The organism is Enterobacter sp. HNDS-6, assembly GCF_039850505.1.
Taxonomy (GTDB): Bacteria; Pseudomonadota; Gammaproteobacteria; order Enterobacterales; family Enterobacteriaceae; genus Enterobacter; species Enterobacter kobei.
In genome coordinates, this window is the sequence record NZ_CP156673.1 from 1,153,231 (window position 1) to 2,075,976 (window position 922,746).

Consider the following 922,746-nt stretch of genomic DNA (forward strand, 5'->3'; position numbering starts at 1 on the left):
TTATATTTCCCGTGGCTATGCCACCACTCTTATCAGCATCGACCCCGGCAACATCAAGAGCGGTACGCTTAAGCTTCGCGTGCTGTGGGGAAAGATTAACGATTTTAAGGTGAACGGCCAGACACCGGGCCTGCGTGATAGCACGCGTCTTTTTACCGCCTACCCGTTTGCCAAAGACAAGATCCTCAATATGCAGGATGTCGACCAGATGGTTGAGAACCTGATGCGGGTCTCGGAGAGGGATAATATTAGCGTTGAACCCTCAATCATTAATGGCTATTCCGATCTTAACCTGATTCATCAGCCCTCATTTCCGATTGACGCGGCGGCGGGGTTAAATAACTCCGGGAGCAAATCAGAAGGCTGGCAGCAATATTACGGCAGCCTGACGGCAAAAAATATTGCCGGGTTAAACGACATCTTTAATGCGTATTACTCCTGGAACGATCTGAAAAATAATAATGATAAACAGGACTCCTGGTCATTTAGCTACAGCGTGCCGCTGGGCTATTGGGGTTTTGATACCAGCTATTACAAATCCGAATACGAAAAAGGCATCGACGGCGGCTTCGGCATTTACGATTCCGATGGCACGTCGGAGCGTGCATCCCTGCGTATCAGCCGCATGCTGATGCGTGGCGCAACGGGCAAAACCAGCGCCTGGATGAAAGTCGAACGCCGGGATAACTACAACGGCATCGAAAACGCGCGCATTGACGTTAGCTCAAAAACCTACACCTCGCTGGCGTCGGGCCTGACCTACGTTGGCGCCATGGGCGGTGGCTGGTTCTATGGCGATCTGAGCGTCACCGCGGCGGTGCCGTGGTTTGGTTCAGCCCGCGACGGCGATAAAGACCTTGAGGGTTTCGACGTCGATTATCTGAAATACAACGGCATTGCCTCCTGGACGCGCCCGCTCGCTAAGTTTGGCCGACTCGGCATGACCTACGAGCTGAACAGCGGTTTTCAGTACACGCCGGATGTGCTGGTGAGTGATGCCAAAGTGACTATCGGGGATGAATACACCGTTCGTGGTTTCAAAGACGATAACGTGATGAGCGACAGCGGCGCGTGGATTGCCAATAGCCTGCAATTTCCTTTCGATATTGGACTGGCCGGTATTTACCAGCTGACGCCCTATATTGGCTACGACGTTGGCTTCACAAAAGATAATTGCCCGAAAGGCGTCAATGTCTGCGACAGCCAATTCATGATGGGCGCATCAGTGGGCGTTAAAGCCACTGGCAGCCATTTCTCTTCCTACGTTATGGCAGGGTGGCCCGTTAAAAAACCAGACTCAATGGAAGAAGAAACCGTCGATAACACGGTGGTTTATTACAAAACGGAAATTAACTTCTAACAAAGGGAAGAATAATGAAAAACAAAAACACACGCAGCGGAAAAATAACCACGCGCAATTTGCATAAGCGGCTCTGCCCATTATATCTGTCTTTGGCCGGCATTTTCTCGGCCCCCGTCGATGCGGCAACCACGCCTGATAATCGTCAGTCGAAAGGCCCTACCATGGGCCAGGCGGCCAACGGCACGCCCGTGGTGAATATTGCCGATCCTAATGCGAAAGGCATCTCCATGAATAAATTCAACGAATTTAACGTTGAAAAACAGGGGATGATCTTTAACAACAGCATGCAGGACGGCGTAACGAAAATTGGCGGCTATGCGGTAAAAAATGCCCAACTGCAGCACGAAGCCAGCGCCATTATCAGCGAAGTAACGGGTGCGAAAGCGTCCTACATTAACGGCACGATGGAAGTTTTCGGTAAAAAGGCCGACATCATCATTGCCAACGAAAACGGCATTAGCGTGAACGGCGCAACCACCATCAATGCCAACAGCCTGACCCTCAGCACCGGTAAAGTGCAGGCAAATAACGACGGTTCCTATAAGCTGGCGGTCGAAAAAGGGGCGGTATCCGTCACCGGTCAGGGCATTAATACCGACGGGCTGGGCTACTTTGACATCGTTAGCCGCAGCGCGCAGCTGGAAGGCGAAATTGCCGGTAAAGCAGACATCAAAGTGCTGGCGGGCCAGAACGACTACGACCTTGCGACCCGTAGCCACACCGTACGTAACAAAGGCGACGGACGGGGTCCGGCCGTGGCTATCGACGGTAGCGCGCTTGGCTCGATGTACGGCGGAAAGATCCAGCTGATCAGCACCGAATCCGGGGCGGGCGTCCGTCATGCCGGCGGCATTATCGCCAGCAGCGATCTCGAGATCAGCGCGGATGGCGACATTACGCTCGCCAGCCTGTCGAGCGAGAAAAATATGTCGCTCTCCGGCAAGAATATCACCCTGAACAAATCCACTTCCGGCGTTCAGGCAAAAAACGACATTATCATGAACGCCCTGGCGGGCATCACGCTGAATAACGACGTGATCGCATCAACCGGCAAAATCCGCATTGATGCCAGCTCGCTGGTGCAAAATGCCGCCTCGCTGGTAACCAACAACACCACCACCACCGTTCCGGCGATTCAGATTAACGTCGCGGGCCAGTATACCCTGAACGGCAAACTGCAGGCGCTGGATGCCAACGGTAAGATCATTGCAAACGGCGTCGTGACGCTGAAAAACGGCGATTTCGTCGTGAAGGTCAACGGCGTTGAAGTGCCGTTTGCCTCGCTGATCTCGGATACCCAGGTGATCAGCCACAGCGGTGACGTACAGATTACCGCAGGCAGCATGAATAACGGCGGCGGCAGCGTCCTGGCGAAAAAAGGCACCCTGCAGTTCACCCTGAAAGAGGCCTTTGTGAACAGCGGCTCCGTCAGCGCCACGGGGGACCTGACGATTGCGTCCGGTTCACTGAAGAACGACGGCGTGCTGTACGCATCCAATAACCAGACGCTCCGCGTCGGCAACCTGGACAACAACGGCCGCATCTTCGCGGAAAAACGGCTGGTGATGAACGCCAGCGCGCTGAACAACCGTGGAAACATCGGTGCGACCACTGACGCACTGCAGGTCACCACGACCGGCAATTTGACCAACAGCGGCACCCTCGTGGGTGATGCGGCAGCCGTCAGCCTGAACGTCGGCGGCGACGTCGACAACAGCGGTAACATCATCAGCAACGAAAAAGATGTCTCCCTCACTGCCAGCGGTAAATCCATCAAGAACCAGGGCAAAATCGAGGGGAAAAACGTTACCCTGACCGCGTCCAACGCCGACGCGACGCTTGAAAACAGCGGTACGCTGAACGCCAGACAAAAAGCGCAGGTGAAAGCGGCGAAGCTGAATAACAACGGCGGAACCCTGAGCGCAGCGGGCGATGTTGCGCTGAACGTCAGTAAGCAATTAAATAACACCCACGGCGGCGAGATCCTGGCGGGAGAAAACCTTACGCTGGACGGCGCGCAGACGACTGCACTGACCAACGACAATAGCCGGATCCAGGGGAAAAACGTCACCCTGACCAACATGTCCACTCTCACCAACACGGGCGACGCCGTTCTGCTCGCGAGTGGGGCGATGGATCTGTCCGGCACAACAACGCTGACCAACTCGGCCTCCGGCATTCAGGCAACGTCCATCCTGCTGGACCACATCGGCACGCTGAATAACATCAGCGATGCTACCCTCTACAGCAGCGGCAATCTCACTCTGTCCAACATCGGTACCCTCACCAACGATGCGTCTCAGATGGTTGCAGACGGTGCGCTGGCGATGCTGAACATCACAAACGTATCCAACACCAACAGCGCCGCGATCGTCGGTAGCGGCAGCGTAACAATCAGCAATGTGGATACGCTCCACAACAGCAACAGTGCGGTGATCCAGTCTGAGCATGCCCTCAGCATCAACAACGTGGGTACGCTGAACAACAGCACTGACGCGGCGCTCCTCGCCTCGGGCAACATGACCCTGGACGGTGTGAATACGCTGAACAATGCCTCGGTGATCCTCAGCGATGGCAGCATTACGGTGCAGAACGGCGACACGCTGCACAATAACGGCGTCGTGCAGGCGGGCACCGATCTGATTATCCGCAATATCCGTAGCCTGATGAACGACGGGAGCGACCATGTGCTCATGGCCCTGCGGAACCTGACGATCGAGGATGTGGATTCCCTGACCAACTCCAGCCAGGCGGTGATCACGGCCAGCATGAACACGGTGCTGAACGCCGTTGGCGTACTGACTAACCTCTCCGGTGGGGTGATTCAGGCCGTTGATGGGGCGTTAACCGTCGCGGCAAATTCGCTCCTCAACAGCGGCAGTGAAAATGGTTCGAATTCGACTCTGGTGGCGGGCGGCGATGTGATCGTGACCTCAGAGAATGTGACCAACGAGAGTGGCGCGACCATTGTCTCGACGGATAACAACCTGACGCTGAACGTGAAGAACACCCTTAACAACAGCGATGAAGCCGTGCTCGCAGGGGCAAAAACGACCTCGCTGAATGTTCAGACAGGCAACATCAAAAACACCACTGAAGCAGTCATTGCGGGCACGAATATTGCTGTTGCGACCAAAAACCTGCAAAACGATGCCAACGCCTCCATCACCGCCGACCGGGATCTGCAGCTGACTCTCGCCAGCCTGAACAACACGGCCGGTATTCTTGAGGCCGGACGCGATCTCACGCTTAGTGTTGACAACAGCCTGACCCTCGACGCCAATAACCAGAATATCTACGCCGGACGCGCGATGGCGATCGCCACGCACGGCGACTTTACCAATAGCACCCAGATGGAAGCGATTGGCGATTTGACCGTGAATGCAGACGGTAATTTCACCAACGCCGTCTCTATCGTGACCGGAGGCGATCTCAACGTCACCGCGGGCAATATCACCAACAATGCCGGTAGCCTGCTGTGGACGATGGGCGATATGAGTCTGGAAGCCCGTAACGGTACTTTCTTCAACGGCGTGTCGGGTAACGTGCTCAGCATGGGCGATATTTCGATTATCGCGAAGGAGATCCATAACCATGCCGGGATCATTCGCGCAGAGAAGGACGTGAATTTAGACGCGGAATCCATCAGAAACGAAAGTAGCTATACCGGCGACGAAATCTCCATGACGGGTTATCAGAACGCCAGTGCGGTATATAGCACCGTAGAGCATCTCGCGACGAAATCTAACACCATGATTAACTTCTCAATGCCGGTTGTGACCTCGGGATTGAGACTGGATCATCAGGCCGAGATCAGCGCGGGCGGCAACATTAATATCAACCAGCGCAATATCTACGACAGAAAACAGATTACAAACAAAGGTGGTCTGATTCAGGCAGCGAAAGATATTACGGTTACCGGTGATATCTACAACTCACCGGAATACGGTGAAATGTCCATTTATGATTATCTGCAGCTGCCGTTAGAGATGCAGGGCGGGCTCACCTATCAGTGGCATTTAGGCGCCTATCATACGTCAACGTGGAACTTTGATACTCTTTACCAGTTCCTCGACTTCGAGTTTGGCAATGGCGCAGCGGCCGGTAAGACAGGCAGTGATGACCCTGAAAAAGCGCTCTGGTACAACGCCGTCGTGATGACCGGCAACGAGTCCACGCTTTTCAACAAAATGATGTCCGACATCTTCGGTGAAACCTGGCAAACCACCGACTACGGTACAATGTGCGGTATCTGGGCGAGCGTAACAGCCTCCAATAATGAGGCATTAAAAAACAATAAAACCTACTTCGTCCCTTCTGAGAAAGGCGAGATCACCGCGGGCGGTAACTTTACGCATAACGGCGGCACGCTGGATAACGGTATTGCGGACGCTGGGGTGATTAACAGCCACAGCGACGTAAGCGATATCGACGTGGGTGAATACACCGTGGATACGGTCATTGCCGGTTACGATGTCCAGGTAAATACCAAGAAAATTGACGAGCTGGCGATGGGCATTAGCCCGATGCCAACCATCAAGGATATGGTCTCCATTCCGGGCATGTTTGAAGTCTCAACCGACTTTAAGAAAACCGCCGAAGCGGAAAAAAATGGCACGGCTTATCCGGGGCCAGCCAACAATATCGTTCCGATCTTTGAAACGCGTCCGTCAATGATCGATCAGAGCGCTTACACAGGATCGGATTACTTCTTCGATCAGGTGGGCTATGACCCGCAGAAGCCGGTTAACGTTATTGGTGATAACTACTTCACCTCAGAATTGATCCGCCGTGAGATCAACAGCTCGGTGGGCAGTTTCTTTTCGATCCGTGATGGTCTGGAAGGCGACGCGCTGGTGCAGGCCCTGATGGACAATGCAGGCGTGGCCGCACAGGACAGCGAGCTGGGGCTGGTTGTCGGTCAATCCCTGACCGAGGAGCAGCGCAACGGACTGGACGCCGATATCGTCTGGTTCGTCAATCAGACGGTGAACGGCGTGGACGTGATGGTCCCGGTCGTGTACCTGTGCCCTGAAACGCTTCGTCAGATGGAGAGCGGAGACGTTAACGGCGGCACCGCGACCGTTCATGCCGGTGGCGATATGAACGTCGACGCGAACAGCATCAATAACGCCAACGGTACAATCTCATCCAAAGGCGACATGACGCTGGTCTCTGATGGGGATATCAACAACGTTAGCAACGGCATGAGCGCGGGTATCTCTGCGGGCGGCGACATCAATATGTCCAGCACCAGCGGCAATATCAATAACAACGGCGCGGCGATTAACGCTGAGGGCGACGTGAACATGTCCGCAGCTCAGGGTGACATCACCATGACGGCCAGCGTAGGGCGCGATGAGAGCGGCAAGCAGGTGATCCACGCCTTTGAGGACGGCGTTACCGCAGGCGGCAGCATTAACATGGAGGCTAAATCTATCACCTCCAACGCGTCGGATATTACGGCGGGTCAGGATGTAAGCATGAAGGCCACCGACGGCGACGTCACCTTCAATGACCTGCATGAAATTGACGCCACGCGTATCATTGATAACGACGTCAGAAGCGCGCTCAACTACACGATGTCTGATACCTCAACCACCACGGGCAAAGCCATTGGAGCGAATGTTTCCGCTGGCGGCAACATGAGTATCGAGGCCAAAAACGACGTGGTGATGGAAGGGGGGACCTACAACGCCCAGACCGGCAGCATCACCGCTGAAAATGACGTGACGATCAAAACGTCCCAGGACGTTGCTCACGAAGAACAGCACAGCTCGTCACGCGAGTTTGTCATCAGCGCGGGCGTCAGCGGCGGCGGCCAGTCGGTTAACACCAGCTACGGCACCATGGACGGCGGCAGCACCGAAACGACCTCCGGCGACTATGTCAGCGCAGGATCAGAATCCGACACCTCCGCTATCGGCAAGAAGCCTGGCCGTGCGCCGGTCAATGATACGGCTGGCTTCACGTTTGGCATGAGCACCTCCAGTGACTCGTCCGTCACCGACAGCAAAAAGAACACCAATGCCGCAATCAACTTTGGCCAGTCCGGGACGATTGAAGCCGGTAAGACCGCTGACATCGGTGGAGCGGATCTCAGCGCGGGCGACGCCCTGACCATCAACGCCGAGGACGTCGCGACCACGAAATATGAAGATGAGATGAAAAACACCTCATCCCATAAAGCGACGTCGTTTGGTATCACGGGTGAAGCCCACAGCACCCTTGTAGATACCTTTGATAAAGCCGGTAACCTGATTGAAAAAGGCACCGAAGGCCAGTCTGCCAACGCCGGAACAACGGCTGCGGAAGTGCTGGGCGAGGCCTCTAATCTGCTGCTCAACGATCTGGCTGGCGGTTCCGTTACCATTGGCGGCAGTTCGTCTAAATCGCACTCAACCTCCACCTCCACGGCGGAAAACATTAATCACATCAGCGCCAATAACGTTTCGATCAACACCAAAAAAGACACCACGTTGAACGGAACAGACATTAGCGGCCAGAACGTTGAAATTAACGCAGGCGGCGATGTGAACATGAATGCGGCGAAATCCACATCCAGCTACAGCAACACCACCGAGGAGCACTCGGCGGGCATCTCGGCTGGCGTGGGCGTGGATCTCTCCGGCGTGAGCGGCGGCGCGTCCGTCGACTACAGCGGCAGCAAAGAGACCGGAACAGGCAACAGCACCAGCTACACCAACAGCACCATTACGGCAGGCGACGTCAAAATTAAGTCCGGCGGCGACATGACCATGAGCGGGGCCAACATTGATGCCAATACCGCGGACGTGGATGTTGCAGGGGATATGACCGTGAACTCCCTTCAGGATACGGTTCACACGGACAACGAGCGTGCCAACTGGGGTGCATCCGTCGGTGTAGCCGTGTCGACGAAAGGCGTGATGCCTACCGGGGCCGTTAACGGCGGCGGCGGCTCAGAGGCTTATGACTCGGCAACCACCGCGAAGCAGTCCGGCATTCACACCACGGGTGACGTGCAGGTGAAAACCGGCGGCGACCTCAACATGGCGGGGGCTAATATCGTCTCTGATAATGGCACCGGTAACGTCAACGTTGCGGGCAATATCAACGCCAAAGACCTGCAAGATACCGTTGAGCAGGACGGCCTGTACGGCGGTGGCGGCGTAGGTATCGGTGGTTTGCCTGGTAAAAAAGGCGGCATTCCATCGGCTAACATCTACGTGGATACGGTCGATGAGATCCACCGTAACGAAACGCAGAAATCCACCATTTCCGTGGGTGACACCACCAGCAAAGGTACGACTGGCGAGATCAACACCAACAAGGATGAGATGTCCGTTGTCACCCGTGACGAAAAAGAAGCGGGCAACAATATCTCCTATACCATTGCGGATCCTGGTATCGGTAAGAAGAAAAAAGGCAGTTACGACGTCGATACGCCGAGCGACCACCGCAATGGCGGGGGCTCGTCGAAGCATTCAGGCGATGGCACGAAGAAGAAAGAGGATACGCCAGCGAAACCTGCGCACAGCGAAGCGGTGCCTGCCGTTACGCCGTCGAAAGCGGATGACCTGAAGCCTGCACCGAAACCGGCTGACAGCACGACGAAGACGGATACCACCCCGTCTGGAACCGCGCACAGCGAAGCGGTGCCTGCCGTTAAGCCGTCGAAAGCGGACGATCTGAAGCCTGCGCCGAAACCGGCTGACAGCACGACGAAGACGGATACCACCCCGTCTGAAACCGCGCACAGCGAAGCGGTGCCTGCCGTTACGCCGTCGAAAGCGGATGACCTGAAGCCTGCACCGAAACCGGCTGACAGCACGACGAAGACGGATACCACCCCGTCTGAAACCGCGCGCAGCGAAGCGGTGCCTGCCGTTACGCCGTCGAAAGCGGATGACCTTAAGCCTGCGCCGAAACCGGCTGACAGCACGACGCCGAAGAAAAAATGGGACGTTCCGAATACGAATTACCCAACGCTTTCGCCGGGTTCTGCAACCGGTAAAACCGGCAAAGATATGCCGAAAACGCCTGAGCACAGAAAGTGGAACGGCGACATGACCAACGGCGTGGTGCCGTCGAGCAACCCGAAAGGCATCGACGTCAAGCTCTCGCCGGGTTCTTCCACCGGTCAGACCGGCATGGACATGCCGAAAACGCCTGAGCACAAGCAGTGGAACGGCGATATGACCAACGGCGTGGCGCCGTCGAGCAACCCGAAAGGCACCGACGTCAAGCTCTCGCCAGGTTCCTCCACCGGTCAGACCGGCATGGACATGCCGAAAACGCCTGAGCACAAGCAGTGGAACGGCGACATGACCAACGGCGTGGCGCCGTCGAGCAACCCGAAAGGCACCGACGTGAAGCTCTCGCCGGGTTCCTCCACCGGCCAGACCGGCATGGACATGCCGAAAACGCCTGAGCACAAGCAGTGGAACGGCGATATGACCAACGGCGTGGCGCCGTCGAGCAACCCGAAAGGCACCGACGTGAAGCTCTCGCCGGGTTCGTCCACCGGTCAGACCGGCATGGACATGCCGAAAACGCCTGAGCACAAGCAGTGGAACGGCGATATGAGCGCAACAGCCCAGCCGAAGCAGTGGCTGCCGCTAATGGCGGAAACGCCAATTAATATCTATGCGAAGGTGACCATTACGTTCCAGGACGAACAGCTGAGTTAACCCCCCTCTCCCCGTCGTTCACCGGCGGGGTTTTCATGTAGCCATAAAAAAGGGTCTGACCACGGTCAGACCCTTTTCATATTCAGCTGGCGGAATAATTACTCGTCTTCGAGATAAGTATACCCGTACAGCCCCGCCTCAAACTCTTCCAGGAACTGCTGCTGCAATGCATCGTCGAGACCGGTGTTTTTCACCTGGTCGCGGAACTGGGTCAGCAGCGTTTTCGGATCGAGCTGAACGTATTCCAGCATGTCTGCCACGGTATCCCCCTCGTCAGACAGCTCAACTTCCACGCTGCCGTCAGGGAAGACAAACACGTCAACCGCTTCGGTATCACCGAACAGGTTGTGCATGTTGCCGAGGATCTCCTGGTACGCCCCGACCATAAAGAAGCCCAGCATCGGCGGGTTCTCCGGGTCATACTCCGGCATTGGCATGGTGGTGGCGATACCGTCGCCGTCAACGTAGTGGTCGATAGCACCGTCGGAGTCACAGGTGATGTCCAGCAGCACCGCGCGACGTTCCGGGGCGTGGTTCAGCCCTTCCAGCGGCAGAACCGGGAACAGCTGGTCGATACCCCATGCATCCGGCATCGACTGGAACAGCGAGAAGTTGACGTAAATTTTATCCGCCATACGTTCCTGCAGCTCGTCGATAATCGGACGGTGCGCGCGGTTGCTCGGATCGAGCTGCTTCTGCACTTCATGGCACATGTTCAGATAAAGCTGCTCCGCCCACGCACGCTCCTGCAGGCTGAAGGTGCCTGAAGAGTAGCCGACGTGAATATCGTGCAGATCCATCTGGCTGTCGTGCAGCCATTCGCGCAGGGAGCGACGCGTGCCCGGCTCGTGCATCTCCTGCCAGGTTTCCCACATGCTTTGCAGGGAACGCGGTGCATCATCCTGCGGCGGCGTCGCTTCGGAAATTTCGCTACGCTCAACGCCGATGATATTAGAGACCAGCACCGTATGGTGCGCGGTCACCGCGCGACCGGATTCGGTGATCACCGTCGGGTGCGGCAGGCCGTGCTCTTCACAGGCATCACCGATCGCCCAGATGATGTTATTGGCGTATTCATTCAGACCATAGTTCACCGAGCAGTCAGACTGCGAGCGGGTCCCTTCGTAGTCCACACCCAGGCCACCGCCCACGTCGAAGCACTGAATATTCACGCCAAGCTTGTGCAGCTCAACGTAAAAACGGGCTGATTCACGCACGCCGGTGGCGATATCGCGAATATTGGCCATCTGCGAACCGAGGTGGAAGTGCAGGAGCTGAATGCTGTCCAGGCGACCGCGCTCGCGCAAAATTTCCACCAGCTGCAGTACCTGGTTCGCCGCGAGGCCGAATTTGGATTTTTCACCGCCGGAGGACTGCCATTTACCGGAACCCTGAGACGCCAGACGCGCACGCACGCCGAGGCGTGGCACCACGTTAAGACGTTCAGCCTCTTCCAGCACGATCGCGATTTCAGTCATCTTCTCGATAACCAGATAGACCTTGTGGCCCATCTTCTCGCCAATCAGCGCCAGACGAATGTACTCACGGTCTTTGTAGCCGTTACAGACAATGACCGAACGGGTCATGCCCGCATGCGCCAGAACCGCCATCAGCTCCGCTTTGGAGCCGGCTTCGAGGCCCAGCGGCTCGCCGGAGTGGATAAGGGACTCAATCACGCGGCGGTGCTGGTTCACCTTAATCGGGTAAACCAGGAAGTAGTCGCCTTTATAGCCGTAGGATTCACGCGCGCGCTTGAAGGCGGCGTTAATAGAACGCAGGCGATGTTGCAGGATCTGCGGGAAGCAGAACAGTGCAGGCAAACGCTGGCCCTGAGCTTCACGGGCTTTCACCAGTTTGGCGAGGTCCACGCGCGCTTCAGGGACGTCCGGATCCGGGCAAACGCTGATGTGGCCCAGTTCGTTGACGTCGTAGTAGTTATTGCCCCACCAGGCAATATTGTATGTGCGCAGCATCTTGCTGGCTTCCTGGGAGCTCATCGCAACCTCCTGCATAGAACGTAGTACACCCTGTTCGCCCGCTGACGAAGGCGAAAAAGAAGACATGTCGTCAGACATAGCGAACCTCAACTCTTTGTATTAAGTGTAAAACAGTTGACTACTATCGCAGCGTTATACGGCGATAACAACCCATAAACGGCTCCGTTTCCCAGCAGAGTATGCTGAAATCCAGACCGTGCGACCGGTTTCTTATTCATATCATTGTAAAACACGTATCCGAACTCTGTATGACAAGGTTCGGCGAAACCACGAGAAAACTCTTGTATTAACAAGAGCGCCCTTGTTCAGTTTTCACACAGCCTGACCGGCCCTGGAATCCTGAGAAGCGCCGAGATGGGTATAACATCGGCAGGTTTGCAGACTAGAAATGCGGGTTGCGGGAATCAAATGCGCGCCAGAACGGCTGCGCTGAATTAGCGGAAAACGATGGTTCATTATCTCGTATCACCTCCACGGCCGCCTCTGCTGAAACGGACCCCAAGCCAAAGCTAAAAGTTCACTGCTTAACCCGGCTGGAAGTGGCGACTCGATGAGTTCATCGAGCGCTTATTTTGTATGAGCCGCGCGCCGCGTTTTATACCGAGAAGGGGGCTAAAAAGCAAAACAAAAATGCGTGGGTTGCCAGCACCGTCAGGAAAAATTTCCAGCAGACATTTCAACGCCGTGAGAGATGAATCAAAAAAAACTGGAAATCGGGCGAAGAAGTGACCTAAAATAGCCATCCAGATGTTAATCCATCTATACTGATTAACACTCATACTGCCAGTGTCAAAAACCTGCAGGCCTTGGTAGAATTATCTCCTTTGGCTATTCCACACAGCAGCTTGAGCTAACCAAATTCCTCTTAGGTGAAATAAAACATGGCAAAACACCTGTTTACGTCCGAGTCCGTATCAGAAGGACATCCTGATAAAATTGCTGACCAAATCTCCGATGCGGTGCTCGATGCGATCCTGGCGCAGGATCCTAAAGCGCGCGTCGCGTGCGAAACCTATGTCAAAACTGGCATGGTTCTGGTTGGCGGTGAGATCACCACCAGCGCATGGGTTGATATCGAAGAGATCACCCGTAACACGGTGCGTGAAATCGGTTATGTGCATTCTGATATGGGCTTTGATGCCAATTCTTGCGCGGTGCTGAGCGCCATTGGCAAACAGTCTCCAGACATCAACCAGGGCGTTGACCGTGCCGATCCACTGGAACAGGGCGCGGGCGACCAGGGCCTGATGTTTGGCTACGCGACCAACGAAACCGACGTGCTGATGCCAGCCCCGGTCACCTACGCGCACCGTCTGGTACAGCGTCAGGCTGAAGTACGCAAAAACGGCACCCTGCCGTGGCTGCGCCCGGATGCAAAAAGCCAGGTCACCTTCCAGTACGATGACGGCAAAATCGTTGGCATCGATGCGGTGGTACTGTCTACCCAGCATTCCGAAGAGATTGACCAGAAATCCCTGCAAGAAGCAGTGATGGAAGAGATCATCAAGCCGGTTCTGCCGACCGAATGGCTGAGCTCTGCGACCAAATTCTTCATCAACCCAACCGGACGCTTTGTTATCGGCGGCCCAATGGGTGACTGCGGTCTGACCGGACGTAAAATCATCGTTGATACCTACGGCGGCATGGCACGTCACGGCGGCGGTGCGTTCTCTGGTAAAGATCCGTCTAAAGTTGACCGCTCTGCGGCATACGCGGCACGTTATGTTGCGAAAAACATCGTTGCTGCCGGCCTGGCTGACCGCTGTGAGATTCAGGTTTCTTACGCCATCGGCGTGGCTGAGCCAACCTCCATCATGGTTGAAACCTTCGGTACCGAGAAAGTGCCTTCAGAACAGCTGACCCTGCTGGTACGCGAGTTCTTCGACCTGCGTCCATACGGACTGATTCAGATGCTGGATCTGCTGCACCCAATCTACAAAGAAACCGCGGCATACGGTCACTTTGGTCGTGAACATTTCCCATGGGAAAAAACCGACAAAGCCGCCCTGCTGCGTGAAGCTGCCGGTCTGAAATAATCGACTGACAAGAGCGTTAAAAAAGCCAGCCTTTGTGCTGGCTTTTTTTATGTTTGGAACCGCTTACACGCCAGTCCATGTACCTCGCTTTCGGAATAATCTCTTTGCGTGATGGCATTTCTTGTGCTGTTACATTTCCTTTCAGTTAAGTCTGAAATGTATTCTTTCGCGATGCATATCACCTCATTTACCTCTATATTTTCAAAGCTTTAATAATTTTTACGGTTACACATCAGTGTAACCGATTACACCAATGTGATTAATCTCACATATTTTTACGGGTCACTCACCTACCCTTAACATCAATAAAACTGATAACCCAACTGGAGGGCATAATGCCTGACAATAAAAAACAGGGGCGTACGTCCAACAAGGCGATGACATTCTTCGTCTGCTTCCTCGCCGCCCTGGCAGGTTTACTTTTTGGCCTGGATATCGGCGTGATTGCTGGCGCCCTTCCCTTCATCGCAGACGAATTCCAGATTAACGCGCATACCCAGGAATGGGTGGTCAGCTCGATGATGTTTGGCGCAGCGGTTGGTGCTGTCGGCAGCGGCTGGCTCTCCTTCAAGCTCGGACGTAAAAAGAGCCTGATGATTGGTGCCATTCTCTTCGTCGCCGGTTCACTCTTCTCTGCTGCCGCTCCTAACGTTGAAGTGCTTATTCTTTCCCGCGTACTGCTGGGGCTGGCCGTCGGCGTCGCGTCCTACACCGCCCCGCTCTATCTCTCTGAAATTGCGCCAGAGAAAATTCGCGGCAGTATGATTTCGATGTACCAGCTGATGATCACCATCGGTATTCTCGGGGCTTATCTTTCCGATACCGCGTTCAGCTACAGCGGCGCATGGCGCTGGATGCTTGGCGTGATCATCATCCCGGCCATTTTGCTGCTGATTGGCGTCTTCTTCCTGCCGGACAGCCCACGCTGGTTTGCCGCAAAGCGCCGCTTCCACGATGCCGAACGGGTGCTGCTGCGCCTGCGCGACACCAGTGCGGAGGCGAAAAACGAGCTGGAAGAGATCCGCGAAAGCCTGAAGGTGAAGCAGTCTGGCTGGGCGCTTTTTAAAGAGAACAGCAACTTCCGTCGCGCAGTATTCCTCGGCGTGCTGCTGCAGGTGATGCAACAGTTCACCGGGATGAACGTCATCATGTATTACGCGCCAAAAATCTTTGAGCTGGCGGGTTATACCAACACCACCGAGCAGATGTGGGGCACCGTCATCGTCGGCCTGACCAACGTGCTGGCGACCTTTATCGCGATCGGCCTGGTGGACCGCTGGGGACGTAAACCTACCCTGACGCTGGGCTTCCTGGTCATGGCGATCGGTATGGGCGTGCTGGGCACCATGATGCACGTCGGCATCCACTCCCCAACCGCACAGTATTTTGCGGTAGGCATGCTGCTGATGTTTATCGTCGGGTTCGCGATGAGCGCCGGTCCGCTGATTTGGGTACTGTGTTCTGAGATCCAGCCGCTGAAAGGGCGTGATTTTGGTATCACCTGCTCAACTGCAACCAACTGGATTGCCAACATGATCGTCGGCGCAACGTTCCTGACCATGCTCAATACCCTGGGCAATGCCAACACCTTCTGGGTCTACGCCGGTCTGAACATCTTCTTTATTGTGTTGACCATCTGGCTGGTTCCAGAAACCAAACATGTTTCACTGGAACATATTGAACGTAACCTGATGAAAGGTCGTCCACTGCGCGAAATCGGCGCACACGACTAATCCTCTTGCGGGAGGCGCCTCTTGCGCCTCCCCGCTTCGCGCTTTATGCTCTGCCCCTATGAAAGCTCCCCGTCTCCCCATCGCCCTTCAGCAAGCCGTTATGCGCAGCCTGCGGGAAAAACTCGCCCAGGCGAACCTGAAGCTCGGTCGGAATTACCCTGAACCGAAGCTCGTCTATCAGCAGCGTGGCACCGCGGCGGGTACTGCCTGGCTGGAATCGTATGAGATCCGCCTGAACCCGGTGTTGATGATGGAAAACCAGCAGGCGTTTATTGAGGAAGTGGTGCCGCATGAGCTGGCTCACCTCCTGGTGTGGAAACATTTTGGTCGCGTCGCGCCGCACGGAAAAGAGTGGAAGTGGATGATGGAGGCAGTGCTGGGCGTTCCGGCGCGCAGAACTCATCAGTTCGAGCTGGAATCTGTACGTCGCAATACGTTCCCTTACCGCTGCCAGTGTCAGCAGCATCAGCTTACCGTCCGCCGCCATAATCGCGTGGTCCGCGGCGAGGCGACCTACCGCTGCGTCAAATGCGGCGAACCGCTTATTGCGGAGTAATCATTTGAACATTCAGGAACTTTCCTGATCTGACTGATTGCATACAGGAAAAACATTCGTTACGTTGCGGGCTCGTTTTGACACGGAGTGTAAGATGTCCCGTAATTTTTCTCTCGCGGTCGCCTTTCTGACGACAGCGTTCTCAGGCCATGCTCTGGCCGATGGTATCAACAGTTTTTCCCAGGCCAAGGCAGCAGGCGTGAAGGTGAACGCCGATGTGCCGGGCGATTTCTACTGCGGCTGTAAAATTAACTGGCAGGGTAAAAAAGGGGTCGTGGACCTGGAGTCCTGCGGCTATAAGGTGCGTAAAAACGAAAACCGCGCCAGCCGCATCGAATGGGAACATGTCGTTCCGGCATGGCAGTTTGGCCACCAGCGCCAGTGCTGGCAGGATGGCGGTCGTAAAAACTGTTCTAAAGATCCTGTCTACCGCCAGATGGAAAGCGATATGCATAACCTGCAGCCCGCCGTGGGTGAAGTGAACGGTGACCGCGGCAACTTTATGTACAGCCAGTGGAACGGTGGCGAAGGCCAATATGGCCAGTGCGGCATGAAGGTGGATTTTAAAGAAAAAGTCGCCGAGCCGCCTGCCCGCGCGCGCGGCAGCATCGCCCGCACCTACTTCTACATGCGTGACCGCTACGACCTCAACCTCTCCCGTCAACAGACGCAGTTGTTCAATGCGTGGGATAAGCAATATCCGGTGACGGAGTGGGAATGTCAGCGCGACGAACGCATCGCCAGAGTCCAGGGGAATCATAACCCGTACGTCCAGCGGGCTTGCCAGGCGCAAAAGAGCTAACCTACACTACGGCAATTCGCTTATCTCGCATGACATATGGAATTTCTGACTATGCGCATTCCTCGCATTTACCACCCTGAACTGATTACCGCAGGTCGCGAAATCGCCCTGTCTGACGACGCCGCCAACCACGTTGGCCGCGTGCTGCGCATGGGGGCTGGCCAGGCAATACAGCTTTTCGACGGCTCTAATCAGGTTTTCGAGGCGGAAATCACCCGGGCGGATAAAAAAAGCGTGCATGTGAATGTGTTGCGCGGTGAAGTGGACGACCGTGAATCGCCGCTGCACATCCACCTGGGCCAGGTGATGTCCCGCGGGGAAAAGATGGAATTCACCATTCAAAAATCCATTGAGCTGGGTGTAAGCCTCATTACGCCACTTTTTTCCGAGCGCTGTGGCGTTAAACTGGATGCGGAACGTCTGAACAAAAAGATCCAGCAGTGGCAGAAAATTTCCATTGCGGCGTGTGAACAGAGCGGCCGCAACCGCATACCGGAGATCCGCCCGGCAATGGACCTGGAGGACTGGTGTGCCGAAGAGGAGAGCGGACTGAAGCTCAATCTTCATCCGCGCGCCAGCGCCAGCATTAATACGCTGCCGCTGCCCGTTGAACGTGTACGCCTGCTGATTGGCCCCGAAGGCGGCCTGTCGGCGGACGAAATTGCGATGACGGCGCGTTACCAGTTTACTGATATTCTGTTGGGACCTCGCGTTCTGCGCACTGAGACAACGGCACTCACGGCCATTACCGCGCTACAGGTACGGTTTGGCGATCTGGGTTGAAGTATAAACGGAGAAGAACATGATTAAGCTCGGCATCGTGATGGACCCCATCGCAAACATTAACATCAAGAAAGATTCCAGCTTCGCTATGTTGCTGGAAGCGCAGCGTCGCGGCTATGAGCTCCACTATATGGAGATGAACGATCTTTACCTGATCAACGGTGAAGCCCGCGCGCGTACCCGCATCGTTAACGTCGAGCAGAACTACGACAAATGGTACGAGTTTGGCACCGAGCAGGATATTGCCCTGGCCGATCTCAACGTTATTCTGATGCGTAAAGATCCGCCGTTCGACACCGAATACATCTACTCCACCTATATCCTTGAGCGTGCCGAAGAGAAAGGGACGCTGATCGTCAATAAGCCGCAGAGCCTGCGCGACTGCAACGAGAAGCTTTATACCGCCTGGTTCTCAGACCTGACGCCTGAAACGCTGGTGACCCGCAGCAAAGCTCAGCTGAAGGAGTTCTGGCAAAAACACGGCGATATCATCATGAAGCCGCTGGACGGCATGGGCGGCGCGTCTATTTTCCGCGTGAAGGAAGGCGACCCGAACATTGGCGTGATTGCCGAAACCCTGACCGAACTGGGTACCCGCTACTGCATGGCCCAGAACTATCTGCCCGCCATTAAAGATGGCGACAAACGCGTTCTGGTCGTGGATGGCGAACCCGTACCTTACTGCCTGGCACGTATCCCACAGGGTGGCGAAACGCGCGGTAACCTGGCGGCCGGTGGACGCGGTGAGCCGCGCCCGTTGACAGAAAGCGACTGGGAAATTGCCCGCCGCGTTGGCCCAACGCTTAAAGCCAAAGGCCTGATCTTTGTTGGCCTGGACATCATTGGCGATCGCCTGACGGAAGTGAACGTCACCAGCCCAACCTGCATTCGCGAAATCGAAGCGGAGTTCCCGATCTCGATCACCGGAATGCTGATGGACGCTATCGAAAAACGTTTACAGAAATAATCTGTGACAGCGCCCGGCTTTATCCCCATACTGGGCGCTGTCGCTTTTTAAACCAGGAAACAGTACCTCTGACAATGAATTTACAGCATCACTTTCTTATTGCCATGCCTGCTCTCCAGGATCCGATTTTTCGCCGCGCCGTGGTTTATATTTGTGAATACAATGAAGACGGCGCGATGGGCATTATCATCAATAAGCCGCTGGAAAACCTGCAGGTTGAAGGGATTCTGGACAAGCTGAAAATCCCGGCTGAAGCACGACTGCCGGAGATCCGGCTTGATAAGCCGGTGATGCTGGGTGGACCACTTGCAGAAGATCGCGGCTTTATCCTGCATACCCCGCCGGTATTCTCTTCCAGTATCCGCATCTCCGATAACACCGTGATCACCACCTCGCGCGACGTGCTCGAAACGCTGGGTACCGCAGAACAGCCTTCCGAAGTGCTGGTGGCGCTGGGTTACTCGTCGTGGGAGAAAGGCCAGCTTGAGCAGGAAATCCTCGATAACGCCTGGCTTACCGCACCAGCGGACATGAATATTCTGTTTAAAACCCCGATAGCCGATCGCTGGCGCGATGCGGCAAAACTGATTGGCATTGATATTCTGACCATGCCTGGTGTCGCGGGGCACGCCTGATGAGCGGAACACTTTTGGCCTTTGATTTTGGTACCAAAAGCATTGGCGTCGCTGTGGGTCAGCGCATCACCGGTACCGCGCGTCCACTCACGGCCCTGAAGGCCAACGACGGCACGCCTGACTGGAATCTTATCGAACGTCTGCTGAAAGAGTGGCAACCGGATGATGTTATCGTTGGGTTGCCGCTGAATATGGACGGCACCGAACAACCCCTTACCGCTCGCGCGCGTAAGTTCGCCAATAAAATCCATGGCCGCTTTGGCGTCTCCGTGAAGCTTCACGACGAGCGTCTTAGCACCGTCGAAGCGCGTGCTGGCCTGTTTGAGCACGGCGGCTTCCGGGCGCTCAACAAAGGCAGCGTAGACTCCGCCTCTGCCGTCATCATCCTCGAAAGCTATTTCGAACAGGGCTATTAATCTCAGGGGCCTATAGCCGCCCCTGCGCCCGTCTCTCCGCCACGCTCTGATCAAAGTTCTGCATTCCCGCCTGCTGGCCTGTTTGAATGATACCGGGCAGTTGCCACGTTTTTCCTTCACGAATCAGATTTGCCGCCGCCGGGGTATTCACCAGCAGTTCATACAGCGCGACACGCCCACCCTGCAGGTCGGGAAGCAGCCTCTGTGCCAGCACCGCACGCAGGCTACCGGCCAGCTGGTTACGTACCGGGTCTTTCTCCTGCGCCGGGAAGGTGTCCACCAGCCGCTCAATGGCCTGCGAGGCACCCCGCGTATGCAGTGTCGCCAGCACCAGATGCCCGGTCTCCGCCGCCGTCAACGCGAGACGGATCGTCTCTGCATCACGCAGCTCCCCCAGCAAAATCACATCTGGATCCTCGCGTAACGCTCCGCGCAGCGCCTCGACAAAAGACGGGCAGTGCTGACCTATTTCCCGCTGCTGAATCAGGCAGCGTTCGCTCCGGTACAGAAACTCCACCGGATCTTCAAGCGTGAGGATATGCCCGTCAGTATGGTGGTTGAGAAAATCGACCATCGCCGCCAGAGTGGTGGATTTGCCGCTGCCGGTCGCCCCCGTCACCAGAATCAACCCGTTGTCACTGGATAACAGTTCCGGAATGGCACGCGGCACGCCCAGCGAAGAGAGTGGCGAACAGGTGCGTGGCAGCAACCGCAGGGCGATGGACACCCCGTTAATCTGCTTAAACGCACTCCCGCGCAGACGCTGGCCTTCTGCCACCGTCACGGCAAAATCGACCTGACCGTGAGCCCACCAGCTTCCCTGCTGCTCATCATTGAGCCACGCTTTTAATAACGCCCCGACATCAGGCGGCGGAAACGGCGCGGGTTCAAGGCGTCCTGACCGGCGCCAGCGGGGTGGCGAATCACTGCACAGGTGTAGATCGGAGACGTTATGCTTTACACTAAGGGCCACCATTTCTTCCACATCCATAGACTACTCCTCGGAAAATGAACGACATTGCGCATAACCTGGCACAGGTCCGGGACAAAATCTCAGCTGCCGCAACGCGTTGCGGCCGTGCTTCAGAAGAAATTACGCTCCTTGCAGTCAGCAAAACCAAGCCTGCGAGCGCCATCGCAGAAGCGATTGATGCAGGCCAGCGCGCATTTGGTGAGAACTACGTGCAGGAAGGCGTGGATAAAATTCGCGACTTCCGGGAAAAGGGGAATACGGATCTTCAGTGGCACTTTATTGGTCCACTGCAGTCGAACAAAAGCCGTCTGGTGGCAGAGCACTTCGACTGGTGCCATACGATTGACCGTCTGCGCATTGCCACACGCCTGAACGAACAACGCCCGGCAGAGATGCCAGCGCTTAACGTGCTGATACAAATCAACATCAGCGACGAAAATAGCAAGTCCGGCATTGCGCTAAGCGAGCTGGATGCGCTGGCCGCAGACGTGGCCGCCCTGCCACGCTTAACCCTGCGTGGGCTGATGGCTATTCCGGCGCCAGAGTCAAGTTATGAAAGGCAGTTTGCCGTGGCACAGCAAATGGCTGTAGCATTTGAGGCGCTTAAAGCGCGCTACAACACGGTAGACACGCTTTCTCTGGGCATGTCGGATGATATGGAAGCCGCCATCGCGGCAGGCAGCACTATGGTGCGCATCGGTACCGCCATTTTCGGTGCGCGCGACTACTCCAAATAATAAGGAAACTTGAGGAACGCCATGAAGACGTTGACTTTCCTGCTCTCAACGGTCATTGAGCTGTATACGATGGCGCTTTTGCTGCGCGTCTGGATGCAGTGGGCCCGTTGTGATTTTTACAATCCGTTCTCCCAGTTTGTCGTGAAAATCACGCAACCTATTGTCGGGCCTCTGCGCCGTATTATCCCGGCCATGGGTCCCATCGACAGCGCTTCGCTGCTGGTAGCGTTTATTCTTAGCGTTATCAAAGCCATCGTGCTGTTTATGGTCATCACCTTCCAGCCGATTATCTGGATTGCCGCCGTGCTGATTCTGATCAAAACCGTCGGTCTGCTGATTTTCTGGGTGCTGCTGGTGATGGCCATCATGAGCTGGGTGAGCCAGGGGCGTAGCCCGGTAGAGTATGCCCTGATTCAGCTGGCCGAGCCGCTGCTGCGTCCGATCCGTAACTTACTTCCCTCTATGGGCGGCATCGACTTCTCCCCGATGATTCTGGTTCTGCTGCTCTATGTGATCAACATGGGGATCGCTGAACTGCTGCAGTCTACGGGCGACATGCTGTTGCCGGGGCTGTGGATGGCGCTATGAGTGCCGTAAGCACCTGCGCTGACGGGCTGGTTTTGCGGCTGTATATTCAGCCGAAAGCCAGCCGTGACAGTATTGTTGGACTGCATGGCGAAGAGTTAAAAGTCGCCATCACCGCCCCGCCGGTTGACGGTCAGGCAAACGCGCATCTGACCAAATATCTGGCAAAACAGTTTCGCGTGGCCAAAAGCCAGGTCATCATTGAAAAAGGCGAACTGGGGCGGCATAAACAGGTAAAAATCCTCAACCCGCAATCCATCCCGACGGAAGTCGCGGCTTTGACAGAACAGGACTAAACCATGCAGAAAGTTGTTCTCGCGACCGGCAACGCCGGTAAAGTGCGCGAGTTGGCCTCGCTATTAAATGATTTTGGGCTGGATGTGGTCGCTCAGACCGATCTTGGCGTAGATTCTGCCGAAGAGACGGGGCTGACGTTTATTGAAAACGCGATCCTGAAAGCACGCCATGCCGCGCAGATTACCGGTCTGCCCGCCATTGCCGATGACTCCGGTCTGGCCGTCGATTTCCTTGGCGGCGCGCCGGGGATTTACTCTGCTCGTTATTCCGGTGTTGATGCAACCGACCAGCAGAATCTGGAAAAGCTGCTTGTTGCCCTGAAAGACGTACCGGACGAACAGCGGACCGCACAGTTCCACTGCGTGCTGGTCTATCTGCGTCACGCAGAGGACCCGACGCCGATCGTCTGCCACGGTAGCTGGCCGGGCGTGATTACCCGTGAAGCTGCGGGCAACGGCGGTTTTGGCTACGACCCGATTTTCTTTGTCCCGTCCGAGGGCAAAACCGCAGCGGAACTGACCCGCGAAGAGAAAAGCGCGATTTCCCACCGTGGGCGCGCACTGAAACTGTTACTGGAAGAACTGCGTAATGGCTAATTTGCCACCTCTGAGTCTTTATATTCACATCCCGTGGTGCGTGCAGAAATGCCCGTACTGCGATTTCAACTCGCACGCGCTGAAAGGTGAAGTGCCGCACGATGACTACGTTGCGCATCTGCTGGCTGACCTGGACGCCGATGTACCTTACGCACAGGGACGTGAAGTTAAGACCATTTTCATTGGTGGCGGTACGCCGAGCCTGCTGTCAGGCCCGGCGATGCAGACGCTGCTGGACGGCGTGCGTGCGCGCCTGAACCTGGCCGCGGATGCTGAAATTACGATGGAAGCCAACCCCGGTACCGTTGAGGCCGATCGTTTTGTCGAGTATCAGCGTGCAGGCGTGAACCGTATTTCCATCGGCGTGCAGAGCTTTAGCGAGCCAAAACTGAAGCGCCTGGGGCGCATTCACGGTCCTGAGGAAGCAAAGCGTGCGGCAAACCTGGCGACAGGACTGGGTCTGCGCAGCTTTAACCTCGATTTGATGCACGGCCTGCCGGACCAGTCGCTCGACGAAGCGCTGGACGATCTGCGCCAGGCGATTGAACTTAACCCGCCGCATCTGTCCTGGTATCAGCTCACCATCGAACCCAACACGCTGTTTGGTTCCCGTCCTCCGGTTCTGCCGGATGACGACGCGCTGTGGGATATTTTCGAGCAGGGCCACCAGTTGTTAACCGCTGCGGGGTATCAGCAGTACGAGACGTCTGCGTATGCGAAACCGGGGTATCAGTGTCAGCACAACCTGAACTACTGGCGTTTTGGCGACTACCTGGGAATTGGCTGCGGCGCGCACGGCAAGGTGACTTTCCCGGACGGTCGCATTCTGCGTACCGCCAAAACCCGCCACCCGCGAGGGTATATGGAAGGCCGTTATCTCGAGCGCCAGCACGACGTTGAGGCGGCGGATAAACCGTTTGAGTTCTTTATGAACCGCTTCCGCCTGCTGGAAGCCGCGCCGCGCGCGGAATTTGCGCGTTACACCGGTCTGCCGGAGTCAGTGATTCGTCCTCAGATTGACGAGGCGCTGGCTCAGGGGTATCTGACTGAGTGTGAAGATTACTGGCAGATCACCGAGCACGGCAAACTGTTCTTAAATTCCCTTCTTGAGCTGTTCCTCGCCGACGATTCCTGAAGGCTAATTCAGGTTTTTGCATCCCGTTCTGCCGGCTGAAGGAAAAGCTGGCAGAGTGTGGGGATGGAAATTACGCGATCATACGCTAAACAGCTCAGACGCGAGCTGACGAAGGAAGAAAGACGGCTTTGGTATTTATTACGAAGCCGCCGTTTCGAAAATTATAAATTTCGCCGACAGCATCCGGCAGGAAACTACATCCTGGATTTCGCATGCTGTGCGGCTCGCCTGGCCATTGAACTGGATGGCGGACAGCATGATGAAAATCAGGAATACGATCGTCAAAGGTCGAAGTGGTTACACCAAAAGGGCTGGTATGTCATTCGCTTCTGGAACAACGAACTCTGGAAAAACGAAGAGGCTGTATTAGAAAAGATCCTTGAAACACTGCAAATGCTGCAACCCTCACCCCGGCCCTCTCCCTGAAAGGGAGAGGGAGCAAACCATCCCCTCGCCCCTTTGGGGAGAGGGTTAGGGTGAGGGGCCCAGCGCGCAGAGGATTACTTCAACGTCCCCACCAGCGCCTTCCGGCTATCTTCCAGCGACACCACGCGTTTACACACGTCTTTGCCGAACTGCTGGAAATCATCTTCCTGGTTCTTCCACTCGTTCTGAATTGAGGTCTGCAAGCCACCCAGACTGCCCAGCACGCCCTGCAGCGGGTTACCGCCGCCCTTCAGGACCGCTTTAGCCCCCATCTCGTTGATGCTGTCCTGCAGAATGCCGCCCATCGCCTGGTTCACCAGCTGCTGTCCGTCAGCACGGACCTGATCAATCGCCTTGTAGTGGAACGTCAGGCCATCAGAGCGCGTCTCGATAATCCGGTTCATCTGCTCTTTGAGCTGCTTATCGAGCTTCGTCAGGCGGGAGCGCATATTGCTGCTCTCCCCCACCTCTTTGGTAATGATCTTATCCAGTGCAACACGGCTTTTTTCGACGCGCGTCAGGGCTCCTTTATTAATCCATGGCAGCGCGGTACGCAAATCGGCCTGATAGTCTTTCGCCTGCTCACGCTGTGCGGCTGTCAGATTGTACTCTTTGCCGTTAAAGGTGACGTTCCCTTGCGGCGTAATCACCAGATTGCCGTTCTCGCCTTTGACCTGCACGGTTTGCGGGCTTAACACCACGTCATCACGCGGGGTGACGCTACATTTATACTCCGCATGGGCGGTGAATCCGGTTGCCATCAAAGCAACAGCCAGCAACGTTTTGCGCATCTTAAACACTCCCTCAGACAAAATGGGCCAGCTAATGCTGGCCCCGTACTGCTTTATTAGTCCCACCAAACGTCGAAAAGTTCGCTGACGCGGACATCTTCCAGCTTGTGGTCTTCAAGCCATTTACGAACCAGCGCCTGATGTTCTTCGGTGCATTTACCCACTTCCTGGGTGCAGATCAGACCTTCCCAAGCCAGGTAACCGCTACCGTCGAAGGCCAGCTTGTTGGGCTCAATCACGTCGTTGATGAAGGCATCCACGTCCTGATCGATCTGTTCTACACTGGTGCCTTCCGGGAAACGCCACGCAACGGAGAACCCCACTTCCTGGAATTCTTCGATGTGCATTTTTTTACGCAGACGACGGCTACGATTCTTTGCCATTATTTCACCCTCTCGAACATTAAGTCCCATACACCGTGACCAAGACGATGGCCACGCTGTTCAAATTTCGTTACCGGACGTGAATCCGGACGCGGAACATAGTCGTTGCTTTCAGACTGGTTTTTATACCCGTCCAGAGACGACATCACTTCCAGCATATGTTCCGCATAAGGTTCCCAGTCGGTTGCCATATGGAAGACGCCGCCCAGTTTCAGCTTGCTTTTCACCAGCTCGGCAAACGGTGCCTGAACGATACGGCGTTTATTATGACGTGCTTTGTGCCACGGGTCAGGGAAAAAGAGCTGAACCATGGTTAAAGAATTGTCAGGAATCATTTTGTGCAGCACTTCCACCGCGTCATGACACATGACGCGCAGGTTCTCTACACCCTCTTCATGGGCAGTTGCGAGACACGCGCCGACGCCCGGGGAATGCACTTCAATACCGAGGAAGTTCTGCTCCGGGCGAGCTTGCGCCATGGTCACCAGAGAGGTGCCCATACCAAAACCAATCTCCAGCGTGACTGGCGCTTCGCGGCCAAACAGCCCGGCAAAGTCCAGCGGCTGCTCGCTGAACTCAACGCCCATCACCGGCCAGTAGTTGTCCAGCGCATGTTGCTGCCCTTTTGTCAGGCGGCCCTGACGACGGACAAAGCTGCGAATACGGCGCAGCGGGCGACCGTTTTCATCAAATTCCGGTGAAATGACGTCGTTTTTCATAAAAGAGTTGTCTGCTTGTGAGAATGTTCGGGAAACGGGCATTATCCAAAGTTAAGGCGTCTATGCAAGCATGGGAAAGATCCGGTTTACAGCAGATTGACGCTGTGCTGCAATCTGCGTCCCTGATTATGTGAATCGATGACCATGCAAGCCTCTCAATTTTCAGCCCAGGTGCTGGACTGGTACGACAAATACGGGCGTAAAACCCTGCCCTGGCAAATTGAAAAAACGCCTTACAAAGTATGGCTCTCCGAAGTGATGTTGCAACAAACGCAGGTCGCCACGGTGATCCCATACTTTGAGCGTTTTATGGCACGCTTCCCGACGGTAACAGACCTGGCGAATGCCCCGCTGGACGAGGTATTGCACCTGTGGACAGGCCTGGGCTATTACGCCCGCGCGCGTAATCTGCACAAGGCCGCGCAGCAGGTCGCCACGCGCCACAACGGTAAATTCCCGGAAACTTTCGATGAAGTGGCAGATTTACCCGGCGTCGGGCGTTCAACGGCGGGAGCCATTCTCTCTCTCTCTTTGGGTAAGCATTTCCCGATCCTCGACGGCAACGTGAAGCGCGTGCTGGCACGTTGCTATGCCGTGGACGGCTGGCCCGGTAAAAAAGAGGTTGAGAAACGTCTGTGGGAGATCAGTGAAGCGGTTACCCCGGCCAACGGCGTCGAACGTTTTAACCAGGCGATGATGGATCTGGGTGCGATGGTCTGCACGCGCTCAAAACCCAAGTGCGAACTCTGCCCGCTCAATACTCTCTGCGTGGCCTACGCTAACCATTCGTGGTCGCAATACCCGGGGAAAAAACCGAAGCAGACGCTACCGGAGCGCACCGGTTACATGCTGCTGATGCAGCACGGCGACGAGGTGTTCCTGACCCAGCGTCCACCGAGCGGCCTGTGGGGCGGTCTATACTGCTTCCCACAGTTTGAAGATGAAGATTTGCTGCGTGAATGGCTTAAACAGCGCGGTATTGCTGCCGATAACCTGACGCAGCTGACCGCGTTTCGCCATACCTTCAGCCATTTCCACCTGGATATTGTGCCGATGTGGCTTCCCGTGTCCTCATTTGCCTCGTGCATGGATGAAGGCACAGCTCTCTGGTATAACTTAGCGCAACCGCCATCAGTCGGGCTGGCGGCTCCCGTGGAGCGCCTGTTACAGCAATTACGTGCCGGTGCAATGGTTTAGCATCGACAAGAAAAAGAGGAATGAGTATGGCCAGAACGATTTTTTGTACTTTCCTGCAGCGTGACGCTGAAGGCCAGGATTTCCAGCTTTATCCGGGTGATCTGGGTAAACGCATTTATAACGAGATCTCCAAAGAAGCCTGGGGACAGTGGCAGAAAAAGCAGACCATGCTGATTAACGAGAAAAAGCTCAGCATGATGAACCCGGAACACCGCAAGCTGCTGGAACAGGAGATGGTGAACTTCCTGTTTGAAGGCAAAGACGTGCACATCGAAGGCTATACGCCTCCAGAAAAATAATATTGAGCGGCTGTTGCCGGGTGGCGCTGCGCTTACCCGGCCTACAAAACCGTAGGCCCGTGCAAGCGAAGCGCCGCCGGGCAATAGCAACGACTAAGCAAACACAACACGCACGCCCGGAATGATGAAAAAACTTTTAGCGCTAGCCCTTGTTGCGCCGTTGCTGGTCTCCTGTTCGTCAAAAAAAGGCGATGATTACAACGAAGCCTGGATCAAGGACACCAACGGTTTTGACATTTTGATGGGGCAGTTTGCCCACAACATCGAGAACATATGGGGATTTAACGAAGTTCTTATTGCCGGACCGAAGGACTACGTTAAGTACACCGACGCCTATCTGACCCGTAGCCACATCAACTTTGATGAGGGTACGATCACCATTGAAACCATCGCGGGTACTGACCCTGCGGCACGACTGCGTCAGGCGATTATCAAAACCCTGCTGATGGGCGACGACCCGGGATCTATCGATCTCTACTCCGATGCCGACGATATCACCATCTCGAAAGAGCCGTTCCTGTACGGTCAGGTTGTCGATCAAACCGGCCAGCCAATCCGCTGGGAAGGTCGCGCCACGAAATTTGCCGACTATCTGCTGCAGACGCGACTGAAGAGCCGCTCTAACGGCCTGAAGATAATTTATAGCGTCACCATCAACCTCGTGCCGAACCACCTCGACAAGCGTGCGCATAAGTATCTTGGCATGGTGCGTCAGGCATCACGTAAGTACGGCGTGGATGAGTCGCTGATCCTGGCGATTATGCAGACCGAATCGTCGTTCAACCCTTACGCAGTTAGCCGTTCCGACGCCCTGGGGCTGATGCAGGTAGTCCAGCACAGCGCCGGTAAAGACGTCTTCCGCGCGCAGGGCAAATCCGGCACGCCGAGCCGTAGCTATCTGTTCGATCCCCAGAGCAACATTGATACCGGCACGGCCTATCTGGCGATGCTGAACAATGTTTATCTCGGCGGCATCGATAACCCGACCTCACGCCGCTATGCCGTAATCACCGCCTATAACGGCGGCGCGGGCAGCGTGCTACGCGTCTTCTCGAACGACAAAGTGCAGGCCGCAAACATCATCAACAGCATGGCGCCGGGGGATGTTTACTCAACCCTCACCACCCGCCACCCATCAGCGGAGTCCCGCCGCTATCTGTATAAGGTCAATACGGCGCAGAAGAACTATCGTCGTCGATAATCAACACACCTTCTCCTGCAAGGAGAAGGTGTTCTGCTTTCCCTCTCCCCGTGGGAGAGGGTCAGGGTGAGGGTATCAGGCCGCACTCACTCACCCCACCCATACGAAAATGTTATTTGCATCACAATCCAAACTGCAAATTAATGTGGATTGCATTTTTTTGCGGGAGGTAACAAAACATATCGTTGCCAACTGATAGAATTGCATCAAATAACAACCCTGAATGTTCCAAAAACAACATATCTCCCGCTCACTTGTGAGGAAAGTAACATGAACCTTAAGCTGCAGCTTAAAATATTGTCGTTTCTGCAGTTCTGCCTGTGGGGTAGCTGGCTGACTACACTCGGCTCCTATATGTTTGTGACGCTCAAGTTCGATGGTGCGTCAATCGGTGCCGTCTACAGCTCGCTGGGTATCGCGGCGGTCTTCATGCCAACACTGCTCGGTATCGTGGCGGATAAATGGTTAAGTGCGAAATGGCTGTACATGCTTTGCCATCTGGTGGGCGCGGGGACGCTGTTTATGGCGGCCGAAGTGACCACGCCAGGGGCAATGTTTATGGTGATCCTGCTTAACTCGCTGGCCTATATGCCAACGCTTGGGCTGATCAACACCATCTCTTACTACCGCCTGAAATCTGCCGGGATGGATATCGTGACCGATTTCCCGCCAATCCGTATCTGGGGCACCATCGGCTTTATCATGGCAATGTGGGGCGTGAGCTTCGCAGGCTTTGAACTGAGCCATATGCAGCTCTACATCGGTGCCGCGCTCTCCGTGCTGCTGGCGATCTTCACCCTGACGCTGCCAACCATTCCGGTTTCAAACCAGCAGAAAAACCAGAGCTGGAGCACCATGCTCGGTCTGGACGCGTTCGCGCTGTTTAAAAACAAACGGATGGCGATCTTCTTTATCTTCTCCATGCTGCTGGGCGCAGAGCTGCAGATCACCAACATGTTCGGCAACACCTTCCTGCACAGCTTCGATAACAATCCGCTGTTTGCCGGAAGCTTTATCGTTGAGCATGCGTCGGTGATGATGTCCATCTCTCAGATCTCTGAGACGCTGTTCATCCTGACCATCCCGTTCTTCCTGAGCCGCTACGGCATCAAGAACGTCATGCTGATCAGTATCGCGGCATGGATGTTGCGCTTTGGTCTGTTCGCCTACGGCGACCCGAGCGCATTCGGCACCGTACTGCTGGTGCTGTCGATGATTGTTTACGGCTGTGCCTTCGACTTCTTCAACATTTCCGGTTCCGTATTCGTGGAAAAAGAAGTGAAGCCTGAAATCCGCGCCAGCGCACAGGGCATGTTCCTGATGATGACCAACGGCTTCGGCTGTATTCTGGGCGGCGTGGTGAGCGGTAAAGTGGTAGAGATGTACACCACCAACGGCATCACCAACTGGCAGCCGGTGTGGCTGATCTTCGCCGCATACTCGCTGGTGCTGTTCTTCGCGTTCATCGCGCTGTTCAAGTACAAGCACGTGCGTGTGCCGAACGGTGCGCAGCCGATCGCGCACTAATCTTTGGTGTGTTGTGCCCGGTGGCGCTAACGCTTACCGGGCCTACAAAACCCAACCGTAGGCCGGGTAAGGCGAAGCCGCCACCCGGCTATTTTATTGCAGAAAGCACCCACCCCACCGACAGCAAATCCGCGCTGCCCCCCGGACTCAGATTGCGTTCTATCAATGCGATATCCATTTTAAGCAACGCTTCGCGGTCCCAGCCGTTAGCCAGCAATTCCCGCGCGTAGTCCTGAACGTAGCGCAGCCCTTCCATGCCACCGCGCGACACCAGATTGCTGTCCTGATTGACTGACATCAGGCGTAACAGCAGGCTGTGAAGCGACCGTCCGTTCCACTGTGCCAACGCCTTACGCACCGTGGCAAAGCCGCTTTCCGCCTCACCGCGCGCGCCGGTTAAGCCGTGCTGCTGAAACTGCCGCTCGCCCGCCGTCGCCTGCCCGCTGCGCGCGGCCAGCTCTCGCGACACCAGCCCGCGGCAGATGTTACCTACCTCACAACAGAGGCTGTCCGCAGAAAGATTGTTCACACGTCCGGCGGCGAAGCACAGTAAACCCAGGGCAAAAATCCCGCCTTTGTGCGTATTCACGCCGTTCGTCGCGGCGTACATCGCCTGCTCGCAGGCCATCCCCATTGGGCGGATAATCCGTAGCTGTGCGTCAGCGGGCTTATCCGCATGCGCGTTACCAAGTTCAGCAAAGCGCGCAAACCACGGCGTAATCGCCGCAATGCTGCGGGCAAACAGCGCGTGGTCCATATCGCGGTGGGAACCGTTATTGAGCTTGTCCACCAGCCCCGGTTTGGGCGTCAGCTCCAGCTCCTGCCACAGTGCCGCTTCGGCAAGCGCGGGCACGTCCGCAATGCGGGGTTTAGTCGCGAGCAAACCAGTCATCAATCATCTTCTCCACCCGGGAAACCACCTGCTCAACGGGATGGTTCCGCGAGCGGGAACAGGCATGCGCAGGTTCGTCGCAGATCAGGCAGCGTCTGAGATTTGCCCCCAGCGACTGACGCCCGACGTGGCCATGCTGAGGGCAAATAACATCCAGATCCCACAGCCTGCCGAGCGGGTGCGTCTGCTCCAGTTCCGCGCAGTGCGCTTTAATTTCCGCTGCCGGATGAGCCACGCACCACAGAGCCTCGGGCCCGGTCGGAAGCCACAGCACCTGACGGTCCAGCACCTGCCAGCGGTTCTCCCATAGCAGCTGGTCGCACGTCTGGAGCGCTACGCCCATGGTGTTGCGATAGCGCAGGCTGTCTTTAATTTCCCCTGGCGTGACCAGCGTGAGGGAAATCACCGGTTGTTGATAGTGCTCAAGCATGTCAGCCTGACGCGCTGCGCGGCGCTCTTTCGCCGCCAGCAGTTCGTCCAGGCTGACACCCGTCCGCACGGGTGTCGCTACTGTCATAATCACTCCTTCACCTGTCGCACGGTGTCGATCACGCTGCCGTCGCGGTAGCGGATCACCCCGACGATTTTGTCGGTAAACTCAATCGGCTTCGGTACGCCCGTCAGCGATATCGCCCGTTCATAGAGCGCGTTGATATCCACAATCTTCAGCCCGGCAGCCATCAGCCGCTCACGCACCTCCGGGCGCGCCGGGTTAACCGCAATGCCGTGATCGGTGACCAGCACGTCGATGCTCTCACCCGGCGTGAGGCGCGTGGTGACGCGCTTCACGACCGTCGGAATGCGGCTGCGCAGCAGCGGCGCAACGACGATGGTGAGGTTCGCCGCAGCGGCCACGTCGCAGTGTCCGCCGGACGCGCCGCGCATCACGCCGTCGGAGCCGGTGATGACGTTGACGTTGAAATCAACGTCGATTTCGAGGGCGCTGAGGATCACCACGTCGAGCTGGTCGCAGCTTGCCGCCTTGCTGCCGGGGTTGGCGTAAACATTGGTGGAGATCTCCACGTGGTTCGGGTTGCGCGCCAGAGACGCCGCCGCCTGGCCGTCAAAGCACTGGGTGTCGAGCAGCTTTTCGATGAGCCCCTTCTCGTGCAAATCCACCAGGCTGCCGGTGATGCCGCCAAGCGCGAAGCGCGCCTTCACGCCGCTGCGCTCCATTTTCTCTTCCATAAAACGCGTGCAGGCGGTCGCCGCCGCGCCGGAGCCGGTCTGCATTGAGAAGCCCGGGTTAAAGTAGCCGGAATGTTCAATCACGTCCGCCGCATAGCGGGCGATCATCAGCTCGCGCGGGTTGCTGGTGACGCGCGCCGCGCCAACGCTGATTTTCGCCGGGTCACCGACGCTCTCAACCTGCACGATGTAGTCCACCTGGTCCTGCACCAGGCTGGCGGGCATATTGGGGAACGGCACCAGTTCTTCGGTCAGCAGCACCACCTTGCGGGCAAAGTGCGCATCCACCATGGCGTAGCCCAGCGAGCCGCAGCAGGATTTACCGTGGGTGCCGTTGGCGTTGCCAAACTCATCGCTGCACGGCACGCCGAGAAACGCCACGTCGATATTCAGCTCGCCGTCCTGCAATAGCTTCACGCGCCCGCCGTGGGAGTGAATTTGCACCGGCTCGTCCATCAGCCCGTGGGAGATGGCATCCGCCAGCCTGCCGCGCATTCCGGAGGTGTAAATGCGGGTGATGACGCCGCTTTCAATATGCTCGATCAGCGCGTCATTGCAGGTCATCAGCGAGCTGGAGGCCAGCGTCAGGTTTTTGAAACCCATTCGCGCCAGCAGCGCCACGACGGTGTTGATCACCCGGTCGCCTTCGCGAAACGCGTGGTGGAAAGAGATGGTCATCCCGTCCTGCAGGCCGCAGCGCTTCACCGCCTCTTCAACGGAGGCGCAGAGTTTGCGGCTGTGCTTCGCGTCAGCATCCGCCAGCCACGGCGTCGCGCTGTGGGCGGTATCAAACGGTTTTAAGCCCCGCAGATGGGGGAAATTCATATGGAGAAGTTCAGTCTGGTTCATTCTGTCATCCTTACCGACGCACGCCGGAGGCCGCCGCGCGCTCCAGCACCACCTGCGCGTGGTTAATAATCGGTGCATCCACCATTTTGCCGTTGAGCGACACCACGCCCAGGCCGTTACGCTCGCCCTCTTCTGCCGCCTCAATCACTCGCTTCGCGTGTTCCACCTCTTCCTGCGTCGGGGCGTAAGCGTTATGCAGCAGGTCAATCTGGCGCGGGTTAATCAGCGATTTGCCGTTAAAGCCCATCTTGCGGATCAGATCGACCTCGCGCAGGAACCCGGCCTCGTCGTTAACGTCTGACCACACCACGTCGAAGGCGTCGATGCCCGCCGCACGGGCGGCGTGCAATACGGCGCAGCGGGCGTAGAACAGCTCGGTGCCGTCGCCGCGCTCGGTCTGCATATCCATCACATAATCAAAGGCGGCCAGCGCGATGCCGATGAGGCGCGGGGAGCTGCGGGCAATCGCCACGGCATTTATCACGCCAATGGCCGATTCAATCGCCGCCATGACGCGGGTAGAGCCGACTTCGCGGCCGCACTCGCGTTCAATACGCGCCAGGTGCCCCTCCAGCTCGTAGATATCGTCCGGGGTGTCCGTTTTCGGCAGGCGAATCACGTCCACGCCCGCCCGCACGGCGGCTTCCAGATCCAGCAGGCCAAACGGCGTGCTCAGCGGGTTAATGCGCACCACGGTTTCGATATCCTGATACATCGGGTGCTGTAGCGCGTGGAACACCAGCATGCGCGCGGTGTCTTTCTCGCGCAGGGCAACGGCGTCTTCCAGGTCAAACATGATGGAATCAGGCCGGTAGATAAAGGCGGTGGAAAGCATGGCGGCGTTAGCGCCCGGCAGGAACAGCATACTGCGGCGGAGTTTGCTCATTTCAGCGCCCCCCAGTTGATGGTTTGATCATCGGCGGCACGCATCAGCGCGCTTTGCAGGCGGGCGCGAATAACACAGTCCAGCGCCCCTTTATCTTCAATAATGATGAGTCCCTGGTGCACGTTCATGGCGCGCAATGTGTCGTTGACCACCTGGCGAATCTGCTCGCCAAACTGCTTAATCACTTCACTGTGGATGACTATCTCCAGCTCGCCGTGAGCGGGAGCGATTTTCACCATCAGGTCGCTGGACTCCTGCGTGCCGGCCAGCGCCTCCCTTACAATATTCATGATAAATTCCTGGTAGTTATGCGACTTCGGCACTCGCACGGTAATGCGTTTCGAGATGCGCGAAGGTGGAGTCCGGGACAATCTCCCGGATCCGGGAAAACTGCTGTGCCTTGAGTAAACGGCGCACTTCGGACGCGGAAATGGCGTTGCCGGTGGCCTTGATGCGCGGCATTTCCACCACCTCAATATGCGAGGCCAGCAGGTCGTGCAGCGTCTGGTTGTACTGCCGGGTGATGTCGCAAAAGGGCTCCGAGCCGATGAAGCGGTGGGTGATGCCCAGCGCCGGGGCAATAAAGTCCCGGAAAATCAGCACGTCGATTTCACTCCACGCCTGCTGCACTTTGCCGGTCTCCTTCAGGAAGTAGGCCGGGAAGGTGGCGCGGGAGATGATGTACTGCGAGCCTTCATGCACCACCACGTTCGGCAGATGCGCCACGCCCGCCCGCACCATCTCAATGCGCGCGCTAAACGGGAAGAACGACGCATCTTCACGCACCACGAAGAGATGCAGCGCATCGCACTGCTGCGCCGCCTGCTCCACCAGATGGCGATGGCCGAGGGTGAAGGGATTGGCGTTCATCACTATCGCGCCAATGTTCTCCCCGCTTTTGCGCTTCGCGCGCAGGGAACGGCAGTAGCGTTCGATCCCCTGCGGGGTGTTCTCCATCAGCACCGCGTTGTTTCCGCTCTGGGCAATCGGCCAGAAGCCACTGCGGGCAAAGCGCTCCCGGTTGCACGGACGGGTGCAGAGGAAGAGATGAAAATGGCCGCGCTCCAGCGCCGCATTTTCCACCTCAGCCAGCAGCCGCGCGCTGAGGTTCTCGCCGCGAAGCTGCTCGTTGACCGCCACGCATTTGATGACGTTGGCGGCAAGCCCTGCGCAACCCACCAGCTGCGAGCCGGACCAGGCTTCGACAAACAGCGTGATGTCGTTGTCCAGGCCAAGGCCGCTGTCTGCCAGCAGGTAGCGGATCTGGCTTAAGCGTTCCGGATGCTTCGCCACCAGAGTGTGGCGAAAATCGATGGGTTGACTGTTCATGCCGTTTTACTCAGTGTGCTGCCGCAAGCCCGACGGCGGGCGCTTCCACGATCACGTTGCTCAGATGACCGATATGCTCGATCTCCACCTCAATGCGATCGCCCTCTTTCATAAACAGCGGCGGGTTACGCTTTTTCCCCACCCCGCCCGGGGATCCGGTGATGATCACATCGCCCGGGCTGAGGCGGGTGAAGGTGCTGATGTACTCGATCAGCTCCGCAACCTTGTGGATCATGCTGCTGGTGTTGTCTTCCTGCACCATGCGGCCGTTCAGCCAAGTGCGGATTGCCAGCTGGTGCGGATCCGGGATCTCATCCGCCGTCGCCATCCAGGGGCCAAACGCGCCGGTCTGACGCCAGTTTTTTCCGGCTGTAAACCAGGTGTGCTGCCAGTCACGGGCGGAGCCGTCCATGTAGCAGCTGTAGCCCGCCACGTGGCGCAGCGCGTCGTCGCGGCTGATGTTCTCCCCACCTTTGCCGATGATCACCGCCAGCTCGCCTTCGTAGTCGAATTCACTGGAGTGGCGCGGCTTCAGCACCGGTTCGTTATGGCCGGTCTGTGAATCCGGGAAGCGGACAAACAGCGTCGGGGCCGGGTTATGCTGGTCAAACTCCTTGCGCTTGTCGGCGTAGTTCATGCCCACGCAGAGAATTTTTTCCGGCTGCTCAATCACCGGTAAGAAGGTGATAGCGCTCATCGGCACGTCCACCGCGTCGTTCAGGTAGCGGGTGGCCTGCGCCAGCCCGTTGCCCTGCAGCAGCGCCTTGAGGTCGCTGTAGCGGTCGCCGAGACGGCGGCCTAAATCAATCACGCCGTCGGCCTGGACGATGCCGTAGCTGCGTTTTCCCTGGTATAAAAAGCTTGCGAGTTTCATTGTTCTTTCCTGAAAACTTAAACGAGGAAGTTGCCCAGAATCAGCAGAGAGATAGAGACGTTAATCGCTCCGCCGATACGGGTAGCAATCTGGGCGAACGGCATCAGGCTCATGCGGTTGCCTGCGGTCAGGATCGCCACGTCGCCGGTACCGCCCTGCCCGCTCTGGCAGCAGGAGACGATGGCGACATCAATCGGATGCATACCGATCTTTTTGCCGACGAAGAAGCCGGTCGCCACCAGCGCAGAAACGGTGCTGACAATCACCAGCAGGTTGCTGACGGTGAACGCCGCCACCAGTTCGTGCCACGGGGTGATAGCCACGCCGACGGCGAAGAGGATGGGGTAGGTCACGGAAGTCTGGAAGAATTTGTAGACGACCTGCGAACCTTCCAGCAGGCGCGGAGAGGCGCCGTTGCAGAGCTTCACCAGCACCGCCATAAACAGCATGCCGACCGGGGCTGGCAGGCCAATGAGCTTGTGGCCGAGCATGCCCAGCATGTAGAGCAGCACCGCCAGCAGGGCGCCAGAGGCGATTGTGGTCACGTCCGCTTTACCAGAGAACGCAGGCTGAGAGACGGTGGTATCGGCATTGGCGCGGTTAGGCATCAGCTGGCCTTCACCGGTCAGGTGCGGGTAGCGCTTACCAAGCTGGTTCAGGCAACCGGAGATAATGATCGCGGTCAGACCGCCGAGCATCACCATCGGCAGCACGCGGCCGAGCGCTACGCCCTGGTCCATGTGCAGCAGGGTGGCATAACCGATGGAAAGCGGAATTGCGCCTTCCCCGACACCGCCCGCCATAATGGGCAGAATGATAAAGAAGAAGATCTGGAACGGCTCCAGGCCCAGCGCGAGACCAACGCCCATCCCCACCAGCATGCCGACAATTTCACCGCACAGCATCGGGAAGAAGATGCGCAGGAAGCCCTGAATCAGCACCGTGCGGTTCATGCTCATGATGCTGCCGACGATAATGCAGCAGATGTAAAGATAGAGAATATTGGTGGATTTATAGAACTTCGTGGTGGACTCGACCACCACATCCGGCAGCAGGCCGTAATAGACCAGCGCGGAAGGGATAAAGGTGGCGCAAATCGCCGCCGCACCGAGCTTGCCGACAATCGGCAGGCGCTTGCCAAACTCACCGCAGGCAAAGCCGAAGAAGGCCAGGGTCGCTACCATCACCACGATGTCGCTCGGCAGCTTTCCGCCCAGACAATCAATCGCAATCAGTGCGCCCGCCAGAACAAACAGCGGCAGAGGGATAATCCCGATTTTCCAGGTATCCATAATATGCCACCAACGCTCTTTGAGCGAGGGTCGCTGAATTTCAATCGGGTCGTGGGTAACAGAGAAAGAATCGTCAGTTGTGCTCATAATAAGCCCCTTGGTTATTTTGTGCGTTCAGCTTAGAGTCACAAAGGCTTACTTTATGTGAGGGATGACATATTAAAAGCGAAGTTTTAATGGCCACTATGGTTTTAATGGTTTCTTTTATTTAATGTGATTTATGCCTTATTTATTATCGTGGTTTTTATGGTTTCTTTTCTGAATTGAACAAACAAATAACATTTATTCATATAGCCTGAACGAGGTAAGCCCTCAGGATAAATCTTTTACAGCGCCCGCTGTGCAAGGGATCACAAGTTTTCGGCAAAGCACAGGCAGCCACAGAAAAAAAGATGATATATTGGCGATCTTTGTCGCTACCTTGCGTGATAGTTATGAAAGTCTCTTTCCAGATTAAGTTGTTTATTTCGCTGGTTGCCTTTTTCTCAGTGCTTTTTGCGTTGCTGGGCGGATATTATTATGCCGATGTCGGTAAGCAGCTTTATCAGGAAATGAGTGCGCGCGCAAAAATACAGGCGGAGGAGATTGCGCTTATTCCGTCATTACGCAATGAAGTTGAACAAAAAGATATCACCGCGATCCATGATTTTATGCAGAAAATGGCTGCCCATAGCGATGCCAGCTTTATTGTCATTGGAGATAACACGGGAAAGCACCTTTTTCATTCCGTCTTTGCCGACAGAGTGGGCACGACGCTGATTGGCGGCGACAATGAGGCCGTCCTGCAGGGGAAAAGCACGACAACCATCCGTAAAGGCGGACTGGGTATTTCGCTGCGCAGTAAAGCCCCTATCTTCAACGATGCCGGGCAGGTGGTTGGCATTGTTTCCGTGGGCTATCTCACCAGCTACCTGGATACCATTACCGTCAGTAAAGTGGTCAATATCCTGATTGCCGCCGTGCTGCTGCTTTTGGCCCTCTTTATCTTCTCCTGGTTCTTTACCCGCAGTATAAAGAAGCAGATCTTCTCCCTCGAACCGCGAGAAATCGGCCTGCTGGTACGTCAGCAAAAGGCGATGATGGAATCTATCTACGAAGGGGTGATTGCCATTGATAACGAGCGGCGCATAGAAGTGATCAACCAGGCGGCGCGCAAACTGCTGGGGCTGAGCCAGCCGGCGCGTGAACTGCGTGGGCAGTTGATAAGCCAGGTGATCGACCCGGTCCCGTTCTTCGACACGCAGACGATGCTGGCTAAAGATACCCACGATGAGATTTGCCGTTTTAACGATCTCACGGTGATTGCCAGCCGGGTTCACATCATGCTTGAGGGCTCGCTGCAGGGCTGGGTGATCACCTTCCGCGATCGCAACGAAATCGACTCTCTGAGCGCCCAGCTCAGCCAGGTAAAACGCTATGTCGATAACCTGCGCATTATGCGCCACGAGCAGTTAAACCGGATGACCACCCTCTCCGGCCTGCTGCATATGGGCCGCTATGAGGAGGCGATTGGCTACATACAGGCGCAGTCGGAACATGCCCAGGAACTGCTGGACTTTATCTCGTCGCGCTTCAGTTCCCCCACCCTGTGCGGCCTGCTGCTCGGGAAAGCCGCCCGCGCGCGGGAAAAAGGCGTCGAGCTGAGTTTCGACCCGGCCTGTCGGCTGGATAAGCCGTTCCTGCCGCTTGGGGAGCAAGAGTTGATTTCGATTATTGGTAACCTGCTGGATAACGCCATCGAAGCAACACAGCGCTCGCCGCTTCCCCATACGCCGGTGGAAGTGCTGATAAAACTCAGCGAGCAGGAGCTGATTATTGAAGTCGCCGACCAGGGCGTAGGCATTAAACCGGAGATCCGTGAGCGGATCTTTGAACGCGGCATCACCACCAAAACACGCGGCGATCATGGGATTGGTCTGTATCTGATCGAAAGCTACGTTACGCAGGCTGGCGGCGCGATAGAAGTTGCCGATAATACCCCACGCGGCGCCATTTTCTCATTGTTTATCCCGGCCTCGGGAACCGTCCGGCAACTGGAAGACACCGACTATGCAACATGAACTTATCGACGTACTGATTGTTGAAGACGAGAACGAACTGGCACAGCTGCACGCGGAGCTCATCAGCAAACACCCGCGTCTGAGACTGGTGGGGATTGCCTCGTCACTGGCCGACGCGCAGGTTCAGCTTGAGCGTAAACAGCCTCAGCTGATGCTGCTGGATAACTATCTGCCGGACGGCAAAGGCATCACCCTTATCAGTAACCCGATGCTGACCCGCGCCAACTGCTCGGTGATTTTCATCACCGCCGCCAGCGATATGGACACCTGCAGCCAGGCCATCCGCAACGGCGCGTTTGACTATATCCTTAAGCCGGTTTCCTGGAAGCGCCTCAGCCAGTCGCTGGAGCGCTTTGTGCAATTTGCCGAACAGCAGCGCGTCTGGAAGATTGTCGATCAGCAAAACGTCGATTCACTGTATCAACTCCAGGCGAAGAACTACCGCCAGGACAACGGCAGCAAAGGGATTGAGGAGAATACGCTGGCCCGGGTGCAGGCGCTGTTCAACGACAAGGCGACGCACTGCTTTACCGTGGATGAGGTGGTGAGCGAAACGGGGTTGAGTAAAACCACTACCCGGCGCTATCTGGAGCACTGCGTGGAGGCGGGGTTTCTGAGCGTGGAGATGCTGTACGGGAAGATTGGCCATCCAAGGAGGATGTACAAGCGTAGTGCGGTTTGATGAAACGTTCCCTCTCCCTGTGGGAGAGGGTTAGGGTGAGGGCAGCAGCCCGCACTACCTCAACACATATCCATACAGCCGTTTAATCCCGTCCGCATCCTTCTCGCTGTATACCCCCTGCAGCTCCGGCGAGAAGCCCGGCAGCAGGTTGATGCCCTCTTCCAGCGCCAGGAAGTAACGCTGTACCGCCCCGCCCCAGACTTCACCCGGCACCACGCACAGCACGCCAGGCGGATAGGGCAGCGCCCCTTCGGCAGCAATCCGCCCTTCGGCATCCCGTATGCGCACCAGCTCCACGTTACCGCGAATGTAGGCCTGGTTCGCGTCCTGTGGATTCATCACCACCTCAGGCAGGCTTTCTTTGCGGAACATCGCCTTCTGCAGATCTTTTACGTCAAAGCTGACATAAAGATCGTGCATCTCCTGACACAACTGGCGGAGGGTGTAATCCCGGTAGCGCACCGGGTATTTCTGGTAGATGGTCGGCAGTACGTCCGCCAGCGGCGTATCGTCTTCAATATGCTGCTCGAACTGTCCCAGCATTGCCACCAGCTGCGCCAGCTTCTCGCTGCTTTCAGCTGGCGTCAGCAGGAACAGGATTGAGTTGAGATCGCATTTCTCCGGCACGATGCCGTTTTCGCGCAGGTAGTGCGCAAGAATGGTCGCCGGAATGCCGAACCCGGTATATTCCCCGGTTTCCGCATCAATACCCGGCGTGGTCAGCAGCAGCTTGCACGGGTCGACAAAGTACTGCTCGCGGGCATAACCCGCAAACCCGTGCCATTTCGCCCCCGGCTCGAAGCTGAAGAAGCGGCGCTCGCTGGCAATGGCGTGCGTCGGATGATCCTGCCACGGCCGCCCCGCCACCACCGGCGGGATAAACGGCTTAATCATATGGCAGTTGGCAATGATCGCCTTGCGCGCCTCAATGCCCAGCTCAACACACTCCGCCCACAGCCTGCGCCCACTCTCGCCTTCATGAATTTTGGCATTCACATCCAGCGCTGCAAACAGCGGATAAAACGGGCTGGTGGAGGCGTGCAGCATAAACGCATTGTTCAGCCGCTTATGGGGGCAAAACCGCGCCTGGCCACGAATGTGGTTATCCTTTTTATGGATCTGCGACGTTTGCGAGAACCCGGCCTGCTGCTTATGCACCGACTGGGTCACAAAAATGCCAGGATCGTTCTCGTTCAGCTCCAGCAACAGCGGAGACGTTTCCGCCATCATCGGAATAAATTGCTCGTAGCCCACCCAGGCAGAGTCAAACAGGATGTAATCACACAGATGGCCGATCTTGTCGATCACCTGACGGGCGTTGTAGATCGTGCCGTCATAAGTGCCAAGCTGGATGATCGCCAGGCGGAACGGACGCGCCTCGTCGGCTTTCTCCGGCGCAGCCTCGCGGATAAGATCGCGCAGGTACGCGTCATCAAAACAGTGCTCGTCAATCCCGCCAATAAAGCCAAATGGATTACGCGCAGCCTCAAGATACACCGGCGTGGCCCCTGCCTGAATCAGCGCCCCGTGGTGGTTAGATTTATGGTTATTGCGATCGAACAGCACCAGGTCGCCGCGGGTCAGAAGCGCGTTGGTCACCACCTTGTTGGCCGCCGACGTGCCGTTCAGCACGAAGTAGGTTTTATCGGCATTGAACACTTTCGCCGCGAACTTTTGCGCATGCTTGGCGGACCCTTCGTGGATCAGTAAATCCCCGAGTTTTACGTCAGCATTGCACATGTCGGCACGAAACACGTTCTCACCGAAGAAATCAAAGAACTGTCGTCCCGCCGGATGCTTTTTGAAAAACGCCCCGTGCTGGTGACCAGGACAGGCGAAGGTGCTGTTACCCATCTCCACGTACTGGCTCAGGGTGTCGAAAAACGGCGGCAGCAGATTCTCTTCGTAACGGCTGGCAGCAGTCTCCAGTTCCAGAAACTCCTGCGCTTTCCCCGAGATGACCGCGGTAGCACCGTCAGGCACGTCCGTGTGCTCCTGCGAGAAAATAAACACCGGTAACTGAAAGCCCGTGCGTTTCAGCAACGCGAGAATACCGCTGCAACTTTCAGCAGTGGTCATGACGACTGCCGCCACATCGGTAAAATCCGTGTTATCCAGCGTCACCTTTTCACGGTGGGTTGAGACAGTGGAGAGCAGCTCGCGGCTGACGGCAATTTTCATGGTTTTCATAGGCGCTAGTTACCCTCACCGAATGGTGAGACAGGGAGGAGAAAATTCGCGCAATAATGTCACCTTTTATTTTGAGGTGCAAGAAGGAATCAATATGCACAAAACCTTCCAAAGCTAAGCGTAATGCCCGCTTTGCGTGTCATAATCATGCAATACCAATGATTAAGTAACAGGAGTTAGCGGTGGTAATTGGACCCTTTATCAACGCCGGCGCAGTGCTGCTGGGCGGCATACTTGGCGGCGTGTTAAGCCAGCGGCTACCGGAGCGTATTCGTACCTCCATGCCTTCTATTTTTGGCCTGGCCTCGCTGGGCATCGGCATCCTTTTAGTCATCAAATGCGCCAACCTGCCCGTCATGGTGCTGGCAACGCTGCTCGGCGCACTGATTGGCGAATTTTGCTATCTGGAAAAGGGCATCAATAACGCGGTAGGCAAAGCCAAAAACCTGATTGCCCGACCCGGTAAGGCGAAACACGGCACGCACGAGTCGTTTATTCAGAACTACGTTGCGATCATTATTCTGTTTTGTGCCAGCGGCACCGGGATATTCGGTTCGATGCAAGAAGGGATGACGGGCGACCCGAGTATATTAATTGCGAAAGCGTTTCTCGATTTCTTCACCGCCACCATTTTTGCCACCACGCTCGGTATCGCCGTCGCGGCAATTTGCGTCCCGATGCTGCTGATTCAGCTGGCTCTCGCCACCTGCGCCGCGCTGATACTCCCGCTGACTACGCCGGCAATGATGGCGGACTTTACTGCCGTCGGTGGCCTGCTGTTGCTGGCGACCGGGTTACGCATCTGCGGGATTAAGATGTTTGCCGTGGTGAATATGCTGCCCGCGCTGCTGATCGCCATGCCGCTCTCAGCGCTCTGGACGCGCTTTTTCGCTTAAGAGTGCGGCGAAATGGCGAGAGATTGCGCAGTCCGTAACGAAAACAACATTTTTCGTTGACGGCAGGAAGCAGATCAGGTTTAATGCGCCCCGTTGCCCGGATAGCTCAGTCGGTAGAGCAGGGGATTGAAAATCCCCGTGTCCTTGGTTCGATTCCGAGTCCGGGCACCACTATTTAGAAAACCCAGCCTATGGCTGGGTTTTTGCTTTATGGCTACGGCCGATTTCTGTGCGCTGATAAGCGTGGCTTTAATGCAGGCACGCTTACGCTAATAGCCAGGTAAGTTAATACAGGCGGTGGCTCTTTTTTATCACTTAATTTTGCCGGATAAATTGCTGACCTGATTTGAAAGGTTGTCGTTGCTCCGCTTCATGTCATCAAGGCTTCTTTGCAAACGCTCGATCTTACTCTCCTGCTCAGAATTCTTTCTCTCAAGCTGCAAAACCTTCTGAGTTAGCTCATCGACTTTGCGGTTGTCGGACTTCATCTTCCTCAGGCTATCCTGCATCTCCCTTAGGTCCGACTCCCTGAAATCAGAAGACTCGATTTCATCTGCATTAGAAATTACCGGGATATATCCTCTATTAGCGCTGCTGGGTTTGATACTAACCTGAACTTTATTTAGCCCCGCAGAGTGCGCGTAACCTATTGAAGAAAAATAAAAAAAAGAAACAACACACAGACCAGACAGATATTTATTCATTTCTAACGTCCTTTTAAATTTTTCAATCACTTCCAGGAGTCTCCTTCTGGTATCACCCGCTCAGGATAAAACACATGGCTTAGCCTCTGGCAGTTCATAAACGGGGTTAAAGAGCAGAAGATACTGTTCGTTTTTCATTATAATACGCGTTTCCTCTCCCCCAAAATCCAACCGCCACCCGCTCATTTTCTGCCACCTTATATCCGCCGGTATCGAGATAAGCGCGTTACTACGCACCTTATCAAAGGTATCTCCCATGCCCATCAAAGATATAATCCTGCTTAGCGCCTGCCTGTCAGGGCACCTTGTCCGCTACAACGGTACCGATAAATCCTGTTCCTCAGATCTGCTGCAATACCGGCGCGAAGAAGGCCGTCTGGTCACCCACTGCCCGGAACTGGCAGCGTGGCTGGCGTTGAAAACTGCGCAGAGTCAGGGCGGGATTGAAAATCCCCGTGTCCTTGATTCGATTCTGAGTCCGAACACTACTGTTTAAAGAACCCGCCCAAAAGGCGGGTTTTTGCTTTTGATCTCTTTTCAATCTAGGGATCGTTCCCAATCACATCCAGCAGTTTATTTTTAAAGATAAACAAACACGCCTCATTGAAGTTCTCCGCCCCCAGCCGTTCCGAAAGCGCCGTTCGTTTGCGGTAGAGGCTTTTCACCGACGTATTCAGCTCATCGGCAACGGCTTCCATCGACATCCCTGCCCTCAGCAACCGCAGCATGATCGCCTCGTGCGTGCTAAGCCGTAAGTTAAGCAGCCATTTGGTTGTCAGACGCCTGCCCTTCATATTGAGCACCAGATTAAACAGCGACGCCATATCCGGCGCGGTGAGCGACGTGTTCATAAACAACTTCATACTGAGTAGATTCTCTTCGCGATGTCGCATATCCAGCATAACGCAGCAGATCGTTTTCCTTGTTCTGGCCGGATGACGTATCAGGTAATCATATAAACGGAGCGGAGAACGACTATCAATCAATACAGAGTATTCGTCGGCACCATTATCAAATATGTTTCTGTCAATCGAGTCGAGCAGGATAATATCTGGAAAAAAAAGCCTCATGCCCCTGACAAGATAGCGTTCCTGAGTCACTAACACTATTGAAGTTGCCACTAACCATCCCTTTTAGATTAAAGCAAGAACGCTCCTTCCGAGAAGGCCGCCTTCGTTTTATAGCGCTGTTATATTAACGACAAATGTATTCTGGCTTTGAGCATCCCTCAATACACACATTGATGAGTAAGACTTCCTGTAGACCATCATTCAATGTCTGACATTAATTATAAATAAAAAACAATCTCAGAAAAGACACTTCGCTAAACATTAAGAATTTTTGTCATGAAACTTCCCAAACATGCACAAGAAAGTACTTTAATTGATGCTTCCAGGCCTCATTAAAAATATAAACAAATTTGTCACAATAAAAATAAAATACTTAAATATCATAATGTTATATATACAAAACCCCTTCAATATAATCATAAAAAACCGCTCACTACAGAATTATCTCAAAACCACCCACCCTCTATTCACCATATTTATCCGGCAACATATCAGGTGTACATTACCGTTTACCCAATCCACCGAGATAAGGATCCATAATTACCTTTAAGTAAGTACCCCATAACGTTACTGCATTCAGATTTAATGTTCTCATTTATCGCCTTTAACGCACAGTTAAAAGGCAGCCGTGTTATGCAATGGATTCATGATAAACAAATGGCAAATAGATATGGAAAGATCGCTTCGCTTCAATACGTTATTCTTTTATCGCACCCCAGGATTATTGTTACTGTTATTACTCTTTCCTGTTCTGGTTCAGGCAACGGAATCCGTTTATGAACAAAAGATTCAACAGGCGCGTAACGGTAATTACACGCCGTTTCTTGATTATCTGCAGCATTATCAGCAACAGCACGCCCTGACGCCTGAACAGGTCGCAGACTGGTTACAGGTGGCATCCTGGGCAGGTCATGATGATGAGGTGATTGAGGTCTGGCAGCGTTATGGCATTTATATGCCGCTGCCCGCTCGCGGCGTTGCTGCCGTTGCCCAGGCCAGGAGAAATCAAAAAGCGTGGCAGCCAGCCTTATCGCTCTGGAAAGAGGCGTGCAGCCTTGCGCCGAATAACGATGATTATCGTATCGGCTATATCAAAACCCTGGCCGATGCCCGCATGGATGCACTCGCGCTGCAGGAAGCCCGGCAGCTGGTCACCGAAAACCCCACTCAGGCGCATCTTCAGACGCTCTCGTATGTCTGGTTGCGCCAGGGAAAAAGCTGGGATCGGCTTCTGGCGGACACGCGCGCACTGACTACCGCGCCAGAGAATAACCTCCTGCTCAGCGAGCTTGTCGATGCCCTGACGGATAACCGCGTGAATACCCCCGCGCTCGTCCTTTCACAGCGGGTGCCGCTGTCCCCGGCGGAGCGTCGCCGTCTTGAGCGTAACGCCGCCGCCGAAAGGGTTCGCCTTGCCGATGTGCCAGGCAGAACAGAAAAGGAGCGCCTGCAGCTTGCGCAATCTGCGCTGAATCGTTACGACGTTCTGCTTTCTCGCTGGAAAAGCGAGCCGCAGGCGGCGGAAGATGTCATCCTTGCGCGTATAGACCGGCTCGGCGCGCTGTACGCCCATGCTGATTATCCGCAGGTCATCAGCGAGTATCAGGATCTTATGGCAGCGCAGCACCCGGTGCCGTACTGGGCAATCGGCTGGGTTATCTCCGCGTATCTTCAGGAGAAAAACGCCGATGCCGCCTTCTCGCTTCTGCAACGCTATCCGCAATATGCCGCCGATCCGCAGGACGAAGAGCACGCGCTTTTCTACGCCTGGCTGGATACCGGGCAGTATCGGGCCGCCCGCCAGTATGTAGAGCGCCAGACCCGTAACGTCCCCTGGACCCGCTACGATTTCGGTTCCCCTACCCCTCAGCCGAACGATCGATGGCTCACCGGGCAGTCTCTCCGTTTTAACTATCTGCTGGCGACCCACGCCCTGCCTGAAGCCGAAAAGCTATCTCAGCGTCTGGCGACAACGGCGCCGGGCAACCAGGGATTGCAGATTGACTACGCCACTTTGCTACAGGCGCGGGGCCTGCCGCGTGCGGCCGAGCAGAAGCTGAAAATGGCGGAGGCACTGGAGCCATCAAATCTGGAGCTTGAGCAGCAGCAGGCTTACGTCGCCATGGATCTACAGGAGTGGCAAGAGATGGATTTACTGGCCGACGACGTGCTCGCTCGCGCGCCGGTCGATCGCAGTGCCCGTCGTCTGGACAGGCTCAGAACGGTTCATCATATGTCCGAGCTGCGCCTCAATGCGAGCAAGGGTTTGCACTCCGATAACCCCGTCAGCGGTACGCACGACCTGAACTGGGACGCCACGCTCTATGGCCCGCCAGTTGCGGATAACTGGCGGCTGTTTGCCGGCACCCGCTATGCAGAGGGTAATTTCGATGAAGGCAAAGGCACCAGCCGCCACCTCCTGGGCGGCGTGGAATGGCGGCCTCGTGACCTCCAGCTCGAAGCCGAGCTCTCCAGCAACCGCTATCACGGCGCGAACAAGCCGGGGGCTCGCCTTTTCACAACTTACTTTCTCACCGATAACTGGCAGCTCAGCGGCAGCCTTGAACGCGTATCTCGCACCACGCCCTTACGGGCATTACGCAACGGGATTAGCGCCAACCGGGGGGAAGGCGGCGTGCGCTGGTATCAAAACGAGCGACGTGAGTATCAGTTTAGCGCCGCCGTCAGCCGCTTCTCAGACCACAACCGCCGTCAGGAATACACCCTTACGGGTAAGGAGCGTCTCTGGCAAACCCCATCCCTGACGCTGGATCTCGAACCGGGGATCGCCGCCAGTAAAAACAGCCTGCGGGACACGCTCTATTACAACCCGGCGCGGGATCTGTCCGTAACGGCCGCTCTGTCCGTCGATCATGAGATGTATCGCCATTACGACACCCTCTGGAGCCAGCAGTTCGTGGCAGGCGGCGGCAGCTACTGGCAGAAAAATCAGTCCGCCGGGGCCATCACCCTGCTGGGCTACGGACAACGCATCCAGTGGAACAACGTCATCGATACCGGCGTGATGCTGAACTGGGATAAACGCCCTTACGACGGCAAGCGCGAGAGCAATCTCTCCGTCACGTTTGATGCGACTTTACGCTTTTAAGGATGAATATGCTGAACATACGTTTTTCCGTGAGTGTGATACTCATCGGCTGGTTCTGCCTCAGCGCGAGCATTTGCGCCCAGGCACTCCCGTTTATTGCCCCCAAAGAGAGACCCCAGCTGGAGGCAAGCAAGCCCTGGCCAACGAATCGATTTCTGGTACTGGCCTACCACGACGTTGAAGATGATGCCGCCGATCAGCGCTACCTCTCCGTTCGCACCAGCGCGTTAAACGAGCAAATAAGCTGGCTTTTGCATAACGGCTATCACGCCATCAGCGTGCAGGACATTCTGGACGCCCATGACGGAAAAAGAACGCTGCCGCCGAAAGCCGTTTTGCTCAGTTTTGACGACGGCTACAGCAGCTTTTATACCCGCGTCTGGCCACTGCTTCAGGCCTGGAACGTCCCTGCCCTGTGGGCACCGGTAGGCAGTTGGGTGGACACGCCAGCAAATCAAAAGGTCAATTTTGGTGGTCTGATGACGCCCCGCGATCGCTTCGCAACGTGGGACATGGTGCGCGAGCTCAGCCAGTCTCCGCTGATTGAGATCGGCTCACATACCTGGGCCTCCCATTACGGTATCGTGGCTAACCCTCAGGGAAGCCGCGAGCCTGCCATCGCCAATCGCTTTTACGATAAGGCGACGGGCCGCTATGAAACCGATCGGCAGTTCAGCCAGCGGATCGGCGACGACGTGCGTAAAGTGACCGAGAAAATCACGCAGGTGACGGGCAAAGCACCGCGCGCCTGGGTCTGGCCTTACGGTGCCGCCAACGGTACGTCGCTCGCCATCGCCAGACAACAGGGTTACCAGCTGGCCTTTACGCTGGAAGACGGTCTGGGGGACGTAAATGACCCTGGCAACATTCCCCGTCTGCTGATCGCCGGTAATCCTTCGCTAAAAACCTTTGCCAGTACGGTCAGCCAGATCCAGGAACACGATCCCGTTCGCGTCATGCACGTCGACCTCGACTACGTTTACGATCCCGATCCGGCCCAGCAAACCCAAAATATCAACAGGCTGATCCAGCGAGTCTACGACATGAAAATCAGCCATGTTTTCCTGCAGGCGTTTGCCGACCCGCAGGGCGATGGCCGGATCAAAGCGCTCTATTTCCCCAACCGTCGGCTTCCAGTCCGCGCCGATCTGTTCAATTTTGTCTCCTGGCAGCTCCAGACCCGTGCGGGGGTGAAAGTCTTCGCGTGGATGCCGGTGCTCTCGTTCGATCTCGATCCCTCCCTGCCGCGCGTGCAGCGTCGGGATCGTCAAACGGGCCAGCTGCACGAGGCCACTGAACCTTATATACGGCTCTCCCCGTGGAACCCGCAGGTTCGCCAGCAGGTGACGGACATCTATGAAGATCTGGCCCGCTATAGCACCTTCAATGGGATTTTGTTCCATGACGATGCGGTGCTGACGGACGTTGACGATGCCGGACAAGACGCCGCTCAGGACACAACGCGTCAGAAAAGCCGTCTGCTGATGGGCTTTACCCGTGCGCTGGGCCAGGCGGTGAAGCACATCCGGGGACCGCAGATCAAAACCGCACGCAATATGTTCGTCTTACCCATCCTTGAGCCTGAAAGCGAAGCCTGGTTTGCACAGAATTTTGATGATTTTCTGGCGGCCTATGACTGGACGGTGCCGATGGCCATGCCGCTGATGGAGTCCGTTCCGGCGAACGAAAGCGACGCCTGGCTGACGCGTCTGGTTAACGTGGTCGCCGCTCGTCCCGGCGCGCTCGATAAAACCATTTTCGAACTGCAGGCCAGAGACTGGGAGCAAAAACCGCAGCGTGCCGTTTCCGATAAACAGCTTGTCCAGTGGATGCGCGTTCTCCAGCTGAACGGCGTCAAAAACTACGGCTACTACCCCGACGATTTCATCAACAACCAGCCTGATATCTCCCGCATCAGGCCTGAATTTTCTTCCTACTGGTACCCTGACAATGACTGATCGCATCATCGCTTTTTCTATTTTGTGTCTGGTATTCGGGTTGCCTTTAGGCGTGGCCGCCCTCTTTACCGGCGAACTGATTCTGGATTTTGTGTTCTTCTGGCCGCTGTTCATGTCCGTGCTCTGGGTCACCGGCGGACTCTATTTCTGGTTTCAGCTTGAACGCCACTGGTCGTGGGATAAAGAGACCCCGCCACCCTCGCTCGCTGGCGAGCCGCTTATTTCCATTCTGATCCCCTGTTTCAATGAGGAAAGGAACGCCAGAGAGACCATCAGCGCCGCGCTGGATCAGCGGTATAAGAATATAGAGGTTATCGCCATTAACGATGGCTCTTCTGATAACACGGCGGACGTGCTGCAGCAGCTGGCGCAGGAGCAGCCGCGCCTGCGGGTAATTAACCTCGCGGAAAACCAGGGAAAAGCCGTCGCGCTAAAAGCGGGTGCCGCGGCAGCCCGGGGCGATCTGCTGGTCTGCATTGATGGCGACGCCCTGCTCGACCGCGACACTGCGGTTTATCTGGTAGCCCCGCTGATTCAGTATCCTCACGTCGGCGCGGTCACCGGCAATCCGCGCATTCGCACGCGATCCTCGCTGATTGGGCGCATTCAGGTGGGCGAGTTCTCGTCCATTATTGGCCTTATCAAACGCACGCAGCGGATCTATGGCCGGGTCTTTACCGTGTCCGGCGTCATCGCCGCCTTTCGCCGCCAGGCGCTGGCGGATGTCGGGTACTGGAGCCCGGATATGATCACGGAAGACATCGACATAAGCTGGAAGCTTCAGCTGCGCCACTGGGATATCTTTTTCGAGCCGCGGGCGCTGTGCTGGATCCTGATGCCGGAGACGCTCAAAGGCCTGTGGAAACAGCGCCTGCGCTGGGCTCAGGGCGGCGCGGAGGTGTTTCTGGTCAACCTTCGCAAGGTTGTGCGCTGGGAACATCATCGCATGTGGCCCCTGTTTCTGGAGTACGCGCTGTCCACGCTGTGGGCGTTCGCTTACGCGATGACGGTACTGCTGTTCATTATCAGCCAGGTCGCGCCGATTCCCGCCAGGCTGACCGTTGAGACCCTGTTCCCACCCGCGTTCACCGGTCTGCTGTTGGGCGTCATGTGCCTGCTGCAGTTCCTGGTCAGTTTGTTCATCGAGCGGCGATACGAGCGGAAGGTGGCAAGCTCGCTTTTCTGGGTGATTTGGTTCCCGATGGTGTACTGGATGATTGGCCTGTTCACTACCCTCGTCGCGTTTCCGAAAGTCATGCTTAAACGTCAGCGTGCCCGCGCGCGCTGGATCAGTCCGGACCGGGGAAAAGGAAGCATTCAATGAACGAAAATACCTTAATTTTGACTGAACATCGGCTGTTACCACGTCTTTTCGATGCCGCGTTAACTCTGGTGGCGTGGGGAGGATTTCTGTTTTTCCTGTATGCCAGGCTGTGGATGCAGTTAACCGAAAAGAGTGAACACCGGTGGAGCGTCATTATTGCCTCCTTTAATACGGTGTTGATCTATTTGCTGTTCGCCGCGCTTAACGGATGGCTGCTGATTTTGTGGTATCAGTACAACCGCCGCCGCACGCATGTGAGGCGTCGTCAGCCGGGCTATTTTCACCAGGAGGAGCTGGCCCGCAGCTTTAATGTCTCACCACAGATCATCTCCGAGATGAGCCAGTACAACCTGCTGACGGTCTATCACGATCGGATTGGCCGTATTATTGATCTAAAGATCAGTCAACAGGACGAGGAAGAAGAGTGAAGAAACGTCCCCGCAGAATGGTCTGCGGGGAGCTATTTCGAGCGGTTCTGAGTTACTTATCCTTCACCACAATCAGCGGTTCAATATCGCTCTCTTTCTTCACCACCAGCGAGTCATCTCCGCGCAGACAGGTGCCGCCGTAGTTCCCGCCGACGGTAAAGGTGCAGACCTGAATGTACTTGCCGTCAACGTTTGGCAGGCACCACAGCTGCTGGTAAATGTTTTTGCGATCGATAAACTTACCGCTGGATTTATCCAGCAGTTCGTCCTGGGCACTAATGAGATCGATATTGCTGCCGCAGCGTCCGGCAATCGGCTTGACGGCATAACCGGTCTGTTTCAGCAGGTCGTTAACCTCAAAATCGGTGTCGAGCAGGTAACGGTGGTTCGGGAAAAGCTGCCACAGTACCGGCAGAATGGCTTTGTTGCCCGGTATCACCGTCCACAGCGGCTCAAAGACCAGCACTTCCGGACGCAGCAGGACGTCGATCAGGCGCACTTCACCCTCGGGATGTCCGGTCCGAATCGGCACGGCGGCATATTCGGTTTCGCTGACCTCGCGGATTTGCTCTATCGCCGTTTCCCACGCCCAGGTTTTCCACACGCAGTTGACGTGGCGACCTTCGTCGTCAATCAGCTGCCCGGCAGCATCCCAGCTCAGCGTCCCCAGCCCGTGCAAAATTTTGGTTTCAAACCCGGCCTGTAACAGTGAACGCTGAATAAAGAGCGCGTGATAATCCTCTTCGACATCGTTGTCCTGCATGATGTGCACGAACGGACGCGCGTGGCTGTGTTTCCACGCGCCGGTCAGCTCTTCCAGCAACCCTTCTGCCGGGTTATGGCCGTGGCCGCGATAACCGTTTTTCACCCACTCTTCGAGAATCAACCCGCCCTCGGTATGGCAGGACGCGGAGTCGGCATTGTACTCGTAGACCTTAATCCCGCGCTCATCCATGCAAAAATCCATACGGCCGGTGATCATATGGTGACGACGCCACTGCCAGGAGAGGCGCAGGCGCGGCCAGAGGATTTTTGGAATGTCGAAAAGCGCCAGCAAATTGTCGTCTTTCAGCACCTTGTCCGTCGCGTGCAGGTACATCAGGTGCAGTTCGTTGGTGGCCTTGATCAGCTCCTGCTCGGCGCTTTCGGTGATGGTGAAGTACTGGCAGGGATCTTGATTGATCACATGACCGTTCGCGCGGATATACGCCTGCTGCAGCGCGTCATTTTCGTTGAGCCATTTTCCGTCGAACTGACGTTTGTTTTTCAGCCGCGCACCGCGAATTTTCAGCAGTTCGCCGTCGATTTCCGGCTGGGGAATGCTGTGTTCCGTGTCGTCGGTCTGGATCATCCAGCCGAGAATTTCCGTGTCGCTGAAGGTGTCATGGATTGTGTAACATCCGTTCTCCACGCTCAGCCGCAGCTCGCGCGTCCACTGCTGCCCGAGCGGCAGCGGGGAGTGCAGGACGTTCTGCTCTGCAATGCGCACCTTGTCGTCCAGAAGCTGGGTGATCACCGCCACGTGGCCGGTCTCATGAAACTCACCGCCCTTTTGCCAGATCAGCAGCGCCCCGGCGCGCGGCGCGCGCTTCGAGCCGTTGGCAAACGCCTGAAGGGGCAGAATGTTATCGTTCACTACCTGACGCAAAAAGCGCAGGGAGAAGATCTCCCACGCCATGCCGACGTCGGTAAACACGAAACCATAGTTGAGGAACAGGAAACGGCGGGCAAACTCAACACACTGCCATTTGTGGCCCATGTATTCGTTGCCGATATAACTGCGAAAATCCGCATCTTCCGGGTATTTTCGCGGGTCCAGACTGCCGTAATTTGAGGAGTAAATCGCCACGCCACCCGGCGCATAGCCTAACAACGTCCCGAATGGCGCATCACTGCTTAACTTTCCTTTACGCATGTATCCAACCTAAAACAGGCAGGCGGCAATTTTTTGAAGGGTTGTCGTCGTCTGCACGTTGTAATTAACCTGACAGAGGTGGAATTATCATACACCTGCCCTGTCCATTACGCTCGCATCGTTAAACGGTTCCCCTGCCACCTGCTAAACTGCCTCAACACAACACCAAAGAGGCAGACCAACATGTCAGACGAAAACACCTATCAGCCACCGAAAGTGTGGGAATGGAAAAAGAACGGCGGCGGCGCGTTCGCCAATATTAACCGCCCGATTTCGGGCGCGACGCATGAGAAAGATCTCCCCGTGGGCTCCCATCCGCTGCAACTTTATTCGCTGGGAACACCTAACGGCCAGAAAGTGACCATCATGCTTGAAGAGCTGCTGGCGCTGGGCGTGACGGGCGCGGAGTATGACGCCTGGTTGATCCGCATCGGCGAGGGCGATCAGTTCTCCAGCGGGTTCGTTGAAGTGAACCCGAACTCGAAAATACCGGCGCTGCGGGATCACTCCACGACCCCACCAACGCGCGTCTTTGAATCCGGCAATATCCTGCTCTATCTGGCAGAGAAGTTTGGTCACTTCCTGCCGAAAGATCCGGCGGGACGCACCGAAACGCTGAACTGGTTGTTCTGGCTGCAGGGCGCGGCGCCATTCCTGGGCGGCGGTTTTGGTCACTTCTACAACTACGCGCCAGTGAAAATTGAGTACGCGATCGATCGCTTTACCATGGAAGCCAAACGCCTGTTCGACGTGCTGGATAAACAGCTGGCGCGCGGCCGTTACGTGGCGGGCGAGGAGTACACCATCGCGGATATGGCGATCTGGCCATGGTTTGGCTGCGTGGCCCTGGGTAGCGTCTATAACGCCGCCGAGTTCCTGGATGCCGAAAAGTACACCAACGTCCAGCGTTGGGCGAAAGACGTGGCGAACCGCCATGCCGTGAAGCGTGGACGCATCGTTAACCGCACCAGCGGCGAGCTGAACGAGCAACTGCACGAACGTCACGCAGCGAGCGACTTCGATACCAACACGGAAGACAAGCGTCAGGCGTAATGCTTTGCCGGGCGGGCCACCGCCCGGCAGATGAGATCCTTGCCAGGGGCATGATTAGCCTAAAGGTTGAGCCGCAATTGCTGGCACTATCTGGCCGTTTTTCTCGCGCAGATGTGAGAAACGACGTATCAATCGACAGCAGTCACAAAGGATCTGTTATGAAACTTATTAAAACAACGCTGGTCATCAGCGCTCTCCTTTTTTCCACCTCGGGAATGGCCATCGACAAAACCGCCGCTGGCGCGGTAGCGGGCGCCGCCATTGGCGCGGCCACAGGCAAAGATCTGAAATCCACCGTCGGCGGTGCCGTTGTTGGCGCAGGTACAGGTGCCATGTTCAAAAACGGCGAAAAAGGTAAAGACGCACGTAAGGGGGGTGCCGTGGGTGCCGTCGTTGGCGCAGGAGCGGCTGCCGTGACGGGCAAGAGTGTGCTGAAAGGAGCGGCCGTGGGTGCGGGCACGGGTGCACTGATTGGCGAAGCGACCCACTGATAAGTATTGCCGGGCAGCGCTGCGTTTGCCCGGCCACAGCGTTGTTCAATAATCCCCCCCCCTGCCAAATCTCTCGTTTTTGCGATCCGCTTTCTGAAAATTATCTTCCCGCTCAGTTATTACGATGCAAACAATTGCCTGTCGTAGCCTGAAGATTACAATGCTTTGCTTATCGTAAACTACAGGCTACAATAATGGCTAACGTTAAACACTACATTACAGCTGATGGATATGATCCTTTTGATGCATATCTGCGAAGTTTGAAAGATCCCATAGCAAAAGCCATGATTGCCACGCGTGTCGCCAGAATGTCGACGGGTAACTATGGCGATTGCAAACCATGCAGAGAGAGTGTGTCAGAGCTCAGAATTGACCGGGGACCCGGCTATCGTGTCTATTTTAGTGAAGTCTCCGATCCGGCAGATGGCGCAGTAAGTCTGGTGCTATTGACTGGAACGAAAAAAAAGCAAAATGCAGACATTGAAAGGGCCGTTGAGTACCTCAACGACTACAAGCGCAGAATATAAGAGGAAATCGCAATGGCTAAATCAGTACTTCATGATGACGCAATGGTACAACTCCTGAAAGATTCTCCGGATTTCGCGCCCGTCTATCTTCACCAGGCTTTCATTGAAATTGACGAGCCAGGAGGCTATGAGGCGTTCATGCTCGCCTTACGGCATGTGATCGAAGCCTCTGGCGGGATGACTGTTATTGCAAAACGTGCTGGCATTTCTCGCGAATCACTTTATAAATCACTCTCACCAAACGGTAACCCCTCATTTAAGCGTATCGCAGAAGTGGCATCTGCAACGGGATATCCGATTTCTCGAATTGCAACAGCAGGGTTAAACGATAATACAAGGCCGCATCAGGCGGCCTTGTAACGTTGTGTTATGCCGTCAGGCGGAACTTCTGCACCGAACGCTGAAGCTCTTCGGTCTGACGTTCCAGCGCGGCGGCTGCCGCGGAAACCTCTTCCACCAGCGAGGCGTTTTGCTGGGTGACGCCGTCCATCTGCGTAATAGCAATCCCGACCTGCGAAATGCCCTTGCTTTGCTCTTCAGAAGCGGAAGCGATTTGCTTCATAATGGTCGTCACTTCCGTCACGTCGCGTAAGATGGCATCCATGGTCGTGCCCGTGTCGCCCACCAGCTGTGCCCCCTGTTCTACGCGATTAACCGAATCAGCAATCAGCCCCTCAATTTCCTTGGCCGCGTTGGCGCTGCGGCTTGCCAGATTACGGACTTCCCCCGCGACGACGGCGAAACCGCGGCCCTGCTCGCCCGCGCGTGCCGCTTCAACGGCTGCGTTGAGCGCCAGGATATTGGTCTGGAAGGCAATACTGTTGATGACGTTGGTGATTTCAGCAATTTTCTTCGAGCTTTCGGAAATACCGCTCATGGTGGTAACCACCTCTTCCACCAGTGAACCGCCGCGGCTGGCAGTGGTTGAAGCCACATCGGCAAGCTGGCTGGCCTGACGCGCGCTTTCCGCGTTCAGTTTCACGGTGGCGGTCAGCTGTTCCATGCTGGCCGCCGTCTCTTCCAGTGCGGCAGCCTGCTCTTCGGTGCGCGAAGAGAGATCGTTATTGCCGCTGGAGATTTCCGTCGCCCCGCGCCAGATATTTTCACTGCCCGAGCGAATCGTACTGACGGCTTCACGCAGGCTGTCCTGCATGGCACTCAGCAGGGGAACCAGTTGTCCCACACAGTTGCGGCCGAACGGCGCAATGGGCTGGCTGAGATCGCCCTGGGCAATCTGGCGGAACTGCTGGCGGATACGCTCCAGCGGTTTTACCAGCATCGCCACCAGGTAACGGTCGGTAAAGAGCAGAATCAGCAGACCGATAATCGTGGCGACGATAATCACCGTGCGGGTCATACTGGTCAGGCCGTCCACCACCACGCGGGTACTGTCGAGCGTGTTCGCAGCGGCAGTGTTGAACGCCTCGGCAGCCGCACCGAACGCACGGCTAAACGGTGGCGTGACGTTGTTGGCCTGCTGGCGGTAGCCTTCCAGAGCCCCCTGCTTCGCCTGCGCCATTTGCGGCGTCACGCCCTGGTCGAGCAGCGCCTGCCAGGAGCCGATCACCCGGGATGCGATCGCCTCATCCATCGGGCCGGGTGACATCGCTTTCATCTCGGCCAGTTTCTTGCCCATGTTATCCAGCGCCTGTTGGGCGGAGGACAAATCGGGCGTGCCGCCAGCGGCTTTGACTTCCATTGCGCGGCTCAGGCGGGTCACGAAGCGGAAATACTGATCGTTGCCCTGGCTCAGTACCGTCATCTGTTTCACCAGATGGCGATCAACTTCATTGCCCTCTGAAACGCGTGACAAAGACCAGGTGCTGTACAGCCCAACGCCCGCCCACATTAAACAAAAGATCCCGAGAATCGTCAGCATGACGAAGCGGATCGTGAAATTACGTAGCATATTCATAAGATTTCCTTGCCGTGAGGGTGAATTCGCCCAGAGGCGAGTACTCCTCTCTTTATCGGCAGGCAGCGCGGAAATTATAACCTTTTGTGATTATTTTTAATTAGCGCGGCTTCACAGGTCGCACAGCCAGGGTTAATTATTACCTTTCAATATGAAGGGGTTAAACCCTGTCATCGCTTCTGTGAACAATTTATGATTTGATAAACGCAGAATAAAAACGCTGTTTCGAAAATTCATTAAATAAGAAAGGAGACATCATGTCCTGGCACCCTTCCCCTGACCGCTACGAGAACATGCAGTACCGCTATTGTGGAAAGAGCGGCCTGCGCCTGCCAGCGCTGTCGCTGGGTCTGTGGCATAGCTTTGGCCACGTCCAGCCTCTCGATGCCCAGCGCGCACTGCTACGTAAAGCCTTCGATCTCGGCATTACCCATTTCGATCTTGCCAACAACTACGGCCCACCGGCAGGGAGCGCAGAGGAGAACTTTGGCCGCCTGCTGCGAGAGGACTTTGCCGCGTACCGCGATGAGCTCATCATCTCCACTAAAGCCGGTTACGACATGTGGCCGGGGCCGTACGGTTCAGGCGGTTCACGCAAATACCTGCTCGCCAGCCTCGATCAAAGCCTGAAACGCATGGGGGTCGAGTACGTTGATATTTTCTACTCCCACCGCGTGGATGAAAATACGCCGATGGAAGAGACGGCCTCAGCGCTGGCTCACGCCGTGCAGAGCGGCAAAGCGCTGTACGTCGGGATCTCGTCCTACTCAACGGAGCGCACTCAAAAAATGGCCGGGTTACTGCGCGAGTGGAAGATCCCACTGCTCATCCACCAGCCGTCCTATAACCTGCTTAACCGCTGGGTCGATAAGACCGGATTGCTGGATGCGCTGGAAGCAAACGGTACGGGATGTATTGCCTTTACCCCGCTGGCGCAGGGTCTGCTGACCGGGAAATACCTGAACGGCATTCCGGAAGGTTCACGCATGCAGCGAGAAGGGCATAAGGTGCGCGGGCTGACAGAGAAGATGCTGACCGACGCCAACCTGAGCAGTCTTCGTCTGCTCAATGAGATGGCACAGGCGCGTGGCCAGACCATGGCGCAAATGGCGTTGAGCTGGTTGCTGAAAGATGCGCGCGTGACGTCAGTGCTGATTGGTGCCAGCCGTCCGGAACAGCTTGAGGAGAACGTGCGGGCGCTGGATAACCTGCGCTTTACAGAGGACGAACTCACGCGGATTGACCAGCATGTTGCGGATGGGGAGTTGAATCTGTGGCAGGCGTCGTCGGATAAATAGTGCAGATTGATGCCCTCTCCCCTCTGGGGAGAGGGATATGCACTTTACTTCTTACTGATCTTATCCAGATACCCCATCACAAACGCCGACAGCACAAACGTCAGGTGGATAATCACGTACCACATCAGTTTATTATCTGGGACATTCTTCGCGTCCATAAACACGCGCAACAGGTGGATAGAGGAGATCGCCACAATCGACGCTGCCACTTTATTCTTCAGCGACGAGGCATCCATTTTGCCCAGCCAGTTGAGCTTCTCCTTGCGCTCGTCGATATCAAGCTGGGAGACAAAATTCTCGTAGCCGGAAAACATCACCATCACCAGCAATCCCCCCACCAGGGTCATATCCACCAGCGACAGCAGAACCAGAATCAGGTCCGCTTCGGCAATGGAAAAAATGTTCGGCAGAACATGCAGGATTTCCTGAAAAAACTTAATCGTCAGCGCGATAAGTGCCAGCGAAAGGCCAAAATAGACGGGAGCCAGTATCCAGCGGGAGGCGTACATGGCATTTTCAAAGAAGCGTTCCATAAAGTCCTGTTTGCAAAAGAAACCAGCGCCCAGTATATCTCAACGGCGCTGGCTGTTTGCAAGAACTCAACTGTTCATGACTTAGACGTTGTCTGGATTAACCTCCGGACGCGCATACTCCGGCCAGACCAGCACCACAAGTTCGGGGTAGGCTTCCAGACTGAACTCACGAAAACACTGGCGAAGGTTTAATACGTCCAGGTCTGAATACGAGACCTTCTCTCCGTTAAGACAGCGCTTTTTGATATTGTCGTAATATTTATAAACCGCTGAATTCAGGTCGCTGCAACGACGCTGCGCCTCAAACAGACCGGGCGTGTCATTAATTTCGGACATTTTCATACGCTTAATTGTCGCGTGTAAAAAGTCGATATATTCGTGATTTACCCGCCAGTACCAGACAGGCGTAACAGAGTTCATCAAAACAGAGAAATGGTCTTCACCTTCCTCTTTTGTCATCAGTTCAGGCTGTGGAGGTTCACTGGTGTCTTTCGACACTTTCGTTTTATTGAACTCCTGCATCAATAAAAGCACACCAGCGGTCAGTAATAGTAATGTGATGACCGTAAAAAAGATGCTGTTCATGGGTTGGCTCCATTTTTTTTGATTTTAAAATTGCCTCATGATATTGTCAACGAATCTCACGCCTTTACCAACCCCACCCTGTTGAAAATAAAGGAAATTAAAAAATGCTGCCCGACTATCTCGTCCCGGCTAAGTACCACATTACGCCTGTGGAACAGCAACCGACGGAAGAAGAAAAAAAGGCCAGTTTCACTCAGGGGAAAAGAAAGCTCTCCGATTTCGAGCCTGATATATTAATTGGTGTTTCCCGCACTGGCAAATCCCGTAATATGTTGCTGGAGGAGCACGATCGCCATATAAAAGACCGCTTATTTCGCGCTATAAAAATTGAGGCCTTCGTCCACCTGCTGAATGACCTCCAGGCTGAAGGCGAAATAGATGCCCAGAAACTAAGTCAAATAATGGCTGAAAAAACAAAAGAAATAAATGAAGCGGGCAATGAAATTTGGCTTAATCTAATTACGCGTGAAAAAAACAACCCTATTTTTTATACCCTTGGGGAAGATTAACGTGAAAGAAGTTAAAGACAACGACGTTTATTTGACTTTAGATGATAAAAAAAGTGATGAATTTATCTTAAAGCAAAATCTCGACGCCCTGAGAAACACAAAAAATATCGAGATGACGCGTATTACGCAAGACCTGGTATCGATTCCGGCGACGCTGGTGCGGCTGAAATGGCAGAATCGCCGCGAGATTTACCCGCTACAGGTCAAAGAAGAGATTTACGGTGCGGTGATAAATAGCCTCATCGAGCAGCAACCCGAGCTGAAAGAGAAGCTGCTGGGCCGGCTCGAGGCCAACTATCAGTATCTGCTTGCCAGAGAAGTCGCCACCCTGCGCCTGACGCGCAAGCTGTCAGCCGGTGAGTACCGTACCTCAAACGTCACCTGCGTTGCGCTCGACGAAGACACGCTGGCAACCTCCTCTGCCGCGCAGACGGATAATAAAAACGCATAAACCGACAGATATAAAAAAAGCCGGCTTTCGCCAGCTTCTTTACTATTTTTTGGCCGCTTTCTCTTCGCCGACCAGTCCAATCTTCAGATAACCCGCCTGATGCAGCGTGTCCATCACCTTCATCATGGTTTCGTAGTCGACGGTTTTGTCCGCACGGAAGAAGACGGTGGTGTCTTTCTTGCCGCCGGTTAGCTGATCCAGCGCCGGAATAACCGAAGCATCCGTTACCGGGTCGTTACCCAGGAACATCGATTTATCCGCTTTCACCGAAAGATAGATGGGCTTTTCCGGGCGCGGCTGCGGCTGACTGGACGAGGCCGGCAGATTCACCTTCACGTCCACCGTCGCCAGCGGCGCAGCGACCATAAAGATAATCAGCAGAACCAGCATGACGTCGATAAACGGCGTCACGTTGATCTCATGCATTTCACCGTTATCGTCCAGATTTTCGTTTAGACGCATCGCCATAATATCAACCTACGCGCAGTTTAGACGCCGCATGCACCGGTTTCACGGCGCTGGCATTCAGGTCGAGATCGCGGCTTTGCAGCAGCAGAACCTGAGCGGCAACGTCACCGAGCGTGGCTTTGTAGCTGCCAATCATACGCGCGAAAATGTTATAGATAACGACAGCCGGAATCGCCGCGACCAGACCAATCGCCGTCGCCAGCAGCGCTTCTGCGATACCGGGCGCAACAACCGCCAGGTTGGTGGTTTGAGTCTGAGCGATACCGATAAAGCTGTTCATGATGCCCCAGACCGTACCGAAAAGACCGACGAACGGCGAAATTGCGCCAATGGTAGCCAGATAACCATTACCACGTCCCATGTGTCGGCCAACGGCCGCAACGCGACGCTCCAGACGGAAACCGGTACGCTCTTTAATGCCTTCGTTATCTTCACTGCCAGCGGAGAGTTCCAGCTCGTTCTGCGCTTCGTTCACTAACAGGGTGGTCAGGCTTTTTGCGTGGAAGGATGAGGTCATATCAGACGCCTGATCCAGAGAGCGGGCTTCTGCCAGCTGCTGCTGTTCCCGCTTGAGGCGACGCTTCTGCGAAAGCAGCTCGGCGCTTTTGCTGAAGAAGATAGCCCAGGTGACAACGGACGCCAGAATCAGGCCGATCATCACAATCTTAACCACGATGTCAGCATGTTGATACATGCCCCAAACGGAGAGATCCGTCTGCATCAAATTATTACCCACTCTGTATCTCCAGGACGCAAATCACAAAATCTGAACGTAATAATATCAAAACGTCGTCGAATTGATAGTAGTTCTCATTAGTATTTGCATGGTGCCGTAATTTTCGCTCACTTTCCTTGCGCTTACGCAGTAAAAATTTCTTATGCGGTTTTTTGCTAATATTTTCTGCTTATTCGATAAGCATGCGGGTGAAGTTTTTCACAATCGTGGTAGTCTGGACGTCCAGACGTATAAAAACAGGGTTAGCGAACATGACTAAGAAGCATCTTGATACCACGCTGGTACAGGCCGGACGCAGCAAAAAATATACGCAGGGTTCGGTTAACAGCGTGATTCAACGCGCCTCCTCCCTGGTGTTTGACACCGTTGAGGAGAAAAAAATCGCCACGCGTAACCGCGCAAAAGGCGGGCTGTTTTATGGCCGTCGCGGCACGCTAACCCATTTTTCTCTGCAGGAAGCGATGTGCGAGCTGGAAGGCGGTGCGGGCTGCGCGCTGTTCCCGTGCGGTGCGGCTGCGGTCTCCAATACCATTCTGGCGTTTGTGGAACAGGGCGACCATATCCTGATGACCAACACCGCCTATGAACCCAGCCAGGACTTCTGCACCAAAATACTCAGTAAACTCGGCGTCACTACCGGGTGGTTCGATCCGCTGATTGGCGCAGGCATTGCCGAACTTATTCAGCCAAACACGCGCATCGTGTTCCTGGAGTCTCCCGGTTCAATCACCATGGAAGTGCACGACGTACCGGCTATCGTGAAGGCCGTGCGCAGCAAAGCGCCGGAGGCGATCATCATGATCGACAACACCTGGGCGGCGGGCGTGTTGTTTAAAGCGCTGGAATTCGACATTGATATCTCGATTCAGGCGGCGACGAAATACCTGATTGGCCATTCAGACGGGATGATTGGCACAGCAGTATCTAACGCGCGCTGCTGGGATCAGCTGCGTGAAAATGCCTACCTGATGGGCCAGATGGTCGATGCAGATACGGCCTACATGACCAGCCGCGGTATCCGCACGCTGGGGGTTCGCCTGCGTCAACACCATGAAAGCAGCCTGAAAGTGGCAGAGTGGCTGGCTCAGCATCCACAGGTTGAGCGCGTTAATCATCCTGCGCTTGCGGGCAGTAAAGGCCATGAATTCTGGCAACGTGACTTTACGGGCAGCAGCGGGTTGTTCTCGTTTGTGCTTAAAAAACGGCTAGATAATGACGAACTGGCAAACTATCTGGATCACTTTACCCTCTTCAGCATGGCCTACTCCTGGGGCGGTTTTGAGTCCCTGATCCTGCCTAATCAGCCGGAGCAAATCGCGGCTCTGCGCCCTGGCGGCGAAGTGGACTTCAGCGGCACCCTGATTCGCCTGCACATCGGTTTAGAAAATGTGGACGATTTAATTGCGGATTTATCAGCAGGGTTTGAACGTATCGTGTAGAGTGCTCGCTGAAAATGTACTCCCCGGACGCTTTTCTTAACACTGCAAGCAGAAAAGTCTGCATGAGTTGCGCCTGCGATCAATCCCGGCAGGTATAATTGGGAGTACAATAGCGTTATCTCTGCTGTTCCACAGGAAAGTCCATGGCTGTTATTCAAGATATTATCGCGGCGCTCTGGCAACATGATTTTGCCGCACTGGCGGATCCGCACGTTATAGGCGTCGTCTATTTCGTGATGTTCGCAACGCTGTTTCTGGAAAATGGATTACTGCCAGCCTCGTTTTTACCCGGTGACAGTTTGCTTTTGCTTGCCGGGGCATTGATCGGTAAAGGCGTTATGGACTTTACGCCAACGATGGTTATCCTCACCTCTGCCGCGAGCCTGGGCTGCTGGCTGAGCTATCTGCAGGGCCGCTGGCTGGGGAACACGCGTGTCGTAAAAGGCTGGCTGGCGCAGTTACCGCATAAATACCATCAGCGGGCGACCTGTATGTTTGACCGACACGGCCTGCTGGCGCTGCTGGCCGGACGTTTTCTGGCTTTTATTCGCACCCTGCTGCCCACCATGGCGGGTATTTCCGGCCTGTCGAACCGCCGTTTTCAGTTCTTCAACTGGCTGAGCGGCCTGCTGTGGGTGGGGGTCGTGACCACGTTAGGCTACGCGCTGAATATGATCCCCTTTGTGAAACACCATGAAGATCAGGTGATGACATTCCTGATGGTTCTGCCAATGGTCCTGCTGGTTGCAGGCCTGGTGGGAACCATTGCGGTGGTGATTAAGAAAAAGTACTGCAGCGCATAAACAAAAGCCGGGTGGCGGCTACGCCTTACCCGGCCTACGTTTCTCGTCAGGCGCCCTGCATCGTTCGTATACGCGACGCATCTTCTCCCGGCGTGACGCCGAAATAGCGCTTAAACTCCCGACTAAACTGCGACGCACTCTCATAGCCCACCCGCATTGCCGCCGCGCTGGCCTTCATGCCGTCGTGGATCATCAGCATCCGCGCCTTATGCAGCCGGTAGGTCTTGAGGTATTGCAGCGGCGAGGTGCTGGTCACCGATTTAAAGTTATGGTGAAACGCCGAGACACTCATGTTCGCTTCCGCGGCGAGCTGATCGACGCTGAGGTTTTCCGTGTACTGGCTCTCAATACGCTTGAGCACGCGGCTTATCAGACTGAAGTGGGTCTGTCGGCTCACCAGCGCCAGCAACGCTCCCCCGCCAGGGCCCAGCAGCACATGATAGAGAATTTCGCGAATGATCTGCTTGCCCAGGATACGCGCGTCCAGCGGCCGCTCCATGACGTCCAGCAGACGCTCGATGGCGCACAGGATCTCTTCAGACAGCGTGGCCGAGTTAATCCCGCTTGAAGCCATCGACGGCTGGAAGAGTTCATCTTCGCCTATCTCCATCAGCAGTTCCTGCAACTGAAGGATATCGACATTAACGCGAATACCCGCCAGCGGGACCTCCTCTGTCGCGAAAGTTTCACATTCAAAGGGTAAAGGTACTGTCAGAAGCAGATATTCATTGGTGTCGTAGCGGAACACGCGGTCATTGATATAACCAATTTTATGGCCCGAAAAGAGAAAAACGATGCCCGGCTGGTACATCACTGGCGTGCGCGTCCCGGGCTGCGTGCCATAGAGCAGACGAATATCAGGCAACTGATCGCTAACACTATTTTCATTATCTATCAGTCTCTTAATCTGCGCGGTAAGCTGATGGCAGATCGCTTCACGGTTCATTTTTCGTTACTCCGGGTACGTTTTCCGACTTTCACAGTTTGCGCACTTTCCCGAGGTTTCTCCAGCGCTCTGTAGAAATGGGCAAGACATTGGCAGGAATGTGCATTGAGAGCATAGCCCCGGACCGCCACAATGTGCAGCATCAGGCAGGCATCAGTGCCGCCACGGTTTTTCACCCACTAAAGGGAACGAGCAATGAACAATTTTAATCTCCATACCCCAACCCGCATTCTGTTTGGCAAAGACGCAATCGCTGACCTGCGTGCGCAGATCCCCGCTGATGCGCGTGTCCTGATCACCTACGGTGGCGGCAGCGTGAAAAAAACCGGCGTGCTGGATCAGGTTTACAGCGCCCTGGACGGTCTGGACGTGCGTGAGTTCGGCGGCATCGAGCCAAACCCGTCTTACGAAACGCTGATGAATGCGGTAAAAATCGCCCGTGAAGAAAACATTACTTTCCTGCTGGCGGTCGGTGGCGGTTCCGTTCTGGATGGCACGAAGTTCATCGCGGCGGCAGCGCACTACGCTGACGGCGTTGACCCGTGGCACATCCTGGAAACCCGCGGCAGCGACATTAAAAGCGCAATCCCGATGGGCTCCGTGCTGACCCTGCCAGCCACCGGTTCCGAATCCAACAAAGGCGCAGTGATCTCCCGTAAAACCACCGGTGACAAACAGGCCTTTATGAACGAGCACGTGCAGCCTGTCTTCGCTATCCTCGACCCGGTTTACACCTATACCCTGCCTGCACGTCAGGTAGCGAACGGTGTGGTTGATGCCTTTGTTCACACCGTTGAGCAGTACGTGACCTACCCGGTGAATGCCAAAATTCAGGATCGTTTCGCGGAAGGCATTCTGCTGACGCTGGTTGAAGAAGGTCCGAAAGCGCTGAAAGAGCCGGAAAACTATGACGTTCGTGCCAACGTCATGTGGGCGGCAACGCAGGCGCTGAACGGTCTGATCGGCGCAGGCGTGCCGCAGGACTGGGCGACCCACATGCTGGGTCACGAACTGACGGCGATGCACGGTCTCGATCACGCTCAGACCCTGGCGGTGGTTCTGCCTGCGCTGTGGAACGAAAAACGGGATACCAAACGCGCCAAACTGCTGCAGTACGCAGAGCGCGTGTGGAACATCACCGAGGGTTCTGACGATGCGCGTATTGATGCGGCCATCGAAGCGACACGCAACTTCTTCGAAAGCCTGGGCGTACCAACGCGCCTGTCTGGCTACGGCCTGGATGGCAGTTCTATCCCTGCTCTGCTGGAGAAACTCGACGCGCACGGCATGACCCAACTGGGCGAGCACGGTGACATTACGCTGGACGTCAGCCGCCGTATCTACGAAGCGGCACGCTAAGCGTTTTTGTCCTCCCGACTTTCGTTTTTTGACATTTCGTCCAGACTTAATGCACACCCCATCGCCGGAGCCCCCCTCCGGCGATGCGCACCTGAAGGAGGAAAAATGGCAAACCAAACCGTAATCAAGCTGCAGGATGGCAACGTGATGCCCCAGTTGGGGCTAGGTGTATGGAAAGCCGGTAACGACGAGGTCGTCTCCGCCATTCATAAAGCCCTGGAAGTCGGCTATCGGTCAATTGATACCGCCGCCGCCTACAAAAACGAGGACGGCGTAGGCACTGCACTGGCCAGCGCCGGCGTCCCCCGCGATGAATTATTCATTACCACGAAACTGTGGAATGACGATCAAAAACGCCCTCGCGAAGCCCTGCAGGAGAGTCTGGAGAAACTTCAGCTCGATTTCGTCGATCTGTATCTGATGCACTGGCCGGTTCCCGCCATCGACCATTATGTTGATGCCTGGAAAGGGATGATTGAACTGCAAAAAGAGGGGCTGGTGAAAAGCATCGGCGTCTGTAACTTCCAGGTTCATCACCTGCAGCGCCTGATTGATGAGACAGGCATCGCACCGGTGATTAATCAGATCGAGCTGCACCCGCTGATGCAGCAGCGCCAGCTTCACGCCTGGAATGCGACCCACAAGATCCAGACCGAATCCTGGAGCCCGCTGGCGCAGGGTGGCGAGGGGGTCTTCGATCAGAAAATCATCCGCGACCTGGCGGATAAATACGGCAAAACGCCCGCACAGATCGTCATTCGCTGGCATCTGGACAACGGCCTGGTCGTCATTCCGAAATCAGTCACGCCATCACGTATTGCCGAGAACTTCGACGTCTGGGATTTCCGCCTGGACAAAGATGAGCTGGGTGAGATTGCGAAGCTGGAGAAGGGCAAACGCTTAGGGCCGGACCCGGATCAGTTTGGCGGTTAAAAAAAGCCGGGTGGCGGCTTCGCCTTACCCGGCCTACGTATCTACATAAAAACCCCGGCTTGCCGGGGTTTTTTATTTACGCTTTGCGCTTCACGGGCTTCTTCGCATTTGAATTACCGTTCGAACGCTGATGCACAATCGGCGTGTGCTTTGTCAGCGCCGGGCGCGTATTGCGGTTCTGGCGACGCGCTTCGCGCATCTCATCCAGCGTCGGAGCCGGTACCAGACAGTCGCGGCGTGAACCGATCAGGTGTTTTTTACCCATCTCTTCCAGCGCCTGGCGGATCAGCGGCCAGTTTTTCGGGTCATGATAACGCAGCAGCGCTTTATGCAGACGACGCTGTTTATCTCCTTTTGGCACCACCACCTCTTCACTCTTGTAACCAATCTTACTCAGCGGGTTCTTGCCGGTGTAATACATGGTCGTCGAGTTGGCGAGCGGTGACGGGTAGAAGTTCTGCACCTGATCCAGACGGAAGCGACGCTGCTTCAGCCACAGTGCCAGGTTCACCATATCCTCATCACGCGTGCCGGGGTGCGCGGAGATGAAGTACGGGATCAGGTACTGCTCTTTGCCCGCCTGCTTTGAATACGTGTCGAACAGCTCTTTAAAGCGGTCATAGCTGCCCATACCCGGCTTCATCATCTTCGACAGCGGACCTTCTTCGGTGTGCTCCGGCGCAATCTTCAGGTAGCCGCCCACATGGTGGGTCGCCAGCTCTTTGATGTAGCGCGGATCTTCCACGGCGATGTCGTAACGCACCCCCGAGGCAATCAGGATCTTCTTGATGCCCTTCAGGTCGCGGGCACGACGATAGAGATTGATCGTCGGCTCGTGGTTGGTATCCATATGCTCGCAGATGCTCGGATAGACGCAGGAGAGACGACGGCAGGTTTGCTCCGCGCGCGGCGACTTACAGCGCAGCATATACATGTTCGCGGTTGGACCGCCAAGGTCGGAGATCACACCGGTAAAGCCTGGCACCGTGTCGCGAATCGCTTCGATCTCATTGATGATCGAATCTTCAGAGCGGCTCTGAATAATACGGCCTTCGTGCTCGGTAATAGAGCAGAATGAACACCCGCCGAAGCAGCCGCGCATGATGTTGATCGAGAAACGGATCATCTCATACGCCGGGATGCGGGCGTTGCCGTACGCCGGATGCGGTACGCGCTTGTACGGCAGCGCAAAGACACTGTCCATCTCTTCGGTGGAGAGGGGGATCGCTGGCGGGTTGATCCAGATAAAGCGCTCGCCGTGCTTCTGCATTAACGCGCGGGCACAGCCCGGGTTGGTTTCGTGGTGCAAAATACGGGACGCATGGGCGTAGAGAACTTTGTCAGCCTTCACCTTCTCGTAAGACGGCAGCAGCACGTAGGTTTTTTCCCACGGTTTCGGGCGCGGCGGCTGCACGACAATCGCCTTTGCTTCCGCTTTCTTTGGCTCAACCGGTTTATTATCCGCACACGGCAAATCTTCGCCGTACGGGTGTGGGATAGGATCGATTTTGCCCGGCATATCAATGATGCGGGAATCCACCCCGCTCCAGCCCGGCAGCGCCTCTTTCACCATGATGGCCGTATTGCGCACGTCGCGGATGCTGCTCACCGGTTCACCCTGCGAGAGACGATGCGCCACTTCCACCAGCGGACGTTCACCGTTGCCGTAAATCAGCATATCGGCTTTGGAATCCACCAGCACCGAGCGGCGAACGGTATCTGACCAGTAGTCATAATGCGCGGTGCGGCGCAGACTCGCCTCAATGCCACCCAGGATCACCGGCACGTCTTTCCAGGCTTCTTTACAGCGCTGGGTGTAGACGAGGGTAGCGCGGTCCGGACGTTTGCCCGCCACGTTATCCGGCGTATAGGCATCGTCATGGCGCAGCTTACGGTCGGCGGTATAGCGGTTGATCATCGAATCCATGTTGCCCGCGGTCACGCCGAAGAACAGGTTCGGTTTACCCAGACGCATAAAGTCGTCTTTGCTGTTCCAGTCAGGCTGGGAGATGATCCCCACACGGAAGCCCTGCGCTTCGAGCATACGGCCGCAGATGGCCATGCCGAAACTCGGATGGTCAACATAGGCATCGCCTGTGACCAGAATGATATCGCAGCTGTCCCAGCCAAGTTGGTCCATCTCTTCCCGGGACATCGGCAGGAACGGCGCCGGTCCAAAGCAGGCCGCCCAGTACTGGGGCCAGGAGAAGAGGTCACGATCCGGCTGGATCAGGGAAATGGCGCTCATAATGCTTCCGAAGAAAAAATAGACAAAAGGAGCGGGATTATACGCTGTTCATCCGTCCAATTTGAAGAAAAGGATGCAGGAAGCAGACATAAAATCGCGGAAGTCGTTAAAATACAGCGCCCTGTTAATTTTGCATCATAATTATCCCTGACGCCTCCGGTTCTCTGCCGCCGGAAGGCATTCTGGCGTGGAGTTTCCGTGTGAAGTTCAACGATTCGTTACATGTGTCTCAACTGCGGGTTGTGCTCCACCTCTGCGGTTTCCTGGTTCTGCTGTACAGCCTTTCAATGCTGCCGCCGATGGTCATTGCCCTGCTGCACAAAGAGCGGACCTACTTTGCGTTTTTAACCACGTTTCTGACCTTTTTCAGCCTCGGGGGGTTAACCTGGCGGGCGACCCGTCACGCCGGCATACAGCTGCGCACCCGTGACGGTTTCGTGATCATTGTGCTGTTCTGGCTGCTGTTTTCAGTGATCAGCGCCATGCCGCTATGGATGGATGATGGTCTGCATCTCTCTTTTGCGGATGCGCTCTTCGAAGGGGTGTCCGGAATCACCACCACCGGGGCAACGGTGATCGGGGACGTCAGCGCCCTGCCTAAGTCGTACCTTTATTATCGCGCCCAGCTCAACTTCATTGGCGGGTTAGGCGTCATCGTGCTGGCCGTCGCGGTACTGCCGCTGCTGGGCATCGGGGGCATGAAGCTGTATCAGTCAGAAATGCCGGGGCCGTTCAAAGAGGAGCGCCTGACGCCCCGGCTTGCCGATACTGCGCGCACCCTGTGGCTGACCTATTTCGCGCTGGGCGTGACCTGCACGCTGGCCTACTGGCTGGCGGGGATGCCCGTTTTTGACGCTATCTGTCACGGGCTTTCAACTGTCTCACTGGGCGGGTTTTCTACCCGCAGCGAGAGCATTGGCTTTTATGACAGCCACGCAATTGAACTGGTTGCCGGGGCCTTTTCGCTGCTTTCTGCCTTTAACTTTACCCTCTGGTACGTCGCCATTGTCAGACGCACCCTGAAACCGATCCGCCGCAGCCCGGAGGTCAAATTCTTTCTCAGTGCCGCCGCGGTGATTATCCTCATCACCGCCTGGCAGGTCTGGCATGCGGGAATGTACAACCCGACGGATAGCCTGGTACACGCTTTCTTCCTTGCCAGCTCGATGATGACCGATAACGGTCTCGCGACGGCCGACTATGCCCAATGGCCTGCCCACACCATCTTTTTACTGTTGAGCGCCAGCTTCTTTGGTGGCTGCGTCGGCTCGACCTGCGGCGGGATCAAAGCGCTGCGTTTTCTCATTATGTTTAAGCAGAGTATTCAGGAGATGAATCAGCTGGCCCATCCGCGCGCGCTGCTGAGTATTAAGGTGGGCAAAAGCGTGGTGAATGAACGCGTTCTGCGTTCGGTATGGAGCTTCTTTTTTCTCTACGTGATGATTACCGGATTTTTTGTCTGGGCGCTTAATCTGATGGGCTATGACCTGTTTACGTCATTCGCCACGGTTGCCGCCTGTATTAACAATATGGGGCTGGGTTTTGGCGAGACAGCATCAACGTTTGGCACCTTAACCGAAGGGGCAAAACTGCTGATGTGCGCGGCGATGATCTTAGGGCGTCTGGAAATCTACCCGGTGCTGATTCTGTTCTCGCGCTTTTTCTGGCGGGCATAACACATTCCCGGCGAACCGGGAATGTCAGGGGGTTATGGCGCGGGGTTGATCAACATCTGCCCCACGGAGCCCCTGTCCATCATCTCCAGCGTCTGGCTATGGAACAGGAACGGGAAGTGCGGCCACGAAGGCTGACCATAGTAGACAAGCAGTTCGACCTGACCATCCACCCAGACGGTATCTTTCCAGCCGCGATCTTCCGGGAACGGCATCGCACCGTTGACGTTACGGATCAGGAATGACACCCCTTCAATATGGAACGACTGCGGCATATCTGAACGGACCGTCCAGCGCTCCCAGGTGCCCTGCTGGGCGGTGATGTCGATACGGTTGACGTCCCACAGCGCGCCGTTGATGCCCGGATCGTCGCCCAGACTGATATCACGGCTACGCACCGGCGAACCGCCCATGATCTCCTGCGGCAGCAAACGCATCGGCAGGCTATCGGTGACCAGCGGCAGCAGGCCGGTTGGACGCAGGGTTAACACCAGCGTGGAGACAAGAATGCTCGACGGCTCGAAGAACCCGCGAATACGGTCAACAATGCTCGCGGCTTCGCCACAGGTGACAGAGACTTCATCCCCGTTGGTCATATCCACCAGAATTTCCCGACGTTCCCCCGGCGCCAGCGCCAGTTGCTTAACGGAGACCGGCGCAGGTAAAAAACCCTGGTCGCCGGAGATCACGTGGAGCGGGCGGCCATCGCTCATCTGCAGCTGATAACGACGGGAGTTAGAGGCATTAAGCAAACGCAGACGCACCCAACCGCGGGAAACTTCGACATACGGGCTTTGCGCACCGTTTACCAGCAGCGTATCGCCAACAAAGCCACCGCTCCCCGGCTCGCTGTACTCCGGCGTGCCAAAGTTATCCAGGCGCTTATCCTGAATAATGATCGGGAAATCATCCACGCCGTAGTGGTTCGGGATCGGCAGCGACTTGCTGACCTCATCTTCCACCAGCCACATCCCTGCCAGACCGTTATAGACCTGCTGCGCCGTGCGGTTAGGCGTGTTGGCGTGATACCACAGCGTTGCCGCGCTCTGGCGGATCGGCAGGACGGGTGCCCAGTCGGCGTTGGGAGACATCATGCGCGCCGCGCCACCGATCAGCGGGCCTGGAACCTGTAAACCGCTGATGGTCATGGCAACATTTTCAGTGGTGCGGTTGCTGTAAATGAGCTTAACGTCATCGCCGTTCCACACACGTATAGTCGGCCCGAGGTAGCGCCCGTTAATGCCCCATACCTGCGCGCGCGTGCCCTGGGTAAAGGACCAGTGGCTGCGCTGTAGCGTCAGAAATAGCGGCTGGCCGCGACGGGATTCAATCAACGGCGGAATGGGCAGCGGCTGTTGCTGCCCGGCGGCGCTGGCTGTCAGCGGCATCGCACCCGCACAGAGGGCAATCCCCGAAGCCTGAATAAACTGACGCCGACTGAGTGACATATAAGCTCCATCTGAAACGACTAACAACGCGGGAATTCGTTTTCCCTTTAACGCCGGATTAAATCTTACCGGCGGCTTCTCTTTCTGCGACTTCTTTGTCCAGCTGCGCAATACGCTGAGCCATCAGCTCGCGGCAATGTGCTGCCAGCTCGCGTACCTGGTCTTTACCGTATTTGCTGGTATCGACAGGAGGCAACATTTCGACAATCACCAGACCATTATTCAGGCGGTTAAGATTAATCTTATTCGAAGTATTGGAAACGCACACAGGAATAATTGGAACACCCGCCGCAATTGCGGCATGAAAAGCGCCCGTTTTAAACGGCAGCAGGCCACGCCCACGGCTACGCGTTCCTTCCGGGAACATCCAGATGGATATTTTGCGCTTTTTAAAATGATTCACCACTTCCGCAATGGTGCTGTGTGCTTTTGCGCGGTTATTACGGTCGATCAGCAGGTTACCGGTCAGCCAGTACAACTGGCCAAAAAAAGGGATCCACAGCAGGCTCTTTTTCCCCACCGTCACGGTCGGCGGCAGAACGATATTGGAGGCCGTCACCATATCGTAGTTGTTTTGATGGTTGGCGATATAGATGGCATTACCGAAGTTCTCTGCCCCTTCAGGCAGGCGTTTTTCAACCTTCAGACCAAACAACGGTGCAAGGCGGCCGAACATATGGCCGAAGGTGGCAACGTGCTTAGGATTGCGTGGGCTGAACAGGCAATAAATTGAGCCGAAAACACAGACCAGAATACAGTAGATAACGGTAAGAATAAGACGAACAATATATAGCATAGCGACCTCTGAAGCCCCAACAGCTGACAATTATACTTCACCTGTGGCCAGGTAAGGACTTTATTACGAGCGCGTATTGTTAATCGCAACGCACGAATTAACAACGATTTTACGGGAAATTTTATTGAACTTCCCCCTCCGGACGGAGGGGGATATCACGAGACTACTCTTCGCTGTCACCCGCGCTGCTGCGCGCCGGTGAATCTATCTCCACACGGTCGATACGCTGCAGGCCGCGCATCAGCGAACCGCGACGACCGCGTTCGCCCACCACTTTCTGCAGCTCTTCCGGGCGCAGTTTGATCTTACGCTTGCCAACATGAATGGTCAGCGTGCTCTGCGGCGGCAGCAGGAAGAGGTGCGCCAGACCATCTTCACCTTTCGCGGCTTCCGCCGACGGGATGTTGATGATCTTGTTGCCCTTCCCTTTCGACAGCTCCGGCAGGTCGCTGACCGGGAACATCAGCATGCGTCCGGCGGAGGTGATTGCCAGCAGCATATCGCTTTCGTTCTCGATCACCAGCGGCGTCATCACGCGAGCGTTGTCCGGCAGGCTAATCAGCGCTTTACCGGCACGGTTACGCGACACAAGATCGTTAAAGGTACAGATAAAGCCATAACCCGCGTCAGACGCCATAAGCAGCTTCTGGTCATCGGCCTCCATCAGCATATGATCAACCGTCGCCCCCGGCGGCAGCGTCAGCTTACCGGTAAGCGGTTCGCCCTGGCCGCGCGCGGAAGGCAGCGTGATCGGGTCGATGGCGTAGCTGCGACCGGTGGAGTCGATAAACGCCACCGGCTGGTTACTCTTGCCTTTCACCGCCGCTTTAAAGCTGTCTCCGGCTTTGTAGCTGAGACCCGGCGCGTCGATATCATGGCCTTTGGCGCTGCGCACCCAGCCGCTTTGCGACAGCACAATGGTCACCGGCTCGGAAGGCTGCATGTCATGCTCGTTCATTGCCTTCGCTTCTTCGCGCTCGTGCAGCGGAGAACGACGATCGTCGCCGAAGGCATCAGCATCCGCCTGCAGCTCTTTCTTCAGCAGGTTATTCATCTTGCGCTCGGACGCGAGGATCGCCTGCAGCTGATCGCGCTCTTTTTCCAGCTCGTTCTGTTCACCGCGGATCTTCATCTCTTCCAGTTTGGCGAGATGGCGCAGTTTCAGTTCGAGGATCGCTTCCGCCTGCGTCTCGCTGATGCCAAAGCGCGACATCAGGGCCGGCTTCGGCTCGTCCTCGGTACGGATGATCTCAATGACTTCGTCGATATTGAGGAACGCCACCAGCAAACCTTCGAGGATATGCAGGCGCTTCAGCACTTTCTCCAGACGATGGTTAAGACGACGGCGGACCGTATCGCGACGGAACGTTAGCCATTCGGAGAGGATCTCCAGCAGGTTTTTCACCGCCGGGCGTCCGTCAAGGCCGATCATGTTCAGGTTGATGCGGTAGCTTTTTTCCAGATCGGTGGTGGCAAACAGGTGGTTCATCACCTGCTCCATGTCCACGCGGTTGGAGCGCGGCACGATCACCAGACGGGTCGGGTTCTCGTGGTCAGATTCGTCGCGCAGGTCGTCCACCATCGGCAGCTTTTTATTGCGCATCTGGGAGGCGATCTGCTCCAGCACTTTCGCGCCGGAAACCTGGTGCGGCAGCGCGGTGATCACCACAGCGCCGTCTTCTTTATTCCACACCGCGCGCATGCGCACGGAGCCGCGACCGTTCTGGTAGATTTTGCGGATTTCCGCACGCGAGGTGATGATTTCCGCTTCAGTCGGATAATCCGGCCCCTGAACGATATCCAGCAGCTCGTCGAGCGACGTTTTAGGCTGCTCAATCAGGGTGATGGCGGCTTTCGCCACTTCACGCAGGTTGTGGGGCGGAATATCTGTCGCCATACCGACCGCAATACCGGTGGTACCGTTCAGCAGGATGTTTGGCAGACGCGCAGGCAGCATCTTCGGCTCCTGCATCGTACCGTCGAAGTTTGGCACCCAGTCAACGGTTCCCTGACCCAGCTCGCCCAGCAGCACTTCGGCATATTTAGAGAGACGAGATTCGGTATAACGCATCGCCGCGAAGGATTTCGGATCGTCCGGTGCCCCCCAGTTCCCCTGACCATCCACCAGCGGATAGCGATAAGAGAACGGCTGCGCCATCAGGACCATCGCTTCATAACAGGCGCTGTCGCCGTGCGGATGGTATTTACCCAGCACGTCACCGACGGTACGGGCGGATTTCTTGAACTTGGCGGTGGCGTTCAGCCCCAGTTCGGACATCGCATAGACGATGCGGCGCTGAACCGGCTTCAGGCCATCCCCGATAAACGGCAACGCCCTGTCCATGATGACGTACATGGAGTAGTTCAGGTAGGCGTTTTCCGTGAATTCATGTAGCGCGAGGCGCTCTGCCATATCGCTCATTACGTGTGATTCCTCAACTCAGAAACCGATGGGTTTCAGGCAATATTGCCGCAGATACTACCCTATCTGACGAGTTGAGTCACAAAGAAAAAGGGCCGGGTGAGCGGCCCTTTTCGGGTTATTTGTTCAGCTTGATAACCTGCTTCACATCGATTTCAAACTCGTTCCAGTCTTTATCGACTTTACCCTGCAGCTCCACTTTATCCTGCGGGGTCACGGTCACGCCGTTCCAGCGCTTGTGGTCAATTTCGACCACCACGGTACCGGACTCATCGCGGAAGGTGTAGCGGTCATCGGACAGGCGCTCGGTAATGTTCCCGCGCAGCTTCACCCAGGCATCGTCCTTCAGATCTTTCACTTTAGCCGCGGTGGTGAGGTTGGCGTTGTTATCGACAAAACCGCCCTGCTGAGTTTGCGTCTGGGCCGGCGTGGCGGATGGGCCACTAAAACCGCCCTGAGCAGCAAAGACCGGCGCGGTGGTCATCATCATGATGGCAGCAATTGCAGCGAATTTTTTCATCGTAATCTCTCCCTTTAATGTCGTTTCGCAGTCCATTAAACAGGGTAATCCTTAACAACTTCTTAAGGGGAAAATTTATTTATTTTTACTGTACACCAGCCGCTTAGAGAGGGTTTACTGGCGGCATCAAGGAGGGAACATGCGCATTTTACTGGTAGAAGATGACAAGCTCATCGGCGATGGCATCAAAGCGGGCTTAAGCAAACTGGGCTTTAGCGTGGACTGGTTTACCGAGGGGAAAACCGGGCAGGCCGCGCTCGCTTCCGCGCCCTATGATGCCGTGGTGCTGGACCTGACGCTGCCGGAAATTGACGGTCTGGACATTCTGCGCGCCTGGCGTGAAGGCGGACACAGCGAGCCGGTACTGATCCTGACGGCGCGGGATGCGCTGAACCAGCGTGTTGAAGGGCTGCGCCTCGGGGCGGACGATTATCTCTGCAAGCCTTTTGCCCTGATCGAAGTGGCTGCCCGCCTTGAAGCGCTGGTGCGCCGCAGCCACGGCCAGACGCGCAGCGAACTGCGCCACGGCAAGGTCACGCTCGATCCAGCGAGCCTTATCGCCACGCTGGATGGCGAAACGTTAACGCTTAAGCCTAAAGAGTTCGCGCTGCTGGAGCTGTTAATGCGTAACGCAGGCCGGGTACTGCCGCGCAAGCTGATCGAGGAAAAACTCTATACCTGGGACGATGACGTCTCCAGCAATGCTGTCGAAGTCCATGTTCATCATTTACGCCGCAAGCTCGGAAGCGACTTTATCCGCACCGTACACGGCATCGGTTATACCCTGGGTGACGCATGAAATTGAGCCTGAAGCTGCGCCTGACGCTGCTGTTTTTAGTCCTATCTCTGACGGCATGGTTCGCCGCCAGCCTGGTGGCCTGGCAGCAGACCACCCACAAGCTGGATAAGCTGTTCGATACGCAGCAGATGCTGTTTGCCAAACGACTGCTGACGATGGAACTGGACGAGCTTCATGCGCCAGCGCGCATGCGAGAGGTGCCGAAAAAAGCCAAACACGGGCATCTTGACGACGATGCGCTGGCCTTTGCGATTTACGCTTCAGACGGCACGATGATCCTGAACGACGGCGAAAACGGCCGCGATATCCCGTATCACTATCGCCGTGACGGCTTTGACGACGGACGGCTTCAGGACGATAACGACGAATGGCGCTTTTTATGGCTGACATCGCCAGACGGGAAATACCGCGTGGTGGTCGGCCAGGAGTGGGAGTACCGGCAGGATATGGCGCTCGACGTCGTCAGCTCACAGCTGACGCCTTGGCTGGTGGCGCTGCCGGTAATGCTGCTGTTGCTTATTGTCCTGCTGAGTCGGGAACTGAAACCGCTGAAAAAGCTGGCACAGACCCTGCGCGCGCGCTCGCCGGATGCCACCGATGCCCTGCCCACCCAGGGCGTACCGGCGGAAGTGCGCCCCCTGCTCGACTCGCTGAATCATCTCTTTGCGCGTACCCAGGAGATGATGACCCGCGAGCGCCGCTTTACCTCCGATGCCGCCCATGAATTACGCAGCCCGCTGGCGGCGCTGAAGGTGCAAACCGACGTGGCGCAGCTCTCTCAGGACGATCCGCAGGCGCAGGAAAAAGCGCTGACGCAACTGCACGCGGGCATCGATCGCGCGTCCCGCCTGGTGGATCAGCTCCTCACGCTGTCGCGTCTGGACTCGCTGGACAGCCTGGACGGTGTAGAACAGATAGCGATGGCCGATTTGCTGCAGTCCGCGGTAATGGATATCTACCCTCCGGCGCAGCAGGCGGGCATTGATATTCGTCTGAACATTAACGCGCCAGAGGTTACGCGCACGGGTCAGCAACTGCTCCTGAGCCTGCTGGTACGTAACCTGCTGGATAACGCCACCCGTTACAGTCCGCGCGGCAGCGTGGTGGATGTGACGCTGGATGCGCGTCGCTTTACCGTGCGCGACAACGGCCCGGGTATTTCCCCCGATGCGCTGGCGCGTCTCGGCGAGCGGTTTTACCGTCCGCCAGGTCAGGATGCCACCGGAAGCGGGCTGGGGTTATCCATTGTGAAACGCATCGCCGCCCTGCACGGGATGCACGTCGCGCTGGGCAACGCCCCTGAAGGCGGCTTCGAAGTGAACGTCAGCTGGTAAAAGATTATTGCATTTAACGCAAAAGACTTTGCACATTTTGCTCATTTTTCCGCTCCGTCCTCGCGCGTAGAATACCCGGCATACTCTCAGTCACGAGGACAAATAATGAGCAACATTTTGATTATCAACGGCGCAAAAGAATTTGCGCACTCTAAAGGCCAACTGAATGACACCCTGACCGAGGTCGCGGATGGTTTCCTGCGCGACGCCGGGCATGATGTTAAGGTCGTGCGTGCGGACAGCGAGTATGACGTGAAGGCGGAAGTGCAGAACTTCCTGTGGGCCGACGTGGTGATTTGGCAGATGCCGGGCTGGTGGATGGGCGCACCGTGGACGGTGAAAAAGTACATGGACGACGTCTTCACCGAAGGTCACGGTTCACTGTATGCCAGCGACGGCCGCACCCGTTCAGACGCGTCGAAAAAATACGGTTCCGGCGGTCTGATTCAGGGCAAAAAATATATGCTTTCCCTGACCTGGAACGCTCCTCTGGAAGCCTTCACCGAAAAAGATCAGTTCTTTGAAGGCGTGGGTGTCGACGGCGCGTATCTGCCGTTCCACAAGGCGAACCAGTTCCTGGGGATGGATCCGCTGCCGACCTTTATCGTCAACGACGTGATTAAAATGCCGGACGTCCCGAGCTATATCGCAGAATATCGCAAGCATCTCGCGAAAATTTTTGCTTAACTGGTAGCCTGGAATTAAAGGAGTAGTAACCATGCTTACAGTAATCGCAGAAATCCGTACTCGTCCAGGTCAACATCACCGTCAGGCGGTGCTGGATCAGTTCGCGAAAATTATCCCAACCGTACTGAAAGAAGAAGGCTGCCACGGCTACGCGCCGATGGTGGACGCCGCTACCGACGCAAGCTTCCAGGCCACCGCGCCAGACTCCATTATCATGGTTGAGCAGTGGGAAACCGTCGCCCATCTTGAAGCGCATTTGCAGACCGCACATATGAAAGCGTGGAGCGATGCGGTGAAAGGTGACGTGCTGGAGACCCACATCCGTATTCTGGAGCAAGGGGTTTAAGTTCGTGGAATTTGCCGGGTGGCACTGCGTGTACCCGGCCTACAAAACCTGAACCGTAGGCCCGGTCAGCGTTAGCGCCACCGGGCTTTTTTAGCACCTTAAACCTCAACTGCTATGCTTATTCTGACTTCATGATTAACAGGAGGATGGAATGGGTCTTTTTAACTTCGTAAAAGAAGCAGGCGAAAAGCTGTGGGATAACCTGACCGATCATAAAGGCCAGGGCGACAAAATCACCGAGCACCTCAAGAAACTCAACATTCCCGGTTCAGACAAAGTCCAGGTTAACGTTACCGACGGCAAAGCCAGCGTAACGGGCGACGGGCTGACCCAGGAGCAGAAAGAGAAAATCCAGGTCGCCGTCGGGAACATCGCGGGCGTCAGCGAAGTGGAGAACAATATCACCGCGACCGATGCCAAAGATGAAGCCACCTACTACACGGTAAAATCCGGCGATACCCTGAGCGCCATCTCCAAAACCGTGTATGGCGATGCCAACCAGTACAACAAGATTTTCGAGGCCAATCGCCCGATGCTCTCCAGCCCGGATAAAATCTATCCGGGCCAGACGCTGCGTATTCCTAAAGCGTGATCCACGAGTCGGGGGGGACCCCCGACTGTTTTTAACCGCTTTTCTTCCCCGGCTTTAACCCACGATGCATCTCATTGATACGCTTCATCGACTTAATGGTGCGCTGCGGTTCGGTGGAGGCAACGGATAAAACAATCATCTCCAGACACAGCAGCACCGTGCCATGAAGCGGGATTTTACCCTTCTCTCCGCCACGCGGGACGTGGATCACCACGCTGGCCTCTTTACTGAATTGCGAGTCGGTGGCATTGGTCAGCAAAACGGTGGGGATCCCCAGGCGTTTCGCTTCGCGCAGCGTAGTTTGTCCTTCCCGATGCGCAGATTTTTGCGCCATCATGATCAGCACATCGCCGCGCTGGAGCCCAATCAACTGTTCCGCAAGCCCTATCCCGGTACGGTTGAGCGGCATGGCGGGGAGTCCCATCCGGCTGAACAATCTGGCGGTGTATTCGGCCAGAATCCCGGACGCGCCAATACCAAACAGGGCAACCTGCCTCGCCTGAGCCAGCAGTGAGACCGCCTGCGCCATTGCGAGGCGGTTGTGGGGTTCAGACAAGACGTTACAGGTATGCTGGTGCCCCTCCAGCACGAAATCAATGCTCGCATTGACGTCGCTGGTAAGCGTATTCACCGTGGTGGAGATCTTTTCGCTGGAGGTCACCACCGGACCAAACCACTGCTCCAGCGTCTGCTTGAGATCGCGCAATCCACCAAAACCGAGTGCCTGGATGGCGCGGACGACGGTAGCATCCGACGTTTTAAGCAGCGTCGCGATCTCCATCGCCGTCTGTTCCATCACCGCTTCACGATTTTCATTGATATAGCGCGCCACCAGCAGCAGCCGCGGCGTAAGCTGGTGCGCCCGCGAGCGGAGGCGGTCGCCGAAAACATCGACTTTTCGGCTCATCGTGACGCCTCCGGCAAAGGACGTCCGGCAATCTGCGACTGCACCTGCGCGGCCATGAGCCCTAACGAGGCGAACGAGTTCGAGATGGCCTCTTCGCGCGAGATCAGTACGTAGTGGCCGGTTCGGCAGGCATTCAGGAACTGGCACCAGCCGGGCATGACCGCATCCATCGCTGCCAGCTCATCCTGCGGTTTGCCGCCCGTATCCCCGCGCCAGGTAGCGAAAACGAAATCAGCATCCAGCTCCGGCAGCCGTTCAGCACTGACGTCAATCCGCCCGCCCTCCGGGATGGACTCAATCAGCGGCGGGAAGGTAAACCCGGCATCACGCAGGACGCGCCCCAGCGAATGGTAGCTGTGCATGGCGTTGATTTTCCCCTGATTAGCCTGAATCACCGACACGGTGATTTTGCGTGTGTCGATAGTCGCCTTCAGCGCCTTGATTTGTTCCTGATAGCGGCGTTCAAGAACCTTGAGCCGCGCCTGCGTGCCCGTCAGCTGCGCCAGTTTGCGGTAGATCTCCGGCGCGCCGCCGTCGAGATGATCGATACTCACCGTCGGGGCTATCTTTTCCAGCTGCTCCACCGGCGTGTTGCGGGTCGGCTCGGTAATGATCAGGTCCGGTTTTGCCGCGGCGATGGCCTCAATGTCGATATCGGCAGTGCCGATAAATTTGATGTCGGAATTATCGAAGTCGACGCCGGTCAACATGCCGCTGGACCGCAGAAAGTGGCTACCGTCCGGTCGCGTGCGGCCATGGCTCGCCACGGGCGGTACGCCAAGCTCAATCAGTGGAATGGTGATATCCAGATCGTGTAACGAGACGATCCGTTTCGGATGTACCGGTACCACCACTTTCCGGTTCAGATCGTCCGTAAACGTCTGGGTCGGCTCGGCCGCACTCACCGCAAAGCCCACCAGCAACAGCATCGCAAACAGTACGCGCATCATCGTCTCCTAAAATCTGTCCCGACGCTGCCAGAGCAGCAGCAGGAAAAAGGGTCCACCAATCAGTGAAATCACAATGCCCGCAGGCAGCTGCAGCGGGAGGAATGCCAGCCGCCCGACGTTATCCGCCAGCAGCACCAGCAACGCGCCCAGCACCGCGCTTCCCGTCAGGAGCGCGGTTTGCCCGCCGCGCAGCAGCAGGCGCGCCATATGTGGCGCAATGAGCCCGACAAAACCAATACTGCCCACGCAGGAGACGCAGGCCGCCGTCAGCACCACCGGGGCGAGAACGCGCAGCAGCGCCAGTCGGTTCGTGCGCACCCCCAGCCCCGCCGCCGCGTGGTTGCCGAGCAGCGCCACGTCGGCAGCGCGGGCGGTTAATAACAGCAGCGCAAATGCCGGAAGCGACCAGGCCGCCGCAATGCTGACCAGCGTCCAGTTTGCCGCGTGCAGGCTTCCCGCCAGCCATAGCATCGCCGTCTGCACGTCGCGCACGTCCGCCGTGGTCATAAAGACGCCCATTGCCGCGGCGAAGGCCCATGAAACGCCGATGCCGATCAGAATGAATCGTGGACGCGAAATATCACGCGCCAGGGCCACCACCAGCAGCGCAGTGAGTAGGCCTCCGGCTATGCCGACCGGCGGCCGCCATCCCAGTCCCAGCGCCGGAAACTGAAAAATCAGCAGCAGTACCGCCGCGCTACAACCCTCTTTCACGCCGATAAGCCCCGGGTCCGCCAGGCCATTGCGGGTAATGGACTGCATTGCCGCGCCAGCCATGCCGAGCATCGCGCCGCACAGTACCGCCATCAGCAGGCGCGGCAGACGGATATCCATCACGATGTAGTGCGTCTCTGGGGTCAGGCTTTCGGGATAAAACAGCGCCCGCCCAATGGCGGATGCGGGGACGGGAAGCGAGCCGTGCGTCAGGCCAAAAGCGGTTAGCAAGCAGGCCGCCAGCGTCAGGACGGCCAGGCACACCAGCGCTTTTGGACGAACCAGCGCCGAGAAAGCCCCCACGCGTAACGCACGCAATCCAGCCCGGTTCATTTGAACATCCTTGCAGCCATGAAGATAAAGACGGGCGCGCCGACCAGGGCAGTCATGATGCCGGTTGCCAGCTCCCAGGGCGTAAACAGCGTGCGGGCAGCAATGTCCGCCAGCAGCAGAACCAGCGCGCCACACAGGGCAGAGAGCGGCACCATCACGCGCAGATCGACCGACACCACACGGCGAATGAGCTGCGGCACCACAAGGCCGATAAAGCCAATCGGCCCGGCGAGGGAGACCGCCGCCCCGCAGAGCAGCGCGATAGAAAGCAGAGCGAGCAGGCGGGTTTTCAGCAGCGACACGCCCAGCCCCTGCGCCATCCTGTCGCCCATCGCCAGCATATTGAGCGAGGGCGATAACCCGAGCGCCAACACAACCCCCATGGCCGCCACCCACAGGGCAGCGGCGATCGTTTCACCGCTAAGCCCTGCTAAATCTCCCGCCAGCCAGGTCCGCATGGCGAGCAGCGTCTGTTCATCCAGTATGAGCACCGTGGCGGTAATCGACGCGGCAAACGCCGACATCGCCACGCCGCACAGGGTCACCTTCATCGGCGTGAGTCCGGCGCGGCCGGACGAGGAGAACATCAGCACCAGCAGAAACAGCGCAGCGGCGCCAGCGGCGGCAATCAGTGGGCGTCCAAACGGCAGCGTGAGCCCAAGCGCGCTCGTCAGTACCACCGCCAGTGCCGCCCCGGCATTGAGCCCCAGAATATGCGGTTCGCCGAGCGGGTTGCGGATCACGGATTGCAGCAGCACGCCCGCGACGCCGAGGGCAGCACCTGTCACCATCGCGCCGCAGAGACGCAGCAGCCGCAGTTTGATAATGATGTTATGGTCGAAATTGCGCGGGTCGAAATGGAAGAAGGCCTCCACCACCGTCTTCGGGGCGATAAAACGCGCACCGATACCCAGATGCGCAATCGCGCCCATCGCCAGCAGCAAGGTGAAAAGCAGGAAAGCCAGAGAGGTGCGCATCATGGCTGTTCCGTGACCTGGCGGAACGGCATAAAGAACGGTTTGCCGGTCAGCGGATTGATGGACATATGCACGTCGACATCAAATACCGCTTTAATCAACGCCGGCGTGCAGACGTCGCCCTCATGTAACACGCCCTCCACTTTTCCCTGGCGTAAAAAGACCAGTGAATCACCATAGTTCACGGCGAAGTTAAGGTCGTGCAGCACCACTATCACGGTACGTCCATGCGCGCGGGTCAGCGTATGCAGCAGTTCGAGGATTTCCACCTGATAGCGGAGATCGAGGAAGGTTGTCGGTTCATCCAGCAGGATATACGGCGTTTGCTGTGCCAGCGCCATGGCGATCCAGCAGCGCTGGCGCTGGCCGCCGGACAGGCTCTCGACAGGCCTATGGGCAAACTCCGCCGTGCCGGTCAGGCGCAGCGCCTCTTCCACCGCCCGCTCGTCTTCGTCGCTCCACTGGCGCATAAAATTCTGCCACGGAAAACGCCCGCGCGAGACCAGCTCGAAAACGGTTAACCCTTCCGGCAGCAGCGGCGACTGCGGCAGGATGCCAAGCTGGCGGGCGACCGCTTTCGTCGGCTGCGCGTGGATTGCCTTGCCGTCGAGAACGGCCGCGCCGCCCAGCGGCTGGAGTAAGCGCGCAATCGTACTCAGCAGCGTCGATTTTCCGCAGCCGTTCGCGCCCACCAGAACGGTTATTTTCTGCTGCGGGATCGCAAGGGAGATATCATCAACGATGATTTTTTTCTGGTAACCGGCAGAAAGATTCTCCAGAACCAGTCCCGGTTTTTGGGTGTTGTGAGCCACGTGAATGCCAACGTAATGAAAAACAGCAATAAATATAAATAAAAATCATTCTCTTTTGAGAGTTTGCCGCCGCGTCATGTAGTAGTCAAGTGAAGAAATACCCTTGAAAAACCAGGGGTAACGGGGCATTTACACGCGACACAAAACACAAATAAGTATCTATTTTTCAATCAATTAAATGGTTAATCTTTTGTATTTCCGTCACGTTTCGCCTGTGTAGCCAATTTTTACCTTTTTTCATTTACTACTACATTTCTGCATGGTTGAATGATTCTCAATTACATGTTCGATGCCGGTTCTGGCTAACGAGCAGACCATTAAGGGCAATGACTCACACATTCTTCCGTGAAGGTGATTCACGGATATTTCGGGATAACAGATGTAATGGCTACGTTCACACCTTCACTCTCTGGGGTAAAAGGGCGCGCGCTCTTTTCTCTGCTGTTTATCGCACCGCTGGTACAGGCCGCAGACGCTAATACGGCTAAAGACGGCGAAACACTTACCGTTATCGCCGATCCCACTGCCGTGGCGGAGGCCACCAACGGCTACCAGCCGCTGAACACCTCCACCGCGACGCTGACCACCATGCCCATGCTGGATATCCCGCAGGTGGTGAATACCGTCAGCGATAAAGTGCTTGCGGATCAGCACGCTACCACGCTCGATGAAGCGCTGTATAACGTCAGCAACGTGGTTCAGACCAACACCCTGGGCGGTACGCAGGATGCCTTTGTGCGCCGTGGATTTGGCGCGAACCGCGACGGCTCGATCATGACCAACGGTCTGCGTACCGTCCTGCCGCGTAGCTTCAACGCCGCTACCGAACGCGTGGAGGTGCTGAAAGGCCCGGCCTCAACGCTTTATGGCATTCTCGATCCGGGCGGCCTGATTAATGTCGTCACTAAACGCCCGGAGAAGACCTTCGGCGGCGCAATTTCTGCCACCTCCTCCAGCTTTGGCGGCGGCACCGGACAGGTTGACGTGACCGGCCCGATTGACGGGACCCGTCTGGCGTACCGCCTGACGGGGGAGTACCAGGACGAGGACTACTGGCGCAATTTCGGTAACGAACGCAGCACCTTTATCGCCCCCTCCCTGACCTGGTTTGGCGATGATGCCACGGTGACCGTGCTCTATTCCCACCGCGACTATAAAACGCCGTTCGATCGCGGCACGATCTTCGACCTCAACACCAAACAGCCGGTGAACGTCGATCGCAATACCCGTTTTGACGAGCCGTTTAACATCACTGACGGGCAGTCCGATCTCGCTCAGCTTAACGCGGAATACCGCCTTAATAGCCAGTGGACCGCGAAGTTCGACTACAGCTACAGCCAGGATAAATACAGCGATAATCAGGCCCGCGTAATGGCCTACGATGCCAAAACCGGTAACCTCACCCGTCGCGTGGATGCGACCCAGGGCTCAACCCAGCGCATGCACAGCACCCGCGCGGATTTGCAGGGCAACGTGGATATCGCGGGCTTTTACAATGAGATCCTGACCGGCGTGTCGTATGAAAATTACGATCTGCTGCGTACGGACATGATGCGCTGTAAGAACGTCAAAGGTTTCAATATTTACCATCCGGTTTACGGCAAACTCGACAAGTGTACAACCGTCTCCGCCGCTGACAGCGACCAGACGCTGAAGCAGGAGAGTTACTCTGCCTACGCGCAGGATGCCCTGTACCTGACCGATAAATGGATCGCCGTCGCCGGGATGCGCTATCAGTATTACACCCAGTACGCCGGTAAAGGCCGTCCTTTCAACGTTAACACCGACAGTCGCGACGAACAGTGGACGCCAAAGCTGGGGCTGGTTTACAAACTCACGCCGTCCGTTTCGCTGTTTGCTAACTACTCCCAGACGTTTATGCCGCAGTCGTCCATTGCGAGCTATATTGGCGACCTGCCGCCGGAAACGTCGAATGCCTACGAAGTGGGCGCAAAGTTCGACCTGTTCGACGGGGTTACTGCCAACATCGCGCTGTTTGATATTCACAAACGCAACGTGCTGTATACCGAAAGCATCGGGGGCGAAACCATCGCCAAAACCGCGGGCCGCGTGCGTTCTCAGGGCGTAGAGGTGGATCTCGCCGGGTCGCTGACGGAGAACACCAACATTATCGCCAGCTACGGCTATACCGACGCGAAAGTGCTGGAAGACCCGGACTATGCGGGTAAACCGCTGCCAAACGTACCACGCCATACCGGTTCCCTGTTCCTGACCTACGATATTCATAATGCGTTTGCCGGGAATACGCTGACCCTCGGCGGCGGCGGACATGGCGTGAGCCGTCGCTCAGCGACCAACGGTGCGGATTATTATCTGCCGGGCTATTTCGTGGCGGATGCGTTTGCGGCGTACAAGATGAAGCTGCAGTATCCGGTGACGCTGCAGGTCAACGTGAAGAACCTGTTTGATAAGACCTACTACACGTCATCTATCGCGACCAATAATCTGGGCAACCAAATCGGCGATCCGCGTGAAGTGCAGTTTACGGTGAAGATGGAGTTTTGATGTAAAAAAGCCCGGTGGCGCTCACGCTTACCGGGCCTACGATCCATTCCCTCTCCCTGTGGGAGAGGGTTAGGGTGAGGGCATCAGGCCTCAATATCCGCCATATCACCCTTCTCCTGCAGCCAGTTACGTCGGTCTTCCGAACGTTTCTTGGCAAGGAGCATATCCATCATGGCATTCGTTTGCTGTTCGTCTTCGTCGCTGATGGTCAGCTGCACCAGACGGCGCGTATTCGGATCCAGCGTCGTTTCACGCAGCTGCATCGGGTTCATCTCACCCAGCCCTTTAAAGCGCTGGACGTTAGGCTTGCCCTTCTTACGCTTCAGCTGTTCCAGCACGCCCGCCTTCTCTTCTTCCGTCAGTGCGTAATAAACCTCTTTGCCGAGGTCGATACGGTACAGCGGCGGCAGCGCGACGTGGACGTGACCGTTTTTCACCAGCGTGCGGAAGTGCTTCACGAAAAGCGCGCACAGCAGCGTGGCAATGTGCAGACCATCGGAGTCCGCATCCGCGAGGATACAGATCTTGCCGTAACGCAGCTGGCTCAGATCGTCGCTGTCAGGATCGATACCGATCGCTACGGAAATATCATGCACTTCCTGCGAAGCCAGCACTTCATCTGAAGAGACTTCCCAGGTGTTCAGGATCTTACCCTTAAGCGGCATGATCGCCTGATATTCACGATCGCGCGCCTGCTTGGCCGACCCGCCCGCCGAGTCCCCTTCCACGAGGAACAGCTCGGTACGGTTGAGGTCCTGTGCGGTACAGTCCGCCAGCTTGCCCGGCAGCGCAGGGCCGCTGGTCAGCTTTTTACGTACCACTTTCTTCGCCGCACGCAGACGGCGCTGGGCGCTGGAAATCGCCATTTCAGCCAGCATCTCTGCCGCCTGAACGTTCTGGTTCAGCCACAGGGTAAAAGCATCTTTCACCACGCCGGAGACGAACGCCGCACACTGACGTGACGACAGACGCTCTTTGGTCTGGCCGGCAAACTGCGGATCCTGCATCTTCACGGAGAGCACGTAGGCGCAGCGATCCCAGATATCTTCCGCCGACAGCTTCACGCCGCGCGGCAGAATGTTGCGGTATTCGCAGAACTCGCGCATCGCATCCAGCAGGCCCTGACGCAGGCCGTTGACGTGCGTACCGCCGAGCATGGTTGGAATCAGATTGACGTAGCTTTCCGTCAGCAGCTCGCCGCCTTCCGGCAGCCACAGCAGCGCCCAGTCCACCGCTTCAGTGTCACCGCTAAAGTTACCGACGAACGGTTTTTCCGGCAGCGTCGGCAGGCCGTTTACCGCTTCGCACAGATAGTCATTAAGACCATCGGCGTAGCACCAGGTCTGCTCGGTGTTGTTGACGTGATCGGTAAAGGTGATTTCTACGCCCGGACACAGCACCGCTTTCGCTTTCAGCAGGTGCGTCAGGCGAGAAACGGAAAAACGCGGGCTGTCGAAGAAGCTTTCGTCTGGCCAGAAGTGGACGCTGGTACCGGTGTTGCGTTTGCCGCACGTGCCGACAACCTGCAAATCCTGCACCTTTTCGCCGTTTTCAAACGCGATGTTATAGACCTGACCGTCGCGACGGACGTTCACTTCCACCCGTTTGGACAGGGCGTTAACCACGGAGATCCCCACGCCGTGCAAACCGCCGGAGAACTGGTAGTTTTTGTTGGAGAACTTACCGCCCGCGTGCAGACGACACAGGATCAGCTCAACGGCAGGCACGCCCTCTTCCGGGTGGATGTCCACCGGCATGCCGCGCCCGTCGTCGATAACTTCCAGCGACTGATCGGCATGCAGGATGACGTCAACGCGTTTGGCATGGCCCGCCAGCGCTTCGTCCACACTGTTATCAATAACTTCCTGGCCCAGGTGGTTTGGGCGCGTTGTATCGGTGTACATCCCCGGGCGGCGGCGAACCGGCTCAAGCCCGGTGAGGACCTCAATGGCATCAGCGTTATAGGTTTGCGTCATGATTTAAACTAGCAATTCGCATTGATTGTCAGTGGCTGTGCAGTCCAAGAAAATCGACAATCTGGGTGAAATGATTCTCAAAGCCCGTGAAAGCATGGTTTCCGCCTTCTTCTATAGTCTGGCGGCAGGATGCGTAATACGCCACTGCCTGGCGGTAATCCAGCACTTCATCACCCGTCTGTTGCAGCAGCCAGATGAGATCCGGCGCTTCAAGCGGGTCGACCTGCATAACTTTGAGATCGTAAATATGGCGTGACTCTAGCACATATTGCTGCCCGGTGTAGGGGTTCTCGTTTTCACCAAGAAAGTCCCTCAGCAGCTCAAATGGCCGTACCGCCGGATTCACCACAACGGCCGGCAGCATAAAGCATTGCGAGAGCCAGGTGGCGTAGTACCCGCCCAGCGATGAGCCGACCACACCAAACGATTCACCGCCGTGTTCAAGCACGATGGATTCGAGCATTTCCGCCGCCTCCGCCGGATAAGGCGGCAGCTGCGGGATAATCATCTCAACATGGGGGTGATGCTCGCTCAGCCACTGGCGAAACTGTGTCGCTTTTGCGGAGCGCGGCGAGCTGTTGAATCCGTGCAGATAAAGGAGCGTAGACATCAATAGCCTTCTGAAGCGGTATCTGGTCGGAATTGTGCGCCTGCCAGACGGCAGACTTCCGTGGTCAGCGTGCCGTCGGCATGCAGTTCCAGCCAGCGCCAGCCTGGCGCGATAGTATCCAGCGTAAAGTTGGCACAGTGCGGTTTAAACTGCACGCAGGTCGACGGCGTCGCCAGCATGCGGCGCCCGTTCCAGTCGAGATCCTGTTCCTGATGAATGTGTCCGCACAGCAGATGTTTCACGCGGGGGAACTTCGTCAGCACGCGATCCAGCGCGGCGGAGTTACGCAGGCTGTGTTGATCGAGCCAGCTGCAGCCCGCCGGGAGCGGATGATGATGCAGCAACAGCAGGGTATGACGTTCAGGTTCGGCAGCCAGTTTGGTCTCCAGCCAGTCGAGTTGAAACTCGCTTAACTCACCGTGCGGGACGCCAAATACCTGGCTGTCCAGCAGCAGGATCTGCCACTTTTCACCCGCAAAAACACACTTCGCCGGAGAAATCCCCGCGTCCTGGAGCGAGCTGTACATCGCGGGCTGGAAATCGTGGTTTCCCGGCAGCCAGACGCAAGGCACGCTAAAGCTCGCGATGCCTTCAGCAAAATGCTGGTAGGCCGCGGAGGATTGGTCCTGCGCCAGATCGCCTGTTGCAACTATCAGATCGCAGTCGCGATGTTCAGCGTGAATGGCGCTAAGTACTGCCTGATAGCTCTCCCAGGTATTCACCCCGAGCAGCGTCTCATGCTTTTCGGCAAAAAGGTGGGTATCGGTGATTTGTAATATCCTGACTGGCGCCCCACCAGCAACAGTCAGGTTCAACAGGCTTTCCAAATGGTGTCCTTAGGTAGGTTTATGACGCTAACAAACCGGAATCGCCATTGCTCCATGTGCTAAACAATATCTTAGCCAGTCGGCTAAAAACTGGTTAATTTGATGCTTTTCGTCGCGTTGATGCAACTTTTTATTCGGGTAATCATACCGCGCCTTGAAGCGAAAGATCTGCTGACTCGAACACACTTCAGCGACCATCGCATCATGATAGAGGCGCACCGTCATTGACGGCAGGCTCCAGTAGCTAATGCTGGGCGCCGTTTGTTCAATTTCGACCAGCGTAGTGTAGCGCGTTGATTCTGTTATCGTTAACCGATACTGCGCATTGCTCACCTGATAGCTTACCGTTTCGCCGGGTGCGTCATTTCTCGGCAGCAGGCGGCGCAATTGTGCGAAATTGGTTTCGCACAGGCGCATCATTTCTGGGAAGTCAGGTGTATAGCGCTTCATTTTTTCCACTCGTTTCGTAATGTCTGATAATGCAGTTGCAGCCATTGCAGGGCAATGACAGACGCTGCGTTGTCGATTTTCCCCTCTTCTACCCACTGATAAGCCTGTTCCCGGCTCACCACATGAACCCGAATATCTTCGTTTTCATCAGCCAGACCGTGGATCCCTTCCGCCGTCGTGGCGTCCACTTCGCCCACCATGATGGACAAGCGCTCGCTGGTGCCCCCCGGGCTCGCCAGATAACTCAACACCGGTTTTGTACGACCAACCACCAGCCCGGCCTCTTCCAGCGCCTCGCGGCGGGCGACGTCTTCAACCGTCTCGCCCTCTTCGATCATCCCGGCCACCATCTCCAGCAGCCACGGGCTCTCACTGACGTCATACGCGGCGATGCGGATCTGCTCCACCAGCACAACTTCATCACGCACTGGGTCAAAGGGTAGCAAGACAGCCGCATGCCCGCGCTCAAAAATTTCGCGTCTGATTTCGCCGCTCATTTCACCGTTAAACAGGCGATGCCTGAAACGGTAAAGATCCATTGAAAAAAAACCGCTATAAAGCGTTTCTCGTGCAATAATTTCTACATCGTTTTTGGCGAATGTCACGGGCAACTTTTCTGGTTTTTGCATGAGTCGAGTCCTGGTAGCAATGGTGATGAAATTGTGAATTTCAAGGCTGTTTGGCTGCCGTTTGTAAGGCTATATGGTAGATTGGTGCAAATTACCGCCAGATGGCACGTAACGCCAACCTTTTGGTGTGGATGATTCTGTTAGAATCGGCAATTATTTTTTAATTAGATCAGCGCTAATACTGCTTCACAACAAGGAATGCAAATGAAGAAATTGCTCCCCATCCTTATCGGCCTGAGCCTGACGGGCTTCAGTGCAATGAGCCAGGCGGAAAACCTGTTACAGGTCTACCAGCAGGCACGTCTGGGCAACCCTGATTTACGTAAATCAGCGGCCGATCGTGATGCTGCGTTTGAAAAGATTAACGAAGCGCGTAGCCCACTGCTGCCACAGTTAGGTTTAGGTGCAGATTATACCTACAGCAACGGTTTCCGCGACGCTAACGGCGTTAACTCCAATGCTACCAGCGCCTCACTGCAATTAACACAGACGCTGTTTGATATGTCCAAATGGCGTGCCCTGACCCTGCAGGAAAAGAGCGCGGGTATTCAGGACGTCACCTATCAGACCGATCAGCAGACGCTGATCCTGAACACGGCCACCGCGTATTTCAACGTGCTGAGCGCCATCGACGCACTCTCCTACACTGAAGCGCAGAAACAGGCGATTTACCGTCAGTTGGATCAAACCACCCAGCGCTTCAACGTGGGTCTGGTGGCGATCACCGACGTACAAAACGCCCGTTCACAGTACGACACCGTGCTGGCTAACGAAGTGACCGCGCGTAATAACCTCGACAACGCGCTGGAAGCGCTGCGTCAGGTCACCGGCAACTACTATCCTGAGCTGGCCTCTCTGAACGTGGACAGCTTTAAGACGGATAAACCGCAGGCGGTTAACGCGCTGCTGAAAGAGGCGGAAAACCGCAACCTGAGCTTGCTGCAGGCGCGTCTGAGCCAGGATCTGGCCCGCGAGCAAATTCGTCAGGCGCAGGACGGTCACCTGCCAACCCTGAGCCTGAGCGCTTCTACCGGCGTCTCTGATACCAGCTACAGCGGCTCTAAAACCAATACGTCACAGTATGACGACAGCAATATGGGCCAGAACAAAGTGGGCCTGAGCTTCTCCCTGCCGCTGTACCAGGGTGGTCAGGTTAACTCGCAGGTGAAACAGGCGCAGTACAACTTTGTTGGCGCGAGCGAGCAGCTGGAAAGCGCGCACCGCAACGTGGTGCAGACCGTTCGCTCTTCCTTCAACAACGTGAACGCCTCTATCAGCAGCATCAACGCCTATAAACAGGCCGTGGTGTCTGCACAGAGCTCCCTGGATGCGATGGAAGCCGGTTACTCCGTGGGTACACGTACGATTGTTGACGTGCTCGACGCGACCACCACGTTGTACAACGCGAAACAGCAGCTCTCCAGCGCACGTTACCAGTACCTGATTAACCAGCTGAACATCAAACAGGCTCTGGGTACGCTGAACGAGCAGGATCTGCAGATGCTGAACAGCACGTTGGGCAAACCGGTTTCAACGTCGCCAGAAAGCGTCGCGCCTGAGAACCCGGATCAGGTTGCCGCCGTTGATAACTTCAACGCTAACGGTAGCACCCCTGCGGCACAGCCAGCCGCCGCGCGTAGCACGGCCCCCGCAAGCAGCGGTTCTAACCCGTTCCGTCATTAAGCATTGCCCGATGGCGCTTCGCTTATCGGGCCTACTTAATCGTAGGCCGGGTAAGCGAAGCGCCACCCGGCGCAAAATCCCCCCGAACGTAAGCCAACGTAAAGATCCCCCTGATTCCGCCCCTCTTCGCTTCATTTTCAACCACTCATCCTCTATCCTGAGCGTTATTACCACTGGGTCCTGGAAGACAAATATGAAACGGACAAAAACGATTAATCACGCGTCGTTCCGCAAAAGCTGGAATGCGCGCCACCTCACTCCCGTTGCGCTGGCGGTTACGGCTGTCTTTATGCTGGCAGGCTGTGAGAAAAACGACGAAACGGTTTCGCTGTATCAAAACGCAGATGACTGTTCCGCTGCAACCGGTCAGGCCGCAGAATGTAAGACGGCGTACACCAACGCGCTGAAAGAAGCGGAACGCACTGCGCCGAAGTATGCCTCACGTGAAGACTGTGTGGCGGAGTTTGGTGAAGGCCAGTGCCAGCAGACGCCAGCTCAGGCAGGTATGGCGCCGGAAAATCAGGCGCAGGCGCAGTCCAGCGGCAGCTTCTGGATGCCATTAATGGCAGGTTACATGATGGGCCGCCTGATGGGTGGCGGCGCGGGTTACCAGCAGCAGCCGCTGTTTAGCTCGAAAAACCCGGCCAGCCCGGCCTATGGTCAATATACCGATGCCAGCGGCAAAGGCTACGGCGCAGCAACCCCGGGCCGTACCGTGACCGTTCCGAAAACCGCAATGGCGCCGAAACCTGCGACCACCAACACCATCACTCGCGGTGGGTTTGGTGAGTCTGTGGCGAAACAGACCAGCATGCAGCGCAGTGCGTCAGGCACCTCTAGTCGCTCAATGGGCGGCTGATCATGGAACGAGTCAGTATTACCGAGCGCCCGGACTGGCGCGAAAAAGCGACCGAGTACGGGTTTAACTTCCACACCATGTACGGGGAACCGTACTGGTGTGAAGATGCTTACTACAAGCTCACGCTCGCTCAGGTGGAAAAGCTTGAAGACGTGACCGCAGAACTGCACCAGATGTGCCTGAAAGTGGTGGAGAAAGTCATCGACAGCGACGAGCTGATGACCAAATTCCGCATTCCAAAGCACACCTGGAGCTTTGTTCGTCAGTCATGGAAAACAAATCAGCCTTCGCTCTACTCTCGCCTCGATCTGGCATGGGACGGCGTGGGCGAGCCTAAGCTTCTGGAAAACAACGCGGATACGCCAACCTCTCTGTACGAGGCGGCATTCTTCCAGTGGATTTGGCTGGAAGATCAGATGAACGCCGGAAACCTGCCGGCAGGCAGCGACCAGTTCAACAGCCTGCAGGAGAAGCTTATCGCGCGTTTCGCCGAGCTGCGCGAACAGTTTGGCTTCAACCTGCTGCACCTCGCCTGCTGCCGCGACACGGAAGAAGACCGTGGAACGGTGCAGTATCTGCAGGACTGTGCCGCCGAAGCCGACGTGGCGACTGAATTCCTTTATATCGAAGATATCGGTTTGGGAGAAAAAGGTCAGTTTACGGATATGCAGGATCAGGTGATCAGCAACCTCTTCAAGCTCTATCCGTGGGAATACATGCTGCGCGAAATGTTCTCCACCAAGCTGGAAGATGCGGGCGTGCGCTGGCTGGAGCCGGCATGGAAAAGCATTATCTCTAACAAAGCTCTGCTGCCGATGCTGTGGGAAATGTTCCCGAACCACCCAAACCTGCTGCCAGCGTATTTTGCAGAAGATGATTTCCCGCCGATGGAGAAATACGTCGTTAAGCCGATTTTCTCCCGCGAAGGCGCGAACGTGTCGATTATCGAAAACGGCAAAACGGTGGAAGCGGTTGAAGGACCGTACGGCGAAGAAGGGATGATCGTCCAGGCATTCTATCAACTGCCGAAGTTTGGCGACAGCTATACGCTGATTGGCAGCTGGCTGATTAACGACCAGCCCGCCGGGATTGGCATTCGCGAAGATCGCGCGCTTATCACGCAGGATCTGTCACGGTTCTATCCGCATATTTTTGTAGAGTAAGATCTGCCGGGTGGCGGCTTCGCCTGACCCGGCCTACGGTTTTGTAGGCCCGGTAAGCGTAGCGCCACCGGGCATGTTTTCACCCTACCTGCACCGACAGCATACTCAAACTACCCATCTCAATACCATCGACCGGGAGTGTCACCGGCTCCTGACCATCCCACGCGCCAAGAACGTACAGCAGCGGCAGGAAGTGTTCCGGCGTCGGGTTAGAGAGCGAACCGCCTTCGTGATCCAGATAGTTCACTAACGGGTGTTCTTCACCCGGTCCCTGCCAGGTCAGATTGGCTTTCACGTAATCGTTGAAAGCAGTAGCCCACGGGTACGGCGTATTTTCACCGTGCCAGCGTGCCGTGCGCAGGTTATGCACCACGTTGCCGCTCGCCACCAGCATGATGCCTTCGTCACGCAGCGTCGCCAGCTTACGCCCCATTTCCAGATGCCAGGCTGCCGGTTTGGTGCTGTCGATGCTGAGCTGCACCATCGGGATATCCGCATCAGGATACATTTTAATCAGCACGCCCCACGAGCCGTGGTCAAAGCCCCAGGCCTCTTTATCCAGCGCTACAGGAACAGGTGCCAGCAGTTCGACCAGACGCTCTGCCAGTGCAGGCGAGCCCGGTGCCGGATAGTGCGTGTCATAAAGGGCCTGCGGGAAGCCGCCAAAATCATGTATGGTTTTTGGCGTTTCCATGGCAGTCACGCCCGTACCCCGGGTGAACCAGTGTGCAGATACCACCACAATCGCTTTCGGCCGCGGCAACGTCTCCCCCAGCTGACGCCAGGCGCGGGTATAGACGTTGTCTTCGAGAACATTCATTGGGCTTCCGTGGCCTATAAACAGGGCGGGCATACGGGAAGAAGTCATGATGATATCCTTACGGAAGGTGTTAATTTAATGGTGCTACATTACGCGCAATCTGGCGCAGATGAACGCAGATAAGCATGAAGATCATCATCAGGAAATTTGAACATCCGGAACAACATAAGAAAAAATGAATGTCAGTAATGAGATTGAACCTGATTCAGCGCCAGGCAGCAGGCATCGGCGGTGGCAAACATACTAAAAATTAATAAATTCAATGAAAAAATAGTACTCACTGATAGTCTCTTTTTTTTACACGTATTTTTACATTTATTTATTTCCTGAAAGTCAACTTTTAAATAAGACATTATTATCGCTAATATGACCATTGTTTCACGCGACTGAAAAATCCATTTTTCGCTGTTAATCCGATACTAAAGATCACTTCAGATTATATTTTAATGTTGACTACATTTATTTTTAAGAGCAATTAATCGCACTCACTCTTTTTTCACAGGTATAATCTCATGGTAATTTTCTGAAAATTAATATTCAGAGTATGAATTCATTGGAAAAGGATATTTTCATGCATGCAGGTAAAAAAGCACTGTTAGCCGTTGCGATGGCGACAATTGTCTCTGGTTCAGCATTTGCCGCCGATCAGGGCTCCGGGAAAATTAAATTTAAAGGCGTTGTTATTGACGCGCCTTGCAGCATTGCACCAGACAGCGTTGATAAAGAGGTGGATCTCGGTGAAGTGACCACCGCCGTCATCAATGCAAACAAGAAGTCCACCCCCGTTGCGGTAGATATTAACCTGCAGAACTGCGTTCTGTCAGATCCCGACGATGAGACGGCGACGCCAATAACCAAAGTGGAAGTGACGTTCAGCAGCACCGCCACCTACGCATCAGATACCAGCCTTCTGAGCAACACCTATGCAAGCGGTGCTGAAAACGTCGGTGTCCGTCTGCTGGACAACGACGAAGCAAACATCACCCTTGGCTCGGCAAAAACGGTGGATCTGCTGCCTAATTCAGACACCCAGACGCTGCACTTTAAAGCGCGCATGGAAGTGCCGACAGGTACCACTGCCACCGCGGGCCAGGTTGAAGCTAACGCCAACTATGTGCTGATGTATAAATAACGATTAAACATGATCCGTTATACCGACTGGTGATGTTTACCAGTCGGCTTTTTTATTTATTCGAGTAACAGAATGATGAAAAATAAATCACAATCGATAATCATCATTACTGCCATCTTGCTTGCGCACGCCGCCTCTGCCACTGAATTTAATATTAATGCTATCGATAAAGATTTACGGTCGGGCATTGATCTTTCTCGCTTTAAAGAAGAGACGTCCGTTACGCCAGGACGTTATTTTGTCACCGTCGCGATCAACGATATTCCACTGGCAAACGGCTGGGAACTGACCTGGAAAGAGGTTGATAACAAAGCCCAAGTCTGTATTCCCGCAGAACTGGCAGACACCTTTGGCCTTCAGGACACTGTTCGTAAGACCCTAACGCTTAAACAGGGCTGCGTGGATTTTACCCCGCAGGCGAATATTAAATTCCGCTTCGAGCAATCAACCCAAACGCTGCACGTCACCGTACCTCAGGCCATGATGCAATTTCGTCCGAACGACTGGATGCCCCCCTCCACCTGGGACAACGGCGTGGCCGGCGTGCTGCTGGACTACAACCTCTTTGCCAGCCATTATCAGCCGCAGGAAGGTAGCAGCACGGATAACGCGAACGCCTACGGTACCGCAGGTGCCAACCTGGGTGCATGGCGGCTACGTAGCGATTATCAGTACAATCAAACGCATGCCGAGGGAGGATCAACCCATAACGGCCGCTTCTCACGCGTCTATATGTTCCGTCCTCTGCCGACGCTTGGCGCGAAACTGACGCTGGGTGAGACAGACTTTCAGTCCGCTATCTTTGATGCCTTTACCTATACCGGGGCGTCGCTGATCAGCGATGAGCGCATGCTGCCCTGGTCTCTTCGCGGCTATGCACCGCAAATCGCCGGGATTGCGCAAACTAATGCCACCGTCACGGTGAGTCTCGCTGACCGCGTGATTTATCAAACTAAGGTGCCACCCGGCCCGTTTGTCATTCAGGATTTGAACCAATCCGTCCAGGGCACGCTGGACGTTAAAATTACCGAAGACGACGGCCGCGTGAGCACGTTTCAGGTGTCCGCCGCCTCCGTGCCCTTCCTGACGCGCAAGGGCCAGGTTCGCTACAAACTTGCCGTGGGCAAACCCCGCGAAGATGCATCGCATGCCCTTGAAGACAGTGCCTTTATGAGCGGCGAGTTCTCGTGGGGCCTGTTCTCCAACACCTCACTGTACGGCGGCACGCTCGCCGATGGCGATAACTATCGCTCCATCGCAGCGGGCATCGGGCAAAACCTCGCGCTGATCGGGGCCCTCTCCTTCGATGTGACCCAGGCGACCAGCCAGCTCCCGAACAAGCCCTCTCAGACGGGTTACAGCTATCGCTTCAACTACAGCAAACGCTTTGATACCACGGGAAGCCAGCTTACCCTGGCCAGCTACCGCTACTCCGACCCGCAGTTCCTCAGCTACGCACGCTTCCTGGACAGTGAAAATAATGACAGCCAGTCGGAAAAACAGACGTTTAGCATCACGGCCAGCCAGTACATTCCCGCGCTGTCACTCAATCTCTACCTTAGCCTGCTCCGACAGACCTGGTGGGACGAAGCGCCATCCAATACGGGCAGCCTGACCGCGGGGTATAACTTCGATCTGGGCCGCTGGAAAAACCTTGGCGTTTCGGCATCGTTCAGCAAAACCCACTATCAAGATCGCGAGGACGACAATCAGTTTTACCTGTCTCTCAGCGTGCCGCTGGATCCTGACCATCGCCTCAGCTATGACCTGCGCAACAGCGACAACCTGAGCCAGACCGTCTCGTGGTACGACACTTCTGATAAGAACAACACCTGGGGCGTTTCTGCCGGTACCGAAAGTCAGCAGACCGATGCAGGCGCGCAGTTCAGCGGAAACTACCAGCACTACTCCCCGCTCGGCGATCTCAACGTTTCCGGAAGTTATAAGGCGAATGACTACAGCTCCCTCAGCGCCAGCTGGAATGGGTCCTTCACCGGTACGGCAAAAGGCATGGCCCTGCACCGCCGCAGCTACGGCAACGAACCGCGTGTCATGGTGAGCACGGACGGCATCAGCAATATTCCGCTCAACATGTCGCGGGACCAGACCAACGCCTTCGGGATCGGGGTGCTTCCTTCGTTCTCCAGCTACTCACCGTCGAGCGTGCAGGTCAACCTGAACGATCTCCCCGAAGGCGTAGACGTGGATAACCGCGTCATGACTTCGACCTGGACAGAAGGGGCCATCGGCTACCGCCAGATCGCCACCCGGGCGGGAAATGATGTTCTGGGCATCCTGCGAACCGCGTCAGGCATGCCGCCGCTGGGTGCCCGCGTCCAGATGGCGGATAGCGGTAAAGACGTGGGTATCGTCGCCGACGAGGGCCATGTCTGGCTGGGTGCCGTACAGCCCGAGCAGCAATTCCTGGTAACCTGGGGCGACGCCAGCCAGTGTCGCTTCACGCTACCTTCACACCTCACTAACCTTTCGCAGCTTATGCTGCCGTGTCAGTAAATTATGATGAAACTCACTCCACTGAAAAGCCTGTGCCTGATGTTGATCGGTACAGCATTCGCCACCCAGGCGGCCATCAATCTGGATCGTACCCGCATCGTCTTTCCCGAAACCGACAAGGCCAGCAGCCTGAAGGTCGATAACCAGAGCAAAACGCTCCCCTATCTTGCGCTCTCCTGGATCGAAGACGAAAACGGTCGTAAGCAAGACAGCCACTTTATGGCGCTTCCTCCGATCCAGCGCATTGAGCCCGGATCGTCATCCCAGGTCAGGATCGTGAAGCAGGCGGCCACCAGCGCGCTGCCAAAAGATCGGGAATCGCTCTTCTACTTCAACCTGCGCGAAGTGCCACCAAAAAGCGCCAGCCTCGACGATGATCGCAGCGTCATGCAGGTCGCCATGCAGAGCCGTATCAAGCTGTTCTGGCGCCCGAAGGCTATCGTGAAAAAAGCAGGCGATCGTTCTGAAATGCGCATGGAGGTGACGGCAACGGCAAAAGGGCTGACAATTCATAACCCTACACCTTATTACCTCACCCTCGCCTGGCTAAGCAAAAATGGTAAAACCATGCTGCCCGGCTTTGACAGCCTGATGCTGGCACCTTTTGCCAGCGCCTCTGTCACCACCGGTGGCTATCACGGCAGCTATTACAGCATTGGTTATATCGACGATTACGGCGCACTGCGAAAGCTTGACGCAACCTGTCAGGGGACGTCGACCTGCCAACTTAAGGATGCGAAGGCCACAAGCGATGCGAAAGCTCACTAATGTTTTGATCGCGATGCTGCTGGCGCTGCTGCCCTTAAAAGCCGCGCTGGCGCTCGATTGCTATCTGGGCGCTCAGGGCGGCCCGGTGGAAGAGACAAAAACGATCAGTCCGTTTGCTATCCCCAGCAATGCACAGGTGGGGCAAAAGATCTGGGAATCTGACGACATTAAAATCCCGGTCACCTGTAACCACGATGTGGCCGGCAGCTTCGAAAAAGAGGACGTCTATGCCTGGGTCAACCCCTATCCAGCCGCTTCCGACCCTTACTACGAGCTGGGGGTCACCTATGAAGGCATGGATTATGACGCGACGGGGCAGCCAAACGGCGTAGATACCCGCCAGTGCCTTGATAATAACAACATCACCATGTACACCCCGGAACAAATTAAGCAAATGGGGTGGGAGAACCGGCTATGCTCAGGCAATGCCAATGATATTCACACCACGCGCACGTTCATTGCCCGACTGCGCCTTTACGTTCGTATAAAGGCCGTTCCGCCGCACGGCTACAAAAGTTCGCTGGGGGACTACGTCGTGGTGCAGTTTGACGGAAAAGGCGGGGTTAACCAGATGGCCGATGCAAAAAACCTCAAGTACCACATTAACGGGTTAGAAAACATTACCGTCCTCGACTGCGGCGCAACCTTCAGTATTTATCCTGAGAACCAGGAGATTGATTTCGGTACCTTCAGTGCCCGCGACATCGTGAATCAGCAAACGCGCAACCGCACCTTTACGGTTAAAACCACGAAAGTGCAGGACGCCCAGTGTTCAGATGGCTTTAAAATGGACTCATCGTTTTACACGACGGAGTCGCTCTCCGAAAACGACACTGCCCTGTTGATTGGAAATGGCTTAAAGCTACGTATCCTCAATGGAACCCAGCCTTATACCTTCAACCACTACGAAGAGTATGCGGATTTCACCGGGAGTACGTTGAACTATGAACAAACCTATACCGCGGAGCTCTCCCCAGACGCGGGAAAAGCCATTCAGTCAGGTCCGTTCGAAACGGTGGTGCTGTTTAAAATTAACTACCACTAGCCACAAAAAAGCCGGGTTTCCCCGGCTTTTTCACATCAGCGGTTTCAGCTGGCTTTGCGCTCGTGCGCCTGGCGGTACTCCACCAGATCTTCAATCGTGACTACCGGCATGTTGTGCAGACGCGCAAAGGTAATGCACTCCGGCGCGCGCGCCATGGTGCCATCATCGTTGGTCAATTCACACAGCACGCCAGCAGGTTTAAAGCCTGCCAGGGTCACCAGATCGATAGTCGCTTCGGTATGACCACCACGGGTCAGCACGCCTCCCGGCTGCGCACGCAGCGGGAAGACGTGGCCAGGACGGTGCAGATCGGAGGGTTTCGCCCCATCCGCAATGGCTGCACGCACGGTGGTCAAACGGTCAGCCGCCGACACACCAGTGGTTACGCCATGTGCAGCTTCAATGGTCACGGTAAAACCGGTCCCGAAGGCGCTGGTGTTGTTTTCAACCATCATTGGCAGATCAAGCTGCTGGCGGCGTTCTTCGTTGATACACAGGCATACGATGCCGCTACCGTGACGGATGGTCAGCGCCATCTGCTCAACGGTCATGTTTTCGGCAGCGAAAATCATGTCGCCTTCGTTTTCACGGTTTTCATCGTCAAGCACCATCACACCGCGGCCTTCGCGCAGTGCATCCAGTGCATGTTCAACACGTTGAATTGAAGTGCCAAAAGAGGAAAGTAGCGTCTGATTCATGGTAAAAAAACCTCATTAACATTATGGTTACCAGAATCAGGGCAGTCTTAGGAGCGCCGAACAAGCGGCAAAAAGATAACGTGAGCGGGCCCATGCCCGACTGGATCGTTACTCTCTCCCATCCGGACTCTAACCGTCGGCCCCGGAATTACACCGGATCTGCTGACCTTTGAGTAGTCACCCAAAGCGCTCGCGGGCTTTCAGCGTGAAGCTGATTTACCGCCGGTGGGGAATTTCGCCCCGCCCTGAGAATAAGCGAGATAACTATAACGCTATTGATTATGCTGGGCAATGCATAAGCATCAAACAATTTTGTTTACCCCGGGCATGACGCGCTACAATGGACACTGACACCTTTCCATCAAGGGAAACGACAATGATTGACCCAAAGAAAATTGAGCAAATTGCGCGTCAGGTTCATGAATCCATGCCAAAAGGCATTCGTGAATTTGGTGATGACGTTGAGAAGAAAATCCGCCAGACGCTGCAGGCGCAGTTGGTTCGCCTTGATTTAGTTAGCCGCGAAGAGTTCGACGTGCAGACGCAGGTTCTGCTGCGCACCCGCGAGAAGCTGGCGCTGCTGGAACAGCGTCTGAGCGAGCTGGAAAACCGTCATGCACCGGAAGAAGTGAAGCCGGCACCGGCGATTCCACCGGTGGATGATCAGGCATAAGTGCGGCCTGTTGTGCCCGGTGGCGCTTCGCTTACCGGGCCTACATGATCCCGGCGCAGCCGCCACGCGACATGAAAAAAACGGGCCAACTGGCCCGTTTTTTTTACTGACTGTCTTTCTGGATCTTCCTGATGATGTTGGTGGTTGAACATCCGTCCTCAAAGTTGAGCACCATCACTTCACCACCGTTGGCCCAGACCTCTTCGCTACCTGCGATTTGCTCCGGCTTGTAATCACCGCCTTTGACCAGCAGGTCCGGCAGAATGCCAGCAATCAGGCGCTGCGGGGTATCTTCTTCAAACGACACCACCCAGTCCACCGCTTCCAGCGCGCCGAGCACAATCATGCGCTGCTCCAGCGGGTTTACCGGACGTGTTTCGCCTTTCAGACGTTTAGTCGACGCATCGCTGTTGACCGCCACAATCAGACGATCGCCCAGCTTGCGCGCATTCGCCAGATAAGAGACGTGACCCGCATGAAGAATGTCGAACACGCCGTTGGTCATCACCACTTTCTCGCCGCGTTTACGCGCAGCGGCAACAGCCACTTTCAGCTCGTCTTCGGTCATGACGCCAAAACCGGTGTCGGCACGCCCGCGCACCGCGTTTTCCAGCTCGATAGGGGAAACGGTTGAGGTCCCGAGTTTGCCGACGACCACACCCGCCGCAGCGTTCGCGAAGTAGCAGGCCTCTTCCAGGGAGTTACCCGCTGCCAGCGTCGCCGCCAGCACGCCGATCACCGTATCACCGGCACCGGTCACGTCGTACACTTCCTGCGCCTGGGTTGGCATATGCAGCGGCGCTTTGCCCGGCTGCAGCAGCGTCATCCCCTGCTCGGAGCGGGTCACCAGCAGCGCAGACAGCTCGAAGTCAGCAATGATCTTCATGCCGCGTTCAACCAGTTCTTCCTCGGTTTTGCACTTGCCCGCCACCGCTTCGAACTCAGAGAGGTTTGGCGTCAGCAGCGTCGCGCCGCGATAGCGCTCAAAATCGGTGCCTTTCGGGTCAATCAGCACCGGCACGTTAGCATCACGCGCCAGCTGAATCATCGTCTGCACGCTCGCCAGCGCACCTTTAGCGTAGTCGGACAGCACCAGCGCACCGATATTACCCAGCGCCTGGTTAATGCGCTCGTGCAGCGGCTCCGGATCAACGCCTTCAAACCCTTCTTCAAAGTCGAGGCGGATCAGCTGCTGGTTGCGCGACAGCACGCGCAGCTTGGTAATCGTTGGGTGGGTCGGAACAGAAACGAAGTCGCACTTCACGTTCACGTCCGCCAGCGACTTGCTCAGCGCACGCGCCGCATCGTCGATGCCGGTCAGGCCAACCAGACGCGACTGCGCGCCCAGGGAGGCAATGTTCATCGCCACGTTTGCCGCGCCGCCGGGACGCTCTTCAATGGTGTCGACCTTAACCACCGGTACCGGCGCTTCCGGAGAGATACGGCTGGTTGGCCCATACCAGTAGCGATCCAGCATCACATCCCCGACAACCATTACTCCAGCACGTTCAAACTCTGGCAGTGTTACTTTCATTCCTGACTCCAGAAAGATTCACAATTTGCGCGCGATAATATCACACTTGATTTGTTACGCACGGCTCCACCAGCCATTTCTGCCAGCTTGCCGTCACCTGGGCGCGCTCTGCGGCAAAACAGTCCAGCGCGACATGTCCCGGCTGCTCCTGCAACGCCAGGTGATGAAGTTCATCGCGCAGCGTGGTGTAGGCGCGGGTTAAGGCCTGCGCCTCTTGCTCGTCCATAATATCGTTTTGCGCCAGCAGTTCCAGAATACGCACGTTATCCGACCAGCGCGTCAGCTTCGGCTTATCGTGTGCGTGCAGCAGCACCAGATACTGAGTGATAAATTCAATATCGGTAATACCACCCTCGTCGGCTTTAATATCAAAGCGATCGCGATGCTTATTGCCCAGATGCGCGCGCATTTTCTCGCGCATCTCGCGCACCTCAGTCTGCAACGTACTGCCCTCGCGCGGGGTGGTCATGACCGCCTTGCGAATCGCATCGAACTGCGCGTGCAGCTGCGGATCGCCATAGACCACGCGGGCACGCACCAGCGCCTGATGCTCCCACGTCCAGGCTTCGTTTTTCTGATAATCGGCGAAGGATTCCGTTGAGGTCACCAGCATGCCCGCCGCGCCGGACGGGCGCAGGCGCGCATCCACTTCATACAGAATGCCGGACGAAGTGCGGGTGCTGAACAGGTGCATAATGCGCTGGGCCAGGCGCAGATAGAACTGACGCCCGTCGATTTCGCGCTCGCCGTCGGTCATCACGTCCACCGGGCAATCATGCAGGAAGATCAAATCCAGATCGGAACTGTATCCCAGCTCCCAGCCGCCGAGCTTGCCGTAACCCACCACCGCGAAGCCGCGCCCTTCTCGATCGGCCAGATGTTTTGGCTGACCGTAGCGGGCTACCATCTGCCCCCACGCCTGATGGACAACCGCGTCAATAATCGCTTCCGCAAGCCAGGTTAAGTGATCGCTCACTTTCATCACCGGCAGCGTTCCGGCAATATCGGCCGCCGCCACGCGCAGCATCTGTGCCTGTTTAAACTGGCGCAGCGCCTCCAGCTGTTGCTCTTCGTCCTCTTCAGGCACGCGCAGCAAATACTGGCGCAGCTCGTCACGATACGCATCCGTCGCCGTCGGCTGATAGAGCGTGTTCGGGTCGAGCAGTTCGTCCAGCAGCAGCGGGTAACGCGCCAGCTTGTTCGCCACCATCGGCGACGCGGCGCAGAGCGTTATCAGGTGCTTCAGCGCGCCCGGAAACTCGCTCAATAGCTCAAGATAGGTGGTACGCGTGATAATCCCGCTCAGCAGCGGCATCATGCGCGACAGCGGCACCGGCGCGTCTTCTCGCGAGCAGACCTCGCTCAGCAGATGCGGCATCAGATGATCCAGCACCTGACGACCGCGCGGCCCGATGGCGCGTTTGTTCAGTTCGAGACGGAAATCGGCAATTAAGGCCACCACACGATGGCGGGCATCATCGCTTAAGTGCGTCAGCACCGGCGTGGTGTCATCTTCCTGGAGCGCATCCTGCCACAGCTCGCGCCAGTGCTCGGAGAGCGCATCATCCGGGGATTCACTTTCATCGTCGCCAATCAGATCGTTAAAGATGCGGCGCACGCCTGCCATGTGTGCGTCCAGCGTTTCGGTCAGTGCCGCCCAGTCGTCCACACCCATGCCCCAGGCCAGACGCGCCCGGTTCAGCTCATCGCCCGGCAATGTCTGCGTCTGCTCGTCATTGATGCTTTGCAGCAAATTTTCCAGACGGCGCAGGAAAAGATAGGCTTCGCGCAGGGTTTGCGCGTCGCCGTCCGGCAGCAGGTGCAGTTGCTCAATGGCGCTCAGCGTCGGCAGGAGCGAGCGCGACTGCAGCGACGGCTCTCGCCCGCCGCGAATGAGCTGGAAGACCTGAACGATAAATTCAATTTCACGAATGCCGCCCGCGCCGAGCTTAATATTGTCCTTCAGCCCACGGCGGCGGACCTCGCGGGCAATCATCCCTTTCATATTACGCAGGGACTGGATCACGCTGAAATCAATGTAGCGGCGGAAAACGAACGGGCGCAGCATGGCGCGAAGTTCGTTAGCATAAGCGTCGTCGCTGTCGCCCATGATCCGCGCTTTGACCATTGCGTAACGCTCCCAGTCGCGCCCCTGCTCCTGGTAATAATCCTCCAGCGCGGCAAAGCTCAGCACCAGTGGACCGCTGTCGCCAAACGGGCGCAGGCGCATGTCCACGCGGTAGACAAAGCCGTCCTGCGTCGGCTGGTCCAGTGCCTTGATCAGACGCTGGCCGAGGCGGGTAAAGAACTGGGCGTTGTCCAGCTCGCGGCGCCCGCCGCGCGTCGAGCCGTTTTCCGGCCAGGCAAAAATCAGGTCGATATCTGAGGAAAAGTTCAGCTCGCAACCGCCCAGCTTCCCCATCCCCAGAATCAACAGCGGCTGCGGAACCCCTTCTTCACTGCACGGCGTGCCCCACTCTTTACAGCAGGCGGCGTAGAGCCAGTCTCGCGCGGCGACGATCAGCGTTTGCGCCAGCTCGCTCAACTGCTGCAACGTACTCTCTTCGCTCACCAGCGCCAGCGACTGCGCCCAGGCAATGCGTACCATCACCCGGCGACGGAACTGACGCAGAACGCGCATCAGCGTCGCTTCATCAGCCACATCTGCCAGCGCGGCTTGCAGCCAGCTGGCATACTGCCGCCACTCGTTCGCCTGCGGCGGTGCGCTCTCCAGCTCTGCCAGCCAGTCCGGGTTGGCACTCACACTTTCCTGAACAAAATCACTGAACGTGAGCACGCTTTTGGCCTGCTCGCTTAACGATGACGCCGGTAAAGACTCGGGCAGACGTTCGCAAACGGTCTGCCAGTGCTGCTGTAACTGCGAAGAAAGCGGCATATCAGGGGTTCCTTGCCAGAATTAACGTTTTCCGCTGTGCAGCCAGTACGGATCCTGCGAAATGGCCTCGTTGCGGAAATGCTCGATCTCAATCTGCTGACGGGTTTCAATGGCATGCTTGAGCCCCTGCCAGTTTTCCAGCCAGGCCTGCGCCTTCACGCCCTCATACGCCCCCGACAGCAGCAACATGCTGTCGATATTACGCGCCAGACGGGGAAGCTGATCGCCGTACTGGTCACCCAGCGGATGTGCAAAGGTCGTTCTCAGCTCGGCAGCGTGACGGGATAGATGGATATCCGCGAAGCGTTTAAAATTATCCGCGATTTTGGTCTGCGCTTTTGCATCCAGGAAGCTGCGCCAGCCGCGCGTCACCAGAAACTCGGTCAGCGCCAGTTTTGCCGCGGCGTTTTGCGGGCTGTAGATCACCGTTTGCGCGGAGACATCGGAATGCATCAGTGTTTCAGTTTGGGTCAGCAGGTCACGTAAGTGAGCACTTGCTTTACGCGGTACGATACCGCCAAACAGTGCCAGGGCATGACGCACCAGCCCAATGGCGGCCAGCACCTGTTTGCTGGCATTTTTCACGTTACGCGCCCAGAGTTCCTCATGGTACTGCCATTGAGAGAGGGCCAGCTCCAGCGCCGCTTCCATGCCCTGTTCAATGCTGGCCTTCGGAACAACACGCAGAATCGGGGTCTCTTTCAGCAGGCGTGGCGCATTCCCGGCCGCCAAATGGTAACCGCGCGCCGCTTTACTCAGGCTGCCCTGACGTAAACCCGGCTGGCTCACCAGCTTGCGCGCCAGTTTCAGCACGTCGCTGGCATCCCCTTCCAGCAGTTCCAGCTCCAGCTCGCAAATAGGCTCCTGGCACTCACCCGCCTTCACTTCGCCTAAATCCAGCGCGATTTCAATGCGGCTCTTACCTTCCGTCACCAGCCATTTCTCACGGCAAAAATCGGTGCTGAACAGCGGCTGTACCTGCTCTGCCAGCGTGGCAGGCCGTTCACCTTCCGGCCAGACCTCCGCCGGGAAACGATCCAGCTCAAGTTCTGGCTTACTGATGTCGATATTGTATTCCGGGCGCTGGTGCAAACCGCCGACCACGCGGCCGGCGATTTTCATCGTCATCTCGTAGCGCCCGTTTGCGCCGCGGATGCGCAGCCCCATATCGTGGCTACGCAGCCAGTTATCCGGCGTTTCGTAGTAGATGTTGAGCAACTGTACGGGTTCATGGTGCTCGCCGGAGAGCGTATGCAGATGCTGGCGGAGCGCGTCAACGCTGTCTTTTTCGACGATAAATTTTAATTCGATTTCCTGAGCCATAGCCTTGTACTTTTGCGGGCGTCACAGACGCGTCAATGAGGGCGAACTTCCTCGCCATTTGTTTGTCAGTACATAGTATTTTGCGCCAAATTGCCATGCAATGAGCAATTTGACGGGCGTAAATGTGTAGAGTCGTGACACAGATGATTCTGATTGCTGACGAATGCTTTGCGTAGAGACACTGTTGCCACTACTATCGTTCCACTATTTATGAAAATAACGACTAATGATGCTTAAATTACGCCTGATTGGACTTACTTTACTCGCTTTTAGCGCCGCAACCGCAGTGCACGCTGAAGAGAAGCGTTACGTTTCTGACGAACTGAACACCTGGGTACGCAGTGGCCCCGGAGATAATTATCGCCTCGTGGGCACGGTGAATGCCGGCGAGGAAGTCACCCTGTTACAGACCAACGCGGACACCAACTATGGTCAGGTTCGCGACAGTACCGGTCGTACTTCCTGGATCCCGCTGAAAGAGCTGAGCACCGTACCAAGCCTGCGCACGCGCGTTCCGGATCTGGAAAACCAGGTGAAGACCCTGACCGACAAGCTGAACAACATCGACGGTACCTGGAACCAGCGCACCGCAGAGATGCAGCAGAAAGTGGCACAGAGCGACAGCGTGATTAACGGTCTGAAAGAAGAGAATCAAAAACTCAAAAATGAGCTGATCGTCGCGCAAAAAAAGGTAAACGCCGCGAATCTGCAGCTTGATGACAAGCAGCGCACCATCATCATGCAGTGGTTTATGTATGGCGGCGGCGTGCTGGGCGTGGGTCTGGTGCTGGGTCTGGTCCTGCCGCATCTTATCCCAAGTCGCAAGCGTAAAGACCGCTGGATGAACTAATTCGTCTTCTCTGCCAGACTTACGTATCATTCTGGAAAAGAGAAAACGGGAGAGTTGGGCGTGAAGAGTTATCTGGTCGGTGGTGCGGTACGTGATGCGTTGTTAGGTCTGCCGGTCAAAGATAAAGACTGGGTTGTCGTTGGCGCCACCCCGGAAGAGATGCTCGACGCGGGCTACCAGCAGGTAGGCCGCGATTTTCCCGTGTTTCTTCATCCGAAAAGCCGCGAAGAGTACGCTCTGGCGCGTACCGAACGGAAATCCGGCTCCGGCTATACGGGTTTCACCTGCTACGCCGCGCCGGACGTGACGCTGGAGCAGGATTTGCTGCGCCGCGATCTCACCATTAACGCCCTGGCACAGGACGAAAACGGCCAAATCATCGATGCCTACGGCGGGCGGGATGACCTGCGCAACCGTCTTTTACGTCACGTCTCCCCGGCATTTTCTGAAGATCCGCTCCGCGTTCTGCGCGTGGCGCGCTTTGCCGCGCGTTACGCCCATCTGAGCTTCCGCATTGCGGATGAGACGATGGCGCTGATGACGGCCATGACCGAGGCGGGCGAATTAGAACACCTGACGCCGGAGCGCGTCTGGAAAGAGACGGAAAATGCCCTGACCACCCGCAACCCACAGGTCTTTTTCCAGGTCCTGCGTGACTGCGGCGCACTAAAGGTGCTGTTCCCTGAAATCGACGCGCTGTTTGGCGTACCCGCGCCGGCAAAATGGCATCCGGAAATTGATACCGGTGTGCACACGCTGATGACGCTGAGCATGGCGGCCATGCTCAGTCCTGAAGTAGACGTGCGTTTTTCCACCCTCTGCCACGATCTCGGCAAAGGCTTAACGCCGAAAGAATTCTGGCCACGGCATCATGGTCACGGCCCGGCAGGCGTAAAGCTGGTAGAAGGGCTTTGTCAGCGCCTGCGCGTGCCGAATGAGATCCGTGACCTGGCAAAACTGGTCGCTGAATTCCACGACCTGATCCACACCTTCCCGATCCTGAAACCCGCCACTATCGTGAAGCTGTTCGATAATATCGACGCCTGGCGCAAGCCGCAGCGCGTGGAGCAGATCGCACTCACCAGCGAAGCCGACGTTCGCGGCCGCACCGGGTTTGAAGCATCCGATTACCCTCAGGGGCGACTGCTGCGCGAAGCGTGGATTGTGGCAAAAGCGGTGCCGACGAAAGACGTTGTCGAGGCAGGATTTAAAGGCCCGGAAATTCGTGAAGAGCTGACGAAACGGCGAATTGAGGCCGTAACGGCGTGGAAGGAAAAACGTTGCCCTCAGCCGAAAGACTGAGGGCAGTGGGTCATCAGAAGAAGACCACGTAAACGGCAGCCGCGACAATAAAGCGGTAGATCGCGAACGGAATGAACGAGATACGCTTAATCAGCTGCAGGAAGGTTTTGATGGCAATCAGCGCCACGATAAAGGCGGTGACAAAGCCCACGGCAAACATCGGAATGTCACCCGTGGTCAGGAAGCCAATGCTTTTGTAGAGATCCAGCGCGGTGGCGCCCATCATCATTGGCACCGCCAGCAGGAACGAGAACTCCGACGCCGCGTAACGGCTCACGCCCATCAACATCCCGCCGGAAATCGTTGCCCCAGAACGGGAGAAGCCCGGCCACAGCGCCAGACACTGGAAGCAGCCAATGATAAATGCCTGACGATACGTCATATCGTCCAGCCCTTCCGCACGCGGGGTTTTAGGCTTCAGCACTTCGGCAGCAATCAGCAGGAAGCCACCGACCACCAGCGCGTACATCACGTTAATAGGGTTAAACAGCGATTTGATGGCATCGTGGAAAACCAGGCCCAGCACCACTGCGGGGATCATCCCGAGCAGAATATGAATGAGCGTCAGGCGCCCCGAGCCTTCGCCTTCACGCTGCGGCAGACGGCCAAAGTGGATGCCGATCAGGCCAAACAGGCGACGCCAGAACATCACGACCACCGCCAGAATAGAACCGAGCTGAATGACGACTTCAAACGTCTTTGCGGTATCGCCTTCAAAGCCCAGCAGATGGCCAACGATAATCATATGGCCCGTACTGGAAACTGGCAAAAACTCCGTCAATCCTTCGACCACACCCAGTATTGCCGCCACCAGCAGCGAGTGCATATCGCTCATCTATAAACCCCTAAAAAGATATAAAAAAAACGGTCGCCCCAACGGCTCCCGTGAAAGATACAGCTATAAGACCGATATAACCTAAAATGGTTTAGCAATTATGACGTTAAATCTTGCCTTTCAGATTTGTGCCACGCTCGATAATCACGCCCACATTGGCCGCACGCGCTACCGCTCCCGGCTTGCTCAGCTTGATGCGCACCCACGGTGAGTTGAATTTGGTCAGCAGCAGTTCCGCCACCTCTTCCGCCACACGTTCCACCAGCGCAAAACGCTGTCCTTCCACATGGCCGATGACCGTTTCACTGATGTCGGCGTAGCTCAGACAGTCATTCACATCATCGCTTTTTGCTGACTTGCGGTTATCCCAGCCCATTTCGATATCGAACACTAACTTCTGCTCGATGGTCTGTTCCCAGTCGTAAACACCAATTGTGGTGATTACCGAAAGTTGCTCTATAAATACAATATCCATCACGACCTGCCTGCTTTTTGGCTAAACCGGATACCACTTCCGGCGAATTATGCGTATTATCCACAGATGCTGAGAATACAGATACATTTTCAAAACGGAACAGCGTTATGAGTGCAATCGCGCCTGGAATGATCCTCCTCGCCTATCTTTGCGGCTCAATCTCCAGCGCCATTCTGGTCTGCCGCATTGCCGGGTTACCTGACCCGCGTGAAAGTGGTTCCGGGAATCCGGGAGCGACCAACGTACTTAGAATTGGCGGCAAGGGAGCAGCCGTAGCGGTTTTGATTTTTGATGTTCTGAAAGGGATGCTACCCGTCTGGGGCGCTTATGCGCTGGGCGTCACGCCGTTCTGGCTGGGGCTCATTGCGATTGCGGCCTGCGTCGGCCACATCTGGCCCGTTTTCTTCGGTTTTAAAGGTGGTAAAGGCGTTGCAACCGCCTTTGGCGCTATCGCCCCTATCGGCTGGGATCTTACCGGCGTAATGGCGGGCACCTGGCTGCTCACCATCTTGCTGAGCGGTTATTCCTCGCTCGGCGCCATCGTCAGCGCGCTCATTGCCCCGTTTTACGTCTGGTGGTTCAAACCCCAGTTCACCTTCCCGGTGTCAATGCTCTCCTGCCTGATCCTGCTGCGTCATCACGATAATATTCAGCGTCTGTGGCGTCGTCAGGAGACCAAAATCTGGACGAAGCTCAAGCGAAAGAAAAAAGATCCGGAGTAAAACGCGCAACGCCGGCAGCAGAAAACGTATCCATAAGCGACTCATATGACAGCCTTCATTTCCGCCAGGGCATACTGAAACGTATCCCGATGGTGTGGAAATGGATGCAGCATGTTAGCAGCTCAGGTCACTGATAATACGTATAAAGGCTGGCAGGCATCGCTTGCCCTGCTGTTTTGTCACACCCCTGAGAAAACCCTCCTGCACGCCGCCCACCACGTCGGGCCGCTCACCGTTCAACGCCCGTTTTATCCCGAAGGGGAAACCTGTCACCTCTATTTACTGCATCCGCCCGGCGGCATTGTGGGCGGCGATACGCTGGACATTTCCGTTCGGCTGGACGCCAAAAGCCACGCGCTTATCACCATGCCCGGCGCCAGTAAGTTCTATCGCAGCAGCGGCCCGCAGGCCTGTCTGAATCAACACTTTTATCTCGATGATGGATCCACGCTGGAGTGGCTGCCGCAGGATACCATCCTCTTTCCCGGTGCCAATGCCGCACTGCGCTCCGTCTTCCACCTGAAGGGCTCCAGCACGCTGCTGGCGTGGGAGTTGTATTGCCTGGGTCGCCCGGTAATCGGTGAAACCTTCAGCCACGGCACGCTGGAGAGCCGCCTTGAGGTCTGGGTGGACGATGAACCGCGCCTGATTGAGCGCCAGCACCTGAGCGACGGCGATCTTGCGCCCGTTGCCGGACATCCGTGGCTCGGCACGCTGCTGTTCTATCCGGCCGGGGAAACGCATCTTGATACGGTCCGCGAGCGCCTCGCACCGCTGGGAAATTATGCAGGTGCAACGCTTACCGACGATCTGCTGTCGGTGCGTTTCCTCTCCCACGATAACCTGATATGCCAGCGGGTGATGCGCGACATCTGGCAGTCGCTTCGCCCGCTTCTCACCCCTAAAAATGCCTGTTCGCCGCGTATCTGGCAGACATAAGAGAAACGTTATGGAACTGACCCCCAGAGAAAAAGACAAGCTGTTGCTGTTCACCGCCGCGCTGGTTGCCGAACGCCGCCTTGCGCGCGGGGTTAAGCTCAATTATCCGGAATCGGTCGCGCTGATCAGCGCCTTTATTATGGAAGGCGCGCGCGATGGCGAAACCGTCGCCTCGCTGATGGAAGCGGGTCGTCACGTACTGACGCGCGACCAGGTAATGGAGGGCGTACCGGAGATGATCCCGGATATTCAGGTGGAGGCCACCTTCCCGGACGGCTCCAAGCTCGTCACCGTCCACAATCCGATCGTCTAAGGAGCACGTCATGATCCCAGGCGAATACCAGATCCAGCCCGGCACGGTTACCCTCAACGTCGGGCGTGAAACCCAACAAGTGATTGTTGAAAACCACGGCGACAGGCCGATACAGGTCGGATCGCACTATCACTTTTACGAGGTCAACCCGGCGCTGAAGTTCGACCGGGAAGCCACCAGAGGCTACCGGCTGAATATTCCGGCAGGCACCGCCGTGCGTTTCGAGCCCGGCCAGAAGCGGGAAGTCACGCTGGTACAGGTGACGGGCGCGCAGCGTATTTTCGGGTTTCGCGGCGAGGTGATGGGGGAGGTGAAAAATGGCTGACATTTCACGCCGGGCGTATGCCGATATGTTCGGCCCCACCACCGGCGATAAAGTGCGGCTGGCCGACAGCGAGCTATGGATCGAAGTGGAAGACGATCTCACGGTCTACGGTGAAGAGGTCAAATTCGGCGGCGGAAAGGTGATCCGCGACGGTATGGGCCAGGGGCAGATGACCGCCGACGACTGCGTGGATCTGGTGCTCACCAACGCGTTGATCATCGATCACTGGGGGATCGTGAAAGCCGATATCGGCGTCAAAAACGGGCGGATCTTTGCCGTCGGTAAAGCCGGTAACCCGGATATTCAGCCCGGCGTGACGATCCCAATCGGCGCCGCAACGGAAGTGATTGCCGCCGAAGGGAAGATCGTGACCGCGGGCGGGATCGACACCCATATTCACTGGATCTGCCCGCAGCAGGCGGAGGAGGCGCTGGTTTCCGGCGTGACCACCATGATCGGCGGCGGCACCGGCCCTGCGGCGGGCACCAACGCCACCACCTGCACGCCAGGGCCGTGGTACATAGCGCGTATGCTGCAGGCAGCCGATACGCTACCAGTGAATATCGGCCTCCTCGGCAAAGGTAATGGCTCTAACCCGGACGCCCTGCGCGAGCAGGTCGCGGCTGGCGCCATTGGGCTGAAGATCCACGAAGACTGGGGCGCAACGCCCGCGGCGATCAACTGCTCGCTGGAGGTTGCCGAAGAGATGGATATTCAGGTGGCGCTGCACAGCGACACGCTGAACGAGTCCGGGTTTGTCGAGGACACGCTGGCCGCGATTAGTGGGCGCACCATCCACACCTTCCATACCGAAGGCGCGGGTGGCGGCCATGCGCCGGATATTATCACCGCCTGCGCGCATCCAAATATTCTGCCCTCCTCCACCAACCCGACGCTGCCCTACACGGTGAACACCATCGACGAGCATCTCGACATGCTGATGGTCTGCCACCACCTCGACCCGGATATTGCCGAGGACGTGGCGTTTGCCGAGTCGCGCATTCGCCGGGAGACCATCGCCGCTGAAGACGTGCTGCACGATATCGGCGCGTTCTCGCTCACTTCGTCAGATTCACAGGCCATGGGTCGCGTGGGAGAAGTGATTATCCGTACCTGGCAGGTTGCGCACCGCATGAAGGTCCAGCGCGGCGCCCTGCCGGAAGAGACCGGCGATAACGACAACTTCCGCGTGAAGCGCTATGTCGCTAAGTACACCATCAACCCGGCGCTGACCCACGGCATCGCCCATGAGGTCGGTTCCATTGAGGCGGGCAAGCTGGCGGATCTGGTGGTCTGGTCACCGGCGTTTTTTGGCGTCAAACCTGCCACCATCGTCAAAGGCGGAATGATCGCCTGCGCGCCGATGGGCGATATTAACGCCTCGATCCCCACGCCGCAGCCGGTGCATTACCGCCCGATGTTTGGCGCACTGGGTGCCGCGCGCCACGCCACCCGGCTGACGTTTATCTCCCAGGCCGCCAGCGCGAACGGCGTCCCGCAGCAGCTCAATCTGCAAAGCGCCACGGCGGTGGTGAAAGGCTGCCGGACGGTGAAGAAGACCGACATGATCCACAACGGTTTACTGCCCAATATTACCGTCGATTCGCAAACCTACGAGGTGCGCGTCGACGGTGAACTGATAACCAGCGAACCGGCCGACGTTCTGCCGATGGCGCAACGCTATTTCCTGTTCTGAGGAGTGATGATGATCTATTTAACCCAACGCCTGGACCACGCGCACCCGATTACCGCCAGCGTGACGCTGCCGATTGACGTGCGGGTGAAAAGCCGCGCCCGTGTGGCGCTGAACGACGGCCGCGACGCCGGGCTGATGTTGCCGCGCGGCCTGCTGCTGCGCGGGGGCGACCTGCTGACGACAGACGACGGTAGTGAGGTCATCGAAGTGATCGCAGCGGCAGAGTCGGTCTCCGTGGTGCGCTGCGCCGACCCGTTCCTGCTCGCCCGCGCCTGCTACCACCTGGGCAACCGCCACGTGCCGCTGCAGATCATGCCCGGCGAACTGCGCTATCACCACGATCACGTTCTCGACGACATGCTGCGCCCGTTCGGGCTGGAGGTGACCTTCGACTCCCTGCCGTTTGAACCGGAAGCGGGCGCCTATGCCAGCGATGCCCACAGCCATAGCCACTCTCACGCTCATTCACATTAAGGATTAATTATGCGCAAGCTCCTCCCCCTGTTACTGCTGGCCTTTTCCGTTCCGGCGCTCGCCCATCCAGGCCACGGTGCCGACAGCTTCCAGGCCGGTTTTTTCCATCCCCTGACCGGGCTCGATCACCTGCTGATGCTTACCGGCGCGGGCGTGCTCTCGGCGCTGAGTGGCCGCAAACTCCTGCTGCCGTTTGCCACTCTCGGGATGATGCTCGTTGGCGCTGTTGCAGGCAGTCTGCTCGGCGGATTTAGCGGCATGGAGATGCTGATTATCGCCTCGCTGGCGGTCTGCGGCGTGATGATGTTTAAAACTGAAAACCGTCTGCTGCTGGCGGTACCTGCTCTGGCGATGTTCCACGGCTGGGCACACGGTGTGGAGATGTCCGGCCACAGCTTCTGGCTCTTCACCAGCGGGTTTATGTTCGCCAGCGCCACGGTGCTGTGCGCCAGCTTCGCGGCAGGTTTACTGCTGCGCCGTCATGACGGCCTGCGTAAAACGTTCGGCGGTGGGTTGATTGTCTCTGCCCTGCTGGCGTTGATGAGCTGATGGAGCACGCCCGCCAGTGGCTGCGCCTGATGCAGCTCTCCAGCAGTAGCCTGCCGGTTGGGTCGTTTACCTGGTCGCAGGGGCTGGAGTGGGCGGTAGAGGCAGGCTGGGTCACGAATGCCGACGCCTTTAAACGCTGGCAAATCCAGCAGATGGAGCAGAGCTTTTACTGCGTCGATCTGCCGCTCTTTACTCGCCTGTATCTCGCCTGCGAACAACAGGATTGGGTGGCGGCAAAACGCTGGACGGCATACCTGCTCGCCTGCCGGGAAACGCGCGAGCTGCGCGATGAGGAGCGCAACCGTGGCGCGGCCTTTACGCGCCTGATTAAAAGCTGGGAGCCAGACTGCCCGACTGAATGGCTGACACTGTGTATGCAGAGCCAGCTCTGCGGCATGGCGTGGCTCGGCGTGCGCTGGGGCATTGGCGCGCGCGAACTGGCGCTCAGTCTCGGCTACAGCTGGATTGAGAGCGCGGTGATGGCGGGCGTTAAGCTGGTGCCGTTTGGGCAGCAGGCGGCGCAGCAGTTGATTATCGACCTGAGCGACCACTTCGCCGCCGGGTTCGAAGAGGCATTTTTACGTGACGACGACGCACTGGGCGCAGCCACGCCGCTGTCTGCCATCGCCTCCGCGCGGCACGAAACACAATATTCACGACTATTCCGTTCCTGAGGAGTCAACATGGCTGATTACAAACATCCCCTGCGCGTCGGCGTCGGCGGCCCGGTAGGGTCGGGTAAAACCGCCCTGCTGGAAGCGCTCTGCAAGGCAATGCGCGATACATATCATCTTGCGGTAGTCACTAACGATATCTACACCAAAGAGGATCAGCGCATCCTGACCGAGGCGGGCGCACTGGAGCCAGAGCGCATTGTTGGCGTGGAGACCGGCGGCTGCCCGCATACCGCCATCCGCGAAGATGCCTCGATGAACCTGGCGGCGGTGGAAGCGTTAAGCGAGAAATTCGGCAATCTGGACCTGATCTTCGTCGAAAGCGGCGGGGATAACCTGAGCGCGACGTTCAGCCCGGAACTGGCGGATCTCACTATCTACGTGATAGACGTGGCCGAAGGGGAAAAAATCCCGCGTAAGGGCGGGCCGGGGATCACCAAATCTGACTTTCTGGTGATCAACAAAACCGATCTCGCGCCCTACGTGGGTGCGTCGCTCGACGTGATGGCGCGCGATACCAACCGCATGCGTGGCGAACGTCCGTGGACGTTTACCAATCTGAAAGCGGGTGACGGTCTGGCGACGATTATTGCGTTTCTGGAAGAAAAAGGGATGTTGCGGGTGTAATGCGGTTTATCGCCGGGTGGCGGCTTCGCCTGACCCGGCCTACGGTTTTTGTAGGCCCAGTAAGCGCAGCGCCACCGGGCAAAAAACTCACGCCTCAGGCAGTTCCGCCAGCGGCCAGCGCGGACGCACGGACACGCTCAGGTCAGACGTTGCCCCCGCGTTAAGACGCACCATCCCGGCGTAAGCGATCATCGCGCCGTTATCGGTACAGAACTCTGGACGGGCATAAAACACTTCCCCGCGACGCTTTTGCATCATCTCAGCCAGCTTCGCGCGCAGCGTGCGGTTGGCGCTGACGCCGCCCGCCATCACCAGACGCTTAAAGCCGGTCTGATCCAGCGCGCGCTTGCACTTGATCATCAGCGTATCGACCACCGCATCTTCGAACGCGCGGGCGATATCGGCACGGGTCTGTTCGCTGTCGTCGTTATTACGAATCGTATTCGCCGCGAAGGTTTTCAGCCCGGAGAAGCTGAAGTCCAGCCCTGGACGGTCGGTCATCGGACGCGGGAAGACAAAGCGCCCTTCCGTTCCCTGCGACGCCATTTTCGAGAGCATCGGGCCGCCAGGATAATCCAGCCCCAGCAGCTTGGCGGTTTTGTCGAACGCTTCACCGGCGGCGTCGTCGATCGACTCGCCCAACAGCGCGTATTTGCCAATGCCCGTTACGCTAATCAGCTGCGTATGACCGCCGGAAACCAGCAGCGCAACAAAGGGGAACTCAGGCGGATTCTCTTCCAGCATCGGCGCCAGAAGGTGACCTTCCATATGGTGAACCGGAATGGCCGGCACGTCCCACGCGAACGCCAGCGAACGGCCTACCGTCGCGCCAACCAGCAGCGCGCCCACCAGACCCGGACCCGCGGTATAGGCCACGGCATCAATATCAGTTGAACGTAACCCGGCCTCTTTCAGCGCCGCCTGAATCAGGGGAACCGTTTTACGCACGTGGTCACGAGAGGCCAGTTCCGGCACGACGCCGCCGTAGTCAGCGTGCAATTTCACCTGACTATACAGTTGGTTGGCCAGAAGGCCTTTTTCGTCGTCGTAAATGGCGATGCCGGTTTCATCGCAGGATGTTTCAATACCCAGTACACGCATGACTTGTTTTACCTCGTTTCACTACCGCGCAGTGTAGAGCCTGGGCGGGGTGATGTAAAACTTTGTTCGCCCCAGGAAGAAGGCTCGTGTATACTCCTCACCCTTATTAAAGTCCCTTTCAAAATCGCATCGGTGCTTTACAAAGCAGCAGCATTTGCAGTAAAATTCCGCACCATTTTGAAATAAGCTGGCGTTGATGCCAGCGGCAAACCGAATTTATTAAAGGTGAGAGTTACATGCCGGTAATTAAAGTACGTGAAAACGAGCCGTTCGACGTAGCACTGCGTCGCTTCAAACGTTCATGCGAGAAAGCAGGTGTTCTGGCTGAAGTTCGTCGTCGTGAGTTTTATGAAAAACCAACGACCGAACGTAAGCGCGCTAAAGCTTCCGCTGTGAAACGTCACGCGAAGAAACTGGCTCGCGAAAACGCACGCCGTACTCGTCTGTACTAATCGCTTGAGGGCCTCAGCCCTCAATTGACAGACAGAGTAGTAGTCGTAAGGCCGTGCTTCCGGAAGGAATGCGCGGCTTGTTTTCGTTTATAAGTCGCTTAAATTTTTGGGGCATATGGCCGGAAGAATCCCACGCGTTTTCATCAACGATCTGCTTGCCAGAACCGACATCGTCGATCTCATCGACGCGCGGGTAAAGCTGAAAAAGCAGGGCAAGAACTACCATGCGTGCTGTCCGTTCCATAACGAAAAAACCCCCTCTTTCACCGTTAACGGTGAAAAGCAGTTCTACCATTGCTTTGGCTGTGGCGCACACGGTAATGCCGTCGATTTTTTGATGAACTACGACAAGCTCGAGTTCGTTGAAACCGTCGAAGAGCTGGCGGCGATGCATAACCTTGAAGTGCCGTATGAAGCAGGCAGTGGGCCAAGTCAGATCGAGCGCCATCAACGGCAAACGCTGTATCAACTGATGGATGGCCTGAATTCGTTTTACCAACAGTCTCTTAAGCACTCTGCGGCTGAGCCTGCGCGTCAATACCTGACAAAGCGCGGACTGAGCGACGATGTGATTGCGCGTTTCGCTATTGGTTACGCCCCGCCCGGCTGGGACAACGTGTTAAAACGTTTTGGCGGCAATAGCGAAGATCGTAAGTCTCTCATCGACGCAGGCATGCTGGTCACCAACGACCAGGGACGAAGCTACGACCGCTTCCGTGAACGGGTGATGTTCCCGATCCGCGATAAGCGTGGCCGGGTGATTGGTTTTGGTGGTCGCGTGCTGGGTGATGCCCTGCCGAAATACCTCAACTCCCCGGAAACCGATATTTTCCATAAGGGCCGCCAGCTTTACGGTCTTTATGAGGCGCAGCAGGATAACGCGGAACCTCCGCGTCTTCTGGTCGTCGAAGGCTATATGGACGTTGTCGCGCTGGCGCAGTACGACATTAACTACGCGGTGGCGTCATTAGGAACGTCCACGACGGCAGACCATATCCAGCTGCTGTTTCGCGTCACCAACAACGTGATTTGCTGTTACGACGGTGACCGCGCAGGACGCGATGCCGCCTGGCGTGCGCTGGAAACGGCGCTACCGTATATGACCGACGGGCGTCAGCTACGCTTTATGTTCCTGCCGGATGGCGAAGATCCGGATACGCTGGTGCGTAAAGAGGGCAAGGCGGCGTTTGAAGCGCGGATGGATCAGGCTCAGCCGCTCTCCACGTTTCTGTTTAACAGCCTGATGCCGCAGGTGGATTTAAGTACCCCTGACGGGCGCGCGCAGCTCAGTACGCTGGCGCTGCCGTTAATCAGCCAGGTGCCCGGCGAAACGCTGCGTATCTATCTGCGTCAGGAGTTAGGCAACAAGCTCGGCATTCTGGATGACAGCCAGCTTGAACGTTTAATGCCTAAACAGGCTGAAAACGGCACGGTTCGCCCCGCGCCTCAGCTAAAACGCACAACCATGCGTATACTGATAGGGTTACTGGTACAAAACCCCGAACTTGCGCCGCAAGTGCCATCGCTGGCGGGTTTGAACCACGAAAAATTGCCCGGACTTGGCTTATTTTCAGAACTGGTCAACACGTGTTTGTCTCAGCCAGGTCTGACCACCGGACAACTTTTAGAACATTATCGCGGCACAAAAGAGGCCGCTACCCTTGAAAAATTGTCGATGTGGGACGATATAGCAGATAAGGACATTGCAGAAAAAACGTTCACCGACTCGCTCAACCATATGTTTGATTCGATGCTTGAGTTGCGCCAGGAAGAGTTGATAGCTCGCGAGCGCACGCACGGCTTAAGCAGCGAAGAACGCCGGGAGCTCTGGATGATTAACCAGGAACTGGCGAAGAAATAAAAAAATTTAACGGCTTAAGTGCCGAATATCGATCGGGAAGCCCCCGGCAGCCGCACTGAGAGGCAGCGGCAAAAATATAAGTACGCCCTCGCTTTAAAGGTTGGCAGCCCCATCGCCGACACCAATCAAACGAATTAAGTGTGGATACCGTCTTATGGAGCAAAACCCGCAGTCACAGCTGAAACTTCTTGTCCAACGCGGTAAGGAGCAAGGCTATCTGACCTATGCCGAGGTCAATGACCATCTGCCGGAAGATATCGTCGATTCAGATCAGATCGAAGACATCATCCAAATGATCAATGACATGGGCATTCAGGTGATGGAAGAAGCACCGGATGCCGATGATCTGTTGCTGGCTGAAACCTCCAACAATACCGACGAAGATGCGGAAGAAGCTGCCGCACAGGTACTGTCCAGCGTTGAATCTGAAATCGGGCGTACCACTGACCCGGTCCGCATGTACATGCGTGAAATGGGTACCGTTGAACTGTTGACCCGCGAAGGCGAAATTGACATCGCAAAACGCATCGAAGACGGGATCAACCAGGTTCAGTGTTCTGTTGCCGAATACCCTGAAGCGATCACCTATCTGCTGGAGCAGTACGATCGCGTTGAAGCGGAAGAAGCGCGCCTGTCTGACCTGATCACCGGGTTTGTTGACCCGAACGCGGAAGAAGATCTGGCGCCTACCGCGACTCACGTTGGTTCCGAACTGTCTCAGGAAGAGATGGATGACGACGAAGACGAAGATGAGGAAGAAGACGACGACAGCGCGGACGATGACAACAGCATCGACCCGGAACTGGCGCGTGAGAAGTTTGCCGAGCTGCGTACCCAGTACGAAGTCACGCGTGACACCATCAAAGCGAAAGGCCGCAGCCATGCCGCCGCGCAGGAAGAGATCCTGAAACTGTCTGAAGTATTCAAACAGTTCCGCCTGGTGCCAAAACAGTTCGACTACCTGGTAAACAGCATGCGCGTGATGATGGATCGCGTACGCACCCAGGAACGCATCATCATGAAGCTGTGCGTTGAGCAGTGCAAAATGCCGAAGAAGAACTTCATCACCCTCTTCACCGGCAACGAAACCAGCGAAACCTGGTTCAACGCCGCTATCGCGATGAACAAGCCATGGTCTGAAAAACTGCACGACGTGAAGGACGATGTCTATCGTGGTCTGCAGAAGCTGCATCAGATTGAAGAAGAGACCGGCCTGACCATCGAGCAAGTCAAGGACATCAACCGTCGTATGTCTATCGGTGAAGCGAAAGCCCGCCGTGCGAAGAAAGAGATGGTTGAGGCGAACTTGCGTCTGGTTATCTCTATCGCCAAGAAATACACCAACCGTGGCCTGCAGTTCCTGGATCTGATCCAGGAAGGCAACATCGGTCTGATGAAAGCGGTAGATAAGTTCGAATACCGTCGTGGTTACAAGTTCTCCACCTACGCTACCTGGTGGATCCGTCAGGCTATCACCCGCTCTATCGCGGATCAGGCGCGCACCATCCGTATTCCGGTGCATATGATTGAGACCATCAACAAGCTCAACCGTATCTCCCGCCAGATGCTGCAGGAGATGGGCCGCGAGCCAACGCCGGAAGAGCTGGCTGAGCGCATGCTGATGCCGGAAGACAAGATCCGTAAAGTGCTGAAGATCGCCAAAGAGCCAATCTCCATGGAAACACCAATTGGTGATGATGAAGATTCGCATCTGGGTGATTTCATCGAGGATACCACCCTCGAGCTGCCGCTGGACTCTGCCACCACCGAGAGCCTGCGCGCTGCGACGCACGACGTTCTGGCCGGCCTGACCGCCCGTGAAGCAAAAGTGCTGCGTATGCGTTTCGGTATTGATATGAACACCGACCACACGCTGGAAGAAGTGGGTAAACAGTTCGACGTGACCCGCGAACGTATCCGTCAGATCGAAGCGAAGGCGCTGCGTAAGCTGCGTCATCCAAGCCGCTCTGAAGTGCTGCGTAGCTTCCTGGACGATTAACCTGTCCTGACAGTGAAAAAGCTCCCTTCGGGGAGCTTTTTTTTTGTGTATTCCATCTTCCTGTGGGCTGTGGGATCCCAGTAATTTATAAGCAGAAGCAATAACGTTGTTTCAGAGCGAATGCAGGCTTTCAGCGATGCTCTGATCCGGCTGTAAATCGCTGAGGCGTTTTCTGCAGGCCGGGGCGAGGCGCATGGATGCGCCGAGAGGGCGGGCTTTACAGGGACGTTACCTCCGCCCGTCCCCGATAAGCCGGAAGGAATAAGCCGAGGGCACCGCGAAGCGGCGATTTACCGCCGGGAGCCCGGGTCGCCAGGGTGGTGGCGACTGAGCCACCCTGGCACGTTCACAGGTCATGTCGTGACAGAGTAGCAAGGAACATAAAGTGAACGGAATGACCACCACAGCCGTATATTCCCCTCACCCTAACCCTCTCCCCGGAGGGGCGAGGGGACTGTTCCGTGCTGCTATAACGTTGTGGAGATCCCTTAGTCATGTGAGGTGAGGGCGTCAGGCCGCAGAACCCCTAAAGCCCCCGCACCATTAGCGCCTCATCCAGCTCCCGATACGCCTCCACCAGCTTATCCAGCGTTGCCCTGTTGAGCCCGCTCGGGTTCGGCAGCACCCACACCTGCGTCACGCCGATGGTGATGCTCTGCTTACCCCATTTAGCGCCGCGCTGACTAAACGCCTGCTCGTAGGCCTGCTTGCCGAGGATCGCCAGCGCTGCGGGCTGATAGTCCTCAATCTTTTTGACCAACTCCCGTCCGCCGCTGCGGAGCTCATGCAGATTGACCTCGCTCGCCTGCACCGTCGGGCGCTCAACAAGCATAGTAATGCCGCAGCGCGTATCCAGCAGGTGCTGTTCCTCTTCGGGCCTGAGTAATCTGTCGGTAAACCCGGCCTGGTGGATCACTTTCCAGAAGCGATTGCCCGGATGGGCGAAGTGAAAGCCGGTGTGCGCCGAGGACTTACCCGGGTTGATTCCGCAGAACACCACCCGCAGGCCAGGGGCCAGAATATCGTTGATCATTTTTACTCCCGATCAATCCATCGTAAGGGAAGTATAAAGGATTGATTATGCATTGTTTATAAAAACAGCAGGCAGGTGTGAATGGCTGGATTGCTGTAGAGAGTTACTTTATAATTCACCGCCACGGCCCCTTAGCTCAGTGGTTAGAGCAGGCGACTCATAATCGCTTGGTCGCTGGTTCAAGTCCAGCAGGGGCCACCAAATTTTAGCTTTAAAATCAAAAATTTAAGCCACTCAAATGAGTGGCTTTTTTTATTGGTTATTTTGAGCCGGTGGCGTAGCCGCTAACTTCGCGCCAGTGAAGCCGTTCGGACACTCTCAGAGGCGCCAGGCGTCGCAATCAGACGCTCCACGGACTCCATCGTCACGAACGTACAGCTGCAGTCCACATTGGTACACTGGTGGTAGCGCTCTTTGGTATTTTCACTGAGATAGCGACTGGTACGCGCATGCGCTGAATGCTTGCACTTAGGACAATGAAACATGTACCCCTCCACTTTATTCACATTTTGTGAATCAATAATACCCAAAATAAAACCAATAGCAACTACATTACTCACTATCAACAGTAAATTTTTCGTTGCTGACGTTCAGCTCAAACTTAAGCTGCGTGGTAAATCCGCTATCGTTGAGGGTATGCACCACCTCGCTGATGATCCACGCCTGCTCGTCAATGACGCGTTTAAAACCGTTTACCAGCACCGGCGTTTCGGGGAACAGATCGGCGCGTCCCAGCGCAAGCTGGATGGAAAACTTTACGGTTCCTCGCTGAAGCGCGCGCCACTTCGCCTCTGCGGCCCTGAGCGCCTGCTCTTCAGATGCATAAACCGTGGTGAGCTCAAATACGTTCTCCGCCGATCCCACCAGCCTCTCTTGCGGTTTCTGCTCCTTGCCTGCTGCTCCCGCTACCGGTGCGGCGGCATCCGGGTGCTGCAGTGCTTCTGTCTGCTGCCCTCCGGACTGACGATTAATACTCAATTGAGGATTTTGTTGTTTGGGGTCACGCGTTTGCAGCCATTTGGCCGTTACGCCGGAATAATTTTCACGGTCAGTTATGGAAAAAAGGTGCTTATCGCCATCCCCACGTTCAATCATCATTAAGGAAAGCGGAGTGCCGCTGGCCGTCACGGCCTGGCCCGCTTTCATAAAGATAATCTTCCCGGCTTTGATTGAAACAAATGCTCCATTACGTTCAGCAAGGCGGGAGAGGAAGGCCGCGTCTGTCTCCTGAGACTGGTCAATATGAGAGATGGCGATGGATGCAAGCCCCGACGCGACGCTGGCGGTCAACTGGTTACGCTGAGCGATGGTATCGACTATCGCGCCAATCGTCATGTCATGCCACGACTGTTCGCGCCGCACGTTTAGCTTTCCACGAAAATCTGCGCTGAATCCCTGGATGGTCAGCGTGTCCGGCGCGCCCCGGAAATGAATCGCATCAATCGTAAAGTCCCCTTTCTCCTCGAGCGGGGTTCCCTCCCATCCCAGCCATAAGGACAGCCTTGCCCCCCGGGCAGGCAAGTCCAGCAGCCCGTCGGAATCATCCAGCAGAATATCCAGCTGATCGGCTTCCAGCCCCCGTTTGTCGGTCATGGTCAGGCTGATAAGACGATGGCTGAAATTTTGCGTGATATCACGATCGTCAAGCTTAAGCATAAAATCAGGGGCGATTTTTCCACCCGCCCGGATATTCATTTCGGTGATCATCCCACCAGCCCTCCAATGCTATTCCGTGCGCTTTCCACCAGCTCTGAGGCCTGCGTTCGCAGGTCGCCAAACGTCGTCATCAGCGATTCGTCCACGCGTTTTAGCGACAGGGTAAACTCAATTTTTCGGGCGGTACCGTCACTGTAAAAATCCGAATGCGTGTGCGTGACTTTCTCAATGACAAACATGCCGTGAATGATGCCGGTACCGTCTATCAGCGGCCATGCCCGCCCCTCATTTGCCATCAGCTCAACCGCCTTGAGCGAAAGCCGCCCTCCCGTGAGTTCCGGGTAAAGTAAGCCGGAGAGGCTAAAGGATGTCTCACCTTCGCCAAGGTACTGCCAGGCTTTGGGTTTCCCGATGCGAGCGCTGGATGCCCAGCGGTAGTCTTTTGTGAATATCATTGACTGATACGGTAAGGTTCGTCGTTCAAAGACAAACAGACCCAGCACCATTAACATTTTCTCTCTCCTCAACTATACATAAAGCTGGATTGCTGCCGTCTCGCTTTATCCTGTTCAATATTATCTATCGTCTCCCGGATTTGACGCGTCAGATCCATTCCGGAGGCCGTGCCTCCCTGCAGCGTGATGTTATATTCGCTTTTACTCTGATCGACGTAAGAGCGTCCTCCAGTAGCGATGGTCGGCTGATACCCCATGCTGCCGCCAGAGATCCCCGCGCCCGGAATATAAGCGCTGCCCGCCGGTGAGGATGCCGCTTCTGCTTTTGCCGCAGCGGCGTCGAGATCGCCCGACTCGTTTTTGATAATACCGAGCTTCTCCAGCAGCCAGCTGGCCTTGCCGCTCAGGCTGTTAAAGAGATCAAGCGGTGCCATTAACGCATCGCCCAGCGCCTGACCAAAAATCACGCCAGCGTTTTTACAGCCATCCAGCGTTTCCTGCGTCGCCTTGATCGGCGTAATCAAGTCGGTGAACCATTGCCAGATACCGCCCAGCTTCTCCGAGATAGAGTCAAACACCGCCATCACCGGTGAGAACAGCGCACCCAGCGGTGCGAAAGCCGTCGAAAGCCCTTCCATCACCCCACCAAAGAAGGCGCTGATGGGCTCCCAGTATTTAAAAATCAATAAGGCACCGGCAGCAATCGCCGCGCCAAGGGCAATCACCGGCCAGCTAAGGGCACCCAGCACCGTCATGATGGCGCCGCCCACCCCGCTGAATACCGTTCCCAACATCCCGGCCGCGGTAATAACCATATTGACGCCCGTCAGAACCGGGCCGATAGCCATACCGACTCCCCCCAGTACGCCTGAAAACGCCTGTGCGCCGACAACGATGCTGGCGAGAGTCTGCGTCAGCTCAGGGTTGGCATTCACCCAAAGGGAGGCCGTGCCAAGCCAGCCGGTTGCGGTTGTTATCAGGTTGCGCAGAGCGCCATCCGCTTTATCAAATACATCAATCTTCAACCCGTTCCACGCGGCCTGGAATCGGTTGATATCGCCGTCAAGATTATCGGTCTGCACGGACGCCGCAATCGCGGTACTGCCTTTTGCCCCCTGCAAATGCTGGCGTTTTTCATCAAGCGATCCATCACCCGCAGCGGAAGACAGCGCCCCCGCGGCTTTTATGGCATCCGGCGTCTGAACGTGGCGCAACATCGCGCTGAGCGCGTCCCCGGCGGCGGCGCCTTTCATCCCTTTTTCCGCCAGAACGCCCAGCAGCGCGGTGGTCTCTTCAAGCCCCATACCGGATGCATCCGCAGCGGGCGCAGCGGAGGTGACGGCCGCCACCATCTCAGCGAGGCTGGTATTTGAAGAGGTAGAACCGCGCGTAAGCACATCTGCGATGCGTCCCGCGTCCGTATCGGCCAGGCTATACGCGGCCTGCGTGCTGGCGATCATATCGGCCGCTTTAGCCGCGTCGACACTCCCCGCCAGGCTGAGGTTGACCGTTGGCGCGGTGGCCGCAAGCAGCCCATCGGCGTCATAGCCTGAACGAGTCAGTTCGGTTTGTGCCCGGAGGACCGTATCTGCAGGTACTCCGGTCCTGGCGCTGACCTCCCGCGCCTGCTGGCGAATGGCCTCAAGCCGGGAATCCCCCTTCGCCAGGCCAAGGTTTGCCTGAATGGCCGACATCTGCTTTTCAAAGCTGATGCCAGGCGCCATAAACCGGGACGTCTGGTCAAAGCCCGCTTTGGCCATTCCCACCCCCGCAGTCGCCAGCTGGTTCACCCGCGCGACAACGCGTTTGCCTGACTCGTAGCGGTTCTGAACGGCACTCAGTCTCTCCTGCTGCTGATTGACGCGAGTCAGCGCATCCCGCTGTCGGTTAAGCTGCTGCGTTTTTTCACTGATATGGGTTCGTAAACGACGCTCATCCGACGAGAGCGTGCGTGTGTTTATGCCTGCCTGTGAGAGTTCAGCGCGCTGACGCTGAACCGAGTAGCGCAGGTTGTTGTACTCAAGCTTAAGGTCGGCTGCCGATTTTCGGGCTGCGGACAATGCATCAGCCTCTGCCTGGGTGGGGTTTTGCGTGTTTTTAAACTGCACCGCCAGCGCCGCTGCCTGCTGTTTCGCCCGGGCAACAGACTGCTCAGTCATGGCGAGCCGGGCGTTTGCTTTCCTGAAGCCATCAATCCGCCCCGCCTGCTCATCGAGCGCCCCCAGCGCCGTCTGTGAATCACGGATATCGCTTGCGAGAGAGCGGCTCGCGTTATGGAGAGCGTTAAGCGGTCGGGTTGCCCGGTCGACTGCCTTAAGCAGCTCCTGAAGTCTGACATTATTACTCATGGTGGTTTCCGCTTCGCTGCAGCGCTTTTTCGCGCCATAAGAGGAGTTCGGTCACGCTCAGGGAGTACAGCTCTGACGGCGGCCAGTGAAAGATCACCGCGATATCCGCCATCAGATCGTCGACCGACAGGTTTTCGGGAAATTTCAGCGAGCCGAAGCCGGTGACAAAAAACCGATCACCTTACCTGCAAAAGAGAGCAGATCGCAGGCATCCAGGCGCGCGACCTCATGCTCAGTCAGTGCTGGTGAGGTCATTCGCGGCAGCACCTTGATCAGCGCATCGACATCGGATTGCGCCAGCGACGCCAGCGATACCCCACGCAGGGTTCCCGCATTGGGTTTTGCAACGGTCACTTTTTCAATTTTTTGCTCGCCGCGCAAAACGGGGCTATCAAGCGTGACGATGTATGGATTTTCACTTTCGTTCATGGTGGTCTCGTTGATATTTTCCATTTCGATACTCTTCAGAAAGTTAACTTACCGGCCGGCGATCCCGGCCGGTTAAAGGGTTACAGGCCGATGGCCTTACGGTGTTCTGCCAGGCGATCAACGCCATCGACTTTCAGCACCATGTTGATGATGTCGATTTCAATGATCTCTTTGCCATCGATGGTCAGCTGGTAGTACGCGCATTCGGTGGACATCTTGGTGGTGCCGCTCTCGCCCTGCTTGTTTTCACCGCCATCAAACTCTTTGTGACGGCCGCGCATGACGATTTCGACGGCGGAGATTTCGCCGGTATCATCGCGCTGATAAGAGCCGGTAAAGCGCAGAGGCACGCTGTCCGCGCCCGGAGAGGCATACTGTGCCCACAGCGCGGCGTCCGGCAGACCGCCAACGGTCCACTCCAGCGCCAGGGCATCATCGTCCAGGCCAAGGTCAACAGAGACCGAGCCCGGCATGCCGCCACCGCGATACTTCTCCAGCTTGCGGGTAAGTTTGGGTAAGGTGACAGACTCAACAACGCCCATATAGCTCAGGCCATCGTTGAACATATTCAGATATTTCAGTTTGCGTGGTAACGCCATGCTTCAGCTCCTTAGCTATTAACCGAATCTGACAGGTCAGCCAGATAGGTATCGGTGATGCGCTGGCGCAAGGTCAGATTTTCCAGCGGCGGGACAGGGGTGTAGTCGTAATCGATATACAATTTCCCCGCTTTCAGGGTGGATGCATCGTTCGATTCAGGGTCATACCAGCAGGAGCCGTCAACGATATAGCCGTTGGTTTTGAGCTCGCGGAACTTGGCATTGATACCGGACACGATGTCGCGGATAAGCGTAGGGGTAATGGGTTTATCCATCGCCCATGCATGCGCTTCAGCCATGGTATCGGCCAGCACCTGTGCGGTACGGGTGTAGTTTTCAAAGACGAATAACGGATCGTCTGAACAGGTACGGTTGCCCCAGAATTTGAAGCCATCGTTACGAATCAACGTGGTGACACCGGCCTGGTTAAGCAGGTTGGCATCGGTCGCTTGCTCCTGCAGATCCCAGGAAACAGAGGCGCTTACGCCCGTGACGCCGTTGACGCCCACGTTCGACAAGGTTTTATGCCAGCCCATTGTCTGGTCGATTTTGGCGCGCAGGCCAAGGGCGCGAGCGGTCGCCCATGCCATCGTCGTCGCATTCGTGGTGGTATCCCATGCCAGAAAATCAGGGTGGATAACCATCAGCTCGCGCTGGCTGAAGTTTTTGCGGTACTCGATCGCGTCAGAAATGGTTTTACAACCCCATGCGCTGACATAGCCGAACGCGCGCAGGCTCTGGCACATTGCGGCCAGTGCGGTTGCCACTTCCTGAGAGTCCAGCCCCGGTACGCCGAGAATACGCGGCTTAACGCCGGTGACCGTTTTCGCGGTCAGAAGCGCCTTCAGGCCGGTGTATTTGCCGTTTTCATCAGTGGTGCCAGTGATGTTGGAAATTGTCTGCTGGCGTGCCTCTTCCGGCGTTTCTGCGGTGCCTTCGGCCACGCGAACAACAACGACAACCGGTTTACACTGGTCAGCAATCGCCTGCAAAGAAGCGGACAGCGTCCCCGCCTTACCGGCTTTCGCAATTGCATTTTGCACGTTGGTAATGAGCACTGGTTCGTTTAAAGGAAATGTCTTATCGTCAGCATCGCTGGCAGTACAGACCATGCCGATGATTGCCGTCGAGACGGTGGAAATAGTGCGGGTGCCATCGTTGATTTCAATGACTTCCACGCCGTGGTGATAGTCGCCCATCCGTTTAACTCCTTCGTTTAGTGGTGAGGCTATTTTCTGCGGAGAGCGTGATTGATGCGACGAATTGGGGTTGGGGAAAGGATTACACAACAAACGAAAAACCCTCCGGATGGAGGGTTTGGGGTCAGGCTGGGCGTTCGGGCCAGTCGATATCTGGGGCAGTACTGAGATCCAGCCGGTTTAGCGACACCCGATAGCGCTTCCAGCAGGCGAGCCGTTCTTTCTCATCCTCAGAGGCAATCCCAAGCTCATCGGCATCTTGCAAAGGCGTGATTCTTATATTGGCCTCTTTAAACAGCTCTGCTCGAGTTATCTCAGCCTGCGCTATTAACTCTTCGACAGAGGGCTCAGGTGGTTCGGAAAGTTTTGGTTGACCTGATGCACCATGGGTAATAATCCTCCCTTCAGCCTGTCCCTTAAGTAAGTTGCGATACAGAGTTTCATTAATTTCGATAACATCCTCAGGCCAACTGTCCGCAAGCATATAAGCTTCCCGCATTGAACCCGCATAAAAACCTTTACTCCCCGCGCTATAAAAAAAGATTTCGCTCATATCAATATCCTACAGCTAGCCATGAATAAGTTGGATTCGAGGCATCCCCCCAAACCGTTAAATCAGTTCTCGACGCCATGCCAGAAAAAGCCTTTTTACCGTTCCCGCGATCCGTTATCTGCGTTGAGAGGCACGCATTAGGAAATGCGATGGGTAACGTAAATGCACTATTGAGAAGCGAACCCGATCCCCACTGAATGATGAGTCCTGTATTAGTATCTTTAAACCAACCATTAGCAACTTTAGAGATGGTATTTATTTTTTGGAAACGCCCATCAAAATTCGAATAATTCCCTGGGATAATCTGACCTTTCATTTCAAGCTGACCGTTACGGGTGTTGATATAACCCGTCATCCCTTCGCCATCAGCAAGAGTGCAATAAAACCCTATTCCATACCATGACTTAAGAAGTAGATTGTTACTAGCGAATCCAGCCGCATCATTGCCAGCATAGATACCGGTATTGCCTCTAATATTAAGACCAGACTGGAAGAAAACTTCTTTTTTGAAAGTTCCGCCATTGCTCGCGGATACTGCATCTACATCTGACGCAGTGGGTTTATTTGCTGTGTTATAAACCTGTGTCCATGAGACAGATTTTAAGGAGGTATTAACCAAACCCGTATAATTCTGATCACGAGAAATAAGCGTAACCCAATACTGGCCTGAATAAACCATAGTTGCAAATACTGTGAAACGACTATTACTTGAATTTTCAGGCATGCCAGTGGTAGGGGTTGATGCACCAACCCCCAGAGCCGAATATATATTACTCGAAGCAATATCATAAATACTGTTTAATAAACTGCCTGAGTTCGGAAATGCCCCAACCTGCTCCGGTGTCGGCGGATGTTCAGTATCAAACACCTGCAACCAGTTTCCCCACGTGGCATTTACTTTCGAACGATGATACATCGCAGCATTGACCACACCGGCACGATATCCAATTTGCTGGCCCGCGTTGACGTCGTACTGAAATTGAAGGATATTCGATGGGCTATTAGCAAGTGGCCCATGAATTCCCTGTGCATTCAAGCGGAAATAACAGTTGTAGTTTGGCTGATTCGCGTCAGTAAAACTCACACCGGACACCGCACCCAATCCCATCCATCCTACAGGCACCAGACGTTTTGGCGTTGTATCTGTGTCCGATGTAGCAGCATCAGCGGAAGCAGCTGTGCCGATATTTTTTTTAATGATGTTCAGGTCATCATTGACCACTTTAACTGCTTTCGATGTGGCTGCGATCGCCTCAGATGTACTATCAGTTGAACTACTAAGCTGAACAATCCCCTTGCGTACAGTCGTCGCATCCACCGCCGTGTACTTAGCGTTTGCCAAATCGTAAACCGCCTTCACCGCTTTCGGCGTTGCAGCGAGCACCTCGGAGGCGCTGTCGATTGCGCTGCTGAGTTGTGTAAAACCCTTAGCGGCAAGGGTCGCGTCCGGATGGCGCCGCGACTGTTCATGCTCCGCGAGCTTACCGTCTACATAATCCTGCGTCGCCATCACCGTTGAGGTGTCAATCATCAACTCAACCGAAGAGATATCGCTCACCATAATGACCATACGTACAGTCTGTGCGCGTCCCGAGCCCTCTTCCAGCTTGGGCTTGTAACTTTCTGCCATATTCCCGACCGCAATCAGCGTCCCGGTATCGTCATACAGCCCCATCTCGCGCATCCAGAAACCGCCAACCTCAGGAGGAATCAGCAGCTCCGCCACGACATAGTTTTTATTCTTTTTGTCCTGGCTGATTTTATTCAGCGCATGCCGCCAGACTTCATTGACGAGTTTCGTCTGGTTTGCGTTTGGCGCTGGCAACGCACCGCCACCGTCACCTACGGCCATCGTCGTAAAGTTCACTTTCTTGCCGTTCGGGACGGTCGCGGCAGCCAGTTTTTCGGCACCGGCTTTGGTGATAACCGTTTTATATTTCACTGTCATTGTGCTCTCACTTATCCGGGATAAACCGTGATGATGTCGCCGTCATAGCTCAGGGCACCGGTGTAGAGATAACCCGGTATGTCCTGGATGATATTCAGGCCAATAAGGTGGCGGCTGGCAGGCTTTGCATCAGCAATAAGCCTCTCCATTTCGTAATACATTTCCTCGGTGATGCCCGTATCCAGGACGCCGATATCAAGGCGAAAGGTGCCGGGCGGATCGTTGGTTTGCCACCATTCGGTGACGTTGATCAGATAGCCAAGCGGTTCCACCACACGACGCACGGCGCCAATCGTCCCCTTGTGGGCATGAATAAACCACGCCGCGCGAATCACATCCCGCCTGGTGGCTTCCGGCCAGTTCTCATCCCAGCGATCAACCGAAAACGCCCACGCCAGCCAGGGCAGCAGATTCGCCGGGCAAGTGTCCGCACTCCAGAGATGCCGCAGCGGAACAGGCGTATTTTCAATGTCGGCACAGGCGCGCGCGGCCGCCACCTCAAGAGATGACGAACCAACCGGTAAAAGGCGGGTATTACTCATCGTTCCCCCCCACGGTTACGCTGTAGTGGCTGCACCATGAGGCCTGAGTTTCATCAAGTACAATGTCAGTCGCGGGCGCGGTCAGCTCTACGCGTTGCACCCCTTCAACATGCAGTGCCGCGTAAATGGCGGACTTGCGAATATCGCGTCCAAGCCGATGTTGAGCCGTGATATAGGCCTGTAACCGGGCTCTTGCCGCGCTGAGTACAGGTTCACTTTCAGGGCCGGGAAAAAGGAAAAGCGATGCCTCAATGCGGTAGTCAACAATGTTGGCCGACTGGACGGTCACACGGTCGGCAACGGGCCTGACGTCCTCATCGTTCAGCGCATTGCGAACAACGGCGAGCAGTTCCTCAGAGGCCACGCCGTTATTCTCCCGGGAGAGCACAGAGACCGTGACGTTCGCCGGCTGTGGACTGATAACGGAAATATCCGCCACCCGGCCATCTGCACTGCGACCGTGGAACTGATAAGCGCCCGTCGAACCGGCCACGCTCAGCCCTTCCGGCGCTTGCTGGATGCGCAAACGAAAGTCGGTATCAGACTCCATCACAGCTGGCGTGGGCGGAAACGTCGTATCGTCGGCGGGGGTAATGACCAGACGCGCAAGGTTAGCGTTAGCCCCAAGCTGGTCGAGATCGCGGCCGGCAGCGTAGGCCAGCATGACCGCACGCGCGGCCTCGTTCACGCGCTGGCGCCACATGACCTCCCGATAGGCGTTCTCCTGCAGCAGCTTCACAATCGGCTCTGATTCCAGCGTCAACGTCCGTGCAATCGCCTCTCGCTCCTCTTCCGGATAGAGCGAGACAAAGGTGGCCTTTCGTTCTGCCAACAGCGTTTCATAATCCACCTCCTCCACGACATCAGGCGCGGCGAGCTGGCTCAGATCAACAATAGCCATAGCGTTTAACTCAGTGAAATGGTGATAGAAAAAGATTGTCCGGAAGTCGGGCGCGTGCCGGTGATATCGACATACAACGTCCCGTCATTCTCCGAACGCTCGAAAGTGATGGCCGTCAGGCTGATCCGCGGTTCCCACTTCTGGATAGCGGAATAACATGCCGCCATGATTTGCAGACGCAGCGCAGGGCTCTGTGGCCTGTCGATCATCGCCGCCAGCAGCGAGCCGTAATCCCGGCGCATAACCCGCGAGCCGACAGGCGTCACCAGAATATCGCGCACGCTCTGCCGGATGTGTTCTGCCTCTGAAATGCTGAGCCCGGTCTGCCTGTTCATCCCCCTGTAACGCACCGTCATTGTGTCCCCTTAGTCCAGCTTCCGCCGCTTTGCACACTGCCGTGCGCGTGGTTGTCCACCTGCACCCCGTTGGAGGTGAATTGACCGCCGGAATGCGCAATATTCCCGGCCATTACCCCGCCCTTCTGCACCTCAAGCGAGGCGGTAATTAACTTGTTGGTACACACCACCTCAGGCGTATCCAGCGTGATGCGGGACGTTGACGTCAAACGCACCTCCGGCACGGTGGCGGTCAGCGATTCAGAGGCGGTAATGTCGGCTGTTTTAATACCTGAAACCGTCAGCGCCCCGCGTTCGGGTTCGTACTCGATCACCGCGCCGTCAGGAAACGAGACGTGGAACGCATCAGGCGAACCGGACGGCGCCGGATGGTCATCCGAGAAAATACCCGGTAGCACAAAGGCGGTATCGAGCTCGCCGCCGATGGCCAGCAGCAGTACCTGTTCTCCCTCGGAAGGGGCCCACCACACGCGAGAACGTCCCGCACGACAGGCTAGCCAGTTCAGCCAGGTGGTTTTCATCCCGCCAGTCTGCACACGACAAAGCCCTCTGTTGAGGTCAACATCGGTTACAACACCGATACGAATAAGATTGCGGATCGCGCGAGCGATGCCGTTCATGGAAGTTAGCGTATTCATAAGAAGAGAATGCCGTTCAGAAAGAACGGCAGCAACGAGACGGGGTTTGGTGCGGGATGAGACAACAAGCTGGCAAGACAACAGACCGCAGGCGGCCCTCAGCGCGGGGAAATTACGCCTCCCACTCGCTGACCAGCTCCCCGTTGATGTATAGGGCCTTCGGACGCGTGACGGGCTCCGGCAGCGGCGGTTCGGGGGAATACGTTGCGTGCAAACCGCCCTCTTCCTGAGAAACAAGAATGCGCTCGGTTAATTGCACTTTGATGCTGATATCCATCGTATCGTCATCGTTTAAAACGATCGTGAAGGAACAGCCGTTTTTGCGGCCTTCATCGAGGGTAAAAATGTCCGGCTGGTTTTCCCCAAGCCAGGCCACTACCGGGACGAAAACGCCCTCGCTGTCGCCGGAGAAGCAGTTGACCTTCGCATTCAGCTCATAGTGCTTTTCAAAGGAGAGCGAGGAGGCCAGCCGGGCATCAATATTGCCGCTGCCGACCGACATCTGCAGCCGATCCGGGTTTGCTTTCAGTTGGGGAATCGCGTCAATTAATGCCTGACGCAGGCTATTGAGTTTGTGCATCGATTTTATCCTGACAGTCTTTAATGGTTTCAACCTGCAGCGCGCAGGCGATAAGGGCATACTCAAGCCTGCGAATATCTGCGCTGAGATCGCCGTTAGTGGCGGGTTCGCTTCCCGGCATCGGGCAGCGGCTCACCTTCGGGCAGGCGTTGTAAACAATGGGCTGCAGAGGCGCAGGCGGTGCGGGTGTGCAACCGGCGGACAGCATCAGGCAACTGAGTGGTATACCAGCGGCGTAACGCGTCATTTTCATTGAGTAATCTCCCGATAGTCGCTTCCCGTCTCGCGCGTTCCTCACTCGCAGTGAGCAGTTCTTCACGAAGCCTGACCTGAGCGACTTCATGTGTTCGGGCAACCCGTTGCGACAGGGAAAGCTGTTGGTTAAGCGTGGCGAGGGCGTTTTTTTGTTCACTGGCAACCCGGTTCGCGCTGGCTAAGGAACGGGACAGCGTCAGGTTGTCATGCCGAAGCCACAGCGTGATAGCCAGCAGACCGGCCAGCAACAGCATCAGGACTTTCACGGCAGCCCCTTCATGCACCAGGCCTTCTCGCGGATACGACGATTTTCCAGCCCGGCATTTTTAACGCCATTCACATATACCCAGCGGGTAAGTTGCCCGCATGCCTGCGACCACTGTTTACGCTTAATAAACGACACCAGGGTCGAACGGCAGGCGGCGCCCGTGCCAACATTAAACGTGAAACTCACTAGCGCGTCGTAGACCCGGGGTGGCATCTCAACCGACGCGCACGCTGCCAGCCGACGTTCAACATTGAGCACATCAGCGACCAGATTTACCGCTGCCTCACGCTCGGTAATATCCCGTGCAGGCACAACGTTTGCCGTGTGGCCAATGCCAGACGTCCACACGCCAGCGCTACACCGGTAGGGCGAGAGGCGACATCCTTCGAGATCGGCAATCAACGCCAGCCCATCAGGGGACGTTTTCAGTAACCGAAAGTCAGGTATCAGCACCGCCAGGGCCAGCACGCCGGCGACGCTGCAACGCTTAATGATTGAGTTCACGAATACTCTTCTTATCGAGTCCAAGAGACTGGAGATAGCGCCAGGTTTTTCGTTTGAACCAGTAATTCGTCAGCGCGGTAAAAATGGCGCACAGACTTCCCACGTACAGCGCGACTTTTTCAGGAGACATCGCCCCGAACCAGGCCAGTGCCACGGCCAGCCAGTAGGCGATAAACGTGGTGATTTTCTCCAGGCTCAGTCCCATAGGTTTACGGATTCTTTTGTGGGGGCGCTATCAACCTCCGGCATCTCTACCGGCGTGCCATGAGGCAAGATAACGCCTGATTCGGCGAGGCCAGAATTGGCCTTCAGAACGGCTTCAACGACGCCTGCCGTGCGCCCATAAAAACGGGCGCAAATGGCATCAAGCGTGTCCCCCTGCATTGCATAGATCTTCATCAGACGCTCCCAACATCCGGTTTTCCAGGTACTGTAGAGTTTCCTGGGCCAGCGGCTTTTTCGCTATCGATGAGAGATGGGCAATCCCGGACACAACAGACCGTCCGCGAGCAACAATGCGCGGTTTAAGGGAAACGCAAAATCTGAATGAAGTGTTCGTTCCGGGTAATGACGCAGGGCTAGCGCCAGCTTTCATCTTCCCAGACTTCCCGGAGAATAGAATCCAGCGCCTCGCGATCGGCCTCCCTTTCAAGCCCCTGGAGCTCAACCCCCGTTACCGACCCTATTTTCACGGTTACCCGCGATGAGGGAAACAAGGCTCCTATCCTGCGGGTCAATTCACACTGAAATGCCTCAACGATGGACTGGCCAATCAGCTGATCTTTATCGAGCGTGATGTTCACCCGAACATTGCTCTCTTTTTTGATTCGTTCCGGAACAGGCGATGCCGAGAAAACAACGGTGAACGCGTTGTTCTTGATTAAATTTCCCCGCGCAATCTCAGCAATTAAATTCAGGGCAATTTCACGATCTCTCTCCTGACACGTTCCTTCTGTCGTCAGTCGCGCAATCATCTCGACTCGTTCAATCATGACTTGCTCGTTCAACTCTCTGTCCACACAACCTCCACCACGAGATACTGTATAAACATACAGTAGCACGTATTCATAAAAAGAGTGAAGCGAAAAATCAGAACACTTTACGGTATGTACATGATATCGATGGAGATTAGCATGCTCGCTGGGTTAACAGATCCGTTAAATGCCCAATACGTTCAAGGATTTTCCGCCTCTTTTCCTGATAAGAACACGCTGCCGGAAATAGCGCTCCGTCAGCTGCGCCTCGACACCATTTGGTGTGAAAGCGGCTGACGCCGCCCGCCATAAGATGCAGCGCCTCGGCACGGCTAATGACGATCCCGGTGGCGAGGCGTATCTCGTCAATCACCCTCTCAGGTATCCCGTTCTGTGGATCCCGCTCATAGACAACGGGGGTTCTCGCGCCGGGCCGAACGCGTTTGATGCGTTCGGTTAATGCCCGTCTCGCACGCCGGTTAAGGGGCTGTGAGAGATCGTTCACCGTACAGTTATTGACAGAACTCCGAGAGAGCACGAGAACATCCTGACGATCCACGGCCCGCTTCGGCACAATTTTCCACTGCGTGAGCCGGGTTAAAATCGGGCTGCCCGCGCCGACGGCGGAGTCGTACACGCCGCGGATGCAGATCGTTTCCTCGCCGTACTGGTTAAACCCGACGCGCGGCGCATACAGCGTGCGTACCTGTAAATCATCGCGACGGACAAATGGCCCGCCCTGCGCGGTGACGTAACCCGCCCAGTCCCCAGCGTCGGCAGCTTCATGGACGGCGGCAAACTCCACGCTCAAACCGCGCACGGCCTCGTTATCAGCCAGACGGCGCAGCTCGCGATAGACCGTGACCGGCGCCCCGCCGATAAACTGAAACTGGCGAATGTGCCAGCGTCCCGCCCAGGCTGAAACAGCAGAAGCCGTCTCCTTCAACAGCCCACCGCTTTCATAATCGGTCTCACCATCGAGCGCAAAGCCGTCGATATTCTTTGAGATGTATTTGGCAACATAGCCGGTCGCGCTGCCCTTCAGGGGATCGATCGCCTCCGCGTGAAAACGTGCCTTTCTGGCACTTTCGCTACGCAGTTCTGTGGCCTCTTCCTGGCAGGCATAATCATTCATAATTTGGCGAACGTGCCCGACATCTTCCGGCAGCATAAACATCAGCATGTGCCAGTGGGGCGTGCCGTCGTGATGAGGTTCCGCAACGCGGATACCAAAAATTCGGCGCTCCTCACGGTGCAGCTTTGCGCGGATGCGCGCCCACAGACGGGTGAAGTAGCTTTGCGTATCCGCCGGGCTGGCCCCGTTCCACTTCGCGTTGGGGTAGCCTGATTTCACCGTCGCGTGATATGCCGAAGGCGCGGTTAAGGTATAGAACTCGCCCACATAGCCCAGTGCCTGGCAGATATTTTCAAACCCGCGAATGCGGGTCATCAGTTCACAGCGACGTATCGCCGGGTTAGCGACCGAGGTATCGATTTTTTCAATCAGGCTGATGCGGTTGCCCTCTTCATCTTCGAGTTCCATGCCCTTAAGAAATTCACGGGTGCGGCGCTTCTGCTCGCGCCATTCGGTCACGCAGCGCTTGCTCGCATACGCCGTTCTCGTTTTGCTGACGTTGCCAAGGGCAATCTGTAAATGCTCGCGCCAGGCAGACGCAATCCGACGCAATCGCCCGCGCCACCACGTCTCTGAAAACAGGCGGATCACCGCTGCGGCAACATCGTCTTTGTTGAAAAACGTCTTCGACACCCGTTCCCAGTGTGGAGGTGACACCTTAAACTGCCGGGCGATCAGGCCGGCGCGCTGATACCAGACGTAAAGCGTCTGGTATTCACCCAGGTCAGCATCATTTATATTCGCCAGCTCACCGCGAATAAAGCTGGCGATATCTGCGGCCAGCAGGTCGATATCCGCGCGGGACATATCCGCAAGTCGGTTAAAGCGTGCAACCAGATCAACCATGCGGGAGGCAAGATATTGCTGAAGCGGAGTGTCGAAATGGCCGTCAAACACAGCCCTGGAGATCGTTTCATGCAGGCCTGCGCAGGCATAGCGTTCAGAGACCAGCCGCAGACGGGGTAACATCCTGTTGCAGAAGCGGACCAAAAAGGCATTGGCCTGCGGGCTGCCCTGACGCTGTTCAAGGTCATCAACCGTGCGCCAGACGTCGAAACGCACGCAGTCAGGTTGCAGGGAGAGGGCAATCCTTGCCTCCCGTAGCGCCGCGAAAAAACGATCGCGGCGCTGATGCTGGGCATGGGAAAGGTAAGGGCTGGCAATGGCCGACCGTGGAGCGTTCCACGGATACGCAAATGACGTCGCCAACTCACCCTCCCCGGATATGTTTATTTTTCATCTCCGCAATCTCCTGGCAGGTGATGCACAAGGCCACACCAGGCACCGCCATTCGGCGCGCCTCCGGTATCGGGGCCTCGCAGTCCTCGCAAAGGAAACGCGAGGGCGTTGCGGGCCGTCTGCGGGCGCTATTAATGTGCCGCTCTCTGTCTTCCTGCTCGCGCGCTTGCGCAAGATCGATAAAATCGGCCATCAGTGCAGCTCCTGGGATTCACGTTCGTAGCGAGCCGCCTCGTGGCACAGCAGTTCGGCAACGTCTTCTCCGCTCATGCCGGTTTTATAGATATGGCTTGCCAGCGCCTCCAGGCGCAGGGAGACCGCGAGGGCTCGCGCGCAGCGTTCCTCTGTTTTTGCCTCCGCCAGCAGGCGTTTCAGTTCCTCACTTCCGGTCGGATAAGGGCGGTTTTCACTGTTTCGCATCACGCTTCTCCTTAAATTCAGGCAATAGAATGCCCGGCGGGTTTACGCCATTAGGTTTGTGGTTGGGTTATATCGGCATGGTCAGCCGTTCAGGAAATAAACTCACGACAGCACGAAAATGGTTCATGGCATTAATCAGCGCCTTTTTCTCCTCTGTCGTCAGCTCACTGATATCGCACTCATGACGGGCGACGGGTAATCTCGCCAGGAAAAAGATGGCGGCCAGCGCCCTGCCGTTTTCCTCAAAACAGGGATCGCGCTTATCGCGCATCTCTGCCATAAACCGTGCCAGCTCTTTTCCGCTATCGTTCCCGTATCGGGCACGCAGTTCTGCGATGTGGTTAAGCCCGTTAAGACGAGCCCCCACGCTGAGTGGAACGCTTGCACGGGCAGCCTCTATCGCCATATCTCCCCTCGCGTAAATTCACGCACGCCAGTGTGCTGAAAACGGGCAGAGCACGGTTTTTTCCGCCGTTTGATGATTGCGATTTCAGATGCCATGCTGCATGATTCCCATTTTGATAATGTCTGCAATCAATAGTCTCTGTTTGCCAACGTCTGCTGCTGATTGCTCGAATTTGCAATGATATTAATACCCAATTGAGTATTAGTAAACACCCAAAGGAATATATTTTGATCTTAGATTCTCAAGTGAATAATGAAGAGTTACTCGATAGAATCTGTCAGGTATATGGTTTCACGCAGAAAATTCAGCTGGCACGCCACTTTAATATCGCCGCCAGTTCGCTTCAGAACCGCTACGCACGCGGTACCATCTCTTACGACTTTGCGGTTCAGTGCGTGCTGGATACCGGCGCCAGCCTTCGCTGGCTGATGACCGGACAAGGTGCGCAATTTGAAGGTAACCCCGCGCCGGGCGATCCTGTGTCAGTCTCCACATTCACACTCAGTGATGGAAGACTGGAAGAAAATACCACTTTGAGTATTGATTCTACTTTCTTTAGTAAACCACTGGCGCGCGGCATCGCCGTCCGGGCGGAAGGTAAGCTGCACTTTATCGAGAAAGAGGCATCGTTAACCGACGGCGTGTGGCTGGTTGAGATTGAAGGCACCGCCAGCATCCGCGACTTAACGCTGCTTCCGGGTAAAAAACTCCACGTGGCGGGCGGCAAAGTGCCCTTTGAATGCGGTATCGACGAGATAAAAACGGTGGGTCGCGTGGTGGGGATTTACAGCGAGGTGAGCTGAGGGCGGTTAGTAAACATTCGCCGCCAATGGGGGCGCTCGCTTGCGGGCAGGACACGGATAAAGTGAGCGCGACACAACCACTCATTAAAGAAATCCCCCATCGCGCCGATCATCATCCGTGTGTATTATTTCCTGTAGCGTTGCCCACAACTACCCTTAACTCAAATACTTAAGCGCCAAAGCGAAAGGCATCATGAGCACACCGATCAAACGGCTAGAAATCATTAAAAATGCCATTGAACTGGAAGATGACGACATCATCCAGAGCCAGCTGACACGGCTGAAGAATGAAGCGTTTGACGATGAGCTACAGGCAATCGTCGTGGCGCTTGAGCAGAAGAACTACACCGCCGCCATCAGGGCCATTACCGCCTGGCTGCAAGGCCAGCGCGCCATCACCCCGTGGCGCGACCCGCAAGTGGCAGCCAGCAAGCTGGAGCTGAAGGCGCTGGAAGAGCGTCTGCGCGATCTCATCGATCGCCGCAACGCGCGGGTGCAGCAGCTTGATGAGTTCAACGATCTCTATTTCTCCCGTCTGGGTCCCCTGATGCAGCAGATCCTCGCTCTGCGTAAAACCCTGGCGGAGCTGAACCTGCGTCGTCAGCAGGCGGAGGCGCGTCGTCGCGAGGAAGATTACCGTCGCTGCCAGCGCTATATGGCGCAGGCGGTAGAGGTGCTGGCGACGCTCACCCAGCGCTGGCGCGATCTGCCAGCCGACTCCGTGCAGGCGGCTGAAGCGCGCAAGCATCTGGAGCAGCAAAGTAATTTGATTGCTAATTTGCTGGCCGAGGCGCTGGAGCTGGAGAGCGGCTTAACGCGCGAAGAGGAGCCTGCTCGCCAGGCGCGTGACGAAGCCAACGAAGAGTACGAGAAGTATCGCGAGCAACATCACGATGTCGAAATGCGGCTGCGCAAAGGGAAGCTCCTCTCTGAAGAAGATCAGAACGAACTCAAGCGTCTCTGGCGACAGGCGAGCAAACTCTGTCATCCGGACCTGGTGGCGGACGACCTGAAAGAGGAAGCCAACGCGATGATGGTGCAGCTCAACCAGGCCAAACAGCGTGGCGACGTCAAGGCTATTCGCTCGCTGGTCGCCCGCCTGCAGCAGGGCTTCGAGCCGCTGATGGCCAGCGACAGGCTGAACGATCTGGAACGTATCCGCAAAAAAATGGCGCAGGTACGCGAGCAAATCGACACCTTAGTGAACGAGCTGGCGGAGCTGGAGAAAGAAGAGTCCTGGCTGCTGGTGTCGTCGCTGAGCAATATGGAGGCGTACTTTGCTCAGCAGGAGAAAGCCCTGCACGAGGTTCGCGCCTCGCTCGAACACCAGGTGAACGAAGCGCAAATGGATTCAGCAGCCTGATTATTTAGCGTGCCAGTAGGCGCTGGCACGCACCAACTGTTGATCAATCGCGTCAGTGTCAAACTGACGGCTCAGGCTTTTTACTACCTTTCCTTCCCCGGTCAGCCAGATAAAGTACTCTTCCGCCGGAACGGTCAACGCCGCCAGACGATCCGCCACCGCCTGCTCGCTGTGGCCCACTACCCAGGTGATGTCGACGTCGCTCAGGTGCGCCAGATAGTCCTTATATGCGTCGTTCCCGACCGTTACTACCGCGTGAATTTCTGGGCGAACCGGCAGTTTAGCAAGACTCTCTAAGCGTCGACGTAGCGCAGGCATACCGGATTCATCACACACGTACAGTTGCCAGGCGTAATCTTCCGGCACCACCAGCGAACCGCGCGGCCCACCAATGGTCAACGTGTCCCCCGCTTTCGCCTCAACCGCCCAGTTGCTGGCAATGCCGCCGTCATGAATGAAGAAATCGAGCACCAGTTCATGGCGAGACTCATCATACAGCGGCGTATAGTCGCGCGTCTGCGGACGCACGCCGTCGCCCCAGTCGATGCCTTCATCAGTCACCACGGGCGGCACAAACACCGCCCCCGGTGCCGGGAAAAAGACTTTGGTGTGGTCGTCGAAGCCGCGGGAGCTAAACCCCTCCAGCGCCTCGCCACCTAATACAACGCGCTGGAAACCCGCGCTCACGCGTTCCACGCGGAGCACCGTCAGCTCGCGAAAACGCAGGTCATTACGAACACGCTGTGGGTAACGGGTAGATGCCATTTTTAGCCCCTTCTCTGATGAATACGATATATCTAAATTAATTTTTAAATGATAATGATTACTAATCAGTAAAAAAGCAAGATCTTTTAGATTGCATCTGAATATATCTTAGATATAGTTTAGATATATCAAATTGAAGGAATTACTATGCGACACGAACATGATGGCGGCGGACGCCGACCGCGCTTTTTCGGCCACGGCGATCTGCGGCTGGTGATTCTGGATATCCTGACCCGCAATGCGAGCCACGGCTATGAGCTGATCAAAGAGATTGAGAACCTGACCCAGGGTAATTACACCCCGAGCCCTGGGGTGATCTACCCGACGCTGGATTATCTGCAGGATCAGACCTTTATCACCATTACGGAAGAAGAGAACGGCAGAAAGCGAATTGCGATTACCGTGACGGGCCAGCAGTGGCTGGATGAGAACCAGGAACAGCTTGAGCACATACAGGCACGCATCAAAGCGCGTTCTGTCGGCTTCCAGCTGCGCAAAAACCCGCAGATGAAGCGGGCGCTGGATAACTTTAAAGCGGTGTTAGACCTGAAGGTGAATCAGGGAGAGCTCAGCGACGCGCAGCTTAAGCAGATTATCGGCGTCATTGACCGCGCGGCGCTCGAGATCTCCCAGCTGGATTAAGCCGGAGCGTGTTCGCTCACGCGGAAGACGCGTACCAGCTCTTTCAGGTGCATCGCCTGTTCGTTAAGCGATGCCGCCGCGGCGACGGACTCCTCCACCAGCGCGGAGTTCTGCTGGGTGGTGGCATCAATCAGGCCAATCGCGCTGTTAATCTGCGAGATCCCTTCCGTCTGCTCATGGCTGGCCTGGCGGATCTCACGCAGGATGACGTCCATCTCTTCCACGTTGCCCACCATCCCGTTGATCAGTGCGCTCGCTTTTTCCACCAGGTTCATGCCGTCCTGGGTCTGACTGGTGGAGCTCTCAATCAGCTCACGGATTTCGCTGGCCGACGACGCGCTCTTCTGGGCAAGCTGGCGCACCTCACCGGCCACCACCGCAAAGCCACGACCGTGCTCACCGGCGCGCGCTGCTTCCACGGCCGCGTTCAGCGCCAGAATGTTGGTCTGGAAAGCAATGGCGTCGATCAGGTCGATAATGTCGGACATCCGGTTCGACGTCTCGTTAATCAGGCGCATTTTGCTGGTCACCTGCTTCATCATCTCACCGTTGTTTTTGACCACCGTGGCAGCATCTGCCGAGAGGTTGGTCGCTTCGCCAGTGTGCGAGGCGGTGTTTTTCACCGTCGCGGTGATCTGCTCCATCGAGGCTGCTGTCTGTTCAACGGAACTTGCCTGCTCTTCCGTGCGCGCGGCGAGATCCTGGTTACCCGCAACGATCTGCGCGGCTGCGCTGGAGATATTCTCCGAGCCGGTTTGCACCTGCTGCACAATGTCCAGCAGACGGTTTTTCATCTCCATCAACGCATGCAGCAGTAAGCCCGTTTCGTCTTTGCCGTGCGGCGTGATGCTGCCCGTCAGATCGCCCTCTGAAATGGCCTTCGCAAAATTCACCGCCTCGCCGAGCGGACGGGTGATAGTGCGCACGATAAACCAGCCGATCAGGCTGCCTGCCGCGACGCTAAAGAGGGTGATGAGGATCAGCAGCAGTCGGTTAGACCTGAAATCCCCTTCTACCTGCGCGCCTGCACTCTGCATCTCGCTGTTTTGAATGGCAATCAGCTCCTTCACCTTCGCTTTATAAGCCTGCTGCACGGCAAGGGTGGTGGTCATCATCTCTTGAATGGCACCCGCACGATTGTTGTTCTGCACCGCCTGCAGGATGCGATAGCGCGAGTCCAGATACTGCTGGCGCACGCTGCGGATATCTGCCAGCACCTGCTGAGACTTTTCATCCTGCAACGCGTTGTTCAGCTCGCCCAGGATCACCGTGATGTGCTCGCTGATCTCTTTCAGGTGCTGCTGAGATTGCCCCGTGTAAGTGCCCTGCTCGTCCAGCAGCATCAGCTGTTGAGTGCTAATAAATTCCTGGAAGTTATCGATTAACTGGTTCGCTTTTACCGTGGTCGGATAATCACGGGTAATAATGGATTGCATCCCATTATTTGCCCGGTTCAGACTCAGCAGAGACAGGCTCGCGCTGATTGCCATCAGGACAATAAAGAAACCAAACGCCAGAAATAATTTCGTGCCGATCTTTACGTCATGTAAGAACATATTTACTCCATCGATGTGATTATTTCTCAGACGATCGCTGTTATCGGTAACGAATTCGCTAACTTTATGACTTTGATCGTTTTTTTATTTCATAACCATCACAATGGATAGGCAGAGGCTATTAATTTCGTCTCATCGATCGTTACCAGACCACCAGAAGCGTGTTTTGCAAAACAGCATCATGGAAAACTGACTTAGGCAGGAATAAATAACTGAGGAACTTTTTTTAGTTATTTAATATTATATTAACAATAAAGCACATTAATAGTCACAAGCAGCCATAAAAAAGCCGTTTATTCCTTACGGAATAAACGGCTTTTCCGGAACTTTACTGACTCAATGGAGCACGGTTACCGCATCCTTCAGACGCCCGGCACGGTGTTTCACCATGGCAGAAATGTGCGCGCTCTCCTCGACCAGGTCGGCATTTTTCTGCGTGATGCTGTCCAGCTCGGCCACCGCACGGGTTAATTCTGAGAGCCCGGTGGCCTGCTCGGAGGTGGAGTGACTGATCTGAGCGATAAGCTGCGTCACGTTTTTCACCTGCTCGACAATGTCATCCATCGTGCGGCCGGCGGCGTGCACCTGCTCGGAGCCGGACTGCACTTTGCTGGCGCTGGCATCGATGAGTTTACGAATATCGTTAGCCGCACTGGCGCTGCGGCTGGCGAGATGGCGGACTTCGCCCGCGACCACGGCAAACCCTTTCCCCTGCTCACCCGCCCGTGCCGCTTCAACTGCCGCATTGAGCGCCAGGATATTGGTCTGGAAAGCGATGTCGTTTATCAGGGAGGTAATCGAGCCAATTCGCTGCGTGCTGTCGGCGATGTCATCCATGGTTTTGACCACGGTCTGCATCGCATTGCCGCCCTTCGTCGCCGCACTGCTCGCGGCAACGGAGAGTTTATCCACCTCGGCGGCAGTTTCAGAGTTGCTCTGCACGGACGCGGCCATCTGGTTCATCGTTGCGACGGTCTGCTGCACATTCGCTACCGTCTGACGCGTACGATCGTTCAGATCTTCATTACCCCGGGCCAGCCTGTCGCTGCCGTCACGCACGCTCACCACCTGGCTCGAGACGTCGTTGATCAACCAGCGGCACATCAGCCCAAGCTGGCCTATCGCGCGCAGGGTCAGTCCCAGCTCGTCACTGCGGTTCAGATGCTGCACGCTGTTGCGCTCCCCGGTAGCCACCCTCAGCGCCTGTCGCGCCACGTTTTCGACCGGACGCACAATCTGTTGCTCAAACAGCAGCGTCCCCAGAAGCATGACCACAGCAGCCGCAACGAGCGGCATCCACCCTGCGGAGGTGGCGACCAGCGTGGCGGCGAGGACGGCAAAAAGCACCGCCATTACGCTACGCACCCGCCAGCGCAGCGGCATGGCCGGCAGTTTACCCAGCCAGCCCTTTCCCACCACCAGTCCTTTATGAATACGTTTCTTACAGCTGCCGTCATTCAGCGCGCGGTAGAGCGGCTCCACGGTGGCTATCTCTTCCGCCGTGGCTTTGGTGCGGATCGACATATAGCCCGTCACCTTCCCGTGACGCACCATTGGCACCGCATTCGCGCGCACCCAGTAGTGGTCACCGTTTTTGCGCCGATTTTTGACAATCCCGCTCCACGGTTCCCCCTGTTGCAGGGTGTACCACATATCGGCAAAGGCGGCTTTTGGCATATCAGGGTGGCGCACCATATTGTGCGGCTGGCCCGTCAGCTCATCAAGCGGGTAACCGCTCACCTGCACAAACGTGTCGTTGGCGTGGGTAATGTAGCTGTGGATGTCTGTGGTAGACATTAAGGTGGTGTCATCGTCCAGAGGATATTCATTCTGGGTGACATAGGTTGGAGAGGACATTGTGAGCATCCCTTGCAGGTTATTTGAATGTTAAATTTGTGGGTAATTGTTTTTTCGGCGGTAACCAATTTATCTTTAGTTGTTAAACTTGATGGAGATCGCAGATTTCACTTAAACCGCACTTTTTGTGAGAATTTATAATTCATTGATTTGAAATACTTTCTCTTGGAAATTACCTGCAAAGCATGACCTGTTAACGCCCGCTTAAGTGGCATGCATTGCACTCCTTTCGTGCAATTGCGCTTTTATGCCCCGTCCTGCACGTGCTGTGCCTTATCGCTAAATCCCGTTTCGGTTGTATCGGCATGATTAAATATTGTGCAACATTATTTTAACCTAGCGTTTATCCCGATTTTCGTTAAGTCCTCTGAAGTGGCGTAATCCCTGCAATACTTAAACCAGTATCATGTGATACGCGATCCCCGGGAGCATATTTTGAACAGGTTACCTTCCAGCGCCTCGGCTCTTGCCTGTACCGCGCACGCATTGAATCTCATAGAGAAGCAAACGCTCGATCATGAGGAGATGAAACAACTTAACCGAGAGGTCATCGATTACTTTAAAGAGCACGTCAATCCAGGATTTCTGGAGTATCGCAAATCTGTTACCGCCGGCGGGGATTACGGAGCCGTAGAGTGGCAAGCGGGAAGTCTGAACACGCTTGTCGACACCCAGGGACAGGAGTTTATCGATTGCCTTGGTGGTTTTGGTATCTTCAACGTGGGGCACCGTAATCCAGTTGTGGTTTCCGCCGTACAGAATCAACTTGCGAAACAACCTCTCCATAGCCAGGAACTGCTCGACCCGCTTCGCGCCATGCTCGCGAAAACGCTGGCGGCCTTAACGCCCGGCAAACTGAAATACAGCTTCTTTAGTAACAGCGGCACGGAATCGGTCGAAGCGGCGATTAAACTCGCCAAAGCGTACCAGTCGCCGCGTGGGAAATTCACCTTCATTGCCACCAGCGGCGCGTTCCACGGTAAATCCCTGGGCGCACTGTCGGCGACCGCTAAATCCACCTTCCGCAAGCCGTTTATGCCGCTGCTGCCGGGCTTCCGCCACGTGCCGTTCGGCGACATTAACGCCATGCGCACCGCGCTGAGTGAATGCCGTAAAACCGGCGATGACGTGGCGGCGGTGATACTGGAGCCGATTCAGGGCGAAGGCGGCGTGATCCTGCCTCCGCAGGGCTATTTGCCTGCCGTGCGTCAGCTGTGCGATGAGTTTGGCGCCCTGCTGATCCTCGACGAAGTCCAGACCGGGATGGGACGCACCGGCAAGATGTTTGCCTGCGAGCACGAGAACGTTCAGCCAGACATTCTGTGTCTGGCGAAAGCGCTCGGCGGCGGCGTGATGCCGATTGGTGCTACGGTAGCCACCGAGGAGGTATTCTCGGTGCTGTTCGACAACCCGTTCCTGCATACCACGACCTTTGGCGGTAACCCGCTGGCCTGTGCGGCCGCGCTGGCGACCATCAACGTGCTGCTGGAACAAAACCTGCCTGCGCAGGCAGAGCAGAAAGGCGACATGCTGCTGGATGGCTTCCGCCAGCTGGGCCGGGAATATCCGGATCTGGTGCAGGATGCACGCGGCAGAGGGTTATTGATGGCGATTGAGTTTGTCGACAACGAAATCGGCTATAGCTTCGCGAGCGAGATGTTCCGCCAGCGGGTACTGGTGGCCGGAACGCTCAACAACTCGAAAACCATCCGTATTGAACCGCCGCTGACGCTGACGATTGAGCAGTGCGAGCAGGTGCTGAAAGCGGCACGTAAAGCGCTGGCAGCACTGCGTGTGAGCGTGGAAGAGGCGTAAAAAGCGCCGGGTGACGCTACGCTTACCCGGCCTAAGCAAGCCCGGTAAGCGTTAGCGCCACCGGGCAGTTTTTTACCGGTGAAACTCCGCCACCGTCATGGTGAAGCGAAGCACGGTATCGCCTTCGTTCCCATAGCCGTGCGCCATTTCGGTTTTGGCGACCGCCGACGCGCCAGCCTCAACCTGCGTCACCGTCTCGCCCACCGTCAGCGACAATACCCCCTCGTTCACGTGTAGCAGTTCACATGTGCCTGCCGGGTGCCCCGGTGAAGAGAAGTGTTCCCCCGGCTGCATCTCCCACTGCCACAGTTCAATCATGTCCGGGCCAGCGGTACCCGCCAGTAATCTGGCAGAACCGCCCTTTGCGCCCTGCCACAGAACCGGGATGGCCTGTTTTTCAATAACATGCACGACTGGTTCGCTGGAGACGTTAACAATATCCGCCACGGAAACGCCCAGCGCGGCAGCCAGTTTGCACAGGATAGCGATACTGGGATTGGCGGCCCCCTTTTCGATTTCCACCAGCATGCCTTTGCTGACGCTGGCGCGGCGGGATAGCTCATCCAGCGACAATTTTTTATCTTTACGCCAGTTGCGGATGCGGTTCGCCACGGCCAGGCTTACCTGGGCAACATCGGCCCCCTGCTCAGTCATTATATTGACTTTATCAGTCATTGGTCACTACCATGGTATAAAACAGTCAATACAGGATTATTTATGTCTCTCGTTACGCCGTCAATAGACCCGCGTCTTGCCGGGATTGCCCCGGGCTTTCGGGCGCTGAGCATTCTGGTTGAAGCCGCACAGATTACCCATCCAGAAGTTGCCCCCGCCGCGCTGACGCAGGCTTGCCAGCAGGTGTTGAATGATGATGTACCGTGGGCACAAGCGCATCTCGCTGCCTGGGATGAGGTATTTAAAAACTTTGGCGCGAAGCCAAAACGTACCCCCTGCTCGGCCTCCGCACTGCGAAAGCGGGTGCTTAAAGACGGTTCGCTACCTTCACTCGACCCGGTGGTGGACATCTATAATGCGGTCAGTATTCGCTACGCCATTCCGGTAGGGGGCGAGAATCTCGCGGCCTATTCCGGTGCGCCGCGCCTGACGCTGGCCGAGGGCAATGAACCCTTTGACACCCTGAAAGAGGGCCAGCCGGTGGTGGAATACCCGGATGCTGGCGAGGTCATCTGGCGCGACGATATGGGCGTCACCTGTCGTCGCTGGAACTGGCGACAAGGAATACGTACCCGTCTTGATAGCCAGGCGCAGACCATGTGGTTTATTCTCGAAAGTCTGCCAACGATGCCGTCAGGTGCGCTCGAAGAAGCGGGCGAGGAGCTGGTCAGCAATCTGCAACGATTAATGCCAGGCGCAACGGCTCAGGTTCAACTGCTGGAACTGTAAGAGGACAACACGATGTTTCACGGGTTAAGTGCGTTTCCGTTAACGCCCCTGAAAGAGGGGAAGTTTGACGAGCAGGCCTTTATCAACCTGCTGCGCCCCCTGATCGACGCGGGGGTGGATTCGCTGGGTATTCTGGGTTCAACGGGCAGCTATGCCTACCTCACCGTTGAGGAGCGCACGCACATTACCCGCTGCGCGGTAGAACATGCCAATGACATTCCGGTCATGGTCAGTATTGGCGCACTGAGACTGGATGACATTCTGCGTCTGGCTGAGCACGCGCAGAAGGCAGGTGCATCCAGCGTGCTGATGGCACCGGTGTCGTACCAGCGTTTGACGACGGACGAGGTCTATTCGCTGTATGAGACGGTAACTCGCCAGCTCTCCGTCCCGCTGTGCGTTTATGATAATCCCGCCACCACCGGGTTTGAGTTTAGCGACGAGCTGATGTTTGCCGTGGCGGCGCTGCCCAATATTGGCTCGGTGAAAATGGGCCACATGCCGGAGGATGTGTCGCAGGTGCGGGCGCGTCTTCCGAAGACGGTCACGCTGGGGATAAGCGGCGACTGGCGGGCAGGATCCGCCCTGCAGGCCGGGTTTGACGTCTGGTATTCCGTCGTCGGCGGGCTGTTCCCTCAGGCGGCACTGGCAATTGCGCACTCGAAGGACAGCATGGAATCAGAACGTCTGGAGCCACTGTGGGCGCTGTTCCGCCGTTACGGCAGCTTGCGGGTGATGGCGGCGGCAGCCGAGATGATGGGAAAAGTGGAGGCACCGGCGCTCCCCTTCCCACTGCAGGCGATTCAGGGTGAGCCGCGCGAGGCGCTTGCTGCGATCCTGGCGGACCTTAAGCTGGCCTGAAAAATGCCGGGTGGCGCTAGCGCTTACCCGGCCTACAAAACTTCATCAATCTGTTGCGTCCCCGATCAAACGTGGAATCTCGCAATAATGATTCCTTTTCCAGTATGAGATATCATTTCCCGATAATCGGCCAGCCACCTCTGAGGGACCATGCGCTATTTTTTTCTGGAATGGGTCAATCCTTTCGAAATCATGATGCTTAATTCGCTTGCTCAGGATCATCCCGTTAAGCAAATTAATCGCATTATGCGACGTTATAAATCAATCAATGCCCTGTTACCAGGCAACGCATTAAAAAAATGGCATAAACGCACCCACTGTGCTGTGAAATTATCAGCAATCAAGCCCGATGATATTGCGATTTGCAATGGATACAGCGTCTTTCCATTCCTGGATTATGTCGCCAGTATGCCTTGTAAAAAAGTGCTGATTCTCCGCGACTCCGTTGAAGCCCTGACACGGAAACGACGTCACCTTGGGCAACTGGCTCAGGATCAAGATTACATCGAGACCGTTCGCCCGGTCTTTGATGCTATTTATAGCTTTGATCCCGCCGATTGCGAACGTTATAACCTGCGTGCGATTGAGCAGTTTTTGCCCTTTAGCTGGAAAGAAATCGAGCAGTTTCAAAAACAAAATCCAACTGAAAATAAAAGCTGTTTTTTTGTCGGTGGCTATGAACCCATTCGCGCAAATGTTGTGCGCACATTGACGCCGGTACTCGAAAATTGCGGCTACAAGACAGATTTCTACCTGCTGGATAAGTACGATAACCAGGGTAACTATCCCGATAATTGTCAAAATAAAAAACTGAGTTATCAGGAAAATATTGAAAAAGCCAAACGCTGCTCTGTCATGCTGGAAATAAACAAACCTGAGCAACAGGGATTAACTCTCCGCGCTCTGGAAGCCCTGATTCTGAATAAGAAGCTGATCACCACAAACGCGTCGATTAAAAACATGGCGCTTTACCATCCCGACCGTATTTTCATTTTTAACGGTGTAAATACCGAGAGTCTGGAAGCGTTTCTTCACAGCGACCTGCCTGAAAGAGATGAAAAACTCCTCAGACAATATTGTGCAGACAGCCTGCTCACAACGTTACAAAAGCATCATCCCTGATCGATGCTTGCCCGGCAGACCGGTCTACCGGGCAAAAAAAACTACTCCGGCAACAACCCCACAAAACTGCGTTTTTTGCGCGGCTCCGACATCAGGTCCTCAAGCTTATCCACGCACGCCAGATAGTGCGGCGTCTGCTTATGCGCCAGCACCGCCGCTTCGTCTTTATAGGCTTCGTAGATAAAGAACCGGGTTTTCACCCTCGGATCCTGCAGGACGTCAAAACGCAGGTTTCCCGGCTCCTTAATCGCCCCTTCATGGTTGGCGCGAAACACCGTCAGAAACTCGTCCACCCGCTCGGGTTTGATGTTGATCTCCACTAACGTCACGTTCATTTTGCTTCTCCCTGTTTCTCTTCCTGCCAGAACTGGAACGCTTCACGGGCGCTCATGTTCTCGTGAACCACTTTTTTCACTGCCTTCAGCATGGCGAGCGGCGCGCTGGACTGGAAGATATTGCGCCCCATGTCCACACCGGATGCGCCCTGGTCAATCGCGCGCCAGCACATCTCCAGCGCCTCGTGCTCCGGCAGCTTTTTGCCGCCGGCGATGACGATCGGCACCGGGCAGCTGGCGGTGACTTTTTCAAAGCCCTCATCCACATAATAGGTTTTGACGAACTGCGCCCCCATTTCGGCGGCAATGCGGCTGGCAAGTGAGAAATACCGCGCGTCGCGCGCCATCTCTTTCCCCACCCCTGTCACCGCGAGGGTTGGCATGCCGTAGCGGGCACCGGCGTCGACAAGCTTGATGATGTTGTTGATCGACTGATGCTCGAACTCGCTGCCAATGTAGACCTGTGCTGCGACCGCGCAGACGTTCAGCCGGAGCGCATCTTCCATTGCCACCGCCACGCACTCGTTGGACAATTCGCCCAGAATTGAGTTACCGCCGGAGGCGCGCAGCACAACCGGTTTGTTGGTGGCCGCAGGCACGGTGCTCCGCAGGATACCGCGGGTACACATCAGCACATCGGTTTCGCCAAACAGCGGCGCAATGGAGAGATCGATACGCTCAAGGCCGGTGGTCGGCCCCTGGAAATAACCGTGGTCAAAGGCCAGCATCACCGTGCGGTTGCTTTGCGGGTTGAAGATGCGCGAAAGCCTGGACTGCATCCCCCAGTCCAGCGAACCACAGCCCTTCAGGGTAAACGGCACATTTTGCTGTGGCGTGCCGATGCCAAAATCCTTCCCGTCTTTGATGTCGTCTAAATCAGCCATTTGTTCCCCCGTCAGAAATCGTATTTGTTGATGTTCTCTTTAGTGAACACCACGCGTTCCGGCAGCAGCACGATGCCGTTACCTTTCGCCTCATACTGGTAGCCCTGCACGCTGTTCGGTTCGACCTTCAGCGTACCGATCTCTTTCACGTCCACGCTGTCGCCAACGTTAAGATCGCCTTTTTTCAGTAAACGATCGGCGACATTGACCGCAATTTTGCCCTGTTGCACCACGTCCCACAGGCCGAAGGCTTTTACCGTGCCGCGCTCCACGTATGGACGCATGACGTTTGGCGTGCTGAACCCGACAATCGCCACCCCTTCCCGCTTCAGGTTTTCTGCTGCCTGCGCAGCGGCTGGCAGGGCGTTGGCATCCGGGGCGATGATCGCATCCAGATCCGGATACGCTTTTAAGATCCCCTCGGCGGTTTGCAGGGATTTGGTGGCATCGTTATAGCCAAACTGAGTGGTCACGATCTGCCACTGAGGATGATCTTTCTCGATTTTAGCCTTCGCCTCTTTCACCCACTGGTTCTGGTCGGTGACCGTTGGGCTGGAGTAGAAGAATGCCACTTTGGCATTCGGTTTGGTGACCTGCTTGCCCGCCATCTCCACCAGCAGGCCGCCGAGCTGTTCCGGCGTCCCCTGGTTGATATATATGCTGCGGCACTCCGGTTTGGTGTCGGAATCCCAGGTCAGCACTTTGACGCCGCGCTGCATCGCGCGTTTTAAGGCCGGGCAGAGGCCGTCCGGCGACACGGCAGAGACGATAATCGCGTTGTAGCCCTGGTTAACGAAGTTGTTGATGAGCTGCACCTGGCCGGAAACGCTCGGCTCGGTTGGACCGTCATAGGTGACGTCCACGCCGAGGTCTTTCCCCGCCTCTTTCGCACCGTTGCCGCCGCTGGTGAAGAAGCCAACCCCCACCAGTTTCGGGATAAAGGCAATCCGATCCGCCGCCTGCGCCGAGGCGAAGCTGAGGGCCATTGCCAGGACTATCAGTTTTGTTTTCATCTTTACGCTCCGGAAAGTTTTCTAAAGAGAGAACGCACCCATTCGCGGTGCAGACTCAGCGAACGACCCATCACCACCACAACCAGCAGCGCTCCTGAAAGCGCGCTCGATACCTGGTTGGGGATGCCGACCATCTGTAAACCCTGTTGCAGGTACCCCACCAGCAGCGCTGCCAGCGCCGTACCGACAACCGAACCTGACCCGCCGTAGATATTCGCCCCGCCGAGTACGGCGGCGGTGAGCGCAGGCATCAGCAAATCGCGCCCCAGATCTGACCGCGCGGAACCGAAATAGGAGACCATGACCAGTGCGGCAATGGCCGAGGCCACGCCCACCAGACCATACAGCGCGTAGGGCATACCGTTAACCGACAGCGCCGCATAGCGTGCCGCACGCGGGTTCTGGCCAATCAAAAACAGATGACGGCCAAAGCGCCCGCGGTGGGTAATCAGCCAGAAGAAAACGGTAATCACAGCGAACAGCACCAGCGGGAGCGGCAGGCCAACGACCGTGAGATTCGCGAACGCGGTAAAGCTGTCCGGGAAGCCGCCGATGCCCTCATAGCCCGTCGCCCCCGCCATGCCGGAAAGCAGCAACGCCCCGCCACCGTAGAGATAGAGCGTGCCGAGGGTAATCACCAGTGGACTGATGCCGGTGTAGTGGATCAGCGCCGCATTCACCAACCCGCACAGCAGGCCGAGCAGCAGCGTCAGCGGAATGGCCACCGCCATCGGCCACCCGGCCTGCATCATCACCCCCAGCGCGATGGCGCACAGGCCGATGGTCGAACCCAGCGAGATGTCGATCCCGCCGCTGATAATGACAAGCGTGAGCGGCAGCGCCACGATACCGATACAGATGAAGTCGCTGGTGCTGAACAGCAGCATATTGATGTCGAGCATGCGCGGGTTAATGGCGCCAAAGAGCAGGATCTCCAGCACCAGCAAAACCAGCAGCGCGCTTTCCCAGTTAAGCTTCATTTACGCCACCTCTTTTTTGCGTTTGGGAAAGGGAGTGACGTGCTTTCCCCCTCTGTGACCTGGCTGGAAGCGGCCGTATTTCAGCGCCCGCTGATGGCGCGCCAGCGCCTGACGCAGCCGCCCGTCGAGCACCAGTACGCCCAGCAGCACCAGCCCGGCGATAAAGTCATTCCACCAGGCTGGCAGCCTGAACAGCACCAGTACGGTGTCGATTTGGGTGAGGAAGAAAGCCCCAAGCAAGGCACCGATCAGCGTGCCGGTGCCGCCCAGCAGAGAGATCCCCCCGAGCACGCAGGCGGCGATGGCCTTCATCTCCAGCCCGCTGCCGGTCTGGTTGGGGACAAAACCAATTTGCGCGGCAAAGACAATCCCTGCGCAGGCCGCCAGCATGCCGTTCAGGGTAAAGGCGAGCATGCGGGTGCGGTTCACCGCTACGCCCAGCTGACGCGCGGCGGCGAGGTTATCCCCCACCGCGTAGAAATCACGGCCGAACGCGGTACGCGACAGCGTCCACGCGCCCGCGGCTGCGATAATTAACACCACCATACCGAGTGGCGACATGCCGATGGCAAGCGGTTCAGAGAGAGATTTCAGCCCCGGCGGCAACCCTTCAATCCACTTCCCGCCCGTCCAGAGCAGCATCGCCCCGCGATACAGCCCCAACGTGCCGAGGGTGGCGACAATCGCCGGGATGCGCAGCCCCACCACCAGCACGCCGTTGAACGCCCCGGCCAGTGCGCCAATCGACAGTGCGAAGAGGATGGAAACGGGCAGGCTGTAGCCGCCATTGAGCGCCACGCCGACGGCGATTGCCGACAGCCCAACGGTCGAGCCCACCGAGACGTCAATATTGCGGGTCAGCATGACCAGCGCGGCACCGATGGCCAGCAGGATCAGGATCTGGGCACTGGCGAAGATCATCCCCAGCGTTTGCAGGCTGAAGTAAGACGGGTTCAGCGCCACCAGCACGGCAAACAGTGCCAGAATGGCGAGAAACGCGCTCAACTCACGGTTCTTTAATAAGGTCTTCATGATTGCCCTCCGAACGCCAGCGCCATCATCCTGTCGAGGCTAACGGCATGGCGCGGCAGCTCGCCGCTGAGTACGCCCTGATGCATCACCAGTACGCGATCGGCAAGGCCCGGGAACTCATCGAGATCGCTTGAGATCATCAGTACCGCGACGTTCTGCGCGGCTACGCTTTTGATGAGCTGGTAGATATCGGCGCGCGCGGAGACGTCCACGCCACGCGTCGGTTCATCGACAATAAGAAGTAAAGGATTGGCCTCCAGACAGCGCGCCAGCAGTACCTTCTGCTGGTTGCCGCCGGAGAGCGTACGCACGGTTTGATCCGCATGGTTGAGCTTAATCCCGAGTGCACGGTGATAGCGCTCTACCACCGCCGACTCCCGCTTGCGCTGCTGCCAGAAAGACGGCTCGTTCAGCACCACGGTGTTCCAGCGGATCGGCGCGTCGAGGAACAGGCCGGAAACCTGCCTGTCTTCCGGCAGGTAAACCAGCCCTTTTTCCAGACGTGAACCAGGCGGCTCGGCAGTGATTTCCTGATTCTCCAGCCAGACGCGCCCCCCGCGCACCGGACGCAGGCCGTAAAGCGTTTCGGCAAACTCGGTGCGCCCGGATCCCACCAGCCCGGCCAGGCCGACGATCTCACCGGCGAAGATCTCAAGACTCAGATCGATAAACCCCTCCCCGGTGAGATCCTCCACGCGCAGCACCGGGAAATCCTGCGGCTGGGTGCGGCGGTTGCCCGGCAACGCCAGCCACAGCTTTTGCGTCTCGCTCAGAGATTTTTCCCGACTCACTGGCGTCATGGCGGCAATCAGGGCGTTATCGTCAAACTGCGCGGTTTCACCGCTCAGCACCACTGCACCGTCGCGCATCACCGAGATGTGGCTCGAAAGCAGGCGAATTTCCGGCAGCTTATGCGAGATAAAAACAATGCCGACGCCAAGCGCCTGCAACGCACGGATCTGGCGGAACAGGCGTTCGGTTTCGCCGGGCGTGAGCGAGGCGGTGGGTTCGTCGAGGATCAGGATCCTGGCGTTGCGCATTAATCCGCGGAGGATCTCTACCATCTGCTGATCCGCCACTTCCAGAGTGCTGGCGGTGGCATCAAGGTTAAGCTGGCATTGCAGCTGCTGGAGCTTATCGGCCAGGCGCGGTTCCAGATCCCGTTCACGGGGCAGGCGAAAGAGGATGTTTTCCCGCACCGTCAGGTTGGGGAACAGCAGCGGCTCCTGCGGTACCAGATAAATGCCGAGCTTATGCGCCTGCGCTGGCGTAAGCCGTGCAAAAGACTCCCCCGCAACCGAAAGTTCACCGCTGTCGGGCGTTTCAACTCCGGCGATGATCTTCATCAGCGTCGATTTTCCCGCGCCGTTCCCGCCCATCAGGGCGTGTACCTGGCCCGCGAGCAGCGTGAAATCAATGCCTTTTAACACCGGCACGCCCGAGAACTGCTTGCTGATCCCCCGCGCTTCAATAAGTGGTGTCATCATCGCTCCGCTATTGAACAAATGATTTTTAGATTTAATAATGTTCAAAAGCGTAGACGGTGAACTATATTTACAACCGTGCAGGGATCACAGTTTTATTGATTAAGATCCAGATAAAACAGAAACCCGCTTAAAGATCCGTTTTGTCGCGTGGCTCACATTTTCCCTTCGCGTCATCACGAACATATGATCTAAATTTTTATAAGAGTTCAATTATGAGCGATAAACGCACTGCGGAAGAAGGACGGTTTGCCGGGCTGGCGCTGGCGGAAGAGGAGCTGGTGGCGCGCGTGGCCTGGTGCTATTACCACGACGGGCTGACCCAGAACGACATCGGTGAGCGACTCGGGCTGCCGCGTTTGAAGATCTCCCGTCTGCTGGAGAAAGGCCGCCAGTCCGGGGTGATCCGCGTGCAGATCAACTCCCGTTACGAGGGCTGTCTGGCGCTGGAAACCGAACTACAGCAGCGCTTTGGGCTGAAGCTGGTGCGCGTGATGCCCGCCCTGAATACGCCGCCGATGAACGTGCGGCTGGGCATTGGCGCGGCGCAGTCGCTAATGGGCGTGCTGGAGCCCGGCCAGCTGTTGGCGGTGGGATTTGGTGAAACGACCATGAGCAGCCTGCAGCACCTGAGCGGCTTTATCAGCTCGCAGCAGATCCGCCTGGTGACGCTCTCCGGCGGCGTCGGGCCGTATATGACCGGTATCGGCCAGCTGGACGCGGCCTGCAGCGTCAGCATGATCCCCGCCCCGCTGCGCGTGTCATCCGCCTCCGTTGCCGGGATCTTAAAACGTGAAACCAGCGTGCGGGACGTGATCCTCGCCGCCACCGCCGCCGACGTGGCGGTGGTTGGCATTGGTTCGGTGAACCAGCGCCGTGACGCCACGATACTGCGCTCCGGCTATATCAGCGAAGGTGAACAGCTGATGTACGCCCGCAAAGGCGCAGTCGGCGACATTCTCGGTTATTTCCTTAATGCCGAGGGGGAATGCGTTGAGGAGCTGGAGATCCATAAAGAATTACTCGGCGTCACGCTCGATGAACTGGCGCAACTGCCCACCATCGTTGGCGTGGCCGGCGGGGAAGAGAAAGCCGATGCGATTTATGCCGCACTTAAGGGTCGCCGTATCAATGGCCTGGTGACGGAGGAGACGACAGCCCGCGCGGTGCTGGCCCTGACGTAACGGGGATGCCCTGCGCTAACAACGAGGCAAGCTCATGAGTTACCTTTTAGCGTTAGATGCAGGGACCGGCAGCGTTCGCGCCGTGATTTTCGATTTACAGGGCAACCAGATTGCCGTCGGCCAGGCCGAGTGGAAGCACCTGAGCGTGGAGAACGTGCCGGGGTCGATGGAGTTCGATCTCGACACCAACTGGCGCCTGACCTGCCGGTGCATTCATCAGGCGCTGGAACGCGCGCACCTGGGCGCGGCGGATATTCAGTCCGTCTCCTGCTGCTCGATGCGCGAAGGGATTGTGCTGTACGACCGCAACGGCGAGGCCATCTGGGCCTGTGCCAACGTTGACGCCCGCGCCAGCCGCGAGGTGGCGGAACTCAAAGAGATCCACGACAACCGCTTTGAATCCGAAGTGTATGACGTCTCCGGGCAAACTCTCGCCCTGAGCGCCATGCCTCGCCTGCTGTGGCTGGCGCACCATCGCCCAGACATCTACCGCAAAGCCGCGACCATCACCATGATCAGCGACTGGCTGGCGGCGAAGCTTTCCGGCGAGCTGGCGGTGGATCCCTCCAATGCGGGCACCACCGGCATGCTGGACCTCTTCTCCCGCGACTGGCGTCCGGCGCTGCTGGACATGGCCGGGCTGCGCGCCGACATTCTCTCCCCGGTGAAAGAGACCGGCACCGTGCTGGGGGCCATTACCCGTGAAGCCGCACAGCAAAGCGGCCTGCGCGAGGGCACACCGGTAGTGATGGGCGGCGGCGACGTGCAGCTGGGCTGTCTGGGGCTGGGCGTGGTCCGCGCCGGACAAACGGCGGTGCTGGGCGGCACCTTCTGGCAGCAGGTGGTGAACCTGCCGCAGGTGCGCACCGACCCCGATATGAATATCCGCGTGAACCCGCACGTCATCCCCGGCATGGCCCAGGCGGAGTCGATCAGCTTTTTCACCGGGCTGACCATGCGCTGGTTCCGCGACGCCTTTTGCGCAGAAGAAAAGCTGATTGCCGGGCGGATGGGAGTGGACACCTATACTCTGCTGGAAGAGATGGCGAGCCGCGTGCCGGCAGGCTCCCACGGGGTGATGCCGATCTTCTCCGACGCGATGCATTTCAAGCAGTGGTACCACGCCGCGCCGTCGTTTATTAACCTCTCTATCGACCCGGAAAAGTGCAACAAAGCGACGCTGTTCCGTGCCCTGGAAGAGAATGCGGCAATCGTTTCGGCCTGCAACCTGGCGCAGATTTCGCGCTTCTCCGGCGTGACGTTTGAAAGTTTAGTTTTTGCGGGCGGAGGAGCAAAAGGCGCCCTGTGGAGTCAGATCTTAAGCGACGTCACCGGGTTGCCGGTACGCGTGCCGGAAGTGAAAGAGGCGACAGCGCTCGGCTGCGCGATTGCGGCAGGCGCAGGCGCGGGATTATTTGCAGATATGGCCTCAACGGGCGAGCGGCTGGTGAAGTGGAGCCGCGAGTTCACGCCAAATCCCCAGCATCGTGAGCTGTATGACGGCATGATGCAAAAATGGCAGGCGGTGTATGCCGACCAGCTTGGGCTGGTGGATAGCGGGCTGACCACATCGATGTGGCAGGCCCCGGGATTGGTACGGGCAGCGGCGCCGTAAAATACGCCGGATGGCGCTGCGCTTATTCGGCCTACGGTTTTGTAGCCCCGGTAAGCGCAGCGCCACCGGGGAAGTTCTTTGAGATCTATCACAATCATTCGATCCCGCTTTTACCTTTCCGCTGCCGCTGGCTAAATTAGTAACTCATCCGACCACATAACAATAATTTTACACTGGAAGAGACTATGAGCCGCTACCCGTCGTTGTTCGCCCCCCTGGATCTGGGGTTCACCACCCTTAAAAACCGCGTGTTAATGGGCTCGATGCACACTGGGCTGGAAGAGCGTCCGGACGGTGCCGAGCGTCTGGCGGCCTTCTACGCCGAGCGCGCGCGGCATGGCGTGGCGCTGATTGTCACCGGTGGCGTAGCACCTGCGTCTTCAGGCGTGACGATGGAAGGTGGCGCGGTGTTGAACGATGCGAGCCAGCTTGCACATCACCGTATCGTTACCGACGCGGTTCACAAAGAGGGCGGCAAAATCGCCCTGCAAATCCTGCACACCGGGCGCTACAGCTATCAGCCGAAACTGGTCGCGCCGTCGGCCATTCAGGCGCCGATTAACCGCTTCACACCGCATGCCCTCAGCCACGACGAGATCATAGCGCTGATTGACGACTTCGCCCGCTGCGCGGCGCTGGCGCGTGAAGCAGGTTATGACGGCGTCGAAGTTATGGGCTCAGAAGGTTATCTGATCAACGAATTCCTTGCCGCCCGCACTAACCAGCGCGAGGACGAATGGGGCGGCGACTATGTTCGCCGCATGCGCTTTGCCGTTGAAGTTGTGCGCGCGGTGCGCGAACGAACAGGAACAGATTTTATTATCATCTTCCGCCTGTCGATGCTCGACCTGGTGGAGGGCGGCGGGACGTTCGACGAAACCGTGCAGCTGGCGCAGGCGATTGAAGCCGCTGGTGCCACCCTCATTAACACCGGGATTGGCTGGCACGAAGCCCGTATTCCGACCATCGCCACACCGGTGCCGCGCGCGGCATTCAGCTGGGTGACGCGCAAGCTGAAAGGCAAAGTGTCTGTTCCGCTGGTCACCACCAACCGCATTAACGACCCGCAGGTGGCGGACGATGTGATATCGCGCGGCGATGCCGACATGGTGTCGATGGCGCGGCCGTTCCTTGCGGATGCCGAGCTGCTGTCCAAAGCGCAAAGCGGACGCGCGGATGAGATCAACACCTGCATCGGCTGTAACCAGGCCTGCCTGGATCAGATCTTCGTCGGCAAGGTGACCTCCTGCCTCGTCAACCCGCGAGCCTGCCACGAAACTAAAATGCCGATCGTTCCGGCGGCCAGCATAAAACGCCTGGCCGTCGTGGGCGCAGGCCCGGCGGGCCTGGCGTTTGCAGTGAATGCCGCCTCGCGCGACCACAGCGTGACGCTTTTTGACGCCGCAGGCGAGATTGGCGGGCAGTTTAATATCGCCAAACAGATCCCCGGCAAAGAGGAGTTCTACGAGACCCTGCGCTACTACCGCCGGATGATCGACCTGACGGGCGTCGAGCTCCGGCTCAATCAGTTTGTCAGCGCGGCGGATCTGATCGGTTTTGATGAGGTGATCCTGGCAAGCGGGATCGTACCGCGAACGCCTGCGATCGCAGGTATCGATCATCCAAAAGTGCTGAGCTATCTCGACGTATTGCGTGACAAAGTGCCGGTCGGGAAAAGCGTAGCGATTATCGGCTGCGGCGGAATTGGCTTTGATACCGCCATGTACTTAAGCCAGCCGGGTGAGGCCACCAGCCAGAACATTGCCGAGTTTTGCGTGGAATGGGGTATCGACACCAGCCTGAGCCAGTCCGGCGGCCTGCGTCCGGAAGGACCGCAATTGCCGAAAAGCCCGCGTCAGATTGTGATGCTGCAGCGTAAAGCCAGCAAGCCGGGCGAAGGACTGGGTAAAACCACGGGCTGGATCCACCGGGCAACCCTGCTTTCACGCGGGGTGAAGATGATCCCGGCGGTGAGCTACGAAAAGATCGACGACGAGGGTCTGCACGTTACGATCGGCGGTGAACCGCAGCTGTTGCGCGTGGATCATGTGATTTTGTGTGCCGGGCAGGAGCCGAGAAGGGATCTGGCGGATCCGCTGCGCGAAGCCGGAAGAACGGTGCATTTGATTGGCGGATGCGATGTGGCGATGGAGCTGGACGCACGGCGGGCGATTGCACAGGGGACGAAGCTGGCATTAGCGATTTGATTTCTTGCCCGGTGGCGCTGCGCTTACCGGGCCTACAAAACCGTAGGCCTGTGCAAGCGCAGCGCCGCCAGGCAAAACAACCTTAACGACGACGCCCCAGCTTCACCGCCTTCAGCACCACAAACTTGTTGTTCGTCGCGATGGTGACGCAGTTGCCGAAAATTTTCTTCAGCTTGTGGAAGTAGTCCAGGTGGCGGTTCGCCACGATGTACAGCTCGCCGTTGATTTTCAGACAGCGGCGCGCGTGGTGGAACATCTCCCAGGCGACGTTATCCGTCAGGGCATGCTTCTGATGGAACGGCGGGTTACAGAACACGGCGTTGAAGCGGAACGGCTCCACGCCGGAGAGCGCGTTGTTGATCATAAACTCGCAGCGATCCAGCGCCTCTGGCAGGTTAGTTTCCACGTTCAGACGGCTGGAGGCCACCGCCATTGGCGATTCGTCGCTAAACACCACGCTGGCGTCCGGGTTTTTCGCCAGCAGCGTCAGGCCAATCACACCGTTCCCGCAGCCCAGGTCGACGATCTCCCCTTCCAGATTTTCCGGCAGATGTTCCATAAAGAAGCGTGCGCCGATATCCAGGCCGGTACGGGAGAAGACGTTTGCATGGTTGTGGATGGTCCAGTCGGTGCCTTCCAGCTTCCAGCTCAGCGTCTCTGGCGCGTCGGCCAGCTCCGGTGCGCTAAACGTACAGTTGATCAGGCGCGCTTTTTTCCAGGCAAGCGTAGTGGTGGTTGGACCGAGGACTTTCTCGAACAGCTCCAGCGTCGACGTGTGGATATCGCGTGCCTTGGCACCCGCGATAATACGGGTTTCTGGCGTGACGACTTTTCGCAGCGCGCGCAGCTGCTGCTCCAGCAGCGCCATGGTTTTTGGCACTTTGATCAGCACTACACCCGGCGCCTGCGGGTACTCCGCGGTGCTGTCGAGGAACTTCACGCTGGATTCGTCGATTTCGTTATGGCGCAGGTTTTCACGCGTCGCCAGCTCGCTTAAGTAAGAATCGCCGATGCTGTAAGGTTTGTGCTCCGCCAGGGCGCAGCCCAGCGCGCCGAATGCATCATTCAGGATCAGAACCGGCCCGAGGATTTCGGTATCATCCAACTGCTGCAGCAGATACTCATCCGCCGCTTCCCACGCCTGAAGCGGGTTAACGTCGTCCGTTTCCGGGAAACGTTTAAGGTTGAGTGAACGGAAACCGTTGTCTAAGTGGCTCATCGGCCCTCCTGAATGGTAAAATTTGGCGTATCCCTGAAAAGGGTGCGTGAGTATACCCGTTTTATTGTCGATTTGGGGCGTTGATGAACCAACTTACTTATCTCCAGGGCTACCCGGAGCATTTACTTTCTCAGGTTCGCAGCCTGATTGCCGAGCAGAAGCTGGGCGCGGTGCTGGAAAAACGCTACCCCGGTACGCACGATTTCACGACCGATAAAGCCCTCTGGCAGTATACGCAGGATCTAAAAAGCCGGTATCTGAAGAGCGCGCCGCCGATCAACAAGGTGATGTACGACAACAAAATCCACGTTCTGAAAAACGCGCTCGGCCTGCACACCGCTATCTCCCGCGTGCAGGGCGGCAAGCTGAAAGCCAAAGCCGAGATCCGCGTGGCGACGGTTTTCCGTAACGCACCGGAAGCCTTTCTGCGGATGATCGTGGTCCATGAGCTGGCGCACCTGAAAGAGAAAGAGCACGACAAAGCGTTCTATTCCCTGTGCTGCCACATGGAGCCGCAGTACCACCAGCTGGAGTTTGATACCCGGCTGTGGCTGACGCATTTATCGTTAAAGAGTAATGCGCAGTAACGCACGCGAATTGTCATGATGACGTGCTACAGTGGTTAAAGGTTCCCCGCTACGGAGTACGTAAACGTTTATGATACGTTTCGCAGTCATTGGAACGAACTGGATCACGCGCCAGTTCGTCGACGCCGCCCACGAAACCGGCAAACTTAAACTCACCGCAGTCTATTCCCGCAGCCTTGAGCAGGCGCAGAGTTTTGCGAATGATTACCTCGTCGAGCATCTCTTCACCTCTCTCGACGAGATGGCGCAAAGCGACGCCATAGACGCGGTGTATATCGCCAGCCCGAATTCCCTGCACTTCCCCCAAACGAAGCTGTTTCTCAGCCATAAAAAGCATGTGATTTGCGAGAAGCCGCTGGCGTCGAATATCCAGGAAGTGGAAGCCGCCATCGCGCTTGCCCGCGAAAACCAGGTGGTGCTGTTCGAAGCGTTCAAAACGGCCAGCCTGCCGAATTTCCTGCTATTGCAGCAGTCGCTGCCGAAAATAGGCAAAGTGCGTAAAGCCTTCATCAACTACTGCCAGTACTCGTCGCGCTATCAGCGTTATCTGGACGGCGAGAACCCCAATACCTTTAACCCGGCCTTCTCTAACGGCTCGATTATGGATATCGGTTTTTACTGTCTGGCCTCTGCAATCGCGCTGTGGGGCGAGCCGCACGGCGTCACGGCCACGGCCAGCCTGCTGGAAAGCGGTGTGGATGCGCACGGGGTCGTGGTGCTGGATTACGGCGATTTCAGCGTCACGCTGCAGCACTCTAAAGTCAGTGATTCTGTGCTGCCGAGCGAAATTCAGGGCGAAGCCGGGTCGCTGGTGATTGAGAAGATTTCCGAGTGTCAGAAAGTGAGCTTTGTGCCGCGCGGCGGTAAAGCGCAGGAGCTGACGCAGCCTCAGCACATTAACACTATGCTCTATGAGGCAGAGGTCTTCGCCCGTCTCGTGGAAGACAACGAAGTGAATCACCCGGGCCTCGCGGTGAGCCGCACCACGGCGAAGCTGCAAACGGAGATCCGCCGTCAGACCGGCGTGGTGTTCCCGGCAGACGGCGTGGGCGCAGAAGCTATCGCGTAAAGCTGTGTAATGAAAAGGCGCAGACCATTGACGAAACCGATGGTCTGACATATTTTGTTACCTGCAAAGGGGAGTAACTTCTTCGCCGGTGGATCGTCATTACGATGCGTGCAAAATCGCATCCGGTCGCCGGGCAACCTTCGTGGTTGTAAGTGAGACCTTGCCGGAAGGCGAGGTCTATGCATAAAAAGCTAACGGCTATCGTCTTCTGACCTTAGCCGTTTTTGTTTTTTATGTGTAAGGAAAATAGTATGCATTCTGTCGGCACTCCAATGTTGTGGGGCGGATTCGCGGTTGTCGTGCTCATCATGCTGGCGATCGACCTCTTTTTGCAGGGGCGTCGCGGCGAGCACGGCATGTCCATAAAGCAGGCCGCCGTCTGGTCCCTGGTGTGGGTCACCCTCTCTCTGCTCTTCTGTGCTGCCTTCTGGTGGTACCTGGCCTCAACCGAAGGCCGTGCGGTGGCCGATCCTCAGGCGCTCGCCTTCCTCACCGGCTATCTGATTGAAAAAGCCCTCGCGGTCGATAACGTCTTCGTCTGGCTGATGCTGTTCAGTTACTTTGCCGTGCCTGCGTCGCTGCAGCGCCGTGTGCTGGTCTATGGCGTGCTGGGTGCGATTATCCTGCGTACGATCATGATCTTCGCCGGTAGCTGGCTGATTACCCAGTTCGAATGGCTGCTGTACGTCTTCGGCGCGTTCCTGCTGTTTACCGGTGTCAAAATGGCGCTGGCGAAAGAAGACGGCTCCGCGATTGGCGATCGCCCTCTGGTGAAGTGGATCCGCAGCCACCTGCGCATGACGGATAAGATCGAGAGCGAGCACTTCTTCGTGCGCAAGAACGGTCTGCTGTTTGCCACCCCGCTGCTGCTGGTGCTGATTCTGGTTGAGCTGAGCGACGTGATTTTCGCCGTAGACAGCATTCCGGCCATCTTTGCGGTGACGACAGATCCGTTCATCGTCCTGACCTCTAACCTGTTCGCGATCCTTGGCCTGCGCGCCATGTACTTCCTGCTGGCAGGTGCCGCAGAGCGCTTCTCGATGCTGAAGTATGGCCTGTCGGTGATCCTCGTGTTCATCGGTATCAAGATGCTGATCGTCGATTTCTACCATATCCCGATCGCTATCTCGCTCGGCGTGGTGTTCGGCATTCTGATCGTGACGCTGATTATCAATACCTGGGTTAACCGCCAGCACGATAAGAAGCAGCAGGTTTAGTGCGTTTTGCCGGGTAAGCTCAGCGCCACCCGGCATTTCCGTTAACCAATAGTTAAAAAACATGACGCAACACGTAAAATCCAGCATTTTACTCTTCCGCCTTGCCCTGCTTTCCCTGATACTCAACCAGGCAAACAAATACTTACATCCGGACATAAATGTGACTTAGAGCACATACAGGATGGAACGCAATTTCACTCAGGAATAACGTATGAGCACACAATCAAGCGGTCTGTTCGCGCGCCTGGCGCAGGGCAGCCTCGTTAAACAAATTCTCGTCGGGTTGGTACTGGGCATTCTGCTGGCAATGGTGTCAAAACCCGCTGCAGAAGCCACCGGGCTTCTCGGCACCCTCTTTGTTGGCGCCCTGAAGGCCGTCGCACCGGTTCTGGTTCTGATGCTGGTCATGGCCTCCATTGCCAACCACCAGCACGGACAAAAAACCAACATTCGCCCTATTCTGTTCCTGTATCTTCTGGGAACCTTCTCCGCTGCCTTAACGGCCGTGGTATTTAGCTTCCTGTTCCCGTCTACGCTGCACCTGACCAGCGCGGCCGGTGACATCACACCGCCGTCCGGCATTGTGGAAGTGCTGCGCGGTCTGCTGATGAGCATGGTATCCAACCCCATCACGGCGCTGATGAACGCGAACTACATCGGCATCCTGGTCTGGGCGATTGGTCTGGGCTTCGCGCTGCGTCACGGCAACGAGACCACGAAAAATCTGGTCAACGATTTATCGAATGCCGTCACCTTTATGGTGAAACTGGTGATTCGTTTTGCGCCAATCGGTATTTTCGGGCTGGTCTCCTCCACGCTGGCCACCACCGGTTTCGACGCGCTGTGGGGCTACGCGCAGCTGCTGGTTGTTCTGGTCGGCTGTATGCTGCTGGTGGCGCTGGTGATCAACCCGCTGCTGGTGTTCTGGCAGATCCGCCGCAACCCGTATCCACTGGTGCTAACCTGCCTGCGTGAGAGCGGGGTGTATGCCTTCTTCACCCGCAGCTCTGCGGCAAATATCCCGGTTAACATGGCGCTGGCGGAGAAGCTGAATCTGGACCGCGATACCTATTCCGTGTCGATCCCGCTGGGTGCGACCGTGAACATGGCGGGCGCGGCAATCACCATCACCGTGCTGACCCTGGCAGCGGTACATACCTTAGGTGTTCCGGTCGATCTACCAACGGCGCTGCTGCTGAGCGTAGTGGCTTCTCTGTGTGCCTGTGGCGCGTCCGGCGTGGCGGGTGGCTCGCTGCTGCTGATCCCACTGGCATGTAACATGTTCGGTATCCCGAACGAGATCGCCATGCAGGTTGTGGCCGTCGGCTTTATCATCGGCGTATTGCAGGACTCCTGCGAAACGGCGCTGAACTCCTCAACCGATGTGCTGTTCACCGCAGCGGCCTGTCAGGCGGAAGACGCGCGTTTAGCGAAGAACGCTCTGCGAGGTTAACAGCAAAGCGGCAACCTCTGGTTGCCGCTTTTAATGTTTTCACCCTCTCCCCGTGGGAGAGGGCCGGGGTGAGGGCACCAGCGCGCACTCAACCTAAAGCGTCACACCACTCTTAAAGATCGCCAGCTCGCGAAAATCGTTCTTCTCATTGCAGGTCTGTCTGCCGCTGGCAAACGCCACGATGGCGTCCACAAACTCCGTAAGCAGCTGCGGCATCGCTTTGCCGTGAATCAGCTGGCCTGCGTCGAAATCAATCCAGTGCTTTTTCTTCGCCGCCAGCTCGCTGTTGGTCGCGATTTTGACCGTCGGCACAAAACCACCGTACGGCGTGCCGCGACCGGTACTGAACAGCACCATGTGGCAGCCTGCCCCCGCCAGCGCACTGGTGGCGACCGCATCGTTACCCGGTGCGCTCAGCAGGTTCAGACCGTGGGTTTTCAGGCGCTCGCCGTAACGCAGGACGTCCACGACCTGGCTTGCCCCCGCTTTCTGGGTACAGCCGAGGGATTTCTCTTCAAGCGTCGTGATCCCGCCGGCTTTGTTACCCGGCGACGGGTTCTCATAAATCGGCTGATTATGGGCGATGAAGTACTGTTTGAAGTCGTTCACCATGGTGACGGTCTTCTCAAACGTCTCTTCGTCGCGGCAGTGGCTCATCAGAATGCGCTCTGCGCCGAACATTTCCGGCACCTCGGTCAGCACCGTTGTGCCACCGTTAGCGATCACGTAATCCGAGAAGCGGCCCAGCATCGGGTTCGCCGTGATGCCGGACAGGCCATCGGACCCGCCGCACTCCAGACCAAACTTCAGCTCGCTTAGCTTGCCCGGCTGGCGTTTATCGTGACGCATCACCTCGTACAGCTGGTGCAGATGTTCCACGCCCGCCTCCACTTCGTCATCCTGGTGCTGACACACCATAAAATGAACGCGCGCCGGGTCAAATTCGCCCAGCGTGTCGCGGAAGGCATCGACCTGGTTGTTTTCACAGCCGAGGCCAATCACCAGCACCGCTCCCGCGTTAGGGTGGCGCACCATGTTTTGCAGCATGGTGCGGGTGTTGATATGGTCGTCGCCGAGCTGCGAACAGCCGTAGGTATGGCTGAAGAGATGTACGCCGTCGGTACCCTCGGCATCGTGTGTCTCTTTCAGAAAACGCGTCTGGATCTGGCGTGCGATGCCGTTCACGCAGCCGACGGTTGGAAGGATCCACAGCTCGTTGCGGATCCCCACCTCACCGTTCGCACGACGGTAGATCTGCACGTCCCGATCCGCCGCCTGCTCTTCTTCCGACTGAAAATCAGGTTGATAGCTGTACTCGTCAAGATCGCTCAGATTTGTGCGGGTGTTGTGGGAATGAATATATTCACCCGGCGCAATATCCGCCAGTGCATGACCGATGGGCAAGCCGTACTTCACCACGTTCTCCCCTTTCGCAATGGGGATCAGGGCAAACTTGTGTCCACGCCCAACGGCCTGGCGTAACGTCACCGACTGGTTGTTGAAGGTCACTTCCGTCCCTTCGGTTAAATCTGCCAGCGCGACGGCAACGTTATCCAGCGAATGGATTTTGATGTATTGCATATCAACCTCAGACGGCCTTAGTTCAGTTCAATGGCGAAGTAGTCACGCGCATTGTTAAAGCAGATGTTTTTCACCATGTCGCCCAGCAGCTGGATATCGGCTGGCGCTTCGCCTGCGTGAACCCAACGGCCAATCATCTGGCACAAAATGCGGCGGAAATATTCATGGCGCGTATAGGACAGGAAGCTGCGGCTGTCAGTCAGCATGCCGACAAAGCGGCTCAGCAGGCCAAGCTGTGCCAGCTGCGTCATCTGACGCTCCATGCCATCTTTCTGGTCGTTGAACCACCAGCCGGAACCGAACTGCATCTTGCCCGGCATCCCTTCGCCCTGGAAGTTGCCAATCATGGTGCCCAGCACTTCGTTATCGCGCGGGTTCAGGCAGTACAGGATGGTTTTGGGCAGCAGGTTTTGTTCGTTCTGTTTGCTCAGCAGTTTAGATAACTCTTCCGCCAGCGGGCGATCGTTGATGGAGTCAAAGCCCACGTCAGCACCGAGCAGTTTGAACTGACGCTGGTTGTTGTTGCGCAGCGCGCCGATGTGGTACTGCTGTACCCAGCCGCGACGGGCGTATTCCGCACCGAGGAACACCAGCACCGCCGTTTTAAACTGCGCCACGTCGTGCTCGTTAAGCGTTTCACCCGAGAGACGACGCGCCAGAATGCTGTCCAGCTCGGCTTCGCTGGCGTCCGCAAACAGCACCACGTCCAGCGCATGGTCAGAGACTTTACAGCCATGTGCCGCAAAGTGATCCAGACGTTTGGTCAGCGCGGTTTGCAGATCGGCGAAACGGCGGATATCGGTATCGGACACCTCGGCCAGCTTCGCCATGTAATCGTTGAAGGTGGCCTGTTCGATGTTGAAAGCTTTGTCCGGGCGCCAGCTTGGCAACACTTTAATATCGAAAGAGGTATCTTTCGCCACGACAGCGTGATGTTCCAGGGAGTCAATGGGATCGTCGGTGGTACCCACCATCTTCACGTTCATCTGCTTCATGATACCGCGTGCGGAGAAGTTATCCTGCGCCAGCAGTTCGTTGCAATGGTCCCAGATTTCATCCGCAGTGGCAGGTGAAAGCAGTTTTCCGGTGATGCCAAACGGACGGCGCAGTTCCAGATGGGTCCAGTGAAAGAGCGGGTTGCCGATGGTGTGTGGAACGGTCGCGGCCCAGGCGTCAAACTTCTCGCGGTCGCTGGCGTCGCCGGTACACAGGCGCTCAGCCACACCGTTGGTGCGCATCGCACGCCATTTATAGTGGTCACCCTTCAGCCAGATGTCATACAGGTTTTTGAAACGGTAATTTTCGGCAACCTGCTGCGGCGGCAAGTGGCAGTGGTAGTCGAAAATCGGCTGGTCTTTGGCATAGTCATGGTATAGACGGCGAGCAAATTCGGTATCTAGCAGAAAATCGTCGGTCATAAACGGCGTCATTATCGTCATCCTCATTACGGGAGCGTCAGAAAGCGTATGTTCATATGCTGCAAAGTTATCACACCAATTTCCATCGGCAGACGTTTTTTTCGTGAGTAAGATCAATAAACGCCAACAAATAAATCCCCCTGAATGACGTAAACTCTTCTCCACCCCGCGCCAGTACTGGCTTCATCCGCAAAGCAGAATGCCCACACAAATAATCATACATTTGTGATGTCACTCACCTTTTAAAGTTGTATGACAAGTTATCTTTTCGCCGTCGCAAACCATAAGCCGACGGAATGCATTGCCGGTGTGAAACATCGGATTTAACGGTACGGATACCGACTGAAAGACGCTTACTGATGGCAAAGTTCGGGCCGTTCCGGAAACACCTTCCGGCTACGCCCCTCCCGTTACACAGCTGCTCCCGGAAACGGTTGAGAGGTTGCCGTGCTCTGGCACGGAAATAACATAACGATGAGGTTTTAGATGCGTAAAATTAAAGGGTTACGTTGGTATATGATCGCACTGGTGACGCTGGGCACCGTGCTGGGCTACCTGACGCGTAACACCATAGCGGCGGCGGCGCCTACGCTAATGGAAGAGCTGCACATTTCAACCCAGCAATATTCCTACATCATTGCGGCCTACTCCGCGGCTTATACCATTATGCAGCCGGTTGCTGGCTATGTTCTGGATATTTTAGGCACCAAAATCGGCTATGCCTTCTTCGCCGTCACCTGGGCCATTTTCTGTGGCGCAACGGCGCTGGCAGGCAGCTGGGGCGGGCTCGCGCTGGCGCGTGGTGCAGTAGGTGCCGCCGAAGCGGCAATGATCCCGGCAGGGCTGAAAGCCAGCTCCGAATGGTTCCCGGCGAAAGAGCGTTCCATTGCTGTCGGATACTTCAACGTGGGGTCGTCGATTGGCGCGATGATTGCACCGCCGCTGGTGGTGTGGGCTATCGTGATGCACAGCTGGCAGCTGGCGTTCATTATCTCAGGCGTGCTGAGCTTCGCATGGGCAATGGCGTGGCTGATTTTCTACAAGCATCCGCGCGACCAGAAAAAACTCTCCGAAGAAGAACGCGAATACATTATTGGCGGTCAGGAAGCGCAGCATCAGGTCAACAACGGCAAGAAACTGTCCGTCTGGCAGATCCTGGGCACCCGTCAGTTCTGGGGTATTGCCCTGCCGCGCTTCCTCGCTGAGCCTGCCTGGGGGACGTTCAACGCGTGGATCCCGCTGTTCATGTTTAAGGTCTACGGCTTTAACCTGAAAGAGATCGCGATGTTCGCCTGGATGCCGATGCTGTTCGCCGATCTGGGCTGTATCGTGGGTGGCTACCTGCCTCCGCTGTTCCAGCGCTGGTTTGGTGTGAACCTGATTGTCTCCCGTAAAATGGTCGTGACCATGGGCGCGCTGCTGATGATTGGACCGGGGATGATTGGCCTGTTCACCAGCCCTTACGTGGCTATCGCGCTGCTGTGCGTTGGCGGTTTTGCTCACCAGTCACTTTCCGGCGCGCTGATTACGCTCTCGTCTGACGTCTTCGGCCGTAATGAAGTCGCCACCGCTAACGGCCTGACCGGGATGGCGGCATGGACTGCAAGTACGCTGTTTGCGCTGGTAGTGGGTGCCCTGGCAGACACCATCGGCTTTAGCCCGCTGTTCGCCGTGCTGGCCGTCTTCGACCTGATGGGTGCGGTAGTGATCTGGACGGTACTGAAAAACAAATCCGCCGAGGAGCTGCAGAAAGAGACGCTCGGGAAACCGGCTACGCAGAGTTAGCATCGCTGTGCCGGGTGGCGGCTTCGCCTTACCCGGCCTACAAAACCCGTAGGCCCGTGCAAGCGAAGCGCCGCCGGGCATTAAAGGCCGCTCCGTAGCGGCTTTTTTCATGTCAAAATCTGGAGAGTGGCACGCAGAAGTGGTATAACAAATCATCTGCCGTACCCTGCCTGGAGCGCATATGGACATCACCGAACCACGTCGTTTATATCAACAACTTGCTGCGGAGCTGAAAGATCGCATCGAGCAAGGCGTCTATCTTGTCGGTGATAAACTTCCCGCCGAGCGTTTCATTGCCGATGAAAAAAGCGTGAGCCGTACCGTCGTGCGTGAAGCCATTATCATGCTGGAAGTGGAAGGCTATGTTGAGGTCCGCAAAGGCTCCGGTATTCATGTGATTTCCAATCAGCCTAAACACTCTCCGGTAACGGATGAAAGTCTGGAATTCGCCAGCTATGGTCCGTTTGAGCTGCTCCAGGCTCGCCAGTTAATCGAAAGCAATATTGCCGAATTTGCCGCGACGCAGGTGACCAAGCAGGACATCATGAAGTTAATGGAAATCCAGGAGAACGCCCGCAAAGAAAAATGTTTCCGGGATTCTGAGTGGGACCTGCAGTTTCACGTTCAGGTTGCGCTGGCAACCCAGAATACGGCGTTGGCGGCAATCGTTGAGAAAATGTGGACTCAGCGCGTTCACAACCCTTACTGGAAAAAACTGCACGATCATATCGATTCCCGCACCGTCGACAACTGGTGTGACGATCATGATCAAATCCTTAAAGCGCTGATTCGTAAAGATCCTCACGCGGCAAAACTGGCGATGTGGCAACATCTGGAAAACACCAAGCAGATGCTGTTCAATGAAACCAGCGACGACTTCGAATTTAACGCAGACCGCTATCTTTTTGCTGATAATCCAGTGGTTCATCTTGATACGGCACCCAGTGCCGCAAAATAGATGACCTTTCTGCTGGCAGGCGCTTCGCTGCGCCTTCCGGCTTAAGTGGGTAAGCAAAACATATATAGTGTCAGCCTTTGTAAATCCCCTCGCTCACTTCCAGGGCTTACGCCAAAATCACCTCACCCTGCAAATTCTGTGACGCAGAACGTTGGGCTTTGTTACAATTGGATTCACTTCGTTATTTTGTAAGTTAGTGCTTGCTAACCAGCCAATTAACAGGGAACAGTGTTGGCCACACCGCAATGTGTCCGCGAGCGACCATAATGAAATCACAACAATGTCGCCGTACTGTTTGTCCCGGCTAACAGGCGTGACGTTAACCGATTTCCAGGAACACTGAATGGAACTTTTGACTCAACTACTGCAAGCCCTCTGGGCGCAGGATTTTGAAACGCTGGCCAACCCTTCCATGATTGGCATGCTCTATTTTGTCTTATTTATGATCCTGTTCCTGGAGAATGGTTTGCTGCCTGCGGCCTTCTTACCGGGTGACAGTTTGCTGGTGCTTGTCGGTGTGCTGTGTGCCAAAGGGGCAATGGCATTCCCGCAAACCGTTTTATTACTGACCATCGCGGCCAGCCTCGGCTGCTGGGTAAGTTATATCCAGGGAAGGTGGCTGGGCAATACCCGGATCGTACAGAACTGGCTTTCTCATCTGCCGGCGCATTACCACCAGCGGGCGCATCACCTTTTCCATAAGCACGGGCTTTCCGCACTGCTGATGGGCCGCTTTATTGCCTTTGTGCGCACCCTGCTGCCCACCATTGCCGGGCTGTCCGGGTTGAGCAGCACGCGCTTCCAGTTCTTTAACTGGATGAGCGGCCTGCTGTGGGTGCTGATCCTGACGACGCTGGGCTATGCGCTGGGTAAAACGCCGGTCTTCATGAAATACGAAGATCAGCTGATGTCCTGTCTGATGCTGCTTCCAGTGGTTCTGCTGGTCTTCGGCCTGATTGGCTCGCTGGTCGTTCTGTGGAAGAAAAAGTACGGAGCGCGAGGTTAACGATGGTTATCTCTCCCCTCGCCCTGCGCCGTTCTGCCTGTGCATTCATTGTACTGATGTTCCTCTGCGCCCTTCTGCTGGCCTGGAGCGCGCTTTCACATGAGGAATCTACGCTGGCCATTCGTCCGGTTAATCAGGGCGCCAGCGTGCCCGACGGTTTCTCTGTCTGGCATCATCTGGACGCGAACGGGATCCGCTTTAAAAGCATTACGCCGAAAGACGATGTGCTACTGATCAAGTTTGACTCCCGCACGCAAAGCGCCGCGGCGAAAGCGGTTCTTGACCGTACGCTGCCGCGTGGGTATATCATTGCCCAGCAGGAAGATGACAACCAGCCAGCGGCGTGGCTGTCATTGATTCGCGATACGTCGCATCGGTTTGGATAATTACCAGGATTCCGAATCTTTTCACTCACTTTGGTGAATCCCCCGTTTACTTACTATGCTTAAGTACGCGGAGCACCCCTCGAATGTACTCCGCATCATTCTGGAAAGCGGCTTACGCTGCAACACAATGGAAGGTTTCGATAATGAAATTCCGCATGACTCTGGCTCTGGCCCTTTTTTCTTTAAGCACAGCGACCTTCGCCAACTCTCTCTGTCAGGAGAAAGAACAGGATATTCAGCGTGAGATCGGTTATGCCGAAAAGCATAACAATCAGCACCGTGTTGATGGTCTTAAAAAAGCGCTGAGCGAAGTGAAAGCAAACTGTACAGACAGCAAGCTACGTGCCGATCATCAGAAAAAAATCGCTGAACAGAAGGACGAGATAGCCGAGCGCCGTCAAGACCTGCAGGAAGCGAAAGAGAAAGGGGATGCGGAAAAAATTGCTAAGCGCGAGAAGAAGTTGAAAGAAGCGCAGGACGACCTGAAAGCGCTGGAAGCTCGCGATTATTGAGTTAACGGAAATCTCAACAGGAGAGAATCATGTCAAAAGATACGACGTCTGAACATCTGCGCGCTGAACTGAAATCCCTGGCCGATACCCTTGAAGAGGTGTTGAACTCTTCCGCCGACAAGTCGAAAGAAGAAGTGAGCAAGCTGCGTAGCAAAGCGGAGCAGGCGCTGAAAGAGAGCCGCTACCGCCTGGGTGAAACCGGTGATGCACTGGCAAAACAGACCCGTGAAGCGGCGGCTCGCGCGGACGAATATGTGCGCGATAATCCATGGACGGGGGTAGGTATTGGTGCCGCCGTCGGTGTGGTACTGGGTGTTCTTCTGACGCGTCGTTGATATGGAAGATCCTCGTCACGCACAAGGGCCTGCTAACAACGTCCTCGGCATCGGCCAGCGTATTTTAACCACGCTGGTCGGGATTGCCGAAACGCGCGTCCGGCTGGCAGTGGTCGAGCTGGAAGAGGAGAAAGCAAATCTCTTCCAGATGCTGCTGATGCTCGGCCTGACCATGCTCTTCGCCGCGTTTGGTCTGATGAGCCTGATGGTGTTAATCATCTGGGCCATTGATCCGCAGTATCGACTCAACGCGATGATTGCCACCACCGTCGTTTTGCTGGTCGCCGCGTTGATTGGCGGCATCTGGACGCTGCGCAAAGCACGCAAGTCGACTTTCCTGCGCCATACGCGTCAGGAGCTGGCTAACGATCGCGCCCTGCTGGAGGATGACAAGCCGTGAGCGATAAAGCCGAACGTCAGAAGCGCAAAGCCTACCTGTTAAGTCAGATCCAGCAGCAACGGCTGGATCTTTCTGCCAGCCGTCGCGACTGGATTGACGCGACGCGGCGGTTTGACCGTGGCTGGAATACCTTTCTGAGCCTGCGTTCATGGGCGCTGGTCGGCAGTAGCGTCATGGCTATCTGGACGGTTCGTCATCCAAATATGCTCATCCGCTGGGCACGCCGCGGTTTTGGTGCCTGGAGCGCCTGGCGTTTGGTGAAAGCGACGTTGCGTCAGCAGCAGTTGAGGTAGCCTTCTCGCCGGGTGGCGGCTTCGAGGTAAAAGCAAAACGGTAACTCAGGTTACCGTTTTTTGTTTTTGCGCCCTCTCCCCGTGGGAGAGAGTTGGGGTGAGGGCACCAGCGCGTACCTGTTTTTACTCAATATCTTTGAAGAAGATTGACAGTTTTCCTTGCTAACAATTGTCACCCGCCCCGTTTATTATCCTCTCCATCGACAGCATATCCGCGGTATCTACCCGGAATTGCACACAAATAAAGTTCAGCCGCTGATGTGGTTTCCTGGAGAGTAAAATGAAAAAATTAGAAGATGTTGGTGTACTGGTAGCGCGTATTCTGATGCCAATCCTGTTTATCGTAGCGGGTTGGGGAAAAATCACCGGTTATGCGGGTACCCAGCAGTACATGGAAGCCATGGGCGTGCCGGGGTTCCTGCTGCCTCTGACCATTCTGCTTGAGTTCGGCGGCGGTCTGGCGGTTCTGTTCGGTTTCCTGACCCGTACCACCGCGCTGTTTACCGCGGGCTTCACCGTGCTGACAGCGTTCATCTTCCACAGCAACTTTGCGGAAGGCGTGAACTCTCTGATGTTCATGAAAAACCTGACCATCGCGGGTGGCTTCCTGCTGCTGGCAGTCACTGGCCCGGGCGCATACAGCATCGACCGCCTTCTGAATAAGAAGTGGTAAGCACGCTATACTGAATAAACACAAAGCGAGGAGACATCTCCTCGCTTTTGCTATCTGACGGAGGAGAAAAAATGGGACAACTCGTAGACGGCGTCTGGCAGGATGTCTGGTATGACACAAAATCCACCGGAGGACGCTTTAAGCGCTCTGTTTCGGCCTTCCGTAACTGGCTGACCGCCGATGGCGCACCTGGCCCGAGCGGTGAAGGCGGCTTCGCGGCCGAGAAAGATCGTTATCATCTTTATGTTTCTCTGGCCTGCCCGTGGGCACACCGCACGCTGATTGTGCGCAAACTTAAAGGCCTTGAATCCCTCATTCCGGTTTCGGTGGTCAACCCGCTGATGCTGGAAAACGGCTGGACGTTTGACAGTGATTTCCCCGCCGCGACCGGCGACGATCTTTACCACCACGATTTCCTCTACCAGCTTTATTTGCGCGCCGATCCGCACTACACCGGACGCGTTACTGTCCCGGTACTGTGGGACAAGAAAAACCAGACGATTGTCAGCAACGAATCTGCGGAAATCATCCGCATGTTTAATACCGCGTTTGATGCACACGGCGCCCGCGCCGGGGACTACTACCCGGTTGAGCTGCGCGATAAAATTGACGAGCTGAACAGCTGGATCTACGACAACGTCAACAACGGTGTCTATAAAGCCGGGTTTGCGACCAGCCAGGAAGCCTATGACGACGCGGTCGGGAAAGTGTTTGAATCGCTGGAGCGTCTGGAGCAGATCCTAGGCCAGCATCGCTATCTGACAGGCGACCGCCTGACGGAAGCCGATATTCGTCTGTGGACCACGCTGGTGCGCTTTGATCCGGTCTATGTCACTCACTTTAAGTGCGACAAGCATCGTATCAGTGACTATCTGAACCTGTATGGTTTCCTGCGCGACATCTACCAGATGCCGGGCATTGCCGAAACGGTCGACTTCGACCATATCCGCACCCACTATTTCCGCAGCCACAAGACCATTAATCCGACGGGCATTATCTCCATCGGCCCGTGGCAGGATCTGGATGAGCCTCACGGTCGCGACGTGCGTTTTGGATAAATATCAAGGGCATCACCAGATGCCCTTTTTTAATTCACAATCTCCATCTATCCTTATCTCGATCGCTTAAAAAACAAGTGATTGACCGATTATTGAGGCAAGGAAAAATGGACTGGTATTTAAACGTACTGCGCAACTATATTGGATTTGGTGGCCGCGCCCGCCGCAAAGAGTACTGGATGTTCATTCTGGTGAACTTCATCTTCGCGCTGGTGCTAAGCATCGTGGATAAAATTCTGGGCTGGGAGTGGGCGAGCGGGGAAGGCGTTCTCACCTCAATTTACGGCTTATTTATTCTGTTGCCTTCCTGGGCCGTGCAGTTTCGACGCCTCCACGATACCGATCGTTCGGCGTGGTGGCTGTTGCTGCTGCTGATCCCGATCGTGGGATGGATTGTGATTTTGATCTTCAACTGCCAGTCCGGTACGCCGGGCGAAAACCGCTTTGGTCCGGATCCTAAGATCGCTGCGTAAATTATTGCCCGGTGGCGCTTACGCTTACCGGGCCTGCACGCTTATTTGTTGTGGTGCGCAAAGAGTTTGGGTATTTCGCGCAGGCACCACGATTTGGCTTCGCCCATGCTGTCGCGACGCCAGGCCATAATAATGTCCACTTCGCTGGTGTACTCCGGGCTCACAACGCGCAGACGCCCTTCCGCAATATCTTTTTCCACAAACGGATACGGCATGGTTGCCACGCCAAGCCCGGCCAGCAGCGCCTGTCGTTTGTCTTCCAGTGAAGTGACCGTCAGACGAGGCTGTTTATCCAGCAACTGCACCGTCAGCACCGGACGTTCACGCGCGGTATCAGCGACCGCCACGCCGCGATACTTCACGCGCGTCACCTCAGAGAGCGGCTCTGGCTCCTGGTGAATCGGGTGATTGGGTGCGGCAACGTAAACGTTCATCACGCTGTAGAGCTTGCGCGAGTTGATTTCCGACGACGAGCGGAAGTGCATATCCGGCGCAATAACGATATCCGCCCTGCCCGTCTCCAGGCGCTCCCACGCGCCTGCCAGCACTTCGGTAATGATCGACAGCTGCGTGTTCGCTTTATCAGCCAGACGGTCCACCAGCGGGAACAGCGCTTCAGTAGGCACCAGCGCTTCGGTCACTAACGTCAGATGGGTTTCCCAACCGCGTGCCAGCGCTTCGGCATCGGTCGTTAACTTATCCGCCGCTTCCAGCAACACGCGACCGCGCTCCAGCAGCATTCGGCCCACGTTGGTGAATTTTGTTCGATGACCGGAGCGGTCAAACAGCACCACGTCCAGCTCCTCTTCCAGCTTCTGCATAGTGTAACTCAGCGCCGACGGAACGCGCCCCAGTTCATCAGCGGCTGCCGCAAAACTGCCGCGCCGGTCAATCGCGTCCATGACGCGAAGCGCCTCAAGCGTCAATGCTCTCTCTTTAGCCATCTCGTTCTCATTCAGGAAATTTGAACATACCGGGCAGAATATCTGGCTAACAATGCAGCGTCCATACCTTTACCATTGTTTTAGTGTAAAGAGAGGTCAAGTTTATGATTACGACAAGAACAGCTAAACAGTGCGGACAAGCCGATTTCGGCTGGCTGCAGGCCCGCTACACCTTTTCTTTTGGACACTACTTTGACCCTAAACTCCTCGGTTACGCTTCATTACGCGTATTGAACCAGGAAGTGCTCGCCCCTGGCGCGTCCTTCCAGCCGCGTACGTACCCGAAAGTCGATATCCTGAACCTGATCCTGGAAGGCGAGGCAGAATACCGCGATAGCGAGGGCAATCATGTCCAGGCAAAGGCTGGCGAAGCGTTGTTAATTTCCACACAGCCGGGCATCAGTTACAGCGAGCATAACCTCAGCAAAGATAAAACGCTGACCCGTATGCAGTTGTGGCTGGACGCCTGCCCTGAGCGGGAAAATCCGCTGGTACAAAAGGTAGATTTAACGGGCGATAAGCAGCAGCTGATTGCGTCGCCTGATGGCAGCAAAGGCAGCCTGCAGCTGCGTCAGCAGGTATGGCTGCATCATATCGAACTGAAGAAAGGTGAGCAGGCGAGCTTCCAGCTTCATGGACCGCGTGCGTATTTACAGTCCATCCACGGTACGGTGCATGCCGTAACGCATACGGAAGAGAAAGAGGCGCTCACCTGTGGTGACGGGGCGTTTATTCGTGATGAAGCGAATATTACCCTGGAGGCCGATACGGCATTGCGGGCGCTACTGATTGATTTACCGGTGTAATTAACCTTACCCCTCTCCCAAACGGGAGAGGGGTATTCTTTACACCTTACTCGCCATAATCTCGATAATCTGCCGATCCGTTGCCTGCATCGAGCGGCACGCCAGTGCGCACAGGTTGGAAATAGACTGTTCCACATCGTGCGCCACAATCCCCTCATTGCCCGTTACGGCAGAATCGTCCAGCGCCATCATGACTGCTTTCCAGGCACTGTTGACGCTGGTGGAGACTTTCATCGCGCAGCTATTGGAGGCGCCATCACAGATCATCCCACTGACATCCCCGATCATACTGCCGATTGCCATCGCAACCGTCTTGTAGCTTCCGTCCATCAGCCACGCCATACCTGCCGCTGCGCCCATTGCCGCCGTCGTTGCTGCACATAATGCGGACAAGCGCGGAAGCTGGTAGTGGATATAAATGGCCGACAGATGTGAAAGCATCAGCGCCCGCGCCAGCCGCTCGTCGTCAGCCTGAACGTGTTCAGCCACAACAACAACCGGCATAGTCGCGGTGATCCCCTGGTTTCCTGACCCGGAATTACTCATCGCTGGCAGTGTCGCACCGCCCATGCGGGCATCCGAGGCCGCGCTGGTGCGGATAACAATATCTGAACCCAGATCCTGTGCCATCCATCCGCGGGTGCGCTGTTTATCGAGCGTCGCACCAATGTGCAACCCCCATTGCCCGCTGAGCCCTTCGCGTGAGAGCGCATCGTTCAAACGCCCGGCATCAAGGATAAACCGGATCGCATCGAACGGGACCTGCTCGACAAACTCCAGGATCTGCGAAAGCGTCGTGGTTGACAGCACCGCCAGGGGGTCACTCCCTGCCTCTGCCTGTTGATCGTCCAGCCTGAAGCGCGTTTCGCCCTGACACACCACTTCCACCACACGGGTATGCCCGCCCGCGATAGTCACCATCGCCGAGGCATCACCGGCGTATACACAGGCCCGTGAATAGAGAATCTCTTCGCACGGTTCCTGAAGTTTCACCTGCACCTGACCGGCATTCAGCAGCGCTTTAGCCCGTACCAGCGCATCCGCGCTGGCATCTTTCAGTACCTCCAGCCCCGCCTGCGCATTACCACCGATGGCGCCCAGCGCCGCCGCAATCGGCAACCCGACCATTCCGGTACCCGGCACCGTTACGCCCAGCCCGTTCTTCATCAGGTTCGGCGATACCCACGCCTCAATATGTGTTACGTCGCCTGACAGGTGCTCTGCGGCAATTGCACAAGCCAGCGCCAGAGAAACGGGTTCGGTGCACCCCAGTGCAGGTTTAACTTCTTCCTGCACCACGCGAATAAATTGATTCCATAAAGGATGAGTTTGCTCAGACATCGTTACGACCTTAATTACCCTCAGGAGAATGCGAGGAAAGGAGAAACACAAAGCAGCAGCCCGGTGATAACAATAATCACCAGCGACACGCCTTTATATTTATGCAGTGCTGGCACTTTATAGACCAGCCATGCAGGGATCAGGCAGCCCACCATGCCGAAGATAGGGCTACAAATGGAGGTGAAGCTCAATACCGGCGCGTTTAAGACAATCGCGCTCCAGGCCAGCAGAATGGCGAATAACATGATGCCGCGCTGGACGGTGCTTTCATTGATTTTCTCTGTTGGCATTTTGCGGCGCAGGACGTTCATGACGATCCCCTGCGTGGCCTCACGAAAGCCCAGATAGACGCCGAAGAACGCCGTCATCACGGCAAAGATATTGAGAATTACGCTGACGATTTTGACCCAGCCCGCACCGTCGCCGCTGATAAATTGCGCCGCGATCGCCAGGGCAGAGATATTCTGCTCGTAGGCTTTTACCGCTTCGTCGTGTCCCATTGCCAGGGTGAAAGAGACAGCGTAAAAGAAGACCGTCACAAACAGTACGCCAAAAGCGATATTCATTGCCCGCAATGCTTTGTGTCGTGCCACTTCAACGGACTTTTCCCGTGAGCGGTACGAGATAACCATCGGGCTTAAAGTCTGAATAAACAGAATGGAGGTTAAGGTAAAGGGCAACGTAATAATGGCGTTTTTAATCAGCAGACCCACCGGTGGCAGCATGCCCACATTGGCTAAATGCCAGAGGCCAATCATCGACAGCCCCAGCGCGGCAACCACGAATAGTTTGGTCAGCACCATCAGGCTGGAGACCTTAAACAGCAGCTTTTCACCGCGTGAAGAAATGGCGACCAGAATGCAGATCAGGAATAAACCGTAGAACGGATTGTCAGACAGCAACCCGTCGGTCACACCGAAAGTATGCAAATACGATGCGCTGTCGTTGGTGATGGCAGTGGAATAAACAAACATCCAGATCACCAGCATCACGAAATAGAGCGCACCTAATAGGATGCCCCAGTTTTTACCTAAGTAACCACTAATTACGCTTGGGTAGTCTTTGCATTCCGGAGACTCCGCCAGCGTATTAATAAACAAACGCTGGAACAGATACATGGCCGGATAACCAATAATCGACGAGAGCAAAAAGACCCACAATCCCATTAATCCAACCTGCACAGGGAGAAAAACAATCCCCGCGCCGATGGCCATCCCGATACTCATGATGACCCAACCCGTGTCGGTGCTGTCGAATTTAATCGCTTCTCGCCACTCGCTTTCACTCATTCCCGCCCGCCTTGCCGCAGGGGAATCATTCACAATCACACTGCTGTTTGTTGCCGTATCCATTGGGTACTCGCTTATTTTGTAGGGTAAACAGTTGTTTTTATTAGATTCCGATCGCCAGCGATTGCGAGTCAGAGGGCAGCAGGTGCTTGTTATTGGTGTGGGAAGATCATATCCGGAGCGAGGGAGAAAAAAGTCACAAGTTTTATGAGGATTTTCAAGGACTGGAGGAAAAATTTCTTTTTTTAATTCTTTAAATGCATAACTTTTCTGAAAGTGACGACGATCAAGAAATAAAAACCCGCGCCGTGCGCGGGTAGGAAATCACTCAGCCAGCGCGTTAGCCATATCGGTTTTGACCTGCTTACGCTGCTCCGGCGTCAGCACCTGGCTGACGTCAAAGTAATATTTCACTCGGTAGTAGCGCGCCTGCTGCTCAATCTTACTGAAGGCAGAGAGCTGGCTTTTCACCGTGCTTTCGTCCCATTTACCCGCCTGGAACATGTCGATCAGCGCGCCGTCCTTCACGCCCGTCATTGGGATCTTGCTGACGTTTTGCTCCAGTTGCTGATGCAACTCTTTAATCTTATTAATCTGCTCATTGCTGAGCTTCAGGTGCTGTACCAGCGGATCCTGCGATGGAGACGGGGCTGCCTCAACGTTCGCGGCCTGCGCGGTAAAACTGCACACCGCCAACGACGCTGCAATCAAAGCAATACGGGTCATTTTCATCATCTTACTGTCCTTACATTTTGTTATTGGGAAAAGCAGGAACATTGTTTTTCAAGAGCGGATGAATATGTATGAGTAATTATATAAACAATTTTGTATGTTTAGCGGGCAAAAAAGTGCCCCCTGCGTTGAGGGGGCATGTGAACACACTTTTAGATAGATTGAGTAAACGTCCTCGATATCACATCCTGCTGCTGCTCGCGCGTCAGGGCATTAAAGCGCACGGCATAGCCTGAAACACGAATGGTCAGATTCGGGTAATTTTCCGGATGCGCAATGGCGTCCAGCAGCATTTCCCGGTTCATTACGTTGACGTTCAGGTGCTGCCCGCCCTCAATGGCCGCTTCATGGTGGAAGTACCCGTCCAGCAGCCCCACCAGGTTGGTTTTGCGCACCAGCTCATCTTTGCCCAGCGCCTGCGGCACGATAGAGAAGGTGTAGGAGATCCCGTCCTTCGCATAGGTGAACGGCAGCTTGGCCACCGACGTCAGCGAGGCCACAGCCCCTTTTCTGTCACGGCCATGCATCGGGTTCGCGCCAGGGGCAAACGGCGTGCCGCCGCGGCGACCGTCCGGCGTATTCCCGGTCTTCTGACCGTAAACCACGTTGGAGGTAATGGTCAGAATAGACTGGGTCGGCACCGCATTGCGATAGGTCGGCAGCGCCTGAATTTTCTTCATAAAGCGCTCAACCAGGTCGCAGGCGATGCTGTCCACGCGGTCGTCGTTGTTGCCGTACTGCGGATAGTCACCTTCGATGACGAAATCAACCGCCAGACCGGTGTGGTCGCGCACCGGTTTCACCGTGGCGTATTTAATCGCGGAGAGAGAGTCCGCCGCGACCGACAGCCCGGCGATGCCGCATGCCATGGTGCGATAGACGTCACGGTCATGCAGCGCCATCAGTGAGGCTTCGTAGCTGTACTTATCGTGCATGTAGTGAATGAGATTCAGCGCGCTGATGTACTGCACCGCCAGCCAGTCCATAAAGTGATCGAGGCTGGCCATCACGGTGTCATAATCCAGCACCTCATCCAGCAATGGCGCGGTTTTCGGGCCGACCTGAATCTTCAGCTTCTCATCCACTCCGCCGTTGATGGCGTACAGCAGCGTTTTCGCGAGGTTGGCGCGGGCGCCAAAGAACTGCATCTGCTTGCCGATCACCATCGGGCTGACACAGCAGGCAATGGCGTAGTCGTCGCTGTTGAAGTCGGCTCGCATCAGATCGTCGTTCTCGTACTGCAGTGAGGAGGTGACAATCGACACCTGCACGGCATATTTCTTAAACGCAATCGGCAGCTGTTCAGACCAGAGGATCGTCAGATTGGGCTCAGGCGCAGGCCCCATGGTGTGCAGGGTGTGCAAATAGCGGAAGCTGTTTTTGGTCACCAGCGTGCGGCCGTCCAGCCCCATTCCGCCAATCACTTCCGTCGCCCAGATCGGATCGCCCGAGAAGAGCGTGTCGAACTCCGGCGTGCGCAGGAAGCGGACCATGCGGATCTTCATGATGAAGTGGTCGATCAGCTCCTGCGCCTGCACCTCATTTAGCCGTCCGGCCTGCATGTCGCGCTCAATGTAGATATCAAGGAACGACGCCGTGCGCCCCAGCGACATCGCCCCGCCGTTCTGGGATTTCACCGCTGCCAGGTAGGCAAAGTAGACCCACTGCACCGCTTCCTGCGCGTTCATCGCCGGACGCGCAATATCAAAGCCGTAGTTCGCCGCCATCTGCTGGATCTGGAGCAAAGCACGCTTGTGCTCCGCCAGCTCTTCACGCAGGCGGATCGTCGCTTCGAGATCGTCACCGCGTTCCAGCTTCGGCTGGAGATCCGCAAACTGCAGCTCACGCTCGCGCACCAGATAGGTGATGCCGTACAGCGCCACGCGTCGGTAGTCACCGATGATGCGCCCGCGTCCGTAACCGTCCGGCAGACCGGTCAGCACGCCGGATTTACGGCAGCGCATCATCTCCGGCGAGTAGACGTCAAACACGCCCTGGTTATGGGTTTTACGCAGGTCGGTAAACAGGTATTCAAACTGCGGATCCATCTCGCGGCCATAGGCTTCAAACGAGCTGCGGATCATGTTGATCCCGCCATACGGATGCAGGGCACGCTTGAGCGGTTTATCGGTTTGCAGCCCGACGATCGTCTCCAGATCCTGATCGATATAACCCGGCCCGTGAGCGGTAATGGTGGTGGCAATGTTAGTATCAAAATCTACCGGGGCGTGGGTGGCATTCTCCTGACGAATGCCGACCATCACCTTCTGCCACAGCGCCGTCGTTGCTGGCGTCGCCTGCGCGAGGAAAGCTTCGTCGCCTTCATAAGGGGTGTAGTTATGCTGAATAAAATCGCGCACGTTGACGGCGTTTTTCCATTCTTCACCGCGAAAGCCAGCCCATGCGTCGCTGTAGGGCGCGACGCCTGTATCGATTGTTACGTTCATGTGTTTCTCGCTATATCAGGCGTAAGCCGCAGCCGGAGTGACCTTCCCAAGACGGAGGGCGTCCAGCGCGATCATTTTTTCTTCATTGGTAGGGACAACCGCGCAGACTACGCGGGAGGAATCGGTGCTGATGACGCGCTCGCCCGCGCTGCCCGGCAGGGCATTTTTAGCCTCGTCGAGGAGAATGCCGAAGACCTTCAGATGCTCCGCCACCAGCGCGCGGATCAGTTTCGAGTTTTCGCCAATACCACCGGTAAAGATCACGCCATCCAGACGATGCAGCGATGCCGCGTGACCGGCGATATGCCGCGCAATCCGGTGGACAAAGGTGTGGATCGCCAGCTGCGCCCGTTGATTGCCTTCGTGCCAGGCTTTCTCCAGCGCGCGTAAATCGGAGGAGATGCCGGATATCCCCAGCAACCCGGACTCTTTGTTAACCACGCGCTCCAGATCATCAAATGACTGGCCGGTTTGCCGGGCAATCCACGCCATCGCGCCAAAATCCACGTCGCCACAGCGCGTGCCCATCACCAGCCCTTCCAGCGGCGTCATGCCCATGGAGGTATCGACGCTCTCACCGTTGCGCACCGCGCAGATGGAGGCCCCGTTACCAAGATGAGCAATCACCAGCCCGCTGTCGTCGGGGGACAGCCCGAGAAGCGTATGCGCCTGTCCGGCCACGTAACGATGGGAAGTGCCGTGAAAACCGTAACGCCGTACGCCCAGCGCTTCAAAATAGCGGTACGGCAAGCCGTACAGATACGCCTGAGGCGGCAGCGTCTGATGGAAGCTGGTATCGAATACCGCCACCTGCTGCACGCCCGGGAACAACCGCTCTGCGGCTTCCACGCCGCTTAAGTTGGCGTAGTTATGCAGCGGTGCCAGCGGGGAAACCTGACGGATCTGCTCAATCACCTCTTTCGTAATCAGGGTCGACTCGCTGAAGAGGTCGCCGCCGTGCGCAATACGGTGGCCAATTAAGGCCACGCTGCTCATCAGGTTGCGCTTCTCCAGCTCCAGGGCGATGGCTGCCAGCGCCCCTTCGTAGTCCTGGTGAGCCAGTTTGACTGGCTCACCCCCGTTCACGGAAATAAAGGCCTTTTCGGTGTTGATACCGTCCGCAATGCCCGTCATCAGGGCCTCACAGCTGCTGGCGTCGAGCACCGAAAACTTAACAGAGGACGAACCGCAGTTAATAACCAGTACTACCGGAAACTCAATCATCATATGACTCCGCTCTTCCTGAGCTATGGGTTAGAACAGTTTGTAAACAATATTCAGAATGGTCAGCAGGCCCACAACCGTGACGAAGATGTTCTCGGGTTTGCCCTTATATTTCGCCATGGCTGGCGCTTTGCGGATGGCGTACATCGGCAGCAGGCACAGCAGAGAGGCGATGATCGGTGCGCCCATGGCTTCGATAAGGTCGAGAATGTTCGGGTTGGCATAGGCCACAACCCAGGTGGAGCCCATGATGAAGACCATGCTGATGGTGTTCAGCTTGCCAACGGAAACCTTCTTCTTATCCCCCTTATAACCGAACTTGAGGATCAGGCCGTTCAGCCCTTCCAGCGTGCCCAGATAGTGCCCAAAGAAGGATTTAAAGATAGCGACCAGCGCGATGATGGACGCACCGTATTCCAGCACCGTGGCAAATGTCGATTTGGTTCCCGACATGGAGGCAAAGTGGTTCGCCAGATAAGAGAGCACCGGAATGTTCTGCGCTTTGGCATCCGCCATGTTCTGCGGAGAGAGCGTAAACAGGCAGCTAAAGGCGAAGAACATCACCACGGCGACCATCAGCATGCTGGCGCGACCGATGATTTTGGAACATTTCTGCTCGGTAAACGCTTTACCGAACTCGGGCTCGTACTCTTCACGCTTGGAGACCACAAATGAGGAGACGATGGGCGAGAAGTTGAAGGAGAAGACCATGATGGAGATCCCCAGCCACACCGTGACCAGAATGCCGTCATGACCGGTAAAGGAAATATCGCTCAGGTTGACCTGGTCGATCACCGCCGAGTTCCAGTATGGGATCAGCGACAGGGAAATCAGCACCAGGCTGGCGATGAACGGGAACACCAGGAAGCTCATCACCTTCACCATCAGATCTTTACCAAACCAGATCACAAAGGCCATCAGCAGCAGCAGGAACAGCGCCACTACACCACGGTTCAGCGCAGGCAGCTGGAGCTGGTTTTCCCAGAACGTCATAAAGGTGTTGGTAATGGTCACGCCGTAAATCCACAGCAGTGGGCAAATGGCAAAGAAGTAGAGGAAGGTGATGACCACCCCGCCGGTCTTGCCGAAGTGCTCTTCCACCGTTTCGGTAATGTTGCCGGAGACATTACTGCCGGACAGGCACAGACGCGCCAGCGCGCGGTGACAGTAAAATGCAATCGGGAACGCGAGGACCAGCATCAGCAGGATGGGGATCAACCCGCCAAAGCCTGCGCGAATAGGGAAGAACAGCACGCCTGCGCCAATGGCGGTTCCGAACAGGCCCAGCGTCCAGGTGGTATCAGACTTACGCCAGGAGGACGTTTTTGTCTGGCCAACGATAATGCTTTCTGTGTTGCTCATAGGTCACCTTTATGCGTCAACAAAGCCGGTAATTTGGGAAACACGGGAGAGATCGATATTGCCGCCGGAAATAATGCAGACGGTTTTTCGGCCCTGAATATAGTGGTCAAGTTTGCCGCTTAATAATGCCGCGCAGGCCAGCGCGCCAGCACCTTCCGTCACCACTTTATTTCGCTGAATAAGCGCAATCATGCTGTTGCGAATATCGTCTTCGCTCACCAGCACAATGTCATCAACCAGTTCGCGGACGATTTCGAAGGTTAATTTACCCGGACGAGATACGTCGCAACCGTCAGCTAATGTACCGGTGACGCGATGGTTGGTGATTTCTCCGGCCTGGTATGATGCCGCCATCCCATGAACATTTTCAGACTGTACGCCAATAATATTAATGGTCGGGTTAATGGATTTAATGGCCGTTGCAATCCCGGCAATTAATCCGCCACCGCCGATGGGAACAATCACGTTATCCACATCATACAAATCTTCGAGAATTTCCAGGCCAATGGTGCCCTGTCCGGCGATCACTTTCGGATCGTCATACGGCGGGATAAAAATGCGCCCTTCCATCTCGACGATTTCACTCACTTTCGCGATGGTGTCGTTGAAGTTCTCGCCGTGCAGCACCACTTCCGCCGAGTAGTCACGCGTCGCGGCTACTTTAGACTTTGGCGCGCCCATCGGCATCACCACTTTGCCGTCAATGCCGAGCATTGCACACGAGAGCGACACACCCTGCGCGTGGTTTCCCGCCGAGCAGGCGACGACGCCCTTACGCTTTTCAGCATCGGTCAGCGAGCTTAATTTATTAAACGCACCGCGAATTTTAAACGAGCCGGTACGCTGCATATTCTCAAACTTCAGGAATATTTCACCCTTACAGCGCTCGCTGAGATAATTCGAACGCGGCATGCCGGTTTTATAGATTTTACCCGCCAGGCGTTTTCTGGCGTCCTGAATATCTTCAATCGTTACCGGAAGGTCGTAGGTAATGTGCATAATATCCTCGTTATAATAATTCATTCTTTTCAGGCAAAGTCAGGGTATCAGAGCATAAAATTATCTCTGGGTGTTTTTTATAAAATGTTTATTGCTTCTAAGGAGATCAATATTTCATCGTCGTCTTTCACCGGTGAGTGAGGCATATTGTTTTGCCAGTTCAACCAATACTGACGCGGATTTTTTAATTCTGTAATTTTTCGACCACACGGCGGCATAACGCGCCACGGGTAATTCATCCTCTACCGGCAGAACAATAAATTGATCCGAGCCGAACGGAGCAATCATGTCGCGTGGAATCACCGTCAGATAATCGGCATTCAGGACAAGGTTATAAATGGTGACCACGGAATCGGTCTGGACGATGTTTTCAATACTGATGTGGTTGTCTTGCAGAGTGGTCAGAAGTTCTTTGTAGTAGCCCATATCGGTTTGCGGCATCACCCACTGCTCATGCGTGAGCGATGCCAGTGTCGTCGGGCCGGTGCACGTTCGTGATTTACTGGCGACCAGCACAAATTCTGACTCAAACAAGGGCTCGACGTGCAGATCCTGCAGCAGCATCTCATCACTCAGCGTGCCGATGGCGAAATCCAGCCGACCATCGCGAATGGCTGGCAGGAAAGAGGAGAGCTGGGCTTCATACATAGATACGCGCGCTTTCGGGAACACTTCCTTGAATTTTTTGATCATTTCGGACAGGAAGGTGAAACCAATCAGTGATGGGTAGCCAAAGGAAACGTCCATCACGGTGCTGAAACTCAGGCTGTTGATCTCGCTCACCATGTTTTTCATTTCGCGGGTGATCGACTCTGAGTAGGAGAGCAGCACCTGGCCTGCGGCAGTCAGTTTTACGCCCGTGTTTTTACGCACCATGACTTCCACGCCGAAGTAGGATTCGATATCGCTGATGATTTTGCTGACGGCGGGTTGCGTCAGGCCCAGTTGTCTTGCAGCAGAACCTATGGAGCCACTTTTAATGACTTCCTGAAATACCACGAGGTGCTGTGTTTTCGGTAGAATAATAGTGTTCATAATATTCTGCGCTTATTTCCCTATGACGCAGCGGATTCTACCCAATATTGTTTCAGGGGGTATGTGCTGTTACTCACAATTTGCCTTCCCGCATTATTCACCGGAACAACAAAAAACATAAAAAACCTTTACCATCAATCAGATAAGCTTGTCAGATCACACCGTTACGCTGATATCGATCAACAAAACCAACAGTAATAAATTTATTTTATGGCGATAACCTGGATAAATTTTCTTGCGTTAATAAAATCAATAAAGACGATCTTTCAGGCAATTAAAGACCAATAAATAACCGTTATTCAGTTGAAACATTCTTTCAATTTATCAATTTTTACAGATGCTTTTAGGCTGGCTTTCGATAAAAAGAGGAATACGTCACACATTCGCGGGATGAATGTTTTCAAATGCAAAATATAGACATCAAACATGAAAACATATTGATTCATTAAGACAACAATCACAACAAATTAACAACACCGTGGATTAACCCCTTTTCAGCGCGAAATTTTGTGATAACGATCGCCTGTAGATTGCCTGAGGCCATTGAAGAGATAAAAACAGTGAAATGTGCTTAATGTCGCAAATATGAGAATTGATGTCGTTTGTGGGGTTGTCGGGTGGCGCAGCACTTAACCGACCTACAACCTCCTGAAAGCAAAAACCCCGCCGAAGCGGGGTTTTTTAAGAAGTTGAAGCTGACCGATAAGCCGGGTTCTGTCGTGGACAGTCATTCATCTAGGCCAGCAATCGCTCACTGGCTCAAGCAGCCTACCCGGGTTCAGTACGGGCCGTACCATGTGAACCCCTATTTGGCCTTGCTCCGGGTGGAGTTTACCGTGCCACGGACTGTTACCAGCCGCGCGGTGCGCTCTTACCGCACCCTTTCACCCTTACCTGATCCCGCTTGCGCGGGCCATCGGCGGTTTGCTCTCTGTTGCACTGGTCGTGGGTTTCCCCCCCAGGCGTTACCTGGCACCCTGCCCTATGGAGCCCGGACTTTCCTCCCCTCCGCCCGTCTCCCCCGAAAGGGACGACGACGAAGCGGCGACTGTCTGGTCAGCTTCGGCGCGCAGTATAGAGGGTTTGCGCGCCGCTGTCACCTTCAGGTGCAGGCAAGACGTAATTAACGCGCGACTTCTACCTTTGCCAGTTTTTCGTAGTAGCACGCAATCGCGCTGTGATCGGCCGTGCCCAGACCATCTGCACGCAACGCCTGCATCATCTCCATCACCGCCGCGGTCAGCGGCAGCTGTGCGCCTACGCCGTGGGACGTATCGAGCGCGTTCGCCAGATCTTTAATGTGCAGGTCGATACGGAATCCCGGCTTGAAGTTACGGTCCATCACCATCGGCGCTTTGGCATCCAGCACGGTACTTCCCGCCAGACCACCGCGAATCGCCTGATAGACCAGGTCCGGGTTAACGCCCGCTTTGGTTGCCAGCGTCAGCGCTTCAGACATCGCGGCGATGTTCAGCGCCACAATGACCTGGTTCGCCAGCTTGGTCACGTTGCCCGCGCCAATTTCACCCGTATGCACCACGGAGCCTGCCATCGCTTTCATCAGGTCATAGTATTTATCGAAAATAGCTTTATCCCCGCCGACCATCACCGACAGCGTGCCGTCGATCGCTTTCGGCTCACCGCCGCTGACCGGCGCGTCCAGCATATCCACGCCCTTCGCTTTTAGCGCCTCGCTGATTTCACGACTTGCAAGCGGTGCGATAGAGCTCATATCAATCAGCACCAGGCCAGGCTTTGCGCCCTCAATGATGCCGTTCTCCCCCAGCGCGACCTCTTTAACATGCGGGGAGTTTGGCAGCATGGTAATGATGACATCGCACTGCTCAGCAATCGCTTTGGTGGTGGAGGCGGTTTCTGCGCCAGCCGCCATCACCTCGGCCACAGATTGCGGATTATGATCGGAGACCACCAGTGAGTAACCCGCTTTGATGAGGTTCTTACTCATTGGTTTACCCATGATCCCCAGGCCAATAAAACCCACTTTCAGCGTCATAACTGTTTCCTCAATGATGGTTATTTTTTAAAAGCGTCCGCTAATTTCTGCGTTGCTGAGCGGAACACCCCGAGATCGCTGCCGACGGCAACAAAGGTGGCTCCCCACTCCAGATAACGGCGGGCGTCGGCTTCAACCGGCGCCAGTATGCCGCTCGGTTTACCGTGTGCTTTGGCGCGAGCAAATATGTGCTGGATCGCACGCTGCACGTCAGGGTGGCTGGCATTGCCCAGGTGGCCAAAGGCGGCAGCCAGATCGCTTGGGCCGACAAAGATACCGTCCACACCGTTTGTGGCTGCAATAGCGTCGAGATTATCAACCCCCTGCTGGCTCTCAATCTGCACCAGAACAGTGATGTTGCTATTGGACTGCGCGAAGTAGTCCGGCACGGTGCCGAACATGTTGGCGCGGTGTGAGACGGAGACGCCGCGGATCCCTTCCGGCGGGTAGCGCGTTGATGCCACGGCCAGCGCCGCTTGTTCCTGGGTTTCCACAAACGGGATGAGGAAATTGTAGAACCCGATATCCAGCAAACGTTTGACGATCACCGGGTCATTGGTTGGCACTCGCACCACCGGGGCGCTGGCGCTGCCTTTCAGGGCCATCAGTTGCGGAATAAAGGTGCTGATATCATTTGGCGCATGTTCGCCGTCGAGCACCAGCCAGTCAAAACCAGCAAGGCCCAGCACTTCAGTACTTATTGGGTTTGCCAGCGCAGACCAACAGCCAATCTGGATCTGGTGCGCCGCGAGGGCCGTTTTAAACGTATTCGGGAAGATATTGTTATTCATCACTTATACCTTTTTAATTCCGCAGTTTGAGCCGGGATTATTTATTGCGAAACATATTATTTTTATATTTATTTCTCTGACTGAATGTTGGCAATATAAAATCGTCCTTCAGTATAATCGTCACTTCACAACAGCACATTGTTTTTATGCTCAAGTATTGCGCCTCATTTCAACGCCATTTTGAGCATATGCCCAACGCTGTGGGCGCTAATGCACAGAATCAGGGATTAGTTAGCCTGACGCGATCGCGATCACATTTTTAACTGTCTTCTGCTGACATCCTTTATTTCCTCGAGAATAAAACGATTATCCAACGGGTTAAATTTACTATCTGACACTTTGCCGGAGAAATGTGAATAATGGCCGATATTGAAATTAGAGAGGCATCGCCGACGGCGTTTTATATAAAAGTTCACGATACGGATAACGTGGCGATTATTGTCAATGACAATGGCTTAAAAGCGGGAACACGCTTCCCGGACGGACTGAAGTTAATTGAACATATTCCCCAGGGGCATAAGGTCGCACTGGTCGATATTCCTGCCCATGGGGAGATCGTGCGTTACGGTGAAGTCATCGGCTATGCCGTTCGCGCAATTCCGCAGGGAAGCTGGATTGAGGAGTCGCTGGTTGAGCTGCCAAAAGCGCCACCGCTGAACACCCTGCCACTTGCCACCCGCGTACCGGAACCGCTTCCCCCACTGGAAGGCTATACCTTTGAAGGCTATCGCAATCCGGACGGCAGCGTCGGCACCAAAAATCTTCTCGGTCTTACCACCAGCGTACACTGCGTGGCGGGCGTGGTGGATTACGTGGTGAAAATCATCGAACGCGATCTACTGCCGAAATACCCGAACGTCGATGGCGTGGTTGGCCTGAACCATCTCTATGGCTGTGGCGTAGCGATCAACGCGCCAGCGGCGGTCGTGCCGATCCGTACCATTCATAATATTGCCCTCAACCCGAATTTTGGCGGCGAGGTGATGGTGATTGGTCTGGGGTGCGAAAAACTCCAGCCTGAGCGTCTGCTCCAGGGTACCGAAGACGTCAAAGCCATTCCGGCAGACGAGGCCAGCATTGTACGCCTGCAGGACGAACGCCACATTGGGTTCCGGTCTATGGTCGACGATATTCTGCAGGTTGCCGAGCGTCATCTCGATAAGCTCAACCGACGCCAGCGCGAAACCTGCCCCGTGTCTGACCTGGTGGTGGGAACCCAGTGCGGCGGCAGCGATGCGTTCTCTGGCGTGACGGCCAACCCGGCGGTGGGCTTTGCGTCCGACCTGCTTGTTCGTTGCGGTGCGACGGTGATGTTCTCTGAAGTGACCGAAGTCCGTGATGCCATCCATTTACTGACGCCGCGCGCCGTCAATGAAGAAGTGGGCAAGCGCCTGCTTGAGGAGATGGCCTGGTACGATAACTATCTCGACATGGGTAAAACCGACCGTAGCGCGAATCCGTCTCCGGGAAACAAAAAAGGGGGCCTGGCGAACGTCGTGGAAAAAGCCCTGGGTTCGATTGCTAAATCCGGCCAAAGCGCGATTGTGGAAGTCCTCTCTCCGGGACAGCGGCCGACCAAACGCGGCCTGATCTACGCGGCAACGCCTGCCAGCGATTTTGTTTGCGGCACCCAGCAGGTGGCATCCGGCATTACGGTGCAGGTCTTTACCACAGGACGCGGCACGCCGTATGGCCTGATGGCAGTCCCGGTGATCAAAATGGCGACGCGCACCGAGCTGGCAAACCGCTGGTACGACTTAATGGATATCAACGCGGGAACCATCGCCACCGGAGAAGAGAGCATTGAGGACGTGGGCTGGAAGCTATTCCACTTCATTCTGGACGTGGCAAGCGGGCGGAAGAAAACGTTCTCGGACCAATGGGGATTACATAACCAGCTGGCGGTGTTTAACCCGGCACCAGTGACGTGATGACTTCCCACCGAGCCCTCTCCCTACGGGGGAGAGGGCAAAAAAAGCAGCGAACGGTCCCCTCTCCCGGTGGGTTAGGGTGAGGGGGAAACCAGCACTACATCAATCCCGCTTTTACACAATCCATCCAGACTTTCCGCCGGAATGCCTTCATCGACAATAATCATATCAATCCTTTGCGTATCAATGATTTTATGCAGGCTTGAGCGGTTGAACTTGCTGGAATCAGTCACAACGATAATGCGCTCTGCCACCTCGCACATTTTGCGATTCAGACGCGCTTCATCCTCGTTATGCGTGCTCACGCCACGATCCAGATCGATGGCATCAACGCCCAGGAACAGCAAATCAAAGTGATAATTCTGTAAGGACTGTTCCGCCTGGTCGCCATAGAAAGACTGCGACTGACGACGCAAGTGGCCGCCGGTCATCAGCAGTTCCACCCCTTCCGCTTCCAGCAACGCATTCGCCACATTCATTCCATTGGTCATGGCAATGACATCCGTGTGCTGGCGCAGCATTCTGGCAATTTCAAAGGTCGTGGTGCCAGAGTCGAGAATAATGCGATGGCCCGGCTTCACCAGCGCGGCGGCGGCCTGAGCGATGCTGCGCTTGACCGCCGTATTGAGCGAACTTTTATCCTCAACGGAGGGCTCGATGCCGGGCACATTGCCTTCACAAATTAGCGCCCCGCCGTAAGCGCGAACAGCGATGCCCTGCCTTTCCAGGAATGCCAGATCGTTACGGATCGTCACTGTCGATACGCCATATAAATGAGAAAGATCGTTAACCTGCACGCTTCCCTGCGCCCGCAACCGCTGAATGATCTGCTCTCGCCTTTCACTGGTACCGGTGACGCGCTTTTCTGCGGATGAATCGGAGCTGTTCATATGAAGTCCTTAATCAATACACTTTCGTTTCATTTCGTTTTGCCTATTAACGCCTTTCTTTTTGTGGAATGCAAGCGCTGTCTGGGGGACATACGCAAACAAGCCCAACGCTGAAACCTTTCATTATGTTTCTTTTGTGAAACAGATCGGAAAACCATTATCTTTCGTTTTATTTTTACATCACCATAATGCAGGATTAAATGAAACAAAACGAAAGATGACTACCAACACCATCCGAAATGGAGAGGAAAGTGAAACATCTGACAGAAATGGTGGAACAACATAAACGGGGGAAGGCAAACGGAATTTATGCCGTCTGTTCAGCACATCCACTGGTACTTGAAGCGGCCATTCGTTACGCCCAGTTACGCTGCACGCCACTGCTGATCGAAGCGACCTCAAACCAGGTGGATCAGTTTGGCGGCTACACCGGCATGACGCCCGCCGATTTTCACGGTTTCGTTAGCAGGCTGGCGGAGTTCCTTGGTTTTCCGACGTCACAATTGATCCTCGGCGGCGATCACCTGGGCCCAAACCGGTGGCAAAACCTGCCGGCTTTACAGGCGATGGCGAACGCCGACGATCTGATCAGAAGCTACGTCACTGCGGGGTTTAAGAAGATCCATCTGGACTGCAGTATGTCCTGCGAGGACGATCCGGTTCCCTTAACCGATGCCATCGTCGCTGAGCGCGCCGCGCGTCTGGCCAAAATTGCCGAAGACACCTGCCGGGCGAAATTTGGTGTAGCCGATCTGGTCTACGTTATTGGCACGGAGGTGCCGGTTCCCGGTGGTGCACATGAAACGCTGAGTGAACTTGAAGTCACCACGCCTGAGGCGGCGCGCGCCACGCTTGAAGCGCATCGCCATGCATTTGAGAAAGTGGGGTTGAACGACATCTGGCCACGCATTATCGGCCTGGTGGTTCAGCCTGGCGTGGAGTTCGACCACGCCCACGTCTGCGATTATCAACCGCAAAAAGCCATCGCCCTGAGTGAAATGGTTGAAACCTATGACACGCTGGTATTTGAAGCGCACTCCACTGACTACCAGACATCACAGGCGTTGCGCCAGCTGGTGAAAGATCACTTTGCAATCTTAAAAGTCGGCCCGGCCCTGACCTTTGCCCTGCGTGAAGCGCTGTTCTCACTGGCCGCCATTGAAGAGGAGCTGCTGCCAGCCAAAGCCAGCTCTGGCCTGCGTCACGTACTGGAAAACGTGATGCTCGATCGCCCCGAGTACTGGCAAAGCCATTATCACGGTGACGGCAACGCACGGCGGCTGGCACGGGGCTACAGCTACTCCGACCGCGTGCGCTATTACTGGCCAGACAGCGAGATTGACGATGCCTTTGAACGACTGGTCCGCAACCTGGATGACGAACCCATCCCGCTGCCGCTCATCAGTCAGTATTTGCCGTTGCAATACGGCAAAGTTCGCGAGGGCGCTCTCAAGTCGACACCGCGGGAACTCATCATTGACCACATTCAGGACATACTCCAGCAGTACCATGCCGCCTGCGAAGGCGTACCGACTCAACACGCATAATTAAAAAAGAGGAAAACACTATGCCAAACATTGTCTTATGCCGCATTGATGAACGCCTGATCCACGGACAGGTGGGCGTTCAGTGGGTAGGGTTTGCGGGGGCGAACCTGGTTCTGGTGGCAAATGACGAGGTTGCAGACGATCCGGTTCAACAGAACCTGATGGAAATGGTACTTGCGGAAGGGATCGCCGTGCGCTTCTGGTCTCTGCAAAAAGTTATCGACAACATTCACCGCGCCGCTGACCGCCAGAAGATTCTGCTGGTCTGTAAATCACCCGCCGATTTTTTAACGCTGGTAGAGGGCGGCGTGCCCATCACCCGTATTAACGTCGGAAACATGCATTACGCCAGTGGCAAACGGCAAATTGCCAAAACGGTATCTGTCGACGCGAACGATATCACTGCGTTCAACGGCCTGAAAGCGGCCGGGGTGGAATGCATCGTTCAGGGCGTTCCAACAGAGGCTGCTTTGGATCTCTTTAAACTGCTATGAGGGATTCACAATGGAAATCAGTCTTTTGCAGGCTTTCGCGCTGGGGCTTCTCGCCTTTATCGCGGGCCTGGATATGTTTAACGGGTTAACACACATGCACCGCCCGGTGGTACTGGGGCCACTGGTTGGTCTGATTCTGGGTGATCTGCATACCGGCATTCTGACCGGCGGCACGTTAGAGCTGGTCTGGATGGGTCTGGCGCCGCTGGCTGGTGCGCAACCGCCAAACGTGATTATCGGCACCATTGTCGGCACCACGTTTGCCATTACCACAGGCGTGAAACCGGATGTCGCCGTTGGGGTCGCTGTACCGTTTGCTGTTGCGGTACAAATGGGCATTACCTTCCTCTTCTCCGTGATGTCCGGCGTCATGTCCCGTTGCGATCGCATGGCGGCTAATGCGGACACGCACGGTATTGAACGGGTTAACTATCTTGCCCTGCTGGCGCTGGGTATCTTCTACTTTCTCTGCGCTTTTCTGCCAATTTACTTCGGTGCGGAGCACGCGAAAACCGCCATTGATGTCCTGCCGGAACGTCTGATAGACGGTCTCGGTGTTGCAGGCGGCATCATGCCAGCCATCGGCTTCGCCGTGCTGCTGAAGATCATGATGAAAAACGTCTACATCCCTTACTTCATTATCGGTTTTGTCGCTGCGGCCTGGCTGAAACTTCCGGTGCTGGCGATTGCGGCTGCTGCGCTGGCGATGGCGCTGATCGACCTGATGCGTAAATCACCTGAACCGACGGCTCCTGCGGCCCAGAAAGAGGAATTCGAAGATGGCATCTAATCAAACCACTCTGCCAGGCGTGTCTGAAAGTGAAGAGACCCTGCTCACCGGCGTAAACGAAAACATCTATGAAGACCAGAGCATCGGTGCCGAACTGACGAAAAAGGACATTAACCGTGTCGCATGGCGCTCCATGCTATTACAGGCCTCGTTTAACTACGAGCGTATGCAGGCCTCCGGCTGGCTGTATGGATTACTGCCTGCGCTGAAAAAGATCCACACCAACAAGCGGGACCTGGCGCGGGCGATGAAAGGCCACATGGGGTTCTTTAATACCCATCCGTTCCTGGTCACCTTTGTTATCGGCATCATTCTGGCGATGGAGCGCTCCAAGCAGGATGTGAACAGCATCCAGAGCACCAAAATTGCCGTGGGCGCGCCGCTCGGCGGCATTGGCGATGCCATGTTCTGGCTCACGCTGCTGCCCATCTGCGGCGGTATTGGTGCCAGCCTGGCACTACAGGGTTCGATTCTGGGTGCGGTGGTCTTTATCGTGCTGTTTAACGTGGTGCACCTCGGCCTGCGCTTTGGTCTGGCGCACTACGCCTACCGGATGGGCGTTGCCGCGATCCCGTTGATTAAAGCCAACACCAAAAAGGTCGGCCACGCTGCGTCTATCGTCGGGATGACGGTGATCGGCGCGCTGGTAGCAACCTATGTGCGCCTGAATACCACGCTTGAAATCAAAGCCGGGGATGCGGTTGTCAAACTGCAAGCCGACGTCATCGACAAGCTGATGCCCGCATTTCTGCCGCTGGTCTATACCCTGACCATGTTCTGGCTGGTGCGTCGTGGCTGGAGCCCGCTGCGCCTGATTGGTATCACCGTGGCGCTGGGCGTTGTCGGTAAATTCTGTCACTTCCTGTAAAAGCAAAGAGGTCGCGATGTTAGGCATCATTTTGACGGGTCACGGTGGGTTTGCCAGCGGACTTGAACAGGCGATGAAGCAGATCCTCGGCAAGCAGCCGCAGTTTATCGCCATCGATTTCCCGGAAACCTCCTCGACTGCGCGGCTAACCGCGCAGCTTGAGCAAGCGGTAACTGAACTGGATCCCCAGTACGATATCGTGTTTCTTACCGATTTGCTCGGCGGTACGCCGTTTCGCGTAGCGTCAACGCTTGCGATGCAAAAGCCGGGACGGGAAGTGATCACCGGCACCAACCTGCAACTTCTGCTGGAAATGGTGCTGGAACGCGACGGGTTAAGTAGCGAAGCGTTTCGTCTGCAGGCGCTCGCGTGTGGCCATCGCGGCCTGACCAGCCTGGTGGATGAGCTTGGGCGCTGTCATGAGGAAGCCCCTGCTGAGGAAGGGATATGAGCCAGCTGCTGCGCGCGCGACGGATCCTTACCGAACAGGGCTGGCTGGACGACCACCAGCTACGCATTGAAAGCAGTGCGGTTGCGGCGATTGAACCCATCCCGGCGGGCGTTACGACGCGGGATGCGGAGCTGCTTTGCCCGGCCTATATCGACACGCACGTCCACGGCGGCGCTGGGGTGGACGTCATGGATGATGCGCCCGGCGTGCTGGACACCCTGGCAATGCATAAAGCCCGCGAAGGCGTGGGCGCATTTCTGCCCACCACCGTGACCGCGCCGCTGAAGGCCATCCACGCCGCGCTGATGCGTATCGCCCGGCGCAGTCAGTCCGGCGGCTCGGGCGCGCAGATCCTGGGCAGCTATCTGGAAGGACCGTACTTTACGCCGCAGAACAAAGGGGCGCATCCGCCGGAGCTGTTCCGGGAGCTGGATATCGTCGAGCTGGACAGGCTGGCTGACGTTTCACAGGGCACGCTACGGGTGGTGGCGCTCGCGCCAGAAAAACCCGGCGCGCTGCAGGCGATTCGCCATCTTAAACAGCGCGGGATACGCGTGATGCTGGGCCACGGCGCTGCCACGTACCGGCAAACACTTGCCGCGTTTGATGCGGGTGCCGACGGGCTGGTTCACTGCTACAACGGCATGACGGGGCTGCACCACAGAGAGCCCGGAATGGTCGGCGCAGGGCTTACGGACAAACGGGCGTGGCTGGAGCTGATTGCCGACGAGCACCACGTCCATCCGGGGGCGATGCGCTTATGCTGCTGCTGCGCGCAGGAGCGCGTGGTGCTGATTACCGATGCAATGGAGGCGGCAGGTATGCCGGACGGACGGTATACGCTTTGTGGCGAAGAGGTCTCGATGCAAAACGGCGTGGTTCGAACCGGCTCCGGCGGGCTGGCGGGCAGCACGCTGTCGCTGGATGCCGCGGTCAGGAATATGGTGGAGTATGCGGGCGTAACCGCCGAAGACGCTATCCATATGGCCTCGCTGCACCCTGCCCGGCTGTTGGGCGTTGACGGTCAGCTAGGATCCTTAGCCCCGGGTAAACGCGCCAATATCATTGCGCTGGACGGGGGTTTACACCTCCAGCAGATCTGGATTCAGGGACAGGCTCTCTCCCTTTAGCCCTTTCATTGTGTCTCCTGTTGGCCTTACGGCACCCGATCGTAAGGCCTTTCTTTTCTTTTCCTTAACTCTTCCCTTTCCTTTCACGATCACACTTTTCGTTTTATTTCTTTTCTTTCATTGAAGTTTCGATTTCTTTTCTATAGATTTTATTTAACTGCTTAAGTGAACAAGTGAAACGAAACGAAAGATAGCGACACGATTGCCAGCGTCTGATGTGGAATTCACACGACTAAGGACTGAGTTATGCCACAAACCACTACCGCCGCGACAACCGGCACCTGGACAGAGGAAGAGATCCGCCAGCAGCCTGCCAGCTGGATCCGCTCGCTCAACAACATCGATAACCTGCGTGCTTCGATCGACAGTTTCCTGACGCCGCTGCTGCGCAAGGAGGATCTGCGGATCGTCCTGACCGGCGCGGGCACATCCGCCTTTATCGGCGATATCGTTTCTCCCTGGCTCGCGAGCTACACCGGGAAAAACTTCACTGCCGTGCCGACAACCGATCTGGTCACGAACCCGGTGGACTACTTCAGCCCTGCGCATCCGCTGCTGCTGATTTCGTTTGCCCGCTCCGGCAACAGCCCGGAAAGCGTCGCGGCCGTCGAGCTGGCAAACCAGTTCGTGCCGGAGTGCTACCACCTGTCGATCACCTGCAACGAGGCGGGGAGCCTGTACCAGAACGCCGTCGACAGCGATAACGCCTTTGCCCTGCTGATGCCTGCCGAAACGCACGATCGCGGGTTCGCGATGACCAGCAGCATTACCACCATGATGGCGAGCTGTCTGGCGGTGTTCGCGCCGGAAACGATCAATAGCCACACCTTCCGCGACGTCGCCGATCGCTGTCAGGCGATCCTCACCGCGCTCGGCGATTTCAGCCACGGCGTCTTTGGCAATGAAGCGTGGAAACGCGTCGTCTATCTGGGAAGCGGCGGCCTGCAGGGCGCGGCGCGCGAATCGGCGCTGAAGGTGCTGGAGCTGACGGCGGGCAAGCTGGCGGCGTTTTACGATTCCCCGACGGGCTTCCGTCACGGGCCGAAGTCGCTGGTCGATAGCGAAACGCTGGTGGTGGTGTTTATCTCCAGCCATCCGTATACGCGTCAGTACGATCTGGATCTGCTGGCCGAGCTGCGCCGCGATCGCCAGGCCCTGCGCGTCGTCGCCATCGCCGCTGAAAACGATCCGGCCATTGAAGCGGGTCCGCACATTCTGCTGCCGCCTTCACGTCCGTTTATCGATATGGAACAGGCGTTCTGCTTCCTGATGTATGCCCAGGTCTTTGCACTCACCCAGTCGCTCAGCGTAGGCAATACGCCCGATACGCCATCCGCCAGCGGGACGGTCAACCGTGTAGTGCAGGGCGTTGTTATTCATCCGTGGCAGGCTTAAGAGGATCGGATCATGAGTATCATTTCAACCAAATATCTTTTGCAGGACGCACAGGCAAAAGGCTACGCCGTTCCGGCGTTCAACATCCACAACGCGGAGACGATCCAGGCGATCCTTGAAGCGTGCAGCGAAATGCGATCGCCTGTAATCCTCGCGGGCACGCCGGGCACCTTTAAGCATATTGCGCTGGAAGAGATCTACGCCCTGTGCAGCGCGTACTCCCACACCTACAACATGCCGCTGGCGCTGCATCTCGATCACCACGAATCGCTGGATGATATACGCCGCAAGGTCAACGCGGGCGTGCGCAGCGCGATGATCGACGGCAGCCACTATCCGTTTGAACAAAACGTGAAACTGGTGAAGTCGGTGGTCGATTTCTGCCACCTCAACGACTGCAGCGTCGAAGCCGAGCTGGGCCGTCTGGGCGGCGTGGAAGATGACATGAGCGTAGACGCCGAAAGCGCGTTCCTCACCGATCCGCAGGAGGCGAAACGCTTCGTCGAACTGACCGGCGTCGATAGCCTTGCCGTCGCCATCGGCACCGCACACGGCCTGTATACCAAACGTCCGAAAATCGACTTCCAGCGGCTGGCGGAAATCCGCGAAGTGGTCACCGTGCCGCTGGTGCTGCACGGCGCGAGCGATGTGCAGGATGAGTTTGTTCGCCGCACCATCGAGCTGGGCGTATGCAAAGTCAACGTGGCCACCGAGCTGAAAATTGCCTTCTCTGACGCGGTTAAAGCCTGGTTTGCCGAAAACCCGCAGGGGAACGATCCGCGCTTCTACATGCGGGTAGGCATGGACGCCATGAAAGAGGTGGTCAGAAGCAAGATCGCCGTTTGCGGCTCGGCAAACCGGCTCCTGCTTCCTGCCGAAGCCTGATCCCATCGCGCATTACGTCAATACCTAAAAAATAACTATAAGCCTCGCAAATATGAAGGCGCGTCCTTAAGCCGGACAGCGCCTTCCATTATCCTAAAAATCCGAGGAGTCCCTACATGACACAGGAAAAGTCGTTTAAATCGAAAGCGTGGGAATTTTTCCAAAGCCTGGGAAAGACGTTTATGTTCCCCGTCTCTCTGCTGGCCTTTATGGGGTTGCTGCTGGGTATCGGTAGCTCCGTCACCAGCCCTTCCACTATTAAAAGCTTTCCCTTTCTGGGCGGCGAGTTAACGCAGCTGACCTTTGGCTTTATCGCCATGGTGGGCGGCTTCGCCTTTACCTATCTGCCGCTGATGTTTGCCATGGCTATCCCGATGGGCCTCGCCAAACGCAACAAGGCCGTGGGCGCCTTTGCCGGGTTCGTTGGCTATATGCTGATGAACATGAGCATCAACTACTACCTGACCGCCACCCACCAGCTTGCCGACGCCGCCACCATGAGACAGGTAGGACAATCGTTCGTGCTGGGGATCCAGACCCTGGAGATGGGCGTGCTGGGCGGCATCGTGGTGGGGGTAATCACTTACTTCCTGCACGAGCGTTTTCAGGACACGGTGCTGCATGACGCCTTTGCGTTCTTTAGCGGCATTCGTTTCGTGCCCATCATTACCGCACTCACGCTGTCGCTGGTCGGGCTGTTTATCCCGCTGTTGTGGGAATACGTGGCGCTGGGCATTGCCGGAATTGGCCATATCATTCAGAGCACCAGCGTTTTCGGACCGTTCCTGTACGGCGTAGGCGTGCTGCTGCTTAAACCCTTTGGTCTGCACCATATCCTGCTGGCGATGGTGCGCTTCACGCCGGCAGGCGGCATTGAGATGGTCAACGGCCATGAAGTGGCCGGCGCGCTGAATATCTTCTACGCCGAGCTGAAAGCCGGACTGCCGTTTAGCCCGCACGTTACCGCGTTTCTGTCACAAGGCTTTATGCCGACCTTTATCTTTGGCCTGCCTGCCGTGGCGTACGCCATCTACCGCACCGCGCGTCCGGAAAACCGCCCGGTAATTAAGGGGCTGCTGCTTTCCGGCGTGCTGGTTTCCGTCGTCACCGGTATTTCAGAACCGATTGAGTTTCTGTTCCTGTTTATCGCCCCCGCGCTTTACGCCTTCCATATCGTGATGTCGGGCCTGGCGCTGATGGTGATGGCCCTGCTGGGGGTCACCATCGGCAACACCGACGGCGGGATTTTGGATCTGCTGATCTTCGGCGTGATGCAGGGGATGTCGACCAAATGGTATCTGCTGTTCCCGGTCGGTATCGCCTGGTTTGCCATCTACTTCTTCGTCTTCCGCTGGTACATCCTCAAACACGATATCAAGACGCCGGGACGTGAAGTGGACGCGCAGGGTGCGCAGCAGGCCGTCGAAGCCAACACCCGCGCGCGTGGAAAATCGAAATACGATCACGGGCTTATCCTGCGCGCGCTCGGTGGCAAAGAGAACATCGAGTCGCTCGACAACTGCATCACCCGCTTGCGCCTGGTCGTGAAGGAGATGGGGCTTATCGATCAGCAGGAGCTGAAAGCGGCTGGCGCCCTGTCGGTGGTGGTGCTGGATGCTCACAGCGTTCAGGTGATCATCGGCCCGCAGGTGCAGAGCGTCAAAACCGGCATTGAAGCCTTAATCTAACAGGGGGTTGTTGTGTTTGATTTCGACAAAATTATCGAGCGTAAAAGCGATAAGTGCCGTAAATGGGACCATGCGTTTGTCTGCTCACGCTTTGGTGATGTCCCGCAGGGGTTTATCCCGCTGTGGATCGCAGACATGGACTTCACCTCGCCGCCGGCCGTTATTGAAGGCTTCCAGCGCATCGTGGAGCACGGCACCTTTGGCTATACCTGGAGCTTCGACGAATTTTACGACGCGGTGATGGCCTTCCAGCGCACGCGCCATCAGGTTGAGGTGGAGAAGTCGTGGCTCACCCTGACCTACGGCACCGTCTCCACGCTGCATTACACGGTCCAGGCGTTCTGCACGCCTGGCGATAGCGTGATGATGAACACGCCGGTCTACGATCCGTTTGCGATGGCGGCACAGCGCCAGGGCGTGCGGGTGCTTGCTAACCCGCTGTCCGTGAAGGAAAACCGCTATCAGCTGGATTTTAATCTGGTTGAAGATCAGCTCAAAACCCACCGTCCAAAACTATGGTTCTTCTGCTCGCCGCATAACCCCTCGGGCAGGATCTGGCGCGCGGATGAGATACGCCAGGTCTCCGATCTCTGTAAACGCTACGGCACGATTCTGGTGGTCGATGAGGTTCACGCAGAGCACATTCTGAAAGGCACATTCGTCAGCTGTCTGACCTCGGGCTGTGCCGCACTGGACAACCTGATCGTGCTGACGTCGCCAAATAAAGCCTTCAACCTGGGCGGGCTGAAAACGTCCTACTCCATGATCCCGGACGATTCGCTGCGCCAGCGCTTCCGCCAGCAGCTTGAGAAGAACTCGATTACCTCACCCAATATGTTCGGCGTATGGGGGATTATTCTCGCCTACCAGCACGGCCTGCCGTGGCTCGACGCGCTCAACGACTATCTGCAAGGCAATGCCCGCTACCTTGCGGACGCTATTCAGATCCACTTCCCGGCGTGGAAAATGATGAACCCGGAATCGTCGTATCTGGCCTGGATAGACGTAAGCGCCGACGACCGCAGCGCCACAGAGTTGACCCAACATTTCGCCCAGCAGGCCGGTGTCGTGATTGAAGACGGCAGCCACTACGTGCAAAACGGCGAAAACTACCTGCGGATTAACTTCGGCACCCAGCGCTACTGGCTGGAGCAATCCATCAACCGAATGCTGAAGCATTTCTGATTAGGATCTTAACCGATGAAAAAAGTGCTCACTCTCTCGCTGCTGGCCCTGTTTGTTTCTCACGGTGCTCTGGCCACCAACTACGTGCTCAATAACGACAATATTGCTCTGTCATTTGATGACGCAAACTCAACGGTAGTGGTTAAGGACAATAAGGCTAACCATCCGCTCACGCCGCAGGAGCTGTTCTTCCTGACGCTGCCGGACGAGACAAAAATCCACACCGCGGATTTCACCATTAAGCACGTCGAAAAGCAGGACAACGCTATTGTCGTCGACTTTACCCATCCGGACTTTAACGTAACGGTGAAGCTGAACCTGGTGAAGGGAAAATACTCCAGCATCGACTACACCGTTGCCGCAGTCGGCCAGCCGCGAGACGTGGCGAAAATTACCTTCTTCCCGACGAAAAAGCAGTCTCAGGCACCCTATGTTGACGGGGCGATCAACAGCTCGCCGATCGTTGCTGATTCGTTCTTTATTTTGCCGGACAAGCCCATCGTTAACACTTACGCCTATGAAGCGACCACCAATCTCAACGTAGAACTGAAAACGCCGATCCAGCCAGAGTCGCCGGTCAGCTTTACCACCTGGTTCGGCACCTTCCCGGAAATCAGCCAGCTGCGCCGCAGCGTGAACCAGTTTATTGATGCCGTGCGTCCGCGACCGTACAAGCCTTATCTGCACTACAACAGCTGGATGGATATCGGCTTTTTCAATCCGTACACCGAGCAGGATGTTCTGGGGCGGATGGACGAGTGGAATAAGGAGTTCATTACCGGACGCGGCGTGGCGCTGGACGCCTTCCTGCTGGACGACGGCTGGGACGACCTTACCGGGCGCTGGCTATTTGGCCCGGCATTCAGCGACGGTTTTGGCAAGGTTCGGGAAAAAGCCGACAGCCTGCACAGCTCGGTCGGACTGTGGCTCTCGCCGTGGGGAGGCTACAACAAGCCTCGCGACGTTCGCGTCTCGCATGCAAAAGAGTATGGGTTTGAAACCGTCGACGGGAAGCTGGCCCTGTCAGGACCGAACTACTTTAAGAACTTCAATGAGCAGATCGTTAAGCTTATCAAAAACGAACGCATTACCTCATTCAAGCTGGACGGGATGGGTAATGCCAACGCGCATATCCAGGGCAGCCCGTTTGCCTCGGATTTTGACGCCTCTATCGCTCTGCTACATAACATGCGCAGCGCCAACCCAAATCTGTTTATCAACCTGACGACCGGCACCAACGCCAGCCCATCCTGGCTGTTCTACGCCGACTCGATCTGGCGCCAGGGCGATGACATTAACCTGTACGGGCCCGGCACGCCGGTACAGCAGTGGATGACCTACCGCGATGCCGAAACGTACCGCTCCATTGTACGCAAAGGCCCGCTGTTCCCGCTGAACTCGCTGATGTACCACGGGATCGTCAGCGCGGAAAACGCCTATTACGGGCTGGAGAAAGTACAAACGGACAGCGATTTTGCCGATCAGGTCTGGAGCTACTTCGCGACCGGCACGCAGCTGCAGGAGCTGTATATCACTCCTTCAATGCTGAACAAGGCGAAGTGGGATACCCTTGCGCAGGCGGCAAAATGGTCGCGGGAAAACGCCAGCGTGCTGGTGGATACCCACTGGATAGGCGGAGACCCGACGGCGCTTCAGGTTTACGGCTGGGCGTCATGGAATAAAGACAAAGCCATTCTTGGTTTGCGAAACCCGTCGGACAAGCCGCAAACCTACTATCTGGATTTAGCGAAAGATTTCGAAATCCCGACAGGAGAGGCAGCGCAGTTTAGTCTGAGAGCGGTATATGGCCGTAATGCAACCGTACCGGGACAATACAAAAACGCCGTGGTGATTACGCTACAACCGCTGGAAACGCTGGTGTTTGAGGCGGTGCCAGGAAAATAAAAAGTGTTCAGATCTGTAGGCCGGGTAAGGCGCAGCCGCCGCCCGGCAAAAAGACGGCTGGGGCTTACTCCCCCTGCTGCTCCAGCGCGTACTTATACAGGGCATTCTTCTTCACGCCGTGAATTTCCGCCGCCAGCGCAGCCGCTTTTTTAAGCGGCAATTCGGCCTGTAGCAATGCCAGCGTGCGCAGCGCATCGGCTGGCAGGGCATCCTCTTCTGCTTTATGCCCTTCGACAATCAGCACCATCTCACCTTTGCGGCGGTTTTCGTCTTCCTTCACCCACGCCAGCAGTTCACCCACCGGTGCGCCGTGAATGGTTTCCCAGGTTTTGGTCAGCTCGCGCGCCAGCACGACGTAGCGGGACTCACCCCAGACGGTCACCATATCGTCCAGGCTTTCCAGCAGGCGGTGGGTGGATTCGTAGAAAATCAGGGTGCGCGGTTCCGCTTCCAGGTCTTTTAAGACGTCGCGACGGCCTTTGGATTTGGCGGGCAGAAAACCTTCATAGCAGAAACGGTCAGACGGCAGACCTGCGGCGCTTAACGCAGCAATCGCGGCGCACGGTCCCGGCAGGGGCACAACGCGAATGCCGGCTTCACGGCAAGTACGCACCAGATGGTAGCCGGGGTCGTTAATCAGCGGCGTTCCCGCGTCGGAGACCAGCGCAATGTTCTGCCCCTCCTTGAGCTTCGCCACCAGCGTGTCGGCTTTTTGTTGCTCATTGTGATCGTGCAGGGCAAACAAACGGGCGTTAATCGCGAAATGCTGCAGCAGTAAACCGGTATGACGAGTGTCCTCAGCCGCAATTAAATCAACGGCTTGCAATACAGTGAGTGCACGTTGGGTAATATCAGACAAATTCCCGATAGGAGTAGGTACAATATAAAGCTGGCCTTGAGAATTATCTGCCGTTTCGTGTTGTTTCATTGTTTCGTCCGTATTGCCGATTTAATATTGAGCATTGCGTAAAAAAAATCACTGGATACAGTATGGTACCGTTAACGTTTTTTCGAAAAAAAGCCACGCGCAGCGTGCCGCTTCTGCTGGCAGCCCTGATCTTTGCAGGCTGCGGCACCCAGGCACCTGACCAGAGCACCGCCCATCTTGAGGGTTCCGCTCAGGCTGATTCTGGCTTTTATCTGCAACAAATGTCGCAGAGTTCAAATGATACCAGGATCAACTGGCAATTACTCGCCATTCGTGCACTGCTGAAAGAGGGAAAAACCCAGCAGGCTGCAGAGCTGTTCGGCCAGCTGCCGAAAGATCTTAACGATACCCAGCGTCTTGAGCAGAGCCTGCTCTCTGCCGAGCTGAAGGTCGCGCAGAAAGAGTATGACAGCGCGAAAAAGATCCTGGGTAGCATCGACCTGAGCGCGCTGGATAAAAACCAGCAGGCACGCTTCTGGCAGGCGGGTATCACCGCTGAACAGGGGCGTCCTTCCCTGACGCTGCTCCGCGCGCTTATCGCTCAGGAACCGCTCCTTGCCGGTGCCGACAAGCAGAAAAATATTGATGCCACCTGGCAGGCTCTTGCCGCCATGACCCCGGATCAGGCAAAGGCGCTGGTCATCAACGCGGATGAGAACGTGCTGCAGGGCTGGCTTGATCTCCAACAGATGTGGTTTAACAACCGCACCGACCCTAAGATGCTGAAGGCCGGTATTACCGACTGGCAGACTCGCTACCCGCAAAACCCGGGCGCCAAAATACTGCCAACCCAGCTGGTGAACGTGCAGAACTTTAAGCCAGCATCGACCAGCAAAATTGCACTGCTTCTGCCGCTGAATGGTCAGGCGGCGGTGTTTGGCCGTACGATTCAACAGGGCTTTGAAGCGGCGAAAAACGGCACTATGCCGGTGACGGGCAGCGCGGTGCCGGTGCAGGCAGCACAGGCGGCCAACGTGAATGATGTTGTCAGCCCTTCCGCCGCCGAGACCAGCGATCTGACCACGGCGCAAACCCCGGCGCAAGGCACGATGCAAAACCCGGTGACCGCACCGACGACGCCTCCGCCTGCTGCAGAACCAGCAACACAGGCGCCAGTGGAGACACCTGCTTCTCCTGCAGCGCCTGAGGCAACAGCAGAACAAACTCAACAACAGCCAGCACAACCAACCACTCCACCTGCCGCGCAGCCGCAGGCCGTGGCGACCACCAGCGCTAATCCTGGCACCGAACTGAAAATTTACGACACCAGTTCGCAGCCGCTTAACCAGGTACTGGCTCAGGTGCAACAGGACGGGGCGAGCATCGTTGTCGGTCCGCTGTTGAAAAACAACGTGGAAGAGCTGATGAAGAGCAATACCACGCTAAACGTGCTGGCGCTCAACCAGCCGGAGCAGGTTCAGAACCGGGCCAATATTTGCTACTTCGCGCTCTCTCCGGAAGACGAAGCTCGCGATGCGGCACGTCATATCCACGAGCAGGGTAAACAGGCTCCACTGTTGCTCATCCCGCGCAGTACGCTGGGCGATCGCGTAGCGAATGCCTTCGCCGATGAGTGGCAGAAGCTGGGCGGCGGTATCGTGCTGCAGCAGAAATTCGGTTCCGTCTCAGAACTGCGCGCGGGCGTAAACGGCGGAGCGGGTATCGCGCTTAACGGCAGCCCGGTGACCGCCAGCCTGCCACAGCAGCAGGGCGTGACCATTGGTGGGCTGACCATCCCTGCCCCACCTACCGACGCGCAGATCGGCGGCGGTGGAAAAGTGGATGCGGCTTATATCGTTGCCACACCGCAAGAGATCGCCTTTATCAAACCGATGATTGCGATGCGTAACGGCAGCCAGAGCGGCGCAACGCTCTATGCCAGTTCCCGCAGCGCGCAAGGCACCGCTGGCCCGGATTTCCGTCTGGAAATGGACGGCCTGCAGTACAGTGAAATTCCGATGCTCGCGGGCAGCAACCCGGCGTTGATGCAGCAGGCGCTGAGCAGCGTACGTAACGACTACTCACTGGCGCGTCTGTATGCCATGGGGGTCGATGCATGGGCGCTGGCGAACCACTTTACCCAGATGCGTCAGGTACCGGGCTTTGAGCTTAACGGCAACACCGGCGATCTGACCGCGACGCAGGACTGCGTGATCAACAGGAAGTTATCATGGCTCAAATACCAGCAGGGACAAATCGTCCCGGCCAGTTAAGCCGTAAAGAGACCGGCGATGCGTGGGAGTTAAAAGCGCGTCGCTGGCTTGAAGGCAAAGGACTGCATTTTATCGCCGCTAACGTTCGCGGACGTGGCGGCGAAATAGATCTGATCATGAAAGAGGGTCAGGTGATTGTGTTTGTAGAAGTCCGCTTTCGACAGTCTTCCCGTTTTGGCGGTGCTGCCGCCAGCGTGACGCTCGCCAAACAACATAAATTATTACAGACTGCCCACTTGTGGCTTGCCCGCCATAATGGGAGTTTTGATACTGTGGATTGCCGGTTCGATGTGATAGCCTTCACCGGAAATGAGATCGAATGGCTTAAAAACGCTTTTGGCGAAGACGCATAATTACGATTTAAAAGGGATAACGTGCTCGAAAGAATTAAAGTGTGCTTCACAGAAAGCATCCAGACTCAGATTGCCGCGGCGGAAGCCCTTCCGGACGCGATCTCTCGTGCTGCAATGACGCTGGTGCAATCCCTGCTTAATGGCAACAAAATCCTCTGTTGTGGCAACGGTACCTCAGCCGCCAACGCACAGCATTTTGCTGCCAGCATGATTAATCGTTTTGAAACCGAACGCCCGAGTTTACCTGCCATTGCACTTAATACCGATAATGTGGTCTTAACAGCGATTGCTAACGATCGTCTGCATGACGAAATTTACGCAAAGCAGGTGCGCGCCCTGGGGCATGCCGGTGATGTGCTGCTGGCCATCTCCACGCGCGGCAACAGCCGGGACATTGTCAAAGCCGTTGAAGCCGCGGTCACCCGTGACATGACTATCGTCGCCTTAACCGGCTATGACGGTGGTGAACTGGCGGGTCTGCTGGGGCCGCAGGATGTGGAAATCCGCATTCCGTCTCACCGTAGCGCACGCATTCAGGAGATGCATATGCTCACGGTAAACTGCTTATGCGATTTGATCGATAACACGCTTTTCCCTCACCAGGATGATTAAGGAGTTTTTATGAAGGCTTTATCGACCCTCGCAGTCCTTATGTCTGCATTGCTGCTTCAGGGATGTATCGCTGCGGCTGTCGTGGGTACTGCCGCAGTAGGCACCAAAGCGGCGACCGATCCACGCTCTGTAGGAACGCAGGTGGATGACGGTACGCTGGAGCTGCGCGTCAACAGTGCGCTGTCGAAAGACGAACAAATTAAGAAAGAAGCGCGTATCAACGTGACGGCTTATCAGGGCAAAGTCCTGCTGACGGGTCAGTCACCGAATACCGAACTCTCCAGCCGCGCGAAACAGATCGCCATGGGCGTTGAGGGCACTACGGAAGTCTTCAATGAAATCCGTCAGGGCCAGCCAATCAGCCTGGGTACGGCGTCGTCTGACACCTGGATCACCACAAAAGTCCGTTCCCAGCTGCTGGGTTCAGATCAGGTGAAATCCTCAAACGTAAAAGTGACGACCGAAAACGGTGAAGTGTTCCTGCTGGGTCTGGTTACCGACCGTGAAGGGAAAGCGGCAGCGGATATCGCCAGCCGGGTCAGCGGCGTGAAGCACGTCACCACCGCGTTTACTTACATCAAATAAAAAAAACCTCACTGTAGGCCCGGTAAGCGTAGCGCCACCGGGCTTTTTTTTCACAGAAGCGCAATGCTTCCCACCAGCACCCCACTTAACGCTACCAGCCCCGCTGTCAGCCACAGCGCTTTTGCCGGGAAAGACTTACGCAGCATGACAAGCGACGGCAAACTAATGGCCGGCAAGGTGATAAGCAGCGCCAGCGCGGGCGCGGTGCCCATGCCAGCCAGCATCATGGTCTGAACAATCGGAATTTCAGCCGCCGTTGGGATCACAAACAGGCAGCCAGCAACGGCCATCGCAATCACCCACATCAGCGTGTTATCAATCGCGCCATCCGCATGCGGGAACAGCCAGACACGCGCCGCGCCGAGCACCAGAACCGCCAGGATATAAACCGGAATGGTGCTCCAGAAAAGTTGCCACAGCGCTTTACCCCAGCGGGCAAAGAAACCGCCCTGCGGCTCGCTGATGTCCAGCTCAACAGAAGCGGGCTCTGGCGCTTTCTCTTTCACCAGATTTTGCACCAGCGTCGCCACCACCAGCACCGTCAGCAGCCCGGCAACCAGGCGGATAGCCGCAAAATGCCAGCCGAGCACAAAGCCCATAAACACCAGCGTTGCCGGGTTGAGCAGCGGGTTGCCCATCCAGAACGCCAGCGCGCCGCCCATCGAGACACGCTGACGGCGCATTCCTGCGGCCACAGGGGCTGCACAGCATGAACACATCATGCCCGGCAGAGAGAAAATCGTCCCCAGCAAGGTGCCCTGAAAGCGTGGCTGCCCGAGGGTTTTCACCAGCCAGTTTCGCGGAATAAGTACCTGAATCAGCGACCCCAACAAGACGCCTAATACCGCAGCTTTCCAGACAGCCAGGAAGTAGACCATGGCGTAATCCCACGCCGCCTTCAGCGGGCTGGCATCCGCCTGCGCGAGTATCGATTTACCAATGCTGTGCGTTTCGGCGGCGGTGAAGGCCTTGCCATAGTACGGCTGCCATTTCACATACCAGAGGCCAATGATGACCACGAGAAAGAAGAGTGCGGGCTTCCACCATTGGACAGGTGTCGCCGCCTGAGATGAAGACTGACCAGTCATACCATTCCCCGGAGAGTGTTATTGAATAAGCCGGAGAAGTTTACGCCTCGCCCTGCGCGATTTCACGCAGTTTTGCCGAAGGGATGATATTGACCCCTTCCTGCGATGGTGCCAGCGCCTCTTTCAGCATCGCCTGCGCGACATCCCGCGCCTCAATGGACTTCCAGTTACCCGGCAGGATGCGAAACAGCGGAGCGAAAACAGACTCGTTAAAGCGCCGTTCGTCGCGGTGCCCCATCAGCATGGAAGGCCGCACAATGGTCAGATATTCCCACTTCTGGGCAATCAGCGCCTCTTCCATCTTGCCCTTCACCTGATTGTAAAAAAACGGCGAGCCGGTGCTCGCGCCGTGCGAACTGACCACCAGAAAATGTTTTGCCCCCAGCTTTTTCGCCGTCAGTGCGGTATCCACCACCAGCGTGTAATCCGCATGGACAAAGGCTTCTTTACTGCCCGCCTCACGCCTCGTCGTACCGAGGCAGCAAAAGGCGATATCAATCGGATCCTGCACCTGCGCCAGCGCGTCAGTGAGCTGTGGGTCGTGCGGGTTAAAGACGCCGGAGATATCCAGCAGCGGGCGACGCGTCGGTGCGGCGATGTAGTTAATATGGCGATCCTGAATCAGCAGCCGCAGCAGATGCCCGCCGACCAGCCCGGTTGCGCCCGTAATCAGTACCTGGCTCATCGTATCCCCTTTACAGAATTGTCCGTTTGCGAACTCAGCGTGGTCGACCACACTTAGAAGTCTGTTACAGGTAAGTATTTACCACAAGCGGAAAAAAATCAGTCTGAAGCCAAAACAACGGAGGAAGCATGGGCAAGAAAATCGCAGTCTTGATTACCGACGAGTTTGAAGATTCAGAATTCACCTCTCCTGCAGAGGCATTCCGCAAGGCGGGACATGAGGTCATTACCATTGAGAAAGAAGCGGGCAAAACGGTGAAAGGCCATAAGGGCGAAGCCAGCGTGACCATCGACGAAACCATCGATAACGTCAGCCCGTCTGATTTCGACGCCCTGCTGTTACCCGGCGGCCATTCACCAGATTCCCTGCGCGGGGACGAGCGTTTCGTCACTTTCACACGTGACTTTGTCGCTACCGGAAAACCGGTCTTTGCTATCTGTCACGGCCCGCAGCTGCTGATCAGCGCCGACGTGGTCCGCGGACGTAAGCTGACCGCGGTGAAACCGATCGTGATCGATCTGAAAAATGCGGGGGCTGAGTTTTACGATCAGGAAGTGGTCAACGACAAAGACCAGTTGATCACCAGCCGGACCCCGGACGATCTGCCGGCGTTTAACCGGGAAGCGCTACGCCTGCTCGGCGCGTAGCCAGTGAAGCTTCTTGCCAAAGCCCAGCGTGTTGTCGGTAAATTTCACCTCATCGAGGCGTATTTCCCACACCGGGGCTTTTAGCGCAGCGGCAACCGGGAAGCGGCGCGTGTAGTGCTTACGGCGCGCGTCGCTCTCTTCTCCCTCCAGCCGACGGATCTCTCCCTTGAACTGCACGCCACGGATCAACGCGACCGTTTTGGGCTGGCCATTTACCGTACCCGCCACCTTCGCCTGCTGGCCGGTCATTTGCGCATGCCGCGTTTTGTCTTCGCTCATGACATAGAAGGCTACGCGCTCGGGATCGTAGTAATAAAAGGCGTTCGCGCACCACATCTCTTCGTCTTTACAGACGCACCAGGTGACGACATGCTGCTTCGCCAGCCAGCGGTTAATGGCTGCCAGTGTTTCCATTTTCGCTCTCTCTCATGCTATGGTGCGTTCACCTTAACATACTGAATCTGTTTACCGTGTGCTGGTTTCTCTATCTCGTCCGAACCGCTGATAACGCACTCTACACCGGGATCACTACCGATGTGGCGCGGCGTTTTTTACAACATCAAACGGGGAAAGGGGCAAAAGCGCTGCGGGGGAAAGGTGAACTTCAGCTGGCTTTTTACGCCGCCGTCGGCGACAGGTCGCTGGCGCTCAGGCTGGAATACCGGATTAAACAGCTGACGAAGCGCCAGAAAGAGCGCCTCGTTACCGGAGACGGCTCATTTGAGGCGCTACGCGAAAGCCTGCTCAGAAACGATTGAAGTGATCGTGGTAATCAACCAGGCCACTCACACCGTTCAGGGCATCATCCGCCAGGCGATGTACCTGGAAGGCGGATTCGGTACCCGGCCAGCGGCAGCGCAGATCGTAATGCGCGGCCTGCTCGAAGCCTAAGCGGCCATAAAATGCCGGATCGCCCAGCGTGACCACGGCGGCATAGCCAAACTCATTCAGCGAGTCCAGCCCTTCATACACCAGCTGGCGCGCCAGGCCCTGGCCGCGATAGTTCTCATCGACCGCCAGCGGTGCCATGCCTACCCACTGCAGATCTTCGCCCTGAACGATTACCGGGCTGAAGGCAACATAGCCAACAACCTGACCTTCGTCATCGGTGGCTACCAGCCCTAAAGTAATCAGGCCGTCTTCACGGAGATCGTGGACCAGTTGGGCCTCCGCATCGCTCTCAAAAGCGCGGCGTAACAACGCATCGATACCCGGTGCATCAATCCCAATTTCGACTCGAATCAGCATGGCTCACCTACTGAAGTGTGTTTACTGTCAGGCGGGGTTTTCAGCCCGGCCTCAACGAAATCTGCCATTTGCATCAGCATCACGCGCAGCGCTTTCGGCATCTGCTCCAGCTCAATGGCATCCATTAAATTTTTCACGTACAGACCCAGCTCCGTATCGCCTTCAATGACCAGACGGCGCTGGAAGAATAACGTATCCGGATCCTGTTTACGCGCGGCGATCATCAGCAGATCGCTGGCACTGGCGCTAAAGCTCACATCCGCCTCGGCGGACTCACGCACAATGAGTTGATCATTCTCAACCGAGGTAAACCAGCGCAGCCCGATGTCACGCACCTCAATGCTCAGCCAGCGGCCTTCCAGAAACTCCAGCTCGCCGTCCTGCAGCGCCTGGCGGAATTGCCAGCTCAGGACCTGCTCGAGCACCTGACGTTTTAGCGCGAACGGCGCCAGTTTCACCGGCACGCTCAGCATTGATGGACCGAATTGTACGAGACGTGAACGCAGTTTATCCAGCACGAGCTTTACTCCCTGATAGCAATAGTCCCGCTATTTTGCCATATCCGACGCACAACATAGCGGCGTAAATCAACAAACCGTCGTCCGGTGACGCTCATTATTGGTGTCATCAATACGCCATTAGCTGCCTTAAATCAAAAATTGTCGCCCAGGGGTTAATTAAAATCCCAGCTCGTTAACAATTTTGCGATCGACTACATCAGGATAATTTATGGAGCTGCTCTGCCCTGCCGGTAACCTACCGGCGCTTAAGGCGGCCATCGAAAATGGGGCCGATGCGGTCTATATCGGGCTGAAAGATGATACCAACGCCCGCCATTTTGCTGGCCTCAACTTTACGGAGAAAAAGCTTCAGGAAGCCGTTAACTTCGTTCACCAGCACCGCCGCAAACTGCATATTGCCATTAATACCTTTGCGCATCCTGACGGCTATGCCCGCTGGCAGCGCGCGGTAGATATGGCCGCACAGCTGGGTGCCGATGCGTTAATCCTGGCCGACCTCGCCATGCTTGAGTATGCGGCAGAACGCTATCCGCATATTGAGCGCCACGTCTCTGTTCAGGCATCAGCCACGAATGAAGAGGCCGTGCGTTTTTATCATCAACACTTTGACGTCGCTCGCGTGGTGCTGCCCCGCGTGCTCTCCATTCATCAGGTTAAGCAACTCGCGCGCGTCACGCCAGTGCCGCTGGAAGTTTTTGCCTTTGGCAGCCTGTGCATCATGGCCGAAGGCCGTTGCTACCTTTCTTCTTATTTAACCGGTGAATCACCCAATACCGTTGGGGCCTGCTCTCCTGCCCGCTTTGTCCGCTGGCAACAAACCCCGCAGGGGCTGGAATCACGCCTGAATGAAGTGTTGATTGACCGCTATCAGGACGGCGAAAACGCGGGTTATCCAACGTTATGCAAAGGCCGATATCTGGTTGACGGTGAGCGCTACCACGCGCTGGAAGAGCCTACCAGCCTCAACACGCTGGAGCTGCTGCCGGAACTGCTGGCGGCGAATATTGCCTCGGTAAAAATTGAAGGTCGCCAGCGTAGCCCGGCCTATGTGAGCCAGGTGGCGAAAGTCTGGCGTCAGGCTATCGACCGCTGCATGGCTGACCCGCAAAACTATGCTCCGCAGGCAGCCTGGATGGAGACGCTCGGTTCTATGTCCGAAGGCACGCAAACGACGCTTGGCGCGTATCACCGTAAATGGCAGTGAGATAACCATGAAATATTCATTAGGACCGGTGCTCTACTACTGGCCAAAAGAGACGCTGGAAGATTTTTACCAACAGGCCGCCACCAGCAGCGCTGATGTGATTTATCTCGGTGAAGCCGTGTGCAGCAAGCGCCGCGCCACCAAAGTGGGCGACTGGCTGGAGATGGCGAAAAGTCTCGCCGGAAGCGGTAAACAGGTGGTGCTCTCGACGCTCGCGCTGGTGCAAGCCTCGTCCGAACTGGGTGAACTGAAACGCTACGTTGAAAACGGTGAATTCCTGCTGGAAGCGAGCGACCTGGGCGTAGTGAACATGTGCGCCGAACGTAAGTTACCGTTCGTCGCGGGTCATGCATTAAACTGCTATAACGCCGTCACGCTGCGCCTGCTGCTCAAACAGGGAATGACGCGCTGGTGTATGCCGGTGGAACTCTCCCGCGACTGGCTGGTAAACCTGCTGACGCAGTGTGACGATCTCGGCATTCGCAATCAGTTTGAAGTGGAAGTGCTGAGCTACGGCCATCTTCCGCTGGCTTATTCCGCGCGCTGCTTTACCGCGCGTTCGGAAGATCGCCCGAAAGACGAGTGTGAAACCTGCTGCATCAAGTACCCGAACGGGCGCAGCGTGCTATCCCAGGAAAATCAGCAGGTGTTTGTCCTGAACGGGATCCAGACCATGAGCGGCTATGTCTATAACCTGGGCAACGAACTGGCGTCAATGGACGGCCTGGTGGACATGGTGCGCTTATCCCCTCTGGATACCGGCGTGTTCACGATGCTGGACGCCTTCCGCGCAAATGAAACCGGCGCAGCTCCGCTGCCGCTAACGGCAAACAGCGACTGTAATGGTTACTGGAAACGCCTGGCCGGGCTGGAACTGCAGGCCTAAAAAAGGCTCACTTTGTTAACAACGGTTATCATTTTTTAATGCAGTATTAAAGATTGACCGTCGACAAAGTGAGCTGTTATGACTGACAAAACCCTTCCGTTTTCGGTGCTGGACCTGGCGCCGATCCCACAAGGCTCCTCGGCCAGAGAAGCCTTTTCGCATTCTCTCGATCTGGCTCAACTGGCTGAAAAGCGTGGCTACCATCGCTACTGGCTGGCCGAGCACCACAACATGGTTGGCATTGCCAGCGCCGCCACCTCGGTTCTGATTGGTTATCTGGCGGCGAACACAACGACATTGCACCTGGGCTCCGGTGGCGTGATGCTGCCGAACCACGCCCCGCTGGTGATTGCCGAGCAGTTTGGCACGCTGAATACCCTCTATCCTGGCCGTATTGATTTGGGGCTGGGTCGTGCGCCGGGTAGCGACCAGCCGACCATGCGCGCCCTGCGTCGCCATATGAGCGGCGATATCGACAACTTCCCGCGCGATGTGGCTGAACTGGTTGACTGGTTTGACGCGCGCGATCCGAACCCACACGTGCGCCCGGTGCCGGGCTACGGCGAGAAGATCCCGGTGTGGCTGCTGGGTTCGAGTCTTTATAGCGCGCAGCTTGCCGCGCAGCTGGGTTTGCCGTTTGCGTTTGCCTCGCATTTCGCACCGGATATGCTGCATCAGGCTCTGCATCTCTATCGTACGAACTTTAAACCGTCTGAACGTCTGGAGAAACCGTACGCGATGGTGTGTATTAATATCATTGCCGCCGACAGTAATCGCGATGCTGAATTCCTGTTTACCTCCATGCAGCAGGCGTTTGTGAAGCTGCGCCGCGGTGAGACCGGGCAACTTCCACCGCCAGTGGAGAATATGCATCAGCTGTGGTCTGCCTCTGAGCAGTATGGCGTGCAGCAGGCGCTGAGCATGTCGCTGGTGGGGGATAAAGCGAAAGTGCGGCACGGTCTGGAAGCGGTGCTGCGTGAAACGCAGGCGGATGAGATTATGGTTAACGGCCAGATTTTCGATCACCAGGCGCGTTTGCATTCGTTTGATTTGGCGATGCAGGTGAAAGAGGAGTTGGTGGGGTAGTTTTTTGCTTTTCTCCCTCTCCCTATGGGAGAGGGCCGGGGTGAGGGGGTCAACCCCTCGTTTTACTGATAAACGGGCAACAGGTTAAAACTCGACAGCACGTGTACCAGAGCGTTACCAACGCCGAATACCAGAATCAGCGCAATCATCGGCTTGCCGCCCCAGACGCGGAATTTTGGGCTACCGAAGCGTTTACGTGATTTGCGCGCCAGCAGCGCCGGCACAATCGCCGCCCAGATAGTTGCCGCCAGCCCTGCATAGCCGATGGCATACAGGAAGCCGTTCGGCCACAGCAGGCCACCCACAATCGGCGGCAGGAAGGTCAGCAGCGCGGTTTTTAAACGCCCCATCGCAGAATCATCAAAGCCGAACAGATCCGCCAGATAGTCAAACAGGCCCAGCGTCACGCCGAGGAAAGAGCTCGCCACGGCAAAGTTGGAGAAGATCACCAGCAGCAGATCCAGGCTGCGGCTGTTCAGCACGCCGCTCAGCGCCTGCACCAGCACGTCGATGTTACCGCCCTTCTGGGCAATGCCGATAAATTCCGGACGCGGGATGTTGCCCATCGTCCCCAGCAGCCAAATCACATACAGACCCAGCGCCAGCAGCGTACCGTAGACCAGACACTTCACGATGGTGCGTGGATCTTTGCCGTAGTACTTCATCAGGCTCGGCACGTTACCGTGGTAGCCAAACGATGCCAGACAGAACGGCAGCGTCATCAGCAGGTACGGGGTGTAGGAAGTATTCACTTCCGCGACATTAAACAGCGTGGCGGGCGTGACGTGCCCCAGCAGGCTACCGAAGGTCAGGAAGAAGGTGATGACCTTTGCGCCCAACACAATCGCCGTCATGCGGCTCACCGCTTTGGTACTCATCCAGACGATAAAGGCCACGCCCAGAGCAAAACACAAACCCGCCAGACGCGCCGGAACGTTTAGCGACATCTCAGCAAAGGTGTGATGCAGAATCGAACCGCTCGCGGAAATGTACGCGTAGGTCAGAATGTAGAGCACAAACGCGATGGAAAGCCCGTTTACCAGGTTCCAGCCCTTGCCCAGCAGATCTTTGGTGATGGTGTCGAAGCTGGAGCCAATGCGGTAGTTGAGGTTCGCCTCAAGGATCATCAGCCCGGAATGGAGCATACAGAACCAGGTAAAGACCAGCGCCGCCAGCGACCAGAAGAACCACGCACCGGACATGACCACAGGCAGGGAAAACATCCCGGCACCTATAATGGTTCCGCCGATGATCACCACGCCGCCAAGCAGCGAAGGTGACGTTTGGGTGGTGGTTAGTGTCGCCATACAGCCTTTTCTCCAGTCAATTATGCGGTTCTGCATTTTAGTGTGACGCACTGTACCAGTACAAGAGTACAAAGGGAATAAAAAAAGCCCCGATAGCATTTATCGGGGCTGTATATTTTACTTTACGTCAGAAGCGTAAGGCTTACGCGTCACCGAAACGACGACGGCTGGTGCCTTCTTCACGACGTGGGCCACGGTTTTCGCGGCGCTCGCCGGAGAAACGACGACCTTCACCACCGCGACCTTCTGTGCGACCGCCTTCACGACGCTCGCCGCCGAAACTGCGACCACCGCCACGACGTTCGCCGCCACGGTCAGGACGTGGCTGAGCATCGCCCAGCAGCTGCATGTTCATCGGCTTGTTCAGGATGCGGGTGCGAGTAAAGTGCTGCAGTACTTCGCCCGGCATACCTTTTGGCAGCTCGATGGTAGAGTGGGATGCGAACAGCTTGATGTTACCAATGTAACGGCTGCTGATGTCGCCTTCGTTAGCGATCGCGCCAACGATGTGACGAACTTCAACACCATCATCACGGCCCACTTCAATGCGGTACAGTTCCATATCGCCCGCTTCACGGCGTTCACGACGTGGACGGTCTTCACCACCACGCTCTGGACGGTCACCACGTGGGCCACGATCGTTACGGTCGCCACGACGTTCAAAGCGATCGTCACGGTCACGGAATTCACGCTTAGGACGCATTGGCGCATCAGGTGGCACGATCAGAGTACGTTCGCCCTGCGCCATTTTCAGCAGTGCCGCAGCCAGGGTTTCCATGTCCAGCTCTTCGCCTTCAGCCGTAGGCTGAATCTGCGACAGCAGTGCACGGTACTGATCCAGATCGCTGCTTTCCAGCTGCTGCTGTACTTTCGCGGCGAATTTTTCCAGACGGCGTTTGCCCAGCAGTTCTGCGTTTGGCAGTTCAGCTTCTGGAATAGTCAGCTTCATGGTGCGTTCGATGTTACGCAGCAGACGACGCTCGCGGTTCTCAACGAACAGCAGCGCACGGCCCGCACGACCCGCACGACCGGTACGGCCGATACGGTGAACGTAAGACTCGGAATCCATCGGGATGTCGTAGTTAACCACCAGGCTGATACGCTCAACGTCCAGACCACGTGCTGCCACGTCGGTTGCAATCAGGATATCCAGACGACCGTCTTTCAGGCGCTCCAGCGTCTGCTCACGCAGAGCCTGGTTCATGTCACCGTTCAGTGCTGCGCTGTTGTAGCCGTTACGCTCCAGCGCTTCAGCCACTTCCAGGGTCGCGTTTTTGGTACGCACGAAGATAATCGCCGCATCAAAATCTTCCGCTTCCAGGAAACGTACCAGCGCTTCGTTTTTGCGCATGCCGTACACAGACCAGTAGCTCTGGCTAATGTCCGGGCGAGTGGTGACGCTGGACTGAATACGCACTTCCTGAGGATCTTTCATGAAGCGTTTGGTGATACGACGAATCGCCTCTGGCATGGTGGCAGAGAACAGCGCGGTCTGATGACCTTCTGGGATCTGCGCCATGATGGTTTCGACGTCTTCGATGAAGCCCATACGCAGCATTTCATCTGCTTCGTCCAGTACCAGACCGCTCAGTTTAGAGAGATCCAGCGTACCGCGCTTCAGGTGATCCAGCAGACGGCCCGGCGTACCGACAACAATCTGTGGGCCCTGGCGCAGGGCGCGTAACTGCACGTCATAACGCTGGCCACCGTAAAGGGCTACCACGTTTACGCCGCGCATATGTTTAGAGAATTCCGTCATGGCTTCAGCAACCTGAACAGCCAGTTCACGGGTTGGAGCCAGGACAAGGATCTGCGGTGCACGCAGGTCCGGATCGATGTTGTTCAGCAGCGGCAGCGAGAACGCTGCAGTTTTACCGCTACCAGTCTGGGCCATGCCCAGCACGTCACGACCAGAAAGCAGGTGTGGGATACACTCAGCCTGGATCGGAGATGGTTTTTCGTAACCCAGATCGTTAAGGGCTTCAAGGATAGGAGCCTTCAGGCCCAGATCTGCAAAAGTGGTTTCGAATTCAGCCATGTAGTACAAGTGCCTCGATATTAATGGCGGCCAGTCTACTTAGCTCATCGTGAAAATGATTAGCAATTTTCATTGAAAAGTGTGAACCGGCTCAAAGTAGGTGTATTGACGAACAACAACGCCCTCACCAGTTAAGGTGATGGCAATCAAAAGATTACGGGCTGATGTTTATGTCGTCAGCTATTGCTGGTCCGATTCTGCCAGGTCGTCTTGCTCCTGGCCCAAGAGCGATAATTCCAACAATGCATAACGGTGCTCAACGAAATTGTGTACGTTGTTAGCAACCGCTAATTTGAACAGTGCCGTAGCGCTGTCCTTATCCCCCAGACTTAGGTAGTACTTACCTAAATAGAAGTTGGTTTCACTGAGATGCTCAGCGAGCGAGGTGTTATCCGTTGCGTCCGCCTTGAGGCGTTCCATCAGCGTTGCTTCGCTAATGTTGCCCAGGTAGAACTCGACAATGTTCCATCCCCACTGTTCCTTGTCCGATTTATCGAAGCGCTGTTTCAGGGCCTCTTTTGCCTGCTTCTCATCGAGCTTCTGCTCAACGATGTAAAGCCACAGGCTACGGAAAGGATCATTAGGATCGTCTTGATAAAACGCCAGCAGATCATCTTGCGCTAACTTATCACGACCGCCGTAGTACAATGCGATACCGCGATTCAAGTGCGCGTAGTTGTAAGTTGGATCAAGCTCAAGTACAGAATCAAACGCTTCATAGGCAGCATCAAAATTGCCTGCCTGCGTTAAATAAATGCCTAAGTAATTGAATACTTCAGGCATATCAGGTCGGATAGCCAGCGCTTGTGAAAAATCATTTCGCGCCAATGCCCTCAGACCGAGACTATCATACAACACTCCGCGCTCATATAAAAGCTGTGCGCGTTCGTCATCGGTTAAAGCCCGACTGGCAAGAATTTGTTCCATGCGTGCCAGAATCACTTCCTGCTGCAAAGTCGGTTGCAATGGCACTGCGAGGACTTCGCTCTTACGCCAGGCAGAGTTGCTGCATCCTGCCAGCGTTAAAGCTGTCGCAACGAAACACCAGCGCAAAAAAGGCTTCATTTCCCACTCCCGAAGACAACTATTGGATGAACGTCCTGTCCCCCGGCGGCTTAACAAGGCGTCCTGCCTGATACCAGGCCCTCCGCAATGCGGAGGGCAAATGGCAACCTTACTCGCCTTGCTGTTCAGCAGCCGGAGTTTCCGGCGCCGCAGCAGGCTGAGACTGCTCGGTTGCTTCTTTAATGCTCAGACGGATACGGCCCTGGCGGTCAACTTCCAGAACTTTAACCGGTACTTCCTGACCCATCTGCAGGTAATCGGTCACTTTCTCAACGCGCTTGTCAGCGATCTGAGAGATGTGAACCAGACCTTCTTTACCGCCACCGATGGCAACGAACGCGCCAAAGTCAACGATACGGGTCACTTTACCGTTGTAGATACGGCCCACTTCGATTTCAGCGGTGATCTCTTCGATACGACGGATAGCGAATTTCGCTTTCTCGCCGTCGGTTGCTGCGATCTTCACAGTACCGTCATCTTCGATTTCGATGGTGGTGCCCGTCTCTTCGGTCAGCGCACGGATTACGGAACCGCCCTTACCGATAACATCTTTGATCTTGTCTGGATTGATCTTGATGGTGTGGATACGTGGAGCGAACTGAGAAATGTCGCCACGCGGCGCGTTAATCGCCTGTTCCATCACGCCCAGGATGTGCAGACGCGCACCTTTAGCCTGGTTCAGAGCAACCTGCATGATCTCTTTAGTGATACCTTCAATTTTGATATCCATCTGCAGTGCAGAGATACCGTCGCGGGAACCCGCCACTTTGAAGTCCATATCGCCGAGGTGATCTTCGTCACCCAGAATGTCAGACAGAACAACGAAGTTGTCGCCTTCTTTCACCAGGCCCATTGCGATACCCGCAACAGCGGCTTTGATCGGCACGCCTGCATCCATCAGTGCCAGAGAAGCACCACATACGGAAGCCATGGAAGAAGAACCGTTAGATTCGGTGATTTCAGACACCACACGTACGGTGTACGGGAATTTGTCAGCTTCTGGCATCACGGCCAGCACGCCGCGCTTCGCCAGACGACCGTGACCAATTTCACGACGCTTCGGCGAGCCAACCATGCCGGTTTCCCCTACGGAGTACGGAGGGAAGTTGTAGTGGAACAGGAAGTTGTCAGTGCGCTCGCCCATCAGTTCGTCGATGATCTGTGCGTCACGAGCGGTACCCAGGGTCGCGGTGACCAGGGCCTGCGTTTCACCACGGGTAAACAGTGCGGAACCGTGAGTACGTGGCAGTACGCCAGTACGCACATCCAGACCACGGATCATGTCTTTTTCACGGCCATCAATACGCGGCTCGCCGGCCAGTACGCGGCTACGAACAACGTTTTTCTCGATAGCGTGCAGGATTTCGCCAATTTCGTTAGCGTCCAGCGTTTCGTCTTCAGCAACCAGGGTCGCGGTCACTTCAGATTTGATCACATCAACCTGAGCATAGCGCTCCTGTTTGTCGGTGATGCGGTACGCGTCGCTCAGACGAGACTCTGCCAGTGCCGCAACACGTGCGTTAAGCGCGTCGTTTGCTGCTTCTGGCTGCCAGTCCCAACGTGGCTTACCGGCTTCTTTCACCAGGTCGTTGATGTTCTGGATAACGATCTGCTGCTGATCGTGGCCGAAGACCACAGCGCCCAGCATCTGGTCTTCGCTCAGCAGTTCTGCTTCGGATTCAACCATCAGAACCGCCGCTTCAGTACCGGCAACAACCAGGTCCAGCTTACTTTCTTTCAGCTCTTCCTGAGTTGGGTTCAGCACGTACTGGTCATTGATGTAACCCACGCGCGCGGCACCGATTGGGCCATTGAATGGAATACCAGACAGTGACAGGGCTGCAGATGCACCGATCATCGCAACGATGTCCGGGTTAACCTGTGGGTTAACGGAAACTACGGTTGCGATAACCTGTACTTCGTTAACGAAGCCTTCCGGGAACAGCGGACGAACCGGGCGGTCAATCAGACGCGCGATCAGAGTTTCGCCTTCGCTTGGACGGCCTTCACGACGGAAGAAACCACCAGGGATTTTACCGGCAGCGTAGGTACGCTCCTGGTAGTTAACGGTCAGCGGGAAGAAGTCCTGACCTGGTTTAGCTTTTTTCTGGCCCACTACGGTGACGAACACCGCGGTGTCATCCATGCTTACCATAACGGCAGCAGTAGCCTGACGTGCCATCATGCCGGTTTCCAGCGTGACGGTATGTTGACCATACTGGAATTTACGAACGATCGGATTCAGCAAAATTCTGTCCTTTCTTAAATGTATGACAGCACACCACCGGCGTGCTGTCGATTTAACCCGACCTTCTTCGCATCCTCGCGACTAATGACAACCGACACCCCCATGGGTGAAGCCTCTCATTAGCCGCGCGAACCTCTGCAATGAAGATCATTTATAGCAACAATACAATAGTTTCCAGTGAATTGCTGCCGTCTGGTTGAAAAAAGGGGCCATCAGGCCCCCTTTTCTGAAACTCGCAAGACTTAGCGACGCAGACCCAGACGCTCGATCAGCGCGGTGTAACGTGCAACATCTTTACGTTTCAGGTAGTCGAGCAGTTTACGACGCTGAGAAACCATACGCAGCAGACCACGACGGCTGTGGTGATCTTTTTTGTGCTCTGCAAAGTGACCCTGCAGGTGGTTAATCTGTGCAGTCAGCAGAGCAACCTGAACTTCGGTAGAACCGCTGTCGTTAGTACCACGACCAAACTCAGAAACGATTTTAGCTTTAGCTTCAACGCTTAGAGACATTTTAAAACTCCAAAGTATAAAGAATGTAAGGGTGCCGATCTCTAATTCAGCGACCCCATGTACGCCTCGCAGATTGTTAAACAATTTACCAGGCGTTAAGCGGCAATATTCTACTCGTCTCCCCTGCTTATCGCAAGATGAGGCGTTATCACCGTCACGCGTCGACCGGATATTCGACGACCAGACGACGCGGCGCAACGCGCCCTTCGCCATCCATTTCGCCCATGCCGATAAACTTACCGTCGTCACCTTCGGTCACGCGCACCAGCCCTTCCAGCGGAGCTTCCGCCGTGCGAACCGGGTTGCCGTTCTTAAAGTAAACGGACGATGTTAAAGGAAGATTAACCACCGGGAAGTCCGCTGCCGGACTGTCCATTGGCATCAGCAAGGAATCCAGCAACGCTGCTGGCGCGATCCCCTGTACTTCCGCCTGTTCAACCAGCTCGCGCAGGTGCTCAAGCGTCACCATCCGCTCAACCGGGTACTTACTCACCGCCAGACGGCGCAGGTAGATAACATGCGCACCGCAACCTAGTTTTTCACCGAGGTCGTCGATGATGGTACGAATGTACGTCCCTTTGGAACAGTGCACTTCCAGCTCCAGCTCATCACCTTCGTGGCGAATAAAGAGCAGCTCATACACGGTTATCGGACGGGCTTCGCGCGGAACGTCAATGCCCTGACGCGCATATTCGTAGAGTTTCTTGCCCTGGTATTTCAGGGCGGAATACATCGACGGCACCTGCATCGTGTCCCCGCGGAAGCTCTCCAGCGCAGCGTCAAGCTGTTCAGCACTGAAGGTCACCGGACGTTCTTCCACGACCTGGCCATCCGCGTCGGAGGTATCCGTGCGCTGGCCGAGCTTCGCGATAACGCGGTAACGCTTATCGGAGTCGAGCAGATACTGGGAAAACTTTGTCGCCTCTCCCAGGCAGATCGGCAGCATACCGGTCGCCAGCGGATCGAGCGCGCCGGTGTGGCCCGCCCGGTTGGCGTTATAAAGACGCTTCACTTTTTGCAGCACGTCGTTGCTGGATGCCCCCTGCGGTTTGTCCAGCAGCAGCACGCCATGCACGTCGCGACCACGACGACGAGGACGACTCATTAGTCCTCCTTGCTGTCGTCCGTCGGGTTAACACGACGTTCGTCGTCATGTTTCACCACGCTGGTCACCAGATTGGACATGCGCATACCTTCTACCAGCGAGTTGTCGTAGAAGAAGGTCAGCTCAGGCACGATACGCAGACGCATCGCTTTGCCGAGCAGAGAGCGGATAAACCCGGAGGCTTCCTGCAGCGCTTTAATGCCGTTCTTCACGGCCGCTTCGTCCTGATCGTTCAGGAAGGTGACGAACACTTTGGCGTAGGCCAGGTCACGGGACATTTCCACGCCGGACACGGTGGTCATCACGCCGATGCGAGGGTCTTTAATTTCGCGTTGCAGGATAAGCGCGATCTCTTTTTGCATTTCCTGCGCCACGCGCTGTGGGCGACCAAATTCTTTCGCCATAATAAATTCTCCAGACAAAAAAGGGGCTTAAGCCCCTTTTGAAATAATTGCCGGATGGCGCTTCGCTAACCCGGCCTACGATCTCAATTAATCGATGCTGCGTTGGATCTCGATGATTTCGAACACTTCGATCATATCGCCAACGCGTACGTCGTTGTAGTTCTTCACACCGATACCACATTCCATGCCGTTACGGACTTCGTTAACGTCATCTTTGAAGCGGCGCAGAGATTCCAGCTCGCCTTCGTAGATAACCACGTTGTCACGCAGTACGCGGATTGGGTTGTGACGCTTGATGGTACCTTCGGTAACCATACAGCCCGCGATCGCACCGAATTTCGGTGATTTGAACACGTCACGCACTTCAGCCAGACCGATGATCTGCTGTTTCAGCTCAGGAGACAGCATGCCGCTCATCGCCGCTTTCACTTCGTCGATCAGGTTATAGATGACGGAGTAGTAGCGCAGATCCAGGCTTTCCGCTTCGATCACGCGGCGAGCAGAAGCATCAGCACGCACGTTGAAGCCTACCAGGATGGCGTTGGACGCAGCAGCCAGTGTCGCGTCGGTTTCGGTGATACCACCTACGCCAGAACCGATGATCTTCACTTTCACTTCGTCGGTAGACAGTTTCAGCAAGGAGTCGGAGATCGCTTCCACAGAACCCTGAACGTCAGCTTTCAGCACAACGTTCACTTCGTGAACTTCACCCTCGGTCATGTTAGCAAACATGTTCTCGAGTTTAGATTTCTGCTGACGAGCCAGTTTAACTTCACGGAATTTGCCCTGACGATACAGTGCCACTTCACGCGCTTTCTTCTCGTCACGCACGACGGTCACTTCGTCACCGGCAGCCGGCACACCGGACAGACCGAGAATTTCAACTGGAATGGACGGACCCGCTTCCAGCACTTCCTGACCCAGTTCGTTACGCATCGCACGAACACGACCGTATTCGAAGCCACACAGAACGATATCGCCCTTAAGCAGGGTACCTTCACGAACCAGAACGGTTGCAACCGGGCCACGACCTTTATCCAGGAAGGATTCGATCACCGCACCGCTCGCCATACCTTTACGCACGGCTTTCAGCTCCAGAACTTCAGCCTGCAGCAGGATAGCGTTCAGAAGGTCGTCAATACCGGTACCCGCTTTAGCAGATACTGGGATGAACTGTGCTTCACCGCCCCACTCTTCCGGCATAACGCCATACTGAGACAGTTCGTTTTTAACACGGTCCAGATCGGCTTCTGGCTTATCGATTTTGTTGACTGCAACAACCAGAGGCACCTGCGCCGCTTTCGCGTGCTGGATAGCTTCGATGGTTTGCGGCATTACGCCGTCGTCTGCAGCAACAACCAGCACAACGATATCCGTTGCCTGCGCACCACGAGCACGCATAGACGTAAACGCTGCGTGGCCTGGGGTATCCAGGAAGGTAATCATACCGTTGTCGGTTTCTACGTGGTAAGCACCGATGTGCTGGGTAATACCACCCGCTTCGCCAGAGGCAACTTTCGTAGAACGAATGTAGTCAAGCAGAGAAGTTTTACCGTGGTCAACGTGACCCATAATGGTCACAACCGGTGCACGCGGTTCAGCCGCAGCGCCAGTATCACGGTCGCTCATTACGGCTTCTTCCAGCTCGTTTTCACGACGCAGGATAACTTTGTGGCCCATCTCTTCGGCAACCAGCTGCGCGGTTTCCTGGTCGATAACCTGGTTGATGGTCGCCATTGCACCCAGCTTCATCATCGCTTTGATGACCTGAGAGCCTTTAACCGCCATCTTGTTCGCCAGTTCGCCAACGGTGATGGTTTCGCCGATCACGACGTCACGGTTAACAGCCTGAGCGGGCTTCTGGAAGCTCTGCTGCAGAGCGGAACCTTTACGCTTGCCACCTTTACCACCGCGAACAGCAGCGCGTGCTTCTTCACGATCGGCTTTGGATTCAGCGTGCTTGTTACCTTTCTTCGCCGGACGCGCAGCTTTTGCATTACGACCACGGCCACGGCCGCCTTCTACTTCACGGTCGTTGTCATCTTCAGCCTGACGTGCGTGCTGAGAAGTGGTGACGTGGTAGTCGCTGGTGTCTTCAGTCGGTTCAACGGTATTCACACCGTTCTTCTCGTTTTCTTCTGCCATACGGCGTGCTTCTTCAGCGACGCGGCGAGCTTCTTCTTCGAGCTTGCGGCGTGCTTCTTCTTCGGCTTTACGCTTCAGTTCGGCAGCTTCATTTTCACGACGGGCTTTTTCAGCCTGGGCAGTTTTGGTCATTTCGTCTGTCTGTTGATTGCTCACTTTGTCTTTTTCCGCAGCGTCACGCTTCACTTTATCACTGGCGTCGCGTTTCGCTTTTTCTGCGGCCTCACGTTCAGCTTTTAATTCTGCCTCGCGTTTGGCGGCAGCTTCCGCCTCACGCTGAGCTTGTTCTTCCGCTTCACGCTGTGCCTGCTCTTCCGCGGCAAGGCGTTCTGCCTCTTGCGGATCACGTTTTACAAAGGTGCGCGTCTTGCGGACTTCAATTTGTACCGATTTACTTTTGCCACCGGTACCAGGAATATTCAACGTGCTGCGCGTTTTGCGCTGCAGCGTTAACTTGTCAGGCGTAGAACCGTGCTCACGGTTCAGGTGCGTTAACAAGGTTTGTTTTTCTTGCGCGGTCACCGAGTCATCAGCGGACTTCGGGATCCCTGCATCAGCAAATTGCTGTACCAGGCGGTCCACGGAGGTCTGAATCTCAGCAGCCAGCGATTTTACAGTTACATCAGTCATGCTGTTCCTTCCTGCTACAGTTTATTACGCTTCGTCGCCGAACCAGCAAATATTACGTGCGGCCATGATGAGTTCGCCGGCTTTCTCGTCGGTTAAACCTTCGATATCAGCCAGGTCATCAACGCCTTGCTCAGCGAGATCTTCCAGCGTACAAACACCACGGGCAGCCAGCTTGAACGCAATCGCACGATCAAGACCTTCCAGATTCAGCAGGTCATCAGCCGGCTTCTTATCGCCAAGGCTTTCTTCCTGAGCCAGTGCCAGGGTGGTCAGTGCGTTTTTAGCGCGTTCACGCAGGGCTTCAACGGTTGGTTCATCCAGACCGTCAATTTCCAGCAGCTCTTTCATTGGCACATAGGCCAGTTCTTCCAGCGTAGAGAAACCTTCCTCAACCAGAACAGTGGCGAAATCTTCGTCAATGTCGAGGTATTTGGTGAAGGTATCGATCGCCGCATGGGCTTCAGCCTGATGCTTGGCCTGCAGGTCGTCAACGGTCATTACGTTGAGTTCCCAGCCGCTCAGCTGTGACGCCAGACGTACGTTCTGACCGTTACGGCCAATCGCCTGCGCCAGGTTGCCCGCTTCAACAGCGATATCCATGGTGTGTTTGTCTTCGTCAACAACGATAGACGCCACATCTGCCGGAGCCATTGCGTTGATCACGAATTGCGCCGGGTTGTCATCCCACAGAACGATATCAATACGTTCGCCGCCCAGCTCGGTAGATACCGCCTGAACACGCGCACCACGCATACCGACGCAAGCACCGACCGGGTCGATACGCTTGTCGTTCGTTTTCACCGCAATTTTCGCACGGGAGCCCGGATCGCGAGCCGCCGCTTTGATTTCGATGACTTCTTCACCGATTTCCGGTACTTCGATACGGAACAGTTCAACCAGCATTTCCGGTTTAGAACGGGTCACGAACAGTTGAGCACCACGCGCTTCAGGGCGCACGGCGTACAGCACACCACGGATACGGTCGCCCGGGCGGAAGTTTTCACGCGGCAGCATGTCTTCACGCAGGATCACCGCTTCAGCGTTACCCGGCATCCCTTCGGATTTGATCTCCAGAGAGATGTTGTCGCGGTTTACTTTCTTCACCACGCCGGTAATGATTTCGCCTTCCTGATCGCGGAACTGGTCAACCACCAGTGCGCGCTCGGCTTCGCGCACTTTCTGCACGATAACCTGTTTCGCGGTCTGGGTAGTGATACGGTCAAAGGTGACAGATTCAATCTGATCTTCAACGTAGTCACCCACGTTCAGACTTTCGTCTTCAAAACGTGCCGCTTCCAGCGTGATCTCTTTGGTCGGCTGGGTCACTTCTTCAACAATTACCCAACGACGGAATGTATCGAAGTCACCGCTTTTACGATCGATTTCTACGCGAACATCGATCTCTTGTTCGTATTTTTTCTTGGTTGCAGTAGCCAGTGCACTTTCCAGCGCTTCGAAAATCTTCTCACGCGGCAGTGATTTCTCGTTGGAGACGGCTTCAACAACAGCCAAAATTTCTTTGTTCATCGCGGGCTTTTCACCTCAATCCAGACTGTTAAAAGTGGGGAACCAGGTTCGCCTTCTGGATATTACTCAGCGCGAACACTTCATCTTTGCCTTCGACTGTCACCGTGATCATTTCACCATCAACGGCTTTGATAATTCCCTGCCATTTACGGCGGTTCTGTACGGCCATACGCAGAACGAGAGCCACTTCTTCACCGGTAAAGCGCACATAGTGCTCGGCCGTGAACATCGGACGATCGAGGCCAGGTGAGGAAACTTCCAGGTTGTACGCAACGGTAATTGGGTCTTCAACATCAAGAACCGCACTCACCTGGTGGCTGACATCAGCACAATCATCAACATTGATGCCATCTTCACTATCAATATAGATGCGCAGCGTCGATGTACGGCCGCGAACGAATTCGATGCCGACCAGTTCGTAGCCCAGTGCTTCGACCGGTGCAGTAATCATCTCTGTTAATTTTTGCTCTAATGTGGACAAGCCCACCCCCAAGACATAAAAAAAGGGCGTAAAGCCCAGTTATTCTGTAGTCAGATAACAAAAAACCCCGATAAATCGGGGCTTTAGATAACTGAACCCTATAGCCACAACTGTGGCCTGGAGCACTCTCCGAAAGAATTTTTTCAAATCCAGCTACGAAGGCTCTGAGTCTTCACAGTATATTTGAAAAAGAACTTTATGGGAAAGTGGTTGCGGGGGCCGGATTTGAACCGACGACCTTCGGGTTATGAGCCCGACGAGCTACCAGGCTGCTCCACCCCGCGCCTGAAACGTGGCAAATTCTACGCGTTTTGGACAGAATTTGCAAATAATGCTGGGATTTGGTACCGAAGACGGGACGTAAAATCGGCGTTTAGTATATTGATAGTTGACCCCACCTGTCAACCCAACTTCCATCAGACGAAACAGACCAAATTTTTTACAAAAAACGCACGAGTCTCTTCCGGTATTCGATAAAAGATGATTAAATGAATACTCACTTATTTTGCATAAAAATGCACAAGAGAGCGAAAGCGGTCTCTAATCAGTCAATCAAGCAGGGTTTTATTCTATGACGACGATTCTCAAGCATCTTCCGGTAGGACAACGTATTGGCATCGCTTTCTCAGGCGGCCTGGATACCAGCGCTGCACTGCTGTGGATGCGCCAGAAGGGAGCGGTTCCGTATGCATATACTGCGAACCTGGGTCAGCCGGATGAGGACGACTACGATGCTATTCCTCGTCGCGCGAAAGAGTATGGCGCAGAAAACGCGCGCCTGATTGACTGCCGTAAGCAACTCGTCGCAGAAGGTATTGCGGCTATTCAGTGTGGTGCGTTCCATAACACCACCGGCGGTCTGACCTATTTCAACACCACTCCACTGGGTCGCGCCGTTACCGGCACGATGCTGGTTGCCGCGATGAAAGAAGATGGCGTGAACATCTGGGGTGACGGCAGCACCTATAAAGGTAACGATATCGAACGTTTCTATCGTTATGGCCTGCTGACCAACGCCGAGCTGCAGATCTACAAACCCTGGCTGGATACCGACTTCATCGACGAGCTGGGTGGCCGTCATGAAATGTCCGAGTTTATGATTGCCTGCGGCTTTGACTACAAGATGTCCGTCGAGAAAGCCTACTCTACCGACTCCAACATGCTGGGTGCAACGCACGAAGCGAAAGACCTGGAATTCCTGAACTCCAGCGTGAAGATCGTTAACCCAATCATGGGCGTGAAGTTCTGGGATGAGAACGTGAAGATCGCGGCAGAAGAGGTGACCGTGCGTTTCGAACGTGGTCATCCGGTTGCCCTGAACGGCAAAACGTTCTCTGACGACGTAGAGTTGATGCTGGAAGCAAACCGCATTGGCGGCCGTCACGGTCTGGGCATGAGCGACCAGATTGAGAACCGTATTATCGAAGCGAAAAGCCGTGGCATTTATGAAGCCCCGGGGATGGCGCTGCTGCATATCGCTTACGAGCGTCTGCTGACCGGGATCCACAACGAAGACACCATTGAGCAGTATCACTCTCATGGTCGTCAGCTGGGTAAACTGCTGTATCAGGGTCGCTGGTTCGATCCGCAGGCGCTGATGCTGCGTGATGCGCTGCAGCGCTGGGTGGCGAGTGCCATTACCGGTGAGGTCACTCTGGAACTGCGTCGCGGTAACGACTACTCCATCCTGAACACCGTGTCTGACAACCTGACCTATAAAGCAGAGCGTCTGACCATGGAGAAAGGTGAGTCGGTGTTCTCGCCAGATGACCGTATTGGTCAGCTGACCATGCGTAACCTGGACATCACCGATACCCGTGAAAAGCTGTTCAACTATGTTGAGAATGGTCTGCTCTCCGCAAGCTCCGGTAACGGCCTGCCGCAGGTGGAAAACCTGGAGCACAGCGATAAGAAGTAATCGCTATTCAGAAATGCAGAAGGCACTCTTAGGGTGCCTTTTTTATGCCCTTTTGTAGGGCGGGTAAGCGCAGAGCCACCCGCCATTTTGCCCGGTGGCGCTGCGCTTACCGGGCCTACGAAAACAAAAAGTACAGACGAAAAAAAAGACGTCATTCGACGTCTTTCTTCTGGAATATTGGTACCGAGGATGGGACTCGAACCCACAAGCCCGTTAGGGCACTACCACCTCAAGGTAGCGTGTCTACCAATTCCACCACCTCGGTACGGAATACTTACTGCGGGATATCGCTGGTTGGCTTCGCCGGTGCAGCTGGCTGAGTCTGCTCAGTTTTCGCTGGCGCGCTCAGGTTTTCCCACTCGCTTCCTTTACTGGTCTTGTTGCTGTTGATATTGCCCAGCACCAGACTGATGATGAAGAACAGCGTAGCCAGAATCGCTGTCGTACGGGTCATGAAGTTCGCAGAACCACTTGAACCGAACAGCGTACCGGAAGCGCCTGCTCCGAAGGAGGCTCCCATATCAGCGCCTTTACCTTGCTGCAGCATAATCAGCGCTACGAGAGCGATGGCTACAATAAGGAAAATAACTAAAAGAGCTTCGTACATAATCAACCTGTTCCTTGCGGATTTGCCGCATACCAATGCTTCGACCAATTAGCAGGATTTTTGTTTCCCACTGAAGCGGGTGTGAATACTAACCAAAGCGAATGGCCTTCGCAAGGGCATTTTTGAGCCATTGTATCAACTGCGGAAAAAAACAGCAAAAAGCCATTAATTGCTTAAAACAAAGGCGATAAAAGTCGCCTTTTTAAACAGTTAGCGTGCAAGTTTATGCAGCTTTAACGGCATCAGCAATACGGTGGGCAAATTCAGTCACCTGCGCTTCATCCTCACCTTCCACCATAACGCGAATCAGTGGTTCAGTTCCGGACTTACGCAGCAGCACGCGGCCACGGCTTCCCAGCGCCGCTTCAACGTCAGCCATTACCGCTTTCACATTGTCATTTTCCAGCGGATCGCCTTTACCTGCCGTGAAACGCACGTTCACCAGGATCTGCGGGAACATTTTCATGCCGCTGCAGAGATCGTGCAGGCTCATATGGTTACGGGCCATCGCTGCGACGACCTGAAGCGCAGCCACGATGCCGTCACCGGTGGTGGTTTTGTCGAGCAGGATCACGTGGCCTGAGTTTTCTGCGCCAATGCGCCAGCCTTTCTCCTGAAGCTTCTCCAGCACGTAACGGTCACCCACTTTCGCGCGAACAAACGGGATACCCAGCTGTTTCAGCGCCAGCTCCAGGCCCATGTTGCTCATCAGCGTGCCGACGGCACCACCGCGCAGTTGACCCTGACGCAGCCCTTCACGGGCGATGATGTAGAGGATCTGATCGCCATCAACCTTGTTGCCTTCGTGGTCGACCATGATCACGCGATCGCCGTCGCCATCCAGCGCAATACCCAGGTCGGCCTTCTCTGCCAGCACGCGTGCCTGCAGGGCACGCACGTCCGTCGCGCCAACCTGCTCGTTAATGTTCAGACCATCCGGCTCGCAGCCAATGGTGATCACTTTGGCGCCCAGCTCGCGGAATACGTTTGGCGCAATGTGATAGGTCGCACCGTTGGCGCAGTCCACCACAATTTTAAGGTGGGCAAGGCTCAGTTCGTTCGGGAAGGTACCTTTGCAAAACTCAATATAGCGACCCGCGGCATCGACGATACGGTTTGCTTTACCCAGCTCTGCGGAGTCCACGCAGGTGATCTCTTTTTCCATTTCGGCTTCAATGGCTTCTTCCACTTCATCCGGCAGCTTGGTGCCATCAATGGAGAAGAACTTGATGCCGTTGTCATAGAACGGGTTATGGGAGGCCGAAATCACAATTCCCGCTTCCGCGCGGAAGGTACGGGTCAGATACGCAACAGCCGGCGTTGGCATTGGGCCAGTAAAGGAAGCTGACAGCCCCGCGGCTGCCAGTCCGGCTTCCAGCGCCGATTCCAGCATATAACCTGAAATACGGGTATCTTTACCAATAATGATCTTACGGGAACCATGACGTGCGAGTACCTTGCCAGCAGCCCAGCCAAGCTTAAGGACAAAATCAGGCGTGATAGGCGCATCGCCGACACGCCCACGGATACCATCGGTCCCAAAATATTTACGATTACTCATAGCGTTTGTTTTCCTTCGCTGCCAGTGTGGCTTCCACCACGCGCATGGCTTCTACTGTTTCTTTGACGTCATGGACACGAATAATATGCGCGCCTTGCATCGCCGCAATGACCGTGCAGGCCAGACTACCACTCAGGCGCTCGCTCGGCCCTACGTTAAGCAATTGGCCAATCATCGATTTTCTCGACATCCCCACCAGCAGCGGCAGGCCGAAGTGATGGAATTCCGATAAGCGCGCAAGCAGTGCATAGTTGTGGGAGAGATTTTTACCGAAACCGAACCCCGGGTCGAGCAGCAATTTCTCTTTTGGGATGCCTGCACGCTCACAGCGTTCAATATGCTCAATAAAGAAGCGATTCACATCAGCAAAGACATCGTCATACTTCGGCGCCTCCTGCATGGTTTTCGGCTGCCCCTGCATGTGCATCAGGCACACAGGCAACCCTGTCTCAGCAGCGGCTTCGATTGCACCGGGTTCAGTCAGCGAGCGGATATCATTAATAATGTGAGCACCCACTCTCGCCACTTCACGAATCACTTCTGGTTTGGAAGTATCGACGGAGATCCATACCTCAAAACGTTGTGCGATTGCCTCAACGACCGGCACCACGCGCGCCAGCTCTTCTTCCACCGACACATCCGCTGCCCCTGGGCGCGTCGATTCACCGCCGACATCAATGATGGTAGCACCCGCGTTGATCATTAAATTCGCGTGCTTAACCGCGTCGATAAGCGTGTTGTGCGTGCCGCCGTCAGAGAAGGAGTCAGGGGTAACATTCAGGATACCCATCACATGAGGATGTGAGAGATCGAGATGCGAGTCCTGGGCGAAGAGTTTCATGGCTAAATCCCTGGTATCAATATGGTTAAATGAAAAAGAAAAACCCCGGAGCAAGCTCCAGGGTTTGAGATACAGACAAACGCTTCAACAGCAGTGACTTACTTGTCGCCCAACTGTTCTGACATGGTGTTGCCCGGGTTCGGCGTACGCGGTTCATCGACCGGACGCGGCGCACGCGGGGTGCCATTGTTGTCAGAATTGTTGGAAGCACCTGGGTCTTCCCAGCCTGCTGGCGGACGCACTTCGCGGCGAGCCATCAGGTCGTCAATCTGCGGTGCATCGATGGTCTCATATTTCATGAGCGCATCTTTCATCGAATGCAGGATGTCCATATTGTCGTTCAGGATCTGACGCGCGCGACCGTAGTTACGTTCAATCAGCGCTTTCACTTCCTGGTCGATGATACGAGCCGTCTCATCGGACATATGTTTCGCTTTTGCCACGGAGCGGCCCAGGAATACTTCACCCTCTTCCTCTGCATAAAGCAGCGGACCGAGTTTGTCGGAGAAGCCCCACTGAGTGACCATGTTACGTGCCAGGTTTGTCGCCACTTTAATATCGTTCGACGCACCGGTAGAAACATGTTCCGGCCCGTAGATGATCTCTTCCGCCAGACGACCACCGTACAGGGTTGAAATCTGGCTTTCCAGTTTCTGACGGCTGGCGCTGATCGCGTCGCCTTCAGGCAGGAAGAAGGTCACACCCAGCGCACGACCGCGCGGAATAATCGTCACTTTGTGTACCGGATCGTGCTCCGGTACCAGGCGGCCGATAATCGCGTGACCGGCTTCGTGATATGCCGTGGACTCTTTCTGCGCTTCCGTCATCACCATGGAGCGACGTTCCGCACCCATCATGATTTTGTCTTTCGCTTTCTCGAACTCCACCATGGACACCACGCGCTTGTTACCGCGAGCGGCGAACAGAGCAGCTTCGTTGACCAGGTTAGCCAGATCCGCACCGGAGAAGCCCGGGGTACCACGCGCAATAATTGCCGCGTCGATATCTGGCGCCAGCGGTACGCGACGCATGTGCACTTTCAGAATCTGTTCACGACCACGAACATCTGGCAGACCGACCACAACCTGACGGTCGAAACGGCCTGGACGCAGCAGCGCCGGGTCAAGTACGTCCGGACGGTTAGTTGCGGCGATAACGATAATACCTTCGTTACCTTCGAAGCCGTCCATCTCAACCAGCATCTGGTTCAGAGTCTGTTCACGTTCATCGTGACCACCGCCCAGGCCCGCGCCACGCTGGCGGCCTACGGCGTCGATTTCATCGATGAAGATAATGCATGGTGCTGCCTTCTTAGCCTGCTCGAACATGTCACGCACACGAGATGCACCGACACCCACGAACATTTCGACGAAGTCAGAACCTGAAATAGTAAAGAACGGCACCTTCGCTTCACCTGCGATAGCTTTCGCCAGCAGGGTTTTACCGGTACCCGGAGGGCCGACCATCAGCACGCCTTTCGGGATCTTACCGCCCAGTTTCTGGAAACGGCTCGGCTCGCGCAGGTATTCAACCAGTTCACCGACTTCTTCTTTCGCTTCGTCACAACCTGCAACGTCAGCGAACGTAGTCTTAATCTGGTCTTCCGTCAGCATACGCGCCTTGCTCTTACCAAACGACATGGCACCTTTGCCACCGCCGCCCTGCATCTGGCGCATAAAGAAGATCCAGACGCCGATAAGAAGCAGCATCGGGAACCAGGAAATGAAGATTGAAGCCAACAGGCTTGGTTCTTCTGGCGGCTCGCCTACCACTTTGACGTTTTTGGTCAGAAGGTTATCAAGCAGCTTAGGATCGTTCACCGGGATGTAAGTCGTGTAACGGTTACTATCTTTCTTGGTAACGTTGATCTCACGTCCGTTGATACGCGCTTCGCGAACCTGGTCCTGATTGACCTCCTGCAGGAAGGTAGAATAATCCACCTTGCGGCCATTCGACTCGCTGGGCCCAAAGCTCTGGAATACTGACATCAGCACAACGGCAATGACCAGCCAGAGTATTAGGTTTTTCGCCATGTCACTCAAGGGATTAACCTCATATTACAACTGTGTTAAAAACAGCGTCAGGATACTCTATATCCAGTTTCATTCAAACTTTCGCCTGAAATCTACCGGTTATCATTTTCGCCCGGTCGCTACAATATACACTTCGCGGGAACGGGCCCGGGAAGAGTCCGGCTTACGAACTTTGACCTTCGCAAACAGGGAGCGAATTTCCTTAAGATACTCCTCGAAACCTTCGCCCTGAAACACCTTCACAACAAAACTACCACCAGGCGCTAGTACATCACGACACATTTCTAACGCTAGCTCCACCAGATACATGGCGCGGGGGATATCCACCGCCGGTGTTCCACACATATTTGGTGCCATATCTGACATGACAACCTGGACCTTACTGTCACCTACACGATCAAGTAACGCTTTAAGCACTAATTCATCACGAAAGTCGCCCTGAAGGAAGTCGACACCGACGATAGGATCCATTGGTAAAAGATCGCACGCGATGATTCGGCCCGTTCCGCCGATCTGCGTTACCGCATACTGGGACCATCCGCCAGGTGCCGCACCGAGGTCAACAACCGTCATCCCCGGCTTAAAAAGTTTGTCACTTTGCTGTATTTCATCAAGTTTAAACCAGGCACGGGAACGCAACCCCTTTTTCTGCGCCTGTTGAACATATTTATCGCTAAAGTGTTCCTGAAGCCAGCGGCTGGAGCTGGCAGAACGCTTTTTACCTGTCATTTAACATTTCCGTCCTGGTTCATCGTTACTTGCCTGTGACGTAAATTTCTACGCAGCTATTTGGCGATATAAGGGAGATGGCGGTAGAATGAACCGTTTTCAATCCCAACGTAAGCAAAAATATACGATGAATCTGAGTACTAAACAAAAACAGCACCTTAAAGGTCTGGCACATCCGCTCAAGCCTGTAGTGATGCTTGGCAACAATGGTTTGACCGAAGGGGTGCTTGCCGAGATTGAACAAGCGCTGGAACACCACGAGCTGATCAAGGTGAAAATCGCCTCTGAAGACAGAGACACTAAAAACCTGATCGTGGAAGCCATCGTGCGCGAAACCGGCGCCTGTAATGTACAGGTCATCGGTAAAACGCTGGTGCTCTACCGCCCATCTAAAGAGCGTAAAATCTCGCTGCCACGCTAAGGATATCCTGAATCAAACACATTTTCTGTGTGAAACGAGGGATTTCTGTCAGCAGGCGAGCAAAATGCCATGCTCCTTGAGTTGATAAAAGGCCGCTATGCGGCCTTTTTCTTTTCTTTACAATGTATCAACATCTTACCAGAGATGCGAATTACAGGTATTCAACCTTGATAATTTCGTATTCCACTTCACCGCCAGGCGTGCGAATGGTAACAACATCATCCTGCTCTTTGCCAATCAGGCCGCGAGCAATCGGAGAGTTCACGGAAATCAGGTTCTGTTTGAAGTCTGCTTCATCATCACCCACGATGCGATAGGTCTGCTCTTCGTCGTTGTCCAGGTTCAGCACGGTCACGGTTGAACCAAAGATCACACGCCCATTGTTAGGCATCTTGGTGATATCGATAACCTGCGCATTGGACAGTTTTGCTTCGATATCTTTGATACGTCCTTCACAGAAGCCCTGCTGCTCACGCGCCGCGTGGTATTCAGCGTTCTCCTTCAGGTCGCCATGCTCACGCGCATCCGCGATAGCGGCGATAATTTCAGGGCGACGAACGGATTTCAGGAAATCCAGCTCTTCGCGCAGTTTTTCGGCACCACGTAAGGTCATCGGAATAGCTTGCATTTGTTATACCTCTTAAACATTCCTGTTGGGAGCAGTGTTCCCTGCCCCTGCCCCCCTAAGCGGGCAAGAAGCAAAAAGAAAACCGACCCGGGAGCAACGCCCCAGGTCAGCAGCAATTTTTCAATTTGATACGCATTTTACCGCGAAGTTCACTATGGGTCATCGTTTACTTTGCAGTGCTATGCACCGTAGTATGACGGTTTGTTTTCGGGTTGTTAGCGCGAGATTATGCGATTTTCCAGATTTATCATCGGATTGACTACCAGTATAGCGTTCAGCGTTCAGGCCGCGAATGTTGATGAGTACATTAATCAGCTACCCGCAGGTGCTAACCTTGCATTGATGGTGCAAAAGGTCGGGGCGCAGACGCCAGAGATTGACTATCACAGTCAACAGATGGCGCTGCCTGCCAGTACCCAAAAGGTGATCACGGCCCTCGCCGCGCTGCTTCAGCTCGGCCCTGACTTTCGTTTTACCACCACGCTTGAGAGCAAAGGCAACATTGAGGGCGGTGTACTGAAGGGCGATCTTATTGCCCGTTTTGGCGGCGATCCGACCTTTAAGCGCCAGGATATCCGCAATATGGTGGCGGTGCTGAAAAAATCCGGTGTGACGAAAATCGAGGGTAACGTGCTGATCGACACCTCGATTTTTGCCAGCCATGATAAAGCGCCAGGCTGGCCGTGGAACGACATGACGCAATGCTTTAGCGCACCACCCACCGCCGCGATTGTTGACCGCAACTGCTTTTCAATTTCCCTTTACAGCGCGCCCAAACCGGATGATTTAGCGTTTATCCGCGTGGCATCCTACTACCCGGTGACCATGTTTAGCCAGGTGCGTACGCTGGCCAAAGGCTCCCCGGATGCCCAGTATTGCGAACTGGACGTGGTGCCTGGCGATCTTAACCGTTTCACGCTCACCGGCTGTCTGACCCAGCGCGCCGATCCCCTGCCGCTGGCCTTTGCGATACAAGATGGCGCGAGCTACGCGGGCGCCATTCTGAAGGATGAACTGAAGCAGGCAGGCATTAGCTACTCCGGTACGCTGCTCCGCCAGACGCAGGTCAACCAGCCCGGAACGGTCATCGCCAGCAAACAGTCGCCTCCGCTGCACGATTTGCTGCGAATTATGCTGAAAAAGTCTGACAACATGATTGCTGATACGGTGTTCCGCATGATCGGCCACGCGCGTTTTGGCGTGCCGGGAACCTGGCGCGCGGGCTCAGACGCTGTGCGCCAGATCCTGCGCCAACAGGCGGGAATCGATCTGGGTAATACCATTGCTGTCGATGGTTCCGGATTATCGCGTCATAATTTGATCGCACCGGCAACCATGATGCAAGTGCTTCAGTACATTGCACAACATGACTCTGAGCTAAACTTTATTTCAATGCTGCCGCTTGCCGGGCATGACGGTTCTCTGCAGTATCGCGCCGGGCTTCACGCGGCCGGCGTAGATGGCAAAGTATCCGCTAAAACAGGTTCACTGCAGGGCGTTTACAATCTTGCAGGGTTCATCACGACCGCCAGCGGACAACGCATGGCCTTCGTACAGTATCTTTCCGGCTATGCCGTCGAACCGACCGATCAGCGCAACCGTCGTATTCCGCTGGTTCGCTTCGAAAGCAGGCTTTATAAAGACATTTATCAGAATAACTAGCGATGAAACTACTCATAGTTGAAGATGATCTGTTATTACAGGAAGGACTCGCGCTGGGGCTTGCCAACGAAGGGTATGCTCTGGATTGTGCCGGTACCGCGGCAGAGGCGGATTCCCTGATCCAGAGCGGCGAGTACAGTCTGGTGATCCTCGATTTGGGTTTGCCGGACAAAGACGGCGCGACGCTGCTCACCCAATGGCGTCGGCGCGGCATCACTAACCCGGTGTTGATCCTGACGGCACGCGATGCGATTGAAGATCGTATTACCGGCCTCGATGCTGGCGCAGATGACTATCTGGTGAAGCCCTTTGCGCTCGCAGAACTTCAGGCACGCGTGCGGGCGCTTATCCGGCGCTATCAGGGGCACAGCGATAATCTGCTGACGGACGGCGACATCACGCTCAATCTGCAAACCCAGCAGGTACTGCGTGAGTCCCAGCCCGTTGAAGTGACCCCAAAAGAGTTCGCCCTCCTGACCCGCCTGATTATGCGCAGCGGGCAAACGGTGCACCGTGAAACGCTGCAACAGGACATTTACTCCTGGCAGGACGATCCCGGCTCTAACACCCTGGAAGTCCACATCCATAACCTGCGTCGCAAGCTTGGCAAAGACAGGATAAAAACCGTCCGCGGCGTTGGCTATCGTCTGGAGAGCCAGAAATGAACAGCATGCGTCGGCGATTAATGGTGTTGCTGGCGGTCATTCTGTTATTTTTCCAGCTGATAAGCGTGATTTGGTTGTGGCATGAAAGTCGTGAGCAGATTGGCTTTCTGGTGAATGAAACGCTGTCTGCAAAAGCCCGCAATAACCATGTCGAAAAAGAGATCCGCGAGGCGATTGCATCTCTTCTGGTCCCTTCCCTGGTGATGGTCAGTTTCACTCTGCTGTTTTCATTCTGGGCGGTCACCTGGATAACCCGGCCTCTGAATAAACTCCGCGACAGCCTCGCTAACCGTTCGGCGGATAACTTAACGCCGCTGCCTATGTATTCCGACATGGAAGAAATAGGCGCCGTTACCACCTCTCTCAACCAGCTACTCGCCAGGCTGGACAGTACCATTCAGCAGGAGCGTCTCTTCACCGCAGACGCCGCCCACGAACTGCGAACGCCACTGGCCGGGATCCGGCTTCATCTGGAGTTAATGGCGCAGTCAGGCTCTCCGCAGGCAACAACGTTAATCAGCCGTATCGATCAGCTCATGCATACCGTTGAACAACTGCTGATGCTGGCCCGTGCCGGACAGGCGATGGCGAGCGGTCACTATGAGACCATTAACTGGACGGACACGATCATCACGCCCCTTGGTCTTGAGCATGAAGCCAAAGAACATACGGTGATATGGCCGGCCAAAAGTACCCTTACGGTGCAGGGTGACGCGGTGCTTTTGCGACTGATGCTGCGTAACCTGCTGGAAAATGCCGGACGTTATAGTCCACCAGGCACAACAATCACCGTGGCACTAACCGAGGTTGCGGGAGGTACTCTGGTCAGCGTGAGCGATCAGGGGCCCGGCATCGATGAAGCACATCGACAGTCGATCACCGAGCCGTTCCGTCGGCTTGATCAGCGCTACGGCGGTAGCGGCCTGGGCCTGAGTATCGTACAGCGTATCCTGCAACTCCACCGCGGTAAGCTGGCGCTGGAGAACGGTGCTGAAGGCGGCCTGATAGCAAGCTGCTGGCTCCCCTCAACGCTGGAATAAAAAAAGCCCCCGGAATGGGGGCTTTAGACAGATATCAGTGCTTGTAGATGAACTCGACACCTTCTTCGTCGTCTTCATCCCAGTCATCGTCCCAGTCGTCTTCCTCTTCCGCTTCCAGCTCTTCGAGCTGCTGACGGTGGTAGTCATCCCACATGAATTCGACTTTTTCTGGCTGTTTCGCTTCTTCAGCCTGAACAACCGGGTTTTCGATGATAAAGGTCATCACATCCCAGCAGAGGTCTTTCACGCCAACCTGGCTTGCCGCGGAGATCAGGTAGTATTTATCTTCCCAGCCCATCGCTTCAGCAATCGCTTTAGCTTTCGCTTCCGCTTCAGCTTTATCCATCAGGTCGATCTTGTTGAAGACCAGCCAGCGCGGTTTAGACGCCAGTTTTTCGCTGTATTTTTCCAGCTCACCGATGATGATCCGGGCATTTTCAACCGGATCGGAACCATCAATAGGATCGATATCAATGAGGTGCAGCAGTACGCGGCAACGCTCAAGGTGTTTCAGGAAGCGAATGCCGAGACCGGCACCTTCCGCTGCACCTTCGATCAGACCCGGGATGTCAGCAACAACGAAGCTCTTCTCGTTATCCATACGGACAACACCCAGGCTCGGTACCAGCGTGGTAAACGGATAGTCCGCCACTTTTGGTTTCGCCGCAGAAACCGCGCGAATAAAGGTCGATTTACCGGCATTTGGCATACCCAGCATGCCCACGTCTGCCAGGAGCATCAGCTCCAGCTGCAGATCGCGCTTATCGCCCGGCGTCCCCATCGTCTTCTGACGCGGAGTACGGTTAACGGATGATTTGAAGCGGCTGTTGCCCAGACCGTGCCAGCCACCTTTTGCAACCATCAGGCGCTGACCGTGTTTGGTCATGTCACCCATGGTTTCACCGGTGCCCTGGTCAATCACGCGCGTACCAACCGGCACTTTAATGGTCACGTCTTTACCGCGTTTACCGGTACAGTCGCGGCTCTGACCGTTCTGACCACGTTCAGCGCGGAAGGATTTTTCGAAACGGTAGTCGATCAGCGTGTTGAGGTTCTCATCCGCCTCCAGCCACACATCACCACCATCCCCGCCGTCGCCGCCATCCGGGCCACCTCGAGGAATATATTTTTCACGGCGGAAGCTCACGCAACCGTTGCCGCCATCACCAGCCACAACCAGGATCGTTGCTTCATCAACAAACTTCATTTTACTCTCCGTAACTCATTCGCCTGAGCGGGGACCGCTTCATTTTTGCGCCAACGTCCCCAAAGACGATGACCAATGGCGGAATACATCGCGCCCGCAACCACGACAAACGCACCGAGATAGCCCAACAGGTTGAGCATCGGTCTGACGAAGACATCGGGCCAGGCCATTGATAACAAATCTGAAAATAACAGGGTAAACAGCGGAGTCAGCGTGATCAATGCGCTAACCTGTGCTGCCTGCCAGCGCGCCATTGCTTCAGCAAGCGCGCCATAACCAACCAGCGTGTTAAGCCCACAAAAAATGAGGCACGCCAGCTGCCAGTCGCTCAGCTGGGTAATGACACCCGGCTTTGCTAACGGCAATAATGCAACTGTACATAAAGTGTACAGCAAAAAAAGGATCTGCTGTGAGGCCAGGCGCCGCAATAACACCTTTTGCGCGACGCCATAGCTTACCCAGACCGTAGCTGCTCCCACACCAAAAATCACACCCCAGGTGTAATCCGTCAGGCGGGTAAAAATTTCGATCAGGCTGGTGTTAAAGAACATCACCAGACCACACAGCAACATGCTCGCCCCGATAATCTGCGTCCCACGCATCTTCTCCTTGAGGATAAACACGCTGGCGACCATCATGCCCACAGGTGAAAGCTGACCAATCACCTGTGACGCTGTAGGGCTAAGATACTGCAGAGAAGAGCTGAACAGGATGAAGTTACCAAACAGACCGCCCGTCGCGATAGCCAGCAGCACCAGCCAGCGCGGTTTGCGGAAAAGTCGCAAAGGCGGAAGCTTACCTTTGATAGCCAGAATGGCGCCGAGGCCGATGCTTGCCATCAGAAAGCGATAAAAGACCACCGTAGGCGGCTCCATCACTTCCAGTACTTGCTTCATTGCAATTGGCAGCGCACCCCAGCACATTGCGGTCGTGAGCGCCAAAAGAATACCAATGCCGGCCTGCTGCTTCATGCCCGTTTTCCCTACAGAAAATTTTCCGGGTTTCCAATGTAAAAAGCCCCGCAACACGTTGCGGGGCTTTAATCCGTTACCGGACCGAGAAAACCTTACTCAGCAACGATGCTGATGTATTTACGGTTGTTCGGGCCTTTAACTTCAAATTTCACTTTACCGTCTGCTTTAGCAAACAGAGTGTGGTCACGACCGCAACCTACGTTGTTGCCAGCGTGGAATTTGGTACCACGTTGACGAACAATGATGCTACCCGCCAGAACGGATTCGCCACCGAAACGCTTAACGCCCAGGCGTTTAGCTTCTGAATCGCGACCGTTACGTGTGGAGCCGCCAGCCTTTTTATGTGCCATTTAAATCTCTCCTCAGGTCTTAGGCGCTGATGCCAGTAATTTTCACATCAGTGAACCACTGACGGTGGCCCTGCTGCTTACGGTAGTGTTTACGACGACGAAACTTAACGATTTTAACTTTCTCGCCACGACCGTGAGCAACAACTTCAGCTTTGATAACGCCGCCATCAACGAAAGGAACGCCGATTTTGACTTCTTCACCGTTTGCGATCATCAGAACTTCTGCGAACTCAACAGATTCGCCAGTTGCGATGTCCAGCTTTTCCAGGCGAACGGTCTGACCTTCGCTTACTCGGTGTTGTTTACCACCACTTTGGAAAACCGCGTACATATAAACTCCGCTTCCGCGCACATCCTTGTATGATTCAGAGTGCGCTATAAATATTCACAATAGGGCGCGAATATTACGCAAAACGCGAGCCTTTGACAAGTGCTACCATCAATACATGAAGAAAAAAAACACAACACGTACGGTAACGTTTATCTGAGCCGTTTTTTCAGTACAATCAGCACTACTATTGATAAACCGAAACCCTTCGTTACCCCATTGAAGATGGGATCAACAGGATGAAAAGCCCGGCTTTTGCGATGAATTTAGAAAAAATCAATGAGTTAACCGCGCAAGATATGGCGGGTGTGAATGCAGCAATCCTGGAGCAACTCAACTCTGACGTTCAGTTGATCAATCAGTTGGGCTATTACATTGTCAGCGGCGGCGGTAAACGCATTCGCCCGATGATTGCCATTCTGGCTGCCAGAGCCGTTGGCTATCAGGGAAATGCCCACGTCACGATCGCCGCACTGATCGAATTTATTCACACAGCGACGCTTCTGCATGACGATGTTGTGGATGAATCCGATATGCGTCGCGGTAAGGCCACGGCCAATGCCGCCTTCGGTAATGCCGCCAGCGTTCTGGTCGGGGATTTTATCTATACCCGCGCCTTCCAGATGATGACCAGCCTGGGCTCGCTGAAAGTGCTGGAAGTGATGTCAGAAGCCGTAAACGTCATCGCTGAAGGCGAAGTGCTGCAGCTGATGAACGTCAACGATCCGGATATTACTGAAGAAAACTACATGCGCGTCATCTACAGCAAAACAGCGCGCCTGTTTGAAGCGGCCGCGCAGTGCTCCGGCATTCTGGCTGGCTGTTCTGAGGCTCAGGAAAAAGGGCTCCAGGACTATGGTCGCTATCTGGGGACAGCCTTCCAGCTGATTGATGATTTGCTGGACTACAGTGCGGACGGCGAAACGCTCGGCAAAAACGTGGGCGATGACCTGAACGAAGGCAAACCGACCCTGCCGCTGCTCCATGCGATGCGCAACGGAACTGAAGACCAGGCGAAAATGATCCGTGAGGCGATCGAACAGGGAAATGGTCGCCATCTTCTGGAACCGGTACTGGAAACTATGGCGATCTGCGGTTCACTGGAATGGACGCGTCAGCGTGCCGAAGAAGAGGCTGATAAAGCCATCGCTGCCCTTCAGGTTATTCCAGACAGCCCGTGGCGTGATGCCCTTATTGGCCTTGCCCACATCGCTGTTCAACGCGATCGTTAATCCTTTCACACCTCCCCGTTTCCATCGCGGGGAGGTTCTAAAACACCCCAGTAAATTCCGTATTCATGTAAATTCATCGGTTTAGAGACCGCATGAATAAAGGCATGTCTTATTCTGAATATCCCTTCAAGTAACGCGAACTTTTTAGAACAAGAGTTTGAAATGGGTATAGTAAGCCAGTCGTTTCAGAAGAAACGGCGTAGGTGAATCCGCACTTAAGGACAGCGTTATGGATACGAAATTTATCGACTGGCATACGGCAGATATCATTGCGGCACTGCGCAAAAGAGGGACGTCACTGGCAGCAGAGTCCCGCCGCCATGGTCTGAGTTCTTCCACCCTGGCCAACGCCCTGACCCGCCCCTGGCCAAAGGGAGAATTAATTATCGCGACGGCGCTGGAAACGCACCCGTGGGTGATCTGGCCCTCGCGCTACCACGATCCCATTACCCATGAATTCATCGACAGAACGCGCATGATGCGCCAGAGAAAGTTAAAGAAAGAACCACAGGAATAACGCGCTTTTTAGCAGGAACAGCAACCCCCCGGTCATCTCTGGCAGGGGGCTGCCGGAACGATTACTCGCCCTTCACACGCTCGATATTGGCACCCAGCGCGCGCAGTTTGTCTTCGATACGCTCATAACCACGATCGATGTGGTAAATACGATCCACCACCGTGGTACCTTCCGCAATACACCCCGCCAGCACCAGGCTTGCAGACGCACGCAGATCGGTTGCCATCACCTGAGCACCTGACAGTTTCTCCACGCCGTGGCAAATCACGGTATTGCTCTCGATCTCAGCATGCGCACCCATACGGATCAGTTCCGGTACGTGCATAAAGCGGTTCTCGAAAATGGTCTCTGTGATGAAGCCTGTCCCTTCGGCAACCAGGTTCAACAGGGTGAACTGCGCCTGCATGTCCGTTGGGAACGCCGGATGCGGCGCCGTACGCACATTGACCGCTTTTGGACGCTGACCGTGCATATCAAGGCTGATCCAGTCTTCTCCGATTTCGATATCCGCGCCTGCATCACGCAGTTTCGCCAGCACCGCATCCAGGGTATCAGGCTGCGCGTTGCGACAAACAATCTTACCGCCAGAGATCGCTGCGGCCACCAGGAAGGTGCCGGTTTCGATACGGTCGGGCAGAACGCGATACACACCGCCGCCCAGACGCTCAACGCCTTCGATGGTGATACGGTCAGTACCCTGGCCGGAGATCTTCGCCCCCAGCGCCACGAGGAAGTTGGCAGTATCCACAATCTCAGGTTCACGCGCGGCGTTTTCGATGATGGTCGTGCCGTCTGCCAGCGTTGCCGCAGACATGATGGTGACGGTTGCGCCCACGCTCACTTTGTCCATGACAATGTGCGCGCCTTTCAGACGACCGTTGACGGAGGCTTTAACGTAACCTTCTTCCAGCTTGATCTCAGCGCCCAGTTTCTCCAGACCATAGATATGCAGATCAACCGGACGCGCACCGATGGCGCAACCGCCCGGCAGTGAAACCTGACCCTGACCAAAACGCGCCACCAGCGGGCCAAGCGCCCAGATGGATGCACGCATGGTTTTCACCAGATCGTAAGGCGCAGAGAAGTTGTTCACGTTGCTGGCATCGATCCAGACGGAACCGTTACGCTCAACTTTCGTGCCCAGCTGGGTGAGCAGCTTCATGGTGGTGTCGATATCTTTCAGCTTCGGTACGTTCTGAATTTCTACCGGCTCTTCCGCGAGCAGCGCAGCAAAGAGGATTGGCAGCGCGGCGTTTTTCGCGCCAGAAATTGTGACTTCGCCCTGGAGACGCGTTGGCCCCTGTACACGAAATTTATCCATTGTGTGCTCTCTTATAAATTCAACCGTGCTGCGGGCCTGTCGCCCTCAGCTCAAAAACCGTTTAGTTTGCGATCGCGTGCCCACTCTTGCGGGGTGAACGCTTTAATCGACAGGGCGTGGATGCGGTTATCCGCAATATATTCCATCAGCGGCGCGTACACAGCCTGCTGTTTCTTCACACGGCTCATACCGTCGAACATCTCACCCACAGCAATAACCTGAAAGTGACTGCCATCGCCAGTGACGTGGGCTTCCTGAAGGGAGAGTGCATTCATCAGCACTGTCTGGATTTCATGATTTTCCATGGGTTCTTAATCATCTGATAGTGAAAACAAGCCCAACATCTTAGAGCAAAGTGGCGTCGTCTTAAACAAGCAAAAAGCCCCGACGATGAAACTGTCAGGGCTTTCGGAAGTAACGCACTGAAAATATTAACGAGGCAGGACGTCCGGAGGCAAATTGTAGAGTTGGGCAAGGGTAACGACATTATCGCTCGCGCCATGAAGCCTGACGCTTGTCCCCTGCTTTTTACCCACAGCGACCAGATGGGCGAGCAGCGCAACACCTGCCGTATCCACCCGCGTGACGTCGGTTAAGTCGATGAGCGTCACGCCCTGCATCGCGTCGTGGCGTTTATTCCACAGTGGGTTCAGCAGGTCCTGATCAAGTTCACCGGACAGCTTTAACGTCTCACCTTCACGCGACCAGCTGAGTTGCTGCGACATTACTTTTTCTCGTCCAGAGTAATTTTCTGACGCGCAATAGACTGCAGTTGCGCGGTCAGGCCATCAATACCTTTGGTGCGCAGCAGGTCACTCCACTCGTTCTGTTTGGTGGTGATCATGCTTACCCCTTCGGCAATCATGTCATAGGCCTGCCAGTGCCCGGTCTGGCTGTTTTTACGCCACTGGAAATCCAGGCGCACCGGTGGACGGCCGTTAGGATCGTTGATCGTCACGCGGATAGGCACAATGGTGGCATCACCCAGCGGCTGCTCGGGAGCAATCTGATAGGTCTGGCCGTGGTACATCGCCAGCGCCTGACCATACGCCTGTTTCAGGTATTCACGGAACGCAGCAAAGTAGGCTTCACGCTGCGCAGGCGTCGCATCTTTGTAATAACGTCCCAGCACCAGCGCACCAGCATATTTGATCTGCACATAGGGCAGCAGTTCCTGGTCTACCACGTCACGCAGATAATCAGGATTCGCGCGAATTTTTGGTTGTTCGTTTTTGAGACGGTCGAAGGTTTTCTTCGCAGCTTCGTCCATCAATTTGTACGGGTTGCTTTGATCCGCAGCATGAGCCGCAGTCAGGGGAGCAATGACCAGCATGGCAACCATTAACAGTCGTTTAAACATGAATGACTTCTCCTGAATTAATTCGTCGCACCTGGGGTCGGCGCAGCGTTGGTATGGTCTTCACTCTGCGCAGGGGCATCGTCAGACTTTTTATCATCCCCTTTACTGTTGTAAAGGAACTGACCAATCATATCTTCCAGCACCATCGCGGACTTCGTATCCTGGATAACGCTACCGTCTTTAAGGATAGTCGTTCCAAGCTCAGGGTCTTCAAAGCCAACGTTGAGCGCCAGGTATTGCTCTCCCAGCAGGCCGGAAGTACGGATTGACAGGGAGCTGGTGTCCGGAATGTGGTTGTAACGCTCTTCGATATCCATCGCAACGCGCGGCAGATACGTTTTCTCATCAAGCGTTATGTCTGATACACGCCCGATAACAACGCCACCAATACGCACCGGTGAGCGCGCTTTCAGGCCGCCGATATTATCGAAGGTGGCATAGACACGGTATGTCGGCTCGGTGCGCACTGAGGTGATATCCGCCGCTCGCAGACAGATAAACAGTGCGGCCAGCAGCGCCAGCAGCAGAAACACGCCGACCCAAATTTCATTTTTTCTCGTTTGCATGAACTCAATTCCCAAACATCAGTGCGGTGAGCACAAAATCCAGACCCAGTACGGCCAGCGACGAATGTACGACAGTACGTGTAGTTGCACGGCTAATGCCCGCCGACGTCGGAATGGCATCATAACCATTGAACAAGGCGATCCAGGTGACCGTAATGGCAAATACCACGCTTTTAATCAGGCAGTTAACCAGATCCATTCGCAGATCGATGGCATCCTGCATGGCGGACCAGAAGAAACCGGCATCAATGCCTTTCCAGTGGACCCCCACCAGCGAACCACCCCAGATCCCCACGGCGACAAACAGAATAGTCAGTAGGGGTAACGAGATCACCCCCGCCCAGAAACGCGGAGAGATGACCCGACGCAGCGGGTCGACCGCCATCATCTCCATGCTGGAGAGTTGCTCGGTGGCGCGCATCAGGCCAATTTCTGCCGTGAGTGCTGACCCTGCACGACCGGCGAACAGCAGCGCCGCCACAACCGGCCCCAGTTCACGCAGTAGTGAGAGCGCCACCAGCATCCCGAGGCTGGTTTCCGCACTGTAGGTGGTCAGAACGAGGTAGCCCTGCAGCCCCAGCACCATACCGATAAACAGGCCGGAGACAATGATGATGAGCATCGACAGCACACCGACATTATAAAGCTGCCGCATCAGCAGAGGCGCGTGCTTGCGAAACTCCGGCTTGCCAACCAGCGCGTTGAATAACATTAATCCGGCACGCCCGAACGTCCTGATGGTTTTTATGCCACGGTGTCCAAGGGCGGCCAACGCATTTAACAGCATGAGTGGCTTAACTCCCTAATCCCAGTAAATCGTCACGATAATCGCCCGCCGGGTAGCGGAACGGTACGGGTCCGTCAGCAATACCATCGAGGAATTGCCGCACGCGCGGATCGCAATTTTCCTGAAGCGCCTGGGCGCTGCCGTGTGCGACGATCTTTTTGTCCGCCACGATATAGGCGTAATCGGCAATGCTCAACACTTCCGGTACATCGTGAGACACCACAATACAGGTTACGCCGAGCGCGCTATTTAGTTCAGAGATAAGCTTCACCAGCACGCCCATTGTGATGGGATCCTGTCCGACAAACGGTTCGTCGAACATGATTAAATCGGGTTCTAATGCAATGGCTCGCGCCAGTGCGGCACGTCGCGCCATCCCGCCAGACAGTTCTGAAGGCATCAGTTTCGCAGCCCCCCGTAGACCGACAGCTTCAAGCTTCATCATCACCGTGCTTTTCAGCAGTTCAGGCGGCAGGCTGGTATGTTCTCGCAGCGGATAAGCCACGTTATCAAAGACGTTCATGTCGGTGAACAGCGCCCCCGACTGAAAGAGCATACTCATACGTTTGCGGACAGTATACAGGCGCGAGCGCGACATCTCCGGGATGTTTTCGCCATCGAAGAGGATTTCACCGCTGTCAGGTGGGATCTGCCCACCAATAAGGCGCAGAAGGGTCGTTTTACCGATCCCGGACGGCCCCATGATGGCGGTGATTTTGCCACGCGGTACGGTCAACGAAATATCATCGAATATCAATCGATTACTACGCGAGAAACTCACACCGCGGACATCGACTAAATTCGCCATCGTTTGGCTCATTTATGGTTCCTTTCTTACCCTGCTCACGTTTAAGCGTGCAGCCTGAATCAGCCCTAAACTCAGCATTTTTACAGAATATTAGCCATTGAGGTTAGCGAAAGCTGGCATTTGTTTTACTTTTCCGGCGCATAAAGTCAAAATTAGGAATTCGTTACGCCTCAGACCGTATGCAGTCCAGCCATTCCCGCGCGATGGACCGACAAGTATACCTGAAGAAAGGACTTTTGATGCTTTTAGCAACAGCACTGTTAATAATTGGTTTACTTTTGGTGGTCTACAGTGCTGACCGTTTAGTGTTTGCTGCATCAATCCTGTGTCGCCTGACGGGCGTACCGCCGGTTGTCATCGGGATGACCGTTGTCAGTGTTGGCACGTCGCTTCCTGAAATCATCGTCTCTGTCTCGGCATCGTTGCACGGTCAGTTAGACCTTGCAATTGGCACCGCGATTGGCTCTAACATCGTCAACATCTTACTGATCCTGGGCCTGGCGGCGCTGCTCCATCCATTTCGCGTGCATTCTGATGTTCTGCGCCGGGAATTGCCGCTAATGTTAATCGTAAGTCTGCTGGCAGGCTGCGTATTTTATGATGGCGTACTGAGCTACAGCGACGGCATTTTCCTGCTGGCGCTAGCCGTCATTTGGCTGCTGTATAGTGTTAAAATCGCCCGCCAGGCTGAGAAACTGGGTCATGACAGCCTCACGCGTGAGCAGGTCGCCGAGCTCCCGCGCGAAGGTACGCTACCGGTCGCTCTGCTCTGGCTTGGCGTCGCGCTGATTATTATGCCGATGGCAACGCGCATGGTCGTGGATAACGCGACGGTGCTGGCGAACTTTTTCGCCATGAGTGAACTGACGATTGGCCTGACGGTGATTGCTATCGGCACCAGCCTGCCGGAGCTGGCCACCGCCATTGCGGGGGCACGTAAAGGGGAAGATGACATTGCCATTGGTAATATCATCGGTTCCAACATATTTAATATCGCGATTGTGATGGGTCTGCCGGCCCTGATTACGCCAGGGCCCTTCAACCCTCTGGCATTCTCTCGCGATTACGGAGTGATGTTGCTGGTCAGCGTGATATTCGCCCTGCTCTGCTGGCGGCGGCAACGACAGATCGGCAAAGGCGCAGGTGCGCTGCTGACAGGTGGATTTATCGTATGGATGGCGATGCTGTACTGGCTCTCGCCTCTTCTCTCTGGGTAAACGGAAACGCATTATGTCGCAAATAGAATTGCAGCCGGGTTTTGACTTTCAGAAAGCAGGCAAAGACGTTCTGGAGATTGAACGTGAAGGTCTGGCGCAGTTAGATCAGTACATTAATCAGGATTTTAGTCTGGCCTGTGAGAAGATGTTTTACTGTGCCGGTAAAGTCGTGGTGATGGGGATGGGCAAATCCGGTCATATTGGCCGCAAAATGGCGGCAACGTTTGCCAGCACCGGAACCTCCTCCTTCTTTGTCCACCCGGGAGAAGCCGCACACGGCGACCTGGGGATGGTCACGCCGCAGGATGTTGTCATCGCGCTGTCCAACTCCGGTGAATCCAATGAAATCCTGGCGCTAATCCCGGTACTGAAGCGTCTGCAGGTGCCGCTGATTTGCATGACCAGCCGCCCGGAAAGCAGCATGGCGCGTGCAGCCGATATTCACCTGTGCGTAAAAGTACCCAAAGAAGCCTGTCCTCTCGGTCTGGCGCCAACTTCCAGTACCACCGCGGCCCTGGTCATGGGCGATGCACTTGCCGTTGCGTTGCTGGAAGCGCGTGGTTTTACGCCGGAGGACTTCGCGCTTTCCCACCCGGGTGGCGCGCTGGGGCGCAAGCTGCTGCTTCGGGTAAACGACATTATGCACACCGGGGATGAGATCCCTCACGTCAGTAAAGAGGCCTCCCTGCGTGATGCGCTGCTGGAAATCACCCGCAAGAATCTGGGCATGACGGTCGTGTGTGACGACCTGATGAAAATTCAGGGGATCTTCACCGATGGCGACCTGCGTCGCGTGTTCGACATGGGTGTAGATGTCCGTACACTTGGCATTGCCGATGTCATGACGCCCGGCGGGATTCGCGTGCGTCCGGGTACGCTGGCCGTGGATGTGCTGAACCTGATGCAGTCCCGCCATATCACCTCCGTTATGGTTGCCGATGGCGACCAGTTGCTGGGTGTGGTACATATGCATGATCTGCTGCGCGCAGGCGTAGTGTAATGAAGGATAAGACAATGAGTAATGCGGGTGCATCCCTTGCAACCTGTTATGGACCGGTTAGTACCCAGATGATGGCAAAGGCGGAAAATATTCGTCTGCTCATCCTTGATGTCGATGGCGTACTCTCCGATGGCCTGATTTACATGGGCAATCATGGCGAAGAGCTGAAAGCGTTTAACGTCCGCGATGGCTACGGAATTCGCTGCGCGCTCACCTCGGGTATTGAGGTGGCTATCATCACCGGGCGGAAAGCTAAACTGGTAGAAGACCGCTGTGAAACCTTAGGGATTACCCATCTGTATCAGGGGCAATCCGATAAAATGGCAGCGTTCAACGATTTACTGGGTAAACTGGCGATCGCGCCGGAAAACGTGGCCTATGTCGGGGACGATTTGATTGACTGGCCAGTGATGGCTGAAGTCGGTCTCAGCATTGCGGTTGCTGACGCTCACCCGTTGCTGCTCCCACGCGCTGACTACGTTACCCACATCAACGGTGGCCGCGGTGCCGTACGTGAAGTCTGCGACCTGCTTCTGCTGGCGCAGGGCAAGCTTGATGAGGCCAAAGGGCAATCAATATGAGTAAAACCAGACGTTGGGTTATCATTCTGCTTTCGCTTGTCGCACTGGTATTGATTGGCGTGAACCTGGCCGATCGCGACGATACGCAAAAGGAAGTGATCAACAATAACGATCCAACCTACAAAAGCGATCACAGCGACACCGTGGTCTATAGCCCGGAAGGTGCGCTGAACTATCGCCTGGTTGCCCAGCATGTGGAATATTTTTCCGATGAGGGCGTTTCGTGGTTTACCCAACCCGTCATGACCACATTCGATAAAGACAAAGTGCCGACGTGGTCAATTAAGTCAGATCGGGCCAAACTGACAAATGACCGTATGCTTTATCTGTATGGCCACGTTGAAGTCAACGCCCTGACCGCTGACTCGCAACTGCGGAAAATTACGACCGATAATGCCCAGATCAACCTGGTAACCCAGGACGTGACCTCGCAGGATCTGGTCACACTGTATGGCACAACATTTAATTCCAGCGGTTTAAGAATGCGCGGGAACTTACGCAGCAAGAACGCCGAGCTGATTGAAAAGGTTAGAACCTCCTATGAAATTCAAAACAAACAAACTCAGCCTTAAAGTAATTATCGCCAGCGCGATGCTGGCGGCCAGTCTCCCCGCGCTTGCTGTAACGGGTGATACCGACCAGCCGATCCACATCGAGTCTGACACTCAGTCCCTCGATATGCAGGGTAACGTCGTCACCTTCACGGGTAACGTCGTGATGACGCAGGGCACCATCAAAATTAACGCTGATAAAGTGGTCGTTACCCGTCCGGGTGGCGAGCAGGGCAAAGAGATCATTGATGGTTACGGCAACCCGGCCACCTTCTACCAGATGCAGGACAACGGCAAGCCGGTGAAAGGCCGCGCCTCGCATATGCACTATGAGCTGGCGAAAGACCTGGTTATCCTGACCGGAAACGCGTATCTGGAACAGCTGGACAGCAACATTACCGGCGACAAGATCACCTATCTGGTGAAAGAGCAAAAAATGCAGGCCTCCAGCGAGAAAGGCAAACGCGTAACCACCGTGCTGGTTCCGTCTCAGCTGCAGGATAAAGGCAAGGGTCAGGCCCCGGCACAGAAGAAGAGTAACTAATTCGTTATGGCAACATTAACTGCAAAAAATCTCGCGAAGGCCTATAAGGGCCGCCGTGTCGTAGAAGATGTCAGTCTGACCGTCAACTCCGGCGAAATTGTGGGCCTGCTTGGCCCTAACGGTGCGGGTAAAACCACCACCTTCTACATGGTGGTTGGCATTGTCCCGCGTGATGCCGGCAACATCATCATCGATGATGAAGACATCAGCCTGCTGCCACTGCACGCGCGCGCGCGTCGTGGCATCGGCTATCTGCCGCAGGAAGCCTCTATTTTCCGCCGTCTGAGCGTCTTTGATAACCTGATGGCGGTTCTGCAAATTCGTGACGACCTGACCAGCGAACAGCGTCAGGATCGCGCCAACGAGCTGATGGAAGAGTTTCACATCGAGCACCTGCGCGACAGCCTGGGTCAGGCATTGTCCGGCGGTGAACGCCGTCGTGTTGAGATTGCGCGCGCGCTGGCTGCAAACCCGAAATTTATCCTTCTGGATGAACCGTTTGCAGGTGTTGACCCAATCTCCGTCATCGACATTAAACGTATCATTGAGCATCTGCGTGACAGCGGGCTTGGCGTGCTGATCACCGACCACAACGTGCGTGAAACGCTTGCCGTCTGTGAGCGCGCGTACATTGTGAGCCAGGGCAATCTTATCGCCCACGGTACGCCGCAGCAGATCCTCGAAAACGATCATGTTAAGCGCGTCTATCTTGGGGAAGACTTCAGACTCTGATAGGGTAGAGGTAACGTAACGCCGAACCGGAGAAAAATGCTCTGAACATGAAGCAAGGTTTGCAATTAAGGCTCAGCCAACAACTGGCGATGACGCCGCAGTTACAGCAGGCAATTCGTCTGTTGCAACTGTCCACCTTAGAACTCCAGCAGGAGCTCCAGCAAGCGCTGGACAGCAATCCCCTGCTGGAGCAAGCCGATCTTCATGATGAGGTAGATACACAGCAGTCCCAGGATACAGAATCGCTCGACACCGCAGATGCGCTCGAACAAAAAGAGATGCCGGACGAGCTTCCTCTGGATGCCAGCTGGGATGAAATTTATACCGCCGGCACCCCTTCCGGTACGCGTGCAGACTACCAGGACGATGAGCTACCGGTTTATCAGGGCGAAACCACCCAGTCGCTGCAGGATTACCTGATGTGGCAGGTGGAGCTGACCCCGTTCTCCGATACCGATCGTGCCATTGCCACCTCCATTGTCGACGCCGTTGATGACACCGGCTATCTGACCGTCACGCTGGACGACATTCTGGAGAGCATGGGCGATGAAGAGATTGAGCTGGAAGAGATTGAAGCCGTTCTGAAACGTATTCAGCGTTTCGATCCCGTAGGCGTGGCAGCGAAAGATCTGCGCGACTGCCTGCTGATCCAGCTTTCTCAGTTCAGCAAAGAGACGCCATGGCTCGACGAAGCACGCTTAATCATCAGCGATCATCTGGATCTTCTCGCTAACCACGACTTTCGTAGCCTGATGCGCGTTACGCGCCTCAAAGAAGAGGTGCTGAAAGAGGCGGTGAATCTGATTCAGTCGCTCGATCCGCGGCCTGGTCAGTCGATCCAGACCAGTGAACCCGAGTACGTGATCCCGGACGTGCTGGTCAGAAAACATAACGACCGCTGGGTCGTTGAACTGAACTCTGACAGCATCCCTCGCCTGCAAATCAACCAGCAGTACGCCTCCATGTGCACCAGCGCGCGCAACGACGCCGATAATCAATATATTCGTAGCAACCTTCAGGAAGCGCGATGGTTGATCAAGAGTCTGGAGAGCCGAAATGATACCCTGCTTCGCGTGAGCCGCTGTATCGTCGAACAGCAGCAGGCATTCTTTGAGCAGGGCGAAGAATATATGAAACCGATGGTACTGGCGGATATCGCTCAGGCCGTCGAGATGCATGAATCAACCATTTCCCGCGTCACCACGCAGAAGTATCTGCACAGTCCGCGCGGTATTTTTGAGCTTAAGTATTTCTTCTCCAGCCACGTGAGTACCGAGGGCGGCGGCGAAGCGTCGTCAACGGCGATTCGCGCACTGGTGAAGAAGTTGATCGCCGCGGAGAACCCCGCGAAGCCACTGAGTGACAGTAAGTTAACCACCATGCTGTCCGATCAGGGTATTATGGTGGCACGTCGTACTGTTGCGAAGTATCGAGAGTCTTTATCCATTCCGCCGTCAAACCAGCGTAAACAACTGGTCTGACACAACCGATAAGGAAGACACTATGCAGCTCAATATCACAGGACACAATGTCGAGATTACTGAGGCCTTACGTGATTTTGTGAACGCTAAGTTCGCGAAACTCGAGCAGTATTTCGAAAGGATCAACCAGGTCTACGTTGTGTTGAAAGTGGAGAAAGTGACTCATATCTCGGATGCGACCCTGCATGTAAACGGGGGTGAACTCCATGCCAGTGCGGAAGGGCAAGACATGTACGCTGCTATCGACGGCTTGATTGATAAGCTTGCGCGACAGCTCAATAAACATAAAGATAAACTGAAACAACACTAATTGTCCGGGCAGTTAACGGGTGCAGGACGGCCTGTTGTGAAAAACAACAGGCCATTTGTACAGTTAGCGCTTAGGTGAAATTATGATGAACAACGATTCCGCTCTTCAACTGAGCAATGTCCTTAACCAGGAATGTACCCGCAGTGCCGTTCACTGCCAGAGCAAAAAACGTGCGCTGGAGATCATCAGTGAACTGGCTGCAAAACAGCTGGGCCTGCCGCCGCAAGTGGTGTTCGAAGCGATCCTGACCCGTGAAAAGATGGGCAGTACCGGTATCGGCAACGGCATCGCGATCCCGCACGGCAAACTGGAAGAGGACACCCTGCGTGCCGTCGGTGTGTTTGTGCAACTGGAAACGCCAATTGCCTTTGATGCCATTGATAATCAGCCCGTCGATCTCCTCTTCGCGCTGCTGGTTCCTGCCGACCAGACCAAAACCCATCTGCACACGCTTTCGCTGGTCGCTAAACGTCTGGCCGATAAAACCATCTGCCGTCGACTGCGCTCAGCCCAAAGTGATGAAGAGCTTTATCAGATTATCACTGAAGCAGAAGGCAATCAGGATGACGCGTAACCAGGAGATGGCCTTCACATCTGTTGTCCTGAGGAGAAACGGAACATGGTGCTGATGATTGTCAGCGGTCGTTCAGGGTCGGGGAAATCCGTTGCCCTGCGCGCGCTGGAAGACATGGGTTTTTACTGCGTAGATAACCTGCCGGTGGTGTTATTGCCCGATCTGGCGCGTACCCTGGCGGAGAGACAAACCTCTGCTGCCGTCAGTATCGACGTTCGTAACATGCCCGAGTCGCCTGAAATCTTCGAGCAGGCAATGAGTAACCTGCCTGACGCATTCTCGCCTCAGCTGCTGTTTCTCGATGCCGATCGCAATACCCTGATCCGCCGCTACAGCGATACCCGGCGTTTGCACCCGCTTTCCAGTAAAAATCTCTCGCTGGAAAGCGCCATCGACGAAGAGAGCGATCTGCTGGAACCGCTGCGTTCACGCGCCGACCTGATTGTCGATACCTCAGAGATGTCCGTTCATGAACTGGCGGAAATGCTGCGTACCCGCCTGCTGGGCAAACGCGAGCGCGAACTGACGATGGTGTTCGAATCCTTTGGCTTTAAGCACGGTATTCCGATTGATGCGGACTATGTTTTCGATGTGCGCTTCCTGCCGAACCCGCACTGGGATCCTAAACTGCGTCCTATGACCGGCCTGGATAAACCCGTTGCGGCGTTCCTCGACAGGCACACAGAAGTTCACAATTTTATCTACCAGACGCGAAGCTACCTTGAGCTATGGTTACCTATGCTGGAGACAAACAATCGTAGCTACCTGACGGTGGCGATTGGCTGTACCGGCGGTAAACATCGTTCGGTCTACATTGCCGAACAGCTGGCCGACTATTTCCGCTCGCGCGGCAAGAACGTTCAGTCCCGTCATCGCACGCTGGAAAAACGTAAAACATGACCGTAAAACAAACCGTTGAGATCACCAACAAGCTGGGAATGCACGCACGCCCGGCGATGAAACTGTTTGAGCTGATGCAGGGTTTTGATGCAGAAGTTCTGTTGCGCAATGATGAAGGCACCGAAGCGGAAGCGAACAGCGTTATCGCCCTGCTGATGCTGGATTCTGCCAAAGGGCGCCAGATTGAGGTCGAAGCCACCGGCCCTCAGGAAGAGGAAGCGCTGGCGGCGGTGATTGCGCTGTTTAATGCCGGGTTTGACGAAGATTAGGTCTGCCATTCTGGCGGGTGGCGCTGCGCTTACCCGCCCTACATCAGATGATTACGCTGCATAAACCCCTCTCCACCCAGCTGTCGCATCTGACGCATGATCCACGCCTGACGGCTTCGCACGTAGCCTGATGGGGCACTGGCCTTAAAGCGAAGAGGATTAGGCAGTACAGCGGCTAACAGCGCGGCCTCCGACATGCTTAGCCTGCTGGCAGGTTTATTAAAATAGCGTTGTGATGCAGCTTCGACACCAAATACCCCCTCCCCAAACTCGGCAATATTGAGATAGACGGTCAGAATGCGCTTTTTGCTCCAGACTGTTTCCATTCCCAGGGTCAGCCCCGCTTCCAGCCCTTTTCGCACCCAGCTTCGGCCATCCCACAGGAAAAGATTTTTTGCCGTCTGTTGCGACAGGGTAGACGCACCGCGCACGCGATTTTCATGGCGTTCGTTATGGGCAAGCGCCTTTTCAATCGCGGCCACATCGAACCCCCAGTGCTCCGGGAACTTCTGATCTTCCGCCGCGATGACTGCCAGCCCCATCCACGGTGAGATCTCGTCCGTACTCACCCAGTCAGAATGCGCGACATAGCCAAAATCACCGGAGAACCACGCGCTGAGCTGACGCTCAACCATAACGGCTGAAAACGGTACTGGCAAAATGCTGAACACGGCCAGTCCGCCTCCCCAGAACACCGCCAGCACGAGTACGATGCGCAAAAGAAGGTATTTCACCCATTTTCCTGCGGAAGACTGTCGCCTCATTCCGTCAGCACCAGTACCCGGGCTACCAGTTTTTCAATACCCTCAGCCGCTTGCGCGATATTCTGCGCCAGCATGTACGCGGGCGTGGTGACGATTTTGTTCTCTTCATCCACGACAATGTCATCGACCGGGCACGGAACATGTTCGCCACCCATCTCCTCGATGACCTCAGCAGTGTCGATATCGGTCCCGATTGTCAGCCGTAACGGGAAATCAAAAATGTTTGGCAGCATGGCCGGTGCAATGCAGATAAAGCCCAGCGGCTTACCCGCCGCATGCATCGCCTGCGCCAGCGCTTTTAAATCCGCGTCCACCTTGCAAGCCGCGCCTTCAGCAGCAAAAGTGCTGAGATTTTTCGCGGCACCGAAGCCACCCGGCACAATGAGCGCATCCAGTTCAGCAGCATTTGCCTGGGCCAGCGGACGAATTTCTCCCCGGGCAATACGCGCGGCTTCAATCAACACATTACGGGTTTCGGCCATTGGCTCGCCGGTCAGATGGTTAATGACATCCGCCTGATTTTTATCTGGCGCAAAACACATCACCTCTGCGCCCTGTTTTGCCAGAGCCAGTAGGGTAATTACGGCTTCATGTATCTCTGAGCCATCATAAACACCGCATCCGCTCAGGACGACACCCATTTTTTTCATCTTGACGATCCTTCTTTGCAACTTGCTGAAGCACATTAATAATTTTGATTAAAACGCTATGCTTCACACATTTCACTGATTCATGTAACAAACCATTTAAGATTTGCTATCTTATCTGCGTGCGGCCTAAATTTTTCAGGCGGCGCCCATTCGAAAATAACGTTTAAAAACAGGCGCAGCCACGATTTCCCTGGTGTTGGCGCAGTATTCGCGCACCCCGGTTAAACCGGGGTCATTTTTTTCTGGCGTCCACCCAGGCTTTAAGCACCGCCACATCGTTCTGCCACTCTTGTTTCATCTCTTCAACCCAATCACCCACGTTATCTTCCCAGGCGGGTAAATCAGGCGACTGAATCTGTTGGCCCAGCTGCTGCAGGTGGCGTAACCCGACCGAGCCGGCGGCTCCTTTGATTTTATGCCCTTCTTCCACGATGCCCTTCTGGTCCCGTGCCGTCAGGTTTGACTCCAGCACGCTCAGATAGCCCGGCATCATTTTTTCAAACACAGCCAGACCGTCGGTAATCAGTTTCGGGCCGACCAGGTCAATGTACTGCTCCAGCATCGCGGTATCGAGTATCGTTTGGGCTTTTGCGCTATCAACAGACGTCATGGTGCTCTCCTCTTCATCACGGGTATCCCAGAACTTCTTGATCATGGCGGTCAGAGCAGGCACCGCCAGCGGCTTGCTGAGTACATCGTCCATACCGGCGTCGAGATACTCTTTTTTGTCTTTCAGTACGTTTGCCGTTAGCGCCACCAGCGGCGGCAGTTCGTCAGCCGCGTACTGACGCGTCAGTTCACGCGAGATATCCAGCCCGGTCATATCCGGCAACTGGATATCCAGCAGAACGAGGTCATATTCGCCCGGTGTAAACATCTCCAGCGCGGCTTTACCGGTCATTGCCACATCCACGCTGTTGCCCAGTTTTTCCAGCACCGAGCGCGCCACAATGACGTTCAGCTCAATATCTTCCACCAGCAGGACGTGCAGGGCTGGCAGCGGCATATCGTCGTTTTCAAAGGTATCCTCAACTTCTTCCGCCACCGCTGGCGCATGCACCGTCAGCGTAAAGGTTGATCCTTTGCCCGGCTGGCTGGCAACGGTAATATCACCGCCCATGCTCTTCGCCAGCCGTTTAGACACCGCCAGGCCAATACCGGTCCCGGTGGCAGGTTTTCCGCCGTTGCTGTCTTTCACCTGGTAGTACATCGCGAAAATTTTGTCCTGCTCTTCCTGTGGAATACCGATCCCGGAGTCCTCCACCTCGAAGTGCAGCATGTCGCCTGCGTCATAGCGGATACGCACCGCCACCTGCCCTTTCTGGGTAAATTTCACCGCGTTGCTGATCAGGTTCCACAGGATCTGGCGCAACCGCGTACCGTCGGTAACCACTTTATGCGGCAGCGGCAGGGTGGGCTCCATGACGAACCTCAGCCCTTTCTGCTGCGCCTGAAGACCAGACAGATTTTCCAGATCGGCAAGGAAACTGGTGAAATCAATCGGCTGGTTATCAAGCTGAACCTTACGGCGTTCCATCTTATCCATATCGATAATATCGTTGAAGATATTACCCAGCGTAACCGCCGAGACATGAATTGTTTTCAGGTACTTTTCCTGCTCTGCAGTGAGATCGGTATCCAGCAGAATACGGCTCAGCCCTACAATGCCATTGAGCGGCGTACGCAGTTCGTGGCTAATGGTGGAAATAAAGGTAGTTTTATCGCGGCTGGCGCGCTCCAGGGCATCCTGATAGCGCTTACGCTCGGTGATATCGCGGCCGAAGCCCATCAGGCCGTGGCGTTTCCCTACGCGGTCATAATAGGGCACCTTACGGATCTCAAAGCAGGCTTTGCGGCCATCCGGATAATCCAGCCACTGCTCGTAGGTCAGCGAGACGTTATGGCGGAACACTTTTTCGTCCGTTTCCATAACCTTGGCGGCCGCCTCCTCAGAGTAAACGTCCTGTGGCTTCAGATGAATCAACTGCTTCTCGCTTTTGCCGGTCAGGAGTTCCATCGCCCGGTTACAGCCGGAAAACTCTTTATCTTCGTTGCGGTAGAACACCAGATCCGGCGAAGCATCCAGGAACGAACGCAGGAAAGAGGATTGCTGCTCAAGCTGGATCTGCGTCACCTCGCGCTCTTTCATTTCAACTTTCAGCTGTTCCAGCGTGGCCTGACGCTCCGCCTCCGCCTTCTCACGATCTGAAATTTCCTGATTCAGCTGCGCAATATTGTCTTTAAGCTGAACGTTGAGTTTCAGATCGCGCTCGCGCATCTCCTCCAGTTTATCCACCAGTTTTGACAAGCGCTGACGAGACTCCTCAAGCTGTTCAACCACGACGGAAAGGAAATAGACGGCCCAGGGGGTAATAAGCAAGCCAAAGAAGATAGAGCGGATGACGTCGATACTCTCGACCTGGCCATGCAGAACCATGGTGACGGCCATTTGCACGACAATGGCCAGAACGACCAGCGCCAGCGCCAGCAGCATGGAGAAACGCACCAGCCCAAGCTTCATCATCAGGTCGACGTAATACTGGGCAAGCATTCGAATTTGCTTCATAGAGGATCCCTTCACGACTTTATCGCTCAATAATACTCAAATTCGGGGCAGGGCGTTGAAGGTTGTGAGAAAAAGTGCGGGGTGAAACAGGAGATTAGCCTCGCTCCCGGTCAACCGGAAGCGAGGAGAGGTCTGTCAGGAGCGTTTCAAAAGCAGCCAGAGACTGATCAGGAAGAAACTGGCACTCGGCAGCAGCGCGCCAATAATCGGCGGGATACCGTACACCAGCGTCAGCGGTCCGAAGATCTGATCGAGAACGTAGAAGACAAAGCCGAAGCTGATCCCCGTCACCACGCGCACGCCCATCGGTACGCTACGCAGCGGACCGAAGATAAACGACAGCGCCATCAGCATCATTACCGCCACGGACATCGGCTGGAAGATCTTGCTCCACATGTTGAGCTGATAACGTCCGGCATCCTGCCCGCTCGCCTTCAGGTACTTCACATAGTTGTGCAAGCCGCTGATAGAGAGCGCATCAGGATCCAGCGCCACGACGCCGAGTTTATCCGGCGTGAGGTTGGTCTTCCACGTGCCGCTGACGGTCTGCGAACCGGTGATCTGTTTTGGATCGGTCAGGTCAGATTCATCCACCTGCGACAAACGCCACTGCTTATGTTCGGGGTCAAACTTTGCCGAAGAGGCATGTCGTACTGACTCCAGGCGGCGCTGGTCATTGAAGGCGTAGATGCTCACGCCGCCCAGTTCATCATCGCCTTTTACCCGTTCGATGTAGACGAAGTTTTTACCATCTTTCGCCCACAGCCCTTGCTGCGTCGAGAGTAGTGAACCACCGTACATGGCCTGAGCACGATAGTTACGCGCCATCTGCTCGCCCTGCGGTGCCACCCACTCACCAATCGCCATGGTCAACAGCACCAGCGGGATAGCGGTTTTCATCACCGACAGCGCAACCTGCATACGGGTAAAGCCTGAGGCCTGCATCACCACCAGCTCGCTGCGCTGTGCCAGCATGCCCAGCCCGAGGAGTGCCCCCAGCAGGGCCGCCATTGGGAAGAAGATCTGCACATCTTTTGGCACGCTGAGCAGGGTGTACATCCCTGCGCCCAGCGCGTCATAACTGCCCTGCCCGGCTTTTTTCAGCTGGTCGACAAATTTGATAATGCCGGAGAGCGACACCAGCATGAACAACGTCATCATGATGGTGGTAAAAATGGTTTTACCGATATAGCGGTCAAGAACGCCAAACGCCTGCATTAGATGGCTCCTTTACGCGAAAATCGGGCACGTATGCGGCGCACTGGCACCGTATCCCACAGGTTTAATCCCAGCGCCAGTAAGATGTACAAGCTGTTAACGAACCACGTCCAGACCATAGGATCCAACTTACCCTTCGCGCCGTTAGAGCGAATAGAGGTTTGCAGCAGGAAATAGATCAGGTAAAGCAGCATCGCTGGCAGCATAGAGAGCACGCGCCCCTGACGCGGGTTCACCACGCTCAGCGGAACCACAATCAGTGCCATCATAAACACGGTGAATACGAGCGTAATACGCCAGTGGAACTCCGCACGCGCTCTGTCGGTGTCGGTGTTCCACAATGTACGCATATCCATTTGCTCGGTATCCGTCGGATCGAGCGCCACCGCCTGATGGCCGATAATAGCCTGATAGTTCTGGAAATCCGTAATACGGAAGTCGCGCAGCATCGCGGTGCCTTCAAAGCGAGTGCCTTTATTCAGCGTGACAATCTGCGAACCATCTTTACTCTGCGCCAGCTGACCGGAATCTGCCACCACGACGGATGGACGCGCGTTACCTTTAGGTCGCAGCTGGGCCAGGAATACATCGTTGAATTTACTGCCGTCAACGCTCTCAATGAACAGCACAGAGTTACCGTCGGTCGCCTGCTGGAACTGCCCCTGCGCTAACGCCGCCATGCCGGGGTTCGCTTTCGCTTCGGCCAGCACTTCGTCCTGATGACGAGAAGACATGGGGCCCGCCCACATCACATTCACTGCCGCCACGATCCCCGTGAACAGCGCCAGTATCATCGCCGCTTTCACCAGTACGGCTTTGCTCAGGCCACAGGCATGCATCACCGTTATTTCACTCTCGGTGTACAGCTTGCCGAGCGTCATGAGCAGGCCGAGGAAAAGACTCAGCGGCAGGATCAGCTGCGCCATTTCCGGGATCCCTAAACCAAGCAGGGAAAGCACCAGATTCGTTGGAATTTCGCCGTCAACGGCCGCACCGAGGATCTTAACCAGCTTCTGACAGAAAAAAATCAGCAGCAGGATGAAGAGGATCGCCAGTTGGCTTTTGAGCGTCTCCCGCACCAGATATCTTATGATTATCACTTTAAATACGCCCGTAAAAACCCGTCTCTTTGCTGGAAAATCGCTTGTTTCATGGCTTAAACGTCATTTATTCTCTTGAGTCGTCGAAATCATCGCTAAGATTAAAACATCCGGCGGATTCACGCTTCAGGACTTTTTCTGACGTGTCGAAACCGTAGTAACGTAAGATTAACACGAAGTCACCACAACAGCGGACATGAGTTACGAAAGGTTTCAATTCTATCCGTAGCAGCCGCTGTTGTCTTTAAGATTCAGGAGCGTAGTGCATGGAGTTCAGTGTAAAAAGCGGTAGCCCGGAGAAACAGCGGAGTGCCTGCATCGTTGTGGGCGTCTTTGAACCACGCCGACTCTCCCCGATCGCCGAGCAACTCGATAAAATCAGTGACGGCTATATCAGCGCCCTGCTGCGCCGTGGCGAACTGGAAGGCAAACCTGGGCAGACGCTGTTACTGCACCATGTTCCAAACGTCCTGTCAGAGCGTATTCTACTGATTGGCTGCGGCAAAGAGCGCGAGCTGGACGAGCGTCAGTATAAGCAGGTCATTCAGAAAACCATTAATACGCTGAATGATACCGGTTCAATGGAAGCCGTCTGCTTTCTGACCGAGCTGCACGTTAAAGGCCGTAACACTTACTGGAAAGTCCGTCAGGCGGTCGAAACCGCAAAAGAGAGCCTGTACAGCTTCGATCAGCTGAAGACCAATAAAAGCGAGCCGCGTCGTCCGCTGCGTAAAATGGTCTTCAATGTGCCAACCCGTCGCGAACTGACCAGCGGCGAACGCGCTATTCAGCATGGTCTGGCGATTGCCGCCGGTATTAAAGCGGCGAAAGACCTCGGCAACATGCCGCCGAACATCTGTAACGCTGCCTATCTGGCCTCTCAGGCGCGCCAGCTGGCAGACTCCTACAGCAAAAACGTCATCACTCGCGTCATCGGTGAACAGCAGATGAAAGAGCTGGGGATGCACTCCTATCTGGCGGTCGGCAACGGCTCGCAGAACGAATCCTTAATGTCGGTCATCGAATACAAGGGCAACCCGTCCGAAGATGCGCGCCCTGTCGTGCTCGTCGGTAAAGGCCTGACCTTCGACTCCGGCGGCATCTCCATCAAGCCTGCCGAAGGCATGGATGAGATGAAGTACGACATGTGCGGCGCGGCGGCGGTTTACGGCGTGATGCGCATGGTCGCGGAGCTTCAGCTGCCCATTAACGTGATCGGCGTTCTGGCAGGCTGCGAAAACATGCCTGGCGGACGCGCCTATCGTCCGGGTGACGTGCTGACCACGATGTCAGGCCAGACCGTTGAAGTGCTGAACACCGATGCCGAAGGCCGTCTGGTGCTGTGCGACGTGCTGACCTACGTTGAGCGCTTCGAGCCTGAAGCGGTGATTGACGTCGCCACATTGACGGGTGCCTGCGTGATTGCACTGGGCCACCACATCACCGGACTGATGTCGAACCACAATCCGCTGGCGCACGAGCTTATCGGGGCATCTGAACAGGCTGGCGATCGCGCATGGCGTCTGCCGCTGGGTGACGAGTACCAGGAACAGCTGGAGTCTAACTTTGCGGATATGGCGAACATCGGCGGTCGTCCTGGCGGGGCTATCACCGCGGGCTGCTTCCTGGCACGCTTCACCCGCAAGTATAACTGGGCACACCTGGATATCGCGGGTACCGCATGGCGCTCCGGTAAAGCCAAAGGTGCCACCGGCCGTCCGGTGGCGCTGCTGTCGCAGTTCCTGCTCAATCGTGCGGGTTTTAACGGCGACGAGTGATGTAAAACGCCGGGTAGCGGCTTCGCCTTACCCGGCCGACAACGTCGCTCAACCGTAGGCCGGGTAAGCGTAGCGCCACCCGGCTTTGCATTTAAATCCACGACAAGAAGCCCCATATATGAAGAATGCAACGTTCTACCTTCTGGACAACGACACCCATCAGGATGGCCTCAGCGCCGTCGAACAGCTGGTGTGTGACATTGCCGCAGAACGTTGGCGCGCAGGTAAACGCGTTCTGATTGCCTGTGAAGATGAACAGCAGGCGATTCGCCTTGATGAAGCCCTGTGGGCCCGCCCACCGGAGAGTTTTGTCCCGCATAACCTGTCGGGCGAAGGTCCGCGCGGTGGCGCCCCGGTCGAGATCGCCTGGCCACAAAAGCGCAACAGCAGCGCGCGCGATATTCTCATTAGCCTGCGGGCAGACTTTGCAGATTTTGCCACCGCTTTCACAGAAGTGGTAGACTTTGTCCCTTACGAAGAATCTTTGAAACAACTGGCGCGCGAACGCTATAAAGCGTACCGCCTGGCTGGTTTTAACCTGAATACGGCAACCTGGAAATAATGGAAAAGACATATAACCCACGCGATATCGAACAGCCGCTTTACGAGCACTGGGAACAGCAGGGCTATTTCAAGCCTAACGGCGACGAAAGCAAAGAGTCCTTCTGCATCATGATCCCGCCGCCGAACGTCACCGGCAGTTTGCATATGGGACATGCTTTCCAGCAGACCATCATGGACACCATGATCCGCTACCAGCGCATGCAGGGTAAAAACACCCTGTGGCAGGCGGGGACTGACCACGCGGGTATCGCGACCCAGATGGTGGTTGAGCGTAAAATTGCCGCTGAAGAAGGAAAAACCCGCCACGACTACGGTCGCGACGCCTTCATCGACAAAATCTGGCAGTGGAAAGCGGAATCCGGCGGCACCATTACCCGTCAGATGCGCCGCCTCGGCAACTCCGTGGACTGGGAGCGCGAGCGCTTCACCATGGATGAAGGCCTGTCCAATGCCGTGAAAGAAGTTTTCGTCCGTCTGTACAAAGAAGACCTGATTTACCGTGGCAAGCGCCTGGTGAACTGGGATCCGAAACTGCGTACCGCCATCTCTGACCTGGAAGTGGAAAACCGCGAGTCTAAAGGCTCCATGTGGCACATCCGCTATCCGCTGGCCGACGGCGCAAAAACCGCAGACGGTAAAGATTATCTGGTCGTTGCCACCACCCGTCCGGAAACCCTGCTGGGCGATACCGGCGTGGCCGTTAACCCGGAAGATCCGCGTTATAAAGATCTGATCGGCAAATTTGTGGTGCTGCCGCTGGTAAATCGCCGTATTCCGATCGTGGGCGACGAACACGCCGACATGGAAAAAGGCACTGGCTGCGTGAAAATCACTCCGGCGCACGACTTCAACGACTATGAAGTGGGTCGTCGTCACGCCCTGCCAATGATCAACATCCTGACCTTCGACGGTGATATCCGTGAAAGCGCAGAAGTGTACGACACCAAAGGCAACGAATCTGACGTTTACTCCAGCGAGATCCCGGCTGAATTCCAGAAACTGGAACGTTTTGCCGCGCGTAAAGCGATTGTGGCTGCCGTTGACGCACTCGGCCTGCTGGAAGAGATTAAACCTCACGACCTGACCGTGCCGTACGGCGATCGTGGTGGCGTAGTTATCGAGCCAATGCTGACCGACCAGTGGTACGTCCGTGCCGACGTGCTGGCGAAACCGGCGGTGGAAGCGGTTGAAAACGGCAGCATCCAGTTTGTGCCGAAGCAGTACGAAAACATGTACTTCTCCTGGATGCGTGATATTCAGGACTGGTGTATCTCCCGTCAGCTGTGGTGGGGTCACCGCATCCCGGCGTGGTATGACAACGAAGGCAACGTCTACGTTGGCCGCAGCGAAGATGAAGTGCGTCAGGAAAACAACCTGAGCGCTGACGTTGCGCTGCGTCAGGACGAAGACGTACTGGATACCTGGTTCTCTTCCGCGCTGTGGACCTTCTCCACCCTTGGCTGGCCTGAGAACACTGACGCGCTGCGTCAGTTCCACCCAACCAGCGTGATGGTGTCCGGTTTCGACATCATCTTCTTCTGGATTGCGCGCATGATCATGATGACCATGCACTTCATCAAAGACGAAGACGGCAAGCCTCAGGTTCCGTTCCATACCGTCTATATGACCGGTCTGATCCGTGACGATGAAGGCCAGAAGATGTCCAAATCCAAGGGTAACGTTATCGACCCACTGGATATGGTTGACGGTATTTCGCTGGAAGATTTGCTGGAAAAACGTACCGGCAACATGATGCAGCCGCAGCTGGCAGAGAAAATCCGCAAGCGCACCGAGAAGCAGTTCCCGAACGGGATTGAGTCTCACGGTACCGACGCCCTGCGCTTCACCCTGGCGGCGCTGGCCTCGACCGGCCGCGACATCAACTGGGACATGAAGCGTCTGGAAGGTTACCGTAACTTCTGTAACAAGCTGTGGAATGCCAGCCGCTTCGTGCTGATGAACACCGAAGATCAGGATTGCGGCTTCAACGGCGGCGAGATGACCCTGTCCCTGGCGGACCGCTGGATCCTGGCGGAATTCAACCAGACCGTGAAAGCGTTCCGCGAGGCGCTGGACAGCTACCGCTTCGATATCGCAGCGGGCATTCTGTATGAATTCACCTGGAACCAGTTCTGCGACTGGTACCTGGAGCTGGCGAAGCCGGTGATGAACGGCGGTTCTGAAGCGGAGCTGCGCGGCACGCGCAACACGCTGATTACCGTTCTGGAAGGTCTGCTGCGCCTGGCGCATCCGGTCATTCCATTCATTACCGAGACCATCTGGCAGCGCGTGAAGGTGATTGCAGGTATCAATGCCGATACCATCATGCTGCAGCCGTTCCCGGAATTCGATGCTGCGCGCGTTGATGAAGCCGCTGCTGCCGATACCGAATGGCTGAAGCAGGCGATTGTTGCCGTACGTAACGTTCGTGCAGAAATGAACATCGCTCCGAGCAAGCCGCTGGAACTGCTGCTGCGCGGCTGCAGCGAGGCTGCAGTGCGTCGCGTGAACGAGAACAGCACCTTCCTGAAAACGATGGCGCGTCTGGAAAGCATCACCGTACTGCCTGCAGATGACAAAGGTCCGGTTTCCGTGACCAAAATCATCGACGGCGCCGAGCTGCTGATCCCGATGGCAGGCCTGATCGACAAAGATGCTGAGCTGGCGCGTCTGGCGAAAGAAGTGGCGAAAGTCGACGTAGAAATTGGCAAAATCGAAAGCAAACTGGCGAACGAAGGCTTTGTCGCCCGTGCGCCGGAGGCGGTCATTGCCAAAGAGCGTGAGCGTCTGGTTGCCTTCGCAGATGCGAAGACCAAGCTGATTGAGCAGCAGGCGGTTATTGCTGCCCTGTAATGCTTTTACCCCTTACGCTTCAGGGCGTAAGGGGTACCCTTCCTGAAAACTCCTCGCTTGCACTCCCTTTTCTGCGGTGCTATTAACAGCAGTTGTGTGTCAATTTTTGTCATGAGTAATACTATGAGCGTGATTACCCCCGTCGCGACGACGATGCGTCGGATCACTGAGCAGGACAATCCGGCTATTGCCTCCGTTATCCGCACCGTTTCTGCGGAGTATGGGCTGACAGCGGATAAAGGCTATACCGTTGCTGACCCCAATCTTGACGAGCTTTTTCAGCTCTACAGCCAACCGGGCCACGCCTATTGGGTCATTGAGCAGGACGGCCAGGTCGTGGGCGGTGGCGGCGTTGCGCCGCTGAGCTGCAGCGAGCCGGACATCTGTGAGCTACAGAAAATGTATTTCCTGCCGTCCGCTCGCGGACAAGGGCTGGCAAAAAAACTGGCGCAGCTCGCCCTTGATCATGCTCGTACTCAGGGTTTTACGCGCTGTTACCTCGAAACAACCGCCTTCCTCAAAGAGGCCATCGGCCTGTATGAACATCTTGGCTTTGAGCATATCGATGCGCCGCTGGGCTGCACGGGCCACGTCGACTGCGAAGTGAGAATGCTGAAAAATCTGTAAATTTTGTTCCTGCCCCCTTCTGTTAAGCGGCCGTAAACTGAATGCTCTACACTCTCAGTTCACACCACAACGGGGGAAACACGATGTCGAAGATAAAAAGCTACGCCGCACCGCAGGCGGGTGCAGAACTTGAGCTGTACGAATACGATGCGGGCGAACTAAAAGCAGAAGACGTCGAAGTGCAGGTTGATTACTGCGGGATCTGTCACTCGGATCTCTCGATGATCGACAACGAATGGGGCTTCTCGAGCTATCCACTGATTGCCGGGCATGAAGTCATTGGTCGCGTCGCGGCGCTCGGTAGCGCCGCCCAGGACAAAGGGCTGAAGGTCGGCCAGCGCGTAGGTATTGGCTGGACGGCACGCAGCTGCGGTCATTGTGATGCTTGTATCAGCGGCAACCAGATCAACTGCCTTGAAGGCGCGGTGCCAACCATTCTGAACAAAGGCGGATTTGCCGATAAACTGCGTGCCGACTGGCAATGGGTTATCCCCCTGCCGGAGAGCATTGATATTGAATCCGCCGGTCCGCTGCTGTGTGGCGGTATCACCGTCTTTAAACCACTGCTGATGCACCACGTCACTGCGACCAGCCGCGTAGGCGTCATTGGTATTGGCGGCCTGGGACATATTGCCATCAAACTGCTGCACGCAATGGGCTGTGAAGTGACGGCGTTCAGCTCGAACCCGGCAAAAGAACAGGAAGTGCTGGCGATGGGTGCGGATAAAGTGGTGAACAGCCGCGATCCTGAAGCGCTGAAGGCGCTGGCGGGTCAGTTTGATCTGATCATCAACACCGTCAACGTCGATCTCAACTGGCAGCCATACTTTGAAGCGCTGGCCTACGGCGGTAACTTCCACACCGTGGGTGCGGTGATGAAGCCTCTGCCGGTTCCGGCGTTTACCCTGATCGGCGGGGATCGCAGCGTATCCGGTTCCGCAACCGGTACGCCGTACGAGTTGCGCAAGCTGATGAAGTTCGCCGGACGCACCAAAGTGGCGCCCACCACCGAGCTTTATCCGATGTCGAAAATTAACGAAGCTATCCAGCACGTACGCGACGGGAAAGCCCGGTATCGCGTGGTGTTGAAAGCGGATTTTTGATGTGAGTTTGCCGGGTGGCGGCTTCGCCTTACCCGGCCTACTTTTACCGCTGTGCCAATACGTTAAATACTTCTGCCACCGCAACCGCCCCCGGATCCATCACGCCATCCAGGTTCTCTTTGTTCACATACGACGAGCGCCCTGCTCCTGCTTTCTCCATTTTTGCCGTTGCTTCTGCCCCCTGCTGCGCTGCCTGCGCCGCTGCCTGAAGATCATTTTTCTGCAACGCCTCCAGCGCCGGTTGGAGCGCATCGATCAGGGTGCGATCGCCGAGATCCGCGCCACCATACTGCTTCATTTGTGCCAGCCCGCTCAGCAGTGCATCCGGAAGCGATTTTCCGTCATGCAGCTTTTGCCCGGCTGCCGTAAAGAAGATCGACATCAGTACGCCACTCGATCCGCCCATCACCGTTGCCAGCCGCTCCCCTACCAGCAGCAGAAGCTTAGAGACATCATCAAGCGGAAGCGCATGCTCCTCCAGACGCTGCGCAATATCCCGCGCGCCTTGCGCAAAGGTGGAGCCGGTATCGCCGTCGCCCACTTTGGCATCCAGCGCGTTCAGACGATTTTCCAGTTGGATCAGCGTCCTGGCTACCGAGGAGACAGACTTTTCGACCTGTGGGTTTTCCGACGGAGTGTATTCCACGCGGTCATGGATGGCACTATGTGCGACGGTACGCAGTGGCGCAAACGCCACGGGTTTCTGCCAGCCCAGCGTTTCCACCTCTTCATGAAGCGCTTTTTCGAACAGATCGTTGAGCTTCAGCAGCGTCAGCGAAAAACCCTTCATATCCAGGGCGCTTACCAGCGGGGCCGGGCCAATAAGATAAGCAATACTCTCTTTCAGCGCCGAGTGCGCCAGCTCTTTGGTCAGTAACGCCATTTCCAGCGCCGATACGCCACCAAGATTGTTAATCAGCACCGCAAAGCGCCCTTCACCCGCCTGCGCTTTCAGCGGGGTCACCAGCGTGTCGATAATCGCTTTGCTGTTTTGTGTGTCGACAACGGAAGCGCCCGGCTCACCGTGGATCCCCAGCCCCAGCTCGACATGACCCTGCTTAATGCGTCCCTCTTCATCGTCACTGCCCGGCAGGTTGCAGGTTTGCATCGCCACGCCCAGACTCCAGAGGTTATCGCAGGCCTGTTGCGCAATATCCCGCACTTCACTCAACGATTTCCCCTGCTCCGCCGCATAGCCCGCAATCTTATGCACCAGCGCCGTACCGGCAATACCGCGCGGCTGTTTGTTGTCGGGCAGCGCGATATCGTCCGCCACAATCACCATTTCGACCTTCAGCCCGTAACGTTTGGCCTTCTCGGCCGCCAGACCGAAGTTCAGCCGATCGCCGGTGTAATTTTTGACAATCAGCAGACAGCCGCGATCGCCCGTGACCGCGACAATGGCATTCAGCACCGCATCCACGCTCGGCGAGGCAAACAGATCGCCGCAGACGGCAGCCGTCAGCATGCCTTTGCCGACAAACCCGGCATGCGCGGGCTCGTGGCCAGAGCCGCCGCCGGAGATCACCGCCACGCGGCTTTTGTCCCAGTCACCGCGCGCGACAATCCTGATGGCAGGATCAATATCGAGTTTGACGAGATTCGCGTGTGGCGCAGAAAGCAGTATGCCTTCAATGGCATCGTTGACCAGCTGTTTGCGATCGTTAAAGAAGAATCTGGACATAGTTTCCCACTATTTTGTTAACCGTATGCAAAAGCATAGTCCGCGCTGGATAATGCGCCGCAAAGTCAGCAATTTACTCAGCCATTTTGCCGTCAGGTTGCCTATACTCCACCCAGGACTAAGAGAGGAAGCGCATTATGAGTACACCATTGTTAATTGCCCGGACGCTGGAAAAAGAGCTGTATCTGCTGCCCGCGATGGCGAACCGCCACGGCCTGATCACCGGCGCGACCGGGACGGGGAAAACCGTCACCCTGCAGAAGCTGGCGGAGTCGCTTTCAGAGATTGGCGTGCCGGTCTTTATGGCTGACGTGAAAGGCGATTTAACCGGTGTGGCTCAGGAGGGTACCGCCTCTGAAAAATTGCTCGAGCGGCTGAAGAATATTGGCATCACGGACTGGACGCCGCACGGCAACCCGGTGGTGGTATGGGATATCTTCGGTGAGAAAGGCCACCCGGTCCGCGCCACCGTCTCCGACCTCGGCCCGCTGCTGCTCGCCCGTCTGCTTAACCTTAACGATGTCCAGTCCGGGGTACTGAATATTATCTTCCGCATCGCCGATGACCAGGGACTGCTGCTGCTCGATTTCAAAGATCTGCGGGCCATTACCCAGTACATCGGGGATAACGCTAAATCTTTCCAGAACCAGTACGGCAATATCAGCAGCGCTTCTGTCGGCGCGATTCAACGCGGGTTACTGACTCTGGAACAACAGGGTGCCGAACACTTCTTTGGTGAACCGATGCTGGATATCAAAGACTGGATGCGCACCGACAGCAGTGGAAAAGGCATCATCAACATTCTGAGCTCAGAGAAGCTCTACCAGATGCCGAAACTCTACGCCGCCAGCCTGCTGTGGATGCTCTCCGAGCTTTATGAACAGCTGCCCGAAGCGGGTGACCTGGAAAAACCGAAGCTGGTGTTCTTCTTTGACGAAGCGCACCTGCTGTTCAACGACGCCCCACAGGTCTTGCTGGATAAGATTGAACAGGTCATCCGCCTCATCCGTTCCAAAGGCGTCGGCGTCTGGTTTGTCTCGCAAAATCCGTCAGATATCCCCGATAACGTACTCGGGCAGCTCGGCAACCGCGTCCAGCATGCCCTGCGCGCCTTCACGCCAAAGGATCAGAAAGCGGTGAAAGCCGCCGCGCAAACCATGCGTGCGAATCCAGCCTTTGATACCGAAGCCGCCATTCAGGCGCTGGGCACCGGTGAAGCGCTGATATCGTTCCTTGATGCGAAGGGCAGCCCATCCATCGTGGAACGTGCGATGGTGATTGCGCCCTGCTCGCGTATGGGGCCCGTCACTGATGATGAACGTAACGGCCTGATTAACCATTCTCCGGTTTACGGTAAGTACGAAGACGAGGTGGATCGCGAGTCCGCGTTTGAGATGCTGCAAAAAGGCGTGCAGGCAACAACGGAGTCCCAGGATGCCCCTGCCGCAAAAGGGCAGCCCGTCGCCGTAGATGATGGCATTCTCGGTGGACTCAAAGACATTCTGTTTGGCAGCACCGGTCCGCGCGGCGGCAAACGCGACGGCGTGGTGCAAACCATGGCGAAAAGCGCGGCGCGGCAGGTCACCAATCAGATTGTACGCGGCATGCTGGGGAGTTTGTTAGGCGGCCGTCGCCGGTAGACGGGGAACCCACGGGCGCCCCAGCGCCGAACCCTGTACGCCGTTTTCCTGTAGATAGCGGTCAATTTCCACCATTCCCGTCCAGCGGTTCTCACACCAGAGCGGTGCCAGAAGCGTTGGACGGCGGGCGCTGGCCGAGATGCGATGGTAAACAATCTCCGGCGGCGAGTGGCGAATCATCTCCCCCGCGGTCACCGTATAGTCCTCAAGCTCAATACCGCTTAACCGCCCCGCTTGCCAGGCTTTCGCCATAATGCTTCCCGTAACGATGTGTAGCGGATGCAGCTTGATACCGTCCACGCCGGTCTCAACGACCTTTTCCAGCGTCTCCAGGCCGTGCTGCTGCCCTTCGCCAGGGAGACCGACAATCAGGTGTGAACAGACCTTCAACCCACGCGCGCGCGCGAGGCGTGTGGTGCGCTGGTAACAGGCGAAATCATGGCCACGGTTAATGCGGTGCAGGGTTTTGTCATGTGCGGTCTGCAAGCCCAGTTCCAGCCAGATCTCGTAGCCTTGCTCCTTATACTCGCTGAGCAAGTCCAGCACCGCGTCCGGCACACAGTCCGGACGCGTACCGACGCACAACCCTACAATGTTCGCCTGCGTGACTGCCTGCTGATACATGGACCGCAGCACCTGCACTTCCGCCCAGGTACTGGTGTACGCCTGGAAATAGGCCAGATACTGCTTTGCGCGGTTAACCCGGCTGGCCTGATGTGCGAGCTGCTCTGCAATAGATTTATGCTGCTGAGCTTCGTCAGCAAAGGAGGCCACGTTACAGAAAGTGCAGCCACCGCGCCCGATGGTGCCATCGCGATTCGGACAGCTAAAACCGCCGTGCAGCGTCAGCTTGTGAACCTTTTGCCCGTAGCGCTGCAAAAGATCCCCACCAAACATATTGACTAATTTCTGTAACTGCATAATCTGATAGACCGTCCCGAAGAAAGGGGACAAGCCTGCCATTTTTAGCCTCTGTCGGCGATGACCTGGATCAATCGCCCAGGACGGCCTTTATCTATATGAATAAATACTCAAGATTACTGCAGTTTCATTCACACCATCTGTGATTACTTTTCCTTATGTTCTGATTGTTTTTTTCATTTATAGCGCCAGCACTGAAAAACAGTGACTTTATGCGGGTTTATAACCCATGCCAGATTATTGTTCTGCGTTAAAACCACTATTCAGCATGCTACGTTGATAATACCGCTTACATATAGTGAGACAGATCACACTCCGTTGCGGTCTACAAGGGCTTTTAATCAATGTAAAAATAGTTAAATACCCTTTACTTACAAATACATAGCCACTCTTTAGCACATTTTTGGATAAATAAGATTGCCATTTGACCTGTGTACCAATTCCCGATAAGTTGGAAATCCGCTGGAAGCTTTCTGGATGAGCGGCCTGCTCATCATATTTATGCAGTAATTGAGATTCCCTCTGAAGCAAGTCCTCAAACTTGTTTACCTGCGCGAAAGGATGAAAAGAGGGCGAATGCGAGGTACGCGTATGAAGCGCAAACCCCGTCGCCATGCTCTTTCTGCGCCTGTGCGCCACGGTAAAGTTCAGAGAGAAGCCCGACGAGCCTGGGGAGGTTCACTGATATGTTGTACGATAAATCCCTTGAGAAGGATAACTGTGGTTTCGGCCTGATCGCCCACATAGAAGGCGAACCTAGCCACAAGGTAGTGCGTACCGCTATTCACGCACTGGCCCGTATGCAGCACCGTGGCGCCATCCTTGCTGATGGTAAAACCGGCGACGGTTGTGGCCTGCTGCTGCAAAAACCGGATCGTTTCTTCCGTATCGTTGCGGAAGAGCGCGGCTGGCGTTTAGCCAAAAACTACGCTGTCGGTATGCTGTTCCTGAACCAGGATCCTGAAAAGGCTGCCGCTTCACGCCGCATCGTCGAAGAAGAACTTCAGCGTGAAACCCTGTCGATTGTCGGCTGGCGCGATGTGCCAACCAACGAAGGGGTGCTCGGTGAAATCGCCCTCTCCTCACTGCCTCGTATTGAGCAGATTTTTGTTAACGCGCCTGCGGGCTGGCGTCCGCGCGATATGGAACGCCGCCTGTTTATCGCCCGTCGCCGCATTGAAAAACGTCTCCAGGACGATAAAGAGTTCTACGTCTGTAGCCTCTCCAACCTGGTCAATATCTATAAAGGTCTGTGTATGCCGGCTGATCTGCCGCGCTTCTACCTGGACCTGGCGGACCTGCGTCTGGAGTCGGCCATTTGCCTGTTCCACCAGCGCTTCTCCACCAACACCGTTCCACGCTGGCCGCTGGCGCAGCCGTTCCGCTATCTGGCGCACAACGGCGAGATCAACACCATCACAGGTAACCGCCAGTGGGCTCGCGCCCGTACCTATAAGTTCCAGACGCCACTGATCCCTGACCTGCACGACGCTGCGCCGTTCGTGAATGAAACTGGCTCGGACTCAAGCTCCATGGACAACATGCTGGAGCTGCTGCTGGCGGGCGGGATGGACATCGTGCGCGCCATGCGTCTGCTGGTGCCACCGGCATGGCAGAACAACCCGGATATGGACCCTGAGCTGCGCGCCTTCTTCGACTTTAACTCCATGCACATGGAGCCGTGGGACGGCCCGGCGGGCATCGTTATGTCCGACGGTCGTTTTGCCGCCTGCAACCTGGACCGTAACGGTCTGCGTCCGGCGCGATACGTCATCACAAAAGACAAGCTCATCACCTGTGCCTCTGAAGTCGGTATCTGGGATTACCAGCCTGATGAAGTGGTCGAGAAAGGCCGCGTCGGTCCGGGCGAGCTGATGGTTATTGACACCCGCGGTGGGCGCATCCTGCACTCTGCCGAAACCGATCACGATCTGAAGAGCCGTCATCCATACAAAGAGTGGATGGAGAAGAACGTGCGTCGTCTGGTGCCGTTTGAAGATTTGTCGGACGAAGAAGTGGGCAGCCGCGAGCTGGACGACGATACGCTTGCGAGCTTCCAGAAACAGTTTAACTACAGCGCGGAAGAGCTGGACTCGGTTATCCGTGTGCTCGGCGAAAACGGCCAGGAAGCAGTCGGCTCCATGGGTGACGATACCCCATTTGCCGTGCTCTCCAGCCAGCCACGCATCATTTATGACTACTTCCGCCAGCAGTTCGCGCAGGTTACTAACCCGCCAATCGATCCGCTGCGTGAAGCCCACGTGATGTCCCTGGCCACCAGCATCGGTCGCGAGATGAACGTCTTCTGCGAAGCCGAAGGCCAGGCGCACCGTCTGACCTTTAAATCGCCGATCCTGCTGTACTCCGACTTCAAACAGCTCACCACCATGACCGAGGAGCACTACCGCGCCGACACGCTCGACATTACGTTTGACGTGAACGACGCGAGCCTCGAAGAGACGGTGAATGTGCTGTGTGACAAAGCCGAACAGATGGTGCGTAACGGTACCGTTCTGCTGGTGCTGTCTGACCGCAATATCGCGAAAAACCGTCTGCCGGTGCCTGCGCCAATGGCGGTGGGTGCTATCCAGACGCGTCTGGTGGATAAGAGCCTGCGCTGCGATGCCAACATCATTGTTGAAACCGCCAGCGCCCGCGACCCGCACCACTTTGCCGTGCTGTTAGGCTTTGGCGCGACGGCGATCTACCCGTACCTGGCCTACGAAACGCTGGCCCGTCTGGTGGATACCCGCGCGATCGACAAAGATTACCGTACTGTGATGCTGAACTACCGTAACGGCATCAACAAAGGCCTGTACAAGATCATGTCCAAAATGGGCATCTCGACCATTGCCTCTTATCGCTGTTCGAAGCTCTTTGAAGCGGTCGGCCTGCATGATGACGTGGCAAATCTCTGCTTCCAGGGCGTGGTTAGCCGTATCGGTGGAGCCGGTTTTACTGACTTCCAGCAGGATCTGGTGAACCTGTCCAAACGTGCCTGGCTGGCACGTAAGCCGCTGGATCAGGGCGGTCTGCTGAAATACGTTCACGGTGGTGAATATCACGCCTATAACCCGGACGTGGTGCGCACGCTGCAGCAGGCGGTGCAGAGCGGTGAATACAGCGATTATCAGCAGTATGCTGAGCTGGTGAACAACCGTCCGGCGGCGACGCTGCGCGATCTCATTGCCCTGAATCCGGGTGATGAAGCGGTCAGCATTGACGACGTTGAGCCTGCTTCCGAGCTGTTCAAACGCTTCGACACCGCGGCAATGTCCATCGGCGCCCTGAGCCCGGAAGCCCACGAGGCGCTGGCCGAAGCCATGAACAGCATCGGCGGTAATTCCAACTCCGGTGAAGGCGGTGAAGATCCGGCGCGTTACGGCACCAATAAAGTGTCCCGTATCAAGCAGGTAGCATCCGGTCGTTTTGGCGTGACGCCTGCGTACCTGGTCAACGCCGACGTGATTCAGATTAAAGTCGCTCAGGGTGCGAAACCGGGCGAAGGCGGTCAGCTGCCGGGGGATAAAGTTACCCCGTACATCGCCAAACTACGCTACTCGGTGCCGGGCGTGACGCTGATCTCCCCGCCACCGCACCACGATATCTACTCTATCGAGGACTTAGCGCAGCTGATTTTCGACCTGAAACAGGTCAACCCGAAAGCGATGATCTCCGTGAAGCTGGTTTCCGAACCGGGCGTGGGCACCATCGCCACCGGGGTGGCGAAAGCTTATGCGGATCTCATTACCATCGCCGGTTACGACGGTGGTACCGGTGCAAGCCCGCTCTCCTCCGTGAAATACGCGGGCTGTCCGTGGGAGCTGGGCCTGGTGGAAACCCAGCAGGCGCTGGTGGCGAACGGTCTGCGTCATAAGATCCGTCTTCAGGTGGACGGCGGCCTGAAAACTGGCCTCGACATCATCAAAGCCGCGATCCTCGGAGCGGAAAGCTTCGGCTTCGGTACAGGCCCAATGGTGGCGCTCGGCTGTAAATACCTGCGTATTTGCCACCTGAACAACTGTGCAACCGGTGTGGCAACCCAGGATGAGAAGCTGCGTAAGAACCACTATCACGGGCTGCCGTTCAAAGTGACCAACTACTTTGACTTCATCGCCCGGGAAACCCGCGAGCTGATGGCGCAGCTGGGCGTGAAGCGTCTGGTGGATCTGATTGGCCGTACCGACCTGCTGAAAGAGCTGGAAGGCTTCACGGCGAAGCAGCAGAAGCTGGAGCTCAGCAAGCTGCTGGAAACCGCGCAGCCACACCCAGGCAAAGCGGTGTACTGCACCGAGAACAACCCACCGTTTGACAATGGCGTGTTGAATGCGCAGCTGTTGCAGCAGGCGAAACCGTATGTGGACGAGAAGCAGAGCAAGACGTTCTGGTTTGATATCCGCAACACCGACCGTTCCGTGGGCGCGTCGCTCTCCGGTTATATCGCGCAAACGCACGGTGACCAGGGGCTGGCAGCGGATCCGATTACCGCGCACTTCAGCGGCACTGCGGGTCAGAGCTTCGGTGTGTGGAACGCAGGCGGCGTTGAGCTGTACCTGACCGGTGACGCCAACGACTACGTCGGTAAAGGCATGGCGGGTGGTCTGCTGGCAGTGCGCCCTCCGGTCGGCTCTGCCTTCCGCAGCCACGAAGCGAGCATCATCGGTAACACCTGTCTGTACGGCGCGACCGGCGGTCGTCTGTTCGCCGCGGGCCGTGCGGGTGAGCGTTTTGCGGTGCGTAACTCCGGTGCCATCACCGTGGTGGAAGGCATTGGCGATAACGGTTGTGAATACATGACGGGCGGGATTGTTTGCGTTCTGGGTAAAACCGGCGTGAACTTTGGCGCAGGCATGACGGGCGGTTTTGCCTACGTCCTGGATGAAGACGGTGAGTTCCGCAAACGCGTGAACCCGGAACTGGTGGAAGTGCTGGACGTTGATACGCTGGCTATCCATGAAGAACACCTGCGCGGTTTGATTACCGAACACGTGCAGCATACCGGTTCTTCGCGCGGCGAAGAGATCCTGGCGAACTGGCCGGCGTTCTCAGCGAAATTTGCGCTGGTTAAACCGAAGTCCAGCGATGTTAAAGCCCTGTTGGGTCACCGTAGTCGTAGCGCAGCAGAGCTGCGCGTGCAGGCGCAGTAAGGAATTCAGATGAGCCAGAACGTATACCAGTTTATCGACCTGCAGCGTGTTGATCCGCCAAAGAAACCGCTGAAGATCCGTAAAATTGAATTTGTTGAGATTTACGAGCCGTTTTCAGAAGGCCAGGCCAAAGCGCAGGCAGACCGCTGCCTGTCCTGCGGTAACCCTTATTGCGAATGGAAATGCCCGGTCCATAACTACATCCCGAACTGGCTGAAGCTGGCCAACGAAGGGCGTATTTTTGAAGCCGCCGAACTCTCTCACCAGACCAACACCCTGCCGGAAGTGTGCGGCCGTGTGTGTCCTCAGGACCGCCTGTGTGAAGGCTCCTGTACCCTGAACGACGAGTTTGGTGCGGTGACCATCGGTAACATTGAGCGCTACATCAATGATAAAGCGTTCGAGATGGGCTGGCGTCCGGATATGACCGGCGTGAAGCAAACCGATAAGCGCGTGGCGATCATCGGTGCGGGCCCGGCGGGCCTGGCCTGTGCGGACGTGCTGACCCGCAACGGCGTGAAGGCGGTGGTCTTTGACCGTCATCCGGAAATCGGTGGTCTGCTGACCTTTGGTATTCCGGCCTTCAAGCTGGAAAAAGAGGTCATGACCCGTCGCCGTGAAATCTTCACCGGCATGGGCATTGAGTTCAAACTGAATGTGGAAGTGGGCCGCGACGTGCAGCTCGACGATCTGCTGAAGGATTACGACGCGGTGTTCCTCGGCGTGGGCACCTATCAGTCCATGCGCGGCGGTCTGGAGAACGAAGACGCGCCGGGCGTGTTTGATGCCCTGCCGTTCCTGATTGCCAATACTAAGCAGATTATGGGCTACGGCGAAACCGCCGACGAACCGTTCGTCAGCATGGAAGGCAAACGCGTGGTGGTGCTGGGTGGCGGTGATACCGCGATGGACTGCGTGCGTACCTCTATTCGTCAGAATGCGGCGCACGTCATCTGCGCCTACCGCCGTGACGAAGAGAACATGCCGGGCTCTAAACGCGAAGTGAAAAACGCGCGTGAAGAGGGCGTGGAATTCCAGTTCAACATCCAGCCTCTGGGTATTGAAGTGAATGCTAACGGCAAAGTGAGCGGCGTGAAGATGGCGCGCACGGAGATGGGTGCGCCGGATGCGAAAGGCCGTCGTCGTGCAGAGATTGTCGCAGGCTCTGAGCATGTGATCCCGGCTGATGCCGTGGTGATGGCGTTCGGTTTCCGTCCTCACAGCATGGAGTGGCTGGCGAAGCACAGCGTTGAGCTTGACTCTCAGGGTCGTATTATCGCCCCTGAAGGCAGCGATAACGCTTTCCAGACCAGCAACCCAAAAATCTTCGCGGGTGGCGATATCGTTCGCGGTTCTGACCTGGTGGTGACAGCCATTGCCGAAGGGCGTAAAGCGGCCGACGGGATTATGAACTACCTGGAAGTGTAAGAAAAAAGCCGGACGGTATTTACCCTCCGGCTTTTTTTATGCGGTTTACAGCCATTGATTATCACCCTACCCCGCATGCAGCTCCGCTTTTAAGGAGTGCCGCGAAGAGAAGGGTTACTTCGTCAATAAACTCCAGGACAAATCACTTTCCAGCGTAGTTTGATCTGTCAGATGGCTGAACGCGCTATCGTTGAGAACCGGCGAGAGCGTTACGTTGAAACTCATCTGCTGGCCGGAAGGAACCTGGTTATTCTCAAGCGCAATCACCGCCTCGTTATTACGCAGGTAGAGAGGTGTCGGCGTACCGTTTTCAGGCGTAAAATTTAGCTGATCAACTGTTTTACCCACACTGTAACTTTTGCCATCGACGGTCATGTTGTCAATTTTGACCGCGACACCACCGGACTGCCCAAAAAGAAACCGCCCCTTATCTCCAGCTGTACCGCGCAGTAACACCGCCATCTGCTGAGTCTGAGGACAGAAAACGTTGACCGTGATGTCACGATCGGCCATTTTGTGCCAGTCCTGTTGCGTCGTTTCGATCGTATCCCGACGCATCTCGTGATAATCCACCACCGGCTGTGAGAGGCTGATCTGGCAGTCTTCAGCATGGGTTACCCCTGTCATACCGAGCATCAGCAAGGCAACTAAGCCCGATAAGTGTCGACTGTTCATCTGCAGACTCCGTTCACTTCTTCGTAGAAGGCATTTTCGTCACGCTTATCAGCCAGAGTGTAATCAATCTTACACAGTCGGTTATTGTTACCGTCTAGCGCGTAGAGGGCGCTCAGCTGATCGGCATCGTTAATAAAGACGTGGCCATCATCAACCGTGGTCACGATATAGTTACCTTTCTCATCAACAATCGAGATCCCTTTATTCAGGGGCTGACCGTTAGCCTGCTTTACGCTCAGCATGACGCGGCGGCTGTTGAGTACTTTGAAATCAATCTCGCTGACCGAAGCATGGCCTGCGGCGATATATTTCGTGCCGTTAGCAAGCGTCATACTCTGCGGCAGCTTGTTAGCATCAATTTCTATGCGGGAGTTATGCCATTCGTTGAGAGAAGGCACCACGGCCTGGCCCCATGGATCGGTCCAGACGGTGCCTTGCGGAGTGGAAATTTCAACGCCGCTCTTCTTCTCGCTCAGTCTGGCAATCGCGAAGGTATCCTGAATCGAATACGGCGAGAAAGTCACGCCCTCTTTATGCATGGCCACGCCACCCGACAATGTCGCACTGTAGTTCCGCTGATTATCACCACTGGTTCCGCCCCCCACGCTTAGCTGCGTATAGTGGAGGTTAGTGTTGATGTTGCCATTGAAGCTGTTGTCTTTGGTATCCTGATCGCGATCGGCTGAGATGTAATAGTGCGTATTGTCTCCCAGCGAGCCGCTGTTAGACACGCCATAGGTGGTGCTATCACCCTGTTTACGCATATAGGAACTGATCGACTGACTGCCACCGAGCGGGATGCTCACATTGACGTAGAACATCTCATTGTCCTGATCGTCATCGACATTACCGACCGCACTTTGCCAGTTCATGGACACTGACGCGTACGAAAAGGTCTTGCCCCAGGACAGCAGGAGATAACGTGAGTCATCCCTACCACCATTGGTCTGGTTGTAGTTGAACCCTGCGCTAAACACCCCCGCCAGAGGGGAGGAGAAACGAACGTTGCCAGAATAGGTATTGTCATATCCCTGATAATCGTCATCCATTGCGTCAGCCATTTCGCGGTACTCGCCGCTGTAATGCGTCGCACTGCCTGAAAGACCGACATACTCGTTCAGGATATAATCACTTTGCAGATCGGTTTTTACTCCGCTGCTGCTGTCACCAAAGCTTGCACTGCTGACTGCTGCGCCCGTTGAAAGAGTCCAGTCATCGTTTATCAGGAACTCTGTTCTGCCGCCTGCTGCCTGGTAGTTTTCCGCAGCTGCACCAGAAGCCAGGAGATTCATCCACGGTGAGATGCGCCAGCCGTCAGAAATGTTCATTACCAGCGGATCGCTATATTCGCTTTCGATGCTGCGCACCTGACCTACAGAAAGGGTCAGTCCCTGTGGGCGTGAAAGGTTGCGCGCCCTTACCTGAGACGCCGGGACAATAAACCGGTTAGTCGCACCATCGGACTCTACCACCGAGACGTCCAGATCCACATTGTTGCGAACCACGGGCACGTCATCCAGCGTGAAGGGGCCAGCAGGCACAAGGGTACTGAAGACCAACTGCCCGTTCTGGCGGACTTCTACACGTGCCTGGGAAGACTGGGCGATACCGGAAACACTCACGCCAGAGCTTGTTTTCGCCAGGCCGCTGGTCGGCATAAACTGCACGCCGGTAATCGGCACGCCGCTCAACACGTTAGACATGGCGTTGATTTCACCCACCTGCATCGTCATCTTCTGCGCGGCAAATACATGTTCTGCATAGGTGTAAATGCTTTCAGCATTTCGGCTACCGTTGTCATCCGTCAGGATATAACGGCTGCGCAGCGCCCAGTCCATCGTGTTGAATCCGGCTTCCAGGCTGGCCTGAGAGTAGCGGCTAGTGTCGTTGTCACCATAGTCGTTATGGGTACTGAACAATGAATAGTTCAGCAGCGCCGCCGTTCCGCCATGCTGAAAGTTTTTGATATCTCCCGACAGACTGTTCACCGCTTCAGCTGGCAGATAGAGTTCAACGGCTTCCTGGTTAGGCAAAGCGTTGATGATGGCTTTAGGATAGTTATCACGAATATCGTGACACGCCTCATCGGACTTTATTGGCACAGGCATCAGCCCGGCAAACTCCATGAGATCGTTGTCAAAGCAAAGCACGCCATCTTTGTTGAAACGAACTGCAGCCATTCCTCGCTCTTTCCCATTGACCTTCACCGAAACGGAGTGGGTTCCGGGTAAAAATCGCGGTGCTTCAGCGAAGTAATGGTTGAGATCTTTATTCAACCCCAGCGTTTGCATAATCCCCGTATCGAAGGTGACTTCCCTCGCCAGGACGGATGTCGAATCAAGTAATACCAGAGGTAATGTGCCGCAAAGAATGGCGCGGACACAAAATGCAAGGCGGCTTTGTTTAATCACCGTCATATCCCTATTTATTTAATTCCGATGTAAAGCTCGGTACCTCAACGCCATAGCGGCTGGCCGGGAAAAACTTAACGCTGCTGTCACCGCTGACTTTCTTTTTCATATCAGCCGTTAGCGTTTCGCCAGGAAGAATGTAGGTTTTGGACAGAGTGGCACTCACACCTGAAGGCAGCAGCATTACGTTCTGCCCAAGACGGACCACATATTTGCTAGGGTTTTTCACGGTGACAGACGCGCCGTTTGAAGACCACTTAAGGAACTTCCAGGCATCAGTAACCACTCCCAGAGATGCCGGACGAATAAGCACGGGGATATCCTGGCGAATGTTTATACCGATCTTGATTTTTTTATCATCGTTTTTAGGTGGAATACCGTCGAACGTGACGCGTTTATAATGCTCAACGTCCAACGGTTGTTTATTCTGAAGAATAAAGCGCAACTGCTGCGTCTGACCTGGCTCAAGACGTACCACTGGCTGCGTCGCAATAAGCTTAAGACCGGTATCATCCGGCAGATCAACGACATTTGTATATAAAAGTGAAGGGTGCGAGTCGGTATTCTTGACGTTTATCGTTCCACTGTGCGTCGCTTCATCAATGATTAACAGACTGGTTTCAGGCACCATGCCTTCTGCATGTACAGCAACACTGGCAGACAATAATGTGGCAGTAATAAGTGTATTAATTAAAGTGGATTTTAAACCTTGCATAATAATATCTCCTTGAAAGCAACAACAGAACAGTCCATGTTTATCGCGCCGTTAAAAAGAGAGTAAATGCAGCGCATTTACTCTCCGGTAATTAAATAACATTTACTCGATTAAAAAGTCTTACAGATAACGCAGACTGATTGTTACCTGACCGTCAAGCTGGGTGTCATCAGTGATCGCCAGCGTGGTGGTATCCTGGATCGCCAGGGAGGTTACCAGTGGGAAGGTTGCAGTTTCGAACGCCAGAGGAGCCAAAGAGCCAACAGTCGCAACGGTGAAATCACGATAGTTGTCGCCCTGAGTAGAACCGTTGCTGCTCTTAGTCCATACACCTGCAGAGCCCTGCTGGTAAATTGGATCAACAGTAGCGCCATCAGCCACTACGCTGTCAGTTTTAACAAACATTGAATAAGAACCGATGCTTACTGGTGTTGCACCTGCAGTTTTACCGACACCATAAAGCTGGCTTTCAGAAGTCTGAGAATCCCCACCAAACATGCCATTCTCAACTTCGAGTTTCGCGTTTGAATCTTTGCGATCGTCAACCATGTTCCAGGAGACTTTCGTTGCCGCGGTGCAATTAATGGTCAGGTCGATATTTTTCTGACCCAGCTGGTTAACCGCTGTAGCACTCAAATTGCCCAGATTAATTGTACCGTAGTCAACGGTACCACCATTACTTAATGTTGGCGTACATGCTGCATTTGTCAGCGTACCCTTAACCTTCAGAACAGCGGTAGGGTTAGCAGCAAATGCTGATGTTACACACAGAGAAAGGGCGGTAGCGAGTAATACTTTTTTCACTTGTTAATCCTTAACATACGAGAAATTGCAATATTAAATCACGTAATGGTAAATGCCTTTACCGATTACTGATTGTAGTCATGCTTGTCAGCATGCGCCCATAATATTATTTTTATAAATACATGCAATTTAGCAAAATTAATTTTGATATTAAGAATATCAAAAAAATGATTAATTCCTTAATTTATTAAGGAATTACTCGTTTAAAAAGGAGATTAACATCAAAAAAATAATATTACCCAAAATTTACCTTTACTTTTATCACTGTTTTGATATTGGCTTAAATCACAATAATTCACAGGAATTATAAATCCATTTAATTATTAACCAAGTGATGAAGAATCAAGAGGTATAAACAATGCTTGTTTATACCTATCGTCACGATTATTTGAAATAAGAATAAAAAAAAGCCAGTGATATCACTGGCTTTTAATAAACAGGCCGCAAGCGGATTTATTTCACTACGCGTAGTGCTGGACGACCACCGCGCGGCGGCGGTGTGTCATCAGGATCGTCGTCGTCGTGATGGTCGGGCTTATCGCCGTCGATCACCGACATGACCGTTTCACCTTCAGCGCCAGCTTCTTCATCGTCATTGACGTGAATTGCGTCTTCGTCATACGCCGCTTCCGGCTCAAACATGGTGCCTGCACCGTTTTCACGCGCATAAATCGCCAGCACCGCAGCCAGCGGCACAGAAACCTGACGCGGTACACCGCCGAAACGCGCGTTAAAGCGCACTTCGTCGTTGGCCAGTTCGAGGTTACCCACCGCGCGTGGCGCGATGTTCAGTACGATTTGTCCGTCGCGTGCATATTCCATTGGAACCAGCACGCCCGGCAACGTCACATCCACAACCAGGTGCGGCGTGAGCTGGTTATCCAGCAGCCATTCATAGAAGGCGCGCAGCAGATACGGACGGCGTGGGGTCAGTTGTGACATTTCCACAGTCATTAGCCTCGGCCGAGACGCATTTCACGTTCCGGTTCAGTTAAAGATGCCAGGAAAGAGTCGCGCTCAAATACGCGGGTCATATAGCCCTTCAGCTCTTTCGCGCCAGGACCGCTGAACTCTACGCCCAGGGTTGGCAGACGCCACAGCAGCGGCGCCAGGTAGCAATCCACCAGGCTGAACTCATCGCTCAGGAAGAAGGGTTTTTGGCCAAACACAGGGGCAATGGCGAGCAGCTCTTCACGCAGTTGCTTACGCGCTGCATCGGCTTCAGAAGCAGAACCGCTGGTGATGACGTTCATCAGCGAGTACCAGTCTTTTTCGATACGCTGCATGTACAGGCGGCTTTCACCACGCGCAACAGGGTAAACAGGCATCAGCGGCGGATGCGGGAAACGCTCATCCAGGTATTCCATAATGATACGGGATTCCCACAGGGTCAGCTCGCGATCCACCAGCGTCGGTACGCTTTGGCTCGGGTTGAGATCGATCAGATCCTGAGGCGGGTTATCCTTTTCCACATGCTCGATCTCAAAACTGACACCTTTCTCGGCCAGCACGATACGAACCTGATGGCTATAAATGTCAGTAGGACCAGAAAACAGCGTCATTACCGAACGTTTGTTGGCAGCGACAGCCATGAAAACCTCCAGGTATATTCAGAATTTTTACTGCTACCGGCCCAACAGGGGCCAGCCAGATGTTGTATCGCCCATCCCAGAGAAGACACATTGTTCAGGAATCGAACAAAAATCGAGTATTCACCGACATTTGGGCAGAAAATTGGATGATAGTTTACCAGATTTTGATGGCTTTGTGGTGAGGGGATTCTGGAAAAGAGGAAAAAGAGAAGATATATGCATGGATATTGTGGATAACCTGCGCATTATCCATAAAAAAACCCGCCGAAGCGGGTTTTTCGCCAATCGTTCTGCGTAAGCAGAATGGATTAACGTTTGGAGAACTGTGGACGACGACGTGCTTTACGCAGACCCACTTTCTTACGTTCAACCTGACGAGCGTCACGAGTAACGAAGCCAGCTTTACGCAGTTCAGAACGCAGGGATTCGTCGTACTCCATCAGAGCGCGGGTGATACCGTGACGGATCGCACCTGCCTGACCGGAGATACCACCACCTTTAACGGTGATGTACAGATCCAGTTTTTCTACCATGTCAACCAGTTCCAGCGGCTGGCGAACTACCATGCGGGCAGTTTCGCGACCGAAGTATTGTTCCAGAGAACGCTGGTTGATTACGATTTTACCACTGCCCGGTTTGATGAAAACGCGAGCTGCGGAACTTTTGCGGCGACCAGTGCCGTAGTATTGATTTTCAGCCATTGCCTATAATCCCGATTAGATGTCAAGAACTTGCGGTTGCTGTGCCGCGTGGTTGTGCTCGTTGCCTGCGTAAACTTTCAGTTTACGGAACATAGCACGACCCAGCGGGCCTTTTGGCAGCATGCCTTTAACCGCGATTTCAATCACACGCTCAGGACGGCGAGCAATCATCTCTTCAAAGGTCGCTTCTTTGATACCACCGATGTGGCCGGTGTGGTGGTAGTACATTTTGTCAGTACGCTTGTTGCCGGTTACAGCAACTTTATCAGCGTTCAGAACGATGATGTAATCACCGGTATCAACGTGCGGAGTGTATTCCGCTTTATGCTTACCGCGCAGGCGACGAGCCAGTTCAGTAGCCAGACGGCCCAGAGTTTTACCGGTCGCGTCAACAACATACCAGTCGCGCTGTACGGTTTCTGGTTTAGCTGTAAAAGTTTTCATTAAAAGCTTACCCAAATAATAAGTTACACGTTGGTGAACACCCAAACGTTTAGTCAGTTGAGGTTCACACGACAAAGTCCGGCAAACCTACCCCTTCGAATAGCACATGCCGACACATAGAAAGTTTCGGGAAAAAAACCTTCTCGTAACGTGGGGTCGCAAGATTATAGAGAAGTTGAGGTCAAAGATCGACCCTTAAATGTGATTTGGAATGGGTTTTTCGGGGTTAAGTATTGTGCGGTCTGGTGCCCTCACCCCCGGCCCCTCTCCCACAGGGAGAGGGGAGCATTTACCTCACCCCCAGCCCCTCTCCACGGGAGAGGGTGGCATTTATGGCATATGCTCCCGCTTCAGGTATTCCTCGCTCTGCATCTCCTGCAGGCGCGACAGGCAGCGCTGGAACTCAAACTTAAGCCGCTCGCCCTGGTAGATCTCATATAAAGGTACCTCGGCGCTGACCACCAGCTTAACGTGGCGCTCATAAAACTCGTCCACCAGGGCAATGAAGCGTCGCGCTTCACTTTCCTTCAGTTTCGTCATCACCGGCACATCCAGTACCATCACGGTGTGGAAGAGACGCGAAAGCGCAATGTAGTCGTGCTGACTACGGGCATCCACGCAGAGCGTCGTAAAGGAGACCGCCAGCGTTTGGTTTTCGACGCCGAGCGTTGGCAACGGGCGATGGTTTATCTCCAGCGTCGGTGCATGTTCACGTTTTGTGCCCGCCAGCGCCAGCCACAGTTTATCCATCTCGCGGGTAGTCTCCGCATTGAGCGGCGAAAGCCACAAATGGGCCTGGGTCAGCGTGCGTAACCGGTAATCCACCCCGGCATCCACGTTCATGATGTCGCAGTGTTGCTTAATAGCATCAATAGCGGGCAAGAAGCGCGCCCGTTGCAGGCCGTTGCGATAGAGCTCGTCCGGCGGAATATTCGAAGTCGCCACCAGCGTGATCCCTCGGGCGAACAGGGCTTTCATCAGGCCGCCTAGCAGCATGGCGTCGGTGATGTCAGACACAAAAAACTCATCGAAGCAGAGCACGTCTGTTTCCGCCTTGAATCTGTCGGCCACAATCTCCAGCGGATCGCTTTTGCCCTGCAGCGCGGTCAGTTCCTCATGCACCCGCAGCATAAAACGGTGAAAGTGAAGACGCTGCTTACGTGCGCCAGGCAGGCTGAGATAGAACAGGTCCATCAGCCAGGTTTTTCCGCGCCCGACCCCGCCCCACATATATAAACCACGCACCGGAGCCTGAGTCTGTGGCGTTTTTTTACCGAGCAATCGTCCAAATGCCGCTTTTAGCCCACTGCTCTGATCAACGTCAGCGGGTTTTGCCGTGAGTTCCTGATAAATCATCTCCAGGCGGTTTACCGCCTCACGTTGAACATCATCTGGTTGGTGCGTGCCCTCGTTAAGGGCCTGTTGATATCGCGACGCAGGGGACAGGTTTTGCATAATCTTATTGTTATTCCTTCAATTAACGCTCACCAGCAGGCGTGACTGATGAAAAAAAGGCCGTTCTACACTACGCGATGATACGTCAGGATTCCACTTCTGCGGAAATAGCGGTTATAGTGGCATTATCAGGCACAGGCAGGAGCCGAGCCAACACCCTACGGAACAACAAGACAACGGGAGAAGTTCATGACCTGGGAATATGCGCTAATCGGTTTAGTCGTCGGCATCGTGATCGGTGCTGTGGCCATGCGTTTCGGTAACCGCAAATTGCGTCAGCAGCAGTCACTGCAGTACGAACTGGAAAAGAACAAAGCAGAGCTGGAAGAGTATCGCGAAGAGCTGGTTAGCCACTTTGCCCGTAGCGCTGAGCTGCTGGACAATATGGCAACCGACTACCGTCAGCTGTATCAGCATATGGCGAAGAGCTCCAGCAGCCTGCTGCCGGAAATGACCGCGGAAACGAACCCGTTCCGCAACCGTCTGGCAGACTCGGAGGCCGGTAACGATCAGGCTCCGGTTCAGATGCCTCGTGACTATTCTGACGGCGCATCCGGTCTGCTACGCGGTGGCGCAAAACGCGATTAATCGCACAACCTGAATATATTTTACGGGCGCATCCCTTGCGCCCGTCCTTTCTTCCCGTCCCCAGCTATTATTTAGTCAAACGCCTCATTGTTCAGCGGTAGAAAATTCAATAACATCATCATGATTTTGGGCCGTTCTTCTTTCATTCCAGGATACGAGAGTCAGCATCAATGAAGAAAAAAAACCAGCTGTTGAGCGCTTTAGCGTTAAGTGTCGGGTTATCCCTCTCGGCGTCCTTCCCTGCCAGTGCGGCGTTGCCCTCACAGGTACCGGGACAAGCAGCCATTCCAAGCCTCGCGCCGATGCTGGAAAAAGTGTTGCCTGCGGTTGTCAGCGTGCAGGTTGAAGGCACAGCAGTACAAAGCCAGCGCGTACCGGAAGAACTGAAAAAATATTTTGGTGATGAGGGCCCTGACCAGCAGGCACAACCCTTTGAAGGTCTGGGTTCCGGCGTCATTATTGATGCGGCCAAAGGCTATATCCTGACCAACAATCATGTCATCAGCCAGGCCGATAAAATCAGCGTACAGCTGAACGATGGTCGCGAATTTGACGCCAAACTGATTGGCGGCGATGACCAGAGTGACATCGCACTGCTGCAGGTACAAAACCCGAGCAACCTGACCCAGATTGCCATTGCGGATTCCGACAAACTCCGCGTCGGTGATTTTGCCGTTGCCGTGGGCAACCCCTTTGGTTTAGGACAAACCGCCACCTCCGGCATTATCTCTGCGCTGGGACGTAGCGGCCTGAATCTGGAAGGTCTGGAAAACTTTATCCAGACCGATGCCTCGATCAACCGCGGGAACTCCGGCGGGGCGTTGCTCAACCTTAACGGTGAGCTGATTGGGATTAACACAGCGATACTGGCGCCGGGCGGCGGCAGTATCGGGATCGGCTTTGCTATCCCGAGCAATATGGCCAAAACGCTGGCACAGCAGCTTATCCAGTTTGGCGAAGTCAAACGCGGGCTGTTGGGTATCAAAGGCATGGAGATGAGTGCGGATATTGCGAAGGCGTTCAATATTAACGTGCAGCGTGGTGCTTTTGTCAGCGAAGTGCTGCCAAACTCCGGCTCGGCAAAAGCAGGCATCAAATCAGGCGATGTAATCGTCAGCCTCAACGATAAGCCGCTGAGCAGCTTTGCTGAATTGCGCTCGCGTATTGCCACGACTGAGCCCGGTGCGAAGGTGAAACTCGGTCTGATCCGTGACGGTAAGCCGTTGAACGTCGAAGTGACACTGGATAAGAGTACCTCGTCATCGGCCAGCGCGGAGCTTATCGCCCCTGCGCTGCAAGGGGCGACGTTGAGCGACGGACAACTGAAAGACGGTACGAAAGGCATTCGCATCGACACCGTTGAGAAGAGCAGCCCTGCCGCGCAGGCCGGATTGCATCAGGAAGACGTCATCATTGGCGTAAACCGTAATCGCGTGCAATCCATCGCTGAACTTCGCAAAGTGCTGGAGAGCAAGCCGGCGGTCATTGCCCTGCAGGTTATGCGCGGCAATGAGTCCATCTACATTCTGTTGCGCTAAGCATTTGCTATCCCGGACATCACCGCTGCGTGTGATGTCCGGATAACTCATGTTATGCTGCAAATCGTTCCTTTTATCACGACACGCGCATCATGCTTTCAAAGCTCTTACGTTCCATTGTTATCGGTTTGATTGTCGCTGGCCTGCTGCTGCTGGCGATGCCGTCTTTGCGTCAGTTCAATAAACTGTCCGCTCCCCAGTTCGACAGCGCGGATGAAACGCCAGCAACCTATAACACGGCCGTTCGCCGTGCCGCCCCTGCCGTGGTTAACGTTTATAACCGCGGCCTCAATAGCTCGGCCCATAACCAGCTTGAGATCCGCACGCTGGGCTCCGGGGTGATTATGGACGAGCGCGGCTACATTATTACCAACAAACATGTGATCAACGATGCCGACCAAATCATCGTTGCCCTGCAGGATGGCCGCGTGTTTGAAGCATTGCTGGTGGGTTCTGACAGCCTGACCGACCTTGCCGTGCTCAAAATCAATGCCACCGGGGGTTTGCCGGTCATTCCGATTAACCGCAAACGCACGCCACACATTGGCGATGTGGTCCTGGCTATCGGTAACCCTTACAACCTCGGCCAGACGATCACGCAGGGGATTATCAGCGCAACCGGTCGAATTGGCCTTAACCCGTCAGGGCGGCAGAATTTCCTGCAAACCGATGCGTCAATCAACCACGGTAACTCGGGTGGCGCGCTGGTTAACTCGCTGGGCGAACTGATGGGCATCAATACCCTCTCGTTCGATAAGAGCAACGACGGCGAGACGCCGGAGGGGATCGGCTTTGCTATTCCCTTCCAGCTGGCGACCAAGATTATGGATAAGCTGATTCGCGACGGGCGCGTCATCCGCGGCTATATCGGCATTGGCGGGCGCGAAATTGCACCGATGCATACCCAGGGCGGCGGTATCGATCAGATTCAGGGCATTGTGGTCAACGAGGTATCGCCTGGCGGTCCGGCGGCTAACGCGGGGATTCAGGTGAATGATGTCATTGTCTCGGTTAACGGCACACCGGCCGTCTCTGCCCTGGAGACGATGGACCAGGTGGCAGAAATTCGTCCGGGTTCGATCATCCCTGTTGAAGTCATGCGTAACGATAAAAAACTGACGCTGCATGTGACGGTTCAGGAATATCCGGCAACAAACTGACAGCCATAAAAAAACCGAAGCCAGTCAGTGCTTCGGTTTTTTTTTGCCGGGTGGCGCTAACGCTTACCCGGCCTACGGCAGTTGGCTCGTTTTACTTATTAACGAACTCTTCGCCCAGCGTGATATCTTTCTTCAGCGTATCCAGCATGCCTTCCATCGCGTTTTGCTCAAACGCGCTCAGCGTACCGATAGACTTACGTTCTTCAATACCATTTTTACCCAGCAGCAGCGGCTGAGAGAAGAAGCGGGCATGTTCGCCATCGCCTTCAACGTAAGCGCATTCAACAACGCCTTTTTCGCCCTGCAGAGCGCGAACCAGTGACAGACCGAAACGTGCCGCCGCCTGGCCCATAGACAGCGTTGCAGAACCGCCACCCGCCTTCGCTTCCACCACTTCGGTGCCCGCGTTCTGAATACGTTTGGTCAGGTCAGCCACTTCCTGCTCGGTAAAGCTCACGCCTGGGATCTGCGACAGCAGAGGCAGAATGGTGACACCAGAGTGACCGCCAATGACAGGCACTTCCACTTCTGTTGGCTGTTTGCCTTTCAGCTCAGCAACAAAGGTGTTGGAACGGATGATATCCAGCGTGGTCACGCCGAACAGTTTGTTTTTATCGTAAACACCTGCTTTCTTCAGCACTTCTGCCGCGATAGCGACGGTGGTGTTCACTGGGTTAGTGATGATGCCGATGCACGCTTTCGGGCAGACTTCAGCGATCTGCTGCACCAGGTTTTTCACGATGCCCGCGTTGACGTTGAACAGGTCTGAACGATCCATGCCTGGCTTACGCGCTACGCCTGCAGAAATCAGCACCACGTCAGCACCCTGCAGTGCAGGACGTGCATCTTCACCGGAGAAGCCTTTGATTTTTACAGCTGTCGGGATGTGGCTTAGGTCAACCGCCACACCTGGGGTTACCGGAGCAATATCGTACAGGGAGAGTTCTGAGCCTGAAGGCAGTTGGGTTTTCAGTAGTAGGGCAAGCGCCTGGCCGATACCACCAGCAGCGCCGAGGACTGCGACTTTCATCCTAAACTCCTTATTATGGTTAACTTAAGTATCTGTAAATCCGTTGCCGCGACCTTAATTCAGCAAGTCTTTAATTACAATTTTCGAAGCTAAAGAATTTGAGGTCACGCGTCTTTATCTCCCATCAGAAGGCTATCTGACGACAGAAGGCAACGCATTAAGAGGGGGTTACAATACACCCTGCCCCGCCACCAAAACAACATCATTTTGATAACATTTAATTTACTTTTAAGCTTATTTGCGTGGCGTGACCCAGGCATGTTTTCTGATAACGAAATCTGATAAAATCACTCCCTTTCATAACATTATTTCAGCCTTGCGCTGAGTAGATAATTTGCATAAAAATTCATCCACATGCATAATAATGTTGTTTCTTTCGTCATATTCCGGGTGACTTATGCGAAGCTCGTCTAAGCAAGAAGAATTAGTAAAGGCGTTTAAAGCGCTACTCAAAGAAGAGAAATTCAGTTCTCAGGGAGAAATTGTTCAGGCGCTGCAGGAACAAGGTTTCGATAACATCAATCAGTCGAAAGTCTCCCGCATGTTAACTAAGTTTGGCGCGGTACGTACCCGTAACGCGAAGATGGAGATGGTCTATTGCCTGCCGGCTGAACTTGGCGTGCCGACCACTTCCAGCCCCCTCAAAAATCTGGTTCTGGATATCGACTATAACGACGCCGTGGTGGTGATCCACACAAGCCCTGGTGCCGCACAGCTGATTGCCCGCATGCTGGACTCGTTAGGTAAAACGGAGGGCATCCTGGGTACCATCGCAGGCGACGACACCATTTTTACCACCCCGGCCAGCGGTTTCTCCGTAAAAGATCTCCACGAAGCGATTCTGGTTCTGTTCGAACAGGAACTGTAATCCACTCTCCCCGTAGCGCTGCTACGGGGAACATCCTGCTCCAGCCTCCTTTTCCCCTGCATTCCACTGCCTCTGGTTTTAACAAATAGTGCTTTTTACCGCCTATTAACATTCATCTGGTGAATGATAAATCAAAAAATCGCACAAAAAATCAAAAGCAGGTATCCATATGATTTTCTTAGATTTAACCACACATAAAGCTCAAAAATCACTCAATATTATGCATTTTGGTTATAAAAAACGGTGTATTTAACACGTAATAACACAGGAAACCATTAGTCTGGTATTAATTTTTGCCGTTATTAGTGTATACTTGATTTTGTGATGAGGGTCACGAAACAAGACCCCACTAAAAAATTCGACGAGGTAAGAATCATGAAAATCAAAACTACTGTAGCGGCGCTGAGCGTCCTGTCTGTCCTGTCCTTCGGTGCTTTCGCGGCTGACGCTATTAATGCTGACCAGGCACAATCCCGTGAGGCAATCGGTACGGTTTCGGTCGGTGCAGTCGGCACGTCGCCAATGGACATGCATGAAATGCTGAACAAAAAAGCGGAAGAAAAAGGTGCATCATCTTATCGCATCATCGAAGCGCGTTCCGGTGACCACTGGCACGCAACCGCAGAGCTGTACAAATAAGTTTTAGTTATCACTGAAGATGTAATTCTCCACTCAACGGCACCAGGCATAAAAATAGCGGTTCAACCCTTCTCGCCGTTGAGCAAAAAACCTTTTCCAGGAGTAAAGACTATGAAAACCAAATTTATCATCGCAACCCTCGGTCTGGCATCCGTTCTCTCTTTCAGCGCAAGCGCAGCCGTACAGCAAGTGAATGCCGACCAGGCACAAAATCTGCAGCGTATGGGCAGCGTATCCGTCACGTCGGTCACCGGCTCACCGATGGATATCCGTCAGGAACTTGCCGCCAAAGCTGAAAAAGCAGGCGCCAGCAGCTATCGCGTCACCGAACTGAATCAGGGTGACCACTGGCATGCCACGGCAGAATTGTATAAATAAACCCTCGTCGTATCTCATCATACGACTTGCCCCTGGCCTGATGGTCAGGGGCTTTTTTATGGCTTGCTCAGTGGCGAGCATTGAAACGCAGTTGTCCTTCCAGCTCTTCTTCCGCTTCATCGAACAGTAATATCAGCGCCCCGAAACGTCTGCGCAGCTTATCGGGCAGATGGATAAACTCTATTTCCAGCGGTAGCGGCAACAGACTGCCGGTTACCACATCCCACAGCGTATCCAGATTCGTCACGCTTTGCCGTTCAAGATCAAACACCCGAGTAAATTCCCGATAGAAGTCTTCCTGACTGTCTATCTCATCAAAATCAAAGGTATAGGTTTTCATTACCAGCCACCAGTCCAGGCGAGCGGCAGATGCCGCTCCATCTATTATAATCCCCCGATATGCAGGGTTTTAACTTCCAGATACTCTTCCAGCCCCAGCACCGATCCCTCACGCCCCAGGCCGGATTCTTTCACGCCGCCAAAGGGCCCCAGCTCTGTGGAGACGGCGCACTCGTTAATCCCAATCATTCCGCTTTCAATTGCCTGTGAAACGCGGAAGACCCGCGAGAGATTCTGGGTATAGAAGTACGCCGCCAGACCATAAGGCGTGTTGTTGGCACGCTGGATGACTTCATCTTCTGAGGTGAAACGGAAGCACGCCGCGACCGGGCCAAACGTCTCCTCTTCTGCCAGCTTCATCCCTTCATGACAGTCCCCCAGTATGGTTGGCATCCAGAAATTGCCGCCAAGGGAATGAGGTTTACCGCCCGCCAGCACGGTTGCGCCACGCGCAACAGCGTCGTCAACATGTTCACGTACCTTGTCGACCGCCGCGCCTTCAATCAACGGCCCGACGACGACGCCGTCCTCAAGACCATTTCCCACCTTCAGCGCATTCACTGCATCAGCAAGTTTATTCACGAATTTGTCGTAGACGGTTTCCTGAATATAGAAGCGGTTCACGCTGACGCACACCTGCCCGGCATTGCGAAACTTATTGGCGATCGCGCCTTTCACAGCCGCGTCGATGTCTGCATCCTCAAAGACGATGTACGGAGCATTTCCCCCCAGCTCCATCGAGACTTTTTTCATGGTTTCTGCGGCGTTACGCACCAGCGTTTTGCCAACCGATGTCGAGCCGGTGAAGGAGATTTTTCGCACGTCCCGGCTGGCCATAATCGCGTCGCTGATTTCGTGCGTATTCCCGGCGACCGCGTTGAGTACCCCATCCGGTACGCCGGCCTGTTTTGCCAGCGTCAGCAGCGCAAAAGCGCTGAGCGGCGTGTTATTGGCCGGTTTGATTACCCCGGTGCATCCGGCTGCCAGCGCCGGACCTAACTTGCGGGTGAGCATCGCCATCGGGAAGTTCCACGGCGTGATAGCCGCGACAACACCTATCGGTTCACGGGTCGCCAGAATGCGCGAGCCGGGTTTGATCGGCGGAATAATTTCACCGTTCGCACGCTTGGCCTCTTCGGCAAACCACTGGATAAAGCTGGCGGCGTACTCCACTTCACCTTCCGCTTCTTTCAGGGGCTTACCCTGTTCGGTGGTCATTAGCCGTCCGAGCCAGCTTTTATTCTCAATAATCAGTTCGTACCAGCGGTAAAGAATGGCCGAACGCTCTTTCGCGGTTTTGGCGCGCCATGCAGGGAAAGCCTGGGTGGCGGCAGCAATTGCTGCTTCGGTCTCTGCTTTGCCGGCTTTCGCGACGCGGGCGATGACTTCCCCGGTAGCCGGGTTAAGCACATCAAACGTCGTATCCAGCGGTTTCCAGAGGCCGTTAACCAGATAGCCGGTCTGAAAAAGGGTATTGTCCTGAAGCGCCTGGGTCGTCATGTGTCCTCCCTTTCTGAATGTAAGAACGTGCTGGAATAAGTATAGCCACAAAAAAACCGACGCTTTTGGCGTCGGTTTTTTTACTTCATTCAGTTATCCGTGAGGGCATTTTGATAGCGACGCAGCATCAGCGCCAGCCGCCCTACCGGTTCGGTGACCTGAAGCGGTGCATCCCAGTGCTTAAGCTTTTCCTGATAGATATCGAGCTCTTCAAGGAGCTGCGTAAAGTAACGGCGACGTTTGTCATCACTGCTGGCGGAAAGCACATGGTCCGCGGTACGACGCAGCTGACGGTGCCAGGCGGAGAGATCGTCGTTGATCGGCACCGGTGCACTGCGCAGACGCTGGTGCGCGATAATCATGGTTAACGCCAGGCGGAACTTCGCGATGTCGCCCGGAAACTTGTTCAGCAGTAAAAACAGCTGCTGATAGAGCGCCGGGAGGTGGTTCTCTTTACGACGCGCGGTATTGGTGGTCATCGACGACACGGCGGCAGAAACAAACTGATTCAATAACACACGCCCCGTCCGCGCCTGTGAGTTATCTCGCACCAGCAGAATGACCATCATCGCCAGGAAACAGCCCACCAGCTGGCCCAGCGCGCTGTCGAGGAACTGGCTGAAATGGAAAGTCATCGGGTTATCGAGCACGATGATGTTAATCGTACTCGCCAGCGCCCCCAGCGATCCCAGGCGACGCTTTTGCACTTCAATGCCGATAAAGAACGCCATCACCGCCAGGCTAATACAGAGCAGCAACATGCTTTGTTGCGTCGACGGGATGATGACCAGGAAATAGAGCGCCCCTATCGGCAGGGCGGCAATGGTACCGTAGAGGAAATCAACGGCAACCATACGCGGGTTAGGCAGACGCATCGCCAGTGCGGTCACAACGGCAATCATCACCATCGCGCCGCTGCCAGACGTCCAGCCTGTCCACAACCAGAACAGCGTACCGAGCATACAGGCAAGCGTGGTACGCCAGAAGTTGACCATCGCGTGGTGACGTTCGGCAGATTCGGCCTTGATGACCACTTCACCCTGGAGGACCTCTTCTTCCGCCGCGCTAATTTTGGTGTTGCCGATCACGCCACGTTTCAGCAGCAGATAGCGCGTCGCGGCCCCGACCCAGGTGTAGATGGTCACCGGCGTGTCGCGCTCCCCGGTCCAGGCGATCACCCGACGCATACGCTTAAGCTGTTTATGCACGTCCTGCACGGTTTCCACCGGCTCGGCAAACAGCTCACGGAACGTATCGGTGACCGCTTCCGGACGGGTGTTCTGGATGAGATACGTTTCACACGCCTGGGTAATCAGCGTCAGGGAGACAGTATTGAGGGCTTTCAGGCGGCGGTTCGCACGGGCCCAGCGCGAGGACTCCATGTTGAGGTTGCTACGCATCCCCTCCAGCGCCTGCGTCCGGCGAACCAGCCCGCTCCAGGCGTTATCCACCTCTTCACTGTCGCCATGCTTAATGCACAGCTGCATCAGCTGGTACTGGGCAACGATCAGCGCGTCAAGTTCACGGTCGACTTCCTGTTTGATGGAGCGTGGAGAGAAAAGCAGGTCAGCGACAATCGCACTCACAATACCGATCACAATCTCGCTGCAGCGCTCCACGGCAAACTGCGGCGCGAGCAAAGGTTCAGACTGAATGGTGATGATAATAATCAGCGCGGTATAACCCGCCAGCCCCCAGGCGTAGGAGTTTTCCACTTTCACCAGAGACGAAATCCAGGTGCAGAAACCCGCCCAGATACAGCACACCATCAGCATCAGCAATGGCGTGCGGATCATCAGAATAATAATGGTGAGTGCCGCGAAACAGCCGATAAACGTCCCGATGATACGCAGCATCCCACGATAGCGGATCGCGCCAGAATAGGGTTCCCCGCCCGCGGCAAAGGCAGGACCAGCCGCAACTATTGCAGCCGTCAGGACCGCCCAGCGAGGGGTTTCAAGCTGGAAGTGAAAGCCAACAAACAGCGCCAGCACAATGGCACAGGCCAGCTTCACGGCGAAGCGAATGTGCTGGCTGGCGATGGAAAAGATACCCATGGCGATTAACCAAACTCGCGCAGGCGATGAGCAATTTTACGGAAGAATGAGTCCTGGCTGGCATCCCGATCTTTTTCACCGGTGATCACCACCGTCGCCGTGGTCCCCGCTGGCCACAGGTTGCCCTGCTGTTCATCAAGGTGAATACGTACCGGCACACGCTGCGCCAGACGCACCCATTCCAGGTTGGAATCCACCGTCGCCATTCCTTTAGTATCGTTAGAGCTGCTGGAGTTGGTCACCCCTGCTGCGACACTGTCGACGGTACCTTTGAAGACGCGGTTACTGCCCAGCGGCGTGATTTCCGCACGATAACCCGGACGCACGCCTTCCAGCTTGGTCTCTTCCATATAGGCGAGCACGTAGAAGGAGTTCTGTTTAACCAGCGCCACGGCAGTGGAGCCACGGGTAATAAACTCCCCGGCATAGACATTGAGGTTAGTGACCCAGCCATCGGATGGCGCACGGATCACGGTGCGCTCCAGATCGAGCTTAGCGAGATCGCGCGTGGCTTGCGCTTTCGCCAGCTGGTGCAGCACGGTTTGCAGCACGTTATTAGACTGGTCAATCTCTTCACGGGACATAGCCTGAACGCCCAGCTGGTTACGGCGGCCTGCCTCGCGGCGTTTCTCCGCAGCCAGCGCCTGGTAATAGGCCACGTCCGCTTCCGCCTCTTCCAGCGCTTTCTGGTAACGAGGCTGGTCGATGGTGAACAGAACCTGATCTTTTTTCACCAGCTGGTTATCGTGGACGTTGACCGCCGTGATAAGACCGGCCACGTCAGGGGCTATTGCCACCACATCCGCGCTGAAGCGCGCATCACGCGTCCACGGTGATTCGGTGTAATAGACCCAGGCACGAAAAATAGCGATGAAGGCGAGGATAACCAGCGCCATCGTGATGGCAGTGCGGGAGATTTTTCTTGTTAGCGTTTTCACATCAACCTCAGACAAACATGCGCGATATCAGGTAAAACAGGCAGCAATACAGCGCGGTATTGAACAATGCAGGGTGCCAGACGAAATCGTAAATCCCGGTAGGGACCAGCACCTTGCGCACCAGCCAGAAGATCGCCAGTGATAAAAGTAGCTCGAAAAATATCGGTGGGAACGACAGACCGAACACCACGATAACGGGAAACAGACTCATGTTGACCTTGATAAGAGAGAGTGCAGGCTTCAGAATTTTTTAGCGCACGCCATCGCAGAAGAGCAAGAAACGTCGGGCGAGAATGGCGCAGCCGTTATGTAATTAATAATATATTAACGTAACTGTTATGCTGTTATCTATAATATGTGATCTAAATCACTTTTAAGTCAGAGTGAACAATGGAACGTTTAAAACGCATGTCGGTCTTCGCAAAAGTGGTTGAACTGGGTTCGTTTACCGCCGCGGCACGTCAGCTTCAGATGAGCGTCTCATCCATTAGCCAGACGGTCTCTAAACTGGAAGATGAGTTACAGGTCAAGCTGCTCAACCGCAGTACCCGCAGCATTGGGCTGACGGAGGCGGGTAAAATTTACTATCAGGGCTGCCGACGCATGATGCACGAAGTGCAGGACGTCCATGAACAGCTCTACGCCTTTAACAACACCCCGATCGGCACACTCCGTATAGGGTGTTCTTCAACTATGGCACAAAATGTACTCGCTGCCATGACCGCGGATATGCTGAAGGAGTACCCCGGGCTTACCGTCAATCTGGTGACGGGTATCCCGGCGCCGGATCTGATCGCCGATGGGCTGGACGTGGTGATCCGCGTCGGCGCACTGCAGGATTCCAGCCTCTTCTCGCGTCGACTGGGCAGCATGCCCATGGTTGTCTGCGCCTCGAAAAGCTATCTGGCGCAGTACGGCGTTCCGGAGAAACCCGCGGATCTCACCAATCACTCCTGGCTGGAGTACAGCGTGCGGCCCGACAATGAATTCGAGCTGATTGCCCCGGAAGGGATCTCCACCAAACTGCTGCCGGAGGGGAGGTTTGTCACTAACGATCCGATGACCATTTCGCGCTGGCTGGTAGCCGGGGCCGGGATCGCCTACGTACCGTTGATGTGGGTGATCAATGAGATCAACAGCGGCGTGCTGGAGATCCTTTTCCCTCGCTATCAATCCGATCCGCGCCCGGTCTACGCCCTGTATACCGAAAAGGACAAGCTGCCGCTCAAAGTGCAGGTGTGTATCAACTATCTGACCGACTATTTTGTGGACGTGGCGGAGCTGTTTCAGGGGATGCGGGGAAGAAGGAAAGAATAGGCCTTTCCCCTCTCCCCGTTGGGGAGAGGGTTAGGGTGAGGCGGTGAAAAACTACGCTGTACCGCCCACCGTCAGATTATCCACTTTCAGGGTTGGCTGGCCGACGCCAACCGGCAGGCTCTGGCCCTCTTTACCGCAGACGCCCACGCCGTTGTCCAGCTTCAGATCGTTACCGACCATAGAGATCTGCTGCATGGCTTCGATACCGGAACCAATCAGGGTCGCACCTTTTACCGCTTTGGTCACTTTTCCCTTCTCAATCAGATACGCTTCTGAGGTAGAGAAGACAAATTTACCGGAGGTGATGTCCACCTGGCCGCCGCCAAAGTTTGGCGCAAAGATACCGTAATCTACAGACTCGATAATCTCCTGCGGCGTGGATTGGCCCGGCAACATGTAAGTATTGGTCATGCGCGGCATTGGCAGGTGCGCGTAAGATTCACGACGGCCGTTACCCGTTGGCGCGACGCCCATCAGGCGCGCGTTGAGTTTGTCCTGCATGTAACCTTTCAGCACGCCGTTTTCAATCAGCACATTGTACTGGCCTGGCGTACCTTCATCATCGATAGCCACCGAACCGCGACGGTCTTGCATAGTGCCATCATCCACCACGGTGCACAGCTCAGAGGAGACGAGCTGTCCAATCTGACCGCTGAACACGGATGTCCCGCGACGGTTAAAGTCGCCTTCCAGACCGTGGCCCACCGCTTCGTGCAGCAGCACGCCCGGCCAGCCTGCGCCCAGCACCACCGGGAATGTCCCGGCGGGAGCCGCAACAGCGTTAAGATTCACCATCGCCATGCGCACGGCTTCTTTTGCCCACGCGTCAGCGCGCGCTTCGCCGTCCACATCCCCCAGGAACCAGTCATAGCCGAAACGACCGCCGCCGCCGCTGGAGCCACGCTCGCGTTTACCGTTGTCATCAACCTGCACGCTGATGGAAAGACGCACCAGCGGACGCACATCGGCGGCCAGCGTACCGTCCGTTGCCGCCACCAGAATCAGTTCATAAACACCGCTCAGGCTGGCAGAGACTTCCTGCACGCGTTTATCTGCAGCACGCGCCACTTTGTCCACGCGGCGCAAAATATCCAGCTTCTCTTCGCGGCTCATGCTTTGCAGCGGATCGATACTGGTATATAGCGCAGAGTGCGACACTTCACCGAGGGTTTTCACACGGCCATCGCCAGTATCACGCACAATGGTACGCGCAGCCTGCGCACTTTGCTCCAGCGCAGCCAGGCTAATCTGGTCGGCATAGGCAAAACCGGTTTTCTCACCGCTGACGGCGCGCACGCCGACGCCCTGGTCAATGTTATAAGAACCATCTTTGATGATGCTGTCTTCTAAAACCCAGGATTCGTGATAGCTCGACTGGAAATAGAGATCGCCGTAGTCGAGACGGCGTTCGGTCAGTTGACCAAGAATGGAGAACAGGTCCTGATGGCTCAGGCCGTTCGCTGCTAGCAAATGTTCACTTACCAGGTTCAGACTCATCGTATTGCTACTCGTTCGTTGCCGCCCGTGGCGGTATAAAAATCGTATTTATTGAGAGTGAGGCAATTACCTGCCCACGTCAAATCATTGCTGTGCATCTTTGCGCGGCTGGCGCAGTACCTCGTTAATCTGAGGTTTATCCACCGGACCGGTAATGCGATAGCGCAGAATCGAGACTTTGCTCCACAGCGGGCCCAGCACTTTACTGGCAGCAAATACCGCCGCACCGACTATCGGGTTCACCACAAACGCCGCCGCCACGCCCACGCTCGCGGAAATTTCCGGCGCCACCACGGCTTCCATATCCAGCTCACGGCGTACCAGATTGACTGAGCCTTTCATGGCGATATCCGCTTCCAGGCCGTCTACCAGCGTGTCATCCGTATGCATCACGCCGTCCTTTATCCACGCCGTGCTGCGGATGGAATCGTAGTAGAAACCTTCGCTGAAGGTGTCGCTGAAATCGAAGCGCAGCTTGCGCAGCAGCGCATCAAAACTCAGCAGGCGCAGGATCTGCCCGGCGCGCCCCGTGCTCACATCGGCGATTTCCCCCTTGCCAAAGCGGGTTTTTAAAATACCGTTCAGTGACGCTTCGTCTGGCTTCCACGGCGCGTCTCGCCAGTGAAGATCGTAATTCACGTCAAATGACGATCCTCGCAGCGGCGTAGTGATGCCAAAGAAATTGGTTGCCGCATCCAGTTTGTTGCCTTTAATGTCGCCCTTCAGGGAGGTCCGCTGTTCGCCAGGGTTATTGACCCATTCCCCTGCGGCCGTCATGCGGCCAAAACCGGTATCGACCAGGCCGCCGGAGAGCGTAAGCGTATTCCCCTGGATGGCAAAATCGCCGTCGATACGGCCATATTTTTGCCCCCACAGCCAGCATTCCGCGCAGCGCAGCTGGAGATCGGGCCAGCCGCTAAAATCGACGCGGGAGGCTTGACTCAGCGGCGATGTATTCGCCGGTTGATCTTTACTCGCGGTGGCCGGGTTGTAGTAGAGATAGCGAATCGCTGCCTGCCACGGCGCGTTATTACGCATGGTAAGCGTGCCGTTGATCTCCCGACCCTGCGCCTCCACTTTAGAGCCATTCGCGGTGGGCTGAGAAACAATGCTAAGGTTGTTCCACTGCTGTCCGCCCAACATCAGCGACGGCGTGCGTACCGTAACGGTTTGCGGGAACTGGGCGGCTTCATCCACGTTTTGTCCAACGCCTTTCTGGAACAGCGCCAGCCACTCCGCGCCATCCATCGGCGGAAGATTGAGCTCAACGCCCTCATGGTCGGGCAGTGGCGGCGTGGTTTTGCTGTCCGTCGTCCAGATAGCCCTGTCGAGGGTGAGTTTGCGATTAAGCAGCCAGCGGCTGTTGAAATGGTTTGTGCTGCCCGCATTTCCGGTCAACGCAAAGCTGTTCAGGTTGCCATCGACGTTGACCTTCACCGGCAGCGATTGTCCGGCCTGTTTATCCAGCGGCGCGGGCAACTGGCTGTGGATGTTTTTCAGGTCACCCGTGATGTCGACCTTATACTGCACGCCTGCGTGATAAGGCAGCTCAATAGCCACTTTGCCGTTCCAGGCTACCGTGCCATCCACTGATGACGCGATCGGCTTCGGCAGGACGTCCATACGCGCAGGCTGCCAGTTACCGTCCAGATTGACGGCCACCTGGTAAGCTTTTTCACCCTCAGTGGTTGTGAAGTCAATATTCACCGGCTGATTAAACCAGCTGGCGGTCAGCGGCTCGCTCTTGAGGTTACCATTCACAAAACTGAACTGCCCGCTGAGGTTTTTCAGGGTGCTCTCAAGCGGTTTAATGTACAGACTGTTGTTCTTCAGACGGACATCACCTTTGGCGGTGGTCATCTCACCGTCCAGCGGGATATCAAGATGTAAGCGAGCATTCACATCGCCATCAAGCTGGAGCTGCTGCAGCGTCGCCGCCAGAGACTCTTTCAGCGGCGTCTCCTCAAAGTACGGCCCCACCGCTTTACCTGGACCGTTAATGTCGGCATCAATAAGCAGCTTCTCTTTTGAGTAGTCCGGGATGTTAGCCGTCAGGTTGCTGGCCGTCACGCCGCCCAGCGCAACGCTGTCAGACTTCATCCATAAGCCGTCATTGAGGAAGTTAAGTTCGATATCCAGGTTTTTCAGCGCAGGCCAGCCAGGCTGGAACGCGAAGGTGGCGTTGTGCAGCGGCACCAGCACCTGGAACTGACCTTCATTATGTTTGTACGGGAAAAGGTGCGGATTACCACCGTAGACCAGTGTGGCATTATCCGCCTGACCGCCCTGAATCGCGCCGCTCAGATAGTCGACCAGCGCTTTCCCCATCAGGTTTTCCGGGAAATAGCGCCAGGCCTGAGAACCATCATCGGTACTGATGCCGGCCAGAATACCCAGCCAGGGCTCATCGCCAACTGGCTGCAGGTAGCGGAAATCGCCGCGTGCATGCACCGCTTTGGCTTTGACGTCGATATGCCTGCCATCAAGCTGGAAGCCCTTATCATTACGGAGCCAGTTCAGCACCGCATTGCCCTGTTCAATTTCCAGCGGCGCACGGAAGACCGTCTCGTAAGGCATTTTGGCGTGGTGCATATCCACCGTCAGCCTGCCGTTTTCCACGCTACCTTCCAGCTTGCCGCTGAAGTGCTCGGCTCCCGGAAGCAGCTTCCACTGCTTCCAGGCAAGATCGTTCCACGAGGCCTGGAAACGGGTTTTCTCTGTGGCCTGAAGCGGGATATCCAGCGCCAGCGCATCAATCTTGCCGCTCGGCTGCGTTGCCAGCCAAATCTCGCCCAGTTCCGGGGAGAGTTTCGCCGCCATCGAGCGCAGGCCTTCGATGGCTGTCAGATCCAGGTTACTGGCGCGGATACGCAGCTCATCGCTGCGTTTACTGGCCGCGCCGCCCACGTCCTGCTCCGGCATCCAGGCCAGCGTCAGCGCACCGCGCGGCCACGGCTTGCCGTCCATCGTGATGCGCGTATCAGGAATAGCAAACTGCCAGCCCTCTTTCTCCTGCGTCACATGCGCGGTGAGGTTATCGACGGAAAGCTGATGCTGCTGATTTTCGCCCTTCCAGCTTGCGCCCCCTTGCTTCAGCCAGATATCGCCGCTGGCGAATTTTCCTTTCGTCAGGGTTAGCCAGCCCTCAAGGCTGAAGCGGGCGGTTTCCAGCTGCATGTTTTGCTGTAACCAGTCGCCGAGCCAGGGCTTCACGTCCACATCGTCGGCCTGCAGCCAGACTTTACCGTTGTTTAGCAGGCCGTCATCGTCGCGCAGATCCATACGTACCTGCATCACGCCGTGCTGGCCGTTCAGGCTGGACAGGCTCACCAGTCCTTCCGCGCGGTGTCGGTTCTTGCCGTTAAGCCAGGTGAGCTGCGGGATCGCCAGTTCGGCGCGCTGGCCGGAAAGGGTAATAAAGCTCACTTCGCTGTCGCGCAGATCGAAATGATCGAACTGACGGAGGAAGAGATCGCTGAAGCGGTTGGCTTCCAGGCCCTGATTATCCTCACCGCCCGTTAGCGGCGTATTGGTCAGAAACTGAAGCTGGTAAAAGGTGAGATCGCGAAACTGCCAGCGCAGATGCAGCAGGCTTTGCCAGACGTCCAGCGCCAGGGTCACGCGTTTGATTTTCAGATGGCCGCCATCTTTCAGGCTGGCATTGATATCCCGGACGTCGAGCGTCGGGCCAAAATTTTGCCAGCTGGCGCTTAGCTGGCTTACGTCGACCGGCACACCGGTGGTAGATTCGATTTTTGCCAGCAGCTGCGGACGCCAGCTGTCGAGATGCGGCAAAACGAGGCGTAGCCCGCTCACGAGCAACGCGACAATCACGACCAGCGTTGCCCCTGTAAGCAATAAAATCCCCGGCAATCGCCTCACGCATCTCTCCTTGTCAGCTTTCGTCACGCAGCGTACTGCGTTTTACATCATCACAACGTCAAACTGCTCCTGGTTATAGAGCGGTTCAATTTGTACTTTTACCTGTTTGCCGACAAAGATTTCCACTTCCGCCAGCGCGTGCGACTCTTCGCCTTTCAACGCTTCCGCCACCGCAGGGGAAGCATAGACCAGAAAACGGTCGGAGTCGTAGGCGTGATGAACTCGGACGATTTCACGCATAATTTCGTAGCAGACGGTCTCAACCGTCTTTACCGTTCCGCGTCCATGGCAGGTTGGGCATTCATTACACAGCACATGCTCAACGCTTTCTCGGGTGCGCTTACGCGTCATTTCCACCAGCCCCAGCTGCGAGAAACCGTTAATGCTGGTTTTCACGCGATCCTTACTCAGCGCCTGCTCCAGTGAATGCAGCACGCGGCGGCGGTGATCTTCATTACTCATATCGATGAAGTCGATGATGATAATGCCGCCGAGATTGCGCAGACGCAGCTGGCGGGCAATCGCCTGCGTGGCTTCAATGTTGGTGTTGAAGATGGTGTCATCGAGGTTGCGATGGCCAACAAACGCGCCGGTGTTGATATCGACGGTGGTCATCGCTTCGGTCTGATCGATAATCAGATACCCGCCGGACTTGAGCTCAACCTTACGCTCCAGGGCACGCTGGATCTCGTTTTCGACATCATAGAGATCGAAGATAGGCTGACGCCCGGTGTAGTGCTCCAGCAGGCCCGGCATTTCCGGGATGTATTCAGCGGTAAATTCCAGCAGCGCTTCATACGTCAGGCGAGAGTCCACGCGAATGCGGTCGAGCTGCGCATCGGCAAAGTCACGCAGAACGCGCTGAGCCAGCGCCAGCTCACCGTAAAGCTGGTAGCGGGTCTGGTTGCGTTTTTTACGCTCCATCACTTTGGTCCAGACGCGCTTAAGGTAAGCGGCATCGGATGCCAGATCGTCTTCGCTGATCCCTTCCGCGGCGGTGCGGATAATAAACCCGCCCTGTTCATCGCAGTAGGCGCTGACCACTTTCTTCAGACGCTCGCGCTCGCTTTCGCTCTCAATGCGCTGCGAAACGCCGACGTGTGACGCGCCGGGCATAAAGACCAGATAACGGGAGGGTAAGGTGATGTCGGTGGTCAGACGGGCGCCTTTGGTGCCCAGGGGATCTTTCACCACCTGCACCATTAAGTCCTGGCCCTGACGCACCAGTTCGGAAATATCGCGCACGGCAAACTGCTTTTGCTCTTCGCCCGCAACGCACTCGGTGTGCGGCATGATATCGGAGGCATGTAAAAATGCCGCCTTATCCAGACCAATATCTACAAAAGCCGCCTGCATACCCGGCAGTACACGACTGACACGACCTTTGTAGATATTGCCTACTATTCCGCGCCGCGCTTCACGCTCAATATGAATTTCCTGAAGAATGCCACCGTCAATATAGGCCACACGGGTTTCCGATGGCGTTACGTTTACCAACAATTCAGCCGTCATAATTATCCCTTCCCTCACGCAGTGAGTTAAAATTGCTCAGCAACTCATACGTTTCCACCAGCGGTAAGCCGACTACGGCGTGATAGCTGCCATGAATCTTCCTGACAAAACAGCCACCCAGCCCCTGAATACCGTATGCACCTGCTTTATCCATCGGTTCACCGCTGGCAATATAAGCGGCGATCTCGTCGTCGGTAAGTACTCTGAACGTGACATCGGTTACCACCAGACAATCCAGCACGTGCTGGCTATCCGCCAGCGCGACCGCCGTCATTACCTGATGCGTTTGCCCGGACATTTTGCGCAGCATACGCGCCGCATGTTCGGTATCGTGCGGTTTCTCAAGCACTTCACCATTAAGGATAACGATGGTATCTGCTCCCAGCACCGGCAGATCGCGGGGCACTAACGCCACGCCCGCCTGCGCTTTCTCGCGCGCCAGGCGAGAGACGTATTGCTGCGCACTTTCGCCCTCAGCACGTTTTTCTTCAATGCCGGTCACGATGCGTTCAAAAGATACCCCTAACTGGGTCAGGAGTTCCTGACGGCGCGGGGAACCGGAAGCGAGATACAAAGACGTCATAGAAACCTTTTTATTGCACGGCAAACTGCTGGCGAACCTTACGCATCAGCAGGAACAGCCACGGCCAGAGCACACCGTTTACTACACTACTCCAGAACACTTCCGGTCGGAAAGAGACGTTGATCACTAAAAACTCTGCCCAGAAAACAACGATATCCGCAGCAAGCGACAACAACATCACGACCAGGGCCTGTTGCCAGAGCGCGAGGTTACGAAAGAGCTGGAATTTTAGTGCGACGAGGTACGCAATAATGCTCATGGACAGGGCGCGAACGCCCAGCGTAGAGCCACTAATGAGATCCAGTATGGCACCCATAACAAAACCCGTGCCGACATTTACGCGGTGCGGCAGGGCAAGGATCCAGTAAAGTAAAATGAGCAAGACCCAGTTTGGCCGGAAAACGAGAATGTTATCCGGCCAGGGCATAATCTGCAGCAACAGTGCAATGAGGAACGAGAGCCAGATGACCCAGCGTCCCTGGCTACGATAACTTGCCACTACTGCCCTCCCGAAGAGAGTTTAGGCGGTGGCGGCGCATCAGGCAGCGGCTGCGTTAACCCGGTTGCCGGCGCGGGCACTGGCGCAGGTGGCCCCATGGAGTCCGCAGGCGGAAGAACCTGCGGCATCATCTGCATCAGGCGTTCGTTTGCGACACGGTGCACCTCTTCAGGCGTCATCGGATTCGTGCCATTACGATCGGCACCCCAGAGCAGCAGCAGGTAGCGCAGACGCTGTAAACCCGCAGTCGGACGAGCCTGAATGACGGTGTACGCACGCTGAGTATCGAGCTTCACGGAAGAGACCACCGCAACCGGGTAGCCCTCAGGGAAGCGTCCACCCAAACCGGAAGTCACCAGGACATCACCGACACGGATGTCCGTGTTCGCAGGCAGGTGTTCCAGCTGCAGATCGTCCGTACAGCCGTTACCGGCCGCAATCACGCGGATATCGTTACGCAGGACCTGGATAGGCAGCGCATGCGTGGCATCGCAAATCAGCAGCACGCGGCTGGTCAGCTTGGCGACGGCAACAACCTGCCCCACTACGCCTTTATCACTGATTACAGGCTGGCCTTCATACACACCGTTCACACTCCCTTTGTCGATCACAACCTGATCGCTGTAAGGATCGTTCACGGTGGAGATCACCTGGGTGACCATCTTCTGCTCATCCTGACGCAGCGGCGAGCCGAGCAGTTCACGCAGACGCGCGTTTTCCTGCTTATATTGCCCCAGCATCAGCAGTTCGCTGTTTTTCAGCAGCAGTTCCTGGCGTAATGCCCGGTTTTCAAGTTCGAGCTGGTCTCGTGAAGACAGCGTTTGAGAAACGGAGTCGAGCAGTTCACGGGGACCATTTGATATAAAGTAGAAAGGACTGACGGCGGTATCCATGTACGTTCTGATCTGGCTGAACGTACCGAGGCGGCTATCGGCAATAATGACGCCAAGCGCAACCAGAACCGCCAGAATAAGGCGAAACTGTAGCGATGGGCCACGGCTAAAAATTGGCTTCATAGGCTATGCGTATTCTCGTGTCAGAGAGAAAGGGTAGCGATTCGCTACCCTTTCACAATGACTACTCTTCGCTGAACAAGTCGCCGCCGTGCATGTCGATCATTTCCAGCGCCTTGCCACCACCACGGGCGACGCAAGTCAGTGGATCTTCTGCAACTACGACAGGAATACCTGTCTCTTCCATTAACAGGCGGTCGAGGTTACGCAGCAGCGCACCACCACCGGTCAGAACCATACCGCGCTCGGAGATATCGGACGCCAGTTCTGGTGGGCACTGTTCCAGCGCAACCATTACCGCGCTCACGATGCCAGTCAGCGGTTCCTGCAGCGCTTCAAGAATTTCGTTGGAGTTCAGGGTAAAGCCGCGTGGCACACCTTCCGCCAGGTTACGACCACGCACTTCGATCTCGCGCACTTCATCGCCCGGGTAAGCAGAGCCGATTTCGTGTTTGATACGCTCTGCGGTCGCTTCACCGATCAGAGAGCCGTAGTTACGGCGCACGTAATTAATGATGGCTTCATCGAAGCGGTCACCACCGATACGTACGGAGGAGGAGTACACCACACCGTTCAGAGAGATAACGGCCACTTCTGTGGTACCACCACCGATATCCACTACCATTGAGCCGGTTGCTTCAGACACAGGCAGACCTGCACCGATTGCCGCCGCCATTGGCTCTTCAATCAGGAACACTTCACGAGCACCCGCCCCCTGAGCAGATTCACGGATTGCGCGACGTTCTACCTGGGTTGCGCCAACCGGCACACACACCAGAACACGCGGGCTTGGACGCATGAAGCTGTTGCTGTGAACCTGCTTGATGAAGTGCTGAAGCATTTTTTCAGTCACGAAGAAGTCAGCGATAACGCCGTCTTTCATTGGGCGAATTGCGGCGATGTTGCCAGGGGTACGACCCAGCATCTGCTTCGCGTCATGACCCACTGCGGCGACGCTTTTCGGCGAGCCTGCACGATCCTGACGAATGGCCACAACAGAAGGCTCATTCAAAACGATGCCTTGTCCTTTTACGTAAATAAGGGTATTCGCGGTACCCAGGTCAATGGACAGGTCATTGGAAAACATGCCACGAAATTTTTTCAACATACTAAGGGATAATCCTGAAAGCTGGGGCGGAAAACAAAATCCGCTTACTTTACCAACCACACGCAGCAGCGACAAGGCGCAAAAATCATCTGCAACGGTGAAAATTTGTTCAGTACGTTTCCTGATGTTACAAAATTGATCCCTGACTCCCTCAGGGCTGAGTCAACAGCAGCATTCCTTACTGACCTTTGTAACCCGTTAAAGGTCGTTCACTGGCTTTTTGCTCGACATACTCAAAGCTACAGGCGCGATATTCTACGTGAAAACAACGTAAACGGCAGGTCAAACAGAGTATCTTTGCAAATATTTTTTCACGTTGGTGTCAAGCGGTTGAGAGGCGGCAAAAAAATCGCCCTGACCGCCCATGACACCGCGCTCTGTTAACATCTGCCATTCGCCCCTGGAGCGCACGCCCGCGGCAAAGACTTGTGTTCGGGTTCCTTTACACGCTTCAACCAGACTCTGAACCAGCAGCTGGTTTTCCGTGCGCTTTTCAATATTTCTTACCAGCCCCGGATGCAGCTTTAATAGCTCCACATCCAGTTCCTTGATCCAGTCGGTACTGACCAGCGTTAAACCAGCTTGTGTCACCGCCACACGCGCACCGAGCGCGTTGATCAAACGAACCACTGGACGTAACCGGCTGATGTGTTGACCCACATCCGCCTCAGCAAGTTCAAAAATAATGCGTTTGCGTTGCGATTTTTCGCATTGCATTAATGTATCACGCAGCCAGCGCTGAAAACGCGGGCGTATTAACGACTCAACGGTGACCTGTAACGCCAGACTTTCTTCCGGCCAGAAAGATAAAAACGGAATCAGGCGGGTAATTTGCTGGCGGTCATACTCTTCAGACAGCCCAAATTGCAGCACCATTGGCAGATATTCCGCAGAAATAACCTCTTCCGTACCGTCAAAAATACGGCACATCAGTTCGCGATGATGGACATAGCCGTTTTTCATGACCGCCGGTTTTTGATAAATGCGTGGCCCACCGCGGCTCAGCATTTGCTCAATCAACGTACGCCACCGCACGTTTCCACGCCCTTTTTCCGGTAACGAGTCATCGTAAACGGCCCATCCGTTCGCCCCCTGCAACACGGCGTTGCGGGTAGCCGATTCCGCATGCTCCATCACCTGCTCCGTCGACTGACCGCCACGCCAGGCGCAGATCCCCATATGCACCATGTCGTCGCGGTCGAGCATTTTACTCTGGGGCAGCGCGTCTACCGCCTTCAGCAGCTGGCTGGCAATGCTTTCCGACTCTTTTAGCGTGCGATGCGGCAATAACACGGCAAAGTCGCTACGGTGATAGCGGGCCAACAGTGCCCCCGGGTAGCGCATGATAAAGGTGGAGAGCAGGTTGATCAGCGTAAAGAGATTTTCTTCCGCGGCCCGCTGCCCCCATGTGTCGCGCAGCAGATCGAAATCGGGCAGGCGAATCATCATCACCACGCCGTGAGTGCCCACTTTTTCCGAATCGTCGAGCAGCGTGGCCAGTTGATTATCAAAGAAAAGGCGGTTGTTAAGGCCGGTTTTATTATCCTGCGCGGCATAAGAGCGGATCAGCGTATCCATACGGCTGCGCTGGTCGCTGGCAAACTGAATTTCTGAGAGCAACGTATCCAGCGCACTGCTGGTGCGTGACGGCCATTCATGAACAGAGCCGCGCACCTGCGGGCCGCGCTCACCGTTCAGGATGCGGACGGAGCGGATTTCCAGCAGTTCCTGCCCTGAGAGCTGGCGGCGCAACCAGCGAACCGCGAGAAAAATGAGCAGAATAATGAATGCAACCGCGATCGTGAGCGGCGCGGTGGTCATCATGGAACGGAAATAGCTGGCCATCGGATCGAGATAGACCATGTGAATGGTCATACCCGGGTTTTTAAGGGAGTGCACCGTTACTTCCCGGTACTGACTCACTACGCCCGCAGGGCGATAACTTCCCTGCCGTTCATGGCTTAAAACCTGATGCTTTCCCTGCTGAATATCGATCCGAATAATATCAACCGGCACCATCAACTCATCCAGTTCCCGGGAGAGCGACGGGAGTGGCGTGGTCAGCAGACGCGTATCAATGACCGACGCAACAGACTGCACCCGGTTGACCAGTTTGTCCTGAATGGCGTTATAAAAGCTCAAAGAGCAACCCAGAAGCGTGACAAAGATGGTCAGCCCCGTTAGCAAGGTGATAAAAGCCGAGAACTTCGTCGTTAATCGCATCCTTGAGATTACTCCGTGGGTTGAGGGGGTAGCGAGTAAGCGCTAACTTGCATTTCAAATGCGGCATACTACCAAATCGGGCGTATCTGGCAATTTATTGCGTTAAATCGGCATTGAATTACCCTGAGCGAGTATAGTCTTCAGAAATTATTTTCCAATCATCTGAGTCGTGAGGACCCCGTATGCAGGCTTTGATCTTAGAACAGCAGGACGGCAAAACGCTTGCCTCAGTACAGGCCGTAGAAAAGAGCCGTCTGCCGGAAGGCGACGTCACCGTCGACATCGACTGGTCCAGTTTAAATTACAAAGATGCGCTGGCGATCACCGGTAAGGGTAAAATCATCCGAAATTTCCCTATGGTGCCGGGTATTGATTTTGCTGGCCGGGTCCACAGCAGCGAAGACCCTCGCTTCCATGCGGGCCAGCACGTGCTGCTCACCGGCTGGGGTGTGGGTGAAAATCACTGGGGCGGGCTGGCAACACAGGCGCGCGTAAAAGGCGACTGGCTGGTGCCGATGCCGAAAGGCATGGATGGTCGCAAAGCGATGATCATCGGCACCGCAGGCTTTACCGCCATGCTGTGCGTGATGGCGCTGGAAGAGGCGGGGGTTCACCCTGAGTCGGGTGACATTGTCGTGACCGGCGCCAGCGGTGGCGTGGGGAGCACGGCGGTAACGTTGCTGCACAAACTGGGTTACCAGGTCACGGCGGTTTCCGGCCGGGAAAGTACGCATGATTATCTTCGCCAGCTCGGTGCCAGCCGCATTCTTGGCCGCGATGAATTCGCCGAAACCCGTCCACTGGAAAAACAGGTCTGGGCGGGCGCGGTAGATACCGTCGGCGATAAAGTGCTGGCGAAGGTCCTGGCGCAGATGAACTACGGCGGCTGCGTGGCAGCCTGCGGTCTGGCGGGCGGCTTTGCCCTGCCAACTACCGTCATGCCGTTTATTTTGCGTAACGTTCGCCTGCAGGGCGTGGACTCCGTGATGACGCCAGCGGCTCGCCGCACGGAGGCCTGGGAACGTCTGGTACGCGATCTGCCGGAATCGTTCTTTACCCAGAGCGCAACGGAGATAAGCCTCAGCCAGGCGCCAGACTATGCCAGTAAAATCATGGATAACCAGTTCCACGGTCGCGCGCTGGTGAAAATCGCCTAATCTTCAAATTTTCGTGACATATTCGCGTGAAGCGCTCTCCTCCGTCATGCTTAGAAAAACGCATGACGGAGGATGCCATGAAAAACCGAAAACTGACGGAAGCCGACGTAACGTCCGAGTCTGTCTTTATGTTACAGCGCCGCCAGATCCTGAAAATGCTTGGCATCAGCGCCACTGCACTGACGCTCTCCCCTGCGGCACATGCCGACCTGCTCGACTGGTTTAAAGGTAACGATCGCCCTAAGGCGCCTTCCGGTGCTCCGCTTACGTTTACGAAACCCGCCGAGTGGCAAAACAAACTGACGCTCACCCCTGAAGATAAAGTCACCGGCTACAACAACTTTTACGAATTTGGTCTGGATAAGGCCGATCCTGCCGCCAATGCAGGCAGCATGAAAACCGATCCGTGGACGTTGAAAATTGACGGCGAGGTGGCAAAACCCCTGACGCTGGACCACCACGATCTGACCACCCGCTTCCCGCTCGAAGAGCGCATCTATCGCATGCGCTGCGTGGAAGCCTGGTCGATGGTTGTACCCTGGGTCGGCTTCCCGCTGCATAAGCTGCTGGCGTTGGTTGAGCCCACCAGCAATGCAAAATATGTCGCCTTCCAGACGCGCTACGCTCCGGACGAGATGCCGGGCCAGAAAGATCGGTTTATCGGCGGTGGACTGGACTATCCGTACGTTGAAGGACTACGCCTCGACGAAGCCATGCATCCCCTTACCCTGCTGACCGTTGGCGTATACGGCAAGGCGCTTCCTCCTCAAAACGGCGCCCCCATTCGGTTAACCGTACCGTGGAAATACGGCTTCAAAGGAATTAAGTCTATCGTCAGCATTAAGCTGACCCGCGAGCGTCCGCCAACGACCTGGAACCTGGCAGCACCGGGTGAATACGGTTTCTTCGCGAATGTGAATCCGCATGTGGATCATCCCCGCTGGTCGCAGGCGACTGAGCGCTTTATTGGCGCGGGTGGTGCGCTGGACGTTAAGCGTCAGCCCACGCTGTTGTTTAACGGGTATGCGGATGAAGTGGCTTCGCTTTACCGTGGCCTTAATTTACGGGAGAACTTCTGAGTGCGTTTAACGGCAAAGCAGATTACCTGGCTGAAAGTGCTGCTGCATTTAGCCGGGATACTTCCTTTTATCTGGTTGTTCTGGGCCGCCAGTCAGGGCCTCTTTAGCGCCGATCCGGCAAAAGATATCCAGCATTTTACGGGTCGGATGGCTCTGAAATTTTTACTGGCAACCTTGCTCGTCTCGCCGCTGGCGCGCTACGCTAAACAGCCATTATTGATACGTACCCGTCGGCTTTTGGGGCTATGGTGTTTTGCCTGGGCGACGCTGCACCTTACCAGCTACGCCCTGCTGGAACTGGGAATTAACAATCTGACACTGCTTGGCCGAGAGCTGGTGACACGCCCTTATCTGACGCTGGGTATCGTAAGCTGGCTGGTTTTACTGGCGTTAGCGCTGACGTCCACGCAATATGCGCAGCGAAAGCTGGGCAGACGCTGGCAGTTACTGCACAACTTCGTCTATCTTGTCGCGATCCTCGCCCCCATTCATTATCTGTGGTCGGTGAAGATCCTCTCCCCGCAGCCAGTCCTGTATGCGCTGGCGGCAGTGGCGCTTTTAGCATGGCGTTACAAGAAGTTCCGCCAGTGGTTGCGATAGTTCGCGAAACTGTGCGTTTTCCCGCAGATTCCCCCTCAACCGCAAATCTTTTTTGGATTGCGGTTGATAATCTTCCCTGATAAGACCAGTATTTAGCTGCCAAATGCTACGAAATCGTTATAATGTGCGACCTTGGTTCCCCTGACAGTGGTTTTTGGCCTCTGAAAAGGTGACATTTGCGCTTCGACGGTATATTTTGTTTTTTACCCGAAAATCGCAGGAGATAGCGGCATAATGACTGACAAGTTCCATATCTTAGTATTGAACGGACCGAACCTGAACATGCTCGGCACCCGTGAGCCAGAGAAGTACGGCACGCTAACATTGAGCGAAATTGTTAACCGTCTGAGCACGGAAGCAGCGTCGCTGAATGTGGATTTGGATCATTTTCAGTCAAACGCGGAGTACGCAATCATCGACCGTATTCATCAGGCTAAAGACAATGTGGACTATATCCTGATCAATCCGGCCGCGTTTACGCACACCAGTGTTGCTATCCGCGACGCACTGCTCGCGGTGAGTATCCCGTTCATCGAGATCCACCTGAGTAACGTGCACGCCCGAGAGCCGTTCCGCCACCATTCGTATCTGTCGGATATCGCTACTGGCGTTATCTGCGGACTGGGCGCTGACGGTTATTCATACGCTTTACAGACAGCGGTAAAACGCTTGTCACAATCACACTAAACAAGAGTACGGAACCCACTCATGGATATTCGTAAGATTAAAAAACTGATCGAGCTGGTTGAAGAATCAGGCATCTCCGAACTGGAAATTTCTGAAGGCGAAGAGTCTGTACGCATCAGCCGTGCAGCCCCAGCCGCTAGCTTCCCGGTAATGCAGCAGGCTTACGCTGCGCCAGTGCAGCAGCCTGCGCTCTCCGCAGCCGTTGCACCAGCAGCTGAAGCCGCACCTGCCGCTGCAGCAGAAATCAGTGGTCACATCGTACGTTCCCCAATGGTTGGTACTTTCTACCGCACCCCGAGCCCGGACGCGAAGGCGTTCATCGAAGTGGGTCAGAAAGTCAACGTAGGCGATACCCTGTGCATCGTTGAAGCGATGAAAATGATGAACCAGATCGAAGCAGACAAATCAGGTACTGTGAAAGCGATTCTGGTCGAAAGTGGTCAGCCGGTTGAATTTGACGAGCCGCTGGTCGTCATCGAGTAACGAGGCGAACATGCTGGATAAAATTGTTATCGCCAACCGCGGCGAGATTGCACTGCGTATTCTTCGTGCCTGTAAAGAACTGGGCATCAAGACCGTCGCGGTGCACTCAAGTGCGGATCGCGATTTAAAACACGTATTGCTGGCGGATGAGACGGTCTGTATTGGCCCGGCTCCGTCCGTAAAAAGCTATCTGAACATCCCGGCTATCATCAGCGCCGCTGAAATCACCGGCGCGGTGGCAATTCATCCGGGTTATGGCTTCCTCTCTGAGAACGCCAACTTTGCTGAGCAGGTTGAACGCTCTGGCTTTATCTTCATCGGCCCGAAAGCCGACACTATCCGCCTGATGGGCGACAAAGTGTCTGCGATCACCGCGATGAAAAAAGCCGGTGTGCCAACCGTACCAGGCTCTGACGGCCCTCTGACCGACGACATGGATGCTAACCGTGCTCATGCTAAACGCATTGGCTACCCGGTTATCATCAAGGCGTCCGGCGGTGGCGGCGGTCGCGGTATGCGCGTAGTACGCAGCGATGCTGAACTGGCGCAGTCCATCTCCATGACCAAAGCGGAAGCGAAAGCGGCTTTCAGCAATGACATGGTGTACATGGAAAAATACCTGGAAAACCCACGCCACATCGAAATTCAGGTGTTGGCTGACGGTCAGGGTAACGCGATCTATCTGGCAGAACGTGACTGCTCCATGCAGCGTCGTCACCAGAAAGTCGTCGAAGAAGCACCTGCGCCGGGCATTACCCCGGAACTGCGTCGCTACATCGGTGAGCGTTGCGCCAAGGCGTGTGTCGATATCGGCTATCGCGGGGCGGGTACTTTTGAGTTCCTGTTCGAAAACGGCGAGTTCTACTTCATCGAGATGAACACCCGTATTCAGGTTGAACACCCGGTTACCGAAATGATCACCGGCGTTGACCTGATCAAAGAACAGCTGCGTATCGCTGCGGGTCAGCCGTTGTCCATCAAGCAGGAAGAAGTCGTGGTGAAAGGCCATGCGGTTGAATGCCGTATCAACGCCGAAGACCCGAACACCTTCCTGCCAAGCCCGGGTAAAATCACGCGTTTCCACGCGCCTGGTGGCTTTGGTGTGCGTTGGGAGTCGCATATCTACGCCGGTTACACCGTACCGCCGTACTATGACTCAATGATCGGTAAGCTCATCTGCTACGGCGAAAACCGTGACGTGGCGATTGCCCGCATGAAGAACGCCCTGCAGGAGTTGATCATCGACGGTATTAAAACCAACGTTGATCTCCAGATGCGCATCATGAGCGACGAGCACTTCCAGAATGGTGGAACTAACATCCACTATCTTGAGAAGAAACTCGGCCTCAACGAGAAGTAATCTAAAAACACGCCTGTCTATCAGGCGTGTTTATTTTTTGCGTCCTTGTTTCTCACCCCAAACTATTTACCGTCACTATATCTCCAACCCAACCTAGAAATATTCAATATCATCATTTTTTCTACATTTACTTTTCATTATTCCTCGGTTCTTAACGATATTACAGCGTGATGTAATGAGTCCGTTTTTCTTAATATTTTCTCGATAACGGACATATCTTTTATGAATATACTGAAGAGTGGCATACAGAAAAAATGTGTTGCTGCTGCGCTGTTATGTGCATCGGTAACGTCTTTGCCTTTATACGCTGAAACCACGGCCAACTGGTGGGAAAGATGGCAGGATAACCAGGCCTTCAATGAAGCTCTGGATGAACTCGGTATGAGTTATCAACTGTTATCTGAAGATCCACAAAAAACCCTCACCCGTTCAGCCGACCCGACTGATGTTCTCTACTGGCAAAAGCGCACCATGCAAATTTATGGTGATGCTGACAAAGACATTTATTATATTCCAGCCATTGAAGATCATGATGAAGCTCGTGCCAGAACAGGCTTCACAGGTCGCAATCCCTATTTTAATACCTATTATTATGGTGAAGAGGGTGATACGTTCACATTGACCACCTCTTCCCAACCCGATGATGTGGTCTGCTACGCAGGACTGGAAAATCAATACAGCGGTACAATCACCACTAAATATCAGGTGCAGTTAAATGCCAATCACTCAACGCAATATACCCTGAGTGAAAATGGATTAATGCTGCTGGCCTGCTGGGATAAAAGTGGTACCTATAGCCATATGAACACACTCGTTCGTGTGGATGTCACATCGACGACCGCGAAAAAACACCCGCTATTTGTTTTCGGACTTAACACAAAAGAAGAGTGGAAGGCCCTGAGCCAGCAGAGTACACCGACCGGGCAAACGCTGCTGTTTGACGGGCGCTCTCGGTATGTCGTGAATAATTCCACCGCTAAAGCGTCACTGAATACCAATGTGCTGCAAATGCTGCGCGAACAATTAAGCTACGTCATGGACTATGATAGGGTTAACGGGCTTGATGGGTCATCGTATTTACATCAGCCTCTGCGTGGTTTGAATTTCGGTATTTTTAACAGCTGCTGCTGGTCTCAGGGAGGAGCCGGACGTATTGGGATCGGCTTTGGCAACAGCTTACCAACCGAAACCAGCTGGGGCCATTGGCATGAATATGGTCACCAAAATCAGATGACCTGGGCATGGGACGGGTTAACGGAAGTGACAAATAATATTATGTCCGTTTCAGCCTGCCGTGTGTTACGCGGAGAAGTAACGGATAAATCCTGTCACGAAAATCTGTATTACAACAATTTCTCCTGGGATCAGCAGGCCGTCGGTTCTTTCCTGAACGCTGGCGAAACACATCAGTTTGATACTGACAATGACGTCTTCCGTAAATTAATGATGTTTACCCAGCTGAAAACATCGTGGCCCGATCTCTTCGCTTATATTGGCAAAACCTACCGCGAAACCTATAACGAGGGTAAAGGCAAATCTCTGGTTGCAACCAATCAACAAAAAATTGATTTCTTTGTGGTCAATGCCAGCAAAGCAGCGGGACGTGATTTACGTGAATTCTTTACACGCTGGGGTTTAGACTATTCCGCTGATGCTGACTCACAAATTGCAGCCCTGAAATTACCTCAGCCGAACAAAGTGACAAAAACCTTTACCGGTAGCCTGAACGGCTCTTCCCCGATTACGATTGAAGTTCCGGCTGAAGATAACACTGTGAATATTGCTTTTGTGACCAACACGCCTAAGGCTGGCCCTACCTCTCTGGTCTGGGCTGAGGATGGTGAAACACCACTGTATGCGCAGGTTGTCGATAGTCGTAACAGAAGCTTCATTGTGAAACTGCGTGGCCAGAACAGCCATGGCGGCTGCAATATTCATTCCGTTAACACCGCGGTTAACTGCAACTCAGGAACAAGCGCATATTTAAGAGTCGCTTATAAAGCAGAAGATAATCCGCATCTGCCTCAGGGCAGCTATACGGGTGTTCTTCATCTGATTGCGCGTGACTGGCACAACACGGACTGGACGGCAAACGTGAATGTCGATCTCTCCATTGTGAAGTAAGTGCTTTATTGCTGCGCCAGTTTCTGGCGCAGCAGAAAATGATTCGGCCTGACTTGCTTATTTATCAGATTCACTACAATGAATATTAATTAGTTCTACATTTAATAATCCGTTACGAAATGTTGTAATTAAACAAGCTTCACCTCATGTTTAATTACGGACATTTTAACTATGAATATATTTCAACATGGAATAAAGAAAACTTTTTCCATCGCAGCACTACTCTGTGCGTCTGTTTCTTCCGCTTGTTATGCGGCGGAGACGGTCTCTACTAACCAAACGATGTGGGACGAGTGGAAAAATAATCCGGGATTTACTGAAGCACTCGATGAATTAGGTATTGACTACAATAATTTAATCAATCCAGCTTATGCATCAACCTATGATGTACAAAATGTCAATAACCCCCTGTTCTGGCTCAACCGTACTTTAAAAGTTTACGGTGAGGCTGAACAAGGTCGCTATCAAATTCCTGTTACCGAAGTTCATGGCAATGGCACGAACAGAACCACCAACGGTGGACGTAATAATTACTTCTTAACGCATACATGGGGCGTCAAGGGTGAAAACGTTACCCTCCGTCTCGGTGATGTTCCGCAAAATGTTTCCTGCTATGCTGCCGTTGATCCTAACTACGAAGGTATTGTCGGTCCTGCTAATGAGCTTATTCTGAATGCAAACGGTGACACAACCTACACATTCTCTCAGAACGCGCTGCTTATCGTTGGGTGTCAGGATAAAACCAAAAAAATGGAGAATATTGATACATTCGTCTCCGTTGATATTGTTAACGGCGGTACGTATCACCCCCTCTTTATCTTTGGTATGAATGACAGAGCCGAGTGGCGCCAGCAGGCACAGGCCACAACGCCATCAGGCTACCACTTTATGTTTGATGGCAGGACACGCTTCGTTGCAAGTCAGGCAATTGCGCAAAACTCAGCAACTAAAAATATAGAGCAGACCCTCCGCCAGTCGCTGCTGCGAACCATTACTTATGACAAAGTCGATGGGCTGGATGGCTCGAGCTGGTTGCACCAGCCTAGCCGTGGCTTGCTCTTCGTCTCTTATCAGAGCTGCTGCTGGGCAAATAGCGGGCAAGGGCTGATTGGCGTGGGTGGTGACAGCTCAATCCCTGAGACGCCGAGCTGGCTCGACTGGCACGAATACGGTCATCAGTTCCAGATGGGATGGTCCTGGAGTGACCAGGGAGAAGTTACCGTCAACCTTTATTCTATCGCTGCATGTTACACCACCCTCGGCGATACCGATTTCAAAAACTGTCATAGTAATGAAGGCTTTTACGGTTTCGGTTGGGATCAACAAGCTATCGGCACTCTGCTGAAATCCGGGCACACCTGGAATTTTGCTAAAGAAGATCTGTTCCGTAGGGCGTCTTTCTTTGGTGAAATAATGACGAGCTGGCCACAGCTTTACCCGGCACTGTCGAAAGCTTACCGTGAAGTTAACCAGAATGACCCAACCCTGGTTAATAGCAGCCAGAAAAAAATCGACTGGTTTACGCTTAATGCCAGTAAAATCGCCGGCGTTAATCTGAACCAGTATTTCCAGCAGTGGAATATTCCCCTTTCCGCAGAGGCGATTGCAGCAATTAATGCGCTGAATTTACCTCAGCCTAAGAAAGTTGCGAAAACCTTTACCGGTAGCCTGAACGGCTCTTCCCCGATAACGATTGAAGTTCCGGCTGAAGATAACACCGTAAATATTGCTTTTGTGACCAACACACCTAAGGCGGGCCCTACCTCTCTGGTCTGGGTTGAGGATGGTGAAACGCCACTGTATGCGCAGGTTGTCGATAGCCGTAACAGAACCTTCATCGTGAAACTGCGTGGCCAGAACAGCCATGGCGGCTGCAATATTCATTCCGTTAACACCGCGGTAAACTGCAACTCTGGAACAAGTGCATATTTAAGAATCGCTTATAAAGCAGAAGATAACCCGCTTTTGCCTCAGGGCAGCTATACGGGTGTTCTCCACCTGATTGCGAATGACTGGCACAACACTGACTGGACGGCAAACGTGAATGTCGATCTCTCCATTGTGAAGTAAATGCTTTATTGCTGCGCCAGTTTCTGGCGCAGCAGAAAATGATTTGGTATCCCCCCTGCAATGCGTACAATCCGCCTCTCACTATGAATTATCCAGGAGAGTGGATGGACGCTCGTTTTGTTCAGGCCCATAAAGAAGCGCGCTGGGCGCTGTGGCTGACCCTTCTCTATCTTGCCGCATGGTTGGTAACCGCTTACTTACCTAATTCAGACATCGGTATTACCGGCCTGCCACACTGGTTTGAAATGGCGTGCCTGCTGGTACCGCTGGTATTTATCCTGCTGTGCTGGGCAATGGTTAAATTTATCTACCGGGATATTCCGCTGGAGGACGATGATGCAGCTTGAAGTCATTCTGCCGCTTGTCGCATACCTGCTGGTCGTATTTGGCTTGTCCATTTATGCCATGCGTAAAAGGGCGACCGGCGCCTTTCTGAATGAGTATTTCCTCGGTAGCCGTTCGATGGGCGGCGTCGTGCTGGCCATGACGCTGACGGCCACCTACATCAGCGCCAGTTCATTTATCGGCGGTCCCGGTGCCGCGTATAAGTACGGGTTAGGCTGGGTACTGCTGGCCATGATCCAACTGCCTGCCGTCTGGCTTTCTCTGGGTATTCTGGGTAAAAAGTTTGCCATTCTGGCCCGGCGCTATAATGCCGTGACGCTCAACGATATGCTGTTTGCACGCTACCAGAGTCGCTTGCTGGTATGGCTGGCAAGCCTGAGCCTGCTGGTCGCCTTTATTGGTGCGATGACGGTGCAGTTTATCGGTGGAGCTCGTCTGCTGGAAACGGCAGCCGGGATCCCCTACGAGACAGGGTTGATTATCTTCGGGGTAAGCATTGCGCTGTATACTGCGTTTGGCGGATTCCGCGCCAGCGTGCTGAACGATACGCTGCAGGGAATGGTCATGCTGATTGGCACGATCGTTCTGCTGGTGGGCATCGTTCATGCTGCGGGTGGACTTACGCATGCGGTGGAAACCCTGGAAGCTATTGATCCGAAACTGGTCTCGCCGCAAGGCGCGGATGATATTCTTTCTCCGGCATTTATGACGTCGTTCTGGGTGTTAGTCTGCTTTGGGGTGATTGGTCTGCCCCATACCGCCGTGCGCTGTATCTCCTATAAAGACAGCAAAGCCGTTCACAAAGGCATTATTATCGGGACGATTGTCGTCGCGATCCTGATGTTCGGCATGCATCTGGCGGGTGCATTAGGACGTGCAGTCATCCCTGACCTTACCGTGCCGGATCTGGTGATCCCGACACTGATGGTTAAAGTGCTGCCGCCATTTGCCGCCGGGATTTTCCTTGCTGCGCCAATGGCCGCTATTATGTCCACTATCAACGCCCAGCTACTGCAAAGCTCCGCGACGATCATTAAAGATCTCTATCTCAACCTGCGTCCTGAGCAGGTAGAAAATGAACGTCGCCTGAAGCGTATGTCAGCCATTATTACGCTGGTGTTAGGGGCATTGCTGCTGTTAGCCGCATGGCGCCCGCCGGAGATGATCATCTGGCTGAACCTGCTGGCGTTCGGCGGCCTTGAAGCCGTTTTCCTCTGGCCGCTGGTGTTGGGTCTCTACTGGGAACGTGCCAATGCTGCAGGCGCGCTGGGCGCGATGATTGTTGGCGGGGTGCTGTATGCCCTCCTCGCAACGTTTAAGATTCAGTACCTGGGCTTCCATCCTATTGTGCCTTCGTTACTGCTAAGTTTACTGGCGTTTGTGGTGGTGAACCGTTTCGGTCAGCCCGTCCCACAGTCCGCTATGATTTCTACTGATAAATAAAGAGTTTTGCCATGCCGTGGATCCAATTAAAACTGAACACAACCGGCGCGAACGCCGAGGAACTGAGCGATGCGCTGATGGAGGCCGGCTCGGTCTCCATCACCTTCCAGGACACGCATGACACGCCGGTCTTCGAGCCGCTGCCGGGCGAAACGCGCCTGTGGGGTGATACCGACGTCATTGGACTTTTCGATGCCGAGACCGACATGAAAGAGGTCGTCGCCATCCTGGAAAACCATCCACTGTTAGGTGCAGGTTTCTTGCACAAAATCGAACAGCTGGAAGATAAAGACTGGGAACGGGAGTGGATGGATAACTTCCACCCGATGCAATTTGGCAAGCGACTGTGGATCTGCCCAAGCTGGCGCGAAGTGCCAGATGAAAACGCCGTCAACGTGATGCTCGACCCGGGCCTGGCATTTGGTACCGGCACCCACCCGACCACCTCCCTGTGCCTGCAGTGGCTGGACGGTCTGGATCTGGCAGGAAAAACCGTGATCGACTTCGGCTGCGGCTCTGGGATCCTCGCTATCGCGGCGCTGAAACTCGGTGCGGCAAAAGCGATTGGGATCGACATCGATCCGCAGGCAATTCAGGCCAGCCGCGATAACGCCGAGCGTAACGGCGTCTCCGATCGTCTGGAGCTGTATTTGCCGGATGCGCAGCCAGCGGCCATGAAAGCCGACGTGGTGGTCGCCAACATCCTGGCAGGCCCGTTACGTGAACTGGCACCGTTAATCAGCGTACTGCCCGTTGAGGGCGGTCTGCTGGGGCTTTCAGGTATCCTGGCAAGCCAGGCCGACAGCGTGTGTGAAGCCTACGCGGATCTCTTCGCCCTTGACCCGGTGGTAAAGAAAGAAGAGTGGTGCAGGATCACCGGTCGTAAAAAATAAGCATTTGGCGTGGTCATCTGACCACGCCTCTCCTCCACTGATAGTCCTCTCTCCCCGCGCATTTCTCCGGTAAAATAACCACACAAATCATAATGATTTGAATTACAACAATTCACCGGAAGAATATTATGAAACACATTACTGGCAAGGCAGCGCTGATTGCGCTGAGTATGATCTCGACTTCAGCTTTCGCTTCACACTGGAGCTACGAAGGGGAAGGTTCACCTGAACACTGGGGTGAACTGGACGAGGCCTACAAGACCTGTCAAAACGGGATGAATCAGTCTCCGATTAACATTGAATCGACCGCAAACGCCCATTTCTCTCCGCTTAAAACGCACTACAGTGATGGCCCTATGACGTTGACGAACAATGGCCATACCATTCAGGCCAGTGAGAAAGCGGATACCCGCGACACGATAACCCTGGATAATCAAGCCTGGACTCTGCAGCAGTTCCATTTCCACGCGCCGAGCGAGAACACCGTGCATGGCAAAAAATACGCAATGGAAATGCATCTGGTGCATAAAAATAACGCAGGTGAGCTGACCGTAGTGGCCGTCATGTTTGATAAAGGCGCCGCGAACCCGGAGCTTGATAAACTGTGGAGCGTGATGCCCCAGCAGGCCGAACAGAACATCTCCATTAAGCAGGATCTCAACCTGAACAAGCTGCTCCCGGTCAACAAAACTTACTGGCGCTTCAGCGGTTCGCTGACCACCCCACCTTGTTCAGAAGGCGTCACCTGGATTGTGCTTAAGCACCCTCTCACGCTTTCTGCTGAGCAGCTGGAGAAATTCACCCATACAATGCATCACGATAACAACCGCCCGGTACAGGCTCTGCATGGCCGTCTTGTGGTCGAATAATCTGCATTTTTTGCCCTGAGATCATGTTCTAAAATGCGACAGAGATCGCAAAGAAGTGAGGAAATCTGCTGCGAAAAACAGCAGATTATCCCGCTCAACTGTCGCGTTTAATGAGAAATGATGAGAAGTTACGGGAAATTGTAAGCGCTCAAAAAACAATCATTTAATTATAACCCAATGATTTAAATGATGAATAATTTTTAACGGAATGATTGAGCGGCGATTCCTTGATCTACAACAGTGGATTGTTCAAAGTTTGGCCTTTCATCTCGTGCAAAAAATGCGTAATATACGCCGCCTTGCAGTCACAGTATGGTCATTTCTTAACTCATGCGCATCGGACACCACCAGCTTAGAAATCGCCTGATCGCAGCCCCAATGGCAGGTATTACCGACCGGCCGTTCAGGACGCTGTGCTATGAGATGGGAGCCGGTTTAACCGTATCCGAGATGATGTCGTCTAACCCGCAGGTCTGGGAAAGCGATAAATCCCGCCTTCGGATGGTGCACATTGATGAGCCAGGTATCCGCACCGTGCAAATCGCCGGAAGCGTGCCTGAAGAGATGGCAGTTGCCGCGCGTATTAACGTGGAAAGTGGCGCCCAGATTATTGATATCAATATGGGTTGCCCGGCCAAGAAAGTGAATCGCAAGCTTGCAGGTTCAGCCCTTCTGCAATACCCCGATCAGGTGAAGTCTATCCTGACGGCGGTTGTCAGCGCGGTGGACGTTCCTGTTACGTTGAAGATTCGCACGGGTTGGTCGCCGGAACACCGTAACTGTGTAGAGATTGCCCAACTGGCCGAAGACTGTGGCATTCAGGCCCTGACCATTCATGGACGCACTCGCGCCTGTTTGTTCAATGGTGAAGCTGAATACGACAGCATTCGGGCAGTTAAGCAGAAGGTTTCCATTCCGATTATCGCGAATGGCGACATAACTGACCCGCTTAAAGCCAGGGCTGTGCTCGACTATACGGGAGCTGATGCTCTGATGATAGGACGTGCAGCTCAGGGAAGACCCTGGATCTTCCGGGAAATCCAGCATTATCTGGACACTGGGGAGCTGCTTGCCCCACTGCCTCTGGCAGAGGTTAAGCGCTTGCTTTGTTCGCATGTTCGGGAACTGCATGACCATTACGGTCAGGCAAAAGGGTACCGAATTGCGCGTAAACACGTCTCCTGGTATCTCCAGGAGCACGCTCCAGATGACCAGTTTCGGCGCACATTCAACGCCATAGAGGATGCCAGCGAACAGCTGGAGGCGTTGGAGGCATACTTCGAAAATCTTGCGTAATGAAATAAAGAGCTGACAGAACTATGTTCGAACAACGCGTAAATTCTGACGTACTGACCGTTTCTACCGTTAACTCTCAGGACCAGGTAACTCAAAAGCCCCTGCGTGACTCGGTTAAACAGGCACTGAAGAACTATTTTGCTCAACTGAATGGTCAGGATGTTAATGACCTGTATGAGCTGGTACTGGCTGAAGTTGAACAGCCACTGTTGGACATGGTGATGCAATACACCCGCGGTAACCAGACCCGCGCTGCGCTGATGATGGGTATCAACCGTGGTACTCTGCGTAAGAAACTGAAAAAATACGGCATGAACTAATTTCGATTAGCGAAATGCTTGTTTAAAAAGGCGCTACTCGGCATGGGGATGCGCCTTTTTTATTGCCTGCCAATGCTATCGTCAACACTTTGTAAACCCTCGCGTATCCCGCTTTTAAACCGCAACTTTTCGTGTATATTTCCACCACTTCAGTGGTTCTCTTCACGCGGAATGACACAATGATTCGTAAATACTGGTGGCTGGTTGTCTTTGCAATCTCCGTTTTCCTCTTCGATGCCCTTTTGATGCAGTGGATTGAACTGATGAGCACTGAAACCGACAAGTGCCGCAATATGAACTCCGTGAACCCGCTCAAATTAGTGAACTGCTCAGAACTCGATTAACGCCCTGACGTCACTGCCCCCGAATTACCCACTAAAAACGGGGATTTAAAACCCTTTGAGCCGTTACCTTACGGTGATAATGTCTCGCCCTTCTCAACCTCTCCTGCTTAACGTCAGACACGAGTAGAACCGACCATGCTGGTTAGCCAATACAACCTTATCCTTGTAGTTCTCTCCTTCGTTGTGGCCATCCTCGCGTCGTATACCGCACTGAATATGGCGGCACGCGTCGCCGGAAGTCAGGGCGTCGCCGCCCGCGTCTGGTTGGCTGGCGGCGGTATTGCGATGGGCATTGGCGTGTGGGCCATGCACTTTATCGGCATGCTGGCGATGGACCTCTCCATGAGCATGAGTTACAACGTCAGCCTGACCATTTTATCCATGGTCATTGCCGTGGGTTCTTCACTGTTTGCACTCTGGCTCGTCAGCTGTGAACAACTGCGCTTGCGCCGTCTGCTACCCGGCGCGCTGGTGATGGGAAGCGGTATTATCGCCATGCATTACACCGGTATGGCCGCGCTGGAAGTGAGGCCCGGTATCGTCTGGGACACGTTGTGGGTGGCCATTTCAGTCGTCATTGCCCTTGCCGCTTCGCTTGCTGCATTGTGGCTGACCTTCCGCCTGCGTCACGAAGCGGCTCAGGTCGTGCTGATGCGTCTGGGTGCCGCCATCACAATGGGCATTGCCATTGCCGGTATGCACTACGCCGGGATGAGAGCCGCGCAGTTTCCAATGTCGACGATGACGCACCATGTTGGTATTAACAGCAGCTGGCTCGCCATGCTGGTCAGCGTCGTCGCGCTCTCTATTCTTGGGATCACCCTGCTGGTGTCGATGCTGGATGCCCGTCTTCAGGCACGTACTGCCCTACTGGCCTCATCGCTTGCAGAAGCGAACCGGGAACTTGCTCAACTGGCGCTGCAGGATACGCTAACGCGCCTGCCCAACCGCATCCTGCTGGAAGACCGACTCGATCAGGCGATCAGTAAAGCCGATCGTGAAGGAACCCATTTTGCGCTGATGTTTATGGATCTCGACGGCTTTAAAGCCATCAATGACGCCTATGGTCATGATGTCGGTGACAAACTGCTGGTCGCCGTTACGCAGCGTCTGCTGCTGCTTCTGAAGGGCCAGTTCACTCTTGCACGTATCGGCGGTGATGAGTTTGTTCTGCTGGCTGAGGGCGAAGGCCCGGACGATGCGGCCTCGCTGGCAAATTCGCTGGTACGCGCGATCGATAGCCCGTTCAACCTCGACCCGTATGAACTGATGGTGACCCTCAGCATTGGTATCGCTTTTTATCCTCACGACGGCAAAACCGAACGCGAGTTGATGTTTAACGCCGACGCGGCGATGTACCACACCAAGCATATGGGCCGAAACGGTTATCACTTTTTCCAGCCTTCCATGAACACCCTGGCGCAGACCCATCTTCAGTTAATGAACGATTTGTGGATGGCCATCGAACGCAATGAGCTGCGCCTGTTGTATCAGCCAAAATTTCACGCGCCCGCAGGACCTCTCCTCGGGTTTGAGGCACTGTTGCGCTGGCAACATCCTAAGCAGGGACTACTGACGCCGGATCTTTTCCTGCCACTGGCGGAAAAGACGGGGCTTATCATCCCTATTGGTAACTGGGTGATCAATGAAGCCTGCCGCCAGCTGAGAGAATGGCATCTTCAGGGACATCAAGACTGGTCAATGGCTGTAAACCTGTCGACATTGCAGTTTGAACAACCATCACTGGTTAAAACGGTTCTCGACTGCCTGGAGCGCCATCAGGTACCGCCGGAAATGCTGATCCTGGAAGTTACGGAAACGACGGCAATGAGCAACCCGGATGAGAGCGTACGGGTGCTGACAGAATTGACGAATGCAGGCGTGAAAGCGTCCATTGATGACTTTGGAACCGGGTATTCAAGCCTACTGTATCTCAAGCGCTTACCGGCCTGTGAACTGAAGATCGACAGAGCATTTGTAAAAGAGTTAAGCGGGGAAAGCGAGGATGCCACCATTGTCTCGGCGATTGTGGCTCTCGCAAAAACACTTAACCTGAAAGTCGTGGCTGAAGGTGTGGAAACCGAAGCCCAGCAAACCTTTTTAACAGAGCTGGGTTGTAACACCCTTCAGGGTTATCTGTTAGGCAAACCAGCCAGCGCGCAGACCATAGAGGCGCTTTGTGCGCGAGGTGAAATGTTGCCTGGCGCTGAGCTGTAGTCATCCTGAGGCGACACGCGCAAGACAGGGAGTGTCGCCAGAATACTGTCGACCAGCGCGGGTGCCTGTTGATAGAGATTAAAACTGTCGGTATTCATTAACCAGTTTTTAATGATTCCGCTAAAAAAGCCATGCAATACAATCATGGTCAGTTCAACATTCATCTGCGCCGCAACGATTCTCTGAGAAATACATTTTTCCAGCGTAATACGTAAAGAATCATAATTAAAGCCAATGCGTTTACGGATTTCATCTTCTGAAATCATATCGCTATGAAACTCACATTTATGATACAGAATTTGTAAAAGCGCGCATTGCCGGGGTTCATGCGCGATATACTGTAGCGCAGTAATAAATTGCTCACGAAGCATTAACAACGGGTCATCATTTTCGGAAAGAGAAAGCCTGTCGCAAATAATGTCACGCAGCGGTAATTGCTGTTCCCAGATGGCATTAAATATCTCTGCTTTACTGGTAAAGTGCCAGTAGATGGCACCGCGCGTAACCTTTGCGGCATCCGCGATATCCGTCAGCGTCGTGCTGGCCACGCCACGCGTCGCAAACTGCCCGATAGCCGCCTCAATCAACTGCTGTCGGGTCTGTTGAGCCTCTTCTTTCTTTTTACGCGCCATAGGCAGCTACTCGTTACTCACTGGGTTTATACGTAACCTCGGGTTCGGATGGCTGGAATTATTCCCTAAAACCCGTTTTCATTTTGCACAAAAAAAGTCAAATCCCTTAACTCATAATTTATACAAATGCATAATCAATATTTAATTCATGATGTGAATATTTTAAGGCATTAAACCCTCTTTATCTGGTTAGCCTGGAGGGGAGTATATTCATATCTTCTCCGGGCCCCATTCTGATTTTTCCTTCACGCCTCGTCATTCGCACTTATAAATTAAAAAACATTAAATATCCTCATTATTATACGCAGCTACATTTTATTTTTTTATCCCTCTGCCCCAACGACCGTTCTACGGCAAATCTCGGTTAATGGGTATTTAAAGGAACAGTAATGACGAATCATTTCAGACGTTTGCCCTTATCCGGTTTCATTGTCTGCGCTGTACTGCTCTCTGGATGCGATGGCCAGGAAAACCAACAACAACATCCCCAGGCACCTCAGGTCAGCGTGCATATCGTGAAAAGCGCGCCGCTGGCGGTCACCACTGAACTCCCGGGCAGAACGGATGCATTCCGCGTGGCGGAGGTTCGTCCACAGGTTAGCGGTATCATCCTGCGTCGTAACTTCACGGAAGGTAGCGATGTAAAAGCAGGAGATTCGCTTTACCAGATTGATCCTGCGACCTATCAGGCGGCTTACGATAGCGCGAAAGGTGAGCTGGCGAAGGCCCAGGCGGCGGCCAATATTGCGCATCTGACAGTAAAACGTTATCTCCCGCTGGTAGGCACCCAGTATGTCAGCAAGCAGGAGTATGACCAGGCCGTGGCAACAGCCCAACAGGCCGATGCCAGTGTTATCGCCGCCAAAGCCGGCGTCGAAAGTGCACGTATTAACCTTGCCTATACCAAAGTGACGTCTCCCGTCGATGGGCGCATCGGCAAATCCAGCGTGACAGAAGGTGCTCTCGTCACGAACGGGCAGGCCTCTGCACTGGCAACAGTCCAGCAGCTTGATCCGATTTACGTCGACGTCACCCAGTCCAGCAATGAATTTATGCGCCTGAAACAGACAAGCCTGCAAAAAGGCGACACGGCCAGCAGCGTTGAACTGCTGATGGAAAATGGTCAGCCTTATCCGCTGAAAGGTACTTTGCAGTTCTCAGACGTCACGGTGGATGAAAGCACCGGTTCGATTACCTTGCGCGCCATTTTCCCTAACCCTCAACACCTTCTGTTACCCGGGATGTTCGTTCGCGCCCGCATTGATGAAGGCACACAGCCGAATGCAATTCTGATTCCCCAGCAGGGTCTGACCCGTACGCCGCGAGGTGATGCAACCGTCATGGTGGTTAACGATAAAAACCAGGTTGAGCCACGCACCGTCGTTGCGCCTCAGGCCATTGGCGATCGCTGGCTGGTGACGGAAGGGCTGAAAAACGGTGACCGCGTGATTGTCAGCGGATTACAAAAAGCCAGGCCAGGTGCCACCGTCGTCGCCACCCCAGATACCACCACAGCGCCCGCCAGTTAAGGAACGACGACATGGCTAATTTCTTTATACAGCGGCCGGTTTTCGCCTGGGTACTTGCCATCATTTTGATGATTGCAGGCGGGCTGGCTATTCTCAAACTGCCCGTTGCCCAGTATCCAACGATTGCCCCGCCAGCCGTTGCGATTTCCGCAACCTACCCCGGCGCAGATGCCCAGACGGTACAGGATACCGTGACCCAGGTTATCGAACAGAACATGAACGGTATCGATAACCTGATGTATATGTCCTCCACCAGCGATTCAGCGGGTAATGTCACCATCACCCTGACCTTCGAGTCGGGAACAGACCCGGACATCGCCCAGGTGCAGGTGCAGAACAAGTTGCAGCTGGCCATGCCGCTGCTGCCGCAAGAAGTTCAGCAGCAAGGGATTGGCGTTGAGAAGTCCAGCAGCAGCTTCCTTTTGGTCGCCGGTTTTGTTTCGGATAATAAAAGCCTTACTCAGGATGATATCTCCGACTACGTCGCTTCGAACGTCAAGGATGCCATCAGCCGAACATCGGGTGTCGGCGACGTTCAGCTGTTTGGTGCCCAGTATGCGATGCGCATCTGGCTCGACAGTAACGCGATGAACAAATACCAACTGACGCCGCTGGATATTATCAATCAGTTAAAAACGCAGAACGACCAGATAGCGGCAGGCCAGTTGGGTGGAACACCATCAGTCCCTGGACAGCAGCTGAATGCCTCCATCATCGCGCAAACTCGCCTGAAATCACCGGAAGAGTTTGGTCGCGTCACGCTCAAAGTGAACCAGGACGGCTCAATGGTTCATCTGAAGGATGTGGCTCGCATTGAGTTGGGTGGCGAAAACTACAATATGGTGACCAAAATCAACGGGCAGGCGGCAACCGGTCTGGGGATTAAGCTCGCTACCGGTGCAAACGCGCTGGATACGGCGGCAGCCATCAAGAGCAAGCTGGCACAACTGCAACAGTTCTTCCCGCAGGGACTGAAGGTCGTCTATCCCTACGACACCACGCCTTTTGTGAAAATCTCGATTCATGAAGTGGTGAAGACCCTGTTTGAGGCGATCATTCTGGTCTTCCTGGTCATGTATCTGTTCCTGCAAAACCTGCGGGCAACGCTGATCCCAACGATCGCCGTGCCGGTTGTTCTGCTGGGGACCTTCGCCGTGCTGGCTGCGTTCGGTTTCTCCATCAATACCCTGACGATGTTTGGGATGGTGCTGGCGATAGGGCTACTGGTTGATGACGCCATCGTGGTCGTCGAGAACGTTGAGCGCGTGATGGTGGAAGATAAACTGCCGCCGAAAGAGGCCACGCAGAAGTCGATGGAGCAGATTCAGGGCGCGCTGGTGGGGATCGCCATGGTCCTCTCGGCGGTCTTTGTTCCGATGGCCTTTTTTGGTGGCTCGACTGGGGCCATCTATCGCCAGTTCTCGTTAACTATCGTTTCCGCGATGGCGTTATCCGTGCTGGTCGCGCTGATCCTGACCCCCGCACTCTGCGCAACGTTGCTTAAGCCCGTCTCCAGCGACCACCATGAGAAAAAAGGGGGCTTCTTTGGCTGGTTCAATGCGCTCTTTGATAAGAGTGTGGAACACTATAGCAACAGCGTGAGCGGTATTTTGCGTAAGACCGGTCGCTATCTGGTGGTGTATGTCATTATTGTTGGTGGCATGGCGGTGTTGTTCCTGCGCTTACCGACCTCCTTCCTGCCCGAAGAGGACCAGGGGGTCTTTATGACAATGGTTCAACTCCCGGCGGGGGCGACCCAGACGCGTACTCAGGCGGTCCTCGACCAGGTTCAGGACTACTATCTGGGCAAAGAGAAGGCGAACGTTGAATCCGTCTTCACCGTAAACGGCTTTAGCTTTAGCGGCCAGGGCCAGAACTCCGGTATTGCCTTTGTCAGCCTGAAGCCCTGGGAGGAGCGCCCGGGCGAGAAAAATAGCGTTGAAGCTATCGTGGGTCGCGCGACAAAAGCGTTTAGTCAGATTAAAGACGGCCTGGTGTTCCCGTTCAACCTGCCTGCGATTATTGAGCTTGGAACCGCAACGGGATTCGACTTTGAACTTATCGATCAGGCTAACCTGGGACATACCCAGCTGACGCAGGCACGTAATCAACTGCTCGGGATGGTAAAAGAGCACCCAGACCTGCTGGTGCGCGTGCGTCCAAACGGACTGGAAGATACGCCTCAGTTCAAGCTGGATGTCGATCAGGAAAAGGCGCAGGCATTGGGCGTCAGCCTTTCCGACGTCAACCAGACTATCTCGACGGCGTTGGGTGGCACCTATGTGAACGACTTTATCGACCACGGGCGCGTGAAAAAAGTTTATGTGCAGGCAGATGCCCGTTTCCGCATGCTGCCGGGGGACATTAATAACCTCTACGTGCGCAGCGCGAACGGAGAGATGGTTCCCTTCTCCGCCTTTAGCTACTCTCACTGGGTTTATGGCTCACCTCGCCTGGAACGCTTCAACGGGATGCCTTCAATGGAGATCCTCGGGGAATCCGCACCGGGTAAAAGTACCGGGGAAGCAATGGTGTTGATGGAAAGCCTGGCCGCAAAACTGCCTGCAGGAATTGGCTATGACTGGACGGGCATGTCTTATCAGGAACGCCTTTCCGGTAACCAGGCGCCCGCACTGTATGCCATTTCACTGATCGTGGTGTTCCTGTGTCTGGCGGCCCTGTATGAGAGCTGGTCCATCCCATTCTCCGTGATGCTGGTTGTGCCGCTGGGTGTTATCGGTGCTCTGCTCGCCGCGTCGCTGCGCGGATTGAACAATGACGTCTATTTCCAGGTCGGCCTGCTGACGACAATTGGCCTGTCGGCGAAAAACGCCATCCTGATTGTCGAATTTGCTAAGGACCTGATGGATAAAGAAGGTAAAGGGATTATTGAAGCCACCCTGGAAGCATCAAGGATGCGCCTTCGACCGATCCTGATGACCTCCCTGGCCTTTATCCTTGGCGTCATGCCGCTGGTAATCAGTACCGGAGCCGGGAGCGGTGCGCAAAATGCTGTCGGTACGGGCGTTATGGGAGGCATGCTTTCCGCAACGCTGCTGGCGATTTTCTTTGTTCCCGTTTTCTTTGTGGTTGTCCGGCGACGGTTTACCCGCCATAAAGAGTAACGCCCCCATGAAAGGCACCCTGTGGTGCCTTTTTTATTTTTAATATAAACAATAGATTAGACATTATTGAATTGCAGTGTTAAAAATGCGGTGATTTACATTAAGTAGAAACGCCCTGTTGTGTCTCCATAATTTCTCCATTAATTCATCCTGAAACCGACTTTTCTCCACGATTTTTACAAACGACATACTTTGAGATTATTCCCCGTGCAACGAGGTGTTACCCCGGTGGTAAAATAGACTCCAGTTCGTTAATAGCCCTCCTGGCTTTGTAGCGAATGAGAAATAATACTGAGGTAACATCATGAAAAGATTCATTTCCGTTGCACTTCTCGCTGCGCTACTTGCTGGATGCGCGCACGATTCTCCATGTGTACCGGTTTACGATGACCAGGGTCGACTGGTTCATACCAATACCTGTATGAAAGGCACCACCCAGGATAACTGGGAAACCGCGGGTGCTATCGCCGGCGGAGCGGCTGCCGTGGCGGGTTTGACGCTGGGTATCGTTGCCCTGACGAAGTAACATCAATTAAGAAAGCGCGGCTCGGGCTGCGCTTTTGCGTTTAAAAAGTGCATTGTTTTCTAATAAGTAAAAAAATAGCCCCGTTTTTATTCAAGAAATTAATTCCCATCGACTGGCTATCACATCTTTTTAGTATATAAAAGTTTATTTCATATTTTATCGTGATGATTTTCACACATTAATCTTATTGAATACCCTGCCAATATTCACTTCAGAAACTATCTCTTGATTTATCTCATCCTCATCGAAACTTTTGCTCCGATTTGTGGCACAGGTTGTAATTTCGCACCGTTTCGGGGCGTTCGTTTTATTTAAGCGTGTCTACACTCAGCATTAAGCGTTCTGTTATCACTTATTTTGTGGAACGCAAAACTGGCATTACGTTTGCTTTATAAACGTTGGCCAAAGCCACAGACAGGTTTAGCGCTTAAAAAGCGCTTCTATAACGATAAATTTCGCCACACAGGATGCATTATGAAAAAGACGATGATAGCCAGCCTGACCGCTGCAGGCATGTTGTTTGCCGTAGCGGGCCAGGCCCATGCGGGTACGACACTGGATGCCGTTAAAAAGAAAGGTTTTGTTCAATGTGGTATCAGTGATGGTCTGCCTGGCTTCTCATATGCCGATGCGAACGGCAAATTTACCGGTATTGATGTGGATGTCTGCCGCGGCGTCGCAGCTGCCGTTTTTGGGGATGACAGCAAAGTAAAATACACCCCGCTGACGGCGAAAGAACGCTTTACGGCGCTGCAATCCGGTGAAGTTGACATGCTCTCGCGTAATACCACCTGGACCTCCTCTCGTGATGCAGGTATGGGGATGTCATTTACCGGCGTGACCTATTATGACGGCATCGGATTCCTGACCCACAATAAAGCGGGCCTAAAAAGTGCCAAAGAACTGGATGGCGCCACCGTGTGTATCCAGGCGGGTACGGATACGGAGCTGAACGTCGCGGATTATTTCAAAGCCAATAAGATGAAATACACCCCTGTGACGTTTGATCGCTCGGATGAATCAGCCAAAGCACTGGAATCCGGCCGTTGCGACACGCTGGCCTCTGACCAGTCACAGCTGTATGCCTTACGTATTAAGCTGAGCAACCCGGCAGAATGGATTGTGCTGCCAGAAGTGATCTCCAAAGAACCTCTCGGACCTGTTGTTCGTCGTGGTGATGAAGACTGGTTCTCCATTGTTCGCTGGACCCTGTTTGCCATGCTGAACGCGGAAGAGATGGGCATCAACTCGAAAAACGTTGATGAGAAAGCCGCTAATCCATCCAACCCGGATATGGCTCACCTGCTCGGTAAAGAGGGTGATTTCGGCAAGGATCTGAAGCTGGATAACAAGTGGGCTTACCACATCATCAAGCAGGTGGGTAACTATTCTGAGATCTTTGAGCGCAACGTAGGATCGGAAAGCCCGCTGAAGATCAAACGCGGCCAGAACAATCTCTGGAATAACGGCGGCATTCAGTACGCGCCACCAGTACGTTAAGTCAAAGCTGTAACGGGCACTGCTCAGGCGGTGCCCAGTCCAGAGTCATGGTTACTGAGGTTTCTTTATGTCCCATCGCCGCTCAGCCGTAAAAGGAACGCTATCCTTTTCTCATCCCGCGGTCCGCGCCTGGCTATTCCAGATCATTGCTATTGTTGCGGTTGTTCTCATCGCCGTGTATCTCATCCATAACACCATCACCAACCTGAATAACCGCGGTATTACCTCCGGTTTTGCGTTCCTGGATCGCAGTGCAGGGTTTGGTATTGTTCAGCATCTTATTGATTATGAGGAAGGTGACACGTACGGACGCGTGTTTGTGGTCGGTTTACTGAATACGCTGCTGGTATCGGCGCTTTGTATTGTCTTCGCCTCGATATTGGGTTTCTTTATTGGCCTGGCTCGTCTTTCTGAAAACTGGCTCCTGCGGAAGCTTTCAACCTTTTATATTGAGACTTTCCGCAACATCCCACCGCTGCTGCAGATCTTTTTCTGGTATTTCGCGGTCCTGCGTAACCTTCCTGGCCCCCGTCAGGCCGTCGATGCGTTTGAGCTGTTTTTCCTGAGTAATCGTGGGCTATACATTCCCTCTCCGCAGTTCGCCGAAGGGCTTTACGCCTTCATCGTCGCAGTTATTATTGCGATCGCCATTTCTGTCGGGCTGTTCCGTTATAACCGCAAGCACCAGATTAAAACAGGGCAGCTTCGTAAAACATGGCCCGTTGGCGCTGCGCTAATTGTTGGCTTACCGTTAGTCGCCCACTGGCTTTTTGGTGCGGCTTTGCACTGGGATATCCCCCATCTGCGCGGGTTCAATTTCCAGGGCGGGATGGTGTTAATTCCTGAACTGGCAGCACTCACGCTGGCGCTCTCGATTTATACCTCCGCATTTATTGCAGAAATCATTCGCTCCGGGATCCAAGCGGTGCCTTACGGACAGCACGAGGCGGCGCGTTCACTTGGTTTACCTAATACCGTGACGCTGCGCCAGGTCATTATTCCCCAGGCCCTGCGGGTAATCATTCCGCCACTGACCAGTCAATATCTCAACATTGTCAAAAACTCATCGCTGGCCGCCGCGATTGGTTACCCGGATATGGTGTCTCTCTTCGCCGGCACCGTGCTTAACCAGACCGGACAAGCTATAGAAACCATTGCCATCACCATGTCTGTCTATCTGATCATCAGTCTGGCGATTTCATTGCTGATGAACCTTTATAACCGCCGTATTGCACTGGTCGAGCGCTAAGGATTTATGATGTCGAAAGCGATACTGTCGCACTCCTCGCGTCCAGCCAGCACAACCGGTGGACGTTTCATTATCTGGGCACGTAAGAACCTGTTCTCCAGCTGGAGCAACAGCCTGCTGACAATAGTCTGCCTGTGGTTGATGTGGGAACTGATCCCGCCGCTACTCAACTGGGCATTCCTGCAGGCGAACTGGGTGGGTTCAACGCGCGCCGACTGTACGAAAGCGGGCGCATGCTGGGTGTTTATTCACGAGCGTTTTGGCCAGTTCATGTATGGATTGTATCCTCATGAACAGCGCTGGCGGATTAATCTGGCGCTGGTTATCGGTCTGCTTTCCATCGCCGTAATGTTCTGGAAAAAGCTACCTCATCGCGGACGCTATATTGCCGGCTGGGCTGTAGCGTATCCCATTATTGTTTGGGTGTTGTTGTATGGCGGCTTCCTGGGGCTGGAACGCGTTGAAACACGCCAGTGGGGCGGTCTGACGCTGACGTTGATTATCGCTTCTGTGGGGATAGCTGGCGCTCTGCCGTGGGGCATTTTACTCGCTCTGGGTCGTCGTTCAACAATGCCGGTCGTGCGTGTGCTCTCCGTGATCTTCATTGAGTTCTGGCGTGGCGTACCACTGATCACCGTATTGTTTATGTCTTCGGTCATGCTGCCGCTGTTTATGGCAGAAGGTACAACGATCGACAAACTGATTCGTGCCCTGGTCGGGGTGATTCTGTTTCAGTCTGCCTATGTCGCTGAAGTTGTGCGTGGTGGCCTGCAGGCGTTACCTAAAGGCCAGTACGAAGCAGCGGAATCACTGGCTCTCGGATACTGGAAAACGCAGGGGTTGGTCATCCTTCCACAAGCACTCAAGCTGGTGATCCCGGGCCTGGTCAACACGATCATCGCCCTCTTCAAAGATACCAGCCTGGTCATCATCATCGGATTATTCGATCTCTTTAGCAGCGTGCAGCAGGCAACCGTTGACCCTGCCTGGCTGGGCATGTCCACCGAGGGATATGTCTTTGCTGCTCTGATCTACTGGATCTTTTGTTTTAGCATGTCGCGCTACAGCCAGCACCTGGAAAAGCGCTTTAACACCGGGCGTACACCGCACTGAGGAAATTATGAGCCAAATTACTATGACACCCGCCGACGCGATGATTACGCTGGAAAACGTGAATAAATGGTATGGACAGTTTCATGTCCTGAAAGACATTAATCTCAAGGTAAAGCAAGGCGAACGAATCGTTCTTTGCGGCCCTTCCGGTTCAGGGAAATCGACAACCATTCGCTGTATCAACCATCTTGAAGAGCATCAGCAGGGACGCATTGTGGTTGATGGTATCGAGCTGAATGAAGATATTCGCAATATCGAACGCGTACGCCAGGAAGTGGGGATGGTATTTCAGCACTTTAATCTATTTCCCCACCTGACCGTTCTGCAGAACTGTACGCTTGCGCCGATTTGGGTACGAAAGATGCCGAAACAGGAAGCGGAGGCGTTGGCAATGCATTACCTCGAACGCGTACGTATTGCAGAGCACGCCAATAAGTTTCCCGGCCAGATCTCAGGCGGACAACAGCAGCGTGTGGCTATCGCCCGTTCGCTATGCATGAAACCCAAAATTATGCTGTTTGACGAACCGACATCTGCGCTGGATCCGGAAATGGTGAAAGAAGTGCTGGATACTATGATTGGGCTGGCGCAATCCGGGATGACGATGTTGTGCGTGACGCATGAGATGGGTTTTGCCAGAACGGTGGCAGACCGGGTGATCTTTATGGACCGCGGTGAGATCGTTGAACAGGCCCCACCGGATGAATTCTTTGCGTATCCGAAGTCGGAACGTACGCGTGCATTCCTGTCGCAGGTGATTCATTAGTCATTTGCTTTGCCGGGTAGACGCTTTGCCTTACCCGGCCTACCGTTTTTTCTGCACATAAACGCAAAAAGGCCATCCTTTCGGATGGCCTTTTCACTTATTTGATGTCTGGCAGTTCCCTACTCTCACATGGGGAGACCCCACACTACCATCGGCGCTACGGCGTTTCACTTCTGAGTTCGGCATGGGGTCAGGTGGGACCACCGCGCTAAAGCCGCCAGACAAATTCTTTTACTTCTTGCCGAACTTTAACCTAAGTATAAAGTGGTGCTGATACCCAGAGTCGAACTGGGGACCTCACCCTTACCAAGGGTGCGCTCTACCAACTGAGCCATATCAGCACACTAAATTTGATGCCTGGCAGTTCCCTACTCTCACATGGGGAGACCCCACACTACCATCGGCGCTACGGCGTTTCACTTCTGAGTTCGGCATGGGGTCAGGTGGGACCACCGCGCTAAAGCCGCCAGGCAAATTCTGTTATCTGTATCAGGCTGAAAATCGTCTCTCTCACGCCAAAACAGCTTCGGCGTTGTAAGGTTAAGCCTCACGGTTCATTAGTATCGGTTAGCTCAACGCATCGCTGCGCTTACACACCCGACCTATCAACGTCGTCGTCTTCAACGTTCCTTCAGGAGACTTATAGTCTCAGGGAGAACTCATCTCGGGGCAAGTTTCGTGCTTAGATGCTTTCAGCACTTATCTCTTCCGCATTTAGCTACCGGGCAGTGCCATTGGCATGACAACCCGAACACCAGTGATGCGTCCACTCCGGTCCTCTCGTACTAGGAGCAGCCCCCCTCAATTCTCCAGCGCCCACGGCAGATAGGGACCGAACTGTCTCACGACGTTCTAAACCCAGCTCGCGTACCACTTTAAATGGCGAACAGCCATACCCTTGGGACCTACTTCAGCCCCAGGATGTGATGAGCCGACATCGAGGTGCCAAACACCGCCGTCGATATGAACTCTTGGGCGGTATCAGCCTGTTATCCCCGGAGTACCTTTTATCCGTTGAGCGATGGCCCTTCCATTCAGAACCACCGGATCACTATGACCTGCTTTCGCACCTGCTCGAGCCGTCACTCTCGCAGTCAAGCTAGCTTATGCCATTGCACTAACCTCCTGATGTCCGACCAGGATTAGCTAACCTTCGTGCTCCTCCGTTACTCTTTGGGAGGAGACCGCCCCAGTCAAACTACCCACCAGACACTGTCCGCAACCCGGATTACGGGTCTACGTTAGAACACCAGCCATTAAAGGGTGGTATTTCAAGGGCGGCTCCACGCAGACTGGCGTCCACGCTTCAAAGCCTCCCACCTATCCTACACATCAAGGACCAGTGTTCAGTGTCAAGCTATAGTAAAGGTTCACGGGGTCTTTCCGTCTTGCCGCGGGTACACTGCATCTTCACAGCGAGTTCAATTTCACTGAGTCTCGGGTGGAGACAGCCTGGCCATCATTACGCCATTCGTGCAGGTCGGAACTTACCCGACAAGGAATTTCGCTACCTTAGGACCGTTATAGTTACGGCCGCCGTTTACCGGGGCTTCGATCAAGAGCTTCGCGTTGCCGCTAACCCCATCAATTAACCTTCCGGCACCGGGCAGGCGTCACACCGTATACGTCCACTTTCGTGTTTGCACAGTGCTGTGTTTTTAATAAACAGTTGCAGCCAGCTGGTATCTTCGACTGATTTCAGCTCCACCCGCAGGGGCTTCACCTACATATCAGCGTGCCTTCTCCCGAAGTTACGGCACCATTTTGCCTAGTTCCTTCACCCGAGTTCTCTCAAGCGCCTTGGTATTCTCTACCTGACCACCTGTGTCGGTTTGGGGTACGATTTCGTGTTACCTGATGCTTAGAGGCTTTTCCTGGAAGCAGGGCATTTGTTACTTCAGCACCGTAGTGCCTCGTCATCACACCTCAGCGTTAATAAGGTACCGGATTTACCTGGAACCTCCGCCTACATGCTTAAACCGGGACAACCGTCGCCCGGCTAACATAGCCTTCTCCGTCCCCCCTTCGCAGTAACACCAAGTACAGGAATATTAACCTGTTTCCCATCGACTACGCCTTTCGGCCTCGCCTTAGGGGTCGACTCACCCTGCCCCGATTAACGTTGGACAGGAACCCTTGGTCTTCCGGCGAGCGGGCTTTTCACCCGCTTTATCGTTACTTATGTCAGCATTCGCACTTCTGATACCTCCAGCAACCCTCACAGGCCACCTTCAACGGCTTACAGAACGCTCCCCTACCCAACAACACATAGTGTCGCTGCCGCAGCTTCGGTGCATGGTTTAGCCCCGTTACATCTTCCGCGCAGGCCGACTCGACCAGTGAGCTATTACGCTTTCTTTAAATGATGGCTGCTTCTAAGCCAACATCCTGGCTGTCTGTGCCTTCCCACATCGTTTCCCACTTAACCATGACTTTGGGACCTTAGCTGGCGGTCTGGGTTGTTTCCCTCTTCACGACGGACGTTAGCACCCGCCGTGTGTCTCCCGTGATAACATTCTTCGGTATTCGTAGTTTGCATCGGGTTGGTAAGCCGGGATGGCCCCCTAGCCGAAACAGTGCTCTACCCCCGAAGATGAGTTCACGAGGCGCTACCTAAATAGCTTTCGGGGAGAACCAGCTATCTCCCGGTTTGATTGGCCTTTCACCCCCAGCCACAGGTCATCCGCTAATTTTTCAACATTAGTCGGTTCGGTCCTCCAGTTAGTGTTACCCAACCTTCAACCTGCCCATGGCTAGATCACCGGGTTTCGGGTCTATACCCTGCAACTTAACGCCCAGTTAAGACTCGGTTTCCCTTCGGCTCCCCTATACGGTTAACCTTGCTACAGAATATAAGTCGCTGACCCATTATACAAAAGGTACGCAGTCACCTAACAAGTAGGCTCCCACTGCTTGTACGTACACGGTTTCAGGTTCTTTTTCACTCCCCTCGCCGGGGTTCTTTTCGCCTTTCCCTCACGGTACTGGTTCACTATCGGTCAGTCAGGAGTATTTAGCCTTGGAGGATGGTCCCCCCATATTCAGACAGGATACCACGTGTCCCGCCCTACTCTTCGAGTTCACAACCTGTGCATTTTCGTGTACGGGACTATCACCCTGTACCGTCGGACTTTCCAGACCGTTCCACTAACACACAAGCTGATTCAGACTCCGGGCTGCTCCCCGTTCGCTCGCCGCTACTGGGGGAATCTCGGTTGATTTCTTTTCCTCGGGGTACTTAGATGTTTCAGTTCCCCCGGTTCGCCTCGTTAACCTATGTATTCAGTTAACGATAGTGCAACGAATTGCACTGGGTTTCCCCATTCGGACATCGCCGGGTCAAAGGTTCATATCACCTCGCCGGCGCTTTTCGCAGATTAGCACGTCCTTCATCGCCTCTGACTGCCAGGGCATCCACCGTGTACGCTTAGTCGCTTAACCTCACAACCCGAAGATGTTTCTTTCGATTCATCATCGGTTTGCGAAAATTTGAGAGACTCGAACACACATAACATGTGTGTCGTTTCAATTTTCAGCTTGATCCAGATTTTTAAAGAGCAAATATCTCAAACATGACTCGCAAGTCAGTTTTGAGATATGACGGCAGGTGACTTTCACTCACGAACCAGCAAGTGGCGTCCCCTAGGGGATTCGAACCCCTGTTACCGCCGTGAAAGGGCGGTGTCCTGGGCCTCTAGACGAAGGGGACACTGAAGTCTCAATCGCAAGACGCCTTGCTATTTACTTTTCATCAGACAATCTGTGTGAGCACTACAAAGGCAGGTTCTTTAAGGTAAGGAGGTGATCCAACCGCAGGTTCCCCTACGGTTACCTTGTTACGACTTCACCCCAGTCATGAATCACAAAGTGGTAAGCGCCCTCCCGAAGGTTAAGCTACCTACTTCTTTTGCAACCCACTCCCATGGTGTGACGGGCGGTGTGTACAAGGCCCGGGAACGTATTCACCGTAGCATTCTGATCTACGATTACTAGCGATTCCGACTTCATGGAGTCGAGTTGCAGACTCCAATCCGGACTACGACGCACTTTATGAGGTCCGCTTGCTCTCGCGAGGTCGCTTCTCTTTGTATGCGCCATTGTAGCACGTGTGTAGCCCTACTCGTAAGGGCCATGATGACTTGACGTCATCCCCACCTTCCTCCAGTTTATCACTGGCAGTCTCCTTTGAGTTCCCGGCCTAACCGCTGGCAACAAAGGATAAGGGTTGCGCTCGTTGCGGGACTTAACCCAACATTTCACAACACGAGCTGACGACAGCCATGCAGCACCTGTCTCAGAGTTCCCGAAGGCACCAATCCATCTCTGGAAAGTTCTCTGGATGTCAAGAGTAGGTAAGGTTCTTCGCGTTGCATCGAATTAAACCACATGCTCCACCGCTTGTGCGGGCCCCCGTCAATTCATTTGAGTTTTAACCTTGCGGCCGTACTCCCCAGGCGGTCGACTTAACGCGTTAGCTCCGGAAGCCACGCCTCAAGGGCACAACCTCCAAGTCGACATCGTTTACGGCGTGGACTACCAGGGTATCTAATCCTGTTTGCTCCCCACGCTTTCGCACCTGAGCGTCAGTCTTTGTCCAGGGGGCCGCCTTCGCCACCGGTATTCCTCCAGATCTCTACGCATTTCACCGCTACACCTGGAATTCTACCCCCCTCTACAAGACTCTAGCCTGCCAGTTTCGAATGCAGTTCCCAGGTTGAGCCCGGGGATTTCACATCCGACTTGACAGACCGCCTGCGTGCGCTTTACGCCCAGTAATTCCGATTAACGCTTGCACCCTCCGTATTACCGCGGCTGCTGGCACGGAGTTAGCCGGTGCTTCTTCTGCGGGTAACGTCAATTGCTGCGGTTATTAACCACAACACCTTCCTCCCCGCTGAAAGTACTTTACAACCCGAAGGCCTTCTTCATACACGCGGCATGGCTGCATCAGGCTTGCGCCCATTGTGCAATATTCCCCACTGCTGCCTCCCGTAGGAGTCTGGACCGTGTCTCAGTTCCAGTGTGGCTGGTCATCCTCTCAGACCAGCTAGGGATCGTCGCCTAGGTGAGCCGTTACCCCACCTACTAGCTAATCCCATCTGGGCACATCTGATGGCAAGAGGCCCGAAGGTCCCCCTCTTTGGTCTTGCGACGTTATGCGGTATTAGCTACCGTTTCCAGTAGTTATCCCCCTCCATCAGGCAGTTTCCCAGACATTACTCACCCGTCCGCCACTCGTCACCCGAGAGCAAGCTCTCTGTGCTACCGTTCGACTTGCATGTGTTAGGCCTGCCGCCAGCGTTCAATCTGAGCCATGATCAAACTCTTCAATTTAAGTTTGATGCTCGTGAATTAAACTTCGTAATGAATTACGTATGTTCACTCAGAGACTTGGTATTCATTTTTCGTCTTGCGACGTTAAGAATCCATGTCACTTTGAGTGCCCACACAGATTGTCTGATAAATTGTTAAAGAGCAGTGCAACGCGGCTTTCGCTCACCGTTGCGAGGTGGCGTATATTACGCTTTCCTCTTTCAGAGTCAACCCGTTATTTCAGGATTTTTTCTCTTCAACCGACCGGGTTGTCTGTGAAGTGATTCACATCTGCCGTGTCGATGGAGGCGCATTATAGGGATCCCATTTTTTAGCACAAGTATTTTTTAGATCTTTTTTTCCAACTGCTGATTTTCCGCGCTTTTCGCTGAAATCCCGCCCGATCTGCTTAAATATTGACGTATTTTGCCTTGCCTCGATCCCATAATATGATCAAAGTCTTCTGTCTAGCGCTCATCCTTAGAGGTAGTTATGTCTACTGTATTACGTCCTTATAAAGATCTGTTCCCCAAACAAGGCGATCGCGTAATGATCGATGCCAGCAGCGTAGTCGTAGGTGATGTCCGACTGGCTGATGATGTCAGTATCTGGCCACTCGTTGCCATCAGGGGAGACGTTAACTCTGTGTCGATTGGCGCACGTACCAATATTCAGGACGGCAGCGTTCTGCATGTCACGCACAAATCCTCTTATAACCCGGAAGGTAATCCACTCATTATTGGAGAGGATGTCACCGTTGGCCATAAAGTGATGCTTCACGGCTGCACTATTGGAAATCGCGTACTTGTTGGCATGGGATCGATTTTGCTGGATGGCGTCATAGTAGAAGATGACGTAATGATTGGTGCCGGTAGCCTGGTCCCGCAGAACAAACGGCTGGAGAGCGGCTATCTCTATCTGGGTAGCCCTGTAAAACAGATCCGCCCCCTGAAGGAGGCAGAGATCGAAGGATTAAAATACTCGGCGAACAACTACGTTAAATGGAAGAATGACTATCTGGATCAGGTTAACCAGACCCAGCCCTGATCGTCTTCCTGCTGGTCGCGGATTAAATCGCTGGCTTCTTCTTCAAGATCCCAGCGATTTTCACAAAATATGTCTAAAGGATCTGAACCGCCAAAACGACGTAGCAGCGTTTCCCTATGAATGGCACAGGTAAGTTGCATCCCCTGCACCAGCACCGGGAAGCAGACTGCTTGTTTATCCTCATCCCAGCTCTCTCTGTCCGGGAAGTGAATAGCCTGATTCACGCCGAAAGCTCCTGCTTTAACTTTTCTATCACCGGCTCGACTGCAGGTAACACACCATGCCAGAGCAGCACCGCATGCGCAGCCTGGCCCACCAGCATCCCCAGCCCATCGGCTAACTGTTTCGCGCCATGTTCTTCACACCACATAAGGAAGGGTGTCTTCCCTTTCTGGTAAAACATGTCATAGAAGTACATATGAGAGTTGATAAGAGAAACGGGGATTGCCGGGATCTCACCATTAATGCCGCTGGACGTGGCATTGATGACCAGATCAAATTCACGGTCTTCGAGATCCTCAAGCGCGATGGCGCTCACGCTACCGGTATGGGCAAACAACGCCGCCAGCGCTTCTGCCCTGGAAAAGGTTCTGTTGGTAATGGTCACTGCACAGTCCAGTGAAAGCAGGGGCAACAGCACGCCCCGCGATGCACCACCCGCACCAATCAGCAGAACCCGGAAACCAGGCTTGATAAACGAAAGTCTTTCCAGATCGCTCAGTAAACCAATCCCGTCAGTGTTGTCACCCAGAAGGCGGCCATCCTCAAGCCGTTTTAAGGTATTTACTGCACCAGCAAGTGAAGCACGCTCGGTCAGTTCGTCTGCACGTTCAAATGCCTCTTCTTTAAAGGGAACCGTCACATTCGCCCCTTTGCCGCCCGCAGCGAAAAACGCCTCGAGCGTTGGGATAAATGCATCAACCGGTGCCAGCACGCGGCCGTAAGGGTGATCTATCTGCAACTGCTCCGCAAATTGCTGATGGATCAAGGGTGACTTACTGTGTGCAATCGGGTTACCAAAAACAGCATAAGTTTCCATGAGATTACCCCTGGCGAAAACGTTCACCGGTTAATGCGTCGCGAATTTCGGACGGATTCAGGCGCCCTCCCGTCTCGCCGGCAGCAACCGGGAAATCATTCCCGAACTGTGCCAGCACTTCTTCGGTTGTCCGGCACGGAGGTAACCCGGTCAGATTCGCGCTGGTTGAAACCAGTGGTTTACCAAACGCCACACAAAGCTCAACCACCAGCGGATGGTCGGTGACGCGCACCGCCAGCGAATCAAACCTTCCGGTTAACCAGCGCGGTGTTGTCGGCTGGGCCGGGAAAACGAAGGTCACCGGTCCAGGCCATACGGAGAAGATGGCTTCACGCTGGGCCGGGGTAAGCATGGAATCATCAATGTAAGGTTTAAGCTGCTCATAATTGGCCGCGATTAAAATCAGTCCTTTTTCGACAGGCCGTTGCTTAAGTGCCAGCAATCGGCCAACGGCCGTCTCACTGTCAGGATCGCAACCGACCCCAAAGACAGCTTCAGTTGGATAAGCGATGACTTCTTCTTTTTTCAGTACGTCCACTGCATACGCAATGGAACCTGATGGCAGGTTATTATTCACTGTTTTGATCCGCCGGAACCGGCTTTCCACATTGTTTACTGGCGCAGAAGCGTTTAATGCCTTGCGCGGTTTTCTTCTCGATGAGTAGCGGATAATGGCAATGCACGCAGATACCCGCTACCGGTTTGAAATTGATAACGAACTGGCAGTCAGGGTAACGATCGCAGGAATGGAAAGTCTTACCAAAACGAGAACGACGCTGTACCAGTTGACCACGTTGGCACTGAGGACAGGCAATAGCCGTTTCATCTGGCTTATCAATTTGTTCTGTATGCTCACATTCCGGATAACGGCTACAGCCAATAAACATACCGAACCGCCCCTGACGCAACGCTAATTCACCACCACAGGCAGGACATAACTGCCCCTCCAGAATTTTGACGATATGTCCATCCGCCTGGCTTTTAAGAGGACGGACATAATCACATTCCGGATAGTGTGAACAACCGAGAAACGGACCGTGTTTCCCGGACCGAATAACAAGTTCAGCCCCGCACTGCGGGCAGGGCTCGTTTTTATGCACCGTAAATAGTGCGGATTTGGCCATAAGAACTCTTGGTGCTGCACATTTGAATTAATGCAGCATACCTTCATTCACTTCAAAGAGTAATTCTTCCATTTGCTGATAGGCATTTTCACAACCCGGGATATTAAACAGAACCATCAGGATCACCCATTTGAGATCTTCCAGTTCAAATTCTGCCGTATCCAGCGCCATGACGCGCTCTATCACCATTTCTCTCGTTTCGAGGTTTAGCACCTGAATCTGCTCAAGGAATAAGATGAATCCTCGGCAGCTGGCATCCAGCCTTTCACACTCTTCAGCGGTATAGATGCGTACTGACAATGGGTCAGAAGCAAGCTGCATCGGTTCGGCGAGGCCTTCCTGATAATCAGCCAGTTTTTCCAGCCACATCAACGCATTATAGATATCTTCCCGCTCAAACCCCGCATCGGTAAGATCCTGTGTCAATTTGTCCTGATCCACTCGCATTTCTGCTTCGTTATGGATGTAAGTCTCAAACAAATACATCAGTACGTCGAACATGGCATGCCCTCCTTAATCGGACATAGCCGCCGGGTACAGCTGCGATCCACCCTGCTAACTCCAGTTCGAGTAGCTGTGCTACCGTTACTGGCACAGGTTGGCCGGCACGTTCAGCGACAACGTCAACAGGTGTTACCTCATCTCCTACGTTAGCCAGGAGCTTAGGAAATGGCAATGCCACCTTTCCCTGATCTGACGAATAATGTCGCTTTTCGGGATCTTCCTTCAGCCATTGCAACCCATGTTGCAAATTTTCAAGAATATCCCCTACCTCGGTTACCGGCGTTGCGCCCTGCTTTATCAGCCAGTGTGGCCCTTCGCAGCCGGGGTTACCTATCGGACCGGGCAAGGCGAAAACCTCCCGCCCCTGCTCAAGTGCGCACCGGACCGTGACCAGAGAGCCGCTTCGCACTGCCGCTTCAACGACCAAGACGCCCTGGCTTAACCCGCTGATAATCCGATTACGGCGCGGAAAGTTTGCCGGTCGGGGCTGTGCCGAGAGAGGAAACTCAGACACTATCGCCCCGTCAGATTCAATAATCTGCATCGCCAGAGCCTGATGCCGACGGGGATAAACGCTAAACAGGCCGTTCCCCAGCACGGCCACGCTACGTCCTTTTGCGGACAGCGCAGCGTGATGGGCGACACCGTCAATACCGCAGGCCAACCCGCTGGTGATTGTGAAACCGCTTTGTGAAAGCTGTTCGCACAGGATTTTCCCCCACCGCTCACCGTACCATGACGGCGCCCGACTCCCCACCACAGCCAGTTGGACAGTATTAAGCGTCGCTAAGTTACCTTTTACACATAATGCCCCAGGATAATCGGGAATCGTTCGCAGCAAAGGGGGATAAAGGGGATGGTTTGCCGTCAACAAATGATTTCCCGGCATTTCAAGCCACTTAAGGCTTCGCTCCAGTTCACTTTCCTCTAAGGCAAAGAACCGGCTAGCCTGTTTTGCTGACAGCCCGGCGTCTATGACAGCAGGAACATCTATATTTGTCTGCTTGTGCAACCATGCAGCGGCTTCCAGCATCCCATCACCACACAGTGAACCCGTGTGGATAAGCCGTAACCATATCTCGGTAGACGTCATCCTTTCCCCCTGCCATAAGCGGCCTGCGCAATCATTGCGATTGGTCACTGATGCTGTCAATCGACCGGGGATTTGTCTAGAATAGAAGTAATATTCTTATCAACTCCTGAACACGACTCTGGAAATTTATGGCAGTTTTGCAAGTGTTACATATTCCGGACGAGCGCCTTCGCATCGTCGCTGAACCGGTTAAAGAAGTGAATGCAGAAATTCAGCGTATCGTCGATGATATGTTCGATACCATGTACGCTGAAGAAGGCATTGGCCTGGCGGCGACCCAGGTAGACATTCACAAGCGTATTATCGTGATCGATGTTTCTGAAAATCGCGATGAGCGTCTGGTGCTGATAAACCCTGAGTTGCTTGAAAAGAGCGGCGAAACGGGTATCGAGGAAGGCTGTCTGTCCATTCCTGAACAGCGCGCTTTGGTGCCACGTGCCGAAAAAGTGAAAATTCGCGCCCTGGATCGTGACGGTAATCCGTTCGAACTGGAAGCAGACGACCTGCTGGCGATTTGTATTCAGCATGAGATGGATCATCTGGTCGGTAAACTGTTTATCGATTACCTCTCGCCGCTGAAACAGCAGCGTATTCGTCAAAAAGTAGAGAAACTGGATCGTTTGCGCTCTCGCGCATAACGTCCCCCCGGATACAAGGATCATCGTGTCTAAAACACTACGTATTATCTTCGCGGGAACCCCTGATTTTGCAGCGCGTCATCTTGACGCGCTGTTATCTTCTGGTCACCAGGTTGTTGGCGTCTTTACCCAGCCGGACCGCCCGGCAGGTCGCGGTAAAAAACTGATGCCGAGCCCCGTAAAGGTGCTGGCAGAAGAGCATGGGCTACCCGTTTTCCAGCCCGCCTCCTTACGCCCTCAGGAAAACCAGCAGCTGGTTGCTGACCTGAATGCCGACGTAATGGTGGTGGTGGCGTATGGTTTAATTCTGCCAAAAGCCGTGCTTGATATGCCTCGCCTGGGCTGTATCAACGTGCATGGTTCCCTGCTCCCGCGTTGGCGTGGTGCGGCACCTATACAGCGCTCCCTGTGGGCGGGTGATGCTGAAACCGGCGTGACAATCATGAAGATGGATGTAGGTTTAGACACGGGCGACATGCTGTATAAGTTGACGTGTCCCATTACGGCAGAAGATACCAGCGCTACGCTGTATGACAAGCTGGCAGATCTCGGCCCACAAGGGCTCATTAAGACCTTACAGCAGCTTGCTGACAATACGGCGAAGCCTGAGGTTCAGGATGAGTCTCTCGTCACCTACGCCGAAAAACTGAGCAAAGAAGAAGCCCGGATCGACTGGTCTCTCTCCGCCGCTCAACTTGAACGCTGCATCCGCGCCTTCAATCCATGGCCAATGAGCTGGCTGATGATTGATGAGCAGCCCGTGAAAGTCTGGAAAGCGTCAGTGATAAACAGCGTCACAGCAGCTGCTGAACCCGGTACGATTATCGACGCCAGCAAGAACGGAATTCAGGTTGCGACTGCAGAAGGGATCCTGAATCTTGAGTCGTTACAACCGGCCGGTAAGAAAGCCATGAGTGCACAGGATCTGTTAAATTCCCGTCGCGAATGGTTTATACCGGGCAATCGCCTTGCCTGATCCAATATTTGCTTAAAGCCCGGTGTTCCGGGCATTTTTATTTTTACGGTTATGAAAAAACAAAATCTTCGCAGTATGGCGGCGCAGGCCGTGGAGCAGGTCATCGAGCAGGGTCAGTCATTGAGTAATGTCCTGCCTCCCCTGCAACAAAAAGTATCTGATAAAGACAAAGCCCTGCTTCAGGAGCTCTGTTTTGGCGTCCTGCGCACTCTCTCTCAACTTGAGTGGCTCATTAATAAGCTGATGTCACGCCCAATGACCAGCAAACAGCGCACCATACATTATTTGATTATGGTGGGTTTTTATCAGCTTCTTCATACCCGCATCCCCCCTCATGCCGCACTGGCTGAGACGGTGGAAGGTGCCGTTGCGATTAAACGTCCTCAGTTGAAAGGGCTGATCAACGGTGTACTGCGTCAGTTCCAGCGACAGCAGGAAGAGCTGCTGGCTGAATTTACGCAAAGCGAAACACGTTACCTGCACCCGGACTGGCTTCTGAATCGCCTTAAAAAGGCGTATCCACAACAATGGCAAAACATTGCCGAAGCCAATAATCAACGTCCACCGATGTGGCTGCGCGTAAACCGGAATCATCATACCCGCGATGCCTGGCTGAGCTTGCTCGAAGAGGCCGGAATGAGTGGATTCACGCATGATGCCTATCCTGACGCCGTGCGTTTAGCTTCCCCTGCACCGGTACATGCTTTACCCGGTTTTGATGAAGGCTGGGTGACCGTACAGGATGCCTCTGCTCAGGGTTGTATGACTTTCCTTGACCCGAAAAATGGCGAGCAGATCCTCGATCTGTGCGCAGCACCGGGCGGAAAAACAACGCACATTCTGGAAGTGGCTCCGCAGGCCAGCGTGATGGCAGTCGATGTTGATGAGCAGCGTCTTTCACGCGTCTACGATAACCTTAAGCGTCTGGGTATGAAGGCTCAGGTTAAGCAGGGCGATGGACGCAAACCCGCAGAATGGTGTGGTGAAACACAATTCGATCGTATTTTGCTGGATGCCCCTTGCTCTGCAACCGGTGTTATTCGCCGTCACCCCGATATCAAGTGGCTGCGCCGCGATCGTGATATCAAGGAACTTGCCCAACTGCAATCGGATATTCTTGACGCCATCTGGCCGCATCTAAAACCTGGTGGAACGCTGGTCTACGCGACCTGCTCCGTGCTGCCGGAAGAAAACAACCAGCAAATCGCGGCCTTCCTTAAACGCACTCCGGACGCTACGCTGCGTGATACGGGAACACCTGAAAACCCGGGTCAGCAGAACCTGCCGGGTGCGGAAGAGGGTGATGGCTTCTTTTACGCTAAGCTAATCAAAGAGTGATGTTGAGAACAGGTCACAAGATATGAAGATTATCATTCTGGGCGCAGGACAGGTTGGTGGAACGCTGGCAGAAAACCTGGTTGGCGAAAACAATGACATCACTATTGTTGATACCAACGGCGATCGTCTGCGCGTATTGCAGGACAAGTTTGACCTTCGCGTTGTGCAGGGTCACGGTTCGCATCCGCGCGTTCTGCGCGAGGCTGGCGCTGACGATGCCGACATGCTGGTTGCGGTCACCAGTTCTGATGAAACCAATATGGTGGCTTGTCAGGTGGCCTATTCGCTTTTCAACACACCAAACCGAATCGCGCGTATCCGCTCTCCGGACTATGTTCGCGATGCCGAGAAACTGTTTAATTCAGAAGCGGTTCCAATCGATCATCTCATCGCGCCTGAACAACTGGTTATCGACAATATCTATCGCCTGATCGAATATCCAGGGGCACTGCAGGTGGTGAACTTTGCCGAAGGGAAAGTCAGTCTGGCTGTAGTTAAGGCTTATTACGGTGGGCCATTGATTGGCAACGCGTTGTCCACCATGCGCGAACATATGCCCCATATTGATACGCGCGTCGCCGCCATTTTCCGTCACGACAGACCTATCCGCCCGCAAGGCTCTACCATTGTCGAAGCTGGCGATGAGGTCTTCTTTATTGCTGCCTCTCAGCATATCCGTGCGGTGATGAGTGAGCTACAGCGTCTCGAAAAGCCTTATAAACGTATTATGCTGGTCGGCGGCGGCAATATCGGCGCGGGTCTCGCGCGCAGGCTGGAAAAAGACTATAGCGTGAAATTGATCGAGCGCGATCAACAGCGGGCTTCTGAACTGGCGGAGAAGTTGCAAAATACGATCGTATTTTATGGCGATGCGTCGGATCAGGAGCTGCTGGCAGAAGAACATATTGATCAAGTAGATCTTTTTATTGCCGTCACTAATGATGACGAGGCGAATATTATGTCTGCCATGCTCGCCAAGCGTATGGGGGCAAAGAAGGTCATGGTGCTTATCCAGCGTAAGGCTTATGTTGATCTCGTTCAGGGCAGCGTTATTGATATTGCCATTTCACCGCAGCAGGCAACGATTTCTGCCCTGCTTAGCCATGTACGTAAAGCGGACATTGTGGGTGTTTCATCGCTCCGCCGCGGTGTGGCTGAAGCCATTGAAGCGGTGGCGCATGGTGATGAAACCACGTCACGCGTTGTGGGCCGCGCCATCGACGAAATTAAACTGCCGCCAGGCACCATAATCGGCGCTGTCGTGCGTGGGAATGATGTCATGATCGCCAATGATAATTTGCGTATTGAACAAGGCGATCACGTAATTATGTTCCTTACCGATAAAAAGTTTATTACCGACGTCGAGCGTTTATTCCAGCCAAGTCCCTTCTTCCTTTAATGAGTCGGGTGCTCGCATACGAGCACCCACGCTTTAACCGCTTAATTCCTGTGCCTTTTATTTTTCATAACGTTTAATTATCCCGAATGGCAAATAGCTAATCATTTGTTAAACTTATAGTCGTCAGCTGGCACAAGGAGAACATAATGAGTTTTATTAAAGAATTTCGCGAATTTGCGATGCGCGGGAACGTGGTTGATTTGGCAGTGGGTGTCATTATTGGTGCGGCATTCGGCAAGATTGTTTCATCATTAGTTGCAGATATCATCATGCCACCTTTAGGGTTGCTCATCGGGGGCATTGATTTCAAACAATTTGCCTTCACGCTGCGTGAAGCGCAGGGGGATATCCCGGCAGTAGTGATGCATTATGGCGTATTTATTCAGAACGTATTTGATTTCGTGATTGTGGCGTTTGCTATTTTCATGGCTATCAAGCTGATCAACAGACTCAACCGTAAAAAAGAAGAGCCAGCAGCTGCGCCAGCACCAACGAAAGAAGAAGTCTTGCTGACTGAAATCCGCGATCTGTTAAAAGAGCAGAACAACCGCGTTTAATCAGCAAATTAAAGCAGGAAGGCCAGTGGTAAATAAGCGATTCGCTTGCTTGCCACTGGCCTCCCAGTTACCCCGTTTTGCATGTTTGTTTTTACGCAGATAACTTCCCTTCCCTTTTTTATTCTTTTCAACACGCTGTCGAAAAAGCGGGTCGTGAAGTAAGGCCTCAATGGCATTGTCTTTAATTTGTCCCTTCGTATGCTGATAGTGGCTCATCTTTTCTCCTGAGCATGATTTATGACGACGGAAGTCTAGACCCGGGTGGATTAAAAATCAACATCCCCGCGTTTCTCCACTGGCCCCCTGTTCAAGGGCTTCAAGAATTGAACAATAAATACTGCTATGGGCCGTTCCACAGCAGGCATCATTCAGCCTTTGCAGAGAACGTTGCATGGTTTGCAGCTCCTGAATACGGGCTTCAACTTCATCAAGCCGGGCCTGCACGATGCTTTTTGATTCCTGGCAGGTATGATGTTCAGGATCGATGCGGATCGATAATAACTCGCGGATCGAGTCCAGCGTGAATCCAAGCTGTCGCGCATAGCGTATAAATCTTAAACGCTGTAGATCGTTATCGGTATAAAGCCGAAACCCGCCTTCTGTGCGTACTTCATGATCGATCATCTGCTGCTTTTCGTAATATCGGATAGTATCCGGCGTTACGTTCGCGAGCTTTGCAAGTTCACCGATACGGTACATCGCTACTCCTCGTTTATTTTCTGCATCAATCTTTCACTGTATTCGCCATGCAGAAATTCAGTACTCAACCCGGCCTGAAGTAACTTGAGCTCGACAAGGGCAAGCCTGCGGCTAAGTTCAGTATGTCGTGGATCGTCCCGGCGAATACCTTTTAGCAAATCGATAAGTTCAACGGCCTCTCTGCGCTGCTCAAGCTCAGGAGGAAGACAGCCGGCGTTTTTTAGTAAACGGTATCCGGCCCGCAGTTCAGGCGCAATATGCGAATCATCTTCCAGCACAAGAGGTTCGCCGCTTCCGGGGAGATCGTCGAAATCACCTTTATTTTGGGCATCGCGAATATGGCGTTCTGCCCACTGGTCAAGCAACCACATCGTCAGCTCCAGGGGATGAACAGAATTAATACAGACATTGTAGAGAAGTGGGGATACTGCGGATATAAAAAAACCCGCCGAGGCGGGTTTTTTTACGTTACTGCAGATTACTCTGCAGCAGCTTCTGCTTTCTCTGAACGATCAACCAGCTCGATGTAAGCCATCGGCGCGTTGTCGCCTGCACGGAAACCACACTTCAGAATGCGAGTGTAACCACCGGCACGGCTCGCGAAACGCGGGCCCAGTTCGTTAAACAGTTTTGCCACGATCTCGTTATCACGAGTGCGGGCGAATGCCAGACGACGATTAGCAACGCTGTCAGTCTTGGCAAGAGTAATCAGCGGCTCAACTACGCGACGCAGCTCTTTCGCTTTAGGCAGGGTCGTCTTGATGATTTCATGACGAACCAGTGAACCTGCCATGTTGCGGAACATAGCCTGGCGATGGCTGCTGTTGCGGTTCAGTTGACGACCACTCTTACGATGGCGCATGACCTTATCCTTCTCAGTAAAACCTTAACCTGTGATCCGGTTACTCGTCAGCAATGCTTGCTGGTGGCCAGTTTTCCAGGCGCATGCCCAGAGACAAACCACGTGAAGCCAGCACGTCTTTAATCTCGGTAAGAGATTTTTTACCCAGGTTCGGCGTTTTCAGCAACTCAACCTCGGTACGCTGTACCAGATCACCGATATAGTGGATAGCTTCTGCCTTGAGGCAGTTAGCAGAGCGGACAGTCAATTCGAGATCGTCAACAGGGCGCAGCAGGATCGGATCGAATTCTGGTTTCTCTTCTTTCACTTCCGGCTGACGAACATCACGTAAGTCAACGAAAGCTTCCAGTTGTTCTGCCAGGATGGTTGCCGCACGACGAATCGCCTCTTCAGGATCGATTGTGCCGTTGGTTTCCATTTCGATGACCAGCTTGTCCAGGTCGGTACGCTGTTCTACACGCGCTGCTTCAACATTGTAGGCAATACGCTCTACAGGGCTGTAGCATGCGTCGACCAGCAGACGGCCGATTGGGCGCTCATCTTCTTCCGAATGAATTCGGGCAGAAGCCGGCACATAACCACGACCGCGCTGAACTTTGATACGCATGCTAATAGCTGCGTTCTCATCGGTCAGGTGGCAGATCACGTGCTGCGGCTTGACGATTTCAACATCACCGTCGTGGGTGATGTCGGCTGCAGTCACAGGGCCAATGCCAGATTTATTCAGAGTAAGAATAACTTCATCTTTACCCTGAACTCTCACCGCCAGCCCTTTCAGGTTGAGCAGGATTTCAAGGATATCTTCCTGAACGCCTTCTTTGGTGCTGTACTCATGAAGTACACCATCAATCTCAACCTCGGTCACCGCGCAACCCGGCATCGATGAGAGCAGAATACGGCGCAGTGCGTTACCCAGAGTATGGCCAAAGCCACGCTCTAAAGGCTCAAGGGTCACCTTGGCGTGCGTCGAACTCACTTGCTCGATATCTACCAGGCGCGGTTTTAGAAACTCTGTCACAGAACCCTGCATTGTGTCCTCTCTTTGGTACTAAGCTTTACTTGGAGTAAAGCTCGACGATCAGGTGTTCGTTAATGTCCGCAGACAGATCAGAACGTTCCGGCTGACGCTTGAACGTACCTTCCATCTTGCCAGCATCAACTTCCAGCCAGGTTGGCTTTTCACGCTGCTCAGCCAGCTCCAGAGCGGCCTTCACGCGAGATTGCTTTTTCGCTTTCTCACGAATGCTAACAACGTCATTCGCTTTAACCTGATAAGAAGCGATGTTAACAACACGACCGTTTACCATGATTGCTTTGTGGCTAACCAACTGGCGTGATTCAGCACGAGTCGCGCCGAAGCCCATACGGTAAACAACGTTGTCCAGACGACCTTCCAGCAGAGCCAGCAGGTTTTCACCTGTGTTGCCTTTCAGACGTGCTGCTTCTTTATAGTAGTTACGGAACTGACGCTCCAGCACACCGTAGATACGGCGAACTTTTTGCTTTTCACGCAACTGCACACCATAGTCAGACAGACGCGGTTTACGCGCACCGTGCTGGCCAGGAGCTTGTTCAATTTTACACTTGGTATCGATCGCGCGAACGCCAGACTTAAGGAATAAGTCGGTGCCCTCACGACGGCTCAGCTTGAGCTTAGGACCCAAATATCTTGCCATTTTCTATCTCCAACTAACCTAAAAAACGAGCGTTATACGCGACGTTTTTTCGGCGGACGACAACCGTTATGAGGGATCGGAGTCACATCAGTAATATTCGTGATGCGGAAACCAGCGGCGTTCAGAGCGCGAACAGTAGATTCACGACCCGGACCCGGACCTTTAACCATAACTTCCAGATTCTTGATGCCGTATTCTTTTACGGCTTCAGCGCAACGCTCTGCTGCAACCTGAGCTGCGAACGGAGTGGATTTGCGAGAACCACGGAAACCGGAACCACCGGCTGTTGCCCAACCCAAAGCGTTACCCTGACGATCAGTAATAGTAACGATGGTGTTGTTGAAAGAAGCATGGATATGAGCCACGCCGTCAGAGACTTGTTTTCTTACACGTTTACGTGCACGAACTGGTGCCTTTGCCATTATTCAATCACCCCGATTATTTCTTGATCGGTTTGCGCGGACCCTTACGGGTACGTGCGTTGGTCTTAGTACGCTGACCGCGCACTGGCAGACCACGACGATGACGCAAACCGCGATAGCAACCAAGATCCATCAGGCGCTTGATGCTCATGCTGATTTCACGGCGCAGATCACCTTCAACGACAAATTTGGCAACTTCGTCACGCAGCGTGTCGATTTGTTCTTCAGACAGCTCACTGATCTTAACATCTTCAGCGATACCCGCTGCAGCCAGAATGGCTTTAGAACGGGTCTTGCCGACGCCGTAGATCGAAGTTAATGCGATCACAGCATGTTTCTGATCAGGAATGTTAATGCCTGCTATACGGGCCACTATGCACTCCTACTATTTAATATGTACGCACCATGCTGAAAAGCCCGTTTTCAGGATACTCAAATGGAAACGTACAGACATACAAAAGATTGGCTGGCTAATCTAGCCAGCTCAACCCAACTTTGCAAGAAAAATATGCGAAATAATCAGCCTTGGCGCTGTTTATGCTTCGGCTCGGCACTGCAAATCACACGGATGACACCATCACGCTTAACGATTTTGCAGTTACGGCATAATTTCTTGACGGAAGCACGAACTTTCATTTTTACTCTCCGTAACTTCTCAGGCGACCAATTAGCGGCCGTAGCCTTTCAGGTTCGCCTTCTTCAATGCAGACTCATACTGACTGGACATCATCAGAGTTTGCACTTGAGCCATAAAGTCCATAATCACGACAACAACGATAAGCAGTGAGGTCCCACCGAAGTAGAACGGTACTTTCATTGCATCACGCATGAACTCCGGGATCAGGCAGATAAAAGTAATATAAAGCGCACCAACCAAAGTCAGGCGGGTCATTACTTTATCGATATACTTCGCCGTTTGCTCTCCCGGACGAATTCCTGGTACAAATGCACCGGACTTCTTCAGGTTATCTGCTGTTTCACGCGGGTTGAAGACCAACGCCGTGTAGAAGAAACAGAAGAAGATGATCGCAGACGCATAGAGTAACACATAAAGTGGTTGCCCAGGCTGCAAATACAGCGAAATTGTTGTCAGCCAGTTCCAACCAGTACCGCCCCCGAACCATGACGCGATGGTTGCCGGGAACAGAATAATACTGGAAGCGAAGATTGCCGGGATTACCCCCGCCATATTCACTTTCAGCGGTAAATGTGTGCTCTGTGCAGCATAGACACGACGACCTTGCTGACGTTTCGCGTAGTTCACCACAATGCGGCGTTGACCACGTTCAACGAAGACAACAAAGAACGTCACTGCAAATACTAATACTGCAACCAACAGCAACAGGAGGAAGTGCAGGTCGCCTTGACGCGCTTGCTCGATAGTGTGGGCGATGGCTGGCGGAAGACCCGCAACAATACCGGCGAAGATAATGATTGAGATACCGTTACCGATACCACGCTCAGTAATCTGTTCGCCGAGCCACATCAGGAACATCGTCCCTGTGACCAGACTAACAACAGCGGTGAAATAGAATGCAAAGCCTGGGTTTAATACCAGGCCCTGCATACCAGGCATATTCGGCAGACCGGTAGCAATACCGATAGACTGGAATATTGCCAGCACCAGAGTACCGTAACGGGTGTACTGACTAATCTTACGACGTCCAGACTCCCCTTCTTTCTTCAATTCTGCCAGGGCCGGATGAACGACCGTCAGCAGCTGGATAATAATCGATGCCGAAATATACGGCATGATACCCAGAGCGAAGATAGAAGCACGGCTGAGAGCACCACCAGAGAACATGTTGAACATTTCAATGATGGTGCCTCGCTGTTGCTCAAGCAGTTTGGCAAGTACAGCGGCATCGATACCAGGGATCGGAATAAAAGAGCCAATACGGAACACAATCAGCGCGCCGATAACAAACAGCAGTCTGCGTTTCAGCTCGCCAAATCCACCTTTGGCACTTTGAAAATCTAATCCCGGTTGCTTAGCCATCTGCTACTTATTCCTCAATTTTACCGCCAGCAGCTTCGATAGCAGCACGAGCACCTTTAGTAACACGCAGGCCACGAACAGTTACCGGAGTAGAAACTTCACCAGACAGGATCACTTTCGCGAACTCGATCTGAATACCGATAATGTTTGCTGCTTTCAGCGTGTTCAGGTCTACAACGCCGCCTTCAACTTTCGCCAGGTCAGACAGACGGATTTCCGCTGTGATCGCTGCTTTGCGAGAGGTGAAGCCGAACTTCGGCAGACGACGGTACAGTGGCATCTGGCCACCCTCGAAACCGCGACGTACGCCACCGCCAGAACGAGAGTTCTGACCTTTGTGACCACGACCACCGGTTTTGCCGAGGCCAGAACCGATACCACGACCCAGGCGTTTACCCGCCTTTTTAGAGCCTTCGGCCGGAGACAGAGTATTTAAACGCATCTCTTACTCCTCAACTTTAACCATGAAGTAAACCGCGTTGACCATACCACGAACAGCAGGAGTATCCTCGCGCTCAACGGTATGACCAATACGACGCAGACCCAGGCCAAGCAGCGTTGCCTTGTGTTTCGGCAGACGACCGATTGCACTGCGGGTTTGAGTGATTTTAATAGTCTTTGCCATGGTCAATTACCCCAGAATTTCTTCAACGGATTTACCACGCTTGGCAGCGACCATTTCTGGAGAATTCATATTTTCCAGGCCATCAATAGTTGCACGAACCACGTTAATCGGGTTGGTGGAACCATATGCTTTGGCCAGAACGTTATGAACCCCAGCAACTTCCAGAACGGCGCGCATTGCACCACCGGCGATGATACCGGTACCTTCTGAAGCTGGCTGCATGAATACACGAGAACCCGTGTGAACACCTTTAACAGGGTGTTGCAGGGTGCCGTTGTTCAGCGCGACGTTAATCATATTGCGACGGGCTTTTTCCATCGCTTTCTGGATCGCTGCTGGAACTTCACGCGCTTTACCGTAACCAAAACCAACGCGACCGTTACCATCGCCTACTACAGTCAGAGCTGTGAAGGAGAAAATACGACCACCTTTAACGGTTTTAGATACGCGGTTTACCGCGATCAGCTTTTCCTGCAGTTCGCCAGCCTGTTTTTCGATGTGAGCCATCTTACACCTCTACCTTAGAACTGAAGGCCAGCTTCACGGGCAGCATCTGCCAGTGCCTGGACACGACCATGATATTGGAACCCGGAACGGTCAAAGGAAACATTGCTGATGCCTTTTTCCAGAGCGCGTTCAGCAACAGCTTTACCTACAGCTGCAGCGGCGTCTTTGTTACCGGTGTACTTCAATTGTTCTGAGATAGCTTTTTCTACAGTAGAAGCAGCTACCAGAACTTCAGAACCGTTCGGTGCAATTACCTGTGCGTAAATATGACGCGGGGTACGATGTACCACCAGGCGAGTTGCACCCAGCTCTTTGAGCTTGCGGCGTGCGCGGGTCGCACGACGGATACGAGCAGATTTCTTATCCATAGTGTTACCTTACTTCTTCTTAGCCTCTTTGGTACGCACGACTTCGTCGGCGTAACGAACACCCTTGCCTTTGTAAGGCTCAGGACGACGGTAGGCGCGCAGATCTGCTGCAACCTGACCGATCAGCTGTTTATCAGCGCCTTTCAGCACGATTTCAGTTTGAGTCGGGCATTCTGCAGTGATACCGGCCGGCAGCGGATGCTCAACAGGGTGTGAGAAGCCCAGAGACAGGCCTACTGCATTCCCTTTGATCGCTGCACGATAACCTACACCAACCAGCTGAAGCTTTTTAGTGAAGCCTTCGGTAACACCAACAACCATTGAGTTCAGCAGGGCACGCGCGGTACCAGCCTGAGCCCATCCATCCACGAAACCATCACGTGGACCGAAGGTCAGAGCGTTATCTGCATGTTTAACTTCAACAGCTTTGTTGAGGGTACGAGTCAGCTCGCCGTTTTTACCTTTGATCGTAATAACCTGACCGTCGATTTTAACATCAACGCCGGCAGGAATGACGACCGGTGCTTTAGCAACACGAGACATTCTTTCCTCCGATTAGGCTACGTAGCAGATAATTTCGCCACCAAGACCAGCCTGGCGCGCTGCACGATCAGTCATAACACCTTTAGAGGTAGAAACAACTGCGATACCAAGACCAGCCATAACTTTTGGCAGCTCATCTTTTTTCTTATAGATGCGCAGGCCTGGGCGGCTGACACGCTGAATGCTTTCTACAACAGCTTTACCCTGGAAATACTTGAGAGTAAGTTCCAGTTCCGGCTTGGTGTCGCCTTCAACTTTAAAATCTTCGATAAAACCTTCTTCCTTCAGCACGTTGGCAATTGCCACTTTCAGCTTGGCGGAAGGCATGGTGACCGCAACTTTGTTCGCGGCCTGACCGTTACGGATACGGGTCAGCATATCCGCGATCGGATCTTGCATGCTCATCTGTCTTTACTCCCGTGATTCAATTGGTAATTACCAGCTAGCCTTTTTCAAGCCTGGCACTTCACCGCGCATGGCGGCTTCACGCAGTTTGATACGGCTCAACCCAAACTTGCCCACATAACCATGTGGACGACCTGTTTGACGACAGCGGTTACGCTGACGAGACGGGCTGGAATCACGCGGCAGAGACTGCAGCTTGAGAACCGCATTCCAACGATCTTCGTCGGAAGCGTTCACATCAGAAATGATCGCTTTCAGTTCAGCGCGTTTAGCGAAGAATTTATCAGCTAAAGCTACGCGCTTTACTTCGCGTGCTTTCATTGATTGCTTAGCCATTCAGTAACCCTACCTTACTTGCGGAACGGGAAGTCAAAGGCAGCCAGCAGAGCACGGCCTTCTTCGTCAGATTTCGCAGTAGTGGTAATGGTAATATCCAAACCACGCACGCGGTCGACTTTATCGTAGTCGATTTCTGGGAAGATGATCTGCTCACGGACACCCATGCTGTAGTTACCACGACCGTCGAAAGACTTAGCGGACAAGCCACGGAAGTCACGGATACGTGGAACAGCAATAGTGATCAGGCGCTCAAAGAACTCCCACATGCGTTCGCCACGCAGAGTTACTTTACAGCCGATCGGATAGCCCTGACGGATTTTGAAGCCTGCAACAGATTTGCGTGCTTTGGTGATCAGCGGTTTTTGACCGGAGATTGCTGTCAGGTCAGCTGCTGCGTTATCCAGCAGTTTCTTGTCAGCGATCGCTTCACCAACACCCATGTTCAGGGTGATCTTCTCGACCCGAGGGACTTGCATGACAGAATTGTAGTTAAACTCAGTCATGAGTTTGTTAACTACTTCGTCTTTGTAGTAATCATGCAGTTTCGCCATCGTACTACTCCAAATTACTTGATAGTTTCGCTGTTAGACTTGAAGAAACGGACTTTTTTGCCGTCTTCGAATCTAAAGCCTACACGGTCAGCCTTGCCGGTAGCCGCATTGAAGATTGCAACGTTAGAAACCTGAATAGCAGCTTCTTTTTCAACGATGCCACCTGGTTGGTTCAGGGCCGGAACCGGCTTCTGATGTTTCTTAACCAGGTTGATACCTTCAACGACGAGTTTGCCGGAAGACAGAACATTTTTTACTTTACCGCGTTTACCTTTATCTTTACCGGTTAACACGATAACTTCGTCATCACGACGGATTTTCGCTGCCATGATTCGCTCCTTAGAGTACTTCTGGTGCCAGAGAGATAATTTTCATGAACTTCTCAGTACGAAGTTCACGAGTTACCGGCCCAAAGATACGCGTGCCGATAGGCTGCTCGCTGTTATTGTTCAAAATAACGCATGCATTACCATCGAAGCGAATGACAGAACCGTCAGGGCGACGAACACCCTTCTTGGTGCGCACCACTACCGCTTTCAGCACATCACCTTTTTTGACCTTACCACGTGGAATTGCTTCTTTGATGGTGATCTTGATGATGTCGCCTACGCCTGCGTAGCGACGGTGCGAGCCACCCAGAACCTTGATACACATTACGCGACGTGCACCGGAGTTGTCGGCGACGTTCAGCATAGTCTGTTCTTGGATCATTTTAGTGCTCCGCTAATGTCAACTACTACCTGAGACTCTAAAATCAGAGCCGTTAAAAAGCCCCATATCGAGGGCGCGGCATTATAACACCGCTTCTGCAATATGGGTAGAAAAAATAAACGGCTCATCGCTGAGCCGTTTATTCGTATTGAGAATGCGTACTGTATTACAGAACCGCTTTCTCTACAACGCGAACCAGCGTCCAGGACTTAGTCTTGGACAGTGGACGGCATTCACGGATTTCAACCTTGTCGCCGATACCACATTCGTTGTTCTCGTCATGTACGTGCAGTTTGGTCGTACGCTTGATGAATTTACCGTAGATCGGGTGTTTCACAATACGTTCGATAGCTACAACAATGGATTTCTCCATTTTGTCGCTAACAACACGACCTTGCAGAGTACGGATTTTATCGGTCATTACGCACCCGCCTTCTGAGTCAGTAAAGTCTTAACGCGTGCAACATTGCGACGCACTTGCTTCAGCAGGTGAGTCTGTTGCAGCTGGCCACTTGCAGCCTGCATACGCAGGTTGAACTGCTCACGCAGCAGGTTCAGCAGCTCAGCGTTCAGCTCTTCAACGCTTTTTTCACGCAGCTCTTTTGCTTTCATTACATCACCGTCTTAGTTACAAAGGTGGTTTTGATAGGCAGTTTCGCTGCTGCCAGGCCGAAGGCTTCACGGGCCAGCTCTTCCGGAACACCGTCCATTTCATAAAGGACTTTGCCCGGTTGGATCAAGGCAACCCAGTACTCCACGTTACCTTTACCTTTACCCATACGAACTTCCAGCGGCTTCTCGGTGATCGGTTTGTCCGGGAATACACGGATCCAGATCTTACCTTGACGCTTAACTGCACGGGTCATTGCACGACGTGCTGCTTCGATCTGACGTGCAGTCAGACGACCACGGCCAACAGCTTTCAGACCGAAAGTGCCGAAGCTAACATCCGTACCCTGCGCCAGACCACGGTTGCGGCCTTTGTGCACTTTACGGAATTTTGTACGCTTTGGTTGTAACATCAGCGACGCTCCTTATTTACGGCCTTTACGCTGCTGCTTTTTAGGTTGAGCAGCCGGTTTTTCCGGTTGTTCAACAGCAGCCATACCACCCAGGATCTCACCTTTGAAGATCCATACCTTAACGCCGATTACACCGTAAGTGGTGTGCGCTTCAGAGGTGTTGTAGTCGATATCAGCACGCAGAGTGTGCAGCGGTACGCGACCTTCACGGTACCATTCGGTACGTGCGATTTCCGCGCCGCCCAGACGGCCGCTAACTTCAACTTTGATACCCTTAGCGCCCAGACGCATTGCGTTCTGTACAGCACGCTTCATAGCACGACGGAACATAACACGACGTTCCAGCTGAGAAGTGATGCTGTCAGCAACCAATTTAGCGTCCAGTTCAGGCTTACGAACTTCAGCGATATTGATCTGTGCAGGAACGCCAGCGATATCCGCTACGACCTTGCGCAGTTTTTCTACGTCTTCGCCTTTCTTACCGATAACGATGCCAGGACGAGCAGTGTGAATAGTCACACGGATGCTCTTAGCTGGACGCTCGATAACGATACGAGATACAGACGCTTTAGCCAGTTCCTTAGTCAGGTACTGACGTACTTTAAAATCGCTGTCCAGGTTGTCAGCGAATTCTTTGGTGTTCGCAAACCAGGTAGAGTTCCATGGTTTTACAATACCCAGGCGAATACCATTAGGATGTACTTTCTGACCCATTGCTAGTCTCCAGAGTCTCAGCGATCGGACACAACCACAGTAATGTGGCTGGTGCGCTTCAGGATGCGATCTGCACGACCTTTCGCACGCGGCATAATGCGCTTCATGCTTGGGCCTTCATCTACGAAAATTTTCGCGACTTTCAGATCGTCGATGTCAGCGCCATCGTTGTGTTCAGCGTTAGCAATGGCAGATTCCAGTACTTTCTTGACCAATACCGCAGCTTTCTTGTTGGTATAGGTCAGGATGTCCAGGGCCTGCGACACTTTCTTACCGCGAATCAGGTCAGCAACAAGGCGAACCTTCTGTGCAGAAGAACGAGCATGGCGATGTTGAGCTAAAGTTTCCATCTCTTCCTCCTACCTTATTTCTTCTTCGCTTTTTTATCAGCAGCGTGGCCGCGATAAGTACGAGTCGGTGCGAATTCACCCAGTTTGTGACCAACCATTTCGTCGGTAACAAAGACTGGAACGTGCTGACGACCATTATGGACAGCGATGGTCAAACCGATCATGTTAGGAAAGATCGTTGAACGACGGGACCAAGTGCGCAGGGGCTTCTTGTCTCCGCTTTCCACCGCTTTCTCTACCTTCTTCAGCAAGTGCAGGTCAATAAAAGGACCTTTCTTGAGAGAACGTGGCATGGCTTATCCTCTAAAATTATTTGCTACGGCGACGTACGATAAATTTATCAGTACGCTTGTTGCTGCGGGTCTTCTTACCTTTGGTCTGAACGCCCCACGGAGTTACCGGGTGCTTACCAAAGTTACGACCTTCACCACCACCATGTGGGTGGTCGACTGGGTTCATCGCAGTACCGCGAACGGTAGGACGAACACCACGCCAGCGTGCAGCACCTGCTTTACCCAGAACGCGCAGCATATGCTCAGCATTGCCAACTTCGCCCAGAGTAGCGCGGCAGTCTGCTTCGACTTTACGCATTTCACCAGAACGCAGACGCAGGGTGACATAAGCACCGTCGCGCGCAACGATCTGAACGTAAGTACCCGCGGAACGCGCCAGCTGACCGCCTTTACCTGGTTTCATTTCTACGTTATGAACGGTAGAACCAACCGGGATATTGCGCATCGGCAGGGTGTTACCTGCTTTGATTGCAGCATCAACGCCAGACTGAATCTGGTCGCCAGCTTTCAGGCCTTTAGGGGCCAGGATGTAACGGCGTTCGCCATCTTTGTACAGAACCAGCGCGATGTTCGCGGAACGGTTCGGATCGTACTCAAGACGTTCAACAACTGCAGGGATACCGTCTTTGTTGCGTTTGAAGTCAACAATACGATAAGCCTGCTTGTGGCCACCACCGATGTGACGAGTGGTGATACGGCCATTGTTGTTACGACCACCGGATTTGCTGTTTTTTTCCAGCAACGGAGCAAAAGGTTTGCCCTTGTGCAGCTCAGGGTTAACCACTTTAACTACGTGGCGACGACCCGGAGATGTCGGTTTACATTTAACAACTGCCATTGTATTACTCCTCCGACTTACTCAGCGCCGCCAACGAAGTCCAGGTTCTGGCCTTCTTTCAGGGTGACGTAAGCTTTTTTCCAGTCGCTACGACGACCGATACGCTGTCCGTGACGTTTAACTTTCCCTTTAACAACCAGGGTGTTAACGACTTCGACTTCGACTTCAAACAGTTTCTGCACAGCAGCTTTGATCTCTGCTTTGGTCGCGTCTTTAGCAACTTTGAGAACGATGGTGTTTGTTTTTTCCATCGCAGTAGACGCTTTTTCAGAAACGTGCGGTGCGCGAAGCACCTTCAGCAGACGTTCTTCACGAATCATGCCAGCATCTCCTCAACTTGCTTAACAGCATCAGCAGTCATTACGACTTTGTCGAAGGCGATCAGGCTAACCGGGTCGATACCAGTCGCATCGCGTACGTCAACCTTGTGCAGGTTACGTGCGGCCAGGAACAGGTTCTCGTCCAGCTCACCGGTGATGATCAGCACATCTTCCAGAGCCATGTCTTTCAGTTTCTGTGCCAGCAGCTTAGTTTTAGGCGCTTCTACAGAGAACTTCTCGACAACGATCAGACGATCCTGACGTACCAGTTCGGACAGGATGCTTTTCAGCGCGCCGCGGTACATCTTTTTGTTAACTTTTTGACTGTGGTCCTGTGGACGCGCAGCGAAGGTCACGCCACCTGAACGCCAGATCGGGCTCTTGATAGAACCTGAACGCGCACGGCCGGTACCTTTCTGGCGCCATGGCTTTTTGCCAGAACCAGTTACTTCAGCACGAGTCTTCTGAGCACGAGTACCCTGACGAGCACCAGCTGCATAAGCAACAACAACCTGGTGAACCAGCGCTTCGTTGAAATCACGACCGAAGGTAGTTTCGGAAACAGTCAGCGCGCTCTGCGCGTCTTTCAATACTAATTCCATTGCTATCCCCTTACGCCTTCACAGCTGGTTTAACGATCAGGTCGCTACCGGTTGCACCCGGGACCGCACCTTTAACCAGCAGCAGGTTGCGCTCAGCGTCAACACGTACTACGTCCAGGCTCTGAACGGTTACACGTTCGTTACCCAGCTGACCTGCCATTTTCTTGCCTTTGAACACTTTGCCCGGAGTCTGGTTCTGACCGATAGAACCCGGAACGCGGTGAGACAAGGAGTTACCGTGGGTAGCGTCCTGGGTACGGAAGTTCCAGCGCTTAACGGTACCAGCAAAACCTTTACCTTTAGAGGTACCGGTTACGTCAACTTTTTTAACGTCAGCAAACAGCTCAACGCTAATGTCCTGACCTACGGTGAACTCTTCGCCTTCAGCAAGACGGAATTCCCACAGACCACGGCCAGCTTCTACGCCAGCTTTAGCGAAGTGACCCGCTTCTGGTTTGGTTACACGGTTAGCTTTTTTAGCACCAGTGGTAACCTGAATAGCGCGGTAGCCATCGTTAGCCAGATCTTTAACCTGAGTAACGCGGTTTGCTTCAACTTCGATTACGGTTACTGGGATAGAAACGCCATCTTCAGTGAAGATGCGGGTCATACCCACTTTTTTACCGACTAAACCAATCATTGTTTCAACCTCTCAATCGCTCGATGACCTGATTAACCCAGGCTGATCTGCACGTCTACACCGGCAGCCAGATCCAGACGCATCAGAGCATCAACGGTTTTCTCAGTTGGCTCAACGATGTCAACCAGACGCTTGTGAGTGCGGATTTCGTACTGATCACGCGCGTCTTTGTTAACGTGCGGAGAGATCAGAACGGTAAAGCGCTCTTTGCGGGTCGGCAGCGGGATCGGACCACGGACTTGCGCACCAGTGCGCTTAGCAGTCTCGACGATTTCCGCGGTTGATTGATCGATCAGACGATGATCAAACGCTTTAAGGCGGATACGGATTCTTTGGTTCTGCATGAGACCAGAGCTCCAATTATTTTATAAACGAAAATGATTACTCCTCAAACCCATTACGATTGATGGGAGAGTGTAACCGTTCTTACGTAGCTCCCCAATTGGGAGCATTGTTGAGTAACAAAATGCGCTACCCAGGTTCATATCGAACCAGCCGTCAATTACGACAAGCCCGCGCATTATACGTATTTACAGGCTTAATGCAAGTCGACTGTGTCGATAATAACCAACCTTTTGCAAGACACGTACACTACTGGTCAATATCTGCTATCGCCTGCTTAACACGCGCTTCAAGATCGCCCTTTTCTCCGGCAGCAACCGGATGCGCAGCGTCGCTTTCCTCCGACACACTAACATCCGTCTCTTCCACCGGCACCGGCACCGGCAAGGGACGCTTCTTATAGATATAGTGCTCCTCAGAAAGCCGATAATGCTGAGGCTCTGGTGATGAAGACGTGTGCAGAGCAATCCCGCGGTACAGGTAATACCCGACGACCGCGCAACCCACACTATATAAAAGCCAGTACAATGCGATGCATATCCCCGCCCAAAGCGTGCGCGGCATATCTGGCCGGACAAAGCGTACTTTGGGCTGCAAAGAGGTTTCCGTTTGCTCGCTCATATCGTCCCTCTTTCCTGAATCAACGTTGGACTTTCACCCAGGGATTGCCATAGCCTGATAAGTGACAACTGTCCCATCACACCATCGACTTTAATCTTATTTTGCGCCTGAAACTGGCGGACCTTCTCAGTTAGCAGCGAACTCCATTCTCCCGTCCCTTCCGCCTCGACATTCAGCACGCGGCTCAGCATCGTATCAAGCCAGACAATGTCATCGGTGCTACTCTTCTTTGTTATGCTTGCGTTGCCGTCGGGCGATGGCTTCCACATTCGCGTCACATTCCCTGTCCAGACATGGCTGAACCATGCCTTATCAAGGATCCATGTTTGATTTCCTGACAGCACGGTAAGCGTGTTCTCTCCTCCCCCGATCACGACGACAGGGAAACTGGCGCTATCAACTTCCAGGGTGGCGACCCAGGGAAGTCCGTCAGACAACAGTGTTTCAAGCGTTTCGGTGCCGGAAAGGCAGGCCATCCCGCCCCGGTATGCCTGATCGCACCAGGCTTCCCCTTTGTCTACCTCATACCCCCAGACGCTAAACAGTAAACTGAGCGATTCATTGGTAGACATCGTCTCTGCCATCAGTCGCGCATGAGTTGAGACAGGTCTTGAGAATTCTACAGGAAGCAACGTTGTGAGCGGTGGCAGCCAGCGGGAAAGAGGCCTGGCGAAGTATGCGCCTCCTCCACCACATAACACCGTTAACACCAACAGCAGCAACCAGGTTACGCCCTGACGGCCCGGTGCGGGCAGGTAACGCAACGCCTCACGCTGAAGAGAAGCGTCAATAATAGAGGCGGGGTGTTCCTCCCCCTCCATCTTATTACGACGAATAACCCCTCCCAGTCGTGCGGCAAGATGAAGATTGCCATCGCAACGTCTCATGCATCGTCTGATAAATTGTTCCGGAAGAGTGTTGGTTGTCTCAGGGCCAATGCCTGCATGAGAGGAGATCACCTTGCGGTAATCTTTACTGTCCGGCGCGGGTATCTCAAACCATACGGGCTGTAATACCCGTAACTCGCGCTGCTGACGACGGTTGAATATCCCTGTAAGTAGCAATCGGGCTTGCGGCATCATGGTCATAAACGCCAGAATCGTTGAAACAAGCCCCTTTGAGATTCGGTGTCCATCTTCCAGGACAAACAGCGGCATACTGCCGTGTGTCACGGTCCCCGCGCTGTACAGTTCCTCCCAGAGCTTCTCAACAGGGAATATTTTTCCCGCCAGACTGTTATCCGTCTGCGAATCCGCAATAATCACCCACTCCCACAGGTAACCTTTTCGGTTCAAAGGGCTGATGGTGAGCGCGCGATAAGGCCACGCGCTAATCACCCCTTGCGCAAGCACACTTTTTCCTGACCCTTTACCGCCCTGTAATATTAGCCATTGTTCCTGAATTAACGTGGAAAACATGCTGTCCCGAATCAGACAATGCCGCGTAGTATAAAAAGTATTTAGCTCATCCATGAATAGCCGCATTACCTCGAAAATTATTCTATTCCTAAAACAGGGATATATATTGCATATGACTTGCTGCGTGCCAATGACTGATTATATTATGACGGACTTAAACAAGAAACACGTTCACTCTTAGTCATTCTTAAAAGTGATTTCATGGCAACCATCTCTCCCTTAGTGAAAAATGCGTTATCGTATCGCACCCTGAGCCTTATGATTATATTGACTAGCGCTATGGGTATCTTTATCTTCATTTACTCAGCATATATACAGTGGGGTAATAACAAAGCGTCGCTGATTAATGAGGATATCATCACGCCATTGAATAACTTTAATGAAAAATATAAATGGAATTTATCATCTTCAGCCAATAATCGCATTGACGCGCCCCCATTAGTGAGCGGCAACGTAGATACTCTGTCCCATATCCATTTAAGCGGTATTATTCATAGTTCGGATAAATTATCGTCCCGGGCCATTCTGCAGGAAGGGGGGGAACAGAATGTCTATTCTATTGATGATGTGCTTAAATCATCCAACAGCACGCGCATCATTGATATCACTAAGAACCAGGTGTTTTTCTCCTCAGACGGAAACACCGCGCAACTTACGCTGCTTACCGAACTGACGCCACCTGCCGCAACGCCAGAAAAAGTGAACGAGCAGCCGGCACCAACAGATGTCACATTGTCAGATTTTATTGAAGCGATTCCTGTTGTCGATAAAAATGTCTTGCGAGGATTGCGCCTTTTACCTCGCGGTAATACAGAATTATTTTCACGGACAGCCATTGCACCTGGTGACATTGCTATTCAGCTTAACAATATGTCTTTAACGCAACAGGTGAATATACCCCAGGCGCAGGAGGCACTTACACATCTTCAGACGGCTCAGATTACCCTCTTGCGAAATGCATCACCAAAACTAATTAATGTTGCCGTTCAACAATTCCAGGACGGTCAGGATAAATAAATGGATGGAACCTCCGCAAGCCAGCGACTGAAAGCGCTTTCGCTGTTTTTTTTGCTCATCGCCACCGCTAAGCCCGGATATTCAGCTGATTACACGGCGAATTTTAACGGTGCGGACATTCAAACGTTTGTCAACATCGTGGGACAAAACATGGGGAAAACGATTCTGATTGATCCCGATGTTAAAGCATCCATTTCCGTCAGAAGCGTAGATACCTTTAATAAAGAGGAATACTATCAATTTTTCCTGAGCGTACTCGACCTTTATGGCTTTTCACTTATCACTCTTGATAATGGCCTGCTGAAAGTCGTGCGTTCAGAAACCGTGAAAAATCTTCCAGGAAAGCTTACCAGTAATACGCAACCCGGCAAGGGTGATGAACTGGTGACACGTATTGTTTCTCTGGAAAATGTTCCAGCGCGATCGCTGTCTCCTCTGCTTCGTCAAATGCTCGATGGCGGTAATGTCGGTAACGTCTCGCATTATGAGCCCTCTAATGCGCTGGTCATTACCGGCAAAGCATCAACCGTCAATCGCATGCTGGAAGTCATTAAACGTGTCGATGTCATGGGTGACGAGCAAGAGCAAATTATCCCGCTGAAATATGCTTCCGCAGTCGATCTTGCCGATGTCCTCAACACGCTGTCGCGTGAGAACGCAAAAGAGGCACAACCTGCGACACTCCAGACGCACATCGTTGCCGATAAAAGAAGCAATGCGCTGATTATCAGAGGCTCAGAACGCGCCCGCGCAAGAATTACTGAGTTGGTAAAACGTCTTGATACCCAGGAGCAAGGGCAAGGAAACACGCGGGTATGGTACCTGAAATATGCCAAAGCGGATAAGCTTGTTGACGTTTTAACCGGTGTCACACAAAAACTGAAAGATGGCAAAAGTGGCACAACCAATACGGCAACCAGCAGTAGCCGCGATATCTCTATTACTGCAGATGAACAAACCAACTCACTGGTTGTGACCGCCGATCAGGGTATTCTCCAGCAACTCGATGAGGTTATCGCTAAGCTGGATATTCGTCGTGCACAGGTTCTGGTGGAAGCGATTATCGTTGAAGTGCAGGACGGTAAAGGTCTGAACCTGGGTGTACAGTGGGCTCAGAAAAACGTTGGTGGACAACAGTTTACCAAAACTGGCCTGCCAATCTTTAACGCGGCACAGGGCGTGGGTGAATTTAAAGCAAACGGAGGGATCACCAGCGATAACCCAGCTTACAACCTCTTCAGTAATTATAACGGCCTTGCGGCAGGTTTTTTCAACGGCGACTGGGGGGTGCTCCTCACAGCACTCAATACCGACAACAAAAACGACATCCTGTCTACGCCCAGCATCGTTACGCTTGATAATAAAGAAGCAGCCTTCAACGTCGGGCAGGATGTGCCCGTACTTTCCGGTTCCCAGACGACCTCCGGCGATAATATTTACAATACCGTCGAGCGTAAGACGGTGGGGACCAAGTTAAAAGTCACCCCGCAGATTAACGAGGGTGATTCTGTTCTGATGGAGATCGAGCAAGAGGTTTCCAGCGTCGACACATCGACAAGCTCTTCCTCGCTCGGCCCAACCTTCAACACCCGAACAATACAGAATGCCGTCCTGGTGAAAAGTGGCGAAACCGTTGTGCTTGGCGGTTTAATGGATGACGCCAGTAAGCAAGAAGTTTCAAAAGTTCCCCTACTGGGCGATATCCCTTTGGTGGGACAGCTTTTCCGCTACACATCCAATGAGAAAAGCAAACGTAACCTGATGGTCTTTATCCGCCCGACCATTATCAGAGACGATGAGGTCTATCGTTCACTCTCACGTGAGAAATACACCAATTTCAAAGATCTGCAAAAAGAGAGACGAGAAAAGCAAAGTGAAACACTGATTAACGTCGACAACATCAAAGAGCTTGAAGATCGGGCTTTTAATAATGCACCGGCAACACCGGACGCCAAAAATCCGTTCAGGGAAGGTCGAACGGAATGAGTCAGCACGCATGGAAAAAAGCGCAGCGCTATGGCATTGCCTTACAAGGAGAGACTCTCTTCTACTCGACAGATGCCACACTTGAGCATCTGCTCGAGTTCGCATCCGTTGCGCCAGAGTGCACCTGTTTTACCCGGCTCCCCCCGCAGCAGTTTGCCGAAAAGCTAGAACTTATTTACCAACAGAACAGCGGGTCAGCCCAGTTAATTGCCGAAGATATTAATAACTCGGACGATCTCAATACTCTCTCTGAAGAGATCCCAACGAATGAAGATCTGCTGAACGAGCAGTCGGACGCGCCGGTTATCAGGCTTATTAATGCCGTGCTCAGCGAAGCAATTAAAGAACACGCCTCAGATATTCATATTGAAGTGTTTGAAAAAGCGATGAGTATCCGCTTCCGGGTTGATGGCATCTTGCGCCCGGTGGTTCAGCCGAATAAAAAACTGGCGGCCTTACTCATCTCACGTATCAAAATCATGGCCAAACTGGATATTGCCGAAAAAAGGCTGCCGCAGGATGGACGCATTACCTTAAAAATTGGTCAGCGAAATGTGGATGTCCGTGTGTCGACGCTCCCGTCGCAGCATGGCGAACGTGTTGTTCTGCGTCTGTTGGATAAAAGTAGTCTGCGCTTATCCATCGATAAACTGGATATGTCAGCGGCAGACACACACAGTCTGAAGAATCTGCTTGCCCTTCCCCACGGTATTATTCTGGTCACGGGGCCAACGGGCTCCGGGAAAAGCACCACGCTCTACGCCATTCTCTCCGCGCTAAATAGCCCCGAACGCAATGTGCTTACGGTAGAGGACCCAATTGAATACGAACTGGAAGGTATCGGACAAACCCAGGTTAATAGCCGCGTAGATATGTCATTTTCCCGCGGACTACGCGCTATTTTACGTCAGGATCCTGATGTCGTCATGGTAGGAGAAATTCGCGATAACGAAACCGCTCAAATTGCGGTTCAGGCTTCTTTGACCGGGCATCTGGTGCTTTCCACTCTCCACACCAATAGCGCGTGCGGTGCCGTAACGCGATTACGGGATATGGGCGTTGAGCCGTTCCTTCTCTCTTCCTCGCTCGTTGGGGTGATTGCCCAACGTCTGGTCAGACGGCTATGCCCTCACTGTAAAACGGCTCACGCCGTGCGGCCTCAGGAGCAACAGCTCCTGCAAGCCCATGGGATTAATGCATCTCATCTCTGGCAAGCAAAGGGTTGCACCGCTTGCAGACAAAGCGGCTATCAGAGGCGCATGGCTATCCATGAACTGCTGCTCGCCACACCAGAACTGCGTGACGCTATTCACAATGAGCGCCATGAAAGGCAGTTGGAAGAGATCCAGCGTCGTCATCACCTCAGCCTGCTGGCAAACGGTCTTCGCGTAGCGGCAGAAGGGATGACCTCACTTGAAGAAATTCTGCGGGTGACCTCTGAAGGTCAGACTCCAGCGGATGGGCGCCAATGAAATTTCACTGGACGGCGACGGACGCGCGGGGAAACCGCCATACGGGGCTGAGTGAGGCCGCGAGTGAAAGAGAGATGGTCGCGCAGTTGCGTAGCCAGGGGTTATTACCGCAAACGCTAAAACGGCAGCGACCCAAGGTTGCCCTCAGGGCTTTTTCGACACGAATCAGCCACAGCGAATTAACGCTTTTTACGCGTCAGCTGGCGACGCTGATCGCCGCGGCGCTGCCGCTGGATGAAGCGCTCGCCGTTGTCCAACAGCAAAAAGAAAATAAAAAACTGGCCGACGTCATCACTTCTCTGCACCTCGCCGTTCTGGAAGGGCAGCCCCTCTCGGTGGCCATGCAAGCCCACCCTCGTCTGTTTGATACGGTCTTTTGCACCCTGGTAAAAGCGGGAGAGACGGTCGGCCAGCTGGGCGCCGTTCTTGAAAGGCTGGCCGAATATAATGAAGCACGCCAGCAAATGCGCAGCAAACTCACACAGGCGTTGGTCTATCCTGCTCTACTCACCACGGTCGCCATTCTGGTGGTTATCATTTTGCTTACCACGGTGGTACCGAAGGTCGCCGCGCAGTTCACTCATCTTAAGCACGAGCTACCGCTTTCCACCCGTACGTTACTGGCGATAAGTCACTTTCTGTCGACATATGGCCCCTGGATCGCACTGACGCTTATCTGTGGAGGAGCGCTGTTCTCTTTCTGGCTGAAGCGTGGAGAAAACCGACATCGCTTTCATCGCTGGCTCATCGCGTTTCGCATGACCTCCCCGCTGGTCTGCGCAATCAATAGCGCCCGTTATCTGCGCGCCCTAAGTATTCTCAATCGCAGCGGTATTCCCCTCCTGGAGGGGATGTCGCTTTCAGCAGAAGGTGTGGGCAACCGGGAGATAGGCCAGCGGCTCAGCGACGCAGCAGAAAGCGTACGTCAGGGAAATAGCATCAGTCAGTCACTGAAGCAGACGCAGATATTCCCTCCCATGATGATTTACATGATTGCTTCCGGGGAAAAAAGCGGTCAGCTCGGGGAACTCATGCAGCGTGCGACAAATAACCAGGAGGTGCAGCTGCAAAACCGCATTTCGCTGACCCTGGCGATTTTTGAACCGGCGCTGATTGTTGTCATGGCAGCGATCGTTTTGTTTATCGTTGTCTCGATCATGCAGCCCATCTTACAACTCAACTCATTGATGAATTAAGGAAAAATCATGGAAGCGCAGAAGAAGGAAAGGCAGCGTGGTTTCACGCTTATGGAATTGATGGTCGTCATCGTGATTATGGGGGTTCTGGCCAGCCTGGTGGTGCCTAACTTAATGGGCAATAAGGATCGGGCAGACCGGCAAAAAGCCGCCAGCGATATTATTGCTCTCGAAAATGCGCTGGATATGTACAAGCTGGATAATCATCGTTATCCCACAACAGAACAGGGCCTGGAGGCGCTTATTACCGCCCCAGCGCAAGCTCCCCGGGCTGAAAACTACAACCCGGACGGTTATATCCGCCGTCTGCCCGCCGATCCGTGGGGGAATGACTACATCCTGATTAGCCCGGGTGAGCATGGCGCGATCGATATCATGTCCACAGGTCCTGATGCTGAAACCGGCACCGAGGATGATATCCACAACTGGGATAACGATAAAAAGTCACGCTAAAAATGGCCCATCAGAAAGGATTCACACTGCTGGAAGTGATGCTGGTTATGGTCATCATCGCCCTGGCGGCAGCCGGCATTGTCGCTATGCAAAGTGACAGGCTGAGCGCTACCGGAAAGCTACTGCGGCAGATCGATGTCCTCAGACAGACAGTAAAATACATGTCAGACGTGGCGCTACTGGAAAAACATACTGTCGGCCTTCAGCTCACTACTGACGGCTGGCTTTTCTATGCACCGAAAAAGGATCGCACCGGTGAATGGCAGTGGCAGGAAATAGCAAACAATGACAATTTGCCGTTACGCGGCGATTGGGACGCACCGGCCAGGCCTGACGTGACACCCTCGTCGGAGGAGGCCAAACCGCAAATCGTCATCCTGCCCGATGGACAAGTCACTCCCTTTTCAGTGGTTTTCAACGCTGAAGATGGCGAAAAAATCGCCATCCTGCAATCACACGGCGCGCTGCCGCTTGAGGTCATTCGCTTTAAGGAACCGCAATGAAACAACAAAGCGGAATGCTGCTGCTTGAAGTCTTGCTGGCAATGGCTATTTTTGCGACCGCCATTATTGCACTCCTCACCAGTATGCAATGGCAGCTTTCAGCGCTGGAAACGTTAAAACAGGAAACGCTAGCGCTTTGGGTTGCAGACAACGTACTCGTGACCTCGACTTACGGACAACTCGCCGCCAAAGAGGGAGCCTCTTCTCAATTAAATGAGACCTTCTCCTGGCAACTGGTTGAAGGGAAACAAAGTTCGTCTCCTTTGCTTCAGAAAGAGGCCAGAGTGATAACGTCTGATGGCCGAACCCTCAGCCTGTTTTCCTGGTCTTCAGATAGTAAGAAAACGGAGGCAAAGCATGAGTAAAGTCCCCAACGGCTTTACGCTTCTGGAAGTGATGCTGGCGATCGTCATTTTCTCAACGCTCAGCTTTCTGGCCTCTCAGGTGTTCTCCCAGGCAACCGAACAGTACCAGCGAGCCAAGAAGACTGGCGATGATTTTGAGGCCATCCAGCACACCGTGCTCATGCTTGAAAATGATTTAATGCAGTATGTCCCGCGGAAAAACCGGCAAACACCGCTCCCCTTCTTGAGTGAAAAAGAGAGCGTAATTTTCACAACACAAACCCGGGATCCCGCAATGCCTTTTGGGGCAACGTTCGTTTTAACGACCGTCCACTGGTATATCGAAAACGACACATTATTCCGTGCAGTACGCTACTCATCCGACAGTGAAAAGGACGTGGCACCACAGCCCCTGCTGGATCATGTCTCCCATTTTTCTGCAACAATGACGCCAGCGGATGAAAAGAGCGTGTCAACGACAGCCACGATAACGCTGGAGCGTGACGGTAAAGCGGAAATAACCCGACACGTTGTCCTGCCCGGCTGGTTTCCGGAAAAAAAAGCCGCCAGCCAACCTGCAGGAGCGACGCAATGAACACGCAAAAAGGTTCTGCATTGCTGATCGTTTTAATGATTCTGGCGCTGATGGCTGCGCTGGCAGCAGAGATGACGATAAGTTTTCAGGTTCAGCTCCAGCGCACCCGGCGCATCAATGATAGCCTGCAGGGGAAATACGCTCTGCTCTACGCTGAAGCACTATCTATGGCACGTTTTCAGGAGAAGCCTCGAGACGTACTCACCCACTCGGAGAGTCCTGGCGACGACACCGACGTCAGCTGGCAGATAAACGATCTGCACCATTGCTACAACCTGAACGCACTGAAGAATACGCCGGAAGAACCACTGGCGACGCTACCGTATGAAATCAGCGTGTTTTATGCCCTACTGGAGAAGCTCGCCGTTGAAAAATACCGGGCAGAAGAGATCGCACAATCCATCGCAGACTACATCGATGATAACGACTCAACGCGCGTTAAAGGTGCAGAAGACGAATACTATCAGCATAGTCAGCCAGGCTACCTGACCGCCGGTCAGGTGCTCTTTTTACCCACAGAAGTGCGCAAAATTAAAGGGATGACTGACGCGCTTTATCAAAAACTCGCCCCTTTTATCTGCACCCGATTCAGCAGTGACCTCGCCATTAATATCAATACCCTTACTGAGCAGCAAGCGCCGCTTCTGGCAGCCCTCTTCCTCAACAATATCAGCTTGTCAGATGCAAAAATGCTCCTGAAAAAACGTCCTGTAAATGGCTGGGAAAAGGTAGAGGATTTTCTTTACCAGGCCCAACAGGATTTCAGCGCAGCAAAACCGCTGGTGGATTCGCTTAAAAAACAGATTACAACCAGCAGCAGTTATTTTTTGACCACATCCACGGTTCATGAGGGTGACCTTACCTTTGGTATGCGCACATTTTTCATTTATGACGAAAAAACTAAAACACTCAAACTCTATTTACGCCAGCTTACGGATGGCAGTAGCGAACAATAAAGCAGTTAACGCCCCTGCGACGAAACTGCTTATCCGGCTTTCTGGATCGACGCCGAATGCCCTTGAATGGGTGGAATATGATGGATGTGGCTACAGCCAGGTTCAGAGTCTGACAACAGAACAGTTGCCGGAGCTTGTCGCACGTCCGGCATCAGGATGCACTCATCTCGTTATTCCGGCCCAAAAGGCAACGAGCAGAATAATCGTCATCCCAGACGAAAATTACGAACTGACCGATCAAAAACTTCAGTGGCTTGCGGATGAAACACTGGACGAAGGCATGCCCTCGCTGCACTGGACGCTACTCTCTCGGGAGGGAACGCGAGTTTCCGTCATTGGCGTTGACGCCGACTGGCTTATGTCCCAACTTCGTCTCTTTGCCGGGGCTGGTTTTAACGTCACGCATGCGACGATTGACGCCCTTCGCTTGCCAACCTGTGAAAGCGGCTGGACGGTATTATCAGACAGCTGTGGATGGTTGCTCAGAACGCATGAGAACAGTGTTGCCCATTTGACAGAACCCTGGCTGGCACAGCTGCTAGCGCATTATCCCCCGCAAGAGGTTGTCAGCTACGGTCCACTGCCAGCTGGCCTTTCCGCGAAGGAAACGCGTCCCGCATGTCATAGTTTGATACTCCATCCACAGGAACCACCCGCTAACCTTTTGCACGGGAAAATGCGCCCGCCTGCCCCGCGCTCTTTCTGGTCCACCAATATCAAACGCGTGGCGCTTTGCAGTCTTCTCCTGTTAGCCGGGAGTGCGTGTCTGGCTCAGGCTGTCGTGTATTTGCAACTTCGGGAGTATGAAAAACAGCTGAGCCACACTCTGACGCAGCAATGGCAACGTTATATTCCAGAAAACAGGCATACCCGTAATCTGCGTACCTATTTACCCAGGCAGCTACAGCAACGATCGCCTGCCCCCTATTTGCTCTTACGACAGCTTCAGGCTCATCTGTCCGCTTTCCCGGAACTGGCGCTGGAAGGGGTGAGTTATAACCCGGCACGTAATGATTTACGTCTTTTTATTTCTACCCGCGATGAGCAACAGATCCAGGCGTTTTTAAATCAAAAACTGGCTGGCTACTCACTCAAAGTCGATAAACATGAACAGGGATTATGGACGATTCGAAATGATTAAACGCGCTCAGGAATGGTTTCACCAAAAAGATCCGCGTGAACAGCGGCTGCTACTCGCACTGCTTGTCTGCGGTGTCAGCATTCTTTTCTGGTTGGGGCTCTACCAGCCCCTGAAGCAGGCTACGGACACCATGCAATCCCGCTATGTTAAGGTACAACGCGATCTGCAGTGGTTGCAGAAACAGGTTTCGGCTGCAGCTCTTCTTCCGGAAAAGAGACCATCAGGCTCCCTGGAGAATCAGGTTAAAAGCAGTTTGCACATGCTGGGCACTGCCGCAAAACTCCAGCGCACCGATAGCGGAGAACTGACTGTATCGGCCGACGCTCTCAGGATGGACGCTTTTATGAACTGGCTGGCGGTGCTACAGGGAGACTACGGTCTGCGGATTGCGGAACTTGAATTCCACGCCAGTGAACAGGGTACGGACACTATAATCCTGACGCGCCTGACGCTCGGAGTGAAATAAAATGGATAGCTCACTGGTTACTCTGTTTCTCATCATTGGCCTGCTGTCAGGAACCGCAATGGGTATACTCACCTGGCGTTTGCCTGCCGAGATTTTACGACCGTCTTCGACAGGCGAGGCGGGTTCAACGTCAGAGTTTACGTTCTCTGGCTCCCGGTGCTGCCAGTGTCAAACCCCACTGTTCTGGTACGACACGGTTCCCCTGCTCGGCTGGATGCTTCTCAAAGGGAAATGTCGCCACTGCGGCCAGCCTGTTTCAACACGCTATCCCTTGCTGGAAGGGCTTTGTGCGATGATGGCCGTCATTTGCTATGCCCTCCATCCAGCATCAATGATAATGTCACTGGCGCTTTTTCTGTTCTTTTGGTTTGTACTCGCACTCAGCGTGATCGATCTGCAGCATTACCTTTTACCCGACAAGCTCACGCTACCGTTACTGTGGGTTGGCCTGTTGTTTAATGCCTTTTTTGGCCCTGTTTCCTCCCAGGACGCCATTGTGGGTGCCGCTGCCGGCTATTTAATTCTGTGGCTGCTCTACTGGCTGGTCCGCTTAATCTGTCACAAAGAAGGGATCGGTTACGGGGATTTCAAGATGCTTGCGGCAGTGGGCGCCTGGTGCGGCTGGCGAGAGGTACCCGTGATCCTTTACGTAGCGTCAATCGCAGGGATCTTTTACGGGCTTCTGCTGTGGGTAAAAAAAGGGCATTTCGGTGACCCGATACCTTTCGGTCCGGCACTGGCACTGAGCGGCTGGGGCTGTTTCTGCTGGGCAACGCTGTGAGGAGGCAGGAAGGAGGGTTTCCTTCCTGTATCAACTACTCTTTTTCTTCGCGGATTTGCGCCTGCAGATAGTTTTGAATACCCAGCTTATCGATCAAATCCAACTCAGTTTCCAGCCAGTCTATATGGCCTTCTTCATCGGCAAGGATCTCAATCATCATGTCACGGCTGACATAATCAAAAACGCTGTCGGCATAGGCAATGGCTTCACGGAGATCTTTGGCACCTTCAAGTTCCAGCCTGAGGTCGGAACGTAGCATCTCCTCGACATCTTCACCGATGCCCAGCTTGCCGAGATCCTGCAGGTTTGGAATACCTTCAAGGAATAAAATGCGCTCGATATATTTATCGGCGTGTTTCATCTCATCTATAGATTCATGGTACTCAACGTCGTTCAGACGTTTAAGTCCCCAGTTTTTGAACATTCTCGCGTGAAGAAAGTACTGGTTGATTGCGACAAGCTCATTTCCCAATAATTTATTGAGATAACTTATGATTTTAACATCACCTTTCATTATATAGTCCCTCCGCTTCCACTCATTGAAGCGTAGATCGGGCTACGGGGATGTCAAAAAAAAGATGGGCGCTTACGCGATCTCTTTGTATTCCGGGATCTGCATCAACTCGTCCTGCATGATCTCACGTGCAGCACGTACACATTTACCGCATTGATTTCCAACCGGAACAAATTTGCGAAGCTGCTGAAATGACTGTGGCTGAAACTGGCGAACGGCCTGACGTATTTTTTTGTCGCTTACACCATTACATAAACAAACGTACATAGAGACTCCCGTTCAAATTATGCGCAAAGTGTAAGTGAGAATGGTTATGATTACAATAGCACAAACGCCAGAATACGGGGCGGGTGCAGGCAAAAAATGCGAAAGTTTGTGACAACACCTGAGCAGCATAAAACAAAAAAGGACGCCGAAGCGTCCTTTTTTAATTCGGGGATAATTAATTAGCCCAGAACTTTAGCAACAACGCCCGCGCCAACGGTACGGCCGCCTTCACGGATTGCGAAACGCAGACCGTCGTCCATCGCGATTGGGTGGATCAGAGTCACAACCATCTTGATGTTGTCGCCTGGCATTACCATCTCAACGCCTTCTGGCAGTTCGATGGTACCGGTCACGTCAGTTGTACGGAAGTAGAACTGTGGACGGTAGCCTTTGAAGAACGGAGTATGACGGCCGCCTTCGTCTTTGGACAGGATGTACACTTCAGATTCGAACTTGGTGTGTGGCTTGATTGAGCCTGGCTTCGCCAGAACCTGACCACGTTCGATTTCTTCACGTTTGATACCACGCAGCAGAACACCAACGTTCTCACCGGCACGGCCTTCGTCCAGCAGTTTGCGGAACATTTCAACGCCAGTACAGGTAGACTTCGCAGTCTCTTTGATACCAACGATTTCAACTTCTTCACCAACTTTGATGATACCGCGCTCTACACGACCGGTAACAACGGTACCACGACCGGAGATGGAGAATACGTCTTCGATTGGCAGCAGGAATGGCTTGTCAATCGCACGCTCTGGTTCTGGGATGTAAGAATCCAGGAAGCCAGCCAGTTCGATGATTTTCTCTTCCCACTCTGCTTCGCCTTCCAGCGCTTTCAGCGCGGAACCACGAACGATTGGGGTGTCGTCGCCTGGGAAATCGTACTGAGACAGCAGTTCACGAACTTCCATCTCTACCAGTTCCAGCAGCTCTTCGTCATCAACCATGTCGCACTTGTTCAGGAACACGATGATGTAAGGAACGCCTACCTGACGACCCAGCAGGATGTGCTCACGAGTCTGAGGCATTGGGCCGTCAGTCGCAGCAACAACCAGGATCGCGCCGTCCATCTGCGCAGCACCGGTGATCATGTTTTTAACATAGTCGGCGTGGCCTGGGCAGTCTACGTGTGCGTAGTGGCGAGTCGGGGTGTCATATTCAACGTGAGAAGTGTTGATGGTGATACCACGAGCTTTTTCTTCTGGTGCGTTATCGATCTGGTCGAATGCACGAGCAGCACCGCCGTAGGTTTTAGCCAGAACGGTAGTGATTGCAGCAGTCAGGGTAGTTTTACCATGGTCAACGTGGCCGATAGTACCAACGTTAACGTGCGGTTTTGTACGTTCAAATTTTTCTTTAGACACGGCTATATTCCTTACTATAGTGCTCTCCCCTTCGGAGAGAGCACGGGACTTAGGTTTTAATCCTGTGGATTACTTACCACGGGCTTCAATAACGGCCTGAGCAACGTTGTTAGGCGCATCATCATACTTCAGGAATTCCATGGTGTATGATGCACGACCTTTGGTCAGAGAACGCAGCTGAGTTGCATATCCGAACATTTCAGACAGCGGAACTTCAGCGTGGATCTTAACGCCAGTTACTTCAGATTCCTGACCACGCAGCATACCGCGACGACGGCTCAAGTCACCGATAACGTCACCGGTGTTCTCTTCAGGAGTTTCTACTTCAACCTTCATGATTGGCTCAAGCAGAACTGGTTTTGCTTTCTTAAAGCCTTCTTTAAAGGCAATAGACGCAGCCAGTTTAAACGCCAGTTCAGAGGAGTCAACGTCGTGGTAAGAACCGAAGTGCAGACGGATACCCATGTCAACAACCGGATAGCCAGCCAGAGGGCCCGCTTTCAGCTGTTCCTGGATGCCTTTATCAACGGCTGGGATGTATTCGCCAGGAATTACACCACCTTTGATGTCGTTGATGAACTCGTAACCTTTCGGGTTAGAGCCCGGCTCCAGTGGGTACATGTCGATCACAACGTGACCGTACTGACCGCGACCACCAGACTGCTTAGCGTGTTTACCTTCAACATCGGTAACTTTCGCGCGAATCGCTTCGCGGTAAGCAACCTGAGGTTTACCCACGTTCGCTTCAACGTTGAATTCACGCTTCATACGGTCAACGATGATGTCCAGGTGCAGTTCACCCATACCAGCGATGATGGTCTGGTTAGATTCTTCATCAGTCCATACGCGGAATGATGGGTCTTCTTTCGCCAGACGGCCCAGAGCCAGACCCATTTTTTCCTGGTCAGCTTTGGTTTTTGGTTCAACCGCGATGGAGATTACCGGCTCTGGGAATTCCATACGCTCCAGAATGATCGGGTGATCCGGGTCACACAGGGTGTCACCAGTGGTCACGTCTTTCAGACCGATAGCTGCAGCGATGTCGCCCGCACGAACTTCTTTGATCTCTTCACGTTTGTTAGCGTGCATCTGTACGATACGGCCAAAACGCTCACGCGCCGCTTTCACGGAGTTCAGGATGGTGTCACCGGAGTTAACCACACCAGAGTAAACGCGGAAGAAGGTCAGGTTACCCACGAATGGGTCGGTAGCAATTTTGAACGCCAGTGCAGAGAACGGCTCGTCGTCGCTTGCGTGACGCTCAGCCGGAGTATCTTTACCGTCGTCCAGGATGCCGTTGATCGCAGGAACGTCAACCGGGGATGGCAGGTAGTCAACTACCGCATCCAGCATCGCCTGAACACCTTTGTTCTTGAACGCAGAACCACAGGTTACCAGGATGATTTCGTTGTTCAGAACACGCTGACGCAGAGCTTTTTTGATCTCTTCTTCAGTCAGTTCTTCACCACCCAGGTATTTCTCCATCAGCTCTTCAGAAGCTTCAGCAGCGGATTCGATCAGGTTCTGGTGCCATTCGTCAGCCAGGTCCTGCATCTCAGCCGGGATGTCTTCGTATTCGAAGGTCACGCCCTGGTCTGCATCGTTCCAGTTGATGGCTTTCATTTTCACCAGGTCGATAACGCCGGTGAAGCCTTCTTCAGCACCAATTGCCAGCTGCAGCGGAACAGGGTTCGCGCCCAGACGGGTTTTGATCTGACCAACAACTTTCAGGAAGTTAGCACCCATACGGTCCATTTTGTTAACGAACGCGATGCGTGGAACTTTATATTTGTTCGCCTGACGCCATACGGTTTCAGACTGTGGCTGAACACCACCAACTGCGCAATAAACCATTACCGCGCCGTCGAGCACACGCATGGAACGTTCTACTTCGATGGTGAAGTCAACGTGCCCTGGGGTGTCGATGATGTTTACGCGATGCGGTTCGTACTGCTTAGCCATACCTGACCAGAATGCAGTAGTCGCTGCGGAGGTGATAGTGATACCACGCTCCTGCTCCTGTTCCATCCAGTCCATGGTGGCTGCGCCGTCATGAACTTCACCGATTTTATGGTTTACACCGGTGTAGAACAGAATACGTTCGGTAGTAGTGGTCTTACCGGCGTCGATGTGCGCACTGATACCGATGTTACGGTAGCGTGCGATGGGTGTTGTACGAGCCATTTGATTCCTCGTTTGTTTCTTTAGGCGTTCAGTTAAGTTACCCAGAGCGGGCGGCTTCTCTGAAGCGCCCGCCTGGTGACTAATACTCCGAAGGGATTACCAACGGTAGTGTGCGAACGCCTTGTTGGCTTCTGCCATACGGTGAACGTCTTCACGTTTCTTAACTGCAGTACCTTTGTTTTCTGCAGCATCAGAAAGTTCGTTCGCCAGACGCAGAGCCATGGATTTATCACCGCGTTTACGAGCAGCTTCAACGATCCAACGCATTGCCAGAGCATTACGACGAACCGGACGAACTTCAACTGGAACCTGATAGGTAGAACCACCAACGCGGCGGGACTTAACTTCTACAGTTGGGCGAACGTTGTCGAGAGCGACTTCGAAAGCTTCCAGTTCATTTTTACCAGAACGCTGAGCCAGGGTCTCAAGCGCGCTGTATACGATGGCTTCTGCAGTAGATTTTTTACCATCTACCATCAGGATATTTACAAATTTTGCCAGCAGTTCTGATCCGAACTTCGGATCTGGAAGAATTTTACGCTGACCAATGACGCGACGACGTGGCATGGGAATACTCCGTTGTTAATTCAGGATTGTCCAAAACTCTACGAGTTTAGTTTGACATTAAGATAAATCAGTTTGGCCTTACTTAACGGAGAACCATTAAGCCTTAGGACGCTTCACGCCGTACTTGGAGCGAGCCTGCTTACGGTCTTTAACACCTGAGCAGTCCAGCGCACCACGAACGGTGTGGTAACGAACACCCGGAAGGTCTTTAACACGACCGCCACGGATCAGGATCACGGAGTGCTCCTGCAGGTTGTGACCTTCACCACCGATGTAGGAAGTCACTTCGAAACCGTTAGTCAAACGCACACGGCATACTTTACGCAGTGCGGAGTTTGGTTTTTTAGGAGTGGTGGTATATACACGAGTACATACACCACGTTTCTGCGGGCAGGCTTCCAGCGCAGGCACGTTGCTCTTTGCAACTTTGCGTGCGCGTGGTTTGCGTACCAGCTGGTTAACTGTTGCCATTAAATAGCTCCTGGTTTTAGCTTTTGCTTCGTAAACACGTAATAAAACGACCTCATACAATATGAGGACGCGAAATTTTAGGGCTACGTCGAAAAGGTGTCAAGAAATATACAGCGATCTCGGATCACCAGTTCATTTGACTGGCGTGCGTCACAGTAAGATTGACGAAATCAGTATAGCCAACCACGTCAATTTTGGCTGAAATTTGACCAGAAAGACCTCGCGCGTCCAGATCGTCCTTCAGCGCAGAGACTGTTATGGGGGCATTCGTGAGAATTTCAACGAAACGACTGCCTTCCAGAGCGGCAAGCACGCCGTCCTGAATGAGCAGCAAATCATCACCTTCGCGCAGCATGCTCAACAGTGTGTCGATATCACATTGCCACGGTGAATGGCTCAGAATATGGAGCATGGCGGCCTCAGAACGTCAAAACGGTGTCGTAGTGGGAAAGGTGTTCACGCAGATCAGAGGAAGGTAAGAGCGTCACATCCAGCACAAAAGACGACTTATCACTCAAACCGCGCGCCGTTAAGGAGTCGGCACAGACATAGCAGGTTTCGATATCGTACAGCGGCAGCACTTTGAAGGTTGCGATGTAATCGCGCGCCAGGATGGCCTGCGGCTGTTGGCCCGCGAGCAGTTGAAACACCCCGTCCCCCAGAAAAAAGACGCCGATATCTTCTGTTAATGCCGATGTCGCAAGTAACGCATCCAGCCCTTCGCGGCCCGAGGCGCTACCGTGCGGTGCAGAAGTAAAAACAAATGCCACGCGCTTCATCAGAATTGCACCACTCTGTCGCAGGTTAGCGCCGCCTGAGCCAGCTCGCCCAGACCACTCAACGAAAAACCAGGCTGAAGGTTAGCGCCCGATAACCCCAGGCGATCGGCTTCGGTTGCATCCGTCACGCCGCGACGCAGTGCCGCCGCCACGCAGATGTTCAGCTCAACGCCCTGCTTTTCATTTAACGCCTGCCACGCGCGGACCAGATCAAACTCATCGCTCGCCGGTGACGTAAACTGGTTCGCGTTATACACCCCTTCCCGATAGAAAAAGACGCTCGCCAGTTCATGTCCGGCCGCCAGTAGCGCATGCGCAAACTGCAGCGCGCTGCTGGCCTGCTGAGTGCCGTACGCCGGGCCTGTCACCATTAACGCAAAACGCATTACTTATCTTGCCCTACGAAGTCGCCACTTTTGAACTGGCGGATGTAGAGGTAGACCGTATGCTTGGAGATATTCAGACGATCGGCCACCTGGTTAATGGCGTCTTTGATATCAAAAATCCCTTTCTCGTAGAGATTGAGTACGATCTGACGATTTTTGGCATTGTTCGAGACGTTGCGATCGGCATTCACCTCTTCAATCGTAAACTCAAGCGTTTGAGTCACCAGATCTTCTACGGAGGAGGCAAAGTTAACGGAGGAGCCAACGTCTGGCGTTTCAGGCGGAATAAAGGTGCTCATGATCTGCGAGAAAGGCACATCAAGGTTCATGTTGATGCACAGCAGTCCAATCACACGATGTTCGCGGTTTCGAATCGCGATAGTTTCTGATTTCATCAGCACGCCGCTTTTGGCGCGGGTGAAATAACATTTGGAGACGCTGCTGTCCGCGCCGGTCATGTCATGCAACATACGCAATGCAAGGTCGGTGATTGGCGAACCAATTTTACGGCCGGTATGCTCACCATTAGCAATGCGGATGGCGGAACACTTCAGATCTTGCAGGGAGTGCAATACGATTTCGCAGTGGGAACCAATGAGCATCGCTAACCCGTCCACCACCGCCTCATAGGATTTAAGAATATCGAAGTCGGTCTGGTCAAAAGGACGTTGATCCAGCAAATCAAGTTCACTGGTTTCGTTGGTTAAAAGCGACCTGGACATGAAAAAAACACTCCTTTTCAGGAGCCTGTCGTTAGGTTTTCAGGGCAGGCTCATTATCTACACGGACAACTAAATTAATACAGCGTACCAGACGCTTTCCAGTGTTAATTATATCTGCCCCGCAATAAAAAAACCGCCGCCTTAAAGGCGGCGGTTTTTATTACATTACTTCTTAGCGTCTGTCGCAGCTTTCTGATCTGCCTGCGCTTCCGGTTTCGCATCCGCTTTCGGTGCTGGTTTAATGTCCAGCAGCTCTACGTCGAAGACCAGCGTGGAGTTAGCCGGGATACCCGGAACGCCCGTTTTGCCGTAGGCCAGATCCGGTGGAATAACCAGCTTGATCTTGCCGCCTTTCTTGATGTTTTTCAGGCCTTCAGTCCAGCCAGGGATCACACCGTCCAGACGGAAGGAGAGCGGCTCACCGCGGGTGTAAGAGTTATCGAACTCTTTACCGTCGATCAGCGTACCTTTGTAGTTTACGACAACAGTATCGCTGTCTTTCGGCGCATCACCGGTGCCTTCTTTCTCAACTTTGTACACCAGGCCAGTAGAGGAGGTCTTCACACCCTTCTCTTTAGCAAAGGTATCGCGGTAGGCTTTGCCTTTCGCTTCGTTGTCTTTCGCGTCCGCTTCCATCTTGGTCTGAGCGGCACCCTTCACGCGTGCTTCGAACGCCTGCAGCGTCTGCTCAATTTCCTGGTCAGACAGCTTGCTCTTATCCGCAAATGCGTCCTGTACGCCTGCGATCAGCTGGGCTTTATCCAGTTTGATGCCCAGTTTCTCTTGTTCTTTCAGAGAGTTTTCCATGTAACGACCCAGAGATGCGCCCAGTGCGTAGGCGGATTTCTGGTCGTCATTTTTGAACGCCGCTTTGCTGTCTGCAGTGGCAGCAGGCTTCGCAGCAGTATCAGCAGCGAATGACAGCGGCGCGTTCAGCGCAACAGCCATCGTCGTCGCCAGCAGCGTTACTTTAAACAGTGATTTCATCCATATCTCCAGGGCCTGGGGACTCTCACCCCAGCGTTAAACGTAAATGAGTGACGTACTATAAAACGTTGCAGAAGAAATCTACAGACAGACACTCCCAATTCTCACCACTTTTCAGACTATTTTTGTTTAAATAAGTTTCTTGCCAGCGGGATAGAGACTGCACTTAAGGATAAACTCAGTTAAACTGCGCCGCCGCTGGACCATCAGGTAAATCAGACATAAACGAGGTGAATGATGAAGGATACAACGATAGAAGCGAGAATGGCTGAGCTGGAAAGCCGCCTGGCTTTTCAGGACATCACCATCGAAGAACTAAACCAGACCGTCACAGCACATGAACTCGAAATGGCGAAGCTGCGGGATCACATGCGTCTGCTGACGGAAAAGCTAAAGGCAACGCAGCCGTCAAACATTGCCTCTCAGTCTGAAGAGACACCACCACCTCATTATTGAGGCGTAAAAAAAGCGGGGTTCCCCCGCTTTTTTATTTTCCGCTTAGCGGAATTAGTGGCAACCGCAGCCGCCGTTACCGCAACCACCTTTGCCATGGTCATGACCATGGTCGTGATCGTGGCCGTGACCACCGCAGCAGCCGTCGTGGCCGTGATCGTGGTCATGGTCGTGACCGTGCGCACCGTGAACGTGGCCATGAGCCAGCTCTTCTTCGGTCGCTTCACGGATCGCAACAACTTCTACGTTGAACTTCAGGTTCTGGCCAGCCAGCATGTGGTTGCCGTCAACCACAACGTGGTCGTCTTCAACTTCAGTGATTTCAACAGGCACTGGACCCTGGTCAGTTTCAGCCAGGAAGCGCATGCCAACCTGCAGTTCGTCAACGCCCATGAATACGTCTTTAGGAACGCGCTGAACCAGGTTGTCGTCATACTGACCGTAAGCGTCGTTCGCGCCGACAGCAACGTCGAATTTGTCGCCAACTTCATGACCTTCCAGCGCAGTTTCCAGGCCGGAAATCAGGGAACCGTGGCCATGCAGGTAGTCCAGCGGCGCACTCACCGGAGACTCATCAACCAACACACCGTCTTCTGTACGTACCTGATAGGCCAGGCTGACCACCAGGTCTTTTGCTACTTTCATGATATCTCCTGAGCGTGGGAAAATTGCTGGCGCAGATTGTAGCGGAAATCTGCACCCGTGTACCCTTTAGCTTAAAAAAACTCAGGGCATATCGCTAGTCCGGATGAAAAATGCCGATCACTTGCTCTTCTTTGCGAACATGATCGCGGGCCTCTTTATCGGCCTCACGCATCTGGTGACCACACTTAACACACTCAACGATATCAATATTATTTTCTCGCCACATCGCCAGAGTATCTTGCGCCTGGCAGGACGGGCATTTTGCACCTGCGATAAAGCGTTTACGGACAGCCATCTTTCGTTACCCTTTATTCAAATTCATCCCAGCCATCAAGCTGGCGTCGTTCCTGTTGCATCTCTCGCTGGAAGATCTCCTCCAGCTCGCGACGCGCTTCCCGCACGCGGGAGATCTGCGCCGTGTCGGTATGTACCGGCATCAGTTCGCGCAGCATTCGCATATCCAGCCGACGGAAGTGCATCTGGGCACGTTGCGCCTGATGAGGATGCATGCCCAGCGAGATCAACGCCTTACGGCCTAACTCCAGCGCACTGGAGAACGTCTCACGGGAGAAGTGTTTCACACCCGCCTGCAACAATTCGTGAGCCTCAACACGTCCCCGGGCACGCGCCAGTATATGCAGGTGCGGGAAGTGCTGTTGACACAGCTCCACCAGTTTCATCGTGTCTTCCGGATCGTTACAGGTGATCACGATGGACTCGGCGGCCTCAGCGCCCGCCGAGCGCAGCAGCTCAAGCTGGGTCGCGTCGCCGTAATAAACCTTGTAGCCATATTTACGCATCAGGTTAACCGCACTGATATCGCGTTCCAGCACCGTAATGCGCATCTTATTCGCCATCAACAGGCGACCAATCACCTGCCCGAAGCGGCCAAAGCCCACCACTATCACCTGGGGTTTATCGTCTTCTACCCATGGCGCTTCATCTTCATCGTCCGTCGGGTTTAAGCGGCGCGACAGCAGTTTATCCACCAGCTTCATCAGCAGCGGCGTGGTCATCATCGACAGCGTCACCGTCACCAGCAGCAGCGCCATCTGATCGTCCTTAAACAGCTTCTGAGAGGACGCGGCGGAAAACAGCACAAACGCGAACTCTCCCCCCTGGCTTAACACGCTGGCAAACTGCATACGTTCCGAACTGCGCAACCCGTAAATACGCGCCATGACGTACAGCACCAGCATTTTCACCGCCACCAGGATGGCGACGCTGACCACAACCCAGAGCAGATGGGTATAAAGTACACCGAGATTGAGCGCCATCCCCACCGAAATAAAGAACAACCCTAACAGCAGCCCTTTGAAGGGATCGATGGCAATTTCCAGTTCGTGACGATACTCGCTCTCCGCCAGCAGCACCCCGGCGATAAAAGTACCCAGCGCCATTGATAGCCCCAGCGCGTCCATAAACAGCGCCGAGCCAAGCACCAGCAACAGCGTCGCAGCGGTAAACACTTCACGCACGCCCGATGCGGCAATAAAGCGGAACACCGGACGCAACAGGAAGCGTCCGCCAATCAGCATGCCCGCAAAAGCCAGCACCTTCATGGAAATCTTTGCCCAGTCGAAGCTATCGTCGCCAGAACCCGCCAGCAGCGGCACCAGCGCCAGCGCCGGGATCACCGCTAAATCCTGAAACAGCAGCACCGAAAAGCCCAGTTGCCCGGCTTCATTGCGGTTCATCCCTTTGTCGCGCATCAGCTGCAACGCCATCGCCGTCGACGACATGGCGAGACCAATCCCGCCAATCACCGCGGCCTGCCAGGAAAAGTGGGTCAGCATTAGCAGGCCAGCCAGAATCGCGGCGCTGAACAACACCTGCGCGGCACCCACGCCAAAGATAGAGCGTCGGAGCTGCCACAATTTAGAGGGATTCAGTTCCAGACCGATGATGAACATCAGGAACACCACGCCTAGCTCGGAGAAATGGAGAATTTCATCCACATCGCTGATGAATCCCAGTCCCCAGGGACCAATGGCGATCCCCGCGAGCAAATATCCCAGTACCGCACCGATGCCGAGACGGGCGGCAAGCGGAACCGCGACGACGGCCGCAAATAAAAACAGTACCCCGGCGAGGAGCAAATTCGATCCTTCCATTAACGACCTCCTGCCGGAATCGGCGATGCCAGCCACTCGCCATAGGCTCTGGCGTGGCTGGCCAGTTCTTTCGGATCCTGACGCCGTGCCCAGTAGACAATGATCGGGCTCATCCAGTGCATACGGCACATCGCCGCCGTCAGCTCGAATGGCCGCAGGATATCGCTCATCGGATAACGGTTCAGCCCGTCGTGACGGTAAGCACTTTCGGGTTCACCGGTGGTGATCACGCTGCGCCAGTACTTTCCCGCCAGCTGGTTTCCCCCCACCCCACTGGAGAAGCCGCGGCTCAGCACGCGGTCCAGCCACTCTTTCAGCAGTGCCGGACAGCTATAGGTGTAAAGCGGGTGTTGGAACACAATCACGTCATGCTGACGCAGCAGTTCCTGCTCGTACGGAATATCAATAAAGAAATCAGGATAGTGCGCGTAGAGATCGTGCACCGTAACGTTACTGAGCTGTGTGGCCGGCTTAAGCAGCACCCGGTTCGCCACCGAGTCCTGAGATTCCGGATGGGCATACAGCAGCAGCACTTTCGCTGTCTGAGACATCATTCCCCTCCCGGTCGTGTTTCTGTTTTTGTGTATCGTTGTTGTTTTGGGCTACCATGGCGGCCCGGTGCGGAAAATGGCCCACACCTTACATTATCATAATGACAAATTAACATAGTCGGAACATACGGCGCTTCTATGATTGTTTTCTCCTCGTTACAAATTCGTCGCGGCGTGCGCGTTCTGCTCGATAACGCCACTGCTACCATCAACCCGGGCCAAAAAGTGGGTCTGGTCGGCAAAAACGGCTGTGGCAAATCCACGCTGCTGGCGCTGCTGAAAAACGAGATTAGCGCGGATGGCGGAAGCTTTACTTATCCGGGAAACTGGCAGCTCGCCTGGGTGAACCAGGAGACGCCTGCCCTGAGCGAACCGGCCCTCGACTATGTTATCGACGGCGACCGTGAATACCGCAAACTCGAAGCGGAACTCCACGCCGCCAACGAGCGCAACGACGGTCACGCCATCGCCACCGTTCATGGCAAGCTGGACGCCATCGACGCGTGGACCATTCGCTCCCGCGCCTCCAGCCTGCTGCACGGCCTGGGCTTCAGCAATGAACAGCTGGAACGCCCGGTCAGCGACTTCTCCGGCGGCTGGCGTATGCGCCTCAACCTGGCGCAGGCGCTGATCTGCCGTTCTGATCTTTTGCTACTCGATGAACCGACTAACCACCTCGATCTCGATGCGGTTATTTGGCTGGAGAAGTGGCTTAAGAGCTATCAGGGCACTCTGATTCTGATCTCCCACGACCGCGACTTCCTCGATCCGGTGGTGGATAAAATCATTCATATCGAACAGCAAACGATGTTCGAATATACCGGCAACTACAGCTCTTTCGAGCGCCAGCGCGCGACGCGCCTGGCCCAGCAGCAGGCGATGTACGAAAGCCAGCAGCAGCGCGTGGCGCACCTGCAAAGCTTTGTGGATCGCTTTAAGGCCAAAGCCTCTAAAGCCAAGCAGGCCCAGAGCCGCATCAAGATGCTGGAACGCATGGAGATGATTGCCCCGGCGCACGTCGATAACCCGTTCCACTTCAATTTCCGCGAACCGGAAAGCCTGCCGAATCCGCTGCTGAAAATGGAAAAAGTGAGCGCGGGCTATGGCGATCGCATTATTCTCGACTCCATCAAGCTCAACCTGGTGCCGGGTTCACGTATCGGTCTGCTGGGGCGTAACGGCGCCGGTAAATCAACGCTAATCAAACTCCTGGCGGGCGAACTTAACCCGGTCAGCGGCGAAATCGGCCTGGCGAAAGGCATTAAGCTTGGCTATTTCGCTCAGCATCAGCTGGAATTTTTACGCGCGGATGAATCGCCTATCCAGCACCTTGCTCGTCTGGCACCGCAGGAAATGGAGCAGAAGCTGCGCGATTACCTCGGCGGCTTCGGCTTCCAGGGCGATAAAGTCACCGAAAACACAGAGCGTTTCTCCGGCGGTGAAAAAGCCCGCCTGGTACTGGCGCTGATCGTCTGGCAGCGCCCGAACCTGCTGCTGCTCGATGAACCGACCAACCACCTGGATCTCGACATGCGTCAGGCGCTGACCGAAGCGCTGATTGAGTTCGAAGGCGCGCTGGTGGTGGTCTCGCACGATCGTCACCTGATCCGCTCCACCACAGACGATCTCTACCTGGTGCATGATGGCAAAGTTGAACCGTTCGACGGCGATCTGGAAGACTACCAGCAGTGGCTGACGGACGTGCAGAAGCAGGAAAACCAGCCGGAAGAGTCGGCGAAAGACAACGCCAACAGCGCGCAGGCGCGTAAAGACCAGAAGCGCCGGGAAGCGGAGCTGCGCACCCAGACTCAGCCGCTGCGTAAAGAGATTGCCCGTCTGGAAAAAGAGATGGAGAAGCTCAACGCCACGCTTGCCACCGTTGAAGAGAAGCTAGGCGACAGCGGCCTGTACGATCAAAGCCGTAAAGCGGAGCTGACGGATTGCCTGCAAACGCAGGCAAAGACCAAATCGAGCCTCGAAGCGTGCGAAATGGCGTGGCTGGACGCGCAGGAACAGCTGGAAGCGATGCTGCAGGCCGACTAACACACCGGGAGGGTTATGCGTTTCGATACCACGAGCGAGATTACATTCCGCAAACTCAGCATCTTCATGACCTTCATGGAGAAAGGGAATATCGCCCGTACCGCCGAAACGCTCGGGCTGAGCGGTGTCAGCGTGCACCGCGCGCTGCACACGCTGGAAGAGAACGTGCGCTGCCCGCTTTTTACCCACAAGGGGCGCAATCTGATTGCGCTGCCCTCCGCCTGGACGCTGCTGGAATATTGCCAGGAAGTCATGCAGGTGATGGAGCGCGGGCTGGAAGAGTCGCGCAAAATCGCCGGTATCGGCCAGGGTCGGTTGCGCGTCGGTACGCTCTACTCGCTCACCCTGGAAACCGTACCGCGCCTGATTATGGGCATGAAATTACGCCGTCCGGATCTGGAGATGGATCTGACGATGGGCTCTAACGACACATTGCTACACATGCTGGACGAAGGGTCGCTGGACGCCATATTGATCTCCATCTCCGAAAGCGATATCGACCGTAACAGCCTCGAAGTACTGCCCCTGTTTCACGACGATATTTTCCTTGCCGCGCCCGCGTCCGCCACGCTGAACGCCCATGGGCCAGCGGATCTTCGTGATTACAAACATCAGAAATTTGTCTCGCTGGCAGAAGGGTTTGCGACCTACGCCGGGTTTCAGGAGGCGTTTCATATCGCCGGATTCGAACCGGAGATCGTCACTCGCGTGAATGACATTTTCTCAATGCTGAGCCTGGTGCAGGCGGGGGTCGGCTTTACGCTGATGCCGGGGAGGATGAAGAAAGTGTATGAGAACTCGGTGCAGCTACTGAAGCTGGCGGAACCGTACCAGATGCAGCAGCTGATTGCGATTGTCTTTGCCCGCAACCGCGAGCAGGATCCGAGCCTGCGCGCACTGGCCGCCGAAGGGCGGATGTATGCGCGCAGCTTGCAGGAAGGTGCCTGATGTTATTGCCCGGTGGCGCTACGCTTACCGGCCCTAATCCCGGATTGTAGGCCCGGTAAGGCGCAGCCGCCACCGGGCGAAAAACCTACGCTCGAAGCCGACCCGCCAAATGTACCGCTACCTCAACCCCGCTGCGTTCCAGAGAAATGGATTCCCCTTCCCACGCCGCCTGTCGCGTTAAGCAGGTCAGCACGCCGCCGGGCGGCATCTCGATTGCCAGCCGCGCATCGCGTTCATTCGCGGATATTACCGCCTCCTGCCAGCGCACGGTACGCGCCATATTCATCGCCAGATCGTCGGCGATCTTCTCCGGCTGCCAGAGCACGCGTCCGGTACTGCCGCTCAGATACGCGCAGCGTGGGCGTGAAAGCGTGACCGATTCAAACGCTGCCACCAGCTTCTGCGCCGGGTCCGCCAGCAGTGCGCAGTGCGACGGCACGCTGACCGCCAGCCGTTTGGCCTTGCTCGCCCCTTTCGCCAGCGCCCGCTCTGCTACCTGCGCCATCCCTTCATCGGAGCCGGCAATTACAATCTGCGTTTCGGCGTTCAGGTTCGCGATGTACGTGCCCGTGCCTTCGATAAGCAGTTCCACCTGCGACAGGGTCAACCCCATAATCGCCGTCAGGCCATAGCCGTGCGGATACGCCTGCTCCATCAGATCGCCGCGCAATGCAACCAGCTTAAGGGCGTCGGTAAATTCCAGTGCGCCAGCCATCACTGCTGCCGGGTACGCGCCAATCGACAAACCGCTCACAATGTCCGGCGTCACGCCGCGACGTTGAAGCTCGCGTGCCCAGGCCACGCCTGAAATCAACAGACAAAGTTGAACCGCGCGGGTGTGGCGTAACGAGGCTGCACTGTCCAGTGTATCGACTTCGCTTCCCAGTACCTTACGCGCCTGAGCCAGCGCCGTTCCCGGCAGGTTATGCAGCATACCTTCATGCTGCGTGCCCTGCCCCGGAAAGGTAAACAGTATTTTCATTACTCCTCCCTGCGCCACGGATCCGTTACCAGACGCGGTCCGCGGCGGGTTTTCAGCAGCGTTTTGCCGTCGCGCAGCCACTCCGCCAGCGCGAATCCCCCTTCGGGTGTATCGACCTGCGTATCCGCCCGGCACAATGCATGGCCGAGCTGCGACTGCCATGCGGTAAACGCATCAGGGGAAATCGGCTGAGGGGCGCGGATCAACAGGTCGAGATCGCTGTCGGCGTGGATAACCGGAATACCGGTCGCCAGTGCATAGCCAGTGCTGCCGGTAATGCCCCACGACCATGGCCACGGCTGCTGAGAAAGTTGTAGTGCCACCTGTACCGGTGGCTGCGTCACAAAGGGCGAGCGCAGCAGATCCGCCGTTACGCTCAGTGATTCGGGTGACACCACACGCGTTACGTGTTCTGGTTTCACCCATCCGGCCGCCCGCTGGTCGCGGCGCAGGCCGCGCACGCCAACGGGAATACGGCCAGCGTTATCAACATCACGCCGCACTACGACCGGCAAACCGGTATGCCAGGCCGCCTCCACCCAGTCGTCGGTGATGCCTTCCAGCGCGTCTCGCGCGGTAAGCCAGATGAGGTCGTGGGGGCGTAATGTTATGGTCATGATTACATTCCTGAGGTCAGCGAGATAAACAGCGGCAGCGACAGGATACACAGTACGGAGCTTAACAGCAGCACGGCTTCCGCATCCGGAGACTGCACGCCAAAGCGGTTACCGAACACCACACCGAAGAAGCCCGCAGAAAGCGCAATCATCAGGATAGCGGTGATCGCCACGGAACCGTGCAGACCAAAGAGTAAAACGATACCCCAGGCAATCGCAGGCTGAATCAGCAGCTTGGCGATAGTTGACGTGATCACCATGGTGTTGATCTGCAGCTTACGGGCAGAGAGGATCACCCCGGTCAGGAACAGCGCTGCAGCGGTCGCGGACAGCCCCAGCGGTTTAATCGCCGCCAGCACCAGTTCCGGCATTTTGATACCGATGGCGGACAAAATGACACCCAGCAGCGGGCCCATCACGATCGGTTTTTTAATCGAACGCCACATCAGCACCGGCAACATGGAGAGCGTTGAGCCAGAGTTATTCCCTTCGGTGCGCGCTTTTTCACGTTCCAGAATGAGCAGGCAGAACGGGGTCATCAGCACCGAACCGCAGGCGATGGAGACCGCAACAGACAGTGATGTCGATGAACCTTCACCCAGCACGCTGCCCAGAATAGGCAGGCCGAGCGCCGCATAGTTTGGCAGGGCGACGGTCAGCGTCAGCACGGCGGCATCCTGCGGCGATTTTTTAAAGACGCCGGTGGCGAGGAAGTAGATGGCCGCATAGGTTATCCACATCGCCAGGGTCAGCACAAGAATCAGCGGCGACTGGGCCACAATGCCGGTCCACGGCGTTTGCACGGTGGCGCTGAACAGCGCGGCAGGCAGTGCAAAATCCATCACGAAAATATTAAGCAGGGAAACGTTTTTGTTATCGACCATCTTTGCCTTACCGGCCCAGAATCCCAGCAGCATGATGACGAAAATCGGTGCAAGAGCATGAACAATTACGTAAGTCATAATTCACCTGTAGTAAAAAAGTTAAAGCACTGGCGCGATGATTATTATTTTCAGGATGCAGGTTCCCGCGCGGACGTAACGGTTACGTCCGCGGGGTCGTGCATCTGGCAGGTCTCTTTTTACTTACCAGCTTGCCCGCATGCGTTCGCGTACGAGGGCAGAGCTGCGGCGGTTGTCAGCACCCAGACGATTGTTCAACGTGGTGTCCTGACGAGCGTCACTGATGGCCTGTTGCAGGGTGGTTTTCACCTGCGCCAGATCGTTATCGGAGGGGGCATCCGGGTTGCTGATGTCCAGCAGGTTTGAAAGCAGCCCCAGGGTGGCGTAGTTGCTGATGTCATAGGCCATCGGCGGAATGGTGGCCGCCAGTTTTTCCAGCGCGTCGACGGTTCGCAACGTAATGCGCGCCGCAGACTCTTTACCCATCGCGTGGATCAGCACCCCTTTATCGTTGAAAGCAATCAGGCGGTTAGCCTGGTAGCCATGCGCCAGAAATGCGCCGGACATCGCTTTACCGACGATAAGCCCAATCACCGGATGACCGGCCAGACGCGCATTCGCATACGCGGCGGCAGCCCCCGCCAGCGCCTGGTGGATACCAAACGCCTCTTCGCGACGGCCATAGGCCTGGCTTGGGACGTCAATCACCGCCACAATCGGACGCTTCACGGACTTACTGGCATCCTCGGCCACGGTTTCGCTCACCACTTTCGCCAGCGTCCAGCCCTCCAGCAGACCAACTTCCCCTTTCGCCGCGCGCGGGAAATGGTTGTGGGCATCCGGCACCACGGCAACAAAACGCACCGCCTCACCGTTCAGTTCGCCGTCTGCCGCCTGCACGGACGGGCAAAGCCCTTCCACACGTTTTACATTCGGCGCGAGCAGAGTCATCCAGAGTTCGCCACGGCTTATTGCGTTAGTCATCATTTCACCTCCCGGGCAAAAAGCGCGTTAATTTGTTCGGCATCGGCCTGTTTGCGGGTGTCGAAATTCGTCAGACGGTTCAGGTAATCGTCGTAGTTATCGGTGCGGTGTTTCGCGGGTACGCCCCTGGCAATCGCGTCGTTCATCGCCGCTTTCACCGCGTTGATACCGTCACCGACCAGCGCGTCAACCAGCCCGCTTTGATAGCGCACTTCGCCACCGGTCATGCTCCAGATAAACGGACGGTCACGGGAGTCGTACTCTTCAATCCCCGCTTCCTGCTCGATGACCTGCGGACCGTTCAGTCCGAGACGCGCTTCGCGGGTCACAATCAGGTAGCTGCACAGCGCCGCCGCGATGGACATCCCACCGAAGCAGCCCACGGTCCCTGCGACAATCCCGATAACGGGCGTGTAACGACGCAGGTCAACAATCGCCGCGTGGATATCGGCAATGGCGGCCAGACCCAGGTTCGCCTCCTGCAGACGAACGCCGCCGGTTTCGAGGCACAGCACAGCCTGAGTCGGAATGCCGTTGCGGTTATCTTCTGCCGCCAGCTCCAGCGCCGCCGCCATTTTGGCACCGGACACTTCACCCATGCTGCCGCCCTGGAACGCACCTTCAATGGCGACCACAACGGCTGGCTGACCGTTGATCGTGCCTTTCGCCACCACCATGCCGTCGTCCGCCTGCGGAACAATGCCCTGTGGCCCAAGCCACGGAGAGATAATGCCTTCAAACGGATCCAGCAGTTCGCGATAGCTACCCTCATCGAGCAGGGCCTGCGCACGCTGGCGTGCTTTCAATTCGATAAAGCTGCTGTCATCACGCATGGCTCACCCCCTCAAAAACCTGTTCGATACGAATGCGAGCCACGCCCGGCGTCGCGCCGAAATCATGAATGGTCAGTTTTCCTGCTGGCAGGCTACTGACCGTTTGCAGGCGGTTGAACAGTGCCTCCCAGCGACCCCGGCTGTTGTCGACGGAGGTGGTGATATCAATGGTTAACGTCTGGCCCGGTTCGGCGGTGAAGAGCACCTCCATATCCCCGGAACCGACTACCCCTGCCAGGGCCCTGCCGCTTAACGCGCGGCTGGCTGGCACGGTCAATGTGATTTTTTCCATAACATCCTCTTAATGCTTTGAATAAGGCGTTTCGACGCGATCGAGAAACAGCGTGGCAGCAAGCAGGTCAGCAGCGCCGCCTGGGGAGGCGTTTAGCGCCAGCATCTGACGGTCTAAGTTAGCCAGCGCCTGCTGGCCTGCAGCCGTTGCACAACCTCCGGCGTTCAGTACCGCACGGGCACCGTCCTGCATGGCGTCCAGCCCCTCCAGCCCGGCGCGCGACAGCACGCAGGTGTCGGTAAGCGACGTCATGATCGCCATCAGCGCGTCAAGCCTGGCGTGCGTTTCGCTGCTGCCGTTGAGACGGCTCAGGCGAAGCTGCGGCAACGCGCGCTGCATAATGTGCGGGAACGCCTGCTGAGCCTCTTCGCGTGCACCCGGTACGCGGTAGCGGTGCGTGGCGCGAAGGCCTTTGCTGAACACTTTCGGCGCCGCCTCATCAGGGAGTTTCGCCAGCTGCGCGGCGGTGCAGGCGACGTCGTGCGCCCTGGCTTCCCCGCCCAGCATCGCCACCGCGCTGACCAGCAACCCCAGCGCCCAAATCGCGCCGCGATGGGTGTTTACGCCACACGTTGCAGCCATCATCTGCTGCTCGCCTTCGCGACCAAGACGGCCAACGGTTTGCCGAAGCGCAATATCTGCCGGACGCAGCCAGCTTTGCTGCGCCAGCGCCTGAAACGTCGGGGTCAGGCTGCGCGCGGAGCGCTCCATCAGCGCAAGGGATAAATCGTGGTGCGCACCGTTCCCCCGACTGTCCACCAGACCGGGTTTCGGGCTTAATCGTGCTTCGTCAATCAGACACTGCGTGGCGGTTCGCGCCAGCCATTCGGCACCGCCTTCAACCTGAATCTGGGGCAGAAGTTTCATTACCAGCTCCGGAATTTCGCAGGTGGGTTGTACAGACCGCCGGACCATTCAACGAGGTCTGACACGCTGCCCGCCGCCAGCAGAGAGCGGGTGGCGTCGGTGCGGCGAATACCCATATCTTCCGGATAAACAACCTTGCCGCTCTGGCGCAGTTCCGCCACGCGTTTAGCATCCACGCCCAGGCCGATATCGGTAATCCCCGCCACAGCGGCGACCATGGCACGACGCTCCTCAAGATCTTTGGCGCGATAGAGGTAAGCAATCCCCTCTTCCGTCAGCACGTGCGTCACGTCGTCGCCGTATATCATGACCGGCGCCAGAGGCATCCCGGACGCTTTTGCCACGTCAACAGCATCAAGCTTTTCCACAAAGGTCGGCTTTACGCCCGCCTGGAAGGTTTCCACCATCTGCACGACCAGTTTTTTACCGCGCTGCATCGGGTCAGGTTCGGTGATCATGTTCAGCCAGGCCGGTGTGGCGTGGCGACGACCGTGTGGGTCGTGCCCCATGTTTGGCGCACCGCCGAAGCCGGAAAGACGACCGCGTGTCACCGTTGAGGAGTTGGCGTAACCATCAACCTGCAGGGTTGAGCCGATAAACATATCGACCGCATACTGACCGGCCAGCTGACAGAACGCACGGTTGGAACGCATGGAGCCGTCGGCACCGGTAAAGAAGATGTCCGGACGGGCGCGGATGTACTCTTCCATCCCCAGCTCGCCGCCGAAGCAGTGCACGCTTTCCACCCAGCCGCTTTCAATTGCCGGGATCAGCGTTGGGTGCGGGTTCAGGGTCCAGTGCTTACAGATTTTGCCCTTCAGGCCGAGCTGTTCGCCGTAGGTCGGCAGCAGCAGTTCAATCGCTGCGGTGTTAAAACCGATCCCGTGGTTGAGGGACTGCACCTGATGTTCCGCGTAGATGCCCTTAATCGCCATCATCGCCATCAGGATGTGTTCCTGTTTGATCAGTCGCGGATCACGGGTAAACAGCGGTTCGATAAAGAATGGTTTGTCGGCAACGACAACATAGTCAATCCAGGAGCCCGGAATATCGACGCGCGGCAGGTCGCATTCGTCGTCCACCAGTTCATTCACCTGCGCAATCACAATCCCGTCGTGGAAGGCCGCGGCTTCCACCAGTGCCGGAGTATCTTCGGTGCTCGCCCCGGTGTAGAGGTTGCCTTTGCTGTCTGCTTTAAACCCCGCAATCAGCGCCACGTTGGGCGAGAGGTCGACGTAGAGGCGTGAATAGAGCTCGATATAGGTATGGATAGCGCCGATTTCGAGCTGACCATCTTCCAGCAACTGGGAGATTCGCAGGCTCTGCGTCCCGGAGAAGGAGAAGTCCAGCTTGCGGGCGATGCCTTTCTCAAAGATATCCAGATGCTCGCTACGGCCGACGCTCGGCATGATCATATGCAGATCGTGGACAATTTGCGGGTTCACTTCAGCCAGCGAGCGTGAAAGGAAATCGGCCTGCTTCTGGTTGTTACCTTCCAGAACGACCTTATCGCCAGGGGCGATCAGTTTTTCCAGCATGGCGACAAGGTCGCCGGTTGGCAGTACCTTGCCCTGCACCGGTACGGACGCCAGACGACGCGCTTTTTCGCTGCGTCGCGTGTTCCATTGCCGGGTGGGTGTTTGCCCAGATAACATTATTAACCTCCTGATTCAGCTAATCATTTTGATTTGCTTAACGTTGAGTAAAGTGTGCGCTCTGGTGGGAAAGGCATCAATTAAGCGTAGAGCGGAATCATTAGCCTGAGAGTAATAATCACGGTAAAGATTTGTGATCGGGATCAGTTCATGTTTCGGAAAACCAGGCTAAACGGGGTACAATTCGGAAAGTATCGTTAATTTCCGACAAGAATCAGCATCGCGCTTATGACCCAAATCATTCCAACAGACTTCGACATTGCAGCCGAAGACAGCACCGAGTTCGTGCCCATGCGCGGTGTGTCCAACTGCCATTTGCAGACCATGCTGCCACGGCTGATCCGCCGTAAGGTTCAGTTCACGCCGCACTGGCAGCGGCTTGACCTGCCAGACGGTGATTTTCTGGATCTCGCCTGGAGCGAAGACCCCGAGCAGGCACGTCATAAGCCGCGTCTGGTGGTTTTTCATGGTCTGGAAGGGAGTCTGCACAGCCCTTATGCGCATGGATTGATTGAGGCAGCAAAAGCGCGCGGCTGGCTCGGGGTGGTGATGCATTTTCGTGGCTGCAGCGGCGAGCCAAATCGTCAGAAACGCATCTATCACTCGGGTGAAACCGAAGACGGAACCTGGTTTTTACACTGGCTGCGGGAAAACTATGGCACCGTGCCAACGGCGGCCGTGGGGTATTCGCTGGGCGGAAATATGCTCGCCTGCCTGCTGGCCAAAGAGGGCGACAGCGTACCGCTCAATGCCGCAGTGATTGTCTCCGCGCCGTTTATGCTGGAGCAGTGCAGCTACCATATGGATAAAGGGTTTTCCCGCGTCTATCAGCGCTATCTGCTCAACCTGCTGAAAGCCAACGCCGCACGTAAGCTGAAGGCTTACCCGGATACCCTGCCGGTCAGCCTGCGCCAGCTGAAAAAGGTGCGCCGCATTCGTGAATTCGACGATCTGATCACCGCAAAAATTCACGGCTTCGCCGATGCGATCGACTATTACCGTCAGTGCAGCGCCATGCCGTTGCTCAGCAAAATTACCCAGCCGACGCTGATTATTCACGCCAAAGATGACCCGTTTATGGATCATCACTCTATTCCCGCGCAGGAATTCCTTCCCGACAATGTTCACTATCAGTTGACTGAACATGGCGGCCACGTTGGGTTTATTGGCGGGACGCTGCGCCGCCCGAAAATGTGGCTGGAGGCGCGTATTCCTGACTGGCTTACTCTTTATCTGGACGGTGCAAAATGATCATCCCCTGGCAGGATCTGTCTCCCGAAACGCTCGATAATCTGATTGAAAGCTTTGTATTACGTGAAGGCACCGATTATGGTGAACATGAACGCTCACTCGAGCAGAAGGTCAACGATGTAAAACGCCAGCTGAAAAGCGGCGACGTGGTGCTGGTGTGGTCAGAACTGCATGAGACGGTCAATATCATGCCCCGCAACGCGTTTCACGGCTGACCTTCCAACCTTTTCAGTCAGGGAGTTGCTATGTCTGCCAGACATCCCATTATTGCCGTTACGGGGTCGAGTGGTGCGGGAACGACCACCACCAGCCTCGCGTTTCGTAAGATTTTCGCCCAACTGAATCTCCGGGCGGCGGAGGTCGAAGGCGACAGTTTTCACCGCTATACGCGACCTGAAATGGACATGGCGATCCGTAAGGCGCGCGATCTGGGTAAACACATCAGCTATTTCGGTCCTGAAGCCAATGACTTTGGCCTTCTTGAGCAAACCTTCCTGGAGTACGGTCAGAGCGGCAAAGGGCAATCGCGTAAGTATCTGCATACCTATGATGAAGCTGTGCCGTGGAATCAGGTGCCGGGCACCTTTACCCCCTGGCAGCCGCTGCCGGAACCCACCGATGTGCTGTTTTATGAGGGATTACACGGCGGCGTAGTCACCCCACAGCATGACGTGGCGCGTCATGTGGATCTGCTGGTTGGCGTGGTGCCTATCGTGAACCTGGAGTGGATCCAGAAGCTGACGCGCGACATGAGCGAGCGCGGCCATTCGCGCGAAGCGGTGATGGATTCGGTGGTGCGCTCCATGGAAGACTACATCAACTACCTCACGCCACAGTTCTCCCGCACGCACATTAACTTCCAGCGCGTGCCGACGGTGGACACCTCTAACCCGTTCGCGGCGAAAACCATCCCGTCGCTGGACGAGAGCTTTGTGGTGATCCACTTCCGCAATCTCGAAGGCATTGATTACCCCTGGCTGCTGGCGATGCTGCAGGGCTCGTTTATTTCGCACATGAATACGTTAGTGGTACCAGGCGGAAAAATGGGGCTGGCGATGGAGCTCATCATGACGCCGCTGGTGGAGCGGTTGATGGAAGGGAAGCAGATTGCGTGAGTTGTTCTGCCCGGTGGCGCTGCGCTTACCGGGCCTACGTTCATGCTTTTGTAGGGCGGGTCAGCGAAGCGCCACCCGCCAAAAGATTAAGCCTCGATCACTTCATACGAATGCGTGATTTTTACCGCTTTCTCCAGCATTAACGCCACAGAGCAGTATTTTTCCGCAGACAGATCCACCGCACGCGAAACCGCCGCGTCTTTAAGCGCTTTACCGGTGACCACAAAGTGCAGATTGATGTGGGTGAACAGGCGTGGCGCCTCTTCGCGACGTTCTGAGGTGAGTTTAACCTCGCAATCCGTTACGTCATGACGACCTTTTTGCAGAATCGACACAACGTCAATCGCGCTGCATCCACCCGCCGCCATCAGCACCATTTCCATTGGGCTGGGGGCTTTATCGCCGGAGTTACCGTCCATCAAAATCTGGTGCCCTGACGCGGATTCGCCCAGGAACGTTAAACCTTCAACCCATTTCACGCGCGCTTGCATATTCTTTAACTCCAACGTTGCATTTTCGGTGACAGATTACGCGTGCGTTACATTTCTCGCAACGGAAGGCGACCTGCATCATGCTGAAGCGAGACACCAGGAGACACGCGGCGAAAGCTATGCTAAAACACTCAGGATGCTACAGTAATACATTGACGTTACACATGTATGCAGAGGACATCAAACTTTACTGGCTGCGAAACGTTACGACAGCCGACTTCCCAGGGTATGGGTAAGAATTCGATTGCAACCCCAGAGTCCGGATGCATCTGATGACTCTGGTGACAGCTTATAACAGAGGATAACAGCGCATGGTGCTTGGCAAACCGCAAACAGACCCGACTCTCGAATGGTTCTTGTCTCATTGCCACATTCATAAGTACCCATCGAAGAGCACGCTGATTCACCAGGGTGAAAAAGCGGAAACGTTGTATTACATCGTCAAAGGCTCGGTGGCAGTGCTGATCAAAGATGAGGAAGGGAAAGAGATGATCCTTTCTTATCTGAACCAGGGCGATTTTATCGGTGAACTGGGCCTGTTTGAAGAAGGCCAGGAACGTAGCGCCTGGGTTCGTGCAAAGACAGCATGTGAAGTGGCTGAAATTTCTTACAAGAAATTCCGTCAGTTGATTCAGGTAAACCCTGACATCCTGATGCGTCTTTCTTCCCAGATGGCGCGTCGTCTGCAGGTCACATCCGAGAAAGTGGGTAACCTCGCCTTCCTGGACGTCACCGGTCGTATCGCGCAGACCCTGCTGAACCTGGCGAAACAGCCAGACGCCATGACCCACCCGGACGGCATGCAAATTAAAATTACCCGTCAGGAAATTGGTCAAATCGTCGGTTGCTCCCGCGAAACGGTGGGTCGTATCCTGAAAATGCTGGAAGATCAGAACCTGATCTCTGCCCACGGTAAAACCATCGTGGTCTACGGAACGCGTTAATTCCGCTCAAACGGCGTGCCATCGCAAGGTGTCACGCCGTTTTTGTCTCTATTCCCCATGTGGCGCAGGCTGATCTATCACCCGGAAGTTAATTACGCACTGCGACAAACGCTGGTGTTGTGCCTTCCTGTGGCCGTGGGCCTGATTCTGGGACATCTCCAGCAGGGTCTGCTGTTTTCTCTCGTTCCCGCCTGCTGCAACATCGCAGGTCTGGACACGCCGCATAAACGCTTTTTCAAACGCCTGATCGTTGGCGGTTCGCTGTTTGCTGGCTGTAGCCTCGCCGTGCAGCTTTTACTGGCGCGCGATATTCCGCTGCCGCTGATCCTGACCGTACTGGCGATGAGCCTCGGTGTTACCGCAGAAATCAGTTCCCTGCACGCCCGCCTGCTTCCCGCTTCACTGATTGCCGCCATCTTCACCCTGAGCCTCGCCGGGAATATGCCGGTGTGGGAGCCGCTGCTGATCTACGCCCTCGGCACGCTGTGGTACGGGCTGTTTAACTGGTTCTGGTTCTGGCTGTGGCGGGAACAGCCGCTGCGTGAATCTCTGAGCCTGTTGTATGTCCAGCTTGCGGATTACTGCGAAGCCAAATACACCTTGCTGACCCAGCATACCGACCCGGAAAAATCCTTACCGCCGCTGCTGACGCGCCAGCAAAAGGTGGTGGATCTGATAAGCCAGTGCTATCAGCAGCTGCATATGCTCGCCGCCAACAAGAATCACGAATATAAACGCCTGCTGCGCACCTTCCAGGTGGGGTTGGATCTGCAGGAGCATATCTCCGTGAGCCTTCATCACCCACAAGAGGTGCAAAAGCTGGTCGAGCGCAGCCACGCCGAGGCGGTGATCCGCTGGAATGCGCAGACCGTCTCCGCGCGCCTGCGGGTGCTGGCGGACGACATTCTCTATCACCGCTACCCCACGCGCTTTAACATGGATAAACAGCTCGGCGCGCTGGAGAAAATTGCTCGTCAGCATCCGGATAACCCGGTCGGCCAGTTTGCCGCCTGGCACTTCAGCCGCATTGCCCGCGTGCTGCGCACCCAGCGCCCGCTGTATCCCCGCGACCTGATGGCGGATAAGCAAAAACGTCTGCCGCTCCTGCCAGCACTCAGAAGCTATCTCTCTCTTAAGTCTTCTGCCCTGCGCAATGCCGCGCGGATTAGCGTTATGCTCAGTATCGCCAGTCTGATGGGCATGGCGCTGCATCTGCCGAAACCGTACTGGATCTTAATGACCGTGCTGTTTGTCACCCAGAACGGCTACGGCGCCACGCGGGTACGTATTCTGCACCGGGCAGGCGGCACAATGGCGGGGCTGATTATTGCGGGCGTAACGCTACACTTCCACGTTCCCGAGGGGTATACCCTGGCTGGGATGCTGGTGATTACGCTGGTGAGTTACCTGATTATCCGCAAAAACTACGGCTGGGCGATGGTGGGCTTTACGGTGACGGCGGTATATACCCTTCAGCTGCTTACGCTAAACGGCGAACAGTTTATCGTTGCCCGCCTGATCGATACGCTGATTGGCTGTCTGATCGCCTTTGGTGGCATGGTCTGGCTGTGGCCGCAGTGGCAAAGCGGATTGCTGCGCCAGAACGCCCACGACGCGCTGGAAGCCGACCAGCAGGCTATTCGCCTGATCCTGAGCGACGACCCGCAGCCCTCCCCGCTGGCCTATCAGCGGATGAAGGTCAACCAGGCGCACAACGCCCTGTTTAACTCGCTCAACCAGGCGATGCAGGAGCCAGGCTTTAACGCGCACTATCTGGCGGACATGAAGCTCTGGGTCACGCATAGCCAGTTTATCGTCGAGCATATTAACGCCATGACCACCCTGGCGCGCGAGCACACGATGCTGACGCCGGATCTGGCGCAGCGTTATTTGCAGTCGTGTGAAATCGCCCTGCAGAGGTGTCAGCAGCGTCTGGAGTATGACGCGCCGGGTGAGTCGGGGGATTCGAACATTCTGGAAGCGCCGGAAACGCTGACCCGCGGGCCGATGAGCACCCTGGAGCAGCATTTGCAGCGCGTGCTGGGCCACCTGAACACCATGCACACCATTTCGTCGGTGGCATGGCGTCAGCGTCCGCATCATGGCATTTGGTTAACGCGCCGGTTAAAACGAACCAAGTATTAGCCTTTAACGATCTTCGCGACCGCTGCGGCAAAGCGGGTTAACCCGTCTTCAATGTCTTTCTCTTCCACCACCAGCGACGGTGCGAAACGCATCACGTCTGGCCCCGCATTCAGCACCATTACCCCTTCGTGGGCGGCAGCATGCAGAAAATCGCGGGCGCGGCCTTTGTACTGTGGCGTGAGCTCGGCACCCATCAGCAGACCCATGCCACGGATTTCGCTGAACACATCATACTGGTCATTGATCTTTTGCAGATGTTTTACGAACAGCTCACGCTTCGCGTTCACGCCGTTCAGCACTTCCGGCGTATTGATGATATCAAATGCCGCACCCGCCACGGCGCTCGCCAGCGGGTTACCGCCATAGGTTGAGCCGTGCGAACCGACATGAAACGCAGAGGCGATCTCCTGAGTCGTCAGCACCGCACTCACCGGGAAACCACCGCCGAGCGCTTTGGCACTGGTCAAAATATCCGGCGTCACGCCGTAGTGCATATAAGCGAACAGATCGCCGGTACGTCCCATTCCGCACTGCACTTCATCAAACACCAGCAGCGCCTGATGCTCATCACACAGCGCGCGCAGCCCTTGCAGGAATTCCGGGGTGGCCGCCGTTACGCCGCCTTCGCCCTGAATTGGCTCCACGACTACCGCGCAGGTGTGGTCGTCCATCACCGCTTTCACCGCATGCAGATCGTTAAACGGCACATGGACGATGTCGGCCGGTTTTGGGCCAAAGCCGTCGGAATACTTCGGCTGGCCGCCGACGGAGACGGTAAAGAACGAGCGCCCGTGGAAGGCGTTGTGGAAGGCGATGATTTTGGTTTTGTACGGGCTGTGACGTGTCGTCGCGTAATAGCGCGCCAACTTAAAGGCGGTTTCGTTGGCTTCGGTGCCGGAGTTCATAAACAGCACACGCTCGGCAAACGTGGCATCAATGATTTTGCGGCCCAGACGCAGCGCCGGCTCGTTGGTGAATACGTTACTGGTGTGCCACAGGGTTTCGCCCTGGGTTTTCAGCGCCTCCACCAGCGCAGGATGGCAATGACCCAGCGCCGTGACCGCAATACCGCCCGCGAAATCTACATACTCTTTTCCCTGCTGATCCCAGACGCGGCTGCCTTTCCCCTTAACCGGGATAAACTCAGCCGGTGCATAAATCGGCAGAATCACTTCATCGAATGTTGCGCGGGTAATTGCTGGTTGTTCAGTTGCCATGTCATGCCCATCCATTTTATGTCACATTGATTGTGAAAATATAATCACAAAATATGCATAAAAAATCACAGCAAGGCAACAGATATTCAGCGATGGAAGAAATTAGCCAGCAGGTCATGCCCTTGCTCGCTAAGGATACTTTCCGGATGGAATTGCACGCCCTCAAGATCCCACTCGCGGTGGCGAATCCCCATGATCTCCTGCGTATCGCTCCAGGCGGTCACCTCAAAGCAGTCTGCCAGCGTCGGCGGGTCAATCACCAGCGAATGGTAGCGCGTCACGGTTAAGGGATTATTGAGCCCCGTGAATACCCCGGTACCAGTATGCGTGACCGGCGACGTTTTTCCGTGCATCACTTTCGCGGCACGCACGATGGTGGCGCCGAATACCTGGGCAATGGCCTGATGGCCCAGGCAGACGCCCAGAATGGGCAGCTTGCCAGCATAGTGCCGGATAACATCCAGAGACACGCCCGATTCCGACGGCGTGCAGGGGCCGGGTGAAATCACAATTTTCTGCGGAGCCAGCGTCGCAATATCGGCCAGAGTCACGTCATCGTTACGGCGGACAACCACCTCTGCTCCCAGCTCACAAAAATACTGGTAAAGGTTCCAGGTGAAGGAATCGTAGTTATCAATCAGCAGAATCATGGCGGCTCCCGAAAAAAATGCCGCCCTATTCTACTCAGATTCCCGCGCTTCGCTCACTACTTTGGCAAAGACAGCGTTCAGCGCAGTCAAATCGCCCGTGGCGCCGCTTCGGTTCGCCGCCACCCACTGCTCGGGATCGATACCCCGCCAGTCCAGCATATACCCGGCATGAATGGCCAGCTGCTCAAAGAAGACCCGTTGGGCAATACCATTGCCGCTCATAAAAGGATGCAGCATATTGATTTCACAGTAGTAGTGACTAACTCTGTTCACAAAGGTTTCTTTCTGAAGACCCACCAGATACTTTTCGCTTTCCAGGTCCGCCATCAATTCATTGCCCATCTTCTCGATGTACTCGAAGTGGCAGAAAGGAATGTCACCTTTAAAAATATCGTCGGTTCGGTATTCGCCCGCCCGCTTCAGCTCTTTGCGATACAGATGGCGGTGAATAAGGCAAAGATGGGGTAAACCGGGCGCGGAAGGCCCGAGCTCCAGCGTCTCAATATGGGGTTCTGAAGGACCATGACCTTTTTCAAGGAGACAACTGGCCTGAAGATTGACGTTACGCTGCTGCTCCCAAATACGGGATTTTTGCTTGTCGGTGAGTTTTTTCACTTAACGCCTCCCTGAATAGTCCGTTTGCCACAAGTATAAGCAGCAAAACGCGCTTTCGCAGGGAGGGGGCATTACACGGGCGAGCGCCGCCCGTGTCAAAGAGGGTTACGGCAGTACTTTTGCGGAGAGGATCACGACCGGTTTGGACGGCACATTCTGGTACGGGCCGACGTCATGAGTAGGAACCTGAGAAATCTTATCCGCCACGTCCATCCCTTTCACAATTTTACCGAAGACCGCGTAACCGAAGTCACGCTGGCCATGGTCGAGAAAGGCGTTATCCGCCACATTGAGGAAGAACTGGCTGGTGGCGCTGTCTTTATCCGCCGTACGTGCCATGGAAATCGTGCCGCGCTTGTTCAGCAAGCCGTTGTCCGCTTCGTTTTTGATCGGCGGGTTCGGCTGCTTCTGCTGCATCTGCTCGTTGAAACCGCCGCCCTGAATCATGAAGCCAGGGATCACGCGGTGGAAAGTGGTGTTGTTATAAAAACCACTGTTCACATAGTCGAGGAAGTTTTTCACGGAAACCGGAGCTTTCTGGCTATTCAGTTCCAGCTCAATATTCCCGGCAGAGGTGGTCAGCAGAACGTGAGGGTCCCCTTTGGCTGCCAGCGCAGCAGGGGAAACGGCAGAAAGAGCAAACACAGCTGCGACAGCCGCCAGTGTTGATTTGAGCATGAGAATTCCTTAACAAAGCGCAGTATAAAAAGCGAATGGCTTGATTCTAAAGAGCAGTATGAACGGAGACCAGCCTTTTACCTAATTTTACGAAATTGAAACAGTTGTAACCACGCAAACGATTGGTTATGGCGTCTTTTTATGTGATAGAGATCACATAAAAAACTGCAATGAAGTTTAAATTTCTTTGAAAAGGTATGAATGGATCACTTTAATGTCTAAAATCTGCCCGCTCTCAGCGCCTTCCGGGCGCTTTTCTTTTTTGAACAGGCCAGACATGACTAACAGCAATCGCATCAAGCTCACATGGATCAGCTTCTTCTCCTACGCCCTGACCGGCGCGTTGGTGATCGTCACCGGGATGGTGATGGGGAATATCGCAGACTACTTCCAGCTGCCCGTCTCCAGTATGAGTAACACCTTTACCTTCCTCAACGCCGGTATCCTCATCTCTATCTTCCTGAATGCCTGGCTGATGGAAATCGTGCCGCTGAAGACCCAGCTGCGTTTTGGTTTTGTGCTGATGGTCGCCGCCGTGGCGGGTCTGATGCTGAGTCACAGCATCGCGTTGTTCTCCGCCGCCATGTTCGTGCTCGGCCTGGTCAGCGGGATCACCATGTCGATCGGTACGTTCCTGATTACCCATATGTATGAAGGCCGTCAGCGCGGCGCGCGCCTGCTGTTCACCGACTCCTTCTTCAGCATGGCCGGGATGATTTTCCCGATGGTGGCCGCCGTTCTGCTGGCACGCAGCATTGAGTGGTACTGGGTCTATGCCTGTATCGGTCTGGTTTACGTAGCAATCTTTATTCTGACCTTCGGCTGTGAATTCCCGGTTCTGGGCAAAAAAGCGCAAACCGCCGCAGAACCCGTCGCGAAAGAGAAATGGGGCATCGGCGTACTGTTCCTCTCCATCGCCGCCCTGTGCTATATCCTGGGCCAGCTGGGCTTTATCTCCTGGGTACCGGAATACGCGAAAGGCCTGGGCATGAGCCTGAACGACGCGGGTAAACTGGTAAGCGATTTCTGGATGTCTTACATGTTCGGCATGTGGGCGTTTAGCTTCATCCTGCGCTTCTTCGATCTGCAGCGCATCCTGACGGTGCTGGCGGGCCTGGCAACCGTGCTGATGTATCTGTTCATCAACGGTTCCCCGGACAATATGCCGTGGTTCATTATGACCCTGGGCTTCTTCTCCAGCGCGATTTACACCTCGATCATCACGCTGGGCTCCCTGCAGACCAAAGTAGCTTCGCCGAAGCTGGTTAACTTCGTGCTGACCTGCGGTACCATCGGCACCATGCTCACCTTTGTGGTGACGGGGCCGATCGTTGCCCACAGCGGCCCGCTGGCGGCGCTACACACCGCTAACGGTCTGTATGCCGTGGTGTTCATCATGTGCTTCGTGCTGGGCTTCGTGACTCGCCACCGCCAGCACAATGCGGTAGTGTCTCACTAACCTTCCTGCCCCTTTGCGCTACGCAGAGGGGCTGTTTCTGGCAAAGCTGACCTCCTCCCCCCCGATATCCATCTGGATCCACGTCTGCGCCAGCTGCGTCGTGGCAATCACCCGCCCCTGACGAATCGACCAGCGCACCGGCACCTGACAGCGCACCGCTTCAAACCCGCTCTCCGCAGGCAAAATCACCAGATTCGCCGGATTGCCCGAGGCAATACCGTAATCGCTCAGGCCAAAGGTACGGGCGCTGTTATGGGTGATCAGATCCAGGCCGCTGTCGATTTGCGGAAAGCCCATCATCTGGCAGACGTGTAACCCCATGTGCAGCACCTGGAGCATATTGCCGGTTCCCAGCGGGTACCAGGGGTCAAAAACATCGTCATGACCAAAGCAGACGTTAATGCCTGCTTCCTGGAGTTCCTTCACGCGCGTGATGCCGCGGCGCTTAGGATAGTCGTCAAAACGCCCCTGCAGGTGGATATTGACCAGCGGGTTAGCGACGAAGTTAATCCCCGACATCTTCAACAGGCGGAACAGGCGCGAGGTGTACGCACCGTTGTAGGAGTGCATGGCGGTAGTATGGCTGGCGGTCACGCGCGGACCGATGCCAGCCTCGTAGGCCAGGGTAGCCACCGTCTCGACAAACCGCGACTGTTCGTCGTCAATTTCATCGCAATGGATATCCAGCGGACGGTCATATTTCTTCGCCAGTGCAAAAGCAATATGCAGCGACTGGACGCCATACTCGCGGGTGAATTCGAAGTGCGGGATTGCCCCCACCACGTCGGCACCCCGTTTTAACGCCTCTTCCAGCAGCGCCGCGCCGTTCGGGTAAGAGAGAATACCCTCCTGGGGGAACGCGACGATTTGCAGCGTCACCCATGGGGCCACCTCCTGCTTCACTTCCAGCATGGCCTTCAGGGCGGTGAGCGTCGGGTCGGAGACATCCACATGGGTACGGACAAACTGAATGCCGTTGGCGATTTGCCACTTCAGCGTTTTCCAGGCGCGCGCTTTGACGTCGTCATGGCTGAGTAACGCTTTGCGCTCCGCCCAGCGTTCAATGCCCTCAAAGAGCGTGCCCGACTGGTTCCAGTTCGGCTCGCCTGCCGTCTGGGTGGTATCAAGATGGATATGCGGCTCGATAAACGGTGGGATCGCCAGCCCGCCGCGCGCGTTCAACACTTCATAACTTTCAGCGCGGGTGTCGTCCATTGGGGTGATGTCACCAAATCGCCCGTTCTCAATGGCGAGTTGCCATAGTCCTTCCCGGCCCGGTAAGCGAACATTCTGAACAAGCCAAAGCGGTGTTGTAGACATTTCTTATCCCCTGATCAACGCAACGTTGTTTAAGCATATTTTTGTTCAAAAATACGCCATTGCTTTGTACACAAAATCGACGCCCCCGAAAAGCCTGCGATTTCCATAACTTATAAAAATCCTGACAAATCAGCCGCATACCACCTAAGGAGTAGGCGAAGACGTATTTGATTTACATCAATAAGCGCCCCTGCTGAATCGTTAAGGTAGGCAGTAATAGAAAAGAAATCGAGGCAAAAATGAGCAAAGTCAGACTCGCTATCATCGGTAACGGCATGGTCGGCCATCGCTTTATTGAGGATCTTCTCGATAAAGCCGGTGCCGACCAGTTCGATATTACCGTGTTCTGTGAAGAACCCCGCAAGGCGTACGACCGTGTGCACTTGTCTTCCTACTTCTCCCATCATACCGCCGAAGAGCTCTCTTTAGTGCGTGAAGGTTTCTATGAGAAGCATGGCGTAAAAGTGCTGGTGGGCGAACGCGCCATCACCATCAACCGTCAGGAAAAAGTGATCCACTCCAGCGCCGGACGTACGGTTTTTTACGACAAGCTGATCATGGCGACAGGCTCGTATCCGTGGATCCCGCCTATTAAAGGTTCTGAAACTCAGGATTGCTTCGTTTACCGTACGATTGAAGACCTCAACGCCATTGAATCCTGCGCACGCCGCAGCAAGCGCGGCGCCGTTGTCGGCGGCGGTCTGCTGGGCTTAGAAGCCGCGGGCGCGCTGAAAAACCTCGGCGTAGAAACCCACGTCATCGAATTTGCCCCGATGCTGATGGCCGAACAGCTTGACCACATGGGTGGCGACCAGCTTCGCCGTAAAATCGAAAGCATGGGCGTGAAAGTTCACACCAGCAAGAACACCAAAGAGATCTTGCAGGAAGGCACCGAAGCACGTAAAACCATGCGCTTTGCTGACGGCAGCGAGCTGGAAGTAGACTTTATCGTCTTCTCCACCGGTATTCGTCCACGCGACAAACTGGCAACCCAGTGCGGTCTGGCCGTCGCGCAGCGCGGCGGGATCATGATTAACGATACCTGCCAGACCTCCGACCCGGATATCTACGCGATTGGCGAATGCGCCAGCTGGAATAACCGCGTATACGGTCTCGTGGCGCCAGGCTACAAAATGGCGCAGGTCGCCGTGGACCATATTCTCGGCAGCGAAAACGCCTTCACCGGCGCGGATATGAGCGCCAAGCTGAAGCTGCTGGGCGTGGACGTGGGCGGTATCGGCGATGCGCACGGTCGCACGCCTGGCGCTCGCAGCTACGTCTATCTCGACGAAAGCAAAGAAGTCTACAAACGTCTTATCGTCAGTAAGGACAATAAAACCCTGCTCGGCGCAGTACTGGTAGGCGATACCAGCGACTTTGGTAATCTGCTCCAGCTGGTGCTCAACGCCATCGAGCTGCCGGAAAACCCGGACGCGCTGATCCTCCCGGCGCACGCCTCCAGCGGTAAACCGTCCATCGGCGTGGATAAACTGCCGGACAGCGCGCAGATTTGCTCCTGCTTCGACGTCACCAAAGGCATGCTGATCTCTGCCATCAACAAGGGCTGCCATACCGTTGCCGCGCTGAAAGCCGAAACCAAAGCCGGTACCGGCTGTGGCGGATGTATTCCACTGGTAACTCAGGTGCTGAACGCCGAGCTGGCGAAACAGGGCATCGAAGTGAACAACAACCTGTGCGAGCATTTTGCTTACTCTCGCCAGGAGCTGTATCACCTGATCCGTGTGGAAGGCATTAAGTCCTTCGACGAACTGCTGGCGAAACACGGCCAGGGTTATGGCTGTGAAGTGTGTAAACCGACCGTCGGCTCCCTGCTGGCCTCCTGCTGGAATGAATACGTGCTCAAACCCGAGCACACGCCGCTGCAGGATACCAATGACAACTTCCTGGCGAACATTCAGAAAGACGGCACCTACTCCGTCATTCCACGTTCCGCCGGTGGCGAAATCACGCCGGAAGGGCTGGTCGCGGTGGGCCGGATCGCCCGCGAATTTAACCTGTACACCAAAATTACCGGTTCACAACGTATCGGGCTGTTTGGGGCGCAGAAAGACGACCTGCCAGAAATCTGGCGCCAACTGATTGAAGCAGGCTTCGAAACCGGCCACGCGTATGCCAAAGCGCTGCGTATGGCGAAAACCTGCGTGGGCAGCACCTGGTGCCGCTACGGCGTGGGCGACAGCGTCGGCTTCGGCGTGGAGCTGGAAAACCGCTACAAGGGCATCCGTACCCCGCACAAAATGAAGTTCGGCGTCTCCGGCTGTACCCGTGAATGTGCCGAAGCGCAGGGTAAAGACGTGGGTATTATCGCCACCGAAAAAGGCTGGAACCTGTACGTCTGCGGTAACGGCGGGATGAAACCACGCCATGCAGACCTGCTGGCAGCGGATCTTGACCACGACACGCTGATTAAGTACCTCGACCGCTTCATGATGTTCTACATCCGTACCGCCGATAAGCTGACCCGTACAGCGTCCTGGCTGGATAACCTGGAAGGCGGCATTGATTATCTGAAAGCGGTGATCATCGACGACAAGCTGGGCCTGAACGAGCATCTGGAAGCAGAGATGGCTCGCCTGCGCGAGGCAGTGATCTGCGAGTGGACCGAAACCGTGAATACCCCTGCGGCGCAGACACGCTTCAAACACTTTATCAACAGCACCCAGCGCGACCCGAACGTGCAGGTGGTGCCAGAGCGCGAGCAGCATCGCCCGGCAACACCGTATGAACGCATTCCAGTCACGCTGGTGGAGGAAAACGCATGAGCCAGTGGGTAAACATTTGCGAGATTAACGACATTCTGCCCGCCACCGGCGTGTGTGCGCTGCTGGGTAACGAGCAGGTCGCGATTTTCCGTCCCCGTCACGATGAACAGGTTTTTGCCATCAGCAATATCGACCCGTTCTTCGAGGCCAGCGTGCTCTCCCGTGGCCTGATTGCCGAGCACCAGGGTGAACTGTGGGTCGCCAGCCCGCTGAAAAAGCAGCGTTTCCGTTTAACCGACGGACGCTGCATGGAAGATGAAAGCGTCTCCGTGAAGCACTATGACGTCCGCGTGAAGGACGGCAAGGTGCAGCTCAAAGCGTAACCCCCCGCCTTTTCAATAGGAAAGGCTTATGACCCCTTATGGGTAACGGCAGGAAAAACCGTATATTTTCGGCGATTCCTGCTGTTATCCTGACGTCAATGCTTACCCCCTCCTTGAATGCTGTGAGGTATCGTCGTGGACCACCTGCCGATTTTTTGTCAATTACGCCATCGCGACTGCCTGCTTGTAGGCGGCGGCGATGTGGCTGAGCGCAAGGCGCGCCTGCTGCTGGAAGCGGGGGCCCGACTGACCGTGAATGCTCTCACCTTTACCCCGCAGTTTGACGTCTGGGCCCAGGAAGGGATGCTCACGCGGGTACAAGGAGAGTTTGATGAATCCCTGCTGGATACCTGCTGGCTGACCATTGCCGCAACGGATGACGATGCCGTGAATCAGCGCGTCAGCGATGCCTGCGAAGCGCGGCGTATCTTCTGCAACGTGGTCGATGCGCCGAAAGAAGCCAGCTTTATCATGCCGTCGATTATCGACCGCTCACCGCTGATGATTGCGGTGTCATCCGGTGGACGCTCACCTGTTCTCGCCCGCCTGCTGCGGGAAAAACTGGAAGCCGTGCTGCCGCAGCATCTTGGTCAGATTGCCCACTATGCCGGACAACTTCGTTCCCGCGTGAAGCAAACCTTCGCGACCGTAGGGGAGCGCCGTCGCTTCTGGGAAAAGTTCTTTGTGAACGACAGGCTGGCGCAGTCGCTGGCGAACCAGGACACAAAAGCGGTGGAAGAGACGACCGAACAGTTACTGAACGAACCGCTGGATCACCGTGGAGAAGTGGTGCTGGTCGGCGCGGGTCCTGGCGATGCAGGCTTACTGACGCTGAAAGGCCTGCAACAGATCCAGCAGGCGGATATCGTGGTCTACGACCGCCTGGTCTCCGATGACATCATGAACCTGGTGCGTCGCGACGCCGATCGCGTCTTCGTCGGCAAGCGCGCGGGCTACCACTGCGTACCGCAGGAAGAGATTAACCAGATCCTGCTACGCGAGGCGCAGAAAGGTAAGCGCGTGGTGCGTCTGAAAGGCGGCGATCCGTTTATCTTTGGTCGCGGCGGCGAAGAGCTGGAAACCCTGTGCAACGCAGGTATTCCGTTCTCCGTGGTGCCAGGGATTACGGCGGCGTCCGGCTGCTCAGCCTACTCCGGCATCCCGCTGACCCACCGCGATTACGCGCAGAGCGTGCGTCTTGTGACGGGCCACCTCAAAACCGGCAGCGAACTGGACTGGCATAATCTGGCCGCTGAAAAGCAGACGCTGGTCTTCTACATGGGGCTAAATCAGGCCGCCACTATTCAGGCGAAACTGCTGGAGCACGGCATGGAGGCAGATATGCCCGTTGCGCTGGTGGAAAACGGTACCGCCATTACGCAGCGTGTGGTCGATGGTGTGCTGACTCAACTCGGCGAGCTGGCGCAGCAGGTTGAAAGTCCGGCATTGATTGTGGTGGGTCGCGTGGTTGAATTACGCGATAAGCTGAACTGGTTCTCGAATCACTGACACATATTTTTCCCTCTTCGAGTAGTCCTTAAGCGGACTACTCCCCTCTAACGGCTACCGCTAACATACCGCCCGCATAGTGGAACTTTTCCATTTATTCCCTCGTATTACATCCAATTTTTTAGACAAGGAATGCGTATGTTCAAGCTGGCAAAAGCCGCCGTTCTGGTTGGCCTGTTATCGACCCTGACGGCCTGTACCGGTCACGTTCAAAACACCAAAAATAACTGCAGCTACGATTATCTGCTGCACCCGGCGATCTCAATTTCGAAGATCATCGGTGGTTGCGGACAGGCGGCACAGCAGTAAGCCGTTTTCAGGCGTAAAAAAACCGGGATTTCCCGGTTTTTTAGTTTTGTGAAGTGCGGCCTGATGCCCTCACGCTGACCCTCTCCCACAGGGAGAGGGAACAAACCCTAAAAACGGTAACGTGGTTACCGTTTTGCTTTTACCTATGGTTTACCCACAAACCCAATCGCTTCATACACCGCTTTGAGGGTTTCTGACGCGCGCGCGCTGGCTTTTTCCGCGCCGTCTTTCATCACCTTCTGCAGGAAAGCTTCGTCGTTACGGTAGCGGTGATAACGCTCCTGCAACTCGGTCAACATGCCGGAAACGGCGTCTGCCACTTCACCTTTCAGGTGACCATACATCTTGCCTTCGAAGTGCTGTTCCAGCTCTGGAATGCTCTGGCCGGTCACACCGGAGAGAATATCCAGCAGGTTGGAAACGCCCGCTTTATTCTGCACGTCGTAGCGCACCACTGGCGGCTCGTCGGAGTCGGTCACCGCACGCTTAAGCTTTTTAACCACGGATTTCGGATCTTCCAGCAGGCCAATAACGTTGTTGCGGTTATCGTCTGACTTGGACATCTTCTTGGTCGGTTCCAGCAGCGACATGACGCGTGCGCCCGATTTCGGAATAAACGGCTCTGGTACTTTAAACACCTCGCCATAAAGCGCGTTGAAGCGCTGGGCGATATCGCGGCTCAGCTCCAGGTGCTGTTTCTGGTCTTCACCGACAGGAACCTGGTTGGTCTGGTACAGCAGAATGTCAGCCGCCATCAGCACCGGATAGTCAAACAGACCGGCGTTGATGTTTTCAGAATAGCGTGCGGATTTATCCTTGAACTGGGTCATGCGGCTCAGTTCACCGAAGTAGGTGTAGCAGTTCAGCGCCCAGCCCAGCTGTGCGTGCTCTGGTACATGTGACTGAACAAAAATGGTGCTCTTCTCAGGATCGATGCCGCAGGCCAGATAGAGGGCCAGGGTGTCCAGGGTGGCTTTGCGCAGCTTCTCAGGATCCTGACGCGCAGTGATAGCATGAAGATCCACGATGCAGTAAATGCAATGGTAGTCATCCTGCATGCTGACCCACTGACGCAACGCACCCATGTAGTTACCAATGGTCAATTCACCTGACGGCTGTGCGCCACTAAATACGATGGGCTTAGTCATTATTCAATTCCTGATGTTCACTGTGCGAAAGCCCGAGTGCGGGCAACAAATCTTTGAAGTGGTCGAACACAACATCCGGCTCACTCAGCGTTATGGCCTCACCGTAGTTGTAGCCATAGGTCAATCCGACGGAAGGACATCCTGCCGCGCGGGCAGCCAGAATATCATTGCGGGAATCCCCGACAAAGAGCAGCTCCGCAGGTGTTAAGGATAATTTTCCTGCCACCAGCAACAGCGGTTCCGGATGCGGCTTTTTGTTTTGCACATCATCGCCGCCCACAATCACGGAGAAATATTTCGCGATATCCAGCGCGTCGAGAAGAGGGGCAACAAACGGCGTGGGTTTATTGGTCACTAGCCCAAGCGGGATGCCTTGGGCATGCAGCACGCTCAGGGTTTCCTGGACGTCCGGGAAGAGAAAACTCCCCTCTTCAACGGTCTCTTCATAGAAACGATTGAACAGTTTGCGCAGAATACGCAGCTGCTCATCCTGAGGGATATCTGCGTGATCGACGCTCGGTTTGCCCTGCGCGGAACGCTGCGACGCGCGCTCCTGACGAGCCCACGTTAACGCGCGCTCCATCAGCACATCGGCACCGTTGCCAATCCACGTCACAACACGTTCTTCGCCCGCAACGGGCAGTTCAAGGGCATACAGCGCCTGATCCACGGCGCTCGTTAAGCCCGGCGCGCTGTCAACCAGCGTGCCGTCGAGGTCGAACGCTACACCCCGAATTGCCTGCAATTTATCCATGACTTACCTTCGCCAGCTCGCGGCGCATTTCATCAATGACTTTTTTGTAATCCGGTTGGTCGAAAATGGCCGACCCGGCAACGAACATATCCGCGCCCGCTGCCGCAATTTCACCAATGTTATTCACTTTCACACCGCCGTCCACTTCCAGGCGAATATCGTATCCTGACTCATCAATACGACGGCGCACTTCGCGCAGCTTGTCCAGCGTATGAGGGATGAACGACTGACCGCCAAAGCCCGGGTTAACAGACATCAGCAAAATGACGTCCAGTTTATCCATGACATGATCGAGATAGCTCAACGGCGTGGCCGGGTTAAACACCAGACCCGCCTTACAGCCATTCTCTTTGATCAGCTGCAGGGTGCGGTCCACATGTTCTGAGGCTTCCGGATGGAAAGTGATGATGCTGGCCCCCGCCGCGGCGAAGTCTGGCACGATTCGGTCGACCGGCTTGACCATCAGGTGAACGTCGATCGGCGCGGTGATGCCGTAGTTACGCAGCGCCTTGAGCACCATTGGGCCAATCGTCAGGTTGGGGACATAGTGGTTATCCATAACGTCGAAATGGACGACATCTGCGCCAGCCGCGAGAGCTTTAGCCGTGTCTTCACCCAGGCGGGCAAAATCGGCCGACAGAATTGAGGGAGCAATCAAAAACTGTTTCATCCGCATCTCCTTGAAATGTGTTTACCGGCGGGCAAAACGGCTCAGGGGCGATAAAGAGCCAGGAGTTCGTCCACCTTTTTACGTGTGCCGCCGTTGCTGCTAATGCTACGCCGCACTTTAACCTGAAAATGCTTCGCGGCTTTATACCATTCGCGCGTATCAGGCGTATCGTGATTCGAAATTAACACCGGAATTCTTTTGCTGACCAGCTTTTCCGCCATCTCCGCCAGACGCGCCTGTTCGGCCGGGCTGAAGCTGTTGGTATGGTAGGCGGTGAAATTCGCCGTCGCCGACAGCGGGGCGTACGGAGGGTCACAGTAAACCACCGAATTTACTCCCGCCAGTTCCATACACTCCTCATAGGAGAGACAGTGGAACTCTGCATTCTGCGCTTTTGCAGCAAAGTGATATAACTCGTCCTGCGGGAAGTACGGGCGCTTATAACGACCAAACGGCACGTTGAATTCACCACGCAGATTATACCGGCACAGGCCGTTGTAACCATGACGGTTGAGATAGAGGAACAACAGCGCGCGGCGGAACGGATCCTGGCTCTGATTAAACTCCGTGCGGAACCGATAGTAGACGTCAGGGTTGTTGTTCTCAGGCGTAAACAGCTTACGCGCCTCTTCCACATACTCATCGGTACGCAGTTTGACGATGTTATAGAGGCTGATAAGGTCGCTGTTGATATCCGCGAGGATATAACGAGAAAAATCAGTGTTCAGGAACACCGATCCTGCACCCACGAAGGGCTCGATAAGACACTCGCCTTTTGGCAGGTGCTTTTTAATATCATCGAGCAGGGGGTATTTCCCCCCTGCCCATTTCAGAAAAGCGCGATTTTTTTTCATGCTGACTAACTGATTACACCTTCTCCGGCTGTGGAGAAAGCTCCGACAGCATCCTGCGCTTTAAACATTACTTCAGATCGGCCTGAACCTGATGAATCGGCTTCGCCCATGGGTTTTTAGCCTGAACATCTGCAGGCAGCGACGCCACGGCACGTTTCGCTTCATCTTTGGATGCATAAACCCCGCTAACCAACACATACCACGGTTGACCGTTTCGGGTCGTCTGATAAACCACGTAGTTTTTCAGATTTGATTTCTTCGCCCAACCGTTGAGGTTGTCATAGTTAGACGAACTGCTCAACTGCAGCGTGTAGTTGCTGGATGGCGCAGATTTCAGCGAGCTGACGTTGCCTGCGGTTTTGCCTGCTGTCGTGCTGGAAGCCGTCGCGGCAGGCGCAGTGGTGGCCGCCGGTGCCGTTGTGGTCGCCGTCGCTTTCGGTGCAGTCTGCGTGACTGGCGCTTTGGCCGGCTCGTTCACGGCAGCTGTAGCCGTGTGTTTCGGCTGTGTCGGTGCGGCTTTCACTTCAGGCGCTTTGACTACGGCCTGAGGTTTGGTTTCACGCTTAGGCTCAATCACCGCCTGCTTACGTTCAGGACGTGTCGCCGTTTGCGTCTGACGCGGCTTGGTTTCCGTCGCCGCAGTTTGCGGCTGAGCGTTACCACCGCGAATCGGCGCAACGGTTGCAGGTTCAGTTGGCAGCGTAGAGTTCACCACAACGTTATCAACCTGCTGCTGGTTCTGTGGCTGTGTCAGTGCATTGTTCAGGTCTCCCTGAACTTCTACACGCTGCTGGCCTTCAGGCGTAACCGGAGCCTGGCCCTGAGCTGGGGTTGATGACACAGGCGGCAGGGAAACATCCTGCGGCGTCGTGGTGTTGCTGGCAGTCTGCTCAGCGGAAGTGGTGCCCGGCGCTGGCTGCGCACCGTTCGCCTGATCCGTCGCATCGTTACCGGAAAGATTAATGCTCTTCTCAGTAGAAGCCGTCTGCTCGGTTGAGTTCGTTGACGGTGCTTTCAGCGCGGAGCCAATGCCAACAATCAGCAGCACAAGCACCAAAACGCCAAGGCCCATCATAATATACTGGCGGGAAGCCGGTTTCTGCGCAGCGGCTTTTTTACGTTTACGCGGGCGACGCTCTACAGGCTGTTCGTCCATTGAATCTTCTTCGGACTCATAATCCTCTTCTTCTCGCTCATCACGCGCGTTGCGGCTACGCGAAGGGCGACGATCGTCTGCATCCAGTTCAACATCGTCAAAGTTGATCTGCGGCTCGTTATCACGTTCTGAAGATTGACGAGAACGACCAGTACGACGATCGCTGGGATCGGGTTTCAGCTCGTCTTCTGGTTTGAATTCATCCATTTAACACCCCACTCAAAGGCTTATGCCTACGTCTTTGCATTTCGCCTGAAGCTAAACGACCACCGGTAAAAGTGGCCTGACCTTTCTAGTTGTTACGCCTGCTGACAATCAGCGATAGCGCCAAGAACGACATCGTGCGACACTCCGCCGCGCACTTCACTCTTCCCTATTGCAAGCGGGAGTACAAGACGCATCTCACCTGCCAATACTTTTTTATCGCGCATCATGTGGGGTAAATACGCTTGCGCCGACATCTCCTGCGGCCCGGTTACCGGCAAACCTGCACGTTCAAGCAGCGCAATGATACGTGCCGTCTCTTCCGGTTTAAACTGACCCAGACGTTCAGAGGTGCGGGCTGCCATGACCATTCCGGCTGCGACGGCTTCACCGTGCAACCAGTTGCCGTAACCCATTTCGGCTTCAATGGCGTGACCAAACGTATGCCCAAGATTCAGTAAAGCACGTAAGCCGGTTTCACGCTCGTCTGCGGCGACAACTTCTGCTTTCAGTTCACAACAACGACGAATGCAGTATGCCAGTTTTGCTTCATCCAGGCGCAACAACGCATCCATATTCTCTTCCAGCCAGTTAAAGAACTCGCCATCCAGAATAATGCCGTATTTGATCACTTCAGCCAGACCCGAAGCCAGCTCGCGCGTCGGCAGGGTTTTCAGACAGTCGAGATCCACCACGACCGATGCGGGTTGGTAGAACGCGCCAATCATGTTTTTGCCGAGCGGATGGTTGACTGCGGTTTTGCCGCCGACAGAGGAGTCGACCTGTGACAGCAACGTGGTCGGGATTTGAATAAAACGAACGCCACGTTGATAGCTTGCGGCCGCAAAGCCGGTCAGATCGCCCACAACACCGCCGCCCAGGGCAAGCAGTGTTGTATCGCGACCATGCGGTTTTTGCAGCAATGCGGTAAAGACGGTATCCAGTACCGTCAGGCTTTTATACTGCTCGCCATCGGGCAGAATCACACTGTCGACTTTAACGCCTGCCTGCTCAAGCAGGTGGCGTACGCGGTCAAGATAAAGCGGAGCCAGCGTCTCATTGGTGACCAGCATCGCCTGATCACCCGCTTTTAGTGGTAAAAAGGAAGCTGGGTCGTTAAACAAACCAGCCGCGATGGTGATAGGGTAACTACGTTCCCCGAGAGTAACTGTAATCCTCTCCATGACGCGACATCCACCTTTAATGCTTTACCCGCAGGCGAGTGTATATAAAGCCAGAATCAGTTGCTTTCCAGCATATGAATAATCTGGTTTGCAACCACTTTAGCGCTCTGATCGTCAGTGCGAATGGTCACATCGGCAATCTCTTCGTACAGCGGATTGCGTTCATCGGCCAACGCTTCCAGAACTTCGCGAGGTGGCGTTTCAACCTGCAGCAGCGGGCGCTTTTTATCGCGCTGCGTACGTGCCAGCTGTTTCTCAATGGTCGTCTCAAGATAGACCACTACGCCACGGGCGGAGAGACGGTTGCGGGTTTCGCGAGATTTCACAGAGCCGCCGCCTGTTGCCAGTACGATGCCCTGTTTTTCCGTGAGTTCGTTGATCACTTTTTCTTCTCGGTCACGGAAACCTTCTTCGCCTTCTACATCGAAAACCCAGCCCACATCAGCTCCGGTTCGTTTCTCAATCTCTTGATCAGAATCGTAAAATTCCATATTGAGTTGTTGAGCTAACTGACGCCCAATAGTGCTTTTGCCGGCACCCATAGGCCCAACCAGAAAGATATTGCGTTTCTCTGCCATTTTATCGGTACTACTAAGACTATTCGTTAATGGTAATCCCCGCTTCGCAGACACCCGGCGTAGCAGGACATGAACTGAAACCTCATATGCAATAGAGCGAGAGTCAGACTAAAAATTATCTCAATACTCCGGCTTGTTTGGCAACTGATTAAATCACCACGCCGGTCGCATAAGGTAATAAGACGTAAGTCCAACTCAAATCGGTACTCCTTGTATGCTAATTCATGCCCCACGTCAAACATCTGCAACAAACTGAATGCAAAATCATTGCGGGGATCGTTACCCGTCAGTGAATAGCCACCAGACGTGGTGTAATAAACACCACTAACTCACGCCGTTCATTGTCTTTTCCATCATGGCGAAAAAGTTGTCCCAGCCAGGGGATGCGGCTAAGCCCGGGTACGCCGTCACTGCCGGTTTTATTCTTTTGCGAGAAAATCCCGCCCAGCGCCAGCGTTTCTCCACTTTTGACCTCCACCTGGGTTTCTATCTCCTGCTTGTCGATGGCCAGCGTTTCACCGTCAGCCTGCTGCAACACCTGTCCCGGCATGTTTTCACTGATGTGTAATTTCAGTCGCACGCGTCCACCGGGCAATACCACCGGCGTGACCTCCATTCCGAGTACTGCCTCTTTAAACTCCACCGAGGTCGCGCCGCTTTCGCCGCTTGAGACCTGATACGGGATCTCACTGCCCTGCTTGATGCTTGCCGGTTGCATATGCGAGGCCAGCAGCCGGGGGCTGGCGATGATATCGACCTGCTGTTTTTGTTCCAGCGCAGATAACTCCAGATCCAGCAGCCTGCCGTTAATCCGCCCGATGTTAAACCCCACATGGCTGGTTGCGCTGGCCACGGACAGATCGCTGCCAAGCGTCGTAATCTGTCCAACCCTGCCCGCCTCGGTAGCGTCAGCGAGATTCCATTTCACGCCCAGCTCACGGAGGCTTTTTTCATTAATGGTGACAATGTGCGCCGCCAGCTCAACCTGCTCGACGGGAATATCCATCTGCAACGCCCACTGCTGCAGCGCTTCCAGCGCGGCCGCGTTATCTCTGACCAGCAGGCGGTTGGTACGTTTGTCGACCGATAAACTCCCCTTTGGACTCAGAAGCTTTTCCGCGGCTTTTTGCAGTTCCCCGGCGTCCGCATATGAAAAAGGGAGGCTTTGCGAGATCAGCGGTGCATCAAGCTGTCGACGCGCCCGCTCCTGCTCTAAACGTTCCCGCCGATCGCGCAGCCATGCCGGGGTATGAACATAAAAAATGCTGCGCTCCTCGTGCAAAACGAGCCCGGCGCTGGCAACGACCGTCTGCAATGCTTGCCGCCAGGGGACGCCCGTCAGATTAAGCGAGAGCGTGCCGCTGACATCGGGCGATATCACCAGATTACGGTTCTCCTGCGTAACCAGTGCCTGGAGCACCTGGGCCACAGGAACATCATCCACCACCAGCGTGACCGGCTTTGGCGCGGCGGCCCACAGCGGGTGGCTGAACGCCAGCAGCAACAGCACTATCCTTAACGTCATTTGTATCCTTTCCTTCTCGTTGCCACGTCCATTGCCCGGGTTCACATGTCTCCCCCACGGCAATGGCCAGTTCCGTTTCATTGATGGCGGTTATCTGCCAGCCCGCCGGAAAACGATCGCGCATTTTCATACGATGCCAGCGCTGTTGCCCGTCCTGTAAAATAGCCAGTCGCTGCTGTCCTGCTACCATTCCGCGGTAGTGCCACTGCGCCAGCTCGCCCGTAGCGCAAGGGTCATCCGGCGGACGAAACGGATCGCGCATGCCGGTCAATAACAGCACGGAACAAACCAGCAGGCACTTCGCGCTATTTCGCATGTTCCAGCTCCAGCCGCAGGCGTAACACCGTACTTTGGGGCGAAATCGTAAAAGCAGCGACCTGCACATCCCGCTGTGCCAGCCGGGAAAAGAGTGCGGGGATCGCCTGCCACGCCGATTCCAGCGCCAGTTCGCCGCCGTTTTGCAACGGCTTCCAGTGCAGGAGCGTTGTTCCTTCACCCTGAAAATCGAGCGGCGAAAATGGCATCATCTCCCGTGCCGTCTGGGTTTCCGGACGAAGCGTTGTCTTACTGGCGGAAGGCCACAGCGACGCGTTAGTCCGCACCTCCTGGACCAGCTGCTGCTGTCGCTCTGTACACTGCCTCTCAACTGGCCGAAGCACCGTGCTCCATGCTGCCAGTCCCACAAGGAAAATCCCCAGACACATGCAGATCAGCCGACACCAGGGGCGGCTATCACACCAGCGTTCTAACAAAGTCTCCACGCGCTACCCCTCGCTTTTCAGGTACAGCGTGAACATCCAGCGCCCCTGACTATCCTGCCGAAGCTCCCCTTCAGGCCCGGGTGTAAAGCCGGCGAGTTGTCCCACTCCGTTGCGCAGCGCAGAGAGAGCCGGAAGGGTGGAGGCATACCCGATCATCACCAGCGCGGGAGGCTGATAACGCAGCTCCGTCAGCCAGACCTGTGGGGGCATGGCGCGGGAAAGTGATTCCAGCACCGGTTGCCATGCGTGTCGTTGCAGCGTGCCCGCAGGCTTCTGCGTCACGGTGGTCAGTTTCTGGCGAGACATAAGGCCACGCTGCACGGACTGGGTTCCCACAAGCTGACTTTGCAGCGCGCGCAGCGTTACCTGATGGTTCATTCGCAGACTGAAAACGATCATGAGGATCAGCAGCGACGTGCTGATAAACATGCCGCCCCAGAAACGCAGGCATCGCGCGCGACGCTGCTGACGCCAGGGCAGGAAATTGGTGACGTTCATTCAGGCTCCTCACTCATAGCCAGTGCCAGCGCGACGGTAAAGTCAGCTCCGCACTCGGGGAGAGGAGCATGGCAGCGTTGCAGGGTTTCCCATGGCGTCCGTTGGGTATCAAACAGCGCGATGTCGTTCGGGTTGAGGGCCAGCAGCGCCGCCAGCTCAGTGACGTTTTCTGCTTCAGTGGTGTATCGACGTCCCCACTGGTGGCGCATGGCCCACAGCCATTGATGCTGATCCCGCCAGGCGACGCACGGCGTCGGTGCTACCGCAGGGAGCAGGTTCGCCAGCGCGCTGGCATCCGGGGTGATGGTCGCCAGCCGCAAATGCAGTGTTTTCGCCAGCGCCAGCAGCGTTTCAACCTCCTTGTTTTGTGCGGCAGTGACGTGATACGTATTGCTGAACGTATCCTGGGTGTAATCGAAACAGAGGGTATCTGCGGACATCTCCAGTTCGCGCGAGAGCGACGCGCCCAGCCATGAGAGCTGTTCGCTGTCGCGCAGCGCAACCGCCGGGCGGGGAAGCGACCTTTGCAGAGTGCGCGCGGCTGGGAATGAGAGATAGACCCGGTGATAATGCGGCAGCGTCTTTCGCCAGTCGCGCAACGCATCAACCAGCTGTTCCGGCTGGCTAATTTTGCCGTCACGAATCGTGCCTTCAGCAAGAGTGAATGCCCACCAGCGGCGTAAACACCAGCCGCCTCTCTCCCGGGCCAGCGCCGCAATCAGCACCCTATCCTGTTGAATATGAACGCCCGTTTGCCATGTTTTGAAAGCCATGCTTCACGATCTCCTTATCGCCCGTCGCCGTGACGGCTATATCAATGAATCAGGCTTGCCTTTATACTACCGCGCGATTGTTTAGAAACTGCCCAAGTGAAACCAAATGGGAAATCTCCGGTGAAGTTCGTAAAGTATTTATTCATCCTTGCAGTCTGTTGCATTCTGCTGGGAGCAGGCTCGATTTACGGTTTGTACAAATATATTGAGCCACAGCTACCTGATGTCGCCACGCTTCGCGATGTGCGACTCCAGATCCCGATGCAAGTCTATAGCGCCGATGGCGAATTGATGGCGCAGTATGGCGAGAAGCGTCGTATCCCGCTGACCTTAAACCAAATTCCGCCCGTGATGGTGAAAGCCTTTATCGCCACCGAGGACAGCCGTTTTTACGAGCACCACGGTGTCGATCCGGTGGGGATTTTCCGCGCCGCGAGCATTGCGTTGTTCTCTGGTCATGCCTCCCAGGGGGCAAGTACCATTACGCAGCAGCTGGCGCGTAACTTCTTCCTCAGCCCTGAAAAAACGCTGATACGTAAGATCAAAGAGGTGTTCCTGGCGATCCGTATTGAGCAGTTGCTGAGCAAGGACGAAATCCTTGAGCTGTACCTCAATAAAATCTACCTGGGCTACCGTGCTTATGGCGTGGGGGCTGCGGCACAGGTGTATTTCGGTAAACCGGTGGATCAACTCACCTTAAGCGAAATGGCCACCATCGCAGGTCTGCCTAAAGCGCCTTCTACGTTTAACCCGCTCTATTCGCTCGATCGCGCCACCTCGCGTCGTAACGTCGTCCTGTCACGTATGCTGAGCGAAGGCTATATCAGCCAGAGCGAGTACGACCAGGCGCGCAACGATGTCATTGACGCCAACTACCACGCCCCTGAGATCGCCTTCTCTGCGCCTTACCTGACCGAAATGGTGCGCCAGGAGATGGTGAGCCGTTATGGCGACAAGGCCTATGAAGATGGCTATCGCGTGTACACCACCGTCACTCGCAAAGTGCAGCAGGCGGCTCAGGAGGCGGTGCGCAACAACGTGATGGACTACGACATGCGTCACGGCTATCGCGGCCCGTCAAACGTGCTCTGGAAAGTGGGTGAAAGCGCGTGGGACAGCAAAAAAATCACCAGCACGCTGAGGGCGCTGCCAACCTATGGCCCGCTCCTCCCTGCTGTCGTGACGCAGGCCAATCCTCAGGAAGCCGTTGCGACCCTGGCGGATGGCACTTCCGTCTCCCTGCGTATGGACGGGATGCGTTGGGCACGACCTTACCGTTCGGACACTCTGCAAGGGCCAACCCCGCGTAAAGTCACCGACGTGGTACAGACCGGACAGCAAATCTGGGTGCGTAAGGTGGGCGATGCCTGGTGGCTGGCGCAGGTCCCTGACGTCAACTCGGCCCTGGTCTCGATCAACCCACAGAATGGTGCGGTCATGGCGCTGGTTGGCGGGTTCGATTTCAACCAGAGCAAGTTCAACCGCGCGACTCAGGCACTGCGTCAGGTTGGCTCCAACATCAAGCCGTTCCTCTACACCGCGGCGATGGATAAGGGCTTAACCCTTGCCAGCATCCTTAACGACGTGCCTATCTCCCGCTGGGACGCTGGTGCCGGTTCCGACTGGCAGCCGAAAAACTCGCCTGCGGAATATGCCGGCCCTATTCGTCTTCGTCAGGGTCTGGGACAGTCGAAAAACGTGGTGATGGTACGTGCCATGCGCGCAATGGGCGTTGACTATGCGGCAGAGTATCTGCAGCGTTTCGGCTTCCCGGCGCAGAACATCGTTCGCACCGAGTCGCTGGCGTTAGGCTCCGCTTCCTTTACGCCGCTTCAGGTCGCACGTGGATACTCGGTGATGGCCAACGGTGGCTTCCTGGTTGACCCGTTCTTCATCAGTAAAATCGAGAACGATCAGGGCGGCGTGCTGTTTGAGGCAAAACCGAAAATTGCCTGCCCTGAGTGTGATATCCCGGTCATTTACGGCAATACACCGAAATCCGAGGTGCTTGAAAACAAGGACATGGAAGACCCTGCCGTGTCTCAGGAGCAGCCGAATATCGTTGTACCGCAGCCACAGCTGGAGCAGGCTAACCAGTCGCTGGTTGCACAGACCGGCGCGCAGGAGTATGCCCCGCATGTGATCAACACGCCGCTGTCATTCCTGATCAAGAGCGCGCTGAACACCAACATCTTCGGTGAACCAGGCTGGCAGGGTACCGGCTGGCGTGCGGGACGCGATTTACAGCGCCATGATATCGGCGGTAAAACGGGTACCACCAACAGCTCGAAAGATGCATGGTTCTCCGGCTACGGTCCGGGCGTAGTGACCTCGGTGTGGATCGGTTTCGACGATCATCGCCGTGACTTAGGTCGTACCACGGCATCCGGCGCGATTAAAGATCAGATTTCCGGCTACGAAGGCGGCGCGAAAAGCGCACAACCGGCGTGGGATGCGTACATGAAATCCGTTCTTGAAGGCGTACCAGAGCAGCCATTAACGCCACCGCCGGGTGTGGTCACGGTCAATATTGACCGTAGCACCGGACAGCTCGCTAATGGCGGTAATAGCCGCGCCGAGTATTTCATCGAAGGCACGCAGCCAACCACGCAGGCGGTGCATGAGGTGGGTACAGAGATTATTGATAACGGCGAAACGCACGAGCTGTTCTAAGCATAAAAATGCCCGGTAAAAACCGGGCAAAGAATCCCAGGCCGGGTAAGGCGAAGCCGCCACCCGGCTTTTTTTATGACCTACAACCGCCCCTGCCCCTTCAACCATTCCCGAACCAGGAACAACGCGCTCACGTTGCGGGCCTCGTTAAAGTCTGGGTCTTCCAGCAGATCCATAAGATGCGCCAGCGGCCAGCGCACCTGCGGCAGCGGTTCCGGCTCATCTCCCTCCAGCGATTCAGGGTAGAGATCTTCAGCCACCACAATATTCATTTTGCTGGAAAAATAGGACGGCGCCATGCTCAGTTTTTTCAGGAACGACAGCTCATTCGCACCAAAACCCACCTCTTCTTTCAGCTCACGGTTTGCCGCTTCAAAGACCGTTTCGCCCGGGTCGATCAGTCCTTTGGAGAACCCAAGTTCGTAAGATTCTGTTCCCACGGCGTATTCGCGGATCAAAATCAGATGATCGTCGACGATAGGGACAATCATCACCGCTTCGCGCGAAGAGGGGCGCATACGTTCATAAACACGACGCACACCGTTGCTGAACTCCAGGTCCACACTTTCAACATTAAACAGGCGCGATTTGGCGACAGTTTCAACATTCAGAATGGTGGGTTTTTGTAGTGGTTTGCTCATCTTGATGGGGTCTTAACAGTGTGAACTGGCTTTATTGTGCGATATGCCGCACGGTTTCGGCAATGTCAATCGCTCTTTATTTACATTTATGCAACGTAGCTGGGATCAATCCTCAATTCAAAACAAATGTCAAGAGGTTGAAATGTTTCCAGGAATTTGCTGATATCGCGCCATAAGAGGCTTTGCTATCATCACCGGTCACTGGGATGCGCTTCAGAATGCTCAAGTTCGACTCCATACTTGCCGATAGCCAGCCACAGACTCTCATTCAATGTAAAGGTGCTACTGATTACACCTGTAAGAAGATTAGTAAGATGGGGAAAGCATGAGCACCATTTTGATTGTTCTCGCTGCTATGCTGGCCAGCGCATTGATTGCAGGGTGGCTGTACTGGCGACGCGCACAGCGCCGTTACCGGCTGCCTTTTTTAAATGCCTTCGCGGGTGCGACCACCCGTAAACTCGCGCAAGATGAGCGCGATGCAGTTGAAAACTATCTCGAAACGCTGAACCGTACCCAGTTATCGCCTGGGCCGACGGGAGCTACAGCTGCGCCTGTCGCACTGAAACTTAACGCGCAGAGCGACACCGTGCTCTGCGTGACGCGTTCCATTACTCGCTACGGTATCACAACGGACGACCCCAACAAGTGGCGCTACTATCTTGATTCCGTCGAGGTACATCTGCCCCCCTCCTGGGAACAGTACATTAACGACGAAAACAGCGTTGAGCTGATTCATACCGATTCGCTGCCGCTGGTTATCTCGCTTAACGGTCATACCCTGAGTGAATATCTTCACGAAGCTCCGCGTTTTGCGCTGGAACGCGCGAGTTCAACACAGGCCTCCATTCGTGGCGAAGAGACCGAGCAGATCGAACTGCTGAACATTCGTCAGGAAACGCATGAAGAATACGCCCTGAGCCGTCCGGACGGCATCCGTGAAGCCATTCTGATCGTTGCCGCTTTCCTGCTCTTTTTTGTCTGCCTGCTGACGCCGGACGTCTTTGTTCCGTGGCTGGCAGGGGGCGCTGTGCTGCTTCTGGCTGCCGGACTGTGGGGGCTTTTTGCACCGCCGGCCAAAACCTCGTTGCGGGAGATCCACTGCCTGCGCGGCACACCAAAGCGCTGGGGTCTGTTCGGTGAAAACGATCAGGAGCATCTCAACAATATTTCGCTCGGTATTATCGACCTTATCTATCCGCGCCACTGGCAACCGTGGATCGCGCAGGATTTAGGGCAGAAAACCGATATTGATATCTACCTTGACCGCCACGTTGTGCGTCAGGGACGCTTCCTGTCTCTGCATGATGAAGTGAAAAATTTCCCGCTTCAGCACTGGCTCCGTAGCACGGTCATTGCTGGCGGCGCCGCGCTGGTGTTTATCATGCTGCTGCTTTTCGTGCCGCTGGATATGCCCATCAAATTCACCCTGTCGTGGATTAAAGGCGCGCAGACCATCGAAGCGACCAGCGTCAACCAGCTGGATGAAGCAGGGGTACGGGTGGGCGATACGCTGCGCCTGAAGGGAACCGGGATGTGTAATATCCACAGCCCGGGCGGATGGAACACGCGGCAGAGCTCGCCTTTCATGCCGTTCGACTGCTCGCAAATTATCTGGAACGATGCGCCGCCGCTGCCATTACCGGAATCCGAAGTTGTGAATAAAGCCACGGCGCTGACCCAGACGGTTAACCGCCAGCTGCATCCGAAAGCGGATGACGATTCACGCGTCAGCCCTGCGCTCCGTTCTGCCATCCAGAAGTCAGGCATGGTTCTCCTGGATGACTTTGGCGATATCGTTCTCAAAACCCAGGATTTATGTTCCTCGCAGGATGAGTGCATACGCCTCAAAAACGCGCTGGTTAACCTGGGGAACAGCAAAGACTGGGACTCACTGGTCAAACGCGCCGAAGCGGGACGACTGGACGGCGTCAATGTCCTGCTGCGCCCGGTAAGCGCCGAATCGCTGGATAACCTGGTCGCCACGTCGACATCGCCGTTTATGATGCGCGAAACCACCCGTGCGGCGCAGGCGCTCAACAGCCCGGCACCGGGCGGCTTTGTGATTGTCAGCGATGAGGGCAGCGACCTGGTCGATCAGCCTTACCCGCAGGTGGCGCTTTATGACTATCCGGCACAGGAGCAGTGGGGTCAGTTCCAGCGTCTGGCGCAGATGCTGATGCAAACCCCCTTCAGCGCCGAAGGGATTGTCACCAGTATTTATACCGATGCCAACGGCACCCGTCATATCGGCCTGCACCGGATGCCGGATAGCGCAGGATTGTGGCGATACATTGGCACCTCTCTGCTGATGATCGCCATGCTTATCGCCATTGTCTGGAACGGTATTATGGCGCTGCGCCGCTATCAACGCTCGCGCACCCGTCTTGCTGAGATCCAGCAATATTATGAAAATTGCCTTAATCCCAAGCTGATCCCCTCCTCCGAGAGCCTGATCTGATAACCTCGTTGCGCGACAAGATGTGCTACCCTGTCGCGCACGTTTCTTCTGGCTGGAGTTCCCCCTTATGCATCTTGATATCGACTGGCAGCAGGTCGACACCGTTCTGCTGGATATGGACGGCACGCTGCTCGATCTCGCCTTTGATAACTATTTCTGGCAAAAGCTGGTACCGGAAACCTACGGCGAACAGCAGGGTATCTCCCCGGCAGAAGCACAGGCATTCATTCGTTCGCAATATAGCGCAGTGCAACATACGCTAAACTGGTACTGTCTTGACTACTGGAGCGAGCGCCTCGGTTTGGATATTTGTGCCATGACCACCGCCCAGGGCCCGCGCGCGGTACTGCGCGAAGATACGGTTCCGTTCCTGGACGCGCTGAAAGCCAGCGGCAAGCGCCGTATTTTGCTGACCAACGCGCATCCACATAATCTGGCCGTGAAGCTGGAGCACACGGGGCTGGCATCGCACCTTGATTTATTGCTTTCTACCCACACATTTGGTTATCCGAAAGAGGATCAGCGGTTGTGGCATGCGGTGAAGGAAGAGACCGGCTTGCAGCCGGAACGCACGCTGTTCATTGACGACAGCGAGCCCATTCTGGATTCCGCGGCAACGTTTGGCATTCGCTATTGTCTGGGCGTCACCAATCCTGACTCTGGCCTGGCTGAAAAACGCTATCTGCGACATCCTGGACTGAACGACTACCGCCAGATGATCCCCTCACTGACCGTGAAGGAGACGCCATGAAAGAAAAACCCTCTGACGGGGTAAGACTGGATAAATGGCTGTGGGCGGCCCGTTTTTATAAAACGCGCGCCCTTGCCCGCGAGATGATTGACGGCGGTAAAGTGCATTACAACGGCCAGCGCAGCAAGCCGAGCAAGCTGGTTGAGCTGAACGCCACCTTAACGCTACGCCAGGGCAACGATGAAAAAACGGTGGTGATTAAAGCCATTACCGAACAACGTCGGCCCGCATCGGAAGCCGCACTGCTTTATGAAGAGACGGCGGAAAGCGTTGATAAACGCGAGAAGACCGCGCTGGCGCGCAAAATGAATGCGCTAACCATGCCCCACCCGGACCGGCGGCCGGATAAAAAAGAGCGCCGCGATCTGATGAAATTTAAACACGGTGAGACAGAGTAACCCTCACCCGCACGAGAGATGAAAATGGCCCAACACGACCAATTACACCGCTATCTGTTTGAACAATTCGCCGTGCGCGGCGAACTGGTCACCGTATCCGAAACCTGGAAACAGATTCTGGAAAACCACAATTACCCGCTGCCGGTGAAGACCCTGTTGGGCGAACTGCTGGTTGCCACCAGCCTGCTGACCGCGACGCTGAAATTTGCCGGTGATATTACCGTGCAGCTGCAGGGTGACGGCCCAATGACGCTGGCAGTGATCAACGGCAATAACCAGCAGCAGATGCGCGGCGTCGCACGCGTTCAGGGCGATGTGCCTGAAAATGCAGACCTCAAAACGCTGGTAGGGAATGGCTACCTGGTGATCACCATCTCCCCTGAGGAAGGTGAACGCTATCAGGGCGTGGTCGGCCTCGAAGGGGATACCCTGGCAGCCTGCCTGGAAGATTACTTCATGCGTTCTGAACAGCTGCCGACGCGTCTGTTCATCCGCACCGGTGAAGTGGATGGTCAGCCTGCTGCGGGCGGTATGCTGCTGCAAGTTCTGCCAGCCCAGGACGCACAGACCAATGACTTCGAGCACCTGGCGACGCTGACCGAAACCGTCAAAGCAGAAGAGCTGTTTAACCTGTCGGCGACTGACGTGCTGTGGCGTCTGTACCACGAAGAAGAAGTGACCGTTTACGACCCGCAGGCGGTGGAGTTCAAATGCACCTGTTCTCGCGAACGCTGCGCGGGTGCGCTGAAAACCCTGCCAGATGAAGAGATCGACAGCATCATGGCGGAAGACGGCGAAATTGATATGCACTGTGACTACTGCGGTACGCACTATGTGTTCAATTCAATGGATATCGCTGAGATCCGCAACAACGCCTCCCCGGCGGATCCGCAGGTTCACTAATACCCTTCCTTCTCCCCATCCAGTTCTCTCTCCCTGTGGGAGAGGGAACTGGGTGAGGGCAAAAAACCTCGCTTAAGCTGAATCGTTTTCCGTATGTAACTCTTACGTAATTTTCTTACGTGTATGCGATTACATTCACATTCTCTCCGATAAAATCACCAGCCTTTAACCTTTTCGGAACATTTTCCCCAACCAAAAAGCGATTCCTGCGATAATCCGCCTGCACTGTGACTGGAGTCGCAGCGTTTTCCGTTAGTAAGGGTTTTGTCCAGATGCGTAAATCTATGAGCCCCGTCGCGGTTAACAACCCCAGAAAAACCCTACAATTTCAGGCAGTACATATTGGCTAAGGAGCAGTGATATGCGTGTTACTGGTTTAACCCCGCAAGATCTCAAGGCTTATGGTATTCACGACGTCCAGGAAGTCGTCTACAACCCCGACTACGATACGCTGTATCAGGAAGAGCTCAATCCAGCACTGGAAGGATACGAGCGCGGTGTGTTGACGAATCTTGGTGCTATCGCCGTCGATACTGGTATTTTTACCGGTCGTTCGCCGAAAGATAAGTATATCGTCCGAGACGAAACCACCCGCGATACGCTGTGGTGGGCTGACAAAGGCAAAGGGAAGAACGACAACAAACCGCTCTCTCCGGAAACCTGGCAGCATCTGAAAGGGCTCGTCACCCATCAACTTTCTGGCAAGCGTCTGTTTATCGTAGACGCTTTCTGCGGCGCTAACGCCGACACCCGTCTCTCCGTACGTTTCATTACCGAAGTAGCCTGGCAGGCGCATTTCGTGAAGAACATGTTTATTCGTCCAACCGACGAAGAGCTGCAGGACTTCACGCCTGACTTCATCGTAATGAACGGTGCGAAATGCACTAACCCGCAGTGGAAAGAGCAGGGCCTGAACTCCGAAAACTTTGTCGCCTTCAACCTGACCGAGCGTATCCAGCTGATCGGCGGTACCTGGTACGGCGGCGAGATGAAGAAAGGGATGTTCTCGGTCATGAACTACCTGCTGCCACTGCGCGGCATCGCGTCCATGCACTGCTCGGCGAACGTCGGCGAGAAAGGCGATGTGGCGGTGTTCTTCGGCCTGTCCGGCACAGGGAAAACCACCCTCTCCACCGACCCGAAACGTCGTCTGATTGGCGATGACGAACACGGCTGGGACGATGACGGCGTGTTTAACTTTGAAGGCGGCTGCTACGCGAAGACCATTCGCCTGTCAGAAGAGGCTGAGCCGGATATCTTCCACGCAATCCGTCGCGATGCGCTGCTGGAAAACGTCACCGTACGTGCCGACGGCTCTATCGACTTTGACGACGCCTCGAAAACCGAAAACACGCGCGTGTCATACCCGATCTACCACATCGACAACATCGTGAAGCCGGTGTCAAAAGCGGGTCATGCTACGAAGGTGATTTTCCTGACGGCGGATGCCTTTGGCGTGCTGCCTCCGGTATCTCGCCTGACCGCCAGCCAGACGCAGTACCACTTCCTTTCTGGCTTTACGGCCAAACTGGCGGGTACCGAGCGCGGCGTGACGGAGCCAACCCCAACCTTCTCCGCCTGCTTCGGCGCAGCATTCCTGTCGCTGCACCCGACGCAGTACGCTGAAGTGCTGGTGAAACGCATGCAGGCGTCTGGCGCGCAGGCCTACCTGGTGAACACCGGCTGGAACGGGACTGGCAAACGTATCTCTATCAAGGATACTCGCGCCATTATCGACGCCATTCTGGATGGTTCTCTCGATAACGCCGAAACCTTCACGCTGCCGATGTTTGACCTGGCCATTCCAACGTCGCTGCCGGGTGTGGATACGCATATCCTCGACCCGCGCAATACGTACGGTTCGCCGGAACAGTGGCGCGAGAAGGCAGAATCGCTGGCGAAGCTGTTTATTGAGAACTTCGAGAAATATACCGATACACCAGCGGGCGAAGCGCTGGTGAGTGCGGGACCGAAGCTGTAGCCCTTCTCCCTCTCCCTGTGGGAGAGGGCCAGGGTGAGGGCATCAGGCCGCAGAGGTCGCATGTTGTCGGGTGGCGGCTTCGCCTTACCCGACCTACAAAAAAGGTGGCTTTTGCCACCTTTTTTTAACTCTCTTTCACCTGTCCGCGCGTCACCGGCACCGGTAACCAGGCGCGAATGCTCAGCCCACCCCGCTCGCTGGTGCCGATCTCCAGCAATCCGTTATGGTTATCGATAATACGCTGCACAATCGCCAGGCCTAAGCCCGTACCACTGGTGCTGCGCGCACTGTCGCCACGCACAAACGGCTGGAACAGATGCTTACGCTGCTCGGGCTTAATACCCGGACCGTCATCTTCCACCTGGAACCAGGCGCGGTTGAGTTCAGACCCGCTGCTGACTTTAATCCAGCCGTTGCCGTAGCGCGCCGCGTTGACCACCATGTTCGCCACCGCACGCTTAATGGAGAGCGGGTGCATACGGACCTGAATTTCACCGGCCTGAAGGGCAGTATCAATTTCACGTTCATAACCACTTTCCGCGGCCACCACTTCACCCAGCACCGCGTTCAGATCCGCCATCTCCATCGGCATCTCCTGCCCGGTACGGAGATAGTCGATGAACTGCTCGATGATGGCGTTACACTCTTCGATGTCCTTGTTGATGGACTCGGCGAGATAACCATCTTCTTCGCCCATCATCTCCGTTGCCAGACGGATACGCGTCAACGGCGTGCGCAGGTCGTGACTGACGCCCGCCATCAGCAGCGTACGGTCATCCGCCAGCTGCTTCACACCTGCGGCCATGTGGTTAAAGGCCCGCGTCACAGAACGCACTTCCGAGGCGCCATACTCGCGCAGCGGGGGAGGAATAATGCCTTTACCGACCTGCAGCGCAGCGTGCTCCAGGTCGACCAGCGGTCGGTTCTGTATACGGATAAACAGCCAGGCCCCGCCTATCGCCAGCAGCATAATGGCGAGCGTATAGCGGAACAGCGGCGAGAAGTCGCCCTGATGGATTTCCGTCAGCGGAACGCGCACCCAGATGTTGGGTGACAGCCAGGTTTTCAGCCAGACGACAGGCGAGCTTTTGTTGACCTCAACACGGACTTCCGTTGGCCCCCCCAGCTGCTGCGCCATCTGCTGGCTAAGAAATTCGTAGTGCTGCGCCCAGCGCAAACCCGCGTCTTCTGCCGCCTCATTCGAGTAGAGCGAAATGCCCAGCTCACGGTAGATTTCACGGCGAAACGCCGGGGGAACGACCAGTTGCGTGCCGTCCTCCAGTTGCAGTTTATCGGTCATCAGCATACGGACTTCGTACGCCAGGACCTTATTAAACTGCTGGAGGCTCGGCAAAATCGCAAAGTTCAAAACCACCAGGTAGGTCGTCACCAGGCTGACGAACAGCAAGGTGACGATCAGTAACAGGGTGCGGGCAAATGAGCTTCGCGGCGAGAAGCGCATTCGCCTCATGCTTTAGAGCCGTCCGGGACAAACACGTAGCCCAGACCCCATACGGTCTGAATATAACGAGGATGCGCCGGATCTTCTTCCACCATGCGGCGCAGACGGGAGATCTGCACGTCGATGGAGCGTTCCATTGCCGAGTATTCGCGACCACGCGCCAGGTTCATCAGCTTGTCACGGGAAAGCGGCTCACGCGGGTGGCTGACCAGCGCTTTCAGCACCGCAAACTCACCGCTGGTGAGCGGCATTGGCTCGTCTTCACGGAACATCTCACGCGTACCGAGGTTCAGCTTGAACTTGCCGAAGGCAATCACCGCTTCTTCCTGCGACGGTGCGCCAGGCAGCTCGTTCGCCTGACGACGCAGCACGGCACGAATACGCGCCAGCAGTTCACGCGGGTTAAACGGTTTTGGAATGTAGTCATCCGCGCCGATTTCGAGGCCCACGATACGGTCAACTTCTTCACCCTTCGCGGTCACCATGATGATCGGCATCGGGTTACTCTGGCTACGCAGACGACGGCAGATAGAGAGCCCGTCCTCGCCCGGCAGCATCAGGTCGAGAACCATCAGATGGAAAGATTCACGGGTTAGCAGACGATCCATCTGCTCAGCGTTCGCGACGCTACGAACCTGGAAGCCCTGCTCGGTCAGATAACGCTCCAGCAGCGCACGCAGGCGCATGTCGTCATCCACGACCAGAATTTTGTAGTTCTCTTGCATTGTGTGTACTCCCAAAGGTTCGGATAGTCTTTGTGACAGCGTATTCTAAAAAAGTGCACGTATTCGACCAGCGAAATCTGGTATAAATTCTAGTCGAAATTGTTACAAAGCATATTTAACAGCAGCTTATCTGCTCATTTCATCACATAAATCATTATTAATCCTGTCTGTTACACTGTGTGGTACGTATTGTGCGCCAGACAGAAAACAGGCAGCAAAGGCTTTACCATGAAAACGCCCCTGATCACCCGCGAAGGGTACGAAAAACTCAAAAAAGAGATGGATTACCTGTGGCGTGAAGAGCGCCCTGAAGTAACCAAAAAGGTGACCTGGGCGGCAAGCCTGGGCGATCGCAGCGAAAATGCTGACTACCAGTACAACAAAAAGCGACTGCGTGAGATTGACCGTCGGGTACGCTACCTGACCAAGTGCCTTGAGAACCTGAAAATTGTCGATTACTCCCCGCAGCAGGAGGGCAAAGTGTTCTTCGGCGCGTGGGTGGAGATTGAAAACGACGACGGTGACACCCTGCGTTTTCGCATTGTCGGCTACGATGAAATTTTTGGTCGTAAGGATTACATCTCCATCGACTCCCCGATGGCCCGCGCGCTGCTGAAAAAGGAAGTGGGTGATTTGGCCGTCGTTCAGACTCCCGCCGGTGAAGCCAGCTGGTACGTCAATGAGATCGTCTACGTAAAATAGTCCGAGAGCGCCCTCCCCGGCTGGCATTTTGCCGTGTCAGCCCGTATAACTATCCCCTGATTTTTCGACTCAACAGATGATAAAGCCATGATGAAAGATTCGCTCTGCCGCATTATTGCGGGTGAACTTCAGGCCAGAGCCGAACAGGTAGAAGCTGCCGTTCGCCTGCTTGATGAAGGGAACACCGTGCCGTTTATTGCACGTTATCGTAAGGAAGTCACCGGCGGTCTGGATGACACGCAGCTGCGTAACCTGGAAACCCGTCTGGGATACCTGCGTGAACTGGAAGACCGTCGTCAGGCGATCCTCAAATCCATTGGCGAACAGGGCAAGCTGACCAGCGAACTGGAAAGCGCCATTAACGGCACCCTGAGCAAAACCGAACTCGAAGATCTCTATCTGCCTTACAAACCGAAGCGCCGCACGCGCGGGCAGATCGCGATTGAAGCAGGCCTTGAGCCGCTGGCCGACCTGCTGTGGAATGAGCCGTCCCACCATCCGGAAACTGAGGCGGCGAAATTCATCGATGCCGACAAAGGCGTCGCGGACACCAAGGCCGCCCTCGACGGTGCGCGTTACATTCTGATGGAACGCTTTGCCGAAGACGCCGCCCTGCTGGCTAAAGTGCGTGATTACCTGTGGAAGAATGCGCACATCGTCTCTACCGTCGTGGCGGGGAAAGAGGAAGAAGGCGCGAAATTCCGCGACTACTTCGATCACCACGAACCGATTTCTACTACCCCTTCACACCGTGCGCTGGCAATGTTCCGCGGTCGCAACGAAGGTGTGCTGCAGCTCTCCCTGAACGCTGATCCGCAGTTTGACGAGCCGCCGAAAGAGAGCCACTGCGAGCAGATCATCATTGACCATCTCGGCCTGCGCCTGAACAACGCTCCGGCAGACAGCTGGCGCAAAGGCGTGGTGAGCTGGACCTGGCGCATCAAGGTGCTGATGCACCTCGAAACCGAGCTGATGGGCACCGTGCGCGAGCGCGCCGAAGATGAAGCGATCAACGTTTTCGCCCGTAACCTGCACGACCTGCTGATGGCGGCGCCTGCTGGCCTGCGCGCGACCATGGGTCTCGATCCGGGCCTGCGTACCGGTGTGAAAGTGGCGGTGGTTGACGGCACCGGCAAGCTGGTCGCCACTGACACCATCTATCCGCACACCGGACAGGCAGCGAAAGCGGCTGTCGTGGTTGCCGCTCTGTGTGAAAAATACAACGTCGAGCTGGTCGCCATCGGTAACGGTACGGCGTCCCGCGAGACTGAACGTTTCTTCCTCGACGTGCAGAAGCAGTTCCCGAAAGTCACGGCGCAGAAGGTGATCGTCAGCGAAGCGGGCGCATCAGTCTATTCCGCCTCCGAGCTGGCGGCGCAGGAATTCCCGGACCTGGACGTTTCATTGCGCGGCGCGGTCTCTATCGCCCGTCGTTTGCAGGATCCGCTGGCGGAGCTGGTGAAAATTGATCCGAAATCCATCGGCGTGGGCCAGTACCAGCACGATGTGAGCCAGACTCAGCTGGCACGCAAGCTGGATGCGGTCGTAGAAGACTGCGTAAACGCCGTCGGTGTTGACCTGAATACCGCCTCCGTGCCGCTGCTGACCCGCGTGGCGGGCTTAACCCGCATGATGGCGCAGAACATCGTCGCCTGGCGTGATGAGAACGGCCAGTTCCAGAACCGTCAGCAGCTGCTGAAGGTGAGCCGTCTGGGGCCGAAAGCGTTTGAGCAATGCGCGGGCTTCCTGCGCATCAACCACGGCGATAACCCGCTGGATGCCTCCACCGTTCACCCGGAAGCCTACCCGGTGGTGGAACGTATTCTGGCCGCCACCCAGCAGGCGCTGAAGGACCTGATGGGCGATAGCAGTGCCCTGCGCAACCTCAAAGCGGTGGATTTCACCGACGACAAATTTGGTGTGCCAACCGTCACCGATATCATCAAAGAGCTGGAAAAACCGGGCCGCGATCCGCGTCCTGAGTTCAAAACGGCGACCTTTGCTGACGGCATCGAGACCATGAACGATCTGCTGCCCGGCATGGTGCTGGAAGGCGCGGTAACTAACGTCACCAACTTCGGCGCGTTTGTGGATATCGGCGTGCATCAGGATGGCCTGGTTCACATCTCTTCTCTCGCCGACAAGTTCGTTGAAGACCCGCACACCGTGGTCAAAGCGGGCGACATCGTGAAGGTGAAAGTGCTGGAAGTGGACCTGCAGCGCAAACGTATCGCCCTGACCATGCGTCTGGACGAGCAGCCAGGCGACACCAACGCGCGTCGTGGCGGAAACGGTGGCGCTCGTGACTCTCAGCGCCCGGCCGCGAAAGCGGCAAAACCGCGCGGGCGTGATGCTCAGCCAGCGGGCAATAGTGCGATGATGGATGCGCTGGCGGCCGCGATGGGCAAGAAGCGCTAAGTGATAAACGCCCGGTGGCGCTACGCTTACCGGGCCTACGGTTTTGTAGGCCGGGCAAACGCAGTGCCGCCCGGCAAGCAGGCCGCAAAGAATTAAAACAAATAGAGTGCATCCATATTTAAACCACTAATTATCACTTCATTAACAAATAACCCTCTTCTCTTTATCTCCGCATTTCAGCAAATATTGAGCAAGGTCAAACAGGCCGTAAATTAATACACCAAACAACATTCCGTCACAGTTTTATTATTGCTGATAAAAACTATTCTCATTATCATCCCATAGTAGATAATTTAACCTTTCGTGGAAGCAGGCGTTATGCAATTCACTCCAGACAGTGCGTGGAAGATTACCGGTTTTACCCGCGAAATTAGCCCGGCCTATCGGCAAAAGCTGCTCTCGCTGGGCATGCTGCCCGGCTCGTCATTCCAGGTGGTGCGCGTGGCGCCGTTAGGCGATCCGGTTCACATTGAAACCCGACGCGTGAATCTGGTCCTGCGTAAAAAAGACCTCGCATTAATAGAAGTCGAAGCCTTATCCCGATAACGAGCCAGCGGTTTCAGTGAGTCTAAAAAAATGAAAAAATTAACTATTGGCTTAATTGGCAATCCTAATTCCGGCAAGACCACGCTATTTAACCAGCTCACGGGCGCGCGCCAGCGCGTCGGTAACTGGGCAGGCGTAACCGTTGAACGTAAAGAAGGCCAGTTCACGACAACGGATCATCAGGTCACTCTGGTTGACCTTCCCGGCACCTATTCCTTGACCACCATTTCGTCGCAGACCTCGCTCGATGAGCAAATTGCCTGCCACTACATTCTGAGCGGCGACGCGGATCTGCTGATCAACGTGGTCGACGCCTCCAATCTCGAGCGCAACCTCTACCTGACGCTGCAACTGCTGGAGCTGGGTATTCCCTGCATCGTGGCGCTCAACATGCTCGACATTGCAGAGAAACAAAAGCTGCGCATCGACGTCGATGCCCTCTCCGCGCGCCTGGGTTGCCCGGTAGTGCCGCTGGTCTCAACGCGCGCTCGCGGGATTGATGCCCTGAAGCTGGCGATTGACCGTCACACGGGAAATCACGACGTTGAGCTGGTGCATTACGCCCGCCCGCTGCTGCGCGAAGCCGATCTGCTGGCGCAGGAGATGGACAAAAGCATGCCTGCAAAACAGCGCCAGTGGCTCGGCCTGCAGATGCTGGAAGGCGATATCTATAGCCGCGCCTATGCCGGACATGCGGCAGATAAACTGGACGCGACGGTGGCCCGTCTCAGCGACGAGCTGGACGACCCGGCGCTGCACATCGCCGATGCACGATACCAGGCCATCGCCTCGATTTGCGACGTGGTCAGTAATGCCCTGACGGCGGAACCCAGCCGCTTTACGGCGGCGGTGGATAAGGTTGTACTCAACCGCTTCCTCGGTTTGCCGATCTTCCTGCTGGTGATGTACGTGATGTTCCTGCTCGCCATCAACATCGGCGGCGCACTCCAGCCGATTTTTGACGCCGGTTCCGTCGCGATCTTTGTACACGGGATTCAGTGGGTGGGTTACACCCTGCACTTCCCGGAGTGGCTGACCATTTTCCTCGCTCAGGGGCTCGGCGGGGGCATTAACACCGTTCTGCCGCTGGTACCGCAGATCGGCATGATGTATCTGTTCCTCTCGTTCCTGGAAGATTCAGGTTATATGGCGCGCGCCGCGTTCGTCATGGACCGCCTGATGCAGGCCCTGGGTCTGCCCGGCAAATCCTTCGTACCGCTGATTGTCGGCTTCGGCTGTAACGTGCCGTCGGTCATGGGTGCCCGTACCCTGGATGCTCCGCGTGAACGCCTGATGACCATTATGATGGCGCCGTTTATGTCCTGCGGTGCGCGTCTGGCCATCTTCGCCGTCTTTGCGGCCGCCTTCTTTGGTCAGCAGGGCGCGCTGGCAGTCTTCTCGCTGTATGTTCTGGGCATCGTGATGGCGATCCTGACCGGTTTAATGCTCAAGCACACGATTATGCGCGGTGAAGCCTCACCGTTTGTGATGGAGCTGCCGGTCTATCACGTTCCACACCTGAAAAGCCTGGTGATCCAGACCTGGCAACGCCTGAAAGGGTTTGTGCTGCGTGCTGGTAAGGTGATTGTCATCGTCAGCATTTTCCTGAGCGCGCTGAACAGCTTCACCCTCAGCGGTCAGGCAGCAGATAACATCAACGATTCTGCCCTCGCCTCCGTCAGCCGCATCATCACGCCGGTCTTCAAACCGATTGGCGTGCATGAGGATAACTGGCAGGCGACCGTGGGCCTGTTCACCGGTGCGATGGCGAAAGAGGTGGTTGTCGGCACCCTGAACACGCTTTACACCGCGGAGAACATCCAGGAACAGGAATTTAATCCGGCAGCGTTTCACCTCGGTGATGAACTGCTGGGTGCCGTCGAGGAGACCTGGCAGAGCCTGAAAGATACCTTCAGCCTCAGCGTGCTGGCGAACCCGATTGAGGCCAGCAAAGGCGACGGTGAAATGGCGACGGGAGCCATGGGCGTGATGGGCGAGAAATTTGGTAGCGCATCTGCGGCCTACAGCTATCTCATCTTTGTTCTGCTCTATATTCCGTGCATCTCCGTCATGGGAGCGATTGCGCGTGAATCCAGTCGCGGCTGGATGGGCTTCTCCATTCTGTGGGGGCTAAATATCGCTTACTCGCTGGCGACGCTGTTTTATCAGACCGTTAATTTCAGTCAGCACCCACGCTACAGCCTGGTTTGTATCCTCGCGGTTGTCCTGTTTAACGTGATTGTTCTTGGCCTGCTGCGCCGGGCACGCAGCCGCGTCGATATTGACCTGCTGGCAAATCGTAAAACCGCCGCGACCTGCTGCAACAGCCCGGCGGGCGACTGTCACTAAGGAGCACACCATGGCGTCATTGATTCAGGTGCGTGACATGCTGGCTCTGCAGGGCCGGATGGAGGCGAAACAGCTGAGCCTCAGCCTGCATACGCCCCAGCCGATGATCGATGCCATGCTGGAACGCCTTGAAGCCATGGGTAAAGCCGTGCGGATCCAGGAGGAGGCAGAGGGTTGCCTCTCTGGCAGTTGTAAAAGTTGTCCGGAAGGAAAGGCTTGCCTGCGGGAGTGGTGGGCACTGCGCTAATACTGCACTCATAAAGCCGGGCATCGCTGCCCGGCTTTATCATATTACTTATAGACGTCCGCGGTGGCGCGTACGTTTTTGGTCTGTTTTTCTGCACTGGTGACGACGTAGTACGTCCCGCCCATCTCATCCGCTTTCTTCGACAGCTCTTTTCTCGCATCCATCGGCGCGGTGGTGTCAGACGTAGAAATCTCACCGATTTTCGTCAGATTCATGCCGGCAACTTTATCTTTTTCCAGCTCTTTTGCCGCAAAGACGCCAAATGACAGTGACCCAATAACCAGAGAAGTGACAATACCTGTAACAAGTTTCATAGCCTGACTCTCCATAGGATTGTTGTTTTGATCATCGTAGGCATAACAACCGCAACGACATCTGGAGTATGGTTGCGGTGTGTTACTTTTTCCAGGCTGGATAGAAAATAATCAGTCTAAACGTTGACTTAACGCAATGAGCGCTGAACAAAATTCCGTCGGATGAGAGATAAACGGGGCATGCGCGGCTTTGGCAATGACCTGCGATTCGCTGTCCGGCCAGAGGGAGTCCAGCAAGGGCACCACTTTGCGCGGCACCAGCCCGTCAAGATAACCATAGATACGCAGATGCGGCATCGTCAGCGCGGCCAGCGGCTCACGCAGATCGACCGTTTTCAGAATTTCAAGGCCGCCGTTGAGCACCTCAACGTCCGGCATCGGCAAAGAGAGCACCACCTGCTTCAGCGCTCTGGCATCCTGTCGCGCGGTTTCGGTGCCCATCGTCTGTAGCGCGAGGAACCGCTCTACGGTCCGCTGGAAATCGTCACTCAGCTGCTGCTGGAAACCCGCCAGCACGTCAGGCTTTATTCCGGGCCACGTCTCCTGCGCGCTAAAACAGGGCGATGAGGCCACCGTCACCAGCGCGTTTACGCGCTCGGGCCAGGAAAGCGCAATCTGGCTTGCCACCAGCCCACCCAGGCTCCAGCCCAGCCAGATGGCATGTTGTGGCGCCGCGTTCAGCACCTCCTGCGCCATCTCTTCGAGCGTCATCGCACCATAACCGTGGCTACGGCCATACCCCGGTAGATCAACCAGATGTAACATAAATTGCGAGGCTAGTTCCTCGTTTATGCAATGCCATACTTCTGCATTCAGGCCCCATCCGTGCAGCAGCACAAGATGGCAATTTCCTGTCCCAACGGTCTGCCACCACAGCGTCTTCATCAGTTACTGTTCTCTTTTTTCACATGGAGGTTGAACATGCTAACAGTGCCCGGCTTGTGCTGGCTATGCAAAATGCCGCTTGCCCTTAGCGCCTGGGGCGTCTGTTCCGTCTGCACGCGTTCGCTGGAAAGGCGTATCACCACCTGCCCACAATGTGGTTTACCCGCCACGAACCGCTATTTACCCTGTGGCCGCTGCCTGAAAAAACCCCCGCCGTGGAGCGCGCTGGTGGCGGTGGATGATTACGTTCGACCGCTGAGCAGGCTGATTCACGCCCTGAAGTTTTCCGGCCAGAGTTCGCTGGCACCGCCCCTTGCCCGCCTGTTATTGCTGGCGGTTTTACAGGCACGGCGAACCCGCACCCTGCCGAAAATTGATATGGTGGTCAATGTTCCCCTGTATCGCCGTCGCCACTGGCGGCGTGGTTACAATCAGAGCGACCTGCTCTGCCGTCCGCTCGCCCGCTGGCTCGGCTGTCGATACACTACCAGCGCACTCACCCGCGTACATGCCACCGCCGTTCAGCATCAGCTCAACGCCCGGCTGCGCAAAAGAAACCTCAAAAATGCCTTTCGCCTTGAATTGGCGGTTAACGGCCTCCATATCGCGATTGTGGATGATGTCGTCACCACAGGCAGTACCGTTGCTGAACTTTCCCGACTGCTTTTGCAAAGCGGCGCCGCGTCGGTTCAGGTATGGTGTCTGTGCCGTACCTTGTAGCCCTTCTTCAATGGGCGTATGATTATACCCAGGTAATTTAGTCAACTATTAGGCCAAAGCTATGATCCGTATTTCCGATTCTGCACAAGCGCACTTTGCCAAACTGCTGGCAAATCAGGAAGAAGGGACGCAGATCCGCGTGTTTGTGATTAACCCGGGCACGCCGAATGCAGAATGCGGTGTCTCTTATTGTCCGCCAGACGCTGTGGAAGCAACTGACACTGCCCTTAAGTTTGAACAGCTCACCGCTTATGTTGATGAGCTGAGCGCGCCGTATCTTGAAGATGCGGAGATCGACTTCGTCACCGACCAACTGGGCTCTCAGCTGACCCTGAAAGCGCCGAACGCCAAAATGCGTAAAGTCTCAGACGATGCCCCGCTGATGGAGCGCGTTGAATATCTGCTGCAATCCCAGATCAACCCACAGCTGGCGGGTCATGGTGGTCGCGTTTCCCTGATGGAAATCACGGAAGACGGCCTGGCGATCCTGCAGTTTGGTGGCGGCTGTAACGGTTGTTCTATGGTCGATGTGACGCTGAAAGAAGGGATCGAGAAGCAGCTGCTGAACGAGTTCCCGGAACTGAAAGGCGTACGTGACCTGACCGAGCACCAGCGCGGCGAGCATTCTTACTACTAAGCCGTCTGCCTTTGCCCGGTGGCGCTGCGCTTACCGGGCCTACAAAACAGTTACTGCATCCGAATCGCAGGCCGGGTCAGGCGAAGCCGCCACCCGGCTTTTGTTTTCCCGCCGCGCCTCCTCTATATGTTGACCTGCGTCTCATAATTCACATTTTGCCTGCCTGGGTGATTCTCAACCACGCCATGTTACCCGTATCATTCTCGTGGGCACTAAGCACACTCATAACAGCCGACTAAACTTAATGGTTTGCAAGGCATCAGTATTAGTGCCGTTACTTCTCTGTTCCCAGTTGGGACAATCGGAATGTGTCGTTGAAACAATGACGTTACCCATAACAATTCAAAGGCCAGGTAAATCATGCCATTAGTCATCGTTGCTATCGGTGTTGTGTTATTACTGCTCTTGATGATCCGTTTCAAAATGAACGGATTTATCGCTCTGGTTCTGGTGGCACTTGCAGTCGGTCTGATGCAGGGTATGCCGCTGGTTAAAGTTATCAGCTCCATTAAAGCCGGTGTCGGCGGCACGCTCGGCAGCCTGGCGCTGATCATGGGCTTTGGTGCCATGCTCGGCAAAATGCTGGCAGACTGTGGCGGCGCGCAGCGTATTGCCACCACGCTTATCGACAAATTTGGTAAGAAGAACATTCAGTGGGCGGTGGTGTTGACCGGTTTTACCGTCGGTTTCGCGCTGTTCTATGAAGTGGGCTTCGTGCTGATGCTGCCACTGGTGTTCACCATCGCAGCGGCAGCTAACATTCCGCTGCTGTTTGTAGGTGTGCCAATGGCTGCGGCGCTGTCCGTGACCCACGGCTTCCTGCCACCTCACCCGGGCCCAACGGCAATCGCCACCATCTTCCACGCCGATATGGGTAAAACCCTGCTGTTCGGTACGATTCTGGCAATCCCGACCGTGATTCTGGCAGGCCCGGTATATGCCCGCTTCCTGAAAGGTATCGATAAGCCAATTCCGGAAGGTCTGTACAGCGCGAAAACCTTCACCGAAGAAGAGATGCCTGGCTTTGGCGTCAGCGTCTGGACCTCACTGGTACCGGTGATCCTGATGGCGATGCGCGCCGTGGCAGAGATGATCCTGCCGAAAGGTCATGCGTTCCTGGGCGTGGCAGAGTTCCTGGGCGATCCGGTCATGGCTACGCTGATTGCCGTCCTGATCGCGATGTTCACCTTCGGTCTGAACCGGGGTCGTTCAATGGATCAGATCAACGACACATTGACCTCTTCCATCAAAATTATTGCCATGATGCTCCTGATCATCGGCGGTGGCGGTGCGTTCAAGCAGGTGCTGGTTGACAGCGGCGTGGACAAATACATCGCTGCGATGATGCATGAAACCAACGTGTCGCCGCTCCTGATGGCCTGGTCTATTGCCGCGGTTCTGCGTATTGCGCTGGGTTCTGCAACCGTTGCTGCGATTACTGCAGGCGGTATCGTTGCGCCGCTGATTGCCACCACGGGCGTCAGTCCTGAGCTGATGGTTATCGCGGTCGGTTCCGGTAGCGTGATTTTCTCTCACGTGAACGACCCGGGCTTCTGGCTGTTTAAGGAGTACTTCAACCTGACCATCGGTGAAACCATCAAGTCCTGGTCCGCGCTGGAAACCATTATTTCGGTGTGTGGCCTGGTTGGGGTGCTGCTGTTGAATATGGTGGTTTGATGTCATAAGTCGGGTGGCGGCTTCGCCTTACCCGACCTACTGGCTCCATGTAGGCCCGGTAAGCGTAGCGCCACCGGGCAATAAAAAACCCGCCACTGGCGGGTTTTTTATCACATCTTAGCAGCCGCTTTTCGCCGCTTATCCAAATCCTTAATCAGCCTGTTCACCCCGTCATCGGCAAAAATCTTCTCAAGCGTTGTGGACAATTTGCGACGCCAGTTCTTGTACTGATAGCTGGTGCCCGGGATGTTCACCGGCTCCGCCATATCAATCCAGTCTTCCGGCTGAAGGCCAAGCAGAGCGCTGTTGCTGTCGGCAATATAGCGCTGCAAACCGCGGTTGAGCGTTGGCGTCATCGCCATCAGCGACGCCTTGTGACCGGCGCGCTTCGGCAGGCAGCCATGCTTATGCAGCGCATCCAGCAGCCCCTGCTTCGCCAGCTCGCGATCCTGATACAGCCCACGCAGAACCTCTTCATCAGGATAGAGACCCAGCGTTTTCCCGAGCGTCAGATCGCCGCTTTCCCAGTAGCCTCTGAGCGTAGGAAGATCATGCGTCGTCGCGACTGCCATTGACTGTTCTGGATACGCTTTCGGCGCGCGGAAGGTTTTCTCATGGTCGTTTTCAAAATAGAGCACTTTATAGGAGTACACGCCGCTGTCGCGGAGCTTGCTGACAATTTCCACCGGCACGGTACCGAGATCTTCCCCGATCACCATACACTGGTGACGCTTACTCTCCAGGGCCAGGATCGACAGCAGATCGTCTACCGGATACTGGACGTACGCGCCGTGATCGGCCGTTTCGCCGTAAGGGATCCACCACAGGCGCAGTACGGACATGACGTGGTCAATACGCAGCGCGCCACAGTTTTGCATGTTCGCACGCAGCAGGTCGATAAACGGCTCGTACGCGCGCGCCGCCATCACGTGCGGATCCATCGGCGGCAAGCCCCAGTTCTGACCGAGCGGCCCAAGGATATCCGGCGGCGCACCGACGGACGCTTTCAGGCAGTAAAGCTCACGGTCACACCAGGTTTCCGCGCCACCTTCTGCCACACCGACGGCCAGGTCGCGATACAGGCCGATCGGCATGTTATAGCCCTGGCTTACCTGCCAGCAGGCGGCAAACTGGCTGTAGGCCAGCCACTGCAGCCACAGATAGAAGTCCACCTCGTCGGCATGCGTTTTACAGAAGGCTTTGACTTCCGGGGTGTCCACGGACTGGTACACTTCCGGCCAGACCGGCCAGCCCCAGCGCATTTCGTCCTCTTTCACCTGATGCGCGTGCAGCGCATCGAATGCCGCCTGCCAGTAGAGACTTTCGCCTTCCTGCGCCACAAACTGGCGGAAGGCCGCCATCTGATCGTCATCGCGCTTAGCAAAGCCTTTCCAGGCCAGACGCAGCGCCGCCATTTTTAGCGCGGTCACAGTAGCATAATCGACCCAGTCCGCTTCGCGGGCCTGTTTCAGCATCTGCTTCGTGGTCTCAAGCTTCCACCACGCCTGCGCGTCTTTACTGTTTTTAAAATCATCCAACGCGTTAACGTCGATATAAATGACGTTCAGCCAGCGACGGGAGGACGGGCTGTACGGGCTGGCGCTTTCCGGGTTCGCCGGATAGAGCGCGTGGATCGGGTTGAGGCCGATGAACGCGCCGCCGCGCTCACCCACGGAGGCCAGCATATTCTTCAGATCGCCAAAATCGCCGATGCCCCAGTTGCTGTCGGAACGCAGCGTGTAGAGCTGCACGCAGGCGCCCCACAGCTTTTTGCCTTCGAGCAGCGCCTGCGGCTCATAGCAGCGTTTTGGCGCGACGATCACCCGGCAGTGAAAACGCTGCTCGTCCTGGGTGAGCGTCAGGCTGTGATAGCCCTCCGGCAGTTTCGCCGGAAGGTTAAACGCTTTGCCGCCGGTGGCGTGGCCTTTATGCTGATGCCCCTCTTCGGTGGTGAGCAGCCAGCTAAACTCGCCGCGCCCCTCCACCGTCAGCGACATTTTTTTGCCCGCAGTAAAGACCTTTACGTTTGGCACCGGTAGTGCCGACGCTTTCGCGTCGGCTTTGTGCATGGCATTCAGCAAACGTCTTTTGGTGTCCGCACCAATAGACTGCGGTTTGCCGTGCGCATTGATGTAACTGAGGCTAATTCCCGCCGCCTGCGCGGCACTGTCCAGACGTTTACTCTCCATCGCGCTTCCTTAGCGTTTTGCCTGCCAGATACGAGCCTGATAATCACGGATTGAGCGGTCAGAGCTGAACATACCGCAGCGCGCCGTGTTCAGAATGCATGCCCGGGTCCACGCGTCCTGGTCGCGATACAGCACGTCGACCTGCTTTTGCGCGTCCACATAGGCGGTGAAGTCGGCCATCACCAGATACGGGTCACCGCCATGTTTGTCCATGCTGTGCAGCATCTGGTCAAACGCGTGCTTGTCACCGTCGCTGTATTTACCGCTCTCCAGCTCTTTCAGCACCGCATCCAGCACTTTGTCTTTCTTACGCCATTTCACCGGGTCGTAGCCTTTGGCCTTGATGGCTTTCACCTCTTCCACGGTATGACCGAAGATGAAGATATTCTCTTCACCGACCTGCTCAGCGATTTCGACGTTCGCACCGTCCAGCGTGCCAACGGTCAGCGCACCGTTCAGCGCCAACTTCATGTTACCGGTGCCGGAGGCCTCTTTCCCTGCGGTCGAGATCTGCTCGGAAATATCCGCAGCCGGGATCAGCATTTCAGCCGCCGAGACGCAGTAATCCGGCAGGAACACCACCTTCAGCTTGTCGCCCACCTTCGGATCGTTGTTGATCGCCGCCGCCACTTTATTAATGGCGAGGATGATATTTTTCGCCAGGTAGTACCCCGGTGCCGCTTTCGCACCGAACAGGAACACGCGCGGCACGCGGTCGGCCTGCGGGTTCTCGCGGATCTCTTTATACAGCGCCAGGATGTGCAGCAGGTTAAGGTGCTGACGTTTGTACTCATGCAGACGCTTGATCTGGATATCGAAAATGGCATTCGGGTTGATCTCAATCCCGGTGCGCGCTTTCACAAACGCCGCCAGACGAACTTTGTTCTCCTGCTTGATGGCGCGGTACTGCTCGCGGAACTTCGCGTCGTCCGCGTATTTTTCCAGGTTGATGAGCTGGTCCAGATCGTTGGCCCACTCTTTCTTCAGGGTCTTATCCAGCAGACCAGCCAACAGCGGGTTGCACTGCTTGATCCAGCGACGCGGCGTGATGCCGTTGGTCACGTTGTGGAATTTGGTCGGCCACAGCTGGTGATATTCCGGGAACAGATCTTTAACCACCAGATCCGAGTGCAGGGCCGCTACGCCGTTCACCGCAAAGCCGCTCACCACGCACATGTTCGCCATGCGAACCTGCTTATCGTGGACCACTGCCAGCTTCGCCCAGACCGCTTTATTGCCCGGCCAGGTTTTATCCACCAGGGTTTTAAACCGATCGTTAATCTTGTTGATGATCTGCATATGGCGCGGCAGCAGCGCTTTCACCAGCTTCTCATCCCAGCACTCCAGCGCTTCCGGCATCAGGGTGTGGTTGGTGTAGGCGAAGGTGCGGCTGGTAATCGCCCAGGCGTCATCCCAGCTCAGCTGATGCTCGTCGATCAGCACGCGCAGTAATTCAGGAATGGCGATGGTCGGGTGCGTGTCGTTGAGCTGAATCACTTCGAAGTCCGGCAGCTGTGCCAGCTTGCGGCCCGCCAGGTGATGACGGCGCAGAATGTCCGCCACGGAGCAGGCGCACTGGAAATACTGCTGCATCAGACGCAGTTTTTTACCCGCCAGATGGTTGTCGTTCGGGTAGAGGACTTTGGTCAGCTTCTCGGCGTCGATACCCTGCTGCTCGGCACGCAGGAAATCGCCGTCGTTGAATTTGGTCAGGTTGAACGGATGAGCGTGCTTCGCCTGCCACAGGCGCAGCGGCTGCGCCACGCCGTTACGGTAGCCAAGCACCGGCAGATCCCACGCTTCACCGATGATGGTGAAAGCCGGTTCCCAGAGGCCTTGCTTTGTGACTTTCCCACCGATGCCGACCTGCACGTCCAACTGCGCATTGTGGCGGAACCACGGGTAGGTATTGCGGTGCCAGTCATCTGGCGCTTCCATCTGGTGACCATCAGCGAACGACTGACGGAACAGGCCATACTGATAGTTCAGGCCATAGCCAATGGCGGACTGGCCAACCGTTGCCATGGAGTCAAGGAAGCAGGCCGCCAGGCGACCCAGACCACCGTTACCGAGAGCCGGGTCAATCTCTTCTTCCAGCAGGTCAGTCAGGTTGATGTCGTGCGCTTTCAGCACATCACCCACCTCCTGATACCAGCCAAGGTTCAGCAGATTGTTGCCCGTCAGGCGGCCAATCAGGAATTCCATCGAGATATAGTTGACGTGACGCTGGCCTTTGACGGGCTTCGCCACGGGTTGAGCATCCAGCTGCTCTGCGAGCGCCCCGCTCACCGCCTGCCACCACTGGTGAGGCGTCATCTCGTTTGCAGCATGAAGGCCAAAACGCTGCCACTGACGCGTCAGGGCAGCCTGGAATTGAGCTTTGTTGAAGGTAGGCTGTGACATAGGGGATCGGCATCCTTTAGAAAGAAAACACAAGTTGGCGCTAGTGTGCCTGGCTCATTTCACCTCTTCCTCATCCTGTGGGGGATTAGACAGGGAGGAGTAGCGGGGATGAGCATAAAAGTGTGATCGAGGCCACTCTCAGAGCATAGCCTGAGTGTGCCCGGAAGAGGAAAACGTCACCGGGAAGAATGTCAAAGAAATGAAATGCAGTTTCGGACGAAATTAATCCGCGCTGAAATGATTACTTACGTAGAATAATATTTCTGCAATTGGGTCATATCTAAGGAGATTATTAAGCTCACTGAACTTTACCCGGACTTTATTAAATTTGGCGTCACTATCCCTTTCTGAAACCAGTTTCAGCATAACCGCAAGAGAACCATACAAGCCAGCACTGGCGCGGCGTCACAGCCCTTTCAGGAAAGTTCCATCATCTGCCTGAATGTTTTGTGACAGAGTGCAAATTCAGAGCCACCAAATCCAGACATAACTTGCAATAGTTCTCTATCTGTCCGACCTTATAGCTATTAATTACGAAGCGCAAAAAAAATAAAATCTCTCGTTCCCCACAGTGAAGTGAAACCTATGTTGATTCCGTCTAAATTAAGTCGCCCGGTTCGTCTCGACCATACAGTGGTCCGCGAGCGTCTGCTGGCTAAACTTTCCGGCGCGCATAATTTCCGACTGGCGCTGGTTACGAGCCCTGCAGGTTATGGAAAAACAACGCTCATTTCGCAATGGGCCGCAGGTAAGAGCGATCTTGGCTGGTACTCCCTTGATGAGGGCGATAACCAGCAAGAGCGTTTTGCCAGCTATCTGATTGCTGCCATTCAACAGGCCACGAATGGACACTGCGTCGCCAGTGAGGTGATGGTGCAAAAGCGCCAGTACGCCAGCCTGTCCTCCCTTTTCTCTCAGCTGTTCATTGAACTGGCTGAATGGCATCGTCCGCTTTATGTGGTGATTGATGATTATCATCTGATTTCAAATCCGGTTATCCACGAGTCGATGCGTTTCTTCCTGCGCCATCAACCGGAAAACCTGACCCTGGTGGTGCTGTCGCGCAACCTGCCGCAGCTGGGCATTGCCAACCTGCGCGTGCGCGATCAGCTGCTGGAGATTGGCAGCCAGCAGTTGGCCTTTACCCATCAGGAAGCGAAACAGTTCTTCGACTGTCGCCTGACCTCGCCGATTGAGGCCGCTGAAAGCAGCCGCCTGTGCGATGACGTCGCGGGCTGGGCCACGGCGTTGCAGCTGATTGCCCTCTCTGCGCGGCAAAACAACAGCCCGACACACCAGTCGGCACGGCGTCTGGCCGGTATCAACGCCAGCCATCTCTCTGATTATCTGGTGGACGAGGTGCTGGACAGCGTTGATCCTTCAACCCGTCATTTCCTGCTGAAAAGCTCCCTGCTGCGTTCGATGAACGACGCGCTGATCGTGCGCGTTACCGGCTGTGAAAACGGCCAGTTACAGCTGGAAGAGATTGAACGTCAGGGCCTGTTCCTGACACGCATGGACGATCCCGGCGAGTGGTTCAGCTACCATCCCTTGTTTGGTAGCTTCCTGCGCCAGCGCTGTCAGTGGGAGCTTGCCACAGAACTGCCGGAAATCCATCGGGCCGCCGCTGAAAGCTGGATGGCGCAAGGCTTCCCGAGCGAGGCCATTCACCACGCGCTGGCTGCCGGTGACGCCAGTATGCTGCGCGATATTCTGCTCAACCACGCGTGGGGGCTGTTTAACCACAGCGAACTGACGCTGCTGGAAGAGTCGCTGAAAGCCCTGCCGTGGGAGAGCCTGCTTGAGAACCCGCGTCTGGTTCTGCTGCAGGCTTGGCTGATGCAAAGCCAGCACCGCTACAGTGAGGTCAATACCCTGCTGGCGCGTGCCGAGCAGGAGATGGAAAGTGAAATGGATACTACCCTGCACGGCGAATTTAACGCCCTGCGGGCGCAGGTCGCAATTAACGACGGCGATCCGGATGAAGCGGAACGGCTGGCGATGGTCGCGCTGGATGAGCTGCCGCTGGCTAATTTCTACAGCCGCATCGTGGCGACCTCGGTACACGGGGAAGTACTGCACTGCAAGGGCGAGCTGACGCGCTCCCTTTCCCTGATGCAGCAAACCGAGCAGATGGCGCGCCGCCATGATGTGTGGCACTACGCCCTGTGGAGTCTGATTCAGCAAAGTGAAATTTTATTCGCTCAGGGGTTCCTGCAGGCTGCCTGGGAAAATCAGGAAAAAGCGTTCCAGCTGATTCGTGAACAGCATCTGGAAAAGCTGCCGATGCACGAGTTCCTGTTGCGCATTCGCGCTCAGCTGCTGTGGGCATGGTCGCGCCTCGATGAAGCAGAAAGCTGCGCCCGTCAGGGTGTGAACGTGCTTTCTGGCTTCCAGCCGCAGCAGCAGTTGCAGTGCCTGGCGCTGCTGGTGCAGTGCTCGCTGGCGCGCGGCGATCTCGATAACGCCCGCAATCACCTTAACCGTCTGGAAAACCTGCTCGGCAACGGCCAGTACCACAGCGACTGGGTGTCAAACGCCGATAAGGTCCGGGTGATTTACTGGCAGATGACGGGGGATAAAAAATCCGCCGCCAACTGGCTGCGTCATACGCCAAAACCAGAGTTTGCCAATAACCACTTCCTGCAAAGCCAGTGGCGCAACATCGCCCGCGTGCAGATCCTGCTGGGTGACTTCGAGCCTGCCGAGATCGTACTGGAAGAGTTAAACGAAAACGCCCGTAGCCTGCGCCTGATGAGCGATCTGAACCGCAACCTGCTGCTGCTTAACCAGCTTTACTGGCAGGCGGGACGCAAAAATGACGCCCAGCGCGTGCTGCTGGAAGCGCTGCAGCTGGCGAACCGTACCGGGTTTATCAGCCACTTTGTGATTGAAGGTGAAGTGATGGCGCAACAGCTGCGCCAGCTGATTCAGCTGAATACCCTGCCGGAGCTGGATCAGCATCGTGCTCAGCGTATTCTGCGCGAGATTAACCAGCATCATCGCCACAAATTTGCGCATTTTGATGAGAACTTCGTTGAACGTCTGCTAAACCATCCGGAAGTGCCGGAGCTTATTCGCACCAGCCCGCTCACCCAGCGGGAATGGCAGGTGCTGGGGCTGATCTATTCCGGCTACAGCAACGAGCAGATTGCCGGTGAGCTGGCGGTGGCGGCGACCACCATCAAAACGCACATTCGTAATCTGTATCAGAAGCTGGGTGTGGCGCATCGTCAGGATGCGGTACAGCATGCGCAGCAGCTATTGAAGATGATGGGGTATGGCGTGTGATTCCTTGCCCGGCGGCGCTACGCTTGCACGGGCCTACGGGGTTTCGTAGGTCGGGTAAGCGCAGCGCCACCCGACACAATTCCTGGCACAATTCCTAGCACAATTCCTAGCACAATTCTAACTGCAAATTATTATCTTTAATCACCTGCATCACGCCCGCTGGCGGCATCGCGTCGGTGTAGACCGCATCCACAATGCTGATGCTGCCCATGTTCACCATCGCGTTACGGCCAAACTTCGAATGATCCACCACCAGCATCACGTGGCGTGAATTTTCAATAATCGCGCGCTTGGTGCGTACCTCGTGGTAATCAAACTCCAGCAGCGAGCCGTCGCTGTCGATACCGCTGATCCCCAGAATGCCGAAGTCGAGGCGGAACTGAGAGATAAAGTCGAGCGTCGCTTCACCGATAATGCCCCCGTCGCGGCTGCGCAGTTCACCACCGGCGAGGATGATCCGGAAATCGTCTTTCTGCATCAGAGTGTTGGCGACGTTCAGGTTGTTAGTGACCACGCGCAGGTTCTCGTGATCCAGCAGCGCGTGAGCAACCGCTTCCGGCGTGGTGCCGATGTCAATAAACAGCGTCGCCCCGTTTGGGATTTGGCTCGCCACTTTACGGGCTATGCGTTCTTTTTCCGCCGTCTGCGTGGCTTTACGGTCATGCCAGGAGGTGTTGACCGAGCTGGACGGCAGCGCCGCACCGCCGTGGTGGCGCAAAATACGGTTCTGATCGGCCAGATCGTTCAGGTCACGACGGATCGTTTGCGGGCTGACGGCAAACTGCTCAACCAGCTCTTCGGTGCTGACGTATCCCTGTTTTTTGACCAGTTCGATAATGGCGTCATGACGTTGTGTTTGTTTCATCAATTATCCCTGAGAATTATGTTCGTTTTCGCGCATGGAGCGTGTCGGCAAGCGCCATTGCCAGCCCGACCGCCAGGCCAGTGACGTGCGCACCATTGGCGATAGACATACCAAACAGATCAAACCATCCGGCAATTAGCCATATTAACGCAAAGGCTATTAATCCGCGTTGTAAATAGATGCCGCTTTCCGGGTCGCGCTCTCCGCGAAGCCAGACATAGCCCATCAGGGCGTAGACGACGCCCGACAGCCCACCGAACCACGGGCCGCTGAATTTATGCTGCACGTAGCCGCTCAACAGGGCGCTAATCACGGTGATCACGATCAGCTTACCGCTGCCGAGTCGCTTCTCGACAATCCCGCCGAGATACCACCACCACAGCAGGTTGAAGAGAATATGCATCACTGAGAAGTGCATCAGCGCATGGGTGAAGTAGCGCCAGACGTCAAACTCCAGAGAGGGGTCGTACGGCCACGCCAGGGCGATCATCACGCTCTGGTCGCCCACCACGTTCATGATAATGAAGACGATAATACAGGCGGCCATCAGCAGCAGCGTAAACGGCCCTGCGCGCTCGCGAATAGTGGCAAGAAAAGGGAAACGACTGTAATGCAATCCGCTACCCGTCTGGCCGGATTGCCAGCTTGCCGCCAGATAGCGCGGGTCGCCAGGATTCTCAAGAAAACGCGCCAGCTCCTCGTTTACCCGCCCGGCCTGGCTCTCATCGGCCAGCCAGACATCGGTCTGCGTATGTTGCTGAATGGTCAGAATAACGCCCTGCGTTGCCATATAGTCGACAAACGCCTGGGCGACGCGCGGATTGGTAAAAGAGGTGATCATCAACATGGGCAGCGGTCGCTTATTTCCACACAAAAGGGAACAGTATAGCGGGATTAGCGCTCAAAGGCGTATTCCACTTCTGCCGGGAAATGACGATGCCAGGCATCGAAGCCGCCGTCGACGCTGTACACCGCGTCGTAGCCCTGCTGAAGCAGATACTGCGCCGCGCCTTTGCTGCTGTTGCCGTGGTAACACATCACCATCACCGGCGTATCGAAGTCGTTATCGCGCATAAACGCGCCCAGCGTGTCATTGGTGAGATGGAACGCGCCCGGCGTATGGCCCATCGCAAAACTCTGCGGATCGCGGATATCCACCAGCACCGCCGTTCCCTGGTGCATCTTCTGATGGGCTTCTTCTACGTTAATACATTCAAACTGATCCATGGTGTTCTCATCTTATATTCAGGTGTGGTGCGGTTTTCCCCCTCACCCTACCCTCTCCCGGAGGGAGAGGGAAACGGATCCCCCTCTCCCCGTGGGAGAGGGCTGGGGTGAGGGCATCAGACCGCACTATTTTACCCCGTAGTGTACGTCCTGGCGGCGGGTAAACGCCATTATGTTATCCATATCACTCTAAATTGTTTTTTTGATGTTACCAAAAGCGCGTTCCTTTGCTATTATGAGCGATATCGAACATTTTTGAGCTTTAACGAAAGTGCATGAGGGTGTTATGGAAACCAAAGATCTGATTGTGATAGGCGGTGGCATCAACGGTGCCGGTATTGCGGTCGATGCCGCAGGACGCGGTTTATCCGTGCTGATGCTGGAAGCTAACGATCTCGCCTGCGCGACGTCGTCCGCCAGCTCCAAGCTGATCCACGGTGGCCTGCGCTACCTGGAACACTACGAATTCCGCCTGGTCAGTGAAGCGCTGGCCGAACGTGAAGTGCTGCTAAAAATGGCGCCGCATCTGGCGATCCCGATGCGTTTCCGTCTGCCCCATCGCCCGCACCTGCGTCCGGCGTGGATGATCCGAATTGGTCTGTTTATGTACGATCATCTGGGTAAACGCACCAGCCTGCCGGGTTCGAACGGTTTGCGTTTTGGCTCAGAATCGGTCCTGAAGCCTGAAATCGTGCGCGGTTTCGAATATTCCGACTGCTGGGTGGACGATGCACGTCTGGTGCTGGCGAATGCGCAGATGGTGGAGAAGAAAGGTGGCGAGGTGAAAACCCGTACCCGCGCTACCGCCGCGCGTCGTGAAAACGGCCTGTGGATCGTCGAAGCAGAAGACATTGATACCGGCGAGAAATTCAGCTGGAAAGCGCGCGGTCTGGTGAACGCCACCGGTCCGTGGGTGAAGCAGTTCTTCGACGACGGCATGCATCTGCCTTCGCCGTACGGCATCCGCCTGATCAAGGGCAGCCATATTGTGGTGCCGCGCGTACACACGCAAAAACAAGCGTACATTCTGCAGAACGAAGATAAGCGCATCGTTTTTGTGATCCCGTGGATGGACGAATTCTCGATCATCGGCACCACCGACGTGGAGTACAAAGGGGATCCGAAAAACGTTGAGATCGACGAGAGCGAAGTGAACTACCTCCTTAAAGTGTATAACGCACACTTTAAGAAACAGCTGTCCCGCGATGACGTGGTATGGACTTACTCCGGCGTGCGTCCGCTGTGCGATGACGAGTCTGACTCACCGCAGGCCATCACCCGCGACTATACGCTCGATATTCACGACGTAGACGGCCAGGCGCCGCTGCTGTCGGTGTTTGGCGGAAAGCTCACCACCTACCGCAAGCTGGCGGAGCACGCGCTGGAAAAACTGGCCCCGTACTATAAGGGCATTGGCCCGGCATGGACCAAAGGCGCGGTACTGCCCGGCGGTGATATCGGCGACAACCGCGACGATTATGCCGCGAAGCTGCGCCGTCGCTTCCCGTTCATTACCGAAGGCATGGCGCGCCACTACGCCCGCACCTACGGCAGCAATACCGAGCTGTTCCTCGGTGATGCGAAGGACATTGCGGATCTGGGCGAGCATTTCGGTCACGAGCTGTACGAAGCCGAGCTGCGTTACCTGGTCGAGCACGAGTGGGTTCGCCGCCTGGACGACGCCATCTGGCGCCGTACCAAAGAAGGGATGTGGCTGAATGCCGAACAGCAGTCGCGTGTGGCGCAGTGGCTGCAGCAGCATGCGGGAAAGCGTGAGCTGTCGTTAGCGTCTTGATGTAAAAAAGCCCGGTGGCGCTACGCTTACCGGGCCTACGGGATCGAGTAGGCCGGGTAAGGCGAAGCCGCCACCCGGCTATGTTTTTACAGCCTCACCGGATCAATATGCCAGATCGTCTCGGCATACTCCTTAATGGTCCTGTCGGACGAGAAATACCCCATATTGGCGATGTTATGCATCGCAGCACTGGTCCACTTCTCCTGCTGACGGTACAGTTCGTCCACCTTATCCTGACAATCCACGTAGCTGCGATAATCCGCCAGCACCTGGTAGTGATCGCCAAAGTTAATCAGCGAATCCACCAGATCGCGATAGCGGCCCGGCTCGTCCGGGCTGAATACACCGGTCGCGATCTGCGTCAGTACCTGACGTAACTCTTCATCTTTTTCATAGAACTCACGCGGCGAGTAGCCTTTTCTGCGCAGCGCCTCCACTTCTTCCGTGGTGTTCCCGAAGATAAAGATGTTCTCAGCCCCTACGTGCTCCAGCATCTCAACGTTCGCCCCGTCCAGGGTGCCAATGGTCAGCGCACCGTTGAGGGCAAACTTCATGTTACTGGTCCCGGAGGCTTCCGTACCCGCCGTCGAAATCTGCTCAGAGAGATCCGCCGCCGGGATGATCAGCTGCGCCAGGCTTACGCTGTAGTTCGGGATGAACACCACCTTCAGCTTGTCGCCAATATCCGGATCCAGGTTGACGACCTTCGCCACATCGTTGATGAGATGGATAATGTGCTTCGCCATGTAATAGGCGGAAGCGGCTTTACCGGCGAAGATTTTCACGCGCGGCACCCACTCGGCCGTCGGGTCGGCCTTAATCCGGTTGTAGTGGGTAATCACATGCAGCACGTTCATCAGCTGACGCTTGTACTCGTGAATACGTTTGATCTGCACGTCAAACAACGCTTTCGGGTTGGCGACCACGTTCAGATGCAGCGCAAGGTAAACCGACAAACGCTTTTTGTTCAGCAGCTTGGCTTCGCGCACGGCTTTGTTCACCGTCGGGAAATCAATGTGCTGTTCCAGCTCGCTCAGCTGGCTCAGGTCGGTGCGCCAGGTGCGGCCAATGTTCTGATCCAGCACGTCAGAAAGCGGCTGGTTCGCCAGCGCCAGCCAGCGACGCGGCGTGACGCCGTTGGTCACGTTACAGAAACGCGTCGGGAAGATCTTCGCGAAATCCGCAAACAGCGACTGCACCATCAGGTTTGAGTGGAGCTCAGACACGCCGTTTACCTTATGGCTGATCACTACCGCCAGCCAGGCCATGCGTACGCGACGACCGTTGGATTCATCAATGATCGACGCCCGGCTCAGCAGGCCGGTATCGTTCGGGTACTGCTCCTGCAGCGTCTTGAGGAAGTAGTCGTTAATCTCGAAGATAATCTGCAGATGGCGCGGCAGGATTTTGCCGAGCATATCCACCGGCCAGGTTTCCAGCGCTTCGCTCATCAGCGTGTGGTTGGTGTACGAGAACACCTGGCAGGTCACTTCGAATGCCTCATCCCAGCTGAACTTATGCTCGTCGATAAGCAAACGCATCAGCTCTGGAATAGAGAGCACCGGGTGCGTGTCGTTGAGGTGAATCGCGGTTTTCTCCGCCAGATTGGCGTAAGTTTTGTGCAGCTGGTGATGGCGGCTGAGGATATCCTGAATCGTCGCCGAGACGAGGAAATACTCCTGGCGCAGGCGCAGCTCGCGGCCGGAGTAGGTTGAGTCATCGGGATAGAGCACGCGGGACACGTTTTCAGAGTGGTTTTTATCTTCCACCGCGGCGAAATAGTCACCCTGATTGAATTTACCGAGGTTAATCTCGCTACTGGCCTGGGCGCTCCACAGGCGCAGCGTGTTGGTGGCATCGGTGTCATACCCGGGGATGATCTGGTCGTAGGCCACGGCCAGGATCTCTTCGGTCTCCACCCAGCGGGATTTTTTACCTTCCTGCTGAATACGCCCGCCAAAGCGCACCTTGTAGCGGGTATTGTGACGCTTGAACTCCCACGGGTTGCCATACTCCAGCCAGTAGTCCGGCGACTCTTTCTGACGCCCGTCGACGATGTTCTGCTTGAACATGCCGTAGTCGTAGCGAATGCCGTACCCGCGTCCCGGCAGCGCCAGGGTCGCCAGCGAGTCGAGGAAGCAGGCGGCAAGACGCCCCAGGCCGCCGTTGCCGAGGCCTGGGTCGTTCTCTTCGTCAATCAGCTCTTCTAAATCCAGCCCCATCTCTTCGAGGGCGGTTTTAACGTCGTCGTAAATGCCGAGCGACAGCAGCGCGTTGGAGAGCGTGCGGCCAATCAAAAATTCCATCGACAGGTAGTAAACCTGACGCGTTTCCTGCGAGAGCTGGGCGCGGTTTGATCGCAGCCAGCGTTCAACTAAACGGTCGCGCACCGCAAACAGAGTGGCGTTCAGCCACTCGTGTTTGTTGGCGATGACCGGATCTTTCCCGATGGTGAACATCAGCTTATAGGCGATGGAGTGCTTTAACGCCTCAACGCTGAGCGTGGGTGAAGAGTAGCTAAATGGAGCATTCATATCAGTAACTTCGCCTCGTTACATCAAGCGTTGATAAAGATCGCGGTACGACTGCGCCGCAACGTGCCAGCTAAAGTCCATGGACATCGCCTGACGTTGTACGTAACGCCACAGCGACGGACGGGACCACAAGACGAAAGCACGCCGAATCGCCCGAAGCAGCGACCAGGCATTACTGTCTTCAAAAACAAACCCGCTGGCGATACCGTCCGCCAGGTTTTCCAGTGAGCTATCGGACACCGTATCCGCCAGCCCGCCCGTGCGGCGTACCAGCGGCAGGGTGCCGTATTTCAGGCCATAGAGCTGCGTCAGGCCGCAGGGCTCGAAGCGGCTTGGCACCAGAATGACGTCTGCGCCGCCCATAATGCGGTGCGAAAATGCCTCGTGGTAACCAATCTGCACGCCCACCTGCCCCGGATGTTCCGCTGCCGCCGCGAGGAAACCTTCCTGCAGCACCGGGTCGCCTGCGCCGAGCAACGCCAGCTGTCCGCCCTGCTCGAGCAAGCCGGGCAGCGCCTCCAGCACCAGGTCCAGCCCTTTTTGGCTGGTCAGGCGGCTCACCACCGCGAAGAGCGGCACTTTGTCGTTGACCTTCAGCCCCATTGCAATCTGCAACTGGCGTTTGTTTTCCGCTTTGTCTTCCACGGAATCGCGGCCATAGCGCGCCGCCAGCAGGAGATCGGTTTCCGGACTCCAGATCTGTTCATCCACGCCGTTCAGAATGCCCGACAGGCGGCCTTCCCGATGGCGCTGTTGCAGCAGCCCTTCCATGCCGTAGCCAAACTCCGGCTGGGTGATTTCTCGCGCATAGGTTGGGCTGACCGCCGTGATGTGATCGGCGTAGTACAGCCCCGCCTTCAGGAACGAAATCTGCCCCTTAAACTCCAGCCCGTGCATGTTATAGAACGACCATGGCAGATCGATGTCATTCATATGATGCGCGTAGTACATCCCCTGATAGGCGAGGTTATGCACCGTAAAGACCGATTTTGCCGGGTGACCGCGCGCGGCGAGATACGCCGGAGCCAGCCCGGCATGCCAGTCGTGCGCGTGCACCACATCCGGACGCCAGAACGGATCCAGCCCCGTCGCCATTTCTGCACCAACCCAGCCGAGCAGCGCAAAGCGCAGCACGTTGTCGGTATAGGCGAACAGGTTCGTATCATGATACGGGCTGCCCGGTCGGTCGTATAAGTGTGGCGCGTCGATCAGGTAAATCCCTACGCCATTGTAATGTCCAAACAGCAGGGTGATGCGTCCGGCAAACGTCTCACGGCGGGTCACAACCTTTGCATCAGGAATGCCGCGCCGGATATCCGGGAAGGCAGGCAGCAGGACTCGGGTATCCACGCCTCCGGCGATTTGTGCCGCCGGTAATGCACCAAGAACATCCGCCAGACCGCCCGTTTTTAACAACGGGAACATCTCAGAACATACGTGTAAAACCTGCATCATCGCTCCTGTTTGATCTGCAGCTTCCGCAACATTTCCCGTGTGACTAACACGATCCCCTCTTCCGAACGGTAGAAACGACGCGCGTCTTCTTCCGCGTTTTCACCGATGACCATCCCCTCAGGGATGACGCAGGCGCGGTCGATCACGCAACGACGCAGACGACACGAACGCCCTACCCAGACATCCGGCAATAAGACCGCCGAATCGATATTACAGAATGAATTTATCCGCACGCGCGGGAACAGCACGGACTGCACCACCACCGAACCGGAGATAATGCACCCGCCAGAGACCAGCGAGTTCAGCGTCATACCGTGGCTGCCGGAGCGGTCCTGCACGAATTTGGCCGGCGGCAAGGATTCCATGTGGGTACGAATCGGCCAGTTCTGGTCGTACATATCCAGCTCAGGCGTGACTGAGGCCAGATCGAGGTTCGCTTTCCAGTACGCTTCCAGCGTGCCCACATCGCGCCAGTAAGGCTCGGCATTCGGGTCTGACTGCACGCAGGACAGCGGGAAAGGATGTGCATACGCCATGCCAGCTTTGGTGATTTTCGGGATGATGTCTTTACCGAAGTCGTGGCTGGAGTTTTCGTCTTTGTCGTCGTCTTCCAGCAGCTCATAAAGATAATCTGCATCAAAGACATAGATCCCCATGCTGGCGAGGGATTTGGTGTCATCGCCCGGCATGGTTGGCGGGTTCGCCGGTTTTTCGACGAAGTCGATGATTTTATCGTCGGCGTCCACGTGCATCACGCCAAACGCCGTCGCCTCGGCAACGGGCACCGGCAGACACGCCACGGTGCAGCGCGCCCCTTTTTCGACGTGGTCGATGAGCATGTGGGAGTAATCTTGCTTGTAGATGTGATCCCCGGCGAGGATCACAATGTATTCCGCGTTATAGCGACGAATGATGTCGAGGTTCTGCGTCACCGCATCCGCCGTCCCGCGATACCAGTTCTCGCCGTGAACACGTTGCTGAGCAGGAAGGAGATCGACAAACTCGTTCATCTCTTCACTGAAGAATGACCAGCCGCGCTGAATATGCTGAACCAGCGTGTGCGACTGATACTGCGTAATGACGCCAATACGGCGAATGCCTGAGTTCAGGCAGTTGGAGAGCGCAAAGTCGATGATGCGGAACTTACCACCAAAGTGAACGGCCGGCTTGGCGCGCTTGATGGTCAAATCTTTCAGACGGGTACCACGCCCGCCCGCAAGTATCAGGGCAACCGTTTTTAATGGTAGCTGGCGTGCCAACATTAAGGGATCGTTCTTCTCTAATCTAACCATGACTAACTCCTTTTTTATCATCTTTGGAATACGCACACTCCGTGCGCAGGCCCGTGCCAGACAGCCATTACTACCGGATTATCCGCTCCGGCAAAGGGGGGAACAGCGCGCCATTCCCCGTCAGGTAAAACAATCTCTGCGACGTCATCCGTCGCGTTCAGCGTCACCAGCCACTTATCCGACAGCAGGATTTGCAAACAGGTGATGCCGTGTTGCCACTCTTGCGCACTCAACGGTTGCGCGTCTTTATTCAGCCAGCGAACGTTGCCGTCGCCCTCTTCCCACCAGCGATCGGCGGTGAGCGCGGGGATCTGCTGGCGAAGGTGGATCAGCGCTGCGGTGAAATGGGTCAGTCCACTGTTCGCCTCACCCCAGTCGAGCCAGGTCAGGGTATTGTCCTGGCAATAGGCGTTATTGTTGCCGTGCTGACTGTGACCGTGCTCATCGCCCGCCAGCAGCATCGGCGTGCCCTGCGATAACAAAAGCGTCGTCAGCAGCGCATGAACGCTGGCGCGACGCCGCTCAATCACGTCCAGGCTCCCGCCTAATCCTTCTATACCATGATTAAAGCTATGGTTATTGTTAGTGCCATCGCGATTCTCTTCGCCGTTCGCTTCATTGTGTTTCTGATTGAAACAAACGCAGTCGCGCAGCGTAAAACCGTCGTGCGCCGTCACCAGATTAATGGTGGCCGACGGCCGTTTGCCGTCGCGCCTGAAGAGATCGCTGGAGGCGGCAAAGCGCCCGGCGAACTCCCCCAGTGACAGATCGCGCGCCAGCCAGAAGCGGCGCATGGCATCGCGATAATGGTCGTTCCACTCGGCAAACAGCGGCGGGAAATTCCCCACCTGATAGCCACCCTCACCGATGTCCCACGGCTCGGCGATCAGTTTCACCTGCGAGAGCACCGGGCAATTTTTGATGGCCTCAAACAGCGGAGCCTGCTGGCTGAATGCCGGCGTGCGTCCCATAACGGGCGCCAGGTCGAAACGAAAACCATCGACGTGGAACGTCTCAACCCAGTATTTCAGGCATTCATAAGCAAAGTGCGTAACCGCCGGATGGCTGAGGTTGAGGGTGTTACCGCAGCCGGTCCAGTTCTCATAATCGCCATCCTCTCTGATCCAATAATAGCTACGGTTATCGATTCCGCGCATGGAGAGCGTCGGGCCGTCGAGATCGCTTTCAGCGCTATGGTTCAGCACCACGTCCAGAATGACCTCAATGCCCGCCGCGTGCAGCGCCTTCACCGCATCACGAAACTCGTCCCGCGCCGTCTCCGGATGGGCGGCGTAGCGGGGTTCAAGGGCAAACATCGCCAGCGGGTTGTAGCCCCAGTAGTTGCTCAGCCCCAGCCGCTGCAGACGGGGTTCATTGGCGAAATGGGCGACGGGGAGCAGTTCCAGCGCGGTGATACCGAGGTGTTTCAGATAGGCAATCATCGTTGGATGGCCGAGTGCCTGATAGGTGCCGCGCATCGCGTTGGGGATCGACGGGTGCAGCCAGGTCAGCCCTTTGACATGCGCTTCATAAATCACGGTGTTGCCCCACGGCGTGCGCGGCGGAGCATCGTCTTCCCACTCGTAGAGGTCGTTCACCACCACGCTTTTGGGCACGACCGGCGCGCTGTCGCGGTGGTCGGGCTCACCGTAGCCGACGTGAAACAGCGGGTCGTCTTTAAATTCGCCATCGACGCGGTGCGCACACGGGTCAATCAACAGCTTCGCCGGGTTAAACCAGTGCCCCTGAGCCGGTTGCCACGGACCGTGTACGCGAAAACCGTAATGCATCCCCGGACGCCCGCCGGACAGGTACCCGTGCCAGATATCCCCTGTGCGAGACGGTAAATCGTAACGGTGCTCGTTACCTTCCCCGTCAAACACACAAAGTTCCACCCGCTCCGCGTGAGCGGAAAAGAGCGTGAAGTTCACGCCCTTACCGTCAAAACGCGCGCCGAGCGGTTCGGGATGACCTGCCGTAAGCTGCGTCATTCACCCTCCCGCATCAGCCAGATGGTGCCAAGCGGCGGCAGCATCAGGCTCAGGGAGTTGGGCCGCCCGTGGCTTTCGATGACGTCGCTCTGCACCAGCCCGCCGTTACCGGCGTTGCTGCCGTGGTAATGCATCGAATCGGTATTCAGAATTTCGCGCCATTTCCCCGGCTGGTTAATGCCAAAGCGGTAGTGTTCGCGCGGTACCGGCGTGAAGTTACTGGCGACGATGATTTCGTTGCCGGCTTTATCACGACGCACAAAGACAAATACCGAACGCTCATGGTCGTCCACCACCAGCCACTCGAAGCCGTAGGGGTCGAAATCCAGCTCGTGGAGGGCTTTGTGATGGCGATAGGTCAGGTTCAGGTCACGCACCAGACGCTGCACGCCGTGGTGCCAGTTGTCGCCGCCTTCCAGCAAATGCCAGTCGAGACTGGAGTCGTGGTTCCACTCGCGCCCCTGGGCAAATTCATTGCCCATAAACAGCAGTTTTTTACCCGGGAAGGCAAACATCCAGCCGTAGTAGGCGCGCAGGTTGGCAAACTTCTGCCACGCATCGCCCGGCATACGGTCGAGAATGGATTTTTTGCCGTGCACCACTTCATCGTGCGACAGCGGCAGCATGAAGTTTTCGGTGTAGTTGTAGAGTAGGCCGAAGGTGAGCTTGTCGTGATGGTACTGACGGTACACCGGGTCGAGCTTCATGTAGTCGAGCGTGTCGTGCATCCACCCCAGGTTCCACTTATACCAGAACCCCAGACCGCCTGATGACGGCGGTCGGGAGACGCCTGCAAAGTCCGTCGACTCCTCCGCCATGGTAACCGCCCCCTCGACCTGCTCACCGATAATACGGTTAGTGCTGCGCAGGAATTCAATCGCTTCCAGGTTTTCGCGGCCGCCATACTCATTCGGGATCCACTCGCCCTCTTTGCGGCTGTAGTCGCGGTAGATCATTGACGCCACCGCATCCACGCGCAGGGCATCAATGCCGAAGCGCTCAATCCAGTACAGGGCATTGCCGACCAGATAGTTCGCGACTTCACGACGACCATAGTTGTAGATCAGCGTGTTCCAGTCCTGGTGATAGCCTTCGCGCGGGTCGCTGTGCTCGTACAGTTTTGTGCCGTCAAACTCTGCCAGCGCAAAGTCATCAGAAGGGAAATGACCAGGCACCCAGTCGAGGATCACGTTCAGCCCGGCGGCGTGCGCGGCATTAATGAAATAGCGGAAGTCATCGCGCGTGCCGAAGCGGCGTGTTGGGGCATACAGCCCGGTTGGCTGGTAGCCCCAGCTGCCGTCGAACGGATGCTCGTTAACCGGCAGCAGTTCGAGGTGGGTAAAGCCCATCCATTTAGCGTACGGCACCAGCTGGTCGGCGAGTTCCCGGTAGCTCAGCCAGAAGTTGTTATCGGTGTGGCGGCGCCAGGAGCCGAGATGCACTTCATAGACGGAAATCGGCGCATCAAAGCGGTTGGCCTGTTTACGCTCTTCCGTCTGGACCACCTTCTCCGGCAGGCCGCAAATCAGCGACGCCGTGTCCGGACGCATCTGCGCCTCGAAGGCATACGGGTCGGCTTTAATGCGCAGCTTGCCGTGAGCATCGATCATTTCGAATTTGTAGAGCTGGCCGTTATGCGCCCCCGGGATAAACAGCTCCCAGATGCCCGTCTCCCTGCGCAGACGCATCGGATGGCGACGACCGTCCCAGTAGTTGAACTGCCCGACAACGGAGACGCGCTGGGCGTTAGGCGCCCACACCGCAAAACGCGTGCCGGTGATGCCGTCCATGGTATCCGCATGAGCACCCAGCGTTTCATAAGGGCGCAGATGCGTACCTTCAGACAGCAGCCAGGCGTCCATCTCTTTTAAGAGCGGCCCGAAGCTGTAAGGATCATCAATCAGGTTTTGCTGGCCGTGCCAGATAACGGCGAGTTGATAACGAAAGGGGTTTTTACGACGGGGCATGATGCCCGAGAAGAAGCCACGCGAGTCGAGGCATTCAAGATTGGCCACCTTGCGGCCGGTTTTGGGCTCGATGACCCACACTTCGGTCGCATCCGGTAACAACGCCCGAACTTCCAGCCCGGCCTCTGTACGGTGCATCCCCAGCACGGAAAAGGGGTCGGCAAAATGACCCGCAATAAGCGCATTAATCACGTCTCTATCCACACGATCGGACATGGTATTCATCCTGTTTTTTATGTCGTCCTTTTTTAGCGCCTGGGACGACTTTAATGTGACCTGACGGGTATCCACTCAGTCCCGTCCTAACCTCAGGTAAGAAATGACTCTTCCTTAAAGCATAGCCAACGCTCTACATGACTCCTGATAAAAAATAAGACATACGCGTGTTACTCCATGTAGTACGCAAAAAAAGGGGGTGAAAATCACCCCCGGTCATTAACAAATTATTACGCCAGCTGGCGTAGCATGCGGCGCAGCGGTTCGGCGGCGCCCCACAGGAGCTGGTCACCGACGGTGAACGCGGAGAGGTACTCCGGCCCCATGTTCAGCTTACGCAGACGGCCAACCGGCGTGGTCAGCGTGCCGGTGACGGCAGCCGGGGTCAGCTCACGCATGGTGATATCGCGATCGTTTGGTACCACTTTCGCCCACGGGTTGTGCGCGGCCAGCAGCTCTTCCACGGTCGGAATAGACACATCTTTTTTCAGTTTAATGGTGAAGGCCTGGCTGTGGCAGCGCAGTGCGCCGATACGCACGCACAGACCGTCAACCGGAATGGTGTTCGCGGTATTGAGGATTTTGTTGGTCTCAGCCTGACCTTTCCACTCTTCGCGGGTCTGGCCGTTATCCAGCTGTTTGTCGATCCACGGGATCAGGCCACCGGCCAGCGGTACGCCAAAGTTATCCACCGGCAGCGCGCCGCTGCGGGTCAGATCGGTGACTTTACGCTCGATATCGAGGATCGCGGATGCCGGGTTTGCCAGCTCGGTTGCGACGCTGTGGTGCAGCTGGCCCATCTGGGTCAGCAGCTCGCGCATATGACGCGCGCCGCCGCCGGACGCGGCCTGGTAGGTCGCCACGGAAACCCATTCAACCAGATCCTGCGCAAACAGGCCGCCAAGGGACATCAGCATCAGGCTGACGGTGCAGTTACCACCGACAAAGGTTTTCACACCGTTGTTCAGGCCATCGGTGATCACGCCCTGGTTAACCGGGTCGAGAATAATGATGGCATCGTCTTTCATGCGCAGCGAAGAGGCCGCGTCAATCCAGTAGCCCTGCCAGCCGCTTTCACGCAGCTTTGGATAGATTTCGTTGGTATAATCGCCGCCCTGGCAGGTCACAATAATATCAAGTGCCTTCAACGCTTCCAGATCGTAAGCATCCTGCAACGTGCCTGTGGTACCACCAAAGGACGGTGCAGCCTGGCCGAGCTGGGAAGTGGAGAAGAAGACCGGGCGGATAGCGTCGAAATCGCGCTCTTCAACCATGCGTTGCATGAGTACAGAGCCGACCATACCGCGCCAGCCGATGAAACCAACGTTTTTCATAGCATTTTTTTCCTGCTGAGGGTGTGTGCTGATTGTGCAAGCCAGTATTGAACTGGGATATGCTTCACATTACAAAATGCTGCCAAAGTCGCAAGCGAAATTAATCGATGATTGCCCGGCAATCAGAAATACAGCTAATTATCATAATAACCATAGAGATGTTCAGGGATAATTTACATGAGTGAAATCATTTCCGCAGCGGTTTTATTGATCCTGATAATGGATCCACTGGGCAACCTGCCTATCTTCATGTCGGTGCTGAAGCACACTGAGCCGAAGCGCCGCCGGGCGATCATGATCCGCGAGCTGCTCATCGCCCTGCTGGTGATGTTTATCTTCCTGTTTGCGGGAGAAAAGATCCTCGCCTTCCTGAACCTGCGCGCAGAAACGGTCTCCATTTCCGGCGGGATTATTCTGTTCCTGATTGCCATTAAGATGATTTTCCCGAGCGCCGAAGGGAGCAGCAGCGGCCTGCCCGCGGGCGAAGAGCCGTTTATCGTACCGCTGGCGATTCCCCTCGTCGCCGGGCCGACCATTCTGGCCACCCTGATGCTGCTGTCGCATCAGTATCCGAATCAAATGAGCCACCTGGTGATTGCCCTGCTTATCGCCTGGGGCGGGACATTTATCATCCTGCTGCAATCGTCGCTGTTCCTGCGCCTGCTGGGGGAGAAAGGGGTTAACGCGCTGGAGCGCCTGATGGGGCTGATTCTGGTGATGATGGCGACGCAGATGTTCCTGGACGGGATCCGCGCGTGGATGAAAGGCTAGGTAAAAGCAAAATGGCCACGCAGTGGCCATTTTTAGTGTTTGCCCCCTCTCCCCGTGGGAGAGGGCCGGGGTGAGGGCATCAGACCGCAGCGGCGGACCACCTACCCCTTACGAATCAAATACCGGTACGGCAGCGCTTTTGTCTGCTGCGCCACAAGCTCATGCTCCATAAAGGTACAAAACCCGGGAATATCGCGGGTCGTGGCCGGGTCGTCGGCAATAATCAGCAGCGTTTCACCGGGCTGCATGTTACGCACGGTCTTGCGTACCATCATTACCGGCTCCGGGCAGCGAAGGCCCTGAGCATCAAGGGTATGGTCTGGGCTGGAAAACAGGTCGGTCATGGTCTTCTCGGTCTGGTAAAAACGGCTGTAGTTTACGCCCGGTGGCGGACAATGCAAACCAGGTTAACGATTGCGCAAAAATCAACCATTGCAATGTCCAGCCAAAGCAGTATCATGCTGCGGTTTTTATTGGGTTCCCTCACCCCAACGTATAAAAAGGTCACAATATGACGCAGTTCTCTGAATCACAGCGCGTTAAAGCGTTGTTCTGGCTTTCGCTTTTTCATTTACTGGTGATCACGTCCAGTAACTATCTGGTGCAGCTCCCCATCTCTATCTTTGGTTTTCATACCACCTGGGGCGCGTTCAGTTTTCCGTTTATTTTCCTCGCCACGGATTTGACCGTGCGTATTTTTGGCGCACCGCTGGCCCGCCGCATTATTTTTGCGGTCATGCTTCCGGCGCTGTTCATCTCATACGTGGTGTCGTCCCTGTTTTATATGGGAAGCTGGCAGGGCGTTGAGGCGCTGACGCACTTCAACCTGTTTGTCGCCCGTATCGCCGCGGCAAGCTTTATGGCCTACGCGCTGGGGCAGATCCTTGATGTGCACGTGTTTAACCGTCTGCGCCAGAACCATCGCTGGTGGATGGCGCCTACCGCCTCCACGCTATTCGGTAACGTGAGTGATACGCTGGCCTTCTTCTTCATCGCTTTCTGGCGCAGCCCGGATGCCTTTATGGCCGAGCACTGGATGGAAATTGCGCTGGTGGACTACTGCTTCAAGGTCCTCATCAGCATTGTCTTCTTCCTGCCAATGTACGGCGTGCTGCTGAATATGCTGCTGAAAAGGCTGGCAGATAAATCTGAAATCACGGCATTGCAGGCTGGTTAAGGGTTCGCTTTATCAGTTGTGATAAGATGGACGAATGAGCCGTTATGGCCGTTTATCGAAAGGAAGAAGTCAATGCGCAATCTGGTTAAATATGTCGGGATTGGCCTGCTGGTTGTGGGTCTTGCAGCCTGTGATAACAGCGACACGAAAACGCCTGCTCAGGGCGCATCCGCAGAGAGCAACGCGACCGGCCAGCCGGTGAATCTGATGGATGGCAAACTCAGTTTCTCTCTGCCAGCCGATATGACTGACCAGAGCGGCAAGCTGGGTACCCAGGCGAACAACATGCACGTTTACTCCGACGCAACCGGTCAGAAAGCGGTCATTGTGATTGTGGGCGACGATACCAGCGAAGACCTGGCCGTCCTGTCTAAACGTCTGGAAGATCAGCAGCGCGGCCGCGATCCGCAGCTGCAGGTGGTGACCAATAAATCCATCGAGCTGAAAGGCCACACGCTGCAACAGCTGGACAGCATCATCTCTGCCAAAGGCCAGACCGCTTACTCTTCTGTGGTGCTGGGCAAGGTGGATAACAAACTGCTGACCCTGCAGATCACCCTGCCAGCGGAAGATCAGCAGAAAGCGCAGACGGCGGCTGAAAACATCATTAACACCATCGTGATCCAGTAACCTTCACGATGATGACGTGGCCTCCGGTGCTTGCACCGGGGGCCATTTTTTTAGCCGCCACGTCAGTAACAAGGCAATTATCACCAGACCTGCTGCGGCAAGATAAATCACCGGTACCCCTGCCCAGGCCATCACCAGCCCCGCCAGCGGCCCGGTAATGCCTAACGACATATCCATAAATACCGTATAGGTCGCCAGCGCCGCTCCCTGGTTCTGCTGCGGCACCGCTTTCACCGCCACCACGCCCAGCGCCGGGAAGACCAGCGAGAAACCGGCCCCCGCAAGGAAGACACCCATTTTCGCCATCCAGGGTGCACTGGCGATACCGGTCAACAGCAGCCCGACTATCTCGACCGCAAAGCAGATCATCGCCACATTCAGCCCACCCAGACGGTTGATGCCGTTCGGGAAAAGCAGGCGCGCGCCAACAAACGCCACGCTAAAGAGGGTTAACGCAAAGGCCGCGCCCTCCCAGCCTTTGGCGTCATAGAACAGGGTAATGAAGGCCGCAATGACGCCGAAGCCGGTCGTCGCCAGGGCCAGTGCCATACCGTACGGCCATACGCGGCCCAGCACAGCCCGAAACGGCAGTGGCTTGCCCTTGCTGGCCTTTACTTTCGGGCGCGGCAGGGCAAACAGAATCGCCAGAAGCGCGACCACCATAATGGTGATGGCGAGTCCATAGAGCCCGCCAAAGGCATAACAGGCCACGCCGAGCGGTGCACCGAGCGCCATCGCGCCGTAGGTAACAATTCCGTTCCAGGAGATCACCCGGCCAATATGTGATGCGCCGACAACGCCCACGCCCCACAGCGTGGAGCCGGTTCCCGCCAGACTTTGCCCAATACCGAGGATGACGCGGCCCAGGCAGAGGAGCGTCAGACTGACCAGCGGCCAGGCGCTGGTTGTGGCCGCCAGCAGGTAGCTCAGGCCACTGAGGAAACAGCCGCACAACCCCACCACGACGATGCTTTTTGGTCCGAACATGTCCGCGTAGCGCCCGGCATGCGGCCGGCTTAACAGCGTGGCGAAATACTGCAGGCTAATCACCAGCCCCGCCCAGAATGCGCTAAACCCCATTACGTCATGGACATAGCCCGGCAAGACCGCCAGCGGCAGACCAATGGTCAGATAACTGGCAAAGTTGAAAATGACGACGGAAACAATACGCAGATTGAGGCGCAATCCGCTCAGCGCCGGTTCAGCGGCAGGTTCGGGCATGGAGTTAGACCTGAATTTTTTGCAACAGTGTTTCACTATTACCACGACGCCATCAGAAAATCAGCCCCGACTTTCAGATTATCGGTGCCAGACGAAGCGGAAGCCAGGCACTACACTTAATGCGTCATCTTACTAAGGAACGCGCATGATCTCCCCCCAGCCCGATAAAGCAGGACTCCACATTTTATTAAAACTCGCCTGTCTGGTGGTTATCCTCGCGGGTATTCATGCTGCCGCTGACATTATCGTCCAGCTCCTGCTGGCACTCTTTTTTGCCATTGTTCTCAATCCGCTGGTGACCTGGTTTTTACGCCGGGGCGTTAGCCGCCCGGTGGCCATCACTATTGTGGTGATTGTAATGCTGATTGGCCTGACGGCACTCTTCGGCGTACTGGCCGCATCGCTGAGCGAATTCTCCACCATGCTGCCGCAGTACAATAAAGAGCTGACGCGCAAAATCATCGCCCTGCAGGAGATGATGCCCTTTCTTAACCTGCATATCTCGCCAGAACGGATGCTGCGCAGGATGGATTCAGAGAAAGTCATGACCTACGCCACCACGCTGATGACCGGTCTTTCCGGCGCGATGGCCAGCATTTTGCTGCTGGTCATGACGGTGGTGTTCATGCTGTTCGAAGTCCGTCATGTGCCCTACAAGCTGCGTTTTGCATTAAATAACCCGCAAATCCATATTGCCGGTTTACACCGCGCGCTGAAGGGCGTGTCCAAATATCTGGCGCTGAAAACGCTGTTGAGCGTATGGACCGGGATCATTGTCTGGCTGGGGCTGATGCTGATGGGCGTCCAGTTCGCCCTTATGTGGGGGGTGCTGGCATTTCTGCTGAACTACGTTCCCAACATTGGCGCCGTACTCTCCGCCGTGCCGCCGATGATTCAGGCGTTTCTGTTTAATGGATTTTATGAATGTATGCTGGTCGGCGCGCTGTTCCTCGTCGTGCATATGGTGCTGGGGAATATTCTAGAGCCGCGTATGATGGGGCACCGGCTGGGCATGTCGACGCTGGTGGTATTTTTATCCTTACTGATTTGGGGATGGCTGCTGGGCCCGGTTGGGATGCTGCTGTCGGTTCCGCTGACCAGCGTATGTAAAATCTGGATGGAGACCACCAAAGGGGGCAGCAAGCTGGCGATCCTGCTGGGGCCGGGACGACCCAAAAGCCGGTTGCCGGGCTAAGCCGCTGGTCGGGTTAGCCATTATCGGGGACAATAGATTATAGTAATGGTTTCGCCGCGCAACTTTGCGACTCTCTGTTTGACTGAAGGCCAGACGTTATATGTACCAGGTTTTTCTGGGAAAAATCTCCTCGCTGAGCACCAACCGCTGGGCTCAAGCGCTCTCCCGACACGCGCCCGAAGGCGCCCATCGCGCGCGCTGGCTCGCTGGACGCGGGTTGCTTTCGCGTCTGTTGGCGCCGACGCCACTACCGGAGATTATCCACAACGAACAGGGGAAACCCCTTTTTGCCGGCGACTATCCGCTGTGGTTCAGCCTTAGCCACTCGGGAGATGAGATTGCGTTAATTATCAGTGACGAAGGTAACGTGGGCTGTTCCCTGGAACGTATTCGCCCGCAGGATAACTGGCGCACGCTCGCTAATGCCGTCTTCAGCGGCGCCGAGCATGAAGAGCTGGAAAAGGAAACGCCAGAGCGCCAGCTTACGGCATTCTGGCGTATCTGGACGCGAAAGGAAGCGATCGTTAAACAGTGCGGCGGTCACGCCTGGCAAATGGTTAGCATTGACAGTACCGCCAGCGCGTTTCATTCAGTCAGCCACTGCCGCATAGACTCGCTGAGTCTTGCGGTCTGTACCGCAACGCCCTTCGAACTCAACGCCGGCCTGATTCATTCTGCTGACGACGTGCTGGCCTAAAAATCGTTAGTACACCCAGCATAATAAACCCGACGCCCACCAGCCCGTGCCAGGAGAAGTGTTCCCCCCAGCCGGGCAGGACGATTGCCGCGGCCCACACCAGAATATAACTGAGGCTCAGCAAGGCATATGCTTTGCTGAGCGCCATTCGATGCAGCGCCAGATACCAGCAGCCCATAGAGGCCACATACCCCATCACCCCCAGCAGCAGCGCGCCCGTGCCGGATGAGAAGTGCCACAGCGCGGAAATAAGCGCCAGAACATCGCTGACCGGCGGCAGTGCCTGCATGGCATCGCGCAGCAACAGCTGTGCGGCGCTGACTAACAGCACGCTGCATAACGCCCAGAACGCGCCTTTCACAGGCTTCCTCCCAGCACGATAATCCCAATGATGATAAACCCGACCCCCAGCCAGTGGTGCGCAGCAACGTGTTCGCGCCAGAATACTTTTGCCGCCAGCGTTACCCAGACAAAGTTGAGGCTCAGCATAGGATAGGCGACGCCAACAGGCAGGCGTTGCAGCACCACCAGCCAGACCAGCATTCCGCTACCCAGCGCCAGCCCTGCCAGACCAAGCCACAACATAATGTGCGCGCCGCGCCGCCCGGCTTTCGCCGGACGGGTGGCCTGTTTCTGGCATAACTGCCCCGCGCAGCTGAGCAAGCTTGCCAGTACCAGCCAGGTCCAGGTCATCACTTCGGCAGATACTCCAGCAAGGCAAACCGTCCCTGGATATAGAGATTGTCCGGCTGCGGTAAATTCGCCCGTGAGATATCGTCACGTTTTGACAGCAGAACCACCAGCGACACACGCCCCTGCTGACGATGCGTCGCCAGCCACTGGGCGAAGTCATCTTTGTCGACGTAACGATCTTTCACATCGGGATAATCCAGCCCATAACGCAGTTCGCCGCTCTGACCAAACAGCGTAATGTCATTACGCTTCAGCTCCCACGCCAGACCCGCGGCCACGCCAACGTTATTGGCCAGCACAAATCGGCTTTCCTGAAGCGGCTCGCGCACGGTATCGACCAGCGACTGCGGCTGTTTGGAATCCACCACCAGGTTAGGAATGGCAAAACCAATCAGCAACGCCAGGCCTGCAGGACACAAGGCTGCCAGCCACCAGCGCTGCTGACTCTGTCTGAACGTAAACCAGCCCACCGCGGCCCAGAGGAGGAACGCCACCACTGCACAGAACACTTTGTACAGTTCGACCGGCGTCCAGACCGGATGCTTAGCCAGCCCCCATGGCGAGACCACCAGCGCCGCAATCACGCCGATCACCCCAAACGCCAGGTTAATCCCACCGTTAATGCGCAACGCTCTCGCACCTTTTTCCGCCGCGAGGCAGGCATAGCGCGCCATCAGGATAGCCAGCGGGGCAAAACAGGGCAGGATGTAGGTCGGCAGTTTGCCTTTAGCGATGCTGAAGAACAGCAGCGGCATCACCACCCAGCCCAGCAGATAGAATCCTCCCCCCGCGCTTTGTCTGTCATTCCAGCCGAGACGAAACGCGCCCGGCAGCAGTGCCAGCCACGGCAGACTGCCCGCGAGCAGGAACGGCAGGTAATACCAGAACGGGGCTTTATGCTGGGCGTCGCTCTGGGCAAAACGCTGAATATGTTCAACCCAGAAGAAGTAACGCCAGAAATCAGGCTCCCGATGCGCAATCGCCAGCGCCCACGGCAGGACAATCAGCACGCAGCTCAGGATCGCGAGCCAGCCAAAAATCAGCACCTCTTTCCAGCGCTTCTGGACGATCACCCACGGCAGCACGCCAATCACCGGAACGGCCAGCGCCAGGAAGCCTTTGGTCATCACCCCCATTCCGCAGGCCAGCCCAAGCAGCACATAGCCACCCGCTTTTCCGGCCACGGTTTGGGCCTGCGAGGCCAGCCAGAAGCTGCACATCGCCGCCACCAGCCATAGGGTGATGATAGGATCCAGCACCGCATACGTGCCGATACCGTACACCAGGAACAGGGTCAGGAAGATGAGGCCGGAGAAAATGGCTACTCGCTTATCCCGCCAGAGACGCCAGGCCATCCAGATCACCAGCAGCGCCGTTAACCCGGTGGAGAATATCGCCCCGGCGCGTACGGCAAAGTTGGTGTGCCCGAACAGCAACTGCCCGAGACTGTTGATCCAGTAGCCAGCAATCGGTTTTTCAAAGTAACGCAGCCCCAGAAAATGCGGGACGACCCAGTCACCCGATGCCAGCATTTCGCGGCTGATTTCCGCATAGCGCGTTTCGTCAGGCTGCCACAGCAGGCGGACATCGACAGGAATGAGGTAGTAAACGATAAACAGTGCGAGAAGCGCTAAGCCATAACGGGCTGTTTTCATGGGACCGGACTCACGGTGTGTTGATGGCCAAGCCAGCCTTCCCGGCCAGCCAGTTCATTACGGACAATTTTTCCCACAGGCAGGGTGCTGAGGTCGTCGGGCAGCAGCTCGCTCAACGGGCAGAATTCAATGCCCTCCTGAGCGGCCAGGGTCAGCAACGTATCGAAATCATGCTGATACGCAATCCCCTCTACTTCTGCATGGATGGTATACACCGGCGTACCCGTATCGCGATGCATACGGTCCAGAATATAACGATTAAATTCTTCCGCCTTCACCTCGCGTCCGACCACTTCATCCCAGGTGGGAAGCGTGACCGGAATTTGCACCGTACCGTAGTGATTTTCGCCTAACAGCGGCAAAAACGGCCCGGTTCCGCGGCAATCGCTGTTGTAGCGAAACGCAAAGGCTTCTTTGGCCTTTACGACCCGTTGATCCGCACGCCATCCTGCCACGGCGGAACAGCGCACGGGCTGACCGGTGATGGCCTCCAGCTCCAGCATTCCACGCTCAATTTCACGGGAGAGACGCGGGATATCCCAGACGCCTGCCCACGCCTGCCAGGCGTGATGATCCCAGGCATGCAGGCCGACCTCATGCTGCTGCGCCGCCTCACGGATAACCGCTTCGTTACCCGCGCCGATGCGTCTACCGGGCCAGGCGGTGCCGGCCAGCAGAATATCCCAGCCGTAGAGAGATGCTGCGCGTGAGCGCAGCATTTTGAACAGAAATGCCGGTTTAATCAGACGCCATAAATGGCGTCCCATGTTGTCAGGCCCCACGCTGAAGAAGATGCTGGCACGCACACCGTGCTTGCTCAGCAGTTCCAGCAGCCTGGGGACGCCGTCACGCGTTCCCCTGAAGGTGTCGACATCAATGCGTAAACCGACTTTTTTCATGAGACCTGTTCCGACAGCTCCACGGTGCGCAGGAAGAAATCGAGCGTCTCGTCAATGGTTTGCTCCATCTTCACCGTTGGTGTCCAGTTCAGGCAGCGCTTCGCATTGCGAATGCTCGGCTTACGGTGCTCAACGTCCTGATAGCCTTTACCGTAGTAGCTGCTGCTTTCCACTTCGCGGAAACCGGCAAACGGTGGGAATTTATCGCGCAGCGGATGGCGCTCAAAGCTGGCCAGCAGCATCTCAGCCAGTTCGCGAATGCTCGCTTCGTTGTCAGGGTTCCCGATGTTGATGATTTGACCGTTGCAGCGGTTATCTTTGTTTTCGATGATGCGGAACAGCGCTTCGATACCGTCGCTGATATCCGTGAAGCAGCGTTTCTGTTTGCCGCCTTCAATAAGCTTAATCGGTGAGCCTTCCACCAGGTTCAGGATCAGCTGGGTGATCGCACGGGAGCTACCGATACGCGCCGCGTTCAGGTTATCCAGACGCGGGCCCATCCAGTTGAACGGACGGAACAGGGTAAAGCGCAGCCCCTCTTTCTCACCGTAGGCCCAAATCACGCGGTCCAGCAGCTGTTTGGAGACAGAGTAGATCCAGCGCTGTTTGTTGATCGGCCCGACCACCAGGTTAGAGGTGTCTTCGTCGAAGTTTTTGTCGGTACACATGCCGTACACTTCAGAGGTGGACGGGAAGATGATGCGCTTGTCGTATTTCACGCAGTCGCGAATGATCTTCAGGTTCTCCTCGAAGTCCAGCTCGAACACGCGCAGCGGGTTACGGGTGTACTCAATAGGCGTGGCGATGGCGACCAGCGGCAGTACCACGTCACATTTTTTAATGTGGTATTCAATCCACTCGGAATGGATGCTGATATCCCCTTCCACGAAGTGGAAGCGTGGGTTGTCGAGGAAACGACTGATCGCATCCGCGCCAATATCCAGGCCATAGATTTCGTAGTTATCGTCTTTGAGCAGGCGTTCAGTCAGATGGTTACCGATAAAGCCGTTTACGCCGAGGATCAGCACGCGGGTGCGGCGTTTAACGGCAACCACCGGGGCGCTTGTGATCAGCGCCCCGGCGACCAGACCCAGAGACTGGGCCAGCTGCGTGCCCTGCACGTAAAGACCGCTGTCGGTTTGCCCGGTAATAATCTCCAGCGCCTGCTCGCCGCAGCTCACAATCAGCGGGGAGACGGAGACAACGGTGCCCGGTTTTGCCGCCGGGATGTCGTCGCGCACGCGGGATTTCCAGACGATAAACTTGCTTACGCCCGCAAAGCTGTATGCCCCCGGCCACGGGTCGGTCACGGCGCGCACCAGGTTGTGAAGCTGGCGAGCAGGTTGGTTCCAGTCCAGACGACCATCCTCCGGCGTGCGGCGACCGAAGGTACTTGCTTTGCTCTCATCCTGCGCGGTCTCGCTGAAGGTGCCGTTCAGGATAGCTGGCAGCGCGTCGCGCAGCAGGCTTTGTGCCACGGTGCAAAGTTTCTGGTGCAGCTGCAGCGCCGTTTCATCCGCATCGATTGCCACGCGGTGCTGGGCAATGATGGCCCCCGCATCCGCACGGTGGACCATCCGGTGCAGGGTCACGCCCGTTTCCGTTTCGCCGTTCACCAGCACCCAGTTCAGCGGCGCGCGCCCACGGTAGGCTGGCAGCAGTGAGCCGTGAAGGTTAAATGCTCCTTTTGCGGCCAGGCCGAGGATCTCGTCGCAGATCAGGTTGCGATAGTAAAACGAGAAGATGACATCAGGGGCAAGCGCGCGGATGCGCTCCACCCACAGCGGATGGTTCACGTCGTCCGGGGCATAAACCGGAATCCCCCGCTCGGCGGCGATGCGCGCCACTGAGCTGAAAAAGTGATTTTCGCCCGCCGTGTCCGGATGGGTAAAGATTGCCGCAATGTCATAGCCCGCTTCCAGCAGGGCCAGCGTGCCCGTGCAACCCATATCGTGATAGGCAAATACAACAGCTTTCATGGGTGGATTTCCTCTTGAGATGCTTTGTGTTCCTGACGGACAACACGTTGAATAAAGTAGCGCGGACGTGCGCGGACATCGTTATAAATTCGGCCAATGTATTCACCGAGCAGGCCCATGCCGACAAACTGGGCACCGATGAACATAAACAGCACGGCAAAAAGCATGAAGACCCCTTCCGCCGCCCACTGCGGGCCAAAGACCAGCCGCAGCACCACCAGCAGGACGGAGAGCGCGAACCCCGCCAGCGCGATGATGCTGCCGAAAACGCTCAGCAGACGCAGCGGCGTGGTGGTCAGGCAGGTGATGAGGTCGTACATCAGGTTGATGAGACGCATAAAGCTGTACTTTGATTCCCCGTGCTCGCGCTCGGCGTGCAGAACCGGAATTTCCGTTGCCTTACGGGCAAAGGTATTCGCCAGAATCGGAATAAACGTGCTGCGCTCGTGGCAATGCAGCATGGCGTCGACAATATGACGGCGGTAGGCGCGCAGCATGCAGCCGTAATCGCCCATCGCTTTACCGGTCGTACGCTGGATAAGACGGTTGATAGTGCGTGAGGCCAGCTTGCGGAACAGGCTGTCCTGACGGTTCTGACGCACCGTGCCGACCACGTCATAGCCTTCATCGGCTTTCGCCACCAGGCGTGGGATCTCCTCCGGCGGGTTTTGCAGATCCGCGTCCAGAGTGATGATCAGATCGCCCGTAACGTGGCTAAATCCGGCCATGATCGCCGAGTGCTGGCCGTAGTTACGGTTCAGCAGCACGGCAACAATATGGCTGCCTTCAGCCTGGGCAGCATCGGTCAGCATCATTGCGGAGTCATCGCTACTGCCATCGTCCACCAGCAAAATTTCATACGCTTTGCCCAGCGTCTCGCAGGCGGCCGTCGTGCGGCGAATCAGTTCAGGCAGGCTCTCCTGTTCGTTATAAACAGGAATGACGACGGAAACTTTTTGTACGGGTGGTGCACTGAACATATCAATGTCCTGCAAGCTGATGGAGCGCGGTAATGACGCGGGTTGTGTCGTCATGAGTCATGTCCGGAAAAAGAGGGAGAGAACAAATACGCGCGCTATTCCATTCCGAATTCGGGAGCGATACATCAGGAAAACGCTCGCGGTAGTATTTTTGAGTGTGCGCCGCGCGGAAGTGCAGGCCGGTACCAATGCCCTTCTCCTTCAGCGCCGCCATCAGGTTATCGCGTGAAATCCCACAGCGGGCTTCATCAACGCGAATAATAAACAGGTGCCAGGCGTGAACGTGCGGCCATGCCGGGATGGTCAGCGGCTGGAACGGCGTATCGGCCAGCTCCCGCAGATAGCGTTGCGCGATTTCCTCACGGCGTTTGTTGGCCTCTTTTAATTTGCCCAACTGCACCAGCGCCAGCGCGGCGTTAATATCCGCCAGGTTGTATTTATAGCCCGGCGAGATCACTTCAGCCTGCGGTGCACGACCGTGCGTCTGGCGGTCATAGGCATCCACCCCCAGGCCGTGGAATTTCAGACTGCGGATCCGCGCAGCAAGCTGAGCGTTATCCGTGACAACTAAACCGCCTTCTGCAGAGGTCATATTTTTAATGGCGTGGAAGGAAAAAATCGCCGTCCCTTTCCAGCCCACATGGCGGTTCTTGTAATAGGTTCCGGCGGCATGGGCAGCATCTTCAATAACGGGAATACCGTGACGTTCGCCAATGGCATGAATCGCGTCGATGTCACACGGTGCGCCAGCATAATGGACGGGGATAATGGCTTTAGTACGCGAGGTTATCGCCGCTTCAACGGCGTCAGGCGTCACCATCAACGTGTCGTTGTCCACATCAATCATCACCGGTGTGGCACCCAGCAACACGATCATATTTAGCGTGGAAACCCAGGTCTGGGAGGGGGTGATCACTTCATCGCCGGGGCCAATATTCAGCGCCATCAGCGTGACATGCATGCCCGCGGTGGCAGAACAGACGGCAATCGCATGCTGATTGCCCGTCAGATGACAAAATGCCTCTTCAAGCTCCTGATTTTTAGGCCCCGTGGTGATCCAGCCCGACATCAAAACGTCCTGAACCGCCGCCATTTCTTCGGCACCCATTGAGGGTCGCGAAAAGGGCAGAAAATCACTCATTATTAATTTCCTTGCAATAAAAATGGCACGTTTTTGATATTAACCAAATGCCGGTCCGTTTATTTCAACGAACCATAAACTCATATCAAAATAGCTTTCATTTCTTAGGGAAAAATTAAGACAACGTTTATAACGTTATAGAACTACTAGCAGACACTTTAAAAACAACAAGTTAAATTAATATTAAATATTTTTTATTGTGACCTTCACAACGTTTTGCCAGGAAATGATTTAAACCAAACATCAACAAACAAAAAAAATCCCGGCCATTTCAAAATAATATGAAATAGCCGGGAACTTTTCTTTTTAGTTAATTGTCGCGCTTATTTTAAGTTTTCTGGAAAGTTTTCAGGTAACTCGCTGGCCGCACAGGCAATCACGCTGTCATCATTTGGACCACAGTCGCGCACAAAGGTGATTGTCGCGAATTCATCAATCACTTCTGTGGGATATGCCGGACCGGCATCGCGATAGCTATTCATCAGCGGAATATGATCGTTCTGGAAACAGACGGTTTTTTCCGGATTGTTCATTACCCAGCGCGGGAAGAAGATGGTGCCGTGGAACAGGTTGTCGCCCAGGTTAACAATCAGGCTCACGTCAGTACCGGTTGGCTCTGTCCAGGAGATTTTATAGATGCTCTCCCCGACGCGAACGATGTACGCCTGCTGATCTTTTACCCAACGGTTTCCGACCAGGCCGCTGTGAATACGGTAGTCGAGGGTGTTTTCATTTTTGACGTAAATCTCGTAGTTCCAGCCGTTATCGTAGGTATAAACCAGATGTTTGCCAACGAAGCCGCTTAAGTCATGTTTGTCGAAGTTGCTCATGATGTGTCTCCTTTGTTTTGATGAACGTATCGTACCCCTTCAAAAAATGAATGAATAACGCTATGTTTGAATCAAATTAATTCAAAAATTAGATATGTCATGCATAAAACAACTCTTGAACAGTGGTCACTCCTGGAAAAAGTGGTCGAGGCCGGGAGTTTTGCCAAAGCGGCAGAACAGACACACCGCAGCCAGTCTTCCGTCAGTTACAACCTCTCTTTACTCCAGGAGCGCCTGGGCATTGCGCTGCTGGTGGTGGAAGGGAGACGGGCAGTCCTCACGCCCGCAGGAGAATTATTGCTGAATCAGGTAAAACCGCTGCTGAAAGCGTTCTCTTATGTTGAGACGCGCGCCGCGACGCTGCATAGCGGCATGCGCACCCGAGTCGATCTGATCGTAGACAGTATTTTTCCCCGCCGCAGGCTGTTCGCGATTTTAAGACAATTCCAGCAACGGTATCCGCAAACCCAGGTGCGCCTTACCGAGGTGCTGGAAAATAGCCGCGCGGACACGATAAACGACGAAGCGGACGTAATGGTCCTGACCCGCCGCCAGGACATTACCGGGCTTGGCGAGTGGCTGATGAATATCGACTTTGTCGCCGTGGCGCATTACCAGCATCCGCTCTTTTGTCTTGATGCACCGCTTAATGATGAGATGCTGCGCCCGTGGCCGCTTATCCAGATTGCGGACAGCCAGAACGCCGCGCGGGCTGCCGGCGAGTCGTGGACGTTCTCCACCATTGATGCTGCCATAGAGGCGGTTGTCTCTCAGGTCGGCTACGGCTGGCTGCCAGAGGAACGCATCCAGCCCCTGCTGGAGCAAGGCTTACTGAAAATCCTTCCGCTGAACCACGGTGTCCGCCGGGCCACGCCGCTGCATTTGATCGTGAAACGTACCCTCGCCCCGCTGGATGAGCAGGTTGAAACCCTGCTGCGCCTTTTTAGCCAGGAGCCGTCATCACCACCTGCTACGCTTTAAGGTCCGAACGCTAAAACGATAAGGAGCAGAAGATGAAAATCGACTTTGCGGGGAAAGTGGCGCTGGTGACTGCCTCAACCGGCGGTATCGGGTTCGCCATTGCCAGAGGCCTGGCGGAAAGCGGCGCGGAAGTGATCGTGAATGGCCGCAGCATCGACTCGGTGAACAAGGGTATTCAGCAGTTACAGCAGGTTGTACCCGGCGTACAGGTGCGTGCCGCCATTGCCGATCTCAGTACGGCAGAAGGGGTTGAGTCGCTGCTGAAGGTCGCAAGTGATGTCGATATTCTGGTGAACAACGCCGGAATTTACGGCCCGCAGGACTTCTATAGCACCGACGATGAAACCTGGGAGCGTTACTGGCAGACCAACGTGATGTCCGGCGTGCGTCTTTCCCGCGCTCTGCTGCCAGGAATGGTGAAAAAAGGCTGGGGACGGGTGGTGTTTATCTCTTCCGAATCGGCCTGCAATATTCCGGCGGATATGATCCACTACGGGGTGACCAAAACGGCACAGCTCTCGCTCGCGCGCGGGCTGGCGAAGTTCGTGGCGGGATGCGGCGTGACGGTGAACAGCGTACTGCCGGGGCCCACCCTGTCGGACGGTTTCGCTGAAATGATGAAAGATGAAATCGAGAAAACCGGGAAATCGCTGGAGCAGCTGGCGAAAGAATTTGTCATGGCCAACCGCCCCAGCTCGGTTATCCAGCGTGCGGCCACGGTAGAAGAGGTGGCCAATATGGTGATTTATGTCTGTTCGCCTCAGGCCTCCGCCACCTCGGGCGCAGCGTTGCGCGTCGACGGTGGCGTGGTGGATGACATCATCTGATCCCGTTACGCCGCACTGCCCGTCACGCGGCGGGCCGTGATGTAATGTGCTTGCCAGTAGTCATCGGTCAGGGTTGACACCGTCACCCCCTGGCTGCTGGAGGCGTGAATAAACCGGTTGTCACCGATGTAGACACCGACATGCTTGCGGTTTGGCCCCGTCTGGAAGAAGACCAGGTCGCCGGCCTTAAGACGGTACTGCGCCACCTGCACGCCGCGATGGATTTGCTCGCTGGTCGTGCGCGGCAAATTAAGATTCGCCGCATCGCTGAACAGGTGCTGCATCAGTGCAGAGCAATCCACGCCGCGGTGGCTCGTGCCGCCCCACTGATACTGGGTTCCCTTCCACTTCTGGTATTGATCGAGAATGCGCGAGCGCAGCGGGCCCGTTTCCTGATGAAACAGCGCCGATTTCGCGGGTGATTCCGCAAACGCAGAATTCATCGAGATCATCGATGCAGGCAGTTGAAAACTCATTGCAGAAAACGAAGCAAAACTGAGTGTGAGGATTGAAATAAGCAATCTTAACGTCATATCAAAAATTGTGGCTTAGAGTGAATTTTTCCTTACGCGTGGGGGCCAATGTTCCCCCGAAATATCTTTCGATGTGGCGATAATATAGGCAGTTCATTTTTTCACCAACGACTATCGAGGCCAAAAATGGACTCACTTTTAGATCGCAAGATCGTGAAAAAAAGAGTGGTGATGTAAGGACTGTTCAGATAAAGCAGGTAAACTGATCCGCAGAATGTGTATTTCAGCTAAGACGTATTTATGACCAATATGATTGCCGACGAGACGGTGGCTAAATCCAGCGTGCTCTCTGTCTTTGATTTTGATGGGACACTAACGCACCACGATAGCTTTATCCCTTTCCTGCGTTTTGCCTTTGGGAAACGCTACTTCGCAGGCCGCCTGGTGCGCATGGCGTTACCTACGCTGCACTGCGTTCGCCGCAAGCTGACCCGGGATGAGCTCAAGGAAGTGCTGATCAAAACATTCCTGACGGGAGTGGATGAGCACTGGCTGCGCCAGCAGGCGGAAGCATTTTGCGAAAAATACTGGAACAAGCTGATGCGCCCCGAAGGGGTTCTGGCCGTGGCGGCGGAGGTGAATTCCGGTGCGGAGGTGACGATCTGTTCTGCCTCTCCGGCGCTGGTGCTTCAGCCCTGGGCGGATAAGCTCGGTATTAAGCTGATTGGCACCCAGCTGGAAGTGAAAGACGGCAAGCTGACAGGACGCATCACCGGCAATAACTGCCGCTGTGCCCAGAAAGTCGCAAGACTGGAAAAAGTGTATGGCGATCTGAAGGCCTATCACCTGCGCGCCTGGGGAGATACCCGCGGCGACCACGAGCTGCTGGCCGCGGCGCAGGATCCTCACTGGCGGCATTTCCACCACCCGCGCAAGCGCCGGAATTCGCCGATTAAGGGTTAGGTGCGGTCTGGTGCCCTCACCCCAGCCCTCTCCCACGTGGAGAGGGAGAAAGGCAAAGCATCAGGCCTCACGTTTCCCAGGGAACATCACGCTCGCAATAATCCCCAGCGCCAGCACGCCTAAGACCACAAACAGGCTCGCCGTCGCGCCAATGCTGTACCCGTGATGCCAGAAGTGATCGGTGGCATTTAACCCCAGCTTGAACGCCACGAAGAACAGCAGCAACACCACGGCTTTCTCAAGGTGGACCAGATACTGCTTCAACGCTTCCAGCACAAAGTAGAGGGTACGCAGGCCGAGAATGGCGAACATCATGGCGCTATAGATAATCAGCGGCTCGCGGCTCACGGCAATAATGGCCGGTACGGAGTCAAATGCGAACATCACGTCAGAAAGTTCCACCACTGCCACGCAAAGCAGCAGCGGCGTCGCGTAGCGTTTCGCCTTCTTCACGCGCCCGACCATGACGTCCTGGTTTTCCGGCTTTTCAAGCTCCGCATCCACCTCTTTCTGGGTCAGGATAAAGGCATTGCTGCTGATTTTCGGCCAGACCGGATAGAAGCGCTTCACCAGGCGGTACGCGAGATGGCCGGAGTAATCTTCCACTTCGTCACTCTCTTCATTGCGTTTGAGCATCATCACCGCCGTCCAGCCGACAACCAGCGCAAAAATGACCTCCACGTACGGCCCCAGGCTCAGCAGGCTGGTTCCGATCGCCACGAAAATACCGCGGAAAACAATCGCCCCCAGCACACCCCAGTAGAGCACGCGGTGACGGTACTTATCCGGCACGCCGAACCAGGCGAAAATCGCCATCATCACAAACAGGTTATCGACGGAAAGCACCTCTTCCAGCGCATAGCCGGTGAGGAACAGGCTCGCCATCTCTGCACCGTGGTGGACATACAGGAACCCGGCGAACGCCATCGCCATCATGACCCAGAAGATGGACCACATCGCCGCGCTTTTCAGCGAGACAGGTTTATCGTGACGGTGCATAAAGAGGTCGATAAACATCGCCCCAACGGCCATCACCACAAAGACAACAACGGTTTCCGTCGGGAAACCGAGATGAGCAGCTGACATACACAACCCTTTTTTGGATACAAAACACCATGCAGACAATAAAAAGCGCGAGCCCGTTAAGGGCACAGCACGCAAAAAAAATAAATATTAACTGTTCTTTTCGGCCAGCGCCTGCGCACACGCCCAGGCACTTGCCCACGCCCACTGGAAGTTATACCCGCCGAGCCAGCCGGTGACGTCCATCACTTCGCCGATAAAGTAGAGCCCCGGCACGTTGCGGGCTTCCATGGTGCGCGAGGAGAGTTCATTTGTATCAACGCCGCCCAGCGTCACTTCCGCCGTGCGGTACCCCTCGGTGCCGTTTGGCTGAACGCGCCAGTTTGTCAGCGTCTCCACCAGCGTCTCTTGCTCGCGGCTGTTCAATTGCTTAAGCGATACGTCCGGGATCTGCCCCAGCACCTGAAGGCACTCCACCAGACGTTTTGGCAGCTGCATCGCCAGCGTGTTTTTCAGGCTCTGATTCGGGTGCGCCTCGCGCTGCTCGTTGAGGAACGCGTCCAGGTCGCAGTCCGGCACCAGATTCACCGTGACAAATTCACCCGGCTGCCAGTAGCTGGAGATTTGCAGTACCGCCGGGCCAGAGAGCCCCCGATGGGTAAAGAGCAGGTTTTCACGGAATACCGTCCCGTCTTCGGCAGTCATGACGGAAGGAACGGAGACGCCAGAAAGCGTCTGAAGCTGTTCAAGAAGGGGTTTGTGCAGCGTGAACGGCACCAGACCCGCGCGCGTGGGCAGTACCTTAAGACCAAACTGCTCGGCAATCTTATAGCCGAACGGGGACGCGCCCAGACCCGGCATAGAGAGGCCACCGCTGGCGATGACCAGATTATCAGCACTGACGGTTTCACCGTTCAGCTGCAGCGTGTACCCCTGTTCGTCGCGGGCGACCTCCAGCACTTCCGTGCGCAGACGCATCACCACGCCGCCCTTCTCGCACTCGGCGACCAGCATATCGACAATCTGCTGCGCGGAGTCGTCGCAGAACAGCTGTCCCAGCGTCTTTTCATGCCACGCGATGCCGTGCTTGCCCACCAGGTCGATAAAGTCCCACTGGGTGTAACGCGCCAGTGCAGATTTGCAAAAATGACGGTTTTGGCTCAAATACGCCGCGGGTTCGACATAAAGATTGGTGAAGTTACAACGCCCGCCGCCCGACATCAGGATCTTGCGGCCAGGCTTTTTTCCGTTGTCCAGTAACAGCACACGACGACCCGCCTGTCCGGCCATCGCCGCACAAAACATACCCGCCGCACCGGCACCAATCACCACGGCATCAAACCTTTCCACGTCAAAATCCTCTTCGTTAACTGCCGCGGATTGTAAAGTTTCCTCTGTGGTCACACCAGCGTAAAAAGTTCTTACAAAGCCATTCCATTGAAATTTAACGATTATCCCTTCAAGCACTTTTCTCAAATCAGGTGGTATGTCAAAAAAAGTCTATATTTCACTTTGCCCGTTGCGCATTTGTCCTGGATAATGCGCCGCGTTCATGTCCTCAAAATGGCGTAACGTCCTATGCTACATTTGTTTGCCGGCCTGGATTTACATACCGGGCTTTTATTATTGCTTGCTCTGGTTTTTGTACTGTTTTACGAAGCGATCAACGGCTTCCACGACACTGCAAACGCAGTAGCAACGGTTATCTACACTCGCGCAATGCGATCGCAACTTGCGGTTGTTATGGCGGCGGTATTTAACTTTTTTGGTGTCCTTCTGGGCGGACTGAGCGTGGCGTATGCGATCGTGCATATGTTGCCAACGGATCTGCTGCTTAACGTGAGTTCCGGTCATGGCCTTGCCATGGTGTTCTCAATGCTGCTTGCTGCCATTATCTGGAACCTCGGTACCTGGTATTTTGGCCTGCCTGCATCCAGCTCTCACACTCTCATCGGCGCGATTATCGGTATCGGGTTAACTAACGCCCTGATGACCGGGACATCCGTCGTTGATGCGCTGAACCTGCCTAAAGTACTGGGCATTTTCGGTTCTTTGATCATCTCTCCAATTGTGGGTCTGGTGGTTGCGGGTGGATTGATTTTCATCCTGCGTCGCTACTGGAGCAACACCAAGAAACGTGCGCGCATCCACCTGACGCCAGCAGAGCGTGAGAAGAAAGACGGTAAGAAAAAACCGCCATTCTGGACGCGTATCGCGCTGATCATTTCCGCTATCGGCGTGGCCTTCTCTCATGGCGCGAACGATGGGCAGAAAGGCATTGGTCTGGTGATGCTGGTACTGATCGGTGTCGCACCGGCAGGTTTCGTGGTTAACATGAACGCCTCTGGTTACGAAATCACCCGTACCCGTGATGCCGTCAACAACGTTGAGACCTATTTCCAGCAGCATCCCGATCTGCTTAAAAAAGCGACCGGCGTTGATCAGTTGATCCCATCTCCGGAAGCCGGTGCAACTACCGCGCCGGGCGAATTCCACTGCCATCCGGCAAACGCGATTAACGCGCTGGAACGCGCCAAAGGCATGCTGGGCGATATCGAAAGCTACGACAAACTGGCCGTTGAACAGCGTGGTCAGCTGCGTCGTATCATGCTCTGCATCTCTGACGTGACCGATAAAGTCGCGAAACTGCCAGAGGTGAATGCCGACGACAAACGTCTTCTGAAGAAACTGAAAAGCGATATGCTCAACACCATTGAGTACGCGCCAATCTGGATCATCATGGCCGTCGCGCTGGCACTGGGTATCGGTACAATGATTGGCTGGCGTCGCGTAGCGACCACCATCGGCGAGAAGATCGGTAAGAAAGGCATGACCTATGCGCAGGGGATGTCCGCGCAGATGACGGCGGCGGTTTCTATCGGCCTGGCGAGCTACACCGGGATGCCGGTATCCACCACCCACGTACTCTCCTCGTCCGTGGCAGGTACCATGATTGTTGACGGTGGCGGTCTGCAGCGCAAAACCGTGACCAACATCCTGATGGCCTGGGTGTTCACCCTTCCGGCGTCCATCCTGCTGTCTGGTGGTCTGTACTGGATTTCGCTGAAGCTGATCTAATCAGCTGAAGGCGACAAAAAGCGGGTCAGGAAACTGACCCGCTTTTTTTATGCTCAGTGCCAAATCATCAATGCAATCATACTGACCACAACCAGCCCGCACAGGGCGCTGGTCAGAATGAACTGCCGACGCAGACGCTCGCAGCGACGGATAAACTCTTCATCGTGATGATCGCGGTAACGCTGGTAGTAGATGTATCCCACCAGTCGCATCTGTTTGCTGGGCTGTCCATGCGAGGTGAAGAACCCTCCACCGTCCACATACTGATAAAGCAACGGATCGCAACCACGAAGTACCACTAACAGCGCACGTAACGATGAGAAGTAGCGCGCCATATTCACTATGCAAACTACGCATAACGCCCAAAACAATGCGACGGTGCTAATCATACATCCTCCCCGGCGTCCGCCCACGGAGCAAGGCTCCTGAGCTCCCGCACCCCAATGCCCTGACAGACAGTTCAGTGAAAGAATGACCAAAAGTCGATCCGGTTCGCGTTTTAATATCCGAACGGCTCATTAAATAGTGTAGGAGATCCGTTAATTTTTTTGCCACAAGGTTAATCGTTATCAACACCAAAGCTTGAAAAATATGTTTAACTGGGCCGTAATGAAAGTATCAGACGACGGCATTCTCATTTAGTCATCGATAACTTAAGGAAGGAGTAACACTATGGCTTACAAACACATTCTCATCGCGGTAGACCTCTCTCCGGAGAGCAAAGTGCTGGTTGATAAAGCGGTATCCATGGCACGCCCCTACAACGCGAAAGTTTCCCTGATTCACGTTGATGTGAATTACTCCGACCTCTATACCGGTCTGATCGACGTGAATCTCGGCGATATGCAGAAGCGCATCTCCGAAGAGACGCATCACGCCCTGAGCGAACTGTCCACCAACGCGGGCTACCCGATTACCGAGACCCTGAGCGGCAGCGGCGACCTGGGTCAGGTATTGGTTGATGCGATTAAGAAATATGACATGGACCTGGTCGTATGCGGTCACCACCAGGACTTCTGGAGCAAGCTGATGTCGTCCGCGCGCCAGCTGATCAACACCGTTCACGTGGATATGCTGATTGTTCCACTGCGTGACGAAGAAGACGAGTAAGTGCGTTAAATTCTCCTCACCCTAACCCTCTCCCAAAGGGAGAAGGAATAGATCGAGGATGTAGGCCGGGTAAGGCGAAGCCGCCACCCGGCTTTTTTTATTCCGGTGTACCTGAATAGATATCAAACCGGTGCCCTTTCGTGGTCACCGCGTTAGTCGTGGCCACGTCCGCCAGCGGCGGCGCGTAGTCAGGGCGCTTCACCACCACCCGCTTCGTCGCGAGCTGTCTGGCAGGCTCCAGCAGACCATCTGCATCTAAATCCGGCCCCACCAGCGACTGAAACACCCGCATCTCTTTCTTCACCAGCGCGCTTTTCTGCTTATGCGGGAACATCGGGTCGAGATAGACTACCTGCGGGCGCGGGGTGATATCAGTGAGCGCCGTCAGGCTGGAGGCGTGGATCAACTGCAACCGCTCCTGCAGCCACGGGCCGATTTCCGGGTCCGCGTAGCCACGCGTCAGCCCGTCGTCGAGCAATGCGGCGACCACCGGGTTACGCTCCAGCATTCGCACACGACAGCCAACAGACGCCAGCACAAACGCATCGCGACCCAGCCCCGCCGTGGCATCGACCACGTCCGGAAGATAGTTCCCTTTAACCCCCACCGCTTTGGCCACCGCCTCGCCGCGACCGCCGCCGAACTTGCGCCGGTGCGCCATCGCACCGCCGACAAAATCGACAAAAATCCCGCCGAGTTTCGGTTCGTCGCGCTTACGTAATTCAAGATGCTCCGGTGTCATCACCAGCGCCATCAGGTTATCTTCATCGTGCTCCAGCCCCCAGCGGGCCGCCAGAACAGATAAGGCGCCGTCTCCGGCGCCTGTTTCATCCACTAAGCAGATTTTCACGAACTATCAGCCTTTGATCCCGTAATGCTCAAGCATCGCATCCAGCTGCGGCTCACGGCCACGGAAGCGTTTGAACAGTACCATTGGCTCCTCAGAACCGCCGCGGGTCAGGATGTTATCGAGGAACGACTGGCCGGTTTCACGGTTGAAGATCCCCTCTTCTTCGAAGCGGGAGAAAGCATCCGCTGCCAGCACGTCGGCCCACAGGTAGCTGTAGTAACCTGCCGCATAGCCGCCTGCGAAGATGTGACTGAACGCATGCGGGAAGCGGCCCCAGGTTGGCCCAGGGATCACAGCAACCTGCTTTTTAATCTCGGCCAGCGTTTCGAGGATTTTCGCCCCTTGTTCCGGGCTAAACTCGGCGTGCAGACGGAAATCAAACAGGCCGAACTCCAGCTGACGCAGAATGAACATCGCTGCCTGATAGTTTTTGGCCGCCAGCATTTTATCCAGCAGCTCTTTTGGCAGCGGTTCGCCGGTCTCATAGTGACCAGAGATAAACGCCAGCGCGTCCGGCTCCCAGCACCAGTTTTCCATAAACTGGCTTGGCAGCTCGACCGCATCCCACGGTACCCCGCTGATGCCAGCCACGCCTGCGGTTTCGATGCGGGTCAGCATGTGATGCAGACCGTGACCGAACTCGTGGAACAGGGTGATCACTTCGTCGTGAGTGAACAGCGCAGGTTTGCCATTCACCGGACGGTTAAAGTTACAGGTCAGGTAAGCGACCGGCTTTTGCAGAGAACCGTCGGCTTTACGCATCTGGCCGACGCAGTCATCCATCCACGCTCCGCCACGCTTATTCTCACGCGCGTAGAGATCAAGGTAGAAGCTGCCGCGCAGCTCATTCTTGTCGTCATACAATTCGAAGAAGCGCACGTCCGGATGCCAGACGTCGATATCGGTTCGCTCTTTGGCTGTGATGCCGTAGATGCGCTTCACCACTTCGAACAGGCCGTTAACGGCTTTATTTTCCGGGAAGTACGGGCGCAGCTGCTCGTCGCTGATGCTGTAAAGATGCTGCTTCTGTTTTTCGCTGTAGTACGCAATATCCCACGGCTGCAGCTCGTCCACGCCGAACTCCGCTTTCGCAAAAGCACGCAGCTGAGCCAGCTCTTTCTCACCCTGAGGACGGGCGCGTTTTGCCAGATCGGTCAGGAAGTCGAGCACCTGCTGTGGGTTCTCCGCCATTTTGGTGGCGAGGGATTTGTCGGCGTAGTTTTCGAAGCCCAGCAGCTGTGCCAGCTCGTGACGCAGGGCGAGGATTTCCGCCATCACCGGGCTGTTGTCCCACTTACCGGCATTCGGCCCCTGATCGGAGGCGCGCGTGCTGTAGGCGCGGTACATCTCTTCACGCAGTGCCTGGTTGTCGCAGTAGGTCATTACCGGCAGGTAGCTAGGGATATCCAGCGTTAACAGATAGCCTTCCTGCTCTTTCGCTTCGGCCTGCGCTTTCGCTGCTGCCAGCGCGCTTTCCGGCATCCCGGCCAGCTCGGATTCATCGGTAATCAGCTTCGTCCAGCCCATGGTGGCGTCGAGGACGTTGTTGCTGTACTGGTTGCCCAGCTCGGACAGGCGCGCGGCGATTTCACCGTAGCGAACCTGCTTCTCTTTTGGCAGACCAATCCCGGACAGCTCGAAATCACGCAGGGCGTTATCGACCGATTTTTTCTGCGCCGTGTTTAGCTCGGCGTAATGGTCGCCGTCACGCAGATCGCGATACGCTTTGTACAGCCCTTCGTGTTGGCCGACCCAGGTGCTGTACTCCGAGAGCAGCGGCAGGGTCTGTTCATAGGCCTCGCGCAGTTCCGGGCTGTTTTTCACCGAGTTCAGGTGGCTTACCGGGGAAAAGATACGCCCCAGCACGTCGTCCACTTCGGCCAGCGGCTGACACAGATTTTCCCAGGTGTACGGTGCGCCCTGCGCCACCACGCTTTCTACCGCCGCGCGGCAGTTGTCCAGCGATTGCGTAACGGCTGGAACCACATGCTCAGGGAGGATTTTAGAAAACGGCGGCAACGAAAAAGGCGTCAGTAATGGATTGGTCATAAACGCTGTCCTGTTGAAATAGGTGAATGAAGCGCGCATCCGGCGCTGTGCATATCATTAATTAATGGGGTTAAGTGTAGAGGATTTCAATGCCGGACGTCGTGGAAAAGCGCCCGGTGGCGCTGCGCTTACCGGGCCTGCGGGTAATCTGTGCCGTTCTGCTGTAAACTGTGGCAAATCGTCAATTCAGCGGAAAATCATTACCCATGCTCAGTTATCGCCACAGCTTCCACGCTGGCAACCATGCCGACGTCCTCAAACACACCGTTCAGAGCCTGATCATTGAATCGCTCAAAGAGAAAGAGAAGCCGTTTCTCTATCTGGACACCCACGCGGGCGCGGGCCGTTATCAGCTAAGCGGCGAGCATGCCGAGCGTACCGGTGAATATCTGGAAGGGATCGCCCGCATCTGGCAGCAGGACGACCTGCCAGCCGAACTGGAACCGTACATCGGCGTGGTGAACCACTTCAACCGCAACGGCCAGCTGCGCTACTACCCAGGCTCACCGCTGATTGCCCGCCAGCTGCTGCGCGAGCAGGACAGCATTCAGCTGACCGAACTGCATCCGAGCGATTTCCCGCTGTTGCGCTCTGAGTTTCAGAAAGATAACCGCGCCCGCGTGGAGAAAGCCGACGGCTACCAGCAGCTGAAAGCCAAACTGCCGCCCGTTTCCCGCCGCGGCCTGGTGCTGATCGATCCGCCGTACGAAATCAAAACCGACTATCAGGCGGTGGTGACCGGCATCCACGAAGGCTACAAACGTTTTGCCACCGGCACTTACGCCCTGTGGTACCCGGTGGTGCTGCGCGCGCAAATCAAACGCATGATCAAAGATCTGGAAGCGACCGGGATCCGCAAAATCCTCCAGATTGAGCTGGCCGTGCGCCCGGACAGCGACCAGCGCGGCATGACCGCCTCCGGCATGATTGTGATTAACCCGCCGTGGAAGCTCGAAGCGCAGATGAACAACGTACTGCCGTGGCTGCACAAAACGCTGGTGCCAGCGGGTACAGGCCACGCCACCGTCAGTTGGATCGTGCCGGAGTAATCGCAGCCATCGGTGGAAACTATTGATTTCAGGTATACAATCGCGGCAATTCACGATTAAGGATAAAAGCTATGACTAAGCATTATGACTACATCGCAATCGGCGGCGGCAGCGGCGGCATCGCCTCCATCAACCGCGCGGCCATGTATGGCCAGAAATGTGCGCTGATCGAAGCTAAAGCGCTGGGCGGCACCTGCGTGAACGTGGGTTGTGTACCGAAGAAGGTGATGTGGCACGCGGCGCAAATCCGCGAAGCGATCCATATGTACGGCCCGGATTACGGCTTTGACACCACCCTCAATCACTTTGACTGGGACAAGCTGATCGCCAGCCGTACCGCCTACATCGACCGTATTCACACCTCCTACGACAACGTGCTGGGTAAGAACAATGTCGATGTGATCCACGGCTTTGCCCGCTTTGTGGATGCGAAAACGATCGAAGTGAACGGTGAGACGATCACCGCCGATCATATCCTGATCGCCACCGGCGGTCGTCCGAGCCACCCGGACATTCCGGGCGTGGAATACGGCATCGACTCAGACGGTTTCTTTGAACTGCCTGCCCTGCCTAAGCGCGTTGCCGTGGTTGGCGCGGGTTACATTGCGGTAGAGCTGGCGGGCGTAATCAACGGCCTGGGCGCGGAAGCGCATCTGTTTGTGCGTAAACACGCGCCGCTGCGCAGCTTTGACCCGCTGATTGTCGAGACGCTGGTTGAAGTCATGAACGCTGAAGGCCCAACACTCCACACCCACGCGGTGCCGAAAGCGGTAGTGAAAAATGCGGACGGCAGCCTGACGCTGGAGCTGGAAGATGGCCGCAGCCAGACCGTCGACTGCCTGATCTGGGCGATTGGTCGTGAACCGGCAAATGACAACTTTAACCTGGCCGTGACCGGCGTGAAAACCGACGAAAAAGGCTATATCGTCGTCGATAAGTTCCAGAACACCAGCGTACCGGGCATTTACGCAGTCGGCGATAACACCGGTGCCGTAGAGCTGACCCCGGTGGCCGTTGCGGCGGGACGTCGTCTCTCCGAACGTCTGTTTAATAACAAGCCTGACGAGCATCTCGATTACACCAACATCCCGACCGTGGTCTTCAGCCATCCGCCCATCGGCACCGTTGGCTTAACCGAGCCGCAGGCGCGCGAGCAGTATGGCGACGACCAGGTGAAAGTGTATAAATCCGCGTTCACCGCGATGTATACCGCCGTCACCTCTCACCGTCAGCCGTGCCGCATGAAGCTGGTCTGCGTCGGTCCGGACGAGAAGATTGTGGGTATCCACGGCATTGGCTTCGGCATGGATGAGATCCTGCAGGGCTTCGCCGTGGCGCTGAAAATGGGCGCGACCAAGAAAGACTTCGACAACACCGTGGCAATCCATCCGACCGCCGCGGAAGAATTTGTTACCATGCGTTAAGGCAGAAGCCCCTCCCCGGAGGGGCTTTTTTTATTCACATTCATAAATCGTTGCAAAACGAATGCTCCGAAAATAGTGATCTACCGCACATTTCCCTCCCCATCTACCGAAGCGAATGTCTACGCTTATAAGACGCCCGGAAAAAAACTGTCTTTAAGTACACACAACCGGAGGTCCCTATCACCATGTTCAACCAGAAACTACAGGCTACCGAGAATATCGAATTCGAGATCGCAGAAGAGCTGCGCTACGAGACCGATCCCTGCGAGTTGAAACTGGATGAAATGATTGAGGCGGAGCCGGAACCCGAAATGATCGAGGGGCTACCCGCCTCCGATGCCCTGACGCCCGCCGATCGCTATCTGGAACTGTTCGAGCATGTTCAGTCAACACGCCTGTTCGCGGACAGCAAAACCTTCCCTGACTGCGCGCCGAAGATGGACCCGCTGGATATCCTGATCCGCTATCGTAAAGTGAAACGTCACCGGGATTTCGACCTGCGCCAGTTTGTAGAGAACCACTTCTGGCTACCGGCCACCTACGGCACGGAATATGTTTCTGACCCCGGTCTGTCGCTAAAAGAGCACATTGACAGCCTGTGGCCGGTGCTGACGCGCGAACCGCAGGACCATATCCCCTGGTCCTCTCTGCTGGTGTTACCGCAGGCCTATATTGTGCCCGGCGGGCGATTCAGTGAGACCTATTACTGGGACTCCTATTTCTCCATGCTGGGGCTGGCGGAGAGCGGACGTAACGACCTGCTGAAGTGTATGGCGGATAACTTCGCGTGGCTGATCGAACGCTACGGGCATATCCCAAACGGTAACCGTACCTATTACCTCAGCCGCTCTCAGCCGCCGGTCTTTGCCCTGATGGTCGAGTTGTTTGAAGAGGACGGGGTACGCGGCGCGAAGCGTTACCTTGAGCACCTCAAGATGGAGCACGCCTTCTGGATGGACGGTGCAGAGTCGCTGCTGCTTAATCAGGCCTATCGCAGCGCGGTCCGTATGCCGGATGGATCATTGCTCAACCGCTACTGGGACGACCGCGATACGCCCCGGGACGAATCGTGGATTGAGGACGTAGAAACGGCCCGTCACTCCGGACGTCCGCCAAACGAAGTGTATCGGGACTTGCGCGCGGGTGCAGCCTCAGGCTGGGATTACTCCTCCCGCTGGCTGCGTGAGCCTGGCCGACTGGCCAGCATTCGCACCACGCAGTTTATCCCTATCGATTTGAATGCCTTCCTGTTCAAGCTGGAGAGTACTATCGCCAATATCTCGGCGTCGAAAGGGGATAAAGAGACCGCTGAACTGTTCCATCAGAAGGCCAGCGATCGCCGCGCCGCGATTAACCGCTACCTCTGGGATGAAGAAAGCGGCTGCTATCGCGACTATGACTGGCGCCGCGAAGTGATGGCGCTGTTCTCTGCCGCGAGCATTGTGCCGCTGTACGTCGGTATGGCCACGCATGAACAGGCCGATCGACTGTCGGATGCGGTGAAAACGCGACTGCTGACGCCGGGCGGGATTCTGGCAACCGAGTATGAAACCGGCGAGCAGTGGGATAAACCCAACGGCTGGGCCCCGCTGCAGTGGATGGCCATTCAGGGGTTCAAGCAGTATGGCAATGACTCACTGGGCGATGAGATCGCCTGGAGCTGGCTGCAGACGGTGAATCATTTTTATAAGACCCACCACAAGCTGATTGAGAAGTATCATATCGCCAGCAGTACGCCACGCGAGGGGGGCGGGGGTGAGTATCCCCTTCAGGACGGCTTCGGCTGGACCAACGGCGTAGTGCGACGGCTGATAGGGTTGTATGGGGAGCCTTGAGTGGGGTGCGGTCTGGTGCCCTCTCCCACAACAGGGAGAGGGTAAAGGGATCAGCGGATAACCTCATAAATGGCAGTCTGAATGGACTGCCATTTTTTCGTGGTGGCATCCGGTTGCGACTGCGCACGCCGCGTAGCCATATCCAGATCGTGCTGCTGGCGCTTCACCACGGCGGGCACGGTGCAGAACGCTTTGAGATACGCTTTACGCACTGAGGTCAGGGATTCACCGTTCGACATCGCGTGGCTGAGCGTGTTGATAAAGCGACGGCATGGCTTCTCTTCCGTCATGTTCCGTCGGTAGCGCAGCATGAGTTCCAGCACGTCGTCATGGCCTGCCGACATCGCCTCTTCGGTCCATGACAGCTTCCAGTCCATCCCGCCCTGCAAAAAGAGCTGCGCGACACGGGTATCGTTGCGGTTAATCGCTGAACGGAAATTATTGTCGTCCCAGGTCACCCCCATGCGGGTCAGCGTCTCGCGCGCAGAAGGGGTTTCGCGCATATCCTTCGGCGGAGCCGCTTGCGCAGTGTGTTCGGCCGATGGCTGCGGTTTGCTGCTGGTCACCAGCCAGAAGCCGCCCACCAGGATGGCGATTACCATCACGCCAACCGCGCCCCATAACGCACCGGAGATAAGCTGCTCACGCTGTTCGGGCGTGCGCGGCGCGCGCTGGGTCGGCTTTTCAATCGTGTCACGAACCTCAAACAGATCGCCACCGGTAACACGATCCATTTTCTGCGCCTTTTCCCAGAAAGTGTGCAGTTCACTGGCGTCCACCGCCATCAATCCGGCCGGGTTGACGCGCGTTCTCCCCTCTTCGAATGCACGTTGAACCGGTCGGGATATCTGCATGTAGTAGTTATCCAGCAGCTGAATTTGCGCCGAACTTAACGTTTTCTGAACCGTGATGTTGTTGCGAATTTGCCGAATATCATCAAGGAAGGTTTGCAGCGTTTTACGCGGTTCTACCAGGAGCGTCAGCATGGCAGGATCGTTAAACAGCGAGGCGTAATACCGGCTGAACTCTTTTTTATCCACCAGCATCTGCGCCAGTTCACTGAACATCATCCCACTCAGGATATCGTTGATCTCCCCGAGCTTCAGCCAGCGTCTTACCCGGTCGGCATTAAATAAGGTCTTAAGATGATTATTGAGCCGCACCTGATCGGGCCAGGCCTGCTGAATAAGTCCTTTAATCATCAGCTCAATGGCGCGAACCTGCTTGTGCGCCTGCTGTTGCTGCAGTTCGCTACCCGTTGCCAGCTCCGTGCTGTAAGTCAGCAACGGTTGCTGCAAACGAAGATGTTCCAGCGTGGTCACAAAGCGCATCGCCGCAATCAGCTGGTTTTCGCTGACATCCTGCCCGCTTTCATACTGTGGAACGCGCTGCTGCAGCAGGCGCAGCTGCAGCGTAAATTCCGACATCTCGGCATCATTCAGATTGAGCGTCTTCGCAACGGCTGCCCATCCCCCGAGCGCTAAACGTGCGCTATCCAGTTGTTCCAGGAGCCAGCGTGGATCTTTTCCCTCAGAAACATGTACATTCAGGAGAAGCAAAATTTCAACCGACGCCTGGCGAATGACCGCCAGACAGTGTTCAAACTGTTCGCGAATATGATGTGATGTGCTGAGAGTCATTGTTTTCCTTAAGCGACAACGAAGACATCAGGAATGGGCACTTATGGCCATTTTTCTTTTATTTATACATGCTTAACCATACCTGACTTTCTGTTGAAATAAAGTGACAACCCTAAAATCATTAAAAATGTTTCAGGAGAATCTTAATGCCGGTTTTAATGACTTCACGCCTGAACTGCTCGCCTCTGCAGGAGCATGACTGGCCCTTTTTTCTGGCGTTGCAGCAACATCCTGACGTGATGCGCTTTGTGGCGGAAAACCGTCCCGTTGCCGCGATTCGTGAGGCGTTTGATTCTCGTCTGCCCCTCTGGACGCCGGGCAGCACGCACTGGCTGTGTCTCGTCGTCCGTGATGCCACCTCTCAGGCACCGCTGGGCGTGACCGGGTATATTCATCGTGAGGACGATTGCGCTGAAGTGGGCTTTCTTTTTGCACCCGAGGCGCAGGGGAAAGGTTACGGTTTCGAATCCCTGCAGGCGCTTTGCGATTACGCCTTTCGTGAGGGCGGACTACGTCGGCTCACCGCCACCGTCACGGCGGGAAATATCGCCTCCAGACGTCTGCTGGAAAAAGCCCACTTTCGTCTGGAGGGGGAGCTTCGCGAGAGCTATTACCTTTCTGGACGCTGGCAAAATGACTGGTTATTGGGCCTATTACGGCACGAATATCTTAACCATACCGCCTGATCAACAGCCATTTGGCGGATATTCTTCATTGTTCAATTCCTCTACAGTATCGCCATTACGAGGAAATGAATATGAAAGGTCATGCGCTGAATATCTCTTATGCCGCCATTGATTTAATAAAGAAGCATCAGGGGCTTTCACTGGAGAAATATCGTGATGAAAATGGTTTATGGGTGATCGGCTATGGACATGCGATCCATGAGGAGGACAATTTTCACGGAGGCATTACTCCGCTCCAGGCAGAATGTTTGCTTCAGGAAGATATTCAGTTATGTGAGAGGCTGCTGCGGGAAAATATAACACGCCCATTAACCCAACAGCAGCATGATGCATTGGTAGTATTGATATTCAGTTTCGCCGAGACGCCTTCACGTCTGAACGCGCTGTATCAGGCTATCGCCCGGGTATAGTACATGGCCGCCTGAGTCCGGTTTTTCACCTCCAGCCGCCGAAAAAGTGCTTCCAGATGCGCTTTTACCGTGGCCGCGCTGATGTTGAGATTGCGGCCAATCTCTTTATTTGACTCCCCCGCTGCCAGCAGTTTGAGTACCTCGCGCTGACGCTCGCTTAAACAGAGTAACGGCTGTGCTGATGATTGCTGGCTAACCCACTCCCCGGGAAAGCAGACCATCCCTCTCGACACGGAATCCAGCACGGCGGCAAACCGTTCGGGGTTAGCGTTACGGGGGATAATGGCCATCACGTTTCGCTGCATGAGCTGCTCAACCCATCTGGCCTCTTTTCTTGCCAGAACCATAATCACCCGTATCGCCGGGAAGGAATCCATAAGCTCTTCCAGGAAAGCACTCTCCTCTTCCTGGATCAAATTGCCGTCAATCATCACGATAGCAGACGGTGAAGCAGATATTTGCCCCCATAAATCGTCCGCCTGACAAGCGCCCGTTATATTTATTTCAGGAATTAACTCCTGCAGACCGTGTATCGCTCCATGAATAAATATCGACTGCCTGTCAAACATGATTACTCGCATCGTTTTTCTCCCTCTGAGAATAGCGAAGGGGGATTCTACAGAGGCAGTATTTAAGAAAAAACTCAATGAATGGAGAGGTTACAAATCCGCGAGTGGTTTTTATATTTGCCCGTATTTTGACACATCGGCATTAAGGATTTCCTTAAGAGGTTCCCTCCCCTTAACAGCAGGCCTCAAAGGAACATACCGCCTGACACCTCAATACGTTGCGCATTCATCCAGCCCAGCTTATCGCTGAGCAGCGCCGCGATGGCATCGCCGATATCGTCCGGCAACCCCACCCGCCCCAGCGCCGTCTGTGATGCCAGCATCTGATTAAGCTGCGCGTTGTCGCGAACGCGTCCACCGCCAAAGTCGGTTTCTATCGCGCCCGGCGCGATAATATTGACGGAGATACCACGCGCACCCAGCTCCTTCGCCTGATAGCGGGTCAACACTTCCATTGCCCCTTTCATCGCTGCATAGGTACCGGAGCCTGGCTGGGTAAATCGGGCCAGCCCGCTGGAGACGTTGAGGATCCGGCCTCCGTCATTCAGCAGAGGCAGCAGGCGCTGTGTCAGGAAGAAAGGCCCTTTGAAATGAATATTCATCGCCTCATCAAACTGGGCTTCCGTTGTGTCGGTATAGGGTGCATATAAACCCGTCCCGGCATTGTTCAATAAATAATCAAAGGTGTCGCGTTGCCAGACGGTCTTAAGGATTTCCTGAAGCCGCTGAGCAAACTTATCGAAGCTGGCAATATCACCGACGTTGAGCTGTAATGCTGCAGCATTCACGCCTTTTTCCTGAATTTCGCGAACAACCTCCAGCGCGTCCTGCTGATTGCTGTGGTACGTCAGAACAATTCCCGTTCCGTCTGCCGCCAGCTTCAACGCCGCGTTTTTACCCAAACCACGGCTACCACCCGTCACTAATGCGATACGTTCAGTCATCATAAACCTCGTTTTGGCTGTTATGGAGATTGAGAAAGAGCTTATTAGGTGATAGAAGATCAATAAAGAGGGTTTAAAACGCTTCACTGTTTCAACAGCAACAACAATGAGCTTCATCTATGGATAAAATTCACGCAATGCAGCTGTTTGTGCGCGTCGCGGAACTGGAAAGTTTTTCCCGTGCTGCAGAAACCTTAACGCTGCCCAAAGGTAGCGTTTCGCGGCAAATTCAGGCTCTTGAAAACCGTCTTGGCACCCAGCTGTTGCACCGGACCACGCGTCGCGTCAGCCTGACGCAGGACGGCATGGTCTATTACGAACGGGCAAAAGATCTGCTGGCAAACCTTGATGAACTGGACGGACTGTTTCAGCACGATCCCTCCACCATAAGCGGAAGGCTGCGCGTGGATATGCCCGTCGGCGTTGCTCGAAATTTAGTCATCCCCAGACTGCCAACTTTTTTGCAGCAGTACCCGGGTATTGAACTGGAACTCAGCAGCAGCGATCGTCTGGTGGATGTGATCCGCGAAGGGTTTGATTGCGTGGTCCGCGTGGGCTCTCTGAAAGATTCAGGGTTAATTGCCCGGCCGCTGGGGAAACTGTCGGTAATTAGCTGTGCCAGTCCGGATTATCTGGCGCGTTTTGGCTACCCTGAAAGGCTGGATGATTTGGGCTCACACGCTGTGATTCACTACGCCGCCATGCTGGGTACCCGTCCGCAGGGCTTTGAATTTTATAACGGCAGTGCAACGCAGTGGATAAAGACGGGCGGCGTATTAACCGTCAACAGCACGGAAACCTATCAGGCGGCCTGCCTTGCCGGGCTGGGCATCATTCAGGTTCCACGTGTTGGGGTACGTGATTTACTGCGGGCGAAAAAACTGATTGAGATCCTCCCGCAATATCGCGCGGAACCGATGCCCGTGTCCCTGATTTATCCCCATCGCCGCAACCTCTCCCGTCGGGTACATCTGTTCATGGAGTGGCTGACCGAACTCACAAAAGCTTACGTGGATTAGTCGCAAGCTATAATTCAGTAACATCCAGCCTAACGAAAAGGAAAAGACGCGTGACGCCGGAAAATAACCCGCAACGACCCACCCAACATTTAGATTATGATCCCATCAAGAAGATGGAAACCGGGCCAGAAAAGGCTAAAATCCCAGGGGCGGCCAGCAAGACGCTGGGCACCGTCACCAGCCTGGCAGAAAGAATTCAGCAGTTTCCCATGGTTGCGCATTTGATACGTGCAACCGAGCGCTTTAATGACCGCATGGGGAACCAGTTTGGTGCTGCCATCACCTATTTCTCCTTCCTGTCGATGATCCCCATTTTGATGGTGTCGTTTGCAGCGGCCGGTTTTGTACTCGCGTCGCACCCGACGCTGCTGCAGGATATTTTCAATAAAATCCTGAATAACGTCAGTGACCCGACCCTCGCCACCACGCTAAAAAGCACGATTAATACCGCTGTTCAGCAACGTACGACCGTTGGGATCGTTGGTTTGCTTATCGCCCTTTACTCCGGGGTAAACTGGATGGGCAACCTCCGCGAGGCCATTCGCGCCCAGTCGCGTGAGGTGTGGGAGCGTAAGCCGCAGGATCAGGAGAAAATATGGGTTAAGTATCTCCGCGACTTTGTTTCGCTGATTGGCCTGCTCATTGCGCTCATCGTTACGCTTTCGATTACCTCCGTGGCGGGCTCCGCACAGCAGATGATTATCTCTGCACTCTATCTGGATTACATCGAATGGCTGAAACCGGCCTGGCGCGGCATTGGGCTGGCAATTTCCATTTTCGCCAACTACCTGCTGTTCTTCTGGATTTTCTGGCGTTTGCCCCGTCATCGTCCGCGCAAGAAGGCCCTGCTCCGCGGAACGCTGATTGCGGCGATAGGCTTTGAAGTGATTAAAATCGTGATGACCTACACCCTGCCGTCGCTGGTGAAATCCCCATCGGGCGCGGCGTTCGGCTCCGTGCTGGGGTTGATGGCCTTTTTCTACTTCTTCGCCCGCCTGACCCTGTTCTGCGCCGCGTGGATTGCCACCGCCGAGTACAAAGGCGACACACGCATGCCGGGAAAAACACACCGCTAACCCCTCTCTCGGGCTGAAATTTCAGCCCGACTCATCATTTCAGCATATAAATCCAGTCCGTAACTTTTATTTAACCAAAAACCAGTTTTATCCACCAATATTTAAAAACTGTGAAGCATTTCATGGAAGCATTTTCGCTGGCCTGAAAATTATCCGCTTTTTGTTGCTTTTATCACCAGAACGCGACTTTGTTACAGATTGAAATGTCGCTTTTGCTGTGCGTAATATGGCCTTTCGTTCGATAAAAAATAAGAAAATATTATGCAAGCAACAGCCACAACACTCGACTCTGGCGCGGAAAACGTCCCGGTCAACTCGCGCAATAAAGTTGTCGTCGCATCGCTGATTGGCACCGCCATTGAGTTCTTCGACTTTTACATTTACGCCACCGCTGCGGTCATCGTCTTCCCGCATATTTTCTTCCCGCAGGGAGACCCGACGGCGGCGACGCTGCAGTCTCTGGCAACCTTTGCTATCGCGTTTGTCGCACGTCCGATTGGCTCTGCGCTGTTTGGACACTTTGGCGACCGTATTGGTCGTAAGGTCACCCTGGTGGCCTCGCTGCTGACGATGGGGATCTCCACCGTGGCGATCGGCCTGCTGCCGACCTACGAAACCATTGGCATTCTGGCGCCGGTCCTGCTGGCGCTGGCGCGTTTTGGTCAGGGTCTGGGGCTGGGCGGTGAATGGGGTGGCGCGGCGCTGCTGGCGACCGAAAATGCCCCGCCGCGTAAACGCGCGCTGTACGGTTCATTCCCGCAGCTTGGCGCGCCGATTGGCTTCTTCTTTGCCAACGGGACCTTCCTGCTGCTTTCCTGGCTGCTGACGGATGAACAGTTCATGAACTGGGGCTGGCGTATTCCGTTTGTCTTCTCTGCCGTGCTGGTGCTGATTGGCCTGTATGTCCGCGTGTCCCTGCATGAGACGCCGGTGTTCGCGAAAGTGGCCGCGGCGAAAAAACAGGTGAAAGTCCCGCTGGGCACGCTGCTGACCAAACACGTCCGCGTCACCGTGCTGGGCACGTTCATCATGCTGGCAACCTATACGCTGTTCTACATCATGACGGTTTACTCCATGACCTACAGTACCGCCGCCGCGCCGGTTGGGCTGGGTCTGCCGCGTAACGAAGTACTGTGGATGTTGATGATGGCGGTCATCGGGTTTGGTGTGATGGTGCCGATTGCCGGCCTGCTGGCGGATAAATTCGGTCGTCGTACGAGCATGATTACGATCACCACGCTGATCATTCTGTTTGCCCTGTTCGTCTTCCCGCCGCTACTGGGTTCGGGTAGCCCGGCACTGGTGATGGCCTACCTGCTGATTGGCCTTAGCCTGATGGGGCTCACCTTCGGCCCAATGGGCGCGCTGCTGCCAGAGCTGTTCCCGACGGAAGTGCGTTATACCGGTGCGTCGTTCTCCTACAACGTCTCTTCCATTCTGGGGGCGTCCGTTGCGCCATACATCGCCACCTGGCTGCAGGCAAATTATGGTCTGTTCTACGTGGGCGTTTACCTGGCGGCCATGGCGGCGCTGACGCTGATTGCGCTGCTGCTGACGCATGAGACTAAGCATCAGGCACTGTAAGCTCATGCCGGGTGGCGGCTACGCCTTACCCGGCCTACGATTCAAAATGTTGGCCGGGTAAGCGCAGCGCCACCCGGCAAAAACATCCCGCACCTTACTTCTTCATCTGCGACAAAATTGTCCGACACTGGTTCGCCTCACCTTCTGACGGCGAGATCAATGCCAGCAGCGCGGCGGCTGGGGTGACCAGCGTCGCGAGGGCTGCGGCCACCGCACCACGCGCGATCAGCGGCCCGGGCTTCACGCCTGCCTGCGGATTTTTAAAGGTGCCGCGGACATAAAGCGGCGAGCGCAGGGTAATAATACGGATCCCTTTACTTTCCGGGTCGATCGTCAAATCCAGCTGCTCTGAGGCCATGCTGGCGGTACCGGTCACGTTAATCACCGCGTTTTCCGTGTCGAAGGCAAAAATCTGCGGACGCGCCACGCCATTAACCAGATCCAGATTGGCCGCGGCGCAGTTCACCCGCACCTCGTCATCCCCGAAAATTTGCCCGATGATAAAGTTGCCCACGTTCAGCCCCAGGATCTCCATCAGGTTGCGGCTGACCAGGCCGTCGTTCATCAGCAGTTTCAGGTTACCATTGCCGCTGCCCAGCAGCGCCGCCACGGAATTCCCTACCCCGCGAATGTCCGCGTCACCGTTCATTTCACCGAGGGTTTTCTGCATCAACTCCACGTTTGGCATCAACGCTTTCAGCTTCAGCCTGCGGGCCTGAATTTCGGCGCGCCCCTGCATCGGCTTTTTATCGCCCTCGAGGTGAATGTTCGAGGAAATCGTTCCGCCCGCCATACCAAACTTCAGCGGCTGCAGGCGCAGATCGGCGTTTTTAAGAATGACATGCGTCGAGAGATCGCTCAGCGGTAACGTGCTGCCGTGCTCAATTTTACGCCCTTTGAAGTGTACATCGGCATCCATCACGTCCCATTTGTCAGTTTCGAAGCGATCGTAAGGCAGCACCTTCCCCGCAGGCTGAACGTCCTTTTTGACCTCTTTCGACTTCGTGCCTTTGCCCGAATCCACGCCAATCAACGGGCCCAGATCGGCCAGACGTAGCTGGCGGGACTCCACATCCCCTTCCAGTTTCGGGCGCGGTTTTCCGGTGGTGTAGGTTAGCGAGCCGTGGATATCACTGTCACCGATGCGGCCGTTAAAATCCCGGTAGTCAAAGACAGACGATTTTTCGGTGTCGATTTTGGCAACCAGATGCCCGTCCGTTTCGAACGGCGGCGTATCGGGCAGCAACACACCGGTCAGCTCATACAGTTCCCCCAGCGAATCACCGGCAAATTTCAGCCGCAGATCCACGCCCCCCATGTTCATCGGGTCGTTGACCGTGCCCACGAATGCCACGCGCGTATTCCCTGAACGGAAATCCGCCTGCACCGGGAACGGCGTACCTTCGCTCCTGAGCGCCAGCATGCCGCCCATTTTTCCTTTCCCGCTCAGCGGCTGACCGTTGTAGCGCCCTTTGGCCGTCAGGCCGAACACATAATCTCCCGCTTTGGCGTTATCGCCTTTCGCCTGGTTGCCCGTCACTTCGCTAAACGGTAGCGGTTTACCCAACGGATCAACCAGGATCTCCACATCCGCCTTGCTGACCTTATCGTCGATGGCGATCCGCCCGCGATCGAAAAGAATATTGTCCAGACGGAATGACCATGAAGAGGGCCGGGCATTGGGATCTTTTTCGCCGTCGCTGGCAAGGTTAAACGTCCAGTTGTTGTTCTTTTCAGAAAGGCGGATCAGACGCGCATCGGGCTGCTGGAGTTTAATCCACGGCAGATAGACGGTTTTGGTCAGGAGCGCTAACGGCGCCAGCGTGGCTTCAACGCGTGGCAGATGGACCATGGTGACGTCCGGAATATCCGGCGGGTTGCCGAGAATAATGTCGTCGGCGTGGACGTGCGGCCAGGGGATCCAGCTTCGCCAGCCGGCCTCCTGTTTCTGACGTTCCCATACCACGCCCAAATCGCCGCGGATGGCGAAGGGACGGTTCAGCTCAGCTGAGACTTTCTGGTTGATGGTCGGCTTAAGGCGATTCCAGTCAAACGTCGCAATAATGACGACGATAACCACGATCAACAACAAGAAAATCCCTGTAGTCCAGGAGATAACCCTGGTTGTCTTTGTCATTTTTGTCCCCTTTCCTGATGGCCTGTCCTGTAAAACTATAGTCCAGACAAGGGGAAACGGGCGGATCAGAGGTGAGTTATGACGGTATCGAGGGTATCCATAGGAACCGGACGAGAGAGGAAATAACCCTGTGCGGCAGCAGCGGGTGAGTGTTGCACATCGCGCCACTCTTCCAGCGTTTCCACACCTTCGACAATCACCCCTTTGCAATAGCGGTTCATCAGCTGCAATAACAGCGTAAACAGGTTTCGCCCTTCCGGGGTTTGACGCAGCATAATAAACAGATCGCGGGCCACTTTAATGTAGTCATAACGCACTTCGCTCAGCGCAGAGAAGTTCGCCATGCCCGTACCAAAGTCATCCAGCCACAGCGGGCCAAATTCACACATCGAGGCAAACGAGGAGTCCTGCGGCAGCCGGACGTGCTCCACCAGTTCAAAACGCATCCACGGCAGAGTGGCGATCAGTTCCTGCAACTTTGCATTCTGACGCAGCGCCAGCAGTGTAGGGCCATCCACGTTAACCGAGGCGAGGATATTGTGCCGATCGAAAAAGGCCTGTTTGGTCGCCAGCATACGAAGCTGCTCTTCCAGCACGTCAAGGCGCTGGCGAACGGCAACTTCGGCAAAATAGCGATCTGGCGCGATACGCTGTAAAGGGTTTGACGGGTGCGTAACAACGGTCAAAATTTCAATGGCCATCAGTCGACCGTCCGTTCGGTAGATCGGCTGATAGGTATACGCACGCTCACATTGCAGCCAGTAGCGATGCTCCTGCAAGTTCTCAATACTTGCCTCAGGCGTAGTGCTCAGCCGCTGGATAACCTGCTCTGACTTCATTTCAGATGTCCTGTTGTTGGATGGCCTTTCTGGACTCGTCACTGGGTTATCGGCGCGACAATTGAGAACTTTATGTTCAATTCACCGGGAAAATGAAATTAAGATGACAGAAATTTGCCGGAACACGTGCTGGCTCAAATTAAATAATGGAACGTCGTTTTAATATAGTTGACCATCTAATTCACTCAGCGCACACTGCTGATAAATTCTTCTGTTCAGGTTCACGACTATGTCCAAAAAAATTGCCGTGATTGGCGAATGCATGATTGAGCTGTCCCAAAAAGGCGCGGAAGTCAGCCGCGGATTTGGCGGCGACACGTTAAACACTTCCGTCTATATCGCCCGTCAGGTTGCGCCAGAAGCACTCTCCGTGGACTATGTTACCGCCCTCGGCACGGACAGCTTCAGCCAGCAGATGCTGGAAGCCTGGCAGAATGAACATGTGGGCACCGCGCTGATCCAGCGTATGGAAAACCGCCTTCCCGGGCTTTACTACATCGAAACCGACAGCACCGGCGAACGCACGTTTTATTACTGGCGTAACGAAGCCGCGGCGAAGTTCTGGCTGGAGAGCGATGCAGCCCCGGCCATTTGTGAAGTACTGGCAAGCTTTGACTATCTCTATCTGAGTGGGATCAGCCTGGCGATCCTCAGTCCAGTCAGCCGCGAAAAGCTGCTGTCGCTGCTGCATAAATGCCGCGCCAACGGCGGTAAGGTGATTTTTGATAACAATTACCGTCCACGCCTGTGGGCCAGCCGTGAAGAGACGCAGCAGGTTTATCAGCAGATGCTGCAGTGCACGGACATTGCGTTCCTGACGCTCGACGATGAAGACGCCCTGTGGGGTGAGAAGTCCGTAGATGACGTGATTGCACGCACGCAGGCGGCGGGCGTAAGCGAAGTCGTTATTAAGCGCGGGGCGGAATCATGCCTGGTCGCGATGGCGGGTGAAGCGGTGGTTGAAGTCCCGGCGGTGAAGCTGGCCAAAGAGAACGTGATTGATACGACAGCGGCAGGGGACTCCTTCAGCGCGGGTTACCTGGCGGTACGTCTGACCGGGGGAACGCCGGAAGCCGCGGCACAGCGCGGACACCTGACGGCCAGCACCGTGATTCAGTATCGCGGGGCGATTATTCCGCGTGAGGCGATGCCTGTTTAACCAAAGTGCGGGCTGATGCCCTCACCCTGGCCCTCTCCCACAGGGAGAGGGCATGTCTACGCATTACTGTCCTTGCGGAATATCCGTCGCGTCCGGGTGTAAATCATCCGCTGCGGTCGCCGGCTGCGGCGCGGTAACCATAATAGAATCCCAGGTCTTCTGAAGTTCCTTCATGTCATATTCCGGCTCGCCTTTCGGCTGCATAAGGATCAATGCCATATCCTGCGACAGCTGCTGACGTAAATCCTGATTTAACATATCCACGGTCAAACCGTTCAGGAAATCCTGACGAAGCTTCTGGTACTGTTCAGGCGCAATGTCGACAACCTGATTCTGCAGGGAGCGGATGCGCTGGCTGATCAGAATATCGGTATCGGCACGCGCGTAGGTCGCAAACAGCTTCTGCAGCTCCAGTTTTTTCTGGGCCACCAGCGCATTGAATTCCTCTTCAGAGAGGCCCTCTTTACGCACTTTTGCCAGCTCTTTGGCGACCACACCCAGATTCGCATTCAGCTTATCGCCCGGCGATTCAACGTTAATGGCACATTGCGCACGCTGGAAAAGCACGCGACAGTCAAAGCCAAGACCAATATTCTTCACGTTATTCTTACTGAGCGTCTGCTGAACGTGCCAGAACAACGCTTCACGCGCCAGGTCGGCACGCCAGTAGCGCAGCAGCGCGGCGGACTCGCGGATAGGCTGCCAGGCGTTATCCCACATCACGGAGAGTCGGTCCTGACGCACGGTGTCCGTCATAATGCTGACAGGTTCGGCGCGCAGCGGAGAGAGTGTCGGAACCGGGGCAGGCGTTTCACGCTTGCCTTTCAAATCGCCAAACGCTTTGTTGATCTGTTCAACCACCGCGCGGCTATCGACATTGCCAACCACAATCAGCGTCATGGCGTCCGGGGTGTACCATTTCTGGTAGAACGATTTCACCTGTTCGGCATCGACCGGCTGCTTCAGCGGCTCCGCCGGATCGTGACCCAGCAACGTTGAACCTTTCAGACGGTAGCGCCACCAGCCCTCTTTGGTATCCGCAGGCCAGGTCGCCACCATGTCGCTGTTGCTCAGCGCATAGTTAACGGTATCCGGCGTAATCGCCAGGTTGCCTGAGGCATCAGCGAGATAGGTCAGCGCTTCTTTGAGCAGATCGTTACGGTTATTTGGCAGGCTCAGGTTAAACATGGTGTAGTCATAGGAGACCACAGCCGGAGGCAGCGGGCGTTTTGGATCGATGGCCTGTTGCCACAGCGAACGCACCTGAACCGCTTGCAGGCTGCCGCTCTGAGTGAGCGCCAGACGGGGAATAAAATGGCTAAAACCGGTTTGCTGAGTACTTTCCGTAAGGGAGCCGGTATTAACGGACAGACGGATTTCAACACGATCGCTCGGACGTTGCGGGGTGGATAAAACCTGCCACTGGAAACCGTTCGCTAACGTGCCTTGTTGCCAGGCCGGGTCTGGCTGGAGCGCATCTGCCTGCACATAACTGGCTGCTGCCATCATCAGCAAACCGCCGGTTAAGAGTCGAATTTTTGTGCCCTGCATGTGAACCCCTGATCAACATTCCTGGTTAAAAAGAGTGTCTCGCGACGCGCTGCACTCTAAAAGATGACGATGAAAACACGTCGATTAGACCGCGCGTTCGGCAAAACGTCACGGTCCGAAGTGAAATATACCCAAAAAAAATCTTGTCGAATTATGACAGGTATGAAGGGTTATTATGCGCAGGAGCCCGCATCCCGACAAGGGAATGCGGGCATTTGTAACAAGATTAGGAGGTTAAACCAGGAGTTTTGCTATCAGACACGCGATTATTCAGCGTATCGTCGAGTTTTTTGTGATCCAGCTCTTTCACCCATTTCGCGACAACGACCGTCGCCACACCGTTACCTACCAGGTTGGTTAATGCGCGCGCCTCGGACATAAATCGGTCAATACCGAGAATCAGCGCCAGGCCCGCCACCGGCAGATGCCCCACCGCAGAAATGGTGGCCGCCAGCACGATAAAGCCACTGCCCGTTACGCCTGCCGCGCCTTTCGAGGAGAGCAGGAGCACCACCAGCAGGGTGATCTGATGGAAAATATCCATATGGCTGTTGGTCGCCTGAGCGATGAACACCGCCGCCATCGTCAGGTATATCGACGTACCATCAAGGTTGAAGGAGTAGCCCGTCGGGATCACCAGCCCGACCACCGACTTACGGCACCCAAGCTTTTCCATCTTGTCGAGCATACGCGGCAGCGCCGATTCTGAAGAAGAGGTCCCCAGCACAATCAGCAACTCTTCACGAATGTAACGGATAAATTTGAAGATGTTGAAACCTGTCGCACGGGCTATGGAGCCCAGCACCACCACCACGAAAAGAATACAGGTGATATAGAAGCAGATAATCAGCTGGCCCAGCTGCACCAGCGTACCGACGCCATACTTACCGATGGTGAAGGCCATCGCACCGAAGGCACCGATTGGCGCCAGGCGCATGATCATATTGATGATGCCAAAGATGACCTGTGAGAAGCTCTCAATCACGTTAAAGATAAGCTGGCCTTTGCTGCCCAGACGGTGCAGGGCAAAGCCAAACATGACGGCAAACAGCAGTACCTGCAGAATGTTTCCGCTGGCAAACGCGCCAATGACGCTGCCGGGTATCACGTCCAGCAGGAAGGCCACCACGCCCTGATCCTTCGCCTGCTCGGCATAGACCGCGACCGCTTTGGCATCGAGCGTTGAGGGGTCAACGTTCATGCCCGCACCAGGCTGGACCACGTTAACGATAATCAGACCAATAATCAGCGCAAGGGTACTGACCACTTCGAAATAAAGCAGCGCCACAGCACCGGTACGGCCTACCGCTTTCATGCTTTCCATGCCAGCGATGCCCGTGACAACCGTACAGAAGATTACCGGGGCGATGACCATTTTGATAAGCTTCACGAACGCGTCGCCAAGCGGTTTCATTTGCGCGCCCAGCTCAGGGTAGTAATGCCCCAGCAAAATACCGATGGCGATGGCTGTCAGGACCTGGAAATAGAGACTTTTGAAGAGTGAGGTTTTCATAAGGTGTCCTTGGGAAGAAAAACCACGGGTTTTGTAAGGTTATGGTTAACCTGCGGCTCTAAAATAACACCCGTATAACAGGACAGAAATAAACTCAGTTCAAATTTGAAACACAAATGTTAAGAACTTTGAGCTGGCTCGCACAAGCCAGCAACAAAATTACACTTTTGCGTGATTGTCAGCACCGGGAAGGTAGCGTTGTTCAAAGACATCCGCAGGAACAGCAGCGGCAAAAAGGAAGCCCTGACCGCTCTCTACGCCCGCCTCTGCCAGCCAGATGCGCTGCGCGTCGGTTTCAATCCCCTCGGCAATCAGATGCAGATTGAGACTGCGCGCCATCTGAATAATGGCCTGCACCATGCTGCTGTCCTCTGGCAACCCTTCGACAAACGCTTTGTCGATTTTCAGCACATCCACCGGCAGGGTTTTCATATGCTGAAGCTGACGCAGCCCGGCGTAGCCCATACCAAAATCGTCCAGCGCGATGCGAATGCCGGCATTGCGCAGCGGCTTCAGAATGGCAACGGCTTCGTTAGGATCGTCAATGCGTCGGCTCTCCGTCACTTCCAGCGTCAGCGTATCAGGCTTGATCCGGTAGCGATTGATCAGCTCCAGCATTTCGGAAACCATCGTCGGATGCATGAGCTGCAACGCAGACAAATTGACCGACAGCGGCAGCGTCACGCCGCGCTCCTGCCAGGCGGCAAGCTGGCGGCAGGACTCCTCCAGCACCCAATAACCGACGGTGACCATCAGGCCACAGGATTCAATGCGTTCAATCAGCCCCTCCGGCAGCTCCCATGAGCCGTCCGGCTGCTGTACACGGAGCAGCGCCTCGGCGCTTTTTACTTCACCCGTCTGTAGATTCACCTGCGGCTGTAGCCAGAGAGCAAACTGACGGTTATCCAGCGCGGTCAGGATGTCGCTCTCTTCCGTCAGGCGCTGCTGCGCCTTTTCCATCTGTTCCGGGTCGAAGAACTGGATCTGATTTTTGCCTTTGCGCCGGGCGGTAAACGCCGCCGAGAACGCGCGGCGATACAGCTGCTCCGCCGTTAAATCACCGTAGTACATGGCGATACCGATACTGGCGCTTGGACGCAGCTGGATCCCCTGAACAGGCAGCCGCTCATTAATGACAGTGAGCACTTGCTGACCTAATGTGATGGCATGCCACGGCTCTTTCACGCCGTTGGCTATCACCACCAGGTCGTAACCGCTGACCTGAGTCAGCACCATGCGCGGGGCAAGGACAGATTTCACCTTTTCCACCAGCGTCAGCAGCAGCATTTCACGCTGGCTCTCCTTGAGCACGCCCGCCGTATCCTGCAGGGTTTCACAGGCGATCACCATCAGCGCCGTGGTTTGCTGGCGCGCAACCGTCTGCTCCAGCATCGCCATCAGAAACGCCTTATTAGGAAGTTCTGACACCGGGAATCGCGTGGCGCTGTTATTTAACTCATCCTGCTGACGCTGGATGCGCTGCTGGTTGAGGTTATAGCTGCGTACCAGCATCCCGATCTCATCGTCATGATGAAGGCGCGGCAGTTCAAGCTGGTGGCCCATCTGATCCTGCGGCGCAAGCGCATTCAGCTCGCGGGCGATACGGCGCAACGGATGCACAATCAACCGGTTAATACACCAGGTTAACGCCACGCTGAGAATCAGGGTCATAAGTAAGCAAGTGGTCACTAACGTAACCACCCAACTCATGACGAACTTATACATGCGATACGAGTCTGCCTGCAGGACCAGGTAGGCCAGCGGCTGCGGATTGGCAGGACGTTCCAGCGAATAGAGAGGCAGAGAAATTTGCACCGGCAGTTCAAACAGGCGCATGACCATCATCGGGACGGGGCGTTCCGGGATAAAGCTCATCCGCAGCGCCTGGAACTGGTTGGGCAAGACGACATCCGCGCGGCTCACGATGCCAGCAGGCTGAATGCGTTTTAAAATGGTTTCCGCTTCGGGAATATCCCCTTTCAGGATCGAGGCGGAGAGTGGGCCGCGCACCGAGCGGGCGATACTTTCTAACTGCGAAGCCGTGTTATAGCGATTCTGCTGCACAGAATGAAACAGCAAAATGACGCAGAAAAGCAGGACAAACAGCATCGTGACGGCAGACACCATCGCCATCTGTTTGATCGTTAAGGAACGGCTGACACGCAAAATGACTCTCCACAAAACTCGAAGCGCAGGGCGCGCCAGGGTGTAAACCTGGCGCGCCTGAGTATACCCGATTGCTGTGCTATTAAGAGAGACTTACAAATGGATTAAGGAAAATCCGATTACCAGTCCGCGTAAGGAATAAGCGGCTGCGGTGGTAAGTCCATATCGCCCTGCCAGCCTGCGGCAGAGTAACGCACATAAATCAGCGCATGGCTTGGGGTATAGTCTTTCGCTTCCTGAATATCCACGCCCATGCCCACAAACCAGTTGGACGTGACCCGGCGTTCGATAATCGCCCGTGCGGTGTAACCCGTGCCGGAGCTGCTGCTGCCGGTTTCCATCGCCCCCCGGTCAGTATAGCGGCCGGGTTCATCGGTCGGGATCAGACTCTGAATCGGGTAGCGCAGTTCATCTTTGGTTTTGGAGTGTGACCAGGAGACAGAGCCGCCCAGCTCCCAGGACCAGTTTTCCGTGCGTTTACGCCAGGTCACCGGCAGTGCGAAGGAGACATACTCCTGCGGGCTGTAATAGCCGCCCTGACCCAGGGTATATCCGCTCAGGTCTTTGTCGTAATGCCAGAGCATATTGGAGACGCCGACCGTCAGGCGCTCGTTGTTTTTATTAATGAGCTTGTAGTAGTAACCCGTCATCCAGCGGACGCGCCAGTTATCTTCCACATTTTTACCCGTCAGCGTTTCTGCGTTCAGGCTTGACCAGACGCCGTTCGCCTCACCTTTGTCATAGCTGATGCTTACGCCACCCCCGGTCGCCCGTACGCCGCCCCAGGTGGTGCCGGTATTGGTATCTTTCTGCCCGGCGAAGGCCAGCAGTGAACTGGAGATTGGCCGACGATGGGCGTTGACGGTATAACCGATGGGACCCAGATCGCTGCTGTAGCTCAGGCCGCCCACCACGTCGACGACGTCAAAGCCCATCGGGGTGGTACCAATATCCATCGACCAGGTTTTATTCTGCCAGCCGACGGCGACGCTGGCGCCACTGTCACTCTGATGGGTGCTGCCGCTACACGGTGTTTCGTAGCAGGTCCCCCATTTAGGGTCGTACGTTCCGTTATTGTTATCAAATGAACCGGCGTCCATATTGACCAAATCGCTTCTGAAGAACATGCGGCCATCAGAGAGCGGGGCATCGACCTGGAGCATGGTGGTATGGGCTTTCAGATCGGAATAGCCCCCCGTGCCGCTGGAGCCCCAGTAATCGTGCTGCAGCGTGACGTTAACATCCTGCTGACGGTACAAATCACCGGCGTCACTCCGTACGCCGCGCTTCAGCCAGTCATCTTTTTCATCGTTACGCGTCAGACGGGTGAAACTGTCGTTGTCCACCGGACGGGTCGTCGTGATGCCTGATGACACCATCGCGTCTTTATACGTCTCCAGCGCTTGCTGAGGCTGACCGTTCTGCGCCTGGAAGCGCGCGGCATCACGTAACACCAGCGCATTTTCCATTGAGGCAGGCTGCGATTTGGCCTGCGGAATGATGTTGTTGAAGGTCTGCTCTGCGGCGGCGGAATCGCCCAGCCCCGCCTGCGCCATCGCGATCCGGCGCTGCATATTGAGTGATAACGGTTCGCCATTTTGCGCGGCAGGCAGTTTCGCCAGCTCGGCACGCGCAGCGTCCTTGTTACCTTGCGCGCTATAAATCTCGGTCAGACCGAGGATCGCGTCCTCGTTCTGCGGCTCACGCTGCAGGACGGCGTTGTACGTGGTTTTCGCCGATTCCAGATCGCCACGCTGCTGCGCCCAGTCGGCCAGCGTTAAGTCGATACGGGTAGAGGTCGGCTGCTGACGCAGAAGGTTTTCCGCCTCCTGCTCTTTACCGCTGTCGCGCAGGCGGTTGGCGGTTTCCAGCACCTGGTTACTTTGCAGACGGTCGGCCAGTTCCTGAATGTTGCCATTCCACTGGCTACGCGGCAGCGTATCCAGATGCGCCAGCGCGGCCCGGTCCTGATTGTTCCCGGAGAGATAGAGCCCGTTGGCATACACCTGATCCGGGTCAGAAGGTTTCTGGCTGGCAAGCTGGCGCATCAGGGTGTCCGCCTGGCTACGCTGGCCCGCGCTGTAGAGATCGCGCGAGAGACGATACGTTATCCAGACGTCGCCTGGCGAGAGCGCCAGACGGCGGCGCTGTATTTCTGCTGCCTGGGCGTATTTCCCCTGATTCTCCAGCTGTTCGGCCTGGGCAGACAGTTGCTCGTTAGTCAGGCTACGTTCAATATCATCAATGCTCCGGCGCTGGCTGGCAGAAAGCGACTGGATAAACTGCGAGGCTTTCTCCGGTGACTGTGCGCGGTAAATATTGGCCAGACCGCGAACCGCATTGCTGTTACCGCTGTCCATACGCAACGCCTGACGATAATAACGCTCCGCCGCATCGTTATCTTTACGTGCCGCCGCGGCATCACCCAGGCCCAGCACCGCGTAACTGTCGGTATTGTCGATGTTACGTGCCTGCTGATAGTAACGTTCCGCCTGTGACGGGTTATTCGCCTTGAGCGCCGCATCGCCCTGCTGGATCAGCAGCCAGTAGCGGTTGACCTTCAGCAAACTGTCCCATTTACCCCGGTTATCGCTCTGCGGGTCGAGGGCTATGGCCTTTTCGAACTGCGCCACCGCGCGGGCACGATCGCCTTTCTGGGAATAAGCCTGTCCCAGGGCACCCACCGCTTCACTGTCAGCATGGTTGGCGCTGACGGCTTTTTGCAGCTCCGCAACCGCCTTACTCCCCTGCCCGGCATCCACTGCCGCCAGACCTTCCGCTTTCGCCCGGAAGGCCGGGTCTGCGAGCTGTTTTTGCTGCGCTTCAAGCTGGGCACGCGCCGCCGCGACGCTATCGCCGTCGCTGAAAACGCTCAGGTATTTTTGCAACGCGCTGACGCTGGCGCTGCTGGCAGGCTGGTCTTTGATCTGCTCATACCACATGTCAGACGCCTGGCTGCGGCCGCCGGTCGATTTAGCCATCTCCCGCAGGACCGCAAAGCCCTCATCACGGCGCCCGCTCTGGAACAGGAGCTGGGAAAGCGTCGTCTGCAGCTGCGTATTACCGGGGCTGCTGCTGTTAATTTTTTTCAGCTGGTTAATGGCCGCATTGCGGCGGGCAGGATCTTTCGCCACCACATTCCAGTATTCCGTCGCCACGTCGCCACCCGGCGGGTTGCCGTCAAAGAGCTTGTCATAGGCGGCAATCGCCTCCTGAGTGTGCCCTGTCGTGGCGAGCAAGCGCGCCTGCTGTAACTGCTGTCGGCCATCCGGGGTGGAAAGCAGCATCGTATTGCGTGAGGACTGATACGCGCTGGAGCCTGGAGCGATCCCTTTCAGGCGATCCAGCTCTTTTTGCGCACCGGCGGTATCGCCCTGGCGCAGCAGGTAACGAAAACGGGCGGCAATAACATCAGGGTTGTTCGGATCAATCAGTTCAAGACGATAGAGCGACTGACGAACCAAATCCTCACGCTGTGTCGACTCGCCCAGCCGAACCTGCTCCAGCAGCTGTTTCTGCTGCGGAGAGTTAACGGCCTGCGCCAGCGGCATCAGTGCCAGCCCAAGCGATAAAGTGAGTAAATTTACTGTGAACTTGCGCATTCCTGGCCCCAATCCGGTATTAAGTCACCTTTAGCGGTGAAGCGAAAACGATGCTGATCCCATCCCTGACCAAAGAGAGTCAGTACATAGCTGTAATAGGCGTTGTTATTGGGAAAATGGTCTGCAACGCGCTGGCGCTGAACCGCCTGAGCATCGCGCTGTTGTAAAAACGGCAGCATGGCGGCAGAGAACCCGACCGGACCATTGCCGGTGCGTTTACCCGTCGCCACGTCCACTTTTTCCGGCGGCACGCCCTGTTTCATTGTTTTTGCCGCCATCGGCTGGAAGCGCGTCAGCAACCGGGCTTTCTGAGGGTCTTTATCACTCATCATGCCCACCCAAAGATAGACACGAATGGCGTCATAGCCCCCTACCAGCGCTTTATCCTGCTTTAACTGCCAGCCTCTGTTTTTCTGATACTGCACCCAGTCCGGCGAGAACCCCTTTGGCGCGCTTTCCAGCAGCAGTCGCAGATTCGTTTCACGAAGCGTGGTCCACGGGGCACCAAAGCGGGTGAAATAGCTTGCTAACTGCGGAGGAAGATAGCTGGGGTTAAAGCGCCAGGCGTTTTCATCAGCAAAACCGACTTTACCCGGAAGCAGCATGGCGCCGAGCCCTGGTACTTTCACCACTTCCTCACCGGCAATGCGTTTCAACAGCGCCTTACCCGTGCGGGTGTAGTCCGGATGTTTCCATAACCGGCCCGCTTCAAGCAGTGACCAGGCGATCCAGACATCGGCATCTGAGGCGGAGTTGGTGTCAATCACCGCCCAGTTTTCTTTGTCTTTCTGCCCCCAGAGCCAGGCAGGCAGATGGTCGTTGAGATTGCCGCCGGCAAGGTTATCGCGCGTCCATGTCAGTATTTGCTCAAACGCGCGGCGGTCGTTGGCGGCCAGAGCAAAGAACAACGCATAGCTTTGCCCTTCCGACGTGGTAATTTTGCGCGTGTCACTGGGATCAATGACGCGCCCGCCCTCGCTGATGTAATCCTTTTTGAACTGCTCCCAGGCAGGCCAGGTACAGGCGGCGCGAAGAGGAAGCGCCGCCAGCATCAACGCTGCTACTGCACACCAGCGAAAGGCTTTCATCACATCTTACTCATCCGGGTTGAGGCGACGACGGCTGATGATACGCAGCAGACGCCACAGCACCCATGCCAGCAAGACCACGCTGACCGCGGCCAGGATGGCGAGCAGAACCGGATGGTTAGACAGCGCATACCACAGGCGTTCGAACCACGGCAGATGGCCGACGTAGTACACATCACCCACGCGCAGGCTGTTGACGCCAGACTCACGGATCACCGACACAGAGCCAAACATCGCGGCACGTTTACCACTGTCGTTCATCGCCGTATTCAGCAGTTCATAGCCACGCGGGCTGTCCGCCAGAAGCGCCACCACGCTACGCTGATCGTTATAAGGTGACTGGAAGCCCACTACCGCAGCCATCGCCCCCTGAGAGGTGACGGCCGTCTGCGCGCTGGCCTGGCGATCGTTCGCATCCGGCATGATGCTCGGGAAATCGGTCTGGCGCAGCGGGGTGTTAACCCAGGACTCCGTGGCTTTCACCAGCAGATCGATACGCTTATCATCCTTCAGCTTATCCGGAATCGTACCGATGACCATGATGTCAGCGTCTTTGTTCTGGATCTGGCTGCCATCGTCCGTCAACGTGACGTTAATTGCCGGCAATCCCGTCTGGGCCCCAACGGTTGCTATGGTATCAAGCAGGGTTGTCACCTGACCTTCGTTTGGCGCTTTTGGCATCACAACGATGGACTCAGAGAGATCGGCCATGCGGCTGAACGGGAAGCCTGCATTAGCAAAGGCGCGCAGATCCGGCATCGCCAGGAAGTGATAGTACTTCGAGAAGTCGATGGTCGACTCATCGCCGATGACAACGTGGTTCTGAACCTGCTGGAAGGTGATGCAGTTATCCACCGAACCGCCAGGCATCGGGTTCATGTACTGGAAGTCAAAACGCAGCTGGTTGATTGCCCCAAGCTTCAGTGCCGGAATGGAGACATCCGTTTTACCGTCCAGCAGCCCCTGCAGCACCGGCAGGCGAAGCATCAGTCGGTTAGTGTCCTGGGTACTTTGCAGGCTGAACGATTGCAGGAACTGGTTGTTCAGGCTGATATCCATGCGCGAGCTGTCTTTCGTCGCTGGGGCGGTATAGCGGTAGTTAAGATTGATATCAATGCCGTTGGTACGCAGCAGGTACAGATCCGGCGGCAGGTTCAGTGACAGGCTAATTGGCGAGGGTTCAAGCCCGGACGCCTGCAGCTGCTCTTCATAGGTTTTCAGCTCACCAAACGTCACGACACGGTCGGTACGCACCCAGTTTGGCGCATCATAAGGTTTACGCGCCAGCAGCGGCTTGACCTCGTCCACCACGACGCTGTTGCCGCGGAAAAGAACGTTGCCCTGGGCAATCGCTTTTGCCGCCTGGACCAGATCTTTATCGTCACGACCAAAGACCACCAGCAGCTTCACGTACGGGTTATCCGGGTGGCTGACCATCTCAATGGTTGGCGCTTTGACTTCAGGATGATCGCGCAGGAAGGCAGGACGTTTCGCGTTAGTGGCAAATACAATCGCGTTTCTGTCCGGCATTTTGTCATACATCACCGGGAAGTTCTGACCGCGCCAGCCGGAACGCGAACCAAACCAGGAAGCCACAATGGTGGCCGCCAGCTGCTCGGTTACGTCCGGGGACGACGCAAACACCATCGGCAGCGTGAGCGGACGGTTATCACGAGGATCGAAGAACGGCACCGGGAAGGCGGAGAGATCGTTCTTCAGCGCCAGGGACTGGTAGGTCATCTGCAGCGAGGAGTTACGCCCGATGTCCATCCACAGCGTGTTGCTGGCCGGGTTTTCACAGACATCGCGGTAGTGACCCACAAACTCCAGACGAATGCGGTTAAAGTCGGTAATGAACAGCGGGTTAATCGGCACCTGCGCCTGCGTTTTCTTACCCAGTTGTTCTTTGGTAACCGGCAGTACGTCCATCAGCTCATCGTTCAGGTAAACCTTCAACTGAGACTGGGTCGGCAGCAGGGACGGCGAGGGGGTATATTCAAGGTTCAGCACGGCATTCGAGACGACTTCATCGCTGCGCATGCCAAATTCAATGCCGCCATTAGGATTGATGCCGCGCAATACCATGCTGCCCGGCGGCGGCGCGATTTGCGCGAAGGTCAGCTTGACGTCGCGTGACGGGGCATTTTCCGCGACAACGGGCGCATTCGCCCCCCGAACACCCGGCATCACCTGTCCGATAACCGGGTTCTCGGCGGGTAGAGTGTTCCCCTCCGTTGGCTGGTTCGGAATGACATTTTCTGTTTGACCGGGCGCGGCAGTAATAACCGGATCGGTTGCCTGCGCGACCACAGGCACTGTTGGCGCAGGCGTTGCCGCTGCGTTATCAGGCTCTGCGTTAGCCATTGTTGCGGGGAGCGCACTCATCCCCATTGCCACTGCACATAACCAGGAAAGTTTTGTTTTCATCGCGTTATCATCATTGTTGAGCCATAACCGGGTCCGCCTGCTTCGCCTCATCCCGCTCAGGACGACGAGGAATGAACGACACGACCCAGGAAACCAGCGAAGTAAGTGACCGGAAAATTAATTTCACCGACGACGGGGCAAATTCTGCAAGGTGACGATAGCCACGGAACCCCAGCTTCAGAATATCCAGCAGGCTTTCCAGAGGTTTATCTTCCGGGAAGCTGTCCTGCCAGAGAGCCCATGTATCCGCACGGGCAAACGTACACTGCACAAAATCAATGTGTTGCTTTTTGGTCAACGGCATCAGTTGCAGACCGACTTCATTGCCCGCCACACGCGCTACCTGCGTCGGGAAGACATACTCCTGCTGTCCGCGCTTAAGCAGCAGGTTAACTTTTTGCCCTTCCAGCACTTTCGCCTGGCCGTTGATTTTGATCCCCAGACCACCGTCAGAGAAGTCGTGCACGGTACAGGAGAAGAGGTGACCATCTTCACGGGCAATCGCCGCGGGCATGCAGATTTCAACGCGATGCGCGCGACGAACCTGTTTACTCTCCACCGACACCGCCACCGCGCCGCCAAGAATAATCAGGTTGTAGAAGACCCAGGCCATACTCACAAAGACGGTCAGGATTTCATTTTCAGGGCCGTAGAAGTAACGCCAGATACCGGCGATGACGCCAACGATGTTCAGCAACACCAGGAAGATATACGGACGGGAGATCACCCAGTCGACGTACTCCTCTTCCACCAGCCCCCCCTTCGCGGTGACGTTGAATTTCCCTTTATGCGGGTTGATCAGCGCCACCATCGTTGGCGGCGCAATGTACCAGGCCAGCACCGTTTCGTAGATTTCACTCCAGAAGGAATGGCGATATTTACCCTGAATCTTCGAGTTCGTCAGGCTTGCGTGGATCATGTGCGGCAGAACAAACAGCGCAATCATCAGCGCCGGGGCGTAGATGATATAGGCGTGAAGAAGCAGGAACGCCAGCGGTGCGGTCAGGAAGATCAGCCGCGGGATGCCGGATAAGAAGTGGAACATCGCGTTGACGTAGCAGAGACGCTGCGCCAGCTTGAGCCCTTTCCCTATCAGTGGATTATCAAGACGGAAAATCTGCACCATGCCGCGCGCCCAGCGAATACGCTGACCAATGTGCGCCGAGAGCGATTCCGTCGCCAGACCGGCGGCCTGAGGAATACGCATATAGGCCGAGGTATAACCCCGACGGTGCAGACGCAACGAGGTGTGCGCATCTTCAGTCACCGTTTCGACGGCAATACCGCCAATTTCATCCAGCGGTTTACGGCGGATAACCGCACAGGAGCCGCAGAAGAACGTGGCGTCCCACATGTCGTTACCATCCTGCACCAGACCATAGAACAGCGTGCCTTCGTTCGGGGTCTTACGGAAACGGCCAAGGTTGCGTTCAAACGGGTCCGGCGAGAAGAAGTGGTGCGGCGTCTGCATCATCGCCAGCTCTTTCTCTTTCAGGAACCAGCCCATGGTCATCTGCAGGAACGATCGCGTAGGTACGTGGTCGCAGTCAAAGATCGAGACAAACTCCCCGGTGGCATACTTCAGCGCGTTATTGATGTTACCGGCTTTAGCATGTTCGTGCGTCGGACGGGCGATGTATTCGACGCCGACCTCTTCCGCGAACTGGCGGAACGCTGGGCGGTTGCCGTCATCCAGGATCCAGACCTTGAGTTTATCTTTCGGCCAGTCGATGCCGAGCGCAGCATAAATGGTGTTTTTCACCACGCTCAGGTCTTCGTTGTAGGTTGGGACGAAGAGATCGACAGTCGGCCACTTCGTGGTGTCCTTCGGCAGCGGTACGGGCTGGCGATTGAGCGGCCAGATGACCTGGAAATACCCCAACACCAGCACAATCCAGGCATAGGTTTCGGCAAACAGCAGAATCAGACCGCAGACCAGACTCACCGGGTCGTCCCAGTTCAGCGTTGAGGTATAACGCCACCAGATATAGCGGCAGGAAACGGTCAGCGACAGCACAATCAGCATCAGTGCCGAGAAGCGGCCCGGAATACGACGCACCAGCAACGCCACGCCCCACAGCAGGATCAGGAAGGTGAACTGCGCCAGGGGATTGAAGGGTTGCGTAATACAGACCAGCGCCAGAATCAGTGAGAACACGACAATCACGCCGAGGATAAAACGCCGCAGGCCCGGGTGGAGGTGCCCGAGCTCTTTTTGGTTATCCAGATGGCTGGTTTTGTCGGTCACGCTGTCAGGCAATTTATCCAGCCACTGGTGATAGCGCTCGCGCAGCTGTTGAACGCGGGAGAAACTGCGCCAGTGCGGCGTCTGGCGTTCTCGCTGTGACGAGGTGACGACCAGCCAGACGGCCTGAATGAGATAACGCGCCGGATCCAAAGGCCGCGGCCGGTCAGGGTTAATGTGTGGATATAATTCATTATGGTGCGCACGTATGCGCTGCCAGCGCGGATGTTCAAGCGGAATGAACATCCAGGCCATAATCATCCAGAAACAGCCAAGCGCGGCACTGAATGCCGAGGCACCATGCCGGCGAAAATGTCGGTAGCGTTCGCTCAGACGCGCATTAACCGGCGGGATAAGGAACCAACTGGCGAGTCGACTCATACCGAACTCCCTGCCGGCTCCGCCGCGTTGGCGAAGTTCAGCAGACACCAGTTAGCCAGCGTGAGGATCTCCTCTGCCGCCAGGGAATCGCTGCGGTACTCGCCGAGCGGCTGCTTGGAGGCCAGGGATTCTGCCATTCCTTCATCCCGGTGAATCACAATGGGTAGCAGGCGACGCTGACTCTGTAGCCAGACCTGGTAGAGATCGTCCTGGATCTGGCTCCCGATGCGTAAGTCGTTAATCAGGAGGTGCGCATTCTGCGGCAGCCCCTGTTGATGCAGACGAATATGGCAATTTGCATCCACGTTGACGATGGAGAGAACATGATCGCACTGCGCGATAAGCTGCCGGGTTAACGTCCCGGCGCCGTGCGGCAGATCCACCAGGATCCACTGGTAGTGGCCTTTTTCTTTCAGACTCTGCAACGCAAGCGTGAACTGCGAAAACAGCCGTTGATAAGCGGCTTCATTCTCACGTTCGGTGGTGGTGAGCTGACCAAAAGGCAGTAAATCAAGCTGAGAGGTATAGCGCAGCCCTGCATCCCGCCAGTCTTTATCATCAAGCAACGCGCGTGCCCAACCCGCTTCACGAGTGAAGTCGACGTTGAACGACATACGCAGCAAATTATCGGCGCAGGCGTCAATCACCAACACCGATTCACCTAAAAGCTGTAATGACCACGCCAGCGCCGCGGTAACGGATGTGGTACCCACACCGCCACGGACACCCTGTAATCCGAGTATGGCCATCAATGGCTCCCTTATTGTTGATGGGCGAATTCAGCTAATAATGGCCAGCGTTTAATAGCCGCGGCCAACTGTTCCCGCTGGGAAATATCGGTGTAATCTATTTCAGGTAAAGAAAAGGCCTGCGTCAGCGCCAGAAAATCGTTTTGGAATGTATAGCCCAGGGTCGAGTCGACTGGGGTTCCGGGTTCGTTATTATCCATTTTTCTGCCATCCCTTTGAGGAAAATCGCACGCTCAGAAGTTGCGGGGCGTCCTGCCCTGACAAATTTCATTTACATGCTAAATCTGATGTTCTTTAATTTCAATGTTAGGTTTATTTCTACGCTTTCGCTAGTAAACTGAGATACAGATAAATTAGACGAAAAGAGGGACACCGTGGACTCCATATTTTCTATTGGCATCCAGTCATTATGGGACGAATTGAGCCACATGCCAGTCGGTGGAGTCTGGTGGATTAATACCGACCGTAATGAAGATGCCATCAGTCTGGTAAACCAGACAATTGCCGCCCAGGATAAGGATTCCCGCGTGGCTGTCATTAGCATGGGCGAAGAGCCGAAGAAAATTATCACGCTGGAAAGTGACGGCGGACCGCAAACCGTGCGCTTATTTTCCATGTCAGCAGAAGTGGATAGTCTATACTTTTTGTCCCGCGACGTTCAGTGCTCCATTGATCCGGATCACTATTTAGTGATTCTTAAATGCGCAAATAACGTCCTGCAAAATATCCCTGCTGAAAAACTGCTGCCGTGGCTGGAAAAAATCAATAAATGGGCAAAATTTCAAAATTGCACGCTATTGGTCGTCAATCCCGGCAGTAATAATGACAAGTTGTTTTCACTTTTAATGGGTGAATATCGCTCCCTGTTCGGTCTGGCCAGTCTGCGTGACCAGGTGGGCAGCTATCTCTACGATATTGCTTTCTGGTGTAATGAAAAAGGCGTGAGCGCCAGGCAACAGCTGACCCTGAAACAGAGTGAGGGGAAATGGCACCTGGCACAGCAGGAAGAAACGGTTGTGCAGCCGCGCAGTGATGAAAAACGCATCCTGAGCCATATTGCGGTTTTAGAGGGCGCGCCCGCGCTGTCGGAAAACTGGTCGCTGTTTGAGTCTAATGAAGCGCTTTTTCATGAAGCTCGTACAACCCAGGCGGCAACCCTTGTTTTCTCGTTGATGCAAAATAACCAGATTGAGACGCTGGCGAGACAAATTCATACCTTACGTCGCCAGCGCGGCAGCGCATTAAAAATTGTGGTGCGGGAAAACAATACCAGCCTGCGCGCCACCGATGAGCGTCTGCTGCTTGGCTGCGGAGCAAATATGGTTGTTCCATGGAATGCGCCGCTGTCACGCTGCCTGACGCTAATCGAAAGCGTTCAGGGCCAGCAGTTCAGCCGCCATGTGCCGGAAGACATTTCCACCTTGCTCTCCATGACGCAGCCGATGAAGCTGCGCGGATACCAGAAATGGGATAACTTCTGCGACGCCGTCGGCAATATGATGAGCAACACGCTACTTCCTGCGGACGGGAAAGGGGTGATGGTTGCCCTGCGTCCTGTTCCGGGTATCCGCGTTGAACAGGCTCTCACCTTATGTCGTCCGAATCGTACAGGGGACATCATGACCATTGGCGACAATCGCCTGGTGCTATTTTTGTCCTTCTGCCGGGTGAACGATCTTGATACCGCGCTTAACCACATCTTTCCCCTGCCTACCGGGGATATTTTCTCAAACCGTATGATCTGGTTCGAAGATAATGCTATCAGCGCGGAGCTGGTGCAGATGCGCGCACTTCAGCCTGAACAATGGGTTAAACCGCTGGCGATCACCAGCGATGCAAAACCGATTCTCAATGCCAGACATGACGGCCATGTCTGGCGTCGGGTTCCGGAACCCCATCGCTTATTAACCGAGAATGGGGAGAACGTACCATCATGAATATCAGCGATATTATTCAACTGGTCGTATTCTGTGCGCTGATCTTTTTCCCGCTTGGCTACTATGCGCGCCATTCCATACGTCGTATCCGTGATACGGCCAGAGTGATGTTTATAAAACCTCGCTATGTAAAACCAGCCGGAACACTGACACGGGCATCACACGTCAAGGCAGACCGAAAACATGACTAATTCTACCTATACCGCTTCGTCACACTCGCCGCTCTGGCAATACTGGCGCGGCCTTTCCGGCTGGAACTTTTACTTTCTGGTGAAGTTTGGTTTGCTCTGGGCAGGCTATCTGAATTTCCATCCCCTGCTTAACCTGGTCTTTATGGCCTTCCTGCTGATGCCGTTGCCGAATATCAGGCTGCATCGTTTACGTCACTGGGTAGCCATCCCCGTCGGCTTTGCGCTGTTCTGGCACGATACCTGGCTACCGGGTCCGGACAGCATAATGAGCCAGGGGTCACAGGTCGCGGGCTTCAGTGCAGACTACATGCTTGATCTGGTTGAGCGTTTTATTAACTGGCAGATGATTGGCGCTATCTTTGTCCTGCTGGTGGCCTGGCTGTTCCTGTCGCAGTGGATCCGCGTCACGGTGTTTGTTGTCGCCATTATGATCTGGCTTAACGTGCTGACGCTGGCAGGACCGAACTTCTCCCTGTGGCCTGCCGGTCAACCAACCACCACGGTGACCACCACGGGTGGAAGCGCAGCGGCTACTGTTATCACGGCAGGCGATACGCCTGTGGTAGGTGATATTCCAACCCAGACCGCACCGCCGACCTCCACCAACCTCAATGCGTGGCTTTCCAGCTTCTATACCGCAGAAGATAAGCGACAGACGAAATTCCCGGATGCACTGCCGGCAGATGCTCAACCGTTTGAGCTGCTGGTGATTAACATCTGTTCCCTCTCCTGGGCCGATGTGGATGCAGCCGGATTAATGTCTCACCCACTGTGGTCTCATTTCGATATCCAGTTTAAAGATTTCAACTCTGCCACCTCATACAGCGGCCCGGCAGCGATTCGCCTGCTGCGTGCAAGCTGCGGTCAGACATCGCATAAAAACCTGTACCAGCCGGCAGGGAATCAGTGTTATCTGTTCGATAACCTCGCGAAGCTGGGCTTTACGCAGCATCTGATGCTGGGACATAACGGCCAGTTCGGTAACTTCCTGAAAGAGGTGCGTGAACAGGGTGGCATGCAGGCGCCGCTGATGGATCAAACCGGGCTTCCCGTTACTCTGCTCGGCTTCGACGGTTCACCTGTTTACGACGATACAGCCGTACTGCAGCGCTGGCTGCAAACCATCGAAAAAGACAGCAACCCGCGCAGTGCGACGTTCTTTAACACCCTGCCGCTTCACGATGGTAACCACTTCCCGGGCGTGAGCAAAACGGCAGATTATAAAGTGCGTGCGCAGAAATTCTTCGACGAGCTGGATGCGTTCTTCACTGAGCTGGAAAAATCAGGCCGTAAAGTGATGGTGGTTGTCGTGCCTGAACACGGCGGCGCGCTGAAAGGCGACAGAATGCAGGTGTCAGGTCTGCGTGATATTCCAAGCCCGTCCATTACCAACGTGCCTGCGGGCATTAAATTCTTTGGTATGAAGGCTCCGCACCAGGGCGCGCCGATTGAGATTACACAGCCAACCAGCTATCTGGCAATTTCAGAACTGGTTGCCCGTGCCGTGGACGGGAAGCTGTTTGTGGAAGATAGCGTGAACTGGAATCAGCTCACCAGCAACCTGCCGCAAACGGCAGAGGTCTCCGAAAACGCGAATGCTGTTGTGATTCAGTACCAGAACAAACCGTACGTTCGTCTGAACGGCGGAGATTGGGTACCGTATCCGCAATAAAGGATTTACCCCTCTCCCCTGTGGGGAGAGGGGATTGTCAGTGCGTTATTATTGCGCTGAAATCCATACCAGCATTTTCAGACTTGCCGAATAGTAGTCGTCTTTAGAGGTGATTTCCGGTTCGCAGGATGGCTGACCCATCGTTAAATCCCTGACCGCCAGCAGACCGCCTTCCATCATATAGGGCGCGTATTCGTTGGTCGTGACGTTAACCCAGGCGGGTGTATGTTCCCGTGGGAACTGACCAAACCAGGCTTTCCAGGGCGTCAGCAGCGGGCTTTGTTTATCAGACCAGGCTATGTACAGCGGAATACGAATCGCATCGTAGCTCATTCGCGGTGGCCAGCCTTTGGCCGGCGTCAGCTTGCCCGTGGATGCCAGCGAAACCCAGTCTGTCGGTAGATTCGCTGTACCCGATCCCATTTTTCCCAGCAGACGTTTCCCGTCCTTTATCAATTCACGCCAGACCGGCAAATGACTGCGTCCGGCAAAGGCCTGCCAGGCCGGAAACACAAAATAGGAAGGATTAAGGACCACTTCACCCTCAAGCTTAAATCCCTGTACGCCGGGCAGCATCACGCGGTAACCCGCATAGCGGATTACGTTGTGGTCAACCAGTGCTTTCGTAATCGCATCCGATGCGGCGCTGTAGCGTTTGTCATGCCAGCGCGCATCGGCTTTTAACAACGCCCATGCAATCAGGACATCGCCATCTGTGGCGTTGTTTTTATCAGCGACCGGATTAGACTCCGCGGGGTTATAACGCCAGTAAAACAGACCATTTTCGTTGTTCTTTAGCGTCCTGTTGGTCCATTGCCAGAGCTTATCGAACGTGGCTTTATCGTCGTTAGCCACCGCCATTAACATGGCGAAACCTTGACCTTCCGTATGCGAAACGTCGTCGTTGCCGGTATCAACAATGCGGCCTTCCGGTTTGAAAAAGCGCGCCTTGTAACTCTCCCAGGCCTGACCCGCCTGCGAGAGAGGAGAGAACAGCAAGCTCATCATCACAGCCAGGGTCGCGCAGACGGGTTTTCGCATCATTCACCCCATTCGGTTATTCGGCACTTCGCAGTGAAATCTCACCGCCCATCCAGGGCTTGATCACGCCATCCTGTTCCAGGAGCAACGCGCCCTGAGCGTCAATCCCGCGGGAAATGCCGTAGATCTCTTTATCACCAATCAGTAATTTCACCGGGCGATTGATGAAGTTGTCCAGTTTTTCCCAACGAGACAGGAACGTTGCGAGTCCTTCCTGTTCAAAAAGCGTCAGTGAACTGCGCAACTCTTTAATCATACGCACGGCAAGGATGTTACGATCGATGACGATCCCCGCCTCCTGGAGATTCGTCCAGGCCTGGTTGACCACATCGTTTTGTACGTTACGCATCACCATATTGAGGCCCGCGCCAATCACGATTTGCGCCGCATCGCCCGTTTTTCCCGTCAGTTCGACCAGAATACCGGCAAGTTTACGATCGTTCAGGTAAAGATCGTTAGGCCATTTAACACGCACCCGATCGGCGCCCAGATCGTGTAGCACCTCTGCCATGACAATCCCGATGACCAGACTCAGGCCAATCGCTGCGGCAGGGCCCTGATCGAGTCGCCAGTACATGGACAGGTAGAGGTTGGCACCAAAGGGCGAGAACCATTTTCGCCCTCGGCGACCACGCCCGGCCTGCTGATACTCTGCAACGCAGGCATCGCCGGATTTCAGTTCAGGCAGACGATCCAGAAGATACTGGTTCGTTGAGTCAATCACCGGCAGCACCGCAACATTGCCGTGCCCAATCTGGCTACGAATCACATCTTCATTCAGCAATTGAATGGGTTCCGGCAGGCTGTACCCTTTTCCCGGAACGGTAAAGACATCGACACCCCAGTCGCGGAGGGTCTGGATATGCTTATTAATGCCTGCACGGCTCATGCCCAGCTGCTCACCCAGCTGCTCGCCAGAGTGAAACTCCCCATCCGCGAGGATGCTAATCAGGGTTAACGGGATGGTATTGTCTTTCACGCGATGGTCTCCACGGCATTCACTTCACCTGTGCGGCCAATGAAGCGGACTTCTGGCTCCAGCCAGACGTTAAACTTTTCACCCACACGTTCACGAACATAATGAGCCAGTTTGACCACGTCATCACTGCTCGCATCATGTTGATTGATCAGTACCAGAGCCTGCTGCTGATGAACGGCAGCGCCTCCGACTGAAGTGCCTTTAAGCTGGCATTGATCGATAAGCCATCCCGCAGCCAGCTTCATGCTGCCATCTGCCTGAGGGTAATGTGGTGCTGCGGGCCATCCTTCAAGGAAGACCTTTGCCTTTTCGCTGTCGATCACCGGGTTTTTGAAGAAACTTCCGGCATTTCCATTTACTTTCGGGTCGGGAAGCTTGGTCATGCGCATATGACAAACCGAGTCAAACACATCGCGGGGGGTGGCGGTAGCCGGATCGAGACGCGTTAAATCACCGTAGGTCAGTACGGGCTGCCAGTTCTTCGACAGGCGCAGGCCCACGGCGACAATCACGTAGCGATCCTGATATTCATGTTTGAAGATACTGTCACGGTAGCCAAAACGGCACTGTTCTGCGGTTAAACGCTTAGCCGTTCCAGTCGCCAGTTCGATGCAGTCGACGTATTCACAGACATGTTTCAGCTCGATGCCATAGGCACCGATGTTTTGAATCGGTGATGATCCCGCGCAGCCCGGAATAAGCGCAAGGTTTTCCAGGCCAGGCATCCCTTTTTCCAGGGTAAATTGCACCAGGTGATGCCAGTTTTCTCCGGCCCCCACGTGCAAGTGCCAGCTATCGGCGCGCTCTTCCACATCAATTCCCATGATGCGGTTAACGATCACTGTTCCCGCAAAATCGTCGAGAAACAGGACATTACTTCCTTCGCCCAGAATCAGTACGGGTTCGTTTTTTTCGGTTGCGCTTTGCCATGCATTCAGCAACTGCTGTGCAGTATCGGCACGGACAATGTGATTAGCATTGCGTTGAATACCAAAGGTATTCCAGGGCTTAAGGGAGTGGTTCATAGACGCTATCCTGATGCAAAAACGCAGGTAGTTTACCGTATAAGCAGGGCGTTGGGGGATTAGTTTGTATAGCGCAGAAACGCAAAAAGGCCATCCTTACGGATGGCCTTTTCACTTATTTGATGCCTGGCAGTTCCCTACTCTCACATGGGGAGACCCCACACTACCATCGGCGCTACGGCGTTTCACTTCTGAGTTCGGCATGGGGTCAGGTGGGACCACCGCGCTAAAGCCGCCAGGCAAATTCTGTTTAATCTGTATCAGGCTGAAAATCGTCTCTCTTCGCCAAAACACCTTCGGCGTTGTAAGGTTAAGCCTCACGGTTCATTAGTATCGGTTAGCTCAACGCATCGCTGCGCTTACACATCCGACCTATCAACGTCGTCGTCTTCAACGTTCCTTCAGGAGACTTAAAGTCTCAGGGAGAACTCATCTCGGGGCAAGTTTCGTGCTTAGATGCTTTCAGCACTTATCTCTTCCGCATTTAGCTACCGGGCAGTGCCATTGGCATGACAACCCGAACACCAGTGATGCGTCCACTCCGGTCCTCTCGTACTAGGAGCAGCCCCCCTCAATTCTCCAGCGCCCACGGCAGATAGGGACCGAACTGTCTCACGACGTTCTAAACCCAGCTCGCGTACCACTTTAAATGGCGAACAGCCATACCCTTGGGACCTACTTCAGCCCCAGGATGTGATGAGCCGACATCGAGGTGCCAAACACCGCCGTCGATATGAACTCTTGGGCGGTATCAGCCTGTTATCCCCGGAGTACCTTTTATCCGTTGAGCGATGGCCCTTCCATTCAGAACCACCGGATCACTATGACCTGCTTTCGCACCTGCTCGAGCCGTCACTCTCGCAGTCAAGCTAGCTTATGCCATTGCACTAACCTCCTGATGTCCGACCAGGATTAGCTAACCTTCGTGCTCCTCCGTTACTCTTTGGGAGGAGACCGCCCCAGTCAAACTACCCACCAGACACTGTCCGCAACCCGGATTACGGGTCTACGTTAGAACACCAGCCATTAAAGGGTGGTATTTCAAGGTCGGCTCCACGCAGACTGGCGTCCACGCTTCAAAGCCTCCCACCTATCCTACACATCAAGGACCAGTGTTCAGTGTCAAGCTATAGTAAAGGTTCACGGGGTCTTTCCGTCTTGCCGCGGGTACACTGCATCTTCACAGCGAGTTCAATTTCACTGAGTCTCGGGTGGAGACAGCCTGGCCATCATTACGCCATTCGTGCAGGTCGGAACTTACCCGACAAGGAATTTCGCTACCTTAGGACCGTTATAGTTACGGCCGCCGTTTACCGGGGCTTCGATCAAGAGCTTCGCGTTGCCGCTAACCCCATCAATTAACCTTCCGGCACCGGGCAGGCGTCACACCGTATACGTCCACTTTCGTGTTTGCACAGTGCTGTGTTTTTAATAAACAGTTGCAGCCAGCTGGTATCTTCGACTGATTTCAGCTCCACCCGCAGGGGCTTCACCTACATATCAGCGTGCCTTCTCCCGAAGTTACGGCACCATTTTGCCTAGTTCCTTCACCCGAGTTCTCTCAAGCGCCTTGGTATTCTCTACCTGACCACCTGTGTCGGTTTGGGGTACGATTTCGTGTTACCTGATGCTTAGAGGCTTTTCCTGGAAGCAGGGCATTTGTTACTTCAGCACCGTAGTGCCTCGTCATCACACCTCAGCGTTAATAAGGTACCGGATTTACCTGGAACCTCCGCCTACATGCTTAAACCGGGACAACCGTCGCCCGGCTAACATAGCCTTCTCCGTCCCCCCTTCGCAGTAACACCAAGTACAGGAATATTAACCTGTTTCCCATCGACTACGCCTTTCGGCCTCGCCTTAGGGGTCGACTCACCCTGCCCCGATTAACGTTGGACAGGAACCCTTGGTCTTCCGGCGAGCGGGCTTTTCACCCGCTTTATCGTTACTTATGTCAGCATTCGCACTTCTGATACCTCCAGCAACCCTCACAGGCCACCTTCAACGGCTTACAGAACGCTCCCCTACCCAACAACACATAGTGTCGCTGCCGCAGCTTCGGTGCATGGTTTAGCCCCGTTACATCTTCCGCGCAGGCCGACTCGACCAGTGAGCTATTACGCTTTCTTTAAATGATGGCTGCTTCTAAGCCAACATCCTGGCTGTCTGTGCCTTCCCACATCGTTTCCCACTTAACCATGACTTTGGGACCTTAGCTGGCGGTCTGGGTTGTTTCCCTCTTCACGACGGACGTTAGCACCCGCCGTGTGTCTCCCGTGATAACATTCTTCGGTATTCGTAGTTTGCATCGGGTTGGTAAGCCGGGATGGCCCCCTAGCCGAAACAGTGCTCTACCCCCGAAGATGAGTTCACGAGGCGCTACCTAAATAGCTTTCGGGGAGAACCAGCTATCTCCCGGTTTGATTGGCCTTTCACCCCCAGCCACAGGTCATCCGCTAATTTTTCAACATTAGTCGGTTCGGTCCTCCAGTTAGTGTTACCCAACCTTCAACCTGCCCATGGCTAGATCACCGGGTTTCGGGTCTATACCCTGCAACTTAACGCCCAGTTAAGACTCGGTTTCCCTTCGGCTCCCCTATACGGTTAACCTTGCTACAGAATATAAGTCGCTGACCCATTATACAAAAGGTACGCAGTCACCTAACAAGTAGGCTCCCACTGCTTGTACGTACACGGTTTCAGGTTCTTTTTCACTCCCCTCGCCGGGGTTCTTTTCGCCTTTCCCTCACGGTACTGGTTCACTATCGGTCAGTCAGGAGTATTTAGCCTTGGAGGATGGTCCCCCCATATTCAGACAGGATACCACGTGTCCCGCCCTACTCTTCGAGTTCACAACCTGTGCATTTTCGTGTACGGGACTATCACCCTGTACCGTCGGACTTTCCAGACCGTTCCACTAACACACAAGCTGATTCAGACTCCGGGCTGCTCCCCGTTCGCTCGCCGCTACTGGGGGAATCTCGGTTGATTTCTTTTCCTCGGGGTACTTAGATGTTTCAGTTCCCCCGGTTCGCCTCGTTAACCTATGTATTCAGTTAACGATAGTGTGACGAATCACACTGGGTTTCCCCATTCGGACATCGCCGGGTCAAAGGTTCATATCACCTCGCCGGCGCTTTTCGCAGATTAGCACGTCCTTCATCGCCTCTGACTGCCAGGGCATCCACCGTGTACGCTTAGTCGCTTAACCTCACAACCCGAAGATGTTTCTTTCGATTCATCATCGGTTTGCGAAAATTTGAGAGACTCGAACACACATAACATGTGTGTCGTTTCAATTTTCAGCTTGATCCAGATTTTTAAAGAGCAAAACTTCGCAGTGCACCTTTTCAGGTTCACTCTGAAGTTTTCTTGTGTTCGCAGTAAAAGATGGTGGAGCTATGCGGGATCGAACCGCAGACCTCCTGCGTGCAAAGCAGGCGCTCTCCCAGCTGAGCTATAGCCCCATCGTTTGTAATCTCTGTACCGCTCATCCTTTAAAAGGAGTTTGGTAGGCCTGAGTGGACTTGAACCACCGACCTCACCCTTATCAGGGGTGCGCTCTAACCACCTGAGCTACAAGCCTGCAGAGATTTTTACTGCTGTTTTTTCATCAGACAATCTGTGTGAGCACTACAAAGGCAGGTTCTTTAAGGTAAGGAGGTGATCCAACCGCAGGTTCCCCTACGGTTACCTTGTTACGACTTCACCCCAGTCATGAATCACAAAGTGGTAAGCGCCCTCCCGAAGGTTAAGCTACCTACTTCTTTTGCAACCCACTCCCATGGTGTGACGGGCGGTGTGTACAAGGCCCGGGAACGTATTCACCGTAGCATTCTGATCTACGATTACTAGCGATTCCGACTTCATGGAGTCGAGTTGCAGACTCCAATCCGGACTACGACGCACTTTATGAGGTCCGCTTGCTCTCGCGAGGTCGCTTCTCTTTGTATGCGCCATTGTAGCACGTGTGTAGCCCTACTCGTAAGGGCCATGATGACTTGACGTCATCCCCACCTTCCTCCAGTTTATCACTGGCAGTCTCCTTTGAGTTCCCGGCCTAACCGCTGGCAACAAAGGATAAGGGTTGCGCTCGTTGCGGGACTTAACCCAACATTTCACAACACGAGCTGACGACAGCCATGCAGCACCTGTCTCAGAGTTCCCGAAGGCACCAATCCATCTCTGGAAAGTTCTCTGGATGTCAAGAGTAGGTAAGGTTCTTCGCGTTGCATCGAATTAAACCACATGCTCCACCGCTTGTGCGGGCCCCCGTCAATTCATTTGAGTTTTAACCTTGCGGCCGTACTCCCCAGGCGGTCGACTTAACGCGTTAGCTCCGGAAGCCACGCCTCAAGGGCACAACCTCCAAGTCGACATCGTTTACGGCGTGGACTACCAGGGTATCTAATCCTGTTTGCTCCCCACGCTTTCGCACCTGAGCGTCAGTCTTTGTCCAGGGGGCCGCCTTCGCCACCGGTATTCCTCCAGATCTCTACGCATTTCACCGCTACACCTGGAATTCTACCCCCCTCTACAAGACTCTAGCCTGCCAGTTTCGAATGCAGTTCCCAGGTTGAGCCCGGGGATTTCACATCCGACTTGACAGACCGCCTGCGTGCGCTTTACGCCCAGTAATTCCGATTAACGCTTGCACCCTCCGTATTACCGCGGCTGCTGGCACGGAGTTAGCCGGTGCTTCTTCTGCGGGTAACGTCAATTGCTGCGGTTATTAACCACAACACCTTCCTCCCCGCTGAAAGTACTTTACAACCCGAAGGCCTTCTTCATACACGCGGCATGGCTGCATCAGGCTTGCGCCCATTGTGCAATATTCCCCACTGCTGCCTCCCGTAGGAGTCTGGACCGTGTCTCAGTTCCAGTGTGGCTGGTCATCCTCTCAGACCAGCTAGGGATCGTCGCCTAGGTGAGCCGTTACCCCACCTACTAGCTAATCCCATCTGGGCACATCTGATGGCAAGAGGCCCGAAGGTCCCCCTCTTTGGTCTTGCGACGTTATGCGGTATTAGCTACCGTTTCCAGTAGTTATCCCCCTCCATCAGGCAGTTTCCCAGACATTACTCACCCGTCCGCCACTCGTCACCCGAGAGCAAGCTCTCTGTGCTACCGTTCGACTTGCATGTGTTAGGCCTGCCGCCAGCGTTCAATCTGAGCCATGATCAAACTCTTCAATTTAAGTTTGATGCTCGTGAATTAAACTTCGTAATGAATTACGTATGTTCACTCAGAGACTTGGTATTCATTTTTCGTCCGAGGACGTTAAGAATCCATGTCACTTTGAGTGCCCACACAGATTGTCTGATAAATTGTTAAAGAGCAGTGCCGCTTCGTTTTCGCTGCGGCGCGGGGTGTGCATATTACGCTTTCCCGCTTCAGAGTCAAGCGTTTATTTTGCTTTTCTTTGCTGACCCGGCGGCGTGTGTGCCGTTGTTCCGTGTCAGTGGAGGCGCATTATAGGGAGTTATTTCGGAGTGACAAGCACAAATTACAAAAAACTTTTCGTTCGCTCACTTTTCAAACTTAACGCTTATTTAAGTCGCGAATCGTCCGTTAAATGTGCGATTTCCCGCGCAAAACTGGCCACCTGCGACCAGTCGGTATAAACCACTTCTTTACGGGTATCGGTTTCACCACCGGTCATTTTCATAATCAGGCGGATCATGAAACGGTCATACCAACGATATCGAGGGTAACGCAGCGCACCAGCAAAAACCGCGCACAGGTCTGGCTGCCACGGTGAGCTGAGTAAAAACTTGCGCGTATAGCTGTTGGTCTGCGGCGTACGCTTCTCGGCTTTACGCGCAACCAGATTGACCGAGTAAAACGCGCCGGGCAATTTGTTGAGCACTGCCGTGTGCTTTTTCACAAAGCGATCCAGCGCTGGATGGAAATGCCCGTAACGAATAGAGGCGCCAATCACCACGCGATCGTACTCCTGCCATGTGATCTGCTCCGCGCGATTCAGGTTCACCACATCCGAGTAAATACCCAGTTCTTTTAATTCCGACGCCAGATACGCGGCAATCTCACGTGTTTGTCCGTCTCGCGTAGAGAAAAGAATCAGTGTTTTCATCAACGGCTCCTTATTCGCGCCAGAATGTTGGGGTGAAGAGCACCAGCAGCGTAAAGACCTCAAGACGACCAAACAGCATATTGGCAATGAGGATCCATTTCGCGACCGGGTTCATACTGGCAAAGTTATCCGCCACGACCCCCAGGCCTGGCCCGAGGTTATTCAATGTTGCGACGACGGACGCAAAGGCGGAGAAATCATCCACCCCCGTCGCGATGATCGCCAGCATACTGACGATAAAGACCAGCGCATACGCCGAGAAAAAGCCCCATACGGCTTCGAGAATACGTTCCGGCAGCGCGCGGTTCCCCAGTTTAATGCTGTAAACCGCGTTCGGGTGGACCAGTCGTTTCAGCTCACGGTTGCCCTGCTTGAACAGCAGCAGAATACGAATCACCTTCAGACCACCGCCCGTCGACCCGGCGCAGCCGCCAATAAACGCAGAGCACAGCAGGAGTACCGGCAGGAACAGCGGCCAGCGCGCAATACTGTCCGTGGTAAATCCGGCGGTCGTCGCCATTGATACCACCTGGAAGAACGCCTGGTTTAGGGTTGTCAGCGCGGAGTTGTAAACATCATGGAACCACAGCACCAGGGTACAGATGACGACCAGCGTAAGCTGGACACCAATAAACATGCGGAACTCAGGGTCGCGCCAGTACACCTTCAGGCTTCGCCCGCTCAGTAAAGAGAAGTGCAGGCCATAGTTACAGCCAGAAATCAGCAGGAAAATCGCAATGATGGTGTTGATCGTTGGGCTATCGAAGTAGCCTACGCTGGCATCGTGGGTGGAGAACCCGCCGATAGCGATTGTCGCAAAGCTGTGTCCGATGGCATCAAAAGCAGGCATCCCGGCAAACCAGAGCGCCAGCGCACAGGCCACCGTCAGCAGGACATAAATCAGCCACAGGGTTTTCGCCGTCTCGGCAATACGCGGGCGCATCTTGTTATCTTTCAGCGGCCCGGGCATTTCAGCCCTGTACAACTGCATCCCACCGACGCCCAGAATGGGCAGAATAGCTACCGCCAGGACGATGATCCCCATACCGCCGAACCACTGCAGCATCTGGCGATAAAAGAGGATGGCGTGGGGTAATGAATCCAGACCCACCAGCGTCGTCGCCCCGGTGGTCGTTAACCCCGAGAACGATTCAAAAAAGGCATCCGTGATGCTCAGGTTAGGTTGCTCGGAGAAGATAAAGGGCAGCGAACCCACGCTCCCCAGCACCGTCCAGAACAGCACCACGATCAGAAAGCCTTCGCGGGATTTCAGCTCACCTTTCTGACGACGATTCGGCCACCACAGCAGCGAGCCAATCGCCAGTGCGACAAAAAAGGTCTGGGTAAATGCCCGCCCCGCGCCGTCCCGGTAGATAAGCGCCACCAGTCCTGGGAGAATCATCGTCCCGGAAAAAAGTATGACCAGCAGTCCAACGATTCGGGTTATGGCACGAAAATGCATCTCTGCCGCTTCCTTTGGTATTCAAAAAAGTGAGGTGGGGATTATTCTTCAATCGGCAGTAATTGCAACGAACCGCGACTAAAATCTGCCAGTTTTGCTGAAAAAGCAGCCAGCTCCGCCTGAGGAAGCGCCACGCGTAATTGCACCATCGCCTGAAAGTCACTGTGCGCGATAACGCCATTAAACTGTTTCAGCAACGCTTCGATGCCGGATAATTGGGCGTAATCGCACAATAGAGTATATTCGGTGAGCGGCGTTTTGCGGGTGGTCGTCAATATATTCAGTGCCTGCTGAACGCCACCGCCATAGGCTTTCACCAGCCCGCCCGTGCCTAACAAGATGCCGCCGTAGTAACGCACCACCACGGCGGTAATTTCACCCACGCCGCTGCCCATCAGCTGCGAGAGCATGGGTTTACCGGCGGTTCCCGCGGGTTCACCGTCATCGGAAAAGCCAAGCTGTTGCGAATCGTCCGGGGGCCCTGCCACCCACGCCACACAGTGGTGACGTGCGTCAGGATGCTCAGCCCGGACAGACTCAACAAATGCCTTTGCCGCTTCAACGCCGTCGGTGTGTGCCAGCAGCGTAATAAAGCGGCTTTTCTTGATTTCCTCAACAAAGGTGACCGGTTCAGCCGGTATCAGCCAGCTTTCCATCAGGCCAGCTTCAGGTCTCGCGTCATATTCTCGATACCGTTCTCGTGAATCACCACGTTATCTTCGATACGAATACCGCCAAACGGTTTCAGTGCGTCAATTTTTTCCCAGTTGAAGTGTTTGCTGAACTGACCTTCACGCCATGGCGCCAGCAGGGATTCAATAAAGTAGATCCCCGGTTCAATCGTCAACACCATACGAGGCTCAAGAATACGGGTGCAGCGCAGGTAAGGATATTTAGACGGTGCCGCAAGATGCGTACCGGTATCATCCTGCATAAAGCCAGCGACGTCGTGAACCTGCAGGCCCAGCGGGTGACCAATACCGTGCGGCATGAATGGCCCGGTGAGATCGTTCTCGACCATTGCCTCTTCGCTCATGTCTTTCACAATCTGATGCTTACGCAGCAGCTTCGCGATGCGCTGATGGAACTGAACGTGATAATCCACGTAGCTGGTACCGGCTTTCATGGTACCAATAAGCGCCAGTTGCTCATCGTTCACGTCTTTAATCAGCTGCGCGAAATCGGTGTCAGCATTAGCCGCCCAGGTACGGGTCAGGTCAGCCGCATAACCGTTGTACTCAGCACCGGCATCAAGCAGGAAGCTGCGCATTTCCGACGGAACCTGATGGTCCAGTTTGGTGTAGTGAAGAACAGAAGCATGCTCATTCAGCGCGACAATATTGCTGTATGGCACGTCGGTATCACGGTGGCCGGTCGCGGTCAGGTACGCCTGGTTGATATCGAATTCGCTCATGCCGGACTGGAACGCCTCGTGTGCGGCACGATGGCCATTCACCGCCGTTTTTTGCGCTTCACGCATGCAGTAAAGTTCGTAATCGGTTTTGTACGCACGGTAGTAATGCAGGAAGTCGAGCACCCCTTTCGGGTTGAGTTTGTCCGCGGGAATATCCAGACCCAATGCACGCTCCGGAACCGGGCCAATATAGGCGATATTGCCGCGTGCAGCAGGTAGCTGGCTGCCAATGCCGTCCGCTTTTGGCAGCGCAATCACATCAATTTCTTCCGTCCAGAAAGAGGTCGGCAGCGGTTCCACGTTGTGCCAGTAATCGACCGGCAGGTAGAACCACAGTTTCGGCTTGTTCACGCCATCCACCAGCAACCAGCAGTTAGGAACCTGAGTAACAGGCACCCAGGCTTTAAACTGCGGGTTAACCTTGAACGGATAGGCATGGTCATCAAGAAATGTGTTTATCAGCTCGCCGGAATGGATAAGCAGGGCATCCAGTTTGAAGCGGGCCAGTACATCGCGGGTACGTTCCTGTAGGGTAACGATATGATTTTTATAAAGCGAAGCCAGTGAGTCCATCATTCTTCCTTTCGTTTTTTTGACCTCAAGTCATCGCATCTTAGCACACCTCACTCCGGCTGCGTGATTTCCACCGACCGTGATCAATGCAGCAATTTCTTAATGAGTAATTTGCATTTTATTAACATAAATCCCACACTCCGTTTCATCTGGTATGACCAGATCCAATTGCTGGATTCAGGAGACTGACATGCTCTACAAAGGCGACACCCTGTACCTCAACTGGCTGGAAGATGGCATTGCCGAACTGGTGTTCGATGCCCCCGGCTCAGTGAACAAGCTTGATACCGCGACCGTGGCCAGTCTTGGCCAGGCGTTGGAAGTACTTGAAAAGCAAACTGAATTAAAAGGGCTGCTGCTGCGCTCAAACAAAGCAGCCTTTATTGTCGGTGCCGATATCACCGAATTCCTTTCCCTGTTCCAGGTGCCTGAAGAACAGTTGAGCCAGTGGCTGCACTTTGCAAACAGCGTCTTTAACCGTCTGGAAGACCTGCCTGTTCCGACTATTTCCGCCGTTAATGGTTACGCATTAGGCGGTGGCTGCGAGTGCGTGCTGGCGACCGACTACCGTCTGGCCACGCCGGATCTGCGTATCGGCCTGCCGGAAACCAAACTGGGGATCATGCCTGGCTTTGGCGGATCCGTCCGTATGCCGCGCATGCTGGGTGCTGACAGCGCGCTGGAGATCATCGCCGCCGGTAAAGATGTCGGCGCGGAACAGGCGCAGAAAATCGGCCTGGTGGACGGCGTGGTTAAGCCAGAAAAACTGGTTGAAGGCGCTCTGGCTATTCTGCGTCAGGCCATTAATGGCGATCTCGACTGGAAAGCCAAACGCCAGCCGAAGCTTGAGCCGTTAAAACTCAGCAAGATAGAAGCCACCATGAGCTTCACCATCGCCAAAGGCATGGTGATGCAGACGGCGGGTAAACACTACCCGGCGCCGATCACGGCAGTGAAAACCATTGAAGCGGCCGCCCGTCTGGGCCGTGACGAAGCCCTGAAACTGGAAAATCAGAGCTTCGTCCCGCTGGCGCACACCAACGAAGCCCGCGCGCTGGTTGGCATCTTCCTGAACGATCAGTTCGTGAAAGGCAAAGCTAAACAGCTGACCAAAAACGTTGAGACCCCAAAACACGCGGCGGTACTCGGGGCGGGCATTATGGGTGGCGGCATCGCCTACCAATCAGCCTGGAAAGGCGTGCCGGTAGTGATGAAAGACATTAACGAGAAATCCCTGACGCTGGGCATGACCGAAGCGGCCAAGCTGCTGAATAAACAGCTGGAGCGCGGCAAAATTGACGGGCTGAAGCTCGCTGGCGTGATCTCTACCATTCAGCCTGTGCTGGAATACAGCGGTTTTGATCGTGTGGACGTGGTCGTTGAGGCGGTCGTAGAGAACCCGAAAGTCAAAAAAGCGGTGCTGGCGGAAACGGAAGACAAAGTTCGTCCGGATACCGTACTGGCCTCTAATACCTCGACTATTCCGATTAGCGAACTGGCGAGCGTACTGAAGCGTCCGGAAAACTTCTGCGGAATGCACTTCTTCAACCCGGTACACCGTATGCCGCTGGTCGAAGTGATCCGAGGGGAAAAAACCTCTGACGAAACCATCGCCAAAGTGGTGGCGTGGGCAAGCAAGATGGGCAAAACGCCGATCGTTGTTAACGACTGCCCGGGCTTCTTCGTCAACCGCGTACTGTTCCCTTACTTCGCCGGTTTCAGCCAGCTGCTGCGCGACGGGGCAGACTTCCGCAAAATCGACAAAGTGATGGAAAAACAGTTCGGCTGGCCGATGGGCCCGGCGTATCTGCTGGACGTGGTCGGTATTGATACCGCCCATCACGCCCAGGCGGTGATGGCGGCGGGCTTCCCGCAGCGCATGCAGAAAGATTATCGCGACGCGATTGACGCCCTGTTCGACGCTAACCGCTTCGGTCAGAAAAACTGCCTGGGCTTCTGGCGCTATAAAGAAGACAGCAAAGGCAAACCGAAGAAAGAAGAGGATGCGGCGGTGGATGGCCTGCTGGCCGACGTATGCCAGTCAAAACGTGACTTCACCGACGATGAGATCATCGCCCGCATGATGATCCCGATGATCAACGAAGTGGTGCGTTGTCTGGAAGAAGGCATTATCGCCAGCCCGGCCGAAGCGGATATGGCGCTGGTATACGGCCTGGGCTTCCCTCCGTTCCACGGCGGCGCGTTCCGCTGGCTGGACACCATCGGCAGCGCCCGCTATCTCGATATGGCTCAGCAGTATCAGCACCTCGGCCCGCTCTATGAAGTGCCTGAAGGGCTGCGCAACAAAGCGCGCCATAACGAACCCTATTACCCAGCAGTTGAGCCAGCCCGTCCGGTTGGCGAGCTGAAAACGGCTTAAGGAGTCACAATGGAAAAGGTTGTCATTGTTGATGCGATTCGCACCCCGATGGGCCGTTCAAAAGGCGGCGCATTCCGTAACGTGCGCGCGGAAGACCTCTCCGCACACCTGATGCGTAGCCTGCTGGCGCGTAATCCGGCGTTGGACCCCGCCGCGCTCGACGATATCTACTGGGGCTGCGTGCAGCAGACCCTGGAGCAGGGCTTCAATATCGCGCGTAATGCGTCACTGCTGGCGGAGATCCCGCATTCGGTTCCGGCCGTCACCGTTAACCGTCTGTGCGGTTCGTCCATGCAGGCGCTGCACGATGCGGCACGTATGATCATGACCGGCGATGCTCAGGCCTGCCTGGTGGGCGGTGTGGAGCATATGGGGCACGTCCCGATGAGCCACGGCGTCGATTTCCATCCGGGGATGAGCCGTAACGTGGCAAAAGCTGCGGGAATGATGGGTCTCACCGCGGAGATGCTCTCCCGCCTGCACGGCATCAGCCGTGAAATGCAGGATGCGTTTGCCGCACGTTCCCATGCCCGCGCCTGGGCTGCCACGCAGTCCGGCGCATTTAAAAACGAGATCATCCCTACCGGCGGTCACGATGCGGACGGCGTTCTGAAGCAGTTCAGCTACGACGAAGTGATCCGCCCGGAAACAACGGTGGAAGCACTTTCTACGTTGCGTCCGGCATTTGATCCGGTCACCGGTACGATCACGGCAGGTACCTCGTCGGCGCTGTCCGACGGAGCTGCGGCGATGCTGGTGATGAGCGAAAGCCGCGCCCGTGAGCTGGGGTTAATCCCACGTGCTCGGGTACGTTCGATGGCTGTCGTGGGCTGCGATCCTTCAATCATGGGTTACGGCCCGGTTCCGGCCTCGAAGCTGGCGCTGAAAAAAGCGGGACTAACCGCCAGCGACATCGATCTGTTCGAGATGAACGAAGCCTTCGCCGCGCAGATCCTGCCGTGCATTAAAGATCTGGGGCTGATGGAACAGATCGACGAGAAAATTAACCTCAACGGCGGCGCGATCGCCCTCGGCCACCCACTCGGTTGCTCCGGGGCGCGTATCAGCACGACGCTGATTAATCTGATGGAGCGCAAAGATGCCCAGTTCGGACTGGCAACAATGTGCATCGGGTTGGGTCAGGGTATCGCGACGGTGTTTGAGAGAGTGTAAATCAGGAAAAGTATCTCAAAGCCAATGACGTCAGAACAAGGCGGCAAGCGAGCGAATCCCGATGAGCTTACTCAAGTAAGTGATTCGGGTGAACGAGCGCAGCCAACGCAGTTATGGCGTCATTGGCGAAGAGAGAGAGTTTAGTTGCCGTTCTTCCCGCCTGTCAGGGGCGGGTTTTTTATTTAGATGAAGGCAAACGCATCACCAAACAGGCGATCTTCACGCGCGTCACGTTCGTTACAGAACAGGTCCCGAGCGATTTTCGCCATCTCGAAACGACCTGCGATATAGATATCGTGTCCTGCCAGCGTGCCGTGATCCTGCAATACCGCCGTCAGCACGGTACCGCTACGCCCACGCCAGCCCTCTTCCGGCTGCTCAACCACCGGCTCAATGCGCAGGTTAGGATGGGTTACGCTCAGCGCTTCCAGCTCAGACAGGTCATACAGATGTTTCTCTTCGCGGCCACCCCAGTAAATGGTGATGTCACGGTCCGGGTTACGTGCCAGAGCGGTCAACAGAATAGAGCGCACATAAGAGAATCCCGTACCGCCAGCGATCAGGATCAGCGGACGATCTTCGTCATCGCGCAGCCACGCTTCGCCGTGAGGGATGTCGACCACAATCTCACGTTCTTTCAGGATGCGGTCCATAACGGCCATCGCGTACAGGTTAAGCTCAGACGCACCAATATGCAGCTCAATAAATTCTTTCTCTGCTGGCGTAGAGGCCATAGAGAAAGGACGCTTATCACGCTCATCCATCACTACCATTAAGTACTGACCAGCGCGGAAAGAGAATGCCGCTTCTGGCACTAAACGGACGCGATATACGGTGTCGGTGATGGCATCTACCGAGGTCACTTTACAGCTTAAGGTTGTCATTCGCTCTCTCTGTCGTGAAGTCTATAGGGCTTAACGGCCTGTTTCAGGTTTACCGTTATTCATTATGGCCAGTTCATCCCAGATCGCGTCAATACGCGCGGTCACGGCAGGATCTTTTTTGATCGGGCGACCCCATTCACGGTCGGTTTCGCCAGGCCATTTATTTGTGGCATCCAGTCCCATTTTTGAGCCAAGACCGGAAACCGGCGAGGCAAAGTCCAGGTAATCTATCGGCGTGTTCTCGACTAACACCGTATCGCGCGCCGGGTCCATTCGCGTGGTAATCGCCCAAATGACGTCATTCCAGTCGCGAGCGTTAACGTCATCATCGCAGACAATAACAAATTTGGTATACATAAACTGGCGCAGGAAAGACCAGACGCCCATCATCACGCGTTTCGCATGACCGGGATACTGCTTCTTCATCGTCACTACCGCCAGGCGATACGAGCACCCTTCAGGGGGCAGGTAAAAATCAACGATTTCCGGGAACTGCTTTTGCAGGATCGGCACAAACACTTCATTCAGCGCCACCCCCAGTACTGCGGGTTCATCCGGTGGACGACCGGTGTAGGTTGAGTGATAAATCGCATCTTCACGCTGCGTAATGTGCGTAACGGTAAACACCGGGAAGTTATCCACTTCGTTGTAATAACCGGTGTGGTCGCCGTAAGGGCCTTCCGGTGCCAGTTCGCCCTGCTCAAGGTAACCTTCCAGCACAATTTCCGCACTGGCCGGAACTTCGAGATCGTTCGAAATACACTTCACGACTTCGGTTTTTGTCCCGCGCAGCAGGCCGGCAAACGCATATTCAGAGAGCGTATCCGGCACGGGTGTGACGGCTCCCAGAATAGTGGCCGGGTCAGCGCCTAAGGCGACAGAGACCGGGAAACGTTCACCCGGATGCGCAGCGCACCACTCCTGGAAATCCAGCGCGCCGCCGCGATGCGACAGCCAGCGCATGATGAGCTTATTCTTACCAATCAACTGCTGGCGGTAAATACCCAGATTTTGCCGTTCTTTATGCGGACCGCGCGTGACGGTCAAACCCCAGGTGATCAGCGGCGCAGCATCTTCAGGCCAGCACTGCATAATGGGAATTTTGGTCAAATCAACCGCATCGCCTTCCAGCACTTTTTGCTGGCACGGCGCACCGCGCAGGCGTTTGGTTGGCATGTTCAGCACTTGCTTAAACTGCGGCAGCTTGTCGAACAGATCGCGGAAGCCTTTCGGTGGCTCTGGCTCTTTCAGAAATGCCAGCAGCTTACCCACTTCACGCAACGCGGTAACGTCTTCCTGCCCCATCCCCAATGCGACACGACGCGGTGTACCAAACAGGTTGCACAGCACCGGCATGGAGTAACCTTTCGGATTTTCAAAGAGTAACGCGGGGCCACCGGCACGCAGGGTGCGGTCAGCAATTTCTGTCATTTCCAGATAAGGATCAACAGGAAGTGTAATGCGTTTGAGTTCGCCCTGCTTTTCCAGCAGCGTCAGGAAGTCGCGGAGATCGTGGTATTTCATGCAGTTAGTCATGGCCTCTCTGTAAGCGCTTCATTATACGGCGTAAGCCTGCTTGATGCTGTAATTTTGTTAAATTAGCGTGAACTTATGCGTTCTGTTCCAGGTTCACCCATTATAATCAACTTAGCGATCCCTCCAGGGTTTTGATATGCTTGCGCCCCGAACTAAGGGAAAGAGTGATTATGCAGGCCTGGTATTTACTGTATTGCAAACGCGGGCAACTTCAGCGCGCGCAGGAACATCTTGAACGTCAGTCTGTAAATTGTCTGACACCCGTGATCACGCTTGAAAAAATGCAGCGCGGGAAGCGCACAACCGTCAGTGAGCCGTTATTCCCGAACTACCTGTTCGTGGAGTTCGACCCTGAGGTGATCCACACCACCACCATCAGCGCAACGCGCGGCGTCAGCCACTTCGTTCGTTTTGGCGCCCACCCGGCCACCGTTCCGTCGACGGTCATTCATCAGCTTTCGGTGTATCAACAGCCAGAAGGGATCACCGACCCGGAAACCCCTTACGCGGGTGATAACGTCGTCATTACGGAAGGTGCATTCGAAGGCCTGCAGGCGATTTTCGCCGAGCCGGACGGTGAAGCACGCTCCATGTTGTTGCTCAACCTGCTGAACAAGCAGGTGTTGCAGAGCGTCAAAAATACCGACTTCCGTAAAGTTTAAAAACTGATCCTGAAGAGATGGCGCACGTTGTCATCCGTCTGCGCAGAAAGCCAGTGCGGATCGTCTCCACGCCATCGCGCCACGCGCTCAACAATGTGCCCCAGGTATGCAGGCTCATTTCGCCGCGATGACGGTTTGGGCGTCATATCTCTCGGCAGCAGATAAGGCGCATCGGTCTCAATAAGCAAACGGTCGGCCGGAATCAACGGTAACAGCTCGCGTAGCTCAAGCCCGCGGCGCTCATCACAAACCCAGCCGGTAATGCCGAGAAACAGCCCGCGCGCCAGGCACTCCTGCGCCTCCTTCCTTGAACCGGTGAAGCAGTGCAGCACTGCGCCGGGGAGTTTATCCAGCCAGGGATCCAGAAGCGCGAGAAAACGTTCGTGCGCGTCGCGGCAATGCATAAAGACGGGCATTTCAAGCTCTGCCGCCAGAGCAAGCTGGGCAGTGAATGCCTTTTCCTGTTCGTCAGGCGTGGAGAAGTTGCGGTTAAAATCGAGCCCACACTCGCCAATGGCCACCACCTCAGCGGTTTTCGCGAGTCTGTAAAGGATTTGTGCGCTCTCCTCGGTCCACTGGCTGCTGTCATGAGGGTGGATGCCTGCGGTTGACCAGCAGTGTTCATAACGTTGCGCCAGAAGCTGCGCCTGCTCGCTCTCATGAAGGTTAGTTCCGGTCAGCAGGAGTCCTTTAACGCCGGCGTCAAAAGCACGCGCAACAACGTCATCGCGATCTTTTGCAAACTGCGAGCTGGTCAGGTTGAGTCCGATATCAAACATGCGAATCCCCATATAACAACCGCCCTGACGGGCGGCTGGTTTTACTCTTCAGTGGTCTTTTCAGACGCATCGTCTACATCGTCCGATCGGCGTCCTTTACCCACGTAGAAACGCGAGAAGAATACGCCAACCTCAAAGAGGCAATACATCGGTATGGCCAGTAACGTCTGCGAGAAAACATCCGGCGGCGTGAGCAGCATGCCGACCACAAATGCACCTACCAGGATATACGGACGCTTTTTACGCAGGTCTTCAGGGGTGGTTACCCCAACCCAGCAAAGCAGCACAATGGCGACCGGCACTTCAAATGCCACGCCAAACGCCATAAACAGCGCCATGACGAAGCTGAGATAGCTGGCGATATCTGTCGACACCTGCACCCCTTCCGGCGCGGTATGCGTCAGGAAGCCAAAGGCCAGCGGGAAGACAACGAAGTAGGCAAACGCCATACCGATATAGAACAGCAACGAGCTGGAGACCAGAAGCGGGATCACCAGTTTACGTTCATGTTTATACAGCGCTGGTGCCACAAACGCCCATACCTGATAAAGGATGACGGGTGCAGACGCAATCAACGACACCCAAAATGTGAGCTTAATAGGGGTAAAGAACGGTGAGGCAACATCTGTTGCAATCATCGTTGCCCCCAGCGGCATCTGCTTAATCAGCGGTGCAGAGACCACCTGATAGATATCGTTGGCGAAATAGACCAGGCACAGGAATATCACCAGAACCGCAATAATGCAGTTTAACAGGCGCTTACGCAGCTCAATAAGGTGCGTAATAAGCGGTTGAGTATCATCTACTGCCATGGTTACGCTTTATCACTCGACGAGGGGGATGATTCGGAAACAGGCGCGACGGGTTTCGCTTCCGCCACTTTTATCGTGGGGTCTTCCGGCTGCGCCTGTTTTTTCACTTCGGTTTCCTGCGGCGTCTGTTCTGGCGCGGCGGCCTGGTGCTCAGCACTCGCTGGCGTCACGCCCTCACGTTGCGCTTCGCTGTCCTTCACCACCGGGTTATGAATGGTGTTCGCTTCATCGCTCGCTTTTTCAGGATCGTTAACGCTGTAAGAGCGCTTCATGGATTCCGCCGCTTCGCGCAGTTCATCCATTGAGGCTTTCAGTTCCGGCGTCAGGTTATCCATGCTCGCCTTCTCGACCTTTTTCAGGCTTTCCTGAAACTCCTGGAGCTTAAGTTCCTGTGCCAGTTCATTCTGAACGGTCGATGCCAGCGATCTCAGCGCACGCACCCAGCCCACAACGGTTTTCACCGCCACGGGCAGACGCTGCGGACCCAGCACGATCAGGCCAATCACAAAGACTAGCAGCAGCTCACTAAAACCAATGTCGAACACGACTTACACCTGCTCTTTATCGTGGCTTTTGGCGTCTTCTTTTTTGGCTTCTTCTTGCTTATCGGAGATGGATTTTGCAGTAAAATCAGCATCCTGGCTGGCTTTATCCTGCTTGTTCTCATCATCGCTCATTGCTTTCTTGAAGCCTTTGATAGACGCGCCCAGATCGGAACCGATAGAACCGAGCTTTTTAGTGCCAAACAGCAGCACGACGATGACGGCAATAATGACTAATTGCCAGATACTGATACCACCCATACAAATTCCTCAGGAATAGATGATTAATTGGTCAAGTCGCATTATACGTATGCGACCCGTCGATGGCGACGCAAACTCAGCGCGTTTTTCTCCATCCGGCTAGCCAGACAACAACCCCGCCAGCCATCAGCCAGGCGGGCATCATCTGCCAGTCAGGACGATTGATTAGCAGCAACGTACCGCTCAACAGCAGCGTTGCGCCAATCCCAAAGAGATAGCGTGATTGTCCCTGGCGCACGCGACTGGACTGAAGCTCGCGGGCGATTTTATCCATGCTGTGCTGAAGGTTCTTGCTCTGACGCAAACTGTCGTAAACCAGTTCAGGAATTTCGGGCATTTTTTCAATCCAGAACGGGCCTTTCTCTTTCAATGAGCGCACCAGCGCTGGAAAACCTACCTGATCCTTAATCCAGGATTCCAGGAACGGTTTAGCCGTCTTCCACAAGTCTAACTGAGGATAGAGTTGGCGACCTACACCCTCAACGTAAAGTAATGTTTTCTGAAGTAAAACTAATTGCGGCTGAACTTCCATATTAAAGCGGCGAGCCGTATTAAACAGGTTTAACAGCACGTGCCCGAAGGAGATTTCTGCCAGCGGCTTTTCAAAAATCGGCTCGCAGACGGTACGAATAGCAAACTCAAACTCTTCGACGTTGGTGTCCGGCGGAACCCAGCCGGAGTCAACGTGCAGCTCAGCCACCTTACGGTAGTCACGGTTGAAGAACGCGATAAAGTTCTCGGCCAGATAACGCTTATCTTCTTTATTCAGCGACCCCACAATCCCGCAGTCGATACCGATATACTTCGGATCCTCAGGATGCTCGTAGCTCACAAAAATATTGCCCGGGTGCATATCCGCATGGAAAAAGCTGTCGCGAAACACCTGAGTAAAGAAGACCTGAACGCCACGTTCGGCCAGCAGCTTCATGTTCGTTCCCTGCTTCTCCAGCGCCGCCACATCCGAAACCGGAATACCGTAGATGCGCTCCATGACCATCATGTTCTGACTGCAGTAGTCTGAATAGACCTCAGGCACATAAAGCATCGGGCTGTTTTCAAAATTACGACGCAGCTGAATGGCGTTTGCCGACTCGCGCAGCAGGTTAAGCTCATCAATCAGCGTTTTTTCGTATTCCCGCACCACTTCCATCGGACGCAGACGACGGCCATCAGGTAACAAACGTGGTACCCAGCGCGCCAGACGATAAATCAGCTTCATGTCAGCTTTGATGACCGGCAGGATATCCGGGCGGATCACCTTGATCACCACCTCTTTGCCGTTCTCTTTCAGACGTGCGGTATGCACCTGAGCAATAGACGCCGACGCCAGCGGGGCTATTTCGAAATCGTCAAACCAGGTTTCAACGGGAAGATTACCCATTGCCTCTTCGATCTGTTTCTTCGCCCTCACTCCGTCAAACGGGGCAACACGGTCCTGCAGCATTGCCAGTTCATCGGCAATATGAGGCGGGAAGAGATCGCGGCGGGTTGAGAGCATCTGTCCGAACTTAATCCATACCGGGCCAAGCTCCTGCAGCGCCAGACGCAGACGTTCACCCAGCGGCTGACCTTTATGACGATTAGGCATCCAGAACAACATCCGCCGCCAGATTCTAAGCGGCAGCGTGATACGCATTTTGGGGATAAGCTCATCGAGCCCGTAACTCAAAAAGGTGTGGACGATAAAATAGAGGCGCCGAATTTCACCAGGCGTCATTTGCCCTCCAGTTTTTCCAGCCGTTTGGTTAATGCATCAACCGCACGTTCAACAGCAGCGGTTTCTTCCGCAAACCATGCCACTTCCAGCGGACCGGGGGCCATGCGCCACTCTTCAGTCAGGACTTCTGCGGCATAGCGCTGCTGCCGTTGCAGATTTTTGCGCAAGAACGCCGTGCCGCCATGAATAGCTTTCCCGATCCCTTCAGCGGCGATGTCACCAATAAAAGGCGCGAGCAGTTCTGCCGGGTCAAACTCCGCCAGATCGCTGAGCGCAACGAAGTTTTGTACGACCTGGATGTCGCCCTCCACTTCCAGCTCACCGCTGCGGATAAGCGCCGTCAATTGCTGGCGATCGCGCAGTTTTGGCAGCACGCTCATATGGGTAATGACCGAGCAATCCGCCTCGCCTTCCCACTCACCCAGAACATCGAGCTGGCGTTCGCTGAAGACCAGCACGAGCGGCGTTGAGAACTCTTTTAATACAATGCGCAGGACCTTCCCGTTAAGTCGCTGACGTGCAGCTTTTAGCGCCGGCGCGCGATACAGGAAGGCATTGAGCACATTCTCGATGCCTGCGGTGACTAAGGGTTTAAAGGGCACGGAACACCTCCACTCAGAATTTGTAACCGCGATGCAGCGCAACGACACCCGCCGTCATGTTGAAGTATTCAACGTTCTCAAATTCCGCATCCTGCATCATGGCTTTTAGGGTGTCCTGATCCGGGTGCATGCGAATGGACTCCGCCAGATAGCGGTAGCTCTCCGCGTCGTTCGCCACCAGTTCACCGATACGCGGCAGCACGTGGAAGGAATAGGCGTCGTAGGCTTTGCTCAGCGGCTCAATGATCGGTTTAGAGAACTCGAGCACCAGCAGACGTCCACCCGGCTTCAGTACACGGTACATGGAGCGCAGCGCTTTTTCTTTGTCGGTGACGTTACGCAGGCCGAAGGAGATCGTTATGCAGTCAAAGGTATTATCCGGGAATGGCAGCGCTTCGGCGTTAGCCTGCACGTATTCCACATTGCCCACCACGCCGATGTTACGCAACTTTTCGCGTCCCATTTTCAGCATGGAGTCATTGATATCGGCCAGAACAACGCGGCCAGTTTCACCCACCAGACGGGAAAACTTCGCCGTCAGATCGCCTGTTCCACCGGCTAAATCCAGCACGGTTTGTCCACGGCGCACACCGCTGCAGTCAATGGTGAAGCGTTTCCACAAGCGATGAATGCCGAACGACATCAAGTCATTCATCACATCGTACTTCGCCGCCACGGAATGAAATACGTGGGCCACCATGTCAGCTTTCTGCGCTTTGGCGACAGTCTGAAAGCCAAAGTGCGTCGTGTCTTGTGAATCGTCAACCATCTCAGAGCCTGCTAATCAGTCAAATGTTCGTGAAGTGTAACAGATTGGGCGCGTTTGCCCTACGATTCAACCGCCGTGATAGAAACGTGTCGGCGGCTCGTCAGACGATAAATCCGTCGTTAACTCGTTGTCTTCGCTGGGGGTCTTTTGCTCATCTGCGCCTTCACGCAGACGGAACTCTTCGTCTTGCGCCGTGGCCTGCTCCACCAGTTCCGGATTAATCTCGCGTTTGACCTCCACCCCCAGGCCGCGGAATGCTTCAGCCTGAGCAAGCAGGTTGCCCCGCCCGGAGGCGAGTTTTTTCATCGCCTGACGGTAGTTATCCTGCGCACGGTCCAGGCTTTGCCCGACCGAGGACATATCGTCCACGAAGAGGCGCATTTTGTCGTACAGCTTGCTGGCACGCTCAGCAATCTTCTGTGCATTGCGGCTCTGGTGCTCATAGCGCCACAGGTTAGCAATGGTACGTAATGCCACCAGCAGGGTGGTGGGGCTCACCAGCATAATATTATTTTTGAGCGCTTCGGTGATCAGTTCGGGCTGTCTGTCGAGGGCCAGCAGGAACGCCGGTTCGACCGGAATAAACATCAGCACATAGTCCAGCGAGCGCAGCCCCGGAAGCTGCTGATAATCTTTTCTGCCCAGCAGTCGGATATGGTTACGCACGGAGGCAATATGCTCCTGCAGCGCCGACTCGCGCGTGTAGTCGTCTTCCGCATTAAAGTAACGCTCATACGCCACCAGCGTCATTTTGGCGTCGATCACCACATCTTTCCCCTGCGGCAGACGCACAATGACGTCTGGCTGCATCCGCGAGCGCGCATCGTTTTCGATACTCACCTGCGTTTCGTATTCATACCCCTCGCGCAGGCCAGAGGCCTCCAGCACGCGGGTGAGCACCACTTCTCCCCAGTTACCCTGGGTTTTGTTATCCCCTTTTAGCGCCCGAGTGAGGTTGACCGCCTCCAGCGCCATTTGCGCATTCAACTGCTGAAGATTACGAATCTCGTGCGCCAGCGTGTGCCGCTCGCGGGCTTCCTGTCCAAAGCTGTCCTGCACCTGACGGCGAAAACCGTCCAGCTGTTCACGCAGCGGCGTCAGCAGGCTGTTCAGACTCTGGCGATTCTGTTCGTCAACGCGGCGGTTGCTGTGTTCGAAAATGCGGTTGGCGAGATTCTCAAACTGCTCGCTGAGGCGCTGCTCGCTGTTAATCATCTGACGGATTTTGTCTTCCGCATGCAGCTGCGTGGATTCGAGGCGGGTAGTCACTTCGCGGAGATCGGCCTCCAGCGACGTGTTGATATCACGCAGGTTGCGCAGTTCGTTATTGAGCAGCTCGCACTCGTCGCGCCAGTGGTCACTTAGCGCAAGCTGTTGCTTTACCGCGCTGAGCTCGGCGACGATCTCTTCGCGCTCCGCCAGCTGATCGGCCTTCTGCTGCGCATGCTGGTAGCTGGAAATCAGCCAGCCTATCGCAACGCCAGCCAGCGCAATCACCGCATAAATCAGGATTGAGATATCCACAATGCCCCCTGCATCAACGTATTACCCGCACAAAATAGAATTGTGCTGTATAAACGTCCAGTTTGAAAGGGTTTTCCTGCGAGGCGCTACGCAAAAAATAAAAGGCCGAACGCGTCGGCCTTTGATTTGAGAAGAGAGGGCTAGATCAGGCGACGAGCCGCTTCCACCACAATTTTCACCGCATGACTTTCGGTCTGCTTCATGGTTTCGGCGTTCGGGATCTCCTGCTGAGTACGGTTGACGATAACGCCCGCCACCATACCGGCACGCAGACCCTGGCTTGCACACATGGTCAGCAGCGTCGCGGATTCCATTTCGTAGTTCATTACGCCCATGGACTGCCACTCTTCCATTGAGCCTTTGAAACGGCTCACAACGCGGCCAGAGAAGGTGTCGTAGCGCTCCTGGCCCGGGTAGAAGGTGTCGGAAGAAGCGGTTACGCCAACGTGGGTGGTCGCGCCCACGGACTTCGCGGCTTCAACCAGCGCGGTGGTGCATTCGAAGTCAGCCACTGCCGGGAATTCCATAGGCGCAAAGTGCAGGCTTGCCCCGTCCAGACGAACGGATGCCGTCGTCACCAGTACGTCGCCCACGTTGATGTGCGGCTGAATCGCGCCGGTCGTGCCGATACGCAGGAAAGTACGAATGCCCAGCTGCGCCAGCTCTTCAACAGCAATAGAGGTAGACGGACCGCCGATACCGGTGGAGCACACAATCACCGCTTTGCCATCCAGCTCTGCACGCCAGGTGGTGAATTCACGATGGGCAGCCAGTTTGACCGGCTTATCCATCAGCGCGGCGATCTTTTCCACACGCTCAGGGTCGCCAGGGACGATAGCGAGCGTAGCCCCTTGTAAATCATTTTTAGTGAGGCCGAGATGAAAAACATCAGACTTAGACATAGGTGACTCCTCTGTGGGTCGGTTAGTCAGAAGAAGTAAAACGGTACTTTACAGAAGCAGTAAGCATAATTTCGTGATGCATCTCACCATGAATGAAAATGATTGCAGTGAATTTCCATCAAAAAGTGATTCACATCACATTAACAAGTTATATCGTCAGGTGCTGCACAAAAGATAGACCGTTTAAGGCACTGTGAGTTGTTAACCTGGTGTCTATATTTACCTTTGCGCTAACTCATTGGTACGGAGAATGCCATGACTGAAAAAACCGGTTTTGCACCTGCTGCGGCCCCGCTTGCTTCAACCATCGTTTCAACCTCAGAAGAGGCCATTACGGCGGGAGAGACCTCCATTCCCTCGCAGGGGGAGAATATGCCTGCCTATCACGCACGACCAAAATCGGCAGACGGTCCGCTGCCCATCGTGATTGTGGTTCAGGAGATTTTTGGGGTTCACGAACATATTCGCGACCTCTGCCGTCGCCTGGCACTTGAAGGATATCTGGCCGTTGCGCCAGAACTCTACTTCCGTCAGGGCGATCCGAACGACTATAGCGATATTCCAACGTTGTTCAGCAATCTGGTCAGCAAAGTCCCGGACGCGCAGGTGCTGGCCGATCTCGACCACGTTGCCAGCTGGGCGGCGCGTAACGGCGGCGACCCGCACCGTCTGATGGTCACCGGCTTCTGCTGGGGCGGACGCATTAGCTGGCTGTATGCCGCACACAATCCGCAGCTCAAAGCGGCTGTCGCCTGGTATGGCAAACTGGTGGGCGAGAAAACGCTGAATTCGCCAAAACATCCGGTGGACATCGCCACTGAGCTCAATGCCCCGGTGCTGGGTCTGTATGGCGGCCAGGACACCGGTATTTCGCTTGATTCGGTAGAAACCATGCGCCATGCGCTACGGGCAGCCAATGCCAATGCGGAGATTGTGGTGTATCCGGATGCCGGACATGCGTTTAACGCAGATTACCGTCCGAGTTATCACGCGGAATCGGCGAAAGATGGCTGGCAGAGAATGCTGGCGTGGTTTAGCCAGTACGGCGGGAAGAAATAAACACTTCGCAGCCCCGGCGAAAGCCGGGGCTGCGTCAGGGCTTACTCCAGGCCCAGATGTTTCCACAGCTCGTCCATCGGCAGCGTGGCCAGGGCGATACGCTCATCCGCCGCACCATACCAGATATGCAACGTGTCATTACGCACCAGCGCCCCGCAGGTAAAGACGACGTTACCGAAAAAGCCTTCACGCTCATAGGGCGCGCTCGGCTCCAGCAGCGGTACGGAAGATTTGGCGATGAGGGTGAGCGGATCCTCAAGATCCAGAAGCAGAGCGCCCAGGCAATAACGCTGGCTAGCGTCAACGCCGTGATAAATCTCCAGCCAGCCGCGCGCGGTCTTGATCAGCGGCGCGCCGCCACCCGACTTCAGCGCATCCCATTCGTCTCCCGAGCGTCCCAGCAGATGCCGGTGGTTTCCCCAGTGCAGCATATCGGGCGATTCGCAGATCCAGATTTCCGGGTGGCCGAAATGGCAGGGCGCGGGCCGGGTAAGCGCCCGGAAGGATCCGCCAACCTTCTCCGGGAAGAAACAGACGTCGCGGTTATCAGGGCAGAAAATCAGCCCTTTCTTGTCGACGGAGATAAAATCAACGGTGGTCGCCAGCGCGGTGGAGATACCCAGCGATGACACGGCGGAGTAATTGATGTACCAGACATCGTCAATCAGGGTGATACGCGCATCTTCACAGCCAAATTCCTCATAGCGGCTGTCGGCGGTAATAAACGGCTGTTGATCGATGGTGAAATTTACACCGTCCTGGCTTCGCGCCAGGCGCAGGTGGGACATTGACGTCAGCCAGACCTGAGCCGGGTCGCTTTTCAGCACAATGGTACGCGGGTCGCTAAAATCATAGCGCGGGTCGTTGCGTTCGAACGTTTTTGTTGCCGCCTGCCAGCCGCCGGACTGCTGCACCAGAAGCGGAACGACGATCTTCTGTGGGTCATCATTTATCACGCTCTCGGCAACCCGAAGCAGCAGGATAATCTCCCCATGATACTCCGTTACCCCGGCGTTAAAGACGCACTCCACTTTCCGTCCTGGCAGAGAAGGCACCACGTCGCTCGGGGTGATCAACGGATTCTTACCGTGTCTGTTCATATACACTCCTTTTTATCAGAATTTGATTTTTATCCAGCTGCTGCGCGTTTTGGCCGTACAGGACATCCGCTTCAATGGCCCACAATGGGTTTTGTACCGGCTGGCCAAAATTCACGGCCACCCAGACCTGTTCCTGCGCCGTTGTTCGGGTAAACCAGACGCACGCCTTATGGCGCTTCAGTAGGCTGCACTCCCCATGCTGTAGCGCCCCGATGGCGGCCCGAAGCGCAATGAAGGTCTGGTACTGACGCCACAACGAGCCGGGCGTCGATATCTGATGTTCGGCATTGAGCAAGGGATAGTCCTGGCTGACGGGCATCCACGGCGTGGATGTGGAAAAGCCCGCAAACGGTGCGTCGCACCAGAGGAAGGGGGCACGGGACCCATCCCGTGAATGTTCAATGGCCTGCGCCAGCGCGTCGGCGGCACTGCACCCCTGCCGCATGGCCGTGTCGTAGAAGGTTTTTCCCTGAATATCAAAAATCTGCCCGACCGTCTGAGGCACATAGTCGGGCATCCCCAACTCGTCACCCTGAAAAATAAACGGTACGCCGCGCACGGTCAGCTGTAGCGCCAGAACGGCCAACGCCCGGGCGGCGTCATGCGGGCCTTCACCAAAGCGGCTAATCATGCGCGGCATATCGTGGCTGGAAAAGAATAGCGTCGGCAGGCCAGACTGCAGCGTCAGCGTGGCGTTAATCTCGTCGCACAGGCGTGCCGCATCGAAGGTTTTCTGGCTGCCAATATTGAAGTTAAAGACCACGTCCATCAGCGACGGGGCCTGATAACGGGCCAGGGTCTCCCTCTCCTCGCTGCCGATTTCGCCGATCAGGAAAACATCCCCTTGCTGCCTGGCATGTTGGCATACGCGCTGCAGCGTGCCGATGAGCCCCGGCTGGTTCACGTCATGCTCATGCTGCTGTACTCCCGCTTTCTCCGGATTGTCAGGCCCGATGCCGCGCGTGCTGAGGAAATTAATCACGTCGAAGCGGAAGCCATCCACGCCCTGCGCCTGCCAGAAATCAATGACCTGAAGCATTTCCTGCTCTAACGCGGGGTTCGCCCAGTTCAGATCGACCTGCTCAGGCGCGAATTTATGGTAGTAAAACTCGCCGGTGTCCGGCTCCGGGCTCCAGGCGCTGCCGGAAAAAAATGACTCCCAGTTGTTAGGGTGCGCGCTGAAAAGAAAATAGTCCCGATAGCGGCTTGCGGGATTATTCCAGGCATCCTGAAACCACGGATGCTGCGAAGAGACATGATTAAGCACCAGATCGATAATGACCCGGATCCCCTTTTCATGGCAGCGATGAACGACGTCGCGAAAATCGGTCAGCGTGCCGAATCGTGGGTCGACGGCGCAGTAATCACTAATGTCATACCCGTTATCCACCAGAGGAGAGGGGTAAAACGGCGTGATCCAGATGGCACCGATGCCTAACGCGCTCAGGTAATCCACTTTTGAGAGCAGGCCGGGGAAATCACCCAGCCCGTCACCGTTACCATCGCAAAACGACGGCAGATAAATTTGGTAACAGGTACAGGCCTGCCACCAGGGTTGATTGTTCACCGTACGTTCCTTATTTCAGTGATAACGACATGCCCTGCAGGAAATATTTCCGGAACAGGATAAACAACACGATGACCGGCAGCATTTGCACCACGGCTCCCGCCATCACTGGCCCCAGATAAACGCCGTAGGATTTACTGAAGGTGGCCAGCAGCACCGAAAACGGCATTTTGTCGGCATCGCGCATGACAATCAGCGGCCAGAGGAAGTTGTCCCACGAACTTGAGAAGGTAAATAGCGCCACGATCGCCAGAATGGACTTGTTCAGCGGCATCATGACGTGCCGCAGAATGGCCCACAGGCTGGCATGATCCAGACGCGCGGCGTACAGGTAATCGTTGGGCGTGCCCTTGAAGCTCTGGGACACCATAAAGATCCCCCAGGCACTCATTGCATAAGGCAGGATCATGGCGCTGTAACGGTTGATCAGACCGAGCTCACGCATCAGCACAAACTGTGGAATGATGAACATGAAAACCGGGAAAACCATCTGCACAATCAACAGATTACGGAAAGCGTTTTTGCCCCAGAATTCCGTTTTTGCCAGCGCATACCCCACCAGCATGGAGGTGACGGTCACGCTCGCGGTCACGGTGACGGAAACAAAAAGCGAGTTAAACAGCGTGCGCAGAAACGGCTTATCGGCCCGGTTGCTGTTATCGAAAAGGAAAGTGTAATTTTCGAGCGTCAGCGTGCCCGAAAAGAGATCCGTGGTATAAATCTGTGCCGTAGGCTTCAGGGATGACACGACCATCCAGACAAACGGATAGAGCCAGCTTAACGCCAGAATAAACATCAGCGCATGAATTAGCAGGCTCAGGGGCGTGAGTTTTTTCATTCATACAATCTCAATGTTTTTTTCGAATAACCGACGAAATAGCCAGATCATCAGGAAACTGCAGGCAGCGACGATAATCGACATGGCAGCAGCCCAGGTAGGTTTCATATTTTGAAACGCGGCTTCGTACATGACCACCATGGGACTGGTAGTACTGTTTAGTGGCCCACCACCGGTAATTAAATAGGGCTCTGTAAAAATACTGAATGCCACCGTAATAGCCAGCACCATCACCATCACAATTTGCGGATTCATCATCGGCAGCGTTATTGCCCAACCTTTCTGAAAACGCCCGGTTTTATCGAGAATAGCCGCACTATAAATATCCGATGGAATAGCCTGCATGCCGGAATAGAGAATTAATCCGTAATAACCGACAAATTTCCAGGTCACGATAAGCGCAATGGATAGCATCGCGCAGTCAGGGTTGGTAAACCACGGCACGGAAATCCCAAACCACGCAGACAATAAGCGGTTAACCGGGCCATACTCATTAAAAAGACGGGAAAAGACAATTGAGTACGCCACCCCTGACGAGATATTTGCCAGTAAAAAGCTTAAGGCGATAAACCCCCGGCCATAGTTAATTCTTCGTAACCCGGCAGCAAAAAGCAGAGCGGTAATAAACACGATCGGGACATACCACATTAAAAAGCGGCAAATGTTCCACATGGATGTCCAGAATAACGCATCGTGCAGTACGCCAATAATGTTCTGCAAACCGGTAAATTGCGGTGCGCCGATAAACTGCCAGCGGGTCACGCTCAGCACCACCAGCCAGGCAAGCGGGTAGAACCAAAATAGCAGCGAATAGCCAATCCAGGTGGAGGCCAGCAGGCCTCCGGTTCGGGATTCATATCCAGCCATCATGCCCCCTACTGGCCCGTGAGGGCGCTGATTTCCTGCTGAGATTGTTTCAGCGCGTCTGCAGGCGTACTGGTTTTGAATATCACGCGCTCAAGCATCTGCGTCATGCTGCGCTGTACTTCTGTCGTCTGGTTTGTTGCTGCAGGAGGAAGCGCGACGTCCACCCACGAGGCGATTTGTTTCTCTAGCGGATTTTGTTTGAAGTAACTGACAAAGATCGGATTACTCATTAAATCCGCGCGGGCGGGCGGCATCCCTGTCAACTCAAGCCACAGCCGGTCATGTTCAGGGTTACTGAAGACCCACTGCATAAACTGCCAGGCCTGCGCCTTTCGCTTACTGGAACTGAAGATCACCAGACCTTTGCTGTCGCCGAACGTATAGGGGTGTTCAATGCCCGTCTCGGTCAGCATCGGACCGATCTGAATCGTTTTTAATATGTCCGGATACTGCTTGCGATAGCGGGCTAAATCCCACGGTCCGCGCGCTGAGGCGATAACCTGCCCCGTTGCGAGCGGATCCTCGGCAGAGGTGAAGTCGTAGCTGCTCCACTTATTGTTAAAAACGTTGCCCATGAAGGTCAGCACGGCCTCGCCAGCAGGCGTGGTCAGCGCAGGTTTTTTGTCGACCAGATACGGCTTGCCGTGGCTCTGGGCGTAGAACAGCGGAATGAAGTCGAACCAGCGTTCCCACCAGTTTTTACCTGCCGTAAGCTGTATCACATAGCCGTGATTATCCGCCGCCCGACGCTTCGCCAGCGCGTAAAGTTCATCGTAGCTAACCGGTACCCGATCAAAACCGTATTGCTTCAGTAAATCGCCACGCCACCACCAGACAATCGGGTTGATATATACCGGCAGTACCGTTTGTTTGCCGTTTAATTCCCAGGCTGACAGCAGAGAAGCCATTTGCCGTTTCTGAATCGTTTCCTGAAAACCCGGCATTCTGGAGAGATCTTCTATCTGCCCGACATCAACAAGCTGGCTGGCAAAACCAATAAATATATTGGTTGAAATATCCGGTTCAGTCCCTGATGCCAGCGCATTCATTATCGCTTCTTCTGAACTGTTTGCGGCAGGAATAGCGGTAAATTCGACGGGCATATGGGCAGGGTCTTTATTCCATTCCGCCACTATTTTACTCCAGAAGGCTTCTTCATTGACGGTGGGTGTGACCCACATCTTGATTGTTTCACGCGCGCCGGATTGTGTCTCTTTTTTATCATCAGGCCCGCAACCGGTAAGAAAAAAGAGGAATATTACCGATGCTATTAATTTTGCTGCTTCTGCAACTCTCACGTTATATCTCCCTGATGTCGATAAGTGTTAATCGCTCACTGCTGCACTCTGTGAATGGTGCGTAAGCTAACACCCCTTTTTTATGTTTAACGTTAAACAAATCACAAAACTATTTATATTTAACGATAAACTCAGCCGCTATTATTTATTTAATTACGCCTCATAAATAATTTACGTGAATATAAAATGCCTAATTCATTTAGCAAAAGAAAGAATAAAAACGTGACGATTAAATCGCTGGCAGCGGAGATGGGTATTTCACATACCACGGTATCTAACGCGTGGAATAATCCCGAAAAGCTGTCTGCTGAATTACGTGAAAAGATACTTGGGTACGCCCGTCAGGTTGGATTTCAGGGGCCGGATAAACTCGCCCGGGCTTTACGCACCGGAAAATCCGGGGCCATCGGCGTCATTTTTAACGATGCCATGAGCTATGTTTTTATCGATCCGCATGACGTCAGCCTGATGCGCGGCGTCGCGACCCGCTGCGAAGACCGTAATATTAATCTGGTGCTGATTCCGCTTCAAAAAGGGCCTTCATCGCTCACTACCCTGGTGGACGGGTATATTCTCAACGCCACGCATAACAGCGCCGCCATTATTCAACAAACCCTGGCCCGCAATCTGCCTGTGGTGACGCTCGATTTTCAGCTTCCGCAGTTCAGCAGCGTGTCGGTGGATAACACACGCGCCATGCGTGATATCACCCACTACCTGATACAAAAGGGTCATCGCCATTTCGGCATTATTGCCTTCCCGTCTCACCCGAACGCGCGCGGGATGCGGCCTCTGACGCACCGCGTGACGGGGGATAACCAACTCATGCTGACCCGCGTGAATGCCTGCCGCGACGCGTTTCAAGAGCACGGTATTACGCTCAGCGACTGCTGGCTGTGTGAAACCCATCACGATGAGCCACACGGCGAACGGGCAGCGGAAGCATTGCTGACGGCACACCCTGAGATCACGGCGCTGATCTGCTTATCCGATCGTTTTGCCATCGGCGCGGTGAATTATTGCCAGCGACAGCGTCTTGCTATACCTGGCCGGGTCGCCATTACCGGATTCGACAATACCGCCCGGCAGTATAACGGGCCTGGACTTACCACCATCGCGCAGGATGCCGAACGTAAAGGTGAAATCGCGGTTGATCTGCTTCTGAACAATGGCCCCGTCACCCACGTTGCGCTGGAACACCGGCTTATCGAGCGTGATACGGCATGAGATTACCCTGCTTAAGATAAGAGTGAACTATGGATGAACTAACGTGCTTTAAAACCTATGACATTCGTGGCGAAGTTGACGTCAATCTCACCCCTGACATTGCGCGTCGCATCGGAAGGGCGTACGCCGTCTGGCTGCATCCCCGGCGCGTGGTAGTAGGCGCTGATGTCCGCCTCAGCTCGGGGGCGCTAAAAACGGCCCTGATCGACGGGCTTACCGCAGGCGGCGTCGATGTTATCGACCTGGGCATGACCGGTACGGAAGAGGTCTATTTCGCCACCCGGGAATTGCGGGCAGACGGAGGGATCCAGGTGACGGCGAGCCACAATCCCGCCCATTACAACGGCTTTAAGCTGGTTGGCCTTGAGGCGCGCCCGATCAGTAATGACAACGGTCTGCTGGAGATCAAAGCGCTGGCAGAACAGAACCGCTTTCCACCCTGCGTGCGTCGTGGGGGCATTTTTCCCTTCGACAATCGCCCGGCCTGGGTGAACGCTCTGCTGCGATTCATCACTACGTCCCCAACGCGAACGTTACGCCTGGTGGTCAACGCCGGGCACGGCACCGCAGGTCCGGCGCTAGATGCGCTTGATGAGGGCTTAAAGCGTGCCGGTGTACCGGTCGAGTTTATCCGTATTCACCACCAGCCAGATGGCCGCTTTCCCGCTGGCGTACCTAACCCGATGCTGCCTGAAAACCGGCAAAGCACCCGACTGGCCGTCATCGAACATCACGCCGATGCTGGCATCGCCTGGGATGGCGATTTCGATCGTTGCTTTTTCTTCGACGAGCGCGGGGATTACGTTGAGAACTATTATCTCGTGGGGCTGTTTGCCGAACATTTTCTGCGACGCTATCCCGGCAGCCGCATCATTCTTGATCCCCGCTTAATCTGGAACACGCTCGACACGGTCGCCCGTTGCGGCGGTAGCGCAATCGTGAGTAAAACCGGGCATGCCTTCCTGAAAGCCCGGATGCGAAGGGAAAATGCCATTTACGGCGGCGAGATGAGTGGCCATCACTATTTTCGCGATTTTGGCTACTGCGATAGCGGCATGATCCCGCTGATCCTGATGCTCCAGATCCTGGGCGCAGACGCGCAGCCGCTCTCTCATCTTATGCGTCACGCACAGGCCCGCTATCCGGTGTCTGGTGAAATCAACCTGACGGTCAACGAGCCCGCCGCACTCCTCAATGACGTCGCCGCGCACTATGCCCCGGTCGCATGCGAACGCGACACCTGCGACGGCCTGAGCCTGTCCTTCGCAGACTGGCGTTTTAACCTCCGCGCCTCCAATACCGAGCCGCTGGTTCGCCTTAATGTTGAAGCGCGGGGAGATACCGCTCTGCTTGTCCATAAAACTCATGAAGTGCTGATGCTGATTTCTGCCCTGCAAGGGGCTCAGGAGACATTATGACCGCCCTTTCATTACGACATATTCATAAAAAGTACGATAAAAACGTCATCGTGGCGGATCTGTCACTGGAGATAGCATCAGGAGAATTTATCGTTCTTGTGGGCCCCTCCGGGTGCGGGAAATCGACGCTGCTGCGCATGATCGCGGGATTAGAGGCGCCAGACAGTGGCATGCTGATGATGGGCAATGAGGATGTTACCCACCTGGCGGCGGGCAAGCGGAGCTTGTCGATGGTTTTCCAGTCCTATGCACTTTATCCGCATATGACCGTACGGGAGAACCTCGCCTTTGGCTTACGCAATATCCGCACCCCGGAGGCCGACATTGCGCAGCGCATCACCCACGCCGCCAACATGCTCAGGCTGGACGAGCTGCTCGACAGGCTTCCGCAACACCTCTCCGGCGGCCAGCGCCAGCGCGTGGCGATAGGTCGTTCTATTGTCCAGCAGCCCGCGCTGTTCCTGTTTGACGAACCCCTTTCCAACCTTGACGCCGCTCTGCGGGTTGAAATGCGCCAGGAGATCCAGCAACTCCATAATACCCTGAAAAACACCATGATTTACGTCACGCACGATCAGGTCGAGGCGATGACGCTGGCCGACCGTATCGTGGTGATGTGTAAAGGCAATATTGAGCAAACGGGTACGCCGCTTGAACTGTACAACACCCCGGCGAACCGCTTCGTGGCCGAATTCATCGGTACGCCAAAAATCAATATGTTACCCGCCGTCTGGCAGCAGGGGGCATTGCATATCGACCCTGATACCGTCTTCCCGCTTTCGCGTCAGCCCGCAGACATTCAGGAGGGGGAATCGGTATTTGTCGCGATCCGCCCTGAACACCTGGGTTATCAGCAGCCGGGGGATTTTAGCCTGAGCGGGAAAACGCGGTTATGCGAACTGCAGGGAGATTCAACCCTGGTGTGGCTGGACGTGGCAGGGCATGCCGTGTGCCTGAAATCCTTCCAGCAACTGAGTCTGCCTGCGCAGCAACGTATCACGCTGACCGTGCAGGAGGCTCATCTGCATCTCTTTGACGCGGCAGGCAAGCGGATTGCAATGACGGAAAATGCCGCCTGAGTAGAGTATCAGGCGGCGGGAAATGCGCAGACTTACCCCTGACGCAAATTCTGCGCTGCCTTCACCATGTTGGCGAGCGCTGCGCGGGTTTCCGGCCAGCCGCGGGTTTTCAGGCCGCAGTCCGGGTTCACCCACAGGCGCTCTGCCGGAATACGCTGAGCGGCTTTTTTCAGCAGGGCTTCAATCCACTCCACGCTCGGCACGTTCGGGGAGTGAATGTCGTACACCCCCGGTCCGATTTCGTTTGGATAGTCGAACTCTTCAAACGACTCGAGCAGCTCCATATCTGAACGCGAGGTCTCGATGGTGATCACGTCGGCATCCAGCGCGGCAATGGAATCCATAATGTCGTTAAATTCGCAGTAACACATATGAGTGTGGATCTGCGTGTCGTCCTTCGCCACCGACGCATTGATGCGGAAGGCTTCCACGCCCCACTTCAGATACTCATCCCAGTCGCTGCGGCGCAGCGGCAAACCTTCTCGTAACGCCGGTTCGTCAATCTGGATAATGCCAATGCCAGCGGCTTCCAGATCCGCCACCTCATCACGCAGCGCCAGCGCGATTTGCTTCGCAATGGTTTCACGGGTCACGTCTTCACGCGGGAACGACCAGCACAGAATGGTCACCGGCCCGGTCAGCATGCCTTTTACCGGCTTGTCGGTCAGAGACTGAGCATACTTCGCCCACGCCACCGTAATCGCTTCCGGGCGGCTGACGTCACCGATCACCACCGGTGGCTTCACGCAGCGGGAACCGTAGCTCTGCACCCAGCCATTCTGGGTAAACACGAAGCCGTCCAGGTGTTCACCGAAGTATTCCACCATGTCGTTACGCTCGGCTTCACCGTGCACCAGCACGTCCAGACCTAAACGCTCCTGCTCGATGATCGCCTGCCTGATGTGCTCAGCAATGCCGGTACGGTAGTGATTCGCATCCAGATTGCCCTTTTTGAAGTCGAGACGCAGGCCGCGGATCTCGGTCGTTTGTGGAAATGAACCGATCGTCGTGGTTGGCCATGCGGGCAGGTTGAAGCGGGCGCGCTGGGCTTCGGCACGGACTTCATACGGACTCTGGCGCTGGCTGTCCTGAGCGGTGATGGCCGCCAGACGTTTTTCCACTGCCGGATTATGCACGCGTGCCGAATGACGGCGCGCCTGAATCGGGGCGCTCCATTCGGTAATCGCCGCCGTGTCACCGCTGTTCAGCGCGTCGCGCAGCAGCGCCAGTTCTTCACATTTTTGCAGGGCGAAGGCAAACCAGCTTTTCACTTCCGGGTCGAGACGGGTCTCCACGCTCAGATCGATCGGGCTGTGCAGCAGTGAACATGATGAGGCCACCCACAGCTCACGTTTACCGACAATGTCTTTAATTTGAGCATACTTTTCGGTGAGATCGGCACGCCAGACGTTACGACCGTTTACCAGCCCCGCTGAGAGCAGCCAGTCTGCGGGCAGACGTTTGTGCAGGTCCTTCACGTCATCTTTGCCGTGAACCAGGTCAACATGCAGGCCCTGAACCGGCAGCGCAGCAATCGTGCTCAGGTTAGGCGTCACGCCCTCGAAATAGGTGGTCAGCAACAGCTTCACCTGCCCGGTAAGCGCGTCATACGCCGGTTTGAAGGCATCGAGCCAAACCTGGGGCAGCTCAAGCACCAAAGCAGGTTCGTCGATTTGCACCCACTGAATGCCGCGTTTACCCAGTTCAATCAGTACCTGTTTGTAGACGGGCAGAATGTCCTTCAGCAGGCTGAGGCGGTCAAACGGCTCGCCTTTGACTTTGCCCAGCCACAGGTAGGTTACCGGTCCGAGCAGCACCGGTTTCACCTGGTGGCCCAGCGCCAGCGCTTCGTCGACTTCGTCCAGAAGCTGTGTCCAGGTCAGTTTGAACTGCTGACCTTTTACGAACTCCGGCACCATATAGTGATAGTTGGTGTTAAACCACTTGGTCATTTCCGCCGCTGCCGCGGGTTCACCCGTTGGCGCACGACCACGGCCGATGCGGAACAGGGTATCGATATCTACCGATCCATCTTTGTTCTGATGACGAGCCGGCACGTTGCCCAGTAGCAGGCTGGTCGTCAGAACATGGTCGTACCAGGCGAAATCGCCCACCGGCAGCAGGTCAATGCCCGCCTGCTTTTGCTGATCCCAGTGACGGGCGCGCAGCTCGCGCCCCACGGTCAGTAGTTCTTCACGGGTAGCGTTACCCGCCCAGTAGCTTTCTTGCGCTTTTTTCAGCTCGCGACGCAGGCCAACGCGAGGGAAACCGAGAGTGTGATTGCGGATTGTCATGTTATGCCCCTTGTGAATTTCGCTATTTAGACGTCCAGATGTTTACACATCTATAATTGGCAGGTACTGTATATTCCTCAAGCGCAAAATGTTCATGGCGAAGTGAAGGACTTTCATGATCGAGATAAAACACCTGAAAACGCTGCAAGCGTTGCGGAACTGCGGATCGCTCGCGGCGGCTGCGGCCACGCTGCACCAGACCCAGTCTGCCCTTTCTCACCAGTTCAGCGATCTGGAACAACGCCTCGGATTTCGTCTTTTTGTGCGTAAGAGCCAACCTCTGCGCTTTACGCCGCAGGGTGAAATTCTTCTTCAACTGGCGAATCAGGTCCTGCCGCAGATCGCCAGCGCGCTACAGTCCTGTAACGAGCCGCAGCAGACAAAACTGCGCATCGCCATTGAGTGCCACAGCTGTATTCAATGGCTGACCCCTGCGCTTGAGAACTTCCGCCAGAAGTGGCCGCAGGTGGAGATGGATTTTAAATCCGGTGTGACGTTCGACCCGCAACCCTCGCTGCAGCAGGGTGAGTTGGATCTGGTGATGACCTCCGACATTCTGCCGCGCAGCGGCCTGCACTATTCGCCGATGTTTGATTTTGAAGTGCGCCTGGTGCTGGCACCGGATCATCCGCTGGCGGCTAAAACGCGCATCACGCCGGAAGACCTGGCAACAGAAACGCTGCTGATTTATCCGGTTCAGCGCAGTCGCCTGGATATCTGGCGTCATTTCCTGCAGCCGGCAGGCATTAGCCCGCAGCTGAAAAGCGTGGATAACACCCTGCTGTTGATTCAGATGGTTGCCGCCAATATGGGCATCGCGGCGCTGCCGCACTGGGTGGTGGAGAGTTTTGAACGCCAGGGCCTGGTGGTGACCAAAACCCTGGGTGAAGGACTGTGGAGCCGTCTGTACGCTGCCGTGCGCGATGGCGAGCAGCGTCAGCCGGTGACAGAAGCGTTTATTCGCTCAGCGCGGAACCACGCGTGCGACCATCTTCCGTTTGTGCGGAGCGCGGAGCGACCCAGCGGCGATGGACCCACAGTGAAGCCAGGATCACCGCTCCCCCAATAAGGAAGCTCGGCCAGTGCGGTTGCTGCTGCCAGATGGCGAGGTTGACCAGCAGCCCCGCCGGGACGTGCACGTTGTTCATGATCCCGAGCGTTCCGGCGTCGACCTGCGTCGCGCCGTAGTTCCACATGAAGTAACCCAGCCCTGACGCCACCACGCCCAGCCAGACCAGAACGCCCCACTGCACCGACGTGGTCGGCAGCTTTTGCGGGTTACCGAGCAGAAACCACGCCGACACCGCGACAATCGCCGCGCCCATATAGAACCACGCAAATGCATTGTGCTGCGGCATCGGACGGGTTTCCATCAGGCGTTTGTAGCCCACCATGCCGATGGCGAAACTGATGTTGGCGAGCTGGACGAACATCAACCCGGTCCAGAAGTGATCGCTGACTTTGTCATAGCGAATAATCGCCGCGCCAATCACCGCCAGCGCCGCGCTCAGCAGGTATCCCCAGCGCAGACGACGCCTGCTGAGCAGGTCGTAAATCAACGTAATATAGAGCGGCGTCAACACGGTAAAGAGCAGGAATTCAGAGACGGACAAATAGACGTAAGCCCGGAAGCTGAACAGATACATGATGCCCAACTGCATCGCGCCCACCAGCATGTACAGCACAATCGTTTTCAGCGATTGACCACGCGTGCGCAGAAACGGCAGGAATACCAGCGCCGCCAGCCCCACGCGCATCAGCACCGAGAAGTAGCTGTCGACCGAACCGGCAAGGTACTCGCCAATCAGGCTAAAGGAGAAGGCCCACAGGATAGTGGTGATAATGAGTAGCGCCACAATGCTTGTCTCTCAGAAAGAACGACAGGCATTGTAGCGGACTCTTCAGTTGACATCTGGTCAACAAACAACCAAATGAAGATTATTCAAGGAACAGCTTGCGCAGGTATTTCGGTACCGCGTTGTCAGCGTTGGAACCAATCACTTCCAGTTCCGGGTGCAGATCTTTCAGACGCTGATGCGCGTTCTGCATGATGCAGCCCTTGCCTGCCATGGAGAGCATTTCAGCGTCGTTCATGCCATCACCAAAAGCGATGCAGTCTTTCAGCGCGAAACCCAGACGTTTCGCGACCGCTTCCAGCGCGTGACCTTTGGAGACACCCCCCGCCATCACTTCCAGACAGGTCAGGGTTGAGAAGCTCACGTTGACGCGATCGCCCCAGCGGGCGTTGATCGCCTGTTCCAGTGGGAGCAGTTCTTCATGGCTATCGCAGGTGAAGAACACCTTACTGATACCTTCCGGCTCAAGAAGGCCCGGCTCGTACAGGGAGTAGTTAAATACCGCTTCCTTGAAGAAACGCATTTCATCCGGGCGGTGGCGGTTCATGAACCAGTCGTCGTTGCGGTACACGTTGGTGATGATAGCCGGGTTGTTATGCACCACGCCGAAGAGATCGGCGGCAATATCGCGATCCAGGTTATGGGTAAAGATCAGGTTACCGTCAGTATCATGCACGCGCGCACCGTTGGAGGTGATCATGTACGATTTGATCTCAAGATTATCGCGGATCTGCCCCACGTCTACGTGGTGGCGGCCGGTGGCAAACACAAAGTTCACGCCACGGGCAGTCAGAAGCTTTAAGGTCTCTTTCGCGTAAGGCGACAGGGTGTGGTCAGGGGAAAGCAGCGTGCCATCTAAATCAGATGCAACAACCTGGTACATAGGGATTTCAACCTCTGGTGGAAAACAATAATCAGTTATGCCTGTTGAAAAATTCAACAATGGCGTTGAGCGCGACTGAGCGCATAGCGTCCTTTTCGAAAAGGATCTCATGGTAAGCGCCGTTGATGACCAGCGGTTTTCCCCCTTCACAAGGGTGACCGGCGGCGGCGCGCAATTCACAATAACGGTCATGCATGCGGTTATCGACCACACGCTCTTCTTCAGCCTGAATCAGGAGTGTTGGCGTGTCATCATCACCTACCCCCGCCAGCACCTGTTCACCGGCCAGAATCCCCTCCCGCACCCAGTGCCAGGTCGGGCCACCGACGCGTAAGCGCGGTTCATCGGCATAAAAGCGCAGGTTGCGGCGATAACGCTGCCGACTGTGGGTTAAGACGTTGATGGCGAACGGCAGCGCACGCCAGCGTCCGGTCCCGATGGCATAGCCTTCACGAATGCGCTGATGGCCCTCAGCCCAGTCGAGAAGATGACGCACCATCCAGTCGGGGAAACGTATGACAATACCGTACATCGGCGCGGTTAGCGCAATGGCATCACACTGGTGTTGATACCGCTGCAAAAACAGCGTCGAAATAGCGCCACCCATGGAGTGCGCAAGGATATAGCGCTTACGCCAGGGGCCGGGCTGCACTTCCTGCTGCCAGAACGCGGCAAAATCGTCGACGTAATCGCTGAAGCGATCGACATGTCCACGGTGCGTGTCCTGTAGCATGCGTCCGGACAGCCCCTGTCCACGGTGGTCGATGATAAGCACATCGAACCCCATATGGACCAGATCGTATGCCAGTTCGGCGTATTTAACGTAGCTTTCAATGCGCCCCGGGCAAACCACGATTACCCGGTCATTTTTCTCATCACGGAAACGAACGAAGCGTACCGGGATGCCCCCGACGCCCGTAAACTCATCTTCCTCACGCTGCCGCCAGAAATCGGTCAGCGGCCCCATAGAGAAAGCAGCAAATGCGTTTTCTCGTGTTTCCCAGTCCTTTTTCTGCTGAAACATTGGGTTTCCACTCACGTAATCCAGGGAATATCGTTTTTTTTCGTAACCGGTCACAAAATGACTCATCAATAGCGTATTGTGGCATAAAAACAGACGATTCGGGAGTTTCAAATGACCTTCAAGTGGTGGTTCGCCTACCTGCTGACATCCATCATCCTGAGCCTTTCACCGGGTTCGGGTGCGATTAACACCATGACTACCTCCATCAACCACGGCTATCGCGGGGCGGCGGCGTCGATTGCCGGTTTGCAAACCGGGCTGGGCATTCACATCGTCCTGGTCGGGATTGGGCTGGGAACGCTGTTCTCCCGCTCGGTGCTGGCGTTTGAAGTGCTGAAATGGGCCGGTGCGGCATATCTTATCTGGCTGGGTATTCAGCAATGGCGCGCGGCTGGCGCCATTAACCTGAATACGCTCGCGCAGACGCAACACCGTGGTCATCTGTTTAAGCGGGCAGTATTCGTCAACCTGACCAACCCGAAAAGCATTGTGTTCCTCGCCGCGCTGTTCCCACAGTTTATCGTGCCGCACCAGCCTCAGGTGATGCAGTACGTGGTGCTGGGTGCGACCACAATTATTGTCGATATTATTGTGATGATTGGTTACGCGACGCTGGCACAGCGGATTGCCGGATGGATAAAAGGGCCTAAGCAGATGAAGGCCCTGAACAAAGTGTTTGGCTCGCTGTTTATGCTGGTTGGCGCGCTGCTTGCGTCAGCGCGTCATGCTTAGCGAGAAATGATGAGATGAATGCCGAAGCCGGCGAACAGCGCGCCGGCGAAGCCATCGATCCACTTCGCGATGCGCTGGTAGCCACGGCGCATCGCCGGTAAGGCAAACAGGCTTGCCACGATAGTGAACCACGCGAAGGTCTCCACGACGATAAGCAGGAAAATGCCCCAACGTGCGCCCGCGCCAACGCTGTCGCCCACAAACAGCGAGAACACCGAGCCGAAATAGATAATCGCTTTCGGATTCGCCAGGTTGGTCAGCAGCCCTTTTACAAAGCTCCGACCACCCGTTGCCAGCTCCACCTTAGGCTCTTGCGTTTTTTTCTCTTCTTTTTTCAGCGCCCCGCGCAGCATCTGGTAGCCCATCCAGCACAGGTACAGGCCACCGCCAACCATAATGATGTTATGCAGCCAGGCCATCTTCGCCAGGATCAGGTTCAAACCGAGCAGCGCAACGGCCGCCCAGACCATGACGCCCATGGTAATACCGAGCACGCCCATCATCGCCTCTTTACGGGAACGACTGACTGCTGTTTGCGATACGAAGAAAAAGTCAGGGCCCGGGCTCATCAGCGCAACGATGTGCACTAACGCCACGGTGAGAAATAGCATTAACATAATTGGCTCGCAGGGAAATAATTCAGTGAGTCATCATACTGGCACTTTTTTGGCCGGCTGACTACTCCTCATCATCTCCGTCAACGTGAGAACGGATAAGCGCCATAAACTCCTTACCGAAGCGCTCCAGCTTGCGCGTGCCTACGCCGTTGACGCTGAGCATTTCGCTGGCGCTGAGCGGCATCTGTTCCGCCATCTCAATCAGCGTCGCGTCGTTGAACACCACGTAAGGCGGGATGTTCTCTTCATCAGCAATGGCTTTACGCAGCTTACGCAGTTTGGCAAACAGCTTGCGGTCATAGTTACCGCCGTAGGATTTCTGCATCACGCGTGGTTTGAGGGCGACCACGCGCGGTACGGCGAGCTTCAGTTCAACGTCACCGCGCAACACCGGACGCGCGGCTTCGGTCAGCTGTAGCGCCGAGTGCTGAGCGATGTTCTGCGTGGCAAATCCGAGGTGAATCAGCTGACGAATAATGCTAACCCAGTGCTCGTGGCTCTGATCTTTACCGATCCCGTATACCGGCAGTTTGTCGTGGCCCATGTCGCGGATACGCTGGTTATTGGCGCCGCGCAACACTTCCACCACGTAACCCATCCCGAAGCGTTGATTCACACGGTAAATGGTCGAAAGCGCCTTACGCGCGTCCATCAGGCCATCGTACTGCTTCGGCGGATCCAGGCAGATATCGCAGTTGCCGCACGGCTCCTGTCGCCCTTCACCAAAATAGTTGAGCAGCACCAGACGGCGGCAGGTTTGCGCTTCGGCAAACGCCCCCATCGCGTTGAGCTTATGGCGTTCGATATCCTGCAGCTGTCCCTGCGGTTTCTCTTCCAGACAGCGGCGCAGCCACGCCATATCGGCTGGATCGTAAAACAGCATCGCTTCCGCAGGCAGACCATCACGCCCGGCGCGGCCGGTTTCCTGATAGTAGGATTCGATATTACGCGGGATGTCGAAATGCACCACAAAACGCACGTTGGGCTTGTTAATCCCCATTCCAAACGCCACCGTCGCGACCACAATCTGCAGGTCGTCACGCTGGAATTTCTCCTGCACATCCGCGCGGATGTGGTTCTCCAGCCCGGCATGATACGCCGCGGCGCTAAAGCCACGGTTTTGCAGACGCGCGGCGGTGTCTTCCACCTTCGCCCGACTGTTGCAGTAAATAATGCCCGACTTGCCGCGCTGTTCCTGGACATAGCGCAGGAGCTGATCCAGCGGCTTGAATTTTTCCATCAGCATGTAGCGGATGTTAGGGCGGTCAAAGCTGCTGACCTGAATATAGGGATCATTCAGCCCCAGCAGGCGAACGATATCCAGACGCGTCGTATCATCTGCCGTGGCGGTAAGCGCCATAAACGGCAGTTCCGGGAAGCGCTGACGGAGCTGGCCGAGGGCGGCATATTCCGGGCGGAAATCGTGCCCCCACTGCGAGATACAGTGCGCTTCATCCACCGCCAGCAGAACCGGGTTCCAGTGTGCGAGATGGTCGAGGAAGTTATCCAGCATCAGGCGTTCCGGTGCGATATACAGCAGACGAACCTGCCCGGTGCGACACCCGGCCATCACCTCTTGCTGCTGCTCCCGGGTTTGCGTGGAATTAAGACAGGCCGCCGCCACGCCGTTGGCGAGCAGTTGATCAACCTGGTCTTTCATCAGAGAAATAAGGGGCGATACCACGACCGTCAGGCCGTTAAGCACCAGCGCGGGCACCTGATAACAGAGTGATTTCCCGCCGCCGGTCGGCATAACGACCAGACAATCACGGCCTTCCAGCACGGTTTCAATGATGGTTTCCTGGCCAGGGCGGAACTGCTGGTAGCCAAAGGTTTCATGCAAAACCTGTTTAGCCAGCGACTCCTGATTCAATACTTCCGCCTGCGCCACGTTAACCCCATATGCCAGAAATGAAACAGGCGCTATTTTCAGCGCCTGAGAGAGAAACTTCAACGTTTAACGCAAAAACATTCGAGCAGCTTAGAGAATATCGTTCAGCATTACGCCCACACCCACGCGGGTCTGGTTGAAGTTATAGTCGATCAGCGACTCGCCGTAACCGCTGTACACCTGCGTATAGAGGCGCACATGCTTCGTTACCGGGTAGCTCAGGCCCACTTCCGCACCACCGTAGCCGGTATTCCAGTTGTACTGGCCTTTCGCGCTCAGCACGGCATCGCCTAACTGGTAGCCGACCTTGAGCTGGTAGTAACCCATATATTTGGTGATATCCGGGTTATCGTCGGTGCTCCCCACCACATACCACGGCTTCACTTCCACCATCCAGTTGCCGTTCTGCGCCATCAGGCGCGTATAGGCACGGTTCCAGCTACGAGACGTGGGGTCGGAACGGCCGTTAGAATCGTGATTAAAGCCGACTTCGACGTCACGCAACGTCCATCCGGCAAATTCATAATCCGTTGCAAAGCCAAGGAACAGCTGCGGCTCATAGTTGGTTTCACGGAACGGCGAAGATTCGCCGCTGTTGGAAAGCTGCCACCAGGATTTCTGCGTGTAAGAGGCACCGAGTACCGAGTTCGGCCCCAGAATACCGCGCCAGAACGGGAAGGCGAGGCTCAACTGGAACTTCACCTCATCTTTACGCGCATTATCAGACCAGTTATAGGAGCTTATCGCTTCTTTGTTCAGATCGCTGGTCTGGGTGTAAATCACGTAGTTGGTGTCATACGGGTAAAGCGTGAACGGATTGTCATGCTCCTGAAGCATGTTAGCAATGATGCTACCGTGTACGGATGGCGCATCGTGCACTTCTTTAACTGTCGCTTCCTGCGCATATGCTGTGAGGGGCAGCGCAACCGCCGCCAGTAACCAACCCAGATACGTCCGCATCGGTGGTGTTCTCCTGAAATAGTGACGTGTAATGAATAATTTTATCCGGGCATTCTACAGACTTCTGCGCCAACTTCCGCCTCCTCGTTTCTGAAAGTGGAAATCCGTATTGTTGAGGCATAAAATCAACATTTCATTAACAATAGGGATGTGATGCCTCATGTCAGCCATGCTTACCTCTGAAGAAGTGTTAAAGCTCGTGGGCGAGATTTTTGTTTACCATATGCCATTTAACCGTGCGCTGGGTCTGGAGCTGGAACGTTACGAGAAAGAGTTTGCCCAGTTGAGCTTCAACAACCAGCCGATGATGGTAGGCAACTGGGCGCAAAGTATTTTGCACGGCGGGGTGATTGCTTCCGCGCTGGACGTGGCGGCTGGTCTGGTCTGCGTGGGCAGTACGCTGACGCGTCATGACACCATCAATGAAGACGAACTCCGTCAGCGTCTGGCACGCATGGGCACCATTGATTTACGCGTCGATTATCTTCGCCCAGGACGCGGCAATCGCTTTACCTGCTCCAGCAGCCTGCTGCGTTCGGGGAATAAAGTTGCGGTGGCGCGCGTAGAATTACACAACGAAGAACAGGTTTATATCGCCAGCGCAACCGCCACTTATATGGTGGGTTGAAGCGGCAAAATCGGGTAAAATTAATTCACTTTTTTGTAACGGATTTTCCCGATGGATGCTAAACAGACGCGGCAGGGCGTTTTACTCGCCCTTGCCGCTTATTTTATTTGGGGTATTGCACCGGCGTACTTCAAATTTATCGCTTATGTACCGGCCGACGAGATCCTCACTCACCGCGTCATCTGGTCCTTTTTCTTTATGATCGCGCTAATGAGCCTCAGCCGTCAGTGGTCCGGCGTCAAGACGCTGCTCAAAACGCCTAAGAAAGTTTTCCTGCTGGCACTCTCGGCGGTGCTCATTGGCGGAAACTGGCTGCTGTTTATCTGGGCGGTGAATAACCACCACATGCTCGAAGCCAGTCTTGGCTACTTTATTAACCCGCTGGTGAACATCGTACTGGGGATGCTTTTCCTCGGCGAACGTTTCCGCCGTATGCAGTGGCTGGCGGTGTTTCTGGCCTTCTGCGGCGTGCTGGTACAGCTCTGGACGTTCGGCTCGCTGCCGATTATTGCCCTCGGCCTGGCGTTCAGCTTTGCGTTCTACGGTCTGGTACGTAAGAAGATTGCGGTGGAAGCCCAAACGGGGATGCTGTTTGAAACCCTGTGGCTGCTGCCGGTGGCGGCGATCTACCTCTTCGGTATCGCCGACAGCGCCACCAGTCATATGGGCAGCAACCCGTGGTCGCTGAATCTGATGCTGATGGCGGCAGGCGTGGTGACCACTATTCCTCTGCTGTGCTTCACCGGTGCGGCAACGCGTCTGCGTCTCTCCACGCTGGGCTTCTTCCAGTACATCGGCCCGACGCTGATGTTTCTGCTGGCGGTGGTGTTTTACGGCGAAGTGCCGGGCGCAGATAAAATGGTGACGTTCGCCTTTATCTGGGTAGCGCTGGCGATTTTTGTCGCCGATGCGATTTACACCCAGCGCAGAGTGCGCAAAGGGCTGTAGTGCCTTTTTGCCGGATGGCGGCTGCGCCTTATCCGGCCTACACGTTCTGTAGGCCCGGTAAGCGTAGCGCCACCGGGCGGATACTCAAAGCCAGTTACGACGCTTAAAGTACAGATACGGCGCCAGCCCGGCGAGGATCATAAAGATAATCGCCCCCGGGTAACCAAAGCTCCACTTCAGCTCCGGCATAAACTCGAAGTTCATCCCATAGCTGGAGGCCACCAGCGTCGGCGGCAGGAACACCACGGATACCACCGAGAAGATCTTGATGATGCGGTTCTGCTCGATGTTAATAAAGCCCATCGCCGCCTGCATCAGGAAGTTCACCTTCTGGAACAGGGATTCGTTGTGCGGCAGCAGGGATTCGATATCGCGCAGGATCTCACGCGCCTGCTCCAGCTGACCGCCCGGCAGACGCGCCTTGCGCACGAGGAAGTTCAGCGCGCGCTGGGTATCCATCAGACACAAACGCACCTTCCAGCCGATATCTTCCAGCTCGGCCAGCGTGGAGAGCGCTTCGTCGTATTCATCGCCCTGATGGCCTTCCATGATCACGCGGCTCAGCTTTTCCAGATCGCTGTAGATGTTTTCAATCTCATCCGCCAGCTGTTCGATTTTGGTCTCAAACAGGTCGAGCAGCAGTTCGTAAGCGTTGCCGTCCACCATTGCCTGGCTGCGGGCGCGCATGCGGTAGAGACGAAACGCGGGCAGTTCACGCTCGCGCAGGGTAAACAGGCGACCGTCGCGAATGGTAAAGGCCACGGTGGAGTTGCCCGCATGGTCTTCCGCATCTTCAAAGAAGAAGAAGGAGTGAATGTGCAGGCCATCTTCATCTTCAAAAAAACGCGCAGAAGCTTCGATGTCTTCCAGTTCAGGACGGGTTGCCAGGCTTTGCCCCAGCTCAGATTGTACGCGAAGGCGCTCATCGTCGTCCGGCTCGACCAGATCCACCCATACGGCATCAATGAGGGGCTGTGACTCTTCGGCTTCAAGCCGAGTCAGTCGGTTATTTTCGAGTTGAAATGCGCTCAACATGACCGGGACTCCCAATGCAAAAAATATCGGACAGTTCGGTGGGCACACAGAAACAAATTGGGTTTCAGACCATTAAACAGCCTGACTCAGCGCGACGGGAATAATGCAGTCGCTGACAACCACTAAGGCCATCAGCAAGGGGAGATAGCCTTAGGAGTTGTTCCTGGATGACAGGGAATTGAGCCAGTATCTACTGGGTGTGTCCAAGGCGAATGTCCTCTTAGCGTAATCGTGCGCGCATGTTACGCCAGCAGTAACTGTGGCGTCAACACGCAACGGAACGCTGAAGGGCATTAATTGACCTTCAACGTATAAGGCTAGCAGATTATTACAAAATAATGATATTTTTCTGAATGTTACACTGTTTCCAGCTTAGCGTAAGCGGCCACCAGCCATTTGATCCCCTGCCCCTGGAACGCCACCTGCAGGCGGCTGTGCTCGCCGCTGCCTTCCAGATTTACAATGGTGCCTTCGCCAAACTTCGAATGGCGCACGCGCTGACCCAGCTTGTAGCCGGTGTCCGTTTCAGAGATCGGTGATCCCATACGCGGATGGCTGACAGGGCGGCTGATGCTGGCACGCAGGCGCACTTCCTCCACGCACTCCTCCGGCAGTTCGCCAATAAAGCGAGACGGACGGTGGTAGACCTCTTTCCCGTACAGGCGGCGGGTTTCCGCATAGGTTAGAGTCAGCTTTTGCATCGCGCGCGTCACGCCCACATAGGCCAGTCGACGCTCCTCTTCCAGCCGTCCGCCTTCATCGAGCGACATCTGGCTCGGGAACATCCCCTCTTCCATCCCGACGATAAAGACCTGCGGGAACTCCAGACCTTTGGCGGAGTGCAGTGTCATCAGTTGCACCGCATCCTGCCAGGTGTCCGCCTGCCCTTCACCCGCCTCCAGCGCGGCGTGGGAAAGGAACGCCTGCAGCGGCATCAGGTCTTCGTCTTCTTCGTTGTAGCTGAACTGGCGCGTTGCCGTGACCAGTTCCTCTAAGTTCTCAATACGGGTCTGACCCTTCTCGCCTTTTTCCTGCTCGTACATGGTTCGCAGGCCGGAGTCTTTGATTACCCGGTCAGTCTGCACGTGCAGCGGCATATCGGCGGTTTCCTGCGCCAGAGCGTCAATCAGCTCAAGGAAGCGCTGCAATGCGCTGGCCGCACGACCGGCAAGGGCTTTCTCCTGCAGCAGCTCGCGGCACGCCTGCCACAGCGTCAGCTGGCGGTCGCGCGAGGCCTGACGCACCACGTCCAGCGTGCGGTCGCCAATGCCACGGGTTGGGGTGTTGACCACGCGCTCAAACGCCGCGTCATCATTACGGTTCGCAATCAGACGCAGATACGAGAGCGCATCTTTGATTTCCTGACGTTCGAAGAAGCGCATACCGCCATAAATGCGGTACGGCATACCTACCTGCAGCAGCGCCTCTTCCAGCACGCGTGACTGGGCGTTACTGCGGTAGAGAATGGCGCACTGCTCTAACGCGCCGCCGTTATCCTGCCAGGTTTTAATACGGTTCACCACGAAGCGGGCTTCGTCGAGCTCGTTGAAGGCGCAGTAAATTGAAATCGGCTCGCCGTCGACGCCGTCGGTCCACAGCTTTTTACCCAGACGCCCGTTGTTGTTTTCAATCAGGGCGTTGGCTGCGCTCAGAATGTTGCTGGTGGAGCGATAGTTCTGCTCCAGACGGATGGTTTGTGCGCCGGGGAAGTCATTGAGGAAGCGCTGGATGTTTTCCACCTGCGCCCCGCGCCAGCCGTAGATCGACTGGTCATCATCCCCCACGATCATCACCTTGCCGGTGTCGCCCGCCAGCAGGCGGATCCATGCGTACTGGATGTTGTTGGTATCCTGGAATTCGTCCACCAGGATATTGGTAAAGCGTTCACGGTAATGCTGAAGGATATGTGGTTTGTTGAGCCACAGTTCGTGGGCGCGCAGCAGCAGCTCGGCGAAATCCACCAGACCGGCGCGATCGCACGCTTCCTGGTAGGCTTTGTAGACGTTTTGCCAGGTCTGCTCCACCGGGTTGCCGAAGCTCTGAATATGGTGCGGGCGCAACCCTTCATCTTTCTGACCGTTGATGTACCACATCGCCTGACGCGGCGGCCACTGTTTCTCGTCAAGGTTCATCGCCTTGATCAGACGCTTCAGCAGACGGAGCTGGTCTTCGCTGTCGAGGATCTGAAAATCCTGCGGCAGGTTGGCGTCCATATGGTGCGCGCGCAGCAGGCGGTGCGCCAGGCCGTGGAAGGTGCCGACCCACATGCCGCCCTGGCTGGTACCCATTAACTGGGCGATACGGTGACGCATCTCCGCCGCCGCCTTATTGGTAAACGTGACGGCCATGATTGAGTACGGCGAGCAGTTTTCCACGCTCTGCAGCCACGCGATACGGTGAACCAGCACGCGCGTCTTACCACTGCCCGCCCCAGCCAGCACCAGCATGTTGGTGCGCGAGGCCGCTACGGCTTCACGCTGTTTGTCATTAAGGCTGTCGAGCAGGTAAGAAACGTCCATTGGCACCGTCACATAGTATTCAGGAACAGAGCAAAACGCCCGGTGGCGCTTCGCTTACCGGGCCTACAACTGCAAAACCCTGGTAATTTATACAATATTACTGGTGATTATATCAGCGTCGTGAGGGATGCCAACCGTGAAATTTCCACGTGCGGCAGAAGACGGCTATCCAGCGTGGTCATCAGGTCGGCGTTCTCTGGCTTGATCCAGCAGGCCTGCATGCCGCAGCGGATAGCGCCAGCCACATCGGTGGTGAGGTCATCACCCACATGCAGAATGTTACCCAGCGGCAGAGTTAGTTTTTCCGCCGCCAGATGGTACATATCGCTGAATGGCTTGGCGCGCCCATGCGGGCCCGCGCGCAGCACAAACTCAAAGTAATGATCGAGACCAAACAGCTCCGGCTGCGCATTGCCGTTGGTGATGGCCACCAGCGGCCACTTTTCGGCGAGCTTCGCCAGCGTGTCGTGGGTCTCCTGCGGCACGTCGATACGGCTGCGCCATTTGGCAAAGTTTTCCATCGCTGCCTCAGCACCGATGGCCGCGTCCTGCACGCTCAGACCCGCGTTGAGCATCGCCTGCTCCACCGCGCGGCGACGCCATTCGGTCACGTCATGGTAAATGTCCGGCTCGGTCTCCCGCAGGGACTGACGCAGCGTCTGAAAGTCCTTGTTCTGCATCGTCTTCAGTGCCGGGTGGTAGTTCTGCACAAACGCCAGCGACGCCTGCTCGGTACGCAGAATCACCTCGCGGTTGTCATAAAGGGTGTCATCAAGGTCAAACGTCAGGGCTGAGATCTGGCCGAGTGGGCGGTAAAAACGCATTATTTCCCCCGTTTGGCGCGTGGATGCGCCGCGTCATACACCGAGGCAAGGTGTTGGAAGTCTAAGTGGGTGTAGATTTGAGTGGTCGACAGATTCGCATGGCCGAGGAGTTCCTGCACGCCGCGCAGATCGCCGCTCGACTCAAGCATGTGTGTCGCAAAGGAGTGGCGCAGCTTATGCGGGTGAACATGACTGTTCAGCCCCTGCTTAATACCCCACTCCGCAAAGCGCTTCTGTACGTTACGCGCCGAGATCCGCTTGCCGAGTTTCGACAGGAACAGCGCATCTTCTTCCGCGCCAAACAGCCCGCGCAGGTCAAGCCAGTGCTCAATCCAGGCGACGGCATTGCGGCCAATGGGCAGGCGGCGCTCTTTGCTGCCCTTGCCCATTACCCACACTTCGCCGGTGTCCAGGTCGAGGTGTTTTAAATCGAGGTTCACCAGTTCAGACAGACGCAGGCCTGCACCGTACATCACCTCCAGCATCGCGCGGTCACGCACCGCCAACGGATCGTTCAGATCGATATCCAGCAGACGGTTTACGTCGTCGACGTCGATATTTTTCGGCAGATGGCGCGGGGCTTTCGGCGTGGCGATCCCTTTTGCCGGGTTGGCTTTTATGCCGCCCTGGCTGACCAGCCAGTCAAAGAAACTGCGTAGCGCGGAGAGTCTGAGGGCCAGGCTCGCCGGGCTGAGGTTTTTTTTACGGCTACGCACAACGAACCCGCGTACCGTGGCAGCGTCACATTGTTGCCAGCTTTTCAGGCCGATCTCGTCGGCAATCTGCATGATGGCATCAAGCTGACGCTGGTAGTTAAGCAGCGTAATGGGGCTGAGCTGACGTTCCACCCCCAGATAGCGCAGAAAGCGCGCGACGTCAGTGGAAAGCGGTCCGTCCGTCATACGCGTTCAATCCAGCGCTCCAGCAGTTCGGGCAGCATCAGGGCGATCTCCTGCAGCAGGTGCGTGGCCTGGCCTTGCTCGTAGTGGTGCGCGTCGCGGCTGGTAAATAACATGACGCCCAGATCGCCATCGCGTCCCATCAGCGACATCGCCACCGAGCCAATCGCCTTCGCTTCCGGTAATACCACCAGCAGTTCAGGCCCGTTCAGCGGCCCCAGATAGTGATGCGCATGGCCCAGACGCTGAATGCGCAGCGGTTCAAACGCCTGACGACTGAGCGCCAGATGGGTAAACCCGGACGGTGCGCCAATGCGCCAGCGGTCAGGGAAAAGACGAATCGTTGCACCCGCCAGCCCAAGCTCACGCGCCCAGCGGTGGAAGCGGCTAAGGAACTCATCAAGGCTGTGCGCCGAGGCCAGACGCGCCTGCAAATGCAGCAAACGATAGAACAGACTTTCGTTGGTACTGGCCTGTTCCATCAGCAGCGTCATGTTCTCTTCTAGCTGATTGATGTGGTTGCGCGAGCGCGCCATGTGCCATTCGACCAGCGACACGGTCCCGCGCACCGGATGCGGCACGCGCATCTCTTCGACGACGCGTGCATTGCGAATAAAAAACTCAGGATTGCGCAGCAGATAATCCACAACAGCTCTGTCGTCCAGTTCCGTCACTGTTTCCTGCAGTTCTTCCCCTGGTTGTTTCATAGATGGATAAACCCGTCATAGACATGTGCCGCCGGGCCAGTCATATACAGTGGATGACCCGGTCCTTTCCAGGCGATATCAAGCCGACCGCCCGGTAACTCGACGCGAACCTCTTCGGCGAGTAGCCCCTGTGAGATGCCGACCGCCACGGCCGCACACGCACCGCTACCGCAGGCCTGGGTTTCGCCCGCGCCGCGCTCGTAAACCCGCAGGCGGATGTGCTCACGCTTCACCACCTGCATGAAACCGATGTTCGCCCGCTCCGGAAAACGCTCGTGGCCTTCCAGCACCGGACCGAGCGTTTCAACCGCGGCGGTTTCCACATCATCTACCTGAATCACGCAGTGCGGATTACCCATCGAGACGACGCCGCACAATACTGTCTGCTCGGCCGCACGCATAATATAGGTCTTTTCCGCTTTGTTTGCGCGAAACGGCACGGCAGAGGGTTCGAAGTTAGGCTCGCCCATGTTCACGCGCACCAGTTCGTCATCGGTGACGCTGAGCACCATGCGGCCGTTGGCCGTACTGACGCGAATATCGCGCTTGTTGGTCAGCCCTTTCAGGCGGACAAAGCGGGCAAAACAGCGCGCACCGTTGCCGCACTGGTTAACCTCGCTGCCGTCCGCGTTAAAAATACGGTAGTGGAAATCGAGGTCGGGATCGTATGGCGGCTCAACCACCAGCAGTTGATCAAACCCCACGCCCAGATGCCGATCCGCCAGGCGACGGATCAGTTCCGGGGAGAAAAACACATTCTGCGTTACCGCGTCGACGACCATAAAATCGTTGCCAAGGCCATGCATTTTAGAGAACTGCATCATTTGCTCCATTGCGCGGGTACAGAACGTTGTCGTCAGAGATTAACCTGAGTCGGGCCACCGTTGTCGCCACGATCGTTAGTATTTGGCGTGGTAGACTCAATGCCGCTTTGGACGGGTTTCGTCGGCGGCGGCGCGGTTTTATCCGCAGGTGGGAAGTAGAGTGGTCCCTTCAGTCCGCAGCCCGTCAGGCTAAACAGGGTGATGAGAACGGCAAGCGTTCGGAAAGCGTTTTTCATTATAAAGTTGCCCGTAAGTTCAAATCTGTTTCTATCATCGCAGGAGAAGACACAAAAGCAAGAGTTTGCCGCTTTCCTGCAACGGGAATTATTTAGCGTTATACTGCCGGCATCACGAAAAACAGGAACAAAACCATGAACGACAGTGAATTCCATCGCCTTGCAGACACCCTGTGGATGACCATCGAAGAACGTCTCGACGACTGGGACGGCGACAGCGATATCGATTGTGAAATCAACGGCGGCATTCTGACCCTGAGCTTCGAAAACGGCAGCAAAATTATTATTAACCGCCAGGAACCGCTTCACCAGGTCTGGCTGGCCGCAAAACAGGGCGGATATCATTTCGATCTGAAAGACGGGGAATGGATTTGCGACCGCAGCGGCGAAACGTTCTGGGATTTGCTGGAGCAGGCAGCGACGGCGCAGGCGGGTGAGACCGTCAGTTTCAGGTAGTTTTGTTGCCGGGTGGCGCTGCGCTTACCCGGCCTACGCGTTCGGGCTGTTGTAGGCCCGGTAAGGCGTAGCCGCCACCGGGATCACGAAATCAGGAGAAATACTGCTGCAACAGCGGTGCGGTATCCTGGTTTGCTGGCACCGCAGGGGTAATTGCCTGCGTACGGAACGGGATCACCTGCGCTCGCCCATCAACGTTCACAATCTGATAGAACTGCGGCAGGTTGAAGTTGATAAAGCTGGAGCCATAGGTGAAGCGGTCATGTGAAGAAGAGTAGAAACGGCTGACGTCGCGCACCAGCTCCTCTTTGCTACCTTCACAATGGTGATACACCTCGGCGCGGTTGGTTTCATCCAGAATGTAGATGTTGAACCCAGCATCGTCGCCCGACTCTTCGAAGAAGAACTGAATAATCCCTTCACTCGCAAAGCCGTCCACCACCTGTGGCAGTTTGACGTGGTTGGTTTCCACCTGGACCGACAGTCCATGCAGCTTGTTATGTGAAATCGCCCCGTAAAACTCAATGGCGTTTTCCAGCTTCTGTACCGATACATTCAGACGTTCGAAGAACAGCCCCCAGGTCTGGCCGGAGACGCGCAGCGCTTTAAAGCGCCCGGTTTCCTGACGGGTACTGGAGAGACGCAGCTCGATGCACTCGGAGACCAGCTGCTGCACGCGGGTACGAATCAAACCGCGCAGGTGCTGGCTGTAGCAGAACACTTCGACGCTGTCCGGCGGCGCGGCATCCTGGTGCATTTTGCCCAGAATAGTTTTCAGCGCTTCGATCATCGCCTGCTCGCCGTTGAAATGCAGAGTACGCACTTCATTCCACGAGTTGCGGTACAGCAGATCCACGCTGCCCACCAGACAGTTTTGCTGTTCGCCAAAGCTGAAGACGTCCAGTTTGCGGAAGTCAAAATGGACTACCTGATTACGGAAAGCTGCCGTCGGGTCGTATTCCAGGTTGACGATAATCGCCAGATGGCGAATTTCACAGGGGCTGTAGAGCGCTTTCGGCGTTGGCGCAGGCAGACGCAGTGGGAAGTGGTGCGAAACATCCGCCACCATCTCCTGCAGCTTGGCTAAATCGACGACCTCGTTGCCCTTGATAAACAGGCGGGTGCGTGAAGTCAGCAGACCGTTAAACCATGCCCAGGCCACCAGTTTGTTCAGGTAGCGGTTATATTCCAGCGGCTGATGGCTGACGATCGAGTCCATGCTAGGCGCACGGTTGTACAGATACCACCCGGTGCGGTTTGCGCGGCCCGGCGGTACATAGATAAAGGTCAGGTTCGGTTCTGACAGGTCAGGCGAAATCTGCGGGTTCACCAGGGTGACTTTGCCCGGCAGCGCTTCAAACGCGGCATAGAGCTTACGGGTCAGTACGCCAATGTCCTGCGGGCTGGCGGAGACGCTAAGGTTGTTGCGGCGCGCAAAGCGGATCAGGTTACGGTAGCTTTGCATCATCGCATCGAGCAGTTCGTTATGCGCTTCACGCACCTGATCGATTTTCCAGTTAGCACGGTTGTCGAGCATGGACAGACGCGCTTCGTCCCATCCCCACTCTTTCACTAACTGGCTGACCACTTCACGACGCCAGCCCACACAGGCGCGCTCGCGGCTCAGTTTTTCACAAACTTTGAGATAAAAACATCGACGAACCAGGTCAAGACGCGTGGAGTCATCAATGGCCTTCAGGTATTCGGTAACGCGTTCCAGCATCATGCAGTAGGCATCAAGCCCGTAGGAGACAATCTCACCATCGTGCAGGCGCTGCTTAATATCTTTCGCCAGCAGACGCGGCGTGGGGTATTCCCAGGAGTAGGCTTCAAGCAACAGCGTTTTCAACACCGCTTTGTACGGTGAATCAATGCTCTTATAGAGCTGCCAGAGGCTAGCGCCGAAGTACTCTTCTGCGGACAGGGAGCTAAGGCCGCCCAGATCCAGCCACTCGTTTGGCGTCAGAACGCCCTGCGAATAAAGCGACATGACGTAGTCGTCATAATTCTCTTCTTCATCGCACGGCACCATATTCCACAGAATACGCTTCCCGGCCAGACGCACAGCAGTACGATAAAATTCATCCAGCAATAAGATGTGCTGAGTCGAGCCGCAGTCTTCACCTCCCAGACTGCCGCTTTCGTTATGGCGGAAACGGTTTTCATCAATCAGGAAGAAGCTCACTTCCACGCCAAGCGACGCGGCCCAGCTCTCCAGCAGGCTGCATTTACGCTGCAGCAGCTGCCGCTCTTCGTTATCGAGCCAGGATTGATGGCAGACCCAGATATCCAGGTCTGAAGAACAGCTTTGCCCTACCGATGAGGTACTCCCCATCGTGTAAACGCCGGTAATCGGCAGTTCACCTGTCGGTGATTCCTGCGGCGGCATACCGCGGTAGAGTTCCAGCTCGTTCAGATAATGCTGTTGGGTTTCATCAGGCGTGAAAAGACATATGCCTCTGGGAACGTTACCGTCAAGGTACCCAGGCATCAGCGGATGGTGATAGTGCAATAATGTCGGCAGCAGACTGTATACCTGCTGGAAAGCAGGGCCCATGGCAGCAAGCGCGCGATCCACGCGCAATTGATTTATGGCATCCAGTCTCTGTTTCAGAGTCTCAATATAGAGGTACAAGACGTATCGCCTGATGTTTCCGGGTGTCGTAAGCCATTCAAAACACGAATAACCGCGAGCCCGCAGTATTTCAAAAAGATAACCGTTACCCTTTTTTCGCCCTTATCATTATGGTGGTACCGACGAAAAAATGGTCTAAAACGTGATCAATTTAACACCTTGCCGGTTGACCGTAAAGAAAGATGCGCTACATACAAGTGTAGCACCGTTCTGTACGTGTAAATTCCTGAATACGGCTATGGCTGGCGAATACGCCACCGTGTCCCTCTCGCGCTTCATCAACCGTAAAACTGCCATCCCAGAGTCAACAATGTTAGGATGGTTAGCGATTGATAATGACGGTAACAAGCATGTTAGACAATGTTTTGAGAATTGCCACACGCCAAAGCCCTCTCGCGCTCTGGCAGGCACATTATGTTAAGCAGCGCCTTGAAGCCTGCCACAATGGATTGCGCGTCGAGCTGGTGCCGATGGTCACGCGCGGTGACGTGATCCTAGATACGCCACTGGCGAAGGTGGGCGGCAAGGGCCTGTTTGTCAAAGAACTGGAACTGGCATTGCTTGAGAACCGCGCCGATATCGCCGTGCACTCCATGAAAGATGTGCCCGTCGAGTTCCCGGAAGGGCTGGGGCTGGTGACCATCTGCGAGCGCGAAGATCCGCGTGATGCGTTTGTCTCTAACCGCTATGACTCGCTCGATGCGTTGCCCGAAGGTAGCGTAGTTGGCACCTCCAGTTTACGCCGTCAGTGTCAGTTGGCGGAGCGTCGCCCTGACCTGATCATCCGCTCGCTGCGCGGCAACGTCGGCACACGCCTGGGCAAACTGGATAACGGTGAATACGATGCCATTATTCTTGCCGTCGCTGGACTGAAGCGTCTGGGGCTGGAGGAACGCATTCGCGTGGCGCTACCACCAGAACTGTCGCTGCCGGCCGTGGGCCAGGGTGCCGTCGGCATTGAGTGCCGTCTGGACGATGTGCGTACCCGCGAACTGCTCGCGCCGCTGAACCATGACGAGACCGCTATCCGCGTAAAAGCCGAGCGGGCGATGAATACCCGCCTCGAAGGCGGATGCCAGGTGCCGATTGGCAGCTATGCTGAATTAACCGAAGGGAAACTCTGGCTGCGCGCGCTGGTGGGTGCCCCGGACGGTTCACAGATGGTACGCGGCGAACGTCGTGGCAATCCGCAAGATGCCGAACAGCTTGGCGTGTCGCTGGCGGAAGAGCTGCTGAATAACGGCGCGCGTGAAATCCTGGCTGAGGTCTATAACGGAGAACCCCCTGCATGAGTATTCTTGTCACCCGCCCTTCTCCCGCAGGAGAGCAGTTAGTGAGCCGTCTGCGCACACTGGGGCAGGTGGCCTGGAGTTTTCCGCTGATTGAATTCTCCCCCGGTCGCGAGCTCTCTGCGCTCGCCGATCGGATAAATACCCTGCAGGAAGGCGATCTGCTGTTTGCGTTGTCGCAACATGCCGTGGAATTCGCCAACGCCCAGCTGCAACAGCAAAGTCTGTCCTGGACAACTGCCCCACGCTATTTCGCCATTGGTCGCTCAACGGCGCTGGCGCTGCATACCGTAAGCGGCGCTGATGTTCGCTACCCGTTAGATCGGGAAATTAGCGAAGTCTTGCTACAATTACCTGAATTACAAACTATTGCCGGAAAGCGTGCGCTCATTTTGCGCGGCAATGGTGGCCGCGAGCTGCTGGGCGAAACGCTGCGTGAACGGGGTGCCGACGTGACGTTCGTTGAGTGCTATCAGCGTTGCGCAAAGCACTACGATGGCGCGGAAGAAGCGATGCGCTGGCACGCGCGCGGCATTAATACGCTGGTGGTCACCAGCGGTGAAATGTTACAACAGCTTTGGTCGCTGATACCGCATTGGTATCGCGAAAACTGGTTACTCCGCTGTCGGCTTCTGGTCGTCAGTGAGCGTCTGGCGAACCTCGCCCGGGAACTGGGCTGGCAGGATATTCGGATCGCTGATAACGCCGACAACGATGCGCTGCTGCGCGCATTACAATAACTCTCAAATGGGAAGCCATAATGACGGAACACGAAAAATCCTCCGCCGTGGTTGAAGAGACCAGGGAGACTGTGGACACCACGCCACAGCCAGAGACGACTGAGAAAACCGCTGAGAAGAAAAACGGCAGCAACAAAACCAGCCTCGCGCTGAGCGCAATTGCCATCGCCATTGCACTGGCGGCAGGTGTTGGCCTGTACGGCCTTGTGAAGCAACAGGGCGCTAACCAGACGGCCACCAGCGATACGCTGGTCAATCAGCTTACCTCCCTGCAAAAAGCGCAGGAAACGCAGAAAACCGAGCTGGAAGCGGTGATTAAGCAGCAGGCTGCCGCGCTGGCCGAGGCAAACAGCAAACAGCAAGAGCTGACCAAACAACTGGACGAAGTACAGCAGAAAGTCGCCACGATTTCCGGTACCGATGCCAAAACCTGGCTGCTCTCTCAGGCCGATTTCCTCGTAAAACTCGCCGGGCGTAAGCTCTGGAGCGACCAGGACGTTACCACCGCCGCCGCACTGCTGAAAAGCGCCGATGCAAGCCTGGCAGACATGAACGATCCCAGCCTCATTACCGCACGTCGCGCGATCACCGAAGATATCGCGAGTCTTTCCGCCGTTTCGCAGGTGGATTACGACGGCATTATCCTCAAGGTGAACCAGCTTTCGAATCAGATTGATAACCTGCAGCTGGCGGATAACAACGACGACGACTCCCCCATGGATTCCGACGGTACCGAGCTTTCCAGCTCTCTGAGCGAATGGCGCATTAACCTGCAGAAAAGCTGGCAGAACTTTATGGACAGCTTTATCACCATCCGTCGTCGCGATGAAACCGCTGTACCGCTGTTAGCGCCGAATCAGGATATCTATCTGCGCGAAAACATCCGTTCCCGCCTGCTGGTGGCGGCTCAGGCTGTGCCGCGTCATCAGGAAGAGACCTACAAACAGGCGCTGGATAACGTCTCGACGTGGGTGCGTGCGTATTACAATACCGATGACGCGACGACCACCGCTTTCCTCGAAGACATCGACAAGCTGAGCCAGCAGAACATCACAATGAACGTACCGGATAAGCTGGCCAGCCAGCCGATTCTGGAGAAACTGATGCAGACGCGCGTGCGTAACCTGCTGGCACAGCCGGGCGTTCCGGCAGAGCAAACAGGCGGAGCGGCACCAGCGCCAGCGCCAGCGCCAGCGCCTGAAAGCGCGCCACAAGGAGAGTAATGATGCTAAAAGTTCTCTTACTCTTCATCTTGTTGATCGCCGGGATCGTCCTAGGACCGATGCTTGCCGGTCATCAGGGATACGTTCTGATCCAGACCGATAATTACAACATCGAAACCAGCGTAACGGGTCTGGTGATTATTCTGGTCCTCGGCGTCGTGGTGCTGCTGGCAGTCGAATGGATCCTGCGCCGTATTTTCCGTACCGGCGCGCATACGCGCGGCTGGTTCGTTGGCCGCAAGCGTCGTCGTGCGCGTAAGCAAACCGAGCAGGCGCTGCTTAAGCTCGCCGAAGGCGATTATCAGCAGGTTGAAAAGCTGATGTCGAAAAATGCCGACCATGCAGAACAGCCGGTGGTGAACTATCTTCTGGCTGCCGAAGCAGCGCAGCAGCGCGGTGATGAAGCCCGTGCTAATCAGCATCTGGAACGTGCGTCAGAACTGGCTTCCGGTGACCCGATTCCGGTGGAGATCACCCGCGTTCGTCTGCAACTGGCACGCAATGAGAACCATGCGGCGCGCCATGGCATTGACCGTCTGCTGGAAATTGCTCCCCGCCATCCTGAAGTCCTGCGTCTTGCCGAACAGGCTTATATTCGTACCGGTGCGTGGGGCTCGCTGCTGGACATCATTCCGTCAATGGCGAAGGCCGAAGTGGGTGATGACGAGCATCGTGACGAGCTTCAGCGTCTGGCATGGATTGGCCTGATGGATCAGGCACGCGCCGACCTGGGTAGCGACGGCCTGAAGACCTGGTGGAAAAATCAGAGCCGGAAAACGCGTCAACAGGTTCCTCTGCAGGTGGCGATGGCGGAACATCTTATTGAATGTGACGATCATGACACCGCCCAGGAGATCCTCCTCGACGGTCTCAAGCGCCAGTACGACGATCGTCTGGTCATGGTGATCCCGCGCCTGAAAACCAATAACCCAGAGCAAGTCGAGAAAGTGCTGCGTCAGCAGATCAAAACCGTCGGCGACCGCCCGCTGCTGTGGAGCACGCTGGGCCAGTCGCTGATGAAGCACGGCGAATGGCAGGAGGCGAGCCTCGCCTTCCGTGCGGCACTGAAACAGCGTCCGGACGCCTATGACTACGCGTGGCTTGCCGATACGCTCGACAAACAGCATAAGCCAGAAGAGGCTGCTGCCATGCGGCGAGATGGGTTGCTGTTGACGTTGCAGAACAACGGCACGCAGCAGTAATTCACAGGGAGGCCAGACGGCCTCCTTTTTTTATGGGCATAAAAAAACGCCTGCTATAAAAGCAGGCGTTAAAACAGGTCTGTAAGACAACATATTTGGTGCTTCACTCAACGTTATGTCCATGGTGTCTGATGAGGCCGAAGCGACATCTGTCAGTGGACGATAAGCACCGTAAATGGCTCTGCGTCATTCCTGAGTTTATGAGGCACTAAGGCGAACATAAGAGATGGAATGAGCATCTACACGTATATTATTGCACGTAACGTGCCAGAGTTACACGCAAAACGTTTACATGACGCAACATTTTAAGATAAAAGGAAATTATGCTGTTAAGCACTGTCTGAAGCTTCATAACGTATCGCTAAATGCAGAAATATGTCGTCAGAAAGAGACAGTAAAGCCCCTAAATAAATATTTTTATTACTTTCAACGGATTACATGTCGCTGAATCGCGACACTGAAAAAGGGCGCTGTCGGGGAATCACTACAGGAAAGAAACATCACAGAAAACAAAAAACCCCGCCGAAGCGGGGTTCAAAATTGGTCGGCGAGAGAGGATTCGAACCTCCGACCCACTGGTCCCAAACCAGTTGCGCTACCAAGCTGCGCTACTCGCCGATGTACTGCTTTTTGAATTTTTAGTTCAATTCATTTAAAAAGTCGTGGTGCGAGGGGGGGGACTCGAACCCCCACATCCTAAGGACACTAACACCTGAAGCTAGCGCGTCTACCAATTCCGCCACCTTCGCAATTCACAACTCTTTCAATAATGGGGTGGCTAATGGGATTCGAACCCACGACAACTGGAATCACAATCCAGGGCTCTACCAACTGAGCTATAGCCACCACTGTATTCTTTCACGCGGTACTGACTACTTCTCAGACCACCGCAGCTCTAGCGCCGGGACTAAAATGGCGCGCCCGACAGGATTCGAACCTGAGACCTCTGCCTCCGGAGGGCAGCGCTCTATCCAGCTGAGCTACGGGCGCTTAGCGCCGTTGCGGGGCTGGATATTACGTACCTCCGTCCCCGCTGTCTAGTGCTTTTTTGAAAAAAATGCGCGTTTGGTTATGGTTTGCACATTTTGCCGCTTATTCCTCCACTTTGTGCGTGGTGGCGCGGCGACCCAGGCCAAAAAGCTTATACGCGGCCGTCACTGCCGCCAGGAAGATTAGCCCGACAAACAGCGACATGCGGGTATCTTCATTAAAGTACATTCCAATTAATACGCAAATCAGGAACGCCATCGTTAAATAGTTCGCATACGGGAACAGGATCGAGCGGAACGGATGGCTGGCGATCGCTTTTCTATGTGCATGACGGAAACGCAGCTGGCTGATGAGAATGACAAACCACGGCACCATACCCGGCAGCACGCTGGCACTGTAGACGTAAACAAACACACGCTGCGGATTAGGAATGATGTAATTCAGGCATGAGCCAATCAGCAGAATCACAATGGATACCGCGACCCCCGCAACCGGCACACCCGCCCGTGATACTTTACTCATCGCCGCAGGTAGCTGGTTATTTTTCGAGAGCGCGTAGAGCATACGGCCACAGCTGTACATCCCGCTGTTACAGCCAGAGAGTGCCGCCGTCAAAACCACAAAGTTGATGATGCCTGCTGCTGCGGTAATACCAATCTTCGCAAAGGTTAAAACGAACGGGCTTCCGGTCGTGCCAATTTCATTCCACGGGAAGATGGTCACGATAACGAAGATCGCGCCCACATAGAAAATCAGGATGCGCCACAGCACTTTGCCCACCGCGCTGCGCAGCGTGACCTGCGGGTTTTTCGCTTCACCGGCAGTAATACCGATCAGCTCCACACCCTGATATGAAGCCACCACGATACACAGCGCTGTCAGGAAGCCCTTCCAGCCGCCAGCGAAGAAGCCGCCGTGTTCAGTCAGGTTGCCAAAGCCGATGGCGTGCCCACCGTTGCCAAAGCCAAAGAAAATCACGCCCAGACCAATCACTATCATCACGATGATGGTGGTCACTTTGATCATCGCAAACCAGAACTCTATTTCACCGTACAGGCGCACCGCGGCCAGGTTTGCCAGCGCCACCAGCCCCACGGCAATCAGCGCCGGTATCCACTGAACCATGTCCGGGAACCAGAACTGGACGTAGACCCCTATCGCGGTGATTTCAGAGATGCCCACCGCCATCCACATAAACCAGTAGGACCAGGCTGTCAGGTAGCCGAAGAACGGGCTCATATAACGGTGCGCGTAAACGGCAAAAGATCCGGTTACGGGTTCCAGAAAGAGCATTTCGCCCATTGAGCGCATGATGAAGAAAACAAACAGCCCGGCGATGATATACGCCAGTAATACGGAAGGGCCTGCCCATTTAAGGGTGCTTGCGGAGCCCATAAACAGGCCCACGCCGATAGTGCCGCCCAGCGCGATCAGTTCGATATGACGAGCTTCCAGCCCACGCTGTAGCTCCGGTTGTTTCTCTGCCATAGATCCTCGATTGTGTTTGCTGTTTCCCGGCTTAATACCGGGTATTGTTTTTTAGGGGGACTAAAATACGGAGCGAATGGTTTCTTAAAATCGACCAAATGGCAAACGATGCATAAAAAAAATGAATGCATTGCACAAATTATCAGCAGTTTTGCAGGGGAGTTGCAGCGCGAGCAGCATATCGCGCTACATTTTGATTACATTTTCCCGGTGTAGTGCCAGGCGAGGTAGCGAAGCAGACGAATCTGTCGTTTAATGCGTGTGGGTTGTGAAAGCAGGCGGTAGAGCCATTCCAGCCCCATATTTTGCCAGACCGTCGGTGCACGCTTAACGTGGCCGGTAAAGACGTCGTAGGTGCCTCCTACGCCCATATACAGGGCATCCGGGCTGACCAGCCGACAGTCGCGCATCAGGATTTCCTGGCGCGGGGAACCCATCGCCACGGTGACAATTTTTGCCCCGCTGTCGCGAACGCGTGCAAACAAGGCCTGCCGATCTTCAGGCTTAAAGTAACCATCCTGACTGCCGACAATATTAACATTCCACTGACGACGCAGCTTCTCTTCGGTCTGTGCCAGCACTTCGGGCTTACCGCCAATCAGGAAGACTGGCGTCCCCTCCGCGCCCGCGCGGGCCATAAGATGCTCCCAGAGATCGGCCCCCGCCACGCGGGAAACATTAGCGCCAGGAAACTTTTTACGGATAGATCGGACCACGCTAATCCCGTCCGCGTATTTAAATTCAGCCGCTTCAATCAGGCTTTTGACTTCGGCGTTATCTTCCACCGCCAGCATCTTTTCTGCATTGATGGCAACCAGCGTACCGGATTTCATCTGACCATCGGCAAAAAGAAAATCCAGCGCGTGCTGCATATCGCGCCAGCCAATAAGCTGCAAACCACGAAGCGCATAACGCGGTGCAGAAGTTTTATCCGTCATGACTATCCTTTCTTAAACTTGCGACAGCGTTGTGCTGCCCTGTTGCCCGCGCTTGTGCACAAGCCCTGCACTGTCAAACAGCCAGTACAGCAATTTGGCCAGTAACAGGCTGATGCCGAAAACGACCATGAAGAACACCACGCGCGAAACGAATGAATCCAGGCCTTCGCGCGCCAGTACGATCATATTGAAAATGGCACCAAAGCAGAAACTGTGCAAAATGGCCGCTTTGTAGCGGTTCGTCTCTTCAATACCGCGCAGGTAAAGCCAGTCGAACCATTTAATAATCAGCCCTACGACAACCGCACCAGGCAGGATAAACCAGCCGCCGCCCATCACCACCAGGGAGCCGATCAGCGTTGGCGAGATCGCCAGACCCGAATGATTGTTCAACACTTCCCAGGTAAAATAGTTCGCGGTATTGAGCACCACGCCAGGGCGGTCCGGCCATAGCCAGCTCGGGATAAAGACATAGAAGTCGCGAACAATCGGCGCAAGCCCCTGGAAATCAATCTTGTCGTAGTTTTGCAGCAGCAAGGCCAGGTTTTCCCACGGCGAGAAGGTATCGCGCGTCAGGTAGAGGAACGTGTAAAACGCCTCATCGCCCGCCACGTTCATCCCGTAGCGCTTCAGCGCCAGCCAGAACATCCCCACAATGCCAAACACCCCTGCCGCCACCAGCATCCACAGCGAGATCCAGCCGCGGATGATGCCGATAAACAAGAAGATAGCGAAAGCAATGATAATATTGGCGCGCGTACCGCCCACAATCATGTAGGTCAGGATACCGAACGCGACGGTACTGACCAGGAAGAACAGCCACGCTTTACTGTCCTGTCGCAGGAAGAAAATCACCAGCATCGCCGGGATGAAGAAGTAGAAGAATCGCTTTAACGCCACGCCCGAAACTTCAGCCGAAAAAATCTGGCTGTAGGAGTTGAGCTTAAACAGCAGGAAGCCGTTATGCATAAAGAAGATCCCGACACTGACCAGGGCGATAGCCATTAATATCACCCATGTCAGGTGGGTCTCCACACGATTCATAGTAAAGAGCGCCCGGCGTGATGCAGTGGCCCTGGCTGAACGCAGCCGCGTTTTGTAGGTGACGTAGTAAACCGCATAGAAACAGGTCGCCGCCAGAAGCGCCTGGAGCAAGATTTCCGGCGGCGCGACGCTCACGTCAAACCGGAAGACCAGAATGCTGGTCAGCGGGAAGCCGAAAAAGAAGGTCAGCAGAAACAGTAACGAGAAGAATACGTTAAAGTTGAAGCGCACCCGGCGGAATTCAAACCAGGTGAGGGTGGCGATAAACAGCGTGCTCAGAAGCCAGACAACCAGTAAGCCGCTGAATTGCAACTGACTCATGCTTTCTCTCCTGACGCGATACGCAGCGCACGGTGCCACGGCGTGAGATAGTTCGGGCTGAAAAAGTCGATACTGTTTTTATCCACCAGCGTGAGCTGGCGTTGTGCTTCCCGTACCACCTCGACATTCAGCGTATCGGAGGTAAACAGCACCGGAATATGCTGTTCAACCATATCCTGCCAGAATGGGTTGTCACGGTTGAGCACGCACGGCACCCCCGCCTGGATCAGCAGACACAACGTACCAATCCCCTGCTGACGCGCAAAGATAAAATAGCCGAGATCGCATTTTCTTAGCAGCGTAAGGTATTCATCAAACGCCAGCTTTTCACTGAGGATTTGAAGATTCTCAGGGCTAAAAAGCGTAAGACCCTGCTGGCGAACCTCGTTGATGTAGGCGTCGTTATTGGCCGGATAACCCATCGGCACGACCGCGTTCACCGTGTCGCCAAACTGCTGGTGTACCGCCCGCAGCGCGGCAACATGCTCGTTACTGCGGTCGCCTGAATTTCCCACCAGAATCGTCAGCTTGCCTTCACGAACCGTGTCATTCGCCAGGGTATTTAGCGCCGGATCCATGCGGGTTGGGAAATAGATTAGCTCACCGCGCACGTTCGGATGCTGTTTCGCAAAATAGTTGAGATCGCCACGGGTGGCAAAAACGCAGCCCACCCTGCCCTGTGCCATCCGGCGAAGGGGATAGAAAAGGCGGAATTTCCAGCCGCGTGAGACTTCGTAGAGATCCGCCCCCCAGATATGCCAGCTGCACTGGGAAGGTTTGATTCCCCCGCTGAGCAGGGCCAGCCACAGGCCGGTATTGAACTGCCCGTGGAAAAAGAAACGTTGCTGGCGATTCGCTTTGGCTTTGGCAATGACCGCCTTCGCCAGCGCGGCCTTGTCCGGCCAGAAGCGAAGAGTCAGCACCGGAAATGCCTCGCTCAGGCCCTTATCCTGACCTGCAACCATAAACTCACGTGCATCAGAGTTACCCGGTGCCAGTTCATCGTTAAAGAACCGCAAAACGGTCTGGTTATGGTGTGGGATATCCGATCCCAGGATGTGAATCAGTGCAGTCATGCGCGTTTACGCCACAATAAAAATACGCCGCAACAGGCAGCGAAATAAACGATATAGGTTGCCATATAGGCCTGAGCCGCCCCCAGCGCACCATGCGAAGGTATTAGCCAGTGTGAAAATGCCGTCAGTAACCCAAACTGGCTTATCTCCGCCAGGATATACAGCCGCAGCGAGGCTTTCGCAATCACCAGGTAGCCGAAAACGTAAGCCCCCACTTTCAGCACATCACCCACCAGTTGCCAGGCAAACAGATCGCGCATGGCGGTAAACTTCGCTGAGAAAAGCAGCCAGATGGCGACATCGCGCAATAGCCAGACGGTAAAACTGGCCGCCGCCACGGCGGGAAGCACAAAGCGCAGCGAGCGGAAAATCTCACGGGTAATATCCTGCCTGGACGTCAGACGCGATAAGGTTGGCAGCAAATAAACGCTAAAGGAAGCCGTAATAAACTGTAGGTAGGCGTCGGAAATACTGCTTACGCCCTGCCAGATCCCTACCTCATCCCAGCTATAATGCGCCGCCAGCAGGTTTCGCATCATCACGTAAGCCACCGGCAGCGTGACGGAAGTGATGAGCGCCATCAGGGTAAATTTACCCAACTGGCTGGCAAGCACTTTGTCCCATTGCGGTTTGAGGTAGCTCAGAGGGATAACGCCCCGACGAATCAGCATAAACGCGGCAGGAACGACAACCAGTGCCGGAACCAGCGCCAGCCCGAGCAGTGCCCCTTCATAGCCACCCAGGCGGTAGCAGAAGTAATAGGCAATCACGCCGATGACGCTCCCCAGGATTAACGCAAGCGCGTTCCCGGCAGCATCACGAAAGCCTTTCATCAATGCCAGCAGCAGGTTTGCCCAGGCAATACCCATCTGAACCAATGCGACCAGACGCACCAGCCCCTCATACTGGGTATGCCCAAATAATCCCTGACTGATGGGGGCCGCCGCCAGCATAAAGACAATCGCCATCAGGGTCGAAAAACCCGTGACCATCGCCGAGGAGGTGCCCACCACCCTGCGAAGCTGAGCCGCATCATCATGATACTGAGCAACGTATTTGGTCACACCGTTGAAGATACCGGCCCCGGCCAGCACGCCAAGGACGGTCACCAGTTGGCGGAAGTTCCCCGCCAGCCCGACGCCTGAAGGACCGAATGAGACGGCCAGCAGCTTGACGACCAGCAGTCCGGCGCCAATCTTTACAAGCGTGGACGCGGCGGTCCACACCGATGCTTTTGCCAGCGACATATCAGCCGAAATAACTCAGAAGAGTATTAATCACCGTACGCTGGTTAACGGGCGCGAGGTTGTAGAACAGTGGCAAGCGAAGCAAACGCTCACTTTCTTTTGTAGTGTAACGGTCTTCACCGTTGAACACCCCGAACGCCTCGCCTGCCGGGCTCGAGTGCAGCGGAATGTAGTGGAAGACCGCCATAATTTCGGCTTCTTTCAGCCAGGCAATGAGCTGGCTGCGATCGTCGTTATCGCGAAGCTTGATGTAGAACATGTGGGCATTGTGAACGCAATCAGCCGGAATCGTTGGCAGCTCGATACGCCCGGCTTTTGCCAGCGGTTCAAGTGCATCGTAATAGGTTTGCCACAGGGACAGGCGCTGAAGGTTAATCCGCTCCGCCGCTTCCAGCTGTGCCCACAGATATGCCGCCTGCAGATCCGCCATCAGATAGCTTGAGCCGATATCGCGCCAGGTGTATTTATCCACCTGACCGCGGAAGAACTGGCTGCGGTTGGTGCCTTTTTCACGGATCACTTCCGCACGCTCCACGAGCGCCGGGTCGTTGATCAGCGTCGCGCCACCTTCTCCACCCGCCGTGTAGTTTTTCGTTTCGTGGAAGCTAAAGCAGCCAATATGGCCGATAGTGCCCAGCGCGCGTCCCTTGTAGGTGGACATCACACCCTGAGCGGCATCTTCCACCACAAACAGGTTGTGTTTTTTGGCGATCGCCATGATGGTGTCCATTTCACAGGCTACGCCCGCGTAGTGAACCGGCACGATCGCCCGCGTTTTGTCGGTGATCGCAGCTTCAATCAGCGTCTCATCAATGTTCATGGTATCCGGGCGGATATCCACAAAGACGATTTTTGCTCCGCGCAGGACAAACGCATTTGCCGTGGAGACAAAGGTATAGCTCGGCATGATCACTTCATCGCCGGGCTGGATATCCAGCAGCAGTGCCGCCATCTCCAGCGATGCCGTACAGGACGGGGTCAGCAGCACTTTAGCGCTGCGAAAACGCTGCTCCATCCACTGCTGACAGCGACGGGTGAAACCGCCATCACCGCAAAGTTTGCCGCTGCCCATGGCAGACTGCATATAGTCGAGTTCCGTACCGACGACGGGGGGGGCGTTAAATGGAATCATCTTGTCACCTGTATAACCAGTAGGCGGTGGCGTCGATGTTGGCACCACTCGCAATATAACGTTTAAGCGCGGCAGTGTTGCCCATTTGGGTAGCCACCCGCAGCGTCACACTCTGCTGCTGCTGCGCCCAGTGCAGCGCCGCCTGCATGAGTTTTGCCCCCATACCGCGTCCGGCTAATAAGCCAATACGCGCCTCGCGCTCGTTGAGCTTACGCAGCGAAACGAATCCCTGTATCTGACCGTCCGCGGCACGACATACCAGACAGACGTGGTCAAAGGTGCCTTTGACCGCATTCTCAATCCACTGGGCATAGAAGCGTCCGCTGTCATCAGGTGCATACCAGGGCGCACGAAAGCGGCTCTGAGCAAATGCCTTAGCCGCCATCTGGCGTAATACAGGGATATCCTGTTCCGTTGCAAGTTCCGCCCCGCACGCATCGTGTCGGGTAAGGGCAATAGTCAGGTCTGCCTCACCTTCAACCAGCTGAAAACCGTGTTGCTGGAGCGCATCAAGCCAATCGGCGCGGTCCGCCGGGATCTTAGCCTGCACGCGCTGCCAGGCGCTGAAGTCAGCTTCCTGCAGAGCAGGCGCATCCTCACGCAAGCGCACTATCGCCGAGGGGCGAGCAAAAAAAGTGCTTTCCCATTCAAGGGATTCAAGCACGCCGTGGAGTTCACTCAACGCCAGACGCCTTTGGTATCAACGACATACTGTTGATACACGGTATCACCAGACGTCGCTTTAAATTCTTTATGATCCACCAGCAGCACCAGCACATCCGCCGTTGCCAGCGCGTCATCAAGGGTCGTCAACGTGCAGTGCCCCGCCAGTTTAGCCGGCAGTTCATGGATATTCGGCTCAACCACCACCGTGTCGCCCTTGTGCCATCCGGCGATCATCTCGGCAATTTCCATTGCCGGGCTTTCGCGCAAATCGTCAATATTGGGTTTAAACGCCAGGCCAAAGCAGGCAATTTTCAGCTCGCTGGCACGCTTGCCGCTCTCTGCCAGACAATCGGCGACCGTGGCTTTGACCTGGTTGAGCACCCAGTGAGGTTTGCTGTCGTTCACTTCGCGCGCGGTACGGATCAGACGCGCCTGCGCCGGATTCTGCGCCACGATAAACCACGGATCGACGGCGATACAATGTCCACCCACCCCCGGGCCCGGCTGAAGAATGTTCACGCGCGGATGGCGATTCGCCAGGCGAATCAATTCCCAGACGTTAATCCCCTGATCGGCACAGATCAGCGACAGCTCATTCGCAAAGGCGATATTCACGTCACGGAAGCTGTTTTCCGTCAGCTTGCACATTTCAGCGGTGCGGGAGTTGGTCACTACGCATTCGCCTTCGAGGAAAATTTTGTACAGGGCGCTGGCACGTTCCGAGCAGACGGGGGTCATACCGCCAATAACACGATCGTTTTTAATCAGCTCAACCATGACCTGGCCCGGCAGCACTCGCTCCGGACAGTAGGCGATGTTGATATCCGCCTGCTCTCCCGCCTGTTGCGGGAAGCTTAAATCGGGACGCGCGTCGGCCAGCCACTGCGCCATCTGCTCGGTGGCGCCCACTGGCGAGGTCGATTCCAGGATCACCAGCGCCCCTTTCGTCAGCACAGGGGCAATGGATTTCGCTGCCGCCTCGACGTAGACCATATCGGGCTCGTGCTCGCCTTTAAAAGGCGTCGGGACGGCGATCAGGTACGCATCCGCTTCCACTGGCGTCGTGCTGGCACGCAGGAAGCCGCCGTCAACGGCCTCTTTCACCACGCGGTCCAGATCGGGCTCAACAATATGAATTTCGCCGCGGTTAATGGTTTCCACCGCCCGGGCATTGATATCCACACCGACAACCTGTTTCTGACGAGAGGCAAACGCCGCCGCGGTGGGCAGGCCAATGTAGCCAAGACCAATGACAGAGATGGTAGTAAAACTCATAGCGATACCCGATTGTGTTTAAGTGCATGCAAAATACGACCACAAGCCTGGCCATCTCCGTACGGATTATGGGCCCGGCTCATTGTCTGATATGCGTCATCATCATGCAGAAGCCGCGTCACCTCTTCGACGATGAGCTGCGCGTCAGTACCGACCAGACGCACGGTACCCGCTTTAACCGCTTCCGGGCGTTCAGTCGTTTCACGCATCACCAGCACCGGCTTGCCGAGGGACGGTGCTTCCTCCTGAATGCCGCCGGAATCGGTGAGGATCAGCCAGGCATGGTTCATCAGCCAGACAAACGGCAGGTAGTCCTGCGGTTCAATCAGCAGGACGTTTTCAACATGGCCAAGGATGCGGTTGACCGGCTCGCTGACGTTAGGATTGAGGTGGACCGGATAGACAATCTGTACATCGACGTTCTGCGCCGCAATTTCAGCCAGCGCGTGACAGATTTGCTCAAAACCCCGGCCAAAGCTTTCGCGACGATGGCCTGTGACCAGAATGGTTTTTTTGCCGTTATTCAGGAATGGATAGCGGGCTGCGAGCGCTTTCTGCAGATCGCTGTTTGCCAGGACGCGATCGCGTACCCAAATCAACGCATCGATGACCGTATTGCCGGTCACAAAAATTTTGTTGTCGGCGATATTTTCGCGCAGCAGGTTCTGACGCGAGTTCTCGGTAGGGGCAAAATGGTACATTGCCAGATGGCCGGTAAGCGTACGGTTGGCCTCTTCTGGCCACGGCGAATAAAGGTTGCCGGTACGCAGGCCCGCCTCAACATGGCCGACGGGAATACGCTGGTAAAAAGCGGCCAGGCTTGTTGCCATCGTCGTCGTGGTATCGCCATGTACCAGAACAACGTCGGGCTGGAATGACTCCAGGATCGGTTTAAGCTCTTGCAGAATACGGCAGGTAATTTCCGTCAATCCTTGTCCCGGTTTCATAATATTGAGGTCGTAATCCGGGACAATGGAAAAGAGCGTTAAGACCTGGTCGAGCATCTCACGGTGCTGGGCCGTGACGCAGACTTTCGCTTCAATATCAGGATCGCTGGCCAGCGCATGAACCAGAGGTGCCATCTTAATGGCCTCCGGCCTGGTGCCAAATACGGTAAGTACTTTCACATCGATTCTCTTCGATTAGGCGATGAAGGCCATAGCCTTCATCGTAGACGGCGTTCTTAGTTTGTGCGACGACGCATTAACGCCACGCCAGCGCCCGTCAGTGCGCCCACAATCCCCCACATGATCATCAGGAATGCACGACGCGGACTATCGCGTTTTACAGGTTCTTCAGGCGTTCTTAAATAACGATAGGTCTGAAAACGTGGGTCCATCGTGGGACCGACATTAAGCGTGTTCAGCATCGCGCGATTTTGATCGTAGTCGAGGTCAAAATCAGGGCCAACGGCCTGCAGATTTTCCAGACGCGACTGCAGCATTGGGCGACCAAGCAGGAACATTTCAGAGTCAGGCAGTTCATCTGCCGGGACATCCGTCTCAGAGCGGGAAATATTGTGCTGCTCCGCAATTTTCAACGCCTGTTCAATGTTATGTATGCGGCGGGCGAAAATGGCATTTGCCACTTCCTCCTGGCGTTTAACCTGCGCCTTCATCTGGATTGTGCGGGCCGCCCATGCGCCTTTCAGCTCTTCATTAAGATGGCTTGCGGCACGCTGGCTGGCAAACGCGACGTACTGACGCAACAGATTGTTGGCGTCCGGCGCGGTTTCTGCAATCAGCTTGACGCTGTCGTTGACGTTACGCAGCGCATCACCCGGCATAAATTGAATATTGTTAATCAGATCGTCCAGCAGCGCGGCATCGGCTTTGGTGTTATCAACCCGACGCTGCTTGTAGTAATCCGTCTGAGACCAGAAATCACGGCGTGTATCCCATGAAGCCAGTTGCATCACGAACTCTTTATAGGCTTCATCCATAACGGAAGCCTGGTCCGGCGTCGCGAGACTGGCTTTAATATCCAGGTTTCGCAGGAATTGCTGCTGGGAATAGTACCCCCCAAGCATGTTAACCGTTGGTCTGTCTGTGATTGCCGTGGCGCTCCACTCCTGTTTTGCAAAGAATGTGTAGGCCAGCGCCAACAGTGCAAACCCCAGCGCGATCCCCGCAATCCAAAGTTTGCCTGCCCATAACACGCGAAACAAACCCCGAATATCCAGTTCATTCTCAGTTACCACTGATTTCGCTCCCGCCAACGGTTGAGTCATCATAGTCCCGGTTTTACTTAGTTAATGTTGTGTTTTTGCCACTGTTACGACGCATCCTGCGCTTAAGACGTTTAATGAATCGCGCGACTTTCCATGCGCGCTTAATGCAGTAGCCGTACAGGAAGAATGCTAGCAAGAATAATACCAACATTACCCATTCAGGAATGAAATGAGCGTATTCCGCTGCCACCCCGATGGCAGCGAGAATAGCGGCCGCCAGAGTGATTAAAACGAATGCCTGACGAGACGTAAAACCGGCACGCATAATAAGGTGATGAATATGCTGTCGGTCTGGTGAGAACGGACTCATCCCTTTACGCAGACGGCGATACATAATCGCCACCATATCCATTAATGGGATAGCAATAATCCACAGCGCAGTTACCGGGCTTATAGGATGAGTTTTCCCCTGCGTGGTTTCAAGCAGGATCCAGATAACGGTAAAACCGATCAGCGTACTGCCCGCGTCACCCATAAAGACTTTGTAACGACGCCCCAGCGCACCGAGGTTTAAGAGGATATAAGGCAGGATGGCGGCGATCATGGCAAAACACCACATCGACAGGCTGTACTGGCCATCAAACCACAGAATGATACCGATAGCGGCAAATGATACTGACGACAAGCCACCCAGCAAACCGTCGATACCATCCACCATGTTGAAAGCATTGATTGCTGCCCAGACGGCAAAGAGCGTCAGGAAGAAACCAAATGGCCCAAGTACCAACTCCCAGGGACCAAACACATAGCCGAGGCTTCGTAAATACAGTCCACCCACCACCATCATAATCACGCCGATAGCCGCCTGAACGGTAGCTCGAATTTTGACGGCGATATCGAATCGGTCGTCTAACGCACCGACTAAAACTAAGACACCAGCACAGGCAAGGTAGAGCGCTGCGTGTGGAATATAATAATCGGCAATGCCAAACGTGAAGCAAATCCCTGCGTAAACAGAGATACCCCCAACCAGCGGAATAAGTCCCTGATGACGTTTACGAAAATTGGGCTTATCCACCAACCCTATTCGTTTTGCCACCTTGCGCGCGATGAACAAAAAACAGGTTGTGAATAAAAAAATACTGATCAGCTCAGTAACGGCAGTGAGTAGATTCACAATGGATTGCTCTCAACAAATGTTAGTCCCGGAAGTATAACCATGAAGCCACTCCCTCAGAAGTAATAAAGCTGGCTTCTTACAACTCCCTTTGTATATTTTTCAATCAATTATTTCTTTGGCTATGCAAACGTTCTTATTGTCGCACTGACCGGTCAAAATTGGGAGTAGATGGTACTAGCGTATAATCCATAAAAGAAAAACGCCACGTAAAAACGTGGCGTTTACAGGCTTTATTTACGTTACGAGCGTTTCATCATATCGAAGAAATCGTCGTTCGTTTTGGTCATCGCCAGTTTGTTAATGAGGAATTCCATTGCGTCGATTTCACCCATTGGATGGATGATTTTGCGCAGGATCCACATTTTCTGCAGCTCTTCCTGAGTAGTGAGCAGCTCTTCTTTACGGGTACCGGAACGGTTGTAGTCGATTGCCGGGAAGACGCGTTTTTCAGCGATCTTACGAGAAAGGTGCAGTTCCATGTTACCTGTACCTTTAAATTCTTCGTAAATCACTTCGTCCATTTTGGAGCCGGTATCGATCAGCGCCGTTGCGATGATGGTCAGGCTGCCGCCCTCTTCGACGTTACGTGCCGCACCGAAGAAGCGTTTCGGACGGTGCAGGGCGTTGGCGTCCACACCACCGGTCAGTACTTTACCGGAAGCCGGAACCACGGTGTTGTAAGCACGTGCCAGACGGGTAATGGAGTCGAGCAGGATGATCACGTCTTTCTTGTGCTCAACCAGGCGTTTCGCCTTCTCGATAACCATTTCCGCGACCTGAACGTGACGAGAGGCGGGTTCGTCAAAGGTAGAAGCAACCACTTCACCTTTAACCAGACGCTGCATCTCGGTCACTTCTTCCGGACGTTCGTCAATCAGCAGTACCATTAGTACGCAGTCCGGGTGGTTATAGGCGATGCTCTGCGCGATATTCTGCAGCAGCATCGTTTTACCCGCTTTTGGCGGTGCCACGATCAGACCACGTTGGCCGCGACCAATTGGCGATGCCAGATCCAGAACACGCGCGGTTAAGTCTTCCGTTGAACCATTACCACGCTCCATGCGCAGGCGAGAGTTCGCGTGCAGAGGCGTTAAGTTCTCAAAGAGGATCTTGTTACGTGAGTTTTCTGGCTTGTCAAAGTTAACTTCATTGACTTTCAACAGCGCAAAGTAGCGTTCACCCTCTTTAGGAGGACGAATCTTACCTGAAATGGTGTCACCAGTGCGGAGGTTGAAACGGCGGATTTGGCTGGGGGATACGTAGATGTCGTCAGGGCCGGCGAGGTAGGAGCTGTCTGCAGAGCGGAGGAAACCAAATCCGTCTTGCAATATCTCCAACACACCGTCGCCAAAGATATCTTCGCCACTCTTAGCATGCTGCTTCAGGATGGCGAAAATGATGTCCTGCTTGCGCATACGAGCCTGGTTTTCCAGCCCCATATTTTCGCCGAGAGTGATCAGCTCAGAAACCGGCGTATTCTTTAATTCGGTAAGATTCATAATGGTGTGGGTTCTTAAACTCGGGGTGATTCTCGAACTTAATGTTGTGAATGGTATGGCAGGGTCATCCATGCCTGTTTAGCGGCCATCATCTCATGTCTGTTCGCTGTCTGGTCACAGGGAAAGAACGCAGAACTGAAACGACAAGACGGATTGAGTGACAAGCCCGGAATTTAGCCACTTCACGCACTGTTGATGTCAACAAGGGGAAGTATCGGGTAAAACAAGATTCAAACAACAGATATGTTTAAAACGAAGTCATAGCTAACTTAGCACGACTTAAGCCGGGCGTCCAGAGTTCCACATCATTTAGCCGGGTGCTCTGGACGCACAGCGGAGAAACCTTACGCCAGGTTAGCGTCCAGGAACTCTTTCAGTTGACCTTTGGACAGCGCGCCCACTTTGGTCGCCGCCACTTCGCCGTTTTTGAACAGCAGCAGGGTCGGGATGCCACGGATACCGTATTTTGGTGCGGTGCCCGGGTTCTGGTCGATGTTCAGTTTGGCAACGGTCAGTTTGCCCTGATATTCGTCAGCGATTTCATCCAGAATCGGAGCGATCATTTTGCAAGGACCACACCATTCAGCCCAGAAATCGACGAGGATCAGCCCGTCAGCCTTAAGTACGTCCGTGTCAAAACTATCGTCAGTCAGGTGAATAATTTTATCGCTCATATATAACTCCACAGGAATAAGCCTGGTACGTTGGTTTTGTCTACACCAACGACGTGTTGATGTCGCATTAACCAACTAAAGGTTGACTTTATTTCACCGGATACGCTTTCGTAAAGCAATAGTAAGCTGATATTCTACCACACTATGAGCAAAACACATTTAACAGAACAGAAGTTTTCCGACTTCGCCCTGCACCCAAAAGTGATTGAAGCCCTTGAAACTAAAGGGTTTCATAACTGCACGCCCATTCAGGCTCTCGCACTGCCGCTGACGCTGGCCGGTCGCGATGTTGCAGGGCAGGCGCAAACCGGTACCGGCAAAACGATGGCGTTTTTAACGTCAACGTTTCATTATTTACTTTCTCACCCAGCGATTGCAGACCGCAAAGTTAACCAACCGCGCGCGCTCATTATGGCCCCGACGCGAGAACTGGCGGTACAGATCCACGCAGACGCTGAACCCCTGGCACAGGCTACCGGTCTGAAGCTTGGCCTGGCCTATGGCGGTGACGGCTACGATAAGCAGCTGAAAGTGCTGGAAAGCGGCGTGGATATCCTGATTGGTACCACTGGCCGTCTTATCGACTACGCCAAACAGAACCACATCAACCTCGGCGCAATCCAGGTTGTGGTGCTTGATGAAGCCGACCGTATGTACGATCTGGGCTTCATTAAAGATATCCGCTGGCTGTTCCGCCGCATGCCGCCGGCCAATCAGCGTCTGAACATGCTGTTCTCTGCCACCCTCTCTTACCGTGTGCGTGAACTGGCGTTTGAACAGATGAACAACGCCGAATATGTGGAAGTCGAGCCTGAGCAGAAAACAGGTCATCGCATTAAAGAAGAGCTCTTCTATCCTTCTAATGAAGAGAAAATGCGTCTGCTGCAAACGCTGATCGAAGAAGAGTGGCCGGACCGCGCCATTATCTTCGCAAACACCAAACACCGCTGTGAAGACATCTGGGGCCATCTGGCTGCAGACGGTCACCGTGTGGGCCTGCTCACTGGCGACGTTGCACAGAAAAAACGCCTGCGTATCCTCGACGAATTTACCCGTGGCGATCTCGATATTCTGGTCGCAACCGACGTGGCAGCGCGTGGCTTGCACATTCCTGCCGTTACGCACGTCTTTAACTATGATCTGCCGGATGACTGCGAAGACTATGTACACCGTATCGGTCGTACCGGTCGCGCGGGTGCGAGCGGCCACTCAATCAGCCTTGCGTGTGAAGAGTATGCGCTGAATCTTCCAGCCATTGAGACGTACATCGGTCACTCGATTCCGCAGAGCAAATACAATCCGGAAGCGCTGTTAAGCGAACTGCCGCCGCCTAAGCGTCTTACACGCCCACGCTCCGGCAATGGCCCGCGTCGTTCAGGCGCGCCGCGTAATCGTCGTCGTTCAGGTTAAGAAATATGCTCAGCTCCACCTCGCTTTATGCAGCAATCGATCTCGGTTCGAATAGTTTTCATATGCTGGTTGTGCGCGAGGTGGCAGGGAGCATACAAACGCTGACGCGCATTAAGCGCAAGGTCCGCCTCGCGGCGGGCCTGAGCAGCGATAATGTCCTCTCTCCCGAAGCCATGGAACGTGGCTGGCAGTGTCTGCGGCTCTTTGCAGAGCGTCTGCAGGATATCCCGCATGCCCAAATCACCGTGGTCGCCACCGCGACGCTCCGCCTGGCGGTTAACGCCGTGGATTTTATTGCCAAAGCGCAGGAAATCCTGGGGTGCCCGGTTCAGGTAATCAGCGGCGAAGAAGAAGCTCGCCTGATCTATCAGGGAGTTGCGCATACGACAGGCGGGGACGATCGCCGTCTGGTGGTGGATATCGGCGGTGCCAGTACCGAGCTTGTGACCGGTACCGGCGCGCAGGCGACCTCGCTGTTCAGCCTGTCGATGGGCTGCGTAACCTGGCTTGAGCGTTACTTCGCTGACCGCAATCTGGGTAAAGAGAATTTCGACGAGGCAGAAAATGCCGCGCGCGAAGTGTTACGTCCGGTGATGGACGAACTGCGCTACCACGGCTGGAAAGTGTGTGTCGGTGCGTCAGGTACCGTTCAGGCCCTGCAGGAAATCATGATGGCGCAGGGAATGGACGAGCGCATTACGCTTGCCAAGCTTCAGCAGCTTAAACAGCGCGCCATTCAGTGCGGACGCCTGGAAGAGCTGGAAATTGAAGGCCTGACGCTGGAACGTGCCCTGGTCTTCCCGAGCGGGCTCGCCATTCTGATCGCCATTTTCACCGAGCTGAACATCCAGTGTATGACCCTTGCCGGCGGCGCGCTGCGCGAAGGTCTGGTCTACGGGATGCTGCATCTTTCAGTGGATCAGGACATCCGCAACCGTACTTTGCGCAACGTGCAGCGTCGTTTTCTGGTTGATATCGATCAGGCTGGCCGCGTATCGCAGCTGGCCTCTCGCTTTGCCGATCAGGTCGCTAACGTCTGGGATCTTGACCCTCTGAGCCGCGATTTATTGCTGAGCGCTTGTGCTCTGCATGAAGTGGGGCTGAGCATCGACTTTAAGCAGGCCCCGGCTCATGCAGCCTACCTTGTGCGTAACCTTGACTTACCGGGCTACACGCCCGCACAGAAAAAGCTGCTGGCAACGCTGCTGCTGAACCAGACCAACGCCGTTGATCTCTCCTCTCTTCATCAGCAAAACGCTGTACCGCCGCGCGTGGCCGAGCATCTGTGCCGCCTGCTGCGTCTGGCGATTCTGTTTGCCAGCCGTCGTCGTGATGATTTGCTGCCTGCGATTAATCTGGTGGCCGATGATGAGAAGCTGACGCTGACGCTGCCGGAAAACTGGATTGATCATCACCCGCTCGGCGCAGAGATGATCGAGCAGGAGTGCCAGTGGCAAAGCTATGTGCACTGGGCACTGGAAGTAAAATAAGAGAGTAGAATATGCCGGGTGGCGCTGCGCTTACCCGGCCTACAAGCCCTTCAAACTCATCCCTTCTCTTTGGCTTTTGCCAGCATGGCGCGAATGTTTGCCACGTTCGCCTGGCCTTTGTGCATCCGCTCTTCAGCGGTAATCACCTTGCGCTCTTGTTCCCAAATCAGGTCGTCCTGCGGCAGTTCCAGCAGAAAACGGCTTGGCTCCGGGCGGACAAGCTCACCATACTGGCGGCGCTCTTTACACAGCGTGAACGTCAGCTCTTTCTGCGCACGGGTGATCCCCACATAGGCCAGACGCCGCTCCTCGTCGACGTTGTCTTCATCAATACTGCTCTGATGGGGCAGCAACCCCTCTTCCATACCGACCAGATACACATACGGAAACTCCAGCCCTTTTGACGCATGCAGCGTCATCAGCTGAACCTGATCAGCCTCTTCTTCGCTCTCGCCGCGCTCCATCATGTCGCGCAGGGTAAAGCGAGTGACCACCTGGGTCAGGGTCATCGGCTCATCGATTTCCGAGCCTTCCAGCATTTCGGTCATCCAGCTGAACAGCTGGTTAACGTTTTTCATGCGCATCTCAGCCGCTTTCGGGCTGGCGGAGGTTTCGTACAGCCAGGATTCGTAATCAATACCGTGAATCAGATCGCGCACCGCCGCCACCGGCTCGCGCTCTGCAAGACGCTGCACTTCGCCAAGCCAGTGGGTGAATCGCGTTAACGAGTCGTAACCGCGCCCGGTCAGCGTCTGGCTTAGTCCCATATCGAAGCTGGCCGTAAACAGGCTTTTATTGCGGGTCATCGCCCATTCACCCAGCTTTTGCAGCGTCGCCGGACCGATTTCGCGCTTCGGCGTATTCACGATGCGCAGAAACGCGCTGTCGTCATCCGGGTTAGTGAGCACACGCAGATAGGCCAGCAGATCTTTAATTTCAGGCCGTGAGAAGAACGAGGTGCCGCCCGAGATTTTGTACGGTATGCGGTTCTGCATCAGCATCTTTTCAAAGACGCGCGACTGGTGATTACCGCGATAAAGGATCGCGTAATCTTTATATTCGGTTTTGTTGACGAAGTGGTGGGCAATCAGTTCGCCCGTCACGCGCTCCGCTTCATGTTCTTCATTGTTGGCGCTGAGCACTTTCAGCTCCGTGCCGTAGCCCAGCTCGGAGAACAGGCGCTTTTCAAATACGTGCGGGTTATTGGCAATCAGGATGTTTGCCGCCTTCAGGATCCGTCCGGAGGAGCGGTAGTTTTGCTCCAGCTTAATCACCTGCAGCGCGGGGAAGTCTTTACTCAGCAGCACCAGGTTTTGCGGACGCGCGCCGCGCCAGGAGTAGATCGACTGGTCGTCGTCGCCTACCACGGTGAAACGGGCACGCTGGCCCACCAGAAGCTTTACCAGCTCGTACTGGCTGGTGTTGGTGTCCTGATATTCATCCACCAGCAGGTAGCGGATTTTATTCTGCCAGCGCTCGCGCACCTCTTCATTTCGCTGTAAAAGCAGCGTCGGCAGCAGGATCAGGTCGTCGAAGTCCAGCACATTACACGCTTTCATGTGCGCATCGTACAGACCATAACAGTGGGCGAAGATCCGATCCCGTTCCCCTTTGGCGATCGCCGCAGCCTGGGCCGGGGTCATCAGATCGTTTTTCCAGTTAGAGATCGTCGAGATCAGCTGCTGCAACAGCACCTTGTCATCTTCTATCAGCCCTTCAGTGAGCTCTTTGAGTAATGCCACCTGGTCGGTGTCATCGAAAAGCGAAAAGTTGGATTTCATCCCCAGCGCGGCATACTCACGTTTGATGATATCCAGCCCCAGCGTGTGGAACGTGGAGATCATCAGCCCGCGCGCCTCTTTGCGCCCCAGCGTCTGGCCGACACGTTCTTTCATTTCGCGTGCCGCTTTGTTGGTAAAGGTGACCGCCGCAATGTGACGGGCCTGATAACCACAGCCACGGATCAGGTGCGCAATCTTATTGGTGATGACGCGCGTTTTACCGGATCCTGCTCCCGCCAGCACCAGACAGGGTCCGGTGACAAATTCGACGGCTTGTTGTTGTCCGGGGTTTAGACGCATAAATGATCACTCAATGAAAGTCAGGAGGGGAGAATAACAGCGTGGTAGTATAGCGAGCCTAATCCATACCACTCAAGGCACGATCATGGCAAAAACAGCAGCAGCACTGCATATTCTTGTTAAAGAAGAGAAACTGGCTCTGGATCTTCTGGAGCAGATAAAAAACGGCGCCGACTTCGGCAAGCTGGCTAAGAAGCACTCAATTTGTCCGTCAGGCAAACGTGGCGGCGATTTAGGTGAATTCCGTCAGGGTCAGATGGTGCCGGCGTTCGATAAAGTGGTCTTCTCCTGCCCGGTGCTGGAGCCGACGGGTCCGCTGCACACGCAGTTTGGCTACCACGTCATTAAAGTATTATATCGCAAATAAAAAGCCGGGTGTCGGCTGCGCCTTACCCGGCCTACATTTTACGTGTTTGTAGGTCGGGTAAGCGAAGCGCCACCCGACGAGGTTGTTAACCCGCTACCGCGATACGCTTCATATCGGTCATGTAGCCACGCAGTTTGTGACCCACTTTCTCGATCTGGTGGCTGCGAATCGCTTCATTCACATCGCGCAGCTGCGCGTTGTCTACCGCACCTTCCGCAATCGCTTTGCCCAGATCGCCCGGTTGCAGGGTGGTCATGAACTCTTTCAGCAGCGGTACGCAGGCGTAAGAGAACAGGTAGTTACCGTATTCAGCGGTATCAGAGATAACCACGTTCATTTCGTACAGACGCTTACGGGCGATGGTGTTCGCGATCAGCGGCAGTTCGTGCAGAGATTCGTAGTAGGCAGACTCTTCGATGATGCCTGAATCCACCATGGTTTCGAACGCCAGCTCAACACCCGCCTTCACCATGGCGATCATCAGTACGCCTTTATCGAAGTACTCCTGCTCGCCAATTTTGCCTTCAAACTGTGGTGCCGTTTCGAACGCGGTTTTGCCGGTCTCTTCACGCCAGGTCAGCAGTTTCTTATCGTCGTTCGCCCAGTCCGCCATCATGCCGGAAGAGAATTCGCCGGAGATGATGTCGTCCATATGTTTCTGGAACAGCGGTGCCATGATGGTTTTCAGCTGTTCAGACAGAGCGTAAGCACGCAGTTTTGCCGGGTTGGACAGACGGTCCATCATCAGCGTAATACCGCCCTGCTTCAGCGCTTCGGTGATGGTTTCCCAGCCGAACTGGATCAGTTTTTCCGCGTAGGCCGGGTCGGTGCCTTCTTCCACCAGCTTGTCGAAGCACAGCAGAGAACCGGCCTGCAGCATACCGCACAGAATGGTCTGCTCGCCCATCAGGTCAGATTTCACTTCGGCAACGAAGGACGATTCCAGCACACCCGCACGGTGGCCGCCGGTCGCCGCTGCCCATGCTTTGGCAATCGCCATGCCTTCGCCTTTCGGATCGTTTTCCGGGTGAACCGCGATCAGGGTCGGTACGCCGAAGCCACGTTTGTACTCTTCGCGTACTTCCGTACCCGGGCACTTCGGTGCCACCATCACTACGGTGATGTCTTTGCGGATCTGCTCGCCCACTTCAACGATGTTGAAGCCGTGGGAGTAACCCAGCGCAGCGCCGTCTTTCATCAGCGGCTGTACGGAACGCACCACGTCAGAGTGCTGTTTGTCCGGGGTCAGGTTAACCACCAGATCCGCCTGCGGGATCAGCTCTTCGTAGGTGCCCACTTTGAAGCCGTTTTCGGTCGCTTTACGCCAGGAAGCACGCTTTTCAGCAATCGCTTCTTTACGCAGGGCATAAGAGATATCCAGACCGGAGTCACGCATGTTCAGGCCCTGGTTCAGACCCTGTGCGCCACAGCCGACGATGACCACTTTTTTACCCTGAAGGTAGCTCGCGCCATCGGCAAATTCATCGCGCGCCATGAAGCGGCATTTGCCCAGCTGCGCCAGCTGCTGGCGCAAGTTCAGTGTATTAAAGTAGTTAGCCATGGGTGATACCTCGTGATGTTGTGTGTCTTATTGTTCGGTTCGCGTTTCAGCGAGAATAGAACCACATTACAACAGGAAATTTATTGCGGAAATTGATATATTCACAACGTCATATTGCAATTTTTGCAATATAAAAAGGGGGAGTGGAATCGGTGGATTTACGCGATCTGAAAATGTTTCTGCATCTGGCGGAAAGCCGTCACTTTGGCCGCAGCGCACGGGCGATGCACGTCAGCCCCTCCACGCTCTCGCGCCAGATACAGCGCCTTGAGGAAGACCTCGGCCAGCCGCTGTTTGTGCGCGATAACCGCACCGTCACGCTCACGGAAGCGGGTGAAGAACTGCGCCTTTTTGCCCAGCAGACGTTGCTGCAGTATCAGCAGCTACGGCACGCCATTGACCAGCAGGGGCCGTCGCTGTCCGGCGAGCTGCATATTTTCTGCTCCGTCACCGCCGCCTACAGCCATCTGCCGCCCATTCTTGATCGCTTCCGCGCGGCACATCCATCGGTTGAAATTAAGCTGACCACGGGCGACGCCGCCGACGCGATGGAAAAAGTGGTGACGGGCGAAGCGGATCTCGCCATTGCAGGGAAACCCGAAACGCTCCCGGGTGCGGTAGCGTTTTCAATGCTCGAAAATCTGGCGGTGGTACTGATTGCCCCGGCGCTGCCCTGCCCGGTGCGAAACCAGGTATCGGTAGAAAAACCGGACTGGTCCACGGTGCCGTTTATCATGGCCGACCAGGGGCCAGTGCGCCGTCGCATTGAGCTGTGGTTCCGCCGACAAAAAATCAGTAACCCGTTGATTTACGCCACGGTCAGCGGTCATGAGGCGATGGTGTCGATGGTGGCGCTCGGCTGCGGCGTGGCGCTATTGCCGGAAGTGGTGCTGGAAAATAGCCCGGAACCGGTGCGCAATCGCGTGATGATTCTGGATCGCAGCGATGAGAAAACGCCGTTTGAGCTTGGCGTGTGCGCACAAAAAAAGCGGCTGCATGAGCCGCTTATTGATGCGTTCTGGAAGATATTGCCCAACCATTGAAGTCGGGTTGCGCTCCGCTTATCCTGCCAGGAAGAAACGGAAGGCGGGGTTGTGGGTTTCGTCGTGACACTCATAGCCCAGTTCGTTCAGCCGTGTTTCAAAATCCGGCTCGTGCTCACCCAGTTCAAACGCCGCCAGCACGCGGCCGTAGTCGGTGCCGTGGCTACGGTAATGGAACAGGGAGATGTTCCAGTGCGTGCCCAGCGTGTGCAGGAATTTGAGCAACGCGCCCGGTGATTCCGGGAATTCGAAGCTGAACAGGCGTTCCCTGAGCGGCTTCGAGGGACGCCCGCCGACCATATAGCGCACGTGCAGCTTCGCCATTTCGTCGTCTGAAAGGTCCACCACGCTGTAACCACCGTCATGCAGGAGGTTAAGGATCTCTTTACGCTCCTCGACGCCACGGCTCAGACGCACGCCGACGAAAATGCAGGCATCTTTGGCATCGGCGAAACGGTAGTTGAACTCCGTCACCGAACGACCGCCCAGCAGCTGGCAGAACTTCAGGAAGCTCCCCTTCTCTTCCGGAATAGTCACCGCCAGCAATGCTTCACGCTGTTCACCCAGCTCGCAGCGCTCGGACACGTAGCGCAGGCCGTGGAAGTTCACGTTGGCGCCGGAAAGCACATGCGCCAGGCGCTCGCCGCGGATGTTGTGCTGCGCGATGTATTTTTTCATCCCCGCCAGGGCCAGCGCGCCGGACGGCTCCGCGACCGCACGCACATCCTCAAACAGATCTTTCATTGCCGCGCAGATAGCATCGCTATCAACCGTGACGATATCGTCGAGGTATTCCTGGCAGAGACGGAAGGTTTCATCGCCAATGCGTTTTACCGCCACGCCCTCGGCAAACAGACCAACGCGCGGCAGATCCACCGGATGCCCGGCATCCAGCGCCGCTTTCAGGCAGGCAGAGTCCTCAGCTTCAACAGCGATGACTTTAATCTGCGGCATCAGCTGTTTAATCAGCACGGCCACACCCGCCGCTAACCCGCCGCCGCCCACCGGAACGAAGACGCGGTCGAGATGGGCATCCTGCTGCAGCAGTTCAAGCGCCAGCGTGCCTTGTCCGGCAATGACCATCGGGTGATCGAACGGCGGCACCCAGGTGAAGCCCTGCTGCTGCGCCAGCTCAATGGCTTTGGCTTTAGCTTCGTCAAAATTGGCGCCGTGGAGCAGCACTTCCCCGCCGAAACCGCGTACCGCGTCGACTTTGATGTCAGCGGTAGCAACCGGCATCACGATTAGCGCTTTCAACCCCAGACGAGCAGACGAGAACGCCACGCCCTGCGCATGGTTGCCCGCCGAGGCGGTAATGACGCCGCGCGCTTTTTGCTCATCGGTCAGTCCGGCCATCATCGCGTAGGCGCCGCGCAGCTTGAAGCTGTGCACCGGCTGGCGGTCTTCGCGCTTCACCAGGATCACGTTATCGAGGCGCGAAGAGAGTTTTTCCATTTTCTGAAGCGGCGTGACCTGCACGGCTTCATAGACCGGTGCACGTAGCACCGCTCTCAGATATTCCGCCCCCTCGGGGGCGGCGGATAAGGGTTGTGACTCGGCCATCATTAGCCCCCAAGTTTCGATTTATCGCGCACCGCGCCTTTATCTGCACTGGTGGCAAGGCTCGCGTATGCGCGCAGGGCGAAGGAGACTTCACGCTGACGATCTTTCGGCGTCCAGGCTTTATCGCCGCGCGCTTCTTGTGCCTCACGACGGGCCGCAATTTCCTGGTCGCTCAGCTTCAGTTGAATGCCGCGATTCGGGATATCGATTTCGATCAGGTCACCGTCTTCAATGATGGCGATGTTGCCGCCGCTTGCCGCTTCCGGTGAAACGTGGCCGATGGAGAGCCCGGACGTACCGCCGGAGAAACGACCGTCGGTGATCAGCGCACAGGCTTTGCCGAGACCCATGGATTTCAGGAAGGTGGTTGGGTAGAGCATTTCCTGCATGCCCGGCCCGCCTTTCGGCCCTTCATAGCGAATAACAACCACGTCGCCTTCTACCACTTTGCCACCGAGGATGGCGTCCACCGCTTCATCCTGGCTTTCGTACACTTTCGCCGGGCCGGTGAATTTAAGGATGCTGTCGTCCACGCCTGCCGTTTTCACGATGCAGCCGTTTTCCGCGAAGTTACCGTACAGCACGGCCAGACCGCCGTCCTTGCTGTAGGCGTGCTCCAGCGAACGGATGCAGCCTTCGGCGCGATCGTCATCCAGGGAATCCCAGCGGCAATCCTGCGAGAACGCCTGCGTGGTACGGATCCCGGCGGGACCGGCGCGGAACATCGTTTTCACCGCGTCGTCTCTGGTCAGCATCACGTCGTATTGGTCCAGCGACTCTGGCAGCGTCAGGCCGAGCACGTTTTTCACGTCGCGGTTCAGCAGCCCGGCGCGATCCAGCTCGCCCAGGATACCGATTACGCCACCGGCACGGTGAACATCTTCCATATGGTATTTCTGGGTGCTTGGCGCAACTTTACACAGCTGCGGCACTTTACGGGACAGCTTGTCGATATCACTCATGGTGAAGTCGATTTCGGCTTCCTGCGCGGCGGCCAGCAGGTGCAGAACGGTATTGGTGGAACCGCCCATGGCGATATCCAGCGTCATCGCATTTTCAAACGCCGCTTTGCTGGCGATGTTACGCGGCAGTGCACTGGCATCATCCTGTTCGTAGTAGCGTTTGGTGAGCTCAACGATGCGTTTACCGGCGTTGAGGAACAGCTGTTTACGATCGGCGTGTGTCGCCAGCAGCGAGCCGTTACCCGGCTGCGACAGGCCCAGCGCTTCGGTCAGACAGTTCATGGAGTTGGCGGTGAACATCCCGGAACAGGAGCCGCAGGTCGGACACGCGGAGCGTTCAACCTGGTCGCTCTGCTCGTCAGACACTTTCGGATCCGCGCCCTGGATCATCGCATCGACCAGGTCGAGCTTGATGATTTTGTCGGACAGCTTGGTTTTACCGGCTTCCATTGGGCCGCCGGAGACGAAGATCACCGGAATGTTCAGGCGCAGGGAGGCCATCAGCATCCCCGGGGTGATTTTATCGCAGTTGGAGATACAGACCATTGCATCGGCGCAGTGGGCGTTGACCATGTACTCAACCGAGTCGGCGATCAGCTCACGCGACGGCAGTGAATAGAGCATGCCCCCGTGGCCCATTGCGATACCGTCATCCACCGCGATGGTGTTGAACTCTTTCGCCACACCGCCGGAAGCTTCGATTTGCTCGGCAACCAGTTTACCGAGGTCGCGCAGATGCACATGGCCTGGCACAAACTGGGTGAAGGAGTTCACCACGGCGATAATTGGCTTGCCGAAATCGGCGTCGGTCATCCCGGTGGCGCGCCACAGTGCGCGGGCACCCGCCATGTTACGGCCGTGGGTGGTGGTGGCTGAACGATACTTAGGCATGCTTTATTTACTCCCGTCTGACTATTCAATGGGACGGTGCGTGCCGTCCCAAATTTATATTTAGTGATTAACCTGATCCAACCAGCCGTATTTATCTTCTGTTTCGCCAGTAAAGAGGCCAAAGAAGGCTTGCTGGATGCGTTTGGTGACCGGGCCACAGCGGCCTTCGCCGACCTGAATACCGTCTACGCTACGAACCGGCGTGATTTCAGCCGCCGTACCGGACATGAACACTTCATCAGCCAGATACAGGGATTCGCGAGACAGCACCTGCTCGCGCACTTCGATACCCAGGTCTTTCGCCAGCTTGATGATGGCGTCACGGGTAATACCCGGCAGCGCGGAAGATGTGAATGGCGGCGTGAACAGGATGCCATCTTTCACTTCAAACAGGTTTTCACCTGCGCCTTCCGAGATGTAGCCATTCACGTCCAGCGCGATACCTTCCTGATAGCCGTGACGGCGCGCTTCGCTACCGACCAGCAGAGAGGAAAGGTAGTTACCGCCCGCTTTAGCAGCGGTCGGGATGGTGTTTGGCGCCACGCGGTTCCAGGAAGAAACCATTGCGTCGATCCCCTGCTCCAGGGCTTCTGCTCCGAGGTAAGCCCCCCACGGGAACGCGGCAATGATCACATCGGTGTTGTAACCGGCTGGCGGGTTCACGCCCATACCGACATCACCCACGAAGACCAGTGGACGAATGTAGGCGCTGGTAAGGTTATTCTTGCGAATGACTTCGCGGCAGGCTTCCATCAGCTCATCAACGCTCTGTGAAACCGGGAAACGATAAATTTTGGCTGAATCATGCAGACGCTGCATGTGTTCGCGATGGCGGAACACCACTGGCCCTTTGTGAGAATCGTAGCAACGGATACCTTCAAAGACGGAGGTGCCGTAGTGCAGCGCGTGGGACATGACGTGGACCTTCGCGTCCTCCCAGCGAACCATCTCACCATTGAACCAAATGTAATCAGCTTTTTTTGTCGTCATTTTTTCGTCCTGTCACGCTTAAGCGCGGATTTGTTGTGATGTGGTTGTGCTCTGGCAGATGGCAACATGGGCAACGTCTACCAGTTTTGATAACTGACTAAACAGTAAGTCGACCGGCCGCGGGCTGGCAACGGTTAATTCGATACTGATGTTCTGCGCGTCGGTGGCCGTCTCCATATTCATAGAGCAAATCTGAAAACCACGATGACGGACCACACGCAAAACGCGTTCCAAGGTTTCCGGGTTGAAGCGAGCCTGCACGGCGACCTGATGTTGCATCATGATAATTTCTCCAGCATTTGTGAGTTACTGGCACCGGGCGGTACCAATGGCCAGACGTTCTCAAGCTCGTCGATTGAGACATGAAGCAGGTACGGCCCTTCGCTTGACAGCATGGTGTCGAGTGCCGCTTCAACCTGGTCTTTACGGGTGATGTGCTGGCCAGGAATGCCGAAGGCGCTGGCCAGGGTGAGGAAATCGGGGTTATCGGTCAGGGTGGTTTCGCTGTAACGCTCCTGGAAGAACAGCTGTTGCCACTGGCGAACCATCCCTAAACGCTGATTATCCAGCAACACGATTTTCAGCGGCAACTGCTTGCGCTTAACGGTTCCCAGCTCCTGAACGTTCATCATGAAGGAGCCGTCACCGGAGATACAGATAACCGTATCGTTCGGGCGAGCCACCTGCGCACCCACGGCGGCAGGCAGGCCAAAGCCCATGGTGCCTAAGCCGCTGGAGGTGATGAAGTTTTCCGGACGGGTGTAGGTCATGTGCTGGGCTGACCACATCTGGTGCTGGCCTACGTCGGTGGTGACGACGCTATCAGCCGGTTTACGGTCAGACAACTGTTTCAGCAGCAGCGGCGCGTAGATGGCATCGCCAGGATGGTCGTAACGCCAGGCGTGTTCGGCGCGCATCTCTGCGGCGTGCTGGCGCCACGCGCTGATATCCAGTGGCTGCGCCAGTGCAGGTAACAGCGTATTGAGATCGCCCTGCAGCGCGACGTGCGCCTGACGCAGTTTGTTCATCTCCGCCGGGTCGATATCCATATGGATAACTTTGGCATTTGGCGCGAAGGTATTCAGTTTGCCGGTAACGCGGTCGTCAAAACGCGCACCCACGGCGATGAGCAGATCGCACTCTTGCACCGCCAGGTTTGCGGCTTTAGTGCCGTGCATCCCCAGCATGCCGAGATAGTATGGGTCGTCTGCATCAACCGCACCAAGACCTTTCAACGTGCAGGTGGCAGGCATTTGCGTTACCGCGATAAATTCACGCAGGGCAGGCACGGCCTGCGCCATGCCGACACCCCCGCCGACGTACAGCATCGGCTGTTTCGCCTGCGCCAACATCTGGCGCGCCTCTTCAACCTCTGCATGCGGGAACGCATCGTCGCTTTCCACGGTGGAGAAGTGCGGTTCCAGTTCGCCGAGTGCAACCTGGATATCTTTCGGGATATCCACCAGAACGGGGCCAGGGCGGCCCGAGCTCGCTACTTCGAACGCTTCGGCCATTACGCGCGGCAGCTCATCCAGAGACTGGACAAGGAAGCTGTGCTTGGTGCAGGCCAGCGATAAACCAAGTACGTCCACTTCCTGGAAAGCATCGGTACCGATAAACGGGGAAGCCACCTGACCGGTGATCGCCACGACGGGCACGGAATCGAGCAGTGCATCAGCCAGGCCGGTAATCAGGTTCGTTGCGCCCGGACCTGACGTTGCCATGCACACGCCAGTTTTACCCGTCGCGCGGGCATAGCCGATAGCGGCCATTGCTGCCCCCTGCTCGTGTCGGCACAAGAGATGTTCCACGCCGCCGTCATACAGTGCATCGTAAATCGGCATGATCGCGCCACCCGGATAACCGAATACGGTCTCGACTCCCTGCGCGCGCAACGCATGTACAACCCATTGTGCCCCATTCATAGTTAGTTCCCCGTCATAAATCTGGAGAAACAGAATTTTATGCTAGTCGTCATGTCCTGCTCCTCGTTTACGTTTTTTAGTCATAAAAAAACCCCCGGACCTTTCGGTGCGGGGGTCTTAGTTCGTTAAGGCTTGATTTCTAAGCCTTTCCTCGTCCAAGTGCAGCCCCGCACGGTGGGATAATAATCACCACCACGCTAATCACGACCAGGCTAATCACTCGTAGAAGGGCTGTCATTTTCAGTTCTTTTTGCATCTTGTTCGAAGGAATACCTAAAGAGGTATCACAGTTTTTAAATCAAACACAAGATTTATTTATGACGCATTTGGTTAGGCCGCGAATCATATTTCTTAAAATCGTTGTTTTATATGGGGAAATTGAAGAATGAATATTTTTCATATTTTTACGACGGCGCTAACCATCAAAACGGCGCTTTTTACCTTCTGCGAGAAGTCTTCCACGGGTATGTAATGATTTCAGTGTGCGCTTAAAATCTCTGAATAAGAGCCGTAAATACACAAAATGACGCTAAACAGACAAAAGAGGCACTGGCATAGTCGTACCAGGAGGTAGTGCAAATGTCACTGTCAGTTGTTTATACGCGTGCGGCTCTCGGGGTGAAGGCACCGCTTATTTCTGTAGAGGTTCATCTGAGTAATGGGCTACCCGGGCTCACGCTCGTCGGGCTACCTGAAACGACGGTTAAAGAAGCCCGGGATCGCGTTCGCAGCGCAATAATAAATAGCGGTTATACCTTCCCCGCAAAGAAGATCACCATCAACCTGGCTCCCGCCGATCTGCCCAAAGAGGGAGGACGATATGATTTACCTATCGCGATTGCGCTTCTCGCAGCCTCTGAGCAGCTTAATACGACCAGGCTAGGCTCGTACGAGTTTGTGGGAGAACTCGCGCTCACAGGCGCGTTAAGGGGCGTTCCCGGTGCGATATCGGGCGCGCTGGAAGCTATACGTGCAGGACGGCAAATCATTGTCGCGAATGAAAATGCATCAGAAGTGAGTCTTATCGCCGAGAAGGGGTGTCTTGTCGCAGGGCATTTACAGGAAGTTTGCGCCTGGCTGGAAGGGCGCCATGAACTGTCCGAGCCGGAAGAGTGTGACAATGTTATAGCCGATACCCCAGAGGATCTCAGCGAGATTATGGGACAGGAGCAAGGGAAACGGGCGCTGGAGATTACGGCCGCAGGTGGACACAATCTTCTTTTGATCGGCCCGCCTGGTACGGGTAAAACGATGCTGGCGAGCAGGCTGAGTGGCTTGCTGCCACCGCTCAATAATCATGAAGCGCTGGAAAGTGCCGCCATTTATAGCCTTATCAGTTCTACCTCGTTGCAAAAACAGTGGCGCCGTCGCCCTTTTCGTTCACCTCATCATAGCGCTTCACTGACGGCGATGGTCGGCGGTGGGTCTATTCCCGGGCCGGGTGAAATATCACTGGCGCACAATGGCATTCTGTTTCTCGACGAGCTGCCTGAGTTTGAGCGCCGCGTCCTGGATGCCCTGAGAGAACCCATTGAATCTGGAGAGATACACATCTCACGCACGCGAGCCAAAATAAGCTATCCCGCGCAGTTTCAGCTGGTCGCTGCGATGAATCCCAGCCCTACGGGTCATTATCAGGGCAACCATAACCGCTGTACGCCTGAGCAGACGTTGCGCTATCTGGGAAAGTTATCCGGCCCGTTTCTCGACCGTTTCGATTTATCCCTCGAAATCCCCCTTCCCCCGCCGGGCCTGCTCAGGCAAAAAGGCATCACGGGTGAAAGCTCAGCAGATGTACGCGAGCGGGTCATTGCTGCCCAGACGCGACAATATGCCCGTCAGAACAGGCTGAATGCGCGGCTGGATAATGCCGGGATCCGGCAGTTTTGTTCTCTTAACATGGAGGATGCGGTTTGGCTGGAGGAAACCTTGACGCGTTTTGGTCTTTCTATACGCGCGTGGCAGCGTTTGCTGAAAGTGGCCAGAACCATTGCTGACGTGGAGGGTTGTAGTGACATTCAGAGGAAACACTTGCAGGAGGCGCTGAGCTACCGCGCTATCGATCGTTTGCTGCTCCATCTGCAGAAGTTGCTGGCGTAAAAAAGGGGCCGTAGCCCCTTCTCATCATCTTAGTCATCAGACTCAGTGTAGTCTTCTGCGCCTTCCATCTGCGGCTTACCGCCGGAGAGCGTATGGAAGCGTTTTGGACGCTTAATGCGCGCCATGTACTTGATCCATACACGTTCTGCTTCAGACTGTGGCTCACGCTCGCCACGGCACACTAAGACAAACTGCTTTTCATCTTCAGTTGCGGGCTCACGCTTACCCAGATCCAGCTCGTTGAAGGCATAACCATGACGCTCAAGCAGCTGCGCCTCTTTGATGGTGAAATCGCCGTGACGAGAGAACCCGCGCGGATAATGTTTATTGTCGAAAAAACGATTAGTCGTCGTAAAGCTTTCCGCCATCCTACACGCTCCTAATTCTTTGGCCGAGCTATTTATGGCGCGGAGTATTAGTTACGCTTGACAGAGTGTAAAACAAAACATTTAAATCATAACGACAAATTATTTTGCGGAGAAAGATGTGGATACGGAATTGCTAAAAACTTTCCTCGAAGTGAGCAGAACACGCCACTTTGGGCGAGCAGCTGAAGCCCTTTACCTGACGCAGTCAGCGGTCAGTTTTCGTATTCGACAGCTGGAAAATCAACTGGGTGTGAATCTTTTTACCCGCCACCGCAACAACATACGTTTAACGCCTGCCGGTGAGAAACTGCTCCCCTATGCGGAAACGTTGATGAATACCTGGCAGGCAGCACGTAAAGAGGTTGCCCATACGTCGAGGCACAATGAGTTCTCGATAGGGGCCAGCGCGTCCCTGTGGGAATGTATGCTAAGTCAGTGGCTTACCCGGCTATATCGTTCTCATGAACATTTGCAATTTGAAGCCAGAATTGCGCAACGCCAGTCTCTGGTTAAGCAACTTCATGAGCGCCAGCTTGATCTTCTTATCACGACCGAAGCCCCCAAGATGGACGAATTTAGCAGCCAGATTGTAGGGCAGTTTGGTCTCGCACTTTATGCTTCTGAACCTTCGATGATGAAAGCCGATCTGACCTATTTGCGCCTGGAGTGGGGTCCTGATTTTCAGCAGCATGAGGCGGGATTGATAGCCCCAGATGATGTTCCACAGTTAACCACCAGTTCTGCCGAGATTGCCTGTCAGCAACTTCCCTTGTTGAAGGGTTGCACCTGGTTACCCGCCCGTTGGGCAGATACTAAAGCGGGGCTACATACCGTGATAGATTCCACCACCATTTCGCGCCCGCTGTATGCGATTTGGCTGCAAAACAGCGATAAGCAGTCGCAGATAAAAGATCTCTTAAAAATCAATATTATGGAATGATACATCAGCCAGCAGGGAAGCTGGCTGAAAATTCAGGTGTGCCGTTGTATTTCAGGCAAAAAAAATCCTTTGCCGAAGCAAAGGATTCGATATGGCAGGGGCGGAGAGACTCGAACTCGCGACACCCGGTTTTGGAGACCGGTGCTCTACCAACTGAGCTACGCCCCTAAAGTTTTTTGCCATTAAGCCTGCCAGTGAGGCAGGCTTAATGTCTTAATAAGTGGCGGAACGGACGGGACTCGAACCCGCGACCCCCTGCGTGACAGGCAGGTATTCTAACCGACTGAACTACCGCTCCACCGAAGACTGCTTGTAACCACCGGATTTATGCACCGGCTTACTACTTAATTTGATGCCTGGCAGTTCCCTACTCTCACATGGGGAGACCCCACACTACCATCGGCGCTACGGCGTTTCACTTCTGAGTTCGGCATGGGGTCAGGTGGGACCACCGCGCTAAAGCCGCCAGGCAAATTCTGTTATCTGTATCAGCTGAAAATCGTCTCTCACCGCCAAAACAGCTTCGGCGTTGTAAGGTTAAGCCTCACGGTTCATTAGTATCGGTTAGCTCAACGCATCGCTGCGCTTACACACCCGACCTATCAACGTCGTCGTCTTCAACGTTCCTTCAGGAGACTTAAAGTCTCAGGGAGAACTCATCTCGGGGCAAGTTTCGTGCTTAGATGCTTTCAGCACTTATCTCTTCCGCATTTAGCTACCGGGCAGTGCCATTGGCATGACAACCCGAACACCAGTGATGCGTCCACTCCGGTCCTCTCGTACTAGGAGCAGCCCCCCTCAATTCTCCAGCGCCCACGGCAGATAGGGACCGAACTGTCTCACGACGTTCTAAACCCAGCTCGCGTACCACTTTAAATGGCGAACAGCCATACCCTTGGGACCTACTTCAGCCCCAGGATGTGATGAGCCGACATCGAGGTGCCAAACACCGCCGTCGATATGAACTCTTGGGCGGTATCAGCCTGTTATCCCCGGAGTACCTTTTATCCGTTGAGCGATGGCCCTTCCATTCAGAACCACCGGATCACTATGACCTGCTTTCGCACCTGCTCGAGCCGTCACTCTCGCAGTCAAGCTAGCTTATGCCATTGCACTAACCTCCTGATGTCCGACCAGGATTAGCTAACCTTCGTGCTCCTCCGTTACTCTTTGGGAGGAGACCGCCCCAGTCAAACTACCCACCAGACACTGTCCGCAACCCGGATTACGGGTCTACGTTAGAACACCAGCCATTAAAGGGTGGTATTTCAAGGGCGGCTCCACGCAGACTGGCGTCCACGCTTCAAAGCCTCCCACCTATCCTACACATCAAGGACCAGTGTTCAGTGTCAAGCTATAGTAAAGGTTCACGGGGTCTTTCCGTCTTGCCGCGGGTACACTGCATCTTCACAGCGAGTTCAATTTCACTGAGTCTCGGGTGGAGACAGCCTGGCCATCATTACGCCATTCGTGCAGGTCGGAACTTACCCGACAAGGAATTTCGCTACCTTAGGACCGTTATAGTTACGGCCGCCGTTTACCGGGGCTTCGATCAAGAGCTTCGCGTTGCCGCTAACCCCATCAATTAACCTTCCGGCACCGGGCAGGCGTCACACCGTATACGTCCACTTTCGTGTTTGCACAGTGCTGTGTTTTTAATAAACAGTTGCAGCCAGCTGGTATCTTCGACTGATTTCAGCTCCACCCGCAGGGGCTTCACCTACATATCAGCGTGCCTTCTCCCGAAGTTACGGCACCATTTTGCCTAGTTCCTTCACCCGAGTTCTCTCAAGCGCCTTGGTATTCTCTACCTGACCACCTGTGTCGGTTTGGGGTACGATTTCGTGTTACCTGATGCTTAGAGGCTTTTCCTGGAAGCAGGGCATTTGTTACTTCAGCACCGTAGTGCCTCGTCATCACACCTCAGCGTTAATAAGGTACCGGATTTACCTGGAACCTCCGCCTACATGCTTAAACCGGGACAACCGTCGCCCGGCTAACATAGCCTTCTCCGTCCCCCCTTCGCAGTAACACCAAGTACAGGAATATTAACCTGTTTCCCATCGACTACGCCTTTCGGCCTCGCCTTAGGGGTCGACTCACCCTGCCCCGATTAACGTTGGACAGGAACCCTTGGTCTTCCGGCGAGCGGGCTTTTCACCCGCTTTATCGTTACTTATGTCAGCATTCGCACTTCTGATACCTCCAGCAACCCTCACAGGCCACCTTCAACGGCTTACAGAACGCTCCCCTACCCAACAACACATAGTGTCGCTGCCGCAGCTTCGGTGCATGGTTTAGCCCCGTTACATCTTCCGCGCAGGCCGACTCGACCAGTGAGCTATTACGCTTTCTTTAAATGATGGCTGCTTCTAAGCCAACATCCTGGCTGTCTGTGCCTTCCCACATCGTTTCCCACTTAACCATGACTTTGGGACCTTAGCTGGCGGTCTGGGTTGTTTCCCTCTTCACGACGGACGTTAGCACCCGCCGTGTGTCTCCCGTGATAACATTCTTCGGTATTCGTAGTTTGCATCGGGTTGGTAAGCCGGGATGGCCCCCTAGCCGAAACAGTGCTCTACCCCCGAAGATGAGTTCACGAGGCGCTACCTAAATAGCTTTCGGGGAGAACCAGCTATCTCCCGGTTTGATTGGCCTTTCACCCCCAGCCACAGGTCATCCGCTAATTTTTCAACATTAGTCGGTTCGGTCCTCCAGTTAGTGTTACCCAACCTTCAACCTGCCCATGGCTAGATCACCGGGTTTCGGGTCTATACCCTGCAACTTAACGCCCAGTTAAGACTCGGTTTCCCTTCGGCTCCCCTATACGGTTAACCTTGCTACAGAATATAAGTCGCTGACCCATTATACAAAAGGTACGCAGTCACCTAACAAGTAGGCTCCCACTGCTTGTACGTACACGGTTTCAGGTTCTTTTTCACTCCCCTCGCCGGGGTTCTTTTCGCCTTTCCCTCACGGTACTGGTTCACTATCGGTCAGTCAGGAGTATTTAGCCTTGGAGGATGGTCCCCCCATATTCAGACAGGATACCACGTGTCCCGCCCTACTCTTCGAGTTCACAACCTGTGCATTTTCGTGTACGGGACTATCACCCTGTACCGTCGGACTTTCCAGACCGTTCCACTAACACACAAGCTGATTCAGACTCCGGGCTGCTCCCCGTTCGCTCGCCGCTACTGGGGGAATCTCGGTTGATTTCTTTTCCTCGGGGTACTTAGATGTTTCAGTTCCCCCGGTTCGCCTCGTTAACCTATGTATTCAGTTAACGATAGTGTGTCGGAACACACTGGGTTTCCCCATTCGGACATCGCCGGGTCAAAGGTTCATATCACCTCGCCGGCGCTTTTCGCAGATTAGCACGTCCTTCATCGCCTCTGACTGCCAGGGCATCCACCGTGTACGCTTAGTCGCTTAACCTCACAACCCGAAGATGTTTCTTTCGATTCATCATCGGTTTGCGAAAATTTGAGAGACTCGAACACACATAACATGTGTGTCGTTTCAATTTTCAGCTTGATCCAGATTTTTAAAGAGCAAAACTTCGCAGTGCACCTTTTCAGGTTCACTCTGAAGTTTTCTTGTGTTCGCAGTAAAAGATGGTGGAGCTATGCGGGATCGAACCGCAGACCTCCTGCGTGCAAAGCAGGCGCTCTCCCAGCTGAGCTATAGCCCCATCGTTTGTAATCTCTGTACCGCTCATCCTTTAAAAGGAGTTTGGTAGGCCTGAGTGGACTTGAACCACCGACCTCACCCTTATCAGGGGTGCGCTCTAACCACCTGAGCTACAAGCCTGCAGAGATTTTTACTGCTGTTTTTTCATCAGACAATCTGTGTGAGCACTACAAAGGCAGGTTCTTTAAGGTAAGGAGGTGATCCAACCGCAGGTTCCCCTACGGTTACCTTGTTACGACTTCACCCCAGTCATGAATCACAAAGTGGTAAGCGCCCTCCCGAAGGTTAAGCTACCTACTTCTTTTGCAACCCACTCCCATGGTGTGACGGGCGGTGTGTACAAGGCCCGGGAACGTATTCACCGTAGCATTCTGATCTACGATTACTAGCGATTCCGACTTCATGGAGTCGAGTTGCAGACTCCAATCCGGACTACGACGCACTTTATGAGGTCCGCTTGCTCTCGCGAGGTCGCTTCTCTTTGTATGCGCCATTGTAGCACGTGTGTAGCCCTACTCGTAAGGGCCATGATGACTTGACGTCATCCCCACCTTCCTCCAGTTTATCACTGGCAGTCTCCTTTGAGTTCCCGGCCGGACCGCTGGCAACAAAGGATAAGGGTTGCGCTCGTTGCGGGACTTAACCCAACATTTCACAACACGAGCTGACGACAGCCATGCAGCACCTGTCTCAGAGTTCCCGAAGGCACCAAAGCATCTCTGCTAAGTTCTCTGGATGTCAAGAGTAGGTAAGGTTCTTCGCGTTGCATCGAATTAAACCACATGCTCCACCGCTTGTGCGGGCCCCCGTCAATTCATTTGAGTTTTAACCTTGCGGCCGTACTCCCCAGGCGGTCGACTTAACGCGTTAGCTCCGGAAGCCACGCCTCAAGGGCACAACCTCCAAGTCGACATCGTTTACGGCGTGGACTACCAGGGTATCTAATCCTGTTTGCTCCCCACGCTTTCGCACCTGAGCGTCAGTCTTTGTCCAGGGGGCCGCCTTCGCCACCGGTATTCCTCCAGATCTCTACGCATTTCACCGCTACACCTGGAATTCTACCCCCCTCTACAAGACTCTAGCCTGCCAGTTTCGAATGCAGTTCCCAGGTTGAGCCCGGGGATTTCACATCCGACTTGACAGACCGCCTGCGTGCGCTTTACGCCCAGTAATTCCGATTAACGCTTGCACCCTCCGTATTACCGCGGCTGCTGGCACGGAGTTAGCCGGTGCTTCTTCTGCGGGTAACGTCAATTGCTGCGGTTATTAACCACAACACCTTCCTCCCCGCTGAAAGTACTTTACAACCCGAAGGCCTTCTTCATACACGCGGCATGGCTGCATCAGGCTTGCGCCCATTGTGCAATATTCCCCACTGCTGCCTCCCGTAGGAGTCTGGACCGTGTCTCAGTTCCAGTGTGGCTGGTCATCCTCTCAGACCAGCTAGGGATCGTCGCCTAGGTGAGCCGTTACCCCACCTACTAGCTAATCCCATCTGGGCACATCTGATGGCAAGAGGCCCGAAGGTCCCCCTCTTTGGTCTTGCGACGTTATGCGGTATTAGCTACCGTTTCCAGTAGTTATCCCCCTCCATCAGGCAGTTTCCCAGACATTACTCACCCGTCCGCCACTCGTCACCCGAGAGCAAGCTCTCTGTGCTACCGTTCGACTTGCATGTGTTAGGCCTGCCGCCAGCGTTCAATCTGAGCCATGATCAAACTCTTCAATTTAAGTTTGATGCTCGTGAATTAAACTTCGTAATGAATTACGTATGTTCACTCAGAGACTTGGCATTCATTTTTCGTCCGAGGACGTTAAGAATCCATGTCACTTTGAGTGCCCACACAGATTGTCTGATAAATTGTTAAAGAGCAGTTGCAACGCGGCTTTCAGCTCACCGTTGCGAGGTCCCGTATATTACGTTTTCCTCATTCAGAGTCAAGCGATTATTTTTGCTTTTCTCTGCTGGCGTTCATCTCTGAACCCCGCTAACCCGGCGGCCTGTAAGCCGTTGTTCCGTGTCAGTGGAGGCGCATTATAGGGAGTTCTCAGACGTTGACAACCCCTCTTTTAAAAAAAACTTTCAACCGTCTCTTTTTTGCTCAAAACCGTGCTATAGCGCCAGTTTTTCGAGCGTTTGAAAGCCATAACGGCGTAAAACGGGTAAAAGTTGCTCAGTCTCTTTCGTAATTGCCATACAAAAAACAATATTCGCATCGGCTGATTTCGCATCAGGCGCTTCATGTTCCAGCAGCCAGGCCGTACGACGCGCGATAGCCGCACCGGAATCCACCAGCCGTGTTCCCTCCGGCAGTACCTCTAACAGCTCTTCCTGTAGTAGCGGGAAGTGGGTGCAGCCGAGCACAACCGTATCCGGGGGTTCGGGCATCCGCAACCATGGACGAAGAATACGACGCAGCTCGTCGAGTGATACCGCCTGTCCATGCAATTTCGCTTCGGCCATCTCCACCAGCTCTGCCGAACCGAGCATCGCAATCTGGCATTCGTTAGCAAAACGCTCGATCAGCTCGCGGGTATAAGGACGCTTTACCGTACCTCGCGTGGCCAGCAATCCCACAATGCCATTCGCCGTCAAACGTGCCGCAGGCTTGATTGCAGGCACGACGCCCACAACCGGGAACGGGAATTTTTCACGCAGGGCGGGAAGGGAAACGGTGCTCGCCGTATTACAGGCGATGACGGCCAGTGCAAGGGGATAGCGCTTTTGCACTGCGGTGACGATTTCAACCACGCGCTCGACGATAAAGTCCTCACTCTTTTCCCCGTACGGGAACGCGACATTATCGAAAGCGTAAATGTAATGGAGATCCGGCAGGAGATGCCGAATCTCATCATAGACCGAAAGTCCACCGACGCCGGAATCAAATACCAGCACGGTGGGACGCGGATTAGAAGGTGTAGCTGCCAGACAAGGTGTATTCCCGTCCTGCAGTTTGGTAGCCATAAACTGTCTCGTAATCTTTATCGAACAGGTTGGCTATTTTACCACGAACTGTGAGGTGTGAGGTGACAGGATACGAAACTGCGACATCCCACAGGCTGACACCACCCATTTTTACTTTCTCTGACGGATAAGTACCAAAGTCAGTGTCGTAACGCGTACCGAGATAGTGATAAGTCAGGCTCCAGTCGAAATCATAGATCTGCGTATCGAGCTGATATTTCACCTGCTGCTTAGCACGACGGTCCAGAAGTTCGTTGGTTGCTGCATTGCGGGCATCCACATAGTCGTAGCCCACAGTATGCGTCAACGGACCCGTATCAAACGATGCTGTCGCTTCCACACCTTTAATGCGTGCTTTACCGACGTTGTAATATTGCTGGAGGTTATTATTGAAGTCGATGAGATTATCAACGTCATTACGGTAGCCGGAAACGCGCCAGCTCACCCCCGCAGTCAGGCCTTCAAACGCGCCTTCCCACTGCTTGCTCTCTTCGGGATCAAGATGGTCATTGCCATAGAAGCCATAGAGTTGCCCCAGATTCGGTGCTTTATAGGCCGTACCATAAGAGGCAATGAAGCGGTAACCGTCCACGAACTCCCACGCTGCACTGCTTTGCCAGGTGCCATGACGACCAAACTGAGAGTTGTCATCGCTGCGAACTGCCCCTTCCAGAGTGACATCACCAAACTGCTGCAACCCCGTCAGGTAAACGCCGGTGTTACGCAAGTCATAGCCGTTGGTCACATAGTTTGTACCCGGTTCAGTGCTCTGCTTCTGCCAGTCAACGCCCGCGCCAATGTTCCCGTGACCCACATCAACAGAGTTGAGCCACTGGACGTTGTACTGTTTGATTTCATCCAGTGTCGCAGTCGAATCGTAACGGCCCAAACTCGGGTCGTAGTTATAGTCCTTGCTGTGGCTATAGCTGGTGAGCAGCTGTGAATGGAAGATGTCATCGTTGAAGCGCAATCCTGCATCCCAGGTCTGGCTATAGAGCTGACGGGTATCGACCAGTACGTCAGGCGTAAATGAACTGTAATAACCGTCGTAGGCCGTACGGTTGCTGTAGCCAAAGCCGCGAACAAATCCGCTCCACTGGTCTGAGAATGCGTGATCCACTGCGCCATAGAGCGTTTTATTCATAAAGCCGTCGCGATCGGTCTGGGCAAGGCCACCATTGTTGCCGTCCGCGACCACATCGAAACCTTTGGTATAGGTGTAATCACCCGCAAGCGTGACGCGCGTGCTGTCACCCAGCGTCTGCTGAGTGCTGCCGCCATAGTTTTGGTAACCGTGCGATCCTACGCCTGCATTCAGGGTCGTACCGTCCTTTGCGCGGGTGGTGATGATGTTCACTACGCCACCAATCGCATCCGAGCCATACACTGCCGAACGCGGGCCACGAACGTATTCGATACGCTGCACCAGAGCGATGGGGAACTGGCTGAGATCGGACGATCCCGTGACGCCCGCCTGGTTAAGACGGATGCCATCAACGAGAATCAGGACGTGGCTGGAGTTGGTACCACGTATAAAGAGAGAAGAGAGTTGACCCATTCCACCACTTTGCGCCGTATCCACACCGGGCAGGCGACGCATAACATCCAGGACCGAGGTTGACTGCCAGCGGTCAATATCGGCACGCGTGACAACGGAGGTTGCCGCCAGAATAGTTTTTTCAGGTTGTTCAAAACGATTTGCCGTCACCACCAACGAGTCGGCGCTATCCTGCGCCCAGCCCGAAAATGCCGTGACGGACAGCGCCGTCAACAGCGATACTTTTTTAATCATTGTTAAAGCATCCACAATATAAGAAGGATGCCGCAGGCCCCATCGATAGCACGCGATGATGAAACCAAATGCGACGTGATCCCGGCAGGTCTTCGGGCTAGGTGGCGTTATACGGATGAAGACTTCCCATTTTCACAGTGTCTACAACGTTCATCCCGCCAGTCTTTACCGCTGCGCGTCAGCTCCAGAATTACACTGGATTCCCTTTTCACTCTCAGGAGACCGGAAACAGAATGCTACAATTAGACACGTATAGATGTCCAGACAGCTATGAGCCATTAAATCTGGACATCCCCTGCACAATGCCTACAATCCCCGCGTAATTCTTTATCACTCAGGACGCATCATGACCCCAGAACACCTCCCGACAGAACAGTACGACGCGCAGCTGGCAGAGAAAGTCGTCCGCCTGCAAAGTATGATGACGCCGTTCAACGCGCCCGTTCCCGAGGTGTTCCGCTCTCCCGTCAGCCACTACCGCATGCGCGCCGAGTTCCGCATCTGGCACGACGGAGATGACCTGTACCACATCATTTTCGATCAGCAGACAAAATCCCGCATTCGCGTGGACAGCTTCCCGGCGGCGAGTGAGCTCATCAACCAGCTGATGACCCTGATCATTGACGGTGTACGCGATAATCCGGTGCTGCGTCATAAGCTGTTCCAGATTGACTATCTGACCACGCAAAGCAATCAGGCGATTGTCTCTCTGCTCTACCACAAAGCGCTGACCGACGAATGGCGCGAACAGGCAGAAACCCTGCGCGATGCGCTGCGTGCGCAGAACATCAATGTCCACCTGATTGGCCGCGCGACCAAAACCAAAATCATGCTGGATCAGGATTACGTCGATGAGCGTTTGCCGGTGGCGGGTAAAGAGATGATTTATCGTCAGGTCGAGAACAGCTTCACTCAGCCGAACGCAGCGATGAACGTGCAGATGCTGGAGTGGGCGCTCAAGGCGACGGAAGGATCTAAAGGCGACCTGCTTGAGCTGTACTGCGGTAACGGCAACTTCTCCCTGGCCCTGGCACGTAACTTTGATCGCGTTCTGGCAACCGAAATTGCCAAGCCGTCAGTTGCCGCCGCGCAGTACAACATTGCCGCTAACCATATCGACAACGTGCAGATCATTCGTATGGCCGCAGAAGAGTTTACGCAGGCCATGAACGGCGTGCGGGCGTTTAACCGCCTGGAAGGGATCGACCTGAAGAGCTACCAGTGTGAGACGATTTTTGTCGACCCGCCGCGCAGTGGCCTGGACAGCGAAACCGAAAAGATGGTGCAGGCGTACCCGCGCATTTTGTACATCTCCTGTAACCCGGAGACGCTGTGCAAGAACCTCGAAACATTAAGCCAGACGCACAAAGTTGAACGTCTGGCGCTGTTCGATCAGTTCCCGTATACGCACCATATGGAGTGCGGCGTTTTACTGACCGCACGGTAATCTGTAGGCCGTTTTTGGCAGGTGGCGCTTCGCTTACCTGCCCTACAAATAATTCATTACTCTGGTAACTGGCTCTTACGGCTACGCATGCGCGAGCCAATCCAGAATACCAGCGCCACAGACAGTACCGCAGGGAAGAAGTTAGATCCGATATCCGGATACTCCGCACGCACCACGGTGCTATACAGCAATACGCCCAGAATAAAGCAGGCAGCGGCCAGCCCCGGTAACCCCACCGGCATGGTGCGGTTCAGGTAACGTTGATGCAGGCAGTACACCGTCAGCACCAGCGCAATAAGCGGGAAAATCGAAAACGGAACAATTGAGCTAAAAATAGCGGCAAACGTCCCATTAATGGATAAGCCAGCGATCAATGCCAGCAACAGCGTCCCTTTATCCTGACCTGACTGTTTCATTACTCACCTTCACTCTTCGGTTTGATGTGCCAGTTTCTCTTGTTCACGGCGATACCAGTAGTACGCGCCTTTGGAGATCATCCTGAGCTGCAATACCAGTCGCTCTTCGAGCTGTTTGCGTTGTTCAATGCTGACATCCAGCGCTTCGGCACCCGCGCTGAAAACAATCGTCACCATCGCCTCAGCCTGTGCTTCAGTAAACGCACGCGGCATATGGTTTTCGAGTTCAAGATAGTCGGCAAGTTCCGCGATGAAGTGCTGAATTTCACGCGCGACGGCGGCACGAAACGCCGCCGATGTGCCCGAACGCTCGCGCAAAAGCAGACGAAACGCGTTGGGGTTATTGCCAATAAATTCCATAAAGGTCGACACGGAGGTGCGTATCACGCTCCCCCCTTTGGCGATACGCTGACGTGCCTGGCGCATCAGCTGGCGCAGCATCAGACCGCTTTCATCGACCATGGTCAGGCCCAGTTCATCCACATCACGGAAATGACGATAGAAGGACGTTGGCGCAATCCCGGCCTCGCGTGCGACTTCGCGCAGGCTCAAACTGGCAAAACTCCGCTCGGCACTCAGTTGACTGAATGCGGCTTCCACCAGCGAACGCCGGGTTTTCTCTTTTTGTTGTGCTCTTACGCCCATCACGATAGTTGAATCCTTCCAAAGGCCTGCTGGCACTATACCAGAGAATAAAATTAATCTGTTTGCCTGGCTTTGTGAATGATTGTTTACGTGCGGTTTGTGCTCCACTGCCGGAAAAAAGCACAACGATAATTGGGTTACCCTGGCAATGATGTTATGATTCTGTTGCTTTTATGTATAAGAACAGGTAAGCCTTACCATGCCACATTCCTACGATTACGACGCAATAGTTATTGGTTCCGGCCCCGGCGGCGAAGGCGCTGCTATGGGTCTGGTGAAACAGGGAGCCAGAGTAGCGGTCATTGAGCGCTACCATAATGTCGGCGGCGGTTGCACCCACTGGGGCACCATCCCTTCAAAAGCCCTCCGCCACGCCGTTAGCCGCATTATCGAATTTAACCAGAACCCTCTTTACAGCGACCACTCCCGACTTCTTCGTTCCTCCTTTGCCGACATCCTGAATCATGCGGATACCGTCATTAACCAGCAGACGCGCATGCGCCAGGGGTTTTATGAGCGTAACCACTGTGAGATTTTGCAGGGCAACGCGCATTTTGTGGATGAACACACCCTGGCACTTGAATGCCACGACGGTTCGGTGGAGACCCTCACCGCCGAAAAATTTGTGATTGCCTGCGGATCGCGCCCTTACCACCCGGCCGACGTCGACTTCTCGCACCCGCGCGTTTACGACAGCGACTCGATTCTGAGCCTGCACCATGAACCCCGCCACGTCATTATCTATGGCGCAGGGGTCATTGGCTGCGAATATGCGTCGATCTTCCGCGGAATGGATGTCAAAGTTGATCTCATCAACACGCGCGACCGCCTGCTGGCATTCCTCGATCAGGAGATGTCAGACTCTCTCTCCTACCACTTCTGGAACAGCGGCGTGGTGATTCGCCACAACGAAGAATACGAGAAGATTGAAGGTTGCGACGACGGTGTGATCATGCACCTCAAGTCCGGTAAGAAGCTGAAAGCGGACTGCCTGCTGTACGCCAACGGTCGTACCGGCAACACCGATTCCCTGCAGCTGGAGAATATCGGACTTGAGACCGACAGCCGCGGTCAGCTGAAGGTCAACAGCATGTACCAGACTGCCCTGCCGCACGTTTACGCGGTCGGCGACGTGATTGGTTACCCAAGCCTGGCCTCTGCCGCTTATGACCAGGGCCGTATTGCCGCACAGGCGCTGGTGAAAGGTGAAGCGACGGCGCATCTGATCGAAGATATCCCGACCGGCATCTATACCATTCCGGAAATCAGTTCCGTAGGGAAAACCGAGCAGCAGCTGACGTCAATGAAAGTGCCATATGAGGTGGGTCGCGCGCAGTTTAAACATCTGGCGCGGGCGCAAATTGTCGGAATGAGCGTGGGGACGCTGAAAATCCTGTTCCATCGCGAGACGAAAGAGATCCTCGGCATTCACTGCTTTGGTGAGCGCGCGGCGGAAATCATTCACATCGGCCAGGCGATTATGGAGCAAAAAGGCGGCGGTAACACCATTGAGTACTTCGTTAACACCACCTTTAACTACCCGACTATGGCGGAAGCCTATCGGGTCGCCGCGCTGAACGGCTTAAACCGCCTGTTTTAACGCGTTATCGAAATGGCCATCCATCGCACCGCGGATGGCCTCTGCCAGCTGCTCATAGCGGCTGCGCAGCGGTGACCCCGGACGATAAACAAGGCCGATCGTGCGACGCGGTTCCGGCTTAATGCACGGCAGATAAACCACGCCGTCACGCTTACGCTCGCGCGGCACGGCCAGCGCAGGCAGCAGCGTAATCCCGCTTCCCGCCGCCACCATATTACGCAGCGTTTCCAGGCTGGTTGCGCGGAAATGGGTATCTTCGTCGGCACCCGCTTCAAAGCAAAAGCCCATTGCCTGATCGCGCAGACAGTGGCCATCTTCCAGCATCAGCAGCTTTTCACCGGCCAGATCGGCCATCGGCACGCGATCGCGGTTCGCCCACGGGTGATCTTCATAGATCGCCAGCATCATTGGCTCATCGAACAGCGGCACTTCAATAAACGCTTCGCTCTCTTTCACCAGCGCCAGAATAGCGCAGTCAAGCTTGCCGCTATCTAACTGCGCCAGCAGTTGATGGGTTTGCGCTTCATGCAGGTACATTTCGAGTTTTGGGAAAGTCTGGTGCAACATTGGAATAATGTGCGGCAAAAGATACGGGCCAACGGTTGGGATCAGGCCAATATGCAGTGGGCCGGACATCGCTTCCCCCTGCTGGCTTGCCATTTCCTTGAGCACTTTGACCTCGCGCAGCACGGTGCGCGCCTGATCCACCAGCAACAAACCGGCCTGGGTGAACAGTACCTTACGACTGGTGCGCTCCAGCAGCATCACGCCCAGCTCATCTTCCAGCTTGCGGATCTGACCGCTCAGCGTCGGCTGGCTGACGTGGCAGGAATCTGCAGCACGGCGAAAATGGCGGTGCTCGGCTAGCGCTACCAGGTATTCAAGATCACGAATATTCATTATTCATCCTCCGTCGCCACGATAGTTCATGGCGATAGATAGCATAGCAACGAACGATTATCCCTATCAAGCTTTCTGTTGAATAATACACCACATAGACGAGGCGGCACGTGTTTGACCCTTGACGTCCCCGCACCGTCATCGAGTTTCTCTCAAAACTCGAACAACTAAAGCCAACGTGAACTTTTGCGGACCCCGTGGTCCGCTTTTTTTTGCGTAAAAAAGCCCGAGGTAAACGCAAAATGGCAACCGAAGTTGCCATTTTTAGTGTTTGCTCCCTCTCCCTATGGGAGAGGGCCGGGGTGAGGGCACCCACCCGCACCGATCAAACCAACCGGTTTTTCGCATCCGTAATCGCCTGCGCGACCTGCTTCGGCGACACGCCGCCTTTCGCGGCACGCTTATCCAGGCAGGATTGCAGCGCCAGAATCGGATAGACATCCTCCCCGATAACCGCACTGAACTTCTGCAGGTCGGCCAGTGCCAGATCTTCCAGTGGTTTACCCTGACGAATGGCTTCCACCACCGCTTCACCCACAATGTGGTGCGCTTCACGGAAAGGTACGCCTTTCGCCACCAGATAATCCGCCAGTTCGGTAGAGTTCGCATAGCCTTGCTGCGCCGCTTCCTGGCAGCGCGGACGTTTCACCTGAATGCCGTCCAGCACCAGGGCGCCCATATGCAGACAGTCCAGCCAGGTGTCGAGCGCGTCGAACAGCCCTTCTTTGTCTTCCTGCATATCTTTGTTGTACGCCAGTGGCAACCCTTTTAGGGTCATCATCATACCGGTCAGTGCGCCCTGCACACGGCCACACTTGCCGCGAATCAGCTCCAGCGCGTCCGGGTTTTTCTTCTGCGGCATCAGGGAAGATCCGGACGTCACGCGGTCGGACAGCTCCACAAAACCGGCTTCACCGGAGTTAAAGAAGATCAGGTCTTCGGCAAAGCGCGACAGATGCACCATCCCGATAGACGCATTGGAGAGCAGCTCCAGTACATGGTCACGGTCAGAGACGCTGTCCAGGCTGTTACGGGTGGCGGACGCAAAGCCCAGCCAGCCTGCGAGCTGTTCACGGTCGATTTCATACGCGGTACCGGCCAGCGCGCCGCTGCCCAGTGGGCTGACATCCAGACGTTTCAGGGTGTCCTGCAGACGGCTTTCGTCACGCGCCAGCATCTCAACATAGGCCAGACACCAGTGGGCAAAGGTCACCGGCTGCGCGCGCTGCAGGTGGGTATAGCCCGGCATCACGGCGTCCTGGTTGTTCTGCGCGGTCTCTACCAGCGCGCTCTGCAGCTGACGGTTAGCTGCCAGCAGCTCGCCAACGGTCTCTTTACACCACAGCTTCAGGTCGGTCGCAACCTGGTCGTTACGGCTACGGCCGGTATGTAGCTTTTTACCCAACTGACCGACTTTGTCGATAAGTTTGCCTTCCACCCAGCTGTGAATATCCTCGGCATCGCTCTGCAGGATTTGCTGCGGATCCAGACGCACCTCTTCCAGAAGGTTATTCAGCGCCTCTTCCAGTTGTAGCTGCTCCTCTGCGGTCAGCACGCCAACGGTCACCAGCGCTTTGGACCAGGCCACAGAGCCGACAATATCCTGTTCGGCCAGGCGGTAGTCGAAGCGCAAAGAGTCATTGAACTGTTTGAACCGCTGATCCGCTGCCTGTGTAAAACGCCCACCCCAAAGTGCCATAACATGCTTCCTTAATATCTTTGAATTTCACTGCCCGGTGACGCTGCGCTTACCGGGCCTACAAAACATTAAATCGATTACGCTAAAATACGCGTGCCAATCGGCGTGCCGTTAAACAGCGCCGGCAGTTGTTCCGCGTGACGCCAGGAGGCGATATCCACCGGGCGACCCAGCGTGCGAGCGGCATCCAGCGCGGCGTTCACTTTGACGATCATGCCGTCAGTAATGATGCCCTGCGCGATCAGCTGTTCGGCTTTGGCCGCGGTCATTTCCGCGATGCGCTGGCCTTTGCCGTCCAGAATGCCGCTCACGTCGGAAAGCAGGATCAGGTCTGCGCCCAGCGTAGCCGCCAGAGCCGTTGCCGCCTGATCCGCGTTAACGTTCATCAGCTCGCCCTCTTCGGTCACGCCGATAGAGCTCACCACTGGCAGGAAACCACCTTCCAGCAGCGTGTTAATCAGCTTAGGCGAACCCGGCTGCGCCAGTCCAACGTGGCCCAGTTCTTCATCGAGCTGGGTCACTTTTACGCTGTCGCCATCCCCCAGACAGAGGCCAACGGAGGCAATATGATGTTTCTTCGCCCATGCCAGCAGCGTTTTGTTCGCCGTTCCCGCCAGCGCGCCGGTAATGATGTCAATCTGGTCAGCGGGCGTGACGCGCAGGCCGTTTTTCTTTTTCACCGGCAGGTTGAGCCCTTTCATCAGCTCATCTACCACGCAGCCGCCGCCGTGCACAATCACCAGCGGACGCTGGTGTGATTCACGATAGTTCACCAGCGCGGTAAACAGACGCTCCAGCGCTTCTTCGCTGTCCAGCAGTACACCACCGAGTTTGATAATTAATGGGTTCATCATCACACCTTAAATAAGAGCCTGCGTTTCAGGGAAGCCGAAACGAATATTTGCACACTGCATTGCCTGTGCGGCAGCGCCTTTGAGTAAGTTATCTTCTGCAGCGACCACAATCAGGTGCTCGCCCTGTACGGCAAAGCCGATGTCGCAGAATGGCAGCCCGACCACGTTTTTCAGCGCCGGCACGCCTTTGTCATACAGACGCACCAGCGGTTTATCCGCATACGCCTGCGTGAAGACCTCGCTCACCTGCTCTTTGGTCACGCCCGGTTTCAGGCGGCAGGTGATGGTTTCAAGGATCCCGCGCGGGAAGCTGCCCAGATGCGGCGTGAAAATGACGTCCGTACCCAGATGCGTCGTGATTTCAGGGTGATGGCGGTGATTAAACACGCCATACGGCTGAAGGCTCACTTCGCAGAAGCTATTAGAGATCGCCGCTTTGCGCCCTGCTCCGCTCACGCCGCTGGTGGCGTTGATCACCGGCCACTGGTTCAGATCCAGCAGACCTGCGTCGATCAGTGGTTTCAGGGAAAGTTGCGCCGCCGTCGGGTAGCAGCCCGGCACGGCAATCAGATCCGCTTCTTTGAGTTTGTCTGTGCTCCACTCCGCCAGGCCGTAAACCGCTTTTTCAAGCAGATCGGGGTGCTGATGGGTGAAACCGTAATATTTTTCGTAGAACGCGCCGTCGTTAACGCGGAACGCGCCGGAGAGATCGAACACCACGCAGCCGGCTGCCAGGAACTGCGGTGCCAGGTCATGACTGACTTCGTGCGCAGTGGCTAAAAACACCACGTCAACGCCGTCGGTGAACTCACTGATGTCAGACATCGGCTGCAGCGGCAGATCGACAATGCCCAAAAGCCACGGATGCAAATCGGAAATTAACTTTCCTGCATCATTGCTTTGCGCTGACACGGTCAAAGCGGTTATGGTCATATGTGGATGGCGATTCACGTAGCTTACAAGCTCTGCGCCCGCATAACCGCTAGCGCCTACAATCAGCGTATTCAACATCGGGTTCCTTTATGCTCAACGTTAATGTATTTTTATTCACATTTATTGCATGAATATTGATACTATCACGACCTAAGGTGTGTCAACAATGAAAATGAACTTACCGCCATTTATCGAGATCTACCGCGCCCTGATTGCCACACCGTCCATCAGTGCAACGGAAGAAGCGCTGGATCAAAGCAATGAGTCTTTAATCAATCTGCTGGCGGGTTGGTTTAGCGATCTTGGGTTTAACGTTGAGGTACAGCCCGTCCCCGGAACCCGTCATAAATTTAACCTGCTGGCCAGCACCGGAACCGGTGCGGGCGGCCTGCTGCTTGCCGGTCATACCGACACCGTGCCGTTTGACGATGGCCGCTGGACCCGCGATCCGTTCACCCTGACCGAGCACGACAACAAACTCTATGGTCTCGGCACCGCCGACATGAAAGGCTTCTTCGCCTTTATCCTCGACGCGCTGCGTGACGTGGACGTGACAAAACTGAAAAAGCCGCTCTACATTCTGGCGACCGCCGACGAAGAGACCAGCATGGCGGGCGCGCGCTACTTCTCTGAAAACACGTCGATTCGCCCGGATTGCGCCATTATCGGCGAGCCGACGTCATTGCAACCGATTCGCGCGCACAAAGGTCATATCTCGACGGCCGTGCGCGTGCTGGGCCAGTCCGGTCATTCCAGCGATCCGGCGCGCGGCGTAAATGCGATTGAGCTGATGCATGACGCCATCGGCCGCATCATGACCCTGCGCGACTCGCTGAAAGAACGTTATCACTATGACGCGTTCACCGTGCCGTATCCGACCCTAAACCTCGGCAGCCTGCACGGCGGCGATGCCTCCAACCGTATCTGCGCCTGCTGCGAACTGCATATGGATATCCGCCCGCTGCCGGGTATGACGCTGAGCGATCTCGACGGCTTGCTGAATGAAGCACTGGCCCCGGTGAGCGAGCGCTGGCCGGGCCGCCTGACGGTCTCCGAACTGCATCCGCCGATCCCGGGTTATGAGTGCCCTCCGGATCATCAGCTGGTTGAAGTGGTGGAAAAACTGCTTGGTGAAAAAACCGACGTGGTGAACTACTGCACCGAAGCGCCGTTCATTCAGACGCTGTGTCCGACGCTGGTCCTTGGCCCTGGCTCCATTAACCAGGCGCACCAGCCGGATGAGTATCTGGAAACCCGCTTCATCAAGCCCACTCGCGAGTTGATTACCCAGGTTGTGCACCACTTCTGCTGGCATTAAAACCGCACCGACTCTAACCCTCTCCCGGTGGGAGAGGGTTAGAGTGAGGGCAACAAATCGCATGATCTCCGTCACATTCCCATAAGCATCTCTTATCTGACGCAATGCGAATTAAATTTCGTAAATTGCCCGCATTTATTCGTTTGCTGAACCGTTTTCGCAGCAATTGACGACGGGGGTTTTACGTGGCTTTATAAAGGGAGATGACAAAATATTGTCCAGCAGATTTTCGCATGGGCATAAACAAAAATGATGGGGTGACTGGGTTTTTATGAACGAACAATATTCCGCGTTGCGTAGTAATGTCAGTATGCTCGGCAAAGTGCTTGGAGATACCATCAAAGATGCGTTGGGGGAAAACATCCTCGAACGCGTTGAAACCATCCGCAAGCTGTCTAAATCTTCCCGTGCCGGTAACGAGGCCAGCCGTCAGGAACTGCTCACCACCTTGCAGAACCTCTCCAACGATGAGCTGCTGCCCGTTGCCCGTGCCTTCAGCCAGTTCCTGAACCTGGCCAACACCGCTGAGCAATACCACAGCATTTCGCCTAATGGCGAAGCTGCCAGCAACCCGGAAGTGATTGCCCGTACGCTGCGTAAACTGAAAGACCAGCCCGATCTCACCGAAGCCACCATCAAAAAAGCGGTGGAGTCTCTCTCGCTGGAGCTGGTTCTGACCGCTCACCCAACCGAGATCACCCGTCGTACCCTGATCCACAAAATGGTGGAAGTGAACAACTGCCTCAAGCAGCTGGATAACAAAGACATCGCCGACTATGAACGCAACCAGCTGATGCGCCGTCTGCGCCAGCTGATTGCTCAGTCCTGGCATACCGACGAAATTCGTAAGCAACGCCCCAGCCCGGTCGACGAAGCCAAATGGGGCTTTGCGGTGGTGGAAAACAGCCTGTGGGAAGGGGTGCCGAACTACCTGCGCGAGCTGAACGAACAGCTGGAAGAGAACCTCGGCTACCGCCTGCCGGTCGACTTTGTGCCGGTACGCTTCACCTCCTGGATGGGCGGCGACCGCGACGGCAACCCGAACGTCACTGCGGAAATCACCCGTCACGTTCTGTTGCTGAGCCGCTGGAAAGCGACCGATTTGTTCCTGAAAGATATTCAGGTGCTGATTTCCGAACTGTCGATGGTCGAAGCGACGCCGGAACTGCGCGCGCTGGCCGGTGAAGAAGGCGCCAGCGAGCCGTACCGTTTCCTGATGAAAAAACTGCGCGGTCAGCTGATGGCGACTCAGGCCTGGCTGGAAGCGCGCCTGAAAGGCCAGCGTCTGCCGAAGCCGGAAGGCCTGCTCAGCCAGAACGAACAGCTTTGGGAACCGCTGTACGCCTGTTATAAATCACTCCAGGCCTGCGGGATGGGCATCATCGCTAACGGCGAACTGCTCGACACTCTGCGCCGCGTGAAATGTTTCGGCGTGCCGCTGGTGCGTATCGACGTTCGTCAGGAAAGTACCCGCCATACCGAAGCGCTGGGTGAACTGACCCGCTATCTCGGCATCGGCGACTATGAAAGCTGGTCCGAAGCCGACAAACAGGCATTCCTGATCCGCGAACTGAACTCCAAGCGCCCTCTGTTGCCGCGCAACTGGGAGCCAAGCAACGAAACCCGCGAGGTGCTCAACACCTGTAAAGCGATCGTGGACGCACCGAAAGGATCGGTGGCCGCCTATGTGATCTCCATGGCGAAGACCCCGTCCGACGTGCTGGCCGTTCATCTGCTTCTGAAAGAAGCGGGCATCGACTATGCCCTGCCGGTGGCGCCGCTGTTTGAAACCCTCGATGACCTGAACAACGCCAACGACGTGATGACCCAGTTGCTGAACATCGACTGGTATCGCGGCTTTATTCAGGGCAAGCAGATGGTGATGATTGGTTATTCCGACTCCGCCAAAGATGCGGGCGTGATGGCGGCATCCTGGGCGCAGTATCAGGCGCAGGATGCACTGATCAAAACTTGCGAGAAAGCCGGTATTGAGCTGACGCTGTTCCACGGACGCGGTGGCTCAATCGGCCGCGGCGGCGCGCCTGCACACGCGGCACTGCTGTCGCAGCCGCCAGGCAGCCTGAAAGGCGGCCTGCGCGTGACCGAGCAAGGTGAGATGATCCGCTTCAAATACGGCCTGCCGGAAGTGACCATCAGCAGTCTGTCGCTTTATACCAGCGCCATTCTGGAAGCAAACCTGCTGCCACCGCCGGAGCCGAAAGCGTCCTGGTGCCATATCATGGACGAACTGTCGGCGATCTCCTGCGATCTGTACCGTGGCTACGTGCGTGAAAACAAAGATTTTGTGCCTTACTTCCGCTCGGCAACACCTGAGCAGGAACTGGGTAAACTGCCGCTGGGCTCGCGTCCGGCGAAGCGTCGCCCGACCGGCGGCGTAGAGTCACTGCGCGCGATTCCATGGATTTTCGCCTGGACGCAGAACCGTTTGATGCTGCCTGCCTGGCTGGGTGCCGGTGCCGCGCTGCAGAAAGTGGTGGAAGACGGTAAACAGAACGAACTGGAAACCATGTGCCGCGACTGGCCATTCTTCTCTACCCGTCTGGGTATGCTGGAGATGGTCTTCTCGAAAGCTGACCTGTGGCTGGCGGAATACTACGATCAGCGTCTGGTTAAGCCTGAGCTGTGGGCGCTGGGTAAAGAGCTGCGCGAACTGCTGGAAGGCGACATCAAAGTGGTGCTGGATATCGCCAACGACTCACACCTGATGGCGGACCTGCCGTGGATCGCCGAGTCTATCCAGCTGCGTAACATCTACACCGACCCGCTGAACGTCCTGCAGGCAGAGCTGCTGCACCGTTCTCGTCTGGCGGAAGAAGAAGGCAAAGAGCCGGATCCTCGCGTTGAGCAGGCGCTGATGGTGACGATTGCGGGCGTTGCGGCGGGTATGCGTAACACGGGCTAATCGGCTATGCCGGGGTGGGCTTGCGCCCACCCGGCAATACCCCGGTATCCATAACATGTTCCACGATATTACGCACATCCTCACGGCTCTGATTAAAGGCGCATTCCCCCTGGATCAAGTGCATTTTGTCACGCCTGCCGAGAATAACCGCACATCACCTTGTCTCTCAGTTATCCTGGAAACCCGCTGCGAAGCATTCTTTTCCGCAACCGGGAACGTCCCGCAGTATTCTTCAAACTCGCTCAGAATAAGCTTCGGCAAACAGCAGCTGACGCTTCAGCTCTACCGGGGCAACGCTCTTATACAACAGCAGCAGATTGCCAGAAGAGGGCCCCGGACGGGCGCGTTTCTCCTGCAAACGCTCAATGAGCTGCAGATGCAGCCAACTGAGCAGGACACGGCCAGGCTGGTGATATTAAGTCTGCTCAGCCACTGCCGCGATCTGCTTGGCAGTGATATCCACACTGATAGCCGCAGCCGCGCATTATTCGAAGCCGTTCGTCGCTTTATTGATGAAAACCATGCCTCGGCGCTGACCCGGGATTCCGTTGCCGGGGCATTTTATATTTCCCCTAACTATCTCTCTCACCTTTTTCAGAAGACCGGGAACGTCGGGTTCAATGAATACCTGACGCAGACCCGTCTGGAACACGCCCGCCAGCTGCTGAAAGGCTATGACCTCAAAATTAAAGATATCGCCGCACGCTGCGGATTTACCGACAGCAACTACTTTTGCCGTCTCTTTCGTAAGCACACCGAGCGCTCCCCTTCCGAATATCGTCGTCAGTATCACAGCCAGCTGATCGCCAAAAAATAGCATTGTGATCGTTCTCTCACTTCACTAAGGACATTACATTTGTCCAGTATTTGGCAAAATTGACCTGTATCCGCCGTACTCTGCCGCGCCTTATCCTTTATTCAACCTTTCTGACTTAAGGAAAAATAATGGAACTGTACCTGGACACCGCCAACGTGGCGGAAGTTGAGCGTCTGGCGCGGGTATTCCCGATCGCGGGTGTGACCACTAACCCGAGCATTATTGCCGCCAGCCGAGAGTCCATCTGGAGCGTGCTGCCGCGCCTGCAAAAAGCCATCGCTCCCCGGGGCACTCTGTTTGCCCAGACCATGAGCCGTGACGCCGGGGGAATGGTGGCAGAAGCCAAACGTCTCAGTAATGCCCTGCCGGATATCGTGGTGAAAATTCCGGTAACGGCAGAAGGACTTGTAGCGATTAAGGCATTGAAAAACGAGGGGATCACTACACTCGGGACGGCCGTATACAGCGCCGCACAGGGTCTGCTGGCTGCGCTGGCGGGCGCGTCGTATGTCGCACCGTATGTGAACCGCGTCGATGCCCAGGGCGGTGATGGTATCCGCATGGTCCAGGAGCTGCAGTCTCTTCTGGAAATGCATGCCCCTGAGAGCAAGGTGCTGGCCGCCAGCTTCAAAACGCCACGTCAGGCGCTGGACTGCCTGCTGGCCGGATGCGACGCAATCACGCTTCCTTTAGATGTAGCGCAACAAATGCTCGGCACGCCGGCGGTAGAGTCAGCCATAGAGAAGTTCGAGCAGGACTGGAAAAACGCGTTTGGTAACCTCAACCTCTAAGGGAGAAATGTTATGGACCGTATCATTCAATCGCCCGGAAAATATATCCAGGGCGCTGATGTGCTTACCCGTCTCGGCGACTACCTGAAACCGCTGGCAACGCGTTGGCTGGTTGTCGGCGATAAATTTGTGCTGGGTTTTGCTGAAGAAACCTTGCGCCAGAGCTTTAAAAACGCAGAGCTGCATGCAGAAATCGCACCGTTTGGTGGCGAATGTTCACAAAATGAAATCGATCGTCTGAAAAAACTGGCCGATAGCGCCGACTGTCTGGCCGTGCTGGGTATCGGCGGCGGGAAGACGCTGGACACCGCCAAAGCGCTGGCACACTTTATGGACGTGCCGGTTGCGATTGCCCCGACCATTGCCTCCACCGATGCACCGTGCAGCGCACTTTCCGTAATCTATACCGACAGCGGCGAGTTCGATCGCTACCTGATGCTGCCGCACAACCCGAACATGGTGATTGTGGATACCAAAGTCGTCGCGCGTGCGCCGGCTCGTCTGCTTGCCGCGGGGATTGGCGATGCGCTGGCGACCTGGTTTGAAGCGCGCGCCTGCTCGCGTAGCGGTGCCACGACGATGGCGGGCGGTAAATGCACGCAGGCGGCACTCGCGCTGGCGGAGCTGTGCTACAACACGCTGCTTGAAGAGGGTGAGAAAGCCATGCTGGCGGCGGAACAGCATGTCGTAACGCCTGCGCTGGAGCGCATTATCGAAGCCAACACCTATCTCAGCGGCGTAGGTTTTGAAAGCGGTGGACTGGCTGCGGCACATGCGATTCACAACGGTATGACGGCGGTGCCGGATGCGCATCACTTCTATCACGGTGAAAAAGTAGCGTTTGGTACGCTGACGCAGCTGGTGCTCGAAAATGCGCCGGTAGAAGAAATAGAGGCCGTCGCGGCGCTTTGCCACAGCGTGGGACTGCCGATCACGCTGGCGCAGCTGAATATTAAAGAGGATATTCCGGCCAAAATGCGTCTGATCGCAGAAGCGTCCTGTGCGGAAGGGGAAACTATTCACAACATGCCGGGCGGAGTAACCCCTGATCAGGTGTATGCGGCGCTGCTGGTGGCTGACCAGTATGGACAGCGGTTCCTGCAGGAGTGGGAGTAATAAAAAAGCCGGGTGGCGCTAACGCTTACCCGGCCTACGAATGACACGCTTTTGTAAGCCGGGTAAGGCGTAGCCGCCACCCGGCACACTGGTTACTTCACGTCAAACCGATCCAAATCCACCACTCTCGCCCAGGCGGCAACAAAATCACGCACAAACTTCTCGTGTGCATCGCTGCTGGCGTAGACTTCAGCCAGCGCGCGCAGGACGGCGTTTGAACCGAACACCAGGTCCGCGCGGGTCGCGGTGTATTTCACTTCGCCACTGGCGCGATCGCTACCGGCAAACAGCTCGTTTGAGTCGTCGGTCGCCTTCCACTGGGTATTCATATCCAGCAGGTTCACGAAGAAGTCATTGCTCAACACGCCCTCACGGTCGGTGAACACGCCATTCTTGCTGCCATCGAAGTTTGCCCCGAGTACGCGCAGACCGCCGACCAAAACCGTCAGTTCGGGTGCGGTCAGCGTCAGCTGCTGCGCTTTATCGATCAGCAGTGATTCGGTGGTTGACGTATCCACCTGCGCACGGTAGTTGCGGAAGCCATCGGCAATCGGCTCGAGCAGGTTAAACATCTCGATATCCGTCTGGTCCTGGCGCGCATCCACGCGGCCCGGCGTAAACGGTACGGTAACGTAAACGCCTGCCGCTTTCGCCGCCTGCTCAACACCTACCACGCCCGCCAGCACGATGATATCGGCTAGGGAGGCTTTATTGGTGGTGCGCTGGATGGCTTCCAGAGCCGGTAATGCACGTACGGCAGCGGCGTTAACATCCCAGTCGCGCTGAGGCGCCAGCGCCAGACGCGCACCGTTGGCGCCGCCACGCTTGTCGCCACCGCGGAAGGTCGACGCAGACGCCCAGGCAACGGAAACCAGCTCACTCACGGAGAGACCCGAGGCAATGATTTCCGCTTTCAGGCTTTCAATGTCTTCTTTCGAAGGATTGAACACCGGCTGAGGCAGCGGATCCTGCCAGATCAGATCTTCTTTCGGCACTTCCGGACCAATGTACCGCGCTTTTGGGCCCATATCGCGGTGAGTCAGTTTGAACCACGCGCGCGCAAAGGCTTCGTTGAAAGCCTGCGGATCGTTCAGGAAGCGGCGAGAAATTTTCTCGAATTCCGGATCAAAACGCAGCGTCAGGTCGGTGACCAGCATCGTTGGTTTGCGTTTTTTCGACGGGTCGAACGGGTCCGGCATAATTTCTGGCGCATCCACGGCTTCAAACTGAATGGCACCTGCCGGGCTGCGGGTCTGGACCCACTCATATTTGAACAGGTTCTCGAAGAAGTAGTTGCTCCACTGGGTCGGAGTTTGTGACCAGATAACTTCCAGACCGGACGTAATGGCATCTGCACCAACGCCTGTACCGTGCGTACTCGCCCAGCCCAGGCCCTGCGCTTCAATCGGTGAGGCTTCAGGGTCGGTGCCCACATGTGTGGCTTCACCTGCGCCATGGGTTTTACCGAGCGTATGACCACCGGCGATCAGCGCCACGGTCTCTTCGTCGTTCATGCCCATATTGCCAAAGGTCGCGCGGATGGCTGCCGCCGCGGACAGTGGTTCACCGCTGGCGTTTGGCCCTTCCGGGTTAACGTAGATCAGGCCCATTTCGGTTGCGGCCAGAGGACGCTTCGCCAGCGCTTCCGGGTCACGGTGGGTCAGCCAGGCTTTTTCATCGCCCCAGTTCACGTCCAGATCCGGTTCCCAGACGTCTTCACGACCGGCACCGAAACCAAAGGTGCGGAAACCGGAGTTTTCCAGCGCCACGTTCCCCGCCAGGATGAACAGGTCAGCCCAGGAAATTTTTTGCCCGTATTTTTGCTTGATGGGCCACAGCAGACGACGCGCTTTATCCAGACTGACGTTATCGGGCCAGGAGTTCAGCGGTGCAAAACGCTGTTGGCCGCGTCCTGCCCCGCCGCGTCCATCAACGGAGCGATAAGTACCCGCGCCGTGCCACGCCATGCGAATAAACAGGCCAGCATAGCTGCCCCAGTCAGCAGGCCACCACGGCTGAGAGTCGGTTAAAAGCGCTTTGAGATCGCCTTTGAGGGCAGAGTAGTCGAGTTTGCTAAATTCTTTGCGGTAGTCGAAGTCTTCACCCAGCGGGTTAGAACGGTTGGAATGTTGGTTAAGAAGGTCAATGCGGAGTTGCTTTGGCCACCAGTCACGGCTGCTTGTACCTGCTCCCGCGCTGTGATCGGCGCCGCCGTGATGGAACGGGCATTTGCCGGCTGATGCTGCGTTATTGGTCTCGTCTGACGTGCTCATCGCTATGCTCCCTTGTACAGTGTTACCGTTACGATATACACCACTAGCAATAAGATATAGTTGAAATAATCCACAGATTCGATAGTTAATACCTTTTAACTATCTGTTTGATTAAAAAGCCCTCATTTTATAAGGGCTTTCTATTTTTTTATGCCGGACGAACGCCCAGGGTGTGACAGATGGCATAGCTCATTTCCGCGCGGTTGAGCGTGTAGAAGTGGAAATCCTTCACCCCTTCGCGGCTTAAGATCTTCACCATGTCCATCGCGATGTTAGCGCCCACCAGCTTGCGGGTCTCCGGGTCATCGTCCAGCCCTTCATACATTTTGGACATCCACAGCGGAATGCGCACGTTGGTCATATCAGCAAATTTCTTCGCCTGTTTGAAGTTAGAGACCGGCAGGATCCCCGGGATAATTTCAACGTCGATGCTCGCGGAAACGCAGCGGTCACGGAAACGCAGGTAGCTCTCCACATCAAAGAAGAACTGCGTAATCGCGCGATTGGCACCCGCATCCACTTTACGCTTCAGGTTGAGCAGGTCCGCCTGGGCGCTTTTCGCTTCCGGATGAACTTCAGGATACGCGGCGACGGAGATATCAAAGTCAGCCACGTCTTTCAGCAACGCGACCAGGTCGGCGGCATACATTTCCGGCTTGCCGCTTCCCGGCGGCAGATCGCCGCGCAGGGCGACAATATGACGGATACCGTTGTTCCAGTAGTCCTGGGCAATGGCACGTAACTCGTCACGGGTGGCGTCGATACAGGTGAGGTGCGGCGCAGCTTCCAGACCGGTACGGTCTTTAATGCCTTTGATGATGCTGTGCGTGCGGTCGCGCTCGCCGGAGTTCGCACCGTAGGTCACGGAGACAAACTTTGGCTTCAGGCTGCTCAGGCGATCGATAGAGCTCCACAGGGTTTGCTCCATTTCACTGGTGCGCGGCGGGAAAAATTCAAAAGAGACGTTAATCTGGCCGTTTACTTCGGCCAGGCTCTGATTCAGTGCTTCCCGCTGGTTGGCGTGAAAAAAGCTCATACCTTACCTCTATCTGTCGCGTGTCATTGTTTGTTGTATTGTGAACTTCTATACGTTTAGACGTCCAGATGTAAAAATGACGGAAAAGCGGAGGGACGTCAACATAAATAATCAACAATAACGGTGAGGTTTGCTCAGGGAAGATGAAGGAAATTCATGATGGGGTGAGCGCGGTCCGATGCCCTCACCCTGGCCCTCTCCCACAGGGAGAGGGAAATGTAGACGTTACAGCAGCTTAGCCAGACGGTTGATGTCGGACTGGATCGCTCCGGCGGTGACATCGCGCCCCGCGCCCGGGCCACGGATCACCAGCGGATTATCGCGGTACCAGCGGCTTTCGATCGCGAAGACATTATCGCACGGCAGCAGCGCCGCCAGCGGATGGTCAGGTCGCACCGCCTCGACGCCGACACGGGCTTTACCGTTGGCCTCAAAACGCGCCACATAGCGCAGCACCAGTCCCATCTCGTTCGCCGCTTCCAGACGCTGCACCATCTGCTCGTTAAGCTCTTCACCATTTTCAAAGAAATGGTCCACAGACCCTTCTTCACAGCCAGCAGGCACCAGGGACTCGACGCGGACGGCATCCGGTTCGATGTCGTAACCCGCTTCGCGCGCCAGAATCACCAGCTTACGCATCACGTCTTTACCGGAGAGGTCAACACGCGGGTCAGGCTCGGTTAAGCCCTGCTGCCATGCCTGATCCACCAGGTCGGTAAACGGTACGGTGCCGTCAAACTGCAGGAACAGCCAGGAGAGCGTGCCGGAGAAGATCCCGCTCAGCGCCAGAATGCTGTCGCCGCTTTCAATCAGGTCACGCACGGTGTGGTTAACCGGCAGGCCCGCCCCAACGGTGGCGTTATACAGCCAGTGGCGGCCTGTTTTTTCAAACGCGTCGTGGATCTGACGGTATTTATCCGTGCTGCTCGCCCCCGCCAGCTTGTTGGCACTGATAACGTGGAAACCGTGGCTGGCGAAATCCAGATACTGATCGGCAAGCTGTTCGCTGGCGGTGACGTCCAGCACCACCAGATCGTCATACGGGTGCGCGCGCATCCACAGGAACAGCGACTCTTCATCCTGCTCGACGGCCTCATCGTTAAAGAAGGCCAGCGCCCGGCTGGCGTCCAGCCCTTCGTAATTCAGCAGGCTGCGGCGGCTGTCCACCACGCCTGCGAGAATGAATTCAAACCCGGTACGTGCCGAAAGCGTCACCTGCTCACGGGCGAACAGCTCCAGCCAGCGGGAACCGATGTTGCCTTTACCAAACAGCACCAGGCCGATGCGTTTTTCCGCGCGGAACAGAGAGGTGTGCAGACCCTGAATCAGGCTTTCGGTTGGCCCTTTACGCAGCACGGCGACCAGGCTGATGCCCTCTTCTGACTGCCAGGTAAATTCAACCGGCTGGCCTTTCAGCTGCTGCCAGAAGCGGTGGCAGTGCAGCGGGTTACGGGTGACGCCCGCCCCCACCATCGCCACCAGCGCCAGCCCCTGACGCAGGCGAAGCTCGCCCGGCAGGCCCGCTTCATCCAGAATCTTCAGGGCGCTGTCCGCCACTTCAGCGGTATAGCAGAACTGCAGCAGCTGGCGGTCGTTATGCACGCCAACGGCCAGCGGACGCACCTGGGCACGCTTTAATACCAGGTCGATATCTTTATGCGCCAGCTTGAAGTCCTGGCCCGCGGGCACCTGGAACTCAATCAGGCAGATGTCATCATGACTGGTGACAATACGCGCCCCGGTACCGGACGCCAGCACGCGCTCGATACGCGTAGAGCCTTGATCCGGGGTATAGCTACAGCGCAGCTGCAAGTCGATATCGCTACCGGACACCGGCTGCAGCGTGCGGGCGTGCAGCACGGGCGCGGCCAGGCGAGCGAGCTCGCTGGCTTCGTCGAGACGCAGCAATGGCAGCAGACAGGCATCTTTCACTTTACGCGGGTCCGCGCTGTAAACGCCGGCCACGTCGCTCCAGATGGTCACGCGGGACACGCCCGCCAGCGCACCGATTTGCGTTGCCGAATAGTCAGAACCGTTACGGCCCAGCAGCACGGTTTCGCCCGCATTGCTGCGGCTGATAAAGCCGGTGACAACAATACGTTTGCCGGGATGCTGCACCAGGAGCTGTTGCAGCAGCGGATAGGATAACCCTTCATCCACCTGCGGCTGTGCGGCGCGTTCGGCGCGGAGGAAATCACGGGCGTCGAGCCAGGCGGCATCCACACCCAGATGTTGCAGCACAGCAGCCATCAGACGTGCAGACCACACTTCACCGTGGCCCACCACTTCGGCATACACCGCGTCGGTGATCCCGCTGTCCAGCAGGGCCGCCAGACGTTCAAGATCGTGCGTAAAAGCGCTGATCAGCCCGTCGGCAACGTCCGCTGGCAGCAGGCCAGCAATCAGTTCGCTCTGATAGCGGCGTAAGGACTGTTGCACCTGATGCGCAGAAAGGCGATCGGTCTGGCTCAGTTTCAGCCAGCTAATCAACTGGTTGGTGGTGCTGCCCGCCGCGGAGACAACCATCATGTCACCCGGCTGTGAATACTCCGTCATGATCCCTGCAACGCGCAGATAACATTTCACATCAGCAAGACTACTACCACCAAACTTGTGCAGCTGACGACCCTTCGCCCCTGCCTGCGCTATCACACTCATGATTACCCCTTGGCTGCGACCCGGAAGCCATTTTCCAGATCGGCAATTAAATCTTCAGAATCTTCAATACCGGTCGAGATACGCAGCAGCGTCTCGGAAATCCCGGCGGCGGCACGTGCTTCCGGTGCCATACCGGCGTGCGTCATGGTTGCGGCGTGGGAGATCAAGCTTTCAACCCCACCTAATGATTCCGCCAGCGTAAACAATGACAGCCCGCTCAGGAAGCGACGCAGCGTTTGCTCGTCACCGTCCAGTTCAAAACTTAACATCGCGCCAAACCCTTTCTGCTGGCGCGCGGCAATCTCGTGCCCCTGGTTTTCCGGCAGCGACGGGTGATAAAGCTTCTTCACCAGCGGCTGGGTTTTCAGGAAATCGACAATGGCCTGGGCATTGCGCTGCGCCACGTCCATACGCGGAGAAAGCGTACGGATGCCGCGCAACAGCAGGTAGCTGTCGAACGCCCCGGCGGTGACGCCAATGTTATTGGCCCACCATGCCAGTTCCGTGACAACGTCGGGATCTTTTGCAATCACCACGCCCGCTACCACGTCAGAGTGGCCGTTCAGATATTTAGTGCATGAATGCAATACCAGATCAGCACCCAGTGCGAGTGGGTTCTGAAGGGCCGGACTGAGGAACGTATTATCCACTACACTTATCGCTCCCGCATCCCTTGCGAGCTGACAAATTTTCGCAATATCGACAACGCGCAACAATGGATTGCTTGGACTTTCCACCAGAACGAGCTTTGGTTTCTCTGCCAGCGCCTGTTTCAGCGCCTGTTCGTCGTTTTGATCGACAAACAGCACGCGATAACAGCCGCGTTTTGCGAGGCTGTCAAACAGACGATAGCTGCCGCCATAGCAGTCGTGCGGTGCCACCAGCAGGTCGCCCGGCTTCAGGAACACGGTCGTCACCAGGTGAATCGCAGACATCCCGGTGTTGGTCAATACGGCCCCTGCGCCCCCTTCCAGCTCGGCCAGCGCACGCTGGGTCACATCACGCGTAGGGTTGCCACGACGCGAGTAGTCGTGCGCGCGGGGTTCATTAAATCCGGTGAAATTGTAGGTACTGGAAAGATGAATCGGCGGGACAACGCAGCCGTACTGCTCGTCATCATTTAATCCGCTACGCACTGCAATAGTGGCCTGTTTACGCGTCATGGTGAGGGCTTCCTGGCGAATGAGGTGAAAAGTCAGGCACCAGAGTAAACATTCAAATTATGGACGTCAATACATCTGGACATCTAAACTTCTTTGCGTATAGATTGAGCAATGCGCAAATAGCCGTTAAAATTATATGCTTTAGTGCACGCTGCAGCGGCAATATCCGTGCCACGGTATCGTCTCTACGGTAAACTACGCAAGATTACGGTTCAAAACGGGCAGTGACCGGTTTGCACCTTTAGATTAATGACTGAGAGGATTAAAGGTATCTCATGGCTGAATGGAGCGGCGAATATATCAGCCCATACGCTGAGCACGGTAAGAAGAGTGAGCAAGTAAAGAAAATTACGGTTTCCATTCCTCTGAAGGTGTTAAAGATCCTCACCGATGAACGTACGCGTCGTCAGGTGAACAACCTGCGTCACGCGACCAATAGCGAACTGCTGTGCGAAGCGTTCCTGCATGCGTTTACCGGTCAACCGTTGCCGAACGATGACGATCTGCGCAAAGAGCGTAGCGACGAAATCCCGGAAGAGGCGAAGGTGATCATGCGTGAACTGGGTATTGACCCGGATACGTGGGAATACTGAGAAGCGGATACAAAAAAGGCACCTTGCGGTGCCTTTTTTTCGGGAAACTTATTTAGCGCCCGGGATGCTGAAACGCTTGTTGAAGCGGTCAACACGGCCACCGGTTGCAACATCACGCTGCTTACCAGTGTAGAACGGGTGGCATTTGCCGCACACGTCCAGGTTCAGATCGTGACCCACGGTGGAGCGGATCTGGATAGAGTTACCGCAAGAACAGTTTGCAGTAATCATTTCGTATTTCGGGTGAATATCTTTTTTCATGGGAGAACCTCAGTTAAGGCCGCGTCGCTCTTCCAGCCCTAACGCCAGACACCACGCGATGTTGAATGTAAGTTCTTTGGCGTAAAGTACACCAAAGGCGGCGAATCATACAGAATTTGACCAACGTATGCAAACTGATCCGCACGCCGCTTTCACTAATGTGTATACTAACGCGCCACTTTTCAAGTCAGGAAGATTCGATGCCCGTCGCTCACGTTGCCCTGCCCGTTCCGCTTCCCCGCACCTTTGACTACCTGCTGCCCGACAGCATGAGCGCCAAAGCGGGCTGTCGCGTGACCGTGCCGTTTGGCAAACAACAGCGTGTGGGGATCGTTGTTTCCGTCAGCGATAAAAGCGAACTCCCCCTTAATGAGCTGAAATCGGTCATTGAGGTACTGGACAGCGAACCGGTTTACTCCACCAACACCTGGCGACTGCTACTGTGGGCGGCTGATTACTACCATCATCCGATTGGGGATGTCCTGTTCCACGCCCTGCCTATCCTGCTGCGCCAGGGTAAGAGCGCCAGCCATGCGCCGATGTGGTACTGGTTTGCCACCGAGCAAGGGCAGGCCGTAGACATTAATAGCCTCAAACGATCGCAGAAACAGCAGCAGGCGCTGGCCGCTCTGCGCCAGGGTAACATCTGGCGGCATCAGGTCGACGAACTTGAGGTGAGCGAAGCCGCTTTACAGGCCCTGAGAAAGAAAGGTCTGAGCGAGCTGGCAAGCCAGGCCCCAGCCCTTCACGACTGGCGCGACGGCTTCTCCGTTTCAGGGGATCGTCTGCGCCTGAATACCGAGCAGGCCACCGCGGTCGGCGCCATTCACAGCGCCTCGGACCATTTTTCTGCCTGGCTGCTGGCGGGCGTCACCGGTTCCGGTAAGACCGAAGTGTATCTGAGCGTGCTGGAAAACGTGCTCGCGCAGGGCAAACAGGCGCTGGTCATGGTGCCGGAAATTGGCTTAACCCCTCAAACCATCGCTCGATTCCGCGAGCGCTTTAACGCGCCGGTTGAGGTCCTGCACTCCGGTCTGAACGACAGCGAACGCCTCAGCGCCTGGCTGAAAGCGAAAAATGGCGAAGCGGCGATTGTGATCGGCACCCGCTCGTCGCTGTTTACGCCGTTTAAAAATCTTGGCGTGATCGTGATCGACGAAGAGCACGACAGCTCCTATAAGCAACAGGAAGGCTGGCGCTACCATGCCCGCGATCTGGCAGTTTATCGCGCCCACAGCGAGCAAATTCCGATTATTCTTGGCTCCGCCACCCCTGCGCTCGAAACCCTGCACAACGTGCGCCAGCGCAAATATCATATGCTGCGTCTGACGCGTCGTGCCGGGAATGCCCGTCCGGCCATTCAGCACGTGCTCGATCTAAAAGGTCAGCAGGTTCAGGCCGGGCTAGCACCCGCATTGATTACCCGCATGCGTCAGCATTTGCAGGCGGGCAACCAGGTGATTCTGTTCCTCAACCGCCGCGGATTTGCACCCGCCCTGCTGTGCCACGACTGCGGCTGGATTGCGGAATGCCCACGCTGTGACCACTACTACACCTTCCATCAGGCACAGCGCCACCTGCGTTGTCACCACTGCGACAGCCAGCGTCCGGTGCCGCGCCAGTGTCCATCGTGCGGGTCAACGCATATCGTGCCGGTCGGACTAGGAACGGAACAGCTTGAGCAGGCGCTGGCGCCCTTCTTCCCTGACGTTCCAATCTCTCGTATCGACAGAGACACCACCAGCCGCAAGGGCGCGCTGGAACAGCAGCTCGCGGAAGTACATCGCGGCGGGGCGCGCATTCTGATTGGTACCCAAATGCTGGCAAAAGGACACCACTTCCCGGACGTCACGCTGGTCGCCCTGCTGGACGTGGACGGCGCGCTGTTCTCTGCGGATTTCCGCGCGGCCGAGCGTTTTGCCCAGCTCTATACCCAGGTGGCCGGACGGGCAGGGCGCGCAGGCAAACAGGGCGAAGTGGTTCTGCAGACGCACCACCCTGAGCACCCGCTGCTGCAAACCCTGCTGCACAAAGGCTATGACGCCTTTGCCGAGCAGGCGCTGGCCGAACGACAGACCATGCAGCTGCCGCCGTGGACCAGCCACGTCATCATCCGCGCGGAAGATCATAACAACCAGCAGGCACCGCTTTTCCTGCAGCAGCTGAGAAATCTCCTGCAGGCCAGCCCCCTGGTGGATAATCAGCTGTGGATCCTGGGTCCGGTACCGGCGCTGGCGCCGAAACGCGGCGGACGTTTCCGCTGGCAAATTTTGCTCCAGCATCCTTCGCGGATCCGTTTACAGCACATTGTTAGCGGCACGCTGGCGCTGATCAACACCCTGCCTGAAGCACGTAAAGTGAAGTGGGTGCTGGACGTCGATCCCATCGAAGGCTGAAGACGGATCGAAAAATTTAACGCTCCTCACACTTTTTATGAAAATTCTGTAACCGATTCCATTAACTATCTGTAAAAATGGTGATGTCAGAAGTTCGGTGTTCAGGCGAGGAGAAGACGTTGAAGTCCAGGAAAGAGGTTGCCACGGCGACCATGAAAGACGTTGCCGAGAAAGCACAAGTCTCAACGGCAACCGTGTCCCGCGCATTAATGAACCCGGATAAAGTCTCCCAGGCGACCCGCAACCGGGTAGAGCAGGCTGCGCTTGAAGTGGGTTATTTCCCACAGGCGATGGGGCGCAACGTCAAACGCAATGAATCACGCACAATCCTTGTGATTGTGCCGGACATCTGCGATCCCTTCTTCAGTGAGATTATCCGCGGTATCGAAGTGACGGCGGCGGAACAAGGCTACCTCGTTCTGATTGGCGACTGCGCCCATCAGAACCAGCAGGAAAAAACCTTTATCGACCTCATTATTACCAAGCAGATCGACGGCATGCTGCTGCTTGGCTCGCGCCTGCCGTTTGACGCCAGCATCGAAGAACAACGCAATTTACCGCCGATGGTCATGGCCAATGAGTTTGCCCCTGAACTGGAGCTACCGACGGTCCATATCGATAACCTCACCGCCGCATTCAACGCGGTGAACTATCTTCAGGAGCTGGGGCATAAGCGCATTGGCTGTATTGCCGGGCCAGAAGAAATGCCGCTGTGCCACTACCGCCTGCAGGGCTACGTTCAGGCACTGCGCCGTACTGGCGTTACCGTCGATCCGCACTACATTGCCCGCGGTGATTTTACCTTCGCAGCCGGTGGCCAGGCGCTGGAGAAGCTTCTGGACCTGCCTGAACCGCCAACCGCCGTATTTTGTCACAGCGACGTGATGGCGCTGGGCGCGTTATCGTACGCCAAACGCCGCGGCCTGCGCATACCGAAAGATTTATCCATCATCGGATTCGATAATATTTCGCTTTCAGAATTTTGCGATCCGCCGCTCTCAACGGTCGCGCAACCGCGCTATCAAATCGGTCGCGAAGCGATGCTGCTTCTGCTGGATCAGCTTCACGGTCAAACAGTTAGCAGCGGCTCGCGGTTGCTGGACTGCGAACTGATAGTCCGGGGCTCTACCCAGGCATTGACTTAACGTAAACGTCTTTAGGACACCCTTATCTGGTCAAAGCCCCGCCGCTTAAGTAACATGGCGGGCTGACGAACGAATAAATACAGCGAAACGATAGTGGCACAACGAGATTATGTACGTCGCGGCCAGCCGGCACCTTCGCGACGCAAAAAGAGTAGCTCAAGGAAAAAGCAACGTAGCCTGCCTGCTGTCTCGCCAGCAATGGTCGCTATTGCTGCGGCTGTTGTCGTCGCCTTTATTGGTGGTCTGTACTTCATCACGCACCATAAAAAGGAAGAGTCCGAGGCGCTTCAGGCCAGTAAAGTGGCCGGTAATGGCCTTCCTCCGAAACCTGAAGAGCGCTGGCGCTATATCAAAGAGCTGGAAAGCCGCCAGCCTGGCGTGCGTGCGCCTACCGAGCCCTCTGCCGGTGGTGAAGTGAAGAATGCCGATCAACTGACGGACGAGCAGCGCCAGTTGCTGGCACAAATGCAGGCCGATATGCGCCAGCAGCCGACGCAGTTGAACGAAGTGCCATGGAATGAACAAACGCCAGCGCAGCGTCAGCAAACGTTGCAGTTGCAGCGTCAGCGCCAGGCTCAAATTCAGCAGCAACAGCAGCAGCAGTGGACGCAAACTCAGCCGGTACAGCAGCCGAAGGCACAGCCTTACCAGCAACCGCAGCAGCAGACGCGTACGGTACAATCTCAGCCTGTTCAGCAGCAGCCAAAAGCACAGCCGCAAAAACAGGCGGCTCAGCCGTATCAGGATCTGCTCCAGACGCCAGCGCATACCACTGCACAGCAGCCGAAAACGCAGCAGGCTGCGCCGGTCACCAAAGAGACCGAAGCGCCGAAGCAGACGGCTGAGAAAAAAGACGAACGCCGCTGGATGGTACAGTGCGGTTCGTTTAAAGGTGCGGAGCAGGCCGAAACCGTGCGTGCTCAGCTGGCATTTGAAGGGTTTGATTCACGCATTACCACCAATAACGGCTGGAACCGCGTGGTGATTGGCCCGGTCAAAGGCAAAGAAAACGCCGATGGCACCCTTTCTCGTTTGAAAGTAGCCGGCCACACAAACTGCATTCGACTCGCCTCTGGGGGTTGAAACCCCCAAAATCTCCCCCATCTATCATTTAATTCAGCCCTGAGCACAGGCTCAGGGCTTCTGTTTCCCGAATTTGTAACCAGGGGGTCTGCTCGTGACAACAATAGTAAGTGTACGCCGTAACGGCCATGTGGTAATCGCCGGTGATGGCCAGGCCACGCTGGGTAATACCGTCATGAAAGGCAACGTGAAGAAAGTCCGTCGTCTCTATAACGACAAAGTGATCGCCGGTTTTGCAGGCGGTACAGCTGATGCCTTCACGCTGTTTGAACTGTTTGAACGCAAGCTTGAAATGCACCAGGGTCATCTGGTGAAAGCGGCCGTTGAGCTGGCAAAAGACTGGCGTACCGACCGTATGCTGCGCAAGCTCGAAGCGCTGCTGGCGGTAGCCGATGAAACCGCTTCGCTGATCATCACCGGTAACGGTGACGTTATTCAGCCGGAGAATGACCTGATTGCCATCGGCTCTGGCGGCCCTTATGCCCAGGCTGCAGCCCGCGCGCTGTTGGAAAATACCGACATGAACGCACGTGATATCGCGGTGAAGGCGTTGGATATTGCAGGTGATATCTGCATCTATACCAACCATAACCACACCATCGAAGAATTGACCTCCAAAGCGTAAGGATCTCCCATGTCTGAAATGACCCCACGCGAAATTGTCAGCGAACTGAACAAACACATTATCGGCCAGGATAACGCCAAGCGCTCCGTGGCTATCGCTCTGCGTAACCGCTGGCGTCGTATGCAGCTTGACGAAGAGCTGCGCCATGAAGTGACGCCGAAAAACATTCTGATGATCGGCCCAACCGGTGTCGGTAAAACCGAAATTGCCCGTCGTCTGGCGAAGCTGGCGAACGCGCCTTTCATCAAAGTCGAAGCTACCAAGTTCACCGAAGTGGGCTATGTGGGTAAAGAAGTGGACTCCATCATCCGCGATCTGACCGACTCGGCAATCAAAATGGTGCGCGTCCAGGCGATTGAGAAAAACCGCTATCGCGCGGAAGAGATGGCCGAAGAGCGCATTCTCGACGTGCTGATCCCACCGGCGAAAAACAACTGGGGCCAGGCTGAGCAGCAGGCTGAACCGTCTGCCGCGCGTCAGGCATTCCGCAAAAAACTGCGTGAAGGCCAGCTGGATGATAAAGAGATTGAGATCGATCTTGCTGCCGCGCCAATGGGTGTAGAAATCATGGCACCTCCTGGCATGGAAGAGATGACCAGCCAGCTGCAGTCCATGTTCCAGAACCTGGGCGGCCAGAAGCAGAAAGCACGTAAGCTGAAAATCAAAGACGCGATGAAGCTGCTGATTGAAGAAGAAGCGGCGAAGCTGGTGAACCCGGAAGAGCTGAAGCAGGATGCTATCGACGCGGTTGAGCAGCACGGCATCGTGTTCATCGACGAAATCGACAAAATTTGTAAGCGCGGCGGCAACAGCTCCGGCCCGGACGTGTCCCGTGAAGGCGTTCAGCGCGACCTGCTGCCGCTGGTTGAAGGCTGCACCGTCTCCACCAAGCACGGTATGGTGAAAACGGACCACATCCTGTTTATCGCTTCCGGCGCGTTCCAGGTTGCCAGCCCGTCTGACCTGATCCCGGAACTGCAGGGTCGTCTGCCGATCCGCGTTGAACTGCAGGCGCTGACCACCGAAGATTTCGAACGCATCCTGACCGAGCCAAACGCCTCTGCGACCGTACAGTACAAAGCGCTGATGGCGACCGAAGGCGTGAACCTGGAGTTCACCGAAGACGGTATCAAACGTATCGCCCAGGCCGCGTGGCAGGTTAACGAAACCACCGAAAACATCGGTGCGCGTCGTCTGCATACCGTGCTGGAACGCCTGGTGGAGGATATCTCTTATGATGCGAGCGACCTTAACGGTCAAACCATTACCATTGACGCTGAATATGTGAGCAAACATCTTGATGCGTTAGTGGCAGATGAAGATCTTAGCCGTTTTATCCTATAATCGCGGTTATTGCATTCTCATCACCGTTAATGGGGGCTAATGCCCCCATTTTTATTGGCTAAATACTTATGACTGATATCAGCCGTACTCAGGCGTGGCTCGAAAGTCTACGCCCTAAAACGCTTCCTCTGGCCTTTGCCGCCATTATCGTCGGCACGGCACTTGCCTGGTGGCAAGGTTATTTTGATCCTCTGGTCGCTGCGCTGGCATTGATTACCGCAGGGCTGCTGCAAATTCTCTCCAATCTCGCTAACGACTACGGTGATGCGGTGAAAGGCAGTGACAAACCTGACCGTATCGGACCGCTGCGCGGGATGCAGAAAGGGGTGATTACCCAGGCACAGATGAAGCGCGCGCTGATTATCACCGTGGTACTGATTTGTTTATCGGGTCTGGCACTGGTGACGGTCGCCTCGAAAACCACCAGCGACTTCATCGGCTTCCTGGTGCTGGGCTTGCTCGCAATTATCGCGGCCATTACCTACACCGTCGGTACGCGTCCTTACGGGTATATTGGCCTCGGGGATATCTCCGTGCTGGTGTTCTTCGGCTGGCTGAGCGTGATGGGGAGTTGGTACCTGCAGGTGCATACCGTTATCCCTGCCCTTTTCCTGCCCGCAACCGCCTGCGGTCTGCTGGCGACGGCGGTACTCAACATCAATAACCTGCGCGATATCGACAGTGACCGTGAGAACGGTAAAAACACGCTCGCGGTACGTCTGGGGCCGGTCAATGCGCGCCGCTATCATGCCTGCCTGCTGATTGGTGCCCTGGTTTGTCTGGCACTGTTTAATCTGATCTCGCTGCACAGCGTATGGGGCTGGCTGTTTATACTCGCCGCGCCGCTGCTGATTAAGCAGGCCCGCTTCGTCATGCGTGAACTTAGCCCGGCCGCGATGCCGCCGATGCTGGAACGAACGGTAAAAGGCGCCCTGCTGACTAACCTGTTGTTCGTCATTGGGATTGTCTTAAGCCAGACGCTCAGTTAGCTGACAAATATCAATTAACAATTGATGATTTTGCCAACAACGCATTTAGCACGATATACTGAACACATTCGCAGCAACTGAGCGGTAAACCTATGAAATACGATACCTCCGAGCTTTGTGACATCTACCAGGAAGATGTCAACGTCGTTGAACCGCTGTTCTCCAACTTTGGTGGACGGTCGTCGTTTGGCGGACAAATCGTCACGGTGAAATGTTTCGAGGACAACGGGTTGCTGTACGATCTGCTCGAACAGAATGGTCGTGGCCGCGTTTTGGTCGTCGATGGCGGCGGTTCCGTGCGTCGTGCTCTGATAGATGCAGAGCTGGCCGGCATTGCCGTGCAGAACGAGTGGGAAGGCATTGTGGTGTACGGTTCCGTGCGCCAGGTGGACGATCTCGAAGACCTGGATATCGGGATTCAGGCGATTGCGGCCATTCCGGTAGGCGCAGCAGGTGACGGTATCGGTGAAAGCGACGTCCGCGTCAATTTTGGCGGCGTGACCTTCTTCTCCGGCGACCATCTTTACGCTGATAACACCGGGATTATTCTTTCGGAAGATCCGCTGGATATTGAGTAATAAAACAGTAAGCGTAAATCATAAAAAAACCGCCAATAACAATGTGGCGGTTTTTTTGTCCCTCGGGATTCGCGGTCCGTTGGATTATCTTGCAACCTTTAACCAGGATTTTTATCTTACCCTGGTTCATCCCTCCGGTAACCCCCGTCGACCCTTTATAAATTCCTAATTTCCGCTGAAGACCTTAACTACACTGCTGTTGCTCATTATGATGCATCGTTCCTTTCCGCCATCTCGCACATGGGCATCGGTCCAGGGAAAGGTGTATTCACAACCGTAAAGCAACCTTTAACCGGGCTTGTGTCCGCCGACTTATCACCGGTGGTGAACGGTGGAGCGGTTAGCTGCAGGGACCGCATGATGAAACGCTATTTATGTATCGCGTTCATTGTCGCCAGCGTACTCGTTGTAAAGAGTGATGAACCGAGTGGATTTGTCGCTTTTGCTATGACAGCGCAGGACAAGTAGCGTTAAGGCCGCCGATGGCGGCCTTTTTTATGGTTTGATGTCAGTGAGCAGAAACCATAAAAAAGCCGGGTGGCGGCGTCGCCTTACCCGGCCTGGTCAGTTAATCCCAATGGGAATCAGACCTCTTCCATACGTCCCAGCAGCGCCTGCAGGCGATCCTGCCAGCCGTTCTGCTGTTCGCGCAGCTGGTTGTTTTCACGCTCCAGTTCTTCGCGGCTGTGCTGCGCGTTCTGCACTTCCTGCGCCAGGCTGTTGTTTTTCTCTTTCAGCTCTTCAATTTCCATTTGCAGCAGCGTGATGGTGTCAATCGCCTGCTGTACTTTCGATTCCAGTTTCTCAAACACTTCTAAAGACATGATGCTACCTCTCCTGAATTGCAAGGCGACGCTTTAACGTAAACGCGCACGACATATTCCATCGATTGTATGGAGCGCGGCGCTCTGTGTCCAGCGACACGCCGCGCAGATCGCGGTTTGCAACACTTTTCGGTCTCGTCCTGGTGCGTTCGCGGCATATACCACTAAGTTGTTAACTCATTCGTTAATGAAATGATTCAGCTCACATTCCATTTCTGATGCAAAAACGCGCTTTATGGCGCGAAAACGCTCATTTTATTGACACAGACCACACATTTTGATTTCGATATTTCTCGTTTTTGCTCGTTAACGATAAATTAACACTATGTCTACAGGGCATCGTGGCTGTCACGGGCGACCACGCTAACAATAAACATCAATTTCTTCAGGATTCCGATTATGAGTCAGACATCAACCTTAAAAGGCCAGTGCATTGCCGAGTTCCTTGGTACCGGGTTGTTGATATTCTTCGGAGTGGGCTGTGTCGCTGCACTGAAAGTGGCGGGTGCCAGTTTTGGTCAGTGGGAAATCAGTATCATCTGGGGTCTGGGCGTGGCGATGGCCATCTACCTGACTGCAGGGGTTTCTGGTGCACATCTTAACCCGGCGGTGACTATCGCACTGTGGCTGTTCGCGTGCTTCGACGGACGCAAAGTTGTTCCCTTCATTCTTTCTCAGTTTGCCGGCGCGTTTTGTGCAGCGGCGTTAGTTTACGGGCTTTATTACAATCTTTTCATCGACTTCGAACAGACGCATCATATGGTGCGCGGCAGCGTCGAAAGTCTGGATCTGGCAGGCATCTTCTCAACCTATCCAAACCCGCATATCAATTTTGTGCAGGCGTTCGCAGTTGAAATGGTGATTACCGCTATTCTGATGGGCGTTATCCTGGCGCTGACCGACGACGGAAACGGCATTCCGCGTGGCCCGCTGGCCCCCTTGCTGATTGGTCTGCTGATTGCGGTGATCGGCGCATCCATGGGCCCGCTGACCGGGTTTGCGATGAACCCGGCGCGTGATATCGGACCGAAAGCCTTCGCGTTTATCGCGGGATGGGGCGACGTGGCCTTTACTGGCGGGAAAGATATCCCTTACTTCCTGGTACCGCTTTTTGCGCCGGTGGTTGGGGCCGCGCTGGGCGCGTTTAGCTACCGCAAATTAATTGGTCGCCACTTACCGTGCGACACCTGTGTGGAAGAGGAGAAGGAAACGACTTCTACCGCACAACAAAAAGCTTCGCTGTAATCTGACTACGGGACACATACCATGACCGAAAAAAAATATATCGTTGCGCTCGACCAGGGCACTACCAGCTCCCGCGCTGTCGTAATGGATCATGACGCGAACATTGTCAGCGTGTCTCAACGTGAATTTGAGCAAATTTACCCTCGTCCAGGCTGGGTAGAACATGACCCAATGGAGATCTGGGCTTCACAAAGCTCAACGCTGGTTGAAGTACTGGCGAAAGCCGATATCAGTTCCGACGAGATTGCCGCTATCGGTATTACCAACCAGCGTGAAACGACGATTGTCTGGGAACGCGAAACCGGTAAGCCTATCTACAACGCTATTGTCTGGCAGTGCCGCCGTACCTCAGAAATCTGTGAACAGCTGAAGCGTGACGGGATGGAAGAGTACGTGCGCAGCGCCACCGGTCTGGTGGTTGACCCGTACTTCTCCGGCACCAAAGTGAAGTGGATCCTCGACCACGTGGAAGGTTCACGCGAACGAGCAAAACGCGGCGAGCTGCTGTTCGGAACCGTTGATACCTGGCTTATCTGGAAGATGACCCAGGGACGTGTTCACGTCACCGACTACACCAACGCCTCGCGTACCATGCTGTTCAACATCAACACCCTGGAGTGGGATGACAAGATGCTGGACGCGCTGGATATCCCACGCGCGATGCTGCCTGAAGTGCGCAAGTCTTCAGAAGTCTACGGTCAGACCAACATTGGCGGTAAAGGCGGCACCCGTATTCCTATCGCCGGTATCGCCGGTGACCAGCAGGCGGCACTGTTCGGCCAGCTGTGCGTCAAAGAAGGGATGGCGAAGAACACCTACGGCACCGGCTGCTTTATGCTGATGAATACCGGTGAGAAAGCGGTGAAATCAGAAAACGGCCTGCTGACCACCATCGCCTGCGGCCCTCGCGGTGAAGTGAACTACGCCCTGGAAGGTGCGGTGTTTATGGCGGGTGCATCTATTCAGTGGCTGCGTGACGAGATGAAGCTGATTAGCGATGCCTTCGACTCCGAATACTTTGCGACCAAAGTGAAGGACACCAACGGTGTGTACGTGGTGCCAGCGTTCACCGGCCTGGGCGCACCGTACTGGGATCCCTATGCACGCGGTGCGATTTTCGGTCTGACGCGTGGTGTGAACTCGAACCACATTATTCGCGCCACCCTGGAATCCATTGCCTACCAGACGCGCGACGTGCTGGAAGCGATGCAGGCAGACTCCGGCATTCGTCTGCACGCCCTGCGCGTGGACGGCGGCGCGGTAGCGAATAACTTCCTGATGCAGTTCCAGTCCGACATTCTGGGTACCCGCGTTGAGCGCCCTGAAGTGCGTGAAGTCACGGCGCTGGGTGCGGCATATCTTGCCGGTCTGGCGGTAGGCTTCTGGCAGAACCTGGACGAGCTGCAGGAAAAAGCGGTTATCGAGCGCGAGTTCCGCCCGGGCATCGAAACCACCGAGCGCAACTTCCGCTACAGCGGCTGGAAGAAAGCAGTGAAGCGCGCCCTGGCGTGGGAAGAGCACGACGAGTAATCCTATATTCCCTCTCCCTCTCCCATGAGGAGAGGGAGAGGGGCCCAAACCGCACCAGTCCCCTCTCCCCTCCCCACTCTGTGATAAACTTCGTGCAATTCCTTTTGATTGCACGAGTACCTCATGAAACGTGAACTTGCTATCGAGTTTTCCCGCGTCACCGAAGCGGCCGCCCTCGCAGGCTATAAATGGCTGGGGCGTGGCGACAAAAATACCGCGGACGGTGCTGCTGTCCATGCCATGCGCATTGTACTTAACCAGGTCAACATCGACGGCACTATCGTCATCGGCGAAGGCGAGATCGACGAAGCGCCAATGCTCTATATCGGTGAAAAAGTCGGTACCGGCAAAGGGGATGCGGTGGATATCGCCGTAGACCCGATTGAAGGCACCCGCATGACGGCGATGGGTCAGGCCAACGCGCTTGCGGTTCTGGCCGTGGGCGATAAAGGCTGCTTCCTTAACGCGCCGGATATGTACATGGAAAAGCTGATAGTCGGTCCTGGTGCGAAGGGCGCAATCGACCTCAGCCTGCCGCTGGAAGAGAACCTGCGCAACATCGCCAGAGCTTTGGGCAAACCCCTGAGTGAACTGACCGTGACGATTCTGGCAAAACCGCGCCACGACGCCACCATCGCGCAGATGCAAAAGCTCGGCGTGCGCGTGTTTGCCATTCCGGATGGCGATGTTGCCGCCTCAATTCTGACCTGCATGCCGGACAGCGAAGTAGACGTGCTGTACGGCATCGGCGGTGCGCCGGAGGGCGTGGTCTCGGCGGCGGTGATCCGCGCGCTGGACGGCGATATGCAGGCGCGCCTGCTGCCTCGGCATGAGGTGAAAGGCGACAGCGACGAGAACCGCCGTATCGGTGAAAACGAGCTGGCGCGCTGCGAAGCAATGGGTATCGAAGCCAATAAGGTTCTCGCGCTGAATGAAATGGCACGCAGCGACAACGTTGTCTTCTCCGCCACCGGCATCACCAAAGGTGACCTGCTGGACGGCATCACCCGCAAGGGCAATATGGCGACCACCGAAACGCTGCTGATCCGCGGTAAATCGCGCACCATTCGCCGCATTCAGTCCATTCACTATCTCGATCGTAAAGACCCGGACGTACAGACGCACATTCTGTAAAACCGTTTGATCGATAGAGCTTTCCGGCCCGAAGGGGCTGGAAATGTTTCCCACAAGTACGGAAGATAGAACAGAGAAACAGCACAGGAGAAGATCATGGCGGACTGGGTAACAGGTAAAGTCACAAAGATAGAGTTCTGGACCGATGCGCTATTTAGTCTCACCCTGCATGCTCCCGTTCACCCGTTTAAGGCCGGGCAATTTGCGAAGCTGGGGCTGGATGTCGACGGCGAACGCGTGCAGCGCGCCTACTCTTACGTTAACGCGCCGGATAATCCGGATCTTGAGTTCTATCTGGTGACCGTCCCGGACGGTAAGCTCAGCCCGCGCCTTGCCGCCCTTAAGCCCGGTGACGATGTGCAAATTGTGAGTGAAGCAGCAGGTTTCTTTGTACTCGAAGAGATCCCTGATTGTGACACGCTCTGGATGCTGGCAACCGGCACGGCCATTGGCCCCTACCTCTCCATTCTGCAATATGGCAAAGACCTTGAGCGCTTTAAAAACATCGTGCTGGTGCATGCTGCGCGCTACGCCGCAGACCTGAGCTACTTGCCACAGATGCAGGCGCTGGAACAGCGATATGGCGGGAAGCTGAAAATTCAGACCGTCGTCAGCCGCGAAACCGTAGCAGGTACGCTGACCGGTCGCGTGCCGGCGTTAATTGAGAGTGGTGTGCTGGAAAACGCAGTGGGTTTGCCGATGACTGCCGACACCAGCCACGTCATGCTGTGTGGTAACCCGCAGATGGTTCGGGATACGCAACAGCTTCTGAAGGATACCCGGCAGATGACGAAACATCTTCGCCGCCGACCGGGTCATATGACTGCCGAACACTACTGGTGATCAGCGGTACTTCACCTCAAGGGTGTCTTTACCGTATTTATTTTCGCTCTGGGTGCCGATAAACGCGCCCAGATCGACAATCATCATCACGAAGATAACGGACGGCAGCAGCCTGCCCACCACCCAGGGAAGAATGGACGGCAGCATCCCCCAGTTCCCTGCGACCAGCATCCACGCCAGAATAATCAGAAAAGCCCACGCGCCGGAACGACCACGATCGTGAAGACGTTTCACCACCACGGCCGCCGTTGGCCACAGCAAACAGACCAGCGCAAAAGCCGCCGTTTGCGTGCTCAACCAGGCATTGTACGCAACGAAAAACAGAAGCAGCATGGCGACAACCCACGTCACCATCCAGACCCAGAAATCACGGCGTCCGATACGCCCTTTGAATGAAAACAGCCACTGCTGTATGGTCATGTAAGGTTCCTTATTATCATTTAGTCCGCATTTTACCCTGGAGTTGTGACCTTTTGACAAGCCGGGCAGATATCGTTTTAATCATGAGCACTTACGGCCAGGGGCAATGTTGATGAAAAGTTCGGCACACACTCTCTTCCTGTGTATAGCGATGCTTGGCGCGGGTTTTCCGCTGCACGCCGCCGACACGTCGGCCCCTACCACGGCACCCTATTTGCTGGCAGGCGCGCCGTCGTTCGATCAATCCATCAGTCAGTTTCGTGAAACCTTCAATCAGACCAACCCTACGTTGCCGCTGGATGAGTTTCGCGCCATTGATACTTCTCGTGACACCCCAACCCTGACCCGCGCGGCGAGCAAGATAAACGAAAACTTGTATGCCTCCACGGCGCTGGAGCGTGGGACGTTAAAAATCAAAAGTATGCAAATCACCTGGCTACCGATCCAGGGCCCAGAGCAGAAAGCGGCAAAAACGAAGGCGCAGGAGTACATGAGCGCGGTATTACAGGCGTTTACGCCCGCGCTGACGAAAAAGCAAAGCCAGCAAAAGCTGCAAAAGCTGCTGGCCGCGGGTAAAAACAAGCGGTACTACGCCACAACTGAAGGGGCAATTCGCTATGTGGTGGCGGATAACGGCGAAAAAGGACTGACCTTCGCAGTTGAACCGATTAAGCTGGCGCTATCTGACACCCTCGGCGGGGCGAATTAATGACAAAAAGCAAAGCCTTTCGAGGGAAAATCTCTATACTGATTCACAGACCATGCTGCCCGACAGGGCGGCCATATTCCTTAATTCGCTTATTTAGCGTGGAGAATTGAAATGCGACATCCTTTAGTGATGGGTAACTGGAAACTGAACGGCAGCCGCCACATGGTAAACGAACTGGTTGCGAACCTGCGTAAAGAGCTGGCTGGCGTAACGGGCTGCGCGGTTGCTATCGCTCCGCCGGATATGTACCTGGACCTGGCTAAACGCGCCGCTGACGGCAGCCACATCATTCTGGGTGCACAGAACGTTGACGTTAACCTGTCTGGCGCGTTCACCGGTGAAACTTCCGCTGAAATGCTGAAAGATATCGGCGCAAAATACATCATCATCGGCCACTCAGAGCGTCGCACCTACCACAAAGAATCCGACGAGTTCATCGCGAAGAAATTCGCTGTGCTGAAAGAGCAGGGTCTGATCCCGGTTCTGTGCATCGGTGAAACCGAAGCAGAAAACGAAGCGGGCAAAACCGAAGAAGTGTGCGCACGTCAGATCGACGCGGTTCTGAAAACGCAGGGCGCAGCAGCGTTCGAAGGTGCAGTCATTGCTTACGAGCCAGTCTGGGCGATCGGTACCGGCAAATCTGCAACGCCAGCGCAGGCTCAGGCCGTGCACAAATTCATCCGTGACCACATTGCTAAAGCCGATGCGAAAGTGGCTGAGCAAGTGATTATCCAGTACGGCGGTTCCGTAAACGCTTCCAACGCTGCTGAGCTGTTCACCCAGCCAGACATCGATGGCGCGCTGGTTGGCGGTGCATCCCTGAAAGCTGACGCTTTCGCGGTGATCGTTAAAGCGGCAGAAGCGGCTAAACAGGCGTAATTGCCTTTGCGGCGGGTGGCGCTTCGCTAACCCGCCCTACGCTCTTCTCCTCCCTCTCCCTTCGGGAGAGGGTTGGGCGGACTACACTTTCCCCAGCAAGCTAAACCACAGATAATCCAGCGGCAGCAGCACCAGATACGTCGCAACAGCCAGCGCCAGACAGAGCATCATCCCCGCCTTTGCAGGCACCTTCCCTAGCCCCATCGCCACAACAATCGGCGACGCCTGATACGGCAGCAGCGGCGTGGAATAACCCAGTACCTGAATCATAATCACCGACAGCAGCGGGAAGCCGGTGGCATCTGAGAAGCTCTGTGCCAGGGTGGTATACAGCGCCGGAACGCCGTTGGCAGTCATAATGAAGTTGAGCGCGGTGGTGATACCGGTCAGCGCCAGGAAACTGGTGAACGGTTTGTCTGCGTCCAGCGGCATAATGCGGAGCAACGCTTCGCCCACCGCCGTACCGATACCGGTTTGCGTTACCACGATGGCCAGCCCAAGAATGCCTGCAACATAGAGGCAGGTACGCATATTCACCCCCGCAGAAAACTCTTCCCCGGTGATAAAACCAACGCGCGGCAGCATAACGATGACGGACGCCGCCAGCCCAGTCCATGCCGGCCCAATACCATGCCAGCTCTCCGTGACCCACATCACCAGCACCACCGCCAGCAGCCAGGCGAGGCGCTTTTCATCCTGCCCCATGGGTTCAGATGGCGCCAGATCCTTCGGCGGTTTTGGGCTGCCGGGGAATAACCAGCAGATGAGGCCAATCAGGATCAGTCCTTTGAGAATGCCCAGCACCGGGGTGTGCAGCAGCAGATACGGAACATAGTTCAGGTGGATGCCGTACGAGCCTTCCGCCGCACCGCTCATCACCAGGTTAGGGACGTTAGCAGGCAGGATAGTTGCCGAGAGCTGGAAAGTGCCGAACCCCACAGCCAGCGCCAGACCAAACCAGGCGCGGGAACCGTCAGGGATACCGGCACGTTTCGCCATCGCCGCAACAATCGGCATCAGCAGCGCAATACGCCCCATATTTGACGGCATCACAAACGCCAACGCATAGCTCAGCAGCACCACACTCGCCACCATCACTATCCAGGAATCGGTAAGCTTTGCTGACAGCGCCCGGGCGGCCCTGTCAGCCAGACCGGTTTTACGGATCGCCACCCCCAGTACAAAACCGCTGAATACCAGCCAGAAAGCCGACGAGGCAAAGCCGCCGAAAATGGCTTCCGGCGGGGCGATTCTGGCGGCCATCGCTGCCGTGAAAAACAGCAGCGCGGTGATAAATTCTGGCAGTAGCGACGTCGCCCATAGCACGATGGTGACGCCAACAATCAACGAAGGCAGCAGCAGAGGATGAGATAACCAGAGCGACATACCTGTCTCCTGTAGATTTTTTCAGCAAGTCTACGGCGACAGGCAGGACGAGTAAACGCTATTTATGGTGGGGTCACTTCAGGATAGTGCATTGATGATCCTGCAATTCCTCAGCCGAGGCGCGGTTAAGCATGAGCAGGTTTCGCTCGGTCGCCAGCAAAACAAACGAACCATCCGACTGCTGCGCCATCGCCAGCGCAAAGCGCCCCATGTGGTCGCGCGCTTCGGGTAGCTCTTCCGCCAGCATCATAAACGGGCTGCGCTGGACCAGTTCATTCTCCGTTACCCGTCGGGCAAGATACTCGTGCCCCTCCAGCCCACCGGGTAGAGGTAGCCACTGGGTGCTGATGTCGCCCTGTGCCGCATTGAGTTTCTCACGTACGTCCGGGCGCAGACAGGAGATATGAATATGGAAATGGTTCTGCGTACGGCCAGTCGGCGAGTTAATCGTCAGTGAAATGGCGCTGTCAGGCACCTCAGATCCCCGCTTCAGGGTCATAAAGCTGCGCGACTGCCACGCCAGCCAGAAGAAATTTGGCGTGTGAGGCTCGGTCAGGAGCGGGCTTTCGGTTCCATTAATGCGGTATGTCGGCATCAGCAGATACTGCAACGGCCCGTTGCGGTCTTTAAATACGACATAGCCCGCATCAGGCTTCACCTGTGCGCAGGGTGCCGGGTTACGGTGTTGCAGTTGATTAGGCAGGCACTGGTCGAGAACGATATGACGCAACGCATTCGGATTACCCGCTTTTATCCAGTACACGCCGCCAGCGGCAAGGGCGATGATAATAAGGATCAATAAGATAATTTTTTTCACAACGCGTTCCCTGTTTTCGATAGAGGCGAAAGAGTAACGCAAAATGATGACCAAATAAAAAACCCGGTGGATTTCTCACACCGGGTCACCGTGCCGTTTGATAACGCTTAGCGCTGGCTAATCTGATCGAAGGTGCCGCCATTAGAGAAGTGCTCTTTCTGCGCTTTCGTCCAGCCGCCGAACACATCATCAATGGTAAAGAGTTTCAGTTTCGGGAATTCCCCTTCATATTTCTTCGCAACAGCCGCATCGCGTGGACGATAGTAGTTTTTCGCCGCAATTTCCTGGCCTTCAGGCGAGTAGAGATATTTCAGGTAGGCTTCCGCCACCGCTTTTGTCCCTTTCTTATCAACCACTTTGTCGACCACGGAAACAGTCGGCTCGGCAAGAATAGACTCGCCTGGGGTCACAATCTCGAACTTGTCTTTGCCCAGCTCGTGGGTGGCCAGCAGGGCTTCGTTTTCCCATGCGATCAGCACGTCGCCGATACCGCGCTCGACGAAGGTGTTGGTGGCGCCACGCGCGCCGGAGTCCAGCACTTCGACGTTTTTGTACAGCGCTTTCACGAACTCCTGCGCTTTGGCCTGGTCACCGTTGTTGTGATGCAGCGCGTAACCCCAGGCCGCCAGGTAGTTCCAGCGAGCGCCGCCGGAGCTTTTCGGGTTTGGTGTAATCACTGACACGCCCGGTTTTACCAGGTCGTTCCAGTCTTTAATCTGTTTCGGGTTGCCTTTACGTACCAGGAAGACGATGGTCGAGGTGTATGGCGCAGAGTTATCCGGCAGGCGTTTGATCCAGTTTTTGTCGATACGACCACGCTCGGCAATGGCGTCGACATCGTAGGCCAGCGCCAGGGTCACCACATCGGCTTCGATACCGTTGATGACGGAGGTCGCCTGTTTACCGGAGCCGCCGTGAGACTGGCGAACCACGACATTGTCGCCAGTTTCCTGTTTCCAGTGCGCCGCAAATGCTTTGTTGTACTGCTCGTACAGCTCACGCGTCGGGTCGTAAGACACGTTCAGTAACTGGATGTCCTTCGCCAGAACGCTGGTCGATGCCAGCAATAATGTTAAACCCACGCCCCATTTATTCATCGCCCGGCTCTCTTGTGTAGTGTTTTGATGAATGCAGCGTGCCAGAAAGCGATTCGATGATTAAAGAATAAAAAAAGATTGGCTATAACGTAGAGGAATAAAAAGAAGAATGTGAGCAGCCACATGCCCTCATCCCAACTCTCTCCCACGGGAGAGGGAGCAAACATAAAAAACGGTAACCCAAGGGTTACCGTTTTGCATTTACCTTGCCACCGGGCAACAGAGCCGATCAGTACAGTTTTTTCGCGCAGTCCAGCCAGTCACCTTTGAACGGACGCTTCATATTTTCAATCGCGTCGATGATGTCATGGTGAACCAGTTTTTCGTTCTGAATACCGACGCAACGGCCGCCGTGACCCTGCAGCAGCAGATCGATAGCGTACGCGCCCATACGGGACGCCAGAATGCGGTCGTAAGGGCCAGGGGAACCGCCACGCTGGATGTGACCCAGTACGGTCGCGCGGGTTTCGCGCTTGGTTTCGGCTTCGATGTACTTCGCCAGCTCGTCAACGTCACAGATGTGCTCGGTGATAGCCACGATCGCGTGTTTTTTACCTTTCGCGATGCCGGCTTTGATTTCAGCGACCAGATCTTCACGGCTGAATTCCACTTCCGGAACCACCACGAACTCACAACCACCGGCAATCGCCGCGGCCAGGGTCAGGTCACCGCAGTAACGCCCCATCACTTCAACGATAGAGATACGCTGGTGAGAAGACGAGGTATCGCGCAGACGGTCGATCGCTTCAACAACGGTACCCAGTGCAGTAAAGAAGCCGATAGTGTAGTCAGTACCTTTGATGTCGTTGTCGATGGTGCCCGGCAGACCGATGCACGGGAAGCCCATTTCGGTCAGACGTTTTGCACCCATGTAAGAGCCGTCACCGCCGATAACCACCAGCGCGTCCAGACCGCGTTTTTTCATGTTCTCGATAGCCACTTCACGGATGTGTTCGTCACGGAATTCCGGGAAGCGCGCAGACCCAAGGAAGGTACCGCCACGGTTAATCATGTCGGACACGCTGTAACGGTCGAGCTGAACCATACGATCTTCATACAGACCCAGGTAACCATCATAGATACCAAAAACTTCCAGACCTTCCGTCAGCGCTGCACGGACAACACCACGAATTGCCGCGTTCATGCCCGGCGCATCACCGCCGCTTGTCAACACACCGATTTTCTTAATCATGACTACCTCTGAACTTAGGAATGCAAAATTGAAATCTGTTGCCGGAAGAAACTTATCGACCAACGAATACTGCAAATAGTATATCAATCCCTTCCAGCTGAATTGATTCAGGTCAGACCAAATGGCGGTAATTTATACACAAAATGCTGGCCTGGCTCACTTTTTTACAACCAATTACGAAAGCCCCACGTGTCCGGGTACAACCGAGCAGGGATCCTGGTGAATAATGACGTCTGAACCAGGAAAACGCTGCAAAATTGCCTGCTCGACCTGCTCAGCAATCACGTGAGCCTGTACCAGTGGCAGGTTGTCTTCCATTTCAATATGAATCTGAATAAAGCGGGTCGGCCCTGACTGCCGCGTTCGAAGATCGTGTGCACCGCTGACGCCAGGCCAGGAGGTCACAAGAGAAAAAATTTCATTGCGTTCTGCGTCCGGAAGGGCTCGGTCAAGCAACGATTGCACCGCGTCATACCCCATCCGTAAGGCGCTATACAAAATATAGATGCCGATACCTAACGCAAATAGCGCATCGGCCCGGTGCCAGCCATACCAGGCCAGGCCCAGCGCAATAAGAATTGCCCCATTCATCATAACATCAGATTGATAATGAAGCATATCCGCCCGTACAGCCTGGCTTTGCGTTTTGCGAACCACCCAGCGCTGGAACGTTACCAGAACAAGTGTGCTTATAAGTGCAACGACCGTCACCACTACGCCCACACCGGGATCGTTCATAGGTGTCGGCGAGACGAGATGCTGAATGCCGGTCAAAAACAGGAACAGTGCAGAACCGGAAATAAACATGCTTTGCGCCAGCGCGGCCAGCGACTCCGCTTTACCGTGCCCAAACGTGTGCTCTTCATCCGCGGGCTGCAGTGAATAGCGCACCACCAGCAGGTTGGTCAGCGAGGCGGCAATATCCATTAGCGAATCCACCAGCGCCGCCAGAATACTGACCGAACCGGTATACCACCAGGCAAAGATTTTAATCAGTAACAGGCCAGACGCCACAACGGTTGCCGCAATAGCGGCCCGGCTTACCAGCCTTCCATAGGATTGATTCATAAACGCTCCTGTCATGTCTTGCCGCTAGTATAACGGAAGCATAGGGGGACGGAGGATGAATAAACGGTTAACAAATCAGAATGCGGGGCAAAAAAAACCCCCACATCATGTGGGGGAAGACAGGGATGGTGTCTATGGCAAGGAAAACAGGGTTTACTGGTTACTACGGGTACTGCTATTGCTACTGAAAAGCGTCGCATCCAGGCTTCGCTGCATCCGTGCAACCTCACGCAACTGGTCCATTCGTTGCTGATGTCGGGTGTTCAAAACCGCTTGCTGCTCGGGCGTTAGCAGGTGGAACATCTGGTTACGGACCTTCGCCATCTCTACCTGGCGGGCAACCTGTTCCTGTGCCATTTTTTCGGCCTGAGCGCGTACAGCGCTTTCGTCAAAATTTTCTGCGGTGACAAGGCGATGCATTGTCTCCATTTCGCTAACATTAACAGGGGGCTGGTCGTGTCGTGCCCTCTGCATCAGATCTCGCATCTGTTGACGCTGATGTTCGGTTAAACTTATGCCGTCAAACATATGGCTTTGGCTACTGAGCTGCGTTGCGCCCTCTGGTGAGGGACCGGTATCGCCGTTGATAGCTACAGCGGCCTGGCTAAACGCACTGAACGCCAGCGTTGAGGCCATGACGGCAGCGGTAACTTTGCGCATCACTTGCTCCCAAAATCTTTCGTGTCGCGATTCAACGAGAGACAGTCTACGATTCAGGCTGCAAACATGCGTCAGGGGGTGTAAAACAACGTAAAGTCATGGATTAGATAGCCTTGATGTCGTAATTTCTGCCTCGGAGGTATTTAAACAATGAATAAAATCCTGTTAGTTGATGATGACCGAGAGCTCACATCCCTTTTAAAGGAGTTGCTCGACATGGAAGGTTTCAACGTCCTGGTTGCCCATGATGGCGAGCAGGCGCTGAGTCTCCTTGACGACAGCATCGATTTACTTTTGCTCGACGTCATGATGCCGAAGAAAAACGGTATTGATACGCTGAAAGAGCTTCGCCAGACACACCAGACCCCCGTTATCATGCTGACCGCCCGCGGCAGCGAACTTGACCGCGTTCTCGGCCTTGAGCTGGGTGCGGATGACTATTTACCGAAACCGTTCAACGATCGTGAACTGGTGGCCCGTATTCGCGCTATCCTGCGCCGTTCCCACTGGAGCGAGCAGCAGCAGAATACCGACAACAGCTCACCCACGCTGGAAGTGGACTCCCTGAGCCTGAACCCAGGTCGTCAGGAAGCGAGCTTCGACGGTCAGACCCTGGAGTTGACCGGCACAGAGTTCACCCTGCTTTATCTGCTGGCGCAGCACCTCGGCCAGGTGGTATCGCGTGAACACCTGAGTCAGGAAGTGCTGGGCAAACGTCTTACCCCGTTTGACCGCGCCATCGACATGCACATCTCTAACCTGCGCCGCAAGCTGCCGGAGCGTAAAGACGGTCACCCATGGTTTAAAACCCTGCGTGGTCGCGGCTATCTGATGGTTTCCGCTTCATGATAGGCAGCTTAACCGCCCGCATCTTTGCCATCTTCTGGCTGACGCTGGCCCTGGTTTTAATGCTCGTGTTGATGTTGCCAAAACTCGACTCACGCCAGATGACGGAGCTTCTTGACAGCGAGCAACGTCAGGGCGTGATGATCGAGCAGCATGTTGAAGCGGAGCTGGCAAACGATCCGCCGAACGATTTGATGTGGTGGCGCAGGCTGTTTCGCGCTATCGACAAGTGGGCGCCGCCCGGGCAACGCCTTTTGCTGGTCACCAGCGAAGGCCGCGTCATTGGGGCCGATCGCAATGAAATGCAGATTATCCGTAACTTTATTGGCCAGGCGGATAATGCCGATCACCCACAGAAAAAGAAATATGGTCGGGTAGAGATGGTGGGTCCTTTCTCGGTACGGGATGGGGAAGACAATTACCAGCTCTATTTGATTCGCCCTGCGAGCAGTTCCCAGTCCGATTTCATCAACCTGCTGTTTGACCGTCCGCTCCTGCTGCTGATTGTTACCATGCTGGTCAGCTCGCCGCTGCTGTTATGGCTGGCGTGGAGTCTGGCAAAACCCGCACGTAAGCTGAAAAACGCCGCCGATGAAGTGGCGCAGGGTAACCTGCGACAACACCCTGAGCTGGAAGCGGGGCCACAGGAATTCCTTGCCGCCGGGACCAGTTTTAACCAGATGGTCAGCGCGCTCGATCGAATGATGACCGCACAGCAGCGTCTGCTATCGGACATCTCGCACGAGCTGCGCACCCCGCTTACGCGTTTGCAGCTTGGCACCGCGCTGTTGCGCCGCCGCAGTGGGGAAAGTAAAGAGCTGGAACGTATTGAAACGGAAGCTCACCGCCTGGACAGCATGATTAATGACCTGCTGGTGATGTCACGCAACCAGCAGAAAAACGCGCTGGTCAGCGAAACGGTGAAAGCCAATCACCTGTGGCATGAGGTGCTGGACAACGCGGCGTTCGAAGCGGAACAGATGGGCAAATCGTTCACCGTCAACTTCCCGCCGGGTCCATGGCCGCTGTACGGCAACCCCAACACGCTGGAAAGCGCGCTGGAGAATATTGTGCGTAACGCTCTGCGCTACTCGCATACCAAGATTGAGGTGGCGTTCTCGGTAGATAAAGACGGGATCACCGTTATCGTGGATGACGACGGTCCTGGCGTCAGCCCTGAAGATCGGGAGCAGATTTTCCGTCCGTTCTACCGTACTGACGAAGCGCGCGACCGTGAATCCGGCGGTACAGGTTTGGGTCTGGCAATTGTTGAAACCGCCATGCAACAGCATCGCGGCTGGGTGAAAGCTGACGACAGCCCGCTGGGCGGGTTGCGGTTAACGCTGTGGCTGCCGTTGTATAAGCGTTCATAACTGTATGTGCCGGGTGGCGGCTTCGCCTTACCCGGCCTACTTTCTGCGGAGCACTATTTTCCCCACAATCTCCGCGAATTATCTTCGATCTTGTTGCTTAACCGCCGCTTCTGCATTGTTCTGGTCCAGCTGGTCGATAACCCCGCCGCAGACAGCAACCGATGATATTGTTCATCATCAAACGGCATATGCCAGGCGATGGCGCAGGCGTCATACACCGACACGTCGCTCAGGCGCGAAGCCAGCTCAAGCGGCGCATCCGCCGAAACCTGCCCGGCCAGCACCACACGGTACAGCCAGCCGGTTTTACCCGCGCTTTGCAGCTGGGCCGACATATCCTGAATGCCGAAGTGGTAGTTGAGCTTGAAGCACGGCGAGCGAGGCTGCGTCACCTGAATCAGGGCGTCGCCCCAGCGATAAATATCGCCGATAAACACGTTCTTTTCCGTCAGCCCTTCCGTCGAGAGATTCTCACCAAATGCAGGCGCGACGAAGAGGTCCGCCTGGTCAGGAAATTCGGTTTTCCAGTGCTGATAGTGCTCGCGAGGATAGTGACACAGCGCGCGATCCGGCCCGCCGTGGATTTTCTTTTCGGCCTGCTCATCGCCTGCCAGCCCAAGGTCGGTTAAGGTCAGTTCACCGTCAACCTGCACTTTCGCGATGGCGCTCGGGCGGCTGCCGTCGTACTCCCTTACCTTGCCTGTAAACACATTCACCGGGTAATGCATCGCTGCCTCCATTACGCAGATACAAAAAAAGCGAGTCATCAGACTCGCTTCTCACAGGCGTCAATGCAACCTTATTTTTTAGCGGCGAAACGCGCTGCTGCTTCGTCCCAGTTCACCACATCCCAGAACGCTTTGATGTAGTCAGGGCGACGGTTCTGGAACTTCAGGTAGTAAGCGTGTTCCCACACGTCCAGACCCAGGATCGGGAAGCCGGATGCGCCAGAGATCGCTTCACCCATCAGCGGGGAGTCCTGGTTAGCAGTGGAAACCACCGCCAGTTTGTCACCTTTCAGAACCAACCACGCCCAGCCAGAGCCGAAACGGGTTGCAGCGGCTTTTTCGAATTCCGCTTTGAAGTTGTCAACGGAGCCGAAGTCGCGCTCGATAGCCGCTTTCAGGTCGCCCTGCAGGGTGGTACCGGTTTTCAGGCCTTTCCAGAACAGGCTGTGGTTAGCGTGGCCGCCCGCGTTGTTACGCAGAACGGTTTTCTTGTCCGCTGGCAGCTGGTCCAGTTTAGTGATCAGTTCTTCAGCAGACAGGTTAGCGAACTCTGGCAGGCTTTCCAGCGCAGCATTCGCGTTGTTCACATAGGTCTGGTGGTGTTTAGTGTGATGGATTTCCATCGTCTGCTTGTCGAAATGCGGTTCCAGTGCGTCGTAGGCATACGGCAGGGATGGCAGTGTATAACTCATAATCCTCTCCATTATTGTCGGGCGGCACAGCTGTTAATGCCGCGTAAGCAGTTGGTTCATTATAGTTAATTAAATGATATTGAAAATGATTATCAATGCCGTAGTTTTTGTAAGGTCATTCCTTTTCTGATGAAGCGTGAAAATGTGAATCTGCTCACGCGCTTAACGCGTTGATTGCCATTTAAAACCAAAGTGCGGCAGCCTCCCGAAGGTGGTCGTTCTGCTTAATTTTTACACTCATCGGGTCGGTGGGATGCCATTGACCGATAAAAACGATGAGGACGTAAACATGAATCATGCGATTACGATGGGTATTTTCTGGCATTTGATAGGTGCGGCCAGTGCAGCCTGCTTCTATGCTCCGTTTAAAAAAGTCAGGCAGTGGTCATGGGAAACCATGTGGTCGGTTGGCGGTGTGGTCTCCTGGATCCTGCTTCCCTGGGCCATCAGCGCCATGCTACTCCCGGATTTCTGGGGCTACTTCTCCTCTTTTAACGCCTCCACTCTGCTGCCGGTGTTTCTGTTTGGTGCCATGTGGGGCATCGGCAATATTAACTACGGCCTCACCATGCGCTATCTCGGCATGTCGATGGGGATCGGCATCGCGATTGGCATCACGCTGATTGTCGGCACTCTGATGACGCCCATCCTCAACGGTAACCTCGACGTGTTACTGAATACCGAAGGCGGCAGAATGACGCTGCTGGGCGTGCTGGTAGCGGTTATTGGCGTCGGAATAGTGACCCGCGCGGGCCAGTTGAAAGAGCGCAAGATGGGCATTAAAGCCGAGGACTTTAACCTGAAAAAGGGTCTGCTGCTGGCGGTAATGTGCGGCATCTTCTCCGCCGGAATGTCGTTTGCCATGAACGCCGCCAAACCGATGCACGAGGCGGCCGCCGCGCTGGGCGTCGACCCGCTGTACGTGGCGCTGCCCAGCTACGTGGTGATCATGGGCGGCGGCGCACTGGTTAACCTCGGCTATTGCGTAATTCGTCTGGCAAAAGTTGAGAGTTTGTCGCTAAAAGCCGACTTCTCACTGGCAAAACGGGTCATCATCACCAACGTACTGCTTTCGGCACTCGGCGGACTGATGTGGTACCTGCAGTTCTTTTTCTACGCCTGGGGACACGCCAGCATCCCGGCACAATATGACTATATGAGCTGGATGCTACACATGAGCTTCTACGTGCTGTGCGGCGGACTGGTGGGTCTCATCTTGAGGGAGTGGAACAATGCCGGACGCCGACCGGTGGGCGTTCTGAGCCTGGGCTGCGTGGTGATTATCATTGCGGCCAACATTGTCGGCCTCGGTATGGCGAACTGATTACGCCGCCCTGCGACTGTGATGACGCCATTGCACCGGCGTCATCCCTACCTCGCGATTAAAGACCACCGAAAAGTAGTTACTGTCCTCAAAGCCGCAGCGCATTGCCACGTCACTGACCATGAACTCTGTATGCTGGAGCAAATACTGGGCGTGGCAAATGCGCAGCTGGCGCAAATAGTGATTTACCGTCATGCCCGTCTGGGTACGGAACTGCTGACGCAGGGCACGTTCGCTGCACTGCTCCTGCTCGCAGAACTTTTCCAGAACAAAGCTTTTATTCAGGCTGGCCGCCAGCGTGGCAATCAGCTTATCGAGCAGGGTCTCCTGCTGCGTGGCGGAGGGGTTATCCGTCTCGTAGCGATGCCGTTTAAGCATCATCACCAGCTGTGCGAAGAGGATCTCCGCCATCGGGTTAGCCAGCGGATCGGTTTTATAGCTCTCCTGTTCAAGGAGGGAAATGGCCTGACGGATGGCAGTCATGCCGCTGCTGCTTAAACGCCAGTGCGGCGAGCCTTTCGCACCGTTGAAGCCGGGAATGCATGCTGCCCAGTCAACGTTAAGGCTGAGCCGATCGGGGCAGTAGATAACGTTCTGTAAAACCAGGTCATTCACCGAGGCGTAGGCGTGTTTATCTTCGGCACGAATGTAAAACAGATCCCCCCGGGTAATGCGGTAAGGCCGATCGTTGAGAATGTGCAGACCGTTGCCGCGCCACACCAGCACCAGCTCATAAAATTCGTGCGTGTGTTCAGCAAAGACGTTTTGCGGATAGCGATCCGCCACCGCAACAGCTTGTTCAGCGGAGGCAAAAAAGTCATCTTTGCGAAGAATTAACGGTGCGGCCACATCACCACCTCAACGGCGAAAACCTGACATTATTACCCGCTTTACGGCAGCAAAACGTTGACTGGGCTCGCGTTACTGTAGTGAGGTGTCCCTCCCCTGGCGAATATCACGCGGAGACCAGCTGAATTCCCGACGAAACAGCGTCGAAAAGTGGTTACTGTCGCCGAAACCGCAGCGATAAGCGATATCCGTGACGCTTTCATCACTGTGGCGAAGCAGGTGGCGCGCTTTTATCAGCCGCAGACGGTTAAGGTAACGCTGGGGCGTCTGCCCGGTTCGCTGCTTAAGCTGGCGGTGCAGGGTGCGCAGGGAGAGTGAAAAATGACTCGCCAGCATTTCCCAGCAGATATCCTCGGCAATATGTTCCTCCAGCCAGGCCATCAGCTGGTTCAGGCGGGCTTCGCTGCTCTCCCCCTCCACCGGGTTACTGCGGCGCAACGCCACCAGCAGCTGCATAAACAACATCTCGCGCGTGGCGAGCGCATGCATCTCCTGTCCGTCCTGACTCTGCTCCATCTGGAGCAAAATCTGGCGAACCTGCTGCAGCGTGGCCTGATTCACGCGCCAGTGCGACGGATAATGTCCTTCCTTCTCCTGCGGCAGTAGCTGATGAAGCCCCGCGAGAAACTGGAACGCGTCCGGGGATCGATAGAGCACGTTCGTCAGGCACAGGTTGTCGGTATGCTCATACAGATGCCGATCGTGGTCGCGCACAAAGCAGACTGTGCCGCCGCTGATGGTGTAGGGCTGACCGTTAAAGACATGGATGCCCGTGCCATGCTCAACAATCACGATTTCATGAAAATCATGATGATGCTCCGGGAAAGCCGCCTGCGGCAGCCGCGGCTCTATCGCCACAGGCGAACCATCCGCCGGAAAAAAGTCCACGCTGTGCAGTATGGTCATAACGCCCCCCACCAATGAGAAATGTTCTCAAAATAGTAAATAAGGCCTCTCACCCTCACCTTAAATTTTCGACAGCAAACGCCGCAAAACCTGCCTGTTTTTCAAGAATAAGCGGGAAAGATCCGGAATTGCGGTCAACGTCACAGTGGCTGAACGGCGCGCCTTCGCGGAAAAGTGTGAACCCCCTCACGTTCATCTTTGCTTTCTTGCCAGCACGGGTTGCGGACTGTCAGTGGCGAGAAGGTGGTTTTTTCGCCCCTTTTTTACACTCAGCGCTAATGATTTCAAGAAGGATCCGACCATGACCTTTCGCCATTGTGTCGCTGTGGATTTAGGCGCATCCAGCGGCCGTGTAATGCTCGCCACCTGGGACTGCGACCAGCACACCCTTTCCCTTCGCGAGATGCATCGTTTTGCGAACTGCCTGCAAAAACAGGACGGCTTTGATACCTGGAACATTGATGAACTTGAGACGGAGATCCGTACCGGGCTCAAAAAAGTCTGCGATAGCGGGATCCTCATCGACAGCATCGGCATAGATACCTGGGGCGTCGATTATGTCTTGCTGGACAGCAGCGGCGCTCGCGTTGGCCTGCCCGTCTCCTACCGCGACAGCCGCACGGATGGCCTGATGGCGCACGCCATCGCCCGGCTCGGTAAGGATGATATCTACGGGCGCAGCGGCATACAGTTTCTGCCGTTTAACACGCTGTATCAGCTGCGCGCGCTGGTCGAGCAGCAGCCAGGGCTGGCAGCAGACGTTGCCCATGTGCTGCTGATCCCGGACTACCTGAGCTATCGCCTGACCGGCAACATGAACTGGGAATATACCAACGCCACCACCACCCAGCTGGTCAACATCAACTCGGATAACTGGGATGAGCACCTGCTGGCCTGGACGGGCGCATCCCCGGCGTGGTTCGGTACGCCGACCCATCCCGGCAACGTCATCGGCCAGTGGGTGTGCCCGCAGGGGAATGCGATCCCGGTCGTTGCCGTGGCGAGCCACGATACCGCCAGCGCGGTTATTGCCTCACCGCTTTGCGGTAAAGATGCCGCCTATCTCTCTTCCGGCACCTGGTCGCTAATGGGCTTTGAAAGCAAAACGCCTTACGTCAGCGAGGAGGCAATGGCCGCAAATATCACCAACGAAGGCGGGGCCGAAGGGCGCTATCGGGTGTTAAAGAACATTATGGGGTTGTGGCTGCTCCAGCGGGTGCTTAAGGAGCAGAAAATTACCGATCTGCCCGGGCTTATCGCCGACACCGAAAAGCGCAAAGCCTGTACGTTCCTGATTCATCCCAATGACGATCGCTTTATCAATCCGGCGCACATGAGCACCGAGATCCAGGCCGCCTGCCGCGAGGCCGGACAGCCTGTACCATCAAGCCCGGCCGAACTGGCGCGCTGTATTTTTGACAGCCTTGCCCTGCTTTATGCGGATGTGCTGAGCGAGCTGGCCAGCCTTCGCGGCAGACCGTTCGACACGCTGCATATTGTTGGCGGCGGTTGCCAGAACGCGCTGTTAAACCAGCTTTGTGCCGATGCCTGCGGCATCACCGTGGTGGCGGGCCCGGTCGAGGCCTCCACGCTCGGCAATATCGGCATTCAGCTGATGACCCTTGACGAACTGGCCAGCGTGGACGATTTCCGCTCGGTAGTCACCGCCAGCGGCAGCCTGACCACGTTCCTTCCCGATCCCTGCCATGAAATTGCCCGCTACCGGACGCAGTTTCAGCAAAACCGACTGACTAAGGAGCTTTGCGCATGACCACTCAACTTGAACAAGCCTGGAACCTGGCTAAACAGCGTTTCGCCGCCGTCGGCGTGGATGTCGAAGCGGCACTGCGTCAGCTCGACCGTCTGCCGGTCTCCATGCATTGCTGGCAGGGCGATGACGTCGCCGGCTTCGAAAACCCAGGCGGTTCCCTGACGGGGGGTATTCAGGCAACCGGTAACTATCCCGGGAAAGCGCGCAACGCGACCGAACTGCGCGCCGATCTGACGCTGGCGCTCAGCCTGATACCCGGTCCGAAGCGCCTGAACCTGCACGCGATTTATCTGGAATCCGACGAGCCGGTCGCGCGTAATGAAATCCAGCCGAAACACTTTAAAAACTGGGTGGCGTGGGCAAAAGCCAACGGTCTGGGCCTGGACTTCAACCCGTCCTGCTTCTCGCACCCGCTCAGCGCTGACGGCTTTACCCTCGCCCATCCCAGTCACGAGATCCGTCAGTTCTGGATCGACCACGTGAAGGCCTGCCGCCGCGTTTCAGCCTGGTTTGGTGAACAGCTTGGCACCCCGTCGGTGATGAATATCTGGATCCCGGACGGCATGAAGGACGTCACCATTGACCGCCTCGCCCCGCGCCAGCGCCTGCTGGCTGCACTGGATGAAGCCATTAGCGAGAAGCTTAACCCGGCGCACCATATTGATGCCGTGGAGAGCAAGCTGTTCGGCATTGGCGCGGAGAGTTATACCGTCGGCTCGAACGAGTTCTATATGGGTTACGCCACCAGCCGCCAGACTGCCCTGTGTCTGGATGCCGGGCACTTCCACCCGACGGAGGTCATCTCCGACAAAATCTCTGCCGCCATGCTCTACGTGCCGCGCCTGCTGCTGCACGTCAGCCGTCCGGTGCGCTGGGACAGCGACCATGTGGTGTTGCTGGATGACGAAACGCAGGCCATTGCCAGCGAGATCGTTCGCCACGACCTGTTCGACCGCGTCCATATTGGCCTCGACTTCTTTGACGCCTCCATCAACCGCATCGCGGCGTGGGTTATCGGCACCCGCAACATGAAGAAAGCGCTGCTTCGTGCCCTGCTGGAGCCGACTGAAGCACTGAAACAGCTGGAGCAGGGAGGTGACTACACGGCCCGCCTGGCGCTGCTGGAAGAGCAGAAATCGCTGCCGTGGCAGGCCGTGTGGGAAATGTACTGTCAGCGCAACGACGTACCAACAGGCAGCCAGTGGCTGGAGAACGTGCGGGCGTATGAGAAAGACGTGTTGAGCACACGCGGGTGATTCAACCCTCCCCGCAGTATAAGTAGGCCGGGTAAGCATAGCGCCACCCGGCATTTTCAAAGGAACCACAGTATGCAGACCATCACCCATTCCTGGTTCGTCCAGGGCATGATTAAAGCCACCTCTGACGCCTGGTTGAAAGGGTGGGATGAGCGTAACGGCGGCAACCTGACGCTGCGCCTGGACGATGCCGACATCGAGCCGTACGCCGCTGATTTCCATCAAAAACCGCGCTATATCGCCCTGAGCCAGCCGATGCCGCTGCTCGCTAACACGCCGTTTATCGTCACCGGATCCGGCAAGTTCTTTCGCAACGTCCAGCTCGACCCGCAGGCCAATCTCGGTGTCGTGAGGGTGGACAGCGACGGCGCGGGCTACCACATTCTTTGGGGGCTCACGGAGGAGGCAGTGCCCACCTCTGAACTGCCAGCGCACTTCCTCTCGCACTGCCAGCGCATCAAGGCGACCCACGGTAAAGACCGCGTCATCATGCACTGCCACGCCACCAATCTGATTGCCCTGACCTACGTGCTGGAAAACAACGCCGATCTCATCACCCGCAAGCTGTGGGAAGGCAGCACCGAGTGCCTGGTGGTCTTCCCGGACGGCGTCGGCATTCTGCCGTGGATGGTGCCCGGTACCGACGAGATCGGCCAGGCAACCGCCAAAGAGATGCAAAAGCATTCTCTGGTGCTGTGGCCGTTCCACGGCGTTTTCGGCAGCGGCCCGACGCTGGATGAAACTTTCGGCCTGATCGATACCGCTGAAAAATCAGCTGAAGTGCTGGTGAAGGTCTATTCCATGGGCGGTATGAAGCAGACCATTACCCGGGAAGAGCTGATTGCACTCGGTAAACGCTTTGGCGTTACGCCGATGCAGTCGGCACTGGATTTGTACCCATAGCCGTCCGCGAAAGCGAATGGAGGCATGATGATCCGCAAAGCGTTTGTGATGCAGGTAAACCCGGACGCGCACGAGGAGTATGCGCGTCGCCATAACCCCATATGGCCCGAGCTTGAAGCGGTGCTGAAAGACCACGGCGCGCACCGCTACGCCATTTATCTCGACAAAGCACGCAACCTGCTGTTTGCGACCGTGGAGATTGAATCGGAGGAGCGCTGGCGCGCGGTAGCGAATACCGACGTTTGCCAGCGCTGGTGGGAACATATGGTCGACGTTATGCCGTCAAACCCGGATAACAGCCCGGTGAGTACGGAGCTTACCGAAGTGTTTTACCTGGACTGATGTGTTAACGCTGCTGCCCCCGAGGCGGCAGCAATCTCCTGCCTGCTGCTCAACGTAAACGCCGACACCACCGTAATTGCCAGCACGAAACAGCCCAGCATCAAATACGTCTCCTGGAAACCGATCCGGTCATACATATTTCCGGCAAAGGCAGAAAGGAAAATCGCCGCCGACTGTTTGGCAAACTGGAAGCCGATCAGATAGATAGTCGCCGACAGTCGGGTATCAAACACCCCGGTGATGTACTTAAAGGCGCCCACCAGCAGGAACGGGACTTCCAGCGCGTGCAGCATCTTCAGGGCAATCACCTCCACGGCGGTGGTGGCGAACGACGAGCCGATAATACGCGTCGCCATTATCACCCCGGCGATCAGCAGCGTATTTTTCGCGCCGATACGGTTAATGATCCACGGCGAGCAGAACATGATGATGGCGTTACAGATTTCCCCCGCCGTGGTGGCAAAGCCAAAGGCGCGAGTGCCTTCCTGTGGCGTGGCGAAGAAGGTTTTAAAGAAGGTGGCAAACTGCTGATCGAAAACGTCATACACGCAGGCAACGCCAATCACGTACAGAATGAACATCCACATTCTGCGCTGGCGGAACAGCTTAAAGACGGTTCTGGCAGTGATCTGCGGCTGGTTGGCTCCCAGGGCGTTCATCACCTGCGCCGTCTGGTTGGGCTTCGGCTTCGCGACCACCAGCAGCAGCATCAACAGCAATGCGGCCCCTGATCCCATCCAGAATACATACGACGGATCGATGCCGAACAGGATGCCGCCCGTAGACGCGCATAGCCCCCAGCCGAGACAGCCGAACATGCGCGCCTTGCCGTATTCGAAGAAACTGTTGCGGCTCACGCGTTCGATGTAGGCCTCGATTGCGCCCGATCCCGCCGAGAAGACAAAACCGATATATAACCCGCCGCTCAACGCCCCCAGCCAGATACTGGTTTTCAGCAGGGGCGCGAAGACGTACAGGAAGAACGGTGCGAACAGGAATAACAGCACCGAGATTATCCACAGCAGGTGTTTTTTCAGCCCCAGTTTGTCCGAAATCACCCCCAGCACCGGCTGGAACGCAATGGCCGACAGCGAGATGCAGGAGAAAACAATCCCGGTATGGGTTTTATTCAGGCCGATGATATCCGACAGCCAGATCGGCAGGAACGGAAAGCAGGTGGCCATGATGAAGAAGTAGAGAAAGAAGAACAGCCCGAAGATCCAGAAATTTGGGTTGTCTTTGTGGGTACAGGTTGTTGTGTTCATTATTTTTATCCTCAACGGAGGGCCAGTTTCCCGGCCCATCACCTTTACACGCGTTCCACGCCAATCAGAATGGCGGTTTCCGGATCGAGAATCGGCAGCGCAATGCCCGCCTGCATCAGCCACTCACCGCTCACCGTTTGCGGTGTTTCCATCCACGCCGGCAGCTTGCGCATGGTGTGCCCGCCTTCGCCCGTAATTTGAATATTCGGGTGATCGAGCAGCGCGACGCGGTACTGCGCGCTGGCCTCCAGCCCCGGCATGCGCAGCGGCATCATCAGGCTGTAATCCGGCATCGCGAGCTGGCTGACCATAAATAGCCCCTGCGCCTTGTCTTCGCTCACAATCCCCTGCGCCAGCGTGGTGGCGTCCGGCATATCAATCCGCCATTGGGTGCCGTGGTGGATCACCTCTCGCCACTGCTTGTGCAGCGCGGCGTAATGTCGATACCCCTCGCGCTCCTGCGCGTCCACGGTGAGCGGATCCAGCTCCAGCCCCATATGGCCAAACATCGCCGTCAGGCCGCGGAATTCAATGCTGTGCTGGCGGAAGGTAGCGTGGCATTTATGATGACCGATATGCGCCCCCATCACCTCCGGCGGGAAAAAATAGCTCATGCCACGCTGGATGGTGCTGCGCTCCAGCGCGTCGTTGTTGTCGGACGCCCAGAAGCGATGGCTCCGGCTCAGCACTTCGTAATCAATGCGCCCGCCGCCGGAAGAGCAGGATTCGAATTCAATTTGCGGGAAGCGCTCGCCCAGCACATCCAGCAGCCGGTAAAACTGACGGGTCTGGGCGTCGGCGGCGGCTTTACCGTTGTGTCCCGGCTGCACCAGCTCGCGGTTCATGTCCCACTTCACGTAGTCGATCGCATGCTCGCCCAGCAGCCAGCTCATGCGTTCCACAAGATAATCAAAAGCCTGCGGAATGTTGAGGTTGAGCACCAGCTGATGACGCCCGGTCGCCTGGGCATAGCCCGGCAGCGCCAGCACCCAGTCAGGATGCGCGCGATACAGATCGGAGTCCGGGTTGATCATCTCCGGCTCAACCCAGATGCCAAACTCCATGCCGAGCCGTTTGACGTGGTCAATCACCGGCGTCAGGCCATTCGGATATTTTTTCTCATCCAGATACCAGTCGCCCAGCGCGGCGTGGTCGTCATTGCGGCCTTTGAACCAGCCGTCGTCAATAATAAAGCGCTCCACGCCCAGCGTGGCGGCCTCGTCGGCCATGCGCATGATGTAATCCGGATCGTGGTTGAAGTAGATCCCCTCCCAGGTATTGAGGTGTACCGGACGCGGTTTATTTTCCGGGAAGCGGATGACGTTGTCGCGCAGGTAGCGATGGAAAGACTGGCTCATGCCGTTCAGGCCCCGCGGGGAGTAGCTGGCATACAGGCGCGGTGTCCAGAGCGTATCGCCCTCTTCTATCGCCATTTCCCCCGACAGGTAGAGCGCTTCGGCCTGAATATAACGGCGACCGTCGGTTTTCGCTTCCGCGCGCAGGCGATGGTTCCCGCTCCAGCCCAGATGCACGCCCCAGACGTCACCCTGCATTTCGCTGAACGACGGCGTACCGGCTATCAGTGCAGGAAAGTGTTCGTGGGAGGTTTTACCCCGGCGGTTTTCAATCACAACGCTGTCGTGCTCAAGGTTTACGCGGTGCGGCTGGAACTCTCTGATCCAGCGTCCGTGGAAGGCCATCACCTCCCGGGCGCGCTCGGCCACCGGCAGCGTGACGGCAAAGCGGTCAACCTGCCAGGGACGTGCTTTCAGGTTCGTTAAACCGTGACGAACCACCAGCACGCCGCTGTCGTCCAGCGCCAGCTCGCTGGTCAGACGCAGGCCCGCATAGTCATCTTCAGCGGTAATCGTCAGGGTGTTTAATTCCTGCTGTACCCGCGTAGTTCTGAATACCGGGGAACCGTCCAGCCCCTCTCGGTGCCCCTCAATACCCGGCGAGCCAAACAGGCCGTGCCCGAGTTCAGCCATCAGCGTAACCGGAGAATCGACATCCAGCCTGCCGTTAGCAACGGGCCGCGAAAGGGTTTCAGCATTTTGCGGCAAAAAGTGCTGAAGATGCGGCCCCCAGTAAATAATTTCGGCGAACGGGCGCGTTTTTATCACCACATCTACCGTTGCGCTTTCAAGTCGTAAAATAGAATCTTGCATCAGACATCTCCTGTCATGGGATGACTTGAGTTTTGATCCGAAACGTTTCGGATACAAACCAAAACGTTTCGGATTTGTGATCGGGTTTAGAAAATGGAGATATTCAGGCCGTCTGGCCGGGGGAGAATTCCGGTTGCCAGAGCACCTGAAGCTGCGCAATATCGTCGCCGTTAATCAGCCGGCGGACCATGTCGGCAATCTGTTTTCCGACACCCTGACGGGTAGACTGGATCACCGACGCCACGTCGGTATCGACGATACTGTCCTGCGGCAGTCCGTCGTAGACCACCAGCGACACGGCGTTGTCGCCGGATAAACGCCCCAGCTGTTCGAGCGCCATCGCCGCCCCGTCGCCGTGGGTGTTGCAGTCAGTAATGATCGCCGTGGGCGGTTGCGGCAGGGCAAGCAGTTCTTTCGTGGTGGCATATCCCACGCGGCGCGACGGCGGCATGGCGCGCAGCCATTCGCTGGAAAGCCCGGCTTCCCGCAGAGCGTCCAGATAGCCCTGACGGCGCTGGGTGATAAATGCCTGATTATTGCTTTCGCCGAGCAGCGCAATACGCTGATGGCCTTTCTCAATCAGCCAGCGGGTAGCATTGTACGTACCGGCATAGTTATCGAAATCAAACCACGCGTAAGGCTGCGGCAGCTGGCTGCGCCCAAGCGCCAGGAAAGGGAACCCGGCGGCCTGCAGCTGCTCAAGCCGCGGATCGCGATCCAGCGTATGCGCCACAATCAGCGCGTCGACGCGCCGGCTCTGTACCATGCGCATATAGCTGTGCTTATCCGCCAGATCGTCATCGGCAATGAGCAGTAAGTCGATCTCATGTCGCGCCAGTTCGTGGCTAATTTCGCCGACCATGTCCATAAATACACTGTTATTGAGCGGAACAGGATGGACGGGAAACACCAGCCCGACCGCGTCAATTTTGCCCATCTTCAGGCGGCGGGCGAAGGTGTTAGGTCGGTAACCACGGCGCTGAGCCTCGGCTTCCACGCGGGCGCGCGTCTCAGCAGAGACGTCGTCATAGCCGTTGAGGGCGCGGCTGACGGTCGTAATGGAGAGTCCCAGCTCTTTGGCAATGGCTTTAAGCGACATGATTTTCCGTATCTACGTTAATTTTGTTCCGCCACCAGCAACGCATGCGTGTCTGGCTCCAGCGCCTTAAAAATGTGCGGCTGGTCGGCGGGGTAACAGATGTAATCCCCGGCGGCGAGCTCTTCTGCCGCATCCAGCAGGCCGACCAGGGCCCTTCCCTGCATGACGATAATATGTTCTACCGAGCCAGGCGAATGCGGCTGAGAAATGCGGTCTGCACCCGGCTGGGTCATCAGGAGATAGACATCCCGTCGCGCGCCTGGCGGGCACGCCGCCAGCAGTATGGCTTCATAGTTTGCCTGTCCGGCAACCACTTTCGTTCCTTCACCACGGCGGATCACCTGCGTGCTCGGCAACTGCGGCTCCAGCAAACGGGCGAAGGGAATATCCAGCGCCACGCAGAGCGACCACAGCGTCTCCAGGCTGGGGTTGCCGTTGCCGGATTCCAGCTGGGAAAGCGTGGATTTAGCGATCCCGGCACGGCGGGCAATTTCCGCCAGTGAAAGCCCGGTTCGCAGGCGCTCTCGCACCAGGCTTTTGGCGATTACGCTAATTGGCTGCGTCATATAACGGCCCTTTTTGTTCTATAAATCGAACGAATCGTTCGTCTTGAAAAACATTTCTGTTGCGTTCATTATAATGGATACACGTTCGATATGGCTAAAATTGTATGAAGCATCATCTCTCCTGCCTTAAAGGCGACACGATAAAAGCAATCATCCTGGTTTGCCTCGCGGTCGGCGTGGTCGGGATGTCTTACGGCTCACTGGCGATGGCCTACGGTTTCCCGCTTTGGGTGCCGTTTGTTCTCTCGCTCACCGTCCTCGCGGGCGCATCGGAATTTATGTTTATCGGCATTGTGGCCAGCGGCGGTAACCCTCTGGCGGCGGCGGCAGCCGGTTTGCTGGTCAACGCACGCCATGTGCCGTTTGGCGTGACGGTGCGTGAACTGGTAGGCAAGCGCGGCCTGAGCCTGTTGGGCTGCCACATTATGAATGACGAAAGCGTGGTGTTTGGCCTGTCGCAAAAAACGCCCGAGCAGCGTAAGGCGGCGTACTGGTTATGTGGTTTAGGCGTGGCAATTATCTGGCCGGTGGGCGCCTTGCTGGGCGCCATGGTCGGTAAGCTGCTCCCGGCCCCGGAAACCATCGGGCTGGATGCGGTCTTTCCGGCCATTCTGCTGGCGTTAGTGGTTCCCGCGTTTAAAAACCGTACCACGTTAATCCGCGCCTGTAGCGGTGCCGTGCTATCCCTGGCTGCCGTACCGTTTTCCCCGGTGGGATTACCGGTGCTGCTCTCTTTACTCGGTCTCGCTGCGAGGAAGAAATAATGGGAAATATGACGATTTTTATTCTCGGCATCGCCATTTTGTCTGCGGGAACCTATTTGATGCGTCTCGGCGGAGCAAAACTCGGCAACCGACTGGCACTCTCTGAACGATCTCAGGCACTGCTGTCAGATGCGGCAACGGTGTTGCTGTTTTCTGTGGCGCTGGCGACCACATTTTATGAAGGGGAACATTTCGCCGGGATGGCGCGCGTGCTGGGCGTGGCGTTTGCGGTATTTCTGGCGTGGCGAAAAATGCCATTGATTGTGGTGATCATCGCGGCGGCAGTAGTGACGGCGCTACTGCGCGTGGCGGGCATAAACTAAAAAAGCGCCCCGGGGGCGCTCTTTCGACGGTGTGACTGGCTTATTTATTCAGTTCAGCAGTCATGTGTACGCGGTTACCCGTGAATGCCTGGGTAATTTTGTAGGATGATGCACCCGCTTCCTGAGCCTGCGCCGCGATTTTAGCTTCTGCACCGTCAATGGTAGAGGCGGTTGCGGTCACAGTCTGTGCAGCGAAAGAACCGAAAGAAGCAGCCAGAGCGATTACAGCGACAAAAGTTTTGATGCTTTTCATGATATAAACCCTTTCGTTAATTTGTTTTGGTAAGGCACCGTGCCTTGATGAGATAAATACTAGACCTCATCCCGAACAACTAAAAGCGGAAGGATTTGCTATTATCATTCAAAATTACTGAACTCAAAAAAAAACGTTATGCATTGCGCTGATATCTGTTTCCTGATGTCCTGAACGTCAGCCTTTTTCAGGGAGAAAAACGCCAATGCAAAGCATAAAACAACCCTCATTCCTCATCAGACATAGTACTGCCGTCCATTTTATCGCTTATGCGGGCGCCATTTTTGTCATAACGCCCTTTAACAGTAAAGCGATGCCCGTCTTCGTCTGGATGGCCATGCTGATAGCCTGCGCTATCATCATTTCCTCACGCATAAAACCCCTCACGCTGTTGCAGCTGTCCCAAATGGAATGGGGTGAATACAAAAAAATAGCGGGCTCGACGCTGATGTCTTCTCTGCTGTTTTTAACATCGTGCGTGGCATTTAAATATTTCGCCGGAAATGGCCTGGAGCTACCCGTCACGCTCGCGATCGGGACGGTGGGATGTATCTACTATTCCATCACCCTCTATCTGGACGCCGTGGATGATGACAGAAAGAAAATTGCGAAAAAGGCTTTCACCCTTACACGTGGTGTATGGCTGTTAATTTCCTTCATCTGCTACATACTGGCGCGAAAGGTCTTTATGGACGTCACGGATGTCACCTACGAGGCGACTTTCAATAAAATTACGTCGTTTGGGTTCTTTTTAATCTTCTGCACCTTATTCTTTTCCATGGTATTTCTGCTATTCACGATGGCGCTTCCCTTGTTGCAGAATTCATCGGTCCAGTTTAACGTCATGGCGATTTCTGCCCCCCTTTTCTGCGCTGGCTATATCTTCTTTATTGCCTATAACGTCAATACCAGCCGGGTGCTTGAATACGTCCTCAATGTGACAATCGATTACGACACTCGGGATACGTTTTACTGTAACAATGAATATCGAATTCTCAACGACTATCCCAATGCGCGCTTTATGATGGTAGGTGAAGGTAATTATCGCGTGTTTACGCCAAAAAAGCGGGATTACGGGATCTGGCGTCTGACCTGTAAAAACGTCGCGCCTTTTTATTCCCTGGTAGAGGTTCAGGATAGAAAAGATATTGTTAAAAAAGAGAAAAAATAAAAAAGCGCCCCGGGGGCGCTCTTTCGACGGTGTGACTGGCTTATTTATTCAGTTCAGCAGTCATGTGTACGCGGTTACCCGTGAATGCCTGGGTAATTTTGTAGGATGATGCACCCGCTTCCTGAGCCTGTGCCGCGATTTTAGCTTCTGCACCGTCGATGGTAGAGGCGGTTGCGGTCACAGTCTGTGCAGCGAAAGAACCGAAAGAAGCAGCCAGAGCGATTATAGCGACAAAAGTTTTGATGCTTTTCATGATATAAACCCTTTCGTTAAGTTGTTTTGGTAAGGCACCGTGCCTTGATGAGATAAATACTAGACCTCATCCCGAACAACTAAAAGCGGAAGGTTTTGCCTGAAACATTCAAAATTATTGATCAACTATTAATCGCTGCGGATGGGTATAGATTGTTGCCCTTCCCGGCTTGCAGAACCCGACCAGCGTCAGGTTGCAGCGCTCCGCCACTTCCACCGCCAGCGTTGTGGCCGCCGATACCGCAAACAGGATTTCCACACCGCACATTGCGGACTTTTGCACCATCTCATAACTTGCACGGCTGGAAACAAGCGCCGCGCCCTGTTGCCAGACCTCGCTTTCTCGCGCCCGGCGTCCCAGCAGCTTATCCAGCGCGACATGGCGGCCCACGTCTTCATGCCCTCCGGCAATATCGCCCGACGGCAACACCCACGCCGCCGCATGCGTACAACCGCTCAACTGGCCGATGGGCTGTACGTCGTTGAGATGCTCAAGCGCATGATCAAGGTGTGCCAGATTGAAGGTCTGGGTAAACGGCAATGGCGCAACGGGCTTGCCGATATCATTGAGCTGCTCAACGCCACACACGCCGCAGCCGGTGCGTCCGGCCAGCGCGCGGCGGCGCTCTTTCAACCCCATAAAGCGACGGCTGGAGAGTTCGATTTGCACTTCAAGACCGTTACACGCCTTCACCACGTCCATCCCGTAGATCTCCTGCGGATGCGCAATAATGCCTTCCGAGAGAGAAAAGCCAATGGCGAACAGGTCGAGATCTTTCGGCGAAGCCATCATCACCACATGCGAAATACCGTTGTAAACAAGCGCAACAGGCACTTCTTCCGCCAGCAAATCGGGCGTGGCGTGGGTAATGTGGGGCGGTCTGCGTACCGACAGTTCCACAATGCCTGCAGGCAGTGGCGACGAGTGGGTAGCACGGTTTTGTTTAGACACAGCGGTATTCCTGAACAACCACGGAGGTGAGCCTGCTATTGCAGCATAAACAACAGGCCTTACGCATAGTATGGATCAACTTTTCGACAATCATTCTCCTACTCATTTAGAAGGGGTGCAACCCGGCCAGCGCTACACCGCTTTAACATGCAGAAGCAATAGCGTGATCTGTATCACACTTTATAATCAACATGGTGATAATACGTTCACTTTGTATTAACGCCATTAGAACAGGTGTACCGACATTGTGGTATTCTGATGATATCCCTCGGAGAAATGAGGGATTAACGCAAATTTTTTCCTTTGCGGTCATTCTTCAACCGCGAAGTCAAAACTACATATGTAAGCAATGTCGAAACAAGGAGTGACCCATGCAGGTCAGCAGAAGGCAGTTCTTTAAGATCTGCGCTGGCGGTATGGCAGGCACAACGGCAGCAGCACTGGGCTTTGCGCCCGGCGTCGCGCTGGCGGAAACGCGGCAGTATAAACTGCTGCGCACCCGTGAAACCCGTAATACCTGTACGTACTGCTCTGTCGGTTGCGGGCTGTTAATGTATAGCCTCGGCGACGGTGCTAAAAACGCCAAAGCGTCTATTTTCCATATCGAAGGTGACCCGGATCACCCGGTCAACCGCGGCGCGCTGTGTCCGAAAGGGGCCGGTCTGGTGGACTTTATCCACTCTGAAAGCCGCCTGAAGTTCCCTGAATATCGTGCGCCTGGCTCCGACAAATGGCAGCAAATCAGCTGGGAAGAGGCGTTTGACCGCATCGCTAAACATATTAAAGAAGACCGTGATGCGAACTTCATTGAGAAGAACGCCGACGGCGTGACGGTCAACCGCTGGCTCTCCACCGGGATGCTTTGCGCCTCTGCTTCCAGCAACGAAACCGGTTATTTAACCCAGAAATTTACGCGCGCACTCGGTATGCTCGCGGTCGACAACCAGGCGCGTGTCTGACACGGACCAACGGTAGCAAGTCTTGCTCCAACATTTGGTCGCGGTGCGATGACCAACCACTGGGTCGACATCAAGAACGCCAACCTTATTGTGGTGATGGGCGGTAACGCTGCTGAAGCGCACCCTGTCGGGTTCCGCTGGGCGATGGAAGCCAAAATCCACAACGGTGCGAAACTGATTGTGATCGATCCCCGCTTCACGCGTACAGCGTCAGTGGCGGATTTCTACACCCCTATTCGTTCAGGTACTGACATCACTTTCCTGTCAGGCGTATTGCTGTACCTGATGACCAACGAAAAATACAACCGCGAATACACCGAAGCCTATACCAACGCCAGCCTGATCGTGCGTGAGGATTACCACTTCGAAGATGGCCTGTTCAGCGGTTACGACGCCGAAAAACGCAAGTACGACAAAACCAGCTGGAACTACGAGCTGGATGAGAAAGGCTTTGCGAAACGCGATACCACCCTGCAACACCCGCGCTGCGTGTGGAACCTGTTGAAAGAGCACGTCTCCCGCTACACGCCGGAGGTGGTCGAAAACATCTGTGGTACGCCGAAGGCGGACTTCCTGAAGGTGTGCGAGCTGATCGCCGAAACCAGCGCGAAAGATAAAACCGCGTCGTTCCTCTACGCCCTCGGCTGGACGCAACACTCCATCGGTGCGCAGAACATCCGTACCATGGCGATGGTTCAGCTCCTGCTCGGCAACATGGGCATGGCAGGCGGCGGCGTGAACGCCCTGCGCGGTCACTCCAACATTCAGGGTCTGACCGACCTCGGCCTGCTGTCTCAAAGCCTGACAGGTTATATGAACCTGCCAAGCGAGAAACAAACCGACCTGCAAACCTACCTGACGGCCAGCACGCCAAAACCGCTGCTCGAAGGCCAGGTGAACTACTGGGGCAACTATCCGAAGTTCTTCGTCTCGCTGATGAAAGCCTTCTACGGCGACAAGGCGACGGCGGAAAACAGCTGGGGCTTTGACTGGCTGCCGAAGTGGGACAAAGGCTACGACGTGCTTCAGTACTTCGAGATGATGCATCAGGGTCAGGTCAACGGCTATATCTGCCAGGGCTTTAACCCGGTGGCCTCGTTCCCGAACAAGAACAAGGTTGTTGAGTCCCTGTCGAAACTGAAGTTCCTGGTGACGATTGACCCGCTCAATACTGAAACCTCGACCTTCTGGCAGAACCACGGCGAATCGAACGACGTCGATCCGTCGAAGATTCAGACCGAAGTGTTCCGTCTGCCATCCACCTGCTTCGCGGAAGAGAACGGGTCTATTGTCAACTCCGGTCGCTGGCTGCAGTGGCACTGGAAAGGTGCGGACGCCCCGGGCATCGCCATGAACGACGGCGAGATCCTGGCCGGTATTTTCTTACGCCTGCGTAAGATGTACGCGGCTGAAGGTGGCGCGAACCCGGAACCGGTGTTGAACATGACCTGGAACTACTCGACGCCTGAAAATCCTGCGCCGGAAGAAGTGGCGATGGAGAGCAACGGTAAGGCGCTGGCGGATGTTATCGACCCGACCACCGGCACCGTGCTGGCGAAGAAAGGCGATCAGCTCAGTACCTTCGCCCATCTGCGCGATGACGGTACCACGTCAAGCGGCTGTTGGATCTTCGCTGGTAGCTGGACGCCGAAAGGCAACCAGATGGCCAACCGCGACAACGCCGACCCGTCGGGCCTCGGCAATACGCTGGGCTGGGCGTGGGCGTGGCCGCTTAACCGTCGCATCCTCTATAACCGTGCCTCCGCTGACCCGCAGGGCAACCCGTGGGATCCGAAGCGTCAGCTTCTGAAGTGGGACGGCGCGAAATGGGGCGGCGTGGATATTCCGGACTACAGCACTGCCGCACCAGGCAGCGATGTCGGACCGTTTATCATGCAGCCTGAAGGGATGGGACGTCTGTTTGCCATTGATAAGATGGCAGAAGGGCCGTTCCCGGAACACTACGAGCCGTTTGAGACGCCGCTGGGCACTAACCCGCTGCACCCGAACGTGGTCTCTAACCCGGCAGCGCGTATCTTCAAGGGCGACTTTGAAGCGCTGGGTAAAAAAGACAAGTTCCCGTACGTGGGCACCACCTATCGTCTGACCGAGCACTTCCACTACTGGACCAAGCACGCGCTGCTTAACGCCATCGCGCAGCCGGAGCAGTTTGTGGAGATCGGCGAGAAGCTGGCGAACAAGCTCGGCATCGCCCATGGCGATACCGTGAAGGTCTCCTCTAACCGCGGCTACATTAAAGCCAAGGCGGTGGTGACCAAGCGTATTCGCACGCTGAACGTTCATGGTCAGCAGGTGGATACCATCGGCATCCCAATTCACTGGGGTTATGAGGGCGTGGCGAAGAAAGGGTTCATTGCAAATACCCTGACGCCGTTCGTCGGTGATGCGAACACGCAGACGCCGGAGTTTAAGGCCTTCCTCGTGAACGTGGAAAAGGTGTAACGGAGACGACTTATGGCTTATCAATCTCAAGACATTATCCGTCGTTCCGCGACTAACGGTTTCACGCCCGCGCCTCAGGCGCGGGACCACCAGCAGGAAGTGGCGAAACTTATCGACGTGACCACCTGTATCGGCTGTAAAGCCTGTCAGGTGGCCTGCTCTGAGTGGAACGATCTGCGTGACGAAGTGGGTCACAACGTTGGGGTGTACGACAACCCTGCGGACCTGACCGCCAAGTCCTGGACGGTGATGCGTTTCTCGGAAGTGGAGCAGAACGACAAACTGGAATGGCTTATCCGCAAAGATGGCTGTATGCACTGCGCGGATCCGGGCTGCCTGAAGGCATGCCCGTCAGAAGGGGCTATCATTCAGTATGCCAACGGCATCGTCGACTTCCAGTCCGAGCAGTGCATCGGCTGCGGCTACTGCATTGCGGGCTGTCCGTTCGACGTACCGCGCCTGAACCCGGAAGACAACCGCGTCTACAAATGCACGCTGTGCGTTGACCGCGTCACTGTCGGCCAGGAGCCCGCGTGCGTGAAGACCTGCCCAACCGGCGCTATCCACTTTGGCTCTAAAGAGGATATGAAAACGCTGGCGGCAGAGCGCGTGGACGAGCTGAAAACCCGTGGTTACGACAATGCGGGCCTGTACGATCCGGCCGGTGTTGGTGGTACGCATGTGATGTATGTGCTGCACCATGCCGACAAGCCGAATCTGTATCACGGCCTGCCGGAGAACCCGGAAATCAGCGCCACCGTGAAGTTCTGGAAAGGCATCTGGAAACCGCTGGCCGCGGTAGGTTTTGCTGCCACCTTCGCAGCGAGCATCTTCCACTACGTCGGCGTCGGTCCGAACCGTGCGGAAGAGGAAGACGACAACCTGCATGAAGAGAAAGACGAGGTGCGCAAATGAGAAAACGTGACACCATCGTGCGCTACACCGCGCCGGAACGCATCAACCACTGGGTCACCGCCTTCTGCTTCATGCTGGCGGCGATAAGCGGGCTGGGGTTCTTCTTCCCCTCCTTCAACTGGCTGATGCAGATCATGGGGACACCACAACTGGCGCGTATACTGCACCCGTTTGTTGGCGTCATCATGTTCGCGTCGTTCATCATCATGTTTTTCCGCTACTGGCACCATAACCTAATCAATCGGGATGATATCTTTTGGGCGAAGAATATTCGTAAGATCGTCGTCAACGAGGAAGTAGGTGATACCGGGCGTTATAACTTCGGTCAGAAATGCGTATTCTGGGCGGCGATTATCTTCCTGGTCCTGTTGCTGGTCAGCGGCGTGATCATCTGGCGTCCGTATTTTGCGCCTGCTTTCTCAATCCCGGTGATCCGATTCGCGCTGATGCTGCATTCATTTGCCGCAGTGGCGCTAATTGTGGTTATCATGGTGCATATTTACGCCGCCCTCTGGGTGAAAGGCACCATTACCGCGATGGTGGAAGGCTGGGTAACCAGTACGTGGGCGAAGAAACATCACCCGCGCTGGTACCGTGAAGTCCGCCAGAAACAGGAAAAGTCATCTGAATGAGTATTCGCATAATCCCGCAAGATGAGCTGGGGTCGAGCGAGAAACGTACGGCGGAGTATATTCCGCCGTTGTTATTCCCCAGACTCAAGAACCTCTACAACCGCCGCGCAGAGCGTCTGCGCGAGCTGGCAGAGAACAACCCGCTGGGCGATTTTCTGCGTTTTGCTGCGCTTGTCGCCCACGCGCAGGAAGTGGTGCTGTACGACCACCCACTGCAAATGGACCTGACTGCGCGCATCAAAGAAGCCAATGAGCAGGGCAAGCCGCCGCTGGATATTCACGTCCTGCCGCGCGACAAGCACTGGCACAAGCTGCTGCATTCGCTGATTGCCGAGCTGAAGCCCGAAATGAGCGGTACTGCGCTAGCGGTCATTGAGAACCTGGAAAAAGCGTCCGAACAGGAGCTGGAAGAGATGGCGAGTGCGCTGTTTGCTTCCGACTTCTCGCTGGTCAGCAGTGATAAAGCGCCGTTTATCTGGGCGGCACTGTCGCTCTACTGGGCGCAGATGGCAAGCCTGATCCCCGGCAAAGCCCGCGCCGAGTACGGTGAAGCGCGCCAGTTCTGCCCGGTGTGCGGTTCCATGCCGGTCTCCAGCATGGTACAGATTGGCACCACCCAGGGGCTGCGCTACCTGCACTGCAACCTGTGCGAAACCGAATGGCACGTCGTGCGCGTGAAGTGCAGCAACTGCGAGCAGACCCGCGATCTCAACTACTGGTCGCTGGAAAATGAAGAAGCGGCAGTGAAAGCTGAAAGCTGCGGCGACTGTGGGACCTACCTGAAGATTCTGTATCAGGAAAAAGACCCGAAAGTCGAAGCGGTAGCCGACGATCTCGCCTCGCTGATTCTGGATGCCAAAATGGAGCAGGAGGGCTTCGCCCGCAGCTCAATCAACCCGTTCCTGTTCCCGGGTGAAGGGGAGTAATCTCCCGTAACCGTGCCGGGCGGCGCAAGCTTGCCCGGCCAGTCATACCCGCTTTAATCCGCTTCCGTACTTTCCCCCACTTTCAGATTTTATTTAGCCGCTACGCGTAGAAAAGTCGCTGTGACTTCGTCACGATCCCTTGCAAGAAAACATTACATTTTGTAAGGGAAAATGTTGAAAAGGGAATTTCGACCAGTCGCAACGAAGCGCACCGGCTTTTTTATCTGTGCTGTTCTCAGCCTTTCATCGGGTGCCAGCGCCGCACCGGGTGATGAACCGTTTATCCTGCAACAGCAGCGTCAGCAGGCGCTGGAAACCCAACTGACGCCCCAGGCGCCTGACGTTCGGCTGCAATCTCCGGCAACACGTAACGAAAGCGGCGAATTTGCCGCCGAAACGCCCTGCTTCACCATCCATGACGTGACGCTGACGGGGCATAACGCCCTCCCGCACTGGGTACCGCTGCAGCGCATCGCGAATCAGTCCGTCGGGAAGTGCCTCGGCGCACGGGGTATCAACCACGTGATGAGCCTGCTGCAAAACCGGCTGATCGCCCACGGCTGGACAACCGCACGCGTGCTGGCTCCCGCTCAGGATTTAAAAAGCGGCCATTTAACACTGGCCGTTATTCCGGGGAAAATACGCCACGTCACATTGACCGATAACAGCCGTCGCGGGTTATGGCTTTACAGCGCCTTCCCGGCACATGACGGTAATCTGCTCGACCTGCGGGATATCGAGCAGGGTCTGGAGAACCTTCAGCGTCTGCCCACCGTCCAGGTTGAGATGGATATCGTTCCGGCTGAACAGCCGGGTGAGAGCGATATCGTGATTACCCGCCAGCAGAGCAAATTCTGGCGGCTTGGCCTGTCGCTTGATGATTCTGGCTCGTCGTCAACGGGCCGCTATCAGGGTGGGCTAACGCTGTCGCTGGATAACCCGCTGGCGCTGAGCGATCTCTTCTGGTTTTCCATTAACCATGACCTTCAAACCGGGCCGGAAAAAGGCAACCAAAACCTCAGCGCCCACTGGTCTGTTCCCGTGGGCTGGTGGGCATTTTCCGTTACCGGCAGCGATTACCACTATCACCAGACCGTGGCGGGGCTAAACGGCGACATTCGGTACAGCGGCAAAAGCCAGAGTCTGGTGGCGCAGGCCAGCCGGGTTCTGCACCGCAGCAGCGCCCAAAAAACCACGTTCACCTGGGACGTGGAGAGCCGGACAACGAAAAACTACATCAACGACACGGAAGTGGAAGTTCAGCGCCGCCACGTCTCTTCATGGAAGGCCGGGCTTCAGCATCGCCACTATATCGGCCCCGCCACGGTTGATGCTGGCATCAGCTACCAGCGCGGCACGCGATGGTTTGGCGCCCAGCCAGCCCCCGAAGAAACGTTCGATGAAGCCACCGCGCTGGGCCGAATTCTTCGCACCAACGCACGCCTGAGCCTGCCGTTCGCACTCAGCACGCAGCACTTGCGTTACGACGTAGCCTGGCAGCGTCAGACCAGCAACACGCCGCTCACTTCACAGGATCAGTTCGCCATCGGCGGGCGCTGGACGGTGCGCGGCTTCGACGGCGAACGCACGCTCAACGCCGATCGCGGCTGGCTGGTTCGAAACGATCTCTCCTGGCAGACCCCGCTTGCCGGAACCGAGCTCTATCTGGCTGCCGACTATGGCGAGGTCGCTGGCAACGGTACGGAATACCTGGCGGGCAACCATCTTGCGGGTGGCGCGGCGGGCTTGCGCGGTGCGCTCTGGAAAGTGGGATACGACGCCTTCGCGGGCGTGCCGTTCTCCCACCCGGACGGTTTTAAAACCAGCCCGGCAACCTTCGGCTTCAACCTCAACATGGATTTCTGAGTATGCGCTATGGCGAATTGACGGTTCATTGTCCGCAGCTCGAGGACGTCGCGCTAAGTGAAGCCGAAGTGCTGGGCGCGTCGGTCTGGCTCTGGATGCATTCCCTCAACCACCGTGACGCGCCGCTGCACGTCCTGCCCGTGGTGCTCTTGCCCATCATTAAACGCCAGCAGTACGTGCTGATAGAGGAGAAAGGACGCCCGATCTTTTTCCTGAGCTGGGCATGGATGAGCGAAGAAGCCGAACGCCGCTATCTCACCCAGGAGACGGTCGTCCTGCCGGAAGAAGACTGGTGTAACGGCGATCGGATGTGGTTTCGCGATTTTATTGCCCCCTTTGGGCACGCGGAAGCCCTGTTTCGCCTGGTACGCGAGGAGATTTTTCCGCATCACGTTGCGCGCTTTCTGTGGCATCGCGGCAATGAGAAAGGCCGTCGTATCAAAACGTTTTATGGCAGGCAGGTCACGCGCGAAGCGCTGCTGAACTGGAAACACACGCACCCGCTGCACGGACAAAAATAAAAAGGATTTCACCATGAATAAACGTCTGTACCGTATCGTCTTTAATAAAGCCCGCGGCATGCTGATGGTCGTTTCCGAGCTGGCGCGCGGCTGTTCGGGCGGATCGTCTTCCTCCGGGATCGGGCACGCGCTTCAGCGTCTTGTCTGTCGCGTCGGCGCACTCAGCCTTGCGCTGTGGCTGGCCTCTGGTGCCGTCACGGTGCAGGCCGCCGGGATTGTGGCGGACGCCTCCGCGCCCGGTAAACAGCAGCCCACCGTGATCAGCACCGCTAACGGCACGACGCAGGTGAATATCCAGACCCCGTCTGCAGGCGGCGTGTCCCGCAACACCTACAGTCAGTTCGACGTTGGCCGGGACGGGGCCATCCTCAATAACGCCCATAAAAATACCTCAACCGAACTCGGCGGAATGGTGACCGCCAACCCGTGGCTGGCGAAAGGCGAGGCTAAAGTCATCCTCAACGAGGTGAACGCACGCAACCCGAGCCAGCTCAACGGCTACATTGAGGTGGCTGGACAAAAGGCCGACGTGATCATTGCCAGCCCGTCGGGCATTACCTGTGACGGCTGCGGCTTTATCAACGCCGGGCGCGCCACGCTGACGACCGGTACCGCGCAGATGCAGGATGGCCGGATAACCGGGTATCAGGTGGAGCGCGGTGAGATTACCGTGAACGGCAACGGGCTGGATACCTCCGGGCAGGCGCACACCGATATCATCGCCCGGGCGGTTCAGGTGAATGCGGCGATTCACGCGCAGGATTTACGCGTCACTACCGGGCGCAACACGGTGGATGCGGCGCATGAAAAGGTGACCGCCCTTGCGGATAACGGTGCGGCAAAACCCGTCATGGCGCTGGATGTCTCCCAGGTCGGCGGCATGTACGCCGGGAAAATCCGTCTGATCGGGACGGAAAAAGGCGTCGGCGTGCGCAACGCGGGCAATATCGGCGCGGAAGCAGGGACGGTCACCCTCTCCGCCGACGGGCGTATTGAGAATAGCGGCACGGTCTGGTCTTCCGCTGACGTCGCCCTTTCTGGCACCGACGCCATACAAAACAGCGGCTCCCTCGCTGCACAGCGCAACGTCAGCCTGACGGGCAAAACGATTGCCAGCACCGGCACGCTGGCGGCAGGCGTGCAGCCCGATGGCACCACAGGCCGCGACGGCGATCTGACGCTCAACGCCAGCGGCAAACTTGAGATGCATGGACTGAATGTGGCGGGTGGCAACATCAGGTCCACGGGACAGGGGTTGGATGCATCAGGCAGCGTGACGCAGGCCAACGCCATTACCCTTAACGCCGGACAAGGCGACCTCAGCACCGCCGGTGCGGAAGTCATCGCGAATGACGCCCTCAGCGTCACGGCAACCGGCACGCTGGATAACAGCAGCGGCCTGCTCGCCGCCGACCAGCTCACGCTCACGGCAAAACGCCTGCAAAATCAGAAAGGCCAGATAAGCCAGAGCGGCACGCGGGGTCTGACGCTGAACCATCAGGACGGCATTGATAACCGCGAAGGCATGATTGCCGCCAACGCCACGGTAAGCGTCAACGCCGCGTCGCTGGATAACCGTAAAGGCCAGATCGTTGCCGCCGATACCGGCAGCGCCCTGACGATAAAAACGGCTGGCCTGACGGACAACCGCGAGGGTGAACTGGCAGCAGCAGGCAGTATCAGCCTGAGCGCCGACACTCTGAACAACAGCAGCGGCTTTATCAGCGCGGAACACGGCCGCGTCGGGCTAACCAGCCGCAACGCGCTGGCTAACGTCGGCGGGACAATTGCCGCCCACGATACCCTGACGCTCGACAGCGCCGGGTTGAACAACGACGAAGGGTTAATTCAGTCCGGGGCGGACATGATCGTCGACACTCACGGGAACCGCCTGTCAAACAACACGACCCTGACGACTGGCGGCATCGTCAGCTTCGGCACCCTGAACGTCAACGCCGGCAGCATCAGCAATCAGCACGGCATGCTGGCCAGCGCGAAAGAAACCGTCGTAACGGCCGCGGACGTGGACAACCGCAACGGTACCCTGAGCGCCACAGGTTCGCTGAATCTACATGTGGGGTCGCTGGAGAATACGCAAGGCACGCTGGTATCCGGTGGCGATGCGCGGATAGACGCCTCCCGGATAGACAACCAGAAAGGGATGATTGTCGCCCAGGGCGATCTTGCCGTCACGGCACAGCGTCTGGATAACGACAGCAGCGGGCTGGTCCAGAGCGGAGGGGATCTCACGCTGGCCGTTGACGGTATCAGCAACCGCTACAGCGGGGACACGGGCGGCATCGTTAGCCAGGGAAACCTGAGCATAACCACGACCGATCTGCAAAATGATGCGGGCGTACTGCTCGCCGAAAAACGGGCCACGCTGGACGCCGCGCGCTTTAGCAACATCGCCGGGACGCTGTATGCACTGGATACGCTGACGCTTGCCACGCGCAGCGATACCGACAACCGTCAGGGGGTCATTCAGGGAAGCGGGCTCGTTCTTGATACGCACGGCTGGCAGCTGGATAACCGCGAGGGGACGATTTACAGCCTGGCGGAAATGCAGCTCGCCACCGCCGCGCTGAACAACCAGAACGGCACGCTGGGCGCAAAAGGGGAGTTCACGCTGCGGGCAACCTCGCTGGATAACCGTTCCGGCGGGCGTCTGGTGGGTGAGCAGGAGATGACCCTCAACCTCGAGCGTCTTGATAACCAGGACGGGCAGATCCAGTCTCTCGGTGAACTGGCGGTGAACGCCGTAACGGGGGCGATCGACAACACGCTGGGCCTGATACGCAGTGGCGCAACGGTGACGCTCAACGCAGCCTCGCTGATCAATCGCAATACGCAGGCTGAAGATAAGGGCATTGAAGGGCTGGATGTGAAAATCAACAGCCAGCAGTTCGATAATGCTCTGGGAACAACGCGGGCAGGCAATACGTTATCTGTCACCAATGCCGGAACCCTGGATAACACGCAGGGTGAGCTGTCCGCCGCGGGGGCGCTGTCGCTGAGCGGCCCGGCTTTGCGGCTTCTCAACGCTGACGGGGTCGTTATTGGCGGGGAGAACGTCACGCTTGCAGCCGACGCGCTAACCGGAGACGGTCAGCTTCTGTCGCTCGGCGATATGACGATTCACACGCAGCAGAGTTTTAACAACGCGGGTGATGTGATTGCCAACGGCAGCATGACCTTCACCACGCCGGGTAGCGTGACCAACAGCGGTAACCTGCTGGCGGGCGCAAAACTGGATCTCAGCGCCGCCAGCCTGTTCAACGCCGCGTCCGGCGAGATTACCGCCGGCGCGACCTGGCTGACCCTCTCCTCAAGCCTGAGTAATTACGGTCTTATCGACGGCAGCCAGACGTGGCTGCGTGCCGAAACCTTAACGAACGCGGGTACCGGCCGCATCTACGGCGATCATCTGTCGATTCAGGCGACAACGCTCAATAACCTCGCCCAGGACGGAACGGCAGCGACCCTCGCCGGACGCCAGCGCGTGGATATCGGGGCACAGACAATCAACAACCGCGACCACGCGCTGATCTACAGCGACGGGGCGATGGCCATCGGCGGGCGCGTGGACGACAATGGCTTTGCCATCGGGCAGGCGCAAACCCTCAACAACCACAGCGCGACCATTGAATCCGCGGGCGACATGGCGCTCTCCGTCGGCCAGCTCAACAACATCAACGACCATTTCAGCACCGAAGTGGCGCTCATCTCCACGGAGCAGATCCACGAGTATCAGCAAAAGGGATCGCCCACCCGCTGGGATGCGGATGCTGACGGCGTGTTCGTCGACCACAACTCGGCCGACCACCTGCTTAACCTCAACACCCCGGACGATACCGGGGCCAACAACGACAACTTTTACGAGTACACCTACACCCGCACCATTGAAGAAGAGGTGATTGCCGAAAGTGACCCGGGCAAAATCCTCGCCGGCGGCAATATGCTGATTACGGCAAATCAGGTTCTGAACGATAAAAGCCAGATTGTGGCGGGGGGAACGCTCGGGATCTTCGCCGATTCGGTGGATAACGTGATGCCGGAAGGCAGCCGATGGATCACCGATGCAGGCTCGGTCACACACTACAGCCGTAAATCCAGAAAGGGTGGCGACTCGCAGGGAAAAAGCACCTCGGACTACGCCCCGCCTGTGGTTATCCAGTCGATCACCCTGTCGCCGGGCAAAATGGAAGGCAACAGCCAGGCCGATGGCAGCGGCATGACCCTTTCCCCCGCCAGCGCCCACAAAACAGATACCACGCTTAGCGGGACGGGGAGCCTGGCGGTGGGTGTGGACACCACCTCCCCGGGTTCCCCTGCCCTGCCCTCCGGCAATGCGCCTGGCAAATGGATTGAAACGCCCGCCAGCGATGCGCAGGGCGTGGTGGTACGTGCCGCAGGGCCGGACATGCGTCTGCCGGACAGCAGCCTGTTTAACACCCTGCCCGATCCGAATGCGCACTACCTGATCGAAACCGATCCACGCTTCACCAACAACAAGACGTGGCTTGGCAGTGATTATATGCAGAATGCGTTCATGACGGATCCGGATAACGTGCACAAGCGCCTTGGCGACGGCTATTACGAGCAGCGCCTGGTACGCGAGCAGATCATCGCGCTCACCGGCGGCCGCTACCTGGGCGACTACCGCGACGATGAGACCCAGTTCAGGGCATTGATGGATGCGGGCATTGCTTTCGGGCAGACGCATCAGCTTGTCCCTGGCGTGGCGCTCACCGCCGAACAGATGAGCCTGCTGACGGAGGACATGGTCTGGCTGGTCAACACCCGCGTTCAGCTTGCCGACGGCAGCTGGCAGACGGTGATGGTGCCGCAGGTGTATGTGCGCGTACAGCCTGGCGACATCGACGGCTCCGGCGCGCTGATGGGGGGCCAGAATCTGGTGATGAACCTGAACCGCGACCTGGTCAACAGCGGCACCCTGCACGGGCGTGACGCGGTGCAGCTCAGTGCCGACAACATCACCAACAAAGCAGGAACGATACAGGGGGCTGACGTCAGCCTGTTCGCCCGCACGGACATCAACAACACCGGCGGCACGATTTCCGGCAAAAATGCCGTGCTGGCCACGGCCGGGCGCGACATCAGCCTCACCACCACCACCCGCAGCGCACAGAGCAGCAGCGGGAAAAACAGTTTTGAGCGCACCACCGTAGAGCGCGTGGCGGGGATCTACGTCCAGGGCGATGACGGTAAGCTGATGCTGAACGCCGGGCGCGATCTCACCCTGACCGGCGCGCAGGTCGTTAACAGCGGCAGTGGAAGCCAGACGGTGCTCAGTGCCGGGCGGGATCTGAACCTCACCACCGTCACTACCTCCGCCAGCGATAACCTGACGTGGGATAAAAATAACTGGCTGAAGCAGTCCGTCACACAGCAGGCGGGCAGCGAGGTGGCCGGCGGAGGCGATATCCTGATGATGGCCGGCCGCGACGTGAGTGCGCAGGCCGCAACCGTGGAGGCGGGCAGCAGCCTCGCCGTCAGCGCGGGGCGCGACATCGCCGTCACCGCCGCCACCGACAGCAGCACATTTGAGTCGCACCATCAGTCCACCGGCAGCAGCGGCGCGCTGTCGAAAAAAACCGTGACCACGCACGATGTGGTGAACAGTGAGACCGCACAGGGAGCCCTGTTCAGCGGCGACAGCGTCACCCTGCAGGCGGGCAATAACCTGCGGGTACAGGGCAGCGATATCGTGGGCGATAACGATGTCCGGCTGGCGGCAGGCAACAGCCTGACCGTGACCACGGCGGAGGAGCACAGCCAGGAGAGCCATCAGCGCCAGGAGAAAAAATCCGGCTTCTCCGGCACGGGCGGCATCGGCGTCAGCTACGGCAGCCAGAGCCTGAAGGTCACCGACACCGCGCAGGACACCACCCATCGCGGCAGCACTATTGGCTCCGTGAACGGCAGCGTCACGCTGAGCGCGGGCAATGACCTGAGCGTCCACGGCTCGGACCTGATTGCCGCGCAGGACATGACGCTCGCCGGGAAAAACGTCAGCATCACCGCCGCCACGGAGAGCGGCACGCAGACCCACACCGTGGAGCAAAAATCTTCCGGCCTGACCCTTGCGCTCTCCGGCGCGGCGGGTGGTGCTCTCGACAGCAGCGTCCACACCCTGAAGCAGGCCAGAGAGACCGATAACGACCGCCTCGCCGCGCTGCAGGCGGTGAAAGGCGCACTGACCCTCGGACAGGGCGCGCAGTCCGTCATGCTCGACCAGGCCACCGGCAACCAGAAGGGCAACGACAACACCGTCGGCATCAGCCTCTCTTACGGCAGCCAGTCGTCAAAATCCACCCAGACCAGCACGCAGGCCACCGCAAAAGGCAGCAGCCTCACCGCCGGGAATAACCTCACCGTGGTGGCAACCGACGGCGACCTGCTGGTTCACGGCAGCCAGCTTGATGCGCAGAACGACCTGTGGCTACAGGCCAGCCGGGACGTGAACCTGATTTCCGCACTGAACACCTCCACGCTCGACGGCCAAAACGAGAGCCACGGCGGCAGCGCGGGCGTCGGTATCGGCTACGGCTCCGGTGGCGCGGGCATCTCCGTCTCCGCCAGCGTGAACGGCGGCAAAGGAACCGAGCGCGGCAACGGCACCACCCGCACCGAAACCACGGTTAACGCGGGGGATACGCTCACAATCGTCAGCGGCCGCGATACGAATCTCACCGGGGCGCAGGTCAGCGGGGAGAGCGTGCTGGCCGATATCGGGCGCAACCTGACCATTACCAGTGAACAGGACACCGACCGTTACGACAGCAGCCAGAAGAACGCCAGCGCGGGCGGCAGCTTCACCTTCGGCACCATGAGCGGCTCCGCCAGCGTTAATTACAGCCGCGACAGGATGAACAGCGACTACGCCTCCGTGAAGGAGCAGAGCGGTATCTTCGCAGGCTCCGGCGGGTTCGACATCACCGTCGGCGGCCACACGCAGCTCGACGGCGCGGTTATCGCCTCCACCGCCACGGCGGATAATAACCGCCTCGACACCGGGACGCTCGGCTGGCGGGATATCCATAACACCGCTGAATACGACGTGGAGCACCAGAGCGCGGGCATCAGCACCGGGGGCAGCACCGGCGGCAGCATCGCGGGGCAGTTCACCGGGAATATGGCGAGCAACCTGCTGGTCGGGGCGGACAGCAGCGGCAGCGCGGAGGGCACCACGCGTGCGGCCATTGAAAACGGCACGGTGGTGGTTCGCGATAAGGAGCATCAGACGCAGGACGTGGCGGACCTGAGCCGCGACACGGCGAATGCCAACGGCAGCATCGACGCCATCTTCGATAAGGAGAAAGAGCAGCGCAGGATGGAGGAGGCGCAGCTTATCGGGGAAATCGGCAGCAAGGTGGCGGATATCGCCCGCACGCAGGGTGAAATCGCGAAACAGGAGGCCATGAACGACCCGGCAGCGCTCCGCGCCGCAGAGGAGAAGCTGAGGGCTGAGGGCAAGAGCAACCCTACCCCTCAGGAGATAGCCGACCAGGCCGGACGCACGGCAATTGAACAGTACGGCACGGGCAGCGACATGCAGCGCGCCATCCAGGCGGCTACCGCTGCCGCTCAGGGTCTGGCGGGCAGCGACATGACCGCCGCACTGGCCGGAGCCGCCGCACCGTACGTGGCGGAGGTTATCGGGCACCGGATGGGGCTGGACGACGGGATGGAAAAAGCCGCCGCCCACGCGGTGGCGAATGCGGTGCTGGCCGCGATGCAGGGGAAAGACGCGCTTGCGGGTGCAGCGGGTGCCGCCGCCGGGGAGCTGGCAGGTGGTATTGCGCTGGAGATGTATGATAAAGACCTCAGCGACCTGAGTGAAACGGAGAGGCAGACCATCAGCGCACTGGCAACCCTTGCCGCAGGGATAGCGGGCGGTGTCGCGGGCGACGGCACGGCAAGTGCCATTGCGGGGGCGCAGTCCGGGAAGACAACGGTGGAGAATAACACGCTGAGTCTGCCGAAAGGGATGATGGACTATGGCATGGCAGCAACGTCCTGGAATCAGTATGCAGAGGACAACGGGCTATCAGCAGAAGAGAAACAGGCGGGGCTGGATAAACTGTCGAAAGGGGATTTACCTGAAGAGGCTAATATCACTAAAGCGATAGTGGAAGGTTATCAGGATGGGGTATTTATGGCTGGAGCCATTTATCTTGGCCCGACAGTCGCAGTGGGAAAAGGTGTTACCGGTGCGGTTATTAGTGGTGGTGCTAACTCTTTATTCCAATACATGAGTATGTCGCCAGGCAGTGAGTTTAGTTACTACAGCGCTGCCGTAGCGGCAGGTGCTGGTTTTCTGGCGCCAGGATATAAGATTGGTGGTAACACTCTTATTAATATGGGTGGTGCATTTATGACTGATGGACCCAGCTTAACTGGTCAGGGTGGCGCCATTGCGGGGTCGCTGGCCGGGGGTTATTTTGGGAAGTATGCTCCAAAGCTGATTGCGCCATACGTGGGGGCGTTTTCCGGTGTGATAGGAGATATTGGTTCTGCTTCTGTCTTTGAAATATCCAATGATACAGTTAAAGAATTAATAAAAAACAAGGATAAAAAACAATGAAAAAGAAAATGACACTTCATATATTTATTCTTATTTTTATCTATATGACTACCGCTTTTTTTGCACTGGGTGTAGTTACCAGGATTGTAACGGCAGTTATTTATACTGGGGAGGTTTATTTATCGTTATCCGGTGTTATTAAAGTCGTCAAGATGAGTGTTGTTGCAGGAATATTTATTGCAGTGGGATGTTTAATATTCAACAAAATAGACGAGTACAATGCTCGTAAAAAGCTACCCACCGACCCCGATAAGTGATCCTCAGCGACTAAAATCCCCGCCTTCTAAAGCGGGGAATTTTGCTATTTAGTCGTCTTCACAGCGGATCAGGCAGTCGTAGCGATCACGCCTGATCGTCGGAATATCGCCGGTATCGTTAACCCCACCAGAAAACCCTTGATCGGCTGGGCATCTTCTTTTTATTGAAGTGGACGACGCTTAAACCTTCGGCACAACCCCACAGCTCGCGGGTGCTCTGGGGGGGATCACAATGCAATCCTTCATCATGCGGATTTTAACCAGCATACAATCAATAAAACCTGCATTCGACAACCATTTCCCGTTGAGAGATGTTTTTCTCTCCTTTAATTTAACGTGGATTTATTATTTCAGAGTGAATATATGGAGTTGTGGTTTCTTAATTAACTCTTGGATTTTATGAAGTTGTAATCAATTATATAAGACCCTATTTCATTTGAATGAGCACTAACCCTTACAGCATCTGCTCCTGGTTCACCCGCTGCTTGAAGTGCTTTTTTATTTGTACACAATTGAATCCAACGCTTTGTGTTATAGTCCTTAAACCACAACCCTGCTTCACAATGACCAAACCGGCCCTTTCTTGGGCCAGGATATGTTATTTCATAAGCCGCTTCGTATGTAATAACGTTTCCCTTCGACATAAACACGAAAACATCATAAATCCCTAATGAAAGAATAAAGCCACAACTAAACCCCACCCAAAAACGTTCAATGACATAATTTGATGTTTTACCAATAGGTCTATAATAGGTAGATCTCCCGGAGAATATGAGACCAAAAATAGAGCCTATCGTTATATACGTTAACCATTCTGGAACAGAGTTCATTAGAACAGTTCTCATTGAAATCATGCTCACCCAAATGATATAGGCAAGAAAACAACCCAAAAGCAAAAAACTCAATAATAATATAATTACGAGCCCGGATTTGTTTCGTTCAAAGCTGTAGTATTTATTCATTTTATTACAAATTCATAACGAGTCATTAGTACATAAATGTTGCAATAATAATTGATGCAATAGCTAAACACCATTTAGCTTTCCTTAATTACAATTTGGGTTTTATTTGAAAAGTAGAGAATTAAAAATGCAATTGGCAACACATCTTTTATTACGACAACAAGGATTAACTATACGCTCGTCTATGAAGGTTCGAACGCCGATCTGGATGGCAATTACGCCATCAATAGATTTATTTTTAATACAACATGAGAGTTATCTTCTAAAAAGATAACTCTCTTTTAACTGCGCTACTCCTCTTCATTTCCCCCCTCTTCATACGCGCCATACGGCTTCGCAGGGAGAACGATGTAAGTTCCTTCAAAAACCGCGCCCGGGGTTTCATCGCCAAACAGCTCAACCTGCATCTGTACACGCGCTTTGCGGCCACGCGCCAGACGATCAAGGTCGCCGCCCAGTGCGCCAAGGTCAGCCACCGCGCTCGGTTTGCCGCTGATTGGCGCGCTGTAACGAATATGGGCATCGGCCAGAATGATGGTGCCGCCAAGATGGCGCTCGCGCAGCATCAGCCAGATCAGCCCCCAGCCGGTGAGCGTTGCCAGAGAAAACAGGCTGCCAGCAAACAGGGTGTGGTGAGGGTTCTGGTTGCCGATTTCCGGCATGGTAGTAATGAATTTTTGCCCGGTGTACTGCTGGATGCGCACGCCCATCTTTTCACTCAGAGGGATATGTTCATACCAGGCTTGCTGTAACTGACCGCACCAGTCTGCGCGATGCAGAATGTCGTCCAGAGTGGCAATGGGTTTGATCATCAAAAAATGACGAATCGGCGTGGTTTGCGGGGCGGTGATTTCCCCCTGATTCACAAAACCGAGTTTGGCAAAAAACTCCACGGCATCTTCGCGGGCGCTACAGGTGACGCGCTTAACGCCCTCCTGGCGGGCGACGGACTCCAGGGTCATTGCCATTAGCGTCCCCAGCCCTTTGTCCTGTACGGAAGGGTGAACCGCCATAAAGCGAATAGATGCTTCGTTATCGGCATTGATATACAGACGCCCGACGGCGACGAGATTGCCCTCCTCGTCCATCACCATCTGGTGATGGGCCATTGCGTCCCAGGCGTCGCGCTCAGAGCCTTTCGGTTGATGTAATGGCTTGCGCAGCATTTCCCAGCGGAACTGGTAATAGGCTTCTAACTCTTCTTCCGTTTGCGGTACTCGAAGGTGATACATAGCTGTACTCTCTCTTGTTACCCGCGGCCACGCCGCCAGTTGGCTCATACCTGGAGCCAGAATGTGACGGGGCCATCGTTCACCAGCGAAACCTGCATATCTGCAGCGAATCGTCCGGTTTGCGTATGCATTTCCTGCTGGCGACAACGCTCAACAAAGTATTCGTAAAGTGCTTCTGCACGATCGGGCGCGGCGCCTTTCGAGAAACTCGGGCGCATGCCGCGCTCGGTATCCGCTGCCAGCGTAAACTGGGACACCACCAGCACGCTGCCGCCCGCCTGCTGGACGTTCAGGTTCATCTTACCTTCCGCATCGCTGAAAATGCGGTAACCCAGCACCCGCTCGCATAAGCGGTTAGCTTTTTGTTCGTCATCATCCTTTTCGACACCTAACAACACCAAAAGTCCTGGGCCAATTTCACCCGTCACCTCTCCCTCCACGGTGACGCTGGCACGGGTTACGCGCTGTATCAATGCAATCATGGTTGGTCTGCTTCTTGTTGTTTTTCAGCTGCTGCTGCTTTTTTAAGTTCGCGATATACGCCGAGAGTGACAGTTATTTCGGCACCAAGCAAGACGATACACCAGGTCCAGTAGACCCAGACAAACAAAATGGGGATCACCGCCAGCACGCCGTAAATCAGCTGATAGGACGGAAACATGGTGATGTAGAGAGCGAACCCTTTTTTACCCAGCTCAAAAAGCACGGCCGCCACCAGCGCCCCCACTACCGCATCGCGGTTTGGTACGCGCGTGGTCGGTACGACGCTATAGAGCAGCCAGAACGAGAGCCATGACAGGATCAGCGGAAAGATGCGAAGCACATTATCAATAACGCCGTTTAAATCACTCGCCCAGCGCAATGACAGAAGGTAAGAGCTGATGGCAAGGCTCGCCCCGGCCAGCAGCGGGCCGAGCGTGAGGATCATCCAGTACACGGCAAAAGAGTAGACTTTTGGCCGCGCTTTTTTACTCCGCCAGATGGTGTTCAGTGCGCTATCAATGGCATACATCAGCAGCAGCGCAGTGACAATCAGCCCGCACGCCCCCACCGCCGTCATCTTGTTGGAGTTGGCAACGAACTGCTCGATGTAGTTCTGGATAACATCCCCGGTGGCAGGAATGAAATTCGCAAACACGAAATGGCGAAGCTGCAGGCTGACGTCCGCAAACATCGGAAAGGCGGAAAATAGCGCAAAGATCACCGCCACCAGCGGCACTAATGAGAGCAACGACACGTACGCGAGGTTTCCCGCCAGCGTGGTCATGTTGTCCTCATCAATGCGGTGCCAGAGCAGTTTTAGCCAGGCTCTCAGCGGGCGCGTATGATGCGTGGCTTTTTGATGAACGGTTTTTAACATAACTGCTTCGCAAAGTAGTTGGGTATCGTCTCTTTTCCGGTCACCAGAATTGATGTGATACCTAACTGGTTAGCTCCCTCTATATTATCGGCATTGTCGTCGAAAAAGACGGCATCGGCGGCAGTGAAACCTTCTGCCTGCAAAACGGCCTGATATATCCGCGCTTCGGGCTTGCGCATACCCATCTCCTGCGAGAGATAGATTTTATCTGCCGCTGCCTTAACTTCAGGGTATTCTTCAGGCCAGAACGTGGTGTGCAGGCGGTTAGTATTCGACAGGACAACCACACGGTGCCCCTGCTCGCGCAGTTTGTGCATGATGTCGATCACTTCCGGACGGATCGCGACAAATACCGCCTGCCAGCCGTGCGAAAACTGCTCATAGCTTAACGACAGCCCCATATCCTGGCAGAAACGCTCTGCGAATTCTTCGTCACTCATTTCACCGCGCTCATGCTGATGAAAGGTTTCGCCCATCGCGAAATTCTGCTTTAACGTCGCCAGCGGAACACGGCTAAAGTCGCTCCATGCGCCCAGCACACGATTAAAATCGATATCGACGATTACATTTCCTAAATCAAAGATATAAAGCATGTTTATCTCCTGCTCGCCGTGGAAAAATAACTGTAGCGGGAAAGAGAAGGTTTGGCTATGTGCGAGATTCAGCTTAAAGAAAGGAATGGCCCGAAGAGAGATATCGGGCCATAAAAAGGTCAGCCAGCCTGCTGTTCTTCTCCAGAACTGACTTCAACGACTTCCACTTTGCTGGATTTGAGGAGATTTTGCAGCGCCGAGCCGGGAAGCTCATCCGTGAATAGCGCCGTGGCCTGCGCCACGTTGCCAATTTCTACGGCGGCGGAAGCGCTGTATTTCGTATGATCGGCTGCCAGTAAAATATGGCGCGAGTGAGCCATCATGGTTTTCACCACGCTGGCTTCATTGACGTCAAACTCCATCATCGCACCGTCGTGCTCAATCGCCCCTACGCTGGTCACGAGATAGTCCGCCCGGAAGCCGGATACAAACGCCGTCGCCGCCGGGCCGATAATGCCGCCGTTATGCGGGCGCAGCGTGCCGCCGGGGACCATCACTTCAAAGCGCGGGTTTTTATAGAGAATGTGCGCCACCCGCAGGCTGTTGGTGATAATGCGCAAATGGTTGTGATTGAGCAGCGCCCGGGCAACATGCTCCACCGTCGTCCCGATGGTGATAAAGATGGTCGAGCCATCGGGAATGTAGTCCGCAATCGCCTCGGCAATCGCCCGCTTCTCTTCGGTGAGCGAAACTTCACGCTGCTCGAACGCCGTGTTCACCACGCTGGACGCCCTGCCCGCACCGCCATGATGACGCGTTATGAGTCCCTGCTCGCTGAGCTTACGGATATCCCGTCGTACCGTTTGTGTGGACACATCCAGCAGCTGCGCCAGTTCATCAATATTCATATAGCCGCGATCGGCAATCAGCGTCAGCAGCTGATCGTGACGCGGGTTGCCGGTCAGTTCGGTAAGACTCATGGGCTGTCCTCTGAAAACCATCACGCCCCGCATTTTATACAAAAAGTGACAAAAAAGAGCGGGTTTGATCACAGTCGGGTATACCCGCACGCCCGCCGGGCCTGGTGCATTTCAGGGCGGCGACGGCGCTGGCAAAACGCACGGCGTCAGCGGCGGACGCTTGCTGCGCCAGACTGACCGCCAGCGCACCGTGGAAAACGTCGCCCGCCCCCGTGGTATCAACCACCTCGACCTCAAAGCCAGGCTGATGACATAACCTGCCGCTTTCCAGCCAGAAGCAACCGTCTCGCCCCTGCGTAACGTACACATGTCCATTTGTGAGTATTTGTGCTTTTTTCAGCGCGTCTTCAGCTTCATCCAGCTGCGTTAAACGCCGCAGTCCCGGCGCGGAGAAGGCGGCATGATCGCTTAGGGCGATCAGTTCCGCGATGTCCTGCGGAGTGACATCCGCATCAAGTAAGGTGGGTACGCCCTGCTGGCGAGCACGGATAAACGCCTGTTTTGCCCCGTCATGCCAGCGCACGTCTGCTAATACGATATCCCATTGTGAGAAGTCGACGTCTTGCAGCCAGTCAGCCTCAGCGGGAAGATCGGGGCTGGGGTAGTTCGCAATCACGCGCTCCCCGCAGGCGTCCACCAGCACTGCGGATTGTGACGATCGGGCCCCTTTAAACACGCGCGTGTAGCGGGTATTCACCCCCAGGGATTCCAGCTCCGCGAGCAGGCGTCTTCCGGTCTCGTCGTCACCCACGCGGCCAATAAAGTCCACCTCAGCCCCCAGTTTCGCTGCCGCCACCGCCGCAGTTGCCGCCGGGCCACCGCCCACTTCCGTATAATCTTTTGCGACATATTTCCCACCTTCCCTTGGTAAATCATCGAGATACCAGATGCGATCCAGCACGGTAATGCCGACACAAACGATGCGAGTCATGGTGATTCCTTGTGCGATTTCTGATGCTGCCATTTTAATTTCATCAAATGTTTAAAAAGTGACCCCTGTCAATTTTTTGACTATAAATTACAAATACGATCAAAAACAGACAACACAAACGCGCAAAAATTGACACGATGTGACAGGAGAAAGGCATGTCAGCAATCGCATTTATCGGTTTAGGGCAGATGGGCGCGCCAATGGCGAAGAATCTGCTGAAACAAGGTCACCGGCTTCAGGTCTTTGATGTGAACCCGCAGGCCGTTCAGACGCTGGTGGAGAGCGGCGCACAGGCAGTGGCGACGCCAGCGCAGGCCGCTGCGGATGCCGAATTCGTCATTACCATGCTGCCCAACGGCGACCTGGTGCGCAGCGTACTGTTCGGTGAGCACGGCGTTTGCGAAGGGTTATCCCGCGACGCGCTGGTGATCGATATGTCCACCATTCATCCACTGCAAACTGACGCGCTGATCCGTGACATGGCGGAGCGCGGCTTCAGCCTGATGGACGTCCCCGTCGGACGAACGTCTGACCATGCCATCGCCGGTACGTTACTTCTGCTGGCAGGCGGCACGGTGCAGCAGGTTGAGCGCGCCACGCCGGTATTAATGGCGATGGGCAATGAGCTGATCAACGCTGGCGGGCCGGGCATGGGTATCCGCGTGAAGCTTATCAATAATTACATGAGCATCGCCCTGAACGCGCTTTCAGCAGAGGCGGCCGTACTGTGCGAAGCGCTCGGCCTCTCCTTCGACGTGGCGCTCAAGGTCATGAGCGGCACGCCGGCAGGCAAAGGCCACTTCACGACCTCATGGCCGAACAAGGTGCTGAAAGGGGATCTTTCACCCGCCTTCATGATCGACCTTGCGCATAAAGATCTGGGGATCGCCCTGGACGTGGCCAACCAGCTCCACGTTCCCATGCCGCTCGGCGCGGCTTCCCGTGAAGTTTACAACCAGGCTCGCGCCGCCGGGCGCGGGCGCGAAGACTGGACGGCCATTCTTGAACAGGTTCGCGCATCTGCCGGGCTGAAAAAATCACACTGATACGAAAGGACTGAGGAATGACGATGTACACCCTGAAAGATATCACCCGACCTTCCGGCGGTTTTGCCATGCTGGCCGTGGACCAGCGCGAAGCGATGCGCCTGATGTTTGCTGCGGCAGGCGCGCCGGTGCCGGTAACCGACCAGCACCTCACGGATTTTAAGGTTAACGCGGCCAAAATCCTGTCGCCGTATGCCTCCGCTATTCTGGTTGACCAGCAGTTCTGCTATCGCCAGATCGTCGAGCAGCAGGCCGTCGCCAAAAGCTGCGCGATGATTGTGGCCGCCGACGAGTTTATACCGGGCAACGGTATTCCGGTTGATAGCGTGGTGATCGACAAGAACATCGACGCGCAGGCAGTAAAACGCGATGGCGGCAAGGCGCTGAAGCTGCTGGTGCTGTGGCGCAGCGATGAAGATCCGCAGCAACGTCTGGAGATGGTGAAGGCGTTCAATACGCTGTGCCATAGCAACGGACTGCTTAGCATTATCGAACCGGTGGTGCGTCCGCCGCGTCGCGGTGCCGCGTTCAACCGCGAGCAGGCGATTATCAACGCCGCCAGAGAGCTGGGCGATAGCGGTGCCGACCTCTACAAAGTGGAGATGCCGCTGTTCGGTAAAGGTACGCAGCAGGAACTGCTGGCCGCCTCGCAAAAGCTGAACGCGGAAATCAATATGCCGTGGGTGATCCTCTCTTCCGGCGTGGATGACAAGCTCTTCCCACGCGCGGTGCAAGTTGCCATGCAGGCGGGGGCTTCAGGCTTTTTAGCCGGTCGCGCCGTGTGGTCCTCCGTGGTGGGGCTGCCGGATACTGAAATGATGCTGCGCGATGTCTCTGTGCCAAAACTGCAGCGTTTGGGTGAGATCGTCGACGAAATGATGGCTCGCCGCTAAGAAAGGACCCGAACATGAAATGGTTTAACACCCTGAGCCATAACCGCTGGCTCGAACAAGAGACCGACCGTATTTTCGATTTCGGTAAAAACGCCGCCGTGCCGACCGGCTTTGGCTGGCTGGGCAATAACGGCCAGGTGCGTAGCGATATGGGTACGCATCTGTGGATCACCGCCCGCATGCTGCACGTGTATGCGGTGGCCGCCAATATGGGGCGTCCCGGGGCGTATGCCCTGGTTGAGCACGGCATTAATGCCCTCAACGGCCCGCTGCGCGACAAACAGCACGGCGGCTGGTACGCCTGTGTGAACGATGAAGGCGTGATCGACGCCTCCAAGCAGGGCTATCAGCATTTCTTCGTGCTGCTGGGCGCGGCGAGCGCCGTGACCACCGGCCATCCGCAGGCGCGCAAACTGCTGGACGATGCGATTGAGGTGATCGAGCGCTATTTCTGGAGCGAGGAAGAACAAATGTGCCTCGAATCCTGGGACGAGGCCTTTAGCAAAACCGAGGATTATCGCGGTGGCAACGCCAACATGCATGCCGTTGAAGCGTTCCTGATCGTCTATGACGTCACGCACGACCGCAAGTGGCTCGACCGCGCCCTGCGCATCGCCTCGGTGATTATTCACGACGTGGCGCGCAAAGGTGAGTACCGCGTTAACGAGCATTTCGACACCGACTGGAACCCGATCCGCGATTACAACATCGACAATCCTGCCCACCGTTTCCGCGCCTACGGCGGCACGCCGGGCCACTGGATCGAGTGGGGCCGCCTGATGTTGCACCTGCGCGCCGCGCTGGAAGCCCGTTTTGAAACCCCGCCGGAGTGGCTGCTGGAAGATGCGAAAGGACTGTTCCATGCCACCATCCGCGACGCCTGGGCACCGGACGGGGCCGATGGTTTCGTCTACTCCGTAGGCTGGGATGGCAAGCCTATTGTCCGTGAACGCGTGCGCTGGCCTATCGTCGAGGCGATGGGCACGGCTTACGCGCTCTACACCGTAACCGGCGAAGCACAGTACGAAGCCTGGTATCAGAAGTGGTGGGATTACTGCATTAAGTACCTGATGGATTACGAGAACGGTTCCTGGTGGCAGGAGCTGGATACCCATAACGAAGTGACAACCAAAGTCTGGGACGGCAAGCAGGATATTTATCATCTGCTGCACTGCCTGGTGATCCCACGTTTGCCGCTGGCACCGGGCTTAGCCCCGGCAACGGCCGCCGGTTTGCTGGACTGCCTGGCCAAATAATAAAAGACGGAGTTTTTATGCGTACCCTACACAATATTGACCTGAAAAATAACGAAAGGGGTTTCACCCTGCACTGGGAAAACCGCCTGATTTTGTCCCATACCGCGGATGCGCCCTGCCTGTGGATCGGTGCAGGCGTCGCCGATATTGAGATGTTTCGCGGCAATTTCAGCATCAAGGACAAACTGAACGAAAAGATCGCGCTGACGGACGCAACCGTCACGCAGCAAAGCGCGGGCTGGGCGATCCGCTTTACCCGTGGCGATGCGGTCAGCGCGACGCTGCTGGTGGGCGTGGATGGCGAAGGCCGCCTGGAGATGAAGCTTAAAAACGATGCCACCCGCCATAACCGCATCTGGCTGCGGCTGGCGGCTCAGCCAGAAGATCACATTTACGGCTGCGGCGAGCAGTTCTCTTATTTCGATCTGCGCGGCAAGCCGTTCCCGCTGTGGACCAGCGAACAGGGCGTGGGCCGTAACAAGCAAACCTACGTGACCTGGCAGGCCGACTGCAAAGAGAACGCAGGCGGCGATTACTACTGGACCTTCTTCCCACAGCCTACCTTCGTGAGCACCCAGAAGTACTACTGCCACGTGGACAACAGCTGCTACATGAATTTTGACTTCAGCGCGCCGGACTTCCACGAACTGGCGTTCTGGGAAGATACCGCCACGTTGCGCTTCGACTGTGCGGAAACCTACGTCGGTCTGCTGGAAAAACTCACCGGACTGCTGGGGCGTCAGCCTGAACTGCCAGACTGGGTTTACGACGGCGTGACGCTGGGTATTCAGGGCGGCACCGAGGTCTGTCAGCAGAAGCTCGACGTCATGCGCAAAGGGGGCGTGAAGGTGAACGGTATCTGGGCGCAGGACTGGTCCGGCATTCGCATGACCTCCTTCGGCAAACGCGTGATGTGGAACTGGAAGTGGAACAGCGAGCTGTACCCACAGCTTGACGAGCGTATTCCACAATGGAAACAGGAAGGCGTGCAGTTCCTCTCCTACATCAACCCGTACGTCGCCAGCGATAAAGATCTCTGCGAAGAAGCAGCGAAACGCGGCTATCTGACCAAAAATGCAGACGGCAAGGACTACCACGTCGAGTTTGGCGAGTTCTATGCGGGCGTCATCGACCTGACCAATCCTGAAGCCTACGACTGGTACAAAGAGGTTATCAAAAAGAACCTGATCGAACTGGGCTGCGGCGGCTGGATGGCCGATTTCGGAGAGTATCTGCCGACTGACACGTTCCTGCACAACGGCGTTAGCGCAGAGATCATGCACAACGCGTGGCCAGCCCTGTGGGCCAAATGTAACTACGAGGCGCTGGAGGAGACCGGCAAACTTGGCGAGATCCTGTTCTTTATGCGCGCAGGCTACACCGGCAGCCAGAAGCACTCGGTGATGATGTGGGCGGGAGATCAGAACGTCGACTGGAGCCTGGACGACGGTCTGGCATCCGTGGTGCCTGCGGCGCTGTCTCTGGCGATGACCGGGCACGGCCTGCACCACAGCGACATCGGCGGCTATACCACCCTGTTCGAGATGAAGCGCAGTAAAGAGTTGCTGCTGCGCTGGTGCGATTTTAACGCCTTCACGCCGATGATGCGCACCCACGAAGGTAACCGTCCTGGCGATAACTGGCAGTTCGACGGCGATGCGGAAACCATCGCGCACTTCGCGCGCATGACCACCGTTTTCACCACCCTGAAGCCGTATATCAAAGCCGCCGTCGCGCAGAACGCGAAAAGCGGCCTGCCGGTGATGCGCCCGCTGTTCCTGCACTACGAGGACGACGCACGCGCCTACACGCTGAAATACCAGTATCTGTTTGGCCGCGATCTGCTGGTGGCGCCCGTTCACGAAGAGGGGCGCACGGACTGGACGCTCTATCTGCCGCAGGACAACTGGGTGAATGCGTGGACCGGGGAATGCTGCCAGGGCGGTGACGTGACCGTTGATGCCCCACTCGGCAAGCCACCGGTCTTCTATCGCCAGCACAGTGAATGGGCAGATCTGTTTAGCACCTTACGTCATATCTGATAAGGCTCGCCCGCAGGGAAACCTGCGGGCAGACGGAGAACAATAATGAGTCAACATACTTCTGATCCGGCAACCCTGCGCCTGCCGTTTAAAGAGAAACTCGCCTACGGGATGGGCGATCTCGGCTCTAACATCCTGCTGGATATCGGCACGCTGTATCTGCTGAAGTTTTACACCGACGTGCTGGGGCTGCCGGGCACCTACGGCGGGATCATCTTCCTGATTGCGAAGTTCTTTACCGCCTTCACCGATATGGGCACCGGGATCATGCTCGACTCCCGGCGCAAGATTGGCCCGAAAGGGAAATTCCGCCCGTTCGTGCTGTACGCCGCCTTCCCGGTGACGCTGCTGGCTATTGCCAACTTCGTCGGCACGCCGTTTGAGGTGACCGGTAAAACGGTGATGGCAACCGTGCTGTTTATGCTGTACGGCCTGTTCTTTAGCATGATGAACTGTTCTTACGGCGCGATGGTGCCCGCCATTACCAAAAACCCGGACGAGCGCGCCTCGCTGGCCGCATGGCGTCAGGGCGGTGCCACGCTCGGCCTGCTGCTCTGTACCGTGGGCTTTGTCCCGGTGATGAACCTGATTGAAGGCAACGATCAGCTGGGCTATATCTTTGCCGCCACCCTCTTCTCGCTGTTCGGGCTGTTCTTTATGTGGTGGTGCTATAAGGGCGTGACCGAGCGTTACGTCGAGATGCAGCCTGCCAATCCGGCGCAAAAGCCGGGGCTGTTGCAGTCTTTTCGCGCCATCGCCGGGAACCGACCGCTGTTTATTCTGTGCATCGCTAACCTGTGCACGCTGGGTGCCTTTAACGTCAAGCTCGCCATCCAGGTCTACTACACGCAGTACGTGCTGAACGACCCGATTCTGCTGTCGTATATGGGCTTCTTCAGCATGGGCTGTATTTTTATCGGCGTCTTTATGATGCCCGGCGCGGTGCGGCGCTTCGGTAAGAAAAAGGTCTACATCAGCGGGCTGATGATTTGGGTGGCGGGCGATCTGCTCAACTACTTCTTCGGCGGCGGCTCGGTGAGCTTTGTGGCGTTCTCCTGCCTCGCGTTCTTCGGTTCCGCGTTTGTGAACAGCCTGAACTGGGCGCTGGTCTCCGACACCGTGGAGTACGGCGAGTGGCGCACCGGCGTGCGCTCTGAGGGAACGGTCTATACCGGCTTTACCTTCTTCCGCAAGGTATCTCAGGCGCTGGCGGGCTTCTTCCCGGGGATCATGCTCACGCAGATCGGCTATGTGCCCAACGTAGTGCAATCCGCCGGTACGGTTGAAGGGCTGCGGCAGCTGATATTTATCTATCCAAGCCTGCTGGCGGTCATTACCATCGTGGCGATGGGCTGCTTCTACAACCTCAACGAGAAGATGTATGTGCGCATCGTCGAAGAGATCGAACTGCGCAAGCGTACGGCATAAATGACGTGATAGAGCGCCCTGCGGGGCGCTCTGAGGATCGACCATGAGAGATAATACTGATCCGTTAACCCTGAAATTGAGCCTGCGTGAGAAGTGCGCCTACGGGATGGGCGATTTTGGCTCGAACCTGATGCTGTGTATTGGCACGCTGTATTTGCTGAAGTTTTACACCGATGAACTGGGCATGCCCGCGTTCTATGGCGGCATTATTTTCCTGGTGGCGAAATTCTTCACCGCGTTTACCGACATGCTGACCGGCGTGCTGCTGGACTCCCGGCGGAATATCGGTAAGAAGGGAAAATTCAGGCCGTTCATTCTCTACGCCTCCGTCCCGGTGGCGCTGGTCGCGACGGCGCAGTTTATGGCCAACGACTTTAGCCTGACGGTGAAAACGGCGCTCGCCACGGTGCTCTTTATGCTGTTTGGCCTGTGCTACAGCCTGATGAATTGCTCCTACGGCGCGATGGTTCCGGCCATAACCAAAAACCCGAACGAGCGTGCGCAGCTGGCCGCCTGGCGTCAGGGCGGCGCGACGGTGGGGCTGTTGCTCTGCACCGTGGGCTTTATGCCCATTCAGGCACTGTTCGTCCACCAGCCCTCACTCGGTTATCTGGTGGCCGCGCTGATGTTTGTGACGGGTGGCCTGTTCTGCATGTGGTGGTGCTACAGCGGTGTGAAAGAACGCTACGTGGAGCTCACGCCCGATCACCATAAGCCCGGCATTCTGAAATCGTTCTGCGCGATTTTCCGCAACCCGCCACTGCTGGTGCTGTGCATCGCCAACCTGTGTACCCTCGCCGCGTTTAACATCAAGCTGGCGATTCAGGTCTATTACACCCAGTACGTGCTGAACGATCTTCATCTGCTGTCGTGGATGGGTTTTTTCAGCATGGGCTGCATTCTGATTGGCGTGTTTCTGGTGCCCGGCGCGGTGAAGCGCTTTGGCAAGAAGCCGGTGTATCTGGGTGGGCTGGCACTGTGGGCAGTGGGTGACGTGCTGAACTTCTTCTGGGGGACCAGCTCCCTGCTGTTTGTGCTGTTTTCCTGCATGGCCTTCTTCGGCACGGCGTTTGTGAACAGCCTGAACTGGGCGCTGGTGCCGGATACCGTCGACTATGGCGAATGGAAAACCGGCATCCGCGCCGAAGGGTCGGTTTACACCGGTTATACCTTCTCGCGCAAAATATCCGCCGCCCTCGCTGGCTTCCTGCCCGGCATCATGCTGACCCAGATTGGCTACGTTCCCCATGCCGTTCAAAGCGCGGGCACGCTGCTGGGATTGCGTCAGCTTATTTTCCTCTGGCCATGCGGCCTGGCAATCGTTGCCGCTGTGACCATGGGACTGTTTTATAAACTCAACGAAGCGCGCTTCGCCTTTATTATCGAGGAGATTGGAAAACGGAAAAAACAATCAGCGAATACCCCTGAGATAACCACCAACAATAAAGCGTCAGCAGTCACTTTATAACAATAAATCCGGCCAATATGTCCTTCCTGTTAATCAGGAGGGAGGCCTTTCTGTACCTGATACATGGACAAATTATGAAAAGAATCATCACTGTACTGATCGTGTCGTCTGTGTCCTGCCCGGTATTTGCCGGGGCCTATGTCGAAACCCGCGAAGCTTACAATACGGCCTCTGAACTGCACGAGGTGATCCTGCGTGCGGGATATAACTTTGATATGGGCGCGGGGCTGATGTTCACCAATGCCTATAACGTGGGGAAATGGGATGAGCTGAAGCACAGCTATAACGAAATAGAGGGATGGTATCCGCTCTTTAAACCCACCTACAAACTCACCTTCCAGCCCGGCGGATTGATTAATGACAGCAGCGCCGGTTCGGGTGGTGCCGTCTATCTGGACACCAACTATAAATTCATCGACTGGTTTAACCTGACCTTCCGCTATCGCTATAACCATAACAATTACGATACGCCGGACTATAACGGTCAGATGGATAAGAACGACACGCACGAGTTTGCCAACTACTGGAATTTCAAAGTAACGGATGCGTTTTTCTACACGTTTGAACCGCACTTTTTCCAGCGGGTGAATGATTATCACAGCAAAAATGGCAAAGACCATCACTGGGAAATCACCAATAAATTCAGCTATAAGATCGACAGAAACTGGCTGCCGTACCTCGAACTTCAGTGGCTGGACAGATGGAATGATTACAACCGCGAGCAGTACCGAATTCGCCTGGGGTTACGGTACTCGTTCTAACAAAAAAGCCGCTGATTTCTCAGCGGCTTTTTTACTACGGATTGACCGTATTAGTCTTCTTTCGCACCGCGCATAGCACGTTTACGATCGTTCTCGGTCAGGTGACGTTTACGGATACGAATTGACTGTGGAGTCACTTCGACCAGTTCGTCATCATCGATGAATTCCAGAGCCTGCTCCAGAGTCATCTTGATCGGTGGAACCAGAACCGTTGCTTCGTCAGTACCGGACGCACGCATGTTGGTCAGTTTCTTACCGGTCAGGCAGTTTACGGTCAGGTCGTTAGAACGACTGTGAATACCGATGATCTGGCCTTCGTAAACTTCTGCACCGTGACCCAGGAACAGCTTACCGCGATCCTGCAGACCGAACAGCGCGAACGCAACCGCTTTACCCTGACCGTTGGAGATCAGCACGCCGTTGTTACGCTGGCCCACTTCGCCCGGACGCACGTCGTCGTAGTGGCTGAAGGTGGAGTACAGCAGACCGGTACCGGAGGTCATGGTCATGAACTCAGAACGGAAGCCGATCAGGCCACGGCTTGGGATCACGTAGTCGAGACGTACGCGGCCTTTGCCATCTGGATTCATGTTTTTCAGGTCGCCTTTACGCTCGCCCAGTGCCTGCATGACAGAACCCTGGTGCTGCTCTTCAACGTCCAGCGTTACGTTCTCAAACGGCTCTTGTTTACGGCCGTCGATTTCGCGGAAGATAACTTTCGGACGGGAAACCGCCATCTCGAAACCTTCACGACGCATGTTTTCGATCAGGACTGACAGGTGCAGCTCACCACGACCCGAAACGCGGAATGCATCAGCGTCTTCAGTTTCTTCAACGCGCAGCGCAACGTTGTGCACCAGCTCTTTGTTCAGGCGGTCAAGGATCTGACGAGAGGTAACGAATTTACCTTCTTTACCACAGAACGGAGAGGTGTTGACGTTGAAGAACATGGATACGGTTGGTTCATCAACGGACAGAGCAGGCAGCGCTTCGACGTTCTGCGGATCGCAGATGGTGTCGGAGATGTTCAGCTCGCCCAGACCGGTGATCGCGATGATGTCGCCCGCTTCCGCGATGTCGCTCTCGATACGCTCAAGACCCAGGTGAGTCAGGACTTTACCGACTTTACCGTTACGGGTTTTGCCTTCGCTATCGATGATAGTGACCTGCTGGTTAGGCTTCACTTTACCGCGCTTGATACGACCAATGCCGATGACGCCAACATAGTTGTTGTAGTCGAGCTGGGAGATCTGCATCTGCAGGGTGCCGTCCAGGTCAACGTTTGGCGCAGGAACACGGTCAACAATCGCCTGATACAGCGGGGTCATGTCTTCAGCCATGTCTTCATGGTCCAGACCAGCGATACCGTTCAGCGCAGACGCGTAAACGATAGGGAAGTCCAGCTGCTCGTCGGTCGCGTCGAGGTTAACGAACAGGTCGAAGACCTGGTCAACAACCCAGTCAGGACGCGCGCCAGGACGGTCAACTTTGTTGATAACAACGATTGGCTTCAGACCATGGGCGAAAGCTTTTTTGGTCACGAAGCGCGTCTGTGGCATTGGGCCATCCATTGCGTCAACGACCAGCAGAACGGAGTCTACCATGGACATTACACGTTCAACTTCACCACCGAAGTCGGCGTGCCCTGGGGTATCAACGATGTTGATACGGTAGTCATTCCATTTAATCGCGGTGTTTTTCGCGAGGATGGTAATCCCACGCTCTTTCTCCAAATCGTTGGAGTCCATCACGCGTTCTTGGGTTTCGGCACGCGCATCAAACGTACCGGATTGCTGCAGCAGCTTGTCAACCAGGGTAGTTTTACCATGGTCTACGTGCGCGATGATGGCGATGTTACGCAAATTTTCGATCACAACTTTGCCTCAGGCATTTAGAAATAGCGCGTTATTGTACACGGATTAATCGCACTACAAAACAGGATCACAAACATCCCCCGCAAACAAGTATTGCAGAGATGCTTTGTGATCGCTTTCACGGAGCGGTAAAAGGGCACTTTAACGTAAATTGCACCAATATGGTGCTCAATGTTCACATTGAAGCACTATACTGGTGCAACAAATCCATTGTGGTGCAGCCCTTTTGCACTATGGTGCGCATGATAACGCCTTTTTGGGGTGTTTTAAAAGTTGGCACAGATTTCGCTTTATAAAAATACATGGCACACGGCCAGTACAAACAGAAATTGAAGACCTCGTTACCACGACGACAATGACCAATCTGGAGAGTTAAGTATGTCCGCTGAACACGTTTTGACGATGCTGAACGAACATGAAGTGAAGTTTGTTGATCTGCGCTTCACCGATACCAAAGGTAAAGAACAGCACGTCACAATCCCTGCTCATCAGGTGAACGCCGAATTCTTTGAAGAAGGCAAAATGTTTGACGGCTCCTCCATTGGTGGCTGGAAAGGCATTAACGAATCCGACATGGTTCTGATGCCAGATGCGACCACCGCGGTCATTGATCCGTTCTTCGAAGAACCAACCCTGATCATCCGTTGCGACATCCTCGAGCCAGGCACGCTGCAGGGCTACGACCGCGACCCACGTTCTATCGCTAAACGCGCTGAAGAGTACCTGCGTTCTACCGGCATCGCGGACACCGTGCTGTTCGGGCCAGAGCCAGAGTTCTTCCTGTTCGATGACATTCGTTTCGGTGCCTCTATTTCTGGCTCCCACGTAGCAATCGACGACATCGAAGGTGCATGGAACTCCTCCACCAAATATGAAGGTGGTAACAAAGGTCACCGTCCAGGCGTGAAAGGCGGTTACTTCCCGGTTCCACCGGTCGACTCTGCACAGGACATCCGTTCCACCATGTGTCTGGTGATGGAAGAAATGGGCCTGGTGGTTGAAGCTCACCACCACGAAGTCGCGACTGCGGGTCAGAACGAAGTGGCTACCCGCTTCAACACCATGACCAAAAAAGCGGACGAAATTCAGATCTACAAATACGTTGTGCATAACGTTGCGCACCGTTTCGGTAAAACCGCGACCTTCATGCCAAAACCGATGTTTGGCGATAACGGTTCCGGTATGCACTGCCACATGTCTCTGTCCAAGAACGGCACCAACCTGTTCTCTGGCGACAAATATGCTGGTCTGTCTGAGCAGGCGCTGTACTACATTGGCGGCGTTATCAAACACGCTAAAGCGATCAACGCCCTGGCGAACCCAACCACGAACTCCTACAAGCGTCTGGTCCCGGGCTACGAAGCACCAGTCATGCTGGCTTACTCTGCGCGTAACCGTTCTGCTTCTATCCGTATCCCGGTGGTGGCGTCTCCTAAAGCGCGTCGTATCGAAGTTCGCTTCCCGGACCCAGCGGCTAACCCATACCTGTGCTTCGCAGCACTGCTGATGGCCGGTCTGGACGGTATCAAGAACAAGATCCACCCAGGCGAAGCGATGGACAAAAACCTGTACGACCTGCCGCCAGAAGAAGCGAAAGAGATCCCACAGGTTGCTGGCTCTCTGGAAGAAGCCCTGCAGGCGCTGGACGCAGACCGTGAGTTCCTGACGGCGGGCGGCGTGTTCACTGACGACGCTATCGATGCTTACATCGCCCTGCGTACCGAAGAGAACGACCGCGTGCGCATGACGCCACACCCGGTTGAGTTCGAACTGTACTACAGCGTTTAATTAAGTTGTTTTACCCGGCGTGACAAGCGCCGGGAGTAGTTGCCGTGGAAACTTTTAGCCCATCTCCGGATGGGCTTTTTTCTCCACCAACAACCTGATCTCACGCGCTTTTTACGCCGAAAAAGCTATACTGCACTAAAACAGTGCAACGACTCCAGGAGACTGCTGAATGGCAACTGGCACGCTGCCCGATGCTGGGCAGATCCTCAATTCTTTAATTAACAGTATCTTGCTGGTCGACGACGAGCTGGCCGTTCATTACGCCAACCCGGCGGCGCAGCAGCTGCTGGCCCAAAGCGCGCGGAAACTGTTTGGTACCCCGCTTCCGGAACTCCTGAGCTATTTTTCGCTGAATATTGGCCTGATGCACGAAAGTTTGCAGGCCGGCCAGGGGTTTACCGATAACGAAGTGACGCTGGTGATCGACGGGCGCTCGCATATTCTGTCGCTGACTGCGCAACGACTTCCAGAAGGGATGATCCTGCTTGAAATGGCGCCGATGGATAATCAGCGTCGCCTGAGCCAGGAGCAGCTCCAGCATGCGCAGCAAATTGCCGCCCGTGACCTGGTGCGTGGTCTGGCGCATGAAATCAAAAACCCGCTGGGTGGGTTACGCGGTGCGGCGCAGCTTCTGACCAAGGCGTTACCCGATCCTGCGCTGGCGGAGTACACCAACGTCATCATTGAGCAGGCGGACCGTCTGCGTAATCTGGTTGACCGTCTTCTGGGGCCGCAACAGCCGGGAATGCATGTTACGGAAAGCATTCATAAGGTGGCTGAACGCGTCGTGAAACTCGTCTCGATGGAGCTGCCGGAGAACGTCACGCTGGTGCGTGATTACGACCCCAGCCTGCCGGAACTGGCGCATGACCCGGATCAAATTGAGCAGGTCCTGTTGAATATTGTCCGCAATGCCCTGCAGGCGCTGGGACCGGAAGGGGGCGAGATTATTTTACGTACCCGTACCGCCTTCCAGCTCACCTTACATGGCGTGCGCTATCGGCTGGCGGCGCGCATCGACGTCGAGGATAACGGGCCCGGTATTCCCTCCCATCTTCAGGACACTCTGTTTTATCCGATGGTCAGCGGTCGCGAAGGCGGGACCGGCCTGGGCTTATCTATCGCCCGCAGCTTGATCGATCAGCACTCCGGAAAAATTGAATTTACCAGTTGGCCGGGACATACCGAGTTTTCGGTTTTCCTGCCGATTAAAAAATAAAGGTGACGTTTATGCAACGAGGGATAGTCTGGGTAGTCGATGACGATAGCTCCATCCGTTGGGTGCTTGAACGCGCGCTCACAGGGGCAGGATTAAGCTGCACGACGTTTGAGAGCGGCAGCGACGTGCTCGATGCACTCACCACCAAAACGCCAGACGTTCTGCTTTCGGATATTCGCATGCCGGGCATGGACGGGCTGGCGCTTTTAAAGCAGATCAAACAACGCCACCCTATGCTTCCGGTCATCATAATGACGGCACACTCCGATCTGGATGCCGCTGTGAGTGCCTATCAGCAAGGGGCGTTCGATTATCTGCCCAAACCGTTTGATATCGATGAGGCGGTGGCACTGGTTGAGCGTGCGATTAGCCATTACCAGGAGCAGCAACAGCCGCGCCACGCGCCCGATTTTGGGCCTACCACCGACATCATCGGCGAAGCGCCGGCGATGCAGGATGTGTTTCGCATTATTGGCCGTCTGTCGCGTTCATCCATCAGCGTGCTGATCAACGGTGAGTCGGGAACCGGTAAAGAGCTTGTGGCGCATGCCTTGCATCGCCACAGCCCGCGAGCAAAAGCGCCGTTTATCGCCCTGAATATGGCCGCGATCCCAAAAGATTTGATTGAGTCCGAGCTGTTCGGCCACGAGAAGGGGGCGTTTACCGGCGCGAATACCATTCGCCAGGGGCGCTTCGAACAGGCTGATGGCGGGACGCTTTTCCTGGACGAGATAGGCGATATGCCGCTGGATGTTCAGACCCGCCTGTTGCGCGTGCTGGCCGACGGGCAGTTTTATCGCGTGGGCGGCTACGCGCCGGTGAAGGTGGACGTGCGCATTATCGCCGCGACGCACCAGAACCTGGAGCAACGCGTACAGGAAGGCAAATTCCGTGAGGATTTATTCCATCGCCTGAACGTGATTCGCGTTCATCTGCCGCCGCTGCGTGAGCGCCGGGAAGATATTCCCCGCCTGGCGCGACATTTCCTGCAGGTGGCCGCCCGCGAGCTGGGTGTGGAAGCCAAGCAGCTTCACCCGGAAACCGATGCCGCCCTGACGCGTCTGGCGTGGCCAGGCAACGTGCGTCAGCTGGAGAATACCTGTCGCTGGTTAACCGTGATGGCTGCCGGGCAGGAAGTGTTAATTCAGGATTTACCGGCCGAACTGTTTGAAGCGACCGCGCCTGAGAGCAGTACCGGTCACGCGTTGCCGGACAGTTGGGCGACGCTGCTGGCACAATGGGCCGACCGCGCGCTGCGTTCCGGTCATCAAAACTTATTGTCTGAAGCCCAGCCAGAGATGGAACGTACGTTGTTGACCACCGCGCTTCGTCATACGCAAGGCCATAAGCAGGAAGCCGCCCGCCTGTTGGGATGGGGGCGTAATACCCTGACGCGCAAGCTTAAAGAGCTGGGAATGGAGTAATCTTACCCGAAGTGTAAAGGTTATTAATTGAGCGCAAATTGCCGTTATTTTGCGCTTTACTGTTCTGATGAGTTTTGTATGATCGTGCCCGGAAATTGAGGGTGTCGATCATGCTGGAAACTTTGGTAAATATGCTCTCTAGCGGAGCCGTTGAAAGCCACACGCCACAAACCGCCGTTGCGGCTGTTTTGTGTGCGGCGCTGGTGGGGCTGTTTAGCTAGCGAGCTGTCAATGAAAAGCCGGGTGGCGGCTTCGCCTTACCCGGCCTACAAAAGCGCGAAATGTAGGCCGGGTAAGCGAAGCGACACCCAGCATTGCCGCTTAAATTACCCGCGAGAACTGCTGCATGCGCGCCTTCTGGCGCAGATACGCGTCAAAGCACATACAGATGTTACGAATCAACAGACGCCCCTTCGGCGTGACCTCAACGGCACTCTCCGACACCTCCACCAGCCCATCTTTCGCCAGCGGTGCCAGAAGCTTCAGATCTTCCGCGAAGTAATCCCTGAAGTGCAGATCCCAGTGCGCCTCAACATCTCTGAATTCGAGACGGAAGTTGCAGATAAGCGCCTTGATCACATCGCGACGGATACAGTCATCACGGGTTAACGCAATGCCGCGCCACAGGGCGTTGCCGGTTTCATCCACCTGCTGATAATACAGCTTCAGCTCTTTCTGGTTCTGCGCGTAGCAGTCGCCCATCATGCTTATCGCGGAGACGCCCAGACCGAGCAGATCGGTATCACCCTGCGTGGTGTATCCCTGGAAGTTGCGGTGCAGCACCCCTTCTCGCTGGGCGATCGCCAGTTCGTCATCCGGACGAGCAAAGTGATCCATACCGATAAACTGATAGCCGGTCTCGGTCAGCGAAGTAATGGTTTCCTGCAGGATATCCAGTTTCTGCTGAGCAGAAGGGAGATCCGCATCTTTGATTTTACGCTGGGCGGCAAACAACGTCGGCAGGTGCGCATAGTTAAAGACGCTCAGGCGGTCCGGGTTAAGCTCGGCCACACGCTTCAGCGTGAAGGCGAAGCTCTCTGGCGTCTGTTTTGGCAGGCCGTAAATCAGGTCAATATTGGTCGACGTAAAGCCGATTTCACGCGCATGATTGAGCAAGGCAAAGATAAACTCTTCGTCCTGCTCGCGGTTCACCAGACGCTGGACCTCTTTGTTGAAATCCTGCACGCCCATGCTCAGACGATTGAAGCCTTCCGCGCGTAAGTGATCCAGGACATCCAGCTCAATTTCACGCGGGTCAACCTCGATCGAGATTTCAGCATCGTCGTTAAAATTAAAGTGGCTACGTAAAAGCGTCATCAAACGCGTGATTTGCGCTTTATTCAGGTAGGTTGGCGTGCCGCCGCCCCAGTGAAGCTGGCTGACGTGACGCCCTTTAAACAGCGGTGCACGGTGAAGAATTTCCTGTTCGAGCGCATCGAGATACTGATCGGCTTTATGCTGCTGACGGGTAACGATTTTATTGCAGCCGCAGAAGTAGCAGAGCTTGTGGCAGAACGGAATATGGACGTAGAGCGACAGCGGGCGCTCAGGATAGCGCGCAACAGCCTGCTGAAAATCCGCCTCGCCGAAGGCATCGGAGAACTCCAGCGCAGTGGGGTATGACGTATAACGCGGCCCGGAATAGTTATATTTCTGGATTAGGGCCAAATCCCAGTCGATAGTTGGTGCTGACATGCTCACTCCTTCCGTTGGTGTCGCGTTCGTATACGGCGGCCCGTTCTGGCCCCGTTGCGGGCCATCATTCGGGTGCGCAGCCACTTCTGTCGCCGCGACAACCGCCGTAGTTTAACGAATAACCACACCAGATAACATATAACCGGAAGGGTTATAAGCAGGACTATCGTACCTGCCGGGTGCAAATGTTAGTTTCCACCCTTCAGAAGACGCATCATATCTTCCTGCTTTTCATCTTCTTCTTCTTCGTCGTCTTCGTCGTCATAAGACAGACCCAGCTTCTGCATTAGCTCATCAATGCGGTCCAGTTTGGCATCCACCCATGACTGCTCTTCAGCGGTCAGGGTTTCACCCTCTTCAAGACGTTCCAGCAGCGCGTCCAGGCGCTCATCGTTCTCCAGCAAATCCAGCTCAGCCTGCGGTGAAAGCATAGGTTTCTCGCTCTTTGGTTTGTGCTGCTTAGTGACCGGGGTGTCTGTCACGCCCAGTGGAATGGGAGTTTTACTGCCGATACGAGGATCTTTCTGCTGTTTGCCTTTTGCAGAAGCGCCCGCTGCACCACCGCCGTTCGCACGGCTTCCCGCAGCATGGCCACGATGTTTTTTATCGCGTTTGCGATCGCGCGCTTCCTGGTTCAGTTCTTCGCGCGTTTTGCGGCGTGCTTTCGCAGGGCGTTTAGCACCTGCTGCGGAGGTTGGTTTTTTCATGATGTTTTGTCTTTAAGTCGTTTTCTTCAGTATAGAATTGCGGCGAAATCTAGCAGAAAGCAAGCAAAGAAAAAAGGCGACAGAGCAATCTGTCGCCTTTTTTCCTGACTCACAACCCTTAGCGGGTCAGACATTCCATGTTTACCAACAACAAACCCTGTTTATCCCTTGGCTGATACCGTCCGTGTACGGTTCCCTTTCCTTTTAAAACGCCTCCAGGCGCCGGTCGTCCTGACTGTCCTGCGTCTTCGCCTCCTGGCGCTCCTGACCCTAATCCTTAAGTTGAATTCCTGTTGGCTTCCTCGCCCTGACGCATACTTTACCTTGTTCGCTTAAACTAACAAGCAACGAAACGGTGCAAAAAGAGATTTTCAGACAATTACCCGGAAATAAGCTTATGATTTAAAACAGTTTGGCTTTTTTGACACCTGCGAATTCTCTTAAATCTCCCATAGCATGATGAGCCGATCTCTCACACAAGTGCGGGCTTTCCCCTGCAAGCTCTGTGTAATGAGAAAAGCCTTTTGTTGGCATTCGGGTATAATCCCCCCCAGATTACGATTTTGGAGACGACCACGTGACTACCTGGAACTACCAACAGACGCATTTTGTCACCAGTGCGCCCGATATTCGCCACCTGCCATCTGATACCGGTATTGAAGTGGCTTTTGCTGGCCGCTCCAATGCGGGGAAATCCAGCGCCCTGAATACGCTGACCAATCAGAAGAACCTGGCGCGCACCTCAAAAACGCCTGGCCGTACCCAGCTGATCAACCTCTTTGAAGTGGCTGAAGGCAAACGCCTGGTCGACTTGCCGGGATATGGTTATGCGCAGGTGCCTGAAGAGATGAAGATCAAATGGCAACGTGCGCTGGGCGAATACCTGGAAAAACGCATGTGCCTGAAAGGTCTGGTGGTGCTGATGGATATTCGCCATCCGCTGAAAGATCTCGATCAGCAGATGATCGACTGGGCCGTCGCAAGCGATATTGCCGTGCTGGTGCTGCTGACAAAAGCCGATAAGCTGGCAAGCGGTGCGCGTAAAGCGCAGGTGAATATGGTTCGCGAAGCGGTACTGGCCTTCAATGGCGATGTTCAGGTGGAGCCTTTCTCTTCGCTGAAAAAACAGGGTGTAGACAAGCTGCGCCAGAAGCTTGATAGCTGGTTTAACGAGCTGGAACCCGCGACAGAAGCGGAAGAAGAGTAATACTGAGCGCGGCAATGCCCGCGCTTTTTTTTACCTGAACTTTTCTTTGCCACAATAAAAAACGCCCCAGTCATTACTGACTGGGGCGGCTAAAATATTCAGCCAAATCCGATTACGTGAAGTAAAAGGTCTGAAAGATAGAACATCTTACCTCTGTACCCTACGTCGATAACTCTACCCCTTTTTTTGCTGCAGAAAAAGCACTTTTTGTAGTTTTTTTTCATTCTTTACATAGGGAATTCTAATGATCGTCACAAAACGCACGTGGTTATGTTGCTAACTTACATAAAAAGCGCGTTATTCACAGAACCGTTAGTGAGCCTGATCCCAGTTTTCACCACTCCCCACTTCCACCAGCAACGGCACGTCAAGCGTCATGCTGCTTTCCATCAGTTCGTGGATCTTTTTCGACACGGTGTCGAGATCGTCTTTATGCACTTCAAACACCAGTTCATCGTGTACCTGCATGATCATTTTCACGCGCGGCTTCTCTTTCTCCAGCCAGGCATCCACGGCAATCATTGCACGCTTGATGATGTCTGCTGCAGTTCCCTGCATCGGGGCGTTGATCGCGGCACGTTCTGCGCCAGCGCGGCGCGCCGCGTTGCTGGATTTGATGTCCGGAAGATAAAGACGGCGGCCATCCAGGGTTTCAACGTAACCTTTCTCTTTCGCCTGAGCGCGAGTGCGTTCCATGTACTCCAGCACGCCCGGGTAACGTTCGAAGTAGAGATCCATATACTTCTGCGACTCTTTACGCGGGATGTTGAGCTGGCGTGAAAGGCCGAAAGCGCTCATGCCGTAGATCAGACCGAAGTTGATCGCTTTTGCGCTGCGGCGCTGCTCGTTTGTCACGCTGTCCAGCGGCAAACCGAACACTTCCGCTGCGGTCGCCCGGTGAATATCTTTCCCTTCCGCAAATGCCGTCAGCAGGCCTTTGTCACGGGACAGGTGCGCCATAATGCGCAACTCAATTTGCGAGTAGTCAGCCGAGACAATCAGGTAGTCATCAGGTGCAATAAAGGCCTGGCGAATGCGACGCCCCTCTTCATTACGCACCGGGATGTTCTGCAGGTTTGGATCGGTTGACGAGAGTCGACCGGTTGCCGCAACCGCCTGATGATATGACGTATGCACCCGGCCCGTTTTCGGGTTGATCATCAGCGGGAGCTTGTCGGTATAAGTAGACTTCAGCTTCGCGAGACCACGGTACTGCAGGATCACTTTTGGCAGCGGGTAATCCAGTGCCAGTTCTTCCAGCACCTCTTCAGAGGTGGATGGCGCACCGCCAGGGGTTTTCTTCAGCGGCTTGATGCCCTGTTTTTCAAACAGGATGGTTTGCAACTGTTTCGGTGAAGAGAGGTTAAACGGCTCGCCTGCAAGCTCATGGGCTTTCTGCTCAAGCTCGGTCAGACGCTGTGCCAACTCTCCGGAGTGGTTATGCAGCACCGTAGGGTCGATTTTTACGCCGTTGCGTTCAATACGCGACAACACGGGAACCAGCGGCATTTCGATATGCTGGAACACGTTGAGCGGACCTTCATGCTTCTGCAGTTTCGGCCACATTTTCAGATGCAGCTGCAGCGTAACGTCGGCATCTTCCGCCGCGTAGCGCCCTGCTTCTTCGAGAGCTATCTGGTTAAAGGTGAGCTGATTTTTTCCTTTACCGGCAATCTCTTCAAAGGTGATGGTTTTGTGCTTGAGCCAGCGGTCAGATAAGGAATCCATATCATGACGACCCGCGACGCTGTCCAGAATATAGGATTCGAGCATGGTGTCGAAGGCAATCCCGCGCAGTTCAATGCCGTAGTTTTGCAGAATACCGCGGTCATACTTGAGGTTTTGCCCGACCTTCAGCGCCTTTTCGTCTTCCAGAATCGGCTTCAGCAGCTCAAGCACGCGTTCGCGAGAGATCTGCTCTGGTGCATCCAGATAGTCGTGCGCCACAGGCACATAGGCTGCCATACCCGGCTCTGTTGCAAAGGACAGACCCACCATGTTGGCAGAGATATTATCGAGGCTGTCAGTTTCGGTATCAAAGGCAAACACCGGTGCCTTTTTCAGTTTCTCGATCCAGGCGATCAGCTGCGACTCTTCAAGAATGGTTTCGTAGTTATCGAAGGAGAGGACTGTGGCTTCTTCTTCTGCCTGCTCTTCGGCATCAACGACAATCGTCTCTTTTGGCTTTGCAGCAGGTTTGGCCCCTTTCGCCTGCAGCCATTTACCCGCTTCCACGTCAGTGGTCCAGCGCTTGAATTCGTATTTCTTAAACAGGCTCAGCAATTCGTCAGCAGAAGGCTGTTGCACTTCCAGCTGCTCACAGCCCAGTTCCAGTTCGACATCGGTTTTGATTGTTGCCAGCTTATAAGAGAGATAAGCCACCTCTTTGTTCTCTTCCAGTTTGCCGGCCATGGTTTTTGCGCCACGGAAGGAGAGGCCTGCAATTTTGTCTGATTCAGCGTAAAGCGTATCCAACCCACCCAGACCCTGAAGCAACGCCTGCGCGGTTTTTTCACCGACGCCGGGCACACCAGGAATGTTATCCGAGGAGTCGCCCATCAAGGCAAGGAAGTCGATAATCAGTTCCGGCGGCACGCCATACTTAGTGACCACCTCTTCTGGTCCCAGAATGGTATTGGTCATAGTGTTAATCAGGGTGATGCCTGGCGTCACCAACTGTGCCATATCTTTATCACCGGTGCTGATCAGTACCGGACGACCCATTTTTTCTGCTTCTCGCGCCAGCGTACCGATGACGTCGTCGGCTTCCACGCCAGAGACAGCCAGCAGCGGCAGGCCCATCGCTTTCACCATGGCGTGCAGCGGCTCAATTTGCGCACGTAGATCGTCAGGCATAGGCGGACGGTGGGATTTGTAATGCTCGAACAACTCATCGCGGAAGGTTTTGCCTTTCGCATCAAAAACGACTGCCGCATGGGTTGGCTGATACTGAAGGATCAGGCTGCGCAGCATATTCAGCACGCCGTACATTGCGCCGGTAGGTTCCCCTGCGCTATTGGTCAGAGGAGGAAACGCATGGTATGCCCGATACAGGTAAGATGAGCCATCGACGAGAATAAGTGGGTTTTCTGGGATCTGAACCATAATGTCCGTGCCTTTAATCAATTTATGCGTAAAGGATGCCACATAAGGATGAAAACATCAGTTATTCAGTCCCGATACAGAAAAAGATTTTGCGATCGTGAGGATCGCTCGCAAAAATCAAACTGTGGATAAGTTTGTGAATATTTTCGCTTCAAATGAAAAGTAGACAGCCATTGCAGATCAAGACTGATAACAAATCATTAAATATCATATTGTTAATTAAGCACATCACATAAAAACAGCTTACTGATGGCAATTTAGTCTATGTGGATATAAGTCCTGATTAGTGCGCAATATTAGAGAAATCTTCTGCATCAGGGTAAAAGCGGTCAAATGACGGCGTGAAAGCGCCAATACTTTGTCGTTTTTCTGGTAAAATCAGCGCCCAGCGCCGACGTGTCGGCCGCGCTCTTACCGCTAACCACCTGAAAAAACTCATCATGTCGAGATTGCTCGCTGCAATAACCTTACTGTTAAGCATCATTTTAACTATTCTGGTGACGATCGCCTGTTCCGTGCCGATCATCATCGCCGGGATCATTAAACTGCTGCTGCCTGTGCCCTCGGTGTGGCGAGCCGTGTCAGCGTTTTGTAACTTCATGATGTACTGTTGGTGTGAAGGGCTGGCGATCCTGTTGTGTCTGAACCCGCATCTGAAGTGGGATGTCGAAGGACTGGAGAACCTCAATAAAAAGAACTGGTATCTGCTGATTTGTAATCATCACAGCTGGGCCGACATCGTGGTGTTATGCGTGCTTTTCCGCAAACACATCCCGATGAATAAATACTTCCTCAAGCAACAACTTGCCTGGGTACCTTTTATTGGGCTGGCCTGCTGGGCGCTCGATATGCCGTTTATGAAACGCTATTCGCGCAGCTATTTGCTTCGTCATCCGGAGCGTCGTGGTAAGGATGTAGAGACCACCCGCCGTTCCTGCGAAAAGTTTCGCGCGCATCCAACAACCATTGTGAACTTTGTGGAAGGCTCCCGGTTTACGGAAGAGAAACGTCAGCAAACACGCTCCCCGTATCAAAACCTGCTGCCGCCAAAGGCGGCGGGCATTGCGATGGCGCTTAATGTACTGGGTGCTCAGTTCGATAAGTTACTCAACGTCACGCTCTGCTACCCGAAGAACGATAACACCCCGTTCTTCGATATGCTCAGCGGCAAGCTGACACACATTGTTGTGCGGGTGAATTTAGTTCCCGTCGATGCCGAACTGCATGGCGACTACGTTAACGATAAAAATTTCAAACGTCGTTTCCAGCAGTGGCTTAATACACTCTGGAAAGAAAAAGACGAGCAGATAGACAGCATTAAATCTTCATACAAAAACGCCGGTCAGTGACCGGCGTTTTCATCTCTAAGAACTTACTTTTTCTCAACCAGGTATTTCACGGTGTCAGCATACTGCTGAACGAAAATATCCATGCTGCTGGTGTCCATGCCCTGCATGTTCAGCTGATATTTACCGTTAACGAACATCGCCGGAACGCCCTGAAGCTGCAGGTCAGACGCCGCTTTTTCCTGCTGAGCAACCAGAGATTTCACCACAAAGCTATTCCACGCGGCGTCATACTCTTCCCCTTTCACACCAGCATCAACGAACACTTTACGGATATCCGCTGTGGTCTGAACGGTCTGGGTTTTCTGCACGGCTTCAAACATTGGGGCGGTGATCTTATCTTCCACGCCCAGTGCCATCGCAACCGCCCACGCCTGAGTCAGGTCTTTACCCAATGGGCCCAGGAACTCAACGTGGTACTTGGTCATTTTGGTGCCTTCCGGCAGTTTTTTCTTCACGTTGTCAGAAACATGCAGCACTTCTTCGAACTGGTAGCAGTGCGGGCAGTAGAACGAGAAGAACTCCAGAACCTGTGGCTCGCCAGCAACCGGCTTCTCCAGCGTAGTGTACTGTTTGCCGTCGGTAAATTGTGCAGCAGAAGCGCTAAATGCCAGAATCATACCTGCCAGCGCCAGCCAAATTTTTTTCATGATTAACTCTCTCCTGGGTGTGTCCTATTAATACATCGGCGTTAATTGCAGCGGGGGTTCCTGAAGAACCTTAACCTGCTCAGTGAATGTAGATATCTGGCTGCGCCAGTAATCTTCCCCGGTAAGCCACGGGAAATTACGGGGAAATGCGGGATCGTCCCAACGCCTGATTAACCACGCGAGATAATATACAAAACGCATCGCACGTAAAGGTTCAATCAGGGCAATTTCGTCTGAATTAAACGGGCTAAATTCTTCATAGGCTTCAATAATGGTTTCAAGCTGCATGCGTTGCTCGGCTTTGTCGCCATTCATCAGCATCCACAGGTCCTGAACCGCGGGCCCCATGCGCGCATCATCAAGATCGACAAACAGCGGGCCATCGCGCCAGAGTATATTTCCGGCGTGACAATCGCCGTGCAGGCGCAGGACGGAAATATCATCGCGCCAGCAGGTTTTTACCGCAGCAATAAGTTTATCGGTGGCGCTGAGGAAATCAGCCTTTAGCCCAGTGGGGATCAGTGCAGAGGTTTCGAATACCTGGCGCGGCTCGATAAGATATTCCTGAATACCGATCGTCGGTCGGGCTGTGAATACCGTTTTTCTTCCCGTCAGGTGAATGCGACCCAGATAGCGGGCAACCCACTCCATTTGATCGATATTATCCGCTTCAAACTGGCGGCCACCCAGGCTTGGGAATACAGCGTAATAAAAGCCTTCATGCGTCAGCAGCGTTTGGTTGTTGAATTTTATCGGTGCGGCAACCGGGACATCGTCATCCAGCAGATCGTGAGCAAACTGATGCTCTTCCTGAATTTGTTCTGCGGTCCAACGTTCAGGCCGGTAGAACTTCACGACAAAGCGCTGACGATCCTCATCCTGAAATTGATAGACACGGTTTTCGTAGCTATTTAAAGGCGTTAACCCCGAATCCACACGAATGCCCTGTTCAAACAGGGCATCCATAATGGTATCCGGGTGTAATGTCTGGAAAGTAAAAGCCTGGTCGTTCATCCGATCATCCGGAAATTATACGAATGATTCAGGATATCATCTTGTGGCGATTTCGGTGGCTCCGCTTACAAGCTTTTACTCTTTAATTACGCCACGGGCGCGCAGCAGCGCCGTTTTAAAATCTTCCTCATAATCCTTCTGAATACCAGGAATAACAGCATCTTTGGCAGAATCGCGCATTTTGAGGTGGTAGATCAGGATGTCATCAGAAAGGTCTGCCAGTTCGCCGTCAAAACCTGACTCTTTTGCCAGTTTCTGCAAGAATTGCATCAGATTAAGCTCTGGCTCTTTTTGCCAGGCTGGCTGGAGGAGTTCAATAACTTCATTCAGACGTTTACATTTCATGGTGGTGCTCCTTTCATTTAGAGTGACACGTTAGCAGGGTCAATCCCACAATAAAAGAGGCGATATTCGTGAATCTTAGCCAGGAAATCATTGGGGTCGTTCTGGCAGGTGGCAGAGCAACGCGGATGGGAGGGAAAGATAAGGGGCTCCAGCTCCTGAATGGCAAACCCTTATGGCAATGTGTCGCTGATACGCTCGCCGGCCAGGTGACAACCCTGGCCATCAGCGCTAACAGGCATATCGACACGTATCAGCACAGCGGGTATGCCGTGTATCAGGATAATATTGAGGATTACCCGGGGCCGCTGGCCGGTATGCTCTCAGTGATGCAGCAGTCGAACGGTGAGTGGTTTCTGTTCTGTCCCTGCGATACCCCGTTTATTCCATCCTGTCTCGCTGAGCGTCTGGTTCAGCTTCGTGGCACAGCATCCGTGGTTTGGGTACATGACGGCGAGCGCGACCATCCTGCTATTGCCTTAATGCACCGCTCGCTAGTGTCTTCTCTGGAGGCGTATCTGGCGGCGGGAGAACGCAGAGTGATGGTGTTTATGCGCCAGTCTGGCGGCCATCCTGTTGATTTTAGCGATTTCAAATCGGCTTTTGTGAACGTGAATACGAGTGAAGATTTGCAGAGGATGCAGGAGAAGAGATGATCCCCGTTTTAGCTATTTCCGCATGGAGCGGCACAGGGAAAACCACGCTGCTGAAGAAACTAATACCCGCACTGTGTGCGAAAGGTATTCGCCCCGGATTGATTAAGCATACGCACCATAACATGGATGTCGATAAACCGGGAAAAGACAGCTATGAGCTGCGTAAAGCGGGTGCCGCGCAGACAATCGTGGCAAGCAATCAGCGCTGGGCATTAATGACAGAAACGCCAGATGAGGCACCGCTGGATCTGGCTTATCTGGTCAGCCGGATGGATCATTCCAGCCTGGATCTGGTGCTGGTCGAGGGGTTTAAGCATGAGGCTGTACCTAAGATCCTGCTGTTCCGAAGCGATGCCGGGCATGATGTTAGCGAGTTAACGCTTGATGAGCATGTGATTGCGGTGGCCGGTGATGTTGTATTGCCGCTTGAGGTTCCGCAGTTGGATTTAAATGATGTGGATGGGATAGCGGAGTTTATTGTGACGTGGAGTGCGGTTTGATGCCCTCTTCCTGCGGGAGAGGAAAACCAAAAGCAAAAAACCCCGCACCTTACGGTACGGGGTTCTTCTTGATTGATGCCTGGCAGTTCCCTACTCTCACATGGGGAGACCCCACACTACCATCGGCGCTACGGCGTTTCACTTCTGAGTTCGGCATGGGGTCAGGTGGGACCACCGCGCTAAAGCCGCCAGGCAAATTCTGTTATCTGTACCAGGCTGAAAATCGTCTCTCACCGCCAAAACATCTTCGGCGTTGTAAGGTTAAGCCTCACGGTTCATTAGTATCGGTTAGCTCAACGCATCGCTGCGCTTACACACCCGACCTATCAACGTCGTCGTCTTCAACGTTCCTTCAGGAGACTTAAAGTCTCAGGGAGAACTCATCTCGGGGCAAGTTTCGTGCTTAGATGCTTTCAGCACTTATCTCTTCCGCATTTAGCTACCGGGCAGTGCCATTGGCATGACAACCCGAACACCAGTGATGCGTCCACTCCGGTCCTCTCGTACTAGGAGCAGCCCCCCTCAATTCTCCAGCGCCCACGGCAGATAGGGACCGAACTGTCTCACGACGTTCTAAACCCAGCTCGCGTACCACTTTAAATGGCGAACAGCCATACCCTTGGGACCTACTTCAGCCCCAGGATGTGATGAGCCGACATCGAGGTGCCAAACACCGCCGTCGATATGAACTCTTGGGCGGTATCAGCCTGTTATCCCCGGAGTACCTTTTATCCGTTGAGCGATGGCCCTTCCATTCAGAACCACCGGATCACTATGACCTGCTTTCGCACCTGCTCGAGCCGTCACTCTCGCAGTCAAGCTAGCTTATGCCATTGCACTAACCTCCTGATGTCCGACCAGGATTAGCTAACCTTCGTGCTCCTCCGTTACTCTTTGGGAGGAGACCGCCCCAGTCAAACTACCCACCAGACACTGTCCGCAACCCGGATCACGGGTCTACGTTAGAACACCAGCCATTAAAGGGTGGTATTTCAAGGTCGGCTCCACGCAGACTGGCGTCCACGCTTCAAAGCCTCCCACCTATCCTACACATCAAGGACCAGTGTTCAGTGTCAAGCTATAGTAAAGGTTCACGGGGTCTTTCCGTCTTGCCGCGGGTACACTGCATCTTCACAGCGAGTTCAATTTCACTGAGTCTCGGGTGGAGACAGCCTGGCCATCATTACGCCATTCGTGCAGGTCGGAACTTACCCGACAAGGAATTTCGCTACCTTAGGACCGTTATAGTTACGGCCGCCGTTTACCGGGGCTTCGATCAAGAGCTTCGCGTTGCCGCTGACCCCATCAATTAACCTTCCGGCACCGGGCAGGCGTCACACCGTATACGTCCACTTTCGTGTTTGCACAGTGCTGTGTTTTTAATAAACAGTTGCAGCCAGCTGGTATCTTCGACTGATTTCAGCTCCACCCGCAGGGGCTTCACCTACATATCAGCGTGCCTTCTCCCGAAGTTACGGCACCATTTTGCCTAGTTCCTTCACCCGAGTTCTCTCAAGCGCCTTGGTATTCTCTACCTGACCACCTGTGTCGGTTTGGGGTACGATTTCGTGTTACCTGATGCTTAGAGGCTTTTCCTGGAAGCAGGGCATTTGTTACTTCAGCACCGTAGTGCCTCGTCATCACACCTCAGCGTTAATAAGGTACCGGATTTACCTGGAACCTCCGCCTACATGCTTAAACCGGGACAACCGTCGCCCGGCTAACATAGCCTTCTCCGTCCCCCCTTCGCAGTAACACCAAGTACAGGAATATTAACCTGTTTCCCATCGACTACGCCTTTCGGCCTCGCCTTAGGGGTCGACTCACCCTGCCCCGATTAACGTTGGACAGGAACCCTTGGTCTTCCGGCGAGCGGGCTTTTCACCCGCTTTATCGTTACTTATGTCAGCATTCGCACTTCTGATACCTCCAGCAACCCTCACAGGCCACCTTCAACGGCTTACAGAACGCTCCCCTACCCAACAACACATAGTGTCGCTGCCGCAGCTTCGGTGCATGGTTTAGCCCCGTTACATCTTCCGCGCAGGCCGACTCGACCAGTGAGCTATTACGCTTTCTTTAAATGATGGCTGCTTCTAAGCCAACATCCTGGCTGTCTGTGCCTTCCCACATCGTTTCCCACTTAACCATGACTTTGGGACCTTAGCTGGCGGTCTGGGTTGTTTCCCTCTTCACGACGGACGTTAGCACCCGCCGTGTGTCTCCCGTGATAACATTCTTCGGTATTCGTAGTTTGCATCGGGTTGGTAAGCCGGGATGGCCCCCTAGCCGAAACAGTGCTCTACCCCCGAAGATGAGTTCACGAGGCGCTACCTAAATAGCTTTCGGGGAGAACCAGCTATCTCCCGGTTTGATTGGCCTTTCACCCCCAGCCACAGGTCATCCGCTAATTTTTCAACATTAGTCGGTTCGGTCCTCCAGTTAGTGTTACCCAACCTTCAACCTGCCCATGGCTAGATCACCGGGTTTCGGGTCTATACCCTGCAACTTAACGCCCAGTTAAGACTCGGTTTCCCTTCGGCTCCCCTATACGGTTAACCTTGCTACAGAATATAAGTCGCTGACCCATTATACAAAAGGTACGCAGTCACCTAACAAGTAGGCTCCCACTGCTTGTACGTACACGGTTTCAGGTTCTTTTTCACTCCCCTCGCCGGGGTTCTTTTCGCCTTTCCCTCACGGTACTGGTTCACTATCGGTCAGTCAGGAGTATTTAGCCTTGGAGGATGGTCCCCCCATATTCAGACAGGATACCACGTGTCCCGCCCTACTCTTCGAGTTCACAACCTGTGCATTTTCGTGTACGGGACTATCACCCTGTACCGTCGGACTTTCCAGACCGTTCCACTAACACACAAGCTGATTCAGACTCCGGGCTGCTCCCCGTTCGCTCGCCGCTACTGGGGGAATCTCGGTTGATTTCTTTTCCTCGGGGTACTTAGATGTTTCAGTTCCCCCGGTTCGCCTCGTTAACCTATGTATTCAGTTAACGATAGTGCAACGAATTGCACTGGGTTTCCCCATTCGGACATCGCCGGGTCAAAGGTTCATATCACCTCGCCGGCGCTTTTCGCAGATTAGCACGTCCTTCATCGCCTCTGACTGCCAGGGCATCCACCGTGTACGCTTAGTCGCTTAACCTCACAACCCGAAGATGTTTCTTTCGATTCATCATCGGTTTGCGAAAATTTGAGAGACTCGAACACACATAACATGTGTGTCGTTTCAATTTTCAGCTTGATCCAGATTTTTAAAGAGCAAATATCTCAAACATGACTCGCAAGTCAGTTTTGAGATATGACGGCAGGTGACTTTCACTCACGAACCAGCAAGTGGCGTCCCCTAGGGGATTCGAACCCCTGTTACCGCCGTGAAAGGGCGGTGTCCTGGGCCTCTAGACGAAGGGGACACTGAAGTCTCAATCGCAAGACGCCTTGCTATTTACTTTTCATCAGACAATCTGTGTGAGCACTACAAAGGCAGGTTCTTTAAGGTAAGGAGGTGATCCAACCGCAGGTTCCCCTACGGTTACCTTGTTACGACTTCACCCCAGTCATGAATCACAAAGTGGTAAGCGCCCTCCCGAAGGTTAAGCTACCTACTTCTTTTGCAACCCACTCCCATGGTGTGACGGGCGGTGTGTACAAGGCCCGGGAACGTATTCACCGTAGCATTCTGATCTACGATTACTAGCGATTCCGACTTCATGGAGTCGAGTTGCAGACTCCAATCCGGACTACGACGCACTTTATGAGGTCCGCTTGCTCTCGCGAGGTCGCTTCTCTTTGTATGCGCCATTGTAGCACGTGTGTAGCCCTACTCGTAAGGGCCATGATGACTTGACGTCATCCCCACCTTCCTCCAGTTTATCACTGGCAGTCTCCTTTGAGTTCCCGGCCTAACCGCTGGCAACAAAGGATAAGGGTTGCGCTCGTTGCGGGACTTAACCCAACATTTCACAACACGAGCTGACGACAGCCATGCAGCACCTGTCTCAGAGTTCCCGAAGGCACCAATCCATCTCTGGAAAGTTCTCTGGATGTCAAGAGTAGGTAAGGTTCTTCGCGTTGCATCGAATTAAACCACATGCTCCACCGCTTGTGCGGGCCCCCGTCAATTCATTTGAGTTTTAACCTTGCGGCCGTACTCCCCAGGCGGTCGACTTAACGCGTTAGCTCCGGAAGCCACGCCTCAAGGGCACAACCTCCAAGTCGACATCGTTTACGGCGTGGACTACCAGGGTATCTAATCCTGTTTGCTCCCCACGCTTTCGCACCTGAGCGTCAGTCTTTGTCCAGGGGGCCGCCTTCGCCACCGGTATTCCTCCAGATCTCTACGCATTTCACCGCTACACCTGGAATTCTACCCCCCTCTACAAGACTCTAGCCTGCCAGTTTCGAATGCAGTTCCCAGGTTGAGCCCGGGGATTTCACATCCGACTTGACAGACCGCCTGCGTGCGCTTTACGCCCAGTAATTCCGATTAACGCTTGCACCCTCCGTATTACCGCGGCTGCTGGCACGGAGTTAGCCGGTGCTTCTTCTGCGGGTAACGTCAATTGCTGCGGTTATTAACCACAACACCTTCCTCCCCGCTGAAAGTACTTTACAACCCGAAGGCCTTCTTCATACACGCGGCATGGCTGCATCAGGCTTGCGCCCATTGTGCAATATTCCCCACTGCTGCCTCCCGTAGGAGTCTGGACCGTGTCTCAGTTCCAGTGTGGCTGGTCATCCTCTCAGACCAGCTAGGGATCGTCGCCTAGGTGAGCCGTTACCCCACCTACTAGCTAATCCCATCTGGGCACATCTGATGGCAAGAGGCCCGAAGGTCCCCCTCTTTGGTCTTGCGACGTTATGCGGTATTAGCTACCGTTTCCAGTAGTTATCCCCCTCCATCAGGCAGTTTCCCAGACATTACTCACCCGTCCGCCACTCGTCACCCGAGAGCAAGCTCTCTGTGCTACCGTTCGACTTGCATGTGTTAGGCCTGCCGCCAGCGTTCAATCTGAGCCATGATCAAACTCTTCAATTTAAGTTTGATGCTCGTGAATTAAACTTCGTAATGAATTACGTATGTTCACTCAGAGACTTGGTATTCATTTTTCGTCTTGCGACGTTAAGAATCCATGTCACTTTGAGTGCCCACACAGATTGTCTGATAAATTGTTAAAGAGCAGTGCCGCTTCGTTTTCGCTGCGGCGCGGGGTGTGCATATTACGCTTTCCCGCTTCAGAGTCAAGCGTTTATTTTGCTTTTCTCTGCTGACCCGGCGGCGTGTGTGCCGTTGTTCCGTGTCAGTGGAGGCGCATTATAGGGAGTTATTTCACAGTGACAAGAGGAAATTTAAAAAAAGTTTCCGTCCGTGTTTTTTTTCACCAATAGCGGTGAAATCAAGCTACAAATTGTTCTATTTGATGTATCTACAACCACAATCACATTCGAGGTGGCATAATTATCAGCATGAAACATTAAGGAATAAACGCGATGCCATTAAGCGCACAACAGCTGGCCGCCCAAAAAAACCTCTCCTATGTGCTGGCAGAAAAGCTGGCGCAACGGATTTTAGCGGGAAAATATGCCCCGGGCAGCATCCTGCCGGGTGAAATGGAGTTGGGCGAGCAGTTTGGGGTGAGCCGTACCGCCGTTCGTGAAGCGGTGAAAACCCTGACGGCAAAAGGGATGGTTCTCCCGCGCCCGCGCATTGGTACGCGCGTGATGCCGCAGAGTAACTGGAATTTTCTCGATCAGGAGCTGCTCTCCTGGTGGATGACAGAAGATAACTTTCATCAGGTGGTCGATCACTTCCTCGTGATGCGTAGCAGCCTTGAACCCCAGGCCTGCCTGCTTGCCGCCACGCTCGGAACAGCAGAGCAGAAAGCGCAACTTAACGCGTTGATGGAAGAAATGGTGTTCCTGAAAAAACACTTCAACCGGGAACGCTGGGTTGAGGTTGATATGGCCTGGCATGAACATATCTATATGATGAGCGCCAATCCCTTCCTGACCTCCTTTGCCTCGTTATTCCATTCGGTGTACCACACCTACTTTTCCTCTATTACACAAGACGAAGTGGTAAAGCTGGATTTGCATCAGGCGATAGTGGATGCCATTCAGGAGAGCGACGGGCAGCGAGCCCTGAGTGCGTGCCAGGCATTGCTGGCCGCGCCAACCCACCAGCAGGTAGATAAATGACAAAGAAAAAAGCACGCAGCATGGCCGGATTGCCGTGGATTGCAGCCATGGCGTTCTTTATGCAGGCACTGGATGCCACCATCCTCAACACAGCGCTTCCCGCCATTGCACAAAGCCTCAACCGCTCCCCGCTGGCAATGCAATCCGCCATCATCAGCTATACCCTGACGGTGGCGATGCTGATCCCGGTAAGCGGCTGGCTGGCTGACCGCTTCGGTACCCGCAGAGTTTTCATGCTTGCCGTAACGCTCTTTACCCTGGGTTCGCTGGCCTGCGCGCTCTCCACATCCTTAACAGAGCTGGTTATCTTCCGCGTGTTACAGGGCATTGGCGGCGCGATGATGATGCCCGTGGCGCGCCTGGCATTGCTGCGTGCCTACCCACGCAGCGAGCTGCTTCCCGTGCTCAACTTCGTCACCATGCCGGGCCTCGTCGGCCCGATACTGGGCCCGGTACTCGGCGGCGTGTTTGTGACCTGGGCAAGCTGGCACTGGATCTTCCTGATTAATATCCCGATTGGTGTGGCAGGGCTGTTCTACGCTCGCAAATATATGCCCAACTTCACCACGCCAAGACGCAGCTTCGATATGGGCGGATTTTTCCTGTTTGGTCTGAGCCTGGTGCTGTTCTCCAGCGGGATGGAGCTGTTTGGTGAGAAAATCGTTGAAACGTGGCTGGCACTGGCCGTCATCCTCAGCGGTATTCTGCTTTTCCTTCTTTATATACGTCATGCGCGTCGCCACCCGACACCGCTTATCTCTTTATCGCTGTTTAACACCCGGACCTTCTCCGTCGGGATTGCAGGAAACATAGCTTCACGCCTGGGGACAGGATGCGTACCGTTCCTGATGCCATTGATGTTGCAGGTAGGTTTTGGCTATCCGGCCCTGATTGCCGGCTGCATGATGGCGCCCACGGCAATGGGTTCAATTCTGGCAAAATCAACCGTCACGCAGGTACTGCGCTGGTTTGGCTATCGTAAGACGCTGGTTGGCGTGACGGTCTTTATCGGCCTGATGATTGCGCAATTCTCTCTGCAATCCGCCTCTCTTCCCGTCTGGATGCTGATCCTGCCGTTGTTTGTGCTGGGCATGGCAATGTCGACGCAGTTTACGTCGATGAACACCATTACCCTTGCCGATCTGACTGACGAGAATGCCAGTAGCGGCAACAGCGTGCTGGCGGTAACGCAGCAGCTGTCGATCAGTTTAGGGGTGGCGGTAAGTGCAGCAGTGCTGCGCTTTTATGAGGGTTTTGACAGCGCGAATACCGTTGAGCAGTTCCACTATACCTTTATTACGATGGGCGCACTCACGGTGGTATCGGCGCTGGTCTTTATGCTGTTAAAACCGAAAGACGGCCGAAACCTGATCAAAGAGCGCCACAAAGCAAAGGCTAAACCGAACCCCGTTCCATCAGAACAGGAGTAAGCTGCAGACGTTGCTGTTGCAGCGTGGGCTGCGCCATTCGGTGGATCAACACATCAATGGCCAGCTCACCCAGTTCATCTTTCGGCTGATGAATGGTGGTCAGCGGCGGCGTCATGTAGCGCGCCAGTTCGATATCATCGTAGCCAATGATCGCCATATCGTCCGGAACGCGTAACCCCGCCTGATACAACGCCTGATAAGCACCAAATGCCATCGCATCGTTACCGATAAATACCGCCTGCGGACGCGGCTCTTGCATCAGCAATGTCTGCATCGCCTCAAAGCCGCCGTTAAATTCGAAATCACCGGTGATCCGGTAGCCGTCAGGGATGGCAAGACCCGCGCGTTCCATCGCCGAGAGATAACCTTCCAGACGCAAGCGCGCCGGGGTTTTATCCAGCGGGCCGGTAATGCAGGCGATGCGGGTATGACCTTTATCTATCAGATGCTGAGTTGCCATGTCGCCGCCCAGCAGGGAATTATCCTGAATCAGATCGCTGGTCCCATCGAACGGCGCCCAGTCCATCATCACCGTAGGAATTGAAGGGTAGCGCTGGATAATCTCTTTCGACGGTTGATGGGTTTCGGTACAGAGCAGCAATAACCCGTCGACGCGTTTTTGCATCAGCGTTTCCAGGTTACGGTTCATGCGCTGTTCGTCACCCTCGGTATTGCACAGCACCAGACTGTAGCCACGCTCGAAGCAGCTGCGCTCTACGCCGCGAACAAGTTCAGAATAAAAAGGGTTGGTACTGGCGGTGATCAGCATACCGATGGTGCGCGTCTGGTTAAGCTTAAGGCTGCGCGCCAGCGCCGACGGCGCATAGTTGAGATCTTTTACTGCGGCTTCGACTTTCTCCCGAATCGCCTCGCTAACGAAACGATCGTTATTAATAACGTGAGAGACAGTCGAAGTAGAAACACCCGCCATGCGGGCGACATCTTTCATCGTAGCCAAACGTTACCCCTGCTGACTTAAGAATTCATCGATCTCTTTGCGCCACGGTACGGAAGGCTGTGCCCCTTTACGCGTCACCGCAATTGCGGCGGCGGCATGCGCAAAGCGGATCGCATCATCCATCACTTTGCCTTCCAGCAGCGCCGTCACCAGCGCACCGTTAAAGGTATCGCCTGCGGCAATCGTATCAATGGCTTTAACCCTGAAGCCCGGCACGCGACGCCCTTCGCCGTTTACGCTTGCCCACACCCCACGGCTGCCAAGAGTAATGATAACGGTCCCGATGCCCTTTTCATGCAACACTTTCGCCGCACGCGCGGCATCATCATCATTTTCAACACGAATGCCCGTCAGCTTTTCCGCTTCGGTTTCGTTTGGCGTAATGATGTCCACCAGCGCCAACAACTCGTCTGATAATACACGGGCTGGAGCAGGGTTAAGTACGACAGTGGTATGATTTTCATGCGCAATTTTGGCGGCGGCCAGCACGCTTTCAACCGGTGACTCCAGCTGCATCAGCAGGGCTTCGGCTCCACCGATGAGTGCTCGTTGCGCTTCTACGCGCGCCGTCGTCAGCGCAGCGTTAGCACCCGCATGAATACCGATGACATTCTCACCTTCAGCGTTGACGAAAATCAGCGCCACGCCGGTAGACTCCCCCGCAACAACGCTGACCGGCGCGATATCAATATTATCGCTGGCCAGCTGTTTACGTACGCGCTCACCGGTATCGTCATCACCCGTGCAGGCGATAAACGCAATATTCGCCCCACTGCGTCCGGCGGCGACGGCCTGGTTTGCGCCCTTACCGCCAAATGCTACCTGGTAATGATTACCCGTGACGGTTTCGCCCGGTGCAGGGAATGATTCAAGGTTAAGAATGTGATCGGCATTGATACTGCCAAGGACGACGAGGTTACCTGCGGTTTTCATGGTTGGATTGTCCATCTGAGAGCGCCACCGGTGTTACCCGGTGGCGTATGCCACACTTTTCTTTATTGGTGTCCCTCAGGCAGCCAGCGACTGCCTGATTCGCCTTTTACTGCTTGATGACCAGCTTCAGGTCAACAGGGTATTTGGCCTGAACTTTTTCGCCCTTCAGCACTTTGTCGGCAGTTTGTACGCCAGTCGCGCCAATCTGCTCAGGCAGCTGAGCGATGGTCGCAGCCAGTTTGCCATCATTTACCGCTTTTTCACCATCCGGCGTACCGTCAAATCCGACAACCATCACATCAGATTTACCTGCAGTCTGCAGGGCACGCAGCGCACCCAGCGCCATCTCATCGTTCTGTGCAAACACAGCCTGCACGTCAGGATGTGCGGTCAGCAGGTTCTGCATAACGTTCAGACCTTTAGTACGGTCGAAGTCTGCTGGCTGGCTCGCCAGGACATTGAATTTGTGTGCAGCAACAGCCTGCTGGAAGCCTTCGCCACGCTCACGCGCTGCGGACGTCCCGGCAATACCCTGCAGTTCGATGACTTTGGCGCCTTCACCGGCTTTCTTCGCAATGTAATCACCGGCGATTTTACCGCCCAGCACGTTATCAGACGCGATGTGGCTGACTACATCGCCTTTGTTCGCCTGACGGTCCAGCGTGATCACCGGAATTTTCGCCTGGTTTGCCATTTTAACGGCGTTACCTACGGCGTCAGAATCGGTTGGGTTGATCAGCAGGATTTTGGTGCCACGAACGGTTAAGTCCTGAACGTTCGCCAGCTCTTTCGCCGGGTTGTTCTGAGAATCCAGCACGACCAGGTTGTAACCCAGCTTGTCAGCTTCTTTCTGCGCACCATCCTTCAGGGAGACGAAGAACGGGTTGTTCAGGGTAGAGACAACCAGCGCGATGGTGTCTTTCGCCATGGCGTTAGCACTTACGGTTGCGCTCAGCGCGACAGCGGAAACCAGGGTAGCCAGTTTTTTCATGTTCATATCTAAGATGTCCTGTAGTGTCGTCAGTTACTGTTTTTTGTTGTCTACCAGTACCGCCAGCAAAATCACCACTGCCTTAACGATCATCTGGTAATAGGAGGAAACACCTAACAAATTCAAACCATTATTCAGGAAACCGAGGATCAGTGCGCCGATCAATGTCCCAACAATGCGACCTTTACCGCCCGCCAGACTCGTACCGCCCAGAACCACCGCCGCGATGGCATCCAGTTCATAGCCCGTACCCGCCGTTGGCTGCGCAGAAGAAAGACGCGCCACTTCGATGATGCCCGCCAGAGAGGCCAGCAGGCCGCACAGGGAGTAAACGATAATTTTGACTTTATTGACGCTAATACCGGACAGACGCGTTGCCGCTTCGTTACCGCCCAGCGCATAAATGTAACGACCCAGACGGGTGTGATGCAGCATGTACCACGCCGCCAGGAAGACGATAGCCATGATCCAGACCGGCGTCGGGACGCCCAGCGGACGGCCAATACCGAACCAGCCAAACAGATCGGCATTATCCGTAAACCCGGTATTGACCGGGCTACCGTTGGTGTAGACCATGGTCACACCGCGCAGCAGCAGCATCATTACCAGCGTGGCGATAAACGCCTGAACACGCCCTTTTGCCACGATTACGCCGGTTACAGCGCCAATCGCCGCGCCTGCTGCCAGTGCAGCGGCAACCGCCACCAGCGCGTTGACTTCAATCCCGACAAGCGAAGCGGCGATCGCACCGGTGAGCGCCAGCAGGGAACCGACGGACAGATCGATACCCGAGGTCAAAATCACCAGCGTCATCCCGACCGCCATAATGGCGTTCACAGACGTCTGCTGCAGAATGTTGAAGAGGTTATTAACGGTGAAGAAATTCGGGCTCATGGTCGACACAATCGCGATCAGCACCAGCAGGGCAATCAGCGATTTTTGTTCCATCAGCCATGCCTTTGTGAAATAGCGGCGACCAGAAACAGCCTGGGTAGTCATCTTCTTACTCCTGATTCACGCGATTAAGCTTGCCCACAGCGGCAGCCATCAGAACTTCCTGGGTGGCCTGCTCGCGAGTGAATTCACCGCCGAGATGCCCTTCATGCATGACGATAATGCGATCGCTCATGCCTAATACTTCTGGCATCTCGGAAGAGACCAGAATGATGCTCAGCCCGTCGGCCTTGAACTGGTTAATCAGCTGATAGATCTCTTTCTTTGCGCCCACGTCTACGCCGCGGGTTGGCTCGTCGAGGATCAAGACTTTCGGGCGCGTCATCAGCCCGCGGGCAATCGCCACTTTCTGCTGATTACCACCGGACAACAGGCCAATCGCCTGCTCCATTGACGGCGTTTTGACGTTAAAAAGACGGATAAAATCACTGACCGCCTGCTGCTCGTCTTTATGCTTAAGGCTGCCGCCGCTGCGGCTGAAATAGCGCAGCGCGGTAAGCGACATGTTCTCTTTTACCGACATGCCCAGCACTAAACCGTCGCGCTTGCGGTCTTCAGAGATATAGACGATACCGTTCGCCAGTCCATCCTGCGGAGAGCGCGTCACCACTTCATGACCGTCGAGGGTGACATAACCGCTGGTGCGCGGCAGTGCGCCGTAGAGCACTTTCATCAGTTCGGTACGTCCCGCGCCCATCAGACCCGCGACACCGAGGATCTCACCCTGGCGCAGGGTAAAGGTCACATCGTGAACGCCCGGACCGCAGAGGTTATCCACCTTCAGGCGGATCTCACCCGGTGCTTTATCCAGACGCGGATACTGATCTTCCAGCTTACGTCCCACCATCATTTCGATGAGCGTATCTTCGGTCAGCGTCGCCACTTCGCGCTCGGCAATAAACTGCCCGTCGCGGAAGACGGTGACGTCATCGCAAATCTCGAAGATCTCTTTCATGCGGTGAGAAATATAGACAATCCCACGTCCCTGCGATTTCAGCTCGCGGATAACGCGGAACAGGGATTCGGTTTCGGTATCAGTCAGAGCGTCGGTCGGCTCATCCATGATGATGACTTTGGATTCAAAGCTCAGCACCTTCGCGATTTCCACCATCTGCTGATCGCCGATGGAGAGCTCGCCTACCAGACGGTCGCTCTTAAAGCGCAGGTTCAGCTTCGCGAGCAGCTTGTCCGCTTCGGCGTACATGGTTTTCCAGTCGATTTTGCCAAACCGGTTCACAAACTCACGGCCGAGGAAGATGTTCTCCGCAATGGTGAGCTGCGGGATGAGGTTTAGCTCCTGGTGGATGATACCGATACCCGCTTCCTGAGAAGATTTCGGGCCGTTAAAGGTGGTCTCTTTACCCAGCCAGAGCAGCGAACCGGCATCACGCTGGTAAATCCCGGTCAGCACTTTCATCATGGTGGATTTGCCCGCACCGTTTTCGCCCACCAGCGCCATCACGCGACCGGAGTAGACATTCAGCGCCGCACCGGAGAGGGCTTTTACGCCCGGGAACGATTTATCGATCCCCTTGAGTTGCAGTAATGCGTCCATGATGGCCTCAGAAGGTGACGCCAGCACAGAGAATGATATTCGCATACGGGGAACACTCCCCGCTGCGAATCACCGCCTGACTGTCTGCGGTTTGTTGTTTGAACTGCTCGTGCGTTGTGTAACGAATTTCTATGGTGTTTCCCTGGTGTTGCTGCAGTTGCTCAATAAACTTAAGCAACGTTTCGTGGAGTTGCGGATTATGTTGTTTGATTTCCGCCGCGAGAATGGCCGCCTCAACCTGCATCTCCGACGTCACCACATCCAGTACCTGCATAAACGAAGGAACTCCCTGCGTTAACGCCATATCAATACGGGTTGTGCTGCGCGGAACCGGTAAGCCTGCATCGCAAACCACCAGCGTATCGGTATGACCAAGACGGGAAATGACCGATGAGATTTCTGAGTTGAGAACTGTGCCTTTCTTCATTTTCTGCTCCACTAGCGAAACGTTTCGCTAAAAAGAGTGTAGCCGCAAGAGTGTTCAGAAAACCATCATGGCGTAACAGATTTGTGATCAACGTCGAAACGTTTCGCTAAGTGAAATAGAGGGGGAGGTAAATGCAAAACGGTAACCGTCAGGTTTCCGTTTTTTATGTTTGCGCCCTCTCCCAGTGGGAGAGGGTCGGGGTGAGGGCATCAGCCCGCAGAAGGACTTAAATCTCGACCTGCGTTCCCAGCTCAATCACGCGGTTAGGTGGGATCTCAAACTGGTCAGGCGCACGCAGAGCGTTACGCTGCAGGATAAGATAAAGCTTACCGCGCAGGCGCAGATACCAGGGACGCTTGCCGATAATCAGCGACTCGTGCGACATAAAGAAAGACGTCTCCATCATCCGGCAGCTTAACCCTTCAAGGCCGCAGCGGTGGAACACCTCTTCCACATTTGGCGTTTCGCGCCAGCCGTAACTCGCCACCACGCGCCAGAATGTCGGGGACAGCTGCTCGATTTGCACGCGACGCACGTTGTGAACATACGGCGCATCTTCGGTACGCAACGTCAGCAGGATCACGCGCTCGTGCAGAACCTTGTTGTGCTTGAGGTTATGCATCAGCGCGAACGGGATGACGTTCAGGGCACGAGACATATACACCGCCGTTCCCGGCACGCGCACCGGCGGGGATTTCTCCAGGGAAGCGATCATCGCCTCCAGAGAGTTACCGTGCTCATGCATACGACGCAGCAGACGGAAGCGCTCGCTCTTCCACGTGGTCATCACGATGAACATCACCAGACCCAGCGTCAGCGGCAGCCAGCCGCCGGAAACAATCTTGTCGAGGTTCGCAGAGAACAACGGTACGTCGATGCACAGGAAGCCCACCAGAATCATTGCCACAAGGAATTTATTCCAGTGCCAGTTTCGGTACGCCACGGTGGTGGAAAGAAGCGATGTCAGCACCATCGTACCGGTTACCGCAATACCGTACGCCGCCGCCAGGTTACTGGAGTGCTCAAAGCTCACGATAACAATCACAACCGCGAAATAGAGCAGCCAGTTAACGAACGGAATGTAGATCTGACCCGACTCCATCTCAGAAGTATGGATGATGCGCATTGGCGAGAGATACCCCAGACGCACAGCCTGGCGCGTCAGAGAGAACACCCCCGAAATCACCGCCTGAGAAGCAATGACGGTCGCCAGCGTCGCCAGAATCAGCATCGGTACCAGCGCCCAGTCAGGCGCCAGCAGGAAGAACGGGTTCTTAATCGCTTCCGGGTTCTTGAGTAGCAGCGCGCCCTGACCGAAGTAGTTCAGCACCAGCGACGGCAGCACCACAATAAACCATGCCACACGGATAGGCAGTTTCCCAAAGTGACCCATATCGGCATACAACGCCTCAACGCCAGTGATGGAGAGCACGACCGCGCCAAGCGCCACGAAGGAAACAACTTTATATTCGAGGAAGAAATGCACGGCCCAGTAAGGATTCAGGGCATGCAGCACTTCAGGGTTAGCAATAATGCTGCGCAAACCGAGGGCCGCGAGGATCAGGAACCAGGCCAGCATAATCGGCGCAAACAGTTTACCCACCAGCCCGGTACCGTGCTTCTGGATCGCAAACAGCAGCGTTAATACGATTATCGCCAGCGGAACCACCCACGTATCGAGCTGTGGCGCAATAATCTCCAGGCCCTCTATCGCCGAGAGGACCGAAATGGCGGGTGTGATAACCACCTCTCCGTAGAAGAAACTGCCGCCGATCAGGCCGATAATCACCAGCACGGACGTCATTCTGGCGGAGGTGTTGCGCCCGGCAAGGGACATCAGGGTCAGGATCCCGCCTTCGCCCGCGTTATCTGCACGCATAACGAAGGAGAGATATTTAACAGAAACAACCAGGATCAGCAGCCAGAAGATGAGTGACAAGAAGCCAAACACGGCATCACGCTCAACACCAAAGCCAAACTGGCCGGACAGACATTCACGAAGCGTATAAAGCGGGCTGGTACCGATATCACCGTAGACAACCCCGATCGCAGCAAGCGTTATTGCGGGTAATGATTGCTTATTATCAGTGCTCATAGACTAGTCTTTTCGTTTAAATAACAAATGTGTTCCCGGTCCCTTGGCCCACAAAAAGCGCACAGTATGCACGATTCGTTGCAAAATCGAACCCCTAAATGCAACCGCATTAATGTAGCGCAAAGAAAATTGCGCCGCACTTCAGCCTATTACCAGCTCTGACTGAAACGTCTATACTCGCTTCAATTGGCCGCCACGACGGCGAAAGGATGCAAAACTATTATGGCTCACTCACATTTATTAGCAGAAAGAATTTCCCGCCTCAGCAGTGCGCTAGAGAAAGGCCTTTTCGAGCGTAGCCACGCCATTCGCCTTTGCTTACTGGCAGCGTTGAGCGGTGAAAGCGTGTTTCTGCTGGGTCCGCCGGGCATTGCCAAAAGCCTGATCGCACGCCGCCTGAAGTTCGCTTTTCAGAATGCTCGCGCCTTTGAATATCTCATGACGCGCTTCTCCACCCCCGAAGAGGTTTTCGGTCCGCTCTCTATTCAAGCCCTCAAAGACGAGGGGCGTTATGAGCGTCTGACGGCGGGTTATCTTCCGGAAGCAGAAATTGTCTTTCTCGATGAGATCTGGAAAGCCGGCCCGGCAATCCTGAACACCCTGCTCACGGCGATTAACGAACGCCGGTTTCGCAACGGGGCCAGCGAAGAGAAAATCCCCATGCGTCTGCTGGTGGCCGCGTCAAACGAACTGCCCGAAGCCGACAGCAGCCTGGAAGCGCTGTATGACCGTATGCTGATCCGCCTGTGGCTCGATAAAGTCCAGGACAAGTCAAACTTCCGCTCTATGCTGGTCAGCCAGCAGGATGAGAACGAAAACCCGGTGGCGGCTTCTTTGCAGGTGACGGACGAGGAGTATCACCAGTGGCAGGAAGATATCGGCAAAATTAAACTGCCCGATGCCGTTTTTGAACTGATCTTCATGCTGCGCCAGCAGCTTGATTTACTCCCTTCCGCACCGTATGTCTCGGACCGTCGCTGGAAAAAGGCGATTCGTCTGCTCCAGGCAAGCGCCCTGTTCAGCGGTCGTGATGCCGTCGCGCCCCTCGATCTGATCCTGCTGAAAGACTGCCTCTGGCACGACGCAGAAGGCATGAACCTGATGCAGCAGCAGCTGGACGTATTGATGACCGGACACGCATGGGGGCAGCAGGCGATGCTCAACCAGCTGGGGGCGATTACTCAACGCCGCATCCAGCTCCAACAGCAGCAAAGTGATAAAACGGCGCTGAAAGTCAATCGTCTGGGCGGTATGTTCGCCCGCAAACCGCATTACGAACTCCCCGCCGATCTGACCGGTACGACGCTAACGCTGCTGCTCCAGCAGCCGCTCAAACTGCATGATATGCAGGTGGTACACATTACGGTTGAGCGCGAGGCGCTATCTCAGTGGCTCGACAAAGGCGGTGAGATCCGCGGAAAACTCAACGGCATCGGTTTCGCGCAGCCGCTCACGATGGAAGTAGACAGCAGCCAGCACCTGGTGATCCGCGACGTCAGCCTGCAGGGCTCGCGTCTTGCGCTTCCTGGCACCGCTTCTGACAGCGTGCCGGAAGAGATCAAACAGCAGCTGGACGCCCTGGATACCGAATGGCACCAGCAGCACACCCGCTTTAGCGAGCAGCAAAAATGCCTCTTTATTCATAGCGACTGGTTAGGTCGCATCGAAGCCAGCCTGCAGGATGTCAGCGCGCAGATCAAACAGGCGCGTCAATGCTAACGCTGGACACGCTCAACGTGATGCTGGCGGTCAGCGAGGAAGGGTTGATTGAGGAGGTGGTGATTACCCTTCTGGCGTCGCCGCAGCTGGCGGCGTTTTTTGAAAAATTCCCGAAGCTCAAAAAGGCGATGACCGACGATCTTCCGCGCTGGCGAGATAATCTGCGACAGCGATTCAAAGAGACTGAAGTTCCGCCGGAACTGACGGAGGAAGTCGCGGCCTATCAACAGTGTCAACGGCTCTCCACGACGCAGTTTATCGTCCAGCTCCCACAAACCCTGGCAGTACTCGATAACGTCCACTCTCCGTTTGCCAGCCAGGCCCGGGCGCTGGTCACGGATAACGCCACCTTTACCCCCGCACTGCATACTCTCTTTTTACAACGCTGGCGCCTCAGTCTGGTGGTTCAGGCCACAACGTTAAACCAGCAGTTGCTGGATGAAGAACGTGAACAGCTGCTCAGTGAAGTTCAGGAACGCATGACCTTAAGCGGTCAGCTTGAGCAGGTGCTGGTGGAAAATGAAAACGCCGCAGGACGTCTCTGGGACATGAGTGCCGGACAGCTCAAACGCGGAGATTACCAGTTGATCGTCAAATACGGCGATTTTCTGGCGCAGCAGCCGGAATTGATGAAGCTTGCTGAACAGCTGGGGCGCTCAAGGGAGGCAAAATCAGTTCCAAAGAAGGATGCCCCGATGGAAACCTTCCGCACCCTGGTGCGTGAACCGGCAACCGTGCCAGAACAGGTCGACGGGCTCCAGCAGAGCGATGACATTCTGCGCCTGCTGCCCACCGAACTGAGCACGCTGGGAATGACCGAGCTGGAGTATGAGTTCTACCGTCGGCTGGTGGAAAAACAGCTTCTTACCTACCGGCTGCACGGCGAAGCGTGGCGCGAGAAACTTAGCCAGCGTCCGGTCGTCCATCAGGATTTTGATGAACAGCCGCGCGGGCCGTTTATTGTTTGTGTGGATACGTCCGGTTCGATGGGCGGATTTAACGAACAGTGTGCAAAAGCGTTTTGCCTGGCACTGATGCGCGTGGCGCTCGCCGACCGCCGTCGCTGCTTCATCATGCTCTTCTCCAGCGAAGTCGTGGGTTATGAGCTGACGAACCAGCAGGGAATAGAGCAGGCAATCCGTTTTTTAAGCCAGCGTTTTCGCGGGGGCACTGACCTGGCCAGCTGCTTTCGCAGCATCGTTGAGCGGATGCAGGGGGGTGACTGGTACGACGCCGATGCGGTCGTCATTTCCGATTTTATAGCCCAGCGACTGCCGGATGATGTGGTTAATAAAGTGAAGGAGTTACAGCGGGTGCATCAGCACCGTTTTCACGCCGTCGCGATGTCCGCTCATGGTAAACCCGGCATCATGCGCATCTTCGATCATATCTGGCGCTTTGATACCGGGTTGCGTAGCCGCCTGCTCAGACGCTGGCAGCGTTAATTAAAGAAGAGATCCCACGCTGTCACGCACCTGCTGCGGCCAGACGCCACACTGTACCTGACCAATATGCGGCAGTTGCAGCAGCAGCATGGTCAGACGGGACTGGCCGATCCCTCCCCCGATGGTCTGCGGCATTTCGCCGCGCAGCAACGCCTGGTGCCACTCTAATTTGAGACGATCTTCGTCACCGGTCACCGCCAGCTGGCGTTTCAGCGCGTCGGCATCCACGCGGATCCCCATAGAGGAGAGCTCAAATGCATCTTCCAGTACCGGGTTCCAGACCAGGATATCGCCGTTCAGCCCGGCATAGTCGTGCTCGCCCGCGGTGCTCCAGTCATCATAATCCGGCGCACGGACGTCGTGGCGTTTGCCATCAGAGAGTTTGCCGCCAATGCCGATCAGGAATACTGCACCCAACTCTTTCGCGATCGCACGTTCACGGCCTTTGGCATCAAGATCCGGGAAACGGCTCAACAGTGCCTGGCTATGAACAAAGTGGATCGTTTCCGGCAGGAACGGTGCCAGACCAAACTCTTTGCTCACGGCCGCTTCAGTCGCTTTGATCCCGGCGTAGATCGCCTCAACGGTGGATTTCAGCGTGCCGAGGTGACGCTCGCCATCACCCATCACGCGCTCCCAGTCCCACTGGTCAACGTAAACAGAGTGAATAGGTGAGAGGCGGTCTTCATCGGGGCGAAGGGCTTTCATGTGCGTGTAAAGCCCTTCGCCCGCGCTGAAGTCGTGTTGTCCCAGGGTCTGACGCTTCCACTTCGCCAGGGAATGAACCACTTCGAACTGGGCATCTGGCAGTGTTTTCACTTTCACCTGTACCGCTTTTTCGCATCCAGACAAGTTATCCTGCGTCCCGTCGCCCACCCGGCTCAAAATTGGTGCCTGAACCTCAATCAGCCCAAGCTTCTCTTCCAGCTGGCGGGAAAAATGGGATTTAACGAAACTGATCTGGCGTTGTTTTGCGATGTAAGCGGTTTTCATTATTTATACTCCTGCGTCCTGTTGGTAATGATTAAGCAACAGAACCGGCACTTAATTCAATAACTCAACAACAAAAAGCCGACTTCACTTTTGAATCGATAAAATATGAGGCTAGAATAGAAAGAATCATCAATCTTCATAAGAAAAAGCTATGGAAAATTATCAGATCGACAATCTCGACCGCGGCATACTCGAGGCGTTAATGGCCAATGCCCGTACCGCCTACGCCGAACTGGCGAAACAGTTTGGTGTCAGCCCGGGAACCATTCACGTTCGCGTAGAGAAAATGAAGCAGGCGGGGATCATTACCGGCGCGCGCATTGACGTTAGCCCGAAGCAGCTGGGTTACGACGTCTGCTGCTTTATCGGCATCATTCTTAAAAGCGCAAAAGACTATCCTTCCGCCCTGGCCAGGCTCAATGCGCTGGATGAGGTCACCGAGGCGTACTACACCACGGGGCACTACAGCATCTTTATAAAAGTGATGTGCCGATCCATCGATGCCCTCCAGCAGGTACTTATCAACAAGATCCAAACAATTGATGAAATTCAGTCCACCGAGACACTGATCTCCCTGCAAAACCCGATCATGCGTACCATCCGCCCATGATCGGGCAAATTCATTCCCACATTTTCCACAGGTAGATCCCAGCTCGTTCACAGCGTACAATATCTCCCTCTTTATCTGAGCGAGCGATCAATGGCGGACATTACCCTTATCAGCGGCAGCACCCTCGGTGGTGCGGAATATGTAGCGGAACACCTGGCTGAGAAGCTGGAAGATGCGGGCTTTTCAACACAAACCCTGCACGGACCGCTGCTTGAAGATCTCCCGACTGACGGGGTCTGGCTGCTGATCACCTCCACGCATGGCGCGGGCGATCTGCCGGATAACCTGCAACCTTTATATGACGAACTGCTGGAACAGCAGCCTGACCTCTCAAAGGTCCGTTTTGGCGCTGTGGGGATCGGCAGTCGTGAATATGACACCTTTTGCGGGGCAATAGAGAAAGTCGAAGCTGTTGTCACCTCTTGCGGAGCAAAACAGCTGGGTGAAACACTCAAGATCAACATCCTCGATCATGATATTCCGGAGGATCCGGCCGAGATCTGGTTGGGTGAATGGAAAAATTTACTCAAAAACGATTAAAGATCGCGCGATCAGATGTGGATAACTCTGGTTAAAAGCTCGTATTAACCCGTAGTTATCCAAAGAACAACTGTTGTATCGTTTTTAGCCTGTGTATAAAGTCGCGATCTGATCCCAGCTTATACGGTCCAGGATCACCGATCATTCACAGCAAACGATCCTTCCTAACTGCATGATCTTATTTGCCGGATCGGACTTATCCACACAAGTACGCGATCCTAATAAGAGATCACAATAGAACAGATCTCTAAATAAAAAGATCTTCTTTTTAATAGCCCAGGATCCCAATGCTTTCTCGAAAGACTAAAGTTGAGTAGAATCCACGGCCCGGGCTTCAATCCATTTTCATACCGCTTTACGCGAGGCAGACCACCATGTTTTATCAGGATCCTTTTGACGTCATCATCATTGGCGGGGGTCACGCAGGCACTGAGGCCGCAATGGCCGCAGCGCGTATGGGTCAACAGACCCTGCTTTTGACACACAATATCGACACGCTGGGACAAATGTCCTGTAATCCGGCGATTGGCGGCATTGGGAAAGGACACCTGGTAAAAGAAGTGGATGCGCTTGGCGGCCTGATGGCGAAAGCGATCGATCATGCAGGCATCCAGTTTAGGATACTAAACGCGAGTAAAGGGCCGGCAGTGCGTGCCACTCGTGCACAGGCAGACCGCGTGCTTTATCGTCAGGCCGTACGTACCGCGCTGGAGAACCAGCCAAACCTGATGATCTTCCAGCAGGCGGTAGAAGATCTTATCGTTGAGAACGATCGCGTCGTGGGTGCTGTGACCCAGATGGGCCTTAAATTCCGCGCCAAAGCGGTGGTACTGACCGTCGGCACCTTCCTGGACGGGAAAATTCATATTGGTCTGGATAACTACAGCGGTGGCCGTGCAGGCGATCCGCCATCCATTCCGCTCTCTCGTCGTCTGCGTGAACTGCCACTGCGCGTAAGCCGCCTGAAGACTGGCACACCGCCACGTATTGACGCGCGCACCATTGATTTCAGCGTGCTTGCGCAACAGCACGGTGATAACCCGATGCCGGTCTTCTCGTTCATGGGCAATGCGGCGCAACATCCGCAGCAGGTACCGTGCTACATCACGCATACCAACGAAAAAACCCATGACGTGATCCGCAATAACCTCGATCGCAGCCCAATGTACGCCGGTGTGATCGAAGGGATCGGTCCGCGTTACTGCCCGTCGATCGAAGACAAAGTGATGCGCTTTGCCGATCGTAACCAGCACCAGATCTTCCTGGAGCCGGAAGGGCTGACCTCAAACGAAATTTATCCGAACGGTATCTCCACCAGCCTGCCGTTCGATGTGCAGATGCAGATTGTTCGCTCAATGCAGGGCATGGAGAATGCGAAAATCGTTCGCCCTGGCTACGCTATTGAGTACGATTTCTTCGACCCGCGTGACCTGAAGCCAACCCTGGAGAGCAAATTCATCCACGGTCTGTTCTTCGCGGGCCAGATTAACGGCACCACCGGTTACGAAGAAGCGGCTGCACAGGGTCTGCTGGCCGGTCTGAACGCTGCCCGTTTCTCTGCCGAAAAAGAGGGCTGGGCCCCGGCGCGTTCTCAGGCCTATCTGGGCGTACTGGTTGACGATCTCTGCACCCTGGGCACCAAAGAACCGTACCGTATGTTTACCTCTCGTGCGGAATATCGCCTGATGCTGCGCGAAGATAACGCCGACCTGCGTCTGACTGAAATGGGCCGCGAGCTGGGTCTGGTCGATGACGAACGCTGGGCACGCTTTAACGAGAAGCTGGAGCGCATTGAACAGGAACGTCAGCGTCTGAAAACCACGTGGGTTAATCCACAGGCGGAAACCGCTGCCGAAGTGAACGCTCACTTAACTGCGCCGCTCTCACGTGAAGCCAGCGGTGAAGATCTGCTGCGTCGTCCGGAAGTGACCTATGAGAATCTGGTGAAACTCACCGCGTTCGCCCCTGGTCTTGAAGATGCCGAAGCCGCTGAACAGGTCGAAATTCAGGTGAAGTACGAAGGCTATATCGCGCGCCAACAGGATGAGATTGAAAAACAGCAGCGTAACGAAAACACGTTGCTGCCGGAAATGCTGGACTACCGTCAGGTGACGGGGCTTTCCAACGAAGTGATCGCTAAGCTGAACGATCATAAACCGGTATCCATCGGCCAGGCATCACGTATCTCTGGCGTTACGCCCGCCGCGATTTCGATTCTGCTGGTGTGGTTGAAGAAACAGGGTATGCTGCGCCGCAGCGCGTAATGCCCAGAACATTGCCCGGTGGCGATGCGCTTACCGGGCCTACTGAACCCGTAGGGCGGGTAAGCGAAGCGCCACCCGCCACCTAAGTTTTCCAACAGGTATTCACCGTGCTCAACAAACTCTCTCGTCTGCTGGATCAGGCAGGTATTTCGCTCACCGATCACCAGAAAAACCAGCTGGTGGCCTATGTCGATATGCTGAACAAATGGAACAAAGCGTACAACCTGACGTCGGTACGCGACCCCAACGAGATGCTGGTACGCCATATTCTCGATAGCATCGTTGTGGCACCGTATCTGAAGGGTGAGCGTTTTATCGACGTTGGCACGGGGCCCGGTCTGCCAGGGGTTCCGCTGTCGATTGTCCGGCCGGAAAGTCATTTCACGCTGCTGGACAGCCTCGGTAAGCGCGTGCGCTTTTTACGACAGGTTCAGCATGAGCTGAAGCTTGAGAACATCACGCCCGTTCAAAGCAGGGTAGAGGCGTTTCCGGCAGAACCGCCGTTTGACGGTGTTATCAGCCGCGCCTTTGCTTCACTCAATGACATGGTGAGCTGGTGTAAACATTTGCCCGCAGAAGAGAAAGGGCGTTTCTATGCGCTGAAAGGACAACTGCCGGGTGATGAAATTGAACAGCTTCCGGACGATTTTGCCGTTGTATCCATCGAGAAATTAAACATTCCTCAGCTCGACGGTGAACGTCATCTGGTGATAATTAAGCCAAACAATTTTTAAAAAATTAATAAAAAATGTGGAATTTGTGCTGTTCTGGTGATGTTAAAAAACAGCACAACTCACATGGATTTACCCGTTAGCATTTAACCTCTTTTTTACCATGGTTTTTCTTATGGTTAACGTTGCGCCTATTATTCACCGTGAAGATAGTCAACTATGAAAATATCAGTCTGCTAAAAGTGGAAGACTGTAATCAGAGTGCGATGTTAATTATTTATTAAGAATGTCAATAAAAGGTTTTTATTGTGTACGGGGCTGTTTTGAAAATAGTTGCGATATTTTATCTTTGATTTCAGAAAGATACTCCTGTGCGATTTACGGCTTTGATAAATACAACCTTATCGCAAATGTGTGTTTTGTGATCTCGTGCACGCTTTGTAGTCAACGTTTTCGCGCTGTTTGCAGTTTTGCTCGAAGGTCGATGCTTTCAGCGAAAGTTGAAAAATAGCGGTGGGGAAAAATATTTAAACATTTATTCACCTTTTCGCTACTTAATGTTTGAAATCACGGGTACGCACCGTATAATTTGTCCGCTTTTTGATGCTTGACTCTGAGCCTTAAAGGACGTTTTATACGACACGCGGCATACCTCGAAGGGAGCAGGAGTAAAAACGTGATGTCTGTGTCGCTCTTGAGTAGAAACGTTGCTCGTAAGCTTCTGTTCATTCAGTTTCTGGCTGTGATAGCAAGTGGACTGCTGTTTAGCCTCAAAGACCCCTTCTGGGGCATCTCCGCCGTGTGCGGGGGTTTGGCAGTTGTGCTGCCAAACGTGTTGTTTATGATTTTTGCCTGGCGTCATCAGGCGCATACACCCGCCAAAGGCCGCGTGGCCTGGTCCTTCGCTCTTGGCGAAGTGTGTAAGGTGTTGCTGACCTTTGCTCTACTGGTGATGGCGCTGGCGGTTTTGAAAGTGGTCTTCATGCCGCTGATAGCAACGTGGGTTTTGGTGCTGGTGGTACAAGTTCTGGCTCCAGCTGTAATCAATAACAAAGGGTAAAAGGCATCATGGCTTCAGAAAATATGACGCCGCAGGATTACATAGGTCACCATCTGAATAACCTTCAGCTGGACCTGCGTACATTCTCGCTGGTGGATCCGCATAACCCCCCGGCCACCTTCTGGACGATCAACATCGACTCCATGTTCTTCTCGGTGGTGTTGGGTCTTCTGTTCCTGGCCATGTTCCGCAGCGTTGCTAAAAAGGCGACCAGCGGTGTTCCAGGGAAATTCCAGACATTCGTTGAAATGATCATCGGCTTCGTCCATGGCAGCGTGAAAGACATGTACCATGGTAAGAGCAAGCTGATTGCTCCGCTGGCCTTGACCGTGTTCGTTTGGGTCTTCCTGATGAACCTGATGGACCTGCTGCCAATTGACCTGCTGCCGTTCATCGGCGAGCACATCTTCGGCCTGCCTGCGCTGCGTGTTGTACCGTCTGCGGACGTGAACATCACTCTGTCGATGGCGCTGGGCGTGTTTATCCTGATTCTTTTCTACAGCATCAAAATGAAAGGCGTAAGCGGCTTTGTGAAAGAGCTTACCTTGCAGCCGTTCAACCACTGGGCGTTTATTCCGGTCAACCTGATCCTGGAAGGCGTTAGCCTACTGTCCAAACCTGTTTCACTGGGTCTGCGACTGTTCGGCAACATGTATGCGGGTGAGCTGATTTTCATTCTGATCGCGGGTCTTCTGCCGTGGTGGTCACAGTGGATTCTGAATGTGCCATGGGCCATTTTCCACATCCTGATCATTACGCTGCAAGCCTTTATCTTCATGGTTCTGACGATCGTCTATCTGTCGATGGCGTCTGAAGAGCACTGATTTTTTACCAACACTACTACGTTTTAATTGAAACAAACTGGAGACTGTCATGGAAAACCTGAATATGGATCTGCTGTACATGGCTGCCGCTGTGATGATGGGTCTGGCGGCTATCGGTGCTGCGATCGGTATCGGCATCCTCGGGGGCAAATTCCTGGAAGGCGCAGCGCGTCAACCTGATCTGATTCCTCTGCTGCGTACTCAGTTCTTTATCGTTATGGGTCTGGTGGATGCTATCCCAATGATCGCTGTAGGTCTGGGTCTGTACGTGATGTTTGCTGTCGCGTAGTAGTTGTTTTAAAACCCCAAGCCACAGAAATTTAAGAGGTATTGTGCTGTGAACATGAACGCAACAATCCTCGGCCAGGCCATCGCGTTTATTCTCTTTGTCTGGTTCTGCATGAAGTATGTATGGCCGCCTTTAATGGCTGCCATCGAAAAACGTCAGAAAGAAATTGCTGACGGTCTGGCTTCTGCAGAACGCGCTAAGAAAGATTTGGACCTTGCACAGGCCAACGCGACAGACCAGCTGAAAAAAGCGAAAGCGGAAGCTCAGGTCATCATCGAACAGGCTAACAAACGCCGTTCGCAGATCCTGGACGAAGCCAAAGCTGAAGCAGAACAGGAACGTACTAAGATCGTGACACAGGCTCAGGCTGAAATTGAAGCTGAGCGTAAACGTGCTCGTGAAGAACTGCGTAAGCAGGTTGCGATTCTGGCTGTTGCTGGCGCCGAGAAGATCATCGAACGTTCCGTGGATGAAGCTGCTAACAGCGACATCGTGGACAAACTTGTCGCTGAACTGTAAGGAGGGAGGGGCTGATGTCTGAATTTGTTACGGTAGCTCGCCCCTACGCCAAAGCAGCTTTTGACTTTGCTATCGAACACCAAAATGTCGATCGCTGGCAGAATATGCTGGCGTTTGCCGCTGAGGTGACGAAAAACGAACAAATGGCCGAGTTGCTTTCCGGTGCGTTAGCGCCTGAAACTCTCGCCGCGTCGTTTATCGCCGTGTGCGGAGAGCAACTGGATGCCAACGGCCAGAACCTGATTAAGGTGATGGCAGAAAATGGTCGTCTCCGTGTGCTCCCGGATGTTCTCGAGCAGTTTGAGCACTTACGTGCCCTTAGTGAAGCAACAGCTGAAGTCGAAGTGACTTCAGCGACTGAACTGAGTGATGAACAGCTTGCGAAAATCACCGCCGCGATGGAAAAACGTCTGTCACGCAAAGTTAAGCTGAATTGCAAAATCGATAAGTCTGTAATGGCAGGCGTAATCATCCGCTCGGGTGATATGGTCATTGATGGCAGCGTACGCGGCCGTCTTGAACGCCTTGCAGACGTCTTGCAGTCTTAAGGGGACTGGAGCATGCAACTGAATTCCACCGAAATCAGCGAACTGATCAAGCAGCGCATTGCTCAGTTCAATGTTGTGAGCGAAGCTCACAATGAAGGTACTATTGTTTCTGTAAGTGACGGTGTTATCCGCATCCACGGCCTGGCCGATTGTATGCAGGGTGAGATGATTTCCCTGCCGGGTAACCGTTACGCTATCGCACTGAACCTGGAGCGCGACTCCGTAGGTGCGGTTGTGATGGGTCCATACGCTGACCTCGCCGAAGGCATGAAGGTTAAGTGTACTGGCCGTATTCTGGAAGTGCCGGTTGGCCGTGGCCTGCTGGGCCGCGTTGTTAACACCCTGGGTGCGCCAATCGACGGTAAAGGTCCGGTTGAGCACGATGGCTTCTCTCCAATCGAAGTTATCGCACCAGGAGTTATCGATCGTCAGTCCGTCGATCAGCCTGTTCAGACAGGCTATAAGTCTGTTGACGCCATGATCCCAATCGGTCGTGGTCAGCGTGAACTGATCATCGGTGACCGTCAGACCGGTAAAACCGCGATGGCAATCGACGCCATCATCAACCAGCGTGACTCCGGCATCAAATGTGTGTACGTGGCCATCGGCCAGAAAGCGTCCACCATTTCTAACGTGGTTCGTAAACTGGAAGAGCACGGCGCGCTGTCTAACACCATCGTGGTTGTGGCTACCGCTTCTGAATCTGCTGCACTGCAATACCTGGCGCCATACGCGGGTTGCGCAATGGGCGAATACTTCCGTGACCGCGGTGAAGATGCACTGATCGTATACGATGACCTGTCTAAACAGGCTGTTGCTTATCGTCAGGTTTCCCTGCTGCTCCGTCGTCCACCAGGACGTGAAGCATTCCCGGGCGACGTATTCTACCTCCACTCTCGTCTGCTGGAGCGTGCTTCCCGCGTTAACGCGGAATACGTCGAGAACTTCACCAAAGGTGAAGTGAAGGGTAAAACGGGCTCTCTGACCGCACTGCCGATCATTGAAACCCAGGCGGGTGACGTTTCTGCGTTCGTTCCGACCAACGTAATTTCCATTACCGATGGTCAGATCTTCCTGGAAACCAACCTGTTTAACTCCGGTATTCGTCCGGCGGTTAACCCGGGTATCTCCGTATCCCGTGTTGGTGGTGCTGCTCAGACCAAGATCATCAAGAAACTGTCCGGTGGTATCCGTACCGCGCTGGCACAGTATCGTGAACTGGCTGCGTTCTCTCAGTTCGCATCCGATCTGGACGAAGCAACCCGTAAACAGCTGAGCCACGGTCAGAAAGTGACCGAGCTGCTGAAGCAGAAACAGTACGCACCAATGTCTGTTGCTCAGCAGGGCCTGGTACTGTTCGCGGCTGAACGCGGTTACCTCGAAGATGTGGAACTGGCGAAAATCGGTAGCTTCGAAGCCGCTCTGCTGGCTTACGTCGACCGTGATCACGCTCCGCTGATGCAAGAGATCAACCAGACCGGTGGCTATAACGACGAAATCGAAGGCAAGCTGAAAGCTATCCTCGATTCCTTCAAAGCAACCCAATCCTGGTAATCGTCCGGCGGCTTGTCTCAGGACAAGCCGCCTGGCATTGAGGAGAAGCTCATGGCCGGCGCAAAAGAGATACGTAGTAAGATCGCAAGCGTCCAGAACACGCAAAAGATCACTAAAGCGATGGAGATGGTCGCCGCTTCCAAAATGCGTAAATCGCAGGATCGCATGGCGGCCAGCCGTCCTTATGCAGAGACCATGCGCAAAGTGATTGGTCACCTTGCAAACGGTAATCTGGAATACAAGCACCCTTACCTGGAAGAACGCGACGTTAAGCGCGTGGGCTACCTGGTGGTGTCGACTGACCGTGGTCTGTGTGGCGGCTTGAACATTAACCTGTTCAAAAAACTGCTGGCGGATATGAAAGGCTGGTCCGATAAAGGCGTTCAGTGCGATCTGGCACTGATTGGCTCTAAAGGCGTCTCTTTCTTTAACTCCGTTGGTGGCAACATTGTCGCTCAGGTGACCGGTATGGGTGATAACCCGTCCCTGTCCGAACTGATCGGCCCGGTTAAAGTGATGTTGCAGGCCTATGATGAAGGCCGTCTGGACAGACTGTACGTTGTCAGCAACAAATTTATTAACACCATGTCTCAGGTGCCAACGATCACTCAGATGCTGCCTTTACCGGCATCAGAAGATGACGAGTTGAAGCAGAAAGCCTGGGATTACCTGTATGAACCCGATCCGAAACCGCTGCTGGATACCCTGCTGCGTCGTTACGTTGAATCTCAGGTTTATCAGGGCGTTGTAGAAAACCTGGCCAGCGAGCAGGCCGCACGAATGGTGGCGATGAAAGCCGCGACCGATAATGGCGGCAGCCTGATTAAAGAGCTGCAGTTGGTTTACAACAAAGCTCGTCAGGCCAGCATTACTCAGGAACTCACCGAGATTGTCTCGGGGGCCGCCGCGGTTTAACCAGGTTTACGAATTACGTAGAGGATTCAAGATGGCTACTGGAAAGATTGTCCAGGTAATCGGCGCCGTGGTGGACGTCGAGTTCCCTCAGGACGCCGTACCACGCGTGTACGACGCGCTTGAGGTACAGAATGGTAACGAGAGCCTGGTGCTGGAAGTTCAGCAGCAGCTCGGCGGCGGTATCGTGCGTACCATCGCGATGGGTTCTTCCGACGGTCTGCGTCGTGGTCTGGAAGTGAAAGACCTTGAGCACCCGATCGAAGTGCCTGTAGGTAAAGCAACACTGGGTCGTATCATGAACGTATTGGGTCAGCCAATCGACATGAAAGGCGACATCGGTGAAGAAGAGCGTTGGGCTATCCACCGCGCGGCACCTTCCTACGAAGAGCTGTCAAGCTCTCAGGAACTGCTGGAAACCGGCATCAAAGTTATCGACCTGATGTGTCCGTTTGCGAAGGGCGGTAAAGTTGGTCTGTTCGGTGGTGCGGGTGTAGGTAAAACCGTAAACATGATGGAGCTGATCCGTAACATCGCGATCGAGCACTCCGGTTACTCTGTGTTTGCGGGCGTAGGTGAACGTACTCGTGAGGGTAACGACTTCTACCACGAAATGACCGACTCCAACGTTCTGGACAAAGTATCCCTGGTTTACGGCCAGATGAACGAGCCACCTGGAAACCGTCTGCGCGTTGCGCTGACTGGTCTGACGATGGCTGAGAAGTTCCGTGACGAAGGCCGTGACGTTCTGCTGTTCGTTGATAACATCTATCGTTACACCCTGGCCGGTACTGAAGTATCTGCACTGCTGGGTCGTATGCCTTCAGCGGTAGGTTATCAGCCTACGTTGGCGGAAGAGATGGGTGTTCTTCAGGAACGTATCACCTCTACCAAAACCGGTTCTATCACCTCCGTTCAGGCGGTATACGTACCTGCGGATGACTTGACTGACCCATCACCAGCCACCACCTTTGCGCACTTAGATGCAACCGTGGTACTGAGCCGTCAGATCGCGTCTCTGGGTATCTACCCGGCCGTTGACCCGCTGGACTCCACCAGCCGTCAGCTGGATCCACTGGTTGTGGGTCAGGAACACTACGACACCGCGCGTGGCGTACAGTCCCTGCTGCAGCGTTACCAGGAACTGAAAGACATCATCGCCATCCTGGGTATGGATGAGCTGTCAGAAGAAGACAAACTGGTGGTAGCACGTGCGCGTAAGATCCAGCGCTTCCTGTCCCAGCCGTTCTTCGTTGCGGAAGTATTCACCGGTTCTCCGGGTAAATACGTTTCCCTGAAAGACACCATCCGTGGCTTTAAAGGCATCATGGAAGGCGAATACGATCACCTGCCAGAGCAGGCGTTCTACATGGTTGGTTCCATCGAAGAAGCAGTGGAAAAAGCCAAAAAACTTTAACGCCTTAATCGGAGGGTGATATGGCAATGACTTACCACCTGGATGTCGTCAGCGCAGAGCAACAAATGTTCTCTGGTCTGGTCGAGAAAATCCAGGTAACGGGTAGTGAAGGTGAACTGGGTATTTTCCCGGGTCACGCACCGCTGCTCACCGCCATTAAGCCTGGTATGATCCGCATCGTTAAACAGTTCGGTCATGAAGAGTTTATCTATCTGTCCGGCGGCATTCTTGAAGTGCAGCCTGGCAGTGTGACCGTTCTGGCCGATACCGCTATTCGTGGCCAGGATCTCGACGAAGCACGAGCCCTGGAATCGAAGCGTAAGGCTGAAGAGCACATTAGTAGCTCTCATGGTGACGTGGATTACGCTCAGGCGTCTGCGGAGCTGGCCAAAGCGATCGCGAAACTGCGCGTTATCGAGTTGACCAAAAAAGCGATGTAACACCGGCTTGAAAAGCTCAAAAGCCAGTCTGTATACCAGGCTGGCTTTTTTTTTTGTGCCTTAATTCATGATGAAAAAGATGTAGAATTTTAAGCATCAAACGTTTTTACTTCTCACTTAAATTACCGTCAGGATGCGTATGTCAAACAGTGCGATGAGCGTGGTGATCCTTGCCGCTGGCAAAGGTACCCGCATGTATTCCGATCTGCCTAAAGTGCTTCACCGTCTGGCAGGAAAGCCAATGGTGCAGCATGTCATTGATGCAGCGAATGAACTGGGGGCCCGTCAGGTCCATCTGGTTTATGGACACGGTGGCGATCTGCTTAAAAAGGCGCTGAGCGATGACGCGCTCAACTGGGTGCTCCAGGCTGAACAACTGGGTACTGGCCATGCAATGCAGCAGGCCGCCCCTTTCTTTGCCGATGACGAAGACATCCTGATGCTCTACGGAGACGTCCCGCTGATCTCCGTCGAGACGCTGACTCGCCTGCGTGCAGCCAAACCGCAGGGCGGCATCGGTTTATTAACCGTCGTGCTGGACGACCCAACGGGCTATGGCCGTATCACACGTGAGAACGGCCACGTAACGGGTATCGTTGAACACAAAGACGCCAGCGATGAACAGCGTCAGATTCAGGAGATCAACACCGGTATCCTGATTGCCAATGGCGCAGATATGAAGCGCTGGCTGTCGAAGCTCAATAACAACAACGCGCAGGGTGAGTACTACATCACCGATATCATTGCGATGGCGTACCACGAAGGGCGTGAAATTGCCGCCGTTCATCCGGCGCGCATCAGTGAAACGGACGGCGTGAATAACCGTCTGCAGCTTTCTCGTCTCGAGCGCATTTATCAGTCTGAGCAGGCCGAAAAGCTGCTGCTGGCCGGCGTAATGCTGCGCGATCCAGCGCGTTTCGATCTGCGGGGGACCTTGTCGCACGGGCGAGATGTTGAGATTGATACTAACGTTATCCTTGAAGGCAACGTTCAGCTTGGCAACCGCGTCAAAATTGGCGCCGGCTGTGTGATCAAAAACAGCGTCATCGGTGACGACTGCGAAATTAGCCCGTACAGCGTGGTTGAAGATGCTCATCTGGACGCGGCGTGTACTATCGGTCCGTTTGCGCGTCTGCGTCCAGGTGCTGAGCTGCTGGAAGGCGCTCACGTAGGCAACTTCGTGGAAATGAAAAAAGCGCGTCTGGGGAAAGGCTCGAAAGCCGGTCATCTGACCTATCTGGGTGACGCAGAAATTGGCGACAACGTGAATATTGGTGCAGGAACCATTACCTGTAACTATGACGGTGCCAACAAGTTCAAAACCATTATCGGCGACGACGTGTTCGTGGGTTCTGACACGCAGCTGGTGGCGCCTGTCACCGTAGGTAACGGCGTGACCATTGCCGCCGGGACGACCGTGACGCGTGACGTGGCGGATAACGAGTTAGTGTTAAGCCGCGTGCCGCAGGTGCACAAGCAGGGCTGGAAACGCCCGGTGAAGAAGAAGTAACAACAAGGCGGGTGGCGCTACGCTTACCCGCCCTACCATTGAGTAGGCCTGATAAGGCGTAGCCGTCATCAGGCAAACCCGGGTGAGGAGATAAATATATATCTCCCCCCACAAGCAGTACCCATAACTATAACCCCACTCTCTACAAGGCTCGGGGTGCCCGGAAAGGGCAAATACAGGTCAGCGACAACGCAGGCATCATGCCTAAATTCGGAATCTAAAATATGTGTGGAATTGTTGGCGCAGTTGCGCAGCGTGATATTGCTGAAATCCTTCTCGAAGGTTTACGTCGTCTGGAATACCGTGGTTACGACTCTGCCGGTCTGGCTGTCGTAGATGCAGAAGGTCATATGACCCGTCTGCGCCGCCTGGGTAAAGTGCAGATGCTGGCCCAGGCTGCGGAAGAACATCCGCTGCACGGCGGGACGGGTATTGCGCACACCCGCTGGGCGACGCACGGTGAACCATCCGAAGGTAACGCTCACCCGCATGTGTCTGAACACATCGTGGTCGTCCATAACGGCATTATCGAAAACCACGAACCCCTGCGCGAAGAACTGAAAGCGCGCGGTTATACCTTTGTCTCTGAAACCGACACCGAAGTGATTGCTCACCTGGTGCACTGGGAGCTGGCACAGGGCGGCACGCTCCGTGAAGCGGTACTTCGCGCTATTCCTCAGCTGCGCGGTGCGTACGGTACGGTAATCATGGATTCCCGCGACCCGTCCACGCTGCTGGCCGCGCGTTCCGGTAGCCCAATGGTAATCGGTCTGGGGATGGGGGAAAACTTCATCGCCTCCGATCAGCTGGCACTTCTGCCGGTGACCCGCCGCTTTATCTTCCTGGAAGAGGGAGATATCGCGGAAGTGACTCGCCGCAGCGTGACCGTCTTCGATACCAAAGGCGAGCAGGTTAAGCGTCAGGAGATTGAATCTAATTTGCAGTACGATGCGGGCGACAAAGGCGCGTACCGTCATTACATGCAGAAAGAGATTTACGAGCAGCCAAACGCGATCAAAAACACCCTGACCGGGCGCATTAGCCACGGCGAGGTGGATTTGAGCGAACTGGGTGCCAATGCCAATGAACTGCTCGGCAAGGTTGAGCATATTCAGATCGTCGCCTGTGGCACCTCCTACAACTCCGGTATGGTCTCTCGCTACTGGTTTGAATCCCTGGCGGGTGTGCCGTGCGACGTGGAAATCGCGTCTGAATTCCGCTATCGCAAATCCGCTGTGCGTCGCAACAGCCTGATGATCACCTTGTCTCAGTCCGGTGAAACGGCAGATACCCTGGCAGCGCTGCGTCTTTCTAAAGAGCTGGGTTACCTGGGCTCTCTGGCCATCTGTAACGTTCCAGGTTCTTCACTGGTGCGCGAGTCCGATCTGGCGCTGATGACCAAAGCGGGCACCGAAATTGGCGTCGCTTCTACTAAAGCGTTTACCACTCAGTTGACGGTTCTGCTGATGCTGGTGGCGAAGCTGGCGCGTCTGAAAGGCGAAGATGCTTCCGTTGAGCACGACATCGTTCACGGGCTGCAGGCGCTGCCGAGCCGTATTGAGCAGATGCTGTCTCAGGACAAACGCATTGAAGCACTGGCGGAAGATTTCTCTGACAAACATCACGCCCTGTTCCTGGGCCGTGGCGATCAGTATCCGATCGCGCTCGAAGGCGCGCTGAAGCTGAAAGAGATCTCCTACATTCACGCTGAAGCTTATGCGGCAGGCGAGCTGAAACACGGCCCTCTGGCGCTGATTGATGCGGATATGCCGGTCATCGTTGTGGCACCAAACAACGAACTGCTGGAAAAACTGAAATCCAACATCGAAGAAGTGCGCGCCCGCGGTGGTGTCCTGTACGTCTTCGCTGATAAAGATGCCGGTTTTGCCAGCAGCGACAATATGCACATCATCGAAATGCCGCATGTCGAAGAGGTGATTGCACCGATCTTCTACACTGTTCCGCTGCAGCTGTTGGCTTATCACGTGGCGCTGATCAAAGGCACTGACGTTGACCAGCCGCGTAACTTGGCGAAATCGGTCACGGTTGAATAATTTTATATATTGAAGTGAAATAGCCCCATAAATCTATGATTGTGGGGCTATTTTTTGATCGGTAAATATAAATTTACTCTGAAAATATAATTCTGGAATAATAGAGATATATAAATCCTGGTAGAATTAATCCTGTTTTTTTAAATATAATATTATATTAAGACCTCATTTCATCCTGAACTATTCCATATTCAGCAGGCGAGAATAATAGAATAATATTTCTTCTTGTTATTTTTTATTTTAAAGAGTTTAATGCTCTTCGCTTGTATGCCCTGAAGTATTTATCAGGGAAATAGTATTTTGCAATGTATAATTCAGGATGGTGTTGTAATGAAAGGAAATACGTTAAAGAGCATTGTTGTGCTTTCCTCTTTATTTTTCGGTGCGCAGACACATGCGGCCAATGGCAATGGTACTGTCCATTTCACGGGCGAAATTATCGATAGTACCTGTGAGGTGTCTACCGGTACTAAAGACCAGACCGTTGATTTAGGCAAAGTGAATAAATCAACGTTTACCGGCGTGGGGTCAATGGCGTCGGTTCAGGCATTCCAGATCGATCTGCTGAACTGCCCGGATACCTACAAAAAAGCCAGCGCCCGTTTTGACGGCACCGAAGACGGTGACGGGTACCTGAAGCTGTCTTCTGGCGGGGCGAGTGGCGTTGCGATTGCAATTTATAACCGCGCCGATAACAGTCTGCTTAAGCTTTACAATCAGTCTACGCCTGCCACTATTTCCTCCGGCAAGGCGTCGTTACCATTTATGGCTCGCTATATCGCCACGTCTGCAACCGTAACGGCGGGCACTGCCAATGCGGATTCGGAATTTACGATTACATACAGTAATTAATTCCTTCAATCTCTTTCTGTAAAAAAATAATCAGGCCTGGTGAGGTTGGGTTTGTTGCGCCCTTTTATCGGAAATTATCCAGGCCTGTTACAGGATATAATATGCGCAGGCGTTTTATAATTTTATTTGTTGCTCTTCTTTTCTCATTTGCTACCGGGACGTCAAGTGCCGGGATTGTTATTGGTGGCACCCGCGTTATCTTCCCTGGAAATAAAGCAGATACCACCCTCTCTGTCTTAAATAAAGATACGGCACTGCCTTACCTTCTTCAGGCATGGGTTGAGCCTTTTAACAATGCGGATAAGCACCAGCCGCCCTTTACGGTTATTCCTCCCGTCTCCCGGCTGGAGCCCGGCCAGGAGCGTGTCCTGCGTATCATTAAAACTCAGGGCGAATTACCGTCTGACAGGGAGTCCGTGTTTTGGCTGAATATTAAAAATATTCCCCCGTCGACAACCGAAGAAAGCAGCAAGCTGGAAATTGCCATCAAAACGCGCATTAAACTCTTCTGGCGTCCGGCGGGTGTTAAGGAAACGCCTGAAACAGCCGCTCTGAAAGTGAAATGGCAACGGCAGGGCAGCATGCTGGTGGTCACCAACCCGACGGCCATTCACGTCAATGTGATCGACGTGGTTATTGATGGCAAGCCGCTCGACCTGGCGATGATAATGCCGTTTGAGACACGTCGGCTGGCGCTGCCTGCTGGCGTGAGCAAAATGCTCACCTGGCACAGTATTAATGATTACGGCGCGATTAGCGACGCTATTCAGCAACCTCTTTAACCGCGGCGGGGTTGCTTGTATTGAAACGTTTTCACTCTTTGATTTTATCCCTGCTGTGGCTGGGAGGAAGCTATCCGCTTCTCGTCAGTGCCACACGACCACTCTTTAACGTGCGTCTGCTGGAGCTTGATCGGCCCATTGAGGTCGATATCAGCCAGTTCAATCGCCCGGATAACCTGCCTGAAGGAGAATATCAGGTTGATATCTATGTGAATGATCGATTCATTGCGCGCAGGGCGGTGCGTTTTTTCCGCCACGATCCGGAGAGTGCGTTGGCGCCTTGTTTTGTGGATGTAAAAAACACGCTGGCGATGTTTGGCCTGAAAGTGAACGCGATTAAAGCGCTGGATACGGTGAATGCTGAAGGTTGTGAACCGGTGCCGGTGCTGCCTGGCGCGAAATGGACGCTGGACAGCGAAAAGCTCGCGCTGAAGGCGTCGATCCCTCAGGTCTATCTGGACGCCACGGCGCGTGACGCCATTTCGCCCTCGCGCTGGGATCAGGGTATTGACGCTTTGATGCTGAACTACGATTTCTCCACGACCCAGACGCTGAAGTCAGACTATGACAGTGACGATCTTTACTACCTGAATTTACGCAGCGGGCTGAATATTGGCGGATGGCGTTTGCGTAACTATAGCGCCTTAAATGCGGTCAACAGCCGCGGTAACGTTCGTTCGCTGAGCACGTACTTACAGCATGATATTGCCAGCCTGCGCAGCCAGGCCATGGCGGGTGATACGTGGACCGCGAGCGATCTCTTCGACAGTTCACAGGTGCGCGGCGTGCGTCTGTACACCGACAGCGACATGCTCCCCGATAGCCAGAACGGTTTTGCGCCGGTGGTGCGCGGCGTGGCGAAAACCAACGCCGTGGTCACCATCCGCCAGAATGGCTACATGATTTATCAGTCGGCCGTGCCGCAGGGGCCGTTTGCGTTGACCGATCTCAACACCACCTCAAGCGGCGGAGATCTGGACGTCACCATCAAAGAGGAAGACGGCAGCGAGCAGCATTTTGTTCAGCCTTACGCATCTCTGGCAATTTTGCGTCGGGAGGGGCAAACGGATGTGGACATCAGCATTGGTGAGCGTCGTGATAACGATCGGTTTATGCCAGAGGTGATGCAGGCACAGGTATTGCACGGAATGGCGTGGGGAATGACGCTGTATGGTGGCACGCAGCTGGCAGACGATTACCGCGCGTTTGCCGCCGGCATTGGTAAAGATCTCGGTAATATCGGCGCTATTTCGATGGATATCACCCATGCCCAATCGCACTTTACGGACGATGACGAGCAGGGGCAATCCTGGCGTTTTCTGTACTCAAAAACGTTCGACGTCAGCAATACCAGCCTGCGTATTGTAGGTTATCGCTATTCAACGGAAGGGTTTTACACCCTGGGCGAATGGGCATCGCGCACGGGCGATAGCGAGAACTTCTGGCATACGGGCAACCGTCGCAGCCGGGTAGAAGGCACCTGGACTCAACCGTTTTCCGAGGGGTACGGTAATGTCTATCTTACACTGAGCCGGGAGCAATTCTGGCGTACAGACGATGTGCAGCGCCTGATACAGATAGGCTACAGCAACAGCTGGAAGCAGGTCGTGTGGAACCTGTCGTGGAACTATACCGATACGGTGTCTGACAGCATGGGAGAGTGGCAACAAGAAGATGAGAGCGAGCATCTCGTTATGCTGTCGCTGTCTCTGCCGCTTTCGGCCTGGTTACCCAACAGCTACGTCAACTACAACTACGCCCACAGCAACCATGGCACACCTTCCCACCAGATTGGGTTGAACGGCAATCTGCTCGACGATAACAATCTGAGCTGGAACATACAGCAGTCCGTGTATGAAAACCGCGGCACCTCGGCGGGAAATGCGGGTCTGGTCTGGGATGCGTCCTACGGCTCGCTAAAGACAAATTATGCCTGGAGCGACGAAAGCCAAAGCCTGAACTACGGCGTCAGCGGCGGCGTGTTGATCCACGACGAAGGCATTACCTTCTCGCAGGAGATGGGCGAAACGGTGGCGCTGATCAAAGCGCCTGGTGCGGCAGGGTTATCGGTAGATAACGCCAGCGGCGTTGCCACCGACTGGCGCGGCTACACCGTGAAGACGCAGCTTTCACCCTACGATGAGAACCGTATTGCGCTTCAGAATAAGGATTTTGTTTCAGGCAACGTTGAGCTGGAACGCAGCGTGCAAAACCTGGTGCCTACGCGTGGCGCGGTGGTGAAAGCCGAGTTTGTTACGCACATCGGCTATCGGGTGCTGTTTAGCGTTTCACTGGCGAACGGCAAGCCTGCACCGTTTGGTGCGGTGGGTACCGCTGCGCTTGATGTGGGAAGCGCAACGGGAATTGTCGGTGACAAAGGTGAACTCTATCTCGCCGGGATGCCCGAATCGGGGCAATTTTCGCTGACGCTCAGCAGCGGCAAGGCCTGTCTGGCTGATTATCACATCCATCAGAAACCTGATTCCGGGCTTGTGCAACTGCCTGTCATTTGTCGATAAAGGATAAGAATGAAACCCCAATTCTGGCTTTTTACTCTCTTTTTTGCCGCTTTTTTTTTACAGGCGGCGCCTACCGGATACTGCGTACCAGACAATGGCAAATACCATAACTATTTCACTGTCGCGGAACAATTAACGACGCTTGATAACCTGGTTGGCATGCAGCATATGATCGATATGAATAACTCTACGACTTCGTTTAAGGGAACGTGCTACTGCCAGACGGGGAAAAATGAAAGTTACGATCATGCTTACATCACCAGCGTGGTTAATCCAGCCCTGCAGCCCACCACTAGCAGAAACAATATCTCCTATTATTATCTCAATAAGTATCTTGATATCGGTTTGCAAATCTACATTCTTGGCGTTGGCTACACCACCGTTCCCTTCGATCACCTGCCAAATGACATTGGGGGAACGTACCGGTGTCATAATGGCGTCAGTTCGCAAACCACGTTTTACAGCGGCGGGTCGGGCTTTATTTATCTGTATGTCAAAAAACAATTTACCGGCACGATCACCATACCGTCGATGGTCATGGCAAATATCTATGCCACTATCGATCCCCGTACCATCTCGAACGAAATCATCTCGGATGTGATTGTGCAGGGATCGGTCACGGTCCCGCAAACCTGCGAGATAGATGAAGGCCAGTCGATAATGATTGATTTCAAGTCTATTCTGGCATCGGAATTCTCAGCTAACCGGGGCCAGGCGGTGTCTTCACGCAAGATTACCCGGCAGGTCAATATCAAATGTTCAAATATGATGTTTACCGACACGCTGGGTGCAACCTTCCACGCCTCTGCCGCGACAGCCGACAGTACGATGGTGGCTACCGATAATCCTGACGTGGGGATTAAGATTTACGATAAACATAACAGGGAAATTAATGTGAACGGCGGTGAACTTGAGGCGGAAACGACGAAAATGCCCGTGACTCTGGAAGGCGAGACGCTGGGGACGCTCACGTTTTCAAGCGCTCCGGCTAGCGCAACCGGGTCCAGACCCGCGCCCGGTCCGTTCAACGGTACGGCTACCCTGACGATTGAAATCGGACACTAATCCATTAACGGCTGTTTATGACAGCCGTTGTCATATTTCACGGACAAAACGGCGATCTTTAAAATAAAAATGACAAAAAAATGAATGCCTGATGAATTAAGTGCTATATTTTTCATGTGGTTACACCTTCCTTTGTGTTTGTCATAAAACTGTCATATTTCGTACATTTATCTGTCACCTGTTTGTCCTATTTTGCTCATCGTAGCCACTTAAACAATGATTTACGAAATCCTTGCAGGAGACATTATGAAAGTTATGCGTACCACTGTCGCAACTGTTGTCGCCGCGACCTTATCTCTGAGCGCGTTCTCTGTATTTGCAGAAGCAAGCCTGACTGGCGCTGGTGCAACCTTCCCTGCGCCGGTGTATGCCAAATGGGCGGATACCTACCAGAAAGAAACCGGTAATAAGGTTAACTATCAGGGTATCGGCTCCTCCGGTGGCGTAAAACAAATTACCGCTAACACCGTTGATTTCGGTGCATCAGACGCGCCGTTGTCTGACGATAAACTGAATCAGGAAGGCCTGTTCCAGTTCCCGACCGTGATCGGTGGTGTGGTTCTGGCTATCAACCTGCCGGGCGTGAAGTCTGGTGAGCTGGTGCTGGATGGCAAAACCCTGGGCGACATCTACCTGGGTAAAATCAAAAAATGGGATGACGAAGCGATCGCTAAGCTCAACCCAGGCCTGAAGCTGCCTGCTCAGAACATCGCCGTGGTTCGCCGCGCGGATGGTTCTGGTACCTCCTTCGTCTTCACCAGCTACCTGGCAAAAGTGAACGAAGAGTGGAAATCGAAAGTCGGTTCCGGCTCTACCGTTAACTGGCCAACTGGTCTGGGCGGTAAAGGTAACGACGGTATCGCTGCGTTCGTACAGCGTCTGCCTGGCTCAATTGGCTACGTAGAATACGCGTACGCGAAGCAGAACAACCTGTCCTACACCAAACTGGTGTCTGCTGATGGCAAACCAGTAAGCCCGACCGAAGAGAACTTTGCTAACGCTGCAAAAGGCGCTGACTGGAGCAAATCCTTCGCGCAGGATCTGACGAACCAGAAAGGCGAAGGTGCGTGGCCAATCACCTCCACCACCTTCATCCTGGTTCACAAAGAGCAGAAGAAACCTGAGCAGGGCGCTGAAGTGCTGAAGTTCTTCGACTGGGCATACAAAAACGGCGCTAAACAGGCTAACGACCTGGACTACGCCAGCCTGCCAGACAGCGTGGTTGAGCAGATTCGTGCTGCATGGGAAACCAATGTGAAAGACAGCAGCGGTAAGGCATTGTATTAATTTAGCATTCTGACGAAAATGGCGGGTGGCGCTTGCGCTTACCCGCCGATTTCGTAAACGCGTTTAACAGAAGAGTGATTTATGGCTGCAACCAAGCCTGCATTTAACCCTCCGGGTAAAAAAGGTGACATGATTTTCAGCGCGCTGGTCAAACTGGCTGCGCTGATTGTGCTATTGCTGCTGGGCGGCATTATCGTGTCTCTGATTTTCTCCTCCTGGCCGAGCATTCAGAAATTCGGTTTCTCCTTCCTGTGGACCAAAGAGTGGGATGCGCCGAACGACGTTTACGGTGCGCTGGTGCCCATTTACGGCACGCTTGTGACCTCGTTCATCGCTCTGCTGATTGCGGTTCCGGTAAGCTTCGGTATTGCCCTGTTCCTGACGGAACTGGCGCCAGGCTGGCTGCGTCGTCCGCTGGGCATCGCCATTGAACTGCTGGCGGCCATTCCAAGCATTGTGTACGGCATGTGGGGCCTGTTTATCTTTGCGCCGCTGTTTGCCACATACTTCCAGGAGCCGGTGGGAAATGTTCTTTCTGCCATTCCGTTTGTGGGCGCCCTCTTCTCTGGCCCGGCATTCGGTATTGGTATTCTTGCGGCAGGGGTGATCCTCGCCATCATGATTATCCCGTACATTGCGGCGGTTATGCGCGATGTCTTTGAACAAACCCCGGTGATGATGAAAGAGTCGGCCTACGGCATCGGCTGCACCACCTGGGAAGTCATCTGGCGCATTGTCCTTCCGTTCACCAAAAATGGGGTGATCGGCGGCGTCATGCTGGGATTAGGCCGTGCGTTGGGTGAAACCATGGCGGTCACCTTTATCATCGGTAACACCTACCAGCTCGACAGCGTCTCTCTGTATATGCCGGGTAACAGTATTACCTCTGCACTGGCGAACGAGTTTGCCGAAGCGGAATCCGGGCTGCACGTCGCGGCGCTGATGGAACTGGGTCTGATTCTGTTCGTTATCACCTTCATTGTTCTGGCGATTTCCAAGCTGATGATCCTGCGTCTCGCGAAAAATGAGGGGGCACGCTGATGGCGACTCTCGAAATGCAAAGCACCGCTCAGCTGGCGGAATCCCGCCGCAAAATGCAGGCAAAGCGTCGTTTTAAAAACCGCATTGCGCTAACGCTTTCCATGGCGACGATGGCGTTCGGCCTGTTCTGGCTGATCTGGATCCTGATGTCCACCATCACCCGTGGTATTGATGGCATGTCGCTGGCGCTGTTCACCGAAATGACGCCGCCGCCAAACACGGCGGGTGGTGGTCTGGCGAACGCCCTGGCGGGGAGTGGATTACTGATCCTGTGGGCGACCGTGTTCGGTACGCCGCTGGGCATTATGGCGGGTATCTACCTGGCAGAGTACGGGCGTAAATCCTGGCTGGCTGAGGTGATTCGCTTCATTAATGACATCCTGCTTTCTGCTCCGTCGATTGTCGTGGGTCTGTTTGTTTACACCATCGTGGTTGCGCAAATGGAACACTTCTCCGGCTGGGCGGGTGTGATTGCGCTGGCGCTGCTGCAAGTGCCTATTGTGATTCGTACCACCGAGAACATGCTGAAACTGGTGCCGGACAGCCTGCGTGAAGCGGCTTATGCGCTGGGTACGCCGAAGTGGAAAATGATCTCTGCGATTACGCTGAAAGCGTCGGTCTCCGGGATCATGACCGGGATTCTGCTGGCTATCGCCCGTATTGCCGGTGAAACGGCTCCGCTGCTGTTTACTGCCCTCTCCAACCAGTTCTGGAGCACGGACATGATGCAGCCGATCGCCAACCTGCCGGTGACGATCTTTAAATTTGCGATGAGCCCATTCGCGGAATGGCAGCAGCTGGCCTGGGCCGGGGTGCTGATCATCACCCTTTGCGTACTGTTGCTGAACATTCTGGCGCGCGTCATTTTCGCGAAGAAGAAACACGGTTAATTTTTTACGGCGCGGCAGCTCGCGGCGCCGAATGAGGAAAAGAGTCAATGAGTATGGTTGATACTGCCCCGGGTAAGATTCAGGTTCGTGATTTGAACTTCTACTACGGCAAATTCCATGCCCTGAAGAACATCAACCTGGATATCGCGAAGAACCAGGTCACGGCATTTATCGGTCCGTCTGGCTGTGGTAAATCCACATTGCTGCGTACCTTTAACAAAATGTATTCGCTCTATCCGGAGCAGCGTGCTGAAGGTGAAATCATCCTGGACGGTGAAAACATTCTGACCCAGGCGCAGGATATCGCCCTGCTGCGCGCCAAAGTGGGGATGGTGTTCCAGAAACCGACGCCGTTCCCGATGTCCATTTATGACAACATCGCCTTTGGCGTTCGTCTGTTTGAAAAGCTTTCCCGTGCCGATATGGACGAGCGCGTGCAGTGGGCATTGACCAAGGCCGCATTATGGAACGAAACCAAAGATAAACTTCACCAGAGCGGGTACTCTCTGTCCGGTGGTCAGCAGCAGCGTCTGTGCATTGCGCGCGGTATTGCTATTCGCCCGGAAGTGTTGCTGCTTGATGAGCCGTGTTCAGCGCTGGACCCGATCTCAACTGGCCGTATTGAAGAGCTGATCACCGAGCTGAAGCAGGATTACACCGTGGTTATCGTGACCCACAACATGCAGCAGGCTGCGCGTTGCTCCGATCACACCGCGTTTATGTACCTGGGCGAGCTGATCGAGTTCAGCGATACGGACGCGCTGTTCACCAGACCTGCGAAGAAACAAACCGAAGATTACATTACTGGCCGCTACGGTTGATTTGGAGTGAATCATGGACAACCTCAATCTTAACAAACACATTTCCGGCCAGTTCAACGCAGAGCTGGAGAGTATTCGCACGCAGGTGATGACCATGGGTGGCATGGTTGAACAGCAGCTTTCCGATGCGATTACGGCGATGCACAACCAGGACAGCGAGCTGGCGAAGCGCGTCATTGAAGGCGACAAGAACGTCAACATGATGGAAGTCGCCATCGACGAAGCGTGCGTGCGCATTATCGCGAAACGTCAGCCGACGGCGAGCGATCTGCGTCTGGTGATGGCCATCATCAAAACCATCGCCGAGCTGGAGCGTATTGGTGACGTGGCCGACAAAATCTGCCGCACCGCGCTGGAGAAATTCTCTCAGCAGCACCAGCCGCTGCTGGTGAGCCTGGAGTCACTGGGTCGGCACACCGTGCAGATGCTGCACGACGTGCTGGATGCTTTTGCGCGTATGGATCTGGACGAAGCGGTGCGTATCTACCGGGAAGACAAGAAGGTCGACCAGGAGTATGAAGGCATTGTGCGTCAGCTGATGACCTACATGATGGAAGACTCCCGTACCATCCCAAGCGTGCTGACCGCCCTGTTCTGCGCGCGCTCCATCGAGCGTATCGGCGACCGCTGCCAGAACATTTGCGAATACATTTTCTACTTCGTGAAGGGTCAGGACTTCCGTCACGTCGGCGGCGACGAGCTGGACAAGCTGCTGGCGGGTAAAGACCCGAAAGAGTGATTTTTGTGGCGGATGGCGCTAGCGCTTACCCGCCCTAAGCTCTAACTGGTTTTCTCCCTCTCCCTTTGGGAGAGGGGAAACACTACCGAGTAATATCCCACCCGCGCGCTTTCCACAGCTCCGGCAACTGCGCCAGATCGGTAAAGGTCGTCACGTTTGGATGAACGATCGGCTTGTTGTGCGGATCGGCACAGAAGTAAAACACCTCCATCCCTGCATCAATGCCGGACTGCGCACCCGCAGACGAGTCATCCACCAGAATGCAGTTCTCGACGTTGACGTTCATCGCTTTCGCCGCATGGAACATCAGCGCCGGGTCGGGCTTCCAGCGCTGGATATCGTAGCCGCTGAACAGTTTTTCCGGGAAATGGTGCAACATTTCAAGCTTGCCGAGCGAGTGCTGCATTTTGCTGACCGGACCGTTAGAGACCACGCAGATCGGCACCGTCATCGCATCCAGCAGCGTGTTTGCGCCTGCTATGACTTCCAGCTCTGAGTCGAACAGGCGTGCAACCTCGGCGCGATACACCGGCTCCAGATCCGCTTTTGCCAGAAAGACACCGTGTTCTTCGTTAATGATGTCGATAATCTCGTAGAGCTTCACGCCCTTAAAGCGCTTAAACACCTCTTCGAGCTCCAGCGTAATGCCAAATTCCTGGAACATGGTGACATACGCGCGGGAACAAATGACCTCACTGTCGACCAGCGTACCGTCGCAGTCAAAAAATACCGCTTCAATTCCGGACATGCCTTTCCCTTTTAACAAGTTTAACGTTTTCGTACGGCAGTTCGCCGGGACGCAATCGTTGCCGTATAAGCAAAATCAATGAAAAAAGTATCACGTAACCGCCACTATTGTCGCATTTTGGTATAGGATAGCGACGAATTTTCCCTCCTTGTTCGGAAATTGATGATGAGTCAACAACACACTACCCAGACATCTGGTCAGGGTCTGCTTGAGCGCGTGTTTAAACTGCGCGAGCACGGCACAACGGCACGCACCGAAGTGATCGCCGGTTTCACCACCTTCCTGACGATGGTCTACATCGTTTTTGTGAACCCTCAAATTCTGGGCGTTGCTGGCATGGATACCAGCGCCGTCTTTGTGACTACCTGTCTGATTGCGGCGCTTGGCAGCATCCTGATGGGCGTGTTCGCTAACCTGCCGGTTGCGCTGGCTCCCGCTATGGGTCTGAACGCCTTCTTCGCGTTCGTGGTGGTTCAGGCGATGGGGCTGCCGTGGCAGGTAGGCATGGGCGCAATTTTCTGGGGCGCTATTGGTCTGCTGCTGCTGACCATTTTCCGCGTACGTTACTGGATGATCGCGAACATTCCGGTGAGCCTGCGCGTGGGTATTACCAGCGGTATTGGTCTGTTCATCGGTATGATGGGGCTGAAAAACGCCGGTGTGATCGTTGCGAACCCGGAAACGCTGGTGAGCATTGGTCATCTGACCTCGCATAACGTGCTGCTGGGCGTGCTGGGCTTCTTCATCATTGCGATCCTGGCCTCCCGCAATATTCATGCGGCGGTGCTGGTGTCCATCGTGGTCACGACCTTACTGGGCTGGATGCTGGGCGACGTTCACTATAACGGTATCGTCTCTGCGCCACCGAGCGTTTCAACCGTGATTGGTCACGTTGACCTGGCGGGCTCCCTGAACCTGGGCCTGGCGGGTGTGATTTTCTCCTTCATGCTGGTCAACCTGTTTGACTCCTCCGGTACGCTGATTGGCGTGACGGACAAAGCAGGTCTGGCGGATGAGAAAGGGAAATTCCCACGCATGAAGCAGGCGCTGTTTGTGGATAGCATCTCTTCCGTCGCGGGCTCTTTCATCGGCACCTCGTCTGTTACCGCTTACATTGAATCCTCTTCCGGCGTGTCCGTGGGCGGTCGTACCGGCCTGACGGCAGTGGTGGTGGGTATTCTGTTCCTGCTGGTGATCTTCCTCTCTCCGCTGGCGGGTATGGTTCCTCCGTATGCGGCAGCTGGCGCGCTGATTTACGTGGGGGTGCTGATGACCTCCAGCCTGTCACGCGTGAAGTGGGATGATTTAACCGAAGCGGTGCCGGCGTTTATTACCGCCGTGATGATGCCATTCAGCTTCTCGATCACCGAAGGTATCGCGCTGGGCTTTATCTCGTACTGCGTGATGAAGATCGGTACCGGCCGCTTCCGCGATCTCAGCCCGTGCGTGATTGTTGTTGCGCTGCTGTTTGTGCTGAAGATTGTGTTTATCGATGCGCACTAAGGTGCGGTTTGTGGTGTCAGGTGGCGCTTCGCTTACCTGACCTACTGAAGAGTGTAGGCCCGGTAAGCGCTAGCGCCACCGGGCTTTTTTATCAGGCTTTAACCCGCTTAATATAATCCCCAAACGCCGTCAGCTGACCAGACAGATGGTCACGCGTGCTCTGGTCCACCACGTCACCCGTCTGTGGGTCGACCTTGTTCTGAATCACGCCACCCATAAACTCCGGCTTGTTCATCACCATCGCATCCAGGAATACCAGGATCTGGCGCAGGTGGTACTGGCAGCGTGCGCCACCAATGGCACCCATAGAACTGGTCTGGATGAGTACCGGTTTACCCGCCAGCGGCTGCTCAGGTAAACGGGACAGCCAGTCGATGGCATTCTTCAGGCCACCCGGAACCGAGTAGTTATACTCCGGGGTGACAATGACCACGCCGTCGGCCTGGCGTATCTGATCTGCCAGCGCCTCAACGCTCTGCGGGAACCCTTCTTCCTGCTGGACATCTGCATCATACAGCGGGATGTCACCAATAGACGGCAGGGCGCTAATCTCCATACCTGCCGGTGCCAGCTGTGGCAGCGTGCGGGCAACCATCCCGTTAAATGAACCTTTGCGCAGGCTTCCCAGTAACGTAACAACTTTCAACGTATCAGACATGATTACTCCTGTTTCATCATGATGACCCTGAATGGATCAGTTAAGGATGTATGCTTTTTCTGCCGGTAAGCTGGTTAATCGCATCAGACGTGCGGCGGGTTCGTTGGCTCGCTCGGGCACATCCGGAAGAGTACGCCATCCCTCTTTACTGTCAAATGCCCAAACCTTTAGCCGTTCGATGGCGGGGCTGACGGCAACGGACCATATCAACACATCTTCTGCATCGCTGAGCGCTTCTACAAGCGTTGCCTGAGCGGCACGCAGGCGTCCGGAGCCTGGTAACAGCTGCAACTGACGGGCGTCATCTGAGGCACAACCGCAGAGCTTGCGGATGCTCTGGCGCAGGGTGATGAGCTGAGCTCTGGCCTCGACGGGATCGGTTTGGTTGCGCACCCAGAGTTTTTCATTACTTGAGAGCGGGTAGTCATCGTGCGGGCTTGCACCGTGGAATCCTCGCGTTGCACGCTGAAGCTCCATATCCAGCCCGCAATCCCCCTCGGTGGTTAGCGCTACACCAATGATATTCCCCGTGTAGGCAATAGAAAAACGGGGGAGATCCGGGTCGGCAAAGACCGGGCGGCCTTCGGGTTGGGTGATGATCTCAGGCAGTTCGCTGGTGCCATACAGCATGAACATCAGTTCTGCGAGCAGCGCTCTGGACGCTAAAAAACGCGTTCTGCGGTGTTCGGGGAGTTTGAGCGCCTCACTGTGACAGGCGGAAGAGATTCTGGCCGATACGAGACGTCCTTCTGTGAGTATCCCTCTTGCAAAGTGCGTTGCCATTTTTCGCTCCTTGATAATGGTCGTATTCGGTTAAACGGTTACATGATTATCGCTCAACTTGCCTCCTGTTTTAATCAGTAAATGGGCGTAAGAGAAGCCTTAGGACCGAACTTTACATTTTCTTAGGCAAAAATCGGACTGTTGGCACCGTATAAGGCCTTGATGGTCTCCCGTAGCCAGAGGATTTTCGGATTATGGCTGTTCCGTTTATGCCAGATCAGCGTGAAGGGAACGGTCAGCTTTTCAGCCTGCGCTTCGTCAATGGGAATGGGAAGCGCGATCAGCTTCCGCTGGTGGAGGTGATTATAGTGATGGCAGTAGTGCGGAGCGGTGGCTATATAGTTATGACCGGGCTGAGCCGCCATAAACATCGCCTGTTCGAAGCCCGGCAGGCTCATGGCGATGGTGCGCTCACGTCCCATCTCCTTGAGAACTTCATCAAGCGCCCAGGTGTCGCTGCGTTCCCAGAAGATGCTGATATGGGGGTAGCGCAGGAAGGTCTCCAGATCCCACTCTTCCTGAAGTGCCGGATGGTCCTCGCGCAGATAGACGCACGGACGGTCGCTAAACAGGATTTCGTAGTCGATAAACCACGGCATCAGTTTCAGCAGTTCCCGCGAGCGCGGGTGCGTTTCGCGGCCGGTGAAGCCCACATCCACTTCCCCGCGCGTAATGGCGTCCAGCGAATCGTAATCCCAGTGACACATCTTCACCGTTGCCTGCGGATAGCGCTGGTTCACCTGTTCCAGCAGGTCATTAAAGCGGATCAGCATCAACGGCGTTTCTGCAGCCAGCATGAACGTTAGCCCGCCCGGCGAATCATGATGGAATTTGTCGAGGATCTGGTTGCCGATTTGCATCCAGTCCGCCAGGTCCTGCTCCAGGCTGACCGTTAGCGGCGTGGGCAGTAGCCCTAACGGCGTTTTGACAAACAGCGGGTCGTCGAACCAGTCGCGCAGCTTGCCCAGTGATTTACTTACCGCTGACGGCGTGACGTTCATCCGCTTTGCGGCTTTGGTGACGCTGCGCTCCTGCAGCAAAAGCTGCAGACAAAGCAAAAGGTTAAGATCGAGATTGCTGATGGGCTTCTTCATAGTTTGCCGCAGGCTGGATAACCAAAAGTAAAGTGATGCAGACCATGCTACAGCCAATCAGAATCCCGATCAGCATATTGAGCGCGTTAAGTCCGATGACCGCCGCCAGCCAAATCCACAGCGATGAACCGCAGACCTGCGCGATCCCCAGCACCGAGCTTGCCACGCCTGCCCGCAGCGAGAATGGGCCGAGCGCCTGACTCATCGCGACGCCAAAACCAACCGAGAATCCGGCGCAAATGAGGGTAATGCCCACCAGCATCACCGCGTGTGAGCTTGCCGTCGCCAGGATCAGACCTGCAGCGAGGAACAGCACCTGCGAGGTCAGCATCAGCATGCGCTGGCTGAAAATATTGAGTGCAAAAGGAGTGGAGAAGGAGACGGCCATACTGACCATGGCGGTTAAGGCCATCACCGTTGAATATTCTCCGCGATCGAAGCCCATGGTCTCCATCAGCAATACAGGTGAAACGTTTACATAGGTCAGGATCACCGCCACGCTGAGCGTAGTGACGGCCAGGCGACTGAGGAAAAAGCGGTTGATGAGTTTCTCGGCCGGGTGAATGCTTGCGGTATGACCGCTATTCTGCGAACCCGGGTGGGTCTCTTTCAGCACGGCAATCGACAGGACAAACACCAGCGCACCCATGGCTGCCATGGTCCAGAACAGGCTTTGCCACGGGAGTTTCAGCATGATCAGATAGCCTACGACGGGAGCCAGCACCGGGATGATGCAGGTTATGCCGTTCAGCATGGAGAGCACCTTCGCGCGACGCTGGGCGCTTAAGGTATCGCGCAGGATCGCAAAGGCCACCACATAGCAGCCACCCGCCCCAATGCCCTGAATAAAACGTCCTGTCAGGAACAGGGTGCTTTCCTGGGCGACGGAACACAGTATCGATGCCAGGGCGAACACAATCGCACCGGTAATCGCGACAGGCTGACGACCGGCCTTATCCGCAATTTTTCCGGCAAATACCATCGACGACGCCATCCCCGCGAGGTAGGCCGAAAACGCAATATGCAGCTGCGCTTCGCTGGCACCCAGATCGCGGGCGATGTGCGGTAATCCCACCAGATACATATCAATGCCAGACGGATAAAGCAGAACAAGCGCAAAACTACAAAACAGAAAACGAGCCATAAACCCCCCATGGATGCAGGCAAGCAGAATAGGGGGAGAAGAGGGATTAGGCGAGTTGCCATTTGGACAATGGTGATTTCCTGGGAGGAAATCACCATGGATTAGCGGATGTTATTTGCCAATACAGAAGCTCGAGAAAATCCTTCCCAGCAGATCGTCCGAGGTAAACTCCCCGGTGATCTCACTCAGATTTTGCTGCGCCAGGCGCAGCTCTTCCGCCAGCAGTTCACCCGCCCAGGCGCCGATCAGCTGTGCTTTGCCCTGGTCGAGATGACGGGCCGCCTCTTCCAGCGCCTGCAGATGACGACGGCGCGCAAGGAAGCCGCCCTCCATGCTGGTGTCAAAGCCCATGCTCTGCTTGAGATGGTTACGCAGGTCGTCCACGCCCTCACCGGTGCGCGCCGACAGGCGAATGAGCGAGTGACCATTCACATCGCTGATACCCAGCGTTTCACCGGTCACGTCTGCTTTGTTGCGCACTACGGTGATCGGCAGCTTAGCCGGCAGGCGGGCGATAAAATCTGGCCAGATCTCAGCCGGGTCAACGGCGTCGGTGGTGGTGCCGTCCACCATAAACAGCACGCGGTCAGCCTGCTCGATCTCCTGCCAGGCGCGTTCAATACCGATACGCTCAACTTCATCGCTGGCATCGCGCAGACCGGCGGTATCGATAATGTGCAGCGGCATCCCGTCGATGTGGATATGCTCGCGCAGCACGTCGCGGGTGGTACCAGCAATGTCGGTCACAATGGCCGCTTCACGGCCCGCCAGGGCATTCAGCAGGCTCGATTTCCCGGCGTTCGGGCGCCCGGCAATGACCACCTTCATCCCTTCGCGCAGCAGGCTGCCCTGACGCGCCTCGGCGCGCACCGCGTCGAGGTCGCTCATCACCTGGTTGAGCTGGGCTTCGATTTTTCCGTCAGAGAGGAAGTCGATCTCCTCGTCAGGGAAGTCGATAGCTGCTTCCACGTAGATCCGAAGGTGAGTAAGTGCTTCCACCAGGTGATTCACGCGGGCAGAGAATGCCCCCTGCAGCGAGTTCAGGGCGGAGCGGGCCGCCTGTTCAGAACTGGCGTCGATCAGGTCGGCAATCGCCTCGGCCTGGGCCAGGTCAAGCTTATCGTTCAGAAAAGCACGCTCGGAGAACTCGCCCGGCTTCGCAATACGCAGGCCTGGCAGGGTCAGAATACGTTTTAACAGCAGGTCGAGGATCACCGGGCCGCCGTGGCCCTGCAGCTCCAGCACGTCTTCGCCGGTAAAGGAGTTCGGGCCGGGGAACCACAGCGCAATGCCCTGGTCCAGCGGTGTACCGTCGCTGTCTTTAAACGGCAGGTAATCCGCGTAGCGCGGTTTTGGCAGTTTACCCAGCACCGCTTCGGCCACCTCGCGCGCCTTCAGGCCGGAGATGCGCAGAATACCTACACCACCGCGTCCCGGTGGGGTTGCCTGGGCGACGATAGTGTCGTTATGGCTCATGGTTGCTCTCGTTCAATACAAATAAAAAAGGCGGTCAATCGACCGCCCTTATTTTAGCGTTAACTTATCGGATCAGGACTTTTTCTTTTCGCGGCTATGCAGGCCACGTTTTTCCAGACCACGGTAAATCAGCTGCTGCTGGATGATGGTCACCAGGTTGCTGACGATATAGTACAGCACCAGACCTGACGGGAACCACAGGAAGAACACGGTGAAGATGACCGGCATAAAGGTCATGATCTTCTGCTGCATCGGGTCGGTCACGGTGGTCGGCGACATCTTCTGGATGAAGAACATCGTCACGCCCATCAGGATCGGCAGGATGTAGTACGGGTCCTGTGCAGACAGGTCATGGATCCACAGGGCGAACGGCGCATGGCGCAGCTCAACGGAACCCATCAGCATGTAGTACAGCGCAAGGAAGATTGGCATCTGAATCAGCAGCGGGAAGCAACCACCCAGCGGGTTCACTTTCTCTGCTTTATACAGGGCCATCATTTCCTGGCTCTGACGCTGTTTGTCATCGCCCAGACGCTCACGCATTGCCTGAATCTTCGGCTGCAGCATGCGCATCTTCGCCATGGAGGTGTACTGCGCTTTGGTCAGCGGGTACATGATGCCACGAACGATAAAGGTGATAACGATGATGGAGAAGCCCCAGTTACCCAGGAAGCTGTGGATGAACTTCAGCAGCTTAAACAGCGGCTGAGAGATGAACCACAACCAACCATAATCGACGGTCAGATCCAGGTGCGGCGCAACAGCAGCCATTTTGTCCTGAATTTCCGGGCCGACCCACAGGGTGCTTGCCAGCTTACCGGTTTGACCCGGCTGAACCAGAACTGGCTGAGATTTGTAGCCGATGGCTGCAATACCGTTGCCCAGGTTCGCGGTGTAGAAGTTATTGGTACCGTCGTTATTTGGCACCCATGCAGTCGCGAAATACTGCTGCAGCATTGCCACCCAACCGCCTTTAGCACTGACGTTCAGGTTTTCGTTATCGGCAATGGTGTCGAACTTGTATTTCTCATACTTCGCATCAGGCGTGGAGTATGCCGCGCCACGGAAGGTGTGCAGCGCGAAGTTGCTGCTTCCGGTGTCACGGTGAGACGGCAGATTGATGGACTGCTTCAGCTGACCGAAGGTAGACAGTTCCAGCGGTTTCGCACCGGTGTTCTGTACGCTGTAGCCCACGTTTACCGCATATTCACCGCGTTTCAGGGTGAAGGTTTTGGTGAACGTGTTGCCTGCCGCGTCGGTATAGGTCATCGGGATAACGAGTTCGTTCTGGCCATCAGCCAGCGCAAAGGTGTCGCTCTCGACGTTATACAGTGGACGCGCACCGTTAGCCGGGTTATCCGGGCCATCACGACCGGTCAGGCCGCTCTGCGCCTGGTAGATAAACTCTGGCGTGGTTTCCAGTAACTGGAACGGTTCGGTAGACTTCAGCTCTTTCGGGTAGGTCAACAGCAGCGCCTGCTCAACATCACCACCACGGGTGTTGATAGTCAGCTCAAGCACATCGGTCTTAACCGTAATCTGTTTCCCCTGGCCACTGGCCGGTACGCCCTGGTCGGCGGCGCTACCCGCTGCGGTGGTCGTAGTCTGCGTGGTCTGCTGCTGGGGGTGAGGATTTTTATCCTGCTCCCATGCCTGCCAGATCATGAAAGACACGAACAACAAAGCGATGATAAGAAGATTGCGTTGCGAATCCATCGTTAGTGTTCTCTGGTATCAAAAGGTCCTGGGGGGACGGGGTCGTCTCCACCGGGGTGTAAAGGGTGGCATTTTAATACGCGTTTCACCGTCAACCAACTGCCTTTTATCACTCCAAACCTGCGCAATGCCTCAATTCCGTAGCTTGAGCATGTTGGTGTGAAACGGCAGTGCGGCCCGAGTAGCGGACTAATCAGGCGTTGATAGACCCGAATGAGGGCTATCAGGACCCGTGAGCCAGGCGACAGTGGCGGCGCCATAATTTTTCCAACGCTTCCGAGAGAGCACGGTTATCGAGGTCGGCAACCCCCTTTTTAGCCACCACCACGAAATCCATAGAAGGCAGTTCGTGCTGACGTAAACGGAAGCTTTCACGCGTCAGACGTTTAATCCGATTGCGTTCATGCGCGCGCTTAACGTTTTTCTTGGCGACTGTGAGACCGATGCGGGGATGCCCCAGCGAATTTTGGCGGCCGAGGATGGTGATTTGCGGCGTGCCAGCCCGTTGTGGCTGCTGGAAGACGAAAGTGAAATGAGTGGGAGTTAACAAACGTAACTCCCTGGGAAATGCGAGCTTAACCACTCAGGGGTTAGCTTTATTACTTGGAAACGGTCAGACGAGCGCGGCCTTTAGCACGACGACGTGCCAGAACCTGACGACCATTTTTAGTAGCCATACGAGCACGGAAGCCGTGAGAACGGTTGCGCTTCAGTACAGACGGTTGAAAAGTGCGTTTCATGGCGATTTCTACCTAAACTTGAATAAATTCACTGACTTTTGCGTATACCCGAACGAGTTTCGAACGACTAACGCCTCAGCGTGGGTGATTAAAGAGGCCGGATTGTAATAATTGTACACTCCGGAGTCAATTCTCTTTCCTTATTTCCCGCGTATTTCCGCACGATTTCGCGTGGAAAATGAGCAACGGACGACGCAGGAAGATGAGCATCACGCGCCGGGTCGAGGATTATACGGGCTCGGCAACAAAGCGCAAGGATCGTCCCGGATCTTCGTTAGATCATTTAAGCAATAAATTGTCGTTGCTCATTAAATTTTCCAATATGCGGGCTAAATCGCGAGGCACTCGCGCCAGGATCGTTTACACTTACCCGGTTTCGGATCTTCCTGTGGATAAATCGGGAAGAATCTGTGAGAAACAGAAGATCTCTGGCTCAGTTTAGGCTATGATCCGCGGTCCCGATCGGGATCCCAGGATCCTGGTCAGGATTAAATTGCAGATAGCAATTCGCACGTCACCCTTTGCACAGGGTCATGTCGATGTGCGCCAACAATCATGAATATTCAATAGTTTTCTTTTATTGTTCGAGTGGAGTCCGCCGTGTCACTTTCGCTTTGGCAGCAGTGTCTTGCCCGATTGCAGGATGAGTTACCAGCCACAGAATTCAGTATGTGGATCCGCCCGTTGCAGGCGGAGCTGAGCGATAACACGCTGGCTTTGTATGCGCCAAACCGTTTTGTGCTCGATTGGGTAAGAGACAAGTACCTTAATAACATCAACGGCCTGCTGAACGATTTCTGCGGGTCAGATGTCCCGCAGCTGCGTTTTGAAGTGGGCACCAGGCCCGTCACCCAAACCGTTCGTGAAACCGTGAATGTCGCAGCGCCAGCTCAGGCCGCTCCTGCGCCAGCCCCTCGCGTTGCACCTGCTCGTCAGGGCTGGGATAACGTGCCTGCACCGGCAGAGCCAACCTACCGTTCCAACGTTAACGTGAAGCACACGTTCGATAACTTCGTTGAAGGTAAGTCGAACCAGCTGGCGCGCGCGGCGGCTCGTCAGGTTGCTGATAACCCCGGAGGCGCCTACAACCCGCTGTTCCTGTATGGCGGCACGGGTCTGGGTAAAACGCACCTGCTGCACGCGGTGGGTAACGGCATTATGGCCCGCAAGCCGAATGCGAAAGTGGTGTATATGCACTCCGAGCGCTTCGTTCAGGACATGGTAAAAGCCCTGCAAAACAATGCGATCGAAGAGTTTAAACGCTACTACCGTTCCGTTGATGCGCTGCTGATCGATGACATCCAGTTCTTTGCCAATAAAGAACGATCGCAGGAAGAATTTTTCCACACCTTCAACGCCCTGCTGGAAGGTAATCAGCAGATCATTCTGACCTCGGATCGTTATCCTAAAGAGATCAACGGCGTTGAAGATCGTCTGAAATCCCGCTTCGGCTGGGGCCTGACCGTGGCGATCGAGCCGCCGGAGCTGGAAACCCGCGTCGCGATCCTGATGAAAAAAGCCGATGAGAACGACATTCGCCTGCCGGGTGAAGTGGCGTTCTTTATTGCCAAGCGTCTTCGTTCCAATGTGCGTGAGCTGGAAGGAGCACTGAACCGCGTGATTGCCAATGCCAACTTTACCGGTCGTGCGATCACCATCGATTTTGTGCGAGAAGCGCTGCGTGATCTGCTGGCATTGCAGGAAAAACTGGTCACTATCGACAATATTCAAAAGACGGTGGCCGAGTACTACAAGATCAAAGTGGCAGATTTACTGTCTAAACGTCGTTCCCGCTCGGTGGCGCGTCCGCGTCAGATGGCGATGGCGCTGGCAAAGGAGTTAACCAACCACAGTCTGCCGGAAATCGGCGATGCGTTTGGTGGCCGTGACCATACGACCGTGCTGCATGCGTGCCGCAAGATTGAGCAGTTACGCGAAGAAAGCCACGACATAAAAGAAGATTTCTCCAATTTAATCAGAACACTATCATCGTGACGCTATGAAATTTACCGTTGAACGTGAACATTTATTAAAACCGCTGCAACAGGTGAGTGGCCCATTAGGTGGCCGCCCAACGCTGCCTATTCTCGGAAACCTGCTGCTTCAGGTCGCGGACGGTACGCTGTCGCTGACCGGTACAGATCTGGAAATGGAAATGATCGCGCGCGTTACGCTGACGCAGCCGCACGACGCGGGCGCGACCACGGTTCCGGCACGTAAATTCTTTGATATCTGCCGTGGGCTGCCGGAAGGCGCTGAAATTGCCGTGCAGCTGGAAGGCGACCGTATGCTGGTGCGCTCTGGCCGCAGCCGTTTTTCGCTCTCCACGCTGCCTGCTGCAGACTTCCCGAATCTGGACGACTGGCAGAGTGAAGTTGAATTCACCCTGCCGCAGGCGACGATGAAGCGTTTGATTGAAGCCACGCAGTTCTCCATGGCGCATCAGGACGTTCGTTACTACTTAAACGGCATGCTGTTTGAAACCGAAGGCGAAGAGCTGCGTACCGTAGCGACCGATGGCCACCGTCTGGCGGTCTGTTCTATGCCGATTGGCGACTCGTTGCCAAACCATTCGGTGATCGTGCCGCGTAAAGGGGTGATTGAGCTGATGCGTATGCTCGACGGTGGCGACACGCCGCTGCGCGTGCAGATCGGCAGCAACAACATCCGCGCGCATGTGGGCGATTTTGTCTTCACTTCGAAGCTGGTTGACGGCCGTTTCCCGGATTATCGCCGCGTATTGCCGAAGAACCCGGACAAGACGCTGGAAGCGGGCTGCGATAGCCTCAAGCAGGCGTTTGCCCGTGCCGCCATTCTCTCTAACGAGAAATTCCGCGGCGTGCGTCTGTACGTGAGTGAAAACCAGATCAAAATCACCGCCAATAACCCGGAGCAGGAAGAGGCAGAAGAGATTCTGGACGTCACCTACGCCGGAACCGAGATGGAAATCGGCTTCAACGTCAGCTATGTGCTGGACGTGTTGAACGCGCTGAAATGCGAGAACGTGCGCATTCTGCTGACCGACTCCGTATCGAGCGTACAGATTGAAGATGCTGCCAGCCAAAGCGCGGCTTATGTTGTCATGCCAATGAGACTGTAATGTCGCTCACCCGTCTGTTGATCCGCGACTTTCGCAACATCGAAAGCGCGGATCTCGCTCTCTCCCCTGGCTTTAACTTCCTGGTTGGCGCAAACGGCAGTGGCAAAACCAGCGTGCTGGAAGCCATCTATACGCTCGGCCATGGTCGGGCGTTTCGCAGTTTGCAGATTGGCCGCGTCATTCGCCACGAGCAGGAATCTTTTGTTCTGCATGGGCGTTTGCAGGGGGCGGAGCGAGAAACCGCCATTGGCCTGACCAAAGACAAGCAGGGCGACAGCAAGGTACGCATCGACGGCACCGACGGCCACAAGGTGGCGGAGCTGGCGCTGCTCATGCCGATGCAGCTGATTACGCCCGAGGGGTTTACTTTACTCAACGGCGGCCCCAAATACAGAAGAGCATTCCTCGACTGGGGATGCTTTCACAACGAAGCCGGTTTCTTTAACGCCTGGAGCAACCTGAAGCGCCTGCTCAAGCAGCGTAACGCCGCGTTGCGCCAGGTCACCCGTTACGCCCAGCTGCGCCCGTGGGATTTGGAGCTTATCCCTCTCGCGGAACAGATCAGCCGCTGGCGTGCCGAATACAGCGCAGGTATCGCCGAAGACATGGCCGACACCTGCAAACAGTTTTTACCCGAGTTCTCTCTCACCTTCTCCTTCCAGCGCGGCTGGGAGAAAGAGACGGATTATGCCGAGGTGTTAGAGAGAAACTTCGAGCGCGACCGCATGCTGACCTACACCGCGCACGGCCCGCACAAGGCGGATTTCCGCATTCGTGCCGACGGTGCGCCGGTGGAAGACACATTGTCGCGCGGGCAACTCAAGCTCCTGATGTGCGCACTGCGCCTGGCGCAGGGAGAGTTCCTCACTCGCGAGAGCGGGCGACGCTGCCTGTACCTGATAGATGATTTTGCCTCGGAACTTGACGACGCGCGGCGCGGGCTGCTTGCCAGCCGCTTAAAAGCCACGCAGTCGCAGGTTTTCGTCAGCGCGATTAGCGCTGAACACGTTATGGACATGTCGGACGAAAATTCGAAGATGTTTACCGTGGAAAAGGGTAAAATAACGGATTAACCCAAGTTGAAATGAGCGAGAAACGTTGATGTCGAATTCTTATGACTCCTCCAGTATCAAAGTCCTGAAAGGGCTGGATGCGGTGCGTAAGCGCCCGGGTATGTATATCGGCGACACGGATGACGGCACCGGTCTGCACCACATGGTATTCGAGGTGGTAGATAACGCTATCGACGAAGCGCTCGCGGGTCACTGTAAAGACATCGTGGTCACCATCCATGCGGATAACTCCGTCTCCGTCACTGATGATGGCCGTGGCATCCCAACCGGTATTCACCCGGAAGAGGGCGTCTCTGCTGCGGAAGTGATCATGACCGTTCTGCACGCAGGCGGTAAGTTTGACGATAACTCCTATAAAGTTTCCGGCGGCCTGCACGGCGTAGGCGTCTCCGTGGTTAACGCCCTGTCGCAGAAGCTGGAGCTGGTTATCCAGCGTGAAGGCAAAATTCACCGTCAGCTTTATACGCACGGCGTGCCGCAGGCACCGCTGGCCGTCACTGGCGACACGGACAAAACCGGTACCATGGTGCGTTTCTGGCCGAGCCTCGAAACCTTCACCAACGTCACCGAATTCGAGTATGACATCCTGGCGAAACGCCTGCGTGAACTGTCGTTCCTGAACTCCGGTGTGTCGATTCGTCTGCGCGACAAGCGTGACAACAAAGAAGACCACTTCCACTACGAAGGCGGGATCAAGGCGTTCGTTGAGTATCTGAACAAGAATAAAACGCCAATTCACCCGAATATCTTCTACTTCTCCACAGAAAAAGACGGTATCGGCGTTGAAGTGGCGTTGCAGTGGAACGATGGTTTCCAGGAAAACATCTACTGCTTCACCAACAACATTCCACAGCGTGACGGCGGTACGCACCTGGCGGGCTTCCGCGCGGCGATGACCCGTACCCTGAACGCCTACATGGACAAAGAAGGCTACAGCAAAAAAGCGAAAGTCAGCGCCACCGGCGACGATGCCCGTGAAGGTTTGATTGCCGTTGTCTCCGTGAAGGTGCCGGATCCGAAGTTCTCATCACAGACCAAAGATAAGCTGGTCTCTTCTGAGGTGAAATCGGCGGTTGAACAGCAGATGAACGAACTGCTGAGCGAATACCTGCTGGAAAACCCGTCTGACGCGAAAATCGTTGTCGGCAAAATTATTGACGCGGCACGTGCTCGTGAAGCTGCGCGTAAAGCCCGTGAAATGACCCGTCGTAAAGGCGCTCTGGACTTAGCGGGTCTGCCAGGCAAGCTGGCTGACTGCCAGGAACGCGACCCGGCGCTCTCTGAACTGTACCTTGTGGAAGGGGACTCCGCGGGCGGTTCTGCGAAGCAGGGCCGTAACCGTAAGAACCAGGCAATCCTGCCGTTGAAGGGTAAAATCCTCAACGTTGAGAAGGCGCGCTTCGACAAAATGCTCTCTTCTCAGGAAGTAGCGACGCTTATCACCGCGCTGGGCTGCGGCATTGGGCGTGACGAGTACAACCCGGACAAACTGCGTTATCACAGCATCATCATCATGACCGATGCGGACGTCGACGGCTCGCACATCCGTACGCTGCTGTTGACCTTCTTCTATCGTCAGATGCCGGAAATCGTTGAACGTGGCCACGTCTACATTGCACAGCCACCGCTGTACAAAGTGAAGAAAGGCAAGCAGGAACAGTACATTAAAGATGATGATGCGATGGATCAGTACCAAATCGCGATCGCGCTTGACGGTGCAACCCTGCACGCGAACTCTCATGCACCTGCACTGGCCGGCGAGCCGCTGGAGCGTCTGGTTTCTGAGTTCAACGCCACTCAGAAAATGATTGGTCGTATGGAGCGTCGTTATCCGAAAGCGCTGCTGAAGGAGCTGATCTATCAGCCAACCCTGACCGAAGCCGAACTGAGCGACGAACAGGCAGTTACCCGCTGGGTGAACACCCTGGTGAGCGAGCTGAACGAGAAAGAGCAACACGGTAGCCAGTGGAAATTTGACGTTCAGCAGAACGCGGCCCAGCAGTTCGAGCCGATTGTTCGCGTGCGCACCCACGGCGTCGACACCGACTACCCGCTCGAGCACGAATTCGTGACCGGTCCGGAATACCGTCGTATCTGCACCCTCGGCGAGAAGCTACGCGGTCTGATCGAAGACGATGCGTTTATCGAACGTGGCGAACGTCGTCAGCCGGTTGCCAGCTTCGAGCAGGCGCTGGACTGGCTGGTGAAAGAGTCCCGTCGCGGTCTTTCTATCCAGCGTTATAAAGGTCTGGGTGAAATGAACCCGGATCAGCTGTGGGAAACCACCATGGATCCAGAAAGCCGTCGTATGCTGCGCGTCACCGTGAAAGATGCGATTGCAGCCGACCAGCTGTTCACGACGTTGATGGGCGATGCGGTTGAACCACGCCGTGCCTTCATCGAAGAGAACGCGCTGAAAGCGGCGAATATCGATATTTAATCGTAGTGAGATTGCTTTACTGAGGCCGCGCATTTAGCGCGGCTTTTTTATGGGCGCAGACAAATCCAGCGACAGCACTGACGGTAAACGGCTGGCGAGCATATCGACGGCAATTCTGACTCTCAGTGGCAGATGTGGCGTCTTTTGCCAGACTGCATGAACGTCGAAGCGCACTTCCGGTGCCTGCTTTAACAGCGGGATGAGTTTTCCCTGATGAATTTCTCTGCTGGCCATCCAGCAGGGCAGCCACGCAATGCCGTATCCGGCCAGCGCCGCATCGCAGATAGCCTGCAAGTCGTCCATGTTGAGTGAGGAGCGGGGAGTAAAGGTGTGCGACGTCCCTTCGTTATCCATCAGCTCCCAGGGCAAAACTCTGCCTGCACGCAGATAGTTAATGGCTGCATGGTGTGCTAAATCCGCAACGCTTTGTGGCTGGCCCCTCTCCAGCAGGTAATCCGGCGCGGCGCACAGCACCATCCGGTGCTCCCCCAGCCTTCTGGCGACCAGCATGCTACTGTCCTGCAGCGTGCCGTTACGTACCGCCATATCGAATCCTTCCTCCACGAGAGCCACCACGCGGTCGCTGAACGACATTTCCAGTTCAAGACCGGGGTGCTCCTGCGCCAGTTCTATCAGCAAAGGGGCAACGCACTGGCGGCCAAACAGAACCGGCATGGCGACGCGCAGGCGGCCACGGATCTGCTGTTTCCCGGACTCAAGCAACGATTCTGCGCCCCGAATCTCCTCCAGCGCGCGCAGGCAGCGTTCATAAAAAAGAGCGCCGTTATCGGTCAGCTTCAGGCTACGGGTGGTGCGCTGAAACAGACGAACGCCAAGACGCTGTTCAAGGCGAGCGATGCTTTTTCCTACCGCCGAGCGTGACAAATGCAGACGCATGGCGGCCTGAGCAAAACTTCCCGCCTCCACGGCGGCGACAAAAACAGGGATATCCTTCAGCGTATCGCTCATGAATTGTATCTTTTATGGCGTCAATAAAGAGAAAACTTATCGCCACTGGAGAGATTAAGTCAACGGTAGACTGTCAGAACTGAAGCTTAATTGATGGCAGGAGTAAATTATGACAGAGACAATGCAACGCTGGTCCATGAATGCCCTCGGGCGCGAGAACCTCAGACTCATTCAGGAACCTGTTCAAACGCCTGGCCCGGGTGAAGTGCGCGTACGAGTAAATGCCGTTGCACTTAACTATCGCGATAAAATGGTTATTGAAGGCACGATGCCGATTCCGCTTGCCTTCCCGTTTACCCCTGCGTCTGACATGGCGGGCGTGGTGGACAGCACGGGCGAAGGCGTAACACGTTTCAAACCCGGCGCTCGTGTCATTTCCACTTTCTTCCCGGAGTGGATCGACGGCAGGCCGCAGGCGGACGCGCGCAATTTGCCCTATAAAACCTCCGGCGGCTATTTCCAGGGAATGCTGGCCGAGTATGTGATTGTGAAGGAAGACGCGCTGGTGGCCGCCCCGGACACTCTGGACGATGCAGAAGCCAGCACGCTGCCCTGCGCAGGGCTTACCGCCTGGTTCGCGCTGGTGGAGCGCGGTCAGTTACGTGCCGGGCAATCGGTACTGGTGCAGGGGACGGGCGGCGTGGCGATATTCGCCCTGCAGATCGCAAAAGCGCACGGCGCAGAGGTGTTTGTCACCTCGGGGAGCGATGAAAAACTGGCGCTGGCCAAAAAACTGGGCGCCAGCCAGGGCATCAACCGGCTGAAAGGCGACTGGGCTGAAAATACCCTGGCGCTCACGGAGGATCGCGGCATCGACCATATTATCGAAACCGTGGGGGGAGAGAACCTGAAGCATTCCCTGCGTGCCGTTGCCGTTCACGGGCGTATTTCTGTTATTGGCGTGCTGGCCGGAAGTGAGATTTCGCTGTCCGCTGGCGAACTGTTGCTGAAATCTCCGGTCATTCAGGGGATTGGCGTCGGGCACCGCCGGGCGCTGGAAGATTTCGTCCGCGCTGTGGATGTGACGGGACTGAAACCTGTGATCGAGCATCGCTACCGCTTTGATGAACTCGAACAGGCGCTTAAACACCTGGATCGCGGTGCGTTTGGCAAAATTGTCCTGACCCGCGAGTAAGGCATTATTCCCCGGGATGCGGGTAAAAGGGGCACTTCTGTTGCGCAATGTAGCTCTATTTTTGTGTGCTTAATCGCGTTAGCATGAGACAGCACTCATTTATCCCGGGGAACTCATGGCTATCAAACTCATTGCAATCGACATGGACGGCACGCTGCTGCTGCCAGACCACACTATCTCTCCTGCCGTTAAAAACGCGATCGCTGCCGCACGCGCGAAGGGCGTGAATGTGGTACTGACCACCGGGCGTCCGTATGCGGGCGTGCATAGTTACCTGAAAGAGCTGCACATGAACCAGCCGGGCGATTACTGCATCACCTATAACGGCGCGCTGGTGCAGAAAGCCGCAGATGGCAGCACGGTTGCGCAAACGGCACTGAGCTACGACGACTATCTGTTCCTGGAAAAACTTTCCCGTGAAGTGGGCTCTCACTTCCACGCGCTCGATCGCAATACGCTCTACACCGCCAACCGCGATATCAGCTACTACACGGTACATGAATCTTACGTTGCGACCATTCCGCTGGTCTTCTGTGAAGCCGAGAAAATGGACCCGGCGACGCAGTTCCTGAAAGTGATGATGATCGATGAGCCGGAGATCCTGGATAAAGCCATCGCGCGTATTCCGGCAGAGGTCAAAGAGAAGTACACCGTGTTGAAAAGCGCGCCGTACTTCCTCGAAATTCTTGATAAACGCGTCAATAAAGGCACGGGTGTAAAATCACTGGCTGACGCGCTGGGTATTAAACCTGAGGAAATCATGGCGCTGGGCGACCAGGAAAACGACATCGCGATGATTGAATTTGCGGGGATGGGCGTCGCGATGGATAACGCAATCCCGTCGGTGAAAGACGTGGCTAACTTCGTCACCAAATCCAATCTGGAAGACGGTGTGGCGTACGCCATCGAGAAGTTTGTGCTGCAGTAACGCCTGTTTGCATTCATCGGCCTCGGTTATCAACCGGGGCTTTTTTTTGCGCTGAATTTATTGAATTGTTCTTTTTGTGATCTTGATTGTAGTACAACATTGAGTGATTGTACTACATTACAGCCATGGCAAAGACGAACTCCCTCACGTTTGTACTGCAAAAGTGAGGTGAAATTCGGCGGTCGCGGTAAAGTAGTCATGTACACAAAGAGCACAAGGACTCTCCATGACTCTCAATAAAACCGATCGCATCGTCATTACGCTGGGCACCCAGATTGTCGGCGGGAAATACGTTCCTGGTTCGCCACTGCCAGCAGAGGCTGAACTGTGTGAGGAATTTGAAACTTCGCGCAACATCATCCGGGAAGTGTTCCGCTCGCTGATGGCGAAGCGTCTGATTGAAATGAAACGGTATCGCGGCGCGTTTGTTGCCCCGCGCAACCAGTGGAACTACCTCGATACCGACGTATTGCAGTGGGTACTGGAAAACGATTACGACCCGCGGCTTATCGGCGCGATGAGTGAAGTCCGAAATCTGGTGGAACCGGCAATCGCACGTTGGGCAGCGGAACGGGCAACGTCCGGCGACCTGGCACAAATCGAGTCGGCTTTAAACGACATGATTGCCAATAACCAGAACCGGGAAGCGTTCAATGAGGCTGATATTCGCTATCACGAAGCGGTGTTGCAGTCGGTACATAACCCGGTATTACAGCAGCTTAGCGTGGCGATCAGCTCGCTACAGCGAGCAGTATTTGAACGTACCTGGATGGGCGATGAGGCCAACATGCCAAAAACGCTCCAGGAACATAAAGCGCTGTTTGATGCGATACGGCATCAGGATGGCGATGCGGCAGAGCAGGCGGCACTTACCATGATTGCCAGCTCGACACGAAGGTTGAAGGAAATCACATGACATCTCGCTACATCGCAATTGACTGGGGTTCGACCAATCTGCGCGCCTGGCTGTACCAGGACGAGCAGTGCCTGGAGAGCAGGCAATCAGAAGCAGGCGTAACGCGCCTGAACGGTAAATCCCCTGAGGCGGTGTTAGCAGAAGTGACGCAAAACTGGCGCGATAGCGCCACGCCGGTAGTCATGGCGGGTATGGTAGGCAGTAACGTAGGCTGGAAAACCGCGCCTTATTTGCCTGTTCCCGCCCATTTCTCTGCTATTGGCGATCGTTTAACGTCCGTAGGCGACAATATCTGGATTATCCCCGGTTTGTGCGTTTCTCGCGACGATAACCACAACGTGATGCGCGGCGAAGAGACGCAGCTCCTTGGCGCGCGCACGCTATCTCCTTCTTCTGTCTACGTTATGCCCGGAACGCACTGCAAGTGGGTCCAGGCGGATGCTGAGCAAATCCACGACTTTCGCACCGTGATGACCGGCGAGCTGCATCATTTGCTGCTCAACCATTCGCTGGTGGGGGCTGGTTTGCCGGAGCAAAAATCCTCGCCAGAGGCGTTTGCTGCTGGTCTGGCGCGTGGGAACGCCTGTCCTGTCGTTTTGCCGCAACTTTTTGAGGTTCGCGCCTCGCACGTGCTGGGCGATCTCCCGCGCGAGCAGGTCAGTGAATTTCTCTCGGGCCTGCTGATTGGCGCTGAGGTCGCCAGCATGCGTGACTTCATCGCGCACGAGCAGGCCATCACGATTGTCGCAGGCGCATCGCTAACGTCACGCTACGAACAGGCGTTCCGCGCTGTTGGGCTTACCGTTTCAACGGTACCCGGCGACACGGCATTTCAGGCAGGAATAAGGAGCATCGCTCATGCAGTGGCAAACTGACCTTCCCCTTATCGCGATTTTGCGCGGTATCACGCCCGATGAGGCGTTAGCGCACGTCGGCGCAGTTATAGACGCCGGGTTCGACGCGGTGGAGATTCCGCTCAACTCCCCACAATGGGAAAAGAGCATTCCGGCCGTGGTGGATGCGTTTGGTGATAAAGCGCTGATTGGCGCGGGGACCGTCTTACAACCGGAGCAGGTGGACCAGCTGGCAAAGATGGGCTGCAAGCTCATCGTCACCCCGAACATCCATCCTGAGGTGATCCGCCGTGCAGTGGGTTACGGCATGACCGTTTGTTCGGGATGCGCGACGGCCACAGAAGCGTTTACTGCCCTCGACGCGGGCGCGCAATCGCTGAAAATTTTCCCGTCCTCGGCTTTTGGTCCGGATTACATCAAAGCGCTGAAGGCGGTATTGCCCGCCAGCGTGCCGGTCTTTGCCGTGGGTGGCGTTACGCCAGAAAACCTGGGCCAGTGGATAAGCGCTGGCTGTGTGGGCGCGGGGCTGGGCAGCGATCTTTATCGCGCCGGACAGCCCGTTGAACGTACCGCACAGCAGGCGGCAGCATTTGTGAAAGCGTATCGAGAGGCAGTGAAATGAAAATAACCAAACTCACCACGTACCGTTTACCCCCGCGCTGGATGTTCTTGAAAATCGAAACCGACGAAGGTGTTGTGGGCTGGGGCGAGCCGGTGATTGAAGGGCGAGCCCGCACCGTTGAAGCTGCAGTGCATGAGCTGGGGGAATATCTGATTGGGCAGGATCCGGCACGCATTAACGACCTCTGGCAGGTGATGTATCGCGCGGGTTTCTACCGCGGTGGTCCGATTCTCATGAGCGCTATCGCCGGTATCGACCAGGCTCTATGGGATATCAAAGGTAAAGTGCTGAACGCCCCGGTCTGGCAACTGATGGGTGGCCTGGTGCGCGACAAAATCAAAGCCTATAGCTGGGTCGGAGGCGACCGCCCTTCGGAAGTGATCGACGGCATTACACAGCTGCGCAACATCGGTTTTGACACCTTCAAGCTCAACGGCTGCGAAGAGATGGGCGTCATCGACAACTCGCGCGCGGTAGACCGGGCGGTAAATACCGTGGCGCAAATCCGTGAAGCCTTCGGCAACGAGATTGAGTTCGGTCTGGATTTTCATGGGCGTGTCAGCGCGCCGATGGCGAAGGTGCTCATTAAAGAACTGGAACCATATCGCCCGCTGTTTATCGAAGAGCCGGTGCTGGCCGAGCAGGCCGAATACTATCCGAAGCTGGCTGAACAGACGCACATTCCTATCGCGGCGGGCGAACGGATGTTCTCACGCTTTGAATTTAAACGGGTGCTCGAAGCGGGCGGCATTGCGATCCTGCAGCCGGATCTCTCCCACGCGGGCGGTATCACCGAATGCTACAAAATTGCCGGCATGGCAGAAGCCTACGACGTGGCGCTGGCTCCGCACTGTCCGCTCGGACCAATCGCGCTGGCGGCCTGCCTGCATGTCGATTTTGTCTCCCGCAATGCCGTGTTCCAGGAACAAAGCATGGGGATTCACTATAACAAAGGCGCGGAGCTGCTCGATTTTGTGAAAAACAAAGAAGACTTCAGCATGGAAGGCGGATTCTTTAAACCGTTAACGAAACCGGGTCTGGGCGTTGAAATTGACGAAGCCAAAGTTATTGAGCTGAGTAAACATGCGCCGGACTGGCGTAACCCGTTATGGCGGCATGAAGACGGTTCAGTCGCCGAGTGGTAAATGCGCGTCATACTTCGCGCTGGTGAGGCGTTGGCTGCGCTTTCTTACCCCGGTCACATACTTTTGTATGCTCCCGGGGATGCGAAAACTTGCCGCCTTCCCCCCAGCACGAATTATTTAGCGCATTCTGGCTACGTTTTTAAATAAAAAAATAATTACACCCTCTGAAACTACAGGGCATGGTGAGCGGCTTCGCTATGCCCAAAATCTGGAGACAGATTGCGATGGATATTCCAGTTACTGCTGCAAAAACCGGGCGTCGCCGTTACCTGACGCTGTTGATGATCTTTATTACCGTGGTCATTTGTTATGTTGACCGCGCCAACCTTGCCGTGGCATCGGCCCATATTCAGGAAGAGTTTGGTATCACTAAAGCGGAAATGGGTTATGTCTTCTCGGCGTTTGCCTGGCTCTATACGCTTTGCCAGATCCCGGGCGGCTGGTTCCTTGACCGCGTGGGTTCACGTCTGACTTATTTTATCGCTATTTTTGGCTGGTCCGTGGCGACCTTGTTCCAGGGCTTCGCGACCGGACTAATGTCGCTGATCGGTTTGCGTGCCATCACCGGGATATTTGAAGCACCCGCGTTCCCGACCAATAACCGCATGGTGACCAGCTGGTTCCCGGAACACGAACGTGCCTCCGCGGTGGGCTTTTACACCTCCGGGCAGTTTGTTGGTCTGGCATTCCTGACGCCATTGTTAATCTGGATCCAGGAACTGCTGAGTTGGCACTGGGTGTTTATTGTTACCGGTGGGATCGGCATCATCTGGTCGTTTATCTGGATTAAGGTCTATCAGCCGCCGCGCCTGACCAAAAGCATCAGCAAAGCAGAGCTGGACTATATCCGCGACGGCGGCGGCTTGGTGGATGGTGATGCGCCCGTGAAAAAAGAGGCGCGCCAGCCGCTGACCAAAGCCGACTGGAAGCTGGTCTTCCACCGTAAGCTGGTGGGGGTTTACCTGGGGCAATTTGCGGTGACGTCCACGCTGTGGTTCTTCCTGACGTGGTTCCCAAACTACCTTACGCAGGAGAAGGGGATCACCGCGCTGAAGGCGGGCTTTATGACCACCGTACCGTTCCTAGCCGCGTTCTTCGGTGTCCTGCTCTCGGGCTGGCTGGCGGATAAGTTGGTAAAAAAAGGGTTCTCATTGGGGGTAGCGCGTAAAACACCGATTATCTGCGGATTGCTGATCTCCACCTGCATCATGGGTGCCAACTATACCAACGATCCGGTGTGGATAATGACCCTGATGGCAGTGGCGTTCTTTGGTAATGGTTTCGCATCGATTACCTGGTCGCTGGTGTCGTCCCTGTCACCGATGCGGCTGATCGGTCTGACCGGCGGTGTGTTCAACTTCGTTGGCGGGCTGGGTGGAATTACCGTGCCGCTGGTCATCGGTTATCTGGCCCAGGATTACGGTTTTGGCCCGGCGCTGGTTTACATCTCCGCCGTGGCGTTGATTGGCGCGCTTTCTTACATACTGCTGGTAGGTGATGTGAAACGAGTAGGCTAATCCACACGGATGTTTTACCCTGATGCGATAACTGCGCATCAGGGTATCCTCATGAAACAAATCACCTTCGCTTCCCGCAACCACCAGCTTACTAATATCAATACCTGGACGCCGGACAGCCAGTGGCTGGTCTATGACGTGCGTCCGTCAGGGGCGTCGTTCACCGGTGAAACCATCGAACGAGTTAACGTAGGCACGGGCGAGGTCGAGGTGATTTATCGCGCGACGGACGGCGCGCACGTTGGCGTGGTGACCGTTCATCCGGCACAGGATAAATACGTCTTTATCCACGGTCCGAAACACCCGGATGCGGACTGGCGCTACGATTTTCATCATCGCCAGGGGGTGATTGCGCATCACGGTCAGGTAAGCAATCTGGATGCGATGGATATCACCGCGCCCTATACTCCAGGCGCGCTGCGCGGTGGCAGCCACGTACATGTCTTCAGCCCGAACGGGCAGTTGGTCAGCTTTACCTATAACGACCATGTCTTGCATATGCGCGATCCGAAGCTCGATTTACGCAACGTTGGCGTGGCGGCGCCTTTCGGCCCGGTGAATCCACAGGGGAACCATCCGCGTGAATATCCGGGAACCTTCTGGAGCGTGCTGGTCAGCCGCACGACGCCTAACCCACAACCGGGCAGCGACGAAATCAATCGTGCCTACGAAGAGGGCTGGGTGGGCAACGACAGGCTGGCGTTTATCGGCGATACCCTCTCAGCACAGGGCGAAAAAGTGCCTGAACTGTTCATTGTTAACCTGCCAGTAGATGAACAGGGCTGGAAACGTGCGGGCGATGCGCCGCTGCAGGGAACGCCAGAAATGCTGCCTGCGCCGCCAGCGGGCGTGATGCAGCGTCGGTTAACCTTCACGCACCACAACCGCTATCCGGGTCTGGTGAACGTGCCGCGCCACTGGGTGCGCAGTAACCCGCAGGCGACACAAATCGCGTTTCTGTTGCGTGATGATAACGGCGTTGTGCAGCTGTGGCTGATCTCGCCTGAGGGCGGCGAGCCGCGCCAGCTCACCCACGCTGAGCGCGATATCCAGTCTGCGTTCAACTGGCACCCGTCCGGGAAGATGCTGGGATTTGTGCTCGAAAATCGGATTGCGTGCTGCGACGCACAGACCGGAGAGGTGACGTTTTTGACGTCCGATCACGGCAATCCACCTTCTGCGGATGCCGTCGTGTTTTCCCCGAACGGGCGCGTTATTGCATGGATGGAAGAGACGGGCGGTTTCCGTCAGCTTTGGATAACGGAAACCGCACAGAACTAGCGCGGAGGCATCTCGGCGGGCGGAATGACGGCGTTGGTCGCCAGGTTTTCCTGCTCGCTTTTCTCTACCCGTGAACGCACGGAGTCATCCTTACGGAATACATCCCACGGCAGCAGAAGCGTATCCGCTACTGCCGTAAACGGCATATCCAGGATAACCAGGGATTTGGTGCCCCAGTTGGTATCGTCATCGGAGATCATCGCCGCGCTGGCGCGCGTCCCCGGATATGTTCCTTCTTTACCGCCGGTGTGAGACATCACGCTCGAACACCCGCAAAGTAAAACTACCCCGCTGAACGTCGTCAGCTTTATCAGAACATTTTTCATCATCACTCAGTCATCGTTAATGTTACTGCATAGACCTGCAACTCAGGGTTATAGCGAGCCTTATCCGAAATGGATAGCTCGATAATCCCGCACTGTGGCAGTCATCGCAATTTAACCCTTTGTGCTGTTGTCCCAGAGTCTATGCGACAACCAGCAAAGTGCAAAAAAATCTCACATAAATAGTCTTGAAAAGCCCGGTTCCAGACCCATTTTAAGAATGTGACCCGATAACGAACGCGCCTGATGGGCGTTCGGGGGCACAAAGGCCTGTCCATGGTGGAAGGCTATAATTTCTCGCTGATTTCAGGAGTTTTATTTATGCGTAACTTCGATCTTTCTCCGCTATACCGTTCTGCAATTGGTTTTGACCGCCTGTTTAACCATTTAGAAAATAACCAAAGCCAGAGCAATGGCTACCCTCCATACAATGTCGAGCTGGTTGACGAAAACCACTACCGCATCGCGATTGCCGTTGCCGGTTTTGCAGAAAACGAACTGGAGATCACCGCGCAGGACAACCTGCTGGTGGTGAAAGGTTCCCATACGGCCGAGCAGAAAGAACGTACCTACCTCTACCAGGGCATCGCCGAGCGTAACTTTGAACGCAAGTTCCAGTTAGCCGAGAACATTCACGTCAAGGGCGCGAACCTGGTTAACGGCCTGCTGTTTATCGAACTGGAACGCGTGATTCCGGAAGAGAAAAAACCGCGCCGTATCGAAATTAACTAATCACGGGGGTCGCAAGCGCGGCCCACACAGACTTGCTTGCCGTAACGGGAGCATATGCGAATCCATCAGGATTTGCAGGAACAACTGCGCACAAAATTAAACTGTGCCGAACTCGCTTCTTAGAAGGAGATTTAGTATGCGTAACTATGATTTATCCCCTCTGCTGCGTCAGTGGATTGGTTTTGACAAACTGGCTAACGCCCTGCAAAGCACGACTGAGCACCAGACGTTTCCGCCGTATAACATTGAAAAAAGTGACGATAACCACTATCGCATCACCCTTGCGCTGGCCGGTTTCCGCCAGGAGGATCTGGACATCCAGCTTGAAGGTACCCGTCTGACCGTGAAAGGGACGCCGGAAAAACAGGAGACCGAGACTCAATGGCTGCATCAGGGGCTGGTTAATCAGCCGTTTAGCCTGAGCTTTACCCTGGCAGACCATATGGACGTGTCAGGTGCGACCTTTACCAACGGGCTACTGCATATCGATCTGACCCGTAACGTACCGGAAGCCATCGCGCCGCAGCGTATCGCCATTAGCGAGCGGCCAGCGTTGAACAGTTAACAAGCCCGCCGAACCTGTAGGTCGGGTAAGGCGTAGCCGCCACCCGACACCGCTCACAGACCGCATAAGGCCCTGCCCCGGCAGGGCTTTTTTGTGCGCCATCGCCCATACAACGCCCCACGGCTCTGAGAGAATCCCTGGTATAACTAAGGTTATGGGCAGGAAGTAGATCATGAGTGATATCGCGTTAACCGTTAGCGTGTTGGCCCTGGTCGCTGTTGTGGGACTATGGATAGGTAATATCAAAATCCGCGGCGTCGGGTTTGGCATTGGTGGCGTGCTGTTTGGCGGCATTTTTGTCGGGCATTTTGCCGATCGGCTCGGGCTGGCTCTGAGCGCTGAAATGCTCCACTTTGTTCAGGAGTTCGGCCTGATTCTGTTCGTTTATACCATCGGGATTCAGGTAGGCCCTGGCTTTTTCGCCTCCCTGCGTGTCTCCGGACTACGGCTCAACCTGTTTGCCCTCGGCATTGTGGTGATGGGCGGGCTGGTCACCGCGATTCTGCACAAAATCTTTGATATTCCCCTTCCTGTGGTACTGGGCATTTTCTCCGGTGCGGTCACCAACACCCCGGCGCTCGGTGCGGGCCAGCAAATCCTGCGCGATCTGGGGATTCAACCCGGCATTGTCGACCAGATGGGGATGAGCTACGCCATGGCCTATCCGTTTGGCATCTGTGGCATTCTGCTCTCCATGTGGCTGGTACGCGTACTGTTTCGCGTTAACGTCGAATCAGAGGCCAAAGATCACGAAACCACGCTGACCAACGGCCATATGCCCATCAAAACCATCAACATTCGCGTCGATAATCCCAACCTGAATAATATGGCGATTCAGGACGTGCCGATCCTGAACAGCGCCAACATCATCTGCTCCCGCCTTAAGCGTGACGATATGCTGATGGTGCCCGCGCCCGGCACCGTTATTCAGCAAGGCGATCTGCTACATCTGGTCGGCCAGCCCGGGGATTTAAACAATGCGCGACTGGTCATTGGTCAGGAAGTGGACACCTCGCTCTCCACGCGCGGCACCGATATGCGGGTGGAACGCGTTGTGGTGACCAATGAGCATGTTCTCGGCAAAAAAATACGCGATCTGCAGGTAAAAGAACGCTATGACGTGGTTATCTCCCGTCTGAATCGCGCGGGTGTTGAACTGGTCGCCAGCCCGGAAGCCAGCCTGCAGTTCGGGGATATCCTCAACCTGGTTGGTCGCCCGTCGTCAATTGACGCGGTGGCGGATATGGTGGGTAACGCCCAGCAAAAACTGCAGCAGGTACAGATGCTGCCGGTGTTTATCGGCATCGGCCTGGGCGTGCTGCTGGGCTCCATTCCACTGTACGTGCCGGGCTTCCCGGTGGCGCTTAAGCTGGGCCTGGCAGGCGGGCCGCTGATTATGGCGCTGATCCTCGGGCGCATCGGCTGTATTGGTAAGCTCTACTGGTTTATGCCGCCGAGTGCCAACCTGGCGCTGCGCGAGCTGGGCATCGTGCTGTTTCTGGCAGTGGTCGGGCTGAAATCCGGCGGGGATTTTGTCGATACCCTGATCAAGGGCGAAGGGATGAGCTGGGTCGGTTACGGCATATTTATCACGGCAATCCCGCTGCTGACGGTAGGCATTCTGGCGCGGATGTTCGCCAAAATGAACTACCTGACGCTGTGCGGCATGCTGGCGGGCTCCATGACCGATCCCCCTGCGCTCGCGTTTGCCAATAACCTGCATGCCACCAGCGGTGCAGCGGCACTCTCCTATGCCACCGTCTACCCGCTGGTAATGTTCCTGCGCATCATCACGCCGCAGCTACTGGCGGTGCTGTTCTGGGGGATGAGCTAACAGCACTTCCGGGTGGATGCGCCGCAGATGGTAGTCCACCTGGTAATCACTGGTATTACGGAACATCACGGAATAATTGAGGAACTCACCGCTGTCGCTGTAGGAAAGTGACGTGATTCGCAGCAGCGGCGTCTGTTCCGGCAGGTTCAGGTAACCGGCCAGCTGTTTATCTGCCAGCACCGGCGTCAGGCTCTCATAGTTGCCGCTGATGGTGATCCCGCACTCTTTCTCGATGTAATCAAACTTTGACCCTTCCAGATGCGCCAGCGAGAGGTTGCGAAACAGCTTCACCGGCATAAAGCTGTCCTCCAGCATCAGCGGCTTCCCGTCCACGTAGCGTACCCGCCGGGAAAAATAGATCCGCTCATCGACCTGAATCCGCAGCTGGCTGGCGATGGCGGGCGGCGCGGGCATCACTTCAAACTGCAACACTTTACTCTGCACCTCTTTTCCCTGCTGACGCAGCACCTCCACCAGCCCGGTCAGATTCGTGGTTTCGTGGTGAACGTCCTTACGCGAGACAAACGTGCCGCTGCCGTGCCGTCGCTCAACCAGCCCCCAGCTCACCAGCAGATCCAGCGCCTTGCGGATGGTCATGCGCGCCACGCCGAACTCCTGCGCCAGCGCTTTCTCACCCGGTAGCGGGCTGCCGATGTTGTAGTCCGACGAATTCAGCCGCAGCCGCAATCTGTCGGCAATAGATTTGTAGATCACCAGTAGACCTCTCTGCCCGCATCATGGCGTCGGTTACGTCTTCACATGTCCATATTTACAACGAAAAGTAGACCTCACTGGTCAAAATAAAACCATGAATGCGATCACGAATCGCAACGGCACGCCATGTTCGCGTATCAGTAAGTTCTTATGCTCACCTCAGGCCAGCAAAAAACCATAACGGCCTCTACCCCCTACAGGTTGTTACGTGAGGATTTAAAAATGCTCAGTCAAATACAACGTTTTGGCGGTGCCATGTTTACCCCGGTATTGCTGTTTCCGTTTGCCGGGATCGTGGTGGGAATCGCCATTATGCTTCGCAACCCGCTGTTTGTCGGCGAAGCCTTAACGGCCCCTGATAATCTTTTCGCGCAGATCGTTCACATTATTGAAGAGGGCGGCTGGGCGGTATTTCGCAATATGCCGCTGATTTTCGCTGTCGGTTTACCGATTGGCCTGGCAAAGCAGGCGCAGGGCCGCGCCTGTCTGGCGGTGCTGATTAGCTTCCTGACCTGGAACTACTTCATCAACGCGATGGGGATGACCTGGGGTCACTTCTTCGGCGTCGATTTCTCCGCCGAACCCACGGCGGGAAGCGGGCTGGCGATGATTGCCGGGATCAAAACGCTCGATACCAGCATCATCGGTGCCATTGTGATTTCTGGCATCGTGACCGCTATCCACAACCGCTATTTCGACAAGCCGCTGCCGGTTTTCCTGGGGATTTTCCAGGGCAGTTCGTTTGTCGTTATCCTCGCGTTTTTCGTCATGATCCCCTGCGCCTGGCTGACATTGTTGGGCTGGCCGAAAGTGCAGATGGGCATTGAGTCCCTACAGGCGTTCCTGCGCTCAGCCGGTGCGCTGGGCGTGTGGGTGTACACCTTCCTGGAACGCATTCTGATCCCAACCGGATTGCACCACTTCGTCTATGGCCCGTTCATCTTCGGCCCGGCGGCGGTGGAAGGCGGTATTCAGGTCTACTGGGCGCAGCATTTGCAGGAATTCAGCCAGAGTACCCTGCCGCTGAAAACCCTCTTCCCCGAAGGCGGGTTCGCGCTCCACGGCAATTCAAAAGTGTTTGGCTCGGTCGGGATTGCGCTGGCGATCTGGTACACCGCCTCAGCGGAAAACCGCGTCAAGGTAGCGGGGCTGCTGGTCCCGGCCACGCTCACTGCCGTGCTGGTGGGCATTACTGAACCGCTCGAATTTACCTTCCTGTTTATCTCGCCGCTGCTGTTTGCCGTTCACGCCGTGCTGGCGGCCACCATGGCAACGGTGATGTACACCTTTGGGGTGGTCGGCAACATGGGCGGCGGCCTGCTGGACCAGTTCCTGCCGCAAAACTGGATCCCGATGTTCCATAACCACGCCTCAACGGTCTTCACGCAAATCGGCATCGGCGTCTGCTTTACCGGCCTCTACTTCATGGTTTTCAAAACGCTGATTGTGCGTCTGAACCTCAAAACGCCGGGCCGGGAAGAGAGCGAAATCAAACTGTACAGCAAGGCCGACTATAAGGCGGCACGCGGGCAAACCACTGCCCCGGCGGCGGCCAGCCAGCAGGTCGGACAGGCCGCCGGATTCCTGCAGGCGCTCGGCGGTGCGGCCAATATCGAAAGCATCAACAACTGCGCCACCCGCTTGCGTATCGCGCTGGTGGATATGGCGAAAACCCAAAGCGACGACGTCTTCAAAGCCCTGGGCGCACACGGTGTGGTGCGACGCGGCAACGGCATTCAGGTGATTGTCGGTCTGCACGTTCCTCAGGTGCGTGACCAGCTGGAATCGCTGATGAAAACCCCTTTAACGAATGAACAAACCACCCTGACAGAGGCTATATCATGAAAAAATTCTCAGTTGTCATTGCAGGCGGCGGCAGCACCTTTACGCCTGGTATCGTCCTGATGCTGTTAGCCAACCGTGACCGTTTCCCGCTGCGCGCCCTGAAGTTTTATGATAACGACGGCGCACGTCAGGAGACCATCGCCGAAGCGTGCAAAATCATCCTTAGAGAGCAGGCGCCGGAGATTGAGTTTAGCTACACCACCGATCCTAAAGCGGCGTTTACCGATGTGGATTTCGTGATGGCGCATATCCGCGTCGGCAAATACCCGATGCGTGAAAAAGATGAGAAAATCCCGCTGCGCCACGGCGTGCTGGGCCAGGAAACCTGCGGGCCTGGTGGGATTTCCTACGGCATGCGCTCGATCGGCGGCGTGCTGGAGCTGGTAGATTACATGGAGCAGTACTCCCCGAATGCGTGGATGCTGAACTACTCCAACCCGGCGGCGATTGTCGCGGAAGCCACGCGCCGCCTGCGTCCGAATGCCAAAATCCTCAATATCTGCGATATGCCGATTGGCATCGAAGGACGCATGGCGCAGATCGTTGGCCTGAAAGACCGCAAAGAGATGCGCGTGCGCTACTACGGTCTGAACCACTTCGGCTGGTGGACCTCAATAGAAGATCTCAACGGTAACGATTTAATGCCGAAACTGCGCGAATACGTGGCGAAATACGGCTATGTTCCGCCTTCTGAAGATGCGCATACCGAAGCAAGCTGGAACGATACCTTTGCCAAAGCAAAAGATGTGCAGGCGCTTGATCCGGACACCATGCCGAACACCTATCTGAAATACTATCTGTTCCCGGACTACGTTGTTGCGCACTCTAACCCGGAACGGACCCGCGCCAATGAAGTCATGGATCACCGCGAGAAACATGTGTTCAGCTCCTGTCGGGCGATCATCGAAGCGGGTAATTCCGCCGCCGGGGAGCTGGAAATCGACGAACATGCGTCGTACATCGTCGATCTGGCGACCGCGATTGCCTTTAACACCCAGGAACGCATGTTGCTGATTGTGCCAAACAACGGTGCTATTCATAACTTTGATGCCGATGCGATGGTGGAAATTCCGTGTCTGGTGGGCCATAACGGACCGGAGCCGCTCACGGTTGGCGATATTCCACACTTCCAGAAAGGGCTGATGAGCCAGCAGGTGGCGGTGGAAAAACTGGTGGTGGATGCCTGGGAGCAGCGTTCGTATCAGAAACTCTGGCAGGCGATTACCCTGTCGAAAACCGTGCCGAGCGCGTCAGTCGCGAAAGCGATTCTGGATGACCTGATCGAAGCCAACAAAGAGTACTGGCCGGAACTGCACTAACCTTCCTGACCGGCATCCCCCGATGCCGGTCTCCTTGTCCTGGTCGATTTACGCTATGCTGAAGCCTGCCCGTAGCTCGACAAGGAACCTCCATGAAAATTTCCCGCCTCGGTGAAGCGCCGGATTATCGCTTCTCTCTGGCTAATGAACGCACGTACTTAGCGTGGATCCGCACGGCGCTGGGCTTTCTGGCTGCAGGTGTCGGCCTCGATCAGCTCGCACCTGATTTCGCCACGCCGCTGATCCGCGAAGTACTGGCGCTGCTTCTGTGCCTGTTCGCAGGCGTGCTGGCGATTTACGGCTATCTGCGCTGGTTGCGCAATGAGAAGGCGATGCGTCTGAAGCAGGATTTACCCTATACGCGCGGGCTACTCATCATCAGCGCGATCCTGCTGACGGTGGCAGGCGTGGTGATGGTGCTGGTGTTCTATGGCGGATAGCCGCAAAGCGCGACGCGAAGCGGACCCTGGCCTGCAGCCGGAGCGGACGTCGCTCGCATGGCTGCGCACGTTGCTGGGGTATGGCGCGCTGATTGCTCTGGCGATCAAGCACAACTGGCACCGGACCGGGGTGCCATTCTGGATCTCGATTGTTGTGCTGGCGCTGGTAGCCTTCATTTTGTGGCGCTATACCCGCAGCCGTAACCTGATGGACGTGGCGCAGGATGATTTTGTGCAGCCGAAAGCGGTGCGGGATAAGTTCCTGATCGCGCTCGCTGTGCTGTCTCTGTCTTTACTCTTTGCCGTTACTCATATTCAGCAAATGGTGAGCTTATAAGCCCGGTGGCGGCTACGCCTTACCGGGCCTACGATTAACGGCTTTTTGCTAAATACTTCGCCATCTCGTCTTCCGGCACCATGCCGCCCCCGGTTGCCCATACCAGGTGGGTGACGTTGGCATCTGAATGCACACGCAGCGGCCCGGCCATGCCCGCCAGCGCGGACGGTTCCAGACGAATGTCTTCCTCCTGCGCCAGCCAGCCGAGCATGTCATACATGCTTTGATCGGAAAGCGTGTAGAACCCGTCCAGCAGGCGCTCCATCGCGCGGCCCACGAAGCCGGACGCGCGCCCGACCGCCAGGCCGTCTGCCGCCGTCACGTTGTCGATACCCAGGTCCTGCACCGCAATCTCGTCGTGCAGGCCGGTGTAAACGCCGAGCAGCATGCACGGCGAGTGCGTGGGTTCCGCAAAGAAGCAGTGGACGTTATCACCGAAGGCCAGCTTCAGGCCAAACGCCACGCCGCCAGGGCCGCCGCCGACACCGCAGGGCAGGTAGACATACAGGGGATGCGCCGCATCCACCACGCGGCCCTGTTCGGCAAACTGTGCCTTCAGCCGCTCGCCTGCCACCGCATAGCCCAGGAACAAGGTGCGTGAGTTTTCATCATCAATGAAGAAGCAGTTCGGATCGCTTTCTGCCGCTTTGCGCCCCTGTTCCACCGCCACGCCGTAATCCTGCTCATACTCCACGACGATGACGCCATGGCTGCGGAGCTTCGCTTTCTTCCACTCGCGGGCATCGGCGGACATGTGCACCGTCACCTTAAAGCCGATGCGTGCGCTCATAATGCCGATGGACATCCCCAGGTTGCCGGTTGAGCCCACCGCAATGCTGTACTGGCTGAAGAAATCCTTAAAGCGCGGCTCCAGCAGGACGCTGTAGTCGTCTTCGATGCTCAGCAAGCCGGCGTCCAGCGCCAGTTTCTCCGCGTGGGTCAACACCTCGTAGATGCCGCCGCGTGCTTTAATCGAGCCGGAAATCGGAAGATGACTGTCTTTTTTCAGCAGCAGGGTGCCGGGAATGGTCTTGTCATATTCTTTCCCCAGTCGCGCCTGCATGGCCGGAATGGCGACCAGTTCGGATTCAATAATCCCCTTCGTGACGGCCGTTTCCGGAAAGGCTTTCGCCAGATACGGCGCGAAGCGGTTAAGGCGCGCGTGCGCGTCGTCCACGTCGGCTTTGGACAGCCCGACGTAAGGCAATCCTTCCGCCAGCGTGGTGGTACGTGGGTTAAGCCAGGTGGTTTCTTTCAGGGCAATCAGATCCTCAACCAGAGGAAACTGTGCGGTTAAAGTAGTGATAGTTGCGTTTTCCATAGTACGTCTCTTCGCGCTCAGATAATGAAAGAAAGCAGGAATGTGCCGCCAAGTGCAAGCACCGAGGCGATAAACGTCGCCGTCGTATAGTATTTGAAGGTCTCATTCAGGGTTGCGCCGCAGTATTGCTTCACCAGCCAGAAGAGAGAATCGGTGACGATCGTGCAGCCAATGGCGCCGGAACCGATAGCAATGGTGATGATCTCCGGACTCACGTTCGGATAGAGCGGCAGCATCGGCGCGACTATCGCCGTGGCGCCCATCATCGCGACCGTGGCGGAGCCTACGGCGGCATGCAGCACCAGCGCCACCAGCCAGGCGAGCAGGATAGGATGCATGTGCAGGTTCGAGAGAATATGCGCCAGTGAGTCCGCCAGTCCGCTGGTTTTGAGGATGGCGTTGAACGCGCCGCCCGCGCCGATAATCAGCAAAATATTGGCGATAGAGCCAAAACCGTGCTCGGTGTGCGTCAGCATCGCCCCCATGCTCATATGCTGGCGGATCCCCAGCAGGTAGTAGGCGACAAACACGGCGATAAACATCGCGGTGATCGGGTTGCCGATAAATTCGAGGAGCGTATACAGCGAACCTTCTTTTGCCATATTCAGCTCGGCAATGGTCTTCACCAGCATGAGGCCAATTGGCAGCAGAACCGTAAACAGCGTGGCGCCCAGCGACGGGAGGGTGTGTTCTTCCCGCACCTTGAGGTCTGAAAATTCTGCCGGAACCGGTTTAAACGGCAGACGATTGCCGAGCAGTTTCAGGAACAGCGGGCCACCGACCAGAGACGCCACCAGTCCTACCATCAAACCATAAACAATTACCGTTCCGACATCCGCGCCTAACTTATTGGTCACAAACAGCGCGGCTGGATGCGGAGGCACCACGCAGTGCACCGCCATCAGCGCGGTACAGAGCGGAATGGCCAGCTTGAGCAGCGACGTGTTGGTCTTTTTGGCGATGGAAAACGCCAGCGGGATCAGCAGTACCACGCCCACTTCCACGAACAGCGTAATGCCGCAGATCAGGCCCACCAGCACCATAATCACGTCTGCTGACAGCCAGCGGCAGCGCTGCAGCGCGATCCCGATACGCTCTGCCGCACCGGAGACCTCCATCATTTTGCCGAGAATGGTGCCCAGACCAATCACCGCCGCCAGGAAGCCCAGCGTACCGCCAATCCCGCTCTCAATGGCGTTCACCATATCCAGTGGGCTCATTCCCATCATCGCACCGACGAAAAAGCTCGCCAGCAGCAGCGCGAGGAACGGATGAAACTTCAGCTTAACGATGGTTAAAACAATCAACACAATGCTGACCAGCAGCGTTGCCACAACCCAGACCTGAGATCCCATATCTCACCTCACCCTTATGTCATCTGTGGGTATTGGACGAAAAAACGGCGGGGGCTGACAAACGATATAAATTGGCATTCAGGTGAGCCAGATTGGATCAACTTAGTGACTACGCTCTAAAAAACGCACTTAACTTGCATTAGGTTCACATAAATTCACCCTTAAACGGTATGCTGAACGCAGAAACCACGCGTGAGAATTGTGATGACCGATGCGAATGAAGCCAGAAACCGGCTGTTAAACGGCTGGCAGCTGTCGAAAATGTACACCTTTGAAGTGGCCGCCCGGCATGAGTCCTTCGCGCTGGCCGCGGAGGAGCTCTCGCTCAGCCCCAGCGCGGTGAGCCACCGCATCAATCTGCTGGAAGAGGAGTTGGGCATTCAGCTGTTCGTCCGCTCGCACCGTAAGGTTGAGCTGACGCAGGAGGGGAAGCGCGTTTACTGGACCCTTAAATCCTCCCTCGATACCCTGAATCAGGAGATCCTGGACATCAAAAACCAGGCGCTCTCCGGTACGCTAACGGTGTACTCCCGGCCATCGATAGCGCAGTGCTGGCTGGTTCCCATGCTGGGAGATTTTACCCGCCGCTATCCGTCGATTTCACTCACCGTCCTGACCGGAAATGATTACGTCAATATGCAGCGAACGGGCATCGATCTGGCGCTCTATTTCGACGATACGCCGGCAAACCACCTTTCCCAACACTTCCTGATGGATGAGGAGATTTTGCCCGTTTGTACGCCCGCGTACGCCCGCGAACATCAACTGGTTAAAAACCCCCATAACCTCAGCCACTGTACGTTGCTGCATGACCGTCAGGCCTGGAGCAATGATTCCGGTACGGATGAATGGCAAAGCTGGGCGCAGCATTTTGCGGTAAATATGCCGTCATCGTCGGGGATTGGTTTTGATCGTTCTGATTTAGCGATTATTGCGGCCATCAATGATGTGGGGGTGGCGATGGGCAGAAAGCGGCTGGTGCAGAAACGGCTCGAGAAGGGAGAGTTGATTGCACCGTTTGGTGAAAAGACCCTCAAATGCCATCAGCATTACTATATCTCAACGCTTCCGGGCCGCCAGTGGCCGAAAATTGACGCCTTTATTAGCTGGCTGAGAGAACGGGCAAGGTGAAGAATTATTACGCTTTGACGCTACACCAAATGTGAAAAAGCGTGCTAAATACAGGTAATGCTTTCGATTTATCCAGGGTAAACCGTGTTAAAGCCTTTTATTGCCTCTGCGTTACTGATCTCTTCCGGCTGGGCGATTGCCGCTGAGCCGGCGATGACGGCTGCCCGCTATGCTCAGCAGCTGGGTGTGGGGATGGATGTAGACTGGGCGCGTACCGAGCGCGGTATACGTGAATTTGACCCGCTGGTGGTACGCGATTTTCGTGCAAAAGGCATTAGCCATGTGCGCATCCGCGTCGCCGATGAGCCGACGGAAGCGCGGCTCATCCATCTGCGCAAGCTGGTGGAAGCCTGCGAGCAGTATGGTGTCATCCCGATTATTGCTTATCAGGCAGATGAATATAAAAACGACCCGAAAGCCGATAATGAGAAAGAGACAATCAACTGGTGGATTGCCGTCGCCCACTATTTCGGCCAGAGCTACCCGCAGTTGGGTTTTGACCTGATTTACGAGCCCGCCGACAAGCTCAACCACAACCTCGCGTCGTTAAATCGCGTGTATGAAAAAACCATAAAAGCGATCCATGACATTGACCCGCAGCGCATGATTTTCATCGCACCGCGCCTGCGCGCCGCGCCGGAGGATTTAACCAGCCTGAAGCTGCCTGCGCACAGCCAGAACTTCCTGCTGGCGGAGTGGCATATTTTCCCGTGGGGGCCGCTGAAAAATAACGGTAAATACCCGTGGACGTCCGGCACGGCGGCAGAGAAAGCGGCTATCCATAATCGCATCAATACCGCGCTGCGCTGGCAGCAAAAAACCGGGCACGTCAGCTGGGTCGGAGGCTGGGGCGTGGGGGAGTCAAACCACCTCACGCCAACCGCTTCGCAAATGGCCTTCGCCACCTTTATGGCCTGCGAGCTGCAAAAGGCGAAAATTCCGTATGCGCTTAACGCGGATTTCCAGTTTTACGACGGGGAAGAGGGCGCCTGGCGACCTGCGCCAGAGCCGTTATTACAGGCGATGATTGCTCCCGTCTGTGAAAAGCCCGGCGACAAGCCGGGCCATCATGCGGTTAAACCGGCTGCTCGTGATGCGGGACACGCGACGCCAGCGGCAGCCAGCACAGTAAAATCAGCAGCCCCATCAGCGTCATCAGCAAACCCAAACTAGCCTGCCCGGTCTGCGGCATCATGGCCGAGAGCCAGGCCAGCGCGCCGGAGCCGATGTTTTGCAAACCGCCCACCAGCGCGCCCGCCGTGCCCGCGAGGAACGGGAACGGCTCCATCGCGCCGCTGGTGGCGAGCGGGAACAGCATCCCCGCGCCGAAGAAGAACAGCGCCGCCGGGATCAGCAGCGTCCAGACGGTCATCACGCCAAACAGCCCCGGGATCCACATCATCAGTCCCGCCAGCAGACAGCTAATCACTGCCTGCCACATCAGGGTGGAGAAACGCTTGTTCTGACGTCCGGCAAACCAGGCGCCGAAGAACGCCGCCGGGATAGGCAGAATAAACAGAATACTCACCACCATGCTGCTCAGGCCAAGCCCAGCGCCCAGCAGCACGCCGGAGCAGGCTTCGAACACCGCTATGCCTGCCAGGCCGCCGATCAGCATCAGCAGGTAACAGGTAAACGCACCGTTGCCGAACAGCGTTTTGTAGCTGGCGATAAGCTTCGTGCGCGGCGCGTCCTGCGGGCGCGTTTCCGGCATCCACCGTGCCATGCTGAAGGTCACTATCACGCAGAGCACCAGCAGGAAGGCGTAACAGGCGCGCCAGGACCACATTGTGTCTAGCAGGCCGCCAATCAGCGGTGCCAGCAGCGGGCTGACCAGAATCCCCATATTCAACAGGCTGTTGGCATGGCGGAGCTGGGTGCCCTGGTACATATCGCGCGGTAAGGTTCGCGCCATCACCCCGCCGACGCCGGTTCCGACGCCCTGCAGGGCACTGGCGGCAATCAATACGGTCAGGCTATGGGTGGTGATGGCAATCACCGTCGCCACCATGAATATGCTCATGCCGACCAGGATCACCGGGCGACGCCCGACGCGGTCGGACAGCGGGCCATAGACGAGTTGTGAAACGCCGTAGGTTAGCAGGTAGGCGGCCATTACGCTTTGTACCGCGCCCTCGCGGACGTTTAATTCCTTTGCCATGTCGGCGATCGCCGGAATGTAGATGGTTTGCGCCATCTGACCGACGGCCACCAGTAACACCAGCATCAACAATAAGTTAACGTTCCTTTGTTTTTTCATGTCGCTGAATACTTTTGCCAAAAGAGAAAAATGAAGAATAAGTGACTGCGCATTCCCATAAATGCGCGAGGAATCTACCACAGTGAGATGACAATTTAATCATTGTGATGGTGAATGGAAGAACGTCAAAAGGCAGGATTTGTAAACAAAAACGGCAACTAATGTTGCCAGTGATTTATGCGAGGCGCAGGAGAATAGCGCCGCCAGCAATACCCAGCGCCGCAGCGATGCGCAGGCCCGCAACCTTCTCTTTTAAAAGCACAAAGGCAATCAGCGCCCCGAAAAGAATCGAGGTTTCACGCAGCGCCGCGACTACGGCCAGCGGTGCCTGCGTCATCGCCCACAGTGCCAGGCCATACGAGCCCATGGTACCGACGCCGCCGAGCAGCCCCTTTTTCCAGTGCAGACGCAGGTAGCCAAAGGCTTCACGCCGACGCGCCACCATCGCCCAGCTCAGCAGGCAAAAACCGTTCATAAAAAAGGTCCACAGCGTGTAGCCCAGCGCAGTGTCCGAGAGCCGCACCCCGGTGCCGTCCACCAGCGTATATCCGGCGATAAAACAGGCGTTCAGTAGCGCCAGCCAGATCCCTTTTCGGGACTGCATGCGCCCGTTCATCGCCATCGCCAGAATCGACAGGCAGATCACTCCGATGCCGGACCAGGCCAGCCAGGAGAGACGATCGCCAAGTGCCAGGACGCTGATCAGCGCCACCAGCAGTGGGGCGGTGCCGCGCATCAGCGGGTAGGTTTGACTCATATCGGAGACCTGATAGGTCTTCGCCACCAGCACGGTGTACACCACCTGTAAGGCGCAGGAGACGATTAAAAACGGCCAGCTTGCAGCAGAAGGCTGTGGAGAGAAGGGGAGCAACACCAGCGCAATCAGCGTAGCGGAGCCGCTGACGCTTATCGCAGAATAGAGCTTGTCCGTTCCGGCCTTAACGATAGCGTTCCAGCTGGCATGCAGCAGCGCGGCAAACAGCAAAATGCAGAATACGGTGATGGTCATGGCGTATCGGGTGGTGAATTGTCACTCAACTGTAACATTCACGTCCTGATGCTGCCAGTCGGTTACACCGCACAAAACAGGCGGTGCGTCACCCGCGGCTCATCCGAGACCAGCGTGAAACCCGCCCGGCGGTAGAACCCATACGCGGTATCCGGCGCGTGGGTATTCAGGAAATCAAACCAGATGCTGGCATCGGCCATCACCACGGTTAAAAGCTGTTTGCCGATGCCCAAGCCGCGACACTTCTCGCTAACATAGAGATGGCGAATGCGCCCGGCGCGCGGTTGCTGGCTGAAGGGATCGCGGTTGAGACCGCATACGCCTACCAGCTTACCGTTAAGAAACGCCCCCAGCAGCTTTTCGCCCGGCGCGTTAAAGCGGTTTTCACCCCGCTGCCAGTTCTCTTCCAGCCTGCGCAGCATGTTGAAATTCAATGCAATACTTTCCGCCTTCAGGGCGATATAGCCCGGTTCATCAGGCGTAACAGGCTCAATTAACAGACGCGACATAGCATTCCCTCGTTATTAAAGAGGGGCGGTTGCCCGCCCCTCTCAGGTGCGACTTGAACCTGACTTACCGAACGTATTTCAGGACAGCATCAAGCAGTTGCAATACTGCAACAATGAGTTTGAGGATAAGTATCACCATATCCACGATGCTCATACGCGTCTCCTTTTGGTAAAAAGGAGCACGATGCTGGCGTACCTTTCCGCCGCCTGTTGCCAGCACCTGGATTGACGTAACACAGTGTGCTCACTTCAGGGGTTAAGGCACTGACGGCACCACCCGTTTCAGCCAGGACTTCATTGCGCCGGTAGAACTGCGGCCCCCTCGCTCACTGCGAACACCCTCAGTATAGATAAATACTGTATGCATGAACAGTATTTTTTGGACAAAAATCGAAAGGCGACCCATACTCAAAAACGTCAAAATCCGTGCCGGAATTGCGCGTTCGTCCTCGATCGCGTATACTTTTTGCGTTGACGTAACACAGTGTGTTCTGCGGCGACCAACCGCAAAACCCTGATAAAAACCTCGCTCCGGCGGGGTTTTTTGTTTTCTGGGTCCGTCCTAAGCAGGCCTTCCGTTGACTAATTGGCAATCCGTGATATTGTTGCCATAATGGCAACGGACGCGGCAGGTATGCAGTATGCATTTAATCTCAATGAAGGCAATTTTGGATGCGGTGATCCAGTTTCCGCAACACAGAGAGGAGCTTCTCTTTCTGGGGCGAACCATCGAAAAGAGCCATTGCACGACGCCTGTTGCGCTAAGAAAAATCTTTCCAACGCTAGATAATTTGAAGTATCTCGATAAGCATTATGTTATTGATATTGCTAACAACAACCTCAGAGTAGTGGCTCTCATATTCTTTGAAAGCCAAAAGTTTTATGTGCGCCATGTTTTTACTCATAAGGAATATGACCGTTTTACGGAGAAACATCGCACTAAGGGGAAGAAATGATGATCGTAGCTGATGCAATGAAAGCAACGCATGCCCTTGTCGCGGCGGTTCCTTTATTGGGTGAACATCCAAACGAGAAAGATTACCAGGACGCACTTGAGCTGGTTGAGTATTTACTGATGAACGAACCTGGCAGCCCTTTGCTGGATATCGTATGTGCAAGAATTCGTCGTTACGAAGCCAATCGACCCGAAATTGTCGCCTTACGCCAGGAGATGGAATCTGTCCCAGTGGGCATTGCCGTTTTAAGAACCCTTATGGATCAATACAAACTGACTATTTCGGATTTTCAGGATGAAATTGGCAGTAAATCAATGGTTTCAAGGGTGTTGAACGGTCAACGTCAGCTGACGTTGAACCATATAAAAAAACTGGCTGCTCGCTTTGGGGTATCGCCTGCGCTGTTCATTGAATGAAATACTCACGTCCGACTACTGTTTTCATCACCCAACAAACGAAACGTGATCCCTGACGCATTTTTGTCCAGATGAAAATATTTCCATTGTCACGCCCGAAAACCTGTGTTTGTATAAATTCAATCAATGATTCCAAACACAGGTTCCTAATGACTCCATCTCTGTTCACCTCGACCCTACTAAAAACTGCGCAACCAGCCGCAGTGGTCGTCGTGCGTGTGGTGGTGGTCGTCGGCAATGCGCCGTAGGGACTGGATCAACACACGAATCCAAAACCCCGCCGGCGCAAACCGGGCGGGGTTTTTCGTTTAGGACCCTCCCCGGAAGGCTGGCTCAGAAGAAAAGGACTGGAGCATGGCAAGTTCGGGCACAACATCTACTAAGACGCGTTTTACGGGCGCGCAGCTGATCGTTCATTTGCTGGAACGACAGGGCATCACCACGGTTGCGGGCATCCCGGGCGGCACGGTGCTGCCGCTGTACGATGCGTTAAGCCAAAGCACAAAAATCCGCCACGTGCTGGCTCGCCACGAGCAGGGCGCGGGCTTTATCGCGCAGGGCATGGCGCGTACCCAGGGGAAACCGGCGGTTTGTATGGCGTGTAGCGGGCCGGGGGCAACCAACCTGGTAACGGCCATCGCCGACGCGCGCCTCGACTCCATTCCGCTGATCTGCATTACCGGCCAGGTGCCGTCTTCGATGATCGGTACCGATGCGTTCCAGGAAGTGGATACCTACGGCATCTCTATCCCCATCACCAAACATAACTATTTAGTTCGCGATATCAGCGAGCTTCCTCAGGTTATCAGCGATGCGTTTCGCATTGCGCAGTCTGGCCGCCCGGGCCCGGTGTGGATAGACATTCCTAAGGATGTCCAGACCGCAGAGATCGAGATTGACGTGCTGCCAGAGCCGGGCGACCGTGCCCCCGCGCCGGAATTCAGTGCTGAGAGCGTGCGTGACGCCGTGGCGATGATTAATGCCGCCAAACGCCCGGTGCTCTATCTGGGCGGTGGGGCGATTAACGCCGCGAATGAAATCCGCCAGTTCGCTGAAAAAGCCAGCCTGCCCACCACCATGACCCTGATGGCGCTCGGCATGCTGCCTAAAGCGCACCCGCTCTCTCTTGGCATGCTGGGCATGCACGGCGCGCGCAGCACCAACTACATCCTGCAAGAAGCGGATTTGCTGATTGTAATGGGCGCGCGTTTTGATGACCGGGCGATTGGCAAAACCGAGCAGTTCTGCCCGAACGCCAAAATCATCCATGTGGACATCGACCGCGCCGAGCTGGGTAAAATTAAGCAGCCGCACGTGGCCATTCAGGGCGACGTGGCTGAAGTGCTGGCGCAGCTGATCCCGCAGACGGACGCAGCCGACCGTGCCGACTGGCGTCAGCTGGTCGCCGATTTGCAAAAAGAGTTCCCGGGCGCCATCCCGACCGAGGGCGATCCGCTGAGCCACTATGGTCTTATCAACGCTGTGGCCGCCTGCGTGGACGACAGCGCGATTATTACCACCGACGTGGGCCAGCATCAGATGTGGACCGCCCAGGCCTACCCGCTGAACCGTCCGCGCCAGTGGCTGACCTCCGGTGGCCTCGGCACTATGGGCTTTGGCCTGCCTGCTGCCGTGGGTGCGGCGCTGGCGAATCCGGACCGCAAAGTCATCTGCTTCTCCGGTGACGGCAGCCTGATGATGAACATTCAGGAAATGGCGACCGCGGCCGAAAACCAGTTAGACGTCAAAATCATTCTGATGAACAACGAGGCGCTGGGGCTGGTACACCAGCAGCAGAGCCTGTTCTACAAGCAGGGCGTATTTGCCGCGACCTATCCGGGAATGATTAACTTTATGCAGATTGCTGCCGGTTTTGGCCTTCACACCTGCGATCTGAACGCCGAAGAGGATGCCCACGCGGCGCTGCAGGCGGCGATTTCGCGTCCCGGCCCGGCGCTGATCCACGTGCGTATCGACCCTGAACAAAAAGTGTATCCGATGGTGCCGCCGGGTGCGGCAAATACTGAGATGGTGGGGGAATAAACCATGCAGAAACAACATGATAACGTCATTCTGGAACTCACCGTCCGCAACCATCCTGGCGTCATGACCCACGTCTGCGGGCTGTTTGCCCGCCGGGCGTTTAACGTGGAAGGCATTCTCTGTCTGCCGATTCAGGGCAGCGAGCACAGCCGCATCTGGCTACTGGTCAACGATGACCAGCGTCTGGAGCAGATGATGGCGCAGATCGACAAGCTGGAAGATGTCACCAAAGTGGCGCGCAACCAGTCCGATCCCACCATGTTTAACAAAATTGCGGTGTTTTTCGAGTAGATCGCTTAAGGTAAGCGTCTTTCGCTCTTGTAGGCCGGATAAGCGCAGCGCCATCCGGCGTTTTCAGACCGCAGGATCAAACATGACCACCATCGCGCTTATCGACGACCACCTTATCGTCCGCTCCGGCTTTGCCCAGCTTCTCAACCTCGAACCCGATTTTCAGGTCGTGGCCGAGTTTGGCTCCGGTCGTGAGGCGCTGGCGGGCCTGCCGGGGCGCGGAGTGCAGGTCTGTATCTGCGATATCTCAATGCCGGATCTCTCCGGTCTGGAGCTGTTAAGCCAGCTGCCGAAAGGGATGGCGACGATCATGCTCTCGGTCCACGACAGCCCGGCGCTGGTCGAGCAGGCGCTCAACGCGGGCGCACGCGGGTTCCTCTCAAAACGCTGTAGCCCGGACGAGCTGATCGCCGCCGTGCGTACCGTCTCCACCGGCGGCTGCTATTTAACACCGGATATCGCCATTAAGCTGGCGGCCGGACGTCAGGATCCGCTCACTAAACGCGAACGTCAGGTTGCAGAGAAACTCGCACAGGGGATGTCGGTGAAAGAGATTGCGGCCGAGCTGGACCTGTCGCCAAAAACCGTCCACGTTCACCGCGCCAATCTGATGGAAAAACTCAACGTCAGCAACGATGTCGAGCTGGCGCGCCGCATGTTTGATAGCTGGCAATGAACCCGCTGTTTTCGCGGCTGATCGCCGTCGTCGCCAGCTTTTTTATCTTTTCTGCCGCATGGTTCTGCCTGTGGAGCATCAGCCTGCATCTGGTGGAGCGGCCCGAGCTGGCGGTATTGCTGTTCCCCTTCGGCCTGCGTCTGGGGTTGATGCTGCAATGTCCGCGCGGCTACTGGCCCGTTTTGCTGGGCGCAGAGTGGCTGATGCTGGTCTGGCTGGCGCAGGAAGTTGCGCTCACGCAGCTGCCATTATTGATGACCGGAAGCCTGCTCACGCTTATCCCGGTTGCGCTCATTTCCCGTTATCGTCACCAGCGTGACTGGCGCACGCTGCTGCGTCAGGGGGCGGCGCTGATTGCCGCCGCGCTGCTGCAATCGCTGCCGTGGGCTGGCGACAAGGAGATGCTCAACGCCCTGCTGCTGACCCTCACCGGCGGGCTGACCCTTGCGCCGACCTGTCTGGTTTTCTGGCACTACCTCACCAGCACCGTCTGGCAGCCGCTGGGGCCTGCGCTGGTCTCCCAGCCCGTCAACTGGCGCGCCCGGCATCTCATCTGGTATCTGCTGCTGTTTGTGGTGAGCCTGTGGCTACAGCTCGGCCTGCCCGCAGAGCTTTCACGCTTCACACCGTTTTGTCTGGCGCTGCCGATCATCGCCCTCGCCTGGCACTACGGCTGGCAGGGCGCCTTAATTGCCACGCTGATGAACGCCATCGCGCTCATTGCCAGCCAGACCTGGCACGACCATCCGGTGGACCTGCTGCTTTCCCTGCTGGCTCAAAGCCTGACCGGGCTGCTGCTGGGGGCGGGGATCCAGCGTCTGCGCGAGCTGAACCAGTCTCTGCAAAACGAGCTGGCGCGTAATCGCCGTCTGGCGGAGCGTCTGCTGGAGACGGAAGAGAGCGTGCGGCAGGAGGTCGCCCGTGAGCTGCATGATGACATCGGCCAGACCATCACCGCCATCCGCACCCAGGCGGGCATTGTCCAGCGTCTGGCGGCGGAAAATGCCGGTGTGAAGCAGGGCGGGGCGCATATCGAACAGCTTTCGCTGGGGGTTTATGACGCCGTTCGCCGCTTGCTGGGACGGCTGCGTCCGCGCCAGCTTGACGACCTGTCACTTGAGCTGGCGATACGCTCCCTGATGCGCGAGATGGAGCTGGAAAGCCGCGGCATTGTCAGCCATCTCGACTGGCGAATTAATGAATCTGCGCTGAGTGAAGGCCAGCGCGTGACGCTGTTCCGCGTCTGTCAGGAAGGGCTGAATAATATCGTCAAACACGCCAATGCCAGCGCGGTCACCATTCAGGGCGGCCAGCAGAACGATCGCCTGACGCTGGTGATTGAAGACGACGGCTGCGGCCTGCCGCCGGGCTCCGGCCAGCAGGGTTTTGGCCTGGCGGGCATGCGCGAGCGCGTGAAGGCGCTTGGTGGCACGCTGGCTATCTCCTGTACCCACGGGACGCGCGTTAGCGTCAGCCTGCCGCTAAGGAACCACCATGTTTAAAGTGCCTGCCAACGCCTCACCGCTAGGCGACAAAGCGGAAATTGACGCGCGCTACCGCTACTGGCGTCGCCATATCCTGATGACCATCTGGCTTGGCTATGCGCTGTTTTACTTTACCCGCAAAAGCTTTAACGCCGCCGCGCCGGAAATCCTCGCCAGCGGCGTGATGACGCGTACCGATATCGGCCTGCTGGCGACGCTGTTTTACATCACCTACGGCCTGTCGAAGTTCTTCTCCGGCATCGTCAGCGACCGCTCCAACGCGCGCTACTTTATGGGCGTCGGGCTGATTGCCACCGGCGTGGTAAATATCCTGTTCGGCTTCTCCACCTCGCTGTGGGCCTTTGCCCTGCTGTGGGCACTGAACGCTTTTTTCCAGGGCTGGGGAGCGCCGGTTTGTGCCCGCCTGCTCACCGCCTGGTACTCGCGCAACGAGCGCGGCGGCTGGTGGGCAATCTGGAACACCGCGCATAACGTCGGCGGGGCGCTGATCCCGATGGTAGTCGGTGCGGCGGCGCTGCACTACGGCTGGCGCGCAGGGATGATGATTGCCGGGGGCCTGGCGATTGTTGCCGGGCTGTTCCTCTGCTGGCGCCTGCGCGACAGGCCGCAAACCGTTGGACTGCCTGCGGTGGGCGACTGGCGGCACGACGAGATGGAGATTGCCCAACAGCAGGAAGGGGCGGGGCTGACCCGCAAAGAGATTCTGACCAAATACGTGCTGAAAAATCCCTACATCTGGCTACTCTCGCTCTGTTACGTGCTGGTTTACGTGGTACGTGCGGCGATCAACGACTGGGGCAATCTGTACATGTCGGAGACGCTCGGGGTGGATCTGGTCACCGCCAACTCGGCGGTCACGATGTTCGAGCTGGGCGGATTTATCGGCGCGCTGGTGGCAGGCTGGGGCTCGGACAAGCTGTTTAACGGCAACCGAGGCCCAATGAACCTGATCTTCGCCGCCGGGATATTGCTCTCCGTCGGCTCGCTGTGGCTGATGCCGTTCGCCAGTTACGTGATGCAGGCGGCATGCTTCTTCACCATCGGCTTCTTCGTGTTTGGCCCGCAGATGCTGATCGGCATGGCCGCGGCGGAGTGCTCGCACAAAGAGGCGGCGGGTGCGGCGACGGGGTTTGTCGGGCTGTTTGCCTATCTTGGCGCATCGCTCTCCGGCTGGCCCCTGGCGCGGGTGATCGACACCTGGCACTGGAGCGGTTTCTTCGCGGTCATCGCCATCGCGGCGGGGATCTCTGCCCTGCTGCTGCTGCCCTTCCTGCACGCGCAGGCCCCGCGCGAAGCGTGACACACTTCACCTTTTACTGCCGAGTGGCGCAAAACTAAGAAATTTTCCCGGTTTTACCTGGACGCTGTCTCAGGCATCTCTCCCGGCTGATTTTTACAATGCCTGCCATTCGCAGGTAAAAATCAGCTCAGGAGCAAACCATGCTGGCCTTCCTCAATCAGGTGCGCAAGCCGACCCTGGATCTGCCGCTCGACGTGCGGCGCAAAATGTGGTTCAAACCGTTCATGCAGTCGTATCTGGTGGTGGCTACCTGACCATGTACCTGATCCGCAAAAACTTTAACATCGCGCAGAACGACATGATCTCGACCTACGGGCTGAGCATGACGCAGCTGGGGATGATTGGCCTGGGATTCTCCATCACCTACGGGGTGGGGAAAACGGTGGTTTCCTACTATGCGGACGGTAAAAATACCAAGCAGTTCCTGCCGTTTATGCTGATTCTCTCCGCCATCTGTATGCTCGGCTTCAGCGCCAGCATGGGCGCAGGCTCCGTGAGCCTGTTCCTGATGATCGCTTTCTATGCCCTGAGTGGTTTCTTCCAGAGTACCGGCGGATCGTGCAGCTACTCCACCATCACCAAATGGACCCCGCGCCGCAAGCGTGGTTCGTACCTCGGCATGTGGAACATCTCGCATAACCTCGGCGGTGCGGGCGCGGCAGGCGTGGCGCTGTTCGGCGCGAACTATCTGTTCGATGGCCACGTGATCGGCATGTTTATCTTCCCGTCGATTATCGCCCTGATTGTCGGCTTTATCGGCCTGCGCTTCGGCAGCGATTCTCCGGAATCTTACGGCCTCGGCAAAGCCGAAGAGCTGTTCGGCGAGGAGATCAGCGAAGAGGACAAAGAGACCGAAGAAAACGAGATGACCAAATGGCAGATCTTTGTTGAGTATGTGCTGAAAAACAAAGTGATCTGGCTGCTGTGCTTCTCAAACATCTTCCTGTACGTGGTGCGTATCGGCATCGACCAGTGGTCGACGGTGTATGCTTTCCAGGAGCTGAAGCTTTCTAAAGAAGTCGCGATTCAGGGCTTCACCCTGTTTGAAGTGGGCGCGCTGGTCGGCACGCTGCTGTGGGGCTGGCTCTCGGATCTCGCCAATGGCCGCCGCGCGCTGGTGGCCTGCGTCGCGCTGGCGCTGATTATCGCCACGCTCGGCGTCTACCAGCACGCCAGCAACCAGTATGTTTACCTGGCTTCCCTGTTTGCGCTCGGCTTCCTGGTATTTGGTCCACAGCTGCTGATTGGCGTGGCAGCGGTCGGGTTTGTACCGAAGAAAGCGATCGGCGCAGCCGATGGGATTAAAGGCACCTTCGCTTACCTGATCGGCGACAGTTTCGCCAAGCTGGGGCTGGGGATGATTGCCGACGGTACGCCAATTTTTGGCCTCACCGGCTGGGCAGGCACCTTTGCGGCGCTGGATGCGGCAGCCATTGGCTGTATCGTCCTGATGGCGATGGTTGCGGTGCTGGAAGAACGTAAAATTCGTCGCGAAAGGCGAGTGCAGAAATTGAAAACAGCCTGAGTGTGCAGGTAACTTCTTTGCCCGGCTGACCGTCGGGCTTTTTTCCCTTCCCGCTACTCCTCAGAAAAAGATTACGGCTCATTTTTCCACTCCACCAGCAGTCGGTCGCCAGAGGACCGGTTGTAATACGGTGTTTTCTGGAGCGTTCATAATCTGACTTCTTAATATGGTTAAAAAATGCCTGGTCAATATCTCAAAAAGAGATCGACCAGGCGTAAACATGACCTGGATTGAACTTTTATAGCCGCACCGGGCATAGGCTGGGGGGAGATAGGCGCACTAAAAAGAAGAACATGAATTGAGTTTTCAAGCCAACCGCTAGCCAGAACACAACCCGGTGTTTGACTATTACAACGTTCTCAAGGAAAAAATTAACATGGCTATACCAGCTTACTTATGGCTTAAGGATGACGGTGGAGCATTAATCAAAGGCGGAGTTGATGTTCAGCACAGAGAATGCAGCATTGAGGTAAAGGGGTTCCATCATAACCTCATGATTCCAAATGATAACGCCACCGGCAAAATAACCGGTACGCGCATACATTCCCCTATGTTAATCATTAAAGAATTCGATTGCTCAAGCCCATATCTCTATAAAGCGGTAGCGACAGGGCAAAGCCTGGTCTCTGCTGAGATAAAATGGTACAGGATTAACTACTCCGGCCTGGAAGAAGAATACTTTACTATGCTGCTCGAAGGCGTCAGGGTCGTTTCTATCTCGCCCGCGATGGCACCAGGCGATAACCCTAACGAAAACCATATGGAAACGGTTGAACTACGTTACGAGAAAATCACCTGGAAGCATAACGACGGGAACATCATCTTTAGCGATGCCTGGAACGAGCGCCAGTCAGCGTAAAGAACGTAAGGGGCAAGCCGCCCCTTAATCATATAACCAGTGTCCGGATTTGGCAGACTCAATAATCATTTCGAGCGTTAGCGGCTTATACTGTCGATCCCGAAACTTCTTTCGAAGTCCAAACTGGAACCAAAACAGCTCCGGCTCAAAATAGTTGTCCAGAACAAAGTTGCTGTACTCAATCCCATAGCGATTGAAAAGGTCAAGCAGCATATCCTCAAGATCTTCAGGAACGAGGTTAAAATGCTCCTGGAAGGTCCATTCCTTCTGGGCGGGACGTTTCAGTTCACTGTAGTTTTCAGTGATGTAATCCAAAAATTCTTGATCATCAGGCAATAACATTAGAAGTATGTCCATTCGATCCGATCTTTCGGTCGGGCTATCAGGTTGTACTTGTTTCTGGTTTCTTTGGCCACAAGGGCAAAAACAATGACTGCCTGGGCATAGCCGACGAACGGAACAACCCTTCCAACTACTGCCCCAACCTTATTTGTTTGTCTTGTTTTACCCATACCGATCATGGTCTCCACCCTCATACCTCCAGGAAAGCGGACTCCCTTTAATATGCGACGTGCTAGTTTGGAGGCAACACTTGTACGCGAGCCTGACGCGCCTAACACCTTACGCTTGGGTATTAAAGGCTGACCTGCAAGGATTGTTGCAGCAGTCTCTATCGTTACGCCCAAATGGTTCGCCAGACCCTCAGCGAATATCAGCAAAAATAGCTCCTGTGGGGTTACATTCGAATTCCCGCGATAGAAATACGTCCCACCAGATTCCTCTATTGTATCCATAGCATCATCCTGAATTCAGTTTAAACAAGGTTATAGCCTTGCTTAATGTAAGGATAATGAGTGAGTAATAGTTTTATGAAATTAAGAAAAGCGCCCGCAAACAGGCTATTTGTCGATTATGAGGTCGTGATGTCGGCAAGCTGTAATGATGCTGGCATCTTCTGAAATTGCATATAACATATGAGCTTGACTTAAGGATATTTTACATCCCACCTTTACTCCGCTTTACAGGCCCGCTCCCCTGCATGCTCTACAGTTTATTTTTGCTGCCGCGCTGCGCGGCATTTGGCCGTTTTGTTATGGAGAGCCTGCATGTTAACCCGACGATTATCCTGCCTTGCGCTGCTGATGGCGCTGGCGTCACCCGCAATGGCCGCGGATACCCCTTCCTACGGCGAGAAGCTGGAAGGTTTCGATTATGGCTGGCCGGTAAAACACTTTACCTTTACCTCGCAAAACCAGTCTCTGGATATGGCTTATCTGGACGTTAAGCCGGAAATACCCAACGGTCGCACCGTGGTATTGATGCACGGCAAAAACTTCTGCGCTGGAACCTGGGACGGCACGATCCGTGCGCTCTCAGCCAGGGGTTATCGCGTGGTTGCACCCGACCAGATCGGTTTCTGTAAATCCACCAAGCCGGAGCGGTATCAGTACACCTTCCAGCAGCTGGCGGACAATACCCATGCGCTGCTCGCATCCCTGGGTGTCGATCGCGTGACGGTTATCGGGCATTCGACCGGCGGCATGCTGGCGACGCGCTACGCGCTAATGTGGCCGCAGCAGGTGGAACAGTTGGTGATGATCAATCCGATTGGGCTGGAAGACTGGAAAGCGCGCGGTGTGCCGCATATTACCGTCGACCAGTGGTACCAGCGCGAACTGAAAGTCAGTGCCGACGGTATTCGTCAGTACGAGAAAAACACCTACTACGCTGGGGAGTGGAAGCCGGAATACGAGCGTTGGGTGACCATGCTCGCCGGGCTGAACAACGGGCCGGGCAAAGCGCGCGTGGCCTGGAACTCGGCGCTGCTCTACGACATGATCTACACCCAGCCGGTGATCTACGAATTTAGTGAGCTGAAGATGCCGGTATTATTGATGATCGGCACGAAGGACAACACCGCCATCGGGAAAGATCTCGCCCCGCCGGAGATCCGCAAGACGCTCGGCAACTATGCGGTGCTGGGGAAAGAGACGGCAAAACGCATTCCGCACGCGACGCTGGTGGAATTTAACGATATGGGTCATGCGCCGCAGATGCAGGATCCTGCGCGCTTCCACGAGGCACTGCTGAAGGGGCTTCAGCGCGGCGATCCGCTTTCAGAATGATTTTCCACCTCTTTTCACTGCACTAATAGCGTTTTGCCCGCTGTTGAGGCCTTGCGTTTCCCGCTATGATAAGCGGCTAGTCTGAGGAGAACGCATGGTCTGGATAATGCTGGCAACGCTTGCCGTGGTGTTTGTGGTGGGATTTCGTGTCCTGACCTCAGATTCCCGCCGCGCCATCAAACGTTTAAGCGAACGGCTGGGGATTACCCCGATGCCGATCGAGTCGATGATTGACCAGTTCGGTAAAACACCGGGCAATGAATTTATCCGCTACCTTGAGCGGCCTGACGAGGCGCATCTGCAAAACGCCGCGCAGGTGCTGCTCATCTGGCAGGTCTGTATTGTCGACGGTAGCGAAGAGAATCTGCATACCTGGCACCGTATGCTGCGTAAAGCCCGCCTTGCCGCACCCATTACCGATGCGCAAATTCGTCTGGCACTTGGCTTTATGCGCGAAATGGAGCCCGATCCGCTGGAGCTGAACGCCTTCCAGCTGCGCTATAACCAGCTATTTCTGCCGGAAGAAGGTGTGTTTTATCTGCATTAAGCCTTTTTGCCGCACAAGATATTCTGAGCGTTCAGGATCTCCTCCCGGTTTTCATTGAGGCGGGTTGCCGCATAGATATCAATATTGAGTCGCTTTGCCTCATCATCCGTTAGCTCGCGGTAACAGAGCCCCTCCTGATTGAAGGTGCATTTTGACTGAGGTAGCAGCGCAAACCCTTTCCCTCTTGCGATACGACTCAGCATCACCAGTGAATCGTCTGGTTCTTTTATGCGCTTCAGCGGCGTTTTCAGCGTGTCAAAGTAGCTTTCACATTTGTCGTAAAACGACGGATTAGCACTTCTGGAAAACCAGAAAATCGGTAAATCACTGATATCGTCGAGAGCGACTTTTTCTTTCAGGCTTGCAGGGTGTAAAGAAGGCATTGCGATAAGGAGCGGCTCCTGGCAAACCCAACGGTACTGGACAATATCTTCATGACCTGTCCCTTTTTCCCCTGTTAGCACCAGATCCAGCATATTTTTGGACAAGCTTTGCAGCAGCTGCGCTGATGTCAGGTCCGGTGTTTCAACATCATCCCCGGCGTTCAGTTTTTGAAGCTGCCTATTCACCGGTTCAATATATTCAAAATTAAGCGTCCGGGTGAGTCCGATCCGTAAGGTGGTTTCAGAGGAGAGGGAATCCGTTTTCAGTTCACTGATTTCGCGAAGAATTTTCTCAGCTTTTACCACCAGTGCGCGCCCTGATTCAGTGAGGCTTACGTCGTGCGTATTTCGACTGAAGAGCTGACGCTTCAAAACGGCCTCAAGACATTTAATCTGCCGGGTCAGAGGGGGCTGCGTCATCCTCAGACGTTCAGCTGCCTTGCGGAAGTTCAACTCATGCGCGACAGCGAGAAAGCATTGCAATTGTTTGATACTGGGAAGGTTATTGCTGATTAAATGTTCTGCTGTAGCCATAACGATGATCCTGAAAAGCGAAAAGGTATTTTCGTTTTATTTTATCTTCTCAGATCTTACACGGGAACGTTTAAAATAAAAACCTAAAAAAATAGTAATACAAAAACTATATTACAAATTTAATAATTCCATTTGAGTACTGGATTGATAAATTTCCCATGCAATTTTGACTCATTTTCTCTAACGCGGAATATGGCATTTAAATTCTGTTAAAGGTCGTCCACGTAATTATCAGAACTAGCGTGTTTGGCAAGAGGGTTCTGTGTAGATGATTATATCTTGCTTACGAGATGCACAGCAGAAAAAATGGCTAATTATATAAACGATTATTGAGGTAAGTAATATGATTTCAGAGAAATTACCGCAAAATATGACGCTAAAGTCATGGCTCGCTTTAGTTATTCTGGCAATTTCAACATTCACCATCGTTACCACTGAACTTGCGCCTGTAGGGTTATTAACTCCTATTGCAGAGGGGCTCCATTCTTCGGAATCCGCGGTTGGCATGACCGTGTCTCTTTATGCGTGGGTAGGGGCATTAAGCGCATTGTTTGCCTCCGTGTTCCTGGGAAATGTGGCGAAAAAGCGTCTTTTGTTGGTACTCACCGTCGTTCTTATGATATCCAATATTTTGGCCGCCACGGTAAGCACTTACGGTGCTCTACTGAGTGCGCGCGTATTGGGTGCACTTGCGCATGGTGCATTCTGGGCAATGATTGGAGCGACTGCAGTAGCCATTGTTCCTGCCCGTTATATCGGTACGGCAACATCAATCGTATTTGGCGGTGTTTCTGCGGCAAGCGTGTTTGGTGTACCGGTTTCAAATTATATTGGCATTCATTTGGGCTGGAGGCAGGCATTCTGGCTGATGGCAGCACTCAGCGTCGTGGCCTTTGTGGGCATTACTGTTCTTGTCCCGCAAATAAACAATAAAAGCGCGATGGGTATTGATGCTCTCAAAAGAGTGCTGAAATCGTCCACGCTGTGGAAAATTTACTTTGCCACGCTGCTTGCCGTTACCGCCCACTTTGCCGCATTTACCTACATTGAGCCTTGGTTACACATGCAGAGTTTACTCTCCGCTGCTTTTGTTCCGGCTGTGCTTTTAGTTTACGGCATCGCGGGTCTGGCCGGTAATTTCCTGACCGGCGTGTTGATTGATAAATATCTAAAGATGACGGTAGCTTTATCCGTGCTGCTTATCTGTGCGGTGCTGATCTTCCTCGGACGGTCAGGTTCCTCACTCTCTGTCGCGCTCATTTTCACTGCCATGGTTATCTGGGGCGTTGCGGTATCAGGAGTATTTGTCGGATTTCAGACATGGGTGTTACGTATGGCGGAAGATAAAACGTTTCCAGCCTCAGCACTCTATGTTTCGTTTTTCAATATCGCCATCGGTATCGGTGCTTCAGTGGGGGCCTGGATGGTGTCATCGTTCCCGGTCCCCCTCCTTTATATCGTAGCGGGCACAGCCATTGGCCTTTCCATCCTGCTTGTCGCGGTTATTCCTGCGAGCCTTACGACAAAACATTCTCGCGTGGAGAAATCGTTCGAGTCAAACTAACGACTGTGCAAGGCACTGCTGAGAAATAAAAAAACGTGACTTTGTTAGCCATAAAAAACCGGGTCTCCCCGGTTTTTTTACGTTGTTGAGCGGAATATATCAGGCGTTCACACCTTTCATGCCTTCTTCCGAATATCGTTCCCCTTTAATTTCTATCTTCCGATGAATGTTGTTCAGCGATTCAACATCGCTTTTTTCCAGAATAACTTCCGCCGCATGAGCGTTTTCAGCCAGATAACGGGTATGCTTAGTGCCAGGAATTGGAACCAGCTTATCGTATTGTGCTAGCAGCCAGGCCAGAGCAATTTGCCCTGTAGTGCAATCGTATTTCTGTGCAAGCGGGGTAATTGCATCGAGCAACTGGCGATTATGATCCAGACTGGACTGAATAAAACGCGCATTATTCTTGCGGAAATCACCGTCTGCAAAATCGTCGTTGCTGAGGTATTTGCCTGTCAGGAAGCCTCTGCCAAGAGGAGAGTAAGGGACCAGGCCGATACCCAACGCTTTCACAACCGGTAGAACGGTATCCTCAATATCACGCGTCCACAGCGAATATTCGGTTTGCAGCGCGGTGACCGGATGTACCGTATGGGCTCGCTGTAACGTTGAAGCCGACACTTCACAAAGACCAATGTGATTAATTTTACCTTCCTTAACGAGTGTGCTCAGGCACTCCATGCTTTCTTCGACCGGCGTTTCGTTGCTGACCCTGTGAAGATAAAAGAGATCAATCCGTTCAACGCCAAGCCGCTTAAGGGATTCGTTACAGCAGCGGATAATATAGTCGGGTGTGTTATTGATAGTGCGGGCATAGGACTCGTCAGGAGAGCGATCGATACCGCATTTCGTGGCAATTTTAAACTGCTCGCGAGTGCTTTTATCCAGCCCGGCAAGAAAGTGGCCGATCAGTCGTTCATTATGACCTCGGCCATATAAATTTGCGGTATCAATAAACGTCACGTTCAGATCGATGAGGTTATGCAACACCTGCAGTGAGCCTTTGTCATCAGTCTGGCCATAAAATTCACTCAGACCCATGGCACCGTAGCCGACGGCACTGACGGTAAGATTTTGAGATAAAGTACGTGTTTTCATAGTTTCTCCTTTTCAGACGCTATGATTGTTTCACCTCAATTGTGGTTACTGAATTTTCATTTTCGTTATGCTGAAAAGGTATCAGTCACCGCCGATCTGCCTTCCGAATCATTAAAAACCACAAAAGTTGTCTAAACGTTAAATCCGTCACACTTTTGATGATAAACTGCGCGACTTTTCCGCACGTTTTTATCTTCAGGTGACGCCATGACAGAACATATCCAGCCCTCGACCAGACCGCAGACCAAAGAGGTTTCACGCCCCAACTGGTCGGCGGTTTTCTCCGTGGCGTTCTGCGTTGCCTGCCTGATCACCGTCGAGTTTCTGCCGGTCAGCCTGCTGACGCCGATGGCGCAGGATCTCGGCATTTCCGAGGGCGTGGCGGGGCAGTCCGTTACCGTGACCGCCTTTGTGGCGATGTTCGCCAGTCTGTTTATTACGCAGGTGATTGGCGCCATTGACCGCCGCAAAGTGGTTATTCTTTTCAGCGTCCTGCTGACGCTCTCCTGCCTGCTGGTCTCCTTCGCGGAGAGCTTCACCCTGTTGCTGCTGGGGCGCGCCTGTCTGGGACTGGGTCTTGGCGGTTTCTGGGCGATGTCCGCCTCGCTCACCATGCGCCTGGTACCCGCGCGTACGGTGCCGAAAGCGCTGTCCGTCATCTTCGGCGCGGTCTCCATCGCGCTGGTGATTGCCGCACCGTTGGGCAGCTTCCTCGGCGGGATCATCGGCTGGCGTAACGTCTTCAACGCGGCGGCGGTGATGGGCGTGCTCTGTATTCTCTGGGTATGGAAGGCATTGCCGTCCCTGCCGGGCGAAGCGGCGCATCACAAACAGAATATGTTCAGCCTCCTCAAGCGTCCGGGTGTGCTGGCGGGGATGACCGCCATCTTTATGGCCTTTGCCGGGCAGTTTGCCTTCTTCACCTATATCCGTCCGGTGTATATGACCATGGCGGGCTTTGACGTGGATGGTCTGACGCTGGTGTTGCTGAGCTTTGGTATCGCCAGCTTTGTCGGTACGTCGCTGTCGTCACAGTTCCTGAAACGTTCCCTGAAAGTGGCGCTGGCTGGCGCACCGCTGGTACTGGCAGTGAGTGCCACGGTGCTGGTGCTGTGGGGTAGCGATAAGTGGGTTGCGTCAGCCATTGCGGTTGTCTGGGGCTTTGCTTTTGCGCTGGTGCCGGTGGGCTGGTCGACGTGGATTACTCGCTCGTTGGCCGATCAGGCGGAGAAAGCCGGGTCGATTCAGGTGGCCGTGATCCAACTGGCAAACACCTGCGGCGCGGCGGTGGGCGGCGTTGCACTGGACCATCTGGGACTGACGTCACCGCTGGTGATTTCCGGTACGCTGATGTTGCTGACAGCGCTGCTGGTGGCCGGGAAGGTTAAGGCGAAGTAAACCAAATGTCCCCTCTCCCCTATGGGGAGAGGGGACATCAGGCTACACCGATGCCTTAACCCTTCTACGCGAATCCATCGAAATCAACACCACCGACGACACAATCAACAGCGTCCCCAGCCAGTCCGGCAGGGTGAACGCCACACCCAGCAAAACCACCGACAGTAATGCGCTGCTCAGCGGCTCGGCGCAGCTCAGAATGCTTGCCTTCGGCCCGCCAATCATCTGTGCGCCTTTCAGATACAGGCTAAATGTCAGCGCCGTACCGATTACCACCAGGTAGAAGAAGGCCAGCAGCAGGCCGCCGTCAATCACAAAGGTGGTCCCGCGTCCGGCGTAGAACGGCGTCAGCATGAGCCCGGCAATCAACATACTCCAGCCGACAATCGGCAGCGTGCCGTAGCGGGCAATAAGTGTTGAGGGATACGTGGTGTAAAACGCGGCGGCAAAGGCCGAGGCGATACCGAAGAACAGCGCGGCAGGGGAGATGGAGAGCGAGGTCGGGTCGCCGTGAGTCACCAGCAGGAAAGTACCTATCAACGACGTAAAAATCGCTGACAGGACAAACACGCCGGGACGCTTTTTTCGCGCCAGCGCAAACCAGGCCACGATAATGGTCGGTGACAGAAACTGCAGCACGGTGGCGGTCGCCGCGTTGGATTTTTCAATCGTCAGCAGGAAGGTGAGCTGCACGGTAAGCGCGCCAACCAGAGAGAAGAACAGCAGGCTGAGGGCATCTTTGCGATGCTTGATGACCGAGAAAATCTTGTCGCCGTGAACGAAAGAAAGCGTCAGCAGGATCACGCCGGTAAACAGCAGGCGAACCATAGTCAGGTAAGGCGAAGAAATGTGGCTTTTCTCCATGATGTACTGCGCGCAAACCCCTGAACTTCCCCATAAAACGGCGGCGACCAGGACGTTTAACATCCCTTTGCGTGTGGAACCCATGTTCTCCCCTGCTATGTTGATTTTTTTTGTAGCATAACATGGGATATAGCCGGATTGTGTGCGGCCTGATGCCCTCACCCCAGCCCTCTCCCACGGGGAGAGGGAAAAAACACTAAAAACGGCAACGTTGCGTTGCCGTTTTGCGTTTACCTTGCTAGAACCACGCCTCCCACATCGCGCCGACGTTGAAGTCGTCCAGCGTTTCGTCTTTGGTATTATTCACGCGGGCGGTGCGTTCGTTATCCACTTTGCCGCCGGTCACGTAGAAGCGCAGCATTGGACGGAACTCCGGACCCATGGCGATAGACATGTTCTGCGACAGGGTCAGCTTCCAGCCCTTGTTATCGCCGCCGTTGTCATAATCAACGTGCTGCCAGCCCGCTTCGAGCCAGGTGGAGTGAACGTCGTTCCACCAGTGCATTGGGCGCACGATGGCGTTGTAGTTCTTACGGTTGTCGGTCTTATCACGACTGTTGTCGTAGTCGTGGAAGGCGAGGATGTACTCTACCTGCGTGGCCTGGGTGAATTTGTATAACCCTTCGAAGCTGGCGTAAACCGTGGTCAGATCCTCGGTTTTGTTGAACACGCTGTTGTCCGCATTATCGGAGTAACGCGCGATCACCTTGTTCACGCCGCTGTCGTTGGTGTGGCTCAGCACCACGCCGCCCTGCCAGGCGTTCAGGCGCTCGTCGCTTTCAACCGCTTTGGAGTCAAAGCCGTAGTTAGCGTACAGCTCCATGTCGATCGGGCCGAGCTTCATGCCATGAATTTTTGACGTCGCGGCGTAGTTGCCTTTGTCGCCCGTGCCGGAACCGCCGGTACAGGTGATGCGCGACGGGTTGGCTTCATCCTCCATCACTTCCGGGCTACAGGATTCCACCGCCGCCACGGCAGCGACGTCAAACTGCACGCCGCCGATGTCGAAGTTTTTCACACCGGCACCCTGGCCGTCGTGGTTCATCCAGAAGTAATCGTTAATGCCCTGCTGTGGACGCTGATGGAAGTCACGGCCCGCCCAGAAATAGGCGTTCGGGTTGGAGGCCATAATGTTGGTCACGCCCGCGTAGGCTTTTTTAAGGTTAACTTCGTCGCCCCAGTGGTCGATCATCACGTTGATGTCCCAAATGGCGCCGTTATCACCCTTGAAGGCTTTAGAGAGCTGGAATTCCCCACCGTTGCCCTCGTTACCCAGACGACCAATCGCGGAGGCGCCGTTGTAGGAACCGTCCACCGCCACGTATTTCTGATCGGCGGCCTGGAAGTGCGCGCCGTAGCGGGCGTAACCGGTAAATTTCACCCCGAACGGGATCGCCATATCCGGGGATTGCGCCGCGCTTTGCGGCTCGGTCACCACGTCTGCCTTTTTCGCGACCGCCGCATCCATTTTGGCCTGCCGCTCGGCCAGCGCTTTGTCCACCGCTTTAGCCACAATGGCGTCGATTTGCTCCTGCGTAAATTCTTGTGCGAGTACAGAAATTGGGCAAATCGCGGCGATAACCGCCATGGTTAATGGAAGTTTTTTAATCGTATTCATGGTTATCTCAATATAGTTTAATTTTATTCAGACAATAACCATCCCGCTCCGATCTGACAGAGTATGTCGCTATCATCAGAACAAGTGGATCTCTATTTAGGGTACAGAGGTATTACATTAATTATTTCGCCATAGACTATCTCTGATATAAATGAATAATTTCTTCGGATAATTCACGCGCTAATAAGGAGTTCATTAAATGATCCTGGGCATGAACCATAATTAAGGTCATCGGCTGGCGGCCTTCGCCAGCATCCTGCTCAATCAGTTTGGTTTGCATCTTGTGCGCCTGGCGCGCGTAGCCATCGGCTTCGCGCAGCAGACTTTTGGCCTCGTCAATGTTGCCCTGACGCGCCGCGTGCAGGGCTTCAAAGCACAGGCTGCGGGACTGTCCGGCATTGACGATAATTTCCATTACGGCTTCTTCTAGTGCGATCATCATCATTACTCTTGTTCAAAACTATTATTTAAGGCGGTGGCGGCAAACCACTCTCCGCTTTTCTTAATGGTGCGCTGCTGCGTCTCTACATCGAGCTGAATAAACCCGTAGCGATTTTTATACGCATTACACCATGACCAGTTATCAATAAACGTCCACATATGGTAGCCAAGACAATTGCAGCCCTCGCTAATCCCTTTATGCAGCCACGTTAAATGCTCAGAAATAAACTCGATACGGTATTTATCGTTAATCTGGCCATTTTCAATAAAGCGCTGTTCATTTTCGACACCCATGCCGTTTTCCGAAATAAAGCAGCGCGGGTTGCCGTAATTATCACGCAGGTTAACCAGAATATCGTAAATACCCGGCGCGTAGATTTCCCAGCCGCGGTACGGGTTCATCTTGCGGCCCGGCATTTCGTAGTTATCAAAGAACCACTCCGGCATAAACGGCGCCTGCGGGTTCACCGCGCTGTCACGACACTTAACGCGGCGCGGCTGATAGTAGTTCACGCCGAGCAGGTCGATTTTCCCTTCCGCGATCAGGGCGCTATCTTCCGGCTTACAGGCAGGCAGCTGATCGTATGCCTTCAGCAGCGCAACCAGGTCCGCCGGGTATTCGCCGCGCAGGACCGGGTCGAGGAAGCTGCGGTTAAACATCAGATCCGCAATGTGTGCCGCCTTCACGTCCGCCGGGTTTTGCGAGCGCGGATAGGACGGCGTCAGGTTTAATACGATGCCGATTTCCCCCGCGTAGTGACCGGCGCGGTAGGCCTGAACCGCCTTTGCGTGGGCCAGCACGGTGTGATACGCCACGGTGGCTGCCCGACGAAAATCCACCACGTTCGGGTAGTGGAAGTCGTACAGATAGCCGCCTTCCACTGGGACGATCGGTTCGTTGAAGGTAAACCAGTGCAGCACGCGATCGCCAAACAGCTCGAAGCAAATCTGCGCATAGCGGGCGTATGCGTCCACGACTTCTCGGTTTTCCCAGCCACCGATCGCCTGCATCGCCATCGGCATGTCGAAATGGAACAGGGTAATAAACGGCGTGATGCCCTGTTCATCCAGCTCATCAATGACCTGATGATAAAAATCGACCGCTTCCGGGTTCACTTCACCGATACCGTCAGGGATCAGGCGCGCCCAGCTAATCGAGGTACGAAAGCTGTTGTGGTTCAGCTGCTTTAACAGCTGAATGTCCGTTTTCCAGTGCTGATAAAACGTGGAGGTCTGCTGCGGCCCCACGCCGTTGTGAAAACGGTTTGGCTCGCGGGCAAACCAGTAATCCCACGTGGTTTCGCCCTCTCTTGCCCCTTCCGTCTGGAGAGCGGAGCTTGCGCTGCCCCACCAGAAGTTATCGGGAAATGCGTATTTCATGACCTTTCCTCTTTGACTTAATTGCTTGCGGTTTCGGCAGCACCGACGGTCGCCTGCGCTTTCTGCTCTTCGTTTTTCATCAGCGTACGCTCATAGGCACGCAGGAAAGGCAGATACATCAGCGCGGACATCACCATACACACAAGGCACATCACCACCGGGCTCAGCGCCCAGTTCGCCGCCCACGAGGCGCCAATCGGTGCCGGGGTGGTCCACGGAGTTAACGAGACGACCTGCGCCAGCCAGCCGAGTTTGGTTGCCGCATACGCCAGACAGGCGTTGATCAGCGGAACGCACACGAACGGAATGAACAGCATCGGGTTCATGATGATCGGCGCGCCAAACAGAATCGGTTCGTTGATGTTAAAGAAGCTGGGCACCACGCCCATTTTGCCGATGGTACGCAGATGGGTAACGCGGCTGCGCAGCAGCAGGAACGCCAGGGGTAACGTGGAGCCTACGCCGCCAATCAGCAGGTAGTGATCCCAGAAGCCCTGCAGGTATACGTGCGGCAGCGCCGCGCCGGCCGCCAGTGCCGCCTGGTTTGCCGAGAGGTTCGCCATCCAGAACGGGTTCATGATGCCGGTGACAATCAGCGAGCCGTGGATACCGGCGAACCAGAAGATCTGGCACAGCAGCACGGAGAGCAGAATAGCGGGCAGGGAGTCGGAGGCGGAGACCAGCGGCTCCAGCAGGTGCATGATCGCCTGCGGGATAATCATGCCGGTTTGCGCTTCGATGAACAGGTTCAACGGGTGCAGGGTACCGATCACCACCATCACCGGGATCAGGATCTCAAACGAACGCGCCACGCCGGTCGGTACTTCTTTCGGCAGGCGGATGGTGACGTTGTTCTGCTTCAGCCACGCATAAACGCGGGTGGCGTAGATGGCGGTGATCAGCGCGGTAAAAATGCCCTGGCCGGAGAGATACTGGGTCGAGATTTTACCGTCGGCATACGGCGCGGCGACCAGCAGGAAGGCCATAAAAGCCAGCAGGCCGGACATCACCGGGTCGAGGTTAAACTGGCGCCCCAGGCTCGCCCCAATCCCCACCGAGATGAAGAAGGTCATCACGCCCATGCTGAGGTTAAACGGCAGCATCAGCTGTTCGCGGTAAGTCTGGGAGAAATCCAACCAGCCGCGCGCAAAGCTATTGGTAGTATCCGCCGAAAACGGCGGGAAGATGAACACCAGCATAAACGAGCCGATGATCATGAACGGCAGCGCGGCGGTAAAGCCGTCGCGGATAGCAATCACATACTTTTGCTGACCAAGTTTGGCGGCCAGCGGGGTAATTGACTGCTCAATCACCGCGACCATGGATTGATATAACGAACTCATGTGAACACCTTTTAGTGTGCCGCTTCGATGAGCGACAGAGCATAGTCCAGTACTTTATCGCCACGCTGCATGCCGTAGTCCATCATGTCGATGGGCTGGACCGGAATGCCTTTCGTAGCCGCCTTGTCTGAGAGTGTCTGTAACATGTATTTCACTTGTGGTCCGAGAAGCACCACCTGGTATTGCGGAAACTGCGTATCAAATTCGGAAACACCGTACGCATCTATTTTCACCGGCAAACCACGTTCTTTCGCGACATCGACCATTTTGCTGACCAACAGGCTGGTGGACATCCCGGCAGAGCAGCACAGCATAATCTTGAACATCGACAACCATCCTCTAAATGTAAAAAGTTATTGCGGGAATGATTGGACATTATACGGAAACCGGTTTCCATTCATAAAAGACAGAAGTGTGACAACCATCAAGATCCCTTACTTATGAGGCTAATTAACCGGATGTAAGTCACATAATTTGGCTGTTTTGACATCATTTTGAGTGGAAACGGAAAATCGGTTTCCATGGAAAACGGAAACGGATATACTCCGTTCTGGCTATAATATGAGCCGAAGCGGTCATGGAATTTGCAGGCGCGAGGTAAGCCTGTCAGGGGAAAGAGATGTCGACAATCAATGATGTATCACGTCTTGCCGGGGTATCTAAAGCCACGGTATCGCGAGTGTTGAGTGGGTCGCGTGGCGTAAAGGAAGCCAGCCGTCAGGCCGTTCTGAAGGCAGTGGATGAGCTTAACTACCGGCCTAATGTGATTGCCCAGTCGCTGCTGAGCCAGTCGACGGGATGTATCGGCGTCATTTGCGCACAGGAAAATATTAACCAGACCACCGGTTATTTGTACGCGCTGGAAAAACATCTCAGCCAGCATCAAAAACACCTGCTGCTGCGCTTCGCGCATAGCAAAGCCGAAGTAATGAATGCGCTCGAAGAGCTCTCCTGCGGTTTGTGTGATGACATCCTCGTCATCGGCGCGCGTTTCCCGCTGGACGTGGATATGGACAACGTCATCCTCGTGGACTGTATGGAGTCCGATAATTCCAATAGCATCCAGTTCGATCACGCCTTTGCCGCTGAAACCGCCTGTAACTACCTGACCAGCCAGGGTCGTCGCCAGATTGCCCTGATCCACCCGCACGGCAGCGGTTTTGCCGATCAGGTGCTGCTCGGCTACAAACATGCGCTGGAGAAAAATTTTCTGCCCTTTAATCGCAACCTCGTCTTTATGGACGCGACCTCCTCGTCCGTTGCGCTACAGGAGCTGCTTAACAACGCCAGCACGCTGAATTTCAACGCATTACTGGTGGCGGACGAGCAAGAAGCCCAGCGAGTGATCCCACAGCTGCAGGCGTTTAATAAATCCGTGCCGGAAGACATTATGGTCTTCAGCCTTGCTGGATCCCTGCACCTGCCGGGTATTCCGGTGATCCCGGCCATTGAATATTCCATGGATGCCATGGCGGCGCGTATCGTGAGCTGGCTGACGGAGAAAACGCAGATGCTGGGTTCGTATGTGCTGCGCGGGGATTTAATTATTCCGGATGTGCGTAAGCGTTAAAAATGTTGTGTAGGCCGGGTAAGGCGCAGCCGCCACCCGGCGAGAAGCACGTTTCCAGCCCTCAATAATCTTCCATACAGTCCACCTGACCAATCGCCGCCCAGTAAGCATCCAGATTGTCGCGCTTGACGGCGGTAACGGCATTTTTGATCAGCAACTGATTGGCCTCGGACGACAAAATCATCTCCTGCCAGGCTTTATCGCTCTGCTTTCTCTGTGGCGTACAGGTTTTCTTAATATCTTTAAGGACCTGCTGCTTTATTTGCGCCTCTTTCGCGGGGTCATCCTTTTCCTGAGCATGGACAAACGCGGCGAAGAGCAGACAAACCAGCAGGCAGACCAGGTGCGCAGCTTTCATCAAAACCCCCTTTAGAAGTCACATGCTTCCCATGAAATATATCGTTACATTCAGTGTAGCGACGCCAGTCGAAAGTATGAATTTTCTCCACGCTACCGGTGTGCGATAGTGAGACGGCACAGAAACAAGGAGAGAAAATATGCACTTGAGCATTACTGACGCCGTCACGCCGCAGGAAAAAGAAGAGCTACTTGTGGGTCTGAGAGCCTATAACGGACGGTTCCTCGATTTGACGAACTTTAGCGGTGACATAGGCGTTTACGTTCGAGACGAAAAGGGCGTCATGCTGGGCGGCTTAATTGGCGTACGTAAAGGCGACTGGCTGAATATCGACTATCTCTGGGTGAGCGATACCGTGCGGGGCAGCGGTGTGGGCGGCCAGCTTATCAACACGGCGGAAAATGAAGCCAGGCGTAAAGGCTGCAAGCACGCGCTGGTGGATACCGTTAGCTTCCAGGCGCGCCCGTTCTATGAAAAACAGGGCTACCAGCTGCAGATGTCTTTGCAGGATTACCCATACCCGGGTATGCAGCGTCATTACCTGACGAAAGCGCTTTAAATTCTGATTCTGCGGGCCGGGGAAGCGCAGAGCCACCCGGCGATACCCGCATATAACTTATCCTTCTTATTGATTCTTTTTCGTTTTTTATTTCCCCGCCTCGTTGTCGATATAGTCATTGAAACATTCAGCAAAAGGAACTGTCTCGTGAAACGTCGATTGGGTGCGCTGGTCCTCGCTGGCCTGCTGCTGGCAGGGTGCGATCAAAATGGCAGCGATGCCAGACACATTAAAGTAGGCGTCATCAACGGCGCCGAGCAGGACGTGGCGGAAGTCGCCAAAAAGGTGGCGAAAGAGAAATATGGTCTGGACGTGGAGCTGGTCGGCTTCAGCGGCTCGCTATTGCCTAACGATGCTACCAACCAGGGGGAGCTGGATGCCAATGTCTTTCAGCACCGTCCGTTCCTTGCAGAAGATAACAAGGCGCATGGCTACAAGCTGGTTGCCGTGGCGAATACCTTCGTGTTCCCGATGGCCGGTTATTCACGCAAAATCAAATCCGTTTCGGACCTGAAGAACGGTGCGACCATTGTCATTCCAAACGACCCAACCAACCTTGGCCGCGCGCTGTTGCTGCTGCAAAAAGAGAAGCTCATTACCCTGAAGCCAGACACCGGCCTGCTGCCGACGGCGCTGGATATTACCGCTAACCCTAAACATCTGAACATCATGGAGCTGGAAGGGGCGCAGCTGCCGCGCGTGCTGGACGATCCCAAAGTGGATGTCGCCATCATCAGCACCACCTATCTTCAGCAAACCGGGCTGTCGCCGGTGCATGACAGCGTCTTTATAGAAGATAAAAATTCGCCGTACGTGAACATCGTGGTGGCGCGCGAAGACAACAAAGACGCGGAGAACGTGAAGGAATTTATCCAGTCGTATCAGTCACCGGAAGTGGCGAAAGCGGCTGAGACGATCTTTAACGGCGGAGCGGTACCGGGCTGGTAAATTCTGCCTGAAAACGCGGAGTTTAAATTGGCCCGATTCCATCGGTAATCGCCCTTTAACCCACAGCGTGACCTGCGACGTCGGGCTATCCTCCTTATCACACCAACCGGAGGATAGCCCATGAACATTACCCAAATTCGCAACGCCACCCTGCTGATTACCTACGCTGGGAAACGTCTTTTAATCGACCCGATGCTGGCCCCGAAAGATGCTTATCCGGGCTTTCCCGGCACGGCACATGCCGAACGCCGTAACCCGACGGTCGAACTCCCTGTTGACGTCAACACGCTGCTGAACGCCGACGCGGTGATCGTCACCCATACCCATGACGATCACTGGGATCGCGCCGCGGCAGAGCTGATCGCCAAAGACAAGCCGATCTACGTGCAAAACGATCGTGATGCCGCGCTGCTGCGCAGCCAGGGGTTTATCAACCTGACGGTCATGACTGACGCGACCACCTTCGACGGGATTCAGATTGCTAAAACCCACGGCGGCCAACACGGTACCGACCGGGCTTACGCCGTGCCGGAGCTGGCGGAGCGTCTGGGCGAGGCCTGTGGCGTGGTGCTGCGTCATCCTGATGAGAAGACGCTTTATCTTGCCGGGGATACCGTCTGGCGTGACGCGGTGGCGGCCGATCTGCAAAAGCACCAGCCGGACGTGGTGGTACTGAACGCAGGCTATGCACACGTCATTGGTTTTGGCCCCATTATTATGGGGCAGGAGGATGTGCTCAACGTTCATTTCCTGCTCCCACAGGCCAAAATAGTGGCGAGCCATATGGAAGCCATCAACCACTGCCTGCTGACCCGCAGCGCGCTGCGTGAGTACGTTGAAGCCAATCAGGTGAGTCACGTAGTGACCATTCCCCAGGATGGCGAAACCGTTATATTCTGAGTGCGTTAAAGGGAAAGGAGAGACAAATGTCGCTAATCAACGTCGCGATTGTCGCGGTAGACGGGTTCAGCCCGTTCCACTACTCCGTTCCCTGCATTCTGTTTGGCGATTCCGTCTCCGGCGAAAAGCGCTTTAACGTGACGATCTGCGCCGAAACGCCGGGGTTCCTCACCTCAAAAGACGGGTTCGCCCTCAACGCCACGCAGGACTACACCGCCATTGGTCGGGCCGATATAGTCGTTGTTCCCTACTGGCAGCACGTCCTCGAACGCCCGCCTCAGACGCTGCTCGACAGCCTGGTGCAGGCGAGAGACAACGGCGCGGAAATCGTCGGGCTGTGTCTGGGGTCGTTTGTGCTGGGCTATGCGGGCATTCTCGACGGCAAGCGCGCTGCCACCCACTGGGAGTTCGAAAATCAGTTCCAGTCGCTCTTTCCGCACGTCCAGCTTGATATCAACGCCCTCTACGTGGATGACGGCAATATCATCACCTCTGCCGGAACCGCGGCTGCGCTGGACTGCTGCCTGTATATCATTCGTCAGCGCTTTGGCAGCGTAGTCGCCAACCAGATTGCCCGGCGGATGATTGTGCCGCCGCACCGCGAGGGAGGTCAGGCGCAGTTTATTGCTCAGCCTGTTCCGAATGACACCCGCGATGCACGTATCAATTGCCTGATCGACTATCTACAGCAGCACATCACCGAACCGCATAGCCTGGACTCGCTGGCGGAGGTGGTTTCGATGAGCCGCCGCACGCTGACCCGTCACTTTATTAAAGCCACGGGAATGAGCGTCGCCGACTGGCTTACCGCCGAACGCCTGCGGCGTAGCCAGATCCTGCTTGAAGCCGGAAATATGCCGATTGAACGCGTGGCCGAGCTGGTGGGATTTAATTCTGCCGTCACCTGGCGACAGCAGTTTAAGGCGCGTTTTGGGGTAAGTCCTGCGGAGTGGCGAAAGACGTTTCGTCTGCATAGCTAGCGTGGAAGTTCCACCCCGGTAAGTTGGGTATGAAGAGATTGAGCTACCCCAGCCTCTCCACCTTCGTCTCCCCCTCCGCCATCGACAGCTGGTACAGCGAAAACGATCGCTGTTTCTCAATCAACTTCGCCAGCTCCGGCGAGTGGCTGGTGAGCCAAATCTGCGAGTAGCGGCTGGCCTCGGCGATTAAGCTCGCCAGCGCGGGCAGCATCTGCGGATGCAGGCTGTTTTCCGGTTCGTTCAACGCGATAAACGCCGGTGGGCGCGGGCTTAACAGCGCCACCGCCAGGCACAGAAAGCGCAGGGTGCCGTCGGAGAACTCCGCCGGTTCCAGCGGCCTGCTCAGCCCCTCGCGCTGCATCATCATGCGAAAACGTCCGCCGGTGTTGTCGCTGTAAAACACGCAGCCGGGGAAGGCCTGGTCGAGGATGCGCATCAGGAGCAGTTCGTCGCCAATCTCCACGATGGTCTGAAACGCCGCTGCCAGGTTGGCACCGTCGCTGGCCAGCACCGGGGAACGGAACCCGACCTGCGGGGCACGCATCGCCGAGCCGGATGAGACGGAAAACTCATGATAAAAGCGCCAGTTACGCAGGGACTCGCGCATCTGCGACACTTCCGGGTAAAGATGCGGTTCGCCGAGCTGCCCGAACACCGATTCGTTCTCATACAGCGTGCCGCTGTGGGTCACTTTCTCGTGATGCACGTTATTCAGAAACACCGCCTGATTCTTACGCTTCATCAGCTGTGACGACGGGCGTCGATGCTGGCCGCTCAGCCAGATGGACTCCTCTTTGATCACCGGATCGAGCTGAAACTGCGAAGGGTAAGGCAGCCTCTCCACAAACCCGACCTGCAGCTCGTATTCGTAGGTCTCTGTTTCCACCGCCAGGTTCATCCGCCGAAGCTGGTCGCTGCGGGTTTTGCCTGCCCAGAACACCTTCAGAATGCCGCCCTCGTTCGCCAGCGCCTGGGAGAACTGCCCCTGGGCGGCGCTGTGCATCAGGTGTATCGCCTTGTAAATATTGGATTTCCCGGTGCCGTTCGGGCCGAAGACGATGTTGAGCTGCTCCAGCTCAAGCGACATCTCGCGGATGGAGCGGTAGTTTTGAATGTGCAGGGTGTTGATCACGGGCAGGCCCCTTTTTGCAGAATAAGCCTGTATATAATCACAGTCTTTGAGGTTAAATGCAAAAAAGAGACGACAGTGAGGATGTCGTCTAAACGGGGTACTGCTTTGGGCCTCTACGGGTCAATGGGGCCTTCGCATTTTTGTGATCACTTGACTGCCAGACGCAGACCCAAATCATCAGGATAGGGATCAAAGTAGTTTTGCGTCATCAGATACCGGTCAGGATATTCGGCCAGGTAGTGCTTCAGCAGCGTGATCGGGGCGAGGATAGGCAACTGCCCGTTGCGATAGTGCAGGATCACGTCGCGCAGCTCACCGCGCTGGCGGGTGTTTAGCTGGTTGCGGAAATACCCCTGGATATGCATCAGTACGTTGGTGTGATTCTTCCGCGAGGCGGGTTTTTTCAGGATGGTCATCAGCTTTTCCCGGTACGCCACAAAGAAGGCGTCCAGGTCTTCCCACTCGTGCAGCGAGGCGACAAACGGGCCGATTTCACGGTAGCCCGCCTGATGGTGCGCCAGCAGCTGCAACTTATAGCGGCTGTGGAAATCCAGCAGCCCACGTCGCGTCAGACCTTTAGCGCGCAGCGTGTTTAGCTCGTGCAGGGCAAATACCCGCTCAATAAAGTTTTCCCGCAGCACAGGGTCGTGCAGCCGACCATCTTCCTCGACGGGCAGCCACGGGTAGGTTTCAAGAAGGGCGGCGGTGAACAGCCCGACGCCCTCCTTGCGGCCCCGGTTGCCGTTTTCATCGTACAGCCGCACGCGTTCCAGGCCACAGCTTGGGGATTTTGCACAGACGATAAATCCCGAAAGATCGCCGATTTTTGGCAGATAGTCCGCCGTAAAGTTGGCCATTTTCTGCGTGAGGTCATCATGAGGCGGCTTGCTGAAACGGAGCTGCGTCTCGCCGCTGTCCGTCAGCGTCAGGCGTATGGCCGGGCGAGGCGTCGGCAGCCCGATCGCCATTTCCGGGCAGACGGGGCGGAAATTCACCCACTGGGCCAGCTCATCCATAACGAAGCCCATACGCTTGTGTCCGCCGTCAAAGCGTACGGCGGAGCCGGTCAAACATCCGCTAATACCGAGCACAGGTTTCGTTGTCATGGTGTGGTCCTCCCGTTCATATCATTAAAACTTACACAACATGACTAATTTGTCCAAGTATTCGCGGAACTATTTTTTTTATTCCTTTAGAATCAATGCGTCTTAACTGCCCTTGTAGGTCGAGTAACCGTACTGACTCAGCAAAAGCGGGATGTGCAGCTTTTCGTTGGTGCGGGTCACGGTAAACAGCACCGGGATCTCCGGGAAGAAGGTGTCCAGCTTTTTACCGTGGAAGTACTCTGCGGTTTTAAAGGTCACTTTATACACGCCAGGCTGCATGTCCTGGTCCTGCGGATAGAGCGATTTAATACGTCCGTCGTGGTCGGTTTTGCCGCTGGCAACCGGGGTCCATTTGTCCTGCTGCTGCTTCTCCAGCGTAACGGTCACGTCTGATGGCGGCATCCCGGTTTGCTGGTCGAGAATGTGGACGCTCAGCGTGCCGGCAGGGGCGCTAAAGGCGGCAGGGGCAAAGGCCATGGCGGCCAGGAACAGCAGAGGGGTTGTTTTTTTCATGGTGTTTTCCTGTGGAGTTATTGGTCACAGGAAAACGTTAGCATCTGCGGCGCGGGAAAATATTCAACTTTTCGTGAAGATTCCCACAGCAGAAAATGATCAGAGGATAATCACTTCAAGCGATACCTGCTGCTGCCACTGCTCCAGCTGCTTTTTCCGTCCGGCGGTAAGTTTGCCGCTGGTGACCAGAAGCCATTTTCGCTCCGGGAAAATCTCCGGAGCCAGCGTGGCAGGGGGAACCGGCAGGATGTCGATCCGGTGACCCTGACCGGTGCGCGTTAAGGCCTCGAGCCAGATCTCGCACGGGTCGTTGAGATGCCAGCCGCTGAGCAGAATATTGTCGCCCGGCGCTTTCTTATCACCTTCGAGACAAAACGAGGTGTAGGCGATGATGATGCCGTCGAGGATCGCGCGCAGGGTCATGGCGGCGGCAACGTTAGCCGAGACCTGGCTGCGCAGCGGACGCAGCACGTTCGCGACCAGCTCTGGTCTTGGGTACTCGCGTCCGGCGTCGTAAATCATCTGGCGCAGGGACTCGACTTTGCCGTCCTGCAGGCGCTGCAGCATGTTCTGCTGCAGGGTTTGCCAGTTGTTGGTCCGCCCCAGCGTCGGGCGTTCCAGCAGCGGTTTGACCTGGCCGATTGGGACGCCTTTTTTGACCCAGTCGAGGATTTTCAGCGCCTGCTGGACGTCCTCATCGCTGTACTGGCGGTGACCGCCTTCCGTGCGCTGTGGCTTGAGTAAACCGTAGCGACGCTGCCACGCCCGGAGGGTAGTGGCGGTAATGCCGCTGAGTCTGGCGAATTCGCCGATGGAGTAAGCCATGTCCGTGTCCAGAGTGGAGGAATACTCTCAATATACTACGAATTTTCCCGAACGGGATGAAGCGCCGAAACGGTGCACTACACTTAACATCCAACCGTGCAAATGAAAGGAATTCTCATGAAGCTATGGCCTGTTGTGACCGGTGTTGCCATTGCGCTGACCCTGGTTGCCTGTAAATCCCCTACGCCGCCGAAAGGCGTGCAGCCTATTACTCATTTTGAAGCCAGCCGCTATCTCGGCAAATGGTACGAAGTCGCGCGCCTTGAAAACCGCTTTGAACGCGGTCTGGAGCAGGTGACCGCCACCTACGGCAAGCGTAGCGACGGCGGTATCAGCGTGCTGAACCGGGGTTACGATCCGGTGAAAAACAAGTGGAATGAAAGTGAGGGGAAAGCGTACTTCACCGGCGAGCCGACCACCGCCGCGCTGAAGGTGTCGTTCTTCGGTCCGTTCTACGGCGGGTATAACGTAATCAAACTGGACGACAAGTACCAGTACGCGCTGGTCAGCGGCCCGAACCGCGATTATCTGTGGATTTTGTCACGCACGCCGACCATCCCGGATGCGGTGAAGCAGGATTACCTGAACACCGCGCGCAGTCTGGGCTTCCGGGTTGACCAACTGGTGTGGGTGAAGCAGTAAAGATCGTGCTTTCTTCGTAGGGTATTACGGACTCGCCTGGATAGACTTCCGTTAAAACCCCAACGGAGGGAAGACGTTATGATCTGGCAGCCTTTTCGTGGTGACGCACCGAAAAACATGACGATTTTCAGTGCGTCCTTTCCCGACGTCAGCGACCAGTGGCCGATGAAAGACGATGCTGCCCGTGAAATCGCTGCGCTCGATCGGGCGCTGAAAGCCGAGCCAGCGCTTCGCCCTCCGCAGGTCGAATATCATGAAGGGGGGCAGGCCGTGCTCGTCCCGCAGAACCGCTATTCCGAGCAGGCTTTCCGCAACCGTCCGGCGCTTACCGCATGGCGAACCCGGCTGGTGCCTTCCGCGCTGGCGCTGTTTGTGGTGCAAAACCCGCTTGAGGATCGCCTGCCGGACGGCACAAAGATGGACAGCGACAGTCGCCAGTGGTTTATCCACGCGAACGATGCCATCGGCGTGCGCGCCCGCGCCCGGGTGCTTGCCGCGCTGGTGGAGAAGTACATTCACAATGAGAGCGAGAACAACTGGGTCAGCCTGGCAAGCGGCGCCGCCATTCCGGTGCTGGAGGCGCTGCGCGAAGCAAAGTTCGATGGTCAGCAGGTCTATCTCACGCTGGTGGATAAAGACCCCGTGGCGCTTAGCTGGGCCGAAACCATGGCGGCGCAGGAAGGCATTGTGGTGGGCGAACAGCTGACCCTGCTCAGGCGCAACCTGGTGCACACGCTGGTGCGTAACGAGGACCTGCTGCTGGAGCTGGGCGAGCATCAGGCCGAACTAGTCGACGCGCTGGGGATTTTTGAATACTTCAACGACGCCGACGCGGTGATTCTTCTCCAGCGCGCGCTGCGGCTGGTCAAGCCCGGCGGGGCGGTGATTGTCTCAAACATGCTGACCAGCAGCCCGCAGATTGACTTTGTGCTGCGCGGTATCGGCTGGGAGGATATCCACCCGAGGACGCTACAGCAGCTGCAGGATATTCACCTGGCGGCGGGCGTACCGGTGGAAAACGTCACCGTGGTCGTGCCGAAGGACGGGGTGTATGCGGTGATGGAAGTGAGGGTGTAGCACTGTTTATTCCCTCTCCCTGAGGGAGAGGGCTAGGGTGAGGGGGGAACAAGGCGCACAGAGTGACTTGAATGAATTAGGTTTTCCAGACATGATCCCCCCCATGAAAATCGAAACCGCACACCCCTCACACTTCGAACGCCTGGTCGCGATCTGGGAATCCTCCGTCCGCGCCACCCATCACTTTTTACAGGAAAGCGATATTACGGCGCTGCGTCCGCTATTGCTCAACGCGTATCTCCCCAACCTCAAGGTCGTGATAGCCCGCGATGACGCAGGCGTTATTCACGGCTTTTTAGGGGTGGATGAAAACCGTATTGAAATGTTGTTTGTGGATGATGCGAGTCGCGGGAAGGGTGTCGGGAAACTGCTGCTTAAACACGCCATCGCAGAGTTCGGCGCGAACGAGGTGGACGTGAATGAGCAGAACCCTCAAGGGGTCGCGTTTTATCGGCATATGGGATTTGAGCAGGTCGGGCGCTCGGAACTTGACGGGCAGGGGAATGCGTTTCCGTTGCTGCATATGCGGTTGAGTGGGCAGGCTTAACGCCCTCTCCTTATGGTAGAGGGCGTTTGCAAGCTAGTTACTGGTAATTTGCCCGATAATGACGCCCCGTACTTTTTCGCCATCAAAGTAATAAGAGACCGTATTACTCTGGATGAATCCATTCTTTACTGGCGTCTCATGATAAAAAAGTACCGCTTTTTGTTTGGCAATCTCACTCTTGCCGAACCATTTAACTAAATTTCCATGACTCGCATTTAACAATGGAATATTAGCGACTGAGACGCTGACATGTCCTGTGGTTTTCGCACACTCTTTATGGCTGCCATCTTTGGATATGGCCAGCGCTGTGAGCAGTCCTGCCCCCATTTCGTTATCAGAAATAAACCAGTAATTCGTGCCATCGTCGTCATGAAGACAGATCCAACGAGCGGAACTGTCTTTGTTAACTGGTGTGCTGGAGATGTCTGCCAGATGAGTAACTTCCATTTGCACGGTTTTCTTACCGATAGTGATGATTGGGGTGAGGGGCATTGTTGTAGAAATTTCCGCCAGCGAGCCGTCTTCATCGTAATACTGGGTCGCGAAGCCGTTCATTTCATTTGCTGAGACGTACAAACTGACTGGAACGAGTAATGGCAATAAACAAAATAAATGCTTCATTTGACAATCAATACCGTATCGTTGCTTTTCCAGATACTCCTTCTGGCACTAAGAGGAGCAATGATACAGCCCTCAGAAGAGTCGTCAGGGTGCAAACTGCTTTTACCATGAATTTTGAATGAGTCCCTACCACACATATCATTTGTCGAGTAGGGCGTGAGGCTAAGAGTATATTTTCCTGTGTGGGCTGAATTATGAGGTGACCCAATAGTATAAGTACCTCGTGGCAGTGGTCCGTTGTTTTTTACACACTCTTGTGAAGGATCATTTTTGTAACCGCTGGCACCTGCGTAGTCCGCATCAAATTGATAGACACCATCCAGATAAAACTTATGCTCTTTTACATCATATTCCCAGGACATACTTTCTCCTTAAACGCGTTCTTTCCATGTATCAGAGTGAATGATGTTTCCATCAATGTAGTGCCATGTGATTTTTTCATAGGTCAGATCTACATATTCATGGTGTGTATATTGTTCATTTTGCGGATGTTTAATGTCAAACATAAGTGGTTCAATTTGAACAACTCTTGCGTTTTCTAAAGTTGTCTTAAAGTAAGCCTCTTCGAGCCCGTTATAGTTTATCCTGTAAAATATGAATTCTGCTTTTTTTAGTGTTTGCCCAGTGCATAAGGCTTTGTATAGATAAGAGGATGATGAATCAATCTCTTTCATGAATGCATAGGTGCTACAAATACGTTTTGCTGTAATTTTTCCGGACAATTTATCTACGGGTTGCTCTATAGAATGCATAAATTCAATCACTTCTATTGAACCCTCTCGATCTTTTATCTCGACAGAACCATTAATCCTCCGGCCAAAATCATCCTCAAGCCATAAGTAAACAGGTATAGCCATCTCAATCTCCTTTTATAGATTGAGAAAAAGTACTCTTCATTAATGATTTAGATTGTGACTTTCGTTTCAAGATAGAAAATAAAATATTAGGAGGTTACTAGTAACTAAGAATTGCTCTTTGAGACGTATTGGTTTCTTGGATAGATATTTGAAAACTATAGCACTGAATTATGATTTACTACCATTTTAAGGTAAGTCATAAGTTAACATAGCGTCAGGTATTGAAATGATGAATATTATTAAAATACTGTTCTTGTAAGTGAGCATTACATGTTGGGTACGAACGCTTTTTGGATGTTATCGAAGAAATCGGGCATTCCATAATGTTTTATGTTGGCTGCATGCTCAGCAGCCAACTGGATAAAAGTGGTCACAGTTATGATAATTGCAGGCTCGTCAGGGTGCGCTCGATCTGGGATAACTTTGCTTTAGTTCGTTTGTAATCTTCGAGAATCCGCTGCTCCTGCTCGTTATACGCCACCAGAACGATGCACCCTTTCATCACCTTGACCGTGACCTGCTGTCCAGTATCAAAGCCTGCGGCGCGAAGCCACTTGCCGGACAGAATGATATTGGGCGTGGATTTGTCGAAAACATTCGGGCGATATCCCACAATTAACGAACGCTCGGTTCCGGATTGGTCGGTGTCTGGGGTAGAATGCGAATCAGCCATAATCAACTCCTTGATAGTTGGTGAGGTTAGACGCTCCGGTTGTGTTCCCGCACATCGGGGCGTTGCTAGTACAGGAGGTTTAGGTGGCCTCCTATATGTGTATGAGATTAAATGGATAGGTGGCCTCATGTCAATCATTTCGCGCGAAAAAAAACCAAAAGGCGGTGGGCAGTCTCCGCAGTTTAAGATGCGGATTGATCCGGCATTGAAGGAACAGTTGGATGCAGTGGCAGCTGAGGAAGGGGTGAGTCTCGCCAGCTGGTTGAAAGAACTGGCGAGGGAGGCATTACGAAATAAAGGTATAAATCCGAAAGGTTAAATTAAAGTACACATTTAAGGAATGTACTTCTGTATCTTACTGATTGTTGCTGCCCCAAATTTAATACATAAGCTATTAATGAATAATGGTTCAACACTCGCACAATACGAAAGATAACCTTGGAGATGTTTTTTTCTTTTCGAGTCTAAATTGTCCCATTTATGGACAAGACTTCTAATCTCTCTTTTTTTATCCCTACCTAATGAAATTTTTTTATCATTTGTAATTACCAATCCTGTAACAGACATTTTTCTTTTTCGTGATGAATGTTTTGTTTTTGAACTATTTATTATAAGGTGCTTAGGGTAGTCTATATTTCTTATTATGGCTATAATCTCTGGGGTAAGATTTAAAAGAATGTTTTCTTTGTTTGTCGAGAAATACATATCGTCAGAATATCTTGTATATGTGATTCCTCTCGCTGCACATAAATCAGAAATCCTGTAATCAAGTGCTTTGCAGACTAAGTTAGAAACTCCAGGAGCAGTAACGCTACCCATCGTTAGGCGACCTTTATAACAAACTATCTTCAAAAAAAGCTCGTTATCTTCCTCAGTCCATTCCGGATGAAGTTTAGATGAGTTTTCTTTAAGGAATAGAAATATATCGTTTGAGGTAATGGATTTAAAAAAATCCACAAAATCTAGCCTAAGTAAGTATCTGTTTTCTATGTGCTGAATGGCATTTTTATATGTAGATGCGCCATCTTTGTATGCTGTACAACATGGATGAGGAATAATCCGCCTTAAAAAATCATCGTGCAAAACGCGTTGTAATAATTTTAGTTCTTTTTGAGGTTGATATATAACTCTATTTTTACCATTGTCTTTACTAATGCTAAATTTGTTATATCTTTCGTTAGCCGTATCTGCAATGTTGGAAATAAATTCAGGTGTTAATACTAAGTTATTGGAAAGATAGTTAAGAAGCATTTTTCATCACCATAGAAAGTTCTTTTTTGAATTCTTTGATAAGAATAAGATCCGATAATGCTCTTGCTCTACTTTTTAAAATGCTTTCTAATAGTTTTTTTGTAGATTCATGGTTAAAAAACTTATCAAAATCTATACACGAATAATAGGGAATTTCACCTTTCCATGATAATTTGAAAAGGCCTAAGGCAATTCCCAAAGATAACATAAAGCTAATTGTATCTCTTCCTCTGTGCTTTTCTTTGAACTCAATGATTTCTGTTGCTAATGTTGTAATTTCTTTGGCAGGTATGGGGCCTAAGGAAGCGATGACGTACAGAAGAAAGAAGAGAAGTACTTTTGGTGAGTATCTATATTTACCATATGAGTTATCTTCTGATACTGAAGAACGTAGCTTTCTGGATAATCTTTCATTGATTTCAGGGATACACGTTAAAATCGTTGAAAAATCAGTATAAATAGCTGGATTAAATTTCGAATCATTATTCACCCACATGACCGGGCCAGTATTTATAAATGAAAGGTCCCTTTCATATTTTTTATCTAGAATTGGAAGTAATTTTTTTCTCAGCCCATTGCTCAGAGAGAAAGCACCTAGTTCAGCTACGGTACCATAACTTTCAACAAGAATGATTACAATATCAGAAAAGTCTGCCAGCCATTCCTCTAATGCCAAAGCGTTAACGTTTTTTATTGTTTTACTATTGCTGATGACATCCCATGCTAATTCTGCCCTAAATGTAAGATATTCTTTATGATGTTTTTTTATATATTTCTCTAGAGTTCCTCTATTACTACATGCCTTCTCTTCGCCACCACAAATAAATAATATTTTAGGTAATGAATAACTTAGTTGAGTTAATTCGCTTGCAGAGAAATTATCTATAAAGTCTTTGCGAGCGTTTTTGTATTTTGGATGAAGAATCCACATACTATTCCCTTACACAGGTCACGAAGCGCAAGCTCGAGAAGTGTCGGCGAGACACTTCTCGATCTCGCGGTGAGAAACCACACAACTACACCGGGTCGGCTATACACCAACCACAAGAAAGCATGCTGCATGCTTTCTAACTAAGGGTAAATAACCCTATCATATTAGAAAGAATATTCAAAGTGGGTGGTGGGTGATTGTTAAGAATGCATGGAATTATTTTTGAGAGAGAAGAACGTTGGTGAACTATGTCAGGAAAAGATATTAAACTTTTGGCGGAAGATCACAGGAGTCGAACCTGCCCGGGAACGCTGGCGTCCCCAACTGGATTTGAAGTCCAGCCACCTCACCGGAGATGACGATCTTCCGCGCCTGCATTGCTACATGGAGGCGGGGCGCATTATAGCTACTTTCAGGCATTTACCACATACCCCGACACACTTTTTTCACCTCTCTTTTGACCTGTACCCCCCTGTTTCAGTTAATTCTTAAGAAAATCCTCAGGTTAGCGTTTTGTGCTCTCCGACATTTACCGCGATCACAAAAAACAAGAAACGTAATCTGCTAACCAGAAAACGCAATACCCGCTCATGAAACAATGGTTTAAAACCAATGCAACCGGTCTCAGCGCCCCCTACAGCGTGAAGGATGAATAAAAGATGAGCGAAGTATTGTCAGTAAAAGAGAAGATTGGCTACGGCATGGGAGACGCCGCCAGCCACATCATTTTTGATAACGTCATGTTGTATATGATGTTTTTTTATACCGATATATTCGGCATTCCCGCCGGGTTTGTCGGCACCATGTTCCTGCTCGCCCGTGCGCTGGATGCAATCTCCGACCCGTGCATGGGGCTGATTGCCGACCGCACCCGCAGCCGCTGGGGCAAGTTCCGCCCGTGGATTTTGTTCGGCGCCATCCCGTTCGGCATCGTCTGCGTGCTGGCCTATACCACGCCGGATCTCAGCCTCAACGGCAAAATGGTTTACGCCGCCGTTACCTATACGCTGCTGACCCTGCTCTACACCGTGGTTAACATCCCGTACTGCGCATTGGGCGGGGTGATCACTAACGACCCGACGCAGCGTATCTCCCTGCAATCCTGGCGCTTCGTGCTGGCGACGGCGGGCGGCATGCTCTCCACGGTGCTGATGATGCCGCTGGTGAACCTGATCGGCGGCGACGATAAAGCGTTCGGCTTCCAGGGCGGGATCGCCGTCCTGTCGGTGGTCGCGTTCCTGATGCTGGCGTTCTGCTTCTTCACCACCAAAGAGCGCATCCAGGTGCCGCCGAGCACCACCGCCATGCGGGAAGACCTGCGCGACATCTGGCGCAACGACCAGTGGCGCATCGTTGGCGTGCTGACCATCCTCAACATCCTCGCCGTCTGCGTGCGCGGCGGGGCGATGATGTACTACTGCACCTGGATCATGGGCTCGCCGGAAGTGTTCGTCGCGTTCCTCACCACCTACTGCGTCGGCAACCTGATCGGCTCCGCGCTGGCGAAACCGCTCACCGACTGGAAGTGTAAGGTCAGCATTTTCTGGTGGACCAACGCCGCGCTGGCGGTGGTGAGCGTGGCGATGTTCTTCGTGCCGATGCATGCCACCGTGGTGATGTTCGCCTTTATCTTCGTCATCGGCGTGCTGCACCAGCTGGTGACGCCGATCCAGTGGGTAATGATGTCCGATACCGTCGACTACGGCGAATGGACCAATGGCAAACGTCTGACCGGGATCAGCTTTGCGGGCACGCTGTTCGTGCTGAAGCTTGGCCTGGCGCTGGGCGGGGCGATGATCGGCTGGATGCTGGCAGGCGGCGGCTACGACGCGGCAGCCAAAACCCAGAACAGCGCGACCATCAGCATCATTATCGGCCTGTTTACCCTGGCCCCGGCGGTCTGCTACGTGCTGAGCGCCATTATCGCCAAACGCTACTACACGCTGAAAACCCCCTTCCTGACCAAAATCCTGCGCGAGCTGGCGCAGGGTGCGCGCCGCAATCAGCAGGAGTTTGAAAACCTACCGGTCAGCAAAGAATTGCAGAACTAAGAGGACGAAAGCATGAAAATCAGTGATGGAAACTGGCTTATTCAACCGGGTCTGAACGTGACGTATCCGGTACAGGTGTTCGACGTGGAGCAGCAGGGCAATGACCTGGTGGTGTACGTGGCGCCGCGCGACGTGCGTGAGCGCACCTGGCAGCTCGACACGCTCATGTTCACGGTGCGCCTGTTTGCCCCGCAGGAGGGGATTGTCGGGGTGCGCATCGAGCACTTCCAGGGCGCGCTGGACAACGGCCCGCACTATCCGCTGAACGTGCTGAAAGACGTGAAGGTCGAGATTGAAAACCACGCGGAATTTGCCGAGCTGAAAAGCGGAAGCGTCAGCGTGCGCGTGACCAAAGGGGAGTTCTGGGCGCTGGACTTCCTGCGTAACGGCCAGCGCATTACCGGCAGCCAGCTGAAAAATAACGGTTACGTGCAGGACACCAACACCGATCGCAACTACCTGTTTGAACGTCTCGACCTCGGCGTGGGCGAAACGGTCTACGGTCTGGGCGAGCGCTTCACCGCCCTGGTGCGCAACGGCCAGACGGTCGAAACGTGGAACCGCGACGGCGGCACCAGCACCGAGCAGTCCTACAAAAACATCCCGTTTTATCTGACCAACCGCGGCTACGGCGTGCTGGTGAATCACCCGGAAAACGTTTCGTTTGAAGTCGGCTCCGAGAAGGTCTCCAAAGTGCAGTTCAGCGTGGAAGGAGAATACCTCGAGTACTTCGTGATCGACGGCCCGACGCCAAAAGCGGTGCTCAACCGCTATACGCAGTTTACCGGGCGCCCGGCGCTGCCGCCCGCGTGGTCATTCGGCCTGTGGCTGACCACGTCGTTTACCACCAACTACGACGAAGCGACGGTTAACAGCTTTATCGACGGCATGGCCGAGCGCGACCTGCCGCTGCACGTCTTCCACTTCGACTGCTTCTGGATGAAGGCCTTCCAGTGGTGCGACTTCGAGTGGGACCCGGTGACCTTCCCGGATCCGGAAGGGATGATCCGCCGCCTGAAGGAGAAAGGGCTGAAGGTCTGCGTGTGGATTAACCCGTACATCGGCCAGAAGTCGCCGGTATTTCGCGAACTGAAAGAGAAGGGCTACCTGCTCAAGCGCCCGGACGGCTCCCTGTGGCAGTGGGATAAGTGGCAGCCGGGGCTGGCAATTTATGACTTCACTAACCCGGAAGCGTGCCGGTGGTATGCCGACAAGCTGAAAGGCCTGGTAGACATCGGCGTCGACTGCTTTAAGACCGACTTCGGCGAGCGCATCCCGACGGACGTGCAGTGGTTTGACGGATCCGATCCACAGAAGATGCATAACCATTACGCCTACATCTACAACGAACTGGTGTGGAACGTGCTGAAAGAGACCGTGGGTGAGCAAGAGGCGGTGCTGTTTGCCCGCTCGGCGTCCGTCGGTGCGCAACAGTTCCCCGTTCACTGGGGTGGTGACTGCTACGCCAACTATGAGTCGATGGCGGAAAGCCTACGCGGCGGGCTGTCGATTGGCCTGTCCGGCTTTGGGTTCTGGAGCCACGATATTGGCGGATTCGAAAACACCGCCCCGGCACACGTCTATAAGCGCTGGTGCGCGTTCGGGCTTTTATCCAGCCACAGCCGCCTGCACGGCAGTAAATCTTACCGCGTGCCGTGGGCGTACGATGACGAGTCCTGCGACGTGGTGCGCCACTTTACGCAGCTGAAGTGCCGGATGATGCCGTATCTGTACCGTCAGGCGGCGCTGGCGCGCGAGTGCGGTACGCCGATGCTGCGGGCGATGATGCTGGAATTCCCGGACGATCCGGCGTGCGATTATCTTGACCGCCAGTACATGCTGGGGGATGCGGTGATGGTCGCGCCGGTGTTCTCAGAGGAGGGCGATGTGCAGTTCTGGCTGCCTGAAGGACGCTGGACGCACCTGTGGCATAACGACGAAATTCAGGGCAGCCGTTGGCATAAGCAACAGCACGATTTCCGCAGCCTGCCAGTCTATGTGCGCGATAACACCCTGCTGGCGCTGGGCAATAACAGCCAGAAACCAGACTATGCGTGGAACGAGGGCACGGCCTTCCAGCTGTTTAACATGGAGGATGGCGCAACGGCGGTGAGTGAAGTGCCTGCGGCGGACGGCGCGGTGGCGTTTACGCTGAAAGCGTCACGAGAGGGCGATACCGTGACCCTGACCGGCGTGGGTGAGGCGCGAAACTGGTCGGTGTGCTTGCGCAACGTGCAAAAGGTGGGCGGCGTGAAAGGTGGTTCACATGCGGGAAGCGAGTGGGGCGTGGTGGTGAAAGCGGAGGGGAATGAGGTGGTGGTTCACCTCTGAGCGATAAAAATGCCCGGTGGCGCTTCGCTTACCGGGCCTACGGTAATTATGCGGTCTGATGCCCTCACCCTGACCCTCTCCCACAGGGAGAGGGAATAAAACCGCCACCCGGCTTGTTTATTGCACGGGTGTTGAAACAATGCCACCCGTCATCGTCTGCTCTACCTGCTGTTTATCCATATTCACCGCGCTCAGCTTGCCGTTCACCGTCGGCTTCAGCGGCGCATTGGCCTGCACGCTGCCGCTGGCGGTGAGTTGAATATTGCCATCGCCCGTCACCGGTAGCGCTGGCCAGCCCCACTGCTGCAGCACGTTGAGCGGCACGCCGCGCCCGTTAAGGCTTACGGTGGTTTGCCGTTGCGGCAACTGCGAAACCGTCGCCGTCGCTTCCAGAATGCCTTTCTCGGTAAATGCGCTCAGGTCGGTAATGTTCACCGCGGCGGCGTTGGCATTCAACGCCAGCGACGGACGGCGCACGTCCACGCGGTTAAAGGTCGCCGCCGCGCCGTTCAGGGTTGCGCTGCCGCTCCACACGCCCCACTGGCGGTCTTTCACCAACTGCAGGTTGGCACCGTAGCCATCCAGGGAGGTGATCTGCCACGGGAAGGCGGGATCGATGTCGATCACCAGGTTGCGGCTCAGGCCGAATTTTTGCAGCGTGACGCTGTTCAGCCAATCCGGGAGCGGCTCCATCCACAGCGTTTTCCAGTTCTGCGGCAGGGTGTACTCCAGACCGGCGATGGCGACATCGTCCAGCACCAGCGCTTTGCCGTCGCGCAGCCAGTTGCCGGAGGTGCGCACCATACCGCCTTCCCAGCGGGAGGTAAACTGGCGCAGCGCCATACCCTGCGGGGAAAACTCTGCGTTCAGGATCGGGTCAAACAGATGCAGCGAGCCGTAGATAAACTCGCTGGCGTTCATGGACAAACGCCCGTCCTGACTTTGCCAGTCGCCTTTGCTTATCGTCAGGTTGCGCAGGCTTAAATCGAGATCGGTCACCGCCCAGTCCGGGCCCTGCAGCCGGGCGTCGGTGACCTCCAGACGGCCTATTTGCAGAGAAGGGATGGTGGCCAGCGGGGCAAAGAAGGCTGTCAGCGTGTTGTCGCTCTGCAGGCGGATCTCATTCAGACGCAGGGTGTCGATAACCCAGCTTCCGTCGGCGTTACGCAGGGCGGAGCCGGTGAGCGAACCGCGCGCCATATCGGCCCCGATAGTGTTCAGCACCACCTCCTTACCGTTAAGCTGGCCCTCAATTAACACGTTGGTGGCCGGGACGCCGTTGAGGGTCAGCGAGCCTGCGCTCATCTGAATCTGCGCGTTTTTCCCCAGCACGTTGCCTGCTTCCGGCTGCCATGGGCTGACGCCGCCCGTCACCTTCTGCGCGCTCAGATCCCATTCGGTATTCGGGCTGTTAAAGGCCATGTTGCTCAGTTGAAGACGATCGGCCTGCAAGGGCAGCGGTGCCGTCTGCGGCGAGAGGTTCAGCGTGCCATCGAAAAGGGTAATGGTGTCCATATGCAGCGGATCGGTCACCTGACGGCTGCTCAGGCCGATATCAACTTTTTTGGCTACCAGCGTGGCAGGTTTACCGTCCCGCCCGAAGGTGACGTTTTCCAGAATAAGATGGGAAGGCGACGAAAAGCGGTGATTCATCTTGTCGAAACTGAGTTCGTAATCGGTATTCACCGTCACCCAGCTGCTGACCTGAGCCGCGCCCCAGCGGGTCTGGAGCAGAATATAGAGCGCCAGTATCACAATGAGCAGGGCTACCAGAAGATAGACGAGCAGCTTTCCAATAAATTTCATGGTCTTCCATCCCGCAAACGTACATAAGGGAGTTATGCACGATTTATGCGCAATCCTCAAGGCGGGAATGGTGTAAATAGATGTCACGGCAGGCATTGACTGCCTGCCGTGAAGGGGATCAGTTCTTTTCAGGCGGGAAAACGAGGTTCAGCACAATAGCGGTGATACCGCCCGCGGCGATGCCGGAAGAGAGCAGGTTTTTCACCCAGTCAGGGGCAAACTGCAGGATCAGCGGTTGCTGAGAAACGCCCAGACCCACGGCCAGCGACAGCGCGATAATCATGATCGCCCGGCGGTTCAGCGGTTCGCGGGAGACGATACGCACCCCGGACGCTGCGATAGTCCCGAACATCACCAGCGTTGCGCCACCCAGCACCGGCTCAGGAATGTGCTGCACAAAGCCGCTCACCGCCGGGAACAGGCCGAGGACGATCAGCATCAGCGCCACCACAAAACCCACGTAGCGGCTGGCGACGCCGGTCAGCTGGATCACGCCGTTGTTCTGGCCGAAGCAGGAGTTCGGGAAGGTATTGAATACCGCAGAAACAAACGAGTTCAGGCCGTTCGCCAGCACGCCGCCTTTCAGGCGCTTCATGTACAGCGGGCCGGACACCGGCTGCTCGGAGACGTCGGAGGTAGCGGTGATATCGCCGATGGTCTCCAGAGAGGTGATCATAAAGACCAGCATCAGCGGCAGGAGCAGACCCCAGTCAATGCCCAGACCGTAGTACAGCGGCGTGGGGACGGTGATCAGCGCGCTGTTGGTCGGTGCGGTGTTCTCCGGCAACATGCCCAGCGCCCACGCCAGCAGATAACCGGCTGCCATGGCGATCACCAGAGAAGCCACGCGCAGGTAAGGGTTACGCTGGCGGTTAAGCAGAATAATGATCGCCAGCACGACGCCCGCCAGCAGCAGGTTTTTCGGCGCGCCGAAGGTATGGTCGCTCATTGCGGCATAGCCGCCGCCGATGGAGGTGAGGCCGACCTGAATCAGCGACAGGCCGATAATCATCACCACCACGCCGGAGACCAGCGGGGTAATGACGCGGCGCGCCAGATGCAGCACGCGGGAGATGACCATCTCCGTGCAGCTTGCCAGCATCAGGGTGCCGAACAGCGCCGCCATCATGGTCGGGACATCCGCACCGCCGGTTTTCAGGGCTGTGCCGCCCATGATCAGCGGTGCCACGAAGTTAAAGCTGGTACCCTGGATCGACAATAATCCCGACCCCACCGGACCCCACGCTTTAATTTGAATAATTGAGGCCACGCCAGAGGCGAAGAGGGACATACTGATGATGTGCTGCGTATCCTGCGCCGGTAAACCGAGCGCCTGGCAGATCAGCAGCGCCGGGGTGATCACCGCGACAAACATCGCCAGAAGATGCTGGCAGGCCGCGAAAAGCGTCTGAGGCAGTGGCGGGCGATCTTCAAGGCGGTAAATCAGTTCGCTATTTTGCTTCTGCGCAATCGGTTGCGCATCAGGCGACTCTATGGTGTTAACGGACATCGGCGGCAATCCCACGGTGGAAAAGCGGGCATTTTATCTGACCACCTGGTAAAAGCAAACGATTGCCAGCAAAAAAAGGGAAGAAAATCTGCCGTTGTGAGCAGGTTTTCTACAACCCGTCGGGAAAAAAAATTACACTTTTTGCGCCGGTGGCTCATGAAGAGCGCAAACCGGCCAGGATAACGCCGCGTGTGTATGGAACACGCGCATAACAGGAGCCTTTTATGATTCATCTCGATACGTTGTCGACCCTTGTTGCCGCAACGCTGGTTCTGCTGCTTGGTCGCAAGCTGGTACATAGTGTTTCCTTTCTGAAAAAGTACACCATTCCTGAACCTGTCGCCGGTGGTTTGCTGGTGGCGCTGGCCCTGCTGGTACTGAAAAAAAGCATGGGCTGGGAAATTGATTTTGATATGTCCCTGAAAGATCCGCTGATGCTGGCCTTCTTTGCCACCATCGGCCTGAACGCCAACCTGGCGAGCCTGCGCTCTGGCGGTAAGGTGCTCGGCGTATTTCTGATTGTGGTGGTGGGACTGCTGCTGATGCAAAACGCTATTGGCATCGGCATGGCGACGCTGCTGGGGCTGGATCCGCTGATGGGGCTGCTGGCAGGTTCGATTACCCTCTCAGGCGGCCATGGTACCGGAGCCGCGTGGAGTAAGCTGTTTATCGAGCGTTACGGCTTTGAAAACGCAACGGAAGTGGCGATGGCCTGCGCAACCTTTGGTCTGGTGCTGGGTGGCCTGATTGGCGGCCCGGTGGCCCGTTATCTCGTTAAACATTCCACCACGCCGAATGGCAGACCGGACGATGAAATGGTGCCCACCGCGTTCGAAAAGCCGGATGTCGGGCGCAGCATCACCTCGCTGGTACTGATTGAAACCATCGCGATGATTGCCATCTGCCTGACCATGGGCAAAGTGGTTGCGCAATGGCTGGCGGGTACAGCGTTTGAACTTCCGACCTTTGTCTGCGTGTTGTTTATCGGGGTCATTCTGAGCAACGGTCTGGCGCTGATGGGCTTCTACCGCGTGTTTGAACGTGCGGTATCGGTGCTCGGTAACGTCTGTCTGTCGCTGTTCCTGGCGATGGCGCTGATGAGCCTCAAACTGTGGGAGCTGGCCTCGCTGGCGCTGCCGATGGTGGCGATTCTGGCGGTGCAGGCACTGTTTATGGCACTGTACGCCATGTTCGTGACCTGGCGCCTGATGGGGAAAAACTACGATGCAGCGGTGCTGGCAGCGGGTCACTGCGGGTTTGGTCTGGGGGCAACCCCAACGGCTATTGCCAACATGCAGGCGATCACCGAACGGTTTGGGCCATCGCACATGGCGTTTCTGGTGGTGCCAATGGTCGGGGCGTTCTTTATTGATATCGTCAACGCGCTGGTGATTAAGCTGTACCTGATGCTGCCGATGTTTGCCTGAGATCAGGCGTTGGAATAGCGCTCGGTTTCCGGCATCCAGCGCTCAATTAACGCTGCCGCCTGTTCGGGGTAGCGTTCATGAATATGGCGTGCGAGGCGCTGAACTTCCGGGATCATGGCCTGATCGCGCAGCAAATCCGCCACCTTAAATTCGGCATTTCCCGTCTGACGCGTGCCCAGCAATTCGCCCGGGCCGCGTATCTCAAGGTCTTTTTGTGCAATCACAAAACCGTCGTTGCTGTCGCGCAGCACCTGCAAACGCATCTGGGCAGTTTTTGAGAGCGGCGCTTTATAGAGCAGCACGCAGTGGGAGGCCACTGCGCCACGCCCAACGCGCCCACGCAGCTGGTGGAGCTGAGCAAGGCCAAGACGCTCCGGGTTTTCGATGATCATCAGGCTGGAGTTGGGGACGTCGACGCCCACTTCAATAACCGTCGTCGCGACCAGTAAATGCAGCTCACCCTGTTTGAACGCCTGCATCACCGCCTGTTTTTCGGCAGGCTTCATGCGCCCGTGAACCAGACCCACGTTTAGCTCCGGCAGCGCCAGCTTTAGCTCTTCCCACGTTGCTTCAGCAGCCTGCGCTTCAAGCAGTTCTGACTCTTCAATCAGGGTGCAGACCCAATAGGCCTGACGCCCTTCGTGGGTACAGGCGTTGCGCACGCGGTCGATGATATCGCTGCGGCGCGTATCCGGTATGGCGACCGTCGTGACCGGCGTACGCCCCGGCGGCAGTTCATCGATGGTGGAGGTATCCAGATCGGCATAGGCGGTCATCGCCAGGGTGCGCGGGATTGGCGTGGCGGTCATGATCAGCTGATGCGGATGGAAGCCCTGCTGCAGCCCTTTTTCCCACAGCGCCAGACGTTGATGCACGCCGAAGCGGTGCTGTTCGTCGATAATCACCAGCGCAAGGCCGTTAAACTGTACCTGCTCCTGGAAGATAGCGTGTGTGCCGACAATCATCTGCACCTGGCCGCTGGCGATGGCTTCCTGCTGCGCAAGACGCGCTTTGCCTTTTTGCTTCCCGGCAAGCCAGCCTACCTCAATCCCGAGCGGCGCGAACCAGGCGCGGAAATTATTGGCGTGCTGTTCAGCCAGCAGCTCAGTCGGCGCCATCAGCGCCACCTGTTTACCGTGGGCAATCGCGCGCAGTGCTGCCAGGGCGGCAACCAGCGTTTTACCTGACCCGACGTCGCCCTGCACCAGGCGCATCATCGGCACGTCGAGGGCCATATCGCGTTCAATCTCGGCCGTTACGCGCGCTTGAGCGCCGGTCGGCTTAAACGGCAGAGAGGCCAGCAGCTTATCTTTGAGCGCATCATTCTGGCTTAACGGCTGAGCGTGGAAACGCTGCGCGCCTGCGCGAAGCGCCAGCATGCTCAGGTTATGTGCCAGTAATTCCTCAAGGATAAGACGCCGTTGTGCGGGATGTTTGCCGCTTTCTAAATCGCTGAGCTGTAATGTGGGTGGTGGACGATGCAGTGTGCGCAATGCCTCGGGCAGGCTCATCATGCCCTGTGCCAGCTCGGGGGGCAGAAGTTCGGTAATCGCGCAGGTATCCAGCAGCTCCAGCGCCTGATCGGTGAGTTTACGCAGCGTTGCCTGCTTAATGCCTTCAGTCGTCGGGTAAACCGGCGTAAGCGTCTCCTGCAGTTCCGGTGTGCTGAGGTCGCCCTGCACGCGGTACTCCGGGTGGATCATCTCTGCGCCGTATTTACCGCGTTTGGCTTCGCCATAGGCCAGCACTCGGCGGCCTGTCGCCAGGCTGTTTTTCATCGCTGCGCTGAAGTTGAAAAAACGCATGGTGAGAATGCCGGTACCGTCGCTGATCTGACAGGTCATCATCCGGCGTCCACCAAACGTGATGTTGCAGTTCAGGACTTCGCCTTCAACGGTGGCGTAAATGGCAGGCAGCAGATCGCCAATTTTGTAGAGCTGAGTGCGGTCTTCGTAACGCAGAGGGAGGTGCAGGAGGAGATCCTGCACGGTATGCAGGCCAATTTTTGCCAGCTTACTGCTTTGCGCCGCGCCCACGCCCGTCAGGCTATTGAGCGGAATGGCATCCAGCAGGCGGCCTTTCATCAGTTACCCGGCGTACTGCATAGTGGACCACCACTCGGCATCGGCTTCAATTTCGCCCTGCGCGTTGACGTGGGGGTAAGGCAATTTTTTCTGCTTCGCGACGCGAGCCAGCACCGGATAACCGCCTTCAAACAGCAGGCGCTGCTGTTCCTCTTCCGGCAGCATACTGTTGCTGCGCTCGTACATTCCGGCGTTCTGGCGCTGGCGCTGCGCTTCATACAGAATCAGCGCAGAGGCAACCGACACGTTCAGAGACTGAACCATACCGATCATCGGGATGATGATGTCCTGATCCGCCAGATCCAGCGCTTCCTGGGTGATCCCGGTTTTCTCCTGCCCCATCAAAATGCAGGTTGGGCGGGTGTAGTCGATCTCGCGGAAATCCACAGCTTTAGCAGAAAGGTGAGTCGCAAGAACCTGCATACCGCGGCCTTTCAGGTGCGATACGGCTTCACCAATCGTCTGATGCGTTTTGACGGATACCCAGCTGTTGCTGCCTGCGGCAGCAGACACCATGTTTCGCATGCGGGTGCCCGGCCAGACGGCGTGCACTTCATGCACGCCGACGGCGTCTGCGGTACGAACGATAGCGGAGACGTTATGAGGCTTATGAACCTGCTCCATGCAGACCGTCAGGTCAGGCTGACGCCTGGCGAGCATTTCGCAGATACGTGTATAACGTTGTGAATTCATAAACCTAGTTTCGGTTTCGGGTAACTTTAATCACGTCCGGCATGACGCGGATCTTGCGCATAATATTCGCCAGATGCACGCGGTCGCGGGCGGTCAGACGAATAAAGGCGCTATAAACGCGGCCGTCTTTTTCTTCCGTATTCAGGCTCTGAATGTTGGACGAGGCCGTGTTGATCGCTGCCGTCAGGTTTGCCAGGGCACCCTGGTGATTGAACATATCCACCTTAATTTCGGTGATAAATTCCTGCGCCGTCTCTTTGTCCCACTCGACCGCCATAAACTTCTCGGCTTCTTTCTGGTAGCCGCGAATGTTACGACAGGATTCATGGTGGATAACCAGCCCTTTGCCGGGGCTGACGTGCGCAATAATCGGGTCACCGGGGATTGGACGGCAACATTTTGCGAAGGTGATCAGCACCCCGTCCGCGCCTTTGATTGGCAGATGAGCGTGGCCGGATGCGCCAGGAGCAGAAGGTATCGCTTCGCCCTGCTGCAGGTTTTTCGCCACCACGACGCTCATGGCGTTACCGAGACCAATTTCCGCCAGCAGATCGTCCAGAGACGTGAGCTTCATGCGGTCGAGTTCGCGCTGGATATGCTCTGGTGGAATTTCAGCCAGCTTACGGCTACCACCCAACGCGTGGTTGAGCAGACGGCGTCCCAGGCTGACGGAGTCGTCGCGCTTGAGGTTTTTCAGCAACTGGCGAATTTTGGCGCGCGCTTTGGAGCTCACCACAAAGTTCAGCCAGGCCGCGTTCGGGCGTGCGCCCGGTGCGGTAATAATTTCTACCGTCTGGCCGCTGGAGAGCGGCTGAGACAGCGGGTAAGGCTGTCTGTCGACGCGTGCGCCCACGCAGGCATGCCCGATATCGGTATGTACTGCGTAAGCAAAGTCGACCGGCGTTGCGCCCGCAGGCAGTTCGACAATGCGACCTTCTGGGGTGAAAACGTAAATCTCATCCGGGAAGAGATCGGATTTCACGCTCTCGATAAATTCAAAGGAGCTACCCGCACTCTGCTGCAGTTCCAGCAGGCTCTGCATCCAGCGCTGGGCGCGGATCTGTGCAGTCGTGCTGCTTTCGCCACCGTGCTCTTTATACGCCCAGTGCGCGGCAACACCCATCTCTGCCATCTGGTCCATGTCTTCGGTGCGGATCTGCACTTCGACAGGCACGCCGTGTGGACCGATCATCGAGGTATGCAAAGATTGATAGCCGTTCGCTTTTGGAATAGCGATGTAATCTTTCATGCGCCCCGGACGCGGTTTGTAGAGGCTGTGCATCTGCCCCAGCACGCGATAGCAGGTATCGGCATCGTGGACGATCACGCGGAACGCGTAAATATCCATGATCGAGTGAAAACGCTGCTCTTTGAGCACCATTTTGCAGTAAATCGAGTACAGATGTTTCTCGCGACCGCTGACGCGGCACGGAATACCCGCTTCCTGTAAACGCCCTTCAATTTCCGAGAGGATCTTTTGAATCATCTCTTTACGGTTACCGCGTGCGGCTTTCACCACCTCTTTAATGACGCGATAGCGGTTCGGGTATAACGCTTCAAAACCCAGCTCTTCCAGCTCGGTTTTAATGTGGTGAATACCTAAACGGTGCGCCAGCGGACTGTAAATTTCCAGGGTTTCACGAGCAATGCGGCGACGCTTGTCCGGGCGAAGTGAGCCCAGCGTGCGCATGTTGTGGGTACGGTCAGCGAGTTTGATGAGAATGACGCGGATATCCTGCACCATCGCCATAATCATCTTGCGGAAGTTTTCGGCTTGTGCCTCTTTCTTGTCGCGGAATTTCAGCTTATCAAGCTTAGAGACCCCTTCCACCAGTTCGGCAACGCTTTTGCCAAACAGCTGTTCCATATCCTGGTAGGTGGCAGGGGTATCTTCGATCACGTCATGCAGCAGAGCAGCCATCAGCGTTTCGTAGTCGAGTTTCATCTCGGCCAGAATGCAGGCTACCGCAACAGGGTGCGTGATGTAGGGTTCACCGCTTGAACGTGTCTGGCCCTCGTGAGCGTCACGTGCAACGAGATACGCCTGCTGAAGACGCTTAATCTGGTCTTCAGGCAGGTAGGTTTGAATCAGTTGATTCAGGCTTTCAAACAGATACAAGGGCGACCCGCAGGTTTAATTAACGACGACCTTCAGCAATGGCGGTTACGGCCTGCAGTTCTGCGGCTTCCTGCTCTTGCTGCTCCTGGCGCTCACGCACGTCGAGGATCTGGTTGTTGATCAGACCTTCTTCGATTTCGCGAAGTGCAATAACGGTGGTTTTATCGTTTTCTTCCGGTACCAGCGGATCTTTACCGCCTACCTGCATCTGACGAGCGCGACGCGCGGCGACCAGTACCAGGTCAAAACGGTTACCAATTTTCTCTACAGCGTCCTGAACAGTTACGCGTGCCATACTTAAAATGCTCCACAGGTGAAGAAATGACTGGGCATGATACTGAAAGTGGGTTCAGTCTGCCAACAGTTTGGTGATTAATGCGTCATGTCGCTGCTTCTGGCGGCTCATACGCAGACGTTCTGCGCGAAGGATGGTTTTGAGATCGCTCAGCGCGGCATCAAAATCATCATTCACAATAAGGTAATCATATTCCGCGTAATGGCTCATTTCTGCAACTGCCTGGGCCATACGCTTTGCAATCACGTCTTCGCTGTCCTGACCGCGGCCACGCAGACGGCGATCCAGCTCATCTTTCGATGGCGGTAAAATAAAGATACTGCGTGACTCCGGCATTTTCTTGCGAATTTGCTGTGCGCCCTGCCAGTCGATATCCAGGAAGACATTCACGCCCGTGGCCAGAACCTGCTCAATGGTTTCACGCGAGGTACCGTAGTAGTTACCAAACACTTCAGCGTGTTCAAGAAACGCATCCCTGGCGATCATCGCTCTGAACTCGTCGTGATCCACAAAGAAATAGTGTTCACCGTGCACTTCACCCGGACGCGGCTGACGCGTGGTGTGAGAAACAGATACCTGTGTGTCGTACAACGGTTGGGTTTTTAACAGTGCCTGAATAAGGCTGGATTTACCCGCGCCACTAGGGGCAGAAACAATATAAAGCGTGCCTTGAGCCATGAGAGTCTTTTGTATGTGTTAGCGAAGAAGTCCTACATACGGGCTTATTATACACGTCGGCGCAGTGTGACGTAGCCTTTGTCACACTTTTTCCCCTGGATTATTGAATTTTGCGTACCGTTTTCAGGTTTTACCCGCGGTTTGCTGCAATAAAAATGAATACTGGATAGCGTCTCGCATGATGAGAAGTTGTTATTAGCCATGTTTCTCACGTCAGGTTATACCTCCGGCATTGCAAAGGAGGGGTAGCGATGTGGCGATGGATAAGCGGGTTAATGCTGTTGTGGTGTGGTTATGGGGCGGCGGTGTGTCCGGTGTGGTCACAGGCTAAAGCCGGAAAAGAGATTGCATCCTTAAGCGCACAGATCAAACGCTGGGATGAAGCCTACTGGAAGCAGGGCGTCAGCGAGGTCAACGACGAGATATACGACCAGCTCAACGGACGCTTAGCCCAGTGGCAGCGCTGTTTTGGCCAGGATCTCTCAGAGAACACCTTACCTGCGCTGACGGGAAGCGTAAAACATCCTGTTGCCCATACGGGGGTACATAAGGCCGCCAGCAAAGAAGCGCTAGGTCAGTGGATGCGAGGCCAGAAAAATCTCTGGATGCAGCCAAAAGTCGACGGCGTGGCGGTGACGCTGGTGTATCGCAACGGAAAGCTCACCCAGGCTATCAGTCGTGGTAATGGGTTAAAAGGTGAGGACTGGACCGCTCGCGTGCGTTTGATTCCGTCAGTGCCTAAAGAGGTATCCGGCGCGCTGGCAAACAGCGTCCTGCAGGGGGAGCTTTTCTGGATGCGCGAGAATCACATTCAGCGGCAGATGGGCGGAATGAATGCACGCGCAAAAGTGGCGGGAGCGATGATGCGGCAGAACGACGGTGCGCTTCTGAACCAGACAGGAATATTTATCTGGGCCTGGCCGGATGGTCCGAAAGAGATGAAAAGTATGCTTTCTGCGCTGTCCGGAGCAGGGTTTTCCATGACGGCGTCCTATACCTTGCCCACCCGAACGGTTGATGAAGTTGAAAAGCAGCGTTTGGCCTGGCAAAACACAGCATTACCCTTTGCCACGGATGGCATTGTGGTTCGGTCCGCGGAGTCGCCTTCAGGGGAGCGCTGGCTGCCTGGCGAAGGCAACTGGGTCATGGCGTGGAAATATCCGCCAGTTGCGCAGGTTGCTGAGGTCAGGGATATTCATTTTTCAGTTGGGCGTACGGGTAAAATTTCCGTCGTGGCGGCGCTGGAGCCGGTGCAACTGGATGATAAACAGGTACAGCGGGTGAGCCTGGGGTCGGTTGGACGCTGGCAGAGGCTGGATATTGCCCCTGGCGATCAGATCCAGGTGAGCCTTGCCGGGCAGGGTATCCCACGGTTTGATAAGGTTATCTGGCGAGGAACGGACAGACAAAAACCTGAACCACCGGCCTCGCGTTTTCACTCCCTGAGCTGTTTTTATGCTTCGCCAGAGTGTATGGAACAGTTCTTCGCCCGGTTGACATGGCTCAGTTCTAAGCAGGTATTCAACATTGAAGGATTAGGCGAGTCAGGCTGGCGAACACTCTGGCAGGCGCATCATTTTGAACATCTCTTCTCATGGCTGCTCTTAACGCAGGCGCAGCTCCAGTCTACGCCGGGGTTTTCTCCAGCGCGTGGGCTGGCGCTCTGGCATCGCTTCAACCTGGTACGTGAACAACCTTTTATCCACTGGATGATGGCGTTGGGTGCGCCATTGCCACAAGCCTCGCTGAAGGCGTTGGGGGATATGTCATGGCAACAGATGCGTGAACGCAGCGCAAAGGCTTGGCAGGCCTTGCCGGGTACGGGGGAAGAGAGGGCGCGGCAGATCGTGAGCTGGATAAATGCACCAGAGATTGATGTGCTGGTCCGGTGGCTTGCCCGGCAGCACATCAACGGTTTCTGAGATCAGTGTACGCCGTGCTTATAGTGAAACACGGGCAGCCCCAGCTTCAGACGCAGCGCCAGCATGCGGGCCGTAAAGCCAAACAGCAGCGTAGAGATAACCACCACATCATGGTTAGAAACATAGTGCTGCAGGGCGATGTAGAGCACCGCTGCGGCGAAGGAAATGCCGGCATACAGCTCTTTTTGAAAGACCAGGGGAATGCGTTTGCAGAACATATCGCGCAGTACGCCGCCAAACACCCCTGTGACCACAGCAGCAATCGTGGCGATAACCGGCCCTTCACCCATATCGAGCGCGATCTGTGCACCGATGATAGAAAAGACAATCAGCCCCAGCGCATCCAGCACCAGAAACAGGCGGCGCAGATGGGGCATAACGGGTGCCACAATGGTGGTTAATACGGCGGCTGTTGCCACGATAATCACATACTCAGGGTGTTTAACCCAGCCGAGAGGGTAATGGCCAAGCAGGATATCGCGCACGGATCCGCCGCCCAGCGCGGTCGCGGTGGCAATAATGATCACGCCGAAGGTGTCCATGCGGCGTCGTCCGGCTGCAAGTGCGCCGGTCATGGCTTCTGCGGTGATACCAATAAGATAAAGAGTGTGAAGCAGCATATACCCTCCGGTCAGAACGCGGGCAGGTTAGCGATTTGTGCGCAAGATCACGATTGAGATTTTCTAAGGTGAATCCCTTTGCGCTATAAAAATTTATTCATTTCCCTTAAAGGGGCCTGATAAATGGAGGTAAGGAAGGAGAGTGGGTGGAAATTCGGATTAAAAATACTAATGGGTGGTGTCCAGTGGACACCACCTGAAAGCGATTACTCGATATTCTGGATCTGCTCGCGCATTTGCTCAATCAGCACCTTCAGCTCGATCGCTGAGTTGGTTACTTCAGCATTGATCGACTTAGATGCCAGGGTGTTCGACTCGCGGTTGAACTCCTGCATCATAAAGTCGAGGCGGCGGCCTACCGCTTCCTTCTTCTTCAGGATGTTGTAGGTCTCTTTCACGTGTGCTTCCAGACGATCCAGCTCTTCGGCAACGTCAATACGCTGCGCCATCAGCACCAGCTCTTGTTCCAGACGGGTGTTTTCCAGCTGAACTTCCGCTTCTTCCAGTTTGGCTACCAGACGCTCGCGCTGCCATTGCAGCACTTCCGGCATATGGGTGCGGACTTTTGCCACTTCGGCGCTTACGCCTTCAAGACGCTGCTCAATCATCGCTTTCAGCGCCTGGCCTTCGGTTTCGCGGGCAACGATAAAGTCATCCAGGGTTCCGTCGAGGGCGGCAAGGATTTCGGCGGCGATGGCATCCAGATCCTGCTCACCGGCAGCCATGACGCCAGGCCAGCGCAGAATATCAACCGGGTTGATTTCGCCTTCATCACTTTGCATTTTGACCCAGTTCGCCGCATTCACGAGCTGTTTAGCCAGTTTTTCATTCAGGATCAGTTCGCCCTGCGCACTGGCATCAGGCTCAAAACGCAGGTTACATTCCACTTTACCGCGCGTCAGACGAGTACGGATGCGCTCGCGTACAACGGGCTCGAGGCTGCGGAACTGCTCCGGCATACGGAAATATGTTTCCAGATAGCGCTGGTTTACCGAGCGCATTTCCCAGGTAGCGCTACCCCAGCTACCCTTGATTTCACGCCGGGCGTAGGCGGTCATACTGCGGATCATAGACATTCCCGTTTTTAAAGGAGAGATGGGGGGATTATAGCTTTCGGGGGCTTCTCAGGATAGGAATAAGCGTCCTTTATCCGTATAATGCGCAGCCACATTCGTTTCAAGCCGGAGAATCCATCATGCGTCCATCAGGTCGTAGCGCCAATCAGGTGCGTCCCGTCACCCTGACCCGTAACTATACAAAACACGCTGAAGGTTCCGTGCTGGTTGAGTTTGGTGACACCAAAGTACTGTGCACCGCGTCCATCGAAGAAGGTGTTCCGCGTTTCCTGAAAGGCCAGGGCCAGGGCTGGATCACCGCAGAATACGGCATGCTGCCGCGCGCGACCCACACCCGTAACGCCCGTGAAGCGGCGAAGGGTAAGCAGGGTGGCCGTACCATGGAAATTCAGCGTCTGATCGCGCGTGCGCTACGCGCTGCTGTGGACCTGAAAACTCTCGGTGAATTCACGATTACGCTCGACTGCGACGTGATTCAGGCTGATGGCGGCACGCGTACCGCGTCCATTACCGGTGCCTGTGTGGCGCTGGCCGATGCCCTGAACAAACTGGTTGCAGCCGGTAAGCTGAAAACCAACCCAATGAAAGGTATGGTTGCGGCGGTTTCAGTGGGTATCGTTAACGGTGAAGCGCTGTGCGATCTGGAATACGTCGAAGATTCCGCCGCCGAGACCGACATGAACGTAGTGATGACCGAAGACGGTCGCATCATTGAGGTGCAGGGCACGGCGGAAGGCGAGCCGTTCACCCATGAAGAACTTCTTACCCTGCTGGCTCTGGCCCGAGGGGGAATCGAATCTATTGTCTCGTCGCAGAAAGCGGCGTTAGAAAATTGATTTTAAAGGCGACCAATGAGTCGCCTTTTTTTTGCCTGCAAGACAGAAACCAAAGGAGCGAATCCATGAAATCGTATCAGCGCCAGTTTATTGAGTTTGCGATTAATAAACAGGTCCTTAAATTTGGCGAGTTTACGCTGAAATCCGGTCGTAAGAGCCCCTACTTCTTTAACGCCGGGCTATTTAATACCGGGCGCGATCTGGCGCTGTTGGGTCGTTTCTATGCCGAAGCGCTGATGGATTCCGGAATTGATTTTGACCTGCTTTTTGGCCCGGCCTACAAAGGCATTCCGATTGCGACCACCACCGCAGTAGCGCTGGCGGAACATCACGATCGCGACGTGCCGTACTGCTTTAACCGTAAAGAGGCTAAAACCCACGGTGAAGGCGGTAACCTGGTCGGCAGTGCACTGCAGGGCCGCGTGATGCTGGTGGATGATGTGATCACCGCGGGTACGGCGATCCGTGAATCGATGGAGATTATCCAGGCTAACGGCGCGACGCTAGCTGGCGTCCTGATTTCTCTGGATCGTCAGGAGCGTGGTCGCAGCGATATCTCTGCTATCCAGGAAGTTGAGCGTGATTACGGCTGCAAAGTGATCTCTATCATTACCCTGAAAGAGCTGATTGCGTATCTGGAAGAGAAGCCTGAGATGGCGGACCATCTGGCTGCGGTGCGTGCGTATCGCGAAGAGTTTGGCGTGTAGCTGAATTGCCCGGTGGCGCTACCGCTTACCGGGCCTACATCACCCGCAGGCCGGATAAGACGAAGCCGTCATCCGGCATGGGAGTTATTGCAACTGAGCGGCGACGAGCGGCCAGCGGGCGTCAAAATCGTCCGTTGGACGGTATTTAAATTCGCTACGGACAAAGCGTGAGAGCATACCTTCGCAAAACGCTAAGATCTGGCTTGCCAGCAATGTCTCATCCATCGTGTATCCTTCGCCTTCACGCATTTTCTTCTCGCGCAGTACCTGGCGCAGCTGCGCTTCAATACGTTCGAAAAGCTGATTAATGCGGCCCTGTAGCCTGTCCTGCTCAAACATCAGCGCGTGGCCAGTGAGGATACGGGTCAAGCCCGGATTACGTTCACCAAAGCCCAGAATTAACAGCACAATCAGACGCAGACGCGCGGTGGTGTCTTTTTCGTCTTTCAGAATCAGGTTGATGCGTGTGATCAGGCTGTCTTCAATAAACTCAATCAGGCTGTCGAACATCCTGGTTTTGCTGGGGAAATGACGGTATAGCGCCGCCTCAGACACGCCTACAGAGGCGGCCAGTTTAGCGGTGGTGATGCGTTGACTGCCATCGCTGGATTCAAGCATCAGAGCCAGAGATTGAAGTATTTCTTCGCGACGATTCCTTTTCGCGGTTTGTTTTTCTGCCATGTTACAAAATACCCCTGAAAATAAGCACTTGCCAGGCTGGCATCCACACAGCGACCGCAAACGGACGTTTGCGGTTTGTTATTGCATTATGGCGCTGTGAGATACGTGTTTGTTGGGCGTTTATTTGCGCCCGGAATGGCCGAAGCCGCCTTCGCCACGGTCGGTGGCGTCAAAATCTGCCACCAGGTTAAATTCTGCCTGAACCACTGGCACAAAGACCATCTGCGCGATACGCTCGCCCGGTTCAATGGTGAAGCTGTCCTGACCACGGTTCCAGACGGAAACCATCAGTTGACCCTGATAGTCGGAGTCGATCAGGCCAACCAGGTTGCCCAGCACAACGCCATGCTTATGGCCAAGGCCAGAGCGTGGCAGGATGACTGCCGCCAGAGACGGGTCAGCAATGTGAATGGCCAGTCCCGTCGGGATCAGGGTGGTGGCACCCGGAGCCAGTTCTACGGCGTCATCGAGACAGGCGCGCAGGTCAAGTCCGGCAGAGCCGGAGGTGGCATAGGTTGGCAGCGGGAATTGCTCGCCAACACGCGGGTCCAGAATCTTAACGTCGATTTTTTTCATCATAACGGGTAACGATCTCGTCCAGTAATTGTTGGCCCAGGAGTTCCTTGCGCTCAAGCGGTAAGATTTTATCTCCATCCTGCCAGAAAAGGTGCAGTGCGTTGCTGTCGCTGTTAAATCCTTGCGTGGCCAGCGATACATCGTTCGCGCAGATTAAATCGAGGTTTTTGCGCGTACGTTTTTGCCGGGCATATTCTTCCACATTATTCGTTTCTGCGGCAAACCCAACAACGTAAGGACGATGGTTTTTTAGTGCGGCGACACCGGCAACAATGTCCGGGTTTTTCACCATTTTTAGCGTTAATTCATCGCCTTGCTTTTTGATTTTCGCATCAGAGATGGTCTCAGCGCGGTAGTCTGCCACGGCCGCACAACCGATGAAAATCTGCTGGCTTTGCGCATGAGCCTGCACGGCGGCTTCCATCTCCAGGGCGGTGGTGACGTTAATGCGCTGCACAAAAGGCGGCGTAGGCAACGAGACCGGACCGCTTACCAGCGTGACGTTGGCGCCGCGTTTTGCGGCGGCGGCAGCAATGGCAAAACCCATTTTGCCGGAACTGTGGTTAGTGATGTAACGCACCGGGTCCAGCGGCTCGCGCGTAGGGCCCGCGGTAATCATGATGTTGAGATGTTGCAGATCGTTGACAGGTGAAAAATGGGCTGCGGCCATGTCGACAATCGTCAGTGGATCAAGCATGCGACCCGGGCCCACATCGCCGCAGGCCTGGCTGCCGCTGTCTGGACCCCAGATAAGCAGGCCGCGTGATGCCAGCGTCTCCAGATTATGCTGGGTGGCAGCGTTACGGTACATCTGCTGGTTCATCGCAGGCACAACGGCGACCGGGGCAGGTGTAGCGAGGCATATGGTTGAAACCAAATCGTTCGCCATACCGGCCGCCACTCGGGCAATCAAATCAGCCGTGGCAGGGGCAAGAATCACGAGGTCTGCCCATTTACCAAGCTCAATATGGCCCATTGCGGCTTCGGCGGCCGGATCGAGCAGGCTGTCAGATACCGGGTACCCTGAAACGGCCTGCAGGCTCAGGGGAGTGATAAAGGCTTTGCCGCCTTCGGTTATCGCGACCCGCACATCCGCCCCGCGCTCGCGCAGACGACGCACCAGCTCCGGCGCTTTATAGGCAGCAATACCGCCGCTTACGCCAAGAACGATTTTTTTACCGGCCAGGCTCATCATGATTCTTTCCTGTTGGGTTTCACCAGAGAGCGGGCATTTTATCACAATCCCCTGAGCGGGGTGATTTTGTCCTTAGCTCACTTTGCGAGGCGCTACGCAAGAACGATACGAGGCCGTCGAGTGCCTGACTGGCCTGTGGCAGCATGTGGGTAAAAAGGGAGAAAGAGCATGGAAGAAGAGGATGAACTGCTGCTGCCGCGCGAAAAATTGCTGCGCAACGGCGTCACCCCATTAACAGACGATGAGCTGCTGGCGCTCTTTTTGCGTACCGGGACCCCGGGGAAAACGGTCTTTACGCTGGCAAAAGAGCTGATCGCTCATTTCGGTTCACTGTATGGCTTGCTGACCGCCGACCTGGTGCAGTTTAAGCATATTGGCGGGATCGGCGTGGCGAAATATGCTCAGCTGAGGGCGATTGCCGAGCTGGCCCGCCGTTTTAACAATGTCCGCATGGAGAAGGAGGCGCCGATCCTGACGCCAGCGATGACGCGTGAATTCCTGCAAAGTCAGTTAACCGATGTTGAACGCGAGATCTTTATGGTGATCTTTCTCGACAACAGGAACCGGGTACTGAAACACAGCCATCTTTTTTCAGGTACCCTGAACCATGTTGAGGTACATCCGCGTGAAATTGTGCGCGAAGCGATAAAAGTGAATGCAGCGGGCGTGATCCTCGCGCATAATCACCCCTCTGGCTGTGCAGAACCGAGCAGAGCTGACAAAGAAATGACCGAGCGCATTATCAAATGTTGTCAATTCATGGACATTCGTGTGCTGGATCATCTGATAATTGGCCGCGGAGAGTACCTTTCTTTTGCCGAACATGGCTGGATTTAGGCTATTTCTGGCGATCCATCGGGATCTTTGTCTGTTCGGGACTTGAGCACACCGCCGAGTCAGCGTATACTACGCCACCTTTGAGAATCTCGGGTTTGGCATTTGGGCCTGGCAATCGAGAGTTCACTTAGAACTATGCGATGACCGGGCTGTAAAGCCTGACGAGGCGCCGATACCCCATACGAAGCTCGAGCTAATTTGATTTTTGGAGAATAGACATGTCCCGAGTCTGCCAAGTTACTGGCAAGCGTCCGGTGACCGGTAACAACCGTTCCCACGCACTGAACGCGACTAAACGCCGTTTCCTGCCGAACCTGCACTCTCACCGTTTCTGGGTTGAGAGCGAGAAGCGTTTTGTCACCCTGCGTGTATCTGCTAAAGGTATGCGTGTAATTGATAAGAAAGGCATCGATACAGTTCTGTCTGAACTGCGTGCCCGTGGCGAAAAGTACTAAGTACTTAAAGAGGAAATAAATCATGGCTAAAGGTATTCGCGAGAAAATCAAGCTGGTTTCTTCTGCTGGTACAGGTCACTTCTACACCACCACGAAGAACAAACGTACTAAGCCGGAAAAACTGGAACTGAAAAAATTCGATCCAGTTGTACGCCAGCACGTACTGTACAAAGAAGCTAAAATCAAATAATTTTAGCCTTCTTGTATTGAAAAACCCCGCAACTGCGGGGTTTTTTGCATTCTGCATCTCAACGGAGGAACCATGCCTGAATTACCTGAGGTAGAGACCAGCCGCCGCGGCATTGAGCCCCATCTGGTCGGCGCGACGATTCTTCATGCTGTCGTTCGCAATGGACGTCTGCGCTGGCCGGTGTCCGATGAGATCCACGCGTTAAGCGATAAACTCGTGCTTAGCGTGCAGCGCCGCGCGAAATACCTGCTGCTGGAGCTGCCTGACGGCTGGATTATCATCCATCTGGGGATGTCCGGGAGCCTGCGCATCCTTACTGAAGAACTGCCCGCGGAAAAGCACGACCACGTCGATCTGGTGATGAGCAACGGCAAAGTGCTGCGTTACACCGACCCACGGCGCTTTGGCGCGTGGCTGTGGACTAAAGAGCTGGACGGGCACAATGTGCTGGCGCATCTGGGCCCGGAGCCGCTCTCAGACGCGTTTAATGCGGAATACCTGAAAGCGAAGTGCGCGAAGAAGAAGAGCCCGATTAAGCCCTGGCTGATGGATAACAAGCTGGTGGTCGGCGTGGGGAATATCTATGCCAGCGAATCGCTGTTTGCCGCCGGGATCCATCCCGATCGGCTGGCCTCTTCACTGTCGGCTCAGGAGTGCGAACTGCTGGTCAGAGTGATTAAAGCGGTATTGCTGCGCTCGATTGAGCAGGGCGGAACCACGCTGAAGGATTTCCTGCAAAGCGACGGCAAGCCGGGCTATTTTGCTCAGGAGCTGCAGGTGTATGGCCGTAAAGGCGAGCCATGCAGAGTCTGCGGAACGCCAGTTATTGCCACGAAGCACGCACAGCGCGCCACGTTCTACTGCCGTCAGTGTCAGAAATAGCGCTACTTTAGCTTTTCTAGCAACGCCTGGTGGACGTTTACCGGCAGGAAGTGGGTAACGTCCCCATGATGGCGAGCCACCTCTTTTACCAGCGTGGACGAGATAAACGACCACTCTTTGGACGGCATCAGGAATACGCTTTCCAGTTCCGGCATCAGGTGGCGGTTCATGTGCGCCAGCTGCATCTCATACTCGAAGTCTGCCACCGCGCGTAACCCGCGAATCAGGATGTTTGCCTGCTGGGCACGGGCGAAGTTTGCCATCAGGTCGCTGAAGCCCACTACCTCTACATTCGGCAGGTGTGCAATCGCATCGCGGGCAAGCGCAACACGCTCGTCGAGGTCAAACATGGGTTTCTTGCTGGGACTGGCGGCAATCGCCAGAATCACCGTGTCGAACATGCACGCCGCACGGGTGATGATATCAAGATGACCGTTGGTGATCGGATCGAAGGTACCCGGATAAATCGCTTTTGTGCTCATGGCTCACGTTTTCTCTGAGTAGCCGCGGCAGAGCGCCCACAGCTCGGTGTA

At 55.3% G+C, this 922,746-nt stretch carries 853 protein-coding genes, 18 tRNA genes, 13 rRNA genes, 1 other RNA gene, 6 pseudogenes, 2 riboswitches and 1 other annotated feature (2 of these 894 cut by a window edge); of the genes and pseudogenes, 401 read left to right on the forward strand and 490 right to left on the reverse strand.

Annotated features, from left to right (window positions below; all coding sequences use genetic code 11):
* On the forward strand, positions 1-1,360 hold the 3' portion of the coding sequence (locus ABFI50_RS05275; RefSeq protein ID WP_023337753.1) for a ShlB/FhaC/HecB family hemolysin secretion/activation protein. The gene continues 374 nt to the left of window position 1, outside the view; the window shows 1,360 of its 1,734 coding nt (coding positions 375-1,734); its start codon lies off the left edge, out of view; its stop codon occupies positions 1,358-1,360.
* 14 nt (positions 1,361-1,374) lie between these two features.
* On the forward strand, positions 1,375-10,035 hold the full coding sequence (locus tag ABFI50_RS05280; protein ID WP_347485539.1) for a hemagglutinin repeat-containing protein: 8,661 nt from the start codon (positions 1,375-1,377) through the stop codon (positions 10,033-10,035).
* A 98-nt stretch (positions 10,036-10,133) separates the two neighbouring features.
* On the opposite strand, the gene speA is transcribed toward ABFI50_RS05280, so the two are convergent.
* From speA to ABFI50_RS05300, 4 genes and pseudogenes are all read right to left on the reverse strand, one after another.
* Positions 10,134-12,110, reverse strand: coding sequence for a biosynthetic arginine decarboxylase (gene speA / locus ABFI50_RS05285; RefSeq protein ID WP_014885182.1), 1,977 nt, complete (start codon positions 12,108-12,110; stop codon positions 10,134-10,136).
* An 8-nt stretch (positions 12,111-12,118) separates the two neighbouring features.
* Positions 12,119-12,250 (reverse strand): acid stress response protein YqgB, encoded by a 132-nt coding sequence (gene yqgB / locus ABFI50_RS05290; RefSeq protein WP_127312443.1) that lies wholly within the window; start codon positions 12,248-12,250, stop codon positions 12,119-12,121.
* 94 nt (positions 12,251-12,344) lie between these two features.
* Positions 12,345-12,434, reverse strand: a pseudogene (locus ABFI50_RS05295) (hypothetical protein); the annotation flags it as partial.
* Between the two features lie 122 nt (positions 12,435-12,556).
* Positions 12,557-12,775, reverse strand: coding sequence for a hypothetical protein (locus ABFI50_RS05300; RefSeq protein WP_014885183.1), 219 nt, complete (start codon positions 12,773-12,775; stop codon positions 12,557-12,559).
* Positions 12,776-12,913: 138 nt separating this feature from the next.
* Between ABFI50_RS05300 and metK the strand changes: the two genes are divergently transcribed.
* The 8 genes from metK (at position 12,914) to ruvX (ending at position 19,960) form a co-directional block, all read left to right on the forward strand.
* On the forward strand, positions 12,914-14,068 hold the full coding sequence (gene metK / locus ABFI50_RS05305) for a methionine adenosyltransferase (RefSeq protein WP_014885184.1): 1,155 nt from the start codon (positions 12,914-12,916) through the stop codon (positions 14,066-14,068).
* Between the two features lie 335 nt (positions 14,069-14,403).
* Positions 14,404-15,801, forward strand: a complete 1,398-nt coding sequence (gene galP, locus ABFI50_RS05310; protein ID WP_014885185.1) for a galactose/proton symporter — start codon at positions 14,404-14,406, stop codon at positions 15,799-15,801.
* A 58-nt stretch (positions 15,802-15,859) separates the two neighbouring features.
* Positions 15,860-16,357, forward strand: coding sequence for a SprT family zinc-dependent metalloprotease (locus ABFI50_RS05315; RefSeq protein WP_014885186.1), 498 nt, complete (start codon positions 15,860-15,862; stop codon positions 16,355-16,357).
* Between the two features lie 94 nt (positions 16,358-16,451).
* On the forward strand, positions 16,452-17,159 hold the full coding sequence (gene endA, locus ABFI50_RS05320) for a deoxyribonuclease I (RefSeq protein WP_014885187.1): 708 nt from the start codon (positions 16,452-16,454) through the stop codon (positions 17,157-17,159).
* Positions 17,160-17,210: 51 nt separating this feature from the next.
* The gene (rsmE, locus tag ABFI50_RS05325) at positions 17,211-17,942 is read left to right on the forward strand and encodes a 16S rRNA (uracil(1498)-N(3))-methyltransferase (RefSeq protein WP_347485543.1); all 732 of its coding nucleotides are present in this window, start codon (positions 17,211-17,213) and stop codon (positions 17,940-17,942) included.
* Between the two features lie 19 nt (positions 17,943-17,961).
* A complete protein-coding gene (gene gshB / locus ABFI50_RS05330) occupies positions 17,962-18,909 on the forward strand; it encodes a glutathione synthase (RefSeq protein ID WP_023331278.1) in 948 nt (315 codons plus the stop codon).
* 74 nt (positions 18,910-18,983) lie between these two features.
* On the forward strand, positions 18,984-19,544 hold the full coding sequence (locus ABFI50_RS05335; RefSeq protein ID WP_008499752.1) for a YqgE/AlgH family protein: 561 nt from the start codon (positions 18,984-18,986) through the stop codon (positions 19,542-19,544).
* On the forward strand, positions 19,544-19,960 hold the full coding sequence (ruvX, locus tag ABFI50_RS05340) for a Holliday junction resolvase RuvX (protein ID WP_006811925.1): 417 nt from the start codon (positions 19,544-19,546) through the stop codon (positions 19,958-19,960). Before ABFI50_RS05335 ends, ruvX begins: the two co-directional genes overlap by 1 nt.
* Before the next feature lie 10 nt (positions 19,961-19,970).
* On the opposite strand, the gene ABFI50_RS05345 is transcribed toward ruvX, so the two are convergent.
* Entirely contained in the window at positions 19,971-20,951 is a 981-nt protein-coding gene (locus ABFI50_RS05345; protein ID WP_014885190.1) for a type IV pilus twitching motility protein PilT, read from the reverse strand.
* Between the two features lie 17 nt (positions 20,952-20,968).
* Here ABFI50_RS05345 and ABFI50_RS05350 point away from each other — a divergent pair, with 17 nt between their 5' ends.
* The 6 genes from ABFI50_RS05350 to ABFI50_RS05375 all read left to right on the forward strand — a co-directional run bounded on the left by ABFI50_RS05350 (position 20,969) and on the right by ABFI50_RS05375 (position 24,709).
* Positions 20,969-21,670 (forward strand): YggS family pyridoxal phosphate-dependent enzyme, encoded by a 702-nt coding sequence (locus ABFI50_RS05350; protein ID WP_014885191.1) that lies wholly within the window; start codon positions 20,969-20,971, stop codon positions 21,668-21,670.
* Between the two features lie 21 nt (positions 21,671-21,691).
* The gene (locus ABFI50_RS05355) at positions 21,692-22,258 is read left to right on the forward strand and encodes a YggT family protein (protein ID WP_014885192.1); all 567 of its coding nucleotides are present in this window, start codon (positions 21,692-21,694) and stop codon (positions 22,256-22,258) included.
* Entirely contained in the window at positions 22,255-22,551 is a 297-nt protein-coding gene (yggU, locus tag ABFI50_RS05360) for a DUF167 family protein YggU (protein ID WP_347485548.1), read from the forward strand. Before ABFI50_RS05355 ends, yggU begins: the two co-directional genes overlap by 4 nt.
* A 3-nt stretch (positions 22,552-22,554) precedes the next feature.
* The gene (locus tag ABFI50_RS05365; RefSeq protein WP_014885194.1) at positions 22,555-23,148 is read left to right on the forward strand and encodes an XTP/dITP diphosphatase; all 594 of its coding nucleotides are present in this window, start codon (positions 22,555-22,557) and stop codon (positions 23,146-23,148) included.
* Entirely contained in the window at positions 23,141-24,283 is a 1,143-nt protein-coding gene (hemW, locus tag ABFI50_RS05370) for a radical SAM family heme chaperone HemW (RefSeq protein ID WP_014885195.1), read from the forward strand. Before ABFI50_RS05365 ends, hemW begins: the two co-directional genes overlap by 8 nt.
* Positions 24,284-24,346: 63 nt before the next feature.
* The gene (locus ABFI50_RS05375; RefSeq protein ID WP_014885196.1) at positions 24,347-24,709 is read left to right on the forward strand and encodes a DUF559 domain-containing protein; all 363 of its coding nucleotides are present in this window, start codon (positions 24,347-24,349) and stop codon (positions 24,707-24,709) included.
* 74 nt (positions 24,710-24,783) lie between these two features.
* Here ABFI50_RS05375 and ABFI50_RS05380 read toward each other — a convergent pair whose 3' ends face one another.
* From ABFI50_RS05380 to trmB, 3 genes are read right to left on the reverse strand one after another with little or no spacing between them, the layout of a single operon-like run.
* The gene (locus ABFI50_RS05380; RefSeq protein WP_248217371.1) at positions 24,784-25,500 is read right to left on the reverse strand and encodes a DUF2884 domain-containing protein; all 717 of its coding nucleotides are present in this window, start codon (positions 25,498-25,500) and stop codon (positions 24,784-24,786) included.
* A 56-nt stretch (positions 25,501-25,556) separates the two neighbouring features.
* A complete protein-coding gene (locus ABFI50_RS05385) occupies positions 25,557-25,883 on the reverse strand; it encodes a YggL family protein (RefSeq protein ID WP_014885198.1) in 327 nt (108 codons plus the stop codon).
* Entirely contained in the window at positions 25,883-26,602 is a 720-nt protein-coding gene (gene trmB, locus ABFI50_RS05390; protein WP_014885199.1) for a tRNA (guanosine(46)-N7)-methyltransferase TrmB, read from the reverse strand. Before trmB ends, ABFI50_RS05385 begins: the two co-directional genes overlap by 1 nt.
* 144 nt (positions 26,603-26,746) lie before the next feature.
* Here trmB and mutY point away from each other — a divergent pair, with 144 nt between their 5' ends.
* The 4 genes from mutY (at position 26,747) to ABFI50_RS05410 (ending at position 30,826) form a co-directional block, all read left to right on the forward strand.
* Positions 26,747-27,799, forward strand: a complete 1,053-nt coding sequence (mutY, locus tag ABFI50_RS05395; protein WP_318586971.1) for an A/G-specific adenine glycosylase — start codon at positions 26,747-26,749, stop codon at positions 27,797-27,799.
* Between the two features lie 26 nt (positions 27,800-27,825).
* Complete coding sequence (locus ABFI50_RS05400) at positions 27,826-28,098, forward strand: oxidative damage protection protein (protein WP_003862425.1); 273 nt, start codon at positions 27,826-27,828, stop codon at positions 28,096-28,098.
* 124 nt (positions 28,099-28,222) lie between these two features.
* On the forward strand, positions 28,223-29,299 hold the full coding sequence (gene mltC / locus ABFI50_RS05405; RefSeq protein ID WP_014885201.1) for a membrane-bound lytic murein transglycosylase MltC: 1,077 nt from the start codon (positions 28,223-28,225) through the stop codon (positions 29,297-29,299).
* Positions 29,300-29,569: 270 nt separating this feature from the next.
* Positions 29,570-30,826, forward strand: a complete 1,257-nt coding sequence (locus tag ABFI50_RS05410) for a nucleoside permease (protein WP_014885202.1) — start codon at positions 29,570-29,572, stop codon at positions 30,824-30,826.
* 88 nt (positions 30,827-30,914) lie between these two features.
* Here the strand turns inward: ABFI50_RS05410 and citG are convergent, their stop codons facing one another.
* The 8 genes from citG to ABFI50_RS05450 are packed head-to-tail and all read right to left on the reverse strand — an operon-like array spanning position 30,915 to position 38,223.
* A complete protein-coding gene (citG, locus tag ABFI50_RS05415) occupies positions 30,915-31,718 on the reverse strand; it encodes a triphosphoribosyl-dephospho-CoA synthase CitG (protein WP_032635576.1) in 804 nt (267 codons plus the stop codon).
* Positions 31,696-32,235, reverse strand: a complete 540-nt coding sequence (gene citX, locus ABFI50_RS05420) for a citrate lyase holo-[acyl-carrier protein] synthase (protein ID WP_032635574.1) — start codon at positions 32,233-32,235, stop codon at positions 31,696-31,698. Before citX ends, citG begins: the two co-directional genes overlap by 23 nt.
* A 2-nt stretch (positions 32,236-32,237) precedes the next feature.
* On the reverse strand, positions 32,238-33,755 hold the full coding sequence (gene citF / locus ABFI50_RS05425; RefSeq protein WP_023331286.1) for a citrate lyase subunit alpha: 1,518 nt from the start codon (positions 33,753-33,755) through the stop codon (positions 32,238-32,240).
* A 10-nt stretch (positions 33,756-33,765) separates the two neighbouring features.
* Complete coding sequence (citE, locus tag ABFI50_RS05430; protein ID WP_014885206.1) at positions 33,766-34,641, reverse strand: citrate (pro-3S)-lyase subunit beta; 876 nt, start codon at positions 34,639-34,641, stop codon at positions 33,766-33,768.
* Complete coding sequence (gene citD / locus ABFI50_RS05435) at positions 34,638-34,931, reverse strand: citrate lyase acyl carrier protein (RefSeq protein ID WP_014885207.1); 294 nt, start codon at positions 34,929-34,931, stop codon at positions 34,638-34,640. The genes citE and citD overlap by 4 nt, the downstream gene beginning before the upstream one ends.
* Before the next feature lie 16 nt (positions 34,932-34,947).
* The gene (citC, locus tag ABFI50_RS05440) at positions 34,948-35,970 is read right to left on the reverse strand and encodes a [citrate (pro-3S)-lyase] ligase (protein WP_213783086.1); all 1,023 of its coding nucleotides are present in this window, start codon (positions 35,968-35,970) and stop codon (positions 34,948-34,950) included.
* 10 nt (positions 35,971-35,980) lie between these two features.
* Positions 35,981-36,844: a fumarylacetoacetate hydrolase family protein gene (locus ABFI50_RS05445; RefSeq protein ID WP_045134818.1), complete on the reverse strand. Its 864-nt coding sequence runs from the start codon at positions 36,842-36,844 to the stop codon at positions 35,981-35,983.
* 17 nt (positions 36,845-36,861) lie between these two features.
* On the reverse strand, positions 36,862-38,223 hold the full coding sequence (locus ABFI50_RS05450; protein ID WP_014885210.1) for a 2-hydroxycarboxylate transporter family protein: 1,362 nt from the start codon (positions 38,221-38,223) through the stop codon (positions 36,862-36,864).
* 347 nt (positions 38,224-38,570) lie between these two features.
* Between ABFI50_RS05450 and ABFI50_RS05455 the strand changes: the two genes are divergently transcribed.
* Together ABFI50_RS05455 and ABFI50_RS05460 are read left to right on the forward strand one after the other, a co-directional pair.
* Entirely contained in the window at positions 38,571-40,196 is a 1,626-nt protein-coding gene (locus ABFI50_RS05455; RefSeq protein WP_347485555.1) for a sensor histidine kinase, read from the forward strand.
* Positions 40,186-40,878: a response regulator gene (locus tag ABFI50_RS05460; protein WP_023337769.1), complete on the forward strand. Its 693-nt coding sequence runs from the start codon at positions 40,186-40,188 to the stop codon at positions 40,876-40,878. The genes ABFI50_RS05455 and ABFI50_RS05460 overlap by 11 nt, the downstream gene beginning before the upstream one ends.
* Positions 40,879-40,932: 54 nt before the next feature.
* On the opposite strand, the gene ABFI50_RS05465 is transcribed toward ABFI50_RS05460, so the two are convergent.
* Positions 40,933-43,068 carry an ornithine decarboxylase gene (locus tag ABFI50_RS05465; protein ID WP_347485556.1) on the reverse strand — a complete coding sequence of 712 codons (2,136 nt, stop codon included), beginning with the start codon at positions 43,066-43,068 and terminating at the stop codon, positions 40,933-40,935.
* A 182-nt stretch (positions 43,069-43,250) separates the two neighbouring features.
* Between ABFI50_RS05465 and ABFI50_RS05470 the strand changes: the two genes are divergently transcribed.
* Positions 43,251-43,964 (forward strand): DUF554 domain-containing protein, encoded by a 714-nt coding sequence (locus ABFI50_RS05470; protein ID WP_014885214.1) that lies wholly within the window; start codon positions 43,251-43,253, stop codon positions 43,962-43,964.
* Positions 43,965-44,059: 95 nt separating this feature from the next.
* A tRNA-Phe gene (locus ABFI50_RS05475) sits at positions 44,060-44,135 on the forward strand.
* Between the two features lie 140 nt (positions 44,136-44,275).
* On the opposite strand, the gene ABFI50_RS05480 is transcribed toward ABFI50_RS05475, so the two are convergent.
* Positions 44,276-44,698 carry a hypothetical protein gene (locus ABFI50_RS05480; protein WP_230278702.1) on the reverse strand — a complete coding sequence of 141 codons (423 nt, stop codon included), beginning with the start codon at positions 44,696-44,698 and terminating at the stop codon, positions 44,276-44,278.
* Between the two features lie 226 nt (positions 44,699-44,924).
* Here ABFI50_RS05480 and ABFI50_RS05485 point away from each other — a divergent pair, with 226 nt between their 5' ends.
* Positions 44,925-45,164, forward strand: coding sequence for a 2-thiouracil desulfurase family protein (locus ABFI50_RS05485; protein WP_014885217.1), 240 nt, complete (start codon positions 44,925-44,927; stop codon positions 45,162-45,164).
* A gap of 46 nt (positions 45,165-45,210) precedes the next feature.
* Here ABFI50_RS05485 and ABFI50_RS05490 read toward each other — a convergent pair whose 3' ends face one another.
* Positions 45,211-45,738, reverse strand: coding sequence for a helix-turn-helix domain-containing protein (locus ABFI50_RS05490; RefSeq protein WP_045134821.1), 528 nt, complete (start codon positions 45,736-45,738; stop codon positions 45,211-45,213).
* A gap of 670 nt (positions 45,739-46,408) precedes the next feature.
* Here ABFI50_RS05490 and pgaA point away from each other — a divergent pair.
* From pgaA to pgaD, 4 genes are read left to right on the forward strand one after another with little or no spacing between them, the layout of a single operon-like run.
* The gene (gene pgaA, locus ABFI50_RS05495) at positions 46,409-48,847 is read left to right on the forward strand and encodes a poly-beta-1,6 N-acetyl-D-glucosamine export porin PgaA (protein WP_347485559.1); all 2,439 of its coding nucleotides are present in this window, start codon (positions 46,409-46,411) and stop codon (positions 48,845-48,847) included.
* A gap of 8 nt (positions 48,848-48,855) precedes the next feature.
* Positions 48,856-50,805: a poly-beta-1,6-N-acetyl-D-glucosamine N-deacetylase PgaB gene (gene pgaB / locus ABFI50_RS05500; RefSeq protein ID WP_250128264.1), complete on the forward strand. Its 1,950-nt coding sequence runs from the start codon at positions 48,856-48,858 to the stop codon at positions 50,803-50,805.
* Positions 50,798-52,129, forward strand: coding sequence for a poly-beta-1,6-N-acetyl-D-glucosamine synthase (gene pgaC, locus ABFI50_RS05505; RefSeq protein WP_023331300.1), 1,332 nt, complete (start codon positions 50,798-50,800; stop codon positions 52,127-52,129). The genes pgaB and pgaC overlap by 8 nt, the downstream gene beginning before the upstream one ends.
* Complete coding sequence (gene pgaD / locus ABFI50_RS05510) at positions 52,126-52,557, forward strand: poly-beta-1,6-N-acetyl-D-glucosamine biosynthesis protein PgaD (protein WP_347485562.1); 432 nt, start codon at positions 52,126-52,128, stop codon at positions 52,555-52,557. The genes pgaC and pgaD overlap by 4 nt, the downstream gene beginning before the upstream one ends.
* A 52-nt stretch (positions 52,558-52,609) precedes the next feature.
* Here pgaD and gss read toward each other — a convergent pair whose 3' ends face one another.
* The gene (gene gss, locus ABFI50_RS05515) at positions 52,610-54,472 is read right to left on the reverse strand and encodes a bifunctional glutathionylspermidine amidase/synthase (protein ID WP_347485563.1); all 1,863 of its coding nucleotides are present in this window, start codon (positions 54,470-54,472) and stop codon (positions 52,610-52,612) included.
* Between the two features lie 183 nt (positions 54,473-54,655).
* Between gss and yghU the strand changes: the two genes are divergently transcribed.
* The 4 genes from yghU to ABFI50_RS05535 all read left to right on the forward strand — a co-directional run bounded on the left by yghU (position 54,656) and on the right by ABFI50_RS05535 (position 56,903).
* Positions 54,656-55,525 carry a glutathione-dependent disulfide-bond oxidoreductase gene (gene yghU / locus ABFI50_RS05520; RefSeq protein ID WP_014885224.1) on the forward strand — a complete coding sequence of 290 codons (870 nt, stop codon included), beginning with the start codon at positions 54,656-54,658 and terminating at the stop codon, positions 55,523-55,525.
* A gap of 158 nt (positions 55,526-55,683) precedes the next feature.
* Positions 55,684-56,016: a glycine zipper domain-containing protein gene (locus ABFI50_RS05525; RefSeq protein ID WP_014885225.1), complete on the forward strand. Its 333-nt coding sequence runs from the start codon at positions 55,684-55,686 to the stop codon at positions 56,014-56,016.
* A 194-nt stretch (positions 56,017-56,210) separates the two neighbouring features.
* The gene (locus tag ABFI50_RS05530; RefSeq protein WP_014885226.1) at positions 56,211-56,543 is read left to right on the forward strand and encodes a type II toxin-antitoxin system RelE/ParE family toxin; all 333 of its coding nucleotides are present in this window, start codon (positions 56,211-56,213) and stop codon (positions 56,541-56,543) included.
* A 12-nt stretch (positions 56,544-56,555) separates the two neighbouring features.
* Complete coding sequence (locus ABFI50_RS05535) at positions 56,556-56,903, forward strand: DNA-binding protein (RefSeq protein ID WP_014885227.1); 348 nt, start codon at positions 56,556-56,558, stop codon at positions 56,901-56,903.
* Between the two features lie 7 nt (positions 56,904-56,910).
* On the opposite strand, the gene ABFI50_RS05540 is transcribed toward ABFI50_RS05535, so the two are convergent.
* On the reverse strand, positions 56,911-58,458 hold the full coding sequence (locus ABFI50_RS05540; protein ID WP_063434082.1) for a methyl-accepting chemotaxis protein: 1,548 nt from the start codon (positions 58,456-58,458) through the stop codon (positions 56,911-56,913).
* A 257-nt stretch (positions 58,459-58,715) separates the two neighbouring features.
* Here ABFI50_RS05540 and ABFI50_RS05545 point away from each other — a divergent pair, with 257 nt between their 5' ends.
* On the forward strand, positions 58,716-59,756 hold the full coding sequence (locus ABFI50_RS05545; protein WP_023331302.1) for an aldo/keto reductase: 1,041 nt from the start codon (positions 58,716-58,718) through the stop codon (positions 59,754-59,756).
* A gap of 44 nt (positions 59,757-59,800) precedes the next feature.
* Here the strand turns inward: ABFI50_RS05545 and ABFI50_RS05550 are convergent, their stop codons facing one another.
* Together ABFI50_RS05550 and ABFI50_RS05555 are read right to left on the reverse strand one after the other, a co-directional pair.
* Complete coding sequence (locus ABFI50_RS05550; protein ID WP_014171606.1) at positions 59,801-60,289, reverse strand: TIGR00645 family protein; 489 nt, start codon at positions 60,287-60,289, stop codon at positions 59,801-59,803.
* An 81-nt stretch (positions 60,290-60,370) separates the two neighbouring features.
* Positions 60,371-60,874 (reverse strand): hypothetical protein, encoded by a 504-nt coding sequence (locus ABFI50_RS05555; RefSeq protein WP_008499806.1) that lies wholly within the window; start codon positions 60,872-60,874, stop codon positions 60,371-60,373.
* A 104-nt stretch (positions 60,875-60,978) separates the two neighbouring features.
* Between ABFI50_RS05555 and ABFI50_RS05560 the strand changes: the two genes are divergently transcribed.
* Positions 60,979-61,383, forward strand: coding sequence for a hypothetical protein (locus tag ABFI50_RS05560; RefSeq protein WP_014885230.1), 405 nt, complete (start codon positions 60,979-60,981; stop codon positions 61,381-61,383).
* A gap of 1 nt (position 61,384) precedes the next feature.
* On the forward strand, positions 61,385-61,834 hold the full coding sequence (locus tag ABFI50_RS05565; protein WP_014885231.1) for a hypothetical protein: 450 nt from the start codon (positions 61,385-61,387) through the stop codon (positions 61,832-61,834).
* A gap of 42 nt (positions 61,835-61,876) precedes the next feature.
* On the opposite strand, the gene exbD is transcribed toward ABFI50_RS05565, so the two are convergent.
* Together exbD and exbB are read right to left on the reverse strand one after the other, a co-directional pair.
* On the reverse strand, positions 61,877-62,302 hold the full coding sequence (gene exbD / locus ABFI50_RS05570) for a TonB system transport protein ExbD (RefSeq protein WP_014885232.1): 426 nt from the start codon (positions 62,300-62,302) through the stop codon (positions 61,877-61,879).
* Positions 62,303-62,306: 4 nt separating this feature from the next.
* The gene (gene exbB, locus ABFI50_RS05575; protein ID WP_014885233.1) at positions 62,307-63,038 is read right to left on the reverse strand and encodes a tol-pal system-associated acyl-CoA thioesterase; all 732 of its coding nucleotides are present in this window, start codon (positions 63,036-63,038) and stop codon (positions 62,307-62,309) included.
* A 251-nt stretch (positions 63,039-63,289) separates the two neighbouring features.
* Here exbB and metC point away from each other — a divergent pair, with 251 nt between their 5' ends.
* Together metC and yghB are read left to right on the forward strand one after the other, a co-directional pair.
* The gene (gene metC / locus ABFI50_RS05580) at positions 63,290-64,477 is read left to right on the forward strand and encodes a cystathionine beta-lyase (protein ID WP_047625868.1); all 1,188 of its coding nucleotides are present in this window, start codon (positions 63,290-63,292) and stop codon (positions 64,475-64,477) included.
* A gap of 143 nt (positions 64,478-64,620) precedes the next feature.
* Positions 64,621-65,280, forward strand: a complete 660-nt coding sequence (gene yghB, locus ABFI50_RS05585) for a DedA family general envelope maintenance protein YghB (protein WP_023338787.1) — start codon at positions 64,621-64,623, stop codon at positions 65,278-65,280.
* A 46-nt stretch (positions 65,281-65,326) separates the two neighbouring features.
* Here the strand turns inward: yghB and ABFI50_RS05590 are convergent, their stop codons facing one another.
* A complete protein-coding gene (locus tag ABFI50_RS05590) occupies positions 65,327-66,226 on the reverse strand; it encodes an AraC family transcriptional regulator (protein ID WP_014885236.1) in 900 nt (299 codons plus the stop codon).
* 195 nt (positions 66,227-66,421) lie between these two features.
* Here ABFI50_RS05590 and yqhD point away from each other — a divergent pair, with 195 nt between their 5' ends.
* Entirely contained in the window at positions 66,422-67,585 is a 1,164-nt protein-coding gene (gene yqhD / locus ABFI50_RS05595) for an alcohol dehydrogenase (protein ID WP_023331305.1), read from the forward strand.
* Positions 67,586-67,690: 105 nt separating this feature from the next.
* Positions 67,691-68,518: a 2,5-didehydrogluconate reductase DkgA gene (dkgA, locus tag ABFI50_RS05600; protein ID WP_014885238.1), complete on the forward strand. Its 828-nt coding sequence runs from the start codon at positions 67,691-67,693 to the stop codon at positions 68,516-68,518.
* 76 nt (positions 68,519-68,594) lie between these two features.
* Here the strand turns inward: dkgA and ABFI50_RS05605 are convergent, their stop codons facing one another.
* Complete coding sequence (locus tag ABFI50_RS05605; RefSeq protein ID WP_023338788.1) at positions 68,595-70,766, reverse strand: YgiQ family radical SAM protein; 2,172 nt, start codon at positions 70,764-70,766, stop codon at positions 68,595-68,597.
* Between the two features lie 200 nt (positions 70,767-70,966).
* Between ABFI50_RS05605 and ABFI50_RS05610 the strand changes: the two genes are divergently transcribed.
* Positions 70,967-72,442, forward strand: a complete 1,476-nt coding sequence (locus tag ABFI50_RS05610; protein ID WP_014885240.1) for a TrkH family potassium uptake protein — start codon at positions 70,967-70,969, stop codon at positions 72,440-72,442.
* Between the two features lie 32 nt (positions 72,443-72,474).
* Here the strand turns inward: ABFI50_RS05610 and ftsP are convergent, their stop codons facing one another.
* From ftsP to ABFI50_RS05630, 4 genes are all read right to left on the reverse strand, one after another.
* Positions 72,475-73,887, reverse strand: a complete 1,413-nt coding sequence (gene ftsP, locus ABFI50_RS05615; RefSeq protein ID WP_088127286.1) for a cell division protein FtsP — start codon at positions 73,885-73,887, stop codon at positions 72,475-72,477.
* A 58-nt stretch (positions 73,888-73,945) separates the two neighbouring features.
* Entirely contained in the window at positions 73,946-74,683 is a 738-nt protein-coding gene (gene plsC / locus ABFI50_RS05620; RefSeq protein WP_014885242.1) for a 1-acylglycerol-3-phosphate O-acyltransferase, read from the reverse strand.
* A gap of 163 nt (positions 74,684-74,846) precedes the next feature.
* Positions 74,847-77,105, reverse strand: coding sequence for a DNA topoisomerase IV subunit A (gene parC, locus ABFI50_RS05625; protein WP_014885243.1), 2,259 nt, complete (start codon positions 77,103-77,105; stop codon positions 74,847-74,849).
* A gap of 118 nt (positions 77,106-77,223) precedes the next feature.
* On the reverse strand, positions 77,224-77,625 hold the full coding sequence (locus ABFI50_RS05630) for a YgiW/YdeI family stress tolerance OB fold protein (protein WP_014885244.1): 402 nt from the start codon (positions 77,623-77,625) through the stop codon (positions 77,224-77,226).
* 139 nt (positions 77,626-77,764) lie between these two features.
* Between ABFI50_RS05630 and qseB the strand changes: the two genes are divergently transcribed.
* The 5 genes from qseB to lysM all read left to right on the forward strand — a co-directional run bounded on the left by qseB (position 77,765) and on the right by lysM (position 81,383).
* Positions 77,765-78,424, forward strand: a complete 660-nt coding sequence (gene qseB / locus ABFI50_RS05635) for a quorum sensing response regulator transcription factor QseB (RefSeq protein ID WP_014885245.1) — start codon at positions 77,765-77,767, stop codon at positions 78,422-78,424.
* Positions 78,421-79,758: a quorum sensing histidine kinase QseC gene (gene qseC / locus ABFI50_RS05640; RefSeq protein WP_014885246.1), complete on the forward strand. Its 1,338-nt coding sequence runs from the start codon at positions 78,421-78,423 to the stop codon at positions 79,756-79,758. The genes qseB and qseC overlap by 4 nt, the downstream gene beginning before the upstream one ends.
* A 105-nt stretch (positions 79,759-79,863) precedes the next feature.
* Entirely contained in the window at positions 79,864-80,445 is a 582-nt protein-coding gene (locus tag ABFI50_RS05645) for an NAD(P)H-dependent oxidoreductase (protein ID WP_014885247.1), read from the forward strand.
* A gap of 31 nt (positions 80,446-80,476) precedes the next feature.
* Positions 80,477-80,791, forward strand: coding sequence for a putative quinol monooxygenase (locus ABFI50_RS05650; protein WP_008502984.1), 315 nt, complete (start codon positions 80,477-80,479; stop codon positions 80,789-80,791).
* Positions 80,792-80,942: 151 nt separating this feature from the next.
* Entirely contained in the window at positions 80,943-81,383 is a 441-nt protein-coding gene (gene lysM, locus ABFI50_RS05655) for a peptidoglycan-binding protein LysM (RefSeq protein WP_014885249.1), read from the forward strand.
* Between the two features lie 31 nt (positions 81,384-81,414).
* Here the strand turns inward: lysM and ABFI50_RS05660 are convergent, their stop codons facing one another.
* From ABFI50_RS05660 to ABFI50_RS05680, 5 genes are read right to left on the reverse strand one after another with little or no spacing between them, the layout of a single operon-like run.
* On the reverse strand, positions 81,415-82,290 hold the full coding sequence (locus ABFI50_RS05660; RefSeq protein ID WP_088127287.1) for a MurR/RpiR family transcriptional regulator: 876 nt from the start codon (positions 82,288-82,290) through the stop codon (positions 81,415-81,417).
* Entirely contained in the window at positions 82,287-83,237 is a 951-nt protein-coding gene (locus ABFI50_RS05665) for an iron-siderophore ABC transporter substrate-binding protein (RefSeq protein WP_045134850.1), read from the reverse strand. The genes ABFI50_RS05660 and ABFI50_RS05665 overlap by 4 nt, the downstream gene beginning before the upstream one ends.
* 9 nt (positions 83,238-83,246) lie before the next feature.
* A complete protein-coding gene (locus ABFI50_RS05670; RefSeq protein WP_063614112.1) occupies positions 83,247-84,287 on the reverse strand; it encodes an iron ABC transporter permease in 1,041 nt (346 codons plus the stop codon).
* Complete coding sequence (locus ABFI50_RS05675) at positions 84,284-85,267, reverse strand: iron ABC transporter permease (protein WP_063434078.1); 984 nt, start codon at positions 85,265-85,267, stop codon at positions 84,284-84,286. The genes ABFI50_RS05670 and ABFI50_RS05675 overlap by 4 nt, the downstream gene beginning before the upstream one ends.
* A complete protein-coding gene (locus ABFI50_RS05680) occupies positions 85,264-86,076 on the reverse strand; it encodes an ABC transporter ATP-binding protein (RefSeq protein ID WP_059373182.1) in 813 nt (270 codons plus the stop codon). The genes ABFI50_RS05675 and ABFI50_RS05680 overlap by 4 nt, the downstream gene beginning before the upstream one ends.
* A 384-nt stretch (positions 86,077-86,460) precedes the next feature.
* Here ABFI50_RS05680 and ABFI50_RS05685 point away from each other — a divergent pair, with 384 nt between their 5' ends.
* Positions 86,461-88,602, forward strand: coding sequence for a TonB-dependent siderophore receptor (locus ABFI50_RS05685; RefSeq protein WP_014885255.1), 2,142 nt, complete (start codon positions 86,461-86,463; stop codon positions 88,600-88,602).
* Between the two features lie 83 nt (positions 88,603-88,685).
* On the opposite strand, the gene parE is transcribed toward ABFI50_RS05685, so the two are convergent.
* From parE to nudF, 5 genes are read right to left on the reverse strand one after another with little or no spacing between them, the layout of a single operon-like run.
* On the reverse strand, positions 88,686-90,578 hold the full coding sequence (gene parE / locus ABFI50_RS05690) for a DNA topoisomerase IV subunit B (RefSeq protein WP_014885256.1): 1,893 nt from the start codon (positions 90,576-90,578) through the stop codon (positions 88,686-88,688).
* Positions 90,579-90,606: 28 nt separating this feature from the next.
* The gene (yqiA, locus tag ABFI50_RS05695) at positions 90,607-91,188 is read right to left on the reverse strand and encodes an esterase YqiA (RefSeq protein WP_023331317.1); all 582 of its coding nucleotides are present in this window, start codon (positions 91,186-91,188) and stop codon (positions 90,607-90,609) included.
* Positions 91,188-92,015: a 3',5'-cyclic-AMP phosphodiesterase gene (gene cpdA / locus ABFI50_RS05700; protein WP_014885258.1), complete on the reverse strand. Its 828-nt coding sequence runs from the start codon at positions 92,013-92,015 to the stop codon at positions 91,188-91,190. Before cpdA ends, yqiA begins: the two co-directional genes overlap by 1 nt.
* A 27-nt stretch (positions 92,016-92,042) precedes the next feature.
* Positions 92,043-92,465 carry a DUF1249 family protein gene (locus ABFI50_RS05705; RefSeq protein WP_003862516.1) on the reverse strand — a complete coding sequence of 141 codons (423 nt, stop codon included), beginning with the start codon at positions 92,463-92,465 and terminating at the stop codon, positions 92,043-92,045.
* A complete protein-coding gene (gene nudF, locus ABFI50_RS05710) occupies positions 92,462-93,094 on the reverse strand; it encodes an ADP-ribose diphosphatase (protein WP_008502974.1) in 633 nt (210 codons plus the stop codon). Before nudF ends, ABFI50_RS05705 begins: the two co-directional genes overlap by 4 nt.
* Before the next feature lie 198 nt (positions 93,095-93,292).
* Between nudF and tolC the strand changes: the two genes are divergently transcribed.
* The 3 genes from tolC (at position 93,293) to ABFI50_RS05725 (ending at position 96,799) form a co-directional block, all read left to right on the forward strand.
* Entirely contained in the window at positions 93,293-94,777 is a 1,485-nt protein-coding gene (gene tolC, locus ABFI50_RS05715; RefSeq protein WP_086527700.1) for an outer membrane channel protein TolC, read from the forward strand.
* A 193-nt stretch (positions 94,778-94,970) separates the two neighbouring features.
* Positions 94,971-95,636, forward strand: a complete 666-nt coding sequence (locus tag ABFI50_RS05720; protein WP_014885260.1) for a DUF1190 family protein — start codon at positions 94,971-94,973, stop codon at positions 95,634-95,636.
* 2 nt (positions 95,637-95,638) lie between these two features.
* Positions 95,639-96,799 (forward strand): glutathionylspermidine synthase family protein, encoded by a 1,161-nt coding sequence (locus tag ABFI50_RS05725; RefSeq protein ID WP_023337808.1) that lies wholly within the window; start codon positions 95,639-95,641, stop codon positions 96,797-96,799.
* A gap of 79 nt (positions 96,800-96,878) precedes the next feature.
* On the opposite strand, the gene ygiD is transcribed toward ABFI50_RS05725, so the two are convergent.
* Entirely contained in the window at positions 96,879-97,667 is a 789-nt protein-coding gene (gene ygiD, locus ABFI50_RS05730) for a 4,5-DOPA dioxygenase extradiol (RefSeq protein WP_014885262.1), read from the reverse strand.
* Between the two features lie 523 nt (positions 97,668-98,190).
* Here ygiD and ABFI50_RS05735 point away from each other — a divergent pair.
* The 4 genes from ABFI50_RS05735 (at position 98,191) to ABFI50_RS05750 (ending at position 103,078) form a co-directional block, all read left to right on the forward strand.
* Complete coding sequence (locus ABFI50_RS05735) at positions 98,191-98,751, forward strand: fimbrial protein (protein WP_014885263.1); 561 nt, start codon at positions 98,191-98,193, stop codon at positions 98,749-98,751.
* Between the two features lie 75 nt (positions 98,752-98,826).
* Positions 98,827-101,265, forward strand: a complete 2,439-nt coding sequence (locus ABFI50_RS05740) for a fimbria/pilus outer membrane usher protein (RefSeq protein ID WP_063434077.1) — start codon at positions 98,827-98,829, stop codon at positions 101,263-101,265.
* Positions 101,266-101,271: 6 nt separating this feature from the next.
* Positions 101,272-102,033, forward strand: coding sequence for a molecular chaperone (locus ABFI50_RS05745; protein WP_347486086.1), 762 nt, complete (start codon positions 101,272-101,274; stop codon positions 102,031-102,033).
* Complete coding sequence (locus tag ABFI50_RS05750; RefSeq protein ID WP_014885266.1) at positions 102,017-103,078, forward strand: type 1 fimbrial protein; 1,062 nt, start codon at positions 102,017-102,019, stop codon at positions 103,076-103,078. The genes ABFI50_RS05745 and ABFI50_RS05750 overlap by 17 nt, the downstream gene beginning before the upstream one ends.
* Before the next feature lie 44 nt (positions 103,079-103,122).
* On the opposite strand, the gene ribB is transcribed toward ABFI50_RS05750, so the two are convergent.
* On the reverse strand, positions 103,123-103,776 hold the full coding sequence (ribB, locus tag ABFI50_RS05755; RefSeq protein WP_014885267.1) for a 3,4-dihydroxy-2-butanone-4-phosphate synthase: 654 nt from the start codon (positions 103,774-103,776) through the stop codon (positions 103,123-103,125).
* 106 nt (positions 103,777-103,882) lie between these two features.
* Positions 103,883-104,033, reverse strand: a riboswitch (FMN riboswitch).
* 119 nt (positions 104,034-104,152) lie between these two features.
* Here ribB and ubiK point away from each other — a divergent pair.
* Positions 104,153-104,449: a ubiquinone biosynthesis accessory factor UbiK gene (ubiK, locus tag ABFI50_RS05760; RefSeq protein ID WP_014885268.1), complete on the forward strand. Its 297-nt coding sequence runs from the start codon at positions 104,153-104,155 to the stop codon at positions 104,447-104,449.
* Positions 104,450-104,552: 103 nt separating this feature from the next.
* Here ubiK and hldE read toward each other — a convergent pair whose 3' ends face one another.
* Genes hldE through ABFI50_RS05775 form a run of 3 tightly spaced genes read right to left on the reverse strand, consistent with a single transcriptional unit; the run spans position 104,553 to position 110,202 of the window.
* Positions 104,553-105,983 (reverse strand): bifunctional D-glycero-beta-D-manno-heptose-7-phosphate kinase/D-glycero-beta-D-manno-heptose 1-phosphate adenylyltransferase HldE, encoded by a 1,431-nt coding sequence (gene hldE, locus ABFI50_RS05765; RefSeq protein ID WP_045134838.1) that lies wholly within the window; start codon positions 105,981-105,983, stop codon positions 104,553-104,555.
* A gap of 40 nt (positions 105,984-106,023) precedes the next feature.
* Entirely contained in the window at positions 106,024-108,879 is a 2,856-nt protein-coding gene (gene glnE, locus ABFI50_RS05770; RefSeq protein WP_347485591.1) for a bifunctional [glutamate--ammonia ligase]-adenylyl-L-tyrosine phosphorylase/[glutamate--ammonia-ligase] adenylyltransferase, read from the reverse strand.
* Positions 108,880-108,900: 21 nt separating this feature from the next.
* Positions 108,901-110,202: an inorganic triphosphatase gene (locus tag ABFI50_RS05775; RefSeq protein ID WP_045268646.1), complete on the reverse strand. Its 1,302-nt coding sequence runs from the start codon at positions 110,200-110,202 to the stop codon at positions 108,901-108,903.
* A gap of 229 nt (positions 110,203-110,431) precedes the next feature.
* Between ABFI50_RS05775 and ABFI50_RS05780 the strand changes: the two genes are divergently transcribed.
* Together ABFI50_RS05780 and ABFI50_RS05785 are read left to right on the forward strand one after the other, a co-directional pair.
* Entirely contained in the window at positions 110,432-111,052 is a 621-nt protein-coding gene (locus ABFI50_RS05780; protein WP_014885272.1) for a TIGR04211 family SH3 domain-containing protein, read from the forward strand.
* 60 nt (positions 111,053-111,112) lie between these two features.
* Positions 111,113-112,354 (forward strand): multifunctional CCA addition/repair protein, encoded by a 1,242-nt coding sequence (locus ABFI50_RS05785; protein ID WP_058690400.1) that lies wholly within the window; start codon positions 111,113-111,115, stop codon positions 112,352-112,354.
* Between the two features lie 13 nt (positions 112,355-112,367).
* Here the strand turns inward: ABFI50_RS05785 and bacA are convergent, their stop codons facing one another.
* Positions 112,368-113,189 (reverse strand): undecaprenyl-diphosphate phosphatase, encoded by an 822-nt coding sequence (gene bacA, locus ABFI50_RS05790; protein WP_014885274.1) that lies wholly within the window; start codon positions 113,187-113,189, stop codon positions 112,368-112,370.
* 106 nt (positions 113,190-113,295) lie between these two features.
* The gene (gene folB / locus ABFI50_RS05795) at positions 113,296-113,664 is read right to left on the reverse strand and encodes a bifunctional dihydroneopterin aldolase/7,8-dihydroneopterin epimerase (protein WP_014885275.1); all 369 of its coding nucleotides are present in this window, start codon (positions 113,662-113,664) and stop codon (positions 113,296-113,298) included.
* A gap of 107 nt (positions 113,665-113,771) precedes the next feature.
* Between folB and plsY the strand changes: the two genes are divergently transcribed.
* The 9 genes from plsY (at position 113,772) to ureG (ending at position 119,983) form a co-directional block, all read left to right on the forward strand.
* Positions 113,772-114,386, forward strand: a complete 615-nt coding sequence (gene plsY, locus ABFI50_RS05800; RefSeq protein ID WP_014833311.1) for a glycerol-3-phosphate 1-O-acyltransferase PlsY — start codon at positions 113,772-113,774, stop codon at positions 114,384-114,386.
* 111 nt (positions 114,387-114,497) lie between these two features.
* The gene (locus tag ABFI50_RS05805) at positions 114,498-115,325 is read left to right on the forward strand and encodes an urease accessory protein UreD (protein ID WP_045281431.1); all 828 of its coding nucleotides are present in this window, start codon (positions 114,498-114,500) and stop codon (positions 115,323-115,325) included.
* A gap of 10 nt (positions 115,326-115,335) precedes the next feature.
* A complete protein-coding gene (locus ABFI50_RS05810) occupies positions 115,336-115,638 on the forward strand; it encodes an urease subunit gamma (protein WP_003862556.1) in 303 nt (100 codons plus the stop codon).
* 10 nt (positions 115,639-115,648) lie between these two features.
* Entirely contained in the window at positions 115,649-115,963 is a 315-nt protein-coding gene (locus ABFI50_RS05815) for an urease subunit beta (RefSeq protein ID WP_063614105.1), read from the forward strand.
* Positions 115,956-117,659, forward strand: coding sequence for an urease subunit alpha (ureC, locus tag ABFI50_RS05820; protein WP_117582168.1), 1,704 nt, complete (start codon positions 115,956-115,958; stop codon positions 117,657-117,659). Before ABFI50_RS05815 ends, ureC begins: the two co-directional genes overlap by 8 nt.
* A 9-nt stretch (positions 117,660-117,668) precedes the next feature.
* Complete coding sequence (gene ureE, locus ABFI50_RS05825; RefSeq protein WP_023337818.1) at positions 117,669-118,133, forward strand: urease accessory protein UreE; 465 nt, start codon at positions 117,669-117,671, stop codon at positions 118,131-118,133.
* 9 nt (positions 118,134-118,142) lie between these two features.
* Positions 118,143-118,682 carry a HupE/UreJ family protein gene (locus ABFI50_RS05830; RefSeq protein ID WP_014885280.1) on the forward strand — a complete coding sequence of 180 codons (540 nt, stop codon included), beginning with the start codon at positions 118,143-118,145 and terminating at the stop codon, positions 118,680-118,682.
* Positions 118,682-119,356 (forward strand): urease accessory protein UreF, encoded by a 675-nt coding sequence (locus ABFI50_RS05835; protein ID WP_014885281.1) that lies wholly within the window; start codon positions 118,682-118,684, stop codon positions 119,354-119,356. Before ABFI50_RS05830 ends, ABFI50_RS05835 begins: the two co-directional genes overlap by 1 nt.
* A 9-nt stretch (positions 119,357-119,365) precedes the next feature.
* The gene (gene ureG / locus ABFI50_RS05840) at positions 119,366-119,983 is read left to right on the forward strand and encodes an urease accessory protein UreG (protein ID WP_014885282.1); all 618 of its coding nucleotides are present in this window, start codon (positions 119,366-119,368) and stop codon (positions 119,981-119,983) included.
* A gap of 87 nt (positions 119,984-120,070) precedes the next feature.
* Here the strand turns inward: ureG and tsaD are convergent, their stop codons facing one another.
* Positions 120,071-121,084 carry a tRNA (adenosine(37)-N6)-threonylcarbamoyltransferase complex transferase subunit TsaD gene (gene tsaD, locus ABFI50_RS05845; protein ID WP_014885283.1) on the reverse strand — a complete coding sequence of 338 codons (1,014 nt, stop codon included), beginning with the start codon at positions 121,082-121,084 and terminating at the stop codon, positions 120,071-120,073.
* A gap of 236 nt (positions 121,085-121,320) precedes the next feature.
* Here tsaD and rpsU point away from each other — a divergent pair, with 236 nt between their 5' ends.
* The 3 genes and pseudogenes from rpsU (at position 121,321) to rpoD (ending at position 125,396) form a co-directional block, all read left to right on the forward strand.
* The gene (rpsU, locus tag ABFI50_RS05850; RefSeq protein WP_001144069.1) at positions 121,321-121,536 is read left to right on the forward strand and encodes a 30S ribosomal protein S21; all 216 of its coding nucleotides are present in this window, start codon (positions 121,321-121,323) and stop codon (positions 121,534-121,536) included.
* Between the two features lie 115 nt (positions 121,537-121,651).
* Positions 121,652-123,456 (forward strand): annotated as a pseudogene (gene dnaG, locus ABFI50_RS05855) (DNA primase).
* A gap of 95 nt (positions 123,457-123,551) precedes the next feature.
* Positions 123,552-125,396: an RNA polymerase sigma factor RpoD gene (rpoD, locus tag ABFI50_RS05860; protein ID WP_014885285.1), complete on the forward strand. Its 1,845-nt coding sequence runs from the start codon at positions 123,552-123,554 to the stop codon at positions 125,394-125,396.
* Between the two features lie 526 nt (positions 125,397-125,922).
* On the opposite strand, the gene mug is transcribed toward rpoD, so the two are convergent.
* Positions 125,923-126,429 (reverse strand): G/U mismatch-specific DNA glycosylase, encoded by a 507-nt coding sequence (gene mug, locus ABFI50_RS05865; RefSeq protein WP_014885286.1) that lies wholly within the window; start codon positions 126,427-126,429, stop codon positions 125,923-125,925.
* A gap of 125 nt (positions 126,430-126,554) precedes the next feature.
* On the opposite strand from mug, the gene ABFI50_RS05870 reads away from it, so the two are divergent.
* Positions 126,555-126,630, forward strand: a tRNA-Ile gene (locus tag ABFI50_RS05870).
* An 83-nt stretch (positions 126,631-126,713) separates the two neighbouring features.
* On the opposite strand, the gene ABFI50_RS05875 is transcribed toward ABFI50_RS05870, so the two are convergent.
* The 25 genes and pseudogenes from ABFI50_RS05875 to ABFI50_RS05995 all read right to left on the reverse strand — a co-directional run bounded on the left by ABFI50_RS05875 (position 126,714) and on the right by ABFI50_RS05995 (position 143,834).
* Positions 126,714-126,914 (reverse strand): ogr/Delta-like zinc finger family protein, encoded by a 201-nt coding sequence (locus ABFI50_RS05875; protein WP_032635529.1) that lies wholly within the window; start codon positions 126,912-126,914, stop codon positions 126,714-126,716.
* Positions 126,915-126,981: 67 nt separating this feature from the next.
* Complete coding sequence (locus ABFI50_RS05880; protein ID WP_283945161.1) at positions 126,982-128,136, reverse strand: phage late control D family protein; 1,155 nt, start codon at positions 128,134-128,136, stop codon at positions 126,982-126,984.
* The gene (locus ABFI50_RS05885; RefSeq protein WP_023309232.1) at positions 128,133-128,597 is read right to left on the reverse strand and encodes a phage tail protein; all 465 of its coding nucleotides are present in this window, start codon (positions 128,595-128,597) and stop codon (positions 128,133-128,135) included. The genes ABFI50_RS05880 and ABFI50_RS05885 overlap by 4 nt, the downstream gene beginning before the upstream one ends.
* 11 nt (positions 128,598-128,608) lie before the next feature.
* Complete coding sequence (locus ABFI50_RS05890; protein WP_347485604.1) at positions 128,609-130,888, reverse strand: phage tail tape measure protein; 2,280 nt, start codon at positions 130,886-130,888, stop codon at positions 128,609-128,611.
* Positions 130,881-131,000: a GpE family phage tail protein gene (locus ABFI50_RS05895; protein WP_023616176.1), complete on the reverse strand. Its 120-nt coding sequence runs from the start codon at positions 130,998-131,000 to the stop codon at positions 130,881-130,883. The genes ABFI50_RS05890 and ABFI50_RS05895 overlap by 8 nt, the downstream gene beginning before the upstream one ends.
* 32 nt (positions 131,001-131,032) lie before the next feature.
* A complete protein-coding gene (locus ABFI50_RS05900) occupies positions 131,033-131,341 on the reverse strand; it encodes a phage tail assembly protein (protein ID WP_047027405.1) in 309 nt (102 codons plus the stop codon).
* A 56-nt stretch (positions 131,342-131,397) separates the two neighbouring features.
* Positions 131,398-131,916 carry a phage major tail tube protein gene (locus ABFI50_RS05905; protein ID WP_023309235.1) on the reverse strand — a complete coding sequence of 173 codons (519 nt, stop codon included), beginning with the start codon at positions 131,914-131,916 and terminating at the stop codon, positions 131,398-131,400.
* A gap of 11 nt (positions 131,917-131,927) precedes the next feature.
* Positions 131,928-133,115: a phage tail sheath protein gene (locus ABFI50_RS05910; protein WP_347485606.1), complete on the reverse strand. Its 1,188-nt coding sequence runs from the start codon at positions 133,113-133,115 to the stop codon at positions 131,928-131,930.
* Positions 133,116-133,239: 124 nt separating this feature from the next.
* The gene (locus ABFI50_RS05915; RefSeq protein WP_047344536.1) at positions 133,240-133,668 is read right to left on the reverse strand and encodes a tail fiber assembly protein; all 429 of its coding nucleotides are present in this window, start codon (positions 133,666-133,668) and stop codon (positions 133,240-133,242) included.
* A gap of 1 nt (position 133,669) precedes the next feature.
* Positions 133,670-135,616 carry a phage tail protein gene (locus ABFI50_RS05920; RefSeq protein WP_347485609.1) on the reverse strand — a complete coding sequence of 649 codons (1,947 nt, stop codon included), beginning with the start codon at positions 135,614-135,616 and terminating at the stop codon, positions 133,670-133,672.
* A gap of 11 nt (positions 135,617-135,627) precedes the next feature.
* A complete protein-coding gene (locus tag ABFI50_RS05925) occupies positions 135,628-136,158 on the reverse strand; it encodes a phage tail protein I (protein WP_032635515.1) in 531 nt (176 codons plus the stop codon).
* Entirely contained in the window at positions 136,151-137,059 is a 909-nt protein-coding gene (locus tag ABFI50_RS05930; protein WP_248197359.1) for a baseplate assembly protein, read from the reverse strand. Before ABFI50_RS05930 ends, ABFI50_RS05925 begins: the two co-directional genes overlap by 8 nt.
* Before the next feature lie 5 nt (positions 137,060-137,064).
* Positions 137,065-137,415, reverse strand: a complete 351-nt coding sequence (locus ABFI50_RS05935; protein ID WP_032635513.1) for a GPW/gp25 family protein — start codon at positions 137,413-137,415, stop codon at positions 137,065-137,067.
* Positions 137,412-138,053 carry a phage baseplate assembly protein V gene (locus ABFI50_RS05940; RefSeq protein ID WP_176260258.1) on the reverse strand — a complete coding sequence of 214 codons (642 nt, stop codon included), beginning with the start codon at positions 138,051-138,053 and terminating at the stop codon, positions 137,412-137,414. The genes ABFI50_RS05935 and ABFI50_RS05940 overlap by 4 nt, the downstream gene beginning before the upstream one ends.
* Before the next feature lie 112 nt (positions 138,054-138,165).
* The gene (locus ABFI50_RS05945; protein ID WP_176260257.1) at positions 138,166-138,633 is read right to left on the reverse strand and encodes a phage tail protein; all 468 of its coding nucleotides are present in this window, start codon (positions 138,631-138,633) and stop codon (positions 138,166-138,168) included.
* Positions 138,617-138,886, reverse strand: coding sequence for an Rz1-like lysis system protein LysC (gene lysC, locus ABFI50_RS05950; RefSeq protein WP_217906298.1), 270 nt, complete (start codon positions 138,884-138,886; stop codon positions 138,617-138,619). Before lysC ends, ABFI50_RS05945 begins: the two co-directional genes overlap by 17 nt.
* Positions 138,807-139,142, reverse strand: a pseudogene (locus ABFI50_RS05955) (LysB family phage lysis regulatory protein); the annotation flags it as partial. The pseudogene ABFI50_RS05955 and the gene lysC, both read right to left, overlap by 80 nt.
* 8 nt (positions 139,143-139,150) lie before the next feature.
* On the reverse strand, positions 139,151-139,660 hold the full coding sequence (locus ABFI50_RS05960; protein ID WP_176260254.1) for a lysozyme: 510 nt from the start codon (positions 139,658-139,660) through the stop codon (positions 139,151-139,153).
* On the reverse strand, positions 139,644-139,865 hold the full coding sequence (locus tag ABFI50_RS05965; RefSeq protein ID WP_029741404.1) for an HP1 family phage holin: 222 nt from the start codon (positions 139,863-139,865) through the stop codon (positions 139,644-139,646). The genes ABFI50_RS05960 and ABFI50_RS05965 overlap by 17 nt, the downstream gene beginning before the upstream one ends.
* Positions 139,856-140,059, reverse strand: coding sequence for a tail protein X (locus ABFI50_RS05970; RefSeq protein ID WP_032635504.1), 204 nt, complete (start codon positions 140,057-140,059; stop codon positions 139,856-139,858). Before ABFI50_RS05970 ends, ABFI50_RS05965 begins: the two co-directional genes overlap by 10 nt.
* A gap of 179 nt (positions 140,060-140,238) precedes the next feature.
* Positions 140,239-140,679, reverse strand: a complete 441-nt coding sequence (locus ABFI50_RS05975) for a DinI-like family protein (RefSeq protein ID WP_032635502.1) — start codon at positions 140,677-140,679, stop codon at positions 140,239-140,241.
* Between the two features lie 109 nt (positions 140,680-140,788).
* On the reverse strand, positions 140,789-142,978 hold the full coding sequence (locus ABFI50_RS05980; protein WP_176260253.1) for a replication endonuclease: 2,190 nt from the start codon (positions 142,976-142,978) through the stop codon (positions 140,789-140,791).
* Position 142,979: 1 nt separating this feature from the next.
* Positions 142,980-143,201 carry a TraR/DksA family transcriptional regulator gene (locus tag ABFI50_RS05985; RefSeq protein WP_047344543.1) on the reverse strand — a complete coding sequence of 74 codons (222 nt, stop codon included), beginning with the start codon at positions 143,199-143,201 and terminating at the stop codon, positions 142,980-142,982.
* A complete protein-coding gene (locus tag ABFI50_RS05990; RefSeq protein ID WP_029741400.1) occupies positions 143,201-143,428 on the reverse strand; it encodes a DUF2732 family protein in 228 nt (75 codons plus the stop codon). Before ABFI50_RS05990 ends, ABFI50_RS05985 begins: the two co-directional genes overlap by 1 nt.
* A gap of 67 nt (positions 143,429-143,495) precedes the next feature.
* Positions 143,496-143,834 (reverse strand): DUF5347 domain-containing protein, encoded by a 339-nt coding sequence (locus tag ABFI50_RS05995; RefSeq protein WP_032635496.1) that lies wholly within the window; start codon positions 143,832-143,834, stop codon positions 143,496-143,498.
* 227 nt (positions 143,835-144,061) lie between these two features.
* Here ABFI50_RS05995 and ABFI50_RS06000 point away from each other — a divergent pair, with 227 nt between their 5' ends.
* Both ABFI50_RS06000 and ABFI50_RS06005 read left to right on the forward strand, forming a co-directional pair.
* A complete protein-coding gene (locus ABFI50_RS06000) occupies positions 144,062-144,637 on the forward strand; it encodes a phage repressor protein CI (protein WP_047027413.1) in 576 nt (191 codons plus the stop codon).
* Between the two features lie 193 nt (positions 144,638-144,830).
* The gene (locus tag ABFI50_RS06005) at positions 144,831-146,000 is read left to right on the forward strand and encodes a DNA repair ATPase (protein WP_014885298.1); all 1,170 of its coding nucleotides are present in this window, start codon (positions 144,831-144,833) and stop codon (positions 145,998-146,000) included.
* Here the strand turns inward: ABFI50_RS06005 and ABFI50_RS06010 are convergent, their stop codons facing one another.
* A complete protein-coding gene (locus ABFI50_RS06010) occupies positions 146,001-146,765 on the reverse strand; it encodes a siderophore-interacting protein (protein WP_023331344.1) in 765 nt (254 codons plus the stop codon).
* A gap of 147 nt (positions 146,766-146,912) precedes the next feature.
* Here ABFI50_RS06010 and ABFI50_RS06015 point away from each other — a divergent pair, with 147 nt between their 5' ends.
* Positions 146,913-147,407: a PadR family transcriptional regulator gene (locus tag ABFI50_RS06015; protein ID WP_014885300.1), complete on the forward strand. Its 495-nt coding sequence runs from the start codon at positions 146,913-146,915 to the stop codon at positions 147,405-147,407.
* Here the strand turns inward: ABFI50_RS06015 and ABFI50_RS06020 are convergent.
* Together ABFI50_RS06020 and ABFI50_RS06025 are read right to left on the reverse strand one after the other, a co-directional pair.
* Positions 147,404-148,963, reverse strand: a complete 1,560-nt coding sequence (locus ABFI50_RS06020) for a methyl-accepting chemotaxis protein (RefSeq protein WP_176260252.1) — start codon at positions 148,961-148,963, stop codon at positions 147,404-147,406. The genes ABFI50_RS06015 and ABFI50_RS06020 overlap by 4 nt on opposite strands.
* Positions 148,964-149,299: 336 nt before the next feature.
* Complete coding sequence (locus tag ABFI50_RS06025; protein ID WP_023331345.1) at positions 149,300-150,820, reverse strand: PAS domain-containing methyl-accepting chemotaxis protein; 1,521 nt, start codon at positions 150,818-150,820, stop codon at positions 149,300-149,302.
* A gap of 435 nt (positions 150,821-151,255) precedes the next feature.
* Here ABFI50_RS06025 and ygjG point away from each other — a divergent pair, with 435 nt between their 5' ends.
* A complete protein-coding gene (ygjG, locus tag ABFI50_RS06030; protein ID WP_023337828.1) occupies positions 151,256-152,635 on the forward strand; it encodes a putrescine aminotransferase in 1,380 nt (459 codons plus the stop codon).
* Positions 152,636-152,707: 72 nt separating this feature from the next.
* Here ygjG and ABFI50_RS06035 read toward each other — a convergent pair whose 3' ends face one another.
* Positions 152,708-153,310 carry a helix-turn-helix domain-containing protein gene (locus ABFI50_RS06035; protein WP_014885304.1) on the reverse strand — a complete coding sequence of 201 codons (603 nt, stop codon included), beginning with the start codon at positions 153,308-153,310 and terminating at the stop codon, positions 152,708-152,710.
* Positions 153,311-153,352: 42 nt separating this feature from the next.
* Here ABFI50_RS06035 and ABFI50_RS06040 point away from each other — a divergent pair, with 42 nt between their 5' ends.
* The 3 genes from ABFI50_RS06040 to ABFI50_RS06050 all read left to right on the forward strand — a co-directional run bounded on the left by ABFI50_RS06040 (position 153,353) and on the right by ABFI50_RS06050 (position 156,022).
* On the forward strand, positions 153,353-154,039 hold the full coding sequence (locus ABFI50_RS06040) for a B3/4 domain-containing protein (RefSeq protein ID WP_023331348.1): 687 nt from the start codon (positions 153,353-153,355) through the stop codon (positions 154,037-154,039).
* 12 nt (positions 154,040-154,051) lie between these two features.
* Entirely contained in the window at positions 154,052-154,900 is an 849-nt protein-coding gene (locus ABFI50_RS06045; RefSeq protein ID WP_045281423.1) for a dihydrodipicolinate synthase family protein, read from the forward strand.
* 150 nt (positions 154,901-155,050) lie between these two features.
* On the forward strand, positions 155,051-156,022 hold the full coding sequence (locus ABFI50_RS06050; RefSeq protein WP_045134799.1) for a hypothetical protein: 972 nt from the start codon (positions 155,051-155,053) through the stop codon (positions 156,020-156,022).
* Positions 156,023-156,063: 41 nt separating this feature from the next.
* Here the strand turns inward: ABFI50_RS06050 and lsrG are convergent, their stop codons facing one another.
* Genes lsrG through lsrA form a run of 6 tightly spaced genes read right to left on the reverse strand, consistent with a single transcriptional unit; the run spans position 156,064 to position 161,750 of the window.
* Positions 156,064-156,357, reverse strand: coding sequence for a (4S)-4-hydroxy-5-phosphonooxypentane-2,3-dione isomerase (gene lsrG / locus ABFI50_RS06055; protein WP_023331350.1), 294 nt, complete (start codon positions 156,355-156,357; stop codon positions 156,064-156,066).
* On the reverse strand, positions 156,354-157,241 hold the full coding sequence (gene lsrF / locus ABFI50_RS06060) for a 3-hydroxy-5-phosphonooxypentane-2,4-dione thiolase (RefSeq protein WP_014885309.1): 888 nt from the start codon (positions 157,239-157,241) through the stop codon (positions 156,354-156,356). Before lsrF ends, lsrG begins: the two co-directional genes overlap by 4 nt.
* A gap of 11 nt (positions 157,242-157,252) precedes the next feature.
* Entirely contained in the window at positions 157,253-158,254 is a 1,002-nt protein-coding gene (lsrB, locus tag ABFI50_RS06065) for an autoinducer 2 ABC transporter substrate-binding protein LsrB (RefSeq protein ID WP_014885310.1), read from the reverse strand.
* 2 nt (positions 158,255-158,256) lie between these two features.
* Positions 158,257-159,234 (reverse strand): autoinducer 2 ABC transporter permease LsrD, encoded by a 978-nt coding sequence (lsrD, locus tag ABFI50_RS06070; RefSeq protein WP_045134798.1) that lies wholly within the window; start codon positions 159,232-159,234, stop codon positions 158,257-158,259.
* Positions 159,235-160,266 carry an autoinducer 2 ABC transporter permease LsrC gene (lsrC, locus tag ABFI50_RS06075; protein ID WP_023338805.1) on the reverse strand — a complete coding sequence of 344 codons (1,032 nt, stop codon included), beginning with the start codon at positions 160,264-160,266 and terminating at the stop codon, positions 159,235-159,237.
* Positions 160,263-161,750, reverse strand: a complete 1,488-nt coding sequence (gene lsrA, locus ABFI50_RS06080) for an autoinducer 2 ABC transporter ATP-binding protein LsrA (RefSeq protein WP_023331353.1) — start codon at positions 161,748-161,750, stop codon at positions 160,263-160,265. Before lsrA ends, lsrC begins: the two co-directional genes overlap by 4 nt.
* Before the next feature lie 215 nt (positions 161,751-161,965).
* On the opposite strand from lsrA, the gene lsrR reads away from it, so the two are divergent.
* From lsrR to ABFI50_RS06095, 3 genes are all read left to right on the forward strand, one after another.
* Positions 161,966-162,934: a transcriptional regulator LsrR gene (lsrR, locus tag ABFI50_RS06085; protein ID WP_023338807.1), complete on the forward strand. Its 969-nt coding sequence runs from the start codon at positions 161,966-161,968 to the stop codon at positions 162,932-162,934.
* A 34-nt stretch (positions 162,935-162,968) separates the two neighbouring features.
* Entirely contained in the window at positions 162,969-164,549 is a 1,581-nt protein-coding gene (lsrK, locus tag ABFI50_RS06090) for an autoinducer-2 kinase (RefSeq protein WP_045281422.1), read from the forward strand.
* 185 nt (positions 164,550-164,734) lie between these two features.
* Positions 164,735-166,756 carry an NADPH-dependent 2,4-dienoyl-CoA reductase gene (locus ABFI50_RS06095; RefSeq protein ID WP_248178714.1) on the forward strand — a complete coding sequence of 674 codons (2,022 nt, stop codon included), beginning with the start codon at positions 164,735-164,737 and terminating at the stop codon, positions 166,754-166,756.
* An 82-nt stretch (positions 166,757-166,838) separates the two neighbouring features.
* Here ABFI50_RS06095 and rlmG read toward each other — a convergent pair whose 3' ends face one another.
* Positions 166,839-167,975: a 23S rRNA (guanine(1835)-N(2))-methyltransferase RlmG gene (rlmG, locus tag ABFI50_RS06100; RefSeq protein ID WP_014885317.1), complete on the reverse strand. Its 1,137-nt coding sequence runs from the start codon at positions 167,973-167,975 to the stop codon at positions 166,839-166,841.
* Between the two features lie 83 nt (positions 167,976-168,058).
* On the opposite strand from rlmG, the gene ABFI50_RS06105 reads away from it, so the two are divergent.
* From ABFI50_RS06105 to sstT, 4 genes are all read left to right on the forward strand, one after another.
* Complete coding sequence (locus ABFI50_RS06105; protein WP_014885318.1) at positions 168,059-168,562, forward strand: M48 family metallopeptidase; 504 nt, start codon at positions 168,059-168,061, stop codon at positions 168,560-168,562.
* A 70-nt stretch (positions 168,563-168,632) separates the two neighbouring features.
* Positions 168,633-169,631: a Gfo/Idh/MocA family oxidoreductase gene (locus ABFI50_RS06110; protein ID WP_014885319.1), complete on the forward strand. Its 999-nt coding sequence runs from the start codon at positions 168,633-168,635 to the stop codon at positions 169,629-169,631.
* Positions 169,632-169,882: 251 nt separating this feature from the next.
* Positions 169,883-170,848, forward strand: coding sequence for a TerC family protein (locus tag ABFI50_RS06115; RefSeq protein WP_045281421.1), 966 nt, complete (start codon positions 169,883-169,885; stop codon positions 170,846-170,848).
* 211 nt (positions 170,849-171,059) lie between these two features.
* Complete coding sequence (gene sstT, locus ABFI50_RS06120; RefSeq protein ID WP_023331360.1) at positions 171,060-172,301, forward strand: serine/threonine transporter SstT; 1,242 nt, start codon at positions 171,060-171,062, stop codon at positions 172,299-172,301.
* Positions 172,302-172,394: 93 nt separating this feature from the next.
* On the opposite strand, the gene ABFI50_RS06125 is transcribed toward sstT, so the two are convergent.
* Positions 172,395-173,882 carry an altronate dehydratase family protein gene (locus ABFI50_RS06125; RefSeq protein WP_023337835.1) on the reverse strand — a complete coding sequence of 496 codons (1,488 nt, stop codon included), beginning with the start codon at positions 173,880-173,882 and terminating at the stop codon, positions 172,395-172,397.
* A 17-nt stretch (positions 173,883-173,899) separates the two neighbouring features.
* Positions 173,900-175,312, reverse strand: coding sequence for a glucuronate isomerase (gene uxaC / locus ABFI50_RS06130; protein ID WP_347485620.1), 1,413 nt, complete (start codon positions 175,310-175,312; stop codon positions 173,900-173,902).
* A gap of 474 nt (positions 175,313-175,786) precedes the next feature.
* On the opposite strand from uxaC, the gene ABFI50_RS06135 reads away from it, so the two are divergent.
* From ABFI50_RS06135 to ABFI50_RS06185, 11 genes are all read left to right on the forward strand, one after another.
* Complete coding sequence (locus tag ABFI50_RS06135) at positions 175,787-177,085, forward strand: MFS transporter (RefSeq protein WP_023331362.1); 1,299 nt, start codon at positions 175,787-175,789, stop codon at positions 177,083-177,085.
* A 181-nt stretch (positions 177,086-177,266) separates the two neighbouring features.
* A complete protein-coding gene (exuR, locus tag ABFI50_RS06140; protein ID WP_014885325.1) occupies positions 177,267-178,043 on the forward strand; it encodes a transcriptional regulator ExuR in 777 nt (258 codons plus the stop codon).
* Positions 178,044-178,386: 343 nt separating this feature from the next.
* Complete coding sequence (gene yqjA, locus ABFI50_RS06145) at positions 178,387-179,049, forward strand: DedA family general envelope maintenance protein YqjA (protein WP_014885326.1); 663 nt, start codon at positions 178,387-178,389, stop codon at positions 179,047-179,049.
* A gap of 2 nt (positions 179,050-179,051) precedes the next feature.
* On the forward strand, positions 179,052-179,435 hold the full coding sequence (gene mzrA, locus ABFI50_RS06150; protein WP_014885327.1) for an EnvZ/OmpR regulon moderator MzrA: 384 nt from the start codon (positions 179,052-179,054) through the stop codon (positions 179,433-179,435).
* Between the two features lie 143 nt (positions 179,436-179,578).
* Complete coding sequence (locus ABFI50_RS06155; protein WP_014885328.1) at positions 179,579-179,947, forward strand: DUF1090 domain-containing protein; 369 nt, start codon at positions 179,579-179,581, stop codon at positions 179,945-179,947.
* Positions 179,948-179,976: 29 nt separating this feature from the next.
* On the forward strand, positions 179,977-180,282 hold the full coding sequence (locus ABFI50_RS06160) for a YqjD family protein (RefSeq protein WP_008503141.1): 306 nt from the start codon (positions 179,977-179,979) through the stop codon (positions 180,280-180,282).
* Position 180,283: 1 nt separating this feature from the next.
* The gene (locus tag ABFI50_RS06165) at positions 180,284-180,682 is read left to right on the forward strand and encodes a phage holin family protein (protein ID WP_014885329.1); all 399 of its coding nucleotides are present in this window, start codon (positions 180,284-180,286) and stop codon (positions 180,680-180,682) included.
* Positions 180,679-180,975 (forward strand): YqjK-like family protein, encoded by a 297-nt coding sequence (locus ABFI50_RS06170; protein WP_014885330.1) that lies wholly within the window; start codon positions 180,679-180,681, stop codon positions 180,973-180,975. The genes ABFI50_RS06165 and ABFI50_RS06170 overlap by 4 nt, the downstream gene beginning before the upstream one ends.
* Before the next feature lie 280 nt (positions 180,976-181,255).
* Positions 181,256-181,648, forward strand: a complete 393-nt coding sequence (locus ABFI50_RS06175; protein WP_014885331.1) for a DoxX family protein — start codon at positions 181,256-181,258, stop codon at positions 181,646-181,648.
* Positions 181,649-181,719: 71 nt separating this feature from the next.
* On the forward strand, positions 181,720-182,706 hold the full coding sequence (locus tag ABFI50_RS06180; RefSeq protein WP_014885332.1) for a glutathione S-transferase family protein: 987 nt from the start codon (positions 181,720-181,722) through the stop codon (positions 182,704-182,706).
* Between the two features lie 107 nt (positions 182,707-182,813).
* Entirely contained in the window at positions 182,814-183,179 is a 366-nt protein-coding gene (locus tag ABFI50_RS06185) for a DUF805 domain-containing protein (RefSeq protein WP_014885333.1), read from the forward strand.
* Positions 183,180-183,220: 41 nt separating this feature from the next.
* On the opposite strand, the gene ABFI50_RS06190 is transcribed toward ABFI50_RS06185, so the two are convergent.
* Complete coding sequence (locus tag ABFI50_RS06190; protein ID WP_014885334.1) at positions 183,221-184,123, reverse strand: LysR family transcriptional regulator; 903 nt, start codon at positions 184,121-184,123, stop codon at positions 183,221-183,223.
* Positions 184,124-184,227: 104 nt separating this feature from the next.
* On the opposite strand from ABFI50_RS06190, the gene ABFI50_RS06195 reads away from it, so the two are divergent.
* Positions 184,228-184,929, forward strand: coding sequence for a pirin family protein (locus ABFI50_RS06195; RefSeq protein ID WP_014885335.1), 702 nt, complete (start codon positions 184,228-184,230; stop codon positions 184,927-184,929).
* A 39-nt stretch (positions 184,930-184,968) separates the two neighbouring features.
* Here the strand turns inward: ABFI50_RS06195 and ABFI50_RS06200 are convergent, their stop codons facing one another.
* From ABFI50_RS06200 to garL, 11 genes are all read right to left on the reverse strand, one after another.
* Entirely contained in the window at positions 184,969-186,270 is a 1,302-nt protein-coding gene (locus ABFI50_RS06200; protein WP_176260245.1) for a serine dehydratase subunit alpha family protein, read from the reverse strand.
* Positions 186,271-186,290: 20 nt separating this feature from the next.
* Complete coding sequence (locus ABFI50_RS06205; protein ID WP_014885337.1) at positions 186,291-187,622, reverse strand: amino acid permease; 1,332 nt, start codon at positions 187,620-187,622, stop codon at positions 186,291-186,293.
* Between the two features lie 261 nt (positions 187,623-187,883).
* On the reverse strand, positions 187,884-188,294 hold the full coding sequence (locus tag ABFI50_RS06210) for a Spy/CpxP family protein refolding chaperone (protein WP_023338812.1): 411 nt from the start codon (positions 188,292-188,294) through the stop codon (positions 187,884-187,886).
* Between the two features lie 149 nt (positions 188,295-188,443).
* Positions 188,444-190,738, reverse strand: coding sequence for a formate C-acetyltransferase (gene pflB / locus ABFI50_RS06215; protein ID WP_347485625.1), 2,295 nt, complete (start codon positions 190,736-190,738; stop codon positions 188,444-188,446).
* A 15-nt stretch (positions 190,739-190,753) separates the two neighbouring features.
* Positions 190,754-191,962: a propionate kinase gene (gene tdcD, locus ABFI50_RS06220; protein WP_045281450.1), complete on the reverse strand. Its 1,209-nt coding sequence runs from the start codon at positions 191,960-191,962 to the stop codon at positions 190,754-190,756.
* Positions 191,963-191,992: 30 nt separating this feature from the next.
* Entirely contained in the window at positions 191,993-193,324 is a 1,332-nt protein-coding gene (tdcC, locus tag ABFI50_RS06225) for a threonine/serine transporter TdcC (protein ID WP_014885343.1), read from the reverse strand.
* Between the two features lie 9 nt (positions 193,325-193,333).
* Positions 193,334-194,323, reverse strand: coding sequence for a bifunctional threonine ammonia-lyase/L-serine ammonia-lyase TdcB (gene tdcB, locus ABFI50_RS06230; RefSeq protein ID WP_096217841.1), 990 nt, complete (start codon positions 194,321-194,323; stop codon positions 193,334-193,336).
* Between the two features lie 114 nt (positions 194,324-194,437).
* Complete coding sequence (gene tdcA, locus ABFI50_RS06235; protein ID WP_014885345.1) at positions 194,438-195,358, reverse strand: transcriptional regulator TdcA; 921 nt, start codon at positions 195,356-195,358, stop codon at positions 194,438-194,440.
* Positions 195,359-196,045: 687 nt separating this feature from the next.
* An RNA gene (gene rnpB, locus ABFI50_RS06240) (RNase P RNA component class A) lies at positions 196,046-196,422 on the reverse strand.
* 59 nt (positions 196,423-196,481) lie between these two features.
* Positions 196,482-197,372, reverse strand: a complete 891-nt coding sequence (garR, locus tag ABFI50_RS06245; protein WP_347485627.1) for a 2-hydroxy-3-oxopropionate reductase — start codon at positions 197,370-197,372, stop codon at positions 196,482-196,484.
* Between the two features lie 20 nt (positions 197,373-197,392).
* Positions 197,393-198,163 carry a 2-dehydro-3-deoxyglucarate aldolase gene (gene garL, locus ABFI50_RS06250; RefSeq protein ID WP_014885347.1) on the reverse strand — a complete coding sequence of 257 codons (771 nt, stop codon included), beginning with the start codon at positions 198,161-198,163 and terminating at the stop codon, positions 197,393-197,395.
* A 359-nt stretch (positions 198,164-198,522) separates the two neighbouring features.
* On the opposite strand from garL, the gene garD reads away from it, so the two are divergent.
* A complete protein-coding gene (gene garD / locus ABFI50_RS06255) occupies positions 198,523-200,094 on the forward strand; it encodes a galactarate dehydratase (protein ID WP_347485630.1) in 1,572 nt (523 codons plus the stop codon).
* 74 nt (positions 200,095-200,168) lie between these two features.
* On the opposite strand, the gene ABFI50_RS06260 is transcribed toward garD, so the two are convergent.
* The gene (locus tag ABFI50_RS06260; protein WP_045268595.1) at positions 200,169-200,984 is read right to left on the reverse strand and encodes a DeoR family transcriptional regulator; all 816 of its coding nucleotides are present in this window, start codon (positions 200,982-200,984) and stop codon (positions 200,169-200,171) included.
* A gap of 251 nt (positions 200,985-201,235) precedes the next feature.
* On the opposite strand from ABFI50_RS06260, the gene kbaZ reads away from it, so the two are divergent.
* From kbaZ to ABFI50_RS06315, 11 genes are all read left to right on the forward strand, one after another.
* Positions 201,236-202,531, forward strand: coding sequence for a tagatose-bisphosphate aldolase subunit KbaZ (gene kbaZ, locus ABFI50_RS06265; RefSeq protein WP_180253762.1), 1,296 nt, complete (start codon positions 201,236-201,238; stop codon positions 202,529-202,531).
* A 20-nt stretch (positions 202,532-202,551) separates the two neighbouring features.
* Positions 202,552-203,025, forward strand: a complete 474-nt coding sequence (gene agaV, locus ABFI50_RS06270; protein WP_023331375.1) for a PTS N-acetylgalactosamine transporter subunit IIB — start codon at positions 202,552-202,554, stop codon at positions 203,023-203,025.
* Positions 203,026-203,035: 10 nt separating this feature from the next.
* Positions 203,036-203,815 carry a PTS N-acetylgalactosamine transporter subunit IIC gene (agaW, locus tag ABFI50_RS06275; RefSeq protein ID WP_045134783.1) on the forward strand — a complete coding sequence of 260 codons (780 nt, stop codon included), beginning with the start codon at positions 203,036-203,038 and terminating at the stop codon, positions 203,813-203,815.
* The gene (gene agaE / locus ABFI50_RS06280) at positions 203,805-204,683 is read left to right on the forward strand and encodes a PTS N-acetylgalactosamine transporter subunit IID (protein WP_045268597.1); all 879 of its coding nucleotides are present in this window, start codon (positions 203,805-203,807) and stop codon (positions 204,681-204,683) included. Before agaW ends, agaE begins: the two co-directional genes overlap by 11 nt.
* 16 nt (positions 204,684-204,699) lie before the next feature.
* Positions 204,700-205,134, forward strand: coding sequence for a PTS galactosamine/N-acetylgalactosamine transporter subunit IIA (agaF, locus tag ABFI50_RS06285; RefSeq protein WP_045268598.1), 435 nt, complete (start codon positions 204,700-204,702; stop codon positions 205,132-205,134).
* The gene (gene nagA / locus ABFI50_RS06290) at positions 205,131-206,264 is read left to right on the forward strand and encodes an N-acetylglucosamine-6-phosphate deacetylase (protein WP_347485633.1); all 1,134 of its coding nucleotides are present in this window, start codon (positions 205,131-205,133) and stop codon (positions 206,262-206,264) included. The genes agaF and nagA overlap by 4 nt, the downstream gene beginning before the upstream one ends.
* Positions 206,265-206,510: 246 nt before the next feature.
* Entirely contained in the window at positions 206,511-207,659 is a 1,149-nt protein-coding gene (locus tag ABFI50_RS06295; protein WP_117581461.1) for an SIS domain-containing protein, read from the forward strand.
* A gap of 12 nt (positions 207,660-207,671) precedes the next feature.
* Entirely contained in the window at positions 207,672-208,544 is an 873-nt protein-coding gene (kbaY, locus tag ABFI50_RS06300; protein ID WP_117581463.1) for a tagatose-bisphosphate aldolase subunit KbaY, read from the forward strand.
* 116 nt (positions 208,545-208,660) lie between these two features.
* Positions 208,661-210,232, forward strand: a complete 1,572-nt coding sequence (malX, locus tag ABFI50_RS06305) for a maltose/glucose-specific PTS transporter subunit IIBC (RefSeq protein ID WP_303756868.1) — start codon at positions 208,661-208,663, stop codon at positions 210,230-210,232.
* Positions 210,233-210,244: 12 nt separating this feature from the next.
* Entirely contained in the window at positions 210,245-211,417 is a 1,173-nt protein-coding gene (locus ABFI50_RS06310) for a PatB family C-S lyase (protein WP_347485635.1), read from the forward strand.
* A gap of 15 nt (positions 211,418-211,432) precedes the next feature.
* Positions 211,433-213,322, forward strand: a complete 1,890-nt coding sequence (locus ABFI50_RS06315; protein WP_023331384.1) for an enterotoxin — start codon at positions 211,433-211,435, stop codon at positions 213,320-213,322.
* 64 nt (positions 213,323-213,386) lie between these two features.
* Here ABFI50_RS06315 and rsmI read toward each other — a convergent pair whose 3' ends face one another.
* Entirely contained in the window at positions 213,387-214,250 is an 864-nt protein-coding gene (rsmI, locus tag ABFI50_RS06320; RefSeq protein WP_014885356.1) for a 16S rRNA (cytidine(1402)-2'-O)-methyltransferase, read from the reverse strand.
* 62 nt (positions 214,251-214,312) lie between these two features.
* Between rsmI and ABFI50_RS06325 the strand changes: the two genes are divergently transcribed.
* From ABFI50_RS06325 to dolP, 4 genes are read left to right on the forward strand one after another with little or no spacing between them, the layout of a single operon-like run.
* Positions 214,313-216,463 carry a penicillin-binding protein activator gene (locus ABFI50_RS06325; protein ID WP_347485637.1) on the forward strand — a complete coding sequence of 717 codons (2,151 nt, stop codon included), beginning with the start codon at positions 214,313-214,315 and terminating at the stop codon, positions 216,461-216,463.
* On the forward strand, positions 216,421-216,816 hold the full coding sequence (locus ABFI50_RS06330; protein ID WP_014885358.1) for a YraN family protein: 396 nt from the start codon (positions 216,421-216,423) through the stop codon (positions 216,814-216,816). Before ABFI50_RS06325 ends, ABFI50_RS06330 begins: the two co-directional genes overlap by 43 nt.
* Positions 216,817-216,837: 21 nt before the next feature.
* A complete protein-coding gene (gene diaA / locus ABFI50_RS06335; protein WP_003861754.1) occupies positions 216,838-217,428 on the forward strand; it encodes a DnaA initiator-associating protein DiaA in 591 nt (196 codons plus the stop codon).
* A gap of 9 nt (positions 217,429-217,437) precedes the next feature.
* A complete protein-coding gene (dolP, locus tag ABFI50_RS06340) occupies positions 217,438-218,013 on the forward strand; it encodes a division/outer membrane stress-associated lipid-binding lipoprotein (protein ID WP_014171764.1) in 576 nt (191 codons plus the stop codon).
* 50 nt (positions 218,014-218,063) lie between these two features.
* On the opposite strand, the gene ABFI50_RS06345 is transcribed toward dolP, so the two are convergent.
* The gene (locus ABFI50_RS06345; RefSeq protein WP_014885359.1) at positions 218,064-219,101 is read right to left on the reverse strand and encodes a permease; all 1,038 of its coding nucleotides are present in this window, start codon (positions 219,099-219,101) and stop codon (positions 218,064-218,066) included.
* Between the two features lie 40 nt (positions 219,102-219,141).
* Positions 219,142-219,786, reverse strand: coding sequence for an NAD(P)H-binding protein (locus ABFI50_RS06350; protein WP_014885360.1), 645 nt, complete (start codon positions 219,784-219,786; stop codon positions 219,142-219,144).
* A gap of 128 nt (positions 219,787-219,914) precedes the next feature.
* On the opposite strand from ABFI50_RS06350, the gene ABFI50_RS06355 reads away from it, so the two are divergent.
* A complete protein-coding gene (locus tag ABFI50_RS06355) occupies positions 219,915-220,433 on the forward strand; it encodes a type 1 glutamine amidotransferase domain-containing protein (protein WP_014885361.1) in 519 nt (172 codons plus the stop codon).
* On the opposite strand, the gene ABFI50_RS06360 is transcribed toward ABFI50_RS06355, so the two are convergent.
* The gene (locus ABFI50_RS06360; protein ID WP_014885362.1) at positions 220,413-220,847 is read right to left on the reverse strand and encodes a YhbP family protein; all 435 of its coding nucleotides are present in this window, start codon (positions 220,845-220,847) and stop codon (positions 220,413-220,415) included. The two genes, ABFI50_RS06355 and ABFI50_RS06360, sit on opposite strands and share 21 nt — an antisense overlap.
* Before the next feature lie 14 nt (positions 220,848-220,861).
* Between ABFI50_RS06360 and ABFI50_RS06365 the strand changes: the two genes are divergently transcribed.
* Positions 220,862-221,191: a GIY-YIG nuclease family protein gene (locus tag ABFI50_RS06365; RefSeq protein WP_023331388.1), complete on the forward strand. Its 330-nt coding sequence runs from the start codon at positions 220,862-220,864 to the stop codon at positions 221,189-221,191.
* On the opposite strand, the gene ABFI50_RS06370 is transcribed toward ABFI50_RS06365, so the two are convergent.
* Complete coding sequence (locus tag ABFI50_RS06370; protein ID WP_014885364.1) at positions 221,178-221,681, reverse strand: N-acetyltransferase; 504 nt, start codon at positions 221,679-221,681, stop codon at positions 221,178-221,180. The two genes, ABFI50_RS06365 and ABFI50_RS06370, sit on opposite strands and share 14 nt — an antisense overlap.
* On the reverse strand, positions 221,675-222,199 hold the full coding sequence (locus ABFI50_RS06375; RefSeq protein ID WP_014885365.1) for an SCP2 domain-containing protein: 525 nt from the start codon (positions 222,197-222,199) through the stop codon (positions 221,675-221,677). The genes ABFI50_RS06370 and ABFI50_RS06375 overlap by 7 nt, the downstream gene beginning before the upstream one ends.
* Before the next feature lie 211 nt (positions 222,200-222,410).
* On the opposite strand from ABFI50_RS06375, the gene ABFI50_RS06380 reads away from it, so the two are divergent.
* The 3 genes from ABFI50_RS06380 (at position 222,411) to ABFI50_RS06390 (ending at position 225,378) form a co-directional block, all read left to right on the forward strand.
* A complete protein-coding gene (locus ABFI50_RS06380) occupies positions 222,411-223,406 on the forward strand; it encodes a peptidase U32 family protein (protein WP_014885366.1) in 996 nt (331 codons plus the stop codon).
* 7 nt (positions 223,407-223,413) lie between these two features.
* On the forward strand, positions 223,414-224,292 hold the full coding sequence (locus tag ABFI50_RS06385) for a U32 family peptidase (protein ID WP_014885367.1): 879 nt from the start codon (positions 223,414-223,416) through the stop codon (positions 224,290-224,292).
* A gap of 78 nt (positions 224,293-224,370) precedes the next feature.
* Positions 224,371-225,378: an LLM class flavin-dependent oxidoreductase gene (locus ABFI50_RS06390; protein ID WP_014833426.1), complete on the forward strand. Its 1,008-nt coding sequence runs from the start codon at positions 224,371-224,373 to the stop codon at positions 225,376-225,378.
* A 62-nt stretch (positions 225,379-225,440) separates the two neighbouring features.
* On the opposite strand, the gene mtr is transcribed toward ABFI50_RS06390, so the two are convergent.
* From mtr to ABFI50_RS06450, 12 genes and pseudogenes are all read right to left on the reverse strand, one after another.
* Positions 225,441-226,685, reverse strand: a complete 1,245-nt coding sequence (mtr, locus tag ABFI50_RS06395; protein ID WP_014885368.1) for a tryptophan permease — start codon at positions 226,683-226,685, stop codon at positions 225,441-225,443.
* A gap of 142 nt (positions 226,686-226,827) precedes the next feature.
* Entirely contained in the window at positions 226,828-228,723 is a 1,896-nt protein-coding gene (locus ABFI50_RS06400) for a DEAD/DEAH family ATP-dependent RNA helicase (RefSeq protein WP_014885369.1), read from the reverse strand.
* Complete coding sequence (yrbN, locus tag ABFI50_RS06405; protein ID WP_097397692.1) at positions 228,716-228,796, reverse strand: protein YrbN; 81 nt, start codon at positions 228,794-228,796, stop codon at positions 228,716-228,718. Before yrbN ends, ABFI50_RS06400 begins: the two co-directional genes overlap by 8 nt.
* 107 nt (positions 228,797-228,903) lie before the next feature.
* Positions 228,904-229,788 carry a lipoprotein NlpI gene (gene nlpI / locus ABFI50_RS06410; protein ID WP_013098912.1) on the reverse strand — a complete coding sequence of 295 codons (885 nt, stop codon included), beginning with the start codon at positions 229,786-229,788 and terminating at the stop codon, positions 228,904-228,906.
* A gap of 50 nt (positions 229,789-229,838) precedes the next feature.
* Positions 229,839-232,036, reverse strand: a pseudogene (gene pnp / locus ABFI50_RS06415) (polyribonucleotide nucleotidyltransferase).
* A 242-nt stretch (positions 232,037-232,278) separates the two neighbouring features.
* A complete protein-coding gene (gene rpsO, locus ABFI50_RS06420; protein ID WP_003861789.1) occupies positions 232,279-232,548 on the reverse strand; it encodes a 30S ribosomal protein S15 in 270 nt (89 codons plus the stop codon).
* 154 nt (positions 232,549-232,702) lie between these two features.
* Positions 232,703-233,653 (reverse strand): tRNA pseudouridine(55) synthase TruB, encoded by a 951-nt coding sequence (gene truB, locus ABFI50_RS06425; protein ID WP_347485643.1) that lies wholly within the window; start codon positions 233,651-233,653, stop codon positions 232,703-232,705.
* Positions 233,653-234,057, reverse strand: a complete 405-nt coding sequence (gene rbfA / locus ABFI50_RS06430) for a 30S ribosome-binding factor RbfA (RefSeq protein ID WP_014885372.1) — start codon at positions 234,055-234,057, stop codon at positions 233,653-233,655. Before rbfA ends, truB begins: the two co-directional genes overlap by 1 nt.
* Positions 234,058-234,144: 87 nt before the next feature.
* Positions 234,145-236,832, reverse strand: a complete 2,688-nt coding sequence (gene infB / locus ABFI50_RS06435; RefSeq protein WP_014885373.1) for a translation initiation factor IF-2 — start codon at positions 236,830-236,832, stop codon at positions 234,145-234,147.
* Positions 236,833-236,856: 24 nt separating this feature from the next.
* Positions 236,857-238,359, reverse strand: a complete 1,503-nt coding sequence (gene nusA, locus ABFI50_RS06440) for a transcription termination factor NusA (RefSeq protein ID WP_014885374.1) — start codon at positions 238,357-238,359, stop codon at positions 236,857-236,859.
* Between the two features lie 28 nt (positions 238,360-238,387).
* Complete coding sequence (gene rimP, locus ABFI50_RS06445; RefSeq protein WP_014833432.1) at positions 238,388-238,840, reverse strand: ribosome maturation factor RimP; 453 nt, start codon at positions 238,838-238,840, stop codon at positions 238,388-238,390.
* Between the two features lie 207 nt (positions 238,841-239,047).
* Positions 239,048-239,124: transfer RNA gene (locus ABFI50_RS06450), tRNA-Met, on the reverse strand.
* Positions 239,125-239,411: 287 nt separating this feature from the next.
* Here ABFI50_RS06450 and argG point away from each other — a divergent pair.
* Positions 239,412-240,758, forward strand: coding sequence for an argininosuccinate synthase (gene argG, locus ABFI50_RS06455; protein WP_014885375.1), 1,347 nt, complete (start codon positions 239,412-239,414; stop codon positions 240,756-240,758).
* A 178-nt stretch (positions 240,759-240,936) separates the two neighbouring features.
* Here the strand turns inward: argG and ABFI50_RS06460 are convergent.
* The 6 genes from ABFI50_RS06460 to rlmE all read right to left on the reverse strand — a co-directional run bounded on the left by ABFI50_RS06460 (position 240,937) and on the right by rlmE (position 246,529).
* Positions 240,937-241,023: transfer RNA gene (locus tag ABFI50_RS06460), tRNA-Leu, on the reverse strand.
* 9 nt (positions 241,024-241,032) lie between these two features.
* The gene (gene secG / locus ABFI50_RS06465; protein WP_003861803.1) at positions 241,033-241,365 is read right to left on the reverse strand and encodes a preprotein translocase subunit SecG; all 333 of its coding nucleotides are present in this window, start codon (positions 241,363-241,365) and stop codon (positions 241,033-241,035) included.
* Positions 241,366-241,588: 223 nt separating this feature from the next.
* A complete protein-coding gene (glmM, locus tag ABFI50_RS06470; RefSeq protein WP_014885376.1) occupies positions 241,589-242,926 on the reverse strand; it encodes a phosphoglucosamine mutase in 1,338 nt (445 codons plus the stop codon).
* The gene (gene folP / locus ABFI50_RS06475) at positions 242,919-243,767 is read right to left on the reverse strand and encodes a dihydropteroate synthase (RefSeq protein WP_347485647.1); all 849 of its coding nucleotides are present in this window, start codon (positions 243,765-243,767) and stop codon (positions 242,919-242,921) included. Before folP ends, glmM begins: the two co-directional genes overlap by 8 nt.
* Before the next feature lie 98 nt (positions 243,768-243,865).
* Entirely contained in the window at positions 243,866-245,800 is a 1,935-nt protein-coding gene (gene ftsH, locus ABFI50_RS06480; protein ID WP_013098921.1) for an ATP-dependent zinc metalloprotease FtsH, read from the reverse strand.
* A 102-nt stretch (positions 245,801-245,902) separates the two neighbouring features.
* Entirely contained in the window at positions 245,903-246,529 is a 627-nt protein-coding gene (gene rlmE, locus ABFI50_RS06485; protein WP_003861812.1) for a 23S rRNA (uridine(2552)-2'-O)-methyltransferase RlmE, read from the reverse strand.
* Between the two features lie 127 nt (positions 246,530-246,656).
* On the opposite strand from rlmE, the gene yhbY reads away from it, so the two are divergent.
* Entirely contained in the window at positions 246,657-246,950 is a 294-nt protein-coding gene (gene yhbY, locus ABFI50_RS06490; protein WP_003861814.1) for a ribosome assembly RNA-binding protein YhbY, read from the forward strand.
* A gap of 151 nt (positions 246,951-247,101) precedes the next feature.
* Here yhbY and greA read toward each other — a convergent pair whose 3' ends face one another.
* The gene (gene greA, locus ABFI50_RS06495) at positions 247,102-247,578 is read right to left on the reverse strand and encodes a transcription elongation factor GreA (RefSeq protein WP_014171793.1); all 477 of its coding nucleotides are present in this window, start codon (positions 247,576-247,578) and stop codon (positions 247,102-247,104) included.
* A 228-nt stretch (positions 247,579-247,806) separates the two neighbouring features.
* Here greA and dacB point away from each other — a divergent pair, with 228 nt between their 5' ends.
* Genes dacB through pmrB form a run of 3 tightly spaced genes read left to right on the forward strand, consistent with a single transcriptional unit; the run spans position 247,807 to position 250,945 of the window.
* Positions 247,807-249,240 carry a serine-type D-Ala-D-Ala carboxypeptidase gene (dacB, locus tag ABFI50_RS06500; RefSeq protein WP_347485651.1) on the forward strand — a complete coding sequence of 478 codons (1,434 nt, stop codon included), beginning with the start codon at positions 247,807-247,809 and terminating at the stop codon, positions 249,238-249,240.
* A 2-nt stretch (positions 249,241-249,242) separates the two neighbouring features.
* Positions 249,243-249,905, forward strand: a complete 663-nt coding sequence (pmrA, locus tag ABFI50_RS06505) for a two-component system response regulator PmrA (protein WP_347485653.1) — start codon at positions 249,243-249,245, stop codon at positions 249,903-249,905.
* Complete coding sequence (gene pmrB / locus ABFI50_RS06510) at positions 249,902-250,945, forward strand: two-component system sensor histidine kinase PmrB (RefSeq protein WP_023331397.1); 1,044 nt, start codon at positions 249,902-249,904, stop codon at positions 250,943-250,945. Before pmrA ends, pmrB begins: the two co-directional genes overlap by 4 nt.
* Before the next feature lie 34 nt (positions 250,946-250,979).
* On the opposite strand, the gene cgtA is transcribed toward pmrB, so the two are convergent.
* From cgtA to rplU, 4 genes are all read right to left on the reverse strand, one after another.
* Complete coding sequence (cgtA, locus tag ABFI50_RS06515; protein WP_014885381.1) at positions 250,980-252,152, reverse strand: Obg family GTPase CgtA; 1,173 nt, start codon at positions 252,150-252,152, stop codon at positions 250,980-250,982.
* Entirely contained in the window at positions 252,149-253,123 is a 975-nt protein-coding gene (locus tag ABFI50_RS06520; protein WP_014885382.1) for a DMT family transporter, read from the reverse strand. Before ABFI50_RS06520 ends, cgtA begins: the two co-directional genes overlap by 4 nt.
* A 95-nt stretch (positions 253,124-253,218) precedes the next feature.
* The gene (gene rpmA, locus ABFI50_RS06525) at positions 253,219-253,476 is read right to left on the reverse strand and encodes a 50S ribosomal protein L27 (RefSeq protein WP_004385076.1); all 258 of its coding nucleotides are present in this window, start codon (positions 253,474-253,476) and stop codon (positions 253,219-253,221) included.
* Between the two features lie 19 nt (positions 253,477-253,495).
* Positions 253,496-253,807, reverse strand: coding sequence for a 50S ribosomal protein L21 (gene rplU / locus ABFI50_RS06530; protein ID WP_003025032.1), 312 nt, complete (start codon positions 253,805-253,807; stop codon positions 253,496-253,498).
* Positions 253,808-254,064: 257 nt separating this feature from the next.
* Here rplU and ispB point away from each other — a divergent pair, with 257 nt between their 5' ends.
* Both ispB and sfsB read left to right on the forward strand, forming a co-directional pair.
* On the forward strand, positions 254,065-255,036 hold the full coding sequence (gene ispB / locus ABFI50_RS06535) for an octaprenyl diphosphate synthase (RefSeq protein WP_014885383.1): 972 nt from the start codon (positions 254,065-254,067) through the stop codon (positions 255,034-255,036).
* Between the two features lie 229 nt (positions 255,037-255,265).
* A complete protein-coding gene (gene sfsB / locus ABFI50_RS06540; RefSeq protein ID WP_014885384.1) occupies positions 255,266-255,553 on the forward strand; it encodes a DNA-binding transcriptional regulator SfsB in 288 nt (95 codons plus the stop codon).
* A gap of 61 nt (positions 255,554-255,614) precedes the next feature.
* On the opposite strand, the gene murA is transcribed toward sfsB, so the two are convergent.
* The 7 genes from murA to mlaF all read right to left on the reverse strand — a co-directional run bounded on the left by murA (position 255,615) and on the right by mlaF (position 260,407).
* Positions 255,615-256,874, reverse strand: a complete 1,260-nt coding sequence (gene murA / locus ABFI50_RS06545; protein WP_032635434.1) for a UDP-N-acetylglucosamine 1-carboxyvinyltransferase — start codon at positions 256,872-256,874, stop codon at positions 255,615-255,617.
* Between the two features lie 50 nt (positions 256,875-256,924).
* Positions 256,925-257,179 (reverse strand): BolA family iron metabolism protein IbaG, encoded by a 255-nt coding sequence (ibaG, locus tag ABFI50_RS06550; protein WP_008501458.1) that lies wholly within the window; start codon positions 257,177-257,179, stop codon positions 256,925-256,927.
* Between the two features lie 126 nt (positions 257,180-257,305).
* Entirely contained in the window at positions 257,306-257,599 is a 294-nt protein-coding gene (gene mlaB / locus ABFI50_RS06555) for a lipid asymmetry maintenance protein MlaB (protein ID WP_347485660.1), read from the reverse strand.
* The gene (gene mlaC, locus ABFI50_RS06560; protein ID WP_014885387.1) at positions 257,599-258,234 is read right to left on the reverse strand and encodes a phospholipid-binding protein MlaC; all 636 of its coding nucleotides are present in this window, start codon (positions 258,232-258,234) and stop codon (positions 257,599-257,601) included. Before mlaC ends, mlaB begins: the two co-directional genes overlap by 1 nt.
* Before the next feature lie 17 nt (positions 258,235-258,251).
* Positions 258,252-258,800, reverse strand: coding sequence for an outer membrane lipid asymmetry maintenance protein MlaD (gene mlaD, locus ABFI50_RS06565; RefSeq protein WP_014885388.1), 549 nt, complete (start codon positions 258,798-258,800; stop codon positions 258,252-258,254).
* 4 nt (positions 258,801-258,804) lie between these two features.
* Positions 258,805-259,587: a lipid asymmetry maintenance ABC transporter permease subunit MlaE gene (gene mlaE / locus ABFI50_RS06570; RefSeq protein ID WP_347485662.1), complete on the reverse strand. Its 783-nt coding sequence runs from the start codon at positions 259,585-259,587 to the stop codon at positions 258,805-258,807.
* Between the two features lie 7 nt (positions 259,588-259,594).
* Positions 259,595-260,407 (reverse strand): phospholipid ABC transporter ATP-binding protein MlaF, encoded by an 813-nt coding sequence (gene mlaF, locus ABFI50_RS06575; protein WP_014885389.1) that lies wholly within the window; start codon positions 260,405-260,407, stop codon positions 259,595-259,597.
* A gap of 227 nt (positions 260,408-260,634) precedes the next feature.
* On the opposite strand from mlaF, the gene ABFI50_RS06580 reads away from it, so the two are divergent.
* From ABFI50_RS06580 to npr, 11 genes are all read left to right on the forward strand, one after another.
* Positions 260,635-261,612 (forward strand): calcium/sodium antiporter, encoded by a 978-nt coding sequence (locus tag ABFI50_RS06580; RefSeq protein WP_014885390.1) that lies wholly within the window; start codon positions 260,635-260,637, stop codon positions 261,610-261,612.
* 13 nt (positions 261,613-261,625) lie between these two features.
* Positions 261,626-262,612: an arabinose-5-phosphate isomerase KdsD gene (gene kdsD, locus ABFI50_RS06585; protein ID WP_014885391.1), complete on the forward strand. Its 987-nt coding sequence runs from the start codon at positions 261,626-261,628 to the stop codon at positions 262,610-262,612.
* Between the two features lie 14 nt (positions 262,613-262,626).
* Positions 262,627-263,193, forward strand: coding sequence for a 3-deoxy-manno-octulosonate-8-phosphatase KdsC (kdsC, locus tag ABFI50_RS06590; protein ID WP_023331400.1), 567 nt, complete (start codon positions 262,627-262,629; stop codon positions 263,191-263,193).
* Positions 263,190-263,765, forward strand: coding sequence for an LPS export ABC transporter periplasmic protein LptC (gene lptC, locus ABFI50_RS06595; RefSeq protein WP_014885393.1), 576 nt, complete (start codon positions 263,190-263,192; stop codon positions 263,763-263,765). The genes kdsC and lptC overlap by 4 nt, the downstream gene beginning before the upstream one ends.
* On the forward strand, positions 263,734-264,288 hold the full coding sequence (lptA, locus tag ABFI50_RS06600; protein ID WP_023331402.1) for a lipopolysaccharide ABC transporter substrate-binding protein LptA: 555 nt from the start codon (positions 263,734-263,736) through the stop codon (positions 264,286-264,288). Before lptC ends, lptA begins: the two co-directional genes overlap by 32 nt.
* A gap of 6 nt (positions 264,289-264,294) precedes the next feature.
* A complete protein-coding gene (gene lptB, locus ABFI50_RS06605; RefSeq protein ID WP_014885395.1) occupies positions 264,295-265,020 on the forward strand; it encodes an LPS export ABC transporter ATP-binding protein in 726 nt (241 codons plus the stop codon).
* Positions 265,021-265,067: 47 nt separating this feature from the next.
* Positions 265,068-266,501: an RNA polymerase factor sigma-54 gene (gene rpoN / locus ABFI50_RS06610; protein WP_014885396.1), complete on the forward strand. Its 1,434-nt coding sequence runs from the start codon at positions 265,068-265,070 to the stop codon at positions 266,499-266,501.
* A 22-nt stretch (positions 266,502-266,523) separates the two neighbouring features.
* Positions 266,524-266,811: a ribosome hibernation promoting factor gene (gene hpf / locus ABFI50_RS06615; RefSeq protein ID WP_014171818.1), complete on the forward strand. Its 288-nt coding sequence runs from the start codon at positions 266,524-266,526 to the stop codon at positions 266,809-266,811.
* Positions 266,812-266,893: 82 nt separating this feature from the next.
* A complete protein-coding gene (gene ptsN / locus ABFI50_RS06620; protein ID WP_008501443.1) occupies positions 266,894-267,385 on the forward strand; it encodes a PTS IIA-like nitrogen regulatory protein PtsN in 492 nt (163 codons plus the stop codon).
* A gap of 45 nt (positions 267,386-267,430) precedes the next feature.
* Positions 267,431-268,285 carry an RNase adapter RapZ gene (rapZ, locus tag ABFI50_RS06625; RefSeq protein WP_014885397.1) on the forward strand — a complete coding sequence of 285 codons (855 nt, stop codon included), beginning with the start codon at positions 267,431-267,433 and terminating at the stop codon, positions 268,283-268,285.
* Positions 268,282-268,554: a PTS phosphocarrier protein NPr gene (npr, locus tag ABFI50_RS06630; protein ID WP_003861872.1), complete on the forward strand. Its 273-nt coding sequence runs from the start codon at positions 268,282-268,284 to the stop codon at positions 268,552-268,554. Before rapZ ends, npr begins: the two co-directional genes overlap by 4 nt.
* Positions 268,555-268,592: 38 nt before the next feature.
* On the opposite strand, the gene mtgA is transcribed toward npr, so the two are convergent.
* The 5 genes from mtgA to lptF form a co-directional block, all read right to left on the reverse strand.
* Positions 268,593-269,318 (reverse strand): monofunctional biosynthetic peptidoglycan transglycosylase, encoded by a 726-nt coding sequence (mtgA, locus tag ABFI50_RS06635; RefSeq protein ID WP_032635427.1) that lies wholly within the window; start codon positions 269,316-269,318, stop codon positions 268,593-268,595.
* Entirely contained in the window at positions 269,315-269,968 is a 654-nt protein-coding gene (elbB, locus tag ABFI50_RS06640; RefSeq protein WP_014885399.1) for an isoprenoid biosynthesis glyoxalase ElbB, read from the reverse strand. The genes mtgA and elbB overlap by 4 nt, the downstream gene beginning before the upstream one ends.
* A gap of 232 nt (positions 269,969-270,200) precedes the next feature.
* The gene (gene arcB / locus ABFI50_RS06645) at positions 270,201-272,534 is read right to left on the reverse strand and encodes an aerobic respiration two-component sensor histidine kinase ArcB (protein WP_014885400.1); all 2,334 of its coding nucleotides are present in this window, start codon (positions 272,532-272,534) and stop codon (positions 270,201-270,203) included.
* A 135-nt stretch (positions 272,535-272,669) separates the two neighbouring features.
* The gene (lptG, locus tag ABFI50_RS06650; RefSeq protein WP_014885401.1) at positions 272,670-273,752 is read right to left on the reverse strand and encodes an LPS export ABC transporter permease LptG; all 1,083 of its coding nucleotides are present in this window, start codon (positions 273,750-273,752) and stop codon (positions 272,670-272,672) included.
* Positions 273,752-274,852, reverse strand: a complete 1,101-nt coding sequence (lptF, locus tag ABFI50_RS06655) for an LPS export ABC transporter permease LptF (RefSeq protein WP_014885402.1) — start codon at positions 274,850-274,852, stop codon at positions 273,752-273,754. Before lptF ends, lptG begins: the two co-directional genes overlap by 1 nt.
* Positions 274,853-275,118: 266 nt before the next feature.
* Between lptF and pepA the strand changes: the two genes are divergently transcribed.
* The 5 genes from pepA to ABFI50_RS06680 all read left to right on the forward strand — a co-directional run bounded on the left by pepA (position 275,119) and on the right by ABFI50_RS06680 (position 281,777).
* Positions 275,119-276,630 (forward strand): leucyl aminopeptidase, encoded by a 1,512-nt coding sequence (gene pepA, locus ABFI50_RS06660; protein ID WP_014885403.1) that lies wholly within the window; start codon positions 275,119-275,121, stop codon positions 276,628-276,630.
* Between the two features lie 118 nt (positions 276,631-276,748).
* Positions 276,749-277,192, forward strand: a complete 444-nt coding sequence (gene holC / locus ABFI50_RS06665) for a DNA polymerase III subunit chi (protein ID WP_014885404.1) — start codon at positions 276,749-276,751, stop codon at positions 277,190-277,192.
* The gene (locus ABFI50_RS06670) at positions 277,192-280,047 is read left to right on the forward strand and encodes a valine--tRNA ligase (protein ID WP_014885405.1); all 2,856 of its coding nucleotides are present in this window, start codon (positions 277,192-277,194) and stop codon (positions 280,045-280,047) included. The genes holC and ABFI50_RS06670 overlap by 1 nt, the downstream gene beginning before the upstream one ends.
* Before the next feature lie 123 nt (positions 280,048-280,170).
* Positions 280,171-280,674 carry a GNAT family N-acetyltransferase gene (locus ABFI50_RS06675; protein WP_047026841.1) on the forward strand — a complete coding sequence of 168 codons (504 nt, stop codon included), beginning with the start codon at positions 280,171-280,173 and terminating at the stop codon, positions 280,672-280,674.
* 83 nt (positions 280,675-280,757) lie between these two features.
* The gene (locus ABFI50_RS06680; RefSeq protein WP_014885407.1) at positions 280,758-281,777 is read left to right on the forward strand and encodes an NAD(P)-dependent alcohol dehydrogenase; all 1,020 of its coding nucleotides are present in this window, start codon (positions 280,758-280,760) and stop codon (positions 281,775-281,777) included.
* A 43-nt stretch (positions 281,778-281,820) separates the two neighbouring features.
* On the opposite strand, the gene ABFI50_RS06685 is transcribed toward ABFI50_RS06680, so the two are convergent.
* Positions 281,821-283,461, reverse strand: a complete 1,641-nt coding sequence (locus tag ABFI50_RS06685) for a dihydroxyacetone kinase subunit DhaK (RefSeq protein WP_045134764.1) — start codon at positions 283,459-283,461, stop codon at positions 281,821-281,823.
* Positions 283,462-283,598: 137 nt separating this feature from the next.
* On the opposite strand from ABFI50_RS06685, the gene ABFI50_RS06690 reads away from it, so the two are divergent.
* A complete protein-coding gene (locus ABFI50_RS06690; protein ID WP_232952268.1) occupies positions 283,599-285,101 on the forward strand; it encodes a helicase HerA-like C-terminal domain-containing protein in 1,503 nt (500 codons plus the stop codon).
* Here ABFI50_RS06690 and ABFI50_RS06695 read toward each other — a convergent pair.
* The gene (locus ABFI50_RS06695) at positions 285,081-286,022 is read right to left on the reverse strand and encodes a TIGR01212 family radical SAM protein (protein ID WP_232952313.1); all 942 of its coding nucleotides are present in this window, start codon (positions 286,020-286,022) and stop codon (positions 285,081-285,083) included. The two genes, ABFI50_RS06690 and ABFI50_RS06695, sit on opposite strands and share 21 nt — an antisense overlap.
* A 686-nt stretch (positions 286,023-286,708) precedes the next feature.
* Between ABFI50_RS06695 and gltB the strand changes: the two genes are divergently transcribed.
* Together gltB and gltD are read left to right on the forward strand one after the other, a co-directional pair.
* A complete protein-coding gene (gltB, locus tag ABFI50_RS06700; RefSeq protein ID WP_248082333.1) occupies positions 286,709-291,169 on the forward strand; it encodes a glutamate synthase large subunit in 4,461 nt (1,486 codons plus the stop codon).
* A 9-nt stretch (positions 291,170-291,178) separates the two neighbouring features.
* The gene (gene gltD, locus ABFI50_RS06705; RefSeq protein WP_045134760.1) at positions 291,179-292,597 is read left to right on the forward strand and encodes a glutamate synthase subunit GltD; all 1,419 of its coding nucleotides are present in this window, start codon (positions 291,179-291,181) and stop codon (positions 292,595-292,597) included.
* Between the two features lie 114 nt (positions 292,598-292,711).
* Here gltD and ABFI50_RS06710 read toward each other — a convergent pair whose 3' ends face one another.
* The 9 genes from ABFI50_RS06710 to zapE all read right to left on the reverse strand — a co-directional run bounded on the left by ABFI50_RS06710 (position 292,712) and on the right by zapE (position 301,394).
* Positions 292,712-293,272 (reverse strand): hypothetical protein, encoded by a 561-nt coding sequence (locus tag ABFI50_RS06710; protein ID WP_032635417.1) that lies wholly within the window; start codon positions 293,270-293,272, stop codon positions 292,712-292,714.
* Positions 293,269-295,689: a fimbrial biogenesis usher protein gene (locus ABFI50_RS06715; RefSeq protein ID WP_063434158.1), complete on the reverse strand. Its 2,421-nt coding sequence runs from the start codon at positions 295,687-295,689 to the stop codon at positions 293,269-293,271. Before ABFI50_RS06715 ends, ABFI50_RS06710 begins: the two co-directional genes overlap by 4 nt.
* Positions 295,690-295,693: 4 nt before the next feature.
* Positions 295,694-296,398, reverse strand: a complete 705-nt coding sequence (locus ABFI50_RS06720) for a fimbria/pilus chaperone family protein (RefSeq protein WP_014885415.1) — start codon at positions 296,396-296,398, stop codon at positions 295,694-295,696.
* A gap of 120 nt (positions 296,399-296,518) precedes the next feature.
* Complete coding sequence (locus ABFI50_RS06725) at positions 296,519-297,202, reverse strand: DUF1120 domain-containing protein (protein ID WP_023337863.1); 684 nt, start codon at positions 297,200-297,202, stop codon at positions 296,519-296,521.
* Between the two features lie 453 nt (positions 297,203-297,655).
* Entirely contained in the window at positions 297,656-298,150 is a 495-nt protein-coding gene (gene sspB, locus ABFI50_RS06730; RefSeq protein WP_014885417.1) for a ClpXP protease specificity-enhancing factor, read from the reverse strand.
* A 5-nt stretch (positions 298,151-298,155) separates the two neighbouring features.
* Positions 298,156-298,794 carry a stringent starvation protein SspA gene (gene sspA, locus ABFI50_RS06735; RefSeq protein WP_014885418.1) on the reverse strand — a complete coding sequence of 213 codons (639 nt, stop codon included), beginning with the start codon at positions 298,792-298,794 and terminating at the stop codon, positions 298,156-298,158.
* Positions 298,795-299,102: 308 nt separating this feature from the next.
* Entirely contained in the window at positions 299,103-299,495 is a 393-nt protein-coding gene (rpsI, locus tag ABFI50_RS06740) for a 30S ribosomal protein S9 (protein WP_003860436.1), read from the reverse strand.
* 15 nt (positions 299,496-299,510) lie between these two features.
* The gene (gene rplM, locus ABFI50_RS06745) at positions 299,511-299,939 is read right to left on the reverse strand and encodes a 50S ribosomal protein L13 (protein ID WP_003860434.1); all 429 of its coding nucleotides are present in this window, start codon (positions 299,937-299,939) and stop codon (positions 299,511-299,513) included.
* 330 nt (positions 299,940-300,269) lie between these two features.
* Positions 300,270-301,394, reverse strand: a complete 1,125-nt coding sequence (zapE, locus tag ABFI50_RS06750) for a cell division protein ZapE (RefSeq protein ID WP_347485676.1) — start codon at positions 301,392-301,394, stop codon at positions 300,270-300,272.
* A 189-nt stretch (positions 301,395-301,583) separates the two neighbouring features.
* Between zapE and zapG the strand changes: the two genes are divergently transcribed.
* The 3 genes from zapG to degS all read left to right on the forward strand — a co-directional run bounded on the left by zapG (position 301,584) and on the right by degS (position 304,680).
* Entirely contained in the window at positions 301,584-301,982 is a 399-nt protein-coding gene (zapG, locus tag ABFI50_RS06755) for a Z-ring associated protein ZapG (RefSeq protein ID WP_010436126.1), read from the forward strand.
* 170 nt (positions 301,983-302,152) lie between these two features.
* Positions 302,153-303,520 carry a serine endoprotease DegQ gene (gene degQ, locus ABFI50_RS06760; RefSeq protein ID WP_023331415.1) on the forward strand — a complete coding sequence of 456 codons (1,368 nt, stop codon included), beginning with the start codon at positions 302,153-302,155 and terminating at the stop codon, positions 303,518-303,520.
* Positions 303,521-303,612: 92 nt separating this feature from the next.
* A complete protein-coding gene (degS, locus tag ABFI50_RS06765) occupies positions 303,613-304,680 on the forward strand; it encodes an outer membrane-stress sensor serine endopeptidase DegS (protein ID WP_014885421.1) in 1,068 nt (355 codons plus the stop codon).
* Positions 304,681-304,771: 91 nt separating this feature from the next.
* Here the strand turns inward: degS and mdh are convergent, their stop codons facing one another.
* Positions 304,772-305,710 (reverse strand): malate dehydrogenase, encoded by a 939-nt coding sequence (mdh, locus tag ABFI50_RS06770; protein WP_014885422.1) that lies wholly within the window; start codon positions 305,708-305,710, stop codon positions 304,772-304,774.
* A gap of 397 nt (positions 305,711-306,107) precedes the next feature.
* On the opposite strand from mdh, the gene argR reads away from it, so the two are divergent.
* The 3 genes from argR (at position 306,108) to yhcN (ABFI50_RS06785) (ending at position 307,595) form a co-directional block, all read left to right on the forward strand.
* On the forward strand, positions 306,108-306,578 hold the full coding sequence (gene argR / locus ABFI50_RS06775; protein ID WP_008502836.1) for a transcriptional regulator ArgR: 471 nt from the start codon (positions 306,108-306,110) through the stop codon (positions 306,576-306,578).
* Positions 306,579-306,953: 375 nt separating this feature from the next.
* The gene (gene yhcN, locus ABFI50_RS06780) at positions 306,954-307,217 is read left to right on the forward strand and encodes a peroxide/acid stress response protein YhcN (RefSeq protein WP_014885423.1); all 264 of its coding nucleotides are present in this window, start codon (positions 306,954-306,956) and stop codon (positions 307,215-307,217) included.
* A 111-nt stretch (positions 307,218-307,328) separates the two neighbouring features.
* Positions 307,329-307,595 (forward strand): peroxide/acid stress response protein YhcN, encoded by a 267-nt coding sequence (gene yhcN, locus ABFI50_RS06785; protein WP_347485680.1) that lies wholly within the window; start codon positions 307,329-307,331, stop codon positions 307,593-307,595.
* A 67-nt stretch (positions 307,596-307,662) separates the two neighbouring features.
* Here yhcN (ABFI50_RS06785) and ABFI50_RS06790 read toward each other — a convergent pair whose 3' ends face one another.
* The 5 genes from ABFI50_RS06790 to aaeX form a co-directional block, all read right to left on the reverse strand.
* Entirely contained in the window at positions 307,663-307,935 is a 273-nt protein-coding gene (locus ABFI50_RS06790; protein ID WP_014885425.1) for a barstar family protein, read from the reverse strand.
* 44 nt (positions 307,936-307,979) lie between these two features.
* Positions 307,980-309,434: an NAD-dependent succinate-semialdehyde dehydrogenase gene (locus tag ABFI50_RS06795; protein ID WP_347485682.1), complete on the reverse strand. Its 1,455-nt coding sequence runs from the start codon at positions 309,432-309,434 to the stop codon at positions 307,980-307,982.
* 89 nt (positions 309,435-309,523) lie between these two features.
* Complete coding sequence (gene aaeB, locus ABFI50_RS06800) at positions 309,524-311,491, reverse strand: p-hydroxybenzoic acid efflux pump subunit AaeB (RefSeq protein ID WP_014885427.1); 1,968 nt, start codon at positions 311,489-311,491, stop codon at positions 309,524-309,526.
* Between the two features lie 5 nt (positions 311,492-311,496).
* Positions 311,497-312,429 carry a p-hydroxybenzoic acid efflux pump subunit AaeA gene (gene aaeA / locus ABFI50_RS06805; protein WP_213783139.1) on the reverse strand — a complete coding sequence of 311 codons (933 nt, stop codon included), beginning with the start codon at positions 312,427-312,429 and terminating at the stop codon, positions 311,497-311,499.
* 7 nt (positions 312,430-312,436) lie between these two features.
* Positions 312,437-312,640: a p-hydroxybenzoic acid efflux pump operon protein AaeX gene (aaeX, locus tag ABFI50_RS06810; protein ID WP_003860416.1), complete on the reverse strand. Its 204-nt coding sequence runs from the start codon at positions 312,638-312,640 to the stop codon at positions 312,437-312,439.
* A gap of 179 nt (positions 312,641-312,819) precedes the next feature.
* Between aaeX and aaeR the strand changes: the two genes are divergently transcribed.
* On the forward strand, positions 312,820-313,746 hold the full coding sequence (gene aaeR, locus ABFI50_RS06815) for an HTH-type transcriptional activator AaeR (RefSeq protein ID WP_045134756.1): 927 nt from the start codon (positions 312,820-312,822) through the stop codon (positions 313,744-313,746).
* Positions 313,747-313,797: 51 nt separating this feature from the next.
* Here aaeR and tldD read toward each other — a convergent pair whose 3' ends face one another.
* The 8 genes from tldD to csrD form a co-directional block, all read right to left on the reverse strand.
* Positions 313,798-315,243 (reverse strand): metalloprotease TldD, encoded by a 1,446-nt coding sequence (tldD, locus tag ABFI50_RS06820; RefSeq protein ID WP_347485686.1) that lies wholly within the window; start codon positions 315,241-315,243, stop codon positions 313,798-313,800.
* A gap of 84 nt (positions 315,244-315,327) precedes the next feature.
* Entirely contained in the window at positions 315,328-319,125 is a 3,798-nt protein-coding gene (gene yhdP / locus ABFI50_RS06825) for an AsmA2 domain-containing protein YhdP (protein ID WP_347485688.1), read from the reverse strand.
* A 42-nt stretch (positions 319,126-319,167) separates the two neighbouring features.
* On the reverse strand, positions 319,168-320,637 hold the full coding sequence (gene rng / locus ABFI50_RS06830) for a ribonuclease G (protein WP_014885432.1): 1,470 nt from the start codon (positions 320,635-320,637) through the stop codon (positions 319,168-319,170).
* Entirely contained in the window at positions 320,627-321,220 is a 594-nt protein-coding gene (locus tag ABFI50_RS06835) for a nucleoside triphosphate pyrophosphatase (protein ID WP_014885433.1), read from the reverse strand. The genes rng and ABFI50_RS06835 overlap by 11 nt, the downstream gene beginning before the upstream one ends.
* Positions 321,221-321,230: 10 nt before the next feature.
* The gene (gene mreD, locus ABFI50_RS06840; RefSeq protein WP_008502849.1) at positions 321,231-321,719 is read right to left on the reverse strand and encodes a rod shape-determining protein MreD; all 489 of its coding nucleotides are present in this window, start codon (positions 321,717-321,719) and stop codon (positions 321,231-321,233) included.
* Positions 321,719-322,735 carry a rod shape-determining protein MreC gene (gene mreC / locus ABFI50_RS06845; RefSeq protein WP_008502850.1) on the reverse strand — a complete coding sequence of 339 codons (1,017 nt, stop codon included), beginning with the start codon at positions 322,733-322,735 and terminating at the stop codon, positions 321,719-321,721. The genes mreD and mreC overlap by 1 nt, the downstream gene beginning before the upstream one ends.
* Positions 322,736-322,796: 61 nt before the next feature.
* Positions 322,797-323,840: a rod shape-determining protein MreB gene (gene mreB, locus ABFI50_RS06850; RefSeq protein WP_000913396.1), complete on the reverse strand. Its 1,044-nt coding sequence runs from the start codon at positions 323,838-323,840 to the stop codon at positions 322,797-322,799.
* A gap of 282 nt (positions 323,841-324,122) precedes the next feature.
* Positions 324,123-326,063 carry an RNase E specificity factor CsrD gene (csrD, locus tag ABFI50_RS06855; RefSeq protein WP_047026853.1) on the reverse strand — a complete coding sequence of 647 codons (1,941 nt, stop codon included), beginning with the start codon at positions 326,061-326,063 and terminating at the stop codon, positions 324,123-324,125.
* 182 nt (positions 326,064-326,245) lie between these two features.
* Here csrD and ABFI50_RS06860 point away from each other — a divergent pair, with 182 nt between their 5' ends.
* From ABFI50_RS06860 to ABFI50_RS06935, 16 genes are all read left to right on the forward strand, one after another.
* Complete coding sequence (locus ABFI50_RS06860) at positions 326,246-327,220, forward strand: MDR family oxidoreductase (protein ID WP_347485691.1); 975 nt, start codon at positions 326,246-326,248, stop codon at positions 327,218-327,220.
* A 77-nt stretch (positions 327,221-327,297) separates the two neighbouring features.
* The gene (gene msrP, locus ABFI50_RS06865; RefSeq protein ID WP_023331424.1) at positions 327,298-328,299 is read left to right on the forward strand and encodes a protein-methionine-sulfoxide reductase catalytic subunit MsrP; all 1,002 of its coding nucleotides are present in this window, start codon (positions 327,298-327,300) and stop codon (positions 328,297-328,299) included.
* Positions 328,300-328,899 carry a protein-methionine-sulfoxide reductase heme-binding subunit MsrQ gene (gene msrQ / locus ABFI50_RS06870; protein WP_014885437.1) on the forward strand — a complete coding sequence of 200 codons (600 nt, stop codon included), beginning with the start codon at positions 328,300-328,302 and terminating at the stop codon, positions 328,897-328,899.
* A gap of 234 nt (positions 328,900-329,133) precedes the next feature.
* The gene (aroQ, locus tag ABFI50_RS06875; RefSeq protein WP_023331425.1) at positions 329,134-329,586 is read left to right on the forward strand and encodes a type II 3-dehydroquinate dehydratase; all 453 of its coding nucleotides are present in this window, start codon (positions 329,134-329,136) and stop codon (positions 329,584-329,586) included.
* 21 nt (positions 329,587-329,607) lie between these two features.
* Positions 329,608-330,069, forward strand: a complete 462-nt coding sequence (gene accB / locus ABFI50_RS06880) for an acetyl-CoA carboxylase biotin carboxyl carrier protein (RefSeq protein ID WP_010436174.1) — start codon at positions 329,608-329,610, stop codon at positions 330,067-330,069.
* Positions 330,070-330,079: 10 nt separating this feature from the next.
* A complete protein-coding gene (gene accC, locus ABFI50_RS06885) occupies positions 330,080-331,429 on the forward strand; it encodes an acetyl-CoA carboxylase biotin carboxylase subunit (RefSeq protein ID WP_003860388.1) in 1,350 nt (449 codons plus the stop codon).
* A gap of 222 nt (positions 331,430-331,651) precedes the next feature.
* Positions 331,652-333,553, forward strand: a complete 1,902-nt coding sequence (locus ABFI50_RS06890) for a M60 family metallopeptidase (protein ID WP_347485696.1) — start codon at positions 331,652-331,654, stop codon at positions 333,551-333,553.
* Between the two features lie 171 nt (positions 333,554-333,724).
* Positions 333,725-335,623, forward strand: coding sequence for a M60 family metallopeptidase (locus ABFI50_RS06895; RefSeq protein ID WP_228037406.1), 1,899 nt, complete (start codon positions 333,725-333,727; stop codon positions 335,621-335,623).
* A gap of 104 nt (positions 335,624-335,727) precedes the next feature.
* A complete protein-coding gene (locus ABFI50_RS06900) occupies positions 335,728-335,970 on the forward strand; it encodes a YhdT family protein (RefSeq protein WP_014885441.1) in 243 nt (80 codons plus the stop codon).
* Positions 335,960-337,411: a sodium/pantothenate symporter gene (gene panF, locus ABFI50_RS06905; RefSeq protein WP_347486091.1), complete on the forward strand. Its 1,452-nt coding sequence runs from the start codon at positions 335,960-335,962 to the stop codon at positions 337,409-337,411. The genes ABFI50_RS06900 and panF overlap by 11 nt, the downstream gene beginning before the upstream one ends.
* Before the next feature lie 11 nt (positions 337,412-337,422).
* A complete protein-coding gene (prmA, locus tag ABFI50_RS06910; protein ID WP_347485699.1) occupies positions 337,423-338,304 on the forward strand; it encodes a 50S ribosomal protein L11 methyltransferase in 882 nt (293 codons plus the stop codon).
* Between the two features lie 128 nt (positions 338,305-338,432).
* The gene (locus ABFI50_RS06915) at positions 338,433-339,173 is read left to right on the forward strand and encodes a carbonic anhydrase family protein (RefSeq protein WP_032635399.1); all 741 of its coding nucleotides are present in this window, start codon (positions 338,433-338,435) and stop codon (positions 339,171-339,173) included.
* A 330-nt stretch (positions 339,174-339,503) separates the two neighbouring features.
* A complete protein-coding gene (gene dusB, locus ABFI50_RS06920) occupies positions 339,504-340,469 on the forward strand; it encodes a tRNA dihydrouridine synthase DusB (RefSeq protein ID WP_200924599.1) in 966 nt (321 codons plus the stop codon).
* A 23-nt stretch (positions 340,470-340,492) separates the two neighbouring features.
* Positions 340,493-340,789 carry a DNA-binding transcriptional regulator Fis gene (gene fis / locus ABFI50_RS06925; RefSeq protein WP_000462905.1) on the forward strand — a complete coding sequence of 99 codons (297 nt, stop codon included), beginning with the start codon at positions 340,493-340,495 and terminating at the stop codon, positions 340,787-340,789.
* Between the two features lie 179 nt (positions 340,790-340,968).
* Positions 340,969-341,133, forward strand: coding sequence for a DUF2556 family protein (locus tag ABFI50_RS06930; RefSeq protein WP_014885446.1), 165 nt, complete (start codon positions 340,969-340,971; stop codon positions 341,131-341,133).
* Positions 341,134-341,268: 135 nt separating this feature from the next.
* Positions 341,269-343,350: a bifunctional diguanylate cyclase/phosphodiesterase gene (locus ABFI50_RS06935; RefSeq protein WP_045268630.1), complete on the forward strand. Its 2,082-nt coding sequence runs from the start codon at positions 341,269-341,271 to the stop codon at positions 343,348-343,350.
* On the opposite strand, the gene envR is transcribed toward ABFI50_RS06935, so the two are convergent.
* A complete protein-coding gene (envR, locus tag ABFI50_RS06940; RefSeq protein ID WP_032635392.1) occupies positions 343,266-343,982 on the reverse strand; it encodes an acrEF/envCD operon transcriptional regulator in 717 nt (238 codons plus the stop codon). The genes ABFI50_RS06935 and envR overlap by 85 nt on opposite strands.
* Before the next feature lie 389 nt (positions 343,983-344,371).
* Here envR and ABFI50_RS06945 point away from each other — a divergent pair, with 389 nt between their 5' ends.
* The 7 genes from ABFI50_RS06945 (at position 344,372) to ABFI50_RS06975 (ending at position 353,790) form a co-directional block, all read left to right on the forward strand.
* Entirely contained in the window at positions 344,372-345,511 is a 1,140-nt protein-coding gene (locus tag ABFI50_RS06945) for an efflux RND transporter periplasmic adaptor subunit (RefSeq protein WP_014885449.1), read from the forward strand.
* A gap of 11 nt (positions 345,512-345,522) precedes the next feature.
* Positions 345,523-348,636: an efflux RND transporter permease subunit gene (locus tag ABFI50_RS06950; protein WP_045268631.1), complete on the forward strand. Its 3,114-nt coding sequence runs from the start codon at positions 345,523-345,525 to the stop codon at positions 348,634-348,636.
* A 304-nt stretch (positions 348,637-348,940) separates the two neighbouring features.
* On the forward strand, positions 348,941-349,162 hold the full coding sequence (locus ABFI50_RS06955) for a lipoprotein (RefSeq protein ID WP_008502867.1): 222 nt from the start codon (positions 348,941-348,943) through the stop codon (positions 349,160-349,162).
* 474 nt (positions 349,163-349,636) lie between these two features.
* Entirely contained in the window at positions 349,637-350,662 is a 1,026-nt protein-coding gene (locus ABFI50_RS06960; RefSeq protein WP_045268633.1) for an amino acid ABC transporter substrate-binding protein, read from the forward strand.
* 67 nt (positions 350,663-350,729) lie between these two features.
* A complete protein-coding gene (locus tag ABFI50_RS06965; protein ID WP_014885452.1) occupies positions 350,730-351,911 on the forward strand; it encodes an amino acid ABC transporter permease in 1,182 nt (393 codons plus the stop codon).
* Positions 351,912-351,920: 9 nt separating this feature from the next.
* On the forward strand, positions 351,921-353,024 hold the full coding sequence (locus ABFI50_RS06970) for an amino acid ABC transporter permease (RefSeq protein ID WP_014885453.1): 1,104 nt from the start codon (positions 351,921-351,923) through the stop codon (positions 353,022-353,024).
* 7 nt (positions 353,025-353,031) lie between these two features.
* On the forward strand, positions 353,032-353,790 hold the full coding sequence (locus ABFI50_RS06975) for an amino acid ABC transporter ATP-binding protein (protein ID WP_193971532.1): 759 nt from the start codon (positions 353,032-353,034) through the stop codon (positions 353,788-353,790).
* A gap of 106 nt (positions 353,791-353,896) precedes the next feature.
* Here the strand turns inward: ABFI50_RS06975 and rrf (ABFI50_RS06980) are convergent.
* The 6 genes from rrf (ABFI50_RS06980) to ABFI50_RS07005 all read right to left on the reverse strand — a co-directional run bounded on the left by rrf (ABFI50_RS06980) (position 353,897) and on the right by ABFI50_RS07005 (position 359,124).
* A 5S ribosomal RNA gene (rrf, locus tag ABFI50_RS06980) occupies positions 353,897-354,012 on the reverse strand.
* Between the two features lie 43 nt (positions 354,013-354,055).
* Positions 354,056-354,131 (reverse strand) — tRNA-Thr (locus ABFI50_RS06985).
* A 14-nt stretch (positions 354,132-354,145) separates the two neighbouring features.
* Positions 354,146-354,261 (reverse strand): 5S ribosomal RNA (rrf, locus tag ABFI50_RS06990).
* A 65-nt stretch (positions 354,262-354,326) separates the two neighbouring features.
* A 23S ribosomal RNA gene (locus ABFI50_RS06995) occupies positions 354,327-357,231 on the reverse strand.
* A 192-nt stretch (positions 357,232-357,423) separates the two neighbouring features.
* Positions 357,424-357,499, reverse strand: a tRNA-Glu gene (locus ABFI50_RS07000).
* 85 nt (positions 357,500-357,584) lie between these two features.
* Positions 357,585-359,124, reverse strand: a 16S ribosomal RNA gene (locus ABFI50_RS07005).
* Together the 16S, 23S and 5S rRNA genes with 2 tRNA genes alongside form the textbook arrangement of a ribosomal RNA operon.
* 471 nt (positions 359,125-359,595) lie before the next feature.
* On the opposite strand from ABFI50_RS07005, the gene ABFI50_RS07010 reads away from it, so the two are divergent.
* A complete protein-coding gene (locus ABFI50_RS07010) occupies positions 359,596-360,150 on the forward strand; it encodes a gamma carbonic anhydrase family protein (RefSeq protein WP_014885455.1) in 555 nt (184 codons plus the stop codon).
* Here the strand turns inward: ABFI50_RS07010 and ABFI50_RS07015 are convergent.
* Genes ABFI50_RS07015 through dprA form a run of 6 tightly spaced genes read right to left on the reverse strand, consistent with a single transcriptional unit; the run spans position 360,126 to position 363,910 of the window.
* Positions 360,126-360,374, reverse strand: a complete 249-nt coding sequence (locus tag ABFI50_RS07015) for a DUF1488 domain-containing protein (RefSeq protein ID WP_045282265.1) — start codon at positions 360,372-360,374, stop codon at positions 360,126-360,128. The two genes, ABFI50_RS07010 and ABFI50_RS07015, sit on opposite strands and share 25 nt — an antisense overlap.
* On the reverse strand, positions 360,371-361,189 hold the full coding sequence (gene aroE / locus ABFI50_RS07020) for a shikimate dehydrogenase (RefSeq protein ID WP_014885457.1): 819 nt from the start codon (positions 361,187-361,189) through the stop codon (positions 360,371-360,373). The genes ABFI50_RS07015 and aroE overlap by 4 nt, the downstream gene beginning before the upstream one ends.
* A gap of 4 nt (positions 361,190-361,193) precedes the next feature.
* Positions 361,194-361,766 carry an L-threonylcarbamoyladenylate synthase type 1 TsaC gene (gene tsaC, locus ABFI50_RS07025; protein WP_023337875.1) on the reverse strand — a complete coding sequence of 191 codons (573 nt, stop codon included), beginning with the start codon at positions 361,764-361,766 and terminating at the stop codon, positions 361,194-361,196.
* Positions 361,759-362,313 (reverse strand): topoisomerase DNA-binding C4 zinc finger domain-containing protein, encoded by a 555-nt coding sequence (locus ABFI50_RS07030; RefSeq protein WP_023338824.1) that lies wholly within the window; start codon positions 362,311-362,313, stop codon positions 361,759-361,761. Before ABFI50_RS07030 ends, tsaC begins: the two co-directional genes overlap by 8 nt.
* Before the next feature lie 27 nt (positions 362,314-362,340).
* On the reverse strand, positions 362,341-362,814 hold the full coding sequence (gene smg, locus ABFI50_RS07035; protein WP_008503477.1) for a DUF494 family protein Smg: 474 nt from the start codon (positions 362,812-362,814) through the stop codon (positions 362,341-362,343).
* Positions 362,786-363,910, reverse strand: a complete 1,125-nt coding sequence (dprA, locus tag ABFI50_RS07040) for a DNA-protecting protein DprA (protein WP_347485707.1) — start codon at positions 363,908-363,910, stop codon at positions 362,786-362,788. The genes smg and dprA overlap by 29 nt, the downstream gene beginning before the upstream one ends.
* A 128-nt stretch (positions 363,911-364,038) precedes the next feature.
* On the opposite strand from dprA, the gene def reads away from it, so the two are divergent.
* From def to mscL, 5 genes are all read left to right on the forward strand, one after another.
* The gene (gene def, locus ABFI50_RS07045; protein ID WP_006812188.1) at positions 364,039-364,548 is read left to right on the forward strand and encodes a peptide deformylase; all 510 of its coding nucleotides are present in this window, start codon (positions 364,039-364,041) and stop codon (positions 364,546-364,548) included.
* A 25-nt stretch (positions 364,549-364,573) separates the two neighbouring features.
* A complete protein-coding gene (gene fmt, locus ABFI50_RS07050) occupies positions 364,574-365,524 on the forward strand; it encodes a methionyl-tRNA formyltransferase (RefSeq protein ID WP_250128312.1) in 951 nt (316 codons plus the stop codon).
* 51 nt (positions 365,525-365,575) lie between these two features.
* Complete coding sequence (gene rsmB / locus ABFI50_RS07055) at positions 365,576-366,862, forward strand: 16S rRNA (cytosine(967)-C(5))-methyltransferase RsmB (RefSeq protein ID WP_347485709.1); 1,287 nt, start codon at positions 365,576-365,578, stop codon at positions 366,860-366,862.
* Positions 366,863-366,884: 22 nt separating this feature from the next.
* Positions 366,885-368,261, forward strand: coding sequence for a Trk system potassium transporter TrkA (gene trkA / locus ABFI50_RS07060; protein WP_014885463.1), 1,377 nt, complete (start codon positions 366,885-366,887; stop codon positions 368,259-368,261).
* A gap of 146 nt (positions 368,262-368,407) precedes the next feature.
* Positions 368,408-368,818 carry a large-conductance mechanosensitive channel protein MscL gene (gene mscL / locus ABFI50_RS07065; RefSeq protein ID WP_014833515.1) on the forward strand — a complete coding sequence of 137 codons (411 nt, stop codon included), beginning with the start codon at positions 368,408-368,410 and terminating at the stop codon, positions 368,816-368,818.
* On the opposite strand, the gene ABFI50_RS07070 is transcribed toward mscL, so the two are convergent.
* The 33 genes from ABFI50_RS07070 to ABFI50_RS07230 all read right to left on the reverse strand — a co-directional run bounded on the left by ABFI50_RS07070 (position 368,819) and on the right by ABFI50_RS07230 (position 385,685).
* Positions 368,819-369,034, reverse strand: a complete 216-nt coding sequence (locus ABFI50_RS07070) for an alternative ribosome-rescue factor A (RefSeq protein ID WP_014885464.1) — start codon at positions 369,032-369,034, stop codon at positions 368,819-368,821.
* 57 nt (positions 369,035-369,091) lie between these two features.
* Entirely contained in the window at positions 369,092-369,517 is a 426-nt protein-coding gene (gene zntR / locus ABFI50_RS07075) for a Zn(2+)-responsive transcriptional regulator (protein WP_014885465.1), read from the reverse strand.
* 2 nt (positions 369,518-369,519) lie between these two features.
* Positions 369,520-369,888: a DUF1992 domain-containing protein gene (locus tag ABFI50_RS07080; RefSeq protein WP_282376373.1), complete on the reverse strand. Its 369-nt coding sequence runs from the start codon at positions 369,886-369,888 to the stop codon at positions 369,520-369,522.
* A 107-nt stretch (positions 369,889-369,995) separates the two neighbouring features.
* Positions 369,996-370,379, reverse strand: a complete 384-nt coding sequence (gene rplQ / locus ABFI50_RS07085; RefSeq protein ID WP_001216368.1) for a 50S ribosomal protein L17 — start codon at positions 370,377-370,379, stop codon at positions 369,996-369,998.
* 40 nt (positions 370,380-370,419) lie between these two features.
* Entirely contained in the window at positions 370,420-371,409 is a 990-nt protein-coding gene (rpoA, locus tag ABFI50_RS07090; RefSeq protein WP_002919219.1) for a DNA-directed RNA polymerase subunit alpha, read from the reverse strand.
* Positions 371,410-371,434: 25 nt separating this feature from the next.
* On the reverse strand, positions 371,435-372,055 hold the full coding sequence (gene rpsD, locus ABFI50_RS07095; RefSeq protein ID WP_003863314.1) for a 30S ribosomal protein S4: 621 nt from the start codon (positions 372,053-372,055) through the stop codon (positions 371,435-371,437).
* 32 nt (positions 372,056-372,087) lie between these two features.
* Positions 372,088-372,477, reverse strand: coding sequence for a 30S ribosomal protein S11 (rpsK, locus tag ABFI50_RS07100; RefSeq protein WP_003863312.1), 390 nt, complete (start codon positions 372,475-372,477; stop codon positions 372,088-372,090).
* A gap of 16 nt (positions 372,478-372,493) precedes the next feature.
* Complete coding sequence (rpsM, locus tag ABFI50_RS07105; RefSeq protein WP_003863308.1) at positions 372,494-372,850, reverse strand: 30S ribosomal protein S13; 357 nt, start codon at positions 372,848-372,850, stop codon at positions 372,494-372,496.
* 146 nt (positions 372,851-372,996) lie between these two features.
* Entirely contained in the window at positions 372,997-373,113 is a 117-nt protein-coding gene (rpmJ, locus tag ABFI50_RS07110) for a 50S ribosomal protein L36 (protein WP_000868187.1), read from the reverse strand.
* Between the two features lie 31 nt (positions 373,114-373,144).
* Positions 373,145-374,476 carry a preprotein translocase subunit SecY gene (gene secY / locus ABFI50_RS07115; RefSeq protein WP_003863305.1) on the reverse strand — a complete coding sequence of 444 codons (1,332 nt, stop codon included), beginning with the start codon at positions 374,474-374,476 and terminating at the stop codon, positions 373,145-373,147.
* 7 nt (positions 374,477-374,483) lie between these two features.
* Positions 374,484-374,918, reverse strand: coding sequence for a 50S ribosomal protein L15 (gene rplO, locus ABFI50_RS07120; protein ID WP_014885468.1), 435 nt, complete (start codon positions 374,916-374,918; stop codon positions 374,484-374,486).
* Between the two features lie 3 nt (positions 374,919-374,921).
* A complete protein-coding gene (gene rpmD, locus ABFI50_RS07125) occupies positions 374,922-375,101 on the reverse strand; it encodes a 50S ribosomal protein L30 (RefSeq protein WP_003863301.1) in 180 nt (59 codons plus the stop codon).
* A 6-nt stretch (positions 375,102-375,107) separates the two neighbouring features.
* Positions 375,108-375,608, reverse strand: a complete 501-nt coding sequence (gene rpsE, locus ABFI50_RS07130) for a 30S ribosomal protein S5 (protein WP_003863299.1) — start codon at positions 375,606-375,608, stop codon at positions 375,108-375,110.
* A gap of 14 nt (positions 375,609-375,622) precedes the next feature.
* On the reverse strand, positions 375,623-375,976 hold the full coding sequence (rplR, locus tag ABFI50_RS07135) for a 50S ribosomal protein L18 (RefSeq protein ID WP_003863297.1): 354 nt from the start codon (positions 375,974-375,976) through the stop codon (positions 375,623-375,625).
* Between the two features lie 9 nt (positions 375,977-375,985).
* Positions 375,986-376,519: a 50S ribosomal protein L6 gene (rplF, locus tag ABFI50_RS07140; protein ID WP_003863296.1), complete on the reverse strand. Its 534-nt coding sequence runs from the start codon at positions 376,517-376,519 to the stop codon at positions 375,986-375,988.
* Positions 376,520-376,531: 12 nt separating this feature from the next.
* A complete protein-coding gene (gene rpsH, locus ABFI50_RS07145; protein ID WP_006178918.1) occupies positions 376,532-376,924 on the reverse strand; it encodes a 30S ribosomal protein S8 in 393 nt (130 codons plus the stop codon).
* A gap of 30 nt (positions 376,925-376,954) precedes the next feature.
* On the reverse strand, positions 376,955-377,260 hold the full coding sequence (rpsN, locus tag ABFI50_RS07150) for a 30S ribosomal protein S14 (RefSeq protein ID WP_003863291.1): 306 nt from the start codon (positions 377,258-377,260) through the stop codon (positions 376,955-376,957).
* Between the two features lie 14 nt (positions 377,261-377,274).
* Positions 377,275-377,814 carry a 50S ribosomal protein L5 gene (gene rplE / locus ABFI50_RS07155; RefSeq protein ID WP_001096206.1) on the reverse strand — a complete coding sequence of 180 codons (540 nt, stop codon included), beginning with the start codon at positions 377,812-377,814 and terminating at the stop codon, positions 377,275-377,277.
* Positions 377,815-377,828: 14 nt separating this feature from the next.
* Entirely contained in the window at positions 377,829-378,143 is a 315-nt protein-coding gene (gene rplX, locus ABFI50_RS07160; protein WP_003863287.1) for a 50S ribosomal protein L24, read from the reverse strand.
* 10 nt (positions 378,144-378,153) lie between these two features.
* On the reverse strand, positions 378,154-378,525 hold the full coding sequence (gene rplN / locus ABFI50_RS07165; protein WP_002919748.1) for a 50S ribosomal protein L14: 372 nt from the start codon (positions 378,523-378,525) through the stop codon (positions 378,154-378,156).
* Positions 378,526-378,691: 166 nt separating this feature from the next.
* Complete coding sequence (gene rpsQ, locus ABFI50_RS07170) at positions 378,692-378,946, reverse strand: 30S ribosomal protein S17 (protein ID WP_008503489.1); 255 nt, start codon at positions 378,944-378,946, stop codon at positions 378,692-378,694.
* The gene (gene rpmC, locus ABFI50_RS07175) at positions 378,946-379,137 is read right to left on the reverse strand and encodes a 50S ribosomal protein L29 (protein ID WP_003863282.1); all 192 of its coding nucleotides are present in this window, start codon (positions 379,135-379,137) and stop codon (positions 378,946-378,948) included. Before rpmC ends, rpsQ begins: the two co-directional genes overlap by 1 nt.
* Entirely contained in the window at positions 379,137-379,547 is a 411-nt protein-coding gene (gene rplP / locus ABFI50_RS07180; protein WP_002919759.1) for a 50S ribosomal protein L16, read from the reverse strand. Before rplP ends, rpmC begins: the two co-directional genes overlap by 1 nt.
* A 12-nt stretch (positions 379,548-379,559) precedes the next feature.
* Entirely contained in the window at positions 379,560-380,261 is a 702-nt protein-coding gene (gene rpsC, locus ABFI50_RS07185) for a 30S ribosomal protein S3 (RefSeq protein WP_000529945.1), read from the reverse strand.
* 17 nt (positions 380,262-380,278) lie between these two features.
* On the reverse strand, positions 380,279-380,611 hold the full coding sequence (gene rplV / locus ABFI50_RS07190) for a 50S ribosomal protein L22 (RefSeq protein WP_002919773.1): 333 nt from the start codon (positions 380,609-380,611) through the stop codon (positions 380,279-380,281).
* Positions 380,612-380,625: 14 nt separating this feature from the next.
* A complete protein-coding gene (gene rpsS / locus ABFI50_RS07195) occupies positions 380,626-380,904 on the reverse strand; it encodes a 30S ribosomal protein S19 (protein ID WP_001138117.1) in 279 nt (92 codons plus the stop codon).
* A 16-nt stretch (positions 380,905-380,920) separates the two neighbouring features.
* Positions 380,921-381,742, reverse strand: coding sequence for a 50S ribosomal protein L2 (gene rplB, locus ABFI50_RS07200; RefSeq protein ID WP_000301859.1), 822 nt, complete (start codon positions 381,740-381,742; stop codon positions 380,921-380,923).
* A gap of 17 nt (positions 381,743-381,759) precedes the next feature.
* A complete protein-coding gene (gene rplW, locus ABFI50_RS07205; protein WP_000617546.1) occupies positions 381,760-382,062 on the reverse strand; it encodes a 50S ribosomal protein L23 in 303 nt (100 codons plus the stop codon).
* Entirely contained in the window at positions 382,059-382,664 is a 606-nt protein-coding gene (gene rplD / locus ABFI50_RS07210; RefSeq protein WP_000424395.1) for a 50S ribosomal protein L4, read from the reverse strand. The genes rplW and rplD overlap by 4 nt, the downstream gene beginning before the upstream one ends.
* Before the next feature lie 10 nt (positions 382,665-382,674).
* Positions 382,675-383,304, reverse strand: coding sequence for a 50S ribosomal protein L3 (gene rplC / locus ABFI50_RS07215; protein ID WP_003863274.1), 630 nt, complete (start codon positions 383,302-383,304; stop codon positions 382,675-382,677).
* Between the two features lie 32 nt (positions 383,305-383,336).
* Positions 383,337-383,648: a 30S ribosomal protein S10 gene (rpsJ, locus tag ABFI50_RS07220; protein WP_001181005.1), complete on the reverse strand. Its 312-nt coding sequence runs from the start codon at positions 383,646-383,648 to the stop codon at positions 383,337-383,339.
* A 247-nt stretch (positions 383,649-383,895) separates the two neighbouring features.
* Positions 383,896-384,267 carry a hypothetical protein gene (locus ABFI50_RS07225; protein WP_282376375.1) on the reverse strand — a complete coding sequence of 124 codons (372 nt, stop codon included), beginning with the start codon at positions 384,265-384,267 and terminating at the stop codon, positions 383,896-383,898.
* Entirely contained in the window at positions 384,264-385,685 is a 1,422-nt protein-coding gene (locus ABFI50_RS07230; protein WP_201404906.1) for a peptidoglycan-binding domain-containing protein, read from the reverse strand. The genes ABFI50_RS07225 and ABFI50_RS07230 overlap by 4 nt, the downstream gene beginning before the upstream one ends.
* 201 nt (positions 385,686-385,886) lie before the next feature.
* Between ABFI50_RS07230 and gspC the strand changes: the two genes are divergently transcribed.
* Genes gspC through ABFI50_RS07290 form a run of 12 tightly spaced genes read left to right on the forward strand, consistent with a single transcriptional unit; the run spans position 385,887 to position 396,595 of the window.
* Positions 385,887-386,702 carry a type II secretion system protein GspC gene (gene gspC / locus ABFI50_RS07235; RefSeq protein WP_080021214.1) on the forward strand — a complete coding sequence of 272 codons (816 nt, stop codon included), beginning with the start codon at positions 385,887-385,889 and terminating at the stop codon, positions 386,700-386,702.
* Positions 386,703-388,688: a type II secretion system secretin GspD gene (gene gspD / locus ABFI50_RS07240; RefSeq protein ID WP_342860078.1), complete on the forward strand. Its 1,986-nt coding sequence runs from the start codon at positions 386,703-386,705 to the stop codon at positions 388,686-388,688.
* Positions 388,685-390,160 (forward strand): type II secretion system ATPase GspE, encoded by a 1,476-nt coding sequence (gene gspE, locus ABFI50_RS07245; RefSeq protein WP_087529698.1) that lies wholly within the window; start codon positions 388,685-388,687, stop codon positions 390,158-390,160. The genes gspD and gspE overlap by 4 nt, the downstream gene beginning before the upstream one ends.
* Positions 390,157-391,356: a type II secretion system inner membrane protein GspF gene (gene gspF / locus ABFI50_RS07250; RefSeq protein WP_014885474.1), complete on the forward strand. Its 1,200-nt coding sequence runs from the start codon at positions 390,157-390,159 to the stop codon at positions 391,354-391,356. The genes gspE and gspF overlap by 4 nt, the downstream gene beginning before the upstream one ends.
* A gap of 9 nt (positions 391,357-391,365) precedes the next feature.
* The gene (gene gspG, locus ABFI50_RS07255) at positions 391,366-391,809 is read left to right on the forward strand and encodes a type II secretion system major pseudopilin GspG (RefSeq protein WP_014885475.1); all 444 of its coding nucleotides are present in this window, start codon (positions 391,366-391,368) and stop codon (positions 391,807-391,809) included.
* 2 nt (positions 391,810-391,811) lie between these two features.
* On the forward strand, positions 391,812-392,312 hold the full coding sequence (gene gspH, locus ABFI50_RS07260; RefSeq protein WP_041163071.1) for a type II secretion system minor pseudopilin GspH: 501 nt from the start codon (positions 391,812-391,814) through the stop codon (positions 392,310-392,312).
* Positions 392,309-392,677 carry a type II secretion system minor pseudopilin GspI gene (gene gspI, locus ABFI50_RS07265; protein ID WP_014885477.1) on the forward strand — a complete coding sequence of 123 codons (369 nt, stop codon included), beginning with the start codon at positions 392,309-392,311 and terminating at the stop codon, positions 392,675-392,677. Before gspH ends, gspI begins: the two co-directional genes overlap by 4 nt.
* Positions 392,670-393,251 carry a prepilin-type N-terminal cleavage/methylation domain-containing protein gene (locus ABFI50_RS07270; protein WP_014885478.1) on the forward strand — a complete coding sequence of 194 codons (582 nt, stop codon included), beginning with the start codon at positions 392,670-392,672 and terminating at the stop codon, positions 393,249-393,251. Before gspI ends, ABFI50_RS07270 begins: the two co-directional genes overlap by 8 nt.
* Positions 393,248-394,207, forward strand: coding sequence for a type II secretion system minor pseudopilin GspK (gene gspK, locus ABFI50_RS07275; protein WP_014885479.1), 960 nt, complete (start codon positions 393,248-393,250; stop codon positions 394,205-394,207). Before ABFI50_RS07270 ends, gspK begins: the two co-directional genes overlap by 4 nt.
* Positions 394,140-395,348, forward strand: a complete 1,209-nt coding sequence (gene gspL / locus ABFI50_RS07280; protein ID WP_282376394.1) for a type II secretion system protein GspL — start codon at positions 394,140-394,142, stop codon at positions 395,346-395,348. The genes gspK and gspL overlap by 68 nt, the downstream gene beginning before the upstream one ends.
* Complete coding sequence (gene gspM, locus ABFI50_RS07285) at positions 395,341-395,814, forward strand: type II secretion system protein GspM (RefSeq protein WP_014885481.1); 474 nt, start codon at positions 395,341-395,343, stop codon at positions 395,812-395,814. Before gspL ends, gspM begins: the two co-directional genes overlap by 8 nt.
* Positions 395,815-395,872: 58 nt before the next feature.
* Positions 395,873-396,595 carry an A24 family peptidase gene (locus ABFI50_RS07290; protein WP_158008930.1) on the forward strand — a complete coding sequence of 241 codons (723 nt, stop codon included), beginning with the start codon at positions 395,873-395,875 and terminating at the stop codon, positions 396,593-396,595.
* 34 nt (positions 396,596-396,629) lie between these two features.
* On the opposite strand, the gene bfr is transcribed toward ABFI50_RS07290, so the two are convergent.
* From bfr to fkpA, 11 genes are all read right to left on the reverse strand, one after another.
* Positions 396,630-397,109, reverse strand: a complete 480-nt coding sequence (gene bfr, locus ABFI50_RS07295; protein ID WP_014885483.1) for a bacterioferritin — start codon at positions 397,107-397,109, stop codon at positions 396,630-396,632.
* Between the two features lie 72 nt (positions 397,110-397,181).
* Positions 397,182-397,376, reverse strand: a complete 195-nt coding sequence (gene bfd / locus ABFI50_RS07300; protein WP_008503493.1) for a bacterioferritin-associated ferredoxin — start codon at positions 397,374-397,376, stop codon at positions 397,182-397,184.
* A 179-nt stretch (positions 397,377-397,555) separates the two neighbouring features.
* Positions 397,556-398,740 (reverse strand): elongation factor Tu, encoded by a 1,185-nt coding sequence (tuf, locus tag ABFI50_RS07305; protein WP_014171903.1) that lies wholly within the window; start codon positions 398,738-398,740, stop codon positions 397,556-397,558.
* A 69-nt stretch (positions 398,741-398,809) separates the two neighbouring features.
* Positions 398,810-400,924 (reverse strand): elongation factor G, encoded by a 2,115-nt coding sequence (fusA, locus tag ABFI50_RS07310; RefSeq protein ID WP_014885485.1) that lies wholly within the window; start codon positions 400,922-400,924, stop codon positions 398,810-398,812.
* A gap of 96 nt (positions 400,925-401,020) precedes the next feature.
* Positions 401,021-401,491 carry a 30S ribosomal protein S7 gene (rpsG, locus tag ABFI50_RS07315; protein WP_003861706.1) on the reverse strand — a complete coding sequence of 157 codons (471 nt, stop codon included), beginning with the start codon at positions 401,489-401,491 and terminating at the stop codon, positions 401,021-401,023.
* A 96-nt stretch (positions 401,492-401,587) separates the two neighbouring features.
* Positions 401,588-401,962: a 30S ribosomal protein S12 gene (gene rpsL / locus ABFI50_RS07320; RefSeq protein WP_000246815.1), complete on the reverse strand. Its 375-nt coding sequence runs from the start codon at positions 401,960-401,962 to the stop codon at positions 401,588-401,590.
* Positions 401,963-402,086: 124 nt separating this feature from the next.
* Positions 402,087-402,374 (reverse strand): sulfurtransferase complex subunit TusB, encoded by a 288-nt coding sequence (tusB, locus tag ABFI50_RS07325; RefSeq protein ID WP_014885486.1) that lies wholly within the window; start codon positions 402,372-402,374, stop codon positions 402,087-402,089.
* Between the two features lie 7 nt (positions 402,375-402,381).
* Entirely contained in the window at positions 402,382-402,741 is a 360-nt protein-coding gene (tusC, locus tag ABFI50_RS07330) for a sulfurtransferase complex subunit TusC (RefSeq protein ID WP_014885487.1), read from the reverse strand.
* Positions 402,741-403,127 (reverse strand): sulfurtransferase complex subunit TusD, encoded by a 387-nt coding sequence (gene tusD, locus ABFI50_RS07335; protein ID WP_014885488.1) that lies wholly within the window; start codon positions 403,125-403,127, stop codon positions 402,741-402,743. The genes tusC and tusD overlap by 1 nt, the downstream gene beginning before the upstream one ends.
* Positions 403,127-403,849, reverse strand: coding sequence for a transcriptional regulator (locus ABFI50_RS07340; RefSeq protein WP_014885489.1), 723 nt, complete (start codon positions 403,847-403,849; stop codon positions 403,127-403,129). The genes tusD and ABFI50_RS07340 overlap by 1 nt, the downstream gene beginning before the upstream one ends.
* 165 nt (positions 403,850-404,014) lie before the next feature.
* Complete coding sequence (gene fkpA, locus ABFI50_RS07345) at positions 404,015-404,836, reverse strand: FKBP-type peptidyl-prolyl cis-trans isomerase (RefSeq protein WP_023331457.1); 822 nt, start codon at positions 404,834-404,836, stop codon at positions 404,015-404,017.
* Between the two features lie 237 nt (positions 404,837-405,073).
* On the opposite strand from fkpA, the gene ABFI50_RS07350 reads away from it, so the two are divergent.
* Positions 405,074-405,292 (forward strand): protein SlyX, encoded by a 219-nt coding sequence (locus ABFI50_RS07350; RefSeq protein ID WP_008503009.1) that lies wholly within the window; start codon positions 405,074-405,076, stop codon positions 405,290-405,292.
* Between the two features lie 51 nt (positions 405,293-405,343).
* Here the strand turns inward: ABFI50_RS07350 and slyD are convergent, their stop codons facing one another.
* From slyD to kefG, 4 genes are all read right to left on the reverse strand, one after another.
* A complete protein-coding gene (gene slyD, locus ABFI50_RS07355; protein ID WP_014885491.1) occupies positions 405,344-405,934 on the reverse strand; it encodes a peptidylprolyl isomerase in 591 nt (196 codons plus the stop codon).
* 94 nt (positions 405,935-406,028) lie between these two features.
* Positions 406,029-406,229, reverse strand: a complete 201-nt coding sequence (locus ABFI50_RS07360) for a YheV family putative zinc ribbon protein (protein ID WP_003861689.1) — start codon at positions 406,227-406,229, stop codon at positions 406,029-406,031.
* Positions 406,230-406,242: 13 nt separating this feature from the next.
* The gene (gene kefB / locus ABFI50_RS07365; RefSeq protein WP_014885492.1) at positions 406,243-408,048 is read right to left on the reverse strand and encodes a glutathione-regulated potassium-efflux system protein KefB; all 1,806 of its coding nucleotides are present in this window, start codon (positions 408,046-408,048) and stop codon (positions 406,243-406,245) included.
* Positions 408,048-408,602 carry a glutathione-regulated potassium-efflux system ancillary protein KefG gene (gene kefG, locus ABFI50_RS07370; protein ID WP_021242220.1) on the reverse strand — a complete coding sequence of 185 codons (555 nt, stop codon included), beginning with the start codon at positions 408,600-408,602 and terminating at the stop codon, positions 408,048-408,050. Before kefG ends, kefB begins: the two co-directional genes overlap by 1 nt.
* Positions 408,603-408,737: 135 nt before the next feature.
* Here kefG and ABFI50_RS07375 point away from each other — a divergent pair, with 135 nt between their 5' ends.
* On the forward strand, positions 408,738-410,642 hold the full coding sequence (locus ABFI50_RS07375) for an ABC transporter ATP-binding protein (RefSeq protein WP_047027063.1): 1,905 nt from the start codon (positions 408,738-408,740) through the stop codon (positions 410,640-410,642).
* A 15-nt stretch (positions 410,643-410,657) separates the two neighbouring features.
* Positions 410,658-411,590, forward strand: coding sequence for a LysR family transcriptional regulator (locus ABFI50_RS07380; RefSeq protein WP_048997504.1), 933 nt, complete (start codon positions 410,658-410,660; stop codon positions 411,588-411,590).
* 85 nt (positions 411,591-411,675) lie between these two features.
* Here the strand turns inward: ABFI50_RS07380 and mdcH are convergent, their stop codons facing one another.
* The 8 genes from mdcH to mdcA all read right to left on the reverse strand — a co-directional run bounded on the left by mdcH (position 411,676) and on the right by mdcA (position 418,722).
* Complete coding sequence (mdcH, locus tag ABFI50_RS07385) at positions 411,676-412,572, reverse strand: malonate decarboxylase subunit epsilon (protein WP_176260942.1); 897 nt, start codon at positions 412,570-412,572, stop codon at positions 411,676-411,678.
* A complete protein-coding gene (locus ABFI50_RS07390; RefSeq protein ID WP_088127359.1) occupies positions 412,572-413,189 on the reverse strand; it encodes a malonate decarboxylase holo-ACP synthase in 618 nt (205 codons plus the stop codon). Before ABFI50_RS07390 ends, mdcH begins: the two co-directional genes overlap by 1 nt.
* A gap of 2 nt (positions 413,190-413,191) precedes the next feature.
* Complete coding sequence (locus tag ABFI50_RS07395) at positions 413,192-414,151, reverse strand: AEC family transporter (RefSeq protein ID WP_023331468.1); 960 nt, start codon at positions 414,149-414,151, stop codon at positions 413,192-413,194.
* A gap of 123 nt (positions 414,152-414,274) precedes the next feature.
* On the reverse strand, positions 414,275-415,075 hold the full coding sequence (gene mdcE / locus ABFI50_RS07400; protein WP_032645410.1) for a biotin-independent malonate decarboxylase subunit gamma: 801 nt from the start codon (positions 415,073-415,075) through the stop codon (positions 414,275-414,277).
* Entirely contained in the window at positions 415,075-415,908 is an 834-nt protein-coding gene (locus ABFI50_RS07405) for a biotin-independent malonate decarboxylase subunit beta (protein WP_014885503.1), read from the reverse strand. The genes mdcE and ABFI50_RS07405 overlap by 1 nt, the downstream gene beginning before the upstream one ends.
* The gene (gene mdcC, locus ABFI50_RS07410) at positions 415,901-416,200 is read right to left on the reverse strand and encodes a malonate decarboxylase acyl carrier protein (protein ID WP_014885504.1); all 300 of its coding nucleotides are present in this window, start codon (positions 416,198-416,200) and stop codon (positions 415,901-415,903) included. Before mdcC ends, ABFI50_RS07405 begins: the two co-directional genes overlap by 8 nt.
* A gap of 9 nt (positions 416,201-416,209) precedes the next feature.
* Positions 416,210-417,067: a triphosphoribosyl-dephospho-CoA synthase gene (locus tag ABFI50_RS07415; RefSeq protein ID WP_248190110.1), complete on the reverse strand. Its 858-nt coding sequence runs from the start codon at positions 417,065-417,067 to the stop codon at positions 416,210-416,212.
* Positions 417,067-418,722, reverse strand: a complete 1,656-nt coding sequence (gene mdcA / locus ABFI50_RS07420) for a malonate decarboxylase subunit alpha (RefSeq protein ID WP_248190111.1) — start codon at positions 418,720-418,722, stop codon at positions 417,067-417,069. Before mdcA ends, ABFI50_RS07415 begins: the two co-directional genes overlap by 1 nt.
* 228 nt (positions 418,723-418,950) lie before the next feature.
* Here mdcA and ABFI50_RS07425 point away from each other — a divergent pair, with 228 nt between their 5' ends.
* From ABFI50_RS07425 to ABFI50_RS07435, 3 genes are read left to right on the forward strand one after another with little or no spacing between them, the layout of a single operon-like run.
* Complete coding sequence (locus tag ABFI50_RS07425; protein WP_014885507.1) at positions 418,951-419,973, forward strand: hydrolase; 1,023 nt, start codon at positions 418,951-418,953, stop codon at positions 419,971-419,973.
* On the forward strand, positions 419,970-420,188 hold the full coding sequence (locus ABFI50_RS07430; protein WP_003861664.1) for a YheU family protein: 219 nt from the start codon (positions 419,970-419,972) through the stop codon (positions 420,186-420,188). Before ABFI50_RS07425 ends, ABFI50_RS07430 begins: the two co-directional genes overlap by 4 nt.
* A 30-nt stretch (positions 420,189-420,218) precedes the next feature.
* Positions 420,219-421,088: a phosphoribulokinase gene (locus ABFI50_RS07435; RefSeq protein WP_014885508.1), complete on the forward strand. Its 870-nt coding sequence runs from the start codon at positions 420,219-420,221 to the stop codon at positions 421,086-421,088.
* Positions 421,089-421,174: 86 nt separating this feature from the next.
* On the opposite strand, the gene ABFI50_RS07440 is transcribed toward ABFI50_RS07435, so the two are convergent.
* Positions 421,175-421,579 carry an OsmC family protein gene (locus tag ABFI50_RS07440; protein ID WP_014885509.1) on the reverse strand — a complete coding sequence of 135 codons (405 nt, stop codon included), beginning with the start codon at positions 421,577-421,579 and terminating at the stop codon, positions 421,175-421,177.
* A gap of 311 nt (positions 421,580-421,890) precedes the next feature.
* Between ABFI50_RS07440 and crp the strand changes: the two genes are divergently transcribed.
* Positions 421,891-422,523, forward strand: coding sequence for a cAMP-activated global transcriptional regulator CRP (gene crp, locus ABFI50_RS07445; protein WP_000242758.1), 633 nt, complete (start codon positions 421,891-421,893; stop codon positions 422,521-422,523).
* A gap of 57 nt (positions 422,524-422,580) precedes the next feature.
* Entirely contained in the window at positions 422,581-424,668 is a 2,088-nt protein-coding gene (locus ABFI50_RS07450) for a YccS/YhfK family putative transporter (RefSeq protein WP_347486095.1), read from the forward strand.
* Here the strand turns inward: ABFI50_RS07450 and ABFI50_RS07455 are convergent.
* The 4 genes from ABFI50_RS07455 to ppiA all read right to left on the reverse strand — a co-directional run bounded on the left by ABFI50_RS07455 (position 424,665) and on the right by ppiA (position 427,828).
* Positions 424,665-425,885, reverse strand: coding sequence for an aspartate aminotransferase family protein (locus ABFI50_RS07455; protein ID WP_192830750.1), 1,221 nt, complete (start codon positions 425,883-425,885; stop codon positions 424,665-424,667). The genes ABFI50_RS07450 and ABFI50_RS07455 overlap by 4 nt on opposite strands.
* 86 nt (positions 425,886-425,971) lie before the next feature.
* Positions 425,972-426,535: an aminodeoxychorismate synthase component 2 gene (gene pabA, locus ABFI50_RS07460; protein ID WP_047365893.1), complete on the reverse strand. Its 564-nt coding sequence runs from the start codon at positions 426,533-426,535 to the stop codon at positions 425,972-425,974.
* Between the two features lie 30 nt (positions 426,536-426,565).
* Positions 426,566-427,150: a putative adenosine monophosphate-protein transferase Fic gene (locus ABFI50_RS07465; protein ID WP_014885513.1), complete on the reverse strand. Its 585-nt coding sequence runs from the start codon at positions 427,148-427,150 to the stop codon at positions 426,566-426,568.
* Positions 427,151-427,255: 105 nt separating this feature from the next.
* Positions 427,256-427,828 carry a peptidylprolyl isomerase A gene (gene ppiA / locus ABFI50_RS07470; RefSeq protein ID WP_014885514.1) on the reverse strand — a complete coding sequence of 191 codons (573 nt, stop codon included), beginning with the start codon at positions 427,826-427,828 and terminating at the stop codon, positions 427,256-427,258.
* 277 nt (positions 427,829-428,105) lie between these two features.
* Between ppiA and tsgA the strand changes: the two genes are divergently transcribed.
* On the forward strand, positions 428,106-429,287 hold the full coding sequence (tsgA, locus tag ABFI50_RS07475) for an MFS transporter TsgA (RefSeq protein ID WP_047365894.1): 1,182 nt from the start codon (positions 428,106-428,108) through the stop codon (positions 429,285-429,287).
* Between the two features lie 18 nt (positions 429,288-429,305).
* On the opposite strand, the gene ABFI50_RS07480 is transcribed toward tsgA, so the two are convergent.
* Entirely contained in the window at positions 429,306-430,607 is a 1,302-nt protein-coding gene (locus ABFI50_RS07480; protein WP_041163073.1) for a cytosine deaminase, read from the reverse strand.
* A 239-nt stretch (positions 430,608-430,846) separates the two neighbouring features.
* Here ABFI50_RS07480 and nirB point away from each other — a divergent pair, with 239 nt between their 5' ends.
* From nirB to ABFI50_RS07500, 4 genes are all read left to right on the forward strand, one after another.
* The gene (gene nirB, locus ABFI50_RS07485; protein WP_014885517.1) at positions 430,847-433,390 is read left to right on the forward strand and encodes a nitrite reductase large subunit NirB; all 2,544 of its coding nucleotides are present in this window, start codon (positions 430,847-430,849) and stop codon (positions 433,388-433,390) included.
* Positions 433,387-433,713, forward strand: coding sequence for a nitrite reductase small subunit NirD (gene nirD / locus ABFI50_RS07490; RefSeq protein ID WP_014885518.1), 327 nt, complete (start codon positions 433,387-433,389; stop codon positions 433,711-433,713). Before nirB ends, nirD begins: the two co-directional genes overlap by 4 nt.
* 135 nt (positions 433,714-433,848) lie before the next feature.
* Positions 433,849-435,222 carry a siroheme synthase CysG gene (gene cysG / locus ABFI50_RS07495; RefSeq protein ID WP_014885519.1) on the forward strand — a complete coding sequence of 458 codons (1,374 nt, stop codon included), beginning with the start codon at positions 433,849-433,851 and terminating at the stop codon, positions 435,220-435,222.
* 138 nt (positions 435,223-435,360) lie between these two features.
* Positions 435,361-435,531: a YhfL family protein gene (locus ABFI50_RS07500; protein ID WP_014885520.1), complete on the forward strand. Its 171-nt coding sequence runs from the start codon at positions 435,361-435,363 to the stop codon at positions 435,529-435,531.
* A 143-nt stretch (positions 435,532-435,674) separates the two neighbouring features.
* Here ABFI50_RS07500 and trpS read toward each other — a convergent pair whose 3' ends face one another.
* From trpS to ABFI50_RS07560, 12 genes are all read right to left on the reverse strand, one after another.
* Positions 435,675-436,679, reverse strand: coding sequence for a tryptophan--tRNA ligase (gene trpS, locus ABFI50_RS07505; RefSeq protein WP_014885521.1), 1,005 nt, complete (start codon positions 436,677-436,679; stop codon positions 435,675-435,677).
* Positions 436,672-437,433, reverse strand: coding sequence for a phosphoglycolate phosphatase (gene gph / locus ABFI50_RS07510; protein WP_014885522.1), 762 nt, complete (start codon positions 437,431-437,433; stop codon positions 436,672-436,674). The genes trpS and gph overlap by 8 nt, the downstream gene beginning before the upstream one ends.
* The gene (gene rpe, locus ABFI50_RS07515; RefSeq protein ID WP_014885523.1) at positions 437,426-438,103 is read right to left on the reverse strand and encodes a ribulose-phosphate 3-epimerase; all 678 of its coding nucleotides are present in this window, start codon (positions 438,101-438,103) and stop codon (positions 437,426-437,428) included. Before rpe ends, gph begins: the two co-directional genes overlap by 8 nt.
* 41 nt (positions 438,104-438,144) lie before the next feature.
* Positions 438,145-438,957 carry an adenine-specific DNA-methyltransferase gene (gene dam, locus ABFI50_RS07520; protein WP_014885524.1) on the reverse strand — a complete coding sequence of 271 codons (813 nt, stop codon included), beginning with the start codon at positions 438,955-438,957 and terminating at the stop codon, positions 438,145-438,147.
* 67 nt (positions 438,958-439,024) lie between these two features.
* Entirely contained in the window at positions 439,025-440,320 is a 1,296-nt protein-coding gene (gene damX, locus ABFI50_RS07525) for a cell division protein DamX (RefSeq protein ID WP_014885525.1), read from the reverse strand.
* A 92-nt stretch (positions 440,321-440,412) separates the two neighbouring features.
* A complete protein-coding gene (gene aroB, locus ABFI50_RS07530) occupies positions 440,413-441,501 on the reverse strand; it encodes a 3-dehydroquinate synthase (protein WP_014885526.1) in 1,089 nt (362 codons plus the stop codon).
* Between the two features lie 56 nt (positions 441,502-441,557).
* Complete coding sequence (gene aroK / locus ABFI50_RS07535) at positions 441,558-442,079, reverse strand: shikimate kinase AroK (protein ID WP_003861630.1); 522 nt, start codon at positions 442,077-442,079, stop codon at positions 441,558-441,560.
* 286 nt (positions 442,080-442,365) lie between these two features.
* Entirely contained in the window at positions 442,366-443,604 is a 1,239-nt protein-coding gene (gene hofQ, locus ABFI50_RS07540; protein WP_014885527.1) for a DNA uptake porin HofQ, read from the reverse strand.
* Positions 443,516-443,920: a HofP DNA utilization family protein gene (locus ABFI50_RS07545; protein WP_014885528.1), complete on the reverse strand. Its 405-nt coding sequence runs from the start codon at positions 443,918-443,920 to the stop codon at positions 443,516-443,518. The genes hofQ and ABFI50_RS07545 overlap by 89 nt, the downstream gene beginning before the upstream one ends.
* Positions 443,910-444,365 carry a hypothetical protein gene (locus tag ABFI50_RS07550; RefSeq protein ID WP_041163074.1) on the reverse strand — a complete coding sequence of 152 codons (456 nt, stop codon included), beginning with the start codon at positions 444,363-444,365 and terminating at the stop codon, positions 443,910-443,912. Before ABFI50_RS07550 ends, ABFI50_RS07545 begins: the two co-directional genes overlap by 11 nt.
* A 3-nt stretch (positions 444,366-444,368) precedes the next feature.
* Positions 444,369-444,863, reverse strand: coding sequence for a PilN domain-containing protein (locus ABFI50_RS07555; protein ID WP_014885530.1), 495 nt, complete (start codon positions 444,861-444,863; stop codon positions 444,369-444,371).
* A complete protein-coding gene (locus ABFI50_RS07560; RefSeq protein ID WP_014885531.1) occupies positions 444,860-445,636 on the reverse strand; it encodes a hypothetical protein in 777 nt (258 codons plus the stop codon). The genes ABFI50_RS07555 and ABFI50_RS07560 overlap by 4 nt, the downstream gene beginning before the upstream one ends.
* Before the next feature lie 120 nt (positions 445,637-445,756).
* Between ABFI50_RS07560 and mrcA the strand changes: the two genes are divergently transcribed.
* Positions 445,757-448,309, forward strand: coding sequence for a peptidoglycan glycosyltransferase/peptidoglycan DD-transpeptidase MrcA (mrcA, locus tag ABFI50_RS07565; protein WP_014885532.1), 2,553 nt, complete (start codon positions 445,757-445,759; stop codon positions 448,307-448,309).
* An 80-nt stretch (positions 448,310-448,389) separates the two neighbouring features.
* On the opposite strand, the gene nudE is transcribed toward mrcA, so the two are convergent.
* Positions 448,390-448,950, reverse strand: a complete 561-nt coding sequence (gene nudE, locus ABFI50_RS07570) for an ADP compounds hydrolase NudE (RefSeq protein WP_008503041.1) — start codon at positions 448,948-448,950, stop codon at positions 448,390-448,392.
* Positions 448,951-449,275: 325 nt separating this feature from the next.
* Between nudE and ABFI50_RS07575 the strand changes: the two genes are divergently transcribed.
* The 5 genes from ABFI50_RS07575 (at position 449,276) to pckA (ending at position 455,444) form a co-directional block, all read left to right on the forward strand.
* Positions 449,276-451,411, forward strand: a complete 2,136-nt coding sequence (locus ABFI50_RS07575) for an intracellular growth attenuator family protein (protein ID WP_014885533.1) — start codon at positions 449,276-449,278, stop codon at positions 451,409-451,411.
* Between the two features lie 67 nt (positions 451,412-451,478).
* Positions 451,479-452,162 (forward strand): GMP/IMP nucleotidase, encoded by a 684-nt coding sequence (gene yrfG / locus ABFI50_RS07580; protein ID WP_014885534.1) that lies wholly within the window; start codon positions 451,479-451,481, stop codon positions 452,160-452,162.
* Positions 452,159-452,560: a ribosome-associated heat shock protein Hsp15 gene (gene hslR, locus ABFI50_RS07585; RefSeq protein WP_050862858.1), complete on the forward strand. Its 402-nt coding sequence runs from the start codon at positions 452,159-452,161 to the stop codon at positions 452,558-452,560. Before yrfG ends, hslR begins: the two co-directional genes overlap by 4 nt.
* Before the next feature lie 18 nt (positions 452,561-452,578).
* Complete coding sequence (gene hslO / locus ABFI50_RS07590) at positions 452,579-453,463, forward strand: Hsp33 family molecular chaperone HslO (RefSeq protein WP_162184515.1); 885 nt, start codon at positions 452,579-452,581, stop codon at positions 453,461-453,463.
* A 361-nt stretch (positions 453,464-453,824) separates the two neighbouring features.
* Positions 453,825-455,444: a phosphoenolpyruvate carboxykinase (ATP) gene (pckA, locus tag ABFI50_RS07595; RefSeq protein WP_023331490.1), complete on the forward strand. Its 1,620-nt coding sequence runs from the start codon at positions 453,825-453,827 to the stop codon at positions 455,442-455,444.
* A 124-nt stretch (positions 455,445-455,568) separates the two neighbouring features.
* On the opposite strand, the gene envZ is transcribed toward pckA, so the two are convergent.
* Entirely contained in the window at positions 455,569-456,915 is a 1,347-nt protein-coding gene (gene envZ, locus ABFI50_RS07600; RefSeq protein ID WP_014885538.1) for a two-component system sensor histidine kinase EnvZ, read from the reverse strand.
* Entirely contained in the window at positions 456,912-457,631 is a 720-nt protein-coding gene (ompR, locus tag ABFI50_RS07605; RefSeq protein ID WP_001157751.1) for a two-component system response regulator OmpR, read from the reverse strand. The genes envZ and ompR overlap by 4 nt, the downstream gene beginning before the upstream one ends.
* Before the next feature lie 228 nt (positions 457,632-457,859).
* Between ompR and greB the strand changes: the two genes are divergently transcribed.
* The 5 genes from greB to feoC all read left to right on the forward strand — a co-directional run bounded on the left by greB (position 457,860) and on the right by feoC (position 463,893).
* Positions 457,860-458,333, forward strand: a complete 474-nt coding sequence (gene greB / locus ABFI50_RS07610; protein WP_014885539.1) for a transcription elongation factor GreB — start codon at positions 457,860-457,862, stop codon at positions 458,331-458,333.
* An 87-nt stretch (positions 458,334-458,420) separates the two neighbouring features.
* Complete coding sequence (locus tag ABFI50_RS07615) at positions 458,421-460,751, forward strand: Tex family protein (RefSeq protein ID WP_023331491.1); 2,331 nt, start codon at positions 458,421-458,423, stop codon at positions 460,749-460,751.
* 318 nt (positions 460,752-461,069) lie between these two features.
* Positions 461,070-461,297 (forward strand): ferrous iron transporter A, encoded by a 228-nt coding sequence (gene feoA / locus ABFI50_RS07620; protein ID WP_008503050.1) that lies wholly within the window; start codon positions 461,070-461,072, stop codon positions 461,295-461,297.
* 30 nt (positions 461,298-461,327) lie between these two features.
* Entirely contained in the window at positions 461,328-463,646 is a 2,319-nt protein-coding gene (gene feoB / locus ABFI50_RS07625; RefSeq protein WP_180262348.1) for a Fe(2+) transporter permease subunit FeoB, read from the forward strand.
* Positions 463,647-463,656: 10 nt separating this feature from the next.
* Complete coding sequence (gene feoC, locus ABFI50_RS07630; protein WP_014885542.1) at positions 463,657-463,893, forward strand: [Fe-S]-dependent transcriptional repressor FeoC; 237 nt, start codon at positions 463,657-463,659, stop codon at positions 463,891-463,893.
* Between the two features lie 44 nt (positions 463,894-463,937).
* Here the strand turns inward: feoC and ABFI50_RS07635 are convergent, their stop codons facing one another.
* Both ABFI50_RS07635 and bioH read right to left on the reverse strand, forming a co-directional pair.
* Positions 463,938-464,207 carry a YdgH/BhsA/McbA-like domain containing protein gene (locus tag ABFI50_RS07635; RefSeq protein ID WP_014885543.1) on the reverse strand — a complete coding sequence of 90 codons (270 nt, stop codon included), beginning with the start codon at positions 464,205-464,207 and terminating at the stop codon, positions 463,938-463,940.
* A gap of 111 nt (positions 464,208-464,318) precedes the next feature.
* Entirely contained in the window at positions 464,319-465,092 is a 774-nt protein-coding gene (gene bioH, locus ABFI50_RS07640; protein ID WP_063614503.1) for a pimeloyl-ACP methyl ester esterase BioH, read from the reverse strand.
* Between the two features lie 36 nt (positions 465,093-465,128).
* Between bioH and gntX the strand changes: the two genes are divergently transcribed.
* The 3 genes from gntX to gntT all read left to right on the forward strand — a co-directional run bounded on the left by gntX (position 465,129) and on the right by gntT (position 468,126).
* Complete coding sequence (gene gntX / locus ABFI50_RS07645) at positions 465,129-465,812, forward strand: DNA utilization protein GntX (protein WP_180262349.1); 684 nt, start codon at positions 465,129-465,131, stop codon at positions 465,810-465,812.
* A 61-nt stretch (positions 465,813-465,873) separates the two neighbouring features.
* Complete coding sequence (gene nfuA, locus ABFI50_RS07650) at positions 465,874-466,449, forward strand: Fe-S biogenesis protein NfuA (RefSeq protein WP_003861601.1); 576 nt, start codon at positions 465,874-465,876, stop codon at positions 466,447-466,449.
* Positions 466,450-466,809: 360 nt separating this feature from the next.
* Positions 466,810-468,126 (forward strand): gluconate transporter, encoded by a 1,317-nt coding sequence (gene gntT / locus ABFI50_RS07655; protein ID WP_014885546.1) that lies wholly within the window; start codon positions 466,810-466,812, stop codon positions 468,124-468,126.
* Positions 468,127-468,236: 110 nt separating this feature from the next.
* Here gntT and malQ read toward each other — a convergent pair whose 3' ends face one another.
* Positions 468,237-470,315 carry a 4-alpha-glucanotransferase gene (gene malQ / locus ABFI50_RS07660; protein ID WP_177336819.1) on the reverse strand — a complete coding sequence of 693 codons (2,079 nt, stop codon included), beginning with the start codon at positions 470,313-470,315 and terminating at the stop codon, positions 468,237-468,239.
* Positions 470,316-470,324: 9 nt separating this feature from the next.
* On the reverse strand, positions 470,325-472,718 hold the full coding sequence (malP, locus tag ABFI50_RS07665; protein ID WP_063614505.1) for a maltodextrin phosphorylase: 2,394 nt from the start codon (positions 472,716-472,718) through the stop codon (positions 470,325-470,327).
* Between the two features lie 585 nt (positions 472,719-473,303).
* On the opposite strand from malP, the gene malT reads away from it, so the two are divergent.
* Positions 473,304-476,009: an HTH-type transcriptional regulator MalT gene (malT, locus tag ABFI50_RS07670; protein ID WP_347485777.1), complete on the forward strand. Its 2,706-nt coding sequence runs from the start codon at positions 473,304-473,306 to the stop codon at positions 476,007-476,009.
* A gap of 106 nt (positions 476,010-476,115) precedes the next feature.
* Here malT and ABFI50_RS07675 read toward each other — a convergent pair whose 3' ends face one another.
* Genes ABFI50_RS07675 through glpE form a run of 3 tightly spaced genes read right to left on the reverse strand, consistent with a single transcriptional unit; the run spans position 476,116 to position 478,101 of the window.
* Complete coding sequence (locus ABFI50_RS07675) at positions 476,116-476,874, reverse strand: DeoR/GlpR family transcriptional regulator (protein WP_014885550.1); 759 nt, start codon at positions 476,872-476,874, stop codon at positions 476,116-476,118.
* 16 nt (positions 476,875-476,890) lie between these two features.
* Complete coding sequence (gene glpG / locus ABFI50_RS07680; protein WP_014885551.1) at positions 476,891-477,721, reverse strand: rhomboid family intramembrane serine protease GlpG; 831 nt, start codon at positions 477,719-477,721, stop codon at positions 476,891-476,893.
* A 47-nt stretch (positions 477,722-477,768) separates the two neighbouring features.
* Positions 477,769-478,101, reverse strand: coding sequence for a thiosulfate sulfurtransferase GlpE (gene glpE, locus ABFI50_RS07685; protein WP_014885552.1), 333 nt, complete (start codon positions 478,099-478,101; stop codon positions 477,769-477,771).
* Positions 478,102-478,387: 286 nt separating this feature from the next.
* Between glpE and glpD the strand changes: the two genes are divergently transcribed.
* Complete coding sequence (gene glpD / locus ABFI50_RS07690) at positions 478,388-479,896, forward strand: glycerol-3-phosphate dehydrogenase (RefSeq protein WP_014885553.1); 1,509 nt, start codon at positions 478,388-478,390, stop codon at positions 479,894-479,896.
* An 86-nt stretch (positions 479,897-479,982) separates the two neighbouring features.
* Here the strand turns inward: glpD and glgP are convergent, their stop codons facing one another.
* From glgP to asd, 6 genes are all read right to left on the reverse strand, one after another.
* Complete coding sequence (gene glgP / locus ABFI50_RS07695; RefSeq protein ID WP_014885554.1) at positions 479,983-482,430, reverse strand: glycogen phosphorylase; 2,448 nt, start codon at positions 482,428-482,430, stop codon at positions 479,983-479,985.
* A gap of 18 nt (positions 482,431-482,448) precedes the next feature.
* Entirely contained in the window at positions 482,449-483,882 is a 1,434-nt protein-coding gene (glgA, locus tag ABFI50_RS07700) for a glycogen synthase GlgA (RefSeq protein ID WP_023331499.1), read from the reverse strand.
* Positions 483,882-485,177, reverse strand: coding sequence for a glucose-1-phosphate adenylyltransferase (gene glgC, locus ABFI50_RS07705; RefSeq protein ID WP_023337914.1), 1,296 nt, complete (start codon positions 485,175-485,177; stop codon positions 483,882-483,884). The genes glgA and glgC overlap by 1 nt, the downstream gene beginning before the upstream one ends.
* A 17-nt stretch (positions 485,178-485,194) precedes the next feature.
* Entirely contained in the window at positions 485,195-487,168 is a 1,974-nt protein-coding gene (gene glgX, locus ABFI50_RS07710; RefSeq protein ID WP_347485780.1) for a glycogen debranching protein GlgX, read from the reverse strand.
* Positions 487,165-489,351, reverse strand: a complete 2,187-nt coding sequence (gene glgB / locus ABFI50_RS07715; RefSeq protein WP_347485782.1) for a 1,4-alpha-glucan branching enzyme — start codon at positions 489,349-489,351, stop codon at positions 487,165-487,167. The genes glgX and glgB overlap by 4 nt, the downstream gene beginning before the upstream one ends.
* A gap of 230 nt (positions 489,352-489,581) precedes the next feature.
* The gene (asd, locus tag ABFI50_RS07720; protein WP_023331502.1) at positions 489,582-490,685 is read right to left on the reverse strand and encodes an aspartate-semialdehyde dehydrogenase; all 1,104 of its coding nucleotides are present in this window, start codon (positions 490,683-490,685) and stop codon (positions 489,582-489,584) included.
* A gap of 177 nt (positions 490,686-490,862) precedes the next feature.
* On the opposite strand from asd, the gene yhgN reads away from it, so the two are divergent.
* On the forward strand, positions 490,863-491,456 hold the full coding sequence (yhgN, locus tag ABFI50_RS07725; protein WP_003861574.1) for an NAAT family transporter YhgN: 594 nt from the start codon (positions 490,863-490,865) through the stop codon (positions 491,454-491,456).
* A gap of 101 nt (positions 491,457-491,557) precedes the next feature.
* Here yhgN and tusA read toward each other — a convergent pair whose 3' ends face one another.
* Positions 491,558-491,800, reverse strand: a complete 243-nt coding sequence (tusA, locus tag ABFI50_RS07730) for a sulfurtransferase TusA (protein WP_347485785.1) — start codon at positions 491,798-491,800, stop codon at positions 491,558-491,560.
* 167 nt (positions 491,801-491,967) lie between these two features.
* On the opposite strand from tusA, the gene ABFI50_RS07735 reads away from it, so the two are divergent.
* Positions 491,968-492,633: a 7-cyano-7-deazaguanine/7-aminomethyl-7-deazaguanine transporter gene (locus ABFI50_RS07735; RefSeq protein WP_014885561.1), complete on the forward strand. Its 666-nt coding sequence runs from the start codon at positions 491,968-491,970 to the stop codon at positions 492,631-492,633.
* Between the two features lie 72 nt (positions 492,634-492,705).
* Positions 492,706-493,263, forward strand: coding sequence for a DcrB family lipoprotein (locus ABFI50_RS07740; RefSeq protein ID WP_023309515.1), 558 nt, complete (start codon positions 492,706-492,708; stop codon positions 493,261-493,263).
* A gap of 3 nt (positions 493,264-493,266) precedes the next feature.
* Here ABFI50_RS07740 and ABFI50_RS07745 read toward each other — a convergent pair whose 3' ends face one another.
* Positions 493,267-494,484, reverse strand: coding sequence for an MFS transporter (locus ABFI50_RS07745; RefSeq protein ID WP_347485788.1), 1,218 nt, complete (start codon positions 494,482-494,484; stop codon positions 493,267-493,269).
* A gap of 145 nt (positions 494,485-494,629) precedes the next feature.
* Here ABFI50_RS07745 and ABFI50_RS07750 point away from each other — a divergent pair, with 145 nt between their 5' ends.
* Together ABFI50_RS07750 and acpT are read left to right on the forward strand one after the other, a co-directional pair.
* The gene (locus tag ABFI50_RS07750) at positions 494,630-495,679 is read left to right on the forward strand and encodes an AI-2E family transporter (protein ID WP_014885564.1); all 1,050 of its coding nucleotides are present in this window, start codon (positions 494,630-494,632) and stop codon (positions 495,677-495,679) included.
* Between the two features lie 100 nt (positions 495,680-495,779).
* The gene (gene acpT, locus ABFI50_RS07755; RefSeq protein ID WP_050862870.1) at positions 495,780-496,376 is read left to right on the forward strand and encodes a 4'-phosphopantetheinyl transferase AcpT; all 597 of its coding nucleotides are present in this window, start codon (positions 495,780-495,782) and stop codon (positions 496,374-496,376) included.
* Here the strand turns inward: acpT and arnF are convergent.
* The 8 genes from arnF to ABFI50_RS07795 all read right to left on the reverse strand — a co-directional run bounded on the left by arnF (position 496,333) and on the right by ABFI50_RS07795 (position 504,553).
* Positions 496,333-496,737: a 4-amino-4-deoxy-L-arabinose-phosphoundecaprenol flippase subunit ArnF gene (arnF, locus tag ABFI50_RS07760; protein ID WP_050862869.1), complete on the reverse strand. Its 405-nt coding sequence runs from the start codon at positions 496,735-496,737 to the stop codon at positions 496,333-496,335. The two genes, acpT and arnF, sit on opposite strands and share 44 nt — an antisense overlap.
* On the reverse strand, positions 496,734-497,069 hold the full coding sequence (gene arnE, locus ABFI50_RS07765) for a 4-amino-4-deoxy-L-arabinose-phosphoundecaprenol flippase subunit ArnE (protein ID WP_014885567.1): 336 nt from the start codon (positions 497,067-497,069) through the stop codon (positions 496,734-496,736). Before arnE ends, arnF begins: the two co-directional genes overlap by 4 nt.
* On the reverse strand, positions 497,069-498,724 hold the full coding sequence (arnT, locus tag ABFI50_RS07770) for a lipid IV(A) 4-amino-4-deoxy-L-arabinosyltransferase (protein WP_050862868.1): 1,656 nt from the start codon (positions 498,722-498,724) through the stop codon (positions 497,069-497,071). The genes arnE and arnT overlap by 1 nt, the downstream gene beginning before the upstream one ends.
* Positions 498,721-499,623: a 4-deoxy-4-formamido-L-arabinose-phosphoundecaprenol deformylase gene (arnD, locus tag ABFI50_RS07775; protein ID WP_071922814.1), complete on the reverse strand. Its 903-nt coding sequence runs from the start codon at positions 499,621-499,623 to the stop codon at positions 498,721-498,723. Before arnD ends, arnT begins: the two co-directional genes overlap by 4 nt.
* Positions 499,620-501,602, reverse strand: a complete 1,983-nt coding sequence (gene arnA, locus ABFI50_RS07780) for a bifunctional UDP-4-amino-4-deoxy-L-arabinose formyltransferase/UDP-glucuronic acid oxidase ArnA (protein ID WP_014885570.1) — start codon at positions 501,600-501,602, stop codon at positions 499,620-499,622. Before arnA ends, arnD begins: the two co-directional genes overlap by 4 nt.
* Entirely contained in the window at positions 501,599-502,582 is a 984-nt protein-coding gene (arnC, locus tag ABFI50_RS07785) for an undecaprenyl-phosphate 4-deoxy-4-formamido-L-arabinose transferase (RefSeq protein ID WP_045135446.1), read from the reverse strand. Before arnC ends, arnA begins: the two co-directional genes overlap by 4 nt.
* A 1-nt stretch (position 502,583) precedes the next feature.
* On the reverse strand, positions 502,584-503,723 hold the full coding sequence (gene arnB, locus ABFI50_RS07790; protein ID WP_058690285.1) for a UDP-4-amino-4-deoxy-L-arabinose aminotransferase: 1,140 nt from the start codon (positions 503,721-503,723) through the stop codon (positions 502,584-502,586).
* Positions 503,724-504,046: 323 nt separating this feature from the next.
* Positions 504,047-504,553, reverse strand: a complete 507-nt coding sequence (locus ABFI50_RS07795; RefSeq protein ID WP_014885573.1) for a phenolic acid decarboxylase — start codon at positions 504,551-504,553, stop codon at positions 504,047-504,049.
* A 99-nt stretch (positions 504,554-504,652) separates the two neighbouring features.
* Here ABFI50_RS07795 and ABFI50_RS07800 point away from each other — a divergent pair, with 99 nt between their 5' ends.
* The gene (locus ABFI50_RS07800; RefSeq protein WP_014885574.1) at positions 504,653-505,534 is read left to right on the forward strand and encodes a LysR family transcriptional regulator; all 882 of its coding nucleotides are present in this window, start codon (positions 504,653-504,655) and stop codon (positions 505,532-505,534) included.
* Positions 505,535-505,566: 32 nt separating this feature from the next.
* Positions 505,567-506,361: an SDR family NAD(P)-dependent oxidoreductase gene (locus ABFI50_RS07805; protein WP_023338852.1), complete on the forward strand. Its 795-nt coding sequence runs from the start codon at positions 505,567-505,569 to the stop codon at positions 506,359-506,361.
* Between the two features lie 5 nt (positions 506,362-506,366).
* On the opposite strand, the gene ABFI50_RS07810 is transcribed toward ABFI50_RS07805, so the two are convergent.
* Positions 506,367-506,894 carry an NlpC/P60 family protein gene (locus ABFI50_RS07810; protein ID WP_032664916.1) on the reverse strand — a complete coding sequence of 176 codons (528 nt, stop codon included), beginning with the start codon at positions 506,892-506,894 and terminating at the stop codon, positions 506,367-506,369.
* 240 nt (positions 506,895-507,134) lie between these two features.
* Between ABFI50_RS07810 and ABFI50_RS07815 the strand changes: the two genes are divergently transcribed.
* The gene (locus ABFI50_RS07815; protein WP_072093626.1) at positions 507,135-507,797 is read left to right on the forward strand and encodes an HAD family hydrolase; all 663 of its coding nucleotides are present in this window, start codon (positions 507,135-507,137) and stop codon (positions 507,795-507,797) included.
* Between the two features lie 60 nt (positions 507,798-507,857).
* On the opposite strand, the gene ABFI50_RS07820 is transcribed toward ABFI50_RS07815, so the two are convergent.
* On the reverse strand, positions 507,858-508,883 hold the full coding sequence (locus ABFI50_RS07820; protein ID WP_014885578.1) for a TerC/Alx family metal homeostasis membrane protein: 1,026 nt from the start codon (positions 508,881-508,883) through the stop codon (positions 507,858-507,860).
* A gap of 87 nt (positions 508,884-508,970) precedes the next feature.
* On the reverse strand, positions 508,971-510,170 hold the full coding sequence (locus ABFI50_RS07825; protein ID WP_045135459.1) for an NAD(P)/FAD-dependent oxidoreductase: 1,200 nt from the start codon (positions 510,168-510,170) through the stop codon (positions 508,971-508,973).
* 228 nt (positions 510,171-510,398) lie between these two features.
* Here ABFI50_RS07825 and pitA point away from each other — a divergent pair, with 228 nt between their 5' ends.
* Positions 510,399-511,898, forward strand: coding sequence for an inorganic phosphate transporter PitA (pitA, locus tag ABFI50_RS07830; protein WP_023337922.1), 1,500 nt, complete (start codon positions 510,399-510,401; stop codon positions 511,896-511,898).
* A 53-nt stretch (positions 511,899-511,951) separates the two neighbouring features.
* Here pitA and uspB read toward each other — a convergent pair whose 3' ends face one another.
* Positions 511,952-512,287: a universal stress protein UspB gene (gene uspB / locus ABFI50_RS07835; RefSeq protein WP_003861224.1), complete on the reverse strand. Its 336-nt coding sequence runs from the start codon at positions 512,285-512,287 to the stop codon at positions 511,952-511,954.
* Between the two features lie 283 nt (positions 512,288-512,570).
* On the opposite strand from uspB, the gene uspA reads away from it, so the two are divergent.
* A complete protein-coding gene (gene uspA, locus ABFI50_RS07840; RefSeq protein WP_003861223.1) occupies positions 512,571-513,008 on the forward strand; it encodes a universal stress protein UspA in 438 nt (145 codons plus the stop codon).
* Positions 513,009-513,105: 97 nt separating this feature from the next.
* Here uspA and rsmJ read toward each other — a convergent pair whose 3' ends face one another.
* Together rsmJ and prlC are read right to left on the reverse strand one after the other, a co-directional pair.
* Positions 513,106-513,858 (reverse strand): 16S rRNA (guanine(1516)-N(2))-methyltransferase RsmJ, encoded by a 753-nt coding sequence (gene rsmJ, locus ABFI50_RS07845; RefSeq protein WP_014885581.1) that lies wholly within the window; start codon positions 513,856-513,858, stop codon positions 513,106-513,108.
* Between the two features lie 6 nt (positions 513,859-513,864).
* Complete coding sequence (prlC, locus tag ABFI50_RS07850) at positions 513,865-515,907, reverse strand: oligopeptidase A (RefSeq protein ID WP_023331525.1); 2,043 nt, start codon at positions 515,905-515,907, stop codon at positions 513,865-513,867.
* Positions 515,908-516,113: 206 nt separating this feature from the next.
* Between prlC and ABFI50_RS07855 the strand changes: the two genes are divergently transcribed.
* The 3 genes from ABFI50_RS07855 (at position 516,114) to ABFI50_RS07865 (ending at position 520,215) form a co-directional block, all read left to right on the forward strand.
* The gene (locus tag ABFI50_RS07855; RefSeq protein ID WP_014885583.1) at positions 516,114-516,956 is read left to right on the forward strand and encodes a 23S rRNA (adenine(2030)-N(6))-methyltransferase RlmJ; all 843 of its coding nucleotides are present in this window, start codon (positions 516,114-516,116) and stop codon (positions 516,954-516,956) included.
* Positions 516,957-517,027: 71 nt separating this feature from the next.
* Positions 517,028-518,380 carry a glutathione-disulfide reductase gene (gorA, locus tag ABFI50_RS07860; RefSeq protein WP_023331526.1) on the forward strand — a complete coding sequence of 451 codons (1,353 nt, stop codon included), beginning with the start codon at positions 517,028-517,030 and terminating at the stop codon, positions 518,378-518,380.
* 185 nt (positions 518,381-518,565) lie between these two features.
* On the forward strand, positions 518,566-520,215 hold the full coding sequence (locus tag ABFI50_RS07865; RefSeq protein WP_014885585.1) for an alpha,alpha-trehalase: 1,650 nt from the start codon (positions 518,566-518,568) through the stop codon (positions 520,213-520,215).
* 50 nt (positions 520,216-520,265) lie between these two features.
* Here the strand turns inward: ABFI50_RS07865 and ABFI50_RS07870 are convergent, their stop codons facing one another.
* A complete protein-coding gene (locus ABFI50_RS07870; RefSeq protein ID WP_096218275.1) occupies positions 520,266-521,855 on the reverse strand; it encodes an STY4199 family HEPN domain-containing protein in 1,590 nt (529 codons plus the stop codon).
* A 146-nt stretch (positions 521,856-522,001) separates the two neighbouring features.
* Here ABFI50_RS07870 and ABFI50_RS07875 point away from each other — a divergent pair, with 146 nt between their 5' ends.
* Entirely contained in the window at positions 522,002-522,541 is a 540-nt protein-coding gene (locus ABFI50_RS07875) for a GNAT family protein (protein ID WP_201404873.1), read from the forward strand.
* Between the two features lie 71 nt (positions 522,542-522,612).
* Positions 522,613-522,951: a lysozyme gene (locus ABFI50_RS07880; protein ID WP_014885588.1), complete on the forward strand. Its 339-nt coding sequence runs from the start codon at positions 522,613-522,615 to the stop codon at positions 522,949-522,951.
* On the opposite strand, the gene ABFI50_RS07885 is transcribed toward ABFI50_RS07880, so the two are convergent.
* Positions 522,930-523,532 carry a response regulator transcription factor gene (locus ABFI50_RS07885; RefSeq protein WP_014885589.1) on the reverse strand — a complete coding sequence of 201 codons (603 nt, stop codon included), beginning with the start codon at positions 523,530-523,532 and terminating at the stop codon, positions 522,930-522,932. The genes ABFI50_RS07880 and ABFI50_RS07885 overlap by 22 nt on opposite strands.
* Positions 523,533-523,705: 173 nt before the next feature.
* Positions 523,706-524,464, reverse strand: coding sequence for an SDR family oxidoreductase (locus ABFI50_RS07890; protein WP_057057852.1), 759 nt, complete (start codon positions 524,462-524,464; stop codon positions 523,706-523,708).
* A 119-nt stretch (positions 524,465-524,583) separates the two neighbouring features.
* Here ABFI50_RS07890 and ABFI50_RS07895 point away from each other — a divergent pair, with 119 nt between their 5' ends.
* The 3 genes from ABFI50_RS07895 to ABFI50_RS07905 all read left to right on the forward strand — a co-directional run bounded on the left by ABFI50_RS07895 (position 524,584) and on the right by ABFI50_RS07905 (position 528,143).
* Entirely contained in the window at positions 524,584-525,483 is a 900-nt protein-coding gene (locus tag ABFI50_RS07895) for a LysR family transcriptional regulator (protein ID WP_063434234.1), read from the forward strand.
* Between the two features lie 50 nt (positions 525,484-525,533).
* Positions 525,534-526,559, forward strand: a complete 1,026-nt coding sequence (yhjD, locus tag ABFI50_RS07900; protein ID WP_063434235.1) for an inner membrane protein YhjD — start codon at positions 525,534-525,536, stop codon at positions 526,557-526,559.
* Between the two features lie 261 nt (positions 526,560-526,820).
* Positions 526,821-528,143 carry an MFS transporter gene (locus tag ABFI50_RS07905; protein ID WP_045135441.1) on the forward strand — a complete coding sequence of 441 codons (1,323 nt, stop codon included), beginning with the start codon at positions 526,821-526,823 and terminating at the stop codon, positions 528,141-528,143.
* 94 nt (positions 528,144-528,237) lie between these two features.
* Here ABFI50_RS07905 and ABFI50_RS07910 read toward each other — a convergent pair whose 3' ends face one another.
* A complete protein-coding gene (locus ABFI50_RS07910) occupies positions 528,238-530,280 on the reverse strand; it encodes an AsmA family protein (protein ID WP_347485799.1) in 2,043 nt (680 codons plus the stop codon).
* A gap of 65 nt (positions 530,281-530,345) precedes the next feature.
* Positions 530,346-531,119, reverse strand: a complete 774-nt coding sequence (gene pdeH, locus ABFI50_RS07915; protein ID WP_282377193.1) for a cyclic-guanylate-specific phosphodiesterase — start codon at positions 531,117-531,119, stop codon at positions 530,346-530,348.
* Between the two features lie 229 nt (positions 531,120-531,348).
* Here pdeH and ABFI50_RS07920 point away from each other — a divergent pair, with 229 nt between their 5' ends.
* The gene (locus ABFI50_RS07920) at positions 531,349-532,278 is read left to right on the forward strand and encodes a sugar kinase (protein ID WP_347485801.1); all 930 of its coding nucleotides are present in this window, start codon (positions 531,349-531,351) and stop codon (positions 532,276-532,278) included.
* Between the two features lie 63 nt (positions 532,279-532,341).
* On the opposite strand, the gene ABFI50_RS07925 is transcribed toward ABFI50_RS07920, so the two are convergent.
* The 9 genes from ABFI50_RS07925 to bcsR all read right to left on the reverse strand — a co-directional run bounded on the left by ABFI50_RS07925 (position 532,342) and on the right by bcsR (position 548,200).
* Positions 532,342-533,829 carry a pitrilysin family protein gene (locus ABFI50_RS07925; RefSeq protein WP_014885597.1) on the reverse strand — a complete coding sequence of 496 codons (1,488 nt, stop codon included), beginning with the start codon at positions 533,827-533,829 and terminating at the stop codon, positions 532,342-532,344.
* Between the two features lie 226 nt (positions 533,830-534,055).
* On the reverse strand, positions 534,056-535,342 hold the full coding sequence (locus ABFI50_RS07930) for a dicarboxylate/amino acid:cation symporter (RefSeq protein ID WP_014885598.1): 1,287 nt from the start codon (positions 535,340-535,342) through the stop codon (positions 534,056-534,058).
* 159 nt (positions 535,343-535,501) lie between these two features.
* Positions 535,502-537,508: a biofilm formation regulator HmsP gene (gene hmsP / locus ABFI50_RS07935; protein WP_014885599.1), complete on the reverse strand. Its 2,007-nt coding sequence runs from the start codon at positions 537,506-537,508 to the stop codon at positions 535,502-535,504.
* 119 nt (positions 537,509-537,627) lie between these two features.
* Positions 537,628-541,110 carry a cellulose synthase complex outer membrane protein BcsC gene (bcsC, locus tag ABFI50_RS07940; RefSeq protein ID WP_047360937.1) on the reverse strand — a complete coding sequence of 1,161 codons (3,483 nt, stop codon included), beginning with the start codon at positions 541,108-541,110 and terminating at the stop codon, positions 537,628-537,630.
* Complete coding sequence (bcsZ, locus tag ABFI50_RS07945; protein WP_347486099.1) at positions 541,092-542,198, reverse strand: cellulose synthase complex periplasmic endoglucanase BcsZ; 1,107 nt, start codon at positions 542,196-542,198, stop codon at positions 541,092-541,094. The genes bcsC and bcsZ overlap by 19 nt, the downstream gene beginning before the upstream one ends.
* A gap of 6 nt (positions 542,199-542,204) precedes the next feature.
* Positions 542,205-544,625 carry a cellulose biosynthesis cyclic di-GMP-binding regulatory protein BcsB gene (gene bcsB / locus ABFI50_RS07950; RefSeq protein ID WP_045135437.1) on the reverse strand — a complete coding sequence of 807 codons (2,421 nt, stop codon included), beginning with the start codon at positions 544,623-544,625 and terminating at the stop codon, positions 542,205-542,207.
* A gap of 10 nt (positions 544,626-544,635) precedes the next feature.
* On the reverse strand, positions 544,636-547,251 hold the full coding sequence (gene bcsA / locus ABFI50_RS07955; protein WP_221704064.1) for a UDP-forming cellulose synthase catalytic subunit: 2,616 nt from the start codon (positions 547,249-547,251) through the stop codon (positions 544,636-544,638).
* The gene (gene bcsQ, locus ABFI50_RS07960; RefSeq protein ID WP_014885603.1) at positions 547,248-548,000 is read right to left on the reverse strand and encodes a cellulose biosynthesis protein BcsQ; all 753 of its coding nucleotides are present in this window, start codon (positions 547,998-548,000) and stop codon (positions 547,248-547,250) included. The genes bcsA and bcsQ overlap by 4 nt, the downstream gene beginning before the upstream one ends.
* Positions 548,001-548,011: 11 nt before the next feature.
* A complete protein-coding gene (gene bcsR / locus ABFI50_RS07965) occupies positions 548,012-548,200 on the reverse strand; it encodes a cellulose biosynthesis protein BcsR (protein ID WP_008503237.1) in 189 nt (62 codons plus the stop codon).
* 174 nt (positions 548,201-548,374) lie between these two features.
* Between bcsR and bcsE the strand changes: the two genes are divergently transcribed.
* Genes bcsE through bcsG form a run of 3 tightly spaced genes read left to right on the forward strand, consistent with a single transcriptional unit; the run spans position 548,375 to position 551,800 of the window.
* Entirely contained in the window at positions 548,375-549,937 is a 1,563-nt protein-coding gene (gene bcsE / locus ABFI50_RS07970) for a cellulose biosynthesis c-di-GMP-binding protein BcsE (protein ID WP_014885604.1), read from the forward strand.
* A complete protein-coding gene (bcsF, locus tag ABFI50_RS07975) occupies positions 549,934-550,128 on the forward strand; it encodes a cellulose biosynthesis protein BcsF (RefSeq protein WP_014885605.1) in 195 nt (64 codons plus the stop codon). The genes bcsE and bcsF overlap by 4 nt, the downstream gene beginning before the upstream one ends.
* Entirely contained in the window at positions 550,121-551,800 is a 1,680-nt protein-coding gene (bcsG, locus tag ABFI50_RS07980; protein WP_347485806.1) for a cellulose biosynthesis protein BcsG, read from the forward strand. Before bcsF ends, bcsG begins: the two co-directional genes overlap by 8 nt.
* Before the next feature lie 48 nt (positions 551,801-551,848).
* On the opposite strand, the gene ABFI50_RS07985 is transcribed toward bcsG, so the two are convergent.
* The 12 genes from ABFI50_RS07985 to pepQ all read right to left on the reverse strand — a co-directional run bounded on the left by ABFI50_RS07985 (position 551,849) and on the right by pepQ (position 564,388).
* A complete protein-coding gene (locus ABFI50_RS07985; protein WP_045269638.1) occupies positions 551,849-552,841 on the reverse strand; it encodes a glycosyl hydrolase family 8 in 993 nt (330 codons plus the stop codon).
* 16 nt (positions 552,842-552,857) lie between these two features.
* Positions 552,858-553,820 (reverse strand): bifunctional biotin--[acetyl-CoA-carboxylase] ligase/biotin operon repressor BirA, encoded by a 963-nt coding sequence (birA, locus tag ABFI50_RS07990; RefSeq protein WP_023331541.1) that lies wholly within the window; start codon positions 553,818-553,820, stop codon positions 552,858-552,860.
* Entirely contained in the window at positions 553,817-554,845 is a 1,029-nt protein-coding gene (gene murB / locus ABFI50_RS07995) for a UDP-N-acetylmuramate dehydrogenase (protein ID WP_045135434.1), read from the reverse strand. Before murB ends, birA begins: the two co-directional genes overlap by 4 nt.
* A 124-nt stretch (positions 554,846-554,969) precedes the next feature.
* Positions 554,970-555,085 (reverse strand): 5S ribosomal RNA (gene rrf / locus ABFI50_RS08000).
* Positions 555,086-555,151: 66 nt separating this feature from the next.
* Positions 555,152-558,056 (reverse strand): 23S ribosomal RNA (locus tag ABFI50_RS08005).
* Between the two features lie 180 nt (positions 558,057-558,236).
* A tRNA-Ala gene (locus ABFI50_RS08010) sits at positions 558,237-558,312 on the reverse strand.
* A 42-nt stretch (positions 558,313-558,354) separates the two neighbouring features.
* Positions 558,355-558,431 (reverse strand) — tRNA-Ile (locus tag ABFI50_RS08015).
* 70 nt (positions 558,432-558,501) lie between these two features.
* Positions 558,502-560,041 (reverse strand): 16S ribosomal RNA (locus ABFI50_RS08020).
* Positions 560,042-560,393: 352 nt separating this feature from the next.
* Positions 560,394-560,939 (reverse strand): menaquinone-dependent protoporphyrinogen IX dehydrogenase, encoded by a 546-nt coding sequence (gene hemG / locus ABFI50_RS08025; protein WP_014885610.1) that lies wholly within the window; start codon positions 560,937-560,939, stop codon positions 560,394-560,396.
* Between the two features lie 10 nt (positions 560,940-560,949).
* A complete protein-coding gene (trkH, locus tag ABFI50_RS08030) occupies positions 560,950-562,401 on the reverse strand; it encodes a Trk system potassium transporter TrkH (protein WP_013099227.1) in 1,452 nt (483 codons plus the stop codon).
* A 41-nt stretch (positions 562,402-562,442) separates the two neighbouring features.
* Positions 562,443-563,057, reverse strand: a complete 615-nt coding sequence (locus ABFI50_RS08035) for an IMPACT family protein (protein WP_014885611.1) — start codon at positions 563,055-563,057, stop codon at positions 562,443-562,445.
* The gene (gene pepQ / locus ABFI50_RS08040; RefSeq protein ID WP_014885612.1) at positions 563,057-564,388 is read right to left on the reverse strand and encodes a Xaa-Pro dipeptidase; all 1,332 of its coding nucleotides are present in this window, start codon (positions 564,386-564,388) and stop codon (positions 563,057-563,059) included. The genes ABFI50_RS08035 and pepQ overlap by 1 nt, the downstream gene beginning before the upstream one ends.
* A gap of 190 nt (positions 564,389-564,578) precedes the next feature.
* Here pepQ and fadB point away from each other — a divergent pair, with 190 nt between their 5' ends.
* Entirely contained in the window at positions 564,579-566,768 is a 2,190-nt protein-coding gene (gene fadB, locus ABFI50_RS08045; protein ID WP_347485810.1) for a fatty acid oxidation complex subunit alpha FadB, read from the forward strand.
* Positions 566,769-566,777: 9 nt separating this feature from the next.
* On the forward strand, positions 566,778-567,941 hold the full coding sequence (fadA, locus tag ABFI50_RS08050) for an acetyl-CoA C-acyltransferase FadA (protein WP_347485812.1): 1,164 nt from the start codon (positions 566,778-566,780) through the stop codon (positions 567,939-567,941).
* 182 nt (positions 567,942-568,123) lie between these two features.
* On the opposite strand, the gene fre is transcribed toward fadA, so the two are convergent.
* Complete coding sequence (fre, locus tag ABFI50_RS08055) at positions 568,124-568,825, reverse strand: NAD(P)H-flavin reductase (RefSeq protein WP_014885614.1); 702 nt, start codon at positions 568,823-568,825, stop codon at positions 568,124-568,126.
* Between the two features lie 30 nt (positions 568,826-568,855).
* A complete protein-coding gene (gene ubiD / locus ABFI50_RS08060) occupies positions 568,856-570,361 on the reverse strand; it encodes a 4-hydroxy-3-polyprenylbenzoate decarboxylase (RefSeq protein WP_023331547.1) in 1,506 nt (501 codons plus the stop codon).
* A gap of 170 nt (positions 570,362-570,531) precedes the next feature.
* Between ubiD and rfaH the strand changes: the two genes are divergently transcribed.
* Positions 570,532-571,023 carry a transcription/translation regulatory transformer protein RfaH gene (rfaH, locus tag ABFI50_RS08065; RefSeq protein ID WP_014885616.1) on the forward strand — a complete coding sequence of 164 codons (492 nt, stop codon included), beginning with the start codon at positions 570,532-570,534 and terminating at the stop codon, positions 571,021-571,023.
* Here the strand turns inward: rfaH and tatD are convergent.
* The 9 genes from tatD to udp form a co-directional block, all read right to left on the reverse strand.
* On the reverse strand, positions 571,020-571,802 hold the full coding sequence (gene tatD / locus ABFI50_RS08070) for a 3'-5' ssDNA/RNA exonuclease TatD (protein WP_193971523.1): 783 nt from the start codon (positions 571,800-571,802) through the stop codon (positions 571,020-571,022). The genes rfaH and tatD overlap by 4 nt on opposite strands.
* A 41-nt stretch (positions 571,803-571,843) precedes the next feature.
* A complete protein-coding gene (gene tatC, locus ABFI50_RS08075) occupies positions 571,844-572,614 on the reverse strand; it encodes a Sec-independent protein translocase subunit TatC (protein ID WP_023331550.1) in 771 nt (256 codons plus the stop codon).
* A gap of 2 nt (positions 572,615-572,616) precedes the next feature.
* The gene (tatB, locus tag ABFI50_RS08080; protein WP_023331551.1) at positions 572,617-573,159 is read right to left on the reverse strand and encodes a Sec-independent protein translocase protein TatB; all 543 of its coding nucleotides are present in this window, start codon (positions 573,157-573,159) and stop codon (positions 572,617-572,619) included.
* Positions 573,160-573,162: 3 nt separating this feature from the next.
* Positions 573,163-573,417 (reverse strand): Sec-independent protein translocase subunit TatA, encoded by a 255-nt coding sequence (gene tatA, locus ABFI50_RS08085; RefSeq protein ID WP_014885620.1) that lies wholly within the window; start codon positions 573,415-573,417, stop codon positions 573,163-573,165.
* Positions 573,418-573,493: 76 nt separating this feature from the next.
* Complete coding sequence (ubiB, locus tag ABFI50_RS08090; protein ID WP_014885621.1) at positions 573,494-575,134, reverse strand: ubiquinone biosynthesis regulatory protein kinase UbiB; 1,641 nt, start codon at positions 575,132-575,134, stop codon at positions 573,494-573,496.
* Positions 575,131-575,736 carry a ubiquinone biosynthesis protein UbiJ gene (gene ubiJ / locus ABFI50_RS08095; protein ID WP_014885622.1) on the reverse strand — a complete coding sequence of 202 codons (606 nt, stop codon included), beginning with the start codon at positions 575,734-575,736 and terminating at the stop codon, positions 575,131-575,133. The genes ubiB and ubiJ overlap by 4 nt, the downstream gene beginning before the upstream one ends.
* A gap of 13 nt (positions 575,737-575,749) precedes the next feature.
* Entirely contained in the window at positions 575,750-576,505 is a 756-nt protein-coding gene (gene ubiE / locus ABFI50_RS08100) for a bifunctional demethylmenaquinone methyltransferase/2-methoxy-6-polyprenyl-1,4-benzoquinol methylase UbiE (RefSeq protein ID WP_014885623.1), read from the reverse strand.
* A 66-nt stretch (positions 576,506-576,571) separates the two neighbouring features.
* Positions 576,572-578,029, reverse strand: coding sequence for a DNA recombination protein RmuC (gene rmuC, locus ABFI50_RS08105; RefSeq protein WP_193971521.1), 1,458 nt, complete (start codon positions 578,027-578,029; stop codon positions 576,572-576,574).
* 140 nt (positions 578,030-578,169) lie between these two features.
* The gene (gene udp / locus ABFI50_RS08110; protein ID WP_003860792.1) at positions 578,170-578,931 is read right to left on the reverse strand and encodes a uridine phosphorylase; all 762 of its coding nucleotides are present in this window, start codon (positions 578,929-578,931) and stop codon (positions 578,170-578,172) included.
* Positions 578,932-579,186: 255 nt separating this feature from the next.
* On the opposite strand from udp, the gene ABFI50_RS08115 reads away from it, so the two are divergent.
* Positions 579,187-579,990, forward strand: a complete 804-nt coding sequence (locus ABFI50_RS08115; RefSeq protein ID WP_047626220.1) for a dienelactone hydrolase family protein — start codon at positions 579,187-579,189, stop codon at positions 579,988-579,990.
* A gap of 41 nt (positions 579,991-580,031) precedes the next feature.
* Here ABFI50_RS08115 and ABFI50_RS08120 read toward each other — a convergent pair whose 3' ends face one another.
* Genes ABFI50_RS08120 through ABFI50_RS08140 form a run of 5 tightly spaced genes read right to left on the reverse strand, consistent with a single transcriptional unit; the run spans position 580,032 to position 585,660 of the window.
* Positions 580,032-581,090, reverse strand: a complete 1,059-nt coding sequence (locus ABFI50_RS08120; RefSeq protein ID WP_347485815.1) for a glycoside hydrolase family 130 protein — start codon at positions 581,088-581,090, stop codon at positions 580,032-580,034.
* On the reverse strand, positions 581,074-582,657 hold the full coding sequence (locus ABFI50_RS08125; protein ID WP_347485816.1) for an alpha-amylase family glycosyl hydrolase: 1,584 nt from the start codon (positions 582,655-582,657) through the stop codon (positions 581,074-581,076). The genes ABFI50_RS08120 and ABFI50_RS08125 overlap by 17 nt, the downstream gene beginning before the upstream one ends.
* A gap of 10 nt (positions 582,658-582,667) precedes the next feature.
* Complete coding sequence (locus ABFI50_RS08130; protein WP_014885628.1) at positions 582,668-583,495, reverse strand: carbohydrate ABC transporter permease; 828 nt, start codon at positions 583,493-583,495, stop codon at positions 582,668-582,670.
* Entirely contained in the window at positions 583,496-584,362 is an 867-nt protein-coding gene (locus tag ABFI50_RS08135) for a sugar ABC transporter permease (protein ID WP_080470346.1), read from the reverse strand.
* 8 nt (positions 584,363-584,370) lie between these two features.
* Positions 584,371-585,660, reverse strand: coding sequence for an extracellular solute-binding protein (locus ABFI50_RS08140; protein ID WP_048996612.1), 1,290 nt, complete (start codon positions 585,658-585,660; stop codon positions 584,371-584,373).
* Positions 585,661-585,846: 186 nt separating this feature from the next.
* Between ABFI50_RS08140 and ABFI50_RS08145 the strand changes: the two genes are divergently transcribed.
* The 3 genes from ABFI50_RS08145 to ugpC are packed head-to-tail and all read left to right on the forward strand — an operon-like array spanning position 585,847 to position 589,384.
* A complete protein-coding gene (locus ABFI50_RS08145; RefSeq protein WP_088127400.1) occupies positions 585,847-586,887 on the forward strand; it encodes a LacI family DNA-binding transcriptional regulator in 1,041 nt (346 codons plus the stop codon).
* A 29-nt stretch (positions 586,888-586,916) separates the two neighbouring features.
* A complete protein-coding gene (locus ABFI50_RS08150; protein WP_347485817.1) occupies positions 586,917-588,305 on the forward strand; it encodes a phosphomannomutase CpsG in 1,389 nt (462 codons plus the stop codon).
* The gene (gene ugpC / locus ABFI50_RS08155; RefSeq protein ID WP_014885633.1) at positions 588,302-589,384 is read left to right on the forward strand and encodes a sn-glycerol-3-phosphate ABC transporter ATP-binding protein UgpC; all 1,083 of its coding nucleotides are present in this window, start codon (positions 588,302-588,304) and stop codon (positions 589,382-589,384) included. Before ABFI50_RS08150 ends, ugpC begins: the two co-directional genes overlap by 4 nt.
* A 32-nt stretch (positions 589,385-589,416) precedes the next feature.
* Here ugpC and metE read toward each other — a convergent pair whose 3' ends face one another.
* Positions 589,417-591,678: a 5-methyltetrahydropteroyltriglutamate--homocysteine S-methyltransferase gene (metE, locus tag ABFI50_RS08160; protein ID WP_248083264.1), complete on the reverse strand. Its 2,262-nt coding sequence runs from the start codon at positions 591,676-591,678 to the stop codon at positions 589,417-589,419.
* Positions 591,679-591,793: 115 nt separating this feature from the next.
* Between metE and metR the strand changes: the two genes are divergently transcribed.
* Positions 591,794-592,747, forward strand: coding sequence for an HTH-type transcriptional regulator MetR (gene metR / locus ABFI50_RS08165; protein WP_023331563.1), 954 nt, complete (start codon positions 591,794-591,796; stop codon positions 592,745-592,747).
* Here the strand turns inward: metR and ABFI50_RS08170 are convergent.
* From ABFI50_RS08170 to pldB, 3 genes are all read right to left on the reverse strand, one after another.
* Entirely contained in the window at positions 592,635-593,534 is a 900-nt protein-coding gene (locus ABFI50_RS08170) for a carboxylate/amino acid/amine transporter (RefSeq protein WP_014885636.1), read from the reverse strand. The genes metR and ABFI50_RS08170 overlap by 113 nt on opposite strands.
* Before the next feature lie 82 nt (positions 593,535-593,616).
* Complete coding sequence (yigL, locus tag ABFI50_RS08175) at positions 593,617-594,417, reverse strand: sugar/pyridoxal phosphate phosphatase YigL (protein ID WP_023331564.1); 801 nt, start codon at positions 594,415-594,417, stop codon at positions 593,617-593,619.
* Positions 594,418-594,448: 31 nt separating this feature from the next.
* Entirely contained in the window at positions 594,449-595,441 is a 993-nt protein-coding gene (gene pldB, locus ABFI50_RS08180) for a lysophospholipase L2 (RefSeq protein WP_032629594.1), read from the reverse strand.
* A gap of 111 nt (positions 595,442-595,552) precedes the next feature.
* On the opposite strand from pldB, the gene rhtB reads away from it, so the two are divergent.
* On the forward strand, positions 595,553-596,173 hold the full coding sequence (gene rhtB, locus ABFI50_RS08185) for a homoserine/homoserine lactone efflux protein (protein ID WP_347485819.1): 621 nt from the start codon (positions 595,553-595,555) through the stop codon (positions 596,171-596,173).
* Here rhtB and rhtC read toward each other — a convergent pair.
* The 3 genes from rhtC to pldA all read right to left on the reverse strand — a co-directional run bounded on the left by rhtC (position 596,170) and on the right by pldA (position 599,641).
* Positions 596,170-596,790 (reverse strand): threonine export protein RhtC, encoded by a 621-nt coding sequence (gene rhtC / locus ABFI50_RS08190; protein WP_014885640.1) that lies wholly within the window; start codon positions 596,788-596,790, stop codon positions 596,170-596,172. The genes rhtB and rhtC overlap by 4 nt on opposite strands.
* Before the next feature lie 61 nt (positions 596,791-596,851).
* The gene (gene recQ / locus ABFI50_RS08195; RefSeq protein ID WP_014885641.1) at positions 596,852-598,681 is read right to left on the reverse strand and encodes an ATP-dependent DNA helicase RecQ; all 1,830 of its coding nucleotides are present in this window, start codon (positions 598,679-598,681) and stop codon (positions 596,852-596,854) included.
* 90 nt (positions 598,682-598,771) lie between these two features.
* A complete protein-coding gene (pldA, locus tag ABFI50_RS08200; protein ID WP_014885642.1) occupies positions 598,772-599,641 on the reverse strand; it encodes a phospholipase A in 870 nt (289 codons plus the stop codon).
* Positions 599,642-599,801: 160 nt separating this feature from the next.
* On the opposite strand from pldA, the gene yigI reads away from it, so the two are divergent.
* Together yigI and rarD are read left to right on the forward strand one after the other, a co-directional pair.
* Entirely contained in the window at positions 599,802-600,269 is a 468-nt protein-coding gene (yigI, locus tag ABFI50_RS08205) for an acyl-CoA thioesterase YigI (protein ID WP_347485821.1), read from the forward strand.
* A gap of 51 nt (positions 600,270-600,320) precedes the next feature.
* A complete protein-coding gene (gene rarD, locus ABFI50_RS08210) occupies positions 600,321-601,217 on the forward strand; it encodes an EamA family transporter RarD (protein ID WP_014885644.1) in 897 nt (298 codons plus the stop codon).
* Between the two features lie 84 nt (positions 601,218-601,301).
* Here the strand turns inward: rarD and corA are convergent, their stop codons facing one another.
* The 8 genes from corA to ABFI50_RS08250 all read right to left on the reverse strand — a co-directional run bounded on the left by corA (position 601,302) and on the right by ABFI50_RS08250 (position 608,261).
* Positions 601,302-602,252: a magnesium/cobalt transporter CorA gene (gene corA, locus ABFI50_RS08215; RefSeq protein ID WP_008501540.1), complete on the reverse strand. Its 951-nt coding sequence runs from the start codon at positions 602,250-602,252 to the stop codon at positions 601,302-601,304.
* A gap of 150 nt (positions 602,253-602,402) precedes the next feature.
* Positions 602,403-602,459, reverse strand: coding sequence for a YsgD/CorL family protein (ysgD, locus tag ABFI50_RS08220; RefSeq protein ID WP_212743980.1), 57 nt, complete (start codon positions 602,457-602,459; stop codon positions 602,403-602,405).
* 149 nt (positions 602,460-602,608) lie between these two features.
* Positions 602,609-604,771, reverse strand: coding sequence for a DNA helicase II (gene uvrD, locus ABFI50_RS08225; protein WP_014885645.1), 2,163 nt, complete (start codon positions 604,769-604,771; stop codon positions 602,609-602,611).
* A gap of 107 nt (positions 604,772-604,878) precedes the next feature.
* On the reverse strand, positions 604,879-605,595 hold the full coding sequence (yigB, locus tag ABFI50_RS08230) for a 5-amino-6-(5-phospho-D-ribitylamino)uracil phosphatase YigB (protein ID WP_347485824.1): 717 nt from the start codon (positions 605,593-605,595) through the stop codon (positions 604,879-604,881).
* A complete protein-coding gene (xerC, locus tag ABFI50_RS08235) occupies positions 605,595-606,497 on the reverse strand; it encodes a tyrosine recombinase XerC (protein WP_014885647.1) in 903 nt (300 codons plus the stop codon). The genes yigB and xerC overlap by 1 nt, the downstream gene beginning before the upstream one ends.
* Positions 606,494-607,201 carry a DUF484 domain-containing protein gene (locus ABFI50_RS08240; protein ID WP_023331571.1) on the reverse strand — a complete coding sequence of 236 codons (708 nt, stop codon included), beginning with the start codon at positions 607,199-607,201 and terminating at the stop codon, positions 606,494-606,496. Before ABFI50_RS08240 ends, xerC begins: the two co-directional genes overlap by 4 nt.
* A complete protein-coding gene (dapF, locus tag ABFI50_RS08245) occupies positions 607,198-608,022 on the reverse strand; it encodes a diaminopimelate epimerase (protein ID WP_014885649.1) in 825 nt (274 codons plus the stop codon). Before dapF ends, ABFI50_RS08240 begins: the two co-directional genes overlap by 4 nt.
* Before the next feature lie 35 nt (positions 608,023-608,057).
* Entirely contained in the window at positions 608,058-608,261 is a 204-nt protein-coding gene (locus ABFI50_RS08250; RefSeq protein WP_014885650.1) for a lipoprotein, read from the reverse strand.
* A gap of 135 nt (positions 608,262-608,396) precedes the next feature.
* On the opposite strand from ABFI50_RS08250, the gene cyaY reads away from it, so the two are divergent.
* The gene (gene cyaY, locus ABFI50_RS08255; RefSeq protein ID WP_014885651.1) at positions 608,397-608,717 is read left to right on the forward strand and encodes an iron donor protein CyaY; all 321 of its coding nucleotides are present in this window, start codon (positions 608,397-608,399) and stop codon (positions 608,715-608,717) included.
* A 91-nt stretch (positions 608,718-608,808) separates the two neighbouring features.
* Here the strand turns inward: cyaY and cyaA are convergent, their stop codons facing one another.
* Positions 608,809-611,352, reverse strand: coding sequence for a class I adenylate cyclase (gene cyaA, locus ABFI50_RS08260; RefSeq protein WP_023331572.1), 2,544 nt, complete (start codon positions 611,350-611,352; stop codon positions 608,809-608,811).
* A gap of 350 nt (positions 611,353-611,702) precedes the next feature.
* Here cyaA and hemC point away from each other — a divergent pair, with 350 nt between their 5' ends.
* Genes hemC through hemY form a run of 4 tightly spaced genes read left to right on the forward strand, consistent with a single transcriptional unit; the run spans position 611,703 to position 615,806 of the window.
* A complete protein-coding gene (gene hemC, locus ABFI50_RS08265; RefSeq protein ID WP_032629599.1) occupies positions 611,703-612,644 on the forward strand; it encodes a hydroxymethylbilane synthase in 942 nt (313 codons plus the stop codon).
* Positions 612,641-613,381: a uroporphyrinogen-III synthase gene (gene hemD, locus ABFI50_RS08270; protein ID WP_014885654.1), complete on the forward strand. Its 741-nt coding sequence runs from the start codon at positions 612,641-612,643 to the stop codon at positions 613,379-613,381. Before hemC ends, hemD begins: the two co-directional genes overlap by 4 nt.
* Before the next feature lie 20 nt (positions 613,382-613,401).
* Positions 613,402-614,604, forward strand: a complete 1,203-nt coding sequence (gene hemX / locus ABFI50_RS08275) for a uroporphyrinogen-III C-methyltransferase (RefSeq protein ID WP_201404803.1) — start codon at positions 613,402-613,404, stop codon at positions 614,602-614,604.
* Positions 614,605-614,606: 2 nt separating this feature from the next.
* A complete protein-coding gene (gene hemY, locus ABFI50_RS08280) occupies positions 614,607-615,806 on the forward strand; it encodes a protoheme IX biogenesis protein HemY (RefSeq protein ID WP_032635138.1) in 1,200 nt (399 codons plus the stop codon).
* Positions 615,807-616,347: 541 nt separating this feature from the next.
* Here hemY and ABFI50_RS08285 read toward each other — a convergent pair.
* The 17 genes from ABFI50_RS08285 to trxA form a co-directional block, all read right to left on the reverse strand.
* Positions 616,348-616,424 (reverse strand) — tRNA-Pro (locus ABFI50_RS08285).
* 45 nt (positions 616,425-616,469) lie between these two features.
* Positions 616,470-616,555: transfer RNA gene (locus ABFI50_RS08290), tRNA-Leu, on the reverse strand.
* Positions 616,556-616,576: 21 nt separating this feature from the next.
* Positions 616,577-616,652 (reverse strand) — tRNA-His (locus ABFI50_RS08295).
* Positions 616,653-616,719: 67 nt separating this feature from the next.
* A tRNA-Arg gene (locus tag ABFI50_RS08300) sits at positions 616,720-616,796 on the reverse strand.
* Between the two features lie 102 nt (positions 616,797-616,898).
* Complete coding sequence (locus ABFI50_RS08305) at positions 616,899-618,284, reverse strand: amino acid permease (RefSeq protein ID WP_063434593.1); 1,386 nt, start codon at positions 618,282-618,284, stop codon at positions 616,899-616,901.
* Positions 618,285-618,481: 197 nt separating this feature from the next.
* Positions 618,482-619,222 carry a lipopolysaccharide N-acetylmannosaminouronosyltransferase gene (wecG, locus tag ABFI50_RS08310; protein WP_023331579.1) on the reverse strand — a complete coding sequence of 247 codons (741 nt, stop codon included), beginning with the start codon at positions 619,220-619,222 and terminating at the stop codon, positions 618,482-618,484.
* Positions 619,223-619,234: 12 nt separating this feature from the next.
* Positions 619,235-620,587 (reverse strand): ECA oligosaccharide polymerase, encoded by a 1,353-nt coding sequence (gene wzyE, locus ABFI50_RS08315; protein ID WP_045135417.1) that lies wholly within the window; start codon positions 620,585-620,587, stop codon positions 619,235-619,237.
* Complete coding sequence (locus ABFI50_RS08320) at positions 620,584-621,663, reverse strand: TDP-N-acetylfucosamine:lipid II N-acetylfucosaminyltransferase (protein WP_347485829.1); 1,080 nt, start codon at positions 621,661-621,663, stop codon at positions 620,584-620,586. Before ABFI50_RS08320 ends, wzyE begins: the two co-directional genes overlap by 4 nt.
* Positions 621,660-622,910, reverse strand: coding sequence for a lipid III flippase WzxE (gene wzxE / locus ABFI50_RS08325; RefSeq protein ID WP_088127408.1), 1,251 nt, complete (start codon positions 622,908-622,910; stop codon positions 621,660-621,662). The genes ABFI50_RS08320 and wzxE overlap by 4 nt, the downstream gene beginning before the upstream one ends.
* Before the next feature lies 1 nt (position 622,911).
* A complete protein-coding gene (gene rffA / locus ABFI50_RS08330; protein ID WP_063434590.1) occupies positions 622,912-624,042 on the reverse strand; it encodes a dTDP-4-amino-4,6-dideoxygalactose transaminase in 1,131 nt (376 codons plus the stop codon).
* A 4-nt stretch (positions 624,043-624,046) separates the two neighbouring features.
* Positions 624,047-624,724, reverse strand: coding sequence for a dTDP-4-amino-4,6-dideoxy-D-galactose acyltransferase (gene rffC / locus ABFI50_RS08335; RefSeq protein ID WP_047027248.1), 678 nt, complete (start codon positions 624,722-624,724; stop codon positions 624,047-624,049).
* Positions 624,721-625,983, reverse strand: a complete 1,263-nt coding sequence (gene wecC, locus ABFI50_RS08340) for a UDP-N-acetyl-D-mannosamine dehydrogenase (RefSeq protein WP_180254139.1) — start codon at positions 625,981-625,983, stop codon at positions 624,721-624,723. Before wecC ends, rffC begins: the two co-directional genes overlap by 4 nt.
* On the reverse strand, positions 625,980-627,110 hold the full coding sequence (wecB, locus tag ABFI50_RS08345; RefSeq protein ID WP_063434588.1) for a UDP-N-acetylglucosamine 2-epimerase (non-hydrolyzing): 1,131 nt from the start codon (positions 627,108-627,110) through the stop codon (positions 625,980-625,982). Before wecB ends, wecC begins: the two co-directional genes overlap by 4 nt.
* Before the next feature lie 56 nt (positions 627,111-627,166).
* Positions 627,167-628,213, reverse strand: a complete 1,047-nt coding sequence (gene wzzE / locus ABFI50_RS08350; protein ID WP_032635150.1) for an ECA polysaccharide chain length modulation protein — start codon at positions 628,211-628,213, stop codon at positions 627,167-627,169.
* Positions 628,214-628,226: 13 nt separating this feature from the next.
* Positions 628,227-629,330 carry a UDP-N-acetylglucosamine--undecaprenyl-phosphate N-acetylglucosaminephosphotransferase gene (gene wecA / locus ABFI50_RS08355; RefSeq protein ID WP_032635152.1) on the reverse strand — a complete coding sequence of 368 codons (1,104 nt, stop codon included), beginning with the start codon at positions 629,328-629,330 and terminating at the stop codon, positions 628,227-628,229.
* A gap of 242 nt (positions 629,331-629,572) precedes the next feature.
* A complete protein-coding gene (rho, locus tag ABFI50_RS08360; protein ID WP_008501566.1) occupies positions 629,573-630,832 on the reverse strand; it encodes a transcription termination factor Rho in 1,260 nt (419 codons plus the stop codon).
* A 344-nt stretch (positions 630,833-631,176) separates the two neighbouring features.
* On the reverse strand, positions 631,177-631,506 hold the full coding sequence (gene trxA, locus ABFI50_RS08365) for a thioredoxin TrxA (protein ID WP_006179218.1): 330 nt from the start codon (positions 631,504-631,506) through the stop codon (positions 631,177-631,179).
* Positions 631,507-631,650: 144 nt separating this feature from the next.
* Here trxA and rhlB point away from each other — a divergent pair, with 144 nt between their 5' ends.
* Both rhlB and gppA read left to right on the forward strand, forming a co-directional pair.
* Positions 631,651-632,916 (forward strand): ATP-dependent RNA helicase RhlB, encoded by a 1,266-nt coding sequence (gene rhlB / locus ABFI50_RS08370; protein ID WP_014885670.1) that lies wholly within the window; start codon positions 631,651-631,653, stop codon positions 632,914-632,916.
* Positions 632,917-632,921: 5 nt separating this feature from the next.
* On the forward strand, positions 632,922-634,406 hold the full coding sequence (gppA, locus tag ABFI50_RS08375) for a guanosine-5'-triphosphate,3'-diphosphate diphosphatase (RefSeq protein WP_023331584.1): 1,485 nt from the start codon (positions 632,922-632,924) through the stop codon (positions 634,404-634,406).
* Positions 634,407-634,462: 56 nt separating this feature from the next.
* Here the strand turns inward: gppA and rep are convergent, their stop codons facing one another.
* Positions 634,463-636,487 (reverse strand): DNA helicase Rep, encoded by a 2,025-nt coding sequence (rep, locus tag ABFI50_RS08380; RefSeq protein WP_008501569.1) that lies wholly within the window; start codon positions 636,485-636,487, stop codon positions 634,463-634,465.
* An 85-nt stretch (positions 636,488-636,572) separates the two neighbouring features.
* Here rep and ppiC point away from each other — a divergent pair, with 85 nt between their 5' ends.
* On the forward strand, positions 636,573-636,854 hold the full coding sequence (gene ppiC / locus ABFI50_RS08385) for a peptidylprolyl isomerase PpiC (protein ID WP_008501570.1): 282 nt from the start codon (positions 636,573-636,575) through the stop codon (positions 636,852-636,854).
* 85 nt (positions 636,855-636,939) lie between these two features.
* On the opposite strand, the gene ilvC is transcribed toward ppiC, so the two are convergent.
* The gene (gene ilvC / locus ABFI50_RS08390; protein ID WP_045135412.1) at positions 636,940-638,415 is read right to left on the reverse strand and encodes a ketol-acid reductoisomerase; all 1,476 of its coding nucleotides are present in this window, start codon (positions 638,413-638,415) and stop codon (positions 636,940-636,942) included.
* A 152-nt stretch (positions 638,416-638,567) separates the two neighbouring features.
* On the opposite strand from ilvC, the gene ilvY reads away from it, so the two are divergent.
* Positions 638,568-639,458, forward strand: a complete 891-nt coding sequence (gene ilvY / locus ABFI50_RS08395) for an HTH-type transcriptional activator IlvY (protein WP_014885674.1) — start codon at positions 638,568-638,570, stop codon at positions 639,456-639,458.
* 18 nt (positions 639,459-639,476) lie between these two features.
* Here the strand turns inward: ilvY and ilvA are convergent, their stop codons facing one another.
* The 6 genes from ilvA to ilvL all read right to left on the reverse strand — a co-directional run bounded on the left by ilvA (position 639,477) and on the right by ilvL (position 646,027).
* Positions 639,477-641,021, reverse strand: a complete 1,545-nt coding sequence (gene ilvA / locus ABFI50_RS08400) for a threonine ammonia-lyase, biosynthetic (RefSeq protein ID WP_014885675.1) — start codon at positions 641,019-641,021, stop codon at positions 639,477-639,479.
* Positions 641,022-641,023: 2 nt separating this feature from the next.
* A complete protein-coding gene (gene ilvD / locus ABFI50_RS08405; protein WP_045281894.1) occupies positions 641,024-642,874 on the reverse strand; it encodes a dihydroxy-acid dehydratase in 1,851 nt (616 codons plus the stop codon).
* A 60-nt stretch (positions 642,875-642,934) separates the two neighbouring features.
* Positions 642,935-643,864 carry a branched-chain-amino-acid transaminase gene (gene ilvE, locus ABFI50_RS08410; protein WP_014885677.1) on the reverse strand — a complete coding sequence of 310 codons (930 nt, stop codon included), beginning with the start codon at positions 643,862-643,864 and terminating at the stop codon, positions 642,935-642,937.
* A gap of 18 nt (positions 643,865-643,882) precedes the next feature.
* The gene (gene ilvM, locus ABFI50_RS08415; RefSeq protein WP_003860184.1) at positions 643,883-644,146 is read right to left on the reverse strand and encodes an acetolactate synthase 2 small subunit; all 264 of its coding nucleotides are present in this window, start codon (positions 644,144-644,146) and stop codon (positions 643,883-643,885) included.
* Entirely contained in the window at positions 644,143-645,789 is a 1,647-nt protein-coding gene (ilvG, locus tag ABFI50_RS08420) for an acetolactate synthase 2 catalytic subunit (RefSeq protein ID WP_045135411.1), read from the reverse strand. The genes ilvM and ilvG overlap by 4 nt, the downstream gene beginning before the upstream one ends.
* A 139-nt stretch (positions 645,790-645,928) precedes the next feature.
* Entirely contained in the window at positions 645,929-646,027 is a 99-nt protein-coding gene (gene ilvL, locus ABFI50_RS08425) for an ilv operon leader peptide (RefSeq protein WP_001311244.1), read from the reverse strand.
* A 341-nt stretch (positions 646,028-646,368) separates the two neighbouring features.
* Here ilvL and ABFI50_RS08430 point away from each other — a divergent pair, with 341 nt between their 5' ends.
* On the forward strand, positions 646,369-647,889 hold the full coding sequence (locus ABFI50_RS08430) for a YifB family Mg chelatase-like AAA ATPase (protein ID WP_023331589.1): 1,521 nt from the start codon (positions 646,369-646,371) through the stop codon (positions 647,887-647,889).
* Positions 647,890-647,918: 29 nt separating this feature from the next.
* Here ABFI50_RS08430 and ABFI50_RS08435 read toward each other — a convergent pair whose 3' ends face one another.
* Positions 647,919-648,257, reverse strand: a complete 339-nt coding sequence (locus ABFI50_RS08435; RefSeq protein ID WP_014885680.1) for a DUF413 domain-containing protein — start codon at positions 648,255-648,257, stop codon at positions 647,919-647,921.
* A gap of 118 nt (positions 648,258-648,375) precedes the next feature.
* On the opposite strand from ABFI50_RS08435, the gene hdfR reads away from it, so the two are divergent.
* Positions 648,376-649,197, forward strand: a complete 822-nt coding sequence (hdfR, locus tag ABFI50_RS08440; RefSeq protein WP_014885681.1) for an HTH-type transcriptional regulator HdfR — start codon at positions 648,376-648,378, stop codon at positions 649,195-649,197.
* Positions 649,198-649,289: 92 nt separating this feature from the next.
* Here hdfR and ABFI50_RS08445 read toward each other — a convergent pair.
* From ABFI50_RS08445 to btuB, 9 genes are all read right to left on the reverse strand, one after another.
* Positions 649,290-649,365, reverse strand: a tRNA-Trp gene (locus tag ABFI50_RS08445).
* Positions 649,366-649,418: 53 nt separating this feature from the next.
* Positions 649,419-649,495 (reverse strand) — tRNA-Asp (locus ABFI50_RS08450).
* A gap of 56 nt (positions 649,496-649,551) precedes the next feature.
* A 5S ribosomal RNA gene (gene rrf, locus ABFI50_RS08455) occupies positions 649,552-649,667 on the reverse strand.
* Between the two features lie 63 nt (positions 649,668-649,730).
* Positions 649,731-652,635 (reverse strand): 23S ribosomal RNA (locus tag ABFI50_RS08460).
* A 180-nt stretch (positions 652,636-652,815) separates the two neighbouring features.
* A tRNA-Ala gene (locus tag ABFI50_RS08465) sits at positions 652,816-652,891 on the reverse strand.
* A gap of 42 nt (positions 652,892-652,933) precedes the next feature.
* A tRNA-Ile gene (locus ABFI50_RS08470) sits at positions 652,934-653,010 on the reverse strand.
* A gap of 70 nt (positions 653,011-653,080) precedes the next feature.
* Positions 653,081-654,620 (reverse strand): 16S ribosomal RNA (locus ABFI50_RS08475).
* A gap of 383 nt (positions 654,621-655,003) precedes the next feature.
* Positions 655,004-655,855, reverse strand: a complete 852-nt coding sequence (gene murI, locus ABFI50_RS08480; RefSeq protein WP_347485835.1) for a glutamate racemase — start codon at positions 655,853-655,855, stop codon at positions 655,004-655,006.
* The gene (gene btuB, locus ABFI50_RS08485; RefSeq protein WP_180262539.1) at positions 655,800-657,647 is read right to left on the reverse strand and encodes a TonB-dependent vitamin B12 receptor BtuB; all 1,848 of its coding nucleotides are present in this window, start codon (positions 657,645-657,647) and stop codon (positions 655,800-655,802) included. The genes murI and btuB overlap by 56 nt, the downstream gene beginning before the upstream one ends.
* 65 nt (positions 657,648-657,712) lie before the next feature.
* Positions 657,713-657,889, reverse strand: a riboswitch (cobalamin riboswitch).
* Positions 657,890-657,993: 104 nt separating this feature from the next.
* Between btuB and trmA the strand changes: the two genes are divergently transcribed.
* Positions 657,994-659,094 (forward strand): tRNA (uridine(54)-C5)-methyltransferase TrmA, encoded by a 1,101-nt coding sequence (trmA, locus tag ABFI50_RS08490; protein WP_347485837.1) that lies wholly within the window; start codon positions 657,994-657,996, stop codon positions 659,092-659,094.
* 56 nt (positions 659,095-659,150) lie between these two features.
* Here the strand turns inward: trmA and ABFI50_RS08495 are convergent, their stop codons facing one another.
* A complete protein-coding gene (locus tag ABFI50_RS08495) occupies positions 659,151-659,510 on the reverse strand; it encodes a YijD family membrane protein (RefSeq protein WP_008501783.1) in 360 nt (119 codons plus the stop codon).
* A gap of 9 nt (positions 659,511-659,519) precedes the next feature.
* Entirely contained in the window at positions 659,520-660,158 is a 639-nt protein-coding gene (fabR, locus tag ABFI50_RS08500) for an HTH-type transcriptional repressor FabR (RefSeq protein WP_008501784.1), read from the reverse strand.
* Between the two features lie 196 nt (positions 660,159-660,354).
* On the opposite strand from fabR, the gene sthA reads away from it, so the two are divergent.
* Positions 660,355-661,755 carry a Si-specific NAD(P)(+) transhydrogenase gene (gene sthA / locus ABFI50_RS08505; protein WP_014885685.1) on the forward strand — a complete coding sequence of 467 codons (1,401 nt, stop codon included), beginning with the start codon at positions 660,355-660,357 and terminating at the stop codon, positions 661,753-661,755.
* Here sthA and oxyR read toward each other — a convergent pair.
* The 4 genes from oxyR to argC all read right to left on the reverse strand — a co-directional run bounded on the left by oxyR (position 661,738) and on the right by argC (position 666,219).
* Positions 661,738-662,655, reverse strand: coding sequence for a DNA-binding transcriptional regulator OxyR (gene oxyR, locus ABFI50_RS08510; protein WP_014885686.1), 918 nt, complete (start codon positions 662,653-662,655; stop codon positions 661,738-661,740). The two genes, sthA and oxyR, sit on opposite strands and share 18 nt — an antisense overlap.
* Before the next feature lie 325 nt (positions 662,656-662,980).
* Positions 662,981-664,354 carry an argininosuccinate lyase gene (gene argH / locus ABFI50_RS08515; protein ID WP_032635165.1) on the reverse strand — a complete coding sequence of 458 codons (1,374 nt, stop codon included), beginning with the start codon at positions 664,352-664,354 and terminating at the stop codon, positions 662,981-662,983.
* Between the two features lie 77 nt (positions 664,355-664,431).
* Entirely contained in the window at positions 664,432-665,208 is a 777-nt protein-coding gene (gene argB, locus ABFI50_RS08520; protein ID WP_086527814.1) for an acetylglutamate kinase, read from the reverse strand.
* A 6-nt stretch (positions 665,209-665,214) separates the two neighbouring features.
* Positions 665,215-666,219, reverse strand: a complete 1,005-nt coding sequence (gene argC / locus ABFI50_RS08525) for an N-acetyl-gamma-glutamyl-phosphate reductase (protein ID WP_023331592.1) — start codon at positions 666,217-666,219, stop codon at positions 665,215-665,217.
* A gap of 88 nt (positions 666,220-666,307) precedes the next feature.
* Between argC and argE the strand changes: the two genes are divergently transcribed.
* From argE to ABFI50_RS08550, 5 genes are all read left to right on the forward strand, one after another.
* The gene (gene argE / locus ABFI50_RS08530) at positions 666,308-667,459 is read left to right on the forward strand and encodes an acetylornithine deacetylase (protein ID WP_014885690.1); all 1,152 of its coding nucleotides are present in this window, start codon (positions 666,308-666,310) and stop codon (positions 667,457-667,459) included.
* Positions 667,460-667,730: 271 nt separating this feature from the next.
* Positions 667,731-670,382 carry a phosphoenolpyruvate carboxylase gene (gene ppc / locus ABFI50_RS08535; protein WP_014885691.1) on the forward strand — a complete coding sequence of 884 codons (2,652 nt, stop codon included), beginning with the start codon at positions 667,731-667,733 and terminating at the stop codon, positions 670,380-670,382.
* A gap of 55 nt (positions 670,383-670,437) precedes the next feature.
* Complete coding sequence (locus ABFI50_RS08540; RefSeq protein WP_045134877.1) at positions 670,438-671,199, forward strand: AraC family transcriptional regulator; 762 nt, start codon at positions 670,438-670,440, stop codon at positions 671,197-671,199.
* A 128-nt stretch (positions 671,200-671,327) separates the two neighbouring features.
* Complete coding sequence (gene fsa / locus ABFI50_RS08545) at positions 671,328-671,990, forward strand: fructose-6-phosphate aldolase (RefSeq protein WP_032635167.1); 663 nt, start codon at positions 671,328-671,330, stop codon at positions 671,988-671,990.
* 12 nt (positions 671,991-672,002) lie between these two features.
* Complete coding sequence (locus ABFI50_RS08550) at positions 672,003-673,106, forward strand: glycerol dehydrogenase (protein ID WP_248197593.1); 1,104 nt, start codon at positions 672,003-672,005, stop codon at positions 673,104-673,106.
* Between the two features lie 92 nt (positions 673,107-673,198).
* Here the strand turns inward: ABFI50_RS08550 and katG are convergent, their stop codons facing one another.
* From katG to metB, 4 genes are all read right to left on the reverse strand, one after another.
* Positions 673,199-675,379, reverse strand: coding sequence for a catalase/peroxidase HPI (gene katG / locus ABFI50_RS08555; protein ID WP_347485840.1), 2,181 nt, complete (start codon positions 675,377-675,379; stop codon positions 673,199-673,201).
* A 148-nt stretch (positions 675,380-675,527) separates the two neighbouring features.
* Entirely contained in the window at positions 675,528-676,415 is an 888-nt protein-coding gene (gene metF / locus ABFI50_RS08560; protein WP_014885696.1) for a methylenetetrahydrofolate reductase, read from the reverse strand.
* A gap of 225 nt (positions 676,416-676,640) precedes the next feature.
* Positions 676,641-679,073 (reverse strand): bifunctional aspartate kinase/homoserine dehydrogenase II, encoded by a 2,433-nt coding sequence (locus tag ABFI50_RS08565; protein WP_023338878.1) that lies wholly within the window; start codon positions 679,071-679,073, stop codon positions 676,641-676,643.
* Between the two features lie 2 nt (positions 679,074-679,075).
* Entirely contained in the window at positions 679,076-680,236 is a 1,161-nt protein-coding gene (metB, locus tag ABFI50_RS08570) for a cystathionine gamma-synthase (protein WP_021242813.1), read from the reverse strand.
* A gap of 275 nt (positions 680,237-680,511) precedes the next feature.
* Here metB and metJ point away from each other — a divergent pair, with 275 nt between their 5' ends.
* Positions 680,512-680,829: a met regulon transcriptional regulator MetJ gene (gene metJ, locus ABFI50_RS08575; protein ID WP_006179183.1), complete on the forward strand. Its 318-nt coding sequence runs from the start codon at positions 680,512-680,514 to the stop codon at positions 680,827-680,829.
* Positions 680,830-680,877: 48 nt separating this feature from the next.
* Here the strand turns inward: metJ and rpmE are convergent, their stop codons facing one another.
* Positions 680,878-681,090 (reverse strand): 50S ribosomal protein L31, encoded by a 213-nt coding sequence (rpmE, locus tag ABFI50_RS08580; RefSeq protein WP_003862040.1) that lies wholly within the window; start codon positions 681,088-681,090, stop codon positions 680,878-680,880.
* Positions 681,091-681,290: 200 nt separating this feature from the next.
* Between rpmE and priA the strand changes: the two genes are divergently transcribed.
* From priA to rraA, 7 genes are all read left to right on the forward strand, one after another.
* Positions 681,291-683,486, forward strand: coding sequence for a primosomal protein N' (priA, locus tag ABFI50_RS08585; protein ID WP_045134874.1), 2,196 nt, complete (start codon positions 681,291-681,293; stop codon positions 683,484-683,486).
* Positions 683,487-683,605: 119 nt separating this feature from the next.
* A complete protein-coding gene (gene cytR, locus ABFI50_RS08590) occupies positions 683,606-684,631 on the forward strand; it encodes a DNA-binding transcriptional regulator CytR (RefSeq protein ID WP_014885699.1) in 1,026 nt (341 codons plus the stop codon).
* Positions 684,632-684,724: 93 nt separating this feature from the next.
* Entirely contained in the window at positions 684,725-685,714 is a 990-nt protein-coding gene (ftsN, locus tag ABFI50_RS08595; protein ID WP_014885700.1) for a cell division protein FtsN, read from the forward strand.
* A 94-nt stretch (positions 685,715-685,808) separates the two neighbouring features.
* On the forward strand, positions 685,809-686,339 hold the full coding sequence (hslV, locus tag ABFI50_RS08600; protein ID WP_008501802.1) for an ATP-dependent protease subunit HslV: 531 nt from the start codon (positions 685,809-685,811) through the stop codon (positions 686,337-686,339).
* A 9-nt stretch (positions 686,340-686,348) separates the two neighbouring features.
* The gene (gene hslU, locus ABFI50_RS08605; protein WP_010436948.1) at positions 686,349-687,683 is read left to right on the forward strand and encodes an HslU--HslV peptidase ATPase subunit; all 1,335 of its coding nucleotides are present in this window, start codon (positions 686,349-686,351) and stop codon (positions 687,681-687,683) included.
* Positions 687,684-687,751: 68 nt separating this feature from the next.
* The gene (gene menA / locus ABFI50_RS08610; RefSeq protein ID WP_014885701.1) at positions 687,752-688,672 is read left to right on the forward strand and encodes a 1,4-dihydroxy-2-naphthoate polyprenyltransferase; all 921 of its coding nucleotides are present in this window, start codon (positions 687,752-687,754) and stop codon (positions 688,670-688,672) included.
* Positions 688,673-688,764: 92 nt separating this feature from the next.
* Entirely contained in the window at positions 688,765-689,250 is a 486-nt protein-coding gene (gene rraA, locus ABFI50_RS08615) for a ribonuclease E activity regulator RraA (RefSeq protein ID WP_014885702.1), read from the forward strand.
* Between the two features lie 584 nt (positions 689,251-689,834).
* Here rraA and zapB read toward each other — a convergent pair.
* Positions 689,835-690,074, reverse strand: a complete 240-nt coding sequence (gene zapB, locus ABFI50_RS08620; RefSeq protein WP_008501806.1) for a septal ring assembly protein ZapB — start codon at positions 690,072-690,074, stop codon at positions 689,835-689,837.
* A 399-nt stretch (positions 690,075-690,473) separates the two neighbouring features.
* On the opposite strand from zapB, the gene ABFI50_RS08625 reads away from it, so the two are divergent.
* The 4 genes from ABFI50_RS08625 (at position 690,474) to fpr (ending at position 694,826) form a co-directional block, all read left to right on the forward strand.
* Positions 690,474-691,319, forward strand: coding sequence for an MIP/aquaporin family protein (locus tag ABFI50_RS08625; RefSeq protein ID WP_014885705.1), 846 nt, complete (start codon positions 690,474-690,476; stop codon positions 691,317-691,319).
* 21 nt (positions 691,320-691,340) lie between these two features.
* Entirely contained in the window at positions 691,341-692,849 is a 1,509-nt protein-coding gene (glpK, locus tag ABFI50_RS08630; RefSeq protein WP_014885706.1) for a glycerol kinase GlpK, read from the forward strand.
* 123 nt (positions 692,850-692,972) lie between these two features.
* Positions 692,973-693,983 (forward strand): class II fructose-bisphosphatase, encoded by a 1,011-nt coding sequence (glpX, locus tag ABFI50_RS08635; protein ID WP_023331601.1) that lies wholly within the window; start codon positions 692,973-692,975, stop codon positions 693,981-693,983.
* A 96-nt stretch (positions 693,984-694,079) separates the two neighbouring features.
* Positions 694,080-694,826 carry a ferredoxin--NADP(+) reductase gene (gene fpr / locus ABFI50_RS08640; protein WP_014885708.1) on the forward strand — a complete coding sequence of 249 codons (747 nt, stop codon included), beginning with the start codon at positions 694,080-694,082 and terminating at the stop codon, positions 694,824-694,826.
* Here fpr and ABFI50_RS08645 read toward each other — a convergent pair whose 3' ends face one another.
* Positions 694,827-695,246, reverse strand: a complete 420-nt coding sequence (locus ABFI50_RS08645) for a DUF805 domain-containing protein (RefSeq protein WP_023331602.1) — start codon at positions 695,244-695,246, stop codon at positions 694,827-694,829.
* 112 nt (positions 695,247-695,358) lie between these two features.
* On the opposite strand from ABFI50_RS08645, the gene ABFI50_RS08650 reads away from it, so the two are divergent.
* Positions 695,359-695,955 carry a DUF1454 family protein gene (locus ABFI50_RS08650; RefSeq protein WP_023331603.1) on the forward strand — a complete coding sequence of 199 codons (597 nt, stop codon included), beginning with the start codon at positions 695,359-695,361 and terminating at the stop codon, positions 695,953-695,955.
* Between the two features lie 111 nt (positions 695,956-696,066).
* A complete protein-coding gene (gene tpiA, locus ABFI50_RS08655) occupies positions 696,067-696,834 on the forward strand; it encodes a triose-phosphate isomerase (protein ID WP_003862019.1) in 768 nt (255 codons plus the stop codon).
* An 81-nt stretch (positions 696,835-696,915) separates the two neighbouring features.
* Here tpiA and ABFI50_RS08660 read toward each other — a convergent pair whose 3' ends face one another.
* The 6 genes from ABFI50_RS08660 to cpxP all read right to left on the reverse strand — a co-directional run bounded on the left by ABFI50_RS08660 (position 696,916) and on the right by cpxP (position 703,054).
* Complete coding sequence (locus ABFI50_RS08660; RefSeq protein ID WP_032635169.1) at positions 696,916-698,220, reverse strand: SLC13 family permease; 1,305 nt, start codon at positions 698,218-698,220, stop codon at positions 696,916-696,918.
* A gap of 73 nt (positions 698,221-698,293) precedes the next feature.
* On the reverse strand, positions 698,294-699,037 hold the full coding sequence (locus tag ABFI50_RS08665; RefSeq protein WP_014885712.1) for a CDP-diacylglycerol diphosphatase: 744 nt from the start codon (positions 699,035-699,037) through the stop codon (positions 698,294-698,296).
* A 107-nt stretch (positions 699,038-699,144) separates the two neighbouring features.
* Positions 699,145-700,134: a sulfate ABC transporter substrate-binding protein gene (locus ABFI50_RS08670; RefSeq protein WP_014885713.1), complete on the reverse strand. Its 990-nt coding sequence runs from the start codon at positions 700,132-700,134 to the stop codon at positions 699,145-699,147.
* 229 nt (positions 700,135-700,363) lie between these two features.
* On the reverse strand, positions 700,364-701,326 hold the full coding sequence (gene pfkA / locus ABFI50_RS08675; protein ID WP_014885714.1) for a 6-phosphofructokinase: 963 nt from the start codon (positions 701,324-701,326) through the stop codon (positions 700,364-700,366).
* A gap of 174 nt (positions 701,327-701,500) precedes the next feature.
* On the reverse strand, positions 701,501-702,394 hold the full coding sequence (fieF, locus tag ABFI50_RS08680) for a CDF family cation-efflux transporter FieF (RefSeq protein WP_014885715.1): 894 nt from the start codon (positions 702,392-702,394) through the stop codon (positions 701,501-701,503).
* Between the two features lie 153 nt (positions 702,395-702,547).
* Positions 702,548-703,054 (reverse strand): cell-envelope stress modulator CpxP, encoded by a 507-nt coding sequence (cpxP, locus tag ABFI50_RS08685; RefSeq protein WP_023331606.1) that lies wholly within the window; start codon positions 703,052-703,054, stop codon positions 702,548-702,550.
* A 150-nt stretch (positions 703,055-703,204) separates the two neighbouring features.
* On the opposite strand from cpxP, the gene cpxR reads away from it, so the two are divergent.
* Both cpxR and cpxA read left to right on the forward strand, forming a co-directional pair.
* Positions 703,205-703,903: an envelope stress response regulator transcription factor CpxR gene (cpxR, locus tag ABFI50_RS08690; RefSeq protein ID WP_006179159.1), complete on the forward strand. Its 699-nt coding sequence runs from the start codon at positions 703,205-703,207 to the stop codon at positions 703,901-703,903.
* Entirely contained in the window at positions 703,900-705,273 is a 1,374-nt protein-coding gene (gene cpxA, locus ABFI50_RS08695) for an envelope stress sensor histidine kinase CpxA (protein WP_014885717.1), read from the forward strand. The genes cpxR and cpxA overlap by 4 nt, the downstream gene beginning before the upstream one ends.
* A 53-nt stretch (positions 705,274-705,326) precedes the next feature.
* Here the strand turns inward: cpxA and yiiM are convergent, their stop codons facing one another.
* Together yiiM and sodA are read right to left on the reverse strand one after the other, a co-directional pair.
* The gene (gene yiiM, locus ABFI50_RS08700; RefSeq protein ID WP_014885718.1) at positions 705,327-706,001 is read right to left on the reverse strand and encodes a 6-hydroxyaminopurine reductase; all 675 of its coding nucleotides are present in this window, start codon (positions 705,999-706,001) and stop codon (positions 705,327-705,329) included.
* Positions 706,002-706,072: 71 nt separating this feature from the next.
* Positions 706,073-706,693 (reverse strand): superoxide dismutase [Mn], encoded by a 621-nt coding sequence (sodA, locus tag ABFI50_RS08705; protein ID WP_004203668.1) that lies wholly within the window; start codon positions 706,691-706,693, stop codon positions 706,073-706,075.
* Positions 706,694-706,982: 289 nt separating this feature from the next.
* Here sodA and rhaT point away from each other — a divergent pair, with 289 nt between their 5' ends.
* Positions 706,983-708,017: an L-rhamnose/proton symporter RhaT gene (gene rhaT, locus ABFI50_RS08710; protein ID WP_014885719.1), complete on the forward strand. Its 1,035-nt coding sequence runs from the start codon at positions 706,983-706,985 to the stop codon at positions 708,015-708,017.
* Here rhaT and rhaR read toward each other — a convergent pair whose 3' ends face one another.
* Positions 708,018-708,866, reverse strand: coding sequence for an HTH-type transcriptional activator RhaR (gene rhaR / locus ABFI50_RS08715; RefSeq protein ID WP_023336471.1), 849 nt, complete (start codon positions 708,864-708,866; stop codon positions 708,018-708,020).
* A gap of 72 nt (positions 708,867-708,938) precedes the next feature.
* Positions 708,939-709,772, reverse strand: a complete 834-nt coding sequence (rhaS, locus tag ABFI50_RS08720) for an HTH-type transcriptional activator RhaS (RefSeq protein ID WP_014885721.1) — start codon at positions 709,770-709,772, stop codon at positions 708,939-708,941.
* Between the two features lie 301 nt (positions 709,773-710,073).
* Between rhaS and rhaB the strand changes: the two genes are divergently transcribed.
* The 4 genes from rhaB to rhaM all read left to right on the forward strand — a co-directional run bounded on the left by rhaB (position 710,074) and on the right by rhaM (position 714,044).
* Positions 710,074-711,543: a rhamnulokinase gene (gene rhaB / locus ABFI50_RS08725; protein WP_045281586.1), complete on the forward strand. Its 1,470-nt coding sequence runs from the start codon at positions 710,074-710,076 to the stop codon at positions 711,541-711,543.
* Entirely contained in the window at positions 711,540-712,799 is a 1,260-nt protein-coding gene (gene rhaA / locus ABFI50_RS08730; RefSeq protein WP_063667346.1) for an L-rhamnose isomerase, read from the forward strand. The genes rhaB and rhaA overlap by 4 nt, the downstream gene beginning before the upstream one ends.
* 72 nt (positions 712,800-712,871) lie before the next feature.
* Complete coding sequence (gene rhaD / locus ABFI50_RS08735; RefSeq protein ID WP_023331613.1) at positions 712,872-713,702, forward strand: rhamnulose-1-phosphate aldolase; 831 nt, start codon at positions 712,872-712,874, stop codon at positions 713,700-713,702.
* A gap of 27 nt (positions 713,703-713,729) precedes the next feature.
* Positions 713,730-714,044: an L-rhamnose mutarotase gene (gene rhaM, locus ABFI50_RS08740; RefSeq protein ID WP_014885726.1), complete on the forward strand. Its 315-nt coding sequence runs from the start codon at positions 713,730-713,732 to the stop codon at positions 714,042-714,044.
* Here rhaM and ABFI50_RS08745 read toward each other — a convergent pair.
* The 4 genes from ABFI50_RS08745 to ABFI50_RS08760 form a co-directional block, all read right to left on the reverse strand.
* The gene (locus ABFI50_RS08745; protein WP_014885727.1) at positions 714,032-715,309 is read right to left on the reverse strand and encodes an MFS transporter; all 1,278 of its coding nucleotides are present in this window, start codon (positions 715,307-715,309) and stop codon (positions 714,032-714,034) included. The genes rhaM and ABFI50_RS08745 overlap by 13 nt on opposite strands.
* A gap of 44 nt (positions 715,310-715,353) precedes the next feature.
* On the reverse strand, positions 715,354-717,477 hold the full coding sequence (locus tag ABFI50_RS08750; protein ID WP_347485856.1) for an alpha-galactosidase: 2,124 nt from the start codon (positions 717,475-717,477) through the stop codon (positions 715,354-715,356).
* A 103-nt stretch (positions 717,478-717,580) separates the two neighbouring features.
* Positions 717,581-718,576 carry a LacI family DNA-binding transcriptional regulator gene (locus ABFI50_RS08755; RefSeq protein ID WP_014885729.1) on the reverse strand — a complete coding sequence of 332 codons (996 nt, stop codon included), beginning with the start codon at positions 718,574-718,576 and terminating at the stop codon, positions 717,581-717,583.
* 17 nt (positions 718,577-718,593) lie between these two features.
* On the reverse strand, positions 718,594-719,142 hold the full coding sequence (locus ABFI50_RS08760) for an XRE family transcriptional regulator (protein WP_014885730.1): 549 nt from the start codon (positions 719,140-719,142) through the stop codon (positions 718,594-718,596).
* A 104-nt stretch (positions 719,143-719,246) separates the two neighbouring features.
* On the opposite strand from ABFI50_RS08760, the gene ABFI50_RS08765 reads away from it, so the two are divergent.
* Positions 719,247-719,906 carry an AzlC family ABC transporter permease gene (locus tag ABFI50_RS08765; RefSeq protein ID WP_045134865.1) on the forward strand — a complete coding sequence of 220 codons (660 nt, stop codon included), beginning with the start codon at positions 719,247-719,249 and terminating at the stop codon, positions 719,904-719,906.
* Positions 719,906-720,229 (forward strand): AzlD domain-containing protein, encoded by a 324-nt coding sequence (locus tag ABFI50_RS08770; RefSeq protein WP_032635181.1) that lies wholly within the window; start codon positions 719,906-719,908, stop codon positions 720,227-720,229. Before ABFI50_RS08765 ends, ABFI50_RS08770 begins: the two co-directional genes overlap by 1 nt.
* Before the next feature lie 40 nt (positions 720,230-720,269).
* Here ABFI50_RS08770 and ABFI50_RS08775 read toward each other — a convergent pair whose 3' ends face one another.
* Entirely contained in the window at positions 720,270-720,482 is a 213-nt protein-coding gene (locus ABFI50_RS08775; RefSeq protein ID WP_014885733.1) for a DUF1471 domain-containing protein, read from the reverse strand.
* A 205-nt stretch (positions 720,483-720,687) separates the two neighbouring features.
* Between ABFI50_RS08775 and ABFI50_RS08780 the strand changes: the two genes are divergently transcribed.
* Positions 720,688-721,653, forward strand: a complete 966-nt coding sequence (locus ABFI50_RS08780) for a hypothetical protein (protein ID WP_233099046.1) — start codon at positions 720,688-720,690, stop codon at positions 721,651-721,653.
* Positions 721,654-721,693: 40 nt separating this feature from the next.
* On the opposite strand, the gene ABFI50_RS08785 is transcribed toward ABFI50_RS08780, so the two are convergent.
* Positions 721,694-721,906, reverse strand: coding sequence for a DUF1471 domain-containing protein (locus ABFI50_RS08785; RefSeq protein WP_045134863.1), 213 nt, complete (start codon positions 721,904-721,906; stop codon positions 721,694-721,696).
* Between the two features lie 114 nt (positions 721,907-722,020).
* On the reverse strand, positions 722,021-722,857 hold the full coding sequence (fdhD, locus tag ABFI50_RS08790; RefSeq protein ID WP_014885735.1) for a formate dehydrogenase accessory sulfurtransferase FdhD: 837 nt from the start codon (positions 722,855-722,857) through the stop codon (positions 722,021-722,023).
* Positions 722,858-723,228: 371 nt separating this feature from the next.
* On the opposite strand from fdhD, the gene fdnG reads away from it, so the two are divergent.
* The 8 genes from fdnG to ABFI50_RS08830 all read left to right on the forward strand — a co-directional run bounded on the left by fdnG (position 723,229) and on the right by ABFI50_RS08830 (position 740,007).
* On the forward strand, positions 723,229-726,279 hold the full coding sequence (gene fdnG / locus ABFI50_RS08795) for a formate dehydrogenase-N subunit alpha (protein ID WP_086527813.1): 3,051 nt from the start codon (positions 723,229-723,231) through the stop codon (positions 726,277-726,279).
* A 12-nt stretch (positions 726,280-726,291) separates the two neighbouring features.
* Positions 726,292-727,194 (forward strand): formate dehydrogenase subunit beta, encoded by a 903-nt coding sequence (gene fdxH / locus ABFI50_RS08800; protein WP_045134862.1) that lies wholly within the window; start codon positions 726,292-726,294, stop codon positions 727,192-727,194.
* Complete coding sequence (gene fdoI, locus ABFI50_RS08805; protein WP_008501832.1) at positions 727,191-727,826, forward strand: formate dehydrogenase cytochrome b556 subunit; 636 nt, start codon at positions 727,191-727,193, stop codon at positions 727,824-727,826. The genes fdxH and fdoI overlap by 4 nt, the downstream gene beginning before the upstream one ends.
* A complete protein-coding gene (gene fdhE, locus ABFI50_RS08810; protein WP_014885738.1) occupies positions 727,823-728,752 on the forward strand; it encodes a formate dehydrogenase accessory protein FdhE in 930 nt (309 codons plus the stop codon). Before fdoI ends, fdhE begins: the two co-directional genes overlap by 4 nt.
* Before the next feature lie 171 nt (positions 728,753-728,923).
* Complete coding sequence (locus tag ABFI50_RS08815) at positions 728,924-730,618, forward strand: ShlB/FhaC/HecB family hemolysin secretion/activation protein (RefSeq protein ID WP_045134861.1); 1,695 nt, start codon at positions 728,924-728,926, stop codon at positions 730,616-730,618.
* A gap of 2 nt (positions 730,619-730,620) precedes the next feature.
* Positions 730,621-731,139 (forward strand): toxin-activating lysine-acyltransferase, encoded by a 519-nt coding sequence (locus ABFI50_RS08820; protein ID WP_023331620.1) that lies wholly within the window; start codon positions 730,621-730,623, stop codon positions 731,137-731,139.
* Positions 731,140-731,152: 13 nt separating this feature from the next.
* Positions 731,153-739,750, forward strand: a complete 8,598-nt coding sequence (locus tag ABFI50_RS08825) for a hemagglutinin repeat-containing protein (RefSeq protein WP_347485860.1) — start codon at positions 731,153-731,155, stop codon at positions 739,748-739,750.
* The gene (locus ABFI50_RS08830) at positions 739,747-740,007 is read left to right on the forward strand and encodes a hypothetical protein (RefSeq protein ID WP_023336481.1); all 261 of its coding nucleotides are present in this window, start codon (positions 739,747-739,749) and stop codon (positions 740,005-740,007) included. The genes ABFI50_RS08825 and ABFI50_RS08830 overlap by 4 nt, the downstream gene beginning before the upstream one ends.
* A 48-nt stretch (positions 740,008-740,055) precedes the next feature.
* Here the strand turns inward: ABFI50_RS08830 and ABFI50_RS08835 are convergent.
* The 8 genes and pseudogenes from ABFI50_RS08835 to ABFI50_RS08870 all read right to left on the reverse strand — a co-directional run.
* Positions 740,056-740,316, reverse strand: a pseudogene (locus ABFI50_RS08835) (hypothetical protein); the annotation flags it as partial.
* Positions 740,317-740,390: 74 nt separating this feature from the next.
* Positions 740,391-740,837, reverse strand: coding sequence for a hypothetical protein (locus ABFI50_RS08840; protein WP_347485862.1), 447 nt, complete (start codon positions 740,835-740,837; stop codon positions 740,391-740,393).
* 422 nt (positions 740,838-741,259) lie between these two features.
* On the reverse strand, positions 741,260-742,201 hold the full coding sequence (gene fabY, locus ABFI50_RS08845) for a fatty acid biosynthesis protein FabY (RefSeq protein WP_023331628.1): 942 nt from the start codon (positions 742,199-742,201) through the stop codon (positions 741,260-741,262).
* Between the two features lie 44 nt (positions 742,202-742,245).
* Entirely contained in the window at positions 742,246-742,683 is a 438-nt protein-coding gene (gene dtd / locus ABFI50_RS08850) for a D-aminoacyl-tRNA deacylase (protein WP_014885747.1), read from the reverse strand.
* A complete protein-coding gene (locus ABFI50_RS08855; protein ID WP_014885748.1) occupies positions 742,680-743,561 on the reverse strand; it encodes a virulence factor BrkB family protein in 882 nt (293 codons plus the stop codon). The genes dtd and ABFI50_RS08855 overlap by 4 nt, the downstream gene beginning before the upstream one ends.
* Positions 743,555-744,154 carry a glucose-1-phosphatase gene (gene yihX / locus ABFI50_RS08860; RefSeq protein WP_023331629.1) on the reverse strand — a complete coding sequence of 200 codons (600 nt, stop codon included), beginning with the start codon at positions 744,152-744,154 and terminating at the stop codon, positions 743,555-743,557. The genes ABFI50_RS08855 and yihX overlap by 7 nt, the downstream gene beginning before the upstream one ends.
* Positions 744,155-744,273: 119 nt before the next feature.
* Complete coding sequence (locus tag ABFI50_RS08865; protein ID WP_014885750.1) at positions 744,274-745,074, reverse strand: DeoR/GlpR family DNA-binding transcription regulator; 801 nt, start codon at positions 745,072-745,074, stop codon at positions 744,274-744,276.
* 34 nt (positions 745,075-745,108) lie between these two features.
* Positions 745,109-746,005, reverse strand: coding sequence for a sugar kinase (locus ABFI50_RS08870; RefSeq protein WP_347485865.1), 897 nt, complete (start codon positions 746,003-746,005; stop codon positions 745,109-745,111).
* A 155-nt stretch (positions 746,006-746,160) separates the two neighbouring features.
* Here ABFI50_RS08870 and yihU point away from each other — a divergent pair, with 155 nt between their 5' ends.
* The 7 genes from yihU to ompL all read left to right on the forward strand — a co-directional run bounded on the left by yihU (position 746,161) and on the right by ompL (position 754,899).
* Positions 746,161-747,051, forward strand: a complete 891-nt coding sequence (gene yihU / locus ABFI50_RS08875; protein ID WP_023336486.1) for a sulfolactaldehyde 3-reductase — start codon at positions 746,161-746,163, stop codon at positions 747,049-747,051.
* Between the two features lie 17 nt (positions 747,052-747,068).
* On the forward strand, positions 747,069-747,944 hold the full coding sequence (gene yihT / locus ABFI50_RS08880) for a sulfofructosephosphate aldolase (RefSeq protein ID WP_045134857.1): 876 nt from the start codon (positions 747,069-747,071) through the stop codon (positions 747,942-747,944).
* 14 nt (positions 747,945-747,958) lie between these two features.
* A complete protein-coding gene (gene yihS, locus ABFI50_RS08885) occupies positions 747,959-749,200 on the forward strand; it encodes a sulfoquinovose isomerase (protein ID WP_014885754.1) in 1,242 nt (413 codons plus the stop codon).
* 17 nt (positions 749,201-749,217) lie between these two features.
* Positions 749,218-751,242: an alpha-glucosidase gene (locus tag ABFI50_RS08890; RefSeq protein WP_023336487.1), complete on the forward strand. Its 2,025-nt coding sequence runs from the start codon at positions 749,218-749,220 to the stop codon at positions 751,240-751,242.
* A 45-nt stretch (positions 751,243-751,287) separates the two neighbouring features.
* Entirely contained in the window at positions 751,288-752,670 is a 1,383-nt protein-coding gene (locus tag ABFI50_RS08895) for an MFS transporter (RefSeq protein ID WP_014885756.1), read from the forward strand.
* 43 nt (positions 752,671-752,713) lie between these two features.
* A complete protein-coding gene (locus ABFI50_RS08900; RefSeq protein ID WP_347485869.1) occupies positions 752,714-754,138 on the forward strand; it encodes an MFS transporter in 1,425 nt (474 codons plus the stop codon).
* 74 nt (positions 754,139-754,212) lie between these two features.
* The gene (ompL, locus tag ABFI50_RS08905; RefSeq protein ID WP_282377293.1) at positions 754,213-754,899 is read left to right on the forward strand and encodes a porin OmpL; all 687 of its coding nucleotides are present in this window, start codon (positions 754,213-754,215) and stop codon (positions 754,897-754,899) included.
* A 50-nt stretch (positions 754,900-754,949) separates the two neighbouring features.
* On the opposite strand, the gene typA is transcribed toward ompL, so the two are convergent.
* On the reverse strand, positions 754,950-756,773 hold the full coding sequence (typA, locus tag ABFI50_RS08910; protein ID WP_023331638.1) for a ribosome-dependent GTPase TypA: 1,824 nt from the start codon (positions 756,771-756,773) through the stop codon (positions 754,950-754,952).
* Positions 756,774-757,151: 378 nt separating this feature from the next.
* On the opposite strand from typA, the gene glnA reads away from it, so the two are divergent.
* The 4 genes from glnA (at position 757,152) to ABFI50_RS08930 (ending at position 761,425) form a co-directional block, all read left to right on the forward strand.
* Positions 757,152-758,561, forward strand: coding sequence for a glutamate--ammonia ligase (gene glnA, locus ABFI50_RS08915; protein ID WP_008501856.1), 1,410 nt, complete (start codon positions 757,152-757,154; stop codon positions 758,559-758,561).
* Between the two features lie 169 nt (positions 758,562-758,730).
* Complete coding sequence (gene glnL / locus ABFI50_RS08920) at positions 758,731-759,780, forward strand: nitrogen regulation protein NR(II) (RefSeq protein WP_063862313.1); 1,050 nt, start codon at positions 758,731-758,733, stop codon at positions 759,778-759,780.
* Positions 759,781-759,791: 11 nt separating this feature from the next.
* The gene (glnG, locus tag ABFI50_RS08925) at positions 759,792-761,204 is read left to right on the forward strand and encodes a nitrogen regulation protein NR(I) (RefSeq protein WP_014885761.1); all 1,413 of its coding nucleotides are present in this window, start codon (positions 759,792-759,794) and stop codon (positions 761,202-761,204) included.
* A gap of 110 nt (positions 761,205-761,314) precedes the next feature.
* Positions 761,315-761,425 carry a YshB family small membrane protein gene (locus ABFI50_RS08930; RefSeq protein WP_023331639.1) on the forward strand — a complete coding sequence of 37 codons (111 nt, stop codon included), beginning with the start codon at positions 761,315-761,317 and terminating at the stop codon, positions 761,423-761,425.
* Positions 761,426-761,525: 100 nt separating this feature from the next.
* Here the strand turns inward: ABFI50_RS08930 and hemN are convergent, their stop codons facing one another.
* A complete protein-coding gene (hemN, locus tag ABFI50_RS08935) occupies positions 761,526-762,899 on the reverse strand; it encodes an oxygen-independent coproporphyrinogen III oxidase (protein ID WP_121527214.1) in 1,374 nt (457 codons plus the stop codon).
* A gap of 188 nt (positions 762,900-763,087) precedes the next feature.
* Positions 763,088-763,606, reverse strand: coding sequence for a Der GTPase-activating protein YihI (yihI, locus tag ABFI50_RS08940; RefSeq protein ID WP_023331641.1), 519 nt, complete (start codon positions 763,604-763,606; stop codon positions 763,088-763,090).
* 577 nt (positions 763,607-764,183) lie between these two features.
* Here yihI and yihA point away from each other — a divergent pair.
* Positions 764,184-764,813 carry a ribosome biogenesis GTP-binding protein YihA/YsxC gene (yihA, locus tag ABFI50_RS08945; RefSeq protein WP_014885764.1) on the forward strand — a complete coding sequence of 210 codons (630 nt, stop codon included), beginning with the start codon at positions 764,184-764,186 and terminating at the stop codon, positions 764,811-764,813.
* A 312-nt stretch (positions 764,814-765,125) separates the two neighbouring features.
* Here yihA and polA read toward each other — a convergent pair whose 3' ends face one another.
* Entirely contained in the window at positions 765,126-767,918 is a 2,793-nt protein-coding gene (gene polA, locus ABFI50_RS08950) for a DNA polymerase I (RefSeq protein WP_032635200.1), read from the reverse strand.
* Between the two features lie 440 nt (positions 767,919-768,358).
* Between polA and ABFI50_RS08955 the strand changes: the two genes are divergently transcribed.
* Entirely contained in the window at positions 768,359-769,267 is a 909-nt protein-coding gene (locus tag ABFI50_RS08955; RefSeq protein ID WP_014885767.1) for an acyltransferase, read from the forward strand.
* A gap of 23 nt (positions 769,268-769,290) precedes the next feature.
* Here the strand turns inward: ABFI50_RS08955 and dsbA are convergent, their stop codons facing one another.
* From dsbA to ABFI50_RS08970, 3 genes are all read right to left on the reverse strand, one after another.
* Positions 769,291-769,914 carry a thiol:disulfide interchange protein DsbA gene (gene dsbA, locus ABFI50_RS08960; protein WP_014885768.1) on the reverse strand — a complete coding sequence of 208 codons (624 nt, stop codon included), beginning with the start codon at positions 769,912-769,914 and terminating at the stop codon, positions 769,291-769,293.
* Between the two features lie 27 nt (positions 769,915-769,941).
* Complete coding sequence (locus ABFI50_RS08965; protein ID WP_248197571.1) at positions 769,942-770,928, reverse strand: serine/threonine protein kinase; 987 nt, start codon at positions 770,926-770,928, stop codon at positions 769,942-769,944.
* Positions 770,929-771,003: 75 nt separating this feature from the next.
* On the reverse strand, positions 771,004-771,273 hold the full coding sequence (locus ABFI50_RS08970) for a YihD family protein (RefSeq protein ID WP_003861904.1): 270 nt from the start codon (positions 771,271-771,273) through the stop codon (positions 771,004-771,006).
* A gap of 68 nt (positions 771,274-771,341) precedes the next feature.
* Between ABFI50_RS08970 and mobA the strand changes: the two genes are divergently transcribed.
* Complete coding sequence (mobA, locus tag ABFI50_RS08975) at positions 771,342-771,926, forward strand: molybdenum cofactor guanylyltransferase MobA (protein ID WP_032635205.1); 585 nt, start codon at positions 771,342-771,344, stop codon at positions 771,924-771,926.
* The gene (gene mobB, locus ABFI50_RS08980; RefSeq protein WP_023331644.1) at positions 771,923-772,426 is read left to right on the forward strand and encodes a molybdopterin-guanine dinucleotide biosynthesis protein MobB; all 504 of its coding nucleotides are present in this window, start codon (positions 771,923-771,925) and stop codon (positions 772,424-772,426) included. Before mobA ends, mobB begins: the two co-directional genes overlap by 4 nt.
* Before the next feature lie 77 nt (positions 772,427-772,503).
* Here the strand turns inward: mobB and rrf (ABFI50_RS08985) are convergent.
* From rrf (ABFI50_RS08985) to ABFI50_RS09000, 4 genes are all read right to left on the reverse strand, one after another.
* A 5S ribosomal RNA gene (rrf, locus tag ABFI50_RS08985) occupies positions 772,504-772,619 on the reverse strand.
* Between the two features lie 64 nt (positions 772,620-772,683).
* Positions 772,684-775,588: ribosomal RNA gene (locus ABFI50_RS08990) — 23S ribosomal RNA — on the reverse strand.
* A 192-nt stretch (positions 775,589-775,780) separates the two neighbouring features.
* Positions 775,781-775,856, reverse strand: a tRNA-Glu gene (locus tag ABFI50_RS08995).
* An 85-nt stretch (positions 775,857-775,941) separates the two neighbouring features.
* Positions 775,942-777,481 (reverse strand): 16S ribosomal RNA (locus tag ABFI50_RS09000).
* 452 nt (positions 777,482-777,933) lie between these two features.
* On the opposite strand from ABFI50_RS09000, the gene ABFI50_RS09005 reads away from it, so the two are divergent.
* Positions 777,934-778,641: a FadR/GntR family transcriptional regulator gene (locus tag ABFI50_RS09005; protein WP_014881867.1), complete on the forward strand. Its 708-nt coding sequence runs from the start codon at positions 777,934-777,936 to the stop codon at positions 778,639-778,641.
* Complete coding sequence (mdtD, locus tag ABFI50_RS09010; RefSeq protein WP_023331646.1) at positions 778,638-780,071, forward strand: multidrug transporter subunit MdtD; 1,434 nt, start codon at positions 778,638-778,640, stop codon at positions 780,069-780,071. Before ABFI50_RS09005 ends, mdtD begins: the two co-directional genes overlap by 4 nt.
* On the opposite strand, the gene rbsR is transcribed toward mdtD, so the two are convergent.
* The 7 genes from rbsR to kup all read right to left on the reverse strand — a co-directional run bounded on the left by rbsR (position 780,037) and on the right by kup (position 787,984).
* Positions 780,037-781,029 (reverse strand): ribose operon transcriptional repressor RbsR, encoded by a 993-nt coding sequence (gene rbsR / locus ABFI50_RS09015; RefSeq protein WP_014881869.1) that lies wholly within the window; start codon positions 781,027-781,029, stop codon positions 780,037-780,039. The two genes, mdtD and rbsR, sit on opposite strands and share 35 nt — an antisense overlap.
* Before the next feature lie 3 nt (positions 781,030-781,032).
* Entirely contained in the window at positions 781,033-781,962 is a 930-nt protein-coding gene (gene rbsK, locus ABFI50_RS09020) for a ribokinase (protein ID WP_014881870.1), read from the reverse strand.
* Between the two features lie 106 nt (positions 781,963-782,068).
* Complete coding sequence (gene rbsB / locus ABFI50_RS09025; protein ID WP_014881871.1) at positions 782,069-782,959, reverse strand: ribose ABC transporter substrate-binding protein RbsB; 891 nt, start codon at positions 782,957-782,959, stop codon at positions 782,069-782,071.
* A 27-nt stretch (positions 782,960-782,986) separates the two neighbouring features.
* A complete protein-coding gene (rbsC, locus tag ABFI50_RS09030; RefSeq protein WP_014881872.1) occupies positions 782,987-783,952 on the reverse strand; it encodes a ribose ABC transporter permease in 966 nt (321 codons plus the stop codon).
* Positions 783,953-783,956: 4 nt separating this feature from the next.
* Positions 783,957-785,462 (reverse strand): ribose ABC transporter ATP-binding protein RbsA, encoded by a 1,506-nt coding sequence (rbsA, locus tag ABFI50_RS09035; RefSeq protein ID WP_023336493.1) that lies wholly within the window; start codon positions 785,460-785,462, stop codon positions 783,957-783,959.
* 7 nt (positions 785,463-785,469) lie between these two features.
* Positions 785,470-785,889, reverse strand: a complete 420-nt coding sequence (gene rbsD / locus ABFI50_RS09040; protein WP_014881874.1) for a D-ribose pyranase — start codon at positions 785,887-785,889, stop codon at positions 785,470-785,472.
* Positions 785,890-786,115: 226 nt separating this feature from the next.
* Entirely contained in the window at positions 786,116-787,984 is a 1,869-nt protein-coding gene (kup, locus tag ABFI50_RS09045; RefSeq protein ID WP_014881875.1) for a low affinity potassium transporter Kup, read from the reverse strand.
* 222 nt (positions 787,985-788,206) lie between these two features.
* On the opposite strand from kup, the gene ravA reads away from it, so the two are divergent.
* Complete coding sequence (gene ravA, locus ABFI50_RS09050; RefSeq protein WP_248197494.1) at positions 788,207-789,703, forward strand: ATPase RavA; 1,497 nt, start codon at positions 788,207-788,209, stop codon at positions 789,701-789,703.
* Positions 789,697-791,148 carry an ATPase RavA stimulator ViaA gene (gene viaA / locus ABFI50_RS09055; RefSeq protein WP_023331651.1) on the forward strand — a complete coding sequence of 484 codons (1,452 nt, stop codon included), beginning with the start codon at positions 789,697-789,699 and terminating at the stop codon, positions 791,146-791,148. Before ravA ends, viaA begins: the two co-directional genes overlap by 7 nt.
* Here the strand turns inward: viaA and asnA are convergent, their stop codons facing one another.
* A complete protein-coding gene (asnA, locus tag ABFI50_RS09060; RefSeq protein ID WP_014881878.1) occupies positions 791,149-792,141 on the reverse strand; it encodes an aspartate--ammonia ligase in 993 nt (330 codons plus the stop codon). It abuts the gene before it with no gap.
* A 151-nt stretch (positions 792,142-792,292) separates the two neighbouring features.
* On the opposite strand from asnA, the gene asnC reads away from it, so the two are divergent.
* The 24 genes from asnC (at position 792,293) to phoU (ending at position 817,349) form a co-directional block, all read left to right on the forward strand.
* Positions 792,293-792,751, forward strand: coding sequence for a transcriptional regulator AsnC (gene asnC, locus ABFI50_RS09065; protein WP_014881879.1), 459 nt, complete (start codon positions 792,293-792,295; stop codon positions 792,749-792,751).
* 90 nt (positions 792,752-792,841) lie between these two features.
* The gene (gene mioC, locus ABFI50_RS09070) at positions 792,842-793,291 is read left to right on the forward strand and encodes an FMN-binding protein MioC (protein WP_063434650.1); all 450 of its coding nucleotides are present in this window, start codon (positions 792,842-792,844) and stop codon (positions 793,289-793,291) included.
* A 374-nt stretch (positions 793,292-793,665) separates the two neighbouring features.
* Positions 793,666-795,555, forward strand: coding sequence for a tRNA uridine-5-carboxymethylaminomethyl(34) synthesis enzyme MnmG (gene mnmG / locus ABFI50_RS09075; RefSeq protein WP_008500196.1), 1,890 nt, complete (start codon positions 793,666-793,668; stop codon positions 795,553-795,555).
* A 107-nt stretch (positions 795,556-795,662) separates the two neighbouring features.
* The gene (gene rsmG / locus ABFI50_RS09080) at positions 795,663-796,289 is read left to right on the forward strand and encodes a 16S rRNA (guanine(527)-N(7))-methyltransferase RsmG (protein ID WP_347485884.1); all 627 of its coding nucleotides are present in this window, start codon (positions 795,663-795,665) and stop codon (positions 796,287-796,289) included.
* Between the two features lie 616 nt (positions 796,290-796,905).
* Complete coding sequence (gene atpI / locus ABFI50_RS09085) at positions 796,906-797,286, forward strand: F0F1 ATP synthase subunit I (protein ID WP_008500194.1); 381 nt, start codon at positions 796,906-796,908, stop codon at positions 797,284-797,286.
* Positions 797,287-797,294: 8 nt separating this feature from the next.
* Positions 797,295-798,110 (forward strand): F0F1 ATP synthase subunit A, encoded by an 816-nt coding sequence (gene atpB / locus ABFI50_RS09090; protein WP_014881883.1) that lies wholly within the window; start codon positions 797,295-797,297, stop codon positions 798,108-798,110.
* A gap of 49 nt (positions 798,111-798,159) precedes the next feature.
* The gene (gene atpE / locus ABFI50_RS09095) at positions 798,160-798,399 is read left to right on the forward strand and encodes a F0F1 ATP synthase subunit C (RefSeq protein WP_000429386.1); all 240 of its coding nucleotides are present in this window, start codon (positions 798,160-798,162) and stop codon (positions 798,397-798,399) included.
* 48 nt (positions 798,400-798,447) lie between these two features.
* A complete protein-coding gene (gene atpF / locus ABFI50_RS09100) occupies positions 798,448-798,918 on the forward strand; it encodes a F0F1 ATP synthase subunit B (protein WP_003862370.1) in 471 nt (156 codons plus the stop codon).
* Positions 798,919-798,932: 14 nt separating this feature from the next.
* Positions 798,933-799,466: a F0F1 ATP synthase subunit delta gene (atpH, locus tag ABFI50_RS09105; protein ID WP_008500192.1), complete on the forward strand. Its 534-nt coding sequence runs from the start codon at positions 798,933-798,935 to the stop codon at positions 799,464-799,466.
* 12 nt (positions 799,467-799,478) lie between these two features.
* Positions 799,479-801,020: a F0F1 ATP synthase subunit alpha gene (gene atpA / locus ABFI50_RS09110; protein ID WP_003862367.1), complete on the forward strand. Its 1,542-nt coding sequence runs from the start codon at positions 799,479-799,481 to the stop codon at positions 801,018-801,020.
* Between the two features lie 51 nt (positions 801,021-801,071).
* A complete protein-coding gene (gene atpG, locus ABFI50_RS09115; protein ID WP_014881884.1) occupies positions 801,072-801,935 on the forward strand; it encodes a F0F1 ATP synthase subunit gamma in 864 nt (287 codons plus the stop codon).
* A gap of 31 nt (positions 801,936-801,966) precedes the next feature.
* Positions 801,967-803,349 (forward strand): F0F1 ATP synthase subunit beta, encoded by a 1,383-nt coding sequence (gene atpD, locus ABFI50_RS09120; RefSeq protein WP_003862362.1) that lies wholly within the window; start codon positions 801,967-801,969, stop codon positions 803,347-803,349.
* A gap of 20 nt (positions 803,350-803,369) precedes the next feature.
* The gene (locus ABFI50_RS09125; RefSeq protein ID WP_006177560.1) at positions 803,370-803,789 is read left to right on the forward strand and encodes a F0F1 ATP synthase subunit epsilon; all 420 of its coding nucleotides are present in this window, start codon (positions 803,370-803,372) and stop codon (positions 803,787-803,789) included.
* 139 nt (positions 803,790-803,928) lie between these two features.
* Positions 803,929-805,299 carry a bifunctional UDP-N-acetylglucosamine diphosphorylase/glucosamine-1-phosphate N-acetyltransferase GlmU gene (glmU, locus tag ABFI50_RS09130; protein WP_045134506.1) on the forward strand — a complete coding sequence of 457 codons (1,371 nt, stop codon included), beginning with the start codon at positions 803,929-803,931 and terminating at the stop codon, positions 805,297-805,299.
* Positions 805,300-805,523: 224 nt separating this feature from the next.
* Positions 805,524-807,353 carry a glutamine--fructose-6-phosphate transaminase (isomerizing) gene (glmS, locus tag ABFI50_RS09135; RefSeq protein ID WP_014881886.1) on the forward strand — a complete coding sequence of 610 codons (1,830 nt, stop codon included), beginning with the start codon at positions 805,524-805,526 and terminating at the stop codon, positions 807,351-807,353.
* 330 nt (positions 807,354-807,683) lie between these two features.
* Positions 807,684-808,205: a fimbrial protein gene (locus ABFI50_RS09140; RefSeq protein WP_014881887.1), complete on the forward strand. Its 522-nt coding sequence runs from the start codon at positions 807,684-807,686 to the stop codon at positions 808,203-808,205.
* A 101-nt stretch (positions 808,206-808,306) separates the two neighbouring features.
* Positions 808,307-808,987, forward strand: coding sequence for a fimbria/pilus periplasmic chaperone (locus ABFI50_RS09145; RefSeq protein ID WP_023331659.1), 681 nt, complete (start codon positions 808,307-808,309; stop codon positions 808,985-808,987).
* 50 nt (positions 808,988-809,037) lie between these two features.
* Positions 809,038-811,506, forward strand: a complete 2,469-nt coding sequence (locus ABFI50_RS09150) for a fimbria/pilus outer membrane usher protein (protein ID WP_232947941.1) — start codon at positions 809,038-809,040, stop codon at positions 811,504-811,506.
* Positions 811,507-811,515: 9 nt separating this feature from the next.
* Positions 811,516-812,571, forward strand: a complete 1,056-nt coding sequence (locus tag ABFI50_RS09155; RefSeq protein ID WP_303757281.1) for a fimbrial protein — start codon at positions 811,516-811,518, stop codon at positions 812,569-812,571.
* Between the two features lie 246 nt (positions 812,572-812,817).
* Complete coding sequence (gene pstS / locus ABFI50_RS09160) at positions 812,818-813,858, forward strand: phosphate ABC transporter substrate-binding protein PstS (RefSeq protein WP_303757282.1); 1,041 nt, start codon at positions 812,818-812,820, stop codon at positions 813,856-813,858.
* A gap of 81 nt (positions 813,859-813,939) precedes the next feature.
* Entirely contained in the window at positions 813,940-814,899 is a 960-nt protein-coding gene (pstC, locus tag ABFI50_RS09165) for a phosphate ABC transporter permease PstC (RefSeq protein ID WP_014881892.1), read from the forward strand.
* On the forward strand, positions 814,899-815,789 hold the full coding sequence (gene pstA / locus ABFI50_RS09170) for a phosphate ABC transporter permease PstA (RefSeq protein ID WP_014881893.1): 891 nt from the start codon (positions 814,899-814,901) through the stop codon (positions 815,787-815,789). Before pstC ends, pstA begins: the two co-directional genes overlap by 1 nt.
* 47 nt (positions 815,790-815,836) lie before the next feature.
* Positions 815,837-816,610 (forward strand): phosphate ABC transporter ATP-binding protein PstB, encoded by a 774-nt coding sequence (gene pstB / locus ABFI50_RS09175; RefSeq protein WP_010426574.1) that lies wholly within the window; start codon positions 815,837-815,839, stop codon positions 816,608-816,610.
* Positions 816,611-816,623: 13 nt separating this feature from the next.
* Positions 816,624-817,349 carry a phosphate signaling complex protein PhoU gene (gene phoU / locus ABFI50_RS09180; RefSeq protein WP_008500182.1) on the forward strand — a complete coding sequence of 242 codons (726 nt, stop codon included), beginning with the start codon at positions 816,624-816,626 and terminating at the stop codon, positions 817,347-817,349.
* An 82-nt stretch (positions 817,350-817,431) separates the two neighbouring features.
* Here phoU and yieH read toward each other — a convergent pair whose 3' ends face one another.
* On the reverse strand, positions 817,432-818,097 hold the full coding sequence (gene yieH / locus ABFI50_RS09185) for a 6-phosphogluconate phosphatase (RefSeq protein ID WP_045134502.1): 666 nt from the start codon (positions 818,095-818,097) through the stop codon (positions 817,432-817,434).
* Between the two features lie 165 nt (positions 818,098-818,262).
* On the opposite strand from yieH, the gene adeP reads away from it, so the two are divergent.
* Positions 818,263-819,600 carry an adenine permease AdeP gene (gene adeP, locus ABFI50_RS09190; protein WP_137675653.1) on the forward strand — a complete coding sequence of 446 codons (1,338 nt, stop codon included), beginning with the start codon at positions 818,263-818,265 and terminating at the stop codon, positions 819,598-819,600.
* Positions 819,601-819,691: 91 nt separating this feature from the next.
* Here adeP and ABFI50_RS09195 read toward each other — a convergent pair whose 3' ends face one another.
* The 9 genes from ABFI50_RS09195 to rpmH all read right to left on the reverse strand — a co-directional run bounded on the left by ABFI50_RS09195 (position 819,692) and on the right by rpmH (position 827,211).
* On the reverse strand, positions 819,692-820,258 hold the full coding sequence (locus ABFI50_RS09195) for an NADPH-dependent FMN reductase (protein ID WP_014881896.1): 567 nt from the start codon (positions 820,256-820,258) through the stop codon (positions 819,692-819,694).
* A 36-nt stretch (positions 820,259-820,294) separates the two neighbouring features.
* The gene (locus tag ABFI50_RS09200) at positions 820,295-821,041 is read right to left on the reverse strand and encodes a 4'-phosphopantetheinyl transferase (protein WP_045134500.1); all 747 of its coding nucleotides are present in this window, start codon (positions 821,039-821,041) and stop codon (positions 820,295-820,297) included.
* 122 nt (positions 821,042-821,163) lie between these two features.
* Positions 821,164-822,135 carry an HTH-type transcriptional regulator YidZ gene (gene yidZ / locus ABFI50_RS09205; RefSeq protein WP_200923301.1) on the reverse strand — a complete coding sequence of 324 codons (972 nt, stop codon included), beginning with the start codon at positions 822,133-822,135 and terminating at the stop codon, positions 821,164-821,166.
* Entirely contained in the window at positions 822,104-823,279 is a 1,176-nt protein-coding gene (locus ABFI50_RS09210; protein ID WP_032635228.1) for an MFS transporter, read from the reverse strand. The genes yidZ and ABFI50_RS09210 overlap by 32 nt, the downstream gene beginning before the upstream one ends.
* Positions 823,280-823,390: 111 nt before the next feature.
* On the reverse strand, positions 823,391-824,755 hold the full coding sequence (gene mnmE, locus ABFI50_RS09215; protein WP_014881900.1) for a tRNA uridine-5-carboxymethylaminomethyl(34) synthesis GTPase MnmE: 1,365 nt from the start codon (positions 824,753-824,755) through the stop codon (positions 823,391-823,393).
* Between the two features lie 72 nt (positions 824,756-824,827).
* Positions 824,828-826,471: a membrane protein insertase YidC gene (yidC, locus tag ABFI50_RS09220; protein ID WP_347485895.1), complete on the reverse strand. Its 1,644-nt coding sequence runs from the start codon at positions 826,469-826,471 to the stop codon at positions 824,828-824,830.
* 2 nt (positions 826,472-826,473) lie between these two features.
* On the reverse strand, positions 826,474-826,731 hold the full coding sequence (gene yidD / locus ABFI50_RS09225) for a membrane protein insertion efficiency factor YidD (RefSeq protein WP_001307474.1): 258 nt from the start codon (positions 826,729-826,731) through the stop codon (positions 826,474-826,476).
* Positions 826,695-827,054, reverse strand: a complete 360-nt coding sequence (rnpA, locus tag ABFI50_RS09230; protein WP_014072458.1) for a ribonuclease P protein component — start codon at positions 827,052-827,054, stop codon at positions 826,695-826,697. Before rnpA ends, yidD begins: the two co-directional genes overlap by 37 nt.
* Before the next feature lie 16 nt (positions 827,055-827,070).
* Complete coding sequence (gene rpmH, locus ABFI50_RS09235; RefSeq protein WP_000831330.1) at positions 827,071-827,211, reverse strand: 50S ribosomal protein L34; 141 nt, start codon at positions 827,209-827,211, stop codon at positions 827,071-827,073.
* A 600-nt stretch (positions 827,212-827,811) separates the two neighbouring features.
* On the opposite strand from rpmH, the gene dnaA reads away from it, so the two are divergent.
* The 4 genes from dnaA to gyrB are packed head-to-tail and all read left to right on the forward strand — an operon-like array spanning position 827,812 to position 833,824.
* Positions 827,812-829,206, forward strand: coding sequence for a chromosomal replication initiator protein DnaA (dnaA, locus tag ABFI50_RS09240; protein WP_014881902.1), 1,395 nt, complete (start codon positions 827,812-827,814; stop codon positions 829,204-829,206).
* 4 nt (positions 829,207-829,210) lie between these two features.
* A complete protein-coding gene (gene dnaN / locus ABFI50_RS09245; protein ID WP_010426557.1) occupies positions 829,211-830,311 on the forward strand; it encodes a DNA polymerase III subunit beta in 1,101 nt (366 codons plus the stop codon).
* Positions 830,311-831,384, forward strand: coding sequence for a DNA replication/repair protein RecF (recF, locus tag ABFI50_RS09250; RefSeq protein WP_014881903.1), 1,074 nt, complete (start codon positions 830,311-830,313; stop codon positions 831,382-831,384). The genes dnaN and recF overlap by 1 nt, the downstream gene beginning before the upstream one ends.
* Before the next feature lie 28 nt (positions 831,385-831,412).
* On the forward strand, positions 831,413-833,824 hold the full coding sequence (gene gyrB / locus ABFI50_RS09255; RefSeq protein ID WP_014881904.1) for a DNA topoisomerase (ATP-hydrolyzing) subunit B: 2,412 nt from the start codon (positions 831,413-831,415) through the stop codon (positions 833,822-833,824).
* Positions 833,825-833,857: 33 nt separating this feature from the next.
* On the opposite strand, the gene ABFI50_RS09260 is transcribed toward gyrB, so the two are convergent.
* The gene (locus ABFI50_RS09260; protein ID WP_347485898.1) at positions 833,858-834,793 is read right to left on the reverse strand and encodes a LysR family transcriptional regulator; all 936 of its coding nucleotides are present in this window, start codon (positions 834,791-834,793) and stop codon (positions 833,858-833,860) included.
* Between the two features lie 109 nt (positions 834,794-834,902).
* Between ABFI50_RS09260 and ABFI50_RS09265 the strand changes: the two genes are divergently transcribed.
* The 8 genes from ABFI50_RS09265 to ABFI50_RS09300 all read left to right on the forward strand — a co-directional run bounded on the left by ABFI50_RS09265 (position 834,903) and on the right by ABFI50_RS09300 (position 843,191).
* Positions 834,903-835,928 carry an NAD(P)-dependent alcohol dehydrogenase gene (locus ABFI50_RS09265; RefSeq protein WP_232931887.1) on the forward strand — a complete coding sequence of 342 codons (1,026 nt, stop codon included), beginning with the start codon at positions 834,903-834,905 and terminating at the stop codon, positions 835,926-835,928.
* A gap of 115 nt (positions 835,929-836,043) precedes the next feature.
* The gene (gene yidA / locus ABFI50_RS09270; protein ID WP_014881907.1) at positions 836,044-836,856 is read left to right on the forward strand and encodes a sugar-phosphatase; all 813 of its coding nucleotides are present in this window, start codon (positions 836,044-836,046) and stop codon (positions 836,854-836,856) included.
* 226 nt (positions 836,857-837,082) lie between these two features.
* Positions 837,083-837,772 carry a D-galactonate utilization transcriptional regulator DgoR gene (gene dgoR, locus ABFI50_RS09275; RefSeq protein ID WP_003861109.1) on the forward strand — a complete coding sequence of 230 codons (690 nt, stop codon included), beginning with the start codon at positions 837,083-837,085 and terminating at the stop codon, positions 837,770-837,772.
* Complete coding sequence (locus ABFI50_RS09280) at positions 837,769-838,647, forward strand: 2-dehydro-3-deoxygalactonokinase (RefSeq protein ID WP_014881909.1); 879 nt, start codon at positions 837,769-837,771, stop codon at positions 838,645-838,647. Before dgoR ends, ABFI50_RS09280 begins: the two co-directional genes overlap by 4 nt.
* Complete coding sequence (locus ABFI50_RS09285) at positions 838,631-839,248, forward strand: 2-dehydro-3-deoxy-6-phosphogalactonate aldolase (RefSeq protein WP_347485902.1); 618 nt, start codon at positions 838,631-838,633, stop codon at positions 839,246-839,248. The genes ABFI50_RS09280 and ABFI50_RS09285 overlap by 17 nt, the downstream gene beginning before the upstream one ends.
* Positions 839,245-840,393, forward strand: coding sequence for a galactonate dehydratase (dgoD, locus tag ABFI50_RS09290; protein WP_023331670.1), 1,149 nt, complete (start codon positions 839,245-839,247; stop codon positions 840,391-840,393). The genes ABFI50_RS09285 and dgoD overlap by 4 nt, the downstream gene beginning before the upstream one ends.
* Positions 840,394-840,572: 179 nt before the next feature.
* Positions 840,573-841,910: an MFS transporter gene (locus ABFI50_RS09295; RefSeq protein ID WP_347485904.1), complete on the forward strand. Its 1,338-nt coding sequence runs from the start codon at positions 840,573-840,575 to the stop codon at positions 841,908-841,910.
* 51 nt (positions 841,911-841,961) lie between these two features.
* Positions 841,962-843,191, forward strand: coding sequence for a DUF3748 domain-containing protein (locus ABFI50_RS09300; protein ID WP_248217179.1), 1,230 nt, complete (start codon positions 841,962-841,964; stop codon positions 843,189-843,191).
* Here the strand turns inward: ABFI50_RS09300 and ABFI50_RS09305 are convergent.
* On the reverse strand, positions 843,188-843,520 hold the full coding sequence (locus ABFI50_RS09305) for a YceK/YidQ family lipoprotein (protein WP_014881914.1): 333 nt from the start codon (positions 843,518-843,520) through the stop codon (positions 843,188-843,190). The two genes, ABFI50_RS09300 and ABFI50_RS09305, sit on opposite strands and share 4 nt — an antisense overlap.
* Before the next feature lie 250 nt (positions 843,521-843,770).
* Positions 843,771-843,842 (forward strand) — a sequence feature (ROSE (Repression Of Heat Shock gene Expression) occurs in the 5'-region of heat shock genes and acts as an RNA thermometer to modulate expression.).
* Here ABFI50_RS09305 and ibpA point away from each other — a divergent pair.
* From ibpA to ABFI50_RS09320, 3 genes are all read left to right on the forward strand, one after another.
* Positions 843,836-844,246, forward strand: a complete 411-nt coding sequence (ibpA, locus tag ABFI50_RS09310; protein WP_008500162.1) for a small heat shock chaperone IbpA — start codon at positions 843,836-843,838, stop codon at positions 844,244-844,246. Its footprint overlaps the feature before it by 7 nt.
* A 136-nt stretch (positions 844,247-844,382) precedes the next feature.
* Entirely contained in the window at positions 844,383-844,811 is a 429-nt protein-coding gene (gene ibpB, locus ABFI50_RS09315; protein WP_014881915.1) for a small heat shock chaperone IbpB, read from the forward strand.
* 172 nt (positions 844,812-844,983) lie between these two features.
* Positions 844,984-846,645 carry a putative transporter gene (locus ABFI50_RS09320; protein ID WP_180262410.1) on the forward strand — a complete coding sequence of 554 codons (1,662 nt, stop codon included), beginning with the start codon at positions 844,984-844,986 and terminating at the stop codon, positions 846,643-846,645.
* On the opposite strand, the gene ABFI50_RS09325 is transcribed toward ABFI50_RS09320, so the two are convergent.
* Positions 846,613-847,359, reverse strand: coding sequence for a GntR family transcriptional regulator (locus tag ABFI50_RS09325; RefSeq protein ID WP_045281354.1), 747 nt, complete (start codon positions 847,357-847,359; stop codon positions 846,613-846,615). The genes ABFI50_RS09320 and ABFI50_RS09325 overlap by 33 nt on opposite strands.
* 222 nt (positions 847,360-847,581) lie before the next feature.
* Between ABFI50_RS09325 and ABFI50_RS09330 the strand changes: the two genes are divergently transcribed.
* The 4 genes from ABFI50_RS09330 to ABFI50_RS09345 all read left to right on the forward strand — a co-directional run bounded on the left by ABFI50_RS09330 (position 847,582) and on the right by ABFI50_RS09345 (position 851,300).
* Positions 847,582-849,204: an alpha-glucoside-specific PTS transporter subunit IIBC gene (locus ABFI50_RS09330; RefSeq protein ID WP_014881918.1), complete on the forward strand. Its 1,623-nt coding sequence runs from the start codon at positions 847,582-847,584 to the stop codon at positions 849,202-849,204.
* Positions 849,201-850,523 carry a 6-phospho-alpha-glucosidase gene (locus ABFI50_RS09335; RefSeq protein WP_058690212.1) on the forward strand — a complete coding sequence of 441 codons (1,323 nt, stop codon included), beginning with the start codon at positions 849,201-849,203 and terminating at the stop codon, positions 850,521-850,523. Before ABFI50_RS09330 ends, ABFI50_RS09335 begins: the two co-directional genes overlap by 4 nt.
* Before the next feature lie 92 nt (positions 850,524-850,615).
* A complete protein-coding gene (locus tag ABFI50_RS09340; RefSeq protein ID WP_048997358.1) occupies positions 850,616-850,963 on the forward strand; it encodes a YidH family protein in 348 nt (115 codons plus the stop codon).
* Entirely contained in the window at positions 850,953-851,300 is a 348-nt protein-coding gene (locus tag ABFI50_RS09345; RefSeq protein ID WP_023331677.1) for a DUF202 domain-containing protein, read from the forward strand. The genes ABFI50_RS09340 and ABFI50_RS09345 overlap by 11 nt, the downstream gene beginning before the upstream one ends.
* Before the next feature lie 34 nt (positions 851,301-851,334).
* On the opposite strand, the gene dsdA is transcribed toward ABFI50_RS09345, so the two are convergent.
* A complete protein-coding gene (dsdA, locus tag ABFI50_RS09350; protein WP_058690213.1) occupies positions 851,335-852,621 on the reverse strand; it encodes a D-serine ammonia-lyase in 1,287 nt (428 codons plus the stop codon).
* 17 nt (positions 852,622-852,638) lie between these two features.
* A complete protein-coding gene (gene dsdX / locus ABFI50_RS09355) occupies positions 852,639-853,976 on the reverse strand; it encodes a D-serine transporter DsdX (RefSeq protein WP_014881922.1) in 1,338 nt (445 codons plus the stop codon).
* A 204-nt stretch (positions 853,977-854,180) separates the two neighbouring features.
* Here dsdX and dsdC point away from each other — a divergent pair, with 204 nt between their 5' ends.
* Positions 854,181-855,107: a DNA-binding transcriptional regulator DsdC gene (gene dsdC, locus ABFI50_RS09360; protein ID WP_164955109.1), complete on the forward strand. Its 927-nt coding sequence runs from the start codon at positions 854,181-854,183 to the stop codon at positions 855,105-855,107.
* Positions 855,108-855,191: 84 nt separating this feature from the next.
* Positions 855,192-856,280: a cellulase family glycosylhydrolase gene (locus ABFI50_RS09365; protein WP_032635252.1), complete on the forward strand. Its 1,089-nt coding sequence runs from the start codon at positions 855,192-855,194 to the stop codon at positions 856,278-856,280.
* Here ABFI50_RS09365 and emrD read toward each other — a convergent pair.
* From emrD to ABFI50_RS09380, 3 genes are all read right to left on the reverse strand, one after another.
* Positions 856,183-857,367 carry a multidrug efflux MFS transporter EmrD gene (gene emrD / locus ABFI50_RS09370; RefSeq protein ID WP_045269345.1) on the reverse strand — a complete coding sequence of 395 codons (1,185 nt, stop codon included), beginning with the start codon at positions 857,365-857,367 and terminating at the stop codon, positions 856,183-856,185. The genes ABFI50_RS09365 and emrD overlap by 98 nt on opposite strands.
* Before the next feature lie 175 nt (positions 857,368-857,542).
* Positions 857,543-858,376 (reverse strand): EamA family transporter, encoded by an 834-nt coding sequence (locus ABFI50_RS09375; protein ID WP_047343396.1) that lies wholly within the window; start codon positions 858,374-858,376, stop codon positions 857,543-857,545.
* Positions 858,377-858,438: 62 nt separating this feature from the next.
* Entirely contained in the window at positions 858,439-858,885 is a 447-nt protein-coding gene (locus ABFI50_RS09380) for a GNAT family N-acetyltransferase (RefSeq protein ID WP_014881927.1), read from the reverse strand.
* Positions 858,886-859,526: 641 nt separating this feature from the next.
* Here ABFI50_RS09380 and ABFI50_RS09385 point away from each other — a divergent pair.
* The 10 genes and pseudogenes from ABFI50_RS09385 (at position 859,527) to ABFI50_RS09430 (ending at position 868,456) form a co-directional block, all read left to right on the forward strand.
* Complete coding sequence (locus tag ABFI50_RS09385) at positions 859,527-859,841, forward strand: type II toxin-antitoxin system HigB family toxin (protein WP_023331686.1); 315 nt, start codon at positions 859,527-859,529, stop codon at positions 859,839-859,841.
* Positions 859,838-860,257, forward strand: coding sequence for a helix-turn-helix domain-containing protein (locus ABFI50_RS09390; RefSeq protein WP_023331687.1), 420 nt, complete (start codon positions 859,838-859,840; stop codon positions 860,255-860,257). Before ABFI50_RS09385 ends, ABFI50_RS09390 begins: the two co-directional genes overlap by 4 nt.
* 149 nt (positions 860,258-860,406) lie before the next feature.
* Positions 860,407-860,505: an ilvB operon leader peptide IvbL gene (ivbL, locus tag ABFI50_RS09395; RefSeq protein WP_023331688.1), complete on the forward strand. Its 99-nt coding sequence runs from the start codon at positions 860,407-860,409 to the stop codon at positions 860,503-860,505.
* Positions 860,506-860,611: 106 nt separating this feature from the next.
* Entirely contained in the window at positions 860,612-862,300 is a 1,689-nt protein-coding gene (gene ilvB, locus ABFI50_RS09400; RefSeq protein ID WP_347485913.1) for an acetolactate synthase large subunit, read from the forward strand.
* 3 nt (positions 862,301-862,303) lie between these two features.
* Positions 862,304-862,591 carry an acetolactate synthase small subunit gene (gene ilvN, locus ABFI50_RS09405; RefSeq protein ID WP_010426528.1) on the forward strand — a complete coding sequence of 96 codons (288 nt, stop codon included), beginning with the start codon at positions 862,304-862,306 and terminating at the stop codon, positions 862,589-862,591.
* Positions 862,592-862,673: 82 nt separating this feature from the next.
* On the forward strand, positions 862,674-863,267 hold the full coding sequence (uhpA, locus tag ABFI50_RS09410) for a transcriptional regulator UhpA (RefSeq protein ID WP_014881931.1): 594 nt from the start codon (positions 862,674-862,676) through the stop codon (positions 863,265-863,267).
* The gene (gene uhpB / locus ABFI50_RS09415) at positions 863,264-864,769 is read left to right on the forward strand and encodes a signal transduction histidine-protein kinase/phosphatase UhpB (RefSeq protein ID WP_032635254.1); all 1,506 of its coding nucleotides are present in this window, start codon (positions 863,264-863,266) and stop codon (positions 864,767-864,769) included. The genes uhpA and uhpB overlap by 4 nt, the downstream gene beginning before the upstream one ends.
* Positions 864,762-866,072: an MFS transporter gene (locus tag ABFI50_RS09420; RefSeq protein ID WP_347485916.1), complete on the forward strand. Its 1,311-nt coding sequence runs from the start codon at positions 864,762-864,764 to the stop codon at positions 866,070-866,072. Before uhpB ends, ABFI50_RS09420 begins: the two co-directional genes overlap by 8 nt.
* Positions 866,073-866,212: 140 nt before the next feature.
* Positions 866,213-867,597 (forward strand): annotated as a pseudogene (gene uhpT / locus ABFI50_RS09425) (hexose-6-phosphate:phosphate antiporter).
* A gap of 376 nt (positions 867,598-867,973) precedes the next feature.
* Positions 867,974-868,456, forward strand: a complete 483-nt coding sequence (locus ABFI50_RS09430) for an Hcp family type VI secretion system effector (protein ID WP_014881935.1) — start codon at positions 867,974-867,976, stop codon at positions 868,454-868,456.
* Positions 868,457-868,480: 24 nt separating this feature from the next.
* Here the strand turns inward: ABFI50_RS09430 and ABFI50_RS09435 are convergent, their stop codons facing one another.
* A complete protein-coding gene (locus ABFI50_RS09435) occupies positions 868,481-868,798 on the reverse strand; it encodes a DUF1493 family protein (RefSeq protein ID WP_014881936.1) in 318 nt (105 codons plus the stop codon).
* Complete coding sequence (locus ABFI50_RS09440) at positions 868,798-869,250, reverse strand: STM2901 family protein (RefSeq protein ID WP_014881937.1); 453 nt, start codon at positions 869,248-869,250, stop codon at positions 868,798-868,800. Before ABFI50_RS09440 ends, ABFI50_RS09435 begins: the two co-directional genes overlap by 1 nt.
* A gap of 312 nt (positions 869,251-869,562) precedes the next feature.
* Here ABFI50_RS09440 and ABFI50_RS09445 point away from each other — a divergent pair, with 312 nt between their 5' ends.
* Together ABFI50_RS09445 and ABFI50_RS09450 are read left to right on the forward strand one after the other, a co-directional pair.
* Positions 869,563-870,582 (forward strand): alpha/beta hydrolase, encoded by a 1,020-nt coding sequence (locus ABFI50_RS09445; protein WP_347485920.1) that lies wholly within the window; start codon positions 869,563-869,565, stop codon positions 870,580-870,582.
* Positions 870,583-870,676: 94 nt separating this feature from the next.
* The gene (locus ABFI50_RS09450) at positions 870,677-871,129 is read left to right on the forward strand and encodes a DUF1198 domain-containing protein (RefSeq protein WP_032635261.1); all 453 of its coding nucleotides are present in this window, start codon (positions 870,677-870,679) and stop codon (positions 871,127-871,129) included.
* Here the strand turns inward: ABFI50_RS09450 and ABFI50_RS09455 are convergent.
* Positions 871,126-872,046 carry a LysR family transcriptional regulator gene (locus ABFI50_RS09455; protein ID WP_023331694.1) on the reverse strand — a complete coding sequence of 307 codons (921 nt, stop codon included), beginning with the start codon at positions 872,044-872,046 and terminating at the stop codon, positions 871,126-871,128. The two genes, ABFI50_RS09450 and ABFI50_RS09455, sit on opposite strands and share 4 nt — an antisense overlap.
* A gap of 343 nt (positions 872,047-872,389) precedes the next feature.
* Here ABFI50_RS09455 and ABFI50_RS09460 point away from each other — a divergent pair, with 343 nt between their 5' ends.
* Positions 872,390-873,610, forward strand: a complete 1,221-nt coding sequence (locus ABFI50_RS09460) for an MFS transporter (RefSeq protein ID WP_193971160.1) — start codon at positions 872,390-872,392, stop codon at positions 873,608-873,610.
* A 99-nt stretch (positions 873,611-873,709) separates the two neighbouring features.
* On the opposite strand, the gene ABFI50_RS09465 is transcribed toward ABFI50_RS09460, so the two are convergent.
* A complete protein-coding gene (locus ABFI50_RS09465; RefSeq protein WP_045281342.1) occupies positions 873,710-874,708 on the reverse strand; it encodes an aldo/keto reductase in 999 nt (332 codons plus the stop codon).
* Between the two features lie 207 nt (positions 874,709-874,915).
* On the opposite strand from ABFI50_RS09465, the gene nepI reads away from it, so the two are divergent.
* Positions 874,916-876,106 (forward strand): purine ribonucleoside efflux pump NepI, encoded by a 1,191-nt coding sequence (gene nepI, locus ABFI50_RS09470; protein WP_047343386.1) that lies wholly within the window; start codon positions 874,916-874,918, stop codon positions 876,104-876,106.
* A gap of 42 nt (positions 876,107-876,148) precedes the next feature.
* On the opposite strand, the gene ABFI50_RS09475 is transcribed toward nepI, so the two are convergent.
* The 6 genes from ABFI50_RS09475 to ABFI50_RS09500 form a co-directional block, all read right to left on the reverse strand.
* Positions 876,149-877,054 (reverse strand): EamA family transporter, encoded by a 906-nt coding sequence (locus tag ABFI50_RS09475; protein ID WP_347485924.1) that lies wholly within the window; start codon positions 877,052-877,054, stop codon positions 876,149-876,151.
* 154 nt (positions 877,055-877,208) lie between these two features.
* Positions 877,209-878,588 carry a carbohydrate porin gene (locus ABFI50_RS09480; RefSeq protein ID WP_048996442.1) on the reverse strand — a complete coding sequence of 460 codons (1,380 nt, stop codon included), beginning with the start codon at positions 878,586-878,588 and terminating at the stop codon, positions 877,209-877,211.
* 136 nt (positions 878,589-878,724) lie between these two features.
* Positions 878,725-879,027, reverse strand: coding sequence for a PTS lactose/cellobiose transporter subunit IIA (locus ABFI50_RS09485; protein WP_029741865.1), 303 nt, complete (start codon positions 879,025-879,027; stop codon positions 878,725-878,727).
* Between the two features lie 5 nt (positions 879,028-879,032).
* Entirely contained in the window at positions 879,033-880,409 is a 1,377-nt protein-coding gene (locus ABFI50_RS09490) for a glycoside hydrolase family 1 protein (RefSeq protein ID WP_232952410.1), read from the reverse strand.
* Between the two features lie 17 nt (positions 880,410-880,426).
* Positions 880,427-881,752 (reverse strand): PTS sugar transporter subunit IIC, encoded by a 1,326-nt coding sequence (locus ABFI50_RS09495; protein WP_023331699.1) that lies wholly within the window; start codon positions 881,750-881,752, stop codon positions 880,427-880,429.
* Positions 881,753-881,763: 11 nt separating this feature from the next.
* A complete protein-coding gene (locus tag ABFI50_RS09500; RefSeq protein ID WP_014830072.1) occupies positions 881,764-882,078 on the reverse strand; it encodes a PTS sugar transporter subunit IIB in 315 nt (104 codons plus the stop codon).
* Between the two features lie 293 nt (positions 882,079-882,371).
* On the opposite strand from ABFI50_RS09500, the gene ABFI50_RS09505 reads away from it, so the two are divergent.
* Entirely contained in the window at positions 882,372-883,322 is a 951-nt protein-coding gene (locus tag ABFI50_RS09505; protein WP_014881946.1) for a LacI family DNA-binding transcriptional regulator, read from the forward strand.
* 61 nt (positions 883,323-883,383) lie between these two features.
* Here ABFI50_RS09505 and ABFI50_RS09510 read toward each other — a convergent pair whose 3' ends face one another.
* On the reverse strand, positions 883,384-883,680 hold the full coding sequence (locus ABFI50_RS09510; protein WP_014881947.1) for a YicS family protein: 297 nt from the start codon (positions 883,678-883,680) through the stop codon (positions 883,384-883,386).
* A gap of 139 nt (positions 883,681-883,819) precedes the next feature.
* On the opposite strand from ABFI50_RS09510, the gene ABFI50_RS09515 reads away from it, so the two are divergent.
* The 4 genes from ABFI50_RS09515 to ABFI50_RS09530 all read left to right on the forward strand — a co-directional run bounded on the left by ABFI50_RS09515 (position 883,820) and on the right by ABFI50_RS09530 (position 887,067).
* Complete coding sequence (locus ABFI50_RS09515) at positions 883,820-884,239, forward strand: GNAT family N-acetyltransferase (RefSeq protein ID WP_023331700.1); 420 nt, start codon at positions 883,820-883,822, stop codon at positions 884,237-884,239.
* A gap of 147 nt (positions 884,240-884,386) precedes the next feature.
* The gene (gene nlpA / locus ABFI50_RS09520; RefSeq protein ID WP_347485928.1) at positions 884,387-885,187 is read left to right on the forward strand and encodes a lipoprotein NlpA; all 801 of its coding nucleotides are present in this window, start codon (positions 884,387-884,389) and stop codon (positions 885,185-885,187) included.
* A gap of 120 nt (positions 885,188-885,307) precedes the next feature.
* Positions 885,308-886,087, forward strand: coding sequence for an MBL fold metallo-hydrolase (locus ABFI50_RS09525; RefSeq protein ID WP_023331702.1), 780 nt, complete (start codon positions 885,308-885,310; stop codon positions 886,085-886,087).
* A 26-nt stretch (positions 886,088-886,113) separates the two neighbouring features.
* Positions 886,114-887,067 (forward strand): helix-turn-helix domain-containing protein, encoded by a 954-nt coding sequence (locus ABFI50_RS09530; RefSeq protein ID WP_014881951.1) that lies wholly within the window; start codon positions 886,114-886,116, stop codon positions 887,065-887,067.
* Between the two features lie 43 nt (positions 887,068-887,110).
* On the opposite strand, the gene ABFI50_RS09535 is transcribed toward ABFI50_RS09530, so the two are convergent.
* The 4 genes from ABFI50_RS09535 to ABFI50_RS09550 form a co-directional block, all read right to left on the reverse strand.
* Complete coding sequence (locus tag ABFI50_RS09535) at positions 887,111-888,199, reverse strand: AAA family ATPase (protein ID WP_014881952.1); 1,089 nt, start codon at positions 888,197-888,199, stop codon at positions 887,111-887,113.
* A 146-nt stretch (positions 888,200-888,345) separates the two neighbouring features.
* Positions 888,346-889,305, reverse strand: coding sequence for a DUF523 and DUF1722 domain-containing protein (locus tag ABFI50_RS09540; RefSeq protein WP_014881953.1), 960 nt, complete (start codon positions 889,303-889,305; stop codon positions 888,346-888,348).
* 102 nt (positions 889,306-889,407) lie between these two features.
* Positions 889,408-889,818, reverse strand: a complete 411-nt coding sequence (gene uraH / locus ABFI50_RS09545; RefSeq protein WP_014881954.1) for a hydroxyisourate hydrolase — start codon at positions 889,816-889,818, stop codon at positions 889,408-889,410.
* 99 nt (positions 889,819-889,917) lie between these two features.
* Positions 889,918-890,643, reverse strand: a complete 726-nt coding sequence (locus tag ABFI50_RS09550) for a MerR family transcriptional regulator (RefSeq protein WP_014881955.1) — start codon at positions 890,641-890,643, stop codon at positions 889,918-889,920.
* Positions 890,644-890,760: 117 nt separating this feature from the next.
* Here ABFI50_RS09550 and ABFI50_RS09555 point away from each other — a divergent pair, with 117 nt between their 5' ends.
* The 3 genes from ABFI50_RS09555 to ABFI50_RS09565 all read left to right on the forward strand — a co-directional run bounded on the left by ABFI50_RS09555 (position 890,761) and on the right by ABFI50_RS09565 (position 892,909).
* Positions 890,761-891,285, forward strand: coding sequence for a lipocalin family protein (locus ABFI50_RS09555; RefSeq protein WP_014881956.1), 525 nt, complete (start codon positions 890,761-890,763; stop codon positions 891,283-891,285).
* A gap of 78 nt (positions 891,286-891,363) precedes the next feature.
* Complete coding sequence (locus ABFI50_RS09560; RefSeq protein WP_347485932.1) at positions 891,364-892,362, forward strand: class I SAM-dependent methyltransferase; 999 nt, start codon at positions 891,364-891,366, stop codon at positions 892,360-892,362.
* Between the two features lie 103 nt (positions 892,363-892,465).
* A complete protein-coding gene (locus ABFI50_RS09565; RefSeq protein ID WP_088126253.1) occupies positions 892,466-892,909 on the forward strand; it encodes an acetyltransferase in 444 nt (147 codons plus the stop codon).
* Positions 892,910-892,942: 33 nt separating this feature from the next.
* Here ABFI50_RS09565 and ABFI50_RS09570 read toward each other — a convergent pair whose 3' ends face one another.
* The 4 genes from ABFI50_RS09570 to ABFI50_RS09585 form a co-directional block, all read right to left on the reverse strand.
* Positions 892,943-893,530 (reverse strand): hypothetical protein, encoded by a 588-nt coding sequence (locus ABFI50_RS09570; protein ID WP_224955237.1) that lies wholly within the window; start codon positions 893,528-893,530, stop codon positions 892,943-892,945.
* On the reverse strand, positions 893,527-893,892 hold the full coding sequence (locus ABFI50_RS09575) for a tlde1 domain-containing protein (protein ID WP_071978112.1): 366 nt from the start codon (positions 893,890-893,892) through the stop codon (positions 893,527-893,529). The genes ABFI50_RS09570 and ABFI50_RS09575 overlap by 4 nt, the downstream gene beginning before the upstream one ends.
* A gap of 9 nt (positions 893,893-893,901) precedes the next feature.
* On the reverse strand, positions 893,902-894,387 hold the full coding sequence (gene tssD, locus ABFI50_RS09580; RefSeq protein ID WP_088126254.1) for a type VI secretion system tube protein TssD: 486 nt from the start codon (positions 894,385-894,387) through the stop codon (positions 893,902-893,904).
* A 376-nt stretch (positions 894,388-894,763) separates the two neighbouring features.
* On the reverse strand, positions 894,764-895,060 hold the full coding sequence (locus ABFI50_RS09585; protein ID WP_050862780.1) for a SymE family type I addiction module toxin: 297 nt from the start codon (positions 895,058-895,060) through the stop codon (positions 894,764-894,766).
* Between the two features lie 127 nt (positions 895,061-895,187).
* Between ABFI50_RS09585 and ABFI50_RS09590 the strand changes: the two genes are divergently transcribed.
* Positions 895,188-895,379 carry a toxin-antitoxin system HicB family antitoxin gene (locus ABFI50_RS09590; RefSeq protein ID WP_088126284.1) on the forward strand — a complete coding sequence of 64 codons (192 nt, stop codon included), beginning with the start codon at positions 895,188-895,190 and terminating at the stop codon, positions 895,377-895,379.
* A 14-nt stretch (positions 895,380-895,393) separates the two neighbouring features.
* On the opposite strand, the gene ABFI50_RS09595 is transcribed toward ABFI50_RS09590, so the two are convergent.
* The 3 genes from ABFI50_RS09595 to ABFI50_RS09605 form a co-directional block, all read right to left on the reverse strand.
* Positions 895,394-896,311, reverse strand: coding sequence for a retron St85 family RNA-directed DNA polymerase (locus tag ABFI50_RS09595; protein ID WP_088126255.1), 918 nt, complete (start codon positions 896,309-896,311; stop codon positions 895,394-895,396).
* Positions 896,301-897,242, reverse strand: coding sequence for a retron St85 family effector protein (locus ABFI50_RS09600; protein ID WP_088126256.1), 942 nt, complete (start codon positions 897,240-897,242; stop codon positions 896,301-896,303). The genes ABFI50_RS09595 and ABFI50_RS09600 overlap by 11 nt, the downstream gene beginning before the upstream one ends.
* Before the next feature lie 273 nt (positions 897,243-897,515).
* Positions 897,516-897,610: transfer RNA gene (locus tag ABFI50_RS09605), tRNA-Sec, on the reverse strand.
* A gap of 291 nt (positions 897,611-897,901) precedes the next feature.
* Between ABFI50_RS09605 and ABFI50_RS09610 the strand changes: the two genes are divergently transcribed.
* Both ABFI50_RS09610 and yicI read left to right on the forward strand, forming a co-directional pair.
* Positions 897,902-899,293 (forward strand): glycoside-pentoside-hexuronide family transporter, encoded by a 1,392-nt coding sequence (locus ABFI50_RS09610; RefSeq protein ID WP_088126257.1) that lies wholly within the window; start codon positions 897,902-897,904, stop codon positions 899,291-899,293.
* Between the two features lie 12 nt (positions 899,294-899,305).
* Entirely contained in the window at positions 899,306-901,624 is a 2,319-nt protein-coding gene (gene yicI, locus ABFI50_RS09615) for an alpha-xylosidase (protein WP_347485936.1), read from the forward strand.
* Between the two features lie 117 nt (positions 901,625-901,741).
* Here yicI and ABFI50_RS09620 read toward each other — a convergent pair whose 3' ends face one another.
* Positions 901,742-903,430 (reverse strand): AsmA family protein, encoded by a 1,689-nt coding sequence (locus ABFI50_RS09620; RefSeq protein WP_347485938.1) that lies wholly within the window; start codon positions 903,428-903,430, stop codon positions 901,742-901,744.
* A gap of 118 nt (positions 903,431-903,548) precedes the next feature.
* The gene (xanP, locus tag ABFI50_RS09625) at positions 903,549-904,940 is read right to left on the reverse strand and encodes a xanthine/proton symporter XanP (RefSeq protein ID WP_014881972.1); all 1,392 of its coding nucleotides are present in this window, start codon (positions 904,938-904,940) and stop codon (positions 903,549-903,551) included.
* Positions 904,941-905,164: 224 nt separating this feature from the next.
* Between xanP and gltS the strand changes: the two genes are divergently transcribed.
* A complete protein-coding gene (gltS, locus tag ABFI50_RS09630) occupies positions 905,165-906,367 on the forward strand; it encodes a sodium/glutamate symporter (RefSeq protein WP_045269340.1) in 1,203 nt (400 codons plus the stop codon).
* 2 nt (positions 906,368-906,369) lie between these two features.
* On the opposite strand, the gene recG is transcribed toward gltS, so the two are convergent.
* The 5 genes from recG to gmk are packed head-to-tail and all read right to left on the reverse strand — an operon-like array spanning position 906,370 to position 912,236.
* Complete coding sequence (recG, locus tag ABFI50_RS09635) at positions 906,370-908,451, reverse strand: ATP-dependent DNA helicase RecG (RefSeq protein WP_032635294.1); 2,082 nt, start codon at positions 908,449-908,451, stop codon at positions 906,370-906,372.
* Between the two features lie 3 nt (positions 908,452-908,454).
* Positions 908,455-909,144 carry a tRNA (guanosine(18)-2'-O)-methyltransferase TrmH gene (trmH, locus tag ABFI50_RS09640; RefSeq protein WP_014881975.1) on the reverse strand — a complete coding sequence of 230 codons (690 nt, stop codon included), beginning with the start codon at positions 909,142-909,144 and terminating at the stop codon, positions 908,455-908,457.
* 4 nt (positions 909,145-909,148) lie between these two features.
* Positions 909,149-911,263, reverse strand: a complete 2,115-nt coding sequence (gene spoT / locus ABFI50_RS09645) for a bifunctional GTP diphosphokinase/guanosine-3',5'-bis pyrophosphate 3'-pyrophosphohydrolase (RefSeq protein WP_014881976.1) — start codon at positions 911,261-911,263, stop codon at positions 909,149-909,151.
* A gap of 19 nt (positions 911,264-911,282) precedes the next feature.
* Positions 911,283-911,558: a DNA-directed RNA polymerase subunit omega gene (gene rpoZ / locus ABFI50_RS09650; protein ID WP_000135058.1), complete on the reverse strand. Its 276-nt coding sequence runs from the start codon at positions 911,556-911,558 to the stop codon at positions 911,283-911,285.
* A 54-nt stretch (positions 911,559-911,612) separates the two neighbouring features.
* The gene (gene gmk, locus ABFI50_RS09655; RefSeq protein ID WP_014881977.1) at positions 911,613-912,236 is read right to left on the reverse strand and encodes a guanylate kinase; all 624 of its coding nucleotides are present in this window, start codon (positions 912,234-912,236) and stop codon (positions 911,613-911,615) included.
* Between the two features lie 251 nt (positions 912,237-912,487).
* On the opposite strand from gmk, the gene ligB reads away from it, so the two are divergent.
* Positions 912,488-914,158 carry an NAD-dependent DNA ligase LigB gene (gene ligB / locus ABFI50_RS09660; RefSeq protein ID WP_320729140.1) on the forward strand — a complete coding sequence of 557 codons (1,671 nt, stop codon included), beginning with the start codon at positions 912,488-912,490 and terminating at the stop codon, positions 914,156-914,158.
* A gap of 2 nt (positions 914,159-914,160) precedes the next feature.
* Here ligB and ABFI50_RS09665 read toward each other — a convergent pair whose 3' ends face one another.
* A complete protein-coding gene (locus ABFI50_RS09665) occupies positions 914,161-914,778 on the reverse strand; it encodes a trimeric intracellular cation channel family protein (RefSeq protein ID WP_023331717.1) in 618 nt (205 codons plus the stop codon).
* Positions 914,779-914,984: 206 nt separating this feature from the next.
* Positions 914,985-915,848, reverse strand: coding sequence for a YicC/YloC family endoribonuclease (locus ABFI50_RS09670; RefSeq protein WP_008502687.1), 864 nt, complete (start codon positions 915,846-915,848; stop codon positions 914,985-914,987).
* Positions 915,849-915,973: 125 nt separating this feature from the next.
* Here ABFI50_RS09670 and rph point away from each other — a divergent pair, with 125 nt between their 5' ends.
* Positions 915,974-916,690, forward strand: a complete 717-nt coding sequence (rph, locus tag ABFI50_RS09675) for a ribonuclease PH (protein WP_179120415.1) — start codon at positions 915,974-915,976, stop codon at positions 916,688-916,690.
* 65 nt (positions 916,691-916,755) lie between these two features.
* The gene (pyrE, locus tag ABFI50_RS09680; RefSeq protein ID WP_179120416.1) at positions 916,756-917,397 is read left to right on the forward strand and encodes an orotate phosphoribosyltransferase; all 642 of its coding nucleotides are present in this window, start codon (positions 916,756-916,758) and stop codon (positions 917,395-917,397) included.
* Positions 917,398-917,481: 84 nt separating this feature from the next.
* Here the strand turns inward: pyrE and slmA are convergent, their stop codons facing one another.
* From slmA to coaBC, 3 genes are all read right to left on the reverse strand, one after another.
* Complete coding sequence (gene slmA / locus ABFI50_RS09685; protein WP_014881982.1) at positions 917,482-918,078, reverse strand: nucleoid occlusion factor SlmA; 597 nt, start codon at positions 918,076-918,078, stop codon at positions 917,482-917,484.
* A gap of 120 nt (positions 918,079-918,198) precedes the next feature.
* Positions 918,199-918,657 (reverse strand): dUTP diphosphatase, encoded by a 459-nt coding sequence (gene dut / locus ABFI50_RS09690; protein WP_015570042.1) that lies wholly within the window; start codon positions 918,655-918,657, stop codon positions 918,199-918,201.
* The gene (gene coaBC / locus ABFI50_RS09695; RefSeq protein ID WP_014881983.1) at positions 918,635-919,846 is read right to left on the reverse strand and encodes a bifunctional phosphopantothenoylcysteine decarboxylase/phosphopantothenate--cysteine ligase CoaBC; all 1,212 of its coding nucleotides are present in this window, start codon (positions 919,844-919,846) and stop codon (positions 918,635-918,637) included. Before coaBC ends, dut begins: the two co-directional genes overlap by 23 nt.
* A gap of 171 nt (positions 919,847-920,017) precedes the next feature.
* On the opposite strand from coaBC, the gene radC reads away from it, so the two are divergent.
* The 4 genes from radC to mutM all read left to right on the forward strand — a co-directional run bounded on the left by radC (position 920,018) and on the right by mutM (position 922,213).
* Positions 920,018-920,686 (forward strand): DNA repair protein RadC, encoded by a 669-nt coding sequence (gene radC, locus ABFI50_RS09700; protein ID WP_059372042.1) that lies wholly within the window; start codon positions 920,018-920,020, stop codon positions 920,684-920,686.
* A 218-nt stretch (positions 920,687-920,904) separates the two neighbouring features.
* A complete protein-coding gene (gene rpmB, locus ABFI50_RS09705; protein ID WP_002436699.1) occupies positions 920,905-921,141 on the forward strand; it encodes a 50S ribosomal protein L28 in 237 nt (78 codons plus the stop codon).
* A gap of 22 nt (positions 921,142-921,163) precedes the next feature.
* A complete protein-coding gene (gene rpmG / locus ABFI50_RS09710) occupies positions 921,164-921,331 on the forward strand; it encodes a 50S ribosomal protein L33 (protein WP_003024094.1) in 168 nt (55 codons plus the stop codon).
* A gap of 72 nt (positions 921,332-921,403) precedes the next feature.
* Positions 921,404-922,213 carry a bifunctional DNA-formamidopyrimidine glycosylase/DNA-(apurinic or apyrimidinic site) lyase gene (gene mutM / locus ABFI50_RS09715; protein WP_248217206.1) on the forward strand — a complete coding sequence of 270 codons (810 nt, stop codon included), beginning with the start codon at positions 921,404-921,406 and terminating at the stop codon, positions 922,211-922,213.
* Between the two features lie 2 nt (positions 922,214-922,215).
* Here mutM and coaD read toward each other — a convergent pair whose 3' ends face one another.
* The gene (coaD, locus tag ABFI50_RS09720) at positions 922,216-922,695 is read right to left on the reverse strand and encodes a pantetheine-phosphate adenylyltransferase (protein ID WP_014881986.1); all 480 of its coding nucleotides are present in this window, start codon (positions 922,693-922,695) and stop codon (positions 922,216-922,218) included.
* Positions 922,696-922,698: 3 nt separating this feature from the next.
* Positions 922,699-922,746, reverse strand: partial view of a glycosyltransferase family 2 protein gene (locus ABFI50_RS09725; protein WP_014881987.1) — the 3' portion only. 723 nt of this gene lie beyond the right edge of the window; only the last 48 of its 771 coding nucleotides appear in the window; its start codon lies off the right edge, out of view; its stop codon occupies positions 922,699-922,701.

Coding starts and splice junctions, on each gene's coding strand:
- ABFI50_RS05280 (WP_347485539.1), top strand. CDS start 1,375: ATGAAAAACAAAAACACACGCAGCGGAAAAATAACCACGCGCAATTTG.
- speA (WP_014885182.1), bottom strand. CDS start 12,110: ATGTCTGACGACATGTCTTCTTTTTCGCCTTCGTCAGCGGGCGAACAG.
- yqgB (WP_127312443.1), bottom strand. CDS start 12,250: ATGAATAAGAAACCGGTCGCACGGTCTGGATTTCAGCATACTCTGCTG.
- ABFI50_RS05300 (WP_014885183.1), bottom strand. CDS start 12,775: ATGGCTATTTTAGGTCACTTCTTCGCCCGATTTCCAGTTTTTTTTGAT.
- metK (WP_014885184.1), top strand. CDS start 12,914: ATGGCAAAACACCTGTTTACGTCCGAGTCCGTATCAGAAGGACATCCT.
- galP (WP_014885185.1), top strand. CDS start 14,404: ATGCCTGACAATAAAAAACAGGGGCGTACGTCCAACAAGGCGATGACA.
- ABFI50_RS05315 (WP_014885186.1), top strand. CDS start 15,860: ATGAAAGCTCCCCGTCTCCCCATCGCCCTTCAGCAAGCCGTTATGCGC.
- endA (WP_014885187.1), top strand. CDS start 16,452: ATGTCCCGTAATTTTTCTCTCGCGGTCGCCTTTCTGACGACAGCGTTC.
- rsmE (WP_347485543.1), top strand. CDS start 17,211: ATGCGCATTCCTCGCATTTACCACCCTGAACTGATTACCGCAGGTCGC.
- gshB (WP_023331278.1), top strand. CDS start 17,962: ATGATTAAGCTCGGCATCGTGATGGACCCCATCGCAAACATTAACATC.
- ABFI50_RS05335 (WP_008499752.1), top strand. CDS start 18,984: ATGAATTTACAGCATCACTTTCTTATTGCCATGCCTGCTCTCCAGGAT.
- ruvX (WP_006811925.1), top strand. CDS start 19,544: ATGAGCGGAACACTTTTGGCCTTTGATTTTGGTACCAAAAGCATTGGC.
- ABFI50_RS05345 (WP_014885190.1), bottom strand. CDS start 20,951: ATGGATGTGGAAGAAATGGTGGCCCTTAGTGTAAAGCATAACGTCTCC.
- ABFI50_RS05350 (WP_014885191.1), top strand. CDS start 20,969: ATGAACGACATTGCGCATAACCTGGCACAGGTCCGGGACAAAATCTCA.
- ABFI50_RS05355 (WP_014885192.1), top strand. CDS start 21,692: ATGAAGACGTTGACTTTCCTGCTCTCAACGGTCATTGAGCTGTATACG.
- yggU (WP_347485548.1), top strand. CDS start 22,255: ATGAGTGCCGTAAGCACCTGCGCTGACGGGCTGGTTTTGCGGCTGTAT.
- ABFI50_RS05365 (WP_014885194.1), top strand. CDS start 22,555: ATGCAGAAAGTTGTTCTCGCGACCGGCAACGCCGGTAAAGTGCGCGAG.
- hemW (WP_014885195.1), top strand. CDS start 23,141: ATGGCTAATTTGCCACCTCTGAGTCTTTATATTCACATCCCGTGGTGC.
- ABFI50_RS05375 (WP_014885196.1), top strand. CDS start 24,347: ATGGAAATTACGCGATCATACGCTAAACAGCTCAGACGCGAGCTGACG.
- ABFI50_RS05380 (WP_248217371.1), bottom strand. CDS start 25,500: ATGCGCAAAACGTTGCTGGCTGTTGCTTTGATGGCAACCGGATTCACC.
- ABFI50_RS05385 (WP_014885198.1), bottom strand. CDS start 25,883: ATGGCAAAGAATCGTAGCCGTCGTCTGCGTAAAAAAATGCACATCGAA.
- trmB (WP_014885199.1), bottom strand. CDS start 26,602: ATGAAAAACGACGTCATTTCACCGGAATTTGATGAAAACGGTCGCCCG.
- mutY (WP_318586971.1), top strand. CDS start 26,747: ATGCAAGCCTCTCAATTTTCAGCCCAGGTGCTGGACTGGTACGACAAA.
- ABFI50_RS05400 (WP_003862425.1), top strand. CDS start 27,826: ATGGCCAGAACGATTTTTTGTACTTTCCTGCAGCGTGACGCTGAAGGC.
- mltC (WP_014885201.1), top strand. CDS start 28,223: ATGAAAAAACTTTTAGCGCTAGCCCTTGTTGCGCCGTTGCTGGTCTCC.
- ABFI50_RS05410 (WP_014885202.1), top strand. CDS start 29,570: ATGAACCTTAAGCTGCAGCTTAAAATATTGTCGTTTCTGCAGTTCTGC.
- citG (WP_032635576.1), bottom strand. CDS start 31,718: ATGACTGGTTTGCTCGCGACTAAACCCCGCATTGCGGACGTGCCCGCG.
- citX (WP_032635574.1), bottom strand. CDS start 32,235: ATGACAGTAGCGACACCCGTGCGGACGGGTGTCAGCCTGGACGAACTG.
- citF (WP_023331286.1), bottom strand. CDS start 33,755: ATGAACCAGACTGAACTTCTCCATATGAATTTCCCCCATCTGCGGGGC.
- citE (WP_014885206.1), bottom strand. CDS start 34,641: ATGAGCAAACTCCGCCGCAGTATGCTGTTCCTGCCGGGCGCTAACGCC.
- citD (WP_014885207.1), bottom strand. CDS start 34,931: ATGAATATTGTAAGGGAGGCGCTGGCCGGCACGCAGGAGTCCAGCGAC.
- citC (WP_213783086.1), bottom strand. CDS start 35,970: ATGAACAGTCAACCCATCGATTTTCGCCACACTCTGGTGGCGAAGCAT.
- ABFI50_RS05445 (WP_045134818.1), bottom strand. CDS start 36,844: ATGAAACTCGCAAGCTTTTTATACCAGGGAAAACGCAGCTACGGCATC.
- ABFI50_RS05450 (WP_014885210.1), bottom strand. CDS start 38,223: ATGAGCACAACTGACGATTCTTTCTCTGTTACCCACGACCCGATTGAA.
- ABFI50_RS05455 (WP_347485555.1), top strand. CDS start 38,571: ATGAAAGTCTCTTTCCAGATTAAGTTGTTTATTTCGCTGGTTGCCTTT.
- ABFI50_RS05460 (WP_023337769.1), top strand. CDS start 40,186: ATGCAACATGAACTTATCGACGTACTGATTGTTGAAGACGAGAACGAA.
- ABFI50_RS05465 (WP_347485556.1), bottom strand. CDS start 43,068: ATGAAAACCATGAAAATTGCCGTCAGCCGCGAGCTGCTCTCCACTGTC.
- ABFI50_RS05485 (WP_014885217.1), top strand. CDS start 44,925: ATGCCCATCAAAGATATAATCCTGCTTAGCGCCTGCCTGTCAGGGCAC.
- ABFI50_RS05490 (WP_045134821.1), bottom strand. CDS start 45,738: ATGAGGCTTTTTTTTCCAGATATTATCCTGCTCGACTCGATTGACAGA.
- pgaA (WP_347485559.1), top strand. CDS start 46,409: ATGGAAAGATCGCTTCGCTTCAATACGTTATTCTTTTATCGCACCCCA.
- pgaB (WP_250128264.1), top strand. CDS start 48,856: ATGCTGAACATACGTTTTTCCGTGAGTGTGATACTCATCGGCTGGTTC.
- pgaC (WP_023331300.1), top strand. CDS start 50,798: ATGACTGATCGCATCATCGCTTTTTCTATTTTGTGTCTGGTATTCGGG.
- pgaD (WP_347485562.1), top strand. CDS start 52,126: ATGAACGAAAATACCTTAATTTTGACTGAACATCGGCTGTTACCACGT.
- gss (WP_347485563.1), bottom strand. CDS start 54,472: ATGCGTAAAGGAAAGTTAAGCAGTGATGCGCCATTCGGGACGTTGTTA.
- yghU (WP_014885224.1), top strand. CDS start 54,656: ATGTCAGACGAAAACACCTATCAGCCACCGAAAGTGTGGGAATGGAAA.
- ABFI50_RS05525 (WP_014885225.1), top strand. CDS start 55,684: ATGAAACTTATTAAAACAACGCTGGTCATCAGCGCTCTCCTTTTTTCC.
- ABFI50_RS05530 (WP_014885226.1), top strand. CDS start 56,211: ATGGCTAACGTTAAACACTACATTACAGCTGATGGATATGATCCTTTT.
- ABFI50_RS05535 (WP_014885227.1), top strand. CDS start 56,556: ATGGCTAAATCAGTACTTCATGATGACGCAATGGTACAACTCCTGAAA.
- ABFI50_RS05540 (WP_063434082.1), bottom strand. CDS start 58,458: ATGAATATGCTACGTAATTTCACGATCCGCTTCGTCATGCTGACGATT.
- ABFI50_RS05545 (WP_023331302.1), top strand. CDS start 58,716: ATGTCCTGGCACCCTTCCCCTGACCGCTACGAGAACATGCAGTACCGC.
- ABFI50_RS05550 (WP_014171606.1), bottom strand. CDS start 60,289: ATGGAACGCTTCTTTGAAAATGCCATGTACGCCTCCCGCTGGATACTG.
- ABFI50_RS05555 (WP_008499806.1), bottom strand. CDS start 60,874: ATGAACAGCATCTTTTTTACGGTCATCACATTACTATTACTGACCGCT.
- ABFI50_RS05560 (WP_014885230.1), top strand. CDS start 60,979: ATGCTGCCCGACTATCTCGTCCCGGCTAAGTACCACATTACGCCTGTG.
- exbD (WP_014885232.1), bottom strand. CDS start 62,302: ATGGCGATGCGTCTAAACGAAAATCTGGACGATAACGGTGAAATGCAT.
- metC (WP_047625868.1), top strand. CDS start 63,290: ATGACTAAGAAGCATCTTGATACCACGCTGGTACAGGCCGGACGCAGC.
- yghB (WP_023338787.1), top strand. CDS start 64,621: ATGGCTGTTATTCAAGATATTATCGCGGCGCTCTGGCAACATGATTTT.
- ABFI50_RS05590 (WP_014885236.1), bottom strand. CDS start 66,226: ATGAACCGTGAAGCGATCTGCCATCAGCTTACCGCGCAGATTAAGAGA.
- yqhD (WP_023331305.1), top strand. CDS start 66,422: ATGAACAATTTTAATCTCCATACCCCAACCCGCATTCTGTTTGGCAAA.
- dkgA (WP_014885238.1), top strand. CDS start 67,691: ATGGCAAACCAAACCGTAATCAAGCTGCAGGATGGCAACGTGATGCCC.
- ABFI50_RS05605 (WP_023338788.1), bottom strand. CDS start 70,766: ATGAGCGCCATTTCCCTGATCCAGCCGGATCGTGACCTCTTCTCCTGG.
- ftsP (WP_088127286.1), bottom strand. CDS start 73,887: ATGTCACTCAGTCGGCGTCAGTTTATTCAGGCTTCGGGGATTGCCCTC.
- plsC (WP_014885242.1), bottom strand. CDS start 74,683: ATGCTATATATTGTTCGTCTTATTCTTACCGTTATCTACTGTATTCTG.
- parC (WP_014885243.1), bottom strand. CDS start 77,105: ATGAGCGATATGGCAGAGCGCCTCGCGCTACATGAATTCACGGAAAAC.
- ABFI50_RS05630 (WP_014885244.1), bottom strand. CDS start 77,625: ATGAAAAAATTCGCTGCAATTGCTGCCATCATGATGATGACCACCGCG.
- qseB (WP_014885245.1), top strand. CDS start 77,765: ATGCGCATTTTACTGGTAGAAGATGACAAGCTCATCGGCGATGGCATC.
- qseC (WP_014885246.1), top strand. CDS start 78,421: ATGAAATTGAGCCTGAAGCTGCGCCTGACGCTGCTGTTTTTAGTCCTA.
- ABFI50_RS05645 (WP_014885247.1), top strand. CDS start 79,864: ATGAGCAACATTTTGATTATCAACGGCGCAAAAGAATTTGCGCACTCT.
- ABFI50_RS05650 (WP_008502984.1), top strand. CDS start 80,477: ATGCTTACAGTAATCGCAGAAATCCGTACTCGTCCAGGTCAACATCAC.
- lysM (WP_014885249.1), top strand. CDS start 80,943: ATGGGTCTTTTTAACTTCGTAAAAGAAGCAGGCGAAAAGCTGTGGGAT.
- ABFI50_RS05660 (WP_088127287.1), bottom strand. CDS start 82,290: ATGAGCCGAAAAGTCGATGTTTTCGGCGACCGCCTCCGCTCGCGGGCG.
- ABFI50_RS05665 (WP_045134850.1), bottom strand. CDS start 83,237: ATGCGCGTACTGTTTGCGATGCTGTTGCTGGTGGGCTTTGCGGTGAGT.
- ABFI50_RS05670 (WP_063614112.1), bottom strand. CDS start 84,287: ATGAACCGGGCTGGATTGCGTGCGTTACGCGTGGGGGCTTTCTCGGCG.
- ABFI50_RS05675 (WP_063434078.1), bottom strand. CDS start 85,267: ATGATGCGCACCTCTCTGGCTTTCCTGCTTTTCACCTTGCTGCTGGCG.
- ABFI50_RS05685 (WP_014885255.1), top strand. CDS start 86,461: ATGGCTACGTTCACACCTTCACTCTCTGGGGTAAAAGGGCGCGCGCTC.
- parE (WP_014885256.1), bottom strand. CDS start 90,578: ATGACGCAAACCTATAACGCTGATGCCATTGAGGTCCTCACCGGGCTT.
- yqiA (WP_023331317.1), bottom strand. CDS start 91,188: ATGTCTACGCTCCTTTATCTGCACGGATTCAACAGCTCGCCGCGCTCC.
- ABFI50_RS05705 (WP_003862516.1), bottom strand. CDS start 92,465: ATGAAGCGCTATACACCTGACTTCCCAGAAATGATGCGCCTGTGCGAA.
- nudF (WP_008502974.1), bottom strand. CDS start 93,094: ATGCAAAAACCAGAAAAGTTGCCCGTGACATTCGCCAAAAACGATGTA.
- tolC (WP_086527700.1), top strand. CDS start 93,293: ATGCAAATGAAGAAATTGCTCCCCATCCTTATCGGCCTGAGCCTGACG.
- ABFI50_RS05720 (WP_014885260.1), top strand. CDS start 94,971: ATGAAACGGACAAAAACGATTAATCACGCGTCGTTCCGCAAAAGCTGG.
- ABFI50_RS05725 (WP_023337808.1), top strand. CDS start 95,639: ATGGAACGAGTCAGTATTACCGAGCGCCCGGACTGGCGCGAAAAAGCG.
- ygiD (WP_014885262.1), bottom strand. CDS start 97,667: ATGACTTCTTCCCGTATGCCCGCCCTGTTTATAGGCCACGGAAGCCCA.
- ABFI50_RS05735 (WP_014885263.1), top strand. CDS start 98,191: ATGCATGCAGGTAAAAAAGCACTGTTAGCCGTTGCGATGGCGACAATT.
- ABFI50_RS05740 (WP_063434077.1), top strand. CDS start 98,827: ATGAAAAATAAATCACAATCGATAATCATCATTACTGCCATCTTGCTT.
- ABFI50_RS05745 (WP_347486086.1), top strand. CDS start 101,272: ATGAAACTCACTCCACTGAAAAGCCTGTGCCTGATGTTGATCGGTACA.
- ABFI50_RS05750 (WP_014885266.1), top strand. CDS start 102,017: ATGCGAAAGCTCACTAATGTTTTGATCGCGATGCTGCTGGCGCTGCTG.
- ribB (WP_014885267.1), bottom strand. CDS start 103,776: ATGAATCAGACGCTACTTTCCTCTTTTGGCACTTCAATTCAACGTGTT.
- ubiK (WP_014885268.1), top strand. CDS start 104,153: ATGATTGACCCAAAGAAAATTGAGCAAATTGCGCGTCAGGTTCATGAA.
- hldE (WP_045134838.1), bottom strand. CDS start 105,983: ATGAAAGTAACACTGCCAGAGTTTGAACGTGCTGGAGTAATGGTTGTC.
- glnE (WP_347485591.1), bottom strand. CDS start 108,879: ATGCCGCTTTCTTCGCAGTTACAGCAGCACTGGCAGACCGTTTGCGAA.
- ABFI50_RS05775 (WP_045268646.1), bottom strand. CDS start 110,202: ATGGCTCAGGAAATCGAATTAAAATTTATCGTCGAAAAAGACAGCGTT.
- ABFI50_RS05780 (WP_014885272.1), top strand. CDS start 110,432: ATGCTTAAATTACGCCTGATTGGACTTACTTTACTCGCTTTTAGCGCC.
- bacA (WP_014885274.1), bottom strand. CDS start 113,189: ATGAGCGATATGCACTCGCTGCTGGTGGCGGCAATACTGGGTGTGGTC.
- folB (WP_014885275.1), bottom strand. CDS start 113,664: ATGGATATTGTATTTATAGAGCAACTTTCGGTAATCACCACAATTGGT.
- plsY (WP_014833311.1), top strand. CDS start 113,772: ATGAGTGCAATCGCGCCTGGAATGATCCTCCTCGCCTATCTTTGCGGC.
- ABFI50_RS05805 (WP_045281431.1), top strand. CDS start 114,498: ATGTTAGCAGCTCAGGTCACTGATAATACGTATAAAGGCTGGCAGGCA.
- ABFI50_RS05810 (WP_003862556.1), top strand. CDS start 115,336: ATGGAACTGACCCCCAGAGAAAAAGACAAGCTGTTGCTGTTCACCGCC.
- ABFI50_RS05815 (WP_063614105.1), top strand. CDS start 115,649: ATGATCCCAGGCGAATACCAGATCCAGCCCGGCACGGTTACCCTCAAC.
- ureC (WP_117582168.1), top strand. CDS start 115,956: ATGGCTGACATTTCACGCCGGGCGTATGCCGATATGTTCGGCCCCACC.
- ureE (WP_023337818.1), top strand. CDS start 117,669: ATGATCTATTTAACCCAACGCCTGGACCACGCGCACCCGATTACCGCC.
- ABFI50_RS05830 (WP_014885280.1), top strand. CDS start 118,143: ATGCGCAAGCTCCTCCCCCTGTTACTGCTGGCCTTTTCCGTTCCGGCG.
- ABFI50_RS05835 (WP_014885281.1), top strand. CDS start 118,682: ATGGAGCACGCCCGCCAGTGGCTGCGCCTGATGCAGCTCTCCAGCAGT.
- ureG (WP_014885282.1), top strand. CDS start 119,366: ATGGCTGATTACAAACATCCCCTGCGCGTCGGCGTCGGCGGCCCGGTA.
- tsaD (WP_014885283.1), bottom strand. CDS start 121,084: ATGCGTGTACTGGGTATTGAAACATCCTGCGATGAAACCGGCATCGCC.
- rpsU (WP_001144069.1), top strand. CDS start 121,321: ATGCCGGTAATTAAAGTACGTGAAAACGAGCCGTTCGACGTAGCACTG.
- rpoD (WP_014885285.1), top strand. CDS start 123,552: ATGGAGCAAAACCCGCAGTCACAGCTGAAACTTCTTGTCCAACGCGGT.
- mug (WP_014885286.1), bottom strand. CDS start 126,429: ATGATCAACGATATTCTGGCCCCTGGCCTGCGGGTGGTGTTCTGCGGA.
- ABFI50_RS05875 (WP_032635529.1), bottom strand. CDS start 126,914: ATGTTTCATTGTCCTAAGTGCAAGCATTCAGCGCATGCGCGTACCAGT.
- ABFI50_RS05880 (WP_283945161.1), bottom strand. CDS start 128,136: ATGATCACCGAAATGAATATCCGGGCGGGTGGAAAAATCGCCCCTGAT.
- ABFI50_RS05885 (WP_023309232.1), bottom strand. CDS start 128,597: ATGTTAATGGTGCTGGGTCTGTTTGTCTTTGAACGACGAACCTTACCG.
- ABFI50_RS05890 (WP_347485604.1), bottom strand. CDS start 130,888: ATGAGTAATAATGTCAGACTTCAGGAGCTGCTTAAGGCAGTCGACCGG.
- ABFI50_RS05895 (WP_023616176.1), bottom strand. CDS start 131,000: ATGGCGGATATCGCGGTGATCTTTCACTGGCCGCCGTCAGAGCTGTAC.
- ABFI50_RS05900 (WP_047027405.1), bottom strand. CDS start 131,341: ATGGAAAATATCAACGAGACCACCATGAACGAAAGTGAAAATCCATAC.
- ABFI50_RS05905 (WP_023309235.1), bottom strand. CDS start 131,916: ATGGCGTTACCACGCAAACTGAAATATCTGAATATGTTCAACGATGGC.
- ABFI50_RS05910 (WP_347485606.1), bottom strand. CDS start 133,115: ATGGGCGACTATCACCACGGCGTGGAAGTCATTGAAATCAACGATGGC.
- ABFI50_RS05915 (WP_047344536.1), bottom strand. CDS start 133,668: ATGAGCGAAATCTTTTTTTATAGCGCGGGGAGTAAAGGTTTTTATGCG.
- ABFI50_RS05920 (WP_347485609.1), bottom strand. CDS start 135,616: ATGACAGTGAAATATAAAACGGTTATCACCAAAGCCGGTGCCGAAAAA.
- ABFI50_RS05925 (WP_032635515.1), bottom strand. CDS start 136,158: ATGAGTAATACCCGCCTTTTACCGGTTGGTTCGTCATCTCTTGAGGTG.
- ABFI50_RS05930 (WP_248197359.1), bottom strand. CDS start 137,059: ATGGCTATTGTTGATCTGAGCCAGCTCGCCGCGCCTGATGTCGTGGAG.
- ABFI50_RS05935 (WP_032635513.1), bottom strand. CDS start 137,415: ATGACGGTGCGTTACAGGGGGATGAACAGGCAGACCGGGCTCAGCATT.
- ABFI50_RS05940 (WP_176260258.1), bottom strand. CDS start 138,053: ATGAATACGCTAACTTCCATGAACGGCATCGCTCGCGCGATCCGCAAT.
- ABFI50_RS05945 (WP_176260257.1), bottom strand. CDS start 138,633: ATGCACAAACTCAATAGCCTGCGTCAGGCATTAATTGACGCGATTCCC.
- lysC (WP_217906298.1), bottom strand. CDS start 138,886: ATGAAAATGACGCGTTACGCCGCTGGTATACCACTCAGTTGCCTGATG.
- ABFI50_RS05965 (WP_029741404.1), bottom strand. CDS start 139,865: ATGGGACTGAGCCTGGAGAAAATCACCACGTTTATCGCCTACTGGCTG.
- ABFI50_RS05970 (WP_032635504.1), bottom strand. CDS start 140,059: ATGAAGATCTATGCAATGCAGGGGGACACGCTTGATGCCATTTGCGCC.
- ABFI50_RS05985 (WP_047344543.1), bottom strand. CDS start 143,201: ATGGCCGATTTTATCGATCTTGCGCAAGCGCGCGAGCAGGAAGACAGA.
- ABFI50_RS05990 (WP_029741400.1), bottom strand. CDS start 143,428: ATGCGAAACAGTGAAAACCGCCCTTATCCGACCGGAAGTGAGGAACTG.
- ABFI50_RS05995 (WP_032635496.1), bottom strand. CDS start 143,834: ATGGCGATAGAGGCTGCCCGTGCAAGCGTTCCACTCAGCGTGGGGGCT.
- ABFI50_RS06005 (WP_014885298.1), top strand. CDS start 144,831: ATGAGCACACCGATCAAACGGCTAGAAATCATTAAAAATGCCATTGAA.
- ABFI50_RS06010 (WP_023331344.1), bottom strand. CDS start 146,765: ATGGCATCTACCCGTTACCCACAGCGTGTTCGTAATGACCTGCGTTTT.
- ABFI50_RS06015 (WP_014885300.1), top strand. CDS start 146,913: ATGCGACACGAACATGATGGCGGCGGACGCCGACCGCGCTTTTTCGGC.
- ABFI50_RS06020 (WP_176260252.1), bottom strand. CDS start 148,963: ATGTTCTTACATGACGTAAAGATCGGCACGAAATTATTTCTGGCGTTT.
- ABFI50_RS06025 (WP_023331345.1), bottom strand. CDS start 150,820: ATGTCCTCTCCAACCTATGTCACCCAGAATGAATATCCTCTGGACGAT.
- ABFI50_RS06035 (WP_014885304.1), bottom strand. CDS start 153,310: ATGACTGATAAAGTCAATATAATGACTGAGCAGGGGGCCGATGTTGCC.
- ABFI50_RS06040 (WP_023331348.1), top strand. CDS start 153,353: ATGTCTCTCGTTACGCCGTCAATAGACCCGCGTCTTGCCGGGATTGCC.
- ABFI50_RS06045 (WP_045281423.1), top strand. CDS start 154,052: ATGTTTCACGGGTTAAGTGCGTTTCCGTTAACGCCCCTGAAAGAGGGG.
- ABFI50_RS06050 (WP_045134799.1), top strand. CDS start 155,051: ATGCGCTATTTTTTTCTGGAATGGGTCAATCCTTTCGAAATCATGATG.
- lsrG (WP_023331350.1), bottom strand. CDS start 156,357: ATGAACGTGACGTTAGTGGAGATCAACATCAAACCCGAGCGGGTGGAC.
- lsrF (WP_014885309.1), bottom strand. CDS start 157,241: ATGGCTGATTTAGACGACATCAAAGACGGGAAGGATTTTGGCATCGGC.
- lsrB (WP_014885310.1), bottom strand. CDS start 158,254: ATGAAAACAAAACTGATAGTCCTGGCAATGGCCCTCAGCTTCGCCTCG.
- lsrD (WP_045134798.1), bottom strand. CDS start 159,234: ATGAAGCTTAACTGGGAAAGCGCGCTGCTGGTTTTGCTGGTGCTGGAG.
- lsrC (WP_023338805.1), bottom strand. CDS start 160,266: ATGAAGACCTTATTAAAGAACCGTGAGTTGAGCGCGTTTCTCGCCATT.
- lsrA (WP_023331353.1), bottom strand. CDS start 161,750: ATGACACCACTTATTGAAGCGCGGGGGATCAGCAAGCAGTTCTCGGGC.
- lsrR (WP_023338807.1), top strand. CDS start 161,966: ATGAGCGATAAACGCACTGCGGAAGAAGGACGGTTTGCCGGGCTGGCG.
- lsrK (WP_045281422.1), top strand. CDS start 162,969: ATGAGTTACCTTTTAGCGTTAGATGCAGGGACCGGCAGCGTTCGCGCC.
- ABFI50_RS06095 (WP_248178714.1), top strand. CDS start 164,735: ATGAGCCGCTACCCGTCGTTGTTCGCCCCCCTGGATCTGGGGTTCACC.
- rlmG (WP_014885317.1), bottom strand. CDS start 167,975: ATGAGCCACTTAGACAACGGTTTCCGTTCACTCAACCTTAAACGTTTC.
- ABFI50_RS06105 (WP_014885318.1), top strand. CDS start 168,059: ATGAACCAACTTACTTATCTCCAGGGCTACCCGGAGCATTTACTTTCT.
- ABFI50_RS06110 (WP_014885319.1), top strand. CDS start 168,633: ATGATACGTTTCGCAGTCATTGGAACGAACTGGATCACGCGCCAGTTC.
- ABFI50_RS06115 (WP_045281421.1), top strand. CDS start 169,883: ATGCATTCTGTCGGCACTCCAATGTTGTGGGGCGGATTCGCGGTTGTC.
- sstT (WP_023331360.1), top strand. CDS start 171,060: ATGAGCACACAATCAAGCGGTCTGTTCGCGCGCCTGGCGCAGGGCAGC.
- ABFI50_RS06125 (WP_023337835.1), bottom strand. CDS start 173,882: ATGCAATACATCAAAATCCATTCGCTGGATAACGTTGCCGTCGCGCTG.
- uxaC (WP_347485620.1), bottom strand. CDS start 175,312: ATGACGCCGTTTATGACCGACGATTTTCTGCTAGATACCGAATTTGCT.
- ABFI50_RS06135 (WP_023331362.1), top strand. CDS start 175,787: ATGCGTAAAATTAAAGGGTTACGTTGGTATATGATCGCACTGGTGACG.
- exuR (WP_014885325.1), top strand. CDS start 177,267: ATGGACATCACCGAACCACGTCGTTTATATCAACAACTTGCTGCGGAG.
- yqjA (WP_014885326.1), top strand. CDS start 178,387: ATGGAACTTTTGACTCAACTACTGCAAGCCCTCTGGGCGCAGGATTTT.
- mzrA (WP_014885327.1), top strand. CDS start 179,052: ATGGTTATCTCTCCCCTCGCCCTGCGCCGTTCTGCCTGTGCATTCATT.
- ABFI50_RS06155 (WP_014885328.1), top strand. CDS start 179,579: ATGAAATTCCGCATGACTCTGGCTCTGGCCCTTTTTTCTTTAAGCACA.
- ABFI50_RS06160 (WP_008503141.1), top strand. CDS start 179,977: ATGTCAAAAGATACGACGTCTGAACATCTGCGCGCTGAACTGAAATCC.
- ABFI50_RS06165 (WP_014885329.1), top strand. CDS start 180,284: ATGGAAGATCCTCGTCACGCACAAGGGCCTGCTAACAACGTCCTCGGC.
- ABFI50_RS06175 (WP_014885331.1), top strand. CDS start 181,256: ATGAAAAAATTAGAAGATGTTGGTGTACTGGTAGCGCGTATTCTGATG.
- ABFI50_RS06180 (WP_014885332.1), top strand. CDS start 181,720: ATGGGACAACTCGTAGACGGCGTCTGGCAGGATGTCTGGTATGACACA.
- ABFI50_RS06185 (WP_014885333.1), top strand. CDS start 182,814: ATGGACTGGTATTTAAACGTACTGCGCAACTATATTGGATTTGGTGGC.
- ABFI50_RS06190 (WP_014885334.1), bottom strand. CDS start 184,123: ATGGCTAAAGAGAGAGCATTGACGCTTGAGGCGCTTCGCGTCATGGAC.
- ABFI50_RS06195 (WP_014885335.1), top strand. CDS start 184,228: ATGATTACGACAAGAACAGCTAAACAGTGCGGACAAGCCGATTTCGGC.
- ABFI50_RS06200 (WP_176260245.1), bottom strand. CDS start 186,270: ATGTCTGAGCAAACTCATCCTTTATGGAATCAATTTATTCGCGTGGTG.
- ABFI50_RS06205 (WP_014885337.1), bottom strand. CDS start 187,622: ATGGATACGGCAACAAACAGCAGTGTGATTGTGAATGATTCCCCTGCG.
- ABFI50_RS06210 (WP_023338812.1), bottom strand. CDS start 188,294: ATGATGAAAATGACCCGTATTGCTTTGATTGCAGCGTCGTTGGCGGTG.
- pflB (WP_347485625.1), bottom strand. CDS start 190,738: ATGAACGTAACAATCGATACAGGCGTCGCGCCCTACAGCGACGCATGG.
- tdcD (WP_045281450.1), bottom strand. CDS start 191,962: ATGATTGAGTTTCCGGTAGTACTGGTTATTAACTGCGGTTCGTCCTCT.
- tdcC (WP_014885343.1), bottom strand. CDS start 193,324: ATGAGCAACACAGAAAGCATTATCGTTGGCCAGACAAAAACGTCCTCC.
- tdcB (WP_096217841.1), bottom strand. CDS start 194,323: ATGCACATTACCTACGACCTTCCGGTAACGATTGAAGATATTCAGGAC.
- tdcA (WP_014885345.1), bottom strand. CDS start 195,358: ATGAACACTATTATTCTACCGAAAACACAGCACCTCGTGGTATTTCAG.
- garR (WP_347485627.1), bottom strand. CDS start 197,372: ATGACGCTGAAAGTGGGTTTTATTGGCCTGGGGATCATGGGTAAACCA.
- garL (WP_014885347.1), bottom strand. CDS start 198,163: ATGAATAACAATATCTTCCCGAATACGTTTAAAACGGCCCTCGCGGCG.
- garD (WP_347485630.1), top strand. CDS start 198,523: ATGGCCGATATTGAAATTAGAGAGGCATCGCCGACGGCGTTTTATATA.
- ABFI50_RS06260 (WP_045268595.1), bottom strand. CDS start 200,984: ATGAACAGCTCCGATTCATCCGCAGAAAAGCGCGTCACCGGTACCAGT.
- agaV (WP_023331375.1), top strand. CDS start 202,552: ATGCCAAACATTGTCTTATGCCGCATTGATGAACGCCTGATCCACGGA.
- agaW (WP_045134783.1), top strand. CDS start 203,036: ATGGAAATCAGTCTTTTGCAGGCTTTCGCGCTGGGGCTTCTCGCCTTT.
- agaE (WP_045268597.1), top strand. CDS start 203,805: ATGGCATCTAATCAAACCACTCTGCCAGGCGTGTCTGAAAGTGAAGAG.
- agaF (WP_045268598.1), top strand. CDS start 204,700: ATGTTAGGCATCATTTTGACGGGTCACGGTGGGTTTGCCAGCGGACTT.
- nagA (WP_347485633.1), top strand. CDS start 205,131: ATGAGCCAGCTGCTGCGCGCGCGACGGATCCTTACCGAACAGGGCTGG.
- ABFI50_RS06295 (WP_117581461.1), top strand. CDS start 206,511: ATGCCACAAACCACTACCGCCGCGACAACCGGCACCTGGACAGAGGAA.
- kbaY (WP_117581463.1), top strand. CDS start 207,672: ATGAGTATCATTTCAACCAAATATCTTTTGCAGGACGCACAGGCAAAA.
- malX (WP_303756868.1), top strand. CDS start 208,661: ATGACACAGGAAAAGTCGTTTAAATCGAAAGCGTGGGAATTTTTCCAA.
- ABFI50_RS06315 (WP_023331384.1), top strand. CDS start 211,433: ATGAAAAAAGTGCTCACTCTCTCGCTGCTGGCCCTGTTTGTTTCTCAC.
- rsmI (WP_014885356.1), bottom strand. CDS start 214,250: ATGAAACAACACGAAACGGCAGATAATTCTCAAGGCCAGCTTTATATT.
- ABFI50_RS06325 (WP_347485637.1), top strand. CDS start 214,313: ATGGTACCGTTAACGTTTTTTCGAAAAAAAGCCACGCGCAGCGTGCCG.
- ABFI50_RS06330 (WP_014885358.1), top strand. CDS start 216,421: ATGGCTCAAATACCAGCAGGGACAAATCGTCCCGGCCAGTTAAGCCGT.
- dolP (WP_014171764.1), top strand. CDS start 217,438: ATGAAGGCTTTATCGACCCTCGCAGTCCTTATGTCTGCATTGCTGCTT.
- ABFI50_RS06345 (WP_014885359.1), bottom strand. CDS start 219,101: ATGACTGGTCAGTCTTCATCTCAGGCGGCGACACCTGTCCAATGGTGG.
- ABFI50_RS06350 (WP_014885360.1), bottom strand. CDS start 219,786: ATGAGCCAGGTACTGATTACGGGCGCAACCGGGCTGGTCGGCGGGCAT.
- ABFI50_RS06355 (WP_014885361.1), top strand. CDS start 219,915: ATGGGCAAGAAAATCGCAGTCTTGATTACCGACGAGTTTGAAGATTCA.
- ABFI50_RS06360 (WP_014885362.1), bottom strand. CDS start 220,847: ATGGAAACACTGGCAGCCATTAACCGCTGGCTGGCGAAGCAGCATGTC.
- ABFI50_RS06365 (WP_023331388.1), top strand. CDS start 220,862: ATGCTATGGTGCGTTCACCTTAACATACTGAATCTGTTTACCGTGTGC.
- ABFI50_RS06370 (WP_014885364.1), bottom strand. CDS start 221,681: ATGCTGATTCGAGTCGAAATTGGGATTGATGCACCGGGTATCGATGCG.
- ABFI50_RS06380 (WP_014885366.1), top strand. CDS start 222,411: ATGGAGCTGCTCTGCCCTGCCGGTAACCTACCGGCGCTTAAGGCGGCC.
- ABFI50_RS06385 (WP_014885367.1), top strand. CDS start 223,414: ATGAAATATTCATTAGGACCGGTGCTCTACTACTGGCCAAAAGAGACG.
- ABFI50_RS06390 (WP_014833426.1), top strand. CDS start 224,371: ATGACTGACAAAACCCTTCCGTTTTCGGTGCTGGACCTGGCGCCGATC.
- mtr (WP_014885368.1), bottom strand. CDS start 226,685: ATGGCGACACTAACCACCACCCAAACGTCACCTTCGCTGCTTGGCGGC.
- ABFI50_RS06400 (WP_014885369.1), bottom strand. CDS start 228,723: ATGGCTGAATTCGAAACCACTTTTGCAGATCTGGGCCTGAAGGCTCCT.
- yrbN (WP_097397692.1), bottom strand. CDS start 228,796: ATGAAAATTGCTAATCATTTTCACGATGAGCTAAGTAGACTGGCCGCC.
- nlpI (WP_013098912.1), bottom strand. CDS start 229,788: ATGAAGCCTTTTTTGCGCTGGTGTTTCGTTGCGACAGCTTTAACGCTG.
- rpsO (WP_003861789.1), bottom strand. CDS start 232,548: ATGTCTCTAAGCGTTGAAGCTAAAGCTAAAATCGTTTCTGAGTTTGGT.
- truB (WP_347485643.1), bottom strand. CDS start 233,653: ATGAGTCGTCCTCGTCGTCGTGGTCGCGACGTGCATGGCGTGCTGCTG.
- rbfA (WP_014885372.1), bottom strand. CDS start 234,057: ATGGCGAAAGAATTTGGTCGCCCACAGCGCGTGGCGCAGGAAATGCAA.
- infB (WP_014885373.1), bottom strand. CDS start 236,832: ATGACTGATGTAACTGTAAAATCGCTGGCTGCTGAGATTCAGACCTCC.
- nusA (WP_014885374.1), bottom strand. CDS start 238,359: ATGAACAAAGAAATTTTGGCTGTTGTTGAAGCCGTCTCCAACGAGAAA.
- argG (WP_014885375.1), top strand. CDS start 239,412: ATGACGACGATTCTCAAGCATCTTCCGGTAGGACAACGTATTGGCATC.
- secG (WP_003861803.1), bottom strand. CDS start 241,365: ATGTACGAAGCTCTTTTAGTTATTTTCCTTATTGTAGCCATCGCTCTC.
- glmM (WP_014885376.1), bottom strand. CDS start 242,926: ATGAGTAATCGTAAATATTTTGGGACCGATGGTATCCGTGGGCGTGTC.
- folP (WP_347485647.1), bottom strand. CDS start 243,767: ATGAAACTCTTCGCCCAGGACTCGCATCTCGATCTCTCACATCCTCAT.
- ftsH (WP_013098921.1), bottom strand. CDS start 245,800: ATGGCGAAAAACCTAATACTCTGGCTGGTCATTGCCGTTGTGCTGATG.
- rlmE (WP_003861812.1), bottom strand. CDS start 246,529: ATGACAGGTAAAAAGCGTTCTGCCAGCTCCAGCCGCTGGCTTCAGGAA.
- yhbY (WP_003861814.1), top strand. CDS start 246,657: ATGAATCTGAGTACTAAACAAAAACAGCACCTTAAAGGTCTGGCACAT.
- greA (WP_014171793.1), bottom strand. CDS start 247,578: ATGCAAGCTATTCCGATGACCTTACGTGGTGCCGAAAAACTGCGCGAA.
- dacB (WP_347485651.1), top strand. CDS start 247,807: ATGCGATTTTCCAGATTTATCATCGGATTGACTACCAGTATAGCGTTC.
- pmrA (WP_347485653.1), top strand. CDS start 249,243: ATGAAACTACTCATAGTTGAAGATGATCTGTTATTACAGGAAGGACTC.
- pmrB (WP_023331397.1), top strand. CDS start 249,902: ATGAACAGCATGCGTCGGCGATTAATGGTGTTGCTGGCGGTCATTCTG.
- cgtA (WP_014885381.1), bottom strand. CDS start 252,152: ATGAAGTTTGTTGATGAAGCAACGATCCTGGTTGTGGCTGGTGATGGC.
- ABFI50_RS06520 (WP_014885382.1), bottom strand. CDS start 253,123: ATGAAGCAGCAGGCCGGCATTGGTATTCTTTTGGCGCTCACGACCGCA.
- rpmA (WP_004385076.1), bottom strand. CDS start 253,476: ATGGCACATAAAAAGGCTGGCGGCTCCACACGTAACGGTCGCGATTCA.
- rplU (WP_003025032.1), bottom strand. CDS start 253,807: ATGTACGCGGTTTTCCAAAGTGGTGGTAAACAACACCGAGTAAGCGAA.
- ispB (WP_014885383.1), top strand. CDS start 254,065: ATGAATTTAGAAAAAATCAATGAGTTAACCGCGCAAGATATGGCGGGT.
- sfsB (WP_014885384.1), top strand. CDS start 255,266: ATGGATACGAAATTTATCGACTGGCATACGGCAGATATCATTGCGGCA.
- murA (WP_032635434.1), bottom strand. CDS start 256,874: ATGGATAAATTTCGTGTACAGGGGCCAACGCGTCTCCAGGGCGAAGTC.
- ibaG (WP_008501458.1), bottom strand. CDS start 257,179: ATGGAAAATCATGAAATCCAGACAGTGCTGATGAATGCACTCTCCCTT.
- mlaB (WP_347485660.1), bottom strand. CDS start 257,599: ATGTCGCAGCAACTCAGCTGGTCGCGTGAAGGTGAGACGTTAAAGCTG.
- mlaC (WP_014885387.1), bottom strand. CDS start 258,234: ATGTTTAAACGACTGTTAATGGTTGCCATGCTGGTCATTGCTCCCCTG.
- mlaD (WP_014885388.1), bottom strand. CDS start 258,800: ATGCAAACGAGAAAAAATGAAATTTGGGTCGGCGTGTTTCTGCTGCTG.
- mlaE (WP_347485662.1), bottom strand. CDS start 259,587: ATGCTGTTAAATGCGTTGGCCGCCCTTGGACACCGTGGCATAAAAACC.
- mlaF (WP_014885389.1), bottom strand. CDS start 260,407: ATGAGCCAAACGATGGCGAATTTAGTCGATGTCCGCGGTGTGAGTTTC.
- ABFI50_RS06580 (WP_014885390.1), top strand. CDS start 260,635: ATGCTTTTAGCAACAGCACTGTTAATAATTGGTTTACTTTTGGTGGTC.
- kdsD (WP_014885391.1), top strand. CDS start 261,626: ATGTCGCAAATAGAATTGCAGCCGGGTTTTGACTTTCAGAAAGCAGGC.
- kdsC (WP_023331400.1), top strand. CDS start 262,627: ATGAGTAATGCGGGTGCATCCCTTGCAACCTGTTATGGACCGGTTAGT.
- lptC (WP_014885393.1), top strand. CDS start 263,190: ATGAGTAAAACCAGACGTTGGGTTATCATTCTGCTTTCGCTTGTCGCA.
- lptA (WP_023331402.1), top strand. CDS start 263,734: ATGAAATTCAAAACAAACAAACTCAGCCTTAAAGTAATTATCGCCAGC.
- lptB (WP_014885395.1), top strand. CDS start 264,295: ATGGCAACATTAACTGCAAAAAATCTCGCGAAGGCCTATAAGGGCCGC.
- rpoN (WP_014885396.1), top strand. CDS start 265,068: ATGAAGCAAGGTTTGCAATTAAGGCTCAGCCAACAACTGGCGATGACG.
- hpf (WP_014171818.1), top strand. CDS start 266,524: ATGCAGCTCAATATCACAGGACACAATGTCGAGATTACTGAGGCCTTA.
- ptsN (WP_008501443.1), top strand. CDS start 266,894: ATGATGAACAACGATTCCGCTCTTCAACTGAGCAATGTCCTTAACCAG.
- rapZ (WP_014885397.1), top strand. CDS start 267,431: ATGGTGCTGATGATTGTCAGCGGTCGTTCAGGGTCGGGGAAATCCGTT.
- npr (WP_003861872.1), top strand. CDS start 268,282: ATGACCGTAAAACAAACCGTTGAGATCACCAACAAGCTGGGAATGCAC.
- mtgA (WP_032635427.1), bottom strand. CDS start 269,318: ATGAGGCGACAGTCTTCCGCAGGAAAATGGGTGAAATACCTTCTTTTG.
- elbB (WP_014885399.1), bottom strand. CDS start 269,968: ATGAAAAAAATGGGTGTCGTCCTGAGCGGATGCGGTGTTTATGATGGC.
- arcB (WP_014885400.1), bottom strand. CDS start 272,534: ATGAAGCAAATTCGAATGCTTGCCCAGTATTACGTCGACCTGATGATG.
- lptG (WP_014885401.1), bottom strand. CDS start 273,752: ATGCAGGCGTTTGGCGTTCTTGACCGCTATATCGGTAAAACCATTTTT.
- pepA (WP_014885403.1), top strand. CDS start 275,119: ATGGAGTTCAGTGTAAAAAGCGGTAGCCCGGAGAAACAGCGGAGTGCC.
- holC (WP_014885404.1), top strand. CDS start 276,749: ATGAAGAATGCAACGTTCTACCTTCTGGACAACGACACCCATCAGGAT.
- ABFI50_RS06670 (WP_014885405.1), top strand. CDS start 277,192: ATGGAAAAGACATATAACCCACGCGATATCGAACAGCCGCTTTACGAG.
- ABFI50_RS06675 (WP_047026841.1), top strand. CDS start 280,171: ATGAGCGTGATTACCCCCGTCGCGACGACGATGCGTCGGATCACTGAG.
- ABFI50_RS06680 (WP_014885407.1), top strand. CDS start 280,758: ATGTCGAAGATAAAAAGCTACGCCGCACCGCAGGCGGGTGCAGAACTT.
- ABFI50_RS06685 (WP_045134764.1), bottom strand. CDS start 283,461: ATGTCCAGATTCTTCTTTAACGATCGCAAACAGCTGGTCAACGATGCC.
- ABFI50_RS06690 (WP_232952268.1), top strand. CDS start 283,599: ATGAGTACACCATTGTTAATTGCCCGGACGCTGGAAAAAGAGCTGTAT.
- ABFI50_RS06695 (WP_232952313.1), bottom strand. CDS start 286,022: ATGCAGTTACAGAAATTAGTCAATATGTTTGGTGGGGATCTTTTGCAG.
- gltB (WP_248082333.1), top strand. CDS start 286,709: ATGTTGTACGATAAATCCCTTGAGAAGGATAACTGTGGTTTCGGCCTG.
- gltD (WP_045134760.1), top strand. CDS start 291,179: ATGAGCCAGAACGTATACCAGTTTATCGACCTGCAGCGTGTTGATCCG.
- ABFI50_RS06710 (WP_032635417.1), bottom strand. CDS start 293,272: ATGAACAGTCGACACTTATCGGGCTTAGTTGCCTTGCTGATGCTCGGT.
- ABFI50_RS06715 (WP_063434158.1), bottom strand. CDS start 295,689: ATGACGGTGATTAAACAAAGCCGCCTTGCATTTTGTGTCCGCGCCATT.
- ABFI50_RS06720 (WP_014885415.1), bottom strand. CDS start 296,398: ATGCAAGGTTTAAAATCCACTTTAATTAATACACTTATTACTGCCACA.
- sspA (WP_014885418.1), bottom strand. CDS start 298,794: ATGGCTGTCGCTGCCAACAAACGTTCGGTAATGACGCTGTTTTCTGGT.
- rpsI (WP_003860436.1), bottom strand. CDS start 299,495: ATGGCTGAAAATCAATACTACGGCACTGGTCGCCGCAAAAGTTCCGCA.
- rplM (WP_003860434.1), bottom strand. CDS start 299,939: ATGAAAACTTTTACAGCTAAACCAGAAACCGTACAGCGCGACTGGTAT.
- zapE (WP_347485676.1), bottom strand. CDS start 301,394: ATGCAAAACCTGTCCCCTGCGTCGCGATATCAACAGGCCCTTAACGAG.
- zapG (WP_010436126.1), top strand. CDS start 301,584: ATGACCTGGGAATATGCGCTAATCGGTTTAGTCGTCGGCATCGTGATC.
- degQ (WP_023331415.1), top strand. CDS start 302,153: ATGAAGAAAAAAAACCAGCTGTTGAGCGCTTTAGCGTTAAGTGTCGGG.
- degS (WP_014885421.1), top strand. CDS start 303,613: ATGCTTTCAAAGCTCTTACGTTCCATTGTTATCGGTTTGATTGTCGCT.
- mdh (WP_014885422.1), bottom strand. CDS start 305,710: ATGAAAGTCGCAGTCCTCGGCGCTGCTGGTGGTATCGGCCAGGCGCTT.
- argR (WP_008502836.1), top strand. CDS start 306,108: ATGCGAAGCTCGTCTAAGCAAGAAGAATTAGTAAAGGCGTTTAAAGCG.
- yhcN (WP_014885423.1), top strand. CDS start 306,954: ATGAAAATCAAAACTACTGTAGCGGCGCTGAGCGTCCTGTCTGTCCTG.
- yhcN (WP_347485680.1), top strand. CDS start 307,329: ATGAAAACCAAATTTATCATCGCAACCCTCGGTCTGGCATCCGTTCTC.
- ABFI50_RS06790 (WP_014885425.1), bottom strand. CDS start 307,935: ATGAAAACCTATACCTTTGATTTTGATGAGATAGACAGTCAGGAAGAC.
- ABFI50_RS06795 (WP_347485682.1), bottom strand. CDS start 309,434: ATGACGACCCAGGCGCTTCAGGACAATACCCTTTTTCAGACCGGCTAT.
- aaeB (WP_014885427.1), bottom strand. CDS start 311,491: ATGGGTATCTTTTCCATCGCCAGCCAGCACATTCGCTTCGCCGTGAAG.
- aaeX (WP_003860416.1), bottom strand. CDS start 312,640: ATGAGTCTGTTTCCCGTTATCGTGGTGTTCGGTCTGTCGTTCCCACCG.
- aaeR (WP_045134756.1), top strand. CDS start 312,820: ATGGAACGTTTAAAACGCATGTCGGTCTTCGCAAAAGTGGTTGAACTG.
- tldD (WP_347485686.1), bottom strand. CDS start 315,243: ATGAGTCTGAACCTGGTAAGTGAACATTTGCTAGCAGCGAACGGCCTG.
- rng (WP_014885432.1), bottom strand. CDS start 320,637: ATGACGGCTGAATTGTTGGTAAACGTAACGCCATCGGAAACCCGTGTG.
- ABFI50_RS06835 (WP_014885433.1), bottom strand. CDS start 321,220: ATGACGTCTTTGTATCTCGCTTCCGGTTCCCCGCGCCGTCAGGAACTC.
- mreC (WP_008502850.1), bottom strand. CDS start 322,735: ATGAAGCCAATTTTTAGCCGTGGCCCATCGCTACAGTTTCGCCTTATT.
- mreB (WP_000913396.1), bottom strand. CDS start 323,840: ATGTTGAAAAAATTTCGTGGCATGTTTTCCAATGACCTGTCCATTGAC.
- csrD (WP_047026853.1), bottom strand. CDS start 326,063: ATGCGATTAACGACGAAGTTCTCGGCTTTTATCACCTTGCTAACGGGG.
- ABFI50_RS06860 (WP_347485691.1), top strand. CDS start 326,246: ATGCAGGCTTTGATCTTAGAACAGCAGGACGGCAAAACGCTTGCCTCA.
- msrP (WP_023331424.1), top strand. CDS start 327,298: ATGAAAAACCGAAAACTGACGGAAGCCGACGTAACGTCCGAGTCTGTC.
- aroQ (WP_023331425.1), top strand. CDS start 329,134: ATGACTGACAAGTTCCATATCTTAGTATTGAACGGACCGAACCTGAAC.
- accB (WP_010436174.1), top strand. CDS start 329,608: ATGGATATTCGTAAGATTAAAAAACTGATCGAGCTGGTTGAAGAATCA.
- accC (WP_003860388.1), top strand. CDS start 330,080: ATGCTGGATAAAATTGTTATCGCCAACCGCGGCGAGATTGCACTGCGT.
- ABFI50_RS06890 (WP_347485696.1), top strand. CDS start 331,652: ATGAATATACTGAAGAGTGGCATACAGAAAAAATGTGTTGCTGCTGCG.
- ABFI50_RS06895 (WP_228037406.1), top strand. CDS start 333,725: ATGAATATATTTCAACATGGAATAAAGAAAACTTTTTCCATCGCAGCA.
- ABFI50_RS06900 (WP_014885441.1), top strand. CDS start 335,728: ATGGACGCTCGTTTTGTTCAGGCCCATAAAGAAGCGCGCTGGGCGCTG.
- panF (WP_347486091.1), top strand. CDS start 335,960: ATGCAGCTTGAAGTCATTCTGCCGCTTGTCGCATACCTGCTGGTCGTA.
- prmA (WP_347485699.1), top strand. CDS start 337,423: ATGCCGTGGATCCAATTAAAACTGAACACAACCGGCGCGAACGCCGAG.
- ABFI50_RS06915 (WP_032635399.1), top strand. CDS start 338,433: ATGAAACACATTACTGGCAAGGCAGCGCTGATTGCGCTGAGTATGATC.
- dusB (WP_200924599.1), top strand. CDS start 339,504: ATGCGCATCGGACACCACCAGCTTAGAAATCGCCTGATCGCAGCCCCA.
- fis (WP_000462905.1), top strand. CDS start 340,493: ATGTTCGAACAACGCGTAAATTCTGACGTACTGACCGTTTCTACCGTT.
- ABFI50_RS06930 (WP_014885446.1), top strand. CDS start 340,969: ATGATTCGTAAATACTGGTGGCTGGTTGTCTTTGCAATCTCCGTTTTC.
- ABFI50_RS06935 (WP_045268630.1), top strand. CDS start 341,269: ATGCTGGTTAGCCAATACAACCTTATCCTTGTAGTTCTCTCCTTCGTT.
- envR (WP_032635392.1), bottom strand. CDS start 343,982: ATGGCGCGTAAAAAGAAAGAAGAGGCTCAACAGACCCGACAGCAGTTG.
- ABFI50_RS06945 (WP_014885449.1), top strand. CDS start 344,372: ATGACGAATCATTTCAGACGTTTGCCCTTATCCGGTTTCATTGTCTGC.
- ABFI50_RS06950 (WP_045268631.1), top strand. CDS start 345,523: ATGGCTAATTTCTTTATACAGCGGCCGGTTTTCGCCTGGGTACTTGCC.
- ABFI50_RS06955 (WP_008502867.1), top strand. CDS start 348,941: ATGAAAAGATTCATTTCCGTTGCACTTCTCGCTGCGCTACTTGCTGGA.
- ABFI50_RS06960 (WP_045268633.1), top strand. CDS start 349,637: ATGAAAAAGACGATGATAGCCAGCCTGACCGCTGCAGGCATGTTGTTT.
- ABFI50_RS06965 (WP_014885452.1), top strand. CDS start 350,730: ATGTCCCATCGCCGCTCAGCCGTAAAAGGAACGCTATCCTTTTCTCAT.
- ABFI50_RS06970 (WP_014885453.1), top strand. CDS start 351,921: ATGTCGAAAGCGATACTGTCGCACTCCTCGCGTCCAGCCAGCACAACC.
- ABFI50_RS06975 (WP_193971532.1), top strand. CDS start 353,032: ATGAGCCAAATTACTATGACACCCGCCGACGCGATGATTACGCTGGAA.
- ABFI50_RS07010 (WP_014885455.1), top strand. CDS start 359,596: ATGTCTACTGTATTACGTCCTTATAAAGATCTGTTCCCCAAACAAGGC.
- aroE (WP_014885457.1), bottom strand. CDS start 361,189: ATGGAAACTTATGCTGTTTTTGGTAACCCGATTGCACACAGTAAGTCA.
- ABFI50_RS07030 (WP_023338824.1), bottom strand. CDS start 362,313: ATGGCCAAATCCGCACTATTTACGGTGCATAAAAACGAGCCCTGCCCG.
- smg (WP_008503477.1), bottom strand. CDS start 362,814: ATGTTCGACGTACTGATGTATTTGTTTGAGACTTACATCCATAACGAA.
- dprA (WP_347485707.1), bottom strand. CDS start 363,910: ATGACGTCTACCGAGATATGGTTACGGCTTATCCACACGGGTTCACTG.
- def (WP_006812188.1), top strand. CDS start 364,039: ATGGCAGTTTTGCAAGTGTTACATATTCCGGACGAGCGCCTTCGCATC.
- rsmB (WP_347485709.1), top strand. CDS start 365,576: ATGAAAAAACAAAATCTTCGCAGTATGGCGGCGCAGGCCGTGGAGCAG.
- trkA (WP_014885463.1), top strand. CDS start 366,885: ATGAAGATTATCATTCTGGGCGCAGGACAGGTTGGTGGAACGCTGGCA.
- mscL (WP_014833515.1), top strand. CDS start 368,408: ATGAGTTTTATTAAAGAATTTCGCGAATTTGCGATGCGCGGGAACGTG.
- ABFI50_RS07070 (WP_014885464.1), bottom strand. CDS start 369,034: ATGAGCCACTATCAGCATACGAAGGGACAAATTAAAGACAATGCCATT.
- zntR (WP_014885465.1), bottom strand. CDS start 369,517: ATGTACCGTATCGGTGAACTTGCAAAGCTCGCGAACGTAACGCCGGAT.
- ABFI50_RS07080 (WP_282376373.1), bottom strand. CDS start 369,888: ATGTGGTTGCTTGACCAGTGGGCAGAACGCCATATTCGCGATGCCCAA.
- rplQ (WP_001216368.1), bottom strand. CDS start 370,379: ATGCGCCATCGTAAGAGTGGTCGTCAACTGAACCGCAACAGCAGCCAT.
- rpoA (WP_002919219.1), bottom strand. CDS start 371,409: ATGCAGGGTTCTGTGACAGAGTTTCTAAAACCGCGCCTGGTAGATATC.
- rpsD (WP_003863314.1), bottom strand. CDS start 372,055: ATGGCAAGATATTTGGGTCCTAAGCTCAAGCTGAGCCGTCGTGAGGGC.
- rpsK (WP_003863312.1), bottom strand. CDS start 372,477: ATGGCAAAGGCACCAGTTCGTGCACGTAAACGTGTAAGAAAACAAGTC.
- rpmJ (WP_000868187.1), bottom strand. CDS start 373,113: ATGAAAGTTCGTGCTTCCGTCAAGAAATTATGCCGTAACTGCAAAATC.
- secY (WP_003863305.1), bottom strand. CDS start 374,476: ATGGCTAAGCAACCGGGATTAGATTTTCAAAGTGCCAAAGGTGGATTT.
- rplO (WP_014885468.1), bottom strand. CDS start 374,918: ATGCGTTTAAATACTCTGTCTCCGGCCGAAGGCTCTAAAAAGGCGGGT.
- rpmD (WP_003863301.1), bottom strand. CDS start 375,101: ATGGCAAAGACTATTAAAATCACTCAAACCCGCAGTGCAATCGGTCGT.
- rpsE (WP_003863299.1), bottom strand. CDS start 375,608: ATGGCTCACATCGAAAAACAGGCTGGCGAACTGCAGGAAAAGCTGATC.
- rplR (WP_003863297.1), bottom strand. CDS start 375,976: ATGGATAAGAAATCTGCTCGTATCCGTCGTGCGACCCGCGCACGCCGC.
- rplF (WP_003863296.1), bottom strand. CDS start 376,519: ATGTCTCGTGTTGCTAAAGCACCGGTCGTCATTCCTGCCGGCGTTGAT.
- rpsH (WP_006178918.1), bottom strand. CDS start 376,924: ATGAGCATGCAAGATCCGATCGCGGATATGCTGACCCGTATCCGTAAC.
- rpsN (WP_003863291.1), bottom strand. CDS start 377,260: ATGGCTAAGCAATCAATGAAAGCACGCGAAGTAAAGCGCGTAGCTTTA.
- rplE (WP_001096206.1), bottom strand. CDS start 377,814: ATGGCGAAACTGCATGATTACTACAAAGACGAAGTAGTTAACAAACTC.
- rplX (WP_003863287.1), bottom strand. CDS start 378,143: ATGGCAGCGAAAATCCGTCGTGATGACGAAGTTATCGTGTTAACCGGT.
- rplN (WP_002919748.1), bottom strand. CDS start 378,525: ATGATCCAAGAACAGACTATGCTGAACGTCGCCGACAACTCCGGTGCA.
- rpsQ (WP_008503489.1), bottom strand. CDS start 378,946: ATGACCGATAAAATCCGTACTCTGCAAGGTCGTGTTGTTAGCGACAAA.
- rpmC (WP_003863282.1), bottom strand. CDS start 379,137: ATGAAAGCAAAAGAGCTGCGTGAAAAAAGCGTTGAAGAGCTGAACGCT.
- rplP (WP_002919759.1), bottom strand. CDS start 379,547: ATGTTACAACCAAAGCGTACAAAATTCCGTAAAGTGCACAAAGGCCGC.
- rpsC (WP_000529945.1), bottom strand. CDS start 380,261: ATGGGTCAGAAAGTACATCCTAATGGTATTCGCCTGGGTATTGTAAAA.
- rplV (WP_002919773.1), bottom strand. CDS start 380,611: ATGGAAACTTTAGCTCAACATCGCCATGCTCGTTCTTCTGCACAGAAG.
- rpsS (WP_001138117.1), bottom strand. CDS start 380,904: ATGCCACGTTCTCTCAAGAAAGGTCCTTTTATTGACCTGCACTTGCTG.
- rplB (WP_000301859.1), bottom strand. CDS start 381,742: ATGGCAGTTGTTAAATGTAAACCGACATCTCCGGGTCGTCGCCACGTA.
- rplW (WP_000617546.1), bottom strand. CDS start 382,062: ATGATTCGTGAAGAACGTCTGCTGAAGGTGCTTCGCGCACCGCACGTT.
- rplD (WP_000424395.1), bottom strand. CDS start 382,664: ATGGAATTAGTATTGAAAGACGCGCAGAGCGCGCTGACTGTTTCCGAA.
- rplC (WP_003863274.1), bottom strand. CDS start 383,304: ATGATTGGTTTAGTCGGTAAAAAAGTGGGTATGACCCGCATCTTCACT.
- rpsJ (WP_001181005.1), bottom strand. CDS start 383,648: ATGCAGAACCAAAGAATCCGTATCCGCCTTAAAGCGTTTGATCATCGT.
- ABFI50_RS07225 (WP_282376375.1), bottom strand. CDS start 384,267: ATGAGCGAGCAAACGGAAACCTCTTTGCAGCCCAAAGTACGCTTTGTC.
- ABFI50_RS07230 (WP_201404906.1), bottom strand. CDS start 385,685: ATGTTTTCCACGTTAATTCAGGAACAATGGCTAATATTACAGGGCGGT.
- gspC (WP_080021214.1), top strand. CDS start 385,887: ATGGCAACCATCTCTCCCTTAGTGAAAAATGCGTTATCGTATCGCACC.
- gspD (WP_342860078.1), top strand. CDS start 386,703: ATGGATGGAACCTCCGCAAGCCAGCGACTGAAAGCGCTTTCGCTGTTT.
- gspE (WP_087529698.1), top strand. CDS start 388,685: ATGAGTCAGCACGCATGGAAAAAAGCGCAGCGCTATGGCATTGCCTTA.
- gspF (WP_014885474.1), top strand. CDS start 390,157: ATGAAATTTCACTGGACGGCGACGGACGCGCGGGGAAACCGCCATACG.
- gspG (WP_014885475.1), top strand. CDS start 391,366: ATGGAAGCGCAGAAGAAGGAAAGGCAGCGTGGTTTCACGCTTATGGAA.
- gspH (WP_041163071.1), top strand. CDS start 391,812: ATGGCCCATCAGAAAGGATTCACACTGCTGGAAGTGATGCTGGTTATG.
- gspI (WP_014885477.1), top strand. CDS start 392,309: ATGAAACAACAAAGCGGAATGCTGCTGCTTGAAGTCTTGCTGGCAATG.
- ABFI50_RS07270 (WP_014885478.1), top strand. CDS start 392,670: ATGAGTAAAGTCCCCAACGGCTTTACGCTTCTGGAAGTGATGCTGGCG.
- gspK (WP_014885479.1), top strand. CDS start 393,248: ATGAACACGCAAAAAGGTTCTGCATTGCTGATCGTTTTAATGATTCTG.
- gspL (WP_282376394.1), top strand. CDS start 394,140: ATGACGAAAAAACTAAAACACTCAAACTCTATTTACGCCAGCTTACGG.
- gspM (WP_014885481.1), top strand. CDS start 395,341: ATGATTAAACGCGCTCAGGAATGGTTTCACCAAAAAGATCCGCGTGAA.
- ABFI50_RS07290 (WP_158008930.1), top strand. CDS start 395,873: ATGGGTATACTCACCTGGCGTTTGCCTGCCGAGATTTTACGACCGTCT.
- bfr (WP_014885483.1), bottom strand. CDS start 397,109: ATGAAAGGTGATGTTAAAATCATAAGTTATCTCAATAAATTATTGGGA.
- bfd (WP_008503493.1), bottom strand. CDS start 397,376: ATGTACGTTTGTTTATGTAATGGTGTAAGCGACAAAAAAATACGTCAG.
- fusA (WP_014885485.1), bottom strand. CDS start 400,924: ATGGCTCGTACAACACCCATCGCACGCTACCGTAACATCGGTATCAGT.
- rpsG (WP_003861706.1), bottom strand. CDS start 401,491: ATGCCACGTCGTCGCGTCATTGGTCAGCGTAAAATTCTTCCAGATCCG.
- rpsL (WP_000246815.1), bottom strand. CDS start 401,962: ATGGCAACAGTTAACCAGCTGGTACGCAAACCACGCGCACGCAAAGTT.
- tusB (WP_014885486.1), bottom strand. CDS start 402,374: ATGCTCCATATTCTGAGCCATTCACCGTGGCAATGTGATATCGACACA.
- tusC (WP_014885487.1), bottom strand. CDS start 402,741: ATGAAGCGCGTGGCATTTGTTTTTACTTCTGCACCGCACGGTAGCGCC.
- tusD (WP_014885488.1), bottom strand. CDS start 403,127: ATGCGTTTTGCGTTAATGGTGACAGGCCCGGCGTACGGCACTCAGCAG.
- ABFI50_RS07340 (WP_014885489.1), bottom strand. CDS start 403,849: ATGTCCAGGTCGCTTTTAACCAACGAAACCAGTGAACTTGATTTGCTG.
- fkpA (WP_023331457.1), bottom strand. CDS start 404,836: ATGAAATCACTGTTTAAAGTAACGCTGCTGGCGACGACGATGGCTGTT.
- ABFI50_RS07350 (WP_008503009.1), top strand. CDS start 405,074: ATGAAGGATACAACGATAGAAGCGAGAATGGCTGAGCTGGAAAGCCGC.
- slyD (WP_014885491.1), bottom strand. CDS start 405,934: ATGAAAGTAGCAAAAGACCTGGTGGTCAGCCTGGCCTATCAGGTACGT.
- ABFI50_RS07360 (WP_003861689.1), bottom strand. CDS start 406,229: ATGGCTGTCCGTAAACGCTTTATCGCAGGTGCAAAATGCCCGTCCTGC.
- kefB (WP_014885492.1), bottom strand. CDS start 408,048: ATGGAAGGATCGAATTTGCTCCTCGCCGGGGTACTGTTTTTATTTGCG.
- kefG (WP_021242220.1), bottom strand. CDS start 408,602: ATGATGTCTCAGACAGCGAAAGTGCTGCTGCTGTATGCCCATCCGGAA.
- ABFI50_RS07375 (WP_047027063.1), top strand. CDS start 408,738: ATGATTGTTTTCTCCTCGTTACAAATTCGTCGCGGCGTGCGCGTTCTG.
- ABFI50_RS07380 (WP_048997504.1), top strand. CDS start 410,658: ATGCGTTTCGATACCACGAGCGAGATTACATTCCGCAAACTCAGCATC.
- mdcH (WP_176260942.1), bottom strand. CDS start 412,572: ATGAAAATACTGTTTACCTTTCCGGGGCAGGGCACGCAGCATGAAGGT.
- ABFI50_RS07390 (WP_088127359.1), bottom strand. CDS start 413,189: ATGACCATAACATTACGCCCCCACGACCTCATCTGGCTTACCGCGCGA.
- ABFI50_RS07395 (WP_023331468.1), bottom strand. CDS start 414,151: ATGACTTACGTAATTGTTCATGCTCTTGCACCGATTTTCGTCATCATG.
- mdcE (WP_032645410.1), bottom strand. CDS start 415,075: ATGACTAACGCAATAAGCCGTGGCGAACTCTGGATGACTCTGCTCGCG.
- ABFI50_RS07405 (WP_014885503.1), bottom strand. CDS start 415,908: ATGCGTGATGACAGCAGCTTTATCGAATTGAAAGCACGCCAGCGTGCG.
- mdcC (WP_014885504.1), bottom strand. CDS start 416,200: ATGGAAAAAATCACATTGACCGTGCCAGCCAGCCGCGCGTTAAGCGGC.
- ABFI50_RS07415 (WP_248190110.1), bottom strand. CDS start 417,067: ATGAAACTTCTGCCCCAGATTCAGGTTGAAGGCGGTGCCGAATGGCTG.
- mdcA (WP_248190111.1), bottom strand. CDS start 418,722: ATGTTATCTGGGCAAACACCCACCCGGCAATGGAACACGCGACGCAGC.
- ABFI50_RS07425 (WP_014885507.1), top strand. CDS start 418,951: ATGACCCAAATCATTCCAACAGACTTCGACATTGCAGCCGAAGACAGC.
- ABFI50_RS07430 (WP_003861664.1), top strand. CDS start 419,970: ATGATCATCCCCTGGCAGGATCTGTCTCCCGAAACGCTCGATAATCTG.
- ABFI50_RS07435 (WP_014885508.1), top strand. CDS start 420,219: ATGTCTGCCAGACATCCCATTATTGCCGTTACGGGGTCGAGTGGTGCG.
- ABFI50_RS07440 (WP_014885509.1), bottom strand. CDS start 421,579: ATGCAAGCGCGCGTGAAATGGGTTGAAGGTTTAACGTTCCTGGGCGAA.
- crp (WP_000242758.1), top strand. CDS start 421,891: ATGGTGCTTGGCAAACCGCAAACAGACCCGACTCTCGAATGGTTCTTG.
- ABFI50_RS07450 (WP_347486095.1), top strand. CDS start 422,581: ATGTGGCGCAGGCTGATCTATCACCCGGAAGTTAATTACGCACTGCGA.
- ABFI50_RS07455 (WP_192830750.1), bottom strand. CDS start 425,885: ATGGCAACTGAACAACCAGCAATTACCCGCGCAACATTCGATGAAGTG.
- pabA (WP_047365893.1), bottom strand. CDS start 426,535: ATGATTCTGCTGATTGATAACTACGATTCCTTCACCTGGAACCTTTAC.
- ppiA (WP_014885514.1), bottom strand. CDS start 427,828: ATGCTCAAATCAACACTGGCGGCTGTCGCAGCTGTGTTTGCTCTTTCT.
- tsgA (WP_047365894.1), top strand. CDS start 428,106: ATGACTAACAGCAATCGCATCAAGCTCACATGGATCAGCTTCTTCTCC.
- ABFI50_RS07480 (WP_041163073.1), bottom strand. CDS start 430,607: ATGTCTACAACACCGCTTTGGCTTGTTCAGAATGTTCGCTTACCGGGC.
- nirB (WP_014885517.1), top strand. CDS start 430,847: ATGAGCAAAGTCAGACTCGCTATCATCGGTAACGGCATGGTCGGCCAT.
- nirD (WP_014885518.1), top strand. CDS start 433,387: ATGAGCCAGTGGGTAAACATTTGCGAGATTAACGACATTCTGCCCGCC.
- ABFI50_RS07500 (WP_014885520.1), top strand. CDS start 435,361: ATGTTCAAGCTGGCAAAAGCCGCCGTTCTGGTTGGCCTGTTATCGACC.
- trpS (WP_014885521.1), bottom strand. CDS start 436,679: ATGACTAAGCCCATCGTATTTAGTGGCGCACAGCCGTCAGGTGAATTG.
- gph (WP_014885522.1), bottom strand. CDS start 437,433: ATGGATAAATTGCAGGCAATTCGGGGTGTAGCGTTCGACCTCGACGGC.
- rpe (WP_014885523.1), bottom strand. CDS start 438,103: ATGAAACAGTTTTTGATTGCTCCCTCAATTCTGTCGGCCGATTTTGCC.
- dam (WP_014885524.1), bottom strand. CDS start 438,957: ATGAAAAAAAATCGCGCTTTTCTGAAATGGGCAGGGGGGAAATACCCC.
- damX (WP_014885525.1), bottom strand. CDS start 440,320: ATGGATGAATTCAAACCAGAAGACGAGCTGAAACCCGATCCCAGCGAT.
- aroB (WP_014885526.1), bottom strand. CDS start 441,501: ATGGAGAGGATTACAGTTACTCTCGGGGAACGTAGTTACCCTATCACC.
- aroK (WP_003861630.1), bottom strand. CDS start 442,079: ATGGCAGAGAAACGCAATATCTTTCTGGTTGGGCCTATGGGTGCCGGC.
- hofQ (WP_014885527.1), bottom strand. CDS start 443,604: ATGACGTTAAGGATAGTGCTGTTGCTGCTGGCGTTCAGCCACCCGCTG.
- ABFI50_RS07545 (WP_014885528.1), bottom strand. CDS start 443,920: ATGCGAAATAGCGCGAAGTGCCTGCTGGTTTGTTCCGTGCTGTTATTG.
- ABFI50_RS07555 (WP_014885530.1), bottom strand. CDS start 444,863: ATGAACGTCACCAATTTCCTGCCCTGGCGTCAGCAGCGTCGCGCGCGA.
- ABFI50_RS07560 (WP_014885531.1), bottom strand. CDS start 445,636: ATGGCTTTCAAAACATGGCAAACGGGCGTTCATATTCAACAGGATAGG.
- nudE (WP_008503041.1), bottom strand. CDS start 448,950: ATGAGCAAACCACTACAAAAACCCACCATTCTGAATGTTGAAACTGTC.
- ABFI50_RS07575 (WP_014885533.1), top strand. CDS start 449,276: ATGAGCACCATTTTGATTGTTCTCGCTGCTATGCTGGCCAGCGCATTG.
- yrfG (WP_014885534.1), top strand. CDS start 451,479: ATGCATCTTGATATCGACTGGCAGCAGGTCGACACCGTTCTGCTGGAT.
- hslR (WP_050862858.1), top strand. CDS start 452,159: ATGAAAGAAAAACCCTCTGACGGGGTAAGACTGGATAAATGGCTGTGG.
- hslO (WP_162184515.1), top strand. CDS start 452,579: ATGAAAATGGCCCAACACGACCAATTACACCGCTATCTGTTTGAACAA.
- pckA (WP_023331490.1), top strand. CDS start 453,825: ATGCGTGTTACTGGTTTAACCCCGCAAGATCTCAAGGCTTATGGTATT.
- envZ (WP_014885538.1), bottom strand. CDS start 456,915: ATGAGGCGAATGCGCTTCTCGCCGCGAAGCTCATTTGCCCGCACCCTG.
- ompR (WP_001157751.1), bottom strand. CDS start 457,631: ATGCAAGAGAACTACAAAATTCTGGTCGTGGATGACGACATGCGCCTG.
- greB (WP_014885539.1), top strand. CDS start 457,860: ATGAAAACGCCCCTGATCACCCGCGAAGGGTACGAAAAACTCAAAAAA.
- ABFI50_RS07615 (WP_023331491.1), top strand. CDS start 458,421: ATGATGAAAGATTCGCTCTGCCGCATTATTGCGGGTGAACTTCAGGCC.
- feoA (WP_008503050.1), top strand. CDS start 461,070: ATGCAATTCACTCCAGACAGTGCGTGGAAGATTACCGGTTTTACCCGC.
- feoB (WP_180262348.1), top strand. CDS start 461,328: ATGAAAAAATTAACTATTGGCTTAATTGGCAATCCTAATTCCGGCAAG.
- feoC (WP_014885542.1), top strand. CDS start 463,657: ATGGCGTCATTGATTCAGGTGCGTGACATGCTGGCTCTGCAGGGCCGG.
- ABFI50_RS07635 (WP_014885543.1), bottom strand. CDS start 464,207: ATGAAACTTGTTACAGGTATTGTCACTTCTCTGGTTATTGGGTCACTG.
- bioH (WP_063614503.1), bottom strand. CDS start 465,092: ATGAAGACGCTGTGGTGGCAGACCGTTGGGACAGGAAATTGCCATCTT.
- gntX (WP_180262349.1), top strand. CDS start 465,129: ATGCTAACAGTGCCCGGCTTGTGCTGGCTATGCAAAATGCCGCTTGCC.
- nfuA (WP_003861601.1), top strand. CDS start 465,874: ATGATCCGTATTTCCGATTCTGCACAAGCGCACTTTGCCAAACTGCTG.
- gntT (WP_014885546.1), top strand. CDS start 466,810: ATGCCATTAGTCATCGTTGCTATCGGTGTTGTGTTATTACTGCTCTTG.
- malQ (WP_177336819.1), bottom strand. CDS start 470,315: ATGGAGAGTAAACGTCTGGACAGTGCCGCGCAGGCGGCGGGAATTAGC.
- malP (WP_063614505.1), bottom strand. CDS start 472,718: ATGTCACAGCCTACCTTCAACAAAGCTCAATTCCAGGCTGCCCTGACG.
- malT (WP_347485777.1), top strand. CDS start 473,304: ATGTTGATTCCGTCTAAATTAAGTCGCCCGGTTCGTCTCGACCATACA.
- ABFI50_RS07675 (WP_014885550.1), bottom strand. CDS start 476,874: ATGAAACAAACACAACGTCATGACGCCATTATCGAACTGGTCAAAAAA.
- glpG (WP_014885551.1), bottom strand. CDS start 477,721: ATGTTGATGATCACCTCTTTTACCAATCCGCGCGTCGCCCAGGCGTTT.
- glpE (WP_014885552.1), bottom strand. CDS start 478,101: ATGGATCAGTTTGAATGTATTAACGTAGAAGAAGCCCATCAGAAGATG.
- glpD (WP_014885553.1), top strand. CDS start 478,388: ATGGAAACCAAAGATCTGATTGTGATAGGCGGTGGCATCAACGGTGCC.
- glgP (WP_014885554.1), bottom strand. CDS start 482,430: ATGAATGCTCCATTTAGCTACTCTTCACCCACGCTCAGCGTTGAGGCG.
- glgA (WP_023331499.1), bottom strand. CDS start 483,882: ATGCAGGTTTTACACGTATGTTCTGAGATGTTCCCGTTGTTAAAAACG.
- glgC (WP_023337914.1), bottom strand. CDS start 485,177: ATGGTTAGATTAGAGAAGAACGATCCCTTAATGTTGGCACGCCAGCTA.
- glgX (WP_347485780.1), bottom strand. CDS start 487,168: ATGACGCAGCTTACGGCAGGTCATCCCGAACCGCTCGGCGCGCGTTTT.
- glgB (WP_347485782.1), bottom strand. CDS start 489,351: ATGTCCGATCGTGTGGATAGAGACGTGATTAATGCGCTTATTGCGGGT.
- asd (WP_023331502.1), bottom strand. CDS start 490,685: ATGAAAAACGTTGGTTTCATCGGCTGGCGCGGTATGGTCGGCTCTGTA.
- yhgN (WP_003861574.1), top strand. CDS start 490,863: ATGAGTGAAATCATTTCCGCAGCGGTTTTATTGATCCTGATAATGGAT.
- tusA (WP_347485785.1), bottom strand. CDS start 491,800: ATGACCGACCTGTTTTCCAGCCCAGACCATACCCTTGATGCTCAGGGC.
- ABFI50_RS07735 (WP_014885561.1), top strand. CDS start 491,968: ATGACGCAGTTCTCTGAATCACAGCGCGTTAAAGCGTTGTTCTGGCTT.
- ABFI50_RS07740 (WP_023309515.1), top strand. CDS start 492,706: ATGCGCAATCTGGTTAAATATGTCGGGATTGGCCTGCTGGTTGTGGGT.
- ABFI50_RS07745 (WP_347485788.1), bottom strand. CDS start 494,484: ATGCCCGAACCTGCCGCTGAACCGGCGCTGAGCGGATTGCGCCTCAAT.
- ABFI50_RS07750 (WP_014885564.1), top strand. CDS start 494,630: ATGATCTCCCCCCAGCCCGATAAAGCAGGACTCCACATTTTATTAAAA.
- acpT (WP_050862870.1), top strand. CDS start 495,780: ATGTACCAGGTTTTTCTGGGAAAAATCTCCTCGCTGAGCACCAACCGC.
- arnE (WP_014885567.1), bottom strand. CDS start 497,069: ATGACCTGGACCTGGCTGGTACTGGCAAGCTTGCTCAGCTGCGCGGGG.
- arnT (WP_050862868.1), bottom strand. CDS start 498,724: ATGAAAACAGCCCGTTATGGCTTAGCGCTTCTCGCACTGTTTATCGTT.
- arnD (WP_071922814.1), bottom strand. CDS start 499,623: ATGAAAAAAGTCGGTTTACGCATTGATGTCGACACCTTCAGGGGAACG.
- arnA (WP_014885570.1), bottom strand. CDS start 501,602: ATGAAAGCTGTTGTATTTGCCTATCACGATATGGGTTGCACGGGCACG.
- arnC (WP_045135446.1), bottom strand. CDS start 502,582: ATGTTCAGTGCACCACCCGTACAAAAAGTTTCCGTCGTCATTCCTGTT.
- arnB (WP_058690285.1), bottom strand. CDS start 503,723: ATGAGTGATTTTCTGCCCTTTTCGCGACCCTCAATGGGTGCCGAAGAA.
- ABFI50_RS07795 (WP_014885573.1), bottom strand. CDS start 504,553: ATGAGCAACTTCGACAAACATGACTTAAGCGGCTTCGTTGGCAAACAT.
- ABFI50_RS07800 (WP_014885574.1), top strand. CDS start 504,653: ATGCATAAAACAACTCTTGAACAGTGGTCACTCCTGGAAAAAGTGGTC.
- ABFI50_RS07805 (WP_023338852.1), top strand. CDS start 505,567: ATGAAAATCGACTTTGCGGGGAAAGTGGCGCTGGTGACTGCCTCAACC.
- ABFI50_RS07810 (WP_032664916.1), bottom strand. CDS start 506,894: ATGACGTTAAGATTGCTTATTTCAATCCTCACACTCAGTTTTGCTTCG.
- ABFI50_RS07815 (WP_072093626.1), top strand. CDS start 507,135: ATGACCAATATGATTGCCGACGAGACGGTGGCTAAATCCAGCGTGCTC.
- ABFI50_RS07820 (WP_014885578.1), bottom strand. CDS start 508,883: ATGTCAGCTGCTCATCTCGGTTTCCCGACGGAAACCGTTGTTGTCTTT.
- pitA (WP_023337922.1), top strand. CDS start 510,399: ATGCTACATTTGTTTGCCGGCCTGGATTTACATACCGGGCTTTTATTA.
- uspB (WP_003861224.1), bottom strand. CDS start 512,287: ATGATTAGCACCGTCGCATTGTTTTGGGCGTTATGCGTAGTTTGCATA.
- uspA (WP_003861223.1), top strand. CDS start 512,571: ATGGCTTACAAACACATTCTCATCGCGGTAGACCTCTCTCCGGAGAGC.
- prlC (WP_023331525.1), bottom strand. CDS start 515,907: ATGACCAATCCATTACTGACGCCTTTTTCGTTGCCGCCGTTTTCTAAA.
- ABFI50_RS07855 (WP_014885583.1), top strand. CDS start 516,114: ATGCTCAGTTATCGCCACAGCTTCCACGCTGGCAACCATGCCGACGTC.
- gorA (WP_023331526.1), top strand. CDS start 517,028: ATGACTAAGCATTATGACTACATCGCAATCGGCGGCGGCAGCGGCGGC.
- ABFI50_RS07865 (WP_014885585.1), top strand. CDS start 518,566: ATGTTCAACCAGAAACTACAGGCTACCGAGAATATCGAATTCGAGATC.
- ABFI50_RS07870 (WP_096218275.1), bottom strand. CDS start 521,855: ATGACTCTCAGCACATCACATCATATTCGCGAACAGTTTGAACACTGT.
- ABFI50_RS07875 (WP_201404873.1), top strand. CDS start 522,002: ATGCCGGTTTTAATGACTTCACGCCTGAACTGCTCGCCTCTGCAGGAG.
- ABFI50_RS07880 (WP_014885588.1), top strand. CDS start 522,613: ATGAAAGGTCATGCGCTGAATATCTCTTATGCCGCCATTGATTTAATA.
- ABFI50_RS07885 (WP_014885589.1), bottom strand. CDS start 523,532: ATGCGAGTAATCATGTTTGACAGGCAGTCGATATTTATTCATGGAGCG.
- ABFI50_RS07890 (WP_057057852.1), bottom strand. CDS start 524,464: ATGACTGAACGTATCGCATTAGTGACGGGTGGTAGCCGTGGTTTGGGT.
- ABFI50_RS07895 (WP_063434234.1), top strand. CDS start 524,584: ATGGATAAAATTCACGCAATGCAGCTGTTTGTGCGCGTCGCGGAACTG.
- ABFI50_RS07905 (WP_045135441.1), top strand. CDS start 526,821: ATGCAAGCAACAGCCACAACACTCGACTCTGGCGCGGAAAACGTCCCG.
- ABFI50_RS07910 (WP_347485799.1), bottom strand. CDS start 530,280: ATGACAAAGACAACCAGGGTTATCTCCTGGACTACAGGGATTTTCTTG.
- pdeH (WP_282377193.1), bottom strand. CDS start 531,119: ATGAAGTCAGAGCAGGTTATCCAGCGGCTGAGCACTACGCCTGAGGCA.
- ABFI50_RS07920 (WP_347485801.1), top strand. CDS start 531,349: ATGTCCAAAAAAATTGCCGTGATTGGCGAATGCATGATTGAGCTGTCC.
- ABFI50_RS07925 (WP_014885597.1), bottom strand. CDS start 533,829: ATGCAGGGCACAAAAATTCGACTCTTAACCGGCGGTTTGCTGATGATG.
- ABFI50_RS07930 (WP_014885598.1), bottom strand. CDS start 535,342: ATGAAAACCTCACTCTTCAAAAGTCTCTATTTCCAGGTCCTGACAGCC.
- bcsC (WP_047360937.1), bottom strand. CDS start 541,110: ATGCGCAAGTTCACAGTAAATTTACTCACTTTATCGCTTGGGCTGGCA.
- bcsZ (WP_347486099.1), bottom strand. CDS start 542,198: ATGAAAGCCTTTCGCTGGTGTGCAGTAGCAGCGTTGATGCTGGCGGCG.
- bcsB (WP_045135437.1), bottom strand. CDS start 544,625: ATGAAAACAAAACTTTCCTGGTTATGTGCAGTGGCAATGGGGATGAGT.
- bcsA (WP_221704064.1), bottom strand. CDS start 547,251: ATGAGTCGACTCGCCAGTTGGTTCCTTATCCCGCCGGTTAATGCGCGT.
- bcsQ (WP_014885603.1), bottom strand. CDS start 548,000: ATGGCCATACTCGGATTACAGGGTGTCCGTGGCGGTGTGGGTACCACA.
- bcsR (WP_008503237.1), bottom strand. CDS start 548,200: ATGGATAATAACGAACCCGGAACCCCAGTCGACTCGACCCTGGGCTAT.
- bcsF (WP_014885605.1), top strand. CDS start 549,934: ATGAATATCAGCGATATTATTCAACTGGTCGTATTCTGTGCGCTGATC.
- bcsG (WP_347485806.1), top strand. CDS start 550,121: ATGACTAATTCTACCTATACCGCTTCGTCACACTCGCCGCTCTGGCAA.
- ABFI50_RS07985 (WP_045269638.1), bottom strand. CDS start 552,841: ATGCGAAAACCCGTCTGCGCGACCCTGGCTGTGATGATGAGCTTGCTG.
- murB (WP_045135434.1), bottom strand. CDS start 554,845: ATGAACCACTCCCTTAAGCCCTGGAATACCTTTGGTATTCAACGCAAT.
- hemG (WP_014885610.1), bottom strand. CDS start 560,939: ATGAAAACACTGATTCTTTTCTCTACGCGAGACGGACAAACACGTGAG.
- trkH (WP_013099227.1), bottom strand. CDS start 562,401: ATGCATTTTCGTGCCATAACCCGAATCGTTGGACTGCTGGTCATACTT.
- ABFI50_RS08035 (WP_014885611.1), bottom strand. CDS start 563,057: ATGGAAAGCTGGCTGATACCGGCTGAACCGGTCACCTTTGTTGAGGAA.
- pepQ (WP_014885612.1), bottom strand. CDS start 564,388: ATGGACTCACTGGCTTCGCTTTATAAAAATCATATCGTTACCCTACAG.
- fadB (WP_347485810.1), top strand. CDS start 564,579: ATGCTCTACAAAGGCGACACCCTGTACCTCAACTGGCTGGAAGATGGC.
- fadA (WP_347485812.1), top strand. CDS start 566,778: ATGGAAAAGGTTGTCATTGTTGATGCGATTCGCACCCCGATGGGCCGT.
- fre (WP_014885614.1), bottom strand. CDS start 568,825: ATGACAACCTTAAGCTGTAAAGTGACCTCGGTAGATGCCATCACCGAC.
- ubiD (WP_023331547.1), bottom strand. CDS start 570,361: ATGACTAACTGCATGAAATACCACGATCTCCGCGACTTCCTGACGCTG.
- rfaH (WP_014885616.1), top strand. CDS start 570,532: ATGCAGGCCTGGTATTTACTGTATTGCAAACGCGGGCAACTTCAGCGC.
- tatD (WP_193971523.1), bottom strand. CDS start 571,802: ATGTTTGATATCGGACTCAACCTGACCAGCTCGCAGTTTGCAAAAGAT.
- tatC (WP_023331550.1), bottom strand. CDS start 572,614: ATGGCAGTAGATGATACTCAACCGCTTATTACGCACCTTATTGAGCTG.
- tatA (WP_014885620.1), bottom strand. CDS start 573,417: ATGGGTGGTATCAGTATCTGGCAATTAGTCATTATTGCCGTCATCGTC.
- ubiB (WP_014885621.1), bottom strand. CDS start 575,134: ATGACGCCTGGTGAAATTCGGCGCCTCTATTTTATCGTCCACACCTTT.
- ubiE (WP_014885623.1), bottom strand. CDS start 576,505: ATGGTTGACGATTCACAAGACACGACGCACTTTGGCTTTCAGACTGTC.
- udp (WP_003860792.1), bottom strand. CDS start 578,931: ATGTCTAAGTCTGATGTTTTTCATCTCGGCCTCACTAAAAATGATTTA.
- ABFI50_RS08115 (WP_047626220.1), top strand. CDS start 579,187: ATGACTGAAAAAACCGGTTTTGCACCTGCTGCGGCCCCGCTTGCTTCA.
- ABFI50_RS08120 (WP_347485815.1), bottom strand. CDS start 581,090: ATGAACAGACACGGTAAGAATCCGTTGATCACCCCGAGCGACGTGGTG.
- ABFI50_RS08130 (WP_014885628.1), bottom strand. CDS start 583,495: ATGAAAAAACTCACGCCCCTGAGCCTGCTAATTCATGCGCTGATGTTT.
- ABFI50_RS08135 (WP_080470346.1), bottom strand. CDS start 584,362: ATGGCTGGATATGAATCCCGAACCGGAGGCCTGCTGGCCTCCACCTGG.
- ABFI50_RS08145 (WP_088127400.1), top strand. CDS start 585,847: ATGCCTAATTCATTTAGCAAAAGAAAGAATAAAAACGTGACGATTAAA.
- ABFI50_RS08150 (WP_347485817.1), top strand. CDS start 586,917: ATGGATGAACTAACGTGCTTTAAAACCTATGACATTCGTGGCGAAGTT.
- ugpC (WP_014885633.1), top strand. CDS start 588,302: ATGACCGCCCTTTCATTACGACATATTCATAAAAAGTACGATAAAAAC.
- metE (WP_248083264.1), bottom strand. CDS start 591,678: ATGACAATCCGCAATCACACTCTCGGTTTCCCTCGCGTTGGCCTGCGT.
- metR (WP_023331563.1), top strand. CDS start 591,794: ATGATCGAGATAAAACACCTGAAAACGCTGCAAGCGTTGCGGAACTGC.
- yigL (WP_023331564.1), bottom strand. CDS start 594,417: ATGTACCAGGTTGTTGCATCTGATTTAGATGGCACGCTGCTTTCCCCT.
- pldB (WP_032629594.1), bottom strand. CDS start 595,441: ATGTTTCAGCAGAAAAAGGACTGGGAAACACGAGAAAACGCATTTGCT.
- rhtB (WP_347485819.1), top strand. CDS start 595,553: ATGACCTTCAAGTGGTGGTTCGCCTACCTGCTGACATCCATCATCCTG.
- rhtC (WP_014885640.1), bottom strand. CDS start 596,790: ATGTTAATGCTATTTCTCACCGTGGCGTTAGTGCACATCGTTGCGCTG.
- pldA (WP_014885642.1), bottom strand. CDS start 599,641: ATGCGGACGTATCTGGGTTGGTTACTGGCGGCGGTTGCGCTGCCCCTC.
- yigI (WP_347485821.1), top strand. CDS start 599,802: ATGTCAGCCATGCTTACCTCTGAAGAAGTGTTAAAGCTCGTGGGCGAG.
- rarD (WP_014885644.1), top strand. CDS start 600,321: ATGGATGCTAAACAGACGCGGCAGGGCGTTTTACTCGCCCTTGCCGCT.
- corA (WP_008501540.1), bottom strand. CDS start 602,252: ATGTTGAGCGCATTTCAACTCGAAAATAACCGACTGACTCGGCTTGAA.
- uvrD (WP_014885645.1), bottom strand. CDS start 604,771: ATGGACGTTTCTTACCTGCTCGACAGCCTTAATGACAAACAGCGTGAA.
- yigB (WP_347485824.1), bottom strand. CDS start 605,595: ATGCGTTTTTACCGCCCACTCGGCCAGATCTCAGCCCTGACGTTTGAC.
- xerC (WP_014885647.1), bottom strand. CDS start 606,497: ATGACGGACGGACCGCTTTCCACTGACGTCGCGCGCTTTCTGCGCTAT.
- ABFI50_RS08240 (WP_023331571.1), bottom strand. CDS start 607,201: ATGAAACAACCAGGGGAAGAACTGCAGGAAACAGTGACGGAACTGGAC.
- dapF (WP_014885649.1), bottom strand. CDS start 608,022: ATGCAGTTCTCTAAAATGCATGGCCTTGGCAACGATTTTATGGTCGTC.
- ABFI50_RS08250 (WP_014885650.1), bottom strand. CDS start 608,261: ATGAAAAACGCTTTCCGAACGCTTGCCGTTCTCATCACCCTGTTTAGC.
- cyaY (WP_014885651.1), top strand. CDS start 608,397: ATGAACGACAGTGAATTCCATCGCCTTGCAGACACCCTGTGGATGACC.
- hemC (WP_032629599.1), top strand. CDS start 611,703: ATGTTAGACAATGTTTTGAGAATTGCCACACGCCAAAGCCCTCTCGCG.
- hemD (WP_014885654.1), top strand. CDS start 612,641: ATGAGTATTCTTGTCACCCGCCCTTCTCCCGCAGGAGAGCAGTTAGTG.
- hemX (WP_201404803.1), top strand. CDS start 613,402: ATGACGGAACACGAAAAATCCTCCGCCGTGGTTGAAGAGACCAGGGAG.
- hemY (WP_032635138.1), top strand. CDS start 614,607: ATGCTAAAAGTTCTCTTACTCTTCATCTTGTTGATCGCCGGGATCGTC.
- ABFI50_RS08305 (WP_063434593.1), bottom strand. CDS start 618,284: ATGGCAGAGAAACAACCGGAGCTACAGCGTGGGCTGGAAGCTCGTCAT.
- wecG (WP_023331579.1), bottom strand. CDS start 619,222: ATGACGGATAAAACTTCTGCACCGCGTTATGCGCTTCGTGGTTTGCAG.
- wzyE (WP_045135417.1), bottom strand. CDS start 620,587: ATGAGTCAGTTGCAATTCAGCGGCTTACTGGTTGTCTGGCTTCTGAGC.
- ABFI50_RS08320 (WP_347485829.1), bottom strand. CDS start 621,663: ATGACTGCACTGATTCACATCCTGGGATCGGATATCCCACACCATAAC.
- wzxE (WP_088127408.1), bottom strand. CDS start 622,910: ATGTCGCTGGCAAAAGCATCGGTGTGGACCGCCGCGTCCACGCTTGTA.
- rffA (WP_063434590.1), bottom strand. CDS start 624,042: ATGATTCCATTTAACGCCCCCCCCGTCGTCGGTACGGAACTCGACTAT.
- wecC (WP_180254139.1), bottom strand. CDS start 625,983: ATGAGTTTTACTACCATCTCTGTCATTGGTCTTGGCTACATTGGCCTG.
- wzzE (WP_032635150.1), bottom strand. CDS start 628,213: ATGACTCAACCGTTGGCGGGAGCGAAATCAGTGGTAACTGAGAATGAA.
- rho (WP_008501566.1), bottom strand. CDS start 630,832: ATGAATCTTACCGAATTAAAGAATACGCCGGTTTCTGAGCTGATCACT.
- trxA (WP_006179218.1), bottom strand. CDS start 631,506: ATGAGCGATAAAATTATTCACCTGACTGACGATAGTTTTGACACGGAC.
- rhlB (WP_014885670.1), top strand. CDS start 631,651: ATGAGCAAAACACATTTAACAGAACAGAAGTTTTCCGACTTCGCCCTG.
- gppA (WP_023331584.1), top strand. CDS start 632,922: ATGCTCAGCTCCACCTCGCTTTATGCAGCAATCGATCTCGGTTCGAAT.
- rep (WP_008501569.1), bottom strand. CDS start 636,487: ATGCGTCTAAACCCCGGACAACAACAAGCCGTCGAATTTGTCACCGGA.
- ppiC (WP_008501570.1), top strand. CDS start 636,573: ATGGCAAAAACAGCAGCAGCACTGCATATTCTTGTTAAAGAAGAGAAA.
- ilvC (WP_045135412.1), bottom strand. CDS start 638,415: ATGGCTAACTACTTTAATACACTGAACTTGCGCCAGCAGCTGGCGCAG.
- ilvA (WP_014885675.1), bottom strand. CDS start 641,021: ATGGCCGAGTCACAACCCTTATCCGCCGCCCCCGAGGGGGCGGAATAT.
- ilvD (WP_045281894.1), bottom strand. CDS start 642,874: ATGCCTAAGTATCGTTCAGCCACCACCACCCACGGCCGTAACATGGCG.
- ilvE (WP_014885677.1), bottom strand. CDS start 643,864: ATGACGACAAAAAAAGCTGATTACATTTGGTTCAATGGTGAGATGGTT.
- ilvM (WP_003860184.1), bottom strand. CDS start 644,146: ATGATGCAACATCAGGTCGCCGTGCAGGCTCGCTTCAACCCGGAAACC.
- ilvG (WP_045135411.1), bottom strand. CDS start 645,789: ATGAATGGGGCACAATGGGTTGTACATGCGTTGCGCGCGCAGGGAGTC.
- ilvL (WP_001311244.1), bottom strand. CDS start 646,027: ATGACAGCCCTTCTACGAGTGATTAGCCTGGTCGTGATTAGCGTGGTG.
- ABFI50_RS08430 (WP_023331589.1), top strand. CDS start 646,369: ATGTCACTGTCAGTTGTTTATACGCGTGCGGCTCTCGGGGTGAAGGCA.
- ABFI50_RS08435 (WP_014885680.1), bottom strand. CDS start 648,257: ATGGCGGAAAGCTTTACGACGACTAATCGTTTTTTCGACAATAAACAT.
- murI (WP_347485835.1), bottom strand. CDS start 655,855: ATGGCTACCAAACTGCAGGACGGGAATACACCTTGTCTGGCAGCTACA.
- btuB (WP_180262539.1), bottom strand. CDS start 657,647: ATGATTAAAAAAGTATCGCTGTTGACGGCGCTGTCCGTCACGGCATTT.
- trmA (WP_347485837.1), top strand. CDS start 657,994: ATGACCCCAGAACACCTCCCGACAGAACAGTACGACGCGCAGCTGGCA.
- ABFI50_RS08495 (WP_008501783.1), bottom strand. CDS start 659,510: ATGAAACAGTCAGGTCAGGATAAAGGGACGCTGTTGCTGGCATTGATC.
- sthA (WP_014885685.1), top strand. CDS start 660,355: ATGCCACATTCCTACGATTACGACGCAATAGTTATTGGTTCCGGCCCC.
- oxyR (WP_014885686.1), bottom strand. CDS start 662,655: ATGAATATTCGTGATCTTGAATACCTGGTAGCGCTAGCCGAGCACCGC.
- argH (WP_032635165.1), bottom strand. CDS start 664,354: ATGGCACTTTGGGGTGGGCGTTTTACACAGGCAGCGGATCAGCGGTTC.
- argB (WP_086527814.1), bottom strand. CDS start 665,208: ATGATGAACCCATTAATTATCAAACTCGGTGGTGTACTGCTGGACAGC.
- argC (WP_023331592.1), bottom strand. CDS start 666,219: ATGTTGAATACGCTGATTGTAGGCGCTAGCGGTTATGCGGGCGCAGAG.
- argE (WP_014885690.1), top strand. CDS start 666,308: ATGAAAATGAACTTACCGCCATTTATCGAGATCTACCGCGCCCTGATT.
- ppc (WP_014885691.1), top strand. CDS start 667,731: ATGAACGAACAATATTCCGCGTTGCGTAGTAATGTCAGTATGCTCGGC.
- ABFI50_RS08540 (WP_045134877.1), top strand. CDS start 670,438: ATGTTCCACGATATTACGCACATCCTCACGGCTCTGATTAAAGGCGCA.
- fsa (WP_032635167.1), top strand. CDS start 671,328: ATGGAACTGTACCTGGACACCGCCAACGTGGCGGAAGTTGAGCGTCTG.
- ABFI50_RS08550 (WP_248197593.1), top strand. CDS start 672,003: ATGGACCGTATCATTCAATCGCCCGGAAAATATATCCAGGGCGCTGAT.
- katG (WP_347485840.1), bottom strand. CDS start 675,379: ATGAGCACGTCAGACGAGACCAATAACGCAGCATCAGCCGGCAAATGC.
- metF (WP_014885696.1), bottom strand. CDS start 676,415: ATGAGCTTTTTTCACGCCAACCAGCGGGAAGCACTGAATCAGAGCCTG.
- ABFI50_RS08565 (WP_023338878.1), bottom strand. CDS start 679,073: ATGAGTGTGATAGCGCAGGCAGGGGCGAAGGGTCGTCAGCTGCACAAG.
- metB (WP_021242813.1), bottom strand. CDS start 680,236: ATGACGCGTAAACAGGCCACTATTGCAGTGCGTAGCGGATTAAATGAT.
- metJ (WP_006179183.1), top strand. CDS start 680,512: ATGGCTGAATGGAGCGGCGAATATATCAGCCCATACGCTGAGCACGGT.
- rpmE (WP_003862040.1), bottom strand. CDS start 681,090: ATGAAAAAAGATATTCACCCGAAATACGAAATGATTACTGCAAACTGT.
- priA (WP_045134874.1), top strand. CDS start 681,291: ATGCCCGTCGCTCACGTTGCCCTGCCCGTTCCGCTTCCCCGCACCTTT.
- hslU (WP_010436948.1), top strand. CDS start 686,349: ATGTCTGAAATGACCCCACGCGAAATTGTCAGCGAACTGAACAAACAC.
- menA (WP_014885701.1), top strand. CDS start 687,752: ATGACTGATATCAGCCGTACTCAGGCGTGGCTCGAAAGTCTACGCCCT.
- rraA (WP_014885702.1), top strand. CDS start 688,765: ATGAAATACGATACCTCCGAGCTTTGTGACATCTACCAGGAAGATGTC.
- zapB (WP_008501806.1), bottom strand. CDS start 690,074: ATGTCTTTAGAAGTGTTTGAGAAACTGGAATCGAAAGTACAGCAGGCG.
- ABFI50_RS08625 (WP_014885705.1), top strand. CDS start 690,474: ATGAGTCAGACATCAACCTTAAAAGGCCAGTGCATTGCCGAGTTCCTT.
- glpK (WP_014885706.1), top strand. CDS start 691,341: ATGACCGAAAAAAAATATATCGTTGCGCTCGACCAGGGCACTACCAGC.
- glpX (WP_023331601.1), top strand. CDS start 692,973: ATGAAACGTGAACTTGCTATCGAGTTTTCCCGCGTCACCGAAGCGGCC.
- fpr (WP_014885708.1), top strand. CDS start 694,080: ATGGCGGACTGGGTAACAGGTAAAGTCACAAAGATAGAGTTCTGGACC.
- ABFI50_RS08645 (WP_023331602.1), bottom strand. CDS start 695,246: ATGACCATACAGCAGTGGCTGTTTTCATTCAAAGGGCGTATCGGACGC.
- ABFI50_RS08650 (WP_023331603.1), top strand. CDS start 695,359: ATGAAAAGTTCGGCACACACTCTCTTCCTGTGTATAGCGATGCTTGGC.
- tpiA (WP_003862019.1), top strand. CDS start 696,067: ATGCGACATCCTTTAGTGATGGGTAACTGGAAACTGAACGGCAGCCGC.
- ABFI50_RS08660 (WP_032635169.1), bottom strand. CDS start 698,220: ATGTCGCTCTGGTTATCTCATCCTCTGCTGCTGCCTTCGTTGATTGTT.
- ABFI50_RS08670 (WP_014885713.1), bottom strand. CDS start 700,134: ATGAATAAATGGGGCGTGGGTTTAACATTATTGCTGGCATCGACCAGC.
- pfkA (WP_014885714.1), bottom strand. CDS start 701,326: ATGATTAAGAAAATCGGTGTGTTGACAAGCGGCGGTGATGCGCCGGGC.
- fieF (WP_014885715.1), bottom strand. CDS start 702,394: ATGAATCAATCCTATGGAAGGCTGGTAAGCCGGGCCGCTATTGCGGCA.
- cpxP (WP_023331606.1), bottom strand. CDS start 703,054: ATGCGCAAAGTTACCGCTGCCGTCATGGCCTCAACGCTGGCGTTCAGT.
- cpxR (WP_006179159.1), top strand. CDS start 703,205: ATGAATAAAATCCTGTTAGTTGATGATGACCGAGAGCTCACATCCCTT.
- cpxA (WP_014885717.1), top strand. CDS start 703,900: ATGATAGGCAGCTTAACCGCCCGCATCTTTGCCATCTTCTGGCTGACG.
- yiiM (WP_014885718.1), bottom strand. CDS start 706,001: ATGCATTACCCGGTGAATGTGTTTACAGGCAAGGTAAGGGAGTACGAC.
- sodA (WP_004203668.1), bottom strand. CDS start 706,693: ATGAGTTATACACTGCCATCCCTGCCGTATGCCTACGACGCACTGGAA.
- rhaT (WP_014885719.1), top strand. CDS start 706,983: ATGAATCATGCGATTACGATGGGTATTTTCTGGCATTTGATAGGTGCG.
- rhaS (WP_014885721.1), bottom strand. CDS start 709,772: ATGACCATACTGCACAGCGTGGACTTTTTTCCGGCGGATGGTTCGCCT.
- rhaB (WP_045281586.1), top strand. CDS start 710,074: ATGACCTTTCGCCATTGTGTCGCTGTGGATTTAGGCGCATCCAGCGGC.
- rhaA (WP_063667346.1), top strand. CDS start 711,540: ATGACCACTCAACTTGAACAAGCCTGGAACCTGGCTAAACAGCGTTTC.
- rhaD (WP_023331613.1), top strand. CDS start 712,872: ATGCAGACCATCACCCATTCCTGGTTCGTCCAGGGCATGATTAAAGCC.
- rhaM (WP_014885726.1), top strand. CDS start 713,730: ATGATCCGCAAAGCGTTTGTGATGCAGGTAAACCCGGACGCGCACGAG.
- ABFI50_RS08745 (WP_014885727.1), bottom strand. CDS start 715,309: ATGAACACAACAACCTGTACCCACAAAGACAACCCAAATTTCTGGATC.
- ABFI50_RS08750 (WP_347485856.1), bottom strand. CDS start 717,477: ATGCAAGATTCTATTTTACGACTTGAAAGCGCAACGGTAGATGTGGTG.
- ABFI50_RS08755 (WP_014885729.1), bottom strand. CDS start 718,576: ATGTCGCTTAAAGCCATTGCCAAAGAGCTGGGACTCTCCATTACGACC.
- ABFI50_RS08760 (WP_014885730.1), bottom strand. CDS start 719,142: ATGACGCAGCCAATTAGCGTAATCGCCAAAAGCCTGGTGCGAGAGCGC.
- ABFI50_RS08765 (WP_045134865.1), top strand. CDS start 719,247: ATGAAGCATCATCTCTCCTGCCTTAAAGGCGACACGATAAAAGCAATC.
- ABFI50_RS08770 (WP_032635181.1), top strand. CDS start 719,906: ATGGGAAATATGACGATTTTTATTCTCGGCATCGCCATTTTGTCTGCG.
- ABFI50_RS08775 (WP_014885733.1), bottom strand. CDS start 720,482: ATGAAAAGCATCAAAACTTTTGTCGCTGTAATCGCTCTGGCTGCTTCT.
- ABFI50_RS08780 (WP_233099046.1), top strand. CDS start 720,688: ATGCAAAGCATAAAACAACCCTCATTCCTCATCAGACATAGTACTGCC.
- ABFI50_RS08785 (WP_045134863.1), bottom strand. CDS start 721,906: ATGAAAAGCATCAAAACTTTTGTCGCTATAATCGCTCTGGCTGCTTCT.
- fdxH (WP_045134862.1), top strand. CDS start 726,292: ATGGCTTATCAATCTCAAGACATTATCCGTCGTTCCGCGACTAACGGT.
- fdoI (WP_008501832.1), top strand. CDS start 727,191: ATGAGAAAACGTGACACCATCGTGCGCTACACCGCGCCGGAACGCATC.
- fdhE (WP_014885738.1), top strand. CDS start 727,823: ATGAGTATTCGCATAATCCCGCAAGATGAGCTGGGGTCGAGCGAGAAA.
- ABFI50_RS08815 (WP_045134861.1), top strand. CDS start 728,924: ATGTTGAAAAGGGAATTTCGACCAGTCGCAACGAAGCGCACCGGCTTT.
- ABFI50_RS08820 (WP_023331620.1), top strand. CDS start 730,621: ATGCGCTATGGCGAATTGACGGTTCATTGTCCGCAGCTCGAGGACGTC.
- ABFI50_RS08825 (WP_347485860.1), top strand. CDS start 731,153: ATGAATAAACGTCTGTACCGTATCGTCTTTAATAAAGCCCGCGGCATG.
- ABFI50_RS08830 (WP_023336481.1), top strand. CDS start 739,747: ATGAAAAAGAAAATGACACTTCATATATTTATTCTTATTTTTATCTAT.
- ABFI50_RS08840 (WP_347485862.1), bottom strand. CDS start 740,837: ATGAACTCTGTTCCAGAATGGTTAACGTATATAACGATAGGCTCTATT.
- fabY (WP_023331628.1), bottom strand. CDS start 742,201: ATGTATCACCTTCGAGTACCGCAAACGGAAGAAGAGTTAGAAGCCTAT.
- dtd (WP_014885747.1), bottom strand. CDS start 742,683: ATGATTGCATTGATACAGCGCGTAACCCGTGCCAGCGTCACCGTGGAG.
- ABFI50_RS08855 (WP_014885748.1), bottom strand. CDS start 743,561: ATGTTAAAAACCGTTCATCAAAAAGCCACGCATCATACGCGCCCGCTG.
- yihX (WP_023331629.1), bottom strand. CDS start 744,154: ATGCTTTATATCTTTGATTTAGGAAATGTAATCGTCGATATCGATTTT.
- ABFI50_RS08865 (WP_014885750.1), bottom strand. CDS start 745,074: ATGAGTCTTACCGAACTGACCGGCAACCCGCGTCACGATCAGCTGCTG.
- ABFI50_RS08870 (WP_347485865.1), bottom strand. CDS start 746,005: ATGACTCGCATCGTTTGTGTCGGCATTACCGTGCTGGATCGCATCTGG.
- yihU (WP_023336486.1), top strand. CDS start 746,161: ATGTCAGCAATCGCATTTATCGGTTTAGGGCAGATGGGCGCGCCAATG.
- yihT (WP_045134857.1), top strand. CDS start 747,069: ATGACGATGTACACCCTGAAAGATATCACCCGACCTTCCGGCGGTTTT.
- yihS (WP_014885754.1), top strand. CDS start 747,959: ATGAAATGGTTTAACACCCTGAGCCATAACCGCTGGCTCGAACAAGAG.
- ABFI50_RS08890 (WP_023336487.1), top strand. CDS start 749,218: ATGCGTACCCTACACAATATTGACCTGAAAAATAACGAAAGGGGTTTC.
- ABFI50_RS08895 (WP_014885756.1), top strand. CDS start 751,288: ATGAGTCAACATACTTCTGATCCGGCAACCCTGCGCCTGCCGTTTAAA.
- ABFI50_RS08900 (WP_347485869.1), top strand. CDS start 752,714: ATGAGAGATAATACTGATCCGTTAACCCTGAAATTGAGCCTGCGTGAG.
- ompL (WP_282377293.1), top strand. CDS start 754,213: ATGAAAAGAATCATCACTGTACTGATCGTGTCGTCTGTGTCCTGCCCG.
- glnA (WP_008501856.1), top strand. CDS start 757,152: ATGTCCGCTGAACACGTTTTGACGATGCTGAACGAACATGAAGTGAAG.
- glnL (WP_063862313.1), top strand. CDS start 758,731: ATGGCAACTGGCACGCTGCCCGATGCTGGGCAGATCCTCAATTCTTTA.
- glnG (WP_014885761.1), top strand. CDS start 759,792: ATGCAACGAGGGATAGTCTGGGTAGTCGATGACGATAGCTCCATCCGT.
- ABFI50_RS08930 (WP_023331639.1), top strand. CDS start 761,315: ATGCTGGAAACTTTGGTAAATATGCTCTCTAGCGGAGCCGTTGAAAGC.
- hemN (WP_121527214.1), bottom strand. CDS start 762,899: ATGTCAGCACCAACTATCGACTGGGATTTGGCCCTAATCCAGAAATAT.
- yihI (WP_023331641.1), bottom strand. CDS start 763,606: ATGAAAAAACCAACCTCCGCAGCAGGTGCTAAACGCCCTGCGAAAGCA.
- polA (WP_032635200.1), bottom strand. CDS start 767,918: ATGGTTCAGATCCCAGAAAACCCACTTATTCTCGTCGATGGCTCATCT.
- ABFI50_RS08955 (WP_014885767.1), top strand. CDS start 768,359: ATGTCGAGATTGCTCGCTGCAATAACCTTACTGTTAAGCATCATTTTA.
- dsbA (WP_014885768.1), bottom strand. CDS start 769,914: ATGAAAAAAATTTGGCTGGCGCTGGCAGGTATGATTCTGGCATTTAGC.
- ABFI50_RS08965 (WP_248197571.1), bottom strand. CDS start 770,928: ATGAACGACCAGGCTTTTACTTTCCAGACATTACACCCGGATACCATT.
- ABFI50_RS08970 (WP_003861904.1), bottom strand. CDS start 771,273: ATGAAATGTAAACGTCTGAATGAAGTTATTGAACTCCTCCAGCCAGCC.
- mobB (WP_023331644.1), top strand. CDS start 771,923: ATGATCCCCGTTTTAGCTATTTCCGCATGGAGCGGCACAGGGAAAACC.
- ABFI50_RS09005 (WP_014881867.1), top strand. CDS start 777,934: ATGCCATTAAGCGCACAACAGCTGGCCGCCCAAAAAAACCTCTCCTAT.
- mdtD (WP_023331646.1), top strand. CDS start 778,638: ATGACAAAGAAAAAAGCACGCAGCATGGCCGGATTGCCGTGGATTGCA.
- rbsK (WP_014881870.1), bottom strand. CDS start 781,962: ATGAAAACCGCAGGTAACCTCGTCGTCCTTGGCAGTATCAATGCCGAT.
- rbsB (WP_014881871.1), bottom strand. CDS start 782,959: ATGAACATGAAAAAACTGGCTACCCTGGTTTCCGCTGTCGCGCTGAGC.
- rbsC (WP_014881872.1), bottom strand. CDS start 783,952: ATGACTACCCAGGCTGTTTCTGGTCGCCGCTATTTCACAAAGGCATGG.
- rbsA (WP_023336493.1), bottom strand. CDS start 785,462: ATGGACGCATTACTGCAACTCAAGGGGATCGATAAATCGTTCCCGGGC.
- rbsD (WP_014881874.1), bottom strand. CDS start 785,889: ATGAAGAAAGGCACAGTTCTCAACTCAGAAATCTCATCGGTCATTTCC.
- kup (WP_014881875.1), bottom strand. CDS start 787,984: ATGAGCACTGATAATAAGCAATCATTACCCGCAATAACGCTTGCTGCG.
- ravA (WP_248197494.1), top strand. CDS start 788,207: ATGGCTCACTCACATTTATTAGCAGAAAGAATTTCCCGCCTCAGCAGT.
- viaA (WP_023331651.1), top strand. CDS start 789,697: ATGCTAACGCTGGACACGCTCAACGTGATGCTGGCGGTCAGCGAGGAA.
- asnA (WP_014881878.1), bottom strand. CDS start 792,141: ATGAAAACCGCTTACATCGCAAAACAACGCCAGATCAGTTTCGTTAAA.
- asnC (WP_014881879.1), top strand. CDS start 792,293: ATGGAAAATTATCAGATCGACAATCTCGACCGCGGCATACTCGAGGCG.
- mioC (WP_063434650.1), top strand. CDS start 792,842: ATGGCGGACATTACCCTTATCAGCGGCAGCACCCTCGGTGGTGCGGAA.
- mnmG (WP_008500196.1), top strand. CDS start 793,666: ATGTTTTATCAGGATCCTTTTGACGTCATCATCATTGGCGGGGGTCAC.
- atpI (WP_008500194.1), top strand. CDS start 796,906: ATGTCTGTGTCGCTCTTGAGTAGAAACGTTGCTCGTAAGCTTCTGTTC.
- atpB (WP_014881883.1), top strand. CDS start 797,295: ATGGCTTCAGAAAATATGACGCCGCAGGATTACATAGGTCACCATCTG.
- atpE (WP_000429386.1), top strand. CDS start 798,160: ATGGAAAACCTGAATATGGATCTGCTGTACATGGCTGCCGCTGTGATG.
- atpH (WP_008500192.1), top strand. CDS start 798,933: ATGTCTGAATTTGTTACGGTAGCTCGCCCCTACGCCAAAGCAGCTTTT.
- atpA (WP_003862367.1), top strand. CDS start 799,479: ATGCAACTGAATTCCACCGAAATCAGCGAACTGATCAAGCAGCGCATT.
- atpG (WP_014881884.1), top strand. CDS start 801,072: ATGGCCGGCGCAAAAGAGATACGTAGTAAGATCGCAAGCGTCCAGAAC.
- atpD (WP_003862362.1), top strand. CDS start 801,967: ATGGCTACTGGAAAGATTGTCCAGGTAATCGGCGCCGTGGTGGACGTC.
- ABFI50_RS09125 (WP_006177560.1), top strand. CDS start 803,370: ATGGCAATGACTTACCACCTGGATGTCGTCAGCGCAGAGCAACAAATG.
- glmU (WP_045134506.1), top strand. CDS start 803,929: ATGTCAAACAGTGCGATGAGCGTGGTGATCCTTGCCGCTGGCAAAGGT.
- glmS (WP_014881886.1), top strand. CDS start 805,524: ATGTGTGGAATTGTTGGCGCAGTTGCGCAGCGTGATATTGCTGAAATC.
- ABFI50_RS09140 (WP_014881887.1), top strand. CDS start 807,684: ATGAAAGGAAATACGTTAAAGAGCATTGTTGTGCTTTCCTCTTTATTT.
- ABFI50_RS09145 (WP_023331659.1), top strand. CDS start 808,307: ATGCGCAGGCGTTTTATAATTTTATTTGTTGCTCTTCTTTTCTCATTT.
- ABFI50_RS09155 (WP_303757281.1), top strand. CDS start 811,516: ATGAAACCCCAATTCTGGCTTTTTACTCTCTTTTTTGCCGCTTTTTTT.
- pstS (WP_303757282.1), top strand. CDS start 812,818: ATGAAAGTTATGCGTACCACTGTCGCAACTGTTGTCGCCGCGACCTTA.
- pstC (WP_014881892.1), top strand. CDS start 813,940: ATGGCTGCAACCAAGCCTGCATTTAACCCTCCGGGTAAAAAAGGTGAC.
- pstA (WP_014881893.1), top strand. CDS start 814,899: ATGGCGACTCTCGAAATGCAAAGCACCGCTCAGCTGGCGGAATCCCGC.
- pstB (WP_010426574.1), top strand. CDS start 815,837: ATGAGTATGGTTGATACTGCCCCGGGTAAGATTCAGGTTCGTGATTTG.
- phoU (WP_008500182.1), top strand. CDS start 816,624: ATGGACAACCTCAATCTTAACAAACACATTTCCGGCCAGTTCAACGCA.
- yieH (WP_045134502.1), bottom strand. CDS start 818,097: ATGTCCGGAATTGAAGCGGTATTTTTTGACTGCGACGGTACGCTGGTC.
- adeP (WP_137675653.1), top strand. CDS start 818,263: ATGAGTCAACAACACACTACCCAGACATCTGGTCAGGGTCTGCTTGAG.
- ABFI50_RS09195 (WP_014881896.1), bottom strand. CDS start 820,258: ATGTCTGATACGTTGAAAGTTGTTACGTTACTGGGAAGCCTGCGCAAA.
- ABFI50_RS09200 (WP_045134500.1), bottom strand. CDS start 821,041: ATGGCAACGCACTTTGCAAGAGGGATACTCACAGAAGGACGTCTCGTA.
- yidZ (WP_200923301.1), bottom strand. CDS start 822,135: ATGAAGAAGCCCATCAGCAATCTCGATCTTAACCTTTTGCTTTGTCTG.
- ABFI50_RS09210 (WP_032635228.1), bottom strand. CDS start 823,279: ATGGCTCGTTTTCTGTTTTGTAGTTTTGCGCTTGTTCTGCTTTATCCG.
- mnmE (WP_014881900.1), bottom strand. CDS start 824,755: ATGAGCCATAACGACACTATCGTCGCCCAGGCAACCCCACCGGGACGC.
- yidC (WP_347485895.1), bottom strand. CDS start 826,471: ATGGATTCGCAACGCAATCTTCTTATCATCGCTTTGTTGTTCGTGTCT.
- yidD (WP_001307474.1), bottom strand. CDS start 826,731: ATGGCGCCGCCACTGTCGCCTGGCTCACGGGTCCTGATAGCCCTCATT.
- rpmH (WP_000831330.1), bottom strand. CDS start 827,211: ATGAAACGCACTTTTCAACCGTCTGTACTGAAGCGCAACCGTTCTCAC.
- dnaN (WP_010426557.1), top strand. CDS start 829,211: ATGAAATTTACCGTTGAACGTGAACATTTATTAAAACCGCTGCAACAG.
- recF (WP_014881903.1), top strand. CDS start 830,311: ATGTCGCTCACCCGTCTGTTGATCCGCGACTTTCGCAACATCGAAAGC.
- gyrB (WP_014881904.1), top strand. CDS start 831,413: ATGTCGAATTCTTATGACTCCTCCAGTATCAAAGTCCTGAAAGGGCTG.
- ABFI50_RS09260 (WP_347485898.1), bottom strand. CDS start 834,793: ATGAGCGATACGCTGAAGGATATCCCTGTTTTTGTCGCCGCCGTGGAG.
- ABFI50_RS09265 (WP_232931887.1), top strand. CDS start 834,903: ATGACAGAGACAATGCAACGCTGGTCCATGAATGCCCTCGGGCGCGAG.
- yidA (WP_014881907.1), top strand. CDS start 836,044: ATGGCTATCAAACTCATTGCAATCGACATGGACGGCACGCTGCTGCTG.
- dgoR (WP_003861109.1), top strand. CDS start 837,083: ATGACTCTCAATAAAACCGATCGCATCGTCATTACGCTGGGCACCCAG.
- ABFI50_RS09280 (WP_014881909.1), top strand. CDS start 837,769: ATGACATCTCGCTACATCGCAATTGACTGGGGTTCGACCAATCTGCGC.
- ABFI50_RS09285 (WP_347485902.1), top strand. CDS start 838,631: ATGCAGTGGCAAACTGACCTTCCCCTTATCGCGATTTTGCGCGGTATC.
- dgoD (WP_023331670.1), top strand. CDS start 839,245: ATGAAAATAACCAAACTCACCACGTACCGTTTACCCCCGCGCTGGATG.
- ABFI50_RS09295 (WP_347485904.1), top strand. CDS start 840,573: ATGGTGAGCGGCTTCGCTATGCCCAAAATCTGGAGACAGATTGCGATG.
- ABFI50_RS09300 (WP_248217179.1), top strand. CDS start 841,962: ATGAAACAAATCACCTTCGCTTCCCGCAACCACCAGCTTACTAATATC.
- ABFI50_RS09305 (WP_014881914.1), bottom strand. CDS start 843,520: ATGATGAAAAATGTTCTGATAAAGCTGACGACGTTCAGCGGGGTAGTT.
- ibpA (WP_008500162.1), top strand. CDS start 843,836: ATGCGTAACTTCGATCTTTCTCCGCTATACCGTTCTGCAATTGGTTTT.
- ibpB (WP_014881915.1), top strand. CDS start 844,383: ATGCGTAACTATGATTTATCCCCTCTGCTGCGTCAGTGGATTGGTTTT.
- ABFI50_RS09320 (WP_180262410.1), top strand. CDS start 844,984: ATGAGTGATATCGCGTTAACCGTTAGCGTGTTGGCCCTGGTCGCTGTT.
- ABFI50_RS09330 (WP_014881918.1), top strand. CDS start 847,582: ATGCTCAGTCAAATACAACGTTTTGGCGGTGCCATGTTTACCCCGGTA.
- ABFI50_RS09335 (WP_058690212.1), top strand. CDS start 849,201: ATGAAAAAATTCTCAGTTGTCATTGCAGGCGGCGGCAGCACCTTTACG.
- ABFI50_RS09340 (WP_048997358.1), top strand. CDS start 850,616: ATGAAAATTTCCCGCCTCGGTGAAGCGCCGGATTATCGCTTCTCTCTG.
- ABFI50_RS09345 (WP_023331677.1), top strand. CDS start 850,953: ATGGCGGATAGCCGCAAAGCGCGACGCGAAGCGGACCCTGGCCTGCAG.
- dsdA (WP_058690213.1), bottom strand. CDS start 852,621: ATGGAAAACGCAACTATCACTACTTTAACCGCACAGTTTCCTCTGGTT.
- dsdX (WP_014881922.1), bottom strand. CDS start 853,976: ATGGGATCTCAGGTCTGGGTTGTGGCAACGCTGCTGGTCAGCATTGTG.
- dsdC (WP_164955109.1), top strand. CDS start 854,181: ATGACCGATGCGAATGAAGCCAGAAACCGGCTGTTAAACGGCTGGCAG.
- emrD (WP_045269345.1), bottom strand. CDS start 857,367: ATGAAAAAACAAAGGAACGTTAACTTATTGTTGATGCTGGTGTTACTG.
- ABFI50_RS09375 (WP_047343396.1), bottom strand. CDS start 858,376: ATGACCATCACCGTATTCTGCATTTTGCTGTTTGCCGCGCTGCTGCAT.
- ABFI50_RS09380 (WP_014881927.1), bottom strand. CDS start 858,885: ATGTCGCGTCTGTTAATTGAGCCTGTTACGCCTGATGAACCGGGCTAT.
- ABFI50_RS09385 (WP_023331686.1), top strand. CDS start 859,527: ATGCATTTAATCTCAATGAAGGCAATTTTGGATGCGGTGATCCAGTTT.
- ABFI50_RS09390 (WP_023331687.1), top strand. CDS start 859,838: ATGATGATCGTAGCTGATGCAATGAAAGCAACGCATGCCCTTGTCGCG.
- ivbL (WP_023331688.1), top strand. CDS start 860,407: ATGACTCCATCTCTGTTCACCTCGACCCTACTAAAAACTGCGCAACCA.
- ilvB (WP_347485913.1), top strand. CDS start 860,612: ATGGCAAGTTCGGGCACAACATCTACTAAGACGCGTTTTACGGGCGCG.
- ilvN (WP_010426528.1), top strand. CDS start 862,304: ATGCAGAAACAACATGATAACGTCATTCTGGAACTCACCGTCCGCAAC.
- uhpA (WP_014881931.1), top strand. CDS start 862,674: ATGACCACCATCGCGCTTATCGACGACCACCTTATCGTCCGCTCCGGC.
- uhpB (WP_032635254.1), top strand. CDS start 863,264: ATGAACCCGCTGTTTTCGCGGCTGATCGCCGTCGTCGCCAGCTTTTTT.
- ABFI50_RS09420 (WP_347485916.1), top strand. CDS start 864,762: ATGTTTAAAGTGCCTGCCAACGCCTCACCGCTAGGCGACAAAGCGGAA.
- ABFI50_RS09430 (WP_014881935.1), top strand. CDS start 867,974: ATGGCTATACCAGCTTACTTATGGCTTAAGGATGACGGTGGAGCATTA.
- ABFI50_RS09435 (WP_014881936.1), bottom strand. CDS start 868,798: ATGTTATTGCCTGATGATCAAGAATTTTTGGATTACATCACTGAAAAC.
- ABFI50_RS09440 (WP_014881937.1), bottom strand. CDS start 869,250: ATGGATACAATAGAGGAATCTGGTGGGACGTATTTCTATCGCGGGAAT.
- ABFI50_RS09445 (WP_347485920.1), top strand. CDS start 869,563: ATGTTAACCCGACGATTATCCTGCCTTGCGCTGCTGATGGCGCTGGCG.
- ABFI50_RS09450 (WP_032635261.1), top strand. CDS start 870,677: ATGGTCTGGATAATGCTGGCAACGCTTGCCGTGGTGTTTGTGGTGGGA.
- ABFI50_RS09455 (WP_023331694.1), bottom strand. CDS start 872,046: ATGGCTACAGCAGAACATTTAATCAGCAATAACCTTCCCAGTATCAAA.
- ABFI50_RS09460 (WP_193971160.1), top strand. CDS start 872,390: ATGATTTCAGAGAAATTACCGCAAAATATGACGCTAAAGTCATGGCTC.
- ABFI50_RS09465 (WP_045281342.1), bottom strand. CDS start 874,708: ATGAAAACACGTACTTTATCTCAAAATCTTACCGTCAGTGCCGTCGGC.
- nepI (WP_047343386.1), top strand. CDS start 874,916: ATGACAGAACATATCCAGCCCTCGACCAGACCGCAGACCAAAGAGGTT.
- ABFI50_RS09475 (WP_347485924.1), bottom strand. CDS start 877,054: ATGGGTTCCACACGCAAAGGGATGTTAAACGTCCTGGTCGCCGCCGTT.
- ABFI50_RS09480 (WP_048996442.1), bottom strand. CDS start 878,588: ATGAATACGATTAAAAAACTTCCATTAACCATGGCGGTTATCGCCGCG.
- ABFI50_RS09485 (WP_029741865.1), bottom strand. CDS start 879,027: ATGATCGCACTAGAAGAAGCCGTAATGGAAATTATCGTCAATGCCGGA.
- ABFI50_RS09490 (WP_232952410.1), bottom strand. CDS start 880,409: ATGAAATACGCATTTCCCGATAACTTCTGGTGGGGCAGCGCAAGCTCC.
- ABFI50_RS09495 (WP_023331699.1), bottom strand. CDS start 881,752: ATGAGTTCGTTATATCAATCCATGGTCGCGGTGATTGAGCAGTCAATT.
- ABFI50_RS09500 (WP_014830072.1), bottom strand. CDS start 882,078: ATGTTCAAGATTATGCTGTGCTGCTCTGCCGGGATGTCCACCAGCCTG.
- ABFI50_RS09505 (WP_014881946.1), top strand. CDS start 882,372: ATGTCGACAATCAATGATGTATCACGTCTTGCCGGGGTATCTAAAGCC.
- ABFI50_RS09510 (WP_014881947.1), bottom strand. CDS start 883,680: ATGAAAGCTGCGCACCTGGTCTGCCTGCTGGTTTGTCTGCTCTTCGCC.
- ABFI50_RS09515 (WP_023331700.1), top strand. CDS start 883,820: ATGCACTTGAGCATTACTGACGCCGTCACGCCGCAGGAAAAAGAAGAG.
- ABFI50_RS09525 (WP_023331702.1), top strand. CDS start 885,308: ATGAACATTACCCAAATTCGCAACGCCACCCTGCTGATTACCTACGCT.
- ABFI50_RS09530 (WP_014881951.1), top strand. CDS start 886,114: ATGTCGCTAATCAACGTCGCGATTGTCGCGGTAGACGGGTTCAGCCCG.
- ABFI50_RS09540 (WP_014881953.1), bottom strand. CDS start 889,305: ATGACAACGAAACCTGTGCTCGGTATTAGCGGATGTTTGACCGGCTCC.
- uraH (WP_014881954.1), bottom strand. CDS start 889,818: ATGAAAAAAACAACCCCTCTGCTGTTCCTGGCCGCCATGGCCTTTGCC.
- ABFI50_RS09550 (WP_014881955.1), bottom strand. CDS start 890,643: ATGGCTTACTCCATCGGCGAATTCGCCAGACTCAGCGGCATTACCGCC.
- ABFI50_RS09555 (WP_014881956.1), top strand. CDS start 890,761: ATGAAGCTATGGCCTGTTGTGACCGGTGTTGCCATTGCGCTGACCCTG.
- ABFI50_RS09560 (WP_347485932.1), top strand. CDS start 891,364: ATGATCTGGCAGCCTTTTCGTGGTGACGCACCGAAAAACATGACGATT.
- ABFI50_RS09565 (WP_088126253.1), top strand. CDS start 892,466: ATGAAAATCGAAACCGCACACCCCTCACACTTCGAACGCCTGGTCGCG.
- ABFI50_RS09570 (WP_224955237.1), bottom strand. CDS start 893,530: ATGAAGCATTTATTTTGTTTATTGCCATTACTCGTTCCAGTCAGTTTG.
- ABFI50_RS09575 (WP_071978112.1), bottom strand. CDS start 893,892: ATGTCCTGGGAATATGATGTAAAAGAGCATAAGTTTTATCTGGATGGT.
- tssD (WP_088126254.1), bottom strand. CDS start 894,387: ATGGCTATACCTGTTTACTTATGGCTTGAGGATGATTTTGGCCGGAGG.
- ABFI50_RS09585 (WP_050862780.1), bottom strand. CDS start 895,060: ATGGCTGATTCGCATTCTACCCCAGACACCGACCAATCCGGAACCGAG.
- ABFI50_RS09590 (WP_088126284.1), top strand. CDS start 895,188: ATGTCAATCATTTCGCGCGAAAAAAAACCAAAAGGCGGTGGGCAGTCT.
- ABFI50_RS09595 (WP_088126255.1), bottom strand. CDS start 896,311: ATGCTTCTTAACTATCTTTCCAATAACTTAGTATTAACACCTGAATTT.
- ABFI50_RS09600 (WP_088126256.1), bottom strand. CDS start 897,242: ATGTGGATTCTTCATCCAAAATACAAAAACGCTCGCAAAGACTTTATA.
- ABFI50_RS09610 (WP_088126257.1), top strand. CDS start 897,902: ATGAGCGAAGTATTGTCAGTAAAAGAGAAGATTGGCTACGGCATGGGA.
- yicI (WP_347485936.1), top strand. CDS start 899,306: ATGAAAATCAGTGATGGAAACTGGCTTATTCAACCGGGTCTGAACGTG.
- ABFI50_RS09620 (WP_347485938.1), bottom strand. CDS start 903,430: ATGAAATTTATTGGAAAGCTGCTCGTCTATCTTCTGGTAGCCCTGCTC.
- xanP (WP_014881972.1), bottom strand. CDS start 904,940: ATGTCCGTTAACACCATAGAGTCGCCTGATGCGCAACCGATTGCGCAG.
- gltS (WP_045269340.1), top strand. CDS start 905,165: ATGATTCATCTCGATACGTTGTCGACCCTTGTTGCCGCAACGCTGGTT.
- recG (WP_032635294.1), bottom strand. CDS start 908,451: ATGAAAGGCCGCCTGCTGGATGCCATTCCGCTCAATAGCCTGACGGGC.
- trmH (WP_014881975.1), bottom strand. CDS start 909,144: ATGAATTCACAACGTTATACACGTATCTGCGAAATGCTCGCCAGGCGT.
- rpoZ (WP_000135058.1), bottom strand. CDS start 911,558: ATGGCACGCGTAACTGTTCAGGACGCTGTAGAGAAAATTGGTAACCGT.
- gmk (WP_014881977.1), bottom strand. CDS start 912,236: ATGGCTCAAGGCACGCTTTATATTGTTTCTGCCCCTAGTGGCGCGGGT.
- ligB (WP_320729140.1), top strand. CDS start 912,488: ATGTGGCGATGGATAAGCGGGTTAATGCTGTTGTGGTGTGGTTATGGG.
- ABFI50_RS09665 (WP_023331717.1), bottom strand. CDS start 914,778: ATGCTGCTTCACACTCTTTATCTTATTGGTATCACCGCAGAAGCCATG.
- ABFI50_RS09670 (WP_008502687.1), bottom strand. CDS start 915,848: ATGATCCGCAGTATGACCGCCTACGCCCGGCGTGAAATCAAGGGTAGC.
- rph (WP_179120415.1), top strand. CDS start 915,974: ATGCGTCCATCAGGTCGTAGCGCCAATCAGGTGCGTCCCGTCACCCTG.
- pyrE (WP_179120416.1), top strand. CDS start 916,756: ATGAAATCGTATCAGCGCCAGTTTATTGAGTTTGCGATTAATAAACAG.
- slmA (WP_014881982.1), bottom strand. CDS start 918,078: ATGGCAGAAAAACAAACCGCGAAAAGGAATCGTCGCGAAGAAATACTT.
- dut (WP_015570042.1), bottom strand. CDS start 918,657: ATGATGAAAAAAATCGACGTTAAGATTCTGGACCCGCGTGTTGGCGAG.
- coaBC (WP_014881983.1), bottom strand. CDS start 919,846: ATGAGCCTGGCCGGTAAAAAAATCGTTCTTGGCGTAAGCGGCGGTATT.
- radC (WP_059372042.1), top strand. CDS start 920,018: ATGGAAGAAGAGGATGAACTGCTGCTGCCGCGCGAAAAATTGCTGCGC.
- rpmB (WP_002436699.1), top strand. CDS start 920,905: ATGTCCCGAGTCTGCCAAGTTACTGGCAAGCGTCCGGTGACCGGTAAC.
- rpmG (WP_003024094.1), top strand. CDS start 921,164: ATGGCTAAAGGTATTCGCGAGAAAATCAAGCTGGTTTCTTCTGCTGGT.
- mutM (WP_248217206.1), top strand. CDS start 921,404: ATGCCTGAATTACCTGAGGTAGAGACCAGCCGCCGCGGCATTGAGCCC.
- coaD (WP_014881986.1), bottom strand. CDS start 922,695: ATGAGCACAAAAGCGATTTATCCGGGTACCTTCGATCCGATCACCAAC.